The sequence below is a fragment of the Pseudomonas sp. JQ170C genome (genome assembly GCF_035581345.1).
Classification (GTDB): Bacteria; Pseudomonadota; Gammaproteobacteria; order Pseudomonadales; family Pseudomonadaceae; genus Aquipseudomonas.
Window position 1 is genome coordinate 1,091,869 of the sequence record NZ_CP141608.1, and the last position, 858,132, is coordinate 1,950,000.

An 858,132-nucleotide genomic window follows, 5' to 3' on the forward strand; every position below is an offset into this window, starting at 1 on the left:
GACGGGCCGAGGAACACGCAGATCTCGCCTTCGTTGACGGTCAGGCTTACGGCGTCGACGGCTTTGACGTCTTTGCCATTGGCGTGAAAGGTCTTGCTGAGGTTCTGGAGTTCGATCATTTGCGCAGTCCTTCTGGAGTCAGGGCACGTTGCAGGATTTGCAGCAGCAGGTCGGCGATGATGGCCAACAGGCTCACCAGTACGGCGCCGACCAGCAGCATCGACATGTCGCTGCGGCTGATGGAGGTAAGGATGAGGACGCCCAGGCCACCGGCGCCGATGGTCGCGGCAATGGTCATGACGCCGATGTTCATCACCACGGCGGTGCGAACGCCGGCGAGGATCACCGGTACCGCGATGGGCAGCTCGACCATGCGCAGGCGCTGGCCGAAGGTCATGCCGATGCCGCGGGCGGCCTCACGGATGCCGGGCTCGACGCTGGTCAGCGCCAGGTAGGTGTTGCGCAGGATCGGCAGCAGTGAGTAAAGGAACACCGCGGTGATCGCCGGCAAAGGCCCAAGCCCCTGGCCGAACTTGGAATAGAACGGCAGCAGCAGGCCGAACAGGGCGATCGAAGGAATGGTCAGCAGCACCGTGGCGCTGGCCTGCAGGGGGCCGGCCAGGGCCGGAAAGCGGGTCATCAGAATGCCCAGCGGCACGCCGATCAGAATGGCCAGGCTCACCGCGATGCCGACCAGGGTGATGTGCTGCCAGGTCAAGTGCAGGACCTGGGCCCAGTCCAGGTGAACGAAGGTATCGAGCATGTTCATGGCTGCTCCTGTGCAGGTGGGTGCTGGCGCAGGTATTCGTCGGCAACCTTGCCGGGGCTCTGGTGCTCGACGTCGACCTTGGCGTTGAGCTGGCGCATGGTCTCATCGTCCAGTTGCTCGGCCAGCGGCTTGAGCAGGGTGGCCAGTTGCGGGTGGGCGTCGAGCACTTCCTTGCGTACTACCGGGGCTGCGGTGTAGTCAGGGAAGTAGTGCTTGTCGTCGTCGAGCAGCTTGAGGTCGAAGGCGCTCAGGCGACCGTCGGTGGTGTAGACCAGGCCGCTGAACACCTGGCCGTTGCGCAGCGCGGTGTAGACCAGGCCGGCGTCCATCTGGCGAATGTTGCGACGGGTCAGTTGCAGGTCGTAGGTTTCGGTGAGGCCGACCAGGCCGTCGGGGCGGTTGGCGAACTCGGTGTCCAGGGCCACCACATGGTCGCGGTCCTGTTCATCGCGCAGCACCTGATTCAGCTGGCTGATGTTGGTCACCTGGGGGTACTGCTCGGCAACCTTGCGCGGCAGGGCCAGGGCGTAGGTATTGCTGAACTTCGAGGGCGTCAGCCAGATCAGGTCTTTCTTCGCATCCAGTTCCTTGACCTTGGCGTAGGTCGCCGCGGCGCTGGGCATGCGCTCTTCAATGTGGTTGTAGGACACCAGCGAGACCCCGGTGTATTCCCAGACCATATCCAGCTGGCCGGTTTCATGGGCGCTGCGGGCCAGGTTGCTGCCCAGGCCGCCGGTGATGCGTACATCAAAACCGTTCTGATTGAGGTAACGCGCGGTGATTTCCGCCAGCACCGTCTGTTCGGTGAACACCCGCGCGCCGAGGCGAATCACAGGTTTTGTGGCGGCCTGGGCAAATCCCGAGAACAGCAGGGCCGCGCCCAGTAACAAGGCGATTCTTTTCATTGGAGTTCCTTCGCTTAGTGGGCCAGGCCGCGTTCGAGCCAACGCCGGCTGCCTTGAGCCACCAGGGCGTCAAGCAACAGGGCGAGCAGGGCGGTGCAGGCAGCGCCCAGCAGCAATTGCGGCTGATTGTTCAGGGCAATGCCGGGGAAGATCAGGCTGCCGAGGCTATTGGCACCGATCAGGAACGACAGCGGCGCTGTGCCGACGTTGATCGCCAGGGCGACCCGCACACCGCCGACGATAATCGGCACGGCGTTGGGCAACTCGACACGCCAGAGGCACTGACGGGGCGTCATGCCGATACCGGTGGCGGCTTCCTTGAGCGAGGCGGGAACGTTTTTCAGGCCCTCGTAGGTGTTGCGCACGATGGGCAGGAGGGAGGCGAGGAATAACGCGAAGATCGCAGGGCCAGCGCCAATGCCCAGGAAACTCAGGGCAATGGCCAGAACGGCCAGGGGGGGAATGGTGTTGCCAATGTTGAAAAACTGCATGAAACGTTCGGCGCGGTCGACCCTGTGTGGTCGACTCAAGGCAATGCCAGCGGGTATACCCACGGCCAAGGCCGCCACCATCGAGAGCAACACCAGCATCAGGTGCGCTTGCAGGTAGAACCACAGATCGGCGCGGTAGTGCGCGATCGTATCGGTGCCGATCCAGTGGATCAGCAGGGCCAGGATGACGAGCACAAAGGCACATCCCATCAGCCCCTTGCCATAGCTTTTAGCCACAGGCGGACTCCTTTTGTTGTCGGCGAACACACTCCCGTGGCGGCCACCATTCCAGGCGGCAGGCAGTGTGATCGCGATAAGCAGCGCGCTGTCCGAAAGCGGAGCGGAACACGCCATAAGCGAAGCCTCGTCAGGCTCGTGTTGCCGGTGAAACCACCCCTGACGAACGGTAAAAACCGATTGCGAATCAGGGGAGTGGACGCCTCCACAGCCGTAAAGGTTCCCATCTGAAGCGGCATTTGGCCAGCGTTAATCCACCCAACGGTTCAGTTCAGGGGTAGTTTTAAGCTATAATCTGCGCCCTTTTTTTGAATCACCTGCCAGGCGATTTCCCATGACCAACCAGGCCGCCGAAGTCGCGAAACGCCGCACCTTCGCCATTATTTCCCACCCCGATGCGGGTAAGACCACCATCACCGAAAAGCTCCTGCTGATGGGCAAGGCCATTGCCGTTGCCGGTACGGTGAAATCGCGAAAGTCCGACCGCCATGCCACCTCCGACTGGATGGAAATGGAGAAGCAGCGTGGTATCTCCATCACGACCTCGGTGATGCAGTTCCCCTATCGCGAGCACATGATCAACCTGCTCGACACCCCGGGTCACGAAGACTTCTCTGAAGATACCTACCGCACCCTGACCGCGGTCGACTCGGCACTGATGGTGCTCGACGGCGGTAAAGGGGTCGAGCCACGGACCATCGCCCTGATGGATGTCTGCCGTCTGCGTGACACGCCGATCGTCAGCTTCATCAACAAACTCGACCGTGACATCCGCGACCCGATCGAACTGCTCGACGAAATCGAGGCGGTCCTGAAGATCAAGGCCGCGCCGATCACCTGGCCGATTGGTTGCTACCGCGATTTCAAGGGTGTGTACCACCTCGCCGGCGACTACATCATCGTTTACACCCCGGGCCACGGCCACGAGCGTACCGAGGTGAAGATCATCGAGAAGCTCGACTCCGACGAAGCCCGCGCCCACCTGGGTGATGAGTACGAGCGCTTCCTCGAGCAGCTGGAGCTGGTGCAGGGTGCCTGCCACGAGTTCGACCAGGGCGAGTTCATGCGCGGCGAGCTGACTCCGGTGTTCTTCGGTACTGCTCTGGGCAACTTCGGTGTCGATCATGTGCTCGATGCCGTGGTCGACTGGGCGCCACGCCCGCTGCCTCGGGTTGCCAACGAGCGCAGCGTCGAGCCGACCGAAGAGAAGTTCAGCGGCTTCGTGTTCAAGATCCAGGCGAACATGGACCCCAAGCACCGCGACCGTATCGCTTTCATGCGCATCTGTTCCGGCCGCTACGAGAAGGGCATGAAGATGCGCCATGTGCGCACCGGCAAAGACCTGCGTATCGGCGACGCGCTGACGTTCTTCTCCTCCGAGCGTGAGCAGCTGGAAGAAGCCTGGGCAGGCGACATCATCGGCCTGCACAACCACGGCACTATCCAGATCGGCGACACCTTCACCGAAGGCGAAGCCCTGGGCTTCACCGGTATCCCGCACTTTGCGCCGGAACTGTTCCGCCGTGTGCGCCTGAAGGACCCGCTCAAGTCCAAGCAATTGCGCCAGGGCTTGCAGCAGTTGGCCGAAGAGGGTGCGACCCAGGTGTTCTTCCCTGAGCGCAGCAACGACATCATCCTCGGCGCCGTCGGTGTGCTGCAGTTCGATGTGGTCGCCAGCCGCCTGAAGGAAGAGTACAAGGTCGAATGCGCCTACGAGCCGATCACGGTCTGGTCCGCGCGCTGGATCAGCTGTGACGACAAGAAGAAGCTTGAGGAATTCAAGAACAAGGCCGTGGAAAACCTGGCCATCGACGGCGGCGGTCACCTGACCTACCTGGCCCCGACCCGGGTCAACCTGGCGCTGATGGAAGAGCGCTGGCCGGATGTGAAGTTCCGCGCCACTCGCGAACATCACTAAGTTGTAAGCATCGCGGGGCAAGTCGAGACGTCTCGACTTGCCCCGCGATCATTTCAGTTTCCCGCTTTGATGCTGGTCCAGAGCCGCGTGCGAATGCGGTCGATCTTGGCCGGCATTGCCTCCAGTGCGTACAGCTTGCCGAGCATTTCGTCGCTCGGGTAGATCATGGTGTTGGCCTTCAGGGCCGGGTCCACCAGGGTGTCAGCCTTGAGGTTGCCGTTGGCGTACTGCACATGGTTGCTGATGTTGGCCATCACCTCCGGTTGCAGTAGGTAGTTCATGTAGGCGTAACCGGCTTTCTCGTTCGGTGCGTCGGCCGGCATGGCAACCATGTCGAACCACATCGGCGCGCCTTCCTTGGGAATCGAGTAACCCACCTTCACCCCGTTCTTCGCTTCGTCTGCACGGTTCTTGGCCTGCAGTACGTCGCCGGAGAAACCCACCACCACGCAGATATCGCCATTGGCCAGGTCACCCGTGTATTTGGACGAGTGGAAGTAGCTGATGTACGGGCGCACCTTCATCAGCAGTTCCTTGGCCTTGTCGTAGTCCTTCGGGTCCTGGCTGTGGTGCGGCAGGCCCAGGTAGTGCAGGGCAATCGGCAGCAGCTCGGGGCCGTTGTCCAGCACCGCGACGCCGCAGCTCTTGAGCTTGCTGATGTATTCGGGCTTGAAGATCAGGTCCCAGGAATCCACCGGAGCGTTGTCGCCCAGCACCGCCTTGACCTTGTCGATGTTGTAGCCGATGCCGGTACTGCCCCATAGGTACGGGAAGCCGTACTGGTTGCCCGGGTCGTTCACTTCCAGGGCCTTGAGCAGCACCGGGTTGAGGTTTTGCCAGTTGGGTAGCTGGCTCTTGTCGAGCTTCTTCAGCGCCTTGCCCTGGATCTGCCGGGCCATGAAGTGGTTGGACGGGAACACCACGTCGTAACCGGAGTTGCCGGTCATCAGCTTGCCGTCGAGGGTTTCGTTGCTGTCGAACACGTCGTAGGTCGGCACGATGCCGCTGGCTTGCTGGAAGTTCTTCAGGGTGTCGGGGGCAATGTAGCTGGACCAGTTGTAGATTTTCACCGAATCGGCCGCCTGGGCGAAGGACGCCGCCAGCAAAAGGGGTGCGAAGAGCAATGGGCGCATGTCTGGATTCCTTGCTTTGTCTGTTTTTATCGAAGGAGGCAGGCGATCAGATGATCAGAAAATCAGTACATAGGTTTTGCGCACGGTTTCCTGGATGTCCCAGACCCCGGTGCTGTTGGCCGGCAGCATGATGGCGTCGCCGGCTTCGATGGTCAGCGGTTCACCGCCGTCGGGGGTGAAGGTGCAACGGCCCTTGATGAAGTGACAGAACTCTTGCTGCACGATCTGCCGGCGCCAGCGGCCCGGGGTGCATTCCCAGATGCCGGTTTCGACGCCGTCGCTGCGCTCGACGGCGGTCACCGAGGCAATCGACACCGGCTCGCCGAGCGGAACGGCAACCGGATTGGATTCTTGCAGCACGGCGGTGTCGGTGTTCTTGAACTGGGTAATGCTCATACCAGTGGTCCTGTTCAGGGGGAACGAAAAGTCAGTGCATGAAGCCTTCCATGAAGTCCGCCACGCCGCTGGCCAGGCGCCGGCGCCAGGGGGCGCTGGTGGGGTCGGCGAGGGTCTGGTCCTCATGGACGAAACTCTTGATGATGGCGTTGTAGCCCAGCCAGCGGCAGGGTTCGGGCTCCCAGCCCTTGAGGCTGGACAGTGTGCTGTCGGGGTGAACCCAGGGCTGCTCGGTCAGCTCACTGCGCCGCTCCAGGATCAGCTCGGCCAGGGTGCGACCGCCCAGGGCGCTGGCGCCCACCCCTTCGCCACCGTAGCCACCGGCCAGGGCGATGCCTTGCTTGCGGTCACAGAGCATGTGCGGCCGGAAGCGCCGGGCCATGCCCAGGTTGCCGCCCCAGGCGTGGGTAATGGCGACGTCCTTGAGCTGCGGGAACAACTCGCCGAACAGGTAGCGGCGCAGTTCGATTTCGCTTTCGGTCAGGTCGAAGTTTTCCCGCAGCCGGCCGGCGAACCGATAGCCGCCACGGGCGCCGAACACCAGGCGGTTGTCGGCGCTGCGCTGGCCGTAGGTGACCTGACGGCTGTTTTCGCTGAAGGCCTGGCCCTGGTTCAGGCCGATCTTTTCCCAGACGTGTTCCGGCAGCGGCTCGGTGGCCACCAGCAGGCTTTGCACCGGCATCTGGTAATGCCCAAGCGGCGGTAGGTTGACCGAGTAACCTTCCACCGCCGGTACCAGCCATTGGCACTTGATACGTGCCTGTGCCGTGCGCACCTCGCCAGCGCGCCACTCGGTCACCGGGCTGCTCTCGTACAGGTGCACGCCCATGCGTTCCACGGTGCGGGCCAGGCCGCGCACCAGTTTGGCCGGCTGGATGGTGGCGACATTGGGATTGAAAATGGCGCCGTAGGGTTTGCTGATACGCAGCTGGGTGGCCAGTTGCGCCGGGCTCATCCAGCGGTAGTCGGCTTCGGTGAGGCCTTGCTTGTAGAGTTTGTCGAGGTAGTTGCGCAGGGTGGTTTCCTGCTCCGGGTAGCGGGCCGCGCAATACAGAACGCCGCCTTTGCGGTAGTCGCAGTCGATGCCTTCAAGGGTCAGTACACGCTGCACTTCATCGGGAATGCCATGCAGCAGGTCGTAGGAGGCGCGGCGTTGCGCAGGGGAGCTGGCGGCCAGCAAGCGGTCTTCGCCCAGCATATTGCCCATCAGCCAGCCACCGTTGCGACCGGAGGCGCCGAAGCCTGCGATGTTGGCCTCGACGATGGCGATGTTCAGGTGCGGGGCCTGCTGCTTGAGGTAGTAGGCGGTCCATAGCCCCGTGTAGCCGGCGCCGATGATGCAGACATCCACGTCTAGGTCGTGGTGCAGGGCCGGGCGCGTGCTCAGCGTCTCATCCAGCTGGTCCATCCAAAGGCTGATCTTGCGCCAGGGCTGCATTGTGTTCGGCTCCACATCCGTTACGGTCTGTGGCGATCCTAGAAGCTGGCGGGGGGTGTTGTCTTAGCTGCGTGCACGCAGAGAATTCTGCTTGACCCAGGCCTTGGGCGAGAGCCCGGTGTGCTGGCGAAAACACTTGTAGAACGCCGAGAGCGAGTTGAAGCCGGCGGCAAAGGCCTGGTCGTCGATTTTGCTGGTGGCGGGTGCTCGGTCCAGGCCGTTGAGCAGGTGATGCAGGCGTGCCTGGTTGACGTAGCGGTAGAAGCTCTGGCCCAGCACCTGGTTGAGCAGGTAGGAGATCTGGTTGCGGCTGTAGCCGCTCTCGCGGGCGACGCGTTGCAGGTCGAGTTCCGGGTCGAGGTAGGGTTGCTGGCGCTGGAAGTACTGCTCCAGGTCCTGGGCCATGGAGCTCAGTTGCCGGGGCGACAGCCCCAGGCGGCTCATGGTCGGGCGCGCATCGCCCTGGCCGGACTCGGGCTTGGCTTCGCGCACCAGCGAGGCGTATTCATTGACCCGCCAGACCAGGCCGTCGCGCACGGTGATGGCTTCGCTGGACTGGAACGCCACCAGGCCTTCGCCGCCGCGCAGGGTGACCTGGTACTGGATGAACGCGGTACAGCCATCGACCCGGATACGGTCGCTGTGGACGATGTCTTCATCGACTTCGCGGGGCATGCTCACGCGCACGTACTCGCGCAGTTCATCGAGGTGCAGGACGCGGTTCTGGAAGTAGTCGTTGTACTGGATATCGGGGTGATACAAGGCCATCACCCCGTCCAGGTCGCGATGCTTCCAGCACAGGTGATAACGCAGGACGGTGGCGGCTGTTTCCGGGGTTTGTTCCGGGCCGTCGGGGATGGGGTCGGGGATCATTGAGCGATAGTGATGGGCGGTTGTGCGCCGGTCAAGTGGAGCAACTGTAGGAGCGGGCTTGCCCCGCGATAGCGGTGTGTCAGGCACATCGCCTCGCGGGGCAAGCCCGCGCCTACAAGAACTGCTCGGCGTAGTGGCATGCCACCTGGCGGGTACCCACTTGCCTGAACGCCGGCTCTTCGGCTGCACAGCGTTCGGTGGCATACGGGCAGCGCTTGTGGAAGGCGCAGCCCGGCGGCGGGTTCAGCGGGTTGGGCAGTTCGCCGGCGATCTTGATCTTCGGCTTGAGCGGGTCGGGGTGGATGGTCGGGGTAGCCGACAGCAGCGCCTGGGTGTAGGGGTGCAGGGGCTTGTTGTAGATGTCCTCCTTGGGCCCCATCTCGGCCGGTCGGCCCAGGTACATCACCAGCACCTGGTCGGCCACATGGCGCACCACGGCCAGGTTGTGGGAGATGAACACATAGGCGGTGTTGAACTCCTTCTGCAGGTCCATGAACAGGTTCAGCACCTGGGCCTGGATCGATACGTCCAGCGCCGAGGTCGGTTCATCGGCCACCAGCACCTTGGGCTGCAGCATCATCGCCCGGGCCAGGGCGATACGCTGGCGCTGTCCGCCGGAGAACATGTGCGGGTAGCGCTGGTAGTGCTCCGGGCGCAGGCCGACTTGCTGCATCATGGCCTGGACCTTTTCGCGGCGCTCGGCCTTGGACAGGTTGGTGTTGATCAGCAGCGGTTCAGCCAACTGATCGCCGATCTTCTGTCGCGGGTTGAGCGAGGCATAGGGGCTCTGGAAGACCATCTGTACATCCTTGCGCAGTTGCTTGCGCTCGGCCTTGTTGGCCCCGGCCACTTCCTGCCCGGCAATTTTCAGCGAGCCGGAGGAGGGCTCTTCGATCAAGGTCAGGGCGCGGGCCAGGGTCGACTTGCCGCAGCCGGATTCGCCGACCACGGCCAGGGTCTTGCCGGCCTCGAGTTCAAACGACACGCCGTTGAGTGCGCGCACCAGGGCATGGCCCTTGAACAGGCCACGGGAAACTTCGTAGTGACGGGTCAGTTCACGGGCGGTAAGGACGACGGTCATTACGCCACCTCCTGGTTCAGCGGGTAGAAACAACGGACCTGGCTATGGGCCTGGGGATCGAGGCTCGGGCGTTGCCGGCGGCAGTTGTCCTGCACATAGGGGCAACGCGGCGACAGCAGGCAACCTTGCGGGCGGTCGTAGCGGCCGGGGACGATACCGGGCAGGGTCGCCAGGCGCTCGGCGCCTTCGCTTTGCTCGGGAATCGCCGCCAGCAGCGCTTCGCTGTAGGGGTGGGCGGGTACATCGAACAGTTCCGGCACCTGGCCGACTTCCACGACCTGGCCTGCATACATCACACAGACCCGCTTGGCGGTCTCGGCGACCACGGCCAGGTCATGGGTGATCAGGATCAGGGCCATGTTCTGTTCTTTTTGCAGGTTGAGCAGCAACTCCATGATCTGCGCCTGAATGGTCACATCCAGGGCGGTGGTCGGTTCATCGGCGATCAGCAGCTTGGGCTCGCCGGCGATGGCCATGGCAATGGCCACGCGCTGGCTCATGCCGCCGGAAAGTTGGTGGGGGTAGGCGTCGAGGCGGCTTTCGGCGGCCGGGATCTCGACCTTCTTGAGCAGCTCCAGGGCGCGCTGGCGAGCGGCCTTGCCGCGCAGGCCCAGGTGCTGGCGCAGCACTTCCTCGATCTGGAAGCCCACGGTGTAGCTCGGGTTGAGGGCGGTCATCGGGTCCTGGAAGACCATGGCCATATCCTTGCCCACCACCTTGCGCCGCTGGCGGCCGCTGAGCTTGAGCATGTTGGTGCCGTCGAAGGTCAGGGCGTCGGCGGTGATGCGCCCGGGTGCGTCGATCAGGCCCATCAGCGCCATCATGGTCACCGATTTGCCCGAGCCCGATTCGCCGACGATTGCCAGGACTTCGCCCTCGTTGACGCTCAGGTCCAGTCCATCGACCACCGGCACCGCGTTGGCGTCGCCAAAGCGCACATTCAGATTCTTGATTTGCAGAAGTGACATGGCGTTCTCCTCAGGCGGCGTTCTTGAGTTTCGGGTCCAGCGCATCGCGCAGTCCGTCGCCCATCAGGTTGATTGCCAGCACGCTGAGCAAAATGGTCAGGCCAGGCAGACTCACTACCCACCAGGCGCGTTCGATGTAGTCGCGGGCCGAGGCCAGCATGGTGCCCCACTCAGGGGTCGGCGGCTGCACGCCCAGGCCGAGGAAGCCCAGGGCCGCGGCATCGAGAATTGCCGAGGAGAAGCTCAAGGTGGCCTGGACGATCAGCGGCGCCATGCAGTTGGGCAGCACGGTGACGAACATCAGGCGCGGCAGGCTGGCACCGGCCAGGCGTGCGGCGGTGACGTAGTCACGGTTCAGCTCGCCCATGACCGCGGCGCGGGTCAGGCGCACGTAGGAGGGCAGCGATACGATGGCGATAGCGATCACGGTGTTGATCAGGCCAGGGCCGAGGATGGCGACGATAGCCACCGCCAGCAGCAGCGAGGGCAGGGCCAGCATCACGTCCATCAGGCGCATGATCGAAGGGCCGAGCAGGCGCGGGAAGAACCCGGCCAGCAGGCCAAGGAAGATCCCGGGAATCAGCGAGATCACCACCGATGACAGGCCGATCAGCAGCGACAGGCGCGAACCCTGGATCAGGCGTGAGAGCAGGTCGCGGCCCAGCTCGTCGGTGCCCAGGATGAATTGCCAGTTGCCGCCTTCGAGCCATACCGGCGGGGTCAGCAAAAAGTCGCGGTACTGCTCACTGGGGTTGTGCGGTGCCACCCAGGGCGCAAACAGCGCGCAGAACACGATCAGGCTCATGAACATCAGCCCGGCCACAGCACCCTTGTTGCGCGAGAACGCTTGCCAGAATTCCTTGTAGGGCGAGGGGTAGAGCAGGCTCTGGTCGACGGCGGTAGCGGGCGTGGTGACGGCTTTTGCAAGTGGGGTAGTCATGTCGAGGCCCTCAGCGCTGATGACGGATGCGTGGGTTGGCCAGGCCGTAGAGGATGTCTACGACGAAGTTGACCAGGATCACCAGGCAGGCAATCAACAGGATGCCGTTCTGGACCACGGGGTAGTCACGGGCGCCGATGGCTTCGATCAGCCATTTGCCGATGCCCGGCCAGGAAAAGATGGTTTCGGTGAGTACCGCGCCCGCCAGCAAGGTGCCGACCTGCAGGCCGAACACGGTGAGTACCGGGATCAGCGCGTTGCGCAGGCCATGCACGAACACCACGCGGGCAGGCGACAGGCCCTTGGCCCTGGCGGTACGGATGTAGTCTTCGCGCAGCACTTCAAGCATCGAGGAGCGGGTCATCCGGGCGATCACCGCCAGCGGGATGGTGCCGAGCACGATGGCCGGAAGAATCAGATGCATGACGGCATCCTTGAAGGCGCCTTCTTCATCGCTGAGCAGGGTGTCGATGAGCATGAAGCCGGTTTTCGGCTCGATGTCGTAGAGCAGGTCGATGCGCCCGGACACCGGGGTCCAGCCCAGGCTCACCGAGAAGAACATGATCAGGATCAGGCCCCACCAGAAGATCGGCATCGAGTAGCCGGCCAGGGATATCCCCATGACCCCGTGATCGAACAGCGAGCCGCGCTTGAGGGCGGCAATCACCCCGGCCAGCAGGCCGACGATGCCGGCAAAGAACAACGCCGCCAGGGCCAGCTCGAGCGTGGCCGGGAACAGGGCGAGGAACTCGTGCCAGACGCTTTCGCGGGTACGCAGCGACTCACCCAGGTCGCCCTGGGCCAGCTTGCCGATGTAGTCCAGGTACTGCTCGGGCAAGGGTTTGTTCAGGCCAAGGCGTTCCATGGCCTGGGCGTGCATTTCGGGGTCGACCCGGCGCTCACCCATCATGACTTCCACCGGGTCTCCCGGTATCAGGCGTATGAGCGCGAAGGTCAGCAAGGTGATGCCGAAAAAGGTCGGGATCAAGAGTCCCAGGCGCCGGGCAATAAAACTAAACATCTTCTGGTGTACCTCATCAGCCTGTCAGGCGTGCCCGCCAGCACCCGATCAGGGGCTGGCGGTCGTTCTTGTTCTACTTCACCTGGGTGGTGGCGAAGTTGTTATTGGTGAGGGGGTTGATGTGGTAGCCCTCAACGTTACTGCGCATGGCGGTGAACATCTTCGGATGCGCCATGCTGATCCACGGTTGGTCTTCATCGTACACCGCCAGCGCCTTTACATAGAGCGCTGCGCGCTCATCTGTGTCGGTCACGGTGCGGGCCTTGTCGATCAACGCCTGGAATGTCTGATTGCACCAGCGGGCATAGTTCTCTCCGCTTTTCACGGCTTCGCAGCTGAGCAGCGGGGTGAGGAAGTTGTCCGGGTCGCCGTTGTCGCCGGCCCAGCCCGTCGACACCATGTCGGCCTCGCCGTTCTTGGCGCGGCGCAGCATTTCGGCCCATTCCATCACGCGGATATCGACCTTCAGGCCGATCCTGGCCAGGTCTGCCTGGAGCATTTCGGCGCTTAGGCGCGGGTTGGGGTTGGTCGGGCCGCCGCCGTTGCGGGTGAACAGGGTCAGTACCGTGCCTTCCGGTACGCCGGCGTCCTTGAGCAGGGCGCGGGCCTTGTCCAGGTCGCGAGGCGGGTTGCGGTTGGCGGTGTTGTAGCCCATCAGGGTCGGCGGGTAAGGGTTGACGCCCACCAGCGCATTGCCTTTGCCGAACAGCTGCTCGACGTGGACCTGGCGGTCGAAGGCCATGTTGATGGCTTTGCGCACCCGCACGTCGCTCAGGTATTTGTGCTGGGTGTTGAGCGAGATATAGCCGGTGGTCAGGGCCTCCATCTCGGCCACTTTCAACCTGGGGTCGGTCTTGATGCTGGGGATGTCGTCAGGCTTGGGGTAGAGCGCCACCTGGCATTCGTTGGCCTTGAGCTTTTGCAGGCGCACGTTGTTGTCACTGGCGATGGCGAAGATCAGCGCATCGGCCGGCGGCTTGCCGCGAAAGTAGTCCGGGTTGGGCTTGTAGCGGACCTGGGCGTCCTTGTTGTAGCGCTGGAAGATGAACGGGCCGGTGCCGATCGGCTTGCTGTTGAGGTCGGCAGTCTTGCCGGCCTTGAGTAACTGGTCGCCGTACTCGGCCGAGTAGATCGAGGTGAAGGCCATGGCCAGGTCAGGCAGGAAGGGTGCTTCGGGGCGGGTGAGGGTGAAGACCACCGTATGATCGTCGGTTTTCTCGACGCTCTTGAGCAGCGTCTTGAAGCCCATGCTCTCGAAGTAGGGGAAGCCGACGCTGGTCTTGTTGTGCCACGGATGGTTCGGGTCCAGCTGGCGTCGGAAGCTCCAGAGCACATCGTCGGCATTCATTGCCCGGGAGGGGGTGAAGTAGTCGGTGGTGTGGAACTTCACCCCTTCGCGCAGATGGAAGGTATAGGTCAGCCCGTCCGGGCTGATGTCCCAGCGCTCGGCCAGGGCCGGCTGGATCTCGGTAGTGCCGGGCTTGAAGTCGACCAGGCGGTTGAAGATGGTTTCGGCCGAGGCGTCGGCAGTCACGGCCGTGGTGTACTGGACGATGTCGAAGCCTTCCGGACTTGCCTCGGTACACACCACCAGCGGCTTGGCCGAAAGCCCCGCCGCAGTGCTCAACAGGACGGCTGCCAGGGCAGCCCGTAGCGGTAGCAGTTTCATGAAACCTCCCGGCTATCAATTAAGCCAGCGTAGTCGCCATGGCCGGTTCGGTGAACCGGCCATGGCCTGCCTCAGAGAATGTTGAAGGGAATGGTGGTCACGATACGCAGCTCGTCCAGGCTGCCGTCGGCCTGGGCCTTGCTGGCCCGGTGGGCGGTGTAGGTGGCGCGGATGGTGGTGTCCTTGAGCGCACCGCTCTGCACCGCATAGCTGGTGCCAATACCCCACTCGTAGTGCGTCTCGCCATCTTGGCCTTGCACGTCGTAGCCGGTACCGCGGTAGTGGGTGCCATCGATGCCCCAGCCACGGGCGTTGTACAGGTTGAACTTGAGGCCCGGCACGCCGTATTGGGCCATGTTCAAGCCGTAGGCGATCTGCATGGATTTCTCGTTCGGGCCGTTGAAGTCCGAGAGCAGGGAGTTGGCCAGGAAGATGGCGTTGGTTTCATGCAGGTAGTCGAAGTACTCGTTGCCGTTCACTTGCTGGTAGGAAAAGGTCAGGCTGTGCGCCTGATGGGTCAGGCCCAGCGACAGGCTGTAGGTGTCGTTGTCGATCTCACCGAGTTCGCTGCGGCCTTCATCCTTGGTCTTGTAGTAGTTCAGGCCAGTGGTCAGGCTCAACACTGCGCTGTCGCCCAGTTCATGGTTGGCGCCGAAGTAGTACTGGTTCCAGAAGTCTTCGACCTTGGAGGCGTACAGGCTGGTTCTGAGGCTGCGCAGCGGCTGGTAGTTGAGGCCGATCATGCTGATGCGATCGGTTTCTGCGCCGTTGGCGGCGTACTCGGAGCGGAATTTGCTCAGGCTCTGTTCGGTTCGCGGTGAGACGCGGTCAAAGGTCCCGGCGTCGAACGACAAGTTGTCGAACTCTTCGCTGTGAATGCTCACACCCTGGAAACTCGACGGCAGGGCACGGTTGCCGATGTAGGCGATGACCGGTGTGTCCATCGACTGGCGCCCGGCGGTCAGGGTGGTGTTGGACACCCGCGCCTTGACGTTGGCCAGGCCCATCTTGCTCCATTGGCCGATGACATCGCCGTCGCTGTGGGTCAGGGTCCGGTTGTTGGGGCCGGCGACGGCAGCGCGCCCCTGTTCCAGGGCGATGGCGTTGTAGGCGGCTACTTCGGTGGCGAAACCGATGGTGCCTTCGGTAAAGCCCGAGCTGTAGTTGAGGATGGTGCCCTGGACCCAGTTGTCACGGCTGTGGGTGTCGTGGCGGGTGCCGTCGCTCTTGTAGTACTTCCACAGCGGCGCGCGGGTGGCGCGTTCGCGGGCGTACCAGTTACGGGTCGTACCGGACAGGCTCTGGCCTTCGATAAAGCCGCTGGCCTGGCTCTGGGCACTGGTGTTCTTGGCACTGACCGGGACGAAGTCCTGGCTGGCGGGCTCAGCCTGGGCCATGACGGACAGGCCTGTGAAGGACAAGGCAAAAACTGCAGAGATAGATCGTCTCAAGGTAAAGCTCCCTTTCTTTTCTTTTTTTTTGAACGCCTGGCCTTGTGGGTTCGGCGCTTTTGCGGTGGAACAGGGATTGCAAACGTTTGCCCGATCGCCATCGGGCAGATCCAGGCTGCACAGGGCCGCAGGCGTGGATCGCACGCCTTTGGCCCGGGCAGGGATTATTCGATGCTGACGCCGGAAAAGACGTTGCGCCCGAAGGGGCTTACCTTGAAGTCCTCGACCTTGGCACTGAGCGGTTGGTTGACCGTCGAATGCGCGATCGGGGTGATTGGCACTTGCTGCTTGAGGCGCTGCTGAGCCTGTCGATAGAGCACGGTGCGTTGCTCGCGGTCGGTGATGGTCTTGGCTTGTTTGACCAGCGCGTCGTATTGCGGGTCGCACCACATGGAGTAGTTGTTGCTGCCGATCGCGTCACAGCTGTACAGGGTGCCCAGCCAGTTGTCCGGGTCGCCGTTGTCGCCGGTCCAGCCGATCAGCGAGATGTCGTGTTCACCGTCCTTGGTGCGCTTGAGGTATTCGCCCCACTCGTAGCTGACAATCTTGACCTTCAGGCCGACCTTGCCCCAGTCGGCCTGAAGCATTTCGGCCATCAACTTGGCGTTGGGGTTGTAGGGGCGTTGTACAGGCATGGCCCACAGGGTGATTTCGGTACCTTCCTTGACCCCGGCTGCCCGGAGCAGTTCGCGGGCCTTGTCCGGGTTGTAGCCGGCGTCCTTGATGCTGTCGTCATACGACCACTGGGTGGGCGGCATGCTGCCGACAGCCAGTTGCCCGGCATGCTGGTACACCGCCTGGACGATGGCCGGCTTGTTCACTGCCATGTCCATGGCCTGGCGTACTTGTAACTGGTCGAAAGGTTTGTGCTGCACGTTGTAGGCGATGTAGCCCAGGTTGAAGCCGGGCTTTTCGATCACCTGGAGCTTCTGGTCGGCCTTGAGTGCCTCCAGGTCAGCCGGGCGTGGATTCACGGTTACCTGGCATTCGTTTTTGCGCAGCTTCTGGATGCGCACCGAGGGGTCGGTGTTGATCGAGAAAATCAGTTGGTCAAGCTTTACCTGGTCGGGGTTCCAGTAGTCCTTGTTGCCGCGATAGCGGATCTGCGAGTCCTTCTGGTAACGCTGGAACACGAAAGGCCCGGTGCCGATCGGCTTCTGATTGATGTCGCTGGGGCGGCCGGAGGTCATCAGATGCTCGGCGTACTCGGCCGAGAGGATGGAGGCAAAACTCATCGCCAGGTTCTGCACGAAGGCAGCATCGACGCTGTTGAGGGTGAATACCACGGTCATGGGGCCGGTCTTCTCGACCCGGGCAATGTTCTTGTCCAGGCTCATGCCGACGAAGTAGGGGAACTCGGTGGGGTAGAGCTTGCGAAACGGGTGGTCGCGATCAAGCATCCGGTTGAAGGTGAACAGCACGTCGTCGGCGTTGAGTTCGCGAGTGGGCTTGAAGTCCTTGTTGCTGTGGAACTTCACGCCTTCGCGCAGCTGGAAGGTGTAGGTCAGCCCGTCGGGGGAGACGTCCCAGGTTTCGGCCAGGGCCGGTTTGACGGCGGTGGCGCCTCGCTCGAACTCCACCAGGCGGTTGTAGATGGGCTCGGCGGCATCGTTGTCGGTGGAGCTGGTGTATTGGGCGGTGTCGAAGCCTGCGGGGCTGCCTTCGGAGCAGAACACCAGGTTCTTGGCCTGGCTCAGGGGGGCCTGGGTGAGCAGACCCAGGCTCAGCAATGTTGCAAAAATCGGGGTATGGCGCATGACGATCCCTTATCTCTTGTTGTTTTTGAACGGTCCGGGGCGCACGGCCGCGCATATCGCACATACAGCGATGACTCGACGCCAGCGGCGTCGATAGGTTGCTGCAAGTGTGATTACGCGAGGGCGTACAGGAGGTTTCCGAAAAGCGGCATCGACGTTTCCGTGTCGATGCGTTCGCGGTTGACCTGCCAGGCCAGCATCAAGCCGCTGCGCACACCGGGGAGGGGCGCGCAGCGGCCGTCGATGGCTGCTACTTGGACACGCTGACGCCGTAGAAGGCGTTCAAGGCAAACGGACTGATCTTGAAGTCCTCTACGGTTTTGCGCATGGGCTGATACACCGTGGAGTGAGCAATCGGTGTGATCGGCACCTGGCTCTTGAGGCGCTGCTGGGCTTGCTTGTACAGCTCGGTGCGCTTGGCCTGGTCGGAGGTGGCCTTGGCCTGCTTGATCAGCTTGTCGTACTCGGGGTCGCACCATTTGGAGAAGTTGTTGCCGTTGATGGCATCACAGCCATACAGGGTTCCCAGCCAGTTGTCCGGGTCACCGTTGTCACCGCTCCAGCCGATCAGCATGGCGCCGTTCTCGCCACTCTTGGAACGCTTGATGTACTCGCCCCATTCGTAGCTGACGATCTTGGCCTTGATGCCGATCTTGGCCCAGTCGGACTGCAGCATTTCAGCCATCAGCTTGGCGTTGGGGTTGTAGGGGCGTTGCACCGGCATGGCCCACAGGGTGATCTCGGTGCCTTCCTTGACGCCCGCTTCCTTGAGCAGTTGCTTGGCTTTCTCCGGATCGTACTGGGTGTCCTTGATGGTGGTGTCGTACGACCATTGGGTCGGCGGCATGGCGTTGACGGCCAGCTGGCCGGCGCCCTGGTACACCGAGTCGATGATCTGCTGCTTGTTCACCGCCATGTCCAGCGCCTGGCGAACCTTGAGCTGGGCCATCGGGTTGGGCTCGTTGCTGCCTTTGATCTTGTCCATCACGTTGTAGGCGATGTAGCCCAGGTTGAAGCCGGGCTGGTCAGGCATCTTCAGGTTTGGATCTGCCTTGAGCGACTCGATGTCGGCCGGGCGGGGGAAGAGGGTGACCTGACACTCGTTCTTCTTGAGCTTTTGCATACGCACCGAGGCGTCGGTGGTGATGGCGAAGATCAGGTTGTCGATCTTCACGTCCTCGGGTTGCCAGTAGTCCTTGTTGCCCTTGAAGCGAATCTGCGCGTCTTTCTGGTACTTGCTGAACACGAACGGGCCGGTGCCGATCGGCTTCTGGTTGATATCGGCGGCCTTGCCCTGCTTGAGCAACTGATCGGCGTACTCGGCCGACTGGATCGAGGCGAAGCTCATGGCCATGTTCTGGATGAACGCGGCATCCACCTCGTTGAGGGTGAACTTGACGGTGTGATCGTCGAGCTTCTCCACCTTGGCGATGTTCTTGTCCATGCCCATGTCGGTGAAGTACGGGAACTCGGTGGGGTAGGCCTTGCGGAACGGCATGTCCTTGTCGAGCATTCGAGTGAAGGTGAACAGGACGTCGTCGGCGTTGAATTCGCGCGTCGGCTTGAAGAAGTCGGTGGTGTGGAACTTGACCCCTTCACGCAGGTGGAAGGTGTAGGTCAGGCCGTCATCGGAGATGTCCCAGCGGGTTGCCAGGCCCGGGATGACTGCGGTGCCGCCACGCTCGAACTGGCTCAGGCGGTTGAAGACTGTCTCGGCTGAGGCATCGAAGTCGGTTCCCGTGGTGTATTGGCCGGGATCGAATCCGGCCGGGCTGCCTTCTGAGCAAAACACCAGGTTAGTCGCCGCGAGGGCAGAAGGTGCGCCGGCAAGCAAGCCTGCGCCGACCAGGAACGGAATGACCGCGTGTTTGAGCATGGTGGCCTCATTTGTTGTCATTTTTGATTTTGAGGGGGCCTTGTGAGCCGTACTGCGGATACTTATGCAGGCCCTATACCCAATGCAACAGCCAAAGGGATGTGTGACAACAAAGAGTGGGACGGACGTACAGGAATGTCGCATCCGTGTAATTTTTACGGAGTTGATCGTTTGCGAGGTCGTATTTCAGATTGTTTCGAGGATGTTGCGCGCAGATGAAGTCACGCCAGGCACCAGGATGGTGCGCGTGTTGCCGGGTGCAGCAATCGCGGCAGCCGAAGCTGCCGCGATTGAGCGTAGACGTTGTTCAGGGCATTAGAACTTCGATGGTGCCGTCGGCGCTCAGGCTGACCTGGCTGGTGCCAGCTTCGATGTCCGGGCTTGGCGCTGCGCCTTCGGCATCCATGCTGGCTTTCATCATCATCGGGGCGCTGCGGGCATAGGGGTGCGGGTAGCCGCTGCTGTTGAGGTTCAGGTTGACCACTTTGTAGCCCTTGCCGCCCAGGGCCTCGGTGGCCAGTTGGGCGCGGGTCTTGAAGGCATTGACCGCATCCTTGAGCAGCTCGTCTTCACTGGACTTGCGCGTGGCTGGCGCGATGGAGAAGTCCATGCCGCCCATTTTCAGTTGTTGCAACAGCTCGCCGGTCAGCTTGGACAGGGCAGGGAAGTCGGCACTTTCCAGGCGCAGTTCGGCGCGCTCGCGCCAGCCGGTGATCTTCTGCCCCTTGTTGTCGTAGATCGGGTAGCTGTTGCGGCTGCCCTGGCTGATCTTCACTTCCTTCACTTCACGGGCCTGCTTCACCGCCTTGTTCATGGTCTCGGTGATTTCGTTGGCCAGCTTGCCCGGGTCGGTGTTCTGCGCTTCGCTGTACAGGGTCACGATCATCAGGTCGCGAGCCACTTCCTTGCTGACTTCGGCGCGCAGCGAGATCTGGTTGTACCGGGGCGCTTCCGCCAGTGCCGGGAGGCTTGCGAGCAGGCTGGTGGCCATCACGAGGGCGGCGCTACGACGAGGGTTAAGCATGTATGACTCCTTGAAAAAAGGCGTGGGCGCTGGGAGCTCCATTCCACGCATGGCCCATAAGACTGGCAAGAGTGTAGTGAGGTTCAAAAGGGCCATCATTGTTGTGTAAAAAAGTGTGGCGCTTTGCCGCATGTCAGCAGTCCCGCCTGCAGCTTCGGTATACTCGCCACGATTCGCCCTGGAGCACTCATCAGGAGAGCTCATGCTCGCCCCCGTACAAATGCTGTCTGCCACTCGCCAGAACCTCTGGCGCCTGACCTTCATCCGCATTCTGGTGCTGGCCGCCCAGGCCGGGTCGGTAGGTGTTGCCTACTGGACCGACCTGCTGCCGCTGCCGTGGTTGTCACTGGTCATCACCCTTGGCCTGTCGAGCCTGCTCTGTGCCTTCACGGCATTGCGCCTGCGCCTGTCGTTGCCGGTCACGGAACTCGAGTACGCCTTCCAGCTGGCCTGCGATCTCTTGATTCACAGCGCCTTGCTCTACTACTCGGGTGGCTCCACCAACCCCTTCGTCTCCTATTACCTGGTGCCGCTGGCAATTGCTGCCGTGACGCTGCCCTGGGTCTACTCGCTGATTCTCTCGGGTATCGCCCTGGCCGCCTACAGCTTGTTGCTGGTGCAGTTCTATCCACTGGAAACCTTCCCCATGGCGCGGGAAAAGATGCAGGTCTACGGCATGTGGCTGAGCATCGCCCTGGCCGCTGCAGTGATCACCTTCTTCGCGGCGAAGATGGCGGAGGAGCTGCGGCGCCAGGAGCAACTGCGTGCCGAGCGGCGTGAAGAGGGCCTGCGTGACCAGCAACTGCTGGCGGTGGCGACCCAGGCGGCCGGCGCCGCCCATGAGCTGGGTACGCCCCTGGCAACCATGAGCGTGCTGATCAAGGAAATGCGCCAGGATCACCACGACCCGCTGTTGCAGGAAGACCTGGCGGTGCTTCAGGACCAGGTCAAGCTGTGCAAGGAAACCCTGCAGAACCTGGTACGTGCCGCCGAAGCCAATCGGCGCATGGCGGTCGAGGACCAGGAAGTGACCGCCTGGCTCGATGAAGCCCTGAACCGTTGGCACCTGATGCGCCCTGAGGCCAGTTATCGCTTTCAGCGCCTGGGGCAGGGCAGTGTGCCGCGCCTGGCGCCACCGCCCGACCTTACCCAGGCCTTGCTGAACCTGTTGAACAATGCAGCCGATGCTTGCCCCGACGAGCTTGAAGTGCGCCTGGACTGGGATGCGCAAGATATGGTCATCAGCATTCGCGACCATGGTCCGGGTGTGCCGGTGGCCATTGCCGAGTCCATCGGCAAACCCTTCTTTACCACCAAGGGCAAGGGTTTCGGCCTTGGCCTGTTCTTGAGCAAGGCCAGCGTGACCCGTGCTGGCGGCTCGGTAAAACTCTATAGTCATGAAGAGGGCGGTACGCTCACCGAGCTGCGCCTGCCGCGTGACGCGCGAGGAGATGTGTGATGAGTGATGAAATCCAGGTTGAAGGCGAAGAGCTGCCGCACCTGTTGCTGGTAGATGACGATGCCACGTTTACCCGGGTCATGGCCCGGGCCATGAGCCGCCGTGGTTTTCGCGTGAGTACGGCCGGTTCCGCCGAAGAAGGTCTGGTGCTGGCCCAGCAGGATGTGCCGGACTACGCCACTCTGGACCTGAAGATGGATGGTGACTCGGGCCTGGTGTTGCTGCCCAAGCTGCTGGAACTCGATCCGGAAATGCGCGTGGTGATCCTGACCGGTTACTCGAGCATTGCCACCGCTGTCGAGGCCATCAAGCGCGGCGCCTGCAACTACCTGTGCAAACCGGCCGACGCCGATGATGTGCTGGCGGCATTGCTGTCCGAGCATGCCGACCTGGACAGCCTGGTGCCGGAAAACCCGATGTCGGTTGACCGCCTGCAGTGGGAACACATCCAGCGCGTGCTGACCGAGCACGAGGGCAATATCTCCGCCACTGCCCGGGCCCTGGGCATGCACCGGCGTACCTTGCAGCGCAAACTGCAGAAGCGGCCGGTTCGGCGCTGATCCCTGAAGTCGCGGGGCAAGCCCGCTCCTACAGTAGGAGTGGGCTTGCCCCGCGGTCGATTTATCCGGCGGCGCAGGCGTATCATTAGCCCCCTAACTACAGCCGCCCGGACCCGCCCTGCATGCTCGCCCTTTTTCTCCAGACGCTGAACATCACGGCCCCGGTCTTTGCCATGTTGTTCATGGGCGTGCTGCTCAAGCGCATCAATGCCATCAACGACGGCTTCATCCACACCGCCTCGGCCCTGGTCTTCAACGTCTGCATGCCGGCGTTGCTGTTCCTGGGGATCTACCACGCTGACCTGACCACGGCAGTCCAGCCCGGGCTGTTGGTCTACTTTGCCATTGCCACCCTGATCGGTTTCGGCCTGGCCTGGGGCCTGGCGATCTGGCGTTGCCCGCGCGACGACCGCGGGATCTATACCCAAGGCGCGTTCCGGGGTAACAACGGGGTGATCGGCCTGGCGCTGGCGGCGAGCATGTACGGCGATTACGGGATCTCGCTGGGGGCCATTCTCGCGGGCCTGGTGATCCTGCTCTACAACTCCTTGTCGGTGGTGGTGCTGGCGGTGTACAGCCCGAGCGCCAAGTCCGATCCGTGGAGCATCTGTAAAAGCATCCTGCGCAATCCGTTGATCATCAGCGTGCTGCTGGCGGCGGTGATGGCCTATGGGCAGGTGGCATTGCCGAACTGGTTGCTGACGTCTGCCGACTACCTGGCGCAGATGACCCTGCCGCTGGCGCTGATCTGTATCGGCGGCACCCTCTCACTGGCGTCGCTGCGCCAGAGCGGCGGGCTGGCGGTCAGCGTGAGCCTGTTGAAAATGGTCTGGTTGCCGATCCTGGCCACGCTTGGGGCGTGGCTGTGGGGTTTTCGCGGGGCAGAGCTGGGCATCTTGTTCCTGTACTTCGGCAGCCCCACCGCGGCGGCCAGCTATGTGATGGCCAGGTCGACCAACGGTAACCACGAGTTGGCGGCGGCTATTATCGTCATAACCACCCTGATGGCTGCCATTACCACCAATATCGGCATCTTTTTCTTGCAGTGGGGCGGTTGGATCTAGAATCTGTAAGAAAATAATTCCAACACGGTCTCCGACCTTCGAGGGCACTTCATGCAAGACGAGATCACCCCAGAGCGATTGCATCGCGGGTTGAAAAATCGCCATATCCAATTGATCGCGCTGGGTGGCGCTATCGGCACCGGCCTGTTTCTCGGCATCGCGCAGACCATCCAGCTGGCTGGCCCTTCGGTGTTGCTGGGGTATGCGATTGCCGGCCTGATCGCCTTTTTCATCATGCGCCAGCTTGGTGAGATGGTGGTCGAGGAGCCGGTGTCCGGCACCTTCAGCCACTTCGCCCATCGCTACTGGAGCGAGTTCGCCGGCTTCATGTCCGGCTGGAACTACTGGGTGCTCTACGTGCTGGTGGGGATGGCCGAGCTGACTGCCGTGGGGATCTACATCCAGTACTGGTGGCCGGACTTTCCGACCTGGGCGACGGCGGCGATCTTCTTTGCCGTGATCAATCTGATCAACCTGAGCCAGGTGAAAGTCTATGGCGAGATGGAGTTCTGGTTCGCGTTGATCAAGGTGGTGGCCATCGTCAGCATGATTGCCTTTGGTGGCTATCTGTTGATCAGCGGTAATGGCGGCCCGGATGCCAGCGTGGCGAACCTGTGGCAGTTTGGCGGGTTCTTCCCCAATGGCATCAGCGGCCTGATGATGGCCCTGGCCGTGATCATGTTTTCCTTTGGCGGCCTGGAGTTGGTGGGGATCACTGCAGCCGAGGCCGACAACCCCAAATACAGCATTCCGCGCGCCACCAACCAGGTGATCTACCGCATCCTGATTTTCTACATCGGCGCGTTGGCCGTGCTGCTGTCACTGTACCCCTGGCAGAAGGTGGTACAGGGCGGCAGCCCCTTCGTGATGATCTTCCATGCGCTGGACAGCAACCTGGTTGCGACGATTCTCAACCTGGTGGTGCTGACAGCGGCGCTGTCGGTCTACAACAGCTGCGTGTACTGCAACAGCCGCATGCTGTTCGGCCTGGCGGTGCAGGGCGATGCACCCAAGCGTCTGCTCAAGGTCAATGACCGTGGCGTGCCATTGGCGGCGCTGGGGATCTCGGCGCTGGCGACGGGATTGTGTGTGGTGATCAACTACCTGATGCCGGCTGAAGCCTTCGGCTTGCTGATGGCGCTGGTGGTGTCGTCGCTGGTGATCAACTGGGGAATCATCAGCATCACCCACCTCAAGTTCCGTCGCGCCAAGCAGGCCGCTGGCGAAACGACGTTCTACAAGAGCTGGGGCTACCCGCTGACCAACTATGTGTGCCTGGCCTTCCTGTCGCTGATTCTGGTGATCATGTACCTGACCCCGGGCATCCGTATTTCGGTGCTGTTGATCCCGGTGTGGCTGGCAGTGCTGGGTGTGGCGTTCTGGCTGAAGAAAAAAGGCGACAAGGCCGTCGTCGCTGCCGACTGACGGCCCGGGCCCGGAGGTGATCGGTCAGCCTTGCTGGTAACTGTCGATCACTTCCTGGGCAGCGCGAAAGGCATCGATGGCCGCCGGTACACCGGCGTACACCGCGCAATGCAGCAGCGCTTCACGAATCTCTTCGACGGTGCAGCCGTTGTTCAAGGCGCCGCGTACGTGGCCCTTGAGCTCTAGCGGGCATTTGAGCGCGGTCAGCGCGGCCAGGGTGATCAAGCTGCGGGTTTTCAGCGGCAGGCCTTCACGGCTCCAGACGCTGCCCCACGCGTGCTCGTTGACGAAGTCCTGCAGCGGCTGGGTGAAGTCGGTAGCGTTGCCCAGTGCGCGATCGACGAAGGCATCGCCCATGACCTGACGGCGGACCTGTTCGCCGGTTTTGTTGTTGTCGCCCATGTTGTTTTCCTTAGTGTTGGCGGCGCCAGGCGCGCAGGGTCGTGTACAGCAGACACGCCCCAAGCGCTGGCAGTGCATAGAACAGCATCAGTTTTTCCAGGCGGGTGGCCAACGGCATGCCTGTGGTGAAGGCCACCACATGCAGACCGTAGGCCAGGTACAAGCCGAGAAACACAAGACCTTCGGCGCGGGTGACCCGGTAGCCCGAGTAGAACACCGGCAGGCTCAAGGCCGCGACACCGAGCATCACCGGCAGGTCGAAATCCAGGGCATTGGGCGAAATGGACAAGGGCTCGGGTGCTATCAGGGCCGTCAGGCCAAGCACCGCGAGCAGGTTGAAGAGGTTGCTGCCGATCACGTTGCCCACGGCGATCTCCCGTTCACCCCGCAGGGCCGCGATCAGCGAGGTCGCCAGCTCCGGCAGCGAGGTGCAGACCGCGACGACTGTCAGGCCGATCACCCGTTCCGATAACCCAAGGTCGACCGCCACTTCAACGGCGGCTTCCAGCAGCAGATGCCCGGCAAGGCTCAGCAAGCCCAGCCCCGTCAGCATCATCAGCAGGCTGGCGACCCAGAACCCGCCACCCTGCTGCGGTCGTGGGCCGGGGGCCGGGTAGGTGCGGGCATAGTGACGCGACTGATGCCAGAGGATGGCCAGGTAGCCCACCAGGCCTGCCAGCAACAGTGCACCTTCCAGGCGGCCGAGCAGCTCGTTGAGGGCCAGCAGATAGACCAGCACGCTGGCGCCGATCATCAGGGGAATGTCCAGGCGCACCAGTTGACGCGAGACGCGCAACGGAATGATCAGCGCAGCCAGGCCCAGGGTGACCAGTATGTTGAAAATGTTGCTGCCGACCACGCTACCCACCGCCACATCCGGTGCGCCGGTGTAGGCGGCCTGCAGGCTGACCGTGAGCTGCGGTGCGCTGCTGCCGAAGGCCACCAGGCTCAAGCCGATGATCAGCGGGCGTACTTGCAGGCTGGCGGCCATGCGCAGGGCCGCGCGCACCAGCAGTTCGGCACCGGCGATCAACAGCAGCAGGCCGAAGCTCAGCTGCAGCAGGCTGAAGGTGGGTAAAGCGGCCAGGTCGAAAATGTTCGTACTCCGTTACAGGATCAGTCGCTGAGACTTTGTACCCGTACCCGCGCCGTTCCGCTACGGATCATGCCCAGTTTTTCTGCGGCGGCCTGAGACAGGTCAATCAACCGGCCACGGGTGTGCGGGCCGCGGTCATTGATGCGGACCACGACCGTGCGATCGTTTTTCAAATTGGTGACCTTGACCCGGGTGCCGAAGGGCAGGCTGCGGTGGGCAGCGGTCATGGCGTTTTTATTGAAGGGCTCGCCACTGGCGGTGCGTTTGCCGTGGTGTCGGGAGCCGTAATAGGAGGCGGTGCCGGTCTTGTCGTAACCGCGTGGATCGATATTGTGGCTGGCGCAGCCGGCCAGCAGGGTGAAGAGCGCGAGTGCGCTGAGGGGACGCCACATGTGTGCAGGTGCTCCAGAAGGGAGGGACATCGCGGGGCAGGCCTGCTCCTACAGGTAGGAGCGGGCCTGCCCCGCGATCAGCAATTACCCTTCGAGCTTGCTCTTGAGCAATTGGTTCACTTGCTGCGGGTTGGCCTTGCCTTTGGACGCCTTCATGGCCTGGCCGACGAAGAAGCCGAACATCTTGCCGCGCTTGGCCTCATCGGCGGCGCGGTACTGCTCGACCTGCTCGGCGTTGGCCGCCAGCACTTCGTCCAGGACCTTCTCGATCGCACCGCTGTCGGTGACCTGCTTGAGGCCCTCGGCTTCGATGATCTGGTCGGCATCGCCTTCACCGGCGGCCATCTTCTCGAACACGACCTTGGCAATCTTGCCGCTGATGGTGTTGTCGAGGATGCGCTTGAGCATGCCGCCCAGGTGTTCGGCGCTGACCGGCGCCTGGTCGATTTCAAGGCCCAGCTTGTTAAGCAGGCTGCCCAGCTCGACCATGACCCAGTTGGCGGCAAGCTTGGCATCGCCACACACGCTGACCACTTGCTCGAAGTAGTCGGCCTGCTCGCGGCTGGAGGCCAGCACGTTGGCATCGTAGGCCGAGAGGCCGAACTGGCTCTGGAAGCGCTCGCGCTTTTGCGGTGGCAGTTCCGGCAGGGTGGCGCGGATGGTGTCGAGGTAGGCACCCTCGATCACTACCGGCAGCAGGTCCGGGTCGGGGAAGTAACGGTAGTCGTTGGCCTCCTCCTTGCTGCGCATGGAGCGGGTTTCGTCTTTGTTCGGGTCGTACAGGCGGGTTTCCTGGATGACCTTGCCGCCGTCTTCGATCAGTTCGATCTGGCGCTGGATCTCGCTGTTGATCGCGCGCTCGATGAAGCGGAACGAGTTGACGTTCTTGATCTCGCAGCGGGTGCCGAACGCTTCCTGGCCCTTGGGGCGGATCGAGACGTTGCAGTCGCAGCGCAGCGAACCTTCGGCCATGTTGCCGTCGCAGATGCCCAGGTAGCGCACCAGGGCGTGGATGGCCTTGACGTAGGCCACGGCTTCCTTGGCGCTGCGCATCTCGGGCTCGGAGACGATTTCCAGCAGCGGGGTGCCGGCACGGTTCAGGTCGATGCCGGTCGAGCCGCTGAAGTCTTCGTGCAGGCTCTTGCCGGCGTCTTCTTCAAGGTGCGCACGGGTAATGCCGATGCGCTTGACGGTGCCGTCTTCCAGGGCGATGTCCAGGTGACCCTTGCCGACGATCGGCAGCTCCATCTGGCTGATCTGGTAGCCCTTGGGCAGGTCGGGGTAGAAGTAGTTCTTGCGCGCGAACACGTTGTGATGGCCGATCTCGGCGTCAATCGCCAGACCGAACATGCAGGCCATGCGCACCGCTTCCTGGTTGAGCACCGGCAGTACGCCGGGCATGCCCAGGTCGATCAGGCTGGCCTGGGTATTGGGCTCGGAGCCGAACGTGGTGGCGCTGCCGGAGAAAATCTTCGACTGGGTGGCGAGCTGGGTGTGAATCTCCAGCCCGATGACAACTTCCCATTGCATGTGGTGATCCCTCAGAAGCCGTTAGGTGCGCGAGTGTGCCAATCAGTGACTTGCTGATAGCGGTGCGCGACGTTGAGCAGGCGGCCTTCCTGGAAGTACGGGGCCAGCAGTTGCACACCAACCGGCAGGCCATCGACAAAACCGGCCGGCATCGACAGGCCGGGCAGGCCGGCGAGGTTGGCGGTGATGGTGTAGATGTCTTCCAGGTACTCGGCGACCGGATCGCTGTTCTTGGCGCCGATTTTCCAGGCCAGGTTTGGCGTGGTCGGGCCCAGGATCACGTCGACGTCTTCAAAGGCGGCCATGAAGTCGTTCTTGATCAGGCGGCGGATCTTCTGCGCCTTCAGGTAGTAGGCGTCGTAGTAGCCAGCCGAGAGGGCGTAGGTACCGACCATGATGCGGCGCTGCACTTCACTGCCGAAACCTTCGCCGCGGGAGCGTTTGTACAGGTCGGTCAGGTCAGCCGGGTTCTCGCAACGGTAGCCGAAGCGCACGCCGTCGAAACGTGACAGGTTGGAGGAGGCTTCGGCCGGGGCGATCACGTAGTACGCGGCGATGGCGTGCTGCATGTTCGGCAGGCTGATTTCCTTGATCACGGCACCCTGCTTTTCCAGCTCCTTGACGCTGGCCTGGATCAGCTCGGCGATGCGTGGGTCGAGCCCTGCGCCGAAGTACTCCTTCGGCAAGCCGATGCGCAGGCCTTGCAGCGAGCCGTTCAGGCTGGCGCTGTAGTCCGGGACCGGCTCGTCGATGCTGGTGGAGTCTTTGGCGTCGAAGCCGGCCATCGCTTGCAGCATCAGCGCGCAGTCTTCGGCAGTGCGGGCCATCGGGCCGCCCTGGTCGAGGCTGGAGGCGTAGGCGATCATGCCCCAGCGCGAAACACGACCGTACGTCGGTTTCAGGCCGGTGAGGTTGGTCAGGGCGGCAGGCTGGCGGATCGAACCGCCGGTGTCGGTGCCGGTGGCGGCAGGCAGCAGGCGCGCAGCTACTGCTGCTGCCGAGCCACCGGACGAACCGCCGGGAACGTGTTCGAGGTTCCACGGGTTCTTGACCGGACCGTAGTGGCTCGACTCGTTGGCCGAGCCCATGGCGAACTCGTCCATGTTGGTCTTGCCCAGGGTCACGGCGCCGGCTTCGGCCAGTTTGGCAACCACGGTGGCGTTGTAGGGCGCCTTGAAGTTGTCGAGCATCTTCGAGCCGCAGCTGGTGCGTACGCCCTCGGTGCAGAACAGGTCCTTGTGCGCCAGCGGGGCGCCGAGCAGGGCACCGGTTTCACCGGCAGCGCGACGGGCGTCGGCAGCACGGGCCTGGCTCAGGGCCAGTTCGTCGGTGACGCTGATGAAGCTGTTCAGTTGAGGGTCGAGCTGCTTGATTCGCGCCAGCAGGCTCTGGGTCAGCTCTTCGGAAGAGAATTTCTTGTCGGCGAGTCCGCGGGCGATCTCGGCCAGGGTCAGTTGATGCATGGCAGGCTCTATTCCCTTACTCGATGACTTTCGGAACCAGGTACAGGCCGTTTTCGGTCGCCGGGGCGATGGCCTGGTAGGATTCGCGCTGGTTACTTTCTGTTACCACATCGGCGCGCAGGCGCTGACTGGCTTCAAGGGGGTGGGCCAGTGGCTCGATGCCAGTGGTGTCGACCGCTTGCATCTGGTCGACCAGTCCCAGAATACTGTTCAGGGCATCGGTAGTGCGTGGCAAATCGCCGTCATTGAGGCCCAATCGGGCCAGATGAGCGATCTTTTCCACGTCGCAGCGTTCAAGCGCCATGGGGATCTCCTGGGGAAACAAAACGGAATTGGTCCGCGATGAGGAACATGCTGACAGATTTACGGTCATAAGGCCGCGATCGTGTGCTGGCTTGCTCGGAAAAACTGCCAATTTAACATATTGGCGCCTTGCCCAAAATCCCCGCCGTTGTTAGAGTTTGCCGCACTTTTTTACCCACGCGTTGCCTAGGGTCACTTTCCCATGTTCAAGAAACTGCGTGGCATGTTTTCCAGCGATCTTTCCATCGACCTGGGCACTGCCAACACCCTTATTTACGTGCGTGAGCGCGGTATCGTCCTGAATGAGCCATCGGTTGTGGCCATTCGTACTCACGGCAACCAGAAAAGTGTCGTCGCTGTCGGTACCGAAGCCAAGCGCATGTTGGGCCGTACACCTGGCAACATTGCTGCCATTCGTCCGATGAAGGACGGCGTGATCGCCGACTTCAGCGTCTGCGAAAAAATGCTGCAGTACTTCATCAACAAAGTTCACGAAAACAGCTTCCTGCAGCCTAGCCCTCGGGTGCTGATCTGCGTGCCGTGCAAATCGACCCAGGTCGAGCGTCGTGCCATTCGTGAATCGGCGCTGGGCGCCGGTGCCCGTGAAGTGTTCCTGATCGAAGAGCCAATGGCCGCCGCCATCGGTGCCGGCCTGCCGGTCGAGGAAGCTCGCGGCTCGATGGTCGTCGATATCGGTGGTGGTACCACTGAAATCGCACTGATCTCCCTGAACGGTGTGGTCTATGCCGAATCCGTACGTGTGGGCGGTGACCGTTTCGACGAAGCGATCGTGACCTACGTGCGCCGTAACTACGGCAGCCTGATCGGCGAATCCACCGCCGAGCGCATCAAGCAGGAAATCGGTACTGCCTATCCGGGCGGCGAAGTCCGTGAAGTCGATGTTCGCGGCCGTAACCTGGCCGAGGGCGTACCACGTGCCTTCACCCTGAACTCCAACGAAGTGCTCGAAGCCCTGCAAGAGTCGTTGGCAACCATCGTCCAGGCGGTCAAGAGCGCCCTGGAGCAGTCGCCGCCAGAGCTGGCCTCGGACATCGCCGAGCGTGGCCTGGTGCTGACCGGTGGTGGCGCGCTGCTGCGTGACCTGGACAAGCTGCTGGCCCAGGAAACCGGCCTGCCGGTCATCGTTGCCGAGGACCCGCTGACCTGCGTCGCCCGTGGTGGCGGTCGCGCCCTGGAAATGATGGACAAACACACCATGGACCTGCTCTCCAGCGAATAAGCTGGCTGCAGCAATCATGCCGCCCGGTTTACAGGTAGTGCCCACAGTGCTACCTGTATGTGCTGGGCTGACGTCCGTGTGGGCGTCATTTTCCGTCAATCCACAAGCAGGCCGGTGCATTGCCGTATGAATGACCTCTTGAATCGTCGTCCACGAGGAGCGGCCCATTAAACCGCTTTTCGCCAAGGGCCCTTCGCTGGGCGTACGCCTGCTGGTGCTGGTTGTGCTGTCGATCACCCTGATGGTGGTCGATGCGCGCTTCACCCTGCTCAAACCGGTGCGCAGCCAGATGGGGCTGGTGTTGATGGAGTCCTATCACATCACCGACTTGCCGCAGAGTCTGTGGCAGGGCATCGCCAGCCAATTCGGCAGCCGTACCGAGCTGATCGCCGAGAACGAAAAACTCAAGACCGAAGCCTTGCTGATGCAAGGGCGCGTGCAAAAGCTCGCGGCCTTGACCGAGCAGAACGTGCGCCTGCGCGAGCTGCTCAATTCCTCGGCATTGGTCAATGAGAAGGTCGAGGTCGCCGAGCTGATCGGTGTCGACCCCAACCCGTTCACCCACCGTATCCTGATCAACAAGGGCGAGCGCGATGGCGTAGTCCTGGGCCAGCCGGTGCTCGACGCCCGTGGCCTGATGGGGCAGGTGGTGGAGCTGATGCCCTACACCGCGCGCGTCCTGCTGCTGACCGATACCACCCACAGCATTCCTGTACAGGTCAATCGCAACGGTTTGCGGGCCATCGCCAGTGGTACCGGCAATCCAGAGCGCCTGGAACTGCGCCATGTCGCCGATACCGCCGACATCAAGGAAGGCGACCTGCTGGTCAGTTCTGGCCTGGGGCAGCGTTTCCCGGCCGGTTATCCGGTGGCCACGGTCAAGGAAGTGATCCACGACTCCGGTCAGCCGTTCGCCATTGTCCGGGCCATCCCCACCGCCGCACTCAATCGCAGTCGCTACTTGTTGCTGGTGTTCACCGATAGCCGCACCCCCGAGCAGCGCGCGAGCGATGCCGCGATGGCCCAGGAAGCCGCAGATCGACAAGGTCTGACCGGGACCGCCGAGGCGGTTGCGCCCGGCGCGGCACCAGCGGCACCCGCACCTGCGGTCGGTAGCGCGCCGGCAACGCCTGCCAACGCCGCACCCGCAGCAGCGCCTGCTACCGCGCCTGCAGCAACGCCGGCAGCGGCCAGCGGCACTGCTTCGCCCCCTTCCCGGGAGAGAAACTGATGGTAAGTACTCGCAGCCGAAACGGCTGGGTAGTCTGGCTGACCTTCCTCGTTGGCCTGCTGCTCAGCGTTTCGCCGTTGCCGCAGTTCATGGAGGTCTTCCGGCCGATGTGGCTGGCGCTGCTGCTGGCCTTCTGGACCCTGGCCCTGCCGCATAAGGTCGGCATGACCACCGCGTTTGTCCTGGGCCTTGCCGAGGACGTCTTGTACGGCACCTTGCTGGGGCAGAACGCCCTGGTGCTCACCTTGATCACGTTCTTGGTGCTGTCGTTGCAGCAGCGCCTGCGGATGTTCCCGATGTGGCAGCAAAGCCTGGTGATCCTGGTGATCTTCGGCCTGGCACAGCTGATACAGCTGTGGCTTAGCGCCCTGACCGGCAATCGCCTGCCGACCCTGGCGCTGATCTGGTCAGCGGTCATCAGCGCCTTGCTCTGGCCCTGGATCAGCTACGGCCTGCGCGGCCTGCGATTGCGCCTGAGCATCAACTGAGCCTGCTACCCGACGTTGACAGGGAGAAGTCACGATGACCCTGCTGTACCTGGCCTCTGGTTCACCGCGCCGCCGTGAGTTGCTGACCCAGATCGGCATTCCCTTTACCACGCTGAGCGCTTCGATCGACGAAAGCCCTTTGTCGGGCGAAGCCGCGCTTGCCTATGTCGAGCGTCTGGCGCGGGACAAGGCCGCAGCCGGAATGGCCACCTTGGCAGGCCCGTCCGCGGGCGCACCCTTTGCCGTACTGGGTGCCGACACTGCGGTGGTGCTGGACGGACGCATTCTGGGCAAACCCATGGACCGTGAAGACGCCCTGGCCATGCTGGCGGCGTTGTCTGGCCGCGAGCATCAAGTACTGACTGCCGTGGCGGTTGCCGACGGCGAGCGGTGCCTGAGCGTCTGCGTTGCCAGTCAGGTCAGGTTTCGTCACATTACCCCACAAGAAGCACAGGCCTACTGGGACAGCGGCGAGCCGCTGGACAAGGCAGGCAGCTATGCCATTCAAGGGCTCGGTGCGGTGTTCGTGCAGCGCATCGAAGGCAGTTATTCGGCGGTGGTCGGTTTACCCTTGAGTGAAACTGCCGAGCTGCTCAGCCAATTCGCCATCCCTTGCTGGCAACCGATGTCGGCCCGTTGAACGAGGACACACCGGACAGCTGCTAGCCAGTCGCCTGCGAGCGATCCATCATTACTGAAGTCCTTTGACGAGAGCCTGCCATGAGTGAAGAGATTCTGATCAATATCACACCGATGGAATCACGCGTGGCGGTGGTGGAGAACGGTGTTCTTCAGGAAGTGCATGTAGAGCGTACCCAGCGGCGCGGCATTGTCGGCAACATCTACAAGGGCAAGGTGGTTCGCGTGTTGCCCGGAATGCAGGCAGCATTCGTCGACATCGGCCTGGACCGCGCCGCCTTCATTCATGCTTCGGAAATTTCCCAGCGCGAAGGCTCGGCCGTAGAAAGCATCAGCGCCCTGGTTCACGAGGGCCAGAGCCTGGTGGTGCAGGTCACCAAGGATCCGATTGGCTCCAAAGGCGCGCGCCTGACCACGCAACTGTCGATTCCTTCGCGTTACCTGGTGTACATGCCGCGTACCAGCCACGTTGGCATTTCCCTGAAGATCGAAGACGAAGCCGAACGTGAACGCCTCAAGCAGGTGGTAACCGACTGCGTGGCCCAGGAAAACATCCAGGACGCCGGGGGCTTCATCCTGCGTACCGCGGCCGAAGGCGCCGGTGCCGACGAGATCCTGATGGATATCCGTTACCTGCGCAGGCTCTGGGACCAGATTGGCGCCCAGATCAAGACCGTCGGCGCACCGACCGAAATCTACGAAGACCTGGGCCTGGCACTGCGCACGCTGCGCGACCTGGTCAATCCGAAGATCGAGAAAATCCGCATCGACTCCCGGGAAACCTTCCAGAAGACCACGCAGTTCGTCGCCGAACTGATGCCGGAAATCGCCGATCGTCTGGAACACTACCCGGGCGAGCGGCCGATCTTCGATCTCTATGGCGTGGAAGACGAGATCCAGCGCGCGCTGGAGCGCAAGGTGCCGCTCAAGTCCGGAGGCTACCTGGTGGTCGATCCGGCCGAGGCGATGACCACCATCGACGTCAACACCGGCGCGTTCGTCGGGCACCGCAACCTCGAAGAGACCATCTTCAAGACCAACCTGGAAGCGGCCACCGCCATCGCCCGGCAGCTTCGCCTGCGCAACATCGGCGGGATCATCATCATCGACTTCATCGACATGGAAGATGAGGAGCACCAGCGTCAGGTGCTGCGCACCCTGGAAAAGCAGCTGGAGCGCGACCACGCCAAGACCAATATCATCGGCATCACCGAATTGGGCCTGGTGCAGATGACCCGCAAGCGTACCCGTGAAAGCCTGGAGCAGGTGTTGTGTGAGCCGTGCCTGTGCTGCCAGGGCCGGGGCAAGCTGAAAACCCCCGAGACAGTCTGTTACGAGATTTTCCGCGAAATTCTTCGCGAAGCGCGTGCCTATCAGGCTGAAGGCTATAGAGTACTGGCCAATCAAAAGGTAGTGGATCGCCTGCTGGATGAAGAGTCGGGGAACGTGGCCGAGCTTGAAACCTTCATCGGACGAACCATTCGCTTTCAAGTCGAGTCCATGTATTCCCAGGAGCAATATGATGTGGTGCTGCTCTGACGCAGTCTGATTGCACCTGCCCGAAAGGCCGGGTGGCAAAGCGCCCGGTTGCGGCCATAGTTAAGGCACGACTTGGAGGGCCATTGCCATGGAGCGTCTGATGCGCGTCCTAGGCGCCATGACCCGCTGGGGCCTGGGGATCTGTGCCTTGCTGGCTGTGCTGGTGGCGCTGTATGTCAGCCTTGGCCGACAGCTGGTCCCACTGGTAGCCGAATACCGCGCTGAAGTTGAAGACAAGGCCGAGCAGGCCTTGGGCTTGCCCGTGCACATTGGCAGCCTGGAAGGGCGCTGGAGTGGCTTGGCACCGGTGCTGCTGGTCAATGACATCCAGGTCGGCGAGGGTAAAACGGCCTTGCGCCTGGACGGCGTCAAAGTGGTTCCCGACCTGTGGGCCAGCCTGACCGAGCGTCAGGTGCGACTGGCCAATCTCGAAGTCGGTGGCTTGCACCTGAGCCTGCGCGAAGATGAAAACGGCGCCTGGGCGCTCGATGGCTTGCCGAAAACCGATGACCAGCCCCTGGACCCTGAGCAACTGCTGCAGCGCATGCAGGTGGTGTCGAAGGTCACGATAGTCGACAGCCAGGTCACCCTCGAGCCGTTTCAGCGCGATCCCATGACCCTCACCTATGTCAGCGTTGGCCTGCAGATCGGCAGTGTTCGCCAGCGGCTGGACGCACGCCTGACTTTGCCTGACGGCCAGCCTGTGGCAATGAGCCTGCGCAGCCGTATACGTGCGGCGCACTGGCGCGACGGAGAAGTCGAAGCCTACCTCAGCCTGCCCCAGAGCGATTGGGCACGCTGGGTTCCGCCGCGGTTGCTGGGGCAGTGGCAGGCCAAGGAACTCAAGGCCGGCGGCGAGTTCTGGCTGAACTGGGGCAAGGGGCAACTGCAAAACGCCACGGTACGTCTCAATGCTCCGCAGCTTCAGGGCGCCTACACCGGCCGTGAGGTCGCCAAGGTGGAGAACCTGGCGCTCAATGGCTGGTTCCAGCGCCAGGCGCAGGGCTTTGATGTGAAGCTCGATTCCCTGGCCATGAGCCTGGGCAAGACGCGCTGGGAGTCGCACCTGCAACTGAATCAGGTCGCCGCCAGCGAGGCCGGTGAAGAAACCTGGAAGATCCAAGCCGATCGCCTGAACCTGACCCCGCTTACACCGCTTATCGAGTCCCTGGCACCGCTGCCTGAGCAGGCCATGGCCGTGGTTAAGGGGCTGAAGGTCACCGGGAGCCTGCGCAATGTGCTGGTAGATGTTCGTCCCAAGGCTGCCGGCGATCAGCGTTTGAGCTTTGCCGCCAATCTGGAACGCGTCGGGTTCAACGCCTACCACGGCGCCCCGGCAGCGGGGAACGTCAGTGGCAGCATCAGCGGTGACCTGGGGCACGGCGAATTGCGCTTGGATACTGACGCGTTCATGCTGCATCTGTATCCGATCTTCGCCAAACCCTGGCAATACCAGAAAGCCAACGCGCGTCTGACCTGGCGCCTGGACCAGGAAGGCTTCACCTTGGTCGCACCCTACCTGAAAGTGCTGGGCGAAGAGGGCAAGATTGCCGGCGACTTCCTCATTCGCCTTCTGTTTGAAGAAGGGCGCGAAGATTACATGGACTTGCGCGTCGGCCTGGTCGAGGGCGATGGGCGATACACCGCCAAGTACCTCCCGGAGGTGTTGAGCCCGGCCCTGGATGAATGGTTGCGCACCGCCATCCTCAAGGGTGCGGTCGATGAAGGATATTTCCAGTATCAAGGCTCGCTCAATCATGGTGCCGCGGAGCAGGCACGCAGCATCAGCCTGTTCTTCAAGGTGCACGATGCCGCCCTGGACTTCCAGCCCGGATGGCCGCAGATCCAGAAGGTCGATGGCAACGTGTTTATCGACGACGATGGCGTGAGAATCAATGCGCAACGGGGCCAGTTGCTCGATACCCAGGTCAGTGACGTTCAGGTCAATATTCCGCATGTCGCCAGCGGCCAGCACAGCCACTTGTACCTGGATGGTGCGTTCGACGGCGGTCTGGGGGATGGCCTCAAGATTCTCCAGGAGGCGCCGATTGGCACTGCGGCGATGTTTGCAGGCTGGGAGGGGCAGGGCGGCCTCAAGGGCAAGCTCAAGCTGGACATTCCCCTGGCCAAGGGTGAGCACCCCAAGGTGGTCGTGGATTTCGATACCAACGATGCCCGCCTGAAAATTGCAGCCCCGGTACTTGAGTTGAACAAGCTCAAGGGCGCTTTCCGCTTTGATTACGACAAGGGGCTCAGCGGTCAGAACATCAGTGCCCGGGTGTTCGACAAGCCAATGACTGCGCAGATTTTTGCCGAAGGCAAGCCAGGCGAGATACAGAGCCGCATAGAAGCCAAGGGGCAGGTTGCACTCAAGGCATTGACCGACTGGCTGAAGGTCACGCAGACCTTGCCGCTCGCCGGTGATCTGCCTTACCAGCTGCAGTTGAAGCTGGGTAGCCGCGACAACGAACTGAAGGTGGATTCCAGCCTCAAGGGCCTGGCAATCAACCTGCCTGCGCCTATTGGCAAGGCGGCGGATGAAACCCGCGACAGTCAATTCACCATGACCCTGCAAGGGGCAGAGCGTCGTTTTGGCGCCAGCTATGCCAATGTAGCCAACATGCTATACGCCGCACCCATGGACAAACTCGACCAGGGGCGCGGCGAACTGCTGTTCGGTGGCGGCAACCCACAGTTGCCTTCCGGGCAGGGAGTGAGCGTGCGAGGGCGTCTGGCCGAGCTCGATCTCAAGCCTTGGCAGCAACAACTGGACGGCTTGGCCGGCAATGATCCGAGCGGCAATGCCCGTCAGTTGTTGCGCGGTGCAGACCTGAGCATCGGCAAGCTGCAAGGTGGCGGGCTGACCCTGAACCAGGCCGTGGTACGGCTGGACCGCAACAGCAACAACTGGGCGCTGCGCCTGGACAGTAAAGAAGTTATCGGCAACGCACGCATTCCCGACGCCAAGGGCGCGCCGATGGTGGTCAACCTGCAAACCATCCATTTGCCGCCCGCCGATCCGGCTGAAGTCACCTCGCCCAATGCCCCGGACCCGATGGCCGATATCGACCCTCGCAAGGTGCCCTCCATCGACCTGACCATCGACAAGCTGTTTCGCGGTGATGACCTGCTGGGCAGTGTCGCGCTCAAGGTGCGTTCCACCGCCAAGGGCATTGCGCTGAACGATCTGGACCTGAGCCTCAAAGGCCTGATCATTGATGGCAATGCGGGCTGGGAAGGCGCCCCGGGTGCCAGCAGCAGTTGGTACAAGGGCCGTCTGGAAGGTAAAAATCTGGCCGACGTGCTCAAGGCCTGGAACTTCGCCCCGACCGTTACCAGTCGCGATTTTCGTCTGGATGTCGACGGCCGCTGGCCGGGTTCGCCCGCCTGGGTAGGGCTGGGTCGATTCTCCGGCAGTCTCGATGCAGCACTGCGCAAGGGGCAATTCGTCGAGGTCGAGGGCGGTGCCCAGGCGCTGCGGGTGTTTGGCCTGCTCAACTTCAACTCCATCGGCCGGCGCTTGCGTCTGGACTTCTCCGACCTGCTCGACAAGGGCTTCAGCTATGACCGGGTCAAGGGGCTGCTCGTGGCCAGCGAAGGGGTGTATGTCACCCGCGAGCCGATTACGGTGACCGGCCCTTCGAGCAACCTTGAGCTTGATGGCACGCTCGACATGGTCCGCGACCGCGTCGATGCCAATCTGCAGGTAACGCTGCCGGTTACCAATAACCTGCCGCTGGCCGCCCTGATTGTCGGCGCGCCGGCAGTCGGTGGTGCCTTGTTCCTCGTTGACCGCCTGCTCGGCGACCGGGTGGCCCGCTATGCCAGCGTGCACTATCGCATAGAAGGTCCGTGGAAAGAGCCTAAAATCAGCTTTGTAAAACCTTTTGAAAAGTGATGGAGCGCGCATGAAGTCAGCGGTGATCCAGATGGTCAGCCAGAGCGACGTCCTGGCCAACCTGGCGCAGGCCAGGCACTTGCTTGAGCAAGCAGCGGAGGGCGGTGCGCGGCTGGCGGTATTGCCGGAAAACTTCGCGGCCATGGGGCGGCGTGACAGCGCCGCCATCGGTCGTGCCGAAGCGCTGGGGGAGGGGCCGATACTGCCGTGGTTGAAACAGGCTGCCCGCGACCTCAAGTTATGGGTGGTGGCCGGCACACTGCCGTTGCCGCCTGTCGGCCAGCCAGACGCCAAGTCCCATGCCTGTTCACTGTTGATCGACGAACATGGCGACACCGTGGCCCGTTACGACAAGCTGCATTTGTTCGATGTGGATGTGGCCGACAACCGCGGCCGCTATCGGGAGTCTGATGATTATGCCCATGGCAGTCAGGTGGTGGTGGCTGATACACCCGTGGGGCGCCTGGGCTTGAGCGTGTGCTACGACCTGCGCTTCCCTGAGCTGTACAGCGCCTTGCGCCAGGCAGGAGCCGAGCTGATCAGCGCCCCTGCGGCATTTACCGCAGTGACCGGGGCGGCGCACTGGGAAGTGTTGATACGTGCCCGGGCCATCGAAACCCAATGCTATGTGCTGGCCGCCGCCCAGGGCGGAACCCACCCGGGACCACGGGAAACTTATGGTCATGCCGCTATCGTCGACCCTTGGGGGCGGATCGTCGCCGAACAGGCCAGCGGCGAAGCGGTGCTGCTGAGCGAGCGCGACAGCAGCGAACAGGCGTCCATTCGGGCGCGGATGCCGGTGGTCTTGCACCGGCGCTTTTTCTCGCAGGACGCTTTGCGGCCTGCGCACACCTCGGAGTGACTATGAGCGAGATGTTATCCACTGTCAGCGAGCACCTGCTGGCGCCAGGGGGATTGACCCTCGACAGCCTGCAGTCGGTACTGGGCGAGTTGGCCGGGCCGGGCATCGATGCGGCCGACCTGTATTTCCAGGGGCAGATTTCCGAGTCCTGGGCCCTTGAAGACGGGATCGTCAAAGAAGGCAGTTTCAACCTCGATCAGGGGGTGGGCGTACGGGCCCAGTCGGGCGAGAAAACCGGTTTTGCCTACAGCAACGCCATCAACCTCGAAGCGCTGACCTCGGCAGCCCGTGCGGCGCGCTCGATCTCCCGTGCCGGTCAAAACGGCAGCGTCCAGGCATTCAAGAGCCAGGATGTCACGCAACTCTATGGCACCGATAACCCGCTCGAAGTGATCAGCCGCGCCGAAAAGGTCGAGCTGCTCAAGCGTGTCGACGTGGCCACCCGGGCGCTGGACCCGCGTATCCAGCAAGTCACGGTGAGCATGGCCGGGGTGTGGGAACGCATCCTGATTGCCGCCGCCGATGGCAGCCTGGCTGCCGATGTGCGTCCGCTGGTGCGTTTCAACGTCAGCGTGATCGTCGAGCAGAATGGCCGCCGTGAGCGCGGCGGCCATGGTGGTGGCGGTCGTACCGACTACCGCTATTTCACCGATGAGCGGGTCATGGGCTTTGCCCGTGAAGCGCTGCGCCAGGCGCTGGTCAACCTCGAAGCGATCCCGGCACCGGCGGGAACCCTGCCAGTGGTCCTGGGTTCCGGCTGGTCAGGCGTGCTGCTGCACGAGGCGGTTGGCCACGGTCTTGAAGGTGACTTCAACCGCAAGGGCAGCTCGGCCTACAGTGGCCACATGGGCGAGAAGGTGGCCTCCAGCCTGTGCACCATCGTTGATGACGGCACCCTGGAAGGTCGCCGCGGTTCGTTGAGTGTGGATGACGAGGGCACCCCCACTGAATGCACCACACTGATCGAGAACGGCATTCTCAAGGGTTACATGCAAGACAAGCTCAATGCCCGTCTGATGGGCATGGCGGTCACTGGCAATGGGCGTCGTGAGTCTTATGCGCACCTGCCGATGCCACGCATGACCAACACCTACATGCGTGCGGGCGAGAGCGATCCGGCGGAAATCATCGCCTCGGTGAAAAAAGGCATCTACTGCGCCAACCTCGGGGGTGGCCAGGTGGATATCACCAGCGGCAAGTTCGTGTTCTCCACCAGCGAGGCCTATCTGATCGAAGACGGCAAGATTACTGCTCCCGTCAAGGGTGCGACCCTGATCGGTAACGGTCCGGAAGCCATGAGTCGGGTGTCGATGGTCGGTAATGACCTGTCTCTGGACAGTGGTGTGGGCACTTGCGGCAAGGACGGTCAGTCGGTACCGGTTGGCGTTGGCCAGCCGACCCTGAAGATCGATGCGATCACCGTGGGTGGCACGGGCGCATGAAAATGACACCGGGCGGGCAGGGCGCCTGCCCGGTTGCGAAGGTCAGCGCAGACCGCGTTGGGTCTCGTCGAGCTCGCGGATGTATTTGAAGATCTTGCGGCTGGCGGTAGGCGTCTTGTTGGTCTTCAGCTCGTGCTGGGCCTGCCGGATCAGCGAGCGCAGCTGCTGGCGATCAGCTTCGGCGTACTCCTGGACAAACTTCTCCAGGACTTCGTCGGTACCGTCGATCAGCCGGTCGCGCCAGCGTTCCAGATTGTGGAAACGCTCGTTGTACTGGCGGGAGGAAGCGTCGAGCTGGTCAAGGAGCGCCGTGATGGCGTCGATGTCCTGGTCACGCATCAGCTTGCCGATGAACGACCGGTGACGACGTTTGGCCTCGTTTGCCGTGTGCTTTTTGTGCTCTTCAAGCGCCGCACGCAGTTCGTCGGTCAAAGGCAGTTTGGCCAGGGTATCGGGCTTGAGCGTGGTAAGGCGCTCGCCCATATCGACCAGCGCCTGCATCTCGCGCTTGATCTGGGTTTTGCTTTTTTCGCCATCAAAGGCGGTGTCGTAAGAATCAACCATGGGGGCAGTCCGCTGAGAATCGCCGCCATGATAACCAGTCGGGGGCCGCTTGTCCGGCCCGGTCGTAGCAAGACCTTCGCCGAACGCAGAATTTGAGTGGAGAAAACCATGAGTGCAGACCAGAGCGTAGGTCCACAGGCCCTGCCGGCATTGCAGGAACAGGTCGAACAGATCATTGCCGAAGCCAGACGCCAGGGCGCCAGCGCCTGTGAAGTGGCGGTGTCGCTGGAGCAGGGGCTGTCGACGTCGGTTCGCCAGCGCGAAGTGGAAACCGTGGAGTTCAACCGCGACCAGGGGTTCGGCATCACCTTGTATGTGGGCCAGCGCAAAGGCTCGGCCAGTACCTCGGCCAGTGGTGCCGAGGCGATTCGTGAAACGGTCGCAGCAGCCTTGGCAATCGCCAAGCACACTTCTGAAGACGAATGCGCAGGGCTTGCCGACCCGGCCCTGATGGCGCGCGACCTGCAGGATTTCGACCTGTATCACGCCTGGGATATTACCCCCGAGCAAGCAATCGAGAAGGCCCTGGACTGTGAGGCGGCAGCCTTCGAGGCCGATGCCCGGATCAAGAACGCCGATGGCACCACCCTCAACACCCACCAGGGTTGCCGGGTATACGGCAACAGCCACGGGTTTATCGGCGGCTATGCGTCGACTCGCCACAGCCTGAGCTGCGTGATGATTGCCGAGGCCGACGGCCAGATGCAGCGCGACTACTGGTACGACGTCAATCGCCAGGGCGAGTTGCTGGCCGACCCGCGCAGCATTGGCCAGCGCGCTGCACAGCGGGCGGCCAGTCGCCTGGGTGCTCGCCCGGTCCCCACCTGCGAGGTGCCCGTGCTGTTTTCGGCCGAACTTGCCGGCGGCCTGTTCGGCAGTTTCCTGTCGGCGATCTCGGGCGGCAACCTGTATCGCAAGTCGTCGTTCCTCGATGGCGCGATGGGGCAGCGGCTGTTCCCAAGCTGGTTGACCCTCGACGAGCGCCCACATCTGCAGCGAGCTTTGGGCAGTGCCGCGTTCGACGGCGATGGCCTGGCGACCTATGCCAAACCGTTCGTCGAAAAAGGCGAGCTGGTGTCCTATGTGCTGGGGACCTATTCGGGCCGCAAGCTGGGCCTGCCAAGTACCGCCAACGCCGGTGGTGTGCATAACTTGTACGTAACCCACGGCGTGGAGGATCAAGCTGCACTGATTCGGCGCATGGGCCGTGGCCTGCTCGTGACCGAGCTGATGGGGCATGGATTGAATATGGTGACCGGTGATTACTCTCGCGGCGCGGCGGGGTATTGGGTGGAGAACGGCGAGATCCAGTTCGCAGTCCAGGAAGTGACGATCGCCGGCAATATGAAGGATATGTTCCAGCAGATTGTCGCGATCGGTAATGATCTTGAAACCCGTAGCAACATCCACACAGGCTCCGTCCTGATCGAACGGATGACCGTAGCGGGTAGTTGACCCAGGCGTGGGCTTGCCCCTGGATGCGATGGAGCTGAGAAATTCTATCGCGGGGCAAGCCCGCTCCTACGGTAAAAATGAATGTGAAGCCCGACCTCTGTGTCGGGCTTTTTGTTTTTCTTCTTCGTCAAACTTGAATTGATTCTGATTATCACTTAATAATGAATATCATTATCTAGGCGATGATGTTCATGAAACCCGTCCTTCACGAATTGCCCTACCTCGAAAACTGGCGCTGGCTCAGTCGCCGTATCCGTTGCGCGATGGAGCCGGACGAACCGCGCTTGATCGAACATTACCTGGCCGAGGGTCGCTATCTGGTGTGTTGCACCGAGACCTCTGCCTGGACCGTCGCCTTGACCTCTTTCCGCCTGCTCCTGGATACCGCCTGCGATCGCATGCTGCCCTGGCATTGGCGCTGCCTTTGCCTGGACCAGGCCTGGAAGCCGCTGTTGCAGTTGCGCAAGCTCGACGGCGGCGAGCATGGCCAGCACTGGCAGCCTTACGCCCTGCAATTGGCGAACTGCACGCTGCTGCCTTCTGTTTCTTTCGCTGAACTGATGCAAGGACTTGATGATGAGTAATACCCGTATCGAGCGTGACAGCATGGGTGAACTGCAGGTGCCGGCCGCGGCCCTGTACGGGGCCCAGACCCAGCGCGCGGTGAACAACTTCCCGATCAGCCAGCAGCGCATGCCCACCCAGTTCATTCGCGCCCTGCTGCTGGCCAAGGCTGCCGCGGCCAAGGCCAACATCGAACTCAAGCAACTGGAAGAAGGGCAGGGCACGGCCATCGTCAAGGCGGTGGAGCAACTGTTGGCTGGCGATTTCATCCAGCACTTCCCGGTGGATATCTACCAGACAGGTTCGGGTACCAGCTCGAACATGAACGCCAACGAAGTGATCGCGACGCTGGCTACCCGCATCCTGGGTGACAAGGTCAACCCGAACGACCACGTCAACTGCGGCCAGAGCAGTAACGACATTATCCCGACCACCATCCATGTCAGCGCTGCGCTGGCCCTGCACGAACAATTGCTGCCGGCACTCAAGCACCTGGTCCAGGTGATCGAGCATAAAGCCGAGGCTGTGCATCCGTTCATCAAGACCGGCCGTACCCACCTGATGGATGCCATGCCGGTGCGCATGAGCCAGGTACTGGGCGGTTGGGCAGCGCAGATCAAGGGCGCTGTCGGTCACATCGAGGCCACCCTGCCGGCGCTGCAGTCGCTGGCCCAGGGCGGCACTGCAGTGGGCACCGGCATCAACGCACACCCAGCGTTCGCCGCGCAGTTCAGCCAGCAGCTCAGTGACCTGACCAAGGTGCCATTCACGCCTGGGCAGAATCTGTTCGCCCTGATTGGCTCGCAAGATACTGCCGTGGCCCTGTCTGGCCAGCTCAAGACCACTGCCGTGGCGTTGATGAAGATTGCCAACGACCTGCGCTGGATGAACTCGGGGCCGCTGGCGGGGCTGGGCGAGATCGAGCTGGAAGGCTTGCAGCCTGGCTCCTCGATCATGCCGGGCAAGGTCAATCCGGTGATTCCCGAGGCTACCGCCATGGTCGCCGCCCAAGTCATCGGCAACGACGCGACTATCGCCGTGGCCGGCCAGTCGGGCAACTTCGAGCTCAACGTGATGCTGCCGATCATTGCCCAGAACCTGCTCAGCAGCATCGAGTTGATGGCCAACGTCAGCCGCCTGCTGGCCGACAAGGCGATTGCCAGCTTCAAGGTCAATGAGCCCAAGCTCAAGGAAGCCCTGGCGCGCAACCCGATCCTGGTGACGGCCCTGAACCCGATCATTGGCTACCAGAAGGCTGCCGAGATTGCCAAGACTGCCTACAAGCAGGGTCGGCCGATCATCGAGGTAGCCCTGGAGCACACCGACCTGCCGCGCAGCCAGCTGGAAGTGCTGCTCGACCCGGAAAAACTCACTGCTGGCGGTATCTGATATCGCGCTGGAGGTTTGTCATGCAGCACTGGAAGCGCACCACCGAAATCGCCAATCGCCTGTTCGATCAGGGGGATCTGGTTGATGCCCGCGAGTTGTATCTGCAGGCGCTGGCATTGGCCCAGGTGTTGTTCGAGCGCTGGCATGACGCCGATGAAGCGGTGGCCGTGTGCGTCATCGCGCATCACAACCTGGCGGATCTGCACTTGCGCCTGAACCAGCCTCAGGAAAGCGCGGAGTACCTCTGCGCGATCCATCAGCGGCTGTTGCAGGCCATGCAGGACCAGCGCCTGGCACCGGCGCTGCGCGAAGCGGCGCTGCGTCACAGCAGCAAGACCTACACCGAGTTGTTGAATTTCATCAGCGAGTACGGCCAGTACCCGCGAACCGAGCGCCTGCTTCATAGCCCTGGCCCGCAGACGGTGGTCATCGCCGGTCAGGAAAGCGCCGGGTCGTCAGCACATCATTACGGAATCCATTGAACATGCCTTATACCCTGCCTGCCTTGCCTTACGCCTACGATGCGCTGGAACCGCACATCGACACCCAGACCATGCAGATCCACCACAGCAAGCACCATCAGACCTACATCAACAACCTCAACGCCGCGGTCGAAGGCACCGAGTGGGCCGAATGGCCGGTGGAGGATCTGGTGGCAGCGGTCAAGCAACTGCCGCAACAGCTGCAGGCCGCGGTGATCAATCAGGGGGGCGGCCACGCCAACCATTCTCTGTTCTGGACGGTCATGTCGCCAAAAGGCGGTGGACTGCCCCAGGGCAAGGTTGCCAAGGCTATTGATGAGCAACTGGGCGGCTTCGACGCCTTCAAGGACGCTTTTACCAAGGCGGCCCTGACCCGTTTCGGCAGCGGTTGGGCCTGGCTGAGCGTGACGCCTGAAAAGACGTTGGTTGTGGAGAGCAGCGGTAACCAGGACAGTCCGCTGATGAATGGCAACCTGCCGATCCTGGGGTTGGACGTGTGGGAGCATGCCTACTACCTGCTCTACCAGAATCGTCGCCCTGAATATATCAACGCCTTCTACAACGTGATCGACTGGTCCGAGGTAGAGCGCCGTTATGTAGCCGCCCTGGTGTGAGTCGTCCCGGTATGCCTACGGATGTGATGTCCATCAGCGGCGTGCGCCTGTTTCGCCTGGCCCTGGGCACAGTGTTGTTGCTCGCTGGCTGTGCCTTGCTGGTGGCCCAGGGATTCGCCTGGCTTGACCTTGAGCCACGCATGATGCGCGCGCTCGAGGGCGGTGCCCTGTGCGCGCTGGGTACCGCGCTGGGCGCGGTGCCGGTGCTGGTTATCCGCAGCATGCCGGTCGCCCTGGCCGATACCTTGTTGGGTTTCGGTGCTGGCGTAATGCTGGCAGCCACGGCGTTTTCCCTGGTCATTCCCGGCCTGGATGCAGCCCAGGCCATCGGCTTGAACAAGTGGGGGGCGGGCGGGTTGATCAGTTTTGGCCTGCTGTTCGGGGCCTTCTGCCTGTACCTGGTCGATCTCAAGGTGTCTGGCGGCTCGCCCGAAGCCTTGGTGGGCAACCCTCAGCAACCGGTGATCGCTGCACGGATCTGGGTATTTGTCATTGCCATCATTGCCCACAACATTCCCGAAGGCATGGCTATTGGCGTGTCGGCGGGCGGCGGTATGCCAGATGCCGACAGTTTGGCTATGGGCATTGCACTGCAGGATGTGCCTGAAGGCCTGGTCATCGCCCTGGTACTCGCCGGGGCGGGGATGGGGCGGTTCAAGGCCTTTCTGATCGGTGCGGCGTCCGGGTTGGTCGAGCCGGTGGCGGCATTGTTGTGCGCCTGGCTGGTGACAGTCGCCGAGCTGTTGCTGCCGTTGGGCCTGGCGTGTGCGGCGGGGGCCATGTTGCTGGTGGTCACTCAGGAGATCATTCCTGAATCACGCAGCAATGGCCATCATCGTCTGGCGAGCCTGGGGCTTTGCATAGGCTTCTGCTTGATGATGGTGATGGATACGGCGCTGTCCTGAACGAAAACGAGGGCGATTACTCGCCCTCGTCAAAGTAGTTGTTGATCAGCTCGACCAGTGCATTGAGTGCTGCGTCCTCGTCTTCACCTTCGGTGTGCAGATGCACCTGGGTGCCTTTTCCGGCCGCCAACATCATCACGGCCATGATGCTTTTGCCGTCGATCAGTTTATCGGGCGCACGACCTACACGTACCGTGCAGGGGAAGCGTCCAGCCACGCCAACGAATTTTGCAGCAGCCCGGGCATGCAGCCCCAGCTTGTTGATGATGGTGATCTCACGAGCAGGCATCGCGGCGGTGGTCCTGTGGGCTAGAGGTCGCGGTGGCGAACCTGGACGTTCTTCAAGGATTGTTGCAACAACTGGCCCAGGCGCTCGGTCAGGTAAACCGAGCGGTGGTGTCCACCGGTGCAGCCAATGGCAATGGTGACATAGGCGCGGTTGCTGGCAGCAAAGCGCGGTAGCCATTTGAGCAGGTAGCTGGAGATGTCCTGGAACATTTCCTCGACATCGGGCTGGGCCGCGAGGTAGTCGATGACCGGTTGCTCCAGGCCTGAGTGCTCGCGCAACTCCGGCTTCCAGTAGGGGTTGGGCAGGCAGCGCACATCGAACACCAGGTCGGCATCAATCGGCATGCCGCGCTTGAAGCCGAAGGATTCGACGAGGAATGCAGTACCAGGTTCCGGCTGGTTGAGCAGGCGCAACTTGATCGAGTCACGTAGCTGATACAGGTTCAGGCTGGTGGTGTCGATTTTGAGGTCGGCGAGGTCGGCGATAGGGCCGAGCAGTTCGGTCTCGTCCTTGATGGCCTCGGCCAGAGAGCGATTCGCGTTTGTCAGAGGGTGGCGTCGACGGGTTTCCGAGAAGCGCTTGAGCAGTGTGTCTTCGTCGGCATCCAGGTAGAGGACATCACACTGGATATGACGACCGCGCGCCTCTTCCAGCAATTCCGGGAAGCGCGACAGATGGCTGGGCAGGTTGCGGGCGTCGATGGATACGGCCACTTTGGGCTGCATCAATTCGGTGTTGATCAGAGCGTTTTCGGCCAGTTGGGGTAACAACCCCGCGGGCAGGTTGTCGATGCAGTAGTAGCCGTTGTCCTCAAGGACAGCGAGGGCAGTACTCTTGCCGGAGCCAGACCGGCCGCTGACGATGATCAAGCGCATATATCAATGCTCGTTCTGTGCGTCCAGTACGACCTGGTACAGGGCTTCGCTGCTGTTGGCGGCGCGCAGTCTGTCACGTACGTCCTTGCGGTCGAGCATGCTTGCGATCTGGCGCAGCAGTTCCAGGTGCGCATCGGTAGCCGCTTCCGGAACCAGCAGGACAAACAGCAAATCGACTGGGGCGCCATCAATGGCGTCGTAGTCGATCGGTGCTTCCAGGTGTATCAGGGCGCTGATAGGCGATGAGCAGCCTTTGAGGCGGCAGTGTGGAATAGCGATGCCATTGCCAAATCCGGTAGACCCGAGTTTCTCCCGGGCAAACAGGCTTTCAAAAACGTCCTGCATCTCCAGGTCGGCAACTTCCCGGTCGATCAGGGTGGCGATTTCCTGGAGGACGCGCTTTTTACTGCCGCCCGGCACGTTCACGAGGGAACGGCCGGGGGTCAGGATGGTTTCAAGTCGGATCATGGATGAGGGGGATCAGCGGGCCGCTGCACCTTGCAGCAGGCTTTGCTGTTTTTCCTTGTGTTTTTTCAGTTGGCGGTCGAGCTTGTCAGTCAAGGCATCGATCGCTGCATACATGTCTGTGTGTTCGGCATTTGCTACAACTTCGCCGCCGGGAATAAACAGCGTTGCTTCAATTTTCTGCTGCAGCTTCTCGACCTTCATGATTACCGTCACATTGGTAATCTTGTCGAAGTGCCCCTCCAGTCGCTTCAGTTTCTGTTCGACATACTCACGCAGGGGCTGAGTGACTTCTACATGCTGTCCACTGATATTGACTTGCATACAGCTTCTCCTTTGTTGCCGGTGCATAAGAGGCAGGTGTTGCGCCTGCCACTGAACTGCGATGGCACACTTCAGGGGCCGTTACATCAATCGCTTGCGCTCGCTCGACGGTGCAATGCCGAGGGACTCGCGGTACTTGGCGACGGTGCGACGGGCTACCTGGATGCCTTGTGCCTCCAGTAAACCAGCGATCTTGCTGTCACTCAATGGCTTTTTCTGATTTTCAGCTGCAACCAGTTTTTTGATGATCGCGCGGATGGCTGTGGACGAGCATTCGCCGCCTTCTGAGGTGCTCACGTGGCTGGAGAAAAAGTACTTCAGCTCGTAGATGCCCCGTGGCGTATGCATGTATTTCTGGGTGGTCACCCGGGAAATCGTCGACTCGTGCATGCCCACCGCTTCGGCGATGTCGTGCAGCACCAGCGGCTTCATCGCTTCGTCGCCGTGGTCGAGGAAGCCCCGTTGATGTTCGACGATCTGGGTGGCGACCTTCATCAGGGTTTCGTTGCGGCTCTGCAGGCTCTTGATGAACCAGCGGGCCTCCTGCAACTGATTGCGCATGAAGGTGTTGTCGGCGCTGGTGTCGGCGCGACGGACGAAGCCTGCGTATTGCGGGTTGACCCGCAGGCGTGGCACGGCTTCCTGGTTAAGCTCGACCAGCCAGCGTTCGTTGTCCTTGCGTACGATCACGTCCGGGACAACATATTCGGGCTCGCTGGACTCGATCTGTGAGCCGGGGCGCGGGTTGAGCCTCTGGACCAGTTCGATCACCTGGCGCAGCTCGTCTTCCTTGAGCTTCATGCGGCGCATCAGTTGGCTGTAGTCGCGGCTGCCGAGCAGGTCGATATAGTCGCTGACCAGGCGCTGCGCCTCGGCCATCCACGGCGTGCTGGCGGGCAGCTGGCGCAGTTGCAGCAGCAGGCACTCGCTCAGGTTGCGTGCGCCGATGCCGGCGGGCTCGAATTGCTGGATACGATGCAGTACGGCCTCGACTTCATCGAGTTCGATATCCAGCTCGGGGTCGAAGGATTCGCAGACTTCTTCAAGTGTCTCGTCCAGGTAGCCCTGGTTGTTGATGCAGTCGATCAGCGTCACGGCGATCAGCCGGTCGGTGTCGGACATCGGCGCCAGGTTCAGCTGCCAGAGCAGGTGGCTCTGCAGGCTTTCACCGGCCGAGGTGCGGGTGGTGAAGTCCCACTCGTCATCGTCATTGCTGGGCAGGCTGCTGGCGCTGGTCTGGTAGATGTCTTCCCAGGCCGTGTCGACCGGCAGTTCGTTGGGAATGCGCTCGCTCCACTCGCCTTCTTCCAGGTTGTCCACGGTTTGCGTGGTTTCCTGGAAGCTGGTGTCCTGGGTTTCGGCGACAGGCTTGCTTTCGGCGTTATCGGCCATCGGGTCGCTGTTGTCGAAATCGTCGCCTTCTTCCTGGCGTTCGAGCATCGGGTTCGATTCCAGCGCTTCCTGGATCTCCTGTTGGAGGTCAAGGGTAGAAAGCTGGAGCAGACGGATGGCCTGTTGCAACTGCGGGGTCATCGTCAGTTGCTGGCCCATTCTTAGGACGAGCGATGGTTTCATGGCAGGGGCTAAACACCTTATTTGCCGGCGCACATGCGCCATCCACTACAAGGGCACCGAAGCGCCAACTTTAAGCAAATTATATGCCTGAAGTTGGAACGTTTGCCTAGGGTGCGGTAACAAATATGCCGCATTTCGCTGGATCAGCGGCCCATGGCAAACGCCTTGCTGCTTCGAACTTACAAGCGGAACTCGTGGCCCAGGTAGACCTCTTTAACCAGATCGTTGGCCAGGATGGTCTCTGCATCGCCTTCGGCAATCAGTTGGCCATCGTTGACGATGTAGGCGGTTTCGCAGATATCCAAGGTTTCACGGACGTTGTGGTCAGTGATCAGCACGCCAATGCCTTTGGCCTTGAGGTGATGGATGATCTGCTTGATGTCGCCGACCGAAATCGGGTCGACACCGGCAAAGGGTTCGTCGAGCAGGATGAACTTCGGGGCTGTGGCCAGTGCCCGGGCGATTTCCACCCGGCGCCGCTCACCCCCGGAAAGGCTCATGCCGAGGTTGTCGCGAATGTGGCTGATGTGGAACTCCTGCAGCAGGCTTTCCAGCTCTTTGCGGCGTCCGGCGGCATCGAGTTCCTTGCGGGTTTCGAGAATCGCCATGATGTTGTCGGCGACCGACAACTTGCGAAAGATCGATGCTTCCTGGGGCAGGTAGCCAATGCCGGCCCGGGCGCGCCCGTGCATCGGTTGGTGGCTGACATCCAGGTCGTCGATCAGGACGCGTCCCTGGTCGGCCTGGACCAGTCCGACGATCATGTAGAAGCAGGTGGTCTTGCCGGCGCCGTTAGGACCGAGCAGGCCGACGATCTGGCCGCTGTCGATGGACAGGCTGACGTCACGTACCACTTGCCGGCTCTTGTAGCTCTTGGCCAGGTGCTGGGCTTTGAGGGTTGCCATTTACTCGGCCTTCTTCTTCGGCTGGATCACCATGTCGATGCGTTGGCGCGGCGTGGTCACATTGCTGCCACGGCCGGCGGTCGCTACCTGGGACTTGGTGTTGTAGACGATCTTCTCGCCTTCGGTGGTGTTGCCTTCGTTTTCCACCTTGGCGCGATCGGTCAGTACAACCAGTTCTTTTTGCGACTGATACTGGATGGTGACGGCCCAGCCTTTCATCTTGTCCGGCTTGTCGGCGCTCTGCTGCTGCTCGAAGTAGGCGAGGTTGCCCACCGAAGTCACGACGTCGATGTCGCCGGAGTCGGCGCGGGTGATGGTCACGGTGTTGCCTTTGATCATCATCGAGCCCTGGGTGATGATGACGTCTCCGGTATAGGTGGCGACGCCTTTCTTGTCGTCCAGGTGTGCATTGTCGGCCTGGATGCGAATTGGCTGGTCACGGTCGGTCGGCAGGGCCCAGGCGCTCGCGCTTCCCAGTGCTGCGCTCAGGCTGAGCAAAAAGGGGAGGGTTTTAACGAGCCTCATACTGTCCTCTTACGTTGGACAGCAGGTCCATCCTGCCGTCTTTCAAATACGCTTTCATTCCGTTACCCGTAGTCACGCCATCGGCGCCGTCGATTCTAACGGCTTGCTCGGTTTGCGCATATTGCTTCTGCGGGAACACGGTCATGCGCGTGGTGGTAATAATGGTCGTGCGATTCTTTTCATCGGTGCGGGCAATCCGTACCGAGTCGATCAGTTCTACTTCGCTGCCGTCCGGGTTCACTTCGCCTTTCTCACTCTGGACGTGCCAGGGGAAGGTGGTGCCACGGTACATCTGCAGGTCTGGCTTGGTCAGCAAGGTCACTTCGCTGACCTTGAGGTGTTCGACCTTGTCGGCCGTCATTTCATACTGCAGCTTGCCGTCAGGCAGGAACTGCACGCTGTGGGCGTTGGTTGCGTAGTAGTCGATGGCGTTTTCATCGACAGTGGCCACCGGTTTGTCGAGAAAACTCTCGGGGCCGATGTTCCAGTAGCCGACTGCGACCAGCAATGCGGCAATCACACTGAACAGCGCAATGGTGCGGATTTTCTTGAACATTTGTCGCTCTACAGGTAATGGGCGTTGGCGGCGTCAAGGTTGCCCTGGGCTTGCAGGATCAGCTCGCAGAACTCGCGGGCAGCGCCTTCACCACCGCGGGCAAGGGTGACGCCGTGGGCGTGTTCGCGAACGAACGCTGCGGCGTTGGCTACTGCCATGCCCAGGCCGACTCGACGGATCACCGGCAGGTCAGGCAGGTCGTCACCCAGATAGGCCACTTGCTCATAGCTTAGGTTGAGCTGGCCGAGAAGCTCGTCCAAAACCACCAATTTATCTTCCCGTCCCTGATACAGGTGAGGGATGCCGAGGTTCTTGGCGCGTCGCTCGACCACCGGGGTCTTGCGTCCGCTGATGATTGCCGTGGTCACACCCGACGCCATGAGCATTTTGATGCCCTGGCCGTCGAGGGTGTTGAAGGTCTTGAATTCACTGCCGTCCTCGAGGAAATACAGGCGGCCATCGGTCAGTACGCCGTCAACGTCGAAAACAGCCAGCTTGATGGCTTTGCCGCGGTGCATCAGGTCGTCAGTCATTCACATCACTCCGGCGCGCAGCAGGTCATGCATGTTGAGCGCGCCGACAGGGCGTTCGTCGTTGTCGACAACCACCAGGGCGTTGATCTTGTGGTCTTCCATGATCTTCAGGGCTTCGGCGGCGAGCATTTCTGCGCGAGCCGTCTTGCCGTGGACGGTCATGACCTCGTCGATCAAGGTCTTGTGCACGTCGATGTTGCGATCGAGGCTGCGGCGAAGGTCGCCGTCGGTAAAGATACCGGCAAGCCGCCCGTCGGCTTCCACGATGACGGTCATGCCCAAACCTTTGCGAGACATTTCAAGTAGCGCGTCCTTGAGCAGGATGCCGCGCTGTACTCTGGGCAGCTCATCGCCCGCGTGCATGACGTTCTCGACCTTGAGCAGCAAGCGGCGACCCAGGGCACCACCGGGGTGCGAAAACGCGAAGTCTTCGGCGGTGAATCCACGGGCTTCCAGCAGGGCGATCGCCAGTGCGTCACCCAGTACGAGTGCTGCGGTGGTCGAAGATGTGGGTGCAAGGTTCAGGGGGCAGGCTTCCTGCTCGACACGGGCGTCCAGATTCACTTCGGCAGCCTTGGCCAAGGCGGAATCAGGGTTGCCGGTCATGCTGATGAGCTGGATGCCCAGGCGCTTGATCAGTGGCAGCAGAGTGACGATTTCGGCGGTGGAGCCCGAGTTGGACAGCGCCAGGATCACGTCGTCGCGGGTGATCATGCCCATATCGCCGTGGCTTGCCTCGGCCGGGTGGACGAAAAACGATGGCGTGCCGGTGCTGGCAAGCGTGGCGGCGATTTTTCTGCCGACATGGCCTGACTTGCCCATTCCAACAACGACGACCCGTCCTTTGCAGGCCTGGATCAGCTCGCAGGCTTTGACGAAATCGGCGTCGATGTGGGCCAGCAGGCCCTCTACCGCCTTTACTTCAAGGCGAATAGTGCGCTGCGCGGATTGAATCAGCTCGCTGGATTGGCTCATGGCGGAAAACGATTGCCTGATGAAAGGCGCCGATTATAGCGACAATGCGCAAAACCCTCACCTTGTGATTGTCAAACAGACCTCGATCTAGCTTAACCATAGCTGAACGAGCGCTGCGGCGGCCTTGGGGCGCTGCTATCAGCGGTGCTATAGTTCGCCGCCTGTTCGGCCCGCTTGGGGCGTGCGTGCCTCCATGAAGGAGGCGCGCGTCTGAGTGAGAAGGCTGCATCGCAAGGAGTCTAGATGAGCGTTGATAACGCCTACGCGGTCGAGTTGAAGGGCGTGTCCTTCAAGCGCGGTTCGCGCAGCATCTTCAATAATGTCGATATACGCATTCCGCGGGGCAAGGTCACCGGGATCATGGGGCCTTCGGGGTGTGGCAAGACCACATTGTTGCGCCTGATGGGGGCCCAATTGCGGCCTGCCAGTGGCGAGGTCTGGGTCGGCGGGCAGAACCTGCCCACGTTATCGCGTGGCGACCTGTTCGACGCGCGCAAGCAAATGGGCGTGTTGTTCCAGAGTGGCGCGCTGTTCACTGATCTCGATGTGTTCGAGAACGTGGCGTTCCCGTTGCGGGTGCATACCCAGCTGTCCGACGAAATGATCCGCGACATTGTGCTGATGAAGCTGCAGGCCGTTGGTCTGCGCGGTGCCATCGAGTTGATGCCGGACGAGCTCTCGGGCGGCATGAAACGTCGTGTCGCGCTGGCCCGGGCCATTGCCCTGGACCCGCAGATCCTCATGTACGACGAGCCTTTCGTGGGGCAGGACCCTATTGCCATGGGGGTTCTGGTGCGCCTGATCCGCCTGCTCAATGATGCCCTGGGCATCACCAGCATTGTGGTGTCCCACGATCTGGCCGAGACCGCCAGTATTGCCGACTACATTTATGTCGTCGGCGATGGGCAGGTCCTGGGCCAGGGCACGCCGGACGAGCTGATGGGCTCCGATAACCCGCGCATTCGCCAGTTCATGAAAGGCGACCCGGATGGCCCTGTGCCCTTTCACTTTCCTGCGCCTGATTACCGCGCCGATCTTCTGGGGAAGCGTTGATGCGCAGAAAATCCTTGCTCGAACGTATTCGTCGATTCGGCCGTTCGGCCATCGACGTGCTGGCCGTACTCGGCCGTTCCTGCCTGTTCCTGGTGCATGCGCTGGTAGGGCGCGGCGGGATCGGCGGCGGCTTTCAATTGCTGGTCAAGCAACTCTATTCGGTCGGCGTGCTGTCGCTGGCGATCATTGTCGTCTCCGGGGTATTTATCGGGATGGTGCTGGCCCTGCAGGGTTTCAGCATCCTGGCCAAGTACGGTTCGGAGCAGGCGGTAGGGCAGATGGTTGCCCTGACCCTGCTGCGCGAGCTTGGGCCGGTAGTCACGGCGTTGCTGTTCGCTGGCCGTGCAGGTTCGGCACTGACCGCCGAAATCGGCAACATGAAGTCGACCGAACAACTTTCCAGCCTGGAAATGATCGGCGTCGACCCACTCAAGTACATCGTTGCCCCACGCCTGTGGGCCGGTTTCATCTCGCTGCCGTTGCTGGCGCTGATTTTCAGCGTGGTCGGTATCTGGGGTGGTTCCTGGGTGGCGGTTGACTGGCTGGGCGTCTATGACGGCTCGTTCTGGGCCAACATGCAAAACAGCGTGTCGTTCACCGATGACGTACTCAACGGTGTGATCAAAAGCCTGGTTTTTGCCTTTGTCGTCACCTGGATTGCCGTATTCCAGGGCTATGACTGTGAGCCCACTTCAGAAGGGATCAGTCGTGCCACTACCAAGACCGTGGTCTATGCCTCATTGGCAGTCCTGGGTCTGGACTTTATTCTGACCGCCTTGATGTTTGGAGATTTCTGATGCAAAACCGCACCCTGGAAATCGGTGTTGGCCTGTTCCTTCTGGCCGGGATCCTGGCGCTGCTGTTGTTGGCATTGCGCGTCAGCGGCCTGTCTGCCAGTCCGAGCAGCGACACCTATAAAGTTTCTGCCAACTTCGACAATATCGCCGGTTTGACGGTCAGAGCTAAAGTGACCATGGCCGGTGTGACTATCGGCAAGGTCACGGCCATCGATCTGGACCGTGATACCTACACCGGTCGGGTGACGATGCAACTGGAAAAGGCCGTGAACAATCTGCCGACCGATTCCACTGCATCCATCCTCACCGCAGGTTTGCTCGGTGAAAAATACATCGGTATCAGCGTGGGCGGAGATGATGCGGTGCTCAAGGATGGTTCAGTCATTCATGACACGCAGTCGGCGCTGGTACTGGAGGATCTGATCGGCAAGTTCCTGCTCAATACCGTTGGCAAAGAAGCTAAATAAGGAGTTTCCATGATCTCTATCCTGCGACGCGGCCTTCTGGTCCTGCTGGCAGCGCTGCCATTGATGGCGGTGGCTGCGCAGTCGCCCAAAGAAGTGATACAGGGTACGACTACCCAATTGCTGGCTGACCTGAAGGCCAACAAGGAGCAATACAAGTCCAATCCAAGCGCGTTTTACGATGCGCTCAATGCCAACCTGGGGCCTGTGGTCGATGCCGACGGCATTTCTCGCAGCATCATGACGGTCAAGTACTCGCGAAAAGCGACCCCGGAGCAGATGCAGCGCTTCCAGGAGAACTTCAAGCGCAGCCTGATGCAGTTCTATGGCAATGCCTTGCTGGAGTACAACAATCAGGGCATCACCGTGGGCGCGGAGAAATTGGACGGTAACGACCGTGCCAGCGTCGACATGACAGTCAAGGGCAACAACGGTGCCATTTATCCGGTTTCCTACACGCTGACCAAGCTCGACGGCGAATGGAAAGTGCGTAACGTGATCGTCAACGGCATCAACATCGGCAAGCTGTTCCGTGACCAGTTCGCCGATGCCATGCAGCGCAACGGCAATAACCTGGACAAGACCATCGACGGCTGGGCCGGCGAAGTGGCGAAGGCCAAGGAAACTGCCGAGCAAGAAACCGAGAAGCAAGCGCAATGACCGATAGCACCATCACCCTGAGCGAGGACGGTGTTCTGGGCCTTGCCGGCGTACTGGACTACCGTACGGGCCCGGCGCTGCGCAAGCAGGGCAAGGCGCTGATCGCGTCCAGCAAAGGTGCGGCGCTGGTGCTCGATTGCTCAAAGGTCGAGAAATCCAGCAGTGTCGGGCTGTCCCTGTTGCTGGCGTTCATGCGCGATGCAAAGGCGGCCGGCAAGGCTGTCGAGGTGCGTGCGATGCCTCAGGATATGCGCGAAATCGCCGAGGTTTATGACCTCGATGAAGTACTGGCGGGGCAGTGACTGCCCGCTGATGATGGCCCCTCTGTCAGAGTCCTCGATTACGGGGTTCGCAGGCGAGGGGCTTTTTTGTATCATGGCCGACCCGCGCGCACTGGGCGCCGATTGAGGTTGAGCATGCAGGCCGTAGAAGTTAAGAACTTCCTTGAAGAAAAGTTGCCGGGAACCCGGGTCGAAGTTGAAGGCGAAGGCTGCAACTTCCAGTTGAACGTGATCAGCGACGAATTGGCGGCCTTGAGCCCGGTCAAGCGTCAGCAGCAGATCTATGCTCATCTTAATCCGTGGATCACTGATGGCAGCATCCATGCGGTAACCATGAAATTTTTCAGCAGCGCAGCCTGGGCTGAGCGCAACTGAGCCTAAATTGGCGGCGAGACAGAAATGGACAAACTGATTATTACTGGCGGCGTTCGTCTTGATGGCGAAATCCGCATTTCCGGTGCCAAGAACGCGGCGCTGCCGATTCTCTCGGCAACTCTGCTCTGCGATGGTCCGGTAACGGTCGGCAACCTGCCGCACCTGCACGACATCACCACCATGATCGAGTTGTTCGGTCGCATGGGCATCGAGCCTGTGATCGACGAAAAACTCTCGGTGGAAATCGACCCACGTACCATCAAGACCCTGGTCGCGCCGTACGAACTGGTGAAAACCATGCGCGCCTCGATCCTGGTGCTGGGCCCGATGGTTGCCCGCTTTGGCGAGGCTGAAGTTGCCCTGCCTGGCGGTTGCGCCATTGGCTCGCGTCCGGTCGACCTGCACATCCGTGGCCTGGAAGCCATGGGCGCGAAGATCGAAGTCGAAGGCGGCTACATCAAGGCCAAAGCCCCTGAAGGCGGCCTGCGCGGCGCGCACTTCTTCTTCGATACCGTCAGCGTGACCGGTACCGAGAACATCATGATGGCTGCAGCCCTGGCCAAGGGCCGCAGCGTGCTGCAAAACGCCGCGCGCGAGCCGGAAGTGGTCGACCTGGCCAACTTCCTGATCGCCATGGGTGCCAAGATCCAGGGTGCCGGTACCGACACCATCACCATTGACGGTGTAGAACGCCTGGGTTCTGCAACCTACCGCGTCATGCCTGACCGTATCGAGACCGGTACCTACCTGGTTGCGGCAGCCGTCACCGGTGGCCGGGTCAAGGTCAAGGACACCGATCCGACCATCCTTGAAGCGGTACTTGAAAAACTCAAGGAAGCCGGCGCCGAAGTCACCACCGGTGAAGACTGGATCGAGCTCGACATGCACGGCAAGCGGCCAAAAGCCGTGAACCTGCGTACCGCTCCGTACCCGGCGTTCCCGACCGACATGCAGGCGCAGTTCATCTCGCTCAACGCCATTGCCGAAGGCACGGGCGCTGTGATCGAGACGATCTTCGAGAACCGTTTCATGCACGTCTACGAAATGCACCGCATGGGCGCGCTGATCCAGGTCGAAGGCAATACTGCCATCGTCACCGGCACCAAGACCCTGAAGGGTGCACCAGTCATGGCCACCGACCTGCGGGCCTCGGCCAGCCTGGTACTGTCGGCTCTGGTAGCCGAAGGCGATACCCTGATCGATCGCATCTACCACATCGACCGTGGTTACGAGTGCATCGAGGAAAAACTGCAGATGCTGGGCGCCAAGATCCGTCGCGTACCGGGCTAGTCTGTGATCGGCGCAGGGACGCGCCAGCCAATTGCTGCACCGAATTGAACGCGGTCGGGCCCCAAGGTCCGGCCGGCTGTAGCCGCATAAGGACCGACGTTTCCCATGTTGACCATCGCGCTATCCAAGGGTCGGATTCTCGACGATACCCTGCCGCTGCTGGCTGAAGCCGGTATCGTGCCGACCGAGAACCCGGACAAGAGCCGCAAACTGATCATCCCGACAACTCAGGACGATGTGCGCCTGCTGATCGTTCGGGCTACCGATGTGCCGACCTATGTCGAGCATGGCGCCGCCGATCTGGGTGTGGCTGGCAAGGACGTGTTGATGGAGTACGGCGGCCAGGGCCTGTATGAGCCCCTGGACCTGCAGATTGCCCAGTGCAAGCTGATGACCGCCGGTGCCATCGGCGCTCCCGAACCCAAGGGCCGCCTGCGCGTCGCGACCAAGTTCGTCAACGTTGCCAAGCGCTACTATGCCGAGCAGGGTCGTCAGGTCGACATCATCAAGCTCTACGGCTCGATGGAGCTGGCGCCGCTGATTGGCCTGGCCGACAAGATCATCGACGTTGTCGACACCGGTAATACCCTGCGTGCCAACGGCCTGGAACCCCAGGAACTGATTGCCACCATCAGCTCCCGGCTGGTGGTCAACAAGGCTTCGATGAAGATGCAGCACGCCCGCATCCAGAGCCTGATCGACACCCTGCGCCAGGCTGTCGAATCGCGACACCGCGGCTGACTTCTGCGCGCGACCTTCGCTGTCGCGCCCGTCTATCCGCGTCATAGCCAATTTTCTCAGGTGCCCGCGCGGATCGACTGGTAGCTTAGGGTGCCTGAGCATTCGCCATTAATTGAGGCCCTCGCTATGACCGCGTCCACTGCAATTGCCCGACTCAATGCTGCCGACCCGGATTTCGCCCGACATCTGGATCATCTGCTGAGCTGGGAAAGCGTGTCTGACGACGCGGTCAACCAGCGCGTGCTGGACATCATCAAGGCCGTGCGCGAGCGCGGTGATGCTGCATTGGTGGAGTTCACCCAGCGTTTCGACGGTGTTGACGCCAAGTCCATCGACGACCTGATCCTGGGCCGCGAGCGCCTGGAGCTGGCGTTGACTCGCATCACCCCCGCCCAGCGTGAAGCCCTTGAAAAAGCCGCTGATCGCGTACGCAGCTACCACGAGCGTCAGAAGCAAGACTCCTGGAGCTATACCGAAGCCGACGGCACGGTGCTGGGCCAGAAAGTCACCCCGCTGGACCGTGCAGGCCTGTACGTGCCCGGGGGCAAGGCCTCCTACCCGTCCTCGGTGCTGATGAACGCCATTCCGGCCAAGGTGGCCGGCGTGGGTGAAGTCGTGATGGTAGTGCCAACCCCGCGTGGCGAGATCAACGAACTGGTACTCGCTGCAGCGTGCATCGCCGGGGTCGACCGCGTGTTCACCATTGGTGGCGCCCAGGCCGTGGCCGCCCTGGCTTATGGCACCGAGAGCGTGCCGCAGGTCGACAAAGTGGTCGGGCCAGGCAACATCTACGTCGCCACTGCCAAACGCCATGTGTTTGGCCAGGTGGGTATCGACATGATTGCCGGCCCTTCGGAAATCCTCGTGGTGTGTGACGGCCAGACCGACCCGGACTGGATCGCCATGGACCTGTTCTCCCAGGCCGAGCACGACGAGGATGCACAGGCAATCCTGGTCAGCCCGGATGCCGCGTTCCTCGACAAGGTTGCCGCCAGCATCGACAAACTGCTGCCGACCATGGAGCGTGCCGAAATCATCAAGACCTCGATCAACGGCCGTGGCGCGCTGATCCAGGTGCGCGACATGCAGCAGGCAATGGATGTGGCCAACCGTATCGCACCGGAACACCTGGAGCTTTCGGTGGCCGACCCGCAAGCCTGGCTGCCGCAGATCCGCCACGCCGGCGCGATCTTCATGGGCCGCCACACCAGCGAAGCGCTGGGTGACTACTGCGCCGGTCCAAACCACGTGCTGCCCACCTCGGGTACCGCACGCTTCTCGTCGCCGCTGGGGGTCTATGACTTCCAGAAGCGCTCCTCGATCATCTTCTGCTCCGAGCTGGGGGCTTCCGAACTGGGGCACACCGCGTCGGTCCTGGCGCGTGGCGAATCGCTGACCGCCCACGCTCGCAGCGCCGAATACCGCATCCTTGCCGACAAGAAGGGGAACTGAACATGAGTAAATTCTGGAGCCCCTTCGTCAAGGACCTGGTGCCTTACGTGCCGGGCGAGCAGCCCAAGCTGGCCAAACTGGTCAAGCTCAACACCAACGAGAACCCCTATGGCCCGTCGCCCAAGGCGCTGGAAGCCATGCGCGGCGAGCTGAACGATAATTTGCGCCTGTACCCGGACCCAAACAGCGACCTGCTCAAGCAGGCGGTGGCGGACTACTACGGGGTCCAGGGCAATCAGGTATTCCTGGGCAACGGCTCGGACGAGGTGCTGGCGCACATTTTCCACGGCCTGTTCCAGCACGGTGCGCCGCTGTTGTTCCCGGACATCAGCTACAGCTTCTATCCGGTGTACTGCGGCCTGTATGGCATCCCCTTCGAGCAGGTGGCGCTGGACGAGCAGTTCCAGATCCGCGTCGAAGACTATGCCAAGCCCAACGGCGGCGTCATCTTCCCCAACCCCAACGCGCCGACCGGTTGCCTCTTGGCGCTGGAGGCCATCGAGCAGTTGCTCAAGGCCAACCCTGAGTCGGTCGTCGTTGTCGATGAGGCCTATATCGACTTCGGTGGGCAGACCGCGATCAGCCTGGTGGATCGCTACGACAACTTGCTGGTGACCCAGACCCTGTCCAAGTCGCGTTCGCTGGCCGGGCTTCGGGTTGGTCTGGCAGTCGGCCATCCGGACCTGATCGAAGCGCTGGAGCGGATCAAGAACAGCTTCAACTCCTATCCGCTGGATCGCATGGCGATTGTCGGTGCGGCGGCGGCCTTCCAGGATCGCGCCTACTTTGACGATACCTGCCGTAAAGTGATCGACAGTCGCGAGCATCTGGTAGGCGAACTCAGCGCCCGAGGATTTGAAGTGCTGCCATCGGCCGCCAACTTCATCTTTGCCCGTCATCCGCAACAGGACGCCAGTGAACTGGCGGCGAAGTTGCGTGAACAAGGCGTGATCGTGCGCCACTTCAAACAGGCGCGTATTGCCCAGTTCCTGCGTATCACCATTGGTACGCCGGAGCAGAATCAGGCGTTGCTCGACGCGTTGAACTGACTGATCGCGGGGCAGGCCCGCTCCCACAAATGTTGTAGGAGCGGGCCTGCCCCGCGATTGTTTTCTCGATGAATTCATCCGATGATTGGATGTCATGACATTACTCACCAAACGCTCCCTGGTCGAACAAGCCGTCGACCAACTGCGCGAACGCATCGCCAACGGCGCCTGGGTTGTTGGTCAGCGTCTGCCCACCGAACCTGAGCTGGCCACCGAGCTGGGAATCAGCCGCAACACTGTGCGCGAAGCCATGCGAGTGCTGGTCTTCAGCGGCCTGGTCGAGGTTCGGCAGGGGGACGGCAGCTACCTGCGCACGGCGGTCGATCCGCTGCAGGCGCTGCAGGCGCTCTCGCGCTGCGACCTGGCACAGGCCCGGGAAGCCCGGCATATCCTTGAAGCCGAGGCCATCGGTCTTGCCGCCCTGCGCCGTACAGACGACGACCTCAAAGGCCTGCGTGAAGCGCTCGACCACAGCAGCGCGCACTATCACGACGACCTGGAGCGCTACATCAGCTGCGACCTGGTGTTTCACCAGCGCATGGTGGATGCCGCGCACAACCCGGCCTTGAGCGAGCTGTATCGCTATTTCTCCGGGGTCGTGGCGGCCACCTTGCACCACAACCTTTCCCACGCGCCGCGCTGTCAGTCGGTCTTTGACCTGCATGGGCAGATTCTCGACGCCATCGAACAACGCGATTCGGACAGGGCCAAGGCCCTGAGCCGAACCCTGATCAACGAATCCTGACCTTGCGAGACTGCCATGGCCCATGACACTTCCCGAAATGCTCCACCGGCCAAGGGGCCGGAGCTTGAAGAGCTGCTGATCGACGCCGAGGCCGACGACGAACAGGTACAGCGCCAACCCGTGCTGCTCAAGCGTCCCTGGCTGTTGCTGGTGGGTTTGGTGCTGGTGGCGCTGAACCTGCGCCCGGCGCTGTCGAGCATGGCGCCGCTGCTCAACCAGGTCTCCGAAAGCCTTGGTCTGAGTGCTTCCGCGGCCGGCTTGCTGACCACTGTGCCCGTGCTGTGCCTGGGCCTGTTCGCGCCTTTGGCGCCGGTCCTGGCGCGTCGTTTTGGCAGTGAGCGGGTGATCCTCGGCATTCTCCTGGTGCTGGCGCTCGGCATTGCTGTACGCAGCGCCTTTGGCAGTACCGGGCTGTTTCTCGGCACCATCATGGCCGGGGCCAGCATCGGCGTGGTGGGCGTATTGCTGCCTGGCATCGTCAAGCGTGATTTCCCCAAACACGCCGGTACCCTCACGGGTGTCTACACCATGGCCTTGTGCCTGGGCGCGGCCCTTGCCGCTGGCGCTACCGTGCCGCTGAGCCAGCACCTGGGCGATAGCTGGTCCCTGGGCTTGGGTTTCTGGTTGATTCCGGCGCTGCTGGCTGCCTTGGTCTGGCTGCCCCAGGCGCGTGAAGGGCACGGCGCGCATCATGTCGCCTATCGGGTGCGTGGCCTGTTGCGCGATCCGCTGGCCTGGCAGGTGACGTTGTACATGGGCCTGCAGTCGTCGCTGGCCTACATTGTGTTTGGCTGGCTGCCATCGATCCTGATCGGCCGTGGCCTGACCCCGACCCAGGCTGGCCTGGTGCTGTCAGGCTCGGTGATCGTGCAGTTGATCAGCTCCCTGGCCGCCCCTTGGCTGGCGACCCGCGGCAAGGATCAGCGGCTGGCAATCGTGGGTGTCATGGTGATGGTGCTCGCCGGCCTGTTTGGTTGCCTGTATGCGCCGCTGGATGGCCTGTGGGGCTGGGCAATCATCCTCGGCCTGGGGCAGGGTGGCAGCTTCGCCCTGGCCTTGACCCTGATCGTACTGCGCTCCAGGGACGCCCATGTCGCGGCCAATCTGTCGAGCATGGCGCAGGGGGTGGGTTACACCTTGGCATCGTTGGGGCCGTTCGCGGTCGGCCTGGTGCATGACCTGACCGGTGGCTGGGAGGCGGTGGGCTGGATCTTTGGCGTAGTGGGTATTGGCGCAATAGCCTTTGGCCTCAAGGCCGGGCGCAGCCTGCATGTACAAGTCACCAGCGAACGCGCGTAGGAGCGGGCTTGCCCCGCGATAGCGATCTGACAGTTACATCGCATCGCGGGGCAAGCCCGCTCCTACCAAGTGCTATTGTTCGGGTTTGTTTCCCTGGTAATGGACCCGCCCCATGAGTGAAGCCAACAGCGCTCTGATCACGCGTTTCTACCAGGCCTTCCAGCGCCTCGACGCCGAAGCTATGGTGGCCTGCTACAGCGATGACATCGTCTTCAGTGACCCAGCCTTCGGAACCTTGCGGGGCAAGGATGCCGGCGACATGTGGCGCATGCTCACCCAGCGCGCCAAGGACTTCTCCCTGACCTTCGACACCGTGCGCGCCGACGAGCGAAGCGGCAGCGCCCACTGGGTGGCGACATACCTGTTCAGCCAGACCGGCCGGGTGGTGATCAACGATATTCAGGCGCGGTTTGTTATTCGTGACGCAAGGATCTGCGAACACCATGACAGCTTTGACCTGTGGCGCTGGTCGCGACAGGCGCTGGGTACCAAAGGATTGTTGCTGGGCTGGACACCGCTGGTGCAAGGCAAGGTGCGCCAGCAGGCGTTGAAAGGTTTGCGTGCGTTTCAGGCCGGGCGTTGAACGGGTAAGCTGTCGGCTTTGCCGTTCATTAGTCAGCACCGTGACCCAAGCCACTGCCGATACACCTGCCAAACCCTGGTACCTCTACCTGGTACGGGCCGCCAATGGCTCGCTCTACTGTGGTATCAGCGATGATCCGCAGCGACGCTTCATCGCTCATCAAAAGGGGCAGGGGGCGCGCTACTTCAGTACCAGCCCGGCCGTGGCGCTGGTGTACATCGAAGCGTGGCCCAGCAAGGCCGAAGCCTTGCGCCAGGAACGTCTGGTGAAGAAGTTGCGCAAAGCCGCCAAGGAGGCCCTGGTGGCCTCCTATGCCGCGATCAGTCCTTGCGACGCTTGAGCTGATCGGTCAGCTGTGTCGGCAAGCCCTTGATGATCAGCGTGCCGGCCTCTTCGTCGTATTCGATCTTCGAGCCCAGCAAGTGCGCTTCAAAGCTGATCGACAGCCCCTCGGCACGGCCGGTGAAGCGACGGAACTGGTTCAGGGTGCGTTTGTCGGCCGGGATTTCCGGCGACAGGCCGTAGTCCTTGTTGCGGATGTGCTCGTAGAAGGCCCGTGGGCGATCTTCGTCGATCAGTCCCGAGAGCTCTTCAAGGGTCACCGGCTCACCGGCCTTGGTCTGGCTGGTGGCGTAATCGACCAGCGTCTGGGTTTTCTCCCGGGCAGCTTCTTCGGGCAGGTCTTCGCTTTCGACGAAGTCGCTGAACGCCCTGAGCAGGGTGCGGGTTTCGCCCGGGCCGTCGACGCCTTCCTGGCAGCCGATGAAGTCACGGAAGTACTCCGAGACTTTCTTGCCGTTCTTGCCCTTGATGAACGAGATGTACTGCTTGGAGGCCTTGTTGTTCTGCCACTCGGACAGGTTGATGCGCGCCGCCAGGTGCAGTTGGCCCAGGTCCAGGTGACGGGACGGCGTGACGTCCAGTTCGGCGTTTACCGCCACCCCTTCGCTGTGGTGCAGCAGGGCGATGGCCAGATACTCGGTCATGCCTTGCTGGTAGTGGGCGAACAGGACATGGCCGCCGACTGACAGATTGGATTCTTCCATCAGTTTTTGCAGGTGCTCGACGGCGACCCGGCTGAAGGCAGTGAAGGTGCTGCCGGCGTCCAGGTACTCCTTGAGCCAGCCGCTGAACGGGTGGGCGCCCGATTCTGCGTGGAAGAAGCCCCAGGCTTTGCCTTGCTTGGCGTTGTAGCTGTCGTTGAGGTCGGCCAGAAGGTTTTCGATGGCGCTGGACTCGGCCAGTTCCGAGTCGCGTGCGTGCAGCACAGCGGGGCTGCCATCGGGCTTCTTGTCGATCAGGTGGACGATGCAATGACGGATCGGCATGGGATTCTCGGTTGAAAATGGGCGGTGCTGGCCGCGTTGCAAAGTCGCCAAGTGTACCTCAGCCCAGGGGTGATTCTGCGGCCAGATGTTGGCGGAAATGTCGGTTGTTCGTTTTTTGTTCAACTTTTTGCGTTTTTTGGCGCAAACCCCCGAAAAACCTGCACATTTACCCTGTCAGAGGCGGATATTTATCTATTCCTGTGGTAGTTTTGCCCGGTCTTGCGCCCCGTGTGTGGCGCATTGCTGGCAGACCGCTTGCGTCACGTCGAACCAAACGCCGTTTTGCGTATCTACATACGCGATTGACGTGGCTGTAACACCGGACCGCCGGCTCCCCCGCAGGTCTGGCTCGATGACTGACGTAGCACTCTGCATACTCACTGAATTTGATAGGGAAGGAACACCACCATGGCATTGACCAAAGACCAACTGATCGCCGACATCGCCGAAGCTATCGACGCGCCGAAAACCACCGCGCGTAACGCTCTGGAGCAACTGGGTCAGATCGTTGCTGATCAACTGGAAAATGGCAGCGAGATCACTCTGCCAGGTATTGGCAAACTGAAAATCACCGAGCGTCCTGCCCGTACCGGCCGCAACCCTTCGACTGGCGCTGCCATCGAAATCGCTGCCAAGAAAGTCGTCAAGTTCGTGCCAGCCAAAGTGCTGACCGACGCTGTAAACAAGTAATTGTAAACAGCTTGAAAAAAACCGCGTCCGGGTTGCCCGGACGCGGTTTTTTTTATGCCTGTAGGAGCGGGCTTGCCCCGCGATTGCAGTATTCCTGTCACACCGCAATCGCGGGGCAAGCCCGCTCCCACGACAAGCCCCACAACAAGCCCGTCACTACAACAGGCTTGCTCCTACCGGGTTGTCCAGCGGCTTTGGCGCCATGCCTGGCGAGAGGCTTCATCCTGGAAGGTCCAGGCCACCATGCGGCTCTGCTTCTGCCCCTGGCCCATCTCGACGATACGCACCATCTGCGCACCGGCCTTCTTCAGGGCGGCCTGGATACCGGGCAAGTTGGATGCCTTGGACACCAGTGAGGTGAACCACAGCACCTGCTGGCCCAGGGTTGCGCTCTCGGCCACCAGCTGGCTGACGAAGCGGATCTCGCCGCCTTCGCACCACAGTTCGTTGTTCTGCCCGCCAAAGTTCAGAACCGGCAGCTTGCGCTTGGGGTCGGCCTTGCCCAGGGCGCGCCACTTGCGCTGGCTGCCACGGGTGGCTTCTTCGCGGGAGGCGTGGAAGGGCGGGTTGCACAGCGTCAGGTCATAACGCTCGTCATCCTTGAGCAGGCCTAGCAGGATGTGCTTGCGATTGCCTTGCTGGCGCAGGCTGATGGCTTTATCGAGGCCGTTGGCCTGGACGATGGCCTTGGCGGCGGCCAGGGCCGTGGGGTCGATGTCAGAGCCCAGGAAGCGCCAGCGGTAGTCGCTGTGGCCCAGCAGCGGGTAGATGCAGTTGGCGCCGACACCGATATCCAGCGCCCGCACCTGGGCGCCTCGGGGAATTTCGCCGCCGTTCTCTTCGGCCAGCAGGTCGGCCAGTACATGGATGTAGTCGGCGCGGCCTGGAATGGGTGGGCACAGGTAGTCGGCCGGAATGTCCCAGTGCTGGATGCCGTACTGGGCCTTGAGCAAGGCACGGTTGAATACTCGTACGGCTTCGGGGTTGGCAAAGTCGATGCTGGGCTTGCCATGGGGGTTGGTGATCATGAACTGGCCCAGTTCGGGACTGCTCTTGATCAGATCGGGGAAGTTGTAGCGGCCCTGGTGGCGGTTGCGTGCATGCAGGGTCGGTTTGTCGGGTGTGGTCATCGTGGTGTCCGGTGGAAAGCATCGCGGGTCAAGTCCGCTCCTACACCGGTAGGAGCGGGCTTGACCCGCGATGGCATCACTGAGATCAGCGATCGTTACAGCGCAGCGATCCGCGCATGCTGCTCGGTGAAGTTGGCCAGGGCCTGTTCGGCCTCAGCCAGCTTGGCGCGTTCCTTGTCGATCACCGCAGGCGGGGCCTTGTCGACGAAAGCGGCGTTGGACAGCTTGCCGCCCACACGCTGGACTTCGCCCTGCAGGCGCTGAATTTCCTTGTTCAGGCGTGCAAGTTCGGCGTCCTTGTCGATCAGGCCGGCCATCGGCACCAGCACTTGCAGATCGCCTACCAGTGCGGTGGCGCTCAGCGGTGCTTCGTCCTGCTCGCCCAGCACGGTGAAGGATTCAATCTTCGCCAGCTTCTTGAGCAGCGCTTCGTTTTCCTGCAGGCGACGCTGGTCTTCGGCACTGGCGTTCTTGAGGAACAGTTGCAGTGGCTTGCCCGGGCCGATGTTCATTTCGCCGCGAATGTTGCGCACGCCGAGCATCAGTTCCTTGAGCCATTCGATATCGCCTTCGGCCGCGGCGTCGATGCGGCTTTCATTGGCCACTGGCCAAGGCTGCAGCATGATCGTCTTGCCTTCGGCACCGGCCAGCGGCGCCAGGCGCTGCCAGATTTCTTCGGTGATGAACGGCATGAACGGATGCGCCAGGCGCAGGGCCACTTCCAGCACGCGTACCAGGGTGCGGCGGGTGCCGCGGGCGCGTTCGACCGGGGCGTTCTCGTCCCACAGTACCGGCTTGGACAGCTCCAGGTACCAGTCGCAGTACTGGTTCCAGATGAACTCGTAGAGCGCCTGGGCCGCGAGGTCGAAGCGGAACTGCTCCAGCTGGCGGGTCACTTCGGCTTCGGTGCGTTGCAGCTGGGAGATGATCCAGCGATCAGCCAGCGACAGCTCGTAGGCTTCACCGTTCTGGCCGCAGTCTTCGCCTTTGTCCAGCACGTAGCGGGCGGCGTTCCAGATCTTGTTGCAGAAGTTGCGGTAGCCCTCGACACGGCCCATGTCGAACTTGATGTCGCGACCGGTGGAGGCCAGCGAGCAGAAGGTAAAGCGCAGGGCGTCGGTACCGTAGCTGGCAATGCCTTCGGGGAACTCGGCCTTGGTCTGCTTGGCAATCTTCTCGGCAAGCTTGGGCTGCATCAGGCCGCTGGTGCGTTTTTCCAGCAGCTCGTCCAGGGTGATGCCATCGACGATGTCCAGCGGGTCAAGGACGTTGCCCTTGGACTTGGACATCTTCTGGCCCAGGCCGTCGCGGACCAGGCCGTGAACGTACACGGTCTTGAACGGAACCTGCGGGGTGCCGTCCTCGTTCTTCACCAGGTGCATGGTCAGCATGATCATCCGGGCGACCCAGAAGAAAATGATGTCGAAACCGGTAACCAGCACGTCGGTGGAGTGGAAGGTCTTGAGGAATTCGGTCTGCTGCGGCCAGCCCAGGGTCGAGAAGGTCCACAGGCCCGAGCTGAACCAGGTGTCGAGGACGTCGTTGTCCTGGTTCAGGACCACGTCGGCACCGAGGTTGTGCTTGGCGCGGACTTCTTCTTCGCTACGGCCTACATAGACCTTGCCCGACTCGTCGTACCAGGCCGGAATGCGGTGGCCCCACCACAGCTGGCGGCTGATGCACCAGTCCTGGATATCGCGCATCCAGGAGAAGTACATGTTCTCGTACTGTTTGGGCACGAACTGGATGCGACCGTCTTCAACGGCGGCGATGGCAGGCTCGGCCAGCGGCTTGGTCGACACGTACCACTGGTCGGTCAGCCATGGCTCGATGACGGTGCCAGAACGGTCGCCCTTCGGTACTTTCAGGGCGTGATCGTCGACGCTGACCAGAAGGCCGGCGGCGTCGAAGTCGGCAACGATCTGCTTGCGCGCGACGAAGCGGTCCAGGCCAGCGTATTGGGCGGGCAGGGTGGCGTCGATGCTTTCGTTGAGGGTGCCGTCGAGGTTGAACACCTGGGCTGCCGGCAGCACGAAGGCGTTCTTGTCGAAGATGTTCAGCAGCGGCAGGTTGTGACGCTTGCCGACTTCATAGTCGTTGAAGTCGTGGGCCGGGGTGATCTTCACGCAGCCGGTGCCGAACTCGGGGTCGCAGTAGTCGTCGCCGATGATCGGGATGCGGCGGCCAACCAGCGGCAGCTCGACGAACTTGCCGATCAGCGCCTTGTAGCGCTCGTCCTCGGGGTTCACGGCCACGGCGGCGTCGCCGAGCATGGTTTCCGGACGGGTGGTGGCGACGATCAGGTAGTCCTTGCCGTCGGCGGTCTTGGCGCCGTCAGCCAGCGGGTAGCGCAGGTTCCACAGGTGACCTTTTTCGTCGTGGTTTTCCACTTCGAGGTCGGAGATCGCCGTGTGCAGCTTGGTGTCCCAGTTGACCAGGCGCTTGCCGCGGTAGATCAGGCCGTCTTCGTGCAGGCGCACAAAGGCTTCCTTGACCGCTTCGGACAGGCCGTCGTCCATGGTGAAACGCTCGCGGCTCCAGTCGACCGACGAGCCCAGGCGGCGGATCTGGCGGCTGATGTTGCCACCGGATTGATCCTTCCACTCCCAGACCTTCTCCAGGAATTTCTCGCGACCCAGGTCGTGGCGATTCTGGCCTTTGGCTTCGAGTTGACGCTCGACCAGCATCTGGGTGGCGATACCGGCGTGGTCGGTACCTGGCTGCCACAGGGTGTTGCGACCCTGCATACGGCGGAAACGGATCAGGGCGTCCATGATCGCGTTATTGAAGCCATGACCCATGTGCAGGCTGCCGGTGACGTTCGGCGGCGGGATCATGATCGTGTAGGAATCGCCTGCGCCTTGCGGGGCGAAGTAATTCTCGGACTCCCAGGTGTTGTACCAGGAAGTTTCAATAGCGTGCGGCTGGTAGGTCTTATCCATGCGCGGCGGGACCCTTAGGCATTTATTCAGGAAAGCCGGTAAGTATAACGGGGATAAGGGCCGGGGCGTAGAGCGAGGTGATGGCAGGAGGTAAAAACATCGCGGGGCAAGCCCGCTCCTGTCGAGCAGGAGCGGGCTTGCCCCGCTAATCACTCTGGAAGCTGGCCGAGCAGCCGCTCCAGTCTGGCATCAAGCCTGCGCTTGATTTCGTTCTCGATATGCGGGGTAAAGTCGTTGATCACGTCCTGCATGATCAACTGCGCAGCGGCGCGCAACTCGGTGTCCAGGTGCAACAGGGTTTCCTGGCGTCGGGCTTGTGGATCGTCAGCCACTACCGGAGCAGGCGCCGGAGCAGGGACTGGCGGCACGATGGCCTCTTCGAGCAACAGCGGGATTTGCTCCTCGACCGTGTCGGTCAGCAGCGGTGGCTCAAGGGATTCGTCGCCCAGTAGCTGGCGAATCGACTCGAGGTCGTCCAGCAGGTGTGCAGATTGGGGCAAGGCAGTGGGTTTATCCATCGTCTCAGAGTCGCTGTAAGCGGTGATTCTGCAGAGCATAGCCCTGTTCGCGGTAGAAACGGTAACTCTCTCGGGCAGCCAGACGAATCGTCGGCTCCTCGACCACGATCTCGGCAATGCGGGCAAAGCGCGCGGCGAACGGCGGTACCTTCAGGTCCAGGTTGATCAACAGGTCCTGATGGCTGCCGGCGTCATCGCCAAGGCCCAGGGCCACACTGCCTTGCGGGTCATCCTCGGCCGGGCTGTGGGGCACGAAGGCCTCGCCCTTGAAGGCCCACAGGCGCGCGTCCAGCTCATCGCGCTGGGCGGCATCGCTGCAGTGCAGGTAAACCCTGTGCCCAAGGCGCCAGGCCTTGTCGCAGAGCTTGCAGGCAAAATCCAGGCGCGCCGAGGGCGCGTCGCTGGGCAGAATATAGAAATCGACTTTGCTCATGGTCAGCCTGCCGGGCGGTTACGTCCGAAGACGCAACTGCCCGGCTGTCACTCAGGCGTTGGCGCGATCGAGCAGGTACTGGGTCAGCATCGGGACCGGACGGCCAGTGGCGCCCTTGTCCTTGCCGCCGCTGATCCAGGCCGTGCCGGCGATGTCCAGGTGAGCCCAGTTGTAGGCCTTGGCAAAGCGCGACAGGAAGCAGCCCGCGGTGATGGTGCCGGCCTTTGGCCCGCCGATGTTGGCGATGTCGGCGAACGGGCTGTCGAGCTGCTCCTGGTATTCGTCGAACAGCGGCAGCTGCCAGGCGCGGTCGTCGGCACGCTTGCCGGCGTCGAGCAGTTGGCCGACCAGCTCATCGTTGTTGCCCATCAGGCCCGAGGTGTGGCTGCCCAGGGCGACGATGCAGGCACCGGTCAGGGTGGCGATGTCGATCACAGCCTGAGGCTTGAAACGCTCGGCGTAGGTCAGGGTGTCGCACAGCACCAGGCGGCCTTCGGCGTCAGTGTTGAGGATTTCGACGGTCTGGCCGCTCATGGTGGTGACGATGTCGCCCGGACGGGTAGCGCCGCCGCTCGGCATGTTCTCGGCGCAGGCCAGCAGGCACACCAGGTTGATCGGCAGTTGCAGTTCGAGCACGGCGCGCAGGGTGCCGAAGACGCTGGCGGCACCGCCCATGTCGTACTTCATTTCATCCATGCCGGCGCCTGGCTTGAGGCTGATGCCGCCGGTGTCGAAGGTGATGCCTTTGCCCACCAGCACGAACGGCTTCTCGGATTTCTTGCCGCCCTGGTGGCTCATCACGATCAGGCGTGGTGGCTGGTCGCTGCCCTGGCCAACGGCGTAGAACGCGCCCATGCCCAGTTCCTTGATTTTCTTCTCGTCCAGCACTTCGACCTTCAGGCCCTTGTAGGCCTTGCCCAGGCCCTTGGCCTGCTCGGCTAGGTAGCTTGGGTGGCAGACGTTCGGCGGCAGATTGCCCAGGTCGCGGGTGAAGCGCATGCCGGCGGCAATGGCGCGGGCGTGCTTGAGGGCGCGTTCGACTTCGCCGGCACCGGCCTTGTCGGCCAGCAGGGTGATTTTCTTCAGGGCGCGGGGTTCGGCTTTCTGGCTCTTGAACTGGTCGAAGACATACTCACCGTCGAGCAGGCTTTCGGCCAGCAGGCGGGTCTTGCCATAGAAGGCGTCACGGCCAGTGACGGCGACGTCATCCAGGGCCAGCACCGCGTCGCTGCCATTCAGGCCCTTGAGCACGGCCAGCACGCTGGACACCACTTTGCGCCAGCTGCGATCACCCAGCTCGGCCTCTTTGCCGACACCGACCAGCAGCACGCGCTCGGCCTTGAGGTTCGCCAGGCCTTGCAGCAGCAGGGTCTGGCCAACCTTGCCGGTCAGGTCGCCGCGCTCGAGCACGGCGCTCAGGGCACCGGCGCTGGCTTCATCGACAGCTTTGGCGGTGGCGCCGAGCTTGCGGCCTTCACCGACAGTCAGCACCAGCGTTGCGGTTTTCAAGGATGCAGCGGCTACGCTCTTTACAACCAGTTCCATGTCAGGGTCCCCGAATGATCTGTCTATGCGCGCTGTCTGTGCAGGCGCAGTAAGCGAGCTGGCCGCGTGGTCGCGTGCCAGTGATAAAGCTGCCAGTTTGAGCCTGCATGGACTGCCCTGACAACCCCGATATGAAGCATTGCAAGCCGCCAAGTGACAGGCACGGTCAATCACAGGATAATGCGCCAACTTTTGTCCAGGTTCGCATGAGCGAGCCGGTAACTATCTTGGCAGTTATGTATTCCTTGTTCGGCTGTCCGAGCCTGACAACCCAGGAGTGTCTGGTTTGATCGTCTTCCGTTATCTGTCCCGTGAGGTCCTGGTGACCCTGAGTGCCGTCAGCGCTGTGCTGCTGGTCATCATCATGAGCGGGCGCTTCATCAAGTACCTTGCCCAGGCGGCCCAGGGCATCCTCGATCCGGGTGTGCTGTTTCTGATCATGGGGTATCGCCTGCCGGGCTTCCTTCAATTGATCCTGCCGCTGGGGCTGTTCCTCGGGATTCTCCTGGCCTACGGCCGGCTTTATCTGGAAAGCGAGATGACCGTGCTCTCGGCGACCGGCATGAGTCAGCAGCGCTTGCTGCGCATGACCATGGCGCCAGCGGCACTGGTGGCCTTGCTGGTGGCCTGGCTGAGCCTGGGCCTGGCGCCTCAGGGCGTGACCCAGGTGGCCCAGATCATCAACCAGCAGGATGCCTTGACCGAATTCGACACCCTGGTGCCGGGGCGCTTCCAGACTTTGCGCGACGGCTCGCGGGTGACCTACACCGAGCAATTGTCCGAAGACCGCGGCAACCTGGCCGGCGTGTTCATTTCCGAAAAGCGCTTCTCCGAAGACAAGACCAAGGAGCGTGCGCCCTCGGTACTGGTCGCCGAGAAGGGCCGGCAAGAGATCGGTGCCGACGGCAATCGCTACCTGATCCTGGAGAACGGCTACCGCTACGACGGCAACCCCGGTCAGGCCGATTACCGCGCGATCAAGTACGACACCTATGGCGTACTGCTGCCCAAGCCTGAGGTCAGCGAAGACATCACCGACCGCGAGGCGATCCCGACTTCCGAACTGATCGGCCACGACGGCCTGCGCGAGCGTGCCGAGCTGCAATGGCGCCTGTCGCTGCCGCTGCTGGTGTTCATCGTGACCCTGATGGCGGTGCCGCTGTCGCGGGTCAACCCGCGCCAGGGCCGCTTCCTCAAGCTGCTGCCGGCGATTCTTCTTTATATGGCGTACCTGACAATGCTGATTGCCGTGCGCGGCGCCCTGGAGAAAGGCAAGCTGCCGATCGGCCTGGGTATCTGGTGGGTCCACGGACTGTTCTTGCTCATCGGCCTGGGGCTGATGTACTGGGAGCCGATGCGCCTCAAGCGTGCCGCCCGCCGTGCGGAGGTGGCCCATGGTTAAGCTCGACCGCTACATCGGCAAGAGCGTCCTGGTGGCCATTCTTGCCGTGCTCGGGATCATCCTGGGCCTGGCGTCGCTGTTCGCGTTCATCGACGAAATGGGCGACATCAGCGACAGCTACACCCTCATGGATGCCGGCAACTTTGTCTTGCTGACAGCACCACGCCGGCTCTACGACATGCTGCCGATGGCGGCGTTGATCGGCTGCCTGATCGGCCTGGGCAGCCTGGCCAGCAGCAGCGAGCTGACCATCATGCGCGCCGCCGGTGTGTCCATCGGGCGTATTGTCTGGGCGGTCATGAAGCCGATGCTGGTGCTGATGCTGGCCGGTATCCTGATCGGCGAATACGTGGCACCGGTGACCGAGAACAAGGCCCAGGCCGATCGTTCGCTGGCCCAGGGCAGTGGTGAGGCGCAGAGCTCCAAGCGTGGCATGTGGCACCGCCAGGGCGAGGAGTTCGTTCACATCAACTCCGTGCAACCCAATGGCCTGCTGTATGGCGTCACCCGTTATCGCTTTGACAACGAGCGTCACCTGGTCACCTCCAGCTTTGCCCGCCGAGCGCAGTACCAGGACGATCACTGGCAACTGAGCGACGTGACCACCACCCACTTCCGTGGCGATCACACCGAGGTGGTCAAGGCACCTGCCGAGCGCTGGGATGTCACCGTCACTCCGCAACTGCTCAACACCGTGGTGCTGGCGCCGGAGTCGCTGTCGATTACGGGCCTGTGGGATTACATCCACTACCTGTCCGACCAGGGCCTGAACAATGCCCGCTACTGGCTGGCGTTCTGGACCAAGGTGCTGCAGTCGATGGTGACCGCGGCGCTGGTGCTGATGGCCATCTCGTTCATCTTCGGTCCATTGCGTTCGGTCACCCTGGGGCAGCGTGTGTTCACCGGTGTGCTGGTGGGCTTCGTGTTCCGCATCGCCCAGGACCTGCTGGGGCCATCGAGCCAGGTGTTTGGCTTCCCGCCGCTACTGGCGGTGGTGATCCCGGCGGCAATCTGCGCCGGGGCCGGATGGTGGATGTTGAGACGCGCTGGATAGCATGAAAAAAGCCGACCCAAGGGTCGGCTTTTTTGTGTGTGTAGGAGCGGGCTTGCCCCGCGATAGCGATATGTCAGGAAGATCGCTATCGCGGGACAAGCCCGCTCCTACAGGAGTTATTTGGTGCGCTTGGGCACGCGTACCAATTGGGTGTCGGAGTAGATGTCATGCCAGCTGCGCTGGCGCTTGTCGAACAACGACCAGATGAATCCCAGCCCCAGGCACAGCCAGGAGGCGATCGAGACCACAAAGCGCAGCAGGGCCTGCCACAGGCTGATGGCGCTGCCATCGGCGTTCTGCACGCGAATGCCCCACACCTGCATGCCCAGGGTCTGGCCACCGTGGGTCCAGAACTTGGCGAAGAAGCCGAACAGGACGAACACCAGCACCGTGGACAGCAATGGGTCGCCATCCAGGGCACCGGCGTCGGTCATGGCGCGCATGCGCGTCTCGCCGATGATTGCCATCTGGATCATCTTGTAGATGCCGGCGGTCACGATCAGCAGTGCAGTACACAGCAGGAAGTCATAGAACATGGCCGCCAGGCGCCGACCGAGGCCAACGGCGGGGAAGTCACCCTGGGGCTGTAACAACGGCTTGGGCATACGCGGGGCCCTCCTTGCGCAAAACGCCCATTCTACGGAATTGCGCGCACAAAAAAGCCCCTGCTGTTGCCAGCAGGGGCTTTTTATATCGGGAATCAGGCTTCCGCGATAACTTCGTCAGCCTGCATGCCTTTTTGGCCCTGCACGGCGATGAAGGTGACTTTCTGGCCTTCTTTCAGGCTCTTGAAGCCGTTACCCTGGATAGCGCGGAAGTGTACGAACAGATCCGGACCGCTTTCTGGAGTGATGAAACCAAAACCTTTCTCGTCGTTAAACCACTTGACGGTACCGCTCTGACGTTGGGACATTGTCTTATTTCCTTTGAAACTTAGAATTAGTAACAGCTTCTTCCAAATGAAAGAGTACTGGGCTGGGTTGCAGGAAAGTAAGAGACGTCGAACGGGTTGTAGCAATCTCAGCGCTACTGCCCAGGTCACGAACCATAGCGACCCATGCAAACACAGTGCAGTGACTCTACGCTAACTCTGTCGGCAAAAACAAGCCCTCAAAGCGGCTACCGCTCTACCTTTTAGCGTCCGTTCGGTCGATTTTTTTCGGCTCATTCCAGAGCGCAGCGCGATGCTTTTCGGAAGTTATAAAACGCGTTCAAATTTGAAAATCCGAACGCGTGATGACACAAAGTTTCAACTAACGATTCAGCCGCGGTAGTAGCGCTGTGCAACGAATGGCATCTTGCTGACTTTCATTGCAACACGCTTGCCGCGAACGATCGCCCATACCGGGGTATCCACTGCGGTATATGCGCTGTCTACATATCCCATTGCAACGGGGCCGACCAATGTCGGGCCAAAACCACCGCTGCATACCTTGCCGATAACAGTACCGGCTTCATCGACAATCTCTGCCTCTTCACGCACGGGAGTGCGTTCCTGCGGCAACAAACCGACGCGTTTACGTGCAACGCCACTTTGCTGCTGGGCGAAGATCTGCTCGGCACCCGGGAAACCACCGGCGCGGGCGCCATCGGCGCGACGGACCTTGGAGATGGCCCACAGCAGGCTCGCTTCGATCGGGGTGGTCTGCTCGTTCATGTCGTGGCCGTACAGGCACAGACCGGCTTCCAGGCGCAGGGAGTCGCGAGCCCCCAGGCCAATGGCTGCCACTTCCGGTTCGTCCAGCAGGCGACGGGCCAGTGCTTCGGCCTGGTCGGCCGGTACCGAAATCTCGAAACCGTCTTCACCGGTGTAGCCAGAGCGGCTGACAAAGCAGTTAGCGCCCAGCAGTTGCACGGGCTGGAACTGCATGAAGGTCATTTTCGCAACTGCGGGCGCCAGGCGCTCCAGCACCTTGACCGCTGCCGGGCCTTGCAGGGCCAGCAGGGCGCGCTCCTGGAACAGCGGCTGGATCTGGCAGTGCTTGCCGATGTGCTTGCGCAGGTGCGCCAGGTCCTGGTCCTTGCAGGCGGCGTTGACCACCAGGAACAGCTCGTCGTTGCCCAGGTTGGCGACCATCAGGTCATCGAGGATACCGCCGTGTTCGTTGGTGAACATTGCGTAGCGCTGCATGCCCGTGGGCAGGTCGATGATGTCCACCGGGACCAGGGTTTCCAGGGCCTTGGCGGCGCCGGCGCCCAGCAGGCGGATCTGGCCCATGTGCGAGACATCGAACAACCCGGCCTGTTCACGGGTATGCAGGTGTTCTTTCATGACCCCAAGCGGGTACTGGACCGGCATGTCGTAGCCGGCGAACGGCACCATGCGCGCACCCAGTTCAAGGTGCAGGGCGTGCAGCGGGGTCTTTTGCAGTGTTTCGGTGGACATTGATGACTCCTTGGTGCGTGAGAGGGTGTCAGCATTCGATGATGTTGACGGCCAGACCGCCGCGGGCGGTCTCCTTGTATTTGCTTTTCATGTCGGCGCCGGTCTGGCGCATGGTGCGAATGACCTTGTCCAGCGAGACGAAGTGCTGACCGTCTCCCCGTAGCGCCATGCGCACCGCATTGATGGCCTTGACCGAGCCCATGGCGTTGCGCTCGATGCAGGGCACCTGGACCAGCCCGCCGATCGGATCGCAGGTCAGGCCCAGGTTGTGTTCCATGCCGATCTCGGCGGCGTTCTCGACCTGCTGCACCGTGCCGCCCATGACCTCGCACAGGGCGCCGGCGGCCATCGAGCAGGCAACGCCCACTTCGCCCTGGCAGCCGACTTCGGCACCGGAGATCGAGGCGTTTTCTTTGTAGAGGATGCCGATGGCCGCAGCGGTGAGCAGAAAGCGCACCACGCCATCTTCATTGGCTCCGGTGATAAAGCGCATGTAGTAGTGCAATACGGCCGGGACGATACCGGCGGCGCCGTTGGTGGGTGCGGTGACCACGCGCCCGCCGAAGGCGTTTTCTTCGTTCACCGCCAGGGCGTACAGGTTCACCCAGTCCAGCACCGAGAGCGCATCGCGCAGGCTGGCCTCCGGGTTGCTGCACAGCTGGCGATACAACGCTGCCGCCCGTCGCTTGACCTTGAGCCCGCCCGGCAGGATGCCCTCGTTGCGACAACCGGCGGCGACGCAGTCCTGCATCACTTGCCAGATGCGCAACAGGCCGCTGCGGGTTTCGCTTTCGGGACGCCAGGCCGCTTCGTTGGCCAGCATCACCTGGCTGATCGACAGGTTCTGTGCGGCGCAATGGCCGAGCAGTTCCTTGGCGGTCTTGAAGGGGTAGGGCAGTACGGTGCTGTCTTCGACGATGCGGTCGGCGCCGGCGGCGTCTTCGTCGACGACAAAACCACCGCCCACCGAGTAGTACTCGCGGCTACGAATCTGCAAGCCCGCGGCGTCAAAGGCGCGAAAGATCATGCCGTTGGGGTGGTAGGCCAGGGGTTTGCGAATCATCGCCAGGTGCTGCTTCTCGATGAACTCGATGTCGTGCTCACCCAGCAGCTTGAGCCTTCCACTGCTGCGGATGGCTTGCAGGCGGGCGGGGATGCTTTCGGTATCGACGCTGTCGGGGTGTTCGCCTTCAAGCCCGAGCAGCACGGCCTTGTCGCTGCCGTGGCCCTTGCCGGTGGCGCCCAGCGAACCGTAGAGCTCGGCTTTGACGCTGACCGTGGCCTTGAGCAGGTCGTCGCGGCGCAGCCCTTCAGCAAAGCGCGCAGCGGCACGCATGGGGCCGACGGTATGGGAACTGGAGGGGCCGATGCCGATCTTGAACAGGTCGAAGACGCTCAGTGACATGGTCGTACCCTCGTGTTGGGTGGGGAGCATCGCGGGTCAAGCCCGCTCCTACGGGGTAGGAGCGGGCTTGACCCGCGATCAGGACTCAGACGTCCTGGTAGCTCTCGATCGACGGGCAGGCGCAGATCAGGTTGCGGTCGCCGAAGACGTTGTCGACACGACCGACCGGTGGCCAGTACTTACCTTCAACCAGCGTGGCCAGCGGGTACACCGCTTGCTCGCGGCTGTACGGGTGGCTCCACTCACCGGCGATTTCAGCGGCGGTGTGCGGTGCGTTCTTCAGCGGGTTGTCGTCCTTGTCCAGGCTGCCGTTTTCCACTGCACGAATTTCTTCGCGGATGCGGATCATCGCTTCGCAGAAGCGGTCCAGTTCTTCCTTGGACTCACTTTCGGTCGGTTCGATCATCAGCGTACCGGCCACCGGGAACGACATGGTCGGGGCGTGGAAACCGAAGTCGATCAGGCGCTTGGCCACGTCGTCGACGCTGATGCCGCTGCTGTCCTTGAGCGGGCGCAGGTCGAGGATGCACTCGTGTGCGACCAGACCGTTGCTGCCGGTGTACAACACAGGATAGTGCTCTTCCAGGCGGCGGGCGATGTAGTTGGCGTTGAGGATCGCCATCTGCGAGGCGCGCTTGAGGCCGGCACCGCCCATCATGCGGATGTACATCCAGGTGATCGGCAGGATGCTGGCGCTGCCGAAAGGCGCTGCGCAGACGGCGCCCTGCTTGTTCTCCATGTGCGCGTGGCCCGGCAGGAACGGCGCCAGGTGCGACTTGACGCCGATCGGGCCGACGCCCGGGCCGCCACCGCCGTGGGGAATGCAAAAGGTCTTGTGCAGGTTCAGGTGCGAGACGTCGCCGCCGAACTTGCCAGGGGCGCACAGGCCGACCATGGCGTTCATGTTGGCGCCGTCGATGTACACCTGGCCGCCGTTGTCGTGGATGATCGCGCAGATCTCGCCGATGGCTTCTTCAAACACGCCGTGGGTCGAGGGGTAAGTGATCATCAGCGCGGCGAGGTGTTCGCGGTGCTCGATGGCCTTGGCACGCAGGTCGTCGATATCGACGTTGCCACGGGCGTCACAGGCGGTCACCACCACACGCATGCCGGCCATGTGGGCGGTGGCCGGGTTGGTGCCGTGGGCCGAGGACGGGATCAGGCAGATGTCGCGGCGGGCATCGCCACGGCTCTGGTGGTAGGCGCGGATGGCCAGCAGGCCCGCGTACTCACCCTGGGAGCCGGCGTTGGGCTGCAGCGACACGGCGTCGTAGCCGGTGGCGGCGCAGAGCATGGCTTCCAGCTCGCTGGTCAGTTGCTGGTAGCCCTGGCTTTGCTCGGCAGGTGCGAACGGGTGCAGGTTGCCGAACTCGGCCCAGGTCACCGGGATCATTTCGCTGGCGGCGTTGAGCTTCATGGTGCACGAACCCAGCGGGATCATGGTGCGGTCCAGGGCCAGGTCCTTGTCGGCCAGCTTGCGCAGGTAGCGCATCAGTTCGGTTTCGCTGTGGTAGCGGTTGAACACCGGGTGCTCAAGGATCGCCGACTGACGCAGCAGGGCGGCAGGCAACTGGGCCTGGACGCTGTTGGCGAGGGCGGCGAAGTCCGGTACGGCCTTGCCTTCGGCGAACAGTTGCCACAGGGCTTCGACATCGGCCTGGGTGCTGGTTTCATCCAGCGACAGGCCCAGGCGCCGGGCGTCGACCTGGCGCAGGTTCAAGCGCCGGGCGCGGGCTTTGTCGTGCAGGGTGGCGGTCGCGTCACCGGTGGCCAGGGTGAGGGTGTCGAAAAACGCCTGGACTTCGACCGTGAGGCCCAGTTGCTCAAGGCCGGCCTTGAGGATCGCGGTCAGTGCGTGGGTACGCTGGGCGATTTGCTTCAAGCCCTGTGGGCCGTGGTACACGGCGTACATGCTGGCGATGTTGGCCAGCAGCACCTGGGCGGTGCAGATGTTGCTGGTGGCCTTCTCGCGGCGGATGTGTTGCTCGCGGGTCTGCATGGCCAGGCGCAGGGCCGTCTTGCCGAAGCGGTCGATGGATACGCCGACCAGGCGGCCCGGCATGTCGCGCTTGAACGCGTCGCGGGTGGAGAAGTAAGCCGCGTGCGGGCCACCGAAGCCCAGCGGTACACCGAAGCGCTGGGCGCTGCCGATGGCCACGTCTGCACCGAATTCACCCGGCGGGGTCAGCAGGGTCAGGGCCAGCAGGTCGGCGGCGACCGCCACCAGGGCGTTGGCGGCGTGGAAGCGCTCGACCAGCGCGCGGTAGTCGAAGACTTCACCGTTGCTGGCCGGGTACTGCAGCAGCGCGCCGAAGAATGCACTGACATCGTCCAGCTCGCGCTCGTCACCCACGACCACTTCGATACCCAGTGGCTCGGCACGGGTACGCAGCACGTCCAGGGTTTGCGGGTGGCAATGCACCGAGGCGAAGAAGGCGTGGCTGCCCTTGTTCTTGCTCAGGCGTTTGCAGAAGGTCATGGCTTCGGCAGCGGCGGTGGCTTCGTCGAGCAGCGAGGCGTTGGCGATCGGCAGGCCGGTGAGGTCGCTGATCAGGGTCTGGAAGTTGAGCAGCGCTTCCAGGCGGCCCTGGGAGATCTCAGGCTGGTACGGGGTGTAGGCGGTGTACCAGGCCGGGTTTTCCAGCAGGTTACGCAGGATCGGCGCCGGGGTATGGCAGTTGTAGTAACCCTGGCCGATGAAGCTCTTGAACAGTTGGTTGTTGGCGGCGATGGCCTTGAGCGAGGCCAGGGCATCGGCTTCGCTTTGGCCGGCGCCGAGCTCCAGTACGCTGGTGCCCTTGATGCTGTCAGGGATGACGGCGGCGCTCATGGCTTCCAGGGAGTCGAAGCCCAGGGTGGCGAGCATGTGCTGCTCGTCGGCCTGGCGCGGGCCGATGTGACGGGCAATGAATTCGTTGGCAGTGCCGAGGTTGATGGTCATGGCGAGTCCTCAGGCGTCAGCGTTGGCTTTGATCAGGCGGTCGTAGGCGTCCTGGTCGAGCAGTTGCTCGACGGCGCCGGCATCGGCCGGGATGAAGCGGAAGAACCAGCCTTCACCCAGTGGGTCTTCGTTGACCAGCTCAGGGTTGGCCTCGAGCTGTTCGTTGACGGCCACCACTTCACCGCTCAGGGGCATGTACACGCCGCTGGCAGCCTTTACCGATTCAACGGTGGAGGCTTCGGCGCCCTGGTCGTAGCTTTGCAGCTCCGGCAGTTGCACGTAGACCACATCACCCAGGGCATTCTGGGCGAAGGCGGTAATCCCGACGGTGACGCTGCCGTCAGCTTCAGTACGCAGCCATTCGTGATCTTCGGTAAAACGCAACTCGCTCATGGAAACTCCTCAAGGGCCGCTGGGGACGGCAGTAGGCATGGCTCAGGATCGGCACTGAGCACTGGAATGAGTAATCCATTAGCAATATTGCGGCCATTTATAAAATATCTATATAAATCAGATACTTATGAAGTATTTGAATTGCATGAAAATACTGGCTGTAACGAAATCGCTACAGCCTGAAGTGATAAAAAAAGCTTAAAAGGATCAAACCCTTGCACTACGGCGCTGAAACCTGACTGTATTGAAATCGTTACGCTGTATCGTTTTCAGTACGGTTGAAGTGCGTATTCAGGATTTGGCAGGGATGCCGTATTTGCGCAGGCGATGGGCGATGGCGGTGTGGGAGGTTTGCAGGCGGCTGGCGAGCTGGCGGGTGGACGGGTAACGGGTGTAGAGCTTTTCCAGCAGGCTGCGTTCGTAGTCTTCCATGGCCTGCTCAAGGCTATCGACTTCGCCGTCGTGCTCACGGGCTACCGAAGTACCGGCGATGTCCAGGTCGCCGATGTCCACGAGGTTGCCTTCACAGATGGCGGCCGCACGGAAAATCACGTTCTGCAGCTGGCGCACATTGCCCGGCCAGCGGTTGCCGAGCAGGGCCGGGTAGGTGCCCGCTGTCAGGCGGCACGGCGGCCGCTGGATCTGGGTGCAGGCCTGCTGCATGAAGTAGCCGGCCAGCAGGAGGATGTCCTGGCCGCGCTCGCGCAAGGGCGGCACTTGCAGGTTGAGCACGTTGAGGCGGTAGAACAGGTCTTCGCGGAAGGTGCCCTCGGCGACCATTTTTTCCAGGTCGCGGTGAGTGGCGCTGAGGATACGAACGTTGACCTTGACCTCGCGATCACCGCCCACCCGGCGAAAGCTGCCGTCGTTGAGAAAGCGCAGCAGCTTGGCTTGCAGGTAGGGCGACATCTCGCCGATCTCGTCGAGAAACACCGTGCCCTGGTTGGCCAGTTCCATCAGCCCTGGCTTGCCGCCACGCTGGGCGCCGGTAAAGGCACCGGGGGCATAGCCGAACAGCTCGCTTTCGGCGAGGTTTTCCGGCAGCGCCGCGCAGTTCAGTGCCAGGAACGGGGCACTGTGACGGCTACTGATGGCGTGGCAGGCGCGGGCCACCAGTTCCTTGCCGGTGCCGGTCTCGCCATGAATCAGCAACGGCGCATCCAGGGCTGCGACGCGCAGGGCGCGGGCCTTGAGGGTGCGGATCGGTGGTGAGTCGCCGAGCAAGGCATCGAAACCTTCGGCGTGATCGTGGTGCAGGGCCGAGAGCCGCTCGCCGATGCGGTTGGGCTGGTACAGCGTCAGCAGGCCACCGGCGTTGGTGATGGGGGTGGCGTCGAGCAACAGCGTCTGGCCATTGAGCACCACTTCGCGCATGGGCAGGCGGAACCCTTGCTCGATCAACGCTTCGAGCAGGCCAGGGTCGTCGAACAGATCGACCACCGAGCGATCGGAGGGCTCCTGGCCGCACAAGGCCACCAGCGCCGGGTTGGCCAGCAGCACGTGACCGGCGCTGTCCAGTGCCAGCACCGGGTCACTCATGGCGGCGAGCAGGGCGTCGAGCTGCAGGTGACGGCGCTGGCCAGGGAGGATGTCCACGACCCGTACAGACTGCACGCCATGCACGTTCAACAAGGCGTCGTGCAACTCTTCAAGCACATGGGGGCTGAGGGTCGGGGCGTCGATGTAGACGTTGGGTGGCACCATCTCCACAGCGTCCAGGTTGAGATTGCGGGCACCGAGCAGCGCCAGCACTTCCTGAGTGATACCGACACGGTCGATGAAGCTGACGTGGATGCGCATGGGGAGGGGTCAAGGCTTACGAAGGCGGGCAGTATGCTGTGCAGACGAATCGCGGGGCAAGCCCGCTCCGGTAGGAGTGGGCTTGCCCCGCGAAGAATGCGCAAACTTACTCGAAATGCTCCGGCTTGATCGGGTCGCCGGATTTCATGTTCAGCTGTACGCGGATGTCCTCGAACATGGCGTCGTAGTGCTTGTGCACCGAGCCAATGCTGCTGTAGGCCTTCGGGATACCGTACTGCTCGGCAATCTTGGTCACGTTGCTGGCGAAGTTGTACGCCTCTTCCTTGGGCAGGAAGAACGATTCACTCATGTCCTTGCCCTGGATCGAGCCGTGCATTTTGAACTGCATGCCCTTGCCTTTCTTGGGGTCGGCGGCAACTTCGTAGTCGATGCTCAGGTCGTAGCTGACGTCGTCCTTGGTCAGCGCATGACGCTCGATATGCAGGTGACCGGGGGTGAACTGGGCCATGGCGGGCTCCTCTGGAAGGTTGAAACGGGCGGACCTTCAGTCCGCCCAACTGCATCAACGGTAGCTTATTCCAGGCTTGGCCGTGGTGACACGGGTACCGGCAGTACCTTTGACGATTTCTTCGATGTCGGCCAGCGAGCCAATGACCGCGACCTTGCCAGTATTGCGGGCAAATTCGCAGGCGGCCTGGACTTTCGGGCCCATGGAACCGGCGGCAAAGCCCAGGCGCTCCAGCTCGTCAGGGTGAGCTTCGGCAACGGCTTTCTGAGTAGGTTTGCCCCAGTCGATATAGGCCGCATTCACGTCGGTGGCGATCACCAGCAGATCGGACTTGAGCTCCTGGGCCAGCAAGGACGAGCACAGGTCTTTGTCGATCACCGCTTCGACGCCGCTGAGCTTCTTGCCGCTCTCGTCGTACATGGTCGGGATGCCGCCGCCACCTGCACAGATGACCACGGTTTTCTTTTCCAGCAGCCAGGTGATCGGACGGATTTCAAAGATGCGCTTTGGACGCGGGCTGGCGACCACACGGCGGTACTTGTCACCGTCGGGTTTGACCACCCAGCCTTTTTCCTTGGCCAGGCGCTCGGCGTCATCCTTGCTGTAGACCGGACCGATGAACTTGGTCGGGTCCTTGAAGGCCGGGTCATTGCCATCGACTTCAACCTGGGTCAGCAGGGTGGCGAATGGCACTTCAAAGGCCAGCAGGTTACCCAGCTCCTGTTCGATGATGTAGCCGATCATGCCTTCGGTTTCAGCTCCGAGCACGTCCAGCGGGTAGGCTTCGTCAGGCTTGTAGGATTGTGCTTGCAGCGACAGCAGGCCGACTTGCGGGCCGTTGCCGTGGGCAATGACCAGTTCATTGCCTGGGTGGATCTTGGCGATCTGCTCGGCGGCGATGCGGATATTGGCGCGCTGATTGTCCGCAGTCATGGGTTCGCCACGGCGCAGCAGGGCGTTACCGCCCAATGCAACAACGATACGCATGATGGATTCCTTCTAGCAAAGAGGGTGCAGGGGCGGGCTTGCTGTGGGAACGGGCTGGCTGTGGGAGCGGGCTTGCCCCGCGATAGCGATCCCACAGTCACACCGCATCGCGGGGCAAGCCCGCTCCTACCGGTTACAGGTCAGCGAGGGTCGAAACCAGGATCGCCTTGATGGTGTGCATGCGGTTTTCCGCTTGCTCGAAGGCGATGCAGGCCGGGGACTCGAACACGTCGTCGGTGACTTCGATGCCGTTGGCCAGGTTCGGGTACTGCTCGGCGATCTGCTTGCCGACCTTGGTGTCGGAGTTGTGGAACGCAGGCAGGCAGTGCATGAACTTGGTGCGTGGGTTGCCGGTGGCTTTCATCAGCTCGGCGTTGACCTGGTAGGGCAGCAGTTGCTGGATACGTTCGGCCCAGGCTTCAACCGGCTCGCCCATCGATACCCAGACGTCGGTGTGGATGAAGTCGACGCCCTTGACCGCCGCTTTCGGGTCTTCGGTCAGGGTGATGCGTGCGCCGCTTTCTTCCGCGTATTTCTTGCAGCGTGCCACCAGGTCGTCATGAGGCCACAGGGCTTTAGGCGCGCAGATGCGCACGTCCATGCCCAGCTTGGAGCCGACCAGCAGCAGCGAGTTGCCCATGTTGTTGCGGGCGTCGCCCAGGTAGACGTAGCTGATCTCGTGGATCGGCTTGTCGGCGTGCTCACGCATGGTCAGCACGTCGGCAATCATCTGGGTCGGGTGGTATTCGTCGGTCAGGCCGTTGAACACTGGAACGCCTGCGAACTTGGCCAGCTCTTCGACGATTTCCTGTTTGAAGCCACGGTATTCGATGGCGTCATACATGCGCCCCAGGACCCGTGCGGTGTCCTTCATGCTTTCTTTGTGGCCGATCTGCGAGGAGTTAGGGTCGATGTAGGTGACGTTGGCGCCCTGATCGTAGGCAGCCACTTCAAAGGCACAACGGGTGCGGGTCGAGGTTTTCTCGAAAATCAGCGCAATGTTGTTGCCTTTGAGGTGCTGCTGCTCGGTGCCGGTGTACTTGGCACGTTTCAGGTCGCGGGACAGGTCCAGCAGGTAGCGCAGCTCGCGAGGGGTGTGGTGTTCCAGGCTCAGCAGGCTACGGTTGTGAATGTTGAACGCCATGGTGATTCTCCTTGAATTCGGTGATCGGCCCGGCCGGCACCGGGTAGGTGCGGCCGGGTTGATGGTCGTTTAGTAGTCGATAGGGTCACGAACGATTGGGCAGGTCATGCAGTGACCGCCGCCACGGCCCCGGCCCAGTTCGCCGGCGCTGATGGTGATGACCTCGATACCGGCCTTGCGCAGCAGGGTGTTGGTGTAGGTGTTGCGGTCATAACCGATGACCACACCAGGCTCCACGGCCACGACGTTGTTGCCGTCATCCCACTGCTCGCGCTCAGCGGCGAAGCTGTTGCCGCCGGTTTCGACGACGCGCAGTTTTTTCAGGTTGAGAGACTCGGCCACCACCTCGATGAAGGTTTTGTTCTCGCGACGCACGTCCATGCCATACGGCTTGCTGCTGTCTGGACGGATGACGAACGGCACGATTTCCTTGACCACTTCAGGGAAGACAGTGACCAGGTCGCGGTCGCAGAAGCTGAACACGGTGTCCAGGTGCATCGCTGCACGGGACTTCGGCAGGCCGGCGACGACGACTTTCTCGACAGCGCCTTTGGCGAACAGCGATTGCGCCAGTTGGCCGATGGCCTGACGCGAGGTGCGCTCACCCATACCGATCAGTACCACGCCATTGCCGATCGGCATGACGTCGCCGCCTTCGAGGGTGGCCTTGCCGTGCTCTACATCCGGGTCGCCGTACCAGACTTCAAAGTCGGCACCGGTGAACTCGGGGTGGAACTTGTAGATGGCGGTGGTCAGCAGGGTTTCCTGACGTCGCGCCGGCCAGTACATCGGGTTCAGCGTTACGCCGCCGTAGATCCAGCAAGTGGTGTCGCGAGTGAACTGGGTGTTGGGCAGTGGGTCCAGCAGGAAGCTGGAGTGGCCCAGGTAGTCGCGGTACATCTTGATCACGCCGGAGCCTTCGCTTTCCGGCAGGTCTTCACCGGCCACACCGCCGATCAGGAACTCGGCCAGGTGACGTGGCTCCAGGCCTTCGAGCCAGCTGCGGACTTCGTTGGTCAGGCCGATACCGACGGTATCGGGGGTGATCTTGCGGTCCAGGATCCATTTCAGTGCTTCAGGCTGCGCGACGATGTCGGTCAGCAGATTGTGCATCTCCAGCACTTCGATGCCGCGTTCACGCATTTTGGTGACGAAATCGAAGTGGTCACGCTTGGCCTGATTGACCCAGATGACGTCGTCGAACAGCAGCTCGTCGCAGTTGCTCGGCGTCAGGCGCTGGTGCGCCAGGCCAGGGGAACAGACCATTACTTTGCGCAGTTTGCCGGCTTCGGAATGTACGCCGTACTTAACTTTTTCCGTGGACATGATGCATTTCCTCCAAGTTTCGAATACGGGGGGTTACAGGGTCAGGAAGCCGTCGTAGAGGCCATAGGCGGCCACGAGGGCGCCAATGACCACGGCGGCGAAGAGCAGTTTCTCCACGTGGGTAAAGATGGGTTGGCCGACCTCGCGCTTGGCCTTGGCGAACAGGATCACGCCAGGGGCATAGAGCAGGGCCGAGAGCAGCAGGTATTTGACGCCACCGGCGTACAGCAGCCAGATCGCGTAGACCAGGGCGATGCCGCCGATGATCAGGTCTTTCTTGCGTTCGGCCAGGGCTTGTTCATAGGTTTCGCTACGCCATGCCAGCAGGAAGGCATAGGCCGCCGACCACAGGTAAGGCACCAGGATCATCGAGGTGGCGAGGTAGATCAGCGACAGGTAGGTACTGGCCGAGAACAGGGTGATGACCAGGAAGATCTGCACCATGGCGTTGGTCAGCCACAGGGCGTTGGCCGGTACGTGGTTGGCGTTCTCGCGGCGCAGGAACTCCGGCATGGTGTGGTCTTTGGCGGCGGCGAACATGATCTCGGCGCACAACAGTACCCACGACAGCAGGGCACCGAGCAGCGAGATGATCAGGCCGACGCTGATCAGCACTGCACCCCAGTGGCCGACCACGTGCTCAAGCACGGCTGCCATCGAAGGGTTCTGCAGTTTGGCCAGTTCAGGCTGAGTCATGATGCCCAGCGACAGCACGTTCACCAGTACCAGGAACAGCAGCACGGTGATAAAGCCGATCACGGTGGCCTTGCCCACGTCCGAGCGTTTTTCTGCCCGGGCCGAGAAGATGCTCGCGCCTTCGATACCGATGAACACCCAGACGGTGACCAGCATCATGTTGCGCACCTGGTTCATCACGCTGCCCAGGTCCGGGTTCATGCTGCCCCAGATGTCGGCGGTGAAGATGTCCAGTTTGAAGGCGAACAGGGCGATCAGGATGAACAGTGCCAGTGGCACGACCTTGGCCACGGTGGTGACCAGGTTGATGAAGGCCGCTTCCTTGATGCCGCGCAGTACCAGGAAGTGCACTGCCCACAGCAGCACCGAAGCGCCGATGATGGCGGCCGGGGTGTTGCCCTCGCCAAAGATCGGGAAGAAGTACCCCAGGGTGCTGAACAACAGGACGAAGTAGCCCACGTTGCCCAGCCAGGCACTGATCCAGTAGCCCCAGGCCGAAGAGAAGCCCATGTAGTCGCCGAAGCCGGCCTTGGCGTAGGCATATACCCCGCCATCAAGGTCCGGCTTTCGGTTGGCCAGGGTCTGGAAGACAAATGCCAGGGTCAGCATACCGATCGCGGTAATCCCCCAACCGATCAGTACTGCGCCAACATCCGCGCTGGCAGCCATGTTTTGTGGCAGCGAGAAGATACCGCCGCCGATCATCGAGCCGACGACTAGTGCAACCAGCGCACCAAGTCGTAGTTTTCCGGGAGCGTCTGACATTGAATAACTCCATACCAGGAGAAGAGATGACGCTAGAGTAAATCCAGCGGCGAAGTCATAAGCTGATTCAGGTCAGTTCATGAGGACATTCCATTGCAAGTCATTAACTGAAAGAGCCTCCCGGAGAATGCCGTCGGCGAAATCACAGGCCTTGTACACTGGCACCTCCATGGTGATTTAGAGCATTCGCTCTGACAGGCTGCGAGATTTGAAGCTAGTCCGTTTCACAGGTTTAGCAAATTTTTAGCGAGAATTTTTCTTATTACCTTGAAGCGGCGGAGATAGTGCACAAAACTCACCAAATAGTTCGTCCGGCATAGACGCCATAGTTATGAGGGCTATAGTCTTAAAGGCCAATTACATATAAACGCGAACGTACCTGCTTTATTTAACTCAGGGTGCCGCCCTGAGGTTACAAAGACGAGACAGAAAGGGGATTTGCATGTCCGAACCAGGACACAAACTGCGCCTTGGCGCGTTGATCGCGCTGGTGGTCGGCTCGATGATCGGCGGCGGGATTTTTTCCCTGCCGCAGAACATGGCTGCCCGCGCTGACGTTGGCGCAGTACTGATCGGTTGGGGGATCACGGCGGTGGGCATGCTGGCCCTGGCATTCGTGTTCCAGACCCTGGCAAACCGCAAGCCGGAGCTCGACTCGGGGGTTTACGCCTACGCCAAGGCCGGCTTTGGCGAGTACATGGGATTTTCCTCAGCCTGGGGCTACTGGATCAGCGCCTGGCTGGGCAACGTGGGTTACTTCGTGCTGCTGTTCAGCACCCTGGGTTTTTACTTTCCGGTGTTTGGCGAGGGCAACACGCCCATCGCCATCGCCTGTGCTTCGTTGCTGCTGTGGGCGGTGCACTTCCTGGTACTGCGTGGCATCAAGGAAGCGACCTTCATCAACCAGGTGACCACCGTGGCCAAGATCGTGCCGCTGGTGATGTTCATCGTGATTGCCGCCGTGGCCTTTCGCGCCGATATCTTCACCCGTGACATCTGGGGCCTGAGCAACCCGAAATTCGGCAGCGTGCTCGATCAGGTGCGCAACATGATGCTGGTGACGGTGTTCGTGTTCATCGGCATCGAAGGGGCGAGCGTGTATTCGGGGCGTGCGCAGAAGCGTTCGGATGTGGGCAAGGCCACGGTGATCGGCTTTATCGGCGTGCTGGCCTTGCTGGTGATGGTCAACGTGCTGTCGCTGGGGGTCATGACCCAGCCGGAGCTGGCGGCGTTGCAGAACCCGTCGCTGGCGTCGGTGCTGGAGCACATCGTCGGGCCCTGGGGGGCGTTGCTGATCAGCATCGGCCTGGCGATTTCGTTGCTGGGGGCATTGCTGTCGTGGGCGTTGTTGTGTGCCGAGATCCTGTTCGCCACGGCCCGCGACCAGACCATGCCGCGCTTCCTGGCCCATGAAAATGCCAACCACGTGCCTTCCAATGCACTGTGGCTGACCAACATCATGATTCAGCTGTTCTTGCTGATCACGCTGTTTTCGGCGGGCACCTACACCAGCCTTATTTACCTGGCTTCCTCGATGATCCTGGTGCCGTACTTGTGGTCGGCGGCGTATGCCGTGCTGCTGGCGGTGCGGGGAGAGTCGTATGAAGGGAGCCCTGGCGCGCGGCGCAAAGACCTGATGATTGCCGGTATCGCCCTGGTGTATGCGGTCTGGCTGCTCTATGCCGGGGGCTTGAAGTACTTGCTGTTGTCGGCGCTGCTGTATGCGCCGGGCGTGATCCTGTTTGCCCGGGCCAAGCATGAGCAGGGGCAGTCACTGTTCACCCACTGGGAGAAGGTGATTTTTGCCGGGGTGCTGGTGGGTGCGGTCGTGGCGGCGTATTCACTCTATAGCGGAATGCTCACCCTGTAGGACCGGGCTTATTGTAGGAGCGGGCTTGCCCCGCGATAGCGGTGTGTCAGGCCGTTAGCCGTCGCGGGGCAAGCCCGCTCCTACAAGTGCTTCCGGGCGCGACCAGATCCACAGATTGCCCAGGGCCATGCCGCCAATGGCCAGGAACACCGGCCAGCCGTGATCCAGGAACACCAGCATCACGGTGGCGCACAGCACCATGCTCACGGTAGCGCTGAGCTTGGCACGTCGCTGGATAACCTTGCCGTTGCGCCAGTTGTACAGGATCGGGCCGAACAGCCGGTGGTTTTCCAGCCAGGCGCTCAGGCGCGGTGAGCTGCGGGTGGCGGCCCAGGCGGCAAGCAGGATGAACTCGGTGGTGGGCAGGCCGGGCACGACGATGGCGACCAGGCCGATGGCCAGGCTGACGTAGGCCAGAATGCCGAACAGCAGGCGAGAGAGTTTGGAGGCGGCAGGGCGGGTCATGGGCTTTTCTGTTGCACGGGCAAGGCCCGGTTACCGCGAGGGTAACCGGGTACGGCGCATCAGGCCAATTCGGCTTTAGGCGCAGTCGCGTAGGCGTGTTTGAGCAGCTCGGTGAAACGCTCGAAGGCAGCCACGGCGCCTTGTTCGGCCTTGGCTTCTTCTTCCGGGCTCAGCTCCAGGCCGTCGAGAATGCGGGTGAATTGCTTCCAGCCCTCGGCACGGCCACCGGCCGGTTCGCCCAGGTGACGAGCGCCGAAGGTATCGGACAGGCCCAGCCCAACGGCACGCTTGATCAGGAACGCGGCGCCGAGCTTGGAGCCTTCGGAGACGAAGATCCAGCCCATGGCTTCACCCAGGCTCGGGTTCTGCAATGCACCCGGGAAGGCGTCAGGAATGGCGGTGTCCAGGTCAGCCAGGTCCAGGGCGGCTTGTTCGGCGCGGCAGCGCTCGGCCAGGTCCGGGACGATGGCGATCAGCGCAGGGTCGGTGTACAGCGCCTTGAGCTCGTTCTGGAACAGGTACTGGGCAACCACGAAGCGGGCGAAGCTTTCGCGGGTCTCGAACGGGGCGTGGGATTTGACCAGTGCATCCAGCTCGGTGTGCGGGGCATGGGTCAGCTGGTTCAGGCGTTGCGAACGCAGGCTGGCGCGTTCGGTGGTGGTTGCGGCGGTCATGGTGATTCCTTGCGAAGTGGGCGTGCCTAGTGACTAGACGAAACAGAAGACGCGCGACAGTAAAAAAACCTCACCGTCGCGATCGGACAATCCAGCTGGCCTCTCGCGGTGCAAGCCCGCTCCCACAGTAGGAGCGGGCTTGCCCCGCGATGCATCTATTAAATGTCCCAGACCAGGTTGATGGCGAAGTTGCGCCCCGGCATGGTCAGGCGATCCAGGTTGGCCGGCGAGGTCACCGCCGCTTCACCCAGGCCGTCGTAGCCGCGCACGTCATCCCACTGCCAGTACTTCTTGTCGGTCAAGTTGTACAGGCCGGCGTTGACGGTGATGTCGTCGGTGACCTTGTAGAAACCGGCCAGGTCGAGCACGCCGTAGCCTGGGGTGCGGAACTGCTTGCTGGTGCCGTCGGGGGCGAAGAAGGTGGTGTCGTCGACACGGTCCTTGCGCTTGACCAGGGTCCAGCTCAGCAATGCACCGTACTGCTCTTGCTCATAGCCCAGGCCCATCACGGCGGTTAGCGGGTTGACGCTGTTGAGCGGCTGGCCGGTGTCGTCGTTACGGCCACGGGCGTAGGCGATCGAGCCCTGGGTGTAGAGGCCCTGCGCGGCACCGAAGTGGTCCAGGTTCAGGCGGCCCTTGAACTCGGCGCCCTTGATGGTGGCGTGCTTGATGTTGTTGGCCTCGAACGTCTGGCCCAGGTTGCTGCCCTGCACGGCGTCTTCGTTGATGAAGTCGCGGTACTTGTTATAGAACACCGCCACGTCGAAGTTGCCGGCGTCGAAGTTGCCGCGCAGGCCGGTCTCGTAGCTCTTGCTCTTTTCCGGCTCCAGGTCGGAGTTGCCGCGCACGCTGTAACCCAGGCCCGGGTTCTCGAAGCGGCCATAGAGCGACTTGGCGGTAGGGGTGCGGAAGCCTTCGGCGTACTGGCCGTACCAGGTGTAGTTGTCGTCGAAGGCGTAGGTCACGCCGAACTTGGGCGATACCCGGTTCCAGGTTTTCTCGTCATCGTCGACCGGGTCAGTGCTCGAGGCACCGATGCCGCGCAGGAACTCGTCGGTCATGTGTGGCTTGAGCTGGGTGTAGTCGTAGCGCACACCCGGCAGGAAGGTCCACTGGTTCCAGCGGATCTCGTCCTGGGCAAACAGGCTGTAGGTGTTGACGGTCGGGTCCGGGAAGTCGCTGACCAGTGCCTGGCTGTCGCTGACGCTGATCTGGCCGATGGCGCGGCACGATCCGCCGACGTTCAGGCAGGTGCCGGTACCGCTGCGCGAGCCGGTGACCTTTTCGTTCTTCAGGGTGGTGCCGTAGGTCAGCAAGTGTTCGGTTTCACCGACGCTGAAGGCTTTGTCCAGCTGGGCGTCGAAGACCCACTGGCGGTCTTTGTAGGTGGTCTTGCGATCACGGGCCACCTGGCGGCCGGAGGCAAAGTAGAGCTCATCGGTACGCTGGTCGGTCTTGCCGATCTGGTAGTTCAGGCTCCACTTGACGTTGTCGGCCAGCAGGCTGCCCAGGGCGAACTCATGGTTGATGCCGAAGCGCTCACGGGTGACCACGTCGTTGCCGGTGCGGTCGCGGTAGGAGTTCATGGCGCCGAAGCCCGGAATGAACGGCCCGCCCACGGCGCTCTTCTGGTCCAGGTCGCGGTCGTCCTTGTACTTTTCATAGGTGAACGCCAGGCGCGAGTCGTCGGCGTAGTTCCAGCCGGCCTTGGCCAGAATGTTGGTGGTGCGCACGTCTTCGGGGTTGGCTTCGGTGCGTTCCAGGCCGGTGCCGCCGTGGCCGCCGTAGGACTCGGTCTCATGGCCATTGCGCTGGCTCAGGTGCAGCAGGCCGTCGAAGTCGCCCTGGCGACCGGCGACGGTGGCCGAGTTCAGCCAGCTGTCGTCGGCCGAGCTGTAGCCGGTTTTCAGGCGTGCGCCGACATCCTTGCCCGGCTTGATGATGTCGTCGGGGTCGAGGGTGAAGTAGCTGACAGCGCCGCCGATGGCGTTGCTGCCGTACAGCACCGAGGCCGGGCCGCGGAGGATTTCCACGCGCTTGACGATTTCAGGGTCGACGTAGTTGCGCTGGGTCTGGGCGTAGGGGCCGAAGAAGAAGCTGTCGGGGATCGACACGCCGTCAATCTGGGTCAGTACCCGCTCACCGTCGATACCACGGATGTTGTAGCCGTTCAGGCCGCTGCGCTGGCCGGTGCCACTGACCGAGACGCCCGGTTCGTAGCGCACCAGCTCCTTGATGTCGTTGACGTTCTGGCGGTCCAGTTGCTCGCGGGTGTGCACGCTGACGGTGCTCGGCACCTGGCTGATGTCCTGGGCGCTACGGGTGGCGCTGACGGTGATCTGCTGCAGGGCGATGACGTTGGAGGTGCTGCGCTCGATCACCACGTTGCCGCTGCCCAGGGTGCGATAGCTCAGGCCGGTGCCGGCCAGCAGGCGCTTGAGCGCTGCCTCGGGCTTGAGCGAGCCCTGAACGCCTGGCGAGGCTACGCCTTCGGCCAGTTCGGCAGACAGGCCGACCTGCCAGCCCGTAACGGCGGTAAAGGCATTGAGCGCCGAGACCAGCGGTTGCTGGGCAATGGCAAAGCGGTAGTCACCCATGCGCGGCGCAGTGGCCTGGGCTGGTTCGGCGGCCAGGGCCGGCAGGCTGCAGGCGCCACTGGACAGCAGTGCCAGGGTCAACAGGGAGAGCGTGCAACGCTGCAGGCCGGGTTTACGAGAAGTGTCTGAAGACCGACGAGTAGAACCAGTGGACATCGAAAGCGCTCCCTGTCGCGCAAGTTATAAAAAATGTCTGACTCAAAAATAAGAATCAGTTGCATTGGCTATAACGAGACGTTTCGGTTTAGGGAATCGCGTAAAAAAAGTTTCAGGTCAGTTGAGAATGACCACGGCGGGGAATTCGTGCAGTTGTGCCGAGGTAATGTGGGCCAGGGCGCGCAAGGTTTCGATGGGCTGATCCAGGCGGTAGTTGCCGGTGACCGCGACCTGCTCCAGGCGCTCGTTGCGCGAGATGATCACACCTGGGTAATAGCGGCGGATTTCAGCCAGCACCTGCTCCAGTGGACAGTTCTCGAAAATCAGCCGGCCGTGGACCCAGGCCAGGTCTTTTTGCGCGTCGACCCGCTCGCGCTGGCCAAAGCCGTTGGGGCCGATGCGGATGCTGTCGCCGCTGGACAGGCGGATGTGCTGGTCGCTGCTGGCGCGCAGGTCGACGTCGCCACGCTGCACGCGAACCTGGGCCTCGCCGTTGAGGTAGCGCACGGCAAAGTCGCTGTCGCGCACACTGGCGCGCAAGGGGCCGGCCTGCAGTTCAAGCGGCTGGGCCATGCCGGCGGGCACCTCGAAGAATGCCTCGCCCTGGTAGAGGCGGGCGACGCGCTGGCGGTTGTCGATATCGCTGGAGAAGGCCGAGTTGGTGTTGAGCAGCACCCTGGAGCCGTCTTCGAGTTGCAGGCGCTGGCGCTCGCCGACCACGGTCAGGTGATCGGCTTGCAGGCGCATCGGCACATTGCCCACGGTGAACACCCCGACCAGCAACACGGCGGCAGCCGCCAGCGGCTTCCAGTGCGGGCGCAGGCGGGCAAGGCGTGAAGGGCGATGGGTCTGGGCGATGTGTGCGGCGGCCTGGCGCAGCGTGTCGCCCTGCCACAGGGCTTCGGCTTCGACATAGGCCTGGGCGTTGGCCGGGTCGGCCTCGAGCCAGGCTTCAAAAGCGAGGGTATCTTCGGGCGTGGCACATTGCAGGCGGATCAACCAGTCCAGGGCCTGGTCCATGGCACTGTCGCAGGCAGCCGAATCTGGCGGCGAAGGGCGATGAGGGGCGCTATCGGTCACGGCGAATCCTGGTTGGTCTTGTCGTTGTATTTATGATCAAGCGTTATGGCAGCGCTGGCAAGCCACCGTCAGTCGCGGTTCAGGCGATTGGCGACACCCACACAGATGGCCATGATCAGTTTCAGTTCCTTCTGAACCGTACTGGCGGAAACATTGAGCTGCTCGGCGATTTCCAGGTAGCTGGCGCCGTGCAGCCGGCTGAGGATGAAAATACGCTGCTGGCGTGCAGTCAACTGCCCAAGGCTGACACTCAGGCGCTTGAGCAACTGCTCGGCATGGGCGGCGTCTTCGGCGCTGCTGCTAGGGGCGGCAACGTTGTGCAGGACTTGCTCGGGCACATCATCGACCAGGTTGCGGGCCTGGGCGCGGCGCGCGCGCAAGTGGTCCAGGGCCAGGTTGCGGGCGGTCTGGAAAACGAACGGTTCGAGGTGCTCGATGGGCCGCTCGCCGAGGGCGCGGGTAACGCGCAGGTAGGTCTCCTGCAGCAGGTCTTCGGCGGTGCTGGGGTTATCGACCATGCGCTGCAGGGTCCGCAGCAGGCTGACCCGCTGGGCAAGGAATACAGTGTTGAACTGGGACTGGCTCACAGCGATACCCGGGCAATGCGAAGCGAATGATAATGCTTATCATCTTTGCCAAGGTCAAGCCCGGAATGCCTGAGTAGGAGCGGGCTTACCCCGCGATCCGCCATCCCAGGCAACACAGATGTGCTGGCTGTACCGGCCTCTCGCGGGGCAAGCCCGCTCCTACAAGGTTATCGGGCGCTGCACAGTGCCAGGCAGTTATCCAGCATGCGGTTGGAGAACCCCCACTCGTTGTCGTACCAGGCCAGCACCTTGAGCATTCGGCCGCTGGTGCGGGTGTGGTTGGCGTCGAAAATCGATGACAGCCGGTTATGGTTGAAGTCGCACGACACCAGCGGCAGGCTGTTGTAGCCCAGCACCTTGGAATGACGGCTGGCCTCCTTGAACAAGGCATTGACCTCGTCGGCGGTGGTCTCGCGCCCAAGATTCACGGTCAGGTCCACCAGCGAGACGTTGATCACCGGCACGCGTACCGCCATGCCCGTCAATTTTCCCGCCAGCTCCGGCAGCACCAGCCCCACGGCCTCGGCCGCACCGGTCTTGCTCGGAATCATCGACTGGGTGGCCGAGCGGGCGCGGAACGGGTCGCTGTGGTAGACGTCGGTCAGGCTCTGGTCATTGGTGTAGGCGTGGATGGTGGTCATCAGCCCTTGCTCGATGCCCAGTTCGCGGTGCAGCACCTGGGCCAGCGGCGCCAGGCAGTTGGTGGTGCAGGAGGCCGCCGAGATGATCTGGTGCGAGGCGCGCAGGATATCGTGGTTGACCCCGTACACGATGGTCGCATCGGCCCCCTTGGCCGGTGCCGAGATAATGACTTTGCCCGCACCGGCAGTAAGATGGGCGGCTGCCTTGGCGCGCTCGGTGAATAACCCGGTGCACTCGAACACCACATCGATGGCTTCGGCTTTCCACGGCAGCTCCGCCGGGTTGCGGATGGCGCTGACGGCGATGCGGTCGCCATTGACGGTCAGGCTTTCATGATCGGACTCGACATCGGCAGCAAAGATGCCGTGGACGCTGTCGTACTTGAGCAGATGGGCATTGATCGCGCTGTCACCCAGGTCGTTGATCGCGACGACCTGCAGGTCCTGGCGGTAGCCTTGGGTATAGAGTGCGCGAAGGATGTTGCGGCCAATGCGGCCAAAGCCATTGATTGCGATGCGAAGGGTCATGGAGCTACCTCTGGCAGACCGGGTTAAGCCCGTGGCAAATGAAGAATTGCTTCACTGCATCTGATTTTGTTGTTGGAATTACAAGATTATTCGTAAAAAAATAGAAAACAAGCCTTTTTACTGGCAGTATTTTGTTCAATCTACAACGAGCGATCGGCCAAGCCGTCCCTCCCTCAACATTCGCCCCTGCCTTTGAGCCTAGGTGGCGATTGCTGATAAGGGAAACAGCCGCAGAGGTCGCAATCACCGATAGCCTGGAGTCCAGTACATGCATCCGCGCATTCTTGAGGTCACCCAACGGCTGATCGACCGCAGTCGTCCCACCCGCGAACGCTACTTGCAGTTGATTCGCGGCGCGGCCAGCGACGGGCCGATGCGCGCCAAGCTGCAATGCGCCAACTTCGCCCACGGTGTGGCTGGCTGTGGCACCCAGGACAAAAACAGTCTGCGGATGATGAATGCGGCCAACGTCGCCATCGTCTCGGCCTACAACGACATGCTCTCGGCCCACCAGCCCTACGAGCACTACCCCGAACAGATCAAGCAGGCGCTGCGCGACATTGGCTCGGTCGGCCAGTTCGCCGGCGGCGTGCCGGCCATGTGCGACGGCGTCACCCAGGGCGAACCCGGTATGGAGCTGGGCATTGCCAGCCGCGAAGTGATCGCCATGTCCACCGCCATCGCGCTGTCGCACAACATGTTCGACGCGGCGCTGATGCTGGGCATCTGCGACAAGATCGTGCCTGGCCTGCTGATGGGTGCGCTGCGCTTCGGTCACCTGCCGACGGTTTTCGTGCCGGGCGGTCCGATGCCCTCGGGTATTTCCAACAAGCAGAAGGCCGACGTACGCCAGCGCTACGCCGAAGGCAAGGCCAGCCGCGAAGAGCTGCTGGAGTCGGAGATGAAGTCCTACCACAGCCCCGGCACCTGCACCTTTTATGGCACGGCCAACACCAACCAATTGTTGATGGAAGTGATGGGTCTGCACCTGCCGGGCGCCTCCTTCGTCAACCCGTACACGCCGCTGCGCGATGCCCTGACCATCGAGGCGGCGCAACAGGTCACGCGCATGACCAAGGCCAGTGGCGACTTCATGCCGCTGGGCGAGATCGTCGACGAGAAGTCCCTGGTCAACTCCATTGTCGCCCTGCACGCCACCGGGGGTTCGACCAACCACACCCTGCACATGCCGGCGATTGCCCAGGCCGCCGGCATCCAACTGACCTGGCAGGACATGGCCGAGCTGTCCGAGGTGGTGCCGACCCTGTCCCATGTGTATCCAAACGGCAAGGCCGACATCAACCACTTCCAGGCGGCCGGAGGCATGGCTTTCCTGATTCGCGAACTGCTCGATGCCGGGCTGTTGCACGAAGACGTCAACACCGTGGCCGGTCACGGCCTGCGCCGTTACACCCAGGAGCCGTTCCTGCAAGAGGGCAAGCTGGTCTGGCGCGAAGGTCCGCAGGCGAGCCTGGACGAAACCATTCTGCGCCCCGTGGCGCGGCCGTTCTCGCCGGAAGGAGGCCTGCGGGTAATGGAAGGCAACCTCGGACGTGGGGTGATGAAAGTGTCCGCCGTGGCCCCTGAACACCAGGTGGTCGAAGCACCGGCACGGGTATTCCACGACCAGCAAGCGCTGGCCGATGCCTTCCAGGCGGGTGAGCTGGAATGTGATTTCGTTGCGGTGATGCGCTTCCAGGGCCCGCGCTGCAACGGCATGCCCGAGCTGCACAAGATGACGCCGTTCCTGGGCGTGTTGCAGGACCGCGGCTTCAAGGTGGCGCTGGTGACGGATGGGCGCATGTCGGGCGCTTCGGGGAAAATCCCGGCGGCCATTCACGTCTGCCCCGAAGCCTTTGACGGCGGGCCGCTGGCGCGGGTACGCGATGGCGATATCGTGCGGGTCGACGGCGTTGCCGGCACCCTGACGGTGAAGCTCGACGCCGCGACCCTCGCCGACCGGGAAATCCCCGCCGCGCCCACCGGCAACGACCTGGGCTGTGGCCGTGAACTGTTTGGCTTCCTGCGCATGGCCCTGAGCCCGGCCGAGCAAGGCGCAAGCGCCTTCACCTCGGCCCTGGAGACGCTCAAATGACCCGCGCCCTGGTCGGTGATATCGGCGGTACCAACGCCCGCTTTGCCCTCTGGGAAAACAACGCCATGCATTCGGTGCAGGTGTTTGCCACCGCCGACTACACCAGCCCGGAGCAAGCCATTGGTGTCTACCTGGCGGCACAGGGCCTGGCCAGGGGCGAGCTGGACGCGGTCTGCCTGGCAGTGGCCGGGCCGGTGAGCGGTGACGAATTCCGCTTCACCAACAACCACTGGCGACTCAGTCGCCAGGCGTTCTGCAAGACCTTGCAGGTCGAGCATCTCCTTTTGATCAACGACTTTACCGCCATGGCCCTGGGCATGACCCGGTTGCAGGCCGACGAGCGCCGCGAGGTGTGCGCGGGTGTTGCCGATGCCGGGCGTCCGGCGGTGGTGATCGGCCCGGGCACGGGGCTGGGCGTAGGGACGCTGCTGGACCTGGGCGACGGCCGCTGGATGGCCTTGCCCGGCGAGGGCGGGCACGTCGACCTGCCGGTGAGTACCCCGCGTGAGGCGCAGATTCATCAGCAGATTGCCCGCGAGACCGGGCACGTCAGTGCCGAGACCGTGCTCAGTGGCGGTGGCCTGCTGCGGCTGTACCACGCCATCTGTGCGCTGGACGGGCAGTCGGCAACACTGCAGAGCCCGGCGGCGATTACCGATGCAGCCCTTGCCGGCGAGCCCGTGGCTTTGGCGGTGATCGAGCAGTTCTGCCGCTTTCTGGGCCGAGTGGCGGGCAACAATGTGCTTACCTTGGGTGGGCGCGGCGGTGTCTACATTGTTGGCGGGGTGATCCCGCGATTTGCCGAGCTGTTCTTGCGCAGCGGGTTTGCCGAGAGCTTTGCCGACAAGGGCTGCATGAGCGGTTACTTCAAGGGCGTGCCGGTGTGGCTGGTGACGGCTGAATTCTCCGGGCTGCTCGGGGCCGGCGTGGCCCTGGTAGGAGCGGGCTTGACCCGCGATGCGGTGTGACGGTGAAACCGCTATCGCGGGGCAAGCCCGCTCCCACAGCAGCCCTGTTTCACAGCAAGCACGTTCCTACATTGACCAGTCAGGGATCAACGCGTGAGTAAGTCGATATTGATGGTCGATGACGATCAGGAGATTCGCGAGCTGTTGCACACCTACCTCAGCCGCGCCGGTTTCCAGGTCACTGCCGCGGCCGACGGGCGCGGCTTTCGCCAGGCCCTGGAGGGCGGCGAGTGGGACCTGGTGATCCTCGACGTCATGCTGCCCGATGAAGACGGCTTCAGCCTCTGTCGCTGGGTGCGCCAGCATGGGCGTCTGGCACAGGTGCCGATCATCATGCTGACCGCCAGCTCCGATGAGGCCGACCGGGTGATTGGCCTGGAGCTGGGCGCCGATGACTACCTGGGCAAACCCTTCAGCCCGCGCGAGTTGCTGGCGCGCATCAAGGCCCTGCTGCGCCGGGCCGGGTTCGGCCACGAGCGCACTGGCGGCGATGTATTGGCCTTTGACGAGTGGCGCCTGGATACCATCAGCCACCGCCTGTTTCACCGCGACGGTGAGGAGGTGATTCTCTCGGGTGCCGACTTCGCCTTGCTCAAGCTGTTCCTCGACAACCCGCAACAGATCCTCGACCGCGACACCATCGGCAATGCCACCCGCGGGCGCGAGCCGATGCCCCTGGACCGTATCGTCGACATGGCTGTCAGCCGCCTGCGCCAGCGTCTGCGCGACACTGAAAAACCGCCACGGCTGATACGCACCATACGCGGCAGCGGTTACCTGCTGGCGGCCAGTGTTGCTACCGCGCACTGAGCGGCGCTGGCGCCTGCCACTGCCGCGCTCGCTGCTCGGTCGCATGCTGCTGTTGACCTTGCTGGTGGTGTTGCTGGCCCAGGGCCTGTCGAGCCTGATCTGGCTGTCGCAATTGCGTGCCAGCCAGCTGGAAGGGTTGGTGGCCAGTGCCCGCAGCCTGGCCCATTCCATGAGCGCCAGTGTCAGCTACTTTCGCTCGCTGCCGGTGGCCTACCGGCCCATGGTGCTGGACCAGTTGCGCAATATGGGCGGCACCCGTTTTGTGGTCTCGCTCAATGACAAGCCCCTGGCGATGCAGGAGCTGCCTTCGACGCCGCGCAAGCAGGCGGTGATCACCGCCGTCGATGAAGTGCTGCACCAGCGCCTGGGTCAGCAACTGGAGATCTCGGTGATGTTTGTCAGCCCTCAGGATCTGCGCATTTTCAACAGCGGCCTGAAGCTGGATGAGCTGCCGCGCTCCTGGGCGCACTATGCCTTGACCCTGGAACCGATCAATCCGCCGGTGCTGGTGATGCAGATTCACCTGGGCGAAGGCGAGTGGCTGTACATCGCCTCGCTGCTGCCCGAACCCTATACCAGCCTGGAGGAGCAGGAGCTGCCGGCCCAGCAGGTCTGGTTCATCCTGCTCACCAGCTCCTTCCTGCTGCTGTTCATCGGCTTGCTGGTGCACTGGCAGAGTCGCCCGCTCAAGCGCCTGGCCCTGGCCGCGCGGGAGATGTCGCTGGGGGCGGATGTGGAGCCGGTCACCGAGGGCGGTGGCAGCGAGGTGGAGGAGGTGGGGCGTGCCTTCAATGCCATGCGCGAGCGCATCAGTCGCTACCTGACCGAGCGCAGTCAGTTGTTCAGCGCCATCTCCCATGACCTGCGTACGCCCATCACGCGCCTGCGCCTGCGAGTCGAGCTGCTCGATGACGAGGCCGTGCAGGCCAAGTTCAGCCGCGACCTGGATGAACTGGAAATGCTGGTCAAGGGCGCGCTGCAGTGTGTGAAAGACACCGACATCCACGAGAACATCGAGCGCATCGACCTGAACCAGGTGCTGGAATGCCTGGTCGAGCCGTACCTGAGCAGTGGCCGGATCACGCTGGAAGGGCGAGCCTTGGCGCCCTATCCGGGCAAGCCGCTGGCGCTCAAGCGCTGCATGGGCAACCTGATCGACAACGCCTTGAAGTATGGCGAGCGTGCGCACCTGCGGGTGATCGACAGTGGCAGCGGGTTTGTTTTGCAGGTCGACGATGAAGGCCCTGGTGTGCCGGAGCAGCGCCTGGAGCAAGTGTTCGAGCCGCATTTTCGCCTGGCCGGACAGCAGCAGGGCTACGGCCTGGGCCTGGGCATCGCGCGCAATATCGCTCACAGCCACGGCGGCGAGGTGAGCATGCGCAACCTGCGCGAAGGCGGCTTGCGCGTGACCTTGAGCTTGCCGCGCAGCGGTGACTGAGCCGCCGGCAAAGCGAATGTCACCAACTGGTGACATTCGCGCATCCCTTCGTTACGTCCCCTCGGTCGACCTCTGTTTAGACTCCGATGCAAGCGCAAGCAACATGACTTGCACCTGCATAACAACAAGAAAAGGTTTGTCTTCAATGAATGCGATCAATCGTCTCGCCGCTGTCATTTCCCTTGCCTCCTTGTTGCCCCTGAGCGCTATTGCCGCCGATGCCGGTACGGTCGAGGTGCTGCACTGGTGGACCTCCGGTGGCGAAGCCAAAGCCGTCGAAACGCTCAAGGCGCAGGTGCAGAAAGACGGCTTCGTCTGGAAGGACAACGCCGTGGCCGGCGGCGGTGGTGCCGCGGCCATGACCGTGCTCAAGACCCGCGCCATCTCCGGCAACCCACCGGCCGCCGCACAGATCAAAGGCCCGGATATCCAGGAGTGGGGCGCGCTGGGCTTGCTGACCGAGCTCGATGACGTGTCCAAGGCCAACCACTGGGATGCACTGCTGCCCGCGAAAGTGGCCGATATCATGAAGTACGACGGTCACTACGTGGCCGTGCCGGTGAACATCCACCGCGTCAACTGGCTATGGATCAACCCCCAGGTGTTTGAAAAAGCCGGTGCCAAGGTACCCACTACCCTGGACGAGCTTTTCGCCGCCGCCGACAAGCTCAAGGCCGCAGGTTTCATTCCCCTGGCCCATGGCGGGCAACCCTGGCAGGACAGCACCGTGTTCGAGGACCTGGCCTTGAGCATCCTGGGGCCCAAGGGCTATCACGCCGCCTTCGTCGACCTGGACGAAAGCACCCTGACCGGCGCGCAGATGGTCGAGGTGTTCAAGACCTTGCAGCGCCTGGGGACCTACATGGACCCCAACCGTGCCGGGCGTGACTGGAACATCGCCGCCGCCGAGGTCATCAGCGGCAAGGCCGGCATGCAGATCATGGGCGACTGGGCCAAGAGCGAATGGACCGCTGCCGGCAAGGTGGCGGGCAAGGACTACGAATGCGTGGCCTTCCCCGGCACCCAGGGCAGTTTTGCCTACAACATCGACTCCCTGGCAATGTTCAAGCTCAAGAACGAGAACGACATCAAGGCCCAGAACGACCTGGCCAAGGTCGCGCTGGAGCCGCAGTTCCAGACCGTGTTCAACCAGAACAAGGGCTCGCTGCCGGTACGCCAGGACATGGACATGAGCCAGTTCGATGCCTGTACCCAGAAGTCGGCGAAGGACTTCAAGGAGGCCGAGAAGGGCGATGGCCTGCAGCCGAGCATGGCCCACAACATGGCGACGTCCCTGGCGGTGCAGGGGGCGATCTTCGATGTGGTGACCAACTTCCTCAATGACCCGAAAGCCGACCCCGCAACGGCGGTCAAGCAGCTGAATTCGGCGATCAAGTCGGCCAAGTGACACTGGCCTGATCGCGGGGCGAGCCCGCTCCCACATTCCCCTGTAGGAGCGGGCTTGCCCCGCGAAACCCCTCACAGAGATACCCCCAATGAGCACTGTTGCCACCCTCAACAAGGCCTCGCCCTTCGACGCCCTGCAACGCTGGCTGCCTAAACTGGTGCTGGCGCCGAGCATGCTGATCGTCCTGGTGGGCTTCTACGGCTACATCCTCTGGACCTTCATCCTGTCGTTCACCAACTCAAGCTTCATGCCCAGCTACAAGTGGGTCGGCCTGGCCCAGTATGCCCGGCTGATGGAGAACGACCGCTGGTGGGTGGCGAGCAAGAACCTGCTGGTGTTCGGCGGCCTGTTCATCGCTATCAGCCTGGCAATCGGCGTGCTGCTCGCGGTGCTGCTCGACCAGCGCATCCGCCGCGAAGGTTTCATTCGCACCGTCTACCTGTACCCGATGGCACTGTCGATGATCGTCACCGGCACCGCCTGGAAGTGGCTGCTCAATCCAGGCCTGGGCCTGGACAAGATGCTGCGCGATTGGGGCTGGGAGGGCTTTCGCCTGGACTGGCTGGTGGACCCGGACCGGGTCGTCTACTGCCTGGTGATCGCTGCGGTGTGGCAGGCCTCGGGCTTTGTCATGGCGCTGTTCCTGGCGGGGCTGCGCAGTGTCGATCAATCCATTCTCCGCGCTGCGCAGGTCGATGGTGCAAGCCTGCCGAGCATCTACCTGCGCATTGTGTTGCCGAGTCTTCGCCCGGTGTTTTTCAGCGCGCTGATGATCCTTGCGCATATCGCCATCAAGAGTTTCGACCTGGTCGCGGCCATGACCGCAGGCGGCCCGGGCTATGCCTCGGACCTGCCGGCGATGTTCATGTACGCCTTCACCTTCAGCCGTGGGCAGATGGGCATGGGCTCGGCCAGTGCGATCCTGATGCTCGGCGCGATCCTGTCGATCCTGGTGCCTTACCTGTATTCGGAACTGAGGAACAAGCGCCATGACTAGATCCCTGGCTCCCCGCTCTTTTTCCTTCAGCCGCCTGGCGATCTACTCGACGCTGCTGCTGGCCTGCGCGCTGTACCTGATTCCGCTGATCGTGATGTTGCTGACCAGCTTCAAGTCGCCCGACGACATCCGCACCGGCAACTTGCTGAGCTGGCCCGAGGTGATCACCGGGATTGGCTGGATCAAGGCCTGGGACATCGTCGGTGGGTACTTCTGGAACTCGGTGAAGATCACCGTGCCGGCGGTGGTGATCTCGACCCTGCTGGGCGCCTTGAATGGCTATGTGCTGTCGATGTGGCGTTTTCGCGGCTCGCAACTGTTCTTCGGGCTGTTGTTGTTCGGCTGCTTCCTGCCGTTCCAGACCGTGTTGCTGCCGGCCTCGTTCACCCTCGGCAAGCTGGGGCTGGCCAGCACCACCACCGGCTTGGTGCTGGTACACATCGTCTATGGCCTGGCCTTTACCACGCTGTTTTTTCGCAACTACTACTGCAGCGTTCCGGACGCCCTGGTACGGGCGGCGCGACTGGATGGGGCGGGGTTCTTCACCATCTTCGGGCGCATCCTGCTGCCGATGTCGGTGCCGATCATCATGGTCTGCCTGATCTGGCAGTTCACCCAGATCTGGAACGACTTTCTCTTCGGTGTGGTCTTCGCCAGTGGCGACGCCCAGCCGATCACCGTGGCCCTGAACAACCTGGTCAATACCAGCACCGGGGTCAAGGAATACAACGTCGACATGGCGGCGGCGATGATCGCCGGGTTACCGACCCTGTTGGTCTATGTGCTGGCTGGCAAGTATTTCCTGCGCGGGCTCACGGCCGGCGCGGTCAAGGGGTGAATCACTATGGCAACGCTTGAACTGCGCAACGTCAACAAGACCTACGGCAGCGGTCTGCCGGATACCTTGAAGCACATCGACCTGTCGATCGACTCGGGGGAGTTTCTGATTCTGGTCGGGCCTTCGGGCTGCGGTAAATCGACCCTGATGAACTGCATCGCCGGGCTCGAACAGATCACCGGCGGGGCGATCCTGGTGGACGACGCCGACATCAGCGGCATGAGCCCCAAGGATCGCGACATTGCCATGGTGTTCCAGTCGTATGCGCTGTACCCGACCATGAATGTGCGCGACAACATCGCCTTCGGCCTGAAGATGCGCAAGATGCCGGCGGCGGCCATCGACGAAGAGGTGGCGCGGGTGGCCAAGCTGCTGCAGATCGAGCACCTGCTGACGCGCAAGCCCGGCCAGCTTTCCGGCGGCCAGCAACAGCGGGTGGCGATGGGGCGGGCGCTGGCGCGGCGGCCGAAGATTTACCTGTTCGACGAACCGCTGTCCAACCTCGACGCCAAGTTGCGGGTGGAGATGCGCACCGAAATCAAACTGATGCACCAGCGCCTGAAGACCACCACGGTGTATGTCACCCACGACCAGATCGAAGCCATGACCCTGGGTGACAAGGTGGCGGTGATGAAGGACGGCCTGATCCAGCAGTTCGGAACGCCGCAACAGATCTACAACGATCCGGCCAATCTGTTTGTCGCAAGCTTCATCGGCTCGCCCCCCATGAACTTCATTCCCTCGCGTTTGCAGCGCAAGGACGGCCGCTTGCAGGCACTGCTCGACAGTGGCCAGGCCCGGTGCGAACTACCCTTGGGGATCAGTGATGCGGGCCTTGAGGAGCGTGACGTGATCCTTGGCATTCGCCCCGAACAGATCGTGCTGGCGCCGGCCCAGGCCAATGGCCTGCCGAGCATCCGTGCCGAGGTGCAGATCACCGAGCCGACCGGTCCCGATCTGCTGGTGTTCGTCACCCTCAACCAGACCAAGGTGTGTTGCCGCTTGGCGCCGGATGTACCGACCCGGGTCGGTGACACCCTGACCCTGCAGTTCGATCCGGCGCGGGTGCTGCTGTTCGATGCCGCCACGGGCGAGCGCCTGGGGGTGCAGGCCGAGCCGCAGCAGGCAGGCAAAGACAACGTGGCCCGCTTCAAGGGCCGCTGAATTCGTTGTAAGTCGTACAAACCCATCGATAACAATAAAACGAGGAAACAAGGGATGGATCACTTCAAGCACATCGTGCCGCTGGGCTCGCTGACCCTGCTGGCAGCCCTGGGTGCAAGCGCCGGGGCCCATGCTGCCGGCGCCTTTGCACCTGAGTCGAAATGGATGAGTGGCGACTGGGGCGGTACGCGAACCCAGCTGCTGGAGCAGGGCTACGACTTCACCCTGGACTACGTCGGTGAAGTGGCCGGCAACCTCGATGGGGGCTACAACGATGACAAGACTGCGCGCTACAGCGACCAGTTCGCGCTGGGGGCGCACCTGGACCTGGAGAAGATCCTTGGCTGGCATGACGCCGAGTTCAAGCTGGCGATCACCGAGCGCAGCGGGCGCAACCTCTCCAACGACCGCATCAGCGACCCGCGTGCTGGCCAGTTCAGTTCGGTGCAGGAGGTGTGGGGGCGCGGCCAGACCTGGCGCCTGACCCAGATGTGGATCAAGCAGCAGTACTTCGATGGCGCCCTGGACGTCAAATTCGGCCGCTTCGGCGAGGGCGAAGACTTCAACAGCTTTCCCTGCGACTTCCAGAACCTGGCCTTCTGTGGCTCCCAGGTGGGCAACTGGGTGGGCGGCATCTGGTACAACTGGCCGGTGAGCCAATGGGCGCTGCGGGTCAAATACAACATCACCCCCGAGTTCTTCGCCCAGGTCGGCGTGTACGAGCAGAACCCTTCCAACCTCGAGACCGGCAACGGCTTCAAGCTCAGCGGCAGCGGTACCAAGGGCATGATCCTGCCGGTGGAGCTGGTGTGGTCGCCCAAGGTCAATGAGCTGCCGGGCGAGTACCGCCTGGGCTACTACTACAGCACCGCCAAGGCCGATGATGTGTTCGACGATGTCAACGGCCAGCCCCAGGCCATTACCGGCAACGACTTCAAGACCCATTCCAGCAAGCACGGCTGGTGGGTGGTGGCCCAGCAGCAGGTCACCGCGCACAACGGCGACGCCAGCCGTGGCCTGAGCCTGTTTGCCAACTTCACCGTGCACGACAAGGCCACCAACGTGGTCGACAACTACCAGCAGGTGGGCATGGTCTACAAAGGCGCGTTCGATTCGCGGCCCAAGGATGACATCGGCTTTGGCGTGGCGCGGATTCATGTCAATGACGACGTCAAGGACCGGGCCGAACTGCTCAATCAGCAGAGCGGCATCAGCGACTACGACAACCCCAATTTTGTCCCGATCCAGGAAACCGAATACAACGCCGAGCTCTATTACGGCTTCCATGTGACCAACTGGCTGACCGTGCGGCCGAACCTTCAATACGTCAAACGCCCCGGTGGCGTGGATGAGGTGGACAACGCGCTGGTCGCTGGGTTGAAGATTCAGTCGTCGTTCTGAGGCAATATGTTGTAAATTTACGCCATATTGCGATTTTTCGCGGGGCAAGCCCGCTCCTACCGTAGGAGCGGGCTTGCCCCGCGAAAGGCCCTCACTAACAACAAGAGTTTCCACGCTATGCCCGAGCACCCGCTCCATCGCTTCTTCACCTCGCAACGGCCCAGGCCGACCTTCGAGTGGGAGCGTTATCAGCAGCGCGACGTGCTGATCATCGATCATCCCCGGTGCCAGGCGGCCTTCAGTCGCCAGGGCGCGCAGTTGTTGCACTTTCAGCCGATAGGCGAGCGCCCGTGGCTCTGGTGTGCGGCGCAGTGGCCTCAGGTCGGCGCCATTCGCGGCGGCGTGCCGGTGTGCTGGCCCTGGTATGGTCGCCACCCCAGCGAAGACATGTGGCCAGCCCACGGTTGGGCACGCCTGCTGGACTGGAAACTGATCGACAGCAGCGAAGACGAGGAAGGCGTGAGCCTCAAATGGCGCCTGCAGCTATGGGACTGGCAGGTCGACCTCTCGGCGCGCCTGGGGCAGCGCATGGAGCTACAGCTCAGCACCGAACATCAAGACAGCCAACCTTGTCAGTTGAGTCATGCTCTGCTGGCTTACTGGCGTATTAGTGACGTTTCTGAGATAGCGCTATCTGGGCTAGAGAATATTGAGGGTTACGACCGTTTGAACCGTCAGGCCTGTCGCCAGAAAGGCGCGTTGAAGGTCCACGGCGGCTGTCAGCGGGTGTTCCCCAATGCGGCCACTGTGCAACTGCACGACCCGGCATGGCAGCGTCAGTTGTGTATCGACACCGGCGACAGCGACGACACGGTGGTCTGGCATCCGGGCAGTCGGCCCTTGATGGGCGTCAGTGGCAGTGAAACTTTGGGGTTCGTCTGTGTCGAGGCGGCCAGTGGCAGCAGTGACAGTCTCAGCCTGGCGCCTGGCGAACAGGCACACCTGCGGTTGCAGGCGCACCTGCTCAGTTGAGTTCGTCGTCGATCGGGTAGCGGCTGGCGTTGAGGCTTTCCTTGATCTTGCGCAGGTGCGGCTGGAAGTCCACGCCACGGCGCAGGGTCATGCCGGTGGCCAGTACGTCGAGCACGGTCAGCTGGATGATGCGCGAGGTCATCGGCATATAGATGTCGGTGTCTTCGGGCAGGGGAATGTTCAGGCTCAGGCTGCAGGCTTTGGCCAGGGGCGAGTCGGCAGCGGTCAGGCCGAGTACCGAGGCGCCGTTTTCCCGGGCCAGGCGGGCGACTTCCACCAGTTCGCGGGTACGGCCGGTGTAGGAGATGATCACGAACAGCTCGCCGGTGTGGGCGACCGAGGCCAGCATGCGCTGCATCAGTACGTCAGCGTGGGCCGAGACGGCGAGGTTGAAGCGGAAGAACTTGTGCTGGGCATCCAGGGCCACCGGGGCCGAGGCGCCGAGACCGAAGAAGTGGATCTGGCGGGCCTGGATCAGCATGTCGACGGCACGGCTGATCAACTGCGGATCGAGTTGCTGGCAGGCGCTGTCCAACGAGGCGATGGCGCTGCCGAAGATCTTCTGGGTGTAGGACGCCGGATCGTCGTCGGCTTCCACCGCCCGGCTGACATAGGCGGCGCCACTGGCCAGGCTTTGCGCCAGTTGCAATTTGAGCTCGGGGTAGCCGCTGACGCCGAACGAACGGCAGAAGCGGTTGACGGTCGGCTCGCTGACCTTGGCGGCCTGGGCCAGTGCGGCAATGCTGAAGCGGGTGGCTTGCTGGGGGTTGAGCAGGATGACTTCGGCGACTTTGCGTTCGGCCTTGTTCAGTTCTTCGAGGCGGCCCTGGATCTGTTCCAGGAGGTTTCGCACACGGTCCATGGGTATATGTCCTTGGGTCGATGAGGCAGCCGGCTGGCGATGCCAGCGGGCTTTTGACACGGTGGCCTATCGTACTGATGGCATGGAAGGCACACCACTTGAATCTGTCCACCGGGCAAAATGTTGTGGTTTTTACTACATTACCCCTTGAAAACTGGGGTTGGAAACGGTATTTCTACGTCAACTTGATAAAAGAACATACATCATGGCTGCGATCAGCGTTGAACCTTGCACCTTTGCCCTGTTTGGCGCCCTGGGCGACCTGGCCTTGCGCAAGCTGTTTCCGGCGCTTTACCAGCTCGACTGCGCCGACTTGCTGCACGCCGACACTCGCGTGCTGGCCCTGGCCCGCGAGCCAGGCAGCGCTGAGCAGCACTTGGCCTCGATCGAGGCGCACCTGAAGGAATTCGTGCCAACCGGGGAGATCGAGTTTCCCGTGCTGCAGCGTTTTCTGGCGCGCCTGAGCTATGTGCATGTGGATTTTCTCAAGGCCGAGGATTACCAGGTGCTGGCCGAACAGGTCGGCGCCGACAGCCAGTTGATTGCCTACTTCGCAACGCCTGCGGCGGTGTATGGCGGCATTTGCGAAAACCTCGACAAGGCTGGCCTCACTGCCCGCACCCGTGTGGTGCTGGAGAAGCCCATCGGTCATGACCTCGAGTCGTCGCGCCGGGTCAACGATGCCGTTGCCCAGTACTTCCCCGAGAATCGCGTTTATCGCATCGACCATTACCTGGGCAAGGAGACGGTGCAGAACCTGATCGCCCTGCGTTTTGCCAACAGCCTGTTTGAAACCCAGTGGAACCAGAACTCCATCTCCCACGTGGAAATCACCGTGGCCGAGAAGGTCGGTATCGAGGGGCGCTGGGGCTATTTCGACAAGGCCGGGCAGCTGCGCGACATGATCCAGAACCACCTGCTGCAGCTGTTGTGCCTGATCGCGATGGACCCGCCCAGCGACCTGTCTGCCGACAGCATCCGCAACGAGAAGGTCAAGGTCCTCAAGGCCCTGGCGCCGATCACGGGTGAAGGCTTGAGCACCCGGGTGGTGCGCGGCCAGTACATTGCCGGCTACAGCGAAGGCAAGCCGGTGCCCGGCTACCTGGAGGAAGACAACGCCAACGCCCAGAGCGACACCGAGACGTTCGTCGCCCTGCGTGCCGATATCCGCAACTGGCGCTGGGCTGGTGTGCCGTTCTACCTGCGTACCGGCAAGCGCATGCCGCAGAAGCTGTCGCAGATCGTTATCCATTTCAAGGAAACACCGCACTACATCTTCGCCCCGGAACAGCGTTTGCAGATCGGTAACAAGCTGATCATCCGCCTGCAGCCGGACGAGGGGATCTCCCTGCGGGTGATGACCAAGGAGCAGGGCCTGAATAAAGGCATGCAACTGCGCAGCGGGCCCTTGCAGCTGAATTTTTCCGACACCTGGCGCAGCGCACGGATCCCCGATGCCTACGAGCGCCTGTTGCTCGAAGTGATGCGTGGCAACCAGAACCTGTTTGTGCGCAAGGATGAAATCGAATACGCGTGGAAGTGGTGCGATCAGCTGATCGCTGGCTGGAAAACCGCTGGCGATGCGCCCAAGCCCTATGCCGCCGGCTCCTGGGGGCCGATGAGCTCGATTGCATTGATTACCCGTGATGGGAGGTCGTGGTATGGCGATATCTGAACTGAAGCTGCCGGCAACTGTGACGGCACATGAATTCAACGCGGCGCCAGCGCTGGCCGCAGGGCTTGCCAAGGACGTTGCCGAGCAGCTGCGTGCAGCCATTGCCCGCAAGGGTGAGGCGACGCTCGTGGTGTCCGGCGGGCGTAGCCCGGTGGCCTTCTTCGAGGCGCTGGGCAAGCAACCGCTGGAGTGGTCCAAGGTGCTGATCACGCTGGCCGACGAGCGCTGGGTGCCCGTCGAGCATGCCGACAGCAATGCCGGCCTGCTCAAGCGCCATCTGTTGGTTGGCAATGTGGCCAAGGCCCGCTTCCTCAGCCTTTACCGGGCTGCTGCCAGCCTTGAAGCGGCGGCGCTGGAAGCCGATCAGGCCCTGGCCGAGTTGCCGGGTATCGACGTGCTGGTGCTGGGCATGGGCGACGACGGCCATACCGCCTCGCTGTTTCCAGACAGCCCCAACCTGAGCGAAGGCCTGGACCTGCAGGGCACGCGTCGCTGCCTGCCGATGCTGGCGCCGAGCGTGCCGCATCAGCGCCTGAGCATGACCCGCTCGCTGCTTGCCCGTGCCGGGTTCACGGCACTGTCCGTGCAAGGCCCGGGCAAACTCGCTACCCTGCGCGCCGCGCTGGGCGGCACTGACCTGGCCGAAATGCCGATACGTGCTTTTTTACAAGACCCTCTGGAAATTTACTGGTGCCCATGAGCCAAGGACCTGCCGTCATGACCACGCTTGAATTGAAACAGCCGGGAGACTCCATGGCCGACAAAATTGCCCGGATCGATCAGATCTGCACCCAGGCGCGCATCCTCCCGGTGATCACGATCGCCCGCGAGGCAGACATCCTGCCCTTGGCGGACGCCCTGGCGGCCGGTGGTATCAAAACCCTGGAAGTGACCCTGCGTTCGCAACACGGCCTCAAGGCCATCCAGGTGTTGCGCGAGCAGCGGCCGGAGCTGTGCGTGGGGGCCGGTACCGTGCTCGATCGCAAGATGTTCGCCGCCGTCGAAGCGGCGGGCGCGCAATTTGTGGTCACCCCGGGCATCACCCCGGACATTCTGGAGGCGGGTGTACAGAGCGCACTGCCCTTGCTCCCCGGGATCAGTACGCCCTCGGAGCTGATGATGGGCTATGCCCTGGGGTATCGGCGCTTCAAGCTGTTTCCGGCGGAAATCAGTGGCGGTGTGGCGGCGATCAAGGCGTTCGCCGGGCCGTTTGGCGACGTGCGCTTCTGCCCGACCGGTGGGGTCAACCCGAGCAACGTGCGCAACTACATGGCCCTGGCCAATGTGATGTGCGTGGGCGGGACCTGGATGCTCGACAGTGGCTGGATCAAGAACGGCGACTGGGCAAAGATCGAAGCCTGCAGCGCTGAGGCATTGGCGCTGCTGGATTGAACTGAATCGTTGTGTGCTACACGGCTTTACGGTGCGCTTGGTCGGCGCACCGTTTTTTTTCGCCTGCAGAAACGATCGCGGGGCAAGCCCGCTCCTACATCATCTGTAGGAGCGGGCTTGCCCCGCGATAACACCTTGTAAAGGTCAGGCCGCGATAGCAGCCTGCTGGCTCAAGGAACGGTTCAGGGCACTGAACAGCGCCTTGAAGCTGGCGGTGGTGATGTTTTCATCGATGCCCACGCCGTGTACCGCACGGCCACCGGCCACTCGCAGTTCGATGTAGGCCGCCGCCTTGGCGTTGGTGCCGGCGCCGATGGCGTGCTCGTTGTAGTCCATGATCTCCACGGCGACCGGCAGGCCGGCGACCAGGGCTTCGAGGGCGCCATTGCCCTTGCCGCGCCAGTGCAGGGTGGTCTCGCCTTCGCTCGACACTTCCACTTCGACCTTGCTGTTGCCGTTCTCTTCCTGCAGGCGATGGCTGACCAGCGCGTACGGGGCGTTGGCTTGCAGGTATTCGCGGTGCAGCAAGTTGTAGATCTGCTGGGCAGTCATCTCCAGGCCCAGGCGATCGGTTTCACCCTGTACCACCTGGCTGAACTCGATCTGCATGCGACGCGGCAGGCTGATGCCGTATTCCTGTTCGAGCAGGTAGGTGATGCCGCCTTTGCCCGACTGGCTGTTGACGCGGATCACCGCCTCGTAGCTGCGGCCGATGTCGGCCGGGTCAATCGGCAGGTACGGCACTTCCCATTTGCTGTCTTCTTTCTGCTGGGTGAAGCCCTTGCGGATGGCGTCCTGGTGCGAGCCGGAGAACGCGGTGTGAACCAGGTCGCCGACATACGGGTGACGTGGGTGCACCGGAATCTGGTTGCACTCCTCGACCACTTTGCGCACGCCGTCGATGTCGGAGAAGTCCAGCTCAGGGTTCACACCCTGGGTGTAGAGGTTCAGCGCCAGGGTCACCAGGTCGACGTTGCCGGTACGTTCGCCGTTGCCGAACAGGCAGCCTTCGACGCGGTCGGCGCCGGCCATCAGGCCCAATTCGGTGGCGGCTACACCGGTGCCACGGTCGTTGTGGGTGTGCAGGCTGATGATCACGCTGTCGCGGCGGCTGACGTTACGGCCGAACCACTCGATCTGGTCGGCGTAGATGTTCGGCGTCGAGACTTCGACGGTGGCTGGCAGGTTGAGGATGATCTTGTGCTCAGGCGTCGGGTTCCACACCTCGATCACGGCGTCGCAGACTTCCTTGGCGAACTCCAGTTCGGTGGCGCTGAAGGTTTCAGGCGAATACTGGAAGGTCCACTGGGTTTCAGGCTGTTGGGCGGCGTATTTGACGAACAGTTTGGCCGCGTTCACCGCGATGTCCTTCACGCCTTGTTTGTCCTGGTTGAAGACAATGCGACGGAACGACGGGCTGGTGGCGTTGTACAGGTGGACGATGGCCTTTTTGGCACCGCGCAGGGATTCAAAGGTGCGGGCGATGAGGTCTTCACGGGCCTGGGTCAACACCTGGATGGTGGTGTCGTCAGGGATGTGACCGTCTTCGATCAGGGTGCGCACGAAGTCGAAGTCGGTTTGCGAGGCCGATGGGAACGAAGCTTCGATTTCTTTCACGCCGACGCTGACCAGGGTTTTCCAGAAACGCAGCTTCTTCACCGCATCCATCGGCTCGATCAGCGACTGGTTACCGTCGCGCAGATCGGAGCTGCACCAGATTGGCGCCTGGGTGATGGTCTTCGATGGCCAGGTACGGTCAGGCAAGTTGACGGTAGGGAAGGCGCTGTATTTTTTCGAAGGGTCTTTGAGCATGGTCATGAAAGCAATCCTTGAATGTGCGGCCTGGAAAGGGGCCCGCCGAGTGAGATCGAGATGAAAGGGCGAGGCGACGCGATTCAGCTTGGTAGTCGTGCACTGACCAGGCAGAGGCTGCGATGTTGACGAAGCAGGATGAGGGTTTGAAAAGTCTTCATGGCTTCAACCCTAACCAGTGGGGTTGAAGATGACAAGTCTTGAAAAAAAATTGAGAGAAATGCTTAAAAAGCAAAATTTATCGAGATTTTATGGCTGCTTTTAAATGAAAAGACCGCGCCAGTTGCGCGGTCTTTTTGATTGGCGCAACCCAGTTGTCAGGGTTGGAACGCGCCGATGAAAATTGCCGGGTCTACCCGTGCATCGTTGAGGCTGATGTTCCAGTGCATGTGCGGGCCGGTGGCGCGTCCGGTGGAGCCGACCTTGCCGACCACGGCGCCACGGCTGAGCAGTTGGCCTGGTTTCACGTCGATCTTCGACATGTGGCAGAACATGCTGATGAAGCCCTGGCCATGGTCGACGAACACGGTGTTGCCGTTGAAGAAGTAGTTGCCGACCAGGATCACCTTGCCGTTGGCCGGGGTCTTGATCGGGGTCCCGGCCGGCACGGCGAAGTCGAGGCCGGCGTGGGGGTTGCGTTCTTCACCGTTGAAGAAGCGGCGTACGCCGAACTTGCTCGACAGCGGGCCGCTGACCGGCTTGTCGAGTATCAGGTTGCTCGGCAGGTTCGGGCTGAAGCTGCGGTAGGCCTTGAGCTGCTCGGCAAGCTCGGCTTCGATGCGCTTGAGGTCGGCGGGGTCCGGGTTGACCTGGCGTTTGTTCTTCAAGGTGATGCGCTGCTCGGGGTACTTCTTGCTGCCGACAGTGAAGTTCAGGGTGCGCCTGCCCTGGGTGAGCTGCGCCGGGCCAGGCTTCTGGGTCAGGGGCAGGCCGACGATGGCCAGCCAATTGTCCTGCTCCTTGACCACCAGCACCGGCTTGCCGTCAAAACGCGCACTGGGCGCCTGGGCGGCCGGGCCGAGCTTGATGACCGCAACACCACCGGGTACGGGTTTGTTCAGTTGGCGGGTGATGTAGCTGGCCTGGGCGCTGCCGACGAACATCAGGCACAGCAGTAACAGTGGGGCAAACAGACGGGGCATGGTTCAATCCAGTAGAGAGAGCGTGACCGGGGTCAGGTGATTGTCTTCGACCCGCACCTGCAACTCGCCTTCGCCCAGCCGCGCCGTCAGGCGCTGGCCGTTGCGGGTCTGGTCGGCGCTGCGAATGGCCTGGCCGCGTTCGTCGAGCAAAATGCTGTAGCCGCGCCCGAGGGTCGCCAGCGGGCTGACCACATGCAGGGTCTGCACTTGGGCCTGCAGGCGCTGGCGGCGATCCTTGAGGGTCTCGCGCATGGCCCGTGGCAGGCGTTCGCCCAGGCTGTCCAGGCGCTGCTTGAGCAAGGCCAGGGTGCGCCCGGGATGCTGGGCGGCCAGGCGCGTATCGAGGCGGGCCAGGCGCTCGCGGCGCTGGTTCAGGCGTTGCTCGAAGGCCCGGCGCAGGCGCATGTCCAGGTCGTCCAGGCGCTGGGCCTGTTGGCGCAGGCGTTCACCGGGGTGACGCAGGCGTCGGGTAAGGCTGTCCAGGCGCAGGCGGTCATGGGTCAGGCGGCTCTGGATGCGCAGCAGCAGGCGACGCTTGAGGCTGTCGATGCGCCGTTGCAGGTCACTGCTGTCCGGGGCCAGCAGTTCGGCAGCGGCTGAAGGCGTGGGAGCGCGAACGTCGGCGACAAAGTCACTGATCGACACATCGGTTTCATGGCCCACGGCGCTGACGATGGGCGTGACGCAGGCGGCAATGGCCCGGGCCACGGCTTCTTCGTTGAAGCACCAGAGGTCTTCCAGCGAGCCACCGCCACGGGCCAGGATCAGCGCGTCGAAGCCGCGGCTGTCGGCCAGTTGCAGGGCGCGCACGATCTGGTTGATCGCCTCGCGGCCCTGGACGGCCGTGGGGATCAGGGTGAGTTCGACTTGCGGGGCGCGGCGGCGGAACACACTGATGATGTCGCGGATCACCGCACCCGTGGGCGAACTGACGATGCCGATGCGCTGCGGATGGGCGGGCAGGGCAACCTTGTTTTCCGCACTGAACAGCCCCTCGGCGCCGAGCTTTTCCTTCAGTGCCTCGAAGGCCAGGCGCAGCGCGCCGTCACCGGCAGGCTCGACGGTGTCGAGAATCAGTTGGTAGTCGCCGCGGCCTTCAAACAATGAAACCTTGCCGCGCACCTTGACCGCCAGGCCATCGCGCAGGGCCTGACGCACCCGGGCGGCATTCTGGCGGAACAGTGCGCAGCGCACCTGGGCGCCGCTGTCCTTGAGGGTGAAGTAGACGTGGCCGGAGGCCGGGCGGGCGAGGTTGGAGATCTCGCCTTCGACCCAGATATTGCGGAATACGTCCTCAAGCAGCACCCGGGCGCGGCCGTTGAGTTGGCTGACGGTGAGGACTTCGCGGTCCAGACCGAGTCTATCGAAGGGGTCTTTGATCATGGGCGGCATCATAAAGGAATGTTGCGCAGGTGTCGGCATGCAGGAGCGGGCTTGCACCGCGATCAGGCACGGTCAGCCAGATCGCATCGCGGGGCAAGCCCGCTCCTGCATGCAGTTCAGGAATCCTTGCACCAGCGCCCCGGCATCGCGCCGATACGCCAGCGCCACGGTGCTGCTGCAGCCTTCATCGGCCAGCGTCACGAACTTCACCGTCGCCGGCGCAAGGTCCTGCATGCAGCGAGGGAGCAACGCCACCCCGAACCCGGCCTGGATCAGCTGCAGTTGTGTGGTCTTGCGCGACACCACCCGCGCAGCCCGGGGGAAGAAGCCTTCACGCGAACACAGCTGCGCAGACAGATAGCTCAAGCCGCCACGCTGACGGTGAGGGATGGAGATAAAGGCTTCTTCACGCAGCTGCGCCAGGTGCACGCTGCTTTCCCCGGCCAGCCGATGATCCTGCGCCACTGCCAGCAACAAGGGCTCCTCGAACAGCGCCTGCACACATACGTCCTCGTGCTGGCGCAGCACCGGCAAGCGCAGCAGGCCAATCTCCAGGCGGCCTTCGGCCAGCGCCTCAAGCTGCTCCTCCGAAGATTGCTGGGCGATCTCCATGCTGACGCCGGGGTTGTCGTGCAGATAGCCGCTGAGCCTGGCAAGCAACTGCCCACTGAGCGGCACGGTGCTGGAGTGATTCAGGCGCAGGCTGCCGCGCATGCCCTGGCCGATTTCCCGGGCCAGGCGCTCGGCCTTTTCCAGATCGTTCAGCACGGTGCGCGCCCGCGGCAGGAAGGCCTGGCCCGCGGCGGTCAGGCGTGGCTGACGGGCGGTGCGCTCGAACAGCAGGGTGTCGAGCTGCGTTTCCAGTTCCTTGATCTGTCGGCTCAAAGCCGACTGGGCGATGTACAGGCGCTCGGCGGCGGCGCTGAAGCTGCCGCATTCGGCGATTTCGACGAAGTAACGCAGTTGGCGGGTAGAGGTCATCTGAGTTATGCCGTTTCGAGATGTCTGCTGAGGATATTGCATATTGGTCGGTATAGCTTGTGGATGGCTACAGTGGCCTGAACTTGATCAGGGACTGAATCAGCCATGCTTTCGACCTTACTGGCGCAATTGCCATTTAGTGCATTCGACTGGGTATTCATCGCGCTGGGGACAGGTGCGGCCTACATCGTTTTTGGTATCGCCGGATTTGGTACGGCGCTGGTTGCCGGCCCCGTGCTGATTCATTTCTTGCCCCTGGCGCAAATCATTCCACTGCTGGTGTTGCTGGATTTCGTCGCCGCCTTCGGTAAATGGCTGCCCTCGCGCAAGGCGGTGGTGCGCACTGAGCTGATGCGCTTGCTGCCCTGCATGGTGCTCGGTTGCAGCCTGGGCGTGGTGTTCCTGTTGCGGCTCAAGTCCCAGTTGCTGCTGTTGTTGATGGGCGTGTTCGTCAGCGCTTATGCGCTGTACAGCCTGGCGGTGAAGGCCAGGCCCGAGCGCCTGTCGGCCGGGTGGTCGGTGCCGGCGGGTGTGGCGGGCGGGTTGTTCGGGGCCTTGTTCGGCAGTGGCGGCTTTCTTTATGCGTTGTACCTCAATGCCCGTGTGGCGTCGGTCGAGCAGGCGCGTGCGACCCAGAGCGCGCTGATCAGTTGCAGTACCGTGGTGCGCCTGGGCTTGTTCCTGCTGGCCGGGGTGTATGCCGATGGCGCCTTGTTGCTGCTGGCGTTGCTGCTGGCGCCGATGATGGCGGCAGGGCTGTGGCTGGCGCGCCGCCTGACCCTGAACATGTCCCGCGAAACCTTTGTGCGCCTGGTGACCTGGCTGGTGCTGTGCAGTGGTATTGCCCTGATCGGTCGCTACCTGAGTGAGGTAAACTGGCGGCTTTGAGCATGTTTGGCTGCCGTCATGATTACCCAGAGCATCATTGTCCCGAAGATCTCCACCGTCCCAGTGCATGAGCCCCGCGCCCGGGCCATTCTGCGCTGGCTGGTGCGCGAGAAAATCATCGAGGAGCAGTTGAGCACCTGTGGCAGTACCGGCAACCGTATGGCGTATGCGATTGCCGACGGTGCGCGCAAGGTGGTCGAGCGCCCGGAGCTGCTGCCGTACGGTCAGCGGGTCAATGGTCTTGAGGTCATTACCAAGCGCTGCATCTATACCCCGCTTGACGGCTTTCTCGAAGAGGCCGGCTGCGCCGAATGCCGCAAGGAAGTGGGCGTGGTGCTGTTTGAAAGCCTGGAGGAATGGATGCCGGGACAGACCGACAATTTCATCTGCCCGCTGTGCGGCCATGAAGACGACATCAACGGCTTTCTGTTCCTGCAGCCCTGCGCCTTTTCCAACCTGGGGTTCATCTTCAATAACTGGGGCGCGGCAGGTTTCAAACAGGCTTTTCTCGACGACTTCGCCGACTGGCTGGACCAGCCGGTGGCTGTGGTGCAGGTAACGCGCACAGGCAACTGACCGAAGGGCCATCTTTGCATTGAGGGAAGGGCTCTGGATGAGTATAATGGCGCGCTTCCATTTTTCCCGCCCGGGAGCCCCCGCGATGCTGCGTATCAGCCAAGAAGCCCTGACCTTCGACGACATTCTCCTAGTGCCTGGTTATTCAGAGGTGCTACCCAATGAAGTCAGTCTCAAGACCCGTTTGACCCGTGGCATCGAGCTGAACATTCCGTTGGTTTCCGCCGCCATGGATACCGTGACCGAAGCCCGCCTGGCCATCGCCATGGCCCAGGAAGGCGGCATCGGCATCATCCACAAGAACATGACCATCGAGCAGCAAGCTGCCGAAGTGCGCAAGGTCAAGAAGTTCGAAGCCGGTGTGGTCAAAGACCCTATCACCATCGAGGCCGACGCCACTGTTCGTGACCTCTTCGAGCTGACCCGCCAGAACAACATCTCCGGTGTTCCGGTGCTGCACAACGGCGACCTGGTCGGTATCGTCACCTCCCGCGACGTACGTTTTGAAAGCCGCCTGGACGCCAGCGTCCGTGAAGTGATGACGCCTAAAGAGCGTCTGGTCACGGTCAAGGAAGGCGCCGACAAGAACGAAGCGCGCGAGCTGCTGCACAAGCACCGCATCGAGCGCGTCCTGATCGTCGACGACAAGTTCGCCCTCAAGGGCATGATGACCGTCAACGACATCGAAAAAGCCAAGGCCTACCCGCTGGCCAGCAAGGACGACCAGGGTCGTCTGCGCGTCGGCGCCGCCGTCGGTACCGGTAAAGACACCAGTGACCGCGTTTCGGCCCTGGTTGCCGCCGGTGTTGACGTGGTGGTGGTCGACACCGCCCACGGTCACTCCAAAGGCGTGATCGATCGCGTTCGCTGGGTCAAAGAGAATTTCCCGCAGGTTCAGGTCATCGGCGGCAACATCGCCACCGGCGCCGCTGCCAAGGCCCTGGCTGAAGCCGGTGCTGACGCAGTCAAGGTCGGTATCGGCCCAGGCTCGATCTGCACCACCCGCATCGTCGCCGGTGTCGGCGTCCCGCAGATCAGCGCCATCGCCAATGTTGCCGCAGCACTCGAAGGCACTGGCATCCCGCTGATCGCCGACGGTGGCATCCGTTTCTCCGGTGACCTGTCCAAGGCCATCGTTGCCGGTGCCTCAGCCGTGATGATGGGCTCGATGTTCGCCGGTACCGAAGAAGCACCGGGCGAGATCGAACTGTTCCAGGGCCGTTCGTACAAGGCTTACCGCGGCATGGGTTCGCTGGGCGCCATGTCCCAGGCCCAGGGTTCTTCGGACCGTTACTTCCAGGACTCCTCGGCCGGTGCCGAGAAGCTGGTGCCGGAAGGTATCGAAGGCCGTGTGCCGTACAAGGGCACCCTGACTGCGATCATCCACCAACTGATGGGTGGCCTGCGTTCCTCGATGGGCTACACCGGCAGCGCCAACATCGAAGAGATGCGTACCAAGCCTGAATTCGTACGCATCACCGGTGCCGGCATGGCCGAGTCCCACGTACACGACGTACAGATCACCAAAGAAGCGCCAAACTACCGGGTCGGCTAACGCCTCCTGCCGCGAGTTACAAGCTTCCAGCTCCAAGCGGTAGCTGCGCTACAGCAGCTACCGCGTTCCCCCCGATCAACTTGCAGCGTGCGCCTTGACGCGTGCAGCTGCATCAGAGATTGAGTCATGGCCCTCGATATTCACGCTCACCGAATCCTGATCCTCGACTTCGGTTCCCAATACACCCAGCTGATTGCCCGCCGCGTGCGCGAGATCGGCGTGTACTGCGAACTGCACCCGTTCGACATGGACGACGAAGCGATTCGCGAATTCGCCCCGCGCGGCATCATCCTCGCTGGCGGCCCCGAGTCCGTGCATGAAGCCAACAGCCCACGTGCCCCTCAGGCCGTCTGGGACCTGGGCGTACCGGTATTCGGCATCTGCTACGGCATGCAGACCATGGCCGAGCAACTGGGCGGCAAGGTAGAAGGCTCCGAGCTGCGCGAATTCGGTTATGCCCGCGTTGACGTAGTCGGCAAGAGCCGCCTGCTGGACGGCATCGAAGACCACGTCGATGCCGACGGCGTCCTCGGCCTGGACGTCTGGATGAGCCACGGTGACAAGGTCACCATCATCCCTGAAGACTTCCAGATCCTGGCCAGCACCCCGAGCTGCCCGATCGCCGGCATGGCCGACGACAAGCGCGGCTACTACGGCGTGCAGTTCCACCCGGAAGTGACCCACACCAAGCAGGGCGGTCGCATCCTCTCGCGCTTCATCCTCGACGTCTGTGGTTGTGAAGCCCTGTGGACCCCGTCGCACATCGCTGACGACGCCATTGCCCAAATCCGCGCCCAGGTCGGCACCGACAATGTGCTGCTGGGCCTGTCTGGCGGCGTTGACTCCTCGGTGGTTGCAGCCCTGCTGCACAAGGCCATCGGCGACCAACTGACCTGCGTCTTCGTCGACAACGGCCTGCTGCGCCTGCACGAAGGCGAGCAAGTGATGGCCATGTTCGCCGAGAATATGGGCGTCAAGGTGATCCGTGCCAACGCCGAAGAGCAGTTTCTGAACAACCTGGCCGGCGAAGCCGACCCAGAGAAGAAGCGCAAGATCATCGGTCGCACCTTCATCGACGTGTTCGATGCCGAGTCGAACAAGCTTGAGAACATCAAGTACCTGGCCCAGGGCACCATCTACCCGGACGTGATCGAGTCGGCTGGCGCCAAGAGCGGCAAGGCTCACGTGATCAAGTCGCACCACAACGTCGGTGGCCTGCCTGAGGAGATGAACCTCAAGCTGGTCGAGCCGCTGCGCGAGCTGTTCAAGGATGAGGTTCGTCGCCTTGGCCTGGAGCTGGGCCTGCCGTACGACATGGTCTACCGTCACCCGTTCCCGGGCCCGGGCCTGGGTGTGCGTATCCTCGGTGAAGTGAAGAAGGAATACGCCGACCTGCTGCGTCGCGCCGACCATATCTTCATCGAAGAACTGCGCAAGGCCGACTGGTACCACAAGGTCAGCCAGGCGTTCGTGGTGTTCCAGCCGGTGAAATCGGTGGGTGTGGTCGGTGACGGCCGTCGCTACGCCTGGGTCGTGGCCCTGCGTGCAGTAGAAACCATCGACTTCATGACCGCACGTTGGGCACACCTGCCTTACGAGCTGCTGGAAACCGTCAGCGGCCGGATCATCAACGAGATCGAAGGCATCTCCCGCGTCACCTACGACGTGTCGAGCAAGCCACCAGCGACCATCGAGTGGGAATGATCCCGCTAGCGGGTTGAGAAACGCCACGTCCCTTCGGGGCGTGGCGTTTTTTTTGGCTGCAGTTCCCGCCCGCGCAGCCAGCCCCTGCGGCAACTCTTCACTTAATCTTTCTCAATTGCAGGTGTATCGTATTCGCCCTTCATCGCCGGCCCCGCGAGCGCCGGCATGTTGTTCCTGGCATTACGAGGTACCTGCTGCATGTCTTTTACCCGGCGACAAATTCTCGGTGGCCTCAGCGGCCTGGTGGCGATCGGCCTGGGCGCTGGAGGCGCGGCCCGCTACTGGCTGGGTCGTCCTGATCCGAATGCCGGGCACGACTACGAGTTGATCGCAGCGCCATTGGATGTGGAGCTGGTGTCGGGTTTCAAGACCGAGGCCTGGGCCTTTGGTCCGTCGGCACCGGGGACCGAGCTGCGGGCGCGGCAAGGTGACTGGCTGCGGGTGCGCTTCATCAATCACCTGCCGGTTCCGACCACCATTCACTGGCACGGCATCCGCCTGCCGCTGGAGATGGATGGGGTGCCGTACGTCTCGCAACTGCCGGTGCTGCCGGGTGAGTATTTCGATTACAAATTCCGCGTGCCCGACGCCGGCAGCTATTGGTACCACCCTCATGTGAACAGTTCCGAAGAGCTGGGCCGTGGGCTGGTGGGCCCGCTGATCGTCGAGGAGCGCGAGCCTACCGGCTTCAAGCACGAGCGCACCCTGAGCCTGAAAAACTGGCACGTGGACGAGCAGGGCGCCTACCTGCCGTTCAGTATTCCCCGCGAGGCGGCGCGCGGCGGCACGGCCGGGCGGCTGATCACCATCAACGGCCAGCCCAATGCGGTGGTCGATATGCCTGCCGGGCAGATCGTGCGGGTGCGCCTGCTCAACCTGGACAACACCCTGACCTATCGCATCAACCTCAAAGGCAACTTCGAGGCGAAGGTGTATGCGCTCGACGGCAACCCGGTCACCCCGCGCCCACTCGGAAAGGCCTACTGGCTGGGCCCTGGCATGCGTATCTGCCTGGCAATCAAGATGCCGCCGGCGGGTGAGGAAATCTCCCTGCGCGACGGCTCCGTGCGCCTGGGCACCCTGCGTTCGGTAGCCAGCAGCGAGGCGCCGGGTGACTGGCCGCCAGCGCTGCCAGCCAACCCGGTGGCCGAGCCGGACCTGGCCAATGCCGAGAAGATCAATTTCAACTTCGAGTGGGTCGGGTCGGTGTCGGTGAACACCGAGAACGGCGCGCCACCGAGCCTGTGGCAGATCAACGGCAAGGCCTGGGACATCACCGACAAGACCTGCGCCGACCGCCCGATCGCCACGCTCAAGAAGGGCAAGAGCTATATCTTCGAGCTCAAGAACATGACCCAGTACCAGCACCCGATTCACCTGCATGGCATGAGTTTCAAGGTGATCGCCTCCAATCGGCACAAAATTGAAGAGCCGTGGTTCACCGACACCTATCTGCTGGGCAAGAACGAGCGTGCCCAGGTAGCGCTGGTGGCGGATAACCCGGGGACCTGGATGTTCCATTGCCACGTGATCGACCACATGGAAACCGGCCTGATGGCCGCGATCGAGGTGGTGTGATGCGTCAGCCACTTATCGTTGATCGCAGCCGCGATCAGGAATTCATGCGCCAGGCCCTGGACCTGGCTGCCCAGGGCGCTGCCATGGGCGAGGTGCCTGTGGGGGCTGTGCTGGTGCAACATGGCCAGGTCGTCGGGCGCGGTTTCAACTGCCCGATCAGCGGCAGCGACCCCAGCGCCCATGCCGAAATGGTCGCCATCCGGGCTGCGGCCCAGGCGGCAAGCAACTACCGGCTGCCGGGCAGCACCCTCTACGTGACCCTGGAGCCCTGCAGCATGTGCGCCGGGCTGATCGTTCACTCGCGCATCGCTCGGGTGGTCTATGGCGCCCTGGAGCCCAAGGCGGGGGTGATACAGAGCCAGGGACAGTTCTTCGCCCAGGGGTTTCTCAACCACCGGGTGATGTTCGAGGGGGGCGTGCTGGCGGAGGAGTGTGGAGCGATTCTGTCGGAGTTCTTCAGGGCGCGCCGGGCAAAATCCTGAAGCGGTAGGAGCGGGCTTGCCCCGCGAGGCGGTGTGACAGACCAATCGCTATCGCGGGGCAAGCCCGCTTCTACGGTGGGGTCATGGCTACAGCGGAGGGGAGGGCTCTGGCGGTTTGGTCTTGTCGACGCCCGGCATGTGCAGGCTGCCTTCGGCCACCTGGCTGCCTTCAAGCTGCGGCTGGGTCACCCAGGTGAGGATGTCGTAGTAGCGACGGATGTTGGCCACAAAATGTACCGGCTCGCCGCCGCGGGCGTAGCCGTAGCGGGTCTTGGTGTACCACTGCTTCTGTGACAGGCGCGGGAGCATTTTCTTCACGTCCAGCCACTTGTTCGGGTTCAGGCCTTCACGCTGGGCCAGCTTGCGGGCATCGTCCAGGTGTCCACCGCCCACGTTGTAGGCGGCCAGGGCAAACCAAGTGCGGTCCGGTTCCTTGATCTTGTCGTCGAGCAGGGATTTGACGTACATGAAGTACTTGGCCCCGCCACGAATGCTTTGCACCGGGTCCAGGCGGTTGGAAACGCCCATGGCCTGGGCGGTGCGCTGGGTCAGCATCATCAGGCCGCGTACGCCGGTCTTGGAGGTGACTTCAGCCTGCCACATCGACTCCTGGTAGCCGATGGCGGCCAGCAGGCGCCAGTCGACCTGTTCTTTCTTGGCGTATTCCTTGAAGTGCTTCTCGTAGCGCGGCAGGCGCTGCTGCAGGTGCTGGGCGAAGGTGTAGGCACCGACGTAGCCCAGTACATCGACATGACCGTAATAGCGGTCTTTGAGGCGCTGCAGGGTGCCATTCTTCTGCACCTTGTCGAGAAATTCGTTGATCTCGTTGAGCAGGCTGTTGTCTTCCCCGGCAGCCACTGCCCAGCGCTGGTCGCGGGCATCACCCAGGTCGAAGGCCACCCGCACCTTGGGGAAGTACACCTGGTTCATCGCCAGTTCGTTGGAGTCGACCAGGGTCAGGTCGATCTGGCCTTCATCGACCATGCGCAGCAGGTCGACCACCTCGACGGCATCGGACTCTTCGTATTCCAGGGCGGGGTACTGCTTCTTGAGTTCCGCCAGTTGCTCGGCGTGGGTACTGCCCTTGAGCACCATGATCTTTTTGCCGACCAGGCCCTTGGCATCGGTGGGCCGCGAGCGACCGTTGCGGTAGATGATCTGCGGGGTCACTTCCAGGTAGGGGTGGGAAAAGCGTACCTGGGACTTGCGCCGTTCGCTGCTGACCAGGCCCGCGGCTGCCAGGACCGGGCCGGACGGCTTGCCGAGCTGGTCGAACAGCTCGTCGAGGTTGTCGGCGGTCTCGACTTTCAGTTCCACGCCAAGGTCATCGGCAAAGCGTTTGACCAGCTCGTACTCGAAGCCGGTTTCACCGTTGCGGTCCTGGAAGTAGGTGGCGGGGCTGTTGCGGGTGATCACGCGCAGCACGCCGTCCTCCTTGACGCGCTCCAGGGTGCTTGGTTTTTCAACACAAGCACCGAGCATCAGGAAGAGTCCGGTTGCGATGAGCCATCTGGCGCAGCGCTGGCGCAAAGCGGTATGGGCGAACATAGCTTGCAGTATACGCAAAGGACCGGCCCCGCCATATCTCGACAACCGATAGCTTGTCTGCTAGCGGTCTTTACGATAGAGGGTGGCAGGTTACTACGCTTGCGTGGTTTTTTTGACCCCCAAGTCCGGTTTGTTCCGCCGACATGCGGCCGCGTCAGAATGCTGTGTTGCGGGTGCCGGAACCATCGGATTTAGGCTAGAATGCACGGCCTCTAAGCACACCCCCTTCCTGAGGCTGTCCCGACGATGTTGATCCTGCGCGGCGCTCCTGCCCTTTCTGCCTTTCGCCACGGTAAATTACTCGAGCAATTGAGCCAGAAAGTCCCCGCTGTTAGTGGTTTGTATGCTGAATTCGCTCATTTCGCCGAGGTTGACGGCGAGCTGACCGCCGACCAACAGCACGTGCTTGCGCGCCTGCTCAAGTACGGTCCAAGCGTTCCGGTACAGGAGCCGACCGGGCGTCTGTTCCTGGTCATGCCGCGATTCGGCACCATCTCGCCCTGGTCGAGCAAGGCCAGCGACATTGCCCACAACTGCGGCCTGGAAAATATCCGTCGTCTGGAACGCGGTATCGCCTTCTATGTCACCGGCCAGCTGAGCGACGCTGAAGCAGCCGACGTCACCGACGTGCTGCACGACCGCATGACCCAGATGGTGCTGACCAAGCTTGAAGACGCCGCCGGCCTGTTCAGTCATGCCCAGCCCAAGCCGATGACCTCCGTGGACATCCTTGGCGGCGGCCGCGCCGCGCTGGAAAAGGCCAACGTCGACCTGGGCCTGGCCCTGGCCGAAGACGAAGTCGACTATCTGGTCGCCGCCTTCCAGGGCCTCAAGCGCAACCCCAACGACATCGAACTGATGATGTTCGCCCAGGCCAACTCCGAGCATTGCCGTCACAAGATCTTCAACGCCAGTTGGGATATCGACGGCCAGAGCCAGGAAAAAAGCCTGTTCGGCATGATCAAGAACACCTACCAGATGCACAGCGAAGGCGTGCTGTCCGCTTACAAGGACAACGCTTCGGTGATCGTCGGTAACGTCGCCGGCCGCTTCTTCCCGAACCCTGAAACCCGCCAGTACGGCGCGGTGCAGGAGCCGGTGCACATCCTGATGAAGGTCGAGACCCACAACCACCCGACCGCCATCTCGCCGTTCTCCGGCGCGTCCACCGGTTCCGGTGGCGAAATCCGCGACGAAGGTGCAACCGGCCGTGGCGCCAAGCCAAAAGCCGGCCTGACCGGCTTCACCGTCTCCAACCTGAACATTCCTGGCTTCGAGCAGCCATGGGAACAGGCCTACGGCAAGCCGGACCGTATCGTCACCGCCCTGGACATCATGATTGAAGGCCCGCTCGGCGGCGCGGCGTTCAACAACGAGTTCGGCCGTCCGGCGCTGACTGGCTACTTCCGTACCTTCGAGCAGTCGATCAACACCCCCCACGGTGAAGAAGTGCGCGGCTACCACAAGCCGATCATGCTCGCCGGCGGCATGGGCAACATTCGCGAAGATCACGTGCAGAAGGGCGAGATCACCGTCGGCGCCAAGCTGATCGTCCTCGGTGGCCCGGCCATGCTGATCGGCCTGGGCGGCGGCGCGGCTTCGTCGGTAGACACCGGCGCCAGCTCCGCAGACCTGGACTTCGCCTCGGTGCAGCGCGAGAACCCAGAAATGGAGCGCCGCTGCCAGGAGGTCATCGACCGTTGCTGGCAGATGGGCGACAACAACCCGATCGCCTTCATCCACGACGTCGGCGCAGGCGGTATCTCCAACGCCTTCCCTGAGCTGGTCAACGACGGTGGCCGCGGTGGCCGCTTCGAGCTGCGCAATGTGCCCAATGACGAGCCGGGCATGGCCCCGCACGAAATCTGGAGCAACGAATCTCAGGAACGTTACGTTCTGGCGGTCGACGCGGCCGACTTCGAGCGCTTCCAGGCCATCTGCGAGCGCGAGCGCTGCCCGTTTGCAGTCGTGGGCGAGGCGACTGCCGAGCCACACCTGACCGTTACCGACAGCCACTTCGGCAACAGCCCGGTAGACATGCCGCTGGACGTGCTGCTGGGCAAGCCGCCGCGCATGCACCGTTCGGTTACCCGCGAAGCGGAACTGGGCGACGATTTCGACCCAAGCGCCCTGGAGCTGCAAGACTCCGTCGAGCGCGTGCTGCGTCACCCGGCCGTTGCCAGCAAGAGCTTCCTGATCACCATTGGCGACCGCACCATCACCGGCCTGGTTGCCCGCGACCAGATGGTCGGCCCTTGGCAGGTGCCGGTGGCGGATGTTGCCGTCACTGCCACCAGCTTCGACGTCTACACCGGTGAAGCCATGGCCATGGGCGAGCGTACCCCGTTGGCCCTGCTCGACGCCCCGGCTTCGGGCCGCATGGCCATCGGCGAGACGCTGACCAACATGGCCGCCTCGCGTATCGAAAAACTGTCCGACATCAAGCTGTCGGCCAACTGGATGTCCGCAGCCGGTCACCCGGGTGAAGACGCGCGTCTTTACGACACCGTCAAGGCCGTGGGCATGGAACTGTGCCCTGAGCTGGGCCTGACCATTCCGGTGGGCAAGGACTCCATGTCCATGAAAACCCGCTGGAGTGAAGAGGGCGCGGAAAAATCCGTCACCTCGCCGCTGTCGCTGATTGTCACCGGCTTCGCACCGGTCACCGACATTCGCAAGACCCTGACCCCTGAACTGCGCATGGACAAGGGCGAGACCGATCTGATCCTGATCGACCTCGGCCGTGGCAAGAACCGCATGGGCGCCTCGATCCTGGCCCAGACCCACGGCAAGCTCGGCAGCCAGGCACCGGACGTCGACGACGCTGAAGACCTCAAGGCCTTCTTCGCCGTGATCCAGGGCCTGAATGCCGATGGTCACCTGCTGGCCTACCACGACCGTTCCGACGGTGGCCTGATGACCACTGTGCTGGAAATGGCCTTTGCCGGTCATTGCGGCCTGGAGCTGGAACTCGACACCCTGACCAGCAAGCGTGAAAAAATTGCCGCCATCCTCTTCAACGAGGAGCTGGGCGCGGTGATCCAGGTGCATCAGGACGCTACCCCGGACGTGCTGGCCCAGTTCAGCGCTGCCGGCCTGGGTGAAGACTGCGTCGCGGTGATCGGCCAGCCGATCAACAACGGCGAAGTGCTGATCAAGCTGGCCGGTGAAGAGCTGTTCAAGGGCGACCGTCGTCTGCTGCAGCGCCAGTGGGCTGAAACCAGCTACAAGATCCAGCGCCTGCGTGACAACGCCGAGTGTGCCGACCAGGAATTCGACGTCCTGCTCGAAGAAGACAACCCGGGTCTGTCGGCCAAGCTTGGCTTCGACGTCAACGACAACATCGCGGCGCCTTACATCAAGAAGGGCGTCCGTCCTCAGGTGGCGGTGCTGCGTGAGCAGGGCGTCAACGGCCAGGTCGAGATGGCAGCCGCCTTCGATCGCGCCGGCTTCAACGCCATCGACGTGCACATGAGCGATATCCTCGCCGGTCGCGTTGACCTGAACGCGTTCAAGGGCCTGGTGGCCTGCGGTGGTTTCTCGTACGGCGACGTACTGGGCGCCGGTGAAGGCTGGGCCAAGTCTGCGCTGTTCAACAGCCGTGCCCGTGATGCCTTCCAGGGCTTCTTCGAGCGTACCGACAGCTTCACCCTGGGTGTGTGCAACGGTTGCCAGATGATGTCCAACCTGCACGAGCTGATTCCGGGCAGCGAGTTCTGGCCGCATTTCGTGCGTAACCGTTCCGAGCAGTTCGAGGCCCGTGTGGCCATGGTCGAAGTGCAGAAGTCGAACTCGATCTTCCTGCAGGGCATGGCCGGTTCGCGCATGCCAATCGCCATCGCCCACGGTGAAGGTCACGCCGAATTCGCCAGCCAGGAAGCCCTGCTTGAAGCCGACCTGTCCGGTTGCGTGGCCCTGCGCTTCGTCGATAACCACGGCAAGGTCACCGAGACCTACCCGGCCAACCCGAACGGTTCGCCGCGCGGGATCACCGGTCTTACCAGCCGCGACGGTCGCGTCACCATCATGATGCCGCACCCTGAGCGAGTCTTCCGTGCCGTGCAGAACTCCTGGCGTCCGGATGACTGGAACGAAGACGCGGCGTGGATGCGCATGTTCCGCAACGCGCGGGTATGGGTGAACTAAGGGTGTACAAGCTCGCCTTCTTCGTCCCGCCCAGCCATGTGGACGTGGTCAAGACCGCAGTGTTCGCCGCTGGCGGCGGACGCATCGGCGACTACGACTGCTGCGCCTGGCAAGTGTTGGGCCAGGGCCAGTTCCGCCCGCTGGAGGGCAGCCAGCCGTTCATCGGGCAGTCTGGTGTGGTCGAGCAGGTCGAAGAGTGGCGGGTGGAGCTGGTGGTGGCCGACGCATTGATTGCGTCGGTGGTCGCTGCGCTCAAGCAGAGCCATCCTTACGAAACCCCGGCTTATGAGGTCTGGCAACTCGCAGATTTCTGAGGCCACTCAAAAAGCCGCGACCGGTTCAACACCGGTCGCGGCTTTTTTGTGCCTGCAGGGGGCACGTTGGTGCAGGTTAATGGTTGCTGGTGGGCTGATTGACACTCGATGCCACGGTGGTGGTGCGGTCGTGGCCACTGGTGCGAACCAGCCCCAGGTCAAAGGGCTTTTCGTCGTTGGTGCTGCTGTTGCCGGGCTTGTAGGCTTCGATCAGGCCAGTGATCAGGTCTGCCGGCGTGTTGGAGGCGTTGATGCCCACTTCGCGACGGTAGTCACGGCCGTTGAGCGTTTGCTGGGTGACAGCGCTTGAGCCCAGGTCAACCTTGCCCTTGGCGGTCTGAAGCCGGGCGCCGGACAGTTCGGTAGCGCCTGCGACATTCAGGTTGATGCCGTCACGACCACTGAGCGCGCTTTGGCTGGTCACCGATTCGCGCTGGGTGTGTTCAAGCTTGAAGTTGAACGTGGGCGACAGGCCCGGATCGACTTTCTGCGCCACCGGCCCGACGGCTTTCTCGGCCTTGCCGCCCAACGGGCCGGCAAAGGCCTTGGCGGCATTGAGGTAGCCCTGTGGGTTCTTCTCTTTGCTCAGTCGAGCGTCGACGTCCACCTTCACGGCATTGATCCGGTCCTGGCGGCTGGCCACGCGCAGGCTGCCACCGATGTCACCCTCAATCATTCCCGCGTCCATGCGTACGCCTTCCAGGCGAGTGTCGGCGAGGCTGTTGAGGGTGATGTGTTGAGCGCGCCACTGACTGTTCTGGTATGTGAGGTTGTCACGCTGATCGATGACCCCCTGAAAGCGTCCATACAGCCCGCGCTTGTTTTCGTCCTTCGTGGCTCCCGGCATGCTGTTGAAACCTGCGCCTGCCGTGAGGTCCAGGTTGTTGCGGTGCTCGGTGCTGCGGGCGGCCTCGATCAAGGTGCCACCGTTGACGGCATTGATGGCCACCTTGCCCGCTGTGACGTTCACGCCTTGCAGATGCACGGCATCATCCTGAAAGTCGGTACTGGTGATGGCCACGGTATCGGTGGCAAACCATTGGGCGCCGGTCGCGGTGGTGCTGGTCTCGTCCGTGCGTCCGGAACCGATATGACCACCCAGGCCGCCGCCCTTGCCATTGGCGGACGTTTTGCCAAGCAGCTCCAATCCGCACCCCAGGCTGCTGCCCTGGGCCCGGTGGGTGTCGGTGGCCGCCTTGACTTGCAGGGGGCCATCGGCGTGCAGCGTGATACTGCCTACTTTGTTGTTGCTGCTACCGATGCGGGTGCCGACCAGCTCCAGGGTGCCGCCGGATTTGAGCAGTACATTCCCCTTGGCATCGACTTGCGCCACTCGGCCCTGGGTGTCTGCGCGCTCGGCTTTTTTCTGGTCCAGGTAGCCGCGAAACTCCAGCCCCTTGCCGGCAGGGCTGTTGCCGCCCTTGGCCCAGGCGTCGCCTTTGAGCTCGTTCAGTTGCGAAAGCTGTTGATCCTGAGCCTGGGTCAAGCGCAGGTCGCCTGCCGCCTCTATCTTCAATGAGCCGTCACCGGCATCGAGGCGGGTGCCTTCGTAGATACCGTCACTGCCCAGTTGCACCTGGATGCCGGTCTGCCCGTAAAGGCTGCCGGGGCGTGCCGTTCGTGCGCTGTTGTCTGTTTGCTGGCGCCCACCTTTGCCGGAAAGGCGCAGGTTGATGTCGCTGCCGGTGCTGGTTTCGACCCGCGCGCCCGCCTCGACATCCAGTCGGTCGAGACGGCTGTGGCTGCTGTCGTAGGCGGCGGCCAGGCGATGGGATTGCGCCTCGATCGACAACGCCTCTTTCGCCGACCGGTATTGGCTGCCGGTATCCTCGATGGTCGTGGCCTTGACCTTGATGGCGCCCCCCGTGAGCTCGGTAACCTGTGCCGTGCTGGTCTGATGGCTTTCTTCGCGGTTCAGGTGCTTTGCATCAAGGTCGGCGCCCAGGGTAGGCGGGGCCAGGGCATCTTCGACACCTGACTGCTGGAAGCGACTGCCTTCTTCACCTTTGGCCAGCCGCTCAATCGGGCGGGTAATGTCACGATAAACAAGGCTCGCCCCCAGGCTTGCCTGCCAGTTCCTGTCGGTCAGCCTTGTGCTGTGGGTGTCGGCCTGTGCGCGGTTCTCAAGGGTGTCGGCTCCCACCAGCAAGGTCTCACCAGCCTTGATACTGGCCGCTTCGGTGACCATCTTGCCGGTGTTGATCTTCAGGTCATGGCTGGCGGCAAGGCTGCTAGCCTGGGTCTGGGCGCCTGTTTCTTCCTTCACCTGTTGCTGGTGATAGCCCTCGAAGGCGCTGCCCACCGCGTCGATACCGCCACTGAGCTTGAGCCCGCCACCACTGTGTGTGGTGGTCGTCGTGGTGGCTTGCTCGTTGTGGGCGGCCGTCAGGTTCAGGTTCTTGGCGTCGATTTCCACATCGCCGCCATTGGCCGCGACATGGGAGCCGTTGATGGTGACATCGCTTTGGCTGATGAGCTGTACCTGGCCACCACTGAGCTCGCTGGCAATCTGTGTCGTGTCGTTTTTGCGGGTGTCGACGGTGCTGACGTTATAGCCCACTGAAGCGTTGTACTGGTGCGAATCGGCTTTCCCATCCACAGCGTCCTGGGTCTGGCTGGCGCTGGCGGTGAAGCCTCTGGCTTGCTCCTGGGTATGCAGGGTTTGCTGTTGTTCGGCGGTGCTGAGGGTGATGTCTTTTTGCGCCTTGAGTTGCAATTGCTGGCCGGCACTGAGCTTTGAGCCGATCACGCGAATCTCGTCGGCACTGGCCAGGCGCAGGTTGCTGTCGGACGACACATCGCTGACCAGCACCTCCTTGCGTTGCTCCTGGTGTTTCGTGGTGGTGCCTATCAGCCCGAACAGCTTGCTGTCGTCTTGGCGTTGGCTAAGGCTGGCTTCATTTTTCGCCGCTTCAATCGACAGCCGGGCCTTTTCGCTGACCAACAGGGCATCGCCCTTGCTCTTGACCGTCGAACCTCGGATTTGCACTTCATCTGCCACGACGGTCAACGCGCCGTCGACCTGGATCGTGCTGCCGCTGGCTTTCTTGCCATTACCCTCGGTCTTGCCGTTCTTGCCAAAGAACGCGCCAGAAACCAGGTCGCCCCGGTAGTCCTTGCTGTTCTGGCTATGGTTGAGGGCGACTTCGGCCACCTCCAGGCTGCTGGCCTTGAGGGTGATATCCCCCGGGCTCACGACCTTGCTGCCCAGTAGTTGCGTAGCGCCACCGGACTCCAGGGACACCTGTTTTCCGGACAAGGTGCTCGCCTTGGCCCGTTCTTCATAGGCACTGCTGTCTTTGTCGCCGCGCCAGAGGTGCTTGCGATGGCGGATCTTTTCGTCGACCTGGCTGCTTTCGATACCGGCTGCAAGGGTGAGCGTATCGCCGGCCTTGACCTTGAGTTCTGAGCCGGCATCCACCGTTGCGGCCACCAGGTTCATGTTCTGTCCGGATTCCAGGGAAATGCCCTGGCTGGCGCGCAGCTCGGTGCCGTTGAGCGTGTTCTCGGTGCGGGTGGTGTCACGGCTGTAGGTTTCAGTGGTGACGAACCACCATTTGTTCTCGCGACTTTCGTTGTCTTTGGTCAGGTTTTTCCGGGTCTGGGTATCAAGGGTCAGGTTTTTCCCGGCGTTGGCCTGGATCTGCTGCGCATTGACGTTCACGGCGCTCAGGCCAAGATCCTGTGCGGCGGTCAGGGTCACTGCACCGTGTTCGGCGCTGAGCAGGCTGGATCGTGTGGCGTTGCCGCTGACCTGCAGGGCGCCCGCCGAATGGATCTCGATACCCTCACGGCCGATGACCTGTCGCGAGCCCACGTTGACGCCGGCGCCCTCGGCGGTGCTGACGATGCGGATACGGCCGGCCTGCATGGCGCCAAGCAAATTGGCATCGATGCTGCCATCGCCGGAAGCCAGGTGTTCGAGTAGCTGATGGTCGCTGTTGCGAATCAGGTTGCGTCCCGCCGTCAGGTTCAGCGTGTCGCGGGCCGTGAGCGGTCCCTTGGTGTCGATGCGTGGGGCAATCAGGTCGAGGGCGCCCTCAAGGTTGCGCTGGCCGCCGTCGAGTACCTGCAGGCTGCCGTTGGCGTTGCGGGTGTCGAGCTGATGGATGCCTTGCCCTTCGAGCACGACATTGCCAACCAGGAACCCCGCCCGGGTGGTGTTGATGAAGCTGCCGCCGTTGAGGGTGATGCCGTTGGGGTTGGCGAGGATGTAGTCGGCCGGTCGGCCGAAGATCTCCTGGGGGCCCTCGATGCGCGAGGCGTTTTTGCTGATGACTTCGGCGAGGATGGTCGAGGCGGCCTGGCCCTGGAACTGGGGGTTGGCTGCCAGGGCGCCGGCCAACTGCGATTGCCCTGCCTCAAGGGCGTTGTTGAGCACCACGCCGGGTGTGCGGACGTTGTAGTCCAGGAACTGGTTGTGCGACAGCCCAGTCCCGTTGGGGGTAACGATGTCGATGACCGGTACGCCGTGGCCGTTGGAGATCACGGGGGTGCCGCCGGGGCCGGTAGTGGCCTGCAGGCCGTTGTCGGCATGGGCCATGTAGGGAGCAAGCAGGCTGACGGCAATCATCCAGCGCAGGTGATTGGGCGATCGCCATGTGGGGGTAGGAAGGGTCGGTGTGGTGTACATCGTGGTCTCTCTTTTTTTGGTTGTGACATCAGATGTTCAGTACCCACTCCAGCAGCCAGAAACCGGGTTCAAGGTCCTGGCGACGTTGTCCGCTGACATGGAGTGCGCGTTGGTAATCGAGCTTGAGCTGGCTGCCCGGCATGCTCAGCTCAAGGCCTGCAAAGGCGCCGGCCAGTCGTTGTGAGGTGCTGCCGTGGTCGTATTTGCCCCAGCCCAAATCAACGCCAAGGGCGGGGCGAAGGACCAGGCTGTGGGGCAGGTCCAGCGGCAACGGCTGGCTCAGGCTGTTGCGCCAGACGGCAGCGCTGGCACCGGCGACCACGTGTTGGCGAAAGCCCCGTACGGCGGTGTGGTCAGTCACTTGTTGCTGTTCGACGGCAGGCAAGGGATCGGGGCTGTACTGCAGGTTCAGCTCGCTCTGCCAGCGCCATGGCCAGGCGGGGTCCTGGCCGTTACGCAGGTGCAGGAGGTTGGCGCGGTACTTGCGAAACTGCGGCTGGGGGGCATGGCGGCTACGCCGGGCAGGGTCGGCACCGAGCCAGTCCAGGCCCTGGGAAAGTCCCAGGTAGGCGCTCCACAGGCCGTCGTCCAGCCACAGCAGGTTCAGGCCGGCCTCCAGGCTGGTGAGGGTCGGGCTCTGCAGGGGCAGGCGGTAGTCGGCCAGGCGGTTTTCCAGGCGCTTGTGCTCAAGGCGCCAGCTGGTGCTGAGCAAGCCTTGCTGGTTGCGCCACAGGTTTCGCTCCAGCCCCAGGCTGAAAAACTCACTGTGGCCGCTGCTGTACAGGCGCTTGCCAGGCAAGCGCGCCTGGTACTGCAGCTGATAGAGACTCAGGGCGTAGCTCCAGGGACCGTAGGGAATGCTGTAGTACAGGCCGCCGCCACGGCTGTAGCTCGTACCCGACTGGAGCGTGGAGTTGACTGAGAGCTGGAAGAAGTCGTTGAGCTCAAGCGGGCTGTCCAGACCCAGGCCAAGGCTCAGGCGTTCACGTCCGGTCACTTCGCTGCCGCGGTTGTCGAGGCTACTGCCCAGGTGCCAGCGAGCACCGAGCTGGCGTGGCGTGATCAGCACCCGGGTCGCCCCTTCGACGCTGCCGGGCAGCAGGTCGGCGGCCAGGTCGAAGGCCTTGAGCCGATTGAGCTGGTCCATGCCCTGTTCCAGTTCGTCCAGGCGCAGCGGCTGGCCGAGCAGGGTCGGGAAGGCGCTGCGCAGTGAAAGTGGCAGGTTGGGGTTGGCCAGCTCGATCGACTCGACGAAGCCTTCGACGATGACGATGTCCAGTGTGCCGCCGGCGTGCGGGCGGCTGTTCAGATAAGGTCGGCTGGTGAGGTAGCCGGCATCGACATAGCGCTGGGTGATGGCCTTGAGCACCTGATTGACCTGCGCCGGGGTCATGCAGGGTTTGATCAGCGGTTGCAGGGCAGGGGCGAGATCGGCCAGAGACAGTTGCTGATTGCCCGCCAGGCGTATGCCGCTCAGGGGCCAGCAGGCGGCAGGGGTGGGCTCGGTGGGCGGTGAGGTGGCTGGTTGCGTGGGGGGATCGTCGGTCCGCTGCAGCGTACGCAGGCGCTGGCGCTGCTCCAGCTGTTCCTGTTGCAGGCGTTGCTCACGCAGCTGCTGCATGACGGGCACGCCCTCTGCGGCAGCCGATTGATCGGCCCACAGCAAGGCACCCGCCATGGCCAGGGCGAAGGTGCGAAACGAGATGCGGCGTGAGCGGGGCATAGGCGAGCGTCCAGGGATGGCGGGTGGTCCGGCCAGCTGGATGTTAAGGACGCTGCTATTTGTCTGGATGCACTACCGAGCCGGATGGCGGGTAGGGCGCGAGGCAGGTTTTTGTCAGGGTGGTCCGGCGCAATGCACCGGAATGTAGGACGAGCTGTCAGGGGCGGATTTCGATCATCGTGCCGTCCGGCACCATGTTCCACACTTCGCGCATGTCGCGGTTGGTCATGGCGATGCAGCCTTCAGTCCAGTCCAGGGTGTGGAATACCTCTTCGGGGTACTCTTCATCGAGCGGTGTGCCGTGGATCATGATCATGCCACCGGGGGGCACGCCTTCGCGCCGGGCCCGCGCCGAATCGCTGATGTTCGGGTAGGACACATGCATCGCCAGGTTGTAGCGGTCGCTCTCCTTGCGCCAGTCGATCCAGTAGAAACCTTCCGGGGTGCGCTTGTCGCCCTCGCGCAACTTGGGCCCCTTGGGCTGCTTGCCCAGGGAGATGCGATAGGTCTTGAGCGGGGCGCCACCACTGATCAGTTGCAGGCGGCGCTCGGACTTGAGCACCAGGATCTTGTCGATCTGTGCCGTTGCTGCCGGTTTTAGTTGGAGAGGCGAGGGCGCGACCTTTTCAATAGGCTTGGTCACGATGGTTTCGGTAAACGCTGCCTGGGACACCGAAGCCACACTGAGGCAGAAAAGGGCAAACAACCAGCGCATGAAACGATATCCCTGAAAACTAGGTGTTGAGTGACGAAATGAGCAATGGCGACAGACATTCGTTGCCAATCGGATAGCGCTGCTCGATGCGGTCACGATAGTAGCATTCTAGGGTACGGCTCACGGTCCTGAAAGCCAGCTCGTCCCATGGAATCTCACTTTCATCGAAAAGTCGCACTTCCAGGCTCTCGACGCCGACGGCAAAGTCCAGGTCGGCAAGTTCGGCGCGAAAGAACACGTGCACCTGGTTGATGTGCGGCAGGTCGAACAGCTGGTACAGGCTCATCTGTCCGACCCGGGCACAGGCTTCCTCGACGGTTTCGCGACGGGCGGCCTGTTCCATGGTTTCGCCGTTCTCCATGAACCCGGCCGGCAGGGTCCAGTAACCCCGGCGGGGTTCGATGGCGCGGCGGCACAACAGCACCTGGCTGCCATGGGTCGGCAGCACGCCAGCGACGATGTTGGGGTTCTGGTAATGGATGGTCTGGCAGTGATCGCAGACATAGCGCAGGCGGGTGTCGCCCTCGGGAATGCGTTGAATCACCGGTTTGCCGCACGCACTGCAGAATTTCATGCTTTTATTCCTGTAGGTTGCGCCTATCTTGGCGCCACTGTCACCGTGGCTGCAAGCCGGATCACCTCGGGGCTTGGGCGGCTCGCGGCTTTGGTGCATCATGCAGGCCAGGCTTTGGAATCGAGAGAGAGCAATGCTGGACGAGCTACTTCGCCGTGTGAGCAGTCATAGGCCCAACACCCTGGAAACCGATCGTCGTTTTCCCGAGGCCGCCGTCTTATTGCCCATTACCCGTAGCGAAGAGCCTGAACTGGTATTGACCCTGCGCGCCAAGGGCCTGTCGACCCATGGCGGCGAAGTCGCCTTTCCCGGTGGACGCCGCGACCCGGAAGACCCTGACCTGGTGTTTACCGCCCTGCGCGAGGCCGAAGAAGAGATCGGCCTGCCGCCCGGGTTGGTGGAAATCATCGGTCCCTTGAGCCCGCTGATCTCGCTGCATGGGCTGAAAGTCACGCCTTTTGTCGGCCTGATTCCCGATTTTGTCGAGTACCAGGCCAACGACGCTGAAATCGCTGCCGTCTTTACCGTGCCGCTGGAGTTCTTCCGCCAGGACCCGCGCGACCACACCCATCGCATTGATTACCAGGGCCGCAGCTGGTACGTGCCCAGTTACCGTTACGGCGAGTACAAGATCTGGGGGTTGTCGGCGATCATGATCGTCGAGCTGGTCAACTTGCTTTACGATGCCCGCATCAACCTGCACCAACCGCCTGAACGCTTCATTCCAATTTGAGCGGGCACACCCGCCATCATTGCCGCACCGTGAGGAACCACGCATGAAATACCGTCTGGGCGACCTGCGCGTCGAAACCCATCCCAACAGCTGGGTGGCACCCAATGCCACGCTGATCGGCAAGGTACGCCTGCAGGCGGGGGCCAGTGTCTGGTTTGGCGCGGTATTGCGCGGCGACAACGAACTGATCGACATCGGCGAGAACAGCAACGTCCAGGACGGTACCGTCATGCACACCGACATGGGTGTGCCGCTGACCCTGGGCAAGAGCGTGACCGTTGGTCATAACGCCATGCTCCACGGCTGCACCGTGGGCGACTACAGCCTGGTCGGCATCAATGCGGTCATCCTCAATGGCGCGCGGATCGGCAAGTACTGCATCATCGGCGCCAATGCACTGATCCCCGAAGGCAAGGAGATCCCCGACGGTTCGCTGGTGATGGGCTCGCCAGGCAAGGTGGTACGCGAACTGACTGAAGCGCAGAAGAAAATGCTCGAAGCCAGCGCTGCGCATTACGTGCACAACGCCGAGCGCTACGCGCGCGATCTGGCCGTGCAGGAGGATTGATGAGCAGTACTGAGCGCCCGGTCGCCTCGCCCTGCGTGCACATCTGTGCCCTGGACGAGGCCGACATCTGCACCGGTTGTCAGCGCAGCGCCGCTGAAATCACCCGCTGGGGACGGATGGACAACACCGAACGCCGTCAGGTGTTGAAGCTGTGCCACGAGCGGGCCGTGGCGGCCGGGCTGATCCTCAGCGTCGGCAACGCCTGATCCGGGACTTGGCCGCAAGCGGCCGCTCAAGTACCCTGTAGCGCTTGCCCAGCGGTCGACCCCATGCCCTTTCTGATTGCCTATATCAGCAGTGTTGTGCTGATCAACTATGCCTTTTCCAGCGCCCCGCACCTGGATGTCATCTGGTCCGCCTGGGGCGGCCTGGTGTTCATCCTGCGCGACATGGTGCAGACCCGCTTCGGCCACGGTGCGTTGGTCGCCATGCTGGTTGCCCTGGTGCTGTCGTACATCACCTCCGAGCCGGCCATTGCCCTGGCCAGCGCAACGGCCTTTGCGGTTTCGGAGCTGATCGACTGGCTGGTGTTCAGCATCACCAAGCGGCCTCTGCACGACCGCCTGTGGCTCAGCTCGGCGCTGAGCATCCCCATCGACACCTTCATCTTTTTCGGCATGATCGGCGCCTTGACCCCGGCCGTGGTTGGCACCGCCATGGCGTCCAAGTTTGCCGGCGTGACCGCCGTCTGGCTGATCATGGCCTGGCGCCTGCGCAAGCGTGCCATCACTGGCTGAGGCCCCAGGGCCCGGTTCATGTAAAATGGCGCTCCTTTTCACCGGGTTGCACCGATTGCGGGGCAGCCTGGAATCCTTCCCTCTGAGGACTTGAGATGACTCGTATCGGAACCCCATTGTCGCCGACCGCGACCCGTGTACTGCTCTGTGGCTGTGGTGAGCTGGGCAAGGAAGTGGTGATCGAGCTGCAACGCCTGGGTGTCGAAGTGATTGCCGTGGACCGTTACGCCGATGCCCCGGCCATGCAGGTCGCCCATCGCAGCCACGTGATCAACATGCTCGACGGCGCCGCCCTGCGTGCGGTCATCGAGGCTGAAAAGCCGCACTACATCGTCCCGGAAATCGAAGCCATCGCCACCGCGACCCTGGTGGAGCTGGAAAACGAAGGCTTCAATGTGGTTCCGACGGCCCGCTCCACGCAACTGACCATGAACCGCGAAGGCATTCGCCGCCTGGCCGCCGAAGAGCTGGAACTGCCAACCTCGCCGTACCACTTCGCCGATACCTTCGAGGCCTACGCGAAGGCGGTCGAAGACCTCGGTTTCCCTTGTGTGGTCAAGCCGGTGATGAGCTCCTCGGGCAAGGGCCAGAGCCTGCTCAAGAGTGCCGATGATGTGCAGAAGGCCTGGGACTACGCCCAGGAAGGCGGACGTGCCGGCAAGGGCCGGGTGATCATCGAAGGTTTCATCGACTTCGACTACGAAATCACCCTGCTGACCGTGCGCCATGTCGGCGGCACCACCTTCTGCGCGCCGGTCGGGCATCGTCAGGAGAAGGGCGACTATCAGGAGTCCTGGCAGCCGCAGGCCATGAGCCCGGTGGCCCTGGCGGAGTCCGAGCGCGTGGCCAAGGCGGTCACCGAAGCCCTGGGCGGCCGTGGTCTGTTTGGTGTGGAGCTGTTCATCAAGGGTGATCAGGTGTGGTTCAGCGAAGTGTCGCCGCGCCCGCACGATACGGGCCTGGTGACCCTGATTTCCCAGGACCTGTCGCAGTTCGCCCTGCATGCCCGGGCAATCCTGGGGCTGCCGATTCCGCTGATTCGCCAGTTCGGCCCGTCGGCTTCGGCGGTGATCCTGGTGGAAGGTCAATCGCAACAGACGGCCTTCGCCAACCTGGGTGTGGCGTTGAGTGAGCCGGATACGGCCATTCGTTTGTTCGGCAAGCCCGAAGTCAATGGCCAGCGCCGCATGGGTGTGTGCCTGGCGCGTGACGAGTCGATCGAGGCTGCGCGCGCCAAGGCGACGCGTGCTTCGCAAGCTGTTCAGGTAGAGCTTTAAATCCGTCGCGGGGCAAGCCCGTTCCTACCGGTCTGGTAGGAGCGGGCTTGCCCCGCGATGCTGTTACAACTCCGAATGCCGGGTTTCTTTCAGGCACAGCACAGCAATCAGGCTCAGCACAGCCGCCGCCGACACATAGCCACCCACCCAGCTCAATCCCCCCATCGCTACCAGCTTCTGGGCAAAGAACGGCGCCGCCGAGGCCCCGACAATACCGCCCAGGTTATAGGCTGCCGACGCGCCGGTGTAACGCACGTGGGTCGGGAACAGCTCAGGCAGCAACGCGCCCATCGGTGCGAAGGTCACCCCCATCAGGAACAGCTCGATGGCCAGGAACAGCGCCACGCCCGTCGTGGAGCCCGAGGTCAGCAAGGGCTGCATGGTAAAGCCCGAGAGTATCGCCAGCACCGCACCGACGATCAGTACCGGCTTGCGCCCGTAACGGTCGCTGAGCCAGGCCGACAGCGGGGTGGCGAGGGCCATGAACAGCACGGCGAAGCACAGCAGGCCGAGGAAGGTTTCACGGCTGTAGCCCAGGGTCGATACGCCATAACTGAGCGAGAAAACCGTGGAAATGTAGAACAGCGCGTAGCACACCACCATGGCCGAAGCGCCCAGCAATACTGGCATCCAGTACTGGCTGAACAGTTCGACCACCGGCATTTTTACCCGCTCGTGACGGGCTACGGCCTTGGCGAACACCGGGGTTTCTTCAAGCTTCAGGCGCACATACAGGCCGACAATGACCAGCGCGGCGCTGAGCAGGAACGGGATCCGCCAGCCCCACTCGCGAAACTGCTCGTCAGTCAGCACCATGGCCAGGGTCAGGAACAGGCCGTTGGCCGCCAGAAAACCGATCGAAGGCCCCAGTTGCGGAAACATGCCGAACCAGGCGCGTTTGCCCTTGGGGGCGTTTTCGGTAGCGAGCAGGGCGGCGCCGCCCCATTCCCCGCCAAGGCCCAGGCCCTGGCCGAAGCGCAGCACGCAAAGCAGGATCGGCGCCCAGGCACCGATGCTGTCGTAGCCGGGCAGCACGCCGATCAGCGTGGTACACACCCCCATCAGTAGCAGCGAGGCTACCAGCGTCGATTTGCGCCCGATGCGGTCACCGAAGTGGCCGAACAGCGCCGAGCCCAGGGGTCTGGCCAGAAAGGCGATGCCGAAGGTGAGGAAGGCCGAGAGCATCTGTGCGGTGCCCGAGGTCTGCGGGAAGAATACCGGGCCGATGACCAGGGCAGCGGCGGTGGCATAGACGTAGAAGTCATAGAACTCGATGGCAGTGCCGATGAAGCTGGCGGTCGCCACCCGGGCCGGCGAGTTGCCGGGGCTGGTCTGTTCCGTTTCGGAGTAGGTGCTGCTGGTTGTCATGCGATTATCCCTGACAGTCGATTGCTCCATAGGCGTCGCTACCGGCCTGGCGGGCAGGCGTTGGCAGCGGGGCCGAAGCGTATTGTTGTTGGTCGCGTGACTGAGCATACGCCCGAGGGGGATAGGGGCGGGCGCGGGCACTGTTCGGGGTGTGAAGCAGTGCAGGTTTTGCGCGCGGTATTCAGTGCTGCGGACTGGCCGAGAGACGCCGGGTGCGGGTAGCGGGCGAGACGGCTGGGCTGGGTAAGCGTGACCGGAGTATAGCTAGCGGGTCACGGTCCAGACCAGTATGCGGCTGGCGCAATTGTCTTCGGTTTCAAGAATTTCCAGGCGATAGCGGCCGATCTTCAGGCATACGGCGCTTTCCGGGATGCTTTCCAGCGCTTCGGTGACCAGGCCGTTGAGGGTCTTGGGGCCGTCGCTCGGCAAGTGCCAGCCCAGGTTGCGGTTCAGCTCGCGGATCGAAACGTTGCCTTCGATCACGTAGCGGCCGTCTGCCTGCGGATGGATATGTGGGTTGTCCAGGCTGTGTTCGTCTTCGAATTCGCCGACAATTTCTTCGAGAATGTCTTCCAGGGTAACGATGCCCTGCACTTCGCCGTATTCATCGACGACAACGCCCAGGCGCCGCTGCTGCTTGTGGAAGTTGAGCAGTTGCAACTGCAAGGGGGTGCTTTCGGGCACGAAATAGGGTTCGTAGCAGGCGGCATGCAGGGTTTCGCGGGTCAGCTCGGCCTTGGGCAGCAGGTGGCTGATCAGCTTGGTATTGAGGATGGCTTCGACCTGGTTGATATCGCTGTGATAGACCGGCAGGCGAGTGTGGCGGCTGATGATCAGTTGCTCGATGATCTGCTCGATCGAGTCATCGAGGTTGACGCCATCGACATCGTTGCGCGGCACCAGGATGTCGTTGACGGTGATCTTGTCCAGGGCCAGCAGGCTTTCGGGCAGGTTCAGGCGATGGTCTGCCGGGGTTTCTTCGTCGAGGTCGTCGTCGCTGTCCTGCTCGTGCAGCGCAACGGCATGGGGCTGGACCCGGAACGGGCGCAATACCACGCGGGCGCAGCCATCGAGTAGCCAGGCCACCGGCTGGAGCAGTTTGAGCGGGGCCTTGAGCAGGGTGTTGCCCAGGGCGATGAAGGCGGGTGGATTGCGTCGGGCCAATTGTCGCGGCAGGTATTCGGCGAACACCAGCAACAGGGTGGCGGCGCCAAGGCCGGCGAGCCAGAACCCATGCTCGCCGTTGTAGCGCTGCCCCAGCAGGCAGGCCAGGGCCAGCACCAGGAGTTTGCCCAGGGTGGAACAGAGTACCAGGGCCTGGGGGGCGACCTTGAGTTCGGGGTGCGCGTCGGTCTGGTTGTTGCGCCGGGCACCATTGAGGTGCTGCTGGGCGGCATCCACAGCGGTAAACAGTGCCGACCAGAGCAGTGCCAGTGCCAGTACGCCGAGTAACGGTCCTAACGGCAGATCGTCCATTTACCTGTGCCCGTCAGATATGCAGGATGAATTCGCGTACCAGCTTGCTGCCGAAGTAGGCCAGCATCAGCAGGCAGAAGCCGGCCAGGGTCCAGCGGATTGCCTTGTGGCCGCGCCAGCCCAGGCGGGTACGACCCCACAGCAGCACGCTGAAGACGATCCAGGCCACGCAGGCCAGCAGGGTTTTATGCACCAGGTGCTGGGCGAACAGGTTGTCCAGGAACAGCCAGCCGGAAATCAGCGACAGCGACAGCAGGGCCCAACCGGTCCAGAGGAAGCCGAACAGGAGGCTCTCCATGGTTTGCAGGGGCGGGAAGTTGCGGATCAGGCCCGAGGGGTGCTTGTGCTTGAGCTGGTGATCCTGCACCAGCAGCAGCAAGGCCTGGAACACGGCAATCGTGAACATTCCGTAGGCCAGGATCGACAGCAGGATATGCGCGAGGATGCCGGTCTCTTCATTGATCAGCGGTACGGTGCCCGATGGGGCAAACTGCGCGATCAGGGCCGTGGCCATGCCCAGCGGGAACAGCAGCAACAGCAGGTTCTCTACCGGGATGCGCAGGCAGGCCAGCAGGGTCAGAGCGATGACGGCCGTGGCGATCAGGCTGGCGGCACTGAAGAAGTCCAGGCTCAGGCCCAGGGGCGTCAGCAGCTGCCAGAACAGCGCGGTACCCTGGGCGATGACCGCCAGTGCGCCGAGCAGCCCGAGCAGGCGTTTGTCGGCCTTGGCGCCTTGCGCCAGGCGGGAGCCATGATAGAAGGTCGCGGCGGCGTACAGGCAGGCGGCGATCAGATTGGGAAGCAAGCTGGGTGACAAGGGGAGCATAAGTCCTGTTAGGCAAGCCCGAAAGAGGATGAGTTTGGCATACAACGCGCCTGCCAAGGAAGACCGCCAGCCGACGTAAGGTGTGCGCTGGCCCGAGTCTTGGTTATAATCGCCGACCTGCCCCTGCCCAAGGCCCGCCCAAATGCCAGAGGCAGCTGATAAACCTCGGTTCTGAAGAGCCTGAAAGGATCACCATGTTTGAAAACCTGACCGACCGTCTGTCACAGACGCTGCGCCATGTCACCGGCAAGGCCAAGCTGACCGAAGACAACATCAAAGACACCCTGCGTGAAGTGCGCATGGCGTTGCTCGAGGCTGACGTCGCCCTGCCGGTGGTCAAGGATTTCGTCAACAAGGTCAAGGAGCGTGCGGTCGGCACCGAGGTGTCGCGCAGCCTGACCCCGGGCCAGGCGTTCGTGAAGATCGTCCAGGCCGAACTCGAAGGCCTGATGGGCGCCGCCAACGAAGACCTGGCGCTCAATGCTGCACCGCCGGCCGTGGTCCTGATGGCCGGTCTGCAGGGCGCGGGCAAGACCACTACCGCCGGCAAGCTGGCGCGCTTCCTCAAGGAGCGCAAGAAGAAGTCGGTGATGGTGGTGTCGGCGGACGTCTACCGTCCGGCGGCCATCAAGCAGCTCGAAACCCTGGCAGGCGACATCGGCGTTACCTTCTTCCCGTCCGATATCAGCCAGAAGCCAGTAGCCATCGCTGAAGCGGCCATCCGCGAAGCCAAGCTCAAGTTCATCGACGTCGTCATCGTCGACACCGCCGGCCGTCTGCATATCGACGCCGAGATGATGAGCGAGATCAAGGACCTGCACGCTGCGGTCAAGCCGATCGAGACGCTGTTCGTGGTCGACGCCATGACCGGCCAGGATGCCGCCAACACCGCCAAGGCCTTTGGCGAGGCGCTGCCGCTGACCGGCGTGATCCTGACCAAGGTCGACGGCGACGCCCGTGGTGGTGCCGCGCTGTCGGTGCGTGCCATCACCGGCAAGCCGATCAAGTTCATCGGTATGGGTGAAAAGAGCGAAGCCCTCGAGCCGTTCCACCCCGACCGTATCGCTTCGCGCATCCTGGGCATGGGCGACGTGCTCAGCCTGATCGAGCAGGCCGAACAGACCCTCGACAAGGAAAAGGCCGACAAACTGGCCAAGAAGCTGAAGAAGGGCAAGGGCTTCGACCTCGAAGACTTCCGTGACCAGCTGCAGCAAATGAAGAATATGGGCGGCCTCGGCGGCTTGATGGACAAGCTGCCCAGCATCGGTGGGGTCAACCTGGCGCAGATGGGCAGTGCCCAGGGCGCAGCCGAGAAGCAGTTCAAGCAGATGGAAGCGATCATCAACTCCATGACCCCGGCCGAGCGCCGTGACCCTGAGCTGATCAGTGGTTCGCGCAAGCGCCGTATCGCCATGGGTTCCGGCACCCAGGTGCAGGACATCGGCCGCTTGATCAAGCAGCACAAGCAGATGCAGAAGATGATGAAGAAGTTTTCTGCCAAAGGCGGCATGGCCAAAATGATGCGCGGCCTGGGCGGCATGATGCCCGGCGGCGGCATGCCCAAGCTGTAAACCTATTCAGGACGTTGGCACTTAACAGTGCCGACGACCGGAACCCCGCCCCGGCGGGACCACCGCTGCCTTATATATAAGGCAGTACAAACCGCAGATCAGCAGGCAGGCCTTTTTACCGTGCGTAAAAAGGCATTTGCAAATGTCCGTGTATTCCTTGAGAATATGCGGCCTTTCGGGCACCCGTGTGCCCGCTGTGCATTATGATTTGCAGCACCGACTACAGGAACGATGTTCAATGCTAACCATCCGTCTTGCCCGTGGCGGCTCCAAAAAGCGCCCATTTTACACCCTGACCGTGACTGACTCGCGTAACCCAGTTACCGGTTCGCACATTGAGCAGGTTGGTTTCTTCAACCCTATCGCTCGTGGCCAGGAAGTTCGTCTGTCCGTTAAGCAAGACCGCGTTGCTCACTGGCTGAGCGTTGGCGCACAGCCATCCGAGCGCGTTGCAAAACTGCTGAAAGATGCTGCCAAGGCTGCTGCCTGAACAGTATGAGCGCGACGCCAGAAAAAGCTGATGACTTGATCGTTGTCGGCAAGATTTTTTCGGTTCACGGCGTTCGTGGCGAGGTGAAGGTCTTTTCCTTTACCGATCCGATTGAAAACCTGTTGGATTACCGCAACTGGACGCTTCGGCACGAAGGGAAGGTAAAACAGGTAGAGCTGGTCAGTGGCCGATCCACTCAAAAGGACCTGGTCGCCAAGCTCAAAGGCCTCGATGATCGTGATGAAGCCCGTCTTCTGAGCGGTTATGAGATTTGTATCTCGCGAAGCCTTTTGCCCAACCTGCCTAGCGACGAGTACTACTGGTACCAGTTGGTAGGTCTGAAAGTCATCAACCAGGACGAACAGCTGTTCGGCAAGGTTGATCACCTGTTGGAGACCGGCGCGAACGATGTAATGGTGGTAAAGCCCTGCGCGGGTAGTCTGGATGATCGAGAGCGCCTGTTGCCCTATACAGAGCAATGCGTGTTGAAGATCGACCTGGCTGCAGGCGAGATGAGGGTGGAATGGGACGCGGACTTCTAAGCAATGGCTAGCCTGCGCGTAGACGTCATTACGTTGTTCCCCGAGATGTTCTCGGCCATCAGTGAGTACGGCATTACCAGCCGTGCGGTAAAGCAGGGGTTGTTGCAACTGACCTGCTGGAACCCACGGGACTACACCACAGATCGTCACCATACGGTAGATGATCGGCCTTTTGGCGGTGGTCCAGGCATGGTGATGAAGATCAAACCTCTGGAAGATGCACTGGTTCAGGCCAGGCAGGCAACCGGGGGGAAGGCGAAGGTGATCTACCTTTCGCCGCAAGGCCGCAAGCTGGATCAGTCGGCGGTCAAAGACCTGGTGAAGCACGAATCGTTGATTCTGATAGCCGGTCGTTATGAAGGCATCGACGAGCGTTTTATCGAGGCTCATGTCGATGAAGAGTGGTCGATTGGGGACTATGTATTGTCTGGCGGCGAGCTGCCGGCGATGGTCCTGATTGATGCGGTTACGCGACTGCTGCCCGGAGCTTTAGGGCATGCGGACTCGGCGGAGGAAGACTCCTTTACCGATGGTCTGCTCGATTGCCCGCACTACACCCGACCGGAGGTGTATGCGGATCAGCGTGTTCCCGACGTGTTGCTTAGTGGCAACCATGCACACATCCGGCGATGGCGTTTACAGCAGTCCCTTGGGCGGACCTATGAACGACGCGCCGATCTTCTGGAAAGTCGCTCACTTTCTGGAGAAGAGAAGAAGCTGCTCGAGGAGTACCTCCGAGAGCGGGACGATAGTTAACGTATCGATGGTAGATCCGACGATTTACCTTAGGAGCACAGCATGACCAACAAAATCATTCAGCAGATCGAAGCTGAGCAGATGTCCAAAGAGATCCCGACCTTTGCCCCGGGCGACACCATCGTCGTTCAGGTGAAAGTGAAGGAAGGCGATCGTTCGCGTCTGCAGGCATTCGAAGGCGTTGTAATCGCCAAGCGTAACCGTGGCCTGAACAGTGCTTTCACTGTTCGCAAGATCTCCAACGGTGTTGGCGTTGAGCGTACTTTCCAGACCTACAGCCCGCAAATCGACAGCCTGGCCGTGAAACGTCGTGGTGACGTGCGTAAAGCCAAGCTGTACTACCTGCGCGACCTGTCCGGTAAAGCCGCTCGCATCAAGGAAAAACTGTCCTGATGACAGTTTGACCGGTGGCTACGGCCACCATGCGAAAAAAGCAGCCTTCGGGCTGCTTTTTTGTTGTCTGCAATTTTGTTTTTGATGTGAAGTTTATGAGCCCCAGAGAGCAGGAAATCGAACGCCGCACCGAACTGTCGGTGACCCGTGTGACCAAGGCGGTGTTCCCGTCCACCACCAACCACCACAACACCCTGTTCGGCGGAACCGCCCTGGCCTGGATGGACGAAGTGTCGTTCATCGCCGCCACGCGTTTTTGCCGGTTGCCGTTGGTGACGGTGTCTACCGACCGGATCGACTTCAAGCACCCGATTGCCGCCGGCTCTATTGTCGAGCTGGTCGGGCGGGTTGCCGCCGTGGGCAACACCAGCCTCAAAGTCGAGGTTGAAGTGTTTGTCGAGAGCATGAGCTGCGACAGCCGCGAGAAAGCCATTCATGGCCTGTTCAGCTTTGTCGCCATTGATGAAGACAAGCGCCCAGTGCCGGTATTGCCTGGGTTCTGACGTGAGTGTGTAGGAGTGGGCTTGCCCCGCGATGCTGTTCTAGCAGTCACATCGCATCGCGGGGTAAGCCCGCTCCTACAGGGATCATTCGTTCGTCGGTTCGATCAACGCCACCACCGTCCATCCCGCCCCGGGCTTGAGTGTGCTGTCAGGCCCGAATACATGCACCCAGCCACTGCTGTCCCGGGCAAACAGCAAGGTCGCCCGGTCACCGTGCAGAGCCTGATAGTCCTCCCAGCCAAACCCCTCGGTCAGGTGCGTGCTGTACAGCTCGGCACCCTTGGTCAGCAAGTTGGCCAGTTGGGTATAGGTCAGCGCCTGGCTGCCCAGCACATGCCCGCGGTGTTCGTCACTGGCCCGATGCTTGTCGCTGCGCCTGGCTTCCAGCCCGCTGGCCAAGACGAACAGCCGGGCATGGCCAAAGTCATGACGAAAACGTGCGCAAGCCAGCGTATTCAGCTCGCCGGACGGTGAAAGCCCCAGCAAGTGCCCCAACCCGACCAGGTCCAGGTGGGCGTCGGCATGTTGTGAGGCCGGGTTGCCAAAGTACGTCGGTAACCCCTCCATGCGCGCCGCGCGGATGTTTTCCCAGCTCGAATCGGTCAGCAGGACCCGGCAATCCAATTGCTGCAGGGCCTTGCCAATGGCGCGGGCCGGCGGGTTGGCACCGACGATCAGAAAGCCGCTGGGCGCAGGTTCCGCCACCTTCAGCAGGCGCGCCAGCGGTCGTGCCGTAGCGCTTTGCAGCACCACGGTGCCGATGATCACTGCGAAGGTCAGCGGCACCAGCAGCAGGGCACCTTCGTGGCCGGCTTCATGCAGGCGGATGGCGAAGATCGCCGACACTGCGGCCGCGACGATTCCGCGCGGGGCGATCCAGCTCAGCAGGGCGCGTTCGCGCCAGTTCAGGTTCGAGCCCCAGGTAGAGAGGGCGACGTTCAGCGGCCGGGCGATCAGCTGGATCACCAGCAGCAGGGCCAGCACCGCCGGCCCAAGGCCAATCAGGGCGTTCAGGTCCAGGCGCGCAGCCAGGAGGATGAACAGCCCGGAAATCAGCAGCACGCTCAGGTTCTCCTTGAAGTGCAGGATCTGCCGCACATCCACGCCCTTCATGTTGGCCAGCCACATGCCCATGATGGTCACCGCCAGTAACCCGGATTCGTGGGTGACCTGGTTGGAGGCGATGAAGATGCCCAGCACCGCGGCCAGGGACGCCAGGTTATGCAGGTACTCGGGCAACCATTGCTCGCGCATGACCTGGCCCAGCACCCAGCCGCCAGCAGCGCCAAACGCGCTACCGCACAGAATCACACCGGCAAAGGTCATCAGGCTCTGGCTCAGGCCATTGCCGGCAGCGCTGGCGATGATGAAGCTGTACACCACCACCGCCAGAAGGGCGCCGATCGGGTCGATGACGATACCTTCCCAGCGCAGGATGTTGGCAATGGTCGATTTGGGCCGCACCACCCGCAACATCGGCACGATCACGGTGGGGCCGGTCACCAGGGTCAGGGTGCCGAACAGGGTCGCCAGCATCCAGTCGAAGCCCAGCAGCCAGTGAGTGGCCAGGGTGATGATCAGCCAGGTCGACAGCGCGCCGAGGGTCACCATGCGGTGTACAACCGAACCGATCTCGCGCCACTGCGACAAGTGCAGGGTGAGGCTGCCTTCAAACAGGATCAGCGCCACCGCCAGCGACACCAGTGGCATCAACAGGGGGCCGAACATGTGCTGTGGGTCGAGCCAGCCCAGTATCGGGCCTGCCAGGATGCCGCTGAGCAGCAGGAAGAGGATCGCCGGCAGCTTCAGGCGCCAGGCCAGCCATTGGCAGGCGAGGGCGGCGGCGCCAATGCCACCGAAAGTCAGCAATATCTGTTGTTCGCTCATTCGGGCTCCCTATGCCTGCCATGTTGTGGAAGACTAGCGGCAATTCTTCGTTTATGTCTGCTGCCCACCGAGTTGTCATGCCCGCACTAGAGCATCCCCTGATCGACCAGTTCCTCGATGCCCTGTGGCTGGAAAAAGGCCTGGCCGACAACACCCGCGAGTCGTATCGCAGCGACCTGGCCTTGTTCAACGGTTGGTTGCACGAGCGCGCCATCCAGTTACCCGATGCCGGGCGCGACCTGATTCTCGATCACCTGGCCTGGCGCCTGGAGCAGGGCTACAAGCCTCGCTCCACGGCGCGTTTTCTCTCCGGGGTGCGCGGCTTCTACCGTTATTTGCTGCGCGAGAAGCTGATTGCTGTCGACCCCACCCTGCAGGTCGAAATGCCGCAGCTGGGGCGGCCTTTGCCCAAGTCGTTGTCCGAGGCCGATGTCGAGGCCCTGCTGCAAGCGCCAGACCTGGGCGAACCAATCGGCCAGCGCGACCGCGCCATGCTTGAGGTGCTGTATGCCTGTGGCCTGCGGGTGACCGAACTGGTGAGCCTGACCCTGGATCAGGTCAACCTGCGCCAGGGCGTGCTGCGGGTGATGGGCAAGGGCAGCAAGGAACGCCTGGTGCCGATGGGCGAGGAGGCCGTGGTGTGGCTGGAACGCTACCTGCGCGACGGGCGCAACGACATGCTCGGCGGGCGCCCCAGCGATGTGCTGTTTCCCAGCCAGCGCGGCGAGCAGATGACCCGCCAGACCTTCTGGCACCGGATCAAGCACCAGGCCCAGGTGGCCGGTATCGATAAAAGCCTGTCGCCGCATACCTTGCGCCACGCCTTCGCCACCCATCTGCTCAATCACGGTGCCGACTTGCGGGTGGTGCAGATGCTGCTGGGCCATAGCGACCTCTCGACCACGCAGATCTACACCCATGTGGCCCGGGCGCGGCTACAGGAACTGCACGCAAAACATCACCCGCGTGGCTGATTGTGCTTGCGTCGCCGGGGGCGCTTGGCGCGGACATGATGTGGTAGGCTTGACCGGTTTGCATCGAGGCCCGCGCGAACGCCGTTTTTTCAGGACGCGTGTTCCATTTCGGCCCCTTGCCCGCCTTCAGGAGTTCCCATGCGCGTGACCCAGTTTATCGCCACCGCCGCCCTGGCGTTGGTCAGCACTTTTGCCGCCGCTGCCGACACCGCCGAGCAGACCATCCGCAAGACCTTGCAATCGCTTGAGCTGGGTGTTCCGGTCGCCAGTGTTGCCTCAAGCCCGTTGAACGGCCTGTACGAAGTCAAACTCGAAGGCGGCCGTGTACTGTACGCAAGCGCCGACGGCCAGTTCGTGGTGCAGGGCTATCTGTTCCAGATCCAGGACGGCAAGCCGGTCAACCTGACTGAAAAAGCCGAGCGTCAGGCCATCGCCAAGAGCATCAACGCTATTCCAGCTGCCGAGATGGTGGTTTATCCTGCCAAGGGCGAAACCAAATCGCACATCACCGTGTTTACCGACACAACCTGCCCGTACTGCCACAAGCTGCACGCCGAAGTTCCTGAGCTCAACCGTCGCGGTATCGAAGTGCGCTACGTAGCCTTCCCGCGCCAGGGCCTCGGCTCCCCGGGCGATGAACAGTTGCAAGCCGTCTGGTGCTCCAGCGACCGCAAGGCCGCCCTGGACAAAATGATCGACGGCAAGGAAATCAAGGCTGCCAAGTGCGCCAACCCGGTCAGCAAGCAATTCCAGTTGGGCCAGTCGATTGGTGTCAACGGTACCCCGGCCATCGTCCTTGAGGACGGCCAGGTGATCCCGGGTTATCAACCGGCGCCACAAGTGGCCAAGCTGGCACTGGCCGGCAATAAATAATTCAACAAGCCAGCCGTCACCATGGGGAGACGGCTGTTTTCACGAACGGCCGAGCGTCGTTCGTTCAATGGGGAGTTCACAGTGAAACCGGTCAAAGTAGGCATCTGTGGGTTGGGGACCGTCGGTGGCGGTACCTTCAATGTACTTCAGCGTAACGCCGAGGAGATCGCCCGCCGTGCCGGGCGTGGTATCGAAGTGGCACAGATTGCCATGCGTTCGCCAAACCCGAATTGCCAGATTACCGGTACCCCCATTACCGCTGATGTATTCGAGGTCGCAACGAACCCGGAAATCGATATTGTCATCGAGCTGATCGGCGGCTACACCATCGCCCGCGAGCTGGTGCTCAAGGCCATCGAGAACGGCAAGCACGTGGTCACCGCCAACAAGGCGCTGATTGCCGTGCACGGTAACGAGATTTTCGCCAAGGCCCGCGAGAAGGGCGTCATCGTCGCCTTCGAAGCGGCCGTGGCTGGCGGCATCCCGGTGATCAAGGCCATCCGCGAAGGCCTGTCGGCCAACCGCATCAACTGGGTGGCTGGCATCATCAACGGTACCGGCAACTTCATCCTCACCGAGATGCGTGAAAAAGGCCGTGCCTTCCCCGACGTGCTGGCTGAAGCCCAGGCGCTGGGTTATGCCGAAGCCGATCCGACCTTCGACGTCGAAGGTATCGATGCCGCGCACAAGCTGACCATCCTGGCGTCCATCGCCTTTGGTATTCCGCTGCAGTTCGACAAGGCCTACACCGAGGGCATCACCCAGTTGACCACCGCCGACGTGAACTACGCCGAAGCGCTGGGCTACCGCATCAAGCACCTGGGCGTGGCCCGCAGCACCGCCAACGGCATCGAGCTGCGCGTCCACCCGACGCTGATCCCGGCCGACCGCCTGATCGCCAATGTCAACGGTGTGATGAACGCGGTCATGGTCAACGGCGATGCGGCAGGCTCCACCCTGTTCTACGGTGCCGGCGCCGGTATGGAACCGACCGCTTCCTCGGTGGTTGCCGACCTGGTGGACGTGGTTCGCGCCATGACTTCCGATCCGGAGAACCGCGTGCCGCACCTGGCCTTCCAGCCAGACTCGCTGTCGGCTCACCCGATCCTGCCGATCGACGCCTGCGAAACCGCCTACTACCTGCGCATCCAGGCCAAGGATCACCCAGGCGTGCTGGCCCAGGTGGCGAGCATCCTCTCGGAGCGTGGCATCAACATCGAGTCGATCATGCAGAAAGAGGTCGAAGAGCAAGACGGCCTGGTACCGATGATCCTGCTGACTCACCGCGTGGTCGAGCAGCGCATGAACGATGCCATCACCGCCCTGGAAGCCCTGCAGGATGTGGTCGGCAACGTGGTGCGTATCCGCGTCGAACAACTGAATTGACAATAGCTGCAAGTGGCAAGCGGCAAGCTGCAAGTCAAAGCCGGATCGCGGTGACTTGTAGCGTGTAGCTTGTAGCTTGTAGCTCAAACCGAAGGTTTGTACCCATGCGATATATCAGTACTCGTGGCCAGGCTCCGGCCCTGAATTTCGAAGATGTCCTGCTGGCGGGTCTCGCCAGCGACGGCGGTCTGTACGTGCCGGAAAACCTGCCGCGCTTCACCCAGGAAGAGATCGCTTCCTGGGCCGGCCTGCCGTATCACGAGCTGGCTTTCCGAGTGATGCGTCCGTTCGTCACCGGCAGCATTGCCGATGCCGATTTCAAGAAGATTCTCGAAGAAACCTACGGCGAGTTCGCCCACGCTGCGGTCGCGCCGCTGCGTCAGCTGAACAGCAACGAATGGGTGCTGGAGCTGTTCCACGGCCCGACCCTGGCGTTCAAGGACTTTGCCCTGCAACTGCTCGGCCGCTTGCTCGATCACGTGCTGGCCAAGCGTGGCGAGCGCGTGGTGATCATCGGCGCCACCAGCGGTGACACCGGTTCGGCTGCCATCGAAGGCTGCCGCCGTTGCGACAACGTCGACATCTTCATCCTGCACCCGCACCAGCGTGTGTCGGAAGTTCAGCGCCGCCAGATGACCACCATCTTCGGCGAGAACATCCACAACATCGCCATCGAAGGCAACTTCGACGACTGCCAGGAAATGGTCAAGGCCAGCTTTGCCGACCAGGGCTTCCTCAAGGGCACTCGCCTGGTAGCAGTCAACTCGATCAACTGGGCGCGGATCATGGCCCAGATCGTCTACTACTTCCACGCGGCCCTGCAGCTGGGCGGCCCGGCGCGTTCGGTGGCCTTCTCGGTACCGACCGGCAACTTCGGCGACATCTTCGCCGGTTACCTTGCGCGCAACATGGGCCTGCCGATCAGCCAGTTGATCGTTGCCACCAACCGCAACGACATCCTGCACCGCTTCATGAGCGGCAACCAGTACGTCAAGGAAACCCTGCACGCGACCCTGTCGCCGTCGATGGACATCATGGTGTCGTCGAACTTCGAGCGCCTGCTGTTCGACCTGCACGGTCGCAACGGCGCAGCCATCGCCGGGCTGATGGACAACTTCAAGCAGGGCGGCGGCTTCAGCGTCGACCAGGACCGCTGGACCGAAGCGCGCAAACTGTTCGATTCGCTGGCCGTCGATGACGCGCAAACCTGCGAGACCATCGCCGAAGTCTTCGCCCAGACCGGCGAAGTGCTCGACCCGCACACCGCCATCGGCGTCAAGGCCGCGCGCGAATGCCGTCGCAGCCTCGACACGCCCATGGTGGTGCTGGGTACCGCCCACCCGGTCAAGTTCCCGGAAGCGGTGGAAAAAGCCGGCGTCGGCAAGGCCCTGGAGCTGCCTGCTCACCTGAGCGACCTGTTCGCCCGGGAAGAGAAGTGCACGGTCCTGGCCAACGACCTCAAGGCCGTACAAGCCTTCGTCAGCCAGCACGGCAATCGCGGCAAGCCGCTGTAATTGCCCGATAGGCCCGCGAAAAAGCCCGTCTCAGACGGGCTTTTTCGTTTCTACACTGGCCTTGGCCAGCCGCTACGGATCAGGAGTGTCAATGAGCACAGGACGTCATGCAGTGGGGCTCATTCTGGGCTGCCTGCTGTGGCTATGCACGGGCAGCTGGGCCCAGGCCGCACAGAGCTTGCCCTTTACCCTGGTGCCGCCATTCACCGAACTTGAGCCGATGCAGCTGACCCCGGCGCAGCAGCAATGGCTGGGCCCTGCCCGAACCTTGCGGGTGGGTATTTCCTTTGCCGATTACGAGCCGGTGGACATCACCATCGACCGCAACCGCTACCAGGGTATCAGCGCCGACTACCTGAGCCTGGTTGCCCGGCGCCTGGGGGTAAAAACGCAAGTGCTGGCCTTCGCCCGGCGCGAGGAGGCTATCCAGGCCCTGCACAACGGTGTGATCGATGTACTGACCAGCGCCAATGGCTTCGAGCGTAGCGTGGCGGGCCTGGCCTTCACCGAGGACTACATCCCTGACCGCTCCATGGTGGTGGTGCGCGGCGGTGCATCCATGCCACCGGCCTCGTTGGCCGGGATGAAGATCGTCTTGCTCGACGGCTATGCCGATACCCGAGTGATGCATCACGTCTATCCCGACAGCCAGGTGATTCTTGCACCCACGCTCAGCAGCGCCCTGGAGGCGCTCAACCAGGGTGAAGTCGACGCCTTCATCGGCAACGAGATCATCGTGCGGGCCTATAACGCGCTGCGTCCGTTTCTGGGGCTGCAAGTGGTCGGCCCCAGTGCCTTGCCGCCGATAGGATTCGCGTTTGCCGTGCGCGCTGAGGATCAGCCGTTGAAGGCGATGCTCAACCAGGCACTGGCCAGTCTCGATGCGCCGGTACGGCGCGAAATCCTCGGACGCTGGACCTCGGGGCTGGGCTCGGATGTGGCCCACCAGCGTGTCGAGCTGACGGTTCAGGAGCGTGACTGGATCGCGCGGCACCCGACGGTCACCGTGGTGGGCAGCCAGTATCCACCCTACCTGTTTCGTAATCGCCAGGGCGCCTGGGTGGGCCTTAACAGCGATGTACTGGCAACCGTTGCGCAGTTGACCGGGCTGCAGTTCGTGTACGCGCCATCCTCGTCGATTGCCCAGAGCCTGGACCTGCTCAGGAGCGGCGCCGCCGACATGAGCACCACCTTGAGCGAAACCCCGGAGCGACGCGCATTCCTGGACTTCACCCATTCCCTGGGAGGGCAGAGCTGGGTGTTCATCGTGCGGCAGTCGCACCTGGGGCTGGCGTCGCTGGGCGACTTGGCCGGGCAGACGCTGGCGCTCCCTGCCCAGCACGCGCTGGAAAGCAGTATCCGCGAGGAATACCCCGATGTTCGCCTGCTGTTGGTGGACTCCCTGGAGCAGGCGCGCGAGAAAGTGCGCAGTGGCGAGGCCGTGGCGACCATCGACAGTGAAGTCGGGGCCTACAGCATTGTGGGCAATGACCCGGTTTTGAAGGTCGGGCGCGGGGTTGATGGCAAGTGGGCGCCAGACCGGTTTTCGGTACGCCGCAGCGCGCCGGAGCTTGAGAGCATCCTCAACAAGTCCCTGGAAGCTTTCCCGGTCGCCGAGCTGCGCGCCATGCGCATGAAGTGGCTGGGCGCACTGGCCCCACCGGCACCGGCCTGGCAACGCATCGCACCCTGGGTGTACTGGGCCGTGGCCGCAGCGCTGCTGTTTGCGCTGGTGTCGCTGATCTGGAGCAGCCGGCTGCGTGTGCAGATCAGGCAGCGCGAGCGGGCCGAAGAGGCGCTCAACGACCAGGTGGCGTTCAAGCGCGCCTTGCTCGATGGCATCCCCAATCCGATCTATGTCAGGGACCTGGAAGGGCGCTTGATCAGCTGCAACAAGAGCTACGAACAGGTTTTCTCGTTGCACCTGGCGGACGTCAAAGGGCGTCGCCTGACCGATATCGACGTGATTCCGCCGGACCTGGCTGTTCAACTGCATGAGGACTATCTGAACCTGCTGCAAGATCCCAAGCCGGTGTTTGCCGACCGCCGCATCGAACATCACGGGCAACGCATCGATGCCTATCAGTGGACCGTGCCGTTCTACCGTGCCGACGGCCAGTTGCAGGGGCTGCTCGGCGGCTGGATCGACATTACCGAGCGCAAGCAGCTGGAAGCAGACCTGGTGGAGGCCCGTCAGCAGGCCGAGCAGGCCAACCAGGCGAAAAGTGCGTTTCTGGCGACCATGAGCCATGAGATACGCACGCCGATGGCGGTGATTATCGGTTTGCTGGAGCTTGAGCGCGAAACCGCACTGGCCACCGGTGCCGCGCCTTCGCCGGGGCTTGAGACCGCTCATCAGTCGGCCAGCGAGCTGATCGCGCTGATCGGCGACAGCCTGGACCTTGCACGGATCGAGGCCGGTAGCCTGCAACTGGCGCCGCAGGCCACGGCGTTGCGGCCGTTTGTGGAACGTGTCGTCGCGCTGTTCCGCGCACAGGCCCAGGCACAAGGGCTGGACCTGCAACTACAGATGACGGACGAGGCCCAGGGGACGTACTGGTTTGATCCGTTGCGCCTGCGCCAGGTGTTGGTGAATGTGCTGGGCAATGCGTTGAAGTTCACCCATGAAGGTCACGTCACCTTGCAGGTCACACGAACCGGCGAGCTGCTGCCGCAAGGCGTCGGCGTGTGCCTGAGCGTGCGCGACACCGGTATTGGCATCAGTGAGCAGCAGCAGACCGAGCTGTTCAGCCCGTTTGCCCAGGCCAGCGCGCAGTCTGCTGCGCAGTACGGCGGTTCTGGCCTGGGCTTGAGTATCTGCCGACAGTTGGTGGAACTGATGGGTGGCACGATCACCTTGCATAGCGCGCCCGGGGAGGGGACCGAAGTCAGGGTCATGCTGTTCCTTGAGCCCGTTGCCGAGGTGCAGAACACACCGGTAGCGGCGCCGGTTCAACGTCGGGCAGGGCCGGCGCGCAGGATATTGATCGTCGACGACCTTTCTGCCAGCCGCATGGTTATCAGCCAGCAGCTTGAGTTTCTCGGTCATCAGGTGTTGGCCGTCGACTCCGGCCAGGCCGCCCTGGATGCCTGGCAGGCCGAACGCTTCGACTTGGTGCTGAGCGATTGCAACATGCCCGTAATGAGTGGCTGCACATTGGCTCGCACCCTACGGCAACGGGAGGCGCAGCTGAAGCGACCGGCCATTGCGATCGTCGGCTGCACGGCCAACGCGATGAAAGATGAACGCGCACGTTGCCTGGAGGCCGGCATGGATGAGCTGCTGGTCAAGCCCGTCTCGCTCGATCGCTTGTCGGCGCTGATCGAAACGCTGGCACCGCCTTGCAGCTTCCGGATCGAGGCACTGCAGCAGATGACCCAGGCCAACAACGCGGTGATGCTGCGCATGCTTGAAGAGCTGCGCAAGAACCTGCGTGACGAGCAAGGACACCTCCGCGAGGCGGTGGCGGACCTGGAATGGGAACGTATCAGGGCATCGCTGCACCGGCTCGAAGGGGTTGCCTGCCTGATCGACGCGCTGGCGTTGGCCCGTGCCTGCGCCGAACTGGGGCAAGCCACCCATGGGCAGCAGGCTGAAGCCACGCAGCAAGCCTGGTCGACACTGGAACGCGTGCTACAGCAGTTGCAGGTCGATGTGGAGGTTGAGCTGTCTAGGAATCGACTAGTGCTTTAGGACTTATCTGATAGGTCGCCGGGCACGCCTTCACTACAGTCGCACCGTGCTATCGCACATGTCGGCTACCGCGGGGAAGGGTTCATGCGATCTTTGAAAGTCTTGATTCTGGAGGACCATCCATTCCAAATGATGGCCCTGCACCAGATGCTCAATGCCATTGGTGTATTCGATGTGCTGACGGCCGAGTCGGTGGAAGATGCCGCCCGGGCACTGGAACGTCGTGGTCCGGTCGACATCGCCATCTGTGACTTGCAACTCGAGGGCGCCGATGGCTTGGCGATGATCCGGCACCTGGCGGACAACAAGCTGGCCTGCGCAGTGATCATTCACAGCAGCGCCGAACAATGCGTGATTGATGGCGTCGGTGACGTGGCTCGGCAATTGGGTCTGGAGGTACTGGGATGCTTCCAGAAAATGGCCAGCAATGTGGTGCTGCATCAGGTGCTAACGCGCTATGTGGAACATGGCAGCGCTTCCCCCAAGGTGCCCCCGGTGCCGCAGTATTCCGAGTTGCAGGCGTTGTCGGCGACTGAACTGGCCCGCAGCCAGAATCAATGGATCGCGCATTTTCAACCCAAGGTCAGTTTCGACGGCCAGTTGGTCGGCGTCGAAGCCTTGGCCCGCTGGCATCACCCCACCCTGGGGGTACTTTCACCGGCCCAGTTCTTTCCAGCCATCGAGCGGGCCGATCTGCTCGACACCTTGAGCCTGCATGTGCTGGAGCAGGCCCTGGCGCTCAGCGCCCGACACCGTGCACGCACTGGCCAGGCAATGCCGGTGGCGGTAAACATCGCCCCGCAGCTGCTGGCACGGGAAGACTTCGGTGTCTTGGTAACCGTCGCGCTGGAACACCATGGCGTGCCGGCCAGCGCATTGACCCTGGAAATTGTCGAGACCCACGGCTGTGCGCTGGATTGCCAGCAGCTCGAAGAGCTGCTGCACCTGCGCATTCTCGGTTGCCACCTGTCCATTGATGATTTTGGTACCGGCGTTTCCAACCTTCAGCGCTTGCTGGAGCTACCGTTCAGCGAGTTGAAACTCCCCAGCGAATTTGTCCGCGGCATGGCCCAGGACGGCAAGAAGGCCGCCGTGGTGGCCGGTGCACTGATGATGGCCCGGCGCATGGAACTGAGTGTGGTGGTCGAAGGGGTGGAGACGGTCGATGACCTACTGGCGATCAAGGCGCTGGGGCGTCCGGTCATGCAAGGCTACTTCTTTGCCCGACCGATGCCGGAGGCCGAGCTTGAGCAATGGATCAATGATCGCAACCGTGCCGGCACGCCCCTGAGCGCCCCGGCCCAGCCAGCAGGTCAGCTCAAGCCCTGTGCCTGAAGGTAGAGAAACAACGCCGCGTCGTTGGCCACGCCCAGCTTGCGCATGGCATTGACCTTCTGCGTGCTGACGGTTTTTTTACTGCGATTGAGCAGGGCGGCAATCTCGTTCACGGTGTGGCCGGCGGCGAGCAGGCGGGAGACTTCCAGCTCCTTGGGTGACAGGGCCAGCGAGGCGCCGAGGCGGTCGCCGCGCCAGACGCCTTCCTGCAACAGCAACTGCTCGACCGACGTTGCCAGGTAGGTCCTGCCGCGCGGTATGCCTCGAATGGCCTGAGGCAGTTCCTGGGCGAGGCTTGCCTTGCTCAGCAGGCCCTTGACCCCGAGGTCGAGCATGGCGCGAAACAGTCCGGCATTGTTGAGCATGGTCACCACCAGGATCGGCAGCTGTGGAAAATGCCGGCGAATCTGCTCCAACAGCTTCAAGCCATCGTTCTGCTGATCGACCGGCATCATGAAGTCAGTCACCAACAAATCGCACTCCCTACGCTGCAGGTGCTCAATCAGTTGCTGGGGGCTGCCGGCTTCGGCAACCACGTGCACGCCAGGTATCTGCTCCAGAACAGCCCGCAAGCCAATGCGAAAGATCGGATGATCGTCCGCAAGGATGATGCGTAGTTCACGGGTGGGGGATGTACTCAATGCTGGCTCCGCTCGATGTTCATTGCCAAGTGAAGCACTGCTGCGCAGTCAGGTCACGCCTGATGTGCGGATGCGCCCCTTGTCGGAGGCTCAACTGGGAAGGCTCAAGGCTGTTCGTTGAAAAACTGCTGGCTGTCCTGCAGATAGTGCTCGCGCAGGTCAGGGTCCAGCCACTGGGCATAGAGCTTGGGCAGGACGGTACGGCGAATAGGCTGCAGGAGTTGATCGATATGGGTGATGGCTTCTCGCCCCAGCGGCGTATCGGAGCATCCCACATGGATGAACTGGTAGGGCGCCGCGCCCTTGAGCGGATAGAACCGGTAGTCATCTGTCGGCCAGCCTTGTTGCGCAAGCATGTAGCGCACCTCGGGCCAATAGCCGAGCAATAGCTGCAGGCGTCCGCGCTGTTGCATTTGCAGCAGGTTGGTGGCCGCATCATTGCCGTAATGGCGACTGACGGTGTTGCTTGGCAACGTCTTGAGCAGGGCATCGACCGGGGGGCTGTAGCTGCGCTCGGCGACGACACCCAGCTTGAGTGAGGTGCTGGTGAGCACTGCTTGCAGGTCTACGCGCTGATCCTTGATGAAGGGCGCCAATAGCGCCTGGTCTTGCCGGCGAACCACCAGGCCGCTGCTGAGCATGCCCAGGCTAGGCAGGGAGTAGTGAACAAAGCGTGCACGGTCGGCCGTCCAGAGCAGGGTTGGGTCGCAGGTGAAGCTAGGCTCCTGGAGCATCTGTATACCGCGTGCACGATTGACCCGAACGATGCTGTGATCATATTCGGGCATGTTCTCGATCAGCATGGGCAGCAGGAGGTCGATGACGCCCTGGCCTTTGCGCTCGCCTTCATAAATCGTCAGCGGGGGCAGGTCGCGCAGTAGCCATATCAGCCGTTCCTTGGCCCAGGCAGCACCCGGAAGGCCACTGCCCAGCAGGATGCACAGCAGCGTCGCCAGCAAGGTGCGGTGCCTGCACTTGATCATTTGCGAGTCTCCGCCGTCGAGCCGGGAACAGGGTAGAACACGGTGGCCTAAACAGCCCCTTGCTCACGCAAACGCGCGATATCCGGGGCGTCGTAGCCCAGCTCGCCAAGCAGTTGCTCGGTGTGGGCGCCAAGCTCCGGACCCACCCACTCGCTGGAGCCTGGCGTCTGCGACAGCTTGGGCACGATGCCCGGCATCTTGAATGGCTTGCCGTCCGGCAGCTTGGCCTGCAGGAACATTTCGCGGGCAAGAAACTGCGGGTCGCTGAACATGTCTTCGGCGCTGAAGATACGGCTGACCGGCACCTGGGCGTCATTGAGCACTTGCATCACGTCATCCAGCGGCAGGGTGCGGGCCCAGCGGTCGATCACCCCGTACAACTCGTCGCGGCGCCCGTCGCGGCCGTCGTTGCTGGCCAACTGCGGATCGTCCGCCAAGTCCTGGCGGCCAATGGCCTGCATGAAACGCTTGAAGATTGCATCGCCGTTGGCGCCGATCTGCACGTGCTTGCCATCGGCACTGGTATGGATCGAAGAGGGCGTGATCCCGGGCATGATGTTGCCGGTGCGCTCGCGGATGAACCCGAACACATCGAACTCCGGCACCATGCTTTCCATCATGGCGAAGATCGCCTCGTACAGGGCCACATCCACCACCTGGCCTTCACCACCGTTGACCTCGCGATGACGCAAGGCCATCAACGCACCGATCACGCCCCAGAGCGCTGCAATTGAATCACCGATGGAAATGCCCGTGCGTACCGGCGGCCGATCCTCGAAACCGGTGATGTAGCGCAGCCCGCCCATGGACTCGCCGACGGCACCAAAACCTGGCTGATCCTTCATCGGCCCGGTCTGGCCGAAACCGGACAGGCGTACCATCACCAGCTTCGGGTTCAGCGCGTGCAGGGTCTCCCAACCCAGGCCGAGCTTTTCCAGCACGCCGGGGCGAAAGTTCTCGATCAGGATGTCGGCGTCGGCCAACAGCTTCTTGAGGATCTCGATCCCTTCGGGGTGCTTGAGGTTGAGCGTCAACGATTGCTTGTTACGGGCCTGGACAAACCACCACAGCGACGTGCCCTCATAGAGCTTGCGCCATTTTCGCAACGGATCGCCGCCGTCGGGGGACTCGATCTTGATCACTTGGGCACCGAATTCGGCACAGATTCGCGAGGCGAACGGGCCGGCGATCAGGGTGCCGAGTTCGATGACTTTGAGGCCGGCGAGAGGTTTGCTGGGCGTAGACATGGGGCATCCGTGGCGGCAGGACAGAGCCCCCGTTTTTATCATACGCAGGCGCGCTCAGATACTGCCGCGGGGCAAGGATTGCCAGGATCGGTTAGACTGGGCGACTTTTCTTGCCGCAAGATGCTCACCATGGCCCAGCCGTCCACGACCTACAAATTTGAACTGAACCTCACCGATCTCGATCGCGGTGTGTACGAAAGCGTCAAGCAGACCATTGCCCGCCATCCTTCGGAAACCGAAGAGCGCATGGCCGTGCGCTTGCTGGCTTACGCCCTGTGGTACAACGAGCAGTTGACGTTCGGGCGTGGTCTGTCGGATGTGGACGAGGCTGCACTGTGGGAAAAGAGCCTGGACGACCGCATCCTGCACTGGATCGAGGTCGGTCAGCCCGATGCCGAGCGTCTGACCTGGTGCTCGCGCCGTACCGAACGTACCAGCCTGCTGGCCTACGGCAGCCTGCGTGTGTGGGAGACCAAGGTGGTCGGTGCGGTCAAGGGCCTGAAGAACCTCAACATCGCCGCCGTGCCCCAGGACGTCCTCGAGACCCTCGCCACCGACATGCCACGTTCGATCAAGTGGGATGTGATGATCAGCGAAGGCACGATCTTCGTCACCGATGATCGCGGCCAGCACGAAGTGCAGCTCCAATGGCTGCTGGGTGATCGCGGCTAAGGCCGCCTCGCACACACTGCCGTCTACCCCTGATTCACGAGAAGCCCCGTCGCCCCATGCGCATCGAACCCCGCCCGCTGCCCTCCACCTTGCCGTTTCTTGGCGATTTGCCGCCCCTGCTGACTCGCCTGTATGCCGCGCGCGGCGTGCAATCGGCCGATGAACTGGACAAGAGCCTGGCGCGCCTGCTGCCTTACCAGCAGCTCAAGGGTATCGAGGCGGCGGTCGACTTGCTGGTCGAGGCACTGGCGCAGCGCCAGCGCATCCTGATCGTCGGCGACTTCGATGCCGATGGCGCGACGGCCAGCACCGTTGGCGTACTCGGTCTGCGCCTGCTAGGTGCAGCCCATGTCGATTACCTGGTGCCTAACCGTTTCGAGTTCGGCTACGGCCTGACCCCGGAAATCGTCCAGGTGGCCCTGGAGCGCCAGCCACAGCTGCTGATTACCGTGGATAACGGTATCTCCAGCGTCGAAGGCGTGGCCGCTGCCAAGGCCGCCGGGCTCAAGGTGCTGGTGACCGATCACCACTTGCCTGGCAACGAGCTGCCTGCCGCCGATGCCATCGTCAACCCCAACCAGCCAGGTTGCACCTTTGCCAGCAAGGCCCTGGCCGGCGTCGGGGTGATTTTCTACGTGTTGATGGCGTTGCGCGCACGCTTGCGTAGCCTCGGCCACTACGAAAACCGGCCGCAACCGAACATCGGTGAACTGCTCGACCTGGTGGCCCTGGGCAGTGTGGCCGACGTGGTGCCGCTGGACGCCAACAACCGCATCCTGGTGCACCAAGGGCTGGAGCGGATCCGTGCCGGGCGTGCCCGTCCAGGGCTCAAGGCAATCCTGGAAGTGGCGCGGCGCGATCATGCCCGTATCACCTCCACAGACCTTGGCTTCATCCTCGGCCCACGCCTCAACGCCGCCGGGCGTCTGGATGACATGAGCCTGGGTATCGAGTGCCTGCTCAGCGACGACCCTGGCCTGGCCCGGGAAATGGCCGGGCAACTGGACGAACTCAACCAGGATCGCAAATCCATCGAGCAGGGCATGCAGCGCGAGGCGCTGGCCCAGCTCAAGGACCTGCCACTGGAGTCGATGCCGTTTGGCTTGTGCCTGTTCGAGCCGGACTGGCACCAGGGGGTGATCGGCATCCTGGCCTCGCGCCTCAAGGAGCGCTATCACCGGCCAACCATCGCCTTTGCCGACGCGGGTGAGGGCATGCTCAAGGGATCGGCGCGCTCGGTACCCGGTTTTCACATCCGTGACGCACTGGATGCGGTGGCTGCGCGTTATCCGCAATTGATCAGCAAGTTCGGTGGCCATGCCATGGCCGCCGGCCTGTCACTGCCTGCCGACAACTTTCCGGCGTTCGCCCAGGCGTTCGATGAAGAAGTCCGTCGCCAACTGCAAGAAGACGACCTGACCGGGCGTCTGTTGTCGGACGGCACCCTGGCCGTCGAAGAGTTTCACCTGGAGTTGGCCCGCGCCCTGCGCCATGCCGGCCCTTGGGGTCAGCACTTCCCGGAGCCGCTGTTTCATGGCGTGTTCCAGTTGGTCGAACAGCGCGTGGTCGGTGAGCGACATTTGAAGGTGGTGCTCAAGAGCGAGTGCGGCTCGGTGCGCCTGGATGGCATCGCCTTTGGCGTGGATCGCGAGGTCTGGCCGAACCCGACGGTTCGCTGGGTGGAGCTTGCCTACAAGCTCGACGTCAACGAATTCCGCGGCCAGGAAAGCGTGCAACTGATGATCGCGCACATGGAGCCGCGCTGAGGCCAGGGGCAAAGTGGTCTAGGCTCAGTAGGATTGGTCGAAGAACCTGCGGGGAAGATTCTGTAGTCGGCCGGTCAACCATCTGGAGCCTTACCACTTGATTTGAGAGGTGCCCCATGAGCCTGCTGCTTGAGCCCTATACCCTGCGCCATCTGACCCTGCCCAACCGAATCGCCGTTTCACCCATGTGCCAGTATTCCAGTGTCGATGGCCTGGCCAATGACTGGCACCTGGTTCACTTGGGTAGCCGCGCGGTTGGGGGCGCCGGGTTGATCTTCACCGAAGCCACGGCGGTGACCGCTGACGGACGGATCACTGCCCAGGATCTGGGGCTGTGGGACGACGCCCAGATCGCGCCGCTGCAACGCATCACCCGCTTCATTACGGCCCAGGGTGCGGTGCCTGGCATTCAACTGGCCCATGCCGGGCGCAAGGCCAGTACCTATCGGCCCTGGTTGGGCAAGCAGGGTAGCGTCAAGCCGGAGGAGGGTGGCTGGGTGCCGATCGGGCCGTCGAAAATTGCCTTTGACCCGCAGCACACCGCACCGATCGAGATGACCAAGGCGCAGATCGACGAGGTGATCCAGGCCTTTGTCGATGCGGCGCATCGTGCGTTGCAAGCCGGCTTCAAGGTGGTTGAGGTGCATGCGGCGCATGGCTATCTGCTGCATCAGTTTCTTTCGCCCTTGAGCAACCAGCGCCGAGACGAGTACGGCAGCTGCTTCGAGAATCGTATTCGCCTGACCTTGCAGGTGACCGAGGCTGTGCGTGAGGTCTGGCCGGAAGAATTGCCGGTGTTCGTGCGGCTGTCGGCCACCGACTGGGTCGAGGATGGCTGGAACCCGGACGAGACGGTCAAGTTGGCCAAGCACTTGAGAGAGCGGGGGGTGGACCTGATCGATGTATCGTCCGGCGGCACCTCGGTGAATGCCGAAATTCCCACCGGGCCTGGGTACCAGACCCAGTTTGCGGCGAAGGTGCGGGAGGAGTCGGGGATTGCCACCGGTACCGTGGGGATGATCACCGACCCGATGCAGGCCGAAACCATCTTGCGTACGGCCCAGGCCGATATCATCTTCCTGGCCCGGGAACTGCTGCGCGACCCGTACTGGCCCCTGCATGCCGATGACGACCTGGGCGGTAACAAGGCGACCTGGCCGGCGCAGTACCAGCGGGCGACCAGCCGGGCCAACCCCATTCATGAGTCCGATCTGCGGGATTGACCCGTGTAGGAGCGGGCTTGCCCCGCGATAGCGATCTGTCTGTCGGATCGCTATCGCGGGGCAAGCCCGCTCCTACAGGTTTCCTAGCTCAGTTCGCCTACCGCGCGCCAGGCTTCGTCAATGGCTGCATGGGCGTAGGCACTCCAGGCCGCATCGGAGTTGGCGATGCTGACCTTGCCCACAGGTTTGCGCGCCAGCTCCATCCATTGTTCGGTTTGTTCGGGATCGTCGTAGAGAGTGTTGGTAAAGCAGGCGTAGCCATGTGGCCAACGGTTGGCGGTAATCGCCAGAATGTCCTGTTGGTGCTCGAAACCGCCAGGCCCGAGCATGCGTTGCAGCTGTTCGCGCAGTTGGCTTTCCAGGACGTCGAACGGGGTGCCATACAACCGCGCACGCCCGGCGCGTGCCTGGTCGCGGCTGTCCATCTTGCTGTCGGGGCTGGTGGGCACGTAGACCATATGCAGGCCAATGGGCTGCGCCGGATCGCGTGGGTGTTCATAGCCGCCCATGCTCACCGGGTAATCCAGCTTGATGCGGCTGTAGGTCTGGGTGGCGGCATAGATCTCGTGCACACCCAGCTTCTGGAAGGCTTGCCAGTTGCGCACGATCACCTTGGTGTACACCAGCGGGAACTTCACGTTCTGGGCCAGGGCATGGGCCTGTTCAGCGGAGAGGTCGCGCAGCAGGTAGGGGATCATCATGTTGTAGCAGGCCAGAATGCAGTGCTTGCCGCGCACCTGGGCCAGTTTTCCGCCCTGGCTGTAGCCGACGTCCACCGCGCCATCGCGATTGCGCACGCTGACCGCGGTGCTGTTCAGGCGCAGGCGTACCGGCTGGCCGGTGCGGTCGAGCTGGCTGTAGTCGAAGTTGGCCAGCACGATGTCGTCCATTCCCTGGCCCGGCGCCACGGTGGGGATCAGGCTGCGTACCAGCAGCCGTGCCAGCGAGGCATTGCCGTCGGGGAAGTGGTAGATGTACGGCTCTTCCATCTCGGCCTGGGCTTCTTCGCTGATCGGCTCAAGGTCCATCGCGGCAAAACCCGGGAAGCCCACGTAATAGGCATCTGCCGCCGCAACCGCATCGATGCTCAGGGCCATGAAGTCGTTGGTGCGGCCCTGGAAGTACTTCACCGCCGCAGGTGACAGGCCAACATCCTTGAGCAAAAAGTCCTGGTAGCTGGTTTTCTCCAGGTAGGCGGTCTTCTCTTGCTGCGACTTGCCGGCCAGGTAATCCCTGGGGGCCTCGTGCAGGTCGATCAGGGCGTTGCGGTCGCTCGCTGGCAGGGGGAAATCATTGATGAAGTCGCGCACCGGGCGGGCATTGAGCTGCTCGGGGGCAATGTCGTCGGCGACCATGGGGGTCGGGTCGCCGGTCACCAGCTTGTCTTCGCCAAAATGCTCCTTGTCGAAAAACACCCCGCGCGAAAGCCCCAGGTCCGGGTAGAAGCTGCGGTCGAAAGCGGTTTCAAAGCGCTTGATGTCTACCCCGAGGTCTTTGAGCAGTCCGTTGACCTCGGCGCTGTACAGGTGGTTGGGCGACTGGAAGGCTTCGCTGCCGCCATAGCCCAGGATCATCCGCCCGCCGGCGCTGAACTCGTTGCGCTTGGCATGGCCGCCGAAGTCGTCGTGGTTTTCCAGGATCAGGATTTTCGCCTGGGGGTGCTTCTGGCGATAGAAGTACGCCGCCGACAGCCCGCTGATGCCGCCGCCGACGACCACCAGGTCATAGGTTTCGCTGATCGGCAGGGTGTCGGTGGTGAAGGTTTTCTTCTCCCAGCCCATCTGGTGTGCGACTTCAAAGGCGCCGACGTGGCTGCCGCGCAAGCCGGTCAGCGCCGGTGGATAGTAACGGCCGCTCTGGGCTGCCTGGAGCAGTTGCAGCGGGGTCAGGCCCGCTGCAATGCCGATGGCGACGCCATTGATGAAGTCGCGTCGGGTAATTTCCATGGGTTTCCTTACCTTAGTGTTTGAACATCACATGCCGAATGCAGGTGTAGTCTTCCAGTCCGTACATGGACATGTCTTTGCCGTAGCCAGACAGTTTCTGACCACCGTGGGGCATTTCGCTGACGAGCATAAAATGCGTATTGACCCAGGTACACCCGTACTGCAAGCGCGCCGAAACCCGGTGGGCGCGCCCGACATCCGCCGTCCACAGTGACGAGGCCAGGCCGTAGTCGGAGTCGTTCGCCCAGGCCAGGGCCTGGGCTTCGTCATCGAAGCGGGTGACCGAGACTACCGGGCCGAAGACTTCACGGCGCACGATCTCGTCATCCTGCTGGGCATCGGCGAGCACCGTCGGCTCGAAGAAGAACCCGTTGCCTGCCACCGCTTTGCCACCGGTCACCAGGCGGATATGCGGCTGGGCGAGGGCGCGTTCGACCATGGCAGCGACCCGGTCGCGATGTTGTGCGGTAATCAGCGGGCCAAGCTCGGTATCAGGATCGTTTTGCAGGCCGTGCTTGAGGCTTGCCACCGCCTTGCCCAGCTTTTCCACGAACTGATCGTATATGCCGCTCTGGGCGTAGATGCGGCAGGCGGCGGTGCAGTCTTGCCCGGCGTTGTAGAAGCCAAAGGTGCGTATCCCCTCGACGGCGGCATCGATATCGGCATCGTCGAAGATGATCACCGGGGCCTTGCCGCCCAGCTCCATGTGCATGCGTTTCACGCTCTCGGCGGTGCTGGCGATGATGTTGGCGCCGGTGGGGATGGAGCCGGTCAGCGAGACCATGCGCACTTTCGGGTGGGTAACCAGCGGGGTGCCCACGCTTGGGCCCCGGCCAAAGAGGATGTTGAGCACGCCGGCGGGAAACAGGCCGTCAGCCAGTTCGGCCAGGCGCAGCGCGGTCAGGGGCGTCTGCTCCGATGGCTTGAGCACCACTGTGTTGCCGGCGGCCAGGGCCGGTGCGATTTTCCAGGCGACCATCATTAACGGGTAGTTCCAGGGGGCAATCGAGGCGATCACGCCCAGTGGGTCGAGGCGGATCATCGAGGTGTGGCCCGGCAGGTACTCACCGGCCGCCGAACCGCCCAGGCAGCGGGTGGCACCGGCGAAGAAACGGAACACATCGGCGATGGCCGGGATCTCGTCGTTGAGGGCCGCCGCATAGGGCTTGCCGCAGTTGTCCGACTCCAGGCGCGCCAGTTCTTCCCCGTGGGCTTCGATACGCTCTGCCAGCTTGAGCAACAGCAGCGAGCGCTCCTTGGGTGTGGTCTGTGACCAGGTTTCAAAGGCATGGTCGGCGGCGCGCACGGCTGCATCGACCTGGGCCTCGCTGGCTTCGTTGATCTCCACCAGCACGCTGCCCAGGGCCGGGTTCAGTACAGACAAGGCCGGCCCCTCGCCAGCCACCAATTGGCCATTGATCAGCAGTCGGGTTTGCATCGTTGAGTCCTCCGGGAGTTATTTGCCGCTGCCGGCAACGCTTTCGCCGCCGCGGGTCAGGTAATAGGCGCCCAGGATGGGCAGCATGGTCACCAGCATCACCAGCATGGCGACCACGTTGGTCACCGGCACGTCCCGGGGCCGGCTGAGCTGGTTGAGCAACCAGATCGGCAAGGTCCGCTCGTGGCCGGCGGTGAAGGTGGTGACGATGATTTCATCGAACGACAGGGCAAAGGCCAGCATGCCACCGGCCAGCAGGGCCGAGCCGAGGTTGGGCAGGATGATGTAGCGAAAGGTCTGCCAGCCATCGGCGCCGAGGTCCATCGATGCCTCGATCAGGCTCTGGGAGGTACGGCGCAGGCGGGCGATGACGTTGTTGTAGACGATCACCACGCAGAAGGTGGCGTGGCCGACGACGATGGTGAAGATGCCAGGCTCGATGCCCAGGGTCTTGAAGGCCGACAGCAGGGCGATGCCGGTGATGATGCCGGGCAGGGCGATGGGCAGGATCAGCATCAGCGAGATGCTTTCCTTGCCGAAGAAGTTGCGCCGGTACAAGGCTGCCGAGGCCAGGGTGCCGAGCACCAGGGCAATCAGCGTGGCCAGGCAGGCCACCTGCAACGACAGCTTGATCGACTCCAGTACATCGGGGCGGGAGAACGCCACGCCGAACCACTTCAAGGTGAAGCCCTGGGGCGGGAAGCTGAAGGCGGCATCCTCGGTGTTGAAGGCATAGAGGAAGATGATCAGGATCGGGAAGTGCAGGAACACCAACCCGCCCCAGGCCGCCAGGCGCAGCCCCATTGACGCGCGTTCAGAGTGCATCGAAGGCCCCCAGGCGTTTGACGATGGACAGGTAGATGGCAATCAGCACGATCGGCACCAGGGTGAACGCGGCGGCCATGGGCATGTTGCCGATGGCGCCTTGCTGGGCGTAGACCATGCTGCCGATGAAGTAGCCAGGCGGGCCGATCAGTTGCGGCACGATGAAATCGCCCAGGGTCAGGGAGAAGGTGAAGATGGACCCTGCGGCAATACCAGGGACCGACAGCGGCAGGATCACCTGCATGAAGGTCTGCCGTGGCTTGGCGCCCAGGTCCGCCGACGCTTGCAGCAGCGAAGGCGGCAAACGTTCCAGGGAGGCCTGGATCGGCAGGATCATGAACGGCAGCCAAATGTAGACGAACACCAGGAAGCGCCCCAGGTGCGAGGTCGACAAGGTGCTGCCGCCCACCCCCGGAATACCGAGGATGAACAACAGCACCGCCTCCAGGTGCATCTGCTGGATGAACCACTGGGCCACGCCGCCCTTGGCCAGCAGCAGTGTCCAGGCATAGGCCTTGACGATGTAGCTGGCCCACATCGGCATCATCACCGCGATATAGAAAAACGCCTTGGTCTTGCCGCTGGTGTAGCGGGCCATGTAGTAGGCAATGGGGAAGGCCAGGATGGCGCTGGCGATCGATACGGCGACGGCCATGCCCAGGGTGCGCAGGATGATGTCGAAGTTCGAGGGATTGAACAGGGCGGCGAAGTTGGCCAGGGTCAGTTCCGGGCTGACCGCCATGGTGAAGTCATCGAAGGTGTAGAAGCCCTGCCACAGCAGGCTCAGCAGCGATCCCAGGTAAATGGCGCCGAACCAGATCAGCGGCGGGATCAACAGCAGCGCCAGGTACAGGTTGGGGCGCCGGTATAGCAGGTTGGAGAAGCGCCGCAGTGGCGATGTGGCCTGGGCGCTGGTGTCCAGGCTCATGTCACGGGCCCTCGTGCAGGACAGTTTCCTGCAGTGCTGTCATGGCCTGGCGCGCCCAGCTGGCCTTCAGTTGCTGGCCGGTCTGCCAGGGGGCGGTTTGCGCCTGCCACTGATTATTGGCCTGGCTGACGCACAGCAATTGGCCGCCGTCCAGTTTCAGCTCGTAGCGGGTGGCGCTGCCCTGATACTGGATGTCGTGGAGCAGGCCACTGACCTGGATGTCATCGCTGGCCGCCGCCTGTTCACCCAGGCGTATATGCTCGGGGCGAATCGAGAAGGGCTGCGGGCTACCGCTCAATTGCACGGCCAGCTCGCCGCGCAGCACGTTGGAGGTGCCGACGAATTCGGCGACAAAGGTGGTGGCCGGCTTCATGTAGAGGTTGCGCGGCGTATCGACCTGCTCGATGCGGCCACGGTTGAACACGGCCACCCGGTCGGACATCGACAAGGCTTCGGTCTGGTCGTGGGTGACGAAGATGAAGGTAATGCCCAGCTGGCGCTGCAGTTTTTTCAACTCGCCCTGCATCTGTTCGCGCAACTTCAAATCGAGGGCACCCAGGGGTTCGTCGAGCAGCAATACCCGTGGTCGATTGACCAGTGCCCGGGCCAGGGCCACGCGTTGGCGCTGGCCGCCGGACAACTGCACCGGCTTGCGCTGGCCGTAACCGCCCAGGGCAACCATGGCCAGGGCTTCCTCGGCGCGGGCCATGCGTTCCTGCTTGGCGACGCCCTTGACCTTCAGGCCATAGGCGACGTTGTCGCGAACGTTCATGTGCGGGAACAGGGCGTAATCCTGGAACACCGTGTTGACGTCACGCTGATAGGGCGGGAGGCCGGCGGCCTCGGCACCGTGGATGCGGATGGAGCCTGCGCTGGGTTGCTCGAAGCCTGCGATCAGGCGCAGGCAGGTGGTCTTGCCTGAGCCGGAGGGGCCGAGCATCGAGAAGAACTCACCGTCCTGGATGTCGATGGAAACCCGGTCAACGGCTTTCACCTCGCCGAAGTGGCGCGACACGTCGGTGAACTGGACTGCAAGGGTCATGGTGTGGCTCCGAAGGTTGCGCGGTTTCGCGGGGCAAGCCCGCTCCTACAGGTTTGTGTACCGGCGGGAGTGGGCTTGCCCCGCGACAGGGCCTTAACGGCCGCCCATGATCGCGATGTAGTCCTGGGTCCAGCGGCTATAGGGCACGAACTTGCCACCCTCGGCCTGGGGCGTCTTCCAGAAGGCGATCTTGTCGAAGTTGTCGAAGCCATTGGTCTTGCAGCCCTCGGCCCCCAGCAACTCACTGCCCGTGCAGGCCGCCGGGACCGCTGGCAACGAGCCGAACCAGGCCGCCACATCGCCCTGGACCTTGGGCTGCAGCGACCAGTCCATCCACTTGTAGGCGCAGTTGGGGTGCTTGGCATCGGCATGCAGCATGGTGGTGTCGGCCCAGCCGGTGGCGCCCTCCTTGGGAATGGTCGAGCTCACCGGCTGCTTGTCGGCCTGGAGGGTGTTGACCATGTAGCCCCAGGAGCTGGTGGCCGCCACGCCTTCGTTCTTCACGTCGCTCATCTGTACCGTCGCATCGTGCCAATAGCGATGGACCAGCGGCTGTTGCTGGCGTAACAGATCGAGCACCGCCTTGTACTGGGTTTCGTTGAGTTCGTAGGGGTTCTGGATGCCCAGTTCGGGCTTGGCCGATTTCAGGTAGAGCGCCGCATCCGCGATGTAGATCGGGCCGTCATAGGCCTGTACGCGACCCTTGTTCGGCTTGCCGTCGGGCAGGTTCTGCGGCTCGAACACCACGCTCCAGCTGGTGGGCGCTTCCTTGAACACAGTGGTGTTGTAGAGCAGTACGTTGGGGCCCCATTGGTACGGGGTGCCATAGACCTGCTTGTTCACCACATACCAGGCGCCGTCTGCCAGACGGGGGTCGAGGTTTTTCCAGTTGGGAATCAGCGCGGTGTTGATCGGCTGTACCCGCTTGCCGGCGATCAGGCGCAGCGAGGCGTCGCCGGACGCGGTCACCAGGTCGTAGCCGCCCTTGGTCATCAGGCTGACCATTTCGTCCGACGTGGCGGCGGTCTTGACGCTGACCTTGCAGCCGGTGTCTTTCTCGAAGCCGCTGACCCAGTCATAGGCCTTGTCGCTTTCACCACGCTCGATGTAGCCGGGCCAGGCGACGATATCCAACTGGCCTTCGCCGGCCCCCACGGCTTTGAGCGGCTCTGCGGCCTGCAGGCTGGCGCTCGCCAGCAGGGCGCTACCCAGGGCACAGAATGTGGTGGTCTTGTTCACGAGCATGGTGTTCCCTCTTGTTCTAATGATGATCGAGGCAGTCATGACGGCAGTGACACATCTCCTTAAGCGTAGTGCTGATATTCCGGTCCATCCCGGGGGCGTGATCGGGCATGTCGTTTTTTGACTGCTGCGAGCAACATCTGGAAGCAAATGCATTCAGCTTCGCTTCAGCCAGCGGCAGTACTCTTGGGGTTTCTTTCCTCCCCATGGAGATGCTCGATGAACACCCGTGGCTTGCTCGATCAATTGCTCAAATCCGGCCAGGACATGCTGCAAAAGCAGTCTGGTAGCCACCCGGCCGGAAAATCCGGCGCAGCCGGTGGGCTCGGCGACCTGCTGGGCGGTAAAGGCGGAGGCGGGGGGCTGGGCAGCCTGCTGTCCGGTGCCGGTGGCGGTGCCCTGGCCGCCGGGGTCATGGGATTGCTGATGGGCAACAAGAAAGCCCGCAAATACGGCGGCAAGGCCCTGACCTATGGCGGCCTGGCAGCACTGGGCGTGCTGGCCTACAAGGCCTATGGCAACTGGCAGGCCAAGCAGGGCGTCGCCAGCCAGGCCGAACCACAGACGCTGGATCGTCTGCCGCCTGCCCAGGTCGAGCAGCACAGCCAGGCCATCCTCAAGGCGCTGGTGGCAGCGGCCAAGTCCGATGGGCATGTCGATGATCGCGAGCGGGCCTTGATCGAAGGCGAGTTCGTCAAGCTCTCCAACGACCAGGAGCTGCAGCACTGGCTGCACGCCGAGCTCAACAAACCGCTGGACCCGGCCGATGTGGCCCGTGCTGCCAGGACCCCGGAGATGGCTGCCGAGATGTACATCGCCAGTGTGATGCTGGTGGATGAGGAACACTTCATGGAACGTGCCTACCTGGATGAGCTGGCTCGCCAGCTCAAGCTTGATCCGGCCTTGAAACTCGAACTGGAAAATCAGGTGAAACTGGCCGCCAACCAATGATTCCGGGCTAACGGCCAGCAAGGCAACTCCGGGGCCTGGTCCGGCGTGTATGTCACCCGCAAAAGCGCGTAGTACCTGGGCTATACTCTGCCCATTTTTCTGCGCGCGTAGAACATTTGAGGGCTGACTGTGAAAAACTGGACCTTGCGCCAACGGATCCTGGCAAGTTTCGCCGTGATCATCGCCATCATGCTGTTGATGGTGGTTGCCGCCTATTCGCGCCTTGAGGCGATCGAGACTGACGAAGAAGCGGTTCGCACCGACAGCATCCCCGGTGTCTACTACAGCTCGATGATCCGCAGCGCCTGGGTCGACAGTTATGTGTTGACCCAGCAATTGGTAGGGCTCAGCGGCAACCGCGAGCTCACGGCTGCCGACAAGCTGCAGTACAAGGATTTCGACGATCGCCTCAAGCAGCACATGGCCAGCTACCAGGCCACCATCCAGGACCCGAACGATCAGGCCAGCTTCGATGAGTTCGGGCGTCTGGAAAGCGTCTACGACAAGTCCATCGACTCAGTGCTGGACGCCTACACACGCAAGGACTACGCACAAGCCCGCCTGCTGATCGAAAGTGAGCTGACCCCAGCCTGGATCGCGGGCCGCAAACACCTCAACGGCGTGATCGAGCACAACCGCAAGTCGGCTGACATGGCGGCCGAATCCATTGTCAGTGCCGTGATCACCGCCAAGCTCAGCATGATCATTTCCCTGGTCCTGGCGATCATCGCTGCCGCCATCTGCGGCCTCTTGCTGATGCGCGCCATCACCGCGCCGATGCAGCGGATCGTGCATGCCCTGGACAAGCTCAGCAGCGGCGACCTCAGCGTGCGCATGAAGCTGGATCGAAAGGACGAGTTCGGTGCCGTGGAAACCGGCTTCAACGACATGATGGGCGAGCTGACTAACCTGGTTTCCCAGGCCCAGCGCTCCTCGGTGCAGGTCACCACGTCGGTGACCGAGATCGCCGCCACCTCCAAGCAGCAGCAGGCTACCGCCACCGAAACCGCAGCCACCACCACGGAAATCGGCGCCACCTCGCGCGAAATTGCCGCCACTTCGCGGGACCTGGTACGGACCATGACCGAGGTCACTTCGGCAGCCGACCAGGCCTCGATCCTGGCAGGCTCCGGTCAGCAGGGCCTGGCACGCATGGAAGAAACCATGCACCAGGTGATGGGCGCGGCGGACCTGGTCAACAACAAACTGGCGATCCTCAACGAGAAGGCCGGCAACATCAATCAGGTGGTGGTCACCATCGTCAAGGTTGCCGACCAGACCAACCTGCTGTCGCTCAACGCCGCCATCGAGGCGGAAAAGGCCGGCGAATATGGTCGCGGATTTGCGGTGGTCGCCACCGAAGTACGCCGCCTGGCCGACCAGACCGCCGTAGCCACCTACGACATCGAGCAAATGGTCCGCGAGATCCAGTCGGCGGTCTCTGCCGGGGTCATGGGCATGGACAAGTTTTCTGAAGAAGTGCGCCGCGGCATGTTTGAAGTGCAGCAAGTGGGCGAGCAGCTGACGCAGATCATCCACCAGGTCCAGGCCTTGGCGCCGCGGGTACTGATGGTCAACGAGGGCATGCAGGCCCAGGCCACGGGCGCCGAGCAGATCAACCACGCCTTGGTGCAGTTGGGCGATGCCAGCAGCCAGACCGTGGAATCGCTGCGTCAGGCCAGCTTTGCCATCGACGAGCTGAGCCAGGTGGCAACGGGCCTGCGTGGCGGTGTGTCGCGGTTCAAAGTCTGACCGACGATGGACGATCTCAAATCTCACCGCAGCCAGGATGCGGCTTCCCACGGGACGCTGCACCTGTTGTTCCGGGTCAGTGACCAGCGTTTTGCCATCGATGCCCATGAAGTGGCCGAGGTGCTGCCGCGCTTGCCGCTCAAGCCTATTGCCCAGACCCCGGACTGGGTGGCGGGGGTGTTGGCTCACCGTGGCGCGCTGGTGCCTGTGATCGACGTCGGCGCCTTGAGTTTCGGCCAGCCGGCGCCGGTACGTACCAGCACTCGCCTGGTGCTGGTGCACTACCGGGTTGACCCGCAACGCCCGGAATTGCTGCTGGGGCTGATCCTTGAGCAGGCCACCGACACCTTGCGTTGCCACGCCGACGAGTTCCAGCCCTATGGTCTGGACAACCACCAGGCGCCTTACCTGGGCCCGGTACGGGAAGACGCCCAGGGCCTGGTGCAGCGCATCGGTGTGCAGGACCTGCTCAGCGACGAAGTGCGTGCCTTGCTGTTTCCCCTGCCTGACTCCCAGGCGCGTGAAGTGTGGGAGCCGCAATGAGCAGCGAGCAGCGTTTCTTCCGTTTCCTGCAGGAGCGCATCGGCCTGGATGTCGCCTCGGTTGGCGCCCCGATGATCGAGCGCGCACTGCGCCAGCGCTGCGCTGCGCTCAATGCCCGTGACCTGGATGACTATTGGCTGCAATTGCAGCAGTCGAGGGACGAACAACAGGCGTTGATCGAGGCGGTGATCGTTCCGGAAACCTGGTTCTTCCGTTACCCCGAATCCTTCACTGCGCTGGCAGGCCTTGCCAGCAAGCGCCTGGCGGAGCTGGCCGGTGCGCGCCCTTTGCGTATTCTCAGCCTGCCATGTTCCACGGGCGAGGAGCCTTACTCGATTGCCATGGCGTTGCTCGATGCCGGGATTGCCGGCCAGGCGTTCACCGTCGATGGCATTGATATCAGCCCCAACTCGATCAACCGGGCCGAACACGCCTTGTATGGGCGTAATTCCTTCCGGGGCTCGCACCTGGATTTTCGCCAGCGGCATTTTGATGCGACCGAGGAAGGCCACAGCCTGCACGAGCGCGTTCGCCAGCAGGTCAACCTGCAAGTCGGCAACGTGCTCGACCCTGCACTGAAGTCCCGTGAAGGCACCTACGACTTTGTGTTCTGTCGCAATCTGCTGATCTATTTCGATGTGCCTACCCAGCAGCGGGTATTTGAGGTGCTCAAGGGGCTGATCCACGAGCAGGGCGTGCTGTTCATCGGCCCGGCCGAGGGCAGTTTGCTGGCGCGCATGGGGATGCGGCCGTTAGGGATTGCCCAGTCGTTTGCCTACGTGCGCCAGGCGCCGGTCGAGCCGCTTGTCGTCAGCAAACCGGCGATCGCGCCGCCGGTGGTCAATCTTTCCCGTCCGGTGTCGGCACCTGCCCGCAGGCCCCACCCGGTTACCCCGAAGCCGATTCTCCGTCCTGCGCCTGTCGATACCGGCGCCGAACTGTTGGTACAAATCGCCCAATTGGCCAACGCCGGCAGCAGTGCCGAGGCCACCGCAGCCTGTACGCGCTACTTGCAGCTCTATCCGCCCAATGCCCAGGTGTTCTATTGGCTTGGGCTGCTCAGCGATACCGCCGGTGACAGCACTCAGGCGTTGAATCACTACCGCAAGGCGCTGTACCTCGATCCACAGCATCATGAGGCGCTGGTGCACCTGGCAGCGTTGTTGGCCTCCCAGGGCGACAGCGCCGGTGCCAGGCGCCTGCAGGAACGCGCCGCACGCCGGGCCGATCGGGAGTCTGAACAATGATGGGAGAGCACGACGTGCAGTTGGTCGCCTCTGATGCCGCCGCCATCGACGATTGCTGGAACCGCATCGGCGTGCAGGGCGACAAGAGCTGCCCCTTGCTGGTCGAACATATTCACTGCCGCAACTGCGCCGTATACGCGGCGGCTGCAACCCGGTTGCTGGATCGCTACTCGCTCAGCCAGACCGTGCACGAGCAGGTCCATGCCCAGGAGGAGGGCAGTGGCCGCTCGATGCTGCTGTTTCGTTTGGGCGAGGAGTGGCTGGCGCTGGCCACTCGCTGCCTGGTCGAGGTAGCGCCGCTGCAGCCGGTGCATTCGTTGCCTCACCAGCGGGCGCGCATGTTGCAGGGCGTGGCCAACGTGCGCGGGGCCCTGGTGCCCTGTCTGTCGCTGGCAGACCTGCTTGGTCTGGAGGTGCTCGGCAACGGCGCCACCTCGGCCCGGGTCATGCCACGCATGTTGATCATCGCGGCAGCCGGAGGCTCTGTGGTGGTACGGGTCGATGAAGTGGACGGGATCCATGGCCTGGACCCGGCGCGTGTGGTGCATGAGCAGGGTGAAGCACGCTTTACCGCCGCGGTCCTGCAATGGCGTGGACGCAGCGTGCGGGTACTGGATGAAGAACAAGTGCTGTCTGCCGTGAACCGGAGCCTTTCATGACCCCAGAGCAAATGCGCGATGCCTCCTTGCTCGAGCTGTTCAGCCTGGAGGCCGAGGCCCAGACCCAGGTGCTCAGTGCCGGGCTGCTGGCGTTGGAGCGTAACCCGACTCAGGCCGACCAGCTCGAAGCCTGCATGCGCGCCGCCCACTCGCTCAAGGGGGCGGCGCGTATCGTTGGCGTCGATGCTGGTGTCAGCGTCGCCCATGTGATGGAAGATTGCCTGGTGGGCGCCCAGGAAGGCCGGCTGCTGCTGCGCCCTGAGCATATCGATGCCTTGCTGCAGGGCACCGACTTGTTGATGCGTGTCGCCACCCCGGGGGATCCGACCCTCGATTCGGCGGTGCAGGCCTTTTTGGTGCAGATGGCGGGCTTGCTCGATCCTGCCGGGATGGCCGCCGCGGCGGTGCCAGCGCCGGTGCAGCCGCCACCTGCCCCGTTGCCGCCGATGGCCGCCCCCCTGTTCGAGCCGCCGCTGCTTGAAGCCGAGCCTGAACCTGAGCCTGTGGCCGCGCCCAAGGGCGTGCGTGGCGGCGAAGGGGGCGAGCGGGTGCTGCGGGTCACGGCCGAGCGCCTGAACAGCTTGCTTGATCTGTCGAGCAAATCGCTGGTCGAAACCCAGCGGCTCAAGCCCTACCTGGCCACCTTGCAGCGCCTCAAACGCATGCATGGCCAGAGCATACGCGCCCTGGACGGGCTCAAAAGCCAGCTCGAGGCCAGTGGGCAAAGCCCGGAAGTCCGCGAGGCACTGGCCCAGGCCCAGCAACTGCTGGGGGAAACCCAACAGATGTTGCTGCAGCAGGCTGCCGATCTTGACGAGTTCGGCTGGCAGGCCAGCCAACGGGCGCAGTTGCTCTATGACACGGCCCTGGCCTGCCGCATGCGTCCGTTTGCCGATGTGCTGACCGGTCAGAGCCGCATGGTTCGCGACCTGGGACGTTCGCTGGGCAAGCAGGTGCGCCTGGAGATCGAAGGTGAAAAGACCCAGGTCGACCGCGACGTACTGGAAAAACTCGAAGCACCGCTGACGCACCTGCTGCGCAACGCGGTCGATCATGGTATCGAACTGCCGGAGCGGCGGCTGTTGGCCGGCAAGCCGCTGGAAGGGCAGATTCGCCTGCGCGCCTCGCACCAGGCCGGCCTACTGGTGCTGGAATTGAGCGACGACGGTGGCGGCGTTGACCTTGAGCGTCTACGCCGCAGCATTGTCGAGCGCCACCTGTCACCGGCCGAAACCGTGGCGCAGTTGAGCGAAGCCGAACTGCTGACTTTTCTGTTCCTGCCGGGCTTCAGCCTGCGTGACCAGGTCACCGAGGTCTCGGGGCGTGGCGTCGGCCTGGACGCCGTCCAGCACATGGTGCGCCAGCTGCGTGGCTCCATCGAGCTGACCCAGACCACAGGCCAGGGCAGTTGCTTTCACCTCGAAGTGCCGCTGACGCTCTCGGTGGTGCGCAGCCTGGTGGTGGAAGTCGGCAACGAGGCCTACGCCTTTCCCCTGGCCCATATCGAACGCACCCTGGAGTTGCCGGCCGAGGCTATCGTGCAGATCGAGGGGCGCCAGCATTTCTGGCATGACGGGCGGCATATCGGCCTGGTTGCTGCCAGCCAGTTGCTCAATCGTCCACCCAGCCAGACGGATGGCCAGACCATCAAAGTGGTGGTGATTCGCGAGCGCGACATGCTCTATGGCGTGGCGGTCGAGCGCCTGATCGGCGAGCGGGTGCTGGTGGTGATGCCGCTGGATGCGCGTCTGGGCAAGATCCAGGACATTTCTGCCGGCGCCTTGCTGGATGACGGCTCGGTGGTGCTGATTATCGACGTCGAGGACTTGCTGCGTTCGGTGGACAAGCTGCTCAGTACCGGTCGCCTGGAGCGTATCGAGCGCGGTCAGCGCAGTACCCGCGAGGCGGCGCGCAAGCGCGTGCTGGTCGTCGACGACTCGCTGACCGTGCGCGAGCTGCAGCGCAAGCTGCTGAGCAACAAAGGTTACGAAGTTGCCGTGGCAGTCGATGGCATGGATGGCTGGAATGCCTTGCGCAGCGAGGATTTCGACCTGCTGATCACCGACATCGACATGCCGCGCATGGACGGTATCGAACTGGTGACCTTGTTGCGCCGCGACAGTCGCTTGCAGTCGCTGCCGGTCATGGTGGTTTCCTATAAAGACAGAGAAGAAGATCGTCGTCGTGGACTGGATGCTGGAGCCGACTACTATTTGGCAAAGGCCAGTTTCCACGATGATGCCTTGCTTGATGCAGTGGTTGAGTTGATCGGGGGAGCCCAGGGATGAAGATCGCTATCGTCAACGACATGCCCATGGCCGTGGAGGCCTTGCGCCGGGCGTTGGCGTTTGAACCGGCGCACCAGGTCATTTGGGTAGCCAGCGACGGTGCCGAGGCCGTAAGGCTTTGCACCGAGCAGTTGCCGGACCTGATTCTGATGGACCTGATCATGCCGGTCATGGATGGCGTCGAGGCGACTCGGCGGATCATGGCCGAGACGCCATGCCCCATCGTGATTGTCACGGTAGACCGCAAGCAGAACGTACACCGGGTGTTCGAGGCCATGGGCCACGGCGCGCTGGATGTGGTCGATACCCCGGCCCTGGGCGGCGGCGATCCGAAGGAAGCGGCTGCGCCGCTGTTGCGCAAGATCCTCAATATCAGTTGGTTGGTCGGCCAGCAGCGCAACAACACCCCGCGGCCATTGGCTGCGCCGTTGCGTGAGTCTGTGCAGCGCCAGGGCCTGGTTGCCATCGGCTCGTCGGCTGGCGGCCCGGCCGCGCTGGAGGTACTGCTCAAGGGCTTGCCTCGTGATTTCTCCGCCGCCATCGTGTTGGTCCAGCATGTCGACCAGGTGTTCGCCGCCGGCATGGCTGACTGGCTGAGCAGCGCCTCGGGCCTGTCGGTACGCCTGGCGTGCGAAGGCGAGCCGCCACAACCGGGGCAGGTGTTGCTGGCCGGGACCAACCACCATATTCGCTTGTTGAAAAACGGCACCCTGGCCTACACCGCAGAGCCGGTCAACGAGATCTACCGACCTTCGATCGACGTATTTTTTGAAAGCGTGGCCCGCTATTGGCGTGGCGACGCGGTGGGCGTACTGCTGACCGGCATGGGGCGCGATGGCGCCCAAGGCCTGAAGCTGATGCGCCAACAAGGCTACCTGACCATTGCTCAGGACCAACACAGCAGCGCCGTGTACGGCATGCCAAAAGCCGCGGCCGCGATAGACGCCGCGGTGGAGATACGCCCCCTGGAGCGGATCGCTGCACGATTGATGGAAATTTTTCCAAAATGACGATATGTATTGAGCCACGCCGGCCTGCCGGCAGTGACCAGGTGACAGCGCATGAATGATTTACCGCTCGACGGTTTTCCGACCATGAACGAAAACTCGGCAATGGTCCTATTGGTCGACGATCAGGCGATGATCGGTGAGGCGGTGCGCCGTGGCCTGGCTCACGAAGAAAACATCGACTTCCACTTCTGCGCCGACCCACACCAGGCGGTGGCGCAGGCAATGCGGATCAAGCCCACGGTGATCCTCCAGGACCTGATCATGCCGGGCCTCGACGGCCTGAGCCTGGTGCGCGAGTACCGCAACAACCCGGCCACCCAGGACATCCCGATCATCGTTCTGTCGACCAAGGAAGACCCGCTGGTCAAGAGCGCGGCCTTTGCCGCCGGTGCCAACGATTACCTGGTCAAGCTGCCGGACAACATCGAACTGGTAGCGCGCATCCGTTACCACTCCCGTTCCTATATGACGCTGCTGCAGCGTGACGAGGCGTACCGCGCCCTGCGTGTCAGCCAGCAACAGCTGCTCGACACCAACCTGGTGCTGCAGCGGTTGATGAACTCCGACGGCCTGACCGGGCTTTCCAACCGTCGTCATTTCGATGAGTACCTGGAGCTGGAATGGCGCCGTGCCATGCGTGAGCAGGCCCAGCTGTCCTTGCTGATGATCGACGTCGACTACTTCAAGTCGTTCAACGACAACTTCGGCCACCTGGCCGGTGACGAAGCCCTGCGCAAGGTGGCTGAGGCCATTCGCAACTCCTGCGCGCGCCCAAGCGACCTGCCGGCCCGCTACGGCGGCGAAGAATTCGCCCTGGTGTTGCCCAACACCTCGCCGGGCGGTGCGCGCCTGGTGGCTGAAAAGTTGCGCCAGAGCGTCGAGGCGATGCAGATTCCCCACAACATGCCCGAGGCAGGCTCCAGCCTGACCGTGAGCATCGGCCTGGCCACCCACACGCCGAGCATTGGTAGCCATTGCCGGCAGCTGATTTCGGCCGCGGACAAAGGCCTGTACCTGGCCAAGCACAACGGCCGCAACCAGGTGGGCATAGACTGACCTGTGCAGGAGCGGGCTTGCCCCGCGATAGCGGTGTGGCTGACAGATCGCTGTCGCGGGGCAAGCCCGCTCCCACCCACAACAAGCCCATTCCCTCAACAAGCCCGCCTTCACATCTACCGCCCGGCGGGCTGCCGTGGCGATACATACTCGGTTATACTCTCCGGCTTTTCTACAGAATACGCACGAGAGCTGCCGACCATGGAAATCAACCCGATCCTGAATACCATCAAGGACCTGACCGAGCGTTCCGAATCAATTCGGGGGTATCTTTGACTACGATCAAAAGCATGAGCGCCTGATCGAAGTCAACCGCGAGCTTGAAGATCCAAACGTCTGGAACAAGCCCGAATACGCCCAGGAACTGGGCCGCGAACGTTCTGCGCTGGCACAGATCGTCGAGACCCTGGACGAGATGTCCAGCGGTCTGGCCGATGCGCGCGAACTGCTCGACATGGCCGTTGAAGAGGACGACGAAAGCGCCGTCAACGATGTCGTCGAGATGCTCGAAGGCCTTGAAGCCTCCCTCGCCCAGCTGGAATTCCGTCGCATGTTCAGCGGCGAAATGGACATGAACAACGCCTACCTGGACATCCAGGCCGGTTCCGGCGGCACCGAAGCCCAGGACTGGGCCAACATCCTGCTGCGCATGTACCTGCGCTGGGCGGCCAAGCGTGGCTTCGACGCCACCATCATGGAACTGTCCGAAGGCGAAGTCGCCGGCATCAAGGGTGCCACCGTGCACATCAAGGGCGAGTACGCCTTCGGCTGGCTGCGTACCGAAATCGGCGTGCACCGCCTGGTGCGCAAAAGCCCGTTCGACTCCGGCGCCCGCCGCCACACCTCGTTCTCGGCCGTGTTCGTATCGCCCGAGATCGACGACAAGGTCGAGATCGAGATCAATCCGTCGGACCTGCGCATCGACACCTACCGCTCCTCGGGCGCCGGTGGTCAGCACGTAAACACCACCGACTCGGCGGTACGTATCACCCACGTACCGACCAACACCGTGGTCAGTTGCCAGAACGAACGCTCCCAGCACGCCAACAAAGACACCGCCATGAAAATGCTGCGGGCCAAGTTGTACGAGCTGGAAATGCAGAAGCGCAGTGCCGCTTCCCAGGCGCTGGAAGACAGCAAGTCGGACATCGGCTGGGGTCACCAGATCCGTTCGTACGTGCTCGACGCCTCGCGGATCAAAGACCTGCGCACCAACATCGAGCGCAGCGACTGCGACAAGGTGCTCGACGGCGATATCGACGAATACCTGGAAGCCAGCCTCAAGCAGGGGCTGTAACCGCGACAAAGATGCCGCGGGCAGTCCGCTCCAGCGTAGGAGCGGGCTTGCCCCGCGATCCCGGCCCCGGCCTGGGACAATGAACCCGTGATGGAAAATGTGACGACATGAGCGACCTCAAACTCGATCCGCAAGACCTGCAACAGGAAGAAAACACCCTGATCGCCCTGCGCAAGGAAAAGCTTGCTGCCGAGCGTGCCAAGGGCAATGCCTTCCCCAACGACTTCCGCCGTGACAGCTACTGCAACGACTTGCAGAAACAGTATGTCGACAAGACCAAGGAAGAGCTGGAAGCTGCAGCGATTCCGGTCAAGGTTGCCGGCCGCATCATGCTCAACCGTGGCTCGTTCATGGTGATCCAGGACATGACCGGGCGCATCCAGGTCTACGTCAACCGCAAGACCCTGCCGGAAGAAACCCTGGCCGCCGTCAAGACCTGGGACCTGGGCGACATCATCGCCGCCGAAGGCACCCTGGCCCGTTCCGGCAAGGGCGACCTGTACGTCGAGATGACCAACGTGCGCCTGCTGACCAAGTCGCTGCGCCCGCTGCCCGACAAGCACCACGGCTTGACCGACACCGAGCAGCGCTACCGCCAGCGCTACGTCGACCTGATGGTCAACGAAGAAGTGCGCGACACCTTCCGCGTGCGCTCGCAGGTCATCAACCATATCCGCAACTTCCTGATCAAGCGTGACTTCCTGGAAGTGGAAACGCCGATGCTGCAGACCATCCCAGGTGGTGCCGCAGCCAAGCCGTTCGAGACTCACCACAACGCCCTGGACATGGCCATGTTCCTGCGTATCGCGCCGGAGCTGTACCTCAAGCGCCTGGTGGTCGGTGGCTTCGAGAAAGTCTTCGAGATCAACCGCAACTTCCGTAACGAAGGTGTTTCGACCCGGCACAACCCCGAGTTCACCATGCTCGAGTTCTACCAGGCCTACGCCGACTACGAAGACAACATGGACCTGACCGAGGAGCTGTTCCGCGAACTGGCTCAGCTGGTCCTGGGCAGCACCGACGTGCCGTACGGCGACAAAGTGTTCCACTTCGGCGAGCCGTTCGTGCGCCTGTCGGTGTTCGACTCGATCCTCAAGTACAACCCCGAGCTGACCGCTGACGACCTGAACGACATCGACAAAGCCCGCGACATCGCCAAGAAGGCCGGTGCCAAGGTCCTGGGCTTTGAAGGCCTGGGCAAGCTGCAGGTGATGATTTTCGAGGAGCTGGTCGAGCACAAGCTGGAGCAGCCGCACTTCATTACCCAGTACCCGTTTGAAGTGTCGCCACTGGCCCGTCGCAACGACGAGAACCCGAACGTTACCGACCGCTTCGAGTTGTTCATCGGTGGCCGCGAGATCGCCAACGCCTACTCCGAGCTCAACGACGCGGAAGACCAGGCCGAGCGCTTCATGGCCCAGGTGGCCGACAAGGACGCCGGTGACGACGAAGCCATGCACTACGACGCCGACTTCGTCCGTGCCCTGGAATACGGCATGCCGCCAACCGCCGGTGAAGGTATCGGTATCGACCGCCTGGTGATGCTGCTGACCAACTCGCCGTCGATCCGCGACGTGATCCTGTTCCCGCACATGCGTCCACAGGCCTGAGTGATCTGAACAAGCCGCCTTACGAGGCGGCTTTTTCATGCCTGAAGAAAACCTCTTCATCCGTTCCAATTCATTGGGAGAGAACCTGCAGTGACTCCTGCAATGGCTCAACAAGGTGCGGCCGACGTTGCCACGGCGGTCGCCGAAAGCGTGCAGTACCAGGGGCGCAAGGCCAGCCGCCTGGGCAGTGAACAGCGTCGCCAGGACATCCTCGATGCGGCCATGCGGATTGTCGTGCGCGATGGCGTGCGCGGGGTGCGCCACCGCGCGGTGGCAGCCGAAGCGGGCGTGCCGCTGTCGGCGACCACTTACTACTTCAAGGACATCGAAGACCTGCTCACCGACACCTTCGCCCAGTACGTGGAACGCAGTGCGGCGTACATGGCCAAGCTATGGGAAAACACCGAGGTGGTGCTGCGTCAGCTCTTGTCCCAGGGCGACGGTAGCCTGCAGTGGCGGGCGCGGTTGGCCGATGAGGTGGCGAAGATGACCGCCGATTATGTGCAGCGCCAGTTGCACAACCGTCGCGACTTTCTCATGGCAGAGCAGGCGTTTCGCCAGGAGGCATTGCTGTGCCCGCGTCTGGCCGAACTGGTCAGGCTGCACGAGCAGATTCTGTTGCGTGGCACCTGCCAATTGCTTCAGGTCGTGGGCTCGCGCCAGCCACAGCAGGATGCGCTGGTGTTGACGGCGATTATCGAGCAGATGGAATATCAGGGGCTGCTCGACGGCTCACGTGCCGATGCGCAAGCACAGATGCTCGCTATCCTTACCCGGTACATGCACCTGGTGCTGGCTGACGTGTGAGGCGCGGCCCCATTTCAAGGAGAACCCGATGAAAGCCAGAAGTCTGTTGTTGGCGTTGTCGTTCCTGCTGCTTGGCGGTTGTCTGGTGACCTTCAACGAGCCGATGCCGGCCAATGAAGCGGCGCCCAAGGCTTTGCTCGGAAAGTGGTCGAGCAAGGACGCCTGGGGTGAGCCCCTGACCCTGCAGATCAGCCGCAGCGGTGGTAACGCCTACAAGGCGGTGGCCATCGGCAAGGACAAGAAACGTGATGAGTACGCCTTTACCGTCTCAAGGCACGGCAACCGCTGGTACCTCTCGGCGGGCGTGCCCAAGCGCCTGGGCGGCAACTTCCTGATCGGCGGCTTCGAGGTCATCGACGGCAAGGAGCTGGTGGTCTACAACCTCGACGTCGAACAGGTGAACCAGGCCGTGGAGAAGAAAGAACTCAGCGGTCGCACCTACGAGGTGCCCGAGGACAATGGCGAGGGCGTGCTGATCGACAGCCCGGCCGAGCGTGTCCTGGCTTATCTGGACGACCCGGCCAACTCCGACCTGTTTATCGAAGTGGCGCGGTTCCAGCGGGCCGGCAAGTAATCAAGATTATTCAAGGAGAGTAGGGTGGACGAGTACCAGCAGACGATACGTGCCCTGTCTGACCGCATTGTCCTGGCACAAACCCCGATACGCGTACTCGATGCGGTGAAGTGGGACGACAACATCCGCCAGGGCTTTCTCAAGGCCAAGGGCAAGGAGATGCCGGCGGTGGATCGCGCCTATTATCAGGGGCGGCCGCTGTCGTTCGATTCCAGTGCGGTCAAGCTCGAGTTCCAGAACATCGAGCGCGATATCACCCGCCAACTGGGCCAGTTCAACCCGGTCGGGCAGATCATGCGGCGCATGTGCAAGGAGTACCGCATGGTGGTGCGCATGCTCGAAGCGCGCGGCACCGAGGATTTCGGCCTGATTTCCCAGGAGCTGTACGGGGCGGCGTCCGATGCCTTTCATGCCGGTGATCCGACCCTGGCGGACCTGGGCCTGATGCTTTCGGATTACCTGAACAACATTGATGGCCGTGGCGATCTCAAGGACGAGCCGAAGGACCTGACGGCCAAGCAGGCCGTGGAGATGCTCCAGCGGCGCTTGAACAAAGTGTTCAATGAAGCGGAAGACACCATTCGGGTCTTCGAGTCCGACGGTATCGTTGCCGATGCTGCCGCAGGCGCCGACTACATCAAGATTCGCGCCGATGCCATGTTCAACAGCCGTGACGTGCGTGCCCTCGAAGTCCATGAAGGGCTGGTGCACGTAGGCACCACCCTCAACGGCTTGAACCAGCCGATCTGCACCTTCCTGGCCAAGGGCCCGCCCTCGTCGACCGTGACCCAGGAAGGCCTGGCGATCCTGATGGAGGTGATTGCCTTTGCCTCCTACCCCAGCCGCTTGCGCAAGCTGACCAACCGCACCCGGGCCATCCACATGGTCGAGGAGGGCGCCGACTTCATGCAGGTCTACGAGTTCTTCCGCGCTCAGGGCTTCGGTATGCCGGAAAGCTACGGCAATGCCAGCCGGGTGTTCCGTGGCTCGGTGCCCAACGGGCTGCCGTTCACTAAAGACTTGTCCTACCTCAAGGGCTTCATCATGGTTTACAACTATATTCAGTTGGCCGTGCGCAAGGGCAAGCTCGAACAGATCCCCTTGCTGTTCTGCGGCAAGACCACGCTTGAAGACATGCGCACCCTGCGCCAACTGGTCGATGAAGGCCTGGTGGAGCCGCCCAAGTACCTGCCGGAGCAGTTTCGCGACCTCAATGCGCTGTCGGCCTGGATGTGTTTCTCCAACTTCCTCAACCACCTGAGCCTGGACCGGATTGAAGCCGACTACTCGAACATTCTCTGACCCATGGCGCAGGCCCCTGGGCCTGTTGCTGGTGTTGCTGAGTCTGGGCGGCTGCAGTTCGTTGCTGTTCTATCCGGAGCCGGGCCAGCCGTTCACACCTGAGAAAGCCAGGCTTGAATACCGCGACGTCACCCTGACGGCAGCCGACGGCACGCGCCTGCACGGGTGGTGGCTGCCGGCCAAGCCGGGTGTGGAGGTCAAGGGCACGGTGCTGCACCTGCACGGCAACGGCGGTAACCTGGCGTGGCACCTGGGCGGCAGTTGGTGGTTGCCCAAGCAGGGCTATCAGGTACTGATGCTGGACTACCGCGGGTATGGCCTGTCCCAGGGCAAGCCGGCATTGCCCGAGGTCTATCAGGACATCGCCGCCGCGCTGGACTGGCTGGACAAAGCCCCTGAAGTACAAGGCAAGCCTCAGGTGCTGCTTGGGCAAAGCCTGGGCGGCGCCATGGCCATTCACTACCTGGCCCAGCATCCTGAGCAAGCCCGGCGCTTCAAGGCGCTGGTCTTTGACGGCGTGCCGGCCAGCTACCGCCAGGTTGGGCGCTTTGCCCTGAGCACCTCGTGGTTGACCTGGCCGTTGCAGGTGCCGCTGTCATGGCTGGTGCCGGACGGTGACAGTGCGATTCATTCGATCGCCCGGATCAAGACACCGCCCAAGCTGTTCTTCCACAGCATCGACGACCCGATTGTGCCACTGGCCAACGGCATCCAGTTGTATCAGGCTGCGCCACCACCACGGGTGCTGCAGCTGACCCGGGGCGGTCATGTGCAGACGTTTGGCGACCGTACCTGGCGCCAGGTCATGCTGCGGTTCCTCGACGACCCCGAACATTTCAATGGATTGCGGCGCCTGGCCGAAGTCCCCAATTACCCTGACGAGACGTCACAATGAGTGAAGAACGTAACGCGATTCCCCTGATTATCACCGGTGTGTGCAGCATCATCGGTACTGTCTGTGCCTTGTGGTATTACGGCTACCTGCACTTTGCCAAGCCTGAGGATGCACTGCTGTTGAGCGACTTCACCATGCTCAAGACCGTGCCGGGGGAGGACTACAAGATCTCGCTCAAACCGGCCAACCAGGTAGCCCAGTGTGTCGATGGCGTGCTGGTGCTGTTTGATATGTCGCAGAAGGGCCTGACCGGTGTGCTGGTGGACAGCAAGAAGCAGGCGGTGCGCTGCCTTGGGCAGGAAACGCCGCAGCAGGTCCAGGAATAACGCAATCGCGGGGCAAGCCCGCTCCTACAGGCTTGCCCCGCGATCATTTCATCAATGCGCCTGGCTTACTGTACGCGGCGCCACTGGCTGGTTGTCATTGGAGATCGTCACTTCCACCCGACGATTCTGCGCCCGGCCCGAGGTGCTCGCGTTGTCGGCCACCGGAAACTCCTTGCCGTACCCCTGGGACACGATCCGCGCAGGATCGACCCCAGCCCTCACCAAGGCCATGCGTACCGCAGCCGCGCGGCGCTCAGACAGCGACTGGTTGTAGTTGGCGCTGCCCTTGCTGTCGGTATAGCCCTCGACGATCACCTTGCGGTCAGGGTTTTCCTGGAGGAACTGCGCCAGCTTGGTGACGTTGGGCAAGGCGCTGCTCTTGAGGTTGGCCTTGTCGAAATCGAACAGCACATCGCCAAAGGTCACCAGGGTGCCCCGGTCAGTCTGCTTGGCGTTGAGGCTGTCCTGCAGCTTTTTGATCTGCGCATCGCGGGCATCGAGCCTTGCCTGGGCGCGCTGATCGGAAGCGTTGTTGAGGTTGGCCTCGGCCGTGCGCAGGGCGATGGTCTGCTTGGCCACTTCAATACGCTGGTTGGTCAGGTAGGCGAGCTGATCGACTTTCTTCTCGTCTTGCTTGTCCATGTAGGCCTTGTCGGCCTTGTTCAACGAGTCCTGGGCCTCTTTGGTTTCCAGGGCGGCGACTTTGCTCGACTGTGGGTTGCTCTGCAGGGTCGAGAAGTTGGTCCGGGCCGATTCCAGATTGGCGTTCGGCTGCGTGGAGCAGGCGGCCAGGCCAACGCTCATGGCCAGGAGGGCGGGGATAAAGATGTGTTTACGCATAATGTTCATCCTTTGATCGAATACCAATGCTCGGGTCGACAGCGCAGCCTCACTGGGTGCTGCGCATACCTTCCTCACGCAAGTCCTGGACGCCCTCGTGGGCATCTTTCACAGCCTTCTCGGCCTTGGCGGCCTGAGCCTTGCGCTCGGCAACCCGGGCGTCCCACTCGGCCTGCTCGGCGAGCAGCTTGGCGTCGTCGTACTTTTTGTCGTGCATGGCGATTTCGGCTTGCTTGAGCTTGTCCTGGGCCGCTTTCATTTCCACGGCGGCAAACTCGGTACCGCCGGAACTCACCGCCGCATTGACGGCCGATTGGGTCACGGCGAACTGCTCGGTGGGCGGGTTGCCGGCACAACCGGCCAGGACCAGGCTGCTGCCCAGTGCCAGCGCGGCGAGTTTGAGCCCGCGCAAGGGGGTGGACGGGGTGTTAGCGGTGCGGGTCTTCATAGTGGTCAACTCCATTGGATCACTCCTGATGAACAACGAATTCCGTAACATTCCATTGGCGCGACCCGCCGGTCTCGAGCACTGCCATCAACCCGAGTCCAGGTGGGCTTTGCCATGATGGTTACAGGGTGTGACCGAGGCGTTTTTTCAATAGTTCAGAAAAATTTCCCGCATGATCGCGGCTTTTACTGACTGATCGGTCAGTCGATTTTTTTCGGAACTTTGCAGGCGGGCGGTGGTACGCGAGCGCCCGCGCGGGCGCTCGAAGGATGGAAAAAAGGCGGGGGAAATCAGTGGGTTGATTCGTCCTTGCGGCTGCTCATGTCATGCAGGTAGCGGCGTGACAGGGCAAGAAAACGCGGGGTCGGGCCGATGTCTTCATACAGTGGGTCGCCTTCTTCGTCGGTGGCGATCACCTGGTGGCCCTGCACGTACGGAAAGCTTGCTTCCAGTTCTTCAAGGGCTGCGCCCAACAGTTCGCCCAGCAGCTCTTCCGGGCGGCGCTTGGGGTACATCTCGGTGAGAGCGGCCAGGCGTGCCGCCGACTCCACGTCCAGGTGCAGGACGTGACCGGTAGGGCTCAGGCGGCCTTTGGCGTTCTGTTCCCAGTGCTGGGCAAGCTCGCGGATTTTCATGATCACCTCATCAACGCTATGTACCTGATTTGAGCGTAGCTACTGTGCAGGCTTTGGTCTGCCTTGAAAGCACGACCGGTAGTGGGGCACTCTGGGGCTAGAGCGGTTTTCCAGGAATGCCGGAGACAAGGCTGATGACTGATATCGATGTGCGCTTGCGTGAAGATGTTCATTTGTTGGGTGAGTTGTTGGGGGACACCGTGCGCGAGCAGTACGGTGAAGCGTTCCTGCAAAAGATCGAGGACATCCGCCGCAGTGCCAAGGCGGACCGCAGTGGCAGCGCCGAGCAGTTGAGTTCGACCCTCGATGACCTGGCAGAAGACGAACTGCTGCCGGTGGCACGCGCCTTCAACCAGTTCCTCAACCTGGCCAACATCGCTGAGCAATACCAGTTGATACGCCGTCGCGATGCCGGCCAGGCCGATCCCTTCGAGGACCGGGTGCTGCCCGAGTTGCTGGCGCGGCTCAAGGCCGAGCGGCACGGCGACGATGCCCTGGCGCGTCAGCTGGGCAAATTGAACATCGAGCTGGTGCTGACGGCGCACCCGACCGAAGTGGCGCGCCGTACGCTGATCCAGAAGTACGATGCCATCGCCGCACAGCTGGCTGCCCAGGACCACCGCGACCTGATGCCGGCCGAGCGCGAGCAGATCCGCGAACGCCTGCAACGGCTGATCGCCGAAGCCTGGCATACCGAGGAAATTCGCCGCACCCGACCAACGCCGGTGGACGAAGCCAAATGGGGCTTCGCCGTGATCGAGCATTCGCTCTGGCAGGCCATCCCTCATCATCTGCGCAAGGTCGACAAGGCCCTGCATGCCGCCACCGGTCTGCACCTGCCGCTGGAGGCGGCGCCGATTCGCTTCGCGTCCTGGATGGGCGGTGACCGCGATGGCAACCCCAATGTCACTGCACCTGTCACCCGTGAGGTGCTGTTGCTGGCGCGCTGGATGGCCGCCGACCTGTTTCTGCGCGACATCGACGCCCTGGCTGCGGAGTTGTCCATGCAGCAGGCCAGCGAGGCGCTGCGCACCAGGGTAGGCGAGTGCGCCGAACCGTACCGGGTGCTGCTCAAGCAATTGCGTGATCGGCTGCGCGAAACCCGTGCCTGGGCTCACAGCGCCTTGACGGCGCCCCAAGCACCTTCTGCCCAGGTGCTGCACGACAACCACGACCTGTTCGAGCCCCTGCACCTGTGTTTCGAGTCGCTGCATGCCTGTGGCATGGGCGTGATCGCCAACGGGCCGCTGCTCGACTGCTTGCGTCGGGCGGTGACCTTCGGCCTGTTTCTGGTACGTCTGGATGTGCGCCAGGATGCAGCGCGCCACACCGCTGCACTGAGCGAAATCACCGACTACCTCGGCCTGGGCCGCTATGGCGACTGGGACGAGGAGGCGCGCATTGCCTTTCTCCAGCAGGAACTCAACAGCCGCCGCCCACTGCTGCCCAGTTACTTCAAGCCCGAGGCCGACACCGCCGAAGTGCTCGCCACCTGCCGCGAGATCGCTGCGGCGCCTGCGGCGTCGTTGGGCTCGTATGTCATTTCCATGGCCGGGGCCGCCTCCGACGTCCTGGCCGTACAGTTGCTGCTCAAGGAAGCCGGCGTGCTGCGCCCCATGCGCGTGGTGCCGCTGTTCGAGACCCTGGCTGACCTGGACAACGCCGGCCCGGTCATGGAGCGCCTGCTTGGCCTGCCAGGCTATCGCAGCGCCTTGCATGGCCCGCAGGAAGTGATGATCGGCTATTCCGATTCGGCCAAGGATGCCGGAACTACCGCCGCTGCCTGGGCCCAGTACCGCGCCCAGGAAACCCTGGTGCGCATCTGTCGCGAGCAGCAGGTCGAATTGCTGCTGTTTCACGGCCGTGGCGGCACCGTGGGACGAGGCGGCGGCCCGGCGCATGCGGCGATCCTTTCGCAGCCGCCGGGTTCGGTGGCCGGGCGCTTCCGGACTACGGAGCAGGGTGAAATGATCCGCTTCAAGTTCGGCTTGCCGGACATTGCCGAGCAGAACCTCAACCTGTACCTGGCCGCCGTGCTCGAAGCGACTCTGTTGCCGCCACCCCCTCCGCAGCCAGCCTGGCGCGAGCTGATGGACCAGCTGGCCGCGGACGGGGTCAAGGCCTACCGTGGCGTGGTGCGCGACAACCCCGAGTTCGTCGAGTACTTCCGCCAGTCCACCCCGGAGCAAGAGCTGGGTCGCCTGCCGCTGGGCAGTCGGCCGGCCAAGCGCCGTGCCGGTGGCATCGAAAGCCTGCGGGCAATCCCGTGGATTTTCGGCTGGACCCAGACCCGCCTGATGTTGCCGGCCTGGCTCGGCTGGGAGGCGGCACTGACCAATGCACTGGCACGGGGGCAGGGCGAACTGCTGGCGCAAATGCGTGAGCAGTGGCCGTTCTTCCGCACCCGTATCGACATGCTGGAAATGGTCCTGGCCAAGGCCGATGCCGAAATTGCCCGCTCCTACGACGAACGTCTGGTGCAACCACAACTGCGACCTTTAGGTGCACATTTGCGCGACCTATTGTCGCAGGCGTGCCAGGTGGTGCTGGGCTTGACCGGGCAGCCGGTGCTACTGGCGCACAGCCCCGAGACCCTGGAGTTCATCCGCTTGCGCAACACCTACCTGGACCCGCTACATCTATTGCAGGCGGAGCTGCTGGCCCGCTCCCGTGTGCGCGAAGCCGCTCTGGATAGCCCGCTGGAGCAGGCCTTGCTGGTCACGGTGGCCGGTATTGCAGCAGGTTTGCGCAATACCGGTTGAAGGGGGCGGAACGGTCGCCGATGGGTGTCGCAAGGAGGGGAGATTGCTTGCAAAGCAATAGGTTGCGCTCGGCGCAACCTGTGCTTTGTGCAGCCGATGTGAGTGGTTTTTTCCGACTTTCGACCGCTTGTGTGGCTTGAAGGCGCTGTGTATCTTGAGCAGCCTTTTGACCGATTTGTGGTCATTACCCAAATTCCGGACTTGGCCCTCTGCGCCGACTCCATTGATTTGCTTACAAAAATGAGGAGCACAATATGCGCGTGATTCTGCTGGGAGCTCCCGGGGCCGGTAAAGGTACTCAGGCAAAGTTCATCACCGAAAAATTCGGCATTCCGCAAATCTCCACTGGCGACATGCTGCGCGCCGCTGTCAAGGCCGGCACCCCGCTGGGCCTGGAAGCCAAGGCGATCATGGACGCTGGCAAGCTGGTTTCCGACGAGCTGATCATCAACCTGGTCAAGGACCGCATCGCCCAGCCTGACTGCGCGAACGGCTTCCTGTTCGACGGTTTCCCGCGCACCATTCCTCAGGCTGAAGCCCTGGTAACCAATGGCGTCGAGCTGGATGCCGTGATCGAGATCGCCGTCGAAGACGAAGAAATCGTTCAGCGTATTGCCGGTCGCCGCGTTCACGAAGGTTCCGGCCGCGTCTACCACGTGGTCTACAACCCGCCGAAAGCGGAAGGCAAGGACGATGTCACTGGCGAAGCGCTGGTTCAGCGTAAAGACGACACCGAAGAAACCGTGCGTCATCGCCTGGCGGTCTACCACGAGCAGACCAAGCCGCTGGTGGACTTCTACCAGAAGCTGTCGGCTGCCAATGGCGGCAAGCCTGCCTATGCACACATCGAAGGCGTGGGCTCGGTTGAAGCCATCACCGCCAAGGTGCTGGCTGCATTGAGCTGATTGACGCTCGGTAGTGCAGACAACGGCCCGCTTGCGGGCCGTTGTTGTTTATAATGCCGCTCTTTTTTCTTACGCCTGGATACACCGATGACCACCTTGTTGGCCCTGGATACCGCCACTGAAGCCTGCTCTGTCGCCTTGCTGCATGACGGCAAGGTTTCCAGTCACTACGAGGTGATCCCGCGCCTGCACGCACAGAAGCTGCTGCCGATGATCCAGCAACTGCTGGCGGATGCCGGCACCACGCTGGCGGCGGTCGATGCCATTGCCTTTGGCCGTGGGCCGGGTGCCTTCACCGGTGTGCGTATCGCCATCGGCGTGGTCCAGGGCCTGGCCTTTGCGTTGGAGCGGCCGGTGTTGCCGGTGTCCAACCTGGCGGTACTGGCCCAGCGGGCCCTGCGCGAGCAGGGCGTGCACCAGGTGGCCGCCGCCATCGATGCGCGCATGGATGAGGTGTATTGGGGCTGCTATCAGGACGTTGGCGGTGAAATGCGCCTGGTGGGCAGCGAAGCGGTGCTGCCCCCGGAGCAGGCCGTTTTGCCAGCGGATGCCAAGGGCGACTGGTTTGGTGCAGGCACCGGCTGGGGCTACGCCGAGCGTATCCCGGTGGCCCTGAGCGGCCAGGATGCAAGCCTCTTGCCCCATGCCCAGGACTTGCTGACCCTGGCCACCTTCGCCTGGCAGCGCGGCGAAGCCATCCCCGCCGACCAGGCCCAGCCGGTATACCTGCGCGACAACGTGGCCACGCCAAAAGCGCGTTGAGTGCAGCTCGTCGGTTATTCCCAGGGCAAATAAAACCTTTTGCCTAGACTGTGGTCCAGTTATCAGTCGGGGATTAGCGAAGGATCTCTGATGCTGTTAAATTGCCATCAATGGTCCTGAGTAGATCGCCATGCGCATCGACGGATTTTCCTCACAGTCCTATCCCATCAAGCGTACCCCGCGCAAAGCGCCGGCCCGCAGCGATGACGTGGACGAGGATCTGCCCGGCGAATACGAGGTGCAGCCTCAGGCCAGCACTGGCCAGGCGCGTACCGCTGGATTGCCCGCCCGCCCGCAGGACATGATCTTCCCCCGCGCCTGCAACAAACGCACAGCCAAGGCCCTGGCCAGCTACCTGACGACTGCAGGCTTCGTGGATTGGGAGATGGAAGTGCTGGGGCTGGACCTGTACATTTGATGGATGAGTCTGTCCACGCTTCCCTATTTTCTCGGTTGCCCGTCCTGGAGTGAAAACGCCTGGCGCGAGTACCTGTATCCCGCTGACGCCAAGAGCGGCGAATTTCTAAGCCTCTACAGCCAGGTGTTCAACGCCGTAGAAGGCAATACCACCTTTTATGCCCGCCCGGCCCCGGCGACCATCGAGCGCTGGGCTCAGATCATGCCTGCGCACTTTCGCTTCACCGCCAAGTTTCCCGGCGATATCAGCCATGGCGGCGACCTGCACGGGCAACTGACGGCGGCACAGACCTTCATTGAACTGCTCAAGCCCCTGGGTGCACGGGTCGCCCCCTATTGGCTGCAACTGCCGGCGACCTTCGGGCCGGCGCGGTTGGGGGAGCTGGTGACGTTTCTCGATGAGGTCGACGTGCCCATTGCCGTCGAGGTGCGCAACCAGGCGTTCTTTGCCAAGGGCGATGAGGAGCGGTTGCTCAACCGCCTGCTGCTCGACCGTGGCGTAGAGCGCATCTGCCTGGACCCGCGGGCACTGTTCAGTTGCACCTCTCGTGATCCGGGCGTGCTCCATGCCCAGTCGAAAAAGCCGCGGGTGCCACCGCGCCCCACCGCCTTCAGCCAGCACCCGCAGGTGCGCTTCATCGGCCACCCGGAACTGGCTGCCAATGAGCCCTTTCTACTGCAATGGCTGGACAAGGTTGCTGCCTGGATCGAGGAAGGTCGCAGCCCCTATGTTTTCCTGCATACTGCCGATAACCGCCTGGCCGCGGCCCTGGCGCAGCGTTTTCATCGGGGTTTGATGGAGCGCCTGCCGGGACTTGCGGCCTTGCCTGAACTGGACAGGACGCCTGAGGCCGAACAGCTCGGCCTGCTTTGAACGCGTCCTGCCGCCTGCCCGGGAGCCGTGATCATGGATGTACAAACCCTGCGTGCCGAAGCCTTCAAAGCCCTGCATGAACGTGACACCGCTTTCGTCATCCCCAATCCCTGGGATGCCGGCTCCGCCAAGCTGCTGGCGAGCCTGGGGTTCGAGGCGTTGGCGACCACCAGCGCAGGCCTGGCGTTCTCATTGGGGCGCCCGGACGCCGAAGGGGCGCTGAGCCTGGATGAAACCCTGGACAATGCCCGCGCCATCGTCGATGCGACCGCCTTGCCGGTGGCCGCGGACCTTGAGAACGGTTTCAGCGATGACCCCAAAGGCTGCGCCGAAGCGATCCTCCAGGCCGCGCAGGCGGGCCTGGTGGGCGGCTCTATTGAAGATGCCAGCGGCAACCCGGATGAACCCATCTACAGCTTCCACCATGCCGTGGAGCGGGTTGAAGCGGCCGTGGCCGCGGCCCGTAGCCTGGACTTTCCTTTCACGCTCTGCGCCCGTGCCGAGAACCTGCTGCACGGGCGCCTGGACCTGGACGACACCATCGGCCGTTTGCAGGCGTTCGCCGAAGCGGGGGCTGACGTGCTCTATGCCCCGGGCCTGCGCACTGCCGAAGAAATTCGGGCCGTGGTCCAGGCGGTGGCGCCCAGGCCGGTGAACGTGCTGATGGGGCTCGCCGGCGTGCAGTTGAGCGTCAATCAGTTGCAGGACCTGGGCGTGCGGCGCATCAGTGTCGGTTCTTCCATGGCCCGCGCGGCCTACGGGGCGTTCTACCGGGCAGCGCAGGAGATCCAGGACCAGGGCAGCTTCACCTTTGGTGAACAGGCGCTGCCGTTCGCCCAGTTGAACCAGCTGTTCAGGCGCTGATCTGCCATGGGCAAGGGCCTGCTGCTGTGCCTGTTGCTGGTGGCGGCAGGCGTTGTCGCCTGGTACCAGGGCGTGCGTGTGCTGGACGCCTGGAACCCCTGGGCCGTGCTCGATGTGCGCCAACCGCCCAATCTGCTGACGGCGTACAAGCTCGGTCGTTTGCAGGATGATCCGCAGCGCTGCGCCCAAGCGCTGGCCACCTCCGGTCTACGCTATCGCCCGCAGGCTGACAGCGCTGCCCAGGCGCCCTGTCCGCTGGAAAATGTGTTACGCGTCGAAGGCGGCGCGGCGCGCCTGAGCAGCAGTTTTCTGGCCAGTTGCCCGCTGGCGGTGGCCTATGCATTGTTCGAGCGTCATGCCTTGCAGCCGGCGGCCCAGCGCGCTTTTGCCCAGCCGGTGGTGCAGGTCGATCACCTGGGCAGTTTTGCCTGTCGCAACGTCTACAACCGCAAGGACGGTCGGCTCAGCCAGCACGCCACAGCCAACGCTCTGGATATCGCCGGGTTTCGCCTGGCCGATGGGCAGCGGATAAATCTGCTGAAGGACTGGCGCGGCGAGGGCGCCAAGGCGCAGTTCTTGCGTGAGGTGCATGCGGGGGCTTGCGACAGCTTCAATACGGTCTTGGGGCCGGACTACAACGCCGCCCACCATAACCACTTTCATCTGGACATGGGCTTCTGGCAGGTGTGCCGCTGACTCAGGCGGCGATCCGTACGTTGTTCAGCACTACAGGCCGCGCCCAGCGGCTGTCGAAATCCAGGGCTGATTGCTGGGCCGCCAACGTGGGCTCGTCAAAGGGCTCGGCGGCCTTGTCCAGCAGGTCCAGCTCGAACTCGGCGATCGGCAGGTACAGCGGCTTCGGTGTGGGGCCAGGGCCGGGCTCTGGAATCGGATGCCCCTGGCTCATGACCACCGGGCGCACCCAGGTGTTGCTGATGTCCAGCTGGCGTTGCTGTTCGATCAGCTCGGCATCGCTATAAGGCGGGGCGAGCTTCTCCAGCAGTTCCGGTTCAAATTCGGCAATCGGCAGGAACAGGGGTTCGGGCGGGGCGATCTCGGTGTCCAGCACATTGCACAGGCGCTGGTTGTGGATGTGCGCCAGTACCTGGCTGCCGCCCAGCGGCTCGCCGGTGTGCTTGTCGTACTGCTCGATGACGGGGCTGTCACTGTCGCCGTCTTCACCTTGTTGCTCGGCCAGGGCGCGGGCAAAGAAGTCCTGCCACAGGTGGCTGACGCCACCCAATGCCTGGGTGTTATGCCGCCCGTAGTTGCCGACGGGCGATAAATAACCTGAGCTGAGCTGAAGAATGTCGGTCATGGCAGTCGCAGGCGCTGAAGGTCTGGCAAAATAGCGAATACTTCGTATATCGGCCGTGGCCGACGATCATTTAATTTTTTTGAGTACAGGATTTGATGGTGGAGCAACTGGCGGACGGCGGCATCCGGGTCGAGGCACTGACAGCTGACTATCAGGCCCAGGCCAATGAGTGGGCGCAGCGCCTGGACCTGCCGCTGGCGGACGATAAGGCAGGCTTTGCCGTGCAGGTCGGTGCCAACGGCCTGCAGATCCAGCAACTGGGCCCGCAGGCGCCGGGGCCGGTGCGGGTCGACTTCGTCGAAGGCGCGGCGGCGCACCGGCGGATGTTCGGCGGCGGTAGCGGGCAGATGATCGCCAAGGCGGTGGGCATTGCCCAGGGCGTGCGCCCGCAAGTGCTCGATTGCACGGCGGGGTTGGGCAAGGATGCGTTCGTGCTGGCCAGCCTGGGTTGCCGGATGACCCTGATCGAGCGCCAGCCGCTGGTTGCCGCGCTGCTGCAGGATGGCCTGGCGCGGGCGGCCAGCGATGCCGAGGTCGGCCCCATTGTCGCGCGGATGCAGCTGCTTACCGGCAATGCCATCGAGCACCTGCGCAATTGGCAGGGCGAGCCGCCGCAGGTGATCTACCTCGACCCGATGTTTCCCCACCGCGACAAGAGCGCCCTGGTGAAAAAGGAAATGCGCGTATTCCGCCCCCTGGTCGGTGACGACCTGGATGCGCCGGCGCTGCTTGAAGCGGCGCTGGCCCTGGCCAGCCACCGGGTAGTGGTCAAGCGCCCGCGCAAGGCACCGATCATCGACGGGCCCAAGCCGAGCCATAGCCTGGAAGGCAAGTCCAGTCGCTACGACATCTACCCGAAAAAAGCCCTCAAGGCCTGATCAGGGCCGATAGGCACTCAGGAACATTCCCACCACTTCCTCGACATGGGCCTGGGCGGCCTCCGCGTCCAGGGCAGGGGCGTAGCCGAGCAGCAGGCGATAATTCGGCGCGCCCTTGAGCAGGCAGAAGAAGTGTTCAGCCGCTTTGTCCGGATGCTCGATGCGCAGCAACCCGCGCTGGTCGACGCGTCGCAGCAACGCCTCCATCTCCCGCAACACCCGCAATGGGCCGGCTTCAAAGAAGATCTGGCTGAGCTTGGGGTCCTGGGTACCCAGGGTCATGATCAGGCGCGTCAGTTGCACGGACTGCTCGCTGCTGATCAGCGCCTGGAAGCCGCAGCCAATGTTGAGCAATACCTGCTCCAGCGGCGCACCGTCAGGCAGCTCGAAGATCAACTCCGGCAATTGCGCGGTGCAGGTTGCCGAGATGGCAGCGGTAAACAGCGTTTCCTTGTCGGTGAAGTGGCTGTAGACCGTGAGTTTTGAAACACCTGCCGCTGTCGCGACCGCATCCATGCTGGTGCTGGCATAGCCAAGCGTTAGAAACAGCTGCTTGGCCGCCTCGAGTATGGCCTGGCGCTTGGCCAGGTCTTTGGGCCGGCCGGGGCCGACGGGAGCGGTGAGATCGTTGGGCATGAGTACGTGTACAGGTTCCAGTTGGTGCACATGGTACATCGCCGACCCGTCCGGGGCTGGCAGATATCGTCATAAAGGATTCGCGTTAATGCGTTTTTTCTCTTGGGCCGCGGCTTCCCGGCTGTGGTTCCCTGATTTAATATACCCGCCAGTATAAATATTCAAAGCGTCACTCGCGAAAGGTCATTCCTCATGTTACGCCATGCCTTGCCCCTCGCTCTGCCCATCGGCCTTGCCGTGCTGCTTTCTGCCTGCGGGCAGGAAAGTGCGCCGCAGACCTCCCTGCGTCCTGCCATGGTGGTGCAGCCGCAACCGGCCAGCGCCGCTGCCGACAGCTACCCGGGCGAGGTGCGCGCGCGCTTCGAGCCGGAGCTGGCGTTCCGTATTGGCGGCAAGGTCAGCAAGCGCCTGGTCGAAGAGGGGCAGCGGGTCAAGGCCGAGCAGCCGCTGGCACAGCTCGACCCCCAGGATGTGCGCCTGCAACTGGAGGCCAGCCGCGCCCAACTGGCCGCCGCTGAAGCCAACCTGACCCTGGTCAAGGCCGAGCGCGACCGCTACAAGACCCTGCTGGACCGTCAGATGGTCAGCCATTCCCAGTATGACAATGCCGAAAACCTCTATCGCGCCGGCCTGGCCCGGCTCAAGCAGGTGCGTGCCGAATACGACGTGGCCGGCAACCAGGCCGAATACGCTGTGTTGCGCGCCTCCCAGGACGGTGTGATCGCCAAGCGTCAGGTCGAGGTCGGGCAGGTGGTGTCCGCCGGCCAGACCGTGTTCACCCTGGCCGCCGATGGCGAGCGCGAAGTGCTGATCGGTCTGCCGGAGCAGCACTTCGGCCGCTTCAAGGTCGGTCAGCCGGTGTCGGTCGAGCTCTGGTCGCAACCCGATGAACGTTTTACCGGGCGTATTCGTGAGCTGTCGCCTTCGGCCGATCCGCGCTCGCGGACCTTCGCCGCGCGCATTGCCTTCACCGCCGGCAAGGTGCCGGCAGAGCTGGGCCAGAGTGCCCGGGTGTATATCCAGCATGCCGAGCGGGCGCCGCTGGCCGTGCCACTGTCGGCGCTGACGGCCGAGAACGGTCAGACCTATGTCTGGCGTGTGGACGCCAACAATACCCTCAAGCGTATACCGGTGCGGGTTGGGGCTTATGGCGAACACACAGTGCCGGTACTCGAAGGCCTCAATGCTTCGGACTGGGTAGTGGCGGCCGGCGTGCATGTGCTCCAGGAGGGGCAACAGGTACGTCCGGTGGATCGTTCCAATCGTGTGGTGAATCTGGCGGCCAAGGAGTAAGTCCCGATGGGTTTCAACCTTTCCGCCTGGGCCCTGCGCAATCGGCAGATCGTGCTGTTCCTGATGATTCTCCTGGCGCTGGTCGGCGCGCTGTCCTACACCAAGCTTGGGCAGAGCGAAGACCCGCCATTCACCTTCAAGGCCATGGTGATTCGCACCATCTGGCCCGGCGCCAGTGCCGAGGAAGTTTCGCGCCAGGTCACCGAGCGCATCGAAAAGAAGCTGATGGAGACCGGCGAGTACGAGAAGATCCTGTCGTTTTCGCGCCCGGGTGAGTCTCAAGTCACCTTCATGGCCCGTGACTCGATGCATTCGGCCGATATTCCCGAGCTGTGGTATCAGATCCGCAAGAAGGTCGCCGATATCCGGCATACCTTGCCGCCGGGCGTCCAGGGGCCGTTTTTCAACGATGAATTCGGCACCACCTTCGGCAACATCTACGCGCTGACCGGCGAAGGTTTTGATTACGCCGTGCTCAAGGACTATGCCGACCGCGTGCAGATCCAGCTGCAGCGGGTCAAGGATGTGGGCAAGGTCGAGCTGTTGGGGCTGCAGGATGAAAAGATCTGGATCGAGCTGTCCAACGTCAAGCTGGCTACCCTCGGCTTGTCCCTGGCGGCTGTGCAGCAGGCCCTGGAAGAACAGAACGCGGTCAGTACCGCGGGCTTCTTCGAGACCCCCAGCGAGCGCCTGCAGCTACGGGTGAGCGGTCGCTTCGACACGGTCGAGCAGATCGAGCAGTTCCCCATCCGTGTTGGCGATCGCACCTTCCGTATCGGTGATGTGGCCCAGGTGCGTCGCGGTTTCAACGACCCTCCCGCGCCACGCATGCGCTTCATGGGGCAGGACGCCCTCGGCCTTGCGGTGTCGATGAAAGCCGGTGGCGACATCCTGGTGCTGGGCAAGGCCCTGGAAGCCGAGTTCGAGCGCATCTCGCACAACTTGCCGGCTGGCATGGAGCTGCGCAAGGTGTCGGATCAGCCGGCGGCGGTGAAAACCGGGGTGGGCGAGTTCGTCCAGGTGCTGGTCGAGGCCCTGGCGATCGTGTTGCTGGTGAGCTTCTTTTCGCTCGGTGTGCGCACCGGACTGGTGGTGGCCCTGGCCATTCCGCTGGTGTTGGCCATGACTTTCGCCACCATGTACTACCTGGGAATTGGCCTGCACAAGATCTCTCTGGGGGCGCTGGTGCTGGCCCTGGGGCTGTTGGTGGACGATGCGATCATTGCCGTCGAGATGATGGCGATCAAGATGGAGCAGGGCTTCGACCGCATCAAGGCCGCCAGCTACGCCTGGACCAGCACGGCCTTCCCGATGCTCACCGGCACCCTGATTACGGCGGCAGGCTTTTTGCCGATTGCCACGGCGCAGTCGAGCACCGGCGAGTACACCCGTTCGATCTTTCAGGTGGTCACCATTGCCTTGGTAGCCTCCTGGATTGCCGCCGTGGTGTTTGTGCCGTACCTGGGCGAGCGCCTGTTGCCGGACCTGGCCAAGCTGCATGCCGCCAAGCATGGCACCGCCGAAGGCGGGCCGGACCCCTACGGCACACCGTTCTACCAGCGTGTGCGGCGTGTGGTGGGCTGGTGCGTCGAGCGGCGCAAAACCGTCATCGTCGCAACCATCGCGCTGTTCATCGGCAGCATTCTGCTGTTTCGCTTCGTGCCCCAGCAGTTCTTCCCGGCCTCCGGGCGACTGGAACTGATGGTCGACCTGAAACTGGCCGAAGGTGCCTCGCTGAGCAATACCGCCGATCAGGTCAAGCGCCTGGAGGCCATGCTCAAGGACCGCGCGGGTATCGACAACTATGTGGCCTATGTCGGCACCGGCTCGCCGCGCTTCTACCTTCCGCTGGACCAGCAGTTGCCGGCGGCAAGCTTTGCCCAGTTCGTGGTACTGGCCAAGACCATCGAAGAGCGTGAAACCCTGCGCAGCTGGCTGATTGCCACCCTCGACGAGCAGTTCCCGGACCTGCGCTCGCGCGTCACCCGCCTGGAGAACGGCCCGCCCGTGGGCTATCCGGTGCAGTTCCGGGTGACTGGCGAGCATATCGAGCAGGTGCGTGCCCTGGCGCGCAAGGTCGCCGCCAAGGTGCGCGAGAACCCCCATGTGGTCAACGTCCACCTGGACTGGGAAGAACCGAGCAAGGTGGTGTACCTGAACATCGACCAGGATCGTGCCCGTGCCTTGGGCGTGAGTACCGCCAACCTTGCCAAGTTCCTGCAGAGCTCGCTCACAGGGTCGTCGGTCAGTCAGTTCCGTGAAGACAACGAACTGATCGAGATCCTCCTGCGCGGTACCCAGCAGGAGCGTACCGAACTTGCCAACTTGCCAAGCCTGGCAGTACCGACCGACAACGGCCAGAGTGTGGCCCTGTCGCAGGTGGCAACGCTTGAGTACGGTTTCGAGGAAGGCATCATCTGGCACCGCAACCGCCTGCCTAGCGTCACGGTGCGTGCCGATATCTATGGCAAGGAACAGCCAGTGACCCTGGTCAAGCAGATCCTGCCGACCCTTGATCCGGTGCGTGCCGAGCTACCCGATGGCTATTTACTGGAAGTCGGTGGCACGGTGGAGGACTCCACCCGCGGACAGAAGTCGGTGAACGCTGGCGTGCCGCTGTTCATCGTGGTCGTGTTGACCTTGCTGATGCTGCAACTGCGCAGCTTTTCGCGCACGGTGATGGTGTTCCTCACCGCGCCGCTGGGGTTGATCGGGGTGACCCTGTTCCTGCTGGTGTTCCGCCAGCCGTTCGGTTTCGTGGCGATGCTCGGGACGATCGCGCTGTCGGGGATGATCATGCGCAACTCGGTGATCCTGGTCGATCAGATCGAACAGGACATTGCGGCGGGGCTGGATCGTTGGCAGGCGATTATCGAGGCGACCGTGCGACGCTTCCGGCCGATTGTGCTGACCGCGCTGGCGGCGGTGCTGGCGATGATCCCGCTGTCACGCAGCGTGTTCTTCGGGCCGATGGCGGTGGCGATCATGGGTGGGTTGATCGTGGCCACGGCGTTGACGCTGTTGTTCTTGCCGGCGTTGTACGCCGCGTGGTTCAGGGTCAAGAAGGGGTGAGTGATCGCGGGGCAAGCCCGCTCCTGTCGTAGGAGCGGGCTTGCCCCGCGATGCGATTACAAGGCCCCGAAAACCTTCTTGGCAACGCTGGTAGCCGCCGCTGCAGGGTTCTGGCGAATGCTTTCTTCCTGCTTGGCAATCATCTCGAACAGGCCGTTGAGCGCCTGCTCGGTCACATAGCCTTCCACATTGGCGCTCTTGGCATCCACCACGCCCAGGGCCGCTGCCTGCCCGGCAAAGCTGTTGTACTGCTGGACCAGGCCCACCTGGTCGGTGGCCTGCTTGACGATCGGCAGGAACTTGGCGCGGATCTGTTCGCGGCTGGTCTTGCTCAGGTACTGGGTGGCCGAGTCGTTGCCGCCTGCGAGGATGCCCTTGGCATCGTCGACGGTCATTTTCTTCACGGCATCGACCAGCAGCGCCTGGGCCTGGGGAACGGCCGCTTCGGCCGCCTTGTTCATGCTGGCCTCCAGCTGCTCGACCTCGGCCCCCATGCCGAACTTCTTCATGGTCTTGGCAGCCTTGCCCAGTTTGCCAGGCAGCTCGATACGCACGTCGGGGTTGGCGCTGAAACCACCGGGCGTGCCCAGTTGCTTGACGGCGACTTGCGCGCCCTGGGTCAGGGCATCCTTGAGGCCGGCGGAGGCGTCTTTCTGCGTGAGGTCACCCAGCGACAGTGCCAGGGCACTGGCCGAAAACAGCAGGCCGGCGCACAGGCCGGTAAAGGTGAGGGCAGGGCGTAACATGGCAGCATCCTTATGCAAAAGCGGGCAATCAATCAACGAACGGCATCAACCTTGATGCGTACCGGTTGCGGGTCGGTGCCATCGAGCTGCACGCCATGGTGTTCGGTGTTGATGAACAGCAATTTGCCGTCGAGCTCGATCCGCGCGCTGACCGCGTAGCGGTGACCAGGCTTGACCTGGGCCGGGTCGTAGCTCAAATGAAAGGGCAGCGGAACCTGGCCTTTGACCGGGCCGCTCTGGCTGGCAAGCGTTACGGCCGGGGCGTCCATCAGTGAAACGTCCTGCAGGCTGACGCTAAGGGTGGCGGCCGGTGGCAGGGCAATGCGCTGCAAGTAGAACACCTCGCCGTCGAGGCTGGCCTTGGAGGCGGGCGGGGTGCTGCTGCAGGCGGCGAGCAGGCTGCCAAGCAGGATCAGGGACAGTTTTTTCATCAGTAGCTCCTTGTGGGTGGAGCCGCCAAGGCGGCGACCAACCCGGGTTAAGTCGTGTTGCTCCAGGGCACAGGCCGGTAGGGTCTATGCCGGTACCATACCGGTGCTAGGCCGGTACGTCGGGGTGCTCTTCGCTGCGGTGCAGGGCAACCTGGCGAATCGACAGCCGAACCTCGGCCGACAGTACGCGCTTGGCAGCACCTTCGGCCAGTTCGCTGAGTTTTTCGTGGTAGCCCAGTTTGCCGTTGGTGTCCGGGCGCAGTACGCCCTGTTCGATCTGGGTCTGGATGAAATGGCGGAACAGGGTCTTGTCGAAGAACTCCGGGGCGTTGAGGCCGTGCAGGATCGACAGGCGCTGGGCCATGACCACGCACAGGTCTTCCAGCTCTTCGGCGCTGAGGGTGTGTTGGCCGCTGTTGAGCAACAGTGCGGTGGCCATGTAGAAGCGCTGTAGCGTCTGGGTGATGGCCCGGGCCAGCAAGGTCAGCAGCACGAACAGGCGTGAGCTGGGCGCCGGGCGCAGGTACACGCCGTTCTCGAAGCGCAGCAGGCCGTGGTCGACAAAGGCTTGCAGCCACTGGTCGATCAGGCCGTCGAGCTCGTCCAGCTCCCAACGAATGAACAGCTCCGATTGCAGGTACGGGTACAACGCCCGGGTGTACTGCAGGATCAGCTCGCGGCTCATGCGCGAGCTGCTCTGGAAGAAACTCGCCAGCAACGCTGGCAGGGCGAAGATGTGCAGGACGTTGTTGCGGTAGTAGGTCATCAACACCGCGTTCTGTTCGTCCAGGTACAGGATCTTGCCCAGCGCATCACTCTGTTCGGCCAGCAGGCCCATGCCCTTGACGTGGCTGATCAAGGCCAGGCCGTCACCTTCGGGCAGGGTGGTGTGCGGTGAGTAGGGCACCTGGCGCAGCAAGGCCAGGTAGAGGTCAAGCACACGCGCCAGGGCGCGCTCGTCCAGGGCCAGCCGGCTGGTCGAGAGCAGGGCCAGTGCGGCGAGATTGACCGGGTTGATGGCCGCGGCCTCGTTGAGGTGGCGGGCGACCTTTTCACCCAGGCGCGAGGTGGTTTCGTTCAGCCAGGCGGGGCGGAACTGCGGTGCATGGGCTTGCTCGCGCCAGCCCGGTTGTTGCTGGTCGAGGAAGGCGCCGAGGCGAATCGGCTCGCCGAAGTTGACCGCCACCTGGCCGAAGCGCTGCTTGAGGGCACCCAGGACCTTGAAGATGTCGAAGATCGACTCCTTCTTTTTGCTCGCGCCACGCAGTTCACCCAGGTAAGTGCGGCCTTCAAGCACGCGCTCGTAGCCGATGTACACCGGTACGAAGACGATGGGCGTGCGCGAGGAGCGCAGGTAGCTGCGCAGGGTAATGGCCAGCATGCCGGTCTTGGGCTGGAGCATGCGCCCGGTCCGCGAACGGCCGCCTTCGACGAAGTACTCCACCGGGAAACCCTTGGTGAACAGGGTGTGCAGGTATTCGTTGAACACCGCCGTGTACAGCGGGTTGCCCTTGAAGGTACGGCGCATGAAGAACGCCCCGCCGCGGCGCAGCAGGCCGCCGATCACCGGCATGTTCAGGTTAATGCCGGCGGCGATGTGCGGCGGCGTCAGGCCGTTGCGAAACAGCAGGTACGACAGCAGCAAGTAGTCGATGTGGCTGCGGTGGCAGGGTACGTAGATCACCTCGTGGCCCGGGGCGATGCCCTGTACCTGCTCGATGTGATTGACCTTGATGCCGTCGTAGATCTTGTTCCAGAACCAACTGAGCACCACTTCCAGGAAGCGGATGGCCGTATAGGTGTAGTCCGAGGCGATCTCGTTGCCATAGCGCAGGGCCTGGGCCTCGGCCTTGGCCAGGGGGATATTCTGGCGTTCGGCCTCGTCGGCGATGGCCTGGCGAACCAGCGGATCGTGGACCAGGCCTTTGACCAGGTTGCGCCGGTGCGAGATGTCCGGGCCGATGACCGCGGTCTTGAGGTTGCGAAAGTGTACCCGCAGCATGCGCTGGGCCATGCGCACGGTGCGCTCGTGGCCCTTGTTGTGCTGCACCAGTTCACGCAGGTGAATCGGCTCGGAAAACTGCACGCGGGTCTTGCGGCCCAGAATCAGCACGGTCAGCAGCCGGCGCAAGCGGCCGGTGACGGCCCAGCTGTCGGCGAACAGCAGTTTCCAGGGGCTGGACTCACTGGCCGGTGACTGGCCCCAGAACACGCTGACCGGAATGATCTGCGCATCTTCTTCGGCATGCTGGCTGATGGCATTGACCAGCCGGGCCAGGGTCGGCGGTGCGCCGCGTTTGTCCTGACGGCCAAGCCAGTCTGGCTCGGGCGTGAGGTAGAAGAACGCGGCAGGCTCTTGCAGGGTGCCCACCGACACCGGCAATACCGGACGCGGCAGCCCCGCTTTGGTGCACTCGCGGTCGAGCACGGCCAGGTCGGTCAGGGAGGGCGATTGCAGGGCGTAGAACACCGGACGGCTGCGGTCCAGGTTCAGGGTGAAGGCTGACTGGTTGATGGTCTCGGAGCGAACCCACAGGTACAACAGGCGACGCAGGGCGCCAAAGATCAGGCGGCGCAGGGGGGAACGGGTCATACGGTGTGTGCTCTGGATGAGATTTTCGAGTGGTTGCTCAGTCGGTTAGTGTGCCGTATCCGCGCAAGTTCAGCAAAAAGCACTCCGGTCATGAAATTTAATTTAAGTGTGTCATATACTCGGTCCGCCGCTTGCAGGAGTTTTCTGCAAGCTGCGTCGGTGGAGGGTGGTGACCCCTCCGCAAGCAAGGCGATTCCAAAATAAAAATTCGGAGTAGTTCAGATGTCGTCTCGTGAAACTGGAAGTGTGAAGTGGTTCAATGACGCCAAGGGTTATGGCTTCATTCAGCGTGAAGGTGGCGCGGACGTGTTCGTTCACTACCGTGCCATTCGTGGTGAGGGGCATCGCACCCTCATCGAGGGGCAGCAGGTCGAATACAGTCTGACTCAGGGCCAGAAAGGCCTGCAGGCGGAAGATGTAATCGGGCTGTAAGCGCCGGGCCACAAGCCTTGAGCCTGGGTCCACCAGCGAAAAGGCCCGCCGCCGGACGACCGGGGCGGGCCTTTTCGTAAAAAACCGGCTCAGCTGGTACGCCAGGTGATTTCCTCTTCACCGTCGGCGCTGATGCGGATCCAGCGATCGGCATCGTCCTCACCTTCTTCCTCGACCCAGGTACCCGGCGCACAGCGCACTTCGACGTTCAGTGCGGCAAAGGCGGCGCGGGCGCAGGCGATGTCATCGTCCCACGGGGTCTGGTCACTTTCCAGGTAGAGACTGTTCCATTTGCCTACAGCCTTCGGTAACCAGGTAACTGGAATGTTACCGGCCGTGCATTTCCAGGTCTGACCTTTTTGCTGCCATTCGCTGCAAGGGCCCAATGCCTGGGTCAGCCAGTCAGCGATCTGCTTGTGGTCGACGTCGGCGTCTTTGAGGTAAATCTCGATATCGGGTTGGCGCATGGGGGCTCCGGGTGTGCTCAGTCTTGTCGCACAAAGTAATCGTAACGCATCGATACCGTGACCTCGAAAGGCTCGGCCTGCTCGATGACGCCGGCTCGTTTTTCCGCGCTGGCGCGCCAGCCATGAGGGGTCATGGCCAGCAGGTCGGCGCGGGACTTGCCATCGACAAGGCTCAGGCGGAATTTCAGGGTTTCGCTGTGGGCGTGCTGCATGCCCGCCGGGACCAGCGCCAGGTGCTTGTCGTCGGCGTAGTCGCGCACTTCATCGTAGAGCTTGTGGCGCAATTCGATCAGGTGCTCGTTGGTCGGGCCGACACGCATCAGGCCGCCGCCAGGGGCGAGCAGGCGCAGGGCCTCCTGCCAGTCCAGGGGGCTGAAGACGCTGGCCAGGAACTGGCAGCTGGCATCGGCCAGGGGCACCCGCGCCATGCTGGCGACCAGCCAGGTCAGTGCCGGGTTGCGCCGGCAGGCACGCTTGACCGCTTCGCGAGAGATGTCCAGCGCGTAACCGTCGGCCTCGGGCAGTGCCTGGGCGATCTGCGCGGTGTAGTAACCCTCGCCACAGCCGATATCCAGCCAGCGCTCAGGTGCGCGCTCTGCCGCAAGCTCCGCCAGCCGGCGGGCCACCGGGGCGTAGTGCCCGGCGTTGAGGAAGTCGCGGCGGGCTTCGACCATGGCCTGGTTGTCGCCCGGGTCGCGGCTGTTCTTGTGCTGCACCGGCAACAGGTTCAGGTAGCCCTGGCGGGCACGGTCGAAACGGTGGCCGGCCGGGCAGGCCACACCGTTATCGAGGGTGCTCAGCGGGGCGCTGCAGAGAGGGCAGGTGAGCATCAGGCAAGCAACCGGGTCAGGGTCTGGTAGTAGATTTCGGTCAGTACATCCAGGTCGCTGGCCAGGATCCGCTCGTTGACCTGGTGGATGGTCGCGTTGACCGGGCCCAGCTCGACCACCTGGGTGCCGAGGGTGGCAATGAAGCGCCCGTCGGAGGTGCCGCCGCTGGTCGAGGCTTTGGTTTCGCGGCCGGTCACGGCCTTGATGCTGGCCGAGACGGCATCGAGCAGGTCACCCGGCTCGGTCAGGAACGGCAGGCCCGACAGCGCCCAGTCCACATGCCAGTCCAGCTGGTGCTTGTCGAGGATCGCCGCGACACGCTGCTGCAGGCCTTCGACCGTCGACTCGGTGGAGAAGCGGAAGTTGAACAGTGCGGTCAGCTCGCCTGGCACCACGTTGGTGGCGCCAGTACCGGAATTGAGGTTGGAGATCTGGAAGCTGGTTGGCGGGAAGAAAGCATTGCCTTCGTCCCAGTGCTCGGCTGCCAGTTCCGCCAGGGCCGGGGCGGCCAGGTGGATCGGATTCTTGGCCAGGTGCGGGTAGGCCACATGCCCCTGCACACCGCGTACGGTCAGCTTCGCGCCCAGGGAGCCGCGACGGCCGTTCTTGACCACGTCACCCACCAGGCTGGTGCTCGACGGCTCACCGACGATGCACCAGTCCAGACGCTCCTTGCGCGCGGCCAGGCGCTCGATGACGGCCTTGGTGCCGTGGTGGGCCGGGCCTTCTTCGTCGCTGGTGATCAGGAATGCCACCTTGCCGCGGTGGTTGGGGTAGTCGGCGACAAAGCGCTCGGTGGCTACCACCATGGCGGCCAGGCTGCCTTTCATGTCGGCGGCGCCGCGGCCACAGAGCATGCCTTCGGCATCGATCAGGGCATCGAACGGATCGTTCTGCCAGGCTTGCACCGGGCCTGTAGGCACCACGTCGGTGTGACCGGCAAAGCACAGCACCGGGCCGTCCTGGGTACCGTGGGTGGCCCAGAAGTTGTCGACGTCTTCGATGCGCATCGGCTCGAGCATGAAGCCGGCATCGCCCAGGCGCTGCATCATTTGTTTCTGGCAGTCGGCGTCCACTGGGGTTACCGAGGGGCGACGGATCAGGTCGCAGGCCAGTTCAAGGGTAGGCGAGAGGTCGGCTGGGGCCGTCATTGAAGGAACTCCGGGGGCAAGGCAGGGCACGAATTCGAGGGGCGTTATCTTATAGCAAAACTGTAGGAGCGGGCTTGCCCCGCGATCAGCGTCAGCACAGATTGTGGCTGTGGGCGTTGATCGCGGGGCAAGCCCGCTCCTACAGAGGTCAGGAGGCCTGGGCGGGTTGGGCGGCATCCACGGGTTTTGGCAGCGACGACAGCATCGCCATGATCAAGGCCGCCAGGTAGGGCAGCGATTGCACCAGCAGCATGGTCACCCAGAAGCGCATGTCATTGCTCGGCAGGCCCTGGACCAGGTAGATCCCCGCCGCCGCACCCCACAACAAGACCATGATGAACAGCTCTTCGCGGGCCTCGGAAATAGCCACCAGCAGCCCGTGGCTGTCGGCATGCTTGGGGGTGCGAATGAACGGAATGCTGCTGGTAAAGAACCCGTACAGCACCGCCTTGGCGATGGTGTGCGACAGCGCCAGGCCTGCCAGGGCCGCCGCGAAGGCGTCCTTGAGGTTGACCCCGACCGCGCGGCGGTACAGGAACACGATCTTGCCGACTTTGAACACGAACAGCGCCAGCGGCGGGATGGCGAAGATCAGCAGTGGCGGGTCGACCCGCTGCGGCACGATGATCATCGCCGCCGACCAGAGCAGGGCGCCCACGGTGAAGAAGATGTTCATGCCATCGGCGATCCACGGCAACCAGCCAGCCAGGAAGTGATAGCGCTGGCCGCGGGTGAGCTCCGTGTCCTTGCCGCGCAGCAGGCTGGCGGCGTGGCGCTTGATGATCTGGATGGCACCGTAGGCCCAGCGAAAGCGCTGCTTCTTGAAGTCGATGAAGGTGTCGGGCATCAGGCCCTTGCCGTAGCTCTCATGGGAGTACGCCGCCGAGTAGCCTTTCTCGAATACCCGCAGGCCCAGTTCGGCGTCTTCACAGATGCACCAGTCGGCCCAGCCCAGTTCTTCGAGCACCGAGCGGCGGGTCATGGTCATGGTGCCGTGCTGGATGATCGCGTCGCGGTCGTTACGGGTCACCATGCCGATATGGAAGAAGCCCTTGTACTCGCTGTAGCACAGCTTCTTGAAGGTGCTTTCGTTCTGGTCGCGGTAGTCCTGGGGCGATTGCACCACGGCGATTTTCGGGTCGGCAAAGTGCGGCACCATGTGCTTGAGCCAGTTGCGGTCCACGCAGTAGTCCGAGTCGATCACCGCGATCACCTCGGCGTCCTTGGCCGTGTGCGGGATCAGGTAGTTGAGCGCACCGCCCTTGAACCCGGCAAGCGGCGAGACGTGGAAGAACTTGAAGCGTTCGCCGAGCATCTCGCAGTGGGCCTTGATCGGCTCCCAGACGGCCGGGTCCTTGGTGTTGTTGTCGATGATCAGGACTTCGTAGTCCGGGTAATCGAGGGCCGCCAGGGCATTGAGGGTCTGTTTGACCATCTCCGGCGGCTCGTTGTAGCACGGCACATGCACCGAGACTTTCGGTCGGTAGGCACTGTCGGCCTGCACCGGCAGGAACTCCCGGCGACGCTTGTGAATCCACACCGCCTCGGCCAGTTCATGGGCTTCGGTCAACAGCACGATGAACACCCCGAGGGCGCCGAGGGCGAGCAGAAAGCCCACGGTCAGGCTGAACCAGGTGCTGTATTGCTGGCTGTAGTCATAGCCGATCCACACCAGCACCGAGCCACAGAGGAACGCGATAAAGGTCAGGAAGGTGCGGCCGCGCTGGCGCAGGGCCGAGCCGTCGATCAGCAGCAGGGTCAGCGACAGCATCGCCAGCACCACCGAACCTACGGCCAGCACGCGCCACTGTGGAATGGCCACCACCGGCCCTTCAAAATTGAATTTCTGCTGGCGTGCGGCATTGAACACGCCCCAGTAGGCGCCCACCGAACCTTCGTCGCTGGCTTTCCAGGGTTGATCGTAGGCTTCGATGACGAAGTAGTTGTAGCCCTGGCGGTTGAGGGTATTGACCAGGGTGCGCAGGTAGATCGCCTGGTCGGCCTGTGTGGCGTCGGCGCCACCGCGCATGCGGCCATTGCTTGGCCAGCCGACCTCGGAAAGCAGCAGCGACTTGCGTGGGAAGAGTTGCTTGAGATCGCGGGCACGGTCGAGCACGAACTGACCGGCGTCCTTCATCGGGATGAATTCCCAGTACGGCAGGATGTGGGCAGCAATCAGGTCGACGTGCTTGGCCAACTCCGGGTGTTCCTTCCAGATGTGCCACTGCTCGCTGGTGGTCACCGGTACTTTCACGGCGGCACGGACCCGGTCCAGGTACTGGATCAGCGCCTCGGGGGTGATTTCTTCGCGGAACAGGGCCTCGTTACCGACCATCACGCGCACGACGCTGCGCGAGCTGTTGGCCAGTTCGATGGCTTTCTGGATTTCCCGCTCGTTGCGTTCAAGGTCCGGGCTGATCCATACCCCAAGCGTCACTCGCAGGCCGAACTCCTCCGCCAGGCGAGGTATCTCGGCCTGGGTGCCTTCGACGGTGTAGATACGAATGCTGTCGGTGAGCTTGCTCAACTGCTCCAGGTCCTGGCGCAGTTCGTCCTCGTTGGGGTACTGGCCCTTCTGCGGGCTTTCGCCGAGGCGAAACGGCGAGTAGGAGAAGCCGGAAATCTGCTCCGGCCAGTCAGGGGCGGATACCGGGCGGTTGATCAGTGCCCAGAACCCGGTGAATAGCGCGGCAATGGCCATGACTATCACCAGGTTGATACCAAATTTACGCGATGACATAGATAGTTCGGGTTCCGAAGGGTGGAACGGGCGAGCGCCACAGGGCGCGGATCGTGCTCTTGGCCGGCCTATGCTGTGTAGGTACAGGTTGGCGGCTGTAGGTTAGATAGACTCCACGTGATGAAGTTCTTGGGCCCGTGCTGTTGTCGTCCAAGACTGAAGATTGCATCGGACATTAAAGCAGGATTAGCGCCGACTTTACCAACTCGTGCGTGGCGTCCGGTCTGAAGCGGGATGGCATCGGGCCGCAAGAGGCCTATAATGCGCGCCGGTTTTTTCGGGGTATGGCCATGAGTACAGATGATCCACGCTTTGCCGGTGTTGCAAGGTTGTATGGCGACAACGGCTTGCAGCGCCTGCGCGAGGCCCATGTGGCAATCGTCGGCATCGGCGGCGTCGGCTCGTGGGCGGCCGAGGCGATGGCCCGGAGTGGCGTCGGTGAGATCTCGCTGTTTGACCTGGACGATGTCTGTGTCAGCAACACCAATCGCCAGTTGCATGCGATGGAAGGCAACATCGGTCGCGCCAAGGCCGAGGTCATGGCCGAGCGCCTGCGGGCGATCAATCCTGCGTGCAAGGTGCATGCGGTGGTGGACTTCGTGACCAAGGAAACCCTGCCCGAATACATCGGCAAGGACATCGACTGCGTGATCGACTGCATCGACAGTGTCATGGCCAAGGCCGCGTTGATCGGCTGGTGCAAGCGGCACAAGGTCACCATCATCACCACCGGCGGCGCCGGCGGGCAGATCGACCCGACCCAGATCCAGGTGGCTGACCTGAACAAGACCTTCAACGACCCACTGGCTTCGCGAGTGCGTTCGACCTTGCGTCGGGACTACAACTTTTCCCGTACGGTCACCCGCAACTACAGCGTGCCGTGCGTGTTCTCCACTGAGCAGCTGCGCTATCCCAAAGGTGACGGCAGTGTCTGCCTGCAGAAGAGTTTCGTCGGGGAGGGCGTCAAGCTCGACTGTTCCGGCGGCTTTGGCGCGGTGATGATGGTGACGGCGACCTTCGGCATGGTCGCCGCCAGCAAGGCGGTGGAAAAACTGGTGGGTGGTGCCCGTCGTCCTTCCGAGCGCAAGGCTCAAGTGCCGGCGGCGAGCTGAGCCATGCGCTGCAGCACGGCGTTCAGGCCGTTGCTGCGCGAGGGGGAGAGCTGGCGGCCCAGGCCCAGTTGATGGAACCAGGCGGGCAGGTCGAGCTGCGCCAGTTCAGTGCTGGACAGGCCTTCGACCCGCACCAGCAGCAGTGCCAGCAGGCCGCGGATGATCCGCGCATCGCTGGCACCCTTGAAGCGCCATTGCCCCTCGTGTTGTTCAGCCACCAGCCAGACCTGGCTTTCGCAACCGTGAACGCGATTGGCCTCGGATTTTTCCTCGTCACTCAACGCTACCAGCCGCTCGCCCCATTGCATCAGTAGGCGAGCCCGTTGTTCCCAGCCGGCCGCCTGCTCAAAGCTGACAAGGGCCTCTTGTGCGCTTTCGGGCAGGCTCATCGCAGCAACTCCAGGGCTTGATCCAGTGCCTCGAAGAAGCGCTGCAAGTCATCGGAATCGTTGTAAAGCGCAAGGGAAACGCGGATGGCACCGTCCAGCCCAAGGCTTTTAAGCAGCGGCATGGCGCAGTGATGCCCGGCGCGGACGGCGATGCCTTGTTCGGTCAGCATATGCGCCAGGTCGGCGTTGTGGACGCCTTCGACCACGAAACTGGCCAGGGCCAGTTGCGGCTGGCCCAGCAGGCGGATGCCTTCGCGATCATTGAGGCCGCGCAGCAGATGGCGATGCAGGCCGGCTTCGTGTTCGGCCACTGCGCTCGGATCAAGCCCGGCCAGGTAGTCGAGGCTGGCGCCCAGGCCAATGACGCCGGCAATCGGCGGTGTGCCGGCCTCGAAACCCAGGGGCGCCGGGCGAAAGCTGGCGCTGTGGTAGTCGGCTATCTGGACCATCTCGCCGCCGAACTGCCAATGGCGCAGGCGCGCCAGGGCTTCGCTGCGGCCGTAAAGCACGCCGACGCCGTCGGGGCCATAGAGTTTGTGGCTGGAAAATACATAAAAGTCGCAGCCCAGTTGCTGCATGTCCTGACGTCCATGCACTACCCCTTGGGCGCCGTCGACAACGGTCAGCGCGCCTTGGGCGCGGGCGTGGTCCAACAGCGGTGCGAGGGGCTGCCAGGCGCCCAGCACATTGGACAGCTGGCTTACCGCCAGCACTCGGGTGCGTGGGCCAATCAGCTGAAGTGCGACTTCCAGGTCGATCAGGCCGCGACCGTCCAGTGGCAGGATCACCAGCTTGAGGCCGCGACGATGGGCCAGCTGTTGCCAGGGCAGCAAGTTGGCGTGGTGTTCCAGGGCGCTGATGGCTATTTCGTCACCGGGCTCGAACTGCCCCTCAAGGCCATAAGCCAGCAGGTTCAGGGCCGATGTGGCGCCATGGGTGAAGACGATGTTCTGGGTGTCGCCGGCATTCAGCCAGCCGGCGACCTTTTCCCGGCTGCGCTCGAACGCCTGGGTAGCCAGGGCGCCGGGCAGGTGTTGGGCACGGTGCACATTGGCGGCGCCGTGGCCGTAATAATGGCTCAGGGCATCGAGCAGGATTTGTGGTTTTTGCGTGGTGGCAGCGCTGTCCAGGTAGGTCTGGTGCTGGCGTTGCAAGGCGGCGATGGCTGGAAAGTCAGCACGCCACGGGGAGGGCTGGAACATGATGATCGGACCTGAATATCGGGCCTGGCGTTAGGCCAGACCCGATGGTACCACTTAGTTGTGAGCGTGCAGCGCTTCGTTCAGCTCGATGGCCGACTTGTGCGTCTTGCACTCTACTGCGCCGGTGACCGAGTTGCGGCGGAACAGCAGGTCGGTCTGGCCAGCCAGATCGCGAGCCTTGACTACCTTGACCAGCTGGTTCTGCTCGTCGAGCAGGGCCACCTTGGTACCGGCAGTGATGTACAGGCCGGCTTCGACGGTGTTGCGGTCACCCAGCGGGATGCCGATACCGGCGTTGGCGCCGATCAGGCAGCCTTCGCCGACCTTGATGATGATGTTGCCGCCGCCCGACAGGGTACCCATGGTCGAGCAGCCGCCGCCCAGGTCCGAACCCTTGCCGACGAAGACGCCCGCAGAAACGCGGCCTTCGATCATGCCTGGGCCTTCAGTACCGGCGTTAAAGTTGACGAAGCCTTCGTGCATGATGGTGGTGCCTTCACCGATGTAGGCACCCAGGCGTACGCGGGCGCTGTCGGCGATACGCACGCCTGCCGGCACGACGTAGTCGGTCATTTTCGGGAACTTGTCGACCGAGAACACTTCCAGCAGTTCGCCCTTCAGGCGGGCTTCGAGTTGCTGTTCGGCCAGCTCTGCCAGATCGACGGCGCCCTGGCTGGTCCAGGCCACGTTCGGCAGCAGCGGGAAGATGCCGGCCAGGCTCAGGCCGTGCGGCTTGACCAGGCGGTGCGAGAGCAGGTGCAGCTTCAGGTAGGCCTCTGGGGTGGAGGTCAGGGCGGCATCTTCGGCCAGCAGGGTAGCGACCAGTGGCTTGTTGCTTTCGGCCAGGCGGGTCAGCAGGGCGGCCTGGGCGGCGTCGACACCCTTGAGGGCATCGGCCAGCTGGGCGGCCTGGGTGTTGCTGAAAGCGATGGCCTGGTTGCCACCTTCATAACCCAGCACTGGCGAGATGGCGGCAACCAGCTCGGCGCTCGGATTGACCAGTGGCTGTGCATAGAAGACTTCCAGCCAGGCGCCTTGACGGTTTTGAGTGCCGACACCGAAGGCCAGGCTGAACAGGGTAGTGGACATGCAGTTACCTCTTGCGAATTTGAATGAAAGCTTGGCGCCGCGTTATTGAAGGGCGGCTGCGTACAGGTCGGGCTTGAAGCCCACCAGGGTCCGCTCGCCGAGATCGAGCACCGGGCGCTTGATCATCGACGGTTGGGCCAGCATCAGTTCGATGGCCTTGGCCTGGTCGAGGTCGGCCTTCTGAGCGTCGTCGAGCTTGCGGAAGGTAGTGCCGGCACGGTTGAGGACAGTTTCCCAGCCGTGTTCGTTGCACCAGCGGTTCAGGCTGTCACGGTCAATGCCTTGGGTCTTGTAGTCGTGAAAGTCGTAGCCCAGGCCTTTGTCTTCCAGCCAGGTACGGGCTTTCTTCATGGTGTCACAGGCCTTGATTCCATAAAGGTGCAATGGCTTGTCGCGGTTGATCATGTCTTGCCCCTCCTGGGAAAAAATGGTGAAGGATTATGCCACGGTCAACCGGTTTGGGTTGCCCTTGCCGAGGCACTTTGTAGCATTGTGTTACAGGTTTCGGCAGCCTCTGCGACTTTTGTGCAGCGGTGCGCCAGCAGCCTGAACGGCTACTATGTCGTTTCAATGGCAAGCCCTGTCCGGGGCATGTGCGCCATTGATTGCGCATGAATTGAACAGGAACACGCCGTATGCAATCAGCCTACACCGTTCTCATCCTGCTGATGCTGGTGAGTGTCTCCAAACTCGTGGGTCGGGTAATCCCGTTGCCGCTGCCGCTGGTGCAGATTGGCGCCGGCGCTTTGCTGGCATGGCCGACCCTGGGGCTGCACGTAGCGCTGGACCCGGAACTGTTCCTCTTCCTGTTCCTGCCGCCGTTGCTGTTTGCCGATGGCTGGCGCATGCCCAAGCGTGATCTGTGGCGCCTGCGTGGGCCGATCCTGACACTGGCGGTAGGCCTGGTGCTGTTTACCGTGGTGGGTGCCGGGTACTTCATTCACTGGATTTTGCCGAGCATCCCGCTGCCGGTGGCCTTTGCCCTGGCCGCGGTGCTGTCGCCAACCGACGCCGTAGCGGTATCGGCCATTACCCAGGACCGCCTGCCGACGCCCTTGATGCACATGCTTCAGGGCGAAGCCTTGATGAACGATGCAACGGGCCTGGTGACCTTCAAGTTCGCCCTGGTGGCGGCGATTACCGGGGCGTTCTCGCTGGCCCAGGCCAGCCTCACCTTCGTGCTGGTGGCAGTCGGTGGCCTGGCGATCGGTGTCGCGCTCAGTTGGCTGGTAGGGCGCTTGCGCGCCTGGATGATCGCCCGCGGTTGGGATGATCCGGCCACCCACGTGGTGTTCATGTTGCTGCTGCCGTTTGCCGCCTATGTGTTGGCCGAGCGCCTTGGCGCCTCCGGGATTCTCTCGGCGGTGGCGGCGGGGATGATGCAGAGCTGGCTCGACTTGCTGCCGCGCCAGACCAGCACCCGCCTGCTCAATCGCAGTGTCTGGTCGCTGCTGGAGTTCAGCTTCAACGGCTTGATCTTCCTGCTGCTGGGCCTGCAGTTGCCGGACATCATCAAGGCGGTCACCAGCCATGAGGCGTCGTTGTGGCCAACCCTGCTGTGGCGGTGCCTGGATGTGGTGGCGATCTTTGCGATGCTGGTGGTGCTGCGTTTTGTCTGGGTGCAGGGCGTATGGCGCCTGATCGGCATGATCCGGCGTTGGCGCGGCAAGAAGGATCTGGTGGAGGTGCCAAATGCACGGTCCTGCTGGCTGTTGACCCTCGGCGGCGTGCGCGGGGCCGTGACGCTGGCCGGTGTCATGTCGGTGCCGCTGCTGATCAGCACCGGCACTGCATTCCCGGAGCGGGACCTGCTGATCTTCATCGCCGCGGGCGTCATTTTGCTTTCACTGGTCTCGGCCTGTATCGCCCTGCCGGTTTTGTTGCGTGGGGTGCCCAAGAGTCCGGATGACACCTTGCGCCAGGAAGCCAAGGAAGCCTGGCGGCGTACGGCCGAAGCTGCGATTCATGCCCTGGAGGCCGAAGAACTGGCCGAGCCTGGAGCCCCTCAGGACGCGGCGCAGGCAGCGCTGGCGGCGGAGCTCAAGGCGCGCCTGATGGCCGAGTACCGGCATCAACTGGATACGTTCAATGACAATGCCGAGGCGCAGGCCCTGGCCGAACAGATGGACCAATTGGAGCGGCGCTTGCGGTTGCGTGCGCTGCGGGCGCAGCGGCTGGAGTTGTACAAGCTGCATCGACATCACCAAGTGGGCGATGACGTGGTACGCGAGGTGCTGGGGGAGCTGGATTTGAGCGAGGCAAACCTGGGGGCGGTGAAATGAATCGCGGGGCAAGCCCGCTCCTACCGGGTAGGAGCGGGCTTGCCCCGCGAAAATTCACTTCTGCAAGAAAGCGCGAATCCGCTGCGCCGCTTCCACGCATTCAGCCAGCGACGCAACCAGCGCCATGCGCACACGGCCGGCCCCCGGGTTGACGCCATTCACTTCACGGGACAGGTAGGAGCCCGGCACCACGGTGACGTGCTGGGTCTGGTACAGGTCGCGGCAGAACTCGGCATCGTCACCCGGCACCTTGGCCCAAAGGTAGAAGCCACCGTCCGGGCGCTGCACATCCATCACCGGCGCGAGAATCTCCAGTACGGCATCGAATTTCTCGCGGTACAGGTCGCGGTTGGCCAGTACGTGTTCTTCATCGTTCCAGGCAGCAATGCTCGCCAGCTGGGTCTGGATCGGCATAGCGCAGCCGTGGTAGGTGCGGTACAGCAGGAACGGCTTGATGATCTCGGCGTCGCCGGCGACGAAGCCCGAACGCAGGCCTGGCAGGTTGGAACGCTTGGACAGGCTGTGGAACACCACGCAACGCTTGAAGTCGCTGCGGCCCAGCTCCACGCAGGCGCTGAGCAGGCCTGGTGGCGGGGTTTGTTCGTCGAAATACAGTTCGCTGTAGCACTCATCGGCGGCAATCACGAAGTCGTGCTCATCTGCCAGGGCGATCAGTTTTTTCAGGGTTTCCATCGGCACCAGAGCGCCGGTGGGGTTGCCGGGTGAGCACAGGAACAGGATCTGGCAACGCTTCCAGGTGTCGGCCGAAACAGCGTCGAAGTCGGGGTTGAAGCCGTTGGTGTCAAGGCAGGGCAAGTAGTGCGGGGTGGCGCCGGCCAACAGGGCCGCGCCTTCGTAGATCTGGTAGAACGGGTTGGGGCTGATCACCAGGCCGTCGGCGTCGCGGTTGACCACGGCCTGGGTGAAGGCGAACAGGGCTTCACGGGTGCCATTGACCGGCAGCACGTGTTTGTCGGCATCCAGCCAGCCACTTGGCACATTGAAGCGACGCTCGCACCAGCGGGTGATGGCCTGGCGCAGGGCCGGAAGGCCGGCAGTAGTGGGGTAGACGGCCATCTGTTGCAGGTTGTCGGCCAGTGCCTGGGCGACGAAGGCCGGCGATTCATGCTTGGGCTCACCGATCGACAGGGCAATGGCGCGCTTGTCGGCAGCTGGCTGAACGCTGCCGAGCAATGCACGCAGTTTCTCGAACGGATAAGGCTGAAGCTGAAGCAGATCGGTGTTCATCGGCGCAAGGTCTCGTCAAACGTTAAATGGTCAGGCGGGAAATCGGTACCACGGCGGCCTGGTCGACGCGCAATTGCTCGACGATGGCGTCCTGCAGGCGGCTGCACAGTTGGGGGTCGGACAGTGGCTGGTTGTCGGCGTCGGTAATGAAGAACACGTCTTCGACCCGCTCGCCGAGGGTGGCAATCTTGGCATTTTGCAGCGACAGATCGAATTCCAGGAAGATCTTGCCGATCCGCGCCAGCAGGCCAGGGCGGTCGGGGGCGCTGAGCTCGAGGATGGTGACCGGGCGCTGGGCGTCGTTGTGGATGGTGACCTGCGGCGCGAAGGTGAAGTGCTTGAGCTGGCGCGGCACCCGACGCTTGATGATGGTCGGGTAGTCATCCGGGTTGCGCAGGGCGTCGGTCAGGCCGTCGCGAATCTCCTTGACCCGCTGCGGATTGTCGCCGATCGAGCCGCCATCGTTGTCGAGCACGATGTAGGTGTCGAGGGTGAACTGGCTGCTGGAGGTGATGATGCGGGCGTCATGGATGTTCAGGTTGAGCTGGTCCATGGCCGCTACGGTCACGGCGAAGAAGTCGTGCTGGTCGGGTGCGTAGATGAAGATCTGCGTGCCGCCTTCAAACTCGCGCTGGGTGGTTTCCTTGATCAGCACCAGCGGGCCGCCGTCGGCCGGCTGCTGCAGGATCGCGTCGCTGTGCCAGGCCACGTCGGCTGCGGTATGGCGCAGGAAGTAGTCGTCGCCCAGTTGCGCCCAGAGCTGCTCGACGTCGTCCGGGTCGGTGCCTTCGCGGATCAGGATGTCCAGGGCCGAGCTCTGGGTCTGGCGGATCTGCTCTTCGCGGTCCAGCGGGTTTTCAAGGCCCCGGCGCAGGGCGCGCTTGGTCTCGGTGTAGAGCTGGCGCAACAGGCTTGCACGCCAGGAGTTCCACAGGCTTGGGTTGGTGGCGTTGATGTCGGCCACGGTGAGCACATAGAGGTAGTCCAGGCGGGTTTCGTCGCCCACCAGCTGCGCAAAATCGTGGATCACCTGCGGGTCGGAGAGGTCCTTGCGCTGGGCGGTGGTCGACATCACCAGGTGATGCTGAACCAGCCAGACGATCAGGCGGCTGTCCCACACCGGCAATTGGTGGCGGACGCCGAAGGCCTGGGCGTCCACTGCACCGAGCTCGGAGTGATCGCCCTGGCGACCCTTGCCGATGTCGTGATAGAGCCCGGCCAGGTAGATCAGCTCAGGCTTGGGCAGTCGGCCCATGAGCTTGCTGGCCAGCGGGAATTTCTCGGACACCGGGGTGTACTGCAGTTTGCGCAGGTGCTTGATCAGGTTCAGGGTGTGCGCGTCGACCGTATAGATGTGGAACAGGTCGTGCTGCATCTGCCCGATGATCAGGCCGAACTCCGGCAGGTAGCGACCGAGGATGCCGTAGCGGTTCATCCGCCGCAGGTTGCGATGAATGCCGATTTCGCACTTGAACAGCTCGATGAACAGGCTGGTATTGCGAATGTCGTTGCGAAAGTCGTCGTCGATCAGGTGCCGGTGTTCGCGCAGCAGGCGAATGGTGTCGGCGCGCGCCCCCTTGATTTCCGGGTGCTGGGCCATCAGCACGAAGATTTCCAGCATGGCGAACGGCGTGCGTTTGAACACGTTCGGTCTGACGGCCTCGATGTAGCCGTCGTGCAGGCGGAAACGGGCGTTGAGTGGCTGGGTATTGCCACTGTCGTCGTCGAGGATGACTTCTTCAAAGTGCTGGATGATCAGGTCGCTGAGCTCGGCGATGCTCATGACCACCCGGTAGTACTGCTGCATGAACTGCTCGATGGCCCGCTTGGGGTTCTCATCGGTAAAACCCAGCAGGGCGGCGATGCTGCGCTGGTGGTCGAACAGCAAGCGGTCTTCGGCGCGGCCTGCCAGCATGTGCAGGGCGTAGCGCACCTTCCACAGGAACTCCTGGGAGGAGGCCAGCAGGGCATTCTCGCTTTCCAGCAGGAAGCCTTCCCCGGCCAGGGCGTGCAGGTTGAGGGTGCCGTACTGGCGGCGAGCGATCCACAGCACTGTCTGGATGTCGCGCAGCCCGCCCGGTGAACCCTTCACGTTGGGCTCAAGGTTATATTCGGTGTCGTTGTACTTGTGGTGCCGGGCCTTCTGCTCCGCGCGCTTGGCCAGGAAGAACTCCTTGCTCGGCCACATGTGCGCGATGCTGGTGACCTCGAGCATGCGCTGGCGCAGATGCTCGGGGCCGGCGATGGTGCGGCTTTCCATGAGGTTGGTGACCACGGTCAGGTCAGAGCGCGCCTGTTCTGCACATTCCTCGACCGAGCGCACGCTTTGGCCCACTTCCAGGCCAATATCCCAGAGCAAGGTCAGAAAGCGTTCGATCGAGTCGCGAAACACCTCGTGGTCGGCGCTGTCGAGCAGGATCAGCAGGTCGATGTCGGAGTGGGGGTGCAGTTCGCCGCGCCCGTAGCCACCGGTGGCAATCAGGGCGATATCGGCGTCTTCGCTCCAGGTGAACTGGTTCCAGGCCTGTTGCAGGATGTTGTCGACGAACCAGGCGCGGTCCTCGATCAGCCGGCGAATCTCGCGGTTGTCGCGAAAGCGCTTGTCGAGGACTTCGCCCGCCTGGCGGATGGCCTTCTTGAAGGCAGCGATAGGGCTTGCCTTGAGGGCCAGTTCAGCCTGGAACTGGCCGCGATCGAACAGCTCGGGATCCACCTGGGGCATCGAGTCACTTTCCTGTTTGAATCAGGCCGACGTGCGGGGAATGGTGTCGTCTTTACGCAGGGTGAAGATCTCGTAGCCCGTGGCGGTCACCACCAGGGTGTGTTCCCACTGCGCCGAGAGCTTGCGGTCCTTGGTGATGGCGGTCCAGCCGTCGCCCAGTACCTTGGTGTCGGCACGGCCCTGGTTGATCATCGGCTCGATGGTGAAGGTCATGCCTTCCTTGAGTTCCATGCCGGTACCGGCGCGGCCGTAGTGCAGGATCTGCGGCTCTTCGTGGAACACTTTGCCGATGCCGTGGCCACAGAATTCGCGAACCACCGAGAAGCCGTTCTTTTCAGCGTGCTTCTGGATCACTTCGCCGATATCGCCCAGGCGGCAGCCCGGCTTGACCAGTTCGATGGCCTTGTACATGCATTCCTGGGTGACCTGAGACAGGCGCTCGGCCCAGACCGGCACGTTGCCGACGTGGAACATGCGGCTGGTGTCGCCGTGGTAGCCATCCTTGATGACGGTCACGTCGATGTTCAGCGTGTCACCGTCCTTGAGCGGCTTGTCGCCGGGGATGCCGTGGCACACCACATGGTTGACCGAGGTGCAGATCGACTTGGGGAAGCCCTTGTAGTTGAGCGGCGCCGGGATCGCCTTCTGGACATTGACGATATAGTCGTGGCACAGGCGGTCGAGCGCTTCGGTGGTGACACCGGGCTTGACGTGCTCTTCGATCATCTCCAGGACTTCGGCGGCCAGGCGGCCGGCGATACGCATCTTTTCGATGTCTTCGGCGGTTTTGATGGTTACGGTCATTGCAGGCTCTCTACGGCGCTGGGGTGCGCGAATGAACTGAGGAAAGGCCGGATTCTACCAGAGCACTGCCCGCTCAGGCGGCTATGGTGCTGATACAGCCTTTATATAGAGGCATTCTGGCGCGATTGTGGCGCCGGTGCAAAAGCGCTGAAGGCCGATGTTATTTCGGGTTCCGTTTGCCCGCCTTCTGTGATATAAAATGCGCCGCTTTGCGGGGATAGCCCCGAAAGCTTAAACCCACACACGTGTCGACACGATGACCTGGGTGCCTCAGATCACAGATCCGGGGTTGGTCATTGGGATACGTGGAGGCCCAACCCGACTTATCAAGGAACTATCATGTCCCAAGTCAACATGCGCGATATGCTGAAGGCCGGTGTGCACTTCGGTCACCAAACCCGTTACTGGAACCCGAAAATGGGTAAGTACATTTTTGGCGCGCGCAACAAGATTCACATCATCAACCTTGAAAAAACCCTGCCAATGTTCAATGAGGCTCTGACCTTCGTAGAGCGTCTGGCCCAGGGCAAAAACAAGATTCTGTTCGTCGGCACCAAGCGTTCCGCTGGCAAGATCGTTGCTGAAGAAGCAGCACGTTGCGGTTCGCCGTACGTCGATCACCGCTGGTTGGGCGGCATGCTGACCAACTACAAAACCATCCGTGCTTCGATCAAGCGCCTGCGCGACCTGGAAACTCAGGCCGAAGATGGCACTTTCACCAAGCTGACCAAGAAAGAAGCGCTGATGCGCTCCCGTGATCTGGAAAAACTGGATCGCAGCCTGGGTGGTATCAAGGACATGGGCGGCCTGCCTGATGCCCTGTTCGTGATCGACGTTGACCACGAGCGCATCGCTATCACCGAAGCCAACAAGCTGGGCATCCCGGTCATCGGCGTTGTCGATACCAACAGCAGCCCAGAAGGCGTTGACTACATCATCCCAGGTAACGATGACGCTATCCGCGCTATCCAGCTGTACATGGGTTCGATGGCTGACGCCGTTATCCGTGGTCGTAACAACGTTGCCGGCGGCACCGAAGTTTACGCGGAAGAAGCAGCACCAGCTGCTGAGTAATTGACGCCTGGCGTCTACTCGGCACGCAAAAAGGGGGCTAGGCCCCCTTTTTGCCACCTTGAAATCCTCTTGTCAGCATCGCCGTTGCAACCTTGTCAGGGCATGAGTGCTGGTGAGTGGATTTACAGAATTGAACGCCCGTCAAGTATCGGGTGGAATGGTTGAAAACCTATCCAAGAGGAATTTGAAATGGCAGCAATTACTGCAGCGCTGGTCAAAGAACTGCGTGAGCGTACTGGCGAAGGCATGATGGATTGCAAAAAGGCCCTGGAAAAGGCCGGCGGCGACATCGAAAAAGCCATTGACGACATGCGCGCTTCGGGCGCCATCAAGGCCGCTAAAAAGGCTGGCAACGTTGCCGCTGAAGGCGCTATCGCCATCAAGGCTGACGACACCTCTGCCGTCCTGCTGGAAGTTAACTCGCAGACCGACTTCCTGGCTCTGCAAGACGACTTCAAAAACTTCGTGGCTGAAAGCGTTGAACAAGCTTTCGCCGAGAAGCTGACCGACGCCGCTCCGCTGATCGCTGCTCGCGAATCGGCTCGTGAAGCACTGGTTGCCAAAGTAGGCGAAAACGTCAACATCCGTCGCCTGGTGCGCGTTGAGGGTGACGTTGTCGGTACCTACCTGCACGGTAACAAGATCGGTGTTGCTGTTGTCCTGAAGGGCGGCGACGTCCAGCTGGCCAAAGAAATCGCCATGCACGTGGCTGCAAGCAACCCAGAGTTCCTGCTGCCATCGGAAGTTTCGGCCGAAGCGATCGAGCGTGAGAAGAACGTCTTCCTGACCCTGAACGAAGAGAAGATCAAGGGCAAGCCTGAGAACATCGTCGAGAACATGGTCAAAGGCCGTATCTCGAAGTTCCTGGCCGAAGCCAGCCTGGTCGAGCAAGCGTTCGTCATGAACCCGGAAATCAAGGTCGGTGAACTGGCCAAGAAAGCCGGCGCTGAAATCGTTTCCTTCACCTACTTCAAAGTAGGCGAAGGCATCGAGAAGCCAGTCGACAACTTCGCTGAAGAAGTTGCTGCGCAACTGGCTGCTGCCAAGCAGTAAGACAGAGTCAAATCTGTCGCCCCGAAGAGGCTGCCCGCTCACGCGCGCAGCCTCTTTGTCAAAGCGGGAGCGGTTTACGAGACCGCCTTTCGCTGGCGCAGTCGCTGCGCCACGCTTAGAGTTACGCGCAGGCTGAAAACAGCCCCGCAAGATTTTTACAAACGCCGCAGGAGAGATTCGCAATGGCTCAGCAGGGCAGTGGTTATCAAGCTCGCTATAAACGCATTCTACTCAAACTGAGCGGCGAGGCCCTGATGGGCTCGGAAGAATTCGGGATCGACCCCAAGGTCCTGGATCGCATGGCGCTGGAAGTCGGCCAGCTGGTCGGCATCGGTGTTCAAGTAGGCCTGGTGATCGGTGGTGGCAACCTGTTCCGTGGGGCGGCGCTCAGTGCAGCCGGCATGGATCGCGTCACTGGCGACCACATGGGTATGCTGGCCACCGTCATGAACGCTCTTGCCATGCGTGATGCGCTGGAACGCGCGAATATCACCGCTATCGTCATGTCGGCAATTTCCATGGTAGGCGTGACCGATCACTACGATCGCCGCAAAGCCATGCGCCACCTGAACGCCAAAGAAGTTGTAATCTTCGCTGCCGGCACCGGCAACCCGTTCTTCACCACCGACTCCGCCGCTTGCCTGCGCGCCATCGAAATCGATGCCGACGTGGTATTGAAGGCAACCAAGGTCGATGGTGTATACACTGCAGATCCATTCAAAGACCCGCATGCCGAGAAGTTCGATCATCTGACCTACGATGAAGTGCTGGATCGCAAGCTGGGCGTGATGGACCTGACGGCAATCTGCCTGTGCCGCGACCACAAGATGCCGCTGCGCGTCTTCAACATGAACAAGCCTGGCGCCCTGCTGAACATCGTGCATGGCGGCGCTGAAGGAACTCTGATCGAGGAAGTTCAAAAATGATCAACGAAATCAAGAAAGACGCCCAAGAGCGTATGCAGAAATCGCTGGAGTCCCTGGCGCAGGCATTCAGCCGTATTCGTACCGGCGCGGCCAACCCGCAGATCCTGGCTGGCGTTCAAGTGCCTTACTACGGTGCCGACACCCCGATCAACCAGGTTGCCAACGTCACTGTCAAGGACGCCCGCACACTGCAAGTCGTTGCCTTCGAGCGCAACATGCTGGCTGCGGTAGAGAAAGCCATCCTCAACTCGGGCCTGGGTTTCAACCCGACCAACCTGGGTGAGCTGCTGCTGATCTCGATGCCGGCACTGACGGAAGAAACCCGTAAAGGTTTCACCAAGCAAGCCCGTGATGCCGCCGAAGATGGCCGCATTGCCGTGCGTAACATCCGTCGTGACGCGTTGAGCCAGCTCAAAGACCTGGTCAAAGAGAAAGAAATCAGCGAAGACGAAGAGCGTCGCGCCGCTGACGACATCCAGAAGCTGACCGACAAGTTCGTGGCTGACATCGAAGTTGCTGTGAAGCAGAAAGAAAAGGACCTGATGGCCGTTTAAGGGTCGGGACTTTTTGATGGAAAAGACCAAGCAGGGTGTGTCCCCATCGGTGCCGCGCCATGTCGCGATCATCATGGATGGGAATAATCGCTGGGCGAAAAAGCGCCTGTTGCCCGGTGTAGCCGGGCATAAGGCAGGCGTGGATGCGGTGCGCGCGGTCATCGAGGTGTGCGCCGAAGCCAAGGTCGAGGTGCTGACCCTGTTCGCCTTCTCCAGCGAAAACTGGCAACGACCGGCCGAAGAGGTCGGTGCGTTGATGGAGCTGTTCTTCTCGGCCTTGCGCCGGGAAGCCAAGCGCCTCAACGACAACAACATCAGCCTGCGCATCATCGGTGATCGCTCACGCTTTCACCCGGAGTTGCAGGCTGCCATGCGTGAGGCCGAGGCGCTGACCGCAGGCAACAACCGCTTTATCCTGCAAATCGCCGCCAACTACGGCGGACAATGGGATATTGCCCAGGCCGCCCAGCGCCTGGCGCGCGAAGTTCAGGCCGGTCACCTGCGTCCTGAAGACATCACCCCGGAACTGTTGCAAACCTGTCTGGCTACTGGCGATCTGCCGTTGCCTGACCTGTGTATCCGTACCGGTGGCGAGCATCGCATCAGCAACTTCCTGTTGTGGCAGCTGGCCTACGCCGAGCTGTACTTCTCCGACCTGTTCTGGCCGGACTTCAAACACGAGGCCATGCGCAAAGCGCTGGCCGATTACGCTTCGCGCCAGCGCCGCTTCGGGAAAACCAGCGAGCAGGTCGAGGCTGGAGCCCGTGCTTAATGCTTAAACTACGCATCATCACTGCGCTGATCCTGCTACCGATTGCCCTGGGCGGCTTCTTTCTCCTCGATGGAGGGGATTTCGCCCTGTTCATCGGGTTGGTGGTGAGCCTCGGTGCCTGGGAGTGGGCGCGTCTGGCAGGTCTGGCCGCTCAAGCGTTTCGTGTTGCCTACGCCGCCGTCGTGGCCGGGTTGCTCATGCTGCTCTACCTGATGCCGGACCTTGCACCCTGGGTGCTGGGCGCTTCGGTATTGTGGTGGGCGGGAGCCACCTGGCTGGTGCTGACCTACCCACGTACCAGTGAGCTGTGGTCCAGCGTTGCCTGTCGGCTGTTGATCGGTCTCCTGATCCTTTTGCCGGCCTGGCAGGGCCTGGTGCTGCTCAAGCACTGGCCGCTGGGTAACTGGCTGATCATGGCGGTCATGGTGCTGGTCTGGGGTGCAGATATTGGCGCCTACTTTTCCGGCCGGGCCTTTGGCAAGCGCAAGCTGGCGCCGCAGGTCAGTCCGGGCAAGAGCTGGGAAGGCGTCTACGGCGGTCTGGCGCTGAGCCTGGTGATCACCGCAGTCGTTGGCGTGAGTCGCGACTGGAGTTTCGGCGAGCTGGTGCTTGGCTTGCTGGGCGCTGCTGTCGTGGTGTTGGTGTCGGTGGTCGGTGACCTGACCGAAAGCATGTTCAAGCGTCGCTCCGGGATCAAGGACAGCAGCAATCTGCTGCCGGGTCACGGTGGCGTACTGGATCGTATCGACAGCCTGACCGCGGCCATTCCGCTGTTTGCCGTGCTGCTCTGGGCAGCCAACTGGGGCGTGATGTGAGCGGCGTGCAACGTATTACCGTGCTGGGAGCTACCGGCTCCATCGGCATGAGCACCCTGGATGTCATCGGGCGTCATCCCGACCGCTACCAGGTGTTTGCGCTGAGCGGCTATTCGCGGCTCCAGGAATTGCTTGCGCTTTGCCTGCGCCATACGCCGACCTTTGCCGTGGTGCCCAGCGCCGAGGCGGCGCAGCAGTTGCGCGAAGGCCTGGCGGCGGCCGGATCGGCCACCGAAGTGCTCGAAGGCGAAGCCGGGTTGTGCCAGGTCGCTTCGGCGCCCGAGGTCGATACGGTGATGGCGGCCATTGTGGGGGCGGCGGGCTTGCGTCCGACCTTGGCGGCGGTTGAGGCCGGCAAGAAGGTCCTGCTGGCCAACAAGGAAGCCTTGGTGATGTCCGGTGCGCTGTTCATGCAGGCGGTGCAGCGCAGTGGCGCCGTGCTGTTGCCCATCGACAGCGAGCACAATGCGATTTTCCAATGTTTGCCAGGTGACTATGCGCGTGGCCTGTCTCAGGTCGGTGTGCGGCGAATCCTGTTGACCGCCTCGGGTGGGCCGTTTCGCGAAACGCCATTGTCGGCGCTGGCCGAGGTCAGTCCGGAGCAGGCCTGTGCTCACCCTAACTGGTCGATGGGCCGCAAGATCTCGGTCGACTCGGCAAGCATGATGAACAAGGGCCTGGAGCTGATCGAGGCCTGCTGGTTGTTCGATGCGCGGCCAAGCCAGGTTGAAGTGGTGGTGCACCCCCAGAGTGTCATTCACTCGCTGGTGGATTACGTCGATGGTTCGGTGCTGGCCCAGTTGGGCAACCCGGACATGCGCACGCCGATCGCCAATGCGCTGGCCTGGCCGCAGCGGATCGACTCCGGCGTCGCGCCACTGGACCTGTTTGCCATTGCGCGTCTGGATTTCCAGGCGCCCGATGAGCAGCGGTTCCCGTGCTTGCGCCTGGCGCGCCAGGCTGCTGAGGCGGGCAACAGTGCGCCGGCGATGCTCAATGCGGCCAACGAAGTGGCTGTGGAGGCATTTCTCCAGCGACGCATCCGCTTCCCGGAGATCGCGAGTATGATCGAACAAGTGCTTGATCAGGAGCCGGTCGTGGCGGTGCAGACGCTCGATGCGGTGTTTGCTGCCGACCAGCGCGCACGGCAGCTGGCGGGGCAATGGTTGAGTCATCACGGGCGCTGAGGCCGGGCGCACTGCGTCGGGCCCGGCTGCGCTGAACGTCATTCGGAGAAAGATATGAGTGCGCTCTACATGATTATCGGCACCCTGGTGGCATTGGGTGTGCTGGTTACCTTTCACGAATTCGGTCACTTCTGGGTGGCCCGGCGTTGTGGTGTCAAGGTCCTGCGTTTTTCCGTCGGTTTCGGCATGCCGTTGCTGCGCTGGCATGACCGCCACGGCACCGAGTTCGTGGTCGCGGCCATTCCCCTGGGTGGCTACGTCAAGATGCTCGATGAGCGTGAAGGTGACGTGCCGCCAGAGCAGGCAGAGCAATCCTTCAATCGCAAATCGGTACGCCAGCGCATCGCGATCGTCGCGGCGGGGCCGATTGCCAACTTCCTCCTCGCCATTTTGTTCTTCTGGGTCCTGGCAATGCTTGGCACCCAGCAGGAGCGCCCTGTCATTGGCGGGGTAGAGGCGGGCAGTGTGGCGGAAGTGGCGGGCCTGAAGGCTGGCCAGGAAATCATGTCCATCGATGGCAAGCCGACCAGTGGCTGGGCCGCCGTCAACCTGCAACTGATTCGCCGCCTGGGCGAGAGTGGCCAGCTGCACATTAATGTGCGTGAAGAGGGGGCGACAGTCGACAGCGCCCATGTGCTGACCCTCGATAACTGGCTCAAGGGCGCCGATGAGCCTGATCCGATCCGCTCCCTGGGGCTGCGCCTGTGGCGCCCGGCGTTGCCACCGGTGCTGGCGGAGCTCGATCCGAAGGGGCCTGCCAAGGCCGCAGGCCTGCAAACTGGCGATCGCTTGCTGAGCCTGGATGGAAAAGCCTTGAACGATTGGCAGCAAGTGGTCGATACCGTGCGCGGACGTGCCGGTAGCAAGATCGTGCTGCAGGTCGAGCGTGACGGCGCCACCCTGGACATTTCGGTTACCCTGGCCACCCGTGGCGAAGGTAAATCGGCCAGTGGTTACCTGGGGGCAGGGGTGAAGCCGGTGAAGTGGCCCGATGCCATGCTCCGCGAGGTCAGCTATGGACCGTTGGAGGCTGTTGGCGAGGGGGTTTCGCGGACCTGGAACATGAGCGTCCTGACCCTCGAATCCTTGAAGAAAATGCTGTTCGGCGAGCTCTCGGTAAAAAACTTGAGCGGACCGATAACCATTGCTAAAGTGGCGGGCGCTTCGGCCCAGTCGGGTGTTGGAGATTTCCTGAATTTCCTCGCCTACCTGAGCATTAGCCTGGGGGTTCTTAATTTGCTGCCCATTCCTGTACTGGATGGGGGGCATTTGCTGTTCTACCTGATCGAGTGGGCGCGTGGTCGCCCGCTCTCGGATCGGGTGCAAGGTTGGGGGATTCAAATCGGTATCAGTTTGGTAGTCGGGGTGATGTTGCTTGCCCTGATAAACGATTTGGGTCGACTGTAAAGCTTCGCTCAATTGCGAACCTGCCGCGTCCCGCGGCGGGTCGTTTATTGCCAGTTGGAATAAGAAAGGACTTCATGAAACGTCTGCTGCTAACTGCGGTTCTCGCCGTACTGATGATCGCTGAAGTTCACGCCGAGTCCTTCACCATCTCCGATATTCGTGTCAATGGTCTGCAGCGGGTTTCCGCGGGCAGCGTTTTCGGCGCTTTGCCATTGAACGTCGGGGATGAGGCCGATGACCGTCGCCTGGTGGAATCCACCCGTGCGTTGTTCAAGACCGGTTTCTTCCAGGATATCCAACTGGGCCGTGACGGTAACGTCCTGATCATTACCGTGGTCGAGCGTCCTTCGGTGTCCAGCATCGAAATCGAAGGCAACAAGGCCATCAGCACTGAAGACCTGATGAAAGGTCTGAAGCAGTCGGGTCTGTCCGAAGGCGAAATCTTCCAGCGCGCCACCCTCGAAGGTGTGCGTAACGAACTGCAGCGCCAGTACGTTGCCCAGGGCCGCTACTCGGCCGAGGTCGAGACTGAAGTGGTGCCGCAGCCGCGCAATCGCGTCGGCCTGAAGATCAAGATCAACGAAGGCACCGTCGCTGCCATCCAGCACATCAACGTGGTCGGCAACACCGTCTTTCCGGACGAAGACCTGATCGGCCTGTTCGAGCTCAAGACCACCAACTGGCTGTCGTTCTTCAAGAACGATGACAAGTACGCCCGTGAAAAACTCTCCGGCGACCTTGAGCGTCTGCGTTCCTACTACCTGGACCGCGGCTACATCAACATGGACATCGCCTCTACCCAGGTATCCATTACCCCGGACAAGAAGCACGTCTACATCACGGTCAACGTCAACGAAGGCGAGAAGTACACCGTTCGCGACGTCAAGCTCTCTGGTGACCTCAAGGTGCCGGAAGACCAGGTCAAGTCGCTGATGCTGGTGCAGCCAGGCCAGGTGTTCTCGCGCAAAGTGATGACCACCACCTCCGAGCTGATCACCCGCCGCCTGGGTAACGAGGGCTATACCTTCGCCAACGTCAACGGCGTGCCTCAGCCAAACGACCAGGATCACACTGTCGATATCACCTTCGTGGTCGACCCGGGCAAGCGTGCCTACGTCAACCGAATCAACTTCCGTGGCAACACCAAGTCCGAAGACGAAGTGCTGCGCCGCGAAATGCGTCAGATGGAAGGTGGCTGGGCATCGACTTACCTGATCGACCAGTCCAAGACCCGTTTGGAGCGCCTGGGCTTCTTCAAGGAAGTCAACGTCGAGACTCCGGCTGTTCCGGGTACCGACGACCAGGTCGACGTCAACTACAGCGTCGAGGAGCAAGCCTCCGGTTCGATCACCGCCAGCGTTGGTTTCGCCCAGAGCGCAGGCCTGATCCTGGGTGGTTCGATCAGCCAGACCAACTTCCTGGGTACCGGTAACAAGGTGTCCATCGGCCTGACCCGAAGCGAATACCAGAGCCGCTACAACTTCGGCTTCGTCGACCCCTACTGGACTGCCGATGGTGTCAGCCTGGGTTACAACGCCTTCTATCGCACCACCGACTACGATGACCTTGATGTCGACGTGGCCAGCTATGCGGTAGACAGCCTCGGTGCCGGTGTCAGCGTCGGCTACCCGATCAGTGAAACTTCGCGTCTGACCTTCGGTCTGACCGTGCAGCAGGACGAAATCAAGACGGGCAAGTACACCGTTGACGAGATCTTCGACTTCGTTAACGAAGAGGGTGACAAATACCTGAACTTCAAGGCCTCGGCCGGTTGGTCCGAGTCGACCCTGAACAAGGGTGTGCTGGCGACCCGTGGTCACTCCCAGAGCCTGGTGCTCGAAGCGACCACGCCAGGCAGCGACCTGTCGTTCTTCAAGCTCGACTACCGTGGCCAGCTGTTCAAGCCGATCACCAACGACTACACCCTGCGCCTGCACACCGAGCTGGGCTATGGTGATGGTTTCGGTGGCACCTCGGGCCTGCCGTTCTATGAGAACTACTATGCCGGTGGTTTCAACTCGGTACGCGGTTTCAAGGACAGCAGCCTGGGTCCACGCAGTACCCCGAGCGACGGTCATAACCCGGGTACCATTGCCGACCCGGACCAGGATCCGCTGCCGTTCGGTGGTAACGTTCTCGTCCAGGGTGGTGTAGAGCTGCTGTTCCCACTGCCGTTCGTCAAGGACCAGCGTTCGCTGCGTACCTCGGTCTTCTGGGATGTGGGTAACGTGTTCGACACCAACTGCGGTTCCAAACCTGATTGCGAGGATGTCGGCCTGTCGGGGCTGGCCAGTTCCGTAGGTCTGGGTGTTACCTGGATCACTGCGCTGGGTCCGTTGAGCTTCAGCCTGGCGATGCCGGTCAAGAAGCCGGACGAAGCCGATACCCAGGTGTTCCAATTCTCTCTGGGCCAGACCTTCTAAGGTCTGCCCCTTGCTAACAACGGATTCTGTAGGAGTGCATCGTGCGTAAGTTGACCCAACTGGCAGTACTGGCTGCGGCCCTGGTCGCAACCCCGGCTTTCGCCGAAATGAAAATTGCCGTACTGAACTATCAGATGGCCCTGCTTGAGTCGGACGCGGCCAAGAAGTACGCCGTCGATGCCGAGAAGAAGTTCGGTCCGCAACTGACCAAGCTGAAGAACCTGGAAAGCAGTGCCAAGGGCATCGCCGACCGCATTCGTGCCGGTGGCGACAAAATGGCCCAGCCAGAGCGTGAGCGTCTGGAGCTTGAATACAAGCAGAAAGCCCGTGACTTCCAGTTCCAGTCCAAGGAACTGAACGAGTCCAAGGCCGTGGCTGACCGCGAAATGCTCAAGCAGCTGAAGCCGAAACTCGACGGCGCTGTTGAAGAAGTCATCAAGAAAGGCGGTTTTGATCTGGTTCTCGAGCGTGGCGCGGTCATTGATGTCAAGCCTCAGTACGACATCACCCGCCAGGTCATCGAGCGCATGAATCAGTCCCGTTGAGTATGACCGTGACTATGAAACTCGGTCAGTTGGCCGAGTTCCTCGGGGCTACCTTGAGTGGCCCCGCGGAGCTGGAAATTACCGGCCTGGCAACCCTTCAGGAAGCCGGGCCGGGTCAGTTGAGCTTCCTCGCCAATCCGCAGTACCGCAAGTACCTCGGCGATAGCCATGCGGCCGCCGTGCTGCTCAAGGCTGCCGATGCCGAAGGTTTTGCCGGTCATGCGCTGATCGTTGCCGATCCGTACCTTGCCTACGCACGCATCTCCCACCTGTTCGATCCAAAGCCCAGGGCTGTAGCGGGAATTCATCCCAGCGCCGTGGTTGCCAGTGATGCCCAGGTGGATGCCAGTGCTAGCGTTGGTGCCTTTGCGGTGATCGAGAGCGGTGCGCAGATCGGTCCGGGTGTGGCTATCGGTGCCCAGTGCTTCATCGGCGCGCGCTGCGTGATCGGAGAGGGCGGCTGGTTGGCACCGCGGGTAACCCTGTACCACGATGTGCGCATCGGCAAGCGCGTGGTGATCCAGTCGGGCGCGGTGATCGGCGGCGAAGGCTTCGGCTTTGCCAACGAGAAAGGCGTCTGGCAGAAGATCGCCCAGATTGGCGGCGTGAGCATCGGCGATGATGTCGAGATCGGCGTAAACACCGCGGTAGACCGTGGTGCCCTGGCCGACACCAGGATCGGAGACGGGGTCAAGCTCGACAACCAGATCCAGATCGCCCATAACGTACAGATTGGCGATCACACGGCCATGGCCGCGTGTGTCGGTATTTCCGGCAGTACCAAGATCGGCAAGCATTGCACCATCGCCGGCGGTGTCGGCATGGTAGGGCATATCGATGTCTGTGATGGTGTGTTCGTATCCGGCATGACCATGGTCACCCGCTCGATTACCGAGCCAGGAGCCTATTCTTCCGGTACGGCGATGCAGACACTGGGCGAGTGGCGTAAAAGTGCCGCCCGGATTCGTCAACTCGACGAGATGGCCAAACGGCTCCAACAGCTGGAAAAGCGTGTCGAGGCCGTGACCTCAGGCAGCCAGTCTTCATCTGAAGGCTGATACCATTTCCTGATCGAGAGTGAATAGCCGCAGGCTGACTCTTTGATTTTGCAAAAGGAGCGCCTGGCGAATACGGGCGCTCCCTATCTTTACTACAGGCTTCCCCCCGAAATGATGGACATCAACGAGATTCGCGAATACCTGCCTCACCGTTACCCGTTCCTGCTGGTGGACCGTGTAGCGGAGCTGGACGTCGAGGCCAAGCGCATTCGTGCCTACAAGAATGTCAGCATCAACGAACCCTTCTTCAACGGTCACTTCCCGGCGCACCCGATCATGCCGGGTGTTCTGATCATTGAAGCGATGGCTCAGGCAGCCGGTATCCTTGGCTTCAAGATGCTCGATGTGAAGCCGGCCGATGGCACCCTTTACTACTTCGTTGGCTCCGACAAGCTACGCTTTCGTCAGCCTGTGTTGCCGGGTGACCAACTGATTCTCGAAGCCAAGTTCATCAGCTGCAAGCGCCAGATCTGGAAATTCGAGTGCCAGGCGTCGGTCGACGGCAAGCCAGTATGCTCGGCCGAGATCATCTGCGCGGAACGTAAACTATGAGTTTGATTGACCCTCGGGCAATCATCGATCCATCGGCGAAGATCGCCGACGGCGTCGAGGTCGGCCCTTGGTCTATCATCGGTGCCGGGGTTGAGATCGGCGAGGGGACCGTCATTGGTCCGCACGTGATTCTCAAAGGCCCGACCCGTATTGGTAAGCACAACCGCATCTACCAGTTCTCCTCGGTAGGTGAAGACACCCCTGACCTCAAGTACAAGGGTGAGGCCACGCGCCTGGTGATTGGTGATCACAATGTGATTCGCGAAGGCGTGACTATCCACCGTGGCACCGTGCAAGACCGCTCGGAAACCACGTTGGGTGATCACAACCTGATCATGGCCTATGCCCACATCGGTCACGACAGCGTCATAGGCAATCATTGCATCCTGGTCAACAACACGGCGCTGGCAGGTCATGTACACGTTGACGACTGGGCGATCCTGTCCGGTTTCACCCTCGTGCATCAGTTCTGCCATATCGGCGCGCACAGCTTTTCCGGCATGGGCACGGCGATCGGCAAGGATGTTCCGGCCTATGTCACTGTGTTCGGTAATCCGGCCGAAGCCCGCAGCATGAACTTCGAGGGCATGCGTCGCCGCGGTTTCAGCGAAGATGCCATTCATGCCCTGCGTCGCGCCTACAAGGTGGTTTACCGCCAGGGCCTGACGGTCGAGCAAGCGATTGCCGAACTGGCGGAGCCTGCGACCCAATTCCCTGAAGTCGACGTGTTCCTCAAGTCGATCCAGAACTCCACCCGCGGCATCACCCGCTGATATGGCTGAACTCTGTGTAGCGCTGGTGGCGGGTGAGGCCAGCGGTGACATTCTGGGTGCCGGGTTGATGCGCGCGCTTAAGGCGCGCCATCCTCAGGTGCGCTTCATTGGTGTCGGTGGCCCGCTGATGCAGGCCGAGGGCCTGGTCTCCTACTTCCCCATGGAGCGTCTTGCGGTCATGGGCCTGGTCGAAGTGCTCGGGCGCCTGCGTGAGCTGCTCAAACGGCGCAAGGCGCTGATCCAGACATTGATCGACGCATGTCCAGACGTGTTCATCGGTATCGATGCCCCGGATTTTACCCTCAACATCGAATTGAACCTGCGCAAGGCCGGGATCAAGACCGTGCATTACGTCAGCCCGTCGGTCTGGGCCTGGCGGCAGAAGCGCGTGCTGAAGATCCGTGAAGGCTGCGACCTGGTACTGACACTGTTCCCTTACGAAGCCAGGTTCTACGAAGAGAAGGGTGTGCCGGTGCGTTTTGTCGGCCATCCGCTGGCCGACAGCATTCCGCTCCAGGCCGACCGGGCTCAGGCCCGTGAACAGCTTGGGCTGGGCGACGGGCCCTTGGTGGCCTTGATGCCAGGCAGTCGTGGCGGTGAAGTGGGGCGTTTGGGGGCTTTGTTTCTCGATGCTGCGCAGCGGTTGCAAACACTGGTGCCTGGTGTTCGCTTCGTCTCGCCTTGCGCCAATGCTGAGCGTCGCGCGCAGCTTGAGCAAATGATGGCAGGCCGCGATCTGCCCCTGACCTTGCTCGACGGTCGCTCCCACGAGGCCCTGGCGGCCTGTGACGCGGTGCTGATCGCCTCCGGTACTGCCACCCTGGAAGCGTTGCTGTTCAAGCGCCCGATGGTGGTTGCCTATCGCATGGCGCCGCTGACTTACTGGATTCTTAAACGACTGGTCAAAAGCCCTTACGTCTCCCTGCCCAACCTGCTGGCCCAGCGAATGCTGGTGCCTGAGTTGCTGCAGGAAGCTGCCACCGCCGAAGTACTGGCCCAGACCCTGGCGCCATTGGTGGAAGGTGGCGAGCAGCAGACCGAAAGCTTTGACCAGATTCACCGTACCCTGCGCCGCGATGCCTCCAACCAGGCAGCTGACGCGGTGCTGGCCTTGCTGGAAACCCGATAGATGCAAATGGGACTGGACTTCACCCTGGTCGAAGACCTGGTGGCCGGGGTCGACGAAGTCGGCCGTGGGCCGTTGTGCGGCGCGGTGGTGACCGCTGCCGTGATTCTCGATCCGCAGCGACCCATTCTTGGTCTGAACGACTCGAAGAAGCTCACCGAGGCCCGTCGCGAGAAGCTGTTCGACGAAATCTGCGAAAAAGCCCTGAGCTTCTGCATTGCGCGCGCCGAAGTCGAAGAAATCGACGAACTGAACATTCTGCATGCCACCATGTTGGCCATGCAGCGGGCCGTCGAAGGCCTGAGCATCACGCCAAAACTGGCCCTGATCGACGGCAATCGCTGCCCCAAGCTGTCGGTTCCGGCTGAGCCGGTGATCAAGGGCGATAGCCAGGTGCCGGCCATTGCTGCCGCGTCGATCCTGGCCAAGGTCACCCGTGACCGTGAAATGGCCGCCTTTGAGCTGATGTACCCAGGCTACGGCATTGGCGGGCACAAGGGGTATCCGACCCCGGTGCATCTCGAAGCCTTGGCACGCCTGGGGCCGACGCCGATTCATCGGCGCTCCTTCGCGCCTGTGCGCGCCGCTTATGAAGCCCGAGAGGCCCTGGGTAGCGAGTTCGCCGGGGCCTGATGGCTTGGGACAGGTATCAGCAGCCCTGCGCTGGCTGATGTTTTGATCAAGGCCCGGTACAATCCGGGCCTTGTTGTTTTGTGCTGCTATAGGATCATCATGTCGGCTTCTTTCGTTCATCTTCGCCTGCACACCGAATACTCGCTGGTCGATGGCCTGGTGCGGATCAAGCCGCTGGCCAAGGCGCTGGCCGCGATGAACATGCCGGCCGTAGCGGTCACCGACCAGAGCAACATGTGCTCGCTGGTCAAGTTCTACAAGAACGCCATGGGCGCCGGCATCAAGCCGATCTGCGGAGCCGACCTGTGGTTGAGCAACGGCGACCCGGATGCCCCGTTGGCGCGCATCTGCTTCCTGGCCATGGACCCGAAGGGTTATCGCAACCTGACCGAGTTGATCTCGCGGGGCTGGGTCGATGGACAGCGCAACGGCCTGGTGATCATCGAGCGTGACTGGATTGCCCCGGCCAGCGAGGGTTTGATTGCCCTGTCGGCTGCCAAGGAGGGTGATATCGGTATCGCCCTGCTCAACGGCAACCCCGATGAGGCCGAGGCCTTGCTGCGCGACTGGATGGCGATGTTCCCCGATCGTTTCTATGTCGAAGTACAGCGTACCAACCGCACAGGCGACGAAGAGTACCTGCATGCGGCAGTGGCGCTTGCCGACAAGCTGGGTGCGCCGCTGGTCGCGACCAACGATGTGCGCTTCATCAAGCAGTCGGACTACGACGCCCACGAGACCCGTGTGTGCATCGGTGAAGGTCGTGCCCTGGATGACCCGCGGCGTTCGCGTAACTACAGCGACCAGCAGTACCTCAAAAGCCCGGAAGAAATGGCCGAGCTGTTCAGCGACCTGCCCGATGCGGTGGCAAACACCGTCGAAATCGCCAAGCGCTGCAACATCCAGGTTCAATTGGGCAAGCACTTCCTGCCGGACTTCCCCACGCCAAACGGCATGGGCATCGACGATTACCTGCGGCATGTGTCCCACGAAGGCCTGGAAGAGCGCCTGGCGGTGCTCTGGCCGAAAGAGACCACGCCCAACTATGAAGAAAAACGCCAGGTCTACCTCGACCGCCTGAAGTTCGAGCTGGATATCATCATCCAGATGGGTTTCCCCGGTTACTTCCTGATCGTTATGGACTTCATCAAGTGGGCCAAGAACAACGGCGTGCCAGTGGGCCCGGGCCGGGGTTCGGGTGCCGGCTCGCTGGTGGCCTATGTACTGAAGATCACCGACCTCGATCCACTGGCCTATGACCTGCTGTTCGAGCGTTTCCTCAACCCCGAACGGGTTTCGATGCCCGACTTCGACGTCGACTTCTGCATGGACGGCCGCGACCGGGTGATCGAGTACGTGGCTGACGCTTACGGCCGTAACGCGGTCAGCCAGATCATCACCTTCGGCACCATGGCCGCCAAGGCGGTGGTGCGTGACGTTGCGCGCGTCCAGGGCAAGTCCTATGGCCTGGCCGACCGTCTGTCGAAGATGATCCCGTTTGAAGTCGGCATGACCCTGGAGAAGGCCTACGAGCAAGAGGAAATGCTCCGTGACTTCCTCAAGACCGACGAGGACGCCAAAGAAATCTGGGACATGGCGCTCAAGCTCGAAGGTGTCTGCCGTGGTACCGGTAAGCACGCCGGTGGCGTGGTAATCGCGCCAACCAAACTGACCGACTTTTCACCGATCGCCTGCGATGAAGAGGGCGGCGGCCTGGTGACCCAGTTCGACAAGGATGACGTCGAGGCGGCGGGCCTGGTGAAGTTCGACTTCCTCGGTCTGCGGACCTTGACCATCATCAAGTGGGCGATGGAGACCATCAACCGCGAACAGGCCAAGAAAGGCCTTGATGACCTGAACATCGACTTCATCCCGCTGGATGACAAGAAAACCTACGAACTGCTGCAAAAAGCCGAAACCACGGCGGTATTCCAGCTTGAATCGCGGGGCATGAAGGAGCTGATCAAAAAGCTCAAGCCCGACTGCCTTGAAGACCTCATCGCACTGGTGGCGCTGTTCCGTCCGGGCCCGTTGCAGTCCGGCATGGTGGATGACTTCATCAACCGCAAGCATGGTCGCGCAGAGCTGGCCTATCCGCACTCGGACTACCAGTACGAAGGCCTCAAGCCAGTATTGGCACCGACCTACGGCATCATCCTGTATCAGGAACAGGTGATGCAGATTGCCCAGGTCATGGCCGGCTACACCCTCGGCGGCGCCGACATGCTGCGTCGGGCAATGGGTAAGAAAAAGCCCGAGGAGATGGCCAAGCAGCGGGGCGGTTTCATCGAGGGTTGTGCCACCAACAACATCGACCCCGACCTGGCCGGTAACATCTTTGACCTGGTAGAAAAGTTCGCGGGATACGGCTTCAACAAATCCCACTCCGCCGCCTATGGCCTGGTCTCGTACCAGACTGCCTGGTTGAAAACCCACCATCCGGCGCCTTTCATGGCGGCGGTGCTGTCGGCGGATATGCACAACACCGACAAGGTCGTGACCTTGATCGAGGAAGTGCGCAGCATGAAGCTGCGCCTCGATGCGCCGGATGTGAATACCTCCGATTTCAAGTTCACCGTCAACGATGACGGTCGTATCGTGTATGGCCTGGGTGCCATCAAGGGCGTGGGCGAGGGCCCGGTCGAGGCTATCGTCGAGGCGCGGATGGCCGGGCCGTTCAAGGACCTGTTCGATTTCTGCGAGCGAGTCGACCTCAAGCGCATCAACAAGCGCACCCTCGATGCGCTGATCCGCAGTGGTGCGCTGGATCGCCTGGGGCCGTATTTCCATGACGAACTCAAGGCCTATCAGGCCAACATCGACCGCAATCGCGCGGTGTTGCTTGCGGCGATGGAAGAGGCGATCAAGGCGGCCGAACAAACCGCACGTACCGCTGACAGCGGTCATGCCGACTTGTTCGGTGGGCTGTTCGTCGAAGAAGATGCCGATGTCTATGCCAACCATCGCAAGGCTCGCGAGCTGACGCTCAAGGAGCGCCTGCGGGGCGAGAAGGACACGCTGGGCCTGTACCTCACCGGTCACCCGATCGACGAGTACGAAGGCGAGATCCGTCGGTTTGCCCGTCAGCGCATCATCGATCTGAAGCCTGCCCGTGATACCCAGACGGTGGCCGGCATGATCATCGCCCTGCGGGTGATGAAGAACAAAAAGGGCGACAAGATGGGCTTTGTCACCCTCGACGACCGCTCCGGGCGTATCGAGGCTTCACTGTTCGCCGACGCGTTCATGGCGGCCCAGGCGCTGCTGCAGACCGACGCAATGGTGGTGGTTGAGGGCGAGGTCAGCAACGATGACTTCTCCGGTGGCCTGCGGCTGCGGGTCAAGCGCGTGATGAGCATGGAAGATGCCCGCACCAACCTGGCCGAAAGCCTGCGCCTGAAGGTGCACAGCGATGCCCTCAAGGGCGATCGCTTGAACTGGCTGGGCGAGTTGTTCAAGCGTCATCGTGGCGCGTGCCCGATCACCATGGAATACACCGGCAGCGATGCCAAGGCCATGCTGCAGTTCGGCGAAGGTTGGCGAATCGACCCGGCCGATGGCCTGATTCAGGCGCTGCGTGACCAGTTCGGACGTGAGAACGTCTTTTTGCAATATCGATGAATTTTTAATCTCGACCTGAATGCGCCTGATCCCTTAAGGTAGGGCGCCAAACGGATCAACCGGCCGGCCGCCTGGCCGTAGACCCAAGACGGATGCCTATGAACCCGAATTTTCTGGATTTCGAACAGCCGATTGCTGACCTGCAAGCCAAGATCGAAGAGCTGCGCCTGGTGGGCAATGACAACTCGCTGAACATCGGCGATGAGATCGCCCGTCTGCAAGACAAGAGCAGCACCCTGACCGAAAGCATCTTCGGCAACCTGACCAGCTGGCAGATTGCCCGCTTGGCGCGTCACCCCCGTCGTCCGTACACCCTGGACTACATCGACCATATCTTCACCGAGTTCGACGAGCTGCACGGCGACCGTCACTTCTCCGACGACGCCGCGATCGTTGGCGGTATCGCCCGCCTGGACAACAAGCCGGTCATGGTTATCGGTCACCAGAAAGGCCGTGAGGTCCGCGAGAAGGTACGCCGCAACTTCGGTATGCCGCGTCCGGAAGGCTACCGCAAGGCTTGCCGCCTGATGGAAATGGCCGAACGTTTCAAGATGCCGATCCTGACCTTCATCGACACCCCGGGTGCTTACCCGGGCATCGACGCCGAAGAACGCAACCAGAGCGAAGCCATTGCCTGGAACCTGCGTGTCATGGCGCGCCTGAAAACCCCGATCATCGCCACTGTTATCGGTGAGGGTGGCTCTGGCGGCGCACTGGCCATTGGTGTGTGCGACCAGCTGAACATGCTGCAGTACTCCACCTATTCGGTGATTTCGCCGGAAGGTTGTGCCTCGATCCTGTGGAAGACCGCCGACAAGGCGTCCGACGCTGCTGAAGCAATGGGCATCACTGCAGAGCGTCTCAAGGGCCTGGGTATTGTCGACAAGGTGATTTCCGAGCCTCTGGGTGGTGCACACCGCGACCCGGCGAAAATGTCGGAAAGCATCCGTGGCGAGCTGATCGAGCAGTTGGCCATGCTCAAGAAGTTCGACAACGACGCACTGCTCAAGCGCCGTTATGACCGTCTGATGAGCTACGGGCTCTGATCTGACGCATTGGTGCGCTCATCGCGGGGCAAGCCCGCTCCCACACCCAGTAGGAGCGGGCTTGTCCCGCGATCGCCGATGATCGACATCACCAGCAAACTCTCCCCCTGGCTCCAAGCCCCCTCCTGGTGCGTCGCCCTCTCTGGCGGCCTGGACTCCACCGTCCTCCTGCACTTGCTTGTCCACGCCTCGCATCAACAAGCCCTCCCGCCCATTCGCGCGATTCACATCCATCACAGCCTGCAAGCCGCCGCTGACAGCTGGCCGGCTCATTGCCAGCGCCTGTGCGACGCCCTGGGGGTCAATCTGCAGGTTATCGAGGTCAAGGTCGCCCCAGGCGCGAGCCTTGAGCAGGGCGCGCGGGATGCTCGCTATGCTGCCTTCGCGCACTCCTTGCAAGCAGGCGAGGTCTTGCTGACCGGCCAGCACCGCGAAGACCAGGCGGAAACCCTGCTGTTTCGTTTGTTGCGTGGTGCGGGGGTTCGCGGCTTGGCGAGCATGCCGCAGGTCCGGGCGCTGGGGCAGGGGCTGCTGGTGCGGCCATTGCTAGATGTACCACGGCGGCTACTTGAGGCCTTTGCCCGCGAGCAGCAGTTGCAGTGGGTGGAAGACCCGTCCAACAGCGACACGCGGTTTTCTCGCAACTATCTGCGCCATGCGGTTTTCCCTGTCCTACAGCAGCGCTGGCCCCAGGTCGCGCAAAACCTGGCACGCAGCGCCGAGCATCTGGACGAGGCGCAAGGGTTGCTGGATGAACTGGCTGTTCAGGACCTTGCCCAGGCATCGACGCCAGGCGGCTTTGACTGGTTGACCCTGGCTTCGCTGGACCTGGCCGTGTTGCGAGGACTTTCGCCGGCTCGCCAGCGCAATGCATTGCAGTACTGGCTGGCCTCGCGCACGCGCTTGCCCGATGCTCGGCATTGGGTCGGTTGGGAAAGCCTGCGCGACGCAGCCGGGGATGGGCAGCCCTGCTGGCAACTGACCGACGGCGAGCTTCATCGCAGTCACAACCGTATCTGGTGGTTGGCCGACGACTGGCTCAAGACGCCGCAGGCGCAACGCTGGGATTGCCCGGATCAGGCGCTGGAGTTGGTCGGCAATGGCCGCGTGCAGTTGAGCGGCATCTTGCCGCAGGGGCCGTTGCACATTGCCTACCGCCAGGGTGGCGAGGCCTTGCAGGTTGCGGGCCGCGGCCGCCGAGACCTCAAGCGTTTGCTCAACGAACAACAGGTGCCGCCGTTCGTCCGCTCGCGCCTGCCGCTGCTTTACCGTGGCGATCAATTGTTGGCTGTGGCCAACCTGCCCAGCTTGAGTCAGGGCGAATGGCAATTGCACTGGTGTGTACCGACGAGCGAGCAAGGTTTGAGATGAAAGGCACATTCGGGTAGACTACGCTCCCTTCTTGATACAGCTTCTGTGGCTTCCCCGAAATCACAGCAGTTGCCGATTACCAAGCAGTTTTTTGCTGGGCGATTCTAAAAATGTTTAGCGAGCTCCTAACCGGGATTTCAACCCCTGGTGTGTCCAGACGCGGCAGTTTTTTAAGATGCACTGTAATTGACGCAGGTGATCGGGGGCTTCGGCCTTCCTTCGCTTTCCCCGGCGGCACTGACCGCTTTAACGCAGACTTCTAGGGTTTTTCATGACGCGCTACATATTCGTCACGGGCGGTGTTGTTTCTTCATTGGGGAAAGGCATTGCCTCGGCTTCATTGGCGGCCATCCTGGAGGCGCGGGGGCTCAAGGTCACCATGCTCAAGCTGGACCCGTACATCAACGTCGACCCGGGCACCATGAGCCCGTTCCAGCACGGTGAAGTGTTCGTCACCCACGACGGCGCCGAGACCGACCTGGACCTGGGCCACTACGAGCGGTTCATCCGCACGACCATGACCCAGAACAACAACTTCACCACCGGCCGTATCTACGAGCACGTGCTGCGCAAGGAGCGCCGTGGTGATTACCTGGGCGCGACCATCCAGGTCATTCCGCACATCACCGACGAGATCAAGCGCCGCATCATCAAGGGTGCCGGCGATGCCGACGTGGCCCTGGTGGAGATCGGTGGCACCGTGGGTGACATCGAGTCGCAACCGTTTCTCGAGGCGATTCGCCAGTTGCGCGTTGAAGTGGGTTCCAAGCGCGCCATGCTGATGCACTTGACCCTGGTGCCTTACATCGCCACCGCTGGCGAGACCAAGACCAAGCCTACCCAGCACTCGGTCAAGGAGCTGCGCTCCATCGGCCTGCAGCCTGATGTGCTGATCTGCCGTTCCGACCATCCGGTCGATGTGTCCTCGCGTCGCAAGATCGCTCTGTTCACCAACGTCGAAGAGCGTGCGGTGATCTCACTGGAAGACGTCGATACCATCTACAAGATCCCGGCCGTGCTGCACGCCCAGGGCCTTGATGATTTCGTCGTCGAGCGTTTCGGCCTGCAGTGCAATGGCGCCGACCTGTCCGAGTGGGAAAAGGTCGTCGATGCCAAGCTCAACCCAGAGCACGAAGTGACCATCGCCATGGTCGGCAAGTACATGGAGCTGCTGGACGCCTACAAATCGCTGATCGAAGCGATGAGCCATGCTGGCATCCAGAACCGCACCAAGGTCAACCTGCGCTACATCGACTCCGAAGACATCGAGAACCAGGGCACCAGCCTGCTCGAAGGCGCCGATGCCATCCTGGTACCGGGCGGCTTCGGTCTGCGCGGTGTCGAAGGCAAGATCACTGCCGTGCAATACGCTCGCGAGAACAAGGTGCCTTACCTGGGTATCTGCCTGGGCATGCAAGTGGCGGTTATCGAATTCGCCCGTAACGTCATGGGCTGGAAAGATGCCAACTCCACCGAGTTCGATCGCAACAGCGGTCACCCGGTCGTCGGCCTGATCACCGAGTGGGAAGACGCCACCGGCGCAGTCGAAACCCGTACCGAAGCGTCCGACCTGGGCGGCACCATGCGTCTGGGTGCCCAGGAGTGCCAGCTGGAAAGCGGCTCCAAGGTTCACGACTGCTACGCCAAGGATGTGATCGTCGAGCGTCATCGTCACCGCTACGAAGTGAACAACAAGCTGCTGCCGCAGTTGGTTGATGCCGGCCTCAAGGTTTCCGGTCGCTCCGGTGACGGCGCGCTGGTCGAAGTGGTCGAGTCCCAGGACCATCCATGGTTCGTCGCTTGCCAGTTCCACCCTGAGTTCACCTCGACTCCGCGCGACGGCCACCCGCTGTTCAGCGGCTTCGTCAAGGCGGCACTGGCTCAAAAGAACAAGGCCTGATCCATGACCCAGAAGATCATTCGCGTCGGTAACATCGAGATCGCCAACGACAAGCCGTTCGTCCTGTTCGGCGGCATGAACGTGCTGGAATCTCGTGACCTGGCCATGAAGATCTGCGAAGAGTACGTGCGGGTTACCGAGAAGCTCGGTATCCCTTACGTGTTCAAGGCAAGCTTCGACAAGGCCAACCGTTCGTCGAGCCACTCTTACCGCGGTCCTGGCCTGGAAGCGGGCTTGAAGATCTTCGAAGAGATCAAGCAGACCTTCAAGGTTCCGGTGATCACCGATGTCCACGAGCCGCATCAGGCGCAAGCCGTGGCGGATGTCTGCGACATCATTCAGTTGCCGGCGTTTCTATCGCGCCAGACTGACCTGGTCGTGGCCATGGCCAAGACCGGTGCGGTGATCAACATCAAGAAGGCCCAGTTCCTCGCACCCCAGGAGATGCAACACATCCTGTCCAAGTGCGAGGAAAACGGTAACGATCAATTGATCCTGTGCGAGCGTGGCTCCAGCTTCGGGTACAACAACCTGGTGGTGGACATGCTCGGTTTCGGGATCATGAAGCAGTTCGAGTACCCGGTGTTTTTCGACGTGACCCATGCCCTGCAAATGCCAGGTGGTCGCGCCGATTCTGCTGGTGGCCGCCGCGCCCAGGTTACGGATCTCGCCAAGGCGGGTCTGAGCCAGAGCCTGGCCGGGCTGTTCCTCGAGTCCCACCCGGACCCGGACAATGCCAAGTGCGACGGTCCATGCGCCCTGCGCCTGGACAAACTGGAGCCATTCCTGGCCCAGCTCAAGCAACTGGACGATCTGGTGAAAAGTTTTCCGACGGTAGAAACCGCGTAAACCTCATTTCTCCGGTAAAGTACCGCACGTTCAACCCCTGACCCACGGGTCAGGGGCCTGCCATCGCCAGGTCTGCCCCTTTAAAACTGCCAGGCGAGCGGCAAAGATTTTTTTCAGCTGCGTTGTTTTCGTCAATTCTGGAGTGCTTACAACAATGGCAAAAATCGTCGACATCAAAGGTCGTGAAGTTCTCGATTCGCGTGGTAACCCCACCGTAGAAGCGGACGTACTGCTCGACAACGGCATCATCGGCAGCGCTTGCGCGCCGTCCGGTGCTTCCACTGGCTCGCGCGAAGCGCTGGAGCTGCGTGATGGCGACAAGAGCCGTTACATGGGCAAGGGCGTCCTGAAGGCCGTTGCCAACATCAACGGCCCGATCCGCGACCTGCTGCTGGGCAAGGATCCACTGGACCAGAAAGCCCTCGACCGCGCCATGATCGAACTGGACGGTACCGAGAACAAAGCCAAACTGGGCGCCAACGCTATCCTCGCCGTGTCCCTGGCTGCCGCCAAGGCCGCTGCCCAGGACCAGGACCTGCCACTGTACGCGCACATCGCCAACCTCAATGGCACCCCTGGCCAGTACTCCATGCCCGTACCGATGATGAACATCATCAACGGTGGTGAGCATGCCGACAACAACGTCGATATCCAGGAGTTCATGGTTCAGCCGGTAGGCGCCAAGACCTTCTCCGACGCACTCCGCATGGGCACCGAGATTTTCCATCACCTCAAGGCTGTGCTGAAGGCCCGTGGCCTGAACACTGCTGTAGGTGACGAAGGTGGTTTCGCCCCTAACCTGGCGTCCAACGAAGATGCCCTGTCGGCCATCGCCGAAGCCGTGGCTAACGCTGGCTACAAGCTGGGTACCGACGTGACCCTGGCCCTGGACTGCGCTGCCAGTGAATTCTTCGAAGACGGCAAGTACAACCTGTCTGGCGAAGGCAAGTCCTTCGACGCTGCCGGTTTTGCCGACTACCTCAAAGGCCTGACCGAGCGCTTCCCGATCATCTCGATCGAAGACGGCCTGGACGAGTCCGACTGGGCTGGCTGGAAGATCCTCACCGACAAGATTGGCGAGAAGGTGCAACTGGTCGGTGACGACCTGTTCGTAACCAACACCAAGATCCTGAAAGAAGGCATCGACAAGCAGATCGCCAACTCGATCCTGATCAAGTTCAACCAGATCGGCTCGCTGACCGAAACCCTGGAAGCCATCCAGATGGCCAAGGCTGCCGGTTACACCGCAGTGATCTCGCACCGTTCGGGCGAAACCGAAGATTCGACCATTGCCGACCTGGCCGTGGGTACCGCTGCTGGCCAGATCAAGACCGGTTCGCTGTGCCGTTCCGACCGCGTTTCCAAGTACAACCAGCTGCTGCGTATCGAAGAGCAACTGGGCAGCAAGGCTGTGTACCGTGGTCGTGCCGAGTTTCGCGGCTAAGCAAGAGATGGTAAAAAGACAGCAGCCCAAGCGTGCCGAGCAGTCATACTGACTGTTCAGCCGCTTTTTGCCGCAGGTCTGTGAACACAAAGCCTGGCTTCGGCCAGGCTTCGTGCCATCAGCGCCCTGTACAAGTGGCGGTCTTTTTCCACTGGATACCCTGATGCGCAGTCCCTATTGGTTGTTCCTCGTCTTGCTTCTGCTGCTCGGTGGCCTGCAGTATCGTTTGTGGGTGGGCAATGGCAGCCTGGCCCATGTCACCGAACTCCAGCAGCAGATTGCCGACCAGCACGCCGAGAACGAGCGCTTGCTGGAGCGCAATCGTGTGCTTGATGCAGAAGTACTGGAGTTGAAGAAAGGTATGGAAACCGTCGAAGAACGGGCACGCCATGAGTTGGGTATGGTCAAGGAGGGTGAAACCCTCTACCAGTTGGCCCAATGAACCAGAACTTGCCGGCCTTCTGGGCCGTGATTCCCGCCGCGGGCGTTGGTGCCCGCATGGCTGCCGACCGACCCAAGCAGTACCTGCAATTGGGCGGGCAGACCATCCTCGAGCATAGCCTCGACTGTTTTCTCGACCATCCCTGTGTAAAAGGGGTGGTTGTCAGCGTTGCTGCTGACGATCCTTACTGGCCCGGCCTGCGTTGCGCCAATGATCCGCGCATCCAGCGTGCAGCGGGCGGTCAGGAACGCGCCGACTCCGTACTCAATGCCTTGTTGTTGCTGCATGCCCAGGGCGCAGCCGACACCGACTGGGTATTGGTTCACGATGCGGCGCGGCCAAACCTGGCACGCAGCGATCTGGATCGCTTGTTGGCCGAGCTGGCCGACGATCCGGTCGGCGGCCTGTTGGCCGTGCCGGCCCGCGACACACTGAAGCGCGCAGATGCCAAGGGCCGGGTCAGTGCAACCATCGACCGTAGCACCGTCTGGCAGGCTTACACGCCGCAGATGTTTCGCCTCGGTGCCTTGCATCGGGCGTTGGCCGACAGCCTGGTGGCCGATGTGGCCATCACCGATGAGTCTTCGGCCATTGAGTGGGCAGGGCAGGCGCCGCGTTTGATTGAGGGGCGCAGTGACAATATCAAGGTGACCCGGCCCGAAGACCTGGAGTGGCTGCGTCAGCGCTGGGCCAAGCGCGGCTGAACACAGCAATTGCGCAGTTAATGCCCCCGATATTCCGGCAAGGTCGCCAACCCTTCGCGCAAGTAATCCACCAGCTTGCGCACTTTGGGCGAAAGATGCCGCTGCTGCGGATACAGCGCCCACACCGCGGTGTTGGGCGGCTGATGCGTTTCCAGCAGCGACACCAGTGCACCAGTCTTGAGATGTTCCAGAACGTAGTAATCCGGCAACTGGCACAAGCCTATCCCTTGCAGCGCCGCATCCAGCACCGCCTGGCCACTGTTGCAGCGCCAGTTACCCTGCACACGCAGGCCATATTTGCGGCCGTCCTGCTGCAATGGCCAGGTATCTGTGCTGCCGATCAGGCAGTTGTGTCGCGCCAGTTCCGACAGGCTATGCGGCCGACCATAGCGCTCCACATAGGCCGGTGACGCGCACAGGTACATGCGCCGGGGCGCAAGGCGGGTGGCCACCAGTCGCGAATCCTGCAGGCGGCCCAGGCGAATGGCCAGGTCCAGGCCTTCATGCAACAGGTCCAGGGTGCGGTTGCTCAGCTCGATGTCGACCCGCAATTGCGGATACAGCGCCATGAACCGGGTCACCAGCGGCACGATGAAGCGCTCGCCATAAGCCACCGCGCAGGTCATGCGCAGCAACCCCTTGGGCTCGCTGGTGAGATCGCCCATCGCGCGCAACGCTTCTTCGCGGCCATCCTGCAGCCGCTGGCAATGTTGCAGAAAGGTCTGTCCGGCCTCGCTCAAGGTGACCTTGCGCGTGCTGCGGTAAAGCAGGCGTGTTTGCAGGCGGTCTTCCAGGCGCGCGATCTGGCGGCTGATGTGGGATGAAGAAACGCCCAGGCGTTCGGCGGCAGCGGTGAACTGACCCGATTCGGCGACGGCGACGAATTCGTCGATGCCTTCCCAGCGGTTGCTCATTGATTATCCCTGTACGGCAATAATGTTTTGTCTTTGGCCGGATTATTCATCAAATAAGGATGAATTACACTGCTGACTTGAACTGACCCCTTGTTGGAGAAGATTGATGATCAAGTCCCGTGCCGCCGTTGCTTTCGAGGCCAAGAAACCGCTGGAGATCGTTGAAGTCGACGTGGCCATGCCCAAGGCAGGTGAAGTGCTGCTTCGCGTGGTCGCCAGCGGTGTTTGCCACACCGACGCCTACACCCTCTCCGGTGCAGACCCTGAAGGCATCTTCCCGTCGATTCTTGGCCATGAAGGCGGTGCGATCGTCGAGGCCGTGGGCGAGGGCGTTACGTCGGTCGCAGTGGGTGATCATGTGATCCCGCTGTACACCCCCGAGTGCGGCCAGTGCAAATTCTGCCGCTCCGGCAAGACCAACCTGTGCCAGGCCATTCGCGCCACTCAGGGCAAGGGGCTGATGCCTGATGGCACCACGCGCTTTTCCTACAAAGGTCAGCAGCTGTTCCACTACATGGGCACCTCGACCTTCTCCGAGTACACCGTGCTGCCGGAAATCTCCGTGGCCAAGATCCAGAAAGAAGCGCCCCTGGAGAAGGTCTGCCTGCTCGGCTGTGGCGTCACTACCGGCATCGGCGCCGTGCTCAACACTGCCAAGGTCAAGCCGGGCGATACCGTGGCCGTCTTTGGCCTGGGTGGCATCGGCTTGTCGGCGATCATTGGCGCGGTAAAAGCCAAGGCGTCGCGCATCATTGCCGTGGACATCAACCCGAGCAAGTTCGAGATTGCCAAGCAGCTGGGCGCTACCGATTGCGTCAACCCGAAAGACTATGATCGTCCGATCCAGGAGGTCATCGTCGACCTTACCGACGGTGGCGTGGACTTCTCCTTTGAATGCGTGGGTAACGTGCAGTTGATGCGTGCGGCGCTCGAGTGCTGCCACAAAGGCTGGGGTGAATCGGTGATCATTGGTGTTGCCGGCGCCGGCCAGGAAATCGCTACTCGCCCGTTCCAACTGGTGACCGGTCGCGTCTGGCGTGGCTCGGCCTTTGGTGGTGTACGTGGCCGCAGCGAGCTGCCAAGCTACGTCGAAATGTCGGAAAAAGGCGAGATCCCGCTGGATACCTTCATCACACACACCATGGGTCTGGAAGACATCAACAAAGCGTTCGACCTCATGCATGAAGGCAAGAGTATCCGTAGCGTCATTCATTTCTGAGGTTTGCCATGAGCCTGGAAAACATCTCTTGCCAGAAAAGCTTCGGCGGCTGGCACAAGCGCTACCGACACCGTTCCCAAGTGCTCGGTTGCGACATGGTCTTTGCGGTCTACCTGCCACCGCAGGCCGAGCAAGGCGAAAAGCTGCCAGTGCTGTATTGGCTCAGTGGCCTGACCTGCACGGATGAGAACTTCATGCAGAAGGCCGGTGCGCACAAGCTTGCTGCCGAGCTCGGGATGATCATCGTCGCCCCCGACACCAGCCCGCGCGGGCCTCAGGTGCCGGGCGACCCGGATGGCGCCTGGGACTTCGGGCTGGGGGCTGGTTTCTATCTCAATGCCAGCGAGCAGCCCTGGTCCCAGCACTACCGTATGCATGACTACGTGGTGCAGGAGCTGCCTGCGCTGGTCGATGCGCATTTCCCGGCGTCCGATCGGCGCGGTATCAGCGGTCATTCCATGGGCGGGCATGGTGCGTTGGTGTGTGCGCTGCGCAATCCCGGGCGCTACCGTTCGGTCTCGGCCTTTGCGCCGATCAGCAATCCGATGGATTGCCCCTGGGGCCAGAAGGCCTTCTCTCGTTACTTGGGTGAAGACCGGGCGCGCTGGCGCGAATGGGATGCCAGTGTGTTGATTGCCGAGGCGCAGGAGCGTTTGCCGTTGTTGGTGGATCAGGGCGATCGCGACGATTTTCTCGACAATCAGCTCAAGCCCCAGGCATTGGTCCAGGCGGCCAAGGCGGCCGGGCATCCGCTGGAGCTGCGTTTGCAGCCTGGCTATGACCACAGCTATTACTTCATCGCCAGCTTCATTGATGAGCACCTGCGCCATCATGGCGTGGCCCTGGGTTTGTTGTAGGCACCGCCCTACAAATAAGCCCAAGGCCCGGCAAAGCAGGTAGAATCACGCCCTGACTCAATCAGGGCGTTTTTTTATGCGTATTGGCCACGGCTACGATGTGCACCGCTTCGCGGAAGGTGATTTCATCACCTTGGGTGGGGTGCGCATTGCGCACAAGTTCGGGCTGTTGGCCCATTCCGATGGTGACGTCGTGCTGCATGCCTTGAGCGATGCCTTGCTGGGCGCCGCCGCACTTGGGGATATCGGCAAGCATTTTCCCGACACCGACCCGCAGTTCAAGGGTGCTGACAGTCGCGTACTGTTGCGCCACGTGGTGAAGGTCGTCCAGGCCAAAGGCTGGAAGGTCGGCAATGTCGACGCCACCATCGTTGCCCAGGCGCCGAAGATGGCGCCGCATATCGAAACCATGCGCCAACTGATTGCCGAGGACCTTCAGGTCGAGCTCGACCAGGTCAACGTCAAGGCAACAACCACAGAGAAACTTGGTTTCACCGGCCGTGAAGAAGGCATTGCCGTCCACGCCGTGGCCTTGTTGCTGCCAGCATGACCGAACTGGAACTGCTGGGCCCGCGCGCCTCGGGCCAGGCGCTGGGCAGCGCGATTCTCAAGGCCACTGCCGATGACTTCCAGGTAGACGAAGTCCTGGATATTCCGCTCTCGGGCAATGGTGAACACCTGTGGTTGTGGGTCGAAAAGCGCGACCTCAACACCGAAGAGGCGGCTCGCCGTCTGGCTCGGGCAGCGGGCGTGCCGCTGCGCAGCATCAGCTATGCCGGCCTCAAGGACCGTCAGGCGCTGACTCGGCAGTGGTTCAGCCTGCACTTGCCAGGCAAGGCCGACCCGGATTTCGGCGCGGCCGAGAACGAGACCCTCAGCATCCTCAAGCGCACCCGGCACTCTCGCAAACTGCAGCGTGGTGCGCATTCTGCCAATGGCTTCACCCTGCGCCTGACAGGCCTGGTCGCCGACCATGCAGCCCTGGATGCGCGGCTGGAACTGCTGCGCCGTCAGGGTGTGCCGAACTATTTCGGCAGCCAGCGCTTCGGTCACGCCGGCGGCAACGTTCATGACGCTCAGGATTGGGCTTCCCGCCAGGCACTGCCGGAGCAACGCAACGTGCGCTCACGGCTGCTCTCCAGTGCCCGTAGCTATGTGTTCAACCAGGTATTGGCAGCGCGTGTTGCCGACGGCAGTTGGCAAACGGCTCTGGTCGGTGACCTGCTGGCGTTCACCGACAGTCGCAGCTTTTTCCCGGCCGGCGAGGCGGAGTGTTCTGATCCTCGTCTGGCCATTCTGGATCTGCACCCCACGGGTCCCCTGTGGGGCGAAGGGGCGCCGGGTACCGGTGGTGCAACCGGTGAGCTCGAACAGGCCATTGGCGAGCAACACGCTTCGTTGTGCCAATGGCTGGCGCGAGCAGGCATGAGTCAGGAACGACGCATCCTGCGACTGCCCATTGGCGGCCTGACGTGGCATTATCCCGAGCCTGATATTCTGCAACTGGAATTCGTCCTTCCGGCCGGATGCTTTGCCACCGTCGTGGTGCGCGAGCTTGTTGATCTGGTGTCGGCAGGGCAGACGGATAGCCCATGCGTATTCTGATTTCGAACGACGACGGCGTCACCGCACCCGGACTTGCCGCGCTGCATGCTGCGCTGGCGGATTATGCTGACTGTGTGGTCATCGCCCCCGATCAAGACAAAAGCGGTGCCAGCAGCTCGCTGACGCTGGATCGGCCGCTGTGCCCGCAAACTTTGGCCAATGGCTACATCAGCCTCAACGGTACACCGACCGATTGCGTGCACCTGGGCCTCAATGGCCTGTTGGAGCAGACGCCGGACATGGTGGTATCGGGGATCAATCTGGGCGCCAACCTGGGCGATGATGTGCTGTACTCCGGTACGGTGGCAGCGGCATTGGAGGGGCGCTTCCTGGGCGGTACCTCCTTTGCTTTTTCGCTGCTTTCACGTTTGCCTGACAACCTGCCGACTGCTGCCTATATTGCACGCAAGCTGGTTGAAGCCCATGGAAGCCTGGAGTTGCCACCTCGTACGGTGTTGAACGTCAACATCCCCAACCTGCCGCTTGAGCATATCCGGGGTATCCAACTGACTCGCCTGGGGCATCGTGCACGCGCCGCGGCACCGACCAAGGTGGTCAATCCCAGGGGCAAGGAAGGTTACTGGATCGCCGTGGCCGGGGATGCCGAGGATGGCGGGCCAGGCACGGATTTTCATGCGGTGATGCAGGGCTATGTCTCGATCACCCCATTACAGTTGGACCGCACCTTCAATGACGCTTTCGAGCGCCTGGATGGCTGGCTGGAGGGGTTGCTCTGATGCGAGAACAGGAGGATCTGATGCGCCACGGTATCGGTTTTACCTCGCAGCGAACTCGTGAACGGCTGATTCAACGTTTGATCGAAGAAGGTGTATCCAACCCTCAGGTGCTCGATGTGCTGCGGCGCACGCCGCGCCATCTGTTTGTCGACGAGGCGTTGGCTCATCGCGCCTACGAAGACACCGCGCTGCCCATCGGCAACAACCAGACCATCTCCCAGCCGTTCATGGTTGCGCACATGAGCGAACTGCTGCTCGAAGCGGGCCCGTTGGACAAAGTGCTGGAGATCGGTACCGGCTCCGGTTATCAAACAGCCATCCTTGCGCAGTTGGTCGAGCGGGTTTTTTCCGTGGAGCGCATCAAAGTCCTGCAGGATCGTGCCAAGGAGCGCCTGACCGAACTCAACCTGCGCAACGTGGTGTTTCGCTGGGGTGATGGCTGTGAGGGCTGGCCTGCGCTGGCGCCGTACAACGGCATCATTGTCACCGCCGTGGCGCCCGAAGTCCCCCAAGCCTTGCTCGACCAACTCGCACCGGGCGGGCGTATGGTCATTCCAGTGGGGCCGGCAGGGGAGTCGCAGCAGTTGCTGCTCATCGTGCGTGAAGAGCAAGGGTTCTCGCGGCGGGTGATGGGCTCTGTACGCTTTGTGCCCTTGCTCAGCGGCCCGCTGGCCTGATCGAAGCTATTTTTTCGCCGCGGGAGAATTTCCCCGACATTGCTCTGTCTATCTGGCGGGCTATCTTGGTTTGTCGAGTGTCACATTTTGCGAATGCCTGTGATCCGCAAGGGGTATGCGCTCGGGTATAATTGCAACAATATTGCATTTTCACAGCAGTCACCATCAGAGGGAGCGGCGGGTGGGTCACACAATCAGTCGGCAGCGCAGGGACTTTTCGAGCTACAAGCTTCTGGTGATTGCACTTGCCCTGGGTACGCTGATTTCCGGTTGTTCCAGCACGTCCTCCAACAGTGCGCGAGTCGTCGATCGCAACGCGCCCGTAGCCAAGCGCCCAGCAGTCACCAGTGGCCAGTATGTGGTGCGTCCGGGCGATACCTTGTACTCCATCGCCTTCCGTTACGGCTGGGACTACAAAGACCTGGCCGCGCGCAATGGCATCACTGCCCCCTATACCATTCGCGTCGGCCAGGCGATCCGTTTTGACGGTCGCTCGGGTGCTCCTGCCGGGGGAACTACCACCGTAGTCACCAGTTCGTCCTCGCCGTCGAGCAAGACCACCATCACCACCCGACCTGCTGGTACCCCCGCCAAGCCTGTGACCCCTACGTCCCCTCCGGTTGCCACGCCTGCCCCCTCTGCCCCCTCTGCCCCCCCTGCAGCGCCGGTCCAGGTACCTGCTGCAGAGCGTTCTGTGGGCGGCTGGGCCTGGCCGGCCAACGGCGTGTTGATTGGAAAATTCGCTTCAAACGGTAGTTTGAATAAAGGCATTGATATCGCCGGTGATTTGGGACAGCCTGTTTTTGCTGCGTCTGATGGTTCAGTTGTCTACGCCGGGAGTGGCTTGCGGGGCTACGGCGAGTTGGTAATCATCAAGCACAGCGATACCTACGTCAGCGCCTACGGTCACAACCGCAGGCTATTGGTTCGGGAGGGACAGCAGGTCAAAGTTGGGCAGACAATTGCCGAAATGGGTTCCACGGGCACGGACCGGGTGAAGCTGCATTTTGAGATTCGCCGCCAGGGCAAACCTGTTGATCCGCTGCAATTCCTGCCGCGTCGTTGATTGCTAGACCCGGCCTGTTCCTCGCGTAGAGGGGACAGGCTCCAGCGTTGCCAAGGATATAGGCGTCGCTTGAGTCTGAGTTCGAACTCAGCAAAGGACTATAACAATGGCTCTCAACAAAGAAGTGCCGGAGTTTGACATCGACGATGAAGTGCTCCTGATGGAGACGGGCATCGTTTTGGAAACGGATGTGGTGTCAGACGAACCTGCTGTATCTTCGGTTCGGACAAGGGCCAAGCAAGGCTCTTCGCTAAAGCAACACAAGTACATCGACTACACTCGGGCACTTGACGCAACTCAGCTTTACCTCAATGAAATCGGGTTCTCGCCTCTTCTCTCGCCAGAGGAAGAAGTCCATTTTGCACGGCTGTCGCAAAGTGGTGACCCGGCCGGTCGCAAGCGGATGATCGAAAGCAATTTGCGCCTGGTGGTGAAAATCGCCCGACGTTATGTGAATCGTGGGCTTTCACTGCTGGACCTGATCGAAGAGGGCAACCTTGGGCTGATTCGCGCGGTCGAGAAGTTCGACCCTGAGCGTGGCTTCCGATTCTCCACCTACGCTACCTGGTGGATTCGGCAAACCATCGAACGGGCGATCATGAACCAGACCCGTACCATTCGCTTGCCCATTCACGTGGTCAAGGAGCTGAACGTCTACCTGCGCGCCGCACGGGAACTCACCCAGAAGCTCGATCACGAACCGTCCCCGGAAGAGATTGCCAGCCTCCTGGAAAAACCTGTGGGTGAGGTCAAGCGCATGCTTGGGCTCAACGAGCGGGTATCGTCGGTTGATGTGTCCCTGGGGCCGGATTCAGACAAGACGCTACTCGATACCCTCACCGATGACCGCCCAACCGACCCTTGTGAGCTGCTTCAGGATGATGACCTGTCCCAGAGCATCGACCAGTGGTTGAGCGAACTCACCGACAAGCAGCGTGAAGTGGTGATTCGCCGCTTCGGCCTCAGAGGGCATGAGAGCAGCACCCTGGAAGATGTAGGTTTGGAAATTGGCCTGACGCGCGAGCGGGTTCGCCAGATCCAGGTCGAGGGACTCAAGCGTCTGCGTGAGATCCTCGAGAAGAACGGTTTGTCCAGCGAGTCGCTGTTCCAATAACAACGCCTCGCAGCAAAGAACGCCTCGACTTTGTCGGGGCGTTTTTGTGTGTGGCTCTTCAGCTTGAGGGTGAAACCTCTCCGTCTGTTGCAACCGAAACATCCGGTTCTGGACGAATGCGTGCTAAAGCCGCGGGTAATGTTCTTGTTTGTGTAAGACTTAGCTTACGCATTATGTAAGCCATTGCTGCGAGTTTAAGTAAATGCTTGTCTTTTTTAGTGTGGGCTTTTGTTTAATTTATTGATTTAAAAGATATTTTTTAAGTGTGACAGTTAAGTTTCCGCTGCTTCGGCAGCGTTGGGTGCTATTGCTTGTAACGCTGCAGGCGTTAGTATTTGAACTGTGTCTACGGACGGACACAGGCTTTCAAGGATGAGGGTCAGGACATCGCAGGATGCGATTCATCAGGATGATGAAAGGGATCAAAGGGACTACGGAAAAAATGTGGGCGGGTCAAACCGCCCCTTTTTTTTGCCCCACCCAAACATGAAAAAAGGCCCCTAGGGGCCTTTTTTTATCTTCAAACGCCTAGCGTTCCAGATCAGCGATCTTGCCTGGCTTGCCATCCCACTCTTCGGCATCTGGCAGGGCGTCTTTGCGCTCAGTGATGTTCGGCCAGATTTCCGCGAGCTCGGCATTGAGCTCGATGAAGTTCTCCATGCCACTCGGCACTTCATCTTCCGAGAAAATGGCTTGGGCAGGGCATTCAGGCTCGCACAGTGCACAGTCGATGCACTCATCCGGGTGAATGACCAGGAAGTTCGGGCCTTCGTAGAAGCAGTCCACCGGACAGACTTCTACGCAGTCGGTGTACTTGCACTTGATGCAGTTGTCGGTGACGACGAAGGTCATTTCTAATTCTCTCCTCAGGCGACGGCAGCGATACCCTTCCAGACAGGGTCGCGCGGTTTGGTCGTTCGGCTACAGGCCAGGCTAGTAACCTGCAGCACCGCCAAACCGCGCGGGATTCTATCAGCTTGTACGGGCGCGCGTTATAACAGAGTCTTCAGTGTATAGAGCATTTCGATAGCTTGGCGCGGCGTCATATTGTCCAGGTCGAGCTTCCCGAGCTTCTCGATGGCCGGGTGTGGCAGGCTGGCAAACAGGTCGCTCTGGTGCGGAACATCCGCCGCACCTTTGCTCAAGACAGGTGTTTCATGGGGTAGGCTGGCCGTTTCCAGGCGCCCCAGATGCTCACGGGCACGCTGGATAACCGGAGTAGGCACACCGGCCAACTGGGCAACGGCCAAGCCATAGCTCTGACTGGCAGGCCCCGGCAATACGTGGTGCAGGAACACGATCCGCTCATTGTGCTCGGTGGCGTTCAGGTGCACGTTCGCCACCAGCGGCTCGCTTTCCGGCAGTACGGTCAGCTCAAAGTAATGCGTGGCGAACAGCGTGTAGGCGCGCAACTGGGCCAGGCGCTCGGCAGCGGCCCAGGCCAGCGACAGGCCGTCGAAGGTGCTGGTGCCGCGACCCACTTCGTCCATCAGCACCAGGCTGCGGTCGGTGGCGTTGTGCAGGATGTTGGCGGTTTCGCTCATCTCGACCATGAAGGTCGAGCGTCCGCCGGCCAGGTCATCGCTGGAGCCGATCCGGGTAAAGATCCGATCAACCAGCGACAGCTCGCAGCTGGCGGCCGGCACGAAACTGCCGATATGTGCCATCAGCACGATGAGGGCGGTCTGACGCATGTAGGTGGATTTACCGCCCATGTTCGGACCGGTAATCACCAGCATGCGCGTGTTGTCATCCAGCGCCAGGTCATTGGCCACGAACGGGGTGGTCAGCACTTGCTCGACCACAGGGTGGCGACCCTGGTTGATGCGCATGCACGGCTCGTCGACGAAGGTCGGGCAGTTCAGGTCCAGGTTCAGCGCACGTTCAGCCAGGTTGCTCAGCACGTCCAGTTCGGCCAGGGCGGCGGCGGTGTCCTGCAGCGGCGCCAGATGGCTGATCAGGGTTTCGAGCAGCGCGTCATAGAGCATCTTCTCCCGAGCCAGGGCGCGGCTTTTGGCCGACAGCGCCTTGTCTTCAAAGGTTTTCAGCTCCGGGGTGATGAAGCGCTCGGCGCCTTTGAGGGTCTGGCGCCGGATATAGTCGGCAGGTGCCTGCTCGGCCTGCTTGCTCGGCAGCTCGATGAAATAGCCGTGTACACGGTTATAGCCGACCTTGAGATTGGCAAGGCCGGTACGGGCTTTTTCCCGGGCCTCGAGGTCGATGAGGAACTGGCCGGCGTTCTCGCTCATGGCCAACAGCTCGTCCAGCTCACTGTCGTAGCCGGTCTTGAGCACGCCGCCGTCACGGATCACCGCAGGAGGGTTATCGACGATGGCTTTTTCCAGCAGATCGGCCAGCTCCGGGTACGTGCCGGCGATGGCAGCCAGGCGGGCGAGATGCGGCGCCTCGAGTTCGGCCATGGCGTTTTGCAATTCAGGCAAGGCGCCGAGGGCGTCACGCAGGCGGGCCAGGTCCCGTGGGCGGGCGTTGCGCAGGCCGATGCGGGCGAGAATCCGCTCGATGTCGCCGATTTCCTTGAGTTGCGGTTGCAACTTCTCGAAGCGGTAGCCATCGAGCAGGCAGCGAATCGAACCCTGGCGGGCCTGAAGCACTTTCAGGTCACGCAGCGGACGGTTCAGCCAGCGGGTCAGCAGGCGGCTGCCCATGGCGGTCTGGCAGCGGTCGATGACCGACTGCAAGGTGTTGTCGCGACCACCTGCCAGGTTGATGTCCAGTTCCAGGTTGCGACGGCTGGCGCCGTCGAGCACCACGGTATCGTCCAGGCGCTCATGCTTGAGGCTGCGCAAATGGGGCAGGGCGGTGCGCTGGGTTTCCTTGGCATAGCCGAGCAGGCAGCCCGCAGCGCCAATGGCGAGGGTCAGCTTTTCACAGCCAAAGCCCTTGAGGTCCTGGGTTGCGAACTGCTGGCACAGGCTTTTGCGTGCCGAGTCACGGTCGAAGTCCCAGGGGGCGCGGCGACGGGCGCCCCGGCGTTTTTCAGCCGGCAGGCCTTGTGGCCAGTCGTCCGGAATCAATAGCTCTACCGGATTGATGCGTTCGAGCTCGGCCAGCAGGTTTTCCCAGCCTTTGATCTCCAGCACCGTGAAGTTGCCGCTGGTAATGTCCAGTACTGCCAGGCCGAACAGACGTTCGTCACCCAGCACGGCAGCGATCAGGTTGTCGCGGCGCTCGTCGAGCAACGCTTCATCACTGACAGTACCCGGCGTAAGAATACGCACCACCTGGCGCTCGACCGGACCCTTGCTGGTGGCCGGGTCGCCAACCTGCTCGCAGATCACCACCGACTCGCCCAGCTTCACCAGCTTGGCCAGGTACCCTTCGGCTGCGTGGAAGGGGATGCCACACATGGGGATCGACTGGCCCGCCGACTGCCCGCGGGCGGTCAGGGTAATATCCAGGAGTTTTGCGGCCTTCTTCGCATCTTCGTAGAAGATCTCGTAGAAGTCGCCCATGCGGTAGAACATCAGCTGGTCCGGGTGCTGGTTTTTCAGCTTCCAGTACTGCTGCATCATCGGAGTGTGTGCGGAAAGATCGCTCATTACAGAAACTTGGCTCGCAGTGTCGTTTAGACCAAAGGCAAGCGGGCAATGGTACAGGGATTTTGCCGTGGATGCCGAGGCCATCGGCCGCGCCGCGACCTTTTGTCCATGCATTTTCGTGCATTGGAGCAATTGCATTTCGCCCAAGCGCTCTGCATTATGCGGATTATGCAAAAACGCAACGTAGCATCCGTCTTAAGAGCACTGCTCGACCGTCACGGTATCTCCCCCACGGAGCTTCACCGGCGTACCGGCGTGCCGCAATCCACCTTGTCGCGCATTCTCAGCGAGAAGATCGTCGATCCTTCTGACAAGCATGTGTCGAAAATCGCCGAGTACTTCGGGGTGAGCACCGACCAACTGCGTGGCCGTGTCGACCTGGGCGAAAGCCGCGAGGCAGCGCCTGCCCGCAGCCATGCCGAGTTGCATGACATCAGCCTGTGGGATGACGACACCCCGATCGAGGATGACGAGGTGTCCATCCCGTTTCTTCGCGAGGTCGAATTGGCAGCAGGATCAGGACGATTCGTCATCGAGGAAAGCGAGAAGGCCAGCCTGCGCTTCGGCAAGCGCAGCCTGCGTCATAACGGCGTGCAGTTCGACCAGGCCAAATGCGTCACCGTACGCGGCAACAGCATGTTGCCGGTGCTGCGCGATGGCGCCACGGTGGGGGTCAATGCCGGTAAAAGTGGCATTGGCGATATCGTCGACGGTGATCTCTATGCCATCAATCACAATGGCCAGTTGCGGGTGAAGCAGCTCTACCGCTTGCCTACCGGTATCCGCTTGCGCAGCTTCAACCGCGACGAGCATCCGGATGAAGACTACAGCTTCCAGCAGATGCAAGAAGAGCAGATCAGCATCCTGGGTCACGTCTTCTGGTGGGGCATGTACGCTCGCTGAAGCAATCACTTGATCTGAAAAACCCGCCTTGGCGGGTTTTTTTTCGCCTGCTGAAAACCCGTAAGCCCTTACCAGAGAAGGATTTTATGCAGAGGTGCAATTCTCGATGCATAAATATCTCAACAAATGCATTGACTGCATATGCATCAGTGCATAATCTTTGTCTCAAGCCGGTCGACACCGGCAGTGGAAAAGGCAGCGATGGATCGGCCTCAACGATTCAGAGGGTTGGCAACTGGCCCGGGTGTGCAGCGTAAAGCACCACGAACAGTTATCCGGCGGGCAGGCGGCCGCGGTCGGAGGAACAATTTGAAGCGCAGTTGCACAGGGCACCAGACGTGACTGGCAACTGGACAACGCATTACTGCAAAGCCTGGACAGCCCCGGGCTTTTTGGAATGCCGAGTGATCGGTTCTACAACAAACGCCGCAGGCAGCGTGCCGAGCGGACTTACTAAGGAGACAGGACAGTGACAAATGAGCACCAGACGTTGCTGGAAATGCCGATCTGGCTGGTGATCGTCCTGGCTTTGCTGGGCGGTTTGAGCGGCGAAATGTGGCGTGCAGACAAGGACGGCGCCCGAGGTTGGGCGCTGGTCCGGCGCCTTCTGCTGCGCTCGGGGGCCTGCATGGTCTGCGGTGTGTCCACGGTGATGCTCCTGTATGCCAGCGGCATGTCGATCTGGAGCGCCAGCGCCTTTGGCTGCCTGACCGCGATGGCGGGAGCTGACATGGCGATAGGCCTTTATGAACGTTGGGCGGCGAGACGATTGGGCATGGAGACGCAACGGCCGGGCGCTCACCACCAGGGCAACAAAAAAAGGGAGTGATCATGAGCGAACTGACGACCTTGCATCAGGCCATCACCGCGACCATCAAGACAGCCATGCCTGAGCTGGCCAGTGTCGATGCGTATGTGGCCGTCGACAGCAGCACGGCTTTGCCCGCGCTGTTTCATTCCATTACTGCCTTGAGACCCGCCGTAGACCCTGGCGATGGTCGCGCCAGCATCCTGGCGACCTTTGAGGCCCGCCTCCATGTAGATGCGGCAGATACCCAGGCGCCCCTGCGCCCTGGATGGCGAGTTTCTGATCGAGTCGGTAGCGCAGACGTTCACAGCATCCGGTTGGAGCACCGCTGTCGAGTGCAACGGCGGCAAGCAGGGCAAGGCCCGGGCCAAGGGCAGTCAAACCGGGCGGGCTGCGTCGCTCAAGGCTGAGCAGCGTTGACTGCCATACCTGAACATGGAGTGTGTATATGACGTTGGAACAACTTGCTGCCGTGTTTCCGAACGTCCGCCTGAACGCGGGCGTTTTTTTACCGGCATTGAATCAGGCCATGACCCGCTGGGAGATCAACACTCCCCGGCGAGTCGCAGCCTTCCTCGCCCAGGTAGGGCACGAGTCCGGGCAACTGCGCTACGTCAAGGAACTGGGGAGCGAGCGCTATCTGTCGCGTTACGACACTGGCAGTCTGGCATTGCGCCTGGGCAATACCACCGAAGCCGACGGTGATGGCCAGTTGTACTGTGGGCGAGGCCTGATCCAGATCACCGGGCGCAATAACTATCGGGCCTGCAGTGTGGCGCTGTTCGGGGATGATCGTTTGCTTGATCAACCGCAGTTGCTTGAGCAGCCACAATGGGCCTCGGAGTCTGCCGCGTGGTTCTGGCATTCACGGGGCTTGAACCAGCTGGCGGACCGCGGTGAGTTCAATCGCATTACCCGACATATCAATGGCGGGCTCAATGGCCTGGAAGAGCGCCTGAAACTCTGGGCGAGGGCTCGTGAGGTGTTGTATTGAGTCGTGCTCGCGTGGGGCGGTGCCGGCGCGTTGAGGATGTGTGGTAGGCCGGAGCTGGTGTAGGGTAGCTGGCAGTCTTTCAAGGAGCTTGCCATGGACCCGATCACAGCGCTTTCTGCCCGCCTGGGTGAACACCTGCGTCGCTTCAATGCCCAGGTGACAACGGCCGAATCCTGCACCGGCGGCGGCATTGCAGAGGCCATTACCCGGATTCCGGGCAGCTCGGCCTGGTTCGAGGCGGGTTACGTGACCTATTCCAATCAGCAGAAAACCCGTCAGTTGGCTGTCCCCGAGGTCTTGTTTGCCCAGGTGGGAGCGGTCAGCCAGGAGGTGGTCGAGGCCATGGTGCGTGGCGCCCAGGCTGCCAGCGGTGCGCGTTTTGCCGTGGCGGTCAGTGGCGTGGCCGGGCCGGATGGTGGTTCGCCGGCAAAACCGGTGGGCACCGTGTGGCTGGCCTGGGCCGATGGCAGCCATGTAAGCAGCGAGCGTCGGCACTTCGAGGGTGACCGCGACGAGGTGCGCCGACAAACGGTAATCGCCGCGCTAGAGGGCTTGTTACACCTTGGCGCGGAGTAAATCGCAATTCGGGGGTAGGCGGAAAGAAAACCCTGTGGAATAATACTGGCTACTTATACAGGTGTTCTGGCCGTCAGGCCCTATCGATTACGTGAGGACTTCAATGGACGACAACAAGAAGCGCGCCTTGGCTGCGGCCCTGGGGCAAATCGAACGTCAATTCGGTAAAGGCGCGGTCATGCGCATGGGCGACCACGAGCGCCAGGCAATCCCGGCCATTTCCACCGGCTCCCTGGGCCTGGACATCGCCCTGGGCATTGGCGGTCTGCCAAAAGGCCGTATCGTCGAGATCTACGGTCCTGAATCGTCGGGTAAAACTACCCTGACCCTGTCGGTGATCGCCCAGGCTCAGAAAATGGGCGCTACCTGTGCCTTCGTCGACGCCGAGCACGCGCTCGACCCCGAGTACGCTGGCAAGCTGGGCGTCAATGTCGACGACCTGCTGGTCTCGCAGCCAGACACCGGCGAACAGGCCCTGGAAATCACCGACATGCTGGTGCGTTCCAACGCCGTTGACGTGATCATTGTCGACTCCGTCGCAGCCCTGGTACCCAAGGCCGAGATCGAAGGCGAAATGGGTGACATGCACGTGGGCCTGCAGGCCCGCCTGATGTCCCAGGCGCTGCGTAAGATCACCGGTAACATCAAGAACGCCAACTGCCTGGTGATCTTCATCAACCAGATCCGCATGAAGATCGGCGTGATGTTCGGTAGCCCGGAAACCACTACCGGTGGTAACGCGCTGAAGTTCTACGCCTCGGTTCGTCTCGACATCCGCCGTACCGGCGCGGTGAAGGAAGGCGACGAAGTGGTTGGTAGCGAAACCCGCGTCAAGATCGTCAAGAACAAGGTGGCGCCACCTTTCCGTCAGGCCGAATTCCAGATCCTCTACGGCAAGGGTATTTACCGCAACGGCGAAATCATCGACCTGGGCGTGCTGCACGGCTTCCTGGAAAAATCGGGCGCCTGGTACAGCTACCAGGGCAGCAAGATCGGTCAGGGCAAGGCCAACTCGGCCAAGTTCCTCCAGGAAAACCCGGAAATCGCCGCGACCCTCGAGAAGCAGATTCGCGACAAACTGCTCAATGCAGGGGCTGTCGAGGCTGCTGGCAAGGCTGCAGCGGTCAGCGCCGAGCCTGAAGACGATCTGGCAGACGCCGAAGCCGGTTACTGATCCCTCCTATGTCCGTCGTACTCGACACCCCCGTCGCCGTAAGACGGACAGCCATGGACCTGCTCGCACGCCGCGAGCATGGTCGAGTCGAGCTGACGCGCAAGTTGCGTCAGCGCGGCGCTCCCCCCGAATTGATTGACCAGGAGCTCGACCGTCTGACGGAAGAGGGCCTGCTCAGTGAAGCCCGTTACCTGGAAAGTTTCATCAGCTATCGCTCGCGTTCCGGCTACGGCCCGGCACGTATACGCGAAGAGCTGGGCCAACGCGGCTTGCAACGTAGTGATATCGATCAGGCCCTGCGTGAATGCGGGGTGGACTGGGCGGCTCAGTTGCAGGATGTCTGGCAGCGAAAGTTTTCGGGTCAACGCCCCGTCGATCCGCGCGCCCGAGCACAGCAAACCCGTTTTCTGGTCTACCGTGGCTTCTCCATGGATATGGTCGGCCGCCTGCTAAGCGGCCGGGGTTTGGACGACTAGCTACCCGTGGGTCTCAGGTGACCTTCAGCGCTTCACGGGCGTGTTGTGTGGTGTGCATCGGCTGGGGTTTCGCCCAGTTTTCCGACAGGTTGATGAAGTCCACCAGTTCGCGTAGACGCCCTTGATCACGGCCGTTGAAGGCAAATGTCAGACGGGTCAGGTGACTGAACCTGGCTTCATCGTGGTGCTCGCCCGCGTAGGCGTGCTGGTGATAGTGGCCACTGAGGCGCAGATCGGCGAACCCTTCCTGCAGATCGAACAGTGCAGCTTCGCTCAATGGGTGATGCATGCGGATCACGAATTGGTTCTTCAGCCAGCGGCTTGAATGATAGTTGCTGTAGAACTGGTTGATCTCTTCCACCGCCTCTTCGGCGCTGTGCACCAGGCGCAGGAGCTTCATGTCGCTAGGCAGGATGTAGCGGTTCTCTTCCAGTTGCCGGGTAATGAAGTTCAGGGCGTCCTGCCAGAAATTGCCACCGGGTGAATCCAGCAGCACTACAGGTACCAGTGGGCTCTTGCCGGTCTGGATCAGTGTGAGTACTTCCAAGGCTTCATCCAGGGTGCCGAAACCTCCAGGACAGAGCACCAGCGCGTCGGCTTCCTTGACGAAGAACAATTTGCGAATGAAGAAGAAGTGGAAGGGCAGCAGTTTGTCTGTGCCGTCCACCGTGGCATTGGCATGCTGCTCGAACGGCAGGGTGATATTGAATCCCAGGCTGTGGTTGACCCCTGCGCCTTCGTGGGCGGCGGCCATGATGCCGCCGCCGGCGCCGGTAATGACCATCAGGTTGGAGCGTGCCAGTGTCGCACCCAGCTCCCTGGCCAGTGCATACATGGGGTGTTCGACCGGAGTGCGGGCTGAACCAAAGACAGTGACCTTGCGCCGCCCCTTGTACTGCTCCAGGGTCCGAAACGCATGGTCCAGTTCACGCAGGGCTTGTAGTGTGATCTTGGCATTCCAGCGGTTGCTGTCGTCGTGGGCCATGCGCAGGACGGTCAGCATCATGTCGCGGTACAGCGGTAGGTTGGGACTGTCGGGGGCAACCAGCGTCAGTTGTTCTTCCAGTTTGCTCAGGTCAATCCCGTTGTTCTTGAAGTGACTCGACAGCAATTCATTCGGTTGATAAGGCATTCAACGTCTCCTTCTGCAGCAAAACCTCTGACCGGACGTGATGTATTGTCCGGCCGCGACACTGCGTGTGTCGCTGGCTGCCGTGGCTCGAGTGTGCGCCCCGAGCATTGCAGTAGACCTGCAAGGTCTCAATGCAGTGATGATGAGTGTTCAGTCGTTTTTATTCGGTAATGCAGAGATGGCCCGTCGGCAGTCGCCCCCTCCTGTTACGTGCCTGGAAAGCAGCGGGCACTTGCTATCAATCTAGACCCTGCGGGATGTTTGTGCCCGAAGGTTCTCCAGGATGGCAGACAAGGATGACGGGGCGTGCAGCGCCATTCGTCAGCCGGGATCCAACCCGTGCGAGGGTCTGGTTAACTGGAGTTCACAGCGACTGAAGCGGTGCGGGAGGCATGGCACATGCAACGGCTGAATCTGGAACTGGAACCACAGTTGTTCGAGTTGCTCGAACGTGCGGCCCAGGCCAATAACCTGAGTCTTGAAGAGGAGTGCCTGCGTCGCCTGGGGGGAGGGGATCGGCACTCACGTTACATTCAGGCCCTGGTGGCAGAGCTGCGCGCCGATGAAAAGCAGCGGCGCGACAGTGAACAAGTGGCGTAGGCCTACTTGGTGGTCTTGATACCGCAGCTGGCGGCATTGAAGGCCTGCTCGCTGACCGGGCGATTTGTCTTGTACTCGGTAAAGCGGTAGGTCAGCACCGCGCCTTTGGCCATCAACTGGCGAAAGCCTGTGTTCTTGCACACGCTGTCACCCAATTGGCTGCGGACCCGATTCGGGTCGGCCTGCATCTTCGCGGCGTGGCTGGGAAGCACGCTCAGGTGGTTGATCAGTTGCTTGCCCTCGACGGTATAACCCTGGTCGAGGATGTCTTCATTAATCGCTCGCGGCGTGCCCACGCTGCTTTCCGTAGCTACTTTTTGCAGCATCTTGCTCAGTTCGTACTCCTGCTTGGAGGCAGCATTGGCCGCCAGGGGCAGGGCGAGCAACAGGCTCAAGGACGGGGCGATGAAACGCAGCATGAATTTCTCCTGGTTCGGTAACTGGCGATTGGACCGGCAACTGCGCGCGGTGTTCCGTCACGGCGTAGTGGCGGTGCCAGTGGGTAGCGACAGGACGTGGATTATAGGGGAGTCGGCACTGTGGCTGCACGGCAATTACCGTCTGCCCGTAGGCAGGCTCTGATAAACTAGCCCGGTTTTTCTGTCTTGCTGAGTCTGTGCAGTGCCATCCCTTTCCTGTCTATGTAGTCTGCTGCCATGAGCCATGCCGTATCGCGGCTGCGCGCCGAGCGCCTGGCGCGCAGTGTCAAACCTTTCGTTGCACGCGGTTCACGAGCGCCACGCTGCCCGCAGTGTCGGGTGGTGTTCAGCCATTGCCTGTGTGCCTGGCGGCCGCGGGTGCCATCCGACTCGGCCATGTGCCTGCTGATGCATGACACCGAACCATTGAAGCCAAGCAACACGGGGTGGTTGATTGCTGACCTGATTGCCGATACGTCGGCATTCGGCTGGCAACGTACCTCCGTGGACGAGACCCTGTTGGCATTGCTAGACCAACCGCATTGGCAACCCTACATCGTATTCCCCGGTGAATTTGTCGCGCCGGAGCGGGTAGTCAATGAAGTGGTGCGTGAGCCTGGCAAGCGGCCGTTGTTCATCCTGCTGGATGCCACCTGGACCGAGGCTCGCAAGATGTTTCGCAAAAGCCCGTATCTGGAGCGATTCCCGGTGCTGAGCCTGCAGCCTGAGCAGATCTCGCGTTATCGCCTGCGCCGCTCCAAGCGCGACGATCATTTCTGCACCGCCGAGGTGGCCGCCATGTGCCTGGAGCTGGCCGGTGACCAGCGCGCCGCCGAAGCGCTGGATGCCTACCTTGACGTATTCAGTACCCACTATCTCAGCGCCAAGCACCAATGGGCTATTGATGAAGGGGATGCGGTGCATCAGCGCTTGCATACCTTCCTATAGTACAAGGGGCAGGTGTTGCACATTGGGTCATAATAGGCAGGCCGACGTCCAAGGCGCACCTGTAGCGACCGGGCAATCAACTTGACCACCCGGTCGTGGCTGGGCATTCTTGGCGCCGATTCAGGCCGGTACAAGGTTTGAAACACTGTTTTCCCGACCTTGAAAAGCCTTTTGGGTGCGCGGCAGTGCCGCCAGCACCTTGAGTTGCCCGCCAGGCGCCTATTCTTCCTCCCTGCGCCTGCACAGAACAGGATCATTAGATCGATGGCCACGTACGAAATCCTGATTGCCGATGACCACCCACTGTTTCGCAGCGCGCTGCGCCAGGCTGTAACCCTCGGCCTGGGGCCTGATGTGCGCCTGGTTGAGGTGGCGAGCATCGCCGAACTGGAAACGCGCCTCACCGAGAAGTCCGACTGGGACCTGGTGTTGCTGGACCTCAACATGCCGGGCGCCTACGGTTTTTCCGGGCTGGTGCTGTTGCGCGGCCAGTACCCGCAGATCCCGGTGGTGATGGTGTCGGCGCAGGAAGAAGCGTCGGTCGTGGTCAAGTCCCGCGAGTTTGGTGCCAGTGGTTTCATCCCCAAATCCAGTCCGCTGGAAGACATTCAGGATGCGGTGCGCAAGGTCCTGGATGGCGAGGTCTGGTGGCCGCCTCAGGCATTTGAAAAAGTGGATGTGTCCGCCGAAGCCAAAGCCGCGAGCGAGGGCCTGGCCAGCTTGACGCCCCAGCAGTTCCGGGTGCTGACCATGGTCTGTGAAGGCCTGTTGAACAAGCAGATCGCCTATGAGCTGAGCGTGTCGGAAGCCACGATCAAGGCGCACGTCACGGCGATATTCCGCAAACTGGGCGTGCGAACCCGGACCCAGGCGGCCTTGCTGCTGCAACAATTGGAATCGGTTTCCTCTAGTTAAGGCCAATGGCCTTCACGCTTTTTTTACCCAATTTCCCGTAGGCTTCAGCGCTTTTCAGCGGACGAACTAACTCTCTATGTCATCGCCTTTCAAGGGCCAGACCGGCCTCAAACGTATCCTCAACGCTGCCGGCTATTCGTTTGACGGTTTGCGCGCCGCGTTTACCGGCGAAGCGGCGTTCCGCCAGCTTGTGCTGCTCAACGTCGTGCTGATTCCGGTGGCGTTCTGGCTGGATGTCAGCCGTGCTGAACGCGCGATGCTGATTGCCGTGTGCCTGTTGGGATTGATCGTCGAACTGTTGAACTCGGCCGTCGAGGCGGCGATCGACCGGATTTCCCTCGACCGTCACCCCTTGTCCAAGAATGCCAAGGACATGGGCAGTGCCGCCCAGTTCGTGGCCCTCACCATGGTGGGGCTGGTCTGGGCGGTGATCCTGCTCTAGGCAATCGTCGGCAGGACGATTTCGTCGCTGCGCTGTACCCCTGCGGTGAAGCTGCGGCACAGTTCGAGGAACTCGCGCATGGCAGAGGTCTGGTACTTCTGTTTATGCCAGATGAAGTAGAACTGCCGGGCCAGGTCCAGGTCCGGCGTTTCCACTGCCACCAGGCTGCCGCGACGAAAGGCATCGCGCAGGGCCAGTCGCGAGATGCAGCCGATGCCCAGCCCGGATTCCACCGCGCGCTTGATTGCTTCGGTGTGTTCCAGTTCCAGGCGGATGTTCAGGTTGGAGCGGTGATGACGCATTGCCTGGTCAAAGGTCAGGCGCGTACCGGAGCCTTGTTCACGCAGAATCCAGGCCTCGCGGGTCAGTTCCTCCATGCTTGCCTGGCCACGGCGGGCCAGCGGGTGCTGCGGCGCGCAGAACACCACCAGTTCATCTTCGACCCAGGGCTGCACTTCCAGGTCCGGGTGGTTGCAGTCGCCCTCGATTAGACCCAGATCAATTTCATAGTGGGCGACTTGTTGCACGATATGCGCTGTGTTCTGCACATGGAGCTTGACCTGACTTTCCGGGTGGACCTGCATAAAACTGCCAATCAGCAGTGTGGCCAGGTAGTTGCCGATAGTCAGGGTGGCGCCGACCGCCAGCGAGCCGAAGCCGGACTTGCCGTTGAGCAGGTCTTCGATTTCTTTGGCCTGGTCGAGCAAGGCCACGGCCTGGGGCAGCAGTTGGTGACCCAGGGCGTTTAGGCTCAGCCGTTTGCCGGCGCGGTCGAACAGCTGGCAACTGGACTGGCGTTCAAGTTCGGTGATCGAAGTACTGGCGGCCGACTGCGATAGCGCCAGTATGCCCGCGGCGCGTGAGACGCTTTGGTACTGGGCTACGGCGACGAACACCTGGAGCTGACGAAGGGTAAATCGCATATCTATATAACCGATAAGACATATCTTGATAATTCATTTAACAGATATTGTCGCTCGCACTAAACTATCGCGCAATCGCGCTCTAGGTTAGCGCTGCGTTTTATTTCAGGAGCCCGTACATGAGCAACATGAACCACGAACGTGTCCTCAGTGTTCACCACTGGAATGACACCCTGTTCAGCTTCAAGTGCACCCGCGATCCGGGCCTGCGCTTCGAGAACGGTCAGTTCGTGATGATCGGTCTGCAACAGGACAACGGTCGACCGCTCATGCGTGCCTACTCGATCGCAAGCCCGAACTGGGAAGAGCATCTGGAGTTCTTCAGCATCAAGGTGCCGGACGGCCCGCTGACCTCGCAGCTGCAGCACCTGAAGGAAGGTGATGAAATCATCATCTCCAAGAAGCCTACCGGCACCCTGGTACTGGATGACCTGAATCCGGGGAAACACCTGTACCTGCTGAGCACCGGTACCGGCCTGGCGCCCTTCATGAGCGTCATTCAGGATCCGGAAACCTACGAGCGCTTTGAAAAAGTGATCCTGGTTCACGGTGTCCGTTACGTCAACGAAGTCGCTTACCGTGAGTTCATCACCGAGCACCTGCCGCAGAACGAGTTCTTCGGCGACGCGCTGCGTGACAAGCTGATCTATTACCCAACCGTGACCCGTGAGCCGTTCGAGAATCAGGGCCGTCTTACCGACCTGATGCGCAGCGGCAAGCTGTTCAGCGACATCGGTCTGCCACCGATCAATCCGCAGGACGACCGTGCGATGATCTGCGGTAGCCCAAGCATGCTCGACGAGACCAGCGAAGTGCTCGACAGCTTCGGCCTGAAAATCTCGGCCCGTATGCGTGAGCCAGGTGACTACCTGATCGAACGTGCGTTCGTTGAGAAGTAATCGACGCTGAAACAAAAAAGCAGGCCTAGGCCTGCTTTTTTTATGCCCGCGGCTACAGGACCACTTCCAGTACGGTGATCTGGTCGGGTTGCGGGTAGTGCCAGCGCACCTGTACATCCCAAAGCTTGACGCCGTACACGCGCTCGGGTGGTGGGACCTGGTACGCCGGGCGCGGGTCTTGTGCCAGGCATTGCTCGATCAGCTCCACCAGCGGCTCTCCAAGGCGAAGGGCGTGCTCACGAGCTTGGGGCAGGGCGTTGTCGCTCCACGTCACCGCAATCGGTTCAGGCGGCGCACTGGCCATCTGGTTGGTCGCTGCGGCGACTGCATCGGCGTAAGGCACATAGGGCTTGATGTCGATGACCGGTGTGCCGTCGAGCAGGTCGATCCCCGACAGCAGCAGGCGTCCGGCTTCGACCTTTTCCAGGCGTACGACGGACTGGCCAATGCCGTTGGGGCGATGCGTGGCCCGGGTGGCGAACACGCCCATGGAGGTGTTGCCGCCCAGGCGCGGCGGGCGCACCTTGAGCCGTGGCTTGTCTTCCAGGGCCTGGTGGAACAGGAACAGCAGCCAGACATGGCTGACCTGCTCAAGCCCCGCCACGGCGTCACCGCTGTTGAATGGCGGTACCAGTTCCAGGACCCCGCGCGCTGCGGGCGCCAGCTGAGGCTGGCGCGGGATGGCGAACTTTTCCTTGAAGCAGGAACGGACGAAGCCGACCGGTGCGACGCTGTAGTTCATCGTTGGCTCAGCCACGGACTCGCAGGGTCAGCCCCTTGAGGAAGTTGCGCAGCAGTTGGTCGCCGCAGGGACGGTAGTTGTTGTGGCCGACCTTGCGGAACAGGGCGCTGAGCTCCGGTTTGGACACCGGGAAATCGGCAGCCTTGAGAATGGCGTGCAGGTCATCTTCCTTCAGCTCGAAGGCCACCCGCAGCTTCTTCATGATGATGTTGTTGGTCACTGGCAGTTCGACCGGCAGCGGCGGGCGGCTGTCGTCCTTGCCACGCTTGAAGATCACCAGGCCATCGAGAAAATGCGCGATGACTTCGTCGGGGCAGCGCACGAAGCCTTCTTCGTCTTCTTTCTTGAGGTAGGACGCGATGTCGTCGATGGCGACCTCGTAGCCGCTCAGCTTGATGATATCGGTCAGCTTGGCGTCATTGACGTCGAGCAGGTAGCGCAGGCTGCGCAGTACATCGTTGTGAATCATGGTGACAATCCTGTTCGGGGTGCCGCCAGGGTGGCGGCACCTTGTTGCTAGAATCTTTCGCTGGTTGCAAGGTAGCGCCACTGGCCCAGGGGCAGCTTGCTCATGGCGACGCCGCCCAGGCGAATCCGGCGCATGCTCACCGGGGTGACGCCGACACTGCTGCACAGCAGGGCGATCAGGCCGGGTTGCGGGTTCTTGAGGACCATGCGCAGGCGCGTTTCGTTCTGCCAGCTGGCTTTGATCTTCGGTAGCTCATTGCCCTTCCAGTTGAGCCCGCGATTGAGTCGCTCCAGGCCGTGGGCGATCATCTGGCCACTGACTTCGACGATGTACTCCTGCTCAAGCTTGGCCAGGTCGGCGTTGAGCTTGCGGGTCACTCGCCAGTCCTGGGTAAACACCTGCAGGCCGCTGGCGCCTTGTTGCAAGGGGGCCGCGCAGCTCAGGCGGGCAAAGTGGCCCTTGAGTGGGCGTCGGCCTTCACGGTGGGCTTCAGACAGGCTGTCGGCACTGATGCTGTGGCAGGCGCTGTCGATATCGAGATCGGCGGGCTGGTGGAGCAGCAGGGTGACCGGCTCCAGGGCTTCGGCGCGGGCACCGGCCTGCAGTTCGACTTTTTGCCCGGCTACTTTGAATTGCGGCTCGTCGACCACCGCGCCATCCACGGTGACCCAGCCGCCTTCGATGTACAGCTCGGCCTCCCGTCGGGAGCAGCCGACCAGTTCAATAAGGCGTTTGGAAAGGCGAATGGGTTCAGACATGACGACAGCCGTAGGCACAGGGAAAGGTGCCTATTGTAACCGCCTGGGCAGGGCCTGGGCCGGCTACATTCGCCCATCGGGCCATTAATCTGTGATTTCGCGGCATTTCAGAAAAGTACGACGCCTTCTGTCAGCCAATCTGCGCCGTCTTCGTTTGAATTAGCCTCAGATGCAGCAAGGGATAGGGCTGGCCCATGCCATCCGTTTCCGAGCGTCCGACAACCTCGAATCCCTGACACAGGTAGAAGCCTACTGCCTGGGTGTTCTGTTCGTTGACGTCGAGTTGAACGGCATTGAGTTCATCAATGGCATAGCGCAGCAAGCGTTTGCCCAGGCCCTGGCCGCGTGTCGCCGGATCGACGAAAAGCATTTCCACGCGACCGGCGGCAACCCCGGCAAAACCGGTGATCCGTTGGCGGGCATCGCGACAACAGATCAACATCACTGCATCCAGGTACTGGTTGAGCAGCAGCTCTCGTAACAGGCAGATGTAGCTGTCGGGAAGAAAATCATGGGTAGCGCGCACTGACGCTTCCCAGACCCGAGCCAGTTCCGGGTAGTCGTCAAACCTGGGGGTGTGGATGCCGTTGTGCCTGTACATCGCGTGATCTCCTTGGGCAACAGACAGAACGATAGTTGCAAAAAAAAGCCCCGCCAGGGACGGCAGGGCTATTTTTCAGCGGCGTGGCCTCAGACGGGCTCAGCCCACAGGTCGTATTCGTCGGCATCGACGACTTTGCAGCGGACCTTGTCGCCTGGCTTGAAGCCGTGGTCACCGTCGATGAACACGTTGCCATCGATTTCCGGTGCATCGAAGAAGCTGCGGCCTACCGAGCCTTGTTCTTCGACTTCGTCGATCAGCACTTCGATTTCCCGGCCGATACGCAGTTGCAGGCGGGCGCTGCTGATGGCCTGCTGGTGCGCCATGAAGCGGTCCCAGCGATCCTGCTTGATGTCGTCCGGCACTTCGTCCAGGCCCAGGTCATTGGCCGGGGCACCTTCCACTGGCGAGTACTGGAAGCAGCCGACGCGGTCGAGCTGGGCTTCGGTCAGCCAGTCGAGCAGGTACTGGAAGTCTTCCTCGGTCTCGCCCGGGAAGCCGACAATGAAGGTGGAGCGAATGATCAGGTCCGGGCACTGTTCGCGCCATTTCTTGATGCGCGCCAGGGTGCGGTCTTCAAAAGCTGGACGCTTCATCGACTTCAGTACCTTGGGGCTGGCGTGCTGGAAGGGGATATCCAGATACGGCAGGATCTTGCCGGCCGCCATCAGCGGGATCACGTCGTCTACGTTCGGGTAGGGGTAGACGTAGTGCAGGCGCACCCAGGCGCCCAGGCTGCTCAAGGCTTCGCACAGTTCGAGCATGCGGGTCTTGACCGGGCGACCGTTCCAGAAGTCGGTCTTGTACTTGACGTCCACGCCGTAGGCGCTGGTGTCCTGGGAGATCACCAGGATTTCCTTGACCCCAGCCTTCACCAGGCGCTCGGCTTCGCTGAGCACTTCCCCGACCGGGCGGCTGACCAGCTTGCCGCGCATCGACGGGATGATGCAGAAACTGCAGCTGTGGTTGCAGCCTTCGGAAATCTTCAGGTAGGCGTAGTGGCGCGGGGTCAGCTTGACGCCCTGTGGCGGCACCAGGTCGATCAGCGGATTGTGGTCCTTGCGTGGTGGTACCACTTGGTGGACGGCAGTGACCACCTGCTCGTACTGCTGCGGGCCGGTGACAGCCAATACGCTTGGGTGTACGTCGCGGATATTGCCTTCTTCGACACCCATGCAGCCGGTGACGATGACCTTGCCGTTTTCCTTGATGGCTTCGCCGATCACTTCCAGGGACTCGGCCTTGGCGCTGTCGATGAAGCCGCAGGTGTTGACCACCACCACATCGGCATCCTGATAGGTGGGCACGACTTCATAGCCTTCCATACGCAGCTGGGTCAGGATGCGCTCGGAATCGACCAGGGCCTTGGGGCAACCCAGGGAAACGAAGCCGACCTTGGGCGTGGTGGGCGTAGGGGTGGTGGACATGACTAACCTCGGTATTGATGAGCTTGCCGGGCAGGTGGGCCGGGCAACCTTTGGTGGGCGTTTGGGGCGCCTCTGATCAAAAAGTGCGCAATTCTAGCGAGCGCAAAGTCACTTGACCAGCAGAAATGCGACGAACGCTCAGCTATGCTTCGCGGCGATAGGCCTGTGTTTGTCTCAAGAGTCTAGATTGCAGGAGTAATGGATGGTTCAGGCAAGCAATCAGGCAGAATCCGGGCAATCGGCGGCAAAGCCGATTGGCCTGCTGGTGGCTGCAGTGGGGGTGGTTTACGGCGATATCGGCACCAGTCCCTTGTACACCCTCAAGGAAGTGTTCTCCGGTGACTACGGTGTACCGGTGAACCACGACGGGGTACTGGGCATCCTGGCCCTGATCTTCTGGTCACTGATCTGGGTGGTCTCGATCAAGTACATGGTTTTCATCCTGCGCGCCGACAACCAGGGCGAGGGTGGCACCATGGCGCTCACCGCCCTGGCCAGGCGTGCGTCGGCGCCTTATCCCAAACTGCGTGCGGTCATGGTGGTGTGCGGCCTGATCGGCGCGGCGCTGTTCTATGGCGACAGCATGATCACCCCGGCCATTTCCGTGCTGTCGGCCGTTGAGGGTATGGAGTTGGCCTTCGACGGCATTGATCACTGGGTCGTGCCGGTGGCGCTGGTGGTGCTGGTAGGCCTGTTCCTTATCCAGAAGCACGGCACGGCGCGCATCGGTATTTTCTTCGGACCAGTGATGGTCACCTGGTTCGTGGTGCTGGGGGCGTTGGGCGTGCTTGGCATTCTCCAGAGCCCTGAAGTGCTCAAGGCGCTCAATCCGATGTGGGCGGTGCGCTTCTTTATTGTCCATCCGGGCATGGGTGTGACGATCCTCGGCGCTGTCGTCCTGGCCTTGACCGGTGCCGAGGCGCTGTACGCCGACATGGGTCACTTTGGCCGTAAGCCGATTGCCCGGGCCTGGTTCATCCTGGTCCTGCCAGCCCTGGTGCTCAATTACTTCGGCCAGGGTGCCTTGCTGCTGCAGAACCCTGAAGCGGCGCGCAATCCCTTCTATCTATTGGCGCCGGGCTGGGCGCTGATACCGTTGGTCGGTCTCTCTACCCTGGCCACGGTGATCGCCTCCCAGGCGGTGATCTCCGGTGCCTTCTCCCTGACACGCCAGGCAATCCAGCTTGGCTACGTGCCGCGCATGCAGATCCAGCACACCTCCAGCGACGAGCAAGGGCAGATCTACATCGGGGCGGTGAACTGGGCGTTGATGGTCGGTGTGGTCTTGCTGGTGCTGGGCTTCGAGTCGTCCGGAGCGCTGGCCTCGGCCTATGGGGTGGCGGTGACGGGCACCATGCTGATGACGACGATTCTGGTGTCCACGGTAATGCTGTTGCTGTGGAAGTGGCCACCGGTGCTGGCGGTGCCCGTGCTGCTCGGCTTCCTGTTTGTCGACGGCTTGTTCTTTGCTGCGAACGTTCCGAAAGTGGTGCAGGGCGGGGCGTTTCCGGTGTTGGCGGGGTTGGTGTTGTTCGTGCTGATGACCACCTGGAAGCGCGGCAAGCAGATACTGGTCGAGCGCCTGGATGAAGGCAGCCTGCCGCTGCCGCTGTTTATCGGCAGTATTCGTGTGCAGCCGCCGCACCGGGTCGAGGGCACTGCAGTGTTCCTCACGGCGCGACCGGACGCCGTCCCCCATGCCTTGTTGCACAACATGCTGCACAACCAGGTCTTGCACAATCAGGTGGTGCTGCTGACGGTGGTCAGCGAAGACATGCCGCGGGTGCCGGCGCAGCAGCGTTTCGAGGTCGAGACGTATGGTGAAGGGTTCTACCGGGTGCTGCTGCACTTTGGCTTCATGGACGAGCCGGATGTACCGGCGGCGTTGAAGCTGTGTCATCTGGAGGGGCTGGACTTCAGTCCGATGCGAACCACGTTCTTCCTGAGTCGCGAGACGGTCATCCCCTCGCGTCTGGTAGGCATGTCGCATTGGCGGGCGACGCTGTTTGCGTTCTTGTTGAAGAATGCCAACGGCAACCTGCGATTCTTCAACCTGCCGTTGAATCGGGTGATCGAGCTGGGCACTCAGGTCGAGATCTGAGGGTTACTGCCAGAGCGGGCTTGCGCCGCGATGAGGCTCCTAAAGCGAGCACATCATCGCGGGGCAAGCCCGCTTCTGTTTGGGTTCAGTTTTGGGTGGCGACGCTGGTTTTACCCTGGCGGTTCTCGATATCGCCGATCAGGCGCTTGGCCAGGGCCGGGTAGTTTTCGTCGAAGTGATGCCCGCCCGGCAGTTTCAGGCGCTCGCCCACCGCGGTGTGATCGGTACAGCCGCTTTCATCGGCTTCTTCCTCGCCATAGATGCACACCACCTTGGACGCTGGCAGCTTGGCCATTTCCGGCCCGGTAGGGGCCTCTTTGCCGGCATTGCCCAGCCAGCCTTCGACTTCAATCTCGAAGCTGCCACTGCGGGCAAAGGCCAGCAGGATCACCGCGTCGATACGCTTCTGGTCTTCCTCCGGCAGGCGGTTGTAGATGGCGGGCAACACATCGGCGCCGAAGGAGTAGCCGGTCAGTACAAAGCGTTTGGTACCCCATTTTTGCCGGTAATGCTGCATCAACTCCGACAGGTCGATTGCGCTCTGTTCGGGTGTCTTGTGTTGCCAGTAGTAGCGCAGGGTGTCGATGCCGACCACCGGGTAACCCAGTTTGGCCATTTCGCCTGCCACGTCGCGGTCAAGGTCTCGCCAGCCGCCGTCGCCCGATAAGAACAGGGTGACCGTGTCGGTGGTTTGGCCGGCCGGGACTTCCACCACCGGGATGCTCATGGCGTTGCCGTCTTCACCTACCAGGGCCTGGGTCAGTTGTGCCTTGAGCACCTGAGGCAGGTGAATGTCGTAGTCGCTGATGCTGGTTTCGGCATTGGGCTGGTCGCGCACGAAGGCGGCGCTGGCGTCATCCGGGTTGTCGTTCCAGGCCACGCTCCAGTGACCATGGGCGGCCGATTTGGGCAGGGGGGTGGCGCAACCGGGGCGCTCGACGGTGAAATCCACCGAGATGGCCTGGGCCTTGTCGTTACTCTGGTTTGCCAGCCAGCTCCAGGCTTGTGCAGCGCCTGGGCCGATACCTGCCACCAGGGTTGCCGGGCCGTTGAGCTGCTGCAGGGCTTGCTGCAGGGCGGTTTGCTGCAAGGCGCAATCGGCTGGGGGCAGGATGACCTGGACCATCTGCGCTTCACCGCTCTGGCTCAGGTTCAGCAGTTGTTTGTCTGTGAGGGCCTGGTCCTGGGGGACGGCAATGGCGACGAGCGCCTTGGCGCGCGAGCCAGGGTTGACCCGGGTCAGGCTGCTGCCATCGCTCAGGGTCAGGTGCTCAAGGCTGGGCTCGGGCGCCGGGCGCGTCCATAACCAGAAGACCAGGGTAGAGGCGAGCAGGCCCAGGATCAGGATTACCAGTAGGTACAGCCAGTAGCGTCGAATCATCAGCGTTTCACCAATCCGGTCAGGCCGCCTGCGATCAGGGCGGCAGTATCGGCCAGTGCCACCAATGGATCGAGTCCGGCAGGCACGGCCATGTAGCGGGGTTCCCAGTCGGGCTGGAATTTGTCCTTGAAGCGGCGCAGGCCCTGGAAGTTGTAGAGCTGCTCGCCACGCTGGAACACCATCGAACCCAGGCGTTGGGTCAGGGGCGCGCCACGGCGCGGTTGCAGTCCCGACAGGGGCACCATGCCCAGGCTGAAGCGGCCGTAACCCTGGGCCTTATAGTGTTGGATCAGGCCGATCATCATGAATTCCATGGTCAGCTTCGGCGCCTGGGGGTGGGCGCGCATCAGGTCGAGGCTGGCCAGTTCCCGGCTGTGGGTTTGAAGCAGGTTGGCAAAGGCCACCGGGCGGCCCTCGAAGCGGATGATTGCGATGGGAAAGTGCTGCAGGTACTCGGGGCTGAAGCGGCCGAGGGAAAAGCCTTTCTCGCGCACGTTCTTGCCGCTCAGCCAGGCATCGGAAATGACCTTGAGTTCTTCGAGCGGTGCTTGCCCCGGCTCATGCACTTCCAGGCTCAAGCCGTCGCGCCCGCCGCGATTCCAGGTGTAGCGCAAATCCTTCATCTCCTTGCCCTTGGCTTCCAGATCGAAACGGTTGAGATCGACCCGGGCCTCCTCCCCCAACTTGATCGCGGTCAGGCCGATGTCCATGTAGAACGGCAGGTTCTCGGCGCGCACCTGGTAGAACACAGGGCGGGCATGGTGAACGTCGCACAGGTCGCGGAACTGCCAGATCATTTCGGCGCGCTTGTGGGGCGGGCCGATCGGGTCGTACAGGGCGACCAGGCTGCGCCCGCGACGGGCATACATAAGAAAGGCATCATCATCGGGGTGGAACAGCAGGGCCTTGTCGCCGGTCAGGGCCAGGCCGCCATCGGGCTGGTCCGAAGCCTGGAGAATACGGCTGGCCCGTTGCAGCTCTTCAGCATTGGGCAAGTGGATCACCGGGCGTGCGGTGCGCAGCAACCAGGTCAATGCAACCACCACCAGCAATACCGCGCTACCCAGTGCCGAGCGCAGCCCGCGTGGCGCGTCGGCATCCAGGGTGAATTGCCACCACAGTTGATGGCTGTAGGGCACGTCCTGATAAGCGAACAGCAACAGCCAGATCGAGGCGCCAATGACGCACGCACTGGCTGCCAGGTAAACCGGTGAGAACGGCAGTTCCAGCAGGCGGCTAGGGCGATAGAACGAGCGGCGAAACAAGGCCAGCAGGCAGGCTGTGAAGGTGAGGATGGTGGCTTCTTCCCAGTCGAAACCCTTGAGCAGCGAGAGCAGGGCGCCCACCAGCAGCAAGATGGTGGTCAGCATCCAGGCGGCAGACAGGCGTCGGCGCAGGCCTTGGGCCAGCAGGAGGCACAGCACGCCTATCAGGCTGGCGCCAAAATGCGAGGCGTCAATCAGCCGATGGGGGATAAGAAAACCCAGGTGCTCCAGGCGCCCATCGATTTCCGGCGTGGCGCCGGAGAAAAGCAGGACCACGCCGGAGAGGAACACCAGCACTGCCAGCACCGGTGCCGCCAACCCGGAAGCGGCCTTGATGGCCTGGCGAGCAACGATAAAGCGTTGAGCTTCATTCACCAGCAGTACCACGCAGGCCAGCAGCAATGGCATGACCACGTAGATCAAGCGGTACAGCAACAGTGCGGCCGCCAGCGGCGCAGCGCCAAGCTGATCGGCGAAGGCGGCCAGTAGAATCGCTTCAAACACCCCGACGCCGCCAGGAACATGGCTAAGCACGCCGGCGGCCAACGCCAGCAGGTACACCAGCAGGAAGGCCCCGAAGGGCGGCGCTTCAGGCAGCAGCAGGTACAGCACGGTCGCGGCAGCGGCAACGTCCAGGGCGGTGATCAGGAGTTGCAACAAGGTCAGGCGGGCGCCGGGCAGGCTCAAGGTGCGTCGACCCACGCGTATCAGCAGGCTGTCTACCCGGGGTTGTTCCGGCAGGCGTCGGCGGTAAAGGCCGTAGACCAGCAGTGCGGCCAGCCCCAATACCGTTAGCGCAATCCCGGCCAGCAGGGATGGGGGCATGTGCAGCGCGATGGCTGTAGCGGGCAGGTTGCTCAATGTCGCCAGGGCGGCCAGCGGTGGTAGCGCGCAGCCCAGTGACAGGCTGGCGAACAGAGTCATGCGCGCCACTTCGGCAGCCCCGACACCCTGTCGGGCATACAGCCGGTAACGCACTGAGCCACCGGAGAGCAGCGACAAGCCGATGGCGTTACCAATGGCAAAGGCGCTGAAGCCCCCCATGATCAGTGTGCGGGCGGGCAGATCGACAGCGGCGTAGCGGCTGGCCGACCACTCGTAACCCAGCAGGATAATGAAGCCAACGACCGTAGCTAGCACTGCTCCGGCCAGGGCAGAGGGGGGCACGCTGAGCAGCGAGTCATGCAGGGCGTAGATGTCCAGCTCGCTCAACAGGTGACGGCAGGCGATCAGGGCAATGGTGAACAGCAACAAGGTGACGGCCAGGCCGATCGGTTGCCGGTAGCGGCTCACGCGGTCAAGCCAGCGCAGGTGCTGGACGGCATTGGGCAATGCAGTGGTGACGGGAGTTTCTGTTTCAGACGTCTGGGTGCGCATCAATCACCTCGTGGGTGGTGAGCGCCAGGATGAACGTATCCAGCCAAGGTACCAATCCCTATGGAAAGTAGTGGCCGCTATGATCGGGCCGCTGCCTGCATTGAGGATAGTTAAAGAATATTTATGTTGCCGCCGCAGGAGGGCCGAAGGGGAGTTGCTGAATCGCAGATGCAAAAAAGGCCACTTTTTGCAAAGTGGCCTTTTCTGTTGTTTGGTTGCGGGAGCCGGATTTGAACCGACGACCTTCGGGTTATGAGCCCGACGAGCTACCAGACTGCTCCATCCCGCGTCTGATGTGGCGGATTCTACAGCGTTTGGGAAAGCTGTCAACGCTTAATTGTTGATTTACAATAATTTTCTGCCTGGGCACTTTCTTCAGGCAAAGAAAAAGGCCACTCGTTAGAGTGGCCTTTCTTTGAATCTGGTTGCGGGAGCCGGATTTGAACCGACGACCTTCGGGTTATGAGCCCGACGAGCTACCAGGCTGCTCCATCCCGCGCCTGTGAGATCGAATTCTACAGTGATGCGCTGGAGTGTCAAGCGCTGATTTAAAGAAATCCTTTTTTCTTCAAATGCTTAGCGCGATCGATGGGTGCTGCAGGGCAGCTGCGCCGGGGCTTGCAGGGTAAAAATGTGTATGTTTATCCAGTGCCTGTGGTGCGTATGGCGTATCGGAATGAGATACTGCCTACATAACCTGCCAACTGTGCCTACGATTGACGATGTCCCAGCGCAAGATCATCCACATAGATTGCGACTGCTTTTATGCCGCCATTGAAATGCGCGACGACCCGCGTCTGGCCGGGCGTCCGTTGGCAGTGGGAGGGTCGGCTGAGCGGCGTGGGGTGATTGCCACCTGCAACTATGAAGCGCGTGCCTATGGCGTGCGTTCGGCGATGTCGTCCCGGCACGCCCTCAATCTCTGTCCTGATCTGCTGATCGTCAAGCCGCGCATGGATGCCTATAAAGAAGCATCGCGCGAGATCCATGCGATTTTTCGCGACTACACCGATTTGATCGAGCCGTTGTCACTGGATGAGGCCTACCTGGATGTGTCGGACAGTTCATGGTTTGCGGGCAGCGCCACGCGCATCGCCGCCGACATCCGTCGCCGGGTGGCCCAGCAACTGCACATCACCGTGTCGGCCGGTGTGGCGCCGAACAAGTTCCTGGCCAAGATCGCCAGCGACTGGCGCAAGCCCAATGGCTTGTTTGTGGTGACGCCTGATCAAGTCGAGGATTTTGTCGCAGCGTTACCGGTCAGCAAGTTGCACGGAGTAGGCAAGGTGACTGCCGACAAGCTCGGCCGCCTGGGCATCATCAATTGCCTGGACTTGCGTGACTGGACGCGCTTGGCCCTGGCCCGTGAATTCGGCAGTTTTGGCGAGCGGTTGTGGGGGCTGGCGCGAGGAATCGACGATCGCCCTGTGCACAACGACAGTCGCAGGCAGTCGGTGAGTGTTGAAAACACCTACGACACAGACTTGCCCGACCTGGCCAGTTGCCTGGAGAAACTGCCTGAGCTGCTGGAAACCCTGGCGGGGCGCATGGCCCGTATCGATGACAGCTACCGGCCGGGCAAGCCATTCGTCAAAGTGAAGTTTCACGACTTTACCCAGACCACCCTTGAGCAAGCCGGGGCAGGGCGGGACCTTGGCAGTTACCAGCTATTGCTGAGCCAGGCGTTCGCTCGGGGGAGCAAGCCGGTACGGTTGTTGGGGATCGGCGTGCGTTTGCAGGATTTGCGCGGTGGTCATGAACAGCTGGAGTTGTTTGGCCGCGACTGAATAAAAAAACGCCAGCAAGCTGGCGTTTTTCAAGTGCGGGGGAACTCAGTGTACGCCAGGGTCGGCGACCAGGCGGCCGGCATCCTTGGTCAGGGACTGAAGAAACTCCTGCTGCAGTTCCGGATCGTTGCGCGTCAGCTCGATCAGGCTCTGCTCCAGTTCACTGGCTTCTTCTTCCAGGCCCAGTTCCGACAGGCGCTTGACCCGATGGACCCACTGGCTGACTTCATCGTCTTCCAGGTCGTCGAAGATCAGGTCGTGAGCTTCCACCAATTTGCCGCGTAGAGCGCTGCTGATCAGTAGGCTGGCGTCACCGCGCACGTTGTTGTCTTCATCGGCCACTTGCAGGTGCAGGGTGCCGATATGGGTCAGGTTCTGCTCGGTGAATGGACTGTCGAGCAAGTTCAGGTGCAGTACGCCGTTGCGGTCGGTGGTCAGGGTATGGCTGACCTTGCCAGCCTTGACTTCGACCGGGCGGTCGCTCCACGGCAGGCTGGTGTACTCCTGGCGTTTGTCCTTCTGTACCTCGGTGATCCCGGCAAGGTTCTGCTGGGCGCGGCCATTGGACTGAGTATTCATCAGCGGGTTAAGCCCATCGACGCCATAGCTCAACCAGTCATGCGTCACGCTTTCAGGCAAATTGCCCAAGGCAAAGATGTTGACTACGTTGGCGCCGACGCCGGCGACCACTGCCACCGCGCCCAGAGGGATCTCGTAGACTTCCCGCCAGGGCTGGTAAGGCGTGTAGCGATCATAACGACGCGTCACCTCGAACTCGGTAACTTCGAAGTTCTTCTGTTCGTTGATGCGCACACGCCGTTGCGGTAGCTCGAGTACCTTGGGGTCCCCGACATCGATCTGCAGGCTATGTTCGAGCAGCTTGCGCTCGATGCGTTCCTCATGCTCGCTGCGCTGGGACATCTGGTTGGCGCAGCCGCTGAGCAACAGGGCACCGCACAGTGCGGTGCCCCCCAGGGTAAAGGTACTTCGCTTGAACATGATTACTCTTGCGTTAGCTTAGCGACGGATGCGGGCTTGCAGGAAGGACAGCACCTCGGCCAGTGGCAGCGGTTGCGCGTCACGCTCCTTGCGGTGCTTGTATTCCAGGTTGCCTTCGGCCAGGCCGCGATCGCTGATCACGATCCGATGCGGGATGCCGATCAGTTCCATGTCGGCAAACTTGATCCCAGGGCTGGTTTTCTTGTCGCGGTCGTCCAGCAGTACTTCGAAACCGGCGGCGGTCAGCTCGGCATAGAGCTTGTCGGTGGCTTCGCGAACCTGTTCGGTTTCGTAGCGCAGCGGAACCAGGGCGATCTGGAACGGGGCCAGGGTGTCGCTCCAGATGATGCCGTTCTCGTCGTAGTTCTGCTCGATGGCGGCAGCCACCACGCGGGATACGCCAATACCGTAGCAACCCATGCTCAGGGTTACCGGCTTGCCGTTCTCGCCCAGTACCTGGCACTTGAGCGCTTCGCTGTACTTGGTGCCCAGCTGGAAGATGTGCCCGACTTCAATGCCGCGCTTGATCACCAGGGTGCCTTTACCGTCCGGGCTTGGGTCGCCTTCAACGACGTTGCGCAGGTCGGCAACCTCAGGAACAGGCAGGTCGCGCTCCCAGTTGACGCCAAAATAGTGCTTGTCGTCGACGTTGGCGCCGATGCCGAAATCGCTCATCAATGCGACCGAGCGGTCGATGATGCATGGCAGTGGCAGGTTCAGCGGGCCGAGGGAGCCTGCGCCAGCGCCAATGGCGGTGCGCAGTTCTTCATCGGTGGCCATGACCAGCGGGCTGGCAACTTGTGGCAGGTTGGCGGCCTTGATTTCGTTCAGTTCGTGGTCGCCACGGACGATCAGGGCAATCAGCTTGCCTTCTTCGGCAGCGCGGACGATCAGGGTCTTGACGGTCTTTTCGACCGGCAGGCTGTAGTTTTCCACCAGTTGCGCGATGGTCTTGGCATCGGGTGTATCGACCAGGCGCAGCTCTTCGGTCGGCGCAGGGCGCACGGTTTCCCGAGGAATGGCTTCGGCTTTCTCGATGTTGGCGGCGTAGTCGGAGCTGTCGCTGAAGATCACGTCGTCTTCACCGGACTCGGCCAGTACATGGAATTCGTGGGAGTAGCTGCCACCGATGGAGCCGGTGTCAGCTTGCACTGGGCGGAAATCCAGGCCCAGGCGGGTGAAGATATTGCTGTAGGCCAGGTGCATGCGGTCGTAGGTTTCCTGCAGGGAAGCCTGGTCGGCATGGAAGGAGTAGGCGTCCTTCATGATGAACTCGCGGCCGCGCATCAAACCGAAGCGCGGACGGATCTCGTCACGGAATTTGGTCTGGATCTGGTACATGTTCAGCGGCAGCTGTTTATAGCTGTTGAGCTCGTTGCGGGCCAGGTCGGTGATCACTTCTTCGTGGGTCGGGCCCACGCAGAAGTCGCGACCGTGGCGGTCTTTCAGGCGCAGCAACTCAGGGCCGTACTGTTCCCAGCGGCCGGACTCCTGCCACAGTTCGGCAGGCTGGATGCTGGGCATCAACACTTCCAATGCACCGGCGGCGTTCATTTCCTCGCGCACCACCGTTTCGACCTTGCGCATCACCCGAAGGCCCATCGGCAGCCAGGTATAAAGGCCGGAGGCGAGTTTGCGGATCATGCCGGCGCGCAGCATGAGCTGGTGGCTGATGACCACCGCGTCGGACGGGGTTTCTTTCTGGGTAGCGAGCAAATATTGACTGGTGCGCATGGTAGGCCGTTGTCGGTTGCTTAAGACTTTAAATGACCCCGCATTGTACGGGGGCGATTCGGTGGCGTACAGGATGCCGGAGCACGAAGGTGTTGTCAGCCCGAATCGAGACAAGAAAAAGCCCGGCGGTGCCGGGCTTTTTCGTACTGAAGATACTGAAAGCCTAGGGCTTACAGGATGCTCAGTGGGTACTCGACGATCAGGCGCAGTTCGTCGATGGATGGCGAACCGTAGTAAACGCCGTCTGCAGAGCGGTAGGTGGCCTGACGGACACGGAAGCTCAGGTCCTTGGCTGGGCCTTCTTGCAGGACATACTTGGCTTCGATGTCGCGTTCCCATTCCTTACCGTTGGTGGTGCCTTCGACGTTGGCGCCTTCACCGGTAACGTAACGTGCCATGAAGCTCAGGCCTGGTACGCCGTAGCTGGCCATGTTCAGGTCGTAACGAGCCTGCCAGGACTTTTCGTCTTCGGCGTTGAAGTCGGAACGGGCCACGGAGTTGGCCAGGAAGATGGTGCCGCCACCATCCACGCCATAGGCGTAGTCACCGTCACCGGTAATTTGCTGGTGGGCAATGGTGAAGGTGTGGGCGCCGATGTTGTAGGCAGCCGAGAGGCTGTAAGCCTGGTTGTCCAGCTCGGTTTCACCGTCAAAGGTGCGAACCAGGCCAGCGCCGTCGCTCTTGGTGTCATAGAAGTTGACGTCGAAGACCAGGCCTTGATCATCACTGATAGGCAGCGCCCAGTTGATGTTGGCGTAGTACTTGCGCCAGTAGTCTTCTACTTTCGAGTAGTACAGGCTGGTGCTGAGGTTGTCGGTGAAGGCGTAGGTACCGCCGAACACGTCAGCCTTGGTCAGGTGCAGGCTGTCGCGGAAGGTCTGGGCTTGAGCGTTCAGGCCGGTGAAGTGACCAGCGTGCAGGGTCAGGCCTTTGATCTCATCCATGGTGATGAGTGCGCCTTCGGCAACTTCTGGCAGCAAGCGGCTGTCGTCAGTGGCCAGGACTGGCAGTGCGGTGAATTGGTTACCGACTTTCAGGACGGTGTCGGAGATGCGCAGTTTGACCGCGCCGCCACCTTCGGAGTAGTCATCTTGCGAGCGACCGTCGGAGCCTTCCGGGAACAGGCCGGTGCCGGCGCGACCCTTGCCGCTGTCCAGTTTCAGGCCCAACATGCCGATGGCGTCGACACCGAAGCCGACGACGCCTTGAGTGAAGCCCGACTCGTAGGTGCCGAGGAAGCCCAGACCGGTTTCTTCTACGCGGCTTTGCGCGCCGTTAGGAACGTTGCGGAAGTCACGGCTGAAATACAGCATGCGGGTTTTGACATTGAGCTTGCTGTCTTCGATAAAACCTTTGGACTCATCCTGAGAAGAGGCCACAGCCATCTGCGAGGTGCCTGCTGCAACAGCCAGGGCGATAATGCTCCACTTCATCACGCGCATCGTGATTTGCTCCTTTGGTTTTTAGGAAGAGTACTGCCGTCGCCGATTGGTTTTTTTATGCGGCGCGGCTCTTTCTTTTTGTGTCGGCGGAAATGTATATCACGCAGACTGTTGTTTGCGATATGGGGGGAAAGATCCTTTCGGTAACTTTACGGTCATGTCGCTAACTGTTATGTCCCTGTCGCAAATCACGTCCCGAGTTTACGGGGCGTACAACTCCAGCGCTGTTCCAGACGGCATAGGGGTAGGTCAGAACACGCTATCCCCCGATTCCCGAACTCCCTGGTTCACCCATGCAGCTGTTGTTATTTGTCGCGCTCCACCGCAGCAATGCAGGTGTCGTGCCGACTGTGGCGGATGAGAAAGCAATAACCGTGCTCAAAGCGTGGAGTAGTTCACGAAATTTTCACTTTGGCCTGGCGGGTGACGGGAGAACCCCCGTAAAACCGGGGGCTAAGAACCTTTGGTTCGTTTGGCGGGGCTGCGCTGGAATAAGCGAAAAGGTTGCCCCGGAGGTCAAAACGTTACCGGGGCAGGTGGGCGCTGAGTAGTTTGCGGATGCTTTGCGGTCTCGGTGGTTCCAATCGGCTTCATTTTGGTGCGAAAAGTAGCGTTTCGTAACCTGGCGGGTCGTTACCGCGCCCCTGGAGTCGGGAGAAACGAGTGAAAGCGCGTGAACCAAAGCAGTGCAATGCATTTTCAGCGTCAGGTCGGCAATGCTCTGGCGAGCGATCGGAGGTATCCTGCATCAAGCGGTCTGCAGCACAGGTCAGGTGCGAGTGGACGAGGTATTAAACAGTTGTAGGAGATTTGTCTGTGTTTGTTATGGATCCGCGTCTTCAGGAAGACACCTTCGTGCTGGGGGACTTTCCCCTTAGTCGGCTATTGCTGAGCAAGGACGCCAACTATCCCTGGTTTATTCTGGTGCCGCGTCGCGCTGACATCAGTGAGTTATTTCAACTTGATGACAAGGACCAGCGACAACTCTGGAACGAAACTACTGCCCTGGCCGAAACCCTGAAGGACAGTTTTGCTGCCGATAAGATGAACGTCGCAACACTGGGCAATGTCGTCAGCCAATTGCATATGCACGTTATTGTGCGTCGACGTAATGATCCGGCCTGGCCAGCACCTGTCTGGGGAAACAAGCCGGCGATTGCTTACACCGCCGAGCAGGTCGCGAACATTCGCCAGCGTCTGAAAACGGTTCTGGATGATGACTTCACGTTTGCCGAGGAGTGAATCATGACGCTTGAAACGCGGATAACCGAGCTGGAAAGCCGCCTGGCCTTTCAGGACGATACGCTGCAGGCCCTCAATGATGTGCTGGTCGACCAGCAGCGAGTAGTGGAGCGCCTGCAGTTGCAGATGGCGGCACTGCTCAAGCGCTACGAGGAAATGGTCGGTCAATACCAGAGCAGCGAAGAAGAGGCGCCGCCGCCTCATTATTAAGAGCGGGAAGGCAGTTACAAAAAAAACCGCGGTCGCTCAGGCGCCGCGGTTTTTTGTTTGCTGCGTATCAGCGCCGTGGGGCGGCGATTACATCTTCGGCTTGCAGGCCCTTGTCGCGGTTCATGACCGAGAACTCCACGCGCTGGCCTTCGACCAGGACGCGGTGGCCTTCGCCACGAATGGCGCGAAAGTGAACGAAAATGTCATCGCCCGAGTCGCGGGAGATGAAGCCAAATCCCTTGGACGTGTTGAACCACTTCACCGTGCCGGTATCGCGGTTGCTCATGTCGTACTGGGTGTGTTGATTGCGGGCGGTGCCGGTTTTGATGAATGCGGCGGCCAGATGCACAAGCACCGCAAGCAAGGTGCAGGCAAGCGCTGGCAGGTTGCCCAGCTCCGGGCGAGCCAGCAGGGTCAAGGTCTGCAGGACGACAGCAATGACCAGCAGGGCGCTGGCAAGACGCTGCAGGTACAGGTGCAGGCCTTTGTAGTGCTGAGGTACAACGGGGGCAAGCAGCAGGTTGAGCAGGCCGAAAAGTGCCAGGTAGACAGCTTCCGGTTGCTGCACGAGTGTAACGGCATCAGCTCTTAGGCTGGGTATGATGGACAGCAGCAAGGCTGCAGCGCCCGTCAACAAGTGGACGATCTTGAACATGTTGGTTGGCTCACATTTATAAGGCAGATCACAGGAAGAGCTGACGTCACGGCGCGCGTTGGGTTAAGAAGCGCAAAAACGTGAGGAGAAGGTCAGCCTATGCGCCCCTGCACTGACTGTCCTCAGGGGCGGCACGCCGCCTATTTAACAGCAAAGCCCCGGGCTTCTCAAATGATCGGCAAGCCGCGTGTCGCTTGACCTTGGTCAGAGAGTCGGCAATCTCCAGCACTGTGCCGCAGGTGCGAGGCTGCAGGGGGTGGCGACTCTTGATACAGTGAGGGCTCCTGCTTGATGATCAAGCATCATGGAAAGGGGAATGATATGGCAATTGATATTGGTATAAGCGAAGAAGATCGCAAGTCTATCGTCGACGGCCTGTCGCGACTGTTGTCGGATACTTATGTGCTTTATCTGAAGACCCATAACTTTCACTGGAACGTGACGGGGCCTGCGTTTCGTACATTGCACTTGATGTTTGAAGAGCAATATAACGAGTTGGCGCTGGCGGTGGACTCCATTGCCGAGCGCATTCGTGCCCTGGGTTTTCCGGCGCCAGGCGCTTATTCGATCTACGCGCGCCTGTCTTCTATCAAAGAGGAAGAAGGTGTGCCGGCTGCCAATGAAATGATCAAGCAGCTGGTGGAAGGCCAGGAGGCCGTAACCCGTACAGCCCGAAGCATTTTCCCGCTGCTGGACAAGGTCAGCGACGAGCCCACCGCCGACTTGCTGACCCAGCGCATGCAGGTGCACGAAAAGACCGCCTGGATGTTGCGCTCGTTGCTCGAAGGCAAGTAATAAAAGTAAGTTGTTGAAAAAGCGCCCGTGCCGAATATCAGGTCCGGGCGTTTTACGTTCAAGGGGAAGGGTTTCTGCAGTTTCATTATTCCCGTTGTCTTGCTGAGTAATCCTACGGCGAGAGTGAGCAGGTCTGCTGGAATCAAGCAGTACGGCGGCGCTTTATTGGGGCGAGCACCTGAGTGGAAGGATGCACTCGGGATAGTTTCCCTGTTAATTAAAAGCGCGTGGTGTCTGTTATGTCTGAATGGATGAATCGTGACAAGCGTGTGGGTGGAGCCGCCGAGGAGGGTGTCGATCCGTTCTATACGGGCTTCAACATGAGTCTGGCGCAGCCGCTGTCCCGGTCGGTGCGATTGAACGGCTTTTCCACCTGCCTGCGTCTTGAGCAAATCTACTGGCGGATTCTGGAGCGCATCGCTGAAGCCAATCAATGCTCAGTCAGCGCCGTGTTGTCCTACGTGGATCGCGAGGTGCACCTGCGTCACGGTGGGGTAAAGAACTTCAGCGGCCTGATCCGGGTGATCTGCGTGGCCTATCTGCTGGGAGGCAAGTGACACGCTAGTCGGTGCCGGGCTGCACAGCACTCCTTAACCATATATAATCCCGCGCTTTACTGCCTGAACCAGCCTGTGCTGTGGTTAACGAGACACGCCTATGCCCATGTACGACTATCAATGTGCTTCCTGTGACCACCAGATGGAGGTCCTCCAGAAGATCAGCGCCGAGCCGTTGACTGATTGCCCAGCGTGCCAGAAACCCGAGCTCAAGAAGCTGATTTCTGCCCCGGGTTTTCGCCTTGGGGGTACAGGTTGGTACGAAACCGACTTCAAGACCGGTGCCAAGAAGAACCTCGCAGGCGGCGACAAAGCCGACTGAGTTGAATTGCACCGGCAGGGTCTTGCACTATTAGCCCTTTGTGGCGCCAAGGCCTCCACTGAACATACGAATGACGAGAAGCGAAACCACCATCATGATGCGCAGCCATTATTGCGGCCAACTGAACGAGAGCCTGGAAGGTCAGGAAATTACCCTTTGCGGATGGGTCCATCGTCGCCGCGACCACGGGGGGGTGATTTTCCTCGATATCCGTGATCGCGAAGGCATGGCCCAGGTCGTCTTCGACCCGGACCGCGCAGACAGCTTTGCCGCTGCCGACCGCGTGCGCAGCGAGTACGTGGTGCAGATCACCGGTAAGGTGCGCCCGCGTCCGGCTGGCGCTGTGAATGCCAACATGGCTTCCGGTGCCATCGAAGTGCTGGGCTACGAGCTGACCGTGCTGAACGAAGCGGAAACTCCGCCGTTCCCGCTCAACGAGTACTCTGACGTCGGCGAAGAAACCCGCCTGCGCTATCGCTTCATCGACCTGCGTCGCCCGGAGATGGCCGAGAAGCTGCGCCTGCGCTCGCGGATCACTTCCAGCATCCGTCGCTACCTCGATGAAAACGGCTTCCTGGACGTCGAAACGCCGATCCTCACCCGTGCCACCCCAGAGGGTGCGCGTGACTACCTGGTGCCAAGCCGCACCCACGCCGGTAGCTTCTTCGCCCTGCCGCAATCGCCACAGCTGTTCAAGCAGCTGCTGATGGTTGCCGGTTTCGACCGCTACTACCAGATCGCCAAGTGCTTCCGTGACGAAGACCTGCGCGCTGACCGTCAGCCGGAATTCACCCAGATCGACATCGAGACCAGCTTCCTCGATGAATCCGAGATCATGGGCCTGACCGAAAACATGATCCGCAAGCTGTTCAAGGAAGTCCTGGACCTGGAGTTCGGCGAGTTCCCGCACATGACTTTTGAAGAAGCCATGCGCCGCTACGGTTCCGACAAGCCAGATCTGCGTAACCCGCTGGAGCTGGTCGACGTTGCCGATCAGCTCAAGGACGTTGAGTTCAAGGTCTTCAGTGGCCCGGCCAACGATCCGAAATGCCGCGTTGCCGCCCTGCGTGTACCTGGCGCTGCCAGCATGCCGCGCAGCCGCATCGACGAATACACCAAGTTCGTCGGTATCTACGGTGCCAAGGGCCTGGCCTACATCAAGGTCAACGAGCGCGCCAAGGGCGTCGAGGGCCTGCAGTCGCCGATCGTCAAGAACATCCCGGAAGCCAACCTCAATGTGATCCTCGATCGCGTTGGCGCGGTCGATGGCGATATCGTGTTCTTCGGCGCCGACAAGGCCAAGATCGTCAGCGAGGCGCTGGGCGCCCTGCGGATCAAGGTCGGCAATGACTTCAACCTGCACACCTGCGAGTGGGCACCGATGTGGGTCGTAGACTTCCCGATGTTCGAGGAGAACGACGACGGCAGCTTCACCGCCCTGCACCACCCGTTCACCGCGCCGAAGTGCAGCCCCGAAGAGCTGGAGGCCAACCCGGCCACCGCCCTGTCGCGTGCCTACGACATGGTCCTCAACGGTACCGAGCTGGGTGGCGGTTCGATCCGTATCCACCGCAAAGAAATGCAACAAGCGGTGTTCCGCCTGCTGGGTATCGAAGCGGCCGAACAGGAAGAGAAGTTCGGCTTCCTGCTCGACGCTCTGAAGTTCGGTGCGCCGCCTCACGGTGGTCTGGCCTTCGGTCTGGATCGCCTGGTCATGTTGATGACCGGTGCACAGTCGATTCGTGAAGTCATCGCCTTCCCGAAAACCCAGAGTGCTGCTTGTGTCATGACCCAGGCCCCAGGCCTGGTCGATGCCAAGGCCCTGCGTGAGTTGCACATCCGTTTGCGCGAACAGCCCAAGGCTGAGTAAGCGGACCCCGGGCGCATCCACATGGATGCGCCTTTGCGTTCAGCAGTACAGATTTCATGGTTCCTGCCCGGTGTCGTGCCGGGCAGGTGCGTAGCATTGTTTCAAAGGATTCGGAGTGCGTTATGGCTGGTCATTCCAAATGGGCAAACATCAAGCACCGCAAGGAGCGTCAGGACGCCAAGCGGGGCAAGATCTTCACCAAGTGGATTCGTGAGCTGACCGTCGCCGCCAAGCAGGGCGGTGGCGATCCAACCTCCAACCCGCGGCTGCGCCTGGCCCTGGACAAGGCCTTGGGTGCCAACATGAGCCGCGACATCATCGACCGGGCCGTTGCCCGCGGTGCTGGCGCGACCGAAGCCGACAACGTCGAAGAGCTCAGCTACGAGGGCTACGGCCCGGGCGGCGTGGCGATCATGGTCGAGGCCATGACCGACAACCGCAACCGTACCGCTGCTGCCGTGCGTCACGCGTTCAGCAAATGCGGTGGCAACCTGGGGACGGATGGCTCCGTAGCTTACCTGTTCGAGCGCAAGGGGCAGATTTCCTTTGCCGCTGGCATCGATGAAGACGCACTGATGGAAGCGGCGATGGAAGCCGATGCCGATGACGTGGTCAGCAATGATGACGGCTCGTTCGATGTCTTCACCTCGTTTGCCAGTTTCTATGCTGTGCGCAATGCGCTGGAAGAGGCCGGTTTCAAGGCGGCGGACGCGGAAATCGTGATGCAGCCGACCACCAGCGCCGAGCTGGACCTGGACGGTGCACAGAAGGTGCTCAAGCTGATCGACATGCTCGAGGACCTGGACGATGTGCAGAACGTCTACTCCAACGCCGAGATTCCTGACGAAGTGATGGAAAAACTCGGCTAAGGTACAGCCCTGGCTGGTTGGAAGCCGGACCCGCCTGCAGTTGCGATGCGACTGCAGGCGGGTCCGGCTTCTGTCTTTGGAACGACGCCTACAGGCGTCAATGAATACGCAGGCGATATGACTCTGATTCTTGGCATCGACCCCGGCTCGCGCATCACCGGCTACGGTGTGGTGCGCCAGGGGGCGCGGGGCTGCGAATATGTAGCTTCCGGGTGCATTCGCACCGGCAGCGGCGAGCTACCGGAGCGCTTGCAGATCGTGTTTCGCGGCGTGCGCGAAATCATTCACCAGTACGGGCCCGTGACCATGGGCATCGAGCGGGTGTTCATGGCGCGCAACGCCGATTCGGCGCTCAAGCTTGGCCAGGCCCGTGGCGCGGCAATCGTTGCGGCTATCGAAGAAGGGCTGGAGATTGCCGAGTACAGTGCGACCCAGGTCAAGCAGGCGGTTGCCGGCACGGGCGGGGCCAACAAGGAGCAGGTGCAAATGATGGTCATGCACCTGCTCAAACTGACCCAGAAGCCGCAAATAGATGCCTCCGATGCCCTGGCCATTGCCCTGTGCCATGCGCACACTCGCTCTAGCCTGTTGCCCCACGGCCTGGGCACTGCTCGCAGCCGTAGCGGACGCTTGCGGCTCTGATAGCATCATGCGTTGAAACAAATTTTGACCGGGCAATGCCTTCGGCCATTGCATTTGCTGTTAGGGTTGACCGGTTGTTTGCCGGCGCCCATGAGGAAGGATTGCAACGTGATTGGACGTTTGCGCGGCACACTGGCTGAAAAGCAGCCGCCGCACCTGATTGTCGATGTCAACGGCCTGGGCTATGAACTCGAAGTGCCGATGACCACCCTGTATCGCTTGCCCAAGGTCGGTGAGGCGGTGACCTTGCATACCCATCTGGTGGTGCGCGAGGATGCCCACCTGCTCTATGGCTTCCATGAGAAGCGCGAGCGAGAGCTGTTCCGTGAGCTTATCCGGCTCAATGGCGTAGGCCCCAAGCTGGCCCTGGCGCTGATGTCGGGGCTGGATGTCGATGAGCTGGTACGCTGTGTCCAGGCACAAGACACCTCGGCCCTGGTCAAGGTGCCGGGTGTCGGCAAGAAAACCGCAGAGCGCCTGCTGGTCGAGCTCAAGGACCGGTTCAAGGCCTGGGAAACTTCACCGGCGATGTTCGCCCTGGTGCCGAACGGCCCCTCGCCGATTGCCACCGTATCCAGTGCCGAAGCCGATGCCGTGAGCGCCCTGATCTCGCTGGGCTACAAACCCCAGGAGGCCAGCAAGGCGGTTGCCGCCGTTGACGCCAAGGGCCTGAGCAGCGAAGAGCTGATCCGTCGCAGCCTGAAGGGAATGATCTAAGTGATTGAAGCCGACCGACTGATAGCCGCCACCGGGCGTGACCGCGAAGAGGTCCAGGACCGGGCGATTCGCCCCCTGCGCCTGGCCGAGTACATCGGCCAGCCGGTGGTGCGCGAGCAGATGGCCTTGTTCATCCAGGCCGCCCGCGGGCGCAGCGAATCGCTGGATCACACCTTGATCTTCGGCCCACCGGGGCTTGGCAAGACCACCCTGGCCAACATCATCGCCCAGGAAATGGGCGTCTCCATCAAGAGCACCTCGGGGCCGATTCTTGAACGCCCTGGTGACCTGGCTGCCTTGCTGACCAATCTTGAGCCCCATGATGTGCTGTTCATCGACGAGATCCATCGGCTGTCGCCGATCGTCGAGGAAGTGCTGTACCCGGCCATGGAAGACTTCCAGCTCGACATCATGATCGGCGAAGGCCCTGCGGCCCGCTCTATCAAGCTCGATCTGCCGCCCTTTACCCTGGTCGGTGCCACCACCCGCGCCGGCATGTTGACCAACCCCCTGCGCGACCGTTTCGGTATTGTCCAACGCCTTGAGTTCTACAACACCGAAGACCTGGCCACCATTGTCAGTCGCTCCGGCGGCATTCTTGGCTTGCCGATCGAAGATGACGGTGCCTTTGAAATCGCCCGGCGTGCGCGGGGTACGCCGCGAATTGCCAACCGCCTGCTGCGTCGGGTGCGTGACTATGCCGAAGTGCGTGGCAAGGGCCATATCACCAAGCCCATCGCCGACATGGCGCTTAACCTGCTGGATGTCGACGAACGTGGCTTCGATCACCAGGACAGGCGTTTGCTGTTGACCATGATCGAGAAGTTCGACGGCGGCCCGGTGGGCGTCGACAGCCTGGCAGCGGCCATCAGCGAGGAGCGCCACACCATCGAGGACGTGCTCGAGCCCTACCTGATCCAGCAGGGCTACATCATGCGCACGCCGCGAGGGCGGGTTGTTACCCGTCACGCTTATCTGCATTTTGGTCTGAACATCCCCAATCGGCTGGGCGAGTCGAGCAGTAGCGAAGGTTTTTCCGCCCAGACCGATGAATGACAGATTTATCCAGTGATTTTGTGGTCCTATCGGCTGGCATGGAAGGACCACGCTGGCAATACGACATAATCGATGAAAAAACAGTTGCCGGGGCGGATTGGCAAGCTGAGGAGTTAGCACTAGAGTATGCGCGCGCAAAATGGGCTTGAGCCGTTCGCACACCGTTGTCGGGTCTACTACGAAGATACCGATGCGGGTGGCGTGGTGTATTACGTCAACTACCTGAAATTCATGGAGCGTGCCCGCACCGAGCGGTTACGCGCACTGGGTTTTTCCCAGTCGGCACTGGCGCAGGAAAACCTGCTGTTCGTGGTCCACTCCAGCGAGGCGCGCTATCACGCGCCTGCGCGGCTGGACGACGAACTGCGGGTTACCGCGCAAGTGCTTGAATTGAACCGGGCCAGTCTGCGTTTCGTACAGCAGGTCTGGCGCGAAAAAGATGCAACGCTGCTCTGCGAAGGGCAGTTTCTGGTGGCCTGTGTGCGCGCCGATACTTTCAAACCCCGGGCCATTCCCCCAGCGCTACGTGCGGCATTTGCCGAGGCGGGCGATCCGGGTACTCATTCAAATGCAGGAGATTAAGCGTGGAAGCTAACGTCGTCGACCATACCTCCATGTGGAGCCTGGTCAGCAATGCCAGCATCGTGGTACAGCTGGTCATGCTGATTCTGGTTGCCGCATCGGTAACGTCATGGATCATGATTTTTCAGCGCAGCACCATGTTGCGCGCCGGTCGTCGAGCCCTGGACAGCTTTGAAGAGCGCTTCTGGTCGGGGATCGACCTGTCCAAGCTGTACCGTCAGGCCGGCAGCAACCCGGACCCGGATTCGGGTGTCGAGCAGGTCTTTCGCGCCGGTTTCAAGGAATTCTCCCGTCTGCGCCAGCAGCCAGGTGTCGATCCGGATGCGGTGATGGAAGGTGTTGGCCGTGCCATGCGCGTTGCCATCTCCCGCGAAGAAGAGAAGCTCGAACAAAGCCTGCCATTCCTGGCCACCGTAGGTTCCACCAGCCCGTACATCGGTCTGTTCGGTACCGTTTGGGGCATCATGAACTCCTTCCGCGGCCTGGCCAGCGCTCAGCAGGCCACCCTGGCCACCGTAGCACCGGGCATCGCCGAAGCGCTGATCGCCACCGCCATCGGCCTGTTCGCTGCGATTCCAGCGGTTATTGCCTACAACCGTTTCGCTGCCCGCAGTGAAGTCTTGATCGGTCGTTACTACACGTTCGCCGACGAGTTCCAGGCCATCCTGCACCGTAAAGTGCACACCAGCGAAGAGTGATCAGGTAAAAGCCCATGGCCCGAGTTCGCCACAAACGCAAGCCGGTCGCCGAGATGAACGTGGTGCCCTACATCGACGTGATGTTGGTACTGCTGGTCATTTTCATGGTGACCGCACCGATGCTCAACCAGGGCGTGAAGGTCGACCTGCCCAAGGTTTCCAGCGAAGCCTTGCCGCAGGACAACAACGTCCAGGTCCTGACCATTTCGATCAAGGCTGACAAGACCTACTTCTGGAATCTTGGCAGTGAAGTCGACACCGAAAAGCAGATGGACAAGGCCATGACCTTGCCGCAAATGACCGACGCCGTGACCAAGATCATTGCCGCCGGACGTGACCAGGGCAAACAGACCCAGGTCTTCATCCGTGGCGACAAGTCCGTTGACTACGGCGCGGTCATGGGTGCCATGGGCGGGTTGCAGAAGGCAGGTGTCGGTAACGTTGGCCTGATTACCGAGGCGCCCTGATGCAACAGCGAGAGCCATCCGCCTCGGAAAGCTATTTCTGGCCCAGTGTCTGGGCCATTGCGCTGCACGTCCTGGTGTTCGGCATGCTGTTCGTCAGCTTTGCCATGACCCCGGAGCTGCCGCCGGCCAAGCCTATTGTCCAGGCAACCCTGTACCAGCTGAAATCTAGAAGTCAGGCCACCACCCAGACCAATCAGAAGATTGCCGGGGAAGCCAAGAAGACTGCTTCGCGTCAAACCGAAGAAGAGCAGATGGAGCAGAAGAAGGTCGAGCAGCAGGCTGTGAAAGCTGCGGAACAAAAGAAGGAAGAGGCTGCTCAAAAGGCCGAAGAGGCCCGTGAGGCTGCCGAAGCGAAGAAAGCCGAGGAAGCAAAGAAGGTCGACGAGGCGAAGAAAACCGCCGAGGCCAAAAAAGCTGAAGAGGCGAAGAAGGCCGCTGAAAAGCAGCAGGCCGATATCGCCAAGAAGAAGGCTGAGGAAGAAGCCAAGAAAAAGGCTGACGAAGAGGCCAAGAAACAAGCGGCTGAAGAAGCCAAGAAGAAAGCTGCCGAAGACGCCAAGAAGAAGGCGGCCGAGGACGCGAAGAAAAAAACAGCGGCTGAAGAGGCGAAGAAAAAAGCCGCCGAGGACGCCAAGAAGAAAGCCGCAGCTGATGCGGCCAAGAAGAAGGCACAGGATGCAGCCCGCAAGGCGGCTGAAGACAAGAAAGCCCAGGCCCTGGCCGAGCTTCTGTCGGACACCACCGAACGGCAGCAGGCACTGGCTGACGAGCAGGGTGACCAGGTAGCCGGCGACTTCGACGACCTGATCCGTGCACGTGCAGCCGAAGGCTGGGCACGTCCACCTTCTGCGCGCAAGAACATGACGGTGGTTCTGCAGATCGGCATGTTGCCCGATGGCACCATTACCTCGGTGAGCGTCGCGCGCTCCAGTGGCGATGGTCCGTTTGACAGCTCGGCCGTTGCCGCGGTCAAGAACATTGGCCGTCTAACCGAAATGCAGGGCTTGAAACCGAGCGAGTTCAATCCCTACCGTTCATTCAAGATGACTTTCACACCTGAGGATCTAGCCTTGTGATTAAACTTCTTCGAGGACTGCTGGTCGTTCTCTGCTGTACAGCAGGGATCGCCATGGCAGAGGAAAAGAACATTCTGGTCACCAGTGGCAGTGACCGGGCAACGCCTATCGCGGTCGTGCCTTTCGGTCTGCAGGGCGGTAGCGTGCTGCCGGAAGACATGGCGGACATCATCGGTAATGACCTGCGCAACTCCGGTTATTACTCGCCGATCCCGCGCCAGAACATGATCAGCCAGCCTAGCCAGGCCAGCGAAGTGATCTTCCGCGACTGGAAAGCCCTGGGCGCCCAGTACGTCATGGTCGGCAGCATCGTGCCAGCGGGCGGCCGCCTGCAGGTGCAGTACGCGCTGTTCAACGTCGCCACCGAGCAGCAAGTGCTGACCGGCAGCGTCTCGGGTAGCGTCGATCAACTGCGCGACATGTCGCACTACATCGCCGACCAGTCGTTCGAGAAGCTCACCGGCATCAAGGGTGCGTTCTCCACCCGCATGCTGTACGTGACTGCCGAGCGCTTCTCCACCAACAACACGCGCTACACCCTGCAGCGTTCGGACTATGACGGCGCACGCGCGGTGACTCTGCTGCAATCGCGCGAGCCGATCCTGTCGCCACGCTTTGCACCCGATGGCAAGCGCATTGCCTATGTGTCGTTCGAGCAGAAGCGTCCGCGCATCTTCGTTCAGCACATCGACACTGGCCGTCGCGAGCAGATCACCAACTTTGAAGGCCTCAACGGTGCTCCAGCCTGGTCGCCGGATGGTTCGCGCCTGGCGTTCGTGCTGTCCAAGGACGGCAACCCGGACATCTACGTGATGAACATGGGCTCGCGTCAACTGTCGCGCGTCACTGCCGGTCCTGGCATCAACACCGAACCGTTCTGGGGCAAGGATGGCTCGACCATTTACTTCACCTCTGATCGCGGTGGCAAACCACAGATCTATAAAACCAATGTTTCGGGCGGCGGTGCCGAACGCGTAACTTTCGTTGGCAACTACAACGCCAACCCTAAACTGTCGGCGGATGAAAAGACCCTGGTGATGATTCATCGCCAACAAGGTTTCACCAACTTCAAAGTGGCTGCGCAAGATTTGCAACGCGGCAGTGTAAAGATTCTCTCGGAAACAAGTCTTGATGAGTCCCCCACTGTTGCGCCTAACGGCACCATGCTAATCTACGCCACCCGCCAGCAGGGCCGGGGAGTCTTGATGCTCGTCTCTCTCAACGGACGCGTGAGGCTCCCGCTTCCTACCGCTCAAGGCGAAGTCAGAGAACCGTCCTGGTCCCCTTACCTGAACTGACGCGGCGCTTTACGTTGTACTTAACACATTGGGGTTCATTAGGAGTTTCACGATGGAAATGCTGAAGTTTGGTAAGTTTGCTGCGCTGGCTCTGGCCATGGCCGTAGCCGTAGGTTGCTCTTCCAAAGGCGGCGACGACGCTGGTCAAGGCGCTGTTGATCCTAACGCTGGCTACGGTGCCAACACTGGCGCTGTTGACGGCAGCCTGAGCGAAGAAGCTGCTCTGCGCGCAATCACCACCTTCTACTTCGAATACGACAGCTCGGACCTGAAGCCAGAAGCCATGCGCGCTCTGGACGTTCATGCCAAGGACCTGAAAGGCAACGGCGCTCGCGTCGTGCTGGAAGGTAACACCGACGAGCGTGGTACTCGCGAATACAACATGGCTCTGGGCGAGCGTCGTGCGAAAGCCGTTCAGCGCTACCTGGTACTGCAAGGCGTTTCCCCAGCTCAACTGGAACTGGTTTCCTACGGCGAAGAGCGTCCAGTTGCCACCGGCAACGACGAGCAGTCCTGGGCTCAGAACCGTCGCGTCGAACTGCGTAAGTAATTCGATATGCGAATGTGCCGTCGTGCTGTAACCGTCCTGGCGCTCAGCCTGCCACTCGTGGCATTGGCTGAGGTTCCTGTTGTTGATGACAACGCAGGCTATAGCGGCGCTAGCAGCTATCCACCTGCGGGTTATGGTACGAACGGCGCCTACGCCGGGGGAGGGGTTACGGCCCCTGCCTCGGCGCAGGGTCAGCTGTTCATGCAACTGCAGCAGATGCAGGATCAGCTGTCGCGTCAACAAGGCATCATCGAAGAGCTGCAAAACGATGTTGCGCGCATGAAACAGGAAAGCCTGGAGCGATACCAGGACCTGGATCGGCGTATTGGAACTGGCGGTGCTCCTGCCGCAGCTCCCGAGAATTCCGCAACCGGTGGCGCAGCCGCCGGTGCCGCTGCAGGTGCTGCCGCCGCGCAGCAACCTGCAGCCAGTAGCGAACCTGGTGATCCGGCCAAAGAGAAGCTCTACTACGACGCTGCTTTTGACCTGATCAAAGCCAAGGACTTCGACAAGGCCAGCCAGGCGTTCAACGCCTTCCTGCGCAAGTACCCGAACAGCCAGTACGCCGGCAATGCCCAGTACTGGCTCGGTGAAGTCAACCTGGCCAAGGGTGATCTGCAAGCCGCCGGTCAAGCCTTCGCCAAGGTCAGCCAGGTGTATCCCAAGCACAACAAGGTGCCGGATTCACTGTACAAGCTGGCCGACGTAGAGCGCCGCCTGGGTCACACTGACCGGGTCAAAGGCATTTTGCAGCAGGTCATTACCCAATACCCGGGTACCTCTGCTGCACAACTGGCCCAGCGCGACCTGCAGAAGCTCTAAACCGGTCGTTCAAGAAGAAACCCGCGCCAGTCGCGGGTTTTTTCGTTAGAATCTCTGCCCTTTTATTGATCTACGCTGCTGCGGACTACGCGATGACGGGTTTTCAGCGGTGCCTGACGGAGGCGGACAGCCTGTTTAGCTGTTACGCCCGTGGCGACTATGCAAGACACATTACGTATCACCGAAGTTTTTTACTCTTTGCAGGGTGAAACGCGTACCGCCGGCCTGCCCACGGTATTTGTCCGTCTCACCGGCTGCCCATTGCGCTGCCAGTATTGCGACAGCGAATACGCTTTCAGCGGCGGCACCGTTCGCACACTTGACTCGATCCTTGAGCAGGTCGCCGGCTTCAAGCCGCGCTACGTCTGCGTCACCGGTGGTGAACCGTTGGCCCAGCCCAATGCCATCCCTTTGCTACAAAAGCTCTGCGACGCCGGTTACGAGGTGTCGCTCGAGACGAGCGGCGCCCTGGATATTTCCAAGGTCGACCCGCGGGTAAGCCGCGTGCTCGACCTCAAGACCCCAGGCTCCAAGGAAGTTGCCCGCAATCGCTACGAGAACATCGAGCTGCTGACCGCCAACGATCAGGTCAAGTTCGTCCTCTGTTCGCGGGAAGACTATGACTGGGCGGTGTCCAAGCTGATCCAGTATGGCCTGGACCAGCGCGCGGGCGAGGTGTTGTTTTCGCCAAGCCATCATGAGCTGCGGGCAACCGACCTTGCTGACTGGATCGTGGCTGACAACCTGCCGGTGCGTTTGCAGATGCAGTTGCACAAACTGCTCTGGAATGACGAGCCCGGCCGCTGAAGGAGTGAATGCAATGACTGAGAAACGTGCGGTAATCCTGCTGTCCGGTGGCCTGGATTCGGCCACCGTGGTCGCCATGGCCAAGGCCGAGGGCTACAGCTGCTACACCATGAGCTTTGACTATGGTCAGCGCCATCGCGCTGAGCTCGATGCCGCTGCGCGGGTTGCTCGCGACCTGGGCGTGGTCGAGCACAAGGTGATTGGCCTGAACCTGGACGGGATCGGTGGTTCGGCCCTGACCGACAGCAGCATCGATGTGCCCGAGGCGCCAAGTGAAGGCATCCCGGTCACCTACGTGCCGGCCCGCAACACCGTGTTCCTGTCGTTGGCACTGGGCTGGGCTGAAGTACTGGAGGCACGGGATATCTTCATTGGCGTCAACGCCGTTGACTATTCGGGTTATCCGGATTGCCGCCCCGAGTTCGTCGAGGCGTTCGAGCGCATGGCCAACCTGGCCACCAAGGCCGGTGTCGAAGGGCAGGGCTTCCGTATCCAGGCGCCGCTGCAGAACTTGAGCAAGGCGCAGATCGTTCAAGCCGGCATCGCCCGTGGCGTGGACTACAGCCTTACCGTTTCCTGCTACCAGGCCGACGATGAAGGCCGTGCCTGTGGCAAATGTGACAGCTGCCGCCTGCGCGCCGACGGCTTCAAGGCAGCGGGTGTCGAAGACCCAACTCGATATTTTTAAATTATTTTGCGATGGGGTGTTGATTTCCTGTTAGAAATCAGTATTATACGCGCCATCCAACGGGTCGTTAGCTCAGTTGGTAGAGCAGTTGGCTTTTAACCAATTGGTCGTAGGTTCGAATCCTACACGACCCACCATACGCTGTAAGAGAAAGCCCGCTACCTGCAAAGGTCGCGGGCTTTTTCGTTTCCGGGCTCGCGAGACAAGCCCGCCCCGCAGAATCTGCAGGAACGGGCTTTCCCCCGCGATCACGCTTTAGAACGCGTACGTGGCCGAAAGAATCGCCGAGCGCGCATCACCATACTCAATGGCCGACGAGCGGGCATCCGTACCGTTCTGCTGACGCACGCGCTCGACGTAGTCCTCATCGAACAGGTTGTTGACGTTCAGTTGCAGGTCCAGCTGTTCGTTGACCCGGTAGGCAACCATGGCGTTGTGCACCCAGTAGGCATCCAGCTTGGCGGCCGTACTGGAGGTCACGTTGCGCTCGCTGACGTAGCGCGCACCATAGCCGACCGTCCAGTCGGCCGGGAGCTTGTAAGTCGTCCATACGTTGAGCGAGCGCGGCGGGGTGTTGCCCAGCGCCTGGCCTTCGCGGGCGATGCCGGCGGCAGTGTCGGCGGCATCGAGGGTTTCGCTGTCCAGGAAGGTATAGTTGGCGAACACGTCCCACTGCTCGGTGATGTGGCCAGTCACGCCCACTTCAACACCCTGCACCCGCTGCTTGCCCGCAAGCTGGGTGGAGCCATCGGCCATGGTTTCACGGGCGTTGGTCTTCTCTACGCGAAACAGCGCGGCATCGAGCTCCAGGCGCTTGTCCAGCAACTCCCATTTGGTGCCCAGTTCCCAGGTTTCGTTTTTCTCGGGCGACAAGTCCGCAGTGGCAGTGGTCAAGCCGCCGCCGGTGGAGGCGAGGCTTTCAGCCGAGGGGTTGAAGGAGTTGCCCCAGGCTACATAGATGCGTCCGTTCTCGGTCGGCTTGTAGACCAGGCCTGCGCGTCCGCTGAGTTTTTCGTCGTTGGAGTCGACGTCAGAGATTTTCCCGTGATCGGCGCCATAGCCCTGGGCGTCTCCCTTGAACTTGTCGTAGCGCAGGCCCAGGTTCAGGTCCCACTGCTCGTGCAGGGCGATGGTGTCGAACACATACAGGGCCTGGTTGGTCAGCTCGGTCTCGGTATAGCCGCTGGTGGCCTTGTTGACCGGGCCTGTCCATTTCCCTGGCGGGTTGCTCAGGTCGTAGCCGTTGGCAGGGTACAGGGCGTTGCTCAGGCCATGTCCGTAGGTTTTCAGGTCCAGGGTTTCGCGCGACACCTCAAAACCGGTGACCAGGTCGTGACGCATGCCCAGCAGCTTGAAGTTGCTCACCAGGTTGGTCTGGTTGATCCACATTTCAGTGGTCGCATCTCGGCCGTAGCCTTGCGGGCCTGCAGGGCGATAGCGGCCAGCCGGAACGCCGGTGGTGTTGACGTGCGAAGCCGACACAATGGTGTCACGGGCAATGTGGCTGTAGCGGGTGAGGTTCTGCAGGCGCAGGTTGTCGTTGAAGTCGTGCTCGAAGTTGGCGGTAAAGGAGCTCTGCTCGATCTCCTCCTTGTCGAGGTTCTTCCAGCCGAAATAATCCTCACGGCTGACCCCGCCCAGTTTCTTGCCATCCAGGGCCGGTACGCCGTAGTCGGGCAGGTTGTCGTCCACCTGGTGGAACGCACTCAGGGTCAGGCGCGTGGACTCGCTGAAGCCCAGGCGCAACGACGGTGCGAGCCCCCAGCGTTCGCGGTCGATCTCTTCGCGCCCGGCCACATCGTTCTGGTGGCCCATGAGGTTGACCCGGAACGCGCTGTTCTCGCCCACACCTTCGAGTGGCTGGTTGCTGTCCAGGGTCATGCGGTAGTAGTTGTCGGTACCGACACTACCGCCCAGGCGGGTAAACGCCCGGTCCTGTGGCTGCTTGCTGATGATGTTGATGCTGCCGCCGGTGGTGCCGGCACCGCCGAACACCGAGTTGGGCCCCTTGATGACTTCGACTTGCTCGATGTTGAAGGTATCGGTGCGGTTGGTCTGGGCGCTGTCGCGCAGGCCGTCGATCTGGATGTTGCTGTTGGCCGAGAAGCCGCGGATGTTGATGCTGTCGCCTGAGCCGCCACCCCCTTCGCCGGCGTTGAAGGTGATACCCGAGACGTTGGACAGCACCTGGCGCAAGCTCAGCGCTTGTTGTTCCTGAATGACCTGGGCAGGCACCACGGTGATGGTCTGCGGTGTATCGAGCAAGGGTTTGGCCAATTTACTGGACGCTGAATGCTCGGTTTTGTATGGGCTGCCGGACTGGGCGTCGACGTTGATGTTGTCCAGTTGCAGGGCTTTTTGTCCGGCCTGTTCGGCGAACGCGTAACCACTTGAGGAGGCAACGGCAAGGCCCAGTGCACAGGCCTTGAAAGGGCGGGGGGAGCGGGGGGCGGTGTTAGAGCTTGTCATGGGCAAGGAGACCTGAGAAGGCAGAAGTTACATTTGTTATTGAGAAGCATTAACTAGTGTACGCCTCAGGTGTCGGTACTGAGAATCGCTCACATTAACCGCATGTGTGAGCAAATATTACAGGGGTTGCTGCCGCCTCCACAGATACGAAAAGCGTCGTAATCCGTTACGGACAATGCCGTGCGAAGCGCCTGACTGCTTTATAGTAGCGGCCTTCAAAATGGCGCCTGCGGGAAAGGAAGTGGTGTGTTTTTCAGGTTAATTCTGATCGCCTTCGTGCTGGCGATATCGGCGTGCAGTTCCCATTCCCCAAGCCCGGGCCCATCGGCCAACAAAGTGGTAAGCGGCGCCTACAAGGTCAAGCGTGGCGACACCTTGTATTCGATTGCCACGCGCCATGGCTGGAGCTTCAAAGAGCTGGCGCGCTACAACGGCATCAGTGCGCCCTATGCAGTGAATGTCGGCCAGACCATTCGCTTTGGTGGCGCAAAAACCACCAGCCGCCCGGCAACCACGACTGCCAGCAAGGGCAAGCCTGTGGCCCCGTCCACCAAGGTTACCCTGCGTGGCTGGGCGTGGCCGCTGGAAGGCGCGGTGATCGGCCGGTATTCGTCGGCCGACAAACTCAACAAGGGCATTCGCATCGCCGCCACCCAGGGCCAGCCGGTGTACGCCAGCCTCGGCGGCAAGGTGGCGTTCGCGGTGAACATCCGCGGCTACGGCAACCTGATCATCCTCCAGCACGGCACCTCACACGCCAGCGTCTACGGCCACAACAGCAAGTTGCTGGTCAAGGAGGGGCAAACGGTCAGCAAGGGCCAGAAAATCGCCGAGGCAGGTTCCCTGGATACTGACCGCGTGCAGCTGTACTTCGAGATCCGCCAGAACGGCAAGCCCGTCGACCCGTTAAGCGTACTGCCCGCCGCCAGCTGAACTTAGCCACGGTTGGCCGGCCTTGGCTGCAGCAACGGATCGTGCGGGTTGATCTGGCGCAGTGCTTCAAGCAGCTTCTCGGCCTCGGCGGGTTGCTGGTTCTGTTGCAGGTAATGGATCAGGGCCAGGCGCAGGTCGCGGTTGTACGGTTGCTGTTGCAGGTTGCGCCAGAGTTGCGCGCGGGCTTTGTCCCGTTGTCCCTGATCATGTAGTGCCACGGCCAGCACATAGCCGTAACCGGTATTCTCCGGCTCCAGCTGCACCGCTTTTTGCAACGCCTTGAGCGCTGCGTCGCGTTTCCCTTCACGGATCAGGGCCAGGCCATTGGCCTGATGCAGCAAGGCGGCTTCGGGGTGTGCTGCCAGCGCCTCGGCCAGTTCAGTGCGGGCTTCGCTGCTGCGGCCATGGCGGTCCAGCCACTGCACCAGTGCGACCTGTGCCGGGAGAAAATCGGCATCGCGCTTGATCGCGGTGCGCAGGTAATTCTCCACCTCGGCGTCGCGGCCATTGGCCTGGTACAACAGCGCCAGGTTGAGGTTGGCTTCAGCGCGTTCCAGCAGGCTCAACTGCACCTGCTCATATTCGTCGATCGCCTTGTTGAAGGCGGCCTCGTCGCGGCCCAGTCCTGCGGCGCGGGCCGGCAACAGCGCGTAGGCGGCAGCGATGCGCACGGCCAGCGCCGGGTCGCGCAGCAGGGGCGCCAGCAGGCCCTGGCGTTGCTCCGGCGGCAGGAGGGCGGCGACGGCTTCCAGGGCGCTCAGGCGCACTTGCGCGTCCTTGTGCTTGAGGTCGCGGGTGGCGGCATTGAACGTCTGTTCGCTCGGGTAGTTGGCCAGTTCAGCCAGCAGGGTGGCGCGGCGAATGGCGGGCAGGGCGTTGCCCTGCAGTTGTTCGAGCAAGGCTTGCACCGCGCCGGGCTTGCCACCGCGCAGCAGGTCCAGGCTGGAGGCGTAGGTACTGCCGCCGTCCTTGCCATACCAGAGGCGGAACTGATCGGCGATCTGTTGCCCCTTGCTGGATTGGTGACAGCTCAGGCAGGCATCGGGTGTACCCAGCTTCAACGCCTGTGCCGGTGCCGGAATGCTGAAGCCGTGGTCGTGACGCCAGTCGTTGACCATGTAGAACTTGCCCGGCATGTGGCAATCCACGCACTGCGAGCCCGCTTGGCCAGGGGTGTGACGATGATGCTCGACCGCGGTGTAGTCCTTGGCCTTGAGGCCTGTGCCATCGACACCGGCGATGGTGGTTTTGCCTGCTGGGTTGTGACATTGCAGGCACACGCCATCACCGGGCGCCTTGAGCTGGGTGCTGTGCGGATCATGACAATTGCTGCAGCGCACGCCCTTGGCAAACATCTTGCTCTGGGTGAAGGCGCCGTACTCGAACACCTCGTCCTTGATCTTGCCGTCGAGTGCGTACAACTCGCGGGTCAGCCGGCTTGGCAGGTAGTCATCCATCAACCGACGATCAGTGTGAAAGCCATCACTCAGAGGCGCGCGGCGGGCATGGCAGCGCGCACAGGTTTCCACTTCGCTGATGTTGTCGGTGTGGGCCAGGCTGCGATTGAAGCCGAGGTTGGCTTGCTTGCCCGGTTTGGCGGCCCACTCCAAGTGAGTGGACGCAGGGCCATGGCAGGCCTGGCAACCCACTCCAAGGCTGTTCCACTGGCTGTCGAACGCCCCGCTGGCGGCATTGAAGTTACGTTTGAAGCCGGTGGTGTGGCATTCCACGCACATGAAGTTGGCGTTCTGCTGCGGTTTGCTCCAGTGCAACGGGTCCTTGAAGTCCACCCCTTGGCCTGGATAGAGGTGGAACCACTGTTGCTTCTGGGTATCCCAGGCAACGCCAAGGGCTTGCAGATGACCCTCGCCGGTGTCGATCAGGTACTGCTGCAGCGGCTCGACACCAAAGGCATAGGCCACCCGGAAATCCTTGTTCTGGCCATCGGCGCCCACGGTGTTGACCCAGAACTCCTGACCCTGACGAAAGAATCTGGTGGTCTCGTGCTCAGCCTTGAACTGGCGGTCGGCGAAATCGCCGAGCACCGATTGCTCGCTGGCATCCTGCATGGCCAGTTGGTGGTGCGAGCCTTTCCAGTGATCGGTCTGGGCCTGGTGACAGCCCTGGCACTGAGCTTCATCTACCAGCGTTGCCGGGGGCGCTGCGACCGGCGCAGGCGGCGCCGCGGTGGTGGTCACGGCGGTCATGGGCGCTGACTGGTCGACCAGCACCCAGGCGATCACGCTCAGCAGCAGTGCCAGGCCGGCCAATACAGGCCAGAACCATTGACGGGCGGGGGAAGCAGGTGTGGCGGTATCGGTACGCTTGCGATGAGGCTTGGACATGCAGACTTCCGTGATCCGATGAACTGGGGGCAGCTTGGGTGAGGCAGTGATTGGCTGTCAAAGGTTTCAGGGCATGCCGAGGAACCAGCGAAAGTAAGGGTTCTTGCTATCTTCACGGGCTACTTCGCGCACTTGCCGGGCCCAGGTTTCACGCTGGCCGCGGTAGGCGCTCAGACCAACCTGGTAGAAGCGCAGCAGGCGCTGGCGCTGCTCGTCCAGTTGCAGGCGGAAGAGGCTGTCGTCACCCTGCAGTGGCGGCGGGCTGTGGAGGGCCAGCAGCTCGGGCAGCACCCGGATGATTTCGTCGTTGCGCACCCACGGTGCATATTCGATACGGGGCTGGTCGTCGGTGACCGCCGGGGTAGCGCCCGCGTAGCGCTCAAGGCCTGTACGGTCGGTCACCCAGGTGGCCAGCAGGCTGGCCGGCGAGTCGATACCCACCGCGCTCAGGGTGCTGAGGACCTCAGGTTGCTGCAGGCGCTGGCTGATACGCGCCAGATCCAGCTGCACCGGCTGCTGCGAGCCCACCAGGAGCATTTCGTGGAACTCGGTGGTCCACAGCGAGGCATGGGGAAATACGTCTAGAAAGCTTTGCACCAGCGCACGGCTGTCATCGTTGTTCTGGGTCGGCAGCGGCAGCCACTGCGCGACCAGCCCCTGGGAATTGAGGCGGCTTGATGCCAGCTGATAGAAATCGCGCGAGTACAGGTTGACCACCCCAGCGGCCGATGGCGGTGGTGGCTCGAGGGTGATCAGGTCGTAGGTTTGCGGGTTGCCGAGCAGCTCGCGGCGGCCATCACGCAGGCGCACTTGCAGGCGCGGGTCGCTGGCGGCGTTGTAGTTGCCCTGGAACAGCGACGTTGCGTTGACCACGCCGGGCAAGAGTTCTGCCACCACCCGCTGCTCAAGCCCCGGATAGCGCAACAAGGCCCCGGCAGTGATCCCGGTGCCCAGGCCGATCACCAGCGCCGAGCGCGGCTCGCCGTTGTGGATCAAAAGCGGCAGCAAGGCTTGCAGGCGCATGTAGCGCAGAGAGGGCAGGGCATCGCCGGTGTTGGACACACCCTGAATGTACAAACGGCGGAAACTGCCCTGGCGCTTGTGCTGCTCGACCACGGCGACGGTGCCCCCGCGACCTTCCTCGTAGAACACCAGGTCGCTGCCGCGGGCCCCGGGCAGCAAGGTGGCCAGGCGATCGGTGGGTGTGAGCGCGGCCACGGCGAGGCTGGCGATACCCAGGGCGAACACCGCCCGGCGCTTGCCGGTACTCACCTGCTCGCCGCGCAGCACCGCCAGCAGGGCGACCAGTGCCGCCAGCACGGCGAGCACCCCCAGGGTGCGCACCAGGCCCAACTGCGGCACCAGCACGAAGCCACAGAGCATGACCCCGACGATACCGCCCAGGGTATTGAAGGCCACCACCGAACCGACATCCCGGCCCACATGCCCTTGCTCGCTGACCAGGCGCAGGGCCAGCGGGAAGGCTGCGCCCAGCAGCGTGGTCGGCAGAAAGACGATGCTCAGGGCAACCACGGCAAAGCGTGCGCACATACCCGCCAGGGCGCTGCCGCCCATGGCCAGCACCACGGCCTCGGCCTGGGTCTGCAGGTGAATCAGCCAGCGTCCCAAGCCTGCGATTTCCAGCAGGGCCAACAGACCGGCGCCGCCGATCAGCAGGGCGAAGGCACCCCACGGGTCGGTGATCCGGTCGGCACGCCGCGCATACAACGCACTGCCCAAGACCAGCCCGGCCAGGTAAGTGGCCAGCACCACGGCGAAGGCAAAGGTGCGGGTACTCATGAACTGGACGATGGCCTGGGACCAGACCACTTCATAGCCCAGGGCGATGCCCCCGGCGATGGCGTACAACGCCAGGGCAAGATAGGCCGCGCCTTTGCGTGAGGGCGCGGGGTGCGCCTGGGCGTCGCTGCCAGGGTTGTCCTGGGCCAGCCAGAACGCACCGCCTGCGGCGACCAGGTTGAGCACGGCGGCGGCGCAGGCACTGCCAAGGATGCCCAGCGCCGGAATCAACAGGAAGGCGGCAAGCAGGGTGCCGACAATCGCGCCTGCCGTGTTGGCGGCATACAACTGGCCACCGGCGCGGCCGATGCTGTCGACGTCGCGGGTGACCGCACGCACCAGCACCGGCAAGGTGCCGCCCATCAGCACGGCCGGTAAGCCGACCAGGGCAAAGGGCAGCACCCACGCCAGCAGGCCGACGCTGTTTTCCAGGCGCGCAAAGGGGCCGGCAGCCATGCCCAGTGCCCAGGTGGCGGCGACACCGATCACGGCCACGGCCAGCTCAAGCAGGGCGTAGAAACGCAGGGGCCGCTGCAGGCGATCGGCCCGTCGACCCAGCCACAGGCCGCCCAGGGCCAGGCCGGCAAAAAACGCACTGATACCAGCGGTAATGGCATACACCTCGACGCCGACCACCAGCGAGAGCTGTTTGATCCACAACACCTGGTAGACCAGCGCCGCAGCACCGGACGCCAGCAGCAACAAGGCGGCGGGGGTGACGCGGGTTCGAGTCTGCGGGGTGGACAGGGTGGAGGCTTTGCTGCGTCGGGAGGTACTGGCTACCGGCATCGGGGCGAAGGCCTTGTATTGGTATGCGAAATATTCTGTATAGCTTATTGGGCAGCGTGAGCCTAGCTGCTCAAGTGCCAAGCAGAGCGCCAGATGCGCTGTGCGCGAATAAAAAACGCCCACCCGCAACCTGAGGTCGCGGGTGGGCGTGGGGTATCACTGCTTGTTCTGCTTCATTTTCTCTTCGATCTTCGCATCCACAGCCGCACGCACCTGGTCGATGCTGAAGCTCGCCGGACGCTGGCTCGGTGGGTAGTCGATGAAGGTCTGCAGGAAGGCTGCCGACTTCTGCACCGCGACACCCGTCAGGTAAACGTTCTTGGTGGTCCAGTCGTAGTACTGGTCAGACACCACGTCGGCGCGCTCATACGGGTCCATCCGCATGTTGAAGATTTTCGGTACCCGCAGGCAGACGAAAGGCTCGCTCCAGACTTTGAAACCACCGGGGGCACGCTGTTCGCAGAACACCGCTTTCCAGTTCTTGTAGCGCATCGACACCAGCATGCCGTCGTCGTTGAAGTAGTAGAACTCCTTGCGCTCGCCGGCAGGCTGCTTACCGGTCAGGTAAGGCAGTTGGTTGTAGCCGTCCAGGTGAACCTTGAAGTTGTTGCCTCCGGAGGTCGGTGCCCAGCCCTTGAGCAGTTTTTCCTTCACCTCGGCATCGCCAGCGGCCGCGAGCAGGGTCGGGAACCAGTCCAGGCCCGAGAACATCTCGTTGGACACTTCACCCGGCTTGATCTTGCCTGGCCAACGAACCATCGCCGGTACCCGGTACGCGCCTTCCCAGTTGGAGTTCTTCTCGTTGCGGAACGGCGTGGTGGCCGCGTCCGGCCAGGAGAACTGGTTCGGGCCGTTGTCGGTGGTGTACACCACGATAGTGTTGTCGGTGATCTTCAGGTCATCGAGGGTCTTGAGCAGTTTGCCGACGTCGCCGTCGTGCTCGAGCATGCCGTCGGCGTAGTCGTTGCCGGGCATGCCGCTCTGGCCCTTCATCGACTCGCGCACGTGGGTGAACAAGTGCATGCGGGTGGTGTTCATCCACACGAAGAACGGTTTGTCGGCCTTGGCCTGCTTCTCGATGAACGCCTGTGCAGCGGCGGTGGTTTCATCATCGATGGTTTCCATGCGCTTGGACGTCAGCGCGCCGGTGTCTTCGATCTTGCCGTCAGCGAAGCTGTGAATGACACCCCGTGGCGAGTTGGTCTTGATGAATTCCGGATCGTCCTCGGGCCAGTACGGACGCTCCGGCTCTTCCTCGGCGTTCAGGTGGTAGAGGTTGCCGAAGAACTCGTCGAAACCGTGTGCGGTGGGCAGGTATTCGTCGCGATCACCGAGGTGGTTCTTGCCGAACTGGCCGGTGGCATAGCCCATGGACTTCAGTGCCTGGGCGATGGTGATATCACGCTTTTGCAAGCCGACCGGCGCGCCGGGGAAACCGACTTTCGACAAGCCGGTGCGCAGTGGCGTCTGACCGGTGATGAACGAGGAGCGTCCGGCCGTGCAACTGTTCTCCGCGTAGTAATCGGTGAAGATCATGCCTTCCTTGGCGATCCGGTCGATGTTCGGGGTCTTGTAGCCGACCACACCCATCGAATAGGCGCTGATATTGGTCTGACCGATGTCATCACCGAAGATCACCAGGATATTGGGTTTCTCTGCAGCGCTGACCACCCCTGCGGTAATGCCAATCACCGACGCTGCGACCATCGCAAGTTTCGGTATCCATCTGCGTTTGCCAGTCATTTGACTTGCCTCCCTTTCCCCATCAAAACCACCTTGTGGTGGCCGCTCATTGCATTGCTCGTTTCAGCACCGCTGCGCCGGGTCATTTCGAGGCAGGCTCGAAAGGGAATACCCGGGCCCAGTCGGCCGCCATGTCCACAACCGTCCAGTTCTGGCGCTTGGCCTCGTCCAGGGCCTTGTCCAGGCGGCCGATTTTTGACTGACGGTCATACGCCCATTCACGGTTAGCGTCGGTGTGATGCACCAGACCCATGAAGCGCGCGCCTTTGCCGGCGGCGGTCCATTGCAGCATTTGCAGGTCGCCGTCGGAGTTGCCGAAGGCCAGGATCGGCCGCTGGCCGATAATTGCGTCGATGCTTTCCGGCTTGCCGGGGCCATCGTCGTTGTGGGCAAGTTTTGGTGTGCGCAGGATCGACGGTTGGCCGTCCACGATCTGGAACTTGCTGACGAACGAGGTGCCGATCACCTGTTCCGGCGGGATGCCGTAGACCTCCTGGGCGAAGGTGCGCATGAAGGCGGTTTCGCCACCGGAGACGATGTAGGTCTTGAAGCCCTGGCTGCGCAGGTAGTCGAGCAGCTCCAGCATCGGCTGGTAGACCATCTCGGTGAACGGCTTGTCGGTCTTGGGGTGCCTGGCCTTGGCCAGCCAGGCCTCGGCGTTGGCCATGAACGCCTCGGTGGTGATGCCGGTATGGGTCGCGCCGACGATCTTCATCAGGCCGTCCATGCCGCTGGCAGCAAGCGCCTCCTGATCGTTTTCCAGCACCGCCTTGAAGGGTTGCTGGTCTTTCCATTCAGGATGCTCAGGGGCCAGGCGCTTGACCTCGGCGAGGGCAAACAGCAGCTGGAAGTACGCCGGTTGCTCGCTCCACAAGGTGCCGTCGTTGTCGAACACGGCGATGCGCTCACCGATCGGAACGTAGGTTTTCGAGCCCTGCGTCGTCACTTGCTCGACGAAGTTCAACAGGGCCGTTCGTGGCGCGCCTTCGCGCCAACTGGGCAAGGGTTCGGCGGCCTGCAACGGCAAGGACCAATGCAGCAGTAACAACAGCACCAGCCACAGCGGCTGACGATAGTTGGCGATCATGGCAACTCCTTGTCGTGCTCAGGGTTCAGCGGGCGCAGGCCGTGGGGCGCGGGCACTTCACGGGCATGCTTGGCGGTTTCGCGGTGCAGGGTGTTCAGGCGCGGCATGAGGGTTTCAGGTGCGCTGTCGTCGCTTGCGCTGGCGCTGTAGCACTGGCGCAGAAGGTCCGGGTCGGCAGCGGCCAGGCGCAGGCCGCCCCGGCTGCGGCGCCACCATAGGTACAGCGCGGTGAGCTGCGGTGGACGCTGCCCAAGCTGGCCCGGCACCTGGTGCCAGGCGTAGTCGGCGGAGGCTTCATGGCGTGCCTGGCGAGTGGCTTGCCAGCGCTGCCAGGTGGTTCGCCATTGCGGGCCGAAGCGGCGCACCAGCAACCCCAGCAGGACCAGCACAGCGAGTACCAGCCCGGCTGTCAGCCAATGGCGAGACAGGTGCAGGCGGGTCTGCTGCCCGAGTCGCTGGAGGTCTTCGCTCACCGAAAAGGGCGGTTGGTAGGCCGGGTTGGCGGCGGCCGTGAAGCTGATGGCCGCAAGCGTGGCGTTATGAAGGGTTTTGTCCTGGGTGCTCCACCATTGCACCTGCAGGGCGGGTAACTGGTACTTGCCGGGCTTTTCGATGCGGTAGCTGGCGCTGTCGATGCGTTGCCCTCCGAGGGTATAGCCGCGGCCGTTGTCGAGGGGCTTGACCTGCGGGGTCTTGAGGTAGCGGCTCAGACCATCGACATCGCCCAGCGGGGTGACCGGCAGCATCAGGCTCATGGCCCCTTCGGCCTTGAGGGTCACGGTGCGGGTCAGGCTGTCGCCGACCTTGAGTGCGGTTGGGTCCGGGCTGGTCTGCTGGGTAAGGCTGACCTGTTGGGCCACCAGCACCTGCTGGCCGGCGGCAACGCCTGCCGGCAGCTGGGCATGCAGGGTCAGTGGCTGGCTGGTGACGCTCATCGGCGCCTGGGCGGTGCCGGGTGTTGTCGTCACCGTCAGTGCCGGAATCTGAATGTCACCAGTCTGTTGCGGGGTAACCTGGAACAGGTAGCGCATGCCGTAGAAGGTGGTGCCGTCCAGGCGCTGGGTCAGGTGCTGGGCCTGGTCGCCGGGAGGCGTGACCACGGCGCCCGGCAGGGTCAGCTCGGGCAGGTCGGGTGCGCTGCTGAACCAGGTGTCGGTGTACAGGTCCAGCTGCAGTTGCACGGTTTCACCGACCACCGCCGAGTCGCCAGGCACCAGCGTGGCCTGTACCCGCAACTGCGGTTCGGCCGCCAGCAGGCTGGTGCTGAACAGGGCGAGGAGGAGTGCAAGCACGTTCAGGTTCATGGCGCCCCCTGCACAGTCTGGTCCTGCAGGCTGAACTTGCGTCGCAGAAAATCGGCGGGCGAGGTGGTGAGGTTTTGCAGCCACAGCTCATCGGAGCCGGCCTGGGCCTTTTCCATCGGCTTGCTCTTGCCCTTGCCGGCGGGTTTGTCGAAGTCCACCTTGTCGGGTTTGACCTCGGGGGTGTTGTCCTGGGCCGACTCGTAGTCCTTGGCCAGTGCCTGGGCCAGCGCCAGGTTGGCCTGGGCTTCGGCAAAGCCTGGCTGCAGTTTCAACGCCTGGGTGTAGGCGGCGATGGCCTGGTCGAACTTGAAGCGACGGGTGTAGATATTGCCCAGGTAGAAGTAGGCCTGCGCGGTGTTGAGCTGGGCGAAGCTGGCCAGCGCCAGGTCGTAGTCGGAGGCGTTGTAGGCGGCGATGCCTTTCCAGTACGGATCGGTGAAGTGCGCAGCCGCTGCCGGGTAGTGCTGATGCTCGAAGGCCCAGCGACCTTGCTGGTCGGGGGTCATGAAGGCGTCGACCAGGGCATTGGCGCGGGCATCGTTCACCGGCAGCAGCAGGCCCAGCAACAGGCACGCGCTCCAGTTCAGGCTCCAGCCACGGCGAATGCACACGAAGGCGATCAACAGCAGCGGCCAGCACAGCCAGTAACCGGCGTCCTTCCAGTGCAGGGGTTGGTTGGCCTGGTTGGCGCTTTCAAAGTGCTGCTGGGCATGGGCTTCGATCCAGTCCAGGTCATCGTCATTGAGGGTCAGGCTGCCCAGAGGTGCATCCAGTGCCGAGGCCAATTGCTTGAGTCCGTCCTTGTCGAAACGTCCCAGCTGTGGCCGGCCCTGGCTGTCGATCAGTGGCTGGCCATCGGCGCCTTTGATCATCCCGCCGTCGGTATTGCCCACGGCCAGCACCAGCACTTGCAGGCGGCTGCCATCGAGCACCTTGTCCAGTTGCGACAGTTGCGAGGAGTCGGCGCCATCACTGACCAGCACCAGGGTCGCCGGTGTGCCCTCGGCGGCGACCAGGGTCTTTGCCTGCTCCACGACCGCCAGGGCGTTCTTGCCCGGCTTCTGGATCAGGGTGCTGGACAGGGCCTGGAGAAAACCGTCCAGCAGGGCCGGGTCGCGTGTGGGCGGCAGTACCAGGTGAGCGCTGCCGGCGTAGGCCATCAGGCCGGTGGCGGCGCCCTGGCGACGCTGGATCAGGTTGTGCAACTTGTGCTTGGCCGCTTCCAGGCGGGTGGGGGCGATGTCGCTGGCGTCCATCGAGGTGGACAGGTCCAGGGCCAGGATCAACGGTGCGCGATTATCGAGAAAGGCCGGGCGATCCTGTTCCCAAGTGGGGCCGGCAACGGCAATGGCGCCGATGATCAGCAAGGCGCTGGCCAGGTGGACCGGACGCAGGCGATGCTGGTCTTCGCCGTCCAGGCGCAGGTGCGCGAGCAAGTGCGGGGCGATGTTGCTGCTCCAACTGCGCAGCTGTTGGCGGCGATGACGCCAGACCCACGGCAGCAGCAGGCCTGGCAGCAACAACCAAAGCCAGACAGGGCGCAGGAAGTGAAAGGCTTGCAGATCAATGTCCATGCTCAGCGGCCTCCACTTCAGTGCTGCGTGCCCGATAGGACAACAGCAACGCGAGCAGGTGATAGCCACCGAACAGCAACAGGGCTGCGCCCAGCGCCATCCAGAACAGGTCACGCTTGGGTTGGTGGGTGAGGGTCTTGACCTGATGCGGGGTCAGCTTGTCGAGGGTGGCATAGACCTGCTGCAAGGCGTCGCGGTCGGCGGCGCGGAAGAACTGGCCGCCGGTCTGCTCGGCGATCTGCTGCAGGCTCTTGAGGTCAACCTTGGCTTCAGCCTCGGCCTGCGGATCGCCAATGCCGATGGTGTGGATCACCACACCGCGTGCTGCGGCCATGGCGGCGGCATGGGCGGGCGTGATGGCGCTGCTGGTGTCGTTGCCGTCGGTGAGCAGGATCACCACCTTTTCCGGTTCCTTGGCCTGCTCCAGCAGTTTCAGGCTCAGGCCGATGGCATCGCCGATGGCGGTGTTGGGCCCCGCCATGCCGACGTCGGTCTGCGCCAGCAGGATCGACAGGCTGGCATGGTCGAGGGTCAAGGGTGCCTGGGGGTAGGCGGCACTGCCGAACACCACCAGGCCCAGGCGGTCTTTCGGGCGTTGGCGGATAAAGTCCTGGACCACCGCCTTGACGGCGCTCATGCGCGACACCGGTGTGCCGTCGGCGCCCTTGAGGTCGACCGTCTGCATGGATTGGGAAATGTCGATGGCCAGCATCAGGTCGCGTACCGGCTCTTCATGTTGCTGGGGCGGCTCCACCAGCACCGGACGGGCAATGGCCACCACCAGCAAGGCCCACACCAGCCAGTGCAGGATCAACTGCCAGGTGTTGTGGCGGGTGCCAGGGACACCCGGCTCCTGGCCGCTGACGCGGCTGATGGCCTCGAAGAACGGCACGCGGATGGCGCTGCGCGCCTCGATATACGGGGGCAGCCAGCGGTAGCCCAGCCAGGGCAGCGGCAGCAGGAGCAGCAGCCAGGGGTAGTCAAACTGCCACATGATGCTGCTCCACCCAGGTTCTGCACTGTTGCACCAGAGCCTGTGCATCGACCGCCGCCAGGGTGCGCTCGGGTGCGTAGGCGAGGCGCGCCAGTTGCTCGGCAAAATCCGCGGGCAGCGGGGTGCGGCTGTGAGCACTGAGAAAGGCTTGCCACTCACTGCTGTGCAAGGTGGCGACGGCAGGGCGGGCAGGCATCGACAATGCCACGCGCTTGAGCAATTCAGGCAATGTGCGCAGGGCGGCAAGGCGCTGGTGCGGGTCCGTCAGCGCAGCCTCCAGCGTCGCCAGCTGCACCAAGGCTTCACGCCGGTAGCGGTTCAACTGCCAGCGGCGGTAACGCCAGGCGCCGTAGAGCACTACGGCAAGGACCAGCACGATGCCCACGGCGGCCCAGCCCCAGGTCTGCGGCAGGTAGCTGGGCGCAGGTGGCAGGGCCAGTTCCTTGAGCTGGTCGATGCTGGGCACATTCGTCGTCATGGGCGGTGCCCCTGGCGCTTGCCCAGTTCCAGGCGCAGTTGTTCGGCGGCGGGCAGGGCGGTGCTGAACATCATCAGCGGCACCTGACTGCGGCGCAGCAGCACCGCCACATCCTGCAGGCGTCCCTTGAGAAAATCCGTCAGGGGCGTGTGCACCTGGCGGCGTTCCACGGCCAGCTCCACCTGCAATTGGCCCTGGCTGACCATGATCCGGCCTGCGCGTGGCAGGTCCAGGGCCAGGGGGTCGTAGACCTGAAGGGCGATGACATCGTTATGGACGCGCAGCTGGCGCAACTGGTGCAGGGTGCGTTCGGTTGCCCCGGCAAAGTCGCTGATGATGCAGATCAGGTGATCATGGGCAGCCACGCTCAGGCAGCGTTGCAACACGTTATCCAGGCTGGTGGCCGAGTCGCTTTCCTCGGCCCGGGCATCCAGGGCCTGGTTGAAGCGGGCGGTGGCGGCGCAGATGGCCTGGACCCGGCTGCGGCTGCGCAAGGGCGAGAGGCTTTCGATGCGACTGTCGTTGAACACCAGCGCGCCGACCCGATCCCCGCCCTTGAGGGCCATCCAGGCAGCCAGCGCCGCCAACTGCGCGGCCAGGGCCGATTTGAAACTGCGCTGGCTGCCGAAGAACATCGACATGCGCTGATCGATCACCATCAGCGCCGGCCGGTCCCGCTCCTCGGTATAGGTGCGCACGATGGGCGTACCGCTGCGTAGCGAGGCTTTGCAATCGAGGTGGCGCAGGTCGTCGCCGGGTTGATAGCGGCGCAGCTCGTCGAAGTTCAGACCGCGTCCGCGCAGCCGTGAGGCATGGCTGCCGGCAAGCACGCTGGCGCGCGGTTGCCGGGCCAGAAAGCTCAAGCCCTGGGCATCGGCCTCAAGGGCCATGAGCTGGGCCAGCGAGACATACACCAGCCCGTCAGGTGCCTGCACTTTCACCGCCATGCTGTGCTCCTCATGCCGGGATGGCGACCTTGTCCAGCAGCCGGTCGAGGATCTGCTGGCTGCCGACGCCATCGGCCACTGCGTCGTAGCTCGGTTGCAGGCGGTGACGCAGTACCGGGTGGACCATCGCCCGGACGTTGTCCGGCGAGACGAAATCCTGCCCCTGCAACCAGGCGTCGGCACGCGCGCAGCGGTCCAGGCTGATGCCGCCGCGCGGGCTTGAGCCCAGTTGCAGCCAGCGGGCCAGATCGGCGTCGTAGTCGGCGGGGTGGCGGGTCGCGTTGATCAGGTCGATCAGGTAGCGGTCGATGGCGGGGGATACGTGGATCGCGGCGATTTCCTGGCGGGCCTGGAACACCACGTCCTGGGCCAGGCTGAAGGTGCTGGCGGCCGCGTGTGCAGTGCTGTTCTGCTCTTCCTCGCGCAGCAGCTGCAACACGCGGGTTTCGTTGTCGGCCGCCGGGTAGTCGAGCAGCACCTTCATCAGGAACCGGTCCATCTGCGCTTCGGGCAAGGGGTAGGTGCCTTCCTGCTCGATAGGGTTCTGGGTGGCGATGACCATGAACAGGTCCGGCAGTTTGTGGCTGTTGCCGGCCACGGTGATCTGCCGCTCTTCCATGGCTTCGAGCAGCGCCGCCTGGACCTTGGCCGGGGCGCGGTTGATTTCGTCGGCCAGGATCAGGTTGCCGAACAGGGGGCCTGGCTGGAACTGGATCTGGTTTTGGCCGTTGACCTGTTGCAGCACCTCCGCGCCGGTGATGTCCGACGGCAGCAGATCGGGGGTGAACTGGATACGGCTCATGTGCGCATCCAGGTGTCGGGCCAGGGCCTTGACCGTGCGGGTCTTGGCCAGGCCCGGGAGGCTTTCGAGCAGCACATGCCCGTTGGCCAGCAGGCCCACCAGGATTTGCCGGATGACCTCGTCCTGGCCCAGTACCGTTTCGGCGATGGCGGCGTGCAAGGCCTTGATGTCTGTCAGTGCGCTCATCCTCTCCCCCTACCACGCATAGTTAAGACGTAACGTCCAGGTGTTCACATCCGGCGATTTGTTGCGTTCGGAAACCGTATCGGTGTACGCGATCAGGCCGCCGAACTGAGGCGAGAGCATGAAGCCCATGCTGGCGCCGAGCAGCACGTTCTCCTGCTTGTTGTCCTGGCCGACGCCGTCGATCTTGGTTTCGCCGCCGGTGCTGTAGGTGGCATCCAGCGATGCCCAGAGGGCGCGGTTGAAGGAGTAGCTGTAGTGGCCCTCGACGGCATAGAGCGGGTCCTGCTCCAGCTTGCTGCTGCCCTGGTAGTCATCGTTGTCGCCGAACAGCGAGACCCAGGTGTTGATCTCCAGCCACGTCGGGCCGAAGGGGGTGCCAAAGCCGATTTCCGGTTTGACCACCCAGCGGTTGGCGCCGATGTTGATGACCCGGTCCTTGTCGTAATCGCCATTGGGGATGGTCAGCCACAGCGCACCGGTCATGAAGGTTTCCGGCGTCCAGCTGGCGAACTCCTCGGCGGTCAGTGCCGGTCCGCCGAAAAAGTTGTGGGCAAACACGATCTGGGTGTCGCCCATGCCGCCGTTGTGTTTGGTGCCATCGAAGAACCGCGCATCGTCGAACGAGGCGGACACGTCGGCATACGGCAGGATCAACTGAATGGCACTGTTGCGCCCGTCAATACCGAAACTGCGGGCATAGCGAAACAGGTACAGGTCGGCGTCCAGCGACAGGCCATCAATCGGCAGCGAAGTGTCGATCGGGGTGTTGGCGTCGATGCGGTTGTAGTAGCCAAAGACCATGTCCAGGCCGATCGGAATGTTCTGCCAGTCGCGGGCGTTGTCGGCCTGTCCGGCCAGGGGCGTCAGGGCCAGCAGGGCCGTGGCCGTGACGGTGGTGCGCATCCTCATGCTGAGGCTCCTTGGGTCGACTTCTGGTTATTTCGCCACGGGCGTAAGCAGTGGCAGTTTCCACTGACCGCTGGCCACTTGCGGGCCAGGCAGGTACAGGCGCAGCACGCCGTAGAACGGGCCGTTGGGAGCAGGCAGCCAGTTGCTCTCACGGGCCTTGCCGGGCGACTCATGCTGCACATAGAGGGTCAGGCCGCCGTCGGGGTCCTTCTTGAGCTGGTCGAGCATCCGCGAGTTGATCAGGTAACGGTTCAGCGGGTTGTCGACCAGCAGGCGGGTCGCGCCGTCGTACATCGTCAGCGACCAGAACGCCTTGGCCGGAGGCAACTGGCCCTTGGCAAAATGCAGCGTGTAGTTGTGTTTGGCGGCATCGGCCGGCTGGCCCTGGGCATCGGTGAAGTAGCCCATGTAGCTGGCCTCTTCGGCAGAGTTGCCGAAGATCCCGAGCTTGGCCCCGGCATAGCGGTACAGGTAGTTGTTATCCAGGTGCTCGCGGGTACCGAACAGGTCACCGCTGCTGATCTTGTGGGTATCGATATCGGATTTCTTGAACGCGGCGAACTCGGCCTTGCCGTCTTCGATACCGGCTTGCAAGGCCTGGCGCTGTTCGGTGCTCAGCACGCTTTCCTCGAAGGGCTTGTCGGTGTCGATGCCGATCTTTCTGAAGCGCTGCAGCAGCTCGCTTTCGCTGTCTAGCGGCGGGGCGAAGGCCATCATGAAATTCAAGTAGCGAAACAGCGCAGGGGTTTCGCTCATGTTCGGCTGCGGTTTCAGCCAGGCCACCGCCGGCAGTACCGGGGGCGGGGACTGATCGAGGAACTCGCTCAGCGGCTGGACCTCGTAGCCCTGCTGGATTGCCTTGACGTTGGCGAGGTCCGCTTCGTTGAACAGCTGGGTACGGTACAAGGCATAGACCACCTGGGTTTCGCTGTGGATGACCTTGTCGATACCTTCCGGCGTCGGCCCCTGCCAGCCGGGGCCTGCGATCAGGTAATGGCCGCCCTGGTTGCCCGTGCTGCGGGTGCCCAGGTAGGCGAAGTTCTGGGTGTAGATGTCGATCAGCTGGGTCGAGTAGTAGCGGTTCTCCTCGATGGCCGGCAGTGTCAGTACCAGCGGTTCACTGCGCAGGTCCATCCACACGAACGAGTAGGGCGTGTCGGAATTGGGGGTGATGAACGCAGTGTCCTTGGGTGTGAACACCCTGGCACTGTTGCCGATCTGGTTGAAGGGCGCCTTGTAGTCCGGGCTGCCGCTGTCCACGGCCTGGGTGTAGAGAGTCTTGTACATCTCCACGACCGGAAAGCCGTACAGATAGGCCTCCTTGGCGATCTGGCGGGCTTCGTCCAGGCTGGCGTTGAACTCGGCCTGGGCGCTACCGAAGCTCAGTAGCAACGACGTGCACAGCGCAATTTTTTGTAGATTCATCGCCGATCCTTATTTGCCAAACGTCATGTTGAGGCCGGCGAAGAGGGTGAACTGCGGCAGGCCATCGCCTTTCTTTTCCACGGTCCACTGCGGCTCGACAAAGGCGTTGAGGATGTTGCTGCCGCTCTTCCAGACCTTGCCCAGGCCCAGCCCCAGCGGGATGTAATGGGTGTCGTTCTTGAGGTCGAAGGTCCAGGTGGCGGTGGAACGCAGGTACCAGCCCTTGGGCAGGTTGTGCATCAGAAAGGGTTGCAGGGTGGCGGTCTCGACATGGACGCGATCGTCATCACCGGCAAACGAGCTCTGGTACTGCACCAGGGCGCCGAGCAGGCCGCGCGGCGACGCATCGATGGCCACCGCAGCAAAACCGGCTTGCCATTTGCCGGTACCCAGTTCGTCGTGCTCGGCGGTAGGGGCGGTGATCTGAGGGCCGATCCCCAACTGCACGCCTTCGGTCTTGAGCAGGAAGATATCGAACAGGTTCAGGTCGCCCATGCCGGTGCTGTAGCCGCCGTGCGGGTCGGGGCGGGTGCTGACCGGCAGGGTGGCCCGCAGCAGTTGCGCAACGGGCAGCACATCGCCGGCAGCGACAGGCAGGGTGCCGCGCAGCAGCAGGTCGTTGGTGTGGGCATTGGTGTCGTACAGCGAGGGGGTGTAGTAATCCTGCAGGTTCAAGCCCGGTGCCAGGTTGAGCGGGTTGTTACTCTTGTTCGCGGTTTCGGCGTTGTCAGCCTGGGCGGCCTGGGAGAGCAGCAAAACACAGGGTAGAAACAAGCGAGCAGCAGAAATCCATTTCATAGCAAAAACGCCTGTTCAGTCTGTCGATGCACTAGCGGTACTTGATGACGATGCCCTTGAGCTTGCGTCCTTCAACGGAGTGGATGTCCCGGTCCCACAGCGGCCCGCTGACATAGGCAGAAACCGGTGCGATACGGTCGTAGACCACGACCACCGCATCACCGCCGATCTTGGCGGCCTCTTCGCGCAGTTTCTGTTCGACTTCGGTAATCGGTGGCGGTGGCTCGACACTGGCGTCGACCAGGATTTCACCCAACCGATCATGGGCGCGCAGCGGTTCACGGCGCAGCACTTCGACGTTGGCGGCGCTGGTGGGCGCCGCATGAGGTACGCCGACATATTCGGTGGTGCGCGCGTCGATACTGGTGCAGCCGGCCAGGGCCAGCAGCAGTGCGCCAAGCAACCAGCTTCCTGGACGGTAAAACGATTGAATTGCAGCCATGCGACGATTGCCTCCGAGGCCAGTCATATGTTGAAACAAAGACTTAACTGAAAGTAGCTGCAAATCCGTCTGTCGCAAGTGAGCACATCGAAATACTTGGGCGCGTCAGCCCAGTACCTCGCGCAGTCGATACCACATCATCCCCAGCGCCAGCAGCGGCGAGCGCAACGCCTTGCCACCGGGGAAGGTCATGTGCGGTACGGCGCTGAACACATCCATGCCCTGGCTGTGGCCGATATCAATCGCCTCTGCCAACAGCCGGGCGGTCCAGTGGGTGACGTTCAGGCCATGGCCGGAATAGCCCTGGGCGTAGTACACGTTGGGGTGCTGGGACAGGCGCCCGACCTGCGGGAAGCGGTTGGCGGTGATGCCGATCTTGCCGCCCCACTGGAACTCGATGCGGGTGTCGGCCAGTTGCGGGAACACCTTGAGCATCTTCGGGCGCATGTAGGCGGCGATATCCAGCGGGTCGCGCCCGGAGTAGTGGCAGGCGCCGCCAAACAGCAGGCGGTTGTCTGCGGTGAGCCGGTAGTAGTCCAGGCCGACTTTCTGGTCGCACATTGCCAGGTTCTGCGGGATCAGTGCCTTGGCTTGCGCCGCGCTCAACGGCTCGGTGGTAATGATGTAGCTACCGGCGGGCAGCACCTTGCCGCTCAGGCGTGGCTCCAGCTCTTCCAGGTGGGCGTTGCAGCCCAGCACCAGGCTACCGGCCCGCACGCTGCCATGAGCGCAGCGTACCTGCACGGTGGCACCGTGGTTGATCTCCAGCACCGGGCTGTGCTCGAAGATGCGCACGCCCAGGGAGGCGGCCACACGGGCTTCGCCCAGCACCAGGTTAAGGGGATGCAAATGGCCCGAGCCGCGATCGATCAAACCGCCGGCGTAGGCCGAGCTCGCCACGACCTCGTGCATCCGCTCGGGGCCGATCAGTTGGGTTTCATGGCGATAGTCCAGCGCCGCCAGGCTCTCTTGCTCGTTGCGAAAGGCCGCGAACTGGGCCGGGGTGTTGGCCAGTTCGCAAAAGCCCCAGCGCAGGTCGCATTCGATGTTGTGCTGGCGGATACGATCGGCCACCACTTCCACCGATTCGATGCCGGCCCGTTGCAGGTACTTGACCCCCTCCTGGCCGACATAGCGGGCAAAGCCCTCGACCTCATGGCCGATGCCGCGGATCAGTTGGCCGCCGTTGCGGCCGCTGGCTCCCCAGCCGATGCGCCGGCCTTCGAGCAGGATCACCGAGAGGCCGCGCTGGGCCAGTTCGATGGCGGTGTTGACGCCGGTGAAGCCGCCACCGATGACACAGACATCGGCGCTCAGTTCGCCGATCAGCGGTGGGTGTTCAGGCATCGGTCCGACCGATGCCCGGTAGTAGGAGCTGGCGTGTTGCGCAGCAGGATTCATAGTGGCTCCCTGGCTCATTTGTTCGACTTCACTTTGCTCCAGGAGCGGGTCATCACGCGCATGATCTGCGGCGACGGGGTGTTGGAGACGTACAGCTTGTCGAGCACCGCTTGCGGCGGATACACCTCGGGGTTCTTGACCAGCTCGGCGTCCATGTACTGCTGGGACAATGGAATGGCGTTGGCATAACCGACCGAGGTGCTGACCTTGGCAATCACTTTCGGGTCGAGCAGGTTGTTGACGAAGGCATAGGCTTCTTTCGGGTTGCTGGCGTCGGCGGGAATGGCCAGCAGGTCGAACCACAAGTTGGCGCCTTCCTTGGGAATGGCGTAGGCGATGTTGACCCCGTTGTTGGCTTCCTTGGCGCGGTTGGCGGCCTGGAACACGTCGCCGGAGTAACCGAAGGCTACGCAGATGTCGCCGTTGGCCAGGTCCGAGACGTACTTGGAGGAATGGAAGTAGGTGATGTAGGGGCGCAGGGTCAGCAGCTTGGCCTCGGCTTTTTTATAGTCCTCGACACTGTTGCTGCGTGGGTCCATGCCCATGTAGTTGAGGACTGCCGGGAACAGCTCGTCGGCCGAGTCCATGAACGACACGCCGCACTTGCTGAGCTTCTTGAGGTTCTCCGGCTCGAACATCACCGCCCAGGAGTCGATGTGATCGACGCCCAGTACCTGCTTGACCTTGTCGACGTTGTAGCCGATGCCGTTGGTGCCCCACAGGTAGGGCACCGAATGCTGGTTGCCGGCATCGTTTTCTTCCAGGGCCTTGAGCAGCACCGGGTCCAGGTTCTTCCAGTTCGGCAGTTGCTCGCGGTCCAGCTTGAGGAACGCGCCGGCTTTTACCTGGCGGGCGAGAAAGTGGTTGGAAGGCACCACCACGTCGTAGCCGGTACGACCGGCCAGCAACTTGCCTTCCAGGGTTTCGTTGGAGTCGAACACGTCATAGATGACCTTGATACCGGTGCTGCCCTGAAAATCCGCCAGGGTGGTATCACCGATGTAGTCGGTCCAGTTGTACACGCTGACACTGGGCTGGGCCTGGGCCGCGGCGCTGACCAGCAGCGCCAGGGATGCACTTGCAACTGTTTTCAATGAACGCATGTCGACACCTCTTCGAATTGTTTTTCTCGATGTTTGCCAGGGGGCTCAGACGCTGAGCAGCAGGAACTCACGCTCCCAGGAACTGATCACCCGCTTGAAGTTTTCATGTTCGGCGCGCTTGACCGCCACGTAGCCGCGAATGAACTTGCTGCCCAGGTGCTGCTCGATGCTCGGGCAGTCTTCCATGTTCGCCAGGGCGTCCTCGATGGTGATCGGCAGGCGCAAATTGCGACGCTCATAGGCGCGGCCCTGCACCGGGGCGCTGGGGTTGATCTGCTCGACCATGCCCAGGTAGCCACACAGCAGGCTGGCGGCGATGGCCAGGTACGGGTTGGCGTCGGCGCCGGGCAGGCGGTTTTCGACGCGCATGGCCTCGGGGCTGGACGTCGGTACGCGCAGGCCCACGGTACGGTTCTCTTCACCCCATTCCACGTTCACCGGTGCCGAGGTATCGGGCAGGAAGCGGCGGAACGAGTTGACGTTGGGGGCGAACATCGGCAACACCTTGGGGATGTACTTCTGCAGGCCGCCGATGTGATGCAGGAACAGCTCGCTCATCTGCCCATCGTCATTGACGAAAATCGGCTTGCCGGTGGCGATGTCGATCACGCTCTGGTGCAGGTGCATGGCGCTGCCTGGCTCATCGCCCACAGGCTTGGCCATGAAGGTGGCGGTGACGTTGTGCTTGAGCGCTGCCTCTCGCATGGTGCGCTTGAACACGGTGATCTGGTCGGCCAGGTCCAGGGCGTCGCCGTGACGGAAGTTGATCTCCATCTGCGCCGGGCCGTCTTCGTGGATCAGGGTGTCCAGGTCCAGGCCCTGGGCTTCGCACCAGTCGTAGACGTCCTCGAACAGCGGGTCGAATTCGTTGGCGGCATCAATGGAGAACGACTGCCGGCCACTTTCGGCACGGCCCGAGCGGCCCAGCGGCGCTTGCAGCGGCAAGTCCGGGTCGTCGCAACGCTGGGTCAGGTAGAACTCCATTTCGGGGGCCACGATCGGCTGCCAGCCCTTGTCGGCATACAGCTTGAGTACTTTTTTAAGCACGTTGCGCGGCGACAGCTCGATGGGGTTGCCCTGCTTGTCGAAGGTGTCGTGGATGACGATGGCAGTGGGTTCCAGGGCCCACGGCACCATGTACACCGCAGAGGAATCCGGACGACAGACCATGTCGATGTCGGCAGGGTCGAGCAGGTCGTAGTAAATGTCGTCGTCGACAAAATCCCCGGTTACCGTCTGCAACAACACACTTTCCGGCAGGCGCATGCCTCGCTCATGCAGGAACTTGTTGGTGGGTGCAATTTTGCCGCGGGCGATACCGGTCAGGTCACTGACCACGCACTCGACTTCGGTAATCTTGTGTTCTTTCAGCCACGCAGACAGCTGATCGAAAGGGGCATTCATAAAGACCTCGTTATTGGTTTTATTACGCGCCAGGACCAGCGATCAAGGCTGGTATGCCGTCTGGACGACTTCCCCTGCAGCGCGTTGAGGGCTATCTTGGGTGACGCTTGCGCGTTCGATCTATCCACTTTCCGCAGAATAAAATGCACCAAAAGAGTGCATGAAGAGCAGCTCATGACAGCGCCAAATCCGTTCCAGGTCCAGGCTTTCAGTACCGCCACCGTGATTGAACAAGAGCGCGCGTCGCCCAACTGGACCGTGCATTACCAGCAGATGTCGCCCGGGCATTTCGCTGGCCGCATCCGTTGTCTGGAGCTTGAAGGCGTCGAGATCTACGAAGAATCCATGAACACGCGCGTCGAGCAGAGTTTTCGCGCCCCGCCCGGCGCCCTGACATTCTGCTTCGACCGCACGGACAACAGCCTGTACCTGCTCAATGGCGAAAGCCGCAATATCTGGATCACCCCGGAGAACTATCAGGAAGTGGCCGTGGTGTTCGGGCCGGAGTTCGTGCAACGCCATCGGGTCGACATTGCGCGCCTGGAAGGGCTGTTCATGGCCCCGCTCAACTCCATGCAGAACGCACTGTTCAGTCGCTGGTTGAGCAGCACCCTGACGCGCCTGGGGCAGGAGGTCGATCCGCCGAGCCGCGAAGCGCTGGCCGAGCAGTTGCTTCAGGATTGCTTGTTCATTCTCGACAGCGCGAGTGTCTGCCTGGACCGCAGCGCCCTGTGGCGGCGTTCCGAAGAGCGCCTGATCATGCGCCGGATCGGCCAATGGGCCGGTGACTGCCCGGAAGAAACGCTCAATCTGCTGGAGCTGGCGCAGGTCGCCGAAGTCCCCTTGCGCCAATTGCAGCAAGCCTTCAAGACCTTCACCGGGATGACGCCAGCCCACTGGCTGCGCCTGCGCCGCCTGAACAGCGCCCGGCGCGAGCTGTTGAGTTGCAAGGGCGGGGAAAGTACGGTCGCCGAAGTCGCCATGCACTGGTCGTTCTGGCACCTTGGGCGGTTCTCCAGCAGCTACCAGCAATTGTTCAAGGAGTTGCCCAGCGAAACACTCAAACGATCACATCGGCGCAGTTGAGACACAACTAGCCATCTATCTGACCCTGTCGGGCGACCGGCTGGCAGTGGTATGTTCTATCCAATAAATGAAGTCGATTGATTGGAAAGACCATGCCAAGAGCCTCCCACCAAGACCTGCGTCGCGCGTTTCGTAAACTCCTTGCTTCTCCTGCCTGCTACCACACGGCCTCCGTGTTCGACCCGATGTCGGCGCGTATCGCTGCCGACCTGGGTTTCGAGGTTGGCATCCTGGGTGGTTCGGTCGCTTCCCTGCAGGTGCTGGCCGCACCTGATTTTGCCCTTATCACCTTGAGCGAGTTCGCCGAGCAGGCCACGCGGATCGGCCGGGTAGCCCAGTTGCCGGTGATCGCCGATGCCGACCACGGCTATGGCAACGCGCTGAACGTCATGCGCACGGTGACCGAGCTCGAGCGTGCCGGCATTGCCGCCCTGACCATCGAAGACACCCTGCTGCCGGCGCAGTTCGGCCGCAAGTCCACCGACCTGATCAGCATTGCCGAGGGCGTCGGCAAAATCCGCGCGGCCCTGGAAGCGCGGGTCGATCCGGAGCTTGCGATCATCGCCCGGACCAACGCTGCATTGATCCCGGTCGAAGAAGTGATTGCCCGCACCGTGGCCTACCAGAACGCCGGCGCCGACGCGCTGTGCATGGTCGGCATCCGCGACTTCGAGCACCTTGAGCAGATCGCTGCGCACCTGAGCGTGCCGCTGATGCTGGTGACCTACGGCAACCCGCAACTGCACGATGATGCGCGCCTGGCGCAACTGGGTGTGCGCATTGCCGTGGACGGTCACGGCGCCTACTTTGCCGCGATCAAGGCCACCTACGACTGCCTGCGCGAACAACGCCGCATCACCAGCAGCGCCTCGGACCTGAGCGCCACCGAACTTACCCATACCTACACCGTGCCGGGCGACTACATCGTCTGGGCCCGCGAGTACATGGACGTCAACGAATAGGCCTAAGGCCTTGCAGCAGCAATTCCCTACAAATGGACAAGCGGAACAATTCATGAAGAAAGCAGTGGGTGTACTGTCAGGGCTCGTCGTCGCCGTGGCCGCAGTGTGTACGGCAGGTGCCTGGTACACCGGCAAGCAATTGCCAGAAGTACTCGACCAGGCCATGGCCCAGGCCAACATTCAACTCAAGCAATCCACGGGGCTCAACGGCACCGTGAGTGTGGAACTGGCATCGCTGGAGTCGCACCTGTTCTCCAGCACCGCGCGTTACCGCATCAAGGTCAAGGACATGATGGTCGGTGACCGGGTGGAGAGCTTCGAGCTGGGCTTTGTCGATCAGGTCGAACACGGCCCGTTGCCGTTGAGCCGGCTCAAGGCGTTCAAGCTCATGCCAGTGATGGCTACCAGCAACTATGCCCTGGAAAAGGATGCACTCACCGCCGAACTGTTCGCCGCCAGCGGCGAGGTACCGCCGGTGTACGGCCAGAACAGCCTCGGCTACGACGGCTCCAGCGACGGCACCCTGATCATGCCGCCCATGAAAGTGAGCGAGGCGGGTGGTTCGACCATCACGTTCTCGGGGCTGGCCATTGCCGCCAGTGGCACACGGGATGGTGAGCAGATCACGTTCACCGGCGCCGCGCCGAGCCTGAACCTGGATCTGGTCGATCAGGAAACCGGGCCGCTGAAGATCGAGCTCAAGAACCTGAGCCTGAACGGTGACCTGAGCAAGACGCCCTACGGCTTCTATGTCGGCTCCGGGAGCATGCTGCTCGACCAGCTCAGTGCCGCCGTGGGCGAGCAGCAGAAGGTGTTGCTGCTCAAGCACCTCGAACACCGCAGCGAGTCCCGGGCCGACGGCGACAACTTCTCCGGCAACATGGTCTACAAGGTCGGCGACATCAATTTCGACGGCAGCCCGGTGGGCTCCAGCGCCATGGTCTGGAACCTCAAGAACATCGACATGCCCGCCATGCAGGCCCTGATGGTCTGGTACCAGAGCCGCCTGCCGGAGTTCCAGGCGGCAGCCGCGCAAGGTCAGGCTGTACCGGTCTTGCCGATGAGCGAGGCGGAAAAAGCCCAGGTCAACGCCAATGTTCAGAAGCTGCTGGCCGCCAAGCCGCAGATCGCCCTGGAGGACTTCTCGTTCAAGACCGCCAGTGGTGAAAGCCATTTCAACCTGAGTGTCGACTTTGCCCAGCCATCTTCCCTGGAGCTGCCGCCTGCCGAGCTGTACCGGCAGTTGATCGCCCAGGTGCAGAGCAAGCTGCAGCTGTCCAAGCCGATGATTGGCGACCTGGCTGCGCTGCAGGCGCGCCTGCAGGGGCAGAGCGAAGCGCAGATCCAGGCCCAGCAAGTCGCCCAGACCGGCGAAATGGTCGGCATGATTGCACTGCAAAGCCAGATGGCCACGGTGCAGGGCAATGACATCCTGTCCAGCCTGCATTACGCCGATGGCATGGTGGATTTCAACGGCCAGAAGATGACCGTCGAACAATTCGCCAGCCTGATCATGGCCAACCTCGGTGCGCTCCAGCCACGAGGCTGAAAAAGCAGCCCCGGTGCGACAGACCTGTCGCACCGGGGCTTGTTTCACTAAAAAAACCTTTTGAATTCATCCGATTAACTGTAGCCTTCGGCATCCCATAAAAACCCGAGGCCGCAGAAGGTCTTTGGTTCTGCCTGCAACGCCGTTCAGCGCTTTGCTCGCGGAGCCTGTAACCGATTTGCCAGGGCTCGGTGATACACTCGACTTACGCGCACAAGCGCCTGCAGGTCCAGCGATCATGACCCAGATTTCCGAACGCCTTTTGGTCCAAGCCCACCTCGATGCCAAGCAGCCCAAGCCGCTGACACCCGAGCAAGAGGCCGACTACCGCGCCGCCATCGCCGCCGAACTCAAGGCGCAGAACGCGGTGCTGGTTGCCCATTACTACTGCGATCCTGTGATCCAGGCCTTGGCCGAGGAAACCGGCGGCTGCGTGTCCGATTCGCTGGAAATGGCCCGCTTTGGCAACAAGCATGAAGCCAGCACCGTGATTGTCGCCGGCGTGCGCTTCATGGGCGAAACCGCCAAGATCCTCAACCCTGAAAAACGTGTGCTGATGCCGACCCTGGAAGCGACCTGCTCGCTTGACCTGGGTTGCCCGGTGGACGAGTTTTCGGCGTTCTGCGACAAACACCCGGAGCGCACCGTGGTGGTCTATGCCAACACCTCGGCGGCGGTCAAGGCCCGGGCCGACTGGGTGGTAACCTCCAGCTGCGCGCTGGAAATCGTCGAGAGCCTGATGGACAACGGCGAGACCATCATCTGGGGCCCAGACCAGCACCTGGGTCGCTACATCCAGAAGCAGACCGGCGCCGACATGCTGCTGTGGGACGGTGCCTGCATCGTTCACGAAGAGTTCAAGTCGCGCCAGCTGGCCGACATGAAGGCGCTGTACCCCGATGCTGCGATCCTGGTACACCCGGAGTCGCCTGAGGCAGTGATCGACCTGGCAGATGCCGTGGGCTCCACCAGCCAGCTGATTGCCGCGGCGCAAACCCTGCCGAACAAGACCTTCATCGTGGCGACCGACCGCGGCATCTTCTACAAGATGCAGCAGCTGTGCCCGGACAAAATCTTTATCGAAGCGCCTACGGCGGGTAATGGCGCGGCCTGCCGCAGCTGTGCTCACTGCCCGTGGATGGCCATGAACACCCTGGAGCGCACCTTGCAGTGCCTGCGTGAGGGTAGCAATGAGATCTTCGTGGAGCCGGCGCTGATTCCGCAGGCAATCAAGCCGCTCAAGCGCATGCTCGACTTTACCCAGGCGGCGCGGATGAAGTTGTCCGGTAACGCTTGAGGTAACTATCGCGGGGCAAGCCCGCTCCTACCGGGTTGGTGGGAGCAGGCTTGCCCCGCGATGCATTTCAGGACCTCAGCGCATCATTTCCTTGACCATGCGCTGCTGCTCCATCAGCTCTCGCTGACGCGCATCGATCTTCTCTTTCAGCACTCTGTTGCCAGCCCGTTGCTTGGCATAGTCGAGTTGCTGCACCGCCTGGTCGTAGTCACCCACCAAGGCAAAGTACTCGGCACGCGCCTGATGCAGGCCGACCGTGTTGCCGGCCAGTCCACGGACTTCCGCCACGTCGTACCAGACATCCGGGTCTTCGGGGCGATTCTTGAGCAGTGCGTCCAGTGCCTTCTCTGCCTCGGCAGGGCGGTTCTGCTTGAGCAGCAGGTCGATCCGGGCCTGCTGCAGCGGGTAGTTGGCCGGGTACTGGGCGCGCATTCGATCGACCTGCTGCTGGGCATCGGCCAGCCGGTTGTTGGTGATCTCCAGGTCGATCTGCGCCAGGTTGTAGGTGATGTCGTTGGGCGCCTTGGCCAGCAGCGGCTTGAGGCTCTCGCGTGCTTCGTTGAGCTGGCCGCCCTTGATCTGGGCCAGGGCCAGGCCATAGCGGGCCGCATCCATGTTCGGGTTTTCGTCTAGCTGGGCGCGGAAGCGCTTGGCGGCCAGGCCTGGGGTGCCTTCATAGATCAAGGCAACGCGGGCGCGAATCAGCTGATAGCGCTGGCTGTCTTCGGTACCGCCTTTGGGCGCCTGCTCGGCGCGGTTGCGGGTGTCGGCGATACGCGATTCGGTCACCGGGTGAGTGAGAAGAAATTCCGGCGGCTTGGCGTCGTAGCGGTACTGACGCATCAGGCGCTCGAACATGCTGGGCATGTTGCGCGGGTCGTACCCGGCCTTTTCCAGATTGAGGATGCCGATGCGGTCGGCTTCCTGCTCGTTCTGGCGGGAAAAGCGCCGTTGTTCCTGAATGGCCGCGGCCTGGGTACCGGCAATCGCGGCGATACCCGCGTCGCCAGCGCCGGCTGCGGCAGCGACGATGCCCGCGAGCAGTGCCGCCATCATGGGCAGTTGCATGCGCTGCTGGGCCTCGACGCCCCGCGCGAAGTGGCGTTGCGACAAGTGAGCCAGTTCGTGGGCCAGTACCGAGGCATATTCGCCTTCGGTCTGGGCGTTGAGGAACAGGCCGCCGTTGACCCCGACAATCCCGCCTGGGGCGGCGAAGGCGTTGAGTTCACGGCTGTCGATAAGGATGAATTCGAGGCGGCGGTCCTGCAGCTGGCTGGTTTCGGCCAGGCGATAGACGCTGGTCTCGACATAATCCTTGAGCTGAGGGTCGTTCAGTTGATTGACATTGCCCCGCAGCAAACTGAGCCAGGCGCGGCCCAGCTGATGTTCTTGTTGGGGGGAAACAATCGCAGAACTGGCGTCGCCGAGTGACGGCAGGTCGTCGGCATGGCTTGGGAGCGCCATCAAACAGGCCAGCGTCAGCAGGGTGGGGCGCAGTAAATTCATGCACGAAGCTCTGGTCGACAAAGAGCCTTACTGTAGCCCGCTCACACGTCGGCGACCAGTGGCGGTATTCTAGCGGGCTCGATTGTATGTGCCTGCCTGGAGAACCCCGATGAGCGATACCCCGACCTTTGACGCCGAACTCGACGCCAGCGGCCTGAACTGCCCGCTGCCGCTGCTCAAGGCGAAGATGGAGCTCAATCGCCTGGCCAGCGGCGCAGTGCTCAAGGTGGTGGCGACCGATGCAGGATCGCAGCGCGACTTTCGCACTTTTGCCAAGTTGGCCGGTCATACGCTGCTGCTCGAATCAGCCGAGGGTGGTGTGTACACCTATTGGCTGCGCAAAGCCTGAGTTTTTCTCCCCTTAAGGATCGTCAATGTTCAAGGTGCTTCGCGACTGGATGCAACGCTACTTCTCTGACGAAGAAGCAGTGGTGCTGGCGGTCTTGCTGTTTCTGGCGTTCACCGCCGTCCTGACCCTGGGCGGCATGCTGGCACCGGTGCTGGCCGGCATGGTCCTGGCGTTTCTCATGCAGGGCCTGGTCAATGCCCTGGAGCGCCTGCGGGTACCGACCCGCTACGCTGTCGGCCTGGTCTTCACCCTGTTCATGGGGGCGCTTGGGGTTTTCCTGCTGGTGCTGGTACCGCTGCTCTGGCACCAGGTGATCACCTTGTTGAACGAGTTGCCGGGCATGCTGGGAAAATGGCAGTCGCTGTTGTTGCTGCTCCCTGAGCGCTACCCGCACCTGGTGTCGGATGAACAGGTGCTGCGGGCCATCGAGGCCATGCGCGGGGAGATCGGCAAGTTCGGCCAGTGGGCGTTGACCTTCTCGCTGTCCAGCCTGCCGTTGCTGGTCAACATCATGATCTACCTGGTGCTGGTGCCGATCCTGGTGTTCTTCTTCCTCAAGGACCGTGAACTGATCGCCCGCTGGGTGAGTGGCTACCTGCCACGTGAGCGTGCCTTGATGACCCGGGTGGCCGAAGAAATGAATCGCCAGATCGCCAACTACATCCGTGGCAAGGGCATCGAGATTCTGATTTGCGGCGTAGCCACCTACATCGCCTTCATCACCCTGGGGCTGAACTATGCAGCGCTGTTGGCCTTGCTGGTGGGGCTGTCGGTGGTGGTGCCGTATGTCGGCGCGGTGGTGGTGACCGTGCCGGTAACCCTGATTGCCTTGTTCCAGTGGGGCTGGGGCGACCAGTTCATCTACTTGATGGCGGTGTACGCAATCATCCAGGCGCTGGACGGCAACGTGCTGGTACCGCTGCTGTTCTCCGAGGCGGTGAGCCTGCACCCGGTGGCAATCATCTGTGCGGTGTTGTTGTTTGGCGGGTTGTGGGGGTTCTGGGGAATCTTCTTTGCGATTCCGCTGGCGACCTTGTTCAAGGCCGTGCTGGATGCCTGGCCACGGCAGGAGCCGGTGGTGGCGCCGTTGCTTTGAATGCATCGCGGGGCAAGCCTGCTCCTGGCCACAGGAGCGGGCTTGCCCCGCAATCGGCTTACTTTTCGTTCAGTGCTTGAGCTTCAGCCAGCACGGCATCCACATGCCCCGGCACCTTCACGCCGCGCCACGCCTTGCGCAGCACACCATTCTTGTCGATCAGGAAGGTGCTGCGGTCCACGCCCAGGTATTCCTTGCCGTACAGCTTCTTCAGCTTGATGACGTCGAACAGCTGGCACAGAGCCTCGTCCTTGTCGCTGATCAGCTCGAAGGGGAAGGCCTGCTTGGCCTTGAAGTTCTCGTGTGACTTGATGCCGTCGCGGGACACGCCGAACACCTCGGTGTTGGCCGCCTGGAACGCTGCGTACTGGTCACGGAAACCCTGGCCTTCGGTGGTGCAGCCCGGGGTGCTGTCCTTGGGGTAGAAGTAGAGCACCACTTGCTTGCCCGCAAGGTTCGCCAGGCTGACGCTCTGGCCACTGGTGGCCTGGGCCTGGAAATCGGCGACGGGTTGGTCGAGTTCTACGGCCATGTGTGCTTCCTTACAGTGGGTTTTGTGGACGCCAAGGTTCGATCAGCGCGTCCAGGTTCAGGGCGTCGGCGAAGTCCAGGAACTGGTCGCGCAGCCAGCTGATCTGGGTGCCGGCCGGCAAGGTCACGGTGAAGGTGGCGTTGAGCATGGTGCCGCCGGTCTGTGGCGCCTGGTAAGTGTCGCAGGTCAGGTTCTCGAGTTCCACGTGGTGGTCGATGAAGAACTGGCACAGCTCGTTGATGATGTCCGGGCGATAGGCGGCGCTGACATAGGCCACGTACGGCAGGGCTAGCGGGCGCACTTCAAGTTCGGCGCTGCGGACCACATTCACGGTGAAGGTGTGTTTCTTGGCCAGGCCCGGCAGAGCGGCCTCGAAACGCGCCAGGGCATCCCAGCTGCCGGCAACCTGCAAGACCAGGGCACTGCACTCGCCGTGACGGGTCAGGCGCGAGGTCACGACCGAGCAGCGATTATCGTTGCTGGCCCGGCACAGAATGTTGGTCAGCTCCATGGGATTGGCGCCCAGGGCACTGATGACAAGGAATTGTTCGCGAACGGTGGGGGTGGACATGCAGCATTCCTAAAGCGATGAGCGGTCGGTACCTGACGGGGCAAATCGGCGGGAGGGCGTGGTCCCGGGGCTCAGGATCGAGGCTTTGGGCACTGCCTGCGCAGGTTGTCGGCAGCCCGGCGGGCCGCTGTGTACCGATCAAAGAGAGAAGGGTAGCGAAAATGGCCGCCGAGGGGAATGCTCCGGCCTTCTGCTTCGCTTGTGCAAGCCCGGTGGCGCCAGTACCATTACCGCTCTCTTTTTCCGGCAGGAGCAGTTTCATGATTGCGGGCAGTATGGTGGCATTGGTCACACCCATGGATGCACAAGGGCGTCTGGACTGGGACAGCCTCAGCAAACTCGTGGACTTCCACCTGAAAAACGGCACCCATGCCATCGTTGCGGTCGGTACCACCGGCGAGTCGGCAACCCTGGATGTCGATGAGCACATTGAAGTCATCAAGGCCGTGGTCAAGCAGGTCGATGGGCGTATCCCGGTGATCGCCGGTACCGGTGCCAACTCCACCAGCGAAGCGGTGCACCTGACCCAGAACGCCAAGGACGCCGGCGCCGATGCCTGCCTGCTGGTTGTCCCGTACTACAACAAGCCGACTCAGGAAGGCCTGTACCAGCACTTCAAGCACATTGCCGAAGCCGTCGACATCCCGCAGATCCTCTATAACGTACCCGGCCGCACCTCCTGCGACATGCAGGCCGAGACCGTGATCCGCCTGTCCACCGTGCCGAACATCATCGGCATCAAGGAAGCCACCGGCGACCTGAAACGCGCCAAGGCCATCCTCGACGGCGTGAGCAAGGACTTCATCGTACTGTCCGGCGATGATCCGACTGCCGTTGAACTGATCCTGATGGGCGGTAAAGGCAACATCTCCGTCACCGCCAACGTCGCTCCGCGCGAAATGGCCGACCTGTGCGAAGCCGCGCTTGAAGGCGATGCCGAAAAAGCCCGCGCAATCAACGAAAAACTCATGCCCCTGCACAAAGACCTGTTCGTCGAAGCCAACCCGATTCCGGTGAAGTGGGCTTTGGTTGAAATGGGCCTGATGCACAAGGGCATCCGCCTGCCGCTGACCTGGCTGAGCGAATCCTGTCACGATACGGTACGCCAGGCCATGCGCCAGTGCGGCCTGCAGTTTTAATTGAGGACGTACACCGCATGAAGCGATTGGCTGGTCTTTCCGCCCTTGCCTTGATCATCTCCAGCACCAGTGGTTGTGGCTGGTTGTGGGGCGAAGAGGGTTACTTCCGTGACCGTGGCAGCGACTATCTGGAGGCCACTCAGAAGGCGCCGATGCAACTGCCACCTGACGTTGCCAACGTCAAGCGCCTGGACCCGCTGCTGCCGATCCCGCGTAACGTCGCCGACGACAACGTCAAAGGCGAGTTTGAAGTGCCACGTCCGCAGCCGCTGAGCGCCGGTGCCGATATCAGCGACTTCAGCCTGCAGAAGAGCGGCAGTGCCCGTTGGGTCCTGGCCCAGCGCTCGCCAGCCGAAGTCTGGCCGGTGGCCCGGCAGTTCTTTGAAGACAACGGTTTCCGTATTGCCGAAGAGCGTCCGCAAACCGGTGAGTTCAACACCACCTGGCAGCGCTTCGACGAGCTCTCCGCCTCCATGGCCAAGCGCCTGGGCAGTGCCTCGAGCAGCAGCGACAACGAAGTGCGTACCCGTGTGCGTATCGAGCCGGGCGTACAGCGCAACACCAGTGAAGTCTACATCGTGACCGTCGAGCGTCCGGCCGGCAGTACTGCCGAGCAAGCGTTCCCGGATCGCTCCAACAACGCCGGTGTCGACGCCATCCTGGTCGACGAAATGCTCGCCAGCATGACCCGCAGCGCCGAGAAGGGCGGTTCGGTGTCCCTGCTCGCGGCTCGCGACTTCGATGCCCCGAGCCGCGTCAGCCTGAGCGAAGACGGCAGCGGCAACCCGGTGCTTAACCTGGGCTCCGACCTCGACCGCGCCTGGTCGAGCGTAGGTCGTGCCCTGGAGCAGGGCGAGTGGCGTGTCGAAGACATCAACCGCAGCCTGGGCCTGTACTACATCAACCTGGCCGAAACAGCCGAGACCAAGGACCAGGAGCCTGGCTTCTTCAGTCGCCTGTTCGGCAGTGCGCCGAGTAAGGAAGAGCGTGAAGCCCGTGCCGAGCGTTATCAGGTTCGCCTGAGCAAGGTCGGTGACAGCGTCCAGGTGACCGTCGAGAAGAACATCAACACCGTGGCCCCGGCTGACGTCGCTCGCCGCGTGCTGAGCGTGATTCAGGACAACCTGGGTTAAGTGCGCTTCGCCGTACTTGGAAGTGGAAGCCAGGGAAATGGCACGCTGATCGCCAGTGACAATACCCTTGTCCTGGTCGATTGCGGCTTTTCCCTGCGTGAAACCGAGCGGCGCCTGGCGCTGCTCGGCGTTTCTGCGCAGCAATTGAGTGCCGTACTGGTCACCCACGAACATGCCGACCACGTGCATGGGGTCGGGTTGCTGGCGCGGCGCTACAATGTACCGGTCTATCTCAGCCGCGGCTCCTTGCGCGGTATGCGCAAGCCGGTCGAGGCAGCGGGATTTCTGGCGGCAAACGACACACTGCAGATCGGTGGCTTGACCATCAGGGCCGTCGGGGTTACCCACGACGCGCTGGAGCCGCTGCAGTATGTGTTTGACGACGGTAGCCGGCGCTTTGGCGTGCTGACAGACCTTGGCTCCTATGATTGCGCCTTGCTCGACAGCTACCAGGGCCTGGATGCCTTGATGATCGAAGCCAATCACTGTCGCGACCTGCTCGGACGCGGGCCTTACCCGATGTTTCTAAAGCAGCGGGTCGGCGGCGACTACGGACATTTGAATAACCACCAGGCCGCGCGCCTGGTGTCGGAGCTGGGCTGGCAGAACCTGCAACATCTGGTGCTGGCCCACCTCAGCAGCAAGAACAACCAGCCACAGCTGGCCCGGCAATGTTTCGTCGACACCCTCGGGTGCGACCCGGACTGGCTGCAAGTGGCCAACCAGGATTGCGGGCTCGACTGGCGCGAAATCGCCTAGCCCATCTTATTTAGCAAGCGGAGCCCATCATGGAAAAACGTGAAGAACTCTACCGCGGCAAAGCCAAGTCGGTTTACAAGACCGACGACGCTGACCGCTTGATCCTGCTGTTTCGCAACGACACTTCGGCGTTCGACGGCAAGCGCATCGAACAGCTCGACCGCAAGGGCATGGTGAACAACAAGTTCAACGCCTTCATCATGCAAAAGCTTGAAGAAGCCGGCATCCCGACCCAGTTCGACAAACTGCTGGGCGACAACGAATGCCTGGTCAAGAAGCTCGACATGATCCCGGTTGAATGCGTCGTGCGTAACTACGCCGCCGGCAGCCTGGTAAAGCGCCTGGGCGTGGAAGAGGGCATCAAGCTTGAGCCTTCGACCTTTGAACTGTTCCTCAAGAACGACGAGAAGGGCGATCCGTTCATCAACGAATCCCACGTTGTCGCCTTCGGCTGGGGCACCGCCGAGCAACTGGTGAAAATGAAAGCCCTGTCGCTCAAGGTCAACGAAGTGCTGAACAAGCTGTTCGACGACGCCGGCCTGCTGCTGGTCGACTTCAAGCTGGAGTTCGGCGTATTCCACGGCGAGATCGTCCTGGGCGACGAGTTCAGCCCGGATGGCTGCCGCCTGTGGGACAAAGAGACCCGCAAGAAGATGGACAAGGACCGCTTCCGCCAGGGTCTGGGCGACGTGATCGAAGCCTACGAAGAAGTTGCCAAACGCCTGGGCGTGCCGCTGTAAGCGGCAAGTTCACGCAAGCGCCTGATACCACGCGAATTTTTTTCGCAAACAGGCTTTGCCTTTGGGTAAACTGCTGGTATCATGCGCGCCACTGGAGAGATGCCGGAGTGGCCGAACGGGACGGATTCGAAATCCGTTGTACTGGCGACAGTACCTAGGGTTCAAATCCCTATCTCTCCGCCATATATGAAAAGCCCCGAAACTTAGGTTTCGGGGCTTTTTTTTGCCTTGATTTTTATTTCGCCCAGATTCACCCGTTCACCTGGCCCTGTGTCCCGCTATTACCGTCCGAAAAATAAAGAATTCGGATAATTCCTACATATTCTTTTTTTCTTAATTGGCAGAGTTACCAGCCGCGCGATTTTCACGCGTCTACAGCAAGAAAAATCGAATCCGGCCAATTATGGAAAAGCAATCAACAAGGAGAGGGTGATGAGGGAGTTTGTAATTGGTGTCAACAATACAATTTTGTACGTCGCGCTGGCCAGCATCTGGCTGGCCGCGGCAGCGGGGTTCTTCCTCGTGGGTGCCTGGCAGGGCGCTGTCGCGCTTTTAGGGGGGACGCTCCTTTGGTGCGTCATTTCCGGCTTCTGGTTTGTGCAGTCGGCAACTTATGAAGAGTTGAAAAAGTTGAACGCTAAAGGGTGATTTTCACTGGTGTGTTCCGGCCCGGGCAGATGTCCTGGTTCGGGCCGTTAACGGCCTGCTGTTGTGCAGGCCGTGCTTTACCAGGTCGGCCTGATAAGCCGATTTGCGTACTGTACGCGAACTGATTCATTGCACTATCGACCCTCGCGTTTGTGGATCAGGACCGGTGCAAAACTACCCATGCTGACACTCCCCGAGCAGGCCGCAGGCCAGATCTGCTACCATGGCGCCCCTCTAAAAAAGAGCCAGCCCCGCTCATGCGCACGCTGGCCAACGCGATCCCCGACCCGCGGCACCTATCGTCACTACACTGACAAAGCCGACGGCGTTGCTGAAACTGTGGGCGTCTCCCATCGTTACAGGCCATTCATATTGAAGAAGCCACTGCGCGTCCTCGGGCGCCAGTTGCTTTACAGACTGAGCAGCGCCCTGCAAGGGCCCTGCGCTTTACTTGGGAACATACGATGACAGCCGTGATCAACGCACTGAATACCTTCTTCTGGGGGTATGTCCTGATCTATGGCCTGCTGGCCGCAGGTATCTACTTCACTGTCCGTCTGGGCTTTCTGCAGTTTCGCCACTTGCCCGAATTCTTTCGCTCGGTACTGCGCGCACCGACCAAGGATGCCAGTGGCATCACGCCGTTCCAGGCGCTATGCACCAGCCTGGCCTCGCGGGTAGGTACCGGCAACCTGGCCGGTGTGGCCGTGGCCATTACCCTCGGTGGGCCGGGTGCGGTGTTCTGGATGTGGGTGGTGGCGTCGCTGGGCATGGCAACGGCTTATGCCGAAAGCACCCTGGCGCAGCTGTACAAGGTACGCAACGACAAGGGTGAGTATCGCGGTGGTCCGGCGTTCTATATCGCCAAGGGCCTTAACGCACCCTGGGCGGCGGCGATCTTCTCGGTGTGCCTGATCATTGCCTTCGGCCTGGTGTTTGGCGCCGTGCAGGCCAACTCCATTGCCGATGCCACCCAGGGCGCCTTCGGCGTACCCAAGCTGACCACCGGTGTCGTGGTGGCGGTGCTGGCGGGCCTGGTGATCTTCGGCGGCATCAAGAAGATTGCCCGCTTCGCGGAGTGGGTCGTGCCGTTCATGGCGGGTGCCTACCTGCTGGTGGCGGTCTATGTGATCCTGACCAACCTGGGTGAAGTCCCAGGCGTGCTGATGCTGATCGTCAAGAGTGCCTTTGGTATCGAGTCGGCCGCTGGCGGCGTGGCCGGGGCCCTGCTCAATGGTGTGAAGCGCGGGCTGTTCTCCAACGAAGCGGGCATGGGTTCGGCACCGAATATCGCGGCCGTGGCGACCCCCAATCCCCATCACCCCTCGTCGCAAGGCTTTGTGCAGGCGCTGGGCGTGTTCATCGATACCCTGCTGATCTGTACCGCCACCGCGATCATGATCCTGCTGTCGGGCGTGATTCCTGGCCCTGACATGACCGGCACGCCGCTGACCCAGGCGGCCATGAACGAGCACATCGGTTCGGCCGGGCAGTACTTCATTGCCATTGCGATCTTCTTCTTTGCGTTCACCTCGATCATCGGCAACTACACCTATGCCGAAAACGCCATGGTGTACCTGAAGCTCAACACCCGCCTGGGCCTGACCGTGCTGCGTACAGCGGCCTTGTTGATGGTGGTGTGGGGCGCCTATGAAAGCGTTGCCACGGTGTTCGATGCGGCCGACGCAGCGATGGGTCTGATGGCGACCATCAACCTGATTGCCATCTGCCTGCTGTCGGGGGTGGTGGTCAAGCTGACCCGCGACTACTTCGCCCAACGGGCGGTGGGCACGCCGGAGTTCAATGCCAAGGACTACCCGGAGTTGTCGGGCAAGATCGATGCGCAAATCTGGGGGGCAGCCGATGGTGGGCGTGCCGAACCGGCCGAGGCGTTGAAGGAGAGGTAGTCGCATCGCGGGGCAAGCCCATTCCTACAGTAGGAGCGGGCTTGCCCCGCGATAGGCATAATGCTCCGACACCATCACCTGGGGCATTGCGATGATCGGTTTCACTTTCCGCCAGTTGGAATATTTCGTCGCTGCCGCCGAGCAGGGCAGTGTCAGTGCGGCGGCGCGGGCCAAGCACATCTCCCAGCCTTCAGTCTCCCTGGCCTTGTCGCAGCTGGAGTCGATCCTCGGTGAAAAACTCTTCCATCGCCAGGTCAGCCGCGGCCTGGAGCTGACCCCGGCCGGGCGCAAGCTGTTGGAGCAGGCGCGCGGCATTCTCGACATGGCAACGGCCATCAGTGGCCCCGGCGAGCAGCAAACCAGTTTGCGGGGTGCCTTGAGCCTTATCTGCTTCCAGGACCTGGGGCCGTATTACGCGCCACGGCTGTTGAGCGGCTTTCGCCAGCGCTATCCCGACGTCAGCATCACCTTGTTCGAGGCCGATCTTGCCGAGGTAAACCGCAGGTTGGGTGATGGCAAGGCAGAGCTTGCGCTGACGTACGACGTGGGGCTCGATTCGCCCATCGAGAAGCGCGTGCTGGCACAACTGACGCCTTACGCACTGTTGCCGGCCGATCATCCCCTGGCCTTGCAGGACAAGGTGTCGCTGGTGGACCTGGCCGCCGAATGCCTGATCCTCGAAGATATCTCCAGGACCCGCGAGTACTTTCTCTCCTTGTTCTGGGCCCACGACCTGCAACCTGCCGTCCTGCAACTGACCCAGACCTTCGAGATGCAGCGCGGGCTGGTGGCCCATGGTTATGGCGTGGCGTTGTCGTGTACGCGGCCGGTGAGTGATTGCAGCTATGACGGCAAGCCGCTGGCCTGCCGCCCCTTGCTGGAGACGGTGAGCCCGCAGCCGGTGGTACTGGCCCAGTCCAGTGCCATGCGCCCGTCGGCGGCAGCGCAGGCATTCCTGGAGTGGGCCACGCAGCAGTTTCCTGCCTAGATCAGCTATTGACCGGCCCGGGCGCTGCGACCAGCGCCTTGGGTTGGCGTGCCACGAACAGCCAGTAGCCCAGTGACAGCAAGGCCAGCCAGCCGATGCCCACATACAGCGCCATGCGGGTGTCCGGGAACCAGGCCAGCACGCCAAAGATGAACAGCATGAACACTGCCGCGCAGGCCGGGCCTACAGGCCACAGAGGCACCGGGAAATGCAGCTTGGCCACCTCATCGCGGGTCATGCCGCGGCGCATCACCATCTGCGACAGCAGGATCATCAGCCACACCCACACGATCGAGAAGGTCACCACCGCCGCCAGGATCAGGAACAGGTTCTCTGGCGCCAGGTAGTTCAGCACCACCCCGAACAGCAACGCTGCGGCCATGACCACCACGGTCATCCACGGCACCCCAAAGCGCGACAGCCGCGAGAAGCCCGCCGGTGCCTGACCGTTCTGGGCCATGCCGTACATCATGCGGCCGGCGGCGAAAATATCGCTGTTGATCGCCGAGACGGCTGCCGAGATCACCACAATGTTCAGCAAGGTGGCGGCAGAACCGATGCCCAGGCCACTGAAGATCTGCACGAAGGGACTGCCTTCGCTGCCGATGCGGGTCCAGGGGTAGATCGACATCAGGATGAACAGGGTGAACACATAGAACAGCAGGATACGCAGCGGCACCGAGTTGATCGCCTTGGGGATGACCCGTTGCGGGTCCTTGGCCTCGCCCGCAGTGATGCCGATCATCTCGACGCCGCCGAAGGCAAACATCACCACGGCGAACGAGGCGATCATGCCGCTGACGCCGTTGGGGAAGAAGCCGCCATGACTCCACAAGTTGCTGATGCTCGCCACCTGTTCGGCGGAACCGCCCAGCTGGATGCCGAACATCAGCACCGCCGCCCCCGCCAGGATCATTGACACAATTGCGCTGACCTTGAGCAGCGACAGCCAGAACTCCAGCTCGCCGAACACCTTGACGCTGCACAGATTCAGGGCGCCAATGAAGAACACGATGCCCAGCACCCAGATCCAGCGCGGCGTCTCGGGGAACCAGAAGCTCATGTAGACGCCGAAGGCGGTGACGTCCGCCAGGCACACCACGAGCATCGAGAAGGCATAGCTCCAGCCGGTGAGAAAACCCGGAAAGCGCCCCAGGTACTGGCTGGCGTACTGGCCAAAGGAGCCGGACACCGGATTGCGCACGGCCATTTCGCCCAGGGCGCGCATCATCATGTAAATGGCCGCGCCGCCAATCAGATAGGCCAGCAGTACAGACGGCCCGGCCAGCTTGATGGCCGAGGCCGAGCCATAGAACAGCCCGGTGCCAATGGCCGACCCGAGCGCCATGAAACGGATATGACGGGTACTCAGACCTCGCCGCAAGGCGGTGTTGTTATCGTTCATCCCAGGTAACTCCTCATTGTTCTTATTGTTCAGTGGCAAGGCGCCGAAGGAGACAGGCAGGGCTATTAACCGGCCAATTGGCGGAGGTGACAATAAGGCAGGTCATACAGAATGCTGATAGTGGCGAATAGGCAAAGTGTCGTTTACCGGCGGCGGGCGGGCGTCCAATACTTTTGGCCATTACAACAAGAGAGGACCGCCCCCATGAATGCCGATATCGAACAATTTCAACGCGACGGTGCCATCGTGCTGCGTGGCGTGTTTCGCGACTGGATCGAGCGTTTGCGCGAAGGGTTCGAGCAAAACCTGGCCGACCCCAGCGCCTTTGCCATCGAGAACGTGGGCAGTGGCGAAGGCGGGCGCTTCTTCGAGGACTACTGCAACTGGCAACGTATTCCGGCATTCACCGACTTTGTCCGGAATTCGCCTGCGGCGGGGATTGCCGGGGACCTGATGCAGTCTCGGGAAGTGCAGGTGTTCCATGAACACATCCTGGTCAAGGAACCGGGGACCTCCAAACCGACGCCCTGGCACCAGGATCTGCCGTACTACTGCGTGGATGGCCTGCAGACGGCCAGCTACTGGATTCCGCTGGACCCGGTCACTCGCCACAACACGTTGAGCGTGGTGCTGGGTTCCCATCGCTGGCCAAAGCCGGTGCGGCCCAAGAGCTGGGCCAGCAACAAGGACTTCTACGGCGCGACCGATGCAGGCTCGGGGGAAAGCGTGTTCATGGACATGCCGGATGTGGAGAACGGCGAATACGAGATTCTTTCTCCCGAACTTGAGCCCGGTGATGCGGTGGTGTTCGACTTTCGCACCGTGCATGGCGCCGCCGGCAATACGGGCGGCAACCGCCGGCGGGCGTTTTCCACCCGCTTCATGGGCGATGATGTGCGCTATATCCAGCGTCCGGGGCGCACTTCGCCACCGTTTCCCGGTATCGACCTGAAGACCGGCGATCGCATGCGCGAAGACTGGTTCCCGGTGGTCTGGTCGCGCAGCTGAAGTCTGCGATCGCGTAAACAAAAGCCCCGCAGCGAACTGCGGGGCTTTTTACTGTTCTGCGGGGCGCTACGATTTTACGTGAGCGACGATATCGTCTTTGATCAACAGGCGCTTTTTGCGCAGTTGGGTGATCTGTTCGTCGGTGGCGCTGCTGCTCTCTGCCTTGAGCACCTCGGTGTCGATGGCGTTGTACTTTTCGTGCAGCTCGCTGAGCCGCGTGTCGGTTTTCTTCTTGGCGTCGAACGCCTCTTTGGTCATGTTCAAGTCTGCGAGCAAATCGTGCTTGACCGGCATTTCTTCACCTCTCCGGGGTTTGGGGTGGAAGTCATGAACTTAGAGGATAGTCGTCTTTGCCAGGTTTCGGGGCTGCGGTAGTCTGTCGCATCATTCGCCCGCCAAGGATTCAGTGCAATGCCTCACCTGAACGTGGAATACAGCGACAACCTGCGTGACCTGGACGTCGACCGCCTGCTGCTGCGCCTGAACCATGTGCTGGTGGGCAGTGGCCAGTTTGCCGACGAGCTGGATATCAAGAGCCGCGCTGCAGCCTTTGCGGGCTATCGAGTGGGTATTGCACCGAACGAGCGGGCGTTTGCCCATGCCAGGCTGTCGATCCTCAGTGGCCGTTCGCCCGAGGTGAAGCGCCAGTTGTCCGCCAGCGTGCTGGAGGTCCTCAAGGAAGCGATCCCGGCGCGCGCGGGGCTGGATATCCAGCTGTGCGTCGAGGTGCTGGATATTGATCGGGACGCCTATTCAAAGGTGCATTTGCCGGGTTAAGTGTAAAAGACCTAAGTAATGTGAAAAATATGTCATGAAAAAGTTGACGCCAATACATTAAACATTGGCGTCTTTTTCACAAAAAATTGATGGTGTGCTACTTAAAGTTCGGGTTGTTTCAAGGTGGTGCCGCAACGGCACTGTTCCCGACGATCAATCAAGTGAAGCGCCATGTTCAAGGTCAAACCGCTGCGGGCCGAATGGGTCACGTTGTTAGCCAGTCTTTATCTGCTTATCGGCTTTAATTCGGTACTCTGGCAACATCTTTCCAGCGTTGTACAGCCTGGCGTCGGGGGCATATTCCTGCGCCTGGCCTTTGCCGTGCTGATCTTCTGCGCCTTCAACCTGATCTTGACCCTGGTCGCCTTCAAGGGTGTTTTGAAACCCCTATTGATTACCTTGTTCATGGTCAGTGCTGGTGCCGCTTACTTTATGAGCCAGTATGGCGTGCTTATTGATGTAGGTATGTTGCGTAATACCGCAGAAACCAATACTGCTGAAGTAATGGATCTGCTTTCCATTAAGTTGTGCGCTTATCTTTTGATATTGGGTGTGCTGCCGTCGGTGTTGCTTTACAACACCCCGATCCAGTACCGGAGCTGGTACCGCGAGTTGCTGTTCAAGTTATTTGCGGGCGGCGCGTCGGTGGCATTGCTTGGCGTGGTCGCCCTGGCCAACTACCAGGGGCTCGCCTCGCTGTTTCGCAACCATCACGAGATCCGCCTGATGCTGGTGCCCAGCAACGTGGTCGGTGCCTCGTTCGGTTATGTCGGTGAGCGGATCGGCACCGCTGCCAAGCCGTTCGCCAAAGTGGGCGAGGATGCTCAGCGCGAGCTGGCCTGGCAGCAGCATTCGCGCAAATCCCTGACCGTGCTGGTAGTGGGGGAGAGTGCCCGCGCGGCGAACTTCGGCCTGCTCGGCTACGAGCGCAATACCACCCCGGAGCTGAGCAAGGAGGCCGGGCTGATCGCGTTCAGCGATGTGCATTCCTGCGGGACCGAAACCGCCGTGTCGGTGCCGTGCATGTTTTCCAACCTCACCCGCAAGGAATACCAGGCCACCCAGGCCAAGAACCAGGAAGGCTTGCTGGATATCCTGCAGCGGGCTGGCCTGGCGGTGCGCTGGCGCGACAACCAGTCCGGGTGCAAGGGCACCTGCGACCGGGTGCAGTTCGAGGATGTCAGCAACCTCAAGGACCCGGCGCTGTGCACCAGCAGCGAATGCCACGACGAGGTTCTGCTCGAGGGGTTGTCCGAAATGATCGACAACTTGCAGCAAGACACCGTGCTGGTGCTGCACCAGATGGGCAGCCACGGCCCCGAGTACTTCAAGCGCTATCCGATGCAGTACGAGCGCTTCACCCCAGTGTGCCCGAGCAACGCCCTGAACCAGTGCAGCGAACAGAGCATCATCAACGCCTACGACAACACCCTGGTCTACACCGACCACGTGCTGGCGTCGCTGATCGACATTCTGCGCAGCAAGCAAGGCAAGGTCGACACCGCCATGCTCTACCTGTCCGACCATGGCGAATCCCTGGGCGAGTACAACCTGTTCCTGCATGGCACCCCGTACATGCTGGCGCCGGAACAGCAGAAGCACGTGCCGATGCTGGCTTGGTTCTCCGACAACTACCGCCAGGCATTCGGCGTCGACACCGACTGCCTGAACAGGAACCGCAACGAGCCGCTGAGCCAGGACAACCTGTTCCATTCCATGCTCGGTCTGTTGCAGGTGCACACCGCGGCCTATAACCCGCAACTGGACCTGTTTGCCTCGTGCCGTCCGGCCCTGGCCAGCCATTGAGAACCTGCGCAGGCGCGCAGGCCGTTGCAGCAGTCGAGCGGTTTCCCGGCAGTGGCCTGCGCCGTATATACTGCGCGCCATTGTTTGTGGGAGAGCCTTGTGGCCATCGATATTCACTGGATTTGCGACGACAGCAGCCTGGCCGAACACTGTCTGCAGTGGCGCAAGCTGCCCTTCGTGGCACTCGACACCGAGTTCATGCGGGTTGATACCTTTTATCCGATTGCCGGTTTGATCCAGGTCGGCGACGGGGCACGTGCCTACTTGATCGATCCGTTGCGGGTCAGCAACTGGCAACCGCTGGCCGAACTGCTCGAAGATAGCCAGGTGATCAAAGTGCTGCACGCGTGCAGCGAAGACCTCGAAGTGTTGTCGCGTCTGACTGGCAGCCTGCCGGCGCCGTTGTTCGACACCCAACTGGCCGCCAGCTACCTGAACCTGGGCTTCTCCATGGGCTATTCGCGCCTGGTCCAGGAAGTACTCGGCATCGAGCTGCCCAAGGGTGAAACCCGCTCCGACTGGCTGCAGCGCCCGTTGTCCGAGACCCAGGTCAGCTACGCCGCCGAAGACGCCGTGCACCTGGCCGAGCTGTACGAGCGCCTGCGCCCGCAGTTGTCGGACGAAAAGCATGCCTGGGTGCTGGAAGATGGTGCCGAGCTGGTTGCCCAGCTGCGCCGCGAAACCGACCCCAATGAGTTGTACCGCGACGCCAAGCTGGCCTGGAAGCTGTCCCGCGCCCAGTTGGCGGTGCTGCGTGAACTGTGCGCCTGGCGCGAGCGCGAAGCCCGTGCCCGTGACCTGCCGCGCAACCGCATCCTGCGCGAGAATGCGCTCTGGCCCATGGCCAAGACCCAGCCGCAGACGCTGTCGGCGCTGGCGAAAATCGAAGACATGCACCCGCGCACCATCCGCCAGGACGGCGAGTTCCTGCTCAGCCTGATCAAGCAGGCCGCCAGCCTGCCGCCCGAGCAGTGGCCAGCGCCATTGCCCGAGCCGTTGCCGATCGAAGCCTCGGCGCTGCTCAAGCAACTGCGCGCCATCGGCCAGGCCGAGGCCGAGCGCCTGAACATCGCCCCCGAACTGATGCTGCGCAAGAAAATCCTCGAGTTGCTGCTCAAGAGCGGTTACCCCAACGGTCCTTATCAACTGCCCGATTCGCTGCGCGGCTGGCGCCGTGAGCGGATGGGGCAAGCGCTGCTCGATTGTCTGGCCAGCGCTGGAGAACAACCATGAAACGCATCTGCTCGATCTACAAGAGCCCACGCAAGAACGAAATGTACCTCTATGTGCTCAAGGCCGACGGCCTCGAGCGTGTTCCCGAAGGCCTGCTGCCGTTCTTCGGCACGCCGGTACACGCCTTTGACCTGGTGCTGACTCCGGAGCGCAAGCTCGCCCGCGAAGACATCGCCAAGGTGCTGGAAAACCTCGAGCAACAGGGTTATCACCTGCAGATGCCGCCGCTCGAGGACGAGTACATCGAGCACCTGCCCGAAGAGCTGCTGCGCCGCAACGACCCGGTCTGAGCCCGCCTGCCTGATGTGATACCGCCCGGCTGGATGGCCTGGCGGCCTTCAACGTTTCTGCCAAGGTTGTAACGAACATGCGTGTTTTGATCGCCGAACAGGACCATGCCCTCTACGCTCGCCTGCTGCGCGAGGCTGCACCGGACCTGAACGTCCTCACCAGCGGCGACTCGGCGGAACTGACCCGCCTGGCCGCCGATTGCGATGTCTGGCTGGGCCAGCCAGACCTGCTGGCCACCCTGTTGCGCCAGGGCCATCAGCCGCAGTGGCTGCAGTCGACCTGGGCCGGCATTACGCCGCTGCTGGCCGATGGTTTGCAGCGCGACTATCGCCTGACCCGCGCAGTGGGCATCTTCGGCCAGGTGATGGCCGAGTACGTGCTGACCTACATGCTCGGTCACGAGCGCGAGGTGATGGCGCGCCTGGTCAGCCAGGTCGAGCGCAAATGGGATGATCGCCCCGGACGTACCCTGGAAGGGCGACGGGCGTTGATTGTCGGCACCGGTGATATCGGCCAGCGCGTCGCCGAGTTCCTCCTGCCCTTTGGCGTCAAGCTCTACGGCATCGCCAGCCAGGCCCGTGAGCAGGCCCCCTTCATCGAGGTGGCAGCCATGAGTGAGTTGGGGCGCCTGGTCGGCGAAGTCGATTACGTCATCAACTTGCTGCCCGACACCCCGGCCACCCACGACTTGTACGATGCGGCGCTGTTTGCCCGTTTCAATCCCGAGGCGCTGTTCATCAACGCCGGTCGCGGTGTGGCGGTGGTCGATGGTGATCTGGTCGATGCCTTGAAACTGGGGCATCTGGCCGGCGCGGTAATCGACGTTTGCCGCCAGGAGCCATTGCCGGCGCGTCATCCGTTCTGGACGGCCTGGGGCCTGCTGCTGACCGGGCACAGCTCGGCGCCCACCTCGCCGACGGCGATGGTGCGGTTGTTTGTCGAGAACCTGCGGGCGTATCAGGCGGGGGAGGCGTTGCGCGGGGAAGTGGATTTCGTGCGTGGGTATTGAGTGAGTGATCGTATCGCGGGGCAAGCCCGCTCCTACAGGAGCGGCTTGCCCCGTGAGCGTTTACAGCGAGAAATCACCCTCGGCCGCCAGCTCGCTCAGCGAGCGACGCGGGCTAGGCTCTTCGCGGGCCTGCAGGGCCTCGGCCAGGCTCGCCTTGTCACCCAGTTTGCCGATCGCCACCACGGCGTGTAGCGCGTAGCCTTCAGGAATCTTCAGCTCCTGGCGGGTCAGCTCCTGGTCGAAGCCGGCCATGCCGTGGGTGTGCCAGCCACTGATGCTCGCTTGCAGGGCCAGGTGGCCCCAGGCGGAACCGGTGTCGAAGGTGTGCCACAGGGCCGGTTTCTCTTCGCTGGAGCCCGGCGCGGCGAAAGTGGTCTTGGAGATCACGATCACCAGGGCCGAGGCGTGTTGCGCCCAGCTGCGGTTGAATTCGTTGAGCAGGCCCAGGTAGCGCTCCCAGTTCGGTGTATCACGGCGGGCATAAAGGAAGCGCCAAGGCTGCGAGTTGTAGGCCGACGGGGCCCAGCGGGCCGCTTCGAGGAAACTCAGCAGGGTGGCTTCGCTGATCGGTTCGGCGGTGAAGGCGCGTGGCGACCAACGCTTGATGAACTGTTCGTCGATGGCATGTTCGGCAATGCGAGGATTAGCACTCATGGCGAGTTCCTGAAAGGTGGGTAGGGACCGCCGGTAAAACTACTGTGTCGTACCGGCACTGACAAGCGGTCTGGCATTGCTGCAAGACACGCCCTAGACTGGCGCCGCCGCACTGCGGCGCCTCTTTTGAACAGGACATCCGTTACATGATTGCCAGCGCCGACGCTTTCTGGAAGCGTAAGACCCTCGAACAGCTAAACCCCCAGGAATGGGAGTCGCTGTGTGACGGCTGTGGCCTGTGCTGCTTGCAAAAGCTTGAAGATGAAGACGACAACAGCGTCTATTACACACGTATTGCCTGCAAGCTGCTGGATCTGAAGACCTGCCAGTGCAGCGACTATCCAAACCGGCTGAAAATCGTGCCCGACTGCATCCAGCTGACGCCGGGCAAGGCCGACCAGTTCAAATGGCTGCCAACCACCTGCGGCTACCGCCTGATCAGCGAAGGCAAGGACCTGCCAAGCTGGCACCATCTGGTGTGCGGTGATCGCCAACAGGTGCATAAGCAGCGTATTTCCCAGTCCGGGCGCATGCTCAGTGAAGAGAGCGTGGACGAGGATGACTGGGAAGATTATCTGATTTTCCGCGCCGGCTGAGCCGCCCGGGTTTGCCGGGTATCGCGTCTGGGGGAACAAGGAGTTTCTGTATGCGTGTGCGTTGCCATTGGTGGCTGGCCCTGGGCCTGTTGGCCTGTTCGCCGGCCTTTGCCAAGAAAGTTGACCTGGATTATCACGTTCGCCTGCTGCCCCAGAGCGAACAGGCCGAAGTACGCCTGACCCTGGCCGAAGGGACAGCGGTGCGCAGCCTGGATTTCGACCTGGGCAAGGCAGGCGCCTACAGCGATTTCAAGGCCGACGGCCAATGGCAAGTGCAGGGCGACGGCCAGCGCGGGCATTGGCAGCCAGGGGCCGGCAAGAGCCAGCTGACGTACCGCGTACGGCTTTCCCAGCGGCTTAAAAACGGCAGCTACGAGACCCGCATGACGCCCCACTGGGCGCTGTTTCGCGGGGACGACCTGGTTCCCCCGGCACGCCTGGACCAGCAGGATGGCACCGAACTGGTCGCCCGCCTGAGCTTTGAATTGCCCGACGGCTGGAAGAGTGTCGAAACGCCCTGGCCGCGTATCGGCAAGCAGCGTTTTCGCATCGACAACGTCTCGCGCCTGTTTGACCGGCCGACCGGCTGGATGGTGGCGGGCACCATCGGCACCCGGCGTGCGCGCCTGGGCGAGACCGAGGTCAGCGTGGCAGCGCCGCAAGGGCAGGGCATGCGCCGGCTGGACAACCTCACCTTGCTCACGTTCGTGTGGCCGCAGTTGCAGGCGGTATTCCCGCGCAACCCGCCGAAGCTGTTGCTGGTGGGGGCCAAGGATGAGCTCTGGCGCGGAGCCCGGGACGGGCACAATTCGATCTACCTGCACAGCAGCCGGCCGCTGGTCAGCGAAAACGGCTCAAGCCCGTTGTTGCGGGAGCTGGTGCATGTCTTCGCGCAGATCAACGACCGTCAGGCCAGTGACTGGATTGGCGAGTCCCTGGCCGATTACTACGCCATCGAATTGCTGCGCCGTGCCGGGGGTATCACCGAGGATCGTTACCAGGCCGTGCTGACAGGGCTTGAGCGCAACGGCGCCAAGGTCACCAGCTTGCGTGGTGAGCAGGTGGACAGCGCGGTAACGGCCCGTGGCGTGCTGCTCTTGCAGGCGCTGGACCGCGAGATCCGTTTGCACACCCATAACCAGCGTTCGCTGGACGACGTCACCCGTGCGCTGATGCGACTGAACAGCGTCAGCACCGAAGAGTTCGTCCAGCTCAGCGAAAGCGTGCTGGGGCGCGAATCTGAGGTGCTGGCGAGCAAGCTGCTGCGTTAGGGCTTGGGGTTTTTCAGCGAGTCGTTGCCGGTGACCGTGGCGCTGCGCGTGGCGGCGTCGGCACTGGCCTTGAGGGCCCGCAGTTCGGCACCGTTGCGCTCGATGGTCGAGCGCAGGTTGTCGAGGTCGCTGCGTCCGCGCTCCATCAGGCTTTTCATCGAGCTGTGACCGGTAATGCCGCGTGCCAGGGCCACCCCGCCAATGGCCATCTGGATCAGGCCGAACAGCCCGCCACGGCGCAAGCCTTTACCCACCATGATCACACCGCCGGCCACGGAGCCGGCGCGTTCCCAGCCGTGCACGTTATGTTCGGGCTTGTCTTGCAGGGCAGGGATCAACGTCTTGTTCTCGGACATGGTGATTCTCCAGTGGGGGCGATGATATGCAGCAGACCACCGCAGACGACGGACTGTTCCTTCGGATTTATTTGAACTTGGGCCCGGAGCGGGTGTTCAGGCCTTTGGCCAGGCGGTCGTAGAGCACCACGTTGACGGTCGCGGCCAGGTTCATGCAGCCGTTGGTCGGGATATAGATGGTCTCTTCGCACCAGGCCCGCACGCTGGGGTCGAGGGAGCCGTCTTCGGGGCCGAAGATGTAGATGGCGCGGTCGGGGTGGGTGTACTCGGGCAGGGGGCGGGCGCCATCAACCAGTTCGACGGCGACGGGGGTGCAGCCCAGGGGGATGATTTTTTGCAGATCGTCGATGCCGATCAGCGGGATGTCGTAGTGCACGCGCTTGGTGTCGGTGACAAAGTCGCGGGCGCGCTCGTAGCGCTTGCCGGTGTAGAACACCGAGTTGACGCCGTAGCAACCCGCCGCGCGCATTACTGAACCGACGTTCTCCGCTGACTTGGGGTTGAACAGACCAATGCAGCTGTACCGTTTGTTCGCCACGTGCCGGGGCCCTTCGCAAAAAAGAACGCGATTATACGGGCTTGCCGGCGTGGGTGGGGCGCGGGTTTACGCTCAATCTTTTTTCAGCAGGCCGGCCAGCCCCGCGAACGGGTTGTGGGTCGCCTTGGCGATGCTCGGGCTACTCGTGGAGCCTTCGCTGAAGTATTGCTGGTCGGTGTAGCGGGAGTGTTCGTTGTCGTGGCAGTACAGGCACAGCAACTCCCAGTTCGAGCCATCCTGGGGGTTGTTGTCGTGGTTGTGGTCACGGTGGTGCACGGTCAGTTCGCTCAGGCGCTTGCCGGAGAACTCCCGGGCGCAGCGGCCGCAGACGTGCGGGTACATTTTCAGGGCTTTGTCGCGATAGCCCATTTCTTTGTCGCGCTTGGCGTCGGCGAGGATGCGGTCGAGCCGTGCGGTGGCGGAGGCAGTGGATGCCGAACTCATGGGATTACCTTTCTCGGGCTTGTTACGGTTATGCCTTGAAGTTTAGCCCGACGGCGGGCGTTTCGGACAGGCTACGCTTGGGGGTAGGCTGTCAGGTCGTTACCAAGGAGTCTGCGTATGCGTTACTTGACCATTGCCGCCCTGATTCTGGTGTGCCTGCAATCGGCTGTGGCTGCCGATCTGCAGCCGCGCCCCATTGCGCCGGTACCGGGGGCGCCGGGGACGGCGACACCGACGCCATACCCGCAGATTACCCCCAGTACGCCACCCCGCGCCGGTGACGCGACACCCGGCTCACCGTTGTTGCCGTCGATTCCGGTGCCTTCGCCGCCCAGGGATCAGCCGTTGCCAGGGTTGACGCCGCCGCAGGACAAGCCGAAGGCGGATTAGCATCGCGGGGCAAGCCCGCTCCGGTAGGAGCGGGCTTGCCCCGCGATCAGATCACGCATCCACACCCAGCACCTTGAACACAAACCCATACTCCAGCGCCACATCCCGCAGCCCCTGGTAACGCCCGCTCATGCCGCCATGCCCGGCATCCATTTCGGTCTTGAGCAGCAGCAGATTGGTGTCGGTCTTGGTCACGCGCAGTTTGGCCACCCATTTGGCCGCTTCCCAGTACTGCACGCGGCTGTCGTTGTAGCCCGCCACCACCAGCAACGCCGGGTAGGCCTGGGCCTTGACGTTCTCGTAAGGCGCGTAGGCCTTGATCCGCTCAAACACCTCAGGTTCTTCAGGGTTGCCCCACTCGTCGTACTCGGTGACGGTCAATGGCAGGTCGGGGTCGAGCATGGTGTTGAGCACGTCGACGAACGGCACTTCGGCGATGGCTGCCTTGAACAGTTCCGGGCGCTGGTTGAGCACCGCGCCAATCAACAGGCCACCGGCACTGCCACCGCTGATTGCCAGTTGGTCGGCGCGGGTCACGCCCTGGGCGATCAGGTGCTCAGCACAGGCGATGAAGTCGTTGAAGGTGTTGGTCTTGTGTTCCTGCTTGCCGGCCCGGTACCAGGCTTCACCCAGTTCGCCACCGCCGCGCACATGGGCGATGGCAAAGGCCACGCCGCGCTCCAGCAGGCTCAGGCGGGCATGGGAGAACCACGGGTCCAGGCTCTCGCCATAGGCGCCGTAGCCGTACAGGTACAGGGGGACCGGCTTGCCCAGGTCGGCGCGACGTTGCACCAGGCTGATCGGCACCTGGGTGCCGTCACCGGCAGTGGCCCACAGTCGCTGGCTCACGTACTCGTCGGGGTCGAAGGGGCCGAGTACCGGGGTCTCTTTAAGGACCTGCTGAGCACCGCTGGCCAACTCCAGCTGGCGCACCTGGGCCGGGCGATTGAGGGCCTGGTAGCGCAAGCGGATGCGGTTGCTTTCAAACTCGAGGCTGTCCTGCACGTACAGGCTGTAGGCCGCATCCGGCAGTTCCACCCGGTACGGGGCGAGCCCCTGCGGATGCACTTCGATGATCGGCAGGCCGCCTTCGCGCAGGCTCAGGCTGAGGGCGCTGGCGTTCAGGCTCAGGCCTTCGAGCATGATGGTGTCGCGGTGCGCCACCAGCAATTGCCACTGCTCGCGAGTCGGTACCTGGTGGCTGCCGGCGTGGTACAGGGCGAAGTTGATGCCGTCCTGATTGGTGCGGATGAACCAGCGCCACTGGCCGTCGAGCTGGCCGTGGTCCGGGAAGTATTCATGGCCTTCGACCCGTGCTGCCAGGCAGGTGAAGTCGCCGTCGGGCTGCTCGGCGTCCAGCACCCAGGCTTCGCTGGTGGTCTTGCTGTTGAGCAGCAGGATCAGTTGGCGCTCGGAGCTGGCCCGGTAGCAGTGCAGGAAGAAACGACCATCGGTTTCTTCGTAAATGGCCTGGCAACCTTCGCGGCCCAGGCGGTGGCGCAGCAGCTTGTGCGGTCGATGGGTGTCGTCCAGTTCGGCGAAGAACAGCGTCTGGCTGTCGTTGGCCCAGGTCATGCTGCCGTCGCAGTGCTCGAACGGCAGTTGCTCGAGGGTGCCGCTGGCCAGCTCCTTGACATACAGGGTGTAGATTTCGTCGCCCGTGGTATCAAGGCTGTAGGCCAGGCGTTGGTGGTCGGGGCTGACGTTGAAGGCGCCGAGGGAGAGGAAGCCGCCGTTGGCCAGCTGGTTGGGGTCCAGCAGCAGCTCTTCCTGGCTTTCATCGACTGTGTTGGAGTCGTCGGCCGGGCGCGGGCAGCGGTAGTGGCGCGGGTACTCTTCGCCGGCGGTCGTGCGGCTGTAGTACAGGTAAGGGCCCCAGGGCGAGGGCAGCGACAGGTCGGTCTCAAGGATGCGGCCCTTGATCTCCTCGAACAGCTGCTCGCGCAATTCGGCCTGGTCGGCCAGTTGGGCCTCCTGGTAGGCGTTCTCGGCGTTCAGGTAGGCAATGACTTCGGGGCTGTCGCGTTCTTGCAGCCAGGCATAGGGATCGGCGCCTTCGGCCTTGCGGGCAATCGGGGCGCGGGGGGCGGTGGCGTCTGCGGACATGCGGGGATCTCTTGGCTGGGGGGCGCCTGCGCGCTCAAATGTGTTTATCATAAGCGTCTATTTGCCTAGCTTGCCACGGACACCATGACCGAGAACGACTATCTGCTCGCCTGGGGCCTCTACGCCCTGGCCGCCCTGGGTTGCCTGGCGGTGGGCTTTCGCCTGACCCGCTGGATGTGGCGCTGGCTGCGCGAACCGCTGCGGGTGTTGATGGCAGTGCTGCTGCTGACCCCGACCATCATCGATCCGGTCAAAGACAAATTCGCCCCGGCCATCGCCATTGCCGCCCTGGACCTGCTGTTCAAGGTCGGCAACAACGTATGGCGGGCGGCGGCCGACCTGGCCCTGTACGGCATGATCGCCTTCGCCCTCTACGCTGTGTTCGTGGTACTGCGCTGGCCCGTCGAAAAACGCGCCAGGGCCCGTCGTGAACAGGCCGAGACCGCCGCCAAGCGCGATGCCGAAGAGGCCGTGGCCGAGGCGCCCATGGCCGCCGACAACCGCGACCGTTATCGCAACCCGCCCGAAGCGCCGCTGGGCGGCAATCGTCCGCGGGTCGAGCCGCGCTTGTAGTCAATTGCCCGGGAGCAGCCAGTATGTGTGAACTGTTGGGCATGAGCGCCAATGTGCCGACCGATATCGTTTTCAGCTTCACCGGGCTGATGCAGCGCGGTGGACGGACCGGTCCGCATCGCGACGGCTGGGGTATCGGTTTCTATGAAGGCCGTGGCCTGCGTCTGTTCCAGGACCCGGCGGCCAGCTGCGAGTCGGAAGTGGCGAATCTGGTGCAGCGCTATCCGATCAAGAGCGAAGTGGTGATCGGCCATATTCGCCAGGCCAACGTCGGTAAGGTCTGCCTGTCCAATACCCATCCTTTTGTCCGCGAGCTGTGGGGGCGCAACTGGTGCTTCGCCCATAACGGTCAGTTGGGCGAGTTCCAGGGCCAGGCCAGCTTCTATCGGCCGATCGGCGACACCGACAGTGAAGCGGCCTTCTGCGACCTGCTCAACCGCATCCGCGAAGCCTTCCCGGAGCCCGTCGAGGCTGAAGTGCTGTTGCCGGTGCTGGTCGAGGCTTGCGCCGAATACCGCAGCAAGGGTGTGTTCAACTGCCTGCTCAGCGATGGCGACTGGCTGTTCTGCTTCTGCTCGACCAAGCTTGTGCACATCACCCGGCGCGCACCGTTCGGGCCGGCGCGGCTCAAGGACGTCGACATGATCGTCGACTTCCAGGCCGAGACCACCCCCAACGACGTGGTCACCGTGATCGCCACCGAGGCGCTGACCGAGAACGAGACCTGGCAGCGCTATGAGCCCGGCCAGTGGGCGCTGTGGCGCCGGGGTGAATGCATCGCCCAGGGACAACGCTAAGGGATAGCCCATGTTCAGAAGTTACCTGCGGTTGCTGTTGTTCACGTTCGGGTTGCTGGTAGGGGTGCAGGTACCTGGCCTGATCAACGACTACAGCCAGCGGGTCGAGGCGAAACTGCTCGAATCGCGCGAAGGCCTCAAGGGCTTCGAGGACACCGCCCGGCGCTTTTTCAACGGTGACCTGCAAGCGCTGGTGCGCCACTACCGCAGCAGTGACGACCCGGTGTTCAACAGCGACGCCAACAGCATCGACAGCCTGCTGATCCGCAATCGCCTGCTCGAACGTGAATGGCAAATCCTCCAGGGGCCGTGGCTGGAGCGCACCTGGCATGTGCTGGTACAGGCCGACAGCCAGCTGCGCGAGGAAACCCTCAAGGGCTACTCCTACCAGATCCTCCTGGCCCCCGAAGCCCTGGCCTGGGGCCTGAGCTGCGCCTTGCTGCTGGCCTTGAGCATCGAAAGCCTGTTGCTGCTGCTCGGCTGGGTGGCCCTCGGCGGGCGGCGCAAAGCGGTGACCGAGAGCTGGCGCTAGACCAGCTTGATCCGCTGCGGTCCTGCATCGGCGGCATAGCGCTCCAGCACGTTACGACATAGCGCGACTACTTCATCCACCAGCTCGACCCCGGTCTGCCAGGCCACCACCAGCTCCAGGCTTGGGGGTTGCTGGGCCAGCGGCAGCAGGGTCAGCTCACCCCGGGCCAGTTCCTCGCTGACCAGGGCCGGCGGCAGGGCGCCGATGCCGAAGCCGTCGCGCAACAAGCGGGTAATCGCCGCCACCGAGTTCACACAGTTCAGCCGTGGCGCACTGACGCCTTCGGCCTGGAGCAGGCTGAGCACTTCCTGGTGCGGCCGGGAGTTTTTCGAGAAGGTCACGATGCGCTCGCGGGCAAGCTCGGCGAGGGAGGCGTAGTCGCGGTTGTAGATCGAGTGACTGGCGACGATCCAGCCCATGGGGTAGCGCGCCAGGTCCAGGCTGCGGATCGACTCCTGGCGGAGAAGGTCGGTTTGCAGGATTACATCGAGAAAGCCTTTTTGCAGCTGTTCGCGCAAATTGAGCGCGGTATCGGCGATCAACTCGATTTCAACCTGCGGGTATCGCTCCATCAGTTCCGACACCAGCGGGCTCATCCAGGTATGGATGACCGTGTCCATCACGCCCAGGCGAATCCTGCCGACCTTGGCCCGGTCGCTGTCCAGCGATTGCTTGAGCGCTTTGGCGGTGGCGAGCATCTGCTCGGCGTATTCGAGCACCTTGCTGCCTTCGGGCGTCAGGCTGACCCCGCGTGAATCGCGCAGCAGCAGCTTGACCCCAAGGTCGGCTTCCAGCGCAGCAATGCGGCTGGAGATCGACGCCTGGGTGGTGAAGAGCTTTTCGGCGGTCAGGCGAAAGCTCTTGAGCCGGGCGACCCAAACGAAGGTTTCGAGGAACTTGAGGTTCATGGTGCGCTCACTGATCAAATTTTTCTTATGCCAGACCGCTGGTTTTTCTCGTTGGACGCAGGTGCACACCCATCGAAAAATGACAGTCAGGTTGCGACAAAGATCGTCGCCTTTAAAACAATACCAACAAGCTGAGGCAACCATGAACCCATCGGGCGTGCAGCAACAGGTCAAAACCAGATCGGTGGCGGGTCCCTTCGACTGGTACCGCAACATCAATAAGCAAGAACGACGGACCTTCTGGAGCTGCAAGATCGGCTACGGCCTCGATGGCATGGACACCCAGATGCTCAGCTTCGTCATTCCCACCCTGATCGCCCTGTGGGGCATCACCACCGCCGAGGCCGGGCTGATTCACACCAGCACCCTGATCGCTTCGGCACTGGGCGGCTGGATCGCCGGCATCCTCTCCGACCGCATCGGCCGGGTACGCACCCTGCAGTTGACCGTGCTGTGGTTCGCCTTTTTCACCTTCCTCTGCGGTTTTGCCCAAACCTACGACCAACTGCTGATCGCCCGCACCCTGATGGGCTTCGGCTTCGGTGGCGAGTGGACCGCAGGCGCGGTGCTGATCGGTGAAGTCATCCGTGCCAAGGACCGCGGCAAGGCGGTGGGCATGGTGCAGTCGGGCTGGGCCATTGGTTGGGGCCTGACGGCGATTCTCTACGCGATATTGTTTACCTGGCTGCCGCCTGAAGACGCCTGGCGTGCCCTGTTCCTGCTGGGTATCGTACCGGCGGTGTTCGTGATCTTCGTCCGTCGCCTGGTCAAGGACCCGGAAGTCTACCGCCTGGCCAAGGCCGCGGAAAAATCCGAAGCGCCGTCGCACTTCTATGAAATTTTCGCCCCCGGCATGCTGTTCACCACCTTCCGCGCCTCGCTGCTGACCACCGGCGCCCTGGGCGGTTACTACGCCATCACTTCCTGGCTGCCGACCTTCCTCACCAACGAGCGTGGCCTGAGCGTCCTGAGCACCGGTGGCTACCTGGCCATGGTGATCGTCGGTTCATACGTCGGCTACGTGATCAGCGCCTACCTCACCGATCTGCTGGGGCGCAAAAAGAACTTCATCCTGTTCGCCGTGGGCTCGTTCATCATCGTGCTGCTCTACACCCAGATGCAGGTCAGCGATGGCGTGATGCTGTGGCTGGGCTTCCCGCTGGGCTTCTTCGCCTCGGGTATTTTCAGCGGCATGGGGGCATTCCTGACCGAGCTGTTCCCCACCCGTATCCGTGGTTCGGGGCAGGGCTTCTGCTACAACATCGGTCGCGCCCTTGCGGCATTCTTCCCGCTGCTGATCGGCATGCTCAGCCAGAAAATCCCGCTGGGGCTGGGTATCGGCGGCTTTGCGGCAGTGAGTTACGGTGTGGTAATTCTGGCGGCATTGAGCCTGCCGGAAACCCGCGGCAAAGAACTTGAAGCCCATTAAGGTCGAGCCAGAAGGAGTGACACACGTGAGCCGCCTTTTACTGAATTGCGATATGGGTGAGAGTTTTGGCAGCTGGACCATGGGCCTGGATGCCCAGGTCATGCCGTTTGTCGATTGCGCCAACATTGCCTGCGGCTTTCACGCTGGCGATCCCGGCATCATGCGCCACACCGTGGCCCTGGCCGTGGCCAGCAACGTGCGCATCGGCGCGCACCCGGCCTACCAGGACCTGGTCGGTTTCGGCCGTCGCTCCATGGCCTGCAGCGCCGACGAAATCCGCGACCTGCTGCACTACCAGATCGGTGCGCTGGACGGCATCTGCCGTACCCAGGGCACCCGCGTTGCCTACGTCAAACCCCACGGTGCGCTGTACAACGACATGATGGCCGACCCACAGAAGCTGCGCGCGGTGCTCCAGGCCGTGGCGCAATACAACCGGGAACTGCCGTTGATGCTCATGGCCACCGCCGATAACAGCGCGGCCCAGGCGTTGGGCGACGAGTACGGCGTACCCCTGTGGTTCGAGGCCTTTGCCGACCGTGCCTACGACGCCGCCGGACACCTGGTGTCGCGGCGCCTGCCGGGCGCGGTGCACCACGATCCGGCAACAATTGTCGACCAGGCCCTGCGCCTGGCCCGTGGCGAGCCCTTGGTCGCGGTAGATGGCAGCGAGTTGCGCCTGCAGGCCCAGACCCTCTGCGTACACGGTGACAACGACAGTTCGGTGGCGGCGGTGCAGCAGATCCGCCAGGCCCTCGATGCCCTGGTGGCGTCATGAGTTACCGCATTGAAACGGTGGCCATCGACTGCCTGATGGTGCGCCTGTTTGACGCCATCGATGAAACCAACATGCCGTGGATGCTGGCGGCCAGCCAGCGCTTGCGGGCGGTATTTGGCGAGTACCTGATCGACCTGGTGCCGTCGTACACCACGGCGATGGTGCATTTCGACTTGCTGCAGCTATCGCCGGAGCAGGCCCGGGTGCTGGTTCGCGAGGCACTGGAAAACCTGCAGCCGGACAACGGCAGCGGCGGGCGCCAGCACGAGATTCCGGTGTGGTACGACCTAAGCGTCGGCCCGGAGCTGAGCCTGCTGGCGGACCGTTGCCGCACTTCGGTGGCCGATATCGTGCGCTGCCACAGTGAGCGCGAGTACCAGGTGTTCGCGTTGGGGTTCGCCCCAGGCTTTGCCTTCATGGGCCTGGTCGAAGAGGCCCTGGCCGCGCCGCGCCTGGCCACGCCACGCAAGCGCGTTGCCGCAGGCAGTGTGGGCATCGCCGAGCGCCAGACAGCGGCTTACCCCGCAGTGTCGCCCGGTGGCTGGAACCTGATCGGCCGCACCCCGAGCAAACTCTTTGACCGCGAGCGTGACGGCTACAGCTTGCTGCAGCCGGGAGACCGGGTGCGCTTCGTGGCCGTGGATCGCGCCACCTTCATCAACCTGGGCGGCGATGATGCGCCACTGGAGGCACAGGCATGAGCCGCTTGATGATCGAGGCCAGCACGCCGCTGTGCCTGTTGCAGGACGCCGGGCGCTTCGGCGTGCGGCACCTGGGCGTGACCCAGGGCGGGGCGCTGGACTGGGTGTCGATGCGCTGGGCCAACTGGCTGCTGGGCAATGCCGCCGACGCCGCCGTGGTGGAGATCACCTTGGGCGGTTTCAGCCTGGTGGCCGAGCAGGATTGCTGCCTGGCCCTGGCCGGTGCCGACCTGGACGCGCGCATCGACGGCGAGCCGCTCAAGCCCTGGTCCAGTTTCACCCTGAGCAAGGGCCAGCGCTTGCGCCTGAATCAGCCGTTGCAGGGAGCACGGGCTTATCTGGCAGCGCCCGGCGGTTTCGATGCGGCCCTGGTGCTGGGCAGTTGTGCCAGTGTCGTGCGTGAGGAACTGGGCGGGCTGGATGGCCAGGGTTCAGCGCTGGCCAAGGGGCAACAGCTAGGCTACAGCGGCCAGTCCACTGCCGGGCGAGCCGTGCCGCCGGCACTGCGCCCGGATTTTTCCGGCAACCACCTGGACCTGGTGCTCGGTGCTCAGGTCGGCGATTTCAGCGGGATGAGTCTGTTCGAGGCGTTCAACCGCGATTGGACCCTCGACAGCCGCGCCGATCGCATGGGCATGCGCCTGCTGGGGCCGGCCTTGCAGTACCAGGGGCCCGCGATGATTTCCGAAGGGATTCCGTTGGGTGCGGTGCAGGTGCCGCCGGACGGGCAGCCGATCGTGTTGCTCAATGATCGCCAGACCATTGGCGGCTATCCACGCCTGGGGGCGCTGACGCCGCTGGCGTTGGCGCGCCTGGCGCAGATGCTGCCGGGGAGTGTGGTGCGGTTTGTGCCGGTGGTGCAGGACCTGGCCTGGCGGGAACAGCGGGCATTTGTGCAGCGGTTTGGTGAGTGAACGTGGGGCAAGCCCGCTCCTACCGTAGGAGCGGGCGTGCCCCGCGAAGCTATCTATTTGGACAAGAACCGCATCCCTTCCTCCAACCCGCGCAAGGTCAGCGGGAACATCCGGTCTTCGACCAGTTCGCGCACGATGTTGGTCGAGGTGGTGTAGTTCCAGGTTTCCTTGGGGTACGGGTTGATCCAGATGAGCTTCTTGTACTTCTCCATGAAGCGCTGCATCCACACATAACCGGCTTCTTCGTTCCAGTGCTCGACACTGCCGCCCGGTTGGGTGATTTCGTAAGGCGCCATGGCGGCGTCACCCACGAACACCACTTTGTAGTCGGCGCCGTACTTGTGCAGCAGGTCCATGGTCGAGGTGCGTTCGGAGGTGCGGCGCAGGTTGTTCTTCCACACCGACTCGTAGACGAAGTTGTGGAAGTAGTAGTACTCCAGGTGCTTGAACTCGGTCTTGCAGGCCGAGAACAACTCTTCGCAGGTCTTCACGTGGGCGTCCATCGAGCCGCCGATATCGAACAACAGCAGCAACTTGACGCTGTTGCGCCGCTCCGGTCGCATCTGGATGTTGAGCAGGCCGGCATCGCGGGCGGTGTGGTCGATGGTGCCGTCGATGTCCAGTTCGTCGGCCGCGCCCTGGCGGGCGAACTTGCGCAGCCGGCGCAGGGCCAGCTTTATATTGCGTGTGCCCAGTTCGACCTGGTCGTCGAGGTTCTTGTACTCGCGCTGGTCCCAGACCTTGACCGCCTTGCCCTGGCGCTTGCCGGCATCGCCGACGCGAATGCCTTCGGGGTTGAAGCCACCCGAGCCGAACGGGCTGGTGCCGCCGGTGCCGATCCACTTGTTGCCACCGGCATGGCGTTCCTTCTGTTCTTCCAGGCGCTTCTTGAACTCTTCGATCAGTTTGTCCAGGCCACCCAGGGACTGGATCTGCGCGCGTTCTTCATCGGTCAGCGAGCGCTCGAATTCCTTGCGCAGCCAGTCTTCCGGAATCAGCGCTTCCAGGTGCTGGTTGAGGTTCTCAAGGCCCTTGAAGTAGGCCGAGAACGCGCGGTCGAACTTGTCGAAATGCCGTTCGTCCTTGACCAGGATCGCCCGTGACAAGTAATAGAACTCGTCCATGTCGGCGAAGGTGACTCGCTGCTTGAGCGCATTGAGCAGATCAAGCAGCTCGCGCACCGACACCGGTACCTTGGCGGCGCGCATTTCGTTGAACAGATTGAGCAGCATGGCAATTGCCCCCAGGCTCAGCGGTTACCGCGACGGCTCATGAACGCCAGGCGCTCAAGCAGTTGCACGTCCTGTTCGTTCTTCACCAGGGCACCGGCCAGCGGCGGGATGGCCTTGGTGGGGTCGCGTTCGCGCAGCACTGCTTCGCCGATGTTGTCGGCCATCAGCAGCTTGAGCCAGTCGACCAGCTCGGAGGTAGACGGCTTTTTCTTCAGGCCCGGTACCTTGCGCACGTCGAAGAACACGTCCAGCGCTTCACTGACCAGGTCTTTCTTGATGTTGGGGTAGTGGACATCGACGATTTTCTGCAGGGTGTCGCGGTCCGGGAAGGCGATGTAGTGGAAGAAGCAGCGGCGCAGGAAGGCGTCGGGCAGTTCTTTTTCGTTGTTGGAGGTAATGATGATGATCGGGCGCTGCTTGGCCTTGATCGTCTCGTCGGTCTCGTAAACGTAGAACTCCATCTTGTCCAGTTCCTGCAACAAGTCGTTGGGGAACTCGATGTCGGCCTTGTCGATTTCGTCGATCAGCAGGATGACCCGCTCCTCGGACTCGAACGCCTCCCAGAGCTTGCCTTTCTTGAGGTAGTTGCGCACGTCGTGGACCTTGTCCACGCCCAATTGCGAGTCACGCAGACGGCTGACCGCGTCGTACTCATACAGGCCTTGGTGGGCCTTGGTGGTCGACTTGATGTGCCAGGTGATCAGCTTGGCGCCAAAGGACTCGGCCAGCTGTTCGGCGAGCATGGTCTTGCCGGTGCCCGGCTCGCCCTTGACCAGCAGCGGCCGCTCCAGGGTGATCGCCGCGTTGACTGCCAGTTTCAGGTCGTCTGTGGCGACGTATGCGCGGGTGCCTTCGAACTTCATGAACCGATCCTCTAACGTAGCGCCGGGGTACATGGCCCCTGGCGGAAAAATTGTCATGCACGACTATAACGCGGGCTCCGGCTGGCTGGGAACGCAGGCGCCTCATTCAGTCTCTGAATGAGGCGTCACATCGTGACTCAGTCAGACTTGGGCGCCGGTTGTTCATAACGTGCGTTGAATGCCTGGATGAAACCGTTACGCAGGATCTGCAAAAACGCTTCAAAGGCGCTGATGTCGCTTTTATGCACGCTGCCACTCAATTCCACCCGGGTGGCGAACTGGTTCTTGCGCTGGTTCTTGAGGACGGTTTCACTGCCGCCCACCAACGCCTCCCAGATCGACCGGAGGAAGCCCTTGTCTTCCTCCTTGACGTCTTGTTGCCAGTTGAACACATCGACGTCGCGCAGTAAGGGCTTGATATAGCCATTGAGTCGGCCTTTTTGTGCTTCGGCTTCGATAACCAGGTCACCGTGGCCGGCATTGAAATCGAACTTGCCGTAGGCACTGGCAAAGTCGTTGAGTCGGCGCAGCTGTATGCCGGTGGCGCGCAGGCGGAACTGGAAGTCGTCGAAATCGCTGAACGGGTCGAAGGTGGCGCTGCTTTGCACGCTGGCATCGCCCAGTAACCTGGCCTTGCCTTCAAAGCGGGCATCGCGCCGGCCCTTGAGGTCCTGGACATTGGTCAGGTTGCGGATGCTGGCGTCGAGCTGCGTGGCCTTGAGATTGACCGGCGGCTTGGAGTTGAAATTGCGAAATGTCAGGGTGCCGTTGTCGATGCGCACTTCGTTGAGGGTGATGGGCACCAGCTTTTCCAGCTGTTGGCGCCAGTCCGTGCCCTGACCGGTCTGGGACGCCTGTTTGCTGGGGCCATCGACGAAGTTCAGTTCGGGGCGCATGAACGCCACCTCGGCGACCACGGCGTGGTCGTACCACAGGGATCGCCAACTGACCGACAGATCAATCAGCGGGGCTTGGAGAAACGGCACGGGGACTTTGCCCGTGGTCTTGACGATGGTCAGGCCGTTGATCGTGTACGCGCCGCGCCACCAGGCCAGGTCGACGTCGGTGATCTGGCCGCGGTAGTCACCCATGTCGGCGAGCTTGTCGTTGAGGTAGTCGCGCACCAGCCAGGGCAGGGCGAGGTGCAGGCTGACCAGCAACAGCACAATGGCGAGCAGCCCCCACAAGGGCCAGCGATAGCGGCGTTTCATTGGCAGCACTTCCATGAGGGATATAGATCGGTTGACTCCTGTCAATCGCGTCGGTTCGTTGCATGTGGACGCACTGGCGCGGCAGGCTTACCCTTGAAGTTTTCCGTCCGCTGTATAAATAAGGACCCCGCCATGAGCCGTATCTTCGCTGACAACGCGCATTCCATCGGCAATACGCCGCTGGTGCAGATCAATCGCATCGCCCCTCGTGGCGTGACCATCCTGGCCAAGATCGAGGGGCGTAACCCGGGCTACTCGGTCAAATGCCGGATCGGCGCGAACATGATCTGGGACGCCGAAAGCAGCGGCAAACTCAAGCCGGGCATGACCATCGTCGAGCCGACCTCGGGCAACACCGGCATTGGCCTGGCCTTCGTCGCCGCCGCCCGCGGCTACAAGCTCCAGCTGACCATGCCGGCCTCGATGAGCATCGAGCGGCGCAAGGTACTCAAGGCGCTGGGCGCCGACCTGGTGCTGACCCATCCGGCCAAGGGTATGAAAGGCGCCATCGAAAAGGCCGGCGAGATCGTCGCCAGCGATCCGGCCAAGTACTTCATGCCTGCCCAGTTCGATAACCCGGCCAACCCGGCGATTCACGAGAAAACCACCGGCCCGGAGATCTGGAACGACACCGACGGCGCCGTGGATGTGCTGGTGGCCGGCGTCGGTACCGGTGGCACCATCACCGGTGTGTCGCGCTACATCAAGCAGACCCAGGGCAAGGCGATCCTGTCGGTGGCGGTGGAGCCGATCACCTCGCCGGTCATCACCCAGGCCCGCGCCGGTGAAGAGATCAAGCCCAGCCCGCACAAGATCCAGGGCATCGGCGCCGGTTTCGTGCCGAAGAACCTTGATCTGTCGCTGGTCGATCAGGTCGAGCTGGTCAGTGACGAAGAGTCCAAGAGCATGGCCCTGCGCCTGATGCAGGAGGAGGGGATTCTCTGCGGTATCTCCAGTGGTGCGGCGATGGCAGCGGCCGTGCGCCTGGCGGAAAAACCCGAGATGCAGGGCAAGACCCTCGTGGTGATCCTGCCCGACTCGGGCGAGCGTTACCTGTCGAGCATGCTCTTCAGCGACCTGTTCACCGACCAGGAGAACCAGCAGTAAAAGGCCCTGGCGCTGATCCTGGGCAATAGGTGGGTCCTGCGGTTTGTTGCACAATCCTTAACACTGAATGACGGCCCCGGTTATTTTTACCGGGGCTTGATCGGTTTATGATGGCCGATTAATCCGGCAGTGATGGCCAGATCGAAATTCCAAGGAGTGTTGCATGACTGTTTCCTTTGTCGCCAAGGCAGGTGTATTGCTGCTGTTTTTCGGCAGTACGCTGTATGTTCACCTGCGCGGCAAGGCGCGTTTGCCGATGTTGCGCCAGTTCGTCAACCACTCGGCACTGTTCGCCCCGTACAACGCCTTGATGTACCTGTTCTCCGGTGTGCCGTCCAAACCTTACCTGGACCGCAACCGCTTTCCCGAGCTCGACGTGCTCAAGGACAACTGGCAAGTGATCCGCGAAGAGGCCATGCACCTGTTCGACGAGGGTTACATCCGCGCTGCCGAAAAAGACAACGATGCAGGCTTCGGCTCGTTCTTCAAGAAGGGCTGGAAGCGCTTTTACCTCAAGTGGTACGACAAGGCGCTACCTTCGGCCGAAACGCTGTGCCCCAGAACGGTCGAGCTGGTCAACAGCATCCCCAACGTCAAGGGCGCGATGTTCGCCCTGCTGCCGGGTGGCAGCCACCTCAATCCGCACCGCGACCCGTTCGCCGGTTCCCTGCGCTATCACCTGGGCCTGGCGACGCCCAACTCCGATAACTGCAGGATCTACGTCGATGGCCAGCCCTATGCCTGGCGCGACGGTGAAGACGTGATGTTCGATGAAACCTACGTGCACTGGGTGAAGAACGAAACCGACACCACCCGGGTAATCCTGTTCTGTGACGTTGAGCGCCCGCTCAGCAGCTCGCTGATGACCCGCATCAACCGCAACGTCAGTGCCTTCCTGGGCCGCGCCACGGCGCCGCAGAACACCGACGATGAGCGCGTGGGCGGGATCAACCAGGCCTATGCCTGGAGCAAGCGCTTCAGCAACGTCATCAGCAACCGGGTCAAGCAGTTCAAGCGTGCCAATCCCAAGGCCTACCGGGTGTTGCGCCCGGTGCTGGCGGTGGTGGTTGCCTATCTGCTGTATCACTGGTTGTTCTGATGACATCGCGGGGCAAGCCCGCTCCTACCGTTCTGATGGCATCGCGGGGCAAGCCCCGCTCCTACAGTAGGAGCGGGCTTGCCCCGCGATGAAGTCGCCGTTATATTCAGACACAGTTCACCTCACCGAAGACCTGCTCATGCCAGCTTCCCCTCTCACCACCGTATTCGCCACCGCGCCCGACGCGGTTGTAGTCGTGCGTGGGAGCCAGCAGCCGGCCATGATCAGTCACTACCCACCACCTGTCAGTAGCGTGGTCGTGTGCGTTGTCGCACCGCCAGGCGTGGTAGTGCTGGGCTAAGCGGCCAATCGCTGCGTCCCATCACACCTGCACCCTACTGAACACGGTTGACTGCCCGCAGCGGGCAGCACCGTTCGGCTTTTCTGCCCGAATTACAGGTGGCATTCATGTTTGCGCTCTCGAAAGAATCCGTGGCCTCGGCGGCCACTACCAGCCTGTTCGTCCTGCTCTGGAGTAGCGGGGCGATCGTTTCCAAGCTGGGCCTCGCCCATGCCAGTCCCTTTGCCTTTTTGCTGCTGCGTTCGGCCCTGGCCCTGTGTGGCCTGTTGCTGCTTGCGCCGCTGCTCAAACTGCGCTGGCCGCGCGGACGGGCAGGGGTGTTGCAGGCACTGGCTACCGGTGCCGTGCTGCTGGGTGCCTACCAGATCTTCTACCTGCTGGCGCTGAACACCCAGGTGACCCCCGGCATCATGGCCACGGTCATGGGCGTGCAACCGATCCTCACCGTGGTGCTGATGGAACGCCAGCGTTCCTGGAGCCGACTGTTCGGCCTGGGGCTCGGCTTGAGCGGGTTGATCATGGTGGTCTACCAGGGCATCGGCCTGGGCGGCATCTCCCTGGCCGGCATGCTGTTCGCCCTGCTGGCGCTGGCGAGCATGACGTTTGGCTCGATCATGCAAAAGCGCATCACCGACAACCCGATGGGCACCCTGCCGTTGCAGTACATGGCCGGGCTGCTGATGTGTGCGCTGTTTGCACCCTTCCAGCCGCTGAAGCTAGACATGACGGGCAGCTTCATCGGCGCCTTGCTGTGGATGGGGCTGGTGGTGTCGCTGCTGGCGACCTTGTTGCTGTACCGGCTGATCGCCCGGGGCAACCTGGTCAATGTCACCAGCCTGTTCTACCTGGTGCCGGCGGTGACGGCGGTGATGGATTACCTGATCTTCGGCAACCGCCTGGCGGCGCTGAGCTTGCTGGGGATGGGGCTGATCGTGATCGGCTTGTTGTTCGTGTTTCGCAAGCCGGCGGCAGGTGCGGGGCAATTGCAGGCTGATTGAGTGCAATCGCGGGGCAAGTCCGCTCCTACAGCTAGGAGCGGGCTTGCCCCGCGATCATCATTTGGTGGCGGGCTTGAGCACCAGCCACAGCGCCACGGCAATCAACAACCCACCCCACAGGTGCGCCATCGACAGCGGCTCATCCAGCAACCACGCGCCCCACAGCACACCGAAGGCCGGAATCATGAAGGTCACGGTGGTGGCTTTCACCGGGCCGATTTCGCTGAGCAGGCGGAAGTACAGGATGTACGCAAATGCCGTGCACACCAGCCCCAGTCCCAGCAGCGACAGCCAGACATCCCAGCCACCCCAGCTTGCAGGCGGGGCGGTCAGCACGCTGTAGCCAAACAACGGCAACAGCAGCAAGGTCGCGCCCAGCATGCTGCCCAACGCCGACAGGCGACTGTCCAGGCCGCCCGCCTGGTCAAGCCAGCGCCGGGCCAGAAAACCGGCAAAGCCATAGCAGGTCGTCGCCGCCAGGCACGAGATCGCGCCCTGCAGCAGGTTCTGGTCAAACGCCACCGGCCCCGCGCCACTGAGAATGCCGACACCGAACAGCCCCAGGAAGATGCCGCAGAGCTTGGCCAGGGTCATGGGTTCGCGAAAGAACAGTGCGCCGATCAACACGCCCATCAACGGCGTCGTGGCATTGAAGATGGCCGAGTAACCGGCTGGCAGCACTTGCGCCGCGACGGAGTAAAGCGTGGCCGGAATCCCCGAGTTGATCATGCCCAGCACCAGGCAGGCCTTGAGCTTGCCGTTGAAGTCCCAGCGCACGCGCAGCAGGGCGAGGATCACCATCAGCCCGGCGCAGGCGATGGACACGCGAAAGAAGGCGGTAGGCAGTGTGCCCAGCACGGGCGCGATGATGCGCATGAACAGGAAACTTGCGCCCCAGACAGCGGCAAGAATCAACAGTCGGGTGATGGCGATGGGGGTCATGGGCTATCCGGGTCCTTTTGGGCAGGGGCGCGAGTTTACGCCAGAACCTTTGGCAGCCTCTCTCCCTTTCTTGCGCTTGAATTGCACGGGCGGAGCATTTGGCCGATACAGCCGGGCCAACAGGCTTTCCCTGGCATCGGCGACTGGCTAAGCTCAGGCTCTGACATTCCCGCAGAGGTCTGATGTATGCCCCAGCAATGGCCGGCCGCCGATATCGCCCGGATGATCCTCAATGGCTTCGACGATTACCGTGAGCACTTTCGCCAGATCACCATCGGCGCCCGCGCCCGCTTCGAGCAGGCCCAGTGGCAGCAGATCCAGAGTGCTTCGGCCGCACGGATCAACCTCTATGAAGAAAAAGTCAACGAGGTCAGTGGCTGGCTGCGCCAGGCGTTCGAGGCCGACGTGCTGCTGGACGTATCGCTCTGGCCGCTGGTCAAGAGCGCCTACATCAGCCTGATCGACCCTCGACTGGACGATGAACTCTCGGAGACCTGGTACAACTCGATCTTCTGCAGCCTGTTCAGTCATGACCTGATCAGCGACGGCTGCATGTTCATTCACACCACCCGGCCGTCGCTGCGCAGTCACGAGCGCGCGGCGCAGACCCGCACCTACAAGCCCCAGGGTAGCCTGGGCAGTGTGTTGGTGCAGATCTTCGCCGACTACGGTTTCGATGCCCCCTACGGCGACCTTCAAGGTGACCTGGCCCGCCTTGAAGCGCAGCTGCGCGAGAACCTGCCGGACTGGGTCTGCAAGGACCCGGCCCTGGCGGTGGAGCTGTTTTCGCCGGTGCTGTATCGCAACAAGGGGGCCTACCTGGTGGGGCGCCTGTACACCCAGGACGAGCAGTGGCCGCTGGTGATCCCGCTGCTGCACCGCGAAGGCCATGGTATCGAGATCGATGCCTTGATCACCGACGAAGCCGATGTGTCGATCATCTTCTCGTTCACGCGCTCCTATTTCATGGTCGATGTGCCGGTACCTGCCGAGTTCGTCGGCTTTCTCAAGCGCATCTTGCCGGGCAAGCACGTTGCCGAGTTGTACACCTCGATCGGTTTCTACAAGCATGGCAAGTCGGAGTTCTACCGGGCGCTGATCAACCACCTGGCCGGTACTGACGATCGCTTCATCATGGCCCCCGGGGTGCGTGGCATGGTGATGAGCGTGTTTACGCTGCCGGGCTTCAATACCGTGTTCAAGATCATCAAGGACCGATTCTCGCCGTCCAAGACCGTCGACCGGGCCACGGTGATCGAAAAATACCGCTTGGTGAAAAGCGTCGACCGGGTCGGGCGCATGGCCGATACCCAGGAGTTCTCCGACTTTCGTTTTCCCTTGAGCAAGTTCGAGCCCGAGTGCCTGGCCGAATTGCTGGAGGTGGCGCCCTCGACGGTGGAGGTGCATGGCGACACGGTGCTGGTGCGCCACTGCTGGACCGAGCGGCGCATGACGCCGTTGAACCTCTACCTTGAGAACGCCAACGATGCGCAGGTGCGCGAGGCTCTGGAAGACTACGGCCTGGCCATCAAGCAGCTGGCGGCGGCGAACATCTTTCCCGGTGACATGCTGCTGAAGAACTTCGGCGTTACCCGTCACGGCCGGGTGGTGTTCTACGACTACGACGAAATCTGCTTCCTCGGTGAGGTCAACTTCCGCTACATCCCGCCGCCACGCTACCCGGAGGATGAAATGTCCGGTGAGCCCTGGTATTCGATCGGGCCGCACGACGTGTTTCCCGAAGAATTTCCCCCTTTCCTGTTTGCCGACAGCGGCCAGCGCCGCCTGTTCAGCCAATTGCATGGCGAACTGTACGATGCCGACTACTGGAAGAGCCTGCAGGAGGCGATTCGTGGCGGCAAGGTCATCGACGTGTTCCCCTATCGGCGCAAAGCCAGGTAGGAGCGGGCTTGCCCCGCGATGCGATGTGACTGTTGGATCGCTATCGCGGGGCAAGCCCGCTCCTACTGGATGCACTTCAATTCGCTGAAATCCTTGCGCACCTGGCCTAGCTTCTGCTCCAGGTGCGTACGCTGCTGCTCGCTGCTCTGGGCCATCAGGTCCACCAGCAGGCGCCGGGCCTCTGTTTCGGTACGCTGGTAGGCCAGGCGGTATTCCGGCGTCCAGAGGCTTTCGCGGTTCTTGAGCAGGCGCACCAGTTGCGGCTCGAAGCTGTCGCTGTGGCGCTGATCCATCGCCGCGCTGAAATGTGCCTGCCAGTTGGCGCGGTTGGCGATCCACTGGCGGTTCTGTTCGCCCAGGCCCTGTGACCAGGTCATGATCCGCAACCGTTGCTGTGCGCTGAGCTCACCCAGCCACGGCGTCAGGCGTTTTTCCATGCGTTCGGCGCGTTGCTGGATCTGCCGGGCCAGCGGCGTTTTCACATACTTGGCCTGGCGTTCGTTGATGTCCTCGGCAAAGGCCTCGCGTATCTCGTGGACTTGCTCGTCGTCCATCGCCCGCAGCAGTTGGGCCGCCGAGGGGGTGATCTGGTCGGCGACCTTGGCGATGGCCTGTTTCGCTTCCTGGGTGCGCAGTTGCAATTGCTGTTCAGTCACCTGGTTGTCGGCGACCATCTGTCGGACTTCGTCGATCCAGGTCAGGTAGCCCGGCAATTGCGTGCGGCAATGCCACGCCAGGTGCTGCTTGAGGCGCTGGTTGAGCCAGGTTTTTTGCTGGCGATTCATGTTCAGGTAGTCGTTGAGCGACCAGGGCACCAGCACGTCGAGGTTACGATAGGCCAGGTCGATACGGCTGCAGGCCAGCACCAGAACGGCCGACAGGGCCAGTAGCAGGAGAGTGCGCAGGTACTTGGACAGGCAGGCGTACATGAGCGAATCCTTGCAAGGGCGTGCTTGAATTTATAGAACAGCACACGGCACCCCGGTTCCTTTTTACCGATGGGCAGCCAACGGCGACCGGGCGGTGTGGCCGGTTCGGGTGTAGAATGCCGGGCTCGCAACGAGGATTTCCGGAAATGGCTTTAGTTGGGCGTTACAACAGTTTGCAAATCGTGAAACACACGGACTTCGGCCTGTACCTGGACGGCGGCGCGGATGGCGAAATCCTTCTGCCCAACCGCTACATCCCCAAGGACACGCCCACCGAGGTCGAAGACTGGCTGAACGTCTTCGTGTACCTGGACAGCGAAGACAAGCTGATCGCGACCACCGAGAAGACCAAGCTGCAGGTCGGTGAGTTCGCCAGCCTCAAGGTCAAGGAAATCAACAGCATCGGCATCTTCCTGGACTGGGGCCTGCCCAAGGACCTGCTGATGCCGTACTCCGAAGAAAAGCGCCAGATGCGCCAGGGCGAGTACTGCGTGGTGCATGCCTACCTGGACAAGCGCACCCGCCGGATCACAGCCACCGCGCGCCTGGACCGCTACCTGGACAAGCTGCCGGCCACCTACACGGTGGGCCAGGAGGTTGATTTGCTGGTGGTCGAAGAAACCCCGATGGGCTTCAAGGCGATCATCAACAACAAGCACTGGGGCCTGATTCACAAGAATGAGGTGTTCAAGTTCCTGCGTTCGGGCAAGCAGGAGAAGGGCTACATCAAGGAGATGCGCAGCGACGGCAAGATTGCCCTGAGCCTGCAGCCCATTGGCCAGGACCTGGCCAACAGCCTGCACGACAAGATCCTGGCCAAGCTCAAGGACGCCAACGGCATGCTGCCGGTCAGCGACAAGAGCGATCCGCAGGTGATCAGCGATTTGTTCGGGGTCAGCAAGGGCAACTTCAAGAAGGCGATCGGCGCCTTGTACAAGGATGGCCGCATCGTCATCCACGCCGACCGCATCGAACTGGCCTGATCAGGCCTGGCGAAAGCCTGCGAAGTTCAGGTTTTCGCCGCCCGGACGCAAGTCCTGGAGCAACGAGTCGCGGTCTGCGCTCAGCGCCAGGCTGATGGTGGAGCGCCGCTTGCCGGGGTGGCGCACTTCCATCTTCTCCAGATGGGCCTTCAAGAAATTCACCGGCACCTTCAGGTGCTGCAGCTCGTCGGTCTCAGGCGTGTGCAGCAGCAGGTTGACCCAGTCAGCCGCGTCTTTTTTCAGCACCAGCTTCACCGGCACATCGAACCACCACAGGCTGCGCTTGGTGTCGAGCACGGCAAACAGGGTGTTGTCGCTGGAAAGTACCGGTCTTTCCAGTTCCTGGTTGCGACGGGCAATGGCGGTGGGTTTGTCGAGTTTCATGCAGGTTCCTACGGGTGACGCTTGAAAGGTCGCTCATTGTGCTGGGATTGGCATGAAACATAAAGCAGCCAGATGCGCCGCTTGCCAGGTGGGCAAGCGGCGCCCGCTCAGCTTCAGCGGCTGGCGTGGCCCACGGGTGCCGAAAGCGGCTGGCTCAAGGGCGAGGTGGCGCCATCGGCGCGGGTGACGGTGGCGGTGAAGGATCCGAAGGCCGTGCCCTGTTCCAGTACATAGTCGAACTGCCCCTGGCCCTTGGCGTCGGTCGGCACCATGGTCTCGCCCAGGTAATGTTCGGCTTCGCTGCCTTGGGCCTGGCGGTTGGCGAAGACTTCCAGCCGCAGCAGGCTGTCCGGCTCGCCGTGCACGGTGCCGCTGAGGCGATTGCCGTTGAGGGCGGTCAGCTGCGGTGCCGGCTGATTGTGGTTGGGCATGGGCTGGCAGTCTTTGGCCGGGGCGTTGTCGCTGCAGATCACAGCCCGGTTGGTGCCTGACTGATCGACGCCGATACCGCGCGAGCCTTCATAAATGGCATGTTCGATGGCCGGAACACCGAAGACGATGGCGCCGGTTTGCTGCTCGGCAAGGCAGGAACCACCGGCCTGGCAGCGGCGGATGTCCTGGCTGTTGTTCCAGATCTGGTTGGCACTGAGGCGGTTGCTGGTGGAGGTAGGCTCCGGACGCAGGGCGATGCCGATGCGGTTGCCGTGGATCTGGTTGCCGTCGAGGATGTTGCCCGCGCCGCTGACGCTGACGCCAATGGAGTTGCCCGTGAAGGTGTTGGCACCCAGGTAATTGCGCTGGCCCCAGTTGATCTGCAAGCCGTCGGAGTAGTTCTCGAAGCGGTTGCGCACCACGCTGTTGTCGTTGCCCCAGAGGATCTCGATGCCCTGGGACGGCTCCGGGTTGGCGGCGGTGGAACGGAACAGGTTGTCGGCCACCAGGTTGAAGGCCGCGCCACGGGTCAGCTCCAGGCCGTCGCCGTTGTCGATCAACTGATTGCGCAGCACCTTGTTGTTATTGGTGGTAGTGGCGGTTGGATTGCCCTGGCCATCGTCGCCGGTGAGCATGATGCCGGCACCGCCCTTGTTGGCGATGATGCGGTTGTCCTGGATGACGTTGTTGCTGGCGCGGTTGATCAGGATGCCGATGCAGAAATTGCGTACCTCAAGACCCGAGATGCTCACGCCCTTGGTATCGCGCAGGACCAGGCCGGGGCCGGTGGTCGTGCGTACGTTGGTGCCGAACTGGCCGGCCACCGCACCCGGGCAGGCCTGGGTGCCGTCACCGATGATGTAGGCCGAGCCGTCGATGGCGATGAACTGGCCCGTGCGCGCCCATGCGCTGCCCTCGATGCTCACCGGCCCCTGGATCGGCGGCAGCGGTGATGCCGGCTTGATCACATAAGGCGCCTTGCCCACCGGGCGGATCTCGATCCGGAACTGGCCGGGGTTCTGGTTGTTGCGTTCGATCGCCCAGCGCAGGCTGCCAGGTTGCAGGTCATCGGCGTAGCGATCCACCACCAGCGTGGTCAACGCCGTTGCCGGTGCGGCGGCAGCGGCGGTCAAGGGCAGGGCAGGCAGGGGCAGCAGCAGGGCTGCGAACAAAGGCATGACACGCATCGTAAAGACTTCCGCAATCGGCTGTTGTTTTTATCGCAGCGGCGCACAGGGCCCGCCGCGCTGTTGCCGATTCTAAAAGAAGCGCTTGCGATTCAACGGGGTGGCGAGGCGAATCGGGGCGGTATTCGCCCGCTGTTTGGCCACCGGGCAAATAATTGAAACTCCCGAGCAAGGCCACAGGTCCACTGACTGTCGATTCTGACAGCCCGTTTTTTCCTTCAGGAGAACTCCCATGAGTGGCACCAAAGATAAAGTCAAAGGCCTGGCCAACGAAGCGGTCGGTAATGTCAAACAAGGTATTGGCAAAGCCACCGACAATGAGCGCCTGCGCGCCGAAGGCGAGTTGCAGGAACGCAAGGGCGAAGCCCAGCAAGTGGTCGGCAAGGTCAAGGACGCGGTGAAGAAGCCTTGAGCGATGCCGCTGACGTGACACAACGGCCACCCGGGGTGGCCGTTGTGCTATCTGCAGCAATCAATCGCAACCTGGGGGCGATCGTCGTTTAGACTTTACTGCAGACTTTGATGAGGAGCCTTTTCCATGACCCTCGAACGGCGAAAGGAGACGCTATGATTTTCCCCGACCTGCGCGGCTTGCCCTTGCACCGCGTGCTGGTGCGCACCGTCAAGGAATTTCTCGATGACGAGATGTCCACCTATGCGTCGGCACTGGCCTACCAGATGCTGTTTTCGCTGTTTCCCTTCCTGCTGTTCCTGATTGCCCTGATCGGCTTTTTGCACTTGCCTGACTTCTTCTCCTGGCTGCGCCTGCAATCGGAGCTGGTATTGCCGCCCCAGGCGCTGGAGCAGGTGAACCCTGTGATTGATCAGTTGCAGCAGTCCAAGGGCGGCTTGTTGTCAGTAGGTATCGTAATCGCCCTGTGGACAGCCTCGGCCGGTGTGCGGCTGATGATGAGCGCCATGAACGCGGCCTACGATGTGGTCGAAGGGCGCCCGGTGTGGAAGCGCATTCCCTTGTCGATCATCTATACGGTGGGCATCGCCGGCATGTTGCTGGCAGCGGCGGCGCTGATGGTGCTGGGCCCGCAGGTGATGGAGTGGATCGCTTCGCAGATCGGTATGCAGGAGTTCATTGTCACCTTGTGGACGGTGTTGCGTTGGCCGGCCATCATCATCCTGATGATGGTCGCCGTGGCCCTGATCTATTACGTGATGCCGGATGTGAAGCAGGAGTTTCGTTTTATCACCCCAGGCTCGGTACTGGCCGTGGTGGTGTGGATCATGGCATCGCTGGGCTTTGGTTATTACGTCAAGACCTTCGCCGACTACAACGCGATGTATGGCAGCATCGGTGCAATTATCGTGTTGCTGCTGTACTTCTATATTTCTGCCGCGGTGTTGTTGCTGGGGGCGGAAATGAATGCGGTGATCGAACATATGTCGGCCGAAGGCAAGAACCCGGGTGAGAAAGAGGCCGGCGAGGACGCCCATGAACATGATAAAAAGCATGTTTCCGGGTTGGGGCGCGATCACTCGCTCGACCACCCGGCCACGCCCGAGGGCGAACCCTTGAGTCGAAGTTCCCATGATTCGTGACATTCTGAAAATGGGCGATGAGCGCTTGTTGCGCATTGCCCCGCCGGTGCCGCAACAACTGATCGGCAGCGCCGAACTGGACCAGTTGATTGCGGACATGTTCGAGACCATGCGTCATGTGGGCGGCGTTGGCCTGGCCGCACCGCAGATCGGGGTCGACCTGCAACTGGTGATCTTCGGTTTCGAGCGCAGCGAGCGTTATCCGGATGCCGAGCCTGTACCGCAGACGATCCTGCTCAACCCGGTCATTACGCCGCTGGGCACTGAAGTGGAAGACGGCTGGGAAGGCTGTCTGTCAGTGCCGGGCCTGCGCGGTGTGGTGCCGCGTTACCGACGCATCCGCTATGAAGGCATCGACCCTCAGGGCCAGGTGATCGACCGCCTGGCCGAAGGCTTTCATGCACGGGTGGTGCAGCATGAGTGCGACCATTTGATTGGCCGGCTGTACCCGTCGCGCATCCATGACTTCAACAAGTTCGGCTATACCGAAGTGCTGTTTCCCGGGCTGGACCCGGCCAGCGACGACTGAATGCGGGCCATCGCCAGCAACGGCTTGCTGCGCTGGTAGCGGGCCAGGCGTTCGCCCAGCGCTGGCGGCAAGTGCGAGCAGGCGTCGAAACCCAGGCGGTTGTAGAAGTGCAGCAGATCCGGATGGCAGAACAGCCACACCGTTCCTTGAACAGCGTGCAGCGCCGCCTCCAGCAGGTGACGGGCGATCTGCTGTCCGCGCCAGGGGCTGGCAACCCATAAGCCGGTCAGCCAGTGGCCACCGGGTACAGGGCTCAGGCACAAGGCGGCGACAATTTCATCGGCGCGGGCGACCCAGAGTTGCCCGTCCGTGGCTGCGCGCATCGGCGAATGCTGGCTTTTGTAGAATTTATTGAGCAGTGGCCGCTCGGGCCCGGTCAGCGGGCAGTAGCGTAGCGAGGGCACCGAAAATCTCCTGCGGGGGCTCTGGTCCGCGCTTTTACACCGATGCAGGCCGGTTGTCGAGGGGCGCAGGTCGTTGCCATTGTTACGGTTACGGTAACAGTGATTGTCTGGCGCAGGGCTTAAAGCCATCATCCCAAGTTGTAAACTAGCCCTGTCCCACACAGAACATAAACAGTGGGATCGGTACTTCGTGTTATGTCTTGTGTATTTGATATAACAACTTCTCCGCGCCCCTGTTGGCCAATGAAGTCAATCGATTAGTTTGATTGCTTTGCAGGCTCATATTATGAAAAGTTTACTGGTACTTGCCCTCGTGGGTGTGTCTTCGTTCGCCATGGCCGATGAAATCAACACCGCGGCGGTACAACCTGCCGTCGAACAGTATGACTACACTCAGGATCTGGATATCGCCAAAGTTATCAACTTGTCGACCATTCCCAATGTATGTGAAGTTGTGCCGGCTACCATGACCTATGAAGATCATCAGGGCCAGCGCCACACCATTGAATACCGCGCCATGGGCAGTGGTTGCAGTAACGGTTGATTGATAGTTGCTGCAGCAGTAACCGCTTTATTGTCAAAGCCGTCGGCAATGTCGATGCCTGACCCTGTTGTCTACGGGGCCTCACGTTCCAGCAACTGGCGCTTGCGTTCCACCCCCCAGCGATAGCCCGACAAGTTGCCGTCACTGCGCACCACCCGGTGGCAGGGAATGGCAACGGCCAGACTGTTGGCTGCACAGGCCTGGGCCACGGCGCGCACCGCCTTGGGGGCGCCGATGCGCTGGGCGATCTCGGCGTAGCTGGCGGTGGTGCCTGCCGGAATCGTGCGCAACGCCTGCCACACCCGCTCCTGAAAGGCCGTGCCGCGCAAGTCCAGCGGCAAGTCCAGGCCAATGCCCGGTGTTTCGACCAGCCCCACCACCCTGGCCACCAGGGTTTCAAACGTTGCGTCTGCGCCCAGCAGATTGGCCTTGGGGAATTTGTCCTGAAGTTCTTGCAGCAATGCTTGAGGGTCATCACCGAGCAGAATCGCGCAGATCCCTCGTGCACTTTGCGCCACCAATATCGCCCCCAACGAACACTGACCAATCGCAAAGCGGATATCGGTGTTGGCGCCGCCATCGCGGTAGGCCCCCGGCGTCATGCCCAGGCGTGCATTGCTGGACTCGTAGAAGCGGCTGTTGGAGTTGAAACCGGCCTCGTACAGGGCGTCGGTGATCGTCGAGGACTGCTGCAACTGCTTGCGCACTTTGCGCGCCCGGTGGGCCGAGGCGTAGGCCTTGGGCGTGACCCCGGTGACGGCCTTGAACACCCGGTGAAAATGAAACGGACTCATGTCCAGTTGCGCGGCCAACTGGTTCAAGCTCGGGGCAGACTCGGCATTTTCGATCAGTTGGCAGGCGCGGGTGACCTGAGCGCGGTGCAAGTCGGCGACATGGGTCTGGTCTGCGGCCCGGCGTTTGCTCGGCCGGTAACCGGCCGCTTCCGCTTGCGCAGGGGTGTCGAAAAACTCGACGTTCTCGATCCGCGGCAGCCGCGAGGCGCTGCTGGGGCGGCAGTACACCCCGGTGGTGCGCACCGCGTAGACAAAGTCCCGGTCGGCTGCCGGGTCGCGCGCCACGATGGCTTGCCAGCGTGGATCGGATTCGCTGATACGGGGTTTGCCCTGGCTCATGCCGATAGTCTCTTGGTGAGGGTCGATACGTTCAGGTTAGAGCGGACCGGTTGCGGAAAAACTCCGGGTCTTGCGTTCAAACTCGCGTGTTCGGCACGCGCCACAAATACCAGGCGGCGAGGGTGCGATAGGGTTGCCAGGCCAGGCCGAGCTCGATCATCTGCCGACGGGTGGGCTGAACCTCGAGCCCCTGCAGGCGACGGTAGCCCTCGCGCACGCCAAAGTCATCGGCCGGCAGGATGTCCATGCGTTCCAGGGTGTAGATCAACAGCATCTCCACGGTCCAGCGACCGACGCCACGCAAGCTGACAAGGCGTTCGATCAGTTGCTCGTCCTCCAGGGCCATCGCCTGTTGGTGATCGGGTACCACGCCGTCGATGCGGGCCAGGGCGATGCCCTGAATGGTCGCCACTTTGCTGGCGGAAAAGCCGCAGGCACGCAGTTGTTCCGGGGTGGTGGCCAAGACCTGTTCGGGGCTTGGGAAATCGCACCCTGGGTACAACGCAATCAACCTGCCCAGAATCGCGTCGCCCGCTTTGACATGCAGTTGCTGATAGGCGATGGCCCGCACCAGTGCCTGGTAGGGGTCGCGATGGGGCAGCGGTTGATGCAGGCAAGGGCCGATCGCTTCAACGTGTGCGGCCCAGCGCGGATCAAGGGCGGCGAGAAAATCCTCGGCCTGACGATAGAAGGTGTTCATTGGATCTCCATGGCCTGCGCTACCCGTTCGAGTGCCTGTTTGAGTTCAGCACGGCTGCTGGCCGCCGACAGGCTGATGCGGATGGCCGGCAGGTCGCTGCGTTTTACCGCAAACACCTCGCTGGGTACCACTTCCACGGCGCAGGCCCGGCAGCGTTGCACGACCACGTGCGCAGGTTGCGGGCAGCTCACCCAGATGTGCGGCGAAGGGTGCTGGCTGTAGAGCCGCTCACTGCCCAGGATTTTGCGCGCCAGGTACCAGCGCTGTTTCACCTCCTCGCGGGCCCAGGCCAATCGCCGTGCCGCGGTGCCATCGGCGATCCAGCGACAGGCGATCTGCAGGTTCAGCGGGGAAACCTGCCAGTGGGTTGCCTGGGCATGGGGATCAACCTTGGCCAGCAGTTGCGGCTCGGCGACGATCCAGCCCAGGCGCAGGCCGGCACCCACCGTCTTGGACAGGCTGGTGACCAGTACTCCCTGCGGGCCGAGCCGCGACCACAGCGGTGGCTGGTCGGTCAGCGCGCCATAGACGTCATCCTCGATCAACAGCAATTCATGGCGGCGTACCACCTGGGCCACGGCCTGCTGGCGTTCATCGCTCATGCAGGCGCCGGTGGGGTTCTGCAGGCTGGGCGTGAGCACCAGCACCCGCGCGCCGGTGGCACGCGCGACGCGGTCCAGGTCATCCGGGAGAATGCCTTGGTGGTCCTGGGCCACGCCATGGATGGGCAGGCGCAGCTGGCGGCACGCGGCCTTGATGCCCGGTGCCGTCAGGGCCTCGACCAGCACCGGCTCGCCGGCCTGGCACAGCGACAGCAGCAGGCTGAACACGCCTTGCTGGGCACCCCCGCACAACAGCAACTGGCCGGCGTTCAATTGCAGGCCGCGATTGGCCAGCCAGGCGGCGCCTTGTACCCGGGCCAGCAGCAGCGCTTCGGCGCTCAGGTAGTGGTCCAGGCTGTGGACTTCGCCGTCGCGCAGCAAGGCTTGCAAGGTGCGCTCGATGTCCTGGTTGTCGGGGTCGGTTACCGGGACGTTGGTCGACAAGTCGATCAGGCTGGGTTGCAGGTGGCGATGCTTGAGGTGAAACAGCGTGGCTTCCTTGCTGCCGGCCAGCACATAGGTGCCGCGCCCGACCTCGCCACTGACCAGGTGCCGGGCCGCGGCTTCCCGGTAGGCCTGCTGGGTGGTGCTGGGGTTGAGTCCCAGGTTCCAGGCCAGGCGCCGTTGCGGCGGCAGGCGTTCGCCGATTTTCAGCTCGCCCGCCTCGATGGCGGCGGCGATGGCATCCACCAGTGCCAGGTATCGGGGCTGGTCATTGTCGGGCAGGGTAGGGGTCCACATTTATTGTTGGCCATGCAATATATGGTTTGGCCCATACAATGCGCCGGGGCTAGGATCAGGTCAAACCCACTGCTGCCGAGGTGCTCCATGTTCGACCTGCCCGCCCTGCGTGACGCTGCCCGCCTGGTTCATGCCAGTGTGCCCGCTACCCCTCAATACGCCTGGCCGCGCCTGGCCGAGCGGCTGGGGTGCGAGGTGTGGGTCAAGCACGAGAACCATGCGCCGACCGGCGCGTTCAAGGTGCGCGGCGGCCTGCTCTATGTGCAGTGGCTGCTGGCGCAGAAGCCGGGCGTTCGCGGCCTGGTCACCGCCACCCGGGGCAATCACGGCCAGAGCATGGCCCTGGCGGCACGCAAGGCAGGCTTGCCCATCATCATCGTCGTGCCCCAGGGCAACTCGCGGGAAAAGAACGCGGCCATGCGGGCCCAGGGCGCGGAGTTGATCGAGCATGGCGCGGACTTTGACCAGTCCCGCGAAGAAGCGGCGCGCCAGGCGCAGCAGCTCGGCTATGAAATGGTGCCGTCCTTCCACCCGCAATTGGTACGCGGGGTGGCCACCTATGCGCTGGAACTGTTCGACGCCGTGCAGGACCTGGATTGCGTGTACGTGCCCATCGGCATGGGCTCAGGCATCTGCGGACTGATCCAGGCCCGCAACCTGCTTGGCCTGCGCACCGAAATTGTTGGCGTGGTCTCGACCGAGGCGGATGCCTTTGCCCAGAGCTTCGAGCAGGGCCGCATCATCACCACCGCCACGGCCAACACCTTCGCTGACGGCATGGCCTGTCGCATCCCGGTGCCGGAAGCGTTCGAGATCGTCCGGGAGCATGCGGCCCGCATCGTCCGGGTCAGCGATGAAGACATCGCCCAGGCCATGCGCATCTATCACGAAGACACCCACAACACCGCCGAAGGCGCCGGTGCGGCCGGTCTGGCCGCTCTGATCAAGGAGCGTGAGCGCCAGCGGGGACGCAAGGTGGCGGTGATCCTCAGCGGGGCCAATGTCGATCGGGAGCGGTATGCGCAGGTGTTGGCTGGCTAGCGCCCGGGCCGGGCGCTCGCCCTCACAGCCACATCAGTAGCAGCATCATGGGGGGGGTACCCAGCGCCAGTGGAACAATCAGCCGTGGCGTGTAGCTCAGCAGCAGCACCACGGCGCAGGCGGCCAGGCCCAGGAGGGTAATCCAGAGGGCCAGGCCAACCGACGGCCCCAGCTCCATTGCCACGGGCGCGATAGCGCTCGCCAACAACAGCCAGCCCGACAGCCTGAGCAGCCAATGGCGAGCCGGTGTGATCTTGGCCTCGAATACCTGCTGATAATGGCGTTCGGTGCCCAGGCACAGCGCGCTCAGGCTGCTGAAACACAGGGCCAGGCAGAGTGCGATCATGTCGTAGGCTCCTGTGCCGCGACGGCAGCGCGGGGCTGGCGCTGCACCCGTTGCAGTGGCTGGTGCCGGTTGAGCTTCCACGCGGCAAAGGCCATCAGCACTGCACCGGCCAGCAAACTGAGCTCCATGCCGGCCAGCAGCCACTGTCCACGGGCGAGACTGGCGAGCAGATGACTGTGCTCCAGGGTGAAGCTGAACAGCGGTAGCGCAGCGAACAGCACCGCACCCAGGCTCAGTTGTTCGATCCAGGCCCGTTTATGCGAACGCCACAGTGGATGCATCAGGCAAATCAGCCAGGCAATGAAGAAACTGCGGATTTCCCAGTCCGCGCGATGCGCCATGCCCACCGGCAACAGTCGATTGGCCCAGAAGTACGCGCCGGTGGCCACAGGCAAGCCGGCCACGCACCCCACGTTGAGCACCTCTACCAGCCGATGGCCAAACGGCGTGCACCCGGATTTCTGCCGCTCCGGCAGGCGCTTGACGACCCAAAGCACCAGCCCCGTGGCGATCATCGCCGTGCCCAGCAAGCCGCTGATAAAGAACGCCCAGCGCAAGGGCGCGCCGGCAAAGCGAATCAGGTGCAGGCTGGAAAACACGTTGTAGATGGCATTGGTGGTGCTGATCGCCGGGCCGGGCGGGGAGGGTAGCAGCGCCCCGGTCGCACCGTTGAAGCGCAGGCGTTCGCTGGCGCCGCGGTCGATCAGGCTGTCACCGCCACGTTCACGCAATTCGATCACCGCACTGGACAACCCGGGGTTGCTCACACTGATACTGCCCACGCCGGTGGGCCAGCGACGTTCGGCCTGGTCAAGCAGGGGGGCGAAGTCGGTCAGCGGCGCGTCACTGCTGGCGGGGCGCCGGGCGGGCGGGGCGTCGGTTGCCGAGCCGCGGGCGCCGCGGCCTCCACTCTCGGCGAAGAATGCCTGGGTATCGCCCTGATAGGCACTCTGCACTCCCCAGGGCATGAGCATGAACATCAGCAGCAACAAACCGCTGTAGGTGATCATGAAGTGGAACGGCAGCGACAGCACTGCTGTTGCGTTATGGGCATCGAGCCAGGAGCGTTGGCCCTTGCGCGGGCGAAACGTGAAGAATTCCTTGAAGATCTTCTTGTGGGTGATGACGCCACTGACCAGTGCCACCAGCATCACCATGGTCGCGGCGCCGACGATCCAGCGGGCGATGAGGCGTGGCATGCCGTACAGCTCGAAGTGGAAGCGATAGAGAAAGCCTGCCCCGCGGGTTTCGCGCACCGCGATCGGTTCGCCGCTGCCGGCGTCGAGGGTCAGGCGCTGGCCACCGCCTTTACTGATCGGCTGGCCTTTATCGAACCACTGGACCTGGGCGACCGCGCTGCGCTCGCCGGGCAGGTTGATACTCCACTGCGCGGCATCAGGGGCCAGCACCTGCATCTTTTGCGCAACCCGCAAGGCGGTGCCCCTGTCGGCGGTGGATGCATGCTGCTCAGGCTTCATCCAGAAGCTGATTTCTTCCTGGAAGAAGCTCAAGGTCCCGGTCAGAAACACCGCGTAGAGCAGCCAGCCCAGCAACAGGCCTGTCCAGGTATGCAGCCAGGCGTTGGCCTGGCGAAAGCCGAGTGCCTTCATGCCAGTAGCTCCCGCACCAGCAGGTGCAGCGTCGGCAGCACCGCACAGGCCCCGGTGATCAGCCAGGCGCGCAAGGCAGTGGCGGCGCTGAAGGCCCAGATCGCCACCGCGCAGTACGCGATGAAGGCCAGCATGGTCGCGGCCAGTACCGCTTGTGGGCGCGGCAGGGGCAAGGCCACGCTGAGGCTGGCCGCCGTGAGCGCCGCCACGGCATAGCCGCCGAACACCGCCAGCAGTACACGGACGATGGTGGCGACGGGCAGGCGGGCGCGACCGGGTGAGGGTTTGGCGGAAGGGTTCATCGGTCTGTCTCAGGCAGGGTGATCAGAATTGATAGTTGGCCTTGAGCCAGAAACGGCGACCGTCTTCGGCATAGGAGTAGGCCGAGTCGGTGTCGATTTCTCGCACTTTATTGGTCAGGTTGTAGCCCACCAGGCTGAAGGTCAGGTCTGGCGTGGCGCGCCAGGTGGTGCCGACATCGACCGTGGTGAAGGACTGGGTGCTTTCCGAGACTGCGCCGCCTTTACCCCAGGCAATGCTGGTTTCCTCGCCGTGGTAGCTGGCGGTGACGAAGCTGTCCACGGTGTCCAGCACGGCCCAGTCCAGTGTCAGGCTGCCCGAGTGCATGGGCGTTGCCACCAGCGGTTCGCCATCGGACAGGGGGTAGCCAAAGCCGAGAATGGTGGAGTCACCGCTCTCCACATTGGAGTCCAGGTAGGTGTACTGGCCCTTGAGTCTTAGCCGTTCGTTGAAGCGGTAGCTGGCCGCGGTTTCGACACCGCGTACCGTGGCGCCGCTGATGTTGAAGTAGGTGCTGTAGATTCGCCCGGTGATCGGATCGGGTGGTACCGGTGTGCCGTCGGGGTAGACCAGCTGACGGGTGCCGGTGTTGGCGATCTTGTTCTCGTAATCGGTATCGAACAGGGTGATGTTGCCGCTGAACGCGCCACCGGCATCGTAGTACAGGCCGATTTCGCGGTTCTCGCTCTTCTCCGGCTTGAGGTCCGGGTTGCCCCAGGTGTAGGCACCGCCGCGTTGCGGCAGGCCGATGCTCGGGTTGATCTGGGTAATGTTCGGCGACTTGAAGCCTTTGGCCACCCCCCCTTTGAGCGTCCAGTCCGAGTCGATATGCCACACGCCATAAAAGCGTGGCGTCCAGTGACGGCCGAAGAATTCGTTGTCATCCATGCGAATGCCGGCGGTAAGGCTGAAGGTATCGGTGACGCTCCATTCATTCTCGGCAAACAGGGATTTCTCGGTCATCGACGTCCCGATGCCGTTGCCTTCGGGACTGGCGTAATAACCGTCCGCTTCCAGTTCGTCCTTTTTCCATTGGGCACCGGCGACGAACATATGGCGCTCCAGAGGTAGGCTGATCTTGCTCTCGAACACCGTGTTGGTGACTTCGGGGCTGACCGTCTGATTGCCGGTCTGGATATCGCTGTCGCGTACCACCTCTTCCCGGTACAGGCTCAGGTCAGTGGTGCCGAATGCCCAGTTGCCGGTGTGGGCCAGCACATAGCTGTCACGGGTATAGGTGTTGTTGTTCTTGGTGTCGGTGTCGGCCAGGGTCTTGCCCGGGGTGTTCCAGAACTCTTGCTCGGTGCGGCTGGCTTCGAGCATGAATTCCTGTTGCTCGTCCGGGGTGAGCCACAGGCGTGCGGTACCGGTCTGGCGGTCGGACTTGGAGAAGCCGTCGTAGATCTCGTCTTCCTTGCGCTGCTTGTCAAAGCCCCAGACCTGGAGGCCGAGACGGTCTTGCACCAGCGGTCCCGACAGGTAGGCATCCATCTGGGTGCTGTCACCGGCGTTGGAGCTGTCCTGGAAGGTATGGTCGGCGGAGATGGCACCCGACCACTGGCGCGAGACCTTGCGGGTAATGACGTTGATCACCCCGCCCATGGCCTCGGAGCCATACAGCGTGGACATCGGCCCGCGGACTACCTCGATGCGATCAATGGCTTCGACGGGCGGAATCCAGTTCATCTCCAGGCCTTCCGAGGTACCGCCCTTGAGCGTGACCTGGCTGGTGTTCTGCCGGCGCCCGTCGATCAGGATCAGGACATGGCTTGACTCCATGCCGCGTATCGAGATCGCGCCCTTGTCGCCACCGATGACACTGACGCCCTCGGCGTTGCGTACCGCGTCCGCCAACGAACGGAACTGCTTGGTTTCCAGCTCTTCCCGGGTAATCACCGAAACGCTGGCCGGGGCGTCGCGCATGTCCTGGCTGAAGCCGGCCGCGGTGACCACGGTCGAGCCGATTTCCAGGGCGGGGTCGTCAGCCTGGGCGGGGGTTTGAACGTCGTTTGCCTGTGCCAGGCCGGCATTCAGACCAAGGCCCAGCAGGGCCGTGACGAGGGCAAGGTGGCAGGGGGCGAAGGGGACAGGGCGGGCGGTATCGCGACAGTACAGGTTCATAGACAGCGTTCCAGGGTTTCTTGCAAAGCTGCAAATCAAAATAATAAGCTGTATCAATTGCGTCTTTCGGGCGGCGATGTTGCCAGCCGAACCTGACCAGAACCTGACGGGTTGCAAATCATTCGCTTTAACTTGCGGTTTGAGTGCGCGGTTTTCTTTTTCGGACTGATGTAGATGAAAGTGCTGGTTGTGGAAGATCACGAGGCGCTGCGCGGATTGCTGGTCGATCATCTGGTGCAGGCCGGCTTTGCCGTGGATGCCGCAGCCAGTGGCCGCGAGGCCCTGGCGTGGCTGGAACTGGGCAGTTACGACGCGATGCTGCTCGACCTGGGGCTGCCGGACATGGATGGCATGGCCTTGCTGGACAAGCGCCGGGGCACTGCCAATGCCGACCTGCCCTGTATCGTGCTGACTGCACGGGATGCCCTGCACAGCCGGGTGGCGGGCCTGAATGCCGGGGCCGACGACTACATTCTCAAGCCGTTCGATATGCAAGAGCTGGAGGCGCGCCTGCGTGCCGTGTTGCGTCGCCCCGGCAGCCGCGTGGACACGGTGATGCGTTGTGGCAACCTGGTGCTGCAACCGCAAACTCGCCATATGTCGGTCGATGGCAACGCCGAGGTGGTCCTGCTGGCGCGTCGCGAAGCCATGCTGCTTGAAGAGATGCTGCGGATTGTCCCGGGTATCGTGATCAAGGAGCGATTGGAGGAGCGTCTTTACGCCTTCAACGAACCGGTCACCCCCAATGCCATCGAGGCACTGGTCTCGCGCTTGCGGCGCAAGCTGGCGTGCGCCGGTGCCGACAGTCGAATCGACACCGTGCGCGGGCTCGGCTACCGGCTCCAGCAGGTCGATACCGCCAATGGCTAAGCGCAGCCTGCGCTGGCGTCTGCTCACGGCAATGTTGGTGGTATTCGCCCTCGGCTTCGGCAACCTGGCGATCTACCTGTACGGCACGCGCGATGCACTGCGCCGGGCGGTGATGACCATCGAGGCCCAGGTGATAGCCAATGGTTTCAGCGCCAGTAGTGATCCCGCGAGCCTGCCGAGTCACTACGCGGGCGGTGAGTTGTCGTATTCCTTGTACGCGGCGGACGCTCAGCTGTTGTGGATGTCGCCCAACCTGAAACACCCGCGTCGCCTCAAACAACCCAGCGATGACGGCGGTGGCTTGTACTGGAGTGCCTTCAGCGGTCGCGTGGTCAGTGTTCCGGTGCGCTTGGCAGACGGGGCGATACTGATGGTCGCCAAGCAAGACACGCTGGAGCGCGAAGTGATTGGTGACCTGCTGGCGGCCCGCTTGCAGCACAGCCTGGTGCTCATGGTGCCGATCGGCCTGGTATCGCTGGTGCTGATTCTGCTGTTGCTGCACTGGTCGTTGCGCCCGGTATATGCGGCGGCAAAACAGGCACGCGGCATCGGCCCGGCACGCCCCTCCCAACGTATTTTCCTGGCGCATCTACCCAGTGAGATCCAGCCCTTGGCCGATGCCGCCAACAGTGCCCTGGATCGTCTGGCTGCCGCCTATACCGCTGAAAAGCGCTTTGTTGCCGACGCCGCCCATGAACTGCGCACACCGCTGACCGTGCTGGACCTGCGCCTGCAGGCGGCTCGCCGTGACGGGCAGATGCAATGGCCGGCACTGGAAGCCGAGATGCAGCAAATGCGTCGGCTGGTGACGCAATTGCTGGAACTGGCCCGCCAGGAGGGTGAGGCCAGCGAGGGCTCGGCCATGGAGCAGCAGACCAACCTGTCACGTGTCACCCGCGAGGTGTGTGCTGCCTTGTTGCCTTTGTTCGAGGCGCGCGGGCGCCTGCTTGAGGTCGATATCGCCGAGGGCTGCGAGTGCCGGGGCAACGCCGACCAATTGCGCGAGGCGCTGGCCAACTTACTGGAGAACGCACTGGTCCACGGCCAGGGGTGTGTGCAGGTTGCCTTGTACCGCTGCGGGCAGGCGTTGCACCTGGACGTTGCCGACCAGGGCGTCGAGATCGAGGCAGCAGAACGGGAGGCGATGTTCCTGCGTTTTCGCAAGGGCCGGCAAAGTACTCAAGGCACCGGGCTCGGATTGGCAATCGTGCGCCAGATCGTGCAGAACGCTGGCGGGCGGGTAGCGTTTGTCGAGGCGCCGACTACCACGGTGCGGGTTGCGCTGACACCGGTTTGAGCGTTGGGTGGCGACGGAAAAATCCTGAATTGATCGCTTGGAAAAAGTGCTATCTTATTTTGATAGCATTTTCCGATGAACAGTCGATATCGCAGAATCCTTGAAAACATTTTTCGTACGCCCACCAGCGCCAATCTGGTGTTCGCCGACATCGAAGCCCTGATCGTGCATTTGGGCGGAGAAGTGGTGGAGCGGGAGGGTTCCAGGGTCAAGCTGAAACTGGGCGCACAACAGTGGCTTTGTCACCGACCGCATCCGGGTAAAGAGGCCAAGCGTTATCAAGTTGAAGAAGCCCGCGAGTTTCTCCTGCGGGCAGGAGTTCACCCATGAACACGATGAACTACAAGGGATACAACGCCCGAATCGAGTACGACCCACGGGATGATATTTTCGTCGGTCGTGTACTTGGGGTGCGCGACATCATCAGTTTCCATGCCAGCTCCGTGAGTCAGTTGCACAAGGCCTTTCACCTGGCGCTGGACGACTACCTGGCTGACTGTATCGAACGGGGTGTGGCCCCTGAGCGGCCCGCTTCGGGCAAAGTCATGCTGCGTATTCGCCCCGAAGTTCACGCGGCTGCAACCATTGCCGCGCAGTCCCAGGGCAAGAGCCTCAATCAATGGGCGGATGAAGTCTTCGAGCGTGCTGCCCAGGCATGACAACGGGGGCAATTTCTTCCAATACAGCCAGGGGGATTCCCGCTTTAATGGCGCCTGTCTTCAATGCGGTCTCTGGAATCCCCTCATGCCTTTTTCCAACGGTTTTCTCCTCAGCCTTTCCCTGTGCCTGGATATCGGTATCGCCAATATCGCCATGATCACCCTGGCGATGCAGCGCGGTTTTCTCCAGGGCTTCTGGCTCGGGCTGGGGACCTGTGTGGGGGACCTGGTGTATGCCGTGGCGGCGCTGGCGGGGATGACCGTGCTGCTGCAGTTCGAGACGGTGCGCTGGGTGTTGTGGCTGGGCGGCTCGGTGCTGCTGGTGTGGTTTGCCGTGAAGATGCTGCTGGCGGCCTGGCGCGGGGAGGGCCATGTGCAGGCGGGCGAAGTGGTGGTGGAGTCGGGCTGGCGCGAGTTCGTTCGCGGGATCGTTCTGGCCATGTCTTCGCCCAGTGCGATTCTGTGGTTTGCCGCGGTGGGGGGCGTGCTGATCTCCCGCTCCGGCGGTGGCAGCTTGATGGAGGCCGGGCTGTTTCTGTCGGGCTTTTTGGCTGCCGGCCTGCTCTGGTGCCTGTCGCTGTGCCTGATCGCCAGTCACGGCGGGCGGCTGTTGGGGGACCGGCTGTTGACCTGGTCGTATCTGCTTTCGGCGGCGATTTTCTGCTACTTCGCCGTCTATGTGATTCTCTCTGGCTATCGCGAATTCATCCTCGCCGTACCGGCTGCTACAGCGGGTCTATAATCAGTCGGGGCACCCGTGCGCAGGTGCCGTCCGGCCGGAGGATCTTCGAGATGAAAGGTCTGGATGCGAAAAAGATGGCCAAGAAAAAGCCCCTGAAAACCGCTGAAGAAAAACGTGCCGCCAAACGCGCCAAGCGCTCGGCAGGCAGTGGTTTTCTCCCCTAGCTAGCGACCGGAGCCCCGTAAGGGGCTCTTTTGTTTCAAGGGCGTCGGAACGCGGCTGAGTAGGCCGCCGGGGTGACGCCCATGACCTTGCCAAACGCATTGATGAAATGACTCTGATCGTAGAAGCCCAGGCCCAGCGCCACATCCCTGGGGTGCGCCCCTGTGCGTAACTGCTGGCGCGCTTCGATCAGGCGCAGTTGCATGTGGTACTGCAGCGGCCCCAGGCCCATGGCTTTCTTGAAGCAGCGCACGAAGTGAAATTTGCTCAGGCCCGCCGCGTGCGCCAGTTGTTCAAGCGTCAGGCGTTGATGAAGCTGGGCGCGCATCAGTGCCACGCTGCGCTCGATGGCCGGTGCCTGTTCACCGTTGGCCGAGGGTGCCTGTTCAAACAAGGTGGCCAGCAGCTGGAGCAATGCGGCTTCCTGTTCGGCCGCTGTGGTCGAGCCTGCGAAGTCGATGATTGAACGGTACAGCGCAGGTTGCTGCAACACCCCTTGTTCAAAGGTCGGGCAGCCGTGCCCGGGGCCGAGATTGTGCTCGCGGATCAGGCGCTGCAACGCATTGATGTCCAGGTGCAGGCTGATGTACTCGACCCCCTGCGGGCCGAACTCCGAAGCTTGTACAGCCAGCGGGTTGTAAAGCGTCACAGTGCCGGCCGGCACCTCCAGGTGCTTGCCGTCGAGCCAGATCTGTTCGTGCCCCGACACGTTGGCGCCCAGCACCAGCTCGTCATGGGTGTGGCGGGGAAAGCTCGCGGCGCTTGCGCGCACCCATGACGACTCGATCAGGCCGCAGGCATGCAGGGGTTCTGCGATCAGTGTCATGGGTTGATTCCGCATTGGAGTAATTGCGACTACGCTAGCGGACGACCCTGCTGCCCCGCAATGCCCGGGCAGCCCAACGATTCATTCAAGGAGGCAAAGGACATGTCCATCCCGAATCACGTTGCAATCGAGCCTGTGCGAATTGAAGAGGGCCAGCGCCTTGTCATCGCCGGTATGGGGGGCCGTTTCACGCAGTCCACGACCCACGAGATCCCGACGCTGTGGCAGCGTTTCGAGCCCTATATCGGCCGGGTGACAGGGCAGGTCGGCGCGCACACCTACGGCGTGTGCTGCAACGCCGACGGCAAAGGCCATTTCGATTACATCGCCGGGGTGCAGGTGGAGGACGCCGAAATGTTGCCGGCCGACTTTCAGCATGTCGACCTCAAGCCCCAGCGCTATGCGGTGTTCGAGCACCACGGTAGCGTCGATACCCTCAAGGCGACTTTCCAGGCCATCTGGAACGACTGGCTGCCGTCCTCCGGAGAGCGGGTTGCCCAGGCACCGGAATTCGAGCGTTATGGCAAGGATTTCGATCCGTTCGACAGCCGCAGCGTGATGGAGATTTGGTTGCCGTTGGAGCGACGCAACTAAAAAAGTGACCCGCTGCTGTCGATTCCTCGCGCCGTGATTCGACCATCTGTGAACGCGCCGATTCGTTCGGCGCCTGACACCTGTCGAACCGCAGAGGACACGACCATGAACAATGCCGCCGAAACTGAGATCCGCCAGCTGATCGAACGCTGGATTCCCGCCGTCCGAGCCCGGGACATTCCTGCGATCACCGCCCCTTACGCCGACGATATCCTTGCCTTCGATGCCGTCAAGGAACTGCAGTTCAAGGGTAAGGCCGCCTACACCGCCCATTGGCAAGCCTGCATGGAGCATTGCCCCGGCGAGATGGTCTTTGAAATGGAACAACTGCAGATCCATGCCACCCCGGAACTGGGGTTCGCTCACTGGCTCAACCGTTGCGGCCCCGGCGGCGACGAGGGCGGCGAGGATAAAAGCTGCTATATGCGCGTCACGGTCGGCTACAAGCGGATCGGCGGGCAGTGGAAGGTGATTCATGAACACTGGTCGGCGCCATTCGACATGGAAACCGGAGCGGCCCTGTTCTCGCTCAAGCCCTGACCTGAAAACCCCGAGGGTTATGCCGAATCGCGCTTTCTCCGGAAGCGCGGTATGCAGCCATAGTGTGCATCTGCTGTGGAGACGACGATGAAATACCTTTGCCTGGTCTACTGTGAAGAAGGCCTGTTGCACAGCCTGCCCGACAGCCCCGCCGATGCCGAGTGCATGGCCTATGCCGAGTCGATCCAGGGCAGCGGGCGGATGCTCGCCGCCGAAGCGCTCAAGCCTGTGCAGACGGCAACCACGGTGCGTGTGCGCGGTGGGCACATGAGCCTGACCGATGGGCCTTTTGCCGAGACCAAGGAGCAACTGGCCGGCTTCTATCTGGTCGATGCCCGCGACCTGAACGAAGCGTTGAATATTGCCAAGGGCATCCCTGCCGCCCGGGTCGGCAGTGTCGAAGTGAGGCCGATCCGCGAGCTACAACCCTGAAACGAAGGAGAACAACAAGATGAGCCTTCATCCGCCAGGAGCAGCGCAGTACGAACTGTCCCTCAGCCGCCTGATCGATGCACCTCGTCGCAAGGTGTTCCAGGCATGGACCGAGCCCGAGCTGCTGGCGCAGTGGTGGGGCCCCAACGGCATGACCACGCCCCTGTGCGAGATGCAGTTGTGGGTAGGGGGGCTGTTTCGCACGGTGATGCAGGCACCGGACGGTACTGAATACCCGAACCAGGGCGTGTTCCTGGAGATTGTCGCCCCCGAGCGAATTGTCTTCACCGATGCCTTCGGGCCCGGCTGGGTGCCGTCGAACAAGGCATTCATGACGGCGGTGGTGACCTTTGAAGACGTGCGCGGCAAGACCCAGTACACCGCACGCGCCTGGCACTGGAACGCTGCCGATTGTCTGGCCCATGAAGAAATGGGTTTTCATCGCGGCTGGGGCGAAAGCCTCGACCGGCTGGTGGCGCTGGTGACTACCCAGATGCCGGGCTGATGACGACACAGGCGTTGGTACGGGCCGAGGTCGAGTCGGTCTACACCCGCGAGTCGCGGCGCATCCTGGCAACCCTGATTCGCTTGCTGGGGGATTTCGACCTGGCCGAGGAGGCCATGCACGAAGCGTTTTTCGTCGCCGTCGAGCGTTGGCAGCGCGATGGCGTCCCCGCCAATCCCCGGGCCTGGCTGGTGTCCACCGGGCGCTTCAAGGCCATCGACGGGCTGCGCCGACGCGCGCGTTTCGACCGCTCTCAGGCGCAGTTGATGATGGCCCTGGAGGTGCTGGAGGACGATCAAGTGAATGTCGAGGAGCTGGAAGACGATCGCCTGCGCCTGATCTTCACCTGCTGCCACCCGGCGCTGGCCGCCGATGCCCAGGTGCCGCTCACCCTGCGCGAAGTCTGCGACTTGACCACCGAGGAAATCGCCCGGGCCTTTCTCCAAAGCCCGGCCACCATTGCCCAGCGCATCGTGCGCGCCAAGGCCAAGATTCGCGACGCGAAAATCCCGTACCAGGTGCCGACGCTGGCCGAGTTGCCCGAGCGCCTCGATAGCGTCTTGCGGGTGATCTACCTGGTATTCAACGAAGGCTATTCGGCGTCATCGGGCGACAATCTGATGCGCAATGACCTCAGCGATGAAGCGATCCGCCTGGGACGGTTGCTGCAGCAATTGCTGCCCGATCCGGAAGTGCTGGGGTTGTTGGCCTTGATGCTGCTACAGGCCTCGCGACAGGCGGCGCGCAGTGATGAACAGGGCGAGCTGATTGTGCTGGATGAGCAGGACCGCCGCTTGTGGAACCGTGAGTTGATCGCCGAGGGCAGCCAGCTGGTGCAGCAGGCGCTGCGCAGCCAGCAGTTCGGGGTGTACAGCCTGCAGGCGGCGATTGCCGCAGTGCATGCCGAAGCCGCCAGTGCCGAAGCGACAGACTGGGAAGAGATTGTCGGTTTATACAATGTGCTGCTGCAGGGCTGGCCGTCGCCGGTGGTGGAGCTCAACCGTGCTGCGGCGTTGGCGCAGCGCGATGGTCCCGAGGTGGGGCTGGAAGCGGTGGAGGCGATTCTGGCCCGAGGCCAGTTGCAGGACTATCACCTGGCCCATGCCGCCCGGGCCGAACTGTGTCGGCAATTGGGGCGGCTGGAGCAGGCACGCGATGCGTACCAGACCGCTCTGGGCCTGACTTTGCAAGGCGCCGAGCGGCGCTTTATCGAGCGCCGCCTGAGCGAGCTGTGAACCTTAGCCGATGGAGATCGGCGGCGGGCTCACCAGGTCGACGGTCTGCTGCTTGCGTGGGGCAAGGATCTGCGCTTCGCCATCGACCACCAGCTCTTCGTTCTGGTTGAACACGCGGGTGGCGATGCGCACTTTGAACTTGGGCAGCTTCTCGAGAATTTCCAGGCGCACGGTCAGGGTGTCGCCAATCTTCACCGGCTTCTGGAAGGTCATCTGCTGACCCAGGTAGATAGTGCCGGGGCCGGGCAGCTCGCACGCGACGGCGGCGCTGATCAGCGCGCCACTGAACATACCGTGGGCGATGCGTTCCTTGAACATGCTCTTGGCCGCGAACTCGGCGTCCAGGTGTACCGGGTTGTGGTCACCGGACATGGCTGCGAACAGCTGGATGTCACGTTCTTCGACGGTCTTGCTGAAACTGGCGGTCTGGCCGACTTCAAGGGCTTCGTAAGGCGTGTTGGTGACCTGGGTCATCGATAGGGTTCCTGCATCTGGAAATGAGGTCGGCCGTCATTCACTGCGGGCAGGGCGGCCAAGGGCCAACGCCTGCTCCAGCCAGTCGATGATTGCGGCCGTGACCTCGTCACGGTTGGTTTCATTGAGCAGTTCATGCCGTGCCTTGGGGTACAGCTGCAACTGGACATGCTGGTTGCCGGCCAGGCGCAAGGCACCGGCCAGATCTTTCAGACGCTTGCCGGCACTGACCGGATCACATTCGCCGCCCATCACCAGAATCGGCAGGTTCGGATCGATCTGCTTGAGGTTGGCCGGCTGGCTGATTTGCTCCAGGCCCATCAGCAAGTCGATCCACAAGCGGTTGGTGCAGCGAAAGCCGCAAAGAGGGTCGGCCACATAGCGATCAACCTCCGCGCTATCGCGGCTCAGCCAGTCAAATGCGGTGCGGGTGGGCTTGAAGGCCTTGTTGAACGAGCCAAACGACAGCCACTCGATCAGCGCACTGTGGCCCAGGGGGCCCTGGCGCCAGGCCTCGGCGCGGGCAATCACGCAGGCGGTGCGGTACAGCGCCGGCGGCTGGAAGTTGGAGCCGCTGAGAATCGCCCCTTGCAGGCTGGCGCCGTGGTGCATCAGGTAGGCCTGGGCAATGTAGCTGCCCATGCTGTGGCCGAAGATGAACACCGGCGTGCCTGGGTACTGCTGGCCGATGTGCTGGCTGAGCAAGCCCAGGTCGTTGACCACCGCGTTCCAGCCTTTATGGGGGGCGAACAGGCCAAGGGTGCCGAGTTCGGCGGTGCGGCCGTGGCCGCGTTGGTCATGGGCGATCAGGGCAAAACCTGCGGCGCTCAGGGCTTCGCCCAGGCGCTGATAGCGCCCAGCATGCTCGGCCATGCCATGGGCCAGCAACACCACCGCCTTGATCGGCGTGCTCGGCAGCCATTGATAGACGTACAGGCTGCAGTGGTCGCTGGCTGGTAGCCAGAACGCGTCGTGATGCATGGCGGGTCCTTGTGCACGCAGATCGGTGGGAGAGCACAGTGTATAACCCAAGCACAGAATTGAAGGGCGTCCACCAATAAGATTCACAATGTAAATGACAGTGCTTGGCATATTTGCCACCTGCGACATACCTGCTAACTTCGGCGAAGCACCTTCTTCGCCAAGCAGGCAAGGGGGCCCGGAACGGCTCAGGTATGAGGACAAGAATAAATGCAAGCTGATTTCTGGAATGACAAGCGCCCCGACGGCGTTCCTTCGCACATCGACATGAATGCCTACAAGTCTGTGGTCGAAGTGTTTGAACGCTCCTGCAAGAAGTTTGCTGATCGCCCCGCGTTCAGCAACCTGGGGGTGACCCTGACCTACGCCGAACTGGAACGTCACTCGGCGGCCTTCGCCGCCTACCTGCAGCAGCACACCGACCTGGTGCCGGGCGACCGCATCGCCGTGCAGATGCCCAACGTGCTGCAGTATCCCATCGCCGTGTTCGGTGCCTTGCGCGCCGGCCTGGTCGTGGTCAACACCAACCCGCTGTACACCGCCCGCGAAATGCGCCACCAGTTCAAGGATTCCGGCGCCCGCGCGCTGGTGTACCTGAACATGTTCGGCAAGCTGGTGCAGGAAGTGCTGCCCGACACCGGCATCGAATACCTGATCGAAGCGAAGATGGGCGACATGCTGCCAACGGCCAAGGGCTGGCTGGTCAACACCATCGTTGCCAAGGTCAAGAAGATGGTGCCCGACTACCACCTGCCCCAGGCCGTGCCGTTCAAGGCCGCCTTGAGCCAGGGCCGGGGCCTGGTGCCAAAGCCGGTGCCCCTGAGCCTCGACGACATCGCCGTGTTGCAGTACACCGGCGGCACCACGGGCCTGGCCAAGGGCGCCATGCTCACCCACGGCAACCTGGTGGCCAACATGCTCCAGGTCCTGGCCTGCTTCTCCCAGCACGGCGCGGATGGCCAGCGGATGATCCGGGAGGGCCAGGAGGTGATGATCGCGCCGCTGCCGCTCTACCATATCTATGCGTTCACCGCGAATTGCATGTGCATGATGGTCACCGGCAACCACAACGTCCTGATCACCAACCCGCGGGATATCGGCGGCTTCATCAAGGAACTCAAAAAGTGGAAGTTCTCGGGCTTGCTCGGGCTCAACACCTTGTTCGTGGCGCTGATGAACCACCCCGATTTCAAGAACCTCGACTTCTCTGCCCTCAAGGTCACCAACTCGGGCGGTACCGCCCTGGTCAAAGCCACCGCTGAGCGCTGGGAAAGCATCACCGGCTGTCGCATCGTTGAAGGCTACGGGCTGACCGAAACCTCACCGGTGGCCAGCACCAACCCCTACGGCCAGCTGGCGCGCCTGGGTACGGTCGGCATTCCGGTGCCGGGCACCGGGTTCAAGGTGGTCGACGATGAGGGCAACGAGCAGCCGCTGGGCGAGCGCGGCGAGCTGTGCATCAAGGGCCCGCAGGTCATGAAGGGGTACTGGCAGCATCCACAGGCCACCGCCGAGGCCCTGGACAGCGAGGGCTGGTTCAAGACCGGCGACATCGCCGTGATCGACCCCGATGGCTTCACCCGGATTGTCGATCGCAAGAAGGACATGATCATCGTCTCGGGCTTCAACGTGTACCCGAACGAGATCGAAGAGGTGGTCATGAGCCATCCGAAGGTGGCCAGTTGCGCGGTGATCGGCATCCCGGACGAGCGCTCCGGCGAGGCGGTGAAACTGTTCGTGGTAGCGCGTGAAGGCGGCGTGAGCCTTGAGGAACTGAAGACCTACTGCAAGGCCAACTTCACCGGCTACAAAGTGCCCAAGCACATCGTACTGCGTGACTCCCTGCCGATGACGGCGGTGGGCAAGATCCTGCGCCGCGAGCTTCGCGACATAGCTTGACGTCAGGTAGGAGCGGGCTTGCCCCGCGATGCGATTCGACTGCTGGATCGCTATCGCGGGGCAAGCCCGTTCCTACAAATTCCAAGGCTTTAGTCTTTTTACTCTAAAAATGACTATTAAATTACCAAGAGTCATTTTAGTGACTGATCGGGCCGTTTTGGCTCTAGTCGACCCTTGGCAAAGCTGCTACTCTCGGGCCGCTTCCGATTACCTGGTTTGCAATAAACCGTAATCTCATATCAATAATAATCGCATCGACTGCGGTGAAGAATTCGCTGTTGCTGGAGGAGTGGGCTTCCATGATCGAAAATTTTTGGAAGGATAAGTACCCAGCCGGGATTGCGGCGCAAATCAATCCCGACGAGTACCCGAATATCCAAGCGGTATTGAAACAGTCCTGCCAACGCTTTGCTGACAAACCCGCCTTTAGCAACCTGGGCAAAACCATCACATACGGCGAGTTGTATGAGTTGTCGGGCGCGTTTGCCGCTTACCTGCAACAACATACCGACCTGCAGCCAGGTGATCGTATCGCCGTGCAATTGCCCAACGTGCTGCAATACCCGGTAGCCGTGTTCGGAGCCCTGCGTGCGGGCCTGATCGTGGTCAACACCAACCCGTTGTATACCGCGCGGGAAATGGAACACCAGTTCAACGATGCCGGCGCCAAGGCGCTGGTGTGTCTGGCGAACATGGCGCACCTGGCCGAGAAGGTGGTGCCCAAGACCCAGATCAAGCACGTTATTGTCACCGAAGTGGCCGATATGCTGCCACCGGTAAAACGCCTGTTGATCAACAGCGTGATCAAGTACGTGAAGAAAATGGTGCCGGCCTACCACCTGCCCAAAGCCATCAAGTTCAATGATGTGCTGAGCAAAGGCGCCGGCCGGCCGGTCAAGGAAGCCAGCCCCGACAGCAATGACGTGGCCGTGCTGCAATACACCGGCGGTACCACCGGGGTGGCCAAGGGCGCGATGCTCACCCACCGCAACCTGGTGGCCAATATGCTGCAGTGCCGCGCGCTGATGGGCTCCAACCTCAATGAAGGTTGCGAGATCCTGATCACGCCACTGCCGCTGTATCACATCTACGCCTTCACCTTTCACTGCATGGCGATGATGCTGATCGGCAACCACAACATCCTGATCAGCAACCCGCGCGACTTGCCAGCGATGGTCAAGGAACTGTCGAAGTGGAAGTTCAGCGGCTTTGTCGGCCTGAACACCTTGTTCGTCGCCCTGTGCAACAGCGAGAACTTCCGCAAATTGGACTTCTCGGCGCTGAAAATCACCCTGTCCGGCGGCATGGCCCTGCAGATGAGCGTGGCCGAGCGTTGGAAGGCCGTCACCGGTTGTGCCATCTGCGAAGGCTACGGCATGACCGAGACCAGCCCGGTGGCGACGGTCAATCCGTCCGAGCACAACCAGGTCGGCACCATCGGCATTCCAGTGCCTTCGACCCTGTGCAAGATCGTCAATGACGCCGGTACCGAGTTGCCATTGGGTGAAGTCGGCGAGCTGTGCATCAAAGGCCCGCAGGTCATGAAGGGCTATTGGCAGCGCCAGGACGCCACCAACGAAATCCTCGACAGCGAAGGCTGGCTCAAGACCGGTGATATCGCGCTGATCCAGCCGGACGGCTACATGCGCATCGTCGACCGCAAGAAAGACATGATCCTGGTCTCCGGTTTCAACGTCTATCCCAACGAGCTCGAAGACGTGCTGGCGGCGCTGCCGGGCGTGCTGCAATGCGCGGCCATCGGCGTACCGGACGAAAAATCCGGTGAAGTGATCAAGCTCTTCATCGTTGCACGGCCGGGTGTGACCCTGACCAAGGAACAGGTGATGGAGCACATGCGCGCCAACGTCACCGGCTACAAAGTGCCGCGTTTCATCGAGTTCCGCGAGGCGCTGCCGACCACCAACGTTGGCAAGATCCTGCGTCGTGAGCTGCGTGACGAAGAGTTGAAGAAGCTGGGCCTGAAGAAGATCGCCTGATCGTTTCTTTGCAGGACAATCGCGGGGCAAGCCCGCTCCTACGGATGATGTAGGAGCGGGCTTGCCCCGCGATGCTTTTGGCCTTAGCGCAACTTCTCAAGCATCTGGTAGTACCACATCCCCGCCGCCAGCAACGGATTGCCCAGCACATCGCCCATGGGCACCTTGATGTGCTTGCAGCCGGCAAACGTATCGTATTTCTCCAGCGTACCGGTCAGGGCCTCGGCCATGATCTCGCCCATGATGTGGCTGGTGGCGATGCCGTGCCCCGAATAGCCCTGGCAGTACCAGACATTGTCTGAAAGCTTGCCCAGCTGCGGAATGCGGTTGACCACGATCCCCATTGCGCAACTCCACTGGAACTCGATCGGCACACCCTTGAGTGCCGGGAAGGTGCGCTCGATGCACGGGCGCAGTTCGCCGGCGATGTCCCGCGAGTCACGCCCTGAGTAGTTGGCGCCGCCACCGAACAGCAGGCGGCCATCGGCGGTCAGGCGGTAGTAGTCGAGCACGAATCGGCAGTCGTACACCGCCAGGTCCTGGGGGTTGATCTGCGCCGCCAGTTCGCCCAGCGGCGCGGTGGTGACGATGCCGCCCATGGCCGGGAAGATCTTGCCCTTGAGCTGGCGGTTTTCCAGCTTGTGGTACACGTCGCCCGCCAGCAGGATCTGCTTGGCTTCGACCCGCCCCTGGGCGGTGACGATGGCGGGGTGGTCGCCGTGGACGATATCCAGCACCTCGGAGTTCTCGAAGATCAACGCACCCAGGCTGTGGGCGGCGCGGGCTTCGCCCAGGCACAGGTTGAGCGGGTGCAGGTGCAGGTTGCGCAGGTTCTTCAGGGCCCCCAGGTACAGCGGGCTTTGCAGGTGCTCGGCCATGTCCGCGCGATCCAGCAGTTGCACCTGATCGCCCATGCCGCGGCGCCGCGCCTCGGCCTCGAAGGCCTGCAGTTCAGTCATGTGCGAGGGCTTCATCGCCGCATGCAGATGGCCGCGCTTGAGGTCGCAGGCAATGCCGTAGCGTTCGACCCGCTGCTCGATGATCTGGTGGCCACGCCAGCGCAGGTGCCAGATAAAGTCATCCACCTCGTCGCCCAGCTTTTCGCGCATCTGCTTGCGCATGGCTTCATCGCCCGAGAGGCTGCCGGTGACCTGGCCGCCGTTGCGCCCGCTGGCGCCCCAGCCGATGCGGTTGGTTTCAACGATGGCGACTTTAAGGCCCCGTTCGGCCAGTTCGACGGCGCTGGCGACACCGGTGAAGCCGCCGCCGATAATCGCCACATCAACCTTTACCGTGCCCTTGAGGGTTGGGTACTGGGTGGTGTCGTTCAGGCTGGCGGTGTAGTAGGAGGCACTGCGCTGGGCGGTGCCGGTATTCACGGCTGCGTTCATAAAAAATCCTTGGCGCAAAAATAAAGGGATCAGGCCTGGGTCAGGTACCAGCGCCAGTCCTGTTCGCCGACTTCGGCCATGAACTGACGGTACTCGGCGCGTTTGACCGCCAGGTAAACGCCGAGGAACGCTTCGCCAAACGCCTCGCGCGCCCAGCTTGAAGACTCCAGGGCCTTGAGCGATGTCAGCCAGTCGGTAGGCAACAGCTGCTTGGCCTGGGCATAGCCGTTGCCTTCGACCGGGGCGCCCGGGTCGAGCTGCTGGCGGATGCCGTGGTGGATGCTGGCGAGGATCGCTGCTGCGGCCAGGTACGGGTTGGCATCGGCACCACAGATGCGGTGCTCGATATGCCGACTGTTGGCCGGGCCGCCCGGTATGCGCAGGCTCACGGTGCGGTTGTCGACGCCCCAGGTCGGCGCCAGTGGCGCGTAGCTGTTGGCCTGGAAGCGCCGGTACGAGTTGGCGTTGGGGCAGAACAGCAGCAGCGAGTCGAGCAGATGCTTGAGCATGCCGGCCACCGACTGGCGCAGCAGCGGGGTACCGGCCTTGTCGTCGCTGGCGTAGAGGTTGTTGCCTTCGGCATCGGCCAGGCTCACGTGCATGTGCATGCCGGTGCCGGCCAGGTCGTCGAAGGGCTTGGCCATGAAGCAGGCCTGCATGCCGTGCTTGTGTGCCACGCCTTTGACCAGGCGTTTGTAGCGCACCGCCTGGTCCATCGCCAGCAGCGCATCGCCGTGCTCAAGGGTAATTTCCACCTGGCCCGGGGCGTACTCGGAAATCGCGGTGCGCGCCGGAATGCCCTGGGCCTTGCAGGCGGCGTACAGGTCGGCGAGGAACGGCTCGATCTGTTCCAGTTCGCGCAGGCCATACACCTGGGTACCGCGAGGGCGACCGCCGTCGTTGTCGAGTGCCGGTTGTGGGCGGCCGTGCGAGTCGCGCTTCTGATCGAGCAGGTAGAACTCCAGCTCACACGCCATGACCGGGTGGTAACCCTCGGCCTTGAGTGCATCGACGACCTTGACCAGCAAGTGGCGCGGGTCGGCGATGGTCGCCGGCATGCCTTCGCTGGGGTGCATGCTGACCTGCACCGCCGCGGTGGGAATCTGCCGCCAGGGCAGGCGCACCAGGCTGTTTTCCAGCGGATAGGCGCGGCAGTCGATATCGCCCACGTCCCACACCAGCCCGGAGTTCTCGACATCATCGCCATTGAGGGTCAGGCCAAGGATGGTGCTGGGCAGCGGCCGGCCGCTTTCATACACCGCCAGCAGTTCTTCGCGGTGCAGCAGCTTGCCGCGGGGCACGCCGTTGGCATCGAGGATGAACAGCTCGATCATTTCGATATCGGGGTTTTGTGCCAGGAACGTTCGGGCCTGCTCAAGGGGGGCAAATTGCATCGGGTGCTCGCTCGCGCCTTCAGGCGCACAGGACTGTATTGGCCATCAGGCGACAGTCATCGACAAGGAAGCTCGGCCAGGGGCTGGCCGCACGGTTCAGTGCAGAGCGAGGCGGGTATCGGGTGGGCGGGCATGGCGGCAGTGCCACAAGGCCCAGAAGGCGAGAATGATATGAACCAGCGGGTTTTCGCCAGAGCGAGCCCTCACCTTCGGGAACGAAGGGCGCAACAGCGGGCGGGGCGTACACAGGGGCGAAGTCATGCCTGGATACTCCCACGCCGGGGAAGGTTCATTAAATCAGCCTTTGTATACCTTCAGATCATCAGCGGCTAAACAAACATGCCGCCACCCGCAACCGTGCCGAGCGGGGGCAAATCTGCGACAATCGCAGCCCTTCCTATGCCGATCATGAAAAAGCAGGCTCACCTGCACAACTAAAAGCCCCCATGACTGACCACGCCATCGATCAACTGCTGAAAAACCTCGACCACGCCATGATTGCCGAGCGCCACCGCCTGCGCCGCCAATTGCATGAATTGCGCAAACGCCCGGACGAGGCGAAGTTGGCCCAGTGGGTGGAGAAGGTCCAGGCGTCCTGCGCCCAGGTCACCGCGCGCCAGGCCAGTGTGCCGCGCATCCGTTACGACGACAGCCTGCCGATTGCGGCCAAGCGGGACGAGATCAAGAAGGTCCTGGCCGAGCATCAGGTGCTGATCATTGCCGGGGAAACCGGCTCGGGCAAAACCACCCAGCTGCCGAAAATCTGCCTGGAACTGGGCCGTGGCCAGCATGGCCTGATCGCCCACACCCAGCCGCGGCGTATCGCGGCGCGCAGTGTTGCCACCCGGGTGGCCGAAGAGCTCGGCACGCCGCTGGGCGCATTGGTGGGCTATCAGGTGCGCTTTGAAGACCAGAGCGATGCCAACACCCTGGTCAAGCTGATGACCGATGGCATCCTGCTGGCGGAAACCCAGCACGACCGTTTTCTCGAGCGCTACGACACCATCATTGTCGACGAAGCCCACGAGCGCAGCCTGAACATCGACTTCCTGCTCGGCTACCTGAAAACCCTGCTGCCGCGTCGCCCGGACCTGAAGGTGATCATCACCTCGGCCACCATTGACCTGGAGCGTTTTTCCAAGCACTTCAACGATGCTCCGATCATCGAAGTGTCCGGCCGCACCTACCCGGTGGAAACCTGGTACCGGCCTCTGACCAGCGAGCAGGACGAGGAGGGCAACCGGGTCGAAGACGACCTCACGGTAGACCAGGCCATTCTCGCCACCCTCGACGAAATTGCCGCCTTCGAGCGCGGCCAGGGCAAAGGCCCGGGCGATGTGCTGGTGTTCTTGCCCGGCGAGCGCGAGATTCGCGACGCCGCCGAAATGCTGCGCAAGGCCCAGCTGCGCCACACCGAAATCCTGCCGTTGTACGCGCGCCTGTCGCCGGCCGAGCAGCAGAAGATCTTCCAGTCCCATCCGGGCCGCCGCGTGGTGCTGGCGACCAACGTTGCCGAAACCTCGCTGACGGTGCCGGGCATTCGCTACGTGATCGACAGCGGCACGGCGCGTATCAGCCGCTACAGCTACCGCGCCAAGGTTCAGCGCCTGCCGATCGAGGCGGTGTCCCAGGCCAGCGCCAACCAGCGTAAAGGCCGATGCGGGCGGGTCGAGCCGGGCATCTGCGTGCGCCTCTACAGCGAGGAAGACTTCAACGCCCGCCCGGCCTTTACCGACCCCGAGATCCTGCGTACCAACCTGGCGGCAGTTATCCTGCAGATGCTTCACCTGCGCCTGGGTGAGATCGACGCCTTCCCGTTCATCGAGCCGCCAGATGGCAAGGCCATCAGTGACGGTTTCAACCTCTTGCAGGAGCTCTCGGCGGTCAACCGCGAGAACCAGCTGACGCCGCTGGGCCGGCAACTGGCGCGCTTGCCCGTCGACCCGCGCCTGGGCCGCATGCTGCTCGAAGGCGCCAAGCAAGGCAGCCTGAACGAGCTGTTGATCGTCGCCAGTGCCCTGTCGGTGCAAGATCCGCGCGAGCGTCCGCCCGAGCGCCAGCAGGCTGCCGACCAGGCCCATGCACAATGGAAGGATGTCGATTCGGACTTCGCCGCCCTGGTCAACGTGTGGCGTGGTTTTGAAGAGCAACGCCAGGCCCTGACCGCGAGCCCCTTGCGCAACTGGTGCCGCAAGAACTTCCTGAATTATCTGCGCCTGCGCGAATGGCGCGATGCCCACCGACAATTGAGCCTGATCTGCCGCGACTTGCAGTTGAGCATCAACAAAGAGCCGGCCGACTACCCGAAACTGCACAAGGCCATCCTCTCGGGCCTGCTCAGCCAGATCGGCCAGAAGACTGAAGACGGTGACTACCTCGGTGCACGCCAGCGTCGCTTCTGGGTGCATCCGTCGTCGGGGCTGGGGAAAAAACGCCCGCAGTGGATCATGACCGCGGAGCTGGTGGAAACCACCAAGCTGTACGCGCGCATGGTGGCCAAGATCGAGCCGGACTGGATCGAGCCACTGGCCGGCCACCTGATCAAGAAGAACCACTTCGAGCCGCACTGGGAGAAGAAGCGCGGCCAGGTGGTGGCCTTCGAGCAGGTCACGCTGTACGGCATGATCGTGGTCGGCCGGCGCCCGGTGCACTTCGGGCCGATTGACCCGGTGATGTCCCGCGAGCTGTTTATTCGTGAAGCGCTGGTGGGCGGCGAAATCCAGTCCAAGGCCAAGTGTCTGACGGCCAACCGCCAATTGCTGGAGCAGCTCGACGAGTTGGAAGCCAAGGCCCGTCGCCGCGACATTCTGGCCGACGAGGAAACCCTGTACGGCTTCTATGAGGCGCGTCTGCCGGCTGAAATCCACCAGACCGCCACCTTCGACAGCTGGTACCGGGTCAACAGCCAGAAAGACCCGCAGTTGTTGATCATGCGCGAGGAAGACGTGCTGGCGCGCGAGGCCAGTGAAGTGACGGCGGCGCAGTACCCCGACACCTTGCGCCTGGGCGAACTGAGCCTGGCCTTGAGTTATCACTTCGAGCCCAACCATCCCCGTGACGGCGTCACGGTGCGGGTACCGGCGCCGCTGCTGCCGAGCCTGCCGGGTGAGCGCCTGGAATGGCTGGTGCCGGGCCTGCTCGAAGCCAAGTGCATTGCCCTGGTGCGCAACCTGCCCAAGGCCTTGCGCAAGAACTTCGTACCGGTGCCGGATTTCGTCAAGGCCGCACTGCAGCGCATGACCTTTGCCGAAGGCTCGCTGCCCCAGGCGCTGGGGCGTGAGCTGCTGCGCATGACCGGCGCGCGGGTCAGCGACGAGGCCTGGGCCGAAGCGGCCGGGCAGGTGGACGATCACCTGAAGATGAATCTGGAAGTGGTCGATGCCCGGGGCAAGTTTCTCGGCGAAGGCCGCGATCTGGCCGAGTTGACTGCACGCTTTGCCGCGGCAAGCCAGGCTGCGCTGGCGGTGCCGCAGACGGAAAAGAGCCAGCAACCGGTGCAGGCCAAGGCGTTTGCCCAGGTGGCCGAGACGGCGCAACAAAAGATCGCCGGCCTTTCGATGACGGTCTACCCCGCCTTGGTGGAGGAGAATGGCACGGTCAAGGAAGGGCGCTTCTCGACCCTGGCCGAGGCCGAGTTCCAGCACCGCCGCGCGTTGCAGCGGCTGTTGCTGCAGCAGTTGGCAGAGCCGGCCAAGTTTCTGCGCGGCAAGCTGCCGGGCCTTACTGAGCTTGGGCTGCTGTACCGTGAACTGGGGCGCATCGAGGCGCTGGTCGAGGACATCCTGCTGGCCAGCCTCGACAGTTGCATCCTCGAAGGTGAAAGCACCTTGCCCCGCGATGGCGCAGGCCTGGCGTCGCTGGCCGAGCGCAAGCGGGGCAGTTGGACCGAGCACGCCGAGCGCCTGGCACGCCTGACGCTGGAGATCCTCAAGCTCTGGCACGGCCTGCAAAAGCGCTTCAAGGGCAAGATCGACCTGGCCCAGGCCGTAGCGCTCAACGATATCAAGCAGCAGCTGGGCAACCTGGTGTACCCGGGCTTTGTCCGCGAAACCCCGGGGGTGTGGCTCAAGGAGTTGCCGCGTTACCTGAAGGCCATCGAACTGCGCCTTGAGAAACTCGGCAGCCAGGTCCAGAAGGATCGGGTGTGGAGCGGCGAACTGGGCAACTTATGGACCCAATACAAGGCCCGTGCCGACAAGCATGCCCAGGAAGGCAAGCGCGATGAACAGCTGACGTTGTATCGCTGGTGGCTTGAGGAATACCGGGTTTCACTGTTCGCCCAGCAGCTGGGTACCAAGGTGCCGGTTTCCGACAAACGACTGAGCAAGCAGTGGGGGCAGGTGGAAGCCTAACCCCGGCAGTTGTGGCACACTTGGGCGATATCCGCTGCGTACCCCGGATTTATCAAGGGCTACGCGGCGCCAGAATCAAGTACAGCGCAGTGATCCTTCAACGGGGTCATTGCCAGATCAACTTGGTACTTTGGTACCAATAAAAAACGACCGAACAGAGGAACGACCGTGCATAACGTCGTCATCAGCGGCACCGGCCTGTACACCCCGGCCAACAGCATCTCCAACGAGGAGCTGGTGGAATCCTTCAACGCCTATGTGCAGCAGTTCAACGCTGACAACGCCCAGGCCATCGAGCGTGGCGAAGTGCAGGCCCTGGCCGAGTCCAGCGCCGGGTTCATCGAAAAGGCCTCCGGCATCAAGAGCCGCTTTGTCATGGACAAGGCCGGTATCCTCGACCCCCAGCGCATGGCCCCGCGCCTGCCCGAGCGTTCCAACGACGAACCCTCGATCCTTTGCCAGATGGCCGTGGCGGCTGCCGAACAGGCGCTGGAACGCGCCGGTCGCACCGCTGCCGATGTCGATGCGGTAATCGTGGCCTGCTCCAACCTGCAACGGCCTTACCCGGCCATTGCCATCGAAGTGCAGCAGGCCCTGGGCATCAACGGCTTTGGCTTTGACATGAACGTGGCGTGCTCCTCGGCCACCTTCGGCATCCAGACTGCCTGCAACAGCGTGCAACTCGGCCAGGCCCGCGCCGTGCTGGTGATCAGCCCCGAGATCTGCACCGGCCACCTCAACTTCCGTGACCGCGACAGTCATTTCATCTTCGGTGATGCGGCCACTGCGGTGCTGGTCGAGCGTGCCGATCTTGCGACCTCGGCGCACCAGTTCGACATCGTCAGCACCAAGCTGCTGACCCAGTTCTCCAACAACATCCGCAACAACTTCGGCTTCCTCAACCGGGCGGCAGAAGAGGGTATCGGCGCGCCCGACAAACTCTTCGTCCAGGAAGGCCGCAAGGTGTTCCGCGAAGTCTGCCCGATGGTGGCCGAGCTGATCGGTCAGCACCTGGCCGAGAACAACCTCAACGTCAGCGACGTCAAGCGCTTCTGGCTGCACCAGGCCAACCTGAGCATGAACCACCTGATCGTCAAGAAACTGCTCGGTCGGGACGCCCTGGAAGAAGAGGCCCCGGTGATTCTCGATACCTACGCCAACACCAGTTCGGCAGGTTCGGTGATTGCCCTGCACAAGCACCAGGACGACTTGCCCAAGGGCTCGCTGGGTGTGCTCAGCTCCTTCGGTGCCGGCTACTCGATCGGCAGTGTGATTCTGCGCAAGCGCTGAGTCCGCTGTAACAAACCGCCCGACTCACCGTCCATTGGGCTCGTTCAGGAAGAGGTGACGATGACGGTCGAGTCCGATGCACGTTTCCTTGAACGCCTGTTGCGCGGTGAGCAACAGGCGTTCAAGGAACTGGTGACCACCTACCAGGGCGCCATGCGCGCCGTGGCCTATGCCATCCTTGGCAGCCGCCAGGCCGATGAAGCCGTGCAGGATGCCTGGCTGGCGGTGGTGCGCGGCTTGCCGGGTTTCCAGGGGCGCTCAAGCCTCAAGACCTGGCTGCTGACCATCACCGCCAACGCGGCCAAGAACCGCTACAAGCAGAACCGCCGCGAAGTCCTGCTTGATGATCTGCCGTCCCCCCATGGCACCGTCGGCGATGACCGATTCGCCAGTGACGGCCATTGGCTGTTGGCGCCTCACGCCTGGCACCAGGACTCCCCCGAAGCGCTGCTGAGTCAGGACGAGCTGCGCGAATGCCTGGAGCACACCTTGCTCAGTCTGTCGCAGCTGCAAAGCAGCGTGCTGATACTGCGCGAGCGCCAGGGGCTGGAACTGGAGGAGATCTGTAATCTTCTCGACATCTCGCTCTCCAATGTCCGCGTGCTGTTGCACCGGGCGAGGCTGAAAGTCTTCGCCACCCTGGAGCACTTCGAGGAAACCGGCCAATGCTGAGCTGCAAAGACTTGGTCGCTCGCTCAAGCGATTACCTGGATGGACAACTGGCCCTGGGCGAAACCCTGTTGGCGCACCAGCACCTGTTGTTCTGCAAAAACTGTCGACGGTTCATCAAACAGATGCGCCTGGCACAGGCGACAGTCAAGGCGCTGCCCGAGGCGCCGGTAGACGATGCCGACGAAATCGTCCAGCGCCTGACCGACGCCCACCGGGACCAGAATCCCCGCTGAAAACCCACCGGAAGGCCCTGCAACGGGGCTTTCAGGCTTATTTCCTTTTGAAGTAAAAAGTTCCGTTGTCATAAAACATTTATATAAAAGCCACTGATCTGACATAAGCCCCCGCCAAGATTCCTCCCCAGCACAAGTGGCCCAAGCCGCGTGTTTTTCCAACATTATCAAGACCATAAAGTAGGGGAGCTTCTTCGATGATCCGTAAGCACTTCGCAGGTTTCGCAGCCAGCGCCTTGGCAATGGCCGTTACCGCCCAGGCTTTCGCGGGTACCGTGACCACCGACGGCGCCGATATCGTAGTCAAGACCAAGGGTGGCCTCGAGGTCGCTACCACCGACAAGGAATTCAGCTTCAAGCTGGGTGGTCGTATTCAGGCTGACTACAGCCGTTTTGACGGTTTCTACACCAACAACGGCAACACCGCGGACGCCGGCTACTTCCGCCGCGCCTACCTGGAACTGGGCGGCGTGATGTACACCGACTGGGCCTACGCGATCGCTTACGACTTCTCGCATAACTCCGGCGGTGACAACCGTTCTGAAGATGGTTACTTCGACGAAGCGTCGCTGGCCTACAACGGCTTCAAGCCGGTCTCGATCAAGGTGGGTCGTTTCGACCCTGAGTTCGGCCTGGAAAAAGCCACCAGCTCCAAGTGGGTCACCGCTCAAGAGCGTACCGCCGCGTACGACCTGGTCGACTGGACCAACTCGCACAACGGCGGCATGGGCCTGCAGGCCTCCGGCAACGCCGGTGACTCGCTGTACGGTTCGGTCGGTGTGTTCGCCAAGGACGCCACCAACCAGGACAAGGACGGCGACAGCACCAAGCAGTTCAACCTGCGTGGCGTCTTCGCCCCGATGCACGAAGCTGGCAACGTTCTGCACTTCGGCATCAACTACGCCCAGCGTGACCTTTCCGACACCGCTTTCGACGGCCGTATCCGCAGCCGCCTGGGCATGCGTGGCGTGAGCACCGACGGTGGCCAGGATGCTGGCAGCAACGGCAACCGCCTGACCCTGGGTGGCGCCAACAACTCCCCGGTCGGTTCCTACGACACCGACAAGGCCTGGAACCTGGAAGCCGCCTGGGCCATGGGCCCGTTCTCGGTACAGGGTGAATACATCAAGCGTGACGTCGAAGCCGACAGCGCTGCCTTCTCCGACATCAAGGCCGACGGCTATTACGGTCAACTGGCCTACACCATCACCGGTGAAGCCCGTGGCTACAAGCTGGGCAAATTCGACGCGATCAAGCCGTCGAACAAGCAGATCGGTGCCTGGGAAGTCTTCTACCGCTACGACCACCTGAGCGTCGATGACGACAACGGTGCGTTCGCCAACATCGACGATGTCGAAGCCAAGGTCCACAACGTGGGTGTGAACTGGTACGCCAACGAGTCGATCAAGCTCAGCGGTGTGTACGTCAAGGCTAATGTCGACAACGCCGAGAACGCTGTGGGCGACGACAGCGGCGACGGTTTTGTAATGCGCGCGCAGTACGTGTTCTAAGCAATACCGCTCCTCATCCGTTAGATCTTCAGCCCCGCCTTGGCGGGGCTTTTTTTTGGGTCTTTACGGCGTTCCTGGGGTGGTGATCCTTGGGTTGGGTTGGGTTGGGTCGGTGTCGTGAGCTTATCCATTTCATGCGGCGAGGCTGGCGGCCCCTTCCGCCCTTACGGCGGCCTACTTTTCTCCTGGGAAAAGTAGGCAAAACCGCTCGCTCCTGCATACGGCCCTACGCTGCGCTCCGGGTTCCCTCGCTCCGGCACCTTTCGGGGCCACGCGGCCTACGACTTGCTTCGCCAAGTCTACGTCTCGCGTCTTCGGCTACGCCGAAGGTGCTGCGCACTGCCCCTACAGGCACCTCCACTCGGCCTCCTGAAGTCGCACTCCGCGGCGCCTGAACGTTCGTGCATGAAAATCAAGATCAAGAGCGGGCTCCCGCCTGTGGGAACGGGCCCAATCTGTGGGAGCGGGCTTGTCCCGCGATGGATCTTCAGTCTTGCCGACAGATCCATGCCTGCCGGTGATCACGCTTCGCCGTTGCGCCTGGATGTGCATGACGCTGGGGCCTGATCGCGGGGCAAGCCCGCTCCCACCGAGCCCGCTCCTACCTGGCTGTTGGCAGTGGGCTTTGATCTCGAAGATGCGCCAGTACAGGCGCCGCCCGTAACTTCGCGACTTCCGGAGGGAGGGAACCCGGAGCGCAGCGTAGGGCCGCCGTAAGGGCGGAAGGGGCCGGCAGCCTCGCCGCATGAAATGGATAAGCTCACAGCATCAGCACCAGCACCAACACAAAAATCACAACCCCCAAGATCCAGCAAAGCGCTTTTTTTCGCCAGCGTGAAGAGGCAGACTGCGCCCATGCCCAACCTGATCCTGCCTCGCCTCGCCGACCTCACACCTGCCACCTGGGATGCCCTGGTGCCGGGGGAACAGCCGTTTTTGCGCCATGCCTTCCTGAGCAGCCTGGAAGACAGCGGCAGCGTCAGCCGCCATACCGGCTGGACGCCGGCCCACCGCCTGCTCACCGATGCGGCCGGGCAGGTGCAGGCGGCCTTGCCGGCTTATGTGAAAACCCACTCCTTCGGCGAATACGTCTTCGACCACGGCTGGGCCGATGCCTGTGAACGCGCCGGGATTGCCTACTACCCCAAGCTGCTGTGCGCCGTGCCGTTTTCACCGGTCAGCGGCTCTCGCCTGTTGGGGGATGCCCAGGCGTGTGGGGCCCTGATCGATCAGCTCAGCGAGGAACTGTTTGCACAGGGCCTGTCAGGGGCGCATGTCAACTTCACCGATGAGCAGGCTGACGCCGTGATGCGAGGTCGCGAAGGCTGGATGGAGCGCCTGGGTTGCCAGTTTCATTGGCGCAACCAGGGCTATCGGGATTTCCAGGACTTTCTCGACAGCCTCGCTTCGCGCAAGCGCAAGCAGATGCGCAAGGAGCGCGAGCAGGTGGCGGGGCAGGGGATCGAGTTTCGCTGGATGCGAGGTGATGAACTCAGCGAGGCACAGTGGGATTTCGTCTTTGCCTGTTATGCCAACACCTATGCGGTGCGGCGGCGGGCGCCGTACCTGACCCGCTCGTTCTTCAGCTTGCTGGCCGAGCGGATGCCCGGCGCGATTCGTGTGGTCATGGCGCGCCAGGGCGGCCGTGATGTGGCCATGGCGTTCAGCCTGGTGGGCGGGGACAGTTTGTACGGTCGCTACTGGGGCTGCCTGGATGCGTTCGATCGGCTGCATTTCGAGACCTGTTTCTACCAGGGCATGGACTTCGCCATTGCCGAGGGTCTTCAGCGCTTCGATGCCGGGGCCCAGGGCGAGCACAAGTTGATTCGCGGGTTTGAGCCGGTGATTACCCGGTCCTGGCATTACCTGCTGCATCCCGGCTTGAGGCGGGCGGTGGAGGAATTTTTGCAGCAGGAGCGGGCGGGGGTGATGGCGTATGCCGAAGAGGCGGGTACGGCGTTGCCTTATCGGCGGGGCTGAAATCGTTCGCGGGGCAAGCCCGCTCCTACTGTAGGAGCGGGCTTGCCCCGCGATAATTCAATCAATCCCCACGAACCCGCCGGTCTGGTGATGCCACAATCGCGCATACAAGCCCTGGTGAGCCAGCAGTTCGGCATGGCTGCCCATCTCGGCAATCCGGCCCTTTTCCAGCACCACCAGGCGATCCATGCGCGCGATGGTCGACAGGCGATGGGCGATGGCGATCACGGTCTTGCCTTGCATCAAGGTCTCAAGGCTTTCCTGGATCGCCGCCTCGACCTCCGAGTCCAGCGCCGAGGTTGCTTCATCCATGATCAGGATCGGCGCATTCTTCAGCAGGACCCGGGCAATGGCGATGCGCTGACGCTGTCCTCCCGACAACTTCACCCCGCGCTCACCCACATGGGCATCGAAGCCGGTACGCCCCTGGGCGTCGGACAGCTGCGGGATGAACTCGTCGGCGCGGGCCCGGCGCACGGCTTCCCAGAGGTCGTCTTCGCTGGCGTCCGGGCGACCGTACAGCAAGTTGTCGCGGATCGAGCGGTGCAGCAGGGAGGTGTCCTGGGTGATCATGCCGATCTGTGCGCGCAGGCTGGCCTGGGTCACCTGGGCGATGTCCTGGCCGTCGATCAGGATGCGACCGCTCTCCAGGTCGTACAGGCGCAGTAGCAGGTTGACCAGGGTCGATTTGCCCGCACCCGACGGGCCGATCAGGCCGATCTTCTCGCCGGGACGGATCTCCAGGTTCAGGCCGTCGATGATCCGGCTGCCCTTGCCGTAGTGAAAGCCCACGTTCTCGAACTTCACCCCGCCGCGGTCGACCTTGAGGGTCGGGGCGTTGGGCGGGTCGGTCACGGTGACCGGCTGGGCAATGGTCTGCAGGCCGTCCTGGACCATGCCGATGTTCTCGAAGATGCCGTTGACCACCCACATGATCCAGCCGGACATGTTGACGATGCGGATCACCAGGCCGGTGGCCAGGGCGATGGCGCCGACACTGATCAGTGACTGGGTCCACAGCCACAGGGCAAGGCCGGTGGTGCCGACGATCAGCAGGCCGTTGAGACTGGTGATGACCACGTCCATGCTGGTGACCACGCGGGCGGCCAGCTGGGTTTTTTCGGTCTGTTCGCGGATGGCTTCGCGGGCGTATTGCTGTTCGTAGTCGGTGTGGGCAAAGAGCTTGAGGGTGGCAATGTTGGTGTAGCCATCGACGATCCGGCCCATGAGCTTGGAGCGGGCATCGGAGGAGACCACGGCCCGCTCCTTGACCCGTGGCACGAAGTAATAGAGCGCGCCGATGTAGCAGAGGATCCAGGTGATCAGCGGCAGCATCAGGCGCCAGTCGGCCTCGGCAAACAGCACCAGCGAGCTGATGGCATAGATCAGTACATGCCACAGGGCATCCACCGCCTGCACCGCCGAGTCGCGTAGCGAGTTGCCCGTCTGCATGATGCGTTGGGCGATACGCCCGGCAAAGTCGCTCTGGAAGAAGTTCAGGCTCTGCTTGAGCACATAGGTGTGGTTTTGCCAGCGAATCATGCTGGTCATGCCGGGGCTGATGGTCTGGTGTACCAGTAAGTCGTGCAGGCCGACGAACACCGGCCGCAGGATCAGCGCCACCACCAGCATCCACAGCAGTTCACCGGCATGCTCGCTGAAGAAGTTGATGTTCGGGGTGCCCTGGGCCAGGTCGATGATCCGGCTCAGGTAGCTGAACAGCGCCACTTCGATCAGTGCGCCGATAAGGCCGACTACCAGCAGGGCGGCAAAGCTTGGCCACACCTGGCGCAGGTAGTAGAGGTAGAACGGCAGCACGGTACTGGGCGGTGCTGCACTGGGCGCTTCTCGGAAGATATCGATCAGCTTTTCGAAGCGGCGGAACAACATGAAAAGGGTAACTCCTGTCTGGTGCGACCCAAAGGTCCTGGTTCACGTCCTTGTGAAACCTCGGGATCAGTCGATGCGTTTGGCCGACTTGATGAACACCGGGTCGACCGGCACATCGCGCATGCCTTTCTTGACGGTGGTTGGGGAGTTGACGATCTGGTCCACCACATCCATGCCCTTGACCACTTTGGCGAACACGGCATAACCGGCATCGCGGCCCGGGTCGAGGAAGGCGTTGTCGGCAACGTTGATAAAGAACTGGCTGGTGGCCGAATTCGGGTTGGAGGTACGGGCCATCGACAGCGTGCCGCGGGTGTTGTGCAGGCCATTGCTGGCTTCATTGCGGATCGGGTCCTTGGTGGGCTTTTGCACCATTTGTTCGGTAAAGCCGCCGCCCTGGGCCATGAAGCCTGGAATCACCCGGTGGAAGATGGTGTTGTTGTAGAAGCCGCTGTCCACGTATTCGAGGAAGTTCTTGCTGCTGATCGGGGCCTTGACCGGGTCCAGTTCCACTTCGATCTGGCCGAAGCTGGTGTCCAAGAGCACGTGAGGCGCCTTGTCGGCAGCCATCAGGCTGGTGGCGAAGACGACCGAGCAGGTGGCGAGCAGGAGTTTTTTCAGCATGGGCTCAATGTTCCTTGAGGGGTGGTGGACGCTGCCAGAAACTGCAGCAGCGTCTGATTGAAAACCTGGGGTTGGTCCAGCGGCGTAGCGTGCCGCGAATCCTCGATGACCGCCAGTCGTGCCTGGGGAATCAGGCTGACATAGCGCTCCTTCAGTTGTATCGGGGTGTAATCCTGGTCGGCGCTGATGACCAGCGTAGGACAGCGAATCTGCCCGATGCGTTCGCTGACGCCCCAACCGACAATGGCATCGAAGCTGGAAAGATAAGCACGTTTGTCATTCTTCGCCCAACGCTCGGCCATCGTGTGCCGAAGGTTTGCCTGGTCGGGCCTGGGAAACAGGCGGGCGGCCAGGGCCTTGCCGATGGTGTCAAGGCTCAGGGCCCGGGCCATGGCCCAGCGCTTGGCCCACCAGATCCAGTCGCTGCGGGTGCGGCGCTTGACCTCCGGTGCGCTATTGACGATGCACAGGCTGCGCAGCATTTCAGGGTAATCGACGGCGAACTGGAACCCCACCATGCCGCCCATGGACAGCCCCACCAGATGCACCGGGCCGGTTTGCAGGTGTTCCAGCAGGGCCAGCAGGTCGGCGCTGAAACTTGCGATGCTGTAGCGCTCACGAGGCTTGTCGGAGCGGCCGTGGCCGCGGATGTCCATCAGGATCACCCGGTAGTGGCGGGCAAGGGTTGGCACCTGCATTTCCCAATCCTGGCAACTGGAGCCCAGGCCGTGCAGCAGCACCAGCGGATCGCCCTGGCCATATTCCTCGTAGTGCAGCGAGCAACCTTCGTGTTCGAAATAAGCCATGGGCGCAATTCCTGTCAGGCTTGGGCGGGGGCGGCGAAGGGCACATCCAGCGGCGCGGTATCGAAGTTGCGCAGCAACTCGATGAGAATCTGCGTAGCCGGGCCCAGGGGCTTGTCCTTGTTGGAGTAAAGGTAGAACAGTGGATGGCGACTGCCACCCTGATCCAGTGGCAAGGGCTTGAGAATGCCTTCGCGCAGCTCGCGCTCGATCAGGTGGCGCGGCAGCCAGGCAAAGCCCAGGCCGCTGCTGACGAAGGTGGCGGCGGTGGCCAGGCTGCCGACCGTCCAGCGTTGTTCGGCGCCCAGCCAGCCCACGTCACGGGGCTGCGCTCGGCCCGAGTCGCGGATCACCACTTGCAGCTGGCTCTCCAGGTCCTGGAAGCTCAGCTCCCGGCCCAGGCGATGCAGGCTGTGGTCGGGGTGGGCGACGGCGACGAACTCCACCGAGCTCAGTTCGGTGCCCAGGTAGCCGGAGATATTGAAGCCGCTGATGGCCAGGTCGGCGATGCCTTCATGCAGCACCTCTTCGACCCCGGACAGTACCTCTTCGCGCAGGCGCACCCGGCAACCGCGGCTTTGCGGCATGAACGCACTCAAGGCGCGGACCAGGCGGGCATTAGGGTAGGCGGCGTCGACCACCAGACGCACTTCGGCTTCCCAGCCCTGTTCCATGTGATGGGCCAGGTCTTCGAGCTGGCTGGCCTGCTTGACCAGTTGCCGGGAGCGGCGCAGCAACACATTGCCGGCCTCGGTCAGCACCGCCTTGCGTCCGTCGATGCGCAGCAATGGCACGCCCAGCTGATCCTGCATGCGGGCTACGGTGTAGCTCACCGAGGATTGCGAGCGGTGCAGGGCTTCGGCCGCCTGGGCAAAACCTCCGTGGTCGACCACCGCCTGCAGGGTCCGCCACTGATCCAGGGTAACGCGCGGCGCTTTCATCTTCGGCTCCTGTTGTCCTAAGCTGGCGCTCTTTCATGGAGAGCGTCGTATGAAGAAATGTTGTGCTGTATTGCTGGCCCTGCTTCCGCTCACGGCGCTGGCTTACCCCATTGATGTGGACAAGCAGCTGGATGGCGTCAAGGTCGACTACACCACCTATGACACCGACTACGACATGGGCTCGATCACCCTGAGCAACTACGGTGACGTGCCGGCCCAGTGCAAGGTGCGGTTCCAGAACGGCCCGGAAGCGCCTCGGGTGCGTCGGGTCCAGGTGCCGGCCAAGCAAAGCAAGGATGTCACCGCCAAATTCAACCGCAAGATCATCAAGCTGCGCATCAGCCTGGACTGCAAACCGCAAGAATGATCGGCGTCGTGCGCCGTTCTTGAGGGTAGAGCACTGGGTGAATAAAACAAATTAACTGATAGATTGCACCCAGATTTTACGCTTTTTAATCAATCGGTCACTGATTAATCTTACCTCCATCGACTTACCGCATTCGCCGATGGAGGCAAACCCAATGTCCCGTGTACTTGTTATCGAAAGCAGCGCCCGCCAGCAGGATTCGATCTCCCGGCAACTGACCCGCGACTTCGTCAGCCAATGGCAGGCGGCGAACCCGAGCGACCAGATCACCCAGCGCGACCTGGCTGTGAACCCGGTGCCGCACCTGGATGCCAATCTGCTCGGTGGCTGGATGAAGCCTGAAGACCAGCGCAATGGCGATGAGCTGCAGGCCCTGGCCCGCTCCAACGAACTGACCGATGAAGTGCTGGCTGCTGATGTGCTGGTGCTGGCCGCGCCGATGTACAACTTCACCATTCCAAGCACCTTGAAAGCCTGGCTGGACCACGTACTGCGTGCCGGTATCACCTTCAAGTACACCGAAACCGGCCCACAGGGGCTGCTGACCGGCAAGAAGGCCTACATCCTCACGGCCCGCGGCGGCATCCATGCCGGCGCTTCCAGCGATCACCAGGAACCCTACCTGCGTCAGGTGATGGCGTTCATCGGTATCCACGACGTGACCTTCATCCACGCCGAAGGCCTGAACCTGGGGGGCGACTTCCACGAGAAAGGCTTGAACCAGGCCAAGGCCCAGCTGGCTGCGGTGGCTTGAGCAGACTGAATTTTCCCGCCTGACACCTTTGCTCCTTTGGGTGTACCTGCCCGGTCCTTGACCGGGCTTTTTTGTGCGTGTGGGAGCAACTGTCTTCACCATGCCATTCATCACCGCATTGGCGACTGCTACGCAGTCGATCGCAGCCTGTCGGCAGCGGCTACGGGCGGTGTAGCCGCTGCCGAGGTACGAGGCTGCGATCGGCCGCGCAGCGGACGTATAGCGTTTCCCGGACTGATCGCAGTGCAAGCGGGCTTGCCCCGCGACAGCGATCCACCTGAGACACCGCCATCGCGGGGCAAGCCCGCTCCCACAGCAGCCTGCTCCTACAACAAGCCTGCTCCTACCTTGCCCTGCGACAGGCGACCGGCTAAGGTCGCCGCCTCCACAGCAAGGGGCAACCATGGGCTATTTATTGATCGTCGCGCTGATCCAGGCGTTTTCCTTCAGCTTGATCGGCGAGTACCTGGCCGGTCACGTCGACAGCTATTTCGCCGTGCTGGCGCGGGTGGTGCTGGCCGGGCTGGTGTTCCTGCCCCTGACCCGCTGGCGTCAGGTCGAGCCGCGCTTCATGCGCTCGATGCTGCTGATCGGCGCGCTGCAATATGGCATCACCTATGTCTGCTTGTACTTGAGCTTCAGGGTGCTGACGGTGCCGGAGGTGCTGCTGTTCACCATTCTTACGCCCTTGCACGTGACCCTGATCGAAGACGCCCTGAACCGACGCTTCAACCCCTGGGCGCTGGTCGCAGCGCTGGTCGCCGTGGGCGGTGCGGCGGTGATTCGCTTCGACAGCATTAGCCCGGACTTCTTCATCGGTTTCCTGCTGCTGCAACTGGCCAACTTCACCTACGCCGCAGGGCAGGTGCTGTACCGCCACCTGGTTGCGCGCAACCCCAGTGACCTGCCGCATTACCGGCGCTTTGGCTACTTCTACCTGGGGGCGTTGATGGTGGTGTTGCCCGCGTTCCTGGCCTTCGGCAACAGCCAGCACCTGCCAAGCACCGATGTGCAGTGGCTGGTGCTGTTGTTCCTGGGGCTGTGCCCAACGGCGCTGGGGCTGTACTGGTGGAACAAGGGGGCGTGCCTGGTCTCGGGCGCGACCCTTGCGGTGATGAACAACCTGCACGTGCCGGTAGGGCTGTTGCTCAACTTGCTGATCTGGAACCAGCACGAGCCCCTGGGCAGGTTGTTCATCGGCGGGGCGGTGATCCTGGCGTCACTGTGGATCGGCCGTCTCGGCAGTCAGGGTGCGTTGCGCGCGGGGCAGGCTGGCCGGTAGCAGGCTTGCGCGCAGGTCGTTGCCGCTCGGCTGCTGGTACAGGCTCAGGCCGAATTCCGGCATGACCGACAAGAGGTAATCGAAGATGTCACCCTGGATGCGCTCGTAGTCGGCCCACACCGTGGTGCGGGTAAAGCAGTAGATTTCCAGCGGCACGCCCTGGGCGGTGGTCTGCATTTGGCGGACCATGCAGGTCATGTTCGGCTGGATCTCGGGGTGGCTTTTCAGGTAGGCCAGGGCATAGGCGCGGAAGGTGCCGATGTTGGTCATGCGCCGGCGGTTGGCCGACATTTCGGCGACATTGCCCTGGGCTTCGTTCCAGGCCTTGAGCTCACTGCGCTTGCGGGTGATGTAGTCGGTCAGCAGGTGCACCTGGCTCAGACGATGTTCTTCGTCATCGGTCAAAAAACGTACGCCCCCGGCATCGATGAACAGGCTGCGCTTGATCCGCCGTCCGCCTGACTGCTGCATGCCGCGCCAGTTCTTGAACGACTCGGACATCAGGCGCCAGGTCGGAATGGAGACGATGGTCTTGTCGAAGTTCTGCACCTTGACCGTGTGCAGGGTGATGTCGACCACATCGCCGTCGGCACCCACCTGGGGCATCTCGATCCAGTCGCCGACCCGCAGCATGTCGTTGCTGGTCAACTGCACGCTGGCCACGAACGACAGCAGGGTGTCCTTGTACACCAACAGAATCACCGCCGACATGGCACCCAGGCCCGAGAGCAGCAACAGCGGCGAACGGTCGATCAGGGTGGCGACGATGACAATGGCGCTGAACACGAACAGGACCATCTTCGCCAGTTGCACATAGCCCTTGATCGAGCGGGTGCGGGCGTGTTCGGTGCGGGCGTAGATGTCCAGCAGGGCATCGAGCAGGGCCGAAATGGCCAGGGTCAGGAACAGGATGGTGAAGGCCAGCGCCACGTTGCCGAGAAAGTGCTGGCTGGTGGCATTGAGCTCGGGCACCAGTTTCAGGCCGAACTGCACCACCAGTGACGGGGTGGTCTGGGCCAGGCGGTGGAAGACCTTGTTCTGGCGCAGGTCGTTGAGCCAGTGCAGGGCTGGTTGGCGGCCGAGCAGACGGGCGGCGTGCAGAATCAGAAAGCGCGCCACCCGGCCGAGTACCAGTGCAATGACCAACAGCACGGCCAGGCCGAGGCCCGCGTGCAAGACAGGGTGTTGGTCGAGGGTGCCCCACAGGTCCAGGGCGTTTTGCCACATCTGTTGAATATCCATTGCCGTAGTGAAATTTGTCCGCAAACGTGAAAAGGAGGGTCATTAGAGCGCGGATTGGCGACAAGTTGCCAAAAGAATTCGGCGGCGACGCCGGAAAACGTTACCCTATGCAACTGAATTTTTTGCACATGCCCGAGGTACACCCGTGTTTTCCCAATTCGCCCTGCACGAACGCCTGCTCAAAGCCGTGGACGAGCTGAAATTTGTCGAGCCGACGCCGGTGCAGGCAGCGGCCATTCCGCTGGCGTTGCAGGGGCGGGACCTGCGGGTGACGGCGCAAACCGGTAGCGGCAAGACCGCAGCCTTCGTCCTGCCGATGCTCAATCGCCTGGTCGACCTCAAGCAGAAGCGCGTCGAGATCCGCGCCCTGGTGCTGCTGCCAACCCGCGAGCTGGCCCAGCAGACTCTCAAGGAAGTCGAGCGTTTCTCCCAGTTCACCTTCATCAAGGCCGGCCTGATCACCGGTGGCGAAGACTTCAAGGAACAGGCGGCGATGCTGCGCAAGGTGCCGGACGTGCTGATCGGCACCCCGGGCCGCCTGCTTGAGCAGCTCAATGCCGGCAACCTGCACCTGGAGCATGTTCAGGTCATCGTCCTCGACGAAGCCGACCGCATGCTCGACATGGGCTTCTCCGAAGACGTCGAGCGCCTGTGCAACGAGTGCCCGAACCGTGAGCAGACCATGCTCTTCTCCGCCACCACCGGCGGCGCCGGCCTGCGCGACATGATCGGCAAGGTACTGAAAGACCCTGAGCACCTGATGCTCAACAGCGTCAGCCAGCTGGCCGAAGGCACCCGCCAGCAGATCATCACGGCCGACCACAACCAGCACAAAGAGCAGATCGTTCAGTGGTTGCTGCAGAACGAAACCTACGAAAAGGCGATCATCTTCACCAACACCCGGGTCATGGCCGACCGTATCTACGGTCACCTGGTGGCCAAGGACTACAAAGCCTTCGTACTGCACGGCGACAAGGACCAGAAAGACCGCAAGCTGGCCATCGAGCGCCTGAAGCAGGGCGGGGCGAAGATTCTGGTCGCCACCGATGTTGCTGCCCGCGGCCTGGACGTTGACGGCCTGGACCTGGTGATCAACTTCGACATGCCTCGCAGCGGCGACGAATACGTACACCGTATCGGCCGTACCGGCCGCGCCGGTAATGAAGGCCTGGCCGTATCGTTGATCTGCCATGGCGACTGGAACCTGATGTCGAGCATCGAGCGCTACCTCAAGCAGAGCTTCGAGCGCCGGGTCATCAAGGAAGTCAAAGGCACCTACACCGGGCCGAAGAAGGTCAAGGCCTCGGGCAAGGCGGCTGGGGTCAAGAAGAAAAAGACCGACAAGAAGGGCGACAAGAAAGTCGTGGCCAAGCGAAAGCCGACGGCCAAGCCCAAGCCTAATGCACCGCTGGCCAGTGCCGATGGCCTGGCGCCGTTGAAGCGTCGCAAGCCGGCACCGGCTGCCGAGTGATGCAATGATCGCGGGGCACGCCCGCTCCTACCGTAGGAGCGGGCGTGCCCCGCGCTCGCTTCAGACCTGCTTCTCTGCCGTCTTCAACTCCTGCAACCGCTTGTCGATCAGCTGGCATTTGTCCGGCAGGTCCTTGCTGGCGCTCTCCAGCTTCATGCCTTTCAACTCGTCATTGATCTCCTTGGCCTTCTGCGGATTCTGCTCCGTCAGTCGCGTGACCTCCTTGGCCAGTTCCTCGCGTTTTTCTGTAGCTTCCTCAAGCGTGCAGGCCCAACTGGGCAGGGCCAGCAGCAGGCTGGCAGCGGCAGCGATGTTCAACAGGGTCTTCATGGGCTGGGCTCTCTTGGCGTGCGTTATCCGGTTGAGCCACTGCAAGCGGGCAAAGTTCAGTCGAACCGCTGCCACCCACATCGGTCACAACCTTACACACCCTTGAGTGAGGCCACGCCGATGATCACCTACGACTGGGACCTGATCGAACGCCTGCTGCATGAAGTGCAGAACAGCGCCGGTCACAGTTTCACCCCACGCCCTTATGCCGAACAGCATGCCGCCGCGCTCGCCGCCAAGGGCGAGCCTGTACCGGAGCTGGACCACCTCAAGACCCGTGCCTGCGAGTATGAAAAGCTGCTGTTCGATCGCGGCTTCATTGAAAGCCGGCCTGAGGATCAGGGCGGTAACGGCGAGAATTTTGTGCTCACTGAACGTGGCTCGCGCTTGCTCAGCCTGATCGACAGCAGCATCCCGGGTAATGACCATCCGCGTCAGGTGCTCGATGAACAGGAAGATGCACTGGACCCCGCCCTGTTCGACCAGGTGGCGTCGCGGCCCCAAATTGCCTGAGTACGACACAACGCTGGCATTGAGCGTGTACCGGCGCGGATAATCGGCAACTGGATCCACAGCTGCCGAGACTCTGCCATGCCGTTCACCAACAGCGGGTGCCCGCAATGAGCACCACCCGCCGCAACACCGATGCCTTCGCCCTGCAAATCATGCTGGTGCTGTGCCTGATCTGGGGTATCCAGCAAGTGATGATCAAACTGGCGGCCCCCGATATCGCCCCGGTCATGCAGCAAGCCCTGCGTTCGGGTATGGCGGCGGTGCTGGTGGGGCTGCTGATGTGTTTTCGCGGGGGCTGGGACCAGGTGTCCCATACCTGGCGCGGCGGCCTGCTGGCCGGGGCGCTGTTCGGGCTGGAGTTTCTGTTCATTGCCGAAGGCCTGAAGCTGACGTCGGCGGCGCATATGTCGGTGTTCCTCTACACCGCCCCGGTGTTCACGGCCCTGGGCTTGCACTTTTTGCTGCCGAGCGAGCGCCTGAGGCCCCTGCAATGGCTGGGTATCGTGCTGGCCTTTGGCGGCATCGCCTATGCCTTTGCCGGTGGTGTGTCATTCGCCGACATGGACAGCCGCGTGCTCCTGGGCGATGCCTTCGGCGTCCTGGCAGGCCTGGCCTGGGGCGCGACCACCGTGGTGGTGCGTGGCTCACGGTTGTCCGAGGCGCCTGCGACCCTGACACTGTTCTATCAACTGGCGGTCGGTTTCGTCGGCTTGCTGTTGATTGCCGCGCTCAGCGGCCAGGTCACCCAGGTGCACTTCACCCCGCTGTCGATTGGCAGCCTGCTGTTCCAGGGGCTGATCGTATCGTTCTTCAGCTACCTGACCTGGTTCTGGCTGCTGCGCCGCTACCTGGCCTCGAACCTGGCGGTGTTCTCCTTTATCACCCCGTTGTTCGGCGTGACCTTTGGTGTGCTGTTGCTGGGCGAGCCCTTGAGCCTGAACTTCGTGCTCGGGGCGGTCATGGTGCTGCTCGGCGTGACCCTGGTCAGCGCTGAGCAGTGGGTGCGCCGGCGCTTGCGCAGCCTGCTCGGCTAGGGGCCGGACGCAGCAGCAAGGCGCCAGCCAGCAACAAGCCGCAGCCGGCCACCACCAGCGCCGGTTGCAGGCTGGCAGCGAAGTGATTGCTCAAGGCGGCCAGCAACGGGCCGCTGAGCTGGCCAAGGGCGAAGCAGGCGGTCAGCAAGCCGGTATTGCGCTGGCTGGCGTGCGGCGATAGCTCCCGCAGCCGTTGCATCATCAACTGCATGCAGGCCAGAAACGGCATGCCACACAGGATCACCCCCAGGGCCAGCCCCGGCCCGTTACCCAACAGGCACGCGAACACGCCCGCAGCCTGTAGCCAGAGCGTCGCCATCAGCCAATGCGCCGTGCTGCCCCAGTGCGGGCGACGAAAGCTGACCATCACCACGCCCAGTGCTGCGGCCAGGCCGAAGCCCGGCCAGAACAGGTCTGCCAGCCAGTGGCCATGAAAGCGCGCACTGGCCATTTGCGACATGAACGTGGCGGGGATGATGTAGCCGATGCCATACAGTGCATAAATCAGCCCAAGGCGAGCGATGCCCCGGGTTGGGCCTGGCGCGGTCGTGCGCGTGCGGGTGGGGGCCGCGATCTGCGGGCGGGGCAAGAAGGGCAGCACCGCCAGCAACATCATCAGCGCAGTCCCGGCATAGATCAGCCACAACGGGGCTGAACCCAGGCCGTAAAGATTGGAAAACAGCGCCAACACGCCCGTCAGCATGATCCCCACCCCGGGCCCGGCAAATACCAGGGCGCCCAGCCGTGGCAGGTGGCTGGCGGCCGCCAGTTGCTGGGTCAGGCTGGTGAGCATCACCAGTACCCAGGCGCTGGCGACCCCGGTGCCGAAGCGCAATAGCAGGTGGCTCCAGAAACCCTGGGCCCAGAACGAGGCCAGGGTGAGCGCCACGCAGAGCCATAGACCACCGTGCAAGCGAGCGCTGACCTGGCCGGGGCGGCGAGCGCACATGGCGTCCAGGGCCCCCAGCAGGTAGCCCAGGTAGTTGGCCGCGGCGATCAGGCCCGCGGCCGTCAGGCCGATCTGGCCTTCATTGATCAAGTGCGGCAGTTGCGCAGTGAGTGCGAAGCGGCCGATACCCATGGCCATCATCAAGGCGACGGCGCTGGCAAGTAGCTGAATGAGCGGGGACATGGTCGGGTTCCTGAAGCGGGATCAATGACCATCAGGCTAAGGGCGATTGACTTTCAGCAAAATTGAATAATCATGAGCAACTTATTCTGTTCTAGAGAATGTCTGATGGACTTCAGCCAACTGCGGATATTTCAGGCGGTCGCCGAGGAGGGGTCGATTACCCGCGCTGCCGAGCGTTTGCACCGGGTGCCGTCGAACCTGTCTACGCGTCTGCGCCAACTTGAGGAGCAGCTAGGGGTCGAGCTGTTTCGTCGCGAACGCCAGCGCCTGCAGTTGTCACCGGCGGGCAAGGTGCTGCTCGACTATGCCGGGCGCATGCTGGCGCTGCGCGATGAAGCCTGTGCGGCGGTGCAGGGCGGGCAGCCGGCCGGGGATTTCGCCCTGGGCACCATGTACAGCACCGCCGCGATTCACCTGCCGGCACTGCTGGCGCGCTATCACAAGGCGTATCCGGCGGTGAACCTGCAGGTGCAGGCAGCGCCCAGTGGCGAGTTGCTCGAAGGCCTGATCAGTGGTCGCCTGGATGCGGCGCTGGTGGATGGCCCGCTGGCACTGGCCGGGCTCGACGGTGTGCCGCTGTGCGATGAGACCCTGGTACTGATCACTGAGCCGGATCATCCGCCGGTGCGCAGTGCGCAGGATGTCACCGGGCGGGCGGTGTTCACCTTTCGCCAGGGCTGCTCGTACCGCATGCGCCTGGAGGCCTGGTATGCACACGATCACGCGGCCATGGGCCGGGTGATGGAGATCGAGTCGTACCCGAGTATGTTGGCGTGCGTGATTGCGGGGGCGGGGGTGGCACTGATGGCGCAGTCGATGCTCGACAGCTTGCCCGGACGCGAGCGTGTTGCAGCGCACCGCTTGCAGGCGCCTTTTGATCAGGCCACCACCTGGCTGATGTGGCGCAAGGGGATGCGCGGGGCGAACTTGAGTGCCTGGATAGATCTGCAACAAGGGGAAACAGTTGCAGGGGCGGGCGAAGTGGCGGTCAGTGCTTGATCAAGATCAAACTAGCCCCAACTTGTAGACCATGAGCATGCGTAAAGTACGACATAGGACTATGATCTGTATGAAGCATCGCAGGATTGAATCGCCGTGCAGGCTGACCCGTAAGGGGGAGTTATGAGAAATAATCTGTTCAATTGGCTTCATGACCTGGCTGCGGCCCTGGGCTTGATTCCACCGCCGTTGCAGCCGGTGCCGATCCCCACCGATGAGGAGCAGCGCAAGCGCCAGCCTCGTCGCTAGCGCCTGGCCAGGGCCGCCGCATCAGTATGATGCGACGGCCACCGCTGGCCTGATCAGGCCAGATTCATCGCACCCGCTGTCCGGCGGGACATCAGGCTTACCACCACAAAGCTCACCAGCGCGATCGACAGGCTGTAGTAGATTGGCGTGTTGGCATCCATCCCATCCTTGATCATGAACACCAGGGCGGTGACAAAGCCCAGGGTCATGCTGGTGATGGCGCCAGCGGTGGTTGCACGTTTCCAGTAGATCGCACCGATCAGTGGCACCAGCATCCCGCCTACCAGCAGGTTGTAGGCCAGGGTCAAGGCGCTGATCACGTCCTCAACCACCAGGGCGATACCCAGCACGGCAATACCGGTCAGCAGGGTGAACAGGCGGTTGATCGCCAGGCTCGATTGCTTGCCGCCGCGCAGTCTTGGCAGCAGGTCTTCGGTGAGCACGGTCGAGGCTGCCAGCAGGCCGGCACTGGCCGTGGACATCATGGCCGCCAGGGCTGCAGCGATCACCAGGCCGCGGATGCCGTCAGGCAGGGCGGATTTGACGATGGCGGCAAAGGCGTTGTTGGCGTTGGCAAGGTCCGGCAGCAGCACATGGGCGGCCATACCGATCACCGCACACACCAGGCCGTAGATCACGCAGTAGATACCGGCGGTGGTACCGGCGCGCTTGGCGACTTTTTCGTCACGGGCAGTGAACACACGCTGCCAGATGTCCTGACCGATCAGGATGCCGAAGAAGTAGATCAGGAAGTAGGTGATGATGGTGTCCCAGCCGATGGTGGTCAGGCTGAAGCTCGACGCCGGCAGCTTGGCCACCAGCTCATCCCAGCCGCCCACGCGGTACAGGCAGATCGGCAGCAGGACGAACATCAGGCCTACGGTCTTGATCACGAACTGGACGATGTCGGTCAGAGTCAGCGACCACATGCCGCCGATGGTCGAGTACACCACCACCACGCCACCACCGAGCAGGATTGCAGCCCAGAACGGCATTTCAAACAGCACCTGCAGCACGGTACCGATGGCCAGGGTCGAAGTCACGGCGATCATCAGCGCGTAAGCGAGCATGATCACGGCGCTGGCCTGACGGGCCATGGGGTTGTAGCGCTGCTCCAGCACCTGGGTCACGGTGAAGATCTTCAGGCGCAGCAGGGGTTTGGCCAGGAACAGGTTCAGGGCAATGATGCCCAGGCCCAGGGCTGCGCACAGCCAGAAGCCGGAAATGCCATGTACGTAACCCAGGCGTACGGTGCCCACGGTGGAGGCGCCGCCCAGTACCGTTGCCGCCATGGTGCCCATGTACAGGCTTGGGCCCAGGTTGCGTCCGGCCACCAGGTAATCTTCATGGGTTTTTGCCCGGCGCATGCCGTAATAGCCCAGCGCGAGCATGCCGGCCGCATAGATCAGAACAACGAATAAGTCCAAGGCCATGGGGGTGTCTCCGATTATCTTTATTATGGTGAGATCGATCCTGACGCCAGGCATGCCCGGCGCCGGTCATTCGTCTACTGCGCAGGCCGCGTGTGCGGCCCGGCTTTCATGGCTCCTGCCCTTGTAACTTCCCTGGTGCCTGTCGGTCAGCGGCGAGCGACGCCCGGCAAGACACAGAGCATTTCGTACAGCAGGTTGGCACCCAGCAACGAGGTGTTGCCGGTGGTGTCGTAAGGGGGCGAGACTTCTACCAGATCGCAGCCGATCAGGTCCAGGCCCTGGCAGCCACGGATGATTTCCATGGCCTGGATGGTGGTCAGACCGCCGATTTCCGGGGTCCCGGTGCCCGGTGCCCAGGCAGGATCGATACCGTCGATGTCGAAGCTGAGGTACACCGGACCACCGCCGACCTTCTCACGCACTTCGGCCATCAGCGGCGCAAGGGATTTGTGCCAGCACTCTTCGGCCTGGACCACACGGAAGCCTTGCTTGCGGCTCCAGTTGAAGTCTTCGGCGGTGTAGCCCTGGGCGCGCAGGCCGATCTGCACCACGCGGTCGCAGTCCAGCAGGCCTTCTTCCACTGCGCGGCGGAAGGTGGTGCCGTGGGCGATTTTCTCGCCGAACATGTGGTCGTTGACGTCGGCATGGGCATCGATATGCACCAGGCCCACCTTGCCGTGCTTTTTGTGGATGGCACGCAGGATCGGCAGGGTAATGGTGTGGTCGCCACCCATGGTCATTGGGATGACGTTGTGCTCGAGGATTTCGTCGTAGGCTTCTTCGATGATGCGCACGGCTTCAAGCAGGTTGAAGGTGTTGATCGCAACGTCGCCGATATCGGCAACCGACATCGAATCGAAGGGGGCAGCGCCGGTCGCCATGTTGTAGGGGCGGATCATCACCGACTCGGCACGGATCTGCCGTGGACCAAAGCGGGTGCCGGAACGCAGCGAGGTACCGATATCCAGCGGGATACCGATGAAGGCCGCGTCCAGGCCCTCGGCGCTTTGCAGGTGAGGAAGGCGGAGCATGGTGGCGATGCCGCCGAAACGCGGCATTTCGTTGCCGCCCAGTGGTTGGTGCAGAATCTTGTCCACGGTCGGGCCTCATCGATTCGATTGTTCTAGTTGTTGGAACCTGTCTGCCTGGGTCGGCTAAAACCCTGAAGCGCTGGCGGGCAGGTGCATTGCGGCAGAGTCTGCAAAATGTAGTGCTCGAGAAGAATCGCTACAGGCAAATACTTAGTTCAGGTTTTTCTAAACTAATGCGTGGAATCTGGTTAGACTTTTGCCACTTGCCGCCTTTCGGACCCCGCTTTCCATGGCCTCTGCACTGCCTGACCTGAAACTCCTGCGCATCTTCGTCAGCGTGGTACGCCACCAGGGGTTCGCCAATGCCCAGCGCGAACTGAACCTCTCGACCTCGGCCATCAGCACTTACATGAGCCAGCTGGAAGCTGCGCTGGGTATCGTGCTGTGCCACCGTGGGCGGGGCGGTTTCAGCCTGACCAGCAAGGGCGAGCTGTTTCACCAGGAGACCTTGCGCCTGCTGGCGGAAATGGACGGCTTCGAGCAGTACGCCGCCGCCCTCAAGGGTGAACTGCGCGGAACGCTGAACCTGGGGGTGATCGACTCCACCGTCGGCGACCGGGCCTTGCCCCTGGCCGAGGCCATTGGCGCCTACAGCCAGGAGCACCCGGCCGTGCACCTGCACCTGTCGGTGTCCAGCCCCTACGAGTTGCAACTGGGCGTGCAGGACAACCGCCTGGACCTGGCCATCGGTGCCTTTTCAACCCGCATGAGCGGGCTGGTCTATCAGCCGCTGTACCGCGAACAGCACTGGCTGTACTGCAGCAACCGTCATCCGCTGTTCAACGAACGGCGCATTCCCGAGCAGGTCATCACCCAGCAGCGCATGGTCGGACGCGGCTACTGGAGCCAGGCCGAGCTTGCCCGCCACGGCTTCAAACACAGTGCGGCCACGGTAGAGAGCATGGAAGCGCAGCTGATTCTGGTGCTGTCGGGCGCCTACATCGGCTATCTGCCCGAGCACTACGCCCAGGCCTGGGCCGACAAGGGTGATTTGCGCGTGCTGTCGCCGGCGACTTTCGGCTATCAGGCGCCCTTTTCCATGATCATCCGTCGTGGCCGCAGTCGCGAACCCTTGATCCAGACCTTCCGCGACTTGCTCAAGGCGCAGCTCACACCCGCTTGAGTGCATTGGCTCCTGAAAAATGTCCGAATGGCCATAGGAATTCCCGAAATAATTGGCAACACCGGCATAAAGGCTCTGCTACACCTGTATCTGCTTTGATGAATTTCCCCTTCGTATTTCAAGCAGAGACCGCCCGATGCGCATGAATTTGCCCGTCACAGAGCACGAAAGAACCTTCCCCGCCGACCAGCGGCTTATTTCCACCACCGACCTCAACAGCCGCATCACCTATTGCAACGACGCCTTTGTCGCCATCAGTGGTTTTACCTACGACGAATTGCTTGGTCAGCCGCACAACCTGGTGCGACACCCGGACATGCCGCCCGCGGTGTTCGGCCATATGTGGGAAACGATCAAACAGGGCAAGCCGTGGATGGGCGTGGTGAAGAACCGGGCCAAGAACGGTGACTGCTACTGGGTCAGCGCCTATGTGACGGCGATCTACGAGAATGGCCGGATCAGTGGCTACGAGTCGGTGCGCTCGGTGCCGACGCGCGATCAGATCCGCCGCGCCACGGCCCTGTATGCACGGCTACGCCAGGGACGCTCGGCAGTGTCCTGGGCCGCGCGCGTGGGTGAGGTGCTCGAGCATGGCTGGCCACTGATTGGCGCCGGGCTGTTGTCGGCGGCCGGGTACCTGTGGCTGGCGCCTTATGCGGCCCTCGGCGTGTTGATGACCAGCCTGCTCAGTGCCTGGTACCTGATCGAGTCGCGCCAGAACCGGGTGATCAAGCGCACCCTGGCCGAACACCCCAAGGCATTCACCAGCCCGTTGGTGGCCTTGACCTACAGCAGTAACAGCGGTTTGCAGGGGCAACTGGACCTGGCCATCCTGAGCGAGGAGGCGCGTTTGCAAACAGCCCTTACTCGCCTGGTGGATGCGGGGGTCGGGGTCAAGTCGCGTGCGGCGCAATCTTCGGACCTTTCTGGCGCCCAGGCGCAGATGCTGGACCGCCAGCGCAGCGAAACCGATCAGTCGGCCACCGCCATTGCGCAGATGGCCGCGACCATCCAGGAAGTCACCCACAACGTCCAGAGCACCGCCACGGCGGCGGCTGATGCCGATCAACTGGCCCAGCAGGGCAGTGACCTTGCCCAGCAGAGCCTGCGGGCCATGGGCAGCATGAGCGAGGCGGTCAGTGATATCGGTCAGGCGGTCAATGAACTGGCCGGCCAGACCCAGTCGATCGGCAGCGTGGTGGATGTGATTACGTCGATTGCCGAGCAGACCAACCTGCTGGCACTCAATGCCGCCATCGAAGCGGCGCGTGCAGGGGAGCAGGGTCGCGGCTTTGCGGTGGTGGCCGATGAAGTTCGTTCCCTGGCCCAGCGCACCCGGGCGTCCACGGAAGAAATCCACCAGATCATCGCCTCGCTGCGTTCCGGCGCGGATCGCGCGGTGTCGACGGCCAGCCGCGGCGAGCAGATATCCCGCGATAGCGTGCAGCGAGTCGAAGCGGTGCAGTCGGCACTGGTGGGCATCACCCAGGCGGTGAGTCGCATCACCGGCATGAGCCAGCAGATGGCCACGGCCTCTGAGCAGCAGAGCCATGTGGCCGAGGATATCAACCAACAGATCACCCGCATTGCCCAGCTGTGCGACCACAGCGCAGGCCAGGCCAAGCAGGGGGCTGAAATCAGCCAGGACCTGGAACGCATGGCCGACTACCTGTACAGCCTGGCCGAACGCTTCAACCGCTGACCCTTTCCCTCTCCCACAGGGAAGTGGGCTTTTTTCGGGACTGCTGTGGCACACTTTGCCCGCCCAGGAGAACCCGATGTCCAGAATCCAGTGCGAGCGCTGCCTGCGCCCACAATCCCATTGCCTTTGTCCGCTGATCCCGTCCCTCGACAGTCGCACCCGCGTGCTGGTGTTGCAGCACCCCAGCGAAGTGCGTCACGCCCTCAATACCGCAAAACTGGCCGCGCTGGGTTTGCGCAATGCCCAGTTGCAGGTGGGCGAGGTGTTCGAGGATCTGGCCGGATTGATCGAAGTGCCGGGGTATCGCAGCGCGTTGCTGTTCCCGGGTGACGATGCACAGCCGCTGGTGAGCTATGCCGGCGGGGATGAGCGTCCGTGGTTGCTGGTGGTGCCCGACGGCACCTGGCGCAAGGCAAGCAAATTACTGCACCTGAACCCGTTGCTGGCGGCCTTGCCGCGGGTGACCCTGGCCCAGGTTTTGCCGACCCGCTATCGCTTGCGCAAGGCCCCGGCCGAAGGGGCCTTGTCGACCCTGGAGGCGGTCGTGCAGGCGTTGAATGTGCTGGAGGCGCCCGAGAATTTCGATGCCTTGCTCAAGCCGTTCGAGGCGTTGATCGAAGGGCAGATCGAGGCGATGGGCCAGCACACCTATGAACGCAACCATGCAGGAGCGGGCGTGCCCCGTGATACGAACTGACTGGCAGAACATGATCGCGGGGCAAGCCCGCTCCTACAGGTCTTTCAGCGTTCGCGCATGGCCTCGGTGCGGGCCTTGAGCACGGGTTTTAACAGGTAATCGAGGACGCTTTTCTGTCCGGTGATGATGTCTACCGTGGCGGTCATGCCGGGGATGATCAGCAGGGGCTTGTTGTCGCCGCCGAGGTGATTCTTGTCGGTGCGCACCTGGATCAGGTAGAAGGAATTGCCCTTGTCGTCGGTCACGGTGTCGGCACTGATCAGTTCGAGCTTGGCCTTCAGCCCGCCATAGATGGTGTAGTCATAGGCACTGAACTTGACCATCGCTGCCTGCCCCGGATGCAGGAACGCCACGTCCTGGGGCCGAACCTTGGCCTCGATCAGCAAATTGTCCTCCAGGGGTACGATCTCCAGCAGGTCACTGCCCGGCTGTACCACGCCGCCGATGGTGTTGACCTTGAGCAGCTTGATGATTCCATGCACCGGTGAGACCACCGTGGTGCGGGTGACACGGTCATCAATGGCGATGCTCGAGGCGGTGATCTTCGACAGGTCGGTGCGTTTCTCGTTGAGCTCCTTGGCCGCCTCCGAGCGAAAGCCGGCTTCCGATTCTTCGATCTTGCTTTTGATCTCGGCCACCGCCGCCTCGGCCCGGGGGATCGCCAGGGTGGTGGCGTTCAGCGAGCCGCGGGCTTCCACGGTGCTGCGCTTGAGCCGCAGGATCTCCACCGGTGAGATCGCCCCGGTGCCCACCAGCGGCGTCGACATGTTCAGCTCTTGCTGCAACAGGGCCAGGGCCGAGCGGTACTGCTCGGCCTTGGAGCGAAACTCGGCCAGTTCCTGGGTCTTCTGCCGCAGTTGTTCATTGAGGGTCTGCTTTTCGCTGGTCAGGCGACGCTGGCGGGACTGGTACAGCGACAACTCGTCCTCGGCCACTTGCGGTGCCTTGCTGCGCACTTCCTCGGAGACCTGGAAAGGCCGGCCTTCGGCTTCGGCCGACAGGCGCTCGACCTGGGCGGTGAGGGCATAGCGGTCGGCCTCGCTCTCACCCTTGTTGGATAAAAAGCGGGTGTCGTCCAGGCGCAGCAGGGTATCGCCCTTGTTCACCATCTGGCCTTCGCGCACGAAGATCTCGGTGACGATGCCGCCTTCCAGGTTCTGGATCACTTGCACCTTGCTGGAGGGGATCGCCTTGCCTTCACCCATGGTCACCTCGTCGAGCACCGCGAACCACGACCAGGCCAGGGCGACCAGCAACAGCGCCGCCGCCAGCCATACGGTGATGCGCGACAGGCGCGGGGAGTCCTGCAAGGTGGCGCCGGCCACATCGGGCATGTAGTCGTGTTCGGCGGTCTTGCCGAAGCTTTGCAGGTAGCTGCGCAGGCCGTGGCTGTTGGACATGAGTGGCCCCTCTAGATGGCTGTACCGACACGACCTTTTCGCAGTGCATCGATGACCGCTTCCTTCGGCCCGTCGGCGACCACCTTGCCGTTGTCCAGCACCAACAGGCGGTCGACCAGGCTGAGCATCGAGGTGCGGTGGGTGACCAGCAGCAGGGTCTTGCCCTGGACCCAGTCGTGCAAGCGATGACGCAACTGGTCTTCGCTGGCGTTATCCATGTGGCTGGTGGGTTCGTCGAGGATCATGATCGGCGGCTCCAGCAGCATCGACCGGGCCATCAGCACGGCCTGGCGTTGGCCACCGGACAGCAACTGGCCACGCTCGCCCACCGGGCGGTCGAAGCCTTGCGGGTGCTGGCGGGCCAGTTCGCTGACACCGGTGAGCTCGGCCACCTCGAGCATGCGGGCATCGCTGACGTAGCGCGCGCCGAGGGTGAGGTTGTCGCGCAGGCTGCCGGCCAGCAAGGGCAGGTCGTGGGCCACGTAGCCGATCTGGTTGCGCAAGTCGGCGATGTCGAGTTGGCGCAGGTCGAGGTTGTCGAGCAGGATCTGGCCTTCGTCGGGGGCGTAGAACCCCATCATCAGGCGGGCCAGTGTGCTTTTGCCGGAACCGCTGCGACCGATGATGCCGATACGCTCGCCCGGCTTGACGCTGAAGCTCACGCTATTGAGCGCGGCGGCGTTCTGCCCGCCATAGCGAAAGGTGACGTGGCTGACCTCAAGGGCTCCGTGCAGTTGTGTGCGCTCCAGCGGCTGTTGGTCGGGCTGGCGCTCCTGGGGCAGGGCCATGAGGGCGTCGGTGCTGCGCATGGTCAACTGCGCCTGTTGGTAGCGGGTGATCAATCCGGCGATCTGTCCCAAAGGCGCCAACACCCGGCTGCCGAGCATGTAGCTGGCCACCAGGGCGCCCACGCTGAGGTTGCCGGCAATGATGCTGTAGACCCCGGCAACAATGGTTGCCATGCCGCAGAACTGCTGTATGAACAGCGTGCCATTGGTCGCCAGGGCCGAGAGGTTGCGGGCGTGGGCGTCCAGGCGGGTGAGGGCGCCGTGGGTGCTTTCCCACTGGTACTGGCGCTCGCTTTCGGCGCTGCAGGCCTTGAGGGTTTCAAGGCCACCCAGGGTTTCGATCAACAGGGCCTGGCGCACGGCACCCAGGGCCAGGCTTTTTTGTACGGTGTCGCGCAGGCGCACCTGGATGAACAGCGCAAAGAGAATGGTCACCGGAAAGGCGATCAACGGGATCACCACCAGCCAGCCACCGAGCAGGCCGATGACCAGGAGCATCAGCACCACGAAGGGCAGGTCGATGATGCTGGTCAGGGTCACGGCGGTGAGAAATTCGCGCAGTCCTTGAAAGTCATGGATGCTCTGGGCAAACCCGCCGATGGTGGCCGGGCGGGCCTTCATCGACATGCCGGTGATGCGTTCAAACAAGGTGGCGGAAAGAATCAGATCGGTCTTTTTGCCGGCCTGATCGAGTAGGTGGGCGCGTACCACGCGCAAGATCAGTTCAAAGAGGGTGCCGATCAACAGGCCGGCGACCAGGACCCACAAGGTCGAGAGGGCCTGGTTGGGCACCACCCGGTCGTAGGTCTGCATGACGAACAACGGCACCATCAGGCCGAGCAGGTTGATTAGCAGGCTGGCAAGAATGGCATCGCTGTACAGCCAGCGGGACAGCTTGAGCGTATCGCGAAACCAGGCGTTGACCCGTGGCATCAGCGGTGCGCGCAAGTCTTCGAGTTCATGCCGGGGGCGGGCGAACAGGGCCTCGCCACTGTAGGCCTGGTTCAGTTCCTCGCGGCTGACCCATTGCTCGCCGCCTTCGGCTTCGCTGGGCAGGATCAGCAGTCGGCCATCATCGCCAAAGCGCCGCAACACGGCGCAACGGCCTTCCTTGAGCAGCAACAGCACCGGCAAGTTGAGCGCCGAGATGGCGCTCAAGTCCCGGCGCAGCACCCGTGCCTGCAAGCCTGCACGGGCGGCGGCCCGGGGCAGCAGGTCCAAGCCCAGGCGCTGCTGCGCCAAGGGCAGGCCAGCGCTGAGGCCTGCGCGCGTGACCGTGCAACCATGCAGCTTGCAGAGAATCAGCAGTCCATCGAGTAACGGGTCATCGAAACTCTGGCGCGGATCCGCCGCCGGGCTTGCAGGTTGCATGCTGGTCACAGTGGCCTACTCCTGCTGCATGTCGGGAATCAGCGCATATCGGGCAAGCGCGCCTCGCTCTTCACTTCGCTCTTGGCGATGGCCTCGGGCGGCAGCGAGATACGTTGCTTGCTCAGCAGTTCGCCCATGTTGGCCAGGACCCGATACATCGAGAACTCCTCGGTGTAGCGCACTTCGGTGTAGCGGCGGTTGGCGTTGTACAGCTCGTTTTCACTGTCGAGCAGGTCGAGCAGGGTCCGTTGTCCCAGGCCGAACTGATCCTGGTAGGCCGCGCGCACCCGGGTGGTGGTGTCGGCGTATTCACGGGCGGTCGGGGTTTGCAGGCGGGCGTTGGTCATGGCGTTCCACGACAGCGCCAGGTTCTCGTTGAGCGTGCGCAGGGCGTTGTTGCGGATGTCCATGGCCTGGTTGATCTTGTGCGCATCGGACTGCAGGCGTGCCTTGTCGCTACCGCCGCGGAACAGGTTGTAGCTCAGCTCGACGCCGGCTTGCCAGTCGTTGTTGTCGTGGCCGACCTGGCCTGCGGTGTTGTTGTTGGCACCGGTGGCCAGCACTGCGTCAAGGCGCGGGTAGAACGGCGACTTGGCCACTTCGTACTGCTGCTCGGCAGCTTGCACGTCGGCCTGGGCCGATTTCAGGTAGGGGTTGTTGTCGAGCATGCCCTGGCGAGCGTCGGGCAGGGTGGCGGGCAGTTCGCCCTTGATGGTGACCGGTGTTTCCAGCTCGTCGGCCTGACGGCCGATGACGCTGTAGAAGTTGGCTTCGGCGTCGGCCAGGTCCACTTCAGCGGTGTACAGGTTGTTCTCTGCCAGTGCCCGACGGGCGGTGGACTGGTCACGGTCGGCGTTGCTGCCTACGCCACGTTCGCTGCGCAGGCCGATCTGGTCATTGACGCGCAGGTGAGCTTGCAGGTTGTTCTTGGCCAGGGTGACCAGTTCGCGGCGCTTGAGCACCTCCAGGTACACCTCAATGGCGCGCAGGGCAATGCTTTCGGCAGTGGCCTGGGTGTAGTAGGCGCGGGAGTTGACCACCGCTTCGGTACGGCCCACCTCGTTGGGGGTGTTGAAGCCGTCGAACAGCATCTGCCGCAGGCGCAGGTCAGACTGGGTGTAGGTCAAGGTTTCCTTGTTGTGATTACGTGTGTTGTCGGCGTTGAAGCCACGGGTGTTGGTGTTGTCTGAACGCTGCCGGCCGTAACCGCCAACCAGGTCGACACTTGGAAAATAGCCCCCTCTGGCTACCTTCACGTCTTCGTCTGCCGAGAGCCGGCTGTTGCGGCTGGCGTTGATTTCCGGATGTTGGTCCACGGCGCTTTGCACAGCTTCCGTAATCGACATCGCCTGAGCATTGGCACATGCCATGGCCAAAAGGATTGCGCTGGTGATGGGGGTCAAAACGCGCATGGGGTACTTCTCCCTGAATTCTAATATTGGGTGTTGCTGTCGCCAAAAAATTGACGAATTTCTAAGGTCAAACCGTTTCAGGCTTGTAACAAGTTAGCTAAGAACATTTATAAGCCCAGCTAAGAAGATTTTTTCATAAGGGTTATGCGAAAAAAAACTTATGCGTTCTAAGGAAACGGAGACATTGTTGATATCAGGCGGTCCCGTTGAGTCAACGCCAGTGGGTATTTTCGGGCGCCCAAGAAAGTTCAAAAATCTTTGCAGCAAAGGGCACGGATGTAGCGGTGGGGAGGGAGGAAAGGCGACAATATTTTGGCAGGTGCCAAATGGCCAGTCGACTTTTCCGCTGATCGGAACACAGCCAGCGAAGTGTAGATTGCAGCGCAATCCACTTCGCTCCGCGTATTCCGGATGTTGACCCAAGGCACTCCTGATGGGTCTTCCACGCGCTCCAAGCACTTTCCTGTGAAACCGTTGTGCATCCCAGGAGAGCGCCCATGGCCAAGTTAATCGGTGTCGTCAGCAAAATTGTCGGAGAAGTCTTCGCTGTGGCCAGTGACGGGACACGTCGGGCGCTGGCTGAAGGTGACCGGCTGTTTGTAGGCGAGCAGCTGGATACAGGCGTTGCGGGCGCCGTGGCCGTCCATCTGCAAAATGGCAGCGAGTTGACCCTGGGGCGTGGCAGCAGCCTGCAACTGTCGGACGCGCTGCTGGCCAACCGCGCACCGCACGTGGACACCCCTGAGGCGTCGACGCCGAGCCAGGCGCAACTCACCGATGTAGAGAAGCTCCAGCAAGCGATTGCTTCCGGTGTCGACCCGAGCCAGGAAGCCGATCCGACCGCCGCTGGCCCAGGCAGTGGCGGGGCGTCGGGAGCAGCGGGTGGCGGTCACTCCTTTGTACTGCTCAGTGAAGTGGCCGGACGGGTCGATCCGGTCATCGGCTTTCCGACGGCGGGCTTCAACGGATTTCCAGAGCTGGCCGACCTGGATGTCGGTTTGTTCAATAACAATGAAGCGCCTCCAGTGCTGGTGGCGCCCCCTGAGCCGGCTGCAGACAACCCGGTCAGCCTCGAAGGGCTGGCGGTGGACGGTGGCGAGTTGAGCTTGAACGAGGCCAACCTGGCGCAGGGCTCGGCCAGTAACCCGGCCGCCCTGACCCAGGCCGGCAGCTTCACCGTGGTAGCGCCAGACGGGGTGTTCAACCTTAATGTCGGTGGTATCAATGTGGTGACTGCGGGCGCGGTGACCGGCGTGGGGCAGTCCATCACCACCGGGCTCGGCAATGTCCTGACCATCACCGGCTACGATGCTGCCACTGGCGTCGTCAGCTACAGCTACACCCTCACCGGTGCCGAGGCCCATGCCGCTGGCAACGGTGCCAATGGGCTGGGCGAAAGCTTCACGGTACTGGTCAGCGACACCGATGGTGATGTGGCCAGCGGCTCGCTGGATGTCACCGTCATAGACGATGTGCCCCGGGCTGAAGGCGACACCAACTCGGTGACTGCCACCGAGAACCAGTTGACCCTAACGGGCAATGTGCTGACCAACGATGTGCAGGGCGCCGACCGGATAGCCACCGGCCCGATCACCCCCGGCACCTTCACCGGCAAGTACGGCACCCTGGTGCTGGCCGCCGACGGAACCTACACCTACACCCTGAACACCGCCGACCCGGACTTCATCAATCTGCACGGTGGCGGTACGGGCGTCGAGACCTTCACCTACACCCTCAACGATGCCGATGGCGATACCAGCACTGCCAACCTGGTACTCAACGTCAGCAACCTCAACGACTCGGTCACCCTCAACGGGCTGAACGTCAACGGCGGCGAACTGACCGTTTTCGAGAAGAACCTCGGTGACGGTAGCGCGCCGAATGCCTCGGCACTGACCCAGTCCGGCAGCTTCACCATCAGCGCCCCGGACGGTGTGCAGAGCATGACCGTGCATGGCGTCAGCGTGATCACCGGCGGGGTGGCCAGCACTTTCCCGCAGGTCATCAACACCCCGCTGGGCAACACCCTGACCATCACCGGTTTTGATCCGGCTACGGGGGTGGTCAGCTACAGCTACACCCTGGGCGACAACGAAGCCCATGCCACTGGCGCGGGGGCCAACAGCCTCGGTGAAAGTTTCCAGGTGGTGGTCACCGACACCGACGGCAGCACTGCCAGCGGCAACATCGACGTGAACATCGTCGACGACATGCCGACCGCGAATCCCGATAGCAATGACCTGATTGCCAGCGAAACCCGACTGACCCTGAGCGGCAATGTGCTGACCAATGACGTGCAGGGCGCCGACCGAGTGACTGCCGGCCCGATCACCCCCGGTACCTTCACTGGCAAGTACGGCACCCTGGTGCTGGCCGCCGACGGAACCTACACCTACACCCTGAACACCACCGACCCGGACTTCATCAATCTGCACGGCGGCGGTACGGGCGTCGAGACCTTCACCTACACCCTCAACGATGCCGATGGCGATACCAGCACCGCCAACCTGGTACTCAACGTCAGCAACCTCAACGACCCGGTCACCCTCAATGGGCTGAACGTCAACGGTGGCGAACTGACCGTTTTCGAGAAGAACCTCGGTGACGGCAGTGCGCCGAATACCTCGGCACTGACCAAGACGGGCAGCTTCACCATCACCGCTCCGGATGGTGTGCAGAGCATGACCGTGCATGGCGTCAGTGTGATCACCGGCGGGGTGGCCAACACCTTCCCGCAGGTCATCAACACCCCGCTGGGCAACACCCTGACCATCACCGGTTTTGATCCGGCTACGGGGGTGGTCACCTACAGCTACACCCTGGGCGACAACGAAACCCATGCGACCGGCGCAGGGGCCAACAGCCTCGGTGAAAGCTTCCAGGTGGTGGTCACCGACACCGACGGCAGCACTGCCAGCGGCAACATCGACGTGAACATCGTTGACGATGTGCCGACCGCGAACCCCGACAGCAATGACCTGATTGCCAGCGAAACCCGACTGACCCTGAGCGGCAATGTGCTGACCAACGACGTGCAGGGCGCCGATCGAGTGACTGCCGGTCCGATCACTCCCGGTACCTTCACCGGCAAGTACGGCACCCTGGTGTTGAACGCCGACGGCACCTACACCTACACCCTCAACACCAGCGATGCGGATTTCATCAACCTGCACGGTGGTGGAACGGGGGTAGAAACCTTCACCTACACCCTGACCGACGCCGATGGCGATGTCAGCTCGGCCAACCTGGAGCTGAAAGTCAGCAACCTGGACAACCCGGTCGTGATCAACGGCCTGGACATTACCGGTGGCGAGCAAACGGTCTTTGAGAAAAACCTCAGCGATGGCAGCAGCCCGGATGCTTCGGCATTGACCAAGACGGGCACCTTCACCGTGACCGCGCCCGATGGTCTGCAGAGCCTGATCGTCGGCGGTATCACGGTGGTCAGTGGTGGCGTGGTCAGCGGCTTCCCGCAAACGGGCACCACGCCGCTGGGCAACTCGCTGACCATTACCGGCTACAACCCGAGCACGGGGGTAGTCAGCTACACCTACACCTTGCTGGACAACGAGAGCCATCCGAATGCCGGCGGCATCAACAACCTGTCTGACAGCATCACGGTTACGGCAACCGACAGCGACGGCAGCTCGGCCACCGCTCACCTGGATGTGACCATCGTCGATGATGTGCCGGGGGTGGTGGGCGCCGAGCGCTCGGTCACGCCGGGGCAGGTGGACTCCAACTTGCTGCTGATCATTGATGTGTCCAGCAGTATGACCTCCGGTTCAGGGGTTAACGGGTTGAGTCGCCTGGAACTGTCCAAGCAGGCGATCAATGCCTTGCTCGACAAGTACGACGAGATGGGCGACGTCAAGGTACAGATCGTCATCTTCGGCAGCGACGCCTCGGCCCCGTCGACGGTCTGGCTCTCGGTCGCCGATGCCAAGCTCTATGTCGCAGGGCTTCATGCCGGCGGCACGACTAACTACGACGCGGCGGTTGCCGCAGCGCAGCAGGCATTTGTCACCAACGGCAAGATCGATGGTGCGCAGAATGTGGGCTACTTCTTCTCCGATGGTGCGCCTGTCCCCAGCTCCAGCGGCCTGAACGCACAGGAGGAGGCTGCCTGGAAGGCGTTTCTGGATCAGAACGGGATCAAGACCTACGCCATCGGCCTTGGCAATGGCGTCAATACCGATAACCTCAACCCATTGGCCTACGATGGCAGCACCCACACCGACACCAATTCGGTGGTGGTCACCGACCTGAGCATGCTGAACCAGGTGCTGTCCGGCACGGTTCAGGGTGCACCGATTACCGGCAGCCTGATGACGGATGGGCACTTCGGCGCCGATGGCGGCTTTATCAAGTCGTTGCTGATCGATGGCACCACCTACACCTACGACCCCAAGGCCAACAACGGGCAAGGCAGCTACACCGCCACGGGGACCGACCGGGGCAGCTTCGATACGACCACCAACAGCTTCAACATCAAGACAGTGCTGGGCGGTACCTTTGTGGTGGACATGGACACTGGCGAGTTCACCTACACGCCACCCAAAGACAACGGCACGACGCGGGTTGAAACTATCGGCTTCACCGCCAGCGACAACGATGGTGACGTGAGCAGCGCTACTCTCACGGTGAATGTCCACGGCAATACCGCGCCGGTGGTGGGGGCCGACCACATCATCACCAACATTCTCTCCAGCACTATCGTGGTGCCGGCGGAAGCTTTGCTGGCCAACGACAGCGACGCCGACAATGATCGGCTGAGCACCGGCCCGACGTCCTTCAACACCGGTTGGGAGGCCAAGGGCGCGGGGTTCACCGTGACCAACGCTTCACTGCAGCAGATCGACTTCGACGGCACCGGCAGCAGTTCCGGCAACCGGGAGAAAGCCCTGGATCGCAGCGCCTTCAGGGGCGCGGCCAACGTCACGACGGCAGCCTTGATCGTCAACGGCTACCTGGGCGCCGTCTCCACAACCAGCGCCAACGATGAAGACGTGTTGACCGTGACCCTGAAGAAGGGCGAGAAACTCACCCTCAACCATGACGTTGCAGACGGGCACATCCTGATGCAGTGGAAGGATGCGACGGGCAGCTATGAGAACATCGTCAACGGTGACTCGTTCACGGCCAGCCATGACGGGGTCTACAGCATTCATGTGGTCAACCTGACCAACACGTCCGGCTCCAGTGCCAACGCGGCGGAGTACTACAACCTGACCATGACGGTCGACTACGCCGGGGCACAGCCGGAGACCTACAACGGGACCTACGCCGTCAGCGACGGGCACGGTGGCAGCGTAACCGGCAACGTCGATATCACCTACCACGCAGGCAGCACCCTCACCGGTACCGACGGCAGTGACACCTTGCTGGCGGGGGCCGGCAACGACACGCTCACTGCCGGGGCGGGCAACGATGTGCTGATCGGTGGTGATGGCGACGACACACTGCAGGGGGGCGACGGTAATGATTTGCTGATCGGCGGCGCCGGAAACGACGTGCTCGATGGCGGCGCGGGGATCGACACGGCCAGCTACGCGGGGGCGGGCAGTGGCGTTACGGTCAGCCTTAATGCCAACGGCTCGCAGAATACTTTGGGGGCGGGTACCGATACCCTGACCGGTATCGAGAACCTGGTCGGCTCCGACTACAACGACACCCTGACCGGCAACGACATGGCCAACCTGCTCAGAGGGGGGCTGGGCAACGATACCCTGGTGGGAGGTGGTGGTGACGATGTGCTGATCGGTGGGCGAGGCAACAACACCCTCACCGGCGGTGCCGGCAGCGACACCTTCCAATGGCAACAAGGCAATAGCGGTCATGACGTGGTCACCGATTTCACCCCCGGGAGTGACCGGCTCGACCTTTCACAACTGCTGCAGGGCGAGAATGCGACCTCGACATCGCTGGATGATTACCTGCACTTCAAGGTCACCGGCAGCGGGGCGGGCGTTGTGTCGACCATCGAGGTAAGTGCGGTAGCGGGGGCGGCACCTGTGCAGACGATTGATCTGGCGGGCGTCAACCTGGCCCAGCATTACGGTGTCACGGCGGGAGCTGGCGGGGTGATTGCCGCAGGGCAGGATACCGCGACCATCATCAACGGGATGCTCAATGATCACTCGTTGAAGGTGGATACGGTGTAGGAGCGGGCTTGCGCGGCGATGCTTACGACGGCCGTCGTAGCGTCTTCTGCCGCAAGATGTAAATGCTGACCAGTACCGCACTGGTCAGCATGAACCCCCGTGCCCACACCAGCGGCACCAGGTAGCACGACAAACCAATGCTCAACCACATCAGCACAATGGCGTAGACCTTGCCTTTGAGCGGTATGCCTTCGCCGCTCAGGTAGTCACGAATCCATGGACCCAGTTGCGGGTGGTTGATCAGCCAGTCATGAAAGCGCGGAGAGCTGCGGGCAAAGCACGCCGCAGCCAGAAGCAGGAAAGGGGTGGTCGGCAGCACCGGCAGGAAAATGCCGATCACCCCCAGCGCGACGCTGAGCCAGCCGGCGGCCAGCAGCAGGTAGCGCACAGACGCCAACTCAGTGGTGGCGTGGTTTGAGCAGTGCTGGTTTTTCGTCCGGCGCGTGCAGCAGCAGATACAGCGCGGTCAGCGCTTCGGGGATCTGCACGATCATGTCGTCCATCAGGTTGGCATCGCTGGCGATGTCGGCGAACTCGGGTTGTTCATCGAACAGACCGGAGCCGACCATGATCGGCAGGAGCATTTCGCTGACTTCTTCCTCGGCCGACTCGAACCAGGCTTCTTCGCGCAGGAACACACCTTCCATGAAGCCGATGCACCAGCCGCGCAGGTCGGAGTCATCCGGCTCTTCGCCCAGGTCCAGGTCGCATGGCAGCTCGAACTCTTCGTCGCTGGCCAACTGGCGGGCGATGTGTGCCTTGAGGGCGAGCAGGGTGGTTTCGATTTCTTCGCGCTGGGCGTCGTCCTTGTAATGCGGCTCTTCAGCGAACAGGGCGTCGATCCATTCGCGGTCCGGGACCTGCTCGGAGCAGATCGACAGCGCGGTCATGTAGCCGTGGGCGGCAACGTAGTCCAGCGCCTCTTCGTGCAGCTCGTCGGCGTCGAGGAAGGCTTGCAGGCGGGTCAATTGCTCGGCGAAGGACATTACGGGGCTACCTTGGGAATAAACGATACTGAATTCTAGCACCTTGCAGCGCAATCAAGGCAAAGGAAGACGTCTATCGCTGAGCATCCTGTGAAGCCGCAGGCTCCGGTATAATGCCCCGCTTTTACCCCAGGCCGCCCGTGCGACAAGGTCCGGGTAAAAGCCGCTTACGCAATTTCGGGTGTAGCGGGGAAGGTTTTCATCCAGCCTGTGCCCAGGATGGTTTTGCGATTTTTGGAGTTTTTATGCTCGAACAGGCTCAGCGCGTCCTCAAGGACATCTTCGGCTATGACAGTTTTCGGGGGCGCCAGGGTGCGATCATCGAACGCGTGGCCAAGGGTGGCGATGCGCTGGTGCTGATGCCCACCGGCGGCGGCAAGTCCCTGTGCTTCCAGGTGCCGGCGCTGTTGCGCCCAGGCCTGGCGGTGGTGGTATCGCCCCTGATCGCGTTGATGGAAGACCAGGTGGCGACCCTCGACGAACTGGGCGTGGCTGCGGCTTCGCTGAACTCCACCTTGAGCGCCGAGCAGCAACGCGAGCTTGCCGGGCGCATCCGCCGGGGTGAAGTGAAGATGCTGTACCTGGCGCCGGAGCGCCTGGTGCAGCCACGCATGCTGGACTTTTTGCGCACCCTGGATATCGCCCTGTTCGCCATCGACGAAGCCCACTGCGTATCGCAATGGGGTCACGACTTCCGTCCTGAATACCTGCAACTGGGGCAACTGGCCGAGCTGTTCCCCGATGTGCCGCGCATCGCCCTGACCGCCACGGCAGACATGCGCACCCGCGAAGAAATCGTCACGCGCCTGCACTTGCAGAATGCCGAGCGCTTTCTCTCCAGTTTCGACCGCCCGAACATTTTCTACCGCATCGTGCCCAAGGAGCAGCCACGCAAGCAGTTGCTGGCGTTCCTCGGTGAGCGACGCGGCAACGCCGGTATCGTCTATTGCCTGTCGCGCAAGAAGGTCGACGACGTGGCCGCCTACCTGTGCGACCAGGGCTTTCCGGCACTGCCTTACCATGCCGGCCTGCCTGCCGAGACCCGTGCCGCCAACCAGCGCCGCTTCCTCAACGAGGAAGGTCTGATCATGGTTGCCACCATTGCGTTCGGCATGGGCATCGACAAACCCAACGTGCGCTTCGTTGCCCACCTGGACCTGCCCAAGTCGCTGGAAGCCTACTATCAGGAAACCGGCCGGGCTGGTCGTGATGGTCTGCCGGCGGATGCCTGGATGGCCTACGGCCTGCAGGACATGGTGATGCTCAAGCAGATGCTGCAGAACTCCGAAGGGGACGAGCGCCACAAGCGGATCGAACAACACAAGCTCGATGCGATGCTCGCCCTGTGTGAAGAAACCCGCTGCCGCCGACAGACCCTGCTCAACTACTTTGATGAAGAGTTGCTGCAACCGTGCGGGCACTGCGACAACTGCATCGATGGCGTGCAGACCTGGGACGCCACCGAGCCTGCACGCCAGGCATTGTCAGCGGTGTACCGCACCGGTCAGCGCTATGGCGTGGGCCATCTGGTGGATGTGCTGCTGGGCCGCGACAACGAGAAAGTGCGCAACTTCGGTCATGAAAAGCTGGCGGTATACGGCGTCGGCAAGGACCGCTCCGAAGGCGAGTGGCGTACATTGTTCCGTCAGCTGGTTGCCCGCGGCCTGGCCGATATCGACCTTGAAGGCTACGGCGGCTTGCGCCTGTCCGACACCTGCCGGCCATTGCTGCGCGGTGAGGTCAGCCTGGAGCTGCGCCGCGACCTCAAGCCGCAGGCCACCAGCAAGGGCAGCAGCAGTGGCGGCAGCCCGGCCAGCCAGTTGGTGCGCGGCGAGGAGCGCGAGCAGTGGGAAGCCTTGCGCGCCTTGCGCCGCAAGCTGGCCGAAGAGCATGGCGTGCCGCCCTACGTCATCTTCCCGGATTCGACCTTGCTGGAAATGCTGCGCAGCCAGCCCTCCAGCCTCAGTGAAATGGCCCGGGTCAGTGGTGTGGGGGCGCGCAAGCTGGAGCGCTACGGCGAGGCCTTCCTCGAAGTGTTGGGCGGTGCGGCCGAGACGCCGCCGGTGGTGGCCGACCTGCGTCACGAGCTGACCAGCCTTGCCCGTGCCGGGATGACGCCGGCGCAGATCGCCGGTCAGCTCAACTGCAGCGAAAAGAACGTCTACAGCATGCTGGCCGAAGCCATTGGCCGCCAGCAGTTGTCGTTGGAGCAGGCCCTGGACCTGCCCGAAGACCTGCTGGCCGAAGTCCAGGATGCGTTCCTCGACGGCGAGGGCGAACTACCGCCGGTATCGGCCATCGCCGAGCAGTTTGGTGCGCGGGTGCCGGAGGGCGTGTTGTATTGCGTGCGCGCAGCGTTGGCTGCTGAATTCGAAATGTAATACAGGATTTGTCATTATTTCTAACGATTACCGGGTAGCTGGCGGCTTTATGAGCCTTGCCTGTTACGCGGGGTCATGGTTAGCTGGCTAATAATTAGTTCTAATGATGAGTTTTTTATGCCGTTGACTGACCACCACCGCTTCGGAATGCAGATAGCCCAGATGTCCCGAGGCTGGCGTGCCGAGCTGGACCGTCGCCTAGCCGGGTTGAATCTGTCCCAGGCCCGCTGGCTGGTGTTGTTGCACCTGGCGCGTTTCGACGAGGCCCCTACCCAGCGCGAACTGGCCCAGAGCGTGGGTGTTGAAGGTCCGACCCTCGCGCGTCTGCTCGACAGCCTTGAATCCCAGGGGCTGGTGCGTCGCCAGGCTGTGCTTGAAGACCGCCGCGCCAAGAAAATCCATTTGTGCCCGCCGGCCAAGCCGCTGATCGAGCAGATCGAAACCATCGCCAACGCCTTGCGCGCCGAGCTCTTCACCGGGGTCGACGAGGAAGAGTTGCGCGTGTGCATGAAGGTCCACGCGCGAATTCTCGCCAACCTCGAAAAGTCCTGACGGCTCTCAGAAGGTGTGGCCCAGGTTCAGGTACAGCGCCTTCTGATTCTCACTGTTTGCCCCGTAGCTGAAGTTCAGCGGCCCCAGGGGCGTCTCAAACCCGACGAAGATACTGGCTGCATTGATGTAGCCACTGTCGAACTCGTTGTCATTGTTCCAGGCCCTGCCTCGCTCAAGTGAACCCCCCAGGTACAGCGGAAAGTCCAGCGGCAGGTAGGCGCGCGGGGTCAGCCTGCGGTAGTAGACCACGCGCATCAGGCTCATGTTCTGCCCGGATACCGAGTCCTGGCGAAAGCCTGAAAGCTGCCTGGCGCCGCCGAACACGAAACTGGAAGTGATCACGTCGGCGTCATCCAGCGTGCGACCGTACTGGGTGCCCAGCACCCAGGTGTTGGGCCCGCTGCTCAAGGCTTTGTCCAGTTTGAAGTTCCACTGCCGGTAACGCTGGTCGGAGCCAAGGTCCGGCTCGAACTGGCGCAGGGTCAGGCTGATGTCTTCACCTTCGTGAGGGAAGTAGACGTTGTCGAGGGTGTCGAAGGAGTACTTGAGCTCGTAGAAACCTTCGTTGAAGCTGAAGTGCGGCAGGTCCTGGTCGCCGATGCGCACATCCGCCTTGCCCCAGGCCTGGCCGACACCAAAGCGCACTTCACCGCTGTTGCCGATCTGGCGGCCCAGGTTCAGGCCGAAGCCGTAGCGCTGCAGGCGGTATTCGGCAACAGGGTCGTCGTCCAGGGTAGCCTCGACATTCTGCGAGCCCAGGTCCAGGTAAGGGGCGACGAAGTAGCGCGAGCCGGCATCCAGCGGTTGATAGAACTCGCTGTACAGTTCCTGCTGATCACCAATCTGCGCCCGGGTCAGCCATTCGGCGCCCAGTTCGTTGATGCCGTTGACCCGGTAGCTCGCACCAATGTTGAAGGCGCTGTCGCCACGCATGTCATCCGACAGGTTCAGGCCCAGGCGCAGGTAGTCGGTACCGCCGCGTCGGCCGCGGGCGTTGATCACCAGTGTGTTGTCGCTGCCCTTGTGCACCACCCGGTACTGGACCCGATCGAAGTAGTCCAGGCCGTACAGGGTGCCCATGTCGGTCTGCAAGCGACCCAGTTCCAACGGCTCACCGATTGGCTGGCGAATATAGAAGCGGATCACGTCATCGCTGACCTTGGAGTCGTTCTCGATCCTGATGGCGGTGATCACCGGGTTGCGCTGGCTTGGCGAGCGCGCGACATCCAGCTCGGCGTCGTTACTTTCCGGACGTTTGAGCACCGCCAGGCGTGCGTCCAGGGCACGGGCGGCACGGTAGCCGGCATCAATCATTTCCTGGGCCCGGCCAAAGTCGGTCACACCGAAGCTGGCCAGCGGCGGCTGGATCAGGATGTCGTCACGGTGCAGGGCAGCCAACTGCTCTTCGGAGTTGCGGCGGGTCATCAGGGTGATCGACTGATTGAGCACATCGACCACGGTTGCCAGTTCTTTGCGGCTGCGCAGCGGTGTGCCGATATCAACGACGATCGCCATGTCGACGCCCATCTCGCGGGCGACGTCCAGGGGAATGTTATCGACCATGCCGCCATCCACCAGCAGGCGGCCATCCAGCTCCACCGGAGCAAACACCGCCGGGATCGACATGCTGGCGCGAATCACCTGGGGCAGGTGGCCACGGCGGAACACCACTTTCTCGCCACTGGCGATGTCGGTGGCCACGGCGCGGAACGGGATCGGCAGTTTGTCGAAGTCACGGGTGTCACTGGTATGGGCAAGCATGCTTTCCAGCAGCAGGGCCAGGTTCTGCCCCTGGATCACCCCCAGCGGCAGGCCGAGGCTGCCATCGTCGCGAAAGCTCAGCTTCTGTTGGACCAGAAAATCACGATCATCCTGCTTGCGCCGGAACGGCACGTCCTTGCGGGGCGGGGCGTCAGACAGCGCCTCCTGCCAGTCGATGCCCAGGGCGAGCTTTTCCAGCTCTTCGACCTTGTAGCCGGAAGCGTACAGGCCGCCGACCACCGCGCCCATGCTGGTGCCGGCGATAGCATCGACCTGGATACCTTGCTCCTCCAGGGCCTTCAGCACACCGATATGGGCCAGGCCACGGGCGGCACCGCCCGACAGCACCAGGCCGACTTTCGGTCGTGGTGGTTCGGCGGCCAGGAGTGGGAAGGAAACGACGATCAGCAGCAGACTCAACAGCAGGCGGTGCATCATGGCTCTCGGAGCTAAGGCTAAAGACCGCTAGTATATGCGCGCCCGCCTGTCAGGAGTCTTTCGTCCCATGAATGCGCACAAAGCTGAAATCGTCATCACCTATTGCACCCAGTGCCAGTGGCTGCTGCGTGCCGCCTGGCTCGCCCAGGAGCTGCTCAGTACCTTCAGCGATGATCTGGCCCGTGTTGCCCTCGAGCCTGCCACCGGTGGCGCCTTCCGGATCACCTGCGACGGTGTGCAGATCTGGGAGCGCAAGGCCGATGGCGGCTTTCCCGAGGCCAAGGTGCTCAAGCAGCGGGTGCGCGACCAGATCGACCCGCAACGCGACCTGGGCCATAACGACCGTCCTTGAGATTCAACCTTGCACCGCAGCTGTCTTGGTGGTCGTGTTGCTGGCTGCCAGGCGGCTGGAGATGACGATGGCCAGGATGATCAAGGCGCCGCCCAGCAGCATGCGCAGCGTCGGGGTTTCGGCGAAGATTAGCCAGGCCATGGCAATGCCATAGACCGGCTCCAGGGCGAACACCACCGCAGCGGTGCGCGCTTTGATCACCGCCAGGCTTGCGACGAACAGGCTGTGGGCAACACCGGTGCAGAACACCCCCAGCAACGCAATCCACAACCAATCCATCGCCGATACCTCACCCAGCGCAGGCGCCGCAGCCGGCACTAGGCACAGGGCGACCACGGCGTTCTGGCACAGCGCCGCCTGCACGGCGGGGATACGTCCGTTGGACGCGCGGTTTGTCAGCGACAGCAATGAAAACAACAACCCCGACAACAAGGCCCAGAGCAGACCGCCGGTGGCCTGGCTGGCCAGGTCGAAATCCGGGGTAACCAGGACCAGGCCGATGCTCACCAGCAACACCAGGATGATTTCGTTGCTGCGAATCCGCTCGCGAAACAGCAACCCTTCAAGGATCACGGTAAAGGCCGGGAAGCTGGCAAAACCCAAGGTGGCAATGGCGACCCCGGCGACTTTGACGGCAATGAAGAAGCTCACCCAATGCCCGGCCAGCAAGATGCCGCCCAGTAGCAGGCGCCGCCAGTCCTGGCCTTGCAGCGGCTGCCAGCCCTTGCGCGCTACACCGGCGAAGATCGCCAGCGCCAGTACGGCGAAGGCGGCACGACCGAAGACGATGATCGAGGGCGCCGCCTGGGCAAGCTTGCCGAAGACGCCGGTCAGGCCGAAGAACAGCGCGCCGATGTGCAGGGCGCCGAGGGCAGTACGGTGGTTCATGGTGTTCCTTGTAATAGGCAGGACAGCCCGGCCAGTCTACGAGGCCGTGGCGGCGGCTGTCTGTCGCGTTCCTCGCGTCAATTGTCGTCAGGCTCTCGTCGCAAGTCTCGCGGGGCGCGTCCGAAGGCCTTGAGCATGGCAGCAGAAAACGCGCTCTGTGAGCTGTAGCCGACCTGGCTGGCGATTTCGCCGATGGCCAGGGTGGTTTCGGCCAGCAGTTTGCGCGCCTGCAGCAACCGGCGCTGGCGAATGTAGTCCATGGGCGTGGTGGCCGACTCAAGCATGAAGCGGGCATGCAGACGGGCGCTGGAGAGGCCGGCCAGGCGGGCCAGGTCGGCCACTTGCAGGGGGTGGGCGGCGTGACGGTCGATGTGGGCATCAAAGGCGGCGTAGGGCAACAACTGCTGTTCGGCGACCGGCGCCTGAGTGCTGCAGAGGCTGGCGAGCAGCAGCACGGCGCCTTGCTGGGCTATCACCGGGTCGGCCACCGGGCTTGCCGCCAGCCAGTCGACCAACTGCTGCTGACGATTGTCCAGGCTCAACGGGCCACGGTGTTCGAGCAGGCGCTGGCTGGCCGAGGTGTGTTCGCCAAGGCTCCGGGAAAGCCACGCATCACCCGGCACATCGAGCACCAGGCAGTGGCTGCCGGCGGGGCTGCCGCAGGTATGGTGGGCGCCGGCCGGCACCACCATGAGGCCCTGGCGGTCAACGCGCGCGCCACGGCCTTCGAGCTCGAAGTCCAGTTGCCCACGCAGGCCGAACACCAATTGCGGGTGCTCGTGGCTGTGGGCGATCAGGTCGTGGCGATAATGGCGCAGGGAAAGTAGCGAGCTGCCACTCATTGCAGTGTCCTCCAGGCAGTGGCGGCAGTGTACAGGCTGGCGCGGGAAGCGGGTGTGTCATCAGATCGACGTGGTTCCGTCACGTTCGTTTCACTGCCCACTGGCACGCTCGACAAAACAGCCCCGGAGCCCGCTCATGAGCCATGCCGAGCTTGTCAGACCTTCACGCAAGCAGCGTGTGCGCACGCTGTGGATTTCCGACGTGCACCTGGGGACCCGGGATTGTCAGGCCGAACACCTGTCGCACTTTCTCAAGGGGTTCCAGGCCGATCGGATCTACCTGGTGGGCGACATTATCGACGGCTGGAAGCTGCGCGGCGGCATGTATTGGCCGCAGGCACACACCAACGTGATCCGGCGCCTGCTGACCATGAGCAAGCGCGGCACCGAGGTGATCTATGTCACCGGCAACCACGATGAATTCCTGCGGCGCTACTCCAAGCTGGTGCTGGGCAATATCCAGCTGGTCGATGAGGCCGAACACCTGACTGTCGATGGGCGTCGGCTGCTGGTCATCCATGGTGACCAGTTCGACGTCATCACTCGCTATCACCGCTGGCTGGCGTTCCTCGGGGACTCGGCCTACGAGTTCACGCTGACCTTGAACCGCTGGCTCAACCACTGGCGTGCCCGCTATGGCTACGGGTACTGGTCGTTGTCGGCGTACTTGAAGCACAAGGTCAAGTCGGCGGTCAGTTTCATCAGCGACTTTGAAGAGGCCATTGCCCATGAGTGCGTCAAGCGCGGATTTCACGGGGTGGTGTGCGGGCATATCCACCATGCCGAGATTCGCAAGGTGGGGGAGGTGGACTACCTCAACTGCGGCGATTGGGTCGAGTCGTGCACGGCGTTGATCGAGCACTGGGACGGCAGCATCGAGCTTTATCGCCTGGCCGATGCCCAGGCCCGCGAGGCTCGGCGCCTGGCGGGGCTTGAGCTGGTTTGATTCAGGCGCTTTCAGTCATCTGCTGCAAGGCGGCCTTGTAGATCGACTGGCGCGGCTGGGCGAACAGGCGCTTGAGCATGGGCTCGAAGAAGCTCAGGGGCAGGTTGTCGTAGGCCGGGTCGAACGCGGCGGCATCGTAGCGGGCGCAGAACTCGATGGTTTGCTGATACTGCGGATGGTGCTGGAATTGCTCGCGCAGGTGCCGGTCCATGCCCAGGTGGTGAAAAAAGTAGTAGCCCTGGAAGACCCCGTGCTTTTCGACCATCCACAGGTTCTCAGGGCTGACAAAGGGCTTGAGGATCGCGGCGGCAATGTCGGGGTGGTTGTAGCTGCCGAGGGTGTCGCCGATGTCGTGGAGCAGGGCGCAGATCACGTACTCCTCATCGCGCCCGTCACGCCAGGCGCGGGTGGCGGTCTGCAGGGAATGACTGAGACGGTCGATGGGAAAACCACCGAAGTCGCCATCGAGCAAGCGCAAGTGCGCGAGGATTCGTTCGGCCAACTGGCTGGCATACGCCCTGAAGTCATTGGCGATGATCGCCCAGTCCTGCTGGGTGCCGTCCTGCATATGGGTGAAACGGGCCTGCTCAGTCATCGGCGCTCCAGGGGGGGGAGGGGCAACCCACTGTAGCGCGACCGCCTGTCGGGGCAGTGGCCAATGAAGACGGGTTTCTGACCTTGTGGGCCGAAATCAGAACGATACTTTTCCACGCAGCATGTCGCGGTACATGGCGAAATCGCCGATCAGGCTGTAGAGCGGGTGTTTGAAGGTGGCCGGACGGTTCTTTTCATAAAAGAAGTGCCCGACCCAGGCGAAGCCATAACCGGCAACGGGCACGGCCAGGAGCAGTAGCCAGGCGCCGCTGGCCAGGGTGTAGGCGAGTAGGGCGATCACCAGCGTTGTGCCGATAAAGTGCAGGCGGCGACAGGTGGGGTTGCTGTGCTCCTCCAGGTAGAAAGGATAGAACTCGGCAAAGCTGCGAAATTGCTGGGGGCTGTTCACGGCACTGCTCCCGGGACTGTCGAACTGACGAAGATGCACGGCGTGGAGCCTGATCCGAGTCTAGAGTGACTAACACTACAGGGCAGTGACAATAGGCGCCAATTGAGTATCCTTTGAGTTCGCCGCAGGAGCGGTCAGTACGAACATAAGAAGCCAGCCATGAGCGAGAGAACCACGTCAGCAAGCTGGGCATCAGGGATCGTCAAGGCACTCGAGCTCGAAGGGCTGGATTGTCGTGCCATGTTCAAACAACTCGGCCTGGATTTTGCCGCCCTGGATGACCCCGACGCCCGTTTTACCCAGGACTCCATGACCCGCCTCTGGCAACTGGCGGTCGATCTTTCCGGCAACCAGGCCATCGGGCTGAACATGGCCCGGGTGGTGCGCCCGGCGTCCTTCCATGTGGTCGGTTATGCGCTGATGTCGAGCCGGACCCTGGCCGAGGGGTTCGAGCGACTGGTGCGCTATCAGCGCATCATCGCCGAGAGTTCAGACCTGAGCTTCCGCCTGGAGCCGGACGGCTACGCCTTGATCCTCACCGTCCACGGCGATCACCTGCCACCCACCCGGCACAGTGCCGAAGCGTCGCTGGCTTGCGCGTTGTCGTTGTGCAGCTGGCTCAGTGGGCGAGTGATCCAGCCGCGCCGGGTGCTGATCCAGGGCCCGCAGCCCGTTGATGTCACGCCCTACAAAGTGGCCTTTCATTCACCGCTGGTGTTTGGCGCAGCCCATGATGCGCTGGTGTTCGAGCGTGCCGACATGGAGGCCCCACTGCCCACCGCCAACGAGGCCATGGCCACGTTGCATGATCGCTTTGCCGGGGAATACCTGGCGCGCTTTTCCGAAAGTCGCGTCACTCACCGTGCCCGCCAGGTGCTGTGCCGGGTATTGCCCCAGGGCGAGCCCAAGCGCGAGACGATTGCCCGGGCCTTGCATCTGTCCCAGCGCACCCTGCAGCGGCGCTTGCAAGAGGAGGGCACCAGCTTCCAGACACTGCTCGACGATACCCGCCGCGAACTGGCGGAGCAGTACCTGGCGCAGCCAAACATGACCCTGCTGGAAACCGCCTATCTGTTGGGCTTTGCCGATCCGAGCAACTTCTTCCGGGCCTTTCGCCGCTGGTTTGATGCCACCCCGGGCGAGTACCGGGCGCGGATAGGTACCAGCACGCCGGTCCCTGCGCCGGAACCGGACGCCGAAGCATCGGTCAGTGACGCCAGAACGCCGGCATACACAGCACCAGTACCGTAATGATCTCCAGGCGTCCGAGCAGCATGCCGAACGCCAGGATCCACTTCGCTGCATCCGGCAGGGTGGCGAAGTTGCCGGCCGGGCCAATGGTTTCACCAAGGCCTGGGCCGACACCCGACACGGTGCTGGCGGCGCCGGTCAGCGCCGTCATCCAGTCGACCCCCAGCAGCGACAGCAGCAGCGCGATCACGCAGATGGTGATGGCGAAGAAGAACGAGAAGGTCAGGATCGAACGGACGATTTCTTCGTCCAGGCGGTGGCCGTTGTACTTCTGCTTGATCACCGCGCGTGGGTGGATCAGCTGATTGAGGTTGGCCTTGAGCAGGATATAGGCGACCTGAAAACGGAAGATCTTGATCCCACCGGCGGTCGAGCCGGAGCATCCCCCGATAAAGCCCAGGTAGAAGAACAGCATCAGCGAAAAGTTGCCCCACAGGCTGTAGTCGCCCAGGGCGAAACCGGTGGTGGTGACCACTGATGTCACGTTCAGGGCCACGTGGCGCAAGGCGTCGAGCCAGTGCAGATTCGTGGTGGCCCAGTACCAGGTGCCGAGCACCAGCCAGGTGACTACCAACAGCGCCAGCAGGCCCTGGACCTGCTGGTCCTTGATCAGGGCCTTGCGATTGCCACGCAACGTGGACACATACAGGGCAAACGGCAAGCTGCCGAAGATCATCACCACCACCGCCACCCAGTGCACTGCAGGCTGGGTCCATTTGGCCAGGGATTGGTCGGAGGTAGAGAACCCGCCGGTGGAGATCGCCGACATGGCATGGTTGATCGCATCGAACACGTTCATCCCTGCCAGCCAGAAGGCCAGGCCGCCCAGTGCGGTGATGCCGACGTACACGGCCACGATCGACTTGGCGACCATGTGTGAGCGTGGCATGACTTTTTCGGAGCGGTCCGAGGATTCGGTCTGGAACAGGCGCATACCACCGATGCGCAGCAATGGCAGGATCGCCACGGCCATGGCGATAAAACCGATACCGCCGAGCCAGTGCAGCAGCGAGCGCCACATGAGAATGCCTGGCGACATGGTGTCCAGGCCGCTGAGCACGGTGGCGCCGGTGGCCGTGATGCCGGACATGCTCTCGAAGAAGGCGTCGGTATAGCTGATGTGCTGGGTCAGCAGAAACGGCAGGGCGGCAAAGATGCACACCACCAGCCAACTGCTGACCGTCAGCAGGTACATGTCTCGCGGGCGCAGGTGCACATGCTCCGGGCGGCCGGGGATCACCAGGGCGAGCCCGCCGATGAAGGTGATCATGCTGGCCCACAGGAACGACGGCAGATCGCCCGTGCGATCGAAGATCACCAGGGTGGCCATGGGCACGACCATGCTGATCGCGAGGGTGATCAGGAAGATGCCGATGATGAAACCAATGATCCTTAAGGTCGGCAACGCCATGTGATCTGCTCTGACTCGAAACGGAAGGGCGCCATTCTACCTATGGACCTTTTTAAGTAAACGCTAGAATAGCCGCACATTTCTCTTCAGGGGGTAGCCGATGGAGGCTCTCGACGCATTGCTCAACCGTGTTTCCGTACCACGCCTGACGGAACCTGCGCCCAATGCTGCGCAACGCGAGGCCCTGTTCCAGGCCGCCTTGCGGGCGCCGGACCACGCCCAGCTGCGGCCTTGGCGCTTCTTGACGGTCGAGGGTGAGGGCCGCGAGAAACTCGGCGCCTTGCTGGCCGAGGCGGTGAAGCTCGAGGGCGACGCCACCGAGGCGGCCCTGGACAAGGCACGCGCCATGCCGTTGCGCGCGCCGTTGCTGGTGGTGGTGATTGCCCGTGTGCAGGACCACTTCAAGGTACCCGCCTCGGAGCAACTGCTGGCGGCAGGCTGTGCGGCCCACGGCATTTTGCTGGCGGCCCATGCCCAGGGTATCGGCGCGGTATGGCGTACCGGCGACCTGGCCTACAGCAAGCATGTGGCCAAGGGCCTGGGGTTGGCGGACAAGGAAGAGATCGTTGCCTTCCTGTACCTGGGTACGCCGCTCAACGAGCCGCGCACGGCGCCGGTGTTGGCGACTGCCGATTTTGTGACCGCCTGGGGTCAGTAAGCATTTCGCGGGGCAAGCCCGCTCCTACGGTGTAGGAGCGGGCTTGCCCCGCGATGCTGTTCAGGCGCTGCCAGGCCCCGCCAAAGGCAACTCAAGGCTGGCGACAAATCCGCCCTGAGGATGATTGCTCAGGCTCAGACTCCCCCCATGACGCTCCGCCGCCTTGCGCGCAATGGCCAGGCCCAGGCCATGTCCCGCCGCACTCTGTCCCGGTGCGCGAAAGAACGGCTCACCCAGTTGCGCCAGGTGCTCTTGAGCCACCCCCGGTCCATGATCACGCACGCTCAGCACGATGCGGTCGGTGTCGCGCACCCCGGTGATTTCGATGGGCTGGCCCGGCGGATTGAAGCGCAGGGCATTGCGCAGCAGGTTATCCAGCGCGCGTTCGATCAGGGTCGGCCAACCCTGCAGGCTCAAGCCGGTGTCATGCTGCAGCCGGATGTCCTGGTCCGGGGCGCTGTGTTGGGCATCCTTGTGGACGGTCTGCAACACGACGTCCAGGTCCATCGGCTCGGCCCGCGTCTGTTCGGCATCGACCCGGGCCAGCACCAGAATCTCACTGATCAACGCTTCCAGGCGGTCGCACTCACGGGTCAGGCGTGGCCACAACGCTTCGCGCTGTGCCGGTTCGGCGCGTTCGGCCAGGGCCAGGGCGATGCGCAGGCGGGCCAGGGGTGAGCGCAGTTCGTGGGACACGTCACGCAACAACTGGCGCTGGCTGCCGATCAGGCTTTGCAGGCGCGCGCCCATGCGGTTGAAATCGTTGGCCAGCACGCCGAACTCATCACGCCGGTTGGCCAGGCGCGCCAGGCTGTTCTGCTGATAGGTGGTTTGCCCAAGGTCATGCACGGCCCCGCGCAGGCGGCTCAGTGGCCGGGTGATGGACAGCGTCACCATGAGGCTGAACAAGGTCAGTACCACCAGGGCAATGCCCAGCGCGCTGAGTGGCCACAGCAGGCTCTCACGATGCCAGGCATCCAGTTCGGGGTGCGGGATGCGGTAAATGAGCAGGTAGGTTTCGCCGCTGTCGGGGCTGGTGTACTCCGCGGTCAGGCGACGCCAGGGCAGGCGTCGATCATCGTTGTGGCGGCGGGCCTCGAACGCCGCGGCGCGACGGGGGAACGTGCCGGGGACCACGGCATCGCCGCTGTCGTTGAGCACCTGCACATCAATGTTGAAGCGGTGCTTGCGCCGCTCCAGAAAGCGCTGGGCCGACTCCGGCCCTTGCTGCTCGTACAGCTGGGTCCATTTGGGCGCCAGCGTGTTGAGGCCCGGATGGCGACTGAGAATCCAGGCGTCCTGGTTGAGCATGTGCCCGAGCAGGATCGACAAGCCGGCGACCAGGGCGATGGCCAGCCAGAAACTGGCCAGGATGCGCCAGAACAATGAACGCAAGGGAGGCTCCTTCAACGGCAAAAAGCCCGGCCTGCACAAAGGCAGGCCGGGCGGGTGGTTTTCAGCTTACTGGGCCTTGCTGGCTTTTTCAGCCTTCCAGGCCTTGAACTCGTTCCATTCGGCGCGGCGCTGGTCTTGCTCTTTCTTCAGCTCGTCGAACTTCTTCTGCTGGTCAGGCTTGAGCAGGGCGCGGATGTCGGCCTGGGTCTTGTCCTTCTTGGCTTGCAGTTCGTCTTTCAGGGCTTTCTGGTCGGCTGCCGGGAGTTTCTCCAGATAGCGCTTGGTGATTTCCTGGCGGCTTTTCATCTGCTCGCCCATCAGCTTGCCGATCTGCTGGCGCTGTTCGCGGCTCAGGTCCAGCTGGGCGAAAGGCGCTCCACCGCGGTGGTGATCGCCGTGGCGTGGGCCGCCTTCTGGCATGGCCATGGCAACGGTCGGCAGTGCTGCAGCGAACATCAGGGCGATAAGGGTCTTGCGCATGGTGTCTCTCCTTTCAAGGGCCGGTGTTGACCGGATGTGCCCAGTTTAGGGAGATCAAGGTCAATGGCGGTCAGGCAAGGGTAAAGCTTGCGTAAAGATGACCCGCCGCGGTGCTGACATTACAGGCTGTAGTAGTAGCCGCGGCTGCGCAGGGCGACGATGCGCGGGCGCCCGTCAGGGTGGGGGCCGACCTTCTTGCGCAGGTTGCTGACATGCATGTCCAGGCTGCGATCGTACAGGGTGAGCTTGCGGCCCAGGGCGATCTGCGCCAGTTCCTGCTTGTCCAGTGGCTCGCCCGGTTGGCGCAGCAGCGCTTCGAGGATGCGGCTCTCGGACAGGGTCAGGGTCAGCTCCTGTTCGTCGATGCTGACCACGCCGCGGGCGGGGCTGAAGCACAGGTCGCCGACTTCGATCTGGCTGGGCGTTGCATTGGGGTGGCTGCGGCGCAGTACGGCGCGCAGGCGGGCGGTGAGCTCGCGTGGATCGCACGGCTTGGCCAGGTAGTCGTCGGCCCCCAGTTCAAGGCCAAGGATCCGGTCCAGTGGCTCGCCGCGGGCCGAGAGCATCAGCACCGGCAACTCGGCATGTTCGCTGCGCAGCTGCTTGAGCAACTCAAGGCCGCTGCCGTCGGGCAGCATCACATCCAGCACCACCGCAGCCGGTGCGTGCTCGGCCAGGGCCTTGCGGGCGCTCTGGCCGTCGTGGCAGGCCCGCACCACGAAGCCTTCCTGGGTCAGCCAGCTGCCGAGCAGCTCGCAGAGTTCCTGGTCATCATCAATCAGTAACAGCTCGCTCATGACTCACTCAATTCAACCATTGCCGACGCTTTCTGTGTCCGCCGCTGGCAAAGATACCGCAGAGTGCAGCCAACAGGGCAACTGCACTGCCAATCAGGAACCATTGTTGCTGGTCGGTGATCAGTCGCTCAGGCGGATTGGCCTGGAGTTCCTTGAGGGCCAGCTTCAAACGCTGGTTTTCCTGGCGCAGGCGGGTCAGTTGGGCGCTTTCGCGCTCGCTGTCGGCATTGTGCAGTTGCTGGGTCAGGGCCTCGCGCAGACGCTCACTTTCCTGCAGGCGCTGGGTAAGTTCGGTGATCTGGCTGCCGGCACTGAGCGACAGTGGGGTGGTGGCGACGGGTTCATCACCCTGGGCAAAGGGGCTCAGCAGCAACAGGCACAGCAACAGGGACAACGGACCTTGACGCATGGGAACTCCTGATTCTTGTCGGTTCAGCAGGTTGTCGGCTGTCAGACAAAAATGATGAGCAGTTGCGTCGGTAAAAGGCGGGAGGCGGTGCGCACAATGGCGCACCGCATGCAGCAGATTACGGCAGGACTTGCTTGAACGGCTTGACCACGACCTTGTCGTAGACGCCGGCGGCAATGTACGGATCGGCATCGGCCCAGGCCTGGGCGGCCGCCAGGGAGTCGAACTCGGCGACGATCAGGCTGCCGCTGAAACCGGCAGCGCCCGGGTCGTTGCTGTCAATGGCCGGGTGCGGACCGGCCAGTACCACGCGGCCTTGTTCCTTGAGCTGCTGCAGGCGTTCGATGTGCGCAGGGCGAGCGGCCAGGCGTTTTTCCAGCGAATCGGCAACGTCACTGGCGATGATGGCGTAGAGCATGTCAATCCTCGTGCTTCGGAGTGGAAGGCGGGGTGGTGGGATCGTCGTGCAGGTGGCGGGACAGGTACACGCCCTGGGCTACCAGGAACAGTACGGTCATGCCGAGGCTGCCGAATACTTTGAAGTCGACCCAGATGTCCTGGAAGGTGAAGGCCACGAACAGGTTAGCCGCGCCGCAGAACAGGAAAAAGCCGATCCAGGCCAGGTTCAGGCGCGACCAGACAGCCTCCGGCAGGCTGATGGCATGGCCCATGATGCGCTTGATCAGCACCCGGTCGCCGATAAAGTGGCTACCGGCGAAGGCCACGGCGAACAACCAGTTCACCACCGGGGCCTTCCACTTGAGGAAGGTTTCGCTGTGGAAGGCCAGGGTCAGGCCACCGAACACCAGGCAGGCGATCAGGGTCAGCCATTGGCCCTTTTCCAGCTTGCGCTGGCGGATGAACAAGGCGCCGTAGACCACTACGGAGCTCAGGATCAGCATCGCCGTGGCACTGAAGATGCCTCCGAGCTCGAAGCTGTGACCGGCGAATTCGACGGCACGAGGCTCAAGCTTGAAGACGATGAAGAACAGGAGCAGCGGGATGAAATCGATGAATTGTTTCACAGTGGCAGCCAGAAGCAGGATGTGACGGCATAATAACAAACATCAATGACAGCGAAAGCGCCTCCTATGAATGTTGATCTGCACTGCCACAGTACGGCCTCCGACGGCGCCCTGTCGCCAACGGCATTGGTCGCCCGGGCTCATGAGCACGGCGTGCGGATGCTCTCGCTGACCGACCACGACACCCTCGAGGGCCAGGTAGAGGCTCGTACCGCCACCCAGGCCCTGGGCATGCAGTGGGTCAGCGGGGTGGAACTGTCCTGTACCTGGGGCGGCGCGACCATCCATGTGCTGGGCTACAACTTCGCCCTGGACGCCGAACCCCTGGTGGCGGCCATCGAGTCGTTGCACCGTGGGCGCTGGCTGCGCGCCGAAGAAATCGACCGACGGTTGGGCCTCAAGGGCATGCCCGGGGCGATGGACGGCGCACGGGCCATCCAGCAGGAGCTGGGCGACAGCGGCAATGCACCGGCACGGCCGCATTTTGCCGAGTACCTGGTGCGAGCAGGCCACGTAAAAGACCGCGCAGAGGCGTTTCGCAAGTGGCTGGGCGCCGGCAAGCTGGGCGACGTCAAACTGCACTGGCCAACCCTGGATGACACGGTCCAGACCCTGCGCCAGTCCGGCGCCTGGGTAAGCCTTGCGCATCCAATGCACTATGAATTAACGCGCAGCAAGCGCCGCCGGCTGATTGCCGACTATATTCAAGCAGGCGGCCAGGCACTGGAAGTGGTTAACGGGATGATGCCGGCCGAGCAGGTGGGCACCATGTCCATCCTGACCCGTGAATTCGGCCTGCTGGCCAGTGCCGGCAGTGACTTCCATGGCCCTGGCACCTGGGGTGAGATTGGTGCTTACCGGCCATTGCCAGAGGACTTGCCGCCCTTGTGGCGTCGATTCAAACATGAGCAGCCTATCGCGGCCGTCTGAACAGGAAGAGAATGTGAGTCAGTTTTTCCAGATTCATGCGGAGAATCCGCAACCGCGCCTGATCAAACAGGCCGTTGAAATCATTCGCAAGGGCGGTGTGGTCATCTACCCGACCGATTCGTCCTACGCCATGGGTTGCCAGATTGGCGACAAGAATGCCGTAGAGCGTGTTCGGCGCCTGCGTCAGCTGGACAAGAACCACAACTTCACCCTGATCTGCTGCGACCTCTCGCAAATGGGCCTGTTCGCCAAGATCGACACGGCCATCTTTCGTTTGCTCAAGGCGCATGTGCCGGGGCCTTACACCTTCATTCTCAACGCCACCCGCGAAGTTCCCCGCCTGTTGCTCCATGAAAAGCGCCGCACCATCGGCTTGCGCGTGCCATCCAACCCGATCGCCCTGGCCTTGCTCGAAGAGCTGGGCGAACCGCTGATGAGCGTCAGCCTGATCATGCCCGGCGAAACGGAGCCGATGACCGATCCCTACGAGATTCGCCAGGCCCTGGAGCACCATGTCGACCTGATCATTGATGGCGGTTTTGGCGACTTGAAGTCGTCCACTGTGATCAACCTGGCCGGCGACGAGCCGGAGGTGATCCGCGTCGGCTGTGGCGACCCGGCACCCTTCATGGTCGAAGCGTGAGCCAGGCACCGTCCACCGAGTCGACCCTCGACTCACAAGCAGGCGCACAGCAGGAACTGCCACTGGTGCTGGTCTATGGCGAAGCCATGACCGAAATGCCGGTGGACCTGTACATCCCGCCGGACGCCCTCGAGGTGTTTCTCGAAGCCTTCGAGGGCCCGCTGGACCTGCTGCTCTACCTGATCCGCAAGCAGAACGTCGACATCCTTGATATTCCCGTGGCGGAAATTACCCGTCAGTACATGGGCTATGTCGAGCTGATGAAAACCGTACGCCTGGAGTTGGCGGCCGAGTACCTGGTGATGGCCGCGATGCTGGCCGAGATCAAGTCACGCATGCTGCTGCCGCGTTCGGTCGAGATCGAGATCGAGGAGGGCGACCCACGCGCCGAGTTGATCCGTCGCCTGCAGGAGTACGAGCGCTTCAAGGCCGCGGCAGAAGGTATCGATGGGTTGAGCCGGGTGGGGCGCGAGATCATCGTGCCGCGCCTGGAGGCACCCCAGGCGAAGGTGCGCAAGCTGTTGCCGGATGTCAGCCTGGAGGAGTTGCTGGTGTCGATGGCCGAGGTGCTGCGCCGCGGCGACCTGTTCGAGAGCCATCAGGTCAGCCGTGAGGCATTGTCGACCCGCGAGCGCATGAGCGAAGTGCTCGAACGCCTCAAGGGCGGTGGTTTCGTGCCGTTCGTCGAGTTGTTCAGCGCCGAGGAAGGCAAGCTGGGGGTGGTGGTGACCTTCATGGCCATTCTTGAACTGGTGAAGGAATCCTTGATCGAACTGGTGCAAAATGAGCCCTTTGCGCCGATCCACGTCCGCGCCCGGGCCGAGTGACCACGAGCAACGCCATGAACCTGAACGATCCGCGCGACCTGGCGCCCCTGCTTGAAGCCTTTTTGCTGGCCTCGGGAAAACCGCAATCGATGGAGCGCTTGTTCGAGCTGTTCGAGGAAGCCGAGCGCCCTGAGCCTGCGGTGTTCAAGAAGGCCCTGGAAGTACTGCGCAAGTCCTGCAATGGCCGCGCCTTCGAGCTGAAGGAAGTGGCGTCGGGGTATCGCCTGCAGATTCGCGAGGACTTCGCCCCCTGGGTGGGCCGCTTGTGGGAAGAGCGCCCGCAGCGATACTCCCGTGCATTGCTTGAGACCATGGCGCTGATTGCCTACCGCCAGCCCATCACCCGTGGCGAAATCGAAGACGTTCGGGGCGTGGCGGTCAACAGCAACATCATCAAGACCTTGCTTGAGCGCGAATGGATCCGCATCGTCGGTTACCGCGAAGTGCCGGGCAAACCTGCGATGTTCGCCACCACCAAGGCTTTCCTCGATCACTTCAACCTCAAGAACCTCGACGATCTGCCTGCCCTGGCCGAGCTGCGTGAAATGGAGCCTGAGCCGCTGCTGGAGGTGGATGACGCGCCAGTGCCCGCTCACCTGCAGGCCCTGGCCGACGAAAGTGCCGAGCCAGAAGACGCGAAAGAAGAAACCAGCTTTCGCAGCCTGCTGGTGGAGCTCGACTCGATGGAAGAAGGGCTCAAGACCGACTTTGACGACTTGGTCGATGATACGGTAGCGGCCGAAGACGCCGAGAACCTTGAGCCTGAGACGCCACGCGAGTGACCGCCGGCCTTCGGGCGGAAACAGACGGTGGTGTGGATAATTTCAGCTAGTCTCAGGTGCGCTCAACGCGTGATCAGCGTATGATTCGCGACCTTTTTGGCGCATGTTCGCCTTAATCAGTTTTCAATACCTACACCGGGAGGTGCCCAGATGAGTGATAAAGATCTGCAAGAAACCCAGCCGTTGCCGCCATCAGGCGAGAAGCTGCAAAAAGTGCTGGCGCGTATCGGCGTGGGCTCACGCCGCGATGTCGAGGCCTGGATCAGCCAGGGCCGGATCAAGGTCAATGGCAAAGACGCCACCTTGGGCCAGCGCGTCGACTTGCATGACGCGATTTCCGTGGATGGCCGCGTGATCAAGCGCGAAGAGGCTGCCGAGACCGTGCGCCGGGTCATCATGTACAACAAGCCCGATGGCGAAATCTGCACCCGTGACGACCCGGAAGGCCGTCCGACCGTGTTCGACCGCCTGCCACGGCCGAAAGAAGGTCGCTGGATCAACATCGGCCGCCTGGACATCAACACCACCGGCCTGCTGATGTTCACCACCGACGGTGAGCTGGCCAACCGCCTGATGCACCCGTCCTACGAGATGGACCGCGAGTACGCGGTACGTGTGCGGGGTGAGGTGGACGAAGACATGATTGCCCGCCTCAAGGCCGGTGTCGTGCTCGAAGACGGTCCTGCGCGCTTTACCGATATCCAGGAAGCGCCAGGCGGTGAAGGCTTCAACCACTGGTACCACTGCGTGGTGATGGAAGGCCGCAACCGTGAAGTGCGTCGCCTGTGGGAATCCCAGGGCCTGGTGGTCAGCCGTCTGAAGCGCGTGCGTTTCGGTCCGGTGTTCCTCAATTCCGACCTGCCGATGGGCCGCTGGCGCGAAATGAGCCAACAGGAAGTCGACATCCTGGCGGCCGAAGTGGGCCTGACCCCGGTGGCCATGCCAACCTTGAACCACAAGTCCAAGGACAAGCTGGAGCGCCTGCAGCGTAAATCCACCCGTCCGCTGGGCCGTGGCGAGCGTGTGCGTACCCTGCGCCCTGCCCAGGATGCCGGTACTGCCGAACGTCCTGCGCGCCAACCGCGTGGTGGTGAGGCCGAGCGTCCTGCTCGCCAGCCGCGTGGTGGTGAGGCCGAGCGTCCTGCACGCCAGCCACGTGGTGAGGAGCGTCCGGCTCGTCAGCCTCGCGGCGATGCCCCTCGTAAGGGCACGGGCCGTGGCACCAGCACCGTGGCCGAGCGTCCGAGCGACATGAACAAGCGCGGCAAGCCTGCGCCGAAGCGCCCGGGCAGCACCCGCAACAAGCCCCGTCCGTAAGAGCGGGCAAAAAAATAGCCAACCTTCGGGTTGGCTTTTTTTTGCCTTGAAAATCCGTGTCTTACAGAATTTTCCGAAGGTGTGGAAAGTTTTTGAACCGCATTGTAAATAAATCGTTACAAAAGTGCTCACCTTTGCCGGGCCTTCCTGCCACCGCTCGCCGCTGTAAACAGAACTTGCCGAAAAGCCCGCGCTAAAGCGCTTTCCGTGGACGTCAACGGCTTGTTCCAAGGGCGCTGCGGCGGTGAGATGTGTGCCATTGCCGTGTGCAAAGCCAGGGCCGGAGAGCCGGGCATTCAATAAGAACAAATGGAGGCGCCATGTACGCCGATTACCCCCAAAGGCTTGAACCTTTCCTCAGGACCGGTGCGTTTTGTCATCAGACAGTCACGCAACGTGTTGACCCCTGCGCGTCTGCAGGGGTATACAATGCGCCGCGTTTTAACTGTGACCCCAATGCGTACCGCGCACTCTTGCTGACACCCGGCTGATTCGACCACGGCGTTTGCCCTGGACGGGCAGCAGTTGGCCAAGACCCCTCAAGGTAACCACCTTGTTAATTCCGCTGCGCCACGAGCGTGGTGGGTCCGATTCCGTCACAGATAAAAACAAGCAGGTGACTTCGTTCATGAGTGGACAAAACACGCATTCAGGCGAGCTGAAACGCGGCCTGAAAAATCGCCATATCCAATTGATCGCCCTGGGCGGCGCGATTGGTACCGGCCTGTTCCTGGGTTCGGCCGGGGTGATGAAGTCGGCGGGTCCGTCGATGATTCTCGGCTATGCGATCTGTGGCTTCATCGCCTTCATGATCATGCGCCAGCTCGGCGAGATGATCGTCGAAGAGCCGGTGGCCGGTTCTTTCAGTCACTTTGCCCACAAATACTGGGGCGGTTTCGCAGGTTTCCTGTCGGGCTGGAACTGCTGGGTGTTGTACATCCTGGTCGGCATGTCGGAGCTGACTGCGGTCGGCAAATACATCCACTACTGGTGGCCAGAAATCCCGACCTGGGCTTCGGCAGCAGCCTTTTTCATCCTGATCAACGCCATCAACCTGGCCAACGTCAAAGTCTTCGGCGAGGCCGAGTTCTGGTTTGCGATCATCAAGGTACTGGCCATTGTCGGCATGATCGCCCTGGGCAGCTGGATGCTGACCACCGGGAGCGGCGGCCCGCAAGCCTCGGTCAGCAACCTCTGGGAGCACGGCGGGTTCTTCCCCAATGGCGTGAGCGGCCTGGTGATGGCGCTGGCGATCATCATGTTCTCCTTTGGCGGCCTGGAAATGCTCGGTTTCACCGCTGCTGAAGCCGACAAGCCGAAAACCGTGATTCCTAAAGCGATCAACCAGGTGATCTACCGCATCCTGATTTTCTACATCGGGGCCCTGGTCGTGCTGCTGTCGCTGACCCCGTGGGACAGCCTGGTCACCAGCCTCGACGCCGCCGGTGGCACCTATGGCGCCAGCCCGTTCGTACAGGTGTTCTCGCTGCTCGGTAGCGATGTGGCTGCTCACATCCTCAACTTCGTGGTTCTGACGGCCGCGCTGTCGGTGTACAACAGCGGCACCTACTGCAACGCCCGCATGCTCTACGGCATGGCTGCGCAAGGCGATGCCCCGGCAGGCCTGGCGAAGATCGACAAACGCGGTGTGCCGGTACGTTCGATCCTGGCGTCGGCGGCGGTAACCCTGGTTGCGGTGCTGCTCAACTACTTCATCCCGCAGCATGCGCTTGAACTGCTGATGTCGTTGGTCGTGGCGGCCCTGGTGATCAACTGGGCGATGATCAGCTACTCGCACCTCAAGTTCCGCCAGCACCTGAACAAGACCGGCCAGACGCCGCTGTTCAAGGCCCTGTGGTACCCCTACGGCAACTACATCTGCCTGGCCTTCGTGGTGCTGATCCTGGGCATCATGCTGCAGATCCCGGGTATCCAGGTCTCGGTCTACGCGATCCCGGTCTGGCTGCTGGTGATGGTTGTTTGCTACAACCTCAAATCCAAGCGCAGCAAGCCAGCGGCAAGTGTCGCTGCCGATGCGCTGAAGAACTGAGTCACCGCTGTTAGCCAAAACGCCCCGCATTGCGGGGCGTTTTGCATTTACAGGTAGACGATCTCGATGGTCGCAGAGCCATCCAGGAGGATGTCCTGGCGCAGGTCCAGGTCCAGCGTCGGGGCGATCACCGGTTTTATCTCGATGCTGGTGTTCAGGTTGCGAAACGGCACCGGGCCTTTGGTGGTGTTGTCTTCATCGGTGAAGGCGAGCAGGGTCTTGCTGGTGATGCTGTTGCTCTTGTCGCTGGCATTGCTCCAATAGGTGCCGCCGCCGGTGGAGTAGGTCAGGTAGACCGCGGGCATGTGATCGGCGCTGATCAGTTTGGGGTCGAACACCACTTCAAACAGGCCGATGCGGTTGCTGGCGGCGTCCAGGCCCAGGCCATAGAACACCATGGCGTTGACCAGCGCGGTGCCGTCGCGGTTGTCGTGCATGAGCAAGGCATAGCGTGCCGGGCTGTCGCAGTTGATGGTCAGGTTGAGGTGCCGTGAGGGCAGGCGTGTACGCCGGTCGGCCTGCAGCGATTGCGCCGCAATCTTGCCGTAATCCACCACGCCATTGTTCGACAGCTGCGGGATGCAGGCAGCGGGCTGGATCTGCCAGTGCAGGTCAAGGTTACTGGTGGCGCCACTGGCGGGTGCCTGCAACTGCCCGTTCACTGCAGACTGGATCATGTCGCGAACCTGGAAGGCCGAAGCGGACAGCTCGCCCTCCAGGGTCAAGGTCAGGCCCAGGCTGCGCCCGCGCACGGCCTGCCCTGCGCGAACCGGAGCCACGCCATGCTGCGGGCGCCATTCCAGGCTCGCGGCGGCGGGCCCCGGGGTCGCGCCGGTATGGCTGAGCAGGCCCAGCTCGACCGACTCGCCATCGACCACGGCGTTGCTGGCCTTGATACGCAAGTGACCGTTGTCGGTGAGTCGCCAGCGTTCGTTGTCGAGGAACTCGGCCTTGAAGAACAGGCCAAGATCGACCGGCTGGGTGCAACTGAGGGTGACCTGGGCGGTTTTTCCCGGCAGGGGCAGGGACGAATGCTGCGGGCTGAGCCGGGAGCGATCAAGGGTGCCGTAGTCGATGTGTCCGGGGCTGCTCTGCAGTCGGCACTCTTCGGCGTAGGCAGCCAGGGGCGGTAGTGCGCTGGCGAAGGCCAGGGCCAGGGTCAGCAGTCGTTTCATGGGGCTTCCTTGGTCGGGTCGATGGCGAGAGCGCGGCGGCGGTTCAGCTACAGGTGCGCTCGGCGCTGGTGTAGTAGGTCTTTTGCGGCGCATCGGCGGCGGCATCGAGGACGACCCGGCATTCACGGGCCTGCGGATCGCTGACGATCAAGTGGCTGATGGCCTCGCTGCTGTCGATAAATACCAAACCACCCGGTTGCACCAGGCTGATGAAACGGCCGCGGTCATCGAACACCGAAGCGCCAGCGGGCAATGGCTGGCCCAGGCCGTCGGTAACGGTCAGGAGCATTCGCCGTACGCTCCAGGCATTGAAGGTCAGGCGCGGCACCGCACCGCGGCCGGCCTTGAGTACCGCGGCACCTTCCTCGACATTGACGTTGATCGGCAGGCTCTGGTTGTCGACCTCTACGGCGCTGCGGCCATAAGGGCTCAGGGCCGGGATCACCGCACGGCCGGCAAAGTCCGTCCACACCGGGCCATTGGGCGTGCTGGCCTTGACGCCCGGGGTGTCGGTCACGGTGAGAATGGCGAAGGTGTCGCGGATCGGGTACGGCGAGGGGGTGATTCCCGCTTCATGCACGGCCAGGCCGCCGCGCAGGCCAATGTTGTAGTTGGCGTCGCGTCCGTCGCCGGCATAGTTCAGGTCCAATTGGGTATAGCGCGGGGTTGCCGACAGGCCCGCACTGGCCAAATTGTTGCTGTCCCCTGAGCGATGCTCGGCACCCAGGCGGTAGCCGAAACTGTCGGTGACCTGTTGCTGGTAGTTCACCGTGCTGGTGCTGTCACTGTCGCGGTGACGTACGCTGCCGCGCACACGCCCTTTAGTGCCCAGGGGCAGGCTGACACTCAGGTAGATGGCGTCGTCATTGTCGCCGCTGGTGTTGCCGAGCGACTTTTCCACAGACGCCGAAACAGTCACTGCGTTGTAACTGTTGCCCCAGGACAGGAACAGGCGTTGGCTGCTGTCGTGCTCGTAGTAGGTGGTCTGGGTGTAGCCCAGGGTGAAGCTGCCGATGGCCGGGCTTGCCCAGCGCAGGCTGGTGCTGAGTTGGTCGCGGTAGCTGGAGGCATTGCTGTCGCTGTCGCGGTAGGTGCTGTCGAGCAGTTCGCGATAGCCACGGCTGCGATGATTGCCGGCAACCAGGCTCGACCATTGTTCGTGCAGTTGCCAGTTGAGCTGGCCGCCCAGTTGCAGTCCCTGGCGGTCCAGCGAGGTTGCCTGGGCGCCGATGACGGAGAACTGGGCGCTGAGCAAAGGGTTCAAGGCGCCGTCGAGGCTGGCGCCAAGGCTGCGGTAGCTCTGGGCCAGGATCAGGCCACTGCTCAGGCTTGAGGTCTGGCCGAGGGCGCCTGTCTGGCCCAGGCTCAGCACTGCCGGCTCATCGGCTTCGTGGCTGTAGCTGCGCACCACGCCAGCCCCCAGGCTGTAGCCGCTTTGCGGGGGAGCGGTTGCGGCGAGGCTGGCCGGTACGCGAAAGGTGCGGCGCTCGCCATTGGTTTCGATCACCGTCACCTCCAGGTCCGAGCGAGAAGTCAGGCGTGGAATGTTGTTGATGGTGAACGGGCCGGGTTGCACCACGGTGGAGTAGAGCAAGGCACCGTTCTGGTGGACCTCCACCCGCGCCTGGCTATTGGCGATGCCCTGCACGCTGGCGTTGTCCAGTTGCGACAGCAAGCCATGCTCCGGCGTGACCTGGGCGCCAATGATTTGCGCGCCGTTGAGCACCGGGTTGACCAGGCTGATCTCGCCAGCCTGGAAGATGCTGCGGCGCTGGACAAAGCTGCGCTGTACAAACGTGTCGAGCATCTCGCTGTGAACCCGGCCGTCGGAGCGGCTGTGGACCTGGCGGCTGCGGACAATCCAGTTATCGACGTTCAGGCCGATCTCGGTGTTGGCCGCGGCGTAGCGGCTCGATTCACCGGCATAGCGGTTGAAGGTGCCGAACAGGTCGTAGTTCAAAAGGCCGGCGACGCCCCCCTGGCTGTAGCCGTCGGCGTTGTGGAGGCGCCGCTCCAGGGCTTGCTCGGGGACGACCAGCGCAACCCGCTGTCGGCCCGGGTCAAGCTCCAGTTGCATCTGCGGGTAAGCCTCGCTCAAGTCGCGGCAGTCAGGCGCCTGCGGGACCTTCGGCTCATCGACTACCCTGGGCCAGCTGGCGGGCCTTGCCACGTCGGCAAACCGCAGCAGTGCGTCGTCGAAGCACAGGGCGCCACGGGCGTCGAAGCGAGCCTGGGTCGTACCTTTGCCATGGCCGTTTACGGTCAGGTGGATGAAGTGCCTGCCGGGGGCAAAACGCGCGTGCTGGCTGAACAGCTGCGCCAGTTGCGGGTCGATGCCGCGCAGGCGCAGTACCTCATGGTCGAACACGGTGGTGGGTGCCGGGGTGTTCGTGGCGTGGGCGAGCTTGACGGATTCAAGGCTGATCATGCTCAGGCAGAGCCCGGCCAGCAGATGATCCCGGCAGTTGAAACTGCTCTTGTTAGGGGAGGAAGCGGTCACTGTATGGCGGCCTCGTAAGGGTCAGTGGCATATCCGTATACCGTCGCCGGCTGGAAGCGCACGGTGGACGCAGCACCGGCGTTGCTGGGTAGCTCAAGGCTCACGTGCTCGTTGGCCAGCACGTAGCTGCGGGGTAGAGCCACCTGCAACTGGCCGGGGTTGAGCAGTAATTCGCGGCCCAGGCGGACCACATAGGGTGTGTTGTTCTCGACCCGTAGCTGATTGCCGTCTACGTGCCAGGTCAGCCCCTCCCAGGGCGAACGGTTTTTGGCCAGACCCTTGGGGTGGAGGATCACCGGCAGATTCTGGCGTACGCCGAAGCTCACCCGCATGCCGCCGTTGGCGCCGGGTGCTTGCTCGCGAATCCCCTCGAAGATCACCCGTTTCAGGCGCTGCTCCTTGAGCGGCTCCTTGCCCACGTAATGAAACAGCACCTGTTGCTCGTGGCCTGCCTCGACCCGGGTTACCGTGGGTTGCACCACCAGCAAGTTGTCGTGGTCCTCGGGCAGGTTTTCGATAAACACCGCCAGCAATGAAGCATGGGGATCGGTATTGGTGACCAGGAAAGCGGTGCCGCTGGTCTTGGCTTCCTCGACAATCACCACCGAGGATTTGGGCACCATGCCATCGGCCTGGCTGGTGGTTGCATGGGCAAGCAGGCAAAGCGCGGGCAGCAGGGTACCCACAACACAGTCGCGTAGATTTTTCATGGCATCGGTTCGTTATTGGCGTACGGCGCAAGGCCCCTTGAGTCGACTTCCTTGAACTGCTGGAAGGAGGTGCGCCGGCCGAGCTTGTGTCATGCAGGGGGTGAGCATCCGTTGTTCGCCCTCTAACTGAGTCAATGGATCAGAGGTAGCGGATCTCGAAGGTGGTGCTTCCGTCGATCTGTACGTCGCTGCTGTAGTCGAGTGCTTTCTGGATACGTCCGTTTATCTGAAGCGTCGTGGTCAATTGCTTGGCCGATGTGGGGCCAGTCGCTACAGCACCGAAAGCGAGACGAGAGTCCGGATTGTCTTGGGCGCGCCAAAAGAAGCCGTCGTCTCGTATCCAATCTTGCCCACCATTGCGGGATGCGATTGCTGACTGTCGTGTTCCATCCACCAGTGCAGTGGGGGCCTTTATCAGCATATAGCCAACAGGTTCCCCTTGGTGCTTGCCAAGCCCGAAACGAGATGGATTTGAAGCTTCTGCTGGAGGCAGGCTCTCTTTACGGTTATCGCTGTTGATGAGTGCAAATGTTGTGGGTGCTTCGCATTGGATGGTCAGATCAATAAGCTTGTTCGGAAGTTGATATTGAGGAATGGGCAGGGATTCCAGGTCGTCAATTGAAAGACGGCCATAGTCAATGACACCACCGTTGCTCAGTAAGGGTGTGCAGGCTGAAGGTGTGAGTGTGCCGGTTAGTGTAACTTCGGTTGTAGAGGCGATGCTCTGTGCGCTGGCAAGGGCCATGATGATTGCAAAGGATATTACGGGTGTTTTCATTATTATTTCCTTGGTTAGGGTGTTCAGCGGGTATTCATTTCTTGTTTTGAATTCAGGTAGTGCACGATCAGAGATAAACAATGTTGAAGGTTGTACTGCCGTCGATCTGGATGTCGTCGTTGGAAGTCAGGTTTTTATAAATGAGGCTGTTGATGTCGAGGTTTGCAGTCAGGTAAGTCGCGGGGAGAGGCGCAACAGGCGTACGGTTGTCACCGAAGGCCATGCGATTCAAAGGCCTTTTTTGAGAAGGGGAGAATTGATTGCCAGGAAACCAGAAGAACCCTCCGTCAGCCGACAGCAATACATTACGCGCAGTGCCGTCCAGTTCAGGGTTGCTAACGCTTAGCCCCATGCTGCCAACTTTCTGCCCTTTGTGCATGCCCAGGCCATGACTGGTGTCGCTGAGATCGGCGCTGTCGTGGCGGTTATCGGTGGTGGTCAGGGCGAATAAGGTACTGCCGCTACATTGGATGGTCAGGCTCAGTTGCTTAGCTGGAAGTTTATAGAAAGTAGCGTCCTGGTCTTCAAGGTCCTCGGTGGCTACACGGCCATAGTCGACCATGCCACCATTGCCCAGCAGGGGCGTGCAGGCTGAAGGGGTGAGCGTCCCGGTGAGTGTAACTTCAGTGGTGCTGGCGATGGACGGTGCACTGGCCAGGGCGAAGATAAGTGAAAGGGGTATAACGGATTTCATTATTGTCTCCTTGGTAGTGATCAGGGTGTTGATCATCCTTTCTCCATCTGAAGTTCAGGTGTTGGCTGGTCAAAGATAAATAATGTTGAGGGTTGTACTGCCGTCCATTTGTATGTCTTCGGTGAACGGCAGGGTTTTGGAAATGAAACTGGTGATATCAAGGTTTGCATTCAGGCGAGTGCCGGGAACAGGTGTCGTCAGGTCGCCGAAGGCCACGCGAGTATTGGGACCTTTTTGAGAGGGCGTGAAGTACTGGAACACATCAGGGAGCCAGGTGTTTCCCGCGTTGAACGACACCAATACTTTGCGTGGTGTGCCATCCATTTCAGGGGCGCTAAGGCCTACCGCCAACATGCCGATCTTCTGGCCATTGTGCATCCCCAGGCCATGACTGACGGGATTGGCGCCGGAGCTGTCATGGCGGTTGTCGGTGCTGGTGAGTGCGAATAATGTGTCGCCGCTACATTGGATGGCCAGGCTCAACTGCTTGGCTGGAAGGACGTAGTAATTGGCGTCTTGATCTTCCAGATCCTGGGCTGGCACCCGGCCATAGTCGACCACGCCGCCATTGCCCAGCAGGGGGGTGCACGCCGAAGGGGTGAGGGTGCCAGTGAGGGTCACCTCTGTAGTGGATGCCATCGAGTGGGTGCTGGCCAGGGTCAGCAGAAGTGACAGGGGCGCGACGAGTTTTTTCATTGGTGTGTTCCTTGTCAGGTAGTGGCGTCGACTACGCAGGCAGGTGAATGAGGGCTTCTGACGGCCCTCTTAATAAGGTGTTCAGGCGATGGATCAGAGGTACTTGATCTCGATGGTGCTGCTGCCGTCGAGCTCGATGTCGTCGGTGAAAGGCAGGTTTCTATTGATCGAGCCCTGAATGCGCATGTTGGCACTCAAGAGGGTCGTCGGCTGCGGAGTGGTACTACCGAAGCCCAGCCTGAATTCCTGGGCAGTGGTCGAGTCGCGCAACAACACCGTGTCGCTGGCCCTCCAGTTGACGCCACCGTCCAACGATTCCAGCGCGCCCTCTTGCTTGCCATCGACCTGGGCATTCTGGAACGCCATCGAATAGCGCCCGATGGGCAAGGTCTCGTAGGTACCCATGCCGAAGTGGATATCGCCGGTGGTGCTGGCGGTACCGCTGCGGTTGTCGGTTGCGATCAGGGCAATTGACGTTTGGCCGCCGCAGGCGATGGACAGCGTCAGGGTTCTGTCCGGCAGTTGGAAGTTGTCGAGGGTCTCGGCATGGATCGGACCGTAGTCGACTACCCCGTTGTTGCTCAACGATGGGGTGCAAGCGTTCGGTGTGATGGTACCGGTGACAGTCATTTCGACGGTGGAAGCGATAGCCTGGGTGCCAAACAGGACAGCGGCCAGGGAGAGGGGCAATACGGACTTGTTCACAGATTTTTCCTTTCTTGGTTCTTGTGTTGGGTGTTGCGGGTGTCCCGTTTTTGCGCGCAGAAAGCCTTCACTGGCCTTTTGGGGCAATGTGCAGGTCTGCAGTCGACGGGATTCTGTAAGGCTGGTCAGGCCATGTTCTTGCGGGATGGGCTAAAGGTACTGGACCTCGACGGTCAGGCTGCCATCCATGAGCGATTGGTCGAAATGCTGGGTGTCGTTGCGTACCCAGCCGCTGACTTCCAGCTCCAGGCTCAGTTGCCGTGCGGGCGTCGGGCTGGTGTTGCCAGTGGCGGCAAAGCCGAATCGTGTATCGGGGCGGTCGCCCAGGTGCTTGAACAATGCGCTGGTCAACGGCGTCCAGGTCTGGCCCTGGTCAGTGGAATACAAGGTGACTGCCGGAAGGTTGTCGAGCAGGACCGTGCTGCCGGACCAGCCGGCGGTATAGAATCCGATGGGCTCGCCCTTGGGCGTGTTGCCCAGGCCGAAGGTGCGGGCTTCGCCGGCGGAGTTGCTGTCGCGGCGGTTGCCGGTAGCCACCAGGGCCAGCGGCGTCGGCACACCACAACTGACGAGCAGGGTCAGGTTGCGTGGGGGGAGGATCGAGTGTGTGGGATCGTCAGGATCGTTCGGCAGGTCAGGGATGCTGAGGTCGCCATAATCCACCCGGCCACCCAGGGCGAGTGATGGCGTACAGGCGGACGGCGTCAGGGTGCCTACCAGACTGACGTCAGTGGTGCTGGCATGGGCGCCGAGGCTGACGAAAGTAAGTATTGCTGTCAGGGTGCATGGCGTTGTGTTGCTCATGACTCGGTCCTTTGACTAAGGGAAGGAGCCTTCGCGCTGGTACAGACGCTGTTGAGCATCGATGTCGGAAGGCACTTCGGGCAGTTACCGGAACTCGGTATTTCCCGTTACCAGAAACAAGTTTCTGGTCCTGTGTCATCCATGACGGTACTACTGGTGTATCGGTTGTTGGTGAACGCAGTGAATGTGTTTTGCTTAACTTACAATGGCCTGAAAACTGCTAAAGCAGGTTCGTCTGCGCCGTGAGGGTGCCGATTATGCCCAATAAAATGTTCTTGTAAATAGGTGATGATTGAAAAATTGTGCTTATGGCGCGCTGAAATCAGCCGACTACGGAGAGCGTCTGCGCCAGGAGCGCACTCGACTTGGGTTGCGGCAAGATGATTTTGCCCGTCTGGGTGGCGTCAATCGCAACACTCAGGGCAGCTATGAAAAAGGCGAGCGCAATCCCGATGTCGCCTACCTGGCTGCGGTGGCGCAGGCAGGGGTCGATGTGTGTTACGTCATTACCGGCGTACGCAAGGTCGATACGCTCGGGGATCTGACGGAGCCGGAGCAGTGTCTGCTTACGGACTATCGTTCGCTGGCCAATGCTGACCAGGAGATTGTGCATCGCGTGATCAGTGCAATGGCCAACACGGTGAGTGACGTCAAATAGATGGTGTACATTTTTCCTACGAAATAATCAGACCGATAAAGGTTAATTTCAATACGATTCCCCGTAACGTCTTTCTCTTCAATAATCCGAGGGAAGGATGGACATGTCGAAGTACAAAACCTGCTTGTCCTATAAGGCGATTAACACCCGCTCTGGCAGTCAGTTGAATGAATCGGAGAGCGATCTGGTCATGCTGTTCCGTCAGTTGTCGTCGGCCGATCAGGTTCGGGTTCGACGCGTGATCGAGGTGTTGGCCAGGAGTGCATCCGCCATGATCGACGCGGCCTCCTGAGTCGGGAGGCCGGCGTCGTTGTTTGCTGTTTTTCAAGGGTAGGTGAAGGTGCAACTTTCAAACGCAGTGCAATTGCCCGATGACGAGATCGAATTGACGGCCATCCGTGCCCAGGGGGCGGGCGGGCAGAACGTCAACAAGGTTTCCAGCGCCGTGCACCTGCGCTTCGACAGCCAGGCATCGTCATTGCCGCCGTTCTACAAGGAGCGCTTGTTGGCGCTGCGCGACAGCCGAATCACCCGCGATGGGGTGATCATCATCAAGGCCCAGCAGTACCGCACCCAGGAGCAGAATCGCAATGACGCGCTGGAGCGTTTGCGCGAGTTGATTCTTTCGGCGGTCAAGGTTGAGAAGGCGCGGCGCCCGACGCGACCGACCCTGGGGTCGAAAACCCGGCGGCTGGACACAAAGAGCAAGCGTGGAGCGATCAAGGCCGGACGCGGCAAGATCGACTATTGAGGCGGGGGAGTTTGGTGCAGCGAGGGGATTCTTGACGGTGTGAAAACGTGTTGACGGGGTAGTCCCTGCATCAGCCGTTTTCACACAGTCTGATTGTTGCGCGATTATTCCTGGTCGGCGCTTGAGGTGTCGTCGCCGTCGTAGTCAGCCTGGGCTGGCTCGGCGCTGTGAGTGGCAGGTGTTTGCTCTTCTGGGTTCAGGCTTGGGAAGGGAAGATTCGGGATTTCATGCATCTCGTCGTTCCTCGCAAGTGTGTGGAAAGGCTGCGCAAGGCGCGCATGGCTTTTAAAAAGCCTGTGCAGGATACAGGAAGCGGGATGACAGTATGAATTTTCCTGCTGATTGGTGGCTAAACGGCTCGCGGGGCAAGCCCGCTCCTACCAGATTGATGTAGGAGCGGGCTTGCCCCGTGATGGGTTTACTTACCGGCAAACGTCGGCAATCGCCGCCGCCAACGCCCCAAGCCTCGTAGCATCAGCTCCGGCGACATTCGCCCGGCCGGTGCCGACCATGTACACGCTGTGCCGCTCACGCAATTGCTTGACCTGCTCCGGCGACAAGCCAGTGTAGGAAAACATTCCGCGTTGCTCGGCGATGTGTGCAAAGCGGTCGCTCAAGCCATGCGGCGCAAGCGCTTCGACCAGTCCGACCCGCAACTGGGCAATGCGCTGACGCATGGCCTCGACTTCTTCGACCCACAGGCGCTTCAAATCGGCATCGCCAAGAATCTGTGCCACTACCGCCGCGCCGTGATCCGGTGGGGTCGACCACAGGTTACGGGCCAACCAGGCCAGCTGACTGCGGACATCCACCAGCTTCTCGGCGTCATGGCTGCACACCAGCAGGGCGCCGGTGCGGTCGCGGTACAGGCCGAAGTTCTTCGAGCACGAACTGGTGATCAGCAGCTCCGGCAGTTCGGCGGCAAACAGCCGGACTGCCCAGGCATCTTCTTCCAGGCCATCGCCGAAGCCCTGATAGGCAAAGTCGATCAGCGGCAGCAAGTCGCGACGGCGCACCACCTCCAGCACCGCGCGCCAGTCATCCTGGGACAGATCGAAACCGGTCGGGTTGTGGCAGCAGGCATGCAGAAGCACCACATCGCCTTTTGGTGCCGACTCCAGTGCAGCCAGCATGCCGCTCACGTTCAGGCGGTTGTCCGCACCAACGTAGGGGTAGTGGCTGACCTTGAGGCCTGCACCGGCAAAGATGGTTTCGTGGATCGGCCAGGTCGGATCGCTCAGCCAGATACCGCGCCCGGGCAGGCAGTGCTCGATGAACTCCGCGGCCAGGCGCAGCGCGCCGGTACCGCCAGGGGTCTGGGTGGCACCGGCGCGCTTGTTGCTGAGCAGTGACGAATCACTGCCCAGCACCAGCTCGCTGATCAATCGACCGAAGTCTGCGTCGCCATGACCGCCGATGTAGCTCTTGCTGGCCTGCTGCTCAAGCAAGCGCTGTTCGGCTTGCTTGACGGCTGCCGGAATTGGCGTCAGGCCCTGGGCATCCTTGAACACGCCGACACCCAGGTCGAACTTGTTCGGATTGCTGTCTTTGGCATACGCCTCCATCAGCCCCAGGATCGGGTCGCCGGGTACGCGCTCGATCGCGCCAAAGTGCATTACTTGCGGCCTTCGGCGGTTTTGGCGACCTCGTCGGTACGCGCGGCCATGATGAAGTCGTTGCGGTGCAGGCCTTTGATCGAATGGCTCCACCAGGTCACGGTGACTTTGCCCCACTCGGTCAGCAGACCTGGGTGATGGCCTTCGGCTTCGGAGATTTCGCCGACGGCATTGGTGAAGGCCAGGGCATGTTTGAAATTCTTGAACAGGAAGACTTTTTCCAGCTGCATGATGCCGTCACGGACTTCGATGTTCCAATCCGGGATCTGCTTGATCAGTACCGGCAGTTCTTCGTCGCTGACCTGTGGGGCATCGGCACGGCAGGCTTCGCAGTGGGCTTGGTTCAAGGCGTTCATAAGGTTTTCCGCAAGTGGTTTGTTATTGGTTTGCAAGGCCGCTCAGGCGGCGACCTTGGGTGGAAATTTCGGGGCGTGCAGGCCCATCTTCATGGCAGTGTGGACCATGCCCATGATGTCTTCGTGGGCAAGGTCAAACAGGCGCTTGAGGTTGGGCAAGGCAAAGTACAGCGGTTGCAGGATGTCGATGCGGTACGGGGTACGCATGGCTTCCAGCGGGTCGAAGGCCTGGTGTTCTGGCTCGTCGGACAGGCTGTAGACGGTTTCTTTCGGCGAGGAAAGAATGCCGCCGCCGTAAATCTTGCGGCCCTGCGGCGTGTCGACCAGACCGAATTCGATGGTCATCCAGTACAGGCGCGCTAGGTACACGCGCTCTTCCTTGGTGGCCTTCAGGCCAAGCTTGCCGTAGGTATGGGTGAACTCGGCGAACCAGGGGTTGGTCAGCAGCGGGCAGTGACCGAAAATCTCATGGAAAATGTCGGGTTCTTGCAGGTAGTCGAGCTCTTCTTCGGTGCGAATGAAGGTCGCCACCGGGAAGCGCTTGCTGGCCAGCAGTTCAAAAAAGGTCTGGAAGGGGATCAGTGCAGGAACCCGGGCGACTTGCCAGCCGGTGGTTGCGCCCAGCACTTTGTTGATTTCGCCCAACTGCGGAATGCGGTCGTGCGGCAGGCCCAGTTGATCGATGCCGTCCAGGTATTCCTGGCACGCGCGACCTTCGATCACCTTCAGTTGACGGGTAATCAGGGTGTTCCACACCGCGTGTTCCTGTTGCGGGTAGTCGATAAACCCTTGCGCATCGGGCTCGCGAGCCACGTATTGCGTCTGTTTCATACTGCTCTCCTGCTGAGGGCCTTTTTTGTTATGTGATCAAGCCGTTGCCTAAGTGATAACCCGCTGGGCGGCACTTTGCATCGGTCCTGGGCCCAATGGCGGTGGTTGCTGCGCTCTCAATTCGTAACGATAACTTTACAAAAAAGACAAAAGGCCGAAAAATCGAAGGCGGCTGAGGGAATGTATCCCGGTTTTTGTCACGTAATCTTTACGAAAATTCTTCGGCGCTGCTAAATAAATGCCTGTCAGGTAGGCGCCAAAGCTTGTTGTAGACCTACTGGTAGGACATTTCATGCGTATCAAAGTGCATTGCCAGAACCGCATCGGCATTCTGCGCGACATCCTCAACTTGCTGGTGGAGTACGGCATCAACGTCGCCCGTGGCGAGGTGGGGGGCGAGCATGGCAATGCCATCTACCTGCATTGTCCGAACCTGATCAATCTGCAGTTCCAGGCCCTGCGGCCCAAGTTCGAGTCGATTACCGGTGTGTTCGGGGTCAAGCGGGTAGGGCTGATGCCCAGCGAACGGCGCCATATGGAACTCAACGCCTTGCTCGGCGCCCTGGACTTTCCGGTGTTGTCGATCGATATGGGCGGCTCCATCGTTGCCGCCAACCGGGCAGCCGCGCAGTTGCTGGGGGTGCGTGTGGATGAAGTCCCCGGCATTCCGCTGTCGCGCTATGCCGAAGACTTTGACCTGCCGGAGTTGGTGCGGGCCAACAAGTCGCGGATCAACGGCCTGCGGGTCAAGGTCAAGGGTGATGTATTCCTGGCCGATATCGCGCCGCTGCAGTCGGAGCACGACGACAGCGAGGCCCTGGCCGGGGCGGTCTTGACCCTGCACCGTGCCGACCGCATCGGGGAGCGTATCTATAACGTGCGCAAGCAGGAGTTGCGCGGTTTTGACAGCATCTTCCAGAGCTCGCGGGTGATGGCCGGGGTGGTGCGGGAGGCGCGACGCATGGCGCCGCTGGATGCGCCGCTGCTGATCGAGGGCGAGACGGGGACCGGCAAGGAGTTGCTGGCGCGTGCCTGCCACCTGGCCAGCCCCCGCGGCCAGGCACCATTGATGGCACTCAACTGCGCTGGCCTGCCGGAGTCCATGGCCGAGACGGAACTGTTTGGTTACGGGCCGGGCGCTTTCGAGGGCGCGCGTGCCGAAGGCAAGCTCGGGCTGCTGGAGCTGACGGCGGGGGGCACCTTGTTTCTCGACGGTGTCGGCGAGATGAGCCCGCGGCTGCAGGTCAAGTTGCTGCGCTTTTTGCAGGACGGTTGTTTTCGCCGGGTAGGCAGCGATGAAGAAGTGTACCTGGACGTGCGGGTGATCTGTGCGACCCAGGTCGATCTCTCCGAGTTGTGTGCCCAGGGCGAGTTTCGCCAGGACTTGTACCACCGCCTCAACGTGCTTTCGCTGCATATTCCGCCACTGCGCGAGTGCCTCGATGGCTTGGCGCCGCTGGTGGAGCACTTCCTTGACCAGGCCAGCCGGCAGATCGGCTGCCCGCTGCCGCGCCTGGCGCCCGCGGCGATGGAGCGGCTGAGTCAGTATCACTGGCCGGGCAATGTGCGGCAGTTGGAGAACGTGTTGTTCCAGGCGGTATCGCTGTGTGATGGCGGGGTGGTCAAGAGCGAGCACATTCGCTTGCCCGATTATGGCGCTCGGCAACCTTTGGGCGATTTCTCGTTGGACGGGGAACTGGGGGATATTGTCGGGCGTTTCGAGAAGGCAGTACTGGAGCAGTTGATGAACGAGTTTCCCAGTAGCCGGGCATTGGGTAAGCGCCTGGGTGTTTCACATACCACCATCGCCAACAAGTTGCGCGAACATGGCTTGGGTAGATCAACTGAGTTGAACGACGTTAAATAATGAACTCGCCATTTATTATGGCGAGTTCAATGTAAGTCGCACGCCCTGTGTCATGCGGCCGGGGCGTGCGAGTCGGAAAGTGTGTGATTAGCCGTTAGAGCAGCCGTCCCCCATCACGCGGTATTCAAGAATGTGCTGCTGGCCCTGGGAGTCCTCGTAGGTCATGCGCACCGGAACCACCTCGCAGACGTGCGGGACTTCGCTCATGGAGATGACCTTGGCGATGTCCAGGTGCTGCGAGTAACTGTACTGTTCAACCGGAATCTGCCCGGCAGAATCGTTTGCAACTTCAGCGGCCATCGCCGTGGTGCAAAGACTGCCAAGTACCAATACCAGTAACGCTTTCATTTTCATTTTACCTGTCTAAGGTCGAGAGGGGGCACGCAGCGCTCGTGGCGCCGCGTGTGCAACTTAAGTTCAACTATCACGGTTATTGCGGGATTAACGGCCTTGGTGGGGGTGTTACAAGAAGTTAATCTCGTTGCCGTTGCTGGCGGAGTGAATTTTAGGGGTGTGCGCGTACCTTAAACAGATGATGTTTTGATAAACACTGTTGGCGAAAACTGTAACAATCACCCGCCGGGCGCTGGGCAAATTTATTTTTCCAGGCCTTGAGGCCCGGTTTTGAGCCTGCGGTCAATTGCAGGGGGGCAAAAAGAGCAGGGCGTTACTACCAACGTCGAATGGCCCACCCGGTCTGGTACAGTTACAACGAGGTCATACAAAAACAACTATTACACCGAGGTAGATAAAGATGAGTGCGGCTCCCCTGTACCCCGTTCGTCCCGAGGTTGCGGCCACCACCCTGACTGATGAGGCGACCTACAAGGCCATGTACCAGCAGTCGGTGATCAACCCGGACGGCTTCTGGCGTGAGCAGGCGCAGCGCCTGGACTGGATCAAGCCCTTTACCAAGGTCAAGCAGACTTCCTTCGACGATCACCATGTCGATATCAAATGGTTTGCCGACGGCACTCTGAACGTCTCCTACAACTGCCTGGACCGCCACCTGGCCGAGCGTGGCGACCAAGTCGCGATCATCTGGGAAGGCGACGATCCTTCCGAACACCGCAACATCACCTACCGCGAACTGCACGAGCAGGTCTGCAAATTCGCCAACGCCCTGCGTGGCCAGGACGTGCACCGGGGTGACGTGGTCACCATCTACATGCCGATGATCCCTGAGGCCGTGGTCGCCATGCTGGCCTGTGCCCGCATTGGTGCGATCCACTCGGTGGTCTTTGGTGGTTTCTCGCCCGAGGCACTGGCCGGTCGCATCATCGACTGCAAATCAAAAGTGGTGATCACCGCCGACGAGGGACTGCGTGGTGGACGTCGTACGCCGCTCAAGGCCAATGTCGACCTGGCGCTGACCAACCCGGAAACCGCCAGCGTGCAAAAGATCATCGTGTGCAAGCGCACCGGTGGCGACATTGCCTGGCACCAGCACCGCGACATCTGGTTCGAGGACCTGATGAAAGTTGCCTCCAGCCACTGCGCGCCAAAAGAGATGGGCGCCGAAGAGGCGCTGTTCATTCTCTACACCTCGGGTTCGACCGGTAAGCCCAAAGGTGTGTTGCACACCACGGGCGGCTACATGGTCTATGCCGCACTGACCCATGAGCGGGTGTTCGACTACCGTCCCGGCGAAGTCTACTGGTGTACCGCCGACGTCGGCTGGGTCACCGGCCACAGCTACATCGTCTACGGCCCGCTGGCCAATGGTGCGACCACCGTACTGTTCGAGGGCGTGCCGAACTATCCGGATATCACCCGCGTGTCGAAGATCATCGACAAGCACAAGGTCAACATCCTCTACACCGCACCCACTGCGATCCGCGCGATGATGGCCGAAGGTCAGGCTGCGGTCGCCGGTGCCGATGGCTCCAGCCTGCGCCTGTTGGGCTCGGTGGGCGAGCCGATCAACCCGGAGGCGTGGAACTGGTACTACCAGACCGTGGGCAAGGAGCGTTGCCCGATCGTCGATACCTGGTGGCAGACCGAAACCGGCGGCGTGCTGATCAGCCCGCTGCCAGGTGCCACGGCCCTCAAGCCGGGCTCGGCAACCCGTCCGTTCTTTGGTGTGGTGCCGGCCCTGGTGGACAACCTGGGCAACCTGATCGAAGGCCCTGCCGAGGGCAACCTGGTGATCCTCGACTCGTGGCCAGGCCAGTCGCGCTCGCTGTACGGCGATCACGACCGCTTTGTCGATACCTACTTCAAGACCTTCCGTGGCATGTACTTCACCGGTGACGGTGCCCGCCGCGACGAAGACGGCTACTACTGGATCACCGGCCGGGTCGATGACGTGCTCAACGTTTCGGGCCACCGCATGGGAACCGCCGAGATCGAAAGCGCCATGGTTGCCCACCCGAAAGTCGCCGAGGCCGCCGTGGTTGGCGTGCCGCACGACATCAAGGGGCAGGGTATCTATGTGTACGTCACCCTCAATGGCGGCGAGGAGCCGAACGAGGCGCTGCGTCTTGAGCTGAAGAACTGGGTGCGCAAGGAGATTGGCCCGATTGCTTCGCCGGATGTCATCCAGTGGGCGCCTGGCCTGCCCAAGACCCGTTCGGGCAAGATCATGCGCCGTATCCTGCGCAAGATCGCCACGGCCGAGTACGACGCCCTGGGCGACATCTCGACCCTGGCCGACCCGAGCGTGGTGCAGCACCTGATCGACACGCACAAATCCATGAACCTGGCCTCGGCCTGATAAACCATCGCGGGGCAAGCCCGCTCCTACATCAATCTGGTAGGAGCGGGCTTGCCCCGCGATGATGCACACAAAGCCCCGCTGCTCACCCAGCGGGGCTTTGTGTTTTCTGTTACTTCGACAATCATCGGTAACCTTTCTGTCACCGCGTTTGCGCGCAAGCGGGGCATAGGGAAACGTTACCGCACCGTTTTTGCGCGTTTCTGGCTGTTATTTAAACGCGCTGAAACGCTACGCTTGCCGGATTAGAAGGGTTTGCCAATAATAGGCCCGGTTATTGCTTCGTTGATAGGTTATTTGTCTTTTGCTTTTGCATAATTCGCGAAAGCTGTCAATATCTCCGGCCGCTGCTTCCTGTGCTTCTGTAATTAGTTGTCGCATTGAGGAAATATCGGCTACGGAGCTGTCGTTAAAATGCCGATCACTCGCTCGTGGCGTTCGACCTTCGTCGACCCTGCGCGGCTCGCGTTGTACCCATTTGCATATCAGGCAGTTTCACCCTGCCTTGTAGTGCCCTTTACCGATGGAGTTCCAGATGAAGAAACTCGCACTGCTTGGCGCCCTGGCGCTGTCTGTGTTTTCCCTGGCATCGCTGGCTGATGAGAAACCGTTGAAGATCGGTATCGAGGCCGCCTACCCACCGTTCGCCTCCAAGGCGCCGGACGGCAGTATTGTCGGTTTCGACTACGACATCGGCAACGCCCTGTGCGCCGAGATGAAGGTCAAGTGCACCTGGGTCGAGCAAGAGTTCGACGGCCTGATCCCTGCACTCAAAGTGCGCAAGATCGACGCCATCCTCTCGTCCATGTCGATCACTGAAGATCGCAAGAAGTCCGTTGACTTCACCGGCAAGTACTACCTGACCCCGGCGCGCCTGGTGATGAAGGAAGGCACTACCGTGAGCGACAGCCTGACCGAGCTCAAGGGCAAGAAGATTGGCGTGCAGCGTGGCTCGATCCACGATCGCTTCGCCAAAGAAGTTCTCGCTCCACAAGGTGCGACCATCGTGCCTTACGGCACCCAGAATGAAATCTACCTGGACGTCGCGGCCGGTCGCCTGGACGGTACCGTTGCCGATGCTACCCTGCTCGAAGACGGCTTCCTGAAGACGGACGCTGGCAAGGGCTACGCCTTCGTCGGCCCATCGTTCACTGACGTGAAGTACTTCGGTGATGGCGTTGGTATCGCCGTGCGCAAAGGCGACAAGGCCAACCTGGACCGCTTGAACGCTGCCATCGCGGCCATCCGCGCCAATGGCGAGTACAAGAAGATCCAGGACAAGTACTTCAACTTCGACATCTACGGCCCTGAAGCCAAGTAAATCGTCGACGTTTCACCTGTGTAATGGTGCAAGCAGCAGAGACTCTGAGGTTTGCACCATTTTTTCATCCCTAAGGTCGAGGACCTCATCATGTTGAAAGGCTACGGGGCAGTCATCCTCGACGGCGTGTGGCTGACGCTGCAGCTCGCCTTGTCGTCAATGGCCCTGGCTATCGTACTCGGCCTTATCGGTGTGGCCCTGCGTCTGTCGCCTGTGCGCTGGTTGGCCTGGCTGGGTGACCTGTACTCCACGGTAATCCGCGGGATTCCCGATCTGGTGCTGATCCTGCTGATTTTCTACGGCGGCCAGGACCTGCTCAATCGTGTTGCGCCGCTGCTCGGCTACGACGACTACATCGATCTCAATCCGCTGATGGCGGGTATCGGTACCCTGGGTTTCATCTTTGGTGCCTACCTGTCTGAAACATTCCGTGGCGCCTTCATGGCTATCCCCAAGGGGCAGGCTGAAGCCGGCATGGCCTACGGCATGAGCAACCTGCAGGTGTTCTTCCGGGTCTTGGTGCCGCAGATGATTCGCCTGGCGATTCCAGGCTTTACCAACAACTGGCTGGTCCTGACCAAGGCGACGGCACTGATCTCGGTGGTCGGCCTGCAGGACATGATGTTCAAGGCCAAGCAGGCGGCCGATGCCACCCGCGAGCCTTTCACCTTCTTCCTGGCGGTAGCAGCCCTGTACCTGGTGATCACCAGTGTCTCGCTGCTGGCCCTGCGTTACCTCGAGAAGCGCTACTCGGTTGGCGTAAAGGCGGCTGATCTATGATTTTCGACTACAACGTCATCTGGGAAGCGCTGCCGCTGTACCTGGGCGGTTTGCTGACCACGCTCAAACTGCTGGCGCTGTCACTGTTCTTCGGTTTGCTGACCGCCATTCCGCTGGGTCTGATGCGGGTGTCCAAGCAGCCGCTGGTCAACCTGACTGCCTGGCTCTACACCTACGTGATCCGCGGCACGCCAATGCTGGTGCAGCTGTTCTTGATCTACTACGGCTTGGCCCAGTTCGAGGCGGTGCGCGAGAGTTTCCTCTGGCCCTGGCTGTCGAGTGCGACCTTCTGTGCGTGCCTGGCCTTCGCCATCAACACCAGTGCCTATACCGCCGAGATCATCGCCGGCAGCCTCAAGGCCACGCCCCATGGCGAGATCGAGGCGGCCAAGGCCATGGGCATGTCGCGGGTCAAGATGTACCGCCGCATTCTGCTGCCGTCGGCTCTGCGCCGGGCCCTGCCGCAGTACAGCAACGAAGTGATCATGATGCTGCAGACCACCAGCCTGGCGTCGATCGTGACCTTGATCGACATCACCGGTGCGGCGCGCACAGTCAATGCCCAGTACTACTTGCCGTTTGAAGCCTACATTACCGCCGGCGTGTTCTACCTGTGCCTGACGTTCATTCTGGTGCGCCTGTTCAAGCTGGCCGAACGCCGCTGGCTCGGCTACATGGCGCCGCGCAAGGCCTGAGGCCTGCGGTAATTTTTTCGCCTGAGCGTTAGCTCAAGACTGACTGCTTTGTGAGAACCGACAGCATGTACAAACTCGAAGTCCAAGACCTGCATAAACGCTATGGCAGTCACGAAGTGCTCAAGGGCGTGTCCCTGGCCGCCAAGGCGGGCGACGTGATCAGTATCATCGGCTCCAGTGGCTCGGGCAAAAGTACTTTCCTGCGCTGCATCAACCTGCTCGAGCAGCCGCATGCGGGCAAGATCCTGCTCAACAACGAAGAGCTCAAGCTGGTGGCCAACAAGGACGGCGCCCTCAAGGCTGCCGATCCCAAGCAACTGCAGCGCATGCGTTCGCGCCTGTCGATGGTGTTCCAGCATTTCAATCTGTGGTCGCACATGACTGCGCTGGAAAACATCATCGAAGCGCCGGTCCATGTGTTGGGCATGTCGAAAAAGGACGCCCTGGAAAAAGCCGAGCACTACCTGGCCAAGGTAGGGGTTTCCCACCGCAAGGACGCCTATCCCGGGCATATGTCCGGCGGTGAGCAGCAGCGCGTGGCCATTGCCCGGGCGCTGGCGATGGAGCCGGAAGTGATGCTGTTCGACGAGCCAACCTCGGCGCTCGACCCGGAGCTGGTGGGCGATGTGCTCAAGGTCATGCAGTCGCTGGCCCAGGAAGGTCGGACCATGGTGGTGGTGACGCACGAAATGGGCTTTGCCCGCGAGGTGTCCAACCAGCTTGTGTTCCTGCACAAGGGGCTGGTGGAGGAGGCGGGCAACCCGCGCGAGGTGCTGGTCAATCCGCAGTCCGAGCGTTTGCAGCAGTTCCTGTCGGGCAGCTTGAAGTAAGATTGCCGCGTCGCACCAAAATGGGTCATGCTGCGTGCCTTGCGCAGCCTGACCGGCTCCATCCTCTTGACCTTTCTCAGGTTTCGGACCGCACCCAATGACCACCCAGCGAATCGGTTTTCTCATCTGGCCCAGCACCAAAGCCCTGACCCTGGCGCTGGCCGAAGAGGTTTTGCGGGTTGCCCAGAAAGTGCATCCGGAAGTGGTCTACGAGCTGTTGTTCCTGCAGGCCGAGCCTGCTGCCGAAGGCGCCTGGCGTTTGCCGGGCGAGCCGTGGGCGGGGCGCCTGGAGGGCTGCCAGAAACTGTTCTTGCTGGCCGATGAGCCACCCCAGGCGGTGGCATCGGGGCTGGGCAGTGCGCTCAAGCAACTGGCGCGCGCCGGTTGTGTGATTGGCGGCCTGTCGGCCGGGGTGTACCCGCTGGCGCAGCTGGGTTTGCTCGATGGCTACCGGGCCGCGGTGCACTGGCGTTGGCAGGATGATTTTGCCGAGCGTTTTCCCAAGGTCATCGCTACCAGCCATCTGTTCGACTGGGACCGTGATCGCCTGACCGCCTGCGGCGGCATGTCGGTGATTGACCTGTTGCTGGCGGTGCTGGCCCGCGATCATGGTGCCGAGCTTGCCGGTGCGGTGTCCGAAGAGCTGGTGGTCGAGCGGATTCGTGAGGGTGGGGAGCGTCAGCGTATCCCTCTGCAGAATCGTCTGGGCTCGAGCCATCCGAAACTGACTCAGGCGGTGTTGCTGATGGAGGCCAACATCGAAGAGCCTTTGACCACCGACGAAATCGCCCAGCATGTGTGCGTGTCGCGGCGCCAGTTGGAGCGCATCTTCAAGCAGTACCTCAATCGTGTACCGAGCCAGTACTACCTGGAGCTGCGCCTGAACAAGGCGCGCCAGATGCTGATGCAGACCAGCAAGTCGATCATCCAGATCGGTTTGTCGTGTGGCTTCTCCTCGGGGCCGCATTTCTCCAGTGCCTACCGCAACTTCTTCGGTGCAACGCCGCGGGAAGATCGTAACCAGCGACGTAGCAGCAGCCCGTTCGAGTTGTCGTCGGCACCCGCCGAGCGCGGCTGACCGTAGCAGCGGGCTTGCCCCGCGATGGCGTGGTGCCAGTCACCACCACATCGCGGGGCAAGCCCGCTCCTACAGATATCTCCCGTCCTCCCTTCGCACCGTTTAAACTGCGCCTTTGCGACCCAATTTGTCGCATTGCCGAAAGCCTTGGTAAAACAGGGTTTGGCGCTATAAGAAGTTGTCGCTTGGCGGCAATGTCGGGCGCCGATCTGTCCTTACAATCCCCCCATCGCTCGCCAGTTCCAGGCAGGCGTACCTCTTCAGGAGACTCCGATGTCCGCTCCGCAAGCTCCGGTGCAACGCGCCGATTTTGACCAGGTAATGGTTCCCAATTACGCACCGGCGGCCTTTATCCCCGTTCGTGGTGCGGGCTCCCGAGTCTGGGATCAGTCGGGCCGCGAGCTGATCGACTTCGCGGGCGGGATTGCCGTGAACGTTCTGGGGCATGCTCATCCGGCGCTGGTTGGCGCCCTGACCGAGCAAGCCAACAAGCTGTGGCACGTGTCCAACGTCTTCACCAACGAGCCGGCCCTGCGCCTGGCCCACAAGCTGGTCGACGCGACCTTCGCCGAGCGGGCGTTCTTCTGCAACTCCGGCGCTGAAGCCAACGAGGCCGCCTTCAAGCTGGCCCGTCGTGTGGCCCACGATCGTTTCGGCCCGGAAAAGCACGAGATCATCGCCACCGTGAACAGCTTCCACGGTCGCACCCTGTTCACGGTCAGCGTGGGTGGTCAGCCCAAGTATTCCGACGGTTTCGGCCCGAAGATCACCGGTATCAGCCATGTGCCGTACAACGATCTTGAAGCGCTCAAGGCACAGATTTCCGACAAGACCTGCGCGGTGGTGATCGAGCCGATCCAGGGCGAGAGCGGAGTGGTGCCGGCAGACCTGGCCTACCTCAAAGGCGCTCGCGAGCTGTGCGACAAGCACAACGCCCTGCTGATCTTCGACGAAGTGCAGACCGGCGTTGGCCGTACCGGCGAGCTGTTCGCCTACATGCACTACGGCGTCACCCCGGACATCCTCTCCAGCGCCAAGAGCCTGGGCGGCGGTTTCCCGATCGGCGCGATGCTGACCACCGAAGACCTGGCCAAGCACCTGGCTGTCGGCACCCACGGCACCACCTACGGCGGCAACCCACTGGCATGCGCCGTGGCCAATGCCGTGCTGGATGTGGTCAACACCCCTGAAGTGCTGGCGGGCGTCAAGGCCAAGCACGAGCGCTTCAAGTCGCGCCTGGAGAAAATCGGCCAGCAGTACGGCCTGTTCACCCAGGTGCGTGGTATGGGGCTGCTGATCGGTTGCGTGTTGTCCGACGCCTGGAAAGGCAAGGCCAAGGACGTCTTCAATGCGGCCGAGAAAGAAGGCCTGATGGTGCTCCAGGCCGGTCCCGATGTAGTGCGTTTCGCCCCGAGCCTGGTGGTCGAGGATGCCGACATCGATGAAGGTCTGGACCGTTTCGAGCGCGCTGCAGCCAAATTGACCCAGGCCTGATTACCCCTGCGGTCCTTTCGCCGGCCCTGAGGGGCCGGTGAATCCGAATTCCAGAGCATGTGCCCCCGGGGCGCCTGCTGTTTTTTTCTGTGCCGGCAGATGCCGGCCTGTTTTCCCGAAAGGAGTGACACCATGCTGGTGATGCGCCCCGCGCAAATGGCTGATCTGGGCGAAGTACAGCGTCTGGCAGCGGACAGCCCCATTGGTGTCACGTCCTTGCCGGATGATGCCGGTCGCCTGGGCGACAAGATTGCCGCCTCCGAGACGTCCTTTGCCGCCGAAGTCAGCTTCAACGGCGAAGAGAGCTACTTCTTCGTGCTCGAAGACAGCAGTACCGGCAAGCTGGTCGGCTGCTCGGCCATTGTCGCTTCGGCCGGCTACTCCGAGCCGTTCTACAGTTTTCGTAACGAGACCTTCGTGCACGCTTCGCGCGAGCTGAAGATCCACAACAAGATCCATGTGCTTTCGCAGTGCCATGACCTGACGGGTAACAGCCTGCTGACCAGTTTCTACGTACTGCCGGAGCTGGTGGGCACTGGCTGGTCGGAGCTCAATTCCCGCGGACGCCTGCTGTTCATGGCTGCGCACCCTGAGCGCTTCGCCGAATCGGTGGTGACCGAAATCGTCGGTTACAGCGACGAAAACGGTGATTCGCCGTTCTGGGACGCCATCGGGCGCAACTTCTTCGACCTCAACTATGCCGAGGCCGAGCGCCTGTGCGGCCTCAAAAGCCGGACCTTTCTCGCCGAGCTGATGCCCCATTACCCGATCTATGTGCCGCTGCTGCCCGATGCCGCGCAAGAAGCCATGGGCCAGGTGCATCCCCGTGCGCAGATCACCTTCGACATCCTGATGCGCGAAGGCTTCGAGACCGATCACTACATCGACATTTTCGACGGTGGCCCGACCTTGCATGCGCGGGTGTCGAGCATTCGCTCGATTGCCCAGAGCCGTGTGGTGCCGGTCAAGCTGGACAGCACCGTGGTCAAGGGTGGACGCCCGTACCTGGTCTGCAATGGCCAGTTGCAGGACTACCGCGCCGTGCTGCTGGAACTGGACTGGGTCCCCGGCAAGCCGGTCACCTTGAGTCTTGAAGCCGCCGAAGCCCTTGGCGTTGGCGAAGGCGCCAGTGTGCGCCTGGTCGCGGTTTGATCCCTGCGGTTCGATAACCGCGCACCCCAGGTCGAGTTTCGCGGCAGGCCAAAGGCCGCCGCCCGAGGAGATAGCATGATCGTTCGTCCCGTATGCAGCAGTGATTTACCTGCGCTGATCGAGCTGGCGCGCAGCACCGGCACCGGCCTGACCACCCTGCCGGCCAATGAAGAGCGCCTGTCGCACCGGGTCGGCTGGGCCGAGAAGACCTTCCGTGGCGAAGCCGAACGTGGCGATGCCGATTACCTGTTCGTACTGGAAAACGACGAAGGTGTGGTGGTCGGCATTTCCGCCATCGCCGGTGCCGTCGGCCTGCGTGAGCCCTGGTACAACTATCGGGTAGGCCTGACCGTCAGTGCTTCCCAAGAGCTGAACATCTACCGTGAAATTCCGACCCTGTTCCTGGCCAATGACCTGACCGGCAATTCCGAGCTGTGCTCGCTGTTCCTGCGCGCCGATCACCGCAGTGGCCTCAATGGCCGTCTGCTGGCCAAGGCGCGCATGTTGTTCATTGCCGAGTTCCCGGAGCTGTTCGGCAACAAGATCATCGCCGAGATGCGCGGCATGTCGGATAAGCAGGGTCGTTCGCCGTTCTGGGAAAGCCTGGGCCGACACTTCTTCAAGATGGAGTTCAGCCAGGCCGACTACCTCACCGGTGTCGGCAACAAGGCGTTCATCGCCGAGCTGATGCCCAAGTTCCCGCTGTACACCTGCTTCCTCTCCGAGGCGGCGCGCAACGTGATCGGCCGCGTGCATACCGACACCGAGCCTGCACTGGCGATGCTCAAGAGCGAAGGCTTCAGTTACCAGGGTTATGTCGACATCTTCGACGCAGGCCCTGCCGTGGAGTGCGAAACCAGCAAGATCCGCGCGGTACACGACAGTCAGGCGCTGGTGCTGGCGGTGGGTACGCCGGGCGACGACGCAACCCCTTTCATCATTCACAACCGCAAGCGCGAGGACTGCCGCATCACCGCGGCACCTGCGCGTCTGGCGGCCGGTACCCTGGTGGTCGATCCCTTGACCGCAAAACGCCTGCGCCTGAGCGCCGGTGACCAGGTGCGTGCCGTGCCGCTGTCTGCTGCCCGGGAGGCCAAATAATGACGACTCACTACATCGCCGGCAGTTGGCAGGCAGGGCAGGGCGAGGCCTTGCAGTCGCTGAACCCGGTCACTCAGCAGGTCATCTGGGAAGGGCGTGGTGCCAGTGCCGAGCAAGTCGACGGCGCCGTCAAGGCGGCGCGTCAGGCCTTCTCCGCTTGGGCGTTGCAGTCGCTGGATGCGCGCATCAGCGTGCTTGAGGCCTTTGCCGCCGCGCTCAAGGCCAAGGCAGACGAGCTCGCCCGCTGCATCGGTGAAGAAACCGGCAAGCCTTTGTGGGAGTCGGCGACCGAAGTCACCAGCATGATCAACAAGGTGGCCATCTCGGTGCAGAGCTATCGCGAGCGCACCGGTGAGAAGAGCGGCCCGCTGGCGGATGCCACGGCTGTGTTGCGGCACAAGCCTCACGGCGTGGTGGCGGTGTTCGGCCCCTACAACTTCCCTGGTCACCTGCCTAACGGACACATCGTTCCGGCGCTGTTGGCTGGTAACACCGTGGTGTTCAAACCGAGCGAACTGACCCCGAAGGTTGCCGAGTTGACGGTCAAGTGCTGGATCGAGGCAGGCCTGCCAGCAGGCGTTCTGAACCTGGTCCAGGGCGCGCGTGAAACCGGCGTGGCCCTGGCGGCCAACCCGGGTATCGACGGCTTGTTCTTCACCGGCTCCAGCCGCACCGGGAACGTGTTGCATCAGCAGTTCGCCGGACGCCCGGACAAGATCCTGGCGCTGGAGATGGGCGGCAACAACCCGCTGGTGGTCGACGAGGTCAAGGACCTGGACGCTGCGGTCTACACCATCATCCAGTCGGCGTTCATTTCTGCCGGCCAGCGCTGCACCTGCGCCCGTCGCCTGCTGGTACCGCAAGGTGCCTGGGGCGATGCGCTGCTCAAGCGTCTGATCGAGGTGTGCAAGAACATCAGCGTTGGTGCTTTTGATCAGCAGCCTGCGCCGTTCATGGGTTCGGTGATTTCCCTGGGGGCGGCCAAGGCGCTGCTCGATGCCCAGGCGCAATTGCTGGCCAACGGCGGTGTATCGCTGCTGGAAATGACCCAGCCACAAGCATCGGCCGCCTTGCTGACGCCTGGCATCGTCGATGTCACGGCCGTTGCCGGTCGCCCGGACGAAGAGTTCTTCGGCCCGTTGCTGCAGGTGATCCGCTACAGCGATTTCGACGCAGCCATCGCCGAAGCCAACAACACCCAGTACGGCCTGGCTGCCGGCCTGCTGTCCGATTCCCGTGCGCGCTACCAGTACTTCTGGCTCAACTGCCGCGCCGGCATCGTCAACTGGAACAAGCAGCTGACCGGCGCCGCGAGCAGCGCGCCATTCGGCGGTGTGGGTGCCAGCGGCAACCACCGCGCCAGTGCCTACTACGCCGCCGATTACTGCGCCTACCCGGTAGCCTCGCTGGAGACCGCCAGCCTGACCCTGCCTGCCACACTGACGCCGGGCGTCTCCCTATAACAAAAGGTCTACGGAGCCTTGCCGATGAAATCGTTTGAAATGAATTTTGATGGTCTGGTGGGACCGACGCACAACTACGGCGGGCTGTCCTACGGCAACGTTGCTTCGCAAAGCAACAGCCAGCAGGCGTCCAACCCGCGTGAAGCGGCGCGTCAGGGCCTGGCGAAAATGAAAGCGCTGATGGAGATGGGGTTTCAGCAAGGTGTGCTGGCTCCGCAAGAGCGTCCAGATGTGGCTGCGCTGCGTCGCCTGGGCTTTTCCGGAAGTGATGCGCAAGTCATTCAGCAGGCGGCCAAGGAGGCCATGCCGTTGCTGGTTGCCAGTTGCTCGGCGTCGAGCATGTGGGTGGCCAACGCCGCGACCGTCAGCCCCAGTGCCGACACCGCCGATGGTCGTGTGCACTTCACCGCGGCCAACCTCAACTGCAAGTACCACCGCAGCATCGAGCACCCGACCACCAGCCGAGTGTTGGGAGCAATGTTCGCCGACAGCAAGCACTTCGCCCACCACGCGGCCTTGCCGGCCGTGGCGCAGTTCGGCGACGAAGGTGCGGCCAACCACACGCGTTTCTGCCGTAGCTACGGTGAGGCGGGGGTCGAGTTCTTTGTCTATGGCCGAAGTGCATTCGACAACCGCGTTCCGGCGCCGCAGAAATACCCGGCACGCCAGACCCTTGAAGCCTCGCAGGCAGTCGCTCGCCTGCATGGCCTGAGCGAAGAAGGTGTGGTGTTTGGCCAGCAGAACCCGGCCGTGATCGATCAAGGCGTTTTCCACAACGACGTGATCGCGGTGGGTAACGGCGAAGTGCTGTTCTATCACGAGGATGCCTTCCTCGAGACCGAGGCGATGCTTGGCCAACTGCAGGCTAAACTGGCTAAACGGGGTGGCAACTTCAAGGCGATCTGTGTGCCGCGCTCGGCTGTCACGGTAGAGGATGCGGTACGTTCCTACCTGTTCAACAGTCAGCTGCTGACCCGTGCCGATGGTTCGATGCTGCTGATCGTGCCGGAAGAGTGTCGCAACAACGAGCGGGTCTGGACGTACCTGTCGACCTTGACCGGCTCTGGCGGCCCGGTCGCCGAGGTCAAAGTGTTCGACCTCAAGCAAAGCATGCAGAACGGCGGCGGCCCGGCGTGCCTGCGTTTGCGCGTGGCACTCAACGAAACGGAACTGGCGGCGGTCAATCCAGGGGTTATCATGACGGCGCCGCTGTACGACACCCTGACCCAGTGGGTCGACAAGCACTACCGCGATCGCCTGAGCGAAACCGATCTGGCCGATCCGCAGTTGTTGATTGAATGTCGTACGGCATTGGATGAACTGACCCAGATTCTCAAACTGGGTTCGGTCTATCCGTTCCAACTCCAACCTTGAGAGAGAAATCGACTATGTCCGACGCCCTGCAGCTGATCCTTGAAGATGACGATGGTACCCAGCTGGAAACTTCCTGCACCCGCTTTGCGGTGGTCTGGCAAGGCAAGGAGGTGTGGATTCAGCAGGATGGCCGCGGTCAGCTGCTGATCGGCGTCGATGTCGAAGAAGACGACGCCGAATACGCCAACTTGCTGCTGCGTCCGCTGGCCACCAACCTGGTCAGCCTGCAGCTGGAAATGGAACCGGCCGACGCCGGCGACGATGATGATCACGTTCATGGTCCCGATTGCGGCCACCATCACTAAGGAATAGCCCATGCTCGCCCTCGGCAAACTGCTCGACCTGACCCTGGCCGGTCGTGAACCGGCAGAGAAGACCCAGCTGACTGTCGAAGGCGTGCGCATGCGCTGGCTCGGCGAAGGTGCACTCGAAGTGCGCCCGCCCGAGGCGCGGGACAATGGCATGGACCTGCTGTTATCGGCCGGCATTCATGGCAATGAAACGGCTCCGATCGAGCTGCTCGACGAGCTGTTGCATGGCATTGCCCGGGCTGAGATCAAGCCGCGCGCCCGTATCCTGTTCCTGTTCGGCAACCCTGAAGCGATTCGCAAGGGAGAGCGGTATATCGAGCAGGACGTCAATCGCCTGTTCAATGGCCGGCATGAGTTGTCCAGCGGCAGTGAAGCCTTGCGGGCAGGACAGCTGGAGCAGTTTGCCAAGACCTTCTTCAGCGTGCCGGGCCGTACGCGCCTGCATTACGACCTGCACACCGCCATTCGTGGCTCGAAGATCGAACAGTTCGCCCTGTACCCGTTCAAGGAAGGTGGACAGCATTCACGTCGCGAACTGGCGCGGTTGCGCGCGGCGGGCATGGAGGCCGTGCTGCTGCAGAGCAAGGCGTCGATTACCTTTACCGCCTTTACCTATGAGCAGCTGGATGCCGAGGCCTTTACCCTGGAGCTGGGTAAGGCGCGCCCGTTCGGGCAGAACGAGCAGGTCAATCTTGATCGGCTGGAAACCCGCCTCAAGCAGATTATCGAAGGCAATGAGCCAGAAGAGCCTGATGCGTTGGATGGCTTGCAGCTGTTTAGCGTGGCGCGCGAGATCATCAAGCACAGCGACAGCTTCCGCCTGCACTTGCCGGCGGACATCGAAAACTTTTCGGAGTTGTCCAAGGGCTATCTGCTGGCAGAAGACCTGGCCGAATCGCGCTGGATCGTCGAGGAGGAGGGGGCTCGCATCATCTTTCCCAATCCGAAGGTCAGGAATGGACTGCGGGCCGGCATTCTGATCGTGCCGACTTCACCAGATCAGCTCGCCTGACCGGCCTAGAAGCGGGCTTGCCCCGCGATAGCGATCCACTTGCTGTATCGCATCGCGGCGCAAGCCCGTTCTTATCTAAATTCAGCCAGCCATTTTCTGCGGTGCGTCGATGCGGCGCAGGGCGCGCAGCTTCTTCAGTGTATCGGCGCAGGTCTTCGCCGCTTCGGCACCCTTGACCAGGAAATGCTCGAAATAGAAGTTCTGGTGCTCATCACCGGCATGGAAGTGGTGCGGGGTCAGTACTGCCGAGAACACCGGTACTTCGGTTTCCAGCTGCACTTGCATCAGGCCGCTGATCACGGACTGGGCGACAAACTCGTGGCGGTACAGGCCGCCATCGACCACCAGGCCTGCTGCAACGATGCCGGCGTAGCGGCCGGTACGCGCCAACAGCTTGGCGTGAAGCGGAATCTCGAACGCGCCACCGACTTCAAAGAAGTCGATATCGCTCGCTTGATAGCCTTGGTTTCCCATTTCCTCGACAAAAGCCTTGCGCGCCTGGTCGACAATATCCTTGTGCCAGCAGGCCTGGATAAATGCGATGCGCTCGTGGGAAGGGTTCTTGCTATCGATTGCGGTAGGTTGCATTGAAACGGACTCCTGTTTGTATGAGAAACAGGGCATCTGGATCGAAGGGGATTTCGCCACGCAGGTGCGCAACGACAGGCGTAGATGTGCCTATCCCGTTCTCTCTTTATCCGGACTATGACCGTCGGCCCCGGAATCACACCGGGTCTGCTGACCTTGCAGGGTGGCCTGCAAGCGCTCGCGGGCTATGCGCATTGGGCGCAATTACCGCCGGTGGGGAATTGCACCCCGCCCTGAGAACGTTGCCACCGGTCGCCGGCGGCGGGGAATTATTAGCACAACTGTCAGGCTAACGTATAGGCTGCTAACGGTTTTTTTGCCGATGCATGACATTTCATCCGGCAGGTCTTGCCAATTGCAATTGGCAACCGCAGTAATACCGTGTCAGCAGAATCAGCCAGGTCTTGGTATTACGGCCGCGAGCAGCGAAGGAGGTTTCTACCACTTTTGTTTGTTCAGGTCGTTGCAGAGCGTCCAATTGACGGTTTCTATAGCATAAACACACTGCACCCAAGCCGAAGGCCCGATATAATGCGGCCCTTTGCCGTCGTTTCGTCAATTTGACGCAAGCATTTGCCTTAAGGCCGCCGTTTCCGTGGAAGAACCTATGAAAAGCGCAGAAATCCGTGAAGCCTTCCTTCGCTTCTTCGAAGAGCAGGGACACACCCGAGTTGCCTCCAGCTCCTTGATTCCGGGCAACGACCCGACCCTGCTGTTCACCAACGCGGGGATGAACCAGTTCAAGGACTGCTTCCTTGGCCAGGAAAAGCGTGCCTACACCCGCGCCACCAGCAGCCAGAAATGCGTGCGCGCCGGTGGCAAGAACAGCGACCTGGAAAACGTCGGCTACACCGCCCGTCACCACACCTTCTTTGAAATGCTGGGCAACTTCAGCTTCGGCGATTACTTCAAGAAGGACGCCATCACCTACGCCTGGACCTTCCTGACCAAGGTCCTGGGCCTGCCGGAAGAAAAGCTCTGGGTGACCGTCTATGCCAGCGATGACGAGGCATACGACATCTGGACCAAGGAAATCGGCGTTCCCGAGGAGCGCATGGTGCGCATCGGCGACAACAAGGGCGCCCCTTACGCTTCCGACAACTTCTGGACCATGGGCGATACCGGCCCGTGCGGCCCTTGCACCGAGATCTTCTACGACCACGGCCCGGACATCTGGGGCGGCCCACCCGGCTCGCCGGAAGAAGACGGTGACCGTTACATCGAGATCTGGAACAACGTTTTCATGCAGTTCAACCGTACTGCCGATGGCGTGCTGCACCCGCTGCCAGCACCGTCGGTGGATACCGGCATGGGCCTTGAGCGCATCAGTGCGGTCATGCAGCACGTGCACTCGAACTATGAGATCGACCTGTTCCGCAGCCTGCTCGACGCCTCTGCCGCCGCTATCGGCTGCAAGAACGAAGAGCAGTCGTCGCTCAAAGTGGTATCCGATCACATCCGCTCGTGCGGTTTCCTGATCGCCGACGGCGTACTGCCTTCCAACGAAGGCCGTGGCTATGTGCTGCGCCGCATCATTCGCCGCGCCTGCCGCCATGGCAACAAGCTGGGCGCCACCGGCAGCTTCTTCTACAAGATCGTTGCCGCGCTGGTTGCCGAGATGGGCGAAGCCTTCCCGGAGCTCACCCAGCAGCAGGCCAACATCGAGCGCGTGCTCAAGGCTGAAGAAGAGCAGTTCGCCAAGACCCTGGAGCAGGGCCTGAAGATCCTCGAGCAGGACCTGGCCGAGCTCAAGGGCAGCGTGGTTCCGGGTGACGTGGTGTTCAAGCTCTATGACACCTACGGCTTCCCGATGGACCTGACCGCCGACATCGCCCGCGAACGCGAGCTGACCATCGACGAAGAAGGCTTCGAGCGCGAGATGGAAGCGCAGCGTGAGCGCGCGCGTTCCGCCAGCGCATTCGGTCTGGACTACAACACCCTGGTCAAGGTTGACGTAGCCACCGAGTTCACCGGCTACAGCACCACCGAAGGCGAAGCCAGCATCGTTGCTATCTATAAAGATGGCAAAGTCGTCGAGCAACTGGGCGAAGGCGAGGAGGGTGTTGTGATCCTCGACCGCACGCCGTTCTACGCCGAGTCCGGTGGTCAGGTGGGCGATACCGGTTACCTGCAGGCTGGCGGCGTTCGCTTCGATGTGCGCGACACCACCAAGACCGGTGGTGCGTTCCTGCATCACGGCATCGTGGCCAGCGGTTCGCTGGTGGTCGGTGCCAAGGTTCAGGCCAAGGTCGATGCCGAGGTACAGCACGCCACCTCCTTGAACCACTCCGCGACGCACCTGCTGCACGCTGCACTGCGCCAGGTGCTGGGCGATCACGTACAACAGAAAGGCTCGTTGGTGGATAGCCAGCGCCTGCGTTTCGACTTCAGTCACTTCGAGGCGGTCAAGCCAGAGCAACTCAAGGCACTGGAAGACATCGTCAACCGTGAAGTGCGCAAGAACTCCGAGGTGCAAACCGAAGAGACCGATATCGAGACCGCCAAGCAGAAGGGCGCCATGGCGCTGTTCGGCGAGAAGTACGGCGACAGCGTTCGGGTGCTGAGCATGGGCGGCGATTTCTCCGTCGAACTGTGCGGCGGTATCCACGCCAAGCGTACCGGCGATATCGGCCTGCTCAAGATCATCAGCGAAGGTGGCGTGGCCTCCGGCGTGCGCCGTATCGAAGCGGTCACCGGGGCAGCGGCACTGGCTTACCTGAACGCTGCCGAAGATCAGCTCAAGGAAGCCGCGCAACTGGTCAAGGGCAGTCGCGACAACCTGATCGACAAGCTCTCGGCTGTGCTTGAGCGCAACCGCCAGCTGGAAAAACAGCTGGAACAACTGCAGGCCAAGGCAGCCAGCGCTGCCGGTGACGACCTGTCCAACAGTGCTGTCGAGGTCAAGGGCGTCAAGGTCCTGGCCGCGCGCCTGGATGGCCAGGACGGCAAGGCACTGCTGGCGCTGGTCGATCAGCTGAAGAACAAACTCGGCCGCGCAGTGATCCTGCTCGGCAGTGTCCATGAGGAAAAGGTCGTGCTGGTTGCCGGTGTGACCAAAGACCTGACTGGCCAACTCAAAGCCGGTGATTTGATGAAGCAAGCTGCTGCTGCCGTAGGCGGCAAGGGTGGCGGTCGTCCGGACATGGCGCAAGGTGGTGGCGTAGACACCGCTGCGCTGGACAGCGCGCTGGCCTTGACCGTGCCATTCGTGGAGCAGGGCGTTTAAGACACCGCTTGGCCCGTCGTCTAGTGGCGGGCCATGGTGTCGTTTGAATGTTTATTGGGTGCCCTTCATGGGCTGAGGCGGCTTTGAAATGGCGTTGATCGTACAGAAATTTGGCGGCACTTCCGTTGGCACGGTCGAACGAATCGAGCAGGTTGCCGACAAGGTCAAGAAATTCCGCGATGCCGGCGATGACCTGGTGGTTGTACTGTCGGCGATGAGCGGCGAAACCAATCGTTTGATCGACCTGGCCAAGAAGATTAGCGACACACCGGTTCCGCGTGAGCTGGATGTGATCGTCTCTACCGGCGAGCAGGTGACTATTGCGTTGCTGGCCATGGCGCTGATCAAGCGTGGCATTCCGGCGGTGTCCTACACCGGCAACCAGGTGCGCATCCTCACCGACAGCGCGCACAACAAGGCGCGCATCCTGCAGATCGACGACCAGAAAATCCGTGCCGACATCAAGGCCGGGCGTGTGGTTGTTGTGGCAGGGTTCCAGGGTGTGGACGAGCACGGCAACATCACCACCCTCGGTCGTGGTGGCTCCGACACCACGGGTGTGGCCCTGGCGGCTGCGCTCAAGGCTGATGAGTGCCAGATCTACACCGACGTCGATGGTGTCTACACCACCGACCCGCGTGTGGTCTCCCAGGCCCAGCGGCTGGACAAGATCACCTTTGAAGAAATGCTGGAAATGGCCAGCCTTGGTTCCAAGGTGCTGCAGATTCGTGCCGTCGAGTTCGCCGGCAAGTACAACGTTCCGCTGCGCGTGCTGCACAGCTTTCAGGAGGGTCCGGGTACCCTCATTACTATTGATGAAGAGGAATCCATGGAACAGCCGATCATTTCCGGCATCGCCTTCAATCGCGATGAAGCCAAGCTGACCATCCGTGGCGTACCGGATACCCCGGGCGTTGCTTTCAAGATCCTCGGCCCGATCAGTGCCGCGAACATCGAAGTCGACATGATCGTGCAGAACGTTTCGCACGATAACACCACCGACTTCACCTTCACCGTGCACCGCAACGACTACGACAAGGCGCACAAGGTGCTGGACACCACGGCACTGGAGCTCAATGCCCGTGAAGTGGTCGGCGATACCAACATTGCCAAGGTCTCGATCGTGGGTGTCGGTATGCGTTCCCACGCCGGTGTTGCCAGCCGCATGTTTGAAGCGCTGGCTAAAGAGAGCATCAACATCCAGATGATCTCCACCTCCGAGATCAAGGTCTCGGTGGTGATCGAAGAGAAGTACCTGGAGCTGGCTGTACGTGCCCTGCACACCGCGTTTGAATTGGATGCCCCCGCCCGACAGGGTGAGTAATGCAATGCCTCAAGGGCGCGGCTTAGCCGCGCCCTTCGTTTTTCTGGCTGGTGTGAGAAATCTGTCGTTTCGCTCGCGCTAGACAATACTTAGGCGTAGGTCGGTAGCCGTCACGGGTTACAGGCTCAAGCCCTTTTTTTTGCAGACTGTGACCCTGAACTGAATTTCGTGAGGAGAAAGGTATGTTGATTCTGACTCGTCGGTGCGCCGAGAGCCTAATCATTGGCGACGGCGAAATCACCGTGACCGTGCTCGGCGTCAAAGGAAACCAGGTGCGAATCGGCGTGAACGCCCCTAAAGAAGTCGCCGTCCACCGTGAGGAAATCTACCTGCGGATCAAGAAAGAGAAGGACGAAGAACCAACCCATTAATTTTTATCGAGTTTTTTTCAAAAAAGAGTTTGCAAACGGGGAAGGGTCTGGTTATTATACGCCCCGTGTTGCGGAGAGGTGGCCGAGTGGCCGAAGGCGCTCCCCTGCTAAGGGAGTATACCTCACAAGGGTATCGGGGGTTCGAATCCCCCCTTCTCCGCCATTATTCATGTAGGACGCTGTAGTCAGCCTTAAATCGCTAAGTAGTTGAAATTAAACGAAAAAGTGGTTGGCAAAAAGATTTAGCGGCCTATAATGCGCGGTAACAAATGCACTCATAGCTCAGCTGGATAGAGTACTCGGCTACGAACCGAGCGGTCGGAGGTTCGAATCCTCCTGAGTGCACCATACGACGAAGCGGTTTTCTTCTAGAAAGCAACTTCAGCTCCAACCAGAGGTGATCTGGTCCATCAAGCGCCAACCCTGCACTCATAGCTCAGCTGGATAGAGTACTCGGCTACGAACCGAGCGGTCGGAGGTTCGAATCCTCCTGAGTGCACCATACGACGAAGCGGTTTTCTTCTAGAAAGCAACTTCAGCTCCAACCAGAGGTGATCTGGTCCATCAAGCGCCAACCCTGCACTCATAGCTCAGCTGGATAGAGTACTCGGCTACGAACCGAGCGGTCGGAGGTTCGAATCCTCCTGAGTGCACCATACGACGAAGCGGTTTTCTTCTAGAAAGCAACTTCAGCTTCAACCAGAGGTGAACTGGTCCATCAAGCGCCAACCCTGCACTCATAGCTCAGCTGGATAGAGTACTCGGCTACGAACCGAGCGGTCGGAGGTTCGAATCCTCCTGAGTGCACCATACAACAGAAAGCCCGCCTATCCAGGCGGGCTTTTTGCTTTTCTGCGTTTAGACTTTTTCTACCCGCCATGTGTTCTTTTATGTGCAGCCACCGTCGCACTGATGCGTGCATGGGGTGTCATAGCTATGTCTCGCAAACGATTGTTCTAGCCACGATTTTTTCAGCACCCTGACAGCTCAAGCGGTGTATGATTGCGCCCGTCAGCCCCGCCGGGGCTTGTGGAATACCACCATGGACTTACCCAGTAGTTACTCAATAGCAAGTTTTGCCAATCAAGATCTGACTGATTGAATCTCCCGGCGTGCTCCGCTGCTGGGAGTGGAGTTCGCCTATGACTGAAAATGAAGTAAAAAAGACGCAAGAGAGCTTGCAGGACCGCCTTGCTCAGGTGGTCGAGCTGCTGCAGCGTCAACGCGTGGTCGAAGACCTGACCCACCGTCAGGAAGGTCATCATCATGACCTGGTAGAAAACCTCGTTCACCGCCAGAACCTTGTCGAGCTGCAGCGCAAGCTCGATGATCTGCACTCTGCCGACGTCGCCTACATTCTCGAAGCCTTGCCCCTGGACGATCGTCTGGCCGTCTGGCAGTTGGTCAAGGCCGAGCGCGACGGTGACATCCTCCTCGAAGTATCCGACTCGGTTCGTGAGACGCTGATCGCCGACATGGACGATCACGAGTTGCTCGCGGCCGCCAAGGAAATGGACGCCGACGAACTCGCCGACCTTGCGCCTGAGCTGCCGCGTGACGTTGTCCACGAGTTGATGGACACCCTCGATGCCCAGCAGCGCGAGCGCGTGCGCTCGGCGTTGAGCTATGACGAGGAGCAGGTCGGTGCGCTGATGGACTTCGAGATGGTCACCATCCGCGAAGACGTCAGCCTGGAAGTGGTACTGCGTTACCTGCGCCGGCTCAAGGAGCTGCCAGGGCATACCGACAAACTGTTCGTGGTCGATTACGACGGCATCCTCAAGGGTGTGCTGCCGATCAAGCGTTTGTTGGTCAACGACCCGGAAAAGAAAGTCGCCGAAGTCATGGCCGACGACCCGGTGGTGTTCCAGCCTGAAGAAGACGCCTACGACGCCGCACAGGCCTTCGAGCGTTACGACCTGGTATCGGCGCCGGTAGTGGACAAGAGCGGTCGTCTGATCGGCCGTTTGACCATTGACGAGATGGTCGATCTGATTCGTGAAGAGAGCGAGACCGAAGTCCTGAACATGGCGGGTCTGCGCGAAGAAGAAGACATCTTCGCCTCGGTCTGGCGCTCGCTGCGCAACCGTTGGGCGTGGCTGGCAATCAACCTGATCACGGCATTCGTCGCCTCTCGAGTGATTGGCTTGTTCGAGGGTTCGATCGAGAAGCTGGTGGCGCTGGCGGCCTTGATGCCGATCGTTGCAGGTATCGGTGGCAACTCCGGCAACCAGACCATCACCATGATCGTTCGCGCGATGGCGCTCGATCAGGTCAGCCCGGGCAACACATCGCGACTGATGCGCAAAGAGCTCGCGGTTGCCTTGATAAACGGCCTGGTATGGGGCGGGGTGATCGGTGTGGTGGCGTACCTGCTGTATGGCAGCTGGTCGCTGGGTGTGGTGATGACAGCCGCAATGACCCTCAACTTGCTGCTTGCCGCGTTGATGGGCGTGTTGATTCCGATGACCCTGGCGCGCCTGGGGCGCGATCCGGCGATGGGCGCCAGCGTGATGATCACCGCCATGACCGACAGCGGCGGTTTCTTTATCTTCCTGGGCTTGGCGACTATCTTCCTGCTCTAGTCGCCCTTCAAATCGCAGCCACAAAAAAGCCAGCTTTCGCTGGCTTTTTCAATTGCGGTGGCCGGTATCAGGAAGCGTCAGCTGCCATTTCGACATCGTGGGCAATCAGGGCCACCAGCGCGTTCTGCTGGCGGTGGGAAAGTTGGCGGAAGCGTTGCAGCAACTCGCGTTCGTGCAGTGACAGCTCCGGGCTGTCCAGGCGCATGCTCAAGTCATCACCCAAGGCTCCTTCCTGGATCAGGCTCTGCTCCAGGCGGGCAATGATTTCCGAGTTCATGCTGCGGTGGTGGTTGCGCGCTACCTCGGCAATGCGCTCACGCATTCCGTCGGGCAGGCGTACGACGAATTTGTCAGCGGTGCGGCTTGAGTAAATAGCCTGTTTCATTGGGCGCATATAATTGACCGGTTTTAGTTCAGGGGAAGCGGTTCTCGAAATTGGCCGCACGATGTCACTACGACCATCAGGGCGACAAAATGTTCAACCTGAATTGTGAATGAGGTACGAATCATGCCTCATTGTCGCCGGTTCCTTGGCGTCAATTCTGTGACAAATCTTGATCCGGATAAAGGCGTTATGCCAGTACCAATTATCAGAAATGAGTACTGGTTTGAAAAGTTTTCATTTTGTTCGGTGCCAGTCCGTCGGCCCGCGCTCCATCCCTTTGCATCACAGGCGCAAGGGCCCTGCAAAGCGTCTAGAATGCGCAGGTTTCCCTTCCAGTGAGCATAGTGGCTATGCAGCATGACGCAAGCGCGCCCCCGCGTACAGTGATCCCTGGCCGCTTGATCTATCTGATGGGGCCTTCCGGTGCCGGAAAGGACTCGTTGATCGATGCAGCGCGTGCAACGCTCCAGAAAAACCAGGTGGAAATTGCCCAGCGCATCATCACCCGCTCGGCCGAAGCCAAGGGTGAAAAAGCGGTGGGTGTTTCAGTCGAGCGCTTCGAGCAGCTATGCGCCGAAGGTGCCTTTGCCTTGCACTGGCGTGCCAATGACCTGGCGTACGGGATACCCGTGGAAATCGACACCTGGCTGGCAAGCGGGCGTGCGGTACTGATCAACGGTTCACGGGCGCATTTGCCCAAGGCCCGGGAGCGTTACCCGAATTTACTGGCGATACTGATCACGGTCGAACCCCGGGTGTTGCGGCAACGCTTGCTGGCCCGCGGACGTGAGAGCCTCGAAGATATCGAGCGGCGCCTGACGCGAAGCCCGCAACTGTCGCTGCATGACCCTGCGATCCATCTGCTGGATAACTCCACCTCGCTGGAAGATGCCCTCAGGCGCTTGCTCGACCTGCTACGCGAGCAGGGAGTGCTGGTTCGAGAGGGCACGTCAGAAGACGACACGCCCAGTCCGCACGTCGCCTAGCCCGCCCGGCTGCTCGCCCGCGTTCGCAGCGACCCTGTCGAACACTGCCACTTGTGCCCGCATGGCCGGCGCAGTCCGAACCTGCTCGAGCGCCGCAACGCTTTCTCCTTGCACAGCCAGGCCCATTACTGCGATCAGTGCCAGGGCGTTGAGTAGAAGCAGCGTGCGGTTCATCGTGCGGGCTCCTCAAAGATCGTTTTTATAAGGGTGGAAATGCACCTCGCATGCCACCCGCTTGTTTGAATATTTATTTTTAAAATCAACTATTTACTACGGTTGCTGGGCGACGCTTTCGTGCACTCTGCAATGATGGCTCACTGCCTTGTTGCAAAATGCACGAATAGCGACATAAACCGAAGGCAAAAAGCCCCACGGATGACATGACAAATGGTTGCATGGTGGTTAACATGCTCGCCGTCCTCCGCCGAGCAACGCCCGTTGCCGGCCTCAGTGTCTCAGTAGCTCAATTGGATAGAGCATCCCCCTCCTAAGGGGAAGGTTGGCAGTTCGAACCTGCCCTGGGACACCATTCAACGCTCGGCCAAGCAGCCTTACGCGCCTAGAACAGTTCAAGAATTCCCTACTTTCCGCTTTCCTGCGCCGGACTCGTGTGCCGTCTGATCGTCGGCTCCTGCATGGGTGTTTCGATCGACTTCGGGCCCATCGCTCAGCTGGCCAATGGCTACGTACGTTCTAGAATGTAAGCGTTTATGGCAAGGCTGGGACGACGTCGTCCGGACAAGGGAGAGAGTCCATGAGTCAAGAACCGGCAGCACCGAAGGTTCCGTCAATCGCGTTCGAGCGCGCGCAGCTGCAAACCCTGCTTGACCTGATCAGCGATGGAATCTGGGACTGGAATGCCAATACCGGCTACGTCTATCGCAACCCGGGCTGGTACAAGATGCTCGGCTACGCCAGCCATTCTCTGGACAATTCGGTGTTCACCTGGGAGAGCGTTATTCATCCGGAGGACTACCCGCGTGTGATGGGCCACTTCGAGGCTTACATCACTGGGCGTGCCGAGCAGTACCGGGTGGAGTATCGCTGCCGGTGTGCCGATGGCAGTTACCTGTGGGTCGAGGACAGCGGGCATATCATCGAGCGCAATCCTGACGGTTCGGTGGCGCGGATGCTCGGTGCCCATCGCGATATCGATGCCAGCAAGCGTCTGGTGGCACACCTGAAGCGGCAGAACCACTCCCTGGAAACAATGGTGGCTGATCGCACGCGGGAGCTGTCCTGGGTCAATCAGCAGTTGCAACGTCAGTTGGATGAGAATCGCGATCTTGCCGAGCGCGATGCCTTGACCCTGGTCGCCAATCGCTATCTGTTGGAAAAGGTGCTGCAGCAGTCTTGTGATCGTGCGCGGCGTTTTCGTCAGCCGCTGGCGCTGGTCGCGATGGATGTGGACGACTTCAAGCCGATCAATGACCAGTACGGTCACGCGCGGGGTGATCGCGCCCTGGTCGATCTGGTGGAGCGGGTCAGGAGCTGCCTGCGCGCAACGGATCTGCTGGCCCGTTGGGGTGGCGACGAGTTTGTCGTGGTGATGGCCGATGCCTCCATCGACGATGCGCGCACGCTGGCGGAGAAGATCCGCCAGTCACTGGAGCAAGCCGCGCCCATCGGCGAGCGCCAATTGACCATGAGCTACGGCGTGGTGCAGCGACTTGCGGACGAAGGCCAGGCGCAGATGCTGACCAGGGCTGACCGGGCCTTGTATCGGGCCAAGGCCGCGGGCAAAGACCGTGTCTGTGAGTAACGTGGATTACCAGTGTTGCGGCAGCGGCAATGGCCCGTCATGGGATGGAAACAAGGGCAGCACCTCTTCGCCCAGTTCCTGAATGATTTCCTGTGCGGGTCGTTGCGCCAGGTGGATGCCCAGTGCCCCATGGTTCACGCCGGCATCTCGCCACTCACCGAGCAGTTCGATCAGACCCTTGCGTCCGGTCTTGAGTACGTAACCACCGCGTAGCGGGGTACGCGGGCAGTCCGGGTTCTCGTCGAGGTCAATCCATTCGTTGGTGACATGGGGGCGAAACCCAAGGTCCGGGATATGGCTGCGCCAGGCGCGGATTTTTTCCGCAAGTTGTCTTGGGCCAGCGGAGCTGTGCGTTGCATGTGGATAGGTCAGCCAGCCATCGGCCTGCTCCCCCAGCCATTGCATCGACTGGCGCGACGAGCCGGTGACCAGCAGCGGGATAGCGCCGGTGGCCGGTCTGGGCAGCATCTGCGCACCGCTCAGGTGTCCGAGGGGCGAGGCGATGCTGCTTTCAGTGCCTTGCAGCAGTTGTCGGAAGTAGTCCACCGCCGCGGCGAAGCGTTCGCCGCGTTCGCTGTGCTCCAGGCCATATGCCGGAAACTCTACCGGCCGGTCGCCGGAGGCAATGCCCATGACCAGGCGCCCGCCCGACAGTTGATCGATGGTTGAAGCCGCTTTGGCTAGGTCGATCGGGTGGCGCAGCGAGAAGATCGCGCTGCCGGTTGCCAGGGCGACCCGCTGGGTTCCGGCGGCAAGGTAGGCCAGGTAAGTAAAGGGATCGAAGACCTGGCCCGCATCGCCAAAGTACGGGTCGAACAGAGGGACGTCCCGCACCCAGGTCGCCGCGAAACCAAGGCGATCGATTTCGCTGACCAGGTCCGCTTGCCCGACCAGGACACTCATGTCGCCCTCGTAGAATCGCAGCGGTAAAAAGATTCCCAGCGTCAGTCGGTCCTGCGCGAACATCCGGTTGTAGCCGGGATGGCTGGCAAAGCGGGGTGCGCTCGCGCCATGGGTGCGGGCGGGAGCGATGCGTGTCAGGGTGTCGTTCATGCCGATTCTCTTCCAGGTGAGTGTCAGGGGCCCGTCGCAGGCTGAGGCAAGCGAATGCCACGTTGCACGGCAGGGCGCTGGTTGACGCGCTCGTACCAGTCGCTCAGGTAGCGGTAGTGGCTGAAGTCGAACCCGATGACGCGCACGATGTGCATCCAGCCGAAGGTGGCGATGTCGGCGATGCTGTATTCGCTGCCGGCCAGCCACTCGTTGTGCTCAAGGCGCGTGTCCAGGGTGGCGAAGGCGACCTCGGTCAGGCGTCGAAAACGTTTGGTAACCGTGTCGATGGCCGGGATCTCGAACAGTTCGTAATGCACGCGCTGACCGAGAAGGGGGCCCATGCTCGAGGCGTGAAACATCAACCAGGTGATGGCCGACCAGCGCGCAGCACTGTCGCCAGGCAGCAGACGGCCGGTTTTTTCCGCCAGGTACATCAGGATGGCTGCGGACTCGAACAGGGTGATGCCGGCGCCTTCGTCCACCAGCACCGGAATGCGTCCATAGGGATTGAGTGTCAGAAACCCGGCCTGGCGATGTTCGCCTCGGTCGATCTGTACATGCTTGAGGGTGTATGGCAAACCGAGCTCTTCAAGGGCGATGGTGATCTTGAATCCATTGGGTGAGCTGTCGGTATAAAGGATCAATTCAGAGGGCTTCATTTATCGTTTTCTACCTTAGGTATGCTACTTTCTGGTCAATGCCTTGATTGCTATCCTAGATAGGCTCGGCTTGATTGAGAAACGATGAATTCTCCATTAAGGAATTAGATTTTCTAAACAGAGGATGACCACATGGGAGCGGTTCTGCCGTTGCTCGCACTGCGTGCTTTTACCGAAACCGGGCGCCTTGGCAGCCTGAAGGCGGCGGCTGAGCGTCTGGGCGTTACGCCGGGGGCCGTCAGTCAGCAGATTCGATTGCTCGAAGATCGCATCGGTGTTGCGCTGTTTGTGCGCGGCCGCCATGGGGTTCATCTCACCGAGGCGGGCGCACGCATTCACCCAGGGCTGTTGCGCGGCTTTGACCAGATTGAGAAGTCGCTCTCGACGCTGGAAAACCTGGCCGTTGAAAAGACCCTCACCATCAGCACGGTGCCTTCGTTTGCCTCGGCCTGGTTGGTGCCGAGAATCGGGCGGTTCAGCGAGCTGCATCCGCAGATCGAGGTGCGGGTAGAGGCGTCGGCCAAGTTGGTCGACTTCAAGCGCGACAGGATTGATGTGGCCCTGCGCCACGGCCTGGGCCATTACCCAGGTCTGGAGTCGATCCGCCTGATGGCGCCGGTGTTGCTGCCGGTTGCAAGCCCCGGGCTGCTGGCCCAGGGGCCGAAGATTCTCGAGCCGGCCGACTGCCTGAACTACCCATTGCTGCAGGACAGCGACCGCGCCGACTGGGGGCTCTGGCTGCAGGCCCATGGCGTGCAGGTGGGTGATGAAGGGCGGCGCGGGATGAGTTTTGAGGAAGACCTGCTGCTGTTGCGCGCAGCAGCAGCCGGGCAGGGCATCGCCCTGGTCCAGGACACCCACGTTCAGGAAGACATCGATTCGGGGAAGCTGGTCGTGGCCCTGGACAAGCCCTGGCCTTCACGTTTCGCCTATTACGTGGTCAGCCGTCCCGAGGCGATGCAGCGTCCCGAGGTGCAGGCCTTTATCGACTGGGTCCGGGCCGAGGCGAGTTGAGGCTTGATTCACACCGCCGATGCCCGGATCCGGCGCACCGTGGACTTGGCCTGATCGGCCGTCGGTACAGCGCCCGTTGGCAACCGGAAAATCAGGCAAAAAAATACCCGCTGCACAAGCGCGCAGCGGGTCAAATCGGCCTCAGCCGCTTCAGTGTCTGTTTTACAGGTGCAGGGCGTGGCCCAGTGCTCGCAATGCCGCTTCCTGCACCGCCTCGCCGAGGGTCGGGTGGGCATGGATAGTGCCGGCTACATCCTCAAGGCGTGCGCCCATTTCCAGTGACTGGGCAAACGCGGTCGATAGCTCCGAGACGCCGACGCCCACCGCCTGCCAACCCAGGATCAGGTGGTTGTCGCGGCGGGCGACCACGCGCACAAAACCGCTTTTCGATTCCAGGGTCATGGCCCGGCCATTGGCGGCAAACGGGAACTGCGCAACGATGCAGTCCAGGCCGTCCTGTTCGGCGTTCTCCGGGGTCTTGCCAACCACCACCAGTTCCGGGTCGGTGAAGCACACGGCAGCAATGGCGCTGGGCTCGAAGCGGCGAGTCTTGCCGGCGATGATCTCGGCGACCATTTCGCCCTGGGCCATGGCCCGGTGGGCGAGCATCGGTTCGCCGCTCAGGTCGCCAATGGCCCAGACGTTGCGCATGCTGGTCTGGCAGCGTTCGTCGATGGCCACGGCGGAGCCGTTCATCTTCAGGTCCAGGCATTCCAGGTTGAAGCCCTGGGTGCGTGGTTTGCGACCCACGGCGACCAGCACCTGGTCGGTGTCCAGTTGCAGCAGCTCGCCGGCTGGATCGCGTACCTGCAGGCGCTGGTGCTCGGCATCGAAACCTTCGACGCTGTGCTTGAGGTAGAGCGTGATGCCAAGCTTCTTGATCGACTCGGCCACCGGCGCCGTCAGCTCGCTGTCGTAGGTGGGCAGGATGCGTTCGCGGGCCTCGACCACGCTGACGTCAACGCCGAGCTTGCGATAGGCGATGCCCAGCTCCAGGCCGATGTAACCGCCGCCCACCACCGTCAGGTGCTTGGGCAGTGCCTTGGGCGCCAGGGCTTCGGTGGACGAGATGATCGCGCCGCCCAGGGGCAGCATTGGCAGCTCGACACTGCTGGAGCCGGTCGCCAGCAACAGATGCTCGCACTGGATGCGCTGGCCATCGACTTCGACGTTCTTGCCGTCGAGGATCTTCGCCCAGCCGTGGATCACCTTGACCCCGTGCTTTTTCAGCAAGGCGGCGACGCCGCTGGTCAGGCGATCGACGATGCCGTCTTTCCAGGCCACGCTCTGGCCGATGTCCAGGCTCGGTGGCGACACCTTGATGCCCAGGCTCGACTGCTGGCTATGATGCCGGGTTTGATGAAACTGCTCGGCCACATGGATCAGTGCCTTGGACGGGATGCAGCCGATGTTCAGGCAGGTGCCGCCCAGGGCCTGGCCCTCGACCAGCACGGTCGGGATGCCAAGTTGACCGGCGCGGATCGCCGCGACATAACCGCCAGGGCCGCCACCGATAATCAGCAGGGTAGTGTTTTGCGTCTGTTGCATGGTCACTCCACAAACAGGCTGGCGGGTTGTTCGAGCAGGCCGCGGATGGCCTGGATGAAGAGCGCTGCGTCCATGCCATCGACCACGCGATGATCGAAGGACGAGGACAGGTTCATCATCTTGCGGATCACGATCTGGCCGTTGATCACCATCGGCCGTTCGACCATGCGGTTGACCCCGACGATAGCGACCTCCGGCGTGTTGACCACCGGCGTCGAGACGATGCCGCCAAGAGCGCCGAGGCTGGTCAGGGTGATGGTCGAGCCCGTCAGTTCTTCACGGCTGGCCTTGTTGGTGCGGGCGGCATTGGCCAGGCGCACGATTTCGCTTGCGTTGCTCCATAGGCTGCCGGCCTCGGCGTGACGCACCACCGGCACCATCAGGCCGTTGTCGCCCTGGGTGGCGATACCGACATGCACCGCACCGTGGCGGGTGATGACCTGGGCTTCGTCGTCGTAGGTGGCGTTGATCTGCGGGAACTCACGCAGGGCAACGACCATGGCGCGCACCAGGAAGGGCAGCAGGGTCAGCTTGCCGCGGCTGTCGCCCCACTTCTTGTTCAGGTGCAGGCGCAGTTCTTCCAGGGCGGTGACGTCGATTTCTTCGACATAGCTGAAGTGCGCGACGCGACGCTTGGCATCCTGCATGCGCTGGGCGATCTTGCGGCGCAGGCCGATCACCGGGATCTGTTCGCTGTCGCTGCGCTTGGCGTAGCCGGACGCGCTCTGGGTGTGGGTGGTCGGCTGGGTGAGGAAGGCATCCAGGTCTTCATGCAGGATGCGCCCGGCCGGGCCGCTGCCGTGTACGTAGCGCAGTTCGATGCCGGCATCCAGGGCGCGCTTGCGCACGGCCGGGGAGGCGAGGGGACGCTCGCTGGCATCGCGCGGGACAATGGGGGCGGGCTGGTGGGTGGTGAGCGCCGGGACCGGGGTGGCTGCCGCTGCCGGGGTGGCGGCAGGGGCGGCTGGAGCGGGAGCCGGAGCCGGAGCCGGCTCGGCTGAGGCGCTGGCGTCTTCGCGGGGCGAGCCCGCTCCTCCCGGATGGTTGCCGGCGCCTTCGACTTCGATGCGGATCAGCTCGCTGCCCACGGCCATGACTTCACCCGGCTGGCCACCCAGGGCCAGGACCTTGCCGCTGACCGGCGAAGGGATTTCCACGGTAGCCTTGTCGGTCATGACGTCGGCCACGACCTGGTCTTCGGTGACGGTATCGCCGACTTTGACGAACCATTCCACCAGTTCAACTTGTGCGATGCCTTCACCGATATCCGGCATCTTGATGACGTGCGTGCCCATTCAGACCTCCATGACCCGTTTCAATGCCGCGCCCACTCGTGAGGGGCCGGGGAAGTACGCCCATTCCTGCGCGTGCGGGTAGGGAGTGTCCCAGCCGGTAACGCGTTCGATCGGGGCTTCAAGGTGATGGAAGCAGTGTTCCTGGACCAGCGAGATCAGCTCGGCGCCAAAGCCGCAGGTGCGGGTGGCTTCGTGAACCACCACGCAGCGGCCGGTCTTTTTCACCGAGTTGACGATGGTTTCCAGGTCCAGTGGCCACAGACTGCGCAGGTCGATGACTTCGGCGTCGACGCCGGTTTCTTCGGCAGCGACCTGGGACACGTACACGGTGGTGCCGTAGGTCAGCACGGTCACGTCATTGCCCGGGCGGGTGATGGCGGCCTTGTCCAGCGGCACGGTGTAGTAGCCGTCGGGTACGGCGCTGGCCGGGTGTTTCGACCACGGGGTTACCGGGCGGTCGTGGTGGCCGTCGAACGGGCCGTTGTACAGGCGCTTGGGCTCCAGGAAGATCACCGGGTCATCGTTCTCGATCGAGGCGATCAGCAGGCCTTTTGCGTCGTAGGGGTTGGAAGGCATCACGGTGCGCAGGCCGCACACCTGGGTGAACATCGCCTCCGGGCTCTGGCTGTGGGTCTGGCCGCCGTAAATGCCGCCGCCGCAAGGCATGCGCAGGGTCAGCGGGGCCACGAACTCGCCGGCCGAGCGATAGCGCAGGCGAGCCATCTCGGAAACGATCTGGTCGGAGGCCGGGTAGAAGTAGTCGGCGAACTGGATCTCGACCACCGGACGCAGGCCGTAGGCACCCATGCCCACGGCGGTGCCGACGATGCCGCTTTCGGAGATCGGCGCATCGAACACGCGCGACTTGCCGTATTTGGTCTGCAGGCCTTCGGTGCAGCGGAACACGCCGCCGAAGTAGCCCACGTCCTGGCCGTAGACGACCACGTTGTCATCGCGCTCAAGCATGATGTCCATGGCCGAGCGCAGGGCCTGGATCATGGTCATGGTGGTAGTCGCCATGGCGGTGTCCAACTGAATTGAAGTGTTGTGATCGTTCATGTCAGATCCCCAGTTCCTGGCGCTGCCGGCGCAGGTGCTCCGGCATCTCCTTGTAGACGTCCTCGAACATGGAGGCTGGGCTCGGCATCTGGCCACCGGCCAGGGTGCCGTACTGCTCGGCTTCTTTCTGCGCCTTGATGATCTCGGCCTCGAGCTCGGCGGTGACCGCCTGGTGCTCTTCTTCGGACCAGTGGCCGATGGCGATCAGGTGCTGTTTGAGGCGGGTGATCGGGTCACCCAGGGGGAAGTGACTCCAGTCGTCGGCAGGGCGGTACTTGGATGGATCGTCCGACGTCGAGTGTGGGCCGGCACGGTAGGTGACCCACTCGATCAGGCTCGGGCCCAGGCCGCGGCGGGCACGTTCGGCGGCCCAGCGCGAGGCGGCGTAGACCGCGATGAAATCGTTGCCGTCGACCCGCAGCGAGGCGATGCCGCAACCCACGCCACGACCGGCGAAGGTTGTCGATTCACCCCCGGCAATGGCCTGGAAGGTGGAGATCGCCCACTGGTTATTGACCACGTTGAGGATCACCGGCGCGCGGTACACGTGGGCGAAGGTCAGGGCGGTGTGGAAGTCGGATTCGGCGGTGGCGCCATCGCCGATCCAGGCCGAAGCGATTTTGGTGTCGCCCTTGATGGCCGAGGCCATGGCCCAGCCGACGGCCTGGACGAACTGGGTCGCCAGGTTACCGCTGATGGTGAAGAAGCCGGCTTCGCGCACCGAGTACATGATCGGCAGCTGGCGGCCCTTGAGCGGATCGCGCTCGTTGGACAGCAGTTGGCAGATCATCTCGACCAGCGACACGTCGCGGGCCATCAGGATGCTTTGCTGGCGGTAGGTGGGGAAGCACATGTCGGTGCGGTTCAGGGCCATGGCCTGGCCGCTGCCGATGGCTTCTTCACCCAGGCTCTGCATATAGAAGGACATCTTCTTCTGCCGCTGGGCCACCACCATGCGGCTGTCGAACAGTCGGGTCTTGAGCATGGTGCGCATGCCCTGGCGCAGGACCTCGGGGCTGATGTCCTCGGCCCACGGGCCCAGGGCATTGCCTTTGTCGTCCAGCACCCGGATCAGGCTGTAGGCGATATCTGCGGTATCGGCAGCTTCTACATCGACGGGAGGTTTACGGACCTTACCGGCATCGTTCAGACGCAGGTAGGAAAAATCAGTCTGGCAGCCTGGCCGGCCGGTGGGCTCGGGCACATGCAGACGCAGGGGGGCGTACTCGTTCATGCTTTTTTACGCTCGCTCTGTCTTGTGTTTTTGTTGAGCTTTGAAGCGGTCGCTGCTGAATCTCTGGCTTGTGACCAGGGGGTCAGCCTTGTCCTACATGATATTCGGGCGCCTGAAGAATATTTCTCTCAAGTTCATTGCCTTTGTTCTGGCTTGCGGATAAACATTCCTTATAAAGACAAAAAACAGGTGAAATTCTCTCATGCGCAAACTGGATCGTACGGACATCGGCATTCTCAACAGCCTTCAGGAAAACGCGCGGATCACCAACGCAGAGCTGGCGCGCTCGGTAAACCTGTCGCCCACCCCGTGTTTCAACCGGGTAAAAGCCATGGAAGAGATGGGCGTGATCCGCCAGCAAGTGACCCTGCTGGCGCCGGAGGTGTTGGGGCTGGACGTCAATGTGTTCATTCATGTCAGCCTTGAAAAGCAGGTGGAGCAATCCCTGCACCGATTCGAGGAAGAGATTGCCGAGCGCCCGGAGGTCATGGAGTGCTACTTGATGACCGGCGACCCTGACTACTTGCTGCGGGTGCTACTGCCCAGCATCCAGGCGCTGGAGCGGTTTCTCGATTACCTGACGCGCTTGCCGGGGGTGGCCAACATCCGTTCGAGCTTTGCCTTGAAACAGGTGCGCTACAAGACGGCATTGCCGTTGCCGGCCAACGGCCTGACCTTGCCAGTGTAGGAGCGGGCTTGCCCCGCGATGCGGTGTATCTGAACGATCGCTATCGCGGGGCAAGCCCGCTCCTACGGTGTGTGGAAAATTACGATCATATCCGTCATGGCTGCTTGAAATTTTGAACGCCTAGCGCCTATGTTGTAGCTGTCGCCGTTCCCGGCATGCGAAAACAAAAAGGATAGTGTCATGACGACCAGTGGCCAGCGTTCTCTCGCGGAGCGATTGACGGGCATTGATGAGATCGAGTGCATCACACCGGACCTCAACGGTGTGCCGCGCGGCAAGGTAATGACCGCTGAAGGATTTCTTGAAGGCCGCCGTTTGCAGATGGCCCGTGGTGTATTGCTGCAATGCATCATGGGCGGTTATCCACCGGCGCGCTTCTACGGCAGTGATGATGGTGACCTGGCGCTGGTGGCCGATGCTCAGCAGATCCACCGCCTGCCCTGGAGTGACGAGCCCCGCGCGCTGGCCATCTGTGATGCCGTCGAGCTGAGCGGGGAAAGTTCGGGGCTGTCTTCTCGTGGCCTGCTCAAGGCGGTGATCGCCCGCTATGCCGCCCGTGGCCTGGCGCCGGTAGTGGCTACCGAGCTTGAGTTCTTTGTCTTCGCACCGAACAGTGACCCCACTCAACCCTTCCTGCCGCCACTGGGCAAGGATGGCCGCCGCGAAGAGGGCTACTCGGCCTTCAGCGTCAGCTCCAACAATGGCCTGCGCCCGTTCTTCAATGAGGTCTACCGCTGCATGGAGGCCCTGGGGCTGCCGCGCGATACCTTCATGCACGAGATGGGTGTCAGCCAGTTCGAGATCAACTTGCTGCACGGTGATCCGTTGCTGTTGGCCGACCAGACCTTGCTGTTCAAGCACCTGCTCAAGGAAGTGGCGCTCAAGCACGGCCTGACCGTGGTGTGCATGGCCAAGCCGCTGGCGCACACGCCGGGCAGTTCCATGCACATTCACCAGAGCCTGGTGGAGATCGAAGGCGGGCGTAATGTGTTCAGCGATGCCGATGGCAAGCCGACCGCGACCTTCCATCATTTCATTGGTGGCTTGCAGGTGTGCATGGCCGACTTCACGGCGCTGTTCGCACCCAACGTCAACTCCTATCAGCGCCTGTGCCACCCCTATGCCTCGCCCAACAATGCCTGCTGGTCCGAAGACAACCGCGCTGCCGGGTTGCGCATTCCAGCCAGCTCGCCGGTGGCGAGACGGGTCGAGAACCGTTTGCCCGGTGCCGACACCAACCCTTACCTGGCCATTGCCGCAAGCCTTGCCGCCGGCCTGTACGGCATCGAGCAGCAGCTGGAACCGACGGCGCCGATCCAGGGCGAGTTCGAGGTGCCGGATCATCTGAGCCTGCCTTGCACCTTGCACGCCGCCCTCGAGCGTCTGAAGCGAAGCGAGCTTGCGCGGGAACTGTTCGGCAAGGAATTCATCGAAGGCTACATCGCCACCAAGACCATGGAGCTGACCAGTTTCTTTGATGAAATCACCCCGTGGGAGCGACGCGTACTGGCCGCGCAGGCGTAGTCATCGCCGTGGGTTGAGTGCTGATCGAAAGGCAGGTGGTAGACGTTCCTGATCGGAAAGTCGCCACCTGTTTTTTTTATGCCTGGCGCCTACAGCGACGGTATTTTCACTTATGCTTTCAAGCAGTTTTTCCACCTGTTCAAGGGGCCGTTAGGGACGCTGATGCGACAGATCTGGAAGTCTTTTCGCGCGCTGTATTTCGCTGCGCTGATGATGTTGATCGGCTCCGGCTTGTTGAGTACCTACCTGACCTTGAGGCTGGCTGCCGATCATGTCGACAGCCTGTGGGTGGGTGCGCTGATGGCCGCCAACTATTTTGGCCTGGCCCTGGGCGGCAAGATCGGTCACCGGCTGATTGCCCGGGTCGGCCACATTCGTGCCTATGCCACCTGTGCGGGGATCGTCGGTGCGGCGGTGCTCGGTCATGGTCTGGTCAGTTGGTTGCCGGCCTGGCTGGTGCTGCGGGTCATTGTTGGCCTGGGGATGATGTGCCAGTACATGGTCATTGAAAGCTGGCTCAACGAGCAGGCCGATGCCAAGCAACGGGGCGCGGTGTTCAGCGGCTACATGATCTTCTCTTACCTGGGCCTGGTGCTGGGGCAACTGATTCTGGTCGCGCATCCGCAATTGGGACCGGAGCTGCTGATGCTGGTCGCCATGTGCTTTGCCTTGTGTCTGGTGCCTGTTGCGCTTACCCGGCGCATTCACCCGGCGCCGTTGCGCCCGGCGCCAATGGAGCCGCGGTTCTTTATCGAGCGGGTGCCGCAGTCGTTGAGCACCGTGCTGGGTTCCGGGCTGATTGTCGGCTCCTTCTATGGCCTGGCGCCCTTGTATGCCGCCAAGCAAGGACTGGCGACTGAGCAGATCGGCCTGTACATGGGCTGCTGCATTTTCGCTGGCCTGTTGGTGCAGTGGCCGCTGGGGTGGTTGTCGGACCGTTATGACCGGGCCTTGTTGATTCGCTGCGTAGCCATTGGCCTGGTCGTGACTGCCTTGCCTCTGGCGATCATGCCCACCGTGCCTATGGTCGTGTTGTTCGGCGCAGGCTTTGCCGTATCGCTCCTGCAGTTCAGCCTGTATCCCCTGGCGGTAGCGTTTTCCAACGACCACGTGGAGAGTGAGCGGCGGGTATCGCTGACGGCCATGCTGCTGGTGACCTACGGCGTGGGCGCGAGCATCGGGCCATTGGTGGCGGGTGTGCTGATGAAGTTGTTTGGCACGCAGATGCTCTACGCGTTCTTTGTGTTCTTTGCGCTGGTGCTGGTATGGCGGATTCGACCGAAAGCGGTGACCGGATTGCATCAGGTCGACGATGCGCCGCTGCATCACGTGGCGATGCCGGCGGCCGGTTCGCCCTTGTCGGCAGCCCTCGACCCGCGGGTGGATGAGCAGGTGGTGCAGGATCAGATGCAGGCGCCGGTGGCGGCGGAGGATACCGAGGGGGAAGAGGGGGAGGCTGAGGCTGACAAGCCTGCGCCGGTGTGATGCGATCGCGGGGCAAACCCGCTCCTGCAGGAGCGGGTTTGCCCCGCGAGGGTTTACCGATCAGTAATCGTCTTTATCGAAGCGCCGCGCTTCACGCTGCAACTGATAAACGAACGTCTCGACCTTGCGCTGCATCTGCCCGTTCAGGTTGTGGAACCGCACTCCGGCAAAGGTAGCGTTCAAGCGCTCTTCAAAGTGCAGGTGGCGCAGCTCCACCTCAACCTGCGACAACCCCAGTGGCGCGCCGGTGGCAAACTTCTCGTACACCTGACCCAGTTGCAGACGCTCCTCGACGTTGCCGTCAAAGCGCAGCTTGCAGCCGGTCGCCGAGATATCCAGCAGTTTGCCCTTGAGCTCGCCCTTGCCCTTGAGCTTGTCGCCGTCGAGCTTGATATCGACCAATTGCGACAGCTTCAGCGCGGCGCGGAAGGCATTGCGGCGCTGGTGATAGGCGACCTCGGTGGGCAGTGCGCCCCGGTAGCAGCGGTGGCCATCGACCTCGCTGATGGTCAGCGGGGTGTTGCACTCCCAGGCGATGCGCACGCCATCGTGAAAGCCCTCGACGCGAAACGGCTCGCCGTTCTCGAGAAAGCGTTCGCCGTCGCGGGGGATCATTTCATCAAAGGCCAGGCGATTGCCTTCGCGGTCGACTTCGACCACGTAGCTCTGGAAGCGCTGGCTGCGTTCGTGAAAGGTGATGATCAGCGGGTCATGGCTCTCTAGCAGCGACCGCAGATTGGCGGCAATTTCCAACGGGGTGGTGAGCACCTTTGGAGGCTGCGGAGCTTCAGCTTCATTGAACACGGGTAATCAATCTCCAGGCAAAAACGACACACGCAAGTTACGGCATTTTGCCAGTATGTTCCGTGCCTTGATACAGGGAATCAAGCCTGGCTGAGGGCCCGTGGCTTGGCGAGAGGCGAGGTCGAGCCGCGGCTGTCGTAGAGCGTCGGTGATTCGCCGCCCATGAGGATTCTGATCTGGTTGGCCGTGGTCTTCTGCTGGATCTGGATCGACTGGCCATTGCCTTCGTTGATGGCCTGGCAGTCGGCGAGCAGTTTGCCCAGCTCGTCCAGGCGCTGCAGCAGGCTGGTGCCCAGGTGCGATTGCGCGGCCAGTTGCTCGACGCCCTGGCGGTCCTGGCTCAGGCCCAGGCTTGCGAGCAATTCACTACGCCGCCGGCCTTGCTGATCGAGCAGGATCACCAGCGACTGCTTGCGTGCCAGGAGGTTTTCCAGCAGGGGCATGTCGCGACCGTGCAGCGCAATCGCCTCGGTCTGCAACAATTCGAGCAGTTGTTGCGCTGGAGCAATGTCGTCTTCGATCAGTTTGAGCAGAGTAGTGTCGTGCATGGCTGGCTCTTGGGTTCTAGCGTCCTGAAGTCAGCGCGCCAGGGGCTAGCGCTGGGCTTCGAAATTAAGCAGTTTGCTGGCGACGCGGTTGCTGTCGACCTGGTAGCTGCCGTCGGCGATGGCCTTTTTCAACTCGGCCACCCGGGCGCTGTTGACCACAGGCTGTTCGCGCAGCTGTTCGCTGACCTTTTGCAACTGCTGGGCCTCGTGGCTCAGGTGTACGGTTTCCCCGCTGGCGCTGGCTTGGGCCGTAGTGTCGGCCTTGGCCGGGGCGGCATTGGCGGCGCTTTCCTGGCTATTGCCAGTGCGCCCGGCGGTGCCAACCGACGGGGAGTTATTCAAACGACTGAAGTCGATGACCATGATCAGAAAACCTCTGGGTATTTGGACGCTTGCCTTGTTTTCGGCCAACCCGAAAAAAACTTTAGGCGCAATTGCACGGCAACGTGCGCGGCAGGTTCCTGGCACCCAATGGGACACAGTTTAGGAAAAGCGGTTCCCGACCGCCAGGGTTGTTCACTGTTCATGGCGCTACATGGCGACTTCCACCTGGCCCGGGCCGGTCACCCTGGCCTTGACCACTCGTTTGGAATTGAGATTGCGCACCCGGATCTGTTCGCTCAGGCCACCCTTGACCAGGGCTTCGCCCGGCATGCGCACGCTGAGGGTGCCGCTGCGGGCGGTGATGACCACCTGGTCGCCCTTGCGGATCACCTCGGCCTGTTCAAGGTGTTGAGGGGTCAGTACCTGATCCATGACCGTTGGTCGGATAAGTTTCAAGCCCACCGCCTGGTCCAGGCTGGTCAGAAAACCCTGGTTCAACAGCCCTACGTCGCGTTCGCGCAGGCCGACATCCTGTTCGCCGACAATGCTTTCGCGTTTGAGCGGTCGCACCATGGTCACCACCTCGCGAAAAAGACGTACCTGGGCCGGCACGAACACCGTCCACGGGGAGCTGCCGTTGCAGCGAACCCGCACGGTTACGCGGCCCAGTGGCTGCGCGGTGTTCTCCAGATTGGCGTCCAGTTGCCGGTCGCACAGCGGCATGCGCAGGCGCGGATCGAGGGTGTTGACCTGGATTTCGTAGCGGCCTTGGGTCTGGCTGCTGGCCAGATAATCTTCAACGGTGAACTCAAGAAACCCTTGGGTGACACCGATAAGCTGTTCAGGCAAGGTGAAAGCGTCAGCCAGGGTTCGCCCACCTGGCGCCGCCAGGCACAGCACAGCAAGGATGCCGGGCAGGTGGCGGGTCAGGCGTCGGGAAAATGTCGTTTTCGTGTTCATGAAATCTAAATAGCAAAGCGCGTGCCGACTGGGTACGAGGCTCGAAGCACAGGGTGAAGGAGTCTGGCATGGCGGGTGTAATGGATTCGGTGAACCAGCGCACGCAGCTGGTGGGGCAGAATCGCCTTGAGCTGCTGCTGTTTCGACTCAATGGGGATCAGCTCTACGGGATCAACGTGTTCAAGGTGCGGGAGGTGCTGCAATGCCCACCGCTCACGGTGCTGCCCAAGTCAAATCCGGTAGTGCGCGGCGTCGCCAATATCCGCGGGGCAACCATTCCGATCCTCGATCTGGCGATGGCGACCGGCATGCCGGGCCTGCGTGAAGAAACCAGCAAGAGCTTCGTGATCATCACGGAGTACAACACCAAGACCCAGGGCTTTCTGGTGCACTCGGTGGAGCGCATCGTCAACATGAACTGGGAAGAGATCCATCCGCCACCCAAGGGTACCGGTCGCGATCACTACCTGACCGCAGTGACCCGGGTCGACAACAAGATGGTCGAGATCATCGACGTGGAGAAGGTGCTTGCCGAAGTGGCGCCGACCTCCGAGGCGATCTCTGCTGGCGTGGTCGATGCCGAGGTGCAGGACAAGGCGGTGATGTTGCGGGTGTTGACGGTCGATGACTCATCGGTGGCGCGCAAGCAGGTCAGCCGTTGCCTGCAGACGGTGGGGGTCGAGGTGGTGGCGCTCAATGACGGTCGCCAGGCGCTCGAATACCTGCGCAAGCTGGTGGATGAGGGCAAGCGTCCGGAAGAAGAGTTCCTGATGATGATCTCCGATATCGAGATGCCGGAAATGGACGGCTACACCCTGACCGCCGAGATCCGCAACGACCCGCGCATGCAAAAGCTGCACATCATCCTGCATACTTCGCTTTCCGGGGTATTCAACCAGGCGATGGTCAAGAAGGTCGGTGCCGATGACTTTCTGGCCAAGTTCAAGCCCGACGACCTCGCTCAACGTGTCGTCGATCGCATCAAGGCTACGCACTAACGGCCAGGGGTTTGCCCCTGGCGGTTCACACGATTTAAGAGGCGGCATCATTGTCTACGGGTAATTTGGATTTCGAACAGTTCCGGGTCTTCCTGGAAAAAGCCTGTGGCATCCTGCTGGGCGAAAATAAGCAGTACCTGGTCTCCAGCCGTCTCAACAAGCTGATGGAGCAGCAGGGCATCAAGTCCCTGACCGAACTGGTGCAGCGCATTCAGAGCCAGCCGCGCAGTGGCTTGCGCGAGCAGGTGGTGGATGCCATGACCACCAACGAAACCCTGTGGTTTCGCGACACCTACCCGTTTGAAGTGCTCAAGAACAAAGTCCTGCCCGAGCAGATCAAGGCCAACCCCGGCCAGCGCCTGCGCATCTGGTCGGCGGCCTGTTCCTCGGGGCAGGAGCCGTACTCGATCTCCATGGCCATCGACGAGTTCGAGCGCAGCAACATCGGCCAGTTGAAGATGGGCGCGCAGATTGTGGCCACCGACTTGTCCGGGACCATGCTGACCAACTGCAAGTCGGGCGAGTACGACAGCCTGGCGATCGCCCGTGGCTTGTCCCAGGAGCGGTTGCAGCGCTACTTCGATGTGAAGGGGCCGGGACGCTGGGCGGTCAAGGCGCCGATTCGCAGTCGCGTGGAGTTTCGCTCCTTCAACCTGCTCGACAGCTACGCAAGCCTGGGCAAGTTCGACATCGTGTTCTGCCGCAACGTGCTGATCTACTTCTCGGCCCAGGTCAAGAAAGACATCCTGCTGCGCATTCACAGCACCCTCAAGCCAGGTGGGTACCTGTTCCTTGGCGCGTCCGAAGCGCTGAACGGCTTGCCGGAGCACTACCAGATGGTCCAGTGCAGCCCGGGCATCATCTACCAGGCCAAATAACCGTAGGAGCGGGCTTGCCCCGCGATGCGATGTAACTGCTGGATCGCTATCGCGGGGCAAGCCCGCTCCCACGCGCCACCAAATTGCCGCTTCGGCGGAAAGCCTTTGCCGCTTTTCTGACATCGTTGCGCTCAGAGCCCCGTATTTACGGGGCTTTGTTTTTTGGCATGGCTCTTGCTCTAGCTCTGCCAACGATTTATCCGGTCAACCTTTGAAGGTTTCCCCGACATGAGCATCAGCTTCGACAAAGCGCTCGGCATTCACGAAAAAGCACTGGGCTTTCGCGCTCAGCGTGCCGAAGTGCTGGCCAACAACATCGCCAACGCCGACACGCCCAACTACAAGGCGCGCGATCTGGACTTCGCCTCGGTGCTGGCCGCCGAAAGCCAGAAGACCAAGGGCGGCCACTTTGCCCTGGACCGCACCAACAGCCGGCACATCGAGGCCGAAGGTATGAGCATGGGTGACGAAACCCTGCAGTACCGCACGCCCATGCAGCCGTCGATCGACCAGAACACCGTCGACGCCCAGCTCGAACAATCGAGCTATGCCGAAAACGCCGTGGGCTTCCAGGCCAGCTTCACGCTGCTCAACAGTAAATTCAAAGGGCTGGTATCGGCCCTGCGCGGAGAATAAGTCATGTCCCTCGCCAGTGTTTTCAACATTGCCGGTAGCGGCATGAGTGCCCAGACCACGCGTCTGAACACCGTCGCTTCAAACATCGCCAACGCCGAGACCGTGTCGTCGAGCATCGACCAGACCTACCGTGCCCGTCACCCGGTATTTGCCACCACCTTCCAGCAGGCCCAGGGCGGCGTCAGCCAGTCGCTGTTCCAGGATCAGGGCGAGGCCGGCCAAGGCGTGCAGGTGCTCGGTGTGGTCGAAGACCAGAGCAACCTTGAAGCGCGCTATGAGCCCAACCACCCGGCGGCGAACAAGGACGGCTACGTTTATTACCCGAACGTCAACGTGGTCGAGGAAATGGCCGACATGATCTCTGCCAGTCGCTCGTTCCAGACCAACGCCGAGTTGATGAACACGGCCAAGACCATGATGCAGAAAGTACTGACCCTGGGTCAGTGATAGGAGCATCAGCATGAGCACAACCGATTCGGTCAACAACGTCAGCAACTCGGTGTTGCAGTCCCTGCAGAAGCAGGAAACCACCGGCAACAGCAAGACCGGCACCGCCGGCAGCGCCCTGGGCAAGGATGCGTTCCTGCAGTTGCTGGTCACCCAGATGAAACACCAGAACCCACTGGACCCGCAGGAAAACGGCGAGTTCGTCGCCCAGTTGGCACAGTTCAGCAGCCTGGAAGGTATCGAGTCGCTCAACAGCTCGGTCAGCACCATTGGCGGTGCCTTCCTGTCGTCCATTGCCCTGCAGGCCTCTTCGCTGGTCGGGCGCAATGTGATGGTGCAGACCGACAAGTCGGTCGTCGATACCAGCAAGGACATGAAAGGCTCGATCAACCTGACCTCGTCCAGCACCCTGACCACCGTCGGCATCTACGACAGTGACGGTGAGCTGGTGCGCACGCTGGACCTGGGCAGCCAGAAGGGCGGCCAGGTGGACTTCACCTGGGACGGCAAAAACAGCGACGGCGAAGTGGCACCTGCCGGTACGTATACCTTCAAGGCCTCCGGCACCATCGAAGGCGTGGCTACCAACATGACCACCAACCTGCCGGCGTCGGTCAGCAGTGTGACCATGGGCAGCAACGGTTCGGAAATGATGTTGAACCTGTCCGGGCTTGGCAGCATCGCGCTGTCGAAAATTCAATCGATTGGAATCTAGGGCCGATATCGCGGCAGGAGTGAGCATATGTCTTTCAATATCGGCCTTAGCGGTCTTTATGCAGCAAACAAGGCCCTGGGCGTAACCGGCAACAACATCGCCAACGTTGCCACCACCGGCTTCAAATCGTCGCGCGCCGAATTCGCCGACCAGTACGCCTCGTCCATCCGTGGCACCAGCGGCAAGACCGCCATGGGCAGCGGCGTGACCACTGCGGCAATCTCGCAGATGTTCACCCAGGGCAACTTCACCGGTACCGGCCAGAGCCTGGACCTGGCCATCGACGGCAGCGGCTTTTTCGCCATGAACGACAACGGCTCGCGGATCTACACCCGTGCCGGTGCGTTCTACAGCGACAAAGAAGGCTACGTCGTCAACGCCCAGGGTGCCAATCTGCAGGGTTACGGTGTGGATGCCGACGGCAAGATCGTTCCGGGTGCACTCATCGACCTCAAGATCGACACCTCGAACCTGTCGCCCAACCCGACCGGTCGCATCAACGAATCGCTCAACCTGAACTCCAGTGCCACGGAGCCGAAGGTCACCCCGTTCTCGCCATCGGAAGTCGGTAGCTACAACTACACCTTCAACACCGACGTGTACGACAGCCAGGGCAATGCCCACCAGCTCAACCAGTATTTCGTCAAGGACGCGGCCAGCAACTCCTGGACCATGTACACCACCGTCGATGGCCGCAACCCGGGTGACCCGTCGCTGAGCACCCCGCTGGTCAACAAGCTGCCGTTCAAGTCCGACGGCACCCTGGACACCGCGTCCATGACTGCGGGCGCGGTTCCAGGTGGCCTGACCATCGCCGAGAACAAGACCTTCCAGCTCAATGGCTGGACCCCGGCCGAGAAGAACGCCGCCGGGGGCTGGGTTGCCAATGGTGCTGTTGCCAAGCCCGGCGGCGTGACCCTCGACATGCTGGCGACCACCCAGTACAACGCCGCATCCGCCACCACGGCCAAAAGCCAGGATGGCTATGCCACCGGTGAGCTGGCGGGCCTGACGGTCGACCAGAACGGCAACATGTTCGCCAACTTCACCAACGGCCAGGACAAGGTGATTGGCCAGGTGGCGATGGCCAACTTTGCCAACGCCCAGGGCCTGACCCCGGTGGGCGGCACGGCGTGGAAAGAGTCCTACGGCTCTGGCGTTCCGGTGGTGGGTGAGCCGAACACCGGCACCCTGGGCAAGATCTATGGCGGCTCCCTGGAAGACTCCAACGTCGACCTGACCGGCGAGCTGGTCAACCTGATCAAGGCGCAGAGCAACTATCAGGCGAACGCCAAGACCATCTCCACTGAAAGCACCATCATGCAGACCATCCTTCAGATGACCTAAAACATCGCGGGGCAAGCCCGCTCCTACCAGGTAGGAGCGGGCTTGCCCCGCGAAGGATTGCAAATGAAACGATGGACCCTGTGCGCAGCGCTGTTCCTCGCCGTCTTCGCACAAGCAGCCCCCGCCCCCTGGTACCAGTGGCAAAGCAAAGTCACCGGCCGCCTCATGTGTGCTCAGGTCGATCCCGGCGACGGTTGGCTGCGCCATTCCGGCCCCTACGACAATGCCGGTTGCCGCACCTGGTGAGGCACCCTTGCCGCCGGCGGCAACAGATCGCCGACAAACTGACGGCGTAACGCCATGCTTCACGCCAAAAGCCCCGGAATACGGGGCTTTTGTCATTCTGGTTCGATAATTGCTTTAACGCTTGCCAAGGTGGCAGCGCGGCAAGGTTTCGCGCAGAGGAGATCCTGTGGACAAGATGCTTTATGTGGCCATGACCGGCGCCAGCCAGAACGCGCTGGCGCAGAAGGCCCATGCCAACAACCTGGCGAACATTTCTACCAGCGGTTTTCAGCGTGACCTGGAGCAGGCACGCTCGATGCCGGTGTTCGGCGACAGCTTTCCGGCGCGCGCCTACGCCATGACCGAGCGCCCGGCAACCGACTTCACCCCGGGCTCGCTGCTGGAAACCGGCCGTGACCTGGACGTTGCCGTGGGTGGCGACGGCTGGATTGCCGTGCAGGCCCCCGATGGCAGCGAAGCCTATGTGCGCACCGCCAGCATGAACATCGATGCCCTGGGCGTACTGCGTGCCGGCAACGGCATGCCGGTCATGGGCAACGGCGGGCCGATTGCCGTGCCGCCGGAGCAGAAAATCGAGGTCGGTGAAGACGGCACCATCAGTATCCGCGCCCTGGGCGAGGGGCCGCAGGTGATGGCCGAAGTCGACCGGATCAAGATGGTCAACCCCGACCTCAAGACCATGACCAAAGGCCTGGACGGTCTGATCCACACCACCACTGGCCAGCCGGCGGTGGCCGATGCCAACGTCAAGCTGGTGTCCGGTTTCCTTGAGAACAGCAACGTCAATGCCGTCGAAGAAATGACATCGGTGCTGGCCCTGTCTCGTCAATTCGAGCTGCACATCAAAATGATGACCACGGCCAAGGAAGGCGATGAAGCCATGGCTCGTGTTTTGCAAATCGGCTAATTACACAGACGTAGCGCCGTAAAACAGGCGCACGAGGAGAACAGCATGCTTCCGGCTCTTTGGGTCAGTAAAACCGGTCTGTCCGCCCAGGACATGAACCTGACCACCATTTCCAACAACCTGGCTAACGTCTCGACCACCGGCTTCAAGCGTGATCGCGCCGAATTCCAGGACCTGCTCTACCAGACCCGCCGCCAGCCGGGCGCCCAGTCGACCCAGGACAGCGAGCTGCCTTCGGGCCTGCAACTGGGTACCGGTGTGCGCATCGTCGGCACCCAGAAGAGCTTCACCGCCGGCAGCCTGCAGACCACCGAGAACCCGCTGGACATGGCCATCGATGGCCGTGGTTTCTTCCAGATCCTGCAGCCCGACGGCACGCTCTCCTATACCCGTGACGGTACCTTCCACCTGAACTCCGACGGCCAGATCGTCACCGCCAGCGGCTTCGCCCTGGAGCCGGCCATTGTCGTGCCGCCAGAAGCGCAGACCTTCACCGTGGGCCGTGATGGCACCGTCTCGATCACCACGGCCGGGAACCCGGCTGCCCAGGTGATCGGCAATATCCAGACCGCCGACTTCATCAACCCGGCCGGCCTGCAGGCGGTGGGTGGCAACCTGTTCCTGGAAACCGCCGCCAGCGGCGCACCGCAAGTGGGTACCCCGGGCCTGAACGGCATTGGCGTGGTCCAGCAGCAGACCCTGGAAAACTCCAACGTCAGCACCGTGGAAGAGCTGGTCAACATGATCACCACCCAGCGTGCCTACGAGATGAACTCCAAGGTCATTTCCACCGCCGACCAGATGCTCTCGTTCGTTACCCAGAACCTGTAAGTGAAGTCTTCGAGGTCGCTTGAACAGCGCTTGTTACACCGTGAGGTCAGAGTCATGAGTCGTTTGTTTTCCGTACTTGCCCTGAGCGGGATCACCGTGCTGGCCGGCTGCGTTGCGCCGCCGCCAAAGCCCAACGATCCGTACTACGCACCGGTATTGCCGCGTACCCCCCTGCCGGCAGCGGCGAACAACGGCTCGATCTACCAGGCCGGTTTCGAGCAGAACCTGTACAGCGACCGCAAGGCGTTCCGGGTCGGTGACATCATCACCATCACCCTCAACGAGCGTACCCAGGCGAGCAAGAACGCCAACTCGCAGATCGCCAAGAACAGCAAGGCCGACATTGGCCTGACCTCGCTGTTCGGCTCGAGCGCCACCACCAACAACCCGTTCGGCAGTGGCGACCTGAGCCTCAGCGCCGGCTATAGCGGCGACCGTGCGACCAAGGGCGACAGCAAGGCGGGGCAGGGCAACAGCCTGACCGGCTCGATCACCGTGACCGTGGCCGACGTGCTGCCCAACGGCATCATTGCCGTGCGCGGCGAGAAGTGGCTGACGCTCAACACCGGTGACGAACTGGTGCGCATCGCCGGCATGATCCGCGCCGACGACATCGCCACCGACAACACCGTGCCATCGACCCGGGTGGCCGATGCGCGCATCACCTATTCGGGAACCGGCTCCTTTGCCGATGCCAGTCAACCCGGTTGGTTCGACCGTTTCTTCATCAGCCCGCTTTGGCCTTTCTAGGTTCCGATGACCATGTTCAACTTCAAGCAGCTGATTGCCGCTGTGCTCCTGATGTCCGCCGCCTGTGCGGTACAGGCCGAACGCCTGAAGGACATCGCCAGCATTTCCGGCGTGCGTACCAACCAGCTGATCGGCTACGGCCTGGTGGTCGGGCTCAACGGCACGGGTGACCAGACCACCCAGACGCCGTTCACCCTGCAGACCTTCAACAACATGCTCTCGCAGTTCGGCATTAAAGTGCCGCCAGGGTCGGGCAATGTGCAGCTGAAAAACGTCGCGGCGGTGTCGATTCATGCCGACCTGCCGGCGTTCGCCAAGCCGGGCCAGGTCGTTGACGTGACCGTGTCCTCGATCGGTAACTCCAAGAGCCTGCGCGGCGGCAGCCTGCTGATGACCCCGCTCAAGGGTATCGACGGCAACGTCTATGCCATTGCCCAGGGCAATCTGGTGGTCGGCGGCTTCGATGCCGAAGGCCGCGATGGTTCCAAGATCACCGTCAACGTGCCGTCGGCCGGTCGTATTCCCGGTGGTGCCAGCGTTGAGCGCGCTGTGCCCAGTGGCTTCAACCAGGGCAACAGCCTGACCCTCAACTTGAACCGCCCCGACTTCACCACCGCCAAGCGCATCGTCGACAAGGTCAACGAACTGCTCGGCCCGGGTGTGGCCCAGGCCCTGGATGGCGGTTCGGTGCGCGTCAGTGCGCCGCTCGATCCGAGCCAGCGCGTCGATTACCTGTCGATTCTCGAGAACCTCGAAATCGACCCGGGCCAGGCAGTGGCCAAGGTCATCATCAACTCGCGTACCGGCACCATTGTGATCGGCCAGAACGTCAAGGTGTCACCGGCAGCAGTGACCCACGGCAGCCTGACCGTGACCATCACCGAAGACCCGATCGTCAGCCAGCCGGGACCGTTCTCCAATGGCCAGACGGCCGTGGTGCCCCGCTCGCGCGTGAACGCCGAGCAGGAAGCCAAGCCGATGTTCAAGTTCGGCCCGGGTACCACGCTGGATGAAATCGTTCGCGCAGTGAACCAGGTGGGCGCAGCCCCCAGTGACCTGATGGCGATCCTCGAAGCCCTGAAACAGGCCGGCGCCTTGCAGGCCGACCTGATCGTGATTTGAGGGCCGGGCGATGGACATGCCGAAAGTATCAGTCGCCACTATGGCTGACAGCGGGGCCTACACCGACCTCAACCGCCTCAACTCGCTGAAGGTCGGTGACCGCGACAGCGAGGCCAACCTGCGCAAGGTGGCCCAGGAATTCGAGTCGCTGTTTCTCAACGAGATGCTCAAGTCGATGCGGTCGGCCAGTGACGTACTGGCCAAGGACAACCCGCTCAACACCGAAACCACCAAGCAGTACCAGCAGATGTACGACCAGCAACTGGCGGTGAGCATGTCCCGCGAGGGTGGCGGCATCGGCTTGCAGGATGTACTGATGCGTCAGCTGGCCAAGCAGAAGGCGGCGCCGGTGAGCAACAGCCCGTTCCCGCGCTTCGACGTTCAGCCTCGTGCACTGGGTGCCACCGCCGTGGGCGTGGCCGAGCGCTCGGGCGACACCGCTACGCGCAACGATGTGGCCGCCCTCAACTCGCGTCGCCTGGCCTTGCCGGGCAAGCTCACCGACCGCTTGCTGGCGGGGCTGGTGCCGTCCGCTGCCACCCCCAACACCACGCCGATTCCCGGTCGCACGACCCCGCTCGGCGATGCCGTGGCCAAGGGCGACTGGGAGCCAGCAACCGCGTTTGCCGCACCGGGCAAAATGCGCATCTACGGCCGCGCCGTGGCCCAGCCGCCGCTGGCGCCGGCCAAGCGCGCGTTCGGCTCTTCGGATGAATTTGTCGCCACCATGCTGCCGATGGCCGAGCAGGCCGCCAAGCGCATCGGCATCGACCCACGCTACCTGGTGGCCCAGGCGGCCCTGGAAACCGGTTGGGGCAAGTCGGTCATGCGTCAGGCCGATGGCTCCAGCAGCCATAACCTGTTCGGCATCAAGGCCACCGGCAGCTGGCAGGGTGCAGAGGCGAGGGCGATCACCAGCGAGTTTCGTGATGGTCAGTTCGTCAAGGAGACGGCGGCGTTCCGTTCCTACGATTCGTATCAAGACAGCTTCCACGACCTGGTAAGCCTGTTGCAGAACAACAGTCGCTATAAAGATGCGGTCAGCGCTGTCGATAACCCGGAGCAGTTTGCCAAAGAGCTGCAGAAGGCCGGCTACGCCACTGACCCTGACTACGCACGCAAGATCATCAGCATTGCCCGGCAGTTGCAGCCAACCCAGCAATACGCCATGGCTGGCGGTACCACGAATCTATAAGGATTGAAGTATGTCGAATCTGATCTCGATCGGGCTGAGCGGCCTGAACGCCAGCCAGGCAGCGTTATCGGTCACCTCCAATAACATCGCCAACGCTGCAACGTCGGGCTATTCGCGCCAGCAGGTCGTGCAGACCACGGGCGGCATGCAGAACATCGGTGTCGGCTTTATCGGCACCGGTACCACGCTCTCGGATGTGCGACGTATCTACAACGGCTACCTGGATAACCAGCTGCAGACCGCCACGTCGCTCAACACCGACGCGCTGGCGTTCCAGGATCAGATCACCAGCGTCGACAAGCTGTTGGCCGACAGCAACACCGGCATCAGCTCGGTACTCACTGCATTCTTCTCGGCGTTGCAGACCGCCTCGGCAACCCCGGGCGACGTCGCTTCGCGCCAGTTGCTGCTGACTCAGGCGCAGACTCTGAGCAACCGTTTCAACGCCATCTCCTCGCAGATGAGCCAACAGAACGACAGCATCAACTCCCAGCTCGACACCCTGAGCGGCCAGGTCAACAAGCTGACCTCCAGTATTGCCGAGTACAACAAGCAGATCGTGCAGTTGTCGGCCACGGGCAACACCCCCAACAACCTGATCGACGCACGCAATGAAGCCGTTCGCTCGCTCAATGAACTGGTGGGTGTGACGGTACAGGAGCGTGATGGCAACCTGGACGTTTACCTGGGTACTGGCCAGTCGCTGGTCACCGGCAACAGCGCCAACACCCTGTCGGTTGCCCCGGGGAGTGCTGACAAGAGTCAGTTCAGCCTGCAGATCAACTACCAGACCTTCAGCTCCGACGTCACCTCGGTGGTCACCGGCGGGCAGATCGGTGGTTTGCTGCGTTATCGCAACGACGTGCTCGCGCCTTCGATCAACGAACTGGGGCGCGTGGCCCTGGTGGTCGCCGACAGCATCAACAGCCAGTTGGGGCAGGGCCTGGATGCCAACGGCCAGTTCGGCAGCGGCCTGTTCTCCAGCATCAACAGCATCACCGCCATCAGCCAGCGCAGCCTGGCGGCCTCGGGCAACAGCGCAGGTTCCGGCAACCTGGATGTGACCATTGCCGACAGCGGTGCCTTGAGCATCTACGACTACGAGGTCAAGTTCACCAGCGCGAACGAGTACAGCGTGCGCCGTTCCGATGGCACCGACATGGGCAAGTTCGCACTGGACGCCGACCCTGCGCCAGTCATCGACGGCTTCAGCCTCAAGCTCAACGGTGGTGGCCTGGCCGCAGGCGACAGCTTCAAGGTGATCCCGACCCGCGCCGCCGCTGGCAGCATCAACACCGTGCTGACCGATGCCAACAAGTTGGCCTTCGCCGGCCCTATCACCGGCACGGCCGGCAGCGGCAACGGCGGTACCGGCAGCATTGTCTCCCAGCCCAGCCTGAGTGAGCGCCTGGATATCTACGGTGGTGCCGAGCAGGCGCAACTGCAGGAAGCGATCAAGCACTCCATGCCGGTCCGGGTGGTGTTTGGCGAGGCCAGTGGCGGCACGCAGAGCTACAAGATCTTCGACGCCAAGGGCGGTGAGATCGGTGCCGGCAATATCGTGCCGGGCCAGGACAACGACCTGTCCATCAACGTCCCGATGCGCGATGCTGCTGGCGCGCCCATGCTCGATGCTGGCGGCAAGCCACGTACCTTCAAGGTGGACACCACCATCGGTGGTAGCCCGTCGGCCGACGACAGCTTCACCCTGGGCTTCAACGCCGACGGCAAGTCCGACAACCGCAATGCCAAGGCACTGCTGGGCCTGCAGACCCAGTCCACCGTCGGCACCGGCTCCGGTGGCGGCACCAGCTTTACCTCCGCTTATGCCTCGCTGGTCGAGCGCGTCGGTGCCAAGGCTGCCCAGGCCAAAATCGACACCACCGCCAGTGGCGCCGTGCTCGATTCGGCCAAGGCCAGCCGCGCATCGGTCTCCGGGGTCAACCTGGATGACGAGGCGGCCAGCCTGGTCAAGTTCCAGCACTACTACACCGCGTCGTCGCAGATCATCAAGACCGCGCAAGAAACCTTCAGCACCTTGATCAACGCCCTGTAAGGAGTAGCCGATCGTGCGTATTTCCACTGCTCAGTTCTATGAGACCAGCGCCACCAGCTACTCGAAGAATTTCTCCGACGCGGCCAAGACCCAGGAGCAAGTGTCGTCGGGTATCCGTATCCAGACGGCGGCGGATGATCCGGTTGGCGCTGCGCGTTTGTTGCTGCTGCAGCAGCAGAGTGCCTTGCTGGGGCAGTACGATGCCAACATGACCACGGTGAGTAATGCGTTGCTGCAGGAAGAGAGTGTGCTCTCGAGCATCAACGATGCGCTTCAGCGCGCCAGTGAACTGGCACTGCAAGCCGGTAACGGTGGTCTTAGCGACGCCGACCGTACCTCGATCGGCAGCGAGATCAAGGAGATCGAGGCGAACGTCTTCGGTCTGCTCAATTCTCGCGATGCCAATGGCAACTACATGTTCGGTGGCTCGAAGACCGACGCGCCGCCCTATGTGCGCAACAGCGATGGCACCTACAGCTACCACGGCGATCAGACCCAGCTCAGCCTGCAGGTGTCCGATACTCTGCACCTTTCTACCAATGACACCGGTTACAGCGTTTTCGAGACGGCCACCAACAACAGCCGTACCGAAACCAGCCTGAAGGCGCCCTCGCCAGACGATGGTCGGATCAGCCTGTCTCAGGGGTTACTGACCTCGGTCAATGCCTACAATGGCTCCTTTGGCGCCGGGCAGCCCTATACGGTGAAGTTCACCAGCGCGACCCAGTACAGCATCACTGACGCCAGCGGCAAGGACATCACCAGCGAAACGGCTACCAATGGCACCTTCGACCGTAATGCAGAGGGCGGCAATACCATTTCCTTGCGCGGGGTCGAGTTTGAAATCAATGTCGCCTTGAAGGAAGGTGATGACCCAGACGCAGTATTGGCCGGTCATGAGTTCACGTTGCAGGGCAAGCCAGACAGCTTGAACGCAACGCGCAGCGCCGGTAATGCTTCCACTGCGCAGGTGACCGGCACCCGTATTGCGGACGCCGATGCCTACCGCAGCACCTTCCCAAGCGACGGGGCGGTGATCAAGTTCACCAGCGACACCGAGTATGCCTTGTACGCCCAACCATACAGCGCTGACAGCAAGCCGGTGGCCACGGGTACGGTTGGCGCTGGCAATGCCTTGACCGTTGCAGGTGTGACCTACCAATTCGACGGTCCACCCGCGGCGGGCGATCAGTTTGCCGTCACCGCCAACACCCACAAGACCCAGAACGTGCTCGATACCCTGGGCCAGTTGCGCGCCGCGCTGGATGCACCGGTCACCGATGGAGTGGCGTCGTTCAAACTCAAACAGGCGACCGACTCGGCGATCTCCAACCTGGCCAGTGCGCGCGAGCGCATTGATATCACCCGAGGGGCGATCGGTGCGCGGGGCAACTCGCTGGATATTCAGAAGCAGGAAAATGTCAGCCTGGACCTGGCCAACAAGAGCACGCAGAACGCTATCGGCAACACTGATATGTCCACGGCCGCGATTACCCTGACCTTGCAGCAAGCCATGCTTGAGGCATCGCAACTGGCCTTTGCGCGCCTGTCGCAGTTGAGTCTGTTCAACAAGATCTGAAGGGCACTTCGCAAAGCCATCGCGGGGCAAGCCCGCTCCTGCCACGGTAGGAGCGGGCTTGCCCCGCGATTTTTTATGCCTGAAGTGATGAGCGTCGCTACCGCTTAGACAATTGAGTGTGACCAATGAGTCAAATCGGGCATCTTCCCTGTATTCTATCGGTGGCATTTGCAAGAATTTGTTGCCGTTTTTTTGTGTGCAGGACCCGGCAACACCGCTGCCATGCGCCACCCCTAGGTGGTGCAACCCCGGTTTTTGGCGCCCTCAGTTCTGCGAGTGGCGGTCTTTGGCTGTTTTGATTGGGAAGCCAGAATGATTGGCATAAAAAGTATCGCGAGTTACGTGCCCACCGCTGGCCTGGACAACTACGCCCAGGGTGCGAAATTCGGCAAGGATGAAGCGTTCATCTTCGGCAAGATCGGCTCGACCTTTCTGCCGCGCAAGGCAGACGAGCAAGAAACCTCCGACCTCTGTGTAGAGGCGGCCAAGGCCCTGTTTGCCAACAACCCGGACCTCGATCCGCAGTCCATCGATGCCTTGATCGTAGTCACCCAGAACGGTGACGAAGAAGGTTTGCCGCACACCGCGGCCATCGTCCAGGACAAGCTGGGCCTGTCGACCCGCGTAGCGGCCTTTGACGTGTCGCTGGGCTGTTCGGGCTACGTGTATGGCCTGTATGCGATCAAGGGCTTCATGGAGGCCGCAGGCCTGAAGAACGGCCTGCTGATCACCGCCGACCCGTACTCGAAAATCGTCGACCCGCAAGACCGCAACACCACCATGCTGTTCGGTGATGCCGCCACCGCCACCTGGATGGGCGAGGGCGCTACCTGGCAGTTGGGGCTGGCACGTTTTGGCACTGACGGCTCCGGTGCGGCGCACCTGAAGGTCACCGACGGTAATTTCTTCATGAACGGCCGCCAGGTGTTCAACTTCGCCCTGGTCAAGGTGCCCGCGCACCTGCACGAGCTGCTCGATGCCTCGGGGCTGAGCTCGGCGGACATCGACGCGTTCTGCATCCACCAGGGCAGTGCGGCCATCGTTGATGCCGTGGCCCGGCGCTTTGAAGAAGACCCGGATTCGACGGCGAAGGACAAGTTCGTCAAGGACATGCTCGAAACCGGCAACACCGTGTCGTCCAGCGTGCCGCTGCTGCTGGAGAAGCACATGCTCGATGGCACCTGGAAGCGCGTAGCCATCAGCGGTTTTGGTGTTGGCCTGTCGTGGGGTTCGGCGATTCTTTATCGCTCGTAATTTTCCCGTAGCGCCGTACTCAAAAACGCCCATGACCGAAACGTCATGGGCGTTTTTTATTGGCGTCAAAATTACCGCGAAAGCACGATTTTTAAGGTGCCTAAGGCCTTGAATTGCAAGGGGGTGGCACGGTGCTAGTAAAAAATTTGAAAAAACCCCTCAAGCAACCTGCGTTCACGACGATAACCATTACGAAGGTTCTCTAGGCCACACCCGGCGGTTGCCAGGGCCGGAAGCCGCAGTATCCATCCAACGAGGATTTCGTCATGGCATTAACCGTAAACACCAACATCACTTCCTTGGGCGTTCAGAAGAACCTGAACCGTGCTTCCGACGCGCTGGGCACCTCGATGTCCCGCCTGTCCTCCGGCCTGAAGATCAACAGCGCTAAAGACGATGCTGCCGGCCTGCAAATCTCCAACCGTCTGACCAGCCAAATCAAAGGCCTGACCGTTGCGGTCAAGAACGCCAACGACGGTATCTCCATTGCCCAGACCGCTGAAGGCGCGATGCAGGAATCCACCAGCATTCTGCAGCGTATGCGCGAACTGGCGCTGCAATCGGCTAACGGTTCTAATAGCGATGACGACCGCACCTCCCTGCAACAAGAATTTACTTCGCTTTCCGGTGAGCTGACCCGTATTGCCAAAACTACCACCTTCGGTGGCCGGAATATCCTGGACGGCTCGTTCCAGAACGTTGGTTTCCAGATCGGTGCCAGCGCCAACGAAACTATTTCGTTCGGTATGAGCGACATCAGCGCTACTGGATTGAAAGGTTCCTACAGCGAGGCCACTGTCGCTGGTGGTGCTATGGGCGGTCTGACTGCAACTGCATTGGGTACAAAATTGACTACTGGTGTTGCTACCACCAGTACCGTCGGAACTCCAGACAGTAAGCTGATTACGGCCGGTGCCGGTGCGGTTGCTGGTGATGCTGGTACTTTCACCATTGGTGATCAGACTGTAACTATTGCTACTGGCGATAAAGGTGCTGCAATCGCCGGTAAAATTCAGACCGCAATGCGGGCTGCAACTGGTGGTGATGCTGCCGCAACCGCCACTTGGTCTGAGACTACTGGCCTGACACTTTCCTCCAAGGTGGACTTCACCATTGGGGGCTCAGGTCCTTCTTTGGCTCTTACCGGTCTGTCTGCAGGCAAGCACGAAGTTGTGGGTGCACCAAGCGTTGGCGCTGATGCCGTTGGTAAGGCTGGCAAAATGACAGTCAACGGTTCCGCTATTTCTTGGGGTGCGACTGATACAATCACATCGGTTCTGGCTCAAATCAAAACTGCTGACGGTATTGATGCCGCCAAGACTAAGATTGATGGTGATGGCCGTATCAGCATCACCTCCAAAGATGGCAGTGATGTCAAGCTGGTAAACACTGACAGCGGATCTTTGGCTACTCTGGGTTTGACTGCTGGTACTACTGAGGCTAAAACCGGCGAAGACACCTCCGTTACTCTTAATGGTGTTGAGGTCAAGTTCGCAAAAGGTTCGACCGCTCAAAACATTGTCTCCGCAATCAACAGTGCTAGCACCGGTGTGACCGCTAGTTTGACCAAGAACGGTGAGCTTTCCTTGTTCTCCGACAAAGATATCACCATCGCTGATGGCAGTGCCGGCACTGGTTTGACTGCTTTGGGCTTGGTAGGCAAAACTGGCGCAACCGCCGTCTCGATGGAAACCACCGTTTCTAATTTGAGCATCACTGATGCCAACAAATCTCAGGTTTCCATCCAGGCCCTGGATGCTGCCATCGCTCAGGTTGACAGCCAGCGTGCTCAGCTCGGTGCGGTGCAGAATCGTTTCGACACTACCGTTGCTAACCTGAACAGCATCTCAGAAAACTCCACTGCGGCCCGCAGCCGTGTTCAAGACGCTGACTTCGCGGCTGAAACCGCAGAACTGACCAAACAGCAAACTCTGCAACAGGCTTCCACCGCGATTCTGTCCCAGGCTAACCAGCTGCCGTCTTCGGTACTGAAACTGCTGGGCTGATGATTGGCTGAGTACTAACGAAAGGGTGCGTAATGCGCCCTTTCGTTTTTTCTATCTGCACAGGTATTCGACATGGACATGAGCGTCAAACTGGGGTTGTCTTACCCCGCGCTGAATACTGCGGAGCCTCCCTCGGGCAAGGCGCAGGAGTTGAAGCGAACTGACACGCCGGCAGATGAAACACCTAAACAGGCTGATCGCGATGCGTTGGACCAGGCAGTCCAAGCGATCCAGGCCTTTGTCAAAGCCGCTGAGCGGCAACTGGAGTTTTCGATCGATGACTCCACAGGTCAGGTGGTTGTAAAAGTTATCGCCCGTCAAAGCGGCGAAGTAATCCGCCAACTGCCGTCCGAAGCGGCCTTGAAGTTGGCCCAGAATTTGAACGATGCCAGCAGCCTGTTGTTTGCAACCAAGGTTTGAAGTGGCACGGCTTTTGTTTCTGCCATTAACCGGCGCGTTTTTGTCAGAAAATCGACAGCCACCGAATAAGGAGCGTGAAGATGGCGAGTTCAACGATCAGTGGTATTGGTTCTGGTATTGACACCCAAGGTATCGTCAAGGCCTTGGTAGAGGCCGAGAAGGCACCCAAGCAACTCCAGATCAACAACCAGACCAAATCGGCAACGACGTCGTTGTCGGCCATCGGCTCCATCAAGAGTGCGCTGGAAACCTACCGGTCGGCTCTTGCCAAGCTCAACAACGGCACCAGCTTTACGGGGTTGGCAGGTACGACTTCCGACGAAAAAGTAGCCAAGGTCACCTTGGCAGACGGTGTGACGGCGGGCACCTATGCATTGGAAGTTACCCAGCTCGCAAGCGCCTCGAAGATCTCTAGCAAGGTCTACTCTGGCGCCTCGGCGGTGATCAACGAGACGGGTGACTCGCAAGCTCTGACCATCAGTCAGTCGGGCACAAGCTATAGCGTCAACATCGCGGCAGGTGCCACCTTGCAAGAGGCGCGCGATACCATTAACGGGCAGTTGCAGTCCAAAGGCATTACGGCCAACGTCCTGACGGATGCCAGTGGCTCGCGGTTGGTGTTCTCTTCGACCAAAACCGGTGAAGGTACGGAGTTGACCCTGGGCGGCAGCGCCGATGTGGCTACAGGAGCGACCACCATCACCGAGCCGCAGAATGCTAAATATACGCTGGATGGCCTGGAATTGGAGTCTACCTCCAACACCGTGACAGGTGCCGTGAGTGGTCTGAACATTGAGCTTATCAAAGAAGGCAAGTCCACCTTGGCGGTCGCCGCCAATAACGAAACGCTTAAAACCTCGGTCCAGTCTTTTGTCTCGGCCTATAACGCCTTGATGACTGCCGTTAACGCACAAACGAAAGTGACTGCCGGTGGTGATGACAAAAGCTCTACCGGGGCTGCACTGACCGGGGATGCAACCATGCGCTCGCTGGTCAACTCGGTCCGCGGCGAGTTGAATAAGGCCGCAGGCACCGGGGGCTTGCGTACGTTGTCTCAGTTGGGCATCAGTACCGTACAGAAAACCGGCCTGCTCGAGTTTGATGAGGCCAAGTGGAACACCGCAATCAAAACCCATAGTGCCGATATCAGTGGTCTGTTCACGGGCAAGGACGGCTTGCTCAGTCGAATGACCAACGCCACGGAAGATTACGTAAAGTCGGGCGGTATCCTGGCATCGCGCCAAAGTGCCTTGAGCACCCAGCTCAAGAATCTCGAAGAAGAACAGGAAAACCTGGACCGTCGTATTGAAACCCTCACTACGACCTTGACCAAAAAATACAACGCCATGGACAGTCTGGTCGCCCAGCTCAAGAGCTCCAGTGACAGTGTGATGAGTACACTTAATGCGCTGAACAACCCTAAAAATGACTGATGGTGCGACGCTAAAGAAACTCGCTGACTGGCCGATTTAGACAGTAATCAGGCCAATCGCCGCTCTGCTTAACGAGGAATGAACATGCATCCGATGAGAGCCCTTCGCCAGTATCAGAAGGTCAATTCCCACGCTCAGGTTTCCGAGGCTAGCCCCCACCGTTTGGTGCAGATGCTGATGGAGGGTGGGCTTGATCGAATGGCGCAAGCCAAAGGAGCGATCAGCCGTGGCGATGTGGCTCAGAAGGGGCTGTTGCTGGGCAAGGCCATCGACATTATCAGTGGTTTGCGCGAAGGCCTGGACAAAGAGAAGGCCGAGGACCCAGCAGCCCTTGAACAGTTGGACGAGCTTTATGCCTACATGATCGTGCGCCTCACCGAAGCAAACCTGCGCAGCGATCTTGCGATCATCGATGAGGTCGCGAAATTATTGATCACCGTTAAAAGCGGCTGGGATGCCATCGCTCCACAATAAGGCCGCAGGCCAAGAGGTACGCACCATGAGTCACGCACTGCAGCGAGTGGACGAAACCCGCAGCGCCCTGCTAGATGCGCTGAGCGAGCGTAACTGGGAGGAAATCGGCAAGTTGGACGAGACCTGTCGCTCGTGCATCGATGAGATGCTCAACGAGGCGTCGATGGACGAGGCAGTGGTGCGCGAGAAGCTGGAGGGGTTGCTGCAGGTGTATCGCGAATTGTTGGACGTGACCATCGGCGAACGCCAGGCAATCGCCAATGAGATGACCCAGATCAATCAGTCCAAAAATGCTTCAAAAGTGTATCAACTCTTCAGTTAAGATTGCGCCGAGCTGAAGAGCGGGCGCCATAAATTTGACTGTGCTCGCTTTTTTGACTTAACTAGTAGCTGTTTTCCAATATTCACACGTCCGAAACTGACCGTTCAGTCGGAATGATGTCGAGCATGCCCAGAATAGGGCGCCGAAATGACTAGGGAAGTTGCTATTGCATGTGGCGTGAAACCAAAATTCTGCTGATCGATGACGATAGCGCCCGCCGCCGCGATCTAGCGGTGGTATTGAATTTTCTTGGGGAAGAAAATTTGTCCTGCTCCAGCCTTGATTGGCAGCAGGTGGTCGAGTCGTTGTCGTCCAGTCGTGAAGTACTCTGTGTCCTGATCGGGACCGTAAACGCTCCGGCAAGTCTGATGGGCTTGCTAAAGACAGTCGCAGCCTGGGATGAGTTCCTTCCGGTGTTGCTGATTGGTGAAATTTCTTCTGTCGAGCTGCCAGACGACCTGCGTCGTCGCGTGCTGTCCAGCGTCGAGATGCCACCCAGCTACAGCAAGCTGCTCGATTCCCTGCACCGTGCCCAGGTCTATCGCGAGATGTACGACCAGGCCCGCGAGCGCGGTCGCCAGCGCGAGCCGAATCTGTTCCGCAGCCTGGTCGGCACCAGCCGTGCCATTCAGCACGTGCGCCAGATGATGCAGCAAGTGGCCGACACCGATGCCAGCGTGCTGATCCTCGGCGAGTCGGGCACCGGCAAGGAAGTGGTCGCGCGTAACCTGCATTACCATTCCAAGCGCCGCGAAGCGCCGTTCGTGCCGGTCAATTGCGGCGCGATCCCGGCCGAGCTGCTGGAAAGCGAACTGTTCGGCCATGAGAAGGGCGCCTTTACCGGTGCCATCACCAGCCGCGCCGGGCGATTCGAGCTGGCCAACGGCGGTACCTTGTTCCTCGACGAAATCGGCGACATGCCGCTGCCGATGCAGGTCAAGCTGCTGCGCGTGTTGCAGGAACGTACTTTCGAGCGGGTCGGCAGCAACAAGACCCAGGGCATCGATGTGCGCATCATCGCCGCGACCCACAAGAACCTCGAGAACATGATCGAGGCGGGGACCTTCCGCGAAGACCTGTACTACCGCCTCAACGTCTTCCCCATCGAGATGGCCCCGCTGCGTGAGCGCGTCGAGGACATCCCGCTGTTGATGAACGAGCTGATCTCGCGCATGGAGCACGAGAAGCGCGGCTCGATCCGCTTCAACTCGGCAGCGATCATGTCGCTGTGCCGACACGGCTGGCCGGGCAACGTCCGCGAGCTTGCCAACCTGGTCGAGCGCATGGCGATCATGCACCCGTACGGGGTGATCGGTGTGTCGGAGCTGCCGAAGAAATTCCGCTATGTGGATGACGAAGACGAGCAACTGGTCGACAGCCTGCGTTCGGACCTGGAAGAGCGCGTGGCCATCAACGGTGGTTCGCCAAGCTTTGCCACCCACGCCATGCTGCCGCCCGAAGGCCTGGACCTCAAGGACTACCTCGGTGGCCTGGAGCAGGGCTTGATCCAGCAGGCGCTGGACGATGCCAACGGTATCGTTGCCCGCGCCGCGGAACGCCTGCGCATTCGTCGTACCACCCTGGTGGAGAAGATGCGCAAGTACGGCATGAGTCGTCGAGACGGCGAGGAGCAGGCGGAGGATTGACGCCTGCTTGAACACAGCGGGGCGCTCAGGCGCCCCGTTTTGCGTTATACCCCTACCTTTTACAGGGCTGTAATGCCCGTCCTGCCTGCCTTTGGCCGGTTGCAACCGGGTGGGTTGCACCCGCTGGTCAAGTACCCGGCACGCCTATTGCTTTATCGCTGCCAACACACCGTTTTATGACGGTCAGTCACGCGAGAGAGCACGATGCCCCAGGCCGCCCCCATCTCCTGTGTCCCTGAAGTGAAGGGGCAGAACGCCGCCGAACAGGAAAGCCGCCTTGGCCTCGAGCAGGCCTTTGCCCTGTTCGATCAGGTCTCCAGTCAGTTGAGCGAGTCCTACAACCTGCTCGAAGCCCGGGTCACCGAACTCAAGGGCGAGTTGGCGGTGGTCAGCGCCCAGCGCATGGCCGAGCTTGCCGAGAAGGAGCGCCTGGCCAACCGCTTGCAGAACCTGCTTGACCTGTTGCCCGGTGGCGTCATTGTCATCGATGCCCAGGGGCGCGTGCGCGAGGCCAATCCTGCGGCCTGCGACTTGCTGGGCGAGCCGCTGGAAGGGGAACTGTGGCGTGAAGTGATCGCCCGCAGTTTTGCCCCGCGTGATGACGACGGCCATGAAGTGTCGCTGCGTGACGGGCGCCGCCTGTCGATCGCCACGCGTTCGCTGGATGCCGAGCCCGGGCAGTTGGTGCTGCTCAACGACCTGACCGAAACCCGTCAGTTGCAAGGGCAGTTGGCCCGCCATGAGCGCCTGTCTTCGCTGGGGAAAATGGTCGCTTCACTGGCCCATCAAATTCGTACGCCGCTGTCGGCGGCCCTGCTGTATGCAAGCCACCTGGCCGAGCAGACCCTGCCGGTCGAAACCCAGCAGCGTTTTGCCGGCAACCTAAAGGAGCGCCTGCATGAGCTTGAGCATCAAGTGCGCGACATGCTGGTGTTCGCCCGCGGCGAGCTGCCGCTGACCGACCGGCTCACGCCCAAGGCACTGTTCCAGGCCCTGCAGCAGGCCGCCCAGGCTCATGTGCAGGGTCATGAAGTGCGCTGGCAGTGCGACAGCCACCTGGGCGAGTTGCTGTGCAACCGCGACACCCTGGTCGGCGCCTTGCTCAACCTGATCGAAAACGCCCTGCAGGCCAGCACTGAGCCGGCGCGCCTGAAGGTCCACCTGTACCGCCGTGGGCAGGTGCTGCGCCTGTGCATCAGCGATGCCGGGGCCGGCATCGACAGCGCCTTGCTGGCGCGACTGGGTGAACCCTTCCTGACCACCAAGGCCACCGGTACCGGGCTTGGTCTGGCGGTGGTCAAGGCGGTGACGCGAGCCCACCAGGGCGTTCTGCAACTTCGCTCGCGGCCTGGCCGCGGCACCTGTGCGCTGGTCACGTTGCCGTTGATCGATGCGCGGAACATGGAGAGCACGCAATGAAGGCAATCAAGGTGCTGCTGGTCGAAGACGATCGGGCACTGCGTCAGGCCCTGGGCGATACCCTGGAGCTGGGCGGCTTCGAGTACCGCGCCGTCGGTTCTGCCGAAGAGGCGCTGGAAGCGGTGGCCGCCGAGGCGTTCAGCCTGGTGGTCAGCGACGTCAACATGCCGGGCATGGACGGGCACCAGTTGCTGGCCCTGTTGCGGGCGCGCCAGCCGCACCTGCCGGTGCTGTTGATGACCGCCCACGCGGCGGTCGAGCGCGCGGTCGAGGCCATGCGCCAGGGCGCCGTGGATTATCTGGTCAAGCCGTTCGAGCCACGGGCACTGCTGGACCTGGTGACGCGTCACGCCCTTGGCGTGGTGGCGGGGCAGGCCGACGAAGGGCCGGTGGCCTGCGAGCCGGCCAGTGCGCAATTGCTGGAGCTGGCCGCGCGGGTGGCGCGCAGCGATTCCACCGTGTTGATCTCCGGTGAGTCCGGCACCGGCAAAGAGGTGCTGGCGCGCTATATCCATCAACAGTCCAGGCGCGCCAATGAGCCGTTCGTGGCGATCAACTGCGCCGCGATCCCCGACAACATGCTTGAGGCGACCCTGTTCGGTCACGAGAAGGGCTCCTTCACTGGCGCCATTGCCGCCCAGGCAGGCAAGTTCGAGCAGGCCGACGGCGGCACGTTGTTGCTCGACGAAATTTCCGAGATGCCACTGGCGCTGCAGGCCAAGCTGCTGCGCGTGTTGCAGGAGCGGGAAGTGGAGCGGGTCGGTGGGCGCAGGCCGATTGCCCTGGATATTCGCGTGGTGGCTACCACTAACCGTGATCTGGCAGGTGAAGTGGCCGCGGGTCGGTTCCGTGAGGACCTGTTCTATCGGCTGTCGGTGTTTCCGCTGGCCTGGCGTCCGTTGCGCGAGCGCAGCGCCGATATTCTGCCGCTGGCCGAGCGCTTGCTGGCCAGGCACGTCAATAAAATGAAGCATGCCCCCGTGCGCCTCTCGCCCGAGGCCAGGACTTGCCTGCAGGGTTATGCCTGGCCGGGCAATGTGCGTGAGCTGGACAACGCCCTCCAGCGGGCGTTGATCCTGCAGCAGGGCGGGGTGATCGAGGCGGCGGATTTTTGTCTGGCCGGGGTCATGCCGATGTTCACCACTGCCTCGGCGCCGGCGCCGGCCCTGGCGGTAGCGCCGCTTGAGCCAGCGGCCAGCGGCTTGGGCGATGACATGCGCCGTCACGAGTTCCAGATGATCATCGATACCCTGCGCGCCGAGCGTGGCCGGCGCAAGGAAGCGGCCGAGCGCCTGGGCATCAGTCCACGCACCCTGCGCTACAAACTGGCGCAGATGCGGGATGCCGGGATGGATGTCGAGGCCAGCCTCTACGCCACATAAGGGTCGGGTGCCTACGGGCTTTTGTCCGCCGGTCGGACAGAGCTGGCACTCTTGTTGCTAAGTCCTGCCTATCCGCTGCGTGAGTGTCAAAAAAATGCGGGTCGTCGGAGAGAGAAGTCCATGAGCCAAGGTGTTGAATTTAATCGATTGATGTTGGACATGCGGGCCATGCAGATGGACGCCATGTCGATGCCAAAAGCGGCGGCTGCGCCTGAGCTGGGCTCAAGCAATTTTGCCGACATGCTGGGGCAGGCCATCAATAAGGTCAGCGACACCCAGCAGGCTTCCACGCAACTGGCCAATGCCTTCGAGATCGGCAAGAGCGGCGTGGACCTGACCGACGTGATGATCGCTTCGCAAAAAGCCAGCGTTTCCTTTCAGGCCTTGACCCAGGTGCGCAACAAGCTGGTCCAGGCCTATCAAGACATCATGCAGATGCCGGTATAAGGGCGAGATTGAGTCATGGCCGAAGCAGTCGTCGATAACGTGCCCGCCAAAGGCAGCGCAGCCGCGTCCAAGCCGCCGCTGTTCGGCATGTCGTTCCTTGAGAACATCTCGCAGATGCCGATGCTGCGCCAGGTGGGCCTGCTGGTGGGCCTGGCGGCGAGCGTGGCGATCGGTTTTGCCGTGGTGCTCTGGTCGCAGCAGCCCGACTATCGGCCGTTGTACGGCAGCCTGGCCGGCATGGACACCAAGCAGGTCATGGAAACCCTGGCCGCAGCCGACATCCCCTACACCGTCGAACCCAATTCCGGTGCCTTGCTGGTCAAGTCCGACGACATTTCCCGCGCGCGCCTGAAACTTGCCGCTGCCGGTGTGGCGCCGGGCGACGGCAACGTCGGTTTTGAAATCCTCGATAAAGAGCAGGGCCTGGGTACCAGTCAGTTCATGGAAGCCACCCGTTATCGCCGCGGCCTTGAAGGCGAGCTGGCGCGCACGGTGTCGAGCCTGAACAACGTCAAGGCAGCACGGGTACACCTGGCGATTCCGAAAAGCTCGGTGTTCGTACGCGATGAGCGCAAGCCCAGCGCCTCGGTACTGGTCGAGCTGTATCCGGGCCGCGCCTTGGAGGCGGGCCAGGTGATGGCCATCGTCAACCTGGTGGCAACCAGCGTGCCGGAGCTGAACAAGGCCGACGTGACGGTGGTCGATCAGAAGGGCAACCTGCTCTCCGACCAGGTGCACAACTCCGAGCTGACCATGGCCGGCAAGCAGTTCGACTACAGCCGCCGCATGGAAGGCATGCTCACCCAGCGTGTGCATAACATCCTGCAGCCGGTGCTGGGCAACGACCGCTACAAGGCCGAAGTGTCGGCCGATGTCGACTTCAGCGCCGTCGAGTCCACCTCCGAACAATTCAATCCTGATCAACCGGCGCTGCGCAGCGAGCAGTCGGTCAATGAACAGCGCTCCAGCAGCATGGGCCCGCAAGGTGTGCCCGGTGCTCTGAGCAACCAGCCACCTGGCCCGGCGACTGCGCCGCAGACCACCGGCGGTGCAGCCGGCGCAACCGCTGCCGTGCAACCCGGCCAGCCGCTGCTCGATGCCAACGGCCAGCAGATCATGGACCCGGCCACCGGCCAGCCGATGCTCGCCCCGTACCCGGCCGACAAGCGCCAGCAGTCGACCAAGAACTTCGAGCTGGACCGCTCCATCAGTCACGTTCGCCAGCAGCAAGGTCGCCTGACCCGACTGTCGGTGGCGGTGGTGGTCGACGACCAGCTCAAGGTCGACCCGGCCACCGGCAACAGCGCCCGTGCCCCCTGGGCTGCCGAAGACCTGGCGCGCTTCACTCGTCTGGTGCAGGACGCCGTGGGCTTCGATGCCAGTCGCGGCGACAGTGTCAGCGTGATCAACGTACCGTTCGCCGCCGACCGTGGCGAGGTGATCGCCGACATCCCGTTCTACACCCAGCCCTGGTTCTGGGACATCATCAAGCAAGTGATGGGTGTGTTGTTCATCCTGGTACTGGTGTTCGGCGTGCTGCGCCCGGTACTCAACAACATCACCGGCAACGGCAAGCAACCTGCCGCGGCCGATGGCGACATGGAACTGGGCGGTATGCTCGGTCTGGATGGCGAACTGGCCAACGACCGCGTCAGCCTGGGTGGTCCGCAAAGCATTCTGCTGCCGAGCCCGAGCGAGGGCTACGACGCACAGCTCAACGCAATCAAGAGCCTGGTGGCCGAAGACCCGGGTCGCGTGGCCCAGGTCGTGAAAGAGTGGATCAACGCCGATGAGTGATAACCGAGCCCTTACCGCCAAACTGTCCCGGGTCGACAAGGCAGCGATCCTGCTGTTGTCCCTGGGTGAAACCGACGCTGCCCAGGTGCTGCGGCACATGGGCCCCAAGGAAGTGCAGCGGGTCGGCGTGGCCATGGCGCAGATGGGCAACGTCCATCGCGAGCAGGTCGAGCAGGTGATGAGCGAGTTCGTCGAGATCGTCGGCGACCAGACCAGCCTGGGCGTCGGCTCCGACGGCTACATCCGCAAGATGCTCACCCAGGCCCTGGGCGAGGACAAGGCCAATGGCCTGATCGACCGCATCCTGCTCGGTGGCAACACCAGCGGCCTGGACAGCCTCAAGTGGATGGAGCCGCGTGCCGTGGCCGACGTCATCCGCTACGAGCACCCGCAGATCCAGGCCATCGTGGTGGCCTACCTGGACCCGGACCAGGCCGGCGAGGTACTGGGCAACTTCGACCACAAGGTGCGCCTGGACATCATCCTGCGCGTGTCGTCGTTGAACACCGTACAACCGGCGGCGCTCAAGGAACTCAACCAGATCCTCGAGAAGCAGTTCTCCGGCAACTCCAATGCCGCGCGCACCAACCTGGGCGGCATCAAGCGTGCTGCCGACATCATGAACTTCCTCGACAGCTCGGTGGAAGGCCAGTTGATGGACGCGATCCGCGACATCGACGGCGACCTCTCCGAGCAGATCGAAGACTTGATGTTCGTGTTCAACAACCTGGCCGACGTCGACGACCGCGGCATCCAGGCACTGTTGCGCGAAGTGTCCTCCGACGTGCTGGTGGTGTCGCTCAAGGGCGCCGACGAGAAGGTCAAGGACAAGATCTTCAAGAACATGTCCAAGCGGGCCTCGGAACTGCTGCGCGACGACCTGGAGGCCAAGGGGCCGGTACGGGTCAGCGACGTCGAGGCGGCGCAGAAGGAAATCCTCACCATCGCCCGCCGTATGGCCGAAGCCGGAGAAATCGTGCTCGGTGGCAAGGGCGGGGAAGAGATGATCTAAGCGATTTTTCGCCAGGCAAGCCCACCCCTCCGCAGGAGCGGGCTTGCCCCGCGACCCAGATGAGTGCGTGCAGTCATGTCAACCAACGAGCACCTGAGTGAGCTGATTCGCGCCAACGACGTCGAGGGTTTCGACCGCTGGGCGCTGCCCAGCTTTGATCCGGAACCCGAGCCTGAACCGGAGCCCGAGCCGGAACCTGAAGTTGTTCAGGAAGAGGTCGAGGAAGTGCCGCTGGAAGAAGTCCAGCCGCTGACCCTCGAGGAGCTCGAAAGCATCCGCCAAGAGGCCTACAACGAAGGCTTCGCCACCGGCGAGCGCGAAGGGTTCCACAGCACCCAGCTCAAGGTCCGCCAGGAGGCCGAAACAGCCCTGGCCGCCAAGCTGTCGAGCCTTGAGCGCTTGATGACGAACCTGCTTGAGCCGATAGCCGAGCAGGACAACCAGATCGAGAAATCCGTGGTGCACCTGGTGGCGCACATGGCCCGCGAAGTCATTGGTCGCGAGCTGCGCAGCGATTCCAGCCAGATCACCCAGGTGCTGCGTGAAGCCCTGAAGTTGCTGCCCATGGGCGCCGACAACATCCGCATCCATATCAATCCGCAGGACTTCACCCTGGTCAAGGCGCTGCGCGAGCGCCATGAAGAGCGCTGGAAACTGCTCGAAGATGAGTCCCTGCTGCCCGGCGGCTGCCGTATCGAAACCGATCACAGCCGCATCGACGCGAGCATGGAAACCCGTATCGAAAAAGCCCTGGCGCAGCTGTTCGACCAGCTGCACGACCAGGGCCTGCACCCTGCCGCGCCTGACGTGCAAGTAGACCTGAGCAAGCCCGATGCGCCTTGATCGCACCAGTTTCGGCAAGCGCCTGGGCACTTACGCCGAGACCATCAAGTTGCCTGTACAGCCGGTGGTCGAGGGCCGCCTGCTGCGCATGGTCGGCCTGACCCTGGAGGCCGAAGGCCTGCGTGCCGCGGTGGGCAGCCGCTGCGTGGTGATCAACGACGACAGCTACCATCCGGTGCAGGTCGAGGCCGAAGTGATGGGCTTCTCCGGCGGCAAGGTGTTTCTGATGCCGGTGGGCAGTGTCGCCGGCATTGCACCGGGCGCACGGGTTGTACCGCTGGCCGACAACGGCCGCCTGCCCATGGGTATGAGCATGCTCGGCCGGGTGCTCGATGGTGCCGGGCGGGCGCTCGACGGCAAGGGCGGGATGAAGGCTGAAGACTGGGTGCCGATGGACGGCCCGACCATCAACCCGCTCAACCGTGACCCGATCAGCCAGCCACTGGACGTCGGCATCCGCAGTATCAACGGCCTGTTGACGGTGGGGCGCGGCCAGCGCCTGGGCCTGTTCGCCGGTACCGGCGTGGGCAAGAGTGTGCTGCTGGGCATGATGACCCGCTTCACCGAGGCCGACATCATCGTGGTCGGCCTGATCGGTGAGCGGGGCCGTGAGGTGAAGGAGTTCATCGAGCACATTCTGGGTACCGAGGGTCTCAAGCGCTCGGTGGTGGTGGCGTCGCCTGCCGACGATGCGCCGCTGATGCGTTTGCGGGCGGCGATGTACTGCACCCGCATTGCCGAATACTTTCGTGACAAGGGCAAGAATGTCCTGCTGTTGATGGATTCGCTCACCCGTTTCGCCCAGGCCCAGCGGGAAATCGCGCTGGCCATCGGCGAGCCGCCTGCCACCAAGGGTTATCCGCCGTCGGTGTTCGCCAAGTTGCCCAAGCTGGTGGAACGCGCCGGTAACGGCGAGGCGGGTGGTGGCTCGATCACCGCGTTCTATACCGTGTTGTCCGAAGGTGACGACCAGCAGGACCCGATCGCCGACTCGGCCCGGGGTGTGCTTGACGGCCACATCGTGCTGTCCCGGCGCCTGGCCGAGGAAGGGCACTACCCGGCCATCGACATTGAAGCTTCGATCAGCCGGGTCATGCCCCAGGTGGTCACCCCGGCGCAGATGGGCCAGGCCCAGCAGTTCAAGCAGCTGTGGTCGCGGCTGTCCCAGAGCCGCGACCTGATCAGTGTCGGGGCCTACGTGGCCGGTGGCGACGCCGAGACGGACCTGGCCATCGCCTTGCAGCCAAAGCTGGTGCACTACTTGCGCCAGGGGCTGAACGACAATGTCAGCCTTGAGCAGAGCCGCGAGCACCTGGAAAGCGTGTTCGCCCAGCCCAACCCCGGCGCGGGGGGCTGATAGGCCATGGCCCAGCCCGGTCGTGCGGCGCGCCTGGCGCCGGTGGTGGAGATGGCCGAGAACGCCGAGCGCCAGGCCGCCCAGCGCCTGGGGCAGTTCCAGCAGCAAGTGAGCCTGGCCCAGGCCAAGCTCGCCGAGCTCGACCGCTTTCGCGAAGACTACCAGCTGCAATGGATCAACCGTGGTGGCCAGGGGGTCTCGGGCAGTTGGCTGGTGAATTACCAGCGCTTCCTTGGCCAGCTTGAAAGCGCCATGACCCAGCAGCGCCAGAGTCTGGCCTGGCACCAGAACAACCTCACCAATGCCCGTGGCACCTGGCAGCAGGCCTATGCCCGGGTCGAAGGCCTGCGCAAGCTGGTGCAGCGCTACATCGACGAAGCCCGCCTGGTCGAGGACAAACGCGAGCAGAAGCTGCTCGACGAACTGTCCCAGCGTCTGCCGCGCCACGACCGCTATTGATCCGGGCCTTGGGGGGCAAGAGTTGCCCCACCGGAGCAGGGCTGCTACACCTTCTAGTTGTCTGTCATCGTCGTTCTCGAAGGAATCGCCTACATGGCCGTAGAAACCGTAGTCTCCCAGGATGGGAAAAAACTGACGATCAAAGTCAAAGGCCGCTTTGACTTTGGCAAGCACCAGGAATTTCGCGAAGCCTATGAGCGCAAGCCGGTACGGCCGGACTCGGTGGTGGTCGACCTGAAAGAGGCGACCTACCTCGACAGCTCGGCGCTGGGCATGCTGCTGATGCTGCGCGATCACGTTGGGGGCGAAGAGTCGGAAGTGCAGGTGGTCAATACCAGTTCCGATGTGCGCAAGATTCTCGCGATCTCCAATTTCGACAAGCTGTTCGACATCAGTTGATCCGGGCTATGCCTGACTCAGCGCTGACTGTGCTTATCGCCGAAGATGGCGCGGCAGACCGGTTGCTGCTCGCCCGCATCGTCAGCAAGCAGGGGTATGCGGTGCTCACCGCCGAAAATGGCGAGCAGGCCGTGGCACTGTTTACCGAGCAGCGCCCGCAGGTCGTGCTGCTCGATGCGTTGATGCCGGTGATGGATGGCTTTGAAGCCGCGCGCCGGATCAAGGCCCTGGCAGGCGAAACCCTGGTGCCGATCATCTTCCTGACGTCGTTGAGTGAGGAAGAAGCGCTGGTGCGCTGCCTGGAGGCCGGTGGCGACGACTTTCTGGCCAAGCCTTACAGCCCTGTGATCCTCGGCGCCAAAATCAAGGCGATGGATCGTTTGCGCCGCTTGCACGCGACGGTGCTGGAGCAGCGCGACCAGATCACCCGTCACCATCACCATTTGCTGAACGAGCAGCGCGTGGCCAAGGCGGTGTTCGACAAGGTGGCCCATGCCGGGTGCCTGAGCGCGCCCAATATCCGCTATTTGCAATCACCCTATGCCTTGTTCAACGGGGACCTGTTGTTGGCAGCCTTCACCCCGTCCGGGGATATGCATGTGCTGCTGGGGGACTTTACCGGCCACGGCTTGCCGGCAGCGGTCGGTGCCATGCCGCTGGCCGAGGTGTTCTACGGTATGACGGCCAAGGGCTATGGCCTGGCTGAAACCCTGCGCGAGATGAATGCCAAGCTCAAGCGCATCCTGCCTGTAGATATGTTCTGCTGCGCGGTGCTGCTCAACTTGAGTTTTCAGCGACGCGTGGTCGAGGTGTGGAACGGCGGTATGCCGGATGGCTATCTGTTGTCGGTTGACGGCCGCGAGCCCTTGGCGCTGGTGTCCCGGCACTTGCCGTTGGGTGTGCTGGCGCCGGAGCGCTTCGATGATTCGACCCAGGTACTGCCGCTGGGCCTGGGCGAGCGGCTGTTCTTGCTGTCGGACGGGGTGGTCGACACCAGTGATGACCAGGATCAGCTGTTCGGGGTAGAGCGCCTGCGCCAGGTGCTCGTCGACAATCGCCAGCCGGGCTTGCTGTTCGAGGAGGTGCTGCATGCGCTGGACGCCTTTCGCGGGCGCTCCCGTGACGACGTGAGCCTGGTGGAAATCCGCATGGTGGAGCCCGAGGCGTTGTCGCCGCCACCGTTGATCTATTCTGACAGCGGCCAGAGTGCACCGCTGGATTGGTCGTTGCAGTTCGAGTTTCGCGCCCAGACGCTCAAGCGCTTCAATCCGCTGCCCTATCTGTTGCAGTTGCTGCAGGAGGTGCACGGCCTGCGGGCCCAGAGCGGGGCGCTGCACAGTGTATTGAGCGAGTTGTATTCCAATGCCCTGGAGCATGGAGTGCTGGGGCTTGATTCGGCGCTCAAGCGAGATGCCGCCGGCTTTGCCGAGTACTACCGCCAGCGCAGTGAGCGTTTGCAGGCGCTGGGGGAGGGCTGTATTCGCGTAGGCCTGCGGGTTGAACCTCAAGGCCTGGGCGGGCGTCTGATCATCGAGGTGGACGACAGTGGCAAAGGTTTCAACGTAACTAAAGTGCTGGCGCGACCGCTTATCGAGCAAGGCTTGAGCGGGCGAGGGCTGAACCTGATACGTCGGCTGAGCCGGCACGCCGAATGGACTGACCAGGGGCGCCGAGCATGCGTGGAGTTCACCTGGGACGCTCTGGCATAATCCAACTTGATCAAGGAGTGAGCAAGTGACTGATAACCACATCGATCGCAAGGTACTCAGCGACCTGCAGGAGGTCATGGACGATGGCTACCTGCATTTGCTGGAGATCTTTCTCGACGACTCCGAAAAACGCTTGAGCCAATTGCATGAAGCCAAGAATGCAACGGAGCTTGGGCATGCCGCGCACAGCTTCAAGGGCAGTAGCAGCAACATGGGTGCACTGGTCCTGGCCGAGCTGTGCAGGCAACTGGAGGAGCGTGTCAAGCAACAGCCCTTGTATGGGATCGAAGACCTGATCAACCAGATCGATCGCGAGTACGTGCTGGTTCGTCAGTTGTACAGCGACGAACACCAGCGTGTTTTGATCGGTTGATTGCCTGCAGCTGGCGCGACTTTTGCTGTACTTTCGCTATTGAACGTTAAAGATGCCCCGTAGCGGAGACGCGTACATGCCTGTTGCTTCCAACCCCTTGCTCCAGCCCGGCGTCGCGGCCAAGCCGTCGCGGGCCGCGGCCAGCCAGCCGGACGCGTTGTTGCAGAGCGCCAAAGACAAGTCTGAAGGCTTCTCCAAGGTGTATGCACAGCAGTCCCGCGGCCCGGAGCCGGCGTCTGCCGCCAGCGGCAAGGACAAGCAGGCAGCGGTTGCCGACAGCGGCAAGAATTTGCCTGACGACAAGGACGATGCTGTCGAAGACCCGGCGTCTGCTGCCGATTCCACCGCACTCGATCCAAAGCTGGTTGCCGGTCAGGTGACCGATGCGCAGCCCGGGTCGCAGTTGATCCAGGCCCAGGCCGAGGCAGTGGCGCCGGTTGTCCAGGCGGCCCAGTTGCAGGCCCAGGTGGGTGTGGTGCCTGAGGCGAGCGAAGAACTCCCTTTCGACCCTGATGCCGATCCGCTGGCGGACATGCCGGCCTTGCGCATGGCCCTTGAGCAGAGCGCCCAGGCCCAGGGCACCACCTCGGCCCATGCCGCCGGCAAGGCGACACAGGCGGATACGCCAGCGCAGCCGGTCGCCAATACCCTGGCGGCGTTGGTGGAGGAGGCAGGAACCGAAGCCGAGCAGGGTGAGCCGGGTGACAAGGCTTTTTCAGCGCTGCTCGATGATGGCCTCAAGGACCTCAAGAGCACGGCCAGCGATACCCGCGTCGACAACTTCGCTGAACGCCTGGGCGCCCTGACCCAGGCCGCCACGGCAAAAACCGCCAGCCCCACCGTGGCTGCCGCGCCTTTGCACCAGCCCTTGGCGATGCACCAGGGCGGTTGGACCGAAGGCTTGGTCAACCGCGTCATGTACCTCTCCAGCCAAAACCTTAAATCTGCCGATATCCAGCTTGAGCCGGCCGAGCTTGGGCGCCTGGATATCCGTGTGCACCTGGCGCCCGAGCAGCAGGCGCAGATCACCTTCACCAGTGGTCATGTGGGGGTGCGTGAAGCCCTGGAAAACCAGGTGCACCGGCTCAAGGAAATGTTTGCCCAACAGGGGCTGGGGCAGCCGGACGTCAACGTTGCCGACCAGTCCCGTGGCCAGCAGCAACAGGGCAGCCCTGATTCGCCGCGCCTGAGTGGCGTGGCGGCGCGGCGCAATGAAGCGGGTGAAGTCGCTGCTGCCAGCGCGCCGGTCGAGCAGCAAGTGGTCATCGGCTCAAGCGCAGTCGACTACTACGCCTGACGCCTGTAGGAGCGGGCTTGCCCCGCGATAGCGATCTGCCTGCCACTACGCTATCGCGGGGCAAGCCCGCTCCTACGGGCAGTTGGCATAACACTTGCTCAACCCTCGCCATGTGACTGAATTCTCCGATGAATGACGGAATATTGGCATGGCGAAGAGCGACGCAGAGAAAGACCCCGCCGCAAAAGGCAAACTCAAGCTGATCCTGCTGCTGGTGCTGGCATTGCTGCTGGCCGTCGGCCTGTCGGTGGGTGCCACCTGGTTCTTCCTGAACAAGGCCCAGAGCGAGCCGCAAGCCGATCCCGCGCAAGCCGGCAACCTCAAGCCTGCAGCGATCTACGAGCCATTGACGCCCGCCTTCGTGGTCAACTTCAACCAGAATGGTCGCCAGCGCTACATGCAGGTGAGCATTACCCTGCAGGGCCGCGACCAGGCGGCGCTGGATGCGCTCAAGGTACATATGCCCGTTATCCGCAACAACCTGGTGATGCTGTTCTCAGGCCAGGGCTTCGACACTTTGGCGAGCCCGGTGGGCCAGGAGATGCTGCGCCAGAAGGCGACCGTCAGTGTTCAGGAAGTGGCACAGAAAGAAGTCGGCAAACCGGTCGTTGACCAGTTGCTGTTCACCAATTTCGTATTGCAGTAGGAGCCCCCGATGGCCGTGCAGGACCTGCTGTCCCAGGATGAAATCGATGCCTTGTTGCATGGCGTCGACGATGGGCTGGTACAAACCGAGACCCATGCAGAGCCGGGTAGCGTCAAAAGTTACGACCTGACCAGCCAGGATCGCATCGTCCGTGGACGCATGCCGACCCTGGAGATGATCAACGAGCGTTTTGCCCGTTACACCCGTATCAGCATGTTCAACTTGTTGCGTCGCTCCGCCGACGTGGCGGTGGGTGGCGTGCAGGTGATGAAGTTCGGCGAGTACGTGCATTCGCTGTACGTGCCGACCAGCCTGAACCTGGTGAAGATCAAGCCGCTGCGCGGCACCTCGCTGTTCATCCTCGACGCCAAGCTGGTGTTCAAGCTGGTGGACAACTTCTTCGGCGGTGACGGGCGTCACGCCAAGATCGAGGGGCGCGAGTTCACCCCGACCGAACTGCGCGTGGTACGCATGGTGCTGGACCAGGCCTTCGTCGACCTCAAGGAAGCCTGGCAGGCGATCATGCCGGTGAACTTCGAGTACATGAACTCGGAGGTCAACCCGGCCATGGCCAACATCGTCGGCCCGAGCGAGGCGGTGGTGGTGTCGACCTTCCATATCGAGCTCGATGGCGGTGGCGGCGACCTGCACGTGACCATGCCGTACTCGATGATCGAGCCGGTGCGCGAAATGCTCGACGCGGGCTTCCAGTCCGACCTGGATGACCAGGACGAGCGCTGGATCAAGGCCCTGCGTGAAGACGTGCTGGACGTCAGCGTGCCGCTCAGCGCCACGGTCGCCCGGCGTCAGTTGAAGCTGCGCGACATCCTGCACATGCAGCCCGGTGACGTGATTCCGGTCGAGCTGCCGGACGAGCTGGTCCTGCGCGCCAACGGCGTGCCGTCGTTCAAGGCCAAGCTGGGTTCGCACAAGGGCACCCTGGCCCTGCAGATCATCGATCCGATCGAGCGCCGCTGAGCGGCGCCTGTATTTCAAACTCCGAATTGATTGCCCGTCGAGGACAAAATGGCTAACGAGAACGACATCACCTCCGCGGAGGACCAGGCCCTGGCCGATGAGTGGGCTGCGGCCCTGGAAGAAACCGGCGACGCCGGCCAGGCCGACATCGACGCCCTGCTGGCCGCCGACAGCGCCAGCAGCAGCTCGGGTTCCAGCCGCCTGCCCATGGAAGAGTTCGGCAGCTCGCCGCGCAGCAACGAGCCGGTGAGCCTGGAGGGCCCGAACCTGGATGTGATCCTGGACATTCCGGTGAGCATCTCCATGGAAGTGGGCAGCACCGAAATCAACATCCGTAACCTGCTGCAGCTCAACCAGGGTTCGGTGATCGAGCTCGACCGCCTGGCCGGCGAGCCGCTCGACGTGCTGGTCAATGGCACGCTGATCGCCCATGGCGAAGTGGTGGTGGTCAACGAAAAGTTCGGTATTCGCCTGACTGACGTGATCAGCCCTAGCGAACGCATCAAGAAGCTGCGCTGAGTGAAAACGCTGATGCGGGCCGCGCTGGCCCTGGTGACGAGCGTTTACCTGAACGTCAGCCTGGCGGCGCAGCCGCCTGCGGCAGCGTCGGTGGCCGCGGGTAGCGGCAGTGTTGTCGGCCAGCTTGCACAGCTGGTGCTGGGATTGTTGCTGGTGGTGGGGTTGATCCTGCTGCTGGCCTGGCTGTTGCGCCGGGTGCAGAACGCAGCGCCCGGCAGCCAGCAGGTCATCGAGGTGCTCGGCAGCCGCTCGCTGGGGCCGCGCGATCGCCTGGTGCTGGTGCAGGTGGGTAACGAGCAGATCCTCCTGGGCCACACCCCGGGCTCGATCGAGGCGCTGCATGTGCTCAAGGAGCCGGTTGAAGTGCCGAGCACCGCGCGCCCGGCCACCCCCGAATTCGCCCAGCGCCTGCTGGAATTGATGGGCAAGGATCAGAAGGACAAGTCGTAATGGGTGCCTGGCGTATTGTATTGACCCTTGCGCTGATGCTGGCAGCGCCTCTGGCGTTGGCCGCCGATCCGCTGTCGATCCCGGCGATCACCCTGTCCAGCGGTGCCGACGGGCAGCAGGAATACTCGGTCAGCCTGCAAATCCTGCTGATCATGACGGCGCTGAGTTTCATCCCGGCGTTCGTCATCCTGATGACCAGCTTCACCCGCATCATCATTGTCTTTTCCATTCTGCGTCAGGCCCTGGGCCTGCAGCAGACGCCGTCGAACCAGATCCTCACCGGCATGGCGCTGTTCCTCACCATGTTCATCATGGCGCCGGTGTTCGACCGGGTGAACAAGGATGCCCTGCAGCCCTACCTGAACGAGCAGATGGTGGCCCAGGATGCGATCGCCAAGGCCCAGGTGCCGCTCAAGGACTTCATGCTCGCGCAGACGCGCCAGAGTGACCTGGACCTGTTCATGCGCCTGTCCAAGCGCACCGACATCGCCAGCCCTGACCAGGCCCCGCTGACCATTCTGGTGCCGGCCTTTGTCACCTCCGAGCTCAAGACCGCGTTCCAGATCGGTTTCATGATCTTCATTCCCTTCCTGATCATCGACCTGGTAGTGGCCAGTGTGCTGATGGCGATGGGCATGATGATGCTGTCGCCGCTGATCATCTCGCTGCCATTCAAGATCATGCTGTTCGTGCTGGTGGACGGCTGGGCCTTGATCATGGGTACGCTGGCCGGCAGTTTCGGCGGCGTCTGACGCCCCAAGGAGAAGTAGCCCATGACCCCTGAAGTCGCCGTCGACCTGTTTCGCGATGCGCTCTGGCTGACCACCCTGATGGTCGCGGTGCTGGTGGTGCCGAGCCTGTTGGTGGGCTTGATCGTGGCGATGTTCCAGGCCGCCACCCAGATCAACGAACAGACCCTGAGCTTTCTGCCGCGCTTGCTGGTCATGCTGATCACCCTGATCGTGGCCGGGCCGTGGCTGGTGCAGAAGTTCATGGAATACATGCTGTCGTTGTACGGCAGCATCCCGCAGTTGATCGGTTGAGGCGGGCATGCTGGAGCTGACCGACACGCAGATCGGCACCTGGGTAGCCAGCTTCATCCTGCCGCTGTTCCGCGTGGCCGCGGTGCTGATGACCATGCCGGTGTTCGGTACTACGTTGGTGTCGGCGCGGATTCGCCTGTACTTCGCCGTGGCCATCACCGTCGTCATCGTTCCCGCCTTGCCAGCGCTGCCGGAAGTACACGCCCTGGACCTCAGTGCGCTGCTGCTGATTGCCGAACAGGTGATTATCGGCGCGCTGCTGGGCATGTCGTTGCAGCTGTTGTTCCAGGTGTTCGTGGTGGCCGGGCAGATCGTCGCGATCCAGATGGGTATGGCCTTTGCCTCCATGGTCGACCCGGCCAACGGCGTCAACGTGGCGGTGATCAGCCAGTTCCTGACCATGCTGGTGACCCTGCTTTTCCTGGCCATGAACGGCCACCTGGTGGTGTTCGAGGTACTGACCGAGAGCTTCACTACGCTGCCCATCGGTGGCGGCTTGCTGGTCAATCACTTCTGGGACCTGGCGGGGCGCCTGGGCTGGGTGTTTGGCGCGGCCTTGCTGCTGGTGCTGCCGGTGATCACCGCCCTGCTGGTGGTCAACATCGCCTTCGGCGTCATGACCCGTGCCGCGCCGCAACTGAACATCTTCTCCATTGGTTTCCCGCTGACCCTGGTCATGGGCATGGGTATTTTCTGGGTCGGCCTGGCCGACGTACTTCCTCACTACCAGGCGCTGGCCAGCGAAGCATTGCAGTGGCTGCGTGAACTGGCACGGGCGCGCTGAGCATGGCAGAGAGCGAAAGCGGTCAGGACAAGACAGAAGACCCCACCGAGAAGCGCAAGAAGGACTCGCGCGAGAAAGGTGAGATTGCCCGCTCCAAGGAGCTCAACACCGTTGCCGTGACCCTGGCCGGTGCCGGTGCCCTGCTGGCGTTTGGCGGTGGCCTGGCGGAAACCCTGATGGAGCTGATGCGGATCAATTTCAGCCTCTCGCGGGAGGTGCTGATTGATGAGCGCTCGATGGGCATCTTCCTGATGGCCTCGGGGAAAATGGCCTTGCTGGCCACCCAGCCGGTGCTGCTGGTGCTGCTGCTGGCGGCGATCATCGGCCCGATCTCCTTGGGCGGCTGGCTGTTCGCGGGGGGAACGCTGGCGCCCAAGTTCAGCCGCATGAACCCGCTGGCCGGTATCAAGCGGATGTTCTCCATGCATGCCCTGGTCGAGCTGATCAAGGCCCTGGCCAAGTTCTTCGTGATCCTCATCGTGGCGCTGGTGGTGCTGGCCTCTGACCGTGACGACCTGCTGGCCATCGCCAACGAGCCCATCGAGCAGGCGATTATCCACAGCGTGCAGGTGGTGGGCTGGAGTGCCCTGTGGATGGCGGCGGGGCTGCTGCTGATCGCGGCGGTGGATGCGCCGTTCCAGCTGTGGCAGTCGCTGAAGAAGCTGAAAATGACCAAGCAGGAAGTGCGCGACGAATACAAGGACAGCGAAGGCAAGCCCGAGGTCAAACAGCGTATTCGCCAACTGCAGCGCGAGATGTCGCAGCGACGGATGATGGCGGCGGTGCCCGAGGCGGACGTGATCATCACCAACCCGACCCACTACGCCGTGGCGCTCAAGTACGACCCGGAGAAGGGCGCGGCGCCGCTGTTGCTGGCCAAGGGCACGGACTTCCTGGCCTTGAAGATCCGAGAGATCGGCCAGGAGCACAACATCCAGCTGCTCGAATCCCCGGCGCTGGCGCGTTCGATCTACTACTCCACCGAGCTTGAGCAGGAAATCCCGGCGGGCCTGTACCTGGCGGTCGCCCAGGTGCTGGCCTACGTCTACCAGATCCGCCAGTACCGGGCGGGCAAGGGCAAGCCGCCGGAGCCGCTCAAAGACCTGCCGATCCCGCCGGACCTGCGCCGCGACCAGTAGGAGCGGGCTTGCCCCGCGAGCCGATGTGTCAGGCACAACGCTATCGCGGGGCAAGCCCGCTCCTGCAGCCTAATTCCCCGGTATTTGAAAAGTTGGAAAGCTTCTTGCAAAGGCAGCGCTGCGCGCGTCATTTCGCGTCAAAGTTTTGCTTGAGCTAACGAGGAATACCGGTGGATCGCTCTCAGTTAATCAACAGTGCCCGCAACAACCTGGCCGGCCTGGGCCGGGGTAACCTGGGTGTGCCGCTGTTGCTGCTGGTGATGCTGGCAATGATGATGTTGCCGATCCCGCCGTTCCTGCTCGACGTGTTTTTCACCTTCAACATCGCCTTGTCGATCGTGGTCCTGCTGGTCTGCGTCTACGCCCTGCGCCCGCTGGATTTCGCCGCTTTCCCAACCATCCTGCTGGTGGCCACCTTGCTGCGCCTGGCCCTGAACGTGGCGTCCACGCGGGTGGTGATGCTCCATGGTCATGAAGGCCATGCCGCCGCCGGTAAGGTGATCCAGGCCTTCGGCGAGGTGGTGATCGGCGGCAACTATGTGGTCGGTATCGTGGTGTTCGCGATCCTGATGATCATCAACTTCGTGGTGGTGACCAAGGGTGCCGGGCGTATTTCCGAGGTGAGCGCACGCTTTACCCTCGATGCGATGCCGGGCAAGCAGATGGCCATCGACGCCGACCTCAACGCCGGCCTGATCGATCAGAGCCAGGCCAAGGCGCGGCGTTCGGAAGTGGCCCAGGAGGCCGAGTTCTACGGTTCTATGGACGGTGCCAGCAAGTTCGTGCGCGGTGACGCCATCGCCGGCCTGCTGATCCTGTTCATCAACCTGATCGGCGGCATGCTGGTCGGTATGTTCCAGCACGGCATGACCTTCGGCGACGCCGGCAAAGTCTACGCGCTGTTGACCATCGGTGACGGTTTGGTGGCGCAACTGCCGTCGCTGCTGTTGTCCACCGCCGCCGCAATCATGGTGACCCGTGCCTCCGGCTCCGAGGACATGGGCAACCAGATCAATCGGCAGATGTTCGATTCGCCCAAGGCGCTGGGCGTATCGGCGGGCGTGATGATCGTTATGGGCCTGGTGCCGGGCATGCCGCATGTTGCCTTCCTGAGCCTGGGCCTGCTGGCCGCCGGCGGTGCCTACCTGGTGTGGCGCAAACAGAATCAGGTCAAGCAAAAGGCCCTGGAGGAAGTGCAGCGTCAGCAGGACTTGTTGCCATCGCCACAGCGCGCGGCCGATACCAAGGAACTGGGTTGGGATGACGTCACGCCCATCGACATGATCGGCCTGGAGGTGGGTTACCGGCTGATTCCCCTGGTGGATCGCAACCAGGGTGGGCAATTGCTGGCGCGGATCAAGGGGGTGCGCAAGAAGCTCTCCCAGGACCTGGGCTTTCTCATGCCCACGGTACACATTCGCGACAACCTGGACCTGGCGCCCAGCGCCTATCGCCTGACCCTGATGGGGGTGATCCTGGCCGAGGCCGAGATCTACCCGGACCGCGAGCTTGCGATCAACCCGGGGCAGGTTTTCGGCACCCTCAACGGCATTGCCGCCCGCGACCCGGCCTTCGGCCTGGAGGCGGTGTGGATCGACGTCGGCCAGCGCAGCCAGGCGCAATCGCTGGGCTATACCGTGGTGGATGCCAGTACCGTGGTCGCCACCCACCTCAACCAGATTCTGCACAAGCACTGCCATGAGTTGATCGGCCACGAGGAGGTCCAGCAACTCTTGCAGGTGTTGGCCAAGGCATCGCCTAAGCTTGCCGAGGAGCTGGTACCGGGTGTCATTTCATTGTCGGGGCTGCTCAAGGTGCTGCAGGCGCTACTTGCCGAGCAGGTGCCGGTGCGTGATATCCGTAGCATTGCCGAGGCTATCGCCAACAATGCCGGCAAGAGTCAAGATACCGCCGCGCTGGTGGCAGTGGTGCGCGTCGGATTGTGTCGCGCCATCGTGCAAAGCATTGTCGGCGTTGAGTCCGAGCTGCCTGTGATCACCCTTGAACCAAGGTTGGAACAGATTTTGCTCAATAGTCTGCAAAGGGCCGGGCAAGGTCAGGAAGACGGTGTTCTTCTTGAGCCGAGCATGGCTGAAAAGCTTCAGCGTTCGTTGATCGAAGCTGCCCAGCGTCAAGAGATGCAAGGGCAGCCGGCGATCCTGCTGGTCGCAGGACCGGTCCGTGCAATGCTGTCGCGCTTTGGTCGCCTGGCTGTACCGAATTTGCATGTTTTGGCGTATCAGGAAATACCTGACAACAAGCAAGTTACCATCGTTGCCACAGTAGGCCCCAACGGCTGAGGTAGTGGGTTATGCAAGTTAAGCGTTTTTTCGCCGCCGATATGCGTCAGGCCATGAAGCTGGTTCGAGATGAGCTGGGGGCTGATGCCGCCATCATCGGCAACCGACGGATTGCTGGCGGTGTCGAGCTGACGGCTGCGCTGGACTACAAGCTGTCTGCCCTGGCGCCACGGGTTCCGAATGTGGAGCTGGAAGATGAACTGCGCAAGACGCAGTCGCGGATTGTCACGGCCCAGGCCGAGCTCAGTACCCGCAGCGACAGCGATGATGCCAACCGCCAGCTGTTTGCAGGCTTGCCGCTGACCGCCTCCGAGCCGCTGGTCGACTCCCATGTGGATGAGCCGGCCGCGCCCCAGGCGCCTGCACCGGCACCGGTCGACCCGCGCCTGTTCGATGCCATGCGCTCGGAGCTCAACGGCCTGCGTGAACTGCTCGAAGTGCAGTTGGGCTCGCTTGCCTGGAGCCAGCTGCAAGGCAGCCAGCCGCAACAGGCCAATCTCTGGCGGCGCCTGCAGCGCATCGGCCTGACCGGCCCGATTGCCCGTGAGCTGCTCGATCAGATCGTCGGTATCGACGAGCCGCGCCATGCCTGGCGCATGCTGCTCGCGCACCTGGCGCGGCGTATCCATGTGCCGGAGGTCGAGCCGATTGAAGAGGGCGGTGTCATTGCCATGGTCGGCCCGGCCGGCATGGGCAAGACCACCACCCTGGCCAAGCTTGCGGCGCGCTATGTGCTCAAGTACGGCGCGCAGAACATGGCCCTGGTGAGCATGGACAGTTTCCGTATCGGCGCGCAGGAGCAGCTCAAGACACTGGGTCGCATCCTCAACGTCTCGGTGACCCACGTCGACCCTGGCCAATCTCTGGCCCAGGCGCTGGAGCCGCTGCTGCGCAAACGGGTGATCCTGATTGACACCGCCGGCCTGCAGGCCAGTGACCCGGCCCTGCGCATGCAGCTTGAAACCCTGGCCGGACGCGGCATTGCCGCCAGGAATTACCTGGTGCTGGCGACGACCAGCCAGAAGCAGGTGCTCACTGCCGCCTATCACAGCTACAAGCGCTGTGGGCTGGCCGGGTGCATCCTGACCAAACTTGATGAAACGGCCAGCCTCGGCGAAGTCCTGAGCCTGGCCATCAGTCATGAATTGCCAGTGGCCTATCTAACCGATGGGCCGCGCATTCCTGACGATCTGCACTTGCCGCGTCGCCACCAGTTGGTGAGCCGTGCGGTCAGCGTGCAGATGCAGGAGGAGCCCAGCGAAGAGGCGATGGCCGATATGTTCGCTGATCTCTACCACAGCCACGGCAAGCGTGTTGGCTGAGGTGATTGTGAAGACGTTGCAAAGTATCTGCATTGATGGTCTGCCATGCATTTTTCAGGTGTTGAAAGCGCAGCCGGCTATGTGGCCTCAGTCTAAGCAAGACAAGGTATTGAACAAAAATGGGTAGCATGCATCCCGTACAGGTAATCGCCGTAACTGGCGGTAAAGGTGGCGTCGGCAAGACCAATGTGTCGGTGAACCTGTCGTTGGCGCTGGCAGAGCTTGGCCGTAGGGTCATGCTGCTGGATGCCGACCTGGGCCTGGCCAGCGTCGACGTTCTACTGGGGCTGACGCCCAAGCGAACCCTGGCCGACGTGATCGAAGGCCGCTGTGAATTGCGCGACGTGCTGTTGCAGGGGCCGGGCGGTGTACGCATCGTACCGGCAGCCTCCGGCACGCAGAGCATGGTGCACCTGGCGCCGGCACAGCACGCAGGCCTGATCCAGGCGTTCAGCGAACTGGGCGACAACCTCGACGTGCTGGTGATCGATACCGCTGCGGGTATCGGTGAGTCGGTGGTCAGTTTCGTTCGCGCCGCGCAGGAAGTGTTGCTGGTGGTGTGTGACGAGCCGACCTCGATCACCGACGCCTACGCGCTGATCAAACTGCTCAATCGCGATTACGGCATGAACCGTTTCCGTGTACTGGCGAACATGGCGCAGAGCCCGCAGGAAGGGCGCAACTTGTTCGCCAAGTTGACCAAGGTCACGGATCGCTTCCTGGACGTGGCCCTACAATACGTCGGCGCCGTACCGTACGACGAATGCGTGCGCAAGGCCGTGCAGAAGCAGCGCGCGGTCTATGAGGCATTCCCGCGTTCCAAGTGCGCGCTGGCATTCAAGGCCATTGCCCAGAAAGTCGACACCTGGCCGTTGCCGGCCAACCCGCGCGGTCACCTGGAGTTTTTCGTCGAGCGCCTGGTGCAGCCGACGAGTGCGGGCCCTGTGCTATGAGCGCCAGCGGATATCGGATGTACAGCAAGGCATCGCGAGATGCCCAGTATGAGTTGATCGAGCGTTATGCGCCGTTGGTCAAGCGCATCGCCTATCACCTGCTGGCGCGTCTGCCGGCCAGTGTGCAGGTGGAGGATCTGATCCAGGCCGGCATGATCGGCCTGCTCGAAGTGTCCAACAAGTACGACGCCAGCAAGGGTGCCAGTTTCGAGACCTACGCCGGCATCCGGATCCGCGGCGCAATGCTGGACGAAGTACGCAAGGGGGACTGGGCGCCACGTTCGGTTCACCGCAACACCCGTATGGTCAGTGACGCGATTCGCGCAATTGAAGCAAAAACCGGTCGTGACGCTAAAGATCACGAGGTTGCTGCCGAACTTCAATTGAGTCTCGATGATTACTACGGGATTTTGAATGACACCCTGGGCAGTCGCCTGTTCAGTTTCGACGACCTGTTGCAGGACGGCGAACATGAAGGCCTGCACGAGGATGGCGCCAGTGCCCAGCTCGAGCCGTCGCGCGACCTGGAAGACGAGCGCTTCCAGGCGGCCCTGGCCGACGCCATCGCCAACTTGCCTGAGCGTGAGCGTCTGGTCCTGGCCCTGTACTACGACGAAGAGCTGAACCTCAAGGAAATCGGTGAGGTACTGGGGGTCAGCGAGTCACGTGTCAGCCAGTTGCACAGCCAGTGTGCAGCGCGTTTGCGCAGTCGCCTGGGAGAATGGCGAGCGCGTTGAACGCAGGTTCAATGCAGTCGCGAAATGTAGTGCCCGAATTGATTGAATGCGCGTTCTGCGCTGAACGCGTTAAAGACTGCTTGGAGGTCTAATTGAACAAAGACATGAAAATCCTCATCGTCGACGACTTCTCGACGATGCGGCGGATCATCAAGAACCTGCTGCGTGACCTGGGCTTCACCAACACCCAGGAAGCTGACGACGGCAACACCGCGTTGCCGATGCTCGAAAACGGCCATTTCGACTTTCTCGTGACCGACTGGAACATGCCTGGCATGTCCGGCATCGACCTGCTGCGCAAAGTGCGCGCCGACGAGCGCCTCAAGCACCTGCCGGTGCTGATGGTAACCGCCGAGGCCAAGCGCGAGCAGATCATCGAAGCGGCCCAGGCCGGCGTCAATGGCTACGTGGTCAAGCCTTTCACGGCCCAGGTGCTGAAAGAAAAAATCGAGAAGATCTTCGAGCGCGTCAACAGCTGAAGACACGCCACGGGGGCGCTATGGAGCAAACACAAACATCCTTGGGCGAGTTCGAGTCCACGCTCAAGAAGCACGCCCAGGAACTGGTCGACAGCCTCGAGCGAGGCAAGTTCGGCGACGCGGTACAACTGATCCATCAGCTGAACCAGACCCGTGACCGTGGCCTGTACCAGGAAGTCGGCAAGCTTACGCGTGAGCTGCACAGCGCGATCGTCAGCTTCCAGATCGACCCGCACATGCCGCAGGCCGAAGAAGTGTCGCAGATCACCGATGCGACCGAGCGCCTGTCCTATGTGGTCAAGCTGACCGAAGGCGCGGCCAACCGCACCATGGACCTGGTCGAAGCCAGTACCCCGGTACTCAACGAACTGGGCGAAGAGGCGAGGGCGCTGAGCGTTGACTGGCAGCGTTTCATGCGCCGCGAAGTGGCCGCGCCGGAGTTCCGTGAGCTGGCCAAGCGCGTTGACAGTTTCCTGACACGCAGCGCCGAGGGCAACCGCAAGGTCGCCGGGCACCTCAACGACATTCTGCTGGCTCAGGACTACCAAGACCTGACCGGTCAGGTGATCAAACGCGTCACTGCACTGGTCACCGAAGTAGAAAGCAATCTGCTCAAGCTCGTGCTGATGGCCAGTCAGGTCGACCGCTTTGCCGGTATCGAACATGACCACCAGCAGCTGCGCGCTGAAAAAGATCAAGAAAAACATCCGGCCCGGGGTGAAGGTCCGCAGATTCATGCCGATAAACGTGAAGACGTTGTGTCCGGTCAGGACGATGTCGATGATCTGCTATCCAGCCTGGGTTTTTAGGGAGCACGTTTAATGAGCTTCGGCGCCGATGAAGAAATCCTTCAGGATTTTCTGGTAGAAGCCGGCGAGATTCTTGAGCAACTGTCCGAGCAACTGGTCGAGCTGGAAAGCCGCCCGGATGATGCCGACCTGCTCAATGCGATCTTTCGCGGTTTTCACACTGTAAAAGGGGGCGCCGGCTTCCTCCAGCTCAACGAGCTGGTGGAGTGCTGCCACATCGCCGAGAACGTTTTCGACATCCTGCGCAAGGGTGAGCGGCGCGTCGATGCCGAACTGATGGACGTGGTCCTGGAAGCCCTGGATACCGTCAACAGCATGTTCGGTCAGGTGCGCGAGCGCACCGATGTCACCCCGGCCACGCCTGAGCTGCTGGCGGCCTTGTCGCGCCTGGCCGAGCCGGCGGGTGCCGAACAAGCGCCGGCCCCTGTGGCCGAGCCTGTGCAGGAGACAGCCCCCCAGGCCGCCGCCGAAGCAGACATCACCGACACCGAATTCGAGCAGCTGCTCGACTCGCTCAATGCGGTCAAGGCCGAGGCTGAAGCCCAGGCCCAGGCACCCGACGCAGCCAGCGATGAAATCACTGACGCCGAGTTCGAGTCGTTGCTCGACCAACTGCACGGCAAGGGCCAGTTCGCCCCCGACAGCCTTGCGGCACCAGCAGCGGCCGAGCCGGTAGCGGCCCAGGGCGCCAGCGACGAAATCACCGACGACGAATTTGAAGCGCTGCTCGACCAACTGCATGGCAAGGGCACCTTTGCCGTCGATGCATTGCCTGCGGCGGCGGCCCAGGCACCTGCGCCAGTAGCCGAGCCTGCTGCCGATCACATCAGCGAACACGAATTCGAAGCCCTGCTCGATGAGCTGCACGGCAAGGGCAAGTTCACCCCAGACAGCGTGGCCCCGGCCGCGTCGTCAACCGCTGCGGTAGCGGCCAAGCCTGTCTCGGCTCCGGCCCAGGCCCCGGTGGCGGCTGCCAAGCCTGCTGCCGCTGCTGCGCCTGCCAAGGCGGCTGCACCGGCACCGGCCCGACAGGCGTCGCCCGCTGCCGAGAAGCACCCGGCCAGCGAAGCGGAAACCACCGTGCGGGTCGATACCGCACGCCTGGACGAGATCATGAACATGGTCGGCGAACTGGTGCTGGTGCGTAACCGCCTGGTGCGCCTGGGCCTGAACAGCGGCGATGAAGCCATGTCCAAGGCGGTGTCCAACCTGGACGTGGTCACGGCCGACCTGCAGACCGCGGTGATGAAAACCCGCATGCAGCCGATCAAGAAGGTCTTCGGTCGCTTCCCGCGCCTGGTACGCGACCTGGCCCGGCAACTGAAGAAAGAGATCAACCTTGAGCTGGTCGGTGAAGAAACCGACCTCGACAAGAACCTCGTCGAGGCGCTGGCCGACCCGCTTGTGCACTTGGTGCGCAACGCCGTCGACCACGGCATCGAAACCCCCGAAGAGCGCGAAGCCGCCGGCAAGACTCGCAGCGGCAAGGTGGTGCTGTCGGCCGAGCAGGAGGGCGATCACATCCTGCTGTCGATCTCCGATGACGGCAAGGGCATGGACGCCAACGTCCTGCGCGCCATTGCGGTCAAGCGCGGGGTGATGGACAAGGATGCCGCCGAGCGCCTGAGCGACACCGAGTGCTACAACCTGATCTTCGCCCCGGGCTTCTCGACCAAGACCGAGATCTCGGACGTGTCCGGGCGTGGCGTCGGCATGGACGTGGTGAAGACCAAGATTGCCCAGCTCAACGGCTCGATCAATATCTACTCGACCAAGGGCCTGGGCTCGAAGATCGTCATCAAGGTCCCGCTGACCCTGGCGATCATGCCGACCCTGATGGTGATGCTGGGCAACCAGGCGTTCGCCTTCCCGCTGGTCAACGTCAACGAGATCTTCCACCTGGACCTGTCGCGCACCAACGTGGTCGACGGCCAGGAGGTGGTGATCGTGCGCGACAAAGCCTTGCCGCTGTTCTACCTCAAGCGCTGGCTGGTCAGTTCCGCCGCTCATGAAGAGCAACGCGAAGGGCACGTGGTGATCCTTTCGGTAGGCACCCAGCGGATCGGCTTCGTCGTCGATCAGTTGGTGGGCCAGGAAGAAGTGGTCATCAAACCGCTGGGCAAGATGCTCCAGGGCACTCCCGGCATGTCGGGCGCCACCATTACCGGTGACGGGCGCATTGCGCTGATCCTCGATGTGCCAAGCATGCTCAAGCGTTACGCCGCCCGGCGTATTTGATTCTGGTGGCGCGGCCGCATGCCGCGCCCCCTAATGGAGTGTTTATGGCAGTCAAGGTCCTGGTGGTGGATGATTCCGGTTTCTTCCGCCGCCGTGTCTCGGAAATTCTTTCAGCGGACCCGACTATCCAGGTCGTCGGTACCGCAACCAACGGCAAGGAAGCGATCGACCAGGCACTGTCGCTCAAGCCCGATGTCATCACCATGGACTACGAAATGCCCATGATGGACGGCATCACCGCAGTGCGACACATCATGCAGCGCTGCCCGACCCCGGTGTTGATGTTCTCCTCGCTGACCCACGAAGGCGCCCGCGTCACCCTCGATGCGCTGGATGCCGGCGCGGTCGACTACCTGCCCAAGAACTTTGAAGACATCTCGCGCAACCCCGAGAAGGTCAAGCAACTGCTGTGCGAAAAGGTCCACACCATTTCGCGCAGCAACCGGCGTGTCAGCGCATATGCCAGCCCCACGCCCGCCCCGCAGTCAGTGGCCCACGTCCAGCCAAGTGTCAGCAGCCTGGGCGCCAGCCCGGCACCACGCCCTGCGGCCCCGGTGCGCAGCACTGCGGCCGCGACGTCGCCGGCACCCAAGCGCAAGCCCTACAAGCTGGTGGCCATTGGTACCTCCACCGGTGGCCCGGTGGCACTGCAACGGGTACTGACCCAGTTGCCGGCCAATTTCCCGGCGCCGATCGTGTTGGTCCAGCACATGCCGGCGGCCTTCACCAAGGCCTTCGCCGAGCGTCTCGACAAGCTGTGCAAGATCAGCGTCAAGGAAGCCGAGGACGGCGACATGCTGCGCCCCGGCCTGGCCCTGCTGGCTCCGGGTGGCAAGCAGATGATGGTGGACGGCCGCGGTGCGGTGAAGATACTGCCCGGCGACGAGCGCCTGAACTACAAGCCCTGCGTGGACATCACCTTTGGTTCGGCAGCCAAGTCCTACGGCGACAAGGTTCTGTCGGTGGTGCTCACCGGCATGGGCGCCGATGGCCGTGAAGGCGCGCGCCTGCTCAAGCAGGGCGGCAGCACGGTGTGGGCCCAGGATGAAGCCAGCTGCGTGATCTATGGCATGCCCATGGCGATCGTCAAAGCCAACCTGGCCGATGCGGTGTACAGCCTGGACGAGATCGGCAAGCACCTGGTCGAGGCCTGCGTCTGATGGATGTCCTGAGCCTGATCGGCATCATCCTGGCCTTTGTCGCGATTGTCGGTGGCAACTACCTCGAAGGCGGTCACCTGTCGGCGCTGATCAACGGCCCGGCGGCGCTGATCGTCCTGGGCGGTACCCTGGCGGCGGCATTGCTGCAGTCGCCCATGAGCGCCTTCAAGCGCGCGCTGCAGATTGTCCGCTGGATCATCTTCCCGCCCCGGGTCGACCTGGCCGGTGGCATTGACCGGGTCGTGAACTGGAGCCTGACCGCGCGCAAGGAAGGCCTGCTGGGCCTTGAAGGCGTGGCCGATGCCGAGCCTGACCCCTATGCGCGCAAGGGCCTGCAGTTGCTGGTCGATGGCGCCGAGCCCGAAGCCATCCGCAGCATTCTTGAAGTTGATTTCTACACCCAGGAAAGCCGCGATATCCAGGCGGCCAAGGTGTTTGAGTGCATGGGCGGCTACGCGCCAACCATCGGCATCATCGGTGCGGTCATGGGCCTGATCCATGTAATGGGCAATCTGGCCGACCCTTCGCAACTCGGTACCGGCATTGCGGTGGCCTTCGTGGCCACGATCTATGGCGTGGCCAGCGCCAACTTGATCCTCCTGCCAGTGGCCAACAAGCTCAAGGCCCTGGCCCTGCGTCAGTCGCGCTACCGGGAAATGCTCCTGGAAGGGCTGTTGTCAATCGCCGAAGGCGAGAACCCGCGCTCGATCGAGCTGAAGCTTCAGGGCTTCATGGAGTAACACATGGCGCGCCGTCGACCACCCGAGGAACATGAAAACCACGAACGCTGGCTGGTGTCCTACGCGGACTTCATCACCTTGCTGTTCGCCTTCTTCGTGGTCATGTACTCGATATCCTCGATCAACGAGGGCAAGTACAAGATCGTTTCCGAGGCCCTGATCGGCGTGTTCAACGACCCCGAGCGGAGCATGCGGCCGATCCCGATCGGCGATGAGCGTCCGCTCAGCGTCAGGCCCGCCGAACCCCTGGTCAAGGACAGCGAGCAGGTTGATGCAGGCGTTGCGGGCGCCAGCAATGATCCGCTCAAGTCGATTGCCGACGATGTGCGCGATGCCTTTGGCGACCTGATCAAGTCCGACCAGATGACCGTGCGTGGCAACGAACTGTGGGTGGAGATCGAGCTCAACTCCTCGCTGTTGTTCGGCAGCGGCGATGCCATGCCAAGCGACATTGCCTTCAGCATCATCGAGAAGGTGGCCAGGATCCTCAAACCCTTCGCCAACCCCGTGCATGTCGAAGGCTTTACCGACGACTTGCCGATTCGCACCGCGCAGTACCCGACCAACTGGGAGCTGTCATCGGCACGGGCGGCGAGCATCGTCCGCTTGCTGGCCATGGACGGTGTCAATCCGGCGCGCATGGCCTCGGTGGGCTATGGCGAGTTCCAGCCCATTGCCGGCAACGACACGGCCGAGGGGCGCGCGCGCAATCGGCGGGTCGTGCTGGTGATCTCGCGCAACCTTGAAGTGCGCCGCAGCCTGACCGCTTCGGGCAGCGCCAATGCCACGCCGGACGCGGCGTTGAAGCGTGCTGGCACACAAACTGCACCGCCAGCACAATCACCGCCGTCGGGGGGCAGTCGCGTCAATCCTCCGTCACCGAACTTATAACCGTTCCCGGCAGGGCAGCCGCCGTACCGGGAGGAAGCAACGTAATGAGAGTCTGGGCAGTAGCCAATCAAAAAGGTGGCGTCGGCAAGACCACCACGTCCATCGCCCTGGCCGGTTTGCTGGCCGAGGCGGGCAAGCGTGTGGTCGTCGTCGACCTCGACCCCCATGGGTCCATGACCAGCTACTTCGGGCACAACCCGGACGTGCTGGAACACAGCTGCTACGACCTGTTCCTGCACAAGGGTGCGGTGCCTGAAGGCTTGCCCGGGCAACTGCTGCTGCCAACCAGCGACCCGAATATTTCCCTGCTGCCCTCCAGTACCGCGCTGGCCGTGCTGGAGCGTCAGTCGCCCGGGCAAAGCGGCCTGGGCCTGGTGATCGCCAAGTCTCTGGCGCAGCTGTGGCAGGATTTCGACTACGCCATCATCGACAGCCCGCCGCTGCTCGGCGTGCTGATGGTCAACGCCCTGGCGGCCAGCCAGCAGCTGGTGATCCCGGTGCAAACCGAGTACCTGGCGGTCAAGGGCCTTGAACGCATGGTCAGCACCCTGGCGATGGTCAACCGCTCGCGCAAGCAGGCCTTGCCCTATCACATCGTGCCGACCCTGTTCGACCGTCGCACCCAGGCCTCGATGGGCACCTTGCGCATGCTGCGTGACGCGTACCCGGAGACCATCTGGCAGGGCTACATCCCGGTGGATACCCGCCTGCGCGATGCCAGCCGGGCCGGGCAGACACCCTCCCAGTTCGACGGCAAGAGTCGCGGGGTGGTGGCCTACCGGGCACTGCTCAAGCATCTGCTGACGCACAACCTCGCCCAGCAGGTGGCCTGATGAACCGTCCATTACAGCTGGCCTCCGGCCCGCAGCTGGCCCTGCAGTCCTACCTCGACGGCTTGCTGTATGAGGCCACCGAGGCCCTCGAGCTGCCCGAGCCGGCAGCCGAGAGCGATGACTTCGAGGCCGCCGTGCTCGAGGAGCAGGTTCGCGACGCTAAGGTCGCCAGCGCGCCCGTCGCCGTCGCGGTAGAGGCGGTACCGCTGCGGGTTTTCGCGCCGGAACCTCCAGTGCTGTCAGCTGACATGCCAGAAGTTGACCCCGTGCCGGCTGCGGTCGAGCCGCTGGTGGACGTGCACCTGCCGGCTTCAATCAGCCAGCCAGTGCCGCCCGTGACCGTGGACGGTCGCCCGGCCTGGGCTGGCGAGCCCTTTGAGTGCCTGCTGTTCGATGTCGCCGGGTTGACCCTGGCGGTGCCGTTGGTGTGCCTGGGCTCGATCTACTCGCTGGAAGGTCATGAGCTGACGCCGCTGTTCGGCCAGCCGGACTGGTTCCTGGGCATCCTGCCGAGCCAGGGTGGCAACTTGAAGGTGCTGGACACCGCGCGCTGGGTCATGCCCGACCGCTACCGCGACGATTTTCGCCAGGGCCTGCAATACGTGATTTCGGTCCAGGGCCATGAGTGGGGGCTGGCGGTACACCAGGTCAGCCGATCGCTGCGTCTGGACCCCAACGAGATCAAGTGGCGCAGCCAGCGTGGCCTGCGGCCTTGGCTGGCCGGCACGGTTATCGAACACATGTGTGCATTGCTCGACGTCGCCGAACTGGCAGGGTTGATTGCCAGCGGCGCGGTCAAGCACATGAACATCAGCCATAAATGATCGGTCGCACCGCGACCGCACTGAGCACACCGCCGAAGGCGGATTTTGAGGGATAGGGGAATGAAAAAGTCGTCTGCGCAAGGTTCCGAAGATCCGATCCTGCAGTGGGTTACCTTCAAGCTGGACAACGAGTCCTACGGCATCAATGTGATGCAGGTGCAGGAAGTCCTGCGCTATACCGAAATCGCCCCGGTCCCCGGTGCCCCAAGCTATGTGCTGGGCATCATCAACCTGCGCGGCAATGTGGTCACCGTGATCGACACCCGTCAGCGCTTCGGCCTGATGTCGAGTGAAATTACCGACAACAGCCGTATCGTCATCATCGAGGCGGACAAGCAAGTGGTCGGCATCCTGGTCGACAGCGTTGCCGAAGTGGTTTACCTGCGCCAGTCCGAGATCGAAACCGCACCGAATGTCGGTAACGAAGAATCGGCCAAGTTCATTCAGGGCGTGTGCAACAAGAACAACGAACTGCTGATCCTGGTCGAGCTGGACAAGATGATGACCGAGGAAGAGTGGTCCGAGCTGGAGAACATCTGAGTTGATCTTTGAGGCTGCAGTCATATTTCTGGCGCTGCTGTGGGCAGTGAGCCTGTGGCTCTTCTTGAGCTACAGCAAGCGCCAGCGTGAACTGGCCGCTCAGCAGGCCCAGGGTGATGCGTTGCGCGACCAGCGCATCAAGGACCTGGCCAAGCGCCTGGACGACTACCAGAACGGCAGCGTGCGTATGGGCGAGACCCTGCACGAGCTGTGCACCGTGGTAGCGCCGCTGCCCGACAAGCTGTTGCAACTGGAGCAGCGCGACCCCAACAGCCTGTCGTTCGCGCAAGCGGCGCGGCTGGTGAGCATGGGGGCGAGTGTCGACGAACTGACCCAGACCTGCGGCCTGACCCAGGCTGAGGCCGAGTTGATGAGCAAAGTGCACCGCAACTGAAACCCTGCGTAGGAGCGGGCTTGCCCCGCGATGCGATGTGACTGACAGATCGCTATCGCGGGGCAAGCCCGTTCCTACAACAAGCCCGTTCCTACCGTGGTTCAGGGCGGGGTGATATCCCGCTCCTGCGGCCCCTGGTCGACAAACCCCACCGGCACCTTGCCCTTGAGTTGCCAGGCAAAGGCGATGATTTCGGCAAGGGTCAGATACAGCGCCTCGGGTATCTGATCCCCCAGCTCCATGCGCGCCAGCAGCCGCACCAGTTCGGCGTTTTCATAGATTGGCACTTCGTGCTCGCGGGCAATGGCCAGGATCGCCTCGGCCAATGCGTCGTCGCCCTTGGCGCTCAGGGTCGGCGCCTGCTGGCCGTCATAGGTCAGGGCAATGGCCGTCTTATCAGTCATCAACATTCCCCTGTAGGAGCGGGCTTGCCCCGCGATAGCGTTTTGAAGGTTACATTGCATCGCGGGGCAAGCCCGCTCCTACACATTCTGTGGGTCATGCGGTTTCATCCACCCAGCGTTGTTCCAGGCGCGTGCGCGGCCCCTGGGGCGGTGTGCCGTGATGGCAGCACAGTTCCGTCACGTTCACGCCGCGTGCCAGCAGGCGCTCGCGCAGGTTGCCCAACTGACTGTCGATCAACCGTGCGGTACTGGGCAGCTCGGCCCACAGCTGGCTCGACAGGCTGCCCTGGCTGATCTGCGCCTGGACCTGCAGCGGCCCCAGTGGATGCAGGTCGAACGACAGCTCGATGCGCCAGAGCATTTCCAGCGGGTCGCGCTGTTCACGCTGTGGATCGTTTTGTTGTTCCGGCGTCTCTTCGCGTTGCAATTTGAACTGCAGGGGGATGAAGTCCTGACCGCTGCGCAGGGGAATTTCCAGCTGCCAGGTGGTTTGCAGGTTGCCGTCGGGCGTGGTGCCGGTCTGTTCGAGGCTGGCCAGTTGATGGCTCTGCAGGCGTGAGATGGCAGCGGCGGCCAAGCGCAGCAGGTGTTCAAGGTCAGCCTCGCCGTCCTGGCTCTTGAGCAGCCGGGAGGGCAGGGGAAAGCTGCCCGGGTGGGGGCGTGGGCTGACCTGGCCGAGCATCCCCAGGGCATTGCGGACCATGCCGGGCATTGCCTGGGCCAGGGTGCCGGCGGCGGCTGCCGGGTTGAAGGTGCTGGTGCCTGGCAGCCCTGGCAGTAACTGCGCCACCAGGCGCACTACCTGGGCCTTGAAGTCTGGCGCCAGCTGCTGGCCCAGGCCGCCCAGCAGCTTGGCTTCAAGAAATGCACCGCTGTTGTTCAAGGCCTGGGCCAGGCCCTTTGGATCGCTGAGCTGACGGGCATCGGGCAGGCTGGCCAGCAGCTTGTCGACGCTGTTGCGTAGCTCGCCGCTTTGGCCGCTGTCCTGACGCAGTTGCTGCAACGCGCTGAGCAACCCTTGCAGCGACGCCTGGCGGCTTTGCTGGGTGCCCAGTTGCTGGGCGATCGCCAGTTGATCCTGACGCCCGCTCAGGGGCACGAATTGCAATGACTGGTCACCTTGCACCCGTGCACTGAGCAGGCTGCCCACCGCCAGCGGCCGCGGGCTGTCCAGGGTAAGGGTGGTGCCGGCTTGCGGGCCCAGCAAGCTGACCAGCGAGCGGTACTGGGCCACCTGGCCTGCGGCCTGGGGCAGCGCCTGGCTGGTCACGACCTTGCCTTGCAGCAGGCTGCCCACCGGGGTCTGGCGGGTGTCGAGGCGGGTCAGGCTGGCGACGCTGCTGGCGAGCACTTGCTGCAGGCTGATGGAGAGGTTGCTGGCGCTGCTCTGGCTCACCGCCAGCAGGCTGCCCTGGGGCAGTGCCAGGTTGCTGTTGGCCTGAACGGTGAGCTGCTTGCCGTTTTCCTGGGTCAGCTTGAGCAACAGCTGGAAATCCTGCCCGACCTGGCGCAGGGCCAAAACCTCGGCTTTGGCCGTTTCACCGGGGGCCAGCAAGGCCTGTTGGGGCTGCAGCAGGCGCAGCAGTTCACCGGTCGCCGAAGCACGCAGCGAAGGGCCGGCTGGAGCCTGCGGGCCAAGGTTGTTAATTTCACCTGTCATCAGCTGGCAACCTGTTGAAATAGCCCTCTTTGCAGTAGGACATCACATGTATAATGCCGCCCGATCATTTGCGCTCAGCGCGATCGGGCCTTGTATCCGTTGCCACTATAACGGCAGGGCCGAGGCCGACTTGAGACAGGCATCCCAGCATAAGGCGAAACCGTGACCCCTCATCTCCAAGCCGTAGGCCTGGCCTGCGAGCGCGACTGGCGAATGCTCTTCGAGAACCTCGAGCTGCACCTGGCCGCCGGTGACATGTTGCAGATCAGCGGCCCCAACGGCAGCGGCAAAACCAGCCTGTTACGCCTGTTGGCCGGCCTGATGCAGCCGACGGCCGGCGAGATTCGCCTGCACGGCAAGCCCTTGCTCGGGCAGCGCCACGAGCTGGCGAAAATCCTCTTGTGGATCGGCCACGCCGCCGGCATCAAGGATTTGCTCAGCCCCGAAGAAAACCTCGGCTGGCTCTGTGCGCTGCATACGCCGGCTGATCCCGCAGCCATCTGGAAGGCACTCGAAGCGGTGGGCCTTCGCGGTTTTGAAGATGTGCCCTGTCATACCCTGTCGGCCGGCCAGCAGCGCCGTGTGGCCCTGGCCCGTTTGTACTTGGACAGCCCGCCGTTGTGGATTCTCGACGAACCCTTCACCGCTCTCGACAAGCAGGGGGTTGCGCAACTTGAAGCGCACCTGGCCGCACATTGCGAGCAGGGCGGCATGGTCGTGCTGACCACCCACCACACCCTGGAACGCAAGCCGTCCGGTTACCGTGAACTGAACCTGGGGCAGTGGGCCGCATGAGTGTGTTTGTTTTGTTGTTGCGCCGTGAAGCGCGCCTGCTGTGCCGACGCCCCGCAGAGCTTGCCAACCCCCTGGTGTTCTTCGCTATTGTGATCGCGCTGTTCCCATTGGCGGTCGGTCCTGAGACTCAATTGTTGCAAACCTTGTCTCCGGGGCTGGTCTGGGTCGCTGCACTTTTATCGGTTCTGCTCTCGCTGGACGGGCTTTTTCGCAGTGATTTCGAGGATGGATCGCTGGAGCAGTGGGTCCTTTCGTCGCACCCCCTACCTCTTCTGGTACTGGCGAAAGTGCTGGCACACTGGGCCTTTTCCGGGCTGGCACTGGTATTGTTGGCACCCTTGCTGGCACTGATGCTGGGATTGCCTGCGGCGTGCCTGCCGGTATTGCTGGCATCGTTGTTGCTGGGTACTCCCGTACTGAGCCTTCTGGGTGCAGTGGGGGCCGCCCTGACCGTTGGTTTGAAACGTGGCGGCCTTTTGTTGGCGCTACTTATTTTGCCGTTATATATCCCGGTGTTGATCCTGGGCAGTGGCGCCTTGCAGGCGGCATTGCAAGCTATGCCGGCGACCGGTTATCTGCTCTGGCTTGGCAGCCTGACCGCCCTGGCAGTAACTCTGGCACCCTTTGCAATAGCGGCTGGCCTGAAGATCAGCGTCGGCGAATAATGAGGTCTGGGCACAGCCCAGCAAAGACCCTGGATGTACCGTGATGAAAAGCAGCGCAATCAGCTGGACGTGGTTTCATAAACTGGGTTCGCCCAAGTGGTTCTATGCCATCAGTGGCCGCATGCTGCCCTGGCTTGCGGTCGCCGCGATCCTGTTGATCGGCATCGGCGTGATCTGGGGCCTGGCCTTTGCGCCGCAGGACTACCAGCAAGGCAACAGTTTTCGCATCATCTACATCCATGTGCCCGCGGCCATGCTGGCCCAGTCGTGCTACGTGATGCTGGCGGTAGCCGGGGTGGTGGGGCTGGTCTGGAAAATGAAAATCGCCGACGTCGCCCTGCAGTGCGCAGCGCCCATCGGTGCCTGGATGACCGCCGTGGCGCTGGTCACCGGCGCCATCTGGGGCAAGCCGACCTGGGGCAGTTGGTGGGTCTGGGATGCACGCCTTACGTCGATGCTGATCCTGCTTTTTCTGTACTTCGGTCTTATTGCCCTGGGCCAGGCTATCAGCAATCGTGAGAGCGCGGCCAAGGCCTGCGCGGTGCTGGCCATTGTCGGGGTGATCAACATCCCGATCATCAAGTATTCGGTGGAGTGGTGGAACACCCTGCACCAGGGCGCCACCTTCACCCTGACCGAGAAGCCGGCGATGCCCGCCGAAATGTGGCTGCCGCTGCTGATGACGGTCCTGGGCTTCTATTGCTTCTTCGGTGCGGTGCTGCTGCTGCGCATGCGCCTTGAAGTCCTCAAGCGCGAAGCACGCGCCAGTTGGGTCAAGGAGGAGGTCATGAACTGCCTGGGTCGGGGGATGGCACGATGAGTTTCGCCTCCTTCAGTGATTTTCTCGCCATGGGCCATCACGGCCTGTATGTCTGGTCGGCCTACGGCATCTGCCTGCTGGTGCTGGCTGTCAACGTTGCCTCGCCCTTGCTGGCCCGGCGCCGTTACCTGCAAGAAGAGGCGCGCCGTCTGCGCCGGGAGAGCAACCAGTGAATCCGCAACGCAAGAAGCGCCTGTTTATCATTCTCGGCCTGCTGGCGGGCGTGGGTGTCGCCGTGGGCCTGGCCCTGAGTGCGCTGCAACAGAACATCAACCTGTTCTACACCCCCACCCAGATCGCCAATGGCGAAGCGCCGCTGGACACCCGTATTCGCGCAGGCGGCATGGTCGAAGCCGGCTCGCTGCAGCGATCGGGTGATTCGCTCGACGTGCGTTTCGTGGTCACCGACTTCAACAAGTCGGTGCCGATCACCTACCGCGGCATTCTTCCCGACCTGTTCCGTGAAGGGCAGGGCATCGTCGCCCTGGGCAAACTCAACGCCGAGGGCGTTGTGGTAGCCGACGAGGTGCTGGCCAAGCATGACGAGAAGTACATGCCGCCCGAGGTCACCAAGGCCCTGCAGGAAAGCGGCCAGGCCGCGACCACCACCGGAGCCAAGCCATGAACGCGGCGCTGATCATTCCTGAGCTCGGCCAGCTGGCCATGATCCTGGCGATCTGCTTTGCCGCCGTGCAGGCCATCGTGCCGCTGCTCGGCGCCTGGCGTGGCGACAGCCTGTGGATGAGCCTGGCAAGGCCTGCGGCCTGGGGTCAGTTCGCCTTCCTGGCGTTTGCCTTTGCCTGCCTGACCCACGCCTTCATGACCGACAACTTCTCGGTCGCCTATGTTGCCAACAACTCCAACAGCGCCTTGCCCTGGTACTTCAAGTTCAGTGCCGTGTGGGGCGCCCACGAAGGTTCGTTGCTGCTGTGGGCAATGATCCTCGGTGGCTGGACCTTCGCCGTGTCGATCTTCTCGCGCCAGTTGCCACAGGTGATGCTGGCGCGGGTGCTGGCGGTGATGGGCATGATCAGCGTCGGCTTCCTGTCGTTCCTGATCGTCACCTCCAACCCCTTCAAGCGCCTGCTGCCGCAAGTGCCGACGGACGGCGCCGACCTCAACCCCTTGCTGCAGGACATCGGCCTGATCGTTCACCCGCCGATGCTGTACATGGGGTATGTGGGCTTCTCGGTTGCCTTTGCCTTTGCCATCGCCGCGTTGCTCGGTGGTCGCCTGGACGCTGCCTGGGCGCGCTGGTCGCGGCCCTGGACCCTGGTGGCCTGGGCGTTCCTGGGGATCGGTATCACCCTGGGGTCGTGGTGGGCGTACTACGAACTGGGCTGGGGCGGCTGGTGGTTCTGGGACCCGGTGGAAAACGCCTCGTTCATGCCGTGGCTGGTGGGCACTGCCCTGATCCACTCCCTGGCCGTCACCGAAAAGCGTGGTGTGTTCAAGAGCTGGACCGTGTTGCTGGCCATCGCGGCCTTCTCCCTGAGCCTGCTCGGCACCTTCCTCGTACGTTCCGGGGTGCTGACCTCGGTGCATGCCTTTGCCTCGGACCCCGAGCGCGGCGTGTTCATCCTGATTTTCCTGCTCTTCGTGGTTGGCGGCTCGCTGACGCTGTTCGCCCTGCGTGCACCGGTGGTCAAGAGCCAGGTCGGATTTGCCCTGTGGTCCCGTGAAACCCTGCTGCTGGCCAACAATATCGTGCTGGTGGTTGCCGCCTCGATGATCCTGCTCGGCACGCTCTATCCGCTGTTCCTGGACGCCCTGACCGGGGCCAAGCTATCGGTCGGCCCGCCGTACTTCGACGCGCTGTTCCTGCCGTTGATGGCCTTGCTGATGGTGGTCATGGCCATTGGTGTGATCGTGCGCTGGAAAGACACCCCGACCCGCTGGCTGGTCAGCATGCTCACCCCGGTGCTGATCGCCAGCGCCGTGCTGGCCCCCGTCGGTGGCTTGCTGGTCGACGATTTCGACTGGGAAGTGCTGACCACCTTCGCCCTGGCGGCGTGGATCGTGCTGGCCGGCGCCCGTGACATCCTCGACAAGACCCGCCACAAGGGCCTGGTCAAGGGCCTGCGCGGCCTGAACCGTAGCTACTGGGGCATGCACGTGGCGCACCTGGGCCTGGCGGTGTGCGCCCTGGGCGTGGTGCTGTCGAGCAACAACAGCGCCGAGCGCGACCTGCGCCTGGCACCCGGCGAGTCGGTGGAACTGGCGGGTTATCACTTCACCTTTGAAGGCGCCAAGCATTTTGAAGGGCCGAACTTCACTTCCGACAAGGGCACCGTGCGGGTGGTCAAGGACGGTCGCGAGGTCAATGTGCTGCATCCGGAGAAGCGCCTGTATACCGTGCAGCAGTCGATGATGACTGAAGCAGGTATCGATGCGGGCTTTACCCGTGACCTCTACGTCGCCCTGGGCGAGCCGCTGGAGAACGGCGCCTGGGCTGTGCGCGTACACGTCAAACCCTTCGTGCGCTGGATCTGGCTGGGCGGTTTGTTGACCGGTCTTGGCGGGTTGCTGGCGGCAATGGACGGTCGTTATCGAGTCAAGGTCAAAGCCCGGGTGCGTGAAGTGCTGGGCATGTCTGGAGCAACTGCATGAAGCGTTGGATCATGGTGCTGCCGCTGGCGGTGTTTCTGCTGGTGGCGGTGTTTCTCTACCGGGGCCTGTTCCTGGACCCGACCGAGCTTCCGTCGGCAATGATCGGCAAGCCGTTCCCGGCCTTTGCCCTGACCTCGGTACAGGATGGCAAGGCGCTGACCCAGGCCGACCTGATCGGCAAGCCGGCCCTGGTGAACGTGTGGGCCACCTGGTGCCCGTCGTGCAAGGTCGAGCATCCGTACCTGAACAAGCTGGCCGAGCAGGGCGTAGTGATTCACGGGGTCAACTACAAGGACGACAACGCCGCCGCACTCAAGTGGCTGGCCGAGTTCCACAACCCCTACCAGCTGGACATCCGCGACGAGCAGGGCAGCCTGGGCCTGGACCTTGGGGTGTATGGCGCGCCGGAAACCTTCGTGATCGACGCCAAGGGCATCATTCGCCACAAGCACGTCGGTGTGGTCGATGCCACGGTCTGGCGTGAGCAGCTGGCACCGATCTACCAGGGCCTGATCGATGAGGCCAAGCCATGAAGCGCTGGCTGGCAGCCGCAGTCCTGGGCTTGAGCCTGGCCGGGGTCACCCAGGCGGCCATCGACACCTATCAGTTTGCCGACGACGCCGAGCGCGAGCGCTACCACGACCTGACCAAGGAACTGCGCTGCCCCAAGTGTCAGAACCAGGACATCGCCGACTCCAACGCACCGATTGCCGCCGACCTGCGCCGGGAAATCTTCCGCATGCTGGGCGAGGGCAAGAGCAATCAGCAGATCATCGACTTCATGGTCGACCGCTATGGCGACTTCGTTCGCTACAAGCCTGCGCTGACGTCGCGTACCTGGCTGCTGTGGTTCGGGCCGGGCGTGTTGCTGGTGGGCGGTTTCGGCTTGCTGGCCATGATCGTGCGCAAGCGTCGCGCGCAGAGCGCTGCAGACGCTGTCGACCTTTCCCCCGAGGAGCGCGAGCGCCTCGCCAAATTGCTGGACAAAGAACAGACCCATGACTGATTTCTGGCTTGCTGCAGGCCTGCTGTTGCTGGTGGCCCTGAGCTTTTTGCTGATCCCGGTGTTGCGCGGCCGTCGTGCGCAACTGGAAGAAGACCGCACCGCATTGAACGTTGCCCTGTATCAGGAGCGGGTCGCGGAATTGACCGCCCAGCAAGCGGCCGGCGTCCTCGATGACGCGCAACTGGCCAAGGGGCGTGATGAAGCGGCCCGCGAGCTGCTGGACGATACCGAGAACGCCGAACCCCAGCGCCTGGCGCGCCTGGGCAAGCCATTGCCGTTGCTGGCTGCTGTGCTGGTGCCGCTGATGGGCCTGGGCCTGTACCTGCATTTCGGTGCCAGCGAGCAGGTCGAGCTGACCCGGCAGTTCGCCAACGCGCCGCAGTCGATGGAAGAGATGACCGCGCGCCTGGAGCGTGCCGTCGAGGCCCAACCGGATTCGGCCGAAGGCCTGTACTTCCTCGGCCGCGCCTATATGGCCCAGGAACGCGCCGCCGATGCCGCCAAGGTCTTCGAGCGGGCTGCGACCCTGGCCGGGCGCCAGCCGGAGCTGCTGGGGCAGTGGGCCCAGGCCCTGTACTTTGCCAACGACAAGCAGTGGACCGAACAACTGCAAGCGCTGACCGACGAAGCCCTCAAGGCTGACCCGAACGAAGTCACCAGCCTGGGGCTGCTCGGCATTGCAGCGTTCGAGCGCGAGCACTACCAGGACGCCATCGACTACTGGAACCGCCTGCTGGTGCAACTGCCTGAGGGCGACACCTCGCGCGCGGCCCTTCAGGGTGGCATCGACCGGGCCCAGGACCGGCTCAAGGCAGGCGAGGGCAAGACCGCATCGCCAGCACCTGAAGCAGCGTCGGCCGTTGCCGCCACGGCACGGCTCAAAGTCCGGGTAGAGCTGGCGGCGGCGCTCAAGGACAAGGTCAAGCCAGACGACACCGTGTTCATCTTTGCCCGCGCCAGCTCCGGTCCGCCCATGCCACTGGCGGCCAAGCGCGTGACCGTGGCCCAGCTGCCGATCGAGGTAGAACTGAGCGACAGCGACGCAATGATGCCGAACATGAAACTGTCGAGCTTTCCCGAAGTCCAACTCGTTGCGCGCGTCTCGCGTGCTGGCAAGCCGACCCAGGGTGAGTGGATCGGTCGCAGCAGCCCGCTGGCCAGCAGCACGACCGCCGCGCAGCACCTGACCATCGACAGCCCGGACCAGTAAGAGATCACTATGAACAGCATTGCACGCCTTGCCCTTCTTTCCCTGGCCGTTGGCCTGAGTGCGTGTACTGTTCATCAGCCCTCCGAACCTACCGCGCCCCCTATCGAAACCTTGCCGCCGGGGCCAAGTACCAAGCCGACACCGCCCCCGAGCACGAAGCCGAGCAAGCCGGTAATCACCCCCGCACCCAAGCCGATGCCACGCACCTCGGCAAGCTTTGCGCCACCGCCCGGTGGCGCCAGCCATTGGGACCCGCGCCTGGGGGTGTACGTGCTCGAAGGCCAGACCAATACCTTCTATCGCCAGCGCACCTACTACCGCTGGAACAACGGCTGGAGCTGGTCGACCAACCTCAATGGCCCCTGGCAGGAAACCGATAGCAGCGGCGTGCCGGGCGGTCTGGGACGGGCTTTCGCCCAGTAACCGGAAGTCCGCATAATGCGCCCTCGCAAATAGCCGGGAGCATGGCATGACACAGACGGTACTGGTGCTGGTAGAAACGGTCGACGACTACCTGCCACTGTTGGAAGACAACGGCTTTCGCCTGATCCGCGCACAGACCCCGGCCTTGCGCGCCGAAGCCATTGCCCGCCATGGCGGCGAGATTGACGCGGTGCTGACCCGTGGGCCGCTGGGCCTGAATGCCGACGAGATCGCCGCATTGCCCGCCTTGAAAATCATCTGTGTCATCGGTGCCGGCTACGAGCAGGTCGACCTGGCCGCTGCAGCCGCGCGCGGCATCACCGTCACCAATGGTGCGGGCGCCAATGCCACGGCAGTGGCCGACCATGCCATGGCCTTGCTGCTGGCGGTGGTGCGCGACATTCCCCGCGCCGATGCCTCCACCCGCCGCGGTGAGTGGAACCGGGTCATCAGCCCCTCGGTCAGCGGCAAGCGCCTGGGTATCCTGGGCCTGGGCGCCGTGGGGCTGGCCATCGCCAAACGCGCGGCGCAAGGCTTCGACATGCACGTCAGCTACCACAACCGCAACCCGCGCAGTGATGTCGCTTACAGCTATTGCGACAGCCCGCTGGCGCTGGCCCGGGCTTCGGACTTTCTGGTCATTGCCACACCCGGTGGCGCCAACACCCGTCAATTGATCGACAAGCCGGTGCTTGAAGCATTGGGTGCGGACGGCTTTCTGGTGAACATCGCTCGGGCCAGCGTGGTCAACACCCCTGACATGCTCGAGGCCCTGGCCAATGGCGTGATCGCCGGTGCCGCGCTGGATGTGTTCGATGACGAACCTGCGGTGCCGGACGCCCTGAAAGCCTTGCCCAACACCGTGCTGACCCCCCATGTGGCCGGTCAGTCGCCGGAGGCCGCGTACGATACCGTGGCGTTGGTGCTCAAGAATCTGCAGGCCTTCTTTGCCGGCAAACCGGTCCTGACGCCCGTCACTTTGTAGGAGCGGGCTTGCCCCGCGATAGCGGTGTGACAGGAAAACCGTCATCGCGGGGCAAGCCCGCTCCTACAGGTCTAAACTTTGCGCCTCACGTCCTTGCCAGGAGCCTCGGTCATGTCCTTTGAAAAACACGGCAGTTGCCTGTGTGGCGCCGTCAAACTCAGCATCAATGTGGAAAAAGCCAGTGTCGATGCCTGCCACTGCAGCATGTGCCGCAAGTGGGGGGGAGGGCCGTTGCTGTCGGTGCATTGCGCGGCGCCGGTCACCTTCACCGCCGGGCAACCGGTGATCTATGACTCCTCCGCCTGGGCCGAACGCCTGTTTTGCGGCCAGTGCGGCACGCACCTGCTGTATCGCCTGAAGTCCGGCGATTTCGATTCGGTGTCGGTGGGCGTGCTGGAGGGGGACACCGATTGGGTATTCGATCTGCAGGTCTATATCGACGAGAAGCCGAGCTACTACTGCTTTGCCAACGACACCAAGACCATGACCGCGGCCGAAGTCGAGGCCCTGTTCAACTGAGCCCCAGCAGCCAGCCCTGGAACACTTGTGCGGCGGGTGAGCAGGGGGCCTGTTTGTCGTGCACCAGGTAGTCGGCCTGGCCTGTGTGTACGACAAACCCCGACACCGGGTAGATGTCGCCATTGTCGATGCGCTCCCGCGCCATGAACTCCCAGCCCAGACCCACGCCCATTCCTTGCAGCACAGCCTCGAACACCAGGTTCACCTGGTTGAACGTCACCGCATCGGCCGGGGCCTTGTAACGCACGCCCTGGTGGCCGAACCAGTCCTGCCAGTCCAGGCAGTTCCAGGCCGATGCATCCAGTTGAATCAACGGCAGTGTCTGCAGCTCACTCAATGAACTGACAGCGGGCAGGCTGCGCTTGACGCTGACGATCGGGTAGATGGTTTCGTCGAACAGTTTGTCGGCATTGAGCGAACTCCAACGGCCATGGCCATAGAGAATGCCGAAGTCGTAGTGGGCAATGTCGCTTTCGCTGATTTCGTTGCTGGCGTGAATATTCACGGTCAATTCAGGGTGCTGCGCATTGAAGCGCAGCAGCCGTGGGAACAGCCAGTACTGTGCCACCGCATGGGTACAGATGACGCTGACATTGCGGCTGCTGTTCCCGGATTTCAGGCGCAGCACATTGGCCAGCAGGCTTTCTAGCATGGGCTCGACGATGCTGTTGAACCCTTCGCCAGCCGTCGTCAGGGCGATGCCTCGGGCACGGCGCTCGAACAGCACCGCCCCCAGGTGATCCTCAAGCACCTTGATCTGTTTACTCACCGCGCTCTGGGTCAGGTACAGCTCGCTGGCGGCGCGGGTGAAACTGCCGGTGCGTACCACCGCTTCAAAGGCAATCAGCGTGTCCAGCGGGGGCAGGTGGCGGGCAAAGCGGCTCATGCTGAAGGTCCGTTCTGGGGAATGGCTGCATCATAGGGTCGATGCTTTCACCGTGAAAGCCATTCCTTGTGGGAATGGCTGCATGCCGAATGATCTTTTGTCCTGATTCCGGCCGGACGGTAGCCTGCGCACTTCTCAGAACAGGAGCAGGCAACGTGAAACAGGGTGTGGCCTATGCCGGTGTAGCCGGCGCGATGTGGGGGTTGGTGCTGATGGTGCCGCAGTTGTTGCCGGAGTTCAGCCCGGTGCTGCTCAGTTGCGCCCGCTTCGTCTTGTTCGGGCTGGTGACCCTGGTGCTGGCCATCCCGATGCGCAAGGCCCTGGGACGCATGACCCTGTCTGATGTGTGGATGCTCGGGCGCCTGGCGCTGATCGGTAACCTGCTGTACTTCATCTGCCTGGTAGCGGCGATCCAGCGCCTGGGTGTGGCACCGGCGTCGCTGATCGTGGGGGTGCTGCCCCTGACCATCACGCTCTACGGTCGTCACGACAGTGGCGGGGTGGCGCTCAAGCAACTGTTCGTACCCTTGATGCTGATTCTTGCCGGCATGCTCTGCATCAACCTGCAAACCTTCGCCGTCGAGCAAGGGGCGTTGGGCGACAAGGTCGCCGGTGTGCTCTATGCCCTCGCAGCGCTGGCCTGCTGGACCTGGTACGCCGTCCACAACAGCCGTTACCTCAAGCAGTGCGGCCATTTCGACAGCCACCAATGGTCAGTGCTGTGCGGGGTGATGACCGGTGTGTTCAGTCTGGTGCTGGTGGGTGTCCTGGCCTTGTGGCAGCCCGCGCAATTGCAGGTGCAGGCATCGGCCGAGCGCTGGTGGCTGTTCTGGGTATACAGCCTGGCCTGCGCGATTTTTGGCTCGTGGTTGGCGGCGGTGCTGTGGAACGCGGCGTCCAAGCGCATGCCGCTGACCTTGAGTGGCCAGTTGATCGTGTTTGAAACCTTGTTCGCCCTGCTGTACGCCTTCATCTGGCGCCAAAGCGGCCCGAACCTGCTGGAGGCCGCCGCCATTGTGCTGGTGATCGGAGGCGTATGCCTGTCAATGCGCCAGCACGGCCAGGTAGGAGCGGGCTTGCCCCGCGAAGCAGTGTGACGGGCCAAATGCAATCGCGGGGCAAGCCCGCTCCTACGGGCCTTGCAAACAGCGTGCATTCCTGCGAAAAGGCTGCCACGAAATAAAGCGCTTGAACGAGGTAAACCATGAGCAGCGAACTGCAAATCATCGATCTTGAGCTGGGCGAGGGCAAGGAAGCGGTCAAGGGCGCCCTGATAACCACCCAGTACACCGGCTGGCTCGAAGACGGCAGCACATTCGATTCCTCCTATGACCGAGGCAAACCGTTCCAGTGCGTGATCGGAACGGGCCGGGTCATCAAGGGCTGGGACCAGGGCCTGATGGGCATGAAGGTCGGTGGCAAGCGCAAGCTGGTGGTGCCGTCGCACCTGGCCTATGGCGAGCGCAGCATGGGCGCGATCACTCCGCACTCGAACCTGACCTTCGAGATCGAGCTGCTGGAAGTCCTGACCCGCGACGATTGATGGCCGTTGGTCTTATTTGTGCAATATCAAGGTATTAAAGTCACTCGTGCTCAGGGTCGAGCACTCAAGGATCGAACCAAACGGGCTTATCGCACTCTCAGTTAGCCCGCTCCACGGATGGAACGACAGACAGGGATCACCCGCGGCCTCGGCCGCGGCGTGTCACAGGCGGGTCAGCCACATCCCTTTTGCCGTAGAAGAGCCCGCTCCATGAAGTTGTCGATCCTGTTCAAGCGTCACCGCCACGCCTTGTGTTCCCTGGCCCTGCTCGGTGGTGTCACGCTGCTGGCCGTGGAAGCCGTCGAAAGCCGCGCCGAGCCTGTGGATGGCGTCCAGACCCTGGTGTTTCTGCGCCACGCCGAAAAACCTGGCGAAGGCTTGGGGCAGCTCAATTGCCAAGGACTCAATCGTGCGCTGGACCTGGCCACCGTGCTGCCGGAAAAGTTCGGCAAAGCCGACTATGTGTTTGCCGCCAACCCTTCCCGACATGTGGAAGAGGGCAGCAAGGATGACGCCTACAGCTACATTCGCCCGCTGATGACCATCAGCCCCAGCGCCATCAAGCTCGGGTTGCCGGTGAACATCGACTTCGGTGCCAACGACACCGCCGACCTTGCCGACGAACTGCTGCAAGACAAATACCGCAACGCCACCGTCTACACCGCCTGGTCCCACGGCTACCTGCCCGAGTTGATAAACACTGTGGCCGGCAAGGCCGTGGGCAAAAAACAGGTCATTACCGAAGACTGGGACGGCGGCGACTTCGACTCGCTCTATGTGCTGACCCTGACCTGGCATAACGGTAAGGCCAGCCTGCTCAGCCGCAACTACAAGCAGGGCCTGAACAACGGTGCGCAAAGCTGCCCGACCTGATGAGCCAGGCGCTCAACGCGCGACTTTGGCGATCTGCTCGCGGGCGCGCTGACTGAACAGTTGCAACAGGTCATCCAGGTGATGGGGATGACTTTCGTTGGCGCGGGTCAGGGCGTAGAGGGTGATCGGCAATGGCGGATCGAGTGGCCGCACGCGGGTGTGCTGCGAGCCGAGCGCGGTGAAGGGGTCGATCAGCGCAATACCCGCGCCGGATTCGACCATGGCCCGGGCCAGTGAGTAGGTCTGCACGCGAATGCCGATGCGCGGGGCCGGTTCCAGGTGTTTGAGGTAATTGCCCACTTGCGCTGCCAGCGGGTCACTGCTGCTCAGGCCGATCAGCGGCGCACCGGCCAGGGCCTGGACCGGCAACGGTGAGCCCTGGCTTTGCTCATCCCACCAGCCTTCCGGGGCCAGGGCGACCAGCACGCCGTGGGCCAGCGCCTGCGTGTTCAGGCCCGGGTGGTCGGGATGGCGCAAGGTCAGGGCAACATCGACTTCGCGCATCAGCAACTGTTGCACCAGTTCACGGCTGTGATAACTGGAAAGCTCGCATTCGGACTGCGGATGACGTTCGGACCACAGACTGATCACCGGCCCAAACAGTGACAGCGCCAGCGCCGGGGTGGCACCGATACGCAAACTCATACCCGGCTGGCGACGCAGGCTGGCAGCCAGGCGGCGAACCCCTTCGACACTGTCGCTGACCTTGTCCACCTCACGCTCCAGGGCCAGGGCCTCCGGCGTGATCTGCAGCTTGCCGCGCACTCGCAGGAACAAGGGAAACCCCAGCTGCGCTTCGGCGTGCTGGAGGATTTTCGACACCGCCGGCTGCGTCACGTGCAGCAACTGCGCTGCGCCGCTGATCGAGCCGGTCTGGCGGATGGCCTGGAATACTTCGATGTGACGCAAGCGCATGGCGTACCCCATAACCTTTGTTTATGGCCGGGCCATTTTTATTCATTATCCCGCGGCTGTCACTGACCCTAGGCTGAAGGCCTGCGGATGGGTGGGTGAAGGCATATGGCACAGCGGGTAACAGTGATCGGCGGCGGCGTCATCGGCCTGGCAACGGCCTACGCCCTGGTGCGCGAAGGTTTTGCGGTTGACCTGATCGAGGCGCGTGAGCGCCTGGCCGCTGGCACCAGCTACGCCAATGGCGGCCAGTTGTCCTACCGCTATGTGTCGCCGCTGGCCGATGCCGGGGTGCCGTTGCAGGCACTGGGCTGGCTGTTGCGCCGCGACTCGCCGCTCAAATTGCGCCCCCGCCTGGACCTGGCCCAGTGGCGCTGGATGGGGGCGTTCATGGCCGCGTGCCGCACCTCGGTCAATCGCACCAACGCGGCCCACTTGTTGCGCCTGGCCCTGCACAGCCAGGCCACCCTGGCCCAATGGCGCGAAGACGACCAACTGGACGGGTTCGCCTGGCGGCGCAATGGCAAGCTGGTGACTTTTCGCAACCCGGCCAGCTTTGCCCATGCCCGCGCTCATCTGCTCGATCCGCAGGGGCAGCAGGTGCTCGATGCGGCCGGCATTGCCGTGCTGGAACCGGCCCTGGCCGATGCGCCCTTCATCGGCGGGGTGTACACCGCCGATGAAGAAGTTGCCGACTGCCACCGCTTTTGCCTGGCCCTGGCGCAGCGCCTGCAAGCCTCGGGGCAGTGCCGTCTGCTGCTGGGCCAGAGCGTGACCCGCATTCGTCATGCCAATGGAGTGGTCCAGGCGCTGGAACTGGGCGACCAGGTTTTGCCGGTGGAACGCCTGGTGCTCTGTGCCGGGTACCGTAGCGCCAGCCTCGGCCTGCCGGGCCTGCAGTTGCCGATCTACCCGCTCAAGGGCTACAGCCTGACCGCACCGATTCGGGCGGGGCATCGGGCGCCGGAGGTCAGCATCACGGATTACGACCGCAAGATTGTCTACGCCCGGCTTGAATGCCAGCTGCGTGTGGCGGCGATGGTCGATATCGTCGGCGGCGACGAGTCCGTCAACCCTGGTCGCCTGGCCACCCTGCATCGCCTGGCCGCCGCCACGTTGCCGGATGCCGCCGATTATGCAAATGCCCGGGAGTGGGCCGGCATGCGCCCGGCAACGCCCACCGGCGTGCCCTTGCTGGGCGCCACCTGCTACCGCAACCTCTGGCTCAACCTGGGGCATGGTGCGCTGGGTTTTACCCTGGCCTGTGCCAGCGGTGCGCTGCTGGCCGAACTGATCGGCGGCCGCGCCCCCGCAATCGACCTCAAGGGATTCACAGCACGGTAGGAGCGGGCTTGCCCCGCGATAGCGGTGTGTCATGCAGAGCGCATCGCGGGGCAAGCCCGCTCCTACGAGGTTATGCCATGGGTGGGAGGCGGCGTTTGACCGGGGTTTTCTTGACGATCGCGGTGTTGGTCTCGGCATGGCCGTTGAGTTTGTCGAGGATCGTGTCGAGCTCTTCCATCGAGCGCACATGCAGACGTGCGATAAAGCAGTCATCCCCGGTCACCTTGTCGCACTCGGTGAACTCGGGGATGGCCATGATCTGGCGCTCCACCTCCTGCAACTGCCCCGGCAACGGCCGCACGCGGACGATGGCCTGCAGTTGGTAGCCGAAACAGCGCGGGTCGATCTCTACCGTGTAGCCCTTGAGCACGCCGCGTTCTTCCAGGCGGCGCAGGCGTTCGCTGACACTGGGGGAGGACAGGCCGCTCAGTTGCGCCAGGGCCTTGAGCGAGCGCCGGGAGTCCTCCATCAGCGCCTTTATCAATAACTGGTCGATGTCGTCGGTCATGTCGGCCTCGTTAGGCGGATTGCGAAATTTGCCTTGATAGTAAAGGCAGATTCTCAGCTTAGCCTGTTTTATCCGCTGGAATCGCCCCCGGCGCACTGGTCATAATTTACCCATCGTCTAGGAGGTGGGTGATGGACAGTTCAATACGCCGTGGGTCGTTCGAGATGGTCGCCGCGATGCTGATTTCGGGGACCATCGGCTGGTTTGTGCTGGTGTCCGGGCAGCCGGTGCTGGATGTGGTGTTCTGGCGTTGCGTGTTCGGTGCCGGCACCTTGCTGTTGATCTGCCTGGCCATGGGCTTTCTGCGGCCGGGCATCCTCACCCGCGTCACGTTCGCCCTGGCGGTGTTCAGCGGGGTGGCGATCGTGGGTAACTGGGTGTTGTTGTTCGCCTCCTATTCGCGCGCCTCGATTGCCATCGGCACGGCGGTGTACAACGTCCAGCCGTTCATGCTGGTGGGGCTGGCGGCGGTGTTTCTTGGCGAGAAGATTACCGTGCAGAAGCTGTTCTGGCTGGCGCTGTCGTTTCTCGGGATGCTGGCAATCGTCAGTGCCCATGGCAGCCAGGGCGGCAGTGGCAGCGACTACCTGGTGGGCATTGGCCTGGCCCTTGGCGCAGCGTTTCTCTATGCCGTGGCGGCGTTGATCATCAAGCGCTTGAGCGGTACACCGCCACACCTGATCGCGTTGATCCAGGTGTGCACCGGCATCCTGCTGCTGGCGCCCTGGGCCAATACCTCGGGCCTGCCCAGCGAGGCCGGTGCGCTCGGCTCATTGATCACGCTGGGGATTGTCCACACCGGGGTGATGTATGTGCTGCTTTATGGGGCGATCCAGAAGCTGCCGACCGCCTTGACCGGGGCCTTGTCGTTCATCTACCCGATCGCGGCGATCTTCGTCGACTGGTTCGCCTTTGGTCATCGCCTGGAGCCGCTGCAGTGGCTGGGCGTGGCGGCGATCCTGCTGGCGGCGGCCGGCATGCAGCAGGGCTGGTGGTTCAAGCCGGCGGCCAAGGCGGTTGCTGTCAAGCCAGACTGAGGGCTGCGCGGTCGATCAGGGCCGCCACTTCGGCGGCCCTGGAGGCCAGCGAGGCATGGCTGGCGTCGAGGTTGAGTGTTTCTTTGGGCTTCATGCGCTCGGCCATGAATGCCTGGTTGTCCGGGTGGATCATCCGGTCGTGCGTCGAGCGCTGGTACCAGCAAGGTTTGTGCTTCCACGCCGGGTTACTGATGGTGTCGCCAAAGGTGCTGGCCAGCGGTGCCTTCTGGGTCACGCTCATGACCAGCCCTTCATCCTTGCTCAGGTCCTGGCAGAAACTTTCGTGGAGTTTGTCGGGTTTGATCCATAGGTAGCCATCAGTGTCCGGTTGCAGGTTGGCCGCCGCTTCAGGTGGATTCTTGCCGGTGATGCTGCCCGGGCTTTCGCCGTCATCGGGGGCGAAAGCGGCGATGTACACCAGGCCTGCGACGTTGGGCTGATTGCCCATCTGGGTAATGACCGCGCCGCCATAGGAGTGACCGACCAGCAACACCTTGCCGGGAATCGAGGCGACCATCTTGCGCGTACGCTCGGCATCATCGGCCAGCGAGGTGAGGGGCATCTCCACGGCGTGCAGGTCGCGGTGACCCAGGCGTGACAATTCTAGGATGACCTTGCTCCAGTGGGCGGCGCCGCCCCAGAAGCCGTGAACCAGAACAATGGTGGGTTTCTCGCTCATGATCGTTGCCCGGAAAAAGTGGTGGGAGTGGAAGTTTAGGTGCATTTTCCAGACACCGACGGCTGGCGATCGGCAGGCTGATCAGGGTTCTGCCGACACTGGGCGGGCAGGGTAGAATAGGCCGCTTTACGCCATCGAAATTGCCCATGACTTCTGTGATCGACACCCTCCAGCACCACCTGCTCGCGGCCCTTGACCCGGCGCCGGCAGAAACCCGCCGGCTGTTCCATGGCCGTGGCCGCTGCTGGCCGGGGCTTGAGCAGATCACCGTGGACTGGTTGCAGGGCGTGTTGCTGGTGTCGCTGTTTCGCGAGCCGCCCGAGGGCCAGTTGCCGGCGCTGGAGCAGATGTTGCTGGCGCTGGCCGAGGCGCCTTGCTGGATGGGGCAGGCGATCCTGATCCAGCACCGCTACCTGCCTGACAGCCCCGGCAACTGGCTTGTGGGTACCCCCAGCGAGCACTGGCTGATCGACGAGGATGGCCTTCGCTATCAGCTGGACCTGGGCGTGAAGCAGAACACCGGCCTGTTCCTCGACATGCGCTATGGCCGCCGCTGGGTACGTGAGCAGGCGGCGGGCAAGCGGGTACTGAACCTGTTCGCCTACACCTGCGGGTTTTCCGTGGCGGCGGTTGCGGGCGGTGCCGAGCACGTGGTCAACCTGGACATGGCGCGCTCGGCCCTGAGCCGGGGGCGTGACAACCATCGGCACAATGGCCATGACCTGTCGCGGGTCAGCTTTCTGGGGCATGAACTGTTCAAGTCCTGGGGCAAGGTGCGCAAGTCCGGGCCTTATGACCTGATCATCATCGACCCGCCGACCTTCCAGAAAGGCAGCTTCGTGCTGACCCAGGATTACCGCAAGATCCTGCGCCGCTTGCCTGAATTGTTGCGTGAAGGGGGGACGGTGTTGGCGTGCGTGAACGACCCGGGGATCGGGCTTGAGTTCTTGCTTGAGGGCATGGCCGAAGAAGCCCCAGCCCTGACGTTCGTGGAGCGCCTGGCCAACCCCCCGGAGTTCGCGGACATCGACCCGGCCGGCGGCCTCAAAGCGATGGTGTTCGTGTAGGAGCGGGCTTGCCCCGCGATGCGATGTAACTGCCCGATCGCTATCGCGGGGCAAGCCCGCTCCTACCTGGTCAGTGCTGACTCAGTGGCGAAGCCGTCGCCAGCCCAGCACGATACCGCTGACGCTGATCACCAGCCCACCAATGCTGAGCACCACCATCCACACGTCCCACAACGGCCGCCGTTCCAGCAACGGCAGCCAGTCCCAGCTATGCAGCAAGGCAAACAGCCAACGCGACGCACGCCGGGGCTGGTCCATCACCCCCAGCAGTTCGCCGGTGTACAGGTCCAGGTGCAGCCAGCTCTGCTGCGGGTCATCGAACCGTACTCGCAGCACCGGCAAGCGTTTGTCCAGATGCCCGAGCATGCTCTGTTCGGCCCGTGCGTAGTAGTAGAAGTCGTAGGCGTCGAGCTGTTCGCTGTGCATCTTGACCGTCGGCAGAATCGCCTGGGCAGCACCTTCCACTACCTCCTTCGGCAAGCGCCCAAGCACCTGCCCGTCGGCCAGCAGCCGGGTGCGGCCGCCACCGTCATGACCTACCAGGTACCCCGTACCGCCAATCAACCGCCACTCCAGCTCCCGCACCACAAAGCCCTCATCGGCAAAGCGTGCGATTGCCTGCTGGGCGGACACCGGGAAGGCCTCGGCCTGCAGTACCCCACCCTGATAGGCCGCGGTATTGAGCGGCGCATCGCTGCTGAACAGCCGCCACGGATTCATCGACATCAAGCCGCTGAAAATCCAGGTGATCGCCAGCACCCCGAACACCAAGCCACCGATATGGTGCCAGCGGGCAAAGCCCCGGTAGGGCGAGCGCGAGCCGCTGCGGTAGGGCTTGCGCAGGCGCCAGCGCAACACGCCGATCACCGCCCCCAGCAACGCCATCAGCGTGGCGCCCAGCGACAGGTAAATCACCAGGTTGCTCCACAGCCCGTCCAGGCCGATGCCGCGCAGGGGGTACAGCCAGTGCAGCCAGGCGCCGACCAGGTTCCAGCCACGCTCCACGGCGCTGGCATCGCGCACCACTTCGCCGGTCTGGCCGGAGACGTAGAGCAAGGTGCCTTGGGCATCGTTGAGCTGCACACGCTGCAACGGACGGTCGGCATCCAGGGCCCGCGAGTGCGTCCACAGGTCTTCCTGCACCTCCCCTTGATAGCGCGCGGTTGCCAGCGGGTCGTACTGGTAGGCGCTGGTCAAGGCCTGGTCGCGATCGGTGGCGCCAAGGCGTTGCCCGCTGCGGGCATCCACGGCCACGTTGGCGCCACCGCTGTAGCCGAGCAGGTAGCGCGGTGTACCCGCCACGGTGCTCAAACAGATGCTCGACGGTGCCCGCTCGGGGTCGGCGGCAGCCAGGGCGCTGCGCAGGTCGACACAGCAGCCCTGCAGATTCAGCACCGGCAGGTGCGCCAGGTGCTCCCGGGGTGTCAGCTTGGGGTAGCCGACATACAGCATGACCACGCCCGAGAAGAACCACAGGGCCATGAACAGGCACAGGCCGATGCCGAGCCAGCGGTGCCACAGGTACAGGTAGCGTTTCATCGCGGGCGTCCTAGAAGCGCGTCTGCACGGCCAGCTCCAGGGTGCGCGGGGCACCCAGGTAGAGCATGCTGGCGCTGGTCCAGCGGGCATAGACTTCATCGGTCAGGTTGCGTACCCGGGCGGTGATGCGGGTGTCGGCATCGACCTTGTAGCCGACAAAGGCACCGAACACCGTGTACGACGGCGCATGCCGGGTGTTGGCCGCATCGGCGTACACCGACGACACATAGCGACTGTCGCCGCCCACCTGCCAGCTGGGGTCGATGTCGTAGGTCAGCCACAGATTGGCCACCCGCTCGGGGATGTTGGTCGGGGTGTTGCCCTTGCGCGACACGCTGGTGCCACCGACGTTCTCGTTGAACTCGTCGTACTGGGCATCGACGTAGGCGAGGTTGCCCTTGGCCAACAGCTGCGGGGTCACGCGCAACGAGCCCGCCAGCTCGACGCCGTGCGACGACTGCTTGCCCACCGGCTGGGTGAAGCCGGGGTTGGCCGGGTCTGTGGTGGCCAGGTTCTTGCGCTCGATGTGGTAGGCGGCAAGGGTGGCGGCGCCACGGCCGTCGAGAAAGTCGAACTTGCTGCCCACCTCGATCTGCTTGCCGGTGCTCAGGTCAAAGTCGCGCACCTGGGCAAAGGTCGCGGTGGTGAGGATACCGGCGGGCGGGTCGGCGGCGGTGCTGTACTGCACGTAGACGTTGGCGGCCGGTGTCAGTTGGTAGACCAGGCCGATGCGCCCGGTGGTGGGTTCGTAGGTTTGCTTGAAGTCCAGGGGGTTGTTGGCATCGACGGTGCGGTAGTTGTGGACCTCAAGGTCGATATGGTCGTAGCGCAGGCCGGTGAGCAGCGACAGGCGCTCGGTCAGTTGCAGGCGGTTTTCCAGGAACGCCGCCCAGGTGTCCACGGTGTTCTGGCGGTTTTTCTGATAGCCCGGGAGCATGCCCTTGAGGTCGTAGAAGTGACCGGGATCGAAGTGCGCAGGGTCGACACTGTCGAACACCCCGGTGACTGAGCGCGGGTAGTTCATCTGCACGTTATGGCTGTAATCCATCCCGGCCGACCACTGGCTGTTCATGCCCAGCAACTGGCCCTGGTGCAGCAGCTCGAAGCGGTTGCCGTTGAGCTCCTGGTCGTGACGCTGCAGCAAGGCGTTGGAGCGGTTCACGTGGCTGTTGTCGGCGGTGTAGGCGTAGGTTTCAAGGTTTCGGAAGTTACGCTCGGTGTTGTAGTGGTAGAGGGTGTTGCGCACCGAGGTGTCGTCGTTGAAACGGTACTCGGTGATCGAGCGCAGCCAGCGCACCCGCTGCTCGTAACGACCGTCCTCGACGTTGTAGTTCTCGAAGCGCCGGCTTTCATCGACCTTCATTTCGCCACCCAGGGGGTTGAGCACCGGGCTGCCCCAGTAGGGGCTGTCGACGGTCTCGTTCTGGTATTCCAGGGCCAGGGTGTGGGAGAGCTGGTCGTTGATGTCGGTGAGCAGCGAGAAGGCCACGCTCCAGGCATCGCGCTCTTCGCGGTCGACATAGCCGTTGCTGTGGGTGTGGCTGAAGTCCAGGCGCGCGTAGTTGCGGATGCCGTCGCCCTCGTTCAGCGCATGGTTGAAGCCAAACGAGGTTTCGCTGCTGTCGTAGGAACCGTACTTGATGCGACCCTCGTTGAAGTTCTCGTCGCGGCTGGCGAGCTTGGTGATGTAGTTGATCGAACCGCCCACGGCACCGGCGCCGAACAGGAAGCTCGAGGGCCCGCCGATGGCTTCGACGCGGTCGTAGATCCAGCTGTCCACCGGGCGTGCGGCAATGGAGTCGTATTGCACGCTGATGCCGTTGAACAACTGGGTGATCTGCGCACCGGAAAAGCCCCGGTAGGCCACCGAGCCTGCGGAGCCCGGTGGCGAGGCGGCGGTCATGCCGGGGACGCCGTTGAGGGCGTCCTGGGTGGTCTGGGCGCCGCGCTGTTCAAGCTGCTGGCGGTTGACGATGTTCACCGACGCGGGGGTTTCCCGTGGGGTCAGGCCCAGGCGGGAGCCGGTTTGCGAGGGTGTGTCGAGCAGGACGCCTTCTTCGGTATCAGCGCGGCCTTCGATGCGCAGGTCGGGGAGCGTCAGCTGGGCCTCGGCCGAGGCATTGAAAGACAGCGCGCAGAGCAGCGCCGCGCAACCGGATAGGCGATTGGAGTAGGGCATGGGTCGAACTCTGGAAATTGAGCCAGCGGCCAGCGGTACCGGTCAGTCAGGTACGGCAATAGGGCCGATTACAGGCAGCCGCACAGGCGGCCAGGTGGTTCAAGCCAGAAGGGGGGAGGCGCGGGGGTTGGCGGCAGGCCAGCAATAGCGCGGTGGCGCCTTGCTGCGCAGTTCACGGTGGTAACGGCGGGTACGGGCGGCGGCCAGTAGCCAGCCGATGGCCAGCACCAGGCCCAGGCAGACCACGGCTGCGGCACACACCGGGCAGGTTTGCAGGCTGTCCCAGCCGGCGACCGACTGATCGCCGAAGTCACTCTTGAGGGTAGGGCCGGCGCTGCCCATGGCCGAGCAGAAGGCGCCGCCGATGCCGTTGAGCTTGAGGCCCATCATCTGCCCATGACCGATTCCGCAGGCGAACAGATTGAACAGGACACAGAAATACAAGGTCCAGGCAATCAGCGGGCGGTGGGCGCGGGTGGGATTCATGGGCGCGACTTTATCACCGATGTCAGGGGCTAGAAAGTTCAATCAGGCCTGCCCTTCACCACGGCCGGGCGGGGCTGGATAGTACTGAGCAAAGCTCACGTCATCGGTTTCGTCCACGCGCTTTTTCAGGCGTTCGTTGAAGGCCCGGTTCACCGCGTACTGGCCGCCAGAGCTGGTGCGAAACTGTGCGGTAAGCGTGATGCCGTTGAGGTTCATGCTGTCGACCCCGAACACTTGCAGCGGCCCTTGCAGGCTGTGGCGCAGCATCGGGTCTTCACTGATCGAGTGGCCCACTTCGCGGATCAGTTTCAAGGCGCTGTCGACGTTAGTGGCGTAGCTGAACTGCACCGAGAAAAACGCATAGGCGAATTGCCGTGACTGGTTGGTGACCGCCTTGATCTGGCCGAACGGAACCGAGTGCACGAAGCCCTTGGCGTCGCGCAGGCGCAGGGTGCGGATGGTCAGGCTTTCGACGGTGCCGGCGTGGCCGGAGTCGAGCACCACCCAGTCGCCGATGGCGATGGTGTCCTCGATGAGGATGAACAGCCCGGTGATCACATCCTGCACCAGTTGCTGGGAACCGAAACCGATGGCCAGGCCCACCACACCGGCACCGGCCAGCAGCGGGGCGACGTTGATGCCCAGGTTGGCCATGGTGGTGATGGTGCAGATCACCACCAGGATGATTTTGATGGCGTTGCGCAGCATTGGCAGGATGGTCCGCACCCGGGTGCTGGGCTGGCGCGAGGCACGGCGCCCGACCGTGGGTTTGAGCGCCTCCTGGATGGCAGTGTCGATCACCACCCACAGCAGCCAGGTCACCAGCAGGATCAGGCCGATGCTGCTCAACGAATCACTGATGGCGCGGCCCAGGCTGTTGCGCAGGGCGAAATCCAGTACGGAGAAGCCCCAGATGCGCCCCAGCAGCTCAATGAAGGCCACTGCCATGGCAATGCGCAGCAGGGCATGGGCCAGGTTGCGCAGCAGTTCCTTGTAGGGCCGCAGGCGCTGCCGTGCATCCTGCTCCTGATGCTTGAACATGCGTTGCAGGACGGTGCTGAGAAACACCGTGCCGATCAGCAGGATCGAGGTCAGCAGGGCCTTTTGCAACGCGCGCTGGCTTTCTTCGCCGGCGCCGATCAGGTGGATGGCCGAGACCAGGATCATCATCAGGATCGGCAGGAACCACAGCGCCGAGAAAATGCGCAGGGTTTCCTGTACCGCGCGATGCTCCAGGCGGTCGCGCAAGGCGCGGTTGCGGATCAGGTGCGCTACCGGGCGGCGCAGCTTGAGTATCAGCACCGCGAACGCCAGGGTCGCCAGCAGGCCCGTCACGGCGGCGACGCTGCTGGTGATGTTGCCGCCCAGTTGCCGGGCGATCTGCGGGCTGGTGAGCGCATCGCTCCAGGCCGCCAGAAAGCCGATCAGAAACAGCGGCCGAGGTGCCACCCGGCGAATGATGCGCACGGCAGTGCGTTTGTGCCCGGTGTCGAACAGGGTGATCAGGCAGAGGATGATCGAGGTCGAAAAGGTACCGCTGCTGGTGGCGTAGGCCAGGCTCATGCCCAGGGCGCGTCCGGCCGAGATTGCCAGGTAGTGGCTGATGTACAGGGTGATGATCAGGCTGGCCAGGGCAGGGAGGGTGTAGACCAGCAGGTACTTGACCACCTGGCTTGGGCGCGGTCGCTCGCGCAGCAGGCGCGAGCGGCTGCTGCTGCGTGCCAGAAAGCGCCCGAACTGGGTGAGCACGACAAAGGCGATCAGCCAGGTGATGGTGAGAATGGCGAAATCGCGCCACAGCTCCAGGGAGCTCAACCCCTCCGGCTTGGTTACCAACTCATCGACTTCATCGGCAGCGCGGTCGGCACGCAGGCGCCAGTTGTCGATCACGTGGTTGTCTACATCCAGCTCCTGGCTGACATCGTCCAGGCCGTCGGCAATCGCGCCCAGCAGGCCACCCTGGACCACCGGCTCGGCGGGTTCAGTGGATTTGTCGGCCTTGGGCAGCAGGGGGACGGCGAACGCCAACTGGATGCTCAGCAGGGCGCCGAGCAGCAGGGCGAAGAAGGATCGGGTCACTGGGTACTCCTTGAACCGTGGATGACGGAAAGGGTAGTCAATGAACGGATCGTTGTAGGAGCAATCGCGGGGCAAGCCCGCTCCGGCAGGAGCGGCCTTGCCCCGCGAAAAGGGCCTGATTACTGGCCGGTGTAGATCTGGTCGAACACACCACCATCATTGAAGTGGGTCTTCTGCACCGTGCGCCAGTCACCGAAGGTCTTCTCTACCGACAGGAAGTCGACTTTCGGGAAGCGGTCGGTGTACTTGGCCAGTACCGCGGTATCGCGCGGGCGCAGGTAGTTGTTGGCGGCGATTTCCTGGGCCTCTGGCGACCACAGGTACTTGAGGTACGCCTCGGCGGTGGCGCGGGTGCCTTTCTTGTCGACCACTTTGTCGACCACGGTCACCGGTGGTTCGGCTTCGGCGGAGACGCTTGGGTAGATCACCTCGAACTGATCGCGGCCGAACTCCCGGGCGATCATTTCGGCTTCGTTCTCGAAGGTCACCAGCACGTCGCCGATCTGGTTGGTCATGAAGGTGGTGGTGGCGGCACGGCCACCGGTGTCGAGCACAGGCGCCTGCTTGAACAGCTTGCCGACAAAGTCCTTGGCCTTGTTCTCGTCGCCGCCGTTCTTCAGTACATAGCCCCAGGCCGAGAGGTAGGTGTAGCGGCCATTACCCGAGGTCTTGGGGTTGGGCACGATGACCTGGACGCCATCCTTGAGCAGGTCGGGCCAGTCTTTGAGGGCCTTGGGGTTGCCCTTGCGCACGATGAACACCGTGGCCGAGGTGAATGGCGCGCTGTTGTTGGGCAGGCGCGTCACCCAGTTCTCGGGGACCAGTTTGCCGTTGTCGGCCAGGGCATTGATGTCGGTGGCCATGTTCATGGTGATGACGTCGGCCGGCAGGCCGTCGATGACCGAACGCGCCTGCTTGCTCGAACCACCGAACGACATCTGCACAGTGAGTTTCTCTTTGTGCTCGGCTTCCCAGTGCTTCTGGAAGGCAGCGTTGTAGTCCTTGTAGAAGTCGCGCATCACGTCATAGGAGACGTTCAGCAGCGGCGGCGCTGCATGGGCCAGGTTGCTCAGGGCGAGGCCTGCGGCCAGAAGCGAGGCACTGAAGAGTTTTTTCACTGCGCATTCCTTGTTCGATTAGGCGTTAAAGGCATATTGCCAGCGACTATAGCGGTTCGGCTTTAGGCGCTAAAAGATTAAAAAGTGCTGTGCTTATTCCATTTTCTTAAACAACGCATTGCCGCAACGGGAGCAGAACGCCGCCCCATGTTCGTGGTTGTTCTTGCGGCACACCGGGCAGTCGTGTTGCAGCTGCTCACCGCGCATGGCATTGGCCAGCTCCGCGGTGAAGATACCCGTAGGCACGGCAATGATCGAGTAACCGGTGATCATCACCAGTGACGAAATCACCTGGCCCAGGGGCGTCTTGGGCACGATATCGCCAAAGCCCACGGTGGTCAGGGTGACGATGGCCCAGTAGATCCCCTTGGGGATGCTGGTAAAGCCATGCTCGGGGCCTTCGACCACATACATCAAGGTGCCGAACACTGTCACCAGGGTCGAGACGCTGACCAGAAAGACGATGATCTTCTGCTTGCTGCCGCGCAAAGCCGCGAGCAGGTAATGCGCCTGCTTGAGGTAGGGGCTGAGCTTGAGCACGCGAAAGATGCGCAGCATCCGGATCACCCGGATGATCAGCAGGTACTGGGCGTCGCTGTAGTACAGGGCGATGATCCCCGGCACGATCGCCAGCAAGTCGACCAGGCCATAAAAACTGAAGGCATAGCGCAGGGGTTTGGGCGAGCAGTACAGGCGCACCGCGTATTCGATCAGGAAGATGGCGGTGAAGCCCCACTCGATCCCGGCCAGCACGCCGGCGTAGTTCTGGTGGACTTCATCAATGCTGTCGAGCACCACGGTGATCAGGCTGGCGAGGATGATCAGCAGCAGGATGCTGTCGAAGCGTCTGCCTGCGACGGTGTCGGTTTGAAAAACGATGATGTAGAGCCGCTCACGCCAGCTCAAAGGGGTATCCATGCTCAGCTCCACTACACGATGGAGCTGAGCCTAGGGGCAGCCCTTCAGCTATGCAAGCGACCGGCACGGCGCGCCAGCGGCTGGCGCGTGAGGCGCTGGCCGATCAGTACCAGCCAGCAGGCCAGGATGAACGGTGCGGTAAGGCCTGGGACCGGCAACTGCGCGACCGCAGGTTGCAGCACGATTGCCAGGATCATGGCCAGCAGCGGCAACCAGGGTTGCTTGCGGGTCTGGCTGAAGGCCAGGGCAGCGAGTGCGGCGTTGAAGCCGTAGAGGCCGGCATAGGCGGCACTGGCTTCGCCACCGAGCAGGGCGACGCTGCCGCCCAGCGCCGCGCCGAGCAGTGCCCAGGCAGCGGCATAGCGGTTGGCGATCAGCAGGCCGATGGCAATCAGCAGGCCGGCCAGCGGGTTGTCCAGCAGGAAGATCTGACCAAGGCCGCGGGCCAGCGCATAGAGCGCATTGTGCTCGATGGGGCTGGCAGTGCCGGCGGCCGGTTCGCTGACCACCAGCACCGCCCAGCCGATCAGCACGAAGGGCGCGGTGTAGGCCGGCAGCAACAGATTGGAGCTGGCGCGCTTGAGCCACTGGTGCACGAGCATGCTGCTCAGGCCGCCGGCGGCGATGATCAGCGGCGGCAGGATGGCCGACCAGGGCAGGGCGTAGCTCAGCAGCAGGCCGATCAGTACGCCGTTGTAGCTGTACAGGCCGGCCTGGCGATCCGTGCGGTTGTAGCCGCGGCGCTGGGCCGTCAGCAGCCCGGCGAGGGCGCCCAGCAAGGCGCCGCCGACCAGGTCGGGGGCGGTCAGGGTGATGGCCAGCAGGCAGAACAGGCCGCACAGCGGGCTGCGCTGCAGCAGGACCTGGCTGAAGCCATTGAGCAAGGCCGTGGCCCAGTCGGGGCACGGGTTGACGAAATTCTTGGTGTACATGGGGGCAGTCTGGGTTGATGTGGAGTGGGGAGGCCTCTGTCGGGCCGGGTTTTCCCACGTGGATTGTTTTGCAAGCCATCGCGGGGCAAGCCCGCTCCTACGGTAGGAGCGGGCTTGCCCCGCGATGAGGCTTCACCTTCAGATCAGTGTTTCGATCCGCAGCGTGTTAGTCGATCCCGGCTTGCCAAAAGGCACACCGGCAGTGATCAACAGGGTGTCACCACGGCTGGCCATGCCCTGGGCCTGGGCGATTTCCAGTGCGGTGGAGCAGATTTCATCGACCTGGCGCAGGCGATCGTTGACCACCGAGTGCACGCCCCAGGCCACGCTCAGGCGACGAGCGGTGGACAGGTTGGGGGTCAGGTTGAGGATCGGCGCCCGTGGCCGCTCGCGGGCGGCGCGCAGGGTCGAGGCACCCGACTCGCTGTAGTTGACCAGCACGGCCACCGGCAGGATGCCGCTGATCCGACGGATCGCGCAGCTGATGGCGTCCGACACGGTCGCTTCGGCCTTGGGACGACCGACGTCCAGCTGCGCCTGGTAGTCCGGACCGTTCTCGACCTGGCGAATGATCTTGCTCATCATCTGCACGGCTTCGAGCGGGTAGTCGCCCGAGGCAGTCTCGGCCGACAGCATTACCGCGTCGGCACCTTCCGCCACGGCGTTGGCCACGTCGGTGACTTCGGCGCGGGTCGGGGCCGGGGAGAAGCGCATCGACTCGAGCATCTGGGTGGCGACGACCACCGGTTTGCCCAGTTCACGGCAGGTGTTGATGATGCTCTTCTGGATCTGCGGCACGCTTTCGGCCGGCACTTCCACGCCCAGGTCGCCACGGGCCACCATGATCGCGTCGCTGAGCTCGGCGATGGCGCGCAATTGGGTCACGGCCGAAGGCTTCTCGATCTTGGCCATCAGGTAGGCACGGTCGCCGATCAGCTGGCGCGCTTCAACGATGTCTTCCGGGCGCTGCACGAACGACAGCGCCACCCAGTCCACACCCAGCTCCAGGCCGAAGGTCAGGTCGCGGCGGTCCTTGGCGGTCAGCGGGCTCAGGTCCAGCACCGCCTGTGGCACGTTGACGCCTTTGCGGTCCGACAGCTCGCCGCCGTTGAGCACTTCAGTCTCGATGGCATCGGCGTGCTTGGCGGTCACCCGCAGGCGCAGCTTGCCGTCATCGAGCAGCAGGTCCATGCCTGGCTCCAGCGCGGCGATGATTTCCGGGTGCGGCAGGTTGACCCGTGAGGTGGTGCCGGGGGTGGTGTCCAGGTCCAGGCGCAGGGCCTGGCCGCGCTGCAGTTGCACCTTGCCGTCGGCAAAGCGGCCGACGCGCAGTTTAGGGCCTTGCAGGTCCATGAGGATGCCCAGCGGGTAGTTGAGCTGGCTCTCTACCTCGCGGATCCACTGGTAACGCAGGGCGTGGTCTTCGTGTTCACCGTGGCTGAAGTTGAGGCGAAAGATGTTCACCCCGGCTTCGACCAACTGGCGGATGTCGTCGATACCGTTGATGGCTGGGCCGAGGGTAGCGAGGATTTTGACTTTTTTGTCAGGCGTCATGGTTGGCACTCTCAAGGATCAGAATGGCGCGAAAATCGTTGACGTTGGTCCGCGTCGGCTCGGTGACGATCAAGGCGTCGAGAGCGGCGAAGTAGCCATAGCCGTTGTTGTTGTCCAGCTCGTCGCTGGCCGACAGGCCCAGGGCCGCGGCGCGTGCGTAGCTCTGTGGGGTCATCAGGGCGCCGGCGTTGTCTTCGGAACCGTCGATGCCATCGGTGTCACCGGCCAGGGCGTAGACGCCGGGCAAACCCTTCAGGCTTTCGGTCAGGCTCAGGAGGAACTCGGCGTTGCGGCCGCCACGGCCATTGCCGCGCACGGTCACGGTGGTTTCGCCACCGGAGAGGATCACGCAGGGCGGCGATAGCGGTTGGCCGTGCAGCACGATCTGCCGGGCGATGCCGGCATGCACCTTGGCCACTTCCCGTGATTCGCCTTCCAGGTCGCCCAGGATCAGCGGGCTGAAGCCGGCCTGGCGGGCCTTGACCGCAGCTGCTTCCAGCGACTGCTGGGGGCGGGCGATCAATTGGAAGTGGCTGCGCGCCAGTGCCGGATCATCGGCCTTGACGGTTTCGGACGCCGGGTTGTTCAGCCAGGCGGTCACGGCGGCAGGCGCTTCGATGTTGTAGCGCTTGAGGATCGCCAGGGCTTCGGCCGAGGTGCTCGGGTCGGCCACGGTCGGGCCGGAGGCGATGACGGTGGCCAGGTCGCCCGGCACGTCGGAAATCGCGTAGGTGTAAACGGTGGCTGGCCAGCAGGCCTTGGCCAGGCGGCCGCCCTTGATCGCCGAGAGGTGCTTGCGCACGCAGTTCATCTCGCCGATGGTGGCGCCGGATTTGAGCAGGGCCTTGTTGATCTGTTGCTTGTCGGCCAGGGTCAGGCCTTCGGCAGGCAGGGCCAGCAGGGCAGAGCCACCGCCGGACAGCAGGAAGATCACCCGATCGTCGGCGGTGAGATTGCTGACCATCTCCAGCACGCGCTTGGCCACGGCCAGGCCTGCGGCATCGGGTACCGGGTGGGCGGCTTCGACCACTTCGATCTTGGAGCAGCTGGCACCGTGACCGTAGCGGGTCACCACCAGGCCGGAAACCGGGCCTTTCCAGTTGCGTTCGACCACTTCGGCCATGGCGGCTGCGGCCTTGCCGGCGCCGATGACAATGACGCGACCGCTGCGGTCGCTGGGCAGGTGGGCTTCAAGGACCTGGCGAGGGTGCGCGGCATCGATGGCTGTGGCGAACAGCTCGCGCAGAAATTGTTGCGGATCGAGCGACATGGCAGGCTCCAATCTTATTGTTCTTCAGAACTGAAAACGCCCCTGGTTCTGCCTCCGTGCAGGCCGACCCAGGGGCGGGTGTTGCTCTTCGCTTGCCTTGATTCAGAAGGCAATCAACGGGGCGCCTCTACCGCGGGGCAAGCCCGCTCTTACTCTTCGCGGATCGAGAAGTTGGCCATGTGCTCAAGGCCTTTGATCAGCGCAGAGTGGTCCCAGTTGGCGCCACCGATGGCTGCGCAGGTGCTGAACACTTGCTGGGCATTGGCGGTGTTGGGCAGGTTGATGTTCAGTTCCTTGGCGCCTTGCAGGGCCAGGTTCAGGTCCTTCTGGTGCAGGCTGATACGGAAGCCTGGATCGAAGGTGCCTTTGATCATGCGCTCGCCGTGTACTTCCAGGATCTTGGAAGAAGCAAAGCCGCCCATCAGTGCTTCACGCACCTTGGCAGGATCGGCGCCGTTCTTGGCGGCGAACAGCAGGGCTTCTGCAACGGCCTGGATGTTCAGGGCCACGATGATCTGGTTGGCAACCTTGGCGGTCTGGCCGTCGCCGCTGCCGCCGACGCGGGTGATGTTCTTGCCCATGGCCTGGAACAGCGGCAGTGCGCGCTCGAAGGCATTCGGGCAGCCGCCGACCATGATGCTCAGGGTCGCGGCCTTGGCGCCGACTTCACCGCCGGATACCGGGGCGTCCAGGTAGGTGGCGCCGGTGGCCTTGATCTTCTCGGCAAAGGCTTTGGTGGCGGTAGGGGAGATCGAGCTCATGTCGATCACCACCTTGTTCGGGCCAACGCCCAGGCCTACGCCGTTCTCGCCGAACAGCACCGAGTCTACCTGCGGGGTGTCGGGGACCATGACGATGATGAATTCAGCTTCCTGGGCCACTTCTTTCGGGTTGGCCAGGGCAACGGCGCCAGCGGCGACCAGGTCGGCCGGGGCAGCATCGTGGTGGGTGGACAGGAACAGGCTGTGACCGGCTTTTTGCAGGTTCTGCGCCATTGGGTGGCCCATGATGCCGGTGCCGATAAATCCGATTTTAGCCATGAGAAAAGCCTCTTGTAATGGTTGGATGTAGGAGCGGGCTTGCCCCGCGATAGCGATGTAGCGGGATGACCGCAATCGCGGGGCGAGCCCGCTCCTACCGGGAGTTCTCAGATTGCGTTGTGCGATTTCAGCCAGCCAAGGCCCGCTTCGGTGGTGGTCAGCGGCTTGTATTCACAGCCCACCCAGCCCTGGTATCCGATGCGGTCCAGGTGTTCGAATAGGAAGCGGTAGTTGATCTCGCCAGTGCCCGGCTCGTTGCGGCCCGGGTTGTCGGCCAACTGGATGTGGTTGATCTTGGCCAGGTTGCTTTCCATGGTGCGGGCCAGGTCGCCCTCCATGATTTGCATGTGGTAGATGTCGTACTGCAGGAACAGGTTGCTGCTGCCGACTTCAGCCTGGATTTCCAGGGCCTGCTTGGTGTTGTTCAGGTAGAAGCCCGGGATGTCGCGGGTGTTGATCATTTCCATGACCAGCTTGATCCCGGCGGCTTCCAGTTTGTCGGCGGCAAATTTCAGGTTGTCGACGAAGGTCTTGCGCACGGTGGCGCAGTCCGGACCTTGTGGACGGATACCGGCCAGGCAGTTGACCTGGGTGTTGCCCAGTACCTTGGCGTAAGCGATGGCCAGGTCCACGCCTGCGCGGAACTGCTCGACGCGGGCTGGATCGCAGGCGATACCGCGATCGCCGTTGGCCCAGTCACCGGCCGGCAGGTTGAACAGCACCTGGGTCAGGCCGTGGGCATCGAGTTGCTGCTTGATTTCAGCCGAGCTGAAGTCATACGGGAACAGGTACTCGACACCGCTGAAGCCGGCATCGGCTGCAGCTTTGAAGCGGGCGAGGAAGTCCTGCTCGGTGAACAGCATGGACAGGTTGGCGGCAAAACGTGGCATGGATATCTCCTTGCAAAAGTGGGCCCAGTGCATCACGCAGCAGGGCCGCTCAAGCGATCAGTCGAGCAGGGAAATCGCGGTTGGCGCGTCGTTGCCGACCAGGGCCAGGTCTTCGAATTCGTTGACCGCGTTGATTTCGGTGCCCATGGAAATGTTGGTCACGCGCTCGAGGATAACCTCGACCACTACCGGTACCTTGAACTCTTCAGCCAGCTTCTGCGCCTTGAGCAGGGCCGGGGCGATTTCGCCTGGCTCGGTCACGCGCAGGGCCTTGCAGCCCAGGCCTTCGACCACGGCGACGTGATCGACGCCATAACCGTTGAGTTCCGGTGCGTTGACGTTCTCGAACGCCAGCTGCACACAGTAGTCCATCTCGAAGCCGCGCTGTGCCTGACGGATCAGACCCAGGTAGGAGTTGTTCACCAGTACGTGAACGTACGGCAGGTTGAACTGCGCACCTACCGCCAGCTCTTCGATCATGAACTGGAAGTCGTAGTCGCCCGACAGTGCAACGACCTTGCGGGTCGGGTCGGCCTTGACCACACCCAGGGCTGCAGGGATGGTCCAGCCCAGTGGGCCGGCCTGGCCGCAGTTGATCCAGTGGCGAGGCTTGTACACGTGCAGGAATTGGGCGCCGGCGATCTGCGACAGACCGATGGTGCTGACGTAGCAGGTGTCTTTGCCGAACACCTGGTTCATTTCCTGGTAAACGCGCTGTGGCTTGACCGGCACGTTGTCGAAGTGGGTCTTGCGCTGCAGGCTCGATTTGCGCTGCTGGCAGTCTTCCAGCCAGGCGCTGCGGTCCTTGAGCTTGCCGGCGGCTTTCCACTCGCGGGCCACTTCCAGGAACACGTCCAGGGCGGCGCCGGCGTCGGAGACGATACCCAGGTCCGGGGTGAACACGCGGCCGATCTGGGTCGGTTCGATGTCGACGTGGATGAAGCGACGGCCTTCGGTGTAGACGTCAACGGAACCGGTGTGGCGGTTGGCCCAACGGTTACCGATACCCAGCACCACGTCGGACTTGAGCATGGTGGCGTTGCCGTAGCGGTGCGAGGTCTGCAGACCGACCATGCCGACCATCAGCGGGTGATCGTCAGGGATGATGCCCCAGCCCATCAGGGTCGGGATGACCGGAATACCGGTCAGTTCAGCGAATTCAACCAGCTTGTCGCACGCGTCGGCGTTGATGATGCCGCCACCGGCAACCAGCAATGGACGCTCGGCGGTGTCGAGCATGGCCAGGGCTTTTTCGACCTGGACGCGGTTGGCGGCAGGCTTTTGCACAGGCAGTGGCTGGTAGGCGTCGATGTCGAATTCGATCTCGGCCATCTGCACGTCGAACGGCAGGTCGATCAGCACAGGGCCTGGACGGCCGGAGCGCATTTCATAGAAGGCTTTCTGGAAGGCGTAAGGCACTTGGCCGGGTTCCAGAACGGTGGTCGCCCACTTGGTCACCGGCTTGACGATGCTGGTGATGTCGACGGCCTGGAAATCTTCCTTGTGCATGCGAGCACGTGGCGCTTGGCCAGTGATGCACAGGATCGGGATGGAGTCGGCGGAGGCGCTGTACAGGCCGGTGACCATGTCAGTGCCGGCAGGGCCGGAGGTGCCGATGCACACGCCGATGTTGCCGGCCTTGGTGCGGGTGTAGCCCTCGGCCATGTGCGAGGCGCCTTCAACGTGACGAGCGAGGACGTGATCGATACCGCCGACTTTCTTCAGGGCCGAGTACAGCGGGTTGATTGCAGCACCCGGAATACCAAACGCGGTTTCAACACCTTCGCGGCGCATCACCAGAACGGCTGCATCAATTGCTCTCATTTTGCTCATGGTTTTGTGCCTCTTTGATTTTGTAATTGTATACAAATGGCTTTTCGTCAGAGTGTATTCACGCCAGGCGACTCTGGTCAATCCATTTTCATCAGCGATGGGTGCTTTCGTCGGGAAGCCCGCAAAAAAGGCTTTTCGTCAGAATTGGGTTATCGCGTTGAAAATATTGTATACAAAAAAATTCGCCATTGTGTTCTATTTGTTCTATTGATTTTTACACCTGCCCTCGGGCTCCTAACAACAAGAGGACCTTTCCATGAACGCATTGACCTTGAAAGTCGCCGTCAGCCTGGTAAACGCCGCGCTGGTAGCGGGCCGCAAGATCAACTCTGCTCCCCTGACCGTGGCTGTACTCGATAGCGGCGGCCACCTGCTGGCGCTGCAACGCGAAGACGGCGCCAGCCTGCTGCGCCCGCAAGTGGCGATGGGCAAGGCCTGGGGGGCGATCGCCCTGGGCAAGGGCTCGCGCCTGCTGGCGCTGGACGCGCAGCAGCGCCCGGCGTTCTTCGCCGCGCTCAATGGTCTGGGGCAGAGCCCGCTGGTGCCGGCGCCGGGTGGCGTGCTGATCCGTAATCAGCAGGGCGTGGTGGTGGGGGCGATCGGTATCAGTGGCGATACCTCGGACATCGACGAGCAGTGCGCGATCAGTGCGATCGAAGAGGCGGGGTTGACGGCGGATGCCGGTGTAGCGGCTTAACCCTGTAGGAGCGGGCTTGCCCCGCGATGCGATGTGACTGTGGGATCGCTATCGCGGGGCAAGCCCGCTCCCACAACAAGCCCGCTCCCACTCCAAGCCCCGCTCCCACTGCAAGCCTGTCCTACCGTTTCAGGCGTCGGGCTCGCAGCCCTTGAGCACCAGGCGGATGATGGTCTGCGCGGCGGCTTCGTAATCGCTGTCATCGAGCTTGGCCTTGCCGGTGACCACCGAGATCTGCCAATCGAAATCAGCGTAGGTCTGGGTCGCTGCCCAGATGCTGAACATCAGGTGGTGCGGGTCGATCGGGGCGATCTGGCCGCGGTCGATCCAGCCCTGGATGCACTCGATGTTGTGCCGGGCCTGTTCGTTGAGCTGCTCGACCTGGCTCGGGCTCAGGTGCGGGGCACCGTGCATGATCTCGCTGGCAAATACCTTGGACGCAAAGGGCAAGTCGCGGGAGATGCGCACCTTGGAGCGTATGTACGCGCTCAATACCTCTTTGGCATCACCGTCGGCATTGAACGGGGTGGATGCCTGCATGATCGGTTCGATGATGCTTTCCAGGACCTCGCGGTAGAGGTTTTCCTTGGATTTGAAGTAGTAGTAGACGTTGGGCTTGGGCAACCCGGCCTTGGCGGCGATGTCGCTGGTCTTGGTGGCGGCAAAGCCCTTGTCGGCAAATTCCTCGCTGGCCGCGCGCAGGATCAGTTCTTTGTTGCGCTCGCGAATGCTGCTCATGGTTGACGCTGTTCCTCGTGTCGGGCCGCAAGCGGCACCGGGCCTGAAAGGGCGGTCGCGCATGGTAGCACCGCGTTCGCAAAGGGCTCAAGGTGGCGACTTTGGGCTATGCTGAGCACCTCTTAACCCGCTGGAATCAGGCAAACATGGCAGGAAGCAGTCTTCTGGTGTTGATCGACGATATCGCCACGGTATTGGACGATGTCTCGGTGATGACCAAGGTCGCGGCGAAAAAGACCGCAGGGGTGCTGGGCGATGACCTGGCGCTCAATGCCCAGCAGGTCACGGGGGTTCGCGCCGAGCGGGAAATCCCGGTGGTCTGGGCGGTGGCCAAGGGCTCGTTCCTCAACAAACTGATCCTGGTGCCGGCGGCGCTGTTGATCAGTGCGTTCATCCCCTGGGCGGTGACCCCGCTGCTGATGATCGGCGGCGCCTTCCTGTGTTTCGAGGGCTTTGAAAAGCTCGCCCACAAGTTCTTGCACAGCAAGGCTGAAGACCAGGCCGATCAGGCGCAACGGATCGAGGCGGTGGCGGATCCTGCGGTTGATCTGGTTGTCCTGGAAAAGACCAAGATCAAAGGCGCTATCCGTACCGACTTCATTCTTTCGGCAGAGATCATCGCCATCACCCTGGGTGCGGTCGCCAATGCACCACTGCCCCAGCAGATCATCGTGCTGTCGGGCATTGCCATTGTCATGACCATCGGCGTGTATGGCCTGGTGGCGGGCATCGTCAAGCTCGATGACCTGGGCCTGTGGCTGACCCAGAAAGCGTCCCGCGCTGCCCAGGCGCTGGGCAACGGCATCCTGCGGGCGGCGCCGTACATGATGAAGAGCCTGTCTGTCATCGGTACTGCGGCGATGTTCCTGGTCGGTGGCGGGATTCTGGTACACGGCGTGGCGCCGTTGCATCACGCCATCGAAGCCTTCAGTGACGGGTGGGGCGGGGTGTGGATGGCGGCGTTGCTCAATGGCGGGGTGGGGATTGTCGCCGGGGCTGCGGTGCTGGCGGTTGTGACGATTGTCGGCAAGGTTTGGCGGGCTGTGAAGGGCTGAAATGGATCGCGGGGCAAGCCCGCTCCTACCGGTGGGTAGGAGCGGGCTTGCCCCGGCGATTTTGATCAGAAGTGAACCTTGACCAGGAAGCTGGCTGTGTTCTGGTCGGTATCGAAGGCGTCGCTGTCCTTGATGCCGTACTTGTTCTTCCAGTAGTCGTATTCAAAACCGACGTACAGCTGCTTCTCGCCCCAGTTCAACGCCTTGCCCAGGTCGTATTTGACCTGTGGGTTGAAGTGCAGGTTGGCGTGGTAGGTGCCACGGCGGCTGGTGGCATCGTTGTCGACGACCCAGTCCATGAAGCCATCGATGAGGATGTCGGACTTGCCCACCGGAATGGTGTACGACCAGACGGGGGTGATCTGCCAGACGTTGTCACCGGCACGGCTGCCCTCGGTGTTGCGCTGGTAGAAGTTCAGCTGGAAGTAATCGAAGCCCGGGATTGCCAGGTCGAAACCAGGACCGATCAGGTAGGACTCGGTGTCGCCCTCACCAAATTCGTAGGTCATGGCCAGCAGCACGTCCTTGATCGGACCGAACTCCAGCTTCTGGTCGAAAATCTTGCCAAACGACAGGCGCGGTTGAATCTCGCCGTAGTAGGTGTTCGGACCGTTGTTGAAGTCCTTGTCGCCGTTATAAAAAATCTTGTCGACGAAGATGAAGTTGTCGCCGTACTTCCAGGCATCGGCGTGCTCGAAGGTCACGGTCTGCTGGATTTCCGGGTTGACGGCAAAGTTCTTGCCCCACAGATAGGTCAGGCTGTTGTTCTGCCATTGCAGCAGATCACCGGCGGTGGCGGCGGTACTGGCCGCCAGCAGGCCGCCGGCGAGAATCAGGCTATTGGTAATGCGCATCGCTGTGTTGCTCCCTTGATTGAATCTGTTGTCGGTACTCTGAGCGGCACCGTTGGGTTCATTACTTGTCTTTCGAGTCAGTTTTTTTCGATTGGCCACAGCTAATTGGCAAGAGCTGCGCCAACTTTCCGGGTACGGCACAACAATCCTGCTCGACGTCTTTCTGAACAGCTGAAAAAGGGACATCAGGTTGGCATCACGCCTGCCAACCGCCCGAATTCATTGACTGAGCGGTCAGCAAACGCGGGCAGAATCCATCCTGCCCTATCGAGGGGGCGCGCAGATTACTGGCTTGCGCGCGGGTCCTCAAGTGCTCCGTCATGGAGCGGGTGTGGCTAAAACTGTGCGTTTGGTCAGGTTTTAGAAGTGAACCTTCACCAGGGCACTGGTCACACTCTGGTTGGTATCGAGCCGTCCACTGTTCTCGATGCCGTATTTGTCTTTCCAGTAGCTGTATTCAACACCCACGTACAACTGCTTGGCGCCCAGGTTCAGGGCCTTGCCCAGGTCGTATTTGACCTGTGGGTTGAATTGCAGGTTGGCGTGGTAGGTGCCGCGGCGGGTCTCGTCGTTGTCGACCACCCAGTCCATGTAGCCGTCGATGAGGATGTCGGATTTGCCCACCGGCACGGTGAAGGAGAAGGTCGGGGTAATCTGCCAGACACCATCACCCGGGCGGCTGCCCTCGGTGTTGCGCTGCATGATGTTGAGGGTGAAGTAGTTGAAGCCGGGAATCGCCAGGTCAAAGCCGGGGCCAATCAGGTAGGCCTCGTTGTCGCCTTCGCCAGTCTCGTAGGTCATGGCGATCAATACGTCTTTGATCGGGCCGAATTCAAATTTGCGCTCGAAGATCTTGCCGAACGACAGGCGGGGGCTGAACTCGCTGTAGTAGGTGTTGCTGCCTTTGTTCCGGTCGGTGCCGCCGTTGTAGAAGATCTTGTCGACGAAGAAGAAGGTATCGCCGTATTTCCACTTGTTGGCGTGTTCGAAGGTCACCGTCTGCTGAATTGCAGGGTTGACCTGGAAGTCCTTGCCGTAGAGATAGGTCAGGCTGTTGGTGTGCCAGAGCAGCAAGTCCCCTGCGGTGGCTGGCAAAGCGGCCAGCACACTGCTGCCCAGCAGAAGGGAAGTGGTGATGCCTTTCATGTTGTGATTCCCGGCATTGTTATTGTTGGTCTTGGGTTTTTCGGCGCGAGGCGCCCCGGCCGACCCGCTCCTACGGGTCGACGGTCCTGCGTATTGCTCGGGTGAAACCGGGCGGCATGCGCCGCCCAAAGACTCAGTGCTGGTGGGCGGCGTCGTTGTGTGCTGCGCGCTCGGCGCCGCCCAGGATGTTGAACAACAAGTTGAGGATCAGGGCGCTGACGGTGGCCATGGCGATACCGCTGTGGGTGATCGGTTCCATCCACTGGGGCATCTGCGAGAAGAACTCGGGACGCACCACCGGGATCAGGCCCATGCCGACGCTGACGGCGACCAGCAGCTGGTTGCGGCGGTCGGCGATGTCGGCTTCCTGGAGGATCTTGATTCCGGTCGCCGCGACCATGCCGAACATCGCGATCGAGGCGCCACCCAGTACCGCAGGCGGGATCGAGGCGATGAGGAACGCGGCCTTGGGCAGCAGGCTGAGCAGGATCAGGAAACCGCCGGCAACCACGGTGACGTAGCGGCAACGCACGCCGGTCATTTGCACCAGGCCGATGTTCTGGGCGAACGAGGAGTGGGTGAAGGTGTTGAAGAAGCCCGCCACGAAGGATGCACCGGCGTCGCACATCAGGCCGCGGCGCAGCATGCCCGGGGTGACTTCACGGTCGGTGACCTTGCCCAGGGCCAGAAACATGCCGGTGGACTCGACGAAGATGATCACCACCACCAGGCACATCGACAGGATCGGCGCGAGGCTGAAGGTCGGCATGCCGAAGTGCAGCGGGGTCACCACTTGCACCCACGGCGCGTCGTCCAGGCCGGAGAGGTCGACCATGCCGATGGAGCCGGCGAGGATGTAGCCCAGGCCCATGCCGATCAGTACCGAGACGTTGACCCAGAAACCGCGCATGAAGCGATTGACCAGCAGGATGGTGGCCAGCACCAGAGCTGCAACGGTCAGGTAGACGGGAGAGCCGAAGGTTTCGGCTTCGGCGCCACCGCCGGCCCAGTTGACGGCAACCGGGAACAGCGAAAGGCCGATCGAGGTGATGACCGTGCCGGTCACCAGCGGTGGGAAGAAACGCACCACCTTGGACATGAACGGGGCGATCAGCATGCCGAAGAAACCGGCTGCGATGGTCGCACCAAAGATACCTTGCAGGCCGACACCGGGCATCCCGGCCATGGCCACCATGCTGCCGACAGCAGCAAAGCTTGCACCCATCATGACTGGCATGCGGATGCCAACTGCGCCAATGCCGAACGACTGGACGATGGTGGCGACACCAGCGACCAGCAGGTCGGCATTGATAAGGAAAGCGACTTCTTCACGAGAAAGGCCGGCGGCCTGGCCAATGATCAGTGGCACGGCGATCGCGCCTCCGTACATCAGCAAGACATGTTGTAGACCCACCAGGAACAGTTGGAGCATTGGCAGTGGCTGTCGTGGGGGCGCAACAGGGATGTACGCCTTGCGTGACTCGGACATGCAACACCTCGGTTTTGTTTTTATTCTTTGAGCTGCAAGCTCCAAGCGCCAGGCTTCAAGAAGAAGCAGGAATACGCGCTTGGCTTGCAGCTTTTTTTGCTTGTCGCTTACAGCTGGCAGCTTGCGGCTGCCTTAGTGCGTCGGTGCACCTTTGGCGATCCAGGCACCAATCAGTTCACGTTCCTGCTGGGTCATCTGAGTGATGTTGCCCAGTGGCATGATCTGCGTGGTAACGGCCTGCGCCTGGATGCGCGCAGCCTGTTGCTGGATCTGTTGCGGGGTGTCGAGCATCACACCGGCCGGTGGGGCGCTGAACAGCGGGCTGGTCGGCTTGGCCGAATGGCACACGGCGCAACGTTCCTGGATGACGCTGTGGATCTTGTCGAAGCCGGCGTCGTCGAGTTTGGCGACGGTTGCGGCCGGAGCTTCGGCAGGGGCGGCAGCCTGGGCAGGTTCGGCGGCTTTCTCTGCTGCTTTCTCGGCGGCGGTCTTGCCACCCAGCGCGGTTTCCGGCAGCGGCTGGTACTCGACCTTGGCGGCGGCTTGCTCAGGAGCGGTCGGCATCGGCGCAGGGCCGGTGACGTAGGCCAGGCAGATCATCGACAGGGCACCGACTGGCAGGGTCCAGGCGTACTTGTTGCTGTCATGACGGGTGTTGAAGTAGTGACGAACCAACACTGCAGCCACTGCGATACCGGCCAGGATCAGCCAGTTGTACTGGCTACCGTAGGTGCTCGGGAAGTGGTTGCTGATCATGATGAACAGCACCGGCAGGGTGAAGTAGTTGTTGTGCCGCGAGCGCAGCAGGCCCTTGGCCGGCAGTACCGGATCAGGTGTCTGGTTGGCTTCGATGGCGGCCACCAGCTGGCGCTGGGCCGGCATGATGGTGCGGAACACGTTACCGACCATGATGGTGCCGATGATCGCGCCGGTGTGCAGGTAGGCACCGCGACCGCTGAACACCTGGCTGAAGCCGTAGCATGCAGCAATGACCAGCACGAACAGCACCAGGCCCAGCAGGGCAGGGCGCTTGCCCAGTGGCGAGTCGCAGAGGAAGTCGTAGATGAACCAGCCAGCGATCAGCGAACCGATACCGATGGCGATGCCTTCACCACCCGAGAGGGTGCTGCCAGGAGCCAGCAGGTACAGGGTCGGGTTCCAGTAGAACACCAGGCACAGCAGGGCAATACCCGACATCCACGTGAAATAGGCTTCCCATTTGAACCAGTGCAGGTTCTCCGGCATTTTTGGCGGAGCCAGCTTGTACTTCTCCAGGTGGTAGATCCCGCCACCGTGAATCGCCCAGAGATCGCCGGAAAGGCCGTCGCGCGGGTTGGCGCGGTTGAGGTTGTTCTCCAGCCAGACGAAGTAGAACGACGCGCCAATCCAGGCCACGCCAGTGATCATGTGAACCCAGCGCACGCTCAGGTTCAGCCATTCCAACAGATGTGCTTCCACAGTCTTTACCTCTACCCTGGCATCCTGTCGCCGGATGCTCAGGTCTTCTCTTATTGGTGGGGGGCGAGGATCAGTTGCTCATCCTCATTGAAAAAATGCTCATCGCAGTTGTTGCCAGTGCCACTGCGATCAACCACCAGGAAGTCATCCCGCTTTTCGATCGTCAGCACCGGATGGTGCCAGACGCCGCGATGGTAATTGATGCCCTGCTTTCCATTACTGCGGAAGGCACGGACAAGGCCCGATACAGGTGCATCGCCAACGGGCGCGACCACGATCAGAAAGGGGTTGCCGAGCAGCGGAATGAAAGCCTGGCTGCCCAGCGGATGGCGCTCCAGCATGCGAACGGTCAGCGGCATGTCCTGCGCGTCGGCGCGGAAGATGCTGATGATCGCGTTGTCCTCGGGCTGGGCGGTTTCGACCGTCGCCAGCTTGTGGAAGCGCATGGTCGAACCGTTGTTGATCATGAAGTGGTCGCTGCCATCGGTTTCGATCACGTCACCGAAAGGGGCGAAGGCTTCTTTGGTCAATGGCTCAATCACTAAAGTGCGCATGCGGATTCTCTTTATTCTGTGTTGTGGAGGGTGTCGATTTTCTTGCCGGGGCCCTGGGTGCGCTCGCGTCGCGCACTCGGGCCCGCTGGCATCGGCGTCCCTTAAAGTTGCAGCAGGCGGAACAGGGCAATCAGGTTGATCTGCGCCAGTGCTTCCTTGAACTCGGCCTCGACCGAGTTGTGGATGCGCTTTTCGAACGAGGCGAGGATCTGGTGCCGGTTGCTGCCTTTTACCGCCATGATGAACGGGAACTTGAACTTGGCCTTGTAGGCGTCGTTGAGCTCGGTGAAGCGCTCGAACTCTTCGGCGGTGCACTGGTGGATACCGGCGCCGGCCTGTTCATTGGTGCTCGATTCGGTCAGTTCACCCTGGATGGCGGCCTTGCCGGCGAGGTCCGGGTGAGCGTTGATCAGTGCCAGTTGGGCGTCGTGCTCGGCGCTGAGCAGGATGTCGCTCATGCGCTGGTGCAGGGCTTCGATCTGGTCGACTTCCTGCAACTGGCCCAGGTCGTAGGCCTTCTCGGCAACCCAGGGCGAGTGTTCGTAGATGTCGGCAAAGGCTTCGACGAACGCAGCGCGCTCCAGGGACGAAGGCTTGAGGGTCTTGAAAGCGGTCATTAGACGTTCTCGGCTTTGTAAGGGTGGGTGGCATGCCAGTGACGGGCGATGTCCACGCGCCGGGCGAACCAGACCTGATCGTGGCTCTTGGCGTATTCGACGAAGCGCTTGAGTGCAGCCAGGCGGGCCGGACGGCCGACCAGGCGGCAGTGCAGGCCGATCGACAGCATCTTCGGTGCTTCGGCGCCTTCTTCGTACAGCACGTCAAAGGCGTCCTTGAGGTATTGGAAGAACTGCTCGCCGCAGTTGAAGCCCTGGACCTGGGTGAAGCGCATGTCGTTGGTGTCCAGGGTGTACGGGATCACCAGGTGCGGCTTGCCGGTCGGGTTGTTCGGTTCCCAGTAGGGCAGGTCGTCGTCGTAGGTATCGCTGTCGTAGAGGAAGCCGCCTTCCTCCATCACCAGGCGACGGGTGTTCGGGCCGGTGCGGCCGGTGTACCAGCCGACAGGGCGTTCGCCGGTCAGTTCGGTGAGGATGCGGATGGCTTCGAGCATGTGCTCGCGCTCCTGGGCCTCGTCCATGTACTGGTAGTCGATCCAGCGGTAGCCGTGGCTGCAGATTTCGTGGCCGGCTTCGGCCATGGCGCGGATCGCGTCCGGGTGACGCTGGGCGGCCATCGCGACGGCAAACACCGTCAGCGGGACGCCGGTGTCCTTGAACAGCTTGAGCAGGCGCCAGACACCGGCGCGGCTGCCGTACTCGTAGAGCGATTCCATGCTCATGTTACGAGCGCCCTGCAGGGGCTGGGCGGCGACCATTTCCGAGAGAAAGGCTTCCGATTCCTTGTCTCCGTGAAGAATGTTGCGCTCGCCACCTTCTTCGTAATTGAGCACGAAAGACAAAGCGATGCGGGCATTCCCCGGCCAGCGCGGATGGGGTGGGGTATTGCCGTAACCGATCAGGTCGCGAGGATAATCAGCGCTCACTGCAGTCTTCCTTCTTATACGTGTCAACGGAGGGCGTGGCGCCCGAGGTAGGGTATCGGCCACGTCGATGAGGTGATTGTATACAACTTTGTTTGCGGTTTGTAAGTCTGTTTTTTCGTATTTCTTTGCCTTTTTACCCCGAAACCCCTCTGGGAGAGCCTTGCAATAAACCTGCCTGATCGGTCAGTTAATGACGTTGGCGTCAGTGATTGGCGTGGTTTTGCGACTGATGGCGTATTTATAGGGGGGGAGCGGTGTGCCGGTAAAGAATACAGAATTATTGTGTACAATTTTACAGAAAAATGTCTTAATAATCCGACAGCCGTAAGCTGCCGTGTGGCTTGCGGGTATTTTTTGCCCACAGATAGAACAGAGGCGAGCAAGCAATGGGACGTTTGACCACGCATGTACTGGATGCCGCTCATGGCTGCCCTGGCAGCTCGATCAAAGTCGAGCTGTACCGGGTCGAAGGCCAGCAGCTGGAACTGGTGAACACCACCCTGACCAACAGCGATGGCCGTTGCGACGCGCCGCTGCTGCAAGGCGACGACTACCGCAGCGGTGTGTACCAACTGCAGTTCAGCGCCGGCGACTACTACCGTGCTCGTGGCGTGCAACTGCCAGAGCCTGCATTTCTTGACGTGGTGGTACTGCGATTCGGCATCAGCGCCGAGCAGGATCACTACCACGTACCACTGTTGATCTCGCCGTACAGTTACTCGACCTATCGCGGAAGCTAGTTGGTCGCTAGATGAATCTTCGTAGGTCCTTGCCCGCTCACACTGGCGGGCTTTTTTTTGCCTGGAATTCGGCTGCCTTACCCCGCAAGCAGGAGCGGGCTTGCCCCGCGAGAGGCATTGGAGGCAACAAAAAAGCCCCACCCGAAGGTGAGGCTTTGGGGTGTAGCAGGCTGCGCTGTTACAGGAATACAAACTTGGCGATGAAGATCGCTGTCAGTACCCACAGGCTCGCCGAGATCTCGCTGAAGCGACCGGTACCGGCCTTGAGCACCACGTAGGTGATAAAGCCCAGGGCGATGCCGTCGGCGACCGAGAAGGTCAGCGGCATCATGATCGCTGTGACGATCGCCGGGATGCTGTCGGTGGCTTCATCCCAGTTGATATGAGCCATGCTGCCCATCATCAGCATCGCTACGTAGATCAGTGCACCTGCGGTGGCGTAGGCAGGAATCATTCCGGCCAGCGGGGCAAAGAACATCGCGGCAACAAAGAACAGGCCCACCACGACTGCCGTCAGGCCCGTACGACCACCCGCGGCAACCCCTGCAGCACTCTCCACATAACTGGTGACCGGCGGTACACCCACCACGGCACCGAATACGCTGGACGCACTGTCAGCCTTCAACGCGCGCGAGAGGTTCTCGATGCGCCCGTCGGCATTCACCAGGTTGGCCCGCTGGGCCACACCCATCAGGGTGCCGGCCGTGTCGAACATGTGCACGAACAGGAAGGCAAACACCACGGCGATCATGCTGACGTTGAACACGCCGGCCACGTCCATCGCCATCCAGGTCGGTGCCAGGCTCGGTGGCAGCGAGAACAGCCCGCCGTATTCCACCAGGCCCAGGCCCCAGCCGGCGAGGGTGACGCTGATGATGCTGATCAGGATCGCACCGAACACCCGGTGGTAGCTGAGCACGGCAATCATCAGGAAGCAGATGGCTGCCAGCAGCGGGCCAGGCTCGTGCAACGAACCAAGCTTGATCAGGGTGGCCGGGCTGTCGACGACAATTCCAGCTGTTTTAAGACCGATCAGTCCGAGGAACAATCCGACGCCGGCACCCATTGCATGACGCAGGCTTACGGGAATGCTGTTGAGCAGCCATTCACGCACCCGCGACAAAGTCAGCAACATGAACAACACCCCGGAGACGAACACTGCGCCCAGTGCAGCTTCCCAGGTGTAGCCCATGGTCCCGACCACGGTATAGGTAAAGAAGGCGTTGAGCCCCATGCCGGGTGCCAGGCCGACTGGCCAGTTGGCATACAGGCCCATCAACAGACAGCCCAGGGCGGCAGCGATACAGGTGGCGACGAAGGCCGCTCCGTGATCGATGCCGGCATCGGCCATGATGTTGGGGTTGACGAAGATGATGTAGGCCATGGTGATGAACGTGGTAAGGCCCGCGATCATCTCGGTCTTGACGGTGGTGCCATGTAGCTTGAGTTTGAAAATCCGCTCCAGCCAGCTCGTTTCGAGCGGTGGGGCAAGATCCAGCGTAGGGGCTTCGGATTTGCGGCTTTCCACAGCGAGTACTCCTCAAGTCTTTTCTTGTTTTTCAGAACCGGTCCTGCGCACGCACTAGGGGGCTCTGTGAGGCGGATGGGATGGCAGGCGACCGGACCGTTTGTTGACTTCTGAGTCAGGAAGTTGCACGGATGGATTATGCGTTTGTATACAAAGAATGCAAATAATGTTTTTGTTATTGTGCGCAGATAATTTCGCCCAGCAGCTATAAAGGCCATCATCCCCTGCAGAAATCCCTGCGGCTGTGTACAATGTGCCCATACCTTAATCGTTTAATTTTTTTACCAAGACTTGCCATCGACCCACTGGCTGCTATTAAAGTCAGGGTCCGACTGGCGGATCTCCGTGCTCGAGTGCCCATGAACGAACAGCTGCAACCTCTCAAGAAACCAGTGCGTACCGGCAAGGCCGGGCGCAGCGGAACCCAGGACGATATCGTCTACGCGCACATTTTCGAGGCCATTCTCGAACAGCGCCTGGCGCCGGGTACCAAGTTGAGCGAGGAAGCCCTGGGTGAGATCTTTGGTGTCAGTCGCACCATCATTCGTCGCGCCTTGTCGCGCCTGGCCCATGAAAGCGTGGTGCTGCTGCGGCCCAACCGCGGTGCGGTAGTGGCCAGCCCTACGGTCGAGGAAGCCCGCCAGGTGTTTTTCTCCCGCCGCATGGTCGAGCGTGCCATCACCGAGTTGGCCGTCGAACACGCCACCGCCGAACAGCTCAACGAACTGCGCCAGATGGTGCGTGAAGAACGCGACAGCTTCTCGCGTGGTGATCGCGGCGCCGGCATCCGTCTCTCTGGCGAGTTCCACCTGAAACTGGCCGAAGCAGCGGGCAATGCGCCCCTGATCAGCTTCCAGCGCAGCCTGGTATCGCAAACCTCGCTGATCATCGCCCAGTACGAAAGCGGCAACCGCTCGCACTGCTCCTACGATGAACACATGCAACTGATCGACGCCATCGAGGCCCGTGATGTGAATCAGGCAGTCAGCCTGATGATGCATCACATGGATCACATCGACAGCAAACTCAACCTCGACGAAGAAAGCGCCTCGGACGATCTGCATGCGGTGTTCTCGCACCTGCTGCAGACCAAGAAGCGCAGCTCGGTTCCGGTCAAAGGCTGATTGAATCGCGGGGCGAGCCCGTTCCAGAAGGAGCGGGCTCGCCCCGCGCTGCGTTTGACACGGCTGGCACTTCACTCATCCTCTGCTAGATTCTCACCTGCTCCACACCGCAAACCTTCATCAAGCAGTTGGGCTTGCACGCGTTGAATGGAACTTCAACTCTTGAGGACAGGTTTATGTCGATGCCCCTGAGCAAACGCATGGGTGCTGAACTGATCGGGACGTTCTGGCTGGTGTTGGGTGGTTGCGGTAGTGCGGTGCTGGCGGCGTCGCTACCTGCAGGCATCGGCCTGGTGGGGGTCGCAATGGCCTTCGGTCTCACCGTGCTGACGATGGCATTCGCCATCGGTCATATCTCCGGTTGTCACCTGAACCCTGCCGTATCGGTGGGCCTGGTGGTGGGTGGCCGATTCCCGGCCAAGGACTTGCTGCCCTACATCGTCGCCCAGGTGATCGGCGCGATCCTGGCTGCTGCAGTGATCTACTTTATCGCCAGTGGCAAGGAAGGCTTTGATGTGGCTTCCGGCCTTGCCTCCAACGGCTATGCCGAGAATTCGCCGGCCGGCTATTCGCTGGCGGCCGGTTTTGCCAGTGAAGTGGTGATGACCGCAATGTTCATCCTGATCATCATGGGCGCCACCGACAGCCGCGCCCCGGCGGGCTTTGCGCCGATTGCCATCGGCCTGGCCCTGACCCTCATCCACCTGATTTCCATTCCGGTCACCAACACTTCGGTCAACCCTGCCCGCAGCACCGGGCCGGCGCTGTTCGTCGGCGGCTGGGCGCTGCAGCAGTTGTGGTTGTTCTGGGTGGCGCCGCTGATCGGGGCAGTCATCGGCGGCGCGGTGTACAAGGGTTTGTTTCGCGAACCTTAGCGCTGGTGAACGCAACGGCCGGCAGCGAAGGTCTGCTTGACGGTGCGGTCATCGCCCAGTGTCATCAGCACGAACAGCGTCTCATCGATGCTGTTCGATTGCTGGATGCGGTAGTCCATCAACGGCGTGGCCTTGTAGTCCAGCACCACGAAGTCGGCATCGTTGCCCGGCTTGAGGCTGCCGATACGGTCGTCCAGGTACAGCGCCTGGGCGCCGCCCAAGGTGGCCAGGTACAGTGACTTGAACGGGCTCAGGCGCGCCCCCTGCAACTGCATGACCTTATAGGCTTCGTTGAGGGTGTTGAGCAGCGAGAAGCTGGTGCCCGCGCCCACATCGGTCCCCAGGCCCACCTTGACCTTGAACTTCTCAGCCTGTGGCAGGTTGAACAGGCCGCTGCCCAGGAACAGGTTGGAGGTCGGGCAGAAGGCCACGGCCGAGCCGGTTTCGGACAGACGCTGGCATTCTTCGTCGCACAGGTGCACGCCGTGGGCGAACACCGAGCGCTCGCCCAGCAGCTTGAAGTGGTCGTAGACGTCCAGGTAACCCTTGCGCTCCGGGAACAACGCCTTCACCCAGTCGATTTCCTTGAGGTTTTCGCTCAGGTGGGTGTGCATGTACAGGTCGGGGAATTCACCCAGCAGCTGACCGGCCAGGGCCAGTTGTTCCGGGGTGCTGGTGGGGGCGAAGCGCGGCGTTACCGCATAGTGCAGGCGGCCCTTACCGTGCCAGCGCTCGATCAGTGCCTTGCTCTGGGTGTAACCGGATTCGGCGGTGTCGGTCAGGTAGTCGGGGGCGTTGCGGTCCATCATCACCTTGCCGGCGATCATGCGCAGGTCCAGGCGCTCGGCTTCCTCGAAGAAGGCATTCACCGACTCGGGATGGACACTGCCGAACACCAGGGCCGTGGTGGTGCCGTTGCGCAGCAGTTCTTCGACGAAGATCTTCGCGACCTTGTCGGCGTGCGCCTTGTCGGCAAACTGCTTTTCGCACGGGAAGGTGTAGGTGTTGAGCCAGTCCAGCAACTGCTCGCCGTACGAGCCGATCATGCCGGTCTGCGGGAAGTGGATATGGGTGTCGATAAAACCTGGGGTGATCAGCGCATCCTGGTAGTGCTCGACATCGATATCGGCAGCGAGGGTCGGCAGCAGCTCACTGGCATGCCCCAGGGCGCTGATCTTGCCCCCGTCGATCACCAGCAGGCCGTCTTCAAAATACTGGTAGGAGGCTTCGATGCCCACTTCGGCAGGGTCGGCGATGCTGTGCAGGATGGCGGCACGGTAGGCTTTGCGGGTTGCGCTCATAGGGCTCTCGTCATATGGCTTGGCTGCGCCGTGACGGCGGCAGCAATTGGGCAATAGGGCCGGCGTTGGCAGCGGTGTCGTGCTGGCCGAAGCTGGCGTTGTAGGTGGCAATGATTTCTGCGGCGATGGACACGGCGATCTCGATCGGTAACTTGCCCTTGACCTCGGCCAGTCCCATCGGGCAACGCATGCGTTGCATCCGCTCTTCGCTGAAGCCGCGATCGCGCAGGCGATGCTCGAACTTGACCCGTTTGGTCTTCGAGCCGATCAGGCCGAACCAGGAAAAATCGTTGCGCTTGAGGATCGCGGCGGTCAGCTCGAGATCCAGCTGGTGATTGTGGGTCATCACAATGCAGTAACTGCCGACGGGCAGGTCGTCGACTTCATCGACCGGCTCTTCGCTGACAATCTTGCTGACCCCTTGCGGGATGTACTCAGGAAATTCCTGCTCGCGCGAGTCGATCCAGCGGACCCGGCAGGGCAGCGCGGCGAGCAAGGGTACCAGAGCGCGGCCGACATGGCCTGCACCGAATACCGCGATTTGCGCCTGCACCTGCCCCATCGGCTCGAACAACAGCACGGTGGCGCCGCCGCAGCACTGGCCCAGGCTAGCACCCAGGCTGAAGCGCTCCAGGTGAGGGGACTCGCGACGCTCCTCGAGCATCTGCCGGGCGATCTTCATCGCCTTGAATTCCAGGTGCCCGCCGCCGATGGTGTCGAACAGCTGCGAAGCGCTGACCACCATCTTGGAGCCGGCATTGCGCGGGGTCGAGCCGCGCTCTTCGATGATGGTCACCAGTACGCAGGGTTCGCCGCGGGCTTGCAGGTCGGCGAGGGCGTTGATCCAGGTGTGCATAGTGTGTTGCCTCTTTGGTGCGTTATCGCAGCGCAAGCCCGCCCCCAGGCAGGAGCGGGCTTGCCCCGCGATTGACCCTTACGGTGTCACGGTCTCGACTTCAGCAGCCGGCTGCTGCGCCGCTACCGCCTTGCGCATCTGCTCGCAGCCCCACAGAACCCGCTCCGGCGTCGAAGGCGCGTCGATCTTCGGCTGCACGCGGTAATCGGCAAGGCTCGCGACGGCGTCCTTGATCGCACACCACGCCGCGATACCCAGCATGAACGGCGGTTCGCCCACGGCTTTGGAATGGAATACCGTGTCTTCCGGGTTCTTGCGGTTCTCCACCAGCTTGACCCGCAGATCAATCGGCATGTCGGCCACGGCCGGGATCTTGTAGCTGGCCGGGCCGTTGGTCATCAGCTTGCCCTTGGCGTTCCACACCAGTTCTTCGGTGGTCAGCCAGCCCATGCCCTGGATAAAGCCGCCCTCGACCTGACCGATGTCGATGGCCGGGTTCAGCGAGGCGCCGACGTCATGCAGGATGTCGGTGCGCAGCATCTTGTACTCGCCGGTCAGGGTGTCGACGATCACCTCGGCACAGGCTGCGCCAAAGGCAAAGTAGTAGAACGGCCGGCCACGGGCCTGGCTACGGTCGTAGTAGATCTTCGGCGTCTTGTAGAAGCCGGTGCTCGACAGCGACATCTGGGCAAAGTAGGCCTGCTGCACCAGCGACTCGAAGCTGAGGATTTCATCGCGCACGCGCACATGGCCGTTGCGGAATTCGACGTCTTCCTCGCTCACTTTGTACTGGCGAGCGGCGAATTCGGTCAGGCGCTTCTTGAGGATTTCAGCAGCGTTCTGGGCCGCCTTGCCGTTCAGGTCGGCACCGCTGGACGCTGCGGTTGGCGAGGTGTTGGGCACCTTGTCGGTGTTGGTGGCGGTGATCTGAATGCGCTGGAAATCAACCTGGAACACTTCGGCGACAACCTGGGCGACCTTGGTGTTCAGGCCCTGGCCCATCTCGGTGCCGCCGTGGTTCAGGTGGATGCTGCCGTCGGTGTAGATGTGCACCAGGGCGCCCGCCTGGTTGAGGAAGCTGGCGGTAAACGAAATGCCGAACTTCACCGGGGTCAGCGCCAGGCCTTTTTTCAGGATCGGGCTGTTGGCGTTGAAGCGGCGGATCGACTCGCGGCGTTGCTGGTAGTCACTGCTGGCTTCGAGCTCGGCCGTGATTTCTTCGAGCATGTTGTGCTCGACGGTCTGGTAGTAGTGGGTGACGTTGCGCTCGGTCTTGCCGTAGTAGTTGGCCTTGCGCACCGCCAGCGGGTCCAGCACCAGGTGGCGGGCGATATGGTCCATCACCTCTTCGATGGCGACCATGCCCTGCGGGCCGCCAAAGCCGCGGTAGGCGGTGTTGGAGGCGGTGTTGGTCTTGCAGCGGTGACCGTGAATGGTGGCATCGCCCAGGTAGTAGGCGTTGTCGGAGTGGAACATCGCCCGGTCGACGATCGAGGCCGACAAGTCTGGCGAGCAGCCGCAGTTGCCGGCCAGGTCAAAGTTGATCCCGTGCAGGCGGCCGGTGTCGTCGAAACCGACGTCGTACTCGATGTAGAACGGGTGACGCTTGCCGGTCATCAGCATGTCTTCGACCCGCGGCAGGCGCATCTTGGTCGGCTGGCCGGTCAGGTGGGCAATCACTGCGCACAGGCAGGCGGGGCTGGCGGCCTGGGTTTCCTTGCCGCCGAAGCCGCCACCCATGCGGCGCATGTCGACGACGATCTTGTTCATCGACACATCGAGTACTTCGGCCACCAGTTTCTGCACTTCGGTGGGGTTCTGGGTGGAGCAGTAGACGATCATGCCGCCGTCTTCGGTGGGCATTACCGAAGAGATCTGGGTTTCCAGGTAGAAGTGCTCCTGGCCGCCGATGTGCAGGGTGCCCTGCAGGCGGTGCGGCGCGCTGGCCAGGGCGCTGACCGAGTCGCCGCGCTGGTGGGTGTGGCTGTCGAGGACGAAGTGCTTCTTGCGCAGGGCCTCGACCACGTCCAGAACCGGCTCCAGGTCTTCGTACTCGATGATCGCGGCCATGGCGGCGCGGCGGGCGGTATCCAGGTCACGGGCGGCGACCGCGACCACCGGCTGGCCGACGAACTCGACCTTGTCGATGGCCAGCAGCGGGTCACCGGGCAGCAGCGGGCCGATGTCTTTGAGACCCGGCACGTCTTCGTGGGTAATGGCAATGCGTACGCCTTCAAAGGCGTAGCAGGGGCTGGTGTCGATGCTCAGCACCCGGGCGTGGGCCCGGTCGGACAGGCGCGCATACACGTGCAGCTGATTGGGGAACTCCAGGCGGTCATCGATATACACCGCTTCACCCGACACATGCTTGTCGGCGCTGTCGTGCTTGATGCTGGCGCCCACACCGGTGGTCAGGCCCTGGCTGAACAGTTCGGCCATTTCGGCCTGGCTTTTGGGGGCGTGATGGTTAGACATAAGCGGTCACCCGAGTCTCGATGTGCGGCGATTGCAGTTCGATGAAGTATTTGCGCAACAGGTTCTGGGCACCGAGCAGGCGGTACTCCTTGCTGGCGCGGAAGTCCGACAGCGGCGTGAAGTCTTCGGCCAGGGCCTGGCAGGCGCGCTCGATGCTGGCCTGGTTCCAGGGTTTGCCGACCAGGGCCGCTTCACAGGCACGGGCCCGTTTCGGTATCGCGGCCATGCCGCCGAAGGCCATGCGGGCAGCCTGGACCACGCCGTTTTCGATGCGCAGGTTGAAGGCGGCGCACACGGCGGAAATATCGTCATCCAGTCGTTTGGACACCTTGTAGGCGCGGAACGTCCAGTCGGCCTTGGCCCGTGGAACGATGATTTTCTCGATGAACTCGCTTTCCTGGTGCGCAGTGATGCGGTAGTCGATGAAGTAGTCTTCAAGGGCCAGGGTGCGGGTGCTGTCGCCCTTGCGCAGGACAATCTGCGCATCCAGTGCAATCAGCAGGGGCGGGGAGTCGCCGATGGGCGAGGCGTTGCCGATATTGCCGCCCAGGGTGCCCTGGTTACGGATCTGCAGCGAGGCGAAGCGGTGGAGCAATTCGCCGAAGTCGGGGTATTCGCGGCTCAGGGCGTCGTAGCAGTCGGTCAGCGGGGTGGCTGCGCCGATTTCCAGGTGATCGTCTTGCGTTTCGATACGCTTGAGTTCGGCGACGTTGCCCACATAGATCATGACCGGCAGGGTCTTGTGGAACTGGGTCACTTCCAGTGCCAGGTCGGTACCACCGGCCAGCAGGCGCGCTTCAGGGTGAGAGCCATAGAGGTCGGCAAGATCGGCCACGGTCAGCGGCACCAGGCAGCGCTTGTCGCCGCTGTTGAGTTCACCGGTTTCGCTGGGTGCGATGGCTTTGAGGCGGGCGATGGTCTGGGCTTCGCCATTGTCGAACTGGTCAGGCCTGGCCTGGCAGCACGATTGCTCGGCGGCGGCGAGGATGGGGCGGTAGCCGGTGCAGCGGCAGAGGTTGCCAGCCAGGGCTTCCTGGGCTTTGTGCAGGTCGGGTGCATCGCTGTTCTTTTGCAGGGCAAACAGCGACATGACGAAACCTGGGGTGCAGAAGCCGCACTGGGAACCATGGCAATCGGCCATGGCCTGTTGCACGCTGTGCAGTTGGCCCTGATGCTTGAGGCCTTCGACGCTGATCAATTGCTTGCCGTGCAGTGACGAGACAAAAGTCAGGCACGAGTTGAGGCTGCGATAGCGAATGTGCTCGCGGCCATCATCGTCTTCGCTCAATTCGCCGACCACCACGGTACAGGCGCCGCAATCGCCGCTGGCGCAGCCTTCCTTGGTACCGGATTTGCCCAGATGCTCGCGCAGGTATTGGAGCACGGTCAGGTTGGGGTCCAGAGCATGCTCACTGCGCAGCTCCTGGTTGAGTAGAAACTGGATCACGGGAAGGCCTCACACGCGGTTTATTGTTGTTGAGCGGACTGTAAGCAGACTTGATTTTCAGGTCAACAATTTTCTGACCTTCGGGTCAGGAAATTTTCCACGCCATTTCCCACCTGCTACAAGCGCTCTTCTTATAGAGCATAGTTCCCTTCGCCTACGCCGAATCTTTTGCGCCATTCGTGCCAACTTCTGCGCCCTGGCCCCTGCGCGGCGCCGGGGCAAGTGCGCTACAATCCGCCCCCTGTACACAGTTCAATGATTTTGAAGGAAAACCATGACGTTCAAGGCGCCGGACAGCCTCTCCGAGCAAATTGCCCATTACCTGGCCGAGCGGATCATCAGCGGCGAGCTCAAGCCTGCCGAGCGTATCCAGGAGCAGAAGGTCACCCAGGCGTTGAATGTCAGCCGTGGCTCCGTGCGCGAGGCTTTATTGATCCTCGAGCGACGTCATCTGGTGACGATCCTGCCGCGTCGCGGCGCCCACGTGACCGAGCTCGACGAGCACAATGTGCGCAGCCTCTGCACCCTGATGGGCGAGCTCTATACCTTGCTGGGCAATGCCGTGGCGCAGAACTGGCGTACCCAGGGCGACCTGGCGCCTTTCCTCAAGATCCAGCAGCGCCTGACCACGGCGCTTGAGCGCCAGGACATCCGCGTCTTCGTCGAGGACAGCTTTGCGGTGATGCGCGCTGCTTATCCGTTCGCCAACAATCCTTACCTGCAGGAAACCGTCGAGAATCTGCAGCCGGCCATGAGCCGTGCCTATTTCCTCGCGCTTGACCAACGCAAGGCCGAGATGAGTGATTTTCTGGCGCTGTTTGCCAACCTGCTTGAAGCGGTGGTCGCTCGCGACCAGGCACGCATCCGCACCGTGCTGGCGGAGTACTGCCAGCGCAGTTGCGAGCTGGTGCTGGCGGCACTGGCGACCGCCTGAGCATGCGCCTCAAGTGCATTCGCCTGGCCGGGTTCAAGTCGTTCGTCGACCCCACTACGGTCAACTTCCCCAGCAACATGGCGGCGGTGGTCGGGCCCAATGGGTGCGGCAAATCCAACATCATCGACGCCGTGCGCTGGGTGATGGGCGAAAGTTCGGCCAAGAACCTGCGTGGCGAGTCGATGACCGACGTCATCTTCAACGGCTCCACCAGCCGCAAACCGGTCAGCCAGGCCAGCATCGAACTGGTTTTCGATAACTCTGACAGCACCCTGGTGGGCGAATATGCCGCCTATGCGGAAATCTCCATTCGCCGCAAAGTGACCCGCGACGCCCAGAACACTTATTACCTCAACGGCACCAAATGCCGGCGTCGCGATATCACCGATATCTTCCTCGGTACCGGCCTGGGCCCGCGCAGCTACTCGATCATTGAGCAGGGGATGATCTCCAAGCTGATCGAGGCCAAGCCTGAAGACCTGCGCAACTTCATTGAAGAAGCCGCCGGCATCTCCAAGTACAAGGAGCGTCGGCGCGAAACCGAGAGCCGCATCCGCCGCACCCATGAAAACCTCGAGCGCCTGACCGACCTGCGCGAAGAACTCGAACGCCAGCTGGAGCGTTTGCACCGCCAGGCCCAGGCCGCCGAGAAGTACAAGGAGTACAAGGCCGAGGAGCGTCAGCTCAAGGCGCAGTTGTCGGCCTTGCGCTGGCAGGCGCTGGACGAGCAGGTCGGGCAGCGCGAAGCGGTGATCGGTGACCAGGAAGTGGCTTTCGAGGCCCTGGTGGCCGAGCAGCGCAATGCCGATGCCAGCATCGAGCGCCTGCGTGACGGGCACCATGAGTTGTCCGAGCGTTTTGGCCAGGTCCAGGGTCGTTTCTATTCGGTCGGTGGCGATATTGCCCGGGTCGAGCAAAGTATCCAGCACGGCCAGCAACGCTTGCGCCAACTGCAGGACGATTTGAAGGAAGCCGAGCGTTCACGCCAGGAAACCGAATCGCACCTGGGGCATGACCGCACGATGCTCGCTACCTTGGGCGAAGAGCTTGAAATGCTTGAGCCCGAGCAGGAAATCACCTTGGCGGCAGCCGAGGAGTCCGCCGCGACCCTCGAAGAAGCCGAAGCCACCATGCATGGCTGGCAGGAGCAGTGGGACAGCTTCAACACCCGCTCGGCCGAGCCGCGGCGCCAGGCCGAAGTGCAGCAGGCGCGAATACAGCAGCTGGACCAGGCCCTTGAGCGCCTGTTCGAGCGCCAGCGCAAGCTGGGTGAGGAGCGCGACCAGCTCAATGCCGATCCGGAAGATGCCGCCCTTGTCGAGCTGGCAGAGCAAGTGGCCGGCAGCGAGCTGGCGCTCGAAGACTTGCAGGTGCAGGAACAGCACGTGGTCGAACAGCTCGAGACCCTGCGTGAGCAACTGCAACAAGCCGTCCAGGCCCAGCAGCAGGCTCAAGGCGAGCTGCAGCGCCTGGGTGGACGCCTGGCGTCGCTTGAAGCCCTGCAACAGGCGGCGCTGGATCCGGACTCCGGTACCGCGCAGTGGTTGCGTGACCAGGGGCTAGAGCAGCGCCCGCGCCTGGCCGAAGGCCTGCGGGTGGAACCGGGGTGGGAGCTGGCGGTAGAGACCGTCCTGGGTGCCGATTTGCAGGCGGTGCTGGTTGACGATTTCTCGGGGCTCGACCTCGCGGCGTTCAGTCAGGGCGATCTGCGCTTGCTCGACGCGCGCACCGACGGTGAGCGGGTGCCCGGCAGCCTGCTGGACAAGGTCGAGGGGCGCGTCGATCTGGCGCCCTGGCTGGGTCAGGTCCGGCCTGTAGAGAGCCTGGAGCAGGCGTTGGCCCAGCGTGGCCAGCTCGGTGCCGGCCAGAGCCTGGTCAGCCGCGATGGCTATTGGGTCAGCCGCCATTTTCTGCGGGTCAACCGCGCCAGCGATGCCCAGGGTGGGGTGCTGGCACGTGGCCAGGAGCTGGAGCGTCTGGGGCTTGAGCGTCTGGAGCAGGAAGCGGCGCTGGAAGTGCTCGACGTGCAGCTCCAGGCGCAGCGCGAGCAGCAGCAGGCCCTTGAAGAGCGCCGCGAGCACTTGCGTCGTCAAGCCCAGGATGAAGCCCGGCAGCAGAGTGAATTCAATGCTCGCTTGTCGGCGGGCAGGGCGCGGGCCGAGCAGCTGACCTTGCGCCGCCAGCGCCTGGAAGAAGAACTGGCCGAGCTGGTGGAGCAGCGCGCACTGGAAAGTGAACACCTCGGTGAATCGCGGCTGCAGTTGCAGGAGGCGCTTGACCTGATGGCCCTGGACACCGAGCAGCGCGAACTGCTCCTGGCCCAGCGTGACAGTTTGCGCGAGCGCCTCGATCGGGTGCGCCAAGAGGCTCGTCAGCACAAGGATCACGGTCATCAGTTGGCGGTGCGCCTGGGTTCGTTGCGTGCCCAGCACGATTCCACCCGCCAGGCGCTGGAGCGTCTGGAGCTGCAATCAGAACGGCTTTCTGAAAAGCGCGAACAGCTGACGCTCAACCTTGAGGAAGGCGAGGCGCCCCTTGAGGAGCTGCGCCTGAAGCTGGAAGAGCTGCTGGAAAAGCGCATGAGCGTCGATGGCGAAATGCGCCAGGCGCGGCTGCACATGGACGAAGCCGATCGTGAGCTGCGGGATGCGGAAAAACGCCGGACCCAGGCTGAACAACAGGCCCAGCTGTTGCGCGGCCAGCTGGAACAGCACCGCCTGGAGTGGCAAGGCCTGAGCGTGCGCCGCAAGACCCTCCAGGAGCAGTTGCAGGCCGATGGTTATGACCTGCAGGGCGTGCTGGCGACCTTGAGCGAGACGGCCAGTGAGCAGGAGGCCGAACAGGAGCTTGAGCGCATTGATGCGCGCATCCAGCGCCTGGGGGCAATCAACCTGGCGGCCATCGACGAATACCAGCAACAGTCCGAGCGCAAGCGCTACCTGGATGCGCAGGATGCCGACCTGGTCGAAGCGCTGGACACGCTGGAAAACGTCATTCGCAAGATCGACAAAGAAACCCGCAATCGTTTCAAAGATACCTTTGATCAGATAAATGCCGGATTACAGGCACTTTTCCCAAAAGTTTTCGGTGGTGGCAGCGCTTACTTGGAACTGACGGGCGAAGATCTACTCGATACAGGGGTGACAATCATGGCGCGGCCGCCTGGCAAGAAGAACAGCACCATTCATTTGCTCTCGGGCGGTGAAAAAGCGCTGACTGCCCTGGCCCTGGTATTCGCCATTTTCAAACTCAACCCGGCACCGTTCTGCATGCTCGATGAAGTCGATGCACCACTGGACGATGCCAACGTCGGGCGATACGCCAATCTGGTCAAGGAGATGAGTCAGACCGTGCAGTTCATCTACATCACCCACAACAAGATTGCCATGGAGATGGCTGATCAGTTGATGGGCGTGACCATGCATGAACCGGGTTGCTCACGTCTTGTTGCAGTTGATGTGGAAGAGGCTATGGCCATGGTCGACGCGTGATGGGGTGCGATGCGGCGTGAACCTGCGGTAAATGGGCCTGTCAGTTGCGACAGACGGTGTAAAGTTATCTTTGGTCGTGCTAGCTTAATGTCACTTATCTTTTGCGTGGGTAAAACGCCTGTCAGAACATAGAGTTGGCGCCACGTTTTAAAGGGGTTTAAACCCTTTATTTTTCAGCATTTTTTACAGAGGCACGGGATTACATGGAAATCGGTCTGCGCGAGTGGCTGATCGTCATCGGCATCATTGTCATTGCCGGTATTCTTTTTGACGGCTGGCGTCGTATGCGCGGCGGCAAGGGCAAGCTGAAATTCCGTCTGGATCGCAGCTTTTCAAACCAGCCTGACGAAGACAGCGGCGGCGGTGCAGAAGTGTTGGGCCCGCCACGTGTGCTGGACAACCATAAAGAGCCCGAGCTGGATGAGCATGACCTGCCGTCCATGAGTGCGCCTGCGCGCGAGCGTGACAACAAGCCCAAGGCTTCCAAGCGCAAGCGTGGCAGCGAGCCCCAGCAGGGCGACCTGAACCTGGCGGCCGAACCGCGTGACCGCGAGCCCGACCTGTTCGCCAGCGCTGACGACGACTTCCCGGATGAAAGCCGTAGCAGCAGTGGTTACGGTAGCAACGAAGCTCGCGATCTGCCGCCGGTTGAAGAAGTGCTGGTGATCAGCGTGATTTCCCGTGACGAAGGCGGCTTCAAGGGCCCGGCTCTGCTGCAGAACATCCTCGAAAGCGGCCTGCGTTTTGGCGAGATGGATATCTTCCACCGCCACGAGAGCATGGCCGGTAACGGCGAGGTGCTGTTCTCCATGGCCAACGCGGTCAAGCCAGGCGTCTTCGACCTGGACGACATCGATCATTTCAGCACCCGTGCCGTGAGCTTCTTCCTCGGCCTGCCAGGGCCGCGCCATCCGAAGCAGGCGTTTGATGTGATGGTGGCTGCTGCGCGCAAACTGGCCCACGAGCTCAATGGCGAGCTCAAGGATGACCAGCGCAGCGTGATGACGGCCCAGACCATCGAGCATTACCGCCAGCGCATCGTCGAGTTCGAGCGCCGTGCGCTGACCCAGAAACGCTAAAAGCAGCGCGGGGCGGGCCCTCCTTGAAGGAGTGGGCTTGCCCCGCGATGAAGCCCCAAATGCAAGAGCAGCCCCGGCTGCTCTTTTGCTTTGCAAGAGAATACGAACATGACTGCCCAATCCCGAATCCTTGAGTTGCGTGCCGAACTCGATCAGCACAACTACCGCTACTACGTGCTCGACGAACCCAGCGTGCCGGATGCCGAGTACGATCGTCTGTTCAACGAACTCAAGGCCCTGGAGGCCGAGCACCCGGAACTGGTAACCGCCGATTCGCCCACCCAGCGCGTGGGTGGTGCAGCCTTGTCGGCATTCAGCCAGGTGCGTCACGAAGTGCCGATGCTGAGCCTGGGCAACGCCTTCGAGGAAGACGACCTGCGCGAGTTCGACCGTCGCGTGGTCGAGGGCCTGGACCTGCCGGCAGGCGACCTGTTTGGTGGTGGCGCGGCGGTCGATTACAGCTGCGAGCCCAAGCTCGACGGCCTGGCAGTCAGCCTGCTGTACCGCGACGGTCAGCTGGTGCAAGGCGCAACCCGGGGCGACGGCACAACCGGTGAAGACATCAGTGTCAACGTGCGTACCGTTCGCAACATTCCCCTCAAGCTGCAGGGCGAAGGCTGGCCGGCCGTGCTTGAGGTGCGTGGCGAGGTGTACATGTCCAAGGCCGGTTTCGAGCGCCTGAACCAGGCACAGATCGAGGTGGGCGGCAAGACTTTCGCCAACCCGCGCAACGCCGCCGCCGGCAGCCTGCGTCAACTGGACTCGAAGATTACCGCCAGCCGTCCGCTGGAGTTCTGCTGCTACGGATTGGGCCAGGTGTCGGCGCAGATCGCTGATACCCACATCGGCATCCTGGAACAGCTCAAGGCCTGGGGCATGCCGATCAGTCGCGAGCTGCGCCATGCCGCGGGTATCGCCGAATGCCTGGAGTACTACCGAGACATTGGCGCACGGCGCAATGACCTGCCGTACGAGATCGACGGCGTGGTGTTCAAGGTCAACAGCCTGGCCTCTCAGCGTGAACTGGGCTTCCGTGCCCGCGAGCCGCGTTGGGCCATCGCCCACAAGTTCCCGGCCATGGAAGAACTGACCGAAGTGCTGGATGTGGAATTCCAGGTCGGTCGTACCGGCGCGGTGACCCCGGTGGCCCGGCTCAAGCCTGTGAAAGTGGCCGGCGTCACGGTGTCCAACGCCACCTTGCACAACATGGATGAAGTGGCGCGCCTGGGCCTGATGATTGGCGACACTGTGATCATCCGCCGTGCCGGCGATGTGATTCCCCAGGTCATGCAAGTGGTCACCGAGCGTCGCCCGGCTGATGCCCGCCCCGTGCATATCCCTACCGAATGCCCGGTGTGTGGCTCGCAGGTCGAGCGCACGCAACTGGTCAAGCGCAGCAAAGGCAAGGAAACCGTCAGCGAAGGCGCGGTGTACCGCTGCGTTGGTCGTCTGGCCTGCGCCGCACAGCTCAAGCAGGCCATCATCCACTACGTTTCGCGTCGGGCGATGGACATCGAAGGCCTGGGCGAGAAGAGCGTAGAGCAGTTGGTGGACGAGGGCCTGATCCGCTCGCCGGCCGACCTCTATCAACTGACGTTCGAGCAGATCGTCGACCTTGAAGGCTTCGCCGAGCTGTCGAGCAAGAACCTGCTGGCGGCCGTCGAGGCCAGCAAACAGCCAGGCCTGGCACGCTTCATCTATGCCCTGGGTATTCCGGACGTCGGCGAAGAGACGGCCAAGGTCCTGGCCCGTTCGCTCGGTTCGCTGCAGCGGGTCATGGCGGCGTTGCCGCAGGTGCTGACCTACCTGCCGGATATCGGCCTGGAAGTGGCCCACGAGATCCACAGTTTCTTTGAAGACGAACACAACCGCACGGTCATCGCGCAACTGCTCGAACGAGGCCTGAAGTTGCAGGATGAAGGTGAGCTGGCCGCCGAATTTGCCGCCAGCACCACCCTGGCCGGGCTGATCGCCAAGCTGGACATCCCGTCGGTAGGCCCCACCGGTGCCGAGAAGCTGGTGGCCAAGCTCGACAGCCTGGAAAAAATCATCGCTGCCGACGGCATCGACTTGCGCCAGGCCTTGGCCGCCAAGCCGGCCGAGGCGGTGCGCACCTTCTTCCAGGTGCCCGCCAACGCCGCACTGGCCTTGGCCATCGAGGCGCAGTTGCGTGAGTTCGGCATGCACTGGTCGAGCGAGAAGAAGGTCGCCGCGGGCTTGCCGCTGGCAGGGCAGACCTGGGTGCTGACCGGCTCGCTGGAGCGTATGAGTCGCGATGTGGCCAAGGACAAGCTCGAGAGCCTGGGCGCCAAGGTGGCGGGGTCGGTCTCGGCCAAGACCCACTGCGTGGTGGCGGGGCCTGGTGCGGGATCGAAGCTTGCCAAGGCCAATGACCTGGGCGTGAAGGTGCTGGACGAAGACGCGTTCGTGGTTTTCCTCGGCGAACACGGCATCGAGGTCTGACAGCGATAAACACAACGTTACCCATGGTCTAGTCTTGGCGAGCAGCCAGGAGGATCAGCATGTATCGTTTTTTCGAGCAGTTGGGGGCCAGGATCGCGGCCCCTTTTCTCAGCCAGGCGCAGCACCCGGACCGGGTCTGGCAGTGCCAGTGCGGCCAGTCGGTGTTCTTTCGCAACAGCCAGTGCCTGGCCTGTCAGTCGGCACTCGGTTACTGGCCACCGAGCAACCGGGTGGCGAGCCTGTTGCCGGGGGCGGTTGAAGGCACCTGGCTGCTTGATGGCGAACCGCAGCTCGGCCCGCTGCGCCGTTGCGCCAACCTCGATAGCCCGGCGGCCTGCAACTGGCTGCTGGCGGCGGATGAGCCGTACAGCCTGTGCCTGGCCTGCCGCTTGAACCGGACCATTCCCGACCTCTCGATTGCCGAGAACTCCCTGCGCTGGCGCAAACTGGAAACCGCCAAGCGCCGCCTCACCGCGCAACTGTTGCACCTGGGCCTGCCGGTCGAACCCAAGGTCGAGGGTGACGGGCCCGGCCTGGCATTCGACTTTATCGGCGTTGACCTTGAGGGCAACGCCCCCGTTACCGGCCATGCCAATGGCTTGATCACCCTGGACGTACGCGAAGCCGACGATGACTGGCGCGAGCGGGTCCGGGTGCAGTTGCATGAGCCTTATAGAACCTTGCTCGGTCATCTGCGTCACGAAGTGGGGCACTACTACTGGGACCGCCTGATCGCCAACGGGCCTTGGCTCGATGGCTTTCGCCAGTTGTTTGGTGATGAGCGGGAAAGCTACAGCGACGCGCTTGAACGGCATTACCAGCAGGGTGCGCCGAGTGACTGGGCGCTGGCGCATGTGAGTGCCTACGCCACCATGCATCCCTGGGAAGACTGGGCTGAAACCTGGGCGCATTACCTGCACATGACCGATGCGCTGGACACCGCCCTGGCCCTGGGCATGAATGCTCGGAGCCTGGAGCTGGATTATCCACCGTACCAGGCCCAGGACCTGTACCAGCCGGAAGACCCGGGCGCCAAGGATTTTCTGGCGTTCATCAACGCCTGGGTCGAGCTCTCGGCCATGCTCAACGAACTGTCGCGCAGCATGGGGCAAGTGGATTTCTACCCGTTCGTGCTGTCGTCGGCGGTGGTGGCGAAATTGCACTTCATCCACCTATGCGTCACCGAAAACTCGCCAAGTCATTGAGTGGCGATGATTTTTTATCAACTAAAGGTTGTATCTTGGCGACAGGCCGGTACAATGGCGCGGCTCGTCGCCAGATGAGCACGCGTTATGGTGGCCCCATCGGTCCCCCCGCAACGATCAGCCGTGAACCCGGTCAGGCCTGGAAGGGAGCAGCCGCAGCGGTGACATTGTGTGCCGGGGTGTGGCTGGTGGGGCCGCCACCTATCTCCAAGTCCTTGAGCCCTCAAGGATGTCTCAGCAAAAAAATCTCTAAGTGGAACAGCGTTTGGGAACACCTGAGTGGTGCGCCGTAAGCGACATGTTTTCCTGCGCGCAGCTTTTGTCCAGCCTTCTTGCTTTGTGCATTCGCGCCGTGGAAGTTAGCGCGCACGGCAGCGATCGGCGGGTGCAATTTTGCCCCCGCTCCGCTACGATTAGCGGTCTTCAGCTTGCCAGTCGCGACGGTTTTCGATGAGTTATCAGGTTCTTGCACGTAAATGGCGTCCGCGCTCGTTCCGCGAAATGGTCGGCCAGACCCATGTGCTCAAGGCCTTGATCAATGCACTGGACAACCAGCGCCTGCACCATGCCTACCTGTTCACCGGTACCCGCGGTGTGGGCAAGACCACCATTGCGCGGATCATCGCCAAGTGCCTGAACTGCGAGACCGGTATCACCTCCACCCCGTGCGGCACCTGTTCGGTGTGTCGGGAGATCGATGAGGGCCGGTTCGTCGACCTGATCGAGATCGACGCCGCCAGCCGCACCAAGGTCGAAGATACTCGCGAACTGCTCGATAACGTGCAGTACGCCCCCAGCCGTGGACGCTTCAAGGTCTACCTGATCGACGAAGTACACATGCTCTCCAGCCACTCGTTCAACGCCTTGTTGAAAACGCTGGAAGAGCCGCCGCCCTACGTCAAGTTCATCCTGGCGACCACCGATCCGCAGAAATTGCCGGCGACCATCCTGTCGCGCTGTTTGCAGTTTTCCCTGAAGAACATGACCCCGGAGCGGGTGGTCGAGCACTTGAGCCATGTGCTGGGTGCCGAGAACGTTCCGTTTGAAGATGATGCCCTGTGGCTGCTCGGCCGTGCGGCCGATGGCTCCATGCGTGATGCCATGAGCCTGACCGATCAGGCCATTGCTTTCGGTGAAGGCAAGGTGCTGGCCGCCGATGTGCGGGCCATGCTCGGTACGCTGGATCACGGTCAGGTCTATGGCGTGTTGCAGGCGCTGCTCGAAGGCGACGCCCGCGCGCTGCTCGAAGCCGTAAGGCATCTGGCGGAGCAGGGGCCGGACTGGAATGGCGTGCTGGCCGAGATGCTCAATGTGCTGCACCGCGTGGCCATCGCCCAGGCTTTGCCCGAGGCGGTCGATAACGGCCAGGGTGACCGTGATCGCGTGTTGGCCCTGGCCCAGTCGTTGCCGGCAGAAGATGTGCAGTTCTATTACCAGATGGGCCTGATCGGTCGTCGTGATCTGCCGCTGGCACCAGACCCTCGCGGTGGTTTCGAGATGGTGTTGTTGCGCATGCTGGCGTTTCGGCCTGCCGACACCGATGACGCACCGAAGCCGGTACTAAAGCCGGTGGGGATCAGCCAGGCCACAGCTGATTCTGCAAGTACGGTGGCAGCGGCCGCTGTGGTCGCACCTGCCGTGGTTGCCGCAGCGGTTGACGAGCCCGAGCCGGTCGAGCCGCAGCCAGTGCCTGTGGCAGCGCCAGAAGCTGAAGCTGAACCTGTGCCGGTCGACGTGCAAGCGCCAGCGCCCGAGCTTGTGGTCGATCTGCCCTGGAACGACCCGGTGGAGGCGCCGCCTGCTGTTGAACCCGAGCCTGAGCCCGAACCTGTCGCCCCCGCACCGCAACCTGCCCCGGTTGCGGCTGCCGTTCGCCAGGACGCGCCACCGCTCGACGAGGGCATCGGCTACAGCCCGGCCGGTATGGACCGCGACGACGAGCCGCCGCTGGATGAAGACTATTACGAACCGGAAATGGATCCGGCCAGCTACAGTTACCTCGATGAGCTGGCGATCGAGCATGTGCACGAAGCGACGCCTGTCGCGGAGCCCGAGCCGCTCCCTGCAGCCCAGCCGGCCACCGGCCTGGCATTGCAATGGCTGGAATTATTCCCACAGTTGCCGATCTCGGGGATGACCGGCAGTATCGCCGCCAACTGTACCTTGATGGCCGCCGAAGGCGATGACTGGCTGCTGCACCTGGACCCGGCCCATAGCGCCCTGTTCAACGCCACCCAGCAACGGCGCCTGAACGAGGCCCTGAACCAGCATTTCGGGCGTACGCTCAAGTTGTCCATCGAGCTGATTCGTCCCGAGCAGGAAACCCCGGCCCAGGCGGCATCGCGCAAGCGTGCCGAGCGTCAGGGCGAAGCTGAGGCGTCGATCCAGGCCGATCCGCTCATCCAGCAGATGATTCAGCAGTTTGGCGCCATGGTTCGACACGATACCATTGAGCCTGTAGACGCCCAGGTCGCACAGGGCGAATGACCGAATAACTCAAGCAGCCCGGGCCAGGCCCGCGCCGCACCCCGTAACTCTTATTTGAGGTGATCCCCATGATGAAAGGTGGCATGGCCGGCCTGATGAAGCAGGCCCAGCAGATGCAGGAAAAAATGGCCAAGATGCAGGAAGAGCTGGCCAACGCCGAAGTGACTGGCCAATCGGGCGCTGGCCTGGTCAGCGTGGTGATGACCGGTCGTCACGACGTCAAGCGCATCAGCCTGGACGACAGCCTGATGCAGGAAGACAAGGAAGTGCTCGAAGACCTGATCGCCGCCGCCGTCAACGATGCAGTGCGCAAGGTCGAGCAGAACAGCCAGGAAAAAATGGGCGGAATGACCGCTGGCATGCAACTGCCACCGGGTTTCAAAATGCCGTTCTAAGGCAGCCCTTGTAGTACCCACGGTGGGAGCACAGCTGTGAAGTTGTCGCTCCCATCGTCGTTTTTCTCGTGCTTCATTGATATTCAGGCTAATTGACCATGAGCTTCAGTCCCCTGATTCGCCAACTGATCGATGCCTTGCGCACCTTGCCCGGTGTCGGTCAGAAAACCGCTCAGCGCATGGCGTTGCAGTTGCTTGAGCGCGACCGCAGCGGCGGCCTGCGCCTGGCCCAGGCCTTGAACCAGGCCATGGAAGGCGTTGGGCACTGCCGCCAGTGCCGGACCCTGACCGAGCAGGAACTGTGCCCGCAGTGCGCCGACACGCGCCGAGACGACACGCTGCTGTGCGTGGTGGAAGGCCCGATGGATGTGTACGCGGTAGAGCAGACCGGCTATCGCGGTCGCTACTTTGTGCTCAAGGGGCACCTGTCACCGCTGGATGGCCTTGGGCCGGAGGCGATCGGCATTCCGCAGTTGATGGCGCGTATCGAAGAGCAAGACAGCTTCACCGAAGTGATCCTGGCCACCAACCCGACGGTGGAAGGTGAGGCGACTGCTCATTACATCGCCCAGTTGCTGGCCGACAAGGGGCTCGTTGCTTCGCGTATTGCCCACGGGGTGCCGTTGGGTGGGGAGCTGGAGCTGGTGGATGGCGGGACCCTGGCGCATTCCTTTGCCGGGCGTAAGCCGATCTCGCTGTGAAACTGATCGCGGGGCAAGCCCGCTCCTACAGTAGGAGCGGGCTTGCCCCGCGCTGCGTTAAAACTCGCTCAGCGAGAACGCCGTCAGGCAAAAAGTGGGTACACCCACAGCTTCCAGGCGCTTCGACCCGTCCAGCTCCGGCAGGTCGATGATCGCGGCAGCCTCGAACACCTCGGCGCCCATGCGCCGTACCAGGTTGGTGGCTGCCAGCAAGGTGCCGCCGGTGGCGATCAGGTCATCGAACACCAGCACCGAGTCGCCCTCGCACAGGCTGTCGGCATGCACTTCGAGGAAGGCTTCACCGTATTCGGTCTGGTAGCCCTCGGCGATCACATCGGCCGGCAGTTTGCCCTGCTTGCGAAACAGGATCAGGGGCTTGTTCAGTTGGTGGGCGATGATCGAGCCGATCAGGAAGCCGCGGGCGTCCATGGCGCCGATGTGGCTGAATTCGGCCTCGACATAACGCTCGATGAAGGCGTCGGCCACATGACGCAGGCCCCGTGGCGACTGGAACAGCGGAGTGATGTCGCGAAAGATCACGCCAGGTTTCGGGAAGTCCGGCACCGGGCGGATCAGGGCTTTGAGGTCGAAGGGTTCACTGTGCATGGGGCGGGTATCCTGAAAAACGAATGCCCGCCAGTATACCCTTTATCCTGCGGGCTCAGCTGTCCAGCGAGCCACCGGCCAGCGCACACAGCTGGATCGGATCGAGGATATGGATTTCCTTGCCTTCGGCAGAAATCAGGCCGTTTTGCTGGAAGCGGGTGAACACCCGGGAAACCGTTTCCACGGCCAGGCCCAGGTAGTTGCCGATTTCGTTGCGCGACATGCTCAGGCGGAACTGATTGGCCGAGTAACCGCGGGCACGGAAGCGAGCAGAGAGGTTCACCAGGAAGGTGGCGATGCGCTCGTCGGCGGTTTTCTTCGACAGCAGCAACATCATTTGCTGGTCGTCACGAATTTCGCGGCTCATCACCCGCATCAGTTGCCGGCGCAGTTGCGGCAACTGTACCGAGAGCTCGTCGAGGCGCTCGAACGGGATCTCGCAGACCGAGGTGGTTTCCTGGGCCTGGGCCGAGACCGGGTAGGCTTCGGTGTCCATGCCGGACAGGCCGACCAGCTCGCTGGGCAGGTGGAAGCCGGTAATCTGCTCTTCGCCGCTGTCGCTCAAACTGAAGGTTTTCAGGGCGCCGGAGCGCACCGCGTAAACTGAGCCGAAGTTGTCACCCTGGCGGAACAGAAATTCGCCTTTCTTCAGCGGTCGCCCGCGTTTGACGATTTCATCCAGTGCATCCATGTCTTCCAAGTTCAACGATAATGGCAGGCATAGAGGCGCCAGGCTGCAATCCTTGCAGTGGGCCTGGTTGTGAGGGCGCAGTTTAACTGGCTCGGACATTTCTTCATTCCTTGTAGGAAAGCACACATAAGCCGTAAGGGTAACTCAGGGCATGGGGTTTCGGCCAGTCTGTGCCGGGTAAGGCGTGCTGGCAGAGGTGCGGTTTATCGTCCGACCTCGCTAAACATAGTGTGCTTTACAAGAAACTCTGTAAATCAAATGACCCGTGAGAATCGCTGCTGGCTGTGCATGCCCAGGTAGGCGTCGAACGCCATGCAGACCGAGCGTACCAGCAGCCGTCCGGCAGGCAGCACCTCGATGCCCTTGGCACTGAGGTTGATCAAACCGTCTTTGTGCATGGCTTGCAGCGCCGGCCACTCGTCCTTGAAGTAACCGCGAAAGTCGATGGTGAAGGCCTGTTCGATGGTGTCGAAATCCAGCTCGAAATGGCAGATCAGTTGCTGGATCACGGCACGGCGCAAGCGGTCGTCAGCGGTGCAGACCAAACCGCGGCTGGTGGCCAGCTGGGCACTGAGCAGGGAGTTCTGGTAGGTGTTCAGGTCGCTGCTGTTCTGGCAGTACAGGTCACCGATCTGGCTGATGGCTGAAACGCCAAGGCCGATCAGGTCGCAATGGCCGTGGGTGGTGTAGCCCTGGAAGTTGCGTTGCAGCGTTGACTCTTCCTGGGCAATGGCCAGCTCGTCATCGGGCAGTGCGAAGTGATCCATGCCGATATAGCGGTAGCCGGCGGCGGTCAGTTGCTCGATGGTCCGTTGCAGCATCTCCAGCTTGGCGGCCGGTGCCGGCAGGTCGTTGCTGTCGATACGCCGTTGGGGCATGAAGCGCTCCGGCAGGTGCGCATAGTTGAACACCGACAGGCGATCCGGTTGCAACTTGATGACTTCCTCCACGGTGCGGGCGAACCCCTCGGGGGTTTGCTTGGGCAGGCCGTAGATCAGGTCGAGGTTGATCGAGCGAAACTGCAGGGTACGTGCAGCTTCAATGATCGCGCGCGTCTGCTCCAGGCTCTGCAAGCGGTTGATCGCCCGTTGCACCACGGGGTCAAGGTCTTGCACGCCAAGGCTGACCCGGTTGAAACCCAGCTCGCGCAGCAGGCCCATGGTTGACCAGTCGGCCTCGCGGGGGTCGATCTCGATGCCGTAGTCGCCGGAGTCGTCGTCCAGCAGGTTGAAGTGCTGGCGCAGGTAGGCCATCAGGCGGCGCAGTTCGACATGGCTGAGGAAGGTTGGCGTACCGCCACCAAAATGCAGTTGCTCGACGGTCTGCTTGGGGTCCAGGTGGCAGGCGATCAGCTGGATCTCCTGCTCCAGGCGCTGCAGATAGGGCAGCGCGCGGCCCCGGTCCTTGGTGATGACCTTGTTGCAGGCGCAGTAGTAGCAGATGTTGGCGCAGAACGGCACGTGCACGTAGAGCGACAGCGGGCGCACGGCGCGACGGCTGTCACGCAGGGCGTGCAGAAGATCGAATGAGCCGACTTCGCTGTGCAGTTGCACGGCGGTTGGGTATGAGGTGTAGCGTGGACCTGCCAGGTCGTAACGACGGATCAGGTCAGAGTCCCAACGAAGTGCGTCGAGCATGTGGGCGGTCCCCGGAGAAAGCAGCTAGTGTCCGGAGTCTAGGGAGTTGGGCACAATCGCGTGTTGATTTGTATCAACGCTGCTTTAGTGGCCCATCAGCCAGTGCTGGTGTGGCCCTGGCAGGGTCCAGAGGCCAAACAGGATCACCAGAAGCCCGCCGGCAACCCGCACGCCGCGTTTGCGCAGCAGCGCGCTGGTGCGCTCGGCGGCAAGCCCTGTGGCCAGCAGCACCGGCCAGGTGCCCAGGCCGAAGGCGAGCATCAGCAGGGCGCTGTCGACGGCATTGCCCTGGCTCGCGGCCCACAGCAGGGTGCTATAGACCAGGCCGCAGGGCAGCCAGCCCCACAGGGCGCCCAGCAACAGGGCGCGGGGCAGGCTGGACACTGGCAACAGACGGTTGGCGACCGGTTGGATATGTCGCCACAGGCCGCGCCCCAGTGCTTCGATGCGGGTCAGGCCGCTCCACCAGTCGGCCAGGTACAGGCCCATGCAAATCAACAGCAGTGCCGCGACCACGCGCATGCCCAGGGCCACCGGGCTGTTGGCTACGGCCCAGCCGGCCAGGCCCAGCAGCAGGCCGGCCAGGGCGTAGCTGAGGATGCGTCCGAGGTTGTAGGCCAGCAGCAGGCGAAACCGCCGACTGCGCTGTTCCTTGGGAATGGCCAGGGTCAGGGCGCCCATCAGGCCGCCGCACATGCCCAGGCAGTGACCGCCGCCCAGCAGGCCGAGAATCAGCGCCGAGCTGAGCAGGGGAAGCAGTTCAAGCACGGGGTGGGGCGCCGTCGTCGGGTTTCTTGCCGTCGGCCTCGTCCATGGCGGCGGTGTGCTGAGGGTCCTGGTCATCGAACAGGATGCTGTGGGCCGGGCCGTCGAGGTCGTCGTACTGGCCGCTGTCCACCGCCCAGAAGAAGATGTACACGGCGATGGCGACGATCAGCAGCGCGGCGGGAATCATGACGTAGAGCGCGGGCATGGTGACTCCTGATCAGACCGTGGCAGGGTGTGAGGTGCTGGCTGGCGCGCCGGCGCCAGGCAGGGCGCTGATACGGGTCAGGCGCAAGGCATTGAGCACCACGATCAGCGAACTGACCGACATGCCGACCGCAGCCCAGACCGGTGTGATCCAGCCCAGGGCGGCGAACGGCAACATGAGGCCATTATACAGCCCGGCCCAGAGCAGGTTCTCGATAATGATCCGCCGCGTGCGGCGCGCCAGGCGGAAGGCCTGGACCAGGGCGTCGAGACGGTTGGACAGCAGCACCGCGTCGGCGCTGGTCTTGGCCAGGTCGGTCGCCGAACCCATGGCAATGCTGATGTCGGCGGCGGCCAGCACCGGCACATCGTTGACCCCGTCGCCGAGCATCAACACCTTGCGGCCCTGTTGCTGCAAAGCCTTGAGCTTCTCCAGCTTGTCATCCGGACGCAGGCCGCCGATGGCCTCGTCGATCGAAAGCTCCGCCGCCACGCTCTGCACCATCGGTGAGCTGTCGCCGGAGAGCAGCAGGGTGTGCCAGCCACGGGCGCGGCAGGCGGCGAGCAGGTCGGCGGCGTCGCTGCGCAGCCGGTCATCGAGCACCAGCCACGCCAGTGGCCCCGAGGTATCACCCAGCAGCAGCCACTGGCCGGGCTCGTCGGGCATGGACGGCGTTGCGCTGGCGCTCAGGGCGCAGACGAAGCCGGGTTCGCCGATGCGCAGCCGTTGACCCTGTACCACGCCCTCGAGGCCCAGGCCGGGCTCGGCATGGACTTCTTCGGCCGGGATGCTGGCGCGGCCGAAGGCGCGGGCGATCGGGTGCTCGGAGCGGTTTTCAAGGGCGGCGGCGAGCGTCAGGCACTGGTCGGCATCCTGCTGGCCCAGCGGGCGAATGCTGCGCAAGGTCAGGCGTCCTTCGGTCAGGGTGCCGGTCTTGTCGAAGATGACTGTGTCGATCTGGTTCAGGCCTTCCAGCACATGGCCTCGGGTCAGCAGCAGGCCGAGCTTGTGCAGGGTGCCGGTGGCGGCCGTGAGCGCGGTCGGGGTGGCCAGCGACAGTGCGCAGGGGCAGGTGGCGACCAGCATGGCCAGCACGATCCAGAACGCCCGTGACGGGTCCAGTTGCCACCAGAGCAGGCCGATGGCCGCGGCGGCGACGAGGGAGAACAGCAGGAACCATTGCGAGGCGCGGTCGGCGATCTCGGCCAGTCGCGGCTTTTCCGACTGGGCTCGTTCCAGCAGGCGGACGATGGCCGACAGCCGGGTGTCCTGACCCAGGGCCTGGACTTCAACAGTCAACGCACTCTCGACGTTCAGGGTCCCGGCGGTAACCGCATCGCCGGCGCGGCGGGGCTGTGGCAGGTATTCGCCGGTCAGCAGCGATTCGTCGACGCTGGACTGGCCGCTGACAATGCGCCCGTCGGCGGGCACCACGTGGCCCGGTTGAATCAAAACGCAATCGCCCAGCTGAAGCTCGCGCAGCAGGATGCGTTCGCTCTGGCCCGCGGCGCCCAGGCGCAGGCAGGAGGCCGGCAGCAGATTGACCAGCTGCGCAGTGGCCGCGGCGGTACGCTCGCGGGCGCGGCGCTCCAGGTAGCGGCCGGCCAGCAGGAACAGGGCGAACATGCCCACGGCATCGAAATACAGTTCGCCACTGCCGGTGATGGCCGTCCAGATACCGGCGCCATAGGCCAGGCCGATGGCCAGCGACACCGAGACATCCATGGTCAGGTGGCGGGTGCGCAAGTCGCGGGCAGCGCCACGGAAGAACGGTGCGCAGCTGTAGAACACGATGGGCGTGGTGAGGAACAGTGCGACCCAGCGCAGGATGGTGTGCAGCTCGGGGCTCAGGTCGATGTTGAATTCCGGCCAGGTGGCCATGGTCGCCATCATGGCCTGGAACCACAGCAGGCCGGCGACGCCCAGTTGGCGCAGGGCGGTGCGGTTCTCGTTGGCCAGTTGTTCGGCGGCGCGGTCGGCCTGGTAGGGGTGGGCGGCGTAGCCGATGTGGCGCAGCTCGGCGAGCAGCTTGGACAGCGGCAGTTGGCTGTCGGCCCAATTGACCTGCAGGCGATGGTTGGACAGGTTCAGGCGCGCCTCGGCGACGCCGGGCAGGTTGCGCAGGTGCTTTTCGATCAGCCAGCCGCAGGCGGCGCAGCTGATGCCTTCGATCAGCAGGGTAGTTTCGGCCAGTTCGCCACTGTGACGCACAAAGGGCTTTTGCACGTCGGCGCGGTCATACAGGGCCAGTTCGTCGACCAATTGCTGGGGCAAGGCTTCGGGGTTGGCGCTGGCTTCGCTGCGGTGCTGGTAATAACTTTCCAGGTTGCCGGCGACAATGGCTTCGGCCACGGCCTGGCAGCCGGGGCAGCAGAACAGCCGAGGCTGGCCGAGTACCACGGCGGTGAAGTGGCTGCCGCCAGGAACGGGCAGGGCGCAGTGGTAGCAAGGCGTGGGCGAGGTCATGGTGCTCGGTCGTTGGTCTTTTGGGAGGGTTATCGCGGGGCAAGCCCGCTCCTACAGGGGTAGGAACGGGCTTGCCCGGCGATAAATGGCGCCTCAATTCTCGTGGTGTTCAGCCCCTTGCAAGGCTTCATCGCCCAGCTGCAGGGTCACTCCGTGCGCGACCTTCTCTTCCTCGAACAAGCGCCACACCTGTTGGTTCTCGCTGCCCAGCAGTTCGACAAAACGACGGCCGTCAACCTGATCGGTCAACTGGCCCAGGTAACGCCCCGGCTCGCTTTCGCTGCGGGCCAGGATCACCCGGCGGTCTTTTTCCGGCTGGGTCGGCGAGATCAGGTTCAGTTCCAGGCTCTGTGGCTGGCTGTTGCCGGTCAGGCGCAGGTCGACTTCACCGGTCAGCTCGTCCAGGTGGATGCTGGCCTTCAGGCCCAGGGTCTGGGCCAGCAACTCACGGTCCAGGGAGCGGTTGATGCCTTTGCCGGCCTCGTAGTAGTTGTCGTTGACCAGGTTGTCCGGGTTGTTCACGGCAATGGTGACCATGGTCAGGCTCAGGGTCACCGAGGTGGCCAGCACCCCGATGATGATCCAGGGCCAGAGGTGCTTGTACCAGGGGCTGGTGGCAGTTGCAGAAGGCATAGGTTCAATCTCTTATCGAATTTGCGGGCCGATGAAGCGGCTCTTGGCTTCAACCTGGGTGGCGCTGTCGTCGGCGTCCTTGAGGATGAAGGTGACTTCGTTGGTGCTCGATGGCAGTTTTTCCGGGGCCATCGACAGTTGTACCGGCAGGCTGACGATATCGCCGGCCGCCACGCGGATTTCCCGCGCGCCTTCAAGCTTGAGGTCCGGCAGGCCGGCGGCATCGAGCACGTAGACGTGGTCGCGCTGGTCCTTGTTCATCACCTTGAGGCTGTAGACGTTCTCGATCCGGCCCTGGGCGTTCTCGCGGTACAGGACCCGGTCCTTGCTGACGTCAAAGCCCACCAGCGAGCGCATGACGAAGGCGCTGGCGAGCAGGGCGATCATGGCCAGCAGCACCACGGCGTAGCCGATCAGGCGAGGGCGCAGCATATGGGTTTTCTGGCCCGAGAGGTTGTGCTCGGTGGTGTAGCTGATCAGGCCCTTGGGGTAGTTCATCTTGTCCATGATGGTGTCGCAGGCATCGATGCAGGCGGCGCAGCCGATACATTCGATCTGCAGGCCATCGCGGATGTCGATACCGGTCGGGCAGACCTGCACGCACATGGTGCAGTCGATGCAGTCACCCAGGCCCTTGGCCTTGTAGTCGAGGTCTTTCTTGCGTGGGCCACGGGTTTCGCCGCGACGCGGATCGTAGGAGACGATCAGGGTGTCCTTGTCGAACATCACGCTCTGGAAGCGTGCGTACGGGCACATGTACACGCACACCTGCTCGCGCAGCCAGCCGGCGTTGCCGTAGGTGGCCAGGGTGAAGAAGCCGACCCAGAAGTAGGCCCAGCCATCGGCCTGGCCGGTGAAGAACTCCACAACCAGTTCGCGGATAGGGGAGAAGTAGCCGACGAAGGTCAAGCCGGTGACAAAGCCGATCAGCAGCCACAAGCTGTGCTTGGCCAGCTTGCGCAGGAACTTGTTGCCGCTCATGGGGGCCTTGTCGAGCTTCATGCGCTGGTTGCGATCACCTTCGGTGACCTTTTCGCACCACATGAAGATCCAGGTCCAGACGCTCTGCGGGCAGGTGTAGCCGCACCACACACGCCCGGCGAATACCGTGATGAAGAACAGGCCGAAGGCAGCGACGATCAACAAGCCTGAGAGCAGGATGAAGTCCTGGGGCCAGATGGTGGCGCCGAAGATGTAGAACTTGCGCTCCGGCAGGTTCCACCAGACGGCCTGGTGCTCACCCCAGTTCAGCCAGACCGTGCCGAAATACAGCAGGAACAGAAAGGCGCCACCGACCATGCGCAGGTTACGGAACACACCGGTAAACGCCCGGGTGTAGATTTTTTCCCGGGAGGCGTAGAGGTCGACGCTGTCCTTGTCTTTGTTGGCAGGCGGGGTGACATCATGTACTGGAATCTGCTTGCTCATCATTGAGTCCCACGGCAGTGGAATAATGCCGCGATCAGTGCGTGCCGACCGCAGTCAGAAGTTTATGCTGCTCTGCGGCGAATGATACGCCTGTAGTGGCCCTGTGGGGCACGGCTGCGGCGTTTAGTCGCGTTGGGTTTGCGTGGCTATTGGTGTAGTGAGCGTGTCAATTGATCTGGGTCATGCGCGACCGTGATGCCCCCTGTAGGAGCGGGCTTGCCCCGCGATAGCGGTAGATCAGTCAGGTCGCTATCGCGGGGCAAGCCCGCTCCTACCTGGGGTGTAAAAAAGCCCCGGCAGTCTGCACTGACGGGGCTTTTTGTCGCCTGGCGAATTACTTCGCTTCGGCGGTTTTCTCAGGCTGGTGCGAGAGGCTGTAGACGTAGGCCGCCAGCAGGTGGACCTTGTCGTTACCCTGGATCGCTTCCTGGGCAGGCATCTGGCCCTGACGGCCGTAACGGATGGTCTGCTGCAGTTGAGCGAAGCTCGAACCGTAGATGAACGCCTGTGGGTGGGTCAGGTTGGGTGCGCCCATGGCCGGGGTGCCCTTGCCCTCTGGGCCGTGGCAGGCCACGCAGTTGGCGGCGAAGAGCTTCTGGCCATTGGCCGGGTCGGCCTTCGCGCCTTCCGGCAGTTTGCGGCCATCGAGGTTGGTCAGCACGTAGGCAGCAACGTCAGCAACGCCTTGCTCACCAATGACTTCGGCCCAGGCTGGCATGACGCCATGTCGACCCGCCATGATGGTGGTCTTGATGGTTTCAGGCTCGCCGCCCCAACGCCAGTCGTTGTCGGTCAGGTTGGGGAAACCGTAGGAACCCTTGGCGTCGGAACCGTGGCACACCGAGCAGTTGGAGGCGAACAGGCGGCCACCCATTTTCAGGGCTTGCGGGTCCTTGGCCACTTCTTCGATAGGCATCGAAGCAAACTTGGCGAAGATCGGACCGAACTTGGCGTCCGCGCGGGCCATTTCCTTTTCCCACTCGTGTACGCCGGTCCAGCCGGCCTGGCCGTTGGCGAACTCGGTCTTCTTCTCGTTATCCAGGTATTGGTAGCCTGGCAGAACGCCTTTCCAGTTGCCCAGGCCCGGGTACAGCACGAGGTAGCCGAGTGCAAAGATGATGGTGCCGACAAACAGCATGAACCACCATTTTGGCAGCGGGTTGTCATATTCCTCGATGCCGTCGTAGGCATGGCCCACGGTTTCTTCGGTGGTTTCGCTGCGCTGGCCCTTGCGGGTGGACAGCAGCAGCCAAGTCAGGGCGAAGATGGTGCCCAGACTCAGAACGGTGACGTACAGACTCCAGAAGGTAGTCATTCGTTGTTACTCCTAGACGCTTTCGCTTGCGCTTGCTCGACGTGCTTGCTGGCTTCGGGATCATCCGCGAAGGGCAGCATGGTCGCTTCGTCGAACTCAGACTTGCGCCGAGAACTGAACACCCACAACGCCAGGCCAACGAAGGCCACCATCACAACGACGGTGCCCAGGCCACGAATCATCCCGATATCCATCAATGTCACCGTTTGCTTTTGATGATGGTGCCCAGGCCTTGCAGGTAGGCAACCAGGGCGTCCATTTCAGTCTTGCCCTTGACCGCGTCGCGGGCACCGGCGATGTCTGCGTCGGTGTACGGCGTGCCGAGGGTGCGCAAGACTTCCATCTTCTTGACCGTGTCCTTGCCGTCGAGCTTGTTCTCTACCAGCCATGGGTAGGCCGGCATTTTCGACTCGGGCACGACGTTGCGCGGGTTGTACAGGTGGGCACGGTGCCAGTCATCGGAGTAACGACCACCGACACGGGCCAGGTCAGGGCCGGTACGCTTGGAACCCCACAGGAACGGGTGGTCCCAGACGCTTTCACCGGCTACCGAGTAGTGGCCGTAGCGCTCGGTCTCGGCACGGAACGGACGGATCATCTGCGAGTGGCACTGTACGCAGCCTTCGCGGATGTAGATGTCGCGGCCTTCGAGTTCCAGCGCGGTACGTGGCTTCATGCCTTCGACCGGCTTGTTGGTGACGTCCTGGAAAAACAACGGGACGATCTGGGTCAGGCCGCCGATGCTCACGGCGATGACCATGAAGAAGGCCAGCAGGCCGATATTCTTCTCGACTACTTCATGCTTCATCAGTGGGCTCCAACTACAGCGATCTGAGCGGCGGCTTCAGCTTCGGCCGGCTTCGAGGCGCGCACGGTACGGTAGACGTTGTACGCCATCAGCAGCATGCCGGAGGCGAAGAACGCACCGCCCAGGGCACGGACGATAAAGCCAGGGTGGCTGGCCTGCAGGGCTTCGACGAAGGAGTAGGTGAGGGTGCCGTCATCGTTGATTGCACGCCACATCAGGCCCTGGGTGATGCCGTTGACCCACATCGAGGAGATGTAGAGCACGGTACCGATGGTTGCCAGCCAGAAGTGCGCGTTGATCAGGCCGATGCTGTGCATCTGCTCGCGGCCATAGACTTTCGGGATCATGTGGTACAGGGCGCCGATCGAGATCATCGCTACCCAGCCAAGGGCGCCGGCGTGTACGTGGCCAACGGTCCAGTCGGTGTAGTGCGACAGCGAGTTGACGGTCTTGATGGCCATCATCGGGCCTTCAAAGGTCGACATGCCGTAGAACGCCAGCGATACCACCAAAAAGCGCAGGATCGGGTCGGTGCGCAGCTTATGCCAGGCGCCCGACAGGGTCATCATGCCGTTGATCATGCCGCCCCAGCTTGGTGCCAGCAGGATGATCGACATCGCCATGCCCAGCGACTGAGCCCAGTCTGGCAGAGCGGTGTAGTGCAGGTGGTGAGGACCGGCCCAGATGTACAGAGTGATCAGTGCCCAGAAGTGCACGATCGACAGGCGATAGGAGTAGATAGGACGTTCGGCCTGCTTCGGCACGAAGTAGTACATCATGCCCAGGAAGCCGGTGGTCAGGAAGAAGCCCACGGCGTTGTGGCCGTACCACCACTGGATCATCGCGTCGGTTGCACCCGAGTAGGCCGAGTACGACTTGAACAGGCTGACCGGCAGGGAGGCGTGGTTGACGATGTGCAGCATCGCAGTCACCACGATGAAGGCACCGTAGAACCAGTTACCCACATAAATGTGTTTGGTCTTGCGCTTGACGATGGTACCGAAGAACACCACGCCATAGGTCACCCAGACAATGGCCAGCAAAATGGCGATCGGCCATTCCAGCTCGGCGTATTCCTTGGTGGTGGTGTAGCCCAGTGGCAGGGTAATGAGCGCACCGACGATCACCGCTTGCCAACCCCAGAAGGTGAAGGCGGCGAGGCTGTCGGAAATCAGTCGCGTCTGGCAGGTTCGCTGCACGACATAATAAGAAGTGGCAAACAGTGCACAGCCACCGAAGGCGAAAATCACCAGGTTGGTGTGCAGTGGGCGCAGGCGGCCAAAGCTCGTCCATGGCAGGTCCAGGTTGAGCTGGGGCCATACCAGTTGCGAGGCGATGAAAACGCCAAGCCCCATGCCAAGGATCCCCCAGACCACCGTCATGATGGCGAACTGGCGGACGACCTTATAGTTATAAGCAGTCGGACTGATTGCTGTGCTCATTCTAAGGTTCCACGGTTTGGGTGTTTTTGTAGGTTAAAAAATCGGCGCAAGTATGTATAAACCGTGTGGTTATTGCAACGCGATGGCTCCCGCGCCGACCTTTGCCAAAGCCCGGTCTACCGCTGTTCCGAGCATAATTGGCGGACGAAGTGTACACAATTATCTGTTTGATATGTGTACCGTTATTCACATTTTCTTGTCCAATCGGTCAAGCTTGCTGTGACCATTTTTCGTTGGCCCGGTACGGGTACGAAGAGGTCGAGCCGATCCCATCTACCTTTGCACGCATTCTTCAACCGGCACGACCGCCCGTGCGGTTCATCGGCCCTTCGGTCGCGGTCGCTGTGGCAACAAGCTTAGTTGTGATCAAGGCGGGTGCAAGGCGCGGTGGCGGGGGAGGTGCGACACTTGGTCGCAAGCGGGAAACGGAACCGCCGCATCCGGGTGGAGGCGGCGGTTCGAGTCAAGGCTCAGTTGCGCGAAGATTTTACTTGGCAGTCAGGCTCTCGCCCTGGGCCGGTTCTTCCTGGGACAGGCTGTAGACATAGGCAGCCAGCAGATGGACCTTGTCGTTGCCCTGGATCTCTTGCTGGGCAGGCATCTGGCCCTGGCGGCCGTAACGGATGGTCTGCTGCAGCTGGGCAAAGCTTGAGCCGTAGATGAACGCTTGCGGGTGGGTCAGGTCTGGCGCGCCCATCGCCGGGGTGCCCTTGCCTTCAGGGCCGTGGCAGGCCACGCAATTGGCGGCGAACAGCTTCTGGCCATTGGCGATGTCGGCCTTGGTGCCTTCAGGCAACTTGCGCCCGTCGAGGTTGGTCAGCACGAAGCCGGCAACATCGGCCACACCTTGCTCGCCGATCACTTCGGCCCACGCCGGCATCACGCCGTGGCGACCGCTCATGATCGACTGCTTGATGGTTTCAGGCTCGCCGCCCCAGCGCCAATCCTTGTCGGTGAGGTTGGGGAAGCCGTAGGCGCCCTTGGCGTCGGAGCCGTGGCACACCGCGCAGTTGGAGGCGAACAGGCGGCCGCCCATTTTCAACGCTTGGGGGTCCTTGGCCACTTCTTCCACCGGCATGGCAGCGAACTTGGCGAAGATCGGGCCGAACTTGGCGTCCGCCTTGTCCATTTCCTTCTGCCATTCGTTGACCTGGGTCCAGCCATTTTCATAACCGGGCAGGATGCCTTTCCAGTTGCCGAGGCCGGGGTAGAGGATCAGGTAGCCGACCCCGAACGCCAGGGTGCCGACGAACAGCCAGAACCACCACTTGGGCAGCGGGTTGTCGTACTCCTCGATGCCGTCGAAGCTGTGGCCCATGGTCTCGTCGCTGGTGCCGGGCTTTTCGCCCTTGCGCGTTGCCAGCAACAGCCAGGTCAGGCCGATCAGGCTGCCGATGGTCAGTACGCTGATGTACGTACTCCAGAAGGTGGTCATTGCCCGTTACTCCTCGATTCGGGTTCGTTGGCGGGTGCCAGGCGGTCGTCGGCGAACGGCAGCAGGCTGGCTTCGGCAAATTCCCGGTCGCGCCGACCGTTGAACACCCACAGCGACAGGCCGATGAAGGCGATGGCCACCAGCAGGGTGCCCAGGCCGCGCAGCTGGCCGATATCCAGTGTCAAGTCCATGGCCCTTACCTCTTGTTCTTGATCGCGGTGCCCAGCACCTGCAGGTAGGCAACCAGCGCATCCATTTCGGATTTGCCCTTGAGCGATTCAACCGCGCCGCTGATATCGGCATCGGTGTACGGCACGCCCAGGGTGCGCAGGGTGCGCAGCTTGGTCTCGGTGTGGCTGCTGTCGACCTGACTTGCCACCAGCCACGGGTAGGCCGGCATCTTTGACTCGGGCACGACGTTGCGCGGGTTGTACAGGTGAGCACGGTGCCAGTCATCGGAGTAACGACCGCCAACCCGGGCCAGGTCTGGACCGGTACGCTTGGAACCCCACAGGAACGGGTGGTCCCAGACGCTTTCACCGGCTACCGAGTAGTGGCCGTAGCGCTCGGTCTCGGCACGGAACGGACGGATCATCTGCGAGTGACACTGCACACAGCCTTCGCGGATGTAGATGTCGCGGCCTTCGAGCTGCAGCGCGGTATAGGGCTTCATACCCTCCACCGGCTTGTTGGTGACGTCCTGGAAAAACAACGGGACGATCTGGGTCAGGCCGCCGATGCTGACGGCAAACACCATCAACAGCACCAGCAGGAAGACGTTTTTCTCGATTACTTCGTGTTTCATCTCGGTCTCCTCAGGCCAGCTGCGCAGCGGCAGGGGTGGTCGCGGCCACTGGAGCACGCACGGTGCGCCAGGTGTTCCAGGCCATCAGCAGCATGCCGGTCAGGAAGATCGCCCCGCCGACGAAGCGCACGATGAAGCCAGGGTGGCTGGCCACCAGGGTTTCGACGAAGGAGTAGGTCAGGGTGCCGTCGGCGTTGACTGCACGCCACATCAGGCCCTGGGCGATGCCGTTGACCCACATCGAGGCGATGTAGAGCACGGTGCCGATGGTGGCCAGCCAGAAGTGCGCGTTGATCAGGCCGATGCTGTGCATCTGCTCGCGACCGAAGACTTTCGGGATCATGTGGTACAGGGCGCCGATCGATATCATCGCTACCCAGCCCAGGGCTCCGGCGTGTACGTGGCCGATGGTCCAGTCGGTGTAGTGGGACAGGGCGTTGACGGTCTTGATCGCCATCATCGGGCCTTCAAAGGTCGACATGCCGTAGAACGCCAGCGACACCACCAGGAAGCGCAGGATCGGGTCGCTGCGCAGCTTATGCCAGGCACCGGAGAGGGTCATCATGCCGTTGATCATGCCGCCCCAGCTCGGGGCCAGGAGGATCAGCGACATGATCATGCCCAGCGACTGGGCCCAGTCGGGCAGGGCGGTGTAGTGCAGGTGGTGCGGGCCTGCCCAGATGTACAGGGTGATCAGCGCCCAGAAGTGCACGATCGACAGGCGATAGGAATACACCGGGCGCTCGGCCTGCTTGGGCACGAAGTAATACATCATGCCCAGGAAGCCAGCCGTCAGGAAGAAGCCCACGGCGTTGTGGCCGTACCACCACTGCACCATGGCGTCAGTGGCGCCGCTGTACAGCGAGTAGGACTTGGTCAGGCTGACCGGCAGTTCCAGGTTGTTGACGATGTGCAGGATGGCCACGGTGATGATGAATGCACCGAAGAACCAGTTACCCACATAAATGTGCTTGGTGGTGCGCTTCATCAGGGTGCCGAAGAACACCACGGCGTAGGCGACCCAGACGATGGTGATCAGGATGTCGATCGGCCATTCCAGTTCGGCGTACTCCTTGGAGCTGGTATAACCCAGCGGCAGCGTGATGGCAGCCAGCACGATCACCAGTTGCCATGACCAGAAGGTAAAGGCGGCAAGGCGTGGAGAGAACAGGGTGGTCTGGCAGGTACGCTGGACCGAGTAGTAGGAGGCGGCAAACAGTGCGCAACCGCCGAAGGCGAAGATCACCGCGTTGGTGTGCAGTGGACGCAGGCGTCCAAAGCTGGTCCAGGGGAGATCGAAGTTGAGCGAAGGCCAGACGAGTTGCGCGGCGAGAAAAACGCCGAGCCCCATCCCGACGATTCCCCACACCACCGTCATAATGGCGAATTGGCGGACCACCTTGTAGTTGTAGGCGGTACTGCAGGTTGTGTTCATGTATGGGTTCCCATCCACGGTTATAGGCAGACTAAACAGCGAGGCAAGCATGAGTAATGGGCAACTGGCCGGTATTGACGGGGATCAATGGGCACAGCTGGTCAAAAACCGCGGCTGGCGCTGGAATGCCCCGCAAAATCAGGGGGATGGCGCACCTTCGCGGTGCCTGATCCTGGCCCATGGCGCGGGGGCGCCGATGGACAGCGCGTTCATGGACGACATCGCGCAAAGGCTGGCGGCACAAGGGCTGGGGGTGCTGCGCTTCGAGTTTCCGTACATGGCGCAACGGCGCCTTGATGGTGGCAAAAGGCCGCCAAATCCGCAGGCCAAATTGCTTGAGTGCTGGCGTGAGGTGTATGGGCTGGTGCGACCTTTGGTCACTGGGACGCTGGCCATCGGCGGCAAGTCCATGGGCGGGCGCATGGCCAGCTTGCTGGCGGACGAACTGGGCGCCGATGCGCTGGTGTGCCTGGGGTATCCGTTTTACGCGGCGGGCAAGCCGGAGAAGCCGCGGGTGGCGCACCTGGCCGAATTGAAGACGCCGACGCTGATCATTCAGGGCGAGCGAGATGCCCTGGGGAATCGGCAGGCGGTGGAAGGGTATGTGTTATCGCCGGCGATCGAGGTGTGCTGGCTAGAGGCGGGGGATCACGATTTGAAGCCGTTGAAGGCGTCGGGGTTCAGTCATGCGGATCATTTGCAGACGGCTGCGGACCACATTGTGGGGTTTTTGCCGTAGCAGGGTATCGCGGGGCAAGCACGCTCCTACTGGAGCGGGCTTGCCCCGCGATAATGGCTTACCCGCGATATTCGCACAGGTAGGCAGTGTCCACCGCGACCTTCAGCTGGAACTTGCTGTTGGCGGGCACGTTGAACTGGCTACCGGCGCTGAAGGTTTCCCAGTTGTCGCTGTCAGGCAGTTTGACGGTCAGGGCGCCCGACACCACGTGCATGATTTCACGCTGGGCAGTGCCGAACTCGTACTCGCCGGGGGCCATCACGCCAACAGTGGCCGGGCCTTCGGCAGTGCCGAAAGCGATCGACTTGACCGTGCCATCAAAGTACTCGTTGACTTTAAACATGGGCGACTCCTGAAAAGGGGCTGAAAAGGCTGGCCAGTATGCCCAAGGCTCCCGGCGCCGTCATCCGCTTTCAAAGGCCGCTGGGCGGCAGGGTCAAGGGCAGCAGGCGCGCGGTGTTGCGGGCGTCTTCCAGGGCCCGGTGCTGCTGGCCGCTGAACTGCAACCCGGCCAGCTGCAATGCACCATTGAGGCCCAGTGGCCGTTGCAGATGCCGGGCCTTGGCAAAGCGTTGCTTGAGGTTGATGTGCGGCACCGTGGCCAGCAGGCTCTGGACATCGTGCAGTTGCCATTCCTGCAGCAATTGCTGGCGGTCGTAGTCACCCCAGCTGACCCAGGCCTCAAGCTGTGCCCGATGGTGCCCGATCCAGCGCTCGAACTGCCCCCACACCTCTCTGAACGCCACGGCTGTGTCGACATTGGCCTGACTGATGTGGGTCAGTTCACGGCAGAAGGGGGTCAGTTGCGGGCGGCGCCGCGGTTTGATGAAGCGCTGGAAATGATCCACCTCACGACCCTGGCGGTTGACCAGTGTCGCTCCGATTTCAATGACTTCCATATCCGTGATTGGCCAACCGCCGTCATCCGTGGTTGCTTCCAGGTCGATCACCAGCCAATGGCCCATAGTAGGCTCCCTTGCAAGACTCGCTAGAGCGTAGCCAAAGTCGGGCCTCTGGGGTATCCCCTGGCGAAATGCTGCTTGCTGGCCTTTTGGCACAATCGGCTGTTGTACCGCGCACGGAAAACGCCTAGCTTAGGTTCAATTCGGCTCAAACCCGCAAAGAGTGTGTTGCTTTGACTCCAACGCCCATGGCACAGGCCAGATTCTTGCTGTTCATGTTCACCACCCTGTGGATGGCGATTCCCGCCCAGGCGCGTGAGGAAATCGAAGTCAAAATCGGCGCGGCGCATTTCCCTCCTTATACCGTGCGCCCCGAGAAGGGTGCCGACACCGGTTTGTTGCCGCAGTTGGTCGATGCCTTGAACGCTGCCCAGCAGCACTATCGGTTCGTCCTGGTGCCCACCTCGATCCCCCGCCGCTTTGGCGATTTCAAGCAAGGTCGCACCGACATGGCGATCTTCGAGAACCCCCAGTGGGACTGGCAGGACATTCCCCACGTGGCGGTAGACATGGGGCTGGAGGATGCCGAGGTGTATGTCACCCAGCACCTGCCCGAGCGCGACGAAAGCTATTTTGCCGACCTCACGGGCAAGCGCCTGGCCCTGTACAGCGGCTATCACTACGCCTTTGCCGACTTCAAGTCCGACCCCAAGTACCTGGTCGAACATTTCAAGGTGACCTTGACCTATTCCCACGACAGCAACCTGCTGATGGTCCAGCGCGGCCGGGCAGACATCGCCCTGGTCACCCGTTCCTACCTGAGTGACTTCCAGGCCCGCAACCCGCAAAGCGCCCAGGCGTTGCGCACGTCGGAGCGGGTTGACCAGGTCTATCACCACTATGCCTTGCTGCGTCCCGGTGCACCGATCAGTGCTGAGGCGTTCGCCGGCCTGTTGCAGCAACTGCGTGACCAGGGCGAGCTGCTGCGTATCTTCGAGCCTTACCAGATCATCGTCAGCCAGCCCGGGGCTGACTGAACACAGGCTGTCAGCGTTTGCCCAGGATCTTGCCCAGCATTTCCGGCCGTGGCGCACCTTGCTGGGTTTGCAGCTGTTGTTGCTCGTCGAGGTAGAAGATCGCCGGGGTTGCCGACAGGCCCAGTTCTTCCATGGTGGCCAGGTTGGCATCGAGCTTGGCCTGGACGTCGGCGGGGATTTTCTCCAGGGCCTTGAGGGTGCTGGCCTTGCCGGCCTTCTCGTGAGTGTTCAGGGCCTTGACCGGGTCTTTGCTGGCCAGCAGCGCGGCCGACTTGCCCGGGCTGTCTTCACGGATGATGCCAACCATGATGTGGCGCAACTGCACCTTGCCCGACTCGACCCACGGCCGCGCCTGCTGCCAGAACATGTTGCAGTAGGGGCAGTTCGGGTCGCTGAACAGGTAGACGATGCGTGGTGCATCGGCCTTGCCGTCGGCAATCCAGGCGGTTTTTTCCATCTTCGCCCAGACCTCCTTGGCCATCGGGGCGTAGACCAGTTTTTCCAGGGGCGCCTCGCTCAGGTCCTGGCCCTGTTCATCGAACAGGCTACCGACCAGTACGTGCTTGCCATCGGGCGTCAGGTACAAGGCCATGCCGCGGTTCTGGTATTCACCGGCATAACCGCGCAGCCCATTGGGCGCATCGAAGCTGCCTTTGATTTTTACCCCTTTGGCTTCCATCTGCTGGACAGCCTTGGGCAGGTCTTCGGCAATCGCCGCCTGGCTGGCCAGCAGGCCGAGGGTGAGCGTGAGGGGCAGTTTCAGCAAAGCGTGCATGTGTCATTCCTTGAAGTGTCGGAGACAGCGGGTGCGGCGGGGCGCTCGAAAGATTCCAGGGCGTGGCGCAGGCTGGCCCGCGACAGCTCGCCCAGGTGGCTGCCGACCAGTCGACCGTCGGCGTTGTAGAACAAGGTGGTGGGCAGGGCCATGGAGCCGACTTGTTGGGCCAGTTGGCCGCCGCTGTCGAACAGCACATGGGACAGGTTCAGGCCGGTGGTGGCGAGAAAGTTACTGACCGTTTGTGGCGACTCACCCTGGTTGACGAACAGGAAGGTGATGTCCGGGCGTTCATTCTGGCCTTGCTGGAGTACCGGCATTTCACGGCGGCACGGCGGGCACCAGGTGGCCCAGAGGTTGATCACCAGGGGCCGGCCACGGTAGGCGCTGAGCTGGACGGCCTGGCCGTCGGCCTTGCGCAGGCTGGTGTCGGGCAATTGCGTGCCTTGTTCATACAGGTGGCTGCCCAGGCTGCCCAGCAGCCAGAACAGCGCGCCACTGAACAGGCCCCAGCCCAGCGGACGGCGCAGGGTGGGGCGGCGAAAGCCTTGCCACAAGGCGCCGGCAGCCACCGCCAGCACACCGGGCCAGAGCAGGAAGCCGCCATCACGCAGGTCGACGATCTGCAGCGGGTCGTCGCGGTACATGGGCCAGTAGCTGAGCACAAAACCCAGGCGGGCGGCGAGCAAGCCCAGCAGGAACAGGCTGAACAGCACCGACTCGGGGTTGTCGCCTCCGCGTTTGGCTACCCGCCAGCCCACCAGGCTCGCCAGGGCCAGTGCGCAGAGCAGCAGCAGGTGGTTCATGGCCATGGTCAACGGCCCGAGGTTTACGGTCAGCATCAGCCTTGACTCCGGGTCTGGGCCCATTGTTCGAGGAAGTTCTTTGCGTCGACTTCACCGGTGATACGGCGCGCCCGACGTTCGCTGCCCTCCGGCCCGATCCAGATCAGGCTGGGCGGGCCCGGTACCTGGTAGCGCTGCATCAACTCGCGACTCGGCGCTGCATCGGCGGTCACATCCAGGCGTATCAGGCGTACGCCGCTCAGTGCGGCCAGTACGTCGGCGCGGGCGAACACCTGCTTTTCCATCACCTTGCACGACACACACCAGTCGGCATAGTAGTCCAGCATTACCCACTGGCCCTGGGCTTTGGCCGCATCCAGTTCGCGCTGCAACTCGGCTGGCTGGGTCACGGTGACAAAGGCGTCGGTGTGCACGGCGCTGGCTACCGCGCTGCTGCCGCCACGAAACGGTTGCAGCGGCTGCCAGGGATCGTCGCCACCGGCAGCGGCGCCGATCAGCAGCAGACTGCCCCAGAAGCCCACCAGCAGCGGCGCGGCACGTACGGCGCGCAGGTTATGCAGCGCCGGCCACGCCGCCCAGGCCAGGGCGATCAGCCAGGCACCGGCCAGGGCCAGCCACAGCGAAGGCTCAAGCACGGTGCGCAGGGTATACAGCGCCATGGCCAGGAACACGAAGCCGAACAGGCCCTTGACCAGGTTCATCCACGGGCCGGGGCGTGGCAGGTAGCGATTGCCCACGGTGACCAGCAACAGCAGCGGCAAGCCCATGCCCAGGCCCAGGGTGAACAGCACCAGGGCGCCATGCAGCGCGTTGCCACTCTGGGCGATATAGAGCAGCGCACCGGCCAGCGGGGCGGTCATGCAGGGCCCCATCAGCAGCCCCGACAGGGCGCCCAGCAAGGCCGCGCCATAGAGGTTGCCGCCCCGGGTGCCATGCCCGGCGCGTTCCAGGCGGTCACGCAGCCAGACGGGTAACTGCAGCTCGAAGGCGCCGAACATCGGCAAGGCCAGCAGCACGAACAAACCGGCCAGGGTGCCGAGCAGCCAGGGTTGCTGCAGCCAGGCTTGCAGGCTTGCACCCAGCACGGCGGCGACCACCCCGAGGGCGGCGTACACCAGGGCCATGCTCAGTACATACACACTGGCCAGCGCCCAGCCACGGCGGGCGCTGACACCATTGCCCAGCACCAGCCCGGCGAGAATCGGCAGCATCGGCAGCGAGCACGGGGTAAAGGCCAGCAGCAGGCCAAGCCCGAGGAAGGCCAGCAGGCTCCAGGCCAGGCTCGACTGCGCAAGGCCGCCGGCCAGGGCCTGGTCGCTGGCCTGCGCGGTCGCCTGCTCGGTGGCCGGGGTGTCGCTCAGGCTGACCAGGTTGGTCTGCGGCGGGTAGCACAGGCCGGCATCGGCACAGCCTTGCCAACCCATGCGCAACGAGCCGCGCGCGTCGGCGGGCAGAATCAGCTCCAGCTCGCCGCGGTACACCTGGGTTTCACCGAAGTACTCATCCTGGTGGGGCAGGGCTTCTGGCAAAGCGGGCTGCTGCTCGGCGGGCAGGCCGTCGAACTTCAGGCGCTTCTGGTACAGGTAGTAGCCGTCGGTGATTTTCCAGTGCAGGCGCATTTCGCCGCTGGCCAGTCGTTCGCTGCTGAACACGAACGCCTTGTCCACCGGCAGGAAGTCGCTTTGGGCAAAGGGGTTGGCCTGGGTCAGGCCGCTGAATAGGAACATCAGGACAATCAGTAAAGCGCGCATCTCGAAGCCTTGGCAGTGCGATGAACGGTCGATCCTGGCCATGTTCGATTAACCGAGTGTTAACCCGTTGGCGTCGATTGTCGGCCCGGCCGCGACGTTGCGGCCCTGTCACGGCATAATCCTGGCTTAATGCGCCTGCGCTTCACTGCCCACTTTTAGCCCCGAGACCCACCATGCACGTACTGCTCTGCGAGGATGACGACCTGATTGCCAGCGGCATCGCCGCCGGGCTGACCGCCCAGGGCATGACCGTGGACCGGGTGGCCACGGCCAGTGCTGCCCAGGCGATGCTGCAGGCCGCAGCCTTCGATGTGATGGTGCTGGACCTGGGCCTGCCCGACGAGGACGGGCTCAAGCTGCTCCAGCGCCTGCGCCAGCAGGGCCATAGCCTGCCGGTGCTGGTGCTGACCGCCCGCGATGCCATCACCGACCGGGTCGACGGCCTGCAGGCCGGTGCCGACGATTACCTGTTGAAGCCTTTCGACCTGCGGGAACTGGCGGCGCGCCTGCATACCTTGTTGCGCCGGGCGGCAGGAAGGGCGGTCAATATCATCGAACATGGACCGCTCAGCTACGACCCCAGCAGCCGCGAAACCTGCCTGGGCGGTGTGCCGGTGGACTTGTCCCGGCGTGAGCAGGCACTGCTGCAGGCACTGCTGCACAACCGGGGTCGGGTGCTGTCCAGCGAACAACTCAAGGACAGCGTCTACGGCTTTGGCGACGAGGTCGAGAGCAACGCCTTGAACGTGCATATCCATCACCTGCGCCGCAAGCTGGGCAATGGCATTGTCGAAACCGTACGCGGCCTGGGTTATCGCCTGGGCCCTGCGCAACTGCCCGAGACGTCGCAATCATGAGCCTGCGTGTACGCCTGACCCTGATCCTGGGGGCTGCATTCGTGGTCATTTGGGCGCTGGCGGCGGCCTGGATGCTGCGCGACCTGCGCCACCAGATGATGTTCTCCCTGGACCAGCGCCTGGTGGCCTCGGCGCGGATGGTCGCCGGTTTGATCGACCAGATGCCCCAGCCGCTGGTGAGCAAAGGCGAGAGCACCAAGATCAGTGCCGACCAGCTCAGCGTGCCCGATGGCATGGCCTGTCAGGTCAGTTCGCTGCGCGGCGAAATCATTGCCCGCAACCACAGCAACGACCAGGTGCTCAACGATGATCGCAGCGGTTTTCGCGACCAGACCATTGACGATGCGCGCTGGCGAACCTTCACCTATTACCGGGGCGATGTGCGCATCACCACGGCAGACCGTCATCAGGAGCGCGAGGCGCTGAACCGCTCGATCCTGCTGGCCGCCTCGGCGCCGGTACTGGTAGCCCTGCTGGGGAGCCTGGGGCTGCTGTGGATCGGTGTCGGCAAGGGCCTGGCGCCGCTCAACCGCATGCGCGATGCCCTGCGCAGGCGTAGCCCCGATGCATTGGAGCCCTTGCAGGTGCGTGGCCTGCCCAGCGAATTGCAGCCGCTGCTCGATACCCAGAACCAGTTGTTCCAGCGCATCGCCCAGACCATCGAGCGTGAACGCCGGCTGACCGACGATGCCGCCCATGAGCTGCGCACCCCCCTGACCGCGATCAAGACCCACTTGCAGGTGGCGCGCATGACCGATGGTGCTGTCCGTGAGCAGGCGCTAGAACATGCCGAACAGGGCGCCGACCGACTGCACCGGACCCTGGAGCAATTGCTGTTGCTGGCGCGGGTGGAGGGCAGCCTGTCGTTCGAGGACGGCATGCAGTGCAGCGCCGAGCAGGTCGCGCGCCAGGCCATCCAGGACACTGGCTTGGGTGATTCGCAGCGCATCGCGTTGCAACTGGACCCAGGCGCCGCCCAGGTTTATCTGGGCATGCCGGCGCCCCTGGCAGTAACGGCCTTGCGCAATCTGCTGGACAACGCCCTGCGCCATACCCTGGGCACCGAGCCAGTGGAGCTGGCGGTGCAGATGGACAAGGACCGTGTGGCCTTCACCGTGCGCGATCACGGCCCCGGTATCGCCGAGCAGGATCTGGAACACCTGACTGAACGCTTCTGGCGTCATGGCCAGAGCGGCGGTTGCGGCCTGGGCCTGGCGATTGTCCAGGCCATCGTCCAGCGCTGCGCCGGTACCCTGCGCTTCGACAGCCGCAGCGACGGATTGCGGGTGCTGCTGCAGGTCCCGCTGCGCAGCAGCTGATCAGGTTCGGCACAGGCAGGCGGGTGCGGCGCAGATGTGCTTACCGGACCTGCCACCCCCCACCCAATGCCTTGTACAGCGCCACACTGCCCTGCAGCCGTGCCAGGCGCAGCTGCACTTGCTGGTCCTGGGCCTGATACAGGGTGCGCTGGGTTTCAAGCACCGTCAGCAAGGTTTCGGCGCCGGCTCGGTAGCGGCTTTCGGACAGGGTGAAGGCGATGCGCGCCTGTTCGACTTCCTGGTCCTGCCACTGGCGCTGGTTGTCCACGCCGTTGATGCCGGTCAGCGCTTTTTCGACATCGGCAAAGCCGCCCATGATGCTGGCGCGGTAGCTCTCCAGCAGTTCCTCTTCCACGGCCCGGGCCTTGTCGCGTTCGGCGCTCAACCGGCCGTTGTTGAAGATCGGTGCGGCGAGCCCCGCACTCAGGGTGTAGTAGGGGCTGCGCAGGATATGGGCGAAGGTGTCGGCACCCGAGCCCAGATCGGCGCCCAGGGTAACGCTTGGCAGCATCGCCGCTCGGGCCACGGTGACATCCGCCCGGGCCGCCGCCAGCCGCGCTTCGGCGGCGGCGATATCCGGCCTGCGGCTAAGCAGGTCGCTGGGCACGCCACTGCCGATGCCGGGCCAGCGCAGCCCGTCGATGGTTTCCTGGATAGGCGGCAGCTGTTGCACCGGGTCACCCAGCAAGGTCGCCAGGGTGATCCGGGCTTCTTGCAGTTGCTGCTCGAACAGCGGCACCTGGCGTGCTTGTCCGGCCACGAGGCTGCGCTGCTGGGCAAGCTCCAGGGCGGTGGCCGATCCTGAGTCGTAGCGGGTCTGCACCAGGCGCAACACGTCCTGTGCATTGGCCAGGTTGAGCCGGGCGATGCGTACCTGTTCGGCCAGGGCCAGGCTTTGCAGGTAGCTGTTGGCGACGCCGCTGAGCAAGGTCAGTTCGACGGTCTGGCGATCGAAGCGGCTGGCATCCAGGCCATGCAGGGCGCTGTCGCGGGCCGCGCGTTTGCCGCCCCAGAAGTCGATCTCGTAGCTGGCGCTCAGGCGGGTGTTGAAGGACGTGCTGGTGCGGTCGTAGTCGCTGGCGTCGAGCTGGTCGAAACCATAGCCGCGCAGCAGGCGCTGACGGCTGGCGTCCAGGCCGAACGTGACCTCCGGCAGCAGCGGCGCGCCGGCGATCACCGCCGAGGCCTGGGCCTGGCGGACGCGCGCTGCGGCAGCGGCCAGGTCGAAGCTGCCAAGGCGTGCCCGCTCGATCAGATGATTGAGCGGTGCGCTGGCAAACTGTTGCCACCAGTGTTCGCCAGGCAACGGCTGATCGGTGCTGGCGTCCAGGCTTTGCCAGTCTGCCGGCGCTTGCAATCCACTCTGCGGTGGCGTGGGCGTGGCGCTGCAGGCGGCGATGAACAGGCTGATGGAAAGCAGGCTGAGACGGCTGGGCAGGTTCATGGATTATTCGCTGGTAAGGGCTTTGACCGGGTCGAGTTGGGCGGCTTTGCGTGCCGGCATGAAGCCGAACACCACGCCGGTAGCCACCGCGCAGGCAAAGGCGCCGAGGACGGCGGTCAGGGAGAAGGCCACGGCGATGTTGGCCAGCAGCAAGGCGCCGCCGATCAGTACGGCCAGGACGATGCCGGTGAGGCCGCCGACCATCGAGAGCAACACCGCTTCACTGAGGAACTGCCGCAGGATGTCGCGCTGCCGCGCGCCGGTGGCCATGCGGATGCCGATTTCACGGGTGCGTTCGCGCACAGTCATCAGCATGATGTTCATCACCCCGATGCCGCCGACCAGCAAGGAGATGGCGGCGATCGAGCCGAGCATCAGCGACAGGGTGTTCTGGGTACGCGCTTCGGCCTGGATCAGCGCGGCGTCGTTGCTCAGTTCAAAGTCGTGCTTGCCGTTGTGCAGTTTGCGCATCAGCTTGTCGATGGCCGCTTCCGTTTCGGCGACCCGCCGCGAGTCGGCGGCGGCGATCGTCACGTACTCCGGGTCGCGGCTGCCGAACAGGCGGATGGCCGCGGCGGAGTAGGGCACGACGATGCGCTCGTCGCTGTCCTGGTCGCCGGAACTGGCGCCTTTGCCCTCCAGTACACCGACCACCTGGAAAGGCACGTTCTCGACCAGGATGTACTGGCCGATGGGATCGACCTGATCGCCCAGCAGCTTCTCCTTGACCTTCTGGCCGATCACCGCCACAGCGGCTGCGGCCTGCTCGTCGGCTTCGGTGAAGAAGCTGCCCTCGACCACGGGCCAGTTGAAGATTTCCGAGAAGTAGGTGTTGTTGCCGCCGACATAGAACTGCTGGTTGTTATTGCCGTAGCGCACCATCAGCGTGTTGCCGATCACGGGCATGATCATCTTCACCTGGGGCAGGCTGCCCACCGCGGCGACATCATTCAGGGTCACGATGCCGGCCGGATCGCGCAGGGTCGGTGCGCTGCCACTCAGGTAAAGGATGTTGGAGCCGAACGCGGCCATCTGCGCCATGACCTGGCGCTTGCTGCCTTCGCCGACGGCCAGCATGACCACCACCGACGCCACGCCGATGACGATGCCAAGCAGGGTCAGGGCGGTGCGAAAGCGGTTGATCCACATGACCCGCCAGGCCGCTTGCAGGGCCTCGAGCAGTTCGCCTTTCCAGGCGTCGCTATGGGTGGCGCCCTGGTCCAGGCGCTGGCGCAGGTCTTCGGCCTGCAGGCCGGGGGCATGGCCTTGCTCGCCGGCGTCTTCGTTGGTCGAATCGCTGACAATCAGGCCGTCGCGGATCTCGATGACGCGCTTGGCCCGCGCGGCCACCTCACGGTCATGGGTGATCAGGATGACCACATGGCCCTGGCTGGCCAGCTCGTCGAGCAAGGCCATGACCTCGGCGCCGCTCTGGCTGTCGAGGGCGCCGGTGGGTTCGTCGGCGAGAATGATATGGCCGCCGTTCATCAATGCCCGGGCAATCGACACCCGTTGCTGCTGGCCGCCGGAGAGTTGGTGGGGGCGGTTGCCGGTACGGCTGGCGAGCCCCAGTCGATCCAGCAGGGCGGCCGCACGGGCATGGCGTTCGGCGGCAGGTGTGCCGGCATAGATCGCCGGCATCTCGACGTTTTCCTGGGCCGAACCCGAGGCGATCAGATGGTAGCCCTGGAACACGAAACCGAACGCCTCGCGGCGCAGCCAGGCCAGCTCGTCGCTGTCCAGGTCGGCCACGTTCTTGCCTGCGAACAGGTACTCGCCAGAGGTGGGGCGGTCCAGGCAGCCGAGGATGTTCATCAGGGTCGACTTGCCGGAACCGGAGGCGCCGACGATGGCCACGAACTCGCCGGGGTGGATGGCCAGGCTGATGCCGCGCACCACCTCGACCTTGGGGGTGTCGACCCCGCCATAGGATTTGCGGATGTCGCGCAGTTCGATCAGCGGTGTACTCACCTCAACCTCCGCTGGCAACGGGGGCGCCGATCAACAGCCGCTCACCTTCGGTCAGGCCGTCGAGCACCTGCACCCGCAAGCGGTCGCTGAGCCCGGTGCGTACCCGGCGCTGCTCGACCTTGCCGTTGGCGCCCAGCACCTGGCCGATACGCATGTTTTCGGCGCTGGCGTCGTCATCCAGGGCTGCCACGGGCACGGTCAGCACCTTGCTGGCGCGCCCGGCGACGAAGAACACCTGGGTCGTCATTTCGGCCATCAGGGCGTTGTCGGGGTTCTCGACATCCAGCAGCACGGTGTACAGCACCACTTTGCCGCTGGCGCCGCTGCCGCTCGCACTGGCCGGGTCGCCGCCGCCCTGGCCGGACTGGTCCAGCGGTTTGGGCGGTACCGGGAGGATCTGGCGGACCGTGCTGTTCCAGCGACGCTTGCCGCCCGCCAGGGTGGTGAAATAGGCCGCCATGTCGGGTTTGACATGACCGATATCGGCTTCCGATACCTGGGCCCAGACGGTCATCGGTGACAGCTTGGCGATCCGCAGGATCAAGGGGGTCTGTTGCTGGGCGTTGAGGGTCTGACCCTCGCGGGCATCGACGGCTACCACGGTGCCGGACATCGGTGCATAGATGCGGGTGTAGCCCAGCTCGGCTTCGTCGCTGCGCAGGTTCGCCTGGGCCTGGCGGATCTGGGCGCGGTACATGTCGATGCGGGCCTGGGTCACCTTGAGCTGGGCCTGGGCACTTTGCACGTCTTCGTCGCGGGTTGCACCGCCGGCGGCCAGGTTGCGTTGGCGCTTGTACTGCTGCTCGGCCAGCTGGTACTGGGCCTGCTGTTCGGCGAGCTGTGCCTTGAGGTTGTCGATGGAGAAGCGTCCGGCATCGAGCTTGGCCTGTTGGGTCGAGGGGTCGATCTCGACCAGCAGTTGGCCGGCCTTGACCTCGTCGCCGACCTCTACATGGAGCTTGCGGATCTGCCCGGACGCCTGGGCGCCGACATCCACGTAGCGTCTGGGCTGCAATGTGCCCAGTGCCGTGACGCTGCTTTCGATATCATTGCGGGTGACGCTGACCGTACTCAGAGGGTCGCCGCTGGCAGGCAGGGTCTTCCACGCGAACAGGGCGCTCAGGCTGAGCAGGCCAAGGCCGCAAAGAAGCAGTCGGCATTTGTTTGAAGGACGTCTCATGCAGGGTTCCAACCGAAAAGGGTGCAGGGATACAGTGAGCGAGTGATCAGGTGGAGCAGTGTTCCGGGGGGCAAGCTTGATGCAAATGATTGTAATTTGTATTATCGCAAACTGCCATCATTCATATCTGCTCGATACACTCACGCTATAAACAGAGTCAGGAAGATGCCGTCGTCGCGGCCAGGTGTTGTGTTGGAAAACTACTATCGAGAATTGGTGAGTTTCCTTTGTGCTCGCCTGGGTAACCGCCAGGCGGCCGAAGACGTTGCCCATGACGCCTACACCCGCGTGCTGGAACGCACGGGCGACTCCGACATCGAACACCCCCGCGCCTTTCTCTACCGCACGGCCCTGAATCTGGTCATCGACGGACATCGCCGCGGCTTGTTGCGGCAGGTCGAGCCGCTGGACGTGCTCGACACCGATGAGCGTTTCTTTTCCCCGGCACCGTCCCACGACATGGAGCTGCGCCAGCGACTGGTATTGATGCAGCGGGCACTCGATGAGTTGAGCGCACCGTGTCGCGACAGCTTTCTGCTGCGCAAACTCGAAGGCCTGTCGCACCCGGAGATTGCCGAACGCCTGGGGATCTCTCGCAGCCTGGTGGAAAAGCACATCGTCAATGCCATGAAGCATTGCCGCGTGCGCATGCGTCAGTGGGAGGGCTAGGGGCGGGCGGCCAGGGGTGTTGAAAATTCCGTCCTGGCCTTGCTTGATTTCTGACGGATTCCCTACAACTATCAGTGAAGACCCTTTCACAGGCGGATTGCCCGCCTCCAGCCTGTAGTTGAAATATTGGCGCAGTATGGTCAAGGAACGTCACTAACGCTCTCAAGCCTTGGTCATAGACGATGCCAAACAAATCGATGCGGATTCTGATCGCCGACGAACACCCGATGCAGTTGATGCAGCTGGAGAAGATGCTCAACGGCATGGGCTATTACCGTATTGCCCCCGTGGAATGCTTCGAGGACCTGCAGCGCCTGGTGCAAGGTGCGTTGCAGCCCTTCAATCTGCTGGTGGGCAATATCGACCTGGCCAACCATGTTGGCGTCGACTTCGAGCGTTTCTGCCGGGTCAATTCGCAGATCCAGCATGCCCTGCTGTACGAGTCCCAGCACCTGAAGGTGCCCGCCATACCGAACGCCCAGCGCCAGGCAGTGAACATCAGCCTGCCCAAAGTACCCGACAACGAGACCCTGCAAACCTTCATGGGCATCATCGATGCACCCAGGGTGCTGGGCCAATTGCCGGATATTGCCGAGCGGATCCCGCATCCGGCTTATACGCCACGACGGATGAGCTTCGGCTCGAGTGCGTTCTCCCGCCAGTCCTGAACAGTGCTATCACCTGCGCACCCTTGGGGTGCGTTTTGTTATCCTCTTGCGTTTGCCCAGGCGCGCCGGAGTGCGCGTTGATCTGCCCACTGATTGATGGATGCCCCTATGACAGCCACCACGCCTGCGCCAGCGACGCGCTTGAGCCGCAGTGACCACAAGACCTTGAGCCTGGCGGCCTTGGGTGGCGCGCTGGAAATCTACGATTTCATCATCTTCGTGTTCTTCGCCCTGACCCTGAGCCAGCTGTTCTTCCCGCCAGACATGCCGGAGTGGCTGCGCTTGCTGCAAAGCTTCGGCATTTTTGTCACCGGCTACCTGGCCAGGCCCTTGGGCGGCATCCTGATGGCGCATTTTGCCGATCACCTGGGGCGCAAGAAGGTCTTCAGCCTGAGCATCCTGATGATGGCGCTGCCGTGCTTGCTGATCGGCATCATGCCGACCTACGCCGACATCGGTTACTTCGCCCCGCTGATCCTGCTGGCCCTGCGCATTCTGCAGGGTGCGGCGGTGGGCGGGGAGGTGCCCAGTGCCTGGGTGTTCGTCGCCGAACATGCGCCAGTGGGTCGGCGCGGTTATGCCCTGGGTTTTCTCCAGGCCGGCCTGACGTTTGGCTACTTGCTCGGCGCCTTGACGGCCACAGCACTGGCGCAGTGGTTCACGGCCCAGGAGATTCTCGACTACGCCTGGCGCTATCCGTTCCTGCTGGGCGGCGTGTTCGGTGTGATCGGGGTGTGGCTGCGTCGCTGGTTGAGCGAGACACCGGTGTTCCTGGCCTTGCGCGAGCGTCGTGAGCAACCGCCGACCTTTCCGCTGAGCACCGTGTTGCGCGAGCATCGGCGGGCACTGGCGCCAGCGGTACTGCTGACCTGCGTGCTGACCTCGGCGGTGGTGGTGCTGGTGGTGATCACCCCGACCATCATGCAGCAGCGCTTTGGCATGAGCGCCGGGCATACCTTTGCCCTGAGCAGCATGGGCATCGTTTTTCTCAACATCGGCTGTGTGCTGGCCGGGTTGCTGGTTGACCGCATCGGTGCCTGGCGTGCGCTGATGTTCTACAGCCTGATGCTGCCGCTGGGTATTGGGGCCTTGTATGCAAGCCTGGTGAGCGGCTGGGAATGGCCAGGCGTGGCCTATGCTCTGGCGGGGCTGGCGTGCGGAGTAGTGGGGGTGGTGCCGTCGGTGATGGTCGGTTTGTTTCCGGCGCCGGTTCGTGTGTCGGGTATTTCCTTTACCTACAACATTGCCTACGCACTGTGGGCCAGTACCACGCCGCTGATGCTGATCGCGCTGATGCCGTGGAGTCCCTGGGTGTGTGCAGGGTTTGCGCTGGTAATGGGTACGGTGGGATTGCTGACGGCGATGCACTTCGGTGCCCGCGATGTCATTGCCTTTGAAGACGATGCCGTGCGTTGCTGAGTTCGATCGCGAGGCGTGCGGCAGCGGGCTTGCCCCGCGAAGACTAAAAAGCCCCCTGGCCGCAAGGCGAGGGGGCTTTTTTAGTGGAAGGCCGGCTTACATGTTCGGGTAAGTCGGACCACCGGCACCTTCCGGCGTGACCCAGGTGATGTTCTGCGAAGGGTCCTTGATGTCACAGGTCTTGCAGTGCACGCAGTTCTGGGCGTTGATCTGGAAACGCTTGGCGCCGTCTTCCTGGGTAACAACCTCGTACACGCCCGCCGGGCAGTAGCGTTGAGCGGGCTCATCGTACAGCGGCAGGTTGGTGCCGATCGGGATGCTCGCATCGGCAAGCTTGAGGTGGCACGGCTGCTCTTCTTCATGGTTGGTGCTGGAGAGGAACACCGAGCTCAGCTTGTCGAAGCTGAGTTTGCCGTCGGGCTTGGGATAGTCGATTTTCTTCGAGTCGGCTGCCAGCTTCAGGCAGGCGTAGTCTGGCTTGGTGTCGTGCAGGGTGAACGGCAGCTTGCCGCCGAACCAGTTCTGGTCAACGTAGTTGAACGCAGCGCCGAGCATCGGGCCGAACTTATGCATGGCCGGGCCGAAGTTACGGCTGGCGAACAGCTCTTCATACAGCCAGCTGGCCTTGAACGCTTCAACGTAAGTGTTGAGCTGATCGCCGCCTTCGCTACCGGCCAGCAGGGCATCGGCCACTGCGTCGGCGGCGAGCATGCCGGATTTCATGGCTGTGTGGCTGCCTTTGATCTTGGCCACGTTCATGGTGCCCAGGTCGCAGCCGATCAGGGCGCCACCGGCGAAGACCATTTTTGGCAGCGAGTTCAAGCCGCCCTTGGCCAGGGCGCGGGCGCCGTAGCTGATGCGCTTGCCGCCTTCGAGGTATTGGCTGATCACCGGGTGGTGCTTGAGGCGCTGGAACTCGTCGAACGGCGACAGGAACGGGTTGGCGTACGACAGATCGACGATCAGGCCGACCACTACCTGGTTGTTTTCCAGGTGATAAAGGAAGGAACCGCCGGTGTTTTCCTTGGCCATCACATCCAGCGGCCAGCCGGCGGTGTGCACCACCAGGCCTTGCTCGTGTTTGGCCGGATCGATTTCCCAGATTTCCTTCAGGCCAATGCCGTAGTGCTGGACGTCGGCGTCGCTGTCGAGGTTGAAGCGCTTGATCAGTTGCTTGCCGATATGGCCACGGCAGCCTTCGGCAAACAGGGTGTATTTGCCGCGCAGTTCCATGCCCGGGGTGTACAGGCCGTCTTTTGGATTGCCTTCACGGTCGACACCCAGGTCGCCGGTGATGATCCCGTGTACTACGCCGTTCTCGTCGAACAGGGCTTCCTGGGCGGCGAAGCCCGGGTAGATTTCCACACCCAGGTTCTCGGCCTGCTGGGCGAGCCAGCGGCACAGGTTGCCCAGGGAGATGATGTAGTTGCCTTCGTTGTGCATGGTCTTGGGCACGAACAGGTCAGGAACCTTGATCGAGCTGCCAGCATCCTTGAGCACATAGATGTCGTCGCGTTTGACGGCGGTGTTGAGCGGGGCGCCCAGCTCTTTCCAGTCCGGGAACAGTTCGTTCAGGGCACGTGGTTCAAACACCGCGCCGGAGAGGATGTGGGCACCGACTTCAGAGCCTTTCTCAACCACGCAAACGCTGATTTCGTTACCGGCTTCGGCGGCCTTCTGCTTCAATCGGCAGGCGGCGGACAGGCCCGCCGGGCCAGCGCCGACGATGACCACGTCGAATTCCATGTATTCGCGTTCCACAGGTTCTCTCCTACTCAAGGCTCATCGGTTTTTCTTTGTTGGCGGGTGTCAGGCGGTCATTTTGAGTGCGCTCGGGCTGTAGCTCGAGTGATGACGGACTACACCGCTTTCTCTTGGCCGCGCATTATATCTACACCACTCGCGGGGTCCAATACAAACGTTTGTTTGAATTTGCCGCAGGCCAGTAAAATCAAAGAAGCGCGGCTTGAAGCTGACCGGTTTGCCGTATTGACCGGATTGGGCGTTACGGTCAAGATACGAGCGGTTTTGCGCTCGCCGTAGGCTGACCGTCGGATGCAGGTGCACCCCTAAAAACCAGGCGAAAAGCAGGGCATTGAAGCCTTTACCCGCTTTGTAGTGGAGTTTATACACCACGACAGAAAATGAACCACGGGTTTTGCTCCTGCAAGGTCAAATTGAGACTGCTGGGTCAGGGTCGAATCCGACCGGCTGCAATCGTTTTTAGAGGTGCCCTTGTACCCACGCGCAATCGCCGGGTTTGCCCCAGGCGACATTCTTTTCACCGGAGAGTAACGAGGAATCCATGAAGGTTCTTGTAGCTGTCAAACGAGTGGTCGACTATAACGTCAAGGTTCGCGTCAAGGCGGACAACTCCGGCGTCGACCTTGCTAACGTCAAGATGTCCATGAACCCCTTCTGCGAAATCGCCGTAGAAGAAGCCGTACGCCTGAAAGAGAAGGGTGTTGCGAGCGAAATCGTGGTCGTTACCGTAGGCCCGGCCACTGCTCAGGAGCAGTTGCGTACTGCCCTGGCACTGGGTGCCGACCGTGCTGTGCTGGTCGAGTCCGCCGACGAGCTGACCTCCCTGGCCGTCGCCAAGCTGCTCAAGGCTGTGGTCGACAAAGAACAACCTCAGCTGGTGATCCTTGGCAAGCAAGCCATCGACAGCGACAACAACCAGACCGGCCAGATGCTGGCTGCGCTGACCGGCTTCGCCCAGGGTACTTTCGCCTCCAAGGTTGAAGTTGCTGGCGACAAGGTCAACGTCACCCGTGAAATCGACGGCGGCCTGCAGACTGTTGCGCTGAACCTGCCTGCGATCGTCACCACCGACCTGCGCCTGAACGAGCCACGCTACGCGTCGCTGCCGAACATCATGAAGGCCAAGAAGAAGCCGCTGGAAACTGTTACTCCAGACGCGCTGGGCGTTTCCACTGCCTCCACCAACAAGACCCTGAAAGTCGAAGCGCCGGCTGCTCGCAGCGCAGGGATCAAGGTCAAGTCGGTTGCTGAACTGGTCGAGAAACTGAAGAACGAGGCGAAGGTAATCTAAATGACTATCCTGGTTATCGCTGAACACGAAAACGGTGCCGTAGCCCCGGCCACCCTGAACACTGTTGCTGCTGCCGCCAAGATCGGTGGCGACATCCACGTGCTGGTCGCAGGCCAGAATGTGGGTGGTGTAGCTGAAGCTGCAGCGAAAATCGCTGGCATTGCCAAGGTCCTGGTTGCCGATAACGCCGCTTACGCTCACCAACTGCCAGAGAACGTTGCTCCGCTGGTCGCTGAGCTGGGCAAAGGCTACAGCCACGTGCTGGCACCTGCCACCTCCAACGGCAAGAACATCCTGCCGCGCGTTGCTGCCCTGCTGGACGTCGACCAGATCTCCGAGATCATCTCGGTTGAATCGGCTGACACCTTCAAGCGCCCGATCTACGCCGGTAACGCCATCGCTACCGTGCAATCGAACGCTGCCGTCAAGGTCATCACCGTTCGCGCCACCGGCTTCGATGCCGTTGCCGCTGAAGGGGGTTCGGCTGCGGTTGAAGCCGTTGCCGCTGCCCACAACGCTGGCACCTCGGCGTTCGTCGGCGAAGAACTGGCCAAGTCCGATCGTCCTGAGCTGACCGCTGCCAAAATCGTCGTTTCCGGCGGTCGCGGCATGCAGAACGGCGACAACTTCAAGCACCTGTACGCCCTGGCCGACAAGCTCGGCGCTGCCGTCGGCGCTTCGCGCGCTGCGGTCGACGCAGGTTTCGTACCCAACGACATGCAGGTCGGTCAGACCGGCAAGATCGTTGCTCCTCAGCTGTACATCGCCGTCGGTATCTCCGGCGCGATCCAGCACTTGGCCGGCATGAAAGACTCCAAAGTGATCGTTGCGATCAACAAGGATGAAGAAGCGCCGATCTTCCAGGTGGCCGACTACGGTCTGGTGGCGGATCTGTTTGAAGCCGTACCTGAGCTGGAGAAGCTGGTTTAATCCCGCTGCTTCACTTATAAAGGGCCCGGTCCGGGCGGGTTGTGCAAGCCAGTCTTGCACAGCCCACCGGACCGGGCTTTTTTATTGCGCAAGAAGGGTAAGGAGTCGGTTGCATGGGATGGCTTGGCCGGATGAATACGGCGCTGTTGCTCGCTGCGGTGTTGCTGCCGTCGCAGGCAATGGCAGTGGGCAAGTGTGAGCGCCTGGTGGCCACCGGCAGTCCCGACGCACCGCCATATTTGTGGCGTGACCCCAAGGACCCCAAACACCTGATCGGCGCCAATGCCGATCTGCTCAACCAGGTTGCGACGCAGCTTGGGGTGAAAGTTGAAATTCTCTACAGCGGCACCCGCAGCGAGGCCCTTGAAGAGGTGCGCAGCGGGCGCGTGGACATGCTGATCGATGCCCCGCTGATGGCGGCAGAGCTGACGGCCGTGGACTATGTTCACCCGCCGCTGATGCACAACGAGTATCTGGTGTGGACCCGTCACGATTCGCCGCTGGTCTACGATGGCCTGGCCGATCTGCACGAGCGCCAGGGCAGCCTGTCGCAAAAGTCGCGGCTGACACCCGAATTTGAAGCTTTCGCCAAGTCCAATTTGAAACTCTCGTCGGCACAGAACCTCACCCAGGCGTTCCAGCAGTTGCTGCTGGGCCAGGTGGAGTACGTGTTGGCCGGACGTTACTCCGGTATGGCCATGGCCCAATCGCTGGGTATGAGCAATGAGCTGGTGGCGCGCGGCTTGCCCCTGGATCGCCCGGGGTTGTATATAGCGCTGTCCCATAATTCGGCCTGCAATGACACCTGGATACGCGGACAACTGGCGAAAAAGCTGACAGAATTGCCGGCCTCCGGCGTGTCTCAGGCGGTGCTGCAACGCAATATCGAGCGCTGGAACGCGCAGATGCAGGCACCGCTGGATGCCCCTAAACAGTAGGAAGATTGAGTGAGAACCCAACCACTATTCGCCGCGCTGGCGCTACTGGCCTTGGCCGGATGTGCCAACGACCCGGCACCCAATGAGCAATTTCGCTTGTCTGAGCAGGCGCTTGAGCAGGCCAAGGCCGTCGGCGCAACCGAAGACGTGGCCGAGCTGAAGCTGGCCGAAGACAAAATGGCCAGGGCTCGGGTCAACATGACCAGTGAGTCTTACCGCGATGCCCGCATGCGTGCCGAGCAAGCAGAGCTTGATGCGCGCCTGGCCGAGGCGCGGGTGTTGACCAGCAAGAGCAAAGAGCAGCTGGACCTGCTGCAGTCGCGGGTCAATCGCCTGCGTAAACAGTTGGGGGAACAGCAGTGAGCTCGATCAAACCTATGGCGACCCTGCTGTTGGTCGGCCTCGTGGGCCTGCAGGGTTGTGCCAGCCAGCGCAGCGAATCGGCGCTCGATGATGCGACAGCCAAGTTCCAGACCGTAAAGGACGATTCCGACGTATTGCGCAGTGCGCCTCGGGATGTGATCCGCGCCGGTGAATCCCTGGCCCGTGCTGACCGTCTGTCAACCTATCTGGGCACCGGTGCCGATGTTCGCCACTACGCCTACCTGAGCGAGCGTTACAGCGACATCGCTCGCGAGCACACCAACCTTGTGCTGAATCAGGAGCGCCTGGCCAAGCTGGAACTTGAGCGCCAGCGGCTGCAACTGGCGCTGCGCGAAGCCAAGCTTGCCAGCGTTCAGCAGCAGGGCAAGTGGGTGGAGGCGCAGATTGTCAGCCTGGCCACCAGCGAGGGTGACCGCGGTCTGGTGATGACCCTGGGGGATGTGTTGTTCGATACCGGTCGTGCAGAGTTGAAGAACTCAGCCAGCCGTACCGTACTCAAGCTGGTGCAGTTCCTGCAGCTCAACCCCAAGCGTATCGTGCGTATCGAAGGCTACACCGACAGCACCGGCGCACCGGAAGACAACCTCAAATTGTCCCGTGATCGAGCCCAGGCCGTAGCGGATATGCTGGTCGACCTGGGTGTCGACGAGAAGCGCATCCAGGTTGAAGGTTATGGCGACCAGTACCCCGTCGAAGCCAATGCCTCCGAGCGGGGCAGGGCGCAGAATCGCCGGGTCGAGATTGTGTTCTCCGACGACAAGGGCAAGCTCGGCGCTGCACGCTGAGGCGGCACTATAAAAAACCCGACGAGTGACCTCGTCGGGTTTTTTTGTGGCCTGTGAAAGGGTCGACAGCAGGCGCTGTCACACAACTGTATTGTCTACTATTCTGCAATCTGTCCCAGTACACTTTGCAACTGTTCCGGTATTCTGGCTCGAAAATCGAGTCGTACAACAATAACTACATTGCCTGCGTGTCGAGTACCCATCATGACGAACCTGCTGCTCTATCAACGCATCGCCCAGCAACTGGCCGAAGATATCCGGCGCGGTGTGTATCAGCCGGGTGAGCGCGTGCCGTCGGTGCGCAAAATGAGTTCGCAGCTCAATGTCAGTCATGCCACGGTGCTGCAGGCCTACGCCAATCTCGAAGACCAGGGGCTTATCCGCGCCCGGCCGCAGTCTGGCTACTACGTGCACCAGACGCCCGCGCTGACCGCGCAAACCCCGGACATCGCCAGGGTAGAGCGACCAGGCCTGGTGACCCGCAGTAGTATCATCCAACAAGTATTGACCGAGGCCCGGCGCGACGGCGTGTTCCCGTTCGGCGCAGCGGTGCCGCATGTGGACTACCTGCCGGTGCGTGCGCTGCACCAGCAATTGGCCAAAGTCACACGCTTTCATAGCCCTCGGGCCTTCAGCTACATGTTCAGCCCGGGGTTCGAGCCCTTGCGCCGACAGATTGCCATTCGTATGCGCGATGCCGGAGTGGTGGTTGATCCCAGTGAGGTGGTCGTCACCCACGGTTGCGTCGATGCCCTGCAAATGTCGTTGAGGGTGTTGACCAAGCCTGGCGATCTGATTGCCGCGGAATCACCTACTTATTATGGCCTGCTGCAGTTGGCAGACCTGCTGGGGCTCAAGGTCATTGAAATTCCCAGCGATCCGTCGACCGGTATCAGCCTCGAGGCGCTGCAACTGGCAGCCAACCAGTGGTCGATCAAGGCCTTGGTGTTGACCGCGCGCCTGAGTAATCCGCTCGGTGGCACCATTCCCGAAGATCGCCAGAAGCAGCTGTTGCGCCTGGCCTCGGATTTCGACATTCAGATCGTCGAAGACGACATCTATGGCGAATTGATGTTCGAGCAGGGCAAGACCAAGGCGCTCAAGGCCTTCGATCGTCTGGGGCGAGTGATCTACTGTTCGAGCTTTTCCAAGACCTTGTCGCCGGGTGTGCGTATCGGCTGGATGATCGCGGGCAAATACCAGGCGGAAATCCAGCGCTTGCAGACCTTCACTACCCACTCCGCCTGCAGTGTGACCCAGATGGGAGTGGCCGCTTATCTTGAAAATGGCGGTTATGACCGGCACCTGCGCTACATCCGCCAGGAGTACCGGAAAAACCTCAGCGCCTATCAGTTGGCGGTGCAGCAGCACTTCCCCGAGGGCACCCAAATGACCCGGCCGACCGGCGGGTTCATTCTCTGGGTGAGCTTGCCTGGGCGGGTCAACACTCAGGAGCTACATGTGCGTGCACTGCAGCAGGGGATCAGCATTGCGCCGGGGCTGATCTTCAGCAATACAGAACAGTTCAACCACTGTATTCGCTTGAACTGTGGTATTCCGTGGAACCGCGAGGCGGAGCGTGCCTTGATGACCTTGGGGATGTTGGCCAGTCAGTTGTGCCAGGAGACCGGTTCCGCCGGTTTCTTCTGACTTGCCAGTTTTCTCGGGAACGCGGAGCATAGACACTTTAGAGAATGTTCGTCGGTGTCTATGAAAGCGTTGCGTGGTGTCGGCCTGATCCTGTGTTTGCTGGGTGTTTGGGTTGGCAGCGGCTCGGTAATGGTTCAGGCGGCGCCCGAGGCGGGGGCGTCGGCGACGGAAAAAGTCCATTCGGCCGAAAAAGCCAAGCCGCCAGTGCGGCACAAGGCGACAAAGCCCGCCAAGCCGGCACCCGAGCCCCTGCCCAGCGCCAGGGTTGATCTCAGTCTGCCTGCCGAGATGGTCAAGGACCTCAAGCCTGCATCCCAGGACCCGGTGTCGACGCCAAAACCGTTACTGCCTTATCTGTTTGGTGAAAAACCACCCTCCGACAGCCCGTTTCAGCTCAACGGCCGGTTGTTGAGCAACGAAATGCAGCTGCAACTGCGCAACGATGCCCGTCAGGAAATCGAAGGCGCCGCCATCGAGTTCGAGTTCAAGCAATAACTGCGATGACCCATCAGTCACCGGATGTCCGGTGATTTTTCGTTTTTTGAAGAATTTCAAACGCCTGTTTAAGCGCGTACTATCCAGGTTCAATCATCATTTGTTACACCGAGGATTCTGTTGTCATGAACTGCCGTGAAGGTTGTGGCGCCTGTTGCATAGCGCCCTCCATCAGTTCCGCGATCCCCGGCATGCCCAAGGGCAAGCCGGCGGGTGAGCGTTGCCTGCACCTGTCGGTCGCTAATCTGTGTGGATTGTTCGGCAAGCCCGAGCGGCCAGCGGTATGTGGCGGCTTCAAGGCCGATGTGGAGGTGTGCGGCAGCGATCGCGACGAGGCGATCAGAATCCTTGGCTGGCTGGAGCAAATGACGGCAGCCTGAAACGCGGATCTTCGACAATAAGGAACAATAGAATGGGATCGTTTAAGCAAGTGGCAGTGGTCATCGGGTTGAGCGCAATGCTGGCACCGCTGGCGCATGCCGATGACTGGAAAGTGGCCAAGGATGAAGACGGCATCAAGATTTCGCTGAGCGAAGTGGCCGGTTCCGAGTACAAGGCCTACCGTGGCGTCACCGTGATCAAGGCGCCGCTGGCCAAGGTCAAGGCGTTGCAGGAAGACGTGGTCGGCGCTTGCGCGTGGATTCATGAATGCAAATCGCAAAAATTGCTCAAGCACGAAGGCGACCAGACCTGGACCTACACCCAGTTCAATACCCCGTGGCCGGTAACGGCGCGTGATTCGATCCTGCATGTCACCACGACCCAGGATGCCGATGGAAGCCTGACCCGCAAGCTTGAGGGGGTGCCCAAGTACCAGCCCGAGGAGAAGGGTTTTGTGCGTGTGTCCCAGGTTGAGGGTTTCTGGAAGCTGGTGCCCAAGGGCGATACCACTGAAGTGACCTACCAGGTGCACACCGAGCCTGGCGGCAGCGTGCCGTCTTGGTTGGCCAACAAGTTTGTGGTGGATGCGCCGTTCAATACGTTGAAGGCGTTGAAGGCGAAGGCTGAGAAACAGTAAGCGTACAGTTTCTGAAAGTTGGGCCGCAGGCTCAACTGTGATTGCGGGTCAGGCGAGGTTCTGGCTTGCCCCGCGAATAAAAAAGGCTGCCCTGGGGCAGCCTTTTTTTTGCGTTCGGCCCAAAGGCTTACTTGCGGTCTTCCAGCTTGGTGATGTCGCGCGACTCGTAGCCGGTGTACAGCTGGCGAGGGCGGCCGATCTTGTAAGGGCTGGAGAGCATTTCTTTCCAGTGCGAGATCCAGCCGACGGTCCGCGCCAGGGCGAAGATCACGGTGAACATGCTGGTCGGAATGCCGATCGCCTTGAGGATGATCCCCGAGTAGAAGTCGACGTTCGGGTACAGCGAGCGCTCGATGAAGTACGGATCGGTGAGAGCGATCTCTTCCAGGCGCATGGCCAGTTCCAGCTGCGGATCGTTCTTGATGCCCAGCTCGCGCAGGACTTCGTCGCAGGTCTGCTTCATCACGGTGGCGCGTGGGTCGCGGTTCTTGTAGACGCGGTGACCGAAGCCCATGAGCTTGAACGGATCGTTCTTGTCCTTGGCCTTGGCGATGAACTTGTCGATGTTGGAGACATCGCCGATTTCATCGAGCATGGTCAGTACGGCTTCGTTGGCACCGCCGTGAGCCGGGCCCCAGAGTGCGGCGATACCGGCAGCGATACAGGCGAACGGGTTGGCGCCCGAAGAACCGGCCAGGCGGACGGTCGAAGTCGAGGCGTTCTGTTCGTGGTCGGCGTGGAGGATGAAGATCCGGTCCATTGCCTTGGCCAGTACCGGGCTGATCGGTTTGATCTCGCACGGGGTGTTGAACATCATGTGCAGGAAGTTTTCCGCGTACGACAGATCGTTGCGCGGGTACATCATGGGCTGTCCCATGGAGTACTTGTACACCATCGCTGCCAGGGTCGGCATCTTGGCGACCAGGCGAACGGCGGAGATTTCGCGGTGCTGCGGGTTATTGATGTCCAGCGAGTCATGGTAGAACGCCGACAGGGCGCCAACCACGCCGCACATGACGGCCATCGGGTGGGCGTCGCGGCGGAAGCCGTTGAAGAAGGACTTCAACTGCTCGTGCACCATGGTGTGGTTCTTGACGGTGCTGACGAACTGGGCCTTCTGCTCGGCATTTGGCAGCTCGCCGTTGAGCAGCAGGTAGCAGGTCTCGAGATAATCGGATTTCTCGGCGAGCTGTTCGATCGGATAGCCGCGATGCAGCAGGATACCCTTGTCGCCGTCGATGTAAGTGATCTTCGACTCGCAGGATGCGGTCGCCATGAAACCAGGGTCGAAAGTGAAGTGACCCGTGGCCCCCAACCCTCTAACGTCGATAACATCGGGACCAACGGTGCCGGTTAAAATGGGCAGCTCGACGGGGGCTGCGCCCTCGATGACCAACTGCGCTTTTTTGTCAGCCATGTGGCCTCCTATTAATGCTTGAAATCATCAGACAGACCCCCCACGCAGGGCCCGCACCACTATAGTGAGATAAATTTGAATGTCAATTTGCCTAAAGCACGGTTGTAAAGGGCTCTGGGCGCTGTTTTTCCTCGAAATTACCGCCCGTTTACGCCTTTTGTCCGTTAAAGGCAATGCGCTATTTGGGCTAGGTCTTCGCGTTGTCATTAGTAGCCTAACTGTCTATAATCGGCCCCCGACCGCCAGGGGCTTGCAAGCCCGTGTTGCTGGGGTCGTCACTCCCTGGGTGGTGGGTACCTGACCAGTACACTTACCAACAACTTTGCCCTGCTTGCTAGGGGCTCTTCAGTGTGAAAAAAGCCGTGAAAAGCCAACGACCTGTAAACCTAGACCTAAGGACCATCAAACTCCCCATTACCGGCGTTACGTCATTCCTTCATCGTGTTTCCGGCATCATCCTCTTCCTGGGCCTTGGCATCATGCTTTATGCATTGGGCAAATCCCTGGGTTCGGAGGAAGGTTTCGCCGAGGTGAAGGCATGCTTGACCAGTCCGCTGGCCAAGTTCGTGGCATGGGGCCTCCTGTCCGCCTTGCTGTATCACTTGGTAGCCGGTGTGCGCCACTTGATCATGGACATGGGCATCGGTGAAACGCTGGAAGGCGGAAGACTGGGCTCGAAAATTATCATCGCCGTCTCTGTGGTGGTGATCGTGCTGGCAGGAGTTTGGATATGGTAACCAACGTCACGAACCTCTCGCGTTCGGGCCTCTATGACTGGATGGCGCAGCGCGTTTCTGCGGTCGTTCTCGCGGCTTATTTCATTTTCCTGATCGGATACCTGGTCGCGCACCCGGGCATCGAGTTTGCCCAGTGGCACGCTCTGTTCTCCAGCAATGCGATGCGTATCTTCAGTCTGCTGGCCCTGGTTGCCCTGGGCGCTCACGCCTGGGTCGGCATGTGGACCATTGCCACCGACTACCTGACGCCGATGGCGCTGGGCAAGTCGGCGACTGCCGTACGTTTCCTGTTCCAGGCGGTATGTGGTGTCGCGATGTTCGCGTACTTCGTCTGGGGTGTGCAGATTCTCTGGGGTATCTGATTCATGGCTAACATTCCAACGATTTCATTCGACGCCATCATCATCGGTGGTGGCGGTGCTGGCATGCGCGCTGCGCTGCAGCTGGCTCAGGGCGGTCACAAGACTGCCGTGATCACCAAGGTGTTCCCGACCCGTTCGCACACTGTATCGGCCCAGGGTGGCATCACCTGCGCCATCGCTTCGGCCGACCCGAACGATGACTGGCGCTGGCACATGTACGATACCGTCAAGGGTTCCGACTACATCGGTGACCAGGACGCTATCGAATATATGTGTCAAGAAGGCCCTGCAGCCGTATTCGAGCTGGATCACATGGGTCTGCCGTTCTCGCGTACCGAAACCGGCCGTATCTACCAGCGTCCATTCGGTGGTCAGTCCAAGGACTACGGTAAAGGTGGCCAGGCCGCCCGTACCTGTGCAGCTTCCGACCGTACCGGTCACGCGCTGCTGCACACCCTGTACCAGGGCAACCTGAAGGCAGGCACCACCTTCCTGAACGAGTACTACGCTGTTGACCTGGTGAAGAACCAGGAAGGCGCGTTCGTCGGTGTGATCGCTATCTGCATCGAAACCGGCGAAACCCTGTACATCAAGTCCAAGGCCACCGTATTGGCCACCGGCGGTGCAGGCCGTATCTACGCCTCCACCACCAACGCTCTGATCAACACCGGTGACGGTGTCGGCATGGCGCTGCGTGCAGGCGTTCCGGTGCAAGACATCGAGATGTGGCAGTTCCACCCAACCGGCATCGCCGGCGCCGGTGTGCTGGTTACCGAAGGCTGCCGTGGTGAGGGTGGTTACCTCATCAACAAGCACGGCGAGCGTTTCATGGAGCGTTATGCGCCCAACGCCAAGGACCTTGCAGGTCGTGACGTTGTGGCCCGTTCCATGGTCAAAGAGATCATCGCCGGCAACGGCTGTGGCCCTGACGGCGACCACGTGATGCTCAAGCTCGACCACCTGGGTGAAGAAGTACTGCACAGCCGCCTGCCAGGCATCTGTGAACTGTCCAAGACCTTCGCTCACGTCGACCCTGTTGTCGCGCCAGTACCGGTCGTCCCAACCTGCCACTACATGATGGGCGGCGTTGCCACCAACATTCATGGCCAGGCAATGACCCAGGACGCCGATGGCGTAGATCAGATCATCCCTGGTCTGTTCGCGGTAGGTGAAGTGGCGTGCGTATCGGTTCACGGTGCCAACCGTCTGGGCGGCAACTCGCTGCTCGACCTGGTGGTCTTCGGTCGTGCTGCCGGCCTGCACCTGGAAAAGGCGCTGACCGACGGTATCGAATACCTCGACGCCAGCGACACCGACATCGATGTTGCCCTGAGCCGCCTGAACAAGCTCAACGAGCGCAACACCGGCGAAGACGTGGCTACCCTGCGTCGCGAGCTGCAAAGCTGCATGCAGAACTACTTCGGTGTATTCCGTACTGGCGAATACATGCAGAAGGGTATCGAGCAACTGGCCCAGCTGCGCGAGCGTATCGCCAACGTCAAGATCAACGACAAGTCCCAGGCCTTCAACACCGCGCGTATCGAAGCGCTGGAGCTGCAGAACCTGCTGGAAGTCGCTGAAGCCACTGCAATTGCTGCAGAAGTCCGTAAAGAGTCCCGCGGCGCTCACGCCCGTGAAGACTTTGAAGACCGTGACGACGAAAACTGGCTGTGCCACACCCTGTACTTCCCGGGCGAGAAGCGGGTTGCCAAGCGCGCTGTCAACTTCGCGCCGAAAACCGTACCGGCGTTCGAGCCAAAAGTCCGGACTTACTAAGGGGTGGTCGCTATGTTGCAAGTCGAAGTCTATCGTTACAACCCCGATACCGACTCTGCGCCGAAAATGCAGACGTTCCAGGTCGATACCGGTGGCAAAGACCTGATGGTGCTGGATGTCTTGGCACTGATCAAAGAACAGGATGAAGGTTTCTCGTATCGTCGTTCTTGCCGCGAAGGTGTTTGCGGTTCCGACGGTATGAACATTAACGGCAAGAACGGTCTGGCCTGCATCACGCCGCTGTCGGCAGTGGTCAAGCGTAACAAGCTGGTCGTCCGTCCGTTGCCTGGATTGCCGGTTATTCGTGACCTGGTCGTCGATATGAGCATCTTCTACAAGCAGTACGAGAAGGTGAAGCCTTTCCTGCAGAACGACACGCCGGCTCCGGCCATCGAGCGTCTGCAGTCGCCTGAAGAGCGTGAAAAGCTGGACGGTCTGTACGAGTGCATCCTGTGCGCTTGCTGCTCGACGTCTTGCCCATCGTTCTGGTGGAACCCCGACAAGTTCCTCGGTCCAGCTGCACTGTTGCAAGCCTATCGCTTCCTGGCCGACAGCCGTGACACCAAGACCCAGGAGCGTCTGGCTTCGCTGGACGACCCGTTCAGTGTGTTCCGCTGCCGCGGAATCATGAACTGCGTAAACGTTTGCCCTAAAGGTCTGAACCCGACCAAGGCAATCGGTCACGTACGTAACATGCTGCTGCAAAGCGGTACCTGATTTTAAAGTGTTGTACCCGTAGCACGCCGAGGTGCGGGCCTTTGCCCGCACCAAGGTGAAACTCGAGCAAGGGCTCATAAAGCCCGAGCTTTTACCTATGAAGATATGAGACCAGCAGGGGCTTCCGGGCTGGTACCCGGAAAATCTGTGGGATCCTTGGTGGCTTGGTTCGGTCGCTGCATTAGGACTTTTCCAGGCTTGCTGTGGCTCTCGCCGATCCGTCCCCTAACCGAGGGTGACCAAGCATGCAAGAAAGCGTGATGCAGCGCATGTGGGAAAGCGCCCACCTTTCAGGTGGTAACGCTGCATATGTGGAAGAGCTCTACGAGCTCTACCTGCACGACCCTAACGCTGTGCCAGAAGAGTGGCGCACTTACTTCCAGAAGTTGCCCGCCGAAGGCAGCACCGCTACCGATGTATCGCACTCTACAATCCGCGACCATTTCGTACTGCTGGCAAAGAACCAGCGCCGCGCCCAACCGGTTTCCGCCGGGAGCGTGAGCAGTGAACACGAGAAGAAGCAGGTTGAAGTATTGCGTCTGATCCAGGCCTACCGTATGCGCGGCCACCAAGCCGCTAAGCTCGACCCCCTGGGGTTGTGGCAGCGCCCTGCGCCAGTAGACCTGTCGATCAATCACTACGGCTTGACCAATGCCGATCTTGATACGACCTTCCGTGCCGGCGACCTGTTCATCGGCAAAGAGGAAGCGAGCCTACGCGAAATCTTCGACGCTTTGCAGCAGACATATTGCCGCACCATTGGCGCCGAATTCACCCACATCGTCGACTCCGAGCAGCGCAGCTGGTTCCAGCAGCGTCTGGAGAGCGTTCGTGGGCGCCCGGCTTTCTCGGCAGATATCCAAAGCCACCTGCTCGAGCGTGTGACCGCAGCAGAAGGCCTGGAGAAATACCTGGGTACCAAATACCCGGGCACCAAGCGTTTCGGCCTGGAAGGCGGCGAAAGCCTGATTCCGATGCTGGACGAACTGATTCAGCGTTCCGGTTCCTACGGCACCAAGGAAGTTGTGATCGGTATGGCCCACCGTGGCCGTCTGAACGTGCTGGTCAACACCTTCGGCAAGAACCCGCGCGATCTGTTCGACGAGTTCGAAGGCAAGAAGAAGGTCGAACTGGGTTCCGGTGACGTTAAGTATCACCAGGGCTTCTCGTCCAACGTGATGACTGCCGGCGGCGAAGTCCACCTGGCCATGGCGTTCAACCCTTCGCACCTGGAAATTGTCTCGCCAGTGGTAGAAGGTTCGGTACGTGCCCGTCAGGATCGTCGCAACGATTCCGTTGGTGACAAGGTTCTGCCGATCTCCATCCACGGTGACGCTGCGTTCGCAGGTCAGGGCGTGGTCATGGAAACCTTCCAGATGTCGCAGACCCGCGGTTTCAAGACCGGCGGTACCGTGCACATCGTGATCAACAACCAGGTTGGTTTCACCATCAGCAACCCGCTGGACTCGCGTTCCACCGAGTACTGCACCGACGTCGCCAAGATGATCCAGGCGCCGATCCTGCACGTAAACGGTGACGATCCTGAAGCGGTGCTGTTCGTGACCCAGCTGGCCGTCGACTACCGCATGCAGTTCAAGCGTGACGTGGTTATCGACCTGGTCTGCTACCGCCGTCGCGGCCACAACGAGGCCGACGAGCCGAACGGCACCCAGCCGTTGATGTACCAGCAGATCTCCAAGCAGCGCACCACTCGCGAGCTGTATGCCGACAGCCTGATCCAGTCGGGTCGTCTTGACCTGGATCGCGTCCAGGCCAAGGTCGACGAGTACCGCAATGCCTTGGACAACGGCCTGCATGTAGTGAAGAGCCTGGTCAAAGAGCCGAACAAAGAGCTGTTCGTCGATTGGCGTCCGTACCTGGGCCATGCCTGGACCGCGCGTCACGACACCCGCTTTGACCTCAAGACCCTGCAGGAACTGTCGGCCAAGCTGCTGGAACTGCCGGAAGGCTTCGTGGTTCAGCGTCAGGTCTCCAAGATCTACGAAGACCGCCAGAAGATGCAGGCCGGTGGCTTGCCGATCAACTGGGGTTACGCCGAAACCATGGCGTACGCCACCCTGGCGTTTGAAGGTCACCCGATTCGCATGACGGGTCAAGATATCGGTCGCGGCACTTTCTCTCACCGCCATGCGGTGTTGCACAACCAGAAAGATGCCAGCACCTACATCCCGTTGCAGAACCTCTATAAAGGCCAGCCACGTTTCGACCTGTACGATTCGTTCCTGTCTGAAGAAGCGGTACTGGCATTCGAGTATGGCTATTCGACCACCCAGCCAAACGCGCTGGTAATCTGGGAAGCCCAGTTCGGCGACTTCGCCAACGGTGCCCAGGTGGTTGTCGACCAGTTCATCACCAGTGGTGAGCACAAGTGGGGCCGTCTGTGCGGTCTGACCATGCTGCTGCCGCACGGTTATGAAGGGCAGGGGCCTGAGCACTCCTCGGCACGTCTGGAGCGTTACCTGCAGCTGTGCGCCGAGCACAACGTCCAGGTCTGCGTACCGACCACGCCGGCTCAGATCTACCACCTGCTGCGTCGCCAGGTCATCCGTCCGCTGCGTAAGCCGCTGATCGTACTGACGCCTAAGTCGCTGCTGCGCCACAAGCTGGCCATCTCGACCCTGGAAGAACTGGCCGAAGGCTCGTTCCAGACTGTGATCCCGGAAATCGATACCCTCGATCCGAAAAAGGTCACTCGCCTGGTCCTGTGCAGCGGCAAGGTCTACTACGATCTGCTGGAAAAACGCCGTGCCGAAGGCCGCGAAGACATCGCCATCGTGCGTATCGAGCAGCTGTATCCATTCCCTGAGGACGATCTGGTCGAGATCCTCGCGCCGTACACCAATCTCAAAGATGTGGTGTGGTGCCAGGAAGAGCCGATGAACCAGGGCGCCTGGTACAGCAGCCAGCACCACATGCGCCGTATCCTGACCCGCCACAATAAAGAGCTGGTTCTGGAATACGCGGGCCGTGATGCTTCGGCAGCGCCTGCTTGTGGCTACGCTTCGATGCACGCCGAGCAGCAGGAAAAACTGCTGCAAGATGCCTTCACTGTTTAATGCCATCGCGCACTAGAAACCGAATTTAAGGAACCACTGATAATGGCTATCGAGATCAAAGCCCCTACTTTCCCGGAATCGGTTGCCGATGGCACCGTTGCCACCTGGCACAAGCAACCGGGCGAAGCCGTCAAGCGCGATGAGCTGATCGTAGACATCGAGACTGACAAGGTTGTCCTGGAAGTACTGGCTACCGCCGACGGCGTGCTGGGCGCAATCGTCAAGGGCGAGGGCGAGACCGTCCTGTCCGACGAAGTCCTGGGTTCGATCGAGGAGGGCGGTGTTGCTGCCGCTGCTCCAGCCGCTGCCGCCGCTCCGGCTGCCGCTGCTGCTCCAGCCGCCGCTGCTTCTGACGAAGACGCCATCGGCGCGCCAGCTGCCCGCAAGCTGGCCGAAGAGAACGGCATCGCCCTGAACAGCATCAAGGGCACCGGTAAAGACGGTCGCATCACCAAGGAAGACGTTGTAGCTGCCATCGAAGCGAAGAAATCCGCTCCGGCTGCCGCTCCAGCCGCCAAGCCTGCCGCTGCTGCTGCCGCGCCTGTTGTCGCCACTGGCGACCGCACCGAGAAGCGTGTACCGATGACTCGCGTACGTGCCACCGTTGCCAAGCGTCTGGTCGAAGCACAGTCGAACATGGCCATGCTGACCACCTTCAACGAAGTCGACATGACCGAAGTCATGGCCCTTCGCTCGAAGTACAAGGACCTGTTCGAGAAGACCCACAACGGCGTACGCCTGGGCTTCATGTCGTTCTTCGTCAAGGCTGCCACCGAAGCACTGAAGCGCTTCCCGGCTGTCAACGCCTCGATCGACGGTTCGGACATCGTCTACCACGGTTACGCGGACATCGGCGTTGCCGTTTCCAGCGACCGTGGCCTGGTCGTGCCAGTTCTGCGTAACGCCGAGCTGATGAGCCTGGCTGAAATCGAGAACGGCATCGCCACGTTCGGCAAGAAAGCCCGTGACGGCAAACTGTCGATCGACGAAATGACCGGTGGTACTTTCACCATCACCAACGGTGGTACCTTCGGTTCGATGATGTCGACCCCGATCGTCAACCCGCCACAGGCCGCTATCCTGGGCATGCACAACATCATCCAGCGTCCTATGGCCGTTAACGGTCAGGTTGTGATCCGCCCGATGATGTACCTGGCGCTGTCCTACGATCACCGTCTGATCGACGGTAAAGAGGCCGTGACCTTCCTGGTGACCATCAAGAACCTGCTGGAAGACCCGGCTCGTCTGCTGCTGGACATCTAAAAATACAGCTGCAAGTTGCAAGCGCCCAGCTTCAAGTAGAAGCCGGTCGCCTTGCAGCTTGCAGCTTGTGGTTTGAAGCTTAAAAGGAATCTTTTATGACCCAGAAATTCGACGTGGTAGTGATTGGTGCAGGTCCTGGCGGCTACGTAGCTGCTATCAAGGCCGCCCAGCTCGGTCTGAGCACTGCCTGTATCGAGAAGTACACAGACGGCGAGGGCAAACTGGCCCTCGGCGGTACCTGCCTGAACGTGGGTTGCATTCCATCCAAGGCGCTGCTGGACAGCTCCTGGAAGTACAAGGAAGCCAAAGAGAGCTTCAACGTCCACGGTATCTCCACCGGCGAAGTCAAAATGGACGTCGCTGCGATGGTTGGCCGCAAGGCCGGTATCGTCAAGAACCTGACCGGCGGTGTTGCCACCCTGTTCAAGGCCAACGGCGTTACTTCGATCCAGGGCCACGGCAAACTGCTGGCCGGCAAGAAAGTCGAAGTCACCAAGGCTGACGGCACCACCGAAATCATCGAAGCCGAGAACGTGATCCTGGCTTCCGGTTCGCGTCCGATCGACATTCCACCGGCTCCGGTCGACCAGAACGTCATCGTCGACTCCACTGGCGCCCTGGAATTCCAATCGGTACCTAAGCGCCTGGGCGTTATCGGTGCTGGCGTTATCGGTCTGGAACTGGGTTCGGTCTGGGCTCGCCTGGGTGCCGAAGTCACCGTTCTGGAAGCGCTGGACACCTTCCTGATGGCCGCTGACGCTGCCGTCTCCAAAGAAGCCCTGAAGACCCTGACCAAACAAGGTCTGGACATCAAGCTGGGCGCTCGCGTCACCGGTTCCAAGGTCAACGGCGCTGAAGTCGAAGTGACCTACACCGACGCCAACGGCGAACAGAAAATCACCTTCGACAAGCTGATCGTTGCGGTCGGCCGTCGTCCAGTGACCACTGATCTGCTGGCTGCCGACAGCGGCGTGACCATCGACGAGCGTGGCTTCATCTTCGTCGACGATCATTGCGCGACCAGCGTACCGGGCGTCTACGCCATCGGTGACGTGGTTCGTGGCATGATGCTGGCTCACAAAGCCTCGGAAGAGGGCATCATGGTTGTCGAGCGCATCAAGGGCCACAAAGCCCAGATGAACTACGACCTGATCCCATCGGTTATCTACACCCACCCAGAGATCGCGTGGGTCGGTAAAACCGAACAGACCTTGAAGGCTGAAGGCGTTGAGGTTAACGTGGGCACCTTCCCGTTCGCGGCCAGCGGCCGTGCGATGGCGGCCAACGACACCGGTGGCTTCGTCAAGGTCATCGCCGATGCCAAGACCGACCGCGTTCTGGGTGTACACGTGATTGGCCCATCGGCTGCAGAACTCGTGCAGCAGGGCGCAATCGCAATGGAATTCGGCACCAGCGCCGAAGACCTGGGCATGATGGTTTTCTCCCATCCGACCCTGTCCGAAGCGCTGCATGAAGCCGCGCTGGCAGTGAATGGCGGTGCCATTCACGTAGCCAACCGTAAGAAGCGTTAAACAATAAGAAACCACGGCGGGCAGCCCGTCGTGAGTCTTGCGTGCATGACTCACCGCGGAACGTCCGCCGGACTCGAACTCCCGGAGCATACCGGGGGCAAGTGGTCACAGGTGGCGCGGCACTCTCCAAGAGCGCAGCGCCGAAGCGCAGTACCTAACGAAGACGGTAAAAAGCATGAATCTTCACGAGTATCAGGGTAAGCAGCTGTTCGCTGAATACGGCCTGCCAGTATCCAAGGGTTTCGCAGTCGACACCCCTGAAGCTGCAGCAGAAGCCTGCGACAAGATCGGTGGCACCGAGTGGGTTGTCAAAGCCCAGGTTCACGCCGGTGGTCGCGGTAAAGCGGGCGGCGTCAAGCTGGTTCGCAGCAAAGAAGACGCCAAGGCGTTCGCTGCGCAGTGGTTGGGCAAGCGTCTGGTGACTTACCAGACCGACGCCAACGGTCAGCCAGTGACCAAGATCCTGGTCGAATCCTGCACTGACATCGCCAAAGAGCTGTACCTGGGCGCTGTAGTCGACCGTTCGAGCCGTCGCATCGTGTTCATGGCCTCCACCGAAGGTGGCGTGGACATCGAGAAAGTCGCTCACGACACTCCTGAGAAGATCATCAAGGCTACTATCGATCCACTGGTTGGCGCTCAGCCATTCCAGGGTCGTGAACTGGCTTTCCAGCTGGGTCTGGAAGGCAAGCAAGTTGCACAGTTCGCCAAGATTTTCGTAGGTCTGGCCAAGCTGTTCCAGGAACACGACCTGGCCCTGCTGGAAGTCAACCCGCTGGTCATCAAGGCCGACGGCGACCTGCACTGCCTCGATGCCAAGATCAACATCGACGCCAACGCAATGTACCGTCAGCCTAAGCTGAAAACCTTCCACGACCCGTCCCAGGACGATCCTCGTGAAGCCCACGCTGCCAGCTTCGAGCTGAACTACGTGGCACTGGAAGGCAACATCGGCTGCATGGTCAACGGTGCTGGCCTGGCCATGGGTACCATGGACATCGTCAACCTGCACGGCGGCAAGCCCGCCAACTTCCTCGACGTAGGTGGTGGTGCTACCAAAGAGCGCGTTACCGAAGCCTTCAAGATCATCCTGTCCGACAGCAATGTCGCGGCCGTTCTGGTCAACATCTTCGGCGGCATCGTTCGCTGCGACATGATTGCCGAAGGCATCATCGGCGCTGTGAAAGAAGTCGGCGTTAAAGTACCGGTTGTTGTTCGCCTGGAAGGTAACAACGCTGAACTGGGTGCTAAAGTATTGGCAGAAAGCGGTTTGAACATCATTGCTGCAACCAGCCTGACCGACGCTGCTCAACAAGTTGTCAAAGCTGCGGAGGGCAAGTAATGAGCGTCCTGATCAATAAAGACACCAAAGTCATCTGCCAGGGCTTCACCGGCTCGCAGGGTACTTTCCACTCCGAACAAGCCATCGCCTACGGCACCAAGATGGTTGGCGGCGTGACCCCAGGCAAAGGCGGCACCACTCACCTGGGCCTGCCAGTGTTCAACACCGTTAAAGAAGCCGTTGAGGCTACCGGTGCTGACGCTTCGGTCATCTACGTTCCGGCTCCTTTCTGCAAAGACTCGATCCTGGAAGCAGCCTTCGGCGGCATCAAGCTGATCGTCTGCATCACCGAAGGCATTCCTACCCTGGACATGCTGGATGCCAAGGTCAAGTGCGACGAGCTGGGTGTTACCCTGATCGGCCCTAACTGCCCAGGCGTCATCACTCCGGGCGAGTGCAAGATCGGCATCATGCCAGGTCACATCCACTTGCCAGGCAAGGTCGGTATCGTGTCGCGTTCCGGCACCCTGACCTATGAAGCTGTCAAGCAGACCACTGACGCCGGTTTCGGTCAGTCGACCTGTGTTGGTATCGGTGGTGACCCGATTCCAGGCTCCAACTTCATCGACATCCTGAAGCTGTTCCAGGAAGACCCGAAGACCGAAGCGATCGTCATGATCGGTGAGATCGGCGGTTCGGCTGAAGAAGAAGCGGCTGCCTACATCAAGGCCAACGTTACCAAGCCTGTAGTTTCCTACATCGCTGGTGTGACCGCTCCTGCGGGCAAGCGTATGGGCCACGCTGGCGCCATCATCTCCGGCGGCAAAGGCACTGCAGACGAGAAGTTCGCTGCACTGCAAGACGCTGGTGTGAAAACCGTGCGTTCGCTGGCAGACATCGGCAAGGCCCTGGCCGAGCTGACTGGCTGGGAAGTGAAGAAGTAAGCCTCGGCTGACACTTCGCTCCAGCCACAAAGGCCACCTTCGGGTGGCCTTTGTGCTTACTGGCTGTAACTATCGTCAGTCATTGGTTGTACTAGGTAGTACCTTTTAAGCGTGTCATCCACGCGACAAACACATGCGCACATCGGACACCTCGTCAGTCTGCGGTGCGTAGCTGGTGCAACTTGGTTACACTGTCTCCACTTTCGTGTCGGCACCCCAAAAGGGTTCGGGCATGCTTTAAAGGGCCGGTCTCATCGGACGGGCTACATTTTCCCTCACCCAAGGGGAAATCCCTCTCTAAATCCCGATTTCAGAAGTGTGGTATTTCCTTAATGAAAGTGTTGAAAGGCCAGGACATCCTGGCGCTTGGTTTTATGACGTTCGCGTTGTTCGTCGGTGCGGGCAATATCATTTTCCCGCCGATCGTCGGCCTGCATTCCGGTCCTCATGTCTGGATGGCCGCGCTGGGCTTTCTGATCACAGCGGTAGGCCTGCCGGTCATCACCGTGGTCGCCCTGGCCAAGGTCGGTGGTGGTATGGACGCGCTTACCAGCCCCATCGGTAAAGTCGCAGGTGGCCTCTTGGCTGCAGTCTGCTACTTGTCGGTCGGCCCGCTGTTTGCCACCCCGCGTACTGCGACGGTCTCCTTTGAAGTAGGCGTGGCACCACTGACGGGTGAAAGCCCGACAGCGCTGTTCATCTACAGCCTGGTGTACTTCGTGGTCGTGCTGGCAGTGTCGATGTACCCCGGCAAGCTGCTGGATACCGTGGGTCGTTTCCTGGCGCCGCTGAAGATCATTGCCCTGGCTGCGCTGGGCATTGCCGCCTTCATGCTGCCGGCCGGGACCACCGGTGACGCAGAGCCTGCCTACCAGGCCTCGGCGTTCTCCCAAGGTTTCATCAATGGCTACCTGACCATGGACACCCTGGGCGCGCTGGTATTCGGCATTGTCATCGTCAACGCCATCCGTTCCCGTGGTGTCGAGTCGCCCAGGCTGATCACCCGCTATGCCATCATTGCCGGCCTCATTGCCGGTGTCGGCCTGGCGCTGGTGTACATCAGCCTGTTCCGCCTGGGGGCCAGCAGCCACGAGATCGCCGCTGGTGCGACCAATGGCGCGGCGGTGTTGCATGCGTATGTACAGCACACCTTCGGTTCCTTGGGCAGCGGCTTCCTTGCCGTGCTGATTGCCCTGGCGTGCCTGGTAACGGCAGTGGGCCTGACCTGCGCCTGTGCCGAGTACTTCAGTCAGGTGTTGCCACTGTCCTACCGCACCCTGGTGGTGATCCTGTGCGGCTTCTCGCTGCTGATCTCCAACCTGGGCCTGACCAAGCTGATCATGTTCTCGATCCCGGTACTGACGGCGATTTACCCGCCGTGCATCGTGGTGGTGGGCCTGAGCTTCTGTAAGGAACTGTGGAACTCGCAAGTGCGCATCCTCGCACCGGTCATGGCAGTTTCGCTGCTGTTCGGCATGGTCGATGCCATCAAGGGCACCAGCCTTGCGTCCATGCTGCCGGATGCCTTGTCGCACCTGCCGCTGAGCGAGCAGGGTCTGGCCTGGCTGGTTCCCTCGGTTGTGACTCTGGCCGTGGCCGTGGTCTGCGACCGTATGCTGGGCAAGCCGCGCGAAGCGCTGGCCTGAGAATCGACCCGAGCCCGGCGCAGGCCACAAGCCATTGCGCGCCGGGCGGGGTAGATTCCCGAGCCCCGTATCCGAAAGGATGCGGGGCTTTTTCGTTTCTGGGGTAAAGACGTGCCTTTTTTCAGGGATAAGCGTCGAAAGGCGGTCAATGCGCTTTACTGTGCACGAAACCATTTACCGGAACCTTGAATGAGCTTCATACAAAGTAACCTGATCCATTTGCTGGCAGCCTGCTGGTTCGTGATTTGCTGGGGCGGGTATACCCGCTACGCCACCTGGAAGGGACGCGACACGGCGTGCCTGGCCAGCGTGCTGCACCTGTACCGTGAAGACTGGATGCGCCGCATGCTGATGCGCGACAACCGGATTGCCGATGCCAGCGTGGTCGGCAACCTTGAGCGCAATGCCTCGTTTTTTGCCTCCAGCACCCTGATTATTCTGGCCGGTATTCTCACTGTACTGGGCGCGTCGGATCGTGCGGTGTCGCTGCTGGCTGACCTGCCGCTGGTCCAGCAGGCGTCCCAGGGCATGTCGGAAATCAAGCTGCTGTGCCTGGCGACCGTATTTGTCTATGCGTTTTTCACCTTTAGCTGGTGCATGCGCCAGTACAATTTCGCCGCCATTCTGGTCGGCTCGGCGCCGATGGTGGGTGAGCGCCATGTCAGTGAGCTTGAGCGCAAAGCCTTTGCGCAACGCGCTGCCCGGGTTATTTCAATGGCGGCCAACCAGTTCAACTTTGGCCTGCGTTCCTATTACTTCGGCATGGCCATGCTCAGTTGGTTTATCAGCCCCTGGTTGTTCATGCTGATGAGCGCAGGGGTAGTGCTTGTACTGTATCGTCGCGAGTTTCATTCCGATGTGCTGGATGTGATGGTATTCACCCCCACCGAAGCACCCGTGGCAGATGCCGCTAAAGAAAGCAGTATTAACTGAATCGTTAAATTGCCGATCTACAGCCATAAAAAAACCCGACGCAAGTCGGGTTTTTTTAACAGCTGTTGCGTGCTTACTTGGCAGGCTCAGCAGGCGCTGGAGTGGCCGGCACGGCTGGAGCGGCTTCTTCAGCGGCTTTCTGTTGCGCTTCAGCACTGTCTTTGGCGGCTTCAGCGTTTTCTTTTGCAGCTTCGTTCACTTTATCCTGAGCTTCGTCCATCTTCTGCTGAGCGTTCTCGGTATGTTGCGCAGCATCCTGAGCCTTGTCTTCGCTGGCTTTATCGCAAGCAGCGAGACCCAGGGCGGCGGCCAGCATTACGGCAAAAGCAAAAGGTTTACGCATGGGTGTTTCTCCTGGTGGGAATAAGTTGCTTGTTCCTTTGAGCGCAAGTAACCAATAGAAGTTCCGCCCGTTTCAAAGATATATAACTGCCGGATCTATATGGACTTTTTTTCAGGCTTATGCATTGCGTCGATCACTCAAAAGGCCTTGATGATATGAATGACTTGATGGCCATGGCTGAACGCTTTCTCTCGGCGCTGCGTCACTGTCAGCTACTGCAGATGCGTGTGCACCACGCCGACCCCCAAGGCATGACGCTGGTGCTGCCATACTCGGAAAAAATCGTCGGCAATCCCCATACCGGCGCCATTCACGGGGGCGCGTTGACCACCTTGATGGACACCACGTGCGGCATGGCTACCCTGTGCGCCCTGGCAGAGTTTGAAGTCTGTCCGACCCTGGACCTGCGCATCGACTACATGCACTCGGCCAAGGCCGGCCAGGACATCTACGGCTATGCCCAGTGCTATCGGGTTACCCGTGACGTGATCTTCACCCGTGGCATGGCCTATCAGGACGACCCGGAGCAGCCCATTGCCCAGGTGGTGGGCACCTTCATGCGCCTGGGCAAGGGCGTGAAGGGCGGCCTGAATTTTGGCAAGCGCCTCAAGGAGCCAGGACAATGATCCCGCCAGAAGTGCACCAGCAATTGCGCCAGGCCCATGCCGAAGGCAACTATCAGCCGCTATTGGCGATGATTCCCTATGCCAGCCTGATCGGTATCGAGTGCAGTCGGCAGGGCGATGATTTGCTGTTTTGCCTGCCGGCCAGCCAGGACAACATCGGTAATCCCCTGTTGCCGGCGATTCATGGGGGAGTGATCGCAGGCTTCATGGAGTTGTCGGCTGCCTTGTACCTGATGATTTTCAGTGAGAGCGCGGCCGTTCCGAAGATCATCGACTTTTCCATCGACTACCTGCGTGCCGGGCATTTTCGCGACACCTATGCCCAATGTCAGCTGTGGCGTCAGGGGCGGCGGGTGACCAACGTTGCGATCACCGCCTGGCAGGGCAATCCGAGCGAACCCATTGCCACCGCCCGTGCCCATTTCAAAATCGAAGAAATGACCTCGCCCTTGAAATAGCGTCCCGTGCCCCCATCTGCATGACATCCCGCCGTAAAAGCAGGCCTGGGCCACCGGGCTCGCCTGCCGAGCGACAACTGCCATCAGATTGGAGTGTTGAAGACCATGAGTGTGGAAACTCAAAAAGAAACCCTGGGCTTCCAGACCGAGGTGAAGCAACTGCTGCACCTCATGATCCATTCCCTGTATTCAAACAAGGAAATCTTCCTTCGCGAGCTGATTTCCAACGCCTCCGATGCCGTCGACAAACTGCGCTTCGAGGCCCTGGCCAAACCTGAGCTGCTCGAAGGCGGCGCCGAGCTGAAAATCCGTGTCAGCTTCGACAAGGATGCCAACACCGTCACCCTCGAAGACAACGGCATCGGTATGAGCCGCGAGGACGTGATCACCCATCTGGGCACCATCGCCAAGTCCGGCACCGCCGACTTCATGAAGAACCTTACCGGTGACCAGAAGAAAGATTCGCACCTGATCGGCCAGTTCGGCGTGGGCTTCTACTCGGCCTTCATCGTTGCCGACAAGGTAGACGTATTCAGCCGCCGTGCCGGTCAGCCAGCCGCCGAAGGCGTGCACTGGTCGTCCAAGGGCGAGGGCGAGTTTGAAGTCGCCACCATCGACAAGGCCGAGCGCGGCACGCGTATCGTCCTGCACCTGAAAAAGGGTGAGGAAGAGTTCGCCGACGGCTGGCGCCTGCGCAACATCATCAAGAAGTATTCCGATCACATCGCCCTGCCGATCGAGCTGCCAAAGCAGGTCGAAGCCGCTGAAGGCGAAGAGAAGCCGGCCGAAGAATGGGAAACCGTCAACCGCGCCAGCGCCCTGTGGACCCGTCCGCGTACCGAGATCAAGGACGAGGAATACCAGGAGTTCTACAAGCACATCGGGCACGACTTCGAGAACCCGCTGGCCTGGAGCCACAACAAGGTCGAAGGCAAGCTTGAGTACAGCTCGCTGCTGTACGTTCCGGCCCGTGCGCCATTCGACCTGTACCAGCGCGAAGCACCACGCGGCCTGAAACTGTACGTGCAGCGCGTGTTCGTCATGGACCAGGCCGAGTCGTTCCTGCCGCTGTACCTGCGCTTCATCAAGGGTGTGGTTGACTCCAACGATCTGTCGTTGAACGTCTCGCGGGAAATCCTGCAGAAAGACCCGATCATCGACTCGATGAAGTCGGCCCTGACCAAGCGCGTACTGGACATGCTCGAGAAGCTGGCCAAGAACGAGCCTGAACAGTACAAGGGCTTCTGGAAGAACTTTGGCCAGGTCATGAAAGAAGGCCCAGCCGAAGACTTCGCCAACAAGGAAAAGATCGCCGGTCTGCTGCGCTTTGCCTCCACCAGCGACGACAGCGGCGAGCAGAGCGTTTCGCTGGCCGACTACCTGGCCCGTGCCAAGGAAGGTCAGGACAAGATCTACTTCCTCACCGGCGAGTCCTATGCGCAGGTCAAGAACAGCCCGCACCTGGAAGTCTTCCGCAAGAAAGGCATCGAAGTGCTGCTGCTGACCGACCGCATCGACGAGTGGCTGATGAGCTACCTGAGCGAATTCGACGGCAAGGGCTTTGTCGACGTCGCCCGCGGCGACCTGGACCTGGGCAAGCTGGATTCGGAAGAAGACAAGAAAGCCCAGGAAGAAGTCGCCAAGGACAAAGAAGGCCTGGTCGAGCGTCTCAAGGCTGCACTGGGTGAAAGCGTCAGTGAAGTGCGCGTCTCGCACCGCCTGACCGATTCGCCTGCGATCCTGGCAATCGGCGAACAGGACCTGGGCCTGCAGATGCGCCAGATCCTTGAAGCCAGCGGCCAGAAGGTACCGGATTCCAAGCCTATCTTTGAATTCAACCCTGGCCATCCGCTGATCGAGAAACTGGACAACGAGCAGAGCGAAGACCGTTTCGCCGACTTCTCGCATATCCTCTTCGATCAAGCCGCCCTGGCGGCAGGCGACAGCTTGAAGGACCCGGCGGCGTACGTTCGTCGCCTGAACAAGCTGCTGGTCGAATTGTCGGCTTAAGTAGAGTCAGGAAAGCCCGCTTCGGCGGGCTTTTTTCATGGTGCAAGGAGAGGACTGCATGAGCAAAGTCACAATCGAGTCGCTGGTCTATCATGTTGCCGGCAAAGCCTATGAGAGTCGCCTGGTCTACACCCAGGGTGCCACGGGGCAACCCGGGCTGCTGATGGCACCCAACTGGATGGGGATTGGCGAGGGCGCAGAGCGCATTGCCAAGGAGGTCGCCGCCCAGGGGTACGTGGTGCTGATCGCTGACATCTATGGTCAGACGCTGCGCCCCTCGAACATGGATGAAGCAGGGGCGGCGATGACGCCGCTCAAGGACGACCGTGTGGAGCTGCGCAAGCGCATGAAAGAGGCGCTGGATCAGTTGCTGGGGCAGTCGCGCGCAGTCCTGGAGCCGGGCAAGCTGGCAACCTTCGGCTTCTGCTTCGGCGGTTGCTGCGCCCTGGAGCTGGCCCGCATGGACGATCGGTTGCAGGCTGCAGTTTCATTCCACGGCACCCTGGATACACCGCTGCCGGCACAGGAAGGCAAGACCAAGGCGTCGATGCTGGTGCTGCATGGCGCTGCCGACCCGTTCGTACCTAAAGAGCAACTGCCGGCCTTCGAGGCGGAGATGGATGCGGCCAAGGTCGATTGGCAACTGGTCAGCTATGGCGGTGCGGTGCACTCGTTCACCGACACGGCGGCCAATATTCCCGGCAAGATGAAGTACGACGCCCGTACGTCCAAGCGGGCGTTCAAGGCGATGTTCAATTTGCTGGATGAAGTGTTCAAGGCGTAAGTCGTATCGCGGGGCAAGCCCGCTCCTACAGGAGCGGGCTTGCCCCGCGATCAATCATTCAAGGCAACTCGATCCGTTCGCTTTCCCCCGGCACCGTCGGCCAATCGCCCGCCGCCCAGCGCGCCCGGGCCTGATCGATCAGCGCCGGATCACTGGCCACGAAGTTCCAGTTCATACGCCGCGGCCCGTCCAGCGGGGCGCCCCCGAACAGCACCAGCCGGCTTTCGCTGTCGGCGTACAGGCTCATCTCTTCCCCTTCCGGCAGCACCACCAGGCTGTGCGGCTCAACCGCCTCGTCGTCCAGGCTCACGTCCCCCTCCAGCACATACAGCGCGCGCTCGGCATGTTCATTGGGAACGGTCAGGGTCGTGGCGGACTGCATCTGTACCAGGGCATAAAGGGTGGGCGAGAGCACGGGTACCGGCGACTGCAGGCAAAAGCCGCTGCCGGCAATCATGCGGATGTTCACGCCCAGGCTGTCGCTTACCGGCAGGCTGTCGGCCGGGTGATGGCTGTAGTGGCTTTCGCCTTGCTCGGCCTCCCTGGGTGAGGCCAGCCACACTTGCAGGCCATGCAGCCGCGAACCGCTTGCCAGCAGGTCGGCGGGGGTGCGTTCGACATGAGCGACACCGCGCCCGGCAGTCATCCAGCTGACTTCACCGGCCTTGACCCGTTGATCGGAGCCCAGGCTGTCCTTGTGCAGCAGTTCGCCTTCAAACAGGTAGGTGAGGGTGGACAGGCCGATGTGCGGATGCTGGCGTATGTTCACGCCGCGGCCCGGGGCGTAGTCGGTTTCAAGCATGTGATCGAAGAACACGAACGGCCCCACGCTACGGCTTTGTGCCGAAGGCAGCGGGCGCAGGATGGGTTGTCCTTCAACGGATTCGGCGCGAGGACGGATGACCAGGGGATTGCTCACGGTGGGCTCCAGGCCGGGAATGATTGCCTGGATCATAGCCTGTTCGCGGCCGCGGCTGAACTGTGCGGCGGCGCAGCCGGTCTACCCTGTCTGAATCGCCAGGAAGGAATGTGCAATGTTCGCCAAAGGGCTGGGCTGGGTGCTGTTGATCGGGTTGACCCTGCAAAACGTGCAGGCGCGGGAGTACCACTACAGTGATGCGCACCTGCACTACGTGGATTTTTTCCAGGAAAGCGAAGGCATGGATGCGCTGCTCAAGGCGATGGACGAGGCGCGTATCGACCAGTCGATGATCGCCGGCATTCCGGTCGCAAAAAAATGGCATGAGGATGAGCCCAAACGCCCGCGCTACTACGCAGGCGACGATGCCGATGCCTACTGGTACAGCGCCACCGATACCTACGTGGCTGCCGCGCTGGAAAAGCTCACCCCCGCCCAGCGCCAACGCTTTCATCCTTTCCTGACCGGCTTCAACCCGGTGGACAAGAACGCCCTGGCGCATATCGAGCGCATGCTCGCCTTGTATCCGGGGCTGTGGCAGGGCATTGGCGAGGTGTTCACCCGCCATGATGACCTTACCGCACTGACAACCGGCGATACGCCCCGGGCCAACAATGAAGCCATGACCCGCATCTACCACCTGGCTGCCGAACAGGACCTGCCAGTGCTGGTGCACTCCAACATCACCTCCAAGCGCGAGCGCAACCCGCTGTACCTGGCGGAAATCGAAGAGCCGCTGCGCAACCATCCGCACACGCGATTCATCTGGGCCCATGCCGGTACCAGCATGGAAATCCACCGTCACCAGACGCAGCTGGATTTTCTGTTGCCGACCCTGTCGCGGATGCTCGAAGCCTATCCCAACTTGTACATCGACCTGTCCTGGAGCGTGCTGCAGCCTTATCTGCTGGACGAAAAGGGCAAACCCAGGGCGCAGTGGGTCAAGCTGGTGGAGCGCTTCCCTGAGCGCTTCATGCTCGGTTCTGACGTGGTGGGGCGGTTCGGCAGCCTGGGCGAGCAGTTGCACAGCTTCGACCCCTTCCTCGATGCCTTGCCGGCCGAGGTGGCGCAGAAAGTTGCGCGCGACAACTTTCTGGCCGTGCTGCCCAAGCGCCGCGAATGAGCGGATTGTCATCAGCCTGTCATGCCGGTGTCATAGCCTGCCGCCATCAATCCTGATGGAGTGCACCATGTTTTCCAGTCGTTTCAGCGCTGTGTGCGGGCTCTTGCTGGTCAGTGGCCTGGCCAGTGCCGAGGTTCATGTCCAGGGCCCTATCGAGTACGGCCTGTTCGAGACCCGCCACCAGAACTTCCAGCCCGGTGAGCGGGTGCTGACCATGAGCAACCAGACCATTCAGCAAACCGACGAGATTCCAGCGCGCCTGGGCAGCAAGTTCGGCATGCGCTATCGCCTGGACGGCAAGGTGGCCGAAGACACGCCGCTGACGCTGCTGTACCTCACCCCAGGCGTACGCACGCCCGACGGCAAGCGCCACGACAAATTCGAAGTGGTGCAGAAGCTGGTGCCTGGGGCTGCCCAGGATGTGATGGCCTATGAGTTCACAGAAAACCACGAAGTGGTACCCGGCCAATGGCATTTCATGGTGTTCCAGGGGGATCGCCTGCTGGCCGAGCAGCGCTTCACCGTGCGCTGAGTCAGTGCGCGGTTGGCAAGGTGATGATAAGGCACTTTGATATCACTTTTTCGTCTTACGCAAATTCTCTACCGGCCGATACCTTCTAGAAGCAAGGACTGCTGCAACGCATTGCAGCGCTTTTGGAAGGAGCCCGTGTATGAATTTGAGAAACATGAATATCGCGCCCAGGGCCGGCCTCGGTTTTGGCCTGGTCGCGTTACTGGTGTTTGCCCTGGGCGGGTTTGCCTTGCAGCAGATGACCAGCATGCGCCAGCAGTCCGAGCAGGTCGACAGCAACTGGCTGCCCAGTGTGATTGCAGTGGGGCAGATGGCCCAGGACACCATGCGCATCCGCGCGCTAACCTTGCGTCTGCTGATCAACCGCGATCCCCAGGCGCTCCAGCAGAACAAGGCGCGTGTCGAAGAGATCAAGGTCGGCCTTGGCAAGGCGCAGCAGCAGTACCAGGCGTTGATCGTATTGCCTGAAGAGCAGACCCTGTTCGACCGCTACCTGAACCTTGAGCAGCAGTACTTCGGTTTGCAGGCCCAGGTGATGCAGCTTTCGGCGCAGAACCAGGTCGAGGCGGCCACTGCCTTGGTCAACGGTGAAATGAACCAGTTGGCCGATCAGTTGACCGCCACCCTCAACGAACTGATCGCCCTCAACAACCACCATGCCAACACGGCCACCGACCTTGCCGAAGCGGTGTTCAAGAGTGCCCGGGTGTGGGTGGTTGCGTTGCTGGTGGCGGCTCTGGTGCTGACGGTGATTCTTGCCCTGACCCTGACCCGCAGCATCGTTCGGCCTCTGGGCCAGTCGCTGCAAGTGGCCGAGGTGGTCGCCACTGGCGACCTGACCCCGCAGATTTCTGTTCACGGCAAGGACGAGCCGGCGCGCTTGCTGGCAGCGCTCAAGCAGATGCAGCAGAGCTTGCGTGACACCATCGGGCGCATCTCCGACTCGTCCAATCAGTTGGCCTCTGCCTCCGAAGAACTGAGCGCAGTGACCGATGACGCTACCCGCGGCTTGATGCAGCAAAGCCAGGAAATCGAGCAGGCCGCCACCGCAGTCAACCAGATGACCACTGCAGTGGAGGAGGTGGCGAGCAACGCCGTGGCCACCTCCGAGGCATCCCGAGAGTCGGACCGGATTGCCAGGCAGGGGCGCGAGCAGGTGCGCCTGACCGTCGCCTCGATCGAATCACTGGCAGCGGGCGTCACCTCCAATGCCGAGGAGGTGGAGCAATTGGCGCAGCAGGTGCACGGCATTACCAAGGTGTTGGATGTGATCGGCGCCATTGCCGAGCAGACCAACCTGCTAGCGCTCAACGCTGCCATCGAGGCTGCTCGTGCCGGTGATGCCGGGCGTGGCTTTGCCGTGGTGGCCGATGAGGTGAGGGCGCTGGCGCACCGTACCCAGCAGTCGACCCGGGAAATAGAACAGATGATCGACGGCATCCAGCAAGGCACCGACCGTGCGGTGTCGGGCATGCAACAGAGCAACGAGCGCGCGCGAGTCACCCTGGACGGTGCGCACGCGGCCGGAGCGGCGCTGGACGAAATCGCCGCTGCCATCAGCCTGATCAATGAGCGCAACCTGGTGATCGCCAGTGCGTCCGAGCAGCAGGCGCAGGTGGCGCGGGAGGTGGACCGCAACCTGACCAATATCCGTGACCTGGCGCTGCAGACCTCGGCGGGGGCGAACCAGACCAATGCGGCGAGCCAGGCGCTTTCGCAGTTGGCGATCGAGTTGAATGGGTTGGTGGGGCGGTTCTCGGTGTAGTGCGGTAGGGGCGGGCTTGCCCCGCGATGCGGCCTTGAGGCGTGTTCATGTCCCGCGATACAAACAAAAACGCCCCGAACCAGTCGGGGCGTTTTCACATAAGGGGCTAGCCCTTACTTGCCTTCCCAGCGCTTGAGCACCAGGGTGGCGTTGGTGCCGCCGAAACCGAAGCTGTTGCTCATCACGGTATCGATCTTGGCGTTTTCCTGGGTCTTGGTCAGGATCGGCAGATCGGCAACCGCTGGGTCCAGCTCGTCGATGTTGGCGGAGCCGGCGATGAAATTGCCTTCCATCATCAGCATGCAGTAGATCGCTTCGTGAACGCCGGCGGCGCCCAGGGAGTGACCGGACAGGCTCTTGGTCGAGCTGATGGCCGGAGCCTTGTCGCCGAAGACTTCACGAACGCCCTTGATCTCGGCAACGTCACCGACCGGGGTCGAGGTGCCGTGGGTGTTCAGGTAGTCGATCGGGCTGTCGACGGTGGACATGGCCATCTGCATGCAGCGGATGGCGCCTTCGCCGCTTGGGGCGACCATGTCGTAGCCGTCGGAGGTAGCACCGTAGCCGACGATTTCAGCGTAGATCTTGGCGCCACGGGCCAGGGCGTGCTCCAGCTCTTCAACCACGACCATGCCGCCACCACCGGCGATGACAAAGCCATCACGGTCGTTGTCATAGGCGCGGGAAGCTTTTTCCGGGGTGTCGTTACGCTTGCTGGACAGTGCGCCCATAGCGTCGAACAGGAACGACTGGCTCCAATGCTCTTCTTCACCGCCACCGGCGAAGACGATGTCTTGTTTGCCCATCTGGATCTGTTCCATCGCCGTGCCGATGCAGTGTGCGCTGGTGGCGCATGCCGAGGCGATGGAGTAGTTCAGGCCCTTGATCTTGAACGGGGTGGCCAGGCACGCCGAGACGGTGCTGCTCATGGTCCGGGTGACGCGGTACGGGCCAACGCGCTTGACGCCTTTTTCGCGCAGGATGTCCAGCGCTTCCATCTGGTTCAGGGTCGATGCGCCGCCGGAGCCGGCGATCAGGCCGGTACGTGGGTTGGACACCTGTTCTTCGGTCAGGCCCGAGTCCTTGATCGCGTCGGCCATTGCCAGGTAGGCATAGGCAGCGGCGTGACCCACGAAACGGAAGACTTTACGGTCGATCAGTTCTTCAAGGTTGAGGTCAATGGAGCCGGAAACCTGGCTACGCAGACCCATTTCGGCATATTCCGGGTTGAATCGGATGCCAGGGCGGCTTGCACGCAGGTTGGCGGAGACGGTCTCTTTGTCATTGCCCAGGCACGAAACAATGCCCAGACCAGTGATAACGACGCGGCGCATGCGGATAACCCTTAGAAGTTGTCAGTGGAGGTGAATACGCCGACTCGGAGGCCTTCGGCGGTGTAGATCTCGCGACCGTCGACGCTGACCGAACCATCGGCGATGGCCATGTTCAGCTTGCCCTTGAGGACGCGCTTGATGTGAATGTTGTAAGTGACTTTCTGGGCGGTCGGCAGGACCTGGCCAAAGAATTTCACTTCGCCCGAACCCAGGGCGCGACCGCGACCTGGCAGGCCTTGCCAGCCGAGGAAGAAACCGACCAGCTGCCACATGGCGTCCAGGCCCAGGCAGCCCGGCATCACCGGATCACCCTCGAAGTGGCAGGCGAAGAACCACAGGTCCGGATTGATATCCAGCTCGGCGACCAATTCACCTTTGCCGTACTTGCCGCCTTCCTGGCTGATGTGGGTAATGCGATCCACCATCAGCATGTTAGGGGCGGGCAGTTGCGCGTTACCTGGGCCGAACAGCTCACCGCGACTGCAGCGCAGCAGGTCTTCCCGAGTAAAGGCGTTTTGTTTGGTCATGCGAGCTCCTCAATAGTCCCCGTGCGGCAGGGGGCAAATCTTCCCGGCCGACCCAAAACGCTTGTGCTTGGGGCGGCAGCCTACACATAGACTATTGCGTTGTAGTGAAAGTCACAGCGCACGGGGCAAAGAAGTACACTTGTGCACTGAAATTTTATTTTCAGGCCTTTCGAGGGGCCTGTCCAGTCCATAAGACTGCCGCAATTTCAGATTAATCGCCAGTCGCAGCTGACTGATCGGGCAGCCATCGCAGAAGAATCTGCTGCAGATCAGTTCGTTTGAACGGCTTGGCCAGGTAATCGTTCATCCCCGCGTTGAGGCAGCGTTCACGATCGCCCTGCAGGGCATTGGCCGTGAGGGCGATGATCGGCATGGCAGCGCCCTGGGGCAGCTGGCGAATGCGCCGGGTGGCCTCGTAGCCGTCGAGAATCGGCAACCGGCAATCCATCAGTGTGGCGGCAAAGCGCTGGCGGGCGACCTGGGTCACCGCCTGGGCGCCGTCCACGGCCACGCACACCTCGAAACCCAGGCTGCGCAACATGGCTTCGATCACCGTCTGGTTCACCGGGTTGTCCTCCACCAACAGGATACGTCGGCCCTGGCCTTCGTCTTCAGCGTCGTCCAGGAGGCTGGGCACGTGGGTCGAGGGCGTGTCTGCCAGCGCCAGCGGCATTTCCAGGGTAAAGGTCGAACCCTGGCCTTCGCGGCTTTCGCCGCGCAGGGTACCGCCCATCCGTTCGGCCAGGGTGCGGGCAATCGAGAGGCCCAGGCCCGTGCCGCCATAGCGGCGGGAAATCGAGCTGTCGGCCTGCTGGAAGGCGACGAACATGGTTTCCAGACGCTTGCTGTCGATGCCGATACCGGTGTCGTGGACCGCACAGCCGAACCAGATCAACTGGCGGTCGAGCACCTGCCAGCGCGGCTCGATGCGCACACTGCCGTGCTCGGTAAACTTCAGGGCATTGCCGATCAAGTTGAGCAGGATCTGCCGGATACGCGTCGGGTCGCCCACCACATGAAGCTGCTCCATGCCCGGCGGCAGCCGCAGGACAAGGTCCAGGCCGCGTTGGGCAGCCAGGTGCTGGAACGACTGCACGCTGCTGCCGATCAGTTCGCCCAGGTTGAAGTTGATGTGTTCCAGCTCAAGGTTGGTACGCTCGATCCGCGAGAAGTCGAGAATGTCATTGATCACCTTGAGCAGATGGCCGGTCGATTCGCTGGCCACGGCGGTGTACTCGGCCTGCTCTTCGCTCAAGGCTGTGGTTTCCAGCAATTGCAGCATGCCCAGTACGCCGTTCATGGGCGTGCGCAGCTCGTGGCTCATCATGGCCAGGAAGTCGGACTTGGCTCTGTTCGCCTGCTCGGCTTCTTCGCGGGCCTGGATCAGCTGTGATATCGCCTGCTGCTGTTCATGGCTGGCCTGGGCCAGGGCGCAGGCGAGGTTGTTGATGTGCTGGGCCAGATGCCCCAGTTCACTGTCATCGACCACGGGCAGCGGGGCGTTGAATTCGCCTTGCTGGATGGCCTTGACCGCATGGCCCATCTCGCTGATCGGCTTGGCCAGGCTCATGGCCAGGCGCCTGGCCAACAGGAAGGTAAAGAGCAGGGCGAACAAGGCAAGGATTGCGGCCTTGATCACGATCTCTTGCTGGCGCTGGCTGAAGGCGTCGTTGGACATGCCGACGATGACCCGGCCCAGGTAGTCGTCACCAATGTTCTTCACCGGTTGCTTGGTGCTGTGCAGGAAGTCGTTTTCCAGGCGAATCTGCTGCAGGCGGATAGGGGCCTGGAACACTTCGACCTGCTGGGCGCGATTGGCGTGCTCATCCGGCTGCTCGACATACACCAGGATATGGTTGCTGCTGTCCTGGACCTCAAGAAAACGTACGTGCGGAATGCTCAAGGTGGCGCGCATCAGGCTTTCGAGCACTTCATCGTTTCCGGCGATCACGCCGTACTCGGAAGCTGGTGCCAGTTGGTTGGCAATCAGTTGGCCTGTGTGGTTGAGCTCCTGGCGCAGGTCCTGGATGCGCACGAAGGTGAAGAAGCTGATCAGCAGCAAGGTCAGCAACAGGGCAGGGCCCAGGCTGATGATCTGCGTGCGGGTGTGAATGTCCCAGCTCAGGCGTCGCCTCATGGTCTGCGTTCTCCTTCGGCCAGGGCCAAGGCCTGCGCGGCGGCCAGCGGATCAATGGTTTCAACCCCCAGGGCGCGGGCAACCTGCTGGTTGCCGACGACGTGGAAATGCTTCGGGTACAGGGCTCGGGGCCATTTGCCGGGTGACTGGTCGAGCAGGCGGTCCAGTACCGCCAGCCAGTCGTCCTGGTCGCTCAAGGTGCTGGCCAGGCTGCCGGCGCGGACAAACCCGGCCGTGGGGCCGATCAGCGCCATTTGCCGGGCGTAGCTGCTGAGCAACAGATTCTTGGCCGTTTTGGGGCTGTACAGTTGCGGGTCGTCGATGCCCAGCAGTACATCGCTGTTTTGCAGCAGGGTTTGCAAAGGGCGGCTGTCGCGCAAGTCGGGCCAGGCCTGGGCGACAATCTCCAGGCCCATGGGCTGGGCGGCGCGGCGCAACTCTTCAAGCAGGAACTGGCTGTGCTGGCCGTACAGCACGCCGATGCGACGGGCTTGGGGCAGCAGGTAGCGGGTCAGGCGCAACTGGCGATCCAGCGGCGGGTCGCTCCAGAGCAGGCTCAGGTAAGCCGGACGCAGTTTGCCCAGGCGTTTTTCGGCTTGCACCCGGCTTACGCGCAACGCCAGGGCGGGTGGCCCGGGGTTTTCGGTCAGGCGCCACTCAAGGCTGGCGCTGTCGAGCAGGATCAGGCGAATGGCCGGGTCGAGCTTGGCCGGGCGGCCCAGCTCATCGACCGGCACGAAGCGTACGTTGTCGTTGGGGCGACGCTCGCGCAGCGCATGTACAAATTGCTCGACGCTGGGGCTGTCCTGGCTCGCGGTGAGCAGGATCTCACTGGCCCACGGCCCGCCCAGGGGCCACAAGCAGATGAGCAACAGCCAGCGCCGCACAAGGCGCATCAGAACGCCAACTCCGCGCTGAAGTACAGCACGTGACGGCTGTCGTAATAGTTGTCGACGTTGCTGGTGGGCTCATCGTCCAGTCGCTGCTGCAGCATGCCCGCCAGCTCGAGCTGGGTGCGGTCCCAGGTGATCTGCTTGGCAACGCGCAGGTCCACGCGCTCGAAGCGGTACTGGTTCAGCGCGTCGTCACCGTAATAGAAGAGGGCGCTGGACCAGCCCTGGCCCCAGTTGCGCAGCCAGCCGGCAGAGCCACTGTTGTGCGCGCTCATCTGGCGGTCGGCAGCGTTGCTGGCCCAGGCATCGACGTGAGCGTAGGTCAGGCGAAAGCGATCGGCCGGGCTCAGGTGCCAGTCCATCTGCGCCTCGGTGCCGCTGAAGCGGGCCTTGTTGCTGTTGCTGGCAATGTATTGGTTGTTGCGCAGCGGCTCACTGATCATGCCGGTGATTTCGTCGTAGAACAGCTTGAGGTCAACGCTGATATCGGCGTCGGCGAAGTAACCGTTATAGCCCAGTTCTCGCGAACGCATGTGCTCCTGGTCAAGGTCGCCTGGCCCACGGGTCTTGACGAAGTAACGGGCGCTGTTCTGGCCGAACACCGTGCGGCTCAGGTTATCGACCTGATAGCTCCAGTTGACGTTGTTCTCGAACATGTCGGGGGAGCGTACCGCCTCGGAATACACCGCACGCAAGCCATGGCGCGGGGTGATCAGGTAGTTGACCGCCACGCGCGGCGTCAGCGAACTGCCGGACAGGCGGGCATCTTCAAACATCGCCCCGCCCTGGAGGATCCAGTGCTCGCTGGCGCGCCACTCCAGGTGGCCGAACAAGCGCCAGGTGCTGTCGTCCAGGCTGCCATTGAAAAAGGTTTGCGAATCGGCCCGGTCATAACGGTAATTGACACCGCTGACCAGGCGCAGGCTGTCGGACAGGCTCAGGGTGTCCTGCAGCTCCAGGTCCATACGGGTTTCCCGGGTGCTCTGGTCGATGTCGCCGCACACCTGCTCAGAGCCGCCGTTGCGCCATTGCTGCTGGGCCTCGCTTGCCAGTGCGTACTTTTCTGGGCTGGCAGGGGGTGGCGGGGCGAGGATGTTGCGCGCCACTTGCTCGGCATAGTTCGGGTCGAGCTGCCACAGGCGGGTCAACTGCGGGCTGAAAGACATCGCCGCATCACAGGCGCGCCACACCTGCTTGCGCTCCCAGTGCTGGGCCGTGCCTTGCACGTACAGGCTGTGCTCGGGGTTCAGGTCGATGTTCCAGCGCACGGAGCCGGCATAGTTCTTGGCGTTGGCATCGGAGTTGTCACCGTTTTCGGTGACGCCATAGAACACCGGCTGATAGGTGTAGGGGCGCTGGTTGCTGCCCTCCTTGACCGCCAGTTGCCAATCCAGGCTCTGGTTGCTCGCCAGGGCATGACTGACGCTGAGGTTAAGGCGGTTGAGCCGGCGGCTGTCACGGTAGTCCTGGCCGTTGCGGTCTTCATCGAAGCCGTCGTCCTGCATGCCGGAGAGCGACAGGCGCAGGTCGCCATCTTCCCAGCCGGTGCCTTGGCTGGCATACCAGTCGTTGATGCCGCGCTGACCGCGGGTGACCTTCAGGCGCGTGCCGTGGCTGTCGGCCGGTTTGCGGGTGAGGATGTTGACCACAGCCATCAGCGCATTGGCGCCGTAGCTGACGGTGTTGGGGCCACGAAACACCTCGATGCGCTCGATGTCTTCCATGGCCAGGGGGATGTCGCTCCAGTCGACCGTGGCCAGGCCTGCGCGGTAGACCGAGCGGCCGTCGATCAACACCTGCATGCGCCTGGCGTCGTTGACGTTGCTGCCGTGGTAATTGACCGTCGGCTGGTTGGCGGCGCCGTAGCCGATCATCATCCCCGGCACCAGGCGCAGCAATTCAGGGACATCGCGGGCGCCGCTGGCGCGAATCAAGGCGCTGTCGAGCACGGTCATGCTGCCGGGTACGGCTGCCGGCGACTGTTTGAGCCGGGTGGCAGTCAGTACCTGGGGCACGGCCTGGGTGTCTACGAACAGGTCGTCGGCGACGGCAGGGGCGCTCAGCAAGGCGGTCAACAGCACAACAGGGCGCGGGGAGGGAGGGCCAAATGACACGGTGCGGCCTTGGTATCGGGTTAAAGCCGGGCATGTTAACCGAGTGGCCAGCATTTTCCAGTCGCAGTCACGGCAATACCGGGGGCAATTTCCTGATCTGGCGCTGGCTCTGGCCTTGTCGCTCCGTATAATGCGAGGGTCGCCACTATTATTGGTTTTAACGGATTGGATATGACTGAACAGCAGCCGGTTGCAGTTCTGGGAGGCGGGAGTTTCGGTACCGCCGTGGCGAATCTGCTGGCGCAAAACGGCATCGCGGTACGCCAATGGATGCGCGATCCCGAGCAGGCCCAGGCCATGCGCGACAACCGGGAAAACCCGCGCTACCTCAAGGGGGTGAAGATTCACCCAGGGGTCGAGCCGGTCAATGACCTGCTGGCCACCTTGAGCGACTGCGAACTGATCTTCGTCGCCTTGCCTTCCAGCGCCTTGCGCAGCGTGCTGGCACCGCATGCCCAGTTGCTCACGGGCAAGATGCTGGTCAGCCTGACCAAGGGCATCGAGGCGCAGAGCTTCAAGCTGATGAGCCAGATTCTCGAAGAGATCGCGCCGCAAGCGCGTATTGGCGTGCTGTCGGGGCCCAACCTTGCCCGCGAAGTGGCCGAGCATGCCCTCACCGCCACCGTGGTGGCCAGTGAAGACGAAGCGCTGTGCCAGCGGGTGCAGGCCGTTCTGCACGGGCGCACCTTTCGTGTGTACGCCAGCAGCGACCGCTTTGGCGTCGAGCTGGGCGGGGCACTCAAGAACGTCTACGCGATCATCGCCGGCATGGCGGTGGCCCTGGGCATGGGCGAGAACACCAAGAGCATGCTGATCACCCGCGCCCTGGCCGAGATGACCCGCTTTGCCGTCAGCCAGGGTGCCAACCCCATGACCTTCCTCGGGCTTGCCGGTGTCGGTGACCTGATCGTGACCTGCTCCTCGCCCAAGAGCCGCAACTACCAGGTGGGCTACGCCCTGGGCCAAGGCTTGAGCCTGGAGGAGGCGGTCAATCGCCTGGGCGAAGTCGCCGAAGGGGTCAACACCCTCAAGGTCCTGAAGGTAAAGGCGCAGCAGGTGCAGGTGTATATGCCCCTGGTGGCGGGCTTGCATGCGATTCTCTTTGAGGGGCGCACCCTGACCCAGGTCATCGAGCTGCTGATGCGCGCCGAGCCGAAAACCGATGTCGACTTCATCTCCACCAGCGGTTTCAACTGAGTACAGGAGCAACACATGAACGAATCCCCCAACCAGGCCCAGCGCGAGTCGATCATTTTGCGCGTGCTGTGGATGCTGGTGTTTTTGCTGGTGTGGCAAGTGGCGCAAACCCTGTTGGGCGGCCTGGTGCTGGTGCAGTTGATCTACCGTCTGATTTATGGCGCGCCCAGTGCCAGCCTGATGAACTTCGGCGATAGCCTCAGCCAGTTCCTGGCCCAGATCGGCCGTTTCGGCACCTTTCATAGCGACCAGAAGCCTTGGCCGTTTGCCGACTGGCCAGCGCCACGCGCACCCGAGGGTGAAGCGGCCCACAGCGTGCCGCCGGCACCGCACCCGGCGCGTGACGAGGAGCCCAAGCTGTGAAGCTCTGGGTATTGCGTCACGGAGAAGCCGAGCCCCGCGCACGTTCCGATGCCGAGCGCAACCTCACGGCCCACGGCCGTGAGCAAGTGCTGCGCAGCGCGGCCCAGTTGCTCGGCCAGCCCCTGCAGGCGATCCTCGCCAGCCCCTACGTGCGGGCGCAGCAGACTGCAGCGCTGGTCCACGAGGCCCTGGGCTTCGACAAACCGGTGGTAACGGTGCCCTGGCTGACGCCAGACACCGAACCGGGCCAGGTCATTGCCGCGCTCGATGCCCTGGGCCTTGAGCATGTATTGCTGGTCAGCCATCAACCCCTGGTAGGGAACCTGGTCGGCATGCTCCAGCACGGCCATGCCCGCGCCGCCGAGGGCATGAGCACCGCGAGCCTTGCGCAACTTGAAGGTGACTGGCCGCTGGCCGGTTTGATGACCCTGCGCAGCATGACCCACGCCTGACGGCGCAGCACCACTCCGGTTGCAGGGCCTGCCCCTCGTGACCGGAGTGCCATCGAAGGTGGCTGTTACGGTCATTGCCCGGCCCAGGTCAGTTGCGGACAATCAAGGTCTGTTTTTCCTACGGATAGCCGGGTATGTCGCAACAGGTCTTTTTCGCTCACGCCAACGGTTTTCCTTCGGCCACCTACGGCAAGCTCTTTGCCGGCCTGGGCCCGGACTACACCGTGAGCCATTTGCCCCAGCATGCCCACGACCCGCGCTTTCCGGTCGACGAAAACTGGCAGACGCTGGTCGATGAGCTGATCCATCACCTCGAACAACTTCCCGAACCCGTGTGGGGGGTGGGGCACTCCCTGGGCGGCGTGCTGCACTTGCATGCCGCCTTGCGTTGTCCCGAGCGTTACCGTGGGGTGGTGATGCTCGATTCGCCCGTCCTGACCCAGACCGAGCGCTGGCTCCTGCAATTGGCCAAGCGTTGGGGCTTTATCGACAGGATCACCCCGGCCGGCCGTACCCTCGGGCGCCGCGAAGCGTTTACCGACCTGGACCAGGCGCGGGCCTACTTTGCCAGCAAGACCCTGTTCCGCGGTTTCGACCCCGAGTGCCTGGAGGCGTATCTGCAGCATGGGCTGCGCCAGGAGGGCGAGTCGCTGCGGTTGTGTTTCGACCCGTCCACGGAAATCAGCATCTACCGCAACATTCCTCACACGCGACCCGGGCGCGCCCAGCAATTGCAGGTGCCACTGGCCATGGTGCGCGGCAGCCACAGTCGGGTGGTGAGGCAGTACCATGCCCGCGAAGTACGGCGCTTGCCCCTGGGTGAGTACCACAGCCTGCCGGGCGGGCATATGTTCCCGCTGGAACGGCCCGATGACACCGCCCAACTGATCAGGGGACTGCTGGAGCGTTGGCAGGAGCGACAGGCATGAATCATGGCGTTGAAGAGGTGCGCTTGAACCTGGGGCACATCGAACTGGCGGCTCATCTGTTCGGCCCAGCCGATGGTCAACCGGTCATCGCATTGCATGGCTGGCTGGACAATGCCAACAGTTTTGCCCGGCTGGCACCCCAGCTTGCGGGGCTGCGCATTGTCGCGCTGGACCTGGCCGGGCACGGTTACTCCGAGCACCGCCCCGCCGGCGCGGGCTATGCCCTGTGGGACTATGCCCATGATGTGCTGCGCGTTGCCGAGCAACTGGGCTGGGAGCGCTTTGCCCTGTTGGGGCATTCGCTCGGTGCGATTGTTTCGGTGGTGCTGGCCGGCTCGCTGCCCGAACGCGTGACACGCCTTGCGCTGATCGACGGGGTCATCCCGCCCACCAGCGGCCCCGAAAATGCCGCCGAGCGCATGGGCATGGCACTGGAGGCGCAAATGCGCCTGGACAGCAAGCGCAAGGCCGTGCACCCGACGCTGGAGCGGGCGGTAGAGGCGCGGATGCGCGGGCAGGTGGCGGTCAGTCGAGAAGCCGCTGAACTGCTCGCCCAGCGCGGCGTGATGCCCGTGCCGGGAGGCTATTCCTGGCGCAGCGACAGCCGGCTGACCCTGCCATCACCCACGCGCCTGAGCCAGGCTCAGGCACTCAGCTTTGTTCAGCGTATCGCCTGCCCGGCTCAATTGGTGGTCGCCGCCGACGGCATGTTGGCCCGCCACCCCGAACTGCTCGAGCAGCTACCCTTTGCCTGGGAACAGTTGCCGGGCGGTCATCACCTGCACCTGGACGATGAGTCGGGTGCAAGGCTTGTTGCAGACTGTTTCAATCAGTTTTTTGGCATTTCTTGACTTGCGGCGGGCAACTGTCGAGGCTTGGCGGGTTGAACAGGGAGACAACCATGAACAAGCACGACAACGTTTCACCCATATTCAGCCTTGGCGCCCCGTGCGGCGTGGCTTGCCAATGAGTATCACACGCTACAGACAAGCAGTGGCGGCGGGCCTCGCCGTGCTGTTCAGCGCACCGTTGCTGGCCGAGGGCTTGCCGGTGCCGGTCGACGCCAAGGTGGTGGTCGAGCGCAGCGCCGCCGACCAGGAGCGGATCTACCCGCTCGGCTCCTTGCGCAAGATCAGCGGCCAGTTGCGCGCCGAAGGCAAGATCGAAAGCCGCGGCCAGGTCAGTTCGGTCACCTACGAGCTGCCCGCTGAGCGCAGCGCCAACGATGCCTTTACCGCAGCCCGTGAAGCCCTGCAGAAAGAGGGCGGTTATCCGCTGTTCTGGTGCCAGGCCCGCGATTGTGGCGAAAACAGCCTGTGGGCCAACGAGGTGTTCAAGAATTCGCGCCTCGGTGGGGCGGACGATCAACAAGCCTTCATCCTGCTGCGCCGCTCCGCCGAGCAGAGCAACACGCTGGTAGCCCTCTACAGCGTCACCCGCGGCAACAAGCGCGCCTACCTTCATGTCGAAGAATTTGTTGCCGACGCCCCCCTGGGCGAGGTGCTGCCGACGCCGGCCACCGTGCTGCGCGAACTGCGCGACACCGGCAAGCTCGACTACCCTGATCTGGGCGAGCCCCTGCCTACCTGGGTCACGCTGCTGGGGCGCAGCCTGAACCTGGACAGCACCTTGCGCGTCACCCTGAGTGGCCCCCAGGCCGAGGCCTGGCGCGAGCAACTGGGCAAGGCTGGCGTGCGCATGGCCAGGCTTGAAGTGGGTGATGCCAAGACTGACGGCCTTCACGTCGAACTGATTCGTTGAGCGAGAACCGCATGCCCAACAATGATCGCCTGCTGGTACAGATCATCCTGCTTGGCCTGCTCGGTGCGGGCCTGTGGGTGATGGCCCCGTTCATGTCGGCCCTGCTCTGGGGGGCCATTCTGGCCTACGCCAGTTGGCCGCTGATGCGCTTGCTGACTCGTGTGCTCGGCGGGCGCGAAACCCTGGCGGCCGGCCTGTTGACCGCTTTGTGGATATTGCTGGTGGCCTTGCCGCTGGTGTGGCTGGGGTTCAACCTGGCCGATCACATCCGCGATGCCACCGCCTTCGTTCGCGATGTCCAGGTCGATGGCCTGCCGGATGCGCCGGGCTGGCTGGGCGGCGTGCCGTTGGTGGGGCCGCGGCTGGTGGCGATGTGGGACACCATTGATCAGCAGGGCGCGGCCTTCCTGACCACGGTCAAGCCTTACCTGGGCCAGGTCGGTAACTGGTTGCTGGCGCGCAGTGCGCAGATCGGCAGCGGCATCCTCGAGTTGACCCTGAGCCTGGTCTTCGTGTTCTTCTTCTACCGTGACGGGCCGCGCCTTTCGGCCTTTGTGCTGCGCCTGCTGGAACGCTTGATCGGTGAGCGCGCCGAGTACTATCTGGGGCTGGTCGCGGGCACTGTGCAGCGGGTGGTCAACGGCGTGATCGGTACCGCAGCGGCCCAGGCGATCCTGGCCTTGATCGGCTTCCTGATCGCCGGTGTTCCCGGCGCGCTGGTGCTGGCCATCGTCACCTTCATGCTCAGCCTGATTCCCATGGGGCCGCCACTGGCCTGGGTACCGGCCACCGCCTGGCTGGCCTGGCAGGGCGAGTACGGCATGGCGATCTTCCTCGGGATCTGGGGCACGTTCATCATCAGTGGCGTGGACAACGTGCTCAAGCCGTACCTGATCAGCCGGGGAGGCAACCTGCCGCTGGTGATTGTGCTGCTGGGGGTGTTTGGCGGTTTGCTGGCCTTTGGCTTCATCGGCCTGTTTATCGGCCCGACCTTGCTGGCCGTCGCCTATAGCCTGTTGCTGGACTGGACGCGCAGCGAGCAGCCAATGCCGCCACGCATCTGAGTCATTGGGCGTTCAGAGCTGGGGGGCGGTGTTTTTCACCACCGCCAGCTCCGGATGCGCCACCAGCTTGTCGATATGCAGTTCGTCGTTGTTCATCCAGGTTTCGGTCAGCACCCGGTAGTGCTCCATGTCGCGGCAACGCATGCGCAGGCTGTAGTCGAAATGGCCACTGATCAACTGGCAATCGAACACCTGCGGGCAGGCCCGCACGCACGCCTCGAAGGCTTTTTGCGCACTGCGCCCGCTCTGGTTCGACAGGGCTACCAGCACCAGCAACGACAGCCCCGGGGAGACCATCTGCACATCAATGATCGCGCCATAGCCGCGAATCACTCCCCGTCTTTCCAGCTTGCGCACCCGCTCCAGACAGGGGCGGGGGGTTAAGTGCACCAGTGACGAAAGCTTCTCGTAGGTGATGCGCCCGTTATGGCGCAGCACGTCGATGATCGCTTCGTCGATCCGGTCCAGGGGCGGCGCGGCGTGTGGGCTGTTGACCTTGGTATCCATGCAGGTTCGGCTTCACTTCAAACGGTTGGAAAGAAATTGCTGCAGGCGTTCGCTCTGCGGCTGGTCAAGTATCTCGGCGCTTCCTTGTTCCTCGACCCGGCCCTGATGCAAAAACAACACCTGGCTCGACACCTGACGGGCAAAGCCCATCTCGTGGGTGACCATGAGCATGGTACGACCTTCCTCGGCCAGCGTCTGTATCACTTTGAGCACTTCGCCGACCAGTTCCGGGTCGAGTGCCGAGGTGGGCTCATCGAACAGAATGATCTCCGGCTCCATGGCCAGCGCCCGGGCAATGGCTACCCGCTGCTGCTGGCCACCGGACAGGAAGGCCGGGTACTGGTCGGCGGCGCGAGCCGGCAGGCCGACTTTGTCCAGGTACTTGCGCGCCCGTGCCTGGGCTTCTTCGGCGCTGACGCCCAGCACCCGCCGTGGCGCCAGGCAGATGTTCTCAAGCACCGTCATGTGGCTCCACAGATTGAAGTGCTGGAACACCATGGCCAGGCGCGTGCGCAGGTCCTGCAGTTGTGCGGGGTGCGGCGCCCGGGTGCCAGCGCGTCCGGGGCGCATTTCGATGCGCTGGTCGTCGAGGGTGATGACGCCGGCATCGGGTTGTTCGAGGAAGTTGATGCAACGCAGCATGGTGCTCTTGCCCGAGCCGCTGGCGCCGATCAGGCTGATCACATCGCCTTTGCGGGCATTGAGGGATACACCCTTGAGCACCTGGTGCTCGCCGTAGCTTTTATGCAGGTCCTGGATACTGAGTTTGACGGTGGCGTCCTGGGCCACGGCAGCGATGCGCGGGCTGGGGCGGTGGGCGGGCGTTGCAGCGGTCGACAAGGCGGTTGCGGTAATAGTCATGGATTAGCCTCGGGCAGGAACAAGAAAACGCATCCAGCGTCGTTCGGCCAGGCGAAAGCCGCCGACCAGTGCAAAGGACAGCAACATGTACAGCAGCGCCGCGATTCCAAAGGCCTGGAAGGTCAGGAAGGTGGCGGCGTTGGCATCGCGGGCCACCTTGAGGATGTCGGCGATGGTGGCGGTGAAGGCCAGGGAGGTGGCATGCAGCATCAGGATCAGTTCGTTGCTGTAGGCCGGTAACGAGCGGCGCAGGGCGGCCGGCAGTATCACGAACAGGTTCAGGCGCCAGCCGTGCAGGCCATAGGCCTGGGCCGCCTCGATCTCGCCATGGGGGATGTTGCGAATGGCCCCGGCGAAGATTTCCACGGTGTAGGCGCAGGTGTTGAGCACGAAGGCCAGCAGGGTGCAGTTCAGGGCGTTGCGGAAAAACTGGTCCAGCATGGCGTTGTCGCGCACCACCTCAAGGCCGTACAGGCCGGTGTAGCAGATCAGCAGCTGAATATAGAGCGGCGTGCCGCGAAACACGAAGGTGTACACCTCTACCGGCCAGCGCAGCCACAGGGTGCGCGACACCCGCGCCAGGGCAAGGGGCAGCGACAGCAAAAAGCCCACCACCATGGTGACGATGAACAGCCACAGGGTCATGGCCAGCCCGGAGAGCCCGGCGCCATCGCTGTAGAGGTAGGCCGGACCGTATTCCTGAATCAGTTCGATCATCGCGCCAGCTCCTTGATGCCGGTGTTGTAGCGCCGCTCAAGGTGCTTGAACAGGCGGTTGGAAAGGGTGGTGATGAGCAGGTAGACCAACCCGGCGATGATCAGGAAGTACAGGGTGTTGTTGGTGGTCTTGCCGGCGTTCTGCGCAGCCTTCACAAGGTCTGCCAGGCCGATGATCGACACCAGGGCGGTGGACTTGAGCAGCACCAGCCAGTTGTTGCCCAGGCCCGGCAGGGCAAAGCGCATCAGCTGCGGGAACAGCACCAGGCGAAAGCGCTGTATACGGTTCAGGCCGTAGGCCGTCGCCGCTTCCAGCTGGCCGGCCGGCACACTGAGGATCGCGCCGCGAAAGTTCTCGGTGAAGTAGGCGCCATAGATGAAGCCCAGGGTAATGACCCCGGCGGTGAAGGGGTCGATCTCGAAGTAATCCCAGCCCAGCAACTCGGTCAGATCGTTGAGCCACAGTTGCAGGGTGTAGAAGATCAGCAGAATCAGCACCAGGTCCGGCACGCTGCGGATCAGGGTTGTGTAGAGGGTGGCCGGCACGCGCAGCACACGCAGGCGTGACAGCTTGGCGCTGGCGCCCAGCAGGCCCAGGGCAAGGCTCAGGGCCAGCGATAACAGGGCAAGTTTCACGGTCATCCAGGTGCCTTGCAGCAACAGCGGGCCGAAGCCCTGCAAGCTCAAGGCGTGCAAGCCGGTGGATTGGAAAAAGTTGTTCACAGGGAAGGCTCTCGTCAGCACACAAGACAAGGCGCAGCGCCGCCCAGGTCAGCCCTGGCCGGCGGCGTGCGAATCAATCGTTGTAGATATCCAGGTCGCCCACGTACTTCTTCTGGATCGCGGCGAAGGTGCCGTCGGCGTGTACCGCGGCGATGCCCTTGTCGAGCAGGGCCTTGAGTTCGGTGTCGTTCTTGCGCAGGCCCATGGCGATGTCCAGGGGCAGGGTCGGGTCCTTGATCGCCGGGCCGCTCTGGAAGTCGGCGCCTTCAGGCCGGGACAGGAAGTTGAGCTGGGCTTCGAGCTTGTCGGTGAGGGTGGCGTCCAGGCGGCCGTTGATCAGGTCGGCGTAGTTCTGGTCCTGGGCCTGGTAGGCCTTCACCTGGGCACCCAGCGGCGCCAGCTTGGCGCGGGCGTAGGCCTCCTGCAGCGATCCTTGCAGCACACCGACCTGCTTGCCCTTGAGCGATTCGGGCGTGTCGCCGAAGTCGGCGCCCTTGCGCACGATTACCGAGGTGGGGCTCAGGAACAGCCGGGCGCTGAAGTCGATCTGCTTGAGCCGCGCCGGGGTCACGGCCATCGACGACATGATGGCGTCGAACTTGCGTGCCCGCAGGGCCGGGATCATGCCGTCGAACTCGTTGTGTACCCAGGTGCACTTGACCTGCAGCTTGGCGCAGATGGCATTGCCCAGTTCGATGTCGAAGCCTTGCAGGCTGCCATCGGCGGCAACGGATTCGAAAGGTGGGTATTCGGGGTAGACGCCGAAGCGGATTTCAGTCCATTCCTTGGCCTGGACACTGTTTACACACAAAGGAAGGAGCAGCACGCCGAGGAGCTTGCGCAGCGAAGTCATGGTGGTAATCCCTGAGTTTTATAATTGATGTAGGGCAGTGGAGCGCATCGGTCCGTTAGTGACTGATTGGTCGGGCCAAGAATGCGCGATGGCGACGATTTTTTTGTGTCGTTTCAACCGGCGTCGGCTGCCGGATTTTGCTGTTGAGCGTGTCATTGCAGCCGGATCGGCTGCGCCACCTCCTGTTTGGGTTCGAGTGACAGCGGTTACGGTTGCGCCGCGCGCTGGCGCGGCGCAACCGAGGGGCCTCAGGCGCGCTTTTTCTGGGCGCTGGCCAGCGGCTGGCGCAACAGCGCGAACAGGTCCTTGGGGTTGTCCAGTTCGGGCACCAGGGCGATGTCGTGACCGATGTCCAGGGCGGTGGCCACATCCAGCACATAGCGCAGGGCGGAATAGTCTTCCAGGGCAAAACCGACCGAGTCGAACAGGGTGACTTGCTCAGCGTTCTCGCGGCCCGGCGCCTGGCCATTGACCACTTGCCAGAACTCGGTGGTGGGCGAATCGGCAGGCATCTGCTGGATCTCGCCCTCGATACGGCTTTGCGGCTCGTATTCGACGATCACCCGGGCGCGCTCGACGATATCGCGGTGCAGTTCGGTCTTGCCCGGGCAGTCGCCGCCCACGGCGTTGAGGTGCATGCCGGGCTCGATCATCTCCGGGGTCAGGATCGTGGCGTAGGCCTTGTCGGCGGTCACGGTGGTGACGATGTCGGCGCCGCGCACGGCTTCGGCCACGGAGCCTGCGATGCTCACCTTCAGCTGCGGGAAGGTACTGAGATTGGCCACCAGCTTGGCGCTGGCGTTCGGGTCCAGGTCGTACAGGCTGATCTCGTCGATACCCAGCAGGGTATGGAAGGCCAGGGCCTGGAATTCGCTCTGCGAGCCATTGCCGATCAATGCCATGCGCCGGCTGCCCGGACGCGCCAGGTAGCGTGCGGCCAGGGCCGAGGTGGCGGCGGTGCGGATCGCGGTGGTCAGGGTCATTTCACTGAGCAGCACCGGTGCGCCGGTATCGACATCGCCCAGGGCGCCGAAGGCCATCACGGTGAGCATGCCGCGCTGGGTGTTCTTGGGGTGGCCGTTGACGTACTTGAAGGCGTAGAGGTTGGCGTCGGACACCGGCATCAACTCGATCACGCCGTCGGGCGAGTGGTTGGCCAGGCGCGCGCATTTTTCAAAGTCGTGCCAGCGCAGGTAGTCCTCACGAATGTACTCGGCCATCTCGCTGATGCAGGTGCCAAGGCCCTTGCGCGCCACCAGGTGGCTGAGGTCGGTAATGTCGATATAGCGGGTCATGATGAACTCCTTTGTTGTAATCAGTGGCGCACCGGCAGGTGCACTTCGGCGAGCATGCAGCGGGCGCTGCCGCCGCCGATGCGTTCGATATGGTCGATGTTCACCACCACCGGGTGGCTGTGCTGCTCGACCTGGCGGCGTTGTTCGACCGACAGCGAGCGCCAGGCGCTGCGCGACATCACCAGCAGGGGCTGGCCTTGTTTGTCGTGGACTTCGAGCATGTTGCCGGCAAAGCCTTCAAGCTGATCGAAGTCCAGGGCCAGGATGTCCTTGCCGGTGACGCGCAATGAGTGTTCCAGGGCGCGGCGCTCGTCGGCGTCGGGCAGGGCCTGCAGGCAGACCACCGAGAGCCCGCGGCCCACGCTCATCATCACGTTGCTGTGATAGATCGGCGCCTGGTGCCGGTCGACGGCGTGGAACACGCACAGGCGGTAGTCGAGCTGTTCGGCGAACAGGCGCAAGGCCTGGGTGTGAGTGCGACCGGAGTGGCAGGCGTAGCTGATCCGGTGCTGGCGATCCAGGACCATGCTGCCGGTCCCTTCCAGATACATGCTCTGCTGTTCCAGCGGGCTCAGGTCGATGGTCTGACGGACGGCGAAACGCTCTTCAAGCACCTTGAGCACACCTTTGTTGCGCTCCAGCCGGCGGTTCTGGCCCTCCATCGGGTAGAGCACCAGGCTGCCATCGGCGTGGCTGCTCCACCAGTTATTGGGGAAGATCGAGTCGGGGGTGTGGGGGGCCGGGGTGTCTTGCACCACCAGCACTTCGACGCCGTGCTGGCGCAGGGTATCGACATATTCATCGAACTCTTCCAGCGCTTTCTGCTGCGCCCGGTCCGGGTCGAGCAATGCTTGCTGGAAGCGGTTGTTGAGGGCGGTGTCCGGGTTGAAGGCGAACCGCGCCGGGCGGATCATCAAGACTGTATTTGTTGTTTGCATCGAGGCACGCATCCGGGGTTGGCGGTAGGGATATTGTCGATGCGCCGGGGGATAAATCCCGGCTGAAGCACAGTGGGCGCTCAGCCGGTAAAGCTGAAATCCAGGGTGCGACAGCGGAATCGGCTGTGTTGCCGGGATCGCGGGGCAAGCCCGCGCTAGCGGTCGGCGCGGGCGTGCCCCGCGAGGTCGCGCAGGCGCTTGTAGAGGGTGGTGCGGCTGATCCCCAGGTCCCGTGCCAGGGCCGATACGTTGCCGTTGAGGGCCTGCAGGCGCAGGTTCAGATCCTCGTCGCTCGCAACCGGCTCGGCACAGGGTGCGGCCCCGGATTCGGCAAAGAAACTGTCCGGCAAATGCTCCAGGGCGACGGGCTGGCCGTCGGCCAGGGCCAGGGCTACCTGCAAGGTGCTGTTCAACTGGCGCAGGTTGCCTGGCCAGGGGTGTTGCAACAGGTGCTGCAGGACATGGTTGTCGAGCTGCGCCGGTGCATCGGGGGCGCGGTGTTGCTGGTGGATCTGCTGGATCAGGGCCAGGCGATCGCTGCGTTCGCGCACCGGCGGCAAGGTCAGGCTCAGGCCGGCGATGCGGTAGTACAGGTCTTGGCGGAAACGGCCCTGGCGCACCAGCGCGGGCAGGTCCTGGTGGGTGGCCGAGACCACCCGGATATCCACCGGTACCGGCTCGCCACTGCCCAGGGGCTGGATGCTGCGTTGCTGAAGGAAGCGCAGCAGCCGTGCCTGGGTCGACAGCGGCATGTCGCCGATTTCGTCGAGAAAGACGATGCCATGGTCGGCCTTGCGGATCAGGCCCGGGTTGCCTTTGTGATGGGCGCCGGTGAAGGCGCCTTTCTCATAGCCGAACAGTTCCGACTCCACCAGCTCCGCCGGAATGGCGGCACAGTTCACCGCAACCAGCGGCTGGTGACGACGGCTGCTGGCGGCGTGCAGGGCATTGACGAACACCTCTTTGCCGACTCCAGTTTCGCCCTGGATCAGCACCGGTATGTCTTTTTCCAGCAGCAGGCCGGCCTGGCGCAGGGCCTTGCCGATCCGTGGGTCGCCTTCATGGGCAGGTGGCTGGACGGCGAGCGGGGCGGGCCGATCCAGCGGCTCATGCAACAAGCAGTGGAAGCGGTTGCGGCCGGTGACCTGCACGGCGAAGGGCGCACCCGGCGCATGCTTGAGCAGCTCGGCCAGGGGTGTCTGGAACACCTGCTCAAGACGCTGTTGCAAAGGCGACTGGCCAAGCAGGCTGTCAGCCCGGCGATTGGCGGCGAGGATGCGTCCCTGGTCATCGAACAGCAGCAGCCCGGCCCATTGGCTGTCGACGTTGTTCGAGCCGCTGTTGAAACTCAGTTGCCGGCACTGCCCGGCATAGCGCGCCATGATCAGGCGGTTTTCCAGGCTCTGGCTCATCATTCGCACCAGGCCCAGGGTTTGCGAGGCAGGCAGGTAGCTGTCGCTGGAGGCATCCAGCACGCCGATCAGGCGGCGCTCGGCATCGATCAGCGGCGCAGCGGCACTGGCCATGTAGCGGTTGAGTTTGAGGAAGTGCTCGTCCTGGCCCACATGCACGGCCTGGGCGCAGGCCAGCGCGGTGCCGATGGCATTGGTGCCCACGCCCTGTTCCAGCCAGCGGGCACCGGCGACAAAGCCGTGCTGCTGGTGCGGGTCGATGAAGCGCCGGGTGCCCCAGGTGTCCAGCAAGCGGCCTTGTTCATCGCTGAGCATGATCAGGTAACTGGAGTTGCCCAGCAGGTGAGTGAACTGCGGCATGACCTCGTCGCGGGTGGTGCGCAACAGCGCCTGCTGGCGCTCGAGCAGCTCGTCAAGGTGAGTGCCGGACAGTTGGTCGAAGTCGGGTGTGCTCTGCGGCGCCAGGCCGTACTCGCGACAGCGCGCCCAGGATGCCTGGATCAACTGGGCATGGGTGGGGGCGGATACGGCCATGGGCCTTCCCTCTGCCGGAGCAGTGTTGTTGTTTTTGTGTGATCCAGTGTTGTTCAGTCCTGTTCATTGTCAATGCACGGCTGTTCAGGTGTTCAGCACCTGCTGTTCATTTGTGTTCAACAGTGAACAGGCGCTGGTCAGGGTCTGTGGAAAAATACTGCGCTGACAATGGCTTGCCTTGGGTGCCCGGTGCTGGCACGGATCTGGCTCTGTGGCCAACGCCTGTCTGCTAACAACCACCAGGGCCGCCCATGTCGCTAACGCTGGAACATGTCAGCCGCACCGTCGACAGCCAGTCGTGGATTGTCGATGCCAGCCTCAGTTTTGAACCGGGGTCGTTCAACGTCCTGCTCGGCCGCACGCTGTCGGGCAAGACCAGCCTGATGCGCCTGATGGCCGGGCTCGATCGTCCGGACCAGGGCCGGGTGCTGATGAACGGGGTGGATGTCACCGGCCGGCCGGTGCGCCAGCGCAATGTCTCGATGGTTTACCAGCAATTCATCAATTACCCGACCCTGAGCGTGTTCGAGAACATTGCCTCGCCGTTGCGTCAGGCGCGGGTAGGTGAAGAAGAGATTCGCCACAAGGTGCACCAGACCGCGCAGATGCTGCGCATCGAGCCGTTCCTCAAACGCATGCCCCTGGAGCTTTCGGGCGGGCAGCAGCAGCGCACGGCCATGGCCCGGGCACTGGTCAAGGATGCCGAGCTGATCCTGTTCGACGAGCCATTGGTGAACCTGGACTACAAGCTGCGCGAAGAGCTGCGCCAGGAGATGCGCGCGTTGTTCGCCCAGCGTCACTGCATCGCCGTGTACGCCACCACCGAACCCAATGAAGCGCTGGCGCTGGGCGGCACCACCACGGTACTGCATGAGGGGCGCATCGTGCAGAGCGGCCCCACCGCAAAGGTGTATCACCAGCCGCGCACGGTGCTGGCGGCGGAGCTGTTTTCCGAGCCGCCGATCAACCTGATTCCGGGGCGCATCAATGGCAACGAAGTGAGTTTTGCCGGGGCCGTGCACTTTGCGATGAATGCCGACCTGCGCCGTATCGGCGACGGCGAGTACCGCTTTGGTGTACGCCCCAGCCATATCAGCCTGGTGCCTTCCAACGATGACGATCTGGAGCTGGCAGTGCTGGTGGAGCTGGCGGAAATCAGCGGCTCGGAAACTTTCCTGCATGTTCGCAACGAGCACTTTCGCATCATCCTGCATTTGCCCGGCGTGCATGAGTACAACGTCGATGCGCCGATCCGGGTGTTCATCCCCACGCATAAATTGTTTGTGTTCGACAGCGCGGGCCACCTGGTGCAGGCGCCGGGTGCCCGTGAAGCGAGGGGCGTCTGATGGCCGAGATCCGCTTGCAGCACCTGGCCCACAGCTACAGTCGCACCCCGGGCAGTGCCGACGACTACGCCTTGCGCGAGCTGGAGCACGTGTGGGAACAGGGCGGCGCCTATGCCTTGCTCGGGCCTTCGGGCTGCGGCAAGTCGACCCTGCTCAATATCATTTCCGGGTTGCTCAGCCCGTCCCAGGGGCAGGTGCTGTTCGACGGCAAGGTGGTCAATGCGCTCTCGCCCCAGGCGCGCAACATAGCCCAGGTGTTCCAGTTCCCGGTGGTGTACGACACCATGACGGTGTTCGACAACCTGGCCTTCCCGCTGCGCAACCAGGGCATGGATGAGGCGCGGGTACGCAGCAAGGTGGCGGAAATTGCCGAGGTGCTCGACCTGGGCCCGGCACTGAACAGAAAAGCCCGCAACCTCAGTGCCGACGAGAAGCAGAAAGTCTCGATGGGGCGCGGCCTGGTGCGTGACGATGTGTCGGCGATCCTGTTCGATGAGCCGCTGACGGTGATCGACCCGCACCTGAAGTGGAAGTTGCGGCGCAAGCTCAAGCAGATCCACGAGCAGTTCAACATCACCATGATCTACGTCACCCACGACCAGCTGGAGGCCTCGACCTTTGCTGACAAGATCGCGGTGATGTATGGCGGCCAGATCGTTCAATTCGGTACCCCGCGCGAGCTGTTCGAGCGGCCGCGCCATACCTTCGTCGGTTACTTCATTGGCAGCCCGGGCATGAACCTGATCGAGGTGCAGCTCAAGGCGGGCGGCGTGAGCTTTGGTGCGGTTGAGCTGCCCTTGCCGGCATCGTTGCGCGAGCGCCTGGAAGCGCTGCCCACCGCACGTTTGCAGGTCGGTATCCGTCCGGAGTTCGTGCAGGTGCGCGAGGCGCCTTTCGATGATGCGTTCAAGGCGCGCGTCGTGGATGTCGAAGACCTGGGCACCTACCGGATCCTGACCCTGGAGCTTGAGGGCGTAGCGCTGAAGGTCCGCCTGGGTGAAGACCGCATCGTCCCTGAGGATCATGCCTGGATCAGCTTTCCATCCCAGTGGCTGATGCTCTATGCCGACGATGTGCTAGTGGAGGCCACGCCATGAACAAGGTGCCCAACAACAAGGCCTGGTGGCTGGTGTTGCCGGTGTTCCTGCTGGTGGCGTTCAGCGCCGTGGTGCCGATGATGACAGTGGTCAATTACTCGGTGCAGGACATCTTCGATCAGTCCAGCCGCTACTTCGTCGGCGCCGACTGGTACCGCCAGGTCCTGCAGGACCCGCGTCTGCATGACTCGTTGCTGCGTCAGTTCATCTATTCGGGGTGCGTGCTGCTGATCGAGATTCCGCTGGGGATCGCCATTGCCTTGACCATGCCGACCAAGGGGCGCTGGTCGTCGTTGTGCCTGATCGTCATGGCGATTCCGTTGCTGATTCCGTGGAACGTGGTGGGCACCATCTGGCAGATCTTCGGCCGTGCCGACATCGGCTTGCTGGGTGCCTCGCTCAACCAACTGGGGATCAACTACAACTACGCGGCCAACACCATGGACGCCTGGGTGACGGTGCTGGTGATGGACGTGTGGCACTGGACCTCGCTGGTGGCGCTGCTGTGTTACTCGGGGCTGCGGGCGATCCCGGATGTGTACTACCAGGCGGCGCGCATCGACCGCGCCTCGGCCTGGGCGGTGTTCCGGCATATCCAGTTGCCGAAGATGAAGAACGTGCTGCTGATCGCCGTGATGCTGCGCTTCATGGACAGCTTCATGATCTACACCGAGCCGTTCGTGCTCACCGGGGGCGGGCCGGGCAATGCCACCACCTTCCTCAGCCAGACCCTCACGCAAATGGCGGTGGGGCAGTTCGACCTGGGGCCGGCGGCGGCGTTCTCGCTGGTGTACTTCCTGATCATCCTGCTGGTGTCGTGGCTGTTCTACACCGCCATGACCCATGCCGACAACGACTAGGAGGCAGCCCTGATGAACCTGCGCAAGACGTTGCCCTTGCTGCTGTACATCCTGTTCCTGCTGGTGCCGATCTATTGGCTGCTGAACATGTCGTTCAAGAGCAACACCGAGATTCTCGGCGGCCTGACCTTGTGGCCGCAGGATTTTACTTTCGATAACTATCGGGTCATTTTCACCGACCCGAGCTGGTACAGCGGCTACCTCAATTCGCTGTACTACGTGTGCCTGAACACAGTGATTTCCCTGAGTGTCGCCTTGCCGGCGGCCTATGCGTTTTCGCGCTACCGCTTCCTCGGCGACAAGCACTTGTTCTTCTGGCTCCTGACCAACCGCATGGCGCCGCCGGCGGTGTTCCTGCTGCCGTTCTTTCAGCTGTATTCCTCCATCGGCCTGTTCGATACCCACATTGCCGTGGCCCTGGCCCACTGCCTGTTCAACGTGCCGTTGGCGGTGTGGATTCTGGAAGGTTTCATGTCTGGCGTGCCGAAGGAAATCGACGAGACCGCCTATATCGACGGCTACAGCTTTCCACGCTTCTTCGTGAAGATTTTCGTGCCGCTGATTGGCTCGGGCATCGGTGTGACGGCGTTTTTCTGCTTCATGTTTTCCTGGGTCGAGCTGCTGCTGGCGCGCACGCTGACGTCGGTGAACGCCAAGCCGATCGCGGCGGTGATGACCCGCACGGTGTCTGCCTCGGGCATCGACTGGGGTGTGCTGGCGGCGGCCGGGGTGTTGACGATTCTGCCGGGCATGCTGGTGATCTGGTTTGTCCGCAACCACGTGGCCAAGGGCTTTGCCCTGGGCCGGGTCTGAGGAGGCGTGCGATGGAGTGGATGGCCTGGACCCTGCCGACGGCGCTGTTCTTTACGGCGATCGGATGTTTGCTGCTGGGCATGACCCTGTTCGAGTTGCGCAGGCCCTGCGTGGAGCGCCGGGGCTTCCTGCCGATTGCCACTACCCGTGGCGATCGGTTGTTCATCGGGCTTCTGGGCAGCGCGTACCTGCACCTGCTGGTGATCGGGGTCAGCGACTGGAACATCTGGGTGGCCTCGCTGCTGTCAGCGGTGTGGCTGTTGGTGGTGATGCGTTGGGGCTGACCGGGCAGGTTCGGCCAGGCTCCGTGGGAATACACAATCGGGAGATCACGATGTTCGACAACAACAAGAACCGGCGACATTTGACCCTGGCTGCGTTGCTCGTACTGGGCAGCTTTCACGCCAGCGCCTGGGCCGACGCCTATGAAGATGCCGCAAAGAAATGGATCGGCAGCGAGTTCAAGCCTTCGACCCTGACCCCTGAGCAACAGCTTGCGGAGCTCAAGTGGTTCATCAAGGCGTCCGAGCCGTTTCGCGGCATGAAGATCAACGTGGTGTCGGAAACCATTGCCACCCATGAATACGAGTCCAAGGTACTGGCCAAGGCCTTCAGTGAAATCACCGGTATCAAGCTGACCCATGACCTGCTGCAGGAAGGCGACGTGGTGGAGAAGTTGCAGACCCAGATGCAGTCGGACAAGAACATCTATGACGGCTGGGTCAACGACTCGGATCTGATCGGCACGCATTTTCGCTACGGCAAGACGGAGTCCATCACCGACCTGATGGCCAACGAAGGCAAGGACTACACCTCGCCAACCCTGGATCTGAAGGACTTTATCGGCATCTCGTTCACCACCGCGCCTGACGGTAAGATCTATCAATTGCCTGACCAACAGTTCGCCAACCTCTACTGGTTCCGTGCCGACTGGTTCGACCGCCCGGACCTCAAGGCCAAGTTCAAGGAGAAGTACGGCTATGAGCTCGGCGTGCCGGTGAACTGGTCGGCCTATGAAGACATCGCCAAGTTCTTCAGCGAGGACGTCAAGGAAATCGACGGCAAGCGCGTCTACGGGCACATGGACTACGGCAAGAAAGACCCGTCGCTGGGCTGGCGCTTCACCGATGCCTGGTTCTCCATGGCCGGTGGCGGCGACAAGGGCTTGCCCAATGGCTTGCCGGTGGATGAGTGGGGCATTCGCGTGGAGGATTGCCACCCGGTGGGTTCAAGTGTGACCCGTGGCGGCGATACCAATGGCCCGGCGGCGGTGTATGCGACCCAGAAGTACGTCGACTGGATGCGAGCCTATGCACCGCCCGAGGCCCAGGGCATGACCTTCTCCGAATCCGGGCCGGTGCCATCCCAGGGCAACATCGCCCAGCAGATCTTCTGGTACACCGCCTTTACCGCCGACATGACCAAACCCGGCCTGCCGGTGATGAACGCCGACGGCACGCCGAAATGGCGCATGGCGCCGTCGCCCAAGGGGCCGTACTGGGAGGAGGGGATGAAGCTTGGGTATCAGGATGCCGGTTCCTGGACCTTCCTCAAGTCGACACCAGAGAAGCAGCGCCTGGCGGCCTGGCTGTACGCCCAGTTCGTGACCTCCAAGACGGTGTCGCTGAAGAAAACCATCGTTGGCCTGACGCCGATCCGCGAGTCGGACATCAACTCCCAGGCCATGACGGACCTGGCGCCCAAGCTCGGCGGGCTGGTGGAGTTCTACCGCAGCCCGGCGCGGGTGCAATGGACGCCCACCGGCACCAACGTGCCGGACTACCCGCGCCTGGCCCAGCTGTGGTGGAGCCATATCGCCGAAGCGGCCAGCGGCGAAAAGACCCCGCAACAAGCGCTGGATGGCCTGGCCCGCGACCAGGACAAAATCCTGGAACGGCTTGAGCGCTCCAAGGCTCAGGCCACGTGCGCGCCCAAGCTGAACCCGGAGCGGGATGCCCAGTACTGGTTTGACCAGCCGGGCGCGCCCAAGCCCAAGCTGGCCAACGAGAAGCCAAAGGGCGAGACGGTCAGCTACAGCGAGCTGCTCAAGTCCTGGGACGCGGCACGTTAGGCGCGGGTTTGCCCCGCGATCCGCTCTTCTCCGGGCACAAAAAAACGGCATCTTCACAGATGCCGTTTTTTCATTGCCTGTTCACACCTTACTTATGCAGCTCTTCAGCCGCATACAAGGTGTTTTCCAGCAAGCAGGCCCGGGTCATCGGCCCGACGCCACCCGGCACCGGCGTGATCCAGCCGGCACGGGGCAGGGCAGTCTCGTAGACCACATCGCCGACCAGCTTGCCATCGTCCTGACGGTTGATACCGACGTCGATGACAATGGCGCCTTCCTTGATCCACTCGCCCTTGACCAGGCCAGGCTTGCCGGCGGCAACCACTACCAGGTCGGCGCGGCCGACGTGGCCGGCCAGGTCCTTGGTGAAACGGTGGGTGACAGTGACGGTGCAGCCGGCCAGCAGCAGCTCCATGGCCATCGGGCGACCGACGATGTTCGAGGCGCCGACGACAACGGCATTCATGCCGTACAGGTCCTGACCGGTGCTTTCGAGCAGGGTCATGATGCCTTTGGGGGTGCACGGACGCAGCAGCGGGATACGCTGGGCCAGGCGGCCGACGTTATAAGGATGGAAACCATCGACGTCCTTGTCCGGACGGATACGCTCGAGCAGCAGCGATGCATCCAGGTGGGCAGGCAATGGCAGCTGCAGCAGGATACCGTCGATGTTCGCATCATCATTGAGGCGATCGATCAGGTCGGTCAGCTCCTGCTGGGAGGTCTCGCTGGGCAGGTCGAACGCCTGGGAGATAAAGCCGACCTCTTCGCAGTCTTTACGCTTGTGCGAGACATAGACTTGAGAGGCGGGGTCGGTGCCGACCAGGATCACCGCCAGGCCAGGCGTACGCAGGCCTTGCTGGCGACGCTCCACGACACGTTGGGCGATCTGCTGGCGCAGGCTGGCGGCGATCGCCTTGCCGTCGATAAGGTGTGCAGTCATGACGCGTGATTAACCATCGAGAGGGAATAAAAAGAGCGCGCATTCTCGCATGAAGGGGCCCGAGGGCAAAGGCGCTTGGTCCGGCAATTCCCCTAAGCCCTTAAATAAAATGAATTTTTTTCAAAAAAGAGTTGACGACCTAACCACTCGTCTATAACATTCGTCGCACTTGTCGGGCAGAGCCTAGCACTGGTTAGCAAGGTCAGGCAGAATGAGCGGATTTGGTAGCTTGTTCGGTACGGCTAAAAGTTAATTTGTAATCGTAACAGAAAGCAGATTAAATATGCGCCCGTAGCTCAGCTGGATAGAGCATCCGCCTTCTAAGCGGATGGTCGCAGGTTCGAGTCCTGCCGGGTGCGCCAATAGGCAGCTTAGGCACAAGTAAAGCGGTAAATGCAATATGGTGGGCGTAGCTCAGTTGGTAGAGCACAGGATTGTGACTCCTGTTGTCGTGGGTTCGATCCCCATCGTCCACCCCATATTCCAGAAAGGCGCCTGATGAAAATCTGGCGCCTTTGCTTTAAAAGCTACACGCGGACGTGGTGAAATTGGTAGACACACTGGATTTAGGTTCCAGCGGCGCAAGCTGTAAGAGTTCGAGTCTCTTCGTCCGCACCACTATGTAAATCAAGGGGTTACGAGCTTAAGCAGTGCTCCCCCTTGAGCCGCTGGACTTTCAACGTGAACAGAACGTGAACTCGACTGTTCACGACCCTGGTCCAACACCCGTACCGCATCCCTCACCCTGGCTGGCGCCAAGTGCGCATAACGCTCCGTCATCATGACGGTCGAGTGACCCAGTAAATCCCTGACTTCAGCCAGCGCAACGCCGGCACTGATCAAATGAGCTGCACACGTGTGGCGCAGATCGTGAATCGTGAAGTCATCAATCCCCACCTTCTTGCAAGCCTCGTTGAATCCCTTCCGTATGCACACCACCCGTTCGCCTGTTCCACGCGCGAAAACCCAAGGTGTTGCCGGGCATAGCTCGGCGCGAAACGCCATCATCTGCTTCAGTGCATCGAGCGCCCCCTGGTTCAACGGGATGCTTCGACGCTTTCCGGCTTTCGTGTGCACGCCTTCCAGGTAGATCAAGCCATTGGCAAAGTCCACGCGGCGCCACTCCAAGCCCAACATTTCCTCCTTACGACAGCCGGTGTTTACCGCCAGGCGGATGAAGCTCTCCAGAATCACACCAAACTTCTGCGACCTGGCCGCCCGACAAAGGCTTTCGACTTCGGCCTTTGTGAGCCAGCGCACGCGGCCCTCTGGCTCCTTCATCTTTCGGCCTTTCACTGGATTGGGCAGGCCCCACTCATACTCGACGTTGCACCAGTTGATTGCCGCAGACAGCGCGGCCAGCTCCCGGTTGATCGTCGCCGCCGATACTCCTGCAGTGCTGCGCTTATCCATGTACGCCCGGACGTCCTTTCCGGCTAGGTCATTCATCACAACCCCTGTAAAATGGGGGCGCAAGGCTTTTACCCTGTTGAGTGTTGTTTCGTAGCTGCGCTGGTGCTGGCCGGCGTTACGCAGATACGGAAGCATCACCTCATTGAAAGAGCGGGGCGGGTTCACGCCCCATTCTTTTTCCTTCCAGGCATCCGCCCGGGCCTGTTGCTCTAGTGCTTTTGCCGCCGCGAAGTCGGCAGTCCCAGAAGAGCGTCTAACTCTTTTTCCATCTGACTGTGTGACAAAGATCCACCAATAGGGCGAATCGTCTCTTTTGTAGGGCATTCGGGTTCCTCCGACATGCCGCCCGCGGCGCAGATACTAGCAGCGGCGGCTTCGTCGATCATCATTTGCAGTTTTTCGGCATGCACCCTGACACCGCGCTTCATCCAGCGAACGGTTGGGATGCGTTTTTCATTGGCCATCCGGTAAGCCGTGGCCCGGCTGACGCCGAGCATGTCGGCCGCCCGTTCGACGGAAATCAGGGACATGGTTGTCTCCACGCCGCGCGTGGCGGCAGAGGTTGGGAGGGGTTAGGCGTGGCATTGGGATCGAAGCAGCGCTTGTAGCGGTCGCGGTAGTCGTCGCGGTCCAGGTTGCTGAGCAGCTCTTGCTCGCGCCCGGCTGCCCACATCTGCTGGTGGCGCTTGTTGCAGGTGAAGCCGGTGTCGGACTCGTGCTCGCCATCAACCCATTCCAGGTGCTGGCAACTGTTGCAGTTCTTCCTCATGGCCTCGGCCCCTTCCACATGAGCCAGGCCATGTAGAGCGGGGCGGCGAATGGTAGGAGGATCATGGCTGCACCTGCTGAATATTGGATTCGACCCAAGCGCGCATGCGCCGCCACCGTTGCTCAGGCGTATCCGAGAGCAACTTCCACCTCCCATCCACTTCCTGCACGAACTCGCCTGGGCTCTCGTCGTTCTCGTAGACGATTTCTGCAGCCATGGCCTCAGCGATCCCGAAGGCCTGCGCCACGCTCTCGCGGTCATGGGCGTCGATCTTGGTCATGTCGAGGCCGCGCTTGGCGCCGAGCGCGCCGAGGGTGCAGAATTGGCCGTCCGCTTCAAGCGTGTCTGTTACCAGGCGCTTGTCCGGCATAGCGTCCAGTGCATCACGGAGCTCGACCAGAAATGCCTGGCCGCGCTTGCCCCTGATGGCCGACTTCACCGCGCCTCGCCAGCAGATGAGGCTCCAACCATCACAGTCGTCGCTGTATCCGCTGCGGCTCATGACTTCACCTCGCGGCGCGCCCACCAGCACACCGGGCCGTCGTCGGTGTCGTGAATGGCCAGGCAGAACCAATCGCCACCGGTAGGTCGTTCAGGCTCCCAGTAACTGCAGTCAGGGTCATGACTTTCAAAATATCGGTTAGCGATCGCCTCATCGGCGTATTCCAGGCTGACCATGCACACCGCCAGGCCCTGTTCGGCAATCCAGGCCTTGCACTTGTCGCCATCACCTTCGTCGAAGTCGGGAAGGTCCGGATGTTGGAACATGCCGTTTTCGTCGCGCACAACTGGAGCCCGCTGGATCAGCTTGATTTCTTCAGGCATGACTTCGTCCTTGCCGCCATATCGCGGCTGTTCAATAGAGGGGAGAGGGGTTAGAAATCGAGAGAGTATTCAGCCAAGTAGGCTTCTTGCGGGGTCTGTCCACGCGCCCAGTTGTATTCCTTCCACAGCTCTGGCATGCCGGGCGTGTGGCCGTTCTTTGCGGCCAAAGCCACCAGTTCGGCCCACCACTGTTCCCAGCTCATGACTGGCGTTGCAAGGCGGCGCCGGCGGACAGTGCCCGATCGTCAACGTAAAGGCGCCGACCCGCGGACACCCGCTTGGCCTTCCATTCTGTCTCGGCATCAAGCTCGCCGACTTCGATGCAATCCCGAAGAACTTCTTGGGCTTCAGCTAACTGAGTCCGCAGTTCCTCGACTTCCGGATCACGGGCAGCGAACGCCTTGGCACCTTGGTCGGCCATGTCACCGGCGCTGAAGCCTTCGCCAGTGGCGGCGTGGGTGAATAGCGGGCGCGTCTCCACCTGATAGCTATCGCGGAACTTCTCGCCTTTTCCTTCATGCCACAAGCTCCAGCCAGTGGCTGCGCCAGCGCTTACGCGGTATTGCCACGCCACCGGCTCGCCCTGGTGCTGGGCGGCTGGCTGGGCGAGAAGGGCGTTTAGCTTCGAGGAGAAGTCGAAGATCTGCGCTCGGGCGAAGCGCTCGGCAGCCGCTTCGATTTCTGCGCGCGGCACGCTGACCAACTGTTCGGTGTGGGTGGATCGGTTTTCTGTGGGCATGGGGAGACCTCGTCATATATAGTCAAATATTGGTTATAGGGGCAGATCTCACCTCATTGCTACGGTTTCCACGAGCGACGGCCGCTTTGAACAGCGCAATAGTGTCTGGAATGGAGGTTTTAATGAAGTTAGGGTTTAGGTATTCAGCCGATAAATACAATCGGTCTCTGCTGAATCTAGGTAATATTCGAATAGGAACGCTGCACAACTTCCGCAAGGCTGAGCACAAAAAGGGAATAGCGGATGGCAAAGAAGGTAAAAAAAGTGTCAGCCACTTTATTGAGTCCGATATAGTAAGGGGCGATGGGAGTCGGCGATCACCGGCAGTCGAAGCATTTCAAATCGCTGAGGCGAAGAGAGGCGCAGTCGGAGAGCTTGAAGGTGTTACAGTCAGGAAGTCGTTCGATGTGTCAGACCGATTCGTACACTGCATATCCGCTGGCTATTCTTTAGATGTTTTGCGGGAGTTCGATGGCGCGAATTCTTGCGTTGAAATTTCCGACATTAAAAGGTTCTATGAAAGACTGACCGAGTCATTAAATTATGTCACTCCGGTCCAGCTAGAGTATCTTGGGCCTGTGCTTTACGCGGATCGAGAAGAAATCTGGAATGGCAGGGACTGGGGGGTTAATCCGGCCGTTATAAAGGAAAAGCATTTCAGTCCGCAACTAGAAGTGCGAGCAATATGGAGGCCGAAACTACGAGTTCCGATAGAGCCGATATTTTTATACGATGTGGGCTTGGTCAAATTTTGTAGATTGCTTCCTTGCCCGCGAGATAATTAAGCGACATCACGTGCGCGGTCTGTGCCGGGTGAGTAGTCGGCCCACCCAACCTTTGGCGCGTTGGATTTCTCATTGATGATTGGGTGTCCCTCGGGATCTGTAAGTGCGCATTTGGCCCTGATGCGCAAATCCCTGCACTTGCAGTGTTTTCGAGTTAACGCAACGAACTGTTCGGCGTACTGCGGCGCGTCGAACATCTGGCTCAGCTGCTTCACCTTCTCGCCTGCCATGATCGCCGCGGCGCACTGCTGCACGGCTTCCTCCCATTCAGCGAGCGTCAGCTCTAGGGGGGGGCAGCCAGCCTTATCGCTTGGCCTGGTGGTCTTTGTGATCTTCCTGGCCTCGGCCAGCGCTACGTCGGCGGTCATGCCGAAGACTGCGAATGTGCTCATGAGGATCTCCTGCTCGCGCATGCGCGATGGCAAAATGGATTTTCCATCGATAAGGAGTGATTTATGGAGGCTTGGGCCGTCGGTTTGATTGGGGCGCTGGTAGGGTCGGTAAGCTCGTTTGCCGGTATCTGGATTCAGAGTCGATACCAGCACAAAAGAGAGATGACCAAGATGGTGATGGAGTCAGCCACAAAGGATCGAGATCACCTTTTCGATTTGGCGGAGAAGTCCGGCAAGAGAGGGCCTTTGCCGCCCATTGTGCTTTTCGTTCACTACCATGCCGAGCTGTACAGGCTGATGGGGAAGGGGCAACTGACTCAGAAGCGCCTTAAGAAACTTCACGACGAGAACAAGGAGATGGGGCGACTGATTCTCCAGATGGACGAACAGCGCCGCGCAGAAAGCCTGTGAACCTTCGGCAGCGCATCGTCGAATAGGGTTGCTGGAGAATCAGGCCAGGCGGACCTTGAAGCCGAACATGCATTCAATGTCGTGGTACTCGCACCGCTCGTAGGCCTTGTACTTGGCCTGCGAGGGTGTGCTGGCGAACACCTGGACAATGGTTCGATTGGTGATGTCCCACCAGTCCCAGCCGCTGACCAGCACTTGGTAGCGCTTCAGCGGTAGCTTTTCAGCCATCTCGCCGTACTGCATCTCCCAGGTGGGGTGGTAGTTGCGGATGCGCTTCTTCGGGTCGCTGTCGAGAATGACGCCGATGTAATGCCCCCGATCGGCCATGATCACGCCCGGCTCACCGTTGGCGATCACGCGGCGCCCGATCTCGGCGGGTACGTCGTAATGGCGGCGAACGTAGTCGCAGTTGTAGTTGTTCATTGATCACTCCTTGATCAGGCTTCAGCAGCGCGCCTCAGCTGATTCATGAGCTGCGTCGGCAGGTTCTTGATAGTCAGGCTGGCGCTGTCCTGGTCGAACTCGACGCGCTTGCCGAGCAGGTGCGCCTCGAAGCTGATCGACATTCCTTCAGCGCGGCCGGTGTAGCGCCGGTACTGGTTGAGGGTGCGCTTGTCGGCGGCGAAGCTCTCGGAGATCCCGTAGTCACCAGCCCGGATGAACTCGGCGAAGGTCTTGGGGTTGCCCTCGTCCAGCAGCGCGGACAGTTCGTCGAGGCTGACCGGGTCGCCGGTCTTGCCCTGCGCCTGGGCGTAGGCCACCAGTTCGTGGCTCTTCTCGCTGGCGGTGTCGTCGGCCAGATCCTCCGCTTTCACGAAATCAGCGAAGGCCTTGAGCAGAGTTCGCGTCTCGCCCGGGCTGTCGATCCCTTCCTGGCAGCCGATGAAGTCGCGGAAGTAGTCGGATGCCTTGCGGCCATTCTTGCTCTTGATGAACGAGATGTACTGCCGTGAGTCTGGGCAGTTGCGCCATTCGCTGATGTTGATTCGGGCTGCGAAGTGCAGGGCGCTGGTGTCCAGGTGCCGTGATACGGACACGCTGAGGTCGTCCGCAACCGAGATCGTCTCGGCCTGCTGCAGGATGGCGATGGTCAGGTACTCGGTCATGCCCTGCTGGTACAGGGCGAACAGTACGTGCCCGCCAACGGCCAGGTTGGATTCCCCCATGAGGCGAGTCAGGTGCTCAACCGCAGTGCGGGTGAAGTCGATGAACTCCATGTCGCCACCGGTGAGCTTGGCGAGCCAGCCGCTGAGCGGGTAGGCGCCCGACTCGGGATGGAAGAAGCCCCAGGCCTTGCCGGTCTTGGCGTTGTAGCCGTCGTTCACGTCATGCACCAGGTTCTCGATGGTGCCGCTGACGGGCAGGCTGGCTCCGGCCACATGCAGGGTCGCCGGGCTGCCGTCCGGCTTCTTGTCGATGAAGTGCATCACTGCGTGTCGAATGGGCATGGGGTACTCTCCGTGGCCGGCTGGCGGCATGATGGCAATGGGTCAGATGCTCGTGTTCCGCCTGTCACGGCGGCATGTCACGCAGTGCGGATTAGCGATGCGAGCTGCTTGTCTGTGAGCCGATCGGCGCCGTGGATGAGGCGGGAAATGAGGTCTTGCTCCTCCACAATGCCTGCCCTGGCCATCGACCGTTTAAGTGCGTTGTCAGTGTTGTGATAGAGGTCCGTGACAATCCGGCGTGACAGCAACCGGGCTTCGCGTTCCTCCGCAGAGAGCTTTTCTCGCTCGCGCTGTTCTTGCTTGCGCTGGGCTGGCGTCTTCGCCATGGTCGATACCTCCCAAGCCGCTGGGCGGCAGATTGATGTGTTGCTGGCGCCGGCCGTGCCGGATACGGTTGGTGATTCGCCTCATGCTGCGACTTTCTCCTGGCTCCAGGCGCCGACGGTTTTGAACACTGCGGCGGCCTGGGCCTCTTCAAGCGTCAGGTCTGCAGGGATTGCGATCCATCCCGAGGCTACAACGTGCTGCTGGTTGCACTGGGCGCGCAGGTCCGTATATGTCGCCTCGATTACATCGGTGAGGTGCGATGCCAGGTAGTTGCCTTGGGGCGCGACCTCGACGGACTTGCAGTACTGCTCGCCATTGGCCTTCTGGCACATGACGCTCAGGTAGATGGTCCAGCGGTGAGGGATGTCGCATACCGCATCGACTATCTGGCGGCTGCGGATGCGGCTGCCACTTTTCCAGTTGACCAGGCACTGCTGGCCGCTGGGGTCGATGTTCACCACGGCTACATGGTTGGTGCCCAGCAGCGCCCGGCAGGCACGCTCCATCCGGGCTCGCATGTTGTGCGGTTTGCGCTTGCTCATAGAGCCTCCGCGAGCTTCCGCAGGACGGCGCGCTCTGCGGTGCTTGGCCGACGGCGCCGACGTTTCAGGATGGTTTCGGGATCAACCTTCGTGGATCGCATCGGCGGGGGAGTGTTCTGGAACCCTGAGACCTTTGTGGCCTGGCCGCCGGCAGCGAAGAACTTGTCGACGCTCGCGTTCAGTTGCTCAAGCGCCTGGATGCGAGGGTGTGGGATAGGGTCGCCGATCATTGCCGTCCGACCAGCTTGCACTTCGCAGCTGCCTCCATGGCCTGGGCGAAGTTCACTGCCGCGCGGTAGGAGAAGGCAAAACCCTTGGTTTGCCCGCTGGCCAGGTCCACGATGTGGTAAGCCTTACCCTTGGTGACGATCTGGTACCGGACCTGCTGGGCTGGTGCCGGGCGGTTGATCTTGGCGTAAAAGTCGGCTGTGGCCAGGATGGCGCGTTCGCGCAGGGCGGCCAAGCCTTCCACACGCTGATGCATGGCTGGGTGCATGGGGAACTCCTCGGGTAGGTGTCAGGCGTGCAGGTCGAACGATTCGGCCTTGCGGATGATTCGGACCTGGGCAATTCGTCGCTCAGGAACGCGGCGATCGCGGCGCATTGGGTCGGCATCGCCAGTTACGGCGTGCATGGCGATCAAGCCAGCGAGCACGAAGCACATCGGGCTGATGATCTGGCGCTTCATGGCCTCGGCGACCAGGGCGGCCCGGCGATGCACACCAAGCTTGAACATGGCCGCGCTCAGCCGCTTCACGACGGTGCTCGGGGCGATGTCGATCAGGCGGGCAATCTCTTTGGCGGTCATGCCCTGGGCAACCGCCAGCAGGCATTCCAATTCGCGGGGAGCCAGGCCACGTCCGAGGTGGCCTTTCCAGGTGCCGCTGGTAATCGTCGATTCCATGATGAGTGCCTCGGTGGATGCTCTATCGTTGGGCTGATGCAGGGGGGGCGCGCTGGCGGTGTGTTCTCGTCCGCATCCCAAAGCACCCGTCTCCAGGTGCTTCAGTGATGCTTTCCCGCCTGGGCCTGCAACTGGCAGCAGCCTGGGCGTAACTCTTTCGTTGTTCTTCCGACCGCGACCCTGGTCCGCCGGATAACTGTTCTTGGCGCTTTACGCTGCACGCCTGGGTCAGTTGCCAACCCTCTGGACTGTTGAGGCCTGTCCATCGCTGCCTTCGTTTCTGGTCGGTAGCAATCCGACATTTCTATAACGTAAGTTATGGTGCGAATAATAACTTTAGTTTCGCGCATGTCAATAACCTAGGTTATTTTTATGGGTAAAAGAAAACCCGCTCAGTGGCGGGTTTTGTTCAATGGTCGACGTGATCCCGCCAGCCGATGCGGATCGCGCCGCTATCAAGGCGATCAATGCGAATTCCCTGAGTGGCTTCCAGCTCGGCGATCAGTCGATCCCAGTCCCGCTGGCTCTCCGCTGCATCAGGTATCACTTCGATGACCTGGACCTTCTGCACATGAGGTGAGCAGATCAAGCGCTGAATTCGTTGGCCTAAGCGCTCATAGGAGGTTTCAGAGGTATGTGAGAAAGCGAGAGGGGGCATGTACGAAAACTCCGTTTACTGTATGTGCATACAGTTATTTCAATTCAAGGAGCTTTGCAATAGGAGCGGGTGTGTAAAGTTTATTGGCAGGTAAACTTTTCGCGCAGGATCAGATTCCGAAAGGCACAAAAAAGCCCGGAGAACCGGGCTTGAGTGAGAGTTCAGCCTTCAGAGCTTCATCATTGCGCGTACAACCACACCAACGATGCGACAATTTTCGGCGCACATCTCGACGGGGTACGCCGGATTGAGTGGCTTGAGGTAGCGCCGCCCGCCATCATCCACCAGCTTCTTGAAGGTGGCTTCGTTGCTGTCCGCAAGCTTCGCTACCACGAGCTTTCCTGAGATCGCCTCGGCCTCGGTATCGACCAAGATCATCATCCCCTCGGTAATGCTGGTGCCCACGGGCGAAGTCATAGAGTCGCCTTTGACCTCAAGCCAGAAGGCCACGCCTTTCGAGTTGTAGTCGGAAATTTCGTAGCGATCCGAAAAACCGGGTGGAAAGGGCTCGACTGCTTCAGCCCAGGCGCCTGCTGCAACCCAGCTTACAACTGGATATCGGTAAGACATGTTGGGTTGCATTGCCGGAGCCACATTACTCGGCTCTGCCGTCGATGCCTTCCCTGAGTCCAGCCATTCAGCTGAGACATTCAGCGCGCGAGCGATCTCCACCAACTTCTTGGAGGTCGCATTCCTTCCGCTCTCCAGGTGCTGGATCGTCACCTGGCTCACGCCCGCCTTTTCAGCAAGCTGCTGCTGGCTCAAGCCAAGCGCTACGCGCCGGCTATAGATACGGTCTTTCAGTGTTCCGGAGTCTTCATTCATACCGCTAAGGGTAAAACACGCGTTATTGCCCTTCAAATAACATGTGTTTGCCTTGTTAATAACTTGAGTTATCATCGTTGGCACGATCCATTGGGGCACATAGACATGCCAGAGAAAGAAAGACCTGTTGACGCGGTGGTCCGCTTGGCTGGGGGGCAGGCTGAATTAGCCCGCCGCTGCAATACAAGCCAACCCCGCATTTGGCAGTGCGTGCACCGGAATCAGCGCGTTCCTGCTGACCTTGTTATCCCATTTGAGAAGGCTGTTGGCGCTCAAGTTACTCGCCATCAGCTCCGTCCGGACCTCTACCCGGAAGAGGACGCCAGCTCTCCATGTTGAGGTCAATTGTCGACTACCCGGCACTGCGCCGGTAGTCGTGCGCCTTGGCTGGTGATTCATCCAGTACCCAAATCGCAGGCACAAAAAAGCCGGTGGCTAGACCGGCTTCTTCAAAACACTCAACGAGGTGGATTATGCACACCGCATTCGATACAGGCAACACCCACCCTCCCGCGGCAGGTCCTGCCGTTGCGCAAAACCTTTCACGTCAGGCTATGTCGTCGCGAGGTGCTGTGTGAGCACTATCGTAATGAGCGCTTGTTGGCCTTTGCAGGGGATGACCCCAGCACAGAAGGCAGTGTTGATTTCGTTGGCAGACAACTCAAACGACGAGGGAGTTTGCTGGCCGTCGGTGGCTCGTATTGCTGAGCGGACCTGCCTTACAGAGCGCTCTGTTCGTTACGCGCTGCGCTGGCTTGAGGAGGCCAAGATTCTCACTGCGCACATGCGGGCCGGGCGTTCGACCTGGTACACCGTTAGCCCTTACAGCTATGACCCCGGCAGCAAATGCCCCCCGGCAGCAGATGCCGAGGTACCCCGGCAGCAAATGCCCCACACCCCGGCAACAGATGCCCCACACCCCGGCATTAAATGCCCCCAGAACCGTAAGGGAACCATCAAGGAACCGTCAGGATCTTCCGCGAGCACTCGCGACGAATCGAAAACGGCACCGGTCGACAAGATCGTGGAGTTGTTCAACGAGCTCCTGCCAGAGCTGCCTCGCGTTGTCCTGGTCAACAAGGACCGCAAGTCGAAGATTCAAGCTCGGTGGGCTGAGAGCCCTGTCCACCAGGATCTCGATTTCTGGCGTGACTTCTTCGGCATGGTCCAGGCCAGCGATTGGCTGATGGGCCGGGTAGGGGGCCGAGACAACAAGCCATTCCGCTGCAACTTCGACTGGCTTGTCGCGCCGACCAACTTCGTCAAGGTGGTAGAGGGAAATTACCATGCGTGATCCGTACAGCATCGAGGCCGAGCATGGCCTTCTGGGTGCGATGATGATTCGCCCCGAGCTGATCGACACCCTGAGCGACGATCTTTCGCCAGAGTCGTTCTACTTCGTCGAAAACGCCGAAGTGTTCCGGGGAATCATAGCTGTCCGGGCTATGGGCAAAGCTGTGGACTTCCTGACCGTTGGCGAGCAGATCGGCAGCCTGCCGAATGGCGACCGCGCCCTGGGTTACTGCGCCGAGATTGTGAACAACACACCGAGCGTGGCCAGCGCTAAGACTTATGCAGGCCTTGTCCGGGAAAGGGCGATTGAGCGGGCGCTGTACAGCCTCGGCGAGCAGGCCATGGAAATTGCTCAAGGCACGGAGGACGTCCAGGCTAAGATCGCAGCAGTCCAGGCTGCTGCCATGTCGATCGACTGCGGCGCGGGCGATGACGACATCGTCAAGGCGGGCGATGTGATGGCCGACCAGATTGACGTCTGGCAGGAGAGGCACGACCGACACGCACGCGGCGAAACCCTCATTGGTATTTCCACCGGTTTGAAGGACCTGGACGACAAGCTGGGCGGCCTGCAGCCCGATAACCTGTACGTGGTTGCTGGGCGTCCAGCCATGGGCAAGACAACCTTGGCCATGGGGTTCGTCGGCGAGGCCTCGATCCGGCAGAAGAAGTCATCGCTGGTTATCAGCCTAGAGATGAACAAGGGTCAACTCATTGATCGCTTGGTCGCGTCCGAAGGGCGAATCCCGCTGAACTTGGTCAAAAACGGAACCGCCTGCCAAGACCACGGTACCGAACTTTCTGCCGCTGCGGGCGCCATCAAGTTCGCACCGCTGTACATCGCCGACAAGGCCGGCTCGTCGATTGGCCGCATTCGTTCCATGGCCCGCCGGCACAAGATGCGTTACGGCCTGGACCTGCTGATGATCGACTACTTGCAGCTCATCGAAGGTGACGGCGGCAACCGCACCGAGGAAGTCAGCAGCATCAGCCGCGGCTGCAAACTGCTGGCCAAGGAACTCGGAATCCCGGTGGTGCTGCTCAGTCAGCTCTCGCGCAAGTGCGAAGAGCGCCCCAACAAGCGTCCGGTGCCGTCCGACTTGCGCGAGTCTGGCGCCATCGAGCAAGACGCGGACGTGATCCTCTTCGTGTACCGCGACGAGGTCTACCACGAAAACACCGAAGCCAAGGGTATTGCCGAGATCATCATCGGCAAGGGTCGTGACGTGGAGACCGGTACCGTGCGCACCGCGTTCCTGGGGCAGTACAACCGCTTTGAAAACCTGGCGGCAGGGTGGGTGCCACCACCCAAGGCGCAACCCGAGAAGGTAACCCCGCTGTCTCGCCGCTACGCCAACAAGGATCGCTTCTGATGGCCGATCCGATGTTGATGTCGCCCGATCTCACCGAATACCGCTGGGCCCTTTACGCCTGCGGGCATCGTCTGGATCTCACCAGCCAACCACACCCGCCCGTTGGCCTGTACCGCGACGAGGAGTCAGCGCGCATCCATGGCCTGCGCATGTGGCCATCCACCTTCACTGTCATTGATCTCTATGGAGACGACCATCTGTGACCCCGTGCAAACCAAAGCTGTTCCCCGGCAAGAAGACCCGAGCCAAGCCCGTCGATCGCGAGGGGCAGGAGCAGGCCGCGCTGATGAAAGAGTTGCAGATCCGCTTTCCCCAGGCCTACAAGTTGATCTACCACGTCCCGAACGGTGGGCATCGGGTCAAGGCCGTGGCCGCCAAGCTGAAGGGGCAGGGCGTCAAGGCCGGCGTACCTGACCTGGTGCTGCCCATGGCACGCGGCGGTTACTTCGGCCTGTACATCGAGTTCAAGGCCAAGCCGCCGTTCGATGCGCCGGTATCGCCCAGCCAGGATGCCTTTCTGCAGCTACTGACGAGCGAGAACTACCTGGCCATCGTGTGCCGGGGCAACATCGACGCGGTCGAGGCCATTCGAGCCTACCTGTTCCTGCCCGCCACGGTGGCCGCATGAGTGCAACCCGAGAAGTGAAACTGAGCGAGGCCGAGGTGCGCCGCCAGGCCGCCGACAAGTCGGTGCGCGACCTGCGCGACCCGCGTCACCCCGGTCTGTACCTGCGCTTCTGGAGTAACCGCGATCGCGGCACCTGGCACCTGGTGCGCGGCAAGAAGTGGGTGCCGATTGCGCGCTGGCCGGAACTGGGTGTGGCGGCGGTGCTGGCCGAATTGCCCGCGCTGCGTCAGCGCTTGATGCGCGACCCGGCCACCGCGCCGGTCGCCTCGGGCATGGGCACCGTGGGCCAGCTGCTCGACTGGTACGGTAGCCGAATGGCCCGCGACCGCTCGCTGTCGGTGAAGCGCAAGGCCGGTGCGCGGTCCGCCATTGCCCAGCACCTGAAGCCACGGCTGGATGACCTGGCCCTGACCGATGTTACTGCCGACGCGCTGGACAAGCACCTGATGTGGCCGTGCCAGGCCGAGGTGTCGCTGTCCTACCTGCGGCAGATGTTCGCGCTGCTCCTGACTGCTTTCCGCCTGGCCCTGCAATTGGGGCTGATCGACCGCAACCCAATGGCTGGGATGCGCTTCAACGACTTCACCAAGGCCAAGATCCTGCCCAAGGCGGCCCGCCTGCGCGACGTGCAGTTACCCGAGCTGATGCAGCAGCTGGCCCAAGCCTTCGAGGCGGCCCCCGGTGACGCCATGCTGGCCCTGATGATGCTGGCCCACGGCTCCCGGATCGGCGAGACCCGCATGGCGCGCTGGAACGATATCTCTCTGGCGGCGGCCGAGTGGTTCATCCCGGCGGCGAACACCAAGACCCGTACCGAGCACCGCCTGCCACTGACCGCCCAGGTCGAGGCACTGCTGGTTCGGTACCGGGCTATTCAGCAGGGCCAGGGCTACGAGGGCGTCTACCTGTTTCCGAACCGTCGCGGCCTGTCGTTGAGCGAGACCCAGGCCAGTGCCGTGTTCACCCGCCTGGGGCAGGGCGAGTGGACCAGCCACGACCTGCGCAAGGTATCCCGCAGCACTTGGACCGACCTCGGCATCGACGGCCACATCGGCGAGATGCTGCTGAACCACACGCTGGGCAAGATCGCCAGCACCTACATCCACACCCAGGCCATGCAGCAGCGTCGGGCCGCCCTGGAGAAGTGGCATGCCTGGCTTGATCAAGTTGGCTTCGTAGCCATCCACCGCCTTACCAAGGCCTTATTTGAAAATTCGCAGAATTCGCCACAGGCCGCACAGGACTTGGCGTCGAGCGACCTAACCGCATTTGTAACTGGCGAGGATTTGAAATGATGGTTTTGCTTTGCAAGCGCACGCGCCTCGCCGTGAATCCTGTTGATGTCAGCGCAGTGTTCATTGCCAGCAGTAACGGATATCGGGAGCTGGAGGTAAAGATGCGCACTGGTGACGCGTACCGGGTTCGTCATCAGCCTGAGTGCTTGGACGGTGATGACATCTATCAAGTCCACAAGCAGTTGATGGAGGCTCAGTGAAGAAGAGTCACGGCCCAGCCTTCAAGAAGGAAGCGATCGAGCTGGCTCAGTGCCCGGCGTGCAAGGGGAAGGCGGTCACCAAGAGCATGTTTTATGAGCTGGCCTGCACTGGCTGCAACGCATCGGGCTGGGTAGCTGCAGTGACCGGGGAGGCTCTGCCACTGGAAGAGCTGGTCACCCAATTAAGCCTGCGCCTGCAGGTCGCGCAGCGACACATCAACGAATTGAAGAACCCTCGGGTCACTGGGCCGGAGGCGCTGTATCTGGACGGTAATCGGCGCGGGGGCGGCGGTACCAACTTCACTGGAGATTGAGGGGGAAGGACATGGGTATCTATAAAGACGTAATGAGCACGCTGGTCCGTGTACTGGCTGCCGACAACATCGACAACTCAACCAAGCAGCACTGGCAAAAGCTGATCGATGCCGGCCTGCGCTCGGGTGGTACTGCCAGCACCATCTCGGTCCGCGACAAGTTTGACTATGACTGCTGCCTGCATGCGCTGCTGCATCGTGAGCTGGCACCTGCTCAGTGGGATGTGTTGATTGCTAAGTATTCGACGCATAAGGCCAACAAGGTTGCCGCGATCGGTCGCCTTATCAGTCGCATGAGCTCGCCGGCGCCTCAGCTGTTCATCTACAAAGCGGTCACCGCTTGGGCCATTCCTAAGTTGCGCGGGATGCAGGTCGGCAAGCGGTCCACTGACATGATCGTGCTGCCGCCTGAGTTCTACGACATGAACACCTGGGATGTGGAGGGTAAGCCGGAGTCGACGCGCCGTCGTTGGAAGACCGGGATCGGCAAATGCCTGGAGGTCTTAGAGGAGGCCGCCGTGGTGCACGCCACCGAGATTTTCGACCGGGAAGAAATATTCATCGATGCTGCTTGACCATGATGGCGGAATGATCGTAAATTAACACCATCATGTCGATCTTGCGCGTTATGAGAGTCGATCAGAAAAAGCCCGGGCACTGCGTCGGGCTTTTTTGTGGATAAACCATGCTCTGTATGGCAGTTTGACATCTCCTTAATGTGGAGATTAGAAATGTCGGTTTTTAAAGAGTTATCGCACTGGCGTGCTGAGTACAATGCGGCTCGCATGGAGCAGCTGAATCGTCTTTCAGATCGAGCTCAGCGGCTTGTAGGTGCCCTTCAGAACTATTTGGGTTTGGATTCGCCGCACTGGGTTAACCCCAAAGACGGCGTTGTTATGAATTATGTCCGCATGGGTTCGGGGTCGCCTCAACACTTCGAGGAGAAGGGGCGTCATGAACTCAGCAGCATCGATGGCGTTATGGCCTTCTCGGTTGCGATTACGCTTGAAAACGCACCAGATCAGTACCCTAAAACGCACCATGTTTTCCAGCTAGAAGTGATTGCTAGGCAGGGTGGATATGAGTTCTCTAGCCGAGACTTCGATGGTTCGTTCTTAGTCGGTGCGACAGAAGAAGCCGACCACGCATATGAAGGTGTTTGCACTGCAATCGTCAATGAACTCAAAAAGAGTTACGACGTGGGTCGGGTCTTCTGACTGTTGACGCGATTATTGAGCCCGCCTTGAGCGGGCTTTTTTATTCATCACTCCCCGAGAGGGAGGAACCGGAATGGCCCTTATGCCTGAGAAAGATCCTGGCCTTTGGGCCGCTGCGATCGCCTGGCTGGTTGCGCACCAGCCCCAGCTGACCACCGGTGTCATAGCCGCTGCCGTGGCCATGTGCCGAGTGATCTATGGCGGCGGTCGAGGGCGCAAGATTGTCCTTGAGGGTGCAATCTGTAGCCTGATCGCCATCAGCCTGCTGCCGGTGCTGGAGTATTTTGCGCTTCCTCCCAATCTCTCGGTCTTCGCCGGCTGCATGGTCGGCTTCATCGGGGTAGAGAAGCTGCGCGATTACTCCGACCGGTTCATGAGCCGCAAGGTTGAGGGCTGATGGCTACCGGCTCATCCTGGCATCACCTGTACAAGACCAAGCGCTGGTATCGGTTGCGCTGGCATCAGCTTCAGGCTGAGCCCCTGTGTCGGTTGTGCACTGCGCTGGGGCGAGTGACAGCAGCCAACACCGTCGACCACATCAAGCCTCACAAGGGCGTCGAGTCGTTGTTCTTCGATGCCACCAACCTGCAGTCGCTGTGCAAGCACTGCCATGACTCGATCAAGCAACGGCTGGAGAAGACCGGTCACCTGGTTGGGCACGACCTGTCGGGAGTACCGCTCGATCCGAATCACCACTGGAATGTCGGTTGAGGCACGTCGCAGGCCCGTTGCGGCACGCCAGTACCCCAGGGGGGAGTCAAAATGCGGCGACTCCGCTGGATAGGACCGCCCTCGACCCTCTTCTCTCATTAATCCGTAGAATTTTTGGAAAAAACCGATGGCAGTTCGAGGCAAAAAATCAGTTGCCTCCATGGCTGTCGCGTCGCCGGTTGGGATCGACAATCGGCTGGCACCTCCCTTTCAGTTGACCCCGGCACAGAAGGCCGAGTGGGTCCAGATTGTCAATGCCAGGCCTGCGGATTGGTTCGGTCCCGAGCACTCCTCGATGCTGGTGCAGTTCTGCCGGCACAAAGTGCAATCAGACCTCATTGCTCAACAGGTCGAAGAGTTTGAGCCGGAATGGCTTCTCGAGGATGAAGGCCTGAAGCGCTTCGACAAGCTTGGTGCAATGCTCGAGCGCGAGACCCGCGCTATGAATGCGCTGCTGCGTTCGATGCGCCTCACCCAGCAAAGCCTGGTCCGGGCGGACAAGGCGGTAGCCACACAGAAGGGACGCAAGCCATGGCAGTCAAGCGACGACTGAGCCGGGGCGAGCGGAACATAAAGTGGATCGAAGACTTCTGCTGCATCCCCGAAGGTCGCCTTGTTGGTCAGCGAGTGAAGCTGACCAAGCACCAGAAGAAGTGGATCAAGCGGATCTACGATACGCCGACCCGCACCTTCATACTTTCGATGGCGCGGAAGAACGCTAAGACCGCCCTGTCAGCATTCATCTTGTTGCTGCACCTGTGTGGTCCGGAAGCCCGGCCCAACTCCCAGCTTTACAGCGCAGCGCAGTCGCGAGACCAGGCGGCAATCCTCTTTGAGCTGGCGGCCAAAGTCGTCAGGATGAGCCCGGATTTATCCGAGTACGTGAACATTCGGGATACGGCCAAGGAACTGCTTTGCGGCGAGCTGGGTACTTTTTACAAGGCGCTGAGCGCTGATGCGGCAACCAAGTTCGGGCTCAGCCCGGCGCTGGTCATCCATGACGAATTGGGGCAGGTGATCGGGCCTCGGTCGCAACTGTACGAAGCGCTGGAGACCGCCAGCGCCGCCCAGGAGCAGCCGCTATCGATCATCATCAGTACGCAGGCTCCGACAGACGCCGACCTGCTCAGCTTGCTAATCGACGACGCCCTGACAGGCGCCGATCCGCGAAACAAGGTCGAGCTTTGCACGGCATCGATGGACATGGACCCGTTCAGCGAGGAGGCGATACGTCAGGCAAACCCGCACTTTGACGACTTCATGAACAAGGATGAGGTGTTCCGCCAGGCTTCGGACGCCAAGCGGTTGCCCAGTCGAGAGCCAGCCTATCGGAACCTGATTCTCAACCAGCGGGTGGAGGCGCGTAGTCCGTTTATTCCCCGGGCAATTTGGCAGGAGAACGGTTCCGCGCCAGATTGCCTGGAGGGGCAGGCGGTCTATGGAGGTCTCGATCTTTCCAGTGTGAGCGACCTGACAGCACTGATCCTGGTGGGCGAACAAGGCGATGTTGAATCGACATTCTGGTTGCCAGAGGAAGGCCTGGCCGAGAAGTCTCGAAACGACCGCGTACCTTATGACCAGTGGGCCAGAGACGGTTTCTTGCAGACGACTCCGGGCCGTGCGATCGAGTACGAGTTTGTTGCCGAGTTCCTACGCGGGGTGTTCGACCGTTATGAGGTTCAGTGCCTCAACTTCGACCGGTACAACATGCGGTTCCTCAGGCCTTGGCTGGAGCGAGCGGGCTTCAGCGAGGAAGAACTGGCCAAGTTCAAGGAGTTTGGTCAGGGCTTCGTCAGCATGTCGCCAGCGCTGCGGGAGTTGGAGTCACGTCTGCTGGCCAAGAAGCTCCGTCATGGCATGCATCCAGTGCTGTCGATGTGCGCAGCAAACGCCGTAGCGGTTAGTGATCCGGCCGGTGGGCGCAAGTTTACCAAGGCGAAGGCCAGCGGCCGAATTGATGGAATGGTTGCCCTCGCAATGGCCGTGGCCGCAAGCAGCGATACGCCAGAGGTTGTAAGCAGCCTCTCTGACCACATTTCAAAATACGGAATCAGAACCCTATGACCCCTGAAGACGAAGTGCTCCTTAATGAAGGGGCATCGGTCCTTGTTCGCCTGCGCGAAAGTTTGCCGGATGCAGTTGGATTGATCGGCTTCGGGCTGCTTGCGCGTGGCCTGTGGGTCGGCTTCGGTGAAGCCGTATCGCTATCTGTATGTGGCGTGATCCTGATGGCGTTATCGATCTATGCGATCCGTCGAGGGGGTAGCTAATGCTCCGGGCTCTCCTTGGTAGAAAGAGCGACCCGCAGATCATCGATACGCCGGAGAAGCTTGCGCAAGCACTCGGTGCCGGATACGAAAGCGCATCGGGGCAGCGGGTAACGACCACCAGCGCCATGCAGCAGCTGGTAGTGTTCAACTGTGTTCGCGTGTTGGCCGAGTCAATCGGCATGCTGCCGTGCAGGCTGTTCAAGCAGACCGGCAGGGTTCGGCTTCCTGCAGATGATCACCGTCTGTTCCCGCTGCTGTCGATGGCCCCCAATGGCTATATGACTGCCCAGGAGTTCTGGGAGATGCTCGTGGCCTGCCTCTGCCTGCGCGGCAACTTCTACGCCTATAAGGTCGAAGCCCTCGGCAACGTGGTGGAGTTGCTTCCACTCAATCCGGACATCGTTCAGCCCAAGCTCAAGGACGACTGGACGGTTGAGTACAAGGTGGACTTCAAGAGCGGCCCGCGAACCCTCACGCAGAAGGAAGTTTGGCACGTCCGGTTGTTCACGCTGGACGGTCTGAACGGTCTCAACCCAATCGCCTACGCACGCCAGGCCCTCGGCCTTGGCCAGGCCATGGACGCCCACGCGGCGAAACTCTTCACCAATGGCGCGGTTACCAGCGGGGTGCTGCGCACTGAGCAGAAGCTGACCGAGGAAGCTTTTGGCCGACTCAAGACCGAGTTCCAGGGCGAGCACATGGGCGTGGCGAACGCCTATAAGCCGATGATCCTGGAGATGGGGCTGGACTGGAAACCGATCAGCCTGAATGCCCAGGACACCCAGTTCATCGAGTCGAAGAAGCTGACCGAGTCGCAGATCTGCGGCTTGTACCGTGTTCCGCCGCACCTGGTGGCGAGTATGGAGAAGATGACGCTCAACAACATCGAACACATGGGCATGAGCTTCGTGAACTATTCCCTGGTTCCGATCATGACCCGCATCGAGCACCGCATTCAGGTTGGCCTGCTCAACGAGAAAGACCGCCTAAACCATTACGCCAAATTCAACGCCGGGGCCCTGATGCGAGGCGACCTCAAGGGGCGCTACGAATCCTATGGCAAGGGTATCCAGTGGGGGATTTTGAGCCCCAATGATTGCCGAGAGCTGGAGGATGAGAACCCCCGCGAAGGTGGCGACATCTACTTGACCCCAATGAACATGACCACCAAGCCGGAGGGCGGCAACAGTGCTTAAGAAAATGCGTGTCCCCTTTGAGCTCAAGGCGCTGTCCGAGGCCGGCGAGTTCGAGGGGTATGGCTCCGTGTTCGGGGTCAAGGATCATGGCTCCGATATCGTCATGCCTGGCGCCTTTACCGATTCGCTGATCGAGTGGAAGGGCAAGAACAAATTGCCGCCGGTTCTTTGGCAGCACAAGACCCACGAGCCCATCGGCCCTCACACCGACATGAAGGAGGATGAGAAGGGCCTGTATGTAAAAGGCCAGTTGCTGATCGATGACGATCCGCTCGCTCGCCGGGCCTATGCCCACATGAAGGCTCGCAGCGTGACCGGTTTATCTATCGGCTACACGCTCGATGATTGGGAGTGGGACAGCGTCAAGGGCGCCTACCTGCTCAAGAAGATCACCCTGTGGGAAGTGTCGGTGGTTACGTTCGCCATGAACGAGGCGGCTTATGTCACTGATGTGAAATCTCTGCTGGAGCGCGGGGAAACCCCGCCGCCCAGCAAAGTGGAGCGAGCCCTGCGAGAGGTAGGGTTTTCCGGCTCCCAAGCCAAGGCCTTCATGGCCAAGGGCTACGGCGCAGTTTCACCGCGAGAGGCGGGTGCCGACGACGCACTTCAATCACTGAAATCCCTTTTGGACAAAATGTAAGGAGCCTCTCATGGCTGTTGAAAAGAAAGACATCGATGACGTCGCCGAAGCCCTGGGCCGTAAGTTCGACGAGTTCAAGAAGACCAACGACAAACGCATCGAAGGGCTGGAGGAGGAGAAGGGCAAGCTCTCTGGCCAGGTCGACACCCTGAGCGAAAAGCTGGGCGACCTCGACTCGCTGAAGTCGGCGCTGGAAAAGGAGCTGGCCGACCTGAAGCGTCCCGACGGCACCGGCACCAAGGCTGCCAGCGAGCACAAGACCGCGTTCATGCAGTTCGTCCGCAAGGGCATCGATACCGGCCTGGGCGACCTCCAGGCGAAAGCCTTGCAGATCGGTAACGATGCCGATGGCGGCTACGCGGTGCCGGAAGAACTGGACCGCAGCATCATTGAACTGCTGAAAGACACTTCGCCGATGCGCCAGGTGTGTAACCAGATCACTGTCGGTACCCCAGACTACAAGCGCCTGGTCAGCTTGGGCGGCGCTGGCTCTGGCTGGGTCGGCGAGACCTCTGCGCGCCCTGCGACCGGAACCCCGACTTTGGGTCAGATTGCCGCGTTCATGGGCGAGATCTACGCCAACCCGCAGGCCACCCAGACCAGCCTGGACGACATCTTCTTCAATGCCGAGGCCTGGCTGAATGCTGAGGTGGCTCGCGAGTTCTCCGAGAAGGAAGGCGCCGCTTTTACCAGTGGAGATGGTGTCAACAAGCCTAAAGGCTTCTTGGCTTACGATCTTGTTCTGGACGACGACAAGACCCGTGCGTTCGGTAAGCTGCAGAAACTGATCTCAGGCACCGCCGGCGGCTTCAATGGCGACAAGATCATTGATCTGATCCACTCGCTGAAAGCAGGCTATCGCGCCAATGCCCGCTTCATGATGACCAACCTGACCGTCGCCTATGTCCGTAAGCTGAAGGACAGTCAGGGCAACTACCTGTGGCGCCCGGGCCTCGAAGCTGACAAGCCGTCCACCTTGCTGGGCTACGGCATTGTGGAGAACGAGGACGTGCCTGACGTCGCCGCCGACGCCAACGCCATCTCTTTCGGCGACTTCCAGCGCGGCTACACCATCGTGGACCGCATCGGTACCCGTGTGCTGCGCGACCCCTACACCAACAAGCCCTACGTGGGCTTCTACACCACCAAGCGCGTCGGCGGCATGCTCGTCGATTCCCAGGCGATCAAGGTCCTCACCCTGAGCGCGGCCTGACTGTGTGGGCGCCTACGGGCGCCCATCCACTGGAGTATTTATGCCGATTATTTCCGTAGAAACGCCGTTCAAGTTCGCCGAGGGTGGCAACGAGGTGGTTGAGATCCCGGTCGGCGAACACGACGTCTCCGATCGCTGTGCGCTGGTGGCTGTTGAGCATTTGGGGGTGGCCACCTATCTCGATGGGCAAGGCCGCGCTGAGGTCGACCCATTCAAGATGAGCGTGCCAGAGCTTAAAAAGTGGCTGGCCGCCAAAGGCATCGCGTTCGACCCTGGCGCGAAGAAGGAAGAGCTGAAGGCGCTGGTCCCGAAAAATGATTGATCTGGTGAGCGTGAAGGCGCATCTCCGGGTGGATGGTGACGAAGAGGACGTTTTGATTCAGGGCTACACGGACGCAGCCCTGAGCACCTTCGAGCTCTGGACCAATCGCACACTGATCGAGGAAGGTGCCGCGCTGCCTGACCCAGTTGGTAATGCCTTGAAAATCACCAAGGCCATTCGGCAGGGCGCCCTTCTGTTGATCGGGCACTGGTACGCAAGTCGCGAGACTGTCGTTATCGGAACGATCACCGCCGAACTCCCCATGGCCACCAACGCGCTGTGGAAGCCGCATCGCTGGGTGAACATATGAGGGCAGGCCCGCTGAAGCATCGGTGCGTGGTGACGAAGCCGCACCGACAGAAGAACGCGTCCGGTGGTGCCATCGAGACCTGGCTGGACGCCGGAAAGGTCTGGGCGGAAATCACCATGCCGACCGGCCGTGTCGCTCCATTCGCCGAGCAACTACAGGCGGTTATCAGTGCGGAGATCCGCATCAGGCCCCGGGCGGACATCGTAGCGGGCTGGCGACTCAGCGAAGGCGGCGTGACCTACAAGGTCGAGGCCCCATTGCTTGATAACGACCGCACCATGATGCGCCTGCTGTGTTCCACCGTTTCTAATCCATGAGGTACACCCAATGAAGATTCGTGCACTGGGCCCGCTCTCCGGCGCTTCTGGCGATCGCGTGAAGGGCGAAGAGTTCGAGGTGGACAAAGCGTATGGCAAGGGCCTGGTTGCCCGAGGCTATGCCGAGGAAGTCACCGAGAAGGCCGAAAAGCCAGCCAAAGTCGAAACGGCTAAGGAGTAATCCATGGCCGCTCGCCGCTCCAGGATGTCCGGCGACTTCAAGCTTCGACGGCTTCTGCGCAATATCCACAAGAACATGGATAACGAGCTGAAGCCTGCAATGCAGGAGGCCGCTGACCGAGTGCTGCAAACGATGAAGGACCTGGTACCCAAGGACACGGGAGATGCAGCAGCAGCGCTGACGGCGTTTGTCTCGTCTAGCGGTCTGAACGCCGAGGTTGGTTTGCGTGGCAAGCTCAACAATCAGCGTTACTTTTACCTGCGCTTCATCGAGTACGGCACAAAAGGTTACTCCGGCAAGCTGTACCACCGCACGGACATCAATGCCGTGTCGGGTTCGCACACCACCAATCGGGACCGCTCGAAGCTCAGCGGCAAGAACCGGCTCGGGCGCCGCGATACGAAGAACAAGAGCGACGGCACAACCTTCTTCGGCAAGTACCCGGACATTCCGGCCAGGCCGGCACATCCTTGGCTCCGGCCTGCGATGCAGGTCAACCGGGAGTTCGTTCTGGCGGAGATCGAGGCGGCGATCACCCGCACGCTTCGTAAGGCAAGTCAGGGGGTAGGCAATGGCTGATCCATCCGTTGCCCTTCAAGAGGCACTGTTTGCGCGGCTTGAGGCTGAAGTCAGTTGCCCCGTATTCGACGGCGCGCCGATGAACACTCCGAAGCCCTATGTCTCCATTGACCGGGAAGTCTCGTCGAACATTCGCCCGATCGCGGGGCGCAAGCGCGAGCAACGCCTGATCTATCTCTCGGTGTGGTCCGATGCTATCGGTCAGGCCGAGGTCAAGCGCATCAACGGCGAGATCATCAATGCCCTGGACGAGCGCAGACTGCCGCTGGCCACCGGCCGAGCGGTGTCTGTCCGCGTCGAGCAGGTTGATGCCCAGCGAGACGCCGACGGCATTACCTACCAGGGCTCGATCACGGTTCGCGTGATCACCACCCACTGAACCCAACACCGGCCGCGCTGCGGCTTTTATCCAATGTGCCTTTGGAGGAACCCCCATGGCCGAAGACAATCTCAATACAGCTGCCGGTTGCCGGATCGCGCTCGGCGGCAAAACTGGTGCTGACACCGAAACCGAGTACAAGGCTGATACCTACGTCGATATTGGCGAGGTCGAAGACCTTGGCGAGTTCGGCGATACCTTCAGCAGCGTTACCTTCACTTCGCTGCGCGATGGCCGGGTGCGCAAGTACAAAGGCACCGCCGATGCTGGCGACCTGACCGTAGCTGTCGGCCTGGACAACGGCGACGCCGGCCAGGTAGCCCTGAAGGGCGCGCACAAGGACCGCAGCAAGGGCGACTACAACATCAAGATCACCCTGAACGACGGCGATCCTGATGCCAACCCTGTGATCAACCCGACCACGTTCTACTTCCGTGGCAAGGTGATGAACAACACCGTTGCTGCAGGCAGCGCCGATAACGTTGTTCGTCGCAACGTCACCATCGGCATCAACTCCGACATCCTCGAGCTGATCCCGGCCCCGGTCACCCCATAACGCGCGGGGCTCCGGCCCCGGCTTCACAGGAAGTAATCCATGAACAAGACTTTGCACGGCACTTTTACCGTACAGGTGGGTGAGGAGTCATTCGACCTGGTGCCGACTCTCAAGGCAGTGCGCGCAATTGAGGCTCGCTTTGGCGGCCTGCGCGGTGCGTCGCAGGTGATCACCGCCCTGAGTGTGGATGGTGTCGCGATCATCATCGCCGCCGGCGCCGGCCTGGAGGGCAAGGCGGCCGAAGCCATCCCTGAGAAGGTCTGGCAGGCTGGTGTGCTCGAAGTGTCGACTCAGGTGAATGCCTACCTGGCGGCGCTGTACAACCCTCGGGGAGCCGACAAGGGAAACGCGGCAGCCGGGAAGGCGTAAGCGTCGTCGAGGACGGCAGCTACGTTGACCGGCTGTTTGCGATTGCTACGGGCTGGCTTGGTTGGTCACCCCGGGCGGCCTGGCGCACACCGCTCCCTGAGTTGTTCCTGGCCCTGGATGCCCGGATCGAATGGACGCAAATGACCAACCCATTCGGCAGCGGAAAGGCAGCGGGCCCGAAGGAGAAGCCCAAGGCTTCGACCGTAGCGGACAAGCTGCGGCAGGCGCTGACTGGGAGAAAAGCGCACTAGTGCTTGGCCGGACTTTGATACCCTTCCGCTTTTCGAAGGGAGAACTTTATGCGTGAATGGATCTATGCCGGCGCACTATTGATGCTGTCTGGCTGCGGGGGTGGAGATGACTCTGGCAAGTCCGCCACCCAGCCCGCAGCGCAAAAAGTTGGAACCATAGCTGATTGGATCATGAAGGACTATCCAGATAACTCCATAATAATCGGCAGTGATAAATCAGATCCGACCTATGGGAAGTTTAAGGATGTTATTTCTAGGGTTAATCAAGAAAAGAACGATGCGGCCGAGTTAGTGGCTAGAAAGTGCCAGCGTGTTGCTAGCGTACTCTTTATGCGAAGAGAGAGCTCGCTGGATAATCTTCGATTTATGGTTGACTGTGAGTCAGGCGAGCGCTATGAAGTAACGAGCAGTGATATTTCTCGGGGGGCATCGGTGCGCCCTGATTCCGAAAAAGCCATAGGCAGAGTTGACGCTATCAAAAAGTGTAAGGAGCTAGTGTCTGATAAGTATCCGGATAGGAGTCTGTTGGACTTTAGTGAATTTTCAGATTCTAACTACTATAAAGCGCAAAACGGCAATGTGCGACTTCTTCTCGGTTTCCAAGAAACTAATGCGATTGGAACCAAATCGAACTGGCGCGCAGCTTGTATCTTTGACACCGATTGGAAAGGTGAGGTGGTTATAACCTCGAACTAACAACGTCTGCGTTATGTGATTTCCGAAGCCTGACCTAGCGTCAGGCTTTTTTGTGGAGAGACTATGGCTGATCAACAAATCCAAGGGATGCTGGTCCAGATCGAGGCTACCACCGCTCAGTTGCGCCGCGAGCTGGCCCATGCCGATCAGTTGGTTGGACGAACAGCGCAGTCCATCGACCGCAACCTGGCTCAAGTTGACTCTGCGTTCGACAGAGCTGGCGCCGCAGCTGAACAAGCCGGCTCTCTGATCCGTGGGGCTTTTGCTGCTGTTGCTGGAGCTGGGCTTGTCGGCGGGATTATCAAGCAAGTTGATGCATACGGGCAGATGTCCGATCGGATGAAGGCCGCTGCCGGCAGCTCAGGCGAGTACCAGATGGTGCAGGAGCATCTTCTGCGCACGGCTCAGGAGACATATCGCCCCCTGGCGGAGGCGCAGGAGCTGTACATCCGCACGGCTGATGTGATGCGCAATCTTGGGCTCAACACCCAGCAGACGCTCGATATCACCGATAGCTTCAGCTTCCTTCTGGTGACCAACGCGGCCTCAGCTGATAAAGCAGGCTCAGCGCTGGATGCCTATTCCAAGGCGCTCCAGACAGGAAAGGTAGAGGCCGATGGTTGGATCTCCATCCAGAGCGCAATGCCTACCATCGTGCAGGCGATTGCCAGCGCAACCGGCAAGAGCGCGGACGAGATTCGCAAACTTGGCGTAGAGGGCAAGCTTTCGCTCGACGACCTCAATACCGGCCTGCTGCGAACCGTTGAGGTGAACCGCAAGGCGGCGGCTGACATGTCGACCAGCGTTCAGGATGCCCTGACTAACATCAGCACTGCCGTCGGAACTTTTCTTGGAAACCTAGAGGATCGCACCGGAGCAGTGGGCGGACTGTCAAAGGTGCTGCTCCTGCTGGCCGACAACGTTAACTTGGTGGCGGCTGCGATGGCAGGTGCTGGCGCAGCTGCGCTGACCAACTATGCGGCCAAGTCAGGGTTGGCGCTGCAGGCTGCGCTGGCTCAGCGCGCGGCCGAGGTCGAAAATGCGCGTGCCGCGCTACGCGCCGCGGACGCTCAGCGAATCTACGCCCAAGCTCAGTTGCAGCAGGCCCAGGCATCGGTGGCTGCAGCCAGTGGGATGCAGAGGCTTTCGCTGGTCCAGACGCAGCTAATCCCCAAACAGGCAGCGCTAAAGGCGTCAACCGATGCGTTAGCCATCGCCCAGGCCAACCTGACACGAATCCAGACCGGCGGGCTGCTTGCGGCGCTGGGTGGGCCGATGGGCCTGGCGGTATTGGCCGGTACCGCAGCGGCCAGCTTCCTGCTGCTGAGCGACAACGCAGACAAGGCCGGGGTAAGCCTTGACGACCTGCACAAGCCAGTCTCTCAGCTGAGAGAGGAGTTCGCAAAGCTCAACAAGGATCAGCGCGAAGCATCGCTGGTGAAGTGGCAGCAGGAGCAGATTAGCGCCACGGACAAGGTTAAGGACGCTTATGGCGACCTCGCCCAGTCGATACGGTCGGCGACGGTCACTGCCCCGGCTAGGGACTCTGGAGGGCAGTACAACCAGCAGTTGCGCGCCTATCAGGAGATTGTCAGCCAGCTGAGCGAGGCCCGTGCAGCGGGTGCCGATCTGTCGCCCATCCTCCGGGAGGTCGGCGAGCAACTGCAGCTGCCGTCCGGAACGGTGCAGAAGTGGATCACCCAGGCTGGTGCTGTCAGTGATGCTGACCAGCGCTCGAGCCTGATCGCCGAGACACTGCGCGTCCTCACCGGGGTTACTGCGGAAAACACTGCATCGACCCATGCCAATAACGCCGCGAAGGCGGGTATGAGCAGTGCAGGCCAGACGTATCTTGAGACGCTGCAGAAGCAGCTGGCCGGGCTTCAGGATAACGGTGATGCCCTCAAAATAGCGAACCGCCACATTGCGGAAAACGCCGACCTCACGGAAGCTGACCGCCTGGCGATCCTGTCGGCAGCAAATGCGGTCGAGGCGCAGAAGAAGGCCAACGACAAGGCCAACAAGTCCAGGCGCGAGGGCGCTTCAGAGTCCGAGCAGGCAGCCAAGAAGCAGCTCAAAGACTTCGACTCAGTCGAGGAGGGCTACAAGCGCCAAATCGAGCTGATCAACACCACGGGCGACAAGCAGAAGGATGCCACTGAGGTGGCCAAGCTTTCCTTCGAGTTGCAGGAGGGCAAGCTTGGCAACCTGTCCAAGGCTCAGCAGAAGCGTCTGCTCGAGATGGCCGCCGAGCTGGATGGGCTGAACAAGATCAAGAAGGCCAACGAGGACGCCCTGAAGCTCAGTGCATTCAAGGCAGCCCAGGCTACTGGCACCCAGACTGCAATCAATGGGTATGACCAGGAGCTGGCCGGTATCGGCAGGGGTGATAAGGCCCGCGATCGAATGCGAGCCGAGCTTGCGTTGCAGCAGAAGTACGTCGAAGACCTGAATGCGCTGAACGAACAGCGAAACATCGGGCAGATCAGCCCGGAGCTGTACCAACAGGAAACGCAGGTACTCACCGACGAGCTCAACAAGCGCCTCTCAGCACAGCAGAACTACTTCCAGCGTGTCGATGAGGCGCAGTCGAGCTGGTCGAATGGCGCTACGGCGGCGCTGGAAAACTATCTCGACAGTGCTGCTGACGTGGCAGGCCAGACTCAGGAACTGTTCACCAACGCCTTTGGCAATCTTGAGGATGGGATCGTCGAGTTTGTGAAGACCGGCAAGCTTTCGTTCAAGGATTTTGCGGATGCGATCATCGAGGACTTGATTCGAATCCAGGTTCGCCAAGCAGCTGCTGGCTTTCTCAGCTCGGCGTTCGGCTTCTTGGGCGGCGGGGGCGCAGCCCTGGGGAAGGGGACGATGACCGGGTTCAGCGAAGGTTCATTGGTCGCGAACGCAAAGGGCGGCGTCTACGACTCACCGAGCCTGTCCTCCTACTCAGGCCAGGTTTACGACAGTCCGCAATTGTTTGCCTTTGCCAAAGGCGCAGGGGTCTTCGCTGAGGCGGGCCCGGAAGCAATTCTGCCGCTCCACCGAGGGCCGGATGGCTCTCTAGGCGTAATGGCGGCTAATGCTGGCGGTGGAGGTGGCGAGGCTTCGATCACCTTTGGTGGTATCACCCAGCACATCCAGGTGTCAGGCAAAGCCGACGCCGCCACCCTGGCCGACGTTCGCAAGGCGGCGGAGCAGGGCGCACAGGACGGTTACCAACTGATGCTGCGCGACCTCAAAACCAATGGTGCTGCGCGGCAATTACTAGAGCGCAGGTGACAACCCCACAGCCCGCTCCGGCGGGTTTTTTCTTGGAGTTACCCAATGGCGCTTGAATGGCCCGAATCTCTGGAGCCCACCGAGGTCACCTGGGGGATCGTCTACAACAACCGGGCGTTCACTTCGTCTCTTTCGAATGCGCAGCAGATCGTGGCGCTGCCAGGTTCCTATTGGATGTGCACGCTGAGCTTCGGCGTTCTGTACGAGGAGGACGAGCGCGAGCTGACATCGCTGCTGGGGCGTCTGCACGGCATGTTTGGCACGGTGAAGATTCCGTCGATCACCCGGGCCCGGACAGACAACATCGGTGCTCCGACCATTCTGTTTGCCAATGCGCAGGCCACCTTTCTGCAGCTGCAAGGAATGACGGCCAGTCGGCAGGTATTCAGCCGTGGGGACCACATCACCATAAATGGCGAAATGTTCGAGGTGGTGGAGAAGGCCTCCAGCGACGCTGCGGGCAAAGCGCTGGTCTACGTGAACAAGCGGGTTCGCAAGGCAATCCCTGCCGGCAGCCCAGTCGAATACAAGAATCCCTACTGTGAGATGCGGCGCATGGATGACACCAACCAATGGAACATCCAGCCCGTTGTATCGAACGGCAGCTACCAGTTTCGGGAGGCGTTCTGATGGCTGCTGGAGTTTTTCCCTTCAGCCAGACGGTTGTCGACATCATCGCCAGGGGCAACTTCATGGCGGTCTATGCCTGCCAGTTGGACTTTCCAGATGGGATGGTTTTCGCGCACACCGGTACTGGCGAGCTTGTCATCGACGGCATTACATACCAGGGCGTCGGCACGTTCGGCGCCGTGGGCCAGTCGCAGGAAAGTAGTAACTCAGGCTCGCCCATGTCGGTCGAACTGACGCTCAATGGCTTGGATGCCCAAATCATCACCGAGACCTCACTCAAGGGGTGCCGTGGTAGGGCGGGCAAGCTGATGTTCGTCGTGTTCGACGAGGACGGTTCGTACGCTGCGGACATCCTCTTCAGCGGCCGGATGGATGCCGCCAAGTTTTCCTACTCCGGCAATGGTGAGGACGGCAACAGCATCACAGTCCCGCTTATTGACCGCATGGCCGAGTGGAACCGAACAGGCACCGAGCGGTGGACTGACGAAAACCACCGTGCGCGCCGGCAAGATGACCGATTCTTCTTCGCTATTGCGCAAATCGCCGATTGGCCCATTTACTGGGGCGCCTCCAAGGATGCTCCGAAGTTCACCTACGAGAAGTGACTATGCGAAAGCGCGACTGGACAACTCAACTCGCCAACACGATCAAGGCCGCCACAGAGCGGCCTTTTTCATGGGGCGAATTTGACTGCTGCCTATTCGCCGCTGACTGTGCGGTCGCGGTGTGCGGGGTCGATCCGGCCGATGCCTACCGAGGCAAGTACTCCACTGAGACCGGCGCAAAGCGTTTGCTGAAGAAACTGCACGGCTCTGTGGAGGGCGCGTGGGATGCCTGCTTTTCTCGCGTGCAGCCAGGGTTAATCCAGCGCGGCGACGTTGCACTGTATGACGGCCCCAATGGTCGGGGCGTGGCGGTGTTCTGGGCTGATGAGTTTTGGTCGGTGGCGCCTGACGGTGCTGGCCGGGTTGAGTGTGAGCCGTTAACGGTTTGGAGGGTTGAATGAGTTCGGCAGTCAAAAAAGTCGCCCAGGTTGCCGTAGGCGCCGCGATCGGCTTTGTGCAGGGCGGCCCGTGGGGCGCCCTGGCGGGCGCGGCTCTGGCATTCTATGTCTCTTCACAGCAGGACAAACTCAACGCCGGTTCTCTTCGAGCTGGCGAACCGTCCAGTCAGACTCTGCGCTCGTCCAAAGCCTCGGCCCGATACATCCTTGGGCGTGTGAGCACTGGTGGTGTATTGGCCTGGGGCCAAGAACAGGCAGGTGACCAGACTGACGGCGAATGGCTGCATATGGTCTACGTCCTTTCAGAGGGCGAGATTGATGGACTGGAGGCCATTTTCCTTGGCGAAGAGGTCATTGAGTCGTATGGCGAATACGCCTCGTACGAGCTAATCGTTGACCCGGCCCAGGTGAACACTTTCCTCAAAGCCAACTGTCCGGATTGGCGAGACGCGCAGATTGGCCGTGGCCTGTCCTATGTACGGGTGTCATTCAAGTTCAACGCCGAAAAGTATCCCTCCGGCATCCCTGATGTCCGCTTTGTGATTCGTGGGCGCCGGGATATTTACGACCCGCGCACCGGTTTCATCGGCTACAGCGAGAATACCGCGCTACAAATTCTCTGGTTCTTGCGAAACCGCTGTGGCGTGCCAGATGACGAGATCGTTTTTTCGAGCTTCGCCAACAGTGCCAGCGTTTGCGATGAGATGGTTTCCAACCCGGAGGGCAGCACCTCTCCGCGCTATCGGTCGGGCTGTGTTATCGGCGCCGACGAATCCCGTACCCAAGTCATGCAAAAGCTGCAAGCTGCGTGCGGCGGTAAGCTGATCCGCGTTGGCGGCCGATGGATGCTGCAGGTTGGTGCTTACTACGGGCCGTACGACTTCGAGATCACCGAGGACATGGTGATCGGCACTGTGACCGGTAGTACCGAGCCGTCCAACGATTCGGCTATCAATACCGTGCGCGGTACCTTCATCGACCCATCTCAAGCTTGGGCCGAGACCGACTACCCTGAAGTTGCAGTCGCCGCGTGGGTTGTCGCGGATGGCGGCGAGGCTGCTGAGACCTTGTCGTTTTCCTACGTGAGCGATCCATACCAAGCACAGCGTCTGGCCAACATCGAACTACGTCGACGCCGCGCGGGCGGTACCCTCAACATCCCCATGAACTTCGTGGGCTACAACTGCCGGCCTGGCCGGTCAGTTAAGGTCAACCTGCCTTCGCTGAATATCGTCGGCGAATTTATCGTAAGCGACTGGGCTATGGCCGCAGAAACCGGTTGCAATGTGTCAGTCGCCCAGAACGAGCCTGCAATCTTTGATGATGCCGTGGGCCAGCCATACAACCCGATCGGCTTTATCAGCCTTCCGACTGGTGGTCTGGGCAGTCCAACGAAACTTACGTGGTCGACTGAGGATGCCGCCGAGGTAGTCCAAGGCGTTCTGTCGTGGACTCCACCGGCAGGCACTGTCACCGGCTATGCGGTTACTGTGCGCCAGGGCAGCGCTGCGGTTAGGGCTCAGCAGGTTCCGGCAACCGCTGCTCGTCTCCCCCTGTCCGGCCTGCCTTCGGGCAACTACACAATGAGTGTGGCCGCCCTTGGCCCATTGACCCGCTCAGGCGAAGCCAGCATCACGGTCAGCATCGACGGCCCTCCGATCCCGGAGTCGTGCGTAGTACAGGCCACAATCGACACCATCACGCTGATCCCGGGAAACACGCTGCACGGTCTGAATGGTGGCACCTACGAATACTTTTTCTCGACCAACCCTCAGGATACTCAAGGGGACTACTTGGGGCAGGGGCTTACTCTGACGCATACCGGGTTGGCGTTCGCTACCAATTACGCCTACTTCGTGCGCTCGAAGAACGCTTACGGTGTCAGTGCTTTCCTAAAGGTGGTGGCATCCACGTCGACTGACGTTGCCAACATGCTGGATGCGTTGAAGGACAAGATCACCGAGGGTGCGCTGTACCCGGCGCTGCAGGAACGCATCGACTTGATTGATGGCCCGCCATCGTTGCCGGGTTCGGTCAGTCAGCGAGTAGAGGAGGTCAAGGTCCAGGTAGATGAGGTGCAGGTCGACCTGCAGCAACAGATCGACCAAGTGAGCACGGTCGCAAAATCGGCCGAGTACCAGAAGGAAAAGGCCTATTCTGCTGGCGCCTCGACGCGCCTGAACGATCGTCTGTACCAGGCCAAGATTGCTGTGCCTGCTGACCTGACCGGAGCCAAGGCCCCGCCGAACGCCACCTACTGGATTGATGTTGGTCAGGTGGTGTCCCAATCGAACGGCGTGGCTGCGCGTGTCACCACGGTGGAAACCAAGGTCACCGAGCAGGACGGCAAGCTCACCGCCCAATCCGAGCGGATCGACGGTGTGCAGTCGAGCCTGACGGTCACCAACGGCAACGTGACTGCCGCGCAGAACGCCGCGCAGGCTGCAGCGGATCTGGCGGGCGGGAAGGGCAAAGTGCTGACGCAGTCGGCCACTCCGGCCGCAGCTGATCGCCTGGCGCAAAACCTGTGGATTGACACTACCGGCAACGCCAACACGCCCAAACGCTGGAATGGGTCCACCTGGGTTGCGGTCACGGACAAGGTCGCCACGGATGCGGCCGCGGCTGCGGCCAATGCCTTGTCGGTCGCCAACACCAAAGCGGACGCCTCGACAGTCAATAGCATTGGCGCCCGGGTGACCGCGGCAGAAGGGACGATCTCCAGCCAGGGCCAGGCCCTCACTGGCTTGAACAACAGCCTGACCACCACCAACCAGAACGTCACGACAGCGCAGCAGGCGGCGGATGCGGCTAATGCGCTGGCGGGCGGGAAGGGCAAGGTGATCATTCAGTCGGCTACTCCGGCAGCAGTTGACCGGCTGGTACAGAACCTGTGGATCGACACCACCGGCAACGCCAACACCCCGAAGCGCTGGACCGGCTCGGCGTGGGCGGCAGTGACCGACAAAGCTGCAACGGATGCAGCTGCGGCGGCAGCATCGGCACTGGCCCAAGTAGCGACCAAGGCCGAGGCTTCGACGGTTCAGGCGCTGAGCAACGAAGTCACGCAGCAGGGAAACAGCATTACCGCTCAGGGCGCTGAGATCACCAGCATCAAGGTGTCCGTGGGCAATGTGGCCGGGGAAAACTTACTGCTCGATCCGTCGTTTGCTAACAGCAATGGATTGATCAACAACCCCACGGTGACGGTGGTTTCCCGCAATGACGCATCGGTGCCAGTAGGTGCGCCGTCGGCAAGGGTTACCAAGTCCACAATTCCGACGACTACCGGAAATACTTACTACGGGTTCAGTTCGGCTCTCAACGTGCGCCCGCCGGAGAACAGCGCCGCATCGCAGATCGCCGTAACGGCTGGGGAGGTTTACGACTTTGAGCTGTACGCCTTCAGTTCGGTGGCTCGCCAACACGGGATGTGGATTCAGTTCTATGACGGGGCGGGGGTTAGTGTTGGTCATAACTGGGCTGCCGCGTCGGGCGATGGTGTGCGAATTACCAACGCCGCAGGTGTCTGGACCAAGCTGACAGGGCAGGCGACGGTGCCCGCAGACTGTATCCGTATGGCGATGACGTTCCGTATGTCGCTGGGGGATGCAGCGGAAGTTTTCTTATCCTCTCCTGTTGTGCGTAAAAGGTCGGGCCAAGAGAACTCCCAAGCGACGGCTACTCAGTCGCTTGATGGTCGCGTCACTCAAACGGAGCAGGGCCTGAGCAGTCAGAGCAGCCAACTGACCCAGTTAGGCAATACGGTGGCTGGCAAGGCGGACAACAGTGCTTTGCAGTCGCTGGGTTCGACCGTTGCTCAGCAGGGCAACACACTCAACGCCCAGGGCACTGCAGTGACCCAATTGCAGAGCACTGTGGGCGGTATCGGCGGGAGCGGGACGAACCTGCTTCCTGCCGAGTACTGCGCCTTCGGCGAAACCGTTCCTGTGTTCTACAAGGCGGGAGGCATTACTGTCTCGACGGAAGCGGAGGCGGGTGCCTACTCGGGCTCCATGTTGAAGGTCGTGTCACCGGCAAGTGGCCAAAGCCACATCTACATGGCATCGGCGCAAGCCGACTACAACCTTCGTGTCGAGCCGGGTGTGAAGTACATCGTGTCATTCACGGTGAAATCCGACGTCGCGAAAGTACTCAGGGTGAGGGTTCGAGCGCCCAACTCGGCGGGTGTTGCGATCGAGACAACCCTTTCTGACGTCTCGGTTGCGGCTGGTGTTGGTCGATACAGCTTTGTAGCCACGATGCCTGCAGCGGTGGTTGATAGGGGGCTGCTGCTTTTCTTCATTCCCCAGCCAGTAGCAGCAGGGACAACGTGGCTCGATGCATTGATGGTTGAACGCCAGGTCGGTACCGCAACAGCACCCAGCGATTTTTCACCGGGGCCTTCGTCCAGGGCGATTGCAGGCCAAGCCACGGCGATCAGTCAGCTCAACACCGCGGTGAACCAGCAAGGAACTGCGATCACCGCTCAGGCCTCGCGCCTTGACGGGCTCTATGTTCAGGTGAATCCGGAGATGGAAGGAGACACGTCCGGGCTGGCTGGGGCAACGGGAAGCTTTGTGGGTGTCTGGACCGAGCAATCCGCCCGGGTCGAGGATGGCGTGGCCACGGGCAAGAAAATTGACACCGTACAGTCTCAGGTCGGCGAAGTCAGCGCGTCAGTACAAATCGTCAGCGAGACTGTTGCAGGTGTCGACGGAAAAGTTTCGGCGATCTCGTCATGGAAAACTGAAACGAACGTCAACGGTAAGAAGGTTGCCACCGGCATTGTTCAGGGAAGCGATGGCGAGATCGGCGAGATTCTGTTGTCCGCCCAGAGAGTGGCGATCATCGACGGGATTAATGGAGCAGAGGGAAATCTGTTCGTTTTCCAGAATGGTCAATTGTTTCTCAATCAGGCGTTCATCAGCACGGCGTTCATCCAGAATATCGTGGCCGGTATGACCATCCGATCAGCCGCGCTTAACTCGCAAGGACTGCCGCTGCTGGAGATCAATTTTGCAGCCGGTACATTCACGCTCCGCGGGCAGGACGCTAACGGCTCGACGCTGCTCAATAACGGCGGGCTGTACGTGTACGACGCCAATGGCGTTGAACGTACGGCCGTGGGGAGGATGACCTGATGGCAGCTCAGTACGGGCTCCGGACGCGTGATGCGTCTGGGGTCGTCACCCTTGATACGACGATTACACCGATCCGCTCGTTGAAGATGCTGCAGGTAACTGGAAACGATGCCTTCGATCAGTACATTTCGATACCCGAGATCCAGGCGCAGTCGTTCGTGGTCGTTGACACCCTGGAGGACCGCGGGGAGAACACGTTTTCCCCGCAAGCCTGGTATTCGCCCGGTCAGTTGCAGCTCCGGCAGCCGCAGAACCTCACTTGGCAGGTGATGATTCTGTCGCAGGGTGGCGAGCCGTTCTCTGCACCTGGCTCATACGGCATTCGGACCTTCAACAACAACGTCCGGACCCAGATCGACTCGATCAATCAGGTCTTGTCTATTCGGTACTCAGGCAAGTTTTCGCTGATATTTGGCGGCGGGAATCCGAACATTGAAGGTGATAACTACTACACATTCCCGGCGCCAATTACTACCTATGAAAGGCCGCTGATATTCATCAATGCTGACGACTATATGATGGTCGGCAAATTCCGCGTGGCCGGCAGTCCTGGCAACTGGACCGGTTTCAGGCTAGCTCAATATGGAAACGCTGCTCACGGTCCATCATGGTCTCAGCCGCAGCGTATTCGTTGGTTTTGTGCGAGCTATATGCCTCCAATTACCCCGCCCGGGGCATATGGCGCTTCGGTACGAGATGCGATTGGCAATCGGACTTTTGTCACCACGGCCAACCTAGCGCTGTTGAACAGCCAGCCGTCAACCAACGCCTTTGCCAATACCGGCAACCCCATTACGGGCACTGGCTATTACGCGCCCAGCCAGCAGATGCCGTGGACCGGAAGCTACGAAGACTATGTGCTGGCCAATGCACTGTTTTCGTGCACAAACATTATTCAGACTACCCAACCCATCCGTGCGAACTTCGGCGGCTTTCTTCCAGGAAATCGGTCCATCCTGCAGATGTACTGCGATAACGGCTCGGGTATTAATCCGCTGACTGCCAATGGCAGAACGTTGTTTGCATCCAGGCCAATGAAACCCCTTTAAGGATTCGTTATGTCAAAACAAGTAATCAACCTGGGCGCGGCGCCGTCTGGCGCCGGCGGTGATGATCGCCGCAGCGCCTGGCTGAAAGCCAAATCAAACTTCACCGAGCTTTACAACTGGCTGGCGAATACGTCAAACACGGATGATCAAACAACCGCACTTCCAACGACCTTGCCTTTGGCGCGCGGCGGTACCGGGGGTACTTCTGAAGCGACAGCCAGGAACGGATTGGGGCTAGGTGAAGCCAGCACTCCGACATTTAGAGGGTTAGAGCTAGTAAACACTCTTCCCTTCATCGATTTTCACCATGCTAACTCGGCGTCAGACTATACAACCCGCCTTGCCACGTTCAGCAGCAACCTTCTCACTTGCTCTAGTCGATTCTCGCCTACTGGTGTTTCTTGCAAGTCTGGTGAGAGTGCCGCCGCCTCAGCAAACTGCTTCAACATCAGCTTTGGGTCGGGCACGTGCGATCTGTGGGTGGACATAACCCGCCTGGGCTCGCTTCAAGTCACGGCGTCGGATTACCGCATCAAGAAGAACATTGAAACGGTTGAAAATGTCTCCTTCTTGGATCGAGTTGAGGGATATCGGATTGTCCACTACGAGATAGGCAACTTTGATGTGTGGCAAGGCGACGGTACTGTTTTTCAGGGGGTTATTGCCCATGAGGCCCAAGCGGTAAACCCGCTCGCCGTCTCAGGTGAGAAAGATGCTGTCGATGAGAACGGCCGCCCGTGGATTCAACAGCTCAACCACATGGCCTTCATTACCGACCTGATTGGCGCGGTGAAGGAGCTACGAGCGGAAGTCGCCACCCTCAAAACTGAGCTTGAAACGCTGAAGGGCTGACCCGCCCGAACCGAACAGCCCGCTTACTGCGGGTATTTTTTTGCCCGGAGAAACCCATGCCCTACATTGTCATCAACCGCAGCAATGCCTTCGACTCCATCAAGGACATCGAGCACGCGACAGAGGAAGCCGCTGATGCGGCAGCTCGCGCACTGCTCGAAGCACAGCCCACGGCAAGCCTGCTCACTGCCAAAATGATCAAGCGCTACAGCGCCGAGGTCACGGTCACGGCTGAGCCCATCGAAGGGGAAGCCTGATGCTGCCGATCACTCAGCAGAAGTTGCTGCAGATCCTTCCCAATGCCCGCCCAGTCGCGGGCATTTTTCTGCCTGCAATAAACCGGGCCATGGCGCGCTACAAGATCGACAGCCGGGTGCGTCAGGCGGCGTTCCTGGCCCAGGTCGGCCATGAATCTGGCCACCTTCGCAACCTGGTGGAGAACCTGAACTACAGCGCCGATGCACTGATGCGGGTGTGGCCGACCCGCTTCAATGCCGACTTGGCCAAGGAGTACGCCCGCCAGCCGGAGCGCATTGCCAATGTCGTGTACAACGCCCGCATGGGCAACATCCACCCGGGCGATGGCTGGCGCTTCCGTGGACGCGGCCTGCTGCAGGTCACCGGCCGGGCCAACTATGCCGCCGCCGGCGCGGGTTTGGGCCTGGCGCTGGAAGACCAGCCGGAACTGCTCGAGCAGCCGGAGCATGCCGCCATGTCAGCAGCCTGGTGGTGGGCGAAGCACGGGCTGAACGAACTGGCCGATGCCGGCCGCTTCCAAGACATCGGCAGCATCATCAATACCGGCAAGCCTGGCCGGGTGCCGCATGGTGCCGTAGAGCGCAAGGCGCTGTATGACCGAGCTCTGCAGGTGCTGGTGTGAACTGGCTGAAGCTTGTGCCCGCCTGGGTGTGGTGGCTGCTGGCGCTGATGATAGTCGGTGGGGTCCAGCAATTACGCGTAGGAGCGGGACAAACCGAACTCGCTACGGCCCGTCAAGAACTGGCCGACTTCCGCTTGGAGGTCTCCGAGCGCGATCGGCGTGCCGCAGCCAAGGCCAGAGCCGAAGAACAGCGCCGCCAATCCGTGGCGGACGAGGAGGGCGAGAGTGCACGACAGAAATTGGAGTTGGCTGAAGGCCGCGCCGCTGCTGCTGAGTCTGCTGCTGGCGGGCTGCGCGGGGAAATCGACCGATTGCGTAGTGGCCGATCAGCCACCTGTGCTGCCATCGCTACCCAGCAGCGCCAGGCAGGAACCTCTGCCGTCGTGGTGCTCGGGGGATTGCTTGAAGAGTCTGACCGAATGGCGGGCAGCTGCGCAGCAGCGCTTGAGCGAAGCCGAATAGCTGGGCTGGCCTGCGAGAAGGTTCACGATTCGATGCGCGATAGCCACTGATCGACAATTGCAATCGCGGACTTCAATCCATAGGATACTGTGGTTTTATACAGTATCGGTGTGGTCATGCATTTCAAGATCCTGCGGAGGCGAGTCCGCGGCGTTGCAATTCCGGTGGAAAAACTGAGCAGGATGCAGCCGCTGCTGGTCGACATACACATCAGTGAATCCCCAAGCGACACACTTGGCCGGTCAACCACTTCGGCCTGGGTGTTCAACGCGAGCCCTGGCACAGACACTATTCCGCGCCTTCTCGACGCCCGGGTCACCGGTATGGCTCAGGGCGGGATGAACATCACCGGCGTGGAAGAGGTCGACGGCGTGCTGTACGCGCAGTCGTGGTGGTGCAGGGCAGAATGATGGATAGCCTACCAACGGCCTGGCTGACAGAACTCAATGATCGCTTTTCCATGGTTACTGATCCTGATGGCCGCGCCGAAGTGCTCAACGAGATGGCATATGCCGCGCACCGCCGGCGGGAGGTCGGCGACGGTGTACTGGCCGAGATGCTGGAGTTTGTCGAGGCAGCCAAGCTATGGGCGCTGATCGAGCATGAGGAGGCATCGGCGATTGGGCTGTTTGGCAATCATGATCCAGGCCGCCCTGTCGGGCACCAGGTGCAAATTGGATCTGCCAAGCGTGATGCCGGTGAGTAGCTATATGGAGGAAGGGAATAGGTCGGCAGAACACCGGAGAGGTAGCGTGTACGGAACGTGAATCACGCAGGTTATCAGCGTGTAGTTCTGTGCTTCTTTTGAGACAACGTGAACAGCTGCGGGCGGCTCAACGTATTGATTTTACTGGCTTTGCCAGTGGCAACTATGATTTAGGTTCCAGCGGCGCAAGCTGTAAGAGTTCGAGTCTCTTCGTCCGCACCATCCAAGCTTTCACCGCCCTTCGCTGAAGCGTGAGAAAGCACAGAAAAAGCCGCCTAGTGCGGCTTTTTTCGTTTCTGGCGATTCACTTTCCTTTCCTCTGTCCCCCCTCCTCGTGTTCATTTCTGCCAAAATTCCCGGCTTCGAGATTCCTGGATATTCGTCGTGGACAAAGAAATGGACATCGCCCGCACCGACAGGCCAGCCAATTGGCAGGTCTATTACGACCACCACAAGGACCGCCCGGCTTCGGCGTTGCTTCGATCGGCGTTGCCGCTGATCAGTACCGGCGAATTGAGCGGGCATGCCGTGGATCTTGGGTGCGGTGCCGGCAATGACAGCAGGTATCTGCTGGAGGCCGGGTGGCGGGTACTGGCGATTGATCGCGAGGAAAGTGCGATCAATCGGGTAGCGACATTGTGTGAGGGGTTCCCCAAGGGGCAGCTACACACGCGAGTGCAGGCGTTTGAAAGCCTGGCGCCGCTGCCGCAGTCGTCACTCGTGTTTGCCGGTATGGCCTTGCCGTTTTGTCATCCGGAGCATTTCACCGCCTTGTGGGCGAATGTTTTGTCGGCGTTGGAGCCCGGGGCTGTTTTTGCGGGAAATCTGTTCGGCGACAGGGATAGCTGGTCTGGGCGGGCATTCATGAATTTCCACACTGAAGCGCAAGCCCGGGCGCTTTTTGAAGGCCTTGAGCTGCAGTTTTTTCATGTGCATGAAGAAGATGGTCCCTGCATGCAGGGCTTCAAGCATTGGCACCGGTTTGACTTCATTGCAAAGAAACCAGAAAGCAGCGTCACGGTTCAAGGTTTCGGTGCAGGACGTTAATGTGCCACTCACCGCACTTCGCTGAAGTGTGAAAAAGCACAAGAGAAAGCCGCCTGGTGCGGCCTTCTCTGTGGTGTGGTTTCGTTCATAGCCCCTGCGAAACGGAACACGGTACTTGGGAAATACCGGTGACACTTCAGGTTCATGCCTAAAAAATTTGTCTGCGCGTCACAATCTCCAGTTTGATCTGAAGTTTGTGGTTGATGACTTCGTTTCTCTCCCAAAATACCTGCTGGATATCCTTGACTCGAAACTCCTCCTCGGGGGTGGGGGTTTTGCTCCATGACGTTAGCGACAATGCGTTATGGGCAAAGCGGTCTCCAACAGCGATGGCTTGAAACGGTGTTAATGCTCGAGCGTTCCAGATGGCCTCGGTATTGAATGAATCGACGTGGAGCGCGAGCCTGTAAACGATTTTCTTGGTTTCCATGGTTGTCCTCGGCGAGGGGGAATGGTTGTGGGCGGATCATAAAATAGGCAGGCCAGATGGAGTTGATGCTGTATCCGTTACTCTCTCGGTGATAAATCAGCCGCAGGCGTAAGGAAAATTGCTTGTCCGGCCCTGGGTATCCATATTTTTAAATAGTTCTGATTTTCATTTCCCCTTTTCGCTGCTTCGCGTGACCTCTCTACAAAGATCATTTTTCAATGTTCAGGGAGCGCCAAGTGAAGAGCACACAGCCAGCCGCCGTGCAGCGGTTGCAGCACAACAACACGAGCAATGCAGTCAAGGTGGCGCGTGGTGCGCTGACGGCCCTGGCACTGGCGGGTGGGCTGGCGGGCGGCTCGGTGGCGGTTGCAAGTGAGGTGAAGGCGACCCAGCAGGCCAATGCCCGCAAGCATTACGAGATTCCGTCCGGCCCCCTGGCGCCTGCCTTGAACCAGTTGGCCGGGGCAACCGGCATCATGCTGACCTACGCACCCGAACTCAGTGAGAACCGCAGCACCCAAGGGCTTAACGGCGACTACACCCTCAAGGAAGCCTTCGACCTGCTATTGATGGGCACGGGGCTGTGGATCGAGCGCCTCAAAGACCGCACTTATGTGCTGCGGGTCAATGAGCAGCGTTCCGATGCCCTGGAGGTGGCGCCGACCATGGTCGGGGCACTGGCCGAACGGCCGGGTGCTATCCAGAGCAGTCGCGAGGCACACCCGGAGCGCCAGGACCTGAACAGCCTGGTGCGCTCCATGCCGGGCACCTACACCATGCATTCGCGCAGCCAGCCGGGCGTGTCGGTGAATATCCGGGGCTTGTCGGGCCTGGGGCGGGTCAACACCATGATCGATGGCGTCACCCAGACCTTCCGCAATAACGCCGGTCACGGTTCGGGCGGGCCAATGGCCTTTGTCGATCCTAACCTGCTGGCGGGGGTGGACGTTCAGCGCGGCTCGGTGGACGGCGCCGAAGGGGCGAATACCCTGGGTGGCACGGCGAACTTTCGTACCTTCGATATCGACGACATCGTCAAGCCCGACCACCGCGTGGGCTTTCGTTCTACCTACCGCACCGGCAACAACGGCTACGGCAATACCCGTATGTTCGCGGCTGGCGCCAGGACGCAGCCAGAAGATGTCGAAGGCGTGTACGGCATTGTCGCGGCCGTCAGCAGTACCCAGACCGGCGAGTACGAGACCAGCTCCGGGCAGACCAACGAGTACGACACCACCAAGCAGAATCCGCGCTCCGGCTTGCTCAAGTTGCGCCTGCAGCCCAATGACATGCACCGGCTTGACCTCAGTGGGGTCAAGTACCGCAACGAGTTCTACCACAACTACCCCTGGCAGCTGGACAACGAAACCTACCGGGCCAAATACGCCTACACCCCCTACAGCGAATGGGTGAACCTGACGGCCAATGCCTACCAGAACAAGACCGAGCTTGAGTACCCGCCGGTAGAGGACTCCAGCTACATCGGCCGCAAGACCAGTGACGATGCGCACGGCTTCGACTTCACCAACGTCAGTCGTTTCAACCTGGGCCTGGTGGAGGCCAGCTGGAGCAATGGCGCGCGTTACTACACCGACGACTTCGTCGCCAAGACCCCGGAAAAACGCGGCGCTAACCCCGAAGGCAAACAGGCCACCCACAGCGTGTTCAGCACCCTGGAGCTCAATTACGACATCTATGCCCTGACGCTGGCAGGCCATTACGACGGCTACAAGGTCAGTGGTCACGTGCCCAAGTGCTCGATCATTGGCCAGTGCCTGGACATCGGCGGCGGCGATATCGACATCACCCGCCGTGAGCACAGTTTCAATCCGCGCGTCGGCTTTGCGGTGAAGCCGTATGACTGGATGCAGCTCTACACCAGTTGGTCGCGGACCACGCGGGCGCCGCGGGTGCAGGAAATGTTCTTTGAAAAAGTCCCGCTCGAAGCCGATGCCAGCGATGCCGACGGCGTAGGGGCCAACCCGTTCCTGCGTCAGGAGCGGTCCACCAACTATGAATTCGGCGTCAACTTCAGCCGTGCCGGATTGCTCAGCGATTCGGACTACGGGCAACTGAAGATCAACCGCTTCATCAGCAAGATCGACGGCTATATCACCCCGCAGTCTTTCGACATTGTCGATGACGAGGGCGAGTACTCGGCGAAGATGAACTGGGTCAACTGGCCCGAACAAGTGCGCATGGATGGCTACGAGGTGGAGGGGCGCTACGACGTCGGCTTCTTCTATACCAACCTGTCCTGGACTCGCGCCACCACCAAGGCGCCGACCACCTCCGGCATCGAGCTTGAAGACATCAGCAGCCAGCCGGACCGCTACTGGACCCTGGATGTTGGTACGCGCTGGTTCGACGAGCGCCTCGTGCTCGGCGCGCGCGGTGAGTACTCGGGCTCGGCCGAAGAAAGCTGGGACTGGTACGAAACCAAGAAGACGCCTTCGACCGGCGTGCTCTGGGATGTGTACGGCAGCCTGCAGGTGCAGAAGAACCTGAGTGTGTTCTTCAACGTCGAGAACGTCGCCAACAAGGTCTATAGCTACAACGCCTCGGTGGACTCGATCATGTCCGCCTCTCTGGACCGTGGCACCGGTCGCGGTCGTACCGCTTCGGTCGGCGTCACCTTCGAGTACTGAGTGGCGCAGGCCGGGGAGCTTTAAATGTACAAGCAAGGATTTGCAGCGCTGTGCCTGGCACTGCTGATGGGCTGCGCCAGCGTCAACACTGCGCCACAGGGGTCGGTCTACACCTCGATGGAGGCGAACATCCCGCAGTGGGGCGCGATCGTCGAACTTGGCAGTGGCCGCCAGATCAGTGCGGATGAGCTGCTCGATGCGCTGGCGCCGGCCAGTACGCTGATGGTCGGCGAGGTGCATGACAACCTGGCCCATCATTTGATCGAGCAATGGCTGGTCACCCGCCTGGCCGAGCGCCGAGCCCAGGGCGCGGTGGTGCTGGAGATGCTCGACAGTGACCAGCAGCGCCCGGTTGCCGATGTGCAGGCCTGGCTGCGCCAGGGCAATCAGGTGCGGGCGTCGCGCTTGCGCCAGATCATGCACTGGGATGAGCGCTGGCCCTGGGAGCAGTACGGCTCGCTGGTGGAAGCGTTGATGCCGGCGCCGTTTCCAGTGTTGGCGGGCAATGTGTCGGCCACCGAGCGCAAGCGCTTGATGAGTGCGTCGGGGGCTTCAGCCGATGCGCTGTTTCCCACGCCTGCCATCGCGGCGCGTCAACGCGAACATATCGTCAGGATGCACTGCGGCCAGATTGATCAAGGGCGCTTGAACGGCATGCTCGCGATCCAGCATGCCCGCGATCTGCGCATGGCCCAGGTGCTCGACAGCGCCGAAGCGCCGCGGCTGTTGTTCGCGGGCACCCTGCATACGCTGAGGGGGCAGGGGGCTCCCCAGTACCTGGCCAAGGGGCCGCTGGACCCGGGCCTGAAGGTGCTGGTGATGGGGGAGCAAGGCCAGAACCTGGCGGCTACCGATGCCGATTATCTCTGGCTGCTGCCTGCCCATGACGCCGAGGGTTCGGCGCTGGTTGCAGCCCCTTCCGAATGTGATCAGCCCGTTTCAACCGTCGGGCATTGAGCCCGCCTCTACAAGGAATTTACCGATGACTGTACTGACCGCAGCCGAACGCGGCCTGTGCCTGGATGCCGATTGCCTGCACCTTGATGTCCCTGCCGTAGAAGTGGCCGCCCAGTTGCATACGCTGGGGCCGGTGCTTACCCGAACGCCCGCCAGTCATGCGTGGATCGAGCAGTTGGGGGGCTATCCGCGCTCCGACGATATCAGTGAGGCGGGTCTGGTGATTGGCGACGATGGCCTGGACCTGCGCCTGAATCTGCGCGCCTGGTACTGGATGGGAATGTCCCATGATGCCGGTGCCGGCACCTATGCCCTGAAGGTGTTCGATCGTCACGGCAGGCTGTTGCTGTGCCTGATGTCGGTGCCTGAGTCTGCGCTGGCGGATTGGGCGCAACTGTACAGCCGCTGTGTGGAGCGTCGGCCTGATTTTGCCGCCAAAGAACCTTTCGCCAGGCGTGAACTGCTCGCGCCGGGCCTGGTGGAGGAGTGGGCGGCCATGAGCAATGTTCATGAGCACTTTGCCTTGCTCAAGCGCCATGGCCTGACGCGCTACGAAGGCAACGAACGGGTGGCGCCGCACTTCGCCCGGCGCCTGGCCGAGCGGAGCCCGGTTGCGCTGTTTCGTCAGTTGGCTGGCAGCGGGCTGGAGCTGATGTTGTTTGTCTACAGCGCGGGCAGTGTGCAGATTTTTACCGGGCAGTTGTCGGGCCTGCAGGCCTATGAGCACCGTCTGGTGTTCGAGATGCCCGCCACGGCGCTTGCCGCTGCAACCTGCTTCAGCATTGAAGATGCTGTCGAGGCGCAGACCTGGCGCGTACATAAACCCAATGAACTCGGCGGGGTCACCAGCCTTGAGTTGTTCGATGCCGAGCAGCGTTTGATCGTTCAGGTGTTTGCTCGCCGCCCGGCCGGTGAGCCGGAGCAGGCGGCCTGGCGCCAGTGGCTGGATGCGCTGGAGGCGGTGCAATGAAGGGGCTGTGTCTGGGTGTGTGTCTGCTGATTGGCAGTACCGGGGCGTTTGCAGGTGGCCAGGCGGCGGACACCTTGGTCATTGGCAATGACCTCGCCGAAATTGTCGAGCGCCTGGATGCCGGTGCGCAGTTGGTCGGGCGCGACGACTCCAGCCGTTATCCGCCAGCAATCGCCAGCCTGCCTTCGGTGGGCTACCTGCGTCAGCTGTCGGCCGAAGGCATTCTCTCGCTCAAGCCACAGCGGGTGTTGATCAGCGATGCGGCGCGGCCGGTGATCGTGTTGCGTCAATTGCAGGCGCTGGACCTTGAAGTGATCAGTGTCGCTCGCGGCAAAGGTATCGGCGACATACCCGGCAAAATCGAAGAGGTTGCCCGGGTGATGAACCGCCAGGCGCAGGGGCAGTCGTTGGTCGAGGAGCAGCAGCGTCTGGCGGTCGAGCTTGCCCGGACACCGGCGCTCAAAGGGCCGAAGGCGCTGTTCATTTTCAATCGGGCAGGCATGACCCCTTTGATCATGGGGCGGGGTACCGAAGCCCATGTCGCCCTGGAGCAGGCGGGGATCGAAAACAGTGCGCCGTTCAACGCCTACAAGCAGGTGGCGGCGGAGGCCATGGTTGCGCTGGCGCCTGACTTTGTCATTGTCAGCAAGGCGGGGCTGGAGGCGCTGGGTGGCGAAGAAAACCTCTGGAAGCTCGGCGGCCTGGCCCATACGCCGGCCGGACAGCAGCGCCGACTGGTCCAGGTGGATGACCAGGCGTTGCTCAACCTGGGGCCGCGCACGGTACAGGCCATGTTGCAGTTGCGCCGCGATGCCGGAGCCTTGTTCCCATGATCCAGGTGCGAGGTGCTTCGGCGCAGACCCTGCTGTTGATGCTGGTGGGGCTGTGCCTGTTGTTGATGGTGTGTTCGTTGGTGGGCAGCATCGGCTTGTCGCCGGCGATCTTTGTGGGTGTTTTGCCTGCGCCGCTGGAGTGGCAGGTCTGGTGCGAAGTGCGCCTTCCGCGCCTGCTGCTGGCCGTGCTGGTGGGCTCCACCCTGGCGGCGGGCGGTACGGCCATGCAGGGCCTGTTCCGTAACCCGCTGGCAGATCCGACCTTGCTAGGCCAGGCCAGTGGTGCCGGGCTTGCGGTGTCGATCTGGGTGGTGCTGGTCAACGGCCGGCTGCCGGGCTTTGAGCTGTACGGGCAGTTTTTTGCAGGCTTTGTCGGCGCCTTGCTGGTGACCCTGGTGATATTCCGCATCGGACGGGGTAACCGGGGGCGTGAGTCCACCATCACCTTGCTGTTGGCGGGGCTGGTCATCAACACCCTGACGGGCGCCGTGGGCGGCATTCTTGCCTATGTCGCCAGCGAAGAGCAGCTACGCCAGTTGAGCCTGTGGGGCATGGGCAGTCTCAGTAGTGCCCAGTGGTCGACCTTGAGCGTGGCCTGCCTGGTGTTGCCGCCGGCGCTGTGGGTACTGGCGCGCTGCGCGGCGGATCTGGACCTGTTCCAGTTGGGCGAGGTGTCGGCCCATGCTGCCGGCCTGAACGGCGATCGCCTGAAAAACCGTGTGGTCCTGGCGTCCTCGCTCGGGGTTGGGTTGTGCGTGGCGTTGACCGGGATCATCGGTTTTATCGGCCTGTTGGTACCGCACTGCCTGCGCCTGTACTTCGGGCCTGGGCATCGGTTGCTGATACCGGCCTCAATGTTGTGTGGCGCCATCTTGCTGTTGCTGGCCGACACCCTGGCCAGAAGCCTGACCAGCCCTGCAGAGATTCCGGTGGGCCTGGTCACCAGTGTCATCGGCGGGCCCTACTTTTTATGGCTGCTGCTTGGGCGCAAGGTGCGGGAGTTCTGAAATGCTTGAACTGAACAATGTCAGCCTGGCCCGGCCGTTTGCGCTGGCACCTTTGAACGCCTCTATAAAGGAAGGGCAACTGCTTGGCCTGATTGGGCCCAACGGTGCCGGCAAAAGCACCTTGCTTTCGCTGATCTCGGGCTACACCCGGCCAGACAGTGGCGAGATTCGCATGCTTGGCCGGCCGTTGGCCGATTACAGCGCCCAGCAACTGGCAAGCCGACGCGCCCTGGTCACCCAGCAAATGGACAGCGTGTTTGACTGGCAGGTGGGGGAGTTCATCCAGCTGGGGCAGCAGCACATTGGCGAACCGTGCCCGGGGATAATCGATGCCCTGGACCTCCGTCATCTATTGTTGCGCGGGGTGTTGTCGCTGTCGGGCGGCGAGTTGCAGCGGGTGACCATCGCCCGTGCCATGAACCAGTTGGCGGTGAGTCCGGTTGCCAATGGGCGGGGTGATCACCAGGGGCGATTGCTGTTGCTTGATGAGCCCACCAGCGCCCTGGATATCGGTCAGCAGCAGAACCTGATGCGGGTGCTGCGCTCGCTGGCGCGGTCGCCGGGCATTGCGGTGGTGTGCGTGCTGCATGACCTGAACCTGGCGGCGCGCTACTGCGACCGGTTATGGCTGCTGGAGCAGGGCAGGCTGTGTGCCGAGGGTACGCCGGCGCAGGTGCTTAGCGAGCAGCGTATCGGTGAGGTGTTCGGGGCGCAGGTCAGGGTTGAAGTGGCGCAGCCACAGGGGGTGCGGATCGAGTTGCTGGTCTGAGTGTCGCTGCGGTTCAGCGGGCGCTCAGGGTGACCCAGTAGTTCGAGCGGCGTTGCACCTGGATCGGCAGGGCATGGCGTAGGGCTTCGAGCACGGCGTCGCTGTCGGACAAGGGGTAGACCCCTGAGATACGCAAGCTGGCTACCTCGTCGGTGCAGCGCAACACGCCGGGGCGATACCGCGCCAGTTGCTGGATAAAGGCATCCAGGCGCAGGTCTTCGGCCACCAGCAGGCCTTTGCTCCAGGCCGGTTCGCTTGCGGCGCGGGCGGGGGCGCTGGCCTGCCGGGAATCCAGGCGGCTGCGTTCCCCGGGGTTCAACCGTAGCGTGGATAAAGGGGCCTGCTGCGGCTGGAGCTCGACGCTGCCTTCAAACAGCGATACCTGGATGCTGTCCTCGAGCTGTTCGACCAGAAAGCGCGTCCCCAGCGCCCGGATGCTGCCTTGGGGAGTTACGACGCTCAAGGGAGCATCTGAATAGCTGGGGAGGTGGCCGCTACGGATCAACAACCGGCCACGGTTGAGTATCAGGCGCCGCTGCTGGTGGGTCAGTTGCACCACCACCTCGGTCTCGGCATCCAGCGTCAACTGGCTACCGTCTACCAGGTGCAGGGTGCGAGGTGCGTGGGCGCCGTTGCTGTAGACCAGGCCTGAGGGCATCTGGCTACGGTAGAGCAATTGCCCGGCACAGCCGAACAGGCCCAGTAGCGCCAGGGCCTTGATCGCGCTGCGACGGCTGCTGCCCTGGCCTTTGGACAGGCTTCGATAGCCGGCCTGGGGGTCCAGCCCGGTCAGGCGGCGACGAAAGGCCTGAATATGCTGCCAGGCGCGCTCGTGTTCGGGGTCGGCCGTGCGCCAGCGGCTGAGCGCTTGCTCCTGCTCGGGGGTGAGCGGGCCGTCCATGGTCTCGGTCAGCCACTGGGCCGCTTCGCGGGTGGTGTGGGCACTGAAAGGCACGGGGGAAGTCATGACAGCTGGGCAAAAAAGCAGTGTTGGTTGGCGCGCACCAGGTACAGCTTTACTGAGCGGGTGCTGACCTGCAGGCGCTGGGCAATCTCGGCGATTTTCAGCCCCTGCAGGTGAGACAGCAGGAATGCCTCGCGGACCTTGAACGGCAGGGCGTCGAGCATGCGGTCGAGCAGGGTCAGGGCTTCAAGGGCCAGGACGCGGACCTCGGGGGAGGGCTCGACGGCCTCGGGCAAGCAGGCCAGCGCCTCGAGATAGGCCTGTTCGACCAGGCGCCGCCGATAGACGTTGGCCATCAAGCGTCGCGCAACCGTCGACAGGAACGAGCGCGGCTCGCGGATCTGGAACAGGTCCTTGGCGCTCAGGATGCTCAGGAACGTGTCTTGGGCAATGTCCGCGGCATGCTCCGGGCAACCGATGCGTTGACGCAGCCAGCGGTGCAGCCAGTGATGGTGGTCCTGGTAGAGCGTTTGCAGGCAGGCGTTGGACGAAGCGGGAGTAGGGTGGGGTTCCATCGTAATGCTATGCCGGTATGGAGCAAAAATGATGGCGCAGTATAACGATTATCATTATCAAGTGATATTGAATTGTGTTTGTCCTGCTGCCAGGGTGAACCGGCTCGTGCGTACTGGTGACAAAGGGCCAAAAGCTGATAGATTTCAGCCGGTTGAGGCCGTGTACAACGGCAATGTGGTTGGAGGACACCCCCATGATTTCAAAAGAACGCCAGACCAGCGCGTTGCAGCGTTTTGCCGAGGCAAATCCGCAATTGCTCGAAGAGATTTCCGGGCTCAGTGCGCATGAGCAGCAACAGCAGATCGAGTGGGCGTTCGAGGATGCCGCCCAGGAGCAGGGGCTTGAGCCTTGGGAGCTGACCTTGCAGCTGATCGCAGGCTCTGCAGATGAGCTCAAGGCCATGCGTCTTGAGGTGCATCGGGAGGTGGCCCAGGCCCTGGGAATGGGTTGGGAAGAGTATTGCAGTATCAACGAGATCGACGAGTCGGCGCCCTGAGCGCCGAATCTGTAGTGTTTTGACACCTATTCATGGCTGTCTGAGACCTGGCATTTTCCGTAAGTTCCGGTAGCGGCCAGGCCTTGGATAGCGGGTCTTGAGGGCCTTCGTGCAAGGTTTTTGCCGAGGGCTGTATATGAAATGGACCGGCGTGCTTTCCCGTCGTCTTGAACGGGGTGACTTCTGGTCTTTGAGCCACTAGAATGCTTGCCCTTGATTCTGGAGTCGGGTATCGCCGGCTAACGTCTGTGCAACGAGGAATATCCATGCAAGTTTCTGTTGAAAATACTTCTGCTCTCGAGCGTCGCATGACCATCGCCGTTCCGGCCGAGCGCGTCGAGACCGAAGTCAACAAGCGTCTGCAACAGACTGCCCGTCGCGCCAAGGTTCCGGGCTTCCGTCCTGGCAAAGTGCCGATGAGCGTGATCCGTCAGCGCTACGAAGACGCCGCTCGCCAGGAAGCCTTCGGTGACCTGGTTCAGGCTTCCTTCTACGAAGCTGTGGTTGAGCAGAAGCTGAACCCGGCTGGCGCCCCTGCCGTCGAGCCTAAGTCGTTCGAGAAGGGCAAGGACCTGGAATACGTCGCCATCTTCGAAGTATTCCCTGAGTTCACCGTTGCCGGTTTCGACTCGATCGCCGTCGAGCGCCTGAGCGCCGAAGTGGCTGATGCCGACCTGGACAACATGCTGGAAGTCCTGCGCAAGCAGAACGTCCGTTTTGAAGCCGCCGACCGTGCTGCCCAGAACGAAGACCAGCTGAACATCGACTTCGTCGGCAAGGTCGACGGTGAAGTGTTCGCCGGTGGTTCGGCCAAGGGTACCCAGCTGGTACTGGGTTCGGGCCGCATGATCCCAGGCTTCGAAGAAGGTCTGGTAGGCGCCAAGGCCGGTGAAGAACGCGTTCTGAACCTGACCTTCCCTGAGGACTACCAGAACCTGGACCTGGCTGGCAAAGCCGCCGAGTTCACCGTTACCGTCAACAGCGTTTCCGAGCCTAAGCTGCCTGAGCTGACCGAAGAATTCTTCGCCCAGTTCGGCATCAAGGAAGCGACCCTGGAAGGTTTCCGCACCGAAGTTCGCAAGAACATGGAGCGTGAACTGCGTCAGGCCATCAAGACCAAGGTCAAGAACCAGGTAATGGACGGCCTGCTGGCTGCCAACCCGATCGAAGTGCCTAAGGCCCTGCTGGAAAATGAAGTCAACCGCCTGCGCGTTCAAGCTGTTCAGCAGTTTGGTGGCAACATCAAGCCTGAGCAACTGCCGGCCGAACTGTTCGAAGAACAAGCCAAGCGCCGCGTCGTACTGGGCCTGATCGTTGCAGAAGTGGTCAAGCAGAACGAACTGAAGCCAGACGAAGACCGCGTTCGCGAAATGATCCAGGAAATGGCTTCGGCCTACCAGGAGCCTGAGCAGGTCGTAGCTTGGTACTACAAGAACGACCAGCAACTGAACGAAGTCCGTTCGGTTGTGCTGGAAGAACAAGTTGTGGATACTGTTCTGCAGAAAGCGACTGTGACCGACAAATCGGTCTCGTACGAAGAAGCTATCAAGCCAGTGCAGGCTCCTGCCGCTGACTGATTTCCTTCTCTCGTAGGAAAACACCACAAGCCAGCCTTCGAGCTGGCTTGTGCGTATTCAAGACATGACTATTTGGGAGTGAGTGCAGGACATGTCCCGCAATTCTTATTATCAGCAGAGCTCTGACATCCAGGCCGCAGGCGGCCTGGTCCCGATGGTTATCGAGCAATCCGCTCGTGGCGAACGCGCCTATGACATCTACTCGCGCCTCTTGAAGGAGCGGGTGATCTTTCTGGTCGGCCCGGTAGAGGACTACATGGCCAACCTGATTGCAGCGCAACTGCTGTTCCTTGAAGCGGAAAACCCGGACAAGGATATCCATCTCTACATCAACTCGCCGGGCGGTTCGGTGACTGCGGGCATGTCGATCTACGACACCATGCAGTTCATCAAGCCTGACGTCTCCACCACCTGTATCGGTCAGGCGTGCTCCATGGGCGCCTTCCTGCTCGCCGCCGGTGCCAAGGGCAAGCGTCATTGCCTGCCTAACTCGCGGGTGATGATTCACCAGCCGCTGGGTGGTTTCCAGGGTCAGGCGACGGATATCGAGATCCACGCCAAGGAAATCCTCTCCATCAAATCGCGCTTGAACGAGTTGCTGGCCTACCACACAGGTCAGGAGTTGGAAACCATCAAGCGTGACACCGAACGCGATAACTTCATGAGCGCGCAGCGTGCCGCCGAGTACGGTCTGATCGACTCGGTACACGACAAGCGGCAAATGGCTGTCTGACAAGGCGCCAAAGCAGGTGGTTGGGCCTTCCCGCCACCTGCGGACTTGAAAAAGCCCGCAATTGCCTTCATCTTGTGTTGCAAGCCTACCGGATTGGATCGATCGAATGACTGACACCCGTAACGGCGAGGACAACGGCAAATTGCTCTATTGCTCCTTCTGCGGCAAAAGCCAGCACGAAGTGCGCAAGTTGATTGCCGGCCCCTCGGTATTTATCTGCGACGAGTGCGTCGACCTGTGCAACGACATCATCCGTGAGGAGGTGCAGGAAGCCCAGGCCGAAAGCAGCGCGCATAAACTGCCTTCGCCGAAAGAAATCAGCACCATCCTGGACCAGTACGTCATTGGTCAGGAGCGTGCGAAGAAGGTGCTGGCCGTAGCGGTGTACAACCACTACAAGCGCCTGAATCAACGCGACAAGAAGAACGACGACGTCGAGCTTGGCAAGAGTAACATCCTGCTGATCGGCCCGACGGGCTCGGGTAAGACCCTGCTCGCCGAAACCCTCGCGCGTCTGTTGAATGTACCGTTCACCATCGCCGATGCCACCACCCTGACCGAAGCTGGTTATGTGGGTGAGGACGTCGAGAACATCATTCAGAAACTGCTGCAAAAGTGCGACTACGACGTGGAAAAGGCCCAGATGGGCATTGTCTACATCGACGAAATCGACAAGATTTCGCGCAAGTCGGACAACCCGTCCATTACCCGTGACGTCTCGGGTGAGGGCGTGCAGCAGGCGCTGCTCAAGCTGATCGAAGGCACGGTTGCCTCGGTACCGCCGCAAGGTGGCCGCAAGCATCCGCAGCAGGAATTCCTGCAGGTCGATACGCGTAACATCCTGTTCATCTGTGGTGGTGCGTTCTCGGGCCTGGAAAAGGTCATCCAGAACCGTTCCACGCGCGGCGGCATTGGCTTTGGTGCCGAAGTGCGCAGCAAGCAGGAAGGCAAGAAAGTTGGCGAATCGCTGCGTGAAGTCGAGCCTGACGATCTGGTCAAGTTCGGTCTGATCCCGGAATTCGTCGGTCGTCTGCCGGTGCTGGCAACCCTCGACGAGCTCGACGAAGCTGCCTTGATGCAGATTCTCACCGAGCCGAAGAACGCCCTCACCAAGCAGTACGCCAAGCTGTTCGAGATGGAAGGTGTGGACCTGGAGTTCCGTAGTGATGCGCTCAAGTCCGTGGCCCGCAAGGCCCTGGAGCGCAAAACAGGTGCTCGTGGCCTGCGCTCGATCCTCGAAGGCATCCTGCTCGACACCATGTACGAGATTCCTTCGCAGAAGGATGTCAGCAAGGTGGTGATCGACGAGAGCGTCATCGAAGGCTCTTCGCAGCCGCTGCTGATCTATGAGAACAGCGAGCCGCAAGCCAAAGCTGCACCCGACGTCTGAGTCGCCAAACGGCTCGAAACTGCAAGGGGCCTTCGGGCCCCTTTGCTTTTCCTGTCGTGGAGCTTGTTTTTTTGCGGGCCTGCCCCCACATTAACTTCACGCTCAAATTCCACCGGTTTCCGGCCATAAGGCCGCTGTAGAGGCGAAATCATGAAGACCACCCTCGACTTGCCTCTTTTGCCATTGCGCGATGTCGTCGTCTATCCGCACATGGTTATCCCACTGTTCGTGGGTCGCGAGAAGTCCATCGAAGCCCTCGAGGCCGCAATGACGGGCGAAAAGCAGATCCTCCTGCTGGCCCAGAAGAACCCCGCTGACGACGATCCAGGCGAAGACGCCCTGTACCGTGTCGGTACCATTGCTACTGTCCTGCAACTGCTCAAACTGCCCGATGGCACCGTCAAGGTGCTGGTCGAGGGTGAGCAGCGCGGTGCTGTTGAGCGTTTCAATGAAGTCGACGGCCATATCCGTGCCGAAGTCTCGCTGATCGACGAGTCGCAGACCGCCGAACGCGAGTCTGAAGTCTTCGTCCGCAGCTTGTTGTCACAATTTGAACAATACGTTCAGCTGGGCAAAAAGGTCCCGGCTGAAGTCCTGTCGTCGCTCAACAGCATCGATGAGCCAGGGCGCCTGGTCGACACCATGGCCGCGCACATGGCCCTGAAGATCGAGCAGAAGCAGGAAATTCTAGAAATTCTCGACCTGCCGACCCGTGTCGAGCATGTCATGGCCTTGCTGGATGCTGAAATCGACCTGCTGCAGGTCGAGAAGCGCATCCGCGGTCGCGTCAAGAAGCAGATGGAGCGCAGCCAGCGCGAGTACTACCTGAATGAGCAGATGAAGGCCATTCAGAAAGAGCTGGGCGATAGCGAAGAAGGTCACAACGAAGTCGAAGAGCTGAAAAAGCGCCTCGACGCCGCTGGCCTGCCCAAGGACGCCTATGCCAAGGCCCAGGCCGAGCTGAACAAACTCAAGCAGATGTCGCCGATGTCTGCCGAAGCCACCGTGGTGCGCTCCTACCTGGACTGGCTGGTGCAGGTGCCGTGGAAAGCCCAGAGCAAGGTGCGCCTGGACCTGGCCAAGGCTGAAGAAATCCTCGACGCTGACCATTACGGTCTGGAAGAGGTCAAGGAACGTATCCTTGAGTACCTCGCCGTACAGAAGCGCGTGAAGAAAATTCGCGGTCCCGTGCTGTGCCTGGTAGGGCCGCCTGGCGTCGGTAAAACGTCCCTGGCCGAGTCGATTGCCAGCGCCACCAACCGCAAGTTCGTGCGCATGGCCTTGGGCGGTGTGCGTGATGAAGCTGAGATTCGTGGCCACCGTCGTACTTATATCGGTTCGATGCCGGGTCGTCTGATTCAGAAGATGACCAAGGTGGGCGTACGCAACCCGCTGTTCTTGCTCGACGAAATCGACAAGATGGGCAGCGACATGCGTGGCGATCCGGCCTCGGCGCTGCTTGAGGTGCTCGACCCAGAGCAGAACCACAACTTCAACGATCACTACCTGGAAGTCGACTACGACCTTTCCGATGTGATGTTCCTCTGCACCTCCAACTCGATGAACATTCCGCCAGCGCTGCTGGACCGGATGGAAGTCATTCGCCTGCCGGGTTACACCGAAGACGAAAAGATCAACATTGCGGTCAAGTACCTGACGCCCAAACAGATCAAGGCCAACGGCCTGAAGAAGGGCGAGCTGGAAGTCGATGTGACCGCCATCCGCGACATCATCCGCTACTACACCCGTGAAGCCGGTGTGAGGGGCCTGGAGCGCCAGATCGCCAAGGTCTGCCGTAAAGTGGTCAAGGAGCATGCCGGCCTCAAGCAAGTGGCAGTCAAGGTCACCGGTGAGCAACTGGAGCACTACCTCGGGGTGCGCAAGTTCCGTTACGGCCTGGCCGAGCAGCAAGACCAGGTCGGCCAGGTCACAGGCCTTGCCTGGACCCAGGTCGGTGGTGAGTTGCTGACCATCGAAGCGGCCGTGATTCCGGGCAAGGGTCAATTGATCAAGACCGGCTCTCTGGGCGATGTGATGGTCGAGTCGATCACCGCCGCGCAGACTGTGGTGCGCAGCCGGGCGAAAAGCCTGGGCATTCCTGCCGATTTCCACGAGAAGCGTGACACCCATATCCACATGCCCGAAGGCGCCACGCCCAAGGATGGTCCAAGTGCCGGTATCGGCATGTGTACTGCCCTGGTTTCGGCCCTGACGCAGATTCCGGTACGGGCCGATGTGGCCATGACCGGTGAAATTACTCTGCGTGGACAGGTGCTGGCTATTGGTGGTCTTAAAGAGAAATTGCTGGCGGCACACCGCGGTGGAATCAAGACCGTGATCATTCCTGAAGAGAATGTGCGTGATCTGAAGGAAATTCCTGAGAATATTAAGCAGGATCTACAGATTAAACCGGTCAAATGGATTGACGAAGTCCTCCAAATTGCGCTGCAATACGCCCCGGAGCCCTTGCCAGATGTGGCTCCCGAGATTGTCGCCAAGGATGAAAAGCGCGACAGCGATTCCAAGGAAAGAATTAGCACGCATTAGTACGTATTCGGCTGGGGGGCTTTCTTGACAGTATTTTCAGGCCCTTGTTATAAAGCGGCACATAAGTGTCAACAGGCCACCCAGCGCTCGTTAAGCTTTTCATTACATACTTAGAAACAAACTCAATAGAGATAAGGGGACTTAGAGTGAACAAGTCGGAACTGATTGACGCTATCGCCGCATCTGCTGATATTTCGAAAGCTAGCGCCGGTAAGGCGCTGGACGCAGTAATCGAATCCGTCACCGGCGCCCTGAAGGCAGGTGATTCCGTGGTACTGGTAGGTTTCGGTACCTTCTCCGTCACCGATCGCCCAGCTCGCACCGGCCGCAACCCGCAAACCGGCAAGACTCTGGAAATCCCTGCTGCCAAGAAGCCAGGCTTCAAGGCTGGCAAGGCACTGAAAGAAGCCGTCAACTAAGTCGCTTCCTTCAGGCTTACGCCTAACCGGGCCAGGCACCTTGCCTGGCTTGGCTGCTGAACATCAGGACGCGCCCAAAGGCACCTGATGTTTAGCTGGTTACGAGAAGGCGCATCCTCGGATGCGCCTTTCTTCTATCAGGACTCTACCCACGCTCCACGGTTGTTTTATTCAGTACAACCGTTTCTGGGGGACGCATGCTGCAGAATATCAGGGACAATTCACAAGGTTGGATTGCCAAGACCATCATCGGTGTCATCGTAGCCTTGATGGCGCTGACCGGCTTCGATGCCATCTTCCAGGCCACCACCAACAGCCAGGATGCTGCCAAGGTCAATGGGGACACCATCAGCCAGAATGAGCTGAGCCAGGCCGTCGACATGCAACGTCGGCAGCTGATGCAACAGCTGGGCCGGGATTTCGATCCGGCGCTGCTCGACGAGAAGCTGCTGCGCGAAGCCGCACTCAAGGGGCTGATCGACCGCAAGTTGCTGCTCCAGGGCGCCAAAGACGCCAAGTTTGCTTTCTCCGAAGCCGCACTCGACCAACTGATCCTGCAAACGCCTGAGTTCCAGGTAGACGGCAAGTTCAGCGCCGAGCGTTTCGACCAGGTCATTCGCCAGATGGGCTACGGCCGTCTGCAGTTCCGCGAAATGCTGGCCCAGGAAATGCTCATCGGCCAACTGCGTGCAGGCGTCGCCGGCAGCGGTTTTGTCACCGATGACGAGGTCAATGCCTTTGCTCGCCTTGAAAAGCAGACCCGTGATTTCGCTTCGCTGACCTTCAAGGCCGATCCAGCCGCAGTCAAGGTCACCGACGAGCAGATCAAGGCGCACTACGATCAGCACGCCAAGGAATTCATGAGCCCTGATCAGGTCGTCATCGACTACATAGAGCTGAAGAAGTCTGCATTCTTCGATCAGGTCAAAGTTGACGAAGACGCGCTCAAGGCGCTGTACGAGAAAGAGATCGCCAACCTTGCCGAGCAGCGCCATGCCGCTCACATCCTCATCGAAGTCAATGACAAGGTGAACGATGCCCAGGCCAAGGCAAAAGCTGAAGAAATCCAGCAGCGCCTGGCCAAGGGTGAAGACTTCGCCACGCTGGCCAAGGAACTCTCCCAGGACCCGGGTTCGGCCAACAGCGGTGGTGACCTCGGTTTCGCCGGTCAGGGCGTCTACGATCCTGCCTTTGAAGAAGCGCTGTACGCGCTGAACAAGGATCAGGTCTCGGCACCGGTGCGTACCGAATATGGCTACCACCTGATCAAGCTGCTCGACGTTCAGGCGCCTGAAGTGCCGACCTTCGCCAGCCTGAAAGACAAGCTGACTCGCGAACTCAAGACCCAGCAGGTCGAACAGCGTTTTGTCGAAGTGACCAAGCAGCTCGAAGACGCCGCGTTTGAAGCTTCCGACCTGGCTCAGCCGGCTCAGGAGCTAAACCTGAAAGTGCAAACCGCACCAGCGTTCGGTCGTGAAGGCGGCGAAGGCATCACTGCCAACCGTGCCGTGATCCAGGCCGCGTTCAGCACTGAAGTACTGGAAGAGGGTGCCAACAGCACCGCTATCGAGCTGGACCCGGAAACGATTGTCGTGCTGCGCGTCAAGGAGCACCGCAAGCCGGAGCAACTGAGCCTGGACGTGGTGTCCGACAGCATTCGCAAGCACTTGGCCCAGGAGCAGGCAACCGCCGCGGTGAAAGCCAAGGCTGACGCACTGATCGCAGGCCTGCGTGACGGCAGCATCCCGCTGGCCGCTACCCAGGAAGGCCAGAGCTGGAAGGTCCAGGAAGCGGTCTCGCGCAGCCAGGAAGGTATTGATCCGGTCGAGCTGCAGGCACTGTTCCGCATGGGCAAGCCTGAAGCCAAGGAAAAGCCCGTCTACAGCAGCGTTACGCTCAAGGATGGCAGCCTGGTGGTATTGCGTCTGAACGGCGTGAACGAAGGTGCTGCAGCCACTGAAGAAGAGAAGGTGAATTATCGCCAGTACCTCGCTTCCCGTGCTGGCCAGCAAGACTTCGCCGCGTACCGCAAGCAGTTGGAAGCCAAGGCAGACATCACTCGCTACTGAGGACTGTCGCTTTAAACAGAAAAGGCCGCGCAAGCGGCCTTTTTTGTTTCTGCAGGAGGCGAGCTGGCCTCGCGATGGACAGGCCGGATGCCTCCGATTATCGCGGGGCAAGCCCGCTCCTACCGTGGCGTCGGCGCCAGGAAAGCAGCCTCCAGGAGCTGCCGGGTATAGGTGTGTTGCGGGGCGGCAAAGATGTCTGCCGCCGCGCCTTGCTCCACCACCTTGCCTTGCTTGACCACCATCAGTTGATGACTCAGTGCCTTGACCACCGCCAGGTCGTGGCTGATGAACAAGTAGGTCAGGTTGTACTTGGTCTGCAATGAGCGCAGCAGCTCGACCACCTGGCGCTGCACGGTACGGTCCAGCGCCGAAGTGGGCTCGTCGAGCAGGATCAGTGCCGGCTTGAGTACCAGTGCCCGGGCAATGGCGATGCGCTGGCGCTGGCCGCCGGAGAACTCGTGGGGATAACGGTGGCGGGCCTGGGGGTCGAGCCCCACTTCATGCAGGGCGGCAATAATGGCCTGTTCCTGCTCCGCCGCAGTGCCGATGCGATGGATGCGCAGCCCTTCGCCAACAATGTCGCTGACGCACATGCGCGGGCTGAGGCTACCGAACGGGTCCTGGAAAACCACCTGCATCTGCCGCCGTAGCGGCCGCACTTGCTGCTGGCTCAGGCCTTGGAGCGCGGTGCCCTGGAAGCGGATGTCGCCCTGGCTGCCAAGCAGGCGAAGGATGGCCAGGCCGAGGGTGGACTTGCCTGAGCCGCTTTCGCCCACGATCCCCAGGGTTTGGCCCTGGGGCAGGCTGAAGTTGATGCCATCGACCGCCTTGACGTGATCGACCGTGCGCCGCAACAGGCCTTTCTTGATCGGAAACCACACGCGCAGGTCGTTGACTTCCAGCATGGGTTTGCCGGCGGGGTTGTCGGCCGGGCCACCGCTGGGCTCGGCGCCGAGCAGCATCTGCGTGTAGGCGTGCTTCGGGCTTTTGAACAAGGTAGCGCAGTCGGCTTGCTCGACGATGCAGCCGCGCTGCATGACGCAGACCCGATGGGCAACGCGCTTGACCAGGTTGAGGTCATGGCTGATCAGCAGCAGGGCCATCCCCAGGCGCGCTTGGAGCGACTTGAGCAGTTCGAGGATCTTCAGCTGGACGGTCACGTCCAGGGCGGTGGTCGGTTCGTCGGCGATCAGCAGCTCAGGTTCGTTGGCCAGGGCCATGGCGATCATGACACGCTGGCGCTGGCCGCCTGAGAGCTCGTGTGGCAGGGCTTTGAGGCGTTTGTGTGGCTCAGGGATGCCTACCAGGTCAAGCAGCTCCAGGGTGCGCTCAGTGGCCGCCTTGCCACGCAGGCCCTTGTGCAGCAGCAGGATCTCGTTGATCTGCTTCTCGATGTTGTGCAGCGGGTTCAGCGAGGTCATCGGCTCCTGGAAGATCATCGCGATGCGGTTGCCACGAATGCGGCGCATCTGTTTTTCGTCCAGGGTCAGTAAGTCCTTGCCTTCGTAATGAATGCTGCCGGACGGGTGCCGGGCCAGGGGGTAGGGCAGCAGGCGCAGGATCGAGTGGGCAGTGACCGACTTGCCCGAGCCGCTCTCGCCGACCAGGGCCAGGGTCTCGCCGCGGCGAATGTCGAAGCTGATGCCTTCGACCACGCGCTGGACCTGCTCGCCGGTCACGAACTCGACGGCCAGGTCGCGCACTTCGATCAAGGTTTCGTTGCTCATGTCATTTCCTCGGGTCGAAGGCGTCGCGGGCAGACTCGCCGATGAACACCAGCAAGCTGAGCATCAGGGCCAGCACGGCAAAGGCGCTGATGCCCAGCCAGGGTGCCTGGAGGTTGGACTTGCCCTGGGCGACCAGCTCACCCAGGGACGGTGCGCCAGGTGGCAGGCCAAAGCCAAGGAAGTCCAGGGCAGTCAAGGTGCCGATGGCGCCGGTGAGGATGAACGGCATGAAGGTCATGGTCGAGATCATGGCGTTGGGCAGGATGTGGCGGAACATGATCGGCCCATCCTGCATGCCCAGGGCGCGTGCGGCGCGCACGTATTCAAGATTGCGCCCGCGCAGGAACTCGGCGCGTACCACGTCCACCAGGCTCATCCAGGAGAACAGCAGCATGATGCCCAGCAACCACCAGAAGTTGGGCTGGACGAAGCTTGCGAGGATGATCAGCAGGTACAGCACCGGCAAGCCGGACCAGATCTCCAGGAAGCGCTGCCCGGCCAGGTCCACCCAGCCGCCGTAGAATCCCTGCAGCGCGCCGGCAAGCACGCCGATGATCGAGCTGAGGATGGTCAGGGTCAGGGCGAACAGCACCGAGATGCGAAAGCCGTAGATCACCCGCGCCAGCACGTCGCGGCCCTGATCGTCGGTGCCCAGCCAGTTCTGCGCCGAAGGCGGTGCGGGGGCAGGGACCTTGAGGTCGTAGTTGATGCTCTGGTAGCTGAACGGGATCGGTGCCCACAGGACCCAGCTGTCCTTGGCGGCCAGCAGTTCGCGGATATAGGGGCTCTTGTAGTTGGCTTCCAGGGGGAACTCACCGCCGAAGGTGGTTTCCGGGTAGCGCTTGAGTGCTGGGAAATACCACTCACCGTCATAGCGAACGGCAAGCGGTTTGTCGTTGGCGATCAACTCGGCGCCCAGGCTCAGGCCGAACAGGATCAGGAACAGCCACAGTGACCACCAGCCGCGGCGGTTGGCCTTGAAGCGCTCGAAGCGCCGCCGATTGAGAGGGGACAGGTTCATCTCAGTTCTCCCGGCTGGCGAAGTCGATGCGTGGATCGACCAGGGTGTAGGTCAGGTCGCCGATCAGCTTCACCACCAGCCCCAGCAGGGTGAAGATGAACAAAGTGCCGAAGACCACCGGGTAGTCGCGGTTGATGGCTGCCTCGAAGCTCATCAGGCCCAGGCCGTCGAGGGAGAAGATCACCTCGATCAGCAGGGAGCCGGTAAAGAAGATGCCAATGAAGGCCGAAGGGAAACCGGCGATCACCAACAGCATGGCGTTGCGAAACACATGACCGTAGAGCACCCGGTTCGGGCTCAGCCCCTTGGCCTTGGCAGTGACCACGTATTGCTTGTTGATCTCGTCGAGGAAGCTGTTCTTGGTCAGCAAGGTCATGGTGGCGAAGTTGCCGATCACCAGGGCTGTCACCGGGAGGACCAGGTGCCAGAAGTAGTCGAAGATCTTGCCGGTGGTGCTCAGTTCATCGAAGTTGTTAGAGGTCAGGCCGCGCAAGGGGAACCAGTCGAGGTAACTGCCGCCGGCGAACAGCACGATCAGCAGGATCGCGAACAGGAACGCCGGGATGGCATAGCCGATGATGATTGCCGAGCTGGTCCAGACGTCGAAGTGGCTGCCGTGGCGGGTGGCCTTGGCGATCCCCAGGGGAATCGAGACCAGGTACATGATCAGGGTGCTCCACAGCCCCAGGGAAATCGACACCGGCATTTTCTCGATGATCAGGTCGATGACCTTGGCATCGCGGAAAAAGCTGTCGCCAAAGTCCAGCCGGGCGTAGTTCTTGATCATGATCCACAAGCGTTCCGGCGCCGACTTGTCGAAGCCGTACATTTTTTCGATTTCCTTGATCAGGGCCGGGTCCAGTCCCTGGGCGCCCCGATAGTTGGAACCCGCTACCGACACTTCGGCACCGCTGCCGGCGATGCGGCTGGTGGCGCCCTCGAAGCCCTCAAGTTTGGCGATCATCTGCTCGACCGGACCACCCGGGGCGGCCTGGATAATCACGAAGTTGATGACCAGGATGCCCAGCAGCGTCGGGATGATCAGCAGCAAGCGGCGAAAGATATAGGCCAGCATCCTAGTGTGCCCCTTCGGCAGGTGGCGCTTCGGGCGCAGGTGCCACGGGCACGGCGGGTTGGACGTCAGGCTTTATCCACCAGGTATTGATGCCGATGTCGTACTTGGGCGATACCTCCGGGTGGCCGATATGGTTCCAGTACGCCACGCGCCACGTCTTGATGTGCCAGTTGGGGATCACGTAGTAGCCCCATTGCAGTACCCGGTCCAGGGCGCGGCAGTACTCGATCAGGCTCTGCCGAGAGTCGGCGTTGATCAGGCCGTCGACCAGGCTGTCGATGGCTGGGTCCTTCAAGCCGATGAAGTTGCGGCTGCCGGGGTTGTCGGCTGCAGCGCTCTGCCAGAACTCGCGCTGCTCGTTGCCAGGCGAGTTGGATTGAGGGTAGCCACCGACAATCATGTCGAAGTCGCGCGAGCGCAGGCGATTGATGTACTGGGAGACGTCGACCCGGCGAATCACCAGGTCGATGCCAAGGTCGGCCAGGTTGCGCTTGAAGGGCAGCAGGACGCGCTCGAACTCGGTCTGGGCCAGCAGGAATTCAATGGATACCGGTTTGCCCTGGGTGTCGACCATCTTGTCGTCGACGATGCGCCAGCCGGCGTCCTGCAGCAGTTTGTAGGCCTTGCGTTGTTGTTCGCGAATCATGCCGCTGCCATCGGTGACCGGATTGGCAAAGGCCTGGGTGAACACCTGCTCGGGAATCTTGCCGCGAAACGGTTCGAGGATTTTCAGCTCTGCCGCATCCGGCAGCCCCCGGGCGGCCATTTCCGAGTTTTCAAAGTAGCTGCCGGTGCGGGTGTAGGCGCCATTGAACAGTTGCTTGTTGGTCCACTCGAAGTCCAGCAGCAGGCTGAGCGCCTCGCGCACACGTACATCCTGGAACACGGGGCGGCGGATGTTGTAGACAAAGCCCTGCATGCCGGTCGGGTTTCCGTTGGGCAGCTCTTCAAGGATCAGGCGCTTTTGCCGCACGGCGGGCACGTCATAGGCGGTGGCCCAGCTCTTGGCCGCGGTTTCCAGGCGATAGTCGAACTGGCCGGCTTTCAATGCCTCCAGTGCCACGCCGCTGTCGCGGTAGTAGTCGGTGGTCATGACGTCGAAGTTATAGAAACCCCGGTTGACCGCCAGGTCCTTGCCCCAGTAGTCCTTGACCCGCTCGTAGCGGATCGAGCGCCCGGCCTTGACGTCGGCCACCTTGTAGGGGCCGCTGCCCAGCGGGATTTCCAGGTTGCCCTTGGTGAACTCGCGGCTTTCCCACCAGTGCTTGGGCAGTACCGGCAACTGGCCGAGGATCAATGGCAACTCGCGATTGTTGTTGTGCTTGAACTTGAACAGTACGCGCTGCGGGTCTTCGGCGATGACTTCGGCAACGTCGGCGTAATAGTTGCGAAACAACGGCGCGCCGCTCTTGATCAGGGTGTTGAAGGTGAACACCACGTCTTCGGCGTGAATCGGGTGGCCATCGTGAAAACGGGCTTCGGGGCGCAGATAGAAGCGCACCCAGCTGTTGTCCGGCGCCTTCTCGATCTTGCCGGCGACCAGGCCGTATTCGGTGAACGGCTCATCCAGGCTCTGGGTCATCAGTGTGTCGTAGATCAGCGAGATGTCATCAGCCGGCACACCCTTGTTGATGAAGGGGTTGAGGCTGTCGAAACCGCCAAAGCCGGCCTGGCGGAAGGTGCCCCCCTTGGGCGCCTCCGGGTTGACGTAGTCGAAGTGCTTGAAGTTGGCCGGGTACTTCGGGGCCTCGTCGTAAAGCGTCAGGGCATGTTGCGGGGCGGCCAGCGCCTGGGCACTGAAGCAGGCCAGCAGCAAGGCGCAGGCCTTCAGGCGAAGGCTTTGCAGTGACATCATTGGGCTTTCTCCGAAGGCTTTATCCACCAGCTATTGAGCCCCAGGGTATAGGGCGGCGTGGTGACGAAGGCGAACCGGTTGCGGTAGGCCAGGCGGTGATTGTCCAGGTACCAGTTGGGGATCATGTAGTAGTGCCAGAGCAATACCCGGTCCAGGGCGCGGGCCGCTGCCACTTGTTCATCGCGGCTTTGGGCGGCCAGCAGGGTGTCGAGCAAGTGGTCGACCACCGGGTCCTTCACGCCAGCATAGTTCTTGCTTCCCTTGGTCGTGGCCTGGCTTGAGTGAAAGTACAGCCATTGTTCAAGCCCGGGGCTGAGCGTCTGGTTCAGGGTCATCAGAATCATGTCGAAGTCGAAGTGGTCCAGGCGCTGTTTGTACTGGGCCCGGTCTACCGTGCGCAAGCGCGCTTCGATGCCGATGCTGGAGAGATTTTCGACATAAGGTTGCAGAATCCGTTCAAGGTTCGGATTCACCAGCAGCAATTCAAGCTTCAAGGGTTTGCCGTGGCTGTCGAGCAGGCGCTGGCCGTTCAGTTTCCAGCCTGCCTGAGCCAGCAGATTCAGCGCCTGGCGCAGGGTCTGGCGGTTGATGCCGCGTCCATCGGTGTGGCTGACCTTGTAGGGCTCGGTGAACAGGGCGGCGGGCAACTGCTCGCGATAGGGGGCAAGCAGGAGCCACTCTTTACCCACCGGCAGGCCGCTGGCAGCAAACTCGCTGTTGGGGTAATAGCTGCTGGCGCGACGGTAGGCGCTGCTGAACAGGGCGCGGTTGGTCCACTCGAAATCCAGCATCAGGCTCAAGGCCTGGCGTACCCGCGCATCGCTGAAGGCCGCGCGGCGGCTGTTCATGAACAAACCCTGGGTCTGGGTCGGGATCTTGTGCGGGATCTGCGCCTTGATCACCTCGCCGCGCCGCACGGCCGGGAAGTTGTAGCCGTTGGCCCAGTTCTTGGCCTGGTGCTCGATGTAGATATCGAACTCGCCAGCCTTGAAGGCTTCAAAAGCCACGGCGGCGTCGCGATAGAACTCGTACTCGACCCGGGCAACGTTGTACTTGCCGCGGTTCACGGCCAGGTCCTTGCCCCAGTAGTCCTTGACCCGCTCAAACACCAGTCGGCGGCCGGGCTGGACCTGGGTGATGTGGTAGGGGCCGCTGCCCAGGGGCGGCTCGAAGGTGGTGGCCTTGAAGTCACGACCCTTCCAGTAATGTGCCGGCAGCACCGGCATTTCACCCAGGCGCAGGATCAGCAATGGATTGCCGGCGCGCTTGAAGACAAAACGGATGCGGCGCGAATTCAGGATGTCGACCCGCTGCACTTCCTGCAGATTGGTGCGGTAGATCGGGTGACCTTCCTTGAGCAGGGTGCGGTACGAGAACGCCACATCGTTGGCGGTGATCGGATGGCCGTCATGAAAGCGGGCTTCAGGGCGCAGGTTGAACACCACCCAGCTGCGGTCGTCACTGTACTCGACGGAGCCTGCGATCAGGCCGTAGCTGGAGGTGGGTTCATCGCCTGAGGGGTCGTACTGGCCGGTACCGACCATAAGGGTTTCGTTGAGCTCGTTTACCCCGTACTGCAAGAAGTTAGGGGTGGTGACCGGGCTTGAACCCTTGAAGGTGTAGGGGTTGAGGGTATCGAAGGTGCCGAAAGCCATGGCACGCAAGGTGCCGCCCTTGGGCGCTTGCGGATTGACCCAGTCGAAGTGGGTGAATTTGGCTGGATACTTGAGCGTGCCGAATTGGGCGTAACCGTGGCTTTCGGTGATTGTCGCGCCCGCGGGAAAGCTCAAGGCCAGGCTGAATGACAGCAACAGGAGGGGACGTATCAAGTCGGCGATCCGATCCAGGCGGCTTGGGCTTTATTCCGGCTACAGTAACAGCTTGTATCGGCTGGAAAAAGAGGCCGTCAGGATGCGTGATGCCGCGCCAGCTATCGGCTGGCGCCGGGTGCTCAATGCGGTACGTAGACCGTCAGGGTCTGGCCCGGCTTGAGGGCGTGGCCGCTGCGTGGATTCCAGCGCTTGAGGTGCTGCATCTCAACGTTGAAACGCTTGGCGACCAGGTACAGGGAGTCGCCCTTGCGGACCTTGTACTGAGTCGGCTTTTTCGCGTTCTTGCCCTGAACTGGCTGGGCGCCTTGCATCACCAGGGTCTGGCCAGCCTTGAGGCTGTGACCGGAAAGTTTGTTCCAGCGTTGCAGGTCCTTGACGCTGACCTTGTTGGCCTTGGCGATTGCGCCCAGGCTGTCGCCACGCTTGACCCGGTAGCGGCTGTTGCGGGTTGCCTGGGGTACCGAGGCCTCGGCCAGGGCGGCCTCGAACACGGCCTTTTTCGGCTGCAGCGACAGCAGCTCTTCAGGCTTCATGTTCGACAGGCTGGCGGTCAGCAGCTGCGCCTTGGCGGTAGGTACCAGCAGTTGCTGGGGGCCGTCGACGGTCATGCGCTTCTTGAACGCCGGGTTGAGCTGGAACAGCTCGTCTTCGTCGATCTCGGCCAGGGCAGCGACCCGCGACAGGTCCAGGCGGTCCTTGATCGCGACGGCCTCGAAGTAGGGCTCGTTGGCAATGGGGTTGAGGTTGACGCCATAGGCTTGTGGCGTCATGACCACCTGCGAAAGGGCCAGCAGCTTTGGCACGTAGTCGCGGGTTTCCTGGGGCAGCGGCAGGTTCCAGTAGTCGGTTGGCAGGCCGAGCCTTTCATTGCGCTCGATGGCCCGGCTGACCGTGCCTTCGCCGGCGTTATACGCCGCGAGGGCCAGCAGCCAGTCGCCGTTGAACATGTCGTGCAGGCGGGTCAGGTAGTTCAGTGCTGCGTTGGTCGAGGCGGTAATGTCGCGTCGGCCATCATAGAAGCGAGTCTGGCGCAGGTTGAAGTAGCGGCCGGTGGACGGGATGAACTGCCACAACCCCACTGCATGGGCCCGCGAATAGGCCATCGGGTTGTAGGCGCTTTCGATGGCTGGCAGCAGGGCCAGCTCCAGCGGCATGTTGCGCTCTTCGAGACGCTCGACGATGTAATGGATGTACAGGCTGCCGCGGTCGCCGGCGTTCTCCAGGAAGGAGGGGTTGCTGGCGAACCACAGGCGTTGCTGTTCGATGCGTGGGTTGACGGCCATGTCGTCTTGCAGGGCGAAGCCCTGGCGCATGCGTTCCCAGACATCCTGGGGCGCTTGCTCGGCTTGCTGGACCGGAATGAACACCGGTTTTTGCTTCATCCGCGCCTGGTAGTTGTGCGCGCGAACGCTCTCGGATTCGTCGATCTGACGGGTGCTCTGGCAGCCCACGAGGGTGGCGGCCAGGGCCAGCGCACTGGCTTGGGCCAGGCGCGTCAGGGCGACGGAATTGAAGGTTCTGCGGCTAGTCGACGACATTGGCGGGGACAAAGTTCCGGGCAAAAATGTCGGGCGATTCTAGAAAGCAGCCCCCCTGTGGTCAACCTTTCAGAACTTCGGGGTCCTAGCAGGGGCTGTTTAGAACCTGTCCTTCCAAGCCCTCAACCCAGCAAAAACAGCACTCGGCGTGGGGTTTATCGGGCCGTTCCGTTCGTCTAATTTTTCTTTAACGGATGTTTCGGCAGTACGCAGGAAGGGATTGGTGAGTTTTTCCAGGGCCAGGGTTGATGGCAACGTGATGCGATCGTGGGCGCGTAATTGGGTAACGTCGTCGAAGCGTTGGGCAATGTGCTGGTTTTCAGGCTCCACGGCCTTGGCAAAACGCAGGTTGCTGAGGGTGTATTCGTGGGTGCAGTACACCAGGGTCTGGGCGGGCAACGCTGCCAGGCGCTCCAGGGAATGGTGCATCTGCTCGGGCGTACCCTCGAACAGACGGCCGCAACCGGCGGCAAACAGGGTGTCGCCGCAGAACAGCAGGGGCGTGGCTGTTTGCCCGCAGTAATAGGCAATGTGCCCGAGGGTGTGCCCGGGGACTGCAATGATCTGGAAATCCAGGCCCAGAGCGCGCACGCTGGCGTTGTCGTCCAGGGCCACGTCGCGGCCTGGAATGCGCTCGTGGGCCGGGCCGCACACCCTGGCCCCCGTGGCTGCCTTGAGCTGCTCGACACCACCCACGTGGTCATGGTGGTGATGGGTGACAAGAATGTCGCTCAGTTGCCACCCCGGATGGCCTTTGAGCCAGGCCAGCACCGGCGCCGCTTCGCCCGGGTCGACCACCGCACAGCGCTGGTTGGCAGAATCCTGTAACAACCAGATGTAGTTATCGGTGAAAGCGGGCAGGGCATCGATCTGTATCATGGTGCGATTCGCCAAACGTTGGACATGGGTGCATCTTAGTAGCTATGCACGCTGTCGAGAACCTTCAAGGGAGACTGCAATGACCGATCAAGCCTTTGCCCAGGCCGATCCGCAGTGGCTGGAGCTGATCAGCCTGGCCCGCGACTGGTTCGCCGGCCCCCTGGGGCAGTTGATGCTTCACGAAGAACAACGCTTGCTCGAAGAAGAACTGGGGCGCTACTTCGGGGGTTACCTGGTGCACTACGGCCCTTGCGCCGAAGCACCACCCAAGGCCCCGCAGGTGCAACGCAACGTGCGCCTGGGCGCACCGTTGCCGGGCGTCGAGATTGTCTGCGAAGAACAGGCCTGGCCGTTGAGTGAGCATGCGGCCGATGTGGTGGTGCTCCAGCACGGCCTGGACTTCAGCCTGTCGCCTCACGGGCTGTTGCGCGAAGCGGCCAGCAGCGTCCGACCGGGCGGGCATCTGCTGATCATCGGGATCAACCCCTGGAGCAGTTGGGGCGTGCGTCGCGTGTTCGCCCACGACGCCTTGCGCAAGGCCCGCTGCATTTCCCCTTCGCGGGTCGGCGACTGGCTTAACCTGTTGGGCTTTGCGCTGGAGAAACGCCGCTTCGGGTGCTATCGTCCGCCGCTCGCGTCCCCCGCCTGGCAACAGCGCCTGGCCGGCTGGGAGCGGGTTGCCGGTGGCTGGCAGGGCGCCGGCGGCGGCGTCTACCTGCTGGTGGCGCGCAAGATGGTGGTCGGCTTGCGGCCACTGCGCCTGGAGCGCCGTGAGCCCATGGGCAAACTGCTGCCATTGCCGATGGCCAAGGTCAACCGGCGCCATTCCGAACCTTGAACCCGCGCCCCTTGGGCGCGGGTGTCCCCACTGTTAAAAAGGCTGTACATGAGCGATAGCGTCGAAATCTTTACCGATGGTGCCTGCAAGGGCAATCCTGGCCCTGGCGGCTGGGGTGTGCTGATGGTGTGCAAGGGCGTCGAGAAAGAGTTGTGGGGCGGCGAGCCCAACACCACCAACAATCGCATGGAGCTGATGGCCGCGATCAAGGGGCTCGAAGCGCTCAAGCGCGAGTGCGAGGTGTTGCTGGTCACCGACTCGCAGTATGTGATGAAGGGCATCACCGAGTGGATGGTCAACTGGAAGAAGCGCGGTTGGAAGACGGCTGCCAAGGAGCCTGTCAAGAACGCCGATCTCTGGCAACTGCTCGATGAACAGGTCAATCGCCACAAGGTGAGCTGGAAGTGGGTGCGTGGGCATGTGGGCCATCACGGCAACGAGCGTGCCGACCAGTTGGCCAACCGCGGCGTCGAAGAGCTGCGCGGCCGCTGAAACGCACACCTGCATCACGCTGAGGTAGAATGCCCGGCTTTCACCAGACCGCTGTACGCAACAGGAGACCACCGGCGTGGAGATTCAGAACAACAGGTCGGTCGTCTTGGACACCGAAACCACCGGTATGCCGGTCACCGACGGCCACCGGATCATCGAGATCGGCTGTGTCGAGCTGATCGGCAGGCGCCTCACCGGGCGGCACTTTCACGTCTACCTGCAGCCGGATCGCGAAAGTGACGAGGGCGCCATTGGCGTTCACGGCATCACCGACGCCTTCCTGATCGACAAGCCCCGCTTCGCCGAAGTCGCCGATGAGTTCTTCGACTTCATTCAGGGCGCCCAACTGATCATCCACAACGCGGCGTTCGACGTTGGCTTCATCAACAACGAATTCGCCCTGGTCGGTCAAACTGATCGCGCTGATATCTCCCAGCACTGCACCATCCTCGACACCCTGGTCATGGCCCGTGGTCGTCATCCGGGGCAGCGCAACAGCCTCGATGCCTTGTGCAAACGCTATGGCGTCGACAACTCCGGTCGTGATCTGCACGGCGCCTTGCTCGACTCGGAACTGCTGGCCGACGTTTACCTGAACATGACCGGTGGCCAGACCAGCTTGTCTCTGGCCGGGCAGGGGGCTGATGGCGAGGAAAACGGTGGAGACAACCGCGGCAGCGAAATCCGCCGCCTTGTGGGTCGCCAGCCGGGGCGGATCATCCACGCTACCGAGCAGGAACTGGAAGCCCACGTAGCACGCCTGGAAGCGGTGGCCAAATCGACCGGTGGCCCGGCACTGTGGCAGCAACTGTCCGAGGCCAACTGAGGCAAACGCCGCGCACGGGGGGCAGCCAGCTTCTACCCTGAAATGACCGACCCGTCATTCGGAGCAGGCGCCCCCTCATGTACAAGGACCTCAAGTTTCCTGTCCTGATCGTTCACCGCGATATCAAGGCCGATACGGTAGCCGGCGAGCGTGTACGCGGTATCGCCCAGGAACTGGCCCAGGACGGCTTCACCATTCTTGCCGCCACCGACTACGCCGAAGGCCGGCAGGTAGTCTCCAGCCATCACGGCCTGGCCTGCATGCTGATCGCCGCCGAAGGCGCCGAAGAAAACCCCCACCTCTTGCATAACCTGGTCGACCTGATTCGCCTGGCGCGGCGGCGTGCGCCGCATTTGCCGATCTTCGCGCTGGGCGAGCAAGTGACACTGGAAAACGCCCCTGCCGAGGTCATGAGCGAGCTGAACCAGCTGCGCGGCATCCTTTACCTGTTCGAGGACACGGTGCCCTTCCTGGCCCGCCAGGTGGCGCGTGCAGCGCATACCTACCTGGATGGGCTGCTGCCGCCCTTCTTCAAGGCACTGGTGCAGCACACCGCGCAATCCAACTACTCCTGGCATACGCCGGGACATGGCGGCGGCGTGGCCTATCGCAAAAGCCCGGTGGGCCTGGCGTTCCATCAGTTCTTTGGTGAGAACACCTTGCGCTCGGACCTGTCGGTGTCGGTGCCCGAACTGGGCTCGCTGCTGGACCACACCGGCCCGCTGGCGGCAGCCGAAGCCCGGGCGGCAAGGAATTTTGCTGCCGATCACACCTTCTTCGTGATCAACGGTACCTCAACCGCCAACAAGATCGTCTGGCACTCCATGGTCGGGCGCGATGATCTGGTGCTGGTGGACCGCAACTGCCACAAGTCGGTGGTCCACGCGATCATCATGACCGGCTCCATCCCCTTGTACCTGTGCCCGGAGCGCAACGAGCTGGGCATCATCGGGCCGATCCCCCTGAGCGAGTTCAGCCCCGAATCCATTCGCGCCAAGATCGCTGGCAACCCCTTGGCCAAGGGGCGCATCGCCAAGGTCAAGCTGGCGGTGGTGACCAACTCGACCTACGACGGCCTGTGCTACAACGCCGAGCTGATCAAGCAGACGCTCGGCAATAGCGTCGAGGTGCTGCATTTCGATGAGGCCTGGTATGCCTATGCGGCTTTTCACGAGTTCTTCGCCGGTCGATTTGCCATGGGCACCTCACGCAGCGCCGACAGCCCCCTGGTGTTCAGCACCCACTCCACCCACAAGCTGCTGGCGGCCTTCAGCCAGGCCTCGATGATTCATGTGCAGGACGGCGGTGCCCGGCAACTGGACCGCGACCGTTTCAACGAAGCCTTCATGATGCATATCTCCACGTCACCGCAGTACAGCATCCTGGCCTCGCTGGATGTGGCGTCGGCGATGATGGAGGGACCGGCTGGCCGTTCGCTGCTGCAGGAAATGTTCGATGAGGCGCTGGGTTTTCGTCGAGCCATGGCCAAGTTGCGCGAGCACCTTGCAGGCGATGACTGGTGGTTCAGTATCTGGCAGCCACCTCAGGTCGAAGGCGCACACCAGGTGCGCACCCAGGACTGGCTGCTGCAGCCGCAGGCCGAGTGGCATGGTTTTGGGGATGTCGGTGATGACTACGTGCTGCTCGATCCGATCAAGGTCACCCTGGTGATGCCCGGCCTCAACGCTGGCGGTGCCTTGAGTGAGCACGGCATTCCGGCCGCGGTGGTCAGCAAGTTTCTCTGGGAGCGGGGGCTGGTGGTGGAGAAGACCGGGCTCTACACCTTCCTGGTGTTGTTCTCGATGGGCATCACCAAGGGCAAGTGGAGCACCTTGCTGACCGAGCTTCTGGAGTTCAAGCGCAGCTATGACGCCAACACCGACCTGCTCGACTGCCTGCCCTGTGTCGCGCAATTGGACCCGGTGCGTTACCAGGGCCTGGGGCTACGTGACCTGTGTGATCAACTGCACGCCTGCTACCGCAGTAACGCCACCGCCAAGCAGTTGAAGCGCTTGTTCACCCGTTTGCCGGAGGTGGTGATGAAGCCTGCCGATGCCTACGACAAGCTGGTGCGCGGGGAGGTGGAAGCGGTACCCATCGACCAATTGCTGGGGCGCATTTGTGCGGTGATGCTGGTGCCGTATCCCCCCGGCATTCCACTGATCATGCCCGGCGAGCGCTTCACCGAGGCAACGCACGCGATCATTGATTACCTGGCCTTTGCGGCAGCCTTTGACACCGGTTTTCCGGGTTTTGTCGCCGACGTGCATGGTCTGCAGCACGAGACCCGCGAGCAGGGGCGGGTCTATACCGTCGATTGCATAAAGGCCTGAAGCCGTTCAGGGAATGCGGATGATTTCCACGCCCGTGCGGGCCAATTCAAAGCGATCTTCGCCCAGGTGGTTGACCCGGTCGCCGATGGCCAGCTTATAGGTGGTGATAGGCAGGGATGCGGCACTACCGTCGGCTTCGAGGGTGGCTTCCTGAAACTCATGGACGGGATAGATGCGGCCTTCTGCGTCCCGTGCATGAAACTGTCCGACCAGTACTGCTGTCATTTACCGTGCAACCTCTGAAGAAGTGAAAATCTGTCAGACATAGACCACTGTTTTACCGGGTAAGTTTTGCCCGCTGGGAAAAAAACTTCAGCGCTGGATTGGATCATCTATACCTAAAACTTCCTACCACTTTTCACGTCGGGAAATTGCCATGAGCCAGGTGTATTCGGTAGCCGTCGTCGTCGGCAGCTTGCGCAAGGAGTCCTTCAATCGCAGGGTCGCCCTTGCGCTGGCAGCGCTTGCGCCCTCCAACCTCACGTTGAAGATTGTCGAGATCGGCGACCTGCCGCTCTACAACGAAGATATCGACGTCGATCCACCGGCCGCCTACAAGGCCTTCCGCGAGCAGATTCGCCACAGTGACGCGGTGCTGTTCGTTACACCGGAGTACAACCGCTCGGTGCCGGGCGTACTGAAAAACGCCATTGACGTGGGGTCGCGGCCCTATGGCCAAAGTGCCTGGAGCGGTAAACCCGGGGCGGTGATCAGCGTGTCGCCGGGGGCGGTGGGCGGTTTTGGCGCCAACCATCACCTGCGCCAGTCGCTGGTTTTCCTTGATGTGCCCTGCATGCAGCAGCCCGAGGCCTATATAGGCGGGGCGGCGACGCTGTTCGATGACAGCGGCAAGCTGTCGGAGAAAGTCCGGCCGTTCCTGCAGACCTTTATCGACAAGTACGCCACCTGGGTCGAACGTCACCAGGGGTGAGCCGTTCAATACCTTGCTGAAGAAACGCCAGAAGCCGAGACATTGACCTCGGCTTCTGGCGTTTGGGGCGTTTTACACCGCCTGGGGCATTTCACCTTTGGCCAGACGGCGGTTGATATCGGCAATCACCTCCGGCAGTTCATTGATGGTGTCGATCAAGTAGTGCGGGCGTGAACCTTCAAACAGGGCATGGATGCGCTTGCGCTCGCTGTCGAGTTTGTCCGAGGCCAGGGCGCGATAGCCTTCGTAGGTCAGGCCCAGGGCGTTGCCCGAGCACACCAGCGCCACGGTCCACATGCCCGCGCGGCGGCCTTCAAGAATGCCCGGTACGGTGTCGTCGACCTTCACGCAGGCCGCGACATCGTCGATGCCCAGGGCGATCACGTTGGCCAGGGCCTGAGCCGGCCATGGGCGGCCGTTGGGCGTTTCGTCGGTGGCGACCACATGGTCGGCAACGTAGCCGTTCTGCGCTGCCAGCTCCACCACCTTGTCCATCACCACTTTCGGGTAGCCGGAGCACGAACCGATCTTCAGGCCGTCCTTGCGCAAGCCGGTCAGGGTGTCCAGGGCGCCCGGGATCAGCGCCGAGTGGACGGCGATCTTTTCGATCTGCAGGGGCATGAAGCGGTTGTAGATGGCCGTGACGTCATCGTCGGTCGGGGTGCGACCGAAGACCTTGCGATAGCGTTCGGCGATCTGCGGCTGGTCGCACAGGGTACGGATGTGGTCCCACTTGCCCATGCCCATCGGGCCACGGGCTTCTTCGATGGAGACTTCGACGTCGAATTCGCCGAAGGCCTCGACGAAAATCTGGGTCGGGGCAAAGGAGCCAAAGTCGACCACGGTGCCGGCCCAGTCGAGGATGGCGGCTTGCAGTTGAGTCGGGTTGTTGTAGTTCATGTAAAGGGTTCCTTGAGCGGGTCGGTTCGCAGGTCAGGTAAGGGGCAGACTTCAGATTTCCAGCACTTCCATTTCACGCAGCACCTCGGCCACGGCATTGACCGCCGCCTGCATGCCGTCCGGGCCGACGCAGCCGATGCAACCGACGCGGAAGGTTTCGACCTGGGTCAGCTTGCCCGGGTAAAGGATGAAACCCTTGGCCTTGACGCGTTCGTAGAAGTCCTTGAACTGGTAGCGCGGGTCTGTCGGGGCGTGGAAGGTGACGATGATCGGTGCCTGGATCTCGGCTGGCAGGAAGCTGCGCAGGCCAATGGCCGCCATGCCGTCGAGCAGGGCCTTGCAGTTGCTCGCGTAGCGCTGGTGACGGGCCGGCAGGCCGCCTTCTTCGTTGTATTGCAGCAGGGCTTCGTGCAGCGCCGCCACCACGTGGGTTGGCGGGGTGAAGCGCCACTGGCCGGTCTTGGCCATGTAGGCGTGCTGGTCCTGCAGGTCCATGGCCAGCGAGGGCGAGTTGCCCTCGGCTGCGGCCAGCGAGTCTTTGTTGGCAAACACGAAGCCCATGCCGGGCACACCTTCAAGGCATTTGCCGGAGGCGGCGATCAGGGCGTCGAACGGTACTTCGCGGGCATCGATCGGCAGCGCGCCGAAAGAGCTCATGGCGTCGATGATCAGGCGCTTGCCGTGACGGGCGATGACCTGGGCAATCTCTGGCAGTGGGTTGAGGATGCCGGTGCTGGTCTCGCAGTGAATCAGTGCCACATGGGTGATGCTGCTGTCTGCGGCCAGCAGGCGGTCGACATCGGCGGGGGTGGTGGGTTCGTCTTCAGCGGTTTCAAAGGTGCTGTAGGCGCGGCCCAGTACCTTGCAGATTTTTGCCAGGCGCTGGCCATAGGCACCATTGATCAGTACCAGGACCTTGCCATCGCGGGGCACCAGGGTGCCGATGGCCGCTTCCACGGCGAAGGTGCCGCTGCCTTGCAAGGGCACACAGTGGTGGCTGTCGGCGCCGCCGACGATGGCCAGCAGTTGCTCGCACAGGCTGGCGGTCAGTTGGTTGAAATCACGGTCCCAGGAACCCCAGTCCACCATCATTGCTTGGCGGGTGCGGGCTGAGGTGGTCAGTGGGCCGGGGGTCAGCAGGATTGGGGCGTTACTCATTCCGGTGGTCCTCACAAGCGGTGGGCTGAATCTACGGGGCCTAAGTTGCAATTCTGCGCGCCATCAATCAAATTGTTTGTTGTTATGCCAGCCATAAGTCAGGCCGATAGATATGAACCTGTTCCAGCTCCGCGCTTTCGATGCCGTCGCCCGTGAGGGCAGCTTTACCCGTGCGGCCAGCCGCTTGTTCATCAGTCAGCCGGCCGTTACCGGGCACATCAAGGCGCTGGAGGAGCACTACCAGATCACCCTGTTGCGGCGTACCGCGCGTCGGGTCGAGCTGACCGAGGAGGGGATTCGCCTGGCAGCGATCACCCGCGCCATGTTCGGCCTGGCGGAAGAGGCACAAGCGATGCTCGAGGCCAACCGCCAGTTGCTCACCGGACGCCTGGAGGTGGCCGCCGACGGCCCGCACCGGGTCATGCCGATGCTGGCCAAGCTGCGCGCGCGCTACCCGGGGGTCACCGTCAACCTGCGCCTGGGCAACGCCCAGGAAACCCTGGCCGCACTGATGTCCGAACATGCCGACGTGGCGGTAATGACCGAGGTGGAGCCACGCAAGGGCTTGCATTTGCAGAGCCTTGGCGACTCCCGGATCTGCGCCTTGCTACCGGTCGGCCATCCGTGGGCGAAGGAGCCTTGGGAGCTGCAGATCAGTGCGCTGAACCAGCAGATCATGGTGCTGCGCGAGCCCACCTCGATCACCCGGCGCACCTTCGACCAGGCCTGCAGCGAGGCCCAGGTGCAGCCGCGGGTATTGCTCGAACTGGACAGCCGGGAGGCGGTGACCGAGGCGGTGGCGGCAGAACTGGGTATCGGTATTGTCTCTTCGATTGAAGTCAGTCACGACCCGCGGGTGGTTGCCCGCCCCATGGCCGGGCCCGGCCTGGTCAATCAGCATATGCTCGGTTGCCTGGAGCGGCGCCGCGAACTGCGCCTGATCCAGGCGTTCCTGAGCCTGGCCGCGACGGTGTGAGGCAGGGCTGGCATTTTCCGGGCGGGCCCCTAAGATGGCCCTCACATAAAGACAGGCAGGGTGAACGACGGCTGATGGCGGAGAAAGACACCATCTCGATGCAACTGGTGCGTGAAGCGTTGTTGCAGACCTGCGCCCCCGGCGCCCCCAGCCAGGCCATGCTCAGCCGCGTCGGCATTGATCCGGCGCAGCTGCACGAGGCCAGCGCCCGCGTGCCGGCCAGCGCCTATGCCGAGCTTTGGCGCCTGCTGGCGCGGCGTTGCCACGATGAGTTCTTTTGCATGGACCCGCGCGGCCTGCGCACGGGCAGCCTGGCCTTTCTCTGCCGTTCCTCGATGACCCAGCCCACCCTGGGCACGGCCATTGAAACCGCCCTGGCGTTTCTGGGGCTGATGCTCGAACACCTGCAGCCGGTGCTGGTGCGTCAGCAGAGCCTGGCCGAAATCGTCATTGGCGAGCCCCAGGAAGCGCCGCGTCGCCCGTTTACCTATTTCACCTTCTGGATGATCGTCCACGGCGTGGCCTGCTGGCTGGCCGGTCGCCGCATTCCGATCCTGGCCATTGAGCTGCGCTGCGATGAGCCGCCGTTCTGCGACGATTACCGGGTGATGTTCTCGGAAAACCTGCAATTTGGCCGCCCACGCACGCGCATGATCTTTGCCGCCGACTGCCTGGACCTGCCGCTCAAGCGCACCCCTGAGGAGTTGCAGCGGTTTCTTGCCGAGGCACCGGGCAACATCCTGGTCAAGTACCGCGACCCTTCCAGCCTGGCGCGGCGGATCAAGGCAGCGCTGCGCCAAGTGCCGGCAGGCGAGTGGCCCGAGACCGAAGGCCAGGCCCAGCAGCTGTGCATCTCGGCCTCGACCCTGCGCCGGCGCCTGGCCGAAGAGGGGCAGACCTACCAAGGGCTCAAGGACAGTGTGCGCAAGGAGTTGGCCATCGCCTGGCTGGCCGAGGACCAGGTGAGCTTTGCCGAGATCGCTGATCGGCTGGGGTTTGCCGACAGCAGTTCGTTCTACAAGGCCTTTCGCAAATGGTACGGCTGCAATCCGGGCCATTACCGCACCTTGATCGGACAAGGCCAGTCCGAGCGCCAAACCAGTCATCCAGATTGACAGCTTTGGCCATTGTCCTGCCCCGGCGCTAGCGCGACTATCTCCAGATCATTCGTTTTATTCCAACAATAAGAAACGAGGAGTCTGGCGATGCGTGATTACCGCGGCGCAGCGAAGGGTTTCAACTATCAGCAGACCGCTGCAGCAGTGCTGCAGGGCAGCCTGGAAGCACTCAATGCCTGTGTCGAGTGCTGCGACCGGCATGTCGGCGACCACCGCATAGCGCTCAACTGTGAAAACCGCGATGGCGACAGCGCGCAGTACAGTTTCGAGCAGTTGCAAGAAGCCGCCGCGCGCCTGGCCAATGTGCTCAAGGCGCAAGGTGTAGGCGCTGGCGATCGGGTAGCAGGCTTGATGCCGCGCACCGTCGAGTTGCTGGTTACCGTATTGGCCACCTGGCGCCTGGGCGCCGTCTATCAACCCCTGTTTACCGCCTTCGGGCCCAAGGCCATCGAGCACCGCCTGGAGCAGTCCGGGGCGAAAGTGGTGGTGACCGAGCCGCTCAACCGCAGCAAGCTCGATGACGTGCATGGCTGCCCGACCATCATCTGCGTCGGCGCCCAGGCCGGCTCCGGCGACCTGGATTTCCATACCGAACTCAACGCCGCCAGCAATGACTGCGCGCCCGTGCTGCTGGGGTGCGATGCACCGTTCCTGCTGATGTTCACTTCCGGCACCACGGGCCCGGCCAAGCCGCTGGAAGTACCGCTGCGGGCAATCGTCGCCTTCCAGGGCTACATGCGCGATGCCATCGACCTGCGCCCTGAAGACAACTTCTGGAACCTGGCCGATCCGGGTTGGGCCTACGGTCTTTATTACGCGGTAACCGGCCCGCTGGCGCTTGGGCATTCCACGACCTTCTTCGATGGCCCGTTCAGCGTCGAAAGCACCTGCCGGGTCATCAACAAATACGCCATCAGCAACCTGGCGGGTTCGCCGACTGCCTACCGCTTGCTGATCGCTGCCGGCAACGCGTTCAGCGCGCCGATCAAGGGCCGCCTGCGTGTGGTCAGCAGCGCCGGCGAGCCGCTGAACCCGGAAGTGATCCGCTGGTTCGCCGACGAGCTGGACGTGACCATTCATGACCATTACGGCCAGACCGAACTGGGCATGGTGCTGTGCAACCACCACGGCCTGGAGCATCCGGTGCACCTGGGCTCGGCCGGCTTTGCCATTCCCGGGCACCGTATCGTCGTGCTCGATGAGCAGCACAATGAACTGCCCGCGGGGCAGCCGGGCATTCTGGCGGTCGACCGCGAACAGTCGCCGCTATGCTGGTTCGGGGGGTATCACGGCCTACCGACCAAGTCTTTCGTCGGCAAGTACTACCTGAGCGGCGACACCGTCGAGCTCAACACCGATGGCAGCATCAGCTTTGTCGGTCGCAGTGACGATGTGATCACTACTTCCGGGTACCGGGTGGGCCCTTTCGATGTCGAGAGCGCGCTGATCGAGCACCCGACCGTGATCGAGGCGGCGGTGGTCGGCAAGCCGGACCCAGAGCGCACCGAGCTGATCAAGGCGTTCGTGGTGTTGGCCGCAGGCCAGCAGCCCAGCGACGAGCTGGCCGAAGCACTGAAACAGCACGTACGCCAGCGCCTCTACGCCCATGCCTACCCACGGGAAATCGAATTCGTCAGCGAGCTGCCCAAAACCCCGAGCGGCAAGCTGCAGCGCTTCATCCTGCGCAACCAGGAAATCGCCAAACAACAAGCCGCGCTGGCCCAGACCGCCAGCGCCTGAGGAACGAACATCATGCAGATCGCCAACAAGAACTTTATCGTCAGCGGCGCGGCCTCGGGCCTGGGCGCCGCTACCGCGCAGATGCTCATCGAGGCCGGCGCCCAGGTGATGCTGGTCGACCTCAATGCCGAGGCCGTTGCGGCCAAGGCTCAGGAGCTGGGGCCAAACGCCCGTTTCGCCGTTGCCGATATCAGCCAGGAGGCCGCCGCCAAGGCTGCAGTTGACGCCGCAGTGACGGCTTTTGGCACGGTGCACGGCCTGGTCAACTGCGCTGGCATCGTCGGTGCCGAGAAGGTGCTGGGCAAGAACGGCCCGCATGGCCTGGACAGCTTCTGCCGGGTTATCAACGTCAATCTGATCGGCAGCTTCAACCTGCTTCGCCTGGCCGCCGCGGCCATGGCAGAGGGCGAGGCCAGCAGCGAAGGCGAGCGCGGGGTGATCATCAACACCGCCTCGATCGCCGCCTACGACGGCCAGATCGGCCAGGCTGCCTACGCCGCCTCCAAAGGCGCCATTGCCAGCCTGACCCTGCCCGCAGCACGTGAGCTGGCACGCTTCGGCATCCGCGTCATGACCATCGCCCCGGGGATTTTCGAGACCCCGATGATGGCCGGCATGACCCAGGAGGTGCGCGATTCGCTGGCCGCTGGCGTACCGTTCCCGCCACGCCTGGGCCGCCCGCAGGAATACGCGGCGCTGGCTCGCCATATCATCGAAAACAGCATGCTCAATGGTGAGGTGATCCGTCTCGACGGTGCCTTGCGCATGGCCGCCAAATAACTGCAGGAGGACTGAAATCATGACCCTTGCCAATGATCCGATCGTAATCGTCAGCGCCGTGCGCACCCCCATGGGTGGGCTGCAGGGCGACCTGAAAAGCCTCACCGCACCGCAACTGGGCGCCGCTGCCATTCGCGCGGCTGTCGAGCGTGCCGGCGTCAGTGCCGACAGCGTCGAGCAAGTACTGTTTGGCTGCGTACTGCCTGCCGGCCTTGGCCAGGCACCTGCACGCCAGGCTGCCCTGGGCGCCGGCCTGAACAAGAGCACCACCTGCACCACCTTGAACAAGATGTGCGGCTCGGGCATGCAGGCGGCCATCATGGCCCATGACCTGCTGCTGGCCGGCAGCGCCGATGTGGTCGTGGCCGGTGGTATGGAAAGCATGTCCAACGCACCGTACCTCCTGGACAAGGCCCGCAGTGGTTACCGCATGGGCCACGGCAAGATCATCGACCACATGTTCTTCGACGGCCTGGAAGATGCCTACGACAAGGGCCGCCTGATGGGCACCTTTGCCGAGGACTGCGCCGAGCAGGACGGCTTTACCCGTCAGCAGCAGGATGATTTCGCCATCGCTTCGCTGACCCGTGCGCAGCAGGCGATCAAGGACGGCAGCTTTGCCAGCGAGATCGTCCCGGTCGAAGTGACCGTGGGCAAGGAACAGCGCCTGATCAGCGATGACGAGCAGCCGCCCAAGGCCCGCCTGGACAAGATCCCCCAACTCAAACCAGCGTTCCGTGATGGCGGTACGGTCACGGCGGCCAACGCCAGCTCGATCTCCGACGGTGCCGCGGCACTGGTGCTGATGCGTCGCTCGCAGGCCGAAAAGCAGGGCCTCAAGCCATTGGCCGTGATCCACGGCCACGCCGCCTTCGCAGACACCCCGGCGCTGTTCCCCACTGCACCGATCGGCGCCATCGACAAGCTGATCAAGCGCACCGGCTGGAACCTGGCCGAGGTCGATCTGTTCGAGATCAACGAAGCCTTTGCCGTGGTCACCCTGGCGGCGATGAAGCACCTGGACCTGCCCCACGACAAGGTCAACGTGCACGGCGGCGCATGCGCCCTGGGCCATCCGATCGGCGCCTCGGGCGCGCGAATTCTCGTCACCCTGCTGGCCGCCTTGCGCCAGAAAGGCCTGCGCCGCGGCGTGGCCGCCATCTGCATCGGCGGCGGTGAAGCCACGGCCATGGCCGTCGAGTGTCTGTACTGAGGTGCACCATGCTAGTTAACGACGAACAACAGCAAATCAGCGACGCCGTCCGCCAGTTCGCCCAGGAGCGCCTGCGCCCCTTCGCCGAGCAGTGGGACCGCGAACACCGCTTCCCCAAGGAAGCGATCGGGGAGATGGCCGAACTGGGCCTGTTCGGCATGCTGGTGCCGGAGCAGTGGGGCGGCAGTGACACCGGCTATGTGGCCTATGCCATGGCCCTGGAGGAAATCGCCGCTGGCGATGGCGCCTGCTCGACCATCATGAGCGTGCACAACTCGGTGGGTTGCGTGCCGATCCTCAAGTTTGGCAGCGACGCGCAAAAGCAGCAGTTCCTGGTGCCGCTGGCCAGCGGCCAGATGCTCGGGGCCTTCGCGCTGACCGAACCCCAGGCCGGCTCCGATGCCAGCAGCCTGAAGACGCGTGCCCGCCGCGATGGCGATCACTATGTGCTCAATGGCTGCAAGCAGTTCATCACCTCCGGGCAGAACGCCGGGGTGGTGATCGTGTTTGCCGTCACTGACCCGGCCGCCGGCAAGCGCGGGATCAGTGCCTTCATCGTGCCGACCGACTCGCCGGGCTACCAGGTGGCGCGGGTTGAAGACAAGCTCGGCCAGCACGCCTCCGACACCTGCCAGATCGTTTTTGACGATGTGCGTGTTCCGGTGGCTAACCGCCTGGGCGAGGAGGGCGAAGGCTACAAGATCGCCTTGGCCAACCTCGAAGGTGGGCGTATCGGCATCGCTTCGCAGTCGGTGGGCATGGCCCGTGCCGCCTTTGAAGTGGCCCGCGACTATGCCCGCGAGCGCCAGAGCTTCGGCAAACCGCTGATCGAACACCAGGCCGTGGCCTTCCGCCTGGCTGACATGGCCACCCGCGTTGCCGTGGCCCGGCAGATGGTCCAGCACGCCGCCGCACTTCGCGATGCCGGGCGTCCGGCGCTGGTCGAAGCGTCGATGGCCAAGCTTTTTGCCTCGGAAATGGCCGAAAAGGTCTGTTCGGATGCCTTGCAGACCCTGGGCGGTTATGGCTATCTGAGCGACTTCCCGCTGGAGCGCATCTACCGCGATGTGCGGGTCTGCCAGATCTACGAAGGCACCAGCGATATTCAGCGCATGGTCATTGCGCGCAATCTTTGACGGAGCAGCATGCATGAGTTTTGAAACCATTCTGTTGGACATCCACGGCAAGGTCGGCCTGATCACCCTCAACCGCCCGCAGGCGCTCAACGCGCTCAATGCGCAGATCGTTGGCGAGATCAACCAGGCGCTGGACCAGCTCGAAGCCGACCCGAACATCGGTTGCGTGGTGCTGACAGGTTCGGCCAAGGCGTTTGCCGCGGGCGCCGACATCAAGGAAATGGCCGACCTGCGTTACCCGCAGATCTACGTCGATGACCTGTTCAGCGACGCCGACCGCATCGCCAACCGTCGCAAGCCGATCATCGCTGCGGTGTCCGGCTTTGCCCTGGGTGGCGGCTGCGAGCTGGCCATGATGTGCGACTTCATCCTGGCCGGTGACAACGCCAAGTTCGGCCAGCCCGAGATCAACCTCGGCGTGCTGCCGGGCATGGGCGGCACCCAGCGCTTGACCCGTGCAGTGGGCAAGGCCAAGGCCATGGAGCTGTGCCTGAGCGGTCGCCTGATGGGCGCCGAAGAGGCTGAGCGCGCAGGCCTGGTGGCACGCGTGGTACCGCAGGCCGAGCTGTTGGAAGAGGCCCTGAAGGTGGCCGCGACCATCGCCAGCAAGTCGATCCCGATAACCATGATGGTCAAGGAAAGCGTCAACCGTGCCTTTGAGGTCAACCTCGCCGAAGGCGTGCGTTTCGAGCGCCGGGTGTTCCACGCGGCCTTCGCCACCGAAGACCAGAAAGAGGGCATGGCTGCGTTCATCGCCAAACGCGAAGCGCAGTTCAAGGACCGCTGAACCCGGCAGCCTGTACCACCTGGGTGAGGGTGGGGCAGCGTCGAGATGCAGCTTCGTTTTAACAGCAGGAAGCTTGCTCATGACGCTGAACCCATCCCCCCTCGGGCAGATGGCCCTGAGTGCCAAACGCTGTTGTTCTGCCTGGCTACCCCCGCCTGTGCCTTACTACCAAATGAGTAGCCGTTCCCTGCCAAGGGCCGATTCGTCCCGCCCGCCTCGCTGAATAAGATCGAGTCACTGCCTGTCGTTGCGACAGGTCTCGATCAGCAGAGGCCCCATCATGATCTATGCAGCCCCCGGCACGCCGGATGCAATTGCGAATTTCAAAGCACGCTATGGCAATTACATCGGCGGTGAATTTGTCGCGCCGCTCAGTGGCCAGTACTTCACCAACAGTTCCCCGGTCAACGGTCAGCCGATCGCAGAGTTCCCGCGCTCGAACGCCGACGATATCGAGCGGGCGCTGGATGCTGCCCATGCCGCCGCCGATGCCTGGGGGCGTACGTCGGTTCAAGAGCGCTCGCGCGTCTTGCTGAAGATTGCCGACCGTATCGAAGCGCACCTTGAGGTGCTGGCTATCAGCGAAACCTGGGACAACGGCAAAGCCATCCGCGAGACGCTCAATGCCGATGTGCCGCTGGCTGCCGATCACTTTCGCTACTTTGCCGGCTGCATCCGCGCCCAGGAGGGCAGCGCCGCCGAAATCAACGACATGACCGCGGCCTATCATTTCCACGAACCGCTCGGTGTGGTCGGGCAGATCATTCCGTGGAACTTCCCGCTGCTGATGGCCGCCTGGAAACTGGCCCCGGCCCTGGCAGCGGGTAACTGCGTGGTGCTCAAGCCGGCAGAGCAGACCCCGCTGTCGATCACGGTGTTCGCGGAACTGGTCGGTGACCTGCTGCCGCCGGGTGTGCTGAATATCGTCCAGGGCTTCGGGCGTGAAGCCGGCGAAGCCCTGGCGACCAGCAAGCGCATCGCCAAAATCGCCTTCACAGGTTCCACCCCGGTGGGCTCGCATATTCTCAAGTGCGCGGCCGAAAACATCATTCCTTCAACGGTGGAGCTGGGGGGGAAATCGCCGAACATTTTCTTTGAAGACATCATGCAGGCCGAACCTGCGTTCATCGAGAAAGCCGCCGAAGGCCTGGTGCTGGCCTTTTTCAACCAGGGAGAAGTCTGTACCTGCCCGTCACGGGCCCTGGTGCAAGAGTCGATCTATGAGCCGTTCATGGAACAGGTGCTGAAAAAGATCGGCCAGATCAAGCGCGGCAATCCGCTAGACACCGAAACCATGGTGGGTGCCCAGGCCTCGGAGCAGCAGTACTACAAGATTCTTTCCTACCTGCAAATCGCCCAGGAAGAAGGTGCACAAGTGCTGGCCGGCGGCGACTGCGAGCGATTGAGCGGCGACCTGTCCACGGGCTATTACATCCAGCCGACCCTGCTCAAGGGGCACAACCAGATGCGCGTGTTCCAGGAGGAGATCTTCGGGCCGGTGGTGGGCGTGACCACCTTCAAGGACGAAGCCGAGGCGCTGGCCATTGCCAACGATACTGAGTTCGGGCTGGGCGCCGGGGTATGGACCCGCGATATCAATCGCGCCTACCGCATGGGCCGTGGCATCAAGGCGGGCCGTGTGTGGACCAACTGCTATCACCTGTACCCGGCGCACGCCGCGTTCGGGGGCTACAAGAAATCCGGGGTCGGTCGCGAGACCCACAAAATGATGCTCGACCACTATCAGCAGACCAAGAACCTGCTGGTCAGCTACGACATCAATCCGCTGGGGTTCTTCTGAAGGCCCGGGTAGCTGTACCAAATCGCTTCCAAAGTAGCATTCGACCCGCACCGGCAACGGTGTATTAATAGAAGCACCGCAATCCTGTGGTGCCAGAAGAGGATGGACCTATGTGGAAAAAGCCTGCGTTCACTGATTTGCGTATCGGTTTTGAAGTGACGATGTACTTCGCCAATCGTTGATCCCTCTGGCGCCGGTTGCTGCTTGCAGTAGCCGGCGTTGTCGTTCCAGGCCCTTTCGGGCCTGATTGCATTCATACCCGGATACAGTAGGCTGGCGCTTACGACTACTACAACAATACAGGCGTCGCATGAGCCCGAAATTGAGCCAGTTGCGCAAATTCGTTTCCCCGGAAATCATCTTTGGCGCCGGATGCCGACACCATGTGGCCAACTACGCCAGAACCTTCGGCGCGCGCAAGGTACTGCTGGTCAGTGACCCGGGCGTGATCGCCGCGGGCTGGGTAGCCGATATCGAGGCCAGCCTGCAAGGGCAGGGTATCGACTACTGCCTGTACACCGACGTCTCGCCCAACCCGCGGGTCGAGGAAGTGATGAGCGGCGCCGAGCGCTATCGCAGCGAGCAGTGCGACGTGATCGTCGCTGTCGGTGGTGGCAGCCCGATGGACTGTGCCAAGGGCATCGGCATTGTGGTGGCCCACGGTCGCCACATCCTCGAGTTCGAGGGCGTTGACACCATCCGTGTGCCCAGCCCGCCATTGATCCTCATCCCCACCACGGCCGGCACATCCGCCGACGTGTCGCAGTTCGTGATCATCTCCAATCAGCAGGAGCGGATGAAGTTCTCCATCGTCAGCAAGGCGGTGGTGCCCGATGTGTCGCTGATCGACCCGGAAACCACCCTGAGCATGGACCCGTTCCTGTCGGCCTGTACCGGCATTGATGCGCTGGTGCACGCCATCGAAGCCTTCGTGTCCACCGGTCACGGCCCCTTGACGGACCCTCATGCGCTGGAAGCCATGCGCCTGATCAACGGCAACCTGGTGGAGATGATCGCCAACCCGAGCGATATCGCCCTGCGGGAAAAAATCATGCTCGGCAGCATGCAGGCCGGGCTGGCCTTTTCCAATGCGATTCTGGGCGCGGTACATGCCATGTCCCATAGCCTGGGCGGCTTTCTCGACCTGCCTCATGGGCTGTGCAACGCGGTGCTGGTTGAGCATGTGGTGGCATTCAACTACAGCGCAGCGCCCGATCGCTTCAAGGTGATTGCACAGACCCTGGGCATCGACTGCCGCGGGCTTAATCACAGGCAGATCAGCCAGCGCCTGGTCGAGCACCTGATCGCCCTCAAACATGCCGTGGGCTTTCATGAAACCTTGAGCCTGCACGGGGTGGGAATGACAGACATCCCGTTCCTGTCCCAGCACGCCATGGACGATCCCTGCATCCTCACCAACCCGCGCAGTTCCAGTCAGCGTGACGTCGAGGTGGTGTATGGCGAGGCCCTCTGACCTGCAGGGTGACGCCCTGGCCGGGCTGTTGGGGCTGAGCAATCACACCGTTCGCAAAAGTCATTATCCGGAGCTGGCAGTACGCCTGGAGGAACTGGAGGCCGAGCGCAATCGCTACAAGTGGTTGTTCGAGCATGCCGTGCACGGCATTTTCCAGGCCAGCCTCGACGATGGCATGCGCGCCGCCAACCCTGCGCTGGCACGCATGCTCGGCTACCCCGATGCACCCGCGCTGTTGCTCTCGCGCCGGGACTTGGCCAGCCATCTGTTTGCCGGGGGCCAGGACGAACTGCTGGCCATTGCCCAGGCGTTGCAGCGAGAGCAAGCGCTGCTCGGCTATGAAACCCAGTTGCGCCGACGCGACGGCAGCCATATCGACGTGCTGATGAACCTGTTGCTGCGGCCGGACGAGCCGGGTGTGGTGGAGGGCTTCGTGGCCGACATCACCGAGCGCAAGCTGGCCCAGCAACGCCTGCAGCAACTCAACGATCAACTGGAGCAGCGGGTCGCCGAGCGCACCAACGAACTGATCGAGGCCCGTGATGCCGCCCAGGCGGCCAATCGCAGCAAGGACAAGTACCTGGCGGCCGCCAGCCACGATCTGTTGCAACCGCTCAATGCCGCGCGGCTACTGATCTCTACCCTGCGCGAGCGCAGCTTGCCCGCTGCCGAGCAACAGTTGGTCGAGCGCGCGCACCAGGCGCTGGAAGGCGCCGAGGACTTGCTGACCGACCTACTGGATATTTCCCGGCTGGACCAGGCCGCGATCAAGCCGGACCTCGACCTCTACAGCCTGGACGAAGTACTGGCGCCCCTGGCCTCGGAGTTCCAGCCGGTGGCCGAGGCCGCCGGCCTGGGCTTGCGGGTTCGCAGCGGCCGGTTGGGCGTGCGTACCGACCTGCGGCTGCTGACGCGGATTCTGCGCAACTTCATCAGCAACGCCTGCCGCTACACCGAGCAGGGGCACATTCTGCTCGGTGCCCGCCGGCAGGGTGAGCATGTACGGCTGGAGGTCTGGGATACCGGGCGAGGCATTGCAGCAGATCGCCTCGAATCCATCTTTCTCGAGTTCAACCAACTGGATGTGGGCCGCGCAGCCGATCGCAAGGGGGTTGGGTTGGGCCTGGCGATTGTCGAGCGCATTGCGCGCATCCTTGAGTGTCGGGTCCAGGTGCGTTCCTGGCCGGGCCGTGGCTCGGTGTTCAGCATCGAGGTGCCGTTGTCGCCGTACCTGCCACAAGCCCCTGCGGCGACGGCCTTCGTGCACACTGCGCTCGGTGATCCGTTGCCCGGGCGGCGATTGCTGGTGCTGGATAACGAGTCGAGTATCCAGCAGAGCATGGCGGCGCTGTTGCAGCAGTGGGGGTGTGAAGTCGTGACCGCCGCTGACTATGGCGAAGCGCTGGTAGTGCTGGCGGGACAGGCGCCGGAGTTGATCCTGGCCGATTTCCACCTCGACCATGGGGTGACCGGGTGCGAGGTGGTGCGTGACCTGCGCGGTCATTTTGGGCAGCGCATCGCCGCTGTGATGATCACGGCCGATCGCAGCGAGCAGAGTCGCCGGGCCATGCAACGCCTGGGTGCACCGTTGCTGAACAAGCCTGTGAAGCCGGGAAAATTGCGCGCGGTGTTGAGTCAGTTGCTGGGGTGAGGGCAACGCATTTACAGCGGCAGACGAGAATTTGTTACAAGCTTTTTACCGCCAATCCACCGTTTGTCCCCAGGAAAGCGCCGCGCAGGTGGTTTTTTTGTTATAAACCCGCGCCAGGGGAAGCACTTGTGGGCCTTTTCGGTCAATTGCACCGTCATTCCTGTTGCCCAGTGCGAATCTCGGCCGTAGACTGCCGCCCCCTGTAAATTGAGTGCCGGATGGTGCTTGAAGAATTCCGCTGCTGGAGCGCTGTTTGCCAGGAGCACCCGATTCGCCTTAATGCACGTATTTTTTATAGAGAAATCAATGACAAAGGAAAAGTTGCTGGCCATGCCGGCCGATGATTACATGAACGCTGAGCAACTGGCTTACTTCACCGCGCTGCTGCAGTCGATGAAGGTTGAGACCCATGAGCGCATCGAGCAAAGCCGTGTAACCATCGAGAGCCTGGATACGCCTGCCGATCCTGCCGATGCCGCCTCGGTCGAAGAAGAGCGCCACTGGCTGGTGAACGCGATCGAACGTGATCAGCGTCTGCTGCCACAACTGGAAATGGCGTTGGGCCGTATCGCCGACGAGAGCTTCGGCTGGTGTGACGACAGCGGTGAGCCCATCGGCCTGAAGCGTCTGCTGATCAGCCCGACCACCAAGTACTGCATCGAAGCTCAAGAGCGTCACGAGCAGATCGACAAGCACCAGCGTCAAGCCTGACAGACACGGGTGTCCAACAAAAACCCCGGGGATCGCTCCCCGGGGTTTTTGCGTTTGTTGCCCTGCATCAATGGTAAGGGCTGTACACCGAAAGGAGCATGGTTAATGGCGTTATAGTGGCCTTTAATGGCCGCACAATAACAACATGCTGCGTTGGAGCCCGAACATGCTGCGAAATGGATCGCTGTCTGGTGACTTGCTGGAGCCTGAAGCTACTTCGAGTGGTGCTGCGCCCTGGTCGACGCTGGTGCTGCAAAGCCTGGTGCTCACGGGGGTATTGGCGGCCATGGCCTTTGCCGGGGTGTCGCTGTATGTCTGCTTGCCGTTGGCCTTGTTGGCCCTGTGGGTTCCTCGCCTGCGCAAGCCGGTTACCGTCGTCCAGGCTGAAGGCGATCCGCTGGGTGAATTGACCCGCGACCTTGCCAAGACAACCAGCCACAACGCGCTCTCGGCGGCGGGCGTGGCGTTCTCGGTGCAACAACTGGCGAGCAAGCTGCAGTCGCAACTGGACGCGGCGGCGCAGATCGTCAGCAGTGCCGAAGTCATGATCGGCACCGAGAAGGCCACCTCCCAACTGAGCCAGGATGCATTGGCTGCCGCGCGCACCGCTCACCAGAGCAGCGCCAGCGGGCGCGAAGTGCTGGCGGAGTCGATCCAGCGGATGCATCAGTTGAGCGCGCGTGCCAGCGCCAGCCGCGAGTTGATCGAGGCCCTGCACCAGCGCAGTGAAGACATTGCCCGGGTGACCCTGGTGATACAGGCCATTGCCAGCCAGACGAATTTGCTGGCCCTCAACGCTGCCATCGAGGCGGCCAGGGCGGGGGAGCATGGCCGTGGTTTTGCCGTGGTAGCCGATGAGGTTCGTGGATTGGCCGGACGCACCGCCACTGCCACGCAGGAGGTCGGCCTGATGGTCGCTGACATCCAGGAGCGTACGGCCCAGGTGGTCGAGCAGATCCGTGCATTGTCCGATGACCTGCACAGCGGTGTTGACCAGGTCGAACACACCGGTGGGCAACTGGACAGCATCGCCAGCCTGGCTGCCGGCGTGGAGCAGCAGATCGGTGAAATCGCCGAGGGCACCGAGACCAACCGGGTGCAACTGGACAGCCTGTTCCAGGCGATGGCGCGCATGCGCAGTGACCTGCAGGCCAGTGACCAGCAAACCCAGCGGCTGGCCCAGGCTGCGGTGCAATTGGAGGGCCAGGCAGAGAGTATCAGCGAGCGACTGGCCGAGGTCGGCCTGGACGACTACCACCAGCGCGTGTACGACCTGGCCCGGCAAGGGGCCCAGCAGATCGAGGCACAGTTCGAGGCCGATATTGCCCAGGGCCGAATCGGCCTGGAGGATTTGTTCGATCGTCATTACCAGCATGTGGCGGGCACCTCGCCAGCGCGCTACCAGACGCGATTCGACCGCTATACCGATCAGGTCCTGCCCGCCATCCAGGAGCCCTTGCTCAAGCAACATGAGGGGCTGGTATTTGCCATCGCCTGTACCCAGCAAGGCTACGTCCCGACCCATAACATGGCCTTCAACCAGCCGTTGACCGGTGATGAGGCGGTGGATACTGCGCATAACCGCAGCAAGCGCAAGTTCGATGACCGCACCGGTATTCGTTGCGGCAGCCATCAGCAGGCGGTCCTGCTACAGACCTATACGCGCGACACGGGTGAGTTGATGCACGATCTGTCGGTACCGATCCGGGTCAAGGGGCGTCATTGGGGCGGGTTGCGGCTGGGCTACCGGCCCCAGCAGGCGGTATTCAACTGAGTCGGCTTTGTTACCGCTGATGCAAAACAGCTATGCGGTGGATAGCTTTTTCCACGGCGGAGCAGGGCTTATCATGGCTATATCGTTAGGTTGCTAATAAATTCCGGAGGGAATGATGAATAGCCAAGTCGATGTAGCGGTGATGATTGGTAGTGGTGTGCCCCCGTCTCTGCAGGCATTGGGCAAGCGGGTGTGCTGGGTGGTGCTGGTCAATGGTGAGCGCCGTGGCACTGCCTTTGCCAGCCGTGCCGAGGCCCAGGAGTGTCGTGCGGCGTGGCTTGAGCAATTGAACACAGGCAGCCGGCCCGGCATGGCACGCCAGGCCGGCTGAGGCCGTACCGATCAACTTTCGAGGTCGCGGGCCAGGGCGCAGGCCTGGTTGTGCTCACAGCGGAAGCCCTTGACTCTTCCGGTGGCATATTCGGTGACATGGAAAAACGCCTTTCCCGCAGGGATCACCACATAGCGGGGTGTCGACACCGTGGTGGTAGAACAATCTGCACAGGAATGGGTATTGAGCTCTCGACGTAATTCGGTGTTTTCGTGCATATTCACTCCCCTGTGTATTGCGGATGATTTTCGGCACTCATTCTGTTGAAGAGCCTGCGTTCATCTATCGCATTTTTATTGCGCTAGTGCTGTCAGACATGGCTGTTCCGATTGAGGAAATCTGCTGAACATCCGCCACCAGGTCTGGACTGGCAGAGAAAGGTAATTAATCCCGCTCGCTTGAGCGCCTGTCAGTTCAGACTATTCGTACGCTTAATCCATTAGTCTTTCAGACTTCAAATTGAAGTGCCGGTGCCTTCACGGAACCTTGGTGTCCGTGTGGCGGCGACGTGTAATCGGTTTTGAGGAATTCTTCATTGGCAGTCAGTAATCTGGATACCCATGCCCTGTTTGTACTGGGCGATCTTCGGGCGAAACTGGTCAAACAGTTTCAATCGCGTTTTGTCTATGTCACCGAGCAAAACGCGGAAGGCCTGTACATGGCCGAAATCGATACTGATGTCGCAATGGTGGTCGATGACAAACAACGTCTGGAGCTGAAGGTCGGCGATCATTTTCGCGCCGCCGTATTGCCCAGCCGTGAAGGTGGCAAGCTGGAAGTTCGTTTTCGCGACATCAAGCTGACGGTTTATGGCCTGGGCGACTATGCCTTTGTCTCGGTGCCTGAAGGCGAAGGTATCGTCCTGCGTGAAGGCCAGGGCGTGGTACTGATTTTTGCTGCCCACCAGCAATTGCAGGAAGGCCTGAGCAAAATTCTGAAGGCTGCCACAGGCAAGGCCGCCAAGTGGCGCAAGGGTGAGCTGATCACCTTCAAGGCCAGCGAGTGAGCGTACCGAGCGAGCCCGGTGGGCGCGCCGAGTTTCATGCACGTCACCAGGCCAGGGCGCGAGAGCAGGCCGAGCAATGGTTGGCGCAGCGTCCGCGCCTGCAAGGGGCATGGTTCGATTGGGTCGCTACCCAGCTCTATCAGCTGGGCCCGGCTGAATACGCGGCGATGGTGCGCCGCGAGCTGCAAAAACTGACGGGTTAGGCTTTGGTTGCCCGCTCACGCGTACTGCTGATTTCCCCCGGGACTTTGTCACCTGCCATGCGCTTGCGAAACAGCGCGGCACGGGCCAGCAGCAAGGTGGTTACCGGCACGGTGATTGCCATCAGGATCGGGATCAGCCAGGCGTGCAGCACCGGTGTCTGCTTGAGTGTCGAGAAATACAGGATCGATGCGAGTGCGACACACCAGGTACCCAGGGTCGAGGCGAGGGCAGGCGGGTGCATGCGCTGAAAGAAGTCTTTCAGGCGAATCAGGCCCAGCGCCCCGCTCAGGGCAAACAGACTGCTGAGCAGCAACAATACCGCCACCAGCAACTCGACCCAGAACGGCAACTCGTTCAGGTTGTTCATTCGATTACCTCTCCGCGCAGCAGGAACTTGGCCAAGGCAAACGAGCCGACAAAGCCAAACAACGCGATCAACAGCGCCCCTTCAAAATAGGTATCACTGGCGTAGCGGATGCCCAGCACCAACATCGTCAACATGGCCAGGATATACAGGTAGTCCAGTGCCAGGACGCGGTCCTGGGCGGAAGGGCCGCGAAACAGCCGAAACAGTGTCAGGGCCATGGCCAGGGCAAAAATGAACAGGCTGGCGAGAATGGCGTTGGCAAGCAGGCCAGTCATTCAAAGATCTCCATCAGCGGGCGTTCATAAGTATGTTTGAAGTGCTCGATAAACTGCGCTTCATCGTCCAGGTCGAACACATGCAACAGCAGGACACTGCGATCCAGTGCCAGCTCCGACCAGATGGTGCCCGGGATCACGGTGGTGATCATCGACAGCGCCGCCAGGCCGTGGGCATCGCGCAGTTCCAGTGGTATGTGCACGAAGCGCGAGCGCGGTGGGCAGCGCTTGGCAGTCCAGACACTCTTGGCAACCTGGAGGTTGGAGATCAGCACATCAATGCCGACCCGCACGATCAGGCGCACGACAGTCCAGGGGTGACGGATGCGTGCCGACATGGGCCGCAGCGGTGCCATCAGGATGGGCGCGAAAATGCCCAGCAAGGCACCCAGCAACAGATTGCCAGGGCTCATCGAAACGTTAAGCACCAGCCATAGCAGCCACAGCGACAGCGACAGCAGGGGGGCGGGGAACAGGCGTCTCATGGTTGCACCTGAGTGCTGGTGGCCAGGGTGGTAGGGCCGGGGATCGGACGAGTACCGAATACGGCGCTGATGTATTGCTCAGGGTCCTGCAGGCTGGCGGCGGTGTCCTGGGTGTAGCGCAGCAGGGGCTCGGCACGCACGCTCAGGGCAATGCACAGGCCCAGCAAGACCACGATGGGGATGCATTCAAAGCGACGCAGCAGCGGTGAAGGGCGTTCCTGAGGCGTCCAGAAACGCTGGATGCCGACCCGGGTCAAGGCGATCAATGAGGCCATGCCCGACAGCACCAGCAGCGCTACCAAGGTCCAGCCCTGTACAGAAAGCGCTTGCTCGGGGGCAACGCCCAGGCCTTGGGGGTTGAACAGTGCAGCGATCAGGTTGACCTTGCCGATGAAGCCCGAGAGAGGCGGCATGCCGATGATCAGCAGCGCACACGCGATGAAGCTCAAGCCCAGGAAAGCCATGGTCCAGGGGATCACCTGGCCGATGACGGCCTTTTGTTCGTCATCGAGGTTGATGCCTTTGGGGGGATGCAACGATTCCAGCGGTGAAGGATGGCAATCGTCGTCATCGAGCGGCAGCTCGTTGGCAGAGCGGGAGCGCTCGATCAATTCAGCCAGCAGGAACAGGGTGCACAACGCCAGGGTGGAGCTGACCAGGTAGAACAAGGCACCTGCGGTCAGTGCCACCTGGCCGAAGCCGATGGCCGCCATGAGGGTGCCTGCCGACACCAGTATGCTCAGGCTGGCCATGCGCTCCAGGCGCTGGGCGGCAAGGATCGACACTGCGGCGCAGGCCAGGGTCGCCAGGCCACCATAGATCAACCACTCGCCACCGAAGAAGGCCGAAGCCCCTGCCTGGCCGGAAAACAGCAAGGTCCACAGGCGCAGCACCGTATAGGTGCCCACCTTGGTCATGATCGCGAACAGTGCTGCCACTGGAGCGCTGGCGGCGGAGTAGGCTGGCACCAGCCAGAAGTTCAGCGGCCAGATGCCGGCCTTGGCCAGGAAGGCGATGGCCAGGATCGCCGCACCCGCATGCAGCAGGCCACGATCGGCCTCGGGTACCAGCGGGATTTTCACGGCCAGGTCGGCCATGTTCAGCGTACCGGTGACGCCATAGAGCATGGCCGCGCCGACCAGGAACAGCGATGACGCAAACAGGTTGATGGCAATATAGTGCAGGCCGGCCTTTACCCGTGCCCGGCCCGAACCGTGCAGCAGCAGGCCATAGGACGCCGCCAGCAGCACCTCGAAGAACACGAACAGGTTGAACAGGTCGGCGGTCAGGAAGGCCCCGTACAAGCCCATCAGTTGAATCTGGAACAAGGCGTGGAAGCTGGCCCCGGCACCATCCCAGCGGGCCATGGCGAACAACAGCGCGCTGACCCCGACGATCCCGGTCAATACCAGCATCAGGGCCGAAAGACGGTCGACCACCAGCACGATGCCAAACGGCGCCGGCCAGTTGCCGGGCAAGTAGACACCGATGGAGCTGGCCTGGCCCTGGTCCTGGACCCACAGCAGCAAGGTGATGGAAATCGCCAGTCCCAGCAGGCTGGAGAACAGGTTGAGGCGGGCCTTGAGGGGCCGGCGCTTCTCGCCCAGCAGCAGCATCAATGCCGCCGTCAGCAGCGGCAGCAGGACGGGGGCGATGATCAGTTGATTCATGAAGCTCATTCGTTGGACTCCCGGCCATCGACGTGGTCGGTGCCGGTCAGCCCGCGCGACGCCAGGAGCACCACCAGGAACAGGGCGGTCATGGCGAAGCTGATGACAATGGCGGTGAGCACCAGGGCCTGGGGCAGCGGGTCGGTGTAGTGGAGCAGGTCCTGGGGCACGCCATCCTTGATGATCGGCTCCTTGCCGATAAACAGGCTACCCATGCTGAAGATGAACAGGTTGACGCCATAGGACAGCAGGCACAGGCCCATCACCACCTGGAACGTCCGCGGCCGAAGGATCAGCCAGACCCCGGAGGCGGCAAGCACACCAATGGCGATTGCGATGACTTCTTCCATCAGGCGGCTCCTGTCTGTGTGGCTTTGGGCTGGCTGGCGGGACGGTGTCCACGTACCGACTGGTGCGCCAGGGCAGTGAGGATCAACAGGGTCGAACCGACGACGACGGTGAAGATGCCGACGTCGAAGAACAGCGCGCTGGCGAAATGGATGTCACCCAGAACCGGCAAGTGCAGATGGGCCGTATGGGTAGTCAGGAACGGGTAGCCGAGCAGCATCGCACCGCCACCGGTGAGGGTGGCGCACAGCAGGCCCGTGCCCATCCAGCGCAGCGGCCGCAGGCTCATCTGCGCCTCGACCCACTGGGTACCGGCGACCATGTACTGGAGGATGAAGGCCACCGACATCACCAGGCCGGCGACAAAGCCACCGCCCGGTTGGTTGTGCCCACGCATGAACAAATACATCGATACCACCAGGGCAATCGGCAACAGCAGGCGCACGAGCGCGGCCGGCACCATCATGAAACCCAGTGCGGTATCGGCTGCCTGGCGCGGGTTGACCAGGTCAGTGACCACGTCGGGCGCCAGCAGGCGTTGCTGGGCGGGTAGCTGCATGCTCTCGCGAGGCGGGCGGAAGCGTCGCAACAGGGCGAACACGGCCAGGGCCACGGCCACCAGTACGGTCACCTCGCCCAGGGTGTCGAATCCGCGGAAGTCCACGAGCATGACGTTCACCACGTTGGTGCCGCCACCTTCAGGCAGTGCCCGGCTGAGGTAGAACGACGAGATGATGTTGGGGGTCGGCCGCGTCAGCATTGCGTAGGAGAGCAACGCCATGCCGGCGCCGACCATTACCGCGAGGATCAGGTCGCGCAGGCGCCGCAGGCGTGCGCGCTCCTGGCTGCCAGGCAAGGGCGACACGCCTTCGATACGCCGCGGCAGCCAGCGCAGGCCGAGCAGGATCAAGACAGTGGTGACCACTTCGACCACCAGCTGGGTGAGCGCCAGGTCCGGCGCCGAGAACCAGACAAAGGTGATGCAGGTCATCAAGCCGCAGACACTGACCATGGTCAATGCCGCCAGACGGTGATACTTGGCTTGCCAGGCCGCGCCCAGGGCGCAGGCAATGGCGATCACCCAGAGCATGACGAACACGCCGGAGCCGGGGATCTTCGGGCGATCGCCCCAGGTCAGCCCGCTCTGCAGCATCGGCAGCAGGCCTGCCAGCAGGGCTGCCAGCACCAGCATGAACAGCTGCTTCTGCAGGCGTCGGGTGGTCAGGGTGCGCTCGATGCGCCGCGCCATGCGCATCAGCAGCACCTGGCCGCGCTCGAACAGGCGCTTGCCATTGAAGCGCTCGATCAATGGCGGTTGCGGGAAACGCCCAAGCTTGAGCTGATTGCGCAGTAACAGGTAGAGCAGCACGCCGCCAGTCATGGCAACCAGGCTCATGATCAGGGGGGCGTTCCAACCGTGCCAGATGGCCAGGCTGTACTCCGGCAGTGTTCCACCCACCACCGGCAGGGCGGCTGCGGCCAGCAGTGGCCCTACCGACTGGGCTGGGAACATGCCCACCACCAGGCAGGTCAATACCAGCAATTCGACCGGGGCACGCATCCAGCGCGGAGGCTCGTGAGGGGTGTGGGGCAAGTCGGTGGCCGGCGGGCCGAAGAAAACATCGACGGTAAAGCGCAAGGCATAGGCCACGCTGAAGGTCCCGGCCAGGGTAGCGATTACCGGCAGGGTCGTTTCGATCCAGGCACTGGAGGAGATGAACACGGTTTCGGCGAAGAACATCTCCTTGGACAGGAAGCCGTTCATCAGCGGCACCCCGGCCATGGACGCGCTGGCGACCATGGCCAGGGTCGCGGTGAACGGAATCAGCCGGAACAGGCCGCTCAGGCGGCGAATATCGCGGGTGCCGCTTTCGTGGTCGATGATGCCGGCGGCCATGAACAGCGAGGCTTTGAAGGTGGCGTGGTTGAGGATGTGGAACACCGCTGCGACGGCGGCCAGCGGGCTGTTCAGGCCCAGCAGCAGGGTGATCAGGCCCAGGTGACTGATGGTGGAGTAGGCCAGGAGCCCCTTGAGGTCATTCTGGAACATGGCCGCGAAAGCGCCCAGCAGCAGGGTGCAGGCGCCGGCGCCGCCGACGATCCAGAACCACTCTTCACTGCCGGAGAGTACCGGCCACAGGCGCGCGAGGAGAAACACCCCGGCCTTGACCATGGTTGCAGAGTGCAGATAGGCCGATACCGGTGTCGGCGCCGCCATGGCATGGGGCAGCCAGAAGTGGAAGGGAAACTGTGCGCTTTTCGTCAAGGCGCCGAGGAGAATCAGGGGAAGCAGGATGGGGTACAAGGCGTGGCTGCGAATCTGCTCGCCGGCAGCAAGGACCTTGTCCAGGTCGTAGCTGCCGACCACATGGCCGAGCAGCAGTACCCCCGCCAGCAGGCACAAACCGCCGGCGCCGGTGACCATCAGGGCCATGTAGGCGCCACGACGGGCATCGGCGCGGTGGTGCCAATAGCCGATCAGCAGGAACGAGAACAGGCTGGTCAGTTCCCAGAAAAACACAATCTGGATCAGGTTGCCGGAGATCACCAGGCCGAGCATTGCGCCCATGAAGGCCAGGAAGAAGGCAAAGAAGCGTGGCACCGGGTCTTGCGGTGACATGTAGTAGCGCGCATACAGCGACACCAATGTGCCGATGCCCAGCACCAGCAGGGAGAACAGCCAGGCGAAGCCGTCCATGCGCAGGACCAGGTTCAGGCCCAGGCTGGGCAGCCACAGAAATTCTTCCCGGATCACGCCGCCGTGGGCAATCTGCGGGTACATCAAGGCGACCTGAACGGTGCCGACCAGGGCGACCAGCCCGGCCAGCAGCGACTCGCTGTTACGTGCGTTGTGCGGCAAGACAGCCGCCAGGCAGCTGCCGACAAACGGCAGAAGCAGTAGCACTATCAAGGACATAGATTTCTAATCTGCAGGAGTTTGTAAGGGATCATACGTGGCGCACTGTCGATCACCAACATACAACCGGCGCTAGATCTCCAAAATTAGGGCGTATTAAACGATTTTTTTATAACAGTTTTTTTCAAAGGATAGACCGGTTTTGTCGCCTAGCGTCCTGCTTCCTGCTCATGCCCCGCGCTTTCGAGCGCCGCGGATTCCGGCTCCCGGCGCTTGATTTTCAGCTCACTGACAATCACCGCAATCACGATGAGCAGGCCCCCGACCAGGGCGATGCCCGGCAGGCGTTCGCCGGCAATGCGCCCGACCACGCCGGCCCATACTGGCTCACCGGCGTAGATCAAGGTGGCGCGGGTGGGTGAAACCGATTTCTGCGCCCAGTTCATCGCCACCTGGATCACCGCGCTCATCGCACCCAGCCCCAGGGCGCTGAGCAGCAGTAACCAGGAAAAGTCCGGCAGTGGCTCCTGGGTGGGGACGACCATCATGAACGACAGCACCGAGGCGGTCGCCAGTTGCACCACGGTCACCCTGCGCACATCGACCTTGCCGGCGTAGCGGCTGATCAGAATGATTTCCGCAGCGATGGCCACCGCACTGACCAGGGTGGCAATTTCGCCGGCACTCATGTGCAGCGAGCCACCTTCAGGTCCGGCCAGCAGCATCAGGCCGAAAAAGGCCAGGCCGATCCCGAGGGTAGGCATCAGGCCAGGGCGGCGACCCAGCACCAGCCATTGCAGCAAGGGCACGAACGGTACGTACAGCGCGGTGATGAATGCCGACTGGCTGCTGCTGATGGTTTGCAGTCCATAGGTTTGCAAGCCGTATCCCAGCATGATCGAGACACCGATCAAAATACCGGCCTTGAGCTCGGTCGCAGTGAGCCCCGACAGCGCGCGGGCCGAAACCAGGCCGACGAACAAGGCGGCAAAGGCGAAGCGCAGGCCGACGAAGAACATCGGCCCGCTCACCGTCATGACATTGTGTACCAGCAAGAACGTGCCACCCCAGAGCATGGTGATAAACACCAGGACCAGTTCGGCCTTGCTCAGCCGGAAGGAAACGGAAGGGCGTTCGGTAGTGTTGGTAGGGGTCATGGCCTTGCACACGGAAGAGGAGCGACGCACAATTGCGGCGAAGTGGGCAGTATACTGCGCAAACCCCATCAGTGAGCAATATAGTGCACAAAGATTCCAGCCAGCGCGCCTCAGTGCTGCAACACGTCAGCCAGAACATCCGCCGCCTGCGTCATGCCGCCGAGCTCAGCCAAAGTGCCCTGGCAGAAAAATCCGGGGTCAGTCGACGCATGCTGGTGGCCATCGAGGCGGGCGAGAAGAACGTCAGCCTGACAACGCTGGATCGGATTGCCGAGGCGCTCGATGTTGCCTTCACCGATTTGATCCAGGCCCCAGACAACCGCGACCCGAGCCGAATCAACGAGCTTGCCTGGACCGGCGTTCATCCTGGCAGCAAGGCGGTACTGCTGGCGAGTTCGGTGGCCAGTCGGGAGGTGGAGCTATGGGAGTGGCGCCTTGAGCCAGGCGAGGTCTACCAGTGCGAAGCGGATGCCGATGGCTGGAGCGAGCAGTTGTATGTGTTTGAAGGCTGCCTGACCCTGGCCTTCGAGGATCAGCGTCATCAGCTCCAGACGGGTGATTTCTTCAGTTATGCCAGCAACCGTGTGCACGCGTATCGCAATGAGGGCGACGTTGCCACGCGTTTTGTGCGTAATGTGGTGATTTGATCGCGGGGCAAGCCCGCTCCTACGCGAGCCGTGGGAGCGAGTGTGCCTGGCGATGCTTAAGCCTTGTCGCGCGCCAGATAATCCACTGTTGAAACCACTTGGGCATAACCGAATGCCAGGGCAGCCATATAAGTGGCATGGACCTGGCTGGCCGGTGTGGTCACGCCGTTGAACTCCTGTGCCCGGGTGGCACAGGCGTCATGAATCACTGTGGTGGCGTAGCCGAAGTCGGCGGCGGCCCGGGTGGCGGCATCGATGCACATATGGCTCATGCTGCCGATGACCGTTACCGCATCGGTCTGGTGCTGGTCCAGCAGCGACTTGAGGTTGGTGTCGAGAAAGGCGTTGACCTTGTGCTTGAGCACTACCGGCTCGCTCGGCAGGGCGGCGGCCTTGGGATGGATCTGGGCACCCTCGGAGCCAGGGGTGAAGAAGGGGGCATCGCTGGACTCGAACTCATGACGCACATGCACCACCAGGTCGCCCTTGGCGCGTGCAGCAGCGATCACCTTGCCGGCATTGTCGGCAGCCGTCTCTGCGCCATCCAGGGTCCATTTGCCGCCGGGGAAGTAGTCATTCTGAATATCAATGACGATCAGTGCGTGCTTGCTCATTGCAAAAGCCTCGTAGGGGGAGTGGTTGCGGTGAGGTGATAGTTATAGGCTTGAGCGGTGCGCTTGCGGATTGGCGCGAACGACAATTTGGCGGGAAAAACTGACAATGGCTAAAGGGTGCGACGTTGTGGAGATCGGGGTGTTGGTCTACCCCGGCGCGCAGCTGGCAGCGGTACATGGGCTGACCGATCTGTTTGCCGTGGCCAGTCGACTACGCCAAGACCTGGGCGCCCTGGAACGGCCCGTTTTGCGTGTCACCCACTGGAGCGAGGACGAGGGGCGACCGCTGGCGGTGACCTTCGACAGCCATCCAGGGGGTCCCCATGCGCCCCGTGTGATGATCATTCCACCAAGCCTGACCCAGGCGCCTTCGCCGGAACTGCTCGAGCGTTATTGCCAGGACCTGCGTCAGTGGCACGACAGTGGCGTGTTGCTGGTCTCGGTGTGTGTGGGCGTGTTCTTTATCGCCGCCAGCGGCCTGCTTGATGGACGGGCAGCCACCACCCACTGGAATTTTGCCCAGTCCCTGGCCGAGCGTTTCCCCAAGATCAAGGTAGAAGCCAACCTGCCGCTGCTCGATGACGGCGACATCATCACGTCGGCCGGCCTGATGGCCTGGACCGACCTTGGGCTGAAGCTGATCGAGCGTCATCTCGGAGAGACGCTGGCCGCCGAGACCGCGCGCTTTCTGGCGGTGGAGCGTGTGGCCGGAAGTCAGCGGCCGGGAAGTGTGTTCACGCCGCGTCTGGATCACGGTGACGAAGCGGTGCTCAAGGTCCAGCACTGGCTGCAAAGCAGCGGTGCGCGGGATGTGAACCTTGCCGCGATGGCCGATTGTGCCGGCTTGGAATCACGTACCTTCCTGCGCCGGTTCCGCAACGCCACGGGGTTGAAACCCACCGAATACTGCCAGCAGGTGCGCGTTGGCCGTGCCTGCCGGATGCTCGAGTTCACCAACCGCAGCATCGATCAGATTGCCTGGGGGGTGGGTTACCAGGACCCGGGCGCATTTCGCAAAGTCTTCTTCAAGGTCACCGGCGTTGTTCCCAGCGATTACCGCCGCCAGATGGCAGGTAGTGCTGGCTGATCCTACTTTGGTACCGGTGTGGCTGCTTTTTCCGCTTTCGCCTGCTTATTATTGCCGGCAAACAAGACGGAGAAGCCCATGAGTGCGCCGCTGCAACCCGAACCCTCGCCCGCCGATGTGTTGATCATCGGCGGTGGTCTCAGTGGTGCCCTGCTGGGTGCGCAATTGCTCCGTCAGCCTGGGCGCCGCCGCCTGATCGTCATCGAGCCGCGTCAGGCGCTGGGGCGCGGTGAGGCCTACAGTGCCTCCCAATTGGGTCACACCCTTAACGGCAACGCTGCGCGCATGAGCGTCGACCCGGACAACGCCGACGACCTCACCCAGTGGCTGGAGCAGCACATCGCCGCGGGCGGATGGCCCGAATCCGCCGAGCAGGATGTACCGGTCGCCGAGCTGTTTCCCCCGCGGGGGTTGTTTGGCGTTTATGCGCGCCAGCGCTTGGCCGAAGCCCAGGCGTGGGGGGAGCGGCAGGGCTCCTGCCTTGAGCATGTGCAGGCCGAGGTGGTCGACCTGGAGGTGGCAGCGCAGGGTGTCATTGTCACCTTGGCAGACGGCAGGTCCTTGCAAGGCGCACGTGCGGTGCTGGCCACCGGCATGTTCGCGGCGGCCCGTACGGCGCGGATCGAAGACGATGGCTTCAACGCCGCTGCTGTGGATCCTTGGAATGTAGCCGCCATGGGCAACATCGACCCGGCAGGGCGGGTGCTGATCATAGGCTCCGGCCTGACCATGGTCGATGCATTGGTCTCTCTCGACGTGGCGGGGCATCGTGGGCCCATCGAGGTGTTTTCCCGGCATGGGCTGTTGCCCCAGGTGCGCCGTCAGCCACCGGCCTGGAACGATTTTCTCGCTGCCGATCCCGATGTGCGCAGCCCTTTGCAATTGCTGCGGGCGCTGCGCGCCGAATGCCGCCAGGCACGAGAGCAGGGCATTGACTGGCAGGCACCGCTGGACACGGTGCGGGTGCATATAGCCAGGCTTTGGAGCCAGGCCACTGACCGCCAGCGTCGGCAGTTTGTGCGGCATGTGCGTCCGTGGTGGGAAAGTCGCCACCATCGTTCGCCGCCCCAGGGAGAGGCGCTGTTGCAGCGTCTGCTGCAACAGGGACGCTTGCGGATTCACGCCGCTTCGCTTCAGCGCGTGATACCGGCGCCCGGCGCGTCACCGACCATTGCCGTGCGGTTTCGTGGTCAATCGGCGATCACGGAGATTTCTGGCGCGGCATTGATCAATTCCAGCGGCATCGAATACGACTGGCGGCGAGTGGATAGAGCCTTGCCCAGGCAACTGCTGCAGCGACGTTTGATTCAACCGGGGCCATTGGCCCTCGGGATCGCCGCCGATGCTGGCGGGGCCGTGCAGCATGCCGACGGCCATTTCAGCGATCGCCTGTTTGCATTGGGGCCGCCGCTGCGTGGGATGTGGTGGGAAAGTACCGCCGTAACCGACGTTGCCTTGCAGGCCAAGGCCCTGGCCTTGCGCCTGGCAACCGTTCAGGGCTGATCGGCAATCCAGGCGGGGTTCCGGCAACTATCTCTTGACCTTGAGTTAACTAGAGCTTTTACCCTGCCTGTCGTTGCATCGCGAGTTCAATGGCAGGGAGACAATGCCCATGATGGTTTCAGAGCGTCGCTTGTGTTTTACCCAGATGATTGAGTTCGAGGTCATCCCCGCCTGTCAGCTCGCCCTGGTTCAGGCGTTGGTTGAGCGTAGCGAGCTGTTGGCGTCGAAGCACTCGGGGCTGATGGGCGCCAGCGTCCAGGCCAGCGATGATGGCAGCCGTGTACTGCAGTACCTGCAATGGCAATCACGCAACGCCTGGGAGGCGGCGACCAGCAGCTTCGAGCAGGAGCCGTTCCTGCAGCTGATTCGCCAGCATCAGGCCAAGGGTGTGAACTTCGCCGCCTTCCAGACACTCAGCAGCGTGGTGCGCAGCACCACGGACGGCCTGCATTGCCCGTTGCCGCTGTCTCAGGAGTACCAGGGCGAGTGATGCGGGTAATGGTCGAGTCGGGCACCGATGACCATCTCGCTGATCCAGGCCGTCAGGATAGCGCTGTAGGCTTTCTGGCTGCGGTCACTGGAGAGGGCATGGTCGGCGCCGTCGACGATCCGGTGTGTCAGTGAATGGGCGCTGACGAATGCCGAGCGATAGCTCATGAGTGTGCTGTGCGGCACATAGTCGTCCTGCTCCGATTCGACCAATAGCACATCGCCGGCAAACTCGGCGCAAGCACCCAGTGCACGGTTATCGGCCGGCCCCAAGGGCTGACGGCGGTAATCGGTCAGGCGCTGGCGATCGAGGCCCTGCTTGGGCAGGGTCCAATCATCGTCCCAGTACAGCGCCGGAACGCGCATGGCCAGCCACTTGACGGGGCGCAAGGCGGTCAGCAGGGTTGCCAGATACCCCCCGTAGCTGCTGCCGATGACCGCGATGGCGCTGGTGTCGACGGCAGGATGGCTGACCAGGCGATCGTAGGCGGCCACCAGGTCAGCCAGGTTCTGTTCACGGGTGACGCTCAGGCGCTGACTTTCGGTCTTCTCATGGCCGCGCAAGTCGAAGGTCATGCACACACAGCCCAGGCCCGTGATCTGCTTGGCCCGCGCCAAGTCACGCTGCTGGCTGCCGCCCCAGCCGTGAACGAAGAGGATGCCGGGTATCTTGTCGCCGGGGCTGACGATGGTGCCGGCGATGCTTTCGTCACCGACCCGGATTTCGATCGTCTCACTATGGATGGTCATAGTCGCGGATCCGTGCGTACTTGCAGAGTCTTCCGAGTTCACTGTCGTCCCCCTGATAGAAGATGGTCGCATCGGCGGGCAGCTCTGGCGTGTCGAATGCTTCGTGGGTGGAGGCGCGGATGCGTGTGAGCCCGGGATCGGCGGAAAATGCCTGTAGCGCCAGGACCTCCGCACTGCTGGCGCCGCCAATACGCCAGGATTGCTCAAGTACGCCACTGCGCGGTTTGCCTTGGTCATTCAGGCCGAGCGCGACGTCATAATTGCGGCGTGAAGCCATGAACCCGGGAAGGGTCTGGATGGCTGCCTGCTCGTAGGTTCTGGCTTGGGTGATGGCCAGACGCAGATGATCTTCAAGCGCCAATTGCAGCAAGGTGTCGTAGTCGCCGCGCACCAGGACCAGGTCCGAGCCGCCATAGATCTCCTCGTCGTCGTGGTCGCGTGTCAGTTGCTGGGTGCCGTAGTAGCTGCACAGAATCCCGGCAACCAGGGCCTGGCCGACGCTGAAGGTCTGCACCTGGGTCAGGTTCTCCTCCAGGGTCAGGCCCCAGAGGGCCAGCTCTTGCGGGTCAAGGCCTTGCAAGGCTTGCTCGACCTCCTGCATTGAAGTGACCACCGTTTGGCCTCGTCCCGCCGTGGCGCGTACGGGTTTGATCCGCAGCGGGCCTTCGCGTAGCAACAAGGCCGCCGCCTGGGTCGCGTCCTCCAGGCTGAAGACGGTGTAGCCGCGCAGCAAGGCGTCGCTGGCCTGGCGAGCAAAGTCGTCGGTCCAGCCGAGGGGGAAGCGGGCATTGGCAGGTAACGGATGGGAAATAGCCTTGGTAGCCATGTAAGGACGGCTGACCAGGCCACCGAACAAGTCCGCAGTGGAGCTGATACCCATGGCCCGGTAGTGCGCCGGGTCGATGAGGGTTTCGGTGGGCAGGTAATAGAAGTTGTCGCGTGCCGTGGGCGGCTGGGTGGGGGCCACGACCTGGGTCTGGAGCAACTGCGCCAGCCGCTCGGCAAGTTTGAGGTGCACGCAGTGTTCATGTTCGGGGGTGTGCTCGCGGGTGTCGAGTAGCACAACACCTTGTTTGCGGTCGGTTGAGCGGGGCATGTACGCATCCTCGGCGGCTGGGGGCATGCTGGGCTTTCCCATGAAGGGCTCTAAGAGTTGTGAAGGCTCAAACACCTGGAAGTTCACTGCGAAGGATCGGCGGAGGACAGCATCAAACCCGCTGGACGGTTGCCGGGGATTGAAGGCTGTTCCATTATCGGCGCCTAAAATATCGGATGCCGTGGCGGCAGGAGTCAGCATGAATACTCAGTCTTCAACGCAGGAAGCGGTGAGCACGCGCCTGGCTGCGATTCGCCAGTTGCTTGGCCAGCAAGGCATCTTCGCCTTGCTGGTGCCGTCGGCCGATCCGCACCTTTCCGAGTACCTGCCGGAGTATTGGCAGGGCAGGCAATGGCTCTCCGGCTTCCAGGGCTCGGTGGGGACCTTGGTTGTGACCGCCGATTTTGCCGGGCTTTGGGCCGACAGCCGTTATTGGGAGCAGGCGGAGCGAGAGCTCGCCGGTAGCACCATCGAGCTGATGAAGCTGCGCCCCGGCAGCCCGGGTCCGCTGGACTGGCTGGCTGAGCAGACCCCGGAGGCGGGCGTGGTGGCGGTGGATGGCGCCGTCATGGCGCTGGCGTCGGCGCGTCAGCTTGAAGACCGCCTTGCTGCCCGTCATGCACGCCTGCTGACCGACCAGGATTTGCTCGATCAGGTATGGAGCGACCGTCCTCAACTGCCCAATTGCCCGGTGTACCAGCACTTGCCTCCCGAGGCGACCGTGGCGCGTGGCCAGAAGCTTGCCCAGTTGCGCCAGGCAATGCATGAGCGCGGCGCCGACTGGCACTTTATTGCGACCCTTGACGATATAGCCTGGTTGTTCAATCTGCGCGGCAGTGATGTCCCGTACAACCCGGTGTTCGTGGCCTTCGCGCTGATCAGCCAGGACCAGGCAATCCTGTTCGTTGCGCCCGGCAAGCTCGACGTGCCGCTGCGCGAGGTGCTGGAACTCGACGGTATAGAGGTACGTGATTACGACGCTATTCAGGCTGGGCTGGCCGGAATCCCGGCAGGTAGCGGCTTGCTGGTTGATCCCGCGCGCGTCACGCGTGGTTTGATCGGCCACTTGCAGCCAGCAGTGCGACTGATCGAGGGGCCGAATCCGACCACCTTGGCCAAGTCGCAGAAAAGCACGCAGGACTTGCAGCATATCCGCAGGGCAATGGAGCAGGACGGGGCGGCGCTGTGCGAGTTTTTTGCCTGGCTGGAGTCGACTTTGGGTCGTGAGCCGGTGACTGAATTGACTGTCGATGAGCAGCTCAGTGCCGCCCGTGCCCGCCACCCGGGTTTCGTTTCGCTGAGTTTCTCGACCATCGCGGCCTTTAACGCCAATGGCGCCATGCCGCACTACCGTGCAACCGAAGCGTCACATGCGCGTATCGAGGGTGATGGTCTGCTGCTGATCGACTCGGGTGGGCAGTACCTGGGCGGGACTACGGATATCACCCGCATGGTGCCGGTAGGTACGCCCAGCCTTGCGCAGAAGCAGGACTGCACGCGGGTGCTCAAAGGTGTGATCGCGTTGTCGCGGGCGCGCTTCCCGCGGGGCATTCTTTCGCCGTTGCTCGACGCTATTGCACGCGCGCCGATCTGGGCCGATCAGGTCGATTATGGCCACGGTACCGGGCATGGGGTCGGCTATTTCATGAATGTGCATGAAGGGCCGCAAGTCATTGCGTATCAGGCCAGTGCGGCACCTCAGACGGCGATGCAGGCCGGAATGATCACCTCGATCGAGCCGGGCACCTATCGGCCGGGTCACTGGGGCGTGCGAATCGAGAACCTGGTGTTCAACCGTGAGGTGGGGCGTAGCGAGTTTGGTGATTTCCTTGAGTTTGAAACCCTTACGCTCTGCCCGATTGACACGCGTTGCTTGCTGCCAGAGTTGTTGAGCGAGCAGGAGCGCAGTTGGCTCAATGACTACCACCAGCAGGTACGCGAGCGCCTGGCGCCGTTGCTCGACGGAAACGCCCTGCAGTGGTTGCAGGTGCGTACCCAGGCCCTCTGAGCATGGGTGTGTTCTGAAAATGAAAACGGCAGCCTGGTGGCTGCCGTTTGCGAATAGGGCGTTATTTGCAGATTACGATCATGCTGCGGCTGGTGTAGCCGGCGGGGTTGAGCCCGAAGAGGTAGTCGCCAGGTTCGGCATCGTCTTCACCTGAGCGAGCAATGACTTTGTAGCCTTTTTCGCCGCAGGCCATCGTTGCTTTGCTATAGCACTTGTCCCAGGACGACGACAGGCCTGAGCAGTTGATGTGCAAGCCCTTCTTGCCGTGCTTGACCTCGGTTTTTGCAGTCGCCGCGCACCCAGCAATGGCCAACATAGCCAGGATGAGCAAAATTCGTTTCATTCCCGTCCTTAATACGTGCCGGACCTATCGCCCGGGTCTAATGCCTGTAGCGTCTTCCTGATGCTCCATTGCGTCCGTGTCTTGTCAATTAGATAGCTTCAAGGTTGACGTAAGATGACAGCTTAAAGGCGCAGGCGGCGCGGCACAACGTTCTGATCTGATTTAAATGCAAATATTTCTCAAATCAGTCTGCGGCGACCAGGGCCGGGGTTTCCTTGCGCATCGACAGGGTGGCACCTACGGATGCGGTAATAATAGCGGCGATGGCCAGCCATTGCGCTGTAGTCAGCACCTCGCCCAGGAACAGTAATCCGGATAGTGCGCCAAAGGCTGGTTCGATACTCATTAAAGTTCCGAAGGTCCTGGCTGGCATGCGCGTAAGGGCAACCATCTCAAGGCTGTAGGGCAAGGCTGTGGACAATATCGCAACCCCCAGGGCGATTGGCAGTAGCGCTGGGGTGAGCAGGGCGCTGCCTGCGTGGGCGATGCCGATAGGGGCGACAAAGAGTGCAGCGATCATCACGCCCAGGGCTGCGGTCTGGATGCCGTTCTCGGCACCTGCCTTTTGGCCATAAAGAATGTACAG

The 858,132-nt window shown here is 62.0% G+C and carries 828 protein-coding genes, 14 tRNA genes, 1 other RNA gene, 4 pseudogenes and 1 riboswitch (2 of these 848 cut by a window edge); of the genes and pseudogenes, 512 read left to right on the top strand and 335 right to left on the bottom strand.

Annotation, left to right across the window (positions count from 1 at the left end):
- The 4 genes in view from U9R80_RS04960 to U9R80_RS04975 are tightly spaced (at most 14 nt apart) and all read right to left on the bottom strand, a layout consistent with a single transcriptional unit that may run on beyond the window.
- Window positions 1-119, bottom strand: the 5' portion of a protein-coding gene (locus U9R80_RS04960; RefSeq protein ID WP_301837424.1) for an osmoprotectant ABC transporter ATP-binding protein OsmV. The gene continues 1,036 nt to the left of window position 1, outside the view; the window shows 119 of its 1,155 coding nt (coding positions 1-119); the start codon lies at window positions 117-119; the stop codon falls past the left edge of the window.
- Window positions 116-769 carry an ABC transporter permease gene (locus tag U9R80_RS04965; protein WP_301837423.1) on the bottom strand — a complete coding sequence of 218 codons (654 nt, stop codon included), beginning with the start codon at window positions 767-769 and terminating at the stop codon, window positions 116-118. The genes U9R80_RS04960 and U9R80_RS04965 overlap by 4 nt, the downstream gene beginning before the upstream one ends.
- Window positions 766-1,674, bottom strand: coding sequence for a glycine betaine ABC transporter substrate-binding protein (locus U9R80_RS04970; RefSeq protein WP_301837422.1), 909 nt, complete (start codon window positions 1,672-1,674; stop codon window positions 766-768). The genes U9R80_RS04965 and U9R80_RS04970 overlap by 4 nt, the downstream gene beginning before the upstream one ends.
- Before the next feature lie 14 nt (window positions 1,675-1,688).
- Window positions 1,689-2,402, bottom strand: a complete 714-nt coding sequence (locus tag U9R80_RS04975) for an ABC transporter permease (protein WP_442964936.1) — start codon at window positions 2,400-2,402, stop codon at window positions 1,689-1,691.
- A 334-nt stretch (window positions 2,403-2,736) separates the two neighbouring features.
- Here U9R80_RS04975 and U9R80_RS04980 point away from each other — a divergent pair, with 334 nt between their 5' ends.
- Window positions 2,737-4,320 carry a peptide chain release factor 3 gene (locus tag U9R80_RS04980; RefSeq protein WP_301837421.1) on the top strand — a complete coding sequence of 528 codons (1,584 nt, stop codon included), beginning with the start codon at window positions 2,737-2,739 and terminating at the stop codon, window positions 4,318-4,320.
- A gap of 53 nt (window positions 4,321-4,373) precedes the next feature.
- On the opposite strand, the gene U9R80_RS04985 is transcribed toward U9R80_RS04980, so the two are convergent.
- From U9R80_RS04985 to U9R80_RS05045, 13 genes are all read right to left on the bottom strand, one after another.
- The gene (locus U9R80_RS04985; protein ID WP_301837420.1) at window positions 4,374-5,453 is read right to left on the bottom strand and encodes a polyamine ABC transporter substrate-binding protein; all 1,080 of its coding nucleotides are present in this window, start codon (window positions 5,451-5,453) and stop codon (window positions 4,374-4,376) included.
- 54 nt (window positions 5,454-5,507) lie between these two features.
- Window positions 5,508-5,849: a cupin domain-containing protein gene (locus tag U9R80_RS04990; protein WP_301837419.1), complete on the bottom strand. Its 342-nt coding sequence runs from the start codon at window positions 5,847-5,849 to the stop codon at window positions 5,508-5,510.
- Between the two features lie 31 nt (window positions 5,850-5,880).
- Window positions 5,881-7,287 carry an NAD(P)/FAD-dependent oxidoreductase gene (locus tag U9R80_RS04995; RefSeq protein ID WP_301837418.1) on the bottom strand — a complete coding sequence of 469 codons (1,407 nt, stop codon included), beginning with the start codon at window positions 7,285-7,287 and terminating at the stop codon, window positions 5,881-5,883.
- Window positions 7,288-7,350: 63 nt separating this feature from the next.
- Window positions 7,351-8,160 (bottom strand): AraC family transcriptional regulator, encoded by an 810-nt coding sequence (locus U9R80_RS05000; protein WP_301837417.1) that lies wholly within the window; start codon window positions 8,158-8,160, stop codon window positions 7,351-7,353.
- Between the two features lie 112 nt (window positions 8,161-8,272).
- The gene (locus U9R80_RS05005) at window positions 8,273-9,241 is read right to left on the bottom strand and encodes a peptide ABC transporter ATP-binding protein (RefSeq protein ID WP_301837416.1); all 969 of its coding nucleotides are present in this window, start codon (window positions 9,239-9,241) and stop codon (window positions 8,273-8,275) included.
- Window positions 9,241-10,209 (bottom strand): ABC transporter ATP-binding protein, encoded by a 969-nt coding sequence (locus U9R80_RS05010; RefSeq protein WP_301837415.1) that lies wholly within the window; start codon window positions 10,207-10,209, stop codon window positions 9,241-9,243. Before U9R80_RS05010 ends, U9R80_RS05005 begins: the two co-directional genes overlap by 1 nt.
- Before the next feature lie 10 nt (window positions 10,210-10,219).
- Complete coding sequence (locus U9R80_RS05015; protein ID WP_301837413.1) at window positions 10,220-11,149, bottom strand: ABC transporter permease subunit; 930 nt, start codon at window positions 11,147-11,149, stop codon at window positions 10,220-10,222.
- A gap of 10 nt (window positions 11,150-11,159) precedes the next feature.
- Window positions 11,160-12,170 (bottom strand): ABC transporter permease subunit, encoded by a 1,011-nt coding sequence (locus U9R80_RS05020; protein WP_028942798.1) that lies wholly within the window; start codon window positions 12,168-12,170, stop codon window positions 11,160-11,162.
- A 73-nt stretch (window positions 12,171-12,243) separates the two neighbouring features.
- The gene (locus tag U9R80_RS05025; protein ID WP_301837412.1) at window positions 12,244-13,839 is read right to left on the bottom strand and encodes an ABC transporter substrate-binding protein; all 1,596 of its coding nucleotides are present in this window, start codon (window positions 13,837-13,839) and stop codon (window positions 12,244-12,246) included.
- A gap of 71 nt (window positions 13,840-13,910) precedes the next feature.
- Window positions 13,911-15,236 (bottom strand): OprD family porin, encoded by a 1,326-nt coding sequence (locus U9R80_RS05030; protein ID WP_301837411.1) that lies wholly within the window; start codon window positions 15,234-15,236, stop codon window positions 13,911-13,913.
- A gap of 218 nt (window positions 15,237-15,454) precedes the next feature.
- Window positions 15,455-17,047, bottom strand: coding sequence for an ABC transporter substrate-binding protein (locus U9R80_RS05035; protein ID WP_301837410.1), 1,593 nt, complete (start codon window positions 17,045-17,047; stop codon window positions 15,455-15,457).
- Window positions 17,048-17,297: 250 nt separating this feature from the next.
- Window positions 17,298-18,923, bottom strand: a complete 1,626-nt coding sequence (locus U9R80_RS05040; protein WP_301837409.1) for an ABC transporter substrate-binding protein — start codon at window positions 18,921-18,923, stop codon at window positions 17,298-17,300.
- A 307-nt stretch (window positions 18,924-19,230) separates the two neighbouring features.
- The gene (locus tag U9R80_RS05045) at window positions 19,231-19,947 is read right to left on the bottom strand and encodes an SIMPL domain-containing protein (protein WP_301837408.1); all 717 of its coding nucleotides are present in this window, start codon (window positions 19,945-19,947) and stop codon (window positions 19,231-19,233) included.
- A 202-nt stretch (window positions 19,948-20,149) separates the two neighbouring features.
- Between U9R80_RS05045 and U9R80_RS05050 the strand changes: the two genes are divergently transcribed.
- From U9R80_RS05050 to U9R80_RS05065, 4 genes are all read left to right on the top strand, one after another.
- Complete coding sequence (locus U9R80_RS05050; protein ID WP_301837407.1) at window positions 20,150-21,406, top strand: ATP-binding protein; 1,257 nt, start codon at window positions 20,150-20,152, stop codon at window positions 21,404-21,406.
- Window positions 21,406-21,966: a response regulator transcription factor gene (locus tag U9R80_RS05055; protein ID WP_045184713.1), complete on the top strand. Its 561-nt coding sequence runs from the start codon at window positions 21,406-21,408 to the stop codon at window positions 21,964-21,966. The genes U9R80_RS05050 and U9R80_RS05055 overlap by 1 nt, the downstream gene beginning before the upstream one ends.
- A 122-nt stretch (window positions 21,967-22,088) precedes the next feature.
- Window positions 22,089-23,030 carry an AEC family transporter gene (locus U9R80_RS05060; RefSeq protein WP_301837405.1) on the top strand — a complete coding sequence of 314 codons (942 nt, stop codon included), beginning with the start codon at window positions 22,089-22,091 and terminating at the stop codon, window positions 23,028-23,030.
- A 51-nt stretch (window positions 23,031-23,081) separates the two neighbouring features.
- Window positions 23,082-24,455 (top strand): amino acid permease, encoded by a 1,374-nt coding sequence (locus U9R80_RS05065; protein WP_301837404.1) that lies wholly within the window; start codon window positions 23,082-23,084, stop codon window positions 24,453-24,455.
- A 24-nt stretch (window positions 24,456-24,479) separates the two neighbouring features.
- Here U9R80_RS05065 and U9R80_RS05070 read toward each other — a convergent pair whose 3' ends face one another.
- From U9R80_RS05070 to gatC, 6 genes are all read right to left on the bottom strand, one after another.
- Window positions 24,480-24,857 (bottom strand): carboxymuconolactone decarboxylase family protein, encoded by a 378-nt coding sequence (locus tag U9R80_RS05070; RefSeq protein ID WP_301837403.1) that lies wholly within the window; start codon window positions 24,855-24,857, stop codon window positions 24,480-24,482.
- Window positions 24,858-24,867: 10 nt separating this feature from the next.
- Window positions 24,868-25,911 (bottom strand): calcium/sodium antiporter, encoded by a 1,044-nt coding sequence (locus U9R80_RS05075; protein ID WP_301837491.1) that lies wholly within the window; start codon window positions 25,909-25,911, stop codon window positions 24,868-24,870.
- 62 nt (window positions 25,912-25,973) lie between these two features.
- Window positions 25,974-26,345: a septal ring lytic transglycosylase RlpA family protein gene (locus U9R80_RS05080; RefSeq protein ID WP_301837402.1), complete on the bottom strand. Its 372-nt coding sequence runs from the start codon at window positions 26,343-26,345 to the stop codon at window positions 25,974-25,976.
- Window positions 26,346-26,429: 84 nt separating this feature from the next.
- The gene (gene gatB, locus U9R80_RS05085) at window positions 26,430-27,875 is read right to left on the bottom strand and encodes an Asp-tRNA(Asn)/Glu-tRNA(Gln) amidotransferase subunit GatB (protein WP_301837401.1); all 1,446 of its coding nucleotides are present in this window, start codon (window positions 27,873-27,875) and stop codon (window positions 26,430-26,432) included.
- 11 nt (window positions 27,876-27,886) lie between these two features.
- Complete coding sequence (gene gatA / locus U9R80_RS05090; protein WP_301837400.1) at window positions 27,887-29,338, bottom strand: Asp-tRNA(Asn)/Glu-tRNA(Gln) amidotransferase subunit GatA; 1,452 nt, start codon at window positions 29,336-29,338, stop codon at window positions 27,887-27,889.
- Between the two features lie 16 nt (window positions 29,339-29,354).
- The gene (gene gatC / locus U9R80_RS05095) at window positions 29,355-29,642 is read right to left on the bottom strand and encodes an Asp-tRNA(Asn)/Glu-tRNA(Gln) amidotransferase subunit GatC (protein ID WP_301837399.1); all 288 of its coding nucleotides are present in this window, start codon (window positions 29,640-29,642) and stop codon (window positions 29,355-29,357) included.
- Between the two features lie 201 nt (window positions 29,643-29,843).
- On the opposite strand from gatC, the gene mreB reads away from it, so the two are divergent.
- The 8 genes from mreB (at window position 29,844) to tldD (ending at window position 40,980) form a co-directional block, all read left to right on the top strand.
- Window positions 29,844-30,881 (top strand): rod shape-determining protein MreB, encoded by a 1,038-nt coding sequence (mreB, locus tag U9R80_RS05100; RefSeq protein ID WP_008371426.1) that lies wholly within the window; start codon window positions 29,844-29,846, stop codon window positions 30,879-30,881.
- 214 nt (window positions 30,882-31,095) lie between these two features.
- A complete protein-coding gene (mreC, locus tag U9R80_RS05105; RefSeq protein WP_442964937.1) occupies window positions 31,096-32,112 on the top strand; it encodes a rod shape-determining protein MreC in 1,017 nt (338 codons plus the stop codon).
- Window positions 32,112-32,600: a rod shape-determining protein MreD gene (gene mreD, locus U9R80_RS05110; RefSeq protein WP_301837398.1), complete on the top strand. Its 489-nt coding sequence runs from the start codon at window positions 32,112-32,114 to the stop codon at window positions 32,598-32,600. Before mreC ends, mreD begins: the two co-directional genes overlap by 1 nt.
- A gap of 34 nt (window positions 32,601-32,634) precedes the next feature.
- Window positions 32,635-33,240: a Maf family protein gene (locus U9R80_RS05115; protein ID WP_301837397.1), complete on the top strand. Its 606-nt coding sequence runs from the start codon at window positions 32,635-32,637 to the stop codon at window positions 33,238-33,240.
- A gap of 80 nt (window positions 33,241-33,320) precedes the next feature.
- A complete protein-coding gene (gene rng, locus U9R80_RS05120) occupies window positions 33,321-34,778 on the top strand; it encodes a ribonuclease G (protein WP_028942817.1) in 1,458 nt (485 codons plus the stop codon).
- A gap of 88 nt (window positions 34,779-34,866) precedes the next feature.
- Complete coding sequence (locus U9R80_RS05125) at window positions 34,867-38,676, top strand: YhdP family protein (RefSeq protein WP_301837396.1); 3,810 nt, start codon at window positions 34,867-34,869, stop codon at window positions 38,674-38,676.
- 10 nt (window positions 38,677-38,686) lie between these two features.
- The gene (locus U9R80_RS05130; RefSeq protein ID WP_301837395.1) at window positions 38,687-39,538 is read left to right on the top strand and encodes a carbon-nitrogen hydrolase family protein; all 852 of its coding nucleotides are present in this window, start codon (window positions 38,687-38,689) and stop codon (window positions 39,536-39,538) included.
- Window positions 39,539-39,540: 2 nt separating this feature from the next.
- Complete coding sequence (gene tldD / locus U9R80_RS05135; protein ID WP_301837394.1) at window positions 39,541-40,980, top strand: metalloprotease TldD; 1,440 nt, start codon at window positions 39,541-39,543, stop codon at window positions 40,978-40,980.
- A 42-nt stretch (window positions 40,981-41,022) separates the two neighbouring features.
- On the opposite strand, the gene yjgA is transcribed toward tldD, so the two are convergent.
- A complete protein-coding gene (gene yjgA, locus U9R80_RS05140; protein WP_301837393.1) occupies window positions 41,023-41,544 on the bottom strand; it encodes a ribosome biogenesis factor YjgA in 522 nt (173 codons plus the stop codon).
- A gap of 108 nt (window positions 41,545-41,652) precedes the next feature.
- On the opposite strand from yjgA, the gene pmbA reads away from it, so the two are divergent.
- From pmbA to U9R80_RS05170, 6 genes are all read left to right on the top strand, one after another.
- On the top strand, window positions 41,653-42,999 hold the full coding sequence (gene pmbA, locus U9R80_RS05145) for a metalloprotease PmbA (protein ID WP_301837392.1): 1,347 nt from the start codon (window positions 41,653-41,655) through the stop codon (window positions 42,997-42,999).
- 182 nt (window positions 43,000-43,181) lie between these two features.
- Window positions 43,182-43,583 carry a FagA protein gene (locus U9R80_RS05150; protein WP_301837390.1) on the top strand — a complete coding sequence of 134 codons (402 nt, stop codon included), beginning with the start codon at window positions 43,182-43,184 and terminating at the stop codon, window positions 43,581-43,583.
- Complete coding sequence (locus U9R80_RS05155; RefSeq protein ID WP_301837388.1) at window positions 43,576-44,952, top strand: class II fumarate hydratase; 1,377 nt, start codon at window positions 43,576-43,578, stop codon at window positions 44,950-44,952. The genes U9R80_RS05150 and U9R80_RS05155 overlap by 8 nt, the downstream gene beginning before the upstream one ends.
- Before the next feature lie 20 nt (window positions 44,953-44,972).
- Window positions 44,973-45,434, top strand: a complete 462-nt coding sequence (locus U9R80_RS05160; RefSeq protein ID WP_301837386.1) for a hypothetical protein — start codon at window positions 44,973-44,975, stop codon at window positions 45,432-45,434.
- Between the two features lie 2 nt (window positions 45,435-45,436).
- Entirely contained in the window at window positions 45,437-46,048 is a 612-nt protein-coding gene (locus U9R80_RS05165) for a superoxide dismutase (RefSeq protein ID WP_301837385.1), read from the top strand.
- 11 nt (window positions 46,049-46,059) lie between these two features.
- Entirely contained in the window at window positions 46,060-46,953 is an 894-nt protein-coding gene (locus U9R80_RS05170; protein ID WP_301837384.1) for a ZIP family metal transporter, read from the top strand.
- Window positions 46,954-46,969: 16 nt separating this feature from the next.
- On the opposite strand, the gene U9R80_RS05175 is transcribed toward U9R80_RS05170, so the two are convergent.
- The 10 genes from U9R80_RS05175 to U9R80_RS05220 form a co-directional block, all read right to left on the bottom strand.
- Window positions 46,970-47,242: an HPr family phosphocarrier protein gene (locus tag U9R80_RS05175; RefSeq protein WP_274117765.1), complete on the bottom strand. Its 273-nt coding sequence runs from the start codon at window positions 47,240-47,242 to the stop codon at window positions 46,970-46,972.
- 20 nt (window positions 47,243-47,262) lie between these two features.
- Window positions 47,263-48,117: an RNase adapter RapZ gene (rapZ, locus tag U9R80_RS05180; protein ID WP_301837383.1), complete on the bottom strand. Its 855-nt coding sequence runs from the start codon at window positions 48,115-48,117 to the stop codon at window positions 47,263-47,265.
- A 3-nt stretch (window positions 48,118-48,120) separates the two neighbouring features.
- Entirely contained in the window at window positions 48,121-48,585 is a 465-nt protein-coding gene (gene ptsN, locus U9R80_RS05185; RefSeq protein WP_105641221.1) for a PTS IIA-like nitrogen regulatory protein PtsN, read from the bottom strand.
- 12 nt (window positions 48,586-48,597) lie between these two features.
- On the bottom strand, window positions 48,598-48,906 hold the full coding sequence (gene hpf / locus U9R80_RS05190) for a ribosome hibernation-promoting factor, HPF/YfiA family (protein ID WP_028942831.1): 309 nt from the start codon (window positions 48,904-48,906) through the stop codon (window positions 48,598-48,600).
- 81 nt (window positions 48,907-48,987) lie between these two features.
- On the bottom strand, window positions 48,988-50,481 hold the full coding sequence (locus U9R80_RS05195) for an RNA polymerase factor sigma-54 (protein WP_301837382.1): 1,494 nt from the start codon (window positions 50,479-50,481) through the stop codon (window positions 48,988-48,990).
- A gap of 179 nt (window positions 50,482-50,660) precedes the next feature.
- Window positions 50,661-51,386: an LPS export ABC transporter ATP-binding protein gene (gene lptB, locus U9R80_RS05200; RefSeq protein ID WP_274117761.1), complete on the bottom strand. Its 726-nt coding sequence runs from the start codon at window positions 51,384-51,386 to the stop codon at window positions 50,661-50,663.
- Complete coding sequence (gene lptA / locus U9R80_RS05205) at window positions 51,387-51,911, bottom strand: lipopolysaccharide transport periplasmic protein LptA (RefSeq protein WP_105641220.1); 525 nt, start codon at window positions 51,909-51,911, stop codon at window positions 51,387-51,389.
- On the bottom strand, window positions 51,898-52,467 hold the full coding sequence (gene lptC / locus U9R80_RS05210; protein WP_301837381.1) for an LPS export ABC transporter periplasmic protein LptC: 570 nt from the start codon (window positions 52,465-52,467) through the stop codon (window positions 51,898-51,900). Before lptC ends, lptA begins: the two co-directional genes overlap by 14 nt.
- Before the next feature lie 8 nt (window positions 52,468-52,475).
- On the bottom strand, window positions 52,476-53,000 hold the full coding sequence (locus U9R80_RS05215) for a KdsC family phosphatase (RefSeq protein WP_301837380.1): 525 nt from the start codon (window positions 52,998-53,000) through the stop codon (window positions 52,476-52,478).
- Window positions 53,001-53,975 (bottom strand): KpsF/GutQ family sugar-phosphate isomerase, encoded by a 975-nt coding sequence (locus U9R80_RS05220; RefSeq protein ID WP_301837379.1) that lies wholly within the window; start codon window positions 53,973-53,975, stop codon window positions 53,001-53,003.
- Window positions 53,976-54,218: 243 nt separating this feature from the next.
- Here U9R80_RS05220 and U9R80_RS05225 point away from each other — a divergent pair, with 243 nt between their 5' ends.
- The 14 genes from U9R80_RS05225 to U9R80_RS05290 all read left to right on the top strand — a co-directional run bounded on the left by U9R80_RS05225 (window position 54,219) and on the right by U9R80_RS05290 (window position 65,104).
- A complete protein-coding gene (locus U9R80_RS05225) occupies window positions 54,219-55,028 on the top strand; it encodes an ATP-binding cassette domain-containing protein (RefSeq protein ID WP_274117757.1) in 810 nt (269 codons plus the stop codon).
- Window positions 55,028-55,825 carry a lipid asymmetry maintenance ABC transporter permease subunit MlaE gene (gene mlaE / locus U9R80_RS05230; RefSeq protein ID WP_028942839.1) on the top strand — a complete coding sequence of 266 codons (798 nt, stop codon included), beginning with the start codon at window positions 55,028-55,030 and terminating at the stop codon, window positions 55,823-55,825. Before U9R80_RS05225 ends, mlaE begins: the two co-directional genes overlap by 1 nt.
- Window positions 55,825-56,292: an outer membrane lipid asymmetry maintenance protein MlaD gene (mlaD, locus tag U9R80_RS05235; RefSeq protein WP_301837377.1), complete on the top strand. Its 468-nt coding sequence runs from the start codon at window positions 55,825-55,827 to the stop codon at window positions 56,290-56,292. Before mlaE ends, mlaD begins: the two co-directional genes overlap by 1 nt.
- Before the next feature lie 9 nt (window positions 56,293-56,301).
- A complete protein-coding gene (locus tag U9R80_RS05240) occupies window positions 56,302-56,949 on the top strand; it encodes an MlaC/ttg2D family ABC transporter substrate-binding protein (protein WP_301837376.1) in 648 nt (215 codons plus the stop codon).
- A complete protein-coding gene (locus U9R80_RS05245) occupies window positions 56,946-57,251 on the top strand; it encodes an STAS domain-containing protein (RefSeq protein WP_301837374.1) in 306 nt (101 codons plus the stop codon). The genes U9R80_RS05240 and U9R80_RS05245 overlap by 4 nt, the downstream gene beginning before the upstream one ends.
- Window positions 57,252-57,365: 114 nt before the next feature.
- Window positions 57,366-57,605 (top strand): BolA family protein, encoded by a 240-nt coding sequence (locus U9R80_RS05250; RefSeq protein WP_028942843.1) that lies wholly within the window; start codon window positions 57,366-57,368, stop codon window positions 57,603-57,605.
- Window positions 57,606-57,629: 24 nt separating this feature from the next.
- A complete protein-coding gene (murA, locus tag U9R80_RS05255; protein WP_301837372.1) occupies window positions 57,630-58,895 on the top strand; it encodes a UDP-N-acetylglucosamine 1-carboxyvinyltransferase in 1,266 nt (421 codons plus the stop codon).
- Between the two features lie 105 nt (window positions 58,896-59,000).
- Window positions 59,001-59,636 (top strand): ATP phosphoribosyltransferase, encoded by a 636-nt coding sequence (gene hisG / locus U9R80_RS05260; RefSeq protein ID WP_301837371.1) that lies wholly within the window; start codon window positions 59,001-59,003, stop codon window positions 59,634-59,636.
- 126 nt (window positions 59,637-59,762) lie between these two features.
- Window positions 59,763-61,088, top strand: a complete 1,326-nt coding sequence (hisD, locus tag U9R80_RS05265; RefSeq protein WP_301837370.1) for a histidinol dehydrogenase — start codon at window positions 59,763-59,765, stop codon at window positions 61,086-61,088.
- A 2-nt stretch (window positions 61,089-61,090) separates the two neighbouring features.
- Window positions 61,091-62,137 (top strand): histidinol-phosphate transaminase, encoded by a 1,047-nt coding sequence (gene hisC, locus U9R80_RS05270; RefSeq protein WP_301837369.1) that lies wholly within the window; start codon window positions 61,091-61,093, stop codon window positions 62,135-62,137.
- A gap of 94 nt (window positions 62,138-62,231) precedes the next feature.
- A complete protein-coding gene (locus U9R80_RS05275) occupies window positions 62,232-62,882 on the top strand; it encodes a FadR/GntR family transcriptional regulator (protein ID WP_301837368.1) in 651 nt (216 codons plus the stop codon).
- A gap of 15 nt (window positions 62,883-62,897) precedes the next feature.
- On the top strand, window positions 62,898-64,181 hold the full coding sequence (locus tag U9R80_RS05280; RefSeq protein WP_301837367.1) for a CynX/NimT family MFS transporter: 1,284 nt from the start codon (window positions 62,898-62,900) through the stop codon (window positions 64,179-64,181).
- A gap of 112 nt (window positions 64,182-64,293) precedes the next feature.
- Window positions 64,294-64,764, top strand: coding sequence for a nuclear transport factor 2 family protein (locus U9R80_RS05285; RefSeq protein WP_301837365.1), 471 nt, complete (start codon window positions 64,294-64,296; stop codon window positions 64,762-64,764).
- 40 nt (window positions 64,765-64,804) lie between these two features.
- The gene (locus U9R80_RS05290; protein ID WP_301837364.1) at window positions 64,805-65,104 is read left to right on the top strand and encodes a GIY-YIG nuclease family protein; all 300 of its coding nucleotides are present in this window, start codon (window positions 64,805-64,807) and stop codon (window positions 65,102-65,104) included.
- Here the strand turns inward: U9R80_RS05290 and yejK (U9R80_RS05295) are convergent.
- Window positions 65,085-66,092 carry a nucleoid-associated protein YejK gene (gene yejK, locus U9R80_RS05295; RefSeq protein WP_301837363.1) on the bottom strand — a complete coding sequence of 336 codons (1,008 nt, stop codon included), beginning with the start codon at window positions 66,090-66,092 and terminating at the stop codon, window positions 65,085-65,087. The two genes, U9R80_RS05290 and yejK (U9R80_RS05295), sit on opposite strands and share 20 nt — an antisense overlap.
- 408 nt (window positions 66,093-66,500) lie before the next feature.
- Here yejK (U9R80_RS05295) and U9R80_RS05300 point away from each other — a divergent pair, with 408 nt between their 5' ends.
- Window positions 66,501-66,782 (top strand): HU family DNA-binding protein, encoded by a 282-nt coding sequence (locus U9R80_RS05300; protein WP_009398256.1) that lies wholly within the window; start codon window positions 66,501-66,503, stop codon window positions 66,780-66,782.
- A 173-nt stretch (window positions 66,783-66,955) separates the two neighbouring features.
- On the opposite strand, the gene rlmF is transcribed toward U9R80_RS05300, so the two are convergent.
- From rlmF to U9R80_RS05325, 5 genes are all read right to left on the bottom strand, one after another.
- Window positions 66,956-67,912: a 23S rRNA (adenine(1618)-N(6))-methyltransferase RlmF gene (rlmF, locus tag U9R80_RS05305; protein WP_301837361.1), complete on the bottom strand. Its 957-nt coding sequence runs from the start codon at window positions 67,910-67,912 to the stop codon at window positions 66,956-66,958.
- Between the two features lie 95 nt (window positions 67,913-68,007).
- Window positions 68,008-70,854, bottom strand: a complete 2,847-nt coding sequence (locus U9R80_RS05310; protein ID WP_301837360.1) for a valine--tRNA ligase — start codon at window positions 70,852-70,854, stop codon at window positions 68,008-68,010.
- A gap of 149 nt (window positions 70,855-71,003) precedes the next feature.
- The gene (locus U9R80_RS05315) at window positions 71,004-71,372 is read right to left on the bottom strand and encodes a DNA polymerase III subunit chi (protein WP_301837359.1); all 369 of its coding nucleotides are present in this window, start codon (window positions 71,370-71,372) and stop codon (window positions 71,004-71,006) included.
- A gap of 4 nt (window positions 71,373-71,376) precedes the next feature.
- Window positions 71,377-71,805 (bottom strand): DNA polymerase III subunit chi, encoded by a 429-nt coding sequence (locus U9R80_RS05320; RefSeq protein WP_028942856.1) that lies wholly within the window; start codon window positions 71,803-71,805, stop codon window positions 71,377-71,379.
- A gap of 51 nt (window positions 71,806-71,856) precedes the next feature.
- Entirely contained in the window at window positions 71,857-73,350 is a 1,494-nt protein-coding gene (locus tag U9R80_RS05325) for a leucyl aminopeptidase (protein WP_301837358.1), read from the bottom strand.
- A 286-nt stretch (window positions 73,351-73,636) separates the two neighbouring features.
- Between U9R80_RS05325 and lptF the strand changes: the two genes are divergently transcribed.
- Window positions 73,637-74,752: an LPS export ABC transporter permease LptF gene (gene lptF / locus U9R80_RS05330; RefSeq protein ID WP_301837357.1), complete on the top strand. Its 1,116-nt coding sequence runs from the start codon at window positions 73,637-73,639 to the stop codon at window positions 74,750-74,752.
- Entirely contained in the window at window positions 74,745-75,806 is a 1,062-nt protein-coding gene (gene lptG, locus U9R80_RS05335) for an LPS export ABC transporter permease LptG (RefSeq protein WP_301837356.1), read from the top strand. The genes lptF and lptG overlap by 8 nt, the downstream gene beginning before the upstream one ends.
- A 116-nt stretch (window positions 75,807-75,922) precedes the next feature.
- On the opposite strand, the gene U9R80_RS05340 is transcribed toward lptG, so the two are convergent.
- The 12 genes from U9R80_RS05340 to arcD (U9R80_RS05395) form a co-directional block, all read right to left on the bottom strand.
- A complete protein-coding gene (locus U9R80_RS05340) occupies window positions 75,923-76,411 on the bottom strand; it encodes an RDD family protein (RefSeq protein ID WP_301837355.1) in 489 nt (162 codons plus the stop codon).
- A gap of 95 nt (window positions 76,412-76,506) precedes the next feature.
- The gene (locus U9R80_RS05345; RefSeq protein WP_010220199.1) at window positions 76,507-76,719 is read right to left on the bottom strand and encodes a cold-shock protein; all 213 of its coding nucleotides are present in this window, start codon (window positions 76,717-76,719) and stop codon (window positions 76,507-76,509) included.
- Between the two features lie 348 nt (window positions 76,720-77,067).
- On the bottom strand, window positions 77,068-78,192 hold the full coding sequence (gene gcvT / locus U9R80_RS05350) for a glycine cleavage system aminomethyltransferase GcvT (RefSeq protein WP_301837353.1): 1,125 nt from the start codon (window positions 78,190-78,192) through the stop codon (window positions 77,068-77,070).
- A 28-nt stretch (window positions 78,193-78,220) separates the two neighbouring features.
- Window positions 78,221-79,597: an L-serine ammonia-lyase gene (locus U9R80_RS05355; RefSeq protein WP_301837352.1), complete on the bottom strand. Its 1,377-nt coding sequence runs from the start codon at window positions 79,595-79,597 to the stop codon at window positions 78,221-78,223.
- An 85-nt stretch (window positions 79,598-79,682) separates the two neighbouring features.
- Complete coding sequence (gene gcvP / locus U9R80_RS05360) at window positions 79,683-82,538, bottom strand: aminomethyl-transferring glycine dehydrogenase (RefSeq protein ID WP_301837351.1); 2,856 nt, start codon at window positions 82,536-82,538, stop codon at window positions 79,683-79,685.
- 9 nt (window positions 82,539-82,547) lie between these two features.
- Window positions 82,548-82,931 carry a glycine cleavage system protein GcvH gene (gene gcvH, locus U9R80_RS05365; RefSeq protein ID WP_301837350.1) on the bottom strand — a complete coding sequence of 128 codons (384 nt, stop codon included), beginning with the start codon at window positions 82,929-82,931 and terminating at the stop codon, window positions 82,548-82,550.
- A 291-nt stretch (window positions 82,932-83,222) separates the two neighbouring features.
- Complete coding sequence (locus U9R80_RS05370; RefSeq protein WP_301837349.1) at window positions 83,223-84,731, bottom strand: sigma-54-dependent transcriptional regulator; 1,509 nt, start codon at window positions 84,729-84,731, stop codon at window positions 83,223-83,225.
- Window positions 84,732-84,837: 106 nt separating this feature from the next.
- Window positions 84,838-85,200, bottom strand: a complete 363-nt coding sequence (locus tag U9R80_RS05375) for a DUF5064 family protein (RefSeq protein WP_301837348.1) — start codon at window positions 85,198-85,200, stop codon at window positions 84,838-84,840.
- Between the two features lie 54 nt (window positions 85,201-85,254).
- The gene (gene arcC, locus U9R80_RS05380; protein ID WP_301837347.1) at window positions 85,255-86,187 is read right to left on the bottom strand and encodes a carbamate kinase; all 933 of its coding nucleotides are present in this window, start codon (window positions 86,185-86,187) and stop codon (window positions 85,255-85,257) included.
- A gap of 133 nt (window positions 86,188-86,320) precedes the next feature.
- Window positions 86,321-87,331 (bottom strand): ornithine carbamoyltransferase, encoded by a 1,011-nt coding sequence (locus tag U9R80_RS05385; RefSeq protein WP_301837346.1) that lies wholly within the window; start codon window positions 87,329-87,331, stop codon window positions 86,321-86,323.
- 69 nt (window positions 87,332-87,400) lie between these two features.
- The gene (gene arcA / locus U9R80_RS05390; protein ID WP_301837345.1) at window positions 87,401-88,657 is read right to left on the bottom strand and encodes an arginine deiminase; all 1,257 of its coding nucleotides are present in this window, start codon (window positions 88,655-88,657) and stop codon (window positions 87,401-87,403) included.
- A gap of 33 nt (window positions 88,658-88,690) precedes the next feature.
- Window positions 88,691-90,118 (bottom strand): arginine-ornithine antiporter, encoded by a 1,428-nt coding sequence (arcD, locus tag U9R80_RS05395; RefSeq protein ID WP_301837344.1) that lies wholly within the window; start codon window positions 90,116-90,118, stop codon window positions 88,691-88,693.
- Window positions 90,119-90,560: 442 nt separating this feature from the next.
- Here arcD (U9R80_RS05395) and arcD (U9R80_RS05400) point away from each other — a divergent pair, with 442 nt between their 5' ends.
- On the top strand, window positions 90,561-91,988 hold the full coding sequence (gene arcD, locus U9R80_RS05400; protein WP_301837343.1) for an arginine-ornithine antiporter: 1,428 nt from the start codon (window positions 90,561-90,563) through the stop codon (window positions 91,986-91,988).
- Between the two features lie 54 nt (window positions 91,989-92,042).
- Here the strand turns inward: arcD (U9R80_RS05400) and U9R80_RS05405 are convergent, their stop codons facing one another.
- From U9R80_RS05405 to gap, 6 genes are all read right to left on the bottom strand, one after another.
- A complete protein-coding gene (locus U9R80_RS05405; RefSeq protein ID WP_301837342.1) occupies window positions 92,043-92,453 on the bottom strand; it encodes a YbaN family protein in 411 nt (136 codons plus the stop codon).
- A gap of 59 nt (window positions 92,454-92,512) precedes the next feature.
- The gene (locus U9R80_RS05410) at window positions 92,513-93,127 is read right to left on the bottom strand and encodes a biliverdin-producing heme oxygenase (RefSeq protein WP_301837341.1); all 615 of its coding nucleotides are present in this window, start codon (window positions 93,125-93,127) and stop codon (window positions 92,513-92,515) included.
- 158 nt (window positions 93,128-93,285) lie between these two features.
- On the bottom strand, window positions 93,286-95,880 hold the full coding sequence (locus tag U9R80_RS05415) for a TonB-dependent receptor (protein ID WP_301837340.1): 2,595 nt from the start codon (window positions 95,878-95,880) through the stop codon (window positions 93,286-93,288).
- 117 nt (window positions 95,881-95,997) lie between these two features.
- On the bottom strand, window positions 95,998-96,960 hold the full coding sequence (locus U9R80_RS05420; protein ID WP_301837339.1) for a FecR family protein: 963 nt from the start codon (window positions 96,958-96,960) through the stop codon (window positions 95,998-96,000).
- A 68-nt stretch (window positions 96,961-97,028) separates the two neighbouring features.
- Window positions 97,029-97,547, bottom strand: coding sequence for an RNA polymerase sigma factor (locus tag U9R80_RS05425; RefSeq protein WP_301837338.1), 519 nt, complete (start codon window positions 97,545-97,547; stop codon window positions 97,029-97,031).
- A 167-nt stretch (window positions 97,548-97,714) separates the two neighbouring features.
- Window positions 97,715-98,716 carry a type I glyceraldehyde-3-phosphate dehydrogenase gene (gap, locus tag U9R80_RS05430; RefSeq protein ID WP_301837337.1) on the bottom strand — a complete coding sequence of 334 codons (1,002 nt, stop codon included), beginning with the start codon at window positions 98,714-98,716 and terminating at the stop codon, window positions 97,715-97,717.
- Window positions 98,717-98,984: 268 nt separating this feature from the next.
- Here gap and edd point away from each other — a divergent pair, with 268 nt between their 5' ends.
- From edd to U9R80_RS05480, 10 genes are all read left to right on the top strand, one after another.
- On the top strand, window positions 98,985-100,811 hold the full coding sequence (gene edd / locus U9R80_RS05435; protein WP_301837336.1) for a phosphogluconate dehydratase: 1,827 nt from the start codon (window positions 98,985-98,987) through the stop codon (window positions 100,809-100,811).
- On the top strand, window positions 100,808-101,779 hold the full coding sequence (locus tag U9R80_RS05440) for a glucokinase (RefSeq protein WP_301837335.1): 972 nt from the start codon (window positions 100,808-100,810) through the stop codon (window positions 101,777-101,779). The genes edd and U9R80_RS05440 overlap by 4 nt, the downstream gene beginning before the upstream one ends.
- Window positions 101,780-101,890: 111 nt before the next feature.
- Window positions 101,891-102,589 carry a response regulator gene (locus U9R80_RS05445; RefSeq protein ID WP_301837489.1) on the top strand — a complete coding sequence of 233 codons (699 nt, stop codon included), beginning with the start codon at window positions 101,891-101,893 and terminating at the stop codon, window positions 102,587-102,589.
- A 43-nt stretch (window positions 102,590-102,632) separates the two neighbouring features.
- Entirely contained in the window at window positions 102,633-104,027 is a 1,395-nt protein-coding gene (locus U9R80_RS05450; RefSeq protein ID WP_301837488.1) for an ATP-binding protein, read from the top strand.
- Between the two features lie 145 nt (window positions 104,028-104,172).
- On the top strand, window positions 104,173-105,435 hold the full coding sequence (locus U9R80_RS05455) for an ABC transporter substrate-binding protein (protein WP_301837334.1): 1,263 nt from the start codon (window positions 104,173-104,175) through the stop codon (window positions 105,433-105,435).
- An 88-nt stretch (window positions 105,436-105,523) separates the two neighbouring features.
- Window positions 105,524-106,432, top strand: coding sequence for a carbohydrate ABC transporter permease (locus U9R80_RS05460; RefSeq protein WP_301837333.1), 909 nt, complete (start codon window positions 105,524-105,526; stop codon window positions 106,430-106,432).
- Window positions 106,425-107,270, top strand: a complete 846-nt coding sequence (locus U9R80_RS05465) for a carbohydrate ABC transporter permease (protein ID WP_301837332.1) — start codon at window positions 106,425-106,427, stop codon at window positions 107,268-107,270. Before U9R80_RS05460 ends, U9R80_RS05465 begins: the two co-directional genes overlap by 8 nt.
- Window positions 107,271-107,276: 6 nt before the next feature.
- On the top strand, window positions 107,277-108,434 hold the full coding sequence (locus U9R80_RS05470) for an ABC transporter ATP-binding protein (protein ID WP_301837331.1): 1,158 nt from the start codon (window positions 107,277-107,279) through the stop codon (window positions 108,432-108,434).
- A gap of 54 nt (window positions 108,435-108,488) precedes the next feature.
- A complete protein-coding gene (locus U9R80_RS05475) occupies window positions 108,489-109,835 on the top strand; it encodes a carbohydrate porin (RefSeq protein ID WP_301837330.1) in 1,347 nt (448 codons plus the stop codon).
- 117 nt (window positions 109,836-109,952) lie between these two features.
- Complete coding sequence (locus U9R80_RS05480) at window positions 109,953-110,807, top strand: D-hexose-6-phosphate mutarotase (protein ID WP_301837329.1); 855 nt, start codon at window positions 109,953-109,955, stop codon at window positions 110,805-110,807.
- Here U9R80_RS05480 and hexR read toward each other — a convergent pair.
- The gene (gene hexR / locus U9R80_RS05485) at window positions 110,800-111,660 is read right to left on the bottom strand and encodes a DNA-binding transcriptional regulator HexR (protein WP_177431031.1); all 861 of its coding nucleotides are present in this window, start codon (window positions 111,658-111,660) and stop codon (window positions 110,800-110,802) included. The genes U9R80_RS05480 and hexR overlap by 8 nt on opposite strands.
- Before the next feature lie 214 nt (window positions 111,661-111,874).
- On the opposite strand from hexR, the gene zwf reads away from it, so the two are divergent.
- The 3 genes from zwf to U9R80_RS05500 are packed head-to-tail and all read left to right on the top strand — an operon-like array spanning window position 111,875 to window position 114,736.
- On the top strand, window positions 111,875-113,344 hold the full coding sequence (gene zwf / locus U9R80_RS05490; protein WP_301837328.1) for a glucose-6-phosphate dehydrogenase: 1,470 nt from the start codon (window positions 111,875-111,877) through the stop codon (window positions 113,342-113,344).
- Window positions 113,331-114,044 (top strand): 6-phosphogluconolactonase, encoded by a 714-nt coding sequence (gene pgl / locus U9R80_RS05495; protein ID WP_301837327.1) that lies wholly within the window; start codon window positions 113,331-113,333, stop codon window positions 114,042-114,044. Before zwf ends, pgl begins: the two co-directional genes overlap by 14 nt.
- Before the next feature lie 17 nt (window positions 114,045-114,061).
- Window positions 114,062-114,736: a bifunctional 4-hydroxy-2-oxoglutarate aldolase/2-dehydro-3-deoxy-phosphogluconate aldolase gene (locus U9R80_RS05500; RefSeq protein WP_301837326.1), complete on the top strand. Its 675-nt coding sequence runs from the start codon at window positions 114,062-114,064 to the stop codon at window positions 114,734-114,736.
- Between the two features lie 144 nt (window positions 114,737-114,880).
- Here U9R80_RS05500 and leuA read toward each other — a convergent pair whose 3' ends face one another.
- From leuA to U9R80_RS05520, 4 genes are all read right to left on the bottom strand, one after another.
- Window positions 114,881-116,554, bottom strand: coding sequence for a 2-isopropylmalate synthase (leuA, locus tag U9R80_RS05505; RefSeq protein ID WP_301837325.1), 1,674 nt, complete (start codon window positions 116,552-116,554; stop codon window positions 114,881-114,883).
- Between the two features lie 311 nt (window positions 116,555-116,865).
- Complete coding sequence (locus U9R80_RS05510) at window positions 116,866-117,690, bottom strand: M23 family metallopeptidase (protein WP_301837324.1); 825 nt, start codon at window positions 117,688-117,690, stop codon at window positions 116,866-116,868.
- Between the two features lie 3 nt (window positions 117,691-117,693).
- The gene (gene xseA / locus U9R80_RS05515; RefSeq protein WP_301837323.1) at window positions 117,694-119,073 is read right to left on the bottom strand and encodes an exodeoxyribonuclease VII large subunit; all 1,380 of its coding nucleotides are present in this window, start codon (window positions 119,071-119,073) and stop codon (window positions 117,694-117,696) included.
- Between the two features lie 72 nt (window positions 119,074-119,145).
- Window positions 119,146-120,054, bottom strand: coding sequence for a LysR family transcriptional regulator (locus tag U9R80_RS05520; RefSeq protein WP_301837322.1), 909 nt, complete (start codon window positions 120,052-120,054; stop codon window positions 119,146-119,148).
- A gap of 105 nt (window positions 120,055-120,159) precedes the next feature.
- On the opposite strand from U9R80_RS05520, the gene U9R80_RS05525 reads away from it, so the two are divergent.
- From U9R80_RS05525 to tadA, 6 genes are all read left to right on the top strand, one after another.
- On the top strand, window positions 120,160-120,942 hold the full coding sequence (locus tag U9R80_RS05525; RefSeq protein WP_301837321.1) for a sulfite exporter TauE/SafE family protein: 783 nt from the start codon (window positions 120,160-120,162) through the stop codon (window positions 120,940-120,942).
- Window positions 120,943-120,960: 18 nt separating this feature from the next.
- Entirely contained in the window at window positions 120,961-121,518 is a 558-nt protein-coding gene (locus U9R80_RS05530; protein WP_301837320.1) for a sugar ABC transporter ATPase, read from the top strand.
- 85 nt (window positions 121,519-121,603) lie between these two features.
- The gene (gene guaB / locus U9R80_RS05535; RefSeq protein WP_301837318.1) at window positions 121,604-123,073 is read left to right on the top strand and encodes an IMP dehydrogenase; all 1,470 of its coding nucleotides are present in this window, start codon (window positions 121,604-121,606) and stop codon (window positions 123,071-123,073) included.
- Between the two features lie 126 nt (window positions 123,074-123,199).
- Window positions 123,200-124,777 carry a glutamine-hydrolyzing GMP synthase gene (gene guaA / locus U9R80_RS05540; RefSeq protein ID WP_301837317.1) on the top strand — a complete coding sequence of 526 codons (1,578 nt, stop codon included), beginning with the start codon at window positions 123,200-123,202 and terminating at the stop codon, window positions 124,775-124,777.
- A 198-nt stretch (window positions 124,778-124,975) separates the two neighbouring features.
- Complete coding sequence (locus tag U9R80_RS05545) at window positions 124,976-126,355, top strand: multicopper oxidase family protein (RefSeq protein WP_301837316.1); 1,380 nt, start codon at window positions 124,976-124,978, stop codon at window positions 126,353-126,355.
- Window positions 126,355-126,837 (top strand): tRNA adenosine(34) deaminase TadA, encoded by a 483-nt coding sequence (gene tadA, locus U9R80_RS05550; RefSeq protein ID WP_301837315.1) that lies wholly within the window; start codon window positions 126,355-126,357, stop codon window positions 126,835-126,837. The genes U9R80_RS05545 and tadA overlap by 1 nt, the downstream gene beginning before the upstream one ends.
- A gap of 87 nt (window positions 126,838-126,924) precedes the next feature.
- Here tadA and mltF read toward each other — a convergent pair whose 3' ends face one another.
- On the bottom strand, window positions 126,925-128,385 hold the full coding sequence (gene mltF, locus U9R80_RS05555) for a membrane-bound lytic murein transglycosylase MltF (RefSeq protein WP_301837314.1): 1,461 nt from the start codon (window positions 128,383-128,385) through the stop codon (window positions 126,925-126,927).
- Window positions 128,386-128,631: 246 nt separating this feature from the next.
- Here mltF and purL point away from each other — a divergent pair, with 246 nt between their 5' ends.
- Both purL and U9R80_RS05565 read left to right on the top strand, forming a co-directional pair.
- Entirely contained in the window at window positions 128,632-132,531 is a 3,900-nt protein-coding gene (purL, locus tag U9R80_RS05560; RefSeq protein WP_301837313.1) for a phosphoribosylformylglycinamidine synthase, read from the top strand.
- A gap of 2 nt (window positions 132,532-132,533) precedes the next feature.
- Window positions 132,534-132,845 (top strand): Nif3-like dinuclear metal center hexameric protein, encoded by a 312-nt coding sequence (locus U9R80_RS05565; RefSeq protein WP_301837486.1) that lies wholly within the window; start codon window positions 132,534-132,536, stop codon window positions 132,843-132,845.
- Window positions 132,846-132,921: 76 nt separating this feature from the next.
- Here U9R80_RS05565 and U9R80_RS05570 read toward each other — a convergent pair whose 3' ends face one another.
- The 4 genes from U9R80_RS05570 to U9R80_RS05585 form a co-directional block, all read right to left on the bottom strand.
- Window positions 132,922-137,478, bottom strand: coding sequence for a hemagglutinin repeat-containing protein (locus U9R80_RS05570; protein WP_301837312.1), 4,557 nt, complete (start codon window positions 137,476-137,478; stop codon window positions 132,922-132,924).
- 28 nt (window positions 137,479-137,506) lie between these two features.
- The gene (locus U9R80_RS05575) at window positions 137,507-139,201 is read right to left on the bottom strand and encodes a ShlB/FhaC/HecB family hemolysin secretion/activation protein (RefSeq protein ID WP_301837311.1); all 1,695 of its coding nucleotides are present in this window, start codon (window positions 139,199-139,201) and stop codon (window positions 137,507-137,509) included.
- 157 nt (window positions 139,202-139,358) lie between these two features.
- The gene (locus tag U9R80_RS05580) at window positions 139,359-139,916 is read right to left on the bottom strand and encodes a L,D-transpeptidase family protein (protein ID WP_301837310.1); all 558 of its coding nucleotides are present in this window, start codon (window positions 139,914-139,916) and stop codon (window positions 139,359-139,361) included.
- Window positions 139,917-139,935: 19 nt separating this feature from the next.
- Window positions 139,936-140,490 carry an NUDIX hydrolase gene (locus U9R80_RS05585; RefSeq protein ID WP_301837309.1) on the bottom strand — a complete coding sequence of 185 codons (555 nt, stop codon included), beginning with the start codon at window positions 140,488-140,490 and terminating at the stop codon, window positions 139,936-139,938.
- 133 nt (window positions 140,491-140,623) lie between these two features.
- On the opposite strand from U9R80_RS05585, the gene U9R80_RS05590 reads away from it, so the two are divergent.
- From U9R80_RS05590 to purT, 5 genes are all read left to right on the top strand, one after another.
- The gene (locus tag U9R80_RS05590; RefSeq protein WP_301837308.1) at window positions 140,624-141,223 is read left to right on the top strand and encodes a CoA pyrophosphatase; all 600 of its coding nucleotides are present in this window, start codon (window positions 140,624-140,626) and stop codon (window positions 141,221-141,223) included.
- Between the two features lie 43 nt (window positions 141,224-141,266).
- Window positions 141,267-141,791 carry a gamma carbonic anhydrase family protein gene (locus U9R80_RS05595; protein ID WP_274117694.1) on the top strand — a complete coding sequence of 175 codons (525 nt, stop codon included), beginning with the start codon at window positions 141,267-141,269 and terminating at the stop codon, window positions 141,789-141,791.
- Entirely contained in the window at window positions 141,791-141,997 is a 207-nt protein-coding gene (locus U9R80_RS05600) for a DUF1289 domain-containing protein (RefSeq protein ID WP_301837307.1), read from the top strand. The genes U9R80_RS05595 and U9R80_RS05600 overlap by 1 nt, the downstream gene beginning before the upstream one ends.
- A 63-nt stretch (window positions 141,998-142,060) precedes the next feature.
- Window positions 142,061-142,528 (top strand): VUT family protein, encoded by a 468-nt coding sequence (locus U9R80_RS05605; protein WP_301837306.1) that lies wholly within the window; start codon window positions 142,061-142,063, stop codon window positions 142,526-142,528.
- A 95-nt stretch (window positions 142,529-142,623) separates the two neighbouring features.
- Entirely contained in the window at window positions 142,624-143,805 is a 1,182-nt protein-coding gene (gene purT, locus U9R80_RS05610; protein ID WP_301837305.1) for a formate-dependent phosphoribosylglycinamide formyltransferase, read from the top strand.
- 63 nt (window positions 143,806-143,868) lie between these two features.
- Here the strand turns inward: purT and U9R80_RS05615 are convergent, their stop codons facing one another.
- The 3 genes from U9R80_RS05615 to U9R80_RS05625 form a co-directional block, all read right to left on the bottom strand.
- Window positions 143,869-145,173, bottom strand: a complete 1,305-nt coding sequence (locus tag U9R80_RS05615) for an MFS transporter (RefSeq protein ID WP_301837304.1) — start codon at window positions 145,171-145,173, stop codon at window positions 143,869-143,871.
- Between the two features lie 264 nt (window positions 145,174-145,437).
- Window positions 145,438-146,649, bottom strand: coding sequence for a transporter associated domain-containing protein (locus U9R80_RS05620; RefSeq protein WP_301837303.1), 1,212 nt, complete (start codon window positions 146,647-146,649; stop codon window positions 145,438-145,440).
- Between the two features lie 13 nt (window positions 146,650-146,662).
- Complete coding sequence (locus U9R80_RS05625) at window positions 146,663-147,475, bottom strand: cytochrome C assembly family protein (RefSeq protein ID WP_442964938.1); 813 nt, start codon at window positions 147,473-147,475, stop codon at window positions 146,663-146,665.
- Between the two features lie 194 nt (window positions 147,476-147,669).
- On the opposite strand from U9R80_RS05625, the gene ffh reads away from it, so the two are divergent.
- From ffh to U9R80_RS05655, 6 genes are all read left to right on the top strand, one after another.
- Window positions 147,670-149,046 (top strand): signal recognition particle protein, encoded by a 1,377-nt coding sequence (ffh, locus tag U9R80_RS05630; protein ID WP_301837301.1) that lies wholly within the window; start codon window positions 147,670-147,672, stop codon window positions 149,044-149,046.
- A gap of 238 nt (window positions 149,047-149,284) precedes the next feature.
- Complete coding sequence (rpsP, locus tag U9R80_RS05635) at window positions 149,285-149,536, top strand: 30S ribosomal protein S16 (protein ID WP_028942918.1); 252 nt, start codon at window positions 149,285-149,287, stop codon at window positions 149,534-149,536.
- A 5-nt stretch (window positions 149,537-149,541) separates the two neighbouring features.
- Entirely contained in the window at window positions 149,542-150,078 is a 537-nt protein-coding gene (gene rimM / locus U9R80_RS05640; protein WP_301837298.1) for a ribosome maturation factor RimM, read from the top strand.
- Between the two features lie 3 nt (window positions 150,079-150,081).
- Window positions 150,082-150,834 (top strand): tRNA (guanosine(37)-N1)-methyltransferase TrmD, encoded by a 753-nt coding sequence (gene trmD / locus U9R80_RS05645; protein WP_301837297.1) that lies wholly within the window; start codon window positions 150,082-150,084, stop codon window positions 150,832-150,834.
- 42 nt (window positions 150,835-150,876) lie between these two features.
- Window positions 150,877-151,227 carry a 50S ribosomal protein L19 gene (gene rplS / locus U9R80_RS05650; RefSeq protein ID WP_010220244.1) on the top strand — a complete coding sequence of 117 codons (351 nt, stop codon included), beginning with the start codon at window positions 150,877-150,879 and terminating at the stop codon, window positions 151,225-151,227.
- A 95-nt stretch (window positions 151,228-151,322) separates the two neighbouring features.
- On the top strand, window positions 151,323-151,730 hold the full coding sequence (locus U9R80_RS05655) for an acyl-CoA thioesterase (protein WP_045189513.1): 408 nt from the start codon (window positions 151,323-151,325) through the stop codon (window positions 151,728-151,730).
- A gap of 84 nt (window positions 151,731-151,814) precedes the next feature.
- Here the strand turns inward: U9R80_RS05655 and U9R80_RS05660 are convergent, their stop codons facing one another.
- Window positions 151,815-153,617, bottom strand: a complete 1,803-nt coding sequence (locus tag U9R80_RS05660) for a cation:proton antiporter (RefSeq protein WP_301837296.1) — start codon at window positions 153,615-153,617, stop codon at window positions 151,815-151,817.
- A 77-nt stretch (window positions 153,618-153,694) separates the two neighbouring features.
- On the opposite strand from U9R80_RS05660, the gene xerD reads away from it, so the two are divergent.
- From xerD to U9R80_RS05690, 6 genes are all read left to right on the top strand, one after another.
- Complete coding sequence (xerD, locus tag U9R80_RS05665; RefSeq protein ID WP_301837295.1) at window positions 153,695-154,591, top strand: site-specific tyrosine recombinase XerD; 897 nt, start codon at window positions 153,695-153,697, stop codon at window positions 154,589-154,591.
- 138 nt (window positions 154,592-154,729) lie between these two features.
- A complete protein-coding gene (gene dsbC, locus U9R80_RS05670; RefSeq protein WP_301837294.1) occupies window positions 154,730-155,464 on the top strand; it encodes a bifunctional protein-disulfide isomerase/oxidoreductase DsbC in 735 nt (244 codons plus the stop codon).
- An 81-nt stretch (window positions 155,465-155,545) separates the two neighbouring features.
- A complete protein-coding gene (locus tag U9R80_RS05675; protein ID WP_301837293.1) occupies window positions 155,546-156,850 on the top strand; it encodes a homoserine dehydrogenase in 1,305 nt (434 codons plus the stop codon).
- A gap of 104 nt (window positions 156,851-156,954) precedes the next feature.
- Entirely contained in the window at window positions 156,955-158,364 is a 1,410-nt protein-coding gene (thrC, locus tag U9R80_RS05680; protein WP_301837292.1) for a threonine synthase, read from the top strand.
- Window positions 158,365-158,455: 91 nt separating this feature from the next.
- Complete coding sequence (locus U9R80_RS05685; protein WP_301837291.1) at window positions 158,456-162,058, top strand: ATP-binding protein; 3,603 nt, start codon at window positions 158,456-158,458, stop codon at window positions 162,056-162,058.
- Window positions 162,059-162,142: 84 nt separating this feature from the next.
- The gene (locus U9R80_RS05690; protein ID WP_301837290.1) at window positions 162,143-163,393 is read left to right on the top strand and encodes an EAL domain-containing response regulator; all 1,251 of its coding nucleotides are present in this window, start codon (window positions 162,143-162,145) and stop codon (window positions 163,391-163,393) included.
- Here U9R80_RS05690 and U9R80_RS05695 read toward each other — a convergent pair.
- The 3 genes from U9R80_RS05695 to U9R80_RS05705 all read right to left on the bottom strand — a co-directional run bounded on the left by U9R80_RS05695 (window position 163,372) and on the right by U9R80_RS05705 (window position 166,264).
- Window positions 163,372-164,034 carry a response regulator transcription factor gene (locus tag U9R80_RS05695; RefSeq protein ID WP_301837289.1) on the bottom strand — a complete coding sequence of 221 codons (663 nt, stop codon included), beginning with the start codon at window positions 164,032-164,034 and terminating at the stop codon, window positions 163,372-163,374. The two genes, U9R80_RS05690 and U9R80_RS05695, sit on opposite strands and share 22 nt — an antisense overlap.
- A 104-nt stretch (window positions 164,035-164,138) precedes the next feature.
- Window positions 164,139-165,017 carry a TIGR02285 family protein gene (locus U9R80_RS05700; protein ID WP_301837288.1) on the bottom strand — a complete coding sequence of 293 codons (879 nt, stop codon included), beginning with the start codon at window positions 165,015-165,017 and terminating at the stop codon, window positions 164,139-164,141.
- Between the two features lie 47 nt (window positions 165,018-165,064).
- A complete protein-coding gene (locus U9R80_RS05705; protein ID WP_301837287.1) occupies window positions 165,065-166,264 on the bottom strand; it encodes a CaiB/BaiF CoA transferase family protein in 1,200 nt (399 codons plus the stop codon).
- 129 nt (window positions 166,265-166,393) lie between these two features.
- Between U9R80_RS05705 and U9R80_RS05710 the strand changes: the two genes are divergently transcribed.
- The 3 genes from U9R80_RS05710 to U9R80_RS05720 all read left to right on the top strand — a co-directional run bounded on the left by U9R80_RS05710 (window position 166,394) and on the right by U9R80_RS05720 (window position 169,925).
- Window positions 166,394-166,936, top strand: a complete 543-nt coding sequence (locus tag U9R80_RS05710) for a YaeQ family protein (protein ID WP_301837286.1) — start codon at window positions 166,394-166,396, stop codon at window positions 166,934-166,936.
- 56 nt (window positions 166,937-166,992) lie between these two features.
- A complete protein-coding gene (recJ, locus tag U9R80_RS05715; protein WP_301837285.1) occupies window positions 166,993-168,702 on the top strand; it encodes a single-stranded-DNA-specific exonuclease RecJ in 1,710 nt (569 codons plus the stop codon).
- A gap of 116 nt (window positions 168,703-168,818) precedes the next feature.
- Window positions 168,819-169,925 carry an NADH:flavin oxidoreductase/NADH oxidase gene (locus U9R80_RS05720; RefSeq protein ID WP_301837282.1) on the top strand — a complete coding sequence of 369 codons (1,107 nt, stop codon included), beginning with the start codon at window positions 168,819-168,821 and terminating at the stop codon, window positions 169,923-169,925.
- A gap of 83 nt (window positions 169,926-170,008) precedes the next feature.
- Here U9R80_RS05720 and U9R80_RS05725 read toward each other — a convergent pair whose 3' ends face one another.
- The 6 genes from U9R80_RS05725 to ydcS all read right to left on the bottom strand — a co-directional run bounded on the left by U9R80_RS05725 (window position 170,009) and on the right by ydcS (window position 177,349).
- Window positions 170,009-171,871: an NAD(P)-binding protein gene (locus U9R80_RS05725; protein ID WP_301837281.1), complete on the bottom strand. Its 1,863-nt coding sequence runs from the start codon at window positions 171,869-171,871 to the stop codon at window positions 170,009-170,011.
- Window positions 171,872-171,884: 13 nt separating this feature from the next.
- Window positions 171,885-173,309, bottom strand: a complete 1,425-nt coding sequence (locus U9R80_RS05730; RefSeq protein ID WP_301837280.1) for a gamma-aminobutyraldehyde dehydrogenase — start codon at window positions 173,307-173,309, stop codon at window positions 171,885-171,887.
- 18 nt (window positions 173,310-173,327) lie between these two features.
- On the bottom strand, window positions 173,328-174,134 hold the full coding sequence (locus U9R80_RS05735; protein WP_301837279.1) for an ABC transporter permease: 807 nt from the start codon (window positions 174,132-174,134) through the stop codon (window positions 173,328-173,330).
- Window positions 174,124-175,062, bottom strand: coding sequence for an ABC transporter permease (locus tag U9R80_RS05740; RefSeq protein WP_301837278.1), 939 nt, complete (start codon window positions 175,060-175,062; stop codon window positions 174,124-174,126). The genes U9R80_RS05735 and U9R80_RS05740 overlap by 11 nt, the downstream gene beginning before the upstream one ends.
- A 1-nt stretch (window position 175,063) precedes the next feature.
- Window positions 175,064-176,104 carry an ABC transporter ATP-binding protein gene (locus U9R80_RS05745; RefSeq protein ID WP_301837277.1) on the bottom strand — a complete coding sequence of 347 codons (1,041 nt, stop codon included), beginning with the start codon at window positions 176,102-176,104 and terminating at the stop codon, window positions 175,064-175,066.
- A 93-nt stretch (window positions 176,105-176,197) separates the two neighbouring features.
- Window positions 176,198-177,349: a putative ABC transporter substrate-binding protein YdcS gene (gene ydcS, locus U9R80_RS05750; protein ID WP_301837276.1), complete on the bottom strand. Its 1,152-nt coding sequence runs from the start codon at window positions 177,347-177,349 to the stop codon at window positions 176,198-176,200.
- A 216-nt stretch (window positions 177,350-177,565) separates the two neighbouring features.
- Here ydcS and U9R80_RS05755 point away from each other — a divergent pair, with 216 nt between their 5' ends.
- From U9R80_RS05755 to U9R80_RS05825, 15 genes are all read left to right on the top strand, one after another.
- Window positions 177,566-178,297 (top strand): tellurite resistance TerB family protein, encoded by a 732-nt coding sequence (locus U9R80_RS05755; RefSeq protein ID WP_301837275.1) that lies wholly within the window; start codon window positions 177,566-177,568, stop codon window positions 178,295-178,297.
- A gap of 129 nt (window positions 178,298-178,426) precedes the next feature.
- A complete protein-coding gene (locus U9R80_RS05760; protein ID WP_301837274.1) occupies window positions 178,427-180,049 on the top strand; it encodes a methyl-accepting chemotaxis protein in 1,623 nt (540 codons plus the stop codon).
- A 6-nt stretch (window positions 180,050-180,055) separates the two neighbouring features.
- Window positions 180,056-180,592, top strand: a complete 537-nt coding sequence (locus U9R80_RS05765) for a chemotaxis protein CheW (RefSeq protein ID WP_301837273.1) — start codon at window positions 180,056-180,058, stop codon at window positions 180,590-180,592.
- On the top strand, window positions 180,589-181,839 hold the full coding sequence (locus U9R80_RS05770; RefSeq protein ID WP_301837272.1) for a CheR family methyltransferase: 1,251 nt from the start codon (window positions 180,589-180,591) through the stop codon (window positions 181,837-181,839). The genes U9R80_RS05765 and U9R80_RS05770 overlap by 4 nt, the downstream gene beginning before the upstream one ends.
- The gene (locus U9R80_RS05775; RefSeq protein ID WP_301837271.1) at window positions 181,836-182,498 is read left to right on the top strand and encodes a chemotaxis protein CheW; all 663 of its coding nucleotides are present in this window, start codon (window positions 181,836-181,838) and stop codon (window positions 182,496-182,498) included. Before U9R80_RS05770 ends, U9R80_RS05775 begins: the two co-directional genes overlap by 4 nt.
- Window positions 182,495-184,786, top strand: a complete 2,292-nt coding sequence (locus U9R80_RS05780; protein ID WP_301837270.1) for a hybrid sensor histidine kinase/response regulator — start codon at window positions 182,495-182,497, stop codon at window positions 184,784-184,786. Before U9R80_RS05775 ends, U9R80_RS05780 begins: the two co-directional genes overlap by 4 nt.
- Window positions 184,783-185,796: a chemotaxis response regulator protein-glutamate methylesterase gene (locus U9R80_RS05785; protein WP_301837269.1), complete on the top strand. Its 1,014-nt coding sequence runs from the start codon at window positions 184,783-184,785 to the stop codon at window positions 185,794-185,796. Before U9R80_RS05780 ends, U9R80_RS05785 begins: the two co-directional genes overlap by 4 nt.
- 51 nt (window positions 185,797-185,847) lie before the next feature.
- The gene (locus U9R80_RS05790; RefSeq protein WP_301837268.1) at window positions 185,848-186,852 is read left to right on the top strand and encodes a response regulator; all 1,005 of its coding nucleotides are present in this window, start codon (window positions 185,848-185,850) and stop codon (window positions 186,850-186,852) included.
- 201 nt (window positions 186,853-187,053) lie between these two features.
- Window positions 187,054-188,149 (top strand): peptide chain release factor 2 gene (gene prfB, locus U9R80_RS05795; protein ID WP_301837267.1). Its coding sequence is split into 2 segments (ribosomal slippage): window positions 187,054-187,125 and window positions 187,127-188,149, totalling 1,095 coding nucleotides; the frame shifts between segments, so codons are not numbered across the junction.
- Window positions 188,150-188,256: 107 nt separating this feature from the next.
- Window positions 188,257-189,759, top strand: coding sequence for a lysine--tRNA ligase (gene lysS / locus U9R80_RS05800; protein WP_301837266.1), 1,503 nt, complete (start codon window positions 188,257-188,259; stop codon window positions 189,757-189,759).
- A 102-nt stretch (window positions 189,760-189,861) separates the two neighbouring features.
- Window positions 189,862-190,566 (top strand): TetR/AcrR family transcriptional regulator, encoded by a 705-nt coding sequence (locus U9R80_RS05805; protein WP_301837265.1) that lies wholly within the window; start codon window positions 189,862-189,864, stop codon window positions 190,564-190,566.
- A gap of 28 nt (window positions 190,567-190,594) precedes the next feature.
- Window positions 190,595-191,140: a hypothetical protein gene (locus U9R80_RS05810; protein WP_301837264.1), complete on the top strand. Its 546-nt coding sequence runs from the start codon at window positions 190,595-190,597 to the stop codon at window positions 191,138-191,140.
- 24 nt (window positions 191,141-191,164) lie between these two features.
- Window positions 191,165-192,442 carry a flavohemoglobin expression-modulating QEGLA motif protein gene (locus U9R80_RS05815; protein ID WP_301837263.1) on the top strand — a complete coding sequence of 426 codons (1,278 nt, stop codon included), beginning with the start codon at window positions 191,165-191,167 and terminating at the stop codon, window positions 192,440-192,442.
- Window positions 192,414-193,337: an alpha/beta hydrolase gene (locus U9R80_RS05820; RefSeq protein ID WP_301837262.1), complete on the top strand. Its 924-nt coding sequence runs from the start codon at window positions 192,414-192,416 to the stop codon at window positions 193,335-193,337. Before U9R80_RS05815 ends, U9R80_RS05820 begins: the two co-directional genes overlap by 29 nt.
- A complete protein-coding gene (locus U9R80_RS05825) occupies window positions 193,334-193,663 on the top strand; it encodes a hypothetical protein (RefSeq protein WP_301837261.1) in 330 nt (109 codons plus the stop codon). The genes U9R80_RS05820 and U9R80_RS05825 overlap by 4 nt, the downstream gene beginning before the upstream one ends.
- 51 nt (window positions 193,664-193,714) lie before the next feature.
- On the opposite strand, the gene U9R80_RS05830 is transcribed toward U9R80_RS05825, so the two are convergent.
- The 3 genes from U9R80_RS05830 to U9R80_RS05840 form a co-directional block, all read right to left on the bottom strand.
- The gene (locus U9R80_RS05830; RefSeq protein WP_301837260.1) at window positions 193,715-194,503 is read right to left on the bottom strand and encodes an OmpA family protein; all 789 of its coding nucleotides are present in this window, start codon (window positions 194,501-194,503) and stop codon (window positions 193,715-193,717) included.
- A 49-nt stretch (window positions 194,504-194,552) separates the two neighbouring features.
- Entirely contained in the window at window positions 194,553-194,966 is a 414-nt protein-coding gene (locus tag U9R80_RS05835) for a DUF4398 domain-containing protein (protein ID WP_301837259.1), read from the bottom strand.
- Between the two features lie 275 nt (window positions 194,967-195,241).
- Window positions 195,242-195,586, bottom strand: a complete 345-nt coding sequence (locus U9R80_RS05840) for a hypothetical protein (protein ID WP_028942957.1) — start codon at window positions 195,584-195,586, stop codon at window positions 195,242-195,244.
- Between the two features lie 134 nt (window positions 195,587-195,720).
- Between U9R80_RS05840 and ppc the strand changes: the two genes are divergently transcribed.
- The 7 genes from ppc (at window position 195,721) to U9R80_RS05875 (ending at window position 202,866) form a co-directional block, all read left to right on the top strand.
- Complete coding sequence (ppc, locus tag U9R80_RS05845; protein ID WP_301837258.1) at window positions 195,721-198,348, top strand: phosphoenolpyruvate carboxylase; 2,628 nt, start codon at window positions 195,721-195,723, stop codon at window positions 198,346-198,348.
- 254 nt (window positions 198,349-198,602) lie between these two features.
- The gene (adk, locus tag U9R80_RS05850; RefSeq protein ID WP_301837257.1) at window positions 198,603-199,253 is read left to right on the top strand and encodes an adenylate kinase; all 651 of its coding nucleotides are present in this window, start codon (window positions 198,603-198,605) and stop codon (window positions 199,251-199,253) included.
- 87 nt (window positions 199,254-199,340) lie between these two features.
- Entirely contained in the window at window positions 199,341-200,015 is a 675-nt protein-coding gene (tsaB, locus tag U9R80_RS05855; protein WP_301837256.1) for a tRNA (adenosine(37)-N6)-threonylcarbamoyltransferase complex dimerization subunit type 1 TsaB, read from the top strand.
- Between the two features lie 130 nt (window positions 200,016-200,145).
- Window positions 200,146-200,433 carry a hypothetical protein gene (locus U9R80_RS05860; protein ID WP_301837255.1) on the top strand — a complete coding sequence of 96 codons (288 nt, stop codon included), beginning with the start codon at window positions 200,146-200,148 and terminating at the stop codon, window positions 200,431-200,433.
- A gap of 3 nt (window positions 200,434-200,436) precedes the next feature.
- Window positions 200,437-201,306 carry a DUF72 domain-containing protein gene (locus tag U9R80_RS05865; RefSeq protein ID WP_301837254.1) on the top strand — a complete coding sequence of 290 codons (870 nt, stop codon included), beginning with the start codon at window positions 200,437-200,439 and terminating at the stop codon, window positions 201,304-201,306.
- A gap of 33 nt (window positions 201,307-201,339) precedes the next feature.
- Complete coding sequence (locus U9R80_RS05870) at window positions 201,340-202,170, top strand: isocitrate lyase/PEP mutase family protein (protein ID WP_301837253.1); 831 nt, start codon at window positions 201,340-201,342, stop codon at window positions 202,168-202,170.
- A gap of 6 nt (window positions 202,171-202,176) precedes the next feature.
- Complete coding sequence (locus U9R80_RS05875; protein WP_301837252.1) at window positions 202,177-202,866, top strand: extensin-like domain-containing protein; 690 nt, start codon at window positions 202,177-202,179, stop codon at window positions 202,864-202,866.
- A gap of 1 nt (window position 202,867) precedes the next feature.
- Here the strand turns inward: U9R80_RS05875 and U9R80_RS05880 are convergent, their stop codons facing one another.
- Window positions 202,868-203,488 (bottom strand): energy transducer TonB, encoded by a 621-nt coding sequence (locus U9R80_RS05880; RefSeq protein WP_301837251.1) that lies wholly within the window; start codon window positions 203,486-203,488, stop codon window positions 202,868-202,870.
- A 95-nt stretch (window positions 203,489-203,583) separates the two neighbouring features.
- On the opposite strand from U9R80_RS05880, the gene U9R80_RS05885 reads away from it, so the two are divergent.
- Entirely contained in the window at window positions 203,584-204,366 is a 783-nt protein-coding gene (locus U9R80_RS05885) for a class I SAM-dependent methyltransferase (RefSeq protein WP_301837250.1), read from the top strand.
- On the opposite strand, the gene U9R80_RS05890 is transcribed toward U9R80_RS05885, so the two are convergent.
- On the bottom strand, window positions 204,367-205,002 hold the full coding sequence (locus U9R80_RS05890; protein WP_301837485.1) for a TetR/AcrR family transcriptional regulator: 636 nt from the start codon (window positions 205,000-205,002) through the stop codon (window positions 204,367-204,369).
- Window positions 205,003-205,194: 192 nt separating this feature from the next.
- Between U9R80_RS05890 and U9R80_RS05895 the strand changes: the two genes are divergently transcribed.
- Together U9R80_RS05895 and U9R80_RS05900 are read left to right on the top strand one after the other, a co-directional pair.
- Window positions 205,195-206,295 carry an efflux RND transporter periplasmic adaptor subunit gene (locus U9R80_RS05895; protein WP_301837249.1) on the top strand — a complete coding sequence of 367 codons (1,101 nt, stop codon included), beginning with the start codon at window positions 205,195-205,197 and terminating at the stop codon, window positions 206,293-206,295.
- Window positions 206,296-206,301: 6 nt separating this feature from the next.
- Window positions 206,302-209,367, top strand: coding sequence for an efflux RND transporter permease subunit (locus U9R80_RS05900; RefSeq protein WP_301837248.1), 3,066 nt, complete (start codon window positions 206,302-206,304; stop codon window positions 209,365-209,367).
- Window positions 209,368-209,423: 56 nt separating this feature from the next.
- On the opposite strand, the gene U9R80_RS05905 is transcribed toward U9R80_RS05900, so the two are convergent.
- The 3 genes from U9R80_RS05905 to plsB all read right to left on the bottom strand — a co-directional run bounded on the left by U9R80_RS05905 (window position 209,424) and on the right by plsB (window position 213,137).
- Window positions 209,424-210,113 carry a DUF4197 domain-containing protein gene (locus U9R80_RS05905; protein ID WP_301837247.1) on the bottom strand — a complete coding sequence of 230 codons (690 nt, stop codon included), beginning with the start codon at window positions 210,111-210,113 and terminating at the stop codon, window positions 209,424-209,426.
- A 32-nt stretch (window positions 210,114-210,145) separates the two neighbouring features.
- Window positions 210,146-210,544 carry a YbaY family lipoprotein gene (locus U9R80_RS05910; RefSeq protein WP_301837246.1) on the bottom strand — a complete coding sequence of 133 codons (399 nt, stop codon included), beginning with the start codon at window positions 210,542-210,544 and terminating at the stop codon, window positions 210,146-210,148.
- Between the two features lie 106 nt (window positions 210,545-210,650).
- Window positions 210,651-213,137 carry a glycerol-3-phosphate 1-O-acyltransferase PlsB gene (gene plsB, locus U9R80_RS05915; protein WP_301837245.1) on the bottom strand — a complete coding sequence of 829 codons (2,487 nt, stop codon included), beginning with the start codon at window positions 213,135-213,137 and terminating at the stop codon, window positions 210,651-210,653.
- Between the two features lie 222 nt (window positions 213,138-213,359).
- Between plsB and U9R80_RS05920 the strand changes: the two genes are divergently transcribed.
- Entirely contained in the window at window positions 213,360-213,569 is a 210-nt protein-coding gene (locus tag U9R80_RS05920; protein WP_028942973.1) for a cold-shock protein, read from the top strand.
- An 89-nt stretch (window positions 213,570-213,658) separates the two neighbouring features.
- Here the strand turns inward: U9R80_RS05920 and U9R80_RS05925 are convergent, their stop codons facing one another.
- The 4 genes from U9R80_RS05925 to U9R80_RS05940 form a co-directional block, all read right to left on the bottom strand.
- On the bottom strand, window positions 213,659-214,036 hold the full coding sequence (locus U9R80_RS05925; RefSeq protein ID WP_028942974.1) for a hypothetical protein: 378 nt from the start codon (window positions 214,034-214,036) through the stop codon (window positions 213,659-213,661).
- 17 nt (window positions 214,037-214,053) lie between these two features.
- Window positions 214,054-214,866 carry a putative RNA methyltransferase gene (locus tag U9R80_RS05930; RefSeq protein ID WP_301837242.1) on the bottom strand — a complete coding sequence of 271 codons (813 nt, stop codon included), beginning with the start codon at window positions 214,864-214,866 and terminating at the stop codon, window positions 214,054-214,056.
- Window positions 214,866-216,017 carry a succinyl-diaminopimelate desuccinylase gene (gene dapE / locus U9R80_RS05935; RefSeq protein WP_301837240.1) on the bottom strand — a complete coding sequence of 384 codons (1,152 nt, stop codon included), beginning with the start codon at window positions 216,015-216,017 and terminating at the stop codon, window positions 214,866-214,868. Before dapE ends, U9R80_RS05930 begins: the two co-directional genes overlap by 1 nt.
- Window positions 216,018-216,165: 148 nt before the next feature.
- Window positions 216,166-218,757 carry a glycosyltransferase gene (locus U9R80_RS05940; RefSeq protein ID WP_301837239.1) on the bottom strand — a complete coding sequence of 864 codons (2,592 nt, stop codon included), beginning with the start codon at window positions 218,755-218,757 and terminating at the stop codon, window positions 216,166-216,168.
- A 290-nt stretch (window positions 218,758-219,047) separates the two neighbouring features.
- Between U9R80_RS05940 and tcdA the strand changes: the two genes are divergently transcribed.
- Window positions 219,048-219,869 carry a tRNA cyclic N6-threonylcarbamoyladenosine(37) synthase TcdA gene (tcdA, locus tag U9R80_RS05945; protein ID WP_301837238.1) on the top strand — a complete coding sequence of 274 codons (822 nt, stop codon included), beginning with the start codon at window positions 219,048-219,050 and terminating at the stop codon, window positions 219,867-219,869.
- Here tcdA and U9R80_RS05950 read toward each other — a convergent pair.
- From U9R80_RS05950 to U9R80_RS05965, 4 genes are read right to left on the bottom strand one after another with little or no spacing between them, the layout of a single operon-like run.
- Window positions 219,848-220,258 carry a SufE family protein gene (locus U9R80_RS05950; protein WP_301837237.1) on the bottom strand — a complete coding sequence of 137 codons (411 nt, stop codon included), beginning with the start codon at window positions 220,256-220,258 and terminating at the stop codon, window positions 219,848-219,850. The two genes, tcdA and U9R80_RS05950, sit on opposite strands and share 22 nt — an antisense overlap.
- Entirely contained in the window at window positions 220,255-221,460 is a 1,206-nt protein-coding gene (locus U9R80_RS05955) for an aminotransferase class V-fold PLP-dependent enzyme (protein ID WP_301837236.1), read from the bottom strand. Before U9R80_RS05955 ends, U9R80_RS05950 begins: the two co-directional genes overlap by 4 nt.
- Window positions 221,461-221,514: 54 nt before the next feature.
- Window positions 221,515-222,549: a 2,3,4,5-tetrahydropyridine-2,6-dicarboxylate N-succinyltransferase gene (gene dapD / locus U9R80_RS05960; protein WP_301837235.1), complete on the bottom strand. Its 1,035-nt coding sequence runs from the start codon at window positions 222,547-222,549 to the stop codon at window positions 221,515-221,517.
- Window positions 222,550-222,591: 42 nt separating this feature from the next.
- The gene (locus tag U9R80_RS05965) at window positions 222,592-222,954 is read right to left on the bottom strand and encodes an ArsC family reductase (protein ID WP_274117627.1); all 363 of its coding nucleotides are present in this window, start codon (window positions 222,952-222,954) and stop codon (window positions 222,592-222,594) included.
- Between the two features lie 230 nt (window positions 222,955-223,184).
- On the opposite strand from U9R80_RS05965, the gene U9R80_RS05970 reads away from it, so the two are divergent.
- Entirely contained in the window at window positions 223,185-224,831 is a 1,647-nt protein-coding gene (locus U9R80_RS05970; RefSeq protein ID WP_301837234.1) for a Na+/H+ antiporter, read from the top strand.
- Between the two features lie 54 nt (window positions 224,832-224,885).
- Here the strand turns inward: U9R80_RS05970 and dapC are convergent, their stop codons facing one another.
- From dapC to map, 3 genes are read right to left on the bottom strand one after another with little or no spacing between them, the layout of a single operon-like run.
- Entirely contained in the window at window positions 224,886-226,079 is a 1,194-nt protein-coding gene (gene dapC, locus U9R80_RS05975; protein WP_301837233.1) for a succinyldiaminopimelate transaminase, read from the bottom strand.
- A gap of 22 nt (window positions 226,080-226,101) precedes the next feature.
- On the bottom strand, window positions 226,102-228,801 hold the full coding sequence (locus U9R80_RS05980; RefSeq protein WP_301837232.1) for a [protein-PII] uridylyltransferase: 2,700 nt from the start codon (window positions 228,799-228,801) through the stop codon (window positions 226,102-226,104).
- A gap of 21 nt (window positions 228,802-228,822) precedes the next feature.
- The gene (gene map, locus U9R80_RS05985) at window positions 228,823-229,605 is read right to left on the bottom strand and encodes a type I methionyl aminopeptidase (RefSeq protein ID WP_028942986.1); all 783 of its coding nucleotides are present in this window, start codon (window positions 229,603-229,605) and stop codon (window positions 228,823-228,825) included.
- Window positions 229,606-229,944: 339 nt separating this feature from the next.
- Between map and rpsB the strand changes: the two genes are divergently transcribed.
- From rpsB to ispD, 23 genes are all read left to right on the top strand, one after another.
- Entirely contained in the window at window positions 229,945-230,679 is a 735-nt protein-coding gene (rpsB, locus tag U9R80_RS05990) for a 30S ribosomal protein S2 (RefSeq protein ID WP_273893268.1), read from the top strand.
- Between the two features lie 189 nt (window positions 230,680-230,868).
- Window positions 230,869-231,732 carry a translation elongation factor Ts gene (tsf, locus tag U9R80_RS05995; RefSeq protein ID WP_274117621.1) on the top strand — a complete coding sequence of 288 codons (864 nt, stop codon included), beginning with the start codon at window positions 230,869-230,871 and terminating at the stop codon, window positions 231,730-231,732.
- Between the two features lie 182 nt (window positions 231,733-231,914).
- Entirely contained in the window at window positions 231,915-232,658 is a 744-nt protein-coding gene (gene pyrH, locus U9R80_RS06000; RefSeq protein ID WP_016392310.1) for a UMP kinase, read from the top strand.
- Window positions 232,655-233,212, top strand: a complete 558-nt coding sequence (gene frr, locus U9R80_RS06005; protein WP_028942989.1) for a ribosome recycling factor — start codon at window positions 232,655-232,657, stop codon at window positions 233,210-233,212. The genes pyrH and frr overlap by 4 nt, the downstream gene beginning before the upstream one ends.
- Window positions 233,213-233,228: 16 nt before the next feature.
- A complete protein-coding gene (uppS, locus tag U9R80_RS06010; RefSeq protein WP_301837231.1) occupies window positions 233,229-233,984 on the top strand; it encodes a polyprenyl diphosphate synthase in 756 nt (251 codons plus the stop codon).
- Window positions 233,984-234,799, top strand: a complete 816-nt coding sequence (locus tag U9R80_RS06015; RefSeq protein ID WP_301837230.1) for a phosphatidate cytidylyltransferase — start codon at window positions 233,984-233,986, stop codon at window positions 234,797-234,799. The genes uppS and U9R80_RS06015 overlap by 1 nt, the downstream gene beginning before the upstream one ends.
- Window positions 234,796-235,986 (top strand): 1-deoxy-D-xylulose-5-phosphate reductoisomerase, encoded by a 1,191-nt coding sequence (gene ispC / locus U9R80_RS06020; RefSeq protein ID WP_301837229.1) that lies wholly within the window; start codon window positions 234,796-234,798, stop codon window positions 235,984-235,986. Before U9R80_RS06015 ends, ispC begins: the two co-directional genes overlap by 4 nt.
- A gap of 54 nt (window positions 235,987-236,040) precedes the next feature.
- Window positions 236,041-237,393 carry an RIP metalloprotease RseP gene (gene rseP, locus U9R80_RS06025; protein WP_301837228.1) on the top strand — a complete coding sequence of 451 codons (1,353 nt, stop codon included), beginning with the start codon at window positions 236,041-236,043 and terminating at the stop codon, window positions 237,391-237,393.
- Between the two features lie 74 nt (window positions 237,394-237,467).
- Window positions 237,468-239,816: an outer membrane protein assembly factor BamA gene (bamA, locus tag U9R80_RS06030; protein ID WP_301837227.1), complete on the top strand. Its 2,349-nt coding sequence runs from the start codon at window positions 237,468-237,470 to the stop codon at window positions 239,814-239,816.
- Between the two features lie 41 nt (window positions 239,817-239,857).
- Window positions 239,858-240,361, top strand: coding sequence for an OmpH family outer membrane protein (locus U9R80_RS06035; RefSeq protein WP_010224837.1), 504 nt, complete (start codon window positions 239,858-239,860; stop codon window positions 240,359-240,361).
- 2 nt (window positions 240,362-240,363) lie between these two features.
- Window positions 240,364-241,419, top strand: a complete 1,056-nt coding sequence (gene lpxD, locus U9R80_RS06040; RefSeq protein WP_442964939.1) for a UDP-3-O-(3-hydroxymyristoyl)glucosamine N-acyltransferase — start codon at window positions 240,364-240,366, stop codon at window positions 241,417-241,419.
- 111 nt (window positions 241,420-241,530) lie between these two features.
- Window positions 241,531-241,971, top strand: coding sequence for a 3-hydroxyacyl-ACP dehydratase FabZ (gene fabZ / locus U9R80_RS06045; protein ID WP_028942996.1), 441 nt, complete (start codon window positions 241,531-241,533; stop codon window positions 241,969-241,971).
- Window positions 241,968-242,744 carry an acyl-ACP--UDP-N-acetylglucosamine O-acyltransferase gene (lpxA, locus tag U9R80_RS06050; protein ID WP_301837225.1) on the top strand — a complete coding sequence of 259 codons (777 nt, stop codon included), beginning with the start codon at window positions 241,968-241,970 and terminating at the stop codon, window positions 242,742-242,744. The genes fabZ and lpxA overlap by 4 nt, the downstream gene beginning before the upstream one ends.
- A gap of 1 nt (window position 242,745) precedes the next feature.
- On the top strand, window positions 242,746-243,873 hold the full coding sequence (gene lpxB / locus U9R80_RS06055; protein WP_301837224.1) for a lipid-A-disaccharide synthase: 1,128 nt from the start codon (window positions 242,746-242,748) through the stop codon (window positions 243,871-243,873).
- Complete coding sequence (gene rnhB, locus U9R80_RS06060; RefSeq protein WP_301837223.1) at window positions 243,874-244,503, top strand: ribonuclease HII; 630 nt, start codon at window positions 243,874-243,876, stop codon at window positions 244,501-244,503.
- A gap of 99 nt (window positions 244,504-244,602) precedes the next feature.
- Entirely contained in the window at window positions 244,603-248,124 is a 3,522-nt protein-coding gene (gene dnaE, locus U9R80_RS06065) for a DNA polymerase III subunit alpha (RefSeq protein WP_301837222.1), read from the top strand.
- A gap of 98 nt (window positions 248,125-248,222) precedes the next feature.
- Window positions 248,223-249,170: an acetyl-CoA carboxylase carboxyltransferase subunit alpha gene (locus U9R80_RS06070; protein ID WP_301837221.1), complete on the top strand. Its 948-nt coding sequence runs from the start codon at window positions 248,223-248,225 to the stop codon at window positions 249,168-249,170.
- 78 nt (window positions 249,171-249,248) lie between these two features.
- A complete protein-coding gene (gene tilS, locus U9R80_RS06075) occupies window positions 249,249-250,541 on the top strand; it encodes a tRNA lysidine(34) synthetase TilS (RefSeq protein WP_301837220.1) in 1,293 nt (430 codons plus the stop codon).
- 271 nt (window positions 250,542-250,812) lie between these two features.
- Window positions 250,813-252,441, top strand: coding sequence for a CTP synthase (locus U9R80_RS06080; protein WP_128322413.1), 1,629 nt, complete (start codon window positions 250,813-250,815; stop codon window positions 252,439-252,441).
- A gap of 3 nt (window positions 252,442-252,444) precedes the next feature.
- The gene (gene kdsA, locus U9R80_RS06085) at window positions 252,445-253,290 is read left to right on the top strand and encodes a 3-deoxy-8-phosphooctulonate synthase (RefSeq protein WP_301837219.1); all 846 of its coding nucleotides are present in this window, start codon (window positions 252,445-252,447) and stop codon (window positions 253,288-253,290) included.
- A gap of 154 nt (window positions 253,291-253,444) precedes the next feature.
- Entirely contained in the window at window positions 253,445-254,734 is a 1,290-nt protein-coding gene (gene eno, locus U9R80_RS06090) for a phosphopyruvate hydratase (protein WP_301837218.1), read from the top strand.
- 163 nt (window positions 254,735-254,897) lie between these two features.
- Window positions 254,898-255,176 carry a cell division protein FtsB gene (gene ftsB, locus U9R80_RS06095; RefSeq protein WP_028943006.1) on the top strand — a complete coding sequence of 93 codons (279 nt, stop codon included), beginning with the start codon at window positions 254,898-254,900 and terminating at the stop codon, window positions 255,174-255,176.
- Entirely contained in the window at window positions 255,173-255,880 is a 708-nt protein-coding gene (gene ispD / locus U9R80_RS06100) for a 2-C-methyl-D-erythritol 4-phosphate cytidylyltransferase (protein ID WP_301837217.1), read from the top strand. The genes ftsB and ispD overlap by 4 nt, the downstream gene beginning before the upstream one ends.
- Window positions 255,881-255,897: 17 nt before the next feature.
- Here ispD and U9R80_RS06105 read toward each other — a convergent pair whose 3' ends face one another.
- Entirely contained in the window at window positions 255,898-256,794 is an 897-nt protein-coding gene (locus U9R80_RS06105; RefSeq protein ID WP_301837216.1) for a LysR substrate-binding domain-containing protein, read from the bottom strand.
- Between the two features lie 106 nt (window positions 256,795-256,900).
- Here U9R80_RS06105 and U9R80_RS06110 point away from each other — a divergent pair, with 106 nt between their 5' ends.
- The 8 genes from U9R80_RS06110 to rpoS all read left to right on the top strand — a co-directional run bounded on the left by U9R80_RS06110 (window position 256,901) and on the right by rpoS (window position 264,069).
- Window positions 256,901-258,013 (top strand): S-(hydroxymethyl)glutathione dehydrogenase/class III alcohol dehydrogenase, encoded by a 1,113-nt coding sequence (locus U9R80_RS06110; RefSeq protein WP_301837215.1) that lies wholly within the window; start codon window positions 256,901-256,903, stop codon window positions 258,011-258,013.
- Between the two features lie 8 nt (window positions 258,014-258,021).
- The gene (gene fghA / locus U9R80_RS06115; RefSeq protein ID WP_301837213.1) at window positions 258,022-258,870 is read left to right on the top strand and encodes an S-formylglutathione hydrolase; all 849 of its coding nucleotides are present in this window, start codon (window positions 258,022-258,024) and stop codon (window positions 258,868-258,870) included.
- A 76-nt stretch (window positions 258,871-258,946) separates the two neighbouring features.
- On the top strand, window positions 258,947-259,420 hold the full coding sequence (gene ispF / locus U9R80_RS06120) for a 2-C-methyl-D-erythritol 2,4-cyclodiphosphate synthase (protein WP_301837212.1): 474 nt from the start codon (window positions 258,947-258,949) through the stop codon (window positions 259,418-259,420).
- Window positions 259,417-260,475, top strand: a complete 1,059-nt coding sequence (gene truD, locus U9R80_RS06125) for a tRNA pseudouridine(13) synthase TruD (RefSeq protein ID WP_301837210.1) — start codon at window positions 259,417-259,419, stop codon at window positions 260,473-260,475. Before ispF ends, truD begins: the two co-directional genes overlap by 4 nt.
- Entirely contained in the window at window positions 260,463-261,212 is a 750-nt protein-coding gene (gene surE / locus U9R80_RS06130) for a 5'/3'-nucleotidase SurE (protein WP_301837209.1), read from the top strand. The genes truD and surE overlap by 13 nt, the downstream gene beginning before the upstream one ends.
- A gap of 20 nt (window positions 261,213-261,232) precedes the next feature.
- The gene (locus U9R80_RS06135; RefSeq protein ID WP_442964940.1) at window positions 261,233-261,889 is read left to right on the top strand and encodes a protein-L-isoaspartate(D-aspartate) O-methyltransferase; all 657 of its coding nucleotides are present in this window, start codon (window positions 261,233-261,235) and stop codon (window positions 261,887-261,889) included.
- A gap of 181 nt (window positions 261,890-262,070) precedes the next feature.
- Window positions 262,071-262,955, top strand: coding sequence for a peptidoglycan DD-metalloendopeptidase family protein (locus U9R80_RS06140; RefSeq protein ID WP_301837204.1), 885 nt, complete (start codon window positions 262,071-262,073; stop codon window positions 262,953-262,955).
- A gap of 106 nt (window positions 262,956-263,061) precedes the next feature.
- Window positions 263,062-264,069 carry an RNA polymerase sigma factor RpoS gene (rpoS, locus tag U9R80_RS06145; RefSeq protein ID WP_028943016.1) on the top strand — a complete coding sequence of 336 codons (1,008 nt, stop codon included), beginning with the start codon at window positions 263,062-263,064 and terminating at the stop codon, window positions 264,067-264,069.
- A 528-nt stretch (window positions 264,070-264,597) separates the two neighbouring features.
- On the opposite strand, the gene fdxA is transcribed toward rpoS, so the two are convergent.
- Window positions 264,598-264,921 carry a ferredoxin FdxA gene (gene fdxA / locus U9R80_RS06150; protein ID WP_003252355.1) on the bottom strand — a complete coding sequence of 108 codons (324 nt, stop codon included), beginning with the start codon at window positions 264,919-264,921 and terminating at the stop codon, window positions 264,598-264,600.
- Window positions 264,922-265,061: 140 nt separating this feature from the next.
- A complete protein-coding gene (mutS, locus tag U9R80_RS06155; RefSeq protein WP_301837203.1) occupies window positions 265,062-267,629 on the bottom strand; it encodes a DNA mismatch repair protein MutS in 2,568 nt (855 codons plus the stop codon).
- 159 nt (window positions 267,630-267,788) lie between these two features.
- Between mutS and U9R80_RS06160 the strand changes: the two genes are divergently transcribed.
- From U9R80_RS06160 to recX, 7 genes and pseudogenes are all read left to right on the top strand, one after another.
- Window positions 267,789-268,532, top strand: coding sequence for a LexA family transcriptional regulator (locus U9R80_RS06160; RefSeq protein ID WP_301837202.1), 744 nt, complete (start codon window positions 267,789-267,791; stop codon window positions 268,530-268,532).
- 469 nt (window positions 268,533-269,001) lie between these two features.
- Window positions 269,002-269,361 (top strand): phage holin family protein, encoded by a 360-nt coding sequence (locus U9R80_RS06165; protein WP_301837201.1) that lies wholly within the window; start codon window positions 269,002-269,004, stop codon window positions 269,359-269,361.
- 243 nt (window positions 269,362-269,604) lie between these two features.
- Window positions 269,605-269,760, top strand: a pseudogene (locus tag U9R80_RS06170) (phage late control D family protein); the annotation flags it as partial.
- 28 nt (window positions 269,761-269,788) lie between these two features.
- Window positions 269,789-270,334, top strand: a complete 546-nt coding sequence (locus U9R80_RS06175) for a glycoside hydrolase family 19 protein (protein ID WP_442964941.1) — start codon at window positions 269,789-269,791, stop codon at window positions 270,332-270,334.
- A 93-nt stretch (window positions 270,335-270,427) separates the two neighbouring features.
- Window positions 270,428-270,910, top strand: coding sequence for a CinA family protein (locus tag U9R80_RS06180; protein WP_301837199.1), 483 nt, complete (start codon window positions 270,428-270,430; stop codon window positions 270,908-270,910).
- Between the two features lie 103 nt (window positions 270,911-271,013).
- On the top strand, window positions 271,014-272,084 hold the full coding sequence (gene recA / locus U9R80_RS06185; RefSeq protein ID WP_274118237.1) for a recombinase RecA: 1,071 nt from the start codon (window positions 271,014-271,016) through the stop codon (window positions 272,082-272,084).
- Between the two features lie 8 nt (window positions 272,085-272,092).
- On the top strand, window positions 272,093-272,560 hold the full coding sequence (gene recX, locus U9R80_RS06190; RefSeq protein ID WP_301837198.1) for a recombination regulator RecX: 468 nt from the start codon (window positions 272,093-272,095) through the stop codon (window positions 272,558-272,560).
- Window positions 272,561-272,573: 13 nt separating this feature from the next.
- Here the strand turns inward: recX and U9R80_RS06195 are convergent, their stop codons facing one another.
- Window positions 272,574-273,692 carry an LOG family protein gene (locus U9R80_RS06195; protein ID WP_301837197.1) on the bottom strand — a complete coding sequence of 373 codons (1,119 nt, stop codon included), beginning with the start codon at window positions 273,690-273,692 and terminating at the stop codon, window positions 272,574-272,576.
- A gap of 399 nt (window positions 273,693-274,091) precedes the next feature.
- Here U9R80_RS06195 and U9R80_RS06200 point away from each other — a divergent pair, with 399 nt between their 5' ends.
- Window positions 274,092-274,292, top strand: coding sequence for a hypothetical protein (locus tag U9R80_RS06200; RefSeq protein ID WP_301837196.1), 201 nt, complete (start codon window positions 274,092-274,094; stop codon window positions 274,290-274,292).
- Between the two features lie 2 nt (window positions 274,293-274,294).
- On the opposite strand, the gene U9R80_RS06205 is transcribed toward U9R80_RS06200, so the two are convergent.
- Entirely contained in the window at window positions 274,295-274,711 is a 417-nt protein-coding gene (locus U9R80_RS06205; protein ID WP_301837195.1) for a quorum-sensing-regulated virulence factor family protein, read from the bottom strand.
- Here U9R80_RS06205 and U9R80_RS06210 point away from each other — a divergent pair.
- The 4 genes from U9R80_RS06210 to U9R80_RS06225 all read left to right on the top strand — a co-directional run bounded on the left by U9R80_RS06210 (window position 274,710) and on the right by U9R80_RS06225 (window position 277,016).
- Window positions 274,710-274,874, top strand: coding sequence for a hypothetical protein (locus U9R80_RS06210; RefSeq protein ID WP_301837194.1), 165 nt, complete (start codon window positions 274,710-274,712; stop codon window positions 274,872-274,874). The genes U9R80_RS06205 and U9R80_RS06210 overlap by 2 nt on opposite strands.
- Window positions 274,875-274,948: 74 nt before the next feature.
- The gene (locus U9R80_RS06215) at window positions 274,949-275,659 is read left to right on the top strand and encodes a tRNA-uridine aminocarboxypropyltransferase (RefSeq protein WP_301837193.1); all 711 of its coding nucleotides are present in this window, start codon (window positions 274,949-274,951) and stop codon (window positions 275,657-275,659) included.
- Window positions 275,660-275,923: 264 nt separating this feature from the next.
- Window positions 275,924-276,574 carry a response regulator transcription factor ErdR gene (gene erdR, locus U9R80_RS06220; protein ID WP_028943045.1) on the top strand — a complete coding sequence of 217 codons (651 nt, stop codon included), beginning with the start codon at window positions 275,924-275,926 and terminating at the stop codon, window positions 276,572-276,574.
- A 76-nt stretch (window positions 276,575-276,650) separates the two neighbouring features.
- Window positions 276,651-277,016 carry a diacylglycerol kinase gene (locus U9R80_RS06225; protein WP_301837191.1) on the top strand — a complete coding sequence of 122 codons (366 nt, stop codon included), beginning with the start codon at window positions 276,651-276,653 and terminating at the stop codon, window positions 277,014-277,016.
- On the opposite strand, the gene U9R80_RS06230 is transcribed toward U9R80_RS06225, so the two are convergent.
- Entirely contained in the window at window positions 277,013-277,939 is a 927-nt protein-coding gene (locus tag U9R80_RS06230) for a LysR family transcriptional regulator (protein ID WP_301837190.1), read from the bottom strand. The two genes, U9R80_RS06225 and U9R80_RS06230, sit on opposite strands and share 4 nt — an antisense overlap.
- A gap of 119 nt (window positions 277,940-278,058) precedes the next feature.
- On the opposite strand from U9R80_RS06230, the gene fpr reads away from it, so the two are divergent.
- Entirely contained in the window at window positions 278,059-278,838 is a 780-nt protein-coding gene (gene fpr, locus U9R80_RS06235) for a ferredoxin-NADP reductase (protein ID WP_301837189.1), read from the top strand.
- A 52-nt stretch (window positions 278,839-278,890) separates the two neighbouring features.
- Here fpr and tsaA read toward each other — a convergent pair whose 3' ends face one another.
- The 5 genes from tsaA to rimO form a co-directional block, all read right to left on the bottom strand.
- Window positions 278,891-279,580: a tRNA (N6-threonylcarbamoyladenosine(37)-N6)-methyltransferase TrmO gene (gene tsaA, locus U9R80_RS06240; protein WP_301837188.1), complete on the bottom strand. Its 690-nt coding sequence runs from the start codon at window positions 279,578-279,580 to the stop codon at window positions 278,891-278,893.
- Window positions 279,581-279,587: 7 nt separating this feature from the next.
- Complete coding sequence (locus U9R80_RS06245) at window positions 279,588-280,049, bottom strand: DUF1456 family protein (protein ID WP_028943050.1); 462 nt, start codon at window positions 280,047-280,049, stop codon at window positions 279,588-279,590.
- A 47-nt stretch (window positions 280,050-280,096) separates the two neighbouring features.
- A complete protein-coding gene (locus U9R80_RS06250) occupies window positions 280,097-280,807 on the bottom strand; it encodes an rRNA pseudouridine synthase (RefSeq protein WP_301837187.1) in 711 nt (236 codons plus the stop codon).
- Between the two features lie 130 nt (window positions 280,808-280,937).
- Window positions 280,938-281,408, bottom strand: coding sequence for a GNAT family N-acetyltransferase (locus U9R80_RS06255; RefSeq protein ID WP_301837186.1), 471 nt, complete (start codon window positions 281,406-281,408; stop codon window positions 280,938-280,940).
- Between the two features lie 89 nt (window positions 281,409-281,497).
- Window positions 281,498-282,835: a 30S ribosomal protein S12 methylthiotransferase RimO gene (rimO, locus tag U9R80_RS06260; protein ID WP_301837185.1), complete on the bottom strand. Its 1,338-nt coding sequence runs from the start codon at window positions 282,833-282,835 to the stop codon at window positions 281,498-281,500.
- 202 nt (window positions 282,836-283,037) lie between these two features.
- On the opposite strand from rimO, the gene U9R80_RS06265 reads away from it, so the two are divergent.
- On the top strand, window positions 283,038-284,936 hold the full coding sequence (locus U9R80_RS06265) for a potassium transporter Kup (RefSeq protein ID WP_301837184.1): 1,899 nt from the start codon (window positions 283,038-283,040) through the stop codon (window positions 284,934-284,936).
- 85 nt (window positions 284,937-285,021) lie between these two features.
- On the opposite strand, the gene U9R80_RS06270 is transcribed toward U9R80_RS06265, so the two are convergent.
- The 4 genes from U9R80_RS06270 to U9R80_RS06285 all read right to left on the bottom strand — a co-directional run bounded on the left by U9R80_RS06270 (window position 285,022) and on the right by U9R80_RS06285 (window position 289,458).
- Window positions 285,022-286,317, bottom strand: a complete 1,296-nt coding sequence (locus tag U9R80_RS06270) for a virulence factor family protein (RefSeq protein WP_301837183.1) — start codon at window positions 286,315-286,317, stop codon at window positions 285,022-285,024.
- Window positions 286,317-288,959, bottom strand: a complete 2,643-nt coding sequence (mprF, locus tag U9R80_RS06275; RefSeq protein ID WP_301837182.1) for a bifunctional lysylphosphatidylglycerol flippase/synthetase MprF — start codon at window positions 288,957-288,959, stop codon at window positions 286,317-286,319. The genes U9R80_RS06270 and mprF overlap by 1 nt, the downstream gene beginning before the upstream one ends.
- 212 nt (window positions 288,960-289,171) lie before the next feature.
- Window positions 289,172-289,248: transfer RNA gene (locus U9R80_RS06280), tRNA-Met, on the bottom strand.
- Window positions 289,249-289,381: 133 nt separating this feature from the next.
- Window positions 289,382-289,458: transfer RNA gene (locus U9R80_RS06285), tRNA-Met, on the bottom strand.
- A 223-nt stretch (window positions 289,459-289,681) separates the two neighbouring features.
- Here U9R80_RS06285 and dinB point away from each other — a divergent pair.
- Window positions 289,682-290,746: a DNA polymerase IV gene (gene dinB, locus U9R80_RS06290; RefSeq protein ID WP_301837181.1), complete on the top strand. Its 1,065-nt coding sequence runs from the start codon at window positions 289,682-289,684 to the stop codon at window positions 290,744-290,746.
- A 45-nt stretch (window positions 290,747-290,791) separates the two neighbouring features.
- On the opposite strand, the gene U9R80_RS06295 is transcribed toward dinB, so the two are convergent.
- The 3 genes from U9R80_RS06295 to U9R80_RS06305 all read right to left on the bottom strand — a co-directional run bounded on the left by U9R80_RS06295 (window position 290,792) and on the right by U9R80_RS06305 (window position 294,921).
- On the bottom strand, window positions 290,792-291,745 hold the full coding sequence (locus U9R80_RS06295) for a hypothetical protein (protein WP_301837180.1): 954 nt from the start codon (window positions 291,743-291,745) through the stop codon (window positions 290,792-290,794).
- 18 nt (window positions 291,746-291,763) lie between these two features.
- The gene (locus U9R80_RS06300) at window positions 291,764-293,479 is read right to left on the bottom strand and encodes a proline--tRNA ligase (RefSeq protein WP_301837179.1); all 1,716 of its coding nucleotides are present in this window, start codon (window positions 293,477-293,479) and stop codon (window positions 291,764-291,766) included.
- A gap of 170 nt (window positions 293,480-293,649) precedes the next feature.
- Window positions 293,650-294,921, bottom strand: a complete 1,272-nt coding sequence (locus U9R80_RS06305) for an OprD family porin (protein WP_301837178.1) — start codon at window positions 294,919-294,921, stop codon at window positions 293,650-293,652.
- A gap of 816 nt (window positions 294,922-295,737) precedes the next feature.
- On the opposite strand from U9R80_RS06305, the gene U9R80_RS06310 reads away from it, so the two are divergent.
- Window positions 295,738-296,163: an HIT family protein gene (locus U9R80_RS06310; protein WP_301837177.1), complete on the top strand. Its 426-nt coding sequence runs from the start codon at window positions 295,738-295,740 to the stop codon at window positions 296,161-296,163.
- 3 nt (window positions 296,164-296,166) lie between these two features.
- Window positions 296,167-296,373: a SlyX family protein gene (locus U9R80_RS06315; protein WP_028943062.1), complete on the top strand. Its 207-nt coding sequence runs from the start codon at window positions 296,167-296,169 to the stop codon at window positions 296,371-296,373.
- A gap of 67 nt (window positions 296,374-296,440) precedes the next feature.
- On the opposite strand, the gene U9R80_RS06320 is transcribed toward U9R80_RS06315, so the two are convergent.
- Window positions 296,441-297,028: a cold-shock protein gene (locus tag U9R80_RS06320; RefSeq protein ID WP_301837176.1), complete on the bottom strand. Its 588-nt coding sequence runs from the start codon at window positions 297,026-297,028 to the stop codon at window positions 296,441-296,443.
- Window positions 297,029-297,349: 321 nt separating this feature from the next.
- On the opposite strand from U9R80_RS06320, the gene U9R80_RS06325 reads away from it, so the two are divergent.
- From U9R80_RS06325 to U9R80_RS06415, 19 genes are all read left to right on the top strand, one after another.
- Window positions 297,350-297,823, top strand: a complete 474-nt coding sequence (locus U9R80_RS06325) for a Dps family protein (RefSeq protein WP_128322369.1) — start codon at window positions 297,350-297,352, stop codon at window positions 297,821-297,823.
- A 239-nt stretch (window positions 297,824-298,062) separates the two neighbouring features.
- Window positions 298,063-298,380 (top strand): ribbon-helix-helix domain-containing protein, encoded by a 318-nt coding sequence (locus tag U9R80_RS06330; RefSeq protein WP_301837175.1) that lies wholly within the window; start codon window positions 298,063-298,065, stop codon window positions 298,378-298,380.
- 100 nt (window positions 298,381-298,480) lie between these two features.
- Complete coding sequence (locus U9R80_RS06335) at window positions 298,481-298,702, top strand: FmdB family zinc ribbon protein (protein ID WP_301837174.1); 222 nt, start codon at window positions 298,481-298,483, stop codon at window positions 298,700-298,702.
- A gap of 94 nt (window positions 298,703-298,796) precedes the next feature.
- Entirely contained in the window at window positions 298,797-300,572 is a 1,776-nt protein-coding gene (gene aspS / locus U9R80_RS06340) for an aspartate--tRNA ligase (protein ID WP_301837484.1), read from the top strand.
- 122 nt (window positions 300,573-300,694) lie between these two features.
- Window positions 300,695-301,441 carry a YebC/PmpR family DNA-binding transcriptional regulator gene (locus U9R80_RS06345; RefSeq protein ID WP_028943068.1) on the top strand — a complete coding sequence of 249 codons (747 nt, stop codon included), beginning with the start codon at window positions 300,695-300,697 and terminating at the stop codon, window positions 301,439-301,441.
- 117 nt (window positions 301,442-301,558) lie between these two features.
- On the top strand, window positions 301,559-302,083 hold the full coding sequence (gene ruvC / locus U9R80_RS06350) for a crossover junction endodeoxyribonuclease RuvC (RefSeq protein ID WP_301837172.1): 525 nt from the start codon (window positions 301,559-301,561) through the stop codon (window positions 302,081-302,083).
- Between the two features lie 108 nt (window positions 302,084-302,191).
- A complete protein-coding gene (ruvA, locus tag U9R80_RS06355; protein WP_301837171.1) occupies window positions 302,192-302,800 on the top strand; it encodes a Holliday junction branch migration protein RuvA in 609 nt (202 codons plus the stop codon).
- The gene (gene ruvB / locus U9R80_RS06360) at window positions 302,801-303,856 is read left to right on the top strand and encodes a Holliday junction branch migration DNA helicase RuvB (RefSeq protein WP_301837170.1); all 1,056 of its coding nucleotides are present in this window, start codon (window positions 302,801-302,803) and stop codon (window positions 303,854-303,856) included.
- The gene (locus U9R80_RS06365) at window positions 303,853-304,005 is read left to right on the top strand and encodes a hypothetical protein (protein WP_324804808.1); all 153 of its coding nucleotides are present in this window, start codon (window positions 303,853-303,855) and stop codon (window positions 304,003-304,005) included. The genes ruvB and U9R80_RS06365 overlap by 4 nt, the downstream gene beginning before the upstream one ends.
- A complete protein-coding gene (gene ybgC / locus U9R80_RS06370; RefSeq protein ID WP_301837169.1) occupies window positions 303,983-304,438 on the top strand; it encodes a tol-pal system-associated acyl-CoA thioesterase in 456 nt (151 codons plus the stop codon). Before U9R80_RS06365 ends, ybgC begins: the two co-directional genes overlap by 23 nt.
- Before the next feature lie 2 nt (window positions 304,439-304,440).
- On the top strand, window positions 304,441-305,136 hold the full coding sequence (gene tolQ, locus U9R80_RS06375) for a protein TolQ (protein WP_010223192.1): 696 nt from the start codon (window positions 304,441-304,443) through the stop codon (window positions 305,134-305,136).
- 14 nt (window positions 305,137-305,150) lie between these two features.
- Window positions 305,151-305,603: a protein TolR gene (gene tolR / locus U9R80_RS06380; RefSeq protein ID WP_028943072.1), complete on the top strand. Its 453-nt coding sequence runs from the start codon at window positions 305,151-305,153 to the stop codon at window positions 305,601-305,603.
- The gene (gene tolA, locus U9R80_RS06385) at window positions 305,603-306,679 is read left to right on the top strand and encodes a cell envelope integrity protein TolA (protein ID WP_301837168.1); all 1,077 of its coding nucleotides are present in this window, start codon (window positions 305,603-305,605) and stop codon (window positions 306,677-306,679) included. Before tolR ends, tolA begins: the two co-directional genes overlap by 1 nt.
- A 53-nt stretch (window positions 306,680-306,732) precedes the next feature.
- Entirely contained in the window at window positions 306,733-307,977 is a 1,245-nt protein-coding gene (gene tolB, locus U9R80_RS06390) for a Tol-Pal system beta propeller repeat protein TolB (protein WP_051270484.1), read from the top strand.
- A 52-nt stretch (window positions 307,978-308,029) separates the two neighbouring features.
- On the top strand, window positions 308,030-308,527 hold the full coding sequence (gene pal, locus U9R80_RS06395; protein ID WP_028943075.1) for a peptidoglycan-associated lipoprotein Pal: 498 nt from the start codon (window positions 308,030-308,032) through the stop codon (window positions 308,525-308,527).
- A gap of 6 nt (window positions 308,528-308,533) precedes the next feature.
- Window positions 308,534-309,349, top strand: coding sequence for a tol-pal system protein YbgF (gene ybgF / locus U9R80_RS06400; protein ID WP_105641154.1), 816 nt, complete (start codon window positions 308,534-308,536; stop codon window positions 309,347-309,349).
- A 159-nt stretch (window positions 309,350-309,508) separates the two neighbouring features.
- Complete coding sequence (gene queE / locus U9R80_RS06405) at window positions 309,509-310,156, top strand: 7-carboxy-7-deazaguanine synthase QueE (RefSeq protein WP_301837167.1); 648 nt, start codon at window positions 309,509-309,511, stop codon at window positions 310,154-310,156.
- A gap of 13 nt (window positions 310,157-310,169) precedes the next feature.
- On the top strand, window positions 310,170-310,844 hold the full coding sequence (queC, locus tag U9R80_RS06410; RefSeq protein WP_301837166.1) for a 7-cyano-7-deazaguanine synthase QueC: 675 nt from the start codon (window positions 310,170-310,172) through the stop codon (window positions 310,842-310,844).
- A 61-nt stretch (window positions 310,845-310,905) separates the two neighbouring features.
- Window positions 310,906-310,981: transfer RNA gene (locus U9R80_RS06415), tRNA-Lys, on the top strand.
- Window positions 310,982-311,099: 118 nt separating this feature from the next.
- On the opposite strand, the gene U9R80_RS06420 is transcribed toward U9R80_RS06415, so the two are convergent.
- Window positions 311,100-313,313 carry a TonB-dependent receptor gene (locus U9R80_RS06420; protein WP_301837165.1) on the bottom strand — a complete coding sequence of 738 codons (2,214 nt, stop codon included), beginning with the start codon at window positions 313,311-313,313 and terminating at the stop codon, window positions 311,100-311,102.
- A gap of 246 nt (window positions 313,314-313,559) precedes the next feature.
- Between U9R80_RS06420 and U9R80_RS06425 the strand changes: the two genes are divergently transcribed.
- Window positions 313,560-314,246, top strand: coding sequence for a peptidoglycan DD-metalloendopeptidase family protein (locus U9R80_RS06425; protein WP_301837164.1), 687 nt, complete (start codon window positions 313,560-313,562; stop codon window positions 314,244-314,246).
- A gap of 2 nt (window positions 314,247-314,248) precedes the next feature.
- On the opposite strand, the gene U9R80_RS06430 is transcribed toward U9R80_RS06425, so the two are convergent.
- The 17 genes from U9R80_RS06430 to U9R80_RS06510 form a co-directional block, all read right to left on the bottom strand.
- Window positions 314,249-316,591, bottom strand: a complete 2,343-nt coding sequence (locus U9R80_RS06430; protein WP_301837163.1) for a tetratricopeptide repeat protein — start codon at window positions 316,589-316,591, stop codon at window positions 314,249-314,251.
- Between the two features lie 66 nt (window positions 316,592-316,657).
- A complete protein-coding gene (locus tag U9R80_RS06435; protein ID WP_301837162.1) occupies window positions 316,658-319,180 on the bottom strand; it encodes a fused MFS/spermidine synthase in 2,523 nt (840 codons plus the stop codon).
- A gap of 156 nt (window positions 319,181-319,336) precedes the next feature.
- A complete protein-coding gene (locus U9R80_RS06440; RefSeq protein ID WP_301837161.1) occupies window positions 319,337-320,923 on the bottom strand; it encodes an arylsulfatase in 1,587 nt (528 codons plus the stop codon).
- 82 nt (window positions 320,924-321,005) lie between these two features.
- Window positions 321,006-322,010: an HAD family hydrolase gene (locus U9R80_RS06445; protein WP_301837160.1), complete on the bottom strand. Its 1,005-nt coding sequence runs from the start codon at window positions 322,008-322,010 to the stop codon at window positions 321,006-321,008.
- Window positions 322,007-323,314 carry a hypothetical protein gene (locus U9R80_RS06450; protein ID WP_301837159.1) on the bottom strand — a complete coding sequence of 436 codons (1,308 nt, stop codon included), beginning with the start codon at window positions 323,312-323,314 and terminating at the stop codon, window positions 322,007-322,009. Before U9R80_RS06450 ends, U9R80_RS06445 begins: the two co-directional genes overlap by 4 nt.
- Window positions 323,311-324,888, bottom strand: a complete 1,578-nt coding sequence (locus tag U9R80_RS06455; RefSeq protein WP_301837158.1) for a VWA domain-containing protein — start codon at window positions 324,886-324,888, stop codon at window positions 323,311-323,313. The genes U9R80_RS06450 and U9R80_RS06455 overlap by 4 nt, the downstream gene beginning before the upstream one ends.
- Entirely contained in the window at window positions 324,878-325,882 is a 1,005-nt protein-coding gene (locus U9R80_RS06460; protein ID WP_301837157.1) for a vWA domain-containing protein, read from the bottom strand. Before U9R80_RS06460 ends, U9R80_RS06455 begins: the two co-directional genes overlap by 11 nt.
- Complete coding sequence (locus U9R80_RS06465) at window positions 325,869-326,360, bottom strand: DUF4381 domain-containing protein (RefSeq protein ID WP_301837156.1); 492 nt, start codon at window positions 326,358-326,360, stop codon at window positions 325,869-325,871. Before U9R80_RS06465 ends, U9R80_RS06460 begins: the two co-directional genes overlap by 14 nt.
- The gene (locus tag U9R80_RS06470) at window positions 326,357-327,307 is read right to left on the bottom strand and encodes a DUF58 domain-containing protein (RefSeq protein WP_301837155.1); all 951 of its coding nucleotides are present in this window, start codon (window positions 327,305-327,307) and stop codon (window positions 326,357-326,359) included. Before U9R80_RS06470 ends, U9R80_RS06465 begins: the two co-directional genes overlap by 4 nt.
- 10 nt (window positions 327,308-327,317) lie before the next feature.
- Window positions 327,318-328,295 (bottom strand): AAA family ATPase, encoded by a 978-nt coding sequence (locus U9R80_RS06475; RefSeq protein WP_301837154.1) that lies wholly within the window; start codon window positions 328,293-328,295, stop codon window positions 327,318-327,320.
- Window positions 328,296-328,304: 9 nt separating this feature from the next.
- Window positions 328,305-329,204 (bottom strand): transporter, encoded by a 900-nt coding sequence (locus U9R80_RS06480; protein ID WP_442964942.1) that lies wholly within the window; start codon window positions 329,202-329,204, stop codon window positions 328,305-328,307.
- Between the two features lie 27 nt (window positions 329,205-329,231).
- Window positions 329,232-330,629, bottom strand: a complete 1,398-nt coding sequence (locus U9R80_RS06485; RefSeq protein WP_301837153.1) for a DUF1254 domain-containing protein — start codon at window positions 330,627-330,629, stop codon at window positions 329,232-329,234.
- 9 nt (window positions 330,630-330,638) lie between these two features.
- Window positions 330,639-331,427, bottom strand: coding sequence for a hypothetical protein (locus U9R80_RS06490; protein WP_301837152.1), 789 nt, complete (start codon window positions 331,425-331,427; stop codon window positions 330,639-330,641).
- 31 nt (window positions 331,428-331,458) lie between these two features.
- Complete coding sequence (locus tag U9R80_RS06495) at window positions 331,459-331,869, bottom strand: hypothetical protein (protein ID WP_301837151.1); 411 nt, start codon at window positions 331,867-331,869, stop codon at window positions 331,459-331,461.
- 105 nt (window positions 331,870-331,974) lie between these two features.
- Window positions 331,975-333,270, bottom strand: coding sequence for an NAD(P)/FAD-dependent oxidoreductase (locus tag U9R80_RS06500; RefSeq protein WP_301837150.1), 1,296 nt, complete (start codon window positions 333,268-333,270; stop codon window positions 331,975-331,977).
- Between the two features lie 14 nt (window positions 333,271-333,284).
- Entirely contained in the window at window positions 333,285-334,373 is a 1,089-nt protein-coding gene (locus U9R80_RS06505; protein ID WP_301837149.1) for a polyamine ABC transporter substrate-binding protein, read from the bottom strand.
- Window positions 334,374-334,418: 45 nt separating this feature from the next.
- The gene (locus U9R80_RS06510; protein ID WP_301837148.1) at window positions 334,419-335,777 is read right to left on the bottom strand and encodes a glutamine synthetase family protein; all 1,359 of its coding nucleotides are present in this window, start codon (window positions 335,775-335,777) and stop codon (window positions 334,419-334,421) included.
- A 174-nt stretch (window positions 335,778-335,951) separates the two neighbouring features.
- Between U9R80_RS06510 and U9R80_RS06515 the strand changes: the two genes are divergently transcribed.
- The 4 genes from U9R80_RS06515 to nadA all read left to right on the top strand — a co-directional run bounded on the left by U9R80_RS06515 (window position 335,952) and on the right by nadA (window position 340,671).
- On the top strand, window positions 335,952-336,863 hold the full coding sequence (locus U9R80_RS06515; RefSeq protein WP_301837147.1) for a helix-turn-helix domain-containing protein: 912 nt from the start codon (window positions 335,952-335,954) through the stop codon (window positions 336,861-336,863).
- Window positions 336,864-336,955: 92 nt separating this feature from the next.
- Entirely contained in the window at window positions 336,956-337,825 is an 870-nt protein-coding gene (locus tag U9R80_RS06520) for an isocitrate lyase/PEP mutase family protein (RefSeq protein ID WP_301837146.1), read from the top strand.
- Window positions 337,826-337,877: 52 nt separating this feature from the next.
- Window positions 337,878-339,374 (top strand): YdgA family protein, encoded by a 1,497-nt coding sequence (locus U9R80_RS06525; RefSeq protein WP_301837145.1) that lies wholly within the window; start codon window positions 337,878-337,880, stop codon window positions 339,372-339,374.
- A 238-nt stretch (window positions 339,375-339,612) separates the two neighbouring features.
- Complete coding sequence (nadA, locus tag U9R80_RS06530; RefSeq protein ID WP_274118186.1) at window positions 339,613-340,671, top strand: quinolinate synthase NadA; 1,059 nt, start codon at window positions 339,613-339,615, stop codon at window positions 340,669-340,671.
- A 75-nt stretch (window positions 340,672-340,746) separates the two neighbouring features.
- Here nadA and U9R80_RS06535 read toward each other — a convergent pair whose 3' ends face one another.
- Window positions 340,747-342,177, bottom strand: coding sequence for a M48 family metalloprotease (locus tag U9R80_RS06535; protein WP_301837144.1), 1,431 nt, complete (start codon window positions 342,175-342,177; stop codon window positions 340,747-340,749).
- 109 nt (window positions 342,178-342,286) lie between these two features.
- Here U9R80_RS06535 and U9R80_RS06540 point away from each other — a divergent pair, with 109 nt between their 5' ends.
- Window positions 342,287-342,526 (top strand): sulfurtransferase TusA family protein, encoded by a 240-nt coding sequence (locus U9R80_RS06540; protein ID WP_301837143.1) that lies wholly within the window; start codon window positions 342,287-342,289, stop codon window positions 342,524-342,526.
- 25 nt (window positions 342,527-342,551) lie between these two features.
- Window positions 342,552-343,622, top strand: a complete 1,071-nt coding sequence (locus U9R80_RS06545; RefSeq protein ID WP_301837142.1) for an AI-2E family transporter — start codon at window positions 342,552-342,554, stop codon at window positions 343,620-343,622.
- A gap of 58 nt (window positions 343,623-343,680) precedes the next feature.
- On the opposite strand, the gene U9R80_RS06550 is transcribed toward U9R80_RS06545, so the two are convergent.
- Both U9R80_RS06550 and U9R80_RS06555 read right to left on the bottom strand, forming a co-directional pair.
- Entirely contained in the window at window positions 343,681-344,154 is a 474-nt protein-coding gene (locus U9R80_RS06550; RefSeq protein WP_301837141.1) for a peroxiredoxin, read from the bottom strand.
- A 10-nt stretch (window positions 344,155-344,164) separates the two neighbouring features.
- On the bottom strand, window positions 344,165-344,725 hold the full coding sequence (locus U9R80_RS06555; RefSeq protein ID WP_028943105.1) for a glycine cleavage system protein R: 561 nt from the start codon (window positions 344,723-344,725) through the stop codon (window positions 344,165-344,167).
- Between the two features lie 260 nt (window positions 344,726-344,985).
- Between U9R80_RS06555 and dapA the strand changes: the two genes are divergently transcribed.
- From dapA to U9R80_RS06595, 8 genes are all read left to right on the top strand, one after another.
- Complete coding sequence (dapA, locus tag U9R80_RS06560) at window positions 344,986-345,864, top strand: 4-hydroxy-tetrahydrodipicolinate synthase (RefSeq protein WP_301837140.1); 879 nt, start codon at window positions 344,986-344,988, stop codon at window positions 345,862-345,864.
- A gap of 17 nt (window positions 345,865-345,881) precedes the next feature.
- The gene (gene bamC, locus U9R80_RS06565; RefSeq protein WP_301837139.1) at window positions 345,882-346,997 is read left to right on the top strand and encodes an outer membrane protein assembly factor BamC; all 1,116 of its coding nucleotides are present in this window, start codon (window positions 345,882-345,884) and stop codon (window positions 346,995-346,997) included.
- Window positions 346,998-347,756, top strand: coding sequence for an MBL fold metallo-hydrolase (locus U9R80_RS06570; protein ID WP_301837138.1), 759 nt, complete (start codon window positions 346,998-347,000; stop codon window positions 347,754-347,756). It begins immediately after the preceding gene.
- 29 nt (window positions 347,757-347,785) lie between these two features.
- Complete coding sequence (purC, locus tag U9R80_RS06575; protein WP_038613804.1) at window positions 347,786-348,496, top strand: phosphoribosylaminoimidazolesuccinocarboxamide synthase; 711 nt, start codon at window positions 347,786-347,788, stop codon at window positions 348,494-348,496.
- Window positions 348,497-348,589: 93 nt separating this feature from the next.
- Window positions 348,590-348,679 (top strand) — tRNA-Ser (locus U9R80_RS06580).
- 249 nt (window positions 348,680-348,928) lie between these two features.
- Window positions 348,929-349,144, top strand: a complete 216-nt coding sequence (locus U9R80_RS06585; protein WP_301837137.1) for a hypothetical protein — start codon at window positions 348,929-348,931, stop codon at window positions 349,142-349,144.
- Window positions 349,145-349,608: 464 nt separating this feature from the next.
- Window positions 349,609-351,051: an alanine/glycine:cation symporter family protein gene (locus U9R80_RS06590; protein ID WP_301837136.1), complete on the top strand. Its 1,443-nt coding sequence runs from the start codon at window positions 349,609-349,611 to the stop codon at window positions 351,049-351,051.
- Window positions 351,052-351,142: 91 nt separating this feature from the next.
- Window positions 351,143-352,039: a LysR substrate-binding domain-containing protein gene (locus U9R80_RS06595; protein WP_301837135.1), complete on the top strand. Its 897-nt coding sequence runs from the start codon at window positions 351,143-351,145 to the stop codon at window positions 352,037-352,039.
- 1 nt (window position 352,040) lies between these two features.
- On the opposite strand, the gene U9R80_RS06600 is transcribed toward U9R80_RS06595, so the two are convergent.
- Window positions 352,041-353,444, bottom strand: coding sequence for an amino acid permease (locus tag U9R80_RS06600; RefSeq protein WP_301837134.1), 1,404 nt, complete (start codon window positions 353,442-353,444; stop codon window positions 352,041-352,043).
- Between the two features lie 204 nt (window positions 353,445-353,648).
- Here U9R80_RS06600 and U9R80_RS06605 point away from each other — a divergent pair, with 204 nt between their 5' ends.
- Complete coding sequence (locus U9R80_RS06605) at window positions 353,649-354,452, top strand: phytanoyl-CoA dioxygenase family protein (protein ID WP_301837133.1); 804 nt, start codon at window positions 353,649-353,651, stop codon at window positions 354,450-354,452.
- 66 nt (window positions 354,453-354,518) lie between these two features.
- On the opposite strand, the gene U9R80_RS06610 is transcribed toward U9R80_RS06605, so the two are convergent.
- Window positions 354,519-354,746 (bottom strand): YdcH family protein, encoded by a 228-nt coding sequence (locus tag U9R80_RS06610; RefSeq protein ID WP_301837132.1) that lies wholly within the window; start codon window positions 354,744-354,746, stop codon window positions 354,519-354,521.
- 117 nt (window positions 354,747-354,863) lie between these two features.
- On the opposite strand from U9R80_RS06610, the gene U9R80_RS06615 reads away from it, so the two are divergent.
- The 5 genes from U9R80_RS06615 to U9R80_RS06635 all read left to right on the top strand — a co-directional run bounded on the left by U9R80_RS06615 (window position 354,864) and on the right by U9R80_RS06635 (window position 359,568).
- Window positions 354,864-355,229 (top strand): 5-carboxymethyl-2-hydroxymuconate Delta-isomerase, encoded by a 366-nt coding sequence (locus U9R80_RS06615; protein ID WP_301837131.1) that lies wholly within the window; start codon window positions 354,864-354,866, stop codon window positions 355,227-355,229.
- A 171-nt stretch (window positions 355,230-355,400) separates the two neighbouring features.
- Window positions 355,401-357,035 (top strand): phosphoethanolamine transferase, encoded by a 1,635-nt coding sequence (locus tag U9R80_RS06620; RefSeq protein WP_301837130.1) that lies wholly within the window; start codon window positions 355,401-355,403, stop codon window positions 357,033-357,035.
- A gap of 99 nt (window positions 357,036-357,134) precedes the next feature.
- On the top strand, window positions 357,135-358,268 hold the full coding sequence (rnd, locus tag U9R80_RS06625) for a ribonuclease D (protein ID WP_301837129.1): 1,134 nt from the start codon (window positions 357,135-357,137) through the stop codon (window positions 358,266-358,268).
- Window positions 358,265-358,558 (top strand): YcgL domain-containing protein, encoded by a 294-nt coding sequence (locus tag U9R80_RS06630; RefSeq protein ID WP_028943124.1) that lies wholly within the window; start codon window positions 358,265-358,267, stop codon window positions 358,556-358,558. The genes rnd and U9R80_RS06630 overlap by 4 nt, the downstream gene beginning before the upstream one ends.
- Window positions 358,559-358,635: 77 nt before the next feature.
- Window positions 358,636-359,568, top strand: coding sequence for a D-2-hydroxyacid dehydrogenase (locus U9R80_RS06635; RefSeq protein WP_301837128.1), 933 nt, complete (start codon window positions 358,636-358,638; stop codon window positions 359,566-359,568).
- A 60-nt stretch (window positions 359,569-359,628) separates the two neighbouring features.
- Here U9R80_RS06635 and U9R80_RS06640 read toward each other — a convergent pair whose 3' ends face one another.
- Window positions 359,629-360,222 carry a nitroreductase family protein gene (locus U9R80_RS06640; protein WP_028943126.1) on the bottom strand — a complete coding sequence of 198 codons (594 nt, stop codon included), beginning with the start codon at window positions 360,220-360,222 and terminating at the stop codon, window positions 359,629-359,631.
- A 146-nt stretch (window positions 360,223-360,368) separates the two neighbouring features.
- Between U9R80_RS06640 and U9R80_RS06645 the strand changes: the two genes are divergently transcribed.
- The gene (locus tag U9R80_RS06645; protein ID WP_301837127.1) at window positions 360,369-360,818 is read left to right on the top strand and encodes a YcgN family cysteine cluster protein; all 450 of its coding nucleotides are present in this window, start codon (window positions 360,369-360,371) and stop codon (window positions 360,816-360,818) included.
- A 56-nt stretch (window positions 360,819-360,874) separates the two neighbouring features.
- Window positions 360,875-362,089, top strand: coding sequence for a hypothetical protein (locus tag U9R80_RS06650; protein WP_301837482.1), 1,215 nt, complete (start codon window positions 360,875-360,877; stop codon window positions 362,087-362,089).
- Here U9R80_RS06650 and U9R80_RS06655 read toward each other — a convergent pair.
- The 3 genes from U9R80_RS06655 to U9R80_RS06665 all read right to left on the bottom strand — a co-directional run bounded on the left by U9R80_RS06655 (window position 362,086) and on the right by U9R80_RS06665 (window position 363,427).
- A complete protein-coding gene (locus U9R80_RS06655; protein WP_301837126.1) occupies window positions 362,086-362,445 on the bottom strand; it encodes a YgaP family membrane protein in 360 nt (119 codons plus the stop codon). The two genes, U9R80_RS06650 and U9R80_RS06655, sit on opposite strands and share 4 nt — an antisense overlap.
- A 67-nt stretch (window positions 362,446-362,512) precedes the next feature.
- Entirely contained in the window at window positions 362,513-362,983 is a 471-nt protein-coding gene (locus tag U9R80_RS06660) for an RNA methyltransferase (protein WP_010223125.1), read from the bottom strand.
- A gap of 72 nt (window positions 362,984-363,055) precedes the next feature.
- A complete protein-coding gene (locus tag U9R80_RS06665) occupies window positions 363,056-363,427 on the bottom strand; it encodes a YajD family HNH nuclease (RefSeq protein ID WP_028943130.1) in 372 nt (123 codons plus the stop codon).
- 117 nt (window positions 363,428-363,544) lie between these two features.
- On the opposite strand from U9R80_RS06665, the gene U9R80_RS06670 reads away from it, so the two are divergent.
- Window positions 363,545-363,817, top strand: coding sequence for a hypothetical protein (locus tag U9R80_RS06670; protein ID WP_301837125.1), 273 nt, complete (start codon window positions 363,545-363,547; stop codon window positions 363,815-363,817).
- Between the two features lie 51 nt (window positions 363,818-363,868).
- Here the strand turns inward: U9R80_RS06670 and U9R80_RS06675 are convergent, their stop codons facing one another.
- Entirely contained in the window at window positions 363,869-365,923 is a 2,055-nt protein-coding gene (locus U9R80_RS06675; RefSeq protein ID WP_301837124.1) for a S9 family peptidase, read from the bottom strand.
- Between the two features lie 84 nt (window positions 365,924-366,007).
- On the opposite strand from U9R80_RS06675, the gene U9R80_RS06680 reads away from it, so the two are divergent.
- Genes U9R80_RS06680 through U9R80_RS06690 form a run of 3 tightly spaced genes read left to right on the top strand, consistent with a single transcriptional unit; the run spans window position 366,008 to window position 367,825 of the window.
- Window positions 366,008-366,496, top strand: a complete 489-nt coding sequence (locus tag U9R80_RS06680; protein ID WP_301837123.1) for an MFS transporter — start codon at window positions 366,008-366,010, stop codon at window positions 366,494-366,496.
- Between the two features lie 23 nt (window positions 366,497-366,519).
- Window positions 366,520-367,293, top strand: coding sequence for a class II glutamine amidotransferase (locus tag U9R80_RS06685; protein ID WP_301837122.1), 774 nt, complete (start codon window positions 366,520-366,522; stop codon window positions 367,291-367,293).
- Window positions 367,294-367,303: 10 nt separating this feature from the next.
- Window positions 367,304-367,825, top strand: coding sequence for a DUF2937 family protein (locus U9R80_RS06690; RefSeq protein WP_301837121.1), 522 nt, complete (start codon window positions 367,304-367,306; stop codon window positions 367,823-367,825).
- Here U9R80_RS06690 and U9R80_RS06695 read toward each other — a convergent pair.
- Window positions 367,822-368,733 carry a LysR family transcriptional regulator gene (locus U9R80_RS06695; protein ID WP_301837120.1) on the bottom strand — a complete coding sequence of 304 codons (912 nt, stop codon included), beginning with the start codon at window positions 368,731-368,733 and terminating at the stop codon, window positions 367,822-367,824. The genes U9R80_RS06690 and U9R80_RS06695 overlap by 4 nt on opposite strands.
- A gap of 142 nt (window positions 368,734-368,875) precedes the next feature.
- Between U9R80_RS06695 and U9R80_RS06700 the strand changes: the two genes are divergently transcribed.
- From U9R80_RS06700 to U9R80_RS06715, 4 genes are read left to right on the top strand one after another with little or no spacing between them, the layout of a single operon-like run.
- Window positions 368,876-370,162 carry an MFS transporter gene (locus tag U9R80_RS06700; RefSeq protein WP_301837119.1) on the top strand — a complete coding sequence of 429 codons (1,287 nt, stop codon included), beginning with the start codon at window positions 368,876-368,878 and terminating at the stop codon, window positions 370,160-370,162.
- Window positions 370,163-370,214: 52 nt separating this feature from the next.
- Complete coding sequence (locus tag U9R80_RS06705; RefSeq protein WP_324805189.1) at window positions 370,215-370,940, top strand: 5-oxoprolinase subunit PxpA; 726 nt, start codon at window positions 370,215-370,217, stop codon at window positions 370,938-370,940.
- Complete coding sequence (gene pxpB, locus U9R80_RS06710; protein ID WP_301837117.1) at window positions 370,937-371,641, top strand: 5-oxoprolinase subunit PxpB; 705 nt, start codon at window positions 370,937-370,939, stop codon at window positions 371,639-371,641. Before U9R80_RS06705 ends, pxpB begins: the two co-directional genes overlap by 4 nt.
- A complete protein-coding gene (locus tag U9R80_RS06715; RefSeq protein ID WP_301837116.1) occupies window positions 371,638-372,555 on the top strand; it encodes a biotin-dependent carboxyltransferase family protein in 918 nt (305 codons plus the stop codon). Before pxpB ends, U9R80_RS06715 begins: the two co-directional genes overlap by 4 nt.
- 53 nt (window positions 372,556-372,608) lie before the next feature.
- Here U9R80_RS06715 and U9R80_RS06720 read toward each other — a convergent pair whose 3' ends face one another.
- The 3 genes from U9R80_RS06720 to U9R80_RS06730 all read right to left on the bottom strand — a co-directional run bounded on the left by U9R80_RS06720 (window position 372,609) and on the right by U9R80_RS06730 (window position 375,861).
- A complete protein-coding gene (locus U9R80_RS06720) occupies window positions 372,609-373,787 on the bottom strand; it encodes a vWA domain-containing protein (RefSeq protein ID WP_301837115.1) in 1,179 nt (392 codons plus the stop codon).
- Window positions 373,788-373,804: 17 nt separating this feature from the next.
- Complete coding sequence (locus U9R80_RS06725) at window positions 373,805-374,650, bottom strand: AAA family ATPase (protein ID WP_028943141.1); 846 nt, start codon at window positions 374,648-374,650, stop codon at window positions 373,805-373,807.
- Between the two features lie 137 nt (window positions 374,651-374,787).
- Entirely contained in the window at window positions 374,788-375,861 is a 1,074-nt protein-coding gene (locus U9R80_RS06730; RefSeq protein ID WP_301837114.1) for a DUF748 domain-containing protein, read from the bottom strand.
- Between the two features lie 132 nt (window positions 375,862-375,993).
- Here U9R80_RS06730 and cysK point away from each other — a divergent pair, with 132 nt between their 5' ends.
- From cysK to U9R80_RS06750, 4 genes are all read left to right on the top strand, one after another.
- Complete coding sequence (gene cysK, locus U9R80_RS06735) at window positions 375,994-376,968, top strand: cysteine synthase A (RefSeq protein WP_301837113.1); 975 nt, start codon at window positions 375,994-375,996, stop codon at window positions 376,966-376,968.
- A gap of 163 nt (window positions 376,969-377,131) precedes the next feature.
- Complete coding sequence (locus U9R80_RS06740; protein WP_301837112.1) at window positions 377,132-378,067, top strand: aspartyl/asparaginyl beta-hydroxylase domain-containing protein; 936 nt, start codon at window positions 377,132-377,134, stop codon at window positions 378,065-378,067.
- A 139-nt stretch (window positions 378,068-378,206) separates the two neighbouring features.
- A complete protein-coding gene (locus tag U9R80_RS06745) occupies window positions 378,207-378,368 on the top strand; it encodes a hypothetical protein (protein WP_301837111.1) in 162 nt (53 codons plus the stop codon).
- A gap of 107 nt (window positions 378,369-378,475) precedes the next feature.
- On the top strand, window positions 378,476-379,366 hold the full coding sequence (locus U9R80_RS06750; RefSeq protein WP_301837110.1) for a DMT family transporter: 891 nt from the start codon (window positions 378,476-378,478) through the stop codon (window positions 379,364-379,366).
- Between the two features lie 57 nt (window positions 379,367-379,423).
- Here the strand turns inward: U9R80_RS06750 and U9R80_RS06755 are convergent, their stop codons facing one another.
- A complete protein-coding gene (locus U9R80_RS06755; protein WP_301837109.1) occupies window positions 379,424-380,308 on the bottom strand; it encodes a DMT family transporter in 885 nt (294 codons plus the stop codon).
- A 186-nt stretch (window positions 380,309-380,494) separates the two neighbouring features.
- On the opposite strand from U9R80_RS06755, the gene aceK reads away from it, so the two are divergent.
- Window positions 380,495-382,210, top strand: a complete 1,716-nt coding sequence (aceK, locus tag U9R80_RS06760; protein ID WP_301837108.1) for a bifunctional isocitrate dehydrogenase kinase/phosphatase — start codon at window positions 380,495-380,497, stop codon at window positions 382,208-382,210.
- Window positions 382,211-382,272: 62 nt separating this feature from the next.
- On the opposite strand, the gene U9R80_RS06765 is transcribed toward aceK, so the two are convergent.
- Window positions 382,273-383,139: a DUF6279 family lipoprotein gene (locus U9R80_RS06765; protein ID WP_301837107.1), complete on the bottom strand. Its 867-nt coding sequence runs from the start codon at window positions 383,137-383,139 to the stop codon at window positions 382,273-382,275.
- A gap of 146 nt (window positions 383,140-383,285) precedes the next feature.
- On the opposite strand from U9R80_RS06765, the gene U9R80_RS06770 reads away from it, so the two are divergent.
- Complete coding sequence (locus U9R80_RS06770; protein ID WP_301837106.1) at window positions 383,286-384,122, top strand: CvfB family protein; 837 nt, start codon at window positions 383,286-383,288, stop codon at window positions 384,120-384,122.
- On the opposite strand, the gene U9R80_RS06775 is transcribed toward U9R80_RS06770, so the two are convergent.
- Both U9R80_RS06775 and U9R80_RS06780 read right to left on the bottom strand, forming a co-directional pair.
- Complete coding sequence (locus tag U9R80_RS06775; RefSeq protein ID WP_301837105.1) at window positions 384,123-384,506, bottom strand: hypothetical protein; 384 nt, start codon at window positions 384,504-384,506, stop codon at window positions 384,123-384,125.
- Between the two features lie 113 nt (window positions 384,507-384,619).
- Entirely contained in the window at window positions 384,620-386,125 is a 1,506-nt protein-coding gene (locus U9R80_RS06780; RefSeq protein WP_324804810.1) for a right-handed parallel beta-helix repeat-containing protein, read from the bottom strand.
- 232 nt (window positions 386,126-386,357) lie between these two features.
- On the opposite strand from U9R80_RS06780, the gene U9R80_RS06785 reads away from it, so the two are divergent.
- From U9R80_RS06785 to def, 3 genes are all read left to right on the top strand, one after another.
- Window positions 386,358-386,537: a CsbD family protein gene (locus tag U9R80_RS06785; protein WP_301837103.1), complete on the top strand. Its 180-nt coding sequence runs from the start codon at window positions 386,358-386,360 to the stop codon at window positions 386,535-386,537.
- A 155-nt stretch (window positions 386,538-386,692) separates the two neighbouring features.
- The gene (locus U9R80_RS06790) at window positions 386,693-387,679 is read left to right on the top strand and encodes a YihY/virulence factor BrkB family protein (RefSeq protein ID WP_301837102.1); all 987 of its coding nucleotides are present in this window, start codon (window positions 386,693-386,695) and stop codon (window positions 387,677-387,679) included.
- Window positions 387,669-388,208, top strand: coding sequence for a peptide deformylase (gene def / locus U9R80_RS06795; RefSeq protein ID WP_301837101.1), 540 nt, complete (start codon window positions 387,669-387,671; stop codon window positions 388,206-388,208). Before U9R80_RS06790 ends, def begins: the two co-directional genes overlap by 11 nt.
- On the opposite strand, the gene U9R80_RS06800 is transcribed toward def, so the two are convergent.
- Complete coding sequence (locus U9R80_RS06800; RefSeq protein WP_301837100.1) at window positions 388,160-388,612, bottom strand: GNAT family N-acetyltransferase; 453 nt, start codon at window positions 388,610-388,612, stop codon at window positions 388,160-388,162. The two genes, def and U9R80_RS06800, sit on opposite strands and share 49 nt — an antisense overlap.
- Window positions 388,613-388,898: 286 nt before the next feature.
- Between U9R80_RS06800 and U9R80_RS06805 the strand changes: the two genes are divergently transcribed.
- A complete protein-coding gene (locus U9R80_RS06805) occupies window positions 388,899-389,156 on the top strand; it encodes a DUF2790 domain-containing protein (protein ID WP_301837099.1) in 258 nt (85 codons plus the stop codon).
- A 71-nt stretch (window positions 389,157-389,227) separates the two neighbouring features.
- Here the strand turns inward: U9R80_RS06805 and ada are convergent, their stop codons facing one another.
- The 3 genes from ada to U9R80_RS06820 all read right to left on the bottom strand — a co-directional run bounded on the left by ada (window position 389,228) and on the right by U9R80_RS06820 (window position 392,332).
- Complete coding sequence (gene ada, locus U9R80_RS06810) at window positions 389,228-390,289, bottom strand: bifunctional DNA-binding transcriptional regulator/O6-methylguanine-DNA methyltransferase Ada (RefSeq protein ID WP_301837098.1); 1,062 nt, start codon at window positions 390,287-390,289, stop codon at window positions 389,228-389,230.
- A gap of 76 nt (window positions 390,290-390,365) precedes the next feature.
- Window positions 390,366-390,989 (bottom strand): DNA-3-methyladenine glycosylase family protein, encoded by a 624-nt coding sequence (locus U9R80_RS06815; RefSeq protein ID WP_301837097.1) that lies wholly within the window; start codon window positions 390,987-390,989, stop codon window positions 390,366-390,368.
- Window positions 390,986-392,332: an aminotransferase-like domain-containing protein gene (locus U9R80_RS06820; protein ID WP_301837096.1), complete on the bottom strand. Its 1,347-nt coding sequence runs from the start codon at window positions 392,330-392,332 to the stop codon at window positions 390,986-390,988. Before U9R80_RS06820 ends, U9R80_RS06815 begins: the two co-directional genes overlap by 4 nt.
- An 87-nt stretch (window positions 392,333-392,419) precedes the next feature.
- Between U9R80_RS06820 and U9R80_RS06825 the strand changes: the two genes are divergently transcribed.
- Window positions 392,420-393,373, top strand: coding sequence for a threonine dehydratase (locus tag U9R80_RS06825; protein ID WP_301837095.1), 954 nt, complete (start codon window positions 392,420-392,422; stop codon window positions 393,371-393,373).
- Window positions 393,374-393,395: 22 nt separating this feature from the next.
- On the opposite strand, the gene U9R80_RS06830 is transcribed toward U9R80_RS06825, so the two are convergent.
- From U9R80_RS06830 to U9R80_RS06845, 4 genes are read right to left on the bottom strand one after another with little or no spacing between them, the layout of a single operon-like run.
- The gene (locus U9R80_RS06830; RefSeq protein ID WP_301837094.1) at window positions 393,396-393,719 is read right to left on the bottom strand and encodes a DUF3325 domain-containing protein; all 324 of its coding nucleotides are present in this window, start codon (window positions 393,717-393,719) and stop codon (window positions 393,396-393,398) included.
- Window positions 393,716-395,329, bottom strand: a complete 1,614-nt coding sequence (locus U9R80_RS06835) for a PepSY-associated TM helix domain-containing protein (protein ID WP_301837093.1) — start codon at window positions 395,327-395,329, stop codon at window positions 393,716-393,718. Before U9R80_RS06835 ends, U9R80_RS06830 begins: the two co-directional genes overlap by 4 nt.
- A complete protein-coding gene (locus U9R80_RS06840) occupies window positions 395,326-395,631 on the bottom strand; it encodes a hypothetical protein (protein ID WP_301837092.1) in 306 nt (101 codons plus the stop codon). The genes U9R80_RS06835 and U9R80_RS06840 overlap by 4 nt, the downstream gene beginning before the upstream one ends.
- 22 nt (window positions 395,632-395,653) lie before the next feature.
- Window positions 395,654-397,750: a TonB-dependent receptor domain-containing protein gene (locus U9R80_RS06845; RefSeq protein ID WP_301837091.1), complete on the bottom strand. Its 2,097-nt coding sequence runs from the start codon at window positions 397,748-397,750 to the stop codon at window positions 395,654-395,656.
- 174 nt (window positions 397,751-397,924) lie between these two features.
- On the opposite strand from U9R80_RS06845, the gene U9R80_RS06850 reads away from it, so the two are divergent.
- The 5 genes from U9R80_RS06850 to U9R80_RS06870 all read left to right on the top strand — a co-directional run bounded on the left by U9R80_RS06850 (window position 397,925) and on the right by U9R80_RS06870 (window position 401,318).
- Window positions 397,925-398,620 (top strand): response regulator transcription factor, encoded by a 696-nt coding sequence (locus U9R80_RS06850; RefSeq protein ID WP_301837090.1) that lies wholly within the window; start codon window positions 397,925-397,927, stop codon window positions 398,618-398,620.
- Window positions 398,613-399,917, top strand: coding sequence for a sensor histidine kinase (locus tag U9R80_RS06855; RefSeq protein WP_301837089.1), 1,305 nt, complete (start codon window positions 398,613-398,615; stop codon window positions 399,915-399,917). The genes U9R80_RS06850 and U9R80_RS06855 overlap by 8 nt, the downstream gene beginning before the upstream one ends.
- Before the next feature lie 75 nt (window positions 399,918-399,992).
- Complete coding sequence (locus tag U9R80_RS06860; RefSeq protein ID WP_301837088.1) at window positions 399,993-400,247, top strand: type II toxin-antitoxin system HicA family toxin; 255 nt, start codon at window positions 399,993-399,995, stop codon at window positions 400,245-400,247.
- Window positions 400,244-400,576: a type II toxin-antitoxin system HicB family antitoxin gene (locus U9R80_RS06865; protein WP_301837087.1), complete on the top strand. Its 333-nt coding sequence runs from the start codon at window positions 400,244-400,246 to the stop codon at window positions 400,574-400,576. Before U9R80_RS06860 ends, U9R80_RS06865 begins: the two co-directional genes overlap by 4 nt.
- A gap of 85 nt (window positions 400,577-400,661) precedes the next feature.
- Window positions 400,662-401,318 carry a LysE family translocator gene (locus U9R80_RS06870; protein ID WP_301837086.1) on the top strand — a complete coding sequence of 219 codons (657 nt, stop codon included), beginning with the start codon at window positions 400,662-400,664 and terminating at the stop codon, window positions 401,316-401,318.
- 199 nt (window positions 401,319-401,517) lie between these two features.
- Here U9R80_RS06870 and U9R80_RS06875 read toward each other — a convergent pair whose 3' ends face one another.
- Window positions 401,518-402,306 (bottom strand): AraC family transcriptional regulator, encoded by a 789-nt coding sequence (locus U9R80_RS06875; protein ID WP_301837085.1) that lies wholly within the window; start codon window positions 402,304-402,306, stop codon window positions 401,518-401,520.
- Window positions 402,307-402,408: 102 nt separating this feature from the next.
- Here U9R80_RS06875 and U9R80_RS06880 point away from each other — a divergent pair, with 102 nt between their 5' ends.
- The 5 genes from U9R80_RS06880 to U9R80_RS06900 all read left to right on the top strand — a co-directional run bounded on the left by U9R80_RS06880 (window position 402,409) and on the right by U9R80_RS06900 (window position 405,612).
- The gene (locus tag U9R80_RS06880; protein ID WP_301837084.1) at window positions 402,409-402,900 is read left to right on the top strand and encodes a GyrI-like domain-containing protein; all 492 of its coding nucleotides are present in this window, start codon (window positions 402,409-402,411) and stop codon (window positions 402,898-402,900) included.
- Between the two features lie 105 nt (window positions 402,901-403,005).
- Window positions 403,006-403,440, top strand: coding sequence for a YybH family protein (locus tag U9R80_RS06885; protein WP_301837083.1), 435 nt, complete (start codon window positions 403,006-403,008; stop codon window positions 403,438-403,440).
- An 87-nt stretch (window positions 403,441-403,527) separates the two neighbouring features.
- Complete coding sequence (locus tag U9R80_RS06890) at window positions 403,528-403,872, top strand: YciI family protein (protein ID WP_301837082.1); 345 nt, start codon at window positions 403,528-403,530, stop codon at window positions 403,870-403,872.
- Window positions 403,873-403,891: 19 nt separating this feature from the next.
- Window positions 403,892-404,377 carry an SRPBCC family protein gene (locus U9R80_RS06895; protein WP_301837081.1) on the top strand — a complete coding sequence of 162 codons (486 nt, stop codon included), beginning with the start codon at window positions 403,892-403,894 and terminating at the stop codon, window positions 404,375-404,377.
- Window positions 404,377-405,612 carry an RNA polymerase sigma factor gene (locus U9R80_RS06900; RefSeq protein ID WP_301837080.1) on the top strand — a complete coding sequence of 412 codons (1,236 nt, stop codon included), beginning with the start codon at window positions 404,377-404,379 and terminating at the stop codon, window positions 405,610-405,612. Before U9R80_RS06895 ends, U9R80_RS06900 begins: the two co-directional genes overlap by 1 nt.
- A gap of 3 nt (window positions 405,613-405,615) precedes the next feature.
- Here U9R80_RS06900 and U9R80_RS06905 read toward each other — a convergent pair whose 3' ends face one another.
- Together U9R80_RS06905 and U9R80_RS06910 are read right to left on the bottom strand one after the other, a co-directional pair.
- Window positions 405,616-406,086, bottom strand: a complete 471-nt coding sequence (locus U9R80_RS06905; protein WP_028943168.1) for a MaoC family dehydratase — start codon at window positions 406,084-406,086, stop codon at window positions 405,616-405,618.
- 36 nt (window positions 406,087-406,122) lie between these two features.
- Complete coding sequence (locus U9R80_RS06910) at window positions 406,123-407,067, bottom strand: alpha/beta hydrolase (RefSeq protein WP_301837079.1); 945 nt, start codon at window positions 407,065-407,067, stop codon at window positions 406,123-406,125.
- A 210-nt stretch (window positions 407,068-407,277) separates the two neighbouring features.
- Here U9R80_RS06910 and fadD2 point away from each other — a divergent pair, with 210 nt between their 5' ends.
- Together fadD2 and fadD1 are read left to right on the top strand one after the other, a co-directional pair.
- Window positions 407,278-408,966 carry a long-chain-fatty-acid--CoA ligase FadD2 gene (gene fadD2 / locus U9R80_RS06915; RefSeq protein WP_301837078.1) on the top strand — a complete coding sequence of 563 codons (1,689 nt, stop codon included), beginning with the start codon at window positions 407,278-407,280 and terminating at the stop codon, window positions 408,964-408,966.
- A 299-nt stretch (window positions 408,967-409,265) separates the two neighbouring features.
- Complete coding sequence (gene fadD1 / locus U9R80_RS06920; RefSeq protein WP_301837077.1) at window positions 409,266-410,963, top strand: long-chain-fatty-acid--CoA ligase FadD1; 1,698 nt, start codon at window positions 409,266-409,268, stop codon at window positions 410,961-410,963.
- Window positions 410,964-411,046: 83 nt separating this feature from the next.
- On the opposite strand, the gene U9R80_RS06925 is transcribed toward fadD1, so the two are convergent.
- Together U9R80_RS06925 and U9R80_RS06930 are read right to left on the bottom strand one after the other, a co-directional pair.
- Complete coding sequence (locus U9R80_RS06925; RefSeq protein WP_301837076.1) at window positions 411,047-412,354, bottom strand: NAD(P)/FAD-dependent oxidoreductase; 1,308 nt, start codon at window positions 412,352-412,354, stop codon at window positions 411,047-411,049.
- A 29-nt stretch (window positions 412,355-412,383) separates the two neighbouring features.
- Window positions 412,384-413,748 carry a glutamine synthetase family protein gene (locus U9R80_RS06930; protein WP_301837075.1) on the bottom strand — a complete coding sequence of 455 codons (1,365 nt, stop codon included), beginning with the start codon at window positions 413,746-413,748 and terminating at the stop codon, window positions 412,384-412,386.
- Window positions 413,749-414,194: 446 nt separating this feature from the next.
- Here U9R80_RS06930 and hrpA point away from each other — a divergent pair, with 446 nt between their 5' ends.
- The 6 genes from hrpA (at window position 414,195) to U9R80_RS06960 (ending at window position 423,786) form a co-directional block, all read left to right on the top strand.
- Entirely contained in the window at window positions 414,195-418,100 is a 3,906-nt protein-coding gene (gene hrpA, locus U9R80_RS06935) for an ATP-dependent RNA helicase HrpA (protein WP_301837074.1), read from the top strand.
- Between the two features lie 168 nt (window positions 418,101-418,268).
- Window positions 418,269-419,390, top strand: a complete 1,122-nt coding sequence (locus U9R80_RS06940) for a beta-ketoacyl-ACP synthase III (protein ID WP_301837073.1) — start codon at window positions 418,269-418,271, stop codon at window positions 419,388-419,390.
- A gap of 60 nt (window positions 419,391-419,450) precedes the next feature.
- Entirely contained in the window at window positions 419,451-420,062 is a 612-nt protein-coding gene (locus tag U9R80_RS06945; protein WP_301837072.1) for an RNA polymerase sigma factor, read from the top strand.
- Window positions 420,056-420,295: a zf-HC2 domain-containing protein gene (locus U9R80_RS06950; RefSeq protein ID WP_301837071.1), complete on the top strand. Its 240-nt coding sequence runs from the start codon at window positions 420,056-420,058 to the stop codon at window positions 420,293-420,295. Before U9R80_RS06945 ends, U9R80_RS06950 begins: the two co-directional genes overlap by 7 nt.
- A 197-nt stretch (window positions 420,296-420,492) precedes the next feature.
- On the top strand, window positions 420,493-421,806 hold the full coding sequence (locus U9R80_RS06955; RefSeq protein WP_301837070.1) for an OprO/OprP family phosphate-selective porin: 1,314 nt from the start codon (window positions 420,493-420,495) through the stop codon (window positions 421,804-421,806).
- Between the two features lie 855 nt (window positions 421,807-422,661).
- Window positions 422,662-423,786: a GNAT family N-acetyltransferase gene (locus U9R80_RS06960; RefSeq protein ID WP_301837069.1), complete on the top strand. Its 1,125-nt coding sequence runs from the start codon at window positions 422,662-422,664 to the stop codon at window positions 423,784-423,786.
- Between the two features lie 57 nt (window positions 423,787-423,843).
- On the opposite strand, the gene U9R80_RS06965 is transcribed toward U9R80_RS06960, so the two are convergent.
- The 4 genes from U9R80_RS06965 to U9R80_RS06980 all read right to left on the bottom strand — a co-directional run bounded on the left by U9R80_RS06965 (window position 423,844) and on the right by U9R80_RS06980 (window position 428,044).
- Window positions 423,844-425,676 carry an ABC transporter ATP-binding protein gene (locus tag U9R80_RS06965; RefSeq protein ID WP_301837068.1) on the bottom strand — a complete coding sequence of 611 codons (1,833 nt, stop codon included), beginning with the start codon at window positions 425,674-425,676 and terminating at the stop codon, window positions 423,844-423,846.
- A gap of 66 nt (window positions 425,677-425,742) precedes the next feature.
- Complete coding sequence (locus U9R80_RS06970) at window positions 425,743-426,300, bottom strand: peptidylprolyl isomerase (RefSeq protein WP_301837067.1); 558 nt, start codon at window positions 426,298-426,300, stop codon at window positions 425,743-425,745.
- Window positions 426,294-427,106: an alpha/beta fold hydrolase gene (locus U9R80_RS06975; protein ID WP_301837066.1), complete on the bottom strand. Its 813-nt coding sequence runs from the start codon at window positions 427,104-427,106 to the stop codon at window positions 426,294-426,296. The genes U9R80_RS06970 and U9R80_RS06975 overlap by 7 nt, the downstream gene beginning before the upstream one ends.
- A gap of 14 nt (window positions 427,107-427,120) precedes the next feature.
- Window positions 427,121-428,044, bottom strand: coding sequence for a LysR family transcriptional regulator (locus U9R80_RS06980; RefSeq protein WP_301837065.1), 924 nt, complete (start codon window positions 428,042-428,044; stop codon window positions 427,121-427,123).
- A 49-nt stretch (window positions 428,045-428,093) separates the two neighbouring features.
- On the opposite strand from U9R80_RS06980, the gene U9R80_RS06985 reads away from it, so the two are divergent.
- The 3 genes from U9R80_RS06985 to U9R80_RS06995 all read left to right on the top strand — a co-directional run bounded on the left by U9R80_RS06985 (window position 428,094) and on the right by U9R80_RS06995 (window position 430,447).
- Window positions 428,094-428,411, top strand: coding sequence for a 3-phosphoglycerate kinase (locus U9R80_RS06985; protein WP_301837064.1), 318 nt, complete (start codon window positions 428,094-428,096; stop codon window positions 428,409-428,411).
- 154 nt (window positions 428,412-428,565) lie between these two features.
- The gene (locus tag U9R80_RS06990) at window positions 428,566-429,165 is read left to right on the top strand and encodes an FMN-dependent NADH-azoreductase (RefSeq protein WP_301837063.1); all 600 of its coding nucleotides are present in this window, start codon (window positions 428,566-428,568) and stop codon (window positions 429,163-429,165) included.
- Window positions 429,166-429,568: 403 nt separating this feature from the next.
- Window positions 429,569-430,447 (top strand): carboxylate/amino acid/amine transporter, encoded by an 879-nt coding sequence (locus U9R80_RS06995; RefSeq protein ID WP_301837062.1) that lies wholly within the window; start codon window positions 429,569-429,571, stop codon window positions 430,445-430,447.
- Here the strand turns inward: U9R80_RS06995 and U9R80_RS07000 are convergent.
- Window positions 430,385-431,689 carry a mechanosensitive ion channel family protein gene (locus U9R80_RS07000; protein WP_301837061.1) on the bottom strand — a complete coding sequence of 435 codons (1,305 nt, stop codon included), beginning with the start codon at window positions 431,687-431,689 and terminating at the stop codon, window positions 430,385-430,387. The two genes, U9R80_RS06995 and U9R80_RS07000, sit on opposite strands and share 63 nt — an antisense overlap.
- Before the next feature lie 145 nt (window positions 431,690-431,834).
- Here U9R80_RS07000 and U9R80_RS07005 point away from each other — a divergent pair, with 145 nt between their 5' ends.
- Complete coding sequence (locus tag U9R80_RS07005; protein WP_301837060.1) at window positions 431,835-433,160, top strand: DEAD/DEAH box helicase; 1,326 nt, start codon at window positions 431,835-431,837, stop codon at window positions 433,158-433,160.
- A gap of 60 nt (window positions 433,161-433,220) precedes the next feature.
- On the opposite strand, the gene U9R80_RS07010 is transcribed toward U9R80_RS07005, so the two are convergent.
- On the bottom strand, window positions 433,221-433,490 hold the full coding sequence (locus tag U9R80_RS07010) for a hypothetical protein (protein WP_301837059.1): 270 nt from the start codon (window positions 433,488-433,490) through the stop codon (window positions 433,221-433,223).
- 120 nt (window positions 433,491-433,610) lie between these two features.
- Here U9R80_RS07010 and U9R80_RS07015 point away from each other — a divergent pair, with 120 nt between their 5' ends.
- Together U9R80_RS07015 and U9R80_RS07020 are read left to right on the top strand one after the other, a co-directional pair.
- Window positions 433,611-434,003: a transcriptional regulator gene (locus U9R80_RS07015; RefSeq protein WP_301837058.1), complete on the top strand. Its 393-nt coding sequence runs from the start codon at window positions 433,611-433,613 to the stop codon at window positions 434,001-434,003.
- Window positions 434,004-434,110: 107 nt separating this feature from the next.
- Window positions 434,111-435,037 carry a DMT family transporter gene (locus U9R80_RS07020; protein WP_301837057.1) on the top strand — a complete coding sequence of 309 codons (927 nt, stop codon included), beginning with the start codon at window positions 434,111-434,113 and terminating at the stop codon, window positions 435,035-435,037.
- Here U9R80_RS07020 and U9R80_RS07025 read toward each other — a convergent pair.
- On the bottom strand, window positions 434,988-436,169 hold the full coding sequence (locus tag U9R80_RS07025) for a YbfB/YjiJ family MFS transporter (protein ID WP_301837056.1): 1,182 nt from the start codon (window positions 436,167-436,169) through the stop codon (window positions 434,988-434,990). The two genes, U9R80_RS07020 and U9R80_RS07025, sit on opposite strands and share 50 nt — an antisense overlap.
- Before the next feature lie 105 nt (window positions 436,170-436,274).
- On the opposite strand from U9R80_RS07025, the gene ptrR reads away from it, so the two are divergent.
- Both ptrR and U9R80_RS07035 read left to right on the top strand, forming a co-directional pair.
- Window positions 436,275-437,168 (top strand): putrescine utilization regulator PtrR, encoded by an 894-nt coding sequence (gene ptrR / locus U9R80_RS07030; RefSeq protein ID WP_301837055.1) that lies wholly within the window; start codon window positions 436,275-436,277, stop codon window positions 437,166-437,168.
- A gap of 123 nt (window positions 437,169-437,291) precedes the next feature.
- Complete coding sequence (locus U9R80_RS07035) at window positions 437,292-437,417, top strand: PA1414 family protein (protein WP_256205393.1); 126 nt, start codon at window positions 437,292-437,294, stop codon at window positions 437,415-437,417.
- Between the two features lie 53 nt (window positions 437,418-437,470).
- On the opposite strand, the gene U9R80_RS07040 is transcribed toward U9R80_RS07035, so the two are convergent.
- Both U9R80_RS07040 and speB read right to left on the bottom strand, forming a co-directional pair.
- Window positions 437,471-438,850 carry a sodium:solute symporter gene (locus U9R80_RS07040; RefSeq protein WP_301837053.1) on the bottom strand — a complete coding sequence of 460 codons (1,380 nt, stop codon included), beginning with the start codon at window positions 438,848-438,850 and terminating at the stop codon, window positions 437,471-437,473.
- A gap of 146 nt (window positions 438,851-438,996) precedes the next feature.
- Entirely contained in the window at window positions 438,997-439,947 is a 951-nt protein-coding gene (gene speB / locus U9R80_RS07045) for an agmatinase (RefSeq protein WP_038613564.1), read from the bottom strand.
- A gap of 223 nt (window positions 439,948-440,170) precedes the next feature.
- On the opposite strand from speB, the gene U9R80_RS07050 reads away from it, so the two are divergent.
- The 4 genes and pseudogenes from U9R80_RS07050 to U9R80_RS07060 all read left to right on the top strand — a co-directional run bounded on the left by U9R80_RS07050 (window position 440,171) and on the right by U9R80_RS07060 (window position 443,463).
- Window positions 440,171-441,064, top strand: coding sequence for a LysR family transcriptional regulator (locus tag U9R80_RS07050; RefSeq protein ID WP_038996504.1), 894 nt, complete (start codon window positions 440,171-440,173; stop codon window positions 441,062-441,064).
- A 142-nt stretch (window positions 441,065-441,206) separates the two neighbouring features.
- A pseudogene (locus U9R80_RS27285) lies at window positions 441,207-441,482 on the top strand (PAS domain-containing protein); the annotation flags it as partial.
- A 255-nt stretch (window positions 441,483-441,737) separates the two neighbouring features.
- Window positions 441,738-442,766: a methyl-accepting chemotaxis protein gene (locus tag U9R80_RS07055; RefSeq protein WP_442964964.1), complete on the top strand. Its 1,029-nt coding sequence runs from the start codon at window positions 441,738-441,740 to the stop codon at window positions 442,764-442,766.
- Window positions 442,767-442,842: 76 nt separating this feature from the next.
- A complete protein-coding gene (locus tag U9R80_RS07060; RefSeq protein ID WP_301837050.1) occupies window positions 442,843-443,463 on the top strand; it encodes a tRNA-uridine aminocarboxypropyltransferase in 621 nt (206 codons plus the stop codon).
- A 44-nt stretch (window positions 443,464-443,507) separates the two neighbouring features.
- Here the strand turns inward: U9R80_RS07060 and U9R80_RS07065 are convergent, their stop codons facing one another.
- Genes U9R80_RS07065 through U9R80_RS07075 form a run of 3 tightly spaced genes read right to left on the bottom strand, consistent with a single transcriptional unit; the run spans window position 443,508 to window position 448,434 of the window.
- Entirely contained in the window at window positions 443,508-444,863 is a 1,356-nt protein-coding gene (locus tag U9R80_RS07065) for an HlyD family type I secretion periplasmic adaptor subunit (RefSeq protein WP_301837049.1), read from the bottom strand.
- An 11-nt stretch (window positions 444,864-444,874) separates the two neighbouring features.
- The gene (locus tag U9R80_RS07070) at window positions 444,875-447,022 is read right to left on the bottom strand and encodes a type I secretion system permease/ATPase (protein WP_442964965.1); all 2,148 of its coding nucleotides are present in this window, start codon (window positions 447,020-447,022) and stop codon (window positions 444,875-444,877) included.
- Window positions 447,023-447,060: 38 nt separating this feature from the next.
- Window positions 447,061-448,434 (bottom strand): TolC family outer membrane protein, encoded by a 1,374-nt coding sequence (locus U9R80_RS07075; RefSeq protein ID WP_301837047.1) that lies wholly within the window; start codon window positions 448,432-448,434, stop codon window positions 447,061-447,063.
- Between the two features lie 497 nt (window positions 448,435-448,931).
- On the opposite strand from U9R80_RS07075, the gene U9R80_RS07080 reads away from it, so the two are divergent.
- Window positions 448,932-454,598, top strand: coding sequence for a retention module-containing protein (locus U9R80_RS07080; protein WP_301837046.1), 5,667 nt, complete (start codon window positions 448,932-448,934; stop codon window positions 454,596-454,598).
- A gap of 22 nt (window positions 454,599-454,620) precedes the next feature.
- On the opposite strand, the gene U9R80_RS07085 is transcribed toward U9R80_RS07080, so the two are convergent.
- Both U9R80_RS07085 and U9R80_RS07090 read right to left on the bottom strand, forming a co-directional pair.
- Complete coding sequence (locus U9R80_RS07085) at window positions 454,621-454,995, bottom strand: YbaN family protein (RefSeq protein WP_442964943.1); 375 nt, start codon at window positions 454,993-454,995, stop codon at window positions 454,621-454,623.
- Between the two features lies 1 nt (window position 454,996).
- Window positions 454,997-455,584 carry a UPF0149 family protein gene (locus tag U9R80_RS07090; RefSeq protein WP_028944739.1) on the bottom strand — a complete coding sequence of 196 codons (588 nt, stop codon included), beginning with the start codon at window positions 455,582-455,584 and terminating at the stop codon, window positions 454,997-454,999.
- Between the two features lie 245 nt (window positions 455,585-455,829).
- Between U9R80_RS07090 and recQ the strand changes: the two genes are divergently transcribed.
- Window positions 455,830-457,965 carry a DNA helicase RecQ gene (gene recQ / locus U9R80_RS07095; protein WP_301837044.1) on the top strand — a complete coding sequence of 712 codons (2,136 nt, stop codon included), beginning with the start codon at window positions 455,830-455,832 and terminating at the stop codon, window positions 457,963-457,965.
- A 117-nt stretch (window positions 457,966-458,082) separates the two neighbouring features.
- Window positions 458,083-458,517 (top strand): MarR family transcriptional regulator, encoded by a 435-nt coding sequence (locus U9R80_RS07100; protein ID WP_028944737.1) that lies wholly within the window; start codon window positions 458,083-458,085, stop codon window positions 458,515-458,517.
- 6 nt (window positions 458,518-458,523) lie between these two features.
- Here the strand turns inward: U9R80_RS07100 and U9R80_RS07105 are convergent, their stop codons facing one another.
- A complete protein-coding gene (locus U9R80_RS07105; protein ID WP_301837043.1) occupies window positions 458,524-460,713 on the bottom strand; it encodes a patatin-like phospholipase family protein in 2,190 nt (729 codons plus the stop codon).
- Window positions 460,714-460,783: 70 nt separating this feature from the next.
- Here U9R80_RS07105 and U9R80_RS07110 point away from each other — a divergent pair, with 70 nt between their 5' ends.
- Window positions 460,784-461,068 (top strand): SelT/SelW/SelH family protein, encoded by a 285-nt coding sequence (locus U9R80_RS07110; protein ID WP_301837042.1) that lies wholly within the window; start codon window positions 460,784-460,786, stop codon window positions 461,066-461,068.
- A 3-nt stretch (window positions 461,069-461,071) separates the two neighbouring features.
- Here U9R80_RS07110 and U9R80_RS07115 read toward each other — a convergent pair whose 3' ends face one another.
- Window positions 461,072-461,956 (bottom strand): DMT family transporter, encoded by an 885-nt coding sequence (locus U9R80_RS07115; protein ID WP_301837041.1) that lies wholly within the window; start codon window positions 461,954-461,956, stop codon window positions 461,072-461,074.
- 77 nt (window positions 461,957-462,033) lie between these two features.
- Window positions 462,034-462,798, bottom strand: coding sequence for an AraC family transcriptional regulator (locus U9R80_RS07120; protein WP_301837040.1), 765 nt, complete (start codon window positions 462,796-462,798; stop codon window positions 462,034-462,036).
- Between the two features lie 136 nt (window positions 462,799-462,934).
- Here U9R80_RS07120 and U9R80_RS07125 point away from each other — a divergent pair, with 136 nt between their 5' ends.
- Window positions 462,935-463,744: a UDP-2,3-diacylglucosamine diphosphatase gene (locus U9R80_RS07125; protein WP_301837039.1), complete on the top strand. Its 810-nt coding sequence runs from the start codon at window positions 462,935-462,937 to the stop codon at window positions 463,742-463,744.
- Between the two features lies 1 nt (window position 463,745).
- Here the strand turns inward: U9R80_RS07125 and U9R80_RS07130 are convergent, their stop codons facing one another.
- Together U9R80_RS07130 and U9R80_RS07135 are read right to left on the bottom strand one after the other, a co-directional pair.
- Window positions 463,746-464,339 (bottom strand): HD domain-containing protein, encoded by a 594-nt coding sequence (locus U9R80_RS07130; protein WP_301837038.1) that lies wholly within the window; start codon window positions 464,337-464,339, stop codon window positions 463,746-463,748.
- 96 nt (window positions 464,340-464,435) lie between these two features.
- Window positions 464,436-464,747 carry a DUF962 domain-containing protein gene (locus U9R80_RS07135; protein WP_301837037.1) on the bottom strand — a complete coding sequence of 104 codons (312 nt, stop codon included), beginning with the start codon at window positions 464,745-464,747 and terminating at the stop codon, window positions 464,436-464,438.
- 159 nt (window positions 464,748-464,906) lie between these two features.
- On the opposite strand from U9R80_RS07135, the gene U9R80_RS07140 reads away from it, so the two are divergent.
- Window positions 464,907-465,998, top strand: a complete 1,092-nt coding sequence (locus U9R80_RS07140) for an AraC family transcriptional regulator (RefSeq protein WP_301837036.1) — start codon at window positions 464,907-464,909, stop codon at window positions 465,996-465,998.
- On the opposite strand, the gene U9R80_RS07145 is transcribed toward U9R80_RS07140, so the two are convergent.
- The gene (locus tag U9R80_RS07145; protein ID WP_301837035.1) at window positions 465,955-467,409 is read right to left on the bottom strand and encodes a TrkH family potassium uptake protein; all 1,455 of its coding nucleotides are present in this window, start codon (window positions 467,407-467,409) and stop codon (window positions 465,955-465,957) included. The two genes, U9R80_RS07140 and U9R80_RS07145, sit on opposite strands and share 44 nt — an antisense overlap.
- A gap of 100 nt (window positions 467,410-467,509) precedes the next feature.
- On the opposite strand from U9R80_RS07145, the gene U9R80_RS07150 reads away from it, so the two are divergent.
- Window positions 467,510-468,067, top strand: coding sequence for an NAD(P)H nitroreductase (locus tag U9R80_RS07150; protein ID WP_301837034.1), 558 nt, complete (start codon window positions 467,510-467,512; stop codon window positions 468,065-468,067).
- A 60-nt stretch (window positions 468,068-468,127) separates the two neighbouring features.
- Here U9R80_RS07150 and U9R80_RS07155 read toward each other — a convergent pair whose 3' ends face one another.
- The 6 genes from U9R80_RS07155 to U9R80_RS07180 all read right to left on the bottom strand — a co-directional run bounded on the left by U9R80_RS07155 (window position 468,128) and on the right by U9R80_RS07180 (window position 472,173).
- A complete protein-coding gene (locus U9R80_RS07155; RefSeq protein ID WP_301837033.1) occupies window positions 468,128-469,462 on the bottom strand; it encodes a sensor histidine kinase in 1,335 nt (444 codons plus the stop codon).
- Window positions 469,463-469,528: 66 nt separating this feature from the next.
- Complete coding sequence (locus tag U9R80_RS07160; protein WP_301837032.1) at window positions 469,529-469,942, bottom strand: Spy/CpxP family protein refolding chaperone; 414 nt, start codon at window positions 469,940-469,942, stop codon at window positions 469,529-469,531.
- Window positions 469,943-470,061: 119 nt separating this feature from the next.
- Window positions 470,062-470,739 carry a response regulator transcription factor gene (locus U9R80_RS07165; RefSeq protein ID WP_301837031.1) on the bottom strand — a complete coding sequence of 226 codons (678 nt, stop codon included), beginning with the start codon at window positions 470,737-470,739 and terminating at the stop codon, window positions 470,062-470,064.
- 7 nt (window positions 470,740-470,746) lie between these two features.
- Window positions 470,747-471,148, bottom strand: coding sequence for a translation initiation factor 2 (locus U9R80_RS07170; protein ID WP_301837030.1), 402 nt, complete (start codon window positions 471,146-471,148; stop codon window positions 470,747-470,749).
- A 118-nt stretch (window positions 471,149-471,266) separates the two neighbouring features.
- Window positions 471,267-471,566, bottom strand: coding sequence for a YciI family protein (locus U9R80_RS07175; protein WP_028944722.1), 300 nt, complete (start codon window positions 471,564-471,566; stop codon window positions 471,267-471,269).
- Window position 471,567: 1 nt separating this feature from the next.
- Entirely contained in the window at window positions 471,568-472,173 is a 606-nt protein-coding gene (locus tag U9R80_RS07180) for a septation protein A (protein ID WP_301837029.1), read from the bottom strand.
- Window positions 472,174-472,239: 66 nt separating this feature from the next.
- On the opposite strand from U9R80_RS07180, the gene U9R80_RS07185 reads away from it, so the two are divergent.
- From U9R80_RS07185 to U9R80_RS07210, 6 genes and pseudogenes are all read left to right on the top strand, one after another.
- The gene (locus U9R80_RS07185) at window positions 472,240-473,103 is read left to right on the top strand and encodes a PHP domain-containing protein (protein WP_301837028.1); all 864 of its coding nucleotides are present in this window, start codon (window positions 472,240-472,242) and stop codon (window positions 473,101-473,103) included.
- Window positions 473,104-473,116: 13 nt separating this feature from the next.
- Window positions 473,117-473,746, top strand: coding sequence for an L-threonylcarbamoyladenylate synthase (locus U9R80_RS07190; protein ID WP_301837027.1), 630 nt, complete (start codon window positions 473,117-473,119; stop codon window positions 473,744-473,746).
- Between the two features lie 86 nt (window positions 473,747-473,832).
- Entirely contained in the window at window positions 473,833-474,573 is a 741-nt protein-coding gene (locus U9R80_RS07195) for a segregation and condensation protein A (RefSeq protein WP_301837481.1), read from the top strand.
- 14 nt (window positions 474,574-474,587) lie between these two features.
- Window positions 474,588-475,352, top strand: a pseudogene (scpB, locus tag U9R80_RS07200) (SMC-Scp complex subunit ScpB); the annotation flags it as partial.
- A 153-nt stretch (window positions 475,353-475,505) separates the two neighbouring features.
- Entirely contained in the window at window positions 475,506-476,672 is a 1,167-nt protein-coding gene (gene rluB / locus U9R80_RS07205; RefSeq protein WP_301837026.1) for a 23S rRNA pseudouridine(2605) synthase RluB, read from the top strand.
- A 628-nt stretch (window positions 476,673-477,300) separates the two neighbouring features.
- A complete protein-coding gene (locus tag U9R80_RS07210; protein WP_301837025.1) occupies window positions 477,301-478,722 on the top strand; it encodes an amino acid permease in 1,422 nt (473 codons plus the stop codon).
- A 47-nt stretch (window positions 478,723-478,769) separates the two neighbouring features.
- Here U9R80_RS07210 and U9R80_RS07215 read toward each other — a convergent pair whose 3' ends face one another.
- The 8 genes from U9R80_RS07215 to U9R80_RS07250 all read right to left on the bottom strand — a co-directional run bounded on the left by U9R80_RS07215 (window position 478,770) and on the right by U9R80_RS07250 (window position 486,784).
- A complete protein-coding gene (locus U9R80_RS07215) occupies window positions 478,770-479,897 on the bottom strand; it encodes a DUF1120 domain-containing protein (RefSeq protein ID WP_301837024.1) in 1,128 nt (375 codons plus the stop codon).
- A gap of 43 nt (window positions 479,898-479,940) precedes the next feature.
- Window positions 479,941-482,397 (bottom strand): fimbria/pilus outer membrane usher protein, encoded by a 2,457-nt coding sequence (locus U9R80_RS07220; RefSeq protein WP_301837023.1) that lies wholly within the window; start codon window positions 482,395-482,397, stop codon window positions 479,941-479,943.
- Entirely contained in the window at window positions 482,394-483,107 is a 714-nt protein-coding gene (locus U9R80_RS07225; RefSeq protein ID WP_301837022.1) for a fimbria/pilus chaperone family protein, read from the bottom strand. The genes U9R80_RS07220 and U9R80_RS07225 overlap by 4 nt, the downstream gene beginning before the upstream one ends.
- A gap of 139 nt (window positions 483,108-483,246) precedes the next feature.
- The gene (locus U9R80_RS07230; RefSeq protein ID WP_301837021.1) at window positions 483,247-483,885 is read right to left on the bottom strand and encodes a DUF1120 domain-containing protein; all 639 of its coding nucleotides are present in this window, start codon (window positions 483,883-483,885) and stop codon (window positions 483,247-483,249) included.
- Window positions 483,886-483,952: 67 nt separating this feature from the next.
- Window positions 483,953-484,615, bottom strand: coding sequence for a DUF1120 domain-containing protein (locus U9R80_RS07235; protein WP_301837020.1), 663 nt, complete (start codon window positions 484,613-484,615; stop codon window positions 483,953-483,955).
- Window positions 484,616-484,648: 33 nt separating this feature from the next.
- Window positions 484,649-485,275, bottom strand: a complete 627-nt coding sequence (locus tag U9R80_RS07240) for a DUF1120 domain-containing protein (RefSeq protein ID WP_301837019.1) — start codon at window positions 485,273-485,275, stop codon at window positions 484,649-484,651.
- Between the two features lie 93 nt (window positions 485,276-485,368).
- Window positions 485,369-485,980 (bottom strand): DUF1120 domain-containing protein, encoded by a 612-nt coding sequence (locus tag U9R80_RS07245; RefSeq protein ID WP_301837018.1) that lies wholly within the window; start codon window positions 485,978-485,980, stop codon window positions 485,369-485,371.
- A gap of 150 nt (window positions 485,981-486,130) precedes the next feature.
- Window positions 486,131-486,784: a DUF1120 domain-containing protein gene (locus tag U9R80_RS07250; RefSeq protein WP_301837017.1), complete on the bottom strand. Its 654-nt coding sequence runs from the start codon at window positions 486,782-486,784 to the stop codon at window positions 486,131-486,133.
- A 292-nt stretch (window positions 486,785-487,076) separates the two neighbouring features.
- On the opposite strand from U9R80_RS07250, the gene U9R80_RS07255 reads away from it, so the two are divergent.
- The 3 genes from U9R80_RS07255 (at window position 487,077) to arfB (ending at window position 488,193) form a co-directional block, all read left to right on the top strand.
- Window positions 487,077-487,442 (top strand): helix-turn-helix domain-containing protein, encoded by a 366-nt coding sequence (locus U9R80_RS07255; RefSeq protein ID WP_301837016.1) that lies wholly within the window; start codon window positions 487,077-487,079, stop codon window positions 487,440-487,442.
- A 103-nt stretch (window positions 487,443-487,545) separates the two neighbouring features.
- Window positions 487,546-487,734 (top strand): hypothetical protein, encoded by a 189-nt coding sequence (locus U9R80_RS07260; protein ID WP_301837015.1) that lies wholly within the window; start codon window positions 487,546-487,548, stop codon window positions 487,732-487,734.
- Between the two features lie 48 nt (window positions 487,735-487,782).
- Window positions 487,783-488,193, top strand: coding sequence for an alternative ribosome rescue aminoacyl-tRNA hydrolase ArfB (gene arfB / locus U9R80_RS07265; RefSeq protein ID WP_301837014.1), 411 nt, complete (start codon window positions 487,783-487,785; stop codon window positions 488,191-488,193).
- A 104-nt stretch (window positions 488,194-488,297) separates the two neighbouring features.
- Here the strand turns inward: arfB and U9R80_RS07270 are convergent, their stop codons facing one another.
- The 4 genes from U9R80_RS07270 to phhA form a co-directional block, all read right to left on the bottom strand.
- Window positions 488,298-488,426: a hypothetical protein gene (locus U9R80_RS07270; protein ID WP_301837013.1), complete on the bottom strand. Its 129-nt coding sequence runs from the start codon at window positions 488,424-488,426 to the stop codon at window positions 488,298-488,300.
- Between the two features lie 189 nt (window positions 488,427-488,615).
- Window positions 488,616-489,809: an amino acid aminotransferase gene (locus tag U9R80_RS07275; protein ID WP_301837012.1), complete on the bottom strand. Its 1,194-nt coding sequence runs from the start codon at window positions 489,807-489,809 to the stop codon at window positions 488,616-488,618.
- Complete coding sequence (locus tag U9R80_RS07280) at window positions 489,809-490,165, bottom strand: 4a-hydroxytetrahydrobiopterin dehydratase (RefSeq protein WP_038613492.1); 357 nt, start codon at window positions 490,163-490,165, stop codon at window positions 489,809-489,811. Before U9R80_RS07280 ends, U9R80_RS07275 begins: the two co-directional genes overlap by 1 nt.
- Before the next feature lie 42 nt (window positions 490,166-490,207).
- A complete protein-coding gene (gene phhA / locus U9R80_RS07285) occupies window positions 490,208-490,996 on the bottom strand; it encodes a phenylalanine 4-monooxygenase (RefSeq protein ID WP_301837011.1) in 789 nt (262 codons plus the stop codon).
- A gap of 292 nt (window positions 490,997-491,288) precedes the next feature.
- Between phhA and U9R80_RS07290 the strand changes: the two genes are divergently transcribed.
- Entirely contained in the window at window positions 491,289-492,863 is a 1,575-nt protein-coding gene (locus U9R80_RS07290) for a sigma-54-dependent transcriptional regulator (protein WP_301837010.1), read from the top strand.
- A gap of 87 nt (window positions 492,864-492,950) precedes the next feature.
- Here U9R80_RS07290 and U9R80_RS07295 read toward each other — a convergent pair whose 3' ends face one another.
- The gene (locus U9R80_RS07295; RefSeq protein WP_028944701.1) at window positions 492,951-493,211 is read right to left on the bottom strand and encodes a DUF2790 domain-containing protein; all 261 of its coding nucleotides are present in this window, start codon (window positions 493,209-493,211) and stop codon (window positions 492,951-492,953) included.
- Window positions 493,212-493,617: 406 nt separating this feature from the next.
- On the opposite strand from U9R80_RS07295, the gene acs reads away from it, so the two are divergent.
- From acs to astE, 14 genes are all read left to right on the top strand, one after another.
- Window positions 493,618-495,579 carry an acetate--CoA ligase gene (gene acs, locus U9R80_RS07300; RefSeq protein WP_301837009.1) on the top strand — a complete coding sequence of 654 codons (1,962 nt, stop codon included), beginning with the start codon at window positions 493,618-493,620 and terminating at the stop codon, window positions 495,577-495,579.
- Between the two features lie 51 nt (window positions 495,580-495,630).
- On the top strand, window positions 495,631-495,828 hold the full coding sequence (locus U9R80_RS07305; protein WP_301837008.1) for a hypothetical protein: 198 nt from the start codon (window positions 495,631-495,633) through the stop codon (window positions 495,826-495,828).
- Between the two features lie 286 nt (window positions 495,829-496,114).
- Entirely contained in the window at window positions 496,115-496,900 is a 786-nt protein-coding gene (locus U9R80_RS07310; protein ID WP_301837007.1) for an ABC transporter substrate-binding protein, read from the top strand.
- A 90-nt stretch (window positions 496,901-496,990) separates the two neighbouring features.
- Window positions 496,991-497,680 carry an ABC transporter permease gene (locus tag U9R80_RS07315; protein WP_301837006.1) on the top strand — a complete coding sequence of 230 codons (690 nt, stop codon included), beginning with the start codon at window positions 496,991-496,993 and terminating at the stop codon, window positions 497,678-497,680.
- Window positions 497,677-498,375: an ABC transporter permease gene (locus U9R80_RS07320; protein WP_301837005.1), complete on the top strand. Its 699-nt coding sequence runs from the start codon at window positions 497,677-497,679 to the stop codon at window positions 498,373-498,375. The genes U9R80_RS07315 and U9R80_RS07320 overlap by 4 nt, the downstream gene beginning before the upstream one ends.
- Before the next feature lie 65 nt (window positions 498,376-498,440).
- Window positions 498,441-499,205 carry an ABC transporter ATP-binding protein gene (locus U9R80_RS07325; RefSeq protein WP_274118052.1) on the top strand — a complete coding sequence of 255 codons (765 nt, stop codon included), beginning with the start codon at window positions 498,441-498,443 and terminating at the stop codon, window positions 499,203-499,205.
- Between the two features lie 97 nt (window positions 499,206-499,302).
- Entirely contained in the window at window positions 499,303-500,283 is a 981-nt protein-coding gene (argR, locus tag U9R80_RS07330) for a transcriptional regulator ArgR (RefSeq protein WP_301837004.1), read from the top strand.
- Between the two features lie 273 nt (window positions 500,284-500,556).
- The gene (locus U9R80_RS07335) at window positions 500,557-501,777 is read left to right on the top strand and encodes an aspartate aminotransferase family protein (protein ID WP_301837003.1); all 1,221 of its coding nucleotides are present in this window, start codon (window positions 500,557-500,559) and stop codon (window positions 501,775-501,777) included.
- Window positions 501,778-501,909: 132 nt separating this feature from the next.
- On the top strand, window positions 501,910-502,929 hold the full coding sequence (gene aruF, locus U9R80_RS07340; protein WP_301837002.1) for an arginine/ornithine succinyltransferase subunit alpha: 1,020 nt from the start codon (window positions 501,910-501,912) through the stop codon (window positions 502,927-502,929).
- 75 nt (window positions 502,930-503,004) lie between these two features.
- The gene (gene astA, locus U9R80_RS07345; protein ID WP_301837001.1) at window positions 503,005-504,030 is read left to right on the top strand and encodes an arginine N-succinyltransferase; all 1,026 of its coding nucleotides are present in this window, start codon (window positions 503,005-503,007) and stop codon (window positions 504,028-504,030) included.
- Window positions 504,027-505,493, top strand: coding sequence for a succinylglutamate-semialdehyde dehydrogenase (gene astD / locus U9R80_RS07350; RefSeq protein ID WP_301837480.1), 1,467 nt, complete (start codon window positions 504,027-504,029; stop codon window positions 505,491-505,493). The genes astA and astD overlap by 4 nt, the downstream gene beginning before the upstream one ends.
- 24 nt (window positions 505,494-505,517) lie before the next feature.
- Window positions 505,518-506,867 (top strand): N-succinylarginine dihydrolase, encoded by a 1,350-nt coding sequence (gene astB / locus U9R80_RS07355; protein ID WP_301837000.1) that lies wholly within the window; start codon window positions 505,518-505,520, stop codon window positions 506,865-506,867.
- A gap of 14 nt (window positions 506,868-506,881) precedes the next feature.
- Window positions 506,882-507,172 carry a topoisomerase II gene (locus tag U9R80_RS07360; protein ID WP_028944689.1) on the top strand — a complete coding sequence of 97 codons (291 nt, stop codon included), beginning with the start codon at window positions 506,882-506,884 and terminating at the stop codon, window positions 507,170-507,172.
- Window positions 507,173-507,182: 10 nt separating this feature from the next.
- On the top strand, window positions 507,183-508,190 hold the full coding sequence (gene astE / locus U9R80_RS07365) for a succinylglutamate desuccinylase (RefSeq protein WP_301836999.1): 1,008 nt from the start codon (window positions 507,183-507,185) through the stop codon (window positions 508,188-508,190).
- An 81-nt stretch (window positions 508,191-508,271) separates the two neighbouring features.
- Here astE and U9R80_RS07370 read toward each other — a convergent pair whose 3' ends face one another.
- Window positions 508,272-508,778, bottom strand: coding sequence for a 6,7-dimethyl-8-ribityllumazine synthase (locus U9R80_RS07370; protein WP_301836998.1), 507 nt, complete (start codon window positions 508,776-508,778; stop codon window positions 508,272-508,274).
- Window positions 508,779-508,871: 93 nt separating this feature from the next.
- A riboswitch (FMN riboswitch) is annotated at window positions 508,872-509,023 on the bottom strand.
- Window positions 509,024-509,385: 362 nt separating this feature from the next.
- Between U9R80_RS07370 and alaS the strand changes: the two genes are divergently transcribed.
- The 9 genes from alaS (at window position 509,386) to mgtE (ending at window position 516,284) form a co-directional block, all read left to right on the top strand.
- Complete coding sequence (alaS, locus tag U9R80_RS07375; RefSeq protein ID WP_301836997.1) at window positions 509,386-512,004, top strand: alanine--tRNA ligase; 2,619 nt, start codon at window positions 509,386-509,388, stop codon at window positions 512,002-512,004.
- 88 nt (window positions 512,005-512,092) lie between these two features.
- Window positions 512,093-513,328 carry an aspartate kinase gene (locus tag U9R80_RS07380; RefSeq protein WP_301836996.1) on the top strand — a complete coding sequence of 412 codons (1,236 nt, stop codon included), beginning with the start codon at window positions 512,093-512,095 and terminating at the stop codon, window positions 513,326-513,328.
- A gap of 182 nt (window positions 513,329-513,510) precedes the next feature.
- Window positions 513,511-513,699 carry a carbon storage regulator CsrA gene (gene csrA, locus U9R80_RS07385; RefSeq protein ID WP_010226667.1) on the top strand — a complete coding sequence of 63 codons (189 nt, stop codon included), beginning with the start codon at window positions 513,511-513,513 and terminating at the stop codon, window positions 513,697-513,699.
- A 72-nt stretch (window positions 513,700-513,771) separates the two neighbouring features.
- A tRNA-Ser gene (locus U9R80_RS07390) sits at window positions 513,772-513,862 on the top strand.
- A gap of 108 nt (window positions 513,863-513,970) precedes the next feature.
- Window positions 513,971-514,047: transfer RNA gene (locus U9R80_RS07395), tRNA-Arg, on the top strand.
- Between the two features lie 77 nt (window positions 514,048-514,124).
- Window positions 514,125-514,201: transfer RNA gene (locus U9R80_RS07400), tRNA-Arg, on the top strand.
- 77 nt (window positions 514,202-514,278) lie between these two features.
- Window positions 514,279-514,355 (top strand) — tRNA-Arg (locus tag U9R80_RS07405).
- Between the two features lie 77 nt (window positions 514,356-514,432).
- Window positions 514,433-514,509 (top strand) — tRNA-Arg (locus tag U9R80_RS07410).
- Between the two features lie 332 nt (window positions 514,510-514,841).
- Entirely contained in the window at window positions 514,842-516,284 is a 1,443-nt protein-coding gene (gene mgtE, locus U9R80_RS07415; RefSeq protein ID WP_301836995.1) for a magnesium transporter, read from the top strand.
- A 67-nt stretch (window positions 516,285-516,351) separates the two neighbouring features.
- On the opposite strand, the gene U9R80_RS07420 is transcribed toward mgtE, so the two are convergent.
- Window positions 516,352-516,678 (bottom strand): Arc family DNA-binding protein, encoded by a 327-nt coding sequence (locus tag U9R80_RS07420; RefSeq protein WP_015271261.1) that lies wholly within the window; start codon window positions 516,676-516,678, stop codon window positions 516,352-516,354.
- 341 nt (window positions 516,679-517,019) lie between these two features.
- Between U9R80_RS07420 and phnN the strand changes: the two genes are divergently transcribed.
- The gene (phnN, locus tag U9R80_RS07425; protein WP_301836994.1) at window positions 517,020-517,655 is read left to right on the top strand and encodes a phosphonate metabolism protein/1,5-bisphosphokinase (PRPP-forming) PhnN; all 636 of its coding nucleotides are present in this window, start codon (window positions 517,020-517,022) and stop codon (window positions 517,653-517,655) included.
- Here the strand turns inward: phnN and U9R80_RS07430 are convergent.
- The gene (locus tag U9R80_RS07430; RefSeq protein WP_324804811.1) at window positions 517,620-517,829 is read right to left on the bottom strand and encodes a hypothetical protein; all 210 of its coding nucleotides are present in this window, start codon (window positions 517,827-517,829) and stop codon (window positions 517,620-517,622) included. The two genes, phnN and U9R80_RS07430, sit on opposite strands and share 36 nt — an antisense overlap.
- 278 nt (window positions 517,830-518,107) lie before the next feature.
- On the opposite strand from U9R80_RS07430, the gene U9R80_RS07435 reads away from it, so the two are divergent.
- Window positions 518,108-518,184, top strand: a tRNA-Arg gene (locus U9R80_RS07435).
- Window positions 518,185-518,409: 225 nt separating this feature from the next.
- A complete protein-coding gene (locus U9R80_RS07440) occupies window positions 518,410-519,417 on the top strand; it encodes a diguanylate cyclase (protein WP_301836993.1) in 1,008 nt (335 codons plus the stop codon).
- A 6-nt stretch (window positions 519,418-519,423) separates the two neighbouring features.
- On the opposite strand, the gene U9R80_RS07445 is transcribed toward U9R80_RS07440, so the two are convergent.
- A complete protein-coding gene (locus U9R80_RS07445) occupies window positions 519,424-520,470 on the bottom strand; it encodes an LLM class oxidoreductase (RefSeq protein ID WP_301836992.1) in 1,047 nt (348 codons plus the stop codon).
- Between the two features lie 23 nt (window positions 520,471-520,493).
- A complete protein-coding gene (locus U9R80_RS07450; protein ID WP_301836991.1) occupies window positions 520,494-521,129 on the bottom strand; it encodes a glutathione S-transferase family protein in 636 nt (211 codons plus the stop codon).
- 132 nt (window positions 521,130-521,261) lie between these two features.
- Here U9R80_RS07450 and U9R80_RS07455 point away from each other — a divergent pair, with 132 nt between their 5' ends.
- The gene (locus U9R80_RS07455) at window positions 521,262-522,143 is read left to right on the top strand and encodes a LysR substrate-binding domain-containing protein (protein WP_301836990.1); all 882 of its coding nucleotides are present in this window, start codon (window positions 521,262-521,264) and stop codon (window positions 522,141-522,143) included.
- Between the two features lie 162 nt (window positions 522,144-522,305).
- Here the strand turns inward: U9R80_RS07455 and lpdA (U9R80_RS07460) are convergent, their stop codons facing one another.
- The 4 genes from lpdA (U9R80_RS07460) to U9R80_RS07475 are packed head-to-tail and all read right to left on the bottom strand — an operon-like array spanning window position 522,306 to window position 527,279.
- Complete coding sequence (gene lpdA / locus U9R80_RS07460; protein WP_301836989.1) at window positions 522,306-523,691, bottom strand: dihydrolipoyl dehydrogenase; 1,386 nt, start codon at window positions 523,689-523,691, stop codon at window positions 522,306-522,308.
- Window positions 523,692-523,693: 2 nt separating this feature from the next.
- The gene (locus U9R80_RS07465) at window positions 523,694-524,986 is read right to left on the bottom strand and encodes a dihydrolipoamide acetyltransferase family protein (protein ID WP_301836988.1); all 1,293 of its coding nucleotides are present in this window, start codon (window positions 524,984-524,986) and stop codon (window positions 523,694-523,696) included.
- Window positions 524,987-526,045, bottom strand: coding sequence for an alpha-ketoacid dehydrogenase subunit beta (locus U9R80_RS07470; protein WP_028945526.1), 1,059 nt, complete (start codon window positions 526,043-526,045; stop codon window positions 524,987-524,989).
- 1 nt (window position 526,046) lies between these two features.
- Window positions 526,047-527,279, bottom strand: coding sequence for a 3-methyl-2-oxobutanoate dehydrogenase (2-methylpropanoyl-transferring) subunit alpha (locus tag U9R80_RS07475; RefSeq protein ID WP_301836987.1), 1,233 nt, complete (start codon window positions 527,277-527,279; stop codon window positions 526,047-526,049).
- Between the two features lie 202 nt (window positions 527,280-527,481).
- Here U9R80_RS07475 and bkdR point away from each other — a divergent pair, with 202 nt between their 5' ends.
- From bkdR to U9R80_RS07490, 3 genes are all read left to right on the top strand, one after another.
- The gene (gene bkdR, locus U9R80_RS07480) at window positions 527,482-527,967 is read left to right on the top strand and encodes a Bkd operon transcriptional regulator BkdR (protein ID WP_301836986.1); all 486 of its coding nucleotides are present in this window, start codon (window positions 527,482-527,484) and stop codon (window positions 527,965-527,967) included.
- 282 nt (window positions 527,968-528,249) lie between these two features.
- The gene (locus tag U9R80_RS07485) at window positions 528,250-529,491 is read left to right on the top strand and encodes a glutamine synthetase family protein (protein ID WP_301837479.1); all 1,242 of its coding nucleotides are present in this window, start codon (window positions 528,250-528,252) and stop codon (window positions 529,489-529,491) included.
- 162 nt (window positions 529,492-529,653) lie between these two features.
- The gene (locus tag U9R80_RS07490) at window positions 529,654-530,976 is read left to right on the top strand and encodes an MFS transporter (RefSeq protein WP_301836985.1); all 1,323 of its coding nucleotides are present in this window, start codon (window positions 529,654-529,656) and stop codon (window positions 530,974-530,976) included.
- Between the two features lie 60 nt (window positions 530,977-531,036).
- Here the strand turns inward: U9R80_RS07490 and U9R80_RS07495 are convergent, their stop codons facing one another.
- From U9R80_RS07495 to flgA, 4 genes are all read right to left on the bottom strand, one after another.
- The gene (locus U9R80_RS07495; protein WP_274118028.1) at window positions 531,037-531,780 is read right to left on the bottom strand and encodes a flagellar brake protein; all 744 of its coding nucleotides are present in this window, start codon (window positions 531,778-531,780) and stop codon (window positions 531,037-531,039) included.
- A gap of 80 nt (window positions 531,781-531,860) precedes the next feature.
- Window positions 531,861-532,328: a flagella synthesis protein FlgN gene (locus U9R80_RS07500; RefSeq protein WP_301836984.1), complete on the bottom strand. Its 468-nt coding sequence runs from the start codon at window positions 532,326-532,328 to the stop codon at window positions 531,861-531,863.
- Between the two features lie 45 nt (window positions 532,329-532,373).
- Window positions 532,374-532,691: a flagellar biosynthesis anti-sigma factor FlgM gene (flgM, locus tag U9R80_RS07505; RefSeq protein ID WP_301836983.1), complete on the bottom strand. Its 318-nt coding sequence runs from the start codon at window positions 532,689-532,691 to the stop codon at window positions 532,374-532,376.
- 168 nt (window positions 532,692-532,859) lie between these two features.
- Entirely contained in the window at window positions 532,860-533,612 is a 753-nt protein-coding gene (gene flgA, locus U9R80_RS07510; protein WP_301836982.1) for a flagellar basal body P-ring formation chaperone FlgA, read from the bottom strand.
- Between the two features lie 68 nt (window positions 533,613-533,680).
- Here flgA and U9R80_RS07515 point away from each other — a divergent pair, with 68 nt between their 5' ends.
- From U9R80_RS07515 to U9R80_RS07785, 55 genes are all read left to right on the top strand, one after another.
- Window positions 533,681-534,610 carry a chemotaxis protein CheV gene (locus U9R80_RS07515; RefSeq protein WP_301836981.1) on the top strand — a complete coding sequence of 310 codons (930 nt, stop codon included), beginning with the start codon at window positions 533,681-533,683 and terminating at the stop codon, window positions 534,608-534,610.
- Window positions 534,611-534,660: 50 nt separating this feature from the next.
- Window positions 534,661-535,488 carry a protein-glutamate O-methyltransferase CheR gene (gene cheR, locus U9R80_RS07520; protein ID WP_301836980.1) on the top strand — a complete coding sequence of 276 codons (828 nt, stop codon included), beginning with the start codon at window positions 534,661-534,663 and terminating at the stop codon, window positions 535,486-535,488.
- A gap of 228 nt (window positions 535,489-535,716) precedes the next feature.
- Entirely contained in the window at window positions 535,717-536,124 is a 408-nt protein-coding gene (gene flgB, locus U9R80_RS07525; RefSeq protein WP_301836979.1) for a flagellar basal body rod protein FlgB, read from the top strand.
- 3 nt (window positions 536,125-536,127) lie between these two features.
- Entirely contained in the window at window positions 536,128-536,571 is a 444-nt protein-coding gene (flgC, locus tag U9R80_RS07530) for a flagellar basal body rod protein FlgC (protein WP_028945514.1), read from the top strand.
- A 13-nt stretch (window positions 536,572-536,584) separates the two neighbouring features.
- On the top strand, window positions 536,585-537,286 hold the full coding sequence (flgD, locus tag U9R80_RS07535) for a flagellar hook assembly protein FlgD (RefSeq protein WP_301836978.1): 702 nt from the start codon (window positions 536,585-536,587) through the stop codon (window positions 537,284-537,286).
- A gap of 27 nt (window positions 537,287-537,313) precedes the next feature.
- A complete protein-coding gene (gene flgE, locus U9R80_RS07540) occupies window positions 537,314-538,633 on the top strand; it encodes a flagellar hook protein FlgE (protein ID WP_301836977.1) in 1,320 nt (439 codons plus the stop codon).
- Between the two features lie 63 nt (window positions 538,634-538,696).
- Window positions 538,697-538,879 (top strand): hypothetical protein, encoded by a 183-nt coding sequence (locus tag U9R80_RS07545; RefSeq protein ID WP_301836976.1) that lies wholly within the window; start codon window positions 538,697-538,699, stop codon window positions 538,877-538,879.
- Window positions 538,880-539,045: 166 nt separating this feature from the next.
- Entirely contained in the window at window positions 539,046-539,786 is a 741-nt protein-coding gene (locus tag U9R80_RS07550) for a flagellar basal body rod protein FlgF (protein WP_301836975.1), read from the top strand.
- A gap of 45 nt (window positions 539,787-539,831) precedes the next feature.
- Window positions 539,832-540,617 carry a flagellar basal-body rod protein FlgG gene (gene flgG, locus U9R80_RS07555; RefSeq protein WP_028945510.1) on the top strand — a complete coding sequence of 262 codons (786 nt, stop codon included), beginning with the start codon at window positions 539,832-539,834 and terminating at the stop codon, window positions 540,615-540,617.
- 54 nt (window positions 540,618-540,671) lie between these two features.
- Window positions 540,672-541,367: a flagellar basal body L-ring protein FlgH gene (flgH, locus tag U9R80_RS07560; protein WP_301836974.1), complete on the top strand. Its 696-nt coding sequence runs from the start codon at window positions 540,672-540,674 to the stop codon at window positions 541,365-541,367.
- 12 nt (window positions 541,368-541,379) lie between these two features.
- Window positions 541,380-542,489, top strand: coding sequence for a flagellar basal body P-ring protein FlgI (locus U9R80_RS07565; protein ID WP_301836973.1), 1,110 nt, complete (start codon window positions 541,380-541,382; stop codon window positions 542,487-542,489).
- Window positions 542,490-542,499: 10 nt separating this feature from the next.
- The gene (flgJ, locus tag U9R80_RS07570; protein ID WP_301836972.1) at window positions 542,500-543,684 is read left to right on the top strand and encodes a flagellar assembly peptidoglycan hydrolase FlgJ; all 1,185 of its coding nucleotides are present in this window, start codon (window positions 542,500-542,502) and stop codon (window positions 543,682-543,684) included.
- A gap of 10 nt (window positions 543,685-543,694) precedes the next feature.
- A complete protein-coding gene (gene flgK / locus U9R80_RS07575; protein ID WP_301836971.1) occupies window positions 543,695-545,740 on the top strand; it encodes a flagellar hook-associated protein FlgK in 2,046 nt (681 codons plus the stop codon).
- Between the two features lie 13 nt (window positions 545,741-545,753).
- Complete coding sequence (locus U9R80_RS07580) at window positions 545,754-547,319, top strand: flagellar hook-associated protein 3 (RefSeq protein WP_301836970.1); 1,566 nt, start codon at window positions 545,754-545,756, stop codon at window positions 547,317-547,319.
- A 312-nt stretch (window positions 547,320-547,631) separates the two neighbouring features.
- The gene (locus U9R80_RS07585; RefSeq protein WP_301836969.1) at window positions 547,632-548,573 is read left to right on the top strand and encodes a ketoacyl-ACP synthase III; all 942 of its coding nucleotides are present in this window, start codon (window positions 547,632-547,634) and stop codon (window positions 548,571-548,573) included.
- A gap of 266 nt (window positions 548,574-548,839) precedes the next feature.
- Complete coding sequence (locus U9R80_RS07590; protein WP_301836968.1) at window positions 548,840-550,579, top strand: flagellin N-terminal helical domain-containing protein; 1,740 nt, start codon at window positions 548,840-548,842, stop codon at window positions 550,577-550,579.
- A 72-nt stretch (window positions 550,580-550,651) separates the two neighbouring features.
- A complete protein-coding gene (locus U9R80_RS07595) occupies window positions 550,652-550,999 on the top strand; it encodes a flagellar protein FlaG (protein WP_301836967.1) in 348 nt (115 codons plus the stop codon).
- A gap of 80 nt (window positions 551,000-551,079) precedes the next feature.
- Complete coding sequence (gene fliD / locus U9R80_RS07600) at window positions 551,080-552,432, top strand: flagellar filament capping protein FliD (protein WP_301836966.1); 1,353 nt, start codon at window positions 551,080-551,082, stop codon at window positions 552,430-552,432.
- Between the two features lie 84 nt (window positions 552,433-552,516).
- Complete coding sequence (gene fliS, locus U9R80_RS07605) at window positions 552,517-552,906, top strand: flagellar export chaperone FliS (RefSeq protein WP_264653181.1); 390 nt, start codon at window positions 552,517-552,519, stop codon at window positions 552,904-552,906.
- Between the two features lie 25 nt (window positions 552,907-552,931).
- The gene (locus U9R80_RS07610) at window positions 552,932-553,228 is read left to right on the top strand and encodes a flagellar protein FliT (protein WP_264652137.1); all 297 of its coding nucleotides are present in this window, start codon (window positions 552,932-552,934) and stop codon (window positions 553,226-553,228) included.
- Window positions 553,229-553,398: 170 nt separating this feature from the next.
- The gene (fleQ, locus tag U9R80_RS07615; RefSeq protein WP_301836965.1) at window positions 553,399-554,874 is read left to right on the top strand and encodes a transcriptional regulator FleQ; all 1,476 of its coding nucleotides are present in this window, start codon (window positions 553,399-553,401) and stop codon (window positions 554,872-554,874) included.
- Window positions 554,875-555,078: 204 nt separating this feature from the next.
- Window positions 555,079-556,293 carry a sensor histidine kinase gene (locus tag U9R80_RS07620; RefSeq protein ID WP_301836964.1) on the top strand — a complete coding sequence of 405 codons (1,215 nt, stop codon included), beginning with the start codon at window positions 555,079-555,081 and terminating at the stop codon, window positions 556,291-556,293.
- Entirely contained in the window at window positions 556,290-557,675 is a 1,386-nt protein-coding gene (locus U9R80_RS07625) for a sigma-54-dependent transcriptional regulator (RefSeq protein ID WP_301836963.1), read from the top strand. The genes U9R80_RS07620 and U9R80_RS07625 overlap by 4 nt, the downstream gene beginning before the upstream one ends.
- Window positions 557,676-557,795: 120 nt before the next feature.
- Entirely contained in the window at window positions 557,796-558,122 is a 327-nt protein-coding gene (gene fliE, locus U9R80_RS07630) for a flagellar hook-basal body complex protein FliE (RefSeq protein WP_010224994.1), read from the top strand.
- A gap of 15 nt (window positions 558,123-558,137) precedes the next feature.
- Window positions 558,138-559,919 carry a flagellar basal-body MS-ring/collar protein FliF gene (gene fliF, locus U9R80_RS07635; RefSeq protein ID WP_301836962.1) on the top strand — a complete coding sequence of 594 codons (1,782 nt, stop codon included), beginning with the start codon at window positions 558,138-558,140 and terminating at the stop codon, window positions 559,917-559,919.
- Window positions 559,912-560,931 (top strand): flagellar motor switch protein FliG, encoded by a 1,020-nt coding sequence (gene fliG / locus U9R80_RS07640; protein WP_274118003.1) that lies wholly within the window; start codon window positions 559,912-559,914, stop codon window positions 560,929-560,931. Before fliF ends, fliG begins: the two co-directional genes overlap by 8 nt.
- A gap of 75 nt (window positions 560,932-561,006) precedes the next feature.
- On the top strand, window positions 561,007-561,774 hold the full coding sequence (gene fliH, locus U9R80_RS07645; protein WP_301836961.1) for a flagellar assembly protein FliH: 768 nt from the start codon (window positions 561,007-561,009) through the stop codon (window positions 561,772-561,774).
- Entirely contained in the window at window positions 561,764-563,131 is a 1,368-nt protein-coding gene (gene fliI, locus U9R80_RS07650; protein WP_301836960.1) for a flagellar protein export ATPase FliI, read from the top strand. The genes fliH and fliI overlap by 11 nt, the downstream gene beginning before the upstream one ends.
- A gap of 6 nt (window positions 563,132-563,137) precedes the next feature.
- On the top strand, window positions 563,138-563,590 hold the full coding sequence (gene fliJ / locus U9R80_RS07655) for a flagellar export protein FliJ (RefSeq protein WP_028945491.1): 453 nt from the start codon (window positions 563,138-563,140) through the stop codon (window positions 563,588-563,590).
- A 93-nt stretch (window positions 563,591-563,683) separates the two neighbouring features.
- Entirely contained in the window at window positions 563,684-563,989 is a 306-nt protein-coding gene (locus tag U9R80_RS07660) for an STAS domain-containing protein (RefSeq protein ID WP_301836959.1), read from the top strand.
- An 8-nt stretch (window positions 563,990-563,997) separates the two neighbouring features.
- Window positions 563,998-565,698, top strand: coding sequence for an ATP-binding SpoIIE family protein phosphatase (locus U9R80_RS07665; RefSeq protein WP_301836958.1), 1,701 nt, complete (start codon window positions 563,998-564,000; stop codon window positions 565,696-565,698).
- Window positions 565,699-565,723: 25 nt separating this feature from the next.
- Window positions 565,724-566,071 carry an Hpt domain-containing protein gene (locus U9R80_RS07670; protein WP_301836957.1) on the top strand — a complete coding sequence of 116 codons (348 nt, stop codon included), beginning with the start codon at window positions 565,724-565,726 and terminating at the stop codon, window positions 566,069-566,071.
- A 76-nt stretch (window positions 566,072-566,147) separates the two neighbouring features.
- Window positions 566,148-567,368: a flagellar hook-length control protein FliK gene (locus tag U9R80_RS07675; protein WP_301836956.1), complete on the top strand. Its 1,221-nt coding sequence runs from the start codon at window positions 566,148-566,150 to the stop codon at window positions 567,366-567,368.
- 148 nt (window positions 567,369-567,516) lie between these two features.
- Complete coding sequence (gene fliL / locus U9R80_RS07680) at window positions 567,517-568,014, top strand: flagellar basal body-associated protein FliL (protein WP_274117995.1); 498 nt, start codon at window positions 567,517-567,519, stop codon at window positions 568,012-568,014.
- 9 nt (window positions 568,015-568,023) lie between these two features.
- Complete coding sequence (gene fliM, locus U9R80_RS07685; RefSeq protein ID WP_274117994.1) at window positions 568,024-568,992, top strand: flagellar motor switch protein FliM; 969 nt, start codon at window positions 568,024-568,026, stop codon at window positions 568,990-568,992.
- A 48-nt stretch (window positions 568,993-569,040) separates the two neighbouring features.
- The gene (fliN, locus tag U9R80_RS07690; RefSeq protein ID WP_301836955.1) at window positions 569,041-569,511 is read left to right on the top strand and encodes a flagellar motor switch protein FliN; all 471 of its coding nucleotides are present in this window, start codon (window positions 569,041-569,043) and stop codon (window positions 569,509-569,511) included.
- Window positions 569,512-569,523: 12 nt separating this feature from the next.
- On the top strand, window positions 569,524-569,961 hold the full coding sequence (fliO, locus tag U9R80_RS07695) for a flagellar biosynthetic protein FliO (protein ID WP_301837478.1): 438 nt from the start codon (window positions 569,524-569,526) through the stop codon (window positions 569,959-569,961).
- Entirely contained in the window at window positions 569,961-570,713 is a 753-nt protein-coding gene (fliP, locus tag U9R80_RS07700; RefSeq protein ID WP_301836954.1) for a flagellar type III secretion system pore protein FliP, read from the top strand. Before fliO ends, fliP begins: the two co-directional genes overlap by 1 nt.
- Before the next feature lie 21 nt (window positions 570,714-570,734).
- On the top strand, window positions 570,735-571,004 hold the full coding sequence (fliQ, locus tag U9R80_RS07705; protein ID WP_028945481.1) for a flagellar biosynthesis protein FliQ: 270 nt from the start codon (window positions 570,735-570,737) through the stop codon (window positions 571,002-571,004).
- A 7-nt stretch (window positions 571,005-571,011) separates the two neighbouring features.
- Window positions 571,012-571,788: a flagellar biosynthetic protein FliR gene (gene fliR, locus U9R80_RS07710; protein WP_301836953.1), complete on the top strand. Its 777-nt coding sequence runs from the start codon at window positions 571,012-571,014 to the stop codon at window positions 571,786-571,788.
- A gap of 2 nt (window positions 571,789-571,790) precedes the next feature.
- Window positions 571,791-572,927 carry a flagellar biosynthesis protein FlhB gene (gene flhB / locus U9R80_RS07715; protein WP_301836952.1) on the top strand — a complete coding sequence of 379 codons (1,137 nt, stop codon included), beginning with the start codon at window positions 571,791-571,793 and terminating at the stop codon, window positions 572,925-572,927.
- A 170-nt stretch (window positions 572,928-573,097) separates the two neighbouring features.
- The gene (flhA, locus tag U9R80_RS07720) at window positions 573,098-575,227 is read left to right on the top strand and encodes a flagellar biosynthesis protein FlhA (protein ID WP_301836951.1); all 2,130 of its coding nucleotides are present in this window, start codon (window positions 573,098-573,100) and stop codon (window positions 575,225-575,227) included.
- A gap of 11 nt (window positions 575,228-575,238) precedes the next feature.
- Complete coding sequence (flhF, locus tag U9R80_RS07725; RefSeq protein ID WP_301836950.1) at window positions 575,239-576,549, top strand: flagellar biosynthesis protein FlhF; 1,311 nt, start codon at window positions 575,239-575,241, stop codon at window positions 576,547-576,549.
- 119 nt (window positions 576,550-576,668) lie between these two features.
- Entirely contained in the window at window positions 576,669-577,502 is an 834-nt protein-coding gene (gene fleN / locus U9R80_RS07730) for a flagellar synthesis regulator FleN (protein WP_301836949.1), read from the top strand.
- Window positions 577,499-578,239, top strand: coding sequence for an RNA polymerase sigma factor FliA (fliA, locus tag U9R80_RS07735; RefSeq protein WP_028945475.1), 741 nt, complete (start codon window positions 577,499-577,501; stop codon window positions 578,237-578,239). Before fleN ends, fliA begins: the two co-directional genes overlap by 4 nt.
- Before the next feature lie 104 nt (window positions 578,240-578,343).
- Window positions 578,344-578,718, top strand: a complete 375-nt coding sequence (locus U9R80_RS07740) for a chemotaxis response regulator CheY (protein WP_301836948.1) — start codon at window positions 578,344-578,346, stop codon at window positions 578,716-578,718.
- A gap of 20 nt (window positions 578,719-578,738) precedes the next feature.
- A complete protein-coding gene (locus U9R80_RS07745) occupies window positions 578,739-579,527 on the top strand; it encodes a protein phosphatase CheZ (protein ID WP_028945474.1) in 789 nt (262 codons plus the stop codon).
- A gap of 12 nt (window positions 579,528-579,539) precedes the next feature.
- Window positions 579,540-581,765, top strand: coding sequence for a chemotaxis protein CheA (locus tag U9R80_RS07750; protein WP_301836947.1), 2,226 nt, complete (start codon window positions 579,540-579,542; stop codon window positions 581,763-581,765).
- A 44-nt stretch (window positions 581,766-581,809) separates the two neighbouring features.
- A complete protein-coding gene (locus U9R80_RS07755; protein ID WP_301836946.1) occupies window positions 581,810-582,925 on the top strand; it encodes a protein-glutamate methylesterase/protein-glutamine glutaminase in 1,116 nt (371 codons plus the stop codon).
- Window positions 582,925-583,665, top strand: a complete 741-nt coding sequence (locus U9R80_RS07760; protein ID WP_028945471.1) for a flagellar motor protein — start codon at window positions 582,925-582,927, stop codon at window positions 583,663-583,665. Before U9R80_RS07755 ends, U9R80_RS07760 begins: the two co-directional genes overlap by 1 nt.
- A 3-nt stretch (window positions 583,666-583,668) precedes the next feature.
- A complete protein-coding gene (gene motD, locus U9R80_RS07765) occupies window positions 583,669-584,556 on the top strand; it encodes a flagellar motor protein MotD (RefSeq protein WP_301836945.1) in 888 nt (295 codons plus the stop codon).
- Between the two features lie 44 nt (window positions 584,557-584,600).
- Entirely contained in the window at window positions 584,601-585,389 is a 789-nt protein-coding gene (locus tag U9R80_RS07770) for a ParA family protein (RefSeq protein ID WP_301836944.1), read from the top strand.
- Complete coding sequence (locus U9R80_RS07775; protein WP_301836943.1) at window positions 585,389-586,213, top strand: CheW domain-containing protein; 825 nt, start codon at window positions 585,389-585,391, stop codon at window positions 586,211-586,213. Before U9R80_RS07770 ends, U9R80_RS07775 begins: the two co-directional genes overlap by 1 nt.
- Window positions 586,214-586,273: 60 nt before the next feature.
- On the top strand, window positions 586,274-586,753 hold the full coding sequence (locus tag U9R80_RS07780) for a chemotaxis protein CheW (protein WP_028945467.1): 480 nt from the start codon (window positions 586,274-586,276) through the stop codon (window positions 586,751-586,753).
- 1 nt (window position 586,754) lies between these two features.
- Entirely contained in the window at window positions 586,755-587,147 is a 393-nt protein-coding gene (locus U9R80_RS07785) for a DUF2802 domain-containing protein (protein ID WP_301836942.1), read from the top strand.
- A 101-nt stretch (window positions 587,148-587,248) separates the two neighbouring features.
- Here the strand turns inward: U9R80_RS07785 and U9R80_RS07790 are convergent, their stop codons facing one another.
- Both U9R80_RS07790 and fliK read right to left on the bottom strand, forming a co-directional pair.
- Window positions 587,249-587,551, bottom strand: a complete 303-nt coding sequence (locus U9R80_RS07790) for an EscU/YscU/HrcU family type III secretion system export apparatus switch protein (RefSeq protein WP_301836941.1) — start codon at window positions 587,549-587,551, stop codon at window positions 587,249-587,251.
- Between the two features lie 94 nt (window positions 587,552-587,645).
- Entirely contained in the window at window positions 587,646-589,211 is a 1,566-nt protein-coding gene (gene fliK / locus U9R80_RS07795) for a flagellar hook-length control protein FliK (RefSeq protein ID WP_301836940.1), read from the bottom strand.
- A 213-nt stretch (window positions 589,212-589,424) separates the two neighbouring features.
- On the opposite strand from fliK, the gene ccmA reads away from it, so the two are divergent.
- From ccmA to U9R80_RS07855, 12 genes are all read left to right on the top strand, one after another.
- Window positions 589,425-590,006, top strand: coding sequence for a cytochrome c biogenesis heme-transporting ATPase CcmA (gene ccmA, locus U9R80_RS07800; protein ID WP_324805193.1), 582 nt, complete (start codon window positions 589,425-589,427; stop codon window positions 590,004-590,006).
- Window positions 590,003-590,671, top strand: coding sequence for a heme exporter protein CcmB (gene ccmB, locus U9R80_RS07805; RefSeq protein WP_028945462.1), 669 nt, complete (start codon window positions 590,003-590,005; stop codon window positions 590,669-590,671). Before ccmA ends, ccmB begins: the two co-directional genes overlap by 4 nt.
- A 43-nt stretch (window positions 590,672-590,714) precedes the next feature.
- Entirely contained in the window at window positions 590,715-591,491 is a 777-nt protein-coding gene (locus U9R80_RS07810) for a heme ABC transporter permease (RefSeq protein WP_301836938.1), read from the top strand.
- Window positions 591,488-591,664: a heme exporter protein CcmD gene (gene ccmD, locus U9R80_RS07815; protein WP_028945460.1), complete on the top strand. Its 177-nt coding sequence runs from the start codon at window positions 591,488-591,490 to the stop codon at window positions 591,662-591,664. Before U9R80_RS07810 ends, ccmD begins: the two co-directional genes overlap by 4 nt.
- On the top strand, window positions 591,661-592,116 hold the full coding sequence (gene ccmE / locus U9R80_RS07820) for a cytochrome c maturation protein CcmE (protein ID WP_028945459.1): 456 nt from the start codon (window positions 591,661-591,663) through the stop codon (window positions 592,114-592,116). The genes ccmD and ccmE overlap by 4 nt, the downstream gene beginning before the upstream one ends.
- An 11-nt stretch (window positions 592,117-592,127) precedes the next feature.
- Window positions 592,128-594,101 carry a heme lyase CcmF/NrfE family subunit gene (locus tag U9R80_RS07825; RefSeq protein ID WP_301837477.1) on the top strand — a complete coding sequence of 658 codons (1,974 nt, stop codon included), beginning with the start codon at window positions 592,128-592,130 and terminating at the stop codon, window positions 594,099-594,101.
- On the top strand, window positions 594,098-594,634 hold the full coding sequence (locus U9R80_RS07830) for a DsbE family thiol:disulfide interchange protein (protein ID WP_301836937.1): 537 nt from the start codon (window positions 594,098-594,100) through the stop codon (window positions 594,632-594,634). The genes U9R80_RS07825 and U9R80_RS07830 overlap by 4 nt, the downstream gene beginning before the upstream one ends.
- Window positions 594,631-595,107 (top strand): cytochrome c-type biogenesis protein, encoded by a 477-nt coding sequence (locus tag U9R80_RS07835; protein WP_301836936.1) that lies wholly within the window; start codon window positions 594,631-594,633, stop codon window positions 595,105-595,107. The genes U9R80_RS07830 and U9R80_RS07835 overlap by 4 nt, the downstream gene beginning before the upstream one ends.
- Window positions 595,100-596,317 (top strand): c-type cytochrome biogenesis protein CcmI, encoded by a 1,218-nt coding sequence (gene ccmI, locus U9R80_RS07840; RefSeq protein WP_301836935.1) that lies wholly within the window; start codon window positions 595,100-595,102, stop codon window positions 596,315-596,317. The genes U9R80_RS07835 and ccmI overlap by 8 nt, the downstream gene beginning before the upstream one ends.
- Window positions 596,318-596,326: 9 nt before the next feature.
- On the top strand, window positions 596,327-596,740 hold the full coding sequence (locus U9R80_RS07845; RefSeq protein WP_301836934.1) for a hypothetical protein: 414 nt from the start codon (window positions 596,327-596,329) through the stop codon (window positions 596,738-596,740).
- A 46-nt stretch (window positions 596,741-596,786) separates the two neighbouring features.
- Window positions 596,787-597,725 (top strand): 2-hydroxyacid dehydrogenase, encoded by a 939-nt coding sequence (locus U9R80_RS07850; protein ID WP_301836933.1) that lies wholly within the window; start codon window positions 596,787-596,789, stop codon window positions 597,723-597,725.
- A gap of 111 nt (window positions 597,726-597,836) precedes the next feature.
- Entirely contained in the window at window positions 597,837-598,244 is a 408-nt protein-coding gene (locus U9R80_RS07855) for a GFA family protein (RefSeq protein WP_301836932.1), read from the top strand.
- Here U9R80_RS07855 and U9R80_RS07860 read toward each other — a convergent pair.
- Window positions 598,237-599,130: a LysR substrate-binding domain-containing protein gene (locus U9R80_RS07860; protein ID WP_301836931.1), complete on the bottom strand. Its 894-nt coding sequence runs from the start codon at window positions 599,128-599,130 to the stop codon at window positions 598,237-598,239. The two genes, U9R80_RS07855 and U9R80_RS07860, sit on opposite strands and share 8 nt — an antisense overlap.
- A 155-nt stretch (window positions 599,131-599,285) precedes the next feature.
- On the opposite strand from U9R80_RS07860, the gene U9R80_RS07865 reads away from it, so the two are divergent.
- The 3 genes from U9R80_RS07865 (at window position 599,286) to U9R80_RS07875 (ending at window position 601,546) form a co-directional block, all read left to right on the top strand.
- Window positions 599,286-600,227, top strand: coding sequence for a DMT family transporter (locus tag U9R80_RS07865; RefSeq protein WP_301836930.1), 942 nt, complete (start codon window positions 599,286-599,288; stop codon window positions 600,225-600,227).
- Between the two features lie 107 nt (window positions 600,228-600,334).
- Window positions 600,335-600,673 carry an FKBP-type peptidyl-prolyl cis-trans isomerase gene (locus U9R80_RS07870; RefSeq protein ID WP_301836929.1) on the top strand — a complete coding sequence of 113 codons (339 nt, stop codon included), beginning with the start codon at window positions 600,335-600,337 and terminating at the stop codon, window positions 600,671-600,673.
- 210 nt (window positions 600,674-600,883) lie between these two features.
- Window positions 600,884-601,546 (top strand): histidine phosphatase family protein, encoded by a 663-nt coding sequence (locus U9R80_RS07875; protein WP_301836928.1) that lies wholly within the window; start codon window positions 600,884-600,886, stop codon window positions 601,544-601,546.
- A gap of 12 nt (window positions 601,547-601,558) precedes the next feature.
- On the opposite strand, the gene U9R80_RS07880 is transcribed toward U9R80_RS07875, so the two are convergent.
- Entirely contained in the window at window positions 601,559-602,461 is a 903-nt protein-coding gene (locus U9R80_RS07880; protein ID WP_301836927.1) for a LysR family transcriptional regulator, read from the bottom strand.
- A 105-nt stretch (window positions 602,462-602,566) separates the two neighbouring features.
- Here U9R80_RS07880 and U9R80_RS07885 point away from each other — a divergent pair, with 105 nt between their 5' ends.
- Window positions 602,567-603,802 (top strand): D-amino acid dehydrogenase, encoded by a 1,236-nt coding sequence (locus U9R80_RS07885; RefSeq protein ID WP_301836926.1) that lies wholly within the window; start codon window positions 602,567-602,569, stop codon window positions 603,800-603,802.
- Between the two features lie 70 nt (window positions 603,803-603,872).
- On the opposite strand, the gene U9R80_RS07890 is transcribed toward U9R80_RS07885, so the two are convergent.
- Window positions 603,873-604,310: an Lrp/AsnC family transcriptional regulator gene (locus U9R80_RS07890; protein ID WP_301836925.1), complete on the bottom strand. Its 438-nt coding sequence runs from the start codon at window positions 604,308-604,310 to the stop codon at window positions 603,873-603,875.
- 131 nt (window positions 604,311-604,441) lie between these two features.
- On the opposite strand from U9R80_RS07890, the gene U9R80_RS07895 reads away from it, so the two are divergent.
- Window positions 604,442-605,347: a DMT family transporter gene (locus U9R80_RS07895; protein ID WP_301836924.1), complete on the top strand. Its 906-nt coding sequence runs from the start codon at window positions 604,442-604,444 to the stop codon at window positions 605,345-605,347.
- On the opposite strand, the gene U9R80_RS07900 is transcribed toward U9R80_RS07895, so the two are convergent.
- Window positions 605,334-606,026 (bottom strand): alpha/beta hydrolase, encoded by a 693-nt coding sequence (locus U9R80_RS07900; RefSeq protein ID WP_301836923.1) that lies wholly within the window; start codon window positions 606,024-606,026, stop codon window positions 605,334-605,336. The genes U9R80_RS07895 and U9R80_RS07900 overlap by 14 nt on opposite strands.
- A gap of 146 nt (window positions 606,027-606,172) precedes the next feature.
- On the opposite strand from U9R80_RS07900, the gene U9R80_RS07905 reads away from it, so the two are divergent.
- The gene (locus U9R80_RS07905; protein ID WP_301836922.1) at window positions 606,173-607,093 is read left to right on the top strand and encodes a class I SAM-dependent methyltransferase; all 921 of its coding nucleotides are present in this window, start codon (window positions 606,173-606,175) and stop codon (window positions 607,091-607,093) included.
- Between the two features lie 81 nt (window positions 607,094-607,174).
- On the opposite strand, the gene U9R80_RS07910 is transcribed toward U9R80_RS07905, so the two are convergent.
- The 12 genes from U9R80_RS07910 to gcl form a co-directional block, all read right to left on the bottom strand.
- Window positions 607,175-608,632: a PepSY domain-containing protein gene (locus U9R80_RS07910; RefSeq protein ID WP_301836921.1), complete on the bottom strand. Its 1,458-nt coding sequence runs from the start codon at window positions 608,630-608,632 to the stop codon at window positions 607,175-607,177.
- Window positions 608,633-608,642: 10 nt separating this feature from the next.
- Window positions 608,643-610,811 (bottom strand): TonB-dependent receptor, encoded by a 2,169-nt coding sequence (locus U9R80_RS07915; protein WP_301836920.1) that lies wholly within the window; start codon window positions 610,809-610,811, stop codon window positions 608,643-608,645.
- A gap of 99 nt (window positions 610,812-610,910) precedes the next feature.
- A complete protein-coding gene (locus tag U9R80_RS07920) occupies window positions 610,911-611,297 on the bottom strand; it encodes a DUF2946 domain-containing protein (protein WP_301836919.1) in 387 nt (128 codons plus the stop codon).
- 42 nt (window positions 611,298-611,339) lie between these two features.
- Window positions 611,340-613,376 (bottom strand): mechanosensitive ion channel family protein, encoded by a 2,037-nt coding sequence (locus U9R80_RS07925; RefSeq protein WP_301836918.1) that lies wholly within the window; start codon window positions 613,374-613,376, stop codon window positions 611,340-611,342.
- A gap of 119 nt (window positions 613,377-613,495) precedes the next feature.
- A complete protein-coding gene (locus tag U9R80_RS07930; protein WP_301836917.1) occupies window positions 613,496-614,494 on the bottom strand; it encodes a sulfate ABC transporter substrate-binding protein in 999 nt (332 codons plus the stop codon).
- 93 nt (window positions 614,495-614,587) lie between these two features.
- Window positions 614,588-615,412 carry an ion transporter gene (locus U9R80_RS07935; RefSeq protein WP_301836916.1) on the bottom strand — a complete coding sequence of 275 codons (825 nt, stop codon included), beginning with the start codon at window positions 615,410-615,412 and terminating at the stop codon, window positions 614,588-614,590.
- Window positions 615,413-615,456: 44 nt separating this feature from the next.
- On the bottom strand, window positions 615,457-616,344 hold the full coding sequence (locus U9R80_RS07940; RefSeq protein WP_301836915.1) for an urea transporter: 888 nt from the start codon (window positions 616,342-616,344) through the stop codon (window positions 615,457-615,459).
- A 138-nt stretch (window positions 616,345-616,482) separates the two neighbouring features.
- Window positions 616,483-617,898 (bottom strand): pyruvate kinase, encoded by a 1,416-nt coding sequence (gene pyk, locus U9R80_RS07945; protein ID WP_301836914.1) that lies wholly within the window; start codon window positions 617,896-617,898, stop codon window positions 616,483-616,485.
- Complete coding sequence (locus tag U9R80_RS07950; RefSeq protein WP_301836913.1) at window positions 617,888-619,168, bottom strand: glycerate kinase type-2 family protein; 1,281 nt, start codon at window positions 619,166-619,168, stop codon at window positions 617,888-617,890. The genes pyk and U9R80_RS07950 overlap by 11 nt, the downstream gene beginning before the upstream one ends.
- A 149-nt stretch (window positions 619,169-619,317) precedes the next feature.
- Complete coding sequence (locus tag U9R80_RS07955) at window positions 619,318-620,208, bottom strand: 2-hydroxy-3-oxopropionate reductase (RefSeq protein ID WP_301836912.1); 891 nt, start codon at window positions 620,206-620,208, stop codon at window positions 619,318-619,320.
- A gap of 107 nt (window positions 620,209-620,315) precedes the next feature.
- On the bottom strand, window positions 620,316-621,098 hold the full coding sequence (gene hyi / locus U9R80_RS07960; RefSeq protein WP_105641569.1) for a hydroxypyruvate isomerase: 783 nt from the start codon (window positions 621,096-621,098) through the stop codon (window positions 620,316-620,318).
- A gap of 57 nt (window positions 621,099-621,155) precedes the next feature.
- Window positions 621,156-622,931, bottom strand: a complete 1,776-nt coding sequence (gene gcl, locus U9R80_RS07965; protein ID WP_301836911.1) for a glyoxylate carboligase — start codon at window positions 622,929-622,931, stop codon at window positions 621,156-621,158.
- Window positions 622,932-623,187: 256 nt separating this feature from the next.
- Between gcl and U9R80_RS07970 the strand changes: the two genes are divergently transcribed.
- Window positions 623,188-623,628: a GlcG/HbpS family heme-binding protein gene (locus U9R80_RS07970; protein WP_301836910.1), complete on the top strand. Its 441-nt coding sequence runs from the start codon at window positions 623,188-623,190 to the stop codon at window positions 623,626-623,628.
- A gap of 129 nt (window positions 623,629-623,757) precedes the next feature.
- Here the strand turns inward: U9R80_RS07970 and U9R80_RS07975 are convergent, their stop codons facing one another.
- Window positions 623,758-624,366: a TetR/AcrR family transcriptional regulator gene (locus tag U9R80_RS07975; RefSeq protein ID WP_028945425.1), complete on the bottom strand. Its 609-nt coding sequence runs from the start codon at window positions 624,364-624,366 to the stop codon at window positions 623,758-623,760.
- A gap of 146 nt (window positions 624,367-624,512) precedes the next feature.
- Between U9R80_RS07975 and U9R80_RS07980 the strand changes: the two genes are divergently transcribed.
- Window positions 624,513-625,421: a DUF808 domain-containing protein gene (locus U9R80_RS07980; RefSeq protein ID WP_301836909.1), complete on the top strand. Its 909-nt coding sequence runs from the start codon at window positions 624,513-624,515 to the stop codon at window positions 625,419-625,421.
- A 65-nt stretch (window positions 625,422-625,486) separates the two neighbouring features.
- Here U9R80_RS07980 and U9R80_RS07985 read toward each other — a convergent pair whose 3' ends face one another.
- From U9R80_RS07985 to puuE, 7 genes are all read right to left on the bottom strand, one after another.
- Window positions 625,487-626,275, bottom strand: a complete 789-nt coding sequence (locus tag U9R80_RS07985) for an outer membrane protein OmpK (RefSeq protein WP_301836908.1) — start codon at window positions 626,273-626,275, stop codon at window positions 625,487-625,489.
- A gap of 360 nt (window positions 626,276-626,635) precedes the next feature.
- A complete protein-coding gene (locus U9R80_RS07990; protein WP_301836907.1) occupies window positions 626,636-627,421 on the bottom strand; it encodes an outer membrane protein OmpK in 786 nt (261 codons plus the stop codon).
- A gap of 133 nt (window positions 627,422-627,554) precedes the next feature.
- Complete coding sequence (locus tag U9R80_RS07995) at window positions 627,555-628,910, bottom strand: nucleobase:cation symporter-2 family protein (RefSeq protein ID WP_301836906.1); 1,356 nt, start codon at window positions 628,908-628,910, stop codon at window positions 627,555-627,557.
- A 132-nt stretch (window positions 628,911-629,042) separates the two neighbouring features.
- Entirely contained in the window at window positions 629,043-630,368 is a 1,326-nt protein-coding gene (locus U9R80_RS08000; RefSeq protein WP_301836905.1) for a urate hydroxylase PuuD, read from the bottom strand.
- Between the two features lie 50 nt (window positions 630,369-630,418).
- The gene (locus tag U9R80_RS08005; RefSeq protein ID WP_301836904.1) at window positions 630,419-630,922 is read right to left on the bottom strand and encodes an ureidoglycolate lyase; all 504 of its coding nucleotides are present in this window, start codon (window positions 630,920-630,922) and stop codon (window positions 630,419-630,421) included.
- Between the two features lie 101 nt (window positions 630,923-631,023).
- Window positions 631,024-631,539 carry a 2-oxo-4-hydroxy-4-carboxy-5-ureidoimidazoline decarboxylase gene (gene uraD / locus U9R80_RS08010; protein ID WP_301836903.1) on the bottom strand — a complete coding sequence of 172 codons (516 nt, stop codon included), beginning with the start codon at window positions 631,537-631,539 and terminating at the stop codon, window positions 631,024-631,026.
- A complete protein-coding gene (gene puuE / locus U9R80_RS08015) occupies window positions 631,539-632,465 on the bottom strand; it encodes an allantoinase PuuE (protein ID WP_301836902.1) in 927 nt (308 codons plus the stop codon). The genes uraD and puuE overlap by 1 nt, the downstream gene beginning before the upstream one ends.
- 386 nt (window positions 632,466-632,851) lie before the next feature.
- Between puuE and uraH the strand changes: the two genes are divergently transcribed.
- Entirely contained in the window at window positions 632,852-633,205 is a 354-nt protein-coding gene (gene uraH / locus U9R80_RS08020) for a hydroxyisourate hydrolase (protein WP_010225132.1), read from the top strand.
- 178 nt (window positions 633,206-633,383) lie between these two features.
- On the opposite strand, the gene U9R80_RS08025 is transcribed toward uraH, so the two are convergent.
- Entirely contained in the window at window positions 633,384-634,733 is a 1,350-nt protein-coding gene (locus tag U9R80_RS08025; protein WP_028945415.1) for an NCS2 family permease, read from the bottom strand.
- A gap of 359 nt (window positions 634,734-635,092) precedes the next feature.
- On the opposite strand from U9R80_RS08025, the gene U9R80_RS08030 reads away from it, so the two are divergent.
- Entirely contained in the window at window positions 635,093-635,857 is a 765-nt protein-coding gene (locus U9R80_RS08030) for a GntR family transcriptional regulator (RefSeq protein ID WP_028945414.1), read from the top strand.
- A gap of 176 nt (window positions 635,858-636,033) precedes the next feature.
- Window positions 636,034-636,732: an aquaporin Z gene (aqpZ, locus tag U9R80_RS08035; RefSeq protein WP_301836901.1), complete on the top strand. Its 699-nt coding sequence runs from the start codon at window positions 636,034-636,036 to the stop codon at window positions 636,730-636,732.
- Here the strand turns inward: aqpZ and guaD are convergent.
- From guaD to xdhA, 4 genes are all read right to left on the bottom strand, one after another.
- A complete protein-coding gene (gene guaD / locus U9R80_RS08040) occupies window positions 636,729-638,033 on the bottom strand; it encodes a guanine deaminase (protein WP_301836900.1) in 1,305 nt (434 codons plus the stop codon). The two genes, aqpZ and guaD, sit on opposite strands and share 4 nt — an antisense overlap.
- Window positions 638,034-638,043: 10 nt before the next feature.
- On the bottom strand, window positions 638,044-638,889 hold the full coding sequence (xdhC, locus tag U9R80_RS08045; RefSeq protein WP_028945411.1) for a xanthine dehydrogenase accessory protein XdhC: 846 nt from the start codon (window positions 638,887-638,889) through the stop codon (window positions 638,044-638,046).
- 78 nt (window positions 638,890-638,967) lie between these two features.
- Window positions 638,968-641,364, bottom strand: a complete 2,397-nt coding sequence (gene xdhB / locus U9R80_RS08050) for a xanthine dehydrogenase molybdopterin binding subunit (RefSeq protein WP_301836899.1) — start codon at window positions 641,362-641,364, stop codon at window positions 638,968-638,970.
- A complete protein-coding gene (xdhA, locus tag U9R80_RS08055; protein WP_301836898.1) occupies window positions 641,357-642,811 on the bottom strand; it encodes a xanthine dehydrogenase small subunit in 1,455 nt (484 codons plus the stop codon). Before xdhA ends, xdhB begins: the two co-directional genes overlap by 8 nt.
- A gap of 274 nt (window positions 642,812-643,085) precedes the next feature.
- Between xdhA and U9R80_RS08060 the strand changes: the two genes are divergently transcribed.
- The 9 genes from U9R80_RS08060 to recR all read left to right on the top strand — a co-directional run bounded on the left by U9R80_RS08060 (window position 643,086) and on the right by recR (window position 655,566).
- Entirely contained in the window at window positions 643,086-643,745 is a 660-nt protein-coding gene (locus U9R80_RS08060; RefSeq protein ID WP_301836897.1) for a GntR family transcriptional regulator, read from the top strand.
- A gap of 2 nt (window positions 643,746-643,747) precedes the next feature.
- Window positions 643,748-647,236 carry a chromosome segregation protein SMC gene (gene smc, locus U9R80_RS08065; protein ID WP_301836896.1) on the top strand — a complete coding sequence of 1,163 codons (3,489 nt, stop codon included), beginning with the start codon at window positions 643,748-643,750 and terminating at the stop codon, window positions 647,234-647,236.
- A gap of 203 nt (window positions 647,237-647,439) precedes the next feature.
- Window positions 647,440-648,315 carry a cell division protein ZipA gene (gene zipA, locus U9R80_RS08070; RefSeq protein WP_301836895.1) on the top strand — a complete coding sequence of 292 codons (876 nt, stop codon included), beginning with the start codon at window positions 647,440-647,442 and terminating at the stop codon, window positions 648,313-648,315.
- 108 nt (window positions 648,316-648,423) lie between these two features.
- Window positions 648,424-650,778 carry an NAD-dependent DNA ligase LigA gene (gene ligA / locus U9R80_RS08075; protein ID WP_301836894.1) on the top strand — a complete coding sequence of 785 codons (2,355 nt, stop codon included), beginning with the start codon at window positions 648,424-648,426 and terminating at the stop codon, window positions 650,776-650,778.
- 59 nt (window positions 650,779-650,837) lie between these two features.
- Entirely contained in the window at window positions 650,838-651,983 is a 1,146-nt protein-coding gene (locus U9R80_RS08080) for a zinc-binding metallopeptidase family protein (RefSeq protein ID WP_301836893.1), read from the top strand.
- Between the two features lie 97 nt (window positions 651,984-652,080).
- Window positions 652,081-652,177: signal recognition particle sRNA small type (ffs, locus tag U9R80_RS08085), an RNA gene on the top strand.
- A 256-nt stretch (window positions 652,178-652,433) separates the two neighbouring features.
- Window positions 652,434-654,470 carry a DNA polymerase III subunit gamma/tau gene (dnaX, locus tag U9R80_RS08090; RefSeq protein WP_301836892.1) on the top strand — a complete coding sequence of 679 codons (2,037 nt, stop codon included), beginning with the start codon at window positions 652,434-652,436 and terminating at the stop codon, window positions 654,468-654,470.
- A gap of 68 nt (window positions 654,471-654,538) precedes the next feature.
- Complete coding sequence (locus U9R80_RS08095; protein ID WP_028945400.1) at window positions 654,539-654,865, top strand: YbaB/EbfC family nucleoid-associated protein; 327 nt, start codon at window positions 654,539-654,541, stop codon at window positions 654,863-654,865.
- Between the two features lie 98 nt (window positions 654,866-654,963).
- Window positions 654,964-655,566 (top strand): recombination mediator RecR, encoded by a 603-nt coding sequence (recR, locus tag U9R80_RS08100; protein WP_301836891.1) that lies wholly within the window; start codon window positions 654,964-654,966, stop codon window positions 655,564-655,566.
- 57 nt (window positions 655,567-655,623) lie between these two features.
- Here the strand turns inward: recR and U9R80_RS08105 are convergent, their stop codons facing one another.
- The 16 genes from U9R80_RS08105 to ccoN (U9R80_RS08180) form a co-directional block, all read right to left on the bottom strand.
- Window positions 655,624-656,172, bottom strand: coding sequence for an adenine phosphoribosyltransferase (locus tag U9R80_RS08105; RefSeq protein ID WP_301836890.1), 549 nt, complete (start codon window positions 656,170-656,172; stop codon window positions 655,624-655,626).
- Window positions 656,173-656,227: 55 nt separating this feature from the next.
- Window positions 656,228-656,962: a Crp/Fnr family transcriptional regulator FnrA gene (fnrA, locus tag U9R80_RS08110; RefSeq protein ID WP_301836889.1), complete on the bottom strand. Its 735-nt coding sequence runs from the start codon at window positions 656,960-656,962 to the stop codon at window positions 656,228-656,230.
- A gap of 155 nt (window positions 656,963-657,117) precedes the next feature.
- Window positions 657,118-658,500: an oxygen-independent coproporphyrinogen III oxidase gene (gene hemN, locus U9R80_RS08115; protein ID WP_301836888.1), complete on the bottom strand. Its 1,383-nt coding sequence runs from the start codon at window positions 658,498-658,500 to the stop codon at window positions 657,118-657,120.
- An 84-nt stretch (window positions 658,501-658,584) separates the two neighbouring features.
- Entirely contained in the window at window positions 658,585-659,268 is a 684-nt protein-coding gene (locus tag U9R80_RS08120; RefSeq protein WP_301836887.1) for a sulfite exporter TauE/SafE family protein, read from the bottom strand.
- Window positions 659,261-659,473, bottom strand: a complete 213-nt coding sequence (gene ccoS, locus U9R80_RS08125; protein WP_028945394.1) for a cbb3-type cytochrome oxidase assembly protein CcoS — start codon at window positions 659,471-659,473, stop codon at window positions 659,261-659,263. The genes U9R80_RS08120 and ccoS overlap by 8 nt, the downstream gene beginning before the upstream one ends.
- A gap of 12 nt (window positions 659,474-659,485) precedes the next feature.
- Window positions 659,486-661,939, bottom strand: a complete 2,454-nt coding sequence (locus tag U9R80_RS08130; RefSeq protein WP_301836886.1) for a heavy metal translocating P-type ATPase — start codon at window positions 661,937-661,939, stop codon at window positions 659,486-659,488.
- A gap of 93 nt (window positions 661,940-662,032) precedes the next feature.
- The gene (locus U9R80_RS08135; protein ID WP_301836885.1) at window positions 662,033-662,572 is read right to left on the bottom strand and encodes a FixH family protein; all 540 of its coding nucleotides are present in this window, start codon (window positions 662,570-662,572) and stop codon (window positions 662,033-662,035) included.
- Between the two features lie 12 nt (window positions 662,573-662,584).
- Window positions 662,585-664,000 (bottom strand): cytochrome c oxidase accessory protein CcoG, encoded by a 1,416-nt coding sequence (ccoG, locus tag U9R80_RS08140; RefSeq protein WP_301836884.1) that lies wholly within the window; start codon window positions 663,998-664,000, stop codon window positions 662,585-662,587.
- 334 nt (window positions 664,001-664,334) lie between these two features.
- A complete protein-coding gene (ccoP, locus tag U9R80_RS08145; RefSeq protein WP_301836883.1) occupies window positions 664,335-665,315 on the bottom strand; it encodes a cytochrome-c oxidase, cbb3-type subunit III in 981 nt (326 codons plus the stop codon).
- A complete protein-coding gene (locus U9R80_RS08150; RefSeq protein WP_028945389.1) occupies window positions 665,312-665,509 on the bottom strand; it encodes a CcoQ/FixQ family Cbb3-type cytochrome c oxidase assembly chaperone in 198 nt (65 codons plus the stop codon). The genes ccoP (U9R80_RS08145) and U9R80_RS08150 overlap by 4 nt, the downstream gene beginning before the upstream one ends.
- Before the next feature lie 5 nt (window positions 665,510-665,514).
- On the bottom strand, window positions 665,515-666,123 hold the full coding sequence (ccoO, locus tag U9R80_RS08155) for a cytochrome-c oxidase, cbb3-type subunit II (RefSeq protein WP_105641559.1): 609 nt from the start codon (window positions 666,121-666,123) through the stop codon (window positions 665,515-665,517).
- Window positions 666,123-667,565, bottom strand: coding sequence for a cytochrome-c oxidase, cbb3-type subunit I (gene ccoN, locus U9R80_RS08160; RefSeq protein ID WP_038613180.1), 1,443 nt, complete (start codon window positions 667,563-667,565; stop codon window positions 666,123-666,125). Before ccoN (U9R80_RS08160) ends, ccoO (U9R80_RS08155) begins: the two co-directional genes overlap by 1 nt.
- A gap of 487 nt (window positions 667,566-668,052) precedes the next feature.
- Entirely contained in the window at window positions 668,053-669,000 is a 948-nt protein-coding gene (gene ccoP, locus U9R80_RS08165) for a cytochrome-c oxidase, cbb3-type subunit III (protein ID WP_301836882.1), read from the bottom strand.
- The gene (locus U9R80_RS08170; RefSeq protein WP_274118495.1) at window positions 668,997-669,191 is read right to left on the bottom strand and encodes a cbb3-type cytochrome oxidase subunit 3; all 195 of its coding nucleotides are present in this window, start codon (window positions 669,189-669,191) and stop codon (window positions 668,997-668,999) included. The genes ccoP (U9R80_RS08165) and U9R80_RS08170 overlap by 4 nt, the downstream gene beginning before the upstream one ends.
- A 5-nt stretch (window positions 669,192-669,196) precedes the next feature.
- Window positions 669,197-669,805, bottom strand: a complete 609-nt coding sequence (ccoO, locus tag U9R80_RS08175) for a cytochrome-c oxidase, cbb3-type subunit II (RefSeq protein ID WP_301836881.1) — start codon at window positions 669,803-669,805, stop codon at window positions 669,197-669,199.
- 10 nt (window positions 669,806-669,815) lie between these two features.
- Window positions 669,816-671,240 (bottom strand): cytochrome-c oxidase, cbb3-type subunit I, encoded by a 1,425-nt coding sequence (gene ccoN / locus U9R80_RS08180; RefSeq protein ID WP_301836880.1) that lies wholly within the window; start codon window positions 671,238-671,240, stop codon window positions 669,816-669,818.
- Window positions 671,241-671,289: 49 nt separating this feature from the next.
- Between ccoN (U9R80_RS08180) and U9R80_RS08185 the strand changes: the two genes are divergently transcribed.
- Entirely contained in the window at window positions 671,290-671,979 is a 690-nt protein-coding gene (locus U9R80_RS08185; protein WP_301836879.1) for an alpha/beta family hydrolase, read from the top strand.
- A gap of 58 nt (window positions 671,980-672,037) precedes the next feature.
- On the opposite strand, the gene ppnP is transcribed toward U9R80_RS08185, so the two are convergent.
- Both ppnP and U9R80_RS08195 read right to left on the bottom strand, forming a co-directional pair.
- Window positions 672,038-672,322, bottom strand: a complete 285-nt coding sequence (gene ppnP / locus U9R80_RS08190) for a pyrimidine/purine nucleoside phosphorylase (RefSeq protein WP_010225980.1) — start codon at window positions 672,320-672,322, stop codon at window positions 672,038-672,040.
- A gap of 70 nt (window positions 672,323-672,392) precedes the next feature.
- On the bottom strand, window positions 672,393-672,944 hold the full coding sequence (locus tag U9R80_RS08195; RefSeq protein ID WP_301836878.1) for an exonuclease domain-containing protein: 552 nt from the start codon (window positions 672,942-672,944) through the stop codon (window positions 672,393-672,395).
- A 170-nt stretch (window positions 672,945-673,114) separates the two neighbouring features.
- Between U9R80_RS08195 and U9R80_RS08200 the strand changes: the two genes are divergently transcribed.
- A complete protein-coding gene (locus U9R80_RS08200; protein WP_442964944.1) occupies window positions 673,115-673,918 on the top strand; it encodes a substrate-binding periplasmic protein in 804 nt (267 codons plus the stop codon).
- 10 nt (window positions 673,919-673,928) lie between these two features.
- On the opposite strand, the gene dsbG is transcribed toward U9R80_RS08200, so the two are convergent.
- The 3 genes from dsbG to dsbD are packed head-to-tail and all read right to left on the bottom strand — an operon-like array spanning window position 673,929 to window position 677,250.
- Window positions 673,929-674,693, bottom strand: a complete 765-nt coding sequence (dsbG, locus tag U9R80_RS08205) for a thiol:disulfide interchange protein DsbG (protein ID WP_301836876.1) — start codon at window positions 674,691-674,693, stop codon at window positions 673,929-673,931.
- Window positions 674,678-675,535 carry a prolipoprotein diacylglyceryl transferase family protein gene (locus U9R80_RS08210; RefSeq protein WP_301836875.1) on the bottom strand — a complete coding sequence of 286 codons (858 nt, stop codon included), beginning with the start codon at window positions 675,533-675,535 and terminating at the stop codon, window positions 674,678-674,680. Before U9R80_RS08210 ends, dsbG begins: the two co-directional genes overlap by 16 nt.
- Window positions 675,535-677,250: a protein-disulfide reductase DsbD gene (gene dsbD, locus U9R80_RS08215; protein WP_301836874.1), complete on the bottom strand. Its 1,716-nt coding sequence runs from the start codon at window positions 677,248-677,250 to the stop codon at window positions 675,535-675,537. Before dsbD ends, U9R80_RS08210 begins: the two co-directional genes overlap by 1 nt.
- Before the next feature lie 173 nt (window positions 677,251-677,423).
- Between dsbD and U9R80_RS08220 the strand changes: the two genes are divergently transcribed.
- The gene (locus tag U9R80_RS08220) at window positions 677,424-678,107 is read left to right on the top strand and encodes a response regulator (RefSeq protein WP_301836873.1); all 684 of its coding nucleotides are present in this window, start codon (window positions 677,424-677,426) and stop codon (window positions 678,105-678,107) included.
- The gene (locus U9R80_RS08225) at window positions 678,104-679,426 is read left to right on the top strand and encodes an ATP-binding protein (RefSeq protein WP_301836872.1); all 1,323 of its coding nucleotides are present in this window, start codon (window positions 678,104-678,106) and stop codon (window positions 679,424-679,426) included. Before U9R80_RS08220 ends, U9R80_RS08225 begins: the two co-directional genes overlap by 4 nt.
- Before the next feature lie 40 nt (window positions 679,427-679,466).
- Here U9R80_RS08225 and U9R80_RS08230 read toward each other — a convergent pair whose 3' ends face one another.
- The 3 genes from U9R80_RS08230 to U9R80_RS08240 are packed head-to-tail and all read right to left on the bottom strand — an operon-like array spanning window position 679,467 to window position 684,021.
- Window positions 679,467-680,870, bottom strand: a complete 1,404-nt coding sequence (locus U9R80_RS08230; protein WP_301836871.1) for an efflux transporter outer membrane subunit — start codon at window positions 680,868-680,870, stop codon at window positions 679,467-679,469.
- Between the two features lie 3 nt (window positions 680,871-680,873).
- On the bottom strand, window positions 680,874-682,841 hold the full coding sequence (locus U9R80_RS08235) for a MacB family efflux pump subunit (RefSeq protein ID WP_301836870.1): 1,968 nt from the start codon (window positions 682,839-682,841) through the stop codon (window positions 680,874-680,876).
- 1 nt (window position 682,842) lies between these two features.
- Window positions 682,843-684,021, bottom strand: coding sequence for an efflux RND transporter periplasmic adaptor subunit (locus U9R80_RS08240; protein WP_301836869.1), 1,179 nt, complete (start codon window positions 684,019-684,021; stop codon window positions 682,843-682,845).
- Between the two features lie 192 nt (window positions 684,022-684,213).
- On the opposite strand from U9R80_RS08240, the gene U9R80_RS08245 reads away from it, so the two are divergent.
- From U9R80_RS08245 to U9R80_RS08255, 3 genes are all read left to right on the top strand, one after another.
- Window positions 684,214-684,690, top strand: a complete 477-nt coding sequence (locus U9R80_RS08245; RefSeq protein WP_324804813.1) for a sigma-70 family RNA polymerase sigma factor — start codon at window positions 684,214-684,216, stop codon at window positions 684,688-684,690.
- A 182-nt stretch (window positions 684,691-684,872) separates the two neighbouring features.
- Window positions 684,873-685,358, top strand: coding sequence for a histidine kinase (locus U9R80_RS08250; protein ID WP_301836868.1), 486 nt, complete (start codon window positions 684,873-684,875; stop codon window positions 685,356-685,358).
- 108 nt (window positions 685,359-685,466) lie between these two features.
- Window positions 685,467-686,777: an MFS transporter gene (locus U9R80_RS08255; RefSeq protein WP_301836867.1), complete on the top strand. Its 1,311-nt coding sequence runs from the start codon at window positions 685,467-685,469 to the stop codon at window positions 686,775-686,777.
- 96 nt (window positions 686,778-686,873) lie between these two features.
- Here the strand turns inward: U9R80_RS08255 and U9R80_RS08260 are convergent, their stop codons facing one another.
- Entirely contained in the window at window positions 686,874-688,538 is a 1,665-nt protein-coding gene (locus U9R80_RS08260; RefSeq protein WP_301836866.1) for an electron transfer flavoprotein-ubiquinone oxidoreductase, read from the bottom strand.
- Window positions 688,539-689,082: 544 nt separating this feature from the next.
- Between U9R80_RS08260 and U9R80_RS08265 the strand changes: the two genes are divergently transcribed.
- The 9 genes from U9R80_RS08265 (at window position 689,083) to U9R80_RS08305 (ending at window position 696,032) form a co-directional block, all read left to right on the top strand.
- A complete protein-coding gene (locus tag U9R80_RS08265) occupies window positions 689,083-689,832 on the top strand; it encodes an electron transfer flavoprotein subunit beta/FixA family protein (RefSeq protein ID WP_028945368.1) in 750 nt (249 codons plus the stop codon).
- The gene (locus tag U9R80_RS08270; RefSeq protein WP_324804814.1) at window positions 689,833-690,762 is read left to right on the top strand and encodes an electron transfer flavoprotein subunit alpha/FixB family protein; all 930 of its coding nucleotides are present in this window, start codon (window positions 689,833-689,835) and stop codon (window positions 690,760-690,762) included. It abuts the gene before it with no gap.
- 113 nt (window positions 690,763-690,875) lie between these two features.
- Window positions 690,876-691,700, top strand: coding sequence for a substrate-binding periplasmic protein (locus U9R80_RS08275; protein ID WP_442964945.1), 825 nt, complete (start codon window positions 690,876-690,878; stop codon window positions 691,698-691,700).
- A 9-nt stretch (window positions 691,701-691,709) separates the two neighbouring features.
- Entirely contained in the window at window positions 691,710-692,063 is a 354-nt protein-coding gene (locus U9R80_RS08280) for a DUF4398 domain-containing protein (RefSeq protein ID WP_301842931.1), read from the top strand.
- 14 nt (window positions 692,064-692,077) lie between these two features.
- On the top strand, window positions 692,078-692,869 hold the full coding sequence (locus U9R80_RS08285) for an OmpA family protein (protein ID WP_301842935.1): 792 nt from the start codon (window positions 692,078-692,080) through the stop codon (window positions 692,867-692,869).
- Window positions 692,870-693,073: 204 nt separating this feature from the next.
- Window positions 693,074-694,519, top strand: coding sequence for an aminotransferase-like domain-containing protein (locus U9R80_RS08290; RefSeq protein WP_301842930.1), 1,446 nt, complete (start codon window positions 693,074-693,076; stop codon window positions 694,517-694,519).
- A gap of 60 nt (window positions 694,520-694,579) precedes the next feature.
- The gene (locus U9R80_RS08295) at window positions 694,580-695,014 is read left to right on the top strand and encodes a translation initiation factor 2 (protein ID WP_301842928.1); all 435 of its coding nucleotides are present in this window, start codon (window positions 694,580-694,582) and stop codon (window positions 695,012-695,014) included.
- A gap of 125 nt (window positions 695,015-695,139) precedes the next feature.
- Entirely contained in the window at window positions 695,140-695,394 is a 255-nt protein-coding gene (locus U9R80_RS08300; protein ID WP_301842926.1) for a YkgJ family cysteine cluster protein, read from the top strand.
- Window positions 695,395-695,426: 32 nt separating this feature from the next.
- On the top strand, window positions 695,427-696,032 hold the full coding sequence (locus U9R80_RS08305; protein ID WP_301842925.1) for an START domain-containing protein: 606 nt from the start codon (window positions 695,427-695,429) through the stop codon (window positions 696,030-696,032).
- Window positions 696,033-696,159: 127 nt separating this feature from the next.
- On the opposite strand, the gene gltA is transcribed toward U9R80_RS08305, so the two are convergent.
- Entirely contained in the window at window positions 696,160-697,449 is a 1,290-nt protein-coding gene (gene gltA / locus U9R80_RS08310) for a citrate synthase (RefSeq protein WP_038613122.1), read from the bottom strand.
- Window positions 697,450-697,799: 350 nt separating this feature from the next.
- On the opposite strand from gltA, the gene sdhC reads away from it, so the two are divergent.
- From sdhC to U9R80_RS08365, 11 genes are all read left to right on the top strand, one after another.
- On the top strand, window positions 697,800-698,186 hold the full coding sequence (sdhC, locus tag U9R80_RS08315; protein WP_174446946.1) for a succinate dehydrogenase, cytochrome b556 subunit: 387 nt from the start codon (window positions 697,800-697,802) through the stop codon (window positions 698,184-698,186).
- Window positions 698,180-698,548 carry a succinate dehydrogenase, hydrophobic membrane anchor protein gene (gene sdhD / locus U9R80_RS08320; RefSeq protein ID WP_301842921.1) on the top strand — a complete coding sequence of 123 codons (369 nt, stop codon included), beginning with the start codon at window positions 698,180-698,182 and terminating at the stop codon, window positions 698,546-698,548. Before sdhC ends, sdhD begins: the two co-directional genes overlap by 7 nt.
- A 3-nt stretch (window positions 698,549-698,551) precedes the next feature.
- On the top strand, window positions 698,552-700,324 hold the full coding sequence (sdhA, locus tag U9R80_RS08325) for a succinate dehydrogenase flavoprotein subunit (RefSeq protein ID WP_301842920.1): 1,773 nt from the start codon (window positions 698,552-698,554) through the stop codon (window positions 700,322-700,324).
- Window positions 700,325-700,336: 12 nt separating this feature from the next.
- Window positions 700,337-701,041, top strand: a complete 705-nt coding sequence (locus tag U9R80_RS08330) for a succinate dehydrogenase iron-sulfur subunit (RefSeq protein WP_274118469.1) — start codon at window positions 700,337-700,339, stop codon at window positions 701,039-701,041.
- Window positions 701,042-701,286: 245 nt separating this feature from the next.
- Window positions 701,287-704,118: a 2-oxoglutarate dehydrogenase E1 component gene (locus tag U9R80_RS08335; RefSeq protein ID WP_301842919.1), complete on the top strand. Its 2,832-nt coding sequence runs from the start codon at window positions 701,287-701,289 to the stop codon at window positions 704,116-704,118.
- A gap of 42 nt (window positions 704,119-704,160) precedes the next feature.
- The gene (odhB, locus tag U9R80_RS08340; protein ID WP_301842918.1) at window positions 704,161-705,381 is read left to right on the top strand and encodes a 2-oxoglutarate dehydrogenase complex dihydrolipoyllysine-residue succinyltransferase; all 1,221 of its coding nucleotides are present in this window, start codon (window positions 704,161-704,163) and stop codon (window positions 705,379-705,381) included.
- A gap of 95 nt (window positions 705,382-705,476) precedes the next feature.
- Window positions 705,477-706,913: a dihydrolipoyl dehydrogenase gene (lpdA, locus tag U9R80_RS08345; RefSeq protein ID WP_045188764.1), complete on the top strand. Its 1,437-nt coding sequence runs from the start codon at window positions 705,477-705,479 to the stop codon at window positions 706,911-706,913.
- 175 nt (window positions 706,914-707,088) lie between these two features.
- A complete protein-coding gene (gene sucC, locus U9R80_RS08350; protein ID WP_028945352.1) occupies window positions 707,089-708,255 on the top strand; it encodes an ADP-forming succinate--CoA ligase subunit beta in 1,167 nt (388 codons plus the stop codon).
- Window positions 708,255-709,139: a succinate--CoA ligase subunit alpha gene (sucD, locus tag U9R80_RS08355; protein WP_004376004.1), complete on the top strand. Its 885-nt coding sequence runs from the start codon at window positions 708,255-708,257 to the stop codon at window positions 709,137-709,139. The genes sucC and sucD overlap by 1 nt, the downstream gene beginning before the upstream one ends.
- A 332-nt stretch (window positions 709,140-709,471) precedes the next feature.
- A complete protein-coding gene (gene brnQ, locus U9R80_RS08360; RefSeq protein ID WP_301842917.1) occupies window positions 709,472-710,785 on the top strand; it encodes a branched-chain amino acid transport system II carrier protein in 1,314 nt (437 codons plus the stop codon).
- 189 nt (window positions 710,786-710,974) lie between these two features.
- Window positions 710,975-711,718, top strand: coding sequence for a DUF599 domain-containing protein (locus U9R80_RS08365; RefSeq protein ID WP_301842916.1), 744 nt, complete (start codon window positions 710,975-710,977; stop codon window positions 711,716-711,718).
- A gap of 73 nt (window positions 711,719-711,791) precedes the next feature.
- Here the strand turns inward: U9R80_RS08365 and U9R80_RS08370 are convergent, their stop codons facing one another.
- On the bottom strand, window positions 711,792-712,061 hold the full coding sequence (locus U9R80_RS08370) for a hypothetical protein (protein WP_274118463.1): 270 nt from the start codon (window positions 712,059-712,061) through the stop codon (window positions 711,792-711,794).
- 155 nt (window positions 712,062-712,216) lie between these two features.
- Here U9R80_RS08370 and U9R80_RS08375 point away from each other — a divergent pair, with 155 nt between their 5' ends.
- The 4 genes from U9R80_RS08375 to U9R80_RS08390 all read left to right on the top strand — a co-directional run bounded on the left by U9R80_RS08375 (window position 712,217) and on the right by U9R80_RS08390 (window position 715,939).
- Complete coding sequence (locus U9R80_RS08375; protein ID WP_301842915.1) at window positions 712,217-712,687, top strand: PaaI family thioesterase; 471 nt, start codon at window positions 712,217-712,219, stop codon at window positions 712,685-712,687.
- On the top strand, window positions 712,684-713,145 hold the full coding sequence (locus U9R80_RS08380; protein ID WP_301842914.1) for a PaaI family thioesterase: 462 nt from the start codon (window positions 712,684-712,686) through the stop codon (window positions 713,143-713,145). The genes U9R80_RS08375 and U9R80_RS08380 overlap by 4 nt, the downstream gene beginning before the upstream one ends.
- 105 nt (window positions 713,146-713,250) lie before the next feature.
- Window positions 713,251-715,155: a molecular chaperone HtpG gene (gene htpG, locus U9R80_RS08385; RefSeq protein WP_301842913.1), complete on the top strand. Its 1,905-nt coding sequence runs from the start codon at window positions 713,251-713,253 to the stop codon at window positions 715,153-715,155.
- 58 nt (window positions 715,156-715,213) lie between these two features.
- Window positions 715,214-715,939: a dienelactone hydrolase family protein gene (locus U9R80_RS08390; RefSeq protein ID WP_301842912.1), complete on the top strand. Its 726-nt coding sequence runs from the start codon at window positions 715,214-715,216 to the stop codon at window positions 715,937-715,939.
- 58 nt (window positions 715,940-715,997) lie between these two features.
- Here the strand turns inward: U9R80_RS08390 and U9R80_RS08395 are convergent, their stop codons facing one another.
- A complete protein-coding gene (locus tag U9R80_RS08395) occupies window positions 715,998-716,858 on the bottom strand; it encodes a pirin family protein (RefSeq protein ID WP_301842934.1) in 861 nt (286 codons plus the stop codon).
- Window positions 716,859-716,973: 115 nt separating this feature from the next.
- Here U9R80_RS08395 and U9R80_RS08400 point away from each other — a divergent pair, with 115 nt between their 5' ends.
- The 3 genes from U9R80_RS08400 to U9R80_RS08410 all read left to right on the top strand — a co-directional run bounded on the left by U9R80_RS08400 (window position 716,974) and on the right by U9R80_RS08410 (window position 720,278).
- Window positions 716,974-717,981 (top strand): amidohydrolase family protein, encoded by a 1,008-nt coding sequence (locus tag U9R80_RS08400; protein WP_301842911.1) that lies wholly within the window; start codon window positions 716,974-716,976, stop codon window positions 717,979-717,981.
- 67 nt (window positions 717,982-718,048) lie between these two features.
- On the top strand, window positions 718,049-718,513 hold the full coding sequence (locus U9R80_RS08405) for a DUF3859 domain-containing protein (RefSeq protein WP_301842910.1): 465 nt from the start codon (window positions 718,049-718,051) through the stop codon (window positions 718,511-718,513).
- A gap of 139 nt (window positions 718,514-718,652) precedes the next feature.
- On the top strand, window positions 718,653-720,278 hold the full coding sequence (locus U9R80_RS08410) for a methyl-accepting chemotaxis protein (RefSeq protein WP_301842909.1): 1,626 nt from the start codon (window positions 718,653-718,655) through the stop codon (window positions 720,276-720,278).
- A gap of 113 nt (window positions 720,279-720,391) precedes the next feature.
- On the opposite strand, the gene fabB is transcribed toward U9R80_RS08410, so the two are convergent.
- The 5 genes from fabB to U9R80_RS08435 form a co-directional block, all read right to left on the bottom strand.
- Window positions 720,392-721,612 carry a beta-ketoacyl-ACP synthase I gene (gene fabB, locus U9R80_RS08415; protein WP_301842908.1) on the bottom strand — a complete coding sequence of 407 codons (1,221 nt, stop codon included), beginning with the start codon at window positions 721,610-721,612 and terminating at the stop codon, window positions 720,392-720,394.
- A gap of 11 nt (window positions 721,613-721,623) precedes the next feature.
- Entirely contained in the window at window positions 721,624-722,139 is a 516-nt protein-coding gene (fabA, locus tag U9R80_RS08420) for a 3-hydroxyacyl-[acyl-carrier-protein] dehydratase FabA (RefSeq protein WP_028945338.1), read from the bottom strand.
- Between the two features lie 211 nt (window positions 722,140-722,350).
- Window positions 722,351-724,276 carry a response regulator gene (locus U9R80_RS08425; RefSeq protein WP_301842907.1) on the bottom strand — a complete coding sequence of 642 codons (1,926 nt, stop codon included), beginning with the start codon at window positions 724,274-724,276 and terminating at the stop codon, window positions 722,351-722,353.
- Entirely contained in the window at window positions 724,273-725,172 is a 900-nt protein-coding gene (locus tag U9R80_RS08430) for an ABC transporter substrate-binding protein (RefSeq protein ID WP_301842906.1), read from the bottom strand. Before U9R80_RS08430 ends, U9R80_RS08425 begins: the two co-directional genes overlap by 4 nt.
- Complete coding sequence (locus tag U9R80_RS08435) at window positions 725,172-727,337, bottom strand: TonB-dependent receptor plug domain-containing protein (protein WP_301842905.1); 2,166 nt, start codon at window positions 727,335-727,337, stop codon at window positions 725,172-725,174. Before U9R80_RS08435 ends, U9R80_RS08430 begins: the two co-directional genes overlap by 1 nt.
- Window positions 727,338-727,454: 117 nt before the next feature.
- Here U9R80_RS08435 and U9R80_RS08440 point away from each other — a divergent pair, with 117 nt between their 5' ends.
- The 7 genes from U9R80_RS08440 to U9R80_RS08470 all read left to right on the top strand — a co-directional run bounded on the left by U9R80_RS08440 (window position 727,455) and on the right by U9R80_RS08470 (window position 733,049).
- On the top strand, window positions 727,455-728,480 hold the full coding sequence (locus U9R80_RS08440) for an NAD(P)H-dependent glycerol-3-phosphate dehydrogenase (RefSeq protein WP_301842904.1): 1,026 nt from the start codon (window positions 727,455-727,457) through the stop codon (window positions 728,478-728,480).
- Between the two features lie 15 nt (window positions 728,481-728,495).
- Window positions 728,496-728,843, top strand: a complete 348-nt coding sequence (locus U9R80_RS08445; RefSeq protein WP_301842903.1) for a DUF4389 domain-containing protein — start codon at window positions 728,496-728,498, stop codon at window positions 728,841-728,843.
- The gene (gene sixA / locus U9R80_RS08450) at window positions 728,840-729,295 is read left to right on the top strand and encodes a phosphohistidine phosphatase SixA (RefSeq protein WP_301842902.1); all 456 of its coding nucleotides are present in this window, start codon (window positions 728,840-728,842) and stop codon (window positions 729,293-729,295) included. Before U9R80_RS08445 ends, sixA begins: the two co-directional genes overlap by 4 nt.
- A gap of 134 nt (window positions 729,296-729,429) precedes the next feature.
- Window positions 729,430-730,224, top strand: coding sequence for an alpha/beta fold hydrolase (locus tag U9R80_RS08455; protein WP_301842901.1), 795 nt, complete (start codon window positions 729,430-729,432; stop codon window positions 730,222-730,224).
- Complete coding sequence (locus U9R80_RS08460) at window positions 730,221-731,075, top strand: alpha/beta hydrolase (RefSeq protein WP_301842900.1); 855 nt, start codon at window positions 730,221-730,223, stop codon at window positions 731,073-731,075. The genes U9R80_RS08455 and U9R80_RS08460 overlap by 4 nt, the downstream gene beginning before the upstream one ends.
- A gap of 115 nt (window positions 731,076-731,190) precedes the next feature.
- Window positions 731,191-731,985 (top strand): DUF4892 domain-containing protein, encoded by a 795-nt coding sequence (locus U9R80_RS08465; RefSeq protein WP_301842899.1) that lies wholly within the window; start codon window positions 731,191-731,193, stop codon window positions 731,983-731,985.
- An 11-nt stretch (window positions 731,986-731,996) separates the two neighbouring features.
- A complete protein-coding gene (locus U9R80_RS08470; protein ID WP_301842898.1) occupies window positions 731,997-733,049 on the top strand; it encodes an AI-2E family transporter in 1,053 nt (350 codons plus the stop codon).
- 12 nt (window positions 733,050-733,061) lie between these two features.
- Here U9R80_RS08470 and U9R80_RS08475 read toward each other — a convergent pair whose 3' ends face one another.
- The 8 genes from U9R80_RS08475 to U9R80_RS08510 form a co-directional block, all read right to left on the bottom strand.
- A complete protein-coding gene (locus tag U9R80_RS08475; RefSeq protein WP_028945327.1) occupies window positions 733,062-733,556 on the bottom strand; it encodes an Lrp/AsnC family transcriptional regulator in 495 nt (164 codons plus the stop codon).
- Window positions 733,557-733,568: 12 nt separating this feature from the next.
- A complete protein-coding gene (locus U9R80_RS08480) occupies window positions 733,569-734,417 on the bottom strand; it encodes an ABC transporter ATP-binding protein (protein ID WP_301842897.1) in 849 nt (282 codons plus the stop codon).
- A 3-nt stretch (window positions 734,418-734,420) separates the two neighbouring features.
- On the bottom strand, window positions 734,421-735,134 hold the full coding sequence (locus U9R80_RS08485) for an ABC transporter permease (RefSeq protein ID WP_301842896.1): 714 nt from the start codon (window positions 735,132-735,134) through the stop codon (window positions 734,421-734,423).
- On the bottom strand, window positions 735,131-735,775 hold the full coding sequence (locus tag U9R80_RS08490) for an ABC transporter permease (RefSeq protein WP_324805199.1): 645 nt from the start codon (window positions 735,773-735,775) through the stop codon (window positions 735,131-735,133). The genes U9R80_RS08485 and U9R80_RS08490 overlap by 4 nt, the downstream gene beginning before the upstream one ends.
- A gap of 154 nt (window positions 735,776-735,929) precedes the next feature.
- A complete protein-coding gene (locus tag U9R80_RS08495; RefSeq protein WP_301842894.1) occupies window positions 735,930-736,709 on the bottom strand; it encodes an ABC transporter substrate-binding protein in 780 nt (259 codons plus the stop codon).
- Window positions 736,710-736,957: 248 nt separating this feature from the next.
- On the bottom strand, window positions 736,958-738,004 hold the full coding sequence (locus U9R80_RS08500; protein ID WP_324804815.1) for an ornithine cyclodeaminase: 1,047 nt from the start codon (window positions 738,002-738,004) through the stop codon (window positions 736,958-736,960).
- A 20-nt stretch (window positions 738,005-738,024) separates the two neighbouring features.
- The gene (gene ctlX / locus U9R80_RS08505; protein ID WP_301842892.1) at window positions 738,025-738,942 is read right to left on the bottom strand and encodes a citrulline utilization hydrolase CtlX; all 918 of its coding nucleotides are present in this window, start codon (window positions 738,940-738,942) and stop codon (window positions 738,025-738,027) included.
- A 155-nt stretch (window positions 738,943-739,097) separates the two neighbouring features.
- Complete coding sequence (locus U9R80_RS08510) at window positions 739,098-740,888, bottom strand: sigma-54-dependent Fis family transcriptional regulator (RefSeq protein ID WP_301842891.1); 1,791 nt, start codon at window positions 740,886-740,888, stop codon at window positions 739,098-739,100.
- A gap of 251 nt (window positions 740,889-741,139) precedes the next feature.
- Here U9R80_RS08510 and U9R80_RS08515 point away from each other — a divergent pair, with 251 nt between their 5' ends.
- Genes U9R80_RS08515 through U9R80_RS08540 form a run of 6 tightly spaced genes read left to right on the top strand, consistent with a single transcriptional unit; the run spans window position 741,140 to window position 747,075 of the window.
- The gene (locus tag U9R80_RS08515) at window positions 741,140-742,234 is read left to right on the top strand and encodes an ABC transporter ATP-binding protein (RefSeq protein ID WP_301842890.1); all 1,095 of its coding nucleotides are present in this window, start codon (window positions 741,140-741,142) and stop codon (window positions 742,232-742,234) included.
- Complete coding sequence (locus U9R80_RS08520) at window positions 742,234-743,331, top strand: ABC transporter ATP-binding protein (RefSeq protein ID WP_301842889.1); 1,098 nt, start codon at window positions 742,234-742,236, stop codon at window positions 743,329-743,331. The genes U9R80_RS08515 and U9R80_RS08520 overlap by 1 nt, the downstream gene beginning before the upstream one ends.
- Complete coding sequence (locus U9R80_RS08525) at window positions 743,328-744,191, top strand: carbohydrate ABC transporter permease (protein ID WP_028945317.1); 864 nt, start codon at window positions 743,328-743,330, stop codon at window positions 744,189-744,191. The genes U9R80_RS08520 and U9R80_RS08525 overlap by 4 nt, the downstream gene beginning before the upstream one ends.
- 12 nt (window positions 744,192-744,203) lie before the next feature.
- Window positions 744,204-745,004 carry a carbohydrate ABC transporter permease gene (locus tag U9R80_RS08530; RefSeq protein WP_301842888.1) on the top strand — a complete coding sequence of 267 codons (801 nt, stop codon included), beginning with the start codon at window positions 744,204-744,206 and terminating at the stop codon, window positions 745,002-745,004.
- Between the two features lie 11 nt (window positions 745,005-745,015).
- Window positions 745,016-745,288 (top strand): DUF2160 domain-containing protein, encoded by a 273-nt coding sequence (locus U9R80_RS08535; RefSeq protein WP_301842887.1) that lies wholly within the window; start codon window positions 745,016-745,018, stop codon window positions 745,286-745,288.
- 50 nt (window positions 745,289-745,338) lie between these two features.
- Window positions 745,339-747,075 carry an ABC transporter substrate-binding protein gene (locus U9R80_RS08540; protein WP_301842886.1) on the top strand — a complete coding sequence of 579 codons (1,737 nt, stop codon included), beginning with the start codon at window positions 745,339-745,341 and terminating at the stop codon, window positions 747,073-747,075.
- 88 nt (window positions 747,076-747,163) lie between these two features.
- Here the strand turns inward: U9R80_RS08540 and folD are convergent, their stop codons facing one another.
- Window positions 747,164-748,018, bottom strand: a complete 855-nt coding sequence (folD, locus tag U9R80_RS08545) for a bifunctional methylenetetrahydrofolate dehydrogenase/methenyltetrahydrofolate cyclohydrolase FolD (RefSeq protein ID WP_301842885.1) — start codon at window positions 748,016-748,018, stop codon at window positions 747,164-747,166.
- Between the two features lie 285 nt (window positions 748,019-748,303).
- On the opposite strand from folD, the gene U9R80_RS08550 reads away from it, so the two are divergent.
- The 3 genes from U9R80_RS08550 to U9R80_RS08560 all read left to right on the top strand — a co-directional run bounded on the left by U9R80_RS08550 (window position 748,304) and on the right by U9R80_RS08560 (window position 748,636).
- Window positions 748,304-748,380 (top strand) — tRNA-Arg (locus U9R80_RS08550).
- 41 nt (window positions 748,381-748,421) lie between these two features.
- Window positions 748,422-748,497 (top strand) — tRNA-His (locus U9R80_RS08555).
- Between the two features lie 54 nt (window positions 748,498-748,551).
- Window positions 748,552-748,636, top strand: a tRNA-Leu gene (locus tag U9R80_RS08560).
- Between the two features lie 9 nt (window positions 748,637-748,645).
- On the opposite strand, the gene U9R80_RS08565 is transcribed toward U9R80_RS08560, so the two are convergent.
- The 7 genes from U9R80_RS08565 to U9R80_RS08595 form a co-directional block, all read right to left on the bottom strand.
- Complete coding sequence (locus U9R80_RS08565; protein ID WP_301842884.1) at window positions 748,646-749,596, bottom strand: tyrosine-type recombinase/integrase; 951 nt, start codon at window positions 749,594-749,596, stop codon at window positions 748,646-748,648.
- A 44-nt stretch (window positions 749,597-749,640) separates the two neighbouring features.
- A complete protein-coding gene (locus U9R80_RS08570; protein ID WP_301842883.1) occupies window positions 749,641-749,961 on the bottom strand; it encodes a helix-turn-helix domain-containing protein in 321 nt (106 codons plus the stop codon).
- On the bottom strand, window positions 749,952-750,200 hold the full coding sequence (locus tag U9R80_RS08575) for a hypothetical protein (RefSeq protein ID WP_301842881.1): 249 nt from the start codon (window positions 750,198-750,200) through the stop codon (window positions 749,952-749,954). Before U9R80_RS08575 ends, U9R80_RS08570 begins: the two co-directional genes overlap by 10 nt.
- A 61-nt stretch (window positions 750,201-750,261) precedes the next feature.
- A complete protein-coding gene (locus tag U9R80_RS08580) occupies window positions 750,262-750,702 on the bottom strand; it encodes a hypothetical protein (RefSeq protein WP_301842880.1) in 441 nt (146 codons plus the stop codon).
- On the bottom strand, window positions 750,699-751,025 hold the full coding sequence (locus U9R80_RS08585; protein ID WP_301842879.1) for a hypothetical protein: 327 nt from the start codon (window positions 751,023-751,025) through the stop codon (window positions 750,699-750,701). Before U9R80_RS08585 ends, U9R80_RS08580 begins: the two co-directional genes overlap by 4 nt.
- A gap of 50 nt (window positions 751,026-751,075) precedes the next feature.
- Complete coding sequence (locus U9R80_RS08590) at window positions 751,076-751,228, bottom strand: hypothetical protein (RefSeq protein ID WP_301842878.1); 153 nt, start codon at window positions 751,226-751,228, stop codon at window positions 751,076-751,078.
- Complete coding sequence (locus U9R80_RS08595; RefSeq protein ID WP_301842877.1) at window positions 751,225-751,764, bottom strand: hypothetical protein; 540 nt, start codon at window positions 751,762-751,764, stop codon at window positions 751,225-751,227. Before U9R80_RS08595 ends, U9R80_RS08590 begins: the two co-directional genes overlap by 4 nt.
- A gap of 122 nt (window positions 751,765-751,886) precedes the next feature.
- On the opposite strand from U9R80_RS08595, the gene U9R80_RS08600 reads away from it, so the two are divergent.
- Window positions 751,887-752,549: a hypothetical protein gene (locus U9R80_RS08600; protein WP_301842876.1), complete on the top strand. Its 663-nt coding sequence runs from the start codon at window positions 751,887-751,889 to the stop codon at window positions 752,547-752,549.
- Here U9R80_RS08600 and U9R80_RS08605 read toward each other — a convergent pair.
- Window positions 752,546-752,941 carry a hypothetical protein gene (locus tag U9R80_RS08605; protein ID WP_301842875.1) on the bottom strand — a complete coding sequence of 132 codons (396 nt, stop codon included), beginning with the start codon at window positions 752,939-752,941 and terminating at the stop codon, window positions 752,546-752,548. The genes U9R80_RS08600 and U9R80_RS08605 overlap by 4 nt on opposite strands.
- Before the next feature lie 63 nt (window positions 752,942-753,004).
- On the opposite strand from U9R80_RS08605, the gene U9R80_RS08610 reads away from it, so the two are divergent.
- Complete coding sequence (locus tag U9R80_RS08610; RefSeq protein WP_301842874.1) at window positions 753,005-753,352, top strand: hypothetical protein; 348 nt, start codon at window positions 753,005-753,007, stop codon at window positions 753,350-753,352.
- Between the two features lie 39 nt (window positions 753,353-753,391).
- Here U9R80_RS08610 and U9R80_RS08615 read toward each other — a convergent pair whose 3' ends face one another.
- The 8 genes from U9R80_RS08615 to U9R80_RS08650 all read right to left on the bottom strand — a co-directional run bounded on the left by U9R80_RS08615 (window position 753,392) and on the right by U9R80_RS08650 (window position 758,131).
- The gene (locus U9R80_RS08615; protein WP_301842873.1) at window positions 753,392-753,775 is read right to left on the bottom strand and encodes a hypothetical protein; all 384 of its coding nucleotides are present in this window, start codon (window positions 753,773-753,775) and stop codon (window positions 753,392-753,394) included.
- A gap of 14 nt (window positions 753,776-753,789) precedes the next feature.
- Window positions 753,790-754,800 carry a nucleoid-associated protein YejK gene (gene yejK, locus U9R80_RS08620; protein WP_301842872.1) on the bottom strand — a complete coding sequence of 337 codons (1,011 nt, stop codon included), beginning with the start codon at window positions 754,798-754,800 and terminating at the stop codon, window positions 753,790-753,792.
- A gap of 77 nt (window positions 754,801-754,877) precedes the next feature.
- Window positions 754,878-755,126 (bottom strand): hypothetical protein, encoded by a 249-nt coding sequence (locus U9R80_RS08625; protein ID WP_301842871.1) that lies wholly within the window; start codon window positions 755,124-755,126, stop codon window positions 754,878-754,880.
- 81 nt (window positions 755,127-755,207) lie between these two features.
- Window positions 755,208-755,669 carry a hypothetical protein gene (locus tag U9R80_RS08630; protein WP_324804816.1) on the bottom strand — a complete coding sequence of 154 codons (462 nt, stop codon included), beginning with the start codon at window positions 755,667-755,669 and terminating at the stop codon, window positions 755,208-755,210.
- Window positions 755,670-755,895: 226 nt separating this feature from the next.
- Window positions 755,896-756,165 (bottom strand): hypothetical protein, encoded by a 270-nt coding sequence (locus U9R80_RS08635; protein ID WP_301843449.1) that lies wholly within the window; start codon window positions 756,163-756,165, stop codon window positions 755,896-755,898.
- Between the two features lie 21 nt (window positions 756,166-756,186).
- Window positions 756,187-756,573: a response regulator transcription factor gene (locus U9R80_RS08640; protein WP_324804817.1), complete on the bottom strand. Its 387-nt coding sequence runs from the start codon at window positions 756,571-756,573 to the stop codon at window positions 756,187-756,189.
- Window positions 756,574-756,982: 409 nt separating this feature from the next.
- On the bottom strand, window positions 756,983-757,231 hold the full coding sequence (locus tag U9R80_RS08645) for a DUF1654 domain-containing protein (RefSeq protein ID WP_301843268.1): 249 nt from the start codon (window positions 757,229-757,231) through the stop codon (window positions 756,983-756,985).
- A 168-nt stretch (window positions 757,232-757,399) separates the two neighbouring features.
- Window positions 757,400-758,131, bottom strand: a complete 732-nt coding sequence (locus U9R80_RS08650; protein ID WP_301843269.1) for a LexA family protein — start codon at window positions 758,129-758,131, stop codon at window positions 757,400-757,402.
- A 30-nt stretch (window positions 758,132-758,161) separates the two neighbouring features.
- Between U9R80_RS08650 and U9R80_RS08655 the strand changes: the two genes are divergently transcribed.
- The 42 genes and pseudogenes from U9R80_RS08655 (at window position 758,162) to U9R80_RS08860 (ending at window position 789,418) form a co-directional block, all read left to right on the top strand.
- A complete protein-coding gene (locus U9R80_RS08655; protein ID WP_301843270.1) occupies window positions 758,162-758,395 on the top strand; it encodes a transcriptional regulator in 234 nt (77 codons plus the stop codon).
- 235 nt (window positions 758,396-758,630) lie between these two features.
- Window positions 758,631-759,350 carry a helix-turn-helix domain-containing protein gene (locus U9R80_RS08660; protein ID WP_301843271.1) on the top strand — a complete coding sequence of 240 codons (720 nt, stop codon included), beginning with the start codon at window positions 758,631-758,633 and terminating at the stop codon, window positions 759,348-759,350.
- On the top strand, window positions 759,343-760,722 hold the full coding sequence (dnaB, locus tag U9R80_RS08665; RefSeq protein WP_301843272.1) for a replicative DNA helicase: 1,380 nt from the start codon (window positions 759,343-759,345) through the stop codon (window positions 760,720-760,722). The genes U9R80_RS08660 and dnaB overlap by 8 nt, the downstream gene beginning before the upstream one ends.
- Window positions 760,722-760,925 carry a hypothetical protein gene (locus U9R80_RS08670; protein WP_301843274.1) on the top strand — a complete coding sequence of 68 codons (204 nt, stop codon included), beginning with the start codon at window positions 760,722-760,724 and terminating at the stop codon, window positions 760,923-760,925. Before dnaB ends, U9R80_RS08670 begins: the two co-directional genes overlap by 1 nt.
- Window positions 760,922-761,350, top strand: a complete 429-nt coding sequence (locus U9R80_RS08675) for a VRR-NUC domain-containing protein (RefSeq protein WP_301843275.1) — start codon at window positions 760,922-760,924, stop codon at window positions 761,348-761,350. The genes U9R80_RS08670 and U9R80_RS08675 overlap by 4 nt, the downstream gene beginning before the upstream one ends.
- Window positions 761,347-762,645 carry a tyrosine-type recombinase/integrase gene (locus U9R80_RS08680; RefSeq protein ID WP_301843278.1) on the top strand — a complete coding sequence of 433 codons (1,299 nt, stop codon included), beginning with the start codon at window positions 761,347-761,349 and terminating at the stop codon, window positions 762,643-762,645. The genes U9R80_RS08675 and U9R80_RS08680 overlap by 4 nt, the downstream gene beginning before the upstream one ends.
- On the top strand, window positions 762,642-762,845 hold the full coding sequence (locus U9R80_RS08685; protein ID WP_301843279.1) for a hypothetical protein: 204 nt from the start codon (window positions 762,642-762,644) through the stop codon (window positions 762,843-762,845). Before U9R80_RS08680 ends, U9R80_RS08685 begins: the two co-directional genes overlap by 4 nt.
- A complete protein-coding gene (locus U9R80_RS08690) occupies window positions 762,842-763,159 on the top strand; it encodes a hypothetical protein (protein WP_301843281.1) in 318 nt (105 codons plus the stop codon). Before U9R80_RS08685 ends, U9R80_RS08690 begins: the two co-directional genes overlap by 4 nt.
- A gap of 11 nt (window positions 763,160-763,170) precedes the next feature.
- Window positions 763,171-763,734 (top strand): hypothetical protein, encoded by a 564-nt coding sequence (locus tag U9R80_RS08695; RefSeq protein WP_301843283.1) that lies wholly within the window; start codon window positions 763,171-763,173, stop codon window positions 763,732-763,734.
- A 156-nt stretch (window positions 763,735-763,890) separates the two neighbouring features.
- Complete coding sequence (locus tag U9R80_RS08700; protein ID WP_301843285.1) at window positions 763,891-764,376, top strand: hypothetical protein; 486 nt, start codon at window positions 763,891-763,893, stop codon at window positions 764,374-764,376.
- Window positions 764,377-764,449: 73 nt separating this feature from the next.
- Entirely contained in the window at window positions 764,450-764,773 is a 324-nt protein-coding gene (locus U9R80_RS08705) for a phage holin, lambda family (protein WP_301843286.1), read from the top strand.
- On the top strand, window positions 764,773-765,087 hold the full coding sequence (locus U9R80_RS08710; protein ID WP_301843288.1) for an HNH endonuclease: 315 nt from the start codon (window positions 764,773-764,775) through the stop codon (window positions 765,085-765,087). The genes U9R80_RS08705 and U9R80_RS08710 overlap by 1 nt, the downstream gene beginning before the upstream one ends.
- A 160-nt stretch (window positions 765,088-765,247) precedes the next feature.
- Complete coding sequence (locus tag U9R80_RS08715) at window positions 765,248-765,640, top strand: hypothetical protein (protein ID WP_324804818.1); 393 nt, start codon at window positions 765,248-765,250, stop codon at window positions 765,638-765,640.
- Window positions 765,619-767,151 carry a terminase TerL endonuclease subunit gene (locus tag U9R80_RS08720; protein WP_301843291.1) on the top strand — a complete coding sequence of 511 codons (1,533 nt, stop codon included), beginning with the start codon at window positions 765,619-765,621 and terminating at the stop codon, window positions 767,149-767,151. The genes U9R80_RS08715 and U9R80_RS08720 overlap by 22 nt, the downstream gene beginning before the upstream one ends.
- A complete protein-coding gene (locus U9R80_RS08725; RefSeq protein ID WP_301843293.1) occupies window positions 767,148-767,357 on the top strand; it encodes a hypothetical protein in 210 nt (69 codons plus the stop codon). Before U9R80_RS08720 ends, U9R80_RS08725 begins: the two co-directional genes overlap by 4 nt.
- Entirely contained in the window at window positions 767,357-768,553 is a 1,197-nt protein-coding gene (locus tag U9R80_RS08730) for a phage portal protein (RefSeq protein WP_301843295.1), read from the top strand. Before U9R80_RS08725 ends, U9R80_RS08730 begins: the two co-directional genes overlap by 1 nt.
- Window positions 768,546-769,193, top strand: a complete 648-nt coding sequence (locus U9R80_RS08735) for an HK97 family phage prohead protease (protein ID WP_301843297.1) — start codon at window positions 768,546-768,548, stop codon at window positions 769,191-769,193. Before U9R80_RS08730 ends, U9R80_RS08735 begins: the two co-directional genes overlap by 8 nt.
- A 10-nt stretch (window positions 769,194-769,203) precedes the next feature.
- Entirely contained in the window at window positions 769,204-770,406 is a 1,203-nt protein-coding gene (locus tag U9R80_RS08740) for a phage major capsid protein (RefSeq protein ID WP_301843299.1), read from the top strand.
- Between the two features lie 40 nt (window positions 770,407-770,446).
- A complete protein-coding gene (locus U9R80_RS08745; RefSeq protein ID WP_301843302.1) occupies window positions 770,447-770,728 on the top strand; it encodes a HeH/LEM domain-containing protein in 282 nt (93 codons plus the stop codon).
- The gene (locus U9R80_RS08750; RefSeq protein ID WP_301843303.1) at window positions 770,721-771,038 is read left to right on the top strand and encodes a head-tail connector protein; all 318 of its coding nucleotides are present in this window, start codon (window positions 770,721-770,723) and stop codon (window positions 771,036-771,038) included. Before U9R80_RS08745 ends, U9R80_RS08750 begins: the two co-directional genes overlap by 8 nt.
- The gene (locus tag U9R80_RS08755; protein ID WP_301843315.1) at window positions 771,035-771,355 is read left to right on the top strand and encodes a phage head closure protein; all 321 of its coding nucleotides are present in this window, start codon (window positions 771,035-771,037) and stop codon (window positions 771,353-771,355) included. The genes U9R80_RS08750 and U9R80_RS08755 overlap by 4 nt, the downstream gene beginning before the upstream one ends.
- Window positions 771,356-771,365: 10 nt before the next feature.
- Window positions 771,366-771,536, top strand: a complete 171-nt coding sequence (locus U9R80_RS08760; protein WP_301843304.1) for a hypothetical protein — start codon at window positions 771,366-771,368, stop codon at window positions 771,534-771,536.
- 3 nt (window positions 771,537-771,539) lie between these two features.
- Window positions 771,540-772,115, top strand: coding sequence for an HK97-gp10 family putative phage morphogenesis protein (locus U9R80_RS08765; RefSeq protein WP_301843305.1), 576 nt, complete (start codon window positions 771,540-771,542; stop codon window positions 772,113-772,115).
- On the top strand, window positions 772,108-772,494 hold the full coding sequence (locus U9R80_RS08770) for a DUF3168 domain-containing protein (RefSeq protein WP_301843306.1): 387 nt from the start codon (window positions 772,108-772,110) through the stop codon (window positions 772,492-772,494). The genes U9R80_RS08765 and U9R80_RS08770 overlap by 8 nt, the downstream gene beginning before the upstream one ends.
- A gap of 55 nt (window positions 772,495-772,549) precedes the next feature.
- A complete protein-coding gene (locus tag U9R80_RS08775) occupies window positions 772,550-773,050 on the top strand; it encodes a hypothetical protein (protein ID WP_301843307.1) in 501 nt (166 codons plus the stop codon).
- A 39-nt stretch (window positions 773,051-773,089) separates the two neighbouring features.
- Window positions 773,090-773,419: a hypothetical protein gene (locus tag U9R80_RS08780; protein WP_301843308.1), complete on the top strand. Its 330-nt coding sequence runs from the start codon at window positions 773,090-773,092 to the stop codon at window positions 773,417-773,419.
- A 299-nt stretch (window positions 773,420-773,718) separates the two neighbouring features.
- Window positions 773,719-774,366: a hypothetical protein gene (locus tag U9R80_RS08790; RefSeq protein ID WP_301843309.1), complete on the top strand. Its 648-nt coding sequence runs from the start codon at window positions 773,719-773,721 to the stop codon at window positions 774,364-774,366.
- Window positions 774,367-774,429: 63 nt separating this feature from the next.
- Window positions 774,430-777,645 (top strand): phage tail tape measure protein, encoded by a 3,216-nt coding sequence (locus U9R80_RS08795; RefSeq protein ID WP_301843310.1) that lies wholly within the window; start codon window positions 774,430-774,432, stop codon window positions 777,643-777,645.
- A gap of 45 nt (window positions 777,646-777,690) precedes the next feature.
- Window positions 777,691-778,275 carry a hypothetical protein gene (locus U9R80_RS08800; protein ID WP_301843311.1) on the top strand — a complete coding sequence of 195 codons (585 nt, stop codon included), beginning with the start codon at window positions 777,691-777,693 and terminating at the stop codon, window positions 778,273-778,275.
- Window positions 778,275-778,880 (top strand): hypothetical protein, encoded by a 606-nt coding sequence (locus U9R80_RS08805; RefSeq protein ID WP_301843312.1) that lies wholly within the window; start codon window positions 778,275-778,277, stop codon window positions 778,878-778,880. The genes U9R80_RS08800 and U9R80_RS08805 overlap by 1 nt, the downstream gene beginning before the upstream one ends.
- A 2-nt stretch (window positions 778,881-778,882) precedes the next feature.
- Entirely contained in the window at window positions 778,883-779,281 is a 399-nt protein-coding gene (locus U9R80_RS08810) for a DUF6950 family protein (RefSeq protein WP_301843313.1), read from the top strand.
- Window positions 779,278-781,356, top strand: a pseudogene (locus U9R80_RS27290) (phage tail tip protein J-related protein); the annotation flags it as partial. The gene U9R80_RS08810 and the pseudogene U9R80_RS27290, both read left to right, overlap by 4 nt.
- Before the next feature lie 618 nt (window positions 781,357-781,974).
- The gene (locus tag U9R80_RS27295) at window positions 781,975-784,422 is read left to right on the top strand and encodes a phage tail tip fiber protein (protein ID WP_442964966.1); all 2,448 of its coding nucleotides are present in this window, start codon (window positions 781,975-781,977) and stop codon (window positions 784,420-784,422) included.
- Window positions 784,422-785,471 carry a hypothetical protein gene (locus tag U9R80_RS08820; RefSeq protein ID WP_301843445.1) on the top strand — a complete coding sequence of 350 codons (1,050 nt, stop codon included), beginning with the start codon at window positions 784,422-784,424 and terminating at the stop codon, window positions 785,469-785,471. The genes U9R80_RS27295 and U9R80_RS08820 overlap by 1 nt, the downstream gene beginning before the upstream one ends.
- Before the next feature lie 9 nt (window positions 785,472-785,480).
- The gene (locus tag U9R80_RS08825; RefSeq protein ID WP_301843444.1) at window positions 785,481-786,323 is read left to right on the top strand and encodes a tail fiber domain-containing protein; all 843 of its coding nucleotides are present in this window, start codon (window positions 785,481-785,483) and stop codon (window positions 786,321-786,323) included.
- 56 nt (window positions 786,324-786,379) lie between these two features.
- Window positions 786,380-786,580, top strand: coding sequence for a hypothetical protein (locus U9R80_RS08830; RefSeq protein WP_301843443.1), 201 nt, complete (start codon window positions 786,380-786,382; stop codon window positions 786,578-786,580).
- 2 nt (window positions 786,581-786,582) lie between these two features.
- Window positions 786,583-787,203 (top strand): glycoside hydrolase family 19 protein, encoded by a 621-nt coding sequence (locus U9R80_RS08835; RefSeq protein WP_324805202.1) that lies wholly within the window; start codon window positions 786,583-786,585, stop codon window positions 787,201-787,203.
- Entirely contained in the window at window positions 787,200-787,715 is a 516-nt protein-coding gene (locus tag U9R80_RS08840; RefSeq protein ID WP_301842646.1) for a DUF2514 family protein, read from the top strand. Before U9R80_RS08835 ends, U9R80_RS08840 begins: the two co-directional genes overlap by 4 nt.
- A gap of 66 nt (window positions 787,716-787,781) precedes the next feature.
- A complete protein-coding gene (locus U9R80_RS08845; protein ID WP_301842648.1) occupies window positions 787,782-788,075 on the top strand; it encodes a hypothetical protein in 294 nt (97 codons plus the stop codon).
- A complete protein-coding gene (locus U9R80_RS08850; RefSeq protein WP_301842649.1) occupies window positions 788,072-788,371 on the top strand; it encodes a hypothetical protein in 300 nt (99 codons plus the stop codon). The genes U9R80_RS08845 and U9R80_RS08850 overlap by 4 nt, the downstream gene beginning before the upstream one ends.
- Window positions 788,372-788,489: 118 nt before the next feature.
- A tRNA-Leu gene (locus U9R80_RS08855) sits at window positions 788,490-788,593 on the top strand.
- A 162-nt stretch (window positions 788,594-788,755) separates the two neighbouring features.
- Window positions 788,756-789,418, top strand: coding sequence for a class I SAM-dependent methyltransferase (locus U9R80_RS08860; protein ID WP_301842650.1), 663 nt, complete (start codon window positions 788,756-788,758; stop codon window positions 789,416-789,418).
- Between the two features lie 148 nt (window positions 789,419-789,566).
- On the opposite strand, the gene U9R80_RS08865 is transcribed toward U9R80_RS08860, so the two are convergent.
- Window positions 789,567-789,848, bottom strand: coding sequence for a hypothetical protein (locus U9R80_RS08865; protein ID WP_301842651.1), 282 nt, complete (start codon window positions 789,846-789,848; stop codon window positions 789,567-789,569).
- Window positions 789,849-790,084: 236 nt separating this feature from the next.
- Between U9R80_RS08865 and U9R80_RS08870 the strand changes: the two genes are divergently transcribed.
- The 6 genes from U9R80_RS08870 to U9R80_RS08895 are packed head-to-tail and all read left to right on the top strand — an operon-like array spanning window position 790,085 to window position 797,032.
- Window positions 790,085-792,496: a TonB-dependent receptor gene (locus tag U9R80_RS08870; protein WP_301842653.1), complete on the top strand. Its 2,412-nt coding sequence runs from the start codon at window positions 790,085-790,087 to the stop codon at window positions 792,494-792,496.
- Between the two features lie 24 nt (window positions 792,497-792,520).
- Entirely contained in the window at window positions 792,521-793,453 is a 933-nt protein-coding gene (locus U9R80_RS08875; protein ID WP_301842655.1) for a ChaN family lipoprotein, read from the top strand.
- 25 nt (window positions 793,454-793,478) lie between these two features.
- Window positions 793,479-794,423 carry a ChuX/HutX family heme-like substrate-binding protein gene (locus tag U9R80_RS08880; RefSeq protein WP_301842657.1) on the top strand — a complete coding sequence of 315 codons (945 nt, stop codon included), beginning with the start codon at window positions 793,479-793,481 and terminating at the stop codon, window positions 794,421-794,423.
- Window positions 794,420-795,256, top strand: coding sequence for a heme/hemin ABC transporter substrate-binding protein (locus U9R80_RS08885; RefSeq protein WP_301842658.1), 837 nt, complete (start codon window positions 794,420-794,422; stop codon window positions 795,254-795,256). Before U9R80_RS08880 ends, U9R80_RS08885 begins: the two co-directional genes overlap by 4 nt.
- Window positions 795,253-796,263, top strand: a complete 1,011-nt coding sequence (locus U9R80_RS08890) for a FecCD family ABC transporter permease (RefSeq protein ID WP_301842659.1) — start codon at window positions 795,253-795,255, stop codon at window positions 796,261-796,263. The genes U9R80_RS08885 and U9R80_RS08890 overlap by 4 nt, the downstream gene beginning before the upstream one ends.
- Before the next feature lies 1 nt (window position 796,264).
- On the top strand, window positions 796,265-797,032 hold the full coding sequence (locus U9R80_RS08895) for an ABC transporter ATP-binding protein (protein ID WP_301842660.1): 768 nt from the start codon (window positions 796,265-796,267) through the stop codon (window positions 797,030-797,032).
- A 13-nt stretch (window positions 797,033-797,045) separates the two neighbouring features.
- Here the strand turns inward: U9R80_RS08895 and U9R80_RS08900 are convergent, their stop codons facing one another.
- Together U9R80_RS08900 and U9R80_RS08905 are read right to left on the bottom strand one after the other, a co-directional pair.
- On the bottom strand, window positions 797,046-797,999 hold the full coding sequence (locus U9R80_RS08900; protein WP_324804820.1) for a FecR family protein: 954 nt from the start codon (window positions 797,997-797,999) through the stop codon (window positions 797,046-797,048).
- Entirely contained in the window at window positions 797,996-798,511 is a 516-nt protein-coding gene (locus U9R80_RS08905) for a sigma-70 family RNA polymerase sigma factor (protein ID WP_301842663.1), read from the bottom strand. The genes U9R80_RS08900 and U9R80_RS08905 overlap by 4 nt, the downstream gene beginning before the upstream one ends.
- A gap of 194 nt (window positions 798,512-798,705) precedes the next feature.
- Here U9R80_RS08905 and U9R80_RS08910 point away from each other — a divergent pair, with 194 nt between their 5' ends.
- From U9R80_RS08910 to U9R80_RS08940, 7 genes are all read left to right on the top strand, one after another.
- The gene (locus tag U9R80_RS08910) at window positions 798,706-799,008 is read left to right on the top strand and encodes a DUF6388 family protein (RefSeq protein WP_301842664.1); all 303 of its coding nucleotides are present in this window, start codon (window positions 798,706-798,708) and stop codon (window positions 799,006-799,008) included.
- Window positions 799,009-799,274: 266 nt separating this feature from the next.
- On the top strand, window positions 799,275-800,585 hold the full coding sequence (gene tig, locus U9R80_RS08915; RefSeq protein ID WP_301842666.1) for a trigger factor: 1,311 nt from the start codon (window positions 799,275-799,277) through the stop codon (window positions 800,583-800,585).
- Between the two features lie 91 nt (window positions 800,586-800,676).
- Window positions 800,677-801,318, top strand: a complete 642-nt coding sequence (gene clpP, locus U9R80_RS08920; RefSeq protein WP_045188693.1) for an ATP-dependent Clp endopeptidase proteolytic subunit ClpP — start codon at window positions 800,677-800,679, stop codon at window positions 801,316-801,318.
- Between the two features lie 106 nt (window positions 801,319-801,424).
- Window positions 801,425-802,708 (top strand): ATP-dependent Clp protease ATP-binding subunit ClpX, encoded by a 1,284-nt coding sequence (gene clpX / locus U9R80_RS08925; RefSeq protein ID WP_038613042.1) that lies wholly within the window; start codon window positions 801,425-801,427, stop codon window positions 802,706-802,708.
- A gap of 150 nt (window positions 802,709-802,858) precedes the next feature.
- A complete protein-coding gene (gene lon / locus U9R80_RS08930; protein WP_301842670.1) occupies window positions 802,859-805,255 on the top strand; it encodes an endopeptidase La in 2,397 nt (798 codons plus the stop codon).
- Window positions 805,256-805,401: 146 nt separating this feature from the next.
- Window positions 805,402-805,674: an HU family DNA-binding protein gene (locus U9R80_RS08935; RefSeq protein WP_010224366.1), complete on the top strand. Its 273-nt coding sequence runs from the start codon at window positions 805,402-805,404 to the stop codon at window positions 805,672-805,674.
- A 197-nt stretch (window positions 805,675-805,871) separates the two neighbouring features.
- Window positions 805,872-807,743: a SurA N-terminal domain-containing protein gene (locus U9R80_RS08940; protein WP_301842672.1), complete on the top strand. Its 1,872-nt coding sequence runs from the start codon at window positions 805,872-805,874 to the stop codon at window positions 807,741-807,743.
- Between the two features lie 119 nt (window positions 807,744-807,862).
- Here U9R80_RS08940 and U9R80_RS08945 read toward each other — a convergent pair whose 3' ends face one another.
- From U9R80_RS08945 to gloB, 7 genes are all read right to left on the bottom strand, one after another.
- Window positions 807,863-809,470: an ABC transporter ATP-binding protein gene (locus U9R80_RS08945; protein WP_301842674.1), complete on the bottom strand. Its 1,608-nt coding sequence runs from the start codon at window positions 809,468-809,470 to the stop codon at window positions 807,863-807,865.
- Between the two features lies 1 nt (window position 809,471).
- The gene (locus U9R80_RS08950; RefSeq protein WP_301842676.1) at window positions 809,472-810,491 is read right to left on the bottom strand and encodes an ABC transporter permease; all 1,020 of its coding nucleotides are present in this window, start codon (window positions 810,489-810,491) and stop codon (window positions 809,472-809,474) included.
- A gap of 1 nt (window position 810,492) precedes the next feature.
- Window positions 810,493-811,566, bottom strand: a complete 1,074-nt coding sequence (locus U9R80_RS08955) for a microcin C ABC transporter permease YejB (RefSeq protein WP_301842678.1) — start codon at window positions 811,564-811,566, stop codon at window positions 810,493-810,495.
- Window position 811,567: 1 nt separating this feature from the next.
- Window positions 811,568-813,421 carry an extracellular solute-binding protein gene (locus U9R80_RS08960; RefSeq protein ID WP_301842679.1) on the bottom strand — a complete coding sequence of 618 codons (1,854 nt, stop codon included), beginning with the start codon at window positions 813,419-813,421 and terminating at the stop codon, window positions 811,568-811,570.
- Window positions 813,418-815,250 (bottom strand): extracellular solute-binding protein, encoded by a 1,833-nt coding sequence (locus U9R80_RS08965; RefSeq protein ID WP_301842680.1) that lies wholly within the window; start codon window positions 815,248-815,250, stop codon window positions 813,418-813,420. Before U9R80_RS08965 ends, U9R80_RS08960 begins: the two co-directional genes overlap by 4 nt.
- A gap of 122 nt (window positions 815,251-815,372) precedes the next feature.
- Window positions 815,373-816,791: a transglycosylase SLT domain-containing protein gene (locus U9R80_RS08970; protein WP_301842681.1), complete on the bottom strand. Its 1,419-nt coding sequence runs from the start codon at window positions 816,789-816,791 to the stop codon at window positions 815,373-815,375.
- Window positions 816,792-816,890: 99 nt separating this feature from the next.
- On the bottom strand, window positions 816,891-817,670 hold the full coding sequence (gene gloB, locus U9R80_RS08975) for a hydroxyacylglutathione hydrolase (protein WP_301842683.1): 780 nt from the start codon (window positions 817,668-817,670) through the stop codon (window positions 816,891-816,893).
- A gap of 79 nt (window positions 817,671-817,749) precedes the next feature.
- On the opposite strand from gloB, the gene U9R80_RS08980 reads away from it, so the two are divergent.
- From U9R80_RS08980 to U9R80_RS08995, 4 genes are all read left to right on the top strand, one after another.
- On the top strand, window positions 817,750-818,508 hold the full coding sequence (locus U9R80_RS08980; RefSeq protein WP_274118407.1) for a methyltransferase domain-containing protein: 759 nt from the start codon (window positions 817,750-817,752) through the stop codon (window positions 818,506-818,508).
- A gap of 48 nt (window positions 818,509-818,556) precedes the next feature.
- Complete coding sequence (rnhA, locus tag U9R80_RS08985) at window positions 818,557-819,000, top strand: ribonuclease HI (protein ID WP_028945291.1); 444 nt, start codon at window positions 818,557-818,559, stop codon at window positions 818,998-819,000.
- 127 nt (window positions 819,001-819,127) lie between these two features.
- Window positions 819,128-819,826, top strand: a complete 699-nt coding sequence (gene dnaQ / locus U9R80_RS08990) for a DNA polymerase III subunit epsilon (RefSeq protein ID WP_324805204.1) — start codon at window positions 819,128-819,130, stop codon at window positions 819,824-819,826.
- 77 nt (window positions 819,827-819,903) lie between these two features.
- On the top strand, window positions 819,904-822,159 hold the full coding sequence (locus U9R80_RS08995; protein WP_301842686.1) for an Orn/Lys/Arg decarboxylase N-terminal domain-containing protein: 2,256 nt from the start codon (window positions 819,904-819,906) through the stop codon (window positions 822,157-822,159).
- Window positions 822,160-822,165: 6 nt separating this feature from the next.
- Here the strand turns inward: U9R80_RS08995 and U9R80_RS09000 are convergent, their stop codons facing one another.
- A complete protein-coding gene (locus U9R80_RS09000; protein WP_028945288.1) occupies window positions 822,166-822,384 on the bottom strand; it encodes a hypothetical protein in 219 nt (72 codons plus the stop codon).
- A gap of 151 nt (window positions 822,385-822,535) precedes the next feature.
- Between U9R80_RS09000 and U9R80_RS09005 the strand changes: the two genes are divergently transcribed.
- Window positions 822,536-823,090, top strand: a complete 555-nt coding sequence (locus U9R80_RS09005) for an NADPH-dependent FMN reductase (RefSeq protein ID WP_301842687.1) — start codon at window positions 822,536-822,538, stop codon at window positions 823,088-823,090.
- A 72-nt stretch (window positions 823,091-823,162) separates the two neighbouring features.
- On the opposite strand, the gene phnX is transcribed toward U9R80_RS09005, so the two are convergent.
- Window positions 823,163-823,990 carry a phosphonoacetaldehyde hydrolase gene (gene phnX, locus U9R80_RS09010; RefSeq protein WP_301842688.1) on the bottom strand — a complete coding sequence of 276 codons (828 nt, stop codon included), beginning with the start codon at window positions 823,988-823,990 and terminating at the stop codon, window positions 823,163-823,165.
- A gap of 51 nt (window positions 823,991-824,041) precedes the next feature.
- Window positions 824,042-825,148: a 2-aminoethylphosphonate--pyruvate transaminase gene (locus U9R80_RS09015; RefSeq protein ID WP_301842690.1), complete on the bottom strand. Its 1,107-nt coding sequence runs from the start codon at window positions 825,146-825,148 to the stop codon at window positions 824,042-824,044.
- A gap of 112 nt (window positions 825,149-825,260) precedes the next feature.
- Between U9R80_RS09015 and U9R80_RS09020 the strand changes: the two genes are divergently transcribed.
- From U9R80_RS09020 to U9R80_RS09085, 14 genes are all read left to right on the top strand, one after another.
- Window positions 825,261-826,124, top strand: a complete 864-nt coding sequence (locus tag U9R80_RS09020) for a LysR substrate-binding domain-containing protein (RefSeq protein WP_301842692.1) — start codon at window positions 825,261-825,263, stop codon at window positions 826,122-826,124.
- A 74-nt stretch (window positions 826,125-826,198) separates the two neighbouring features.
- Window positions 826,199-827,239 carry an AraC family transcriptional regulator gene (locus tag U9R80_RS09025; RefSeq protein ID WP_301842693.1) on the top strand — a complete coding sequence of 347 codons (1,041 nt, stop codon included), beginning with the start codon at window positions 826,199-826,201 and terminating at the stop codon, window positions 827,237-827,239.
- Window positions 827,240-827,329: 90 nt separating this feature from the next.
- Window positions 827,330-828,982: an AMP-binding protein gene (locus tag U9R80_RS09030; RefSeq protein ID WP_301842694.1), complete on the top strand. Its 1,653-nt coding sequence runs from the start codon at window positions 827,330-827,332 to the stop codon at window positions 828,980-828,982.
- Between the two features lie 12 nt (window positions 828,983-828,994).
- Complete coding sequence (locus tag U9R80_RS09035; RefSeq protein WP_301842696.1) at window positions 828,995-829,762, top strand: SDR family NAD(P)-dependent oxidoreductase; 768 nt, start codon at window positions 828,995-828,997, stop codon at window positions 829,760-829,762.
- Window positions 829,763-829,781: 19 nt separating this feature from the next.
- Window positions 829,782-830,975, top strand: coding sequence for an acetyl-CoA C-acyltransferase (locus tag U9R80_RS09040; protein WP_301842697.1), 1,194 nt, complete (start codon window positions 829,782-829,784; stop codon window positions 830,973-830,975).
- A gap of 8 nt (window positions 830,976-830,983) precedes the next feature.
- Window positions 830,984-832,111: an acyl-CoA dehydrogenase gene (locus U9R80_RS09045; RefSeq protein ID WP_301842699.1), complete on the top strand. Its 1,128-nt coding sequence runs from the start codon at window positions 830,984-830,986 to the stop codon at window positions 832,109-832,111.
- 13 nt (window positions 832,112-832,124) lie between these two features.
- A complete protein-coding gene (locus U9R80_RS09050) occupies window positions 832,125-832,898 on the top strand; it encodes an enoyl-CoA hydratase (protein WP_301842701.1) in 774 nt (257 codons plus the stop codon).
- Between the two features lie 280 nt (window positions 832,899-833,178).
- Complete coding sequence (gene exaC / locus U9R80_RS09055) at window positions 833,179-834,699, top strand: acetaldehyde dehydrogenase ExaC (RefSeq protein WP_301842703.1); 1,521 nt, start codon at window positions 833,179-833,181, stop codon at window positions 834,697-834,699.
- A gap of 110 nt (window positions 834,700-834,809) precedes the next feature.
- On the top strand, window positions 834,810-834,881 hold the full coding sequence (gene pqqA / locus U9R80_RS09060) for a pyrroloquinoline quinone precursor peptide PqqA (RefSeq protein ID WP_009394664.1): 72 nt from the start codon (window positions 834,810-834,812) through the stop codon (window positions 834,879-834,881).
- 128 nt (window positions 834,882-835,009) lie between these two features.
- Complete coding sequence (ercA, locus tag U9R80_RS09065) at window positions 835,010-836,173, top strand: alcohol dehydrogenase-like regulatory protein ErcA (protein WP_301842704.1); 1,164 nt, start codon at window positions 835,010-835,012, stop codon at window positions 836,171-836,173.
- The gene (locus U9R80_RS09070; protein ID WP_301842705.1) at window positions 836,157-837,824 is read left to right on the top strand and encodes a PAS domain-containing hybrid sensor histidine kinase/response regulator; all 1,668 of its coding nucleotides are present in this window, start codon (window positions 836,157-836,159) and stop codon (window positions 837,822-837,824) included. Before ercA ends, U9R80_RS09070 begins: the two co-directional genes overlap by 17 nt.
- Window positions 837,825-838,130: 306 nt before the next feature.
- On the top strand, window positions 838,131-838,535 hold the full coding sequence (locus U9R80_RS09075; RefSeq protein WP_028945272.1) for a TraR/DksA family transcriptional regulator: 405 nt from the start codon (window positions 838,131-838,133) through the stop codon (window positions 838,533-838,535).
- 544 nt (window positions 838,536-839,079) lie between these two features.
- Window positions 839,080-840,309 (top strand): methyl-accepting chemotaxis protein, encoded by a 1,230-nt coding sequence (locus U9R80_RS09080; protein ID WP_442964967.1) that lies wholly within the window; start codon window positions 839,080-839,082, stop codon window positions 840,307-840,309.
- A 115-nt stretch (window positions 840,310-840,424) separates the two neighbouring features.
- On the top strand, window positions 840,425-840,640 hold the full coding sequence (locus U9R80_RS09085) for a hypothetical protein (RefSeq protein ID WP_301842708.1): 216 nt from the start codon (window positions 840,425-840,427) through the stop codon (window positions 840,638-840,640).
- Window positions 840,641-840,651: 11 nt separating this feature from the next.
- Here the strand turns inward: U9R80_RS09085 and U9R80_RS09090 are convergent, their stop codons facing one another.
- A complete protein-coding gene (locus tag U9R80_RS09090; RefSeq protein WP_301842739.1) occupies window positions 840,652-840,858 on the bottom strand; it encodes a hypothetical protein in 207 nt (68 codons plus the stop codon).
- Window positions 840,859-841,175: 317 nt separating this feature from the next.
- Here U9R80_RS09090 and U9R80_RS09095 point away from each other — a divergent pair, with 317 nt between their 5' ends.
- On the top strand, window positions 841,176-841,646 hold the full coding sequence (locus tag U9R80_RS09095) for a hypothetical protein (RefSeq protein ID WP_301842710.1): 471 nt from the start codon (window positions 841,176-841,178) through the stop codon (window positions 841,644-841,646).
- Complete coding sequence (locus U9R80_RS09100; RefSeq protein ID WP_301842711.1) at window positions 841,643-841,849, top strand: hypothetical protein; 207 nt, start codon at window positions 841,643-841,645, stop codon at window positions 841,847-841,849. The genes U9R80_RS09095 and U9R80_RS09100 overlap by 4 nt, the downstream gene beginning before the upstream one ends.
- Here the strand turns inward: U9R80_RS09100 and U9R80_RS09105 are convergent.
- The 7 genes from U9R80_RS09105 to U9R80_RS09135 form a co-directional block, all read right to left on the bottom strand.
- Window positions 841,846-842,217: a Na+/H+ antiporter subunit G gene (locus tag U9R80_RS09105; RefSeq protein ID WP_301842712.1), complete on the bottom strand. Its 372-nt coding sequence runs from the start codon at window positions 842,215-842,217 to the stop codon at window positions 841,846-841,848. The genes U9R80_RS09100 and U9R80_RS09105 overlap by 4 nt on opposite strands.
- Window positions 842,214-842,492, bottom strand: a complete 279-nt coding sequence (locus tag U9R80_RS09110; RefSeq protein WP_028945266.1) for a K+/H+ antiporter subunit F — start codon at window positions 842,490-842,492, stop codon at window positions 842,214-842,216. The genes U9R80_RS09105 and U9R80_RS09110 overlap by 4 nt, the downstream gene beginning before the upstream one ends.
- Window positions 842,489-842,977, bottom strand: a complete 489-nt coding sequence (locus tag U9R80_RS09115; protein ID WP_301842715.1) for a Na+/H+ antiporter subunit E — start codon at window positions 842,975-842,977, stop codon at window positions 842,489-842,491. The genes U9R80_RS09110 and U9R80_RS09115 overlap by 4 nt, the downstream gene beginning before the upstream one ends.
- A complete protein-coding gene (locus tag U9R80_RS09120; protein WP_301842717.1) occupies window positions 842,974-844,656 on the bottom strand; it encodes a monovalent cation/H+ antiporter subunit D in 1,683 nt (560 codons plus the stop codon). Before U9R80_RS09120 ends, U9R80_RS09115 begins: the two co-directional genes overlap by 4 nt.
- Complete coding sequence (locus tag U9R80_RS09125; RefSeq protein ID WP_274118383.1) at window positions 844,653-844,997, bottom strand: Na+/H+ antiporter subunit C; 345 nt, start codon at window positions 844,995-844,997, stop codon at window positions 844,653-844,655. The genes U9R80_RS09120 and U9R80_RS09125 overlap by 4 nt, the downstream gene beginning before the upstream one ends.
- The gene (locus tag U9R80_RS09130) at window positions 844,997-847,912 is read right to left on the bottom strand and encodes a monovalent cation/H+ antiporter subunit A (RefSeq protein WP_301842719.1); all 2,916 of its coding nucleotides are present in this window, start codon (window positions 847,910-847,912) and stop codon (window positions 844,997-844,999) included. Before U9R80_RS09130 ends, U9R80_RS09125 begins: the two co-directional genes overlap by 1 nt.
- Window positions 847,913-848,061: 149 nt before the next feature.
- Window positions 848,062-849,009, bottom strand: coding sequence for a DMT family transporter (locus tag U9R80_RS09135; protein WP_301842720.1), 948 nt, complete (start codon window positions 849,007-849,009; stop codon window positions 848,062-848,064).
- An 83-nt stretch (window positions 849,010-849,092) separates the two neighbouring features.
- Here U9R80_RS09135 and U9R80_RS09140 point away from each other — a divergent pair, with 83 nt between their 5' ends.
- Entirely contained in the window at window positions 849,093-849,656 is a 564-nt protein-coding gene (locus tag U9R80_RS09140) for a helix-turn-helix domain-containing protein (RefSeq protein ID WP_301842722.1), read from the top strand.
- 56 nt (window positions 849,657-849,712) lie between these two features.
- Here U9R80_RS09140 and U9R80_RS09145 read toward each other — a convergent pair whose 3' ends face one another.
- Window positions 849,713-850,270: a cysteine hydrolase family protein gene (locus tag U9R80_RS09145; RefSeq protein ID WP_301842724.1), complete on the bottom strand. Its 558-nt coding sequence runs from the start codon at window positions 850,268-850,270 to the stop codon at window positions 849,713-849,715.
- Between the two features lie 106 nt (window positions 850,271-850,376).
- On the opposite strand from U9R80_RS09145, the gene U9R80_RS09150 reads away from it, so the two are divergent.
- The 3 genes from U9R80_RS09150 (at window position 850,377) to U9R80_RS09160 (ending at window position 853,350) form a co-directional block, all read left to right on the top strand.
- Window positions 850,377-851,357, top strand: a complete 981-nt coding sequence (locus U9R80_RS09150) for a GlxA family transcriptional regulator (RefSeq protein ID WP_301842725.1) — start codon at window positions 850,377-850,379, stop codon at window positions 851,355-851,357.
- Between the two features lie 78 nt (window positions 851,358-851,435).
- On the top strand, window positions 851,436-852,860 hold the full coding sequence (locus tag U9R80_RS09155) for an FAD/NAD(P)-binding protein (RefSeq protein WP_301842727.1): 1,425 nt from the start codon (window positions 851,436-851,438) through the stop codon (window positions 852,858-852,860).
- 109 nt (window positions 852,861-852,969) lie between these two features.
- Entirely contained in the window at window positions 852,970-853,350 is a 381-nt protein-coding gene (locus tag U9R80_RS09160) for an antibiotic biosynthesis monooxygenase (RefSeq protein ID WP_301842729.1), read from the top strand.
- On the opposite strand, the gene U9R80_RS09165 is transcribed toward U9R80_RS09160, so the two are convergent.
- The gene (locus U9R80_RS09165; protein WP_301842730.1) at window positions 853,329-854,099 is read right to left on the bottom strand and encodes an alpha/beta hydrolase family protein; all 771 of its coding nucleotides are present in this window, start codon (window positions 854,097-854,099) and stop codon (window positions 853,329-853,331) included. The genes U9R80_RS09160 and U9R80_RS09165 overlap by 22 nt on opposite strands.
- Window positions 854,086-855,195: a DUF3182 family protein gene (locus tag U9R80_RS09170; RefSeq protein ID WP_301842732.1), complete on the bottom strand. Its 1,110-nt coding sequence runs from the start codon at window positions 855,193-855,195 to the stop codon at window positions 854,086-854,088. The genes U9R80_RS09165 and U9R80_RS09170 overlap by 14 nt, the downstream gene beginning before the upstream one ends.
- Window positions 855,196-855,394: 199 nt before the next feature.
- Here U9R80_RS09170 and U9R80_RS09175 point away from each other — a divergent pair, with 199 nt between their 5' ends.
- Window positions 855,395-857,203, top strand: a complete 1,809-nt coding sequence (locus U9R80_RS09175; protein ID WP_301842733.1) for an aminopeptidase P family protein — start codon at window positions 855,395-855,397, stop codon at window positions 857,201-857,203.
- A gap of 61 nt (window positions 857,204-857,264) precedes the next feature.
- Here the strand turns inward: U9R80_RS09175 and U9R80_RS09180 are convergent, their stop codons facing one another.
- Entirely contained in the window at window positions 857,265-857,546 is a 282-nt protein-coding gene (locus U9R80_RS09180; RefSeq protein ID WP_301842735.1) for a hypothetical protein, read from the bottom strand.
- A 184-nt stretch (window positions 857,547-857,730) separates the two neighbouring features.
- Window positions 857,731-858,132 carry the end of a threonine/homoserine exporter RhtA gene (gene rhtA, locus U9R80_RS09185; protein WP_301842737.1) on the bottom strand. The gene runs 486 nt beyond the window's last position, so 402 of the gene's 888 nt are visible here — the last part of the coding sequence; its start codon lies beyond the right edge, outside the window — the gene reads right to left on this strand; its stop codon occupies window positions 857,731-857,733.

Coding starts and splice junctions, on each gene's coding strand:
- U9R80_RS06300 (WP_301837179.1), bottom strand. CDS start 293,479: ATGCGCACCAGTCAATATTTGCTCGCTACCCAGAAAGAAACCCCGTCC.
- ppc (WP_301837258.1), top strand. CDS start 195,721: ATGACTGATATCGATGTGCGCTTGCGTGAAGATGTTCATTTGTTGGGT.
- U9R80_RS05710 (WP_301837286.1), top strand. CDS start 166,394: ATGGCCCAGCCGTCCACGACCTACAAATTTGAACTGAACCTCACCGAT.
- U9R80_RS08765 (WP_301843305.1), top strand. CDS start 771,540: ATGGCCGCTCGCCGCTCCAGGATGTCCGGCGACTTCAAGCTTCGACGG.
- trmD (WP_301837297.1), top strand. CDS start 150,082: ATGGCTAGCCTGCGCGTAGACGTCATTACGTTGTTCCCCGAGATGTTC.
- lon (WP_301842670.1), top strand. CDS start 802,859: ATGAAGACCACCCTCGACTTGCCTCTTTTGCCATTGCGCGATGTCGTC.
- U9R80_RS08795 (WP_301843310.1), top strand. CDS start 774,430: ATGGCTGATCAACAAATCCAAGGGATGCTGGTCCAGATCGAGGCTACC.
- recR (WP_301836891.1), top strand. CDS start 654,964: ATGAGCTTCAGTCCCCTGATTCGCCAACTGATCGATGCCTTGCGCACC.
- U9R80_RS05385 (WP_301837346.1), bottom strand. CDS start 87,331: ATGGCGTTCAACATTCACAACCGTAGCCTGCTGAGCCTGGAACACCAC.
- U9R80_RS06435 (WP_301837162.1), bottom strand. CDS start 319,180: ATGCCGGTAGCCAGTACCTCCCGACGCAGCAAAGCCTCCACCCTGTCC.
- U9R80_RS05685 (WP_301837291.1), top strand. CDS start 158,456: ATGAGCACAGGACGTCATGCAGTGGGGCTCATTCTGGGCTGCCTGCTG.
- guaB (WP_301837318.1), top strand. CDS start 121,604: ATGCTGCGTATCAGCCAAGAAGCCCTGACCTTCGACGACATTCTCCTA.
- U9R80_RS06365 (WP_324804808.1), top strand. CDS start 303,853: ATGACAGATTTATCCAGTGATTTTGTGGTCCTATCGGCTGGCATGGAA.
- cysK (WP_301837113.1), top strand. CDS start 375,994: ATGAGCCGTATCTTCGCTGACAACGCGCATTCCATCGGCAATACGCCG.
- U9R80_RS08370 (WP_274118463.1), bottom strand. CDS start 712,061: ATGCGTAAACCTTTTGCTTTTGCCGTAATGCTGGCCGCCGCCCTGGGT.
- purL (WP_301837313.1), top strand. CDS start 128,632: ATGTTGATCCTGCGCGGCGCTCCTGCCCTTTCTGCCTTTCGCCACGGT.
- U9R80_RS08750 (WP_301843303.1), top strand. CDS start 770,721: ATGATTGATCTGGTGAGCGTGAAGGCGCATCTCCGGGTGGATGGTGAC.
- U9R80_RS07280 (WP_038613492.1), bottom strand. CDS start 490,165: ATGAACGCCTTGAACCAAGCCCACTGCGAAGCCTGCCGTGCCGATGCC.
- U9R80_RS08005 (WP_301836904.1), bottom strand. CDS start 630,922: ATGCGCACTTTAGTGATTGAGCCATTGACCAAAGAAGCCTTCGCCCCT.
- rimM (WP_301837298.1), top strand. CDS start 149,542: ATGAGCGCGACGCCAGAAAAAGCTGATGACTTGATCGTTGTCGGCAAG.
- U9R80_RS07760 (WP_028945471.1), top strand. CDS start 582,925: ATGGATGTCCTGAGCCTGATCGGCATCATCCTGGCCTTTGTCGCGATT.
- U9R80_RS08185 (WP_301836879.1), top strand. CDS start 671,290: ATGAGTAATGGGCAACTGGCCGGTATTGACGGGGATCAATGGGCACAG.
- U9R80_RS05755 (WP_301837275.1), top strand. CDS start 177,566: ATGAACACCCGTGGCTTGCTCGATCAATTGCTCAAATCCGGCCAGGAC.
- U9R80_RS05525 (WP_301837321.1), top strand. CDS start 120,160: ATGCTTTCGACCTTACTGGCGCAATTGCCATTTAGTGCATTCGACTGG.
- aruF (WP_301837002.1), top strand. CDS start 501,910: ATGCTGGTGATGCGCCCCGCGCAAATGGCTGATCTGGGCGAAGTACAG.
- gcvP (WP_301837351.1), bottom strand. CDS start 82,538: ATGACCATCAACCTCGGCACTGCCAACGAATTCATTGCCCGTCACATC.
- U9R80_RS09025 (WP_301842693.1), top strand. CDS start 826,199: ATGGCGGAGAAAGACACCATCTCGATGCAACTGGTGCGTGAAGCGTTG.
- uppS (WP_301837231.1), top strand. CDS start 233,229: ATGGAAAAGACCAAGCAGGGTGTGTCCCCATCGGTGCCGCGCCATGTC.
- U9R80_RS05730 (WP_301837280.1), bottom strand. CDS start 173,309: ATGCAAACCCGACTGCTGATCAATGGCCAATTGGTGGCTGGCGAGGGG.
- pyrH (WP_016392310.1), top strand. CDS start 231,915: ATGGCTCAGCAGGGCAGTGGTTATCAAGCTCGCTATAAACGCATTCTA.
- U9R80_RS05175 (WP_274117765.1), bottom strand. CDS start 47,242: ATGCCTGCTCGTGAGATCACCATCATCAACAAGCTGGGGCTGCATGCC.
- arcD (WP_301837343.1), top strand. CDS start 90,561: ATGTCCGAACCAGGACACAAACTGCGCCTTGGCGCGTTGATCGCGCTG.
- phnX (WP_301842688.1), bottom strand. CDS start 823,990: ATGAACTACAACAACCCGACTCAACTGCAAGCCGCCATCCTCGACTGG.
- U9R80_RS08635 (WP_301843449.1), bottom strand. CDS start 756,165: ATGCACCCAGCCATGCATCAGCGTGTGGAAGGCTTGGCCGCCCTGCGC.
- astE (WP_301836999.1), top strand. CDS start 507,183: ATGCTCGCCCTCGGCAAACTGCTCGACCTGACCCTGGCCGGTCGTGAA.
- rpsP (WP_028942918.1), top strand. CDS start 149,285: ATGCTAACCATCCGTCTTGCCCGTGGCGGCTCCAAAAAGCGCCCATTT.
- ppnP (WP_010225980.1), bottom strand. CDS start 672,322: ATGTTTAAAGTCAACGAGTACTTTGATGGCACGGTCAAGTCGATCGCT.
- U9R80_RS06135 (WP_442964940.1), top strand. CDS start 261,233: ATGCGCCACGGTATCGGTTTTACCTCGCAGCGAACTCGTGAACGGCTG.
- U9R80_RS06540 (WP_301837143.1), top strand. CDS start 342,287: ATGAGCGATACCCCGACCTTTGACGCCGAACTCGACGCCAGCGGCCTG.
- U9R80_RS05070 (WP_301837403.1), bottom strand. CDS start 24,857: ATGGGCGACAACAACAAAACCGGCGAACAGGTCCGCCGTCAGGTCATG.
- U9R80_RS05310 (WP_301837360.1), bottom strand. CDS start 70,854: ATGGATAAGACCTACCAGCCGCACGCTATTGAAACTTCCTGGTACAAC.
- truD (WP_301837210.1), top strand. CDS start 259,417: ATGACCGAACTGGAACTGCTGGGCCCGCGCGCCTCGGGCCAGGCGCTG.
- fpr (WP_301837189.1), top strand. CDS start 278,059: ATGAGCAACATGAACCACGAACGTGTCCTCAGTGTTCACCACTGGAAT.
- brnQ (WP_301842917.1), top strand. CDS start 709,472: ATGAAAGTGTTGAAAGGCCAGGACATCCTGGCGCTTGGTTTTATGACG.
- U9R80_RS04990 (WP_301837419.1), bottom strand. CDS start 5,849: ATGAGCATTACCCAGTTCAAGAACACCGACACCGCCGTGCTGCAAGAA.
- U9R80_RS06805 (WP_301837099.1), top strand. CDS start 388,899: ATGAAAAGTTTACTGGTACTTGCCCTCGTGGGTGTGTCTTCGTTCGCC.
- flgB (WP_301836979.1), top strand. CDS start 535,717: ATGAGCATCAGCTTCGACAAAGCGCTCGGCATTCACGAAAAAGCACTG.
- U9R80_RS07140 (WP_301837036.1), top strand. CDS start 464,907: ATGAGCGAGAGAACCACGTCAGCAAGCTGGGCATCAGGGATCGTCAAG.
- recA (WP_274118237.1), top strand. CDS start 271,014: ATGGACGACAACAAGAAGCGCGCCTTGGCTGCGGCCCTGGGGCAAATC.
- U9R80_RS08710 (WP_301843288.1), top strand. CDS start 764,773: ATGGCTACCGGCTCATCCTGGCATCACCTGTACAAGACCAAGCGCTGG.
- fliG (WP_274118003.1), top strand. CDS start 559,912: ATGAGTGATAACCGAGCCCTTACCGCCAAACTGTCCCGGGTCGACAAG.
- ptsN (WP_105641221.1), bottom strand. CDS start 48,585: ATGATCCGACTTGAAACCATCCTGACCCCCGGCCGTTCCCTCGTGAAC.
- U9R80_RS06225 (WP_301837191.1), top strand. CDS start 276,651: ATGTCATCGCCTTTCAAGGGCCAGACCGGCCTCAAACGTATCCTCAAC.
- rapZ (WP_301837383.1), bottom strand. CDS start 48,117: ATGCGCTTGATCATCGTCAGCGGCCGGTCTGGCTCCGGCAAGAGTACT.
- U9R80_RS05410 (WP_301837341.1), bottom strand. CDS start 93,127: ATGACCGCCGCAACCACCACCGAACGCGCCAGCCTGCGTTCGCAACGC.
- U9R80_RS05035 (WP_301837410.1), bottom strand. CDS start 17,047: ATGCGCCATACCCCGATTTTTGCAACATTGCTGAGCCTGGGTCTGCTC.
- ffh (WP_301837301.1), top strand. CDS start 147,670: ATGTTTGAAAACCTGACCGACCGTCTGTCACAGACGCTGCGCCATGTC.
- U9R80_RS07595 (WP_301836967.1), top strand. CDS start 550,652: ATGGACATGAGCGTCAAACTGGGGTTGTCTTACCCCGCGCTGAATACT.
- U9R80_RS06550 (WP_301837141.1), bottom strand. CDS start 344,154: ATGGCCGTAGAACTCGACCAACCCGTCGCCGATTTCCAGGCCCAGGCC.
- U9R80_RS07775 (WP_301836943.1), top strand. CDS start 585,389: ATGAACCGTCCATTACAGCTGGCCTCCGGCCCGCAGCTGGCCCTGCAG.
- U9R80_RS08670 (WP_301843274.1), top strand. CDS start 760,722: ATGGCCGATCCGATGTTGATGTCGCCCGATCTCACCGAATACCGCTGG.
- U9R80_RS08745 (WP_301843302.1), top strand. CDS start 770,447: ATGCCGATTATTTCCGTAGAAACGCCGTTCAAGTTCGCCGAGGGTGGC.
- U9R80_RS06510 (WP_301837148.1), bottom strand. CDS start 335,777: ATGAATGCCCCTTTCGATCAGCTGTCTGCGTGGCTGAAAGAACACAAG.
- U9R80_RS06110 (WP_301837215.1), top strand. CDS start 256,901: ATGATCAAGTCCCGTGCCGCCGTTGCTTTCGAGGCCAAGAAACCGCTG.
- U9R80_RS09145 (WP_301842724.1), bottom strand. CDS start 850,270: ATGAGCAAGCACGCACTGATCGTCATTGATATTCAGAATGACTACTTC.
- lptB (WP_274117761.1), bottom strand. CDS start 51,386: ATGGCAACCCTCAAAGCCCAGCACCTGGCCAAGAGCTACAAGAGCCGG.
- U9R80_RS06945 (WP_301837072.1), top strand. CDS start 419,451: ATGACGGTCGAGTCCGATGCACGTTTCCTTGAACGCCTGTTGCGCGGT.
- U9R80_RS06105 (WP_301837216.1), bottom strand. CDS start 256,794: ATGAGCAACCGCTGGGAAGGCATCGACGAATTCGTCGCCGTCGCCGAA.
- U9R80_RS05865 (WP_301837254.1), top strand. CDS start 200,437: ATGAGTCTGTCCACGCTTCCCTATTTTCTCGGTTGCCCGTCCTGGAGT.
- surE (WP_301837209.1), top strand. CDS start 260,463: ATGCGTATTCTGATTTCGAACGACGACGGCGTCACCGCACCCGGACTT.
- U9R80_RS08820 (WP_301843445.1), top strand. CDS start 784,422: ATGGCAGCTCAGTACGGGCTCCGGACGCGTGATGCGTCTGGGGTCGTC.
- U9R80_RS06665 (WP_028943130.1), bottom strand. CDS start 363,427: ATGAGTTCGGCATCCACTGCCTCCGCCACCGCACGGCTCGACCGCATC.
- U9R80_RS05745 (WP_301837277.1), bottom strand. CDS start 176,104: ATGACCCTTGCAGTCCAGTTCACCGACGTGTCGCGCCACTTCGGCGAG.
- purT (WP_301837305.1), top strand. CDS start 142,624: ATGACTCGTATCGGAACCCCATTGTCGCCGACCGCGACCCGTGTACTG.
- bamC (WP_301837139.1), top strand. CDS start 345,882: ATGAAGCGATTGGCTGGTCTTTCCGCCCTTGCCTTGATCATCTCCAGC.
- U9R80_RS05040 (WP_301837409.1), bottom strand. CDS start 18,923: ATGCTCAAACACGCGGTCATTCCGTTCCTGGTCGGCGCAGGCTTGCTT.
- U9R80_RS08490 (WP_324805199.1), bottom strand. CDS start 735,775: ATGACCGTGAAACTTGCCCTGTTATCGCTGGCCCTGAGCCTTGCCCTG.
- U9R80_RS06905 (WP_028943168.1), bottom strand. CDS start 406,086: ATGACCCAGGTCACCAACACGCCTTACGAAGCCCTTGAAGTCGGCCAG.
- U9R80_RS05720 (WP_301837282.1), top strand. CDS start 168,819: ATGAGCCTGCTGCTTGAGCCCTATACCCTGCGCCATCTGACCCTGCCC.
- U9R80_RS05045 (WP_301837408.1), bottom strand. CDS start 19,947: ATGCTTAACCCTCGTCGTAGCGCCGCCCTCGTGATGGCCACCAGCCTG.
- U9R80_RS06745 (WP_301837111.1), top strand. CDS start 378,207: ATGCCAGCTTCCCCTCTCACCACCGTATTCGCCACCGCGCCCGACGCG.
- xseA (WP_301837323.1), bottom strand. CDS start 119,073: ATGATCAAAGACCCCTTCGATAGACTCGGTCTGGACCGCGAAGTCCTC.
- U9R80_RS05470 (WP_301837331.1), top strand. CDS start 107,277: ATGGCAACGCTTGAACTGCGCAACGTCAACAAGACCTACGGCAGCGGT.
- U9R80_RS06525 (WP_301837145.1), top strand. CDS start 337,878: ATGAAGAAAGCAGTGGGTGTACTGTCAGGGCTCGTCGTCGCCGTGGCC.
- U9R80_RS08845 (WP_301842648.1), top strand. CDS start 787,782: ATGCATTTCAAGATCCTGCGGAGGCGAGTCCGCGGCGTTGCAATTCCG.
- lptG (WP_301837356.1), top strand. CDS start 74,745: ATGGTTAAGCTCGACCGCTACATCGGCAAGAGCGTCCTGGTGGCCATT.
- U9R80_RS05605 (WP_301837306.1), top strand. CDS start 142,061: ATGCCCTTTCTGATTGCCTATATCAGCAGTGTTGTGCTGATCAACTAT.
- U9R80_RS08570 (WP_301842883.1), bottom strand. CDS start 749,961: ATGTCCCTGATTTCCGTCGAACGGGCGGCCGACATGCTCGGCGTCAGC.
- U9R80_RS06900 (WP_301837080.1), top strand. CDS start 404,377: ATGACGACACAGGCGTTGGTACGGGCCGAGGTCGAGTCGGTCTACACC.
- U9R80_RS08525 (WP_028945317.1), top strand. CDS start 743,328: ATGAACAAGGTGCCCAACAACAAGGCCTGGTGGCTGGTGTTGCCGGTG.
- U9R80_RS05195 (WP_301837382.1), bottom strand. CDS start 50,481: ATGAAACCATCGCTCGTCCTAAGAATGGGCCAGCAACTGACGATGACC.
- U9R80_RS06720 (WP_301837115.1), bottom strand. CDS start 373,787: ATGCTGCTCAATCTGTTCAACGAAATGCGCGCCGCCAAGGTACCGGTG.
- rpsB (WP_273893268.1), top strand. CDS start 229,945: ATGTCCCAAGTCAACATGCGCGATATGCTGAAGGCCGGTGTGCACTTC.
- U9R80_RS05015 (WP_301837413.1), bottom strand. CDS start 11,149: ATGACTACCCCACTTGCAAAAGCCGTCACCACGCCCGCTACCGCCGTC.
- nadA (WP_274118186.1), top strand. CDS start 339,613: ATGACCCAGATTTCCGAACGCCTTTTGGTCCAAGCCCACCTCGATGCC.
- U9R80_RS06695 (WP_301837120.1), bottom strand. CDS start 368,733: ATGAACCTCAAGTTCCTCGAAACCTTCGTTTGGGTCGCCCGGCTCAAG.
- U9R80_RS08220 (WP_301836873.1), top strand. CDS start 677,424: ATGCACGTACTGCTCTGCGAGGATGACGACCTGATTGCCAGCGGCATC.
- U9R80_RS07445 (WP_301836992.1), bottom strand. CDS start 520,470: ATGAACGACACCCTGACACGCATCGCTCCCGCCCGCACCCATGGCGCG.
- U9R80_RS08680 (WP_301843278.1), top strand. CDS start 761,347: ATGAGTGCAACCCGAGAAGTGAAACTGAGCGAGGCCGAGGTGCGCCGC.
- adk (WP_301837257.1), top strand. CDS start 198,603: ATGCGCGTGATTCTGCTGGGAGCTCCCGGGGCCGGTAAAGGTACTCAG.
- U9R80_RS06620 (WP_301837130.1), top strand. CDS start 355,401: ATGTTCAAGGTCAAACCGCTGCGGGCCGAATGGGTCACGTTGTTAGCC.
- U9R80_RS08805 (WP_301843312.1), top strand. CDS start 778,275: ATGGCTGCTGGAGTTTTTCCCTTCAGCCAGACGGTTGTCGACATCATC.
- fliH (WP_301836961.1), top strand. CDS start 561,007: ATGTCAACCAACGAGCACCTGAGTGAGCTGATTCGCGCCAACGACGTC.
- U9R80_RS08885 (WP_301842658.1), top strand. CDS start 794,420: ATGAAGGGGCTGTGTCTGGGTGTGTGTCTGCTGATTGGCAGTACCGGG.
- U9R80_RS06595 (WP_301837135.1), top strand. CDS start 351,143: ATGATCGGTTTCACTTTCCGCCAGTTGGAATATTTCGTCGCTGCCGCC.
- U9R80_RS07380 (WP_301836996.1), top strand. CDS start 512,093: ATGGCGTTGATCGTACAGAAATTTGGCGGCACTTCCGTTGGCACGGTC.
- U9R80_RS06995 (WP_301837062.1), top strand. CDS start 429,569: ATGGGCTATTTATTGATCGTCGCGCTGATCCAGGCGTTTTCCTTCAGC.
- U9R80_RS08830 (WP_301843443.1), top strand. CDS start 786,380: ATGCCCTACATTGTCATCAACCGCAGCAATGCCTTCGACTCCATCAAG.
- hrpA (WP_301837074.1), top strand. CDS start 414,195: ATGACTGACCACGCCATCGATCAACTGCTGAAAAACCTCGACCACGCC.
- U9R80_RS08510 (WP_301842891.1), bottom strand. CDS start 740,888: ATGGCCGTATCCGCCCCCACCCATGCCCAGTTGATCCAGGCATCCTGG.
- lptC (WP_301837381.1), bottom strand. CDS start 52,467: ATGTTCAAGAAAATCCGCACCATTGCGCTGTTCAGTGTGATTGCCGCA.
- U9R80_RS06910 (WP_301837079.1), bottom strand. CDS start 407,067: ATGCATCACGACGCGTTCTGGCTACCAGCCAGCGACCACTGCAGCCTG.
- fnrA (WP_301836889.1), bottom strand. CDS start 656,962: ATGTCCGAGCCAGTTAAACTGCGCCCTCACAACCAGGCCCACTGCAAG.
- U9R80_RS08875 (WP_301842655.1), top strand. CDS start 792,521: ATGTACAAGCAAGGATTTGCAGCGCTGTGCCTGGCACTGCTGATGGGC.
- argR (WP_301837004.1), top strand. CDS start 499,303: ATGACCACCCAGCGAATCGGTTTTCTCATCTGGCCCAGCACCAAAGCC.
- U9R80_RS07625 (WP_301836963.1), top strand. CDS start 556,290: ATGAAGGCAATCAAGGTGCTGCTGGTCGAAGACGATCGGGCACTGCGT.
- U9R80_RS06850 (WP_301837090.1), top strand. CDS start 397,925: ATGAAAGTGCTGGTTGTGGAAGATCACGAGGCGCTGCGCGGATTGCTG.
- pal (WP_028943075.1), top strand. CDS start 308,030: ATGGAAATGCTGAAGTTTGGTAAGTTTGCTGCGCTGGCTCTGGCCATG.
- U9R80_RS07270 (WP_301837013.1), bottom strand. CDS start 488,426: ATGCATGAAATCCCGAATCTTCCCTTCCCAAGCCTGAACCCAGAAGAG.
- U9R80_RS05320 (WP_028942856.1), bottom strand. CDS start 71,805: ATGAGCAAAGTCGATTTCTATATTCTGCCCAGCGACGCGCCCTCGGCG.
- U9R80_RS06245 (WP_028943050.1), bottom strand. CDS start 280,049: ATGATTCACAACGATGTACTGCGCAGCCTGCGCTACCTGCTCGACGTC.
- U9R80_RS06495 (WP_301837151.1), bottom strand. CDS start 331,869: ATGGCTGCAATTCAATCGTTTTACCGTCCAGGAAGCTGGTTGCTTGGC.
- U9R80_RS08950 (WP_301842676.1), bottom strand. CDS start 810,491: ATGAACCTGTCCCCTCTCAATCGGCGGCGCTTCGAGCGCTTCAAGGCC.
- U9R80_RS05830 (WP_301837260.1), bottom strand. CDS start 194,503: ATGCGTAAACACATCTTTATCCCCGCCCTCCTGGCCATGAGCGTTGGC.
- U9R80_RS06585 (WP_301837137.1), top strand. CDS start 348,929: ATGAGGGAGTTTGTAATTGGTGTCAACAATACAATTTTGTACGTCGCG.
- fliN (WP_301836955.1), top strand. CDS start 569,041: ATGGCTAACGAGAACGACATCACCTCCGCGGAGGACCAGGCCCTGGCC.
- U9R80_RS08335 (WP_301842919.1), top strand. CDS start 701,287: ATGCAAGAAAGCGTGATGCAGCGCATGTGGGAAAGCGCCCACCTTTCA.
- U9R80_RS05440 (WP_301837335.1), top strand. CDS start 100,808: ATGACCCGCGCCCTGGTCGGTGATATCGGCGGTACCAACGCCCGCTTT.
- flgJ (WP_301836972.1), top strand. CDS start 542,500: ATGGACATGCCGAAAGTATCAGTCGCCACTATGGCTGACAGCGGGGCC.
- U9R80_RS09085 (WP_301842708.1), top strand. CDS start 840,425: ATGAATAGCCAAGTCGATGTAGCGGTGATGATTGGTAGTGGTGTGCCC.
- astA (WP_301837001.1), top strand. CDS start 503,005: ATGATCGTTCGTCCCGTATGCAGCAGTGATTTACCTGCGCTGATCGAG.
- fliR (WP_301836953.1), top strand. CDS start 571,012: ATGCTGGAGCTGACCGACACGCAGATCGGCACCTGGGTAGCCAGCTTC.
- U9R80_RS06265 (WP_301837184.1), top strand. CDS start 283,038: ATGGTTCAGGCAAGCAATCAGGCAGAATCCGGGCAATCGGCGGCAAAG.
- U9R80_RS06080 (WP_128322413.1), top strand. CDS start 250,813: ATGACGCGCTACATATTCGTCACGGGCGGTGTTGTTTCTTCATTGGGG.
- U9R80_RS07315 (WP_301837006.1), top strand. CDS start 496,991: ATGTTGAAAGGCTACGGGGCAGTCATCCTCGACGGCGTGTGGCTGACG.
- tsaA (WP_301837188.1), bottom strand. CDS start 279,580: ATGAACTACAGCGTCGCACCGGTCGGCTTCGTCCGTTCCTGCTTCAAG.
- U9R80_RS05885 (WP_301837250.1), top strand. CDS start 203,584: ATGGTGGAGCAACTGGCGGACGGCGGCATCCGGGTCGAGGCACTGACA.
- lptA (WP_105641220.1), bottom strand. CDS start 51,911: ATGAGGCTCGTTAAAACCCTCCCCTTTTTGCTCAGCCTGAGCGCAGCA.
- U9R80_RS06320 (WP_301837176.1), bottom strand. CDS start 297,028: ATGTTCAAGATCGTCCACTTGTTGACGGGCGCTGCAGCCTTGCTGCTG.
- U9R80_RS06325 (WP_128322369.1), top strand. CDS start 297,350: ATGGCAATTGATATTGGTATAAGCGAAGAAGATCGCAAGTCTATCGTC.
- U9R80_RS06535 (WP_301837144.1), bottom strand. CDS start 342,177: ATGAATTTACTGCGCCCCACCCTGCTGACGCTGGCCTGTTTGATGGCG.
- U9R80_RS09120 (WP_301842717.1), bottom strand. CDS start 844,656: ATGAGCTTCATGAATCAACTGATCATCGCCCCCGTCCTGCTGCCGCTG.
- tig (WP_301842666.1), top strand. CDS start 799,275: ATGCAAGTTTCTGTTGAAAATACTTCTGCTCTCGAGCGTCGCATGACC.
- U9R80_RS08195 (WP_301836878.1), bottom strand. CDS start 672,944: ATGGGCCATTGGCTGGTGATCGACCTGGAAGCAACCACGGATGACGGC.
- U9R80_RS05870 (WP_301837253.1), top strand. CDS start 201,340: ATGGATGTACAAACCCTGCGTGCCGAAGCCTTCAAAGCCCTGCATGAA.
- U9R80_RS07975 (WP_028945425.1), bottom strand. CDS start 624,366: ATGAGCAGCATTCGCGAGCGCAACAAAGAACTGATCCTGCGCGCGGCC.
- leuA (WP_301837325.1), bottom strand. CDS start 116,554: ATGACCATGCTCAAAGACCCTTCGAAAAAATACAGCGCCTTCCCTACC.
- rlmF (WP_301837361.1), bottom strand. CDS start 67,912: ATGACCACACCCGACAAACCGACCCTGCATGCACGCAACCGCCACCAG.
- erdR (WP_028943045.1), top strand. CDS start 275,924: ATGGCCACGTACGAAATCCTGATTGCCGATGACCACCCACTGTTTCGC.
- U9R80_RS07970 (WP_301836910.1), top strand. CDS start 623,188: ATGAACGCATTGACCTTGAAAGTCGCCGTCAGCCTGGTAAACGCCGCG.
- U9R80_RS07335 (WP_301837003.1), top strand. CDS start 500,557: ATGTCCGCTCCGCAAGCTCCGGTGCAACGCGCCGATTTTGACCAGGTA.
- U9R80_RS06485 (WP_301837153.1), bottom strand. CDS start 330,629: ATGAATCTACAAAAAATTGCGCTGTGCACGTCGTTGCTACTGAGCTTC.
- U9R80_RS06985 (WP_301837064.1), top strand. CDS start 428,094: ATGAAGAAATGTTGTGCTGTATTGCTGGCCCTGCTTCCGCTCACGGCG.
- U9R80_RS05690 (WP_301837290.1), top strand. CDS start 162,143: ATGCGATCTTTGAAAGTCTTGATTCTGGAGGACCATCCATTCCAAATG.
- U9R80_RS04995 (WP_301837418.1), bottom strand. CDS start 7,287: ATGCAGCCCTGGCGCAAGATCAGCCTTTGGATGGACCAGCTGGATGAG.
- U9R80_RS06205 (WP_301837195.1), bottom strand. CDS start 274,711: ATGCTGCGTTTCATCGCCCCGTCCTTGAGCCTGTTGCTCGCCCTGCCC.
- U9R80_RS05285 (WP_301837365.1), top strand. CDS start 64,294: ATGAGTGAAGCCAACAGCGCTCTGATCACGCGTTTCTACCAGGCCTTC.
- tadA (WP_301837315.1), top strand. CDS start 126,355: ATGCGTCAGCCACTTATCGTTGATCGCAGCCGCGATCAGGAATTCATG.
- queE (WP_301837167.1), top strand. CDS start 309,509: ATGCAAGACACATTACGTATCACCGAAGTTTTTTACTCTTTGCAGGGT.
- U9R80_RS06490 (WP_301837152.1), bottom strand. CDS start 331,427: ATGAAATGGATTTCTGCTGCTCGCTTGTTTCTACCCTGTGTTTTGCTG.
- U9R80_RS08725 (WP_301843293.1), top strand. CDS start 767,148: ATGACCCCTGAAGACGAAGTGCTCCTTAATGAAGGGGCATCGGTCCTT.
- U9R80_RS08495 (WP_301842894.1), bottom strand. CDS start 736,709: ATGACTTCGCTGCGCAAGCTCCTCGGCGTGCTGCTCCTTCCTTTGTGT.
- U9R80_RS06465 (WP_301837156.1), bottom strand. CDS start 326,360: ATGACGACGAATGTGCCCAGCATCGACCAGCTCAAGGAACTGGCCCTG.
- recJ (WP_301837285.1), top strand. CDS start 166,993: ATGCGCATCGAACCCCGCCCGCTGCCCTCCACCTTGCCGTTTCTTGGC.
- dapA (WP_301837140.1), top strand. CDS start 344,986: ATGATTGCGGGCAGTATGGTGGCATTGGTCACACCCATGGATGCACAA.
- U9R80_RS05930 (WP_301837242.1), bottom strand. CDS start 214,866: ATGCTCACCTGCCCTCTCTGCAGCGCCCCGCTGAGCACCCTCGATAAC.
- U9R80_RS05590 (WP_301837308.1), top strand. CDS start 140,624: ATGCTGGACGAGCTACTTCGCCGTGTGAGCAGTCATAGGCCCAACACC.
- U9R80_RS06790 (WP_301837102.1), top strand. CDS start 386,693: ATGATTTTCCCCGACCTGCGCGGCTTGCCCTTGCACCGCGTGCTGGTG.
- U9R80_RS05600 (WP_301837307.1), top strand. CDS start 141,791: ATGAGCAGTACTGAGCGCCCGGTCGCCTCGCCCTGCGTGCACATCTGT.
- U9R80_RS08170 (WP_274118495.1), bottom strand. CDS start 669,191: ATGGACTTGACACTGGATATCGGCCAGCTGCGCGGCCTGGGCACCCTG.
- U9R80_RS08980 (WP_274118407.1), top strand. CDS start 817,750: ATGACCGATCAAGCCTTTGCCCAGGCCGATCCGCAGTGGCTGGAGCTG.
- U9R80_RS06685 (WP_301837122.1), top strand. CDS start 366,520: ATGTGTGAACTGTTGGGCATGAGCGCCAATGTGCCGACCGATATCGTT.
- U9R80_RS08760 (WP_301843304.1), top strand. CDS start 771,366: ATGAAGATTCGTGCACTGGGCCCGCTCTCCGGCGCTTCTGGCGATCGC.
- tldD (WP_301837394.1), top strand. CDS start 39,541: ATGAGCGAGATGTTATCCACTGTCAGCGAGCACCTGCTGGCGCCAGGG.
- htpG (WP_301842913.1), top strand. CDS start 713,251: ATGAGTGTGGAAACTCAAAAAGAAACCCTGGGCTTCCAGACCGAGGTG.
- U9R80_RS08285 (WP_301842935.1), top strand. CDS start 692,078: ATGGCGACCCTGCTGTTGGTCGGCCTCGTGGGCCTGCAGGGTTGTGCC.
- U9R80_RS06880 (WP_301837084.1), top strand. CDS start 402,409: ATGTCCATCCCGAATCACGTTGCAATCGAGCCTGTGCGAATTGAAGAG.
- mgtE (WP_301836995.1), top strand. CDS start 514,842: ATGACTGAAAATGAAGTAAAAAAGACGCAAGAGAGCTTGCAGGACCGC.
- pxpB (WP_301837117.1), top strand. CDS start 370,937: ATGAGTTACCGCATTGAAACGGTGGCCATCGACTGCCTGATGGTGCGC.
- mprF (WP_301837182.1), bottom strand. CDS start 288,959: ATGCGCACCCAGACGTCTGAAACAGAAACTCCCGTCACCACTGCATTG.
- U9R80_RS07120 (WP_301837040.1), bottom strand. CDS start 462,798: ATGAGTGGCAGCTCGCTACTTTCCCTGCGCCATTATCGCCACGACCTG.
- U9R80_RS05955 (WP_301837236.1), bottom strand. CDS start 221,460: ATGTTCCAGCCCTCCCCGTGGCGTGCTGACTTTCCAGCCATCGCCGCC.
- U9R80_RS07675 (WP_301836956.1), top strand. CDS start 566,148: ATGCCTGTTGCTTCCAACCCCTTGCTCCAGCCCGGCGTCGCGGCCAAG.
- U9R80_RS07810 (WP_301836938.1), top strand. CDS start 590,715: ATGAAAAGCAGCGCAATCAGCTGGACGTGGTTTCATAAACTGGGTTCG.
- tsf (WP_274117621.1), top strand. CDS start 230,869: ATGGCAGCAATTACTGCAGCGCTGGTCAAAGAACTGCGTGAGCGTACT.
- U9R80_RS07900 (WP_301836923.1), bottom strand. CDS start 606,026: ATGAGCGAGAAACCCACCATTGTTCTGGTTCACGGCTTCTGGGGCGGC.
- lysS (WP_301837266.1), top strand. CDS start 188,257: ATGAGCGACCTCAAACTCGATCCGCAAGACCTGCAACAGGAAGAAAAC.
- U9R80_RS07985 (WP_301836908.1), bottom strand. CDS start 626,275: ATGCGCATTACCAATAGCCTGATTCTCGCCGGCGGCCTGCTGGCGGCC.
- U9R80_RS05445 (WP_301837489.1), top strand. CDS start 101,891: ATGGTCGATGACGATCAGGAGATTCGCGAGCTGTTGCACACCTACCTC.
- U9R80_RS05060 (WP_301837405.1), top strand. CDS start 22,089: ATGCTCGCCCTTTTTCTCCAGACGCTGAACATCACGGCCCCGGTCTTT.
- U9R80_RS06725 (WP_028943141.1), bottom strand. CDS start 374,650: ATGAAGTTCGAAGGCACCCGCGCATACGTCGCCACAGACGACCTGAAA.
- U9R80_RS05735 (WP_301837279.1), bottom strand. CDS start 174,134: ATGCACTCTGAACGCGCGTCAATGGGGCTGCGCCTGGCGGCCTGGGGC.
- U9R80_RS06480 (WP_442964942.1), bottom strand. CDS start 329,204: ATGAGGATGCGCACCACCGTCACGGCCACGGCCCTGCTGGCCCTGACG.
- U9R80_RS08480 (WP_301842897.1), bottom strand. CDS start 734,417: ATGACTATTACCGCAACCGCCTTGTCGACCGCTGCAACGCCCGCCCAC.
- fliK (WP_301836940.1), bottom strand. CDS start 589,211: ATGACAGGTGAAATTAACAACCTTGGCCCGCAGGCTCCAGCCGGCCCT.
- U9R80_RS08485 (WP_301842896.1), bottom strand. CDS start 735,134: ATGATCGAACTGATTCAGGAATACGGTCCGGCCTACCTCTACAGCGAT.
- xdhC (WP_028945411.1), bottom strand. CDS start 638,889: ATGCACACCTGGATCAACGCCCTCGCCGACCTGCAAGCCCGCGGCGAA.
- U9R80_RS05165 (WP_301837385.1), top strand. CDS start 45,437: ATGCCTTATACCCTGCCTGCCTTGCCTTACGCCTACGATGCGCTGGAA.
- U9R80_RS08080 (WP_301836893.1), top strand. CDS start 650,838: ATGTATCGTTTTTTCGAGCAGTTGGGGGCCAGGATCGCGGCCCCTTTT.
- U9R80_RS07430 (WP_324804811.1), bottom strand. CDS start 517,829: ATGAACCGCACGCTGCTTCTACTCAACGCCCTGGCACTGATCGCAGTA.
- U9R80_RS07920 (WP_301836919.1), bottom strand. CDS start 611,297: ATGAATCCCACCCGCGCCCACCGCCCGCTGATTGCCTGGACCTTGTAT.
- flgE (WP_301836977.1), top strand. CDS start 537,314: ATGTCTTTCAATATCGGCCTTAGCGGTCTTTATGCAGCAAACAAGGCC.
- U9R80_RS05460 (WP_301837333.1), top strand. CDS start 105,524: ATGAGCACTGTTGCCACCCTCAACAAGGCCTCGCCCTTCGACGCCCTG.
- tcdA (WP_301837238.1), top strand. CDS start 219,048: ATGAGTACAGATGATCCACGCTTTGCCGGTGTTGCAAGGTTGTATGGC.
- U9R80_RS08720 (WP_301843291.1), top strand. CDS start 765,619: ATGGCAGTCAAGCGACGACTGAGCCGGGGCGAGCGGAACATAAAGTGG.
- U9R80_RS06885 (WP_301837083.1), top strand. CDS start 403,006: ATGAACAATGCCGCCGAAACTGAGATCCGCCAGCTGATCGAACGCTGG.
- U9R80_RS08105 (WP_301836890.1), bottom strand. CDS start 656,172: ATGCACAGTGAACCCTTCGACCTCAAAGCCCTGATCCGCCCGGTGCCG.
- U9R80_RS05455 (WP_301837334.1), top strand. CDS start 104,173: ATGAATGCGATCAATCGTCTCGCCGCTGTCATTTCCCTTGCCTCCTTG.
- U9R80_RS08540 (WP_301842886.1), top strand. CDS start 745,339: ATGTTCGACAACAACAAGAACCGGCGACATTTGACCCTGGCTGCGTTG.
- U9R80_RS05860 (WP_301837255.1), top strand. CDS start 200,146: ATGCGCATCGACGGATTTTCCTCACAGTCCTATCCCATCAAGCGTACC.
- U9R80_RS06705 (WP_324805189.1), top strand. CDS start 370,215: ATGGGTGAGAGTTTTGGCAGCTGGACCATGGGCCTGGATGCCCAGGTC.
- U9R80_RS08290 (WP_301842930.1), top strand. CDS start 693,074: ATGACGAACCTGCTGCTCTATCAACGCATCGCCCAGCAACTGGCCGAA.
- U9R80_RS07780 (WP_028945467.1), top strand. CDS start 586,274: ATGAAAAAGTCGTCTGCGCAAGGTTCCGAAGATCCGATCCTGCAGTGG.
- gatC (WP_301837399.1), bottom strand. CDS start 29,642: ATGGCGCTTGAACGCTGCGACGTGGAAAAGATCGCTCATCTGGCCCGA.
- kdsA (WP_301837219.1), top strand. CDS start 252,445: ATGACCCAGAAGATCATTCGCGTCGGTAACATCGAGATCGCCAACGAC.
- U9R80_RS08515 (WP_301842890.1), top strand. CDS start 741,140: ATGTCGCTAACGCTGGAACATGTCAGCCGCACCGTCGACAGCCAGTCG.
- recX (WP_301837198.1), top strand. CDS start 272,093: ATGTCCGTCGTACTCGACACCCCCGTCGCCGTAAGACGGACAGCCATG.
- U9R80_RS07770 (WP_301836944.1), top strand. CDS start 584,601: ATGAGAGTCTGGGCAGTAGCCAATCAAAAAGGTGGCGTCGGCAAGACC.
- U9R80_RS06675 (WP_301837124.1), bottom strand. CDS start 365,923: ATGTCCGCAGACGCCACCGCCCCCCGCGCCCCGATTGCCCGCAAGGCC.
- U9R80_RS08960 (WP_301842679.1), bottom strand. CDS start 813,421: ATGATGTCACTGCAAAGCCTTCGCCTGAAGGCCTGCGCCTTGCTGCTG.
- U9R80_RS07310 (WP_301837007.1), top strand. CDS start 496,115: ATGAAGAAACTCGCACTGCTTGGCGCCCTGGCGCTGTCTGTGTTTTCC.
- U9R80_RS08695 (WP_301843283.1), top strand. CDS start 763,171: ATGGGTATCTATAAAGACGTAATGAGCACGCTGGTCCGTGTACTGGCT.
- U9R80_RS07040 (WP_301837053.1), bottom strand. CDS start 438,850: ATGGCCTTGGACTTATTCGTTGTTCTGATCTATGCGGCCGGCATGCTC.
- U9R80_RS06600 (WP_301837134.1), bottom strand. CDS start 353,444: ATGAACGATAACAACACCGCCTTGCGGCGAGGTCTGAGTACCCGTCAT.
- U9R80_RS06785 (WP_301837103.1), top strand. CDS start 386,358: ATGAGTGGCACCAAAGATAAAGTCAAAGGCCTGGCCAACGAAGCGGTC.
- U9R80_RS06180 (WP_301837199.1), top strand. CDS start 270,428: ATGGACCCGATCACAGCGCTTTCTGCCCGCCTGGGTGAACACCTGCGT.
- U9R80_RS07210 (WP_301837025.1), top strand. CDS start 477,301: ATGAGTGGACAAAACACGCATTCAGGCGAGCTGAAACGCGGCCTGAAA.
- fleQ (WP_301836965.1), top strand. CDS start 553,399: ATGTGGCGTGAAACCAAAATTCTGCTGATCGATGACGATAGCGCCCGC.
- ptrR (WP_301837055.1), top strand. CDS start 436,275: ATGGACTTCAGCCAACTGCGGATATTTCAGGCGGTCGCCGAGGAGGGG.
- U9R80_RS07225 (WP_301837022.1), bottom strand. CDS start 483,107: ATGAAAAATCTACGCGACTGTGTTGTGGGTACCCTGCTGCCCGCGCTT.
- U9R80_RS05925 (WP_028942974.1), bottom strand. CDS start 214,036: ATGCGCCAACCCGATATCGAGATTTACCTCAAAGACGCCGACGTCGAC.
- U9R80_RS07990 (WP_301836907.1), bottom strand. CDS start 627,421: ATGAAAGGCATCACCACTTCCCTTCTGCTGGGCAGCAGTGTGCTGGCC.
- U9R80_RS05835 (WP_301837259.1), bottom strand. CDS start 194,966: ATGGAGTTGACCACTATGAAGACCCGCACCGCTAACACCCCGTCCACC.
- U9R80_RS07320 (WP_301837005.1), top strand. CDS start 497,677: ATGATTTTCGACTACAACGTCATCTGGGAAGCGCTGCCGCTGTACCTG.
- U9R80_RS09135 (WP_301842720.1), bottom strand. CDS start 849,009: ATGACCCCTACCAACACTACCGAACGCCCTTCCGTTTCCTTCCGGCTG.
- U9R80_RS06460 (WP_301837157.1), bottom strand. CDS start 325,882: ATGTGGCAGTTTGACTACCCCTGGCTGCTGCTCCTGCTGCCGCTGCCC.
- U9R80_RS07910 (WP_301836921.1), bottom strand. CDS start 608,632: ATGAAACGCTACCTGTACCTGTGGCACCGCTGGCTCGGCATCGGCCTG.
- U9R80_RS09080 (WP_442964967.1), top strand. CDS start 839,080: ATGATCGGCACCGAGAAGGCCACCTCCCAACTGAGCCAGGATGCATTG.
- ccoP (WP_301836882.1), bottom strand. CDS start 669,000: ATGACCACCTTCTGGAGTACGTACATCAGCGTACTGACCATCGGCAGC.
- uraH (WP_010225132.1), top strand. CDS start 632,852: ATGGGACGTTTGACCACGCATGTACTGGATGCCGCTCATGGCTGCCCT.
- U9R80_RS06420 (WP_301837165.1), bottom strand. CDS start 313,313: ATGACAAGCTCTAACACCGCCCCCCGCTCCCCCCGCCCTTTCAAGGCC.
- U9R80_RS07585 (WP_301836969.1), top strand. CDS start 547,632: ATGATTGGCATAAAAAGTATCGCGAGTTACGTGCCCACCGCTGGCCTG.
- U9R80_RS08375 (WP_301842915.1), top strand. CDS start 712,217: ATGAATGACTTGATGGCCATGGCTGAACGCTTTCTCTCGGCGCTGCGT.
- U9R80_RS08755 (WP_301843315.1), top strand. CDS start 771,035: ATGAGGGCAGGCCCGCTGAAGCATCGGTGCGTGGTGACGAAGCCGCAC.
- U9R80_RS07230 (WP_301837021.1), bottom strand. CDS start 483,885: ATGAAAACACCCGTAATATCCTTTGCAATCATCATGGCCCTTGCCAGC.
- U9R80_RS07475 (WP_301836987.1), bottom strand. CDS start 527,279: ATGAACGAGTACGCCCCCCTGCGTCTGCATGTGCCCGAGCCCACCGGC.
- U9R80_RS05005 (WP_301837416.1), bottom strand. CDS start 9,241: ATGACCGTCGTCCTTACCGCCCGTGAACTGACCCGTCACTACGAAGTT.
- queC (WP_301837166.1), top strand. CDS start 310,170: ATGACTGAGAAACGTGCGGTAATCCTGCTGTCCGGTGGCCTGGATTCG.
- flgA (WP_301836982.1), bottom strand. CDS start 533,612: ATGAACACGAAAACGACATTTTCCCGACGCCTGACCCGCCACCTGCCC.
- U9R80_RS07440 (WP_301836993.1), top strand. CDS start 518,410: ATGAGTCAAGAACCGGCAGCACCGAAGGTTCCGTCAATCGCGTTCGAG.
- U9R80_RS07050 (WP_038996504.1), top strand. CDS start 440,171: ATGGCCTCTGCACTGCCTGACCTGAAACTCCTGCGCATCTTCGTCAGC.
- U9R80_RS06855 (WP_301837089.1), top strand. CDS start 398,613: ATGGCTAAGCGCAGCCTGCGCTGGCGTCTGCTCACGGCAATGTTGGTG.
- U9R80_RS08940 (WP_301842672.1), top strand. CDS start 805,872: ATGCTGCAGAATATCAGGGACAATTCACAAGGTTGGATTGCCAAGACC.
- U9R80_RS06865 (WP_301837087.1), top strand. CDS start 400,244: ATGAACACGATGAACTACAAGGGATACAACGCCCGAATCGAGTACGAC.
- U9R80_RS09125 (WP_274118383.1), bottom strand. CDS start 844,997: ATGGAAGAAGTCATCGCAATCGCCATTGGTGTGCTTGCCGCCTCCGGG.
- U9R80_RS08530 (WP_301842888.1), top strand. CDS start 744,204: ATGAACCTGCGCAAGACGTTGCCCTTGCTGCTGTACATCCTGTTCCTG.
- U9R80_RS05810 (WP_301837264.1), top strand. CDS start 190,595: ATGAAAGCCAGAAGTCTGTTGTTGGCGTTGTCGTTCCTGCTGCTTGGC.
- U9R80_RS04985 (WP_301837420.1), bottom strand. CDS start 5,453: ATGCGCCCATTGCTCTTCGCACCCCTTTTGCTGGCGGCGTCCTTCGCC.
- odhB (WP_301842918.1), top strand. CDS start 704,161: ATGGCTATCGAGATCAAAGCCCCTACTTTCCCGGAATCGGTTGCCGAT.
- edd (WP_301837336.1), top strand. CDS start 98,985: ATGCATCCGCGCATTCTTGAGGTCACCCAACGGCTGATCGACCGCAGT.
- U9R80_RS07195 (WP_301837481.1), top strand. CDS start 473,833: ATGACCGAAATGCCGGTGGACCTGTACATCCCGCCGGACGCCCTCGAG.
- U9R80_RS06670 (WP_301837125.1), top strand. CDS start 363,545: ATGCGTTACTTGACCATTGCCGCCCTGATTCTGGTGTGCCTGCAATCG.
- U9R80_RS05345 (WP_010220199.1), bottom strand. CDS start 76,719: ATGTCCCAACGTCAGAGCGGTACCGTCAAGTGGTTTAACGACGAGAAA.
- U9R80_RS07980 (WP_301836909.1), top strand. CDS start 624,513: ATGGCAGGAAGCAGTCTTCTGGTGTTGATCGACGATATCGCCACGGTA.
- U9R80_RS08605 (WP_301842875.1), bottom strand. CDS start 752,941: ATGAGCACATTCGCAGTCTTCGGCATGACCGCCGACGTAGCGCTGGCC.
- aspS (WP_301837484.1), top strand. CDS start 298,797: ATGATGCGCAGCCATTATTGCGGCCAACTGAACGAGAGCCTGGAAGGT.
- U9R80_RS09105 (WP_301842712.1), bottom strand. CDS start 842,217: ATGAACAACCTGAACGAGTTGCCGTTCTGGGTCGAGTTGCTGGTGGCG.
- yjgA (WP_301837393.1), bottom strand. CDS start 41,544: ATGGTTGATTCTTACGACACCGCCTTTGATGGCGAAAAAAGCAAAACC.
- U9R80_RS06955 (WP_301837070.1), top strand. CDS start 420,493: ATGATCCGTAAGCACTTCGCAGGTTTCGCAGCCAGCGCCTTGGCAATG.
- U9R80_RS05910 (WP_301837246.1), bottom strand. CDS start 210,544: ATGAAAAAACTGTCCCTGATCCTGCTTGGCAGCCTGCTCGCCGCCTGC.
- U9R80_RS06835 (WP_301837093.1), bottom strand. CDS start 395,329: ATGAAGGCACTCGGCTTTCGCCAGGCCAACGCCTGGCTGCATACCTGG.
- U9R80_RS08095 (WP_028945400.1), top strand. CDS start 654,539: ATGATGAAAGGTGGCATGGCCGGCCTGATGAAGCAGGCCCAGCAGATG.
- U9R80_RS09040 (WP_301842697.1), top strand. CDS start 829,782: ATGACCCTTGCCAATGATCCGATCGTAATCGTCAGCGCCGTGCGCACC.
- U9R80_RS08130 (WP_301836886.1), bottom strand. CDS start 661,939: ATGACCTCGCCCACGCCTTGCTACCACTGCGCCCTGCCCGTTCCTGGC.
- U9R80_RS06160 (WP_301837202.1), top strand. CDS start 267,789: ATGCGGATTATGCAAAAACGCAACGTAGCATCCGTCTTAAGAGCACTG.
- U9R80_RS06860 (WP_301837088.1), top strand. CDS start 399,993: ATGAACAGTCGATATCGCAGAATCCTTGAAAACATTTTTCGTACGCCC.
- U9R80_RS08955 (WP_301842678.1), bottom strand. CDS start 811,566: ATGCTGGCCTATATCTTTCGCCGCTTGCTGCTGATCATCCCGACGCTG.
- rng (WP_028942817.1), top strand. CDS start 33,321: ATGAGTGAAGAGATTCTGATCAATATCACACCGATGGAATCACGCGTG.
- frr (WP_028942989.1), top strand. CDS start 232,655: ATGATCAACGAAATCAAGAAAGACGCCCAAGAGCGTATGCAGAAATCG.
- U9R80_RS06210 (WP_301837194.1), top strand. CDS start 274,710: ATGAATTTCTCCTGGTTCGGTAACTGGCGATTGGACCGGCAACTGCGC.
- U9R80_RS08895 (WP_301842660.1), top strand. CDS start 796,265: ATGCTTGAACTGAACAATGTCAGCCTGGCCCGGCCGTTTGCGCTGGCA.
- ccoO (WP_105641559.1), bottom strand. CDS start 666,123: ATGAAGCATGAAGTAGTCGAGAAGAATATCGGCCTGCTGGCCTTCTTC.
- U9R80_RS06270 (WP_301837183.1), bottom strand. CDS start 286,317: ATGATTCGACGCTACTGGCTGTACCTACTGGTAATCCTGATCCTGGGC.
- U9R80_RS05170 (WP_301837384.1), top strand. CDS start 46,060: ATGCCTACGGATGTGATGTCCATCAGCGGCGTGCGCCTGTTTCGCCTG.
- U9R80_RS07610 (WP_264652137.1), top strand. CDS start 552,932: ATGAGTCACGCACTGCAGCGAGTGGACGAAACCCGCAGCGCCCTGCTA.
- U9R80_RS07485 (WP_301837479.1), top strand. CDS start 528,250: ATGACCGCTGAAGGATTTCTTGAAGGCCGCCGTTTGCAGATGGCCCGT.
- U9R80_RS07455 (WP_301836990.1), top strand. CDS start 521,262: ATGGGAGCGGTTCTGCCGTTGCTCGCACTGCGTGCTTTTACCGAAACC.
- U9R80_RS05545 (WP_301837316.1), top strand. CDS start 124,976: ATGTCTTTTACCCGGCGACAAATTCTCGGTGGCCTCAGCGGCCTGGTG.
- U9R80_RS08250 (WP_301836868.1), top strand. CDS start 684,873: ATGCCAAACAAATCGATGCGGATTCTGATCGCCGACGAACACCCGATG.
- U9R80_RS07145 (WP_301837035.1), bottom strand. CDS start 467,409: ATGGCGTTGCCGACCTTAAGGATCATTGGTTTCATCATCGGCATCTTC.
- fliO (WP_301837478.1), top strand. CDS start 569,524: ATGCGGGCCGCGCTGGCCCTGGTGACGAGCGTTTACCTGAACGTCAGC.
- gatB (WP_301837401.1), bottom strand. CDS start 27,875: ATGCAATGGGAAGTTGTCATCGGGCTGGAGATTCACACCCAGCTCGCC.
- U9R80_RS09030 (WP_301842694.1), top strand. CDS start 827,330: ATGCGTGATTACCGCGGCGCAGCGAAGGGTTTCAACTATCAGCAGACC.
- U9R80_RS07895 (WP_301836924.1), top strand. CDS start 604,442: ATGGACAGTTCAATACGCCGTGGGTCGTTCGAGATGGTCGCCGCGATG.
- U9R80_RS06475 (WP_301837154.1), bottom strand. CDS start 328,295: ATGAGCGCACTGACAGACATCAAGGCCTTGCACGCCGCCATCGCCGAA.
- U9R80_RS05825 (WP_301837261.1), top strand. CDS start 193,334: ATGAGTGAAGAACGTAACGCGATTCCCCTGATTATCACCGGTGTGTGC.
- U9R80_RS08500 (WP_324804815.1), bottom strand. CDS start 738,004: ATGACCCGCTATATCGACATTACCGACCTCAGCCACCTGGTGGCGCGC.
- U9R80_RS08300 (WP_301842926.1), top strand. CDS start 695,140: ATGAACTGCCGTGAAGGTTGTGGCGCCTGTTGCATAGCGCCCTCCATC.
- U9R80_RS05340 (WP_301837355.1), bottom strand. CDS start 76,411: ATGCCCAAGCCGTTGTTACAGCCCCAGGGTGACTTCCCCGCCGTTGGC.
- U9R80_RS07185 (WP_301837028.1), top strand. CDS start 472,240: ATGAATGTTGATCTGCACTGCCACAGTACGGCCTCCGACGGCGCCCTG.
- U9R80_RS09020 (WP_301842692.1), top strand. CDS start 825,261: ATGAACCTGTTCCAGCTCCGCGCTTTCGATGCCGTCGCCCGTGAGGGC.
- tilS (WP_301837220.1), top strand. CDS start 249,249: ATGATCGACATCACCAGCAAACTCTCCCCCTGGCTCCAAGCCCCCTCC.
- clpX (WP_038613042.1), top strand. CDS start 801,425: ATGACTGACACCCGTAACGGCGAGGACAACGGCAAATTGCTCTATTGC.
- gcvT (WP_301837353.1), bottom strand. CDS start 78,192: ATGTCCACCGAAACACTGCAAAAGACCCCGCTGCACGCCCTGCACCTT.
- U9R80_RS07065 (WP_301837049.1), bottom strand. CDS start 444,863: ATGTCCAACAGCCACGGCCTGCGCAGCTACCTGCAAAGCTTCGGCAAG.
- U9R80_RS06750 (WP_301837110.1), top strand. CDS start 378,476: ATGTTTGCGCTCTCGAAAGAATCCGTGGCCTCGGCGGCCACTACCAGC.
- U9R80_RS06250 (WP_301837187.1), bottom strand. CDS start 280,807: ATGTCTGAACCCATTCGCCTTTCCAAACGCCTTATTGAACTGGTCGGC.
- U9R80_RS05880 (WP_301837251.1), bottom strand. CDS start 203,488: ATGACCGACATTCTTCAGCTCAGCTCAGGTTATTTATCGCCCGTCGGC.
- U9R80_RS05790 (WP_301837268.1), top strand. CDS start 185,848: ATGAATGATTTACCGCTCGACGGTTTTCCGACCATGAACGAAAACTCG.
- U9R80_RS08295 (WP_301842928.1), top strand. CDS start 694,580: ATGAAAGCGTTGCGTGGTGTCGGCCTGATCCTGTGTTTGCTGGGTGTT.
- U9R80_RS08435 (WP_301842905.1), bottom strand. CDS start 727,337: ATGCTGGCCACTCGGTTAACATGCCCGGCTTTAACCCGATACCAAGGC.
- U9R80_RS06740 (WP_301837112.1), top strand. CDS start 377,132: ATGACTGTTTCCTTTGTCGCCAAGGCAGGTGTATTGCTGCTGTTTTTC.
- U9R80_RS06445 (WP_301837160.1), bottom strand. CDS start 322,010: ATGATCGCCAACTATCGTCAGCCGCTGTGGCTGGTGCTGTTGTTACTG.
- U9R80_RS08430 (WP_301842906.1), bottom strand. CDS start 725,172: ATGCGCCTTGTGCGGCGCTGGCTGTTGCTCATCTGCTTGTGGCCCCTG.
- U9R80_RS09090 (WP_301842739.1), bottom strand. CDS start 840,858: ATGCACGAAAACACCGAATTACGTCGAGAGCTCAATACCCATTCCTGT.
- rluB (WP_301837026.1), top strand. CDS start 475,506: ATGAGTGATAAAGATCTGCAAGAAACCCAGCCGTTGCCGCCATCAGGC.
- U9R80_RS07165 (WP_301837031.1), bottom strand. CDS start 470,739: ATGAGCGAGCTGTTACTGATTGATGATGACCAGGAACTCTGCGAGCTG.
- U9R80_RS06605 (WP_301837133.1), top strand. CDS start 353,649: ATGAATGCCGATATCGAACAATTTCAACGCGACGGTGCCATCGTGCTG.
- purC (WP_038613804.1), top strand. CDS start 347,786: ATGGAAAAACGTGAAGAACTCTACCGCGGCAAAGCCAAGTCGGTTTAC.
- hemN (WP_301836888.1), bottom strand. CDS start 658,500: ATGCTCGACGCACTTCGTTGGGACTCTGACCTGATCCGTCGTTACGAC.
- U9R80_RS05765 (WP_301837273.1), top strand. CDS start 180,056: ATGGACGATCTCAAATCTCACCGCAGCCAGGATGCGGCTTCCCACGGG.
- U9R80_RS05920 (WP_028942973.1), top strand. CDS start 213,360: ATGTCGTCTCGTGAAACTGGAAGTGTGAAGTGGTTCAATGACGCCAAG.
- sdhD (WP_301842921.1), top strand. CDS start 698,180: ATGGTAACCAACGTCACGAACCTCTCGCGTTCGGGCCTCTATGACTGG.
- U9R80_RS07545 (WP_301836976.1), top strand. CDS start 538,697: ATGAAACGATGGACCCTGTGCGCAGCGCTGTTCCTCGCCGTCTTCGCA.
- U9R80_RS09005 (WP_301842687.1), top strand. CDS start 822,536: ATGAGCCAGGTGTATTCGGTAGCCGTCGTCGTCGGCAGCTTGCGCAAG.
- U9R80_RS05775 (WP_301837271.1), top strand. CDS start 181,836: ATGATGGGAGAGCACGACGTGCAGTTGGTCGCCTCTGATGCCGCCGCC.
- U9R80_RS08995 (WP_301842686.1), top strand. CDS start 819,904: ATGTACAAGGACCTCAAGTTTCCTGTCCTGATCGTTCACCGCGATATC.
- U9R80_RS06305 (WP_301837178.1), bottom strand. CDS start 294,921: ATGCGCGTGATGAAGTGGAGCATTATCGCCCTGGCTGTTGCAGCAGGC.
- U9R80_RS08030 (WP_028945414.1), top strand. CDS start 635,093: ATGAACGAACAGCTGCAACCTCTCAAGAAACCAGTGCGTACCGGCAAG.
- U9R80_RS06975 (WP_301837066.1), bottom strand. CDS start 427,106: ATGGCTTATTTCGAACACGAAGGTTGCTCGCTGCACTACGAGGAATAT.
- fliJ (WP_028945491.1), top strand. CDS start 563,138: ATGGCCCAGCCCGGTCGTGCGGCGCGCCTGGCGCCGGTGGTGGAGATG.
- ercA (WP_301842704.1), top strand. CDS start 835,010: ATGAGCCCGAAATTGAGCCAGTTGCGCAAATTCGTTTCCCCGGAAATC.
- U9R80_RS05970 (WP_301837234.1), top strand. CDS start 223,185: ATGCAATCAGCCTACACCGTTCTCATCCTGCTGATGCTGGTGAGTGTC.
- zwf (WP_301837328.1), top strand. CDS start 111,875: ATGGCTGCGATCAGCGTTGAACCTTGCACCTTTGCCCTGTTTGGCGCC.
- U9R80_RS08230 (WP_301836871.1), bottom strand. CDS start 680,870: ATGAACCTGCCCAGCCGTCTCAGCCTGCTTTCCATCAGCCTGTTCATC.
- U9R80_RS05500 (WP_301837326.1), top strand. CDS start 114,062: ATGACCACGCTTGAATTGAAACAGCCGGGAGACTCCATGGCCGACAAA.
- U9R80_RS08900 (WP_324804820.1), bottom strand. CDS start 797,999: ATGACTTCCCCCGTGCCTTTCAGTGCCCACACCACCCGCGAAGCGGCC.
- U9R80_RS05240 (WP_301837376.1), top strand. CDS start 56,302: ATGATCTCTATCCTGCGACGCGGCCTTCTGGTCCTGCTGGCAGCGCTG.
- tsaB (WP_301837256.1), top strand. CDS start 199,341: ATGACCACCTTGTTGGCCCTGGATACCGCCACTGAAGCCTGCTCTGTC.
- U9R80_RS07370 (WP_301836998.1), bottom strand. CDS start 508,778: ATGCAACCTACCGCAATCGATAGCAAGAACCCTTCCCACGAGCGCATC.
- U9R80_RS05450 (WP_301837488.1), top strand. CDS start 102,633: ATGCTGCTGTTGACCTTGCTGGTGGTGTTGCTGGCCCAGGGCCTGTCG.
- U9R80_RS05740 (WP_301837278.1), bottom strand. CDS start 175,062: ATGAGCCTGGACACCAGCGCCCAGGCCACATCGCCACTGCGGCGCTTC.
- U9R80_RS06335 (WP_301837174.1), top strand. CDS start 298,481: ATGCCCATGTACGACTATCAATGTGCTTCCTGTGACCACCAGATGGAG.
- mlaD (WP_301837377.1), top strand. CDS start 55,825: ATGCAAAACCGCACCCTGGAAATCGGTGTTGGCCTGTTCCTTCTGGCC.
- U9R80_RS05480 (WP_301837329.1), top strand. CDS start 109,953: ATGCCCGAGCACCCGCTCCATCGCTTCTTCACCTCGCAACGGCCCAGG.
- dapE (WP_301837240.1), bottom strand. CDS start 216,017: ATGACGGCCCCAGCCGACCTCTCGCCTACCCTTGAACTGGCCTGCGAC.
- U9R80_RS07070 (WP_442964965.1), bottom strand. CDS start 447,022: ATGCAACCTGCAAGCCCGGCGGCGGATCCGCGCCAGAGTTTCGATGAC.
- U9R80_RS05660 (WP_301837296.1), bottom strand. CDS start 153,617: ATGAGCGAACAACAGATATTGCTGACTTTCGGTGGCATTGGCGCCGCC.
- U9R80_RS09050 (WP_301842701.1), top strand. CDS start 832,125: ATGAGTTTTGAAACCATTCTGTTGGACATCCACGGCAAGGTCGGCCTG.
- U9R80_RS07835 (WP_301836936.1), top strand. CDS start 594,631: ATGAAGCGCTGGCTGGCAGCCGCAGTCCTGGGCTTGAGCCTGGCCGGG.
- ispF (WP_301837212.1), top strand. CDS start 258,947: ATGCGTATTGGCCACGGCTACGATGTGCACCGCTTCGCGGAAGGTGAT.
- U9R80_RS07950 (WP_301836913.1), bottom strand. CDS start 619,168: ATGTCGCTCGATCCGCAACAATTTCTGCGCGAGCTGTTCGCCACAGCC.
- U9R80_RS08705 (WP_301843286.1), top strand. CDS start 764,450: ATGGCCCTTATGCCTGAGAAAGATCCTGGCCTTTGGGCCGCTGCGATC.
- U9R80_RS05475 (WP_301837330.1), top strand. CDS start 108,489: ATGGATCACTTCAAGCACATCGTGCCGCTGGGCTCGCTGACCCTGCTG.
- U9R80_RS08865 (WP_301842651.1), bottom strand. CDS start 789,848: ATGGAAACCAAGAAAATCGTTTACAGGCTCGCGCTCCACGTCGATTCA.
- U9R80_RS06615 (WP_301837131.1), top strand. CDS start 354,864: ATGCCTCACCTGAACGTGGAATACAGCGACAACCTGCGTGACCTGGAC.
- U9R80_RS09170 (WP_301842732.1), bottom strand. CDS start 855,195: ATGCCCCGCTCAACCGACCGCAAACAAGGTGTTGTGCTACTCGACACC.
- U9R80_RS05150 (WP_301837390.1), top strand. CDS start 43,182: ATGATGTTCATGAAACCCGTCCTTCACGAATTGCCCTACCTCGAAAAC.
- U9R80_RS08610 (WP_301842874.1), top strand. CDS start 753,005: ATGGAGGCTTGGGCCGTCGGTTTGATTGGGGCGCTGGTAGGGTCGGTA.
- U9R80_RS04980 (WP_301837421.1), top strand. CDS start 2,737: ATGACCAACCAGGCCGCCGAAGTCGCGAAACGCCGCACCTTCGCCATT.
- U9R80_RS08445 (WP_301842903.1), top strand. CDS start 728,496: ATGAACGAATCCCCCAACCAGGCCCAGCGCGAGTCGATCATTTTGCGC.
- U9R80_RS08740 (WP_301843299.1), top strand. CDS start 769,204: ATGGCTGTTGAAAAGAAAGACATCGATGACGTCGCCGAAGCCCTGGGC.
- U9R80_RS07175 (WP_028944722.1), bottom strand. CDS start 471,566: ATGCTCTACGCCATCATCGCCAGTGACGTTGCCGATTCGCTGGAAAAA.
- U9R80_RS05570 (WP_301837312.1), bottom strand. CDS start 137,478: ATGTACACCACACCGACCCTTCCTACCCCCACATGGCGATCGCCCAAT.
- U9R80_RS06960 (WP_301837069.1), top strand. CDS start 422,662: ATGCCCAACCTGATCCTGCCTCGCCTCGCCGACCTCACACCTGCCACC.
- U9R80_RS06815 (WP_301837097.1), bottom strand. CDS start 390,989: ATGAACACCTTCTATCGTCAGGCCGAGGATTTTCTCGCCGCCCTTGAT.
- U9R80_RS06680 (WP_301837123.1), top strand. CDS start 366,008: ATGACCGAGAACGACTATCTGCTCGCCTGGGGCCTCTACGCCCTGGCC.
- fliQ (WP_028945481.1), top strand. CDS start 570,735: ATGACCCCTGAAGTCGCCGTCGACCTGTTTCGCGATGCGCTCTGGCTG.
- U9R80_RS05160 (WP_301837386.1), top strand. CDS start 44,973: ATGCAGCACTGGAAGCGCACCACCGAAATCGCCAATCGCCTGTTCGAT.
- U9R80_RS05115 (WP_301837397.1), top strand. CDS start 32,635: ATGACCCTGCTGTACCTGGCCTCTGGTTCACCGCGCCGCCGTGAGTTG.
- mlaE (WP_028942839.1), top strand. CDS start 55,028: ATGCGCAGAAAATCCTTGCTCGAACGTATTCGTCGATTCGGCCGTTCG.
- U9R80_RS05520 (WP_301837322.1), bottom strand. CDS start 120,054: ATGACCTCTACCCGCCAACTGCGTTACTTCGTCGAAATCGCCGAATGC.
- U9R80_RS06175 (WP_442964941.1), top strand. CDS start 269,789: ATGACGTTGGAACAACTTGCTGCCGTGTTTCCGAACGTCCGCCTGAAC.
- U9R80_RS07660 (WP_301836959.1), top strand. CDS start 563,684: ATGGCCGTAGAAACCGTAGTCTCCCAGGATGGGAAAAAACTGACGATC.
- acs (WP_301837009.1), top strand. CDS start 493,618: ATGAGTGCGGCTCCCCTGTACCCCGTTCGTCCCGAGGTTGCGGCCACC.
- U9R80_RS07745 (WP_028945474.1), top strand. CDS start 578,739: ATGGAGCAAACACAAACATCCTTGGGCGAGTTCGAGTCCACGCTCAAG.
- U9R80_RS07235 (WP_301837020.1), bottom strand. CDS start 484,615: ATGATCAACACCCTGATCACTACCAAGGAGACAATAATGAAATCCGTT.
- gap (WP_301837337.1), bottom strand. CDS start 98,716: ATGACCCTTCGCATCGCAATCAATGGCTTTGGCCGCATTGGCCGCAAC.
- U9R80_RS06715 (WP_301837116.1), top strand. CDS start 371,638: ATGAGCCGCTTGATGATCGAGGCCAGCACGCCGCTGTGCCTGTTGCAG.
- U9R80_RS09035 (WP_301842696.1), top strand. CDS start 828,995: ATGCAGATCGCCAACAAGAACTTTATCGTCAGCGGCGCGGCCTCGGGC.
- U9R80_RS07860 (WP_301836931.1), bottom strand. CDS start 599,130: ATGAGCCGCTTTGCCCGCCACCTGCCCCCGCTGGACACGCTGATTGCC.
- ccmB (WP_028945462.1), top strand. CDS start 590,003: ATGAGTGTGTTTGTTTTGTTGTTGCGCCGTGAAGCGCGCCTGCTGTGC.
- U9R80_RS07420 (WP_015271261.1), bottom strand. CDS start 516,678: ATGCGCCCAATGAAACAGGCTATTTACTCAAGCCGCACCGCTGACAAA.
- U9R80_RS05080 (WP_301837402.1), bottom strand. CDS start 26,345: ATGTGGCGTCCCCTCAGCGCACTCGCGCTCTTCACCCTGCTGGCCGGC.
- fliM (WP_274117994.1), top strand. CDS start 568,024: ATGGCCGTGCAGGACCTGCTGTCCCAGGATGAAATCGATGCCTTGTTG.
- motD (WP_301836945.1), top strand. CDS start 583,669: ATGGCGCGCCGTCGACCACCCGAGGAACATGAAAACCACGAACGCTGG.
- U9R80_RS06515 (WP_301837147.1), top strand. CDS start 335,952: ATGACAGCGCCAAATCCGTTCCAGGTCCAGGCTTTCAGTACCGCCACC.
- U9R80_RS07295 (WP_028944701.1), bottom strand. CDS start 493,211: ATGAAAGCGTTACTGGTATTGGTACTTGGCAGTCTTTGCACCACGGCG.
- dnaX (WP_301836892.1), top strand. CDS start 652,434: ATGAGTTATCAGGTTCTTGCACGTAAATGGCGTCCGCGCTCGTTCCGC.
- U9R80_RS09110 (WP_028945266.1), bottom strand. CDS start 842,492: ATGACTGGCCTGCTTGCCAACGCCATTCTCGCCAGCCTGTTCATTTTT.
- U9R80_RS08440 (WP_301842904.1), top strand. CDS start 727,455: ATGACTGAACAGCAGCCGGTTGCAGTTCTGGGAGGCGGGAGTTTCGGT.
- U9R80_RS06770 (WP_301837106.1), top strand. CDS start 383,286: ATGGCTTTAGTTGGGCGTTACAACAGTTTGCAAATCGTGAAACACACG.
- U9R80_RS07000 (WP_301837061.1), bottom strand. CDS start 431,689: ATGGATATTCAACAGATGTGGCAAAACGCCCTGGACCTGTGGGGCACC.
- U9R80_RS06925 (WP_301837076.1), bottom strand. CDS start 412,354: ATGAACGCAGCCGTGAATACCGGCACCGCCCAGCGCAGTGCCTCCTAC.
- U9R80_RS08770 (WP_301843306.1), top strand. CDS start 772,108: ATGGCTGATCCATCCGTTGCCCTTCAAGAGGCACTGTTTGCGCGGCTT.
- U9R80_RS07995 (WP_301836906.1), bottom strand. CDS start 628,910: ATGTCCGAGTCACGCAAGGCGTACATCCCTGTTGCGCCCCCACGACAG.
- U9R80_RS09045 (WP_301842699.1), top strand. CDS start 830,984: ATGCTAGTTAACGACGAACAACAGCAAATCAGCGACGCCGTCCGCCAG.
- U9R80_RS06315 (WP_028943062.1), top strand. CDS start 296,167: ATGACGCTTGAAACGCGGATAACCGAGCTGGAAAGCCGCCTGGCCTTT.
- U9R80_RS05370 (WP_301837349.1), bottom strand. CDS start 84,731: ATGCGCATCCACGTCAGCTTCATCGACCGTGTCGGTATCACTCAGGAA.
- U9R80_RS05595 (WP_274117694.1), top strand. CDS start 141,267: ATGAAATACCGTCTGGGCGACCTGCGCGTCGAAACCCATCCCAACAGC.
- U9R80_RS05220 (WP_301837379.1), bottom strand. CDS start 53,975: ATGAGCCAATCCAGCGAGCTGATTCAATCCGCGCAGCGCACTATTCGC.
- U9R80_RS05725 (WP_301837281.1), bottom strand. CDS start 171,871: ATGGAAATTACCCGACGCGACTTCATCAATGGCGTCGCCATCGGCATT.
- U9R80_RS06930 (WP_301837075.1), bottom strand. CDS start 413,748: ATGCAATTTGCCCCCCTTGAGCAGGCCCGAACGTTCCTGGCACAAAAC.
- rpoS (WP_028943016.1), top strand. CDS start 263,062: ATGGCTCTCAACAAAGAAGTGCCGGAGTTTGACATCGACGATGAAGTG.
- hpf (WP_028942831.1), bottom strand. CDS start 48,906: ATGCAAGTCAATATCAGTGGACAGCATGTAGAAGTCACTCAGCCCCTG.
- U9R80_RS07010 (WP_301837059.1), bottom strand. CDS start 433,490: ATGAAGACCCTGTTGAACATCGCTGCCGCTGCCAGCCTGCTGCTGGCC.
- tolR (WP_028943072.1), top strand. CDS start 305,151: ATGGCCCGAGTTCGCCACAAACGCAAGCCGGTCGCCGAGATGAACGTG.
- pgl (WP_301837327.1), top strand. CDS start 113,331: ATGGCGATATCTGAACTGAAGCTGCCGGCAACTGTGACGGCACATGAA.
- U9R80_RS05315 (WP_301837359.1), bottom strand. CDS start 71,372: ATGGATAAACCCACTGCCTTGCCCCAATCTGCACACCTGCTGGACGAC.
- U9R80_RS07325 (WP_274118052.1), top strand. CDS start 498,441: ATGTACAAACTCGAAGTCCAAGACCTGCATAAACGCTATGGCAGTCAC.
- U9R80_RS07015 (WP_301837058.1), top strand. CDS start 433,611: ATGATCACCTACGACTGGGACCTGATCGAACGCCTGCTGCATGAAGTG.
- U9R80_RS06430 (WP_301837163.1), bottom strand. CDS start 316,591: ATGTCCAAGCCTCATCGCAAGCGTACCGATACCGCCACACCTGCTTCC.
- hisC (WP_301837369.1), top strand. CDS start 61,091: ATGAGTAAATTCTGGAGCCCCTTCGTCAAGGACCTGGTGCCTTACGTG.
- U9R80_RS07875 (WP_301836928.1), top strand. CDS start 600,884: ATGAAGTTGTCGATCCTGTTCAAGCGTCACCGCCACGCCTTGTGTTCC.
- U9R80_RS05245 (WP_301837374.1), top strand. CDS start 56,946: ATGACCGATAGCACCATCACCCTGAGCGAGGACGGTGTTCTGGGCCTT.
- U9R80_RS08640 (WP_324804817.1), bottom strand. CDS start 756,573: ATGGAATCGACGATTACCAGCGGCACCTGGAAAGGCCACCTCGGACGT.
- U9R80_RS06295 (WP_301837180.1), bottom strand. CDS start 291,745: ATGTTCAAGCGAAGTACCTTTACCCTGGGGGGCACCGCACTGTGCGGT.
- arcD (WP_301837344.1), bottom strand. CDS start 90,118: ATGTCAGACGCTCCCGGAAAACTACGACTTGGTGCGCTGGTTGCACTA.
- U9R80_RS07115 (WP_301837041.1), bottom strand. CDS start 461,956: ATGAACCACCGTACTGCCCTCGGCGCCCTGCACATCGGCGCGCTGTTC.
- fadD1 (WP_301837077.1), top strand. CDS start 409,266: ATGATCGAAAATTTTTGGAAGGATAAGTACCCAGCCGGGATTGCGGCG.
- lpdA (WP_301836989.1), bottom strand. CDS start 523,691: ATGCAACAGACGCAAAACACTACCCTGCTGATTATCGGTGGCGGCCCT.
- U9R80_RS06200 (WP_301837196.1), top strand. CDS start 274,092: ATGCAACGGCTGAATCTGGAACTGGAACCACAGTTGTTCGAGTTGCTC.
- U9R80_RS06690 (WP_301837121.1), top strand. CDS start 367,304: ATGTTCAGAAGTTACCTGCGGTTGCTGTTGTTCACGTTCGGGTTGCTG.
- U9R80_RS05940 (WP_301837239.1), bottom strand. CDS start 218,757: ATGTCATCGCGTAAATTTGGTATCAACCTGGTGATAGTCATGGCCATT.
- U9R80_RS05300 (WP_009398256.1), top strand. CDS start 66,501: ATGGCATTGACCAAAGACCAACTGATCGCCGACATCGCCGAAGCTATC.
- gcvH (WP_301837350.1), bottom strand. CDS start 82,931: ATGAGCGAGTTGCGTTTTACCGAAGATCACGAATGGCTGCGTACTGAA.
- uraD (WP_301836903.1), bottom strand. CDS start 631,539: ATGACCGCTTTCAAGACCCTCAAGCCTTCGTCCCTGGAGCGCGCTGCG.
- guaA (WP_301837317.1), top strand. CDS start 123,200: ATGGCCCTCGATATTCACGCTCACCGAATCCTGATCCTCGACTTCGGT.
- ccmI (WP_301836935.1), top strand. CDS start 595,100: ATGACTGATTTCTGGCTTGCTGCAGGCCTGCTGTTGCTGGTGGCCCTG.
- U9R80_RS08685 (WP_301843279.1), top strand. CDS start 762,642: ATGATGGTTTTGCTTTGCAAGCGCACGCGCCTCGCCGTGAATCCTGTT.
- fliD (WP_301836966.1), top strand. CDS start 551,080: ATGGCGAGTTCAACGATCAGTGGTATTGGTTCTGGTATTGACACCCAA.
- xdhB (WP_301836899.1), bottom strand. CDS start 641,364: ATGTCTAACCATCACGCCCCCAAAAGCCAGGCCGAAATGGCCGAACTG.
- U9R80_RS05000 (WP_301837417.1), bottom strand. CDS start 8,160: ATGATCCCCGACCCCATCCCCGACGGCCCGGAACAAACCCCGGAAACA.
- clpP (WP_045188693.1), top strand. CDS start 800,677: ATGTCCCGCAATTCTTATTATCAGCAGAGCTCTGACATCCAGGCCGCA.
- dapD (WP_301837235.1), bottom strand. CDS start 222,549: ATGTCCACTACCCTGTTCAGCCTGGCCTTCGGTGTCGGCACTCAAAAC.
- U9R80_RS06870 (WP_301837086.1), top strand. CDS start 400,662: ATGCCTTTTTCCAACGGTTTTCTCCTCAGCCTTTCCCTGTGCCTGGAT.
- ruvC (WP_301837172.1), top strand. CDS start 301,559: ATGACTCTGATTCTTGGCATCGACCCCGGCTCGCGCATCACCGGCTAC.
- fdxA (WP_003252355.1), bottom strand. CDS start 264,921: ATGACCTTCGTCGTCACCGACAACTGCATCAAGTGCAAGTACACCGAC.
- U9R80_RS05980 (WP_301837232.1), bottom strand. CDS start 228,801: ATGCCCCAGGTGGATCCCGAGCTGTTCGATCGCGGCCAGTTCCAGGCT.
- exaC (WP_301842703.1), top strand. CDS start 833,179: ATGATCTATGCAGCCCCCGGCACGCCGGATGCAATTGCGAATTTCAAA.
- fliS (WP_264653181.1), top strand. CDS start 552,517: ATGCATCCGATGAGAGCCCTTCGCCAGTATCAGAAGGTCAATTCCCAC.
- def (WP_301837101.1), top strand. CDS start 387,669: ATGATTCGTGACATTCTGAAAATGGGCGATGAGCGCTTGTTGCGCATT.
- U9R80_RS07170 (WP_301837030.1), bottom strand. CDS start 471,148: ATGCGTCAAGGTCCGTTGTCCCTGTTGCTGTGCCTGTTGCTGCTGAGC.
- U9R80_RS06950 (WP_301837071.1), top strand. CDS start 420,056: ATGCTGAGCTGCAAAGACTTGGTCGCTCGCTCAAGCGATTACCTGGAT.
- U9R80_RS06015 (WP_301837230.1), top strand. CDS start 233,984: ATGCTTAAACTACGCATCATCACTGCGCTGATCCTGCTACCGATTGCC.
- U9R80_RS08390 (WP_301842912.1), top strand. CDS start 715,214: ATGAGCAAAGTCACAATCGAGTCGCTGGTCTATCATGTTGCCGGCAAA.
- ctlX (WP_301842892.1), bottom strand. CDS start 738,942: ATGCAAACAACAAATACAGTCTTGATGATCCGCCCGGCGCGGTTCGCC.
- U9R80_RS05770 (WP_301837272.1), top strand. CDS start 180,589: ATGAGCAGCGAGCAGCGTTTCTTCCGTTTCCTGCAGGAGCGCATCGGC.
- U9R80_RS07100 (WP_028944737.1), top strand. CDS start 458,083: ATGCCGTTGACTGACCACCACCGCTTCGGAATGCAGATAGCCCAGATG.
- U9R80_RS06455 (WP_301837158.1), bottom strand. CDS start 324,888: ATGGACATTGATCTGCAAGCCTTTCACTTCCTGCGCCCTGTCTGGCTT.
- yejK (WP_301842872.1), bottom strand. CDS start 754,800: ATGCCCATTCGACACGCAGTGATGCACTTCATCGACAAGAAGCCGGAC.
- U9R80_RS06470 (WP_301837155.1), bottom strand. CDS start 327,307: ATGGCGGTGAAAGTGCAGGCACCTGACGGGCTGGTGTATGTCTCGCTG.
- mreB (WP_008371426.1), top strand. CDS start 29,844: ATGTTCAAGAAACTGCGTGGCATGTTTTCCAGCGATCTTTCCATCGAC.
- U9R80_RS07885 (WP_301836926.1), top strand. CDS start 602,567: ATGGCACAGCGGGTAACAGTGATCGGCGGCGGCGTCATCGGCCTGGCA.
- U9R80_RS05655 (WP_045189513.1), top strand. CDS start 151,323: ATGAGCCCCAGAGAGCAGGAAATCGAACGCCGCACCGAACTGTCGGTG.
- alaS (WP_301836997.1), top strand. CDS start 509,386: ATGAAAAGCGCAGAAATCCGTGAAGCCTTCCTTCGCTTCTTCGAAGAG.
- flgM (WP_301836983.1), bottom strand. CDS start 532,691: ATGGTCATCGACTTCAGTCGTTTGAATAACTCCCCGTCGGTTGGCACC.
- U9R80_RS08255 (WP_301836867.1), top strand. CDS start 685,467: ATGACAGCCACCACGCCTGCGCCAGCGACGCGCTTGAGCCGCAGTGAC.
- U9R80_RS05840 (WP_028942957.1), bottom strand. CDS start 195,586: ATGAAAATCCGCGAGCTTGCCCAGCACTGGGAACAGAACGCCAAAGGC.
- U9R80_RS07830 (WP_301836937.1), top strand. CDS start 594,098: ATGAAGCGTTGGATCATGGTGCTGCCGCTGGCGGTGTTTCTGCTGGTG.
- gloB (WP_301842683.1), bottom strand. CDS start 817,670: ATGATACAGATCGATGCCCTGCCCGCTTTCACCGATAACTACATCTGG.
- aceK (WP_301837108.1), top strand. CDS start 380,495: ATGCCCCAGCAATGGCCGGCCGCCGATATCGCCCGGATGATCCTCAAT.
- U9R80_RS05325 (WP_301837358.1), bottom strand. CDS start 73,350: ATGGAACTGGTTGTAAAGAGCGTAGCCGCTGCATCCTTGAAAACCGCA.
- U9R80_RS05010 (WP_301837415.1), bottom strand. CDS start 10,209: ATGTCACTTCTGCAAATCAAGAATCTGAATGTGCGCTTTGGCGACGCC.
- phhA (WP_301837011.1), bottom strand. CDS start 490,996: ATGAAACAGACGCAATACGTGGCTCGCGAGCCCGATGCGCAAGGGTTT.
- ccmA (WP_324805193.1), top strand. CDS start 589,425: ATGCTCTTCGAGAACCTCGAGCTGCACCTGGCCGCCGGTGACATGTTG.
- tolB (WP_051270484.1), top strand. CDS start 306,733: ATGGCAGAGGAAAAGAACATTCTGGTCACCAGTGGCAGTGACCGGGCA.
- U9R80_RS06640 (WP_028943126.1), bottom strand. CDS start 360,222: ATGAGTGCTAATCCTCGCATTGCCGAACATGCCATCGACGAACAGTTC.
- gltA (WP_038613122.1), bottom strand. CDS start 697,449: ATGGCTGACAAAAAAGCGCAGTTGGTCATCGAGGGCGCAGCCCCCGTC.
- U9R80_RS08810 (WP_301843313.1), top strand. CDS start 778,883: ATGCGAAAGCGCGACTGGACAACTCAACTCGCCAACACGATCAAGGCC.
- U9R80_RS06965 (WP_301837068.1), bottom strand. CDS start 425,676: ATGTTGTTCCGCCGCTTCGAAAAGCTGATCGATATCTTCCGAGAAGCG.
- zipA (WP_301836895.1), top strand. CDS start 647,440: ATGGAAATCGGTCTGCGCGAGTGGCTGATCGTCATCGGCATCATTGTC.
- hisD (WP_301837370.1), top strand. CDS start 59,763: ATGACCGCGTCCACTGCAATTGCCCGACTCAATGCTGCCGACCCGGAT.
- U9R80_RS07940 (WP_301836915.1), bottom strand. CDS start 616,344: ATGTACACCAAGAATTTCGTCAACCCGTGCCCCGACTGGGCCACGGCC.
- U9R80_RS05700 (WP_301837288.1), bottom strand. CDS start 165,017: ATGATCAAGTGCAGGCACCGCACCTTGCTGGCGACGCTGCTGTGCATC.
- phnN (WP_301836994.1), top strand. CDS start 517,020: ATGCAGCATGACGCAAGCGCGCCCCCGCGTACAGTGATCCCTGGCCGC.
- fadD2 (WP_301837078.1), top strand. CDS start 407,278: ATGCAAGCTGATTTCTGGAATGACAAGCGCCCCGACGGCGTTCCTTCG.
- U9R80_RS09115 (WP_301842715.1), bottom strand. CDS start 842,977: ATGAGACGCCTGTTCCCCGCCCCCCTGCTGTCGCTGTCGCTGTGGCTG.
- U9R80_RS09180 (WP_301842735.1), bottom strand. CDS start 857,546: ATGAAACGAATTTTGCTCATCCTGGCTATGTTGGCCATTGCTGGGTGC.
- U9R80_RS05465 (WP_301837332.1), top strand. CDS start 106,425: ATGACTAGATCCCTGGCTCCCCGCTCTTTTTCCTTCAGCCGCCTGGCG.
- U9R80_RS07845 (WP_301836934.1), top strand. CDS start 596,327: ATGAACAGCATTGCACGCCTTGCCCTTCTTTCCCTGGCCGTTGGCCTG.
- U9R80_RS06890 (WP_301837082.1), top strand. CDS start 403,528: ATGAAATACCTTTGCCTGGTCTACTGTGAAGAAGGCCTGTTGCACAGC.
- U9R80_RS07755 (WP_301836946.1), top strand. CDS start 581,810: ATGGCAGTCAAGGTCCTGGTGGTGGATGATTCCGGTTTCTTCCGCCGC.
- rimO (WP_301837185.1), bottom strand. CDS start 282,835: ATGTCCACCACCCCTACGCCCACCACGCCCAAGGTCGGCTTCGTTTCC.
- murA (WP_301837372.1), top strand. CDS start 57,630: ATGGACAAACTGATTATTACTGGCGGCGTTCGTCTTGATGGCGAAATC.
- U9R80_RS06630 (WP_028943124.1), top strand. CDS start 358,265: ATGAAACGCATCTGCTCGATCTACAAGAGCCCACGCAAGAACGAAATG.
- ccoN (WP_038613180.1), bottom strand. CDS start 667,565: ATGAGCACAGCAATCAGTCCGACTGCTTATAACTATAAGGTCGTCCGC.
- U9R80_RS06970 (WP_301837067.1), bottom strand. CDS start 426,300: ATGCTGAAAAAACTCCTGCTCGCCACCTGCTCGGTCGTCTTCGCCACC.
- ligA (WP_301836894.1), top strand. CDS start 648,424: ATGACTGCCCAATCCCGAATCCTTGAGTTGCGTGCCGAACTCGATCAG.
- U9R80_RS07020 (WP_301837057.1), top strand. CDS start 434,111: ATGAGCACCACCCGCCGCAACACCGATGCCTTCGCCCTGCAAATCATG.
- U9R80_RS05155 (WP_301837388.1), top strand. CDS start 43,576: ATGAGTAATACCCGTATCGAGCGTGACAGCATGGGTGAACTGCAGGTG.
- rplS (WP_010220244.1), top strand. CDS start 150,877: ATGACCAACAAAATCATTCAGCAGATCGAAGCTGAGCAGATGTCCAAA.
- U9R80_RS08535 (WP_301842887.1), top strand. CDS start 745,016: ATGGAGTGGATGGCCTGGACCCTGCCGACGGCGCTGTTCTTTACGGCG.
- U9R80_RS08590 (WP_301842878.1), bottom strand. CDS start 751,228: ATGAGCTGGGAACAGTGGTGGGCCGAACTGGTGGCTTTGGCCGCAAAG.
- U9R80_RS08905 (WP_301842663.1), bottom strand. CDS start 798,511: ATGGAACCCCACCCTACTCCCGCTTCGTCCAACGCCTGCCTGCAAACG.
- mltF (WP_301837314.1), bottom strand. CDS start 128,385: ATGTTCGCCCATACCGCTTTGCGCCAGCGCTGCGCCAGATGGCTCATC.
- U9R80_RS06555 (WP_028943105.1), bottom strand. CDS start 344,725: ATGTCCACCCCCACCGTTCGCGAACAATTCCTTGTCATCAGTGCCCTG.
- U9R80_RS05900 (WP_301837248.1), top strand. CDS start 206,302: ATGGGTTTCAACCTTTCCGCCTGGGCCCTGCGCAATCGGCAGATCGTG.
- U9R80_RS05510 (WP_301837324.1), bottom strand. CDS start 117,690: ATGCCCCGTCTGTTTGCCCCACTGTTACTGCTGTGCCTGATGTTCGTC.
- U9R80_RS08265 (WP_028945368.1), top strand. CDS start 689,083: ATGAAGGTTCTTGTAGCTGTCAAACGAGTGGTCGACTATAACGTCAAG.
- U9R80_RS05125 (WP_301837396.1), top strand. CDS start 34,867: ATGGAGCGTCTGATGCGCGTCCTAGGCGCCATGACCCGCTGGGGCCTG.
- ccoS (WP_028945394.1), bottom strand. CDS start 659,473: ATGCCCGCGCTCTACGTCATGATTCCCGCCGCGCTGCTGATCGTCGCC.
- dsbC (WP_301837294.1), top strand. CDS start 154,730: ATGCGCGTGACCCAGTTTATCGCCACCGCCGCCCTGGCGTTGGTCAGC.
- xerD (WP_301837295.1), top strand. CDS start 153,695: ATGCCCGCACTAGAGCATCCCCTGATCGACCAGTTCCTCGATGCCCTG.
- ftsB (WP_028943006.1), top strand. CDS start 254,898: ATGCGCAGTCCCTATTGGTTGTTCCTCGTCTTGCTTCTGCTGCTCGGT.
- astB (WP_301837000.1), top strand. CDS start 505,518: ATGAAATCGTTTGAAATGAATTTTGATGGTCTGGTGGGACCGACGCAC.
- U9R80_RS07060 (WP_301837050.1), top strand. CDS start 442,843: ATGTCCAGAATCCAGTGCGAGCGCTGCCTGCGCCCACAATCCCATTGC.
- U9R80_RS07080 (WP_301837046.1), top strand. CDS start 448,932: ATGGCCAAGTTAATCGGTGTCGTCAGCAAAATTGTCGGAGAAGTCTTC.
- U9R80_RS07855 (WP_301836932.1), top strand. CDS start 597,837: ATGTCCTTTGAAAAACACGGCAGTTGCCTGTGTGGCGCCGTCAAACTC.
- U9R80_RS08970 (WP_301842681.1), bottom strand. CDS start 816,791: ATGTCGTCGACTAGCCGCAGAACCTTCAATTCCGTCGCCCTGACGCGC.
- U9R80_RS08210 (WP_301836875.1), bottom strand. CDS start 675,535: ATGCTGACCGTAAACCTCGGGCCGTTGACCATGGCCATGAACCACCTG.
- sucD (WP_004376004.1), top strand. CDS start 708,255: ATGAGCGTCCTGATCAATAAAGACACCAAAGTCATCTGCCAGGGCTTC.
- U9R80_RS06755 (WP_301837109.1), bottom strand. CDS start 380,308: ATGACCCCCATCGCCATCACCCGACTGTTGATTCTTGCCGCTGTCTGG.
- U9R80_RS05355 (WP_301837352.1), bottom strand. CDS start 79,597: ATGTCACTGAGCGTCTTCGACCTGTTCAAGATCGGCATCGGCCCCTCC.
- U9R80_RS06195 (WP_301837197.1), bottom strand. CDS start 273,692: ATGCCTTATCAACCGAATGAATTGCTGTCGAGTCACTTCAAGAACAAC.
- U9R80_RS07915 (WP_301836920.1), bottom strand. CDS start 610,811: ATGCCCTACTCCAATCGCCTATCCGGTTGCGCGGCGCTGCTCTGCGCG.
- U9R80_RS08405 (WP_301842910.1), top strand. CDS start 718,049: ATGTTTTCCAGTCGTTTCAGCGCTGTGTGCGGGCTCTTGCTGGTCAGT.
- U9R80_RS05580 (WP_301837310.1), bottom strand. CDS start 139,916: ATGCGCTGGTTGTTTGCCCTTTTCTGCCTCAGTGTGGCTTCGGTGTCC.
- U9R80_RS08655 (WP_301843270.1), top strand. CDS start 758,162: ATGCCAGAGAAAGAAAGACCTGTTGACGCGGTGGTCCGCTTGGCTGGG.
- guaD (WP_301836900.1), bottom strand. CDS start 638,033: ATGAGCGCAACCCGCAAAGCCTACCGTGCCGCCATCCTGCACAGCATC.
- U9R80_RS08715 (WP_324804818.1), top strand. CDS start 765,248: ATGGCTGTCGCGTCGCCGGTTGGGATCGACAATCGGCTGGCACCTCCC.
- U9R80_RS08850 (WP_301842649.1), top strand. CDS start 788,072: ATGATGGATAGCCTACCAACGGCCTGGCTGACAGAACTCAATGATCGC.
- U9R80_RS05895 (WP_301837249.1), top strand. CDS start 205,195: ATGTTACGCCATGCCTTGCCCCTCGCTCTGCCCATCGGCCTTGCCGTG.
- U9R80_RS06655 (WP_301837126.1), bottom strand. CDS start 362,445: ATGTCCGAGAACAAGACGTTGATCCCTGCCCTGCAAGACAAGCCCGAA.
- thrC (WP_301837292.1), top strand. CDS start 156,955: ATGCGATATATCAGTACTCGTGGCCAGGCTCCGGCCCTGAATTTCGAA.
- U9R80_RS08135 (WP_301836885.1), bottom strand. CDS start 662,572: ATGCCTTCTGCAACTGCCACCAGCCCCTGGTACAAGCACCTCTGGCCC.
- U9R80_RS09155 (WP_301842727.1), top strand. CDS start 851,436: ATGAGTGCGCCGCTGCAACCCGAACCCTCGCCCGCCGATGTGTTGATC.
- U9R80_RS06830 (WP_301837094.1), bottom strand. CDS start 393,719: ATGATCGCACTCTGCCTGGCCCTGTGTTTCAGCAGCCTGAGCGCGCTG.
- bkdR (WP_301836986.1), top strand. CDS start 527,482: ATGCGCAAACTGGATCGTACGGACATCGGCATTCTCAACAGCCTTCAG.
- ada (WP_301837098.1), bottom strand. CDS start 390,289: ATGAGCCAGGGCAAACCCCGTATCAGCGAATCCGATCCACGCTGGCAA.
- U9R80_RS07465 (WP_301836988.1), bottom strand. CDS start 524,986: ATGGGCACGCACGTCATCAAGATGCCGGATATCGGTGAAGGCATCGCA.
- U9R80_RS08520 (WP_301842889.1), top strand. CDS start 742,234: ATGGCCGAGATCCGCTTGCAGCACCTGGCCCACAGCTACAGTCGCACC.
- U9R80_RS07360 (WP_028944689.1), top strand. CDS start 506,882: ATGTCCGACGCCCTGCAGCTGATCCTTGAAGATGACGATGGTACCCAG.
- tolA (WP_301837168.1), top strand. CDS start 305,603: ATGCAACAGCGAGAGCCATCCGCCTCGGAAAGCTATTTCTGGCCCAGT.
- fliL (WP_274117995.1), top strand. CDS start 567,517: ATGGCGAAGAGCGACGCAGAGAAAGACCCCGCCGCAAAAGGCAAACTC.
- rnhB (WP_301837223.1), top strand. CDS start 243,874: ATGCAAATGGGACTGGACTTCACCCTGGTCGAAGACCTGGTGGCCGGG.
- U9R80_RS08615 (WP_301842873.1), bottom strand. CDS start 753,775: ATGAACAACTACAACTGCGACTACGTTCGCCGCCATTACGACGTACCC.
- U9R80_RS08580 (WP_301842880.1), bottom strand. CDS start 750,702: ATGAGCCGCAGCGGATACAGCGACGACTGTGATGGTTGGAGCCTCATC.
- U9R80_RS08330 (WP_274118469.1), top strand. CDS start 700,337: ATGTTGCAAGTCGAAGTCTATCGTTACAACCCCGATACCGACTCTGCG.
- U9R80_RS08060 (WP_301836897.1), top strand. CDS start 643,086: ATGACGTTCAAGGCGCCGGACAGCCTCTCCGAGCAAATTGCCCATTAC.
- U9R80_RS07290 (WP_301837010.1), top strand. CDS start 491,289: ATGCGTATCAAAGTGCATTGCCAGAACCGCATCGGCATTCTGCGCGAC.
- U9R80_RS07240 (WP_301837019.1), bottom strand. CDS start 485,275: ATGAAAAAACTCGTCGCGCCCCTGTCACTTCTGCTGACCCTGGCCAGC.
- fabA (WP_028945338.1), bottom strand. CDS start 722,139: ATGACCAAACAAAACGCCTTTACTCGGGAAGACCTGCTGCGCTGCAGT.
- flhF (WP_301836950.1), top strand. CDS start 575,239: ATGCAAGTTAAGCGTTTTTTCGCCGCCGATATGCGTCAGGCCATGAAG.
- hyi (WP_105641569.1), bottom strand. CDS start 621,098: ATGCCACGTTTTGCCGCCAACCTGTCCATGCTGTTCACCGAGCAGGAC.
- fliF (WP_301836962.1), top strand. CDS start 558,138: ATGGCCGAAGCAGTCGTCGATAACGTGCCCGCCAAAGGCAGCGCAGCC.
- U9R80_RS09160 (WP_301842729.1), top strand. CDS start 852,970: ATGATGGTTTCAGAGCGTCGCTTGTGTTTTACCCAGATGATTGAGTTC.
- U9R80_RS07275 (WP_301837012.1), bottom strand. CDS start 489,809: ATGCACTTTGGCGCGATCGAGCGCGTACCCGGCGACCCGATCCTGGGG.
- U9R80_RS05375 (WP_301837348.1), bottom strand. CDS start 85,200: ATGGCCCAGTTCACCCCCGGTCACCTGCATATCGAGCGTCATGCGCTG.
- U9R80_RS07790 (WP_301836941.1), bottom strand. CDS start 587,551: ATGACTGATAAGACGGCCATTGCCCTGACCTATGACGGCCAGCAGGCG.
- U9R80_RS08460 (WP_301842900.1), top strand. CDS start 730,221: ATGAATCATGGCGTTGAAGAGGTGCGCTTGAACCTGGGGCACATCGAA.
- recQ (WP_301837044.1), top strand. CDS start 455,830: ATGCTCGAACAGGCTCAGCGCGTCCTCAAGGACATCTTCGGCTATGAC.
- flgG (WP_028945510.1), top strand. CDS start 539,832: ATGCTTCCGGCTCTTTGGGTCAGTAAAACCGGTCTGTCCGCCCAGGAC.
- U9R80_RS07130 (WP_301837038.1), bottom strand. CDS start 464,339: ATGACTGAGCAGGCCCGTTTCACCCATATGCAGGACGGCACCCAGCAG.
- U9R80_RS06545 (WP_301837142.1), top strand. CDS start 342,552: ATGTTCAAGGTGCTTCGCGACTGGATGCAACGCTACTTCTCTGACGAA.
- gatA (WP_301837400.1), bottom strand. CDS start 29,338: ATGCATCAACTGACCCTGGCCGAGATCGCCCGCGGACTCGCCGACAAG.
- U9R80_RS05405 (WP_301837342.1), bottom strand. CDS start 92,453: ATGACCCGCCCTGCCGCCTCCAAACTCTCTCGCCTGCTGTTCGGCATT.
- U9R80_RS07215 (WP_301837024.1), bottom strand. CDS start 479,897: ATGAAACGACTGCTGACCCTGGCCCTGGCCTTCGCCAGCGCACTACCG.
- U9R80_RS07665 (WP_301836958.1), top strand. CDS start 563,998: ATGCCTGACTCAGCGCTGACTGTGCTTATCGCCGAAGATGGCGCGGCA.
- U9R80_RS07955 (WP_301836912.1), bottom strand. CDS start 620,208: ATGGCTAAAATCGGATTTATCGGCACCGGCATCATGGGCCACCCAATG.
- U9R80_RS08880 (WP_301842657.1), top strand. CDS start 793,479: ATGACTGTACTGACCGCAGCCGAACGCGGCCTGTGCCTGGATGCCGAT.
- fliI (WP_301836960.1), top strand. CDS start 561,764: ATGCGCCTTGATCGCACCAGTTTCGGCAAGCGCCTGGGCACTTACGCC.
- U9R80_RS07905 (WP_301836922.1), top strand. CDS start 606,173: ATGACTTCTGTGATCGACACCCTCCAGCACCACCTGCTCGCGGCCCTT.
- smc (WP_301836896.1), top strand. CDS start 643,748: ATGCGCCTCAAGTGCATTCGCCTGGCCGGGTTCAAGTCGTTCGTCGAC.
- U9R80_RS07935 (WP_301836916.1), bottom strand. CDS start 615,412: ATGGATACCCCTTTGAGCTGGCGTGAGCGGCTCTACATCATCGTTTTT.
- U9R80_RS08825 (WP_301843444.1), top strand. CDS start 785,481: ATGTCAAAACAAGTAATCAACCTGGGCGCGGCGCCGTCTGGCGCCGGC.
- U9R80_RS08575 (WP_301842881.1), bottom strand. CDS start 750,200: ATGAGGAAGAACTGCAACAGTTGCCAGCACCTGGAATGGGTTGATGGC.
- U9R80_RS08455 (WP_301842901.1), top strand. CDS start 729,430: ATGTCGCAACAGGTCTTTTTCGCTCACGCCAACGGTTTTCCTTCGGCC.
- fliA (WP_028945475.1), top strand. CDS start 577,499: ATGAGCGCCAGCGGATATCGGATGTACAGCAAGGCATCGCGAGATGCC.
- arcC (WP_301837347.1), bottom strand. CDS start 86,187: ATGCGTATCGTTGTTGCATTGGGCGGTAACGCCCTGCTGCGCCGTGGC.
- U9R80_RS08225 (WP_301836872.1), top strand. CDS start 678,104: ATGAGCCTGCGTGTACGCCTGACCCTGATCCTGGGGGCTGCATTCGTG.
- U9R80_RS05030 (WP_301837411.1), bottom strand. CDS start 15,236: ATGGCCCAGGCTGAGCCCGCCAGCCAGGACTTCGTCCCGGTCAGTGCC.
- U9R80_RS06780 (WP_324804810.1), bottom strand. CDS start 386,125: ATGCGTGTCATGCCTTTGTTCGCAGCCCTGCTGCTGCCCCTGCCTGCC.
- flgK (WP_301836971.1), top strand. CDS start 543,695: ATGTCGAATCTGATCTCGATCGGGCTGAGCGGCCTGAACGCCAGCCAG.
- U9R80_RS05250 (WP_028942843.1), top strand. CDS start 57,366: ATGCAGGCCGTAGAAGTTAAGAACTTCCTTGAAGAAAAGTTGCCGGGA.
- U9R80_RS06775 (WP_301837105.1), bottom strand. CDS start 384,506: ATGAAACTCGACAAACCCACCGCCATTGCCCGTCGCAACCAGGAACTG.
- U9R80_RS07470 (WP_028945526.1), bottom strand. CDS start 526,045: ATGAACGATCACAACACTTCAATTCAGTTGGACACCGCCATGGCGACT.
- U9R80_RS07150 (WP_301837034.1), top strand. CDS start 467,510: ATGGAGGCTCTCGACGCATTGCTCAACCGTGTTTCCGTACCACGCCTG.
- U9R80_RS08780 (WP_301843308.1), top strand. CDS start 773,090: ATGAACAAGACTTTGCACGGCACTTTTACCGTACAGGTGGGTGAGGAG.
- U9R80_RS05020 (WP_028942798.1), bottom strand. CDS start 12,170: ATGTTTAGTTTTATTGCCCGGCGCCTGGGACTCTTGATCCCGACCTTT.
- dnaE (WP_301837222.1), top strand. CDS start 244,603: ATGTCGGCTTCTTTCGTTCATCTTCGCCTGCACACCGAATACTCGCTG.
- U9R80_RS08305 (WP_301842925.1), top strand. CDS start 695,427: ATGGGATCGTTTAAGCAAGTGGCAGTGGTCATCGGGTTGAGCGCAATG.
- U9R80_RS07620 (WP_301836964.1), top strand. CDS start 555,079: ATGCCCCAGGCCGCCCCCATCTCCTGTGTCCCTGAAGTGAAGGGGCAG.
- U9R80_RS08475 (WP_028945327.1), bottom strand. CDS start 733,556: ATGGATACCAAGGTCAACAGCCCACACGCCGCGCCGCCCCTGGACCGG.
- gcl (WP_301836911.1), bottom strand. CDS start 622,931: ATGAGCAAAATGAGAGCAATTGATGCAGCCGTTCTGGTGATGCGCCGC.
- mutS (WP_301837203.1), bottom strand. CDS start 267,629: ATGAGCGATCTTTCCGCACACACTCCGATGATGCAGCAGTACTGGAAG.
- U9R80_RS06820 (WP_301837096.1), bottom strand. CDS start 392,332: ATGTGGACCCCTACCCTGCCCGACAATGACCAGCCCCGATACCTGGCA.
- U9R80_RS08945 (WP_301842674.1), bottom strand. CDS start 809,470: ATGAGCAACGAAACCTTGATCGAAGTGCGCGACCTGGCCGTCGAGTTC.
- U9R80_RS07075 (WP_301837047.1), bottom strand. CDS start 448,434: ATGCGCGTTTTGACCCCCATCACCAGCGCAATCCTTTTGGCCATGGCA.
- U9R80_RS06505 (WP_301837149.1), bottom strand. CDS start 334,373: ATGCGTTCATTGAAAACAGTTGCAAGTGCATCCCTGGCGCTGCTGGTC.
- U9R80_RS08700 (WP_301843285.1), top strand. CDS start 763,891: ATGTCGGTTTTTAAAGAGTTATCGCACTGGCGTGCTGAGTACAATGCG.
- U9R80_RS06330 (WP_301837175.1), top strand. CDS start 298,063: ATGTCTGAATGGATGAATCGTGACAAGCGTGTGGGTGGAGCCGCCGAG.
- U9R80_RS07515 (WP_301836981.1), top strand. CDS start 533,681: ATGGCGGGTGTAATGGATTCGGTGAACCAGCGCACGCAGCTGGTGGGG.
- ccoO (WP_301836881.1), bottom strand. CDS start 669,805: ATGAAACACGAAGTAATCGAGAAAAACGTCTTCCTGCTGGTGCTGTTG.
- U9R80_RS07750 (WP_301836947.1), top strand. CDS start 579,540: ATGAGCTTCGGCGCCGATGAAGAAATCCTTCAGGATTTTCTGGTAGAA.
- dapC (WP_301837233.1), bottom strand. CDS start 226,079: ATGAACACCGATCTGCTTCAGCTTCAGCCTTATCCGTTCGAGAAACTG.
- U9R80_RS07890 (WP_301836925.1), bottom strand. CDS start 604,310: ATGACCGACGACATCGACCAGTTATTGATAAAGGCGCTGATGGAGGAC.
- U9R80_RS09165 (WP_301842730.1), bottom strand. CDS start 854,099: ATGACCATCCATAGTGAGACGATCGAAATCCGGGTCGGTGACGAAAGC.
- U9R80_RS09150 (WP_301842725.1), top strand. CDS start 850,377: ATGGCTAAAGGGTGCGACGTTGTGGAGATCGGGGTGTTGGTCTACCCC.
- map (WP_028942986.1), bottom strand. CDS start 229,605: ATGACCGTAACCATCAAAACCGCCGAAGACATCGAAAAGATGCGTATC.
- U9R80_RS06825 (WP_301837095.1), top strand. CDS start 392,420: ATGTTCGACCTGCCCGCCCTGCGTGACGCTGCCCGCCTGGTTCATGCC.
- dnaB (WP_301843272.1), top strand. CDS start 759,343: ATGCGTGATCCGTACAGCATCGAGGCCGAGCATGGCCTTCTGGGTGCG.
- U9R80_RS08910 (WP_301842664.1), top strand. CDS start 798,706: ATGATTTCAAAAGAACGCCAGACCAGCGCGTTGCAGCGTTTTGCCGAG.
- U9R80_RS06450 (WP_301837159.1), bottom strand. CDS start 323,314: ATGAACCTGAACGTGCTTGCACTCCTCCTCGCCCTGTTCAGCACCAGC.
- U9R80_RS09070 (WP_301842705.1), top strand. CDS start 836,157: ATGGCGAGGCCCTCTGACCTGCAGGGTGACGCCCTGGCCGGGCTGTTG.
- U9R80_RS06255 (WP_301837186.1), bottom strand. CDS start 281,408: ATGTACAGGCACAACGGCATCCACACCCCCAGGTTTGACGACTACCCG.
- U9R80_RS06500 (WP_301837150.1), bottom strand. CDS start 333,270: ATGAATCCTGCTGCGCAACACGCCAGCTCCTACTACCGGGCATCGGTC.
- U9R80_RS08625 (WP_301842871.1), bottom strand. CDS start 755,126: ATGGCGAAGACGCCAGCCCAGCGCAAGCAAGAACAGCGCGAGCGAGAA.
- fliP (WP_301836954.1), top strand. CDS start 569,961: ATGGGTGCCTGGCGTATTGTATTGACCCTTGCGCTGATGCTGGCAGCG.
- U9R80_RS09075 (WP_028945272.1), top strand. CDS start 838,131: ATGACAAAGGAAAAGTTGCTGGCCATGCCGGCCGATGATTACATGAAC.
- U9R80_RS08630 (WP_324804816.1), bottom strand. CDS start 755,669: ATGAGCAAGCGCAAACCGCACAACATGCGAGCCCGGATGGAGCGTGCC.
- U9R80_RS05275 (WP_301837368.1), top strand. CDS start 62,232: ATGACATTACTCACCAAACGCTCCCTGGTCGAACAAGCCGTCGACCAA.
- U9R80_RS07090 (WP_028944739.1), bottom strand. CDS start 455,584: ATGTCCTTCGCCGAGCAATTGACCCGCCTGCAAGCCTTCCTCGACGCC.
- U9R80_RS07450 (WP_301836991.1), bottom strand. CDS start 521,129: ATGAAGCCCTCTGAATTGATCCTTTATACCGACAGCTCACCCAATGGA.
- U9R80_RS07565 (WP_301836973.1), top strand. CDS start 541,380: ATGTTCAACTTCAAGCAGCTGATTGCCGCTGTGCTCCTGATGTCCGCC.
- U9R80_RS05415 (WP_301837340.1), bottom strand. CDS start 95,880: ATGTCCACTGGTTCTACTCGTCGGTCTTCAGACACTTCTCGTAAACCC.
- U9R80_RS04965 (WP_301837423.1), bottom strand. CDS start 769: ATGAACATGCTCGATACCTTCGTTCACCTGGACTGGGCCCAGGTCCTG.
- U9R80_RS05280 (WP_301837367.1), top strand. CDS start 62,898: ATGGCCCATGACACTTCCCGAAATGCTCCACCGGCCAAGGGGCCGGAG.
- arcA (WP_301837345.1), bottom strand. CDS start 88,657: ATGTCCACGGAAAAAGTTAAGTACGGCGTACATTCCGAAGCCGGCAAA.
- dinB (WP_301837181.1), top strand. CDS start 289,682: ATGTCCCAGCGCAAGATCATCCACATAGATTGCGACTGCTTTTATGCC.
- U9R80_RS07870 (WP_301836929.1), top strand. CDS start 600,335: ATGAGCAGCGAACTGCAAATCATCGATCTTGAGCTGGGCGAGGGCAAG.
- ydcS (WP_301837276.1), bottom strand. CDS start 177,349: ATGCTCGTGAACAAGACCACCACATTCTGTGCCCTGGGTAGCGCCCTG.
- U9R80_RS06765 (WP_301837107.1), bottom strand. CDS start 383,139: ATGTACGCCTGCCTGTCCAAGTACCTGCGCACTCTCCTGCTACTGGCC.
- U9R80_RS07740 (WP_301836948.1), top strand. CDS start 578,344: ATGAAAATCCTCATCGTCGACGACTTCTCGACGATGCGGCGGATCATC.
- flhB (WP_301836952.1), top strand. CDS start 571,791: ATGGCAGAGAGCGAAAGCGGTCAGGACAAGACAGAAGACCCCACCGAG.
- U9R80_RS09000 (WP_028945288.1), bottom strand. CDS start 822,384: ATGACAGCAGTACTGGTCGGACAGTTTCATGCACGGGACGCAGAAGGC.
- ccoP (WP_301836883.1), bottom strand. CDS start 665,315: ATGACTACCTTCTGGAGTCTGTACGTCACCGTTCTGAGTCTGGGCACC.
- dsbG (WP_301836876.1), bottom strand. CDS start 674,693: ATGCACGCTTTGCTGAAACTGCCCCTCACGCTCACCCTCGGCCTGCTG.
- U9R80_RS05050 (WP_301837407.1), top strand. CDS start 20,150: ATGCTCGCCCCCGTACAAATGCTGTCTGCCACTCGCCAGAACCTCTGG.
- U9R80_RS07490 (WP_301836985.1), top strand. CDS start 529,654: ATGCGACAGATCTGGAAGTCTTTTCGCGCGCTGTATTTCGCTGCGCTG.
- U9R80_RS05785 (WP_301837269.1), top strand. CDS start 184,783: ATGAAGATCGCTATCGTCAACGACATGCCCATGGCCGTGGAGGCCTTG.
- flgH (WP_301836974.1), top strand. CDS start 540,672: ATGAGTCGTTTGTTTTCCGTACTTGCCCTGAGCGGGATCACCGTGCTG.
- mreD (WP_301837398.1), top strand. CDS start 32,112: ATGGTAAGTACTCGCAGCCGAAACGGCTGGGTAGTCTGGCTGACCTTC.
- fleN (WP_301836949.1), top strand. CDS start 576,669: ATGGGTAGCATGCATCCCGTACAGGTAATCGCCGTAACTGGCGGTAAA.
- U9R80_RS07125 (WP_301837039.1), top strand. CDS start 462,935: ATGAGCCATGCCGAGCTTGTCAGACCTTCACGCAAGCAGCGTGTGCGC.
- csrA (WP_010226667.1), top strand. CDS start 513,511: ATGTTGATTCTGACTCGTCGGTGCGCCGAGAGCCTAATCATTGGCGAC.
- U9R80_RS07250 (WP_301837017.1), bottom strand. CDS start 486,784: ATGAGCAACACAACGCCATGCACCCTGACAGCAATACTTACTTTCGTC.
- U9R80_RS08380 (WP_301842914.1), top strand. CDS start 712,684: ATGATCCCGCCAGAAGTGCACCAGCAATTGCGCCAGGCCCATGCCGAA.
- fabB (WP_301842908.1), bottom strand. CDS start 721,612: ATGCGCCGCGTCGTTATCACTGGTCTGGGCATTGTTTCGTGCCTGGGC.
- U9R80_RS08890 (WP_301842659.1), top strand. CDS start 795,253: ATGATCCAGGTGCGAGGTGCTTCGGCGCAGACCCTGCTGTTGATGCTG.
- U9R80_RS07160 (WP_301837032.1), bottom strand. CDS start 469,942: ATGCGCAAGACCCTTATCGCCCTGATGTTCGCTGCAGCACTGCCGACC.
- U9R80_RS06345 (WP_028943068.1), top strand. CDS start 300,695: ATGGCTGGTCATTCCAAATGGGCAAACATCAAGCACCGCAAGGAGCGT.
- U9R80_RS08240 (WP_301836869.1), bottom strand. CDS start 684,021: ATGAGACGTCCTTCAAACAAATGCCGACTGCTTCTTTGCGGCCTTGGC.
- aqpZ (WP_301836901.1), top strand. CDS start 636,034: ATGTCGATGCCCCTGAGCAAACGCATGGGTGCTGAACTGATCGGGACG.
- flgD (WP_301836978.1), top strand. CDS start 536,585: ATGAGCACAACCGATTCGGTCAACAACGTCAGCAACTCGGTGTTGCAG.
- dsbD (WP_301836874.1), bottom strand. CDS start 677,250: ATGCGCGCTTTACTGATTGTCCTGATGTTCCTATTCAGCGGCCTGACC.
- U9R80_RS08775 (WP_301843307.1), top strand. CDS start 772,550: ATGGCCGAAGACAATCTCAATACAGCTGCCGGTTGCCGGATCGCGCTC.
- fabZ (WP_028942996.1), top strand. CDS start 241,531: ATGATGGACATCAACGAGATTCGCGAATACCTGCCTCACCGTTACCCG.
- pmbA (WP_301837392.1), top strand. CDS start 41,653: ATGAGTGCAGACCAGAGCGTAGGTCCACAGGCCCTGCCGGCATTGCAG.
- U9R80_RS07105 (WP_301837043.1), bottom strand. CDS start 460,713: ATGCACCGCCTGCTGTTGAGTCTGCTGCTGATCGTCGTTTCCTTCCCA.
- U9R80_RS05625 (WP_442964938.1), bottom strand. CDS start 147,475: ATGCTCCCCTTGTCACCCAGCTTGCTTCCCAATCTGATCGCCGCCTGC.
- U9R80_RS08790 (WP_301843309.1), top strand. CDS start 773,719: ATGCGTGAATGGATCTATGCCGGCGCACTATTGATGCTGTCTGGCTGC.
- U9R80_RS07035 (WP_256205393.1), top strand. CDS start 437,292: ATGAGAAATAATCTGTTCAATTGGCTTCATGACCTGGCTGCGGCCCTG.
- U9R80_RS05950 (WP_301837237.1), bottom strand. CDS start 220,258: ATGAGCCTGCCCGAAAGCGCACAAGAGGCCCTTGTCAGCTTTGAGCAG.
- U9R80_RS08365 (WP_301842916.1), top strand. CDS start 710,975: ATGAGCTTCATACAAAGTAACCTGATCCATTTGCTGGCAGCCTGCTGG.
- folD (WP_301842885.1), bottom strand. CDS start 748,018: ATGACTGCACACCTTATCGACGGCAAGGCGATCGCCGCCAGCCTGCGC.
- flgC (WP_028945514.1), top strand. CDS start 536,128: ATGTCCCTCGCCAGTGTTTTCAACATTGCCGGTAGCGGCATGAGTGCC.
- U9R80_RS09130 (WP_301842719.1), bottom strand. CDS start 847,912: ATGTCCTTGATAGTGCTACTGCTTCTGCCGTTTGTCGGCAGCTGCCTG.
- U9R80_RS06440 (WP_301837161.1), bottom strand. CDS start 320,923: ATGACTGGCAAACGCAGATGGATACCGAAACTTGCGATGGTCGCAGCG.
- U9R80_RS07110 (WP_301837042.1), top strand. CDS start 460,784: ATGAATGCGCACAAAGCTGAAATCGTCATCACCTATTGCACCCAGTGC.
- U9R80_RS05025 (WP_301837412.1), bottom strand. CDS start 13,839: ATGAAACTGCTACCGCTACGGGCTGCCCTGGCAGCCGTCCTGTTGAGC.
- U9R80_RS05780 (WP_301837270.1), top strand. CDS start 182,495: ATGACCCCAGAGCAAATGCGCGATGCCTCCTTGCTCGAGCTGTTCAGC.
- ybgC (WP_301837169.1), top strand. CDS start 303,983: ATGCGCGCGCAAAATGGGCTTGAGCCGTTCGCACACCGTTGTCGGGTC.
- U9R80_RS08400 (WP_301842911.1), top strand. CDS start 716,974: ATGTTCGCCAAAGGGCTGGGCTGGGTGCTGTTGATCGGGTTGACCCTG.
- U9R80_RS05875 (WP_301837252.1), top strand. CDS start 202,177: ATGGGCAAGGGCCTGCTGCTGTGCCTGTTGCTGGTGGCGGCAGGCGTT.
- U9R80_RS06845 (WP_301837091.1), bottom strand. CDS start 397,750: ATGAACCTGTACTGTCGCGATACCGCCCGCCCTGTCCCCTTCGCCCCC.
- U9R80_RS08410 (WP_301842909.1), top strand. CDS start 718,653: ATGAATTTGAGAAACATGAATATCGCGCCCAGGGCCGGCCTCGGTTTT.
- U9R80_RS05575 (WP_301837311.1), bottom strand. CDS start 139,201: ATGCCCCGCTCACGCCGCATCTCGTTTCGCACCTTCGCCCTGGCCATG.
- U9R80_RS05130 (WP_301837395.1), top strand. CDS start 38,687: ATGAAGTCAGCGGTGATCCAGATGGTCAGCCAGAGCGACGTCCTGGCC.
- U9R80_RS04970 (WP_301837422.1), bottom strand. CDS start 1,674: ATGAAAAGAATCGCCTTGTTACTGGGCGCGGCCCTGCTGTTCTCGGGA.
- ccoG (WP_301836884.1), bottom strand. CDS start 664,000: ATGAGCAAGCAGATTCCAGTACATGATGTCACCCCGCCTGCCAACAAA.
- U9R80_RS05620 (WP_301837303.1), bottom strand. CDS start 146,649: ATGGACGATCTGCCGTTAGGACCGTTACTCGGCGTACTGGCACTGGCA.
- U9R80_RS06990 (WP_301837063.1), top strand. CDS start 428,566: ATGTCCCGTGTACTTGTTATCGAAAGCAGCGCCCGCCAGCAGGATTCG.
- U9R80_RS06635 (WP_301837128.1), top strand. CDS start 358,636: ATGCGTGTTTTGATCGCCGAACAGGACCATGCCCTCTACGCTCGCCTG.
- U9R80_RS06875 (WP_301837085.1), bottom strand. CDS start 402,306: ATGACACTGATCGCAGAACCCCTGCATGCCTGCGGCCTGATCGAGTCG.
- U9R80_RS06645 (WP_301837127.1), top strand. CDS start 360,369: ATGATTGCCAGCGCCGACGCTTTCTGGAAGCGTAAGACCCTCGAACAG.
- U9R80_RS08150 (WP_028945389.1), bottom strand. CDS start 665,509: ATGGATATCGGGATGATTCGTGGCCTGGGCACCGTCGTTGTGATGGTG.
- U9R80_RS05530 (WP_301837320.1), top strand. CDS start 120,961: ATGATTACCCAGAGCATCATTGTCCCGAAGATCTCCACCGTCCCAGTG.
- U9R80_RS05705 (WP_301837287.1), bottom strand. CDS start 166,264: ATGTCTACGCCCAGCAAACCTCTCGCCGGCCTCAAAGTCATCGAACTC.
- U9R80_RS05215 (WP_301837380.1), bottom strand. CDS start 53,000: ATGACTGACGACCTGATGCACCGCGGCAAAGCCATCAAGCTGGCTGTT.
- U9R80_RS08730 (WP_301843295.1), top strand. CDS start 767,357: ATGCTCCGGGCTCTCCTTGGTAGAAAGAGCGACCCGCAGATCATCGAT.
- sdhA (WP_301842920.1), top strand. CDS start 698,552: ATGGCTAACATTCCAACGATTTCATTCGACGCCATCATCATCGGTGGT.
- U9R80_RS06610 (WP_301837132.1), bottom strand. CDS start 354,746: ATGCCGGTCAAGCACGATTTGCTCGCAGACTTGAACATGACCAAAGAG.
- U9R80_RS05055 (WP_045184713.1), top strand. CDS start 21,406: ATGAGTGATGAAATCCAGGTTGAAGGCGAAGAGCTGCCGCACCTGTTG.
- U9R80_RS07025 (WP_301837056.1), bottom strand. CDS start 436,169: ATGTCCCCGCTCATTCAGCTACTTGCCAGCGCCGTCGCCTTGATGATG.
- U9R80_RS08425 (WP_301842907.1), bottom strand. CDS start 724,276: ATGAGGCGACGCCTGAGCTGGGACATTCACACCCGCACGCAGATCATC.
- U9R80_RS08595 (WP_301842877.1), bottom strand. CDS start 751,764: ATGCCCACAGAAAACCGATCCACCCACACCGAACAGTTGGTCAGCGTG.
- rnhA (WP_028945291.1), top strand. CDS start 818,557: ATGAGCGATAGCGTCGAAATCTTTACCGATGGTGCCTGCAAGGGCAAT.
- lpxA (WP_301837225.1), top strand. CDS start 241,968: ATGAGTTTGATTGACCCTCGGGCAATCATCGATCCATCGGCGAAGATC.
- ispD (WP_301837217.1), top strand. CDS start 255,173: ATGAACCAGAACTTGCCGGCCTTCTGGGCCGTGATTCCCGCCGCGGGC.
- fliE (WP_010224994.1), top strand. CDS start 557,796: ATGAGCCAAGGTGTTGAATTTAATCGATTGATGTTGGACATGCGGGCC.
- hisG (WP_301837371.1), top strand. CDS start 59,001: ATGTTGACCATCGCGCTATCCAAGGGTCGGATTCTCGACGATACCCTG.
- U9R80_RS08465 (WP_301842899.1), top strand. CDS start 731,191: ATGAGTATCACACGCTACAGACAAGCAGTGGCGGCGGGCCTCGCCGTG.
- U9R80_RS07500 (WP_301836984.1), bottom strand. CDS start 532,328: ATGCACGACACTACTCTGCTCAAACTGATCGAAGACGACATTGCTCCA.
- U9R80_RS08470 (WP_301842898.1), top strand. CDS start 731,997: ATGCCCAACAATGATCGCCTGCTGGTACAGATCATCCTGCTTGGCCTG.
- U9R80_RS05225 (WP_274117757.1), top strand. CDS start 54,219: ATGAGCGTTGATAACGCCTACGCGGTCGAGTTGAAGGGCGTGTCCTTC.
- U9R80_RS07880 (WP_301836927.1), bottom strand. CDS start 602,461: ATGCGCTTGCGTCACATCGAAGTATTCCAGGCCATCCGCCAGACCGGC.
- U9R80_RS05585 (WP_301837309.1), bottom strand. CDS start 140,490: ATGAAATTCTGCAGTGCGTGCGGCAAACCGGTGATTCAACGCATTCCC.
- sucC (WP_028945352.1), top strand. CDS start 707,089: ATGAATCTTCACGAGTATCAGGGTAAGCAGCTGTTCGCTGAATACGGC.
- U9R80_RS05905 (WP_301837247.1), bottom strand. CDS start 210,113: ATGTTACGCCCTGCCCTCACCTTTACCGGCCTGTGCGCCGGCCTGCTG.
- ccmD (WP_028945460.1), top strand. CDS start 591,488: ATGAGTTTCGCCTCCTTCAGTGATTTTCTCGCCATGGGCCATCACGGC.
- U9R80_RS08650 (WP_301843269.1), bottom strand. CDS start 758,131: ATGATAACTCAAGTTATTAACAAGGCAAACACATGTTATTTGAAGGGC.
- U9R80_RS08275 (WP_442964945.1), top strand. CDS start 690,876: ATGGGATGGCTTGGCCGGATGAATACGGCGCTGTTGCTCGCTGCGGTG.
- U9R80_RS05890 (WP_301837485.1), bottom strand. CDS start 205,002: ATGCCCAACGATCTCACCGCTCCCGTCGGCCCCGGCCGGCCCAAAGAC.
- U9R80_RS06215 (WP_301837193.1), top strand. CDS start 274,949: ATGAGCCATGCCGTATCGCGGCTGCGCGCCGAGCGCCTGGCGCGCAGT.
- eno (WP_301837218.1), top strand. CDS start 253,445: ATGGCAAAAATCGTCGACATCAAAGGTCGTGAAGTTCTCGATTCGCGT.
- U9R80_RS06840 (WP_301837092.1), bottom strand. CDS start 395,631: ATGAACCCTTCCGCCAAACCCTCACCCGGTCGCGCCCGCCTGCCCGTC.
- U9R80_RS06230 (WP_301837190.1), bottom strand. CDS start 277,939: ATGCGATTTACCCTTCGTCAGCTCCAGGTGTTCGTCGCCGTAGCCCAG.
- U9R80_RS06700 (WP_301837119.1), top strand. CDS start 368,876: ATGAACCCATCGGGCGTGCAGCAACAGGTCAAAACCAGATCGGTGGCG.
- lpxD (WP_442964939.1), top strand. CDS start 240,364: ATGACCGTGACTATGAAACTCGGTCAGTTGGCCGAGTTCCTCGGGGCT.
- dnaQ (WP_324805204.1), top strand. CDS start 819,128: ATGCCGGTCACCGACGGCCACCGGATCATCGAGATCGGCTGTGTCGAG.
- bamA (WP_301837227.1), top strand. CDS start 237,468: ATGAAACGTCTGCTGCTAACTGCGGTTCTCGCCGTACTGATGATCGCT.
- U9R80_RS06520 (WP_301837146.1), top strand. CDS start 336,956: ATGCCAAGAGCCTCCCACCAAGACCTGCGTCGCGCGTTTCGTAAACTC.
- U9R80_RS06980 (WP_301837065.1), bottom strand. CDS start 428,044: ATGAAAGCGCCGCGCGTTACCCTGGATCAGTGGCGGACCCTGCAGGCG.
- U9R80_RS07055 (WP_442964964.1), top strand. CDS start 441,738: ATGACCAGCCTGCTCAGTGCCTGGTACCTGATCGAGTCGCGCCAGAAC.
- U9R80_RS09175 (WP_301842733.1), top strand. CDS start 855,395: ATGAATACTCAGTCTTCAACGCAGGAAGCGGTGAGCACGCGCCTGGCT.
- rseP (WP_301837228.1), top strand. CDS start 236,041: ATGAGTGCGCTCTACATGATTATCGGCACCCTGGTGGCATTGGGTGTG.
- U9R80_RS06070 (WP_301837221.1), top strand. CDS start 248,223: ATGAACCCGAATTTTCTGGATTTCGAACAGCCGATTGCTGACCTGCAA.
- U9R80_RS09015 (WP_301842690.1), bottom strand. CDS start 825,148: ATGAGTAACGCCCCAATCCTGCTGACCCCCGGCCCACTGACCACCTCA.
- U9R80_RS05805 (WP_301837265.1), top strand. CDS start 189,862: ATGGCTCAACAAGGTGCGGCCGACGTTGCCACGGCGGTCGCCGAAAGC.
- U9R80_RS07260 (WP_301837015.1), top strand. CDS start 487,546: ATGTCGAAGTACAAAACCTGCTTGTCCTATAAGGCGATTAACACCCGC.
- U9R80_RS07850 (WP_301836933.1), top strand. CDS start 596,787: ATGACACAGACGGTACTGGTGCTGGTAGAAACGGTCGACGACTACCTG.
- U9R80_RS06895 (WP_301837081.1), top strand. CDS start 403,892: ATGAGCCTTCATCCGCCAGGAGCAGCGCAGTACGAACTGTCCCTCAGC.
- pyk (WP_301836914.1), bottom strand. CDS start 617,898: ATGACGCCTGACAAAAAAGTCAAAATCCTCGCTACCCTCGGCCCAGCC.
- U9R80_RS05065 (WP_301837404.1), top strand. CDS start 23,082: ATGCAAGACGAGATCACCCCAGAGCGATTGCATCGCGGGTTGAAAAAT.
- yejK (WP_301837363.1), bottom strand. CDS start 66,092: ATGCCGATCCGTCATTGCATCGTCCACCTGATCGACAAGAAGCCCGAT.
- lpxB (WP_301837224.1), top strand. CDS start 242,746: ATGGCTGAACTCTGTGTAGCGCTGGTGGCGGGTGAGGCCAGCGGTGAC.
- lpdA (WP_045188764.1), top strand. CDS start 705,477: ATGACCCAGAAATTCGACGTGGTAGTGATTGGTGCAGGTCCTGGCGGC.
- U9R80_RS06590 (WP_301837136.1), top strand. CDS start 349,609: ATGACAGCCGTGATCAACGCACTGAATACCTTCTTCTGGGGGTATGTC.
- plsB (WP_301837245.1), bottom strand. CDS start 213,137: ATGACCCGTTCCCCCCTGCGCCGCCTGATCTTTGGCGCCCTGCGTCGC.
- ybgF (WP_105641154.1), top strand. CDS start 308,534: ATGCGAATGTGCCGTCGTGCTGTAACCGTCCTGGCGCTCAGCCTGCCA.
- U9R80_RS08645 (WP_301843268.1), bottom strand. CDS start 757,231: ATGCCCCCTCTCGCTTTCTCACATACCTCTGAAACCTCCTATGAGCGC.
- U9R80_RS08600 (WP_301842876.1), top strand. CDS start 751,887: ATGAAGTTAGGGTTTAGGTATTCAGCCGATAAATACAATCGGTCTCTG.
- ccoN (WP_301836880.1), bottom strand. CDS start 671,240: ATGAACACAACCTGCAGTACCGCCTACAACTACAAGGTGGTCCGCCAA.
- U9R80_RS06730 (WP_301837114.1), bottom strand. CDS start 375,861: ATGAAACGCCGCTATCGCTGGCCCTTGTGGGGGCTGCTCGCCATTGTG.
- U9R80_RS08270 (WP_324804814.1), top strand. CDS start 689,833: ATGACTATCCTGGTTATCGCTGAACACGAAAACGGTGCCGTAGCCCCG.
- U9R80_RS08800 (WP_301843311.1), top strand. CDS start 777,691: ATGGCGCTTGAATGGCCCGAATCTCTGGAGCCCACCGAGGTCACCTGG.
- U9R80_RS05615 (WP_301837304.1), bottom strand. CDS start 145,173: ATGACAACCAGCAGCACCTACTCCGAAACGGAACAGACCAGCCCCGGC.
- fghA (WP_301837213.1), top strand. CDS start 258,022: ATGAGCCTGGAAAACATCTCTTGCCAGAAAAGCTTCGGCGGCTGGCAC.
- U9R80_RS08585 (WP_301842879.1), bottom strand. CDS start 751,025: ATGCCTGAAGAAATCAAGCTGATCCAGCGGGCTCCAGTTGTGCGCGAC.
- U9R80_RS07590 (WP_301836968.1), top strand. CDS start 548,840: ATGGCATTAACCGTAAACACCAACATCACTTCCTTGGGCGTTCAGAAG.
- U9R80_RS05965 (WP_274117627.1), bottom strand. CDS start 222,954: ATGATCAACCGCGACAAGCCATTGCACCTTTATGGAATCAAGGCCTGT.